831 protein-coding genes, 6 tRNA genes, 7 pseudogenes and 2 riboswitches (2 of these 846 only partly in view) are annotated in these 913958 nt (G+C 71.7%); of the genes and pseudogenes, 494 read left to right on the top strand and 350 right to left on the bottom strand.

Going from position 1 to position 913958, the window contains the following annotated elements:
• From OG904_RS12860 to OG904_RS12850, 3 genes are all read right to left on the bottom strand, one after another.
• Nucleotides 1-427, bottom strand: partial view of a nuclear transport factor 2 family protein gene (locus OG904_RS12860; protein WP_405490422.1) — the 5' portion only. Its footprint begins 185 nt before the window's first position; 427 of the gene's 612 nt are visible here — the first part of the coding sequence; the start codon lies at nt 425-427; its stop codon lies beyond the left edge, outside the window.
• Nucleotides 428-695: 268 nt separating this feature from the next.
• Complete coding sequence (locus tag OG904_RS12855) at nt 696-1316, bottom strand: response regulator (RefSeq protein ID WP_405490420.1); 621 nt, start codon at nt 1314-1316, stop codon at nt 696-698.
• Entirely contained in the window at nt 1313-2461 is a 1149-nt protein-coding gene (locus tag OG904_RS12850; RefSeq protein ID WP_405497974.1) for a sensor histidine kinase, read from the bottom strand. The genes OG904_RS12855 and OG904_RS12850 overlap by 4 nt, the downstream gene beginning before the upstream one ends.
• Nucleotides 2462-3001: 540 nt before the next feature.
• Between OG904_RS12850 and OG904_RS12845 the strand changes: the two genes are divergently transcribed.
• Together OG904_RS12845 and OG904_RS12840 are read left to right on the top strand one after the other, a co-directional pair.
• Entirely contained in the window at nt 3002-3547 is a 546-nt protein-coding gene (locus tag OG904_RS12845) for a heme-binding protein (RefSeq protein WP_405490418.1), read from the top strand.
• Between the two features lie 35 nt (nt 3548-3582).
• Nucleotides 3583-5007 carry a M1 family metallopeptidase gene (locus OG904_RS12840; RefSeq protein ID WP_405490416.1) on the top strand — a complete coding sequence of 475 codons (1425 nt, stop codon included), beginning with the start codon at nt 3583-3585 and terminating at the stop codon, nt 5005-5007.
• 97 nt (nt 5008-5104) lie between these two features.
• On the opposite strand, the gene OG904_RS12835 is transcribed toward OG904_RS12840, so the two are convergent.
• Nucleotides 5105-5623 carry a GNAT family N-acetyltransferase gene (locus tag OG904_RS12835; RefSeq protein ID WP_405490414.1) on the bottom strand — a complete coding sequence of 173 codons (519 nt, stop codon included), beginning with the start codon at nt 5621-5623 and terminating at the stop codon, nt 5105-5107.
• Nucleotides 5624-5751: 128 nt separating this feature from the next.
• The gene (locus OG904_RS12830; protein ID WP_328299495.1) at nt 5752-6327 is read right to left on the bottom strand and encodes a TerD family protein; all 576 of its coding nucleotides are present in this window, start codon (nt 6325-6327) and stop codon (nt 5752-5754) included.
• Between the two features lie 211 nt (nt 6328-6538).
• Between OG904_RS12830 and arfB the strand changes: the two genes are divergently transcribed.
• Entirely contained in the window at nt 6539-6964 is a 426-nt protein-coding gene (gene arfB, locus OG904_RS12825; RefSeq protein WP_405490411.1) for an alternative ribosome rescue aminoacyl-tRNA hydrolase ArfB, read from the top strand.
• Nucleotides 6965-7102: 138 nt separating this feature from the next.
• On the opposite strand, the gene OG904_RS12820 is transcribed toward arfB, so the two are convergent.
• Nucleotides 7103-7672, bottom strand: a complete 570-nt coding sequence (locus tag OG904_RS12820; protein WP_405490409.1) for a flavin reductase family protein — start codon at nt 7670-7672, stop codon at nt 7103-7105.
• Nucleotides 7673-7986: 314 nt separating this feature from the next.
• Between OG904_RS12820 and cdgB the strand changes: the two genes are divergently transcribed.
• Together cdgB and OG904_RS12810 are read left to right on the top strand one after the other, a co-directional pair.
• A complete protein-coding gene (cdgB, locus tag OG904_RS12815; protein WP_405490407.1) occupies nt 7987-9702 on the top strand; it encodes a diguanylate cyclase CdgB in 1716 nt (571 codons plus the stop codon).
• A 68-nt stretch (nt 9703-9770) separates the two neighbouring features.
• The gene (locus tag OG904_RS12810) at nt 9771-10811 is read left to right on the top strand and encodes a CBM35 domain-containing protein (RefSeq protein ID WP_405490405.1); all 1041 of its coding nucleotides are present in this window, start codon (nt 9771-9773) and stop codon (nt 10809-10811) included.
• 28 nt (nt 10812-10839) lie between these two features.
• On the opposite strand, the gene OG904_RS12805 is transcribed toward OG904_RS12810, so the two are convergent.
• The 3 genes from OG904_RS12805 to OG904_RS12795 form a co-directional block, all read right to left on the bottom strand.
• Nucleotides 10840-11760 carry a 1-phosphofructokinase family hexose kinase gene (locus OG904_RS12805; protein ID WP_405490403.1) on the bottom strand — a complete coding sequence of 307 codons (921 nt, stop codon included), beginning with the start codon at nt 11758-11760 and terminating at the stop codon, nt 10840-10842.
• Nucleotides 11761-11856: 96 nt separating this feature from the next.
• The gene (nagA, locus tag OG904_RS12800; RefSeq protein ID WP_405490401.1) at nt 11857-13026 is read right to left on the bottom strand and encodes an N-acetylglucosamine-6-phosphate deacetylase; all 1170 of its coding nucleotides are present in this window, start codon (nt 13024-13026) and stop codon (nt 11857-11859) included.
• Nucleotides 13026-13958 (bottom strand): ROK family protein, encoded by a 933-nt coding sequence (locus OG904_RS12795; RefSeq protein ID WP_405497972.1) that lies wholly within the window; start codon nt 13956-13958, stop codon nt 13026-13028. Before OG904_RS12795 ends, nagA begins: the two co-directional genes overlap by 1 nt.
• Nucleotides 13959-14175: 217 nt before the next feature.
• Here OG904_RS12795 and OG904_RS12790 point away from each other — a divergent pair, with 217 nt between their 5' ends.
• From OG904_RS12790 to otsB, 3 genes are all read left to right on the top strand, one after another.
• Nucleotides 14176-15477, top strand: coding sequence for an extracellular solute-binding protein (locus tag OG904_RS12790; protein WP_405490399.1), 1302 nt, complete (start codon nt 14176-14178; stop codon nt 15475-15477).
• A 178-nt stretch (nt 15478-15655) separates the two neighbouring features.
• Nucleotides 15656-15910, top strand: coding sequence for a DUF3263 domain-containing protein (locus OG904_RS12785; protein WP_405490397.1), 255 nt, complete (start codon nt 15656-15658; stop codon nt 15908-15910).
• 53 nt (nt 15911-15963) lie between these two features.
• Nucleotides 15964-16815, top strand: coding sequence for a trehalose-phosphatase (gene otsB, locus OG904_RS12780; RefSeq protein ID WP_405490395.1), 852 nt, complete (start codon nt 15964-15966; stop codon nt 16813-16815).
• Between the two features lie 138 nt (nt 16816-16953).
• Here the strand turns inward: otsB and OG904_RS12775 are convergent, their stop codons facing one another.
• Both OG904_RS12775 and OG904_RS12770 read right to left on the bottom strand, forming a co-directional pair.
• Nucleotides 16954-18417, bottom strand: coding sequence for a trehalose-6-phosphate synthase (locus OG904_RS12775; protein WP_405490393.1), 1464 nt, complete (start codon nt 18415-18417; stop codon nt 16954-16956).
• 92 nt (nt 18418-18509) lie between these two features.
• Nucleotides 18510-19460 carry a glucosyl-3-phosphoglycerate synthase gene (locus tag OG904_RS12770; RefSeq protein WP_405490391.1) on the bottom strand — a complete coding sequence of 317 codons (951 nt, stop codon included), beginning with the start codon at nt 19458-19460 and terminating at the stop codon, nt 18510-18512.
• Between the two features lie 195 nt (nt 19461-19655).
• Nucleotides 19656-19814: riboswitch (SAM riboswitch) on the top strand.
• A 17-nt stretch (nt 19815-19831) separates the two neighbouring features.
• On the opposite strand from OG904_RS12770, the gene thrC reads away from it, so the two are divergent.
• The 4 genes from thrC (at nt 19832) to groL (OG904_RS12750) (ending at nt 24043) form a co-directional block, all read left to right on the top strand.
• Nucleotides 19832-21133, top strand: a complete 1302-nt coding sequence (gene thrC, locus OG904_RS12765) for a threonine synthase (RefSeq protein WP_405490389.1) — start codon at nt 19832-19834, stop codon at nt 21131-21133.
• A gap of 35 nt (nt 21134-21168) precedes the next feature.
• Nucleotides 21169-21447, top strand: a complete 279-nt coding sequence (locus OG904_RS12760) for a MoaD/ThiS family protein (RefSeq protein WP_405490387.1) — start codon at nt 21169-21171, stop codon at nt 21445-21447.
• Nucleotides 21448-21844: 397 nt separating this feature from the next.
• Complete coding sequence (locus tag OG904_RS12755; protein WP_008743607.1) at nt 21845-22051, top strand: cold-shock protein; 207 nt, start codon at nt 21845-21847, stop codon at nt 22049-22051.
• 369 nt (nt 22052-22420) lie between these two features.
• Nucleotides 22421-24043 (top strand): chaperonin GroEL, encoded by a 1623-nt coding sequence (gene groL / locus OG904_RS12750; protein ID WP_328299482.1) that lies wholly within the window; start codon nt 22421-22423, stop codon nt 24041-24043.
• Nucleotides 24044-24148: 105 nt separating this feature from the next.
• On the opposite strand, the gene OG904_RS12745 is transcribed toward groL (OG904_RS12750), so the two are convergent.
• Nucleotides 24149-24808 carry a hypothetical protein gene (locus tag OG904_RS12745; protein ID WP_405490384.1) on the bottom strand — a complete coding sequence of 220 codons (660 nt, stop codon included), beginning with the start codon at nt 24806-24808 and terminating at the stop codon, nt 24149-24151.
• A gap of 329 nt (nt 24809-25137) precedes the next feature.
• Between OG904_RS12745 and OG904_RS12740 the strand changes: the two genes are divergently transcribed.
• Entirely contained in the window at nt 25138-25746 is a 609-nt protein-coding gene (locus OG904_RS12740) for a phosphoribosylanthranilate isomerase (RefSeq protein WP_405490382.1), read from the top strand.
• 300 nt (nt 25747-26046) lie between these two features.
• Here the strand turns inward: OG904_RS12740 and OG904_RS12735 are convergent, their stop codons facing one another.
• Nucleotides 26047-26640, bottom strand: coding sequence for a TetR/AcrR family transcriptional regulator (locus OG904_RS12735; RefSeq protein WP_405490380.1), 594 nt, complete (start codon nt 26638-26640; stop codon nt 26047-26049).
• Nucleotides 26641-26734: 94 nt separating this feature from the next.
• Between OG904_RS12735 and OG904_RS12730 the strand changes: the two genes are divergently transcribed.
• The 3 genes from OG904_RS12730 (at nt 26735) to OG904_RS12720 (ending at nt 30129) form a co-directional block, all read left to right on the top strand.
• Entirely contained in the window at nt 26735-27556 is an 822-nt protein-coding gene (locus OG904_RS12730; protein WP_405490378.1) for an SDR family oxidoreductase, read from the top strand.
• A gap of 85 nt (nt 27557-27641) precedes the next feature.
• A complete protein-coding gene (locus OG904_RS12725) occupies nt 27642-28532 on the top strand; it encodes a haloalkane dehalogenase (protein WP_405490376.1) in 891 nt (296 codons plus the stop codon).
• A gap of 151 nt (nt 28533-28683) precedes the next feature.
• A complete protein-coding gene (locus tag OG904_RS12720; RefSeq protein WP_405490375.1) occupies nt 28684-30129 on the top strand; it encodes an alanine/glycine:cation symporter family protein in 1446 nt (481 codons plus the stop codon).
• Between the two features lie 159 nt (nt 30130-30288).
• Here OG904_RS12720 and OG904_RS12715 read toward each other — a convergent pair whose 3' ends face one another.
• Complete coding sequence (locus OG904_RS12715; protein WP_405490373.1) at nt 30289-31950, bottom strand: M1 family metallopeptidase; 1662 nt, start codon at nt 31948-31950, stop codon at nt 30289-30291.
• A 288-nt stretch (nt 31951-32238) separates the two neighbouring features.
• The gene (locus tag OG904_RS12710) at nt 32239-34554 is read right to left on the bottom strand and encodes a hypothetical protein (RefSeq protein ID WP_405490371.1); all 2316 of its coding nucleotides are present in this window, start codon (nt 34552-34554) and stop codon (nt 32239-32241) included.
• A gap of 149 nt (nt 34555-34703) precedes the next feature.
• Here OG904_RS12710 and OG904_RS12705 point away from each other — a divergent pair, with 149 nt between their 5' ends.
• Nucleotides 34704-35285: a hypothetical protein gene (locus OG904_RS12705; RefSeq protein WP_405490369.1), complete on the top strand. Its 582-nt coding sequence runs from the start codon at nt 34704-34706 to the stop codon at nt 35283-35285.
• On the opposite strand, the pseudogene OG904_RS12700 reads toward OG904_RS12705, so the two are convergent.
• The 4 genes and pseudogenes from OG904_RS12700 to OG904_RS12685 all read right to left on the bottom strand — a co-directional run.
• Nucleotides 35282-36184, bottom strand: a pseudogene (locus OG904_RS12700) (serine hydrolase domain-containing protein); the annotation flags it as partial. The gene OG904_RS12705 and the pseudogene OG904_RS12700 sit on opposite strands and share 4 nt — an antisense overlap.
• 12 nt (nt 36185-36196) lie before the next feature.
• Nucleotides 36197-36493 carry a hypothetical protein gene (locus tag OG904_RS12695; protein ID WP_405490367.1) on the bottom strand — a complete coding sequence of 99 codons (297 nt, stop codon included), beginning with the start codon at nt 36491-36493 and terminating at the stop codon, nt 36197-36199.
• A 124-nt stretch (nt 36494-36617) separates the two neighbouring features.
• Nucleotides 36618-36875: a DUF397 domain-containing protein gene (locus OG904_RS12690; protein WP_405490365.1), complete on the bottom strand. Its 258-nt coding sequence runs from the start codon at nt 36873-36875 to the stop codon at nt 36618-36620.
• Complete coding sequence (locus tag OG904_RS12685; RefSeq protein ID WP_405490363.1) at nt 36859-37698, bottom strand: Scr1 family TA system antitoxin-like transcriptional regulator; 840 nt, start codon at nt 37696-37698, stop codon at nt 36859-36861. Before OG904_RS12685 ends, OG904_RS12690 begins: the two co-directional genes overlap by 17 nt.
• A 114-nt stretch (nt 37699-37812) precedes the next feature.
• Here OG904_RS12685 and OG904_RS12680 point away from each other — a divergent pair, with 114 nt between their 5' ends.
• Nucleotides 37813-38031 (top strand): hypothetical protein, encoded by a 219-nt coding sequence (locus tag OG904_RS12680; protein WP_405490361.1) that lies wholly within the window; start codon nt 37813-37815, stop codon nt 38029-38031.
• A gap of 40 nt (nt 38032-38071) precedes the next feature.
• On the opposite strand, the gene OG904_RS12675 is transcribed toward OG904_RS12680, so the two are convergent.
• Nucleotides 38072-39667 carry a CocE/NonD family hydrolase gene (locus OG904_RS12675; protein ID WP_405497970.1) on the bottom strand — a complete coding sequence of 532 codons (1596 nt, stop codon included), beginning with the start codon at nt 39665-39667 and terminating at the stop codon, nt 38072-38074.
• 177 nt (nt 39668-39844) lie between these two features.
• Here OG904_RS12675 and OG904_RS12670 point away from each other — a divergent pair, with 177 nt between their 5' ends.
• On the top strand, nt 39845-40615 hold the full coding sequence (locus tag OG904_RS12670) for a TetR/AcrR family transcriptional regulator C-terminal domain-containing protein (protein ID WP_405490359.1): 771 nt from the start codon (nt 39845-39847) through the stop codon (nt 40613-40615).
• Nucleotides 40616-40627: 12 nt separating this feature from the next.
• Here OG904_RS12670 and OG904_RS12665 read toward each other — a convergent pair whose 3' ends face one another.
• The 3 genes from OG904_RS12665 to OG904_RS12655 all read right to left on the bottom strand — a co-directional run bounded on the left by OG904_RS12665 (nt 40628) and on the right by OG904_RS12655 (nt 42032).
• Nucleotides 40628-41041: a PIN domain-containing protein gene (locus OG904_RS12665; protein WP_405490357.1), complete on the bottom strand. Its 414-nt coding sequence runs from the start codon at nt 41039-41041 to the stop codon at nt 40628-40630.
• Nucleotides 41038-41310, bottom strand: a complete 273-nt coding sequence (locus OG904_RS12660) for a CopG family transcriptional regulator (RefSeq protein ID WP_405490355.1) — start codon at nt 41308-41310, stop codon at nt 41038-41040. Before OG904_RS12660 ends, OG904_RS12665 begins: the two co-directional genes overlap by 4 nt.
• 140 nt (nt 41311-41450) lie before the next feature.
• Nucleotides 41451-42032, bottom strand: a complete 582-nt coding sequence (locus OG904_RS12655) for a GNAT family N-acetyltransferase (RefSeq protein WP_405490353.1) — start codon at nt 42030-42032, stop codon at nt 41451-41453.
• A 138-nt stretch (nt 42033-42170) separates the two neighbouring features.
• Between OG904_RS12655 and OG904_RS12650 the strand changes: the two genes are divergently transcribed.
• Nucleotides 42171-43484 carry a lipase family protein gene (locus OG904_RS12650; RefSeq protein WP_405490351.1) on the top strand — a complete coding sequence of 438 codons (1314 nt, stop codon included), beginning with the start codon at nt 42171-42173 and terminating at the stop codon, nt 43482-43484.
• Between the two features lie 93 nt (nt 43485-43577).
• Here OG904_RS12650 and OG904_RS12645 read toward each other — a convergent pair whose 3' ends face one another.
• Genes OG904_RS12645 through OG904_RS12635 form a run of 3 tightly spaced genes read right to left on the bottom strand, consistent with a single transcriptional unit; the run spans nt 43578 to nt 47183 of the window.
• Nucleotides 43578-45194 (bottom strand): PTS transporter subunit EIIC, encoded by a 1617-nt coding sequence (locus tag OG904_RS12645; RefSeq protein WP_405490349.1) that lies wholly within the window; start codon nt 45192-45194, stop codon nt 43578-43580.
• A gap of 52 nt (nt 45195-45246) precedes the next feature.
• Nucleotides 45247-46173 (bottom strand): N-acetylmuramic acid 6-phosphate etherase, encoded by a 927-nt coding sequence (gene murQ, locus OG904_RS12640; RefSeq protein ID WP_405490347.1) that lies wholly within the window; start codon nt 46171-46173, stop codon nt 45247-45249.
• Complete coding sequence (locus OG904_RS12635; RefSeq protein ID WP_405490345.1) at nt 46170-47183, bottom strand: MurR/RpiR family transcriptional regulator; 1014 nt, start codon at nt 47181-47183, stop codon at nt 46170-46172. The genes murQ and OG904_RS12635 overlap by 4 nt, the downstream gene beginning before the upstream one ends.
• Before the next feature lie 124 nt (nt 47184-47307).
• Here OG904_RS12635 and OG904_RS12630 point away from each other — a divergent pair, with 124 nt between their 5' ends.
• Nucleotides 47308-47733, top strand: a complete 426-nt coding sequence (locus tag OG904_RS12630) for a hypothetical protein (protein ID WP_405490343.1) — start codon at nt 47308-47310, stop codon at nt 47731-47733.
• Between the two features lie 7 nt (nt 47734-47740).
• The gene (locus OG904_RS12625) at nt 47741-48007 is read left to right on the top strand and encodes a DUF4031 domain-containing protein (RefSeq protein WP_405490341.1); all 267 of its coding nucleotides are present in this window, start codon (nt 47741-47743) and stop codon (nt 48005-48007) included.
• Nucleotides 48008-48147: 140 nt separating this feature from the next.
• Here OG904_RS12625 and OG904_RS12620 read toward each other — a convergent pair whose 3' ends face one another.
• The 3 genes from OG904_RS12620 to OG904_RS12610 form a co-directional block, all read right to left on the bottom strand.
• On the bottom strand, nt 48148-48660 hold the full coding sequence (locus tag OG904_RS12620) for a hypothetical protein (protein ID WP_405490339.1): 513 nt from the start codon (nt 48658-48660) through the stop codon (nt 48148-48150).
• Between the two features lie 96 nt (nt 48661-48756).
• Nucleotides 48757-49995 (bottom strand): Cmx/CmrA family chloramphenicol efflux MFS transporter, encoded by a 1239-nt coding sequence (locus OG904_RS12615; protein ID WP_405497968.1) that lies wholly within the window; start codon nt 49993-49995, stop codon nt 48757-48759.
• Between the two features lie 56 nt (nt 49996-50051).
• A complete protein-coding gene (locus OG904_RS12610; RefSeq protein WP_405490337.1) occupies nt 50052-50738 on the bottom strand; it encodes a hypothetical protein in 687 nt (228 codons plus the stop codon).
• A gap of 108 nt (nt 50739-50846) precedes the next feature.
• Between OG904_RS12610 and OG904_RS12605 the strand changes: the two genes are divergently transcribed.
• Nucleotides 50847-51542, top strand: coding sequence for a copper homeostasis protein CutC (locus tag OG904_RS12605; RefSeq protein ID WP_405490335.1), 696 nt, complete (start codon nt 50847-50849; stop codon nt 51540-51542).
• 296 nt (nt 51543-51838) lie between these two features.
• On the opposite strand, the gene OG904_RS12600 is transcribed toward OG904_RS12605, so the two are convergent.
• A complete protein-coding gene (locus OG904_RS12600; RefSeq protein ID WP_405497966.1) occupies nt 51839-53812 on the bottom strand; it encodes a HelD family protein in 1974 nt (657 codons plus the stop codon).
• Nucleotides 53813-54312: 500 nt separating this feature from the next.
• Between OG904_RS12600 and OG904_RS12595 the strand changes: the two genes are divergently transcribed.
• Complete coding sequence (locus OG904_RS12595) at nt 54313-54498, top strand: hypothetical protein (protein ID WP_405490333.1); 186 nt, start codon at nt 54313-54315, stop codon at nt 54496-54498.
• A gap of 392 nt (nt 54499-54890) precedes the next feature.
• Nucleotides 54891-55736, top strand: a complete 846-nt coding sequence (locus OG904_RS12590) for a glycosyltransferase family 87 protein (protein WP_405490331.1) — start codon at nt 54891-54893, stop codon at nt 55734-55736.
• Between the two features lie 161 nt (nt 55737-55897).
• On the opposite strand, the gene OG904_RS12585 is transcribed toward OG904_RS12590, so the two are convergent.
• Nucleotides 55898-57538 carry a DNA repair helicase XPB gene (locus OG904_RS12585; RefSeq protein ID WP_405490329.1) on the bottom strand — a complete coding sequence of 547 codons (1641 nt, stop codon included), beginning with the start codon at nt 57536-57538 and terminating at the stop codon, nt 55898-55900.
• Between the two features lie 48 nt (nt 57539-57586).
• On the opposite strand from OG904_RS12585, the gene OG904_RS12580 reads away from it, so the two are divergent.
• The 3 genes from OG904_RS12580 to OG904_RS12570 all read left to right on the top strand — a co-directional run bounded on the left by OG904_RS12580 (nt 57587) and on the right by OG904_RS12570 (nt 61120).
• Complete coding sequence (locus tag OG904_RS12580; protein ID WP_405497964.1) at nt 57587-59200, top strand: recombinase family protein; 1614 nt, start codon at nt 57587-57589, stop codon at nt 59198-59200.
• Nucleotides 59201-59498: 298 nt separating this feature from the next.
• Nucleotides 59499-60269: an HNH endonuclease gene (locus OG904_RS12575; protein ID WP_405490327.1), complete on the top strand. Its 771-nt coding sequence runs from the start codon at nt 59499-59501 to the stop codon at nt 60267-60269.
• Nucleotides 60270-60541: 272 nt separating this feature from the next.
• Nucleotides 60542-61120, top strand: a complete 579-nt coding sequence (locus OG904_RS12570) for a recombinase family protein (RefSeq protein WP_405490325.1) — start codon at nt 60542-60544, stop codon at nt 61118-61120.
• A 342-nt stretch (nt 61121-61462) separates the two neighbouring features.
• On the opposite strand, the gene OG904_RS12565 is transcribed toward OG904_RS12570, so the two are convergent.
• Genes OG904_RS12565 through OG904_RS12555 form a run of 3 tightly spaced genes read right to left on the bottom strand, consistent with a single transcriptional unit; the run spans nt 61463 to nt 63067 of the window.
• Complete coding sequence (locus OG904_RS12565; protein WP_405490323.1) at nt 61463-62311, bottom strand: helix-turn-helix domain-containing protein; 849 nt, start codon at nt 62309-62311, stop codon at nt 61463-61465.
• A gap of 14 nt (nt 62312-62325) precedes the next feature.
• Nucleotides 62326-62841 (bottom strand): DUF6879 family protein, encoded by a 516-nt coding sequence (locus OG904_RS12560; RefSeq protein WP_405490321.1) that lies wholly within the window; start codon nt 62839-62841, stop codon nt 62326-62328.
• Nucleotides 62813-63067, bottom strand: coding sequence for a hypothetical protein (locus OG904_RS12555; protein ID WP_405490319.1), 255 nt, complete (start codon nt 63065-63067; stop codon nt 62813-62815). Before OG904_RS12555 ends, OG904_RS12560 begins: the two co-directional genes overlap by 29 nt.
• Before the next feature lie 179 nt (nt 63068-63246).
• Between OG904_RS12555 and OG904_RS12550 the strand changes: the two genes are divergently transcribed.
• A complete protein-coding gene (locus OG904_RS12550; RefSeq protein WP_405490317.1) occupies nt 63247-63684 on the top strand; it encodes an ATP-binding protein in 438 nt (145 codons plus the stop codon).
• A 1235-nt stretch (nt 63685-64919) separates the two neighbouring features.
• Here OG904_RS12550 and OG904_RS12545 read toward each other — a convergent pair.
• Nucleotides 64920-65579, bottom strand: a complete 660-nt coding sequence (locus OG904_RS12545) for an HAD-IA family hydrolase (protein ID WP_405490315.1) — start codon at nt 65577-65579, stop codon at nt 64920-64922.
• A gap of 687 nt (nt 65580-66266) precedes the next feature.
• On the opposite strand from OG904_RS12545, the gene OG904_RS12540 reads away from it, so the two are divergent.
• Nucleotides 66267-66755 carry an N-acetyltransferase gene (locus tag OG904_RS12540; protein ID WP_405490313.1) on the top strand — a complete coding sequence of 163 codons (489 nt, stop codon included), beginning with the start codon at nt 66267-66269 and terminating at the stop codon, nt 66753-66755.
• 94 nt (nt 66756-66849) lie between these two features.
• Here the strand turns inward: OG904_RS12540 and OG904_RS12535 are convergent, their stop codons facing one another.
• Together OG904_RS12535 and OG904_RS12530 are read right to left on the bottom strand one after the other, a co-directional pair.
• Nucleotides 66850-68184 (bottom strand): hypothetical protein, encoded by a 1335-nt coding sequence (locus OG904_RS12535; protein ID WP_405490311.1) that lies wholly within the window; start codon nt 68182-68184, stop codon nt 66850-66852.
• Between the two features lie 401 nt (nt 68185-68585).
• Nucleotides 68586-71063 carry a helicase-associated domain-containing protein gene (locus OG904_RS12530; protein ID WP_405490309.1) on the bottom strand — a complete coding sequence of 826 codons (2478 nt, stop codon included), beginning with the start codon at nt 71061-71063 and terminating at the stop codon, nt 68586-68588.
• 86 nt (nt 71064-71149) lie between these two features.
• On the opposite strand from OG904_RS12530, the gene OG904_RS12525 reads away from it, so the two are divergent.
• Nucleotides 71150-72112, top strand: coding sequence for a hypothetical protein (locus OG904_RS12525; protein WP_405490307.1), 963 nt, complete (start codon nt 71150-71152; stop codon nt 72110-72112).
• A 251-nt stretch (nt 72113-72363) separates the two neighbouring features.
• Here the strand turns inward: OG904_RS12525 and OG904_RS12520 are convergent, their stop codons facing one another.
• The 3 genes from OG904_RS12520 to OG904_RS12510 are packed head-to-tail and all read right to left on the bottom strand — an operon-like array spanning nt 72364 to nt 75253.
• Entirely contained in the window at nt 72364-73158 is a 795-nt protein-coding gene (locus OG904_RS12520; protein ID WP_405490305.1) for an ABC transporter ATP-binding protein, read from the bottom strand.
• Nucleotides 73155-74204 (bottom strand): FecCD family ABC transporter permease, encoded by a 1050-nt coding sequence (locus OG904_RS12515; protein ID WP_405490303.1) that lies wholly within the window; start codon nt 74202-74204, stop codon nt 73155-73157. The genes OG904_RS12520 and OG904_RS12515 overlap by 4 nt, the downstream gene beginning before the upstream one ends.
• Nucleotides 74201-75253 carry a FecCD family ABC transporter permease gene (locus OG904_RS12510; RefSeq protein ID WP_405490301.1) on the bottom strand — a complete coding sequence of 351 codons (1053 nt, stop codon included), beginning with the start codon at nt 75251-75253 and terminating at the stop codon, nt 74201-74203. The genes OG904_RS12515 and OG904_RS12510 overlap by 4 nt, the downstream gene beginning before the upstream one ends.
• Nucleotides 75254-75333: 80 nt before the next feature.
• Between OG904_RS12510 and OG904_RS12505 the strand changes: the two genes are divergently transcribed.
• A complete protein-coding gene (locus tag OG904_RS12505) occupies nt 75334-75963 on the top strand; it encodes an HAD family hydrolase (RefSeq protein WP_405490299.1) in 630 nt (209 codons plus the stop codon).
• A 15-nt stretch (nt 75964-75978) separates the two neighbouring features.
• Here the strand turns inward: OG904_RS12505 and OG904_RS12500 are convergent, their stop codons facing one another.
• Entirely contained in the window at nt 75979-76245 is a 267-nt protein-coding gene (locus OG904_RS12500) for a hypothetical protein (protein ID WP_405490297.1), read from the bottom strand.
• A gap of 143 nt (nt 76246-76388) precedes the next feature.
• Between OG904_RS12500 and OG904_RS12495 the strand changes: the two genes are divergently transcribed.
• Nucleotides 76389-76772, top strand: a complete 384-nt coding sequence (locus tag OG904_RS12495) for a cold-shock protein (RefSeq protein ID WP_214954746.1) — start codon at nt 76389-76391, stop codon at nt 76770-76772.
• A gap of 56 nt (nt 76773-76828) precedes the next feature.
• Here the strand turns inward: OG904_RS12495 and OG904_RS12490 are convergent, their stop codons facing one another.
• From OG904_RS12490 to OG904_RS12475, 4 genes are all read right to left on the bottom strand, one after another.
• Nucleotides 76829-77680: a 1,4-dihydroxy-6-naphthoate synthase gene (locus OG904_RS12490; protein ID WP_405490295.1), complete on the bottom strand. Its 852-nt coding sequence runs from the start codon at nt 77678-77680 to the stop codon at nt 76829-76831.
• Complete coding sequence (locus OG904_RS12485) at nt 77677-78423, bottom strand: futalosine hydrolase (RefSeq protein ID WP_405490293.1); 747 nt, start codon at nt 78421-78423, stop codon at nt 77677-77679. Before OG904_RS12485 ends, OG904_RS12490 begins: the two co-directional genes overlap by 4 nt.
• Before the next feature lie 13 nt (nt 78424-78436).
• Entirely contained in the window at nt 78437-78925 is a 489-nt protein-coding gene (locus OG904_RS12480) for a DUF2771 domain-containing protein (protein WP_405490291.1), read from the bottom strand.
• Nucleotides 78926-79127: 202 nt separating this feature from the next.
• Complete coding sequence (locus OG904_RS12475; protein ID WP_405490289.1) at nt 79128-80510, bottom strand: MFS transporter; 1383 nt, start codon at nt 80508-80510, stop codon at nt 79128-79130.
• A gap of 327 nt (nt 80511-80837) precedes the next feature.
• On the opposite strand from OG904_RS12475, the gene OG904_RS12470 reads away from it, so the two are divergent.
• The 5 genes from OG904_RS12470 to OG904_RS12450 all read left to right on the top strand — a co-directional run bounded on the left by OG904_RS12470 (nt 80838) and on the right by OG904_RS12450 (nt 86831).
• Nucleotides 80838-81746, top strand: coding sequence for a DUF3027 domain-containing protein (locus OG904_RS12470; protein ID WP_405490287.1), 909 nt, complete (start codon nt 80838-80840; stop codon nt 81744-81746).
• A gap of 119 nt (nt 81747-81865) precedes the next feature.
• A complete protein-coding gene (locus tag OG904_RS12465; RefSeq protein ID WP_405490285.1) occupies nt 81866-83611 on the top strand; it encodes an ABC transporter permease in 1746 nt (581 codons plus the stop codon).
• 82 nt (nt 83612-83693) lie between these two features.
• Entirely contained in the window at nt 83694-85022 is a 1329-nt protein-coding gene (locus tag OG904_RS12460; protein WP_405490283.1) for a nitrate/sulfonate/bicarbonate ABC transporter ATP-binding protein, read from the top strand.
• Between the two features lie 17 nt (nt 85023-85039).
• Complete coding sequence (locus OG904_RS12455; RefSeq protein WP_250747465.1) at nt 85040-85258, top strand: hypothetical protein; 219 nt, start codon at nt 85040-85042, stop codon at nt 85256-85258.
• Between the two features lie 133 nt (nt 85259-85391).
• On the top strand, nt 85392-86831 hold the full coding sequence (locus OG904_RS12450) for an SPFH domain-containing protein (RefSeq protein WP_405497962.1): 1440 nt from the start codon (nt 85392-85394) through the stop codon (nt 86829-86831).
• 341 nt (nt 86832-87172) lie between these two features.
• Here the strand turns inward: OG904_RS12450 and OG904_RS12445 are convergent, their stop codons facing one another.
• On the bottom strand, nt 87173-88222 hold the full coding sequence (locus OG904_RS12445) for a WD40 repeat domain-containing protein (RefSeq protein WP_405490281.1): 1050 nt from the start codon (nt 88220-88222) through the stop codon (nt 87173-87175).
• 76 nt (nt 88223-88298) lie between these two features.
• Here OG904_RS12445 and OG904_RS12440 point away from each other — a divergent pair, with 76 nt between their 5' ends.
• The gene (locus tag OG904_RS12440) at nt 88299-88991 is read left to right on the top strand and encodes a GDSL-type esterase/lipase family protein (RefSeq protein ID WP_405490279.1); all 693 of its coding nucleotides are present in this window, start codon (nt 88299-88301) and stop codon (nt 88989-88991) included.
• A gap of 59 nt (nt 88992-89050) precedes the next feature.
• On the top strand, nt 89051-90040 hold the full coding sequence (locus OG904_RS12435; RefSeq protein ID WP_405490277.1) for an aldo/keto reductase: 990 nt from the start codon (nt 89051-89053) through the stop codon (nt 90038-90040).
• A gap of 108 nt (nt 90041-90148) precedes the next feature.
• Here the strand turns inward: OG904_RS12435 and thpR are convergent, their stop codons facing one another.
• From thpR to OG904_RS12420, 3 genes are all read right to left on the bottom strand, one after another.
• Nucleotides 90149-90739 (bottom strand): RNA 2',3'-cyclic phosphodiesterase, encoded by a 591-nt coding sequence (gene thpR / locus OG904_RS12430; protein ID WP_405490275.1) that lies wholly within the window; start codon nt 90737-90739, stop codon nt 90149-90151.
• 99 nt (nt 90740-90838) lie between these two features.
• Entirely contained in the window at nt 90839-92188 is a 1350-nt protein-coding gene (locus tag OG904_RS12425; protein WP_405490273.1) for an MFS transporter, read from the bottom strand.
• A gap of 24 nt (nt 92189-92212) precedes the next feature.
• A complete protein-coding gene (locus tag OG904_RS12420; protein ID WP_328299437.1) occupies nt 92213-92650 on the bottom strand; it encodes a MarR family transcriptional regulator in 438 nt (145 codons plus the stop codon).
• A 119-nt stretch (nt 92651-92769) separates the two neighbouring features.
• Here OG904_RS12420 and OG904_RS12415 point away from each other — a divergent pair, with 119 nt between their 5' ends.
• Nucleotides 92770-92952, top strand: coding sequence for a hypothetical protein (locus OG904_RS12415; protein ID WP_030156886.1), 183 nt, complete (start codon nt 92770-92772; stop codon nt 92950-92952).
• 167 nt (nt 92953-93119) lie between these two features.
• On the opposite strand, the gene OG904_RS12410 is transcribed toward OG904_RS12415, so the two are convergent.
• Nucleotides 93120-94547 (bottom strand): NCS2 family permease, encoded by a 1428-nt coding sequence (locus OG904_RS12410; protein WP_405490270.1) that lies wholly within the window; start codon nt 94545-94547, stop codon nt 93120-93122.
• 134 nt (nt 94548-94681) lie between these two features.
• Between OG904_RS12410 and OG904_RS12405 the strand changes: the two genes are divergently transcribed.
• Together OG904_RS12405 and OG904_RS12400 are read left to right on the top strand one after the other, a co-directional pair.
• Nucleotides 94682-94987, top strand: coding sequence for a DUF2530 domain-containing protein (locus OG904_RS12405; protein WP_405490268.1), 306 nt, complete (start codon nt 94682-94684; stop codon nt 94985-94987).
• Nucleotides 94988-95276: 289 nt separating this feature from the next.
• Entirely contained in the window at nt 95277-97751 is a 2475-nt protein-coding gene (locus OG904_RS12400) for an HAD-IC family P-type ATPase (protein WP_405490266.1), read from the top strand.
• A 57-nt stretch (nt 97752-97808) separates the two neighbouring features.
• Here OG904_RS12400 and OG904_RS12395 read toward each other — a convergent pair whose 3' ends face one another.
• A complete protein-coding gene (locus tag OG904_RS12395) occupies nt 97809-98993 on the bottom strand; it encodes an MFS transporter (protein ID WP_405490264.1) in 1185 nt (394 codons plus the stop codon).
• Nucleotides 98994-99074: 81 nt separating this feature from the next.
• Here OG904_RS12395 and OG904_RS12390 point away from each other — a divergent pair, with 81 nt between their 5' ends.
• Together OG904_RS12390 and OG904_RS12385 are read left to right on the top strand one after the other, a co-directional pair.
• Entirely contained in the window at nt 99075-100073 is a 999-nt protein-coding gene (locus OG904_RS12390; protein ID WP_405490262.1) for a DUF5937 family protein, read from the top strand.
• Between the two features lie 110 nt (nt 100074-100183).
• The gene (locus tag OG904_RS12385; protein WP_405490260.1) at nt 100184-101851 is read left to right on the top strand and encodes a hypothetical protein; all 1668 of its coding nucleotides are present in this window, start codon (nt 100184-100186) and stop codon (nt 101849-101851) included.
• Nucleotides 101852-101968: 117 nt separating this feature from the next.
• Here OG904_RS12385 and OG904_RS12380 read toward each other — a convergent pair whose 3' ends face one another.
• Nucleotides 101969-105124 carry a sacsin N-terminal ATP-binding-like domain-containing protein gene (locus tag OG904_RS12380; RefSeq protein WP_405490258.1) on the bottom strand — a complete coding sequence of 1052 codons (3156 nt, stop codon included), beginning with the start codon at nt 105122-105124 and terminating at the stop codon, nt 101969-101971.
• A gap of 162 nt (nt 105125-105286) precedes the next feature.
• Between OG904_RS12380 and OG904_RS12375 the strand changes: the two genes are divergently transcribed.
• Entirely contained in the window at nt 105287-105871 is a 585-nt protein-coding gene (locus tag OG904_RS12375) for a TerD family protein (protein ID WP_405490256.1), read from the top strand.
• Nucleotides 105872-105886: 15 nt separating this feature from the next.
• Here the strand turns inward: OG904_RS12375 and OG904_RS12370 are convergent, their stop codons facing one another.
• From OG904_RS12370 to serC, 3 genes are all read right to left on the bottom strand, one after another.
• Nucleotides 105887-106525, bottom strand: coding sequence for a class F sortase (locus OG904_RS12370; RefSeq protein WP_405490254.1), 639 nt, complete (start codon nt 106523-106525; stop codon nt 105887-105889).
• Nucleotides 106518-107303, bottom strand: a complete 786-nt coding sequence (locus OG904_RS12365; protein WP_405490252.1) for a hypothetical protein — start codon at nt 107301-107303, stop codon at nt 106518-106520. The genes OG904_RS12370 and OG904_RS12365 overlap by 8 nt, the downstream gene beginning before the upstream one ends.
• A gap of 365 nt (nt 107304-107668) precedes the next feature.
• Nucleotides 107669-108787: a phosphoserine transaminase gene (serC, locus tag OG904_RS12360; protein ID WP_405490250.1), complete on the bottom strand. Its 1119-nt coding sequence runs from the start codon at nt 108785-108787 to the stop codon at nt 107669-107671.
• Nucleotides 108788-108882: 95 nt separating this feature from the next.
• On the opposite strand from serC, the gene OG904_RS12355 reads away from it, so the two are divergent.
• Nucleotides 108883-111612 carry an FAD-binding and (Fe-S)-binding domain-containing protein gene (locus OG904_RS12355; protein WP_405490248.1) on the top strand — a complete coding sequence of 910 codons (2730 nt, stop codon included), beginning with the start codon at nt 108883-108885 and terminating at the stop codon, nt 111610-111612.
• A 57-nt stretch (nt 111613-111669) separates the two neighbouring features.
• Complete coding sequence (locus OG904_RS12350; RefSeq protein WP_405490246.1) at nt 111670-112668, top strand: EamA family transporter; 999 nt, start codon at nt 111670-111672, stop codon at nt 112666-112668.
• A gap of 19 nt (nt 112669-112687) precedes the next feature.
• On the opposite strand, the gene OG904_RS12345 is transcribed toward OG904_RS12350, so the two are convergent.
• Nucleotides 112688-112969, bottom strand: a complete 282-nt coding sequence (locus tag OG904_RS12345; RefSeq protein ID WP_405490244.1) for a hypothetical protein — start codon at nt 112967-112969, stop codon at nt 112688-112690.
• A 114-nt stretch (nt 112970-113083) separates the two neighbouring features.
• Nucleotides 113084-114124, bottom strand: a complete 1041-nt coding sequence (locus tag OG904_RS12340) for a helix-turn-helix transcriptional regulator (protein WP_405490242.1) — start codon at nt 114122-114124, stop codon at nt 113084-113086.
• Nucleotides 114125-114205: 81 nt separating this feature from the next.
• Between OG904_RS12340 and OG904_RS12335 the strand changes: the two genes are divergently transcribed.
• Nucleotides 114206-114682, top strand: coding sequence for a hypothetical protein (locus OG904_RS12335; protein ID WP_405490240.1), 477 nt, complete (start codon nt 114206-114208; stop codon nt 114680-114682).
• Between the two features lie 569 nt (nt 114683-115251).
• Here OG904_RS12335 and OG904_RS12330 read toward each other — a convergent pair.
• Nucleotides 115252-115926, bottom strand: a complete 675-nt coding sequence (locus tag OG904_RS12330; protein WP_405497960.1) for an HAD family hydrolase — start codon at nt 115924-115926, stop codon at nt 115252-115254.
• Between the two features lie 962 nt (nt 115927-116888).
• Between OG904_RS12330 and OG904_RS12325 the strand changes: the two genes are divergently transcribed.
• From OG904_RS12325 to OG904_RS12295, 7 genes are all read left to right on the top strand, one after another.
• The gene (locus tag OG904_RS12325; protein ID WP_405490238.1) at nt 116889-117755 is read left to right on the top strand and encodes a TIGR03084 family metal-binding protein; all 867 of its coding nucleotides are present in this window, start codon (nt 116889-116891) and stop codon (nt 117753-117755) included.
• Nucleotides 117752-119839, top strand: coding sequence for an acyclic terpene utilization AtuA family protein (locus tag OG904_RS12320; protein WP_405490236.1), 2088 nt, complete (start codon nt 117752-117754; stop codon nt 119837-119839). Before OG904_RS12325 ends, OG904_RS12320 begins: the two co-directional genes overlap by 4 nt.
• Nucleotides 119836-121434, top strand: coding sequence for an acyl-CoA carboxylase subunit beta (locus OG904_RS12315; RefSeq protein ID WP_405490234.1), 1599 nt, complete (start codon nt 119836-119838; stop codon nt 121432-121434). The genes OG904_RS12320 and OG904_RS12315 overlap by 4 nt, the downstream gene beginning before the upstream one ends.
• A gap of 8 nt (nt 121435-121442) precedes the next feature.
• The gene (locus OG904_RS12310) at nt 121443-123518 is read left to right on the top strand and encodes a biotin carboxylase N-terminal domain-containing protein (RefSeq protein ID WP_405490232.1); all 2076 of its coding nucleotides are present in this window, start codon (nt 121443-121445) and stop codon (nt 123516-123518) included.
• A complete protein-coding gene (locus OG904_RS12305) occupies nt 123515-124690 on the top strand; it encodes an acyl-CoA dehydrogenase family protein (RefSeq protein ID WP_405490230.1) in 1176 nt (391 codons plus the stop codon). The genes OG904_RS12310 and OG904_RS12305 overlap by 4 nt, the downstream gene beginning before the upstream one ends.
• 359 nt (nt 124691-125049) lie before the next feature.
• On the top strand, nt 125050-125787 hold the full coding sequence (locus OG904_RS12300; protein WP_405490228.1) for an enoyl-CoA hydratase family protein: 738 nt from the start codon (nt 125050-125052) through the stop codon (nt 125785-125787).
• A complete protein-coding gene (locus OG904_RS12295; RefSeq protein ID WP_405490226.1) occupies nt 125775-126437 on the top strand; it encodes a TetR/AcrR family transcriptional regulator in 663 nt (220 codons plus the stop codon). The genes OG904_RS12300 and OG904_RS12295 overlap by 13 nt, the downstream gene beginning before the upstream one ends.
• Before the next feature lie 188 nt (nt 126438-126625).
• On the opposite strand, the gene OG904_RS12290 is transcribed toward OG904_RS12295, so the two are convergent.
• Nucleotides 126626-127732 (bottom strand): citrate synthase 2, encoded by a 1107-nt coding sequence (locus OG904_RS12290; RefSeq protein ID WP_405490224.1) that lies wholly within the window; start codon nt 127730-127732, stop codon nt 126626-126628.
• A 237-nt stretch (nt 127733-127969) separates the two neighbouring features.
• On the opposite strand from OG904_RS12290, the gene pdxH reads away from it, so the two are divergent.
• The 3 genes from pdxH (at nt 127970) to OG904_RS12275 (ending at nt 131060) form a co-directional block, all read left to right on the top strand.
• Nucleotides 127970-128593 (top strand): pyridoxamine 5'-phosphate oxidase, encoded by a 624-nt coding sequence (pdxH, locus tag OG904_RS12285; RefSeq protein ID WP_405497958.1) that lies wholly within the window; start codon nt 127970-127972, stop codon nt 128591-128593.
• Nucleotides 128594-128944: 351 nt separating this feature from the next.
• The gene (locus OG904_RS12280; protein WP_405490222.1) at nt 128945-129565 is read left to right on the top strand and encodes a hypothetical protein; all 621 of its coding nucleotides are present in this window, start codon (nt 128945-128947) and stop codon (nt 129563-129565) included.
• Between the two features lie 178 nt (nt 129566-129743).
• Entirely contained in the window at nt 129744-131060 is a 1317-nt protein-coding gene (locus OG904_RS12275; RefSeq protein WP_405497956.1) for a PAS domain-containing protein, read from the top strand.
• Nucleotides 131061-131100: 40 nt separating this feature from the next.
• Here OG904_RS12275 and OG904_RS12270 read toward each other — a convergent pair whose 3' ends face one another.
• Complete coding sequence (locus OG904_RS12270; protein WP_405490220.1) at nt 131101-131856, bottom strand: SIS domain-containing protein; 756 nt, start codon at nt 131854-131856, stop codon at nt 131101-131103.
• A 267-nt stretch (nt 131857-132123) separates the two neighbouring features.
• On the opposite strand from OG904_RS12270, the gene OG904_RS12265 reads away from it, so the two are divergent.
• Entirely contained in the window at nt 132124-132816 is a 693-nt protein-coding gene (locus OG904_RS12265) for a metal-dependent transcriptional regulator (RefSeq protein WP_405490218.1), read from the top strand.
• A 345-nt stretch (nt 132817-133161) separates the two neighbouring features.
• Nucleotides 133162-134115 (top strand): alpha/beta fold hydrolase, encoded by a 954-nt coding sequence (locus OG904_RS12260; RefSeq protein ID WP_405490216.1) that lies wholly within the window; start codon nt 133162-133164, stop codon nt 134113-134115.
• A 218-nt stretch (nt 134116-134333) separates the two neighbouring features.
• Here the strand turns inward: OG904_RS12260 and OG904_RS12255 are convergent, their stop codons facing one another.
• The 3 genes from OG904_RS12255 to OG904_RS12245 all read right to left on the bottom strand — a co-directional run bounded on the left by OG904_RS12255 (nt 134334) and on the right by OG904_RS12245 (nt 137801).
• The gene (locus tag OG904_RS12255) at nt 134334-135998 is read right to left on the bottom strand and encodes a transporter (RefSeq protein ID WP_405490214.1); all 1665 of its coding nucleotides are present in this window, start codon (nt 135996-135998) and stop codon (nt 134334-134336) included.
• A complete protein-coding gene (locus OG904_RS12250; protein WP_405490212.1) occupies nt 135995-136915 on the bottom strand; it encodes an ABC transporter ATP-binding protein in 921 nt (306 codons plus the stop codon). The genes OG904_RS12255 and OG904_RS12250 overlap by 4 nt, the downstream gene beginning before the upstream one ends.
• A gap of 205 nt (nt 136916-137120) precedes the next feature.
• Nucleotides 137121-137801 carry a bifunctional DNA primase/polymerase gene (locus OG904_RS12245; protein WP_405490210.1) on the bottom strand — a complete coding sequence of 227 codons (681 nt, stop codon included), beginning with the start codon at nt 137799-137801 and terminating at the stop codon, nt 137121-137123.
• A gap of 220 nt (nt 137802-138021) precedes the next feature.
• Here OG904_RS12245 and OG904_RS12240 point away from each other — a divergent pair, with 220 nt between their 5' ends.
• A complete protein-coding gene (locus tag OG904_RS12240) occupies nt 138022-139401 on the top strand; it encodes a transcriptional regulator (RefSeq protein ID WP_405490208.1) in 1380 nt (459 codons plus the stop codon).
• A gap of 1435 nt (nt 139402-140836) precedes the next feature.
• A complete protein-coding gene (locus tag OG904_RS12235) occupies nt 140837-142012 on the top strand; it encodes a hypothetical protein (protein WP_405490206.1) in 1176 nt (391 codons plus the stop codon).
• 3 nt (nt 142013-142015) lie between these two features.
• Here the strand turns inward: OG904_RS12235 and OG904_RS12230 are convergent, their stop codons facing one another.
• Entirely contained in the window at nt 142016-143353 is a 1338-nt protein-coding gene (locus tag OG904_RS12230) for an ABC transporter substrate-binding protein (RefSeq protein ID WP_405490204.1), read from the bottom strand.
• Nucleotides 143354-143626: 273 nt separating this feature from the next.
• Here OG904_RS12230 and OG904_RS12225 point away from each other — a divergent pair, with 273 nt between their 5' ends.
• Nucleotides 143627-144073 (top strand): hypothetical protein, encoded by a 447-nt coding sequence (locus OG904_RS12225; RefSeq protein ID WP_405497954.1) that lies wholly within the window; start codon nt 143627-143629, stop codon nt 144071-144073.
• A gap of 28 nt (nt 144074-144101) precedes the next feature.
• The gene (purU, locus tag OG904_RS12220; protein WP_405490202.1) at nt 144102-144983 is read left to right on the top strand and encodes a formyltetrahydrofolate deformylase; all 882 of its coding nucleotides are present in this window, start codon (nt 144102-144104) and stop codon (nt 144981-144983) included.
• 58 nt (nt 144984-145041) lie between these two features.
• On the opposite strand, the gene OG904_RS12215 is transcribed toward purU, so the two are convergent.
• Both OG904_RS12215 and OG904_RS12210 read right to left on the bottom strand, forming a co-directional pair.
• On the bottom strand, nt 145042-146418 hold the full coding sequence (locus tag OG904_RS12215) for a maleylpyruvate isomerase N-terminal domain-containing protein (RefSeq protein ID WP_405490200.1): 1377 nt from the start codon (nt 146416-146418) through the stop codon (nt 145042-145044).
• The gene (locus OG904_RS12210) at nt 146415-146993 is read right to left on the bottom strand and encodes a sigma factor (RefSeq protein WP_405490198.1); all 579 of its coding nucleotides are present in this window, start codon (nt 146991-146993) and stop codon (nt 146415-146417) included. The genes OG904_RS12215 and OG904_RS12210 overlap by 4 nt, the downstream gene beginning before the upstream one ends.
• 339 nt (nt 146994-147332) lie before the next feature.
• Between OG904_RS12210 and OG904_RS12205 the strand changes: the two genes are divergently transcribed.
• Nucleotides 147333-147851: an EF-hand domain-containing protein gene (locus tag OG904_RS12205; RefSeq protein WP_405490196.1), complete on the top strand. Its 519-nt coding sequence runs from the start codon at nt 147333-147335 to the stop codon at nt 147849-147851.
• Between the two features lie 93 nt (nt 147852-147944).
• On the opposite strand, the gene OG904_RS12200 is transcribed toward OG904_RS12205, so the two are convergent.
• The 6 genes and pseudogenes from OG904_RS12200 to OG904_RS12175 all read right to left on the bottom strand — a co-directional run bounded on the left by OG904_RS12200 (nt 147945) and on the right by OG904_RS12175 (nt 160062).
• Nucleotides 147945-148949, bottom strand: coding sequence for a ricin-type beta-trefoil lectin domain protein (locus OG904_RS12200; protein ID WP_405490194.1), 1005 nt, complete (start codon nt 148947-148949; stop codon nt 147945-147947).
• Nucleotides 148950-149400: 451 nt separating this feature from the next.
• Nucleotides 149401-149601: pseudogene (locus OG904_RS12195) on the bottom strand (hypothetical protein); the annotation flags it as partial.
• Nucleotides 149507-150913: a hypothetical protein gene (locus tag OG904_RS12190; RefSeq protein WP_405490192.1), complete on the bottom strand. Its 1407-nt coding sequence runs from the start codon at nt 150911-150913 to the stop codon at nt 149507-149509. The gene OG904_RS12190 and the pseudogene OG904_RS12195, both read right to left, overlap by 95 nt.
• Before the next feature lie 468 nt (nt 150914-151381).
• On the bottom strand, nt 151382-152047 hold the full coding sequence (locus OG904_RS12185) for a hypothetical protein (RefSeq protein ID WP_405490190.1): 666 nt from the start codon (nt 152045-152047) through the stop codon (nt 151382-151384).
• Complete coding sequence (locus OG904_RS12180) at nt 152026-158211, bottom strand: RHS repeat-associated core domain-containing protein (RefSeq protein ID WP_405490188.1); 6186 nt, start codon at nt 158209-158211, stop codon at nt 152026-152028. Before OG904_RS12180 ends, OG904_RS12185 begins: the two co-directional genes overlap by 22 nt.
• Nucleotides 158212-158511: 300 nt before the next feature.
• The gene (locus OG904_RS12175; protein WP_405490186.1) at nt 158512-160062 is read right to left on the bottom strand and encodes an AMP-binding protein; all 1551 of its coding nucleotides are present in this window, start codon (nt 160060-160062) and stop codon (nt 158512-158514) included.
• Between the two features lie 159 nt (nt 160063-160221).
• On the opposite strand from OG904_RS12175, the gene OG904_RS12170 reads away from it, so the two are divergent.
• The 4 genes from OG904_RS12170 to OG904_RS12155 all read left to right on the top strand — a co-directional run bounded on the left by OG904_RS12170 (nt 160222) and on the right by OG904_RS12155 (nt 164443).
• Complete coding sequence (locus tag OG904_RS12170) at nt 160222-161430, top strand: amidohydrolase family protein (RefSeq protein ID WP_328299391.1); 1209 nt, start codon at nt 160222-160224, stop codon at nt 161428-161430.
• A 5-nt stretch (nt 161431-161435) separates the two neighbouring features.
• Nucleotides 161436-162599 carry an acyl-CoA dehydrogenase gene (locus OG904_RS12165; RefSeq protein ID WP_405490184.1) on the top strand — a complete coding sequence of 388 codons (1164 nt, stop codon included), beginning with the start codon at nt 161436-161438 and terminating at the stop codon, nt 162597-162599.
• Nucleotides 162600-162606: 7 nt separating this feature from the next.
• Nucleotides 162607-163560, top strand: coding sequence for an acyl-CoA dehydrogenase family protein (locus OG904_RS12160; protein ID WP_405490182.1), 954 nt, complete (start codon nt 162607-162609; stop codon nt 163558-163560).
• 373 nt (nt 163561-163933) lie between these two features.
• Nucleotides 163934-164443, top strand: a complete 510-nt coding sequence (locus OG904_RS12155; RefSeq protein WP_405490180.1) for an ATP-binding protein — start codon at nt 163934-163936, stop codon at nt 164441-164443.
• 213 nt (nt 164444-164656) lie between these two features.
• On the opposite strand, the gene OG904_RS12150 is transcribed toward OG904_RS12155, so the two are convergent.
• A complete protein-coding gene (locus OG904_RS12150) occupies nt 164657-165238 on the bottom strand; it encodes an HD family hydrolase (protein WP_405490178.1) in 582 nt (193 codons plus the stop codon).
• 18 nt (nt 165239-165256) lie between these two features.
• The gene (locus OG904_RS12145) at nt 165257-166336 is read right to left on the bottom strand and encodes a helix-turn-helix domain-containing protein (protein WP_405490176.1); all 1080 of its coding nucleotides are present in this window, start codon (nt 166334-166336) and stop codon (nt 165257-165259) included.
• A 203-nt stretch (nt 166337-166539) separates the two neighbouring features.
• On the opposite strand from OG904_RS12145, the gene OG904_RS12140 reads away from it, so the two are divergent.
• The 7 genes and pseudogenes from OG904_RS12140 (at nt 166540) to OG904_RS12110 (ending at nt 171585) form a co-directional block, all read left to right on the top strand.
• A complete protein-coding gene (locus tag OG904_RS12140) occupies nt 166540-166695 on the top strand; it encodes a hypothetical protein (RefSeq protein ID WP_405490174.1) in 156 nt (51 codons plus the stop codon).
• A gap of 374 nt (nt 166696-167069) precedes the next feature.
• Nucleotides 167070-168306 (top strand): annotated as a pseudogene (locus OG904_RS12135) (IS3 family transposase).
• Nucleotides 168303-169229, top strand: a complete 927-nt coding sequence (locus tag OG904_RS12130; RefSeq protein ID WP_405490172.1) for a radical SAM protein — start codon at nt 168303-168305, stop codon at nt 169227-169229. Before OG904_RS12135 ends, OG904_RS12130 begins: the two are co-directional and overlap by 4 nt.
• Nucleotides 169226-169873: a dTMP kinase gene (locus tag OG904_RS12125; protein ID WP_405490170.1), complete on the top strand. Its 648-nt coding sequence runs from the start codon at nt 169226-169228 to the stop codon at nt 169871-169873. Before OG904_RS12130 ends, OG904_RS12125 begins: the two co-directional genes overlap by 4 nt.
• On the top strand, nt 169866-170345 hold the full coding sequence (locus OG904_RS12120) for a hypothetical protein (protein WP_405490168.1): 480 nt from the start codon (nt 169866-169868) through the stop codon (nt 170343-170345). Before OG904_RS12125 ends, OG904_RS12120 begins: the two co-directional genes overlap by 8 nt.
• The gene (locus tag OG904_RS12115) at nt 170342-171133 is read left to right on the top strand and encodes an STM4013/SEN3800 family hydrolase (protein ID WP_405490166.1); all 792 of its coding nucleotides are present in this window, start codon (nt 170342-170344) and stop codon (nt 171131-171133) included. Before OG904_RS12120 ends, OG904_RS12115 begins: the two co-directional genes overlap by 4 nt.
• Before the next feature lie 20 nt (nt 171134-171153).
• Nucleotides 171154-171585 (top strand): NUDIX hydrolase, encoded by a 432-nt coding sequence (locus OG904_RS12110; protein WP_405490164.1) that lies wholly within the window; start codon nt 171154-171156, stop codon nt 171583-171585.
• Nucleotides 171586-171760: 175 nt separating this feature from the next.
• Here the strand turns inward: OG904_RS12110 and OG904_RS12105 are convergent, their stop codons facing one another.
• Complete coding sequence (locus OG904_RS12105) at nt 171761-172687, bottom strand: cyclase family protein (RefSeq protein WP_405497952.1); 927 nt, start codon at nt 172685-172687, stop codon at nt 171761-171763.
• A 132-nt stretch (nt 172688-172819) separates the two neighbouring features.
• Here OG904_RS12105 and OG904_RS12100 point away from each other — a divergent pair, with 132 nt between their 5' ends.
• The 3 genes from OG904_RS12100 to OG904_RS12090 are packed head-to-tail and all read left to right on the top strand — an operon-like array spanning nt 172820 to nt 176025.
• Nucleotides 172820-173740 (top strand): SDR family oxidoreductase, encoded by a 921-nt coding sequence (locus tag OG904_RS12100; RefSeq protein ID WP_214947770.1) that lies wholly within the window; start codon nt 172820-172822, stop codon nt 173738-173740.
• 9 nt (nt 173741-173749) lie between these two features.
• Entirely contained in the window at nt 173750-174961 is a 1212-nt protein-coding gene (locus OG904_RS12095; RefSeq protein ID WP_405490162.1) for an acyl-CoA dehydrogenase family protein, read from the top strand.
• Nucleotides 174958-176025, top strand: coding sequence for a Zn-dependent alcohol dehydrogenase (locus OG904_RS12090; protein WP_405490160.1), 1068 nt, complete (start codon nt 174958-174960; stop codon nt 176023-176025). The genes OG904_RS12095 and OG904_RS12090 overlap by 4 nt, the downstream gene beginning before the upstream one ends.
• A gap of 169 nt (nt 176026-176194) precedes the next feature.
• Here the strand turns inward: OG904_RS12090 and OG904_RS12085 are convergent, their stop codons facing one another.
• The 7 genes from OG904_RS12085 to OG904_RS12055 form a co-directional block, all read right to left on the bottom strand.
• Complete coding sequence (locus OG904_RS12085; RefSeq protein WP_405497950.1) at nt 176195-176812, bottom strand: flavin reductase family protein; 618 nt, start codon at nt 176810-176812, stop codon at nt 176195-176197.
• An 899-nt stretch (nt 176813-177711) separates the two neighbouring features.
• Nucleotides 177712-178797, bottom strand: a complete 1086-nt coding sequence (locus tag OG904_RS12080) for a GlxA family transcriptional regulator (protein ID WP_405490158.1) — start codon at nt 178795-178797, stop codon at nt 177712-177714.
• On the bottom strand, nt 178785-179429 hold the full coding sequence (locus OG904_RS12075) for an HD domain-containing protein (protein ID WP_405490156.1): 645 nt from the start codon (nt 179427-179429) through the stop codon (nt 178785-178787). Before OG904_RS12075 ends, OG904_RS12080 begins: the two co-directional genes overlap by 13 nt.
• A 145-nt stretch (nt 179430-179574) precedes the next feature.
• Nucleotides 179575-180381, bottom strand: coding sequence for an enoyl-CoA hydratase/isomerase family protein (locus OG904_RS12070; protein ID WP_405490154.1), 807 nt, complete (start codon nt 180379-180381; stop codon nt 179575-179577).
• Between the two features lie 984 nt (nt 180382-181365).
• Nucleotides 181366-183600 (bottom strand): acetate--CoA ligase family protein, encoded by a 2235-nt coding sequence (locus tag OG904_RS12065; RefSeq protein ID WP_405490152.1) that lies wholly within the window; start codon nt 183598-183600, stop codon nt 181366-181368.
• Nucleotides 183601-183913: 313 nt separating this feature from the next.
• The gene (locus OG904_RS12060) at nt 183914-184126 is read right to left on the bottom strand and encodes a hypothetical protein (protein WP_405490150.1); all 213 of its coding nucleotides are present in this window, start codon (nt 184124-184126) and stop codon (nt 183914-183916) included.
• 92 nt (nt 184127-184218) lie between these two features.
• Nucleotides 184219-185526: a flavin-containing monooxygenase gene (locus OG904_RS12055; RefSeq protein WP_405490148.1), complete on the bottom strand. Its 1308-nt coding sequence runs from the start codon at nt 185524-185526 to the stop codon at nt 184219-184221.
• A 204-nt stretch (nt 185527-185730) separates the two neighbouring features.
• Between OG904_RS12055 and OG904_RS12050 the strand changes: the two genes are divergently transcribed.
• The gene (locus tag OG904_RS12050) at nt 185731-186165 is read left to right on the top strand and encodes a Zn-ribbon domain-containing OB-fold protein (RefSeq protein ID WP_405490146.1); all 435 of its coding nucleotides are present in this window, start codon (nt 185731-185733) and stop codon (nt 186163-186165) included.
• Between the two features lie 378 nt (nt 186166-186543).
• Here OG904_RS12050 and OG904_RS12045 read toward each other — a convergent pair whose 3' ends face one another.
• On the bottom strand, nt 186544-187212 hold the full coding sequence (locus OG904_RS12045; protein ID WP_405490144.1) for a pyridoxal 5'-phosphate synthase: 669 nt from the start codon (nt 187210-187212) through the stop codon (nt 186544-186546).
• A gap of 114 nt (nt 187213-187326) precedes the next feature.
• On the opposite strand from OG904_RS12045, the gene OG904_RS12040 reads away from it, so the two are divergent.
• Nucleotides 187327-187833, top strand: a complete 507-nt coding sequence (locus OG904_RS12040; RefSeq protein ID WP_405490142.1) for a hypothetical protein — start codon at nt 187327-187329, stop codon at nt 187831-187833.
• A gap of 142 nt (nt 187834-187975) precedes the next feature.
• Here the strand turns inward: OG904_RS12040 and OG904_RS12035 are convergent, their stop codons facing one another.
• Together OG904_RS12035 and OG904_RS12030 are read right to left on the bottom strand one after the other, a co-directional pair.
• The gene (locus OG904_RS12035) at nt 187976-188911 is read right to left on the bottom strand and encodes a D-alanyl-D-alanine carboxypeptidase family protein (RefSeq protein WP_405490140.1); all 936 of its coding nucleotides are present in this window, start codon (nt 188909-188911) and stop codon (nt 187976-187978) included.
• A gap of 93 nt (nt 188912-189004) precedes the next feature.
• Nucleotides 189005-190222, bottom strand: coding sequence for an acetyl-CoA acetyltransferase (locus tag OG904_RS12030; RefSeq protein ID WP_405490138.1), 1218 nt, complete (start codon nt 190220-190222; stop codon nt 189005-189007).
• Nucleotides 190223-190729: 507 nt separating this feature from the next.
• On the opposite strand from OG904_RS12030, the gene OG904_RS12025 reads away from it, so the two are divergent.
• On the top strand, nt 190730-191998 hold the full coding sequence (locus OG904_RS12025) for an acyl-CoA dehydrogenase family protein (RefSeq protein WP_405490136.1): 1269 nt from the start codon (nt 190730-190732) through the stop codon (nt 191996-191998).
• On the top strand, nt 191998-192471 hold the full coding sequence (locus OG904_RS12020) for a nitroreductase family deazaflavin-dependent oxidoreductase (protein ID WP_405490134.1): 474 nt from the start codon (nt 191998-192000) through the stop codon (nt 192469-192471). Before OG904_RS12025 ends, OG904_RS12020 begins: the two co-directional genes overlap by 1 nt.
• 82 nt (nt 192472-192553) lie before the next feature.
• On the opposite strand, the gene OG904_RS12015 is transcribed toward OG904_RS12020, so the two are convergent.
• Nucleotides 192554-193201, bottom strand: coding sequence for a TetR family transcriptional regulator (locus OG904_RS12015; protein ID WP_405490132.1), 648 nt, complete (start codon nt 193199-193201; stop codon nt 192554-192556).
• Between the two features lie 280 nt (nt 193202-193481).
• On the opposite strand from OG904_RS12015, the gene OG904_RS12010 reads away from it, so the two are divergent.
• The 3 genes from OG904_RS12010 to OG904_RS12000 all read left to right on the top strand — a co-directional run bounded on the left by OG904_RS12010 (nt 193482) and on the right by OG904_RS12000 (nt 197722).
• Nucleotides 193482-194282: a VOC family protein gene (locus OG904_RS12010; protein WP_405490130.1), complete on the top strand. Its 801-nt coding sequence runs from the start codon at nt 193482-193484 to the stop codon at nt 194280-194282.
• A 346-nt stretch (nt 194283-194628) separates the two neighbouring features.
• A complete protein-coding gene (locus OG904_RS12005) occupies nt 194629-197091 on the top strand; it encodes a PQQ-binding-like beta-propeller repeat protein (protein ID WP_405490128.1) in 2463 nt (820 codons plus the stop codon).
• A 136-nt stretch (nt 197092-197227) separates the two neighbouring features.
• Entirely contained in the window at nt 197228-197722 is a 495-nt protein-coding gene (locus tag OG904_RS12000) for a peptidylprolyl isomerase (protein WP_405490126.1), read from the top strand.
• A gap of 106 nt (nt 197723-197828) precedes the next feature.
• Here OG904_RS12000 and OG904_RS11995 read toward each other — a convergent pair whose 3' ends face one another.
• Complete coding sequence (locus OG904_RS11995) at nt 197829-198398, bottom strand: hypothetical protein (protein ID WP_405490124.1); 570 nt, start codon at nt 198396-198398, stop codon at nt 197829-197831.
• A gap of 130 nt (nt 198399-198528) precedes the next feature.
• Here OG904_RS11995 and OG904_RS11990 point away from each other — a divergent pair, with 130 nt between their 5' ends.
• Entirely contained in the window at nt 198529-199158 is a 630-nt protein-coding gene (locus tag OG904_RS11990) for a hypothetical protein (protein ID WP_405490122.1), read from the top strand.
• Between the two features lie 22 nt (nt 199159-199180).
• On the opposite strand, the gene OG904_RS11985 is transcribed toward OG904_RS11990, so the two are convergent.
• From OG904_RS11985 to OG904_RS11975, 3 genes are read right to left on the bottom strand one after another with little or no spacing between them, the layout of a single operon-like run.
• Entirely contained in the window at nt 199181-199975 is a 795-nt protein-coding gene (locus tag OG904_RS11985; protein ID WP_405490120.1) for an enoyl-CoA hydratase/isomerase family protein, read from the bottom strand.
• Nucleotides 199972-200430, bottom strand: a complete 459-nt coding sequence (locus tag OG904_RS11980; protein WP_405490118.1) for a Zn-ribbon domain-containing OB-fold protein — start codon at nt 200428-200430, stop codon at nt 199972-199974. Before OG904_RS11980 ends, OG904_RS11985 begins: the two co-directional genes overlap by 4 nt.
• 13 nt (nt 200431-200443) lie before the next feature.
• Entirely contained in the window at nt 200444-201595 is a 1152-nt protein-coding gene (locus OG904_RS11975) for a lipid-transfer protein (protein WP_405490116.1), read from the bottom strand.
• Nucleotides 201596-201691: 96 nt separating this feature from the next.
• Here OG904_RS11975 and OG904_RS11970 point away from each other — a divergent pair, with 96 nt between their 5' ends.
• On the top strand, nt 201692-203398 hold the full coding sequence (locus OG904_RS11970; protein ID WP_405490114.1) for a FadD3 family acyl-CoA ligase: 1707 nt from the start codon (nt 201692-201694) through the stop codon (nt 203396-203398).
• Nucleotides 203399-203430: 32 nt separating this feature from the next.
• Here the strand turns inward: OG904_RS11970 and OG904_RS11965 are convergent, their stop codons facing one another.
• Nucleotides 203431-203859, bottom strand: coding sequence for a nucleoside deaminase (locus OG904_RS11965; protein ID WP_405490112.1), 429 nt, complete (start codon nt 203857-203859; stop codon nt 203431-203433).
• Nucleotides 203856-204731, bottom strand: a complete 876-nt coding sequence (locus OG904_RS11960) for an LLM class flavin-dependent oxidoreductase (protein ID WP_405490111.1) — start codon at nt 204729-204731, stop codon at nt 203856-203858. Before OG904_RS11960 ends, OG904_RS11965 begins: the two co-directional genes overlap by 4 nt.
• Nucleotides 204732-204825: 94 nt before the next feature.
• Here OG904_RS11960 and OG904_RS11955 point away from each other — a divergent pair, with 94 nt between their 5' ends.
• Nucleotides 204826-205323 (top strand): Lrp/AsnC family transcriptional regulator, encoded by a 498-nt coding sequence (locus OG904_RS11955; protein WP_405490110.1) that lies wholly within the window; start codon nt 204826-204828, stop codon nt 205321-205323.
• Nucleotides 205324-205352: 29 nt separating this feature from the next.
• Here OG904_RS11955 and OG904_RS11950 read toward each other — a convergent pair whose 3' ends face one another.
• Nucleotides 205353-206066: a hypothetical protein gene (locus tag OG904_RS11950; protein WP_405490108.1), complete on the bottom strand. Its 714-nt coding sequence runs from the start codon at nt 206064-206066 to the stop codon at nt 205353-205355.
• 588 nt (nt 206067-206654) lie between these two features.
• Between OG904_RS11950 and OG904_RS11945 the strand changes: the two genes are divergently transcribed.
• Nucleotides 206655-207017 (top strand): four-helix bundle copper-binding protein, encoded by a 363-nt coding sequence (locus OG904_RS11945; protein WP_405490106.1) that lies wholly within the window; start codon nt 206655-206657, stop codon nt 207015-207017.
• Between the two features lie 160 nt (nt 207018-207177).
• Here the strand turns inward: OG904_RS11945 and OG904_RS11940 are convergent, their stop codons facing one another.
• Entirely contained in the window at nt 207178-207906 is a 729-nt protein-coding gene (locus OG904_RS11940) for a class I SAM-dependent methyltransferase (protein WP_405490104.1), read from the bottom strand.
• Nucleotides 207907-208027: 121 nt separating this feature from the next.
• Here OG904_RS11940 and OG904_RS11935 point away from each other — a divergent pair, with 121 nt between their 5' ends.
• Nucleotides 208028-208819 carry an IclR family transcriptional regulator gene (locus OG904_RS11935; protein WP_405490102.1) on the top strand — a complete coding sequence of 264 codons (792 nt, stop codon included), beginning with the start codon at nt 208028-208030 and terminating at the stop codon, nt 208817-208819.
• Nucleotides 208820-209093: 274 nt separating this feature from the next.
• Here OG904_RS11935 and OG904_RS11930 read toward each other — a convergent pair whose 3' ends face one another.
• Nucleotides 209094-209318 carry a hypothetical protein gene (locus tag OG904_RS11930; protein WP_405490100.1) on the bottom strand — a complete coding sequence of 75 codons (225 nt, stop codon included), beginning with the start codon at nt 209316-209318 and terminating at the stop codon, nt 209094-209096.
• A gap of 186 nt (nt 209319-209504) precedes the next feature.
• A complete protein-coding gene (locus OG904_RS11925; protein WP_405490098.1) occupies nt 209505-212756 on the bottom strand; it encodes a BTAD domain-containing putative transcriptional regulator in 3252 nt (1083 codons plus the stop codon).
• 153 nt (nt 212757-212909) lie between these two features.
• Between OG904_RS11925 and OG904_RS11920 the strand changes: the two genes are divergently transcribed.
• Nucleotides 212910-214130, top strand: a complete 1221-nt coding sequence (locus OG904_RS11920; RefSeq protein WP_405490096.1) for an amidohydrolase family protein — start codon at nt 212910-212912, stop codon at nt 214128-214130.
• 125 nt (nt 214131-214255) lie between these two features.
• Here the strand turns inward: OG904_RS11920 and OG904_RS11915 are convergent, their stop codons facing one another.
• Nucleotides 214256-215377: an alpha/beta fold hydrolase gene (locus OG904_RS11915; RefSeq protein ID WP_405490094.1), complete on the bottom strand. Its 1122-nt coding sequence runs from the start codon at nt 215375-215377 to the stop codon at nt 214256-214258.
• 214 nt (nt 215378-215591) lie between these two features.
• Here OG904_RS11915 and OG904_RS11910 point away from each other — a divergent pair, with 214 nt between their 5' ends.
• The gene (locus OG904_RS11910) at nt 215592-216479 is read left to right on the top strand and encodes a trypsin-like serine peptidase (RefSeq protein ID WP_405490092.1); all 888 of its coding nucleotides are present in this window, start codon (nt 215592-215594) and stop codon (nt 216477-216479) included.
• A gap of 167 nt (nt 216480-216646) precedes the next feature.
• Here OG904_RS11910 and OG904_RS11905 read toward each other — a convergent pair whose 3' ends face one another.
• The 5 genes from OG904_RS11905 to OG904_RS11885 all read right to left on the bottom strand — a co-directional run bounded on the left by OG904_RS11905 (nt 216647) and on the right by OG904_RS11885 (nt 222054).
• Nucleotides 216647-217087: an NUDIX hydrolase gene (locus OG904_RS11905; protein WP_405490090.1), complete on the bottom strand. Its 441-nt coding sequence runs from the start codon at nt 217085-217087 to the stop codon at nt 216647-216649.
• 1268 nt (nt 217088-218355) lie between these two features.
• Nucleotides 218356-219501, bottom strand: coding sequence for an ABC transporter permease (locus tag OG904_RS11900; protein WP_405490088.1), 1146 nt, complete (start codon nt 219499-219501; stop codon nt 218356-218358).
• Nucleotides 219502-219638: 137 nt separating this feature from the next.
• Nucleotides 219639-220340 (bottom strand): ABC transporter ATP-binding protein, encoded by a 702-nt coding sequence (locus tag OG904_RS11895; protein WP_405490086.1) that lies wholly within the window; start codon nt 220338-220340, stop codon nt 219639-219641.
• Nucleotides 220337-221524, bottom strand: a complete 1188-nt coding sequence (locus OG904_RS11890) for a peptidoglycan-binding protein (protein WP_405490084.1) — start codon at nt 221522-221524, stop codon at nt 220337-220339. Before OG904_RS11890 ends, OG904_RS11895 begins: the two co-directional genes overlap by 4 nt.
• The gene (locus OG904_RS11885) at nt 221521-222054 is read right to left on the bottom strand and encodes a hypothetical protein (RefSeq protein ID WP_405490082.1); all 534 of its coding nucleotides are present in this window, start codon (nt 222052-222054) and stop codon (nt 221521-221523) included. Before OG904_RS11885 ends, OG904_RS11890 begins: the two co-directional genes overlap by 4 nt.
• Before the next feature lie 89 nt (nt 222055-222143).
• On the opposite strand from OG904_RS11885, the gene OG904_RS11880 reads away from it, so the two are divergent.
• The 3 genes from OG904_RS11880 to OG904_RS11870 are packed head-to-tail and all read left to right on the top strand — an operon-like array spanning nt 222144 to nt 224987.
• Nucleotides 222144-222809 (top strand): response regulator transcription factor, encoded by a 666-nt coding sequence (locus OG904_RS11880; protein WP_405490080.1) that lies wholly within the window; start codon nt 222144-222146, stop codon nt 222807-222809.
• Complete coding sequence (locus OG904_RS11875) at nt 222806-224113, top strand: sensor histidine kinase (RefSeq protein ID WP_405490078.1); 1308 nt, start codon at nt 222806-222808, stop codon at nt 224111-224113. The genes OG904_RS11880 and OG904_RS11875 overlap by 4 nt, the downstream gene beginning before the upstream one ends.
• A 25-nt stretch (nt 224114-224138) precedes the next feature.
• Nucleotides 224139-224987 (top strand): hypothetical protein, encoded by an 849-nt coding sequence (locus OG904_RS11870; RefSeq protein WP_405490076.1) that lies wholly within the window; start codon nt 224139-224141, stop codon nt 224985-224987.
• Here the strand turns inward: OG904_RS11870 and OG904_RS11865 are convergent.
• The 3 genes from OG904_RS11865 to OG904_RS11855 all read right to left on the bottom strand — a co-directional run bounded on the left by OG904_RS11865 (nt 224965) and on the right by OG904_RS11855 (nt 226400).
• Nucleotides 224965-225666: a hypothetical protein gene (locus OG904_RS11865; protein ID WP_405490074.1), complete on the bottom strand. Its 702-nt coding sequence runs from the start codon at nt 225664-225666 to the stop codon at nt 224965-224967. The two genes, OG904_RS11870 and OG904_RS11865, sit on opposite strands and share 23 nt — an antisense overlap.
• Nucleotides 225667-225738: 72 nt before the next feature.
• Nucleotides 225739-226131, bottom strand: a complete 393-nt coding sequence (locus OG904_RS11860; RefSeq protein ID WP_405490072.1) for a type II toxin-antitoxin system VapC family toxin — start codon at nt 226129-226131, stop codon at nt 225739-225741.
• Nucleotides 226128-226400 carry a hypothetical protein gene (locus tag OG904_RS11855; RefSeq protein WP_405490070.1) on the bottom strand — a complete coding sequence of 91 codons (273 nt, stop codon included), beginning with the start codon at nt 226398-226400 and terminating at the stop codon, nt 226128-226130. Before OG904_RS11855 ends, OG904_RS11860 begins: the two co-directional genes overlap by 4 nt.
• Before the next feature lie 167 nt (nt 226401-226567).
• Between OG904_RS11855 and OG904_RS11850 the strand changes: the two genes are divergently transcribed.
• From OG904_RS11850 to OG904_RS11815, 8 genes are all read left to right on the top strand, one after another.
• A complete protein-coding gene (locus OG904_RS11850; protein WP_405490068.1) occupies nt 226568-227515 on the top strand; it encodes an LLM class F420-dependent oxidoreductase in 948 nt (315 codons plus the stop codon).
• A 16-nt stretch (nt 227516-227531) separates the two neighbouring features.
• Nucleotides 227532-228317 carry an SDR family NAD(P)-dependent oxidoreductase gene (locus tag OG904_RS11845; RefSeq protein WP_405490066.1) on the top strand — a complete coding sequence of 262 codons (786 nt, stop codon included), beginning with the start codon at nt 227532-227534 and terminating at the stop codon, nt 228315-228317.
• 117 nt (nt 228318-228434) lie between these two features.
• Nucleotides 228435-229556 (top strand): LLM class flavin-dependent oxidoreductase, encoded by a 1122-nt coding sequence (locus tag OG904_RS11840; RefSeq protein WP_405490064.1) that lies wholly within the window; start codon nt 228435-228437, stop codon nt 229554-229556.
• A 447-nt stretch (nt 229557-230003) separates the two neighbouring features.
• Complete coding sequence (locus OG904_RS11835) at nt 230004-231743, top strand: amidohydrolase family protein (RefSeq protein WP_405490062.1); 1740 nt, start codon at nt 230004-230006, stop codon at nt 231741-231743.
• A complete protein-coding gene (locus tag OG904_RS11830) occupies nt 231740-233215 on the top strand; it encodes an aldehyde dehydrogenase family protein (protein WP_405490060.1) in 1476 nt (491 codons plus the stop codon). Before OG904_RS11835 ends, OG904_RS11830 begins: the two co-directional genes overlap by 4 nt.
• Nucleotides 233216-233446: 231 nt before the next feature.
• Complete coding sequence (locus OG904_RS11825; RefSeq protein WP_405490058.1) at nt 233447-235021, top strand: APC family permease; 1575 nt, start codon at nt 233447-233449, stop codon at nt 235019-235021.
• Between the two features lie 197 nt (nt 235022-235218).
• Nucleotides 235219-235515: a hypothetical protein gene (locus OG904_RS11820; protein ID WP_405490056.1), complete on the top strand. Its 297-nt coding sequence runs from the start codon at nt 235219-235221 to the stop codon at nt 235513-235515.
• Between the two features lie 78 nt (nt 235516-235593).
• Nucleotides 235594-236391 carry a DUF4239 domain-containing protein gene (locus tag OG904_RS11815; protein WP_405490054.1) on the top strand — a complete coding sequence of 266 codons (798 nt, stop codon included), beginning with the start codon at nt 235594-235596 and terminating at the stop codon, nt 236389-236391.
• 42 nt (nt 236392-236433) lie between these two features.
• On the opposite strand, the gene OG904_RS11810 is transcribed toward OG904_RS11815, so the two are convergent.
• From OG904_RS11810 to OG904_RS11790, 5 genes are all read right to left on the bottom strand, one after another.
• Nucleotides 236434-236832, bottom strand: coding sequence for a VOC family protein (locus OG904_RS11810; protein WP_405490052.1), 399 nt, complete (start codon nt 236830-236832; stop codon nt 236434-236436).
• A gap of 33 nt (nt 236833-236865) precedes the next feature.
• Entirely contained in the window at nt 236866-237810 is a 945-nt protein-coding gene (locus tag OG904_RS11805; RefSeq protein WP_405490050.1) for a sigma-70 family RNA polymerase sigma factor, read from the bottom strand.
• Nucleotides 237807-238337 carry a hypothetical protein gene (locus tag OG904_RS11800; RefSeq protein WP_405490048.1) on the bottom strand — a complete coding sequence of 177 codons (531 nt, stop codon included), beginning with the start codon at nt 238335-238337 and terminating at the stop codon, nt 237807-237809. Before OG904_RS11800 ends, OG904_RS11805 begins: the two co-directional genes overlap by 4 nt.
• Nucleotides 238338-238416: 79 nt before the next feature.
• The gene (locus OG904_RS11795) at nt 238417-239055 is read right to left on the bottom strand and encodes a LysE family translocator (protein WP_405490046.1); all 639 of its coding nucleotides are present in this window, start codon (nt 239053-239055) and stop codon (nt 238417-238419) included.
• Nucleotides 239056-239153: 98 nt separating this feature from the next.
• Nucleotides 239154-239957, bottom strand: a complete 804-nt coding sequence (locus tag OG904_RS11790) for a thioredoxin domain-containing protein (RefSeq protein ID WP_405490044.1) — start codon at nt 239955-239957, stop codon at nt 239154-239156.
• A gap of 271 nt (nt 239958-240228) precedes the next feature.
• On the opposite strand from OG904_RS11790, the gene OG904_RS11785 reads away from it, so the two are divergent.
• Complete coding sequence (locus OG904_RS11785; RefSeq protein ID WP_405490042.1) at nt 240229-241944, top strand: lytic transglycosylase domain-containing protein; 1716 nt, start codon at nt 240229-240231, stop codon at nt 241942-241944.
• Between the two features lie 62 nt (nt 241945-242006).
• Here OG904_RS11785 and OG904_RS11780 read toward each other — a convergent pair whose 3' ends face one another.
• The 3 genes from OG904_RS11780 to OG904_RS11770 all read right to left on the bottom strand — a co-directional run bounded on the left by OG904_RS11780 (nt 242007) and on the right by OG904_RS11770 (nt 243986).
• Nucleotides 242007-242906, bottom strand: a complete 900-nt coding sequence (locus OG904_RS11780) for an alpha/beta fold hydrolase (RefSeq protein WP_405490040.1) — start codon at nt 242904-242906, stop codon at nt 242007-242009.
• Complete coding sequence (locus OG904_RS11775; protein ID WP_405490038.1) at nt 242903-243493, bottom strand: TetR/AcrR family transcriptional regulator; 591 nt, start codon at nt 243491-243493, stop codon at nt 242903-242905. The genes OG904_RS11780 and OG904_RS11775 overlap by 4 nt, the downstream gene beginning before the upstream one ends.
• Nucleotides 243494-243782: 289 nt before the next feature.
• Nucleotides 243783-243986: a cold-shock protein gene (locus OG904_RS11770; RefSeq protein WP_405490036.1), complete on the bottom strand. Its 204-nt coding sequence runs from the start codon at nt 243984-243986 to the stop codon at nt 243783-243785.
• 237 nt (nt 243987-244223) lie between these two features.
• On the opposite strand from OG904_RS11770, the gene OG904_RS11765 reads away from it, so the two are divergent.
• From OG904_RS11765 to OG904_RS11750, 4 genes are all read left to right on the top strand, one after another.
• Complete coding sequence (locus tag OG904_RS11765) at nt 244224-245087, top strand: menaquinone biosynthetic enzyme MqnA/MqnD family protein (protein WP_405490034.1); 864 nt, start codon at nt 244224-244226, stop codon at nt 245085-245087.
• Between the two features lie 280 nt (nt 245088-245367).
• Nucleotides 245368-246174: a prepilin peptidase gene (locus OG904_RS11760; protein WP_405490032.1), complete on the top strand. Its 807-nt coding sequence runs from the start codon at nt 245368-245370 to the stop codon at nt 246172-246174.
• A 127-nt stretch (nt 246175-246301) separates the two neighbouring features.
• The gene (gene mqnC, locus OG904_RS11755) at nt 246302-247501 is read left to right on the top strand and encodes a cyclic dehypoxanthinyl futalosine synthase (RefSeq protein WP_405490030.1); all 1200 of its coding nucleotides are present in this window, start codon (nt 246302-246304) and stop codon (nt 247499-247501) included.
• 6 nt (nt 247502-247507) lie between these two features.
• Nucleotides 247508-248155 (top strand): imidazolonepropionase-like domain-containing protein, encoded by a 648-nt coding sequence (locus tag OG904_RS11750; protein WP_405490028.1) that lies wholly within the window; start codon nt 247508-247510, stop codon nt 248153-248155.
• Nucleotides 248156-248205: 50 nt separating this feature from the next.
• Here the strand turns inward: OG904_RS11750 and OG904_RS11745 are convergent, their stop codons facing one another.
• Nucleotides 248206-249108 (bottom strand): DUF3152 domain-containing protein, encoded by a 903-nt coding sequence (locus tag OG904_RS11745; protein WP_405490026.1) that lies wholly within the window; start codon nt 249106-249108, stop codon nt 248206-248208.
• A gap of 394 nt (nt 249109-249502) precedes the next feature.
• Here OG904_RS11745 and OG904_RS11740 point away from each other — a divergent pair, with 394 nt between their 5' ends.
• On the top strand, nt 249503-250195 hold the full coding sequence (locus OG904_RS11740; RefSeq protein ID WP_405490024.1) for a demethylmenaquinone methyltransferase: 693 nt from the start codon (nt 249503-249505) through the stop codon (nt 250193-250195).
• Nucleotides 250196-250209: 14 nt separating this feature from the next.
• Nucleotides 250210-251121, top strand: coding sequence for a glutaminase (locus OG904_RS11735; protein ID WP_328300233.1), 912 nt, complete (start codon nt 250210-250212; stop codon nt 251119-251121).
• 207 nt (nt 251122-251328) lie between these two features.
• On the opposite strand, the gene OG904_RS11730 is transcribed toward OG904_RS11735, so the two are convergent.
• Nucleotides 251329-251898, bottom strand: a complete 570-nt coding sequence (locus tag OG904_RS11730; protein WP_405490021.1) for a GNAT family N-acetyltransferase — start codon at nt 251896-251898, stop codon at nt 251329-251331.
• A 59-nt stretch (nt 251899-251957) separates the two neighbouring features.
• On the opposite strand from OG904_RS11730, the gene OG904_RS11725 reads away from it, so the two are divergent.
• Nucleotides 251958-253241, top strand: a complete 1284-nt coding sequence (locus OG904_RS11725; protein ID WP_405490019.1) for a geranylgeranyl reductase family protein — start codon at nt 251958-251960, stop codon at nt 253239-253241.
• A gap of 60 nt (nt 253242-253301) precedes the next feature.
• Here the strand turns inward: OG904_RS11725 and OG904_RS11720 are convergent, their stop codons facing one another.
• The 7 genes from OG904_RS11720 to OG904_RS11690 form a co-directional block, all read right to left on the bottom strand.
• Nucleotides 253302-253751 carry a DNA-binding protein gene (locus OG904_RS11720; protein WP_405490017.1) on the bottom strand — a complete coding sequence of 150 codons (450 nt, stop codon included), beginning with the start codon at nt 253749-253751 and terminating at the stop codon, nt 253302-253304.
• On the bottom strand, nt 253745-253987 hold the full coding sequence (locus tag OG904_RS11715) for a hypothetical protein (RefSeq protein ID WP_267825440.1): 243 nt from the start codon (nt 253985-253987) through the stop codon (nt 253745-253747). The genes OG904_RS11720 and OG904_RS11715 overlap by 7 nt, the downstream gene beginning before the upstream one ends.
• A gap of 77 nt (nt 253988-254064) precedes the next feature.
• Nucleotides 254065-254403 carry a hypothetical protein gene (locus OG904_RS11710; protein WP_405490015.1) on the bottom strand — a complete coding sequence of 113 codons (339 nt, stop codon included), beginning with the start codon at nt 254401-254403 and terminating at the stop codon, nt 254065-254067.
• A 42-nt stretch (nt 254404-254445) separates the two neighbouring features.
• Nucleotides 254446-255678, bottom strand: coding sequence for an ABC transporter permease (locus OG904_RS11705; protein WP_405490013.1), 1233 nt, complete (start codon nt 255676-255678; stop codon nt 254446-254448).
• Nucleotides 255675-256394, bottom strand: coding sequence for an ABC transporter ATP-binding protein (locus OG904_RS11700; protein WP_405490011.1), 720 nt, complete (start codon nt 256392-256394; stop codon nt 255675-255677). Before OG904_RS11700 ends, OG904_RS11705 begins: the two co-directional genes overlap by 4 nt.
• Nucleotides 256391-258202, bottom strand: coding sequence for a peptidoglycan-binding protein (locus tag OG904_RS11695; RefSeq protein WP_405490009.1), 1812 nt, complete (start codon nt 258200-258202; stop codon nt 256391-256393). Before OG904_RS11695 ends, OG904_RS11700 begins: the two co-directional genes overlap by 4 nt.
• Nucleotides 258199-258468 carry a hypothetical protein gene (locus OG904_RS11690; protein WP_405490007.1) on the bottom strand — a complete coding sequence of 90 codons (270 nt, stop codon included), beginning with the start codon at nt 258466-258468 and terminating at the stop codon, nt 258199-258201. The genes OG904_RS11695 and OG904_RS11690 overlap by 4 nt, the downstream gene beginning before the upstream one ends.
• A 276-nt stretch (nt 258469-258744) precedes the next feature.
• Here OG904_RS11690 and OG904_RS11685 point away from each other — a divergent pair, with 276 nt between their 5' ends.
• Nucleotides 258745-259728, top strand: a complete 984-nt coding sequence (locus OG904_RS11685; protein WP_405490005.1) for a hypothetical protein — start codon at nt 258745-258747, stop codon at nt 259726-259728.
• A 67-nt stretch (nt 259729-259795) separates the two neighbouring features.
• Here the strand turns inward: OG904_RS11685 and OG904_RS11680 are convergent, their stop codons facing one another.
• Nucleotides 259796-260173, bottom strand: coding sequence for a hypothetical protein (locus OG904_RS11680; RefSeq protein ID WP_405490003.1), 378 nt, complete (start codon nt 260171-260173; stop codon nt 259796-259798).
• A 348-nt stretch (nt 260174-260521) separates the two neighbouring features.
• Here OG904_RS11680 and OG904_RS11675 point away from each other — a divergent pair, with 348 nt between their 5' ends.
• A complete protein-coding gene (locus tag OG904_RS11675; protein ID WP_405490001.1) occupies nt 260522-260935 on the top strand; it encodes a hypothetical protein in 414 nt (137 codons plus the stop codon).
• Nucleotides 260936-261172: 237 nt separating this feature from the next.
• On the opposite strand, the gene OG904_RS11670 is transcribed toward OG904_RS11675, so the two are convergent.
• Complete coding sequence (locus OG904_RS11670) at nt 261173-262027, bottom strand: C40 family peptidase (RefSeq protein ID WP_405489999.1); 855 nt, start codon at nt 262025-262027, stop codon at nt 261173-261175.
• An 843-nt stretch (nt 262028-262870) separates the two neighbouring features.
• Between OG904_RS11670 and OG904_RS11665 the strand changes: the two genes are divergently transcribed.
• Genes OG904_RS11665 through nuoN form a run of 14 tightly spaced genes read left to right on the top strand, consistent with a single transcriptional unit; the run spans nt 262871 to nt 278727 of the window.
• Nucleotides 262871-263230: an NADH-quinone oxidoreductase subunit A gene (locus OG904_RS11665; RefSeq protein WP_030010013.1), complete on the top strand. Its 360-nt coding sequence runs from the start codon at nt 262871-262873 to the stop codon at nt 263228-263230.
• Nucleotides 263231-263244: 14 nt separating this feature from the next.
• Complete coding sequence (locus OG904_RS11660; RefSeq protein WP_328300246.1) at nt 263245-263799, top strand: NADH-quinone oxidoreductase subunit B family protein; 555 nt, start codon at nt 263245-263247, stop codon at nt 263797-263799.
• Nucleotides 263796-264536, top strand: a complete 741-nt coding sequence (locus OG904_RS11655; protein ID WP_405489997.1) for an NADH-quinone oxidoreductase subunit C — start codon at nt 263796-263798, stop codon at nt 264534-264536. Before OG904_RS11660 ends, OG904_RS11655 begins: the two co-directional genes overlap by 4 nt.
• Complete coding sequence (locus OG904_RS11650) at nt 264536-265876, top strand: NADH-quinone oxidoreductase subunit D (RefSeq protein WP_405489995.1); 1341 nt, start codon at nt 264536-264538, stop codon at nt 265874-265876. The genes OG904_RS11655 and OG904_RS11650 overlap by 1 nt, the downstream gene beginning before the upstream one ends.
• Nucleotides 265873-266628: an NADH-quinone oxidoreductase subunit NuoE gene (gene nuoE, locus OG904_RS11645; RefSeq protein ID WP_405489993.1), complete on the top strand. Its 756-nt coding sequence runs from the start codon at nt 265873-265875 to the stop codon at nt 266626-266628. The genes OG904_RS11650 and nuoE overlap by 4 nt, the downstream gene beginning before the upstream one ends.
• Entirely contained in the window at nt 266612-267961 is a 1350-nt protein-coding gene (gene nuoF, locus OG904_RS11640; protein WP_405489991.1) for an NADH-quinone oxidoreductase subunit NuoF, read from the top strand. The genes nuoE and nuoF overlap by 17 nt, the downstream gene beginning before the upstream one ends.
• Nucleotides 267958-270465: an NADH-quinone oxidoreductase subunit G gene (locus OG904_RS11635; protein ID WP_405489989.1), complete on the top strand. Its 2508-nt coding sequence runs from the start codon at nt 267958-267960 to the stop codon at nt 270463-270465. Before nuoF ends, OG904_RS11635 begins: the two co-directional genes overlap by 4 nt.
• Nucleotides 270462-271820: an NADH-quinone oxidoreductase subunit NuoH gene (nuoH, locus tag OG904_RS11630; RefSeq protein ID WP_405489987.1), complete on the top strand. Its 1359-nt coding sequence runs from the start codon at nt 270462-270464 to the stop codon at nt 271818-271820. The genes OG904_RS11635 and nuoH overlap by 4 nt, the downstream gene beginning before the upstream one ends.
• Nucleotides 271821-271823: 3 nt before the next feature.
• Nucleotides 271824-272438 carry an NADH-quinone oxidoreductase subunit NuoI gene (gene nuoI / locus OG904_RS11625; protein ID WP_405489985.1) on the top strand — a complete coding sequence of 205 codons (615 nt, stop codon included), beginning with the start codon at nt 271824-271826 and terminating at the stop codon, nt 272436-272438.
• On the top strand, nt 272435-273247 hold the full coding sequence (locus OG904_RS11620) for an NADH-quinone oxidoreductase subunit J (RefSeq protein WP_405489983.1): 813 nt from the start codon (nt 272435-272437) through the stop codon (nt 273245-273247). Before nuoI ends, OG904_RS11620 begins: the two co-directional genes overlap by 4 nt.
• A complete protein-coding gene (gene nuoK, locus OG904_RS11615; protein ID WP_351051749.1) occupies nt 273244-273543 on the top strand; it encodes an NADH-quinone oxidoreductase subunit NuoK in 300 nt (99 codons plus the stop codon). Before OG904_RS11620 ends, nuoK (OG904_RS11615) begins: the two co-directional genes overlap by 4 nt.
• A gap of 12 nt (nt 273544-273555) precedes the next feature.
• Nucleotides 273556-275451, top strand: a complete 1896-nt coding sequence (gene nuoL / locus OG904_RS11610) for an NADH-quinone oxidoreductase subunit L (RefSeq protein WP_405489980.1) — start codon at nt 273556-273558, stop codon at nt 275449-275451.
• A 1-nt stretch (nt 275452) separates the two neighbouring features.
• On the top strand, nt 275453-277072 hold the full coding sequence (locus OG904_RS11605; RefSeq protein ID WP_405489978.1) for an NADH-quinone oxidoreductase subunit M: 1620 nt from the start codon (nt 275453-275455) through the stop codon (nt 277070-277072).
• 5 nt (nt 277073-277077) lie between these two features.
• Complete coding sequence (nuoN, locus tag OG904_RS11600) at nt 277078-278727, top strand: NADH-quinone oxidoreductase subunit NuoN (protein ID WP_405497948.1); 1650 nt, start codon at nt 277078-277080, stop codon at nt 278725-278727.
• Nucleotides 278728-278798: 71 nt separating this feature from the next.
• On the opposite strand, the gene OG904_RS11595 is transcribed toward nuoN, so the two are convergent.
• Complete coding sequence (locus OG904_RS11595) at nt 278799-279410, bottom strand: hypothetical protein (protein ID WP_405489976.1); 612 nt, start codon at nt 279408-279410, stop codon at nt 278799-278801.
• Nucleotides 279411-279777: 367 nt separating this feature from the next.
• Complete coding sequence (gene fahA / locus OG904_RS11590) at nt 279778-281001, bottom strand: fumarylacetoacetase (RefSeq protein ID WP_405489974.1); 1224 nt, start codon at nt 280999-281001, stop codon at nt 279778-279780.
• A gap of 346 nt (nt 281002-281347) precedes the next feature.
• Between fahA and OG904_RS11585 the strand changes: the two genes are divergently transcribed.
• Entirely contained in the window at nt 281348-282166 is an 819-nt protein-coding gene (locus OG904_RS11585) for an HAD family hydrolase (RefSeq protein ID WP_405489972.1), read from the top strand.
• 71 nt (nt 282167-282237) lie between these two features.
• Here the strand turns inward: OG904_RS11585 and OG904_RS11580 are convergent, their stop codons facing one another.
• Nucleotides 282238-284244 carry a CocE/NonD family hydrolase gene (locus tag OG904_RS11580; protein WP_405489970.1) on the bottom strand — a complete coding sequence of 669 codons (2007 nt, stop codon included), beginning with the start codon at nt 284242-284244 and terminating at the stop codon, nt 282238-282240.
• An 89-nt stretch (nt 284245-284333) separates the two neighbouring features.
• Entirely contained in the window at nt 284334-285866 is a 1533-nt protein-coding gene (locus tag OG904_RS11575; protein WP_405489968.1) for a peptide MFS transporter, read from the bottom strand.
• 190 nt (nt 285867-286056) lie between these two features.
• Between OG904_RS11575 and OG904_RS11570 the strand changes: the two genes are divergently transcribed.
• From OG904_RS11570 to OG904_RS11555, 4 genes are all read left to right on the top strand, one after another.
• Nucleotides 286057-287067: a polyprenyl synthetase family protein gene (locus OG904_RS11570; RefSeq protein WP_405489966.1), complete on the top strand. Its 1011-nt coding sequence runs from the start codon at nt 286057-286059 to the stop codon at nt 287065-287067.
• Between the two features lie 261 nt (nt 287068-287328).
• Nucleotides 287329-288561, top strand: coding sequence for a LolA family protein (locus OG904_RS11565; protein ID WP_405489964.1), 1233 nt, complete (start codon nt 287329-287331; stop codon nt 288559-288561).
• 103 nt (nt 288562-288664) lie between these two features.
• Complete coding sequence (locus OG904_RS11560; RefSeq protein WP_239516343.1) at nt 288665-288868, top strand: ribbon-helix-helix domain-containing protein; 204 nt, start codon at nt 288665-288667, stop codon at nt 288866-288868.
• A complete protein-coding gene (locus tag OG904_RS11555; RefSeq protein ID WP_405489962.1) occupies nt 288865-289281 on the top strand; it encodes a hypothetical protein in 417 nt (138 codons plus the stop codon). The genes OG904_RS11560 and OG904_RS11555 overlap by 4 nt, the downstream gene beginning before the upstream one ends.
• Before the next feature lie 102 nt (nt 289282-289383).
• On the opposite strand, the gene OG904_RS11550 is transcribed toward OG904_RS11555, so the two are convergent.
• Nucleotides 289384-290700 carry a M28 family metallopeptidase gene (locus OG904_RS11550; protein WP_405489960.1) on the bottom strand — a complete coding sequence of 439 codons (1317 nt, stop codon included), beginning with the start codon at nt 290698-290700 and terminating at the stop codon, nt 289384-289386.
• A 192-nt stretch (nt 290701-290892) separates the two neighbouring features.
• Here OG904_RS11550 and OG904_RS11545 point away from each other — a divergent pair, with 192 nt between their 5' ends.
• Complete coding sequence (locus tag OG904_RS11545; RefSeq protein ID WP_405489958.1) at nt 290893-291285, top strand: DUF6193 family natural product biosynthesis protein; 393 nt, start codon at nt 290893-290895, stop codon at nt 291283-291285.
• Between the two features lie 54 nt (nt 291286-291339).
• Here OG904_RS11545 and rarD read toward each other — a convergent pair whose 3' ends face one another.
• The 6 genes from rarD to OG904_RS11515 all read right to left on the bottom strand — a co-directional run bounded on the left by rarD (nt 291340) and on the right by OG904_RS11515 (nt 299759).
• Nucleotides 291340-292323 carry an EamA family transporter RarD gene (gene rarD, locus OG904_RS11540; RefSeq protein ID WP_405489956.1) on the bottom strand — a complete coding sequence of 328 codons (984 nt, stop codon included), beginning with the start codon at nt 292321-292323 and terminating at the stop codon, nt 291340-291342.
• Nucleotides 292324-292538: 215 nt separating this feature from the next.
• Nucleotides 292539-293606: a 2-oxoacid:ferredoxin oxidoreductase subunit beta gene (locus OG904_RS11535; protein ID WP_405489954.1), complete on the bottom strand. Its 1068-nt coding sequence runs from the start codon at nt 293604-293606 to the stop codon at nt 292539-292541.
• Nucleotides 293599-295623, bottom strand: coding sequence for a 2-oxoacid:acceptor oxidoreductase subunit alpha (locus OG904_RS11530; RefSeq protein ID WP_405489952.1), 2025 nt, complete (start codon nt 295621-295623; stop codon nt 293599-293601). The genes OG904_RS11535 and OG904_RS11530 overlap by 8 nt, the downstream gene beginning before the upstream one ends.
• Nucleotides 295624-295766: 143 nt before the next feature.
• Nucleotides 295767-296426, bottom strand: a complete 660-nt coding sequence (locus OG904_RS11525; RefSeq protein WP_405497946.1) for a LuxR C-terminal-related transcriptional regulator — start codon at nt 296424-296426, stop codon at nt 295767-295769.
• A gap of 286 nt (nt 296427-296712) precedes the next feature.
• The gene (locus OG904_RS11520; protein ID WP_405489950.1) at nt 296713-298020 is read right to left on the bottom strand and encodes a sensor histidine kinase; all 1308 of its coding nucleotides are present in this window, start codon (nt 298018-298020) and stop codon (nt 296713-296715) included.
• A gap of 527 nt (nt 298021-298547) precedes the next feature.
• Nucleotides 298548-299759, bottom strand: a complete 1212-nt coding sequence (locus OG904_RS11515) for a sensor histidine kinase (RefSeq protein WP_405489948.1) — start codon at nt 299757-299759, stop codon at nt 298548-298550.
• A 155-nt stretch (nt 299760-299914) separates the two neighbouring features.
• Between OG904_RS11515 and OG904_RS11510 the strand changes: the two genes are divergently transcribed.
• The 14 genes from OG904_RS11510 (at nt 299915) to OG904_RS11445 (ending at nt 313623) form a co-directional block, all read left to right on the top strand.
• On the top strand, nt 299915-300322 hold the full coding sequence (locus OG904_RS11510; RefSeq protein WP_405489946.1) for an NADH-quinone oxidoreductase subunit A: 408 nt from the start codon (nt 299915-299917) through the stop codon (nt 300320-300322).
• Nucleotides 300313-300930, top strand: a complete 618-nt coding sequence (locus tag OG904_RS11505; protein WP_405489944.1) for an NADH-quinone oxidoreductase subunit B — start codon at nt 300313-300315, stop codon at nt 300928-300930. The genes OG904_RS11510 and OG904_RS11505 overlap by 10 nt, the downstream gene beginning before the upstream one ends.
• A complete protein-coding gene (locus tag OG904_RS11500; protein ID WP_405489942.1) occupies nt 300927-302369 on the top strand; it encodes an NADH-quinone oxidoreductase subunit C in 1443 nt (480 codons plus the stop codon). Before OG904_RS11505 ends, OG904_RS11500 begins: the two co-directional genes overlap by 4 nt.
• Entirely contained in the window at nt 302366-303334 is a 969-nt protein-coding gene (locus OG904_RS11495; protein WP_405489940.1) for an NADH-quinone oxidoreductase subunit H, read from the top strand. Before OG904_RS11500 ends, OG904_RS11495 begins: the two co-directional genes overlap by 4 nt.
• Nucleotides 303335-304003 carry a NuoI/complex I 23 kDa subunit family protein gene (locus OG904_RS11490; protein ID WP_405489938.1) on the top strand — a complete coding sequence of 223 codons (669 nt, stop codon included), beginning with the start codon at nt 303335-303337 and terminating at the stop codon, nt 304001-304003. It begins immediately after the preceding gene.
• Nucleotides 304000-304617 carry an NADH-quinone oxidoreductase subunit J gene (locus OG904_RS11485; protein WP_405489936.1) on the top strand — a complete coding sequence of 206 codons (618 nt, stop codon included), beginning with the start codon at nt 304000-304002 and terminating at the stop codon, nt 304615-304617. Before OG904_RS11490 ends, OG904_RS11485 begins: the two co-directional genes overlap by 4 nt.
• On the top strand, nt 304617-304982 hold the full coding sequence (gene nuoK / locus OG904_RS11480) for an NADH-quinone oxidoreductase subunit NuoK (RefSeq protein ID WP_405489934.1): 366 nt from the start codon (nt 304617-304619) through the stop codon (nt 304980-304982). Before OG904_RS11485 ends, nuoK (OG904_RS11480) begins: the two co-directional genes overlap by 1 nt.
• Nucleotides 304979-307030, top strand: a complete 2052-nt coding sequence (locus OG904_RS11475) for an NADH-quinone oxidoreductase subunit L (protein WP_405489932.1) — start codon at nt 304979-304981, stop codon at nt 307028-307030. The genes nuoK (OG904_RS11480) and OG904_RS11475 overlap by 4 nt, the downstream gene beginning before the upstream one ends.
• Before the next feature lie 38 nt (nt 307031-307068).
• Nucleotides 307069-308637: a NuoM family protein gene (locus tag OG904_RS11470; RefSeq protein WP_405497944.1), complete on the top strand. Its 1569-nt coding sequence runs from the start codon at nt 307069-307071 to the stop codon at nt 308635-308637.
• Nucleotides 308634-310211: an NADH-quinone oxidoreductase subunit N gene (locus OG904_RS11465; protein WP_405489930.1), complete on the top strand. Its 1578-nt coding sequence runs from the start codon at nt 308634-308636 to the stop codon at nt 310209-310211. The genes OG904_RS11470 and OG904_RS11465 overlap by 4 nt, the downstream gene beginning before the upstream one ends.
• Before the next feature lie 257 nt (nt 310212-310468).
• A complete protein-coding gene (gene htpX / locus OG904_RS11460) occupies nt 310469-311332 on the top strand; it encodes a zinc metalloprotease HtpX (protein WP_405489928.1) in 864 nt (287 codons plus the stop codon).
• Nucleotides 311329-311721 (top strand): YccF domain-containing protein, encoded by a 393-nt coding sequence (locus OG904_RS11455; RefSeq protein WP_405489926.1) that lies wholly within the window; start codon nt 311329-311331, stop codon nt 311719-311721. The genes htpX and OG904_RS11455 overlap by 4 nt, the downstream gene beginning before the upstream one ends.
• Before the next feature lie 203 nt (nt 311722-311924).
• Nucleotides 311925-312908, top strand: a complete 984-nt coding sequence (locus tag OG904_RS11450) for a glycosyltransferase family 2 protein (RefSeq protein ID WP_405489924.1) — start codon at nt 311925-311927, stop codon at nt 312906-312908.
• A gap of 169 nt (nt 312909-313077) precedes the next feature.
• Nucleotides 313078-313623 carry an SMI1/KNR4 family protein gene (locus OG904_RS11445; protein ID WP_405489922.1) on the top strand — a complete coding sequence of 182 codons (546 nt, stop codon included), beginning with the start codon at nt 313078-313080 and terminating at the stop codon, nt 313621-313623.
• Here the strand turns inward: OG904_RS11445 and OG904_RS11440 are convergent.
• A complete protein-coding gene (locus OG904_RS11440; RefSeq protein WP_405489920.1) occupies nt 313607-314842 on the bottom strand; it encodes an APC family permease in 1236 nt (411 codons plus the stop codon). The two genes, OG904_RS11445 and OG904_RS11440, sit on opposite strands and share 17 nt — an antisense overlap.
• Nucleotides 314843-314860: 18 nt before the next feature.
• On the bottom strand, nt 314861-316288 hold the full coding sequence (locus OG904_RS11435; RefSeq protein WP_405489918.1) for a SulP family inorganic anion transporter: 1428 nt from the start codon (nt 316286-316288) through the stop codon (nt 314861-314863).
• 217 nt (nt 316289-316505) lie between these two features.
• On the opposite strand from OG904_RS11435, the gene OG904_RS11430 reads away from it, so the two are divergent.
• Complete coding sequence (locus OG904_RS11430; protein WP_405489916.1) at nt 316506-317267, top strand: DUF6585 family protein; 762 nt, start codon at nt 316506-316508, stop codon at nt 317265-317267.
• Between the two features lie 130 nt (nt 317268-317397).
• On the opposite strand, the gene OG904_RS11425 is transcribed toward OG904_RS11430, so the two are convergent.
• Nucleotides 317398-317886: a YajQ family cyclic di-GMP-binding protein gene (locus OG904_RS11425; RefSeq protein ID WP_405489914.1), complete on the bottom strand. Its 489-nt coding sequence runs from the start codon at nt 317884-317886 to the stop codon at nt 317398-317400.
• A gap of 198 nt (nt 317887-318084) precedes the next feature.
• Here OG904_RS11425 and OG904_RS11420 point away from each other — a divergent pair.
• A tRNA-Tyr gene (locus OG904_RS11420) sits at nt 318085-318166 on the top strand.
• Between the two features lie 146 nt (nt 318167-318312).
• Entirely contained in the window at nt 318313-318750 is a 438-nt protein-coding gene (locus OG904_RS11415) for a DUF3574 domain-containing protein (protein ID WP_405489912.1), read from the top strand.
• Between the two features lie 79 nt (nt 318751-318829).
• Here the strand turns inward: OG904_RS11415 and OG904_RS11410 are convergent, their stop codons facing one another.
• Together OG904_RS11410 and OG904_RS11405 are read right to left on the bottom strand one after the other, a co-directional pair.
• Nucleotides 318830-319486: an SDR family oxidoreductase gene (locus OG904_RS11410; protein WP_405489910.1), complete on the bottom strand. Its 657-nt coding sequence runs from the start codon at nt 319484-319486 to the stop codon at nt 318830-318832.
• 54 nt (nt 319487-319540) lie between these two features.
• The gene (locus OG904_RS11405) at nt 319541-320848 is read right to left on the bottom strand and encodes an amidohydrolase family protein (protein WP_405489908.1); all 1308 of its coding nucleotides are present in this window, start codon (nt 320846-320848) and stop codon (nt 319541-319543) included.
• Nucleotides 320849-321530: 682 nt separating this feature from the next.
• Between OG904_RS11405 and OG904_RS11400 the strand changes: the two genes are divergently transcribed.
• From OG904_RS11400 to OG904_RS11355, 10 genes are all read left to right on the top strand, one after another.
• Nucleotides 321531-321603 (top strand) — tRNA-Thr (locus OG904_RS11400).
• A 48-nt stretch (nt 321604-321651) separates the two neighbouring features.
• A tRNA-Met gene (locus OG904_RS11395) sits at nt 321652-321724 on the top strand.
• 89 nt (nt 321725-321813) lie between these two features.
• Entirely contained in the window at nt 321814-321978 is a 165-nt protein-coding gene (gene rpmG, locus OG904_RS11390; RefSeq protein ID WP_003956487.1) for a 50S ribosomal protein L33, read from the top strand.
• A 148-nt stretch (nt 321979-322126) separates the two neighbouring features.
• A complete protein-coding gene (locus OG904_RS11385; protein WP_405489906.1) occupies nt 322127-322612 on the top strand; it encodes a MaoC family dehydratase N-terminal domain-containing protein in 486 nt (161 codons plus the stop codon).
• Between the two features lies 1 nt (nt 322613).
• Nucleotides 322614-323042, top strand: a complete 429-nt coding sequence (locus tag OG904_RS11380; RefSeq protein ID WP_405489904.1) for a MaoC family dehydratase — start codon at nt 322614-322616, stop codon at nt 323040-323042.
• A gap of 136 nt (nt 323043-323178) precedes the next feature.
• A complete protein-coding gene (locus tag OG904_RS11375) occupies nt 323179-323733 on the top strand; it encodes a TetR/AcrR family transcriptional regulator (protein ID WP_405489902.1) in 555 nt (184 codons plus the stop codon).
• A gap of 183 nt (nt 323734-323916) precedes the next feature.
• Nucleotides 323917-325425, top strand: a complete 1509-nt coding sequence (locus tag OG904_RS11370; protein WP_405489900.1) for a DHA2 family efflux MFS transporter permease subunit — start codon at nt 323917-323919, stop codon at nt 325423-325425.
• Between the two features lie 109 nt (nt 325426-325534).
• Entirely contained in the window at nt 325535-325933 is a 399-nt protein-coding gene (locus OG904_RS11365) for a DUF3291 domain-containing protein (RefSeq protein WP_405489898.1), read from the top strand.
• Nucleotides 325934-326013: 80 nt separating this feature from the next.
• Nucleotides 326014-327069 (top strand): UDP-N-acetylmuramate dehydrogenase, encoded by a 1056-nt coding sequence (locus OG904_RS11360; protein ID WP_405489896.1) that lies wholly within the window; start codon nt 326014-326016, stop codon nt 327067-327069.
• Nucleotides 327070-327085: 16 nt separating this feature from the next.
• Nucleotides 327086-327502, top strand: coding sequence for a hypothetical protein (locus OG904_RS11355; protein ID WP_405489894.1), 417 nt, complete (start codon nt 327086-327088; stop codon nt 327500-327502).
• Between the two features lie 21 nt (nt 327503-327523).
• Here the strand turns inward: OG904_RS11355 and OG904_RS11350 are convergent, their stop codons facing one another.
• On the bottom strand, nt 327524-328543 hold the full coding sequence (locus OG904_RS11350) for an adenosine deaminase (protein WP_405489892.1): 1020 nt from the start codon (nt 328541-328543) through the stop codon (nt 327524-327526).
• Between the two features lie 349 nt (nt 328544-328892).
• Nucleotides 328893-330119, bottom strand: coding sequence for a pyridoxal phosphate-dependent aminotransferase (locus tag OG904_RS11345; RefSeq protein WP_405489890.1), 1227 nt, complete (start codon nt 330117-330119; stop codon nt 328893-328895).
• Nucleotides 330120-330316: 197 nt separating this feature from the next.
• On the opposite strand from OG904_RS11345, the gene OG904_RS11340 reads away from it, so the two are divergent.
• From OG904_RS11340 to OG904_RS11300, 9 genes are all read left to right on the top strand, one after another.
• A tRNA-Trp gene (locus OG904_RS11340) sits at nt 330317-330389 on the top strand.
• 106 nt (nt 330390-330495) lie between these two features.
• Entirely contained in the window at nt 330496-330777 is a 282-nt protein-coding gene (gene secE / locus OG904_RS11335; RefSeq protein ID WP_243333337.1) for a preprotein translocase subunit SecE, read from the top strand.
• Between the two features lie 84 nt (nt 330778-330861).
• On the top strand, nt 330862-331842 hold the full coding sequence (gene nusG / locus OG904_RS11330; RefSeq protein WP_405489888.1) for a transcription termination/antitermination protein NusG: 981 nt from the start codon (nt 330862-330864) through the stop codon (nt 331840-331842).
• A gap of 179 nt (nt 331843-332021) precedes the next feature.
• A complete protein-coding gene (gene rplK, locus OG904_RS11325; protein ID WP_053682632.1) occupies nt 332022-332456 on the top strand; it encodes a 50S ribosomal protein L11 in 435 nt (144 codons plus the stop codon).
• 88 nt (nt 332457-332544) lie between these two features.
• On the top strand, nt 332545-333273 hold the full coding sequence (gene rplA, locus OG904_RS11320) for a 50S ribosomal protein L1 (RefSeq protein WP_328300306.1): 729 nt from the start codon (nt 332545-332547) through the stop codon (nt 333271-333273).
• A 381-nt stretch (nt 333274-333654) separates the two neighbouring features.
• The gene (gene rplJ, locus OG904_RS11315; RefSeq protein WP_405489885.1) at nt 333655-334185 is read left to right on the top strand and encodes a 50S ribosomal protein L10; all 531 of its coding nucleotides are present in this window, start codon (nt 333655-333657) and stop codon (nt 334183-334185) included.
• Between the two features lie 110 nt (nt 334186-334295).
• Complete coding sequence (gene rplL, locus OG904_RS11310; protein ID WP_405489883.1) at nt 334296-334676, top strand: 50S ribosomal protein L7/L12; 381 nt, start codon at nt 334296-334298, stop codon at nt 334674-334676.
• A gap of 588 nt (nt 334677-335264) precedes the next feature.
• Nucleotides 335265-338747 carry a DNA-directed RNA polymerase subunit beta gene (gene rpoB, locus OG904_RS11305; protein WP_405489881.1) on the top strand — a complete coding sequence of 1161 codons (3483 nt, stop codon included), beginning with the start codon at nt 335265-335267 and terminating at the stop codon, nt 338745-338747.
• A gap of 97 nt (nt 338748-338844) precedes the next feature.
• Entirely contained in the window at nt 338845-342744 is a 3900-nt protein-coding gene (locus tag OG904_RS11300) for a DNA-directed RNA polymerase subunit beta' (protein WP_405489879.1), read from the top strand.
• A 122-nt stretch (nt 342745-342866) separates the two neighbouring features.
• Here OG904_RS11300 and OG904_RS11295 read toward each other — a convergent pair whose 3' ends face one another.
• Entirely contained in the window at nt 342867-345368 is a 2502-nt protein-coding gene (locus tag OG904_RS11295; protein WP_405497942.1) for a YfhO family protein, read from the bottom strand.
• Nucleotides 345369-346475: 1107 nt separating this feature from the next.
• Here OG904_RS11295 and rpsL point away from each other — a divergent pair.
• The 4 genes from rpsL to tuf all read left to right on the top strand — a co-directional run bounded on the left by rpsL (nt 346476) and on the right by tuf (nt 350832).
• Nucleotides 346476-346847 carry a 30S ribosomal protein S12 gene (gene rpsL / locus OG904_RS11290; RefSeq protein ID WP_007265893.1) on the top strand — a complete coding sequence of 124 codons (372 nt, stop codon included), beginning with the start codon at nt 346476-346478 and terminating at the stop codon, nt 346845-346847.
• Between the two features lie 3 nt (nt 346848-346850).
• The gene (gene rpsG / locus OG904_RS11285; RefSeq protein WP_215023410.1) at nt 346851-347321 is read left to right on the top strand and encodes a 30S ribosomal protein S7; all 471 of its coding nucleotides are present in this window, start codon (nt 346851-346853) and stop codon (nt 347319-347321) included.
• A 39-nt stretch (nt 347322-347360) separates the two neighbouring features.
• Complete coding sequence (gene fusA, locus OG904_RS11280) at nt 347361-349490, top strand: elongation factor G (protein ID WP_405489876.1); 2130 nt, start codon at nt 347361-347363, stop codon at nt 349488-349490.
• Nucleotides 349491-349638: 148 nt separating this feature from the next.
• Entirely contained in the window at nt 349639-350832 is a 1194-nt protein-coding gene (gene tuf, locus OG904_RS11275; RefSeq protein ID WP_266912806.1) for an elongation factor Tu, read from the top strand.
• A 144-nt stretch (nt 350833-350976) separates the two neighbouring features.
• Here the strand turns inward: tuf and rfbC are convergent, their stop codons facing one another.
• Together rfbC and rfbA are read right to left on the bottom strand one after the other, a co-directional pair.
• Complete coding sequence (gene rfbC / locus OG904_RS11270) at nt 350977-351576, bottom strand: dTDP-4-dehydrorhamnose 3,5-epimerase (protein ID WP_405489874.1); 600 nt, start codon at nt 351574-351576, stop codon at nt 350977-350979.
• Complete coding sequence (rfbA, locus tag OG904_RS11265; protein WP_405489872.1) at nt 351573-352448, bottom strand: glucose-1-phosphate thymidylyltransferase RfbA; 876 nt, start codon at nt 352446-352448, stop codon at nt 351573-351575. The genes rfbC and rfbA overlap by 4 nt, the downstream gene beginning before the upstream one ends.
• Before the next feature lie 49 nt (nt 352449-352497).
• Between rfbA and rfbB the strand changes: the two genes are divergently transcribed.
• The 39 genes from rfbB to glmM all read left to right on the top strand — a co-directional run bounded on the left by rfbB (nt 352498) and on the right by glmM (nt 379096).
• Entirely contained in the window at nt 352498-353475 is a 978-nt protein-coding gene (rfbB, locus tag OG904_RS11260) for a dTDP-glucose 4,6-dehydratase (RefSeq protein WP_405489870.1), read from the top strand.
• Nucleotides 353476-353486: 11 nt separating this feature from the next.
• Nucleotides 353487-354422 (top strand): dTDP-4-dehydrorhamnose reductase, encoded by a 936-nt coding sequence (gene rfbD, locus OG904_RS11255; protein ID WP_405489868.1) that lies wholly within the window; start codon nt 353487-353489, stop codon nt 354420-354422.
• A gap of 83 nt (nt 354423-354505) precedes the next feature.
• The gene (locus tag OG904_RS11250; RefSeq protein WP_405489866.1) at nt 354506-355696 is read left to right on the top strand and encodes a hypothetical protein; all 1191 of its coding nucleotides are present in this window, start codon (nt 354506-354508) and stop codon (nt 355694-355696) included.
• Between the two features lie 458 nt (nt 355697-356154).
• Entirely contained in the window at nt 356155-356463 is a 309-nt protein-coding gene (rpsJ, locus tag OG904_RS11245) for a 30S ribosomal protein S10 (RefSeq protein ID WP_003948644.1), read from the top strand.
• Nucleotides 356464-356477: 14 nt separating this feature from the next.
• Nucleotides 356478-357122 (top strand): 50S ribosomal protein L3, encoded by a 645-nt coding sequence (gene rplC / locus OG904_RS11240; protein WP_112447750.1) that lies wholly within the window; start codon nt 356478-356480, stop codon nt 357120-357122.
• Between the two features lie 4 nt (nt 357123-357126).
• A complete protein-coding gene (gene rplD, locus OG904_RS11235) occupies nt 357127-357777 on the top strand; it encodes a 50S ribosomal protein L4 (protein ID WP_030008466.1) in 651 nt (216 codons plus the stop codon).
• Nucleotides 357777-358100 carry a 50S ribosomal protein L23 gene (gene rplW / locus OG904_RS11230; RefSeq protein WP_030154694.1) on the top strand — a complete coding sequence of 108 codons (324 nt, stop codon included), beginning with the start codon at nt 357777-357779 and terminating at the stop codon, nt 358098-358100. Before rplD ends, rplW begins: the two co-directional genes overlap by 1 nt.
• 39 nt (nt 358101-358139) lie before the next feature.
• Nucleotides 358140-358976: a 50S ribosomal protein L2 gene (gene rplB / locus OG904_RS11225; protein WP_254387362.1), complete on the top strand. Its 837-nt coding sequence runs from the start codon at nt 358140-358142 to the stop codon at nt 358974-358976.
• Nucleotides 358977-358988: 12 nt separating this feature from the next.
• Entirely contained in the window at nt 358989-359270 is a 282-nt protein-coding gene (gene rpsS / locus OG904_RS11220; protein ID WP_023539342.1) for a 30S ribosomal protein S19, read from the top strand.
• A 43-nt stretch (nt 359271-359313) separates the two neighbouring features.
• Nucleotides 359314-359661 carry a 50S ribosomal protein L22 gene (gene rplV, locus OG904_RS11215; RefSeq protein ID WP_037792011.1) on the top strand — a complete coding sequence of 116 codons (348 nt, stop codon included), beginning with the start codon at nt 359314-359316 and terminating at the stop codon, nt 359659-359661.
• On the top strand, nt 359661-360503 hold the full coding sequence (gene rpsC / locus OG904_RS11210; RefSeq protein ID WP_254387361.1) for a 30S ribosomal protein S3: 843 nt from the start codon (nt 359661-359663) through the stop codon (nt 360501-360503). The genes rplV and rpsC overlap by 1 nt, the downstream gene beginning before the upstream one ends.
• A gap of 5 nt (nt 360504-360508) precedes the next feature.
• Nucleotides 360509-360928, top strand: coding sequence for a 50S ribosomal protein L16 (gene rplP, locus OG904_RS11205; protein ID WP_030026326.1), 420 nt, complete (start codon nt 360509-360511; stop codon nt 360926-360928).
• Entirely contained in the window at nt 360928-361152 is a 225-nt protein-coding gene (rpmC, locus tag OG904_RS11200; protein ID WP_008739703.1) for a 50S ribosomal protein L29, read from the top strand. Before rplP ends, rpmC begins: the two co-directional genes overlap by 1 nt.
• Nucleotides 361152-361433, top strand: a complete 282-nt coding sequence (gene rpsQ, locus OG904_RS11195) for a 30S ribosomal protein S17 (RefSeq protein ID WP_243333368.1) — start codon at nt 361152-361154, stop codon at nt 361431-361433. The genes rpmC and rpsQ overlap by 1 nt, the downstream gene beginning before the upstream one ends.
• A gap of 124 nt (nt 361434-361557) precedes the next feature.
• Complete coding sequence (gene rplN / locus OG904_RS11190) at nt 361558-361926, top strand: 50S ribosomal protein L14 (protein WP_003956455.1); 369 nt, start codon at nt 361558-361560, stop codon at nt 361924-361926.
• Between the two features lie 2 nt (nt 361927-361928).
• Nucleotides 361929-362252, top strand: coding sequence for a 50S ribosomal protein L24 (gene rplX, locus OG904_RS11185; RefSeq protein ID WP_215023444.1), 324 nt, complete (start codon nt 361929-361931; stop codon nt 362250-362252).
• Nucleotides 362252-362803 carry a 50S ribosomal protein L5 gene (gene rplE / locus OG904_RS11180; protein WP_030388859.1) on the top strand — a complete coding sequence of 184 codons (552 nt, stop codon included), beginning with the start codon at nt 362252-362254 and terminating at the stop codon, nt 362801-362803. Before rplX ends, rplE begins: the two co-directional genes overlap by 1 nt.
• 5 nt (nt 362804-362808) lie before the next feature.
• Nucleotides 362809-362994, top strand: coding sequence for a type Z 30S ribosomal protein S14 (locus OG904_RS11175; protein WP_003956452.1), 186 nt, complete (start codon nt 362809-362811; stop codon nt 362992-362994).
• Nucleotides 362995-363217: 223 nt separating this feature from the next.
• Nucleotides 363218-363616 carry a 30S ribosomal protein S8 gene (gene rpsH, locus OG904_RS11170; protein WP_008739698.1) on the top strand — a complete coding sequence of 133 codons (399 nt, stop codon included), beginning with the start codon at nt 363218-363220 and terminating at the stop codon, nt 363614-363616.
• 20 nt (nt 363617-363636) lie between these two features.
• Nucleotides 363637-364176, top strand: coding sequence for a 50S ribosomal protein L6 (gene rplF, locus OG904_RS11165; protein WP_405489860.1), 540 nt, complete (start codon nt 363637-363639; stop codon nt 364174-364176).
• A gap of 2 nt (nt 364177-364178) precedes the next feature.
• Nucleotides 364179-364562, top strand: coding sequence for a 50S ribosomal protein L18 (rplR, locus tag OG904_RS11160; protein WP_008739696.1), 384 nt, complete (start codon nt 364179-364181; stop codon nt 364560-364562).
• Between the two features lie 46 nt (nt 364563-364608).
• Complete coding sequence (gene rpsE, locus OG904_RS11155; RefSeq protein ID WP_008739695.1) at nt 364609-365211, top strand: 30S ribosomal protein S5; 603 nt, start codon at nt 364609-364611, stop codon at nt 365209-365211.
• Entirely contained in the window at nt 365211-365393 is a 183-nt protein-coding gene (gene rpmD, locus OG904_RS11150; protein WP_112447741.1) for a 50S ribosomal protein L30, read from the top strand. Before rpsE ends, rpmD begins: the two co-directional genes overlap by 1 nt.
• A 1-nt stretch (nt 365394) precedes the next feature.
• Complete coding sequence (gene rplO, locus OG904_RS11145) at nt 365395-365850, top strand: 50S ribosomal protein L15 (RefSeq protein WP_243333371.1); 456 nt, start codon at nt 365395-365397, stop codon at nt 365848-365850.
• A 186-nt stretch (nt 365851-366036) separates the two neighbouring features.
• Complete coding sequence (gene secY / locus OG904_RS11140) at nt 366037-367350, top strand: preprotein translocase subunit SecY (protein WP_405489856.1); 1314 nt, start codon at nt 366037-366039, stop codon at nt 367348-367350.
• Nucleotides 367350-367997, top strand: a complete 648-nt coding sequence (locus OG904_RS11135; RefSeq protein ID WP_405489854.1) for an adenylate kinase — start codon at nt 367350-367352, stop codon at nt 367995-367997. The genes secY and OG904_RS11135 overlap by 1 nt, the downstream gene beginning before the upstream one ends.
• Nucleotides 367998-368087: 90 nt before the next feature.
• On the top strand, nt 368088-368939 hold the full coding sequence (gene map, locus OG904_RS11130) for a type I methionyl aminopeptidase (protein ID WP_266912804.1): 852 nt from the start codon (nt 368088-368090) through the stop codon (nt 368937-368939).
• Nucleotides 368940-369118: 179 nt separating this feature from the next.
• Nucleotides 369119-369340 (top strand): translation initiation factor IF-1, encoded by a 222-nt coding sequence (gene infA, locus OG904_RS11125; protein ID WP_003956442.1) that lies wholly within the window; start codon nt 369119-369121, stop codon nt 369338-369340.
• Nucleotides 369341-369414: 74 nt separating this feature from the next.
• Entirely contained in the window at nt 369415-369528 is a 114-nt protein-coding gene (gene rpmJ, locus OG904_RS11120; RefSeq protein ID WP_003956441.1) for a 50S ribosomal protein L36, read from the top strand.
• A 200-nt stretch (nt 369529-369728) separates the two neighbouring features.
• Complete coding sequence (rpsM, locus tag OG904_RS11115) at nt 369729-370109, top strand: 30S ribosomal protein S13 (RefSeq protein ID WP_053682609.1); 381 nt, start codon at nt 369729-369731, stop codon at nt 370107-370109.
• Between the two features lie 54 nt (nt 370110-370163).
• Nucleotides 370164-370568: a 30S ribosomal protein S11 gene (rpsK, locus tag OG904_RS11110; RefSeq protein WP_006376016.1), complete on the top strand. Its 405-nt coding sequence runs from the start codon at nt 370164-370166 to the stop codon at nt 370566-370568.
• Between the two features lie 172 nt (nt 370569-370740).
• The gene (locus tag OG904_RS11105) at nt 370741-371763 is read left to right on the top strand and encodes a DNA-directed RNA polymerase subunit alpha (protein WP_008739666.1); all 1023 of its coding nucleotides are present in this window, start codon (nt 370741-370743) and stop codon (nt 371761-371763) included.
• Between the two features lie 137 nt (nt 371764-371900).
• Entirely contained in the window at nt 371901-372362 is a 462-nt protein-coding gene (rplQ, locus tag OG904_RS11100; RefSeq protein WP_030008477.1) for a 50S ribosomal protein L17, read from the top strand.
• Between the two features lie 113 nt (nt 372363-372475).
• Nucleotides 372476-373327: a tRNA pseudouridine(38-40) synthase TruA gene (gene truA / locus OG904_RS11095; RefSeq protein WP_405489850.1), complete on the top strand. Its 852-nt coding sequence runs from the start codon at nt 372476-372478 to the stop codon at nt 373325-373327.
• Between the two features lie 82 nt (nt 373328-373409).
• The gene (locus OG904_RS11090) at nt 373410-375029 is read left to right on the top strand and encodes an ATP-binding cassette domain-containing protein (protein WP_328300322.1); all 1620 of its coding nucleotides are present in this window, start codon (nt 373410-373412) and stop codon (nt 375027-375029) included.
• A 46-nt stretch (nt 375030-375075) separates the two neighbouring features.
• Complete coding sequence (locus OG904_RS11085; protein WP_405489847.1) at nt 375076-376362, top strand: glycosyltransferase family 87 protein; 1287 nt, start codon at nt 375076-375078, stop codon at nt 376360-376362.
• 232 nt (nt 376363-376594) lie between these two features.
• Nucleotides 376595-377038 (top strand): 50S ribosomal protein L13, encoded by a 444-nt coding sequence (rplM, locus tag OG904_RS11080; RefSeq protein WP_328300324.1) that lies wholly within the window; start codon nt 376595-376597, stop codon nt 377036-377038.
• Nucleotides 377039-377080: 42 nt separating this feature from the next.
• The gene (rpsI, locus tag OG904_RS11075) at nt 377081-377602 is read left to right on the top strand and encodes a 30S ribosomal protein S9 (protein WP_405489845.1); all 522 of its coding nucleotides are present in this window, start codon (nt 377081-377083) and stop codon (nt 377600-377602) included.
• 135 nt (nt 377603-377737) lie between these two features.
• Complete coding sequence (gene glmM / locus OG904_RS11070; protein ID WP_405489843.1) at nt 377738-379096, top strand: phosphoglucosamine mutase; 1359 nt, start codon at nt 377738-377740, stop codon at nt 379094-379096.
• Between the two features lie 139 nt (nt 379097-379235).
• Here the strand turns inward: glmM and OG904_RS11065 are convergent, their stop codons facing one another.
• Together OG904_RS11065 and coaA are read right to left on the bottom strand one after the other, a co-directional pair.
• Nucleotides 379236-380186, bottom strand: a complete 951-nt coding sequence (locus tag OG904_RS11065) for a DUF389 domain-containing protein (RefSeq protein WP_405489841.1) — start codon at nt 380184-380186, stop codon at nt 379236-379238.
• Nucleotides 380187-380212: 26 nt separating this feature from the next.
• Nucleotides 380213-381277, bottom strand: coding sequence for a type I pantothenate kinase (gene coaA, locus OG904_RS11060; RefSeq protein WP_405489839.1), 1065 nt, complete (start codon nt 381275-381277; stop codon nt 380213-380215).
• A gap of 266 nt (nt 381278-381543) precedes the next feature.
• Between coaA and OG904_RS11055 the strand changes: the two genes are divergently transcribed.
• From OG904_RS11055 to tsaE, 7 genes are all read left to right on the top strand, one after another.
• Nucleotides 381544-382332, top strand: coding sequence for a hypothetical protein (locus OG904_RS11055; RefSeq protein WP_405489837.1), 789 nt, complete (start codon nt 381544-381546; stop codon nt 382330-382332).
• Between the two features lie 109 nt (nt 382333-382441).
• Nucleotides 382442-384292: a glutamine--fructose-6-phosphate transaminase (isomerizing) gene (gene glmS, locus OG904_RS11050; protein WP_405489835.1), complete on the top strand. Its 1851-nt coding sequence runs from the start codon at nt 382442-382444 to the stop codon at nt 384290-384292.
• Nucleotides 384293-384379: 87 nt separating this feature from the next.
• On the top strand, nt 384380-384748 hold the full coding sequence (locus OG904_RS11045) for a holo-ACP synthase (RefSeq protein WP_405489833.1): 369 nt from the start codon (nt 384380-384382) through the stop codon (nt 384746-384748).
• Nucleotides 384749-384855: 107 nt separating this feature from the next.
• Nucleotides 384856-386250 (top strand): NAD(P)H-hydrate dehydratase, encoded by a 1395-nt coding sequence (locus OG904_RS11040; RefSeq protein ID WP_405489831.1) that lies wholly within the window; start codon nt 384856-384858, stop codon nt 386248-386250.
• A gap of 64 nt (nt 386251-386314) precedes the next feature.
• Nucleotides 386315-387451, top strand: coding sequence for an alanine racemase (gene alr / locus OG904_RS11035; protein ID WP_405489830.1), 1137 nt, complete (start codon nt 386315-386317; stop codon nt 387449-387451).
• The gene (locus OG904_RS11030; protein ID WP_405489828.1) at nt 387396-388646 is read left to right on the top strand and encodes an alpha/beta fold hydrolase; all 1251 of its coding nucleotides are present in this window, start codon (nt 387396-387398) and stop codon (nt 388644-388646) included. The genes alr and OG904_RS11030 overlap by 56 nt, the downstream gene beginning before the upstream one ends.
• On the top strand, nt 388600-389151 hold the full coding sequence (tsaE, locus tag OG904_RS11025) for a tRNA (adenosine(37)-N6)-threonylcarbamoyltransferase complex ATPase subunit type 1 TsaE (RefSeq protein WP_405489826.1): 552 nt from the start codon (nt 388600-388602) through the stop codon (nt 389149-389151). The genes OG904_RS11030 and tsaE overlap by 47 nt, the downstream gene beginning before the upstream one ends.
• A 534-nt stretch (nt 389152-389685) precedes the next feature.
• Here the strand turns inward: tsaE and OG904_RS11020 are convergent.
• Entirely contained in the window at nt 389686-390243 is a 558-nt protein-coding gene (locus OG904_RS11020; RefSeq protein ID WP_405489824.1) for a hypothetical protein, read from the bottom strand.
• Nucleotides 390244-390368: 125 nt separating this feature from the next.
• Here OG904_RS11020 and tsaB point away from each other — a divergent pair, with 125 nt between their 5' ends.
• The 5 genes from tsaB to OG904_RS10995 are packed head-to-tail and all read left to right on the top strand — an operon-like array spanning nt 390369 to nt 393689.
• Complete coding sequence (gene tsaB / locus OG904_RS11015) at nt 390369-391031, top strand: tRNA (adenosine(37)-N6)-threonylcarbamoyltransferase complex dimerization subunit type 1 TsaB (protein WP_405489822.1); 663 nt, start codon at nt 390369-390371, stop codon at nt 391029-391031.
• A gap of 29 nt (nt 391032-391060) precedes the next feature.
• Nucleotides 391061-391573, top strand: coding sequence for a ribosomal protein S18-alanine N-acetyltransferase (gene rimI / locus OG904_RS11010; RefSeq protein ID WP_405497940.1), 513 nt, complete (start codon nt 391061-391063; stop codon nt 391571-391573).
• Nucleotides 391566-392735 carry a tRNA (adenosine(37)-N6)-threonylcarbamoyltransferase complex transferase subunit TsaD gene (gene tsaD / locus OG904_RS11005; RefSeq protein ID WP_405489820.1) on the top strand — a complete coding sequence of 390 codons (1170 nt, stop codon included), beginning with the start codon at nt 391566-391568 and terminating at the stop codon, nt 392733-392735. Before rimI ends, tsaD begins: the two co-directional genes overlap by 8 nt.
• Nucleotides 392736-392749: 14 nt before the next feature.
• A complete protein-coding gene (locus tag OG904_RS11000) occupies nt 392750-393013 on the top strand; it encodes a hypothetical protein (RefSeq protein WP_405497938.1) in 264 nt (87 codons plus the stop codon).
• A gap of 55 nt (nt 393014-393068) precedes the next feature.
• Nucleotides 393069-393689: a hypothetical protein gene (locus tag OG904_RS10995; protein WP_405489818.1), complete on the top strand. Its 621-nt coding sequence runs from the start codon at nt 393069-393071 to the stop codon at nt 393687-393689.
• 81 nt (nt 393690-393770) lie between these two features.
• Here OG904_RS10995 and OG904_RS10990 read toward each other — a convergent pair whose 3' ends face one another.
• Nucleotides 393771-394973, bottom strand: a complete 1203-nt coding sequence (locus OG904_RS10990; RefSeq protein ID WP_405489816.1) for a THUMP-like domain-containing protein — start codon at nt 394971-394973, stop codon at nt 393771-393773.
• 92 nt (nt 394974-395065) lie between these two features.
• On the opposite strand from OG904_RS10990, the gene OG904_RS10985 reads away from it, so the two are divergent.
• Both OG904_RS10985 and OG904_RS10980 read left to right on the top strand, forming a co-directional pair.
• Nucleotides 395066-396025, top strand: coding sequence for a polysaccharide deacetylase family protein (locus OG904_RS10985; RefSeq protein ID WP_405489814.1), 960 nt, complete (start codon nt 395066-395068; stop codon nt 396023-396025).
• A gap of 14 nt (nt 396026-396039) precedes the next feature.
• Nucleotides 396040-396912, top strand: a complete 873-nt coding sequence (locus tag OG904_RS10980; RefSeq protein WP_405497936.1) for a polysaccharide deacetylase family protein — start codon at nt 396040-396042, stop codon at nt 396910-396912.
• 74 nt (nt 396913-396986) lie between these two features.
• On the opposite strand, the gene OG904_RS10975 is transcribed toward OG904_RS10980, so the two are convergent.
• The 4 genes from OG904_RS10975 to OG904_RS10960 all read right to left on the bottom strand — a co-directional run bounded on the left by OG904_RS10975 (nt 396987) and on the right by OG904_RS10960 (nt 401951).
• Entirely contained in the window at nt 396987-398417 is a 1431-nt protein-coding gene (locus OG904_RS10975; protein WP_405489812.1) for an FtsW/RodA/SpoVE family cell cycle protein, read from the bottom strand.
• Nucleotides 398405-399667: an LCP family protein gene (locus OG904_RS10970; protein WP_405489810.1), complete on the bottom strand. Its 1263-nt coding sequence runs from the start codon at nt 399665-399667 to the stop codon at nt 398405-398407. The genes OG904_RS10975 and OG904_RS10970 overlap by 13 nt, the downstream gene beginning before the upstream one ends.
• A 162-nt stretch (nt 399668-399829) precedes the next feature.
• Nucleotides 399830-401269 carry a sensor histidine kinase gene (locus OG904_RS10965; protein ID WP_405489808.1) on the bottom strand — a complete coding sequence of 480 codons (1440 nt, stop codon included), beginning with the start codon at nt 401267-401269 and terminating at the stop codon, nt 399830-399832.
• On the bottom strand, nt 401262-401951 hold the full coding sequence (locus OG904_RS10960) for a response regulator transcription factor (RefSeq protein ID WP_405489806.1): 690 nt from the start codon (nt 401949-401951) through the stop codon (nt 401262-401264). The genes OG904_RS10965 and OG904_RS10960 overlap by 8 nt, the downstream gene beginning before the upstream one ends.
• 723 nt (nt 401952-402674) lie before the next feature.
• Between OG904_RS10960 and groES the strand changes: the two genes are divergently transcribed.
• Together groES and groL (OG904_RS10950) are read left to right on the top strand one after the other, a co-directional pair.
• Nucleotides 402675-402983, top strand: a complete 309-nt coding sequence (groES, locus tag OG904_RS10955) for a co-chaperone GroES (protein ID WP_030154760.1) — start codon at nt 402675-402677, stop codon at nt 402981-402983.
• Between the two features lie 136 nt (nt 402984-403119).
• Nucleotides 403120-404751 carry a chaperonin GroEL gene (groL, locus tag OG904_RS10950; protein ID WP_399376381.1) on the top strand — a complete coding sequence of 544 codons (1632 nt, stop codon included), beginning with the start codon at nt 403120-403122 and terminating at the stop codon, nt 404749-404751.
• Nucleotides 404752-404827: 76 nt separating this feature from the next.
• On the opposite strand, the gene OG904_RS10945 is transcribed toward groL (OG904_RS10950), so the two are convergent.
• From OG904_RS10945 to OG904_RS10935, 3 genes are all read right to left on the bottom strand, one after another.
• Complete coding sequence (locus OG904_RS10945; protein WP_405489803.1) at nt 404828-405526, bottom strand: ester cyclase; 699 nt, start codon at nt 405524-405526, stop codon at nt 404828-404830.
• 98 nt (nt 405527-405624) lie between these two features.
• Nucleotides 405625-406398 carry an SDR family NAD(P)-dependent oxidoreductase gene (locus OG904_RS10940; RefSeq protein WP_405489801.1) on the bottom strand — a complete coding sequence of 258 codons (774 nt, stop codon included), beginning with the start codon at nt 406396-406398 and terminating at the stop codon, nt 405625-405627.
• A gap of 9 nt (nt 406399-406407) precedes the next feature.
• Nucleotides 406408-407085, bottom strand: coding sequence for an MOSC domain-containing protein (locus tag OG904_RS10935; protein ID WP_405489799.1), 678 nt, complete (start codon nt 407083-407085; stop codon nt 406408-406410).
• Nucleotides 407086-407164: 79 nt separating this feature from the next.
• Between OG904_RS10935 and OG904_RS10930 the strand changes: the two genes are divergently transcribed.
• Entirely contained in the window at nt 407165-408064 is a 900-nt protein-coding gene (locus tag OG904_RS10930) for a LysR family transcriptional regulator (protein WP_405489797.1), read from the top strand.
• 199 nt (nt 408065-408263) lie between these two features.
• Here OG904_RS10930 and OG904_RS10925 read toward each other — a convergent pair whose 3' ends face one another.
• Nucleotides 408264-408590: a WhiB family transcriptional regulator gene (locus OG904_RS10925; RefSeq protein ID WP_112447862.1), complete on the bottom strand. Its 327-nt coding sequence runs from the start codon at nt 408588-408590 to the stop codon at nt 408264-408266.
• 379 nt (nt 408591-408969) lie between these two features.
• Between OG904_RS10925 and OG904_RS10920 the strand changes: the two genes are divergently transcribed.
• The 4 genes from OG904_RS10920 to OG904_RS10905 all read left to right on the top strand — a co-directional run bounded on the left by OG904_RS10920 (nt 408970) and on the right by OG904_RS10905 (nt 413573).
• A complete protein-coding gene (locus tag OG904_RS10920; protein ID WP_003948568.1) occupies nt 408970-409581 on the top strand; it encodes a response regulator transcription factor in 612 nt (203 codons plus the stop codon).
• A gap of 410 nt (nt 409582-409991) precedes the next feature.
• Nucleotides 409992-410621, top strand: a complete 630-nt coding sequence (locus OG904_RS10915; RefSeq protein WP_405489794.1) for a sigma-70 family RNA polymerase sigma factor — start codon at nt 409992-409994, stop codon at nt 410619-410621.
• A 167-nt stretch (nt 410622-410788) separates the two neighbouring features.
• Complete coding sequence (gene guaB / locus OG904_RS10910; protein WP_405489792.1) at nt 410789-412294, top strand: IMP dehydrogenase; 1506 nt, start codon at nt 410789-410791, stop codon at nt 412292-412294.
• A 154-nt stretch (nt 412295-412448) separates the two neighbouring features.
• The gene (locus tag OG904_RS10905) at nt 412449-413573 is read left to right on the top strand and encodes a GuaB3 family IMP dehydrogenase-related protein (RefSeq protein ID WP_243333436.1); all 1125 of its coding nucleotides are present in this window, start codon (nt 412449-412451) and stop codon (nt 413571-413573) included.
• Nucleotides 413574-413650: 77 nt separating this feature from the next.
• Here the strand turns inward: OG904_RS10905 and OG904_RS10900 are convergent, their stop codons facing one another.
• From OG904_RS10900 to OG904_RS10885, 4 genes are all read right to left on the bottom strand, one after another.
• Nucleotides 413651-415453 carry a M16 family metallopeptidase gene (locus OG904_RS10900; RefSeq protein WP_405489789.1) on the bottom strand — a complete coding sequence of 601 codons (1803 nt, stop codon included), beginning with the start codon at nt 415451-415453 and terminating at the stop codon, nt 413651-413653.
• 137 nt (nt 415454-415590) lie between these two features.
• Nucleotides 415591-417474, bottom strand: coding sequence for a M16 family metallopeptidase (locus tag OG904_RS10895; RefSeq protein WP_405489787.1), 1884 nt, complete (start codon nt 417472-417474; stop codon nt 415591-415593).
• 11 nt (nt 417475-417485) lie between these two features.
• Complete coding sequence (locus tag OG904_RS10890; RefSeq protein ID WP_405489785.1) at nt 417486-418424, bottom strand: hypothetical protein; 939 nt, start codon at nt 418422-418424, stop codon at nt 417486-417488.
• 218 nt (nt 418425-418642) lie between these two features.
• Nucleotides 418643-419872 (bottom strand): nucleotide sugar dehydrogenase, encoded by a 1230-nt coding sequence (locus OG904_RS10885; RefSeq protein WP_405489783.1) that lies wholly within the window; start codon nt 419870-419872, stop codon nt 418643-418645.
• A gap of 455 nt (nt 419873-420327) precedes the next feature.
• Between OG904_RS10885 and OG904_RS10880 the strand changes: the two genes are divergently transcribed.
• The 7 genes from OG904_RS10880 (at nt 420328) to OG904_RS10850 (ending at nt 435412) form a co-directional block, all read left to right on the top strand.
• Nucleotides 420328-421983 (top strand): glycerol-3-phosphate dehydrogenase/oxidase, encoded by a 1656-nt coding sequence (locus OG904_RS10880; RefSeq protein ID WP_405497934.1) that lies wholly within the window; start codon nt 420328-420330, stop codon nt 421981-421983.
• Between the two features lie 676 nt (nt 421984-422659).
• Nucleotides 422660-424909 (top strand): serine/threonine-protein kinase, encoded by a 2250-nt coding sequence (locus OG904_RS10875; protein WP_405489781.1) that lies wholly within the window; start codon nt 422660-422662, stop codon nt 424907-424909.
• Between the two features lie 117 nt (nt 424910-425026).
• Nucleotides 425027-428095 carry a serine/threonine protein kinase gene (locus tag OG904_RS10870; RefSeq protein WP_405489779.1) on the top strand — a complete coding sequence of 1023 codons (3069 nt, stop codon included), beginning with the start codon at nt 425027-425029 and terminating at the stop codon, nt 428093-428095.
• Between the two features lie 117 nt (nt 428096-428212).
• Nucleotides 428213-429994, top strand: coding sequence for a serine/threonine-protein kinase (locus tag OG904_RS10865; protein ID WP_405489777.1), 1782 nt, complete (start codon nt 428213-428215; stop codon nt 429992-429994).
• Nucleotides 429995-430094: 100 nt separating this feature from the next.
• The gene (locus OG904_RS10860; protein WP_405489775.1) at nt 430095-431723 is read left to right on the top strand and encodes a succinic semialdehyde dehydrogenase; all 1629 of its coding nucleotides are present in this window, start codon (nt 430095-430097) and stop codon (nt 431721-431723) included.
• A gap of 45 nt (nt 431724-431768) precedes the next feature.
• Nucleotides 431769-433592, top strand: coding sequence for a GMC oxidoreductase (locus OG904_RS10855; RefSeq protein WP_405489773.1), 1824 nt, complete (start codon nt 431769-431771; stop codon nt 433590-433592).
• A 179-nt stretch (nt 433593-433771) separates the two neighbouring features.
• Entirely contained in the window at nt 433772-435412 is a 1641-nt protein-coding gene (locus OG904_RS10850; RefSeq protein WP_405489771.1) for a peptidase, read from the top strand.
• Between the two features lie 392 nt (nt 435413-435804).
• Here the strand turns inward: OG904_RS10850 and OG904_RS10845 are convergent, their stop codons facing one another.
• The gene (locus OG904_RS10845) at nt 435805-436068 is read right to left on the bottom strand and encodes a chorismate mutase (protein WP_405489769.1); all 264 of its coding nucleotides are present in this window, start codon (nt 436066-436068) and stop codon (nt 435805-435807) included.
• Nucleotides 436069-436368: 300 nt separating this feature from the next.
• Between OG904_RS10845 and guaA the strand changes: the two genes are divergently transcribed.
• The 5 genes from guaA (at nt 436369) to mptB (ending at nt 442373) form a co-directional block, all read left to right on the top strand.
• Nucleotides 436369-437955: a glutamine-hydrolyzing GMP synthase gene (gene guaA, locus OG904_RS10840; RefSeq protein WP_405489767.1), complete on the top strand. Its 1587-nt coding sequence runs from the start codon at nt 436369-436371 to the stop codon at nt 437953-437955.
• Between the two features lie 123 nt (nt 437956-438078).
• The gene (locus OG904_RS10835) at nt 438079-438858 is read left to right on the top strand and encodes a class II aldolase/adducin family protein (protein ID WP_405489765.1); all 780 of its coding nucleotides are present in this window, start codon (nt 438079-438081) and stop codon (nt 438856-438858) included.
• Nucleotides 438859-438954: 96 nt separating this feature from the next.
• The gene (locus OG904_RS10830; protein WP_405489763.1) at nt 438955-440217 is read left to right on the top strand and encodes a hypothetical protein; all 1263 of its coding nucleotides are present in this window, start codon (nt 438955-438957) and stop codon (nt 440215-440217) included.
• Between the two features lie 18 nt (nt 440218-440235).
• Entirely contained in the window at nt 440236-440766 is a 531-nt protein-coding gene (locus OG904_RS10825; RefSeq protein WP_405489761.1) for a DoxX family protein, read from the top strand.
• A 149-nt stretch (nt 440767-440915) separates the two neighbouring features.
• Nucleotides 440916-442373, top strand: a complete 1458-nt coding sequence (gene mptB / locus OG904_RS10820; RefSeq protein ID WP_405489759.1) for a polyprenol phosphomannose-dependent alpha 1,6 mannosyltransferase MptB — start codon at nt 440916-440918, stop codon at nt 442371-442373.
• 55 nt (nt 442374-442428) lie between these two features.
• Here mptB and OG904_RS10815 read toward each other — a convergent pair whose 3' ends face one another.
• Nucleotides 442429-442653 carry a hypothetical protein gene (locus OG904_RS10815; RefSeq protein WP_405489757.1) on the bottom strand — a complete coding sequence of 75 codons (225 nt, stop codon included), beginning with the start codon at nt 442651-442653 and terminating at the stop codon, nt 442429-442431.
• A complete protein-coding gene (locus tag OG904_RS10810) occupies nt 442640-444013 on the bottom strand; it encodes a PspC domain-containing protein (protein ID WP_405489755.1) in 1374 nt (457 codons plus the stop codon). Before OG904_RS10810 ends, OG904_RS10815 begins: the two co-directional genes overlap by 14 nt.
• 131 nt (nt 444014-444144) lie before the next feature.
• On the opposite strand from OG904_RS10810, the gene OG904_RS10805 reads away from it, so the two are divergent.
• The 3 genes from OG904_RS10805 to OG904_RS10795 are packed head-to-tail and all read left to right on the top strand — an operon-like array spanning nt 444145 to nt 447305.
• The gene (locus tag OG904_RS10805; RefSeq protein WP_405489753.1) at nt 444145-445440 is read left to right on the top strand and encodes a PspC domain-containing protein; all 1296 of its coding nucleotides are present in this window, start codon (nt 444145-444147) and stop codon (nt 445438-445440) included.
• Nucleotides 445437-446132 carry a LuxR C-terminal-related transcriptional regulator gene (locus OG904_RS10800; protein ID WP_405489751.1) on the top strand — a complete coding sequence of 232 codons (696 nt, stop codon included), beginning with the start codon at nt 445437-445439 and terminating at the stop codon, nt 446130-446132. Before OG904_RS10805 ends, OG904_RS10800 begins: the two co-directional genes overlap by 4 nt.
• 60 nt (nt 446133-446192) lie before the next feature.
• On the top strand, nt 446193-447305 hold the full coding sequence (locus OG904_RS10795; protein ID WP_405489749.1) for an alpha/beta hydrolase: 1113 nt from the start codon (nt 446193-446195) through the stop codon (nt 447303-447305).
• Between the two features lie 43 nt (nt 447306-447348).
• Here the strand turns inward: OG904_RS10795 and OG904_RS10790 are convergent, their stop codons facing one another.
• The 5 genes from OG904_RS10790 to OG904_RS10770 form a co-directional block, all read right to left on the bottom strand.
• On the bottom strand, nt 447349-448401 hold the full coding sequence (locus OG904_RS10790; RefSeq protein WP_405489747.1) for an NlpC/P60 family protein: 1053 nt from the start codon (nt 448399-448401) through the stop codon (nt 447349-447351).
• 140 nt (nt 448402-448541) lie between these two features.
• Nucleotides 448542-448895, bottom strand: a complete 354-nt coding sequence (locus tag OG904_RS10785) for a hypothetical protein (protein ID WP_405489745.1) — start codon at nt 448893-448895, stop codon at nt 448542-448544.
• A gap of 69 nt (nt 448896-448964) precedes the next feature.
• Entirely contained in the window at nt 448965-449624 is a 660-nt protein-coding gene (locus OG904_RS10780) for a class F sortase (RefSeq protein ID WP_405489743.1), read from the bottom strand.
• Between the two features lie 261 nt (nt 449625-449885).
• Nucleotides 449886-450416, bottom strand: coding sequence for a hypothetical protein (locus tag OG904_RS10775; RefSeq protein ID WP_405489741.1), 531 nt, complete (start codon nt 450414-450416; stop codon nt 449886-449888).
• Nucleotides 450417-450755: 339 nt separating this feature from the next.
• Nucleotides 450756-451820: an NlpC/P60 family protein gene (locus OG904_RS10770; RefSeq protein WP_405489739.1), complete on the bottom strand. Its 1065-nt coding sequence runs from the start codon at nt 451818-451820 to the stop codon at nt 450756-450758.
• 147 nt (nt 451821-451967) lie between these two features.
• Between OG904_RS10770 and pcrA the strand changes: the two genes are divergently transcribed.
• Entirely contained in the window at nt 451968-454502 is a 2535-nt protein-coding gene (gene pcrA, locus OG904_RS10765) for a DNA helicase PcrA (RefSeq protein ID WP_405489737.1), read from the top strand.
• 106 nt (nt 454503-454608) lie between these two features.
• Here pcrA and OG904_RS10760 read toward each other — a convergent pair whose 3' ends face one another.
• Nucleotides 454609-456279: a peptidoglycan DD-metalloendopeptidase family protein gene (locus tag OG904_RS10760; RefSeq protein ID WP_405489735.1), complete on the bottom strand. Its 1671-nt coding sequence runs from the start codon at nt 456277-456279 to the stop codon at nt 454609-454611.
• Nucleotides 456280-456368: 89 nt separating this feature from the next.
• Nucleotides 456369-457166: an esterase/lipase family protein gene (locus tag OG904_RS10755; RefSeq protein WP_405489733.1), complete on the bottom strand. Its 798-nt coding sequence runs from the start codon at nt 457164-457166 to the stop codon at nt 456369-456371.
• A 177-nt stretch (nt 457167-457343) separates the two neighbouring features.
• Between OG904_RS10755 and OG904_RS10750 the strand changes: the two genes are divergently transcribed.
• Nucleotides 457344-457757 carry a cobalamin B12-binding domain-containing protein gene (locus OG904_RS10750; RefSeq protein ID WP_405489731.1) on the top strand — a complete coding sequence of 138 codons (414 nt, stop codon included), beginning with the start codon at nt 457344-457346 and terminating at the stop codon, nt 457755-457757.
• Between the two features lie 262 nt (nt 457758-458019).
• On the opposite strand, the gene OG904_RS10745 is transcribed toward OG904_RS10750, so the two are convergent.
• Nucleotides 458020-459738, bottom strand: coding sequence for a DUF5691 domain-containing protein (locus OG904_RS10745; protein ID WP_405489729.1), 1719 nt, complete (start codon nt 459736-459738; stop codon nt 458020-458022).
• A 196-nt stretch (nt 459739-459934) separates the two neighbouring features.
• Entirely contained in the window at nt 459935-461383 is a 1449-nt protein-coding gene (locus tag OG904_RS10740) for an SWIM zinc finger family protein (RefSeq protein ID WP_405489727.1), read from the bottom strand.
• Between the two features lie 134 nt (nt 461384-461517).
• Between OG904_RS10740 and OG904_RS10735 the strand changes: the two genes are divergently transcribed.
• The 5 genes from OG904_RS10735 to sucD all read left to right on the top strand — a co-directional run bounded on the left by OG904_RS10735 (nt 461518) and on the right by sucD (nt 469426).
• Nucleotides 461518-462624: an AAA family ATPase gene (locus tag OG904_RS10735; protein WP_405489725.1), complete on the top strand. Its 1107-nt coding sequence runs from the start codon at nt 461518-461520 to the stop codon at nt 462622-462624.
• Nucleotides 462621-464936 (top strand): DUF5682 family protein, encoded by a 2316-nt coding sequence (locus OG904_RS10730; protein ID WP_405489723.1) that lies wholly within the window; start codon nt 462621-462623, stop codon nt 464934-464936. The genes OG904_RS10735 and OG904_RS10730 overlap by 4 nt, the downstream gene beginning before the upstream one ends.
• 837 nt (nt 464937-465773) lie before the next feature.
• Nucleotides 465774-466952 carry a VWA domain-containing protein gene (locus tag OG904_RS10725; RefSeq protein ID WP_405489721.1) on the top strand — a complete coding sequence of 393 codons (1179 nt, stop codon included), beginning with the start codon at nt 465774-465776 and terminating at the stop codon, nt 466950-466952.
• Between the two features lie 383 nt (nt 466953-467335).
• Nucleotides 467336-468514, top strand: a complete 1179-nt coding sequence (gene sucC / locus OG904_RS10720) for an ADP-forming succinate--CoA ligase subunit beta (protein WP_405489719.1) — start codon at nt 467336-467338, stop codon at nt 468512-468514.
• A 21-nt stretch (nt 468515-468535) separates the two neighbouring features.
• The gene (gene sucD, locus OG904_RS10715) at nt 468536-469426 is read left to right on the top strand and encodes a succinate--CoA ligase subunit alpha (RefSeq protein ID WP_405489717.1); all 891 of its coding nucleotides are present in this window, start codon (nt 468536-468538) and stop codon (nt 469424-469426) included.
• A gap of 170 nt (nt 469427-469596) precedes the next feature.
• Here sucD and OG904_RS10710 read toward each other — a convergent pair whose 3' ends face one another.
• Nucleotides 469597-471945: a helix-turn-helix domain-containing protein gene (locus OG904_RS10710; RefSeq protein WP_405489715.1), complete on the bottom strand. Its 2349-nt coding sequence runs from the start codon at nt 471943-471945 to the stop codon at nt 469597-469599.
• A gap of 119 nt (nt 471946-472064) precedes the next feature.
• On the opposite strand from OG904_RS10710, the gene OG904_RS10705 reads away from it, so the two are divergent.
• A complete protein-coding gene (locus OG904_RS10705) occupies nt 472065-473888 on the top strand; it encodes a DUF6350 family protein (protein ID WP_405489713.1) in 1824 nt (607 codons plus the stop codon).
• A 139-nt stretch (nt 473889-474027) separates the two neighbouring features.
• Here the strand turns inward: OG904_RS10705 and OG904_RS10700 are convergent, their stop codons facing one another.
• Complete coding sequence (locus OG904_RS10700; protein ID WP_405489711.1) at nt 474028-474690, bottom strand: hypothetical protein; 663 nt, start codon at nt 474688-474690, stop codon at nt 474028-474030.
• Nucleotides 474691-474948: 258 nt separating this feature from the next.
• On the opposite strand from OG904_RS10700, the gene purN reads away from it, so the two are divergent.
• A complete protein-coding gene (gene purN, locus OG904_RS10695; protein WP_405489709.1) occupies nt 474949-475572 on the top strand; it encodes a phosphoribosylglycinamide formyltransferase in 624 nt (207 codons plus the stop codon).
• A gap of 32 nt (nt 475573-475604) precedes the next feature.
• Nucleotides 475605-477185 (top strand): bifunctional phosphoribosylaminoimidazolecarboxamide formyltransferase/IMP cyclohydrolase, encoded by a 1581-nt coding sequence (purH, locus tag OG904_RS10690; RefSeq protein WP_405489707.1) that lies wholly within the window; start codon nt 475605-475607, stop codon nt 477183-477185.
• A 146-nt stretch (nt 477186-477331) separates the two neighbouring features.
• On the opposite strand, the gene OG904_RS10685 is transcribed toward purH, so the two are convergent.
• Nucleotides 477332-477973 (bottom strand): hypothetical protein, encoded by a 642-nt coding sequence (locus tag OG904_RS10685; RefSeq protein ID WP_405489705.1) that lies wholly within the window; start codon nt 477971-477973, stop codon nt 477332-477334.
• A 246-nt stretch (nt 477974-478219) separates the two neighbouring features.
• Here OG904_RS10685 and OG904_RS10680 point away from each other — a divergent pair, with 246 nt between their 5' ends.
• The 3 genes from OG904_RS10680 (at nt 478220) to OG904_RS10670 (ending at nt 480896) form a co-directional block, all read left to right on the top strand.
• Nucleotides 478220-479083, top strand: coding sequence for a bifunctional methylenetetrahydrofolate dehydrogenase/methenyltetrahydrofolate cyclohydrolase (locus OG904_RS10680; protein ID WP_328300400.1), 864 nt, complete (start codon nt 478220-478222; stop codon nt 479081-479083).
• A gap of 61 nt (nt 479084-479144) precedes the next feature.
• Nucleotides 479145-479693: a DUF3017 domain-containing protein gene (locus OG904_RS10675; RefSeq protein WP_405489703.1), complete on the top strand. Its 549-nt coding sequence runs from the start codon at nt 479145-479147 to the stop codon at nt 479691-479693.
• Nucleotides 479694-479906: 213 nt separating this feature from the next.
• Nucleotides 479907-480896, top strand: a complete 990-nt coding sequence (locus OG904_RS10670) for a malate dehydrogenase (protein ID WP_405489701.1) — start codon at nt 479907-479909, stop codon at nt 480894-480896.
• 185 nt (nt 480897-481081) lie between these two features.
• On the opposite strand, the gene OG904_RS10665 is transcribed toward OG904_RS10670, so the two are convergent.
• Nucleotides 481082-481582, bottom strand: coding sequence for a carboxymuconolactone decarboxylase family protein (locus OG904_RS10665; RefSeq protein ID WP_405489699.1), 501 nt, complete (start codon nt 481580-481582; stop codon nt 481082-481084).
• Between the two features lie 46 nt (nt 481583-481628).
• Between OG904_RS10665 and OG904_RS10660 the strand changes: the two genes are divergently transcribed.
• On the top strand, nt 481629-483023 hold the full coding sequence (locus OG904_RS10660) for a PLP-dependent aminotransferase family protein (protein ID WP_405489697.1): 1395 nt from the start codon (nt 481629-481631) through the stop codon (nt 483021-483023).
• A 198-nt stretch (nt 483024-483221) separates the two neighbouring features.
• Here the strand turns inward: OG904_RS10660 and OG904_RS10655 are convergent, their stop codons facing one another.
• Nucleotides 483222-484139 (bottom strand): hypothetical protein, encoded by a 918-nt coding sequence (locus OG904_RS10655; RefSeq protein ID WP_405497932.1) that lies wholly within the window; start codon nt 484137-484139, stop codon nt 483222-483224.
• A 112-nt stretch (nt 484140-484251) separates the two neighbouring features.
• On the opposite strand from OG904_RS10655, the gene OG904_RS10650 reads away from it, so the two are divergent.
• Nucleotides 484252-484563: a hypothetical protein gene (locus OG904_RS10650; protein ID WP_405489695.1), complete on the top strand. Its 312-nt coding sequence runs from the start codon at nt 484252-484254 to the stop codon at nt 484561-484563.
• Nucleotides 484564-484569: 6 nt separating this feature from the next.
• A complete protein-coding gene (locus OG904_RS10645) occupies nt 484570-485760 on the top strand; it encodes a glutathionylspermidine synthase family protein (RefSeq protein WP_405489693.1) in 1191 nt (396 codons plus the stop codon).
• Between the two features lie 76 nt (nt 485761-485836).
• Here the strand turns inward: OG904_RS10645 and rocD are convergent, their stop codons facing one another.
• Nucleotides 485837-487042 (bottom strand): ornithine--oxo-acid transaminase, encoded by a 1206-nt coding sequence (gene rocD / locus OG904_RS10640; protein WP_405489691.1) that lies wholly within the window; start codon nt 487040-487042, stop codon nt 485837-485839.
• Nucleotides 487043-487152: 110 nt separating this feature from the next.
• Nucleotides 487153-487243, top strand: a riboswitch (ZMP/ZTP riboswitch).
• Between the two features lie 35 nt (nt 487244-487278).
• Between rocD and glyA the strand changes: the two genes are divergently transcribed.
• The 4 genes from glyA (at nt 487279) to OG904_RS10620 (ending at nt 491840) form a co-directional block, all read left to right on the top strand.
• Entirely contained in the window at nt 487279-488547 is a 1269-nt protein-coding gene (glyA, locus tag OG904_RS10635) for a serine hydroxymethyltransferase (RefSeq protein WP_405489689.1), read from the top strand.
• Between the two features lie 263 nt (nt 488548-488810).
• Nucleotides 488811-489824, top strand: coding sequence for a tryptophan--tRNA ligase (gene trpS, locus OG904_RS10630; RefSeq protein WP_405489687.1), 1014 nt, complete (start codon nt 488811-488813; stop codon nt 489822-489824).
• A 128-nt stretch (nt 489825-489952) separates the two neighbouring features.
• The gene (locus tag OG904_RS10625; RefSeq protein ID WP_405489685.1) at nt 489953-490564 is read left to right on the top strand and encodes a 2'-5' RNA ligase family protein; all 612 of its coding nucleotides are present in this window, start codon (nt 489953-489955) and stop codon (nt 490562-490564) included.
• A 145-nt stretch (nt 490565-490709) separates the two neighbouring features.
• The gene (locus OG904_RS10620) at nt 490710-491840 is read left to right on the top strand and encodes a YhjD/YihY/BrkB family envelope integrity protein (RefSeq protein WP_405489683.1); all 1131 of its coding nucleotides are present in this window, start codon (nt 490710-490712) and stop codon (nt 491838-491840) included.
• Here the strand turns inward: OG904_RS10620 and OG904_RS10615 are convergent.
• Entirely contained in the window at nt 491788-493038 is a 1251-nt protein-coding gene (locus OG904_RS10615) for a D-alanyl-D-alanine carboxypeptidase family protein (RefSeq protein ID WP_405489681.1), read from the bottom strand. The genes OG904_RS10620 and OG904_RS10615 overlap by 53 nt on opposite strands.
• A 121-nt stretch (nt 493039-493159) precedes the next feature.
• Between OG904_RS10615 and OG904_RS10610 the strand changes: the two genes are divergently transcribed.
• The 3 genes from OG904_RS10610 (at nt 493160) to OG904_RS10600 (ending at nt 496456) form a co-directional block, all read left to right on the top strand.
• Nucleotides 493160-493420, top strand: a complete 261-nt coding sequence (locus tag OG904_RS10610) for an SCO4848 family membrane protein (RefSeq protein ID WP_405489679.1) — start codon at nt 493160-493162, stop codon at nt 493418-493420.
• A complete protein-coding gene (locus tag OG904_RS10605) occupies nt 493417-494769 on the top strand; it encodes a metallophosphoesterase (RefSeq protein ID WP_405489677.1) in 1353 nt (450 codons plus the stop codon). Before OG904_RS10610 ends, OG904_RS10605 begins: the two co-directional genes overlap by 4 nt.
• 127 nt (nt 494770-494896) lie before the next feature.
• On the top strand, nt 494897-496456 hold the full coding sequence (locus OG904_RS10600) for an ABC transporter substrate-binding protein (RefSeq protein WP_405489675.1): 1560 nt from the start codon (nt 494897-494899) through the stop codon (nt 496454-496456).
• A 32-nt stretch (nt 496457-496488) separates the two neighbouring features.
• Here OG904_RS10600 and OG904_RS10595 read toward each other — a convergent pair whose 3' ends face one another.
• The 5 genes from OG904_RS10595 to OG904_RS10575 all read right to left on the bottom strand — a co-directional run bounded on the left by OG904_RS10595 (nt 496489) and on the right by OG904_RS10575 (nt 499625).
• The gene (locus OG904_RS10595) at nt 496489-497274 is read right to left on the bottom strand and encodes a TetR family transcriptional regulator (RefSeq protein ID WP_405489673.1); all 786 of its coding nucleotides are present in this window, start codon (nt 497272-497274) and stop codon (nt 496489-496491) included.
• A complete protein-coding gene (locus OG904_RS10590) occupies nt 497256-497672 on the bottom strand; it encodes a thiol-disulfide oxidoreductase DCC family protein (protein WP_405489671.1) in 417 nt (138 codons plus the stop codon). Before OG904_RS10590 ends, OG904_RS10595 begins: the two co-directional genes overlap by 19 nt.
• 5 nt (nt 497673-497677) lie before the next feature.
• Complete coding sequence (locus tag OG904_RS10585) at nt 497678-498082, bottom strand: hypothetical protein (RefSeq protein ID WP_328300419.1); 405 nt, start codon at nt 498080-498082, stop codon at nt 497678-497680.
• Between the two features lie 120 nt (nt 498083-498202).
• On the bottom strand, nt 498203-498961 hold the full coding sequence (locus tag OG904_RS10580; RefSeq protein ID WP_405489669.1) for an alpha/beta fold hydrolase: 759 nt from the start codon (nt 498959-498961) through the stop codon (nt 498203-498205).
• Between the two features lie 64 nt (nt 498962-499025).
• Nucleotides 499026-499625, bottom strand: coding sequence for a hypothetical protein (locus OG904_RS10575; protein ID WP_405489667.1), 600 nt, complete (start codon nt 499623-499625; stop codon nt 499026-499028).
• A 71-nt stretch (nt 499626-499696) separates the two neighbouring features.
• Between OG904_RS10575 and OG904_RS10570 the strand changes: the two are divergent.
• Both OG904_RS10570 and OG904_RS10565 read left to right on the top strand, forming a co-directional pair.
• Nucleotides 499697-500043, top strand: a pseudogene (locus tag OG904_RS10570) (hypothetical protein).
• Nucleotide 500044: 1 nt separating this feature from the next.
• A complete protein-coding gene (locus OG904_RS10565; RefSeq protein WP_405489665.1) occupies nt 500045-500644 on the top strand; it encodes a DUF4132 domain-containing protein in 600 nt (199 codons plus the stop codon).
• Between the two features lie 77 nt (nt 500645-500721).
• On the opposite strand, the gene OG904_RS10560 is transcribed toward OG904_RS10565, so the two are convergent.
• The 5 genes from OG904_RS10560 to OG904_RS10540 all read right to left on the bottom strand — a co-directional run bounded on the left by OG904_RS10560 (nt 500722) and on the right by OG904_RS10540 (nt 504902).
• A complete protein-coding gene (locus OG904_RS10560; protein WP_330298190.1) occupies nt 500722-501489 on the bottom strand; it encodes a succinate dehydrogenase iron-sulfur subunit in 768 nt (255 codons plus the stop codon).
• Nucleotides 501489-503252: a succinate dehydrogenase flavoprotein subunit gene (gene sdhA / locus OG904_RS10555; protein WP_405489663.1), complete on the bottom strand. Its 1764-nt coding sequence runs from the start codon at nt 503250-503252 to the stop codon at nt 501489-501491. The genes OG904_RS10560 and sdhA overlap by 1 nt, the downstream gene beginning before the upstream one ends.
• Nucleotides 503253-503275: 23 nt before the next feature.
• A complete protein-coding gene (locus OG904_RS10550) occupies nt 503276-503758 on the bottom strand; it encodes a succinate dehydrogenase hydrophobic membrane anchor subunit (RefSeq protein ID WP_405489661.1) in 483 nt (160 codons plus the stop codon).
• Between the two features lie 5 nt (nt 503759-503763).
• Complete coding sequence (gene sdhC, locus OG904_RS10545; RefSeq protein WP_215018188.1) at nt 503764-504144, bottom strand: succinate dehydrogenase, cytochrome b556 subunit; 381 nt, start codon at nt 504142-504144, stop codon at nt 503764-503766.
• Nucleotides 504145-504296: 152 nt separating this feature from the next.
• Nucleotides 504297-504902 carry a 2-oxo-4-hydroxy-4-carboxy-5-ureidoimidazoline decarboxylase gene (locus OG904_RS10540; RefSeq protein WP_405489658.1) on the bottom strand — a complete coding sequence of 202 codons (606 nt, stop codon included), beginning with the start codon at nt 504900-504902 and terminating at the stop codon, nt 504297-504299.
• A gap of 392 nt (nt 504903-505294) precedes the next feature.
• Between OG904_RS10540 and OG904_RS10535 the strand changes: the two genes are divergently transcribed.
• Nucleotides 505295-506059 (top strand): RNA polymerase sigma factor, encoded by a 765-nt coding sequence (locus OG904_RS10535; protein WP_405497930.1) that lies wholly within the window; start codon nt 505295-505297, stop codon nt 506057-506059.
• Entirely contained in the window at nt 506059-507165 is a 1107-nt protein-coding gene (locus OG904_RS10530) for a hypothetical protein (protein WP_405489656.1), read from the top strand. The genes OG904_RS10535 and OG904_RS10530 overlap by 1 nt, the downstream gene beginning before the upstream one ends.
• 311 nt (nt 507166-507476) lie before the next feature.
• Here the strand turns inward: OG904_RS10530 and OG904_RS10525 are convergent, their stop codons facing one another.
• A complete protein-coding gene (locus OG904_RS10525; protein WP_405489654.1) occupies nt 507477-508349 on the bottom strand; it encodes a peptidoglycan-binding protein in 873 nt (290 codons plus the stop codon).
• A gap of 294 nt (nt 508350-508643) precedes the next feature.
• Between OG904_RS10525 and leuE the strand changes: the two genes are divergently transcribed.
• Nucleotides 508644-509315 (top strand): leucine efflux protein LeuE, encoded by a 672-nt coding sequence (leuE, locus tag OG904_RS10520; RefSeq protein WP_405489652.1) that lies wholly within the window; start codon nt 508644-508646, stop codon nt 509313-509315.
• On the opposite strand, the gene OG904_RS10515 is transcribed toward leuE, so the two are convergent.
• Together OG904_RS10515 and OG904_RS10510 are read right to left on the bottom strand one after the other, a co-directional pair.
• The gene (locus OG904_RS10515; protein WP_405489650.1) at nt 509308-510651 is read right to left on the bottom strand and encodes a polysialyltransferase family glycosyltransferase; all 1344 of its coding nucleotides are present in this window, start codon (nt 510649-510651) and stop codon (nt 509308-509310) included. The genes leuE and OG904_RS10515 overlap by 8 nt on opposite strands.
• On the bottom strand, nt 510648-511661 hold the full coding sequence (locus OG904_RS10510) for a glycosyltransferase family 2 protein (protein ID WP_405489648.1): 1014 nt from the start codon (nt 511659-511661) through the stop codon (nt 510648-510650). Before OG904_RS10510 ends, OG904_RS10515 begins: the two co-directional genes overlap by 4 nt.
• 176 nt (nt 511662-511837) lie before the next feature.
• On the opposite strand from OG904_RS10510, the gene OG904_RS10505 reads away from it, so the two are divergent.
• The 11 genes and pseudogenes from OG904_RS10505 to OG904_RS10455 all read left to right on the top strand — a co-directional run bounded on the left by OG904_RS10505 (nt 511838) and on the right by OG904_RS10455 (nt 526241).
• Nucleotides 511838-513508, top strand: coding sequence for a DUF6716 putative glycosyltransferase (locus OG904_RS10505; protein ID WP_405489646.1), 1671 nt, complete (start codon nt 511838-511840; stop codon nt 513506-513508).
• Nucleotides 513505-514335, top strand: a pseudogene (locus tag OG904_RS10500) (cytidylyltransferase domain-containing protein); the annotation flags it as partial. The gene OG904_RS10505 and the pseudogene OG904_RS10500, both read left to right, overlap by 4 nt.
• A gap of 975 nt (nt 514336-515310) precedes the next feature.
• Nucleotides 515311-516219 (top strand): N-acetylneuraminate synthase family protein, encoded by a 909-nt coding sequence (locus OG904_RS10495; protein WP_405497928.1) that lies wholly within the window; start codon nt 515311-515313, stop codon nt 516217-516219.
• A gap of 138 nt (nt 516220-516357) precedes the next feature.
• Nucleotides 516358-517521 (top strand): hypothetical protein, encoded by a 1164-nt coding sequence (locus tag OG904_RS10490; protein WP_405489644.1) that lies wholly within the window; start codon nt 516358-516360, stop codon nt 517519-517521.
• Nucleotides 517522-517658: 137 nt separating this feature from the next.
• Nucleotides 517659-518927 (top strand): amidohydrolase, encoded by a 1269-nt coding sequence (locus OG904_RS10485; protein WP_405497926.1) that lies wholly within the window; start codon nt 517659-517661, stop codon nt 518925-518927.
• A gap of 218 nt (nt 518928-519145) precedes the next feature.
• Entirely contained in the window at nt 519146-520195 is a 1050-nt protein-coding gene (locus tag OG904_RS10480) for a BMP family protein (RefSeq protein WP_405489642.1), read from the top strand.
• Between the two features lie 232 nt (nt 520196-520427).
• Nucleotides 520428-522095, top strand: a complete 1668-nt coding sequence (locus OG904_RS10475) for an ABC transporter ATP-binding protein (protein WP_405497924.1) — start codon at nt 520428-520430, stop codon at nt 522093-522095.
• On the top strand, nt 522092-523207 hold the full coding sequence (locus OG904_RS10470) for an ABC transporter permease (protein WP_405489640.1): 1116 nt from the start codon (nt 522092-522094) through the stop codon (nt 523205-523207). The genes OG904_RS10475 and OG904_RS10470 overlap by 4 nt, the downstream gene beginning before the upstream one ends.
• Nucleotides 523204-524469 (top strand): ABC transporter permease, encoded by a 1266-nt coding sequence (locus tag OG904_RS10465; protein ID WP_405489638.1) that lies wholly within the window; start codon nt 523204-523206, stop codon nt 524467-524469. The genes OG904_RS10470 and OG904_RS10465 overlap by 4 nt, the downstream gene beginning before the upstream one ends.
• Nucleotides 524466-524864, top strand: coding sequence for a cytidine deaminase (locus OG904_RS10460; protein WP_405489636.1), 399 nt, complete (start codon nt 524466-524468; stop codon nt 524862-524864). Before OG904_RS10465 ends, OG904_RS10460 begins: the two co-directional genes overlap by 4 nt.
• 99 nt (nt 524865-524963) lie before the next feature.
• The gene (locus tag OG904_RS10455; RefSeq protein WP_405489634.1) at nt 524964-526241 is read left to right on the top strand and encodes a thymidine phosphorylase; all 1278 of its coding nucleotides are present in this window, start codon (nt 524964-524966) and stop codon (nt 526239-526241) included.
• 396 nt (nt 526242-526637) lie between these two features.
• On the opposite strand, the gene OG904_RS10450 is transcribed toward OG904_RS10455, so the two are convergent.
• The 3 genes from OG904_RS10450 to OG904_RS10440 form a co-directional block, all read right to left on the bottom strand.
• Entirely contained in the window at nt 526638-527648 is a 1011-nt protein-coding gene (locus OG904_RS10450) for a sigma-70 family RNA polymerase sigma factor (RefSeq protein ID WP_405489632.1), read from the bottom strand.
• Between the two features lie 237 nt (nt 527649-527885).
• Nucleotides 527886-529091, bottom strand: coding sequence for a DUF402 domain-containing protein (locus OG904_RS10445; protein ID WP_405489630.1), 1206 nt, complete (start codon nt 529089-529091; stop codon nt 527886-527888).
• Between the two features lie 111 nt (nt 529092-529202).
• Nucleotides 529203-530507 (bottom strand): MFS transporter, encoded by a 1305-nt coding sequence (locus tag OG904_RS10440; RefSeq protein WP_405489628.1) that lies wholly within the window; start codon nt 530505-530507, stop codon nt 529203-529205.
• Between the two features lie 99 nt (nt 530508-530606).
• Here OG904_RS10440 and OG904_RS10435 point away from each other — a divergent pair, with 99 nt between their 5' ends.
• On the top strand, nt 530607-531545 hold the full coding sequence (locus OG904_RS10435) for a LysR family transcriptional regulator (RefSeq protein ID WP_328300441.1): 939 nt from the start codon (nt 530607-530609) through the stop codon (nt 531543-531545).
• Here OG904_RS10435 and OG904_RS10430 read toward each other — a convergent pair.
• Both OG904_RS10430 and OG904_RS10425 read right to left on the bottom strand, forming a co-directional pair.
• Entirely contained in the window at nt 531484-532692 is a 1209-nt protein-coding gene (locus tag OG904_RS10430) for a LuxR C-terminal-related transcriptional regulator (RefSeq protein WP_405489625.1), read from the bottom strand. The genes OG904_RS10435 and OG904_RS10430 overlap by 62 nt on opposite strands.
• Nucleotides 532693-533080: 388 nt before the next feature.
• Nucleotides 533081-533800, bottom strand: coding sequence for an alpha/beta hydrolase (locus tag OG904_RS10425; RefSeq protein ID WP_405489624.1), 720 nt, complete (start codon nt 533798-533800; stop codon nt 533081-533083).
• Nucleotides 533801-533914: 114 nt separating this feature from the next.
• Here OG904_RS10425 and OG904_RS10420 point away from each other — a divergent pair, with 114 nt between their 5' ends.
• The 3 genes from OG904_RS10420 (at nt 533915) to OG904_RS10410 (ending at nt 536410) form a co-directional block, all read left to right on the top strand.
• Complete coding sequence (locus OG904_RS10420) at nt 533915-535063, top strand: adenosine deaminase (RefSeq protein ID WP_405489622.1); 1149 nt, start codon at nt 533915-533917, stop codon at nt 535061-535063.
• 139 nt (nt 535064-535202) lie between these two features.
• On the top strand, nt 535203-535475 hold the full coding sequence (locus OG904_RS10415) for a hypothetical protein (protein WP_405489620.1): 273 nt from the start codon (nt 535203-535205) through the stop codon (nt 535473-535475).
• Between the two features lie 161 nt (nt 535476-535636).
• Complete coding sequence (locus tag OG904_RS10410; RefSeq protein WP_405489618.1) at nt 535637-536410, top strand: hypothetical protein; 774 nt, start codon at nt 535637-535639, stop codon at nt 536408-536410.
• Between the two features lie 20 nt (nt 536411-536430).
• Here OG904_RS10410 and OG904_RS10405 read toward each other — a convergent pair whose 3' ends face one another.
• The 4 genes from OG904_RS10405 to OG904_RS10390 all read right to left on the bottom strand — a co-directional run bounded on the left by OG904_RS10405 (nt 536431) and on the right by OG904_RS10390 (nt 539108).
• A complete protein-coding gene (locus tag OG904_RS10405) occupies nt 536431-536640 on the bottom strand; it encodes a PspC domain-containing protein (protein WP_405489616.1) in 210 nt (69 codons plus the stop codon).
• 51 nt (nt 536641-536691) lie between these two features.
• The gene (locus OG904_RS10400; protein ID WP_405489614.1) at nt 536692-537246 is read right to left on the bottom strand and encodes a VanZ family protein; all 555 of its coding nucleotides are present in this window, start codon (nt 537244-537246) and stop codon (nt 536692-536694) included.
• Nucleotides 537247-537296: 50 nt separating this feature from the next.
• On the bottom strand, nt 537297-537923 hold the full coding sequence (locus tag OG904_RS10395) for a PH domain-containing protein (RefSeq protein WP_405489612.1): 627 nt from the start codon (nt 537921-537923) through the stop codon (nt 537297-537299).
• An 81-nt stretch (nt 537924-538004) separates the two neighbouring features.
• Nucleotides 538005-539108, bottom strand: a complete 1104-nt coding sequence (locus OG904_RS10390; RefSeq protein ID WP_405489610.1) for a hypothetical protein — start codon at nt 539106-539108, stop codon at nt 538005-538007.
• Between the two features lie 183 nt (nt 539109-539291).
• Here OG904_RS10390 and deoC point away from each other — a divergent pair, with 183 nt between their 5' ends.
• From deoC to OG904_RS10375, 3 genes are read left to right on the top strand one after another with little or no spacing between them, the layout of a single operon-like run.
• Nucleotides 539292-540254 carry a deoxyribose-phosphate aldolase gene (gene deoC / locus OG904_RS10385; RefSeq protein WP_405497922.1) on the top strand — a complete coding sequence of 321 codons (963 nt, stop codon included), beginning with the start codon at nt 539292-539294 and terminating at the stop codon, nt 540252-540254.
• Nucleotides 540255-540259: 5 nt separating this feature from the next.
• The gene (locus OG904_RS10380) at nt 540260-541696 is read left to right on the top strand and encodes an aldehyde dehydrogenase family protein (RefSeq protein ID WP_405489608.1); all 1437 of its coding nucleotides are present in this window, start codon (nt 540260-540262) and stop codon (nt 541694-541696) included.
• A complete protein-coding gene (locus OG904_RS10375; protein WP_405489606.1) occupies nt 541689-542588 on the top strand; it encodes an aldehyde dehydrogenase family protein in 900 nt (299 codons plus the stop codon). Before OG904_RS10380 ends, OG904_RS10375 begins: the two co-directional genes overlap by 8 nt.
• Before the next feature lie 88 nt (nt 542589-542676).
• On the opposite strand, the gene OG904_RS10370 is transcribed toward OG904_RS10375, so the two are convergent.
• Nucleotides 542677-543039 carry a hypothetical protein gene (locus tag OG904_RS10370; RefSeq protein WP_405489604.1) on the bottom strand — a complete coding sequence of 121 codons (363 nt, stop codon included), beginning with the start codon at nt 543037-543039 and terminating at the stop codon, nt 542677-542679.
• A 65-nt stretch (nt 543040-543104) separates the two neighbouring features.
• Between OG904_RS10370 and OG904_RS10365 the strand changes: the two genes are divergently transcribed.
• Nucleotides 543105-543803: a uridine kinase gene (locus OG904_RS10365; RefSeq protein ID WP_405497920.1), complete on the top strand. Its 699-nt coding sequence runs from the start codon at nt 543105-543107 to the stop codon at nt 543801-543803.
• Nucleotides 543804-544009: 206 nt separating this feature from the next.
• On the opposite strand, the gene OG904_RS10360 is transcribed toward OG904_RS10365, so the two are convergent.
• A complete protein-coding gene (locus OG904_RS10360; RefSeq protein WP_405489602.1) occupies nt 544010-544711 on the bottom strand; it encodes a SigE family RNA polymerase sigma factor in 702 nt (233 codons plus the stop codon).
• Between the two features lie 198 nt (nt 544712-544909).
• Here OG904_RS10360 and afsQ1 point away from each other — a divergent pair, with 198 nt between their 5' ends.
• Genes afsQ1 through OG904_RS10345 form a run of 3 tightly spaced genes read left to right on the top strand, consistent with a single transcriptional unit; the run spans nt 544910 to nt 547726 of the window.
• Nucleotides 544910-545587, top strand: coding sequence for a two-component system response regulator AfsQ1 (afsQ1, locus tag OG904_RS10355; protein WP_254382550.1), 678 nt, complete (start codon nt 544910-544912; stop codon nt 545585-545587).
• Nucleotides 545584-547068 carry an ATP-binding protein gene (locus tag OG904_RS10350; protein WP_405489600.1) on the top strand — a complete coding sequence of 495 codons (1485 nt, stop codon included), beginning with the start codon at nt 545584-545586 and terminating at the stop codon, nt 547066-547068. Before afsQ1 ends, OG904_RS10350 begins: the two co-directional genes overlap by 4 nt.
• A complete protein-coding gene (locus tag OG904_RS10345) occupies nt 547055-547726 on the top strand; it encodes a hypothetical protein (protein ID WP_405489598.1) in 672 nt (223 codons plus the stop codon). Before OG904_RS10350 ends, OG904_RS10345 begins: the two co-directional genes overlap by 14 nt.
• An 89-nt stretch (nt 547727-547815) precedes the next feature.
• On the opposite strand, the gene OG904_RS10340 is transcribed toward OG904_RS10345, so the two are convergent.
• The 3 genes from OG904_RS10340 to OG904_RS10330 all read right to left on the bottom strand — a co-directional run bounded on the left by OG904_RS10340 (nt 547816) and on the right by OG904_RS10330 (nt 550889).
• Nucleotides 547816-549465, bottom strand: coding sequence for a phospho-sugar mutase (locus OG904_RS10340; protein ID WP_405497918.1), 1650 nt, complete (start codon nt 549463-549465; stop codon nt 547816-547818).
• 55 nt (nt 549466-549520) lie between these two features.
• Nucleotides 549521-550327 (bottom strand): purine-nucleoside phosphorylase, encoded by an 807-nt coding sequence (locus tag OG904_RS10335; RefSeq protein ID WP_330298234.1) that lies wholly within the window; start codon nt 550325-550327, stop codon nt 549521-549523.
• Between the two features lie 124 nt (nt 550328-550451).
• Entirely contained in the window at nt 550452-550889 is a 438-nt protein-coding gene (locus tag OG904_RS10330; RefSeq protein WP_112449900.1) for a gamma-glutamylcyclotransferase, read from the bottom strand.
• A gap of 198 nt (nt 550890-551087) precedes the next feature.
• On the opposite strand from OG904_RS10330, the gene OG904_RS10325 reads away from it, so the two are divergent.
• Nucleotides 551088-552527 (top strand): NAD(P)H-quinone dehydrogenase, encoded by a 1440-nt coding sequence (locus OG904_RS10325; RefSeq protein WP_405489595.1) that lies wholly within the window; start codon nt 551088-551090, stop codon nt 552525-552527.
• A gap of 175 nt (nt 552528-552702) precedes the next feature.
• Nucleotides 552703-553653, top strand: coding sequence for a DeoR/GlpR family DNA-binding transcription regulator (locus tag OG904_RS10320; protein ID WP_405489593.1), 951 nt, complete (start codon nt 552703-552705; stop codon nt 553651-553653).
• A gap of 613 nt (nt 553654-554266) precedes the next feature.
• On the opposite strand, the gene OG904_RS10315 is transcribed toward OG904_RS10320, so the two are convergent.
• Nucleotides 554267-556021, bottom strand: coding sequence for an acetyl/propionyl/methylcrotonyl-CoA carboxylase subunit alpha (locus OG904_RS10315; RefSeq protein ID WP_405489591.1), 1755 nt, complete (start codon nt 556019-556021; stop codon nt 554267-554269).
• A gap of 408 nt (nt 556022-556429) precedes the next feature.
• On the opposite strand from OG904_RS10315, the gene OG904_RS10310 reads away from it, so the two are divergent.
• Nucleotides 556430-556966, top strand: coding sequence for a hypothetical protein (locus OG904_RS10310; protein WP_405489589.1), 537 nt, complete (start codon nt 556430-556432; stop codon nt 556964-556966).
• Here OG904_RS10310 and OG904_RS10305 read toward each other — a convergent pair.
• From OG904_RS10305 to OG904_RS10290, 4 genes are all read right to left on the bottom strand, one after another.
• Nucleotides 556947-557570 (bottom strand): Maf family protein, encoded by a 624-nt coding sequence (locus OG904_RS10305; protein WP_405489587.1) that lies wholly within the window; start codon nt 557568-557570, stop codon nt 556947-556949. The genes OG904_RS10310 and OG904_RS10305 overlap by 20 nt on opposite strands.
• A 56-nt stretch (nt 557571-557626) precedes the next feature.
• Nucleotides 557627-557761: a morphogenic membrane protein MmpB gene (mmpB, locus tag OG904_RS10300; RefSeq protein ID WP_405489585.1), complete on the bottom strand. Its 135-nt coding sequence runs from the start codon at nt 557759-557761 to the stop codon at nt 557627-557629.
• Between the two features lie 105 nt (nt 557762-557866).
• On the bottom strand, nt 557867-558076 hold the full coding sequence (locus tag OG904_RS10295; protein WP_405489583.1) for an acyl-CoA carboxylase epsilon subunit: 210 nt from the start codon (nt 558074-558076) through the stop codon (nt 557867-557869).
• A 19-nt stretch (nt 558077-558095) separates the two neighbouring features.
• Entirely contained in the window at nt 558096-559691 is a 1596-nt protein-coding gene (locus OG904_RS10290; RefSeq protein ID WP_405489581.1) for an acyl-CoA carboxylase subunit beta, read from the bottom strand.
• Between the two features lie 131 nt (nt 559692-559822).
• Between OG904_RS10290 and OG904_RS10285 the strand changes: the two genes are divergently transcribed.
• From OG904_RS10285 to hutH, 7 genes and pseudogenes are all read left to right on the top strand, one after another.
• Nucleotides 559823-560701, top strand: coding sequence for a biotin--[acetyl-CoA-carboxylase] ligase (locus OG904_RS10285; protein ID WP_405489579.1), 879 nt, complete (start codon nt 559823-559825; stop codon nt 560699-560701).
• 136 nt (nt 560702-560837) lie between these two features.
• On the top strand, nt 560838-562034 hold the full coding sequence (locus OG904_RS10280; protein WP_405489577.1) for an adenylate/guanylate cyclase domain-containing protein: 1197 nt from the start codon (nt 560838-560840) through the stop codon (nt 562032-562034).
• A 26-nt stretch (nt 562035-562060) separates the two neighbouring features.
• On the top strand, nt 562061-562843 hold the full coding sequence (locus tag OG904_RS10275; protein ID WP_405489575.1) for an enoyl-CoA hydratase/isomerase family protein: 783 nt from the start codon (nt 562061-562063) through the stop codon (nt 562841-562843).
• A gap of 188 nt (nt 562844-563031) precedes the next feature.
• Nucleotides 563032-563535, top strand: a pseudogene (locus OG904_RS10270) (YfhO family protein); the annotation flags it as partial.
• A gap of 88 nt (nt 563536-563623) precedes the next feature.
• Nucleotides 563624-565417: a YfhO family protein gene (locus OG904_RS10265; protein ID WP_405489573.1), complete on the top strand. Its 1794-nt coding sequence runs from the start codon at nt 563624-563626 to the stop codon at nt 565415-565417.
• A 122-nt stretch (nt 565418-565539) separates the two neighbouring features.
• On the top strand, nt 565540-566658 hold the full coding sequence (locus OG904_RS10260; protein ID WP_405489571.1) for a diguanylate cyclase domain-containing protein: 1119 nt from the start codon (nt 565540-565542) through the stop codon (nt 566656-566658).
• Between the two features lie 368 nt (nt 566659-567026).
• Entirely contained in the window at nt 567027-568568 is a 1542-nt protein-coding gene (gene hutH, locus OG904_RS10255) for a histidine ammonia-lyase (protein WP_405497916.1), read from the top strand.
• A gap of 98 nt (nt 568569-568666) precedes the next feature.
• Here the strand turns inward: hutH and OG904_RS10250 are convergent, their stop codons facing one another.
• On the bottom strand, nt 568667-568957 hold the full coding sequence (locus tag OG904_RS10250) for a hypothetical protein (RefSeq protein WP_405489569.1): 291 nt from the start codon (nt 568955-568957) through the stop codon (nt 568667-568669).
• A 107-nt stretch (nt 568958-569064) separates the two neighbouring features.
• On the opposite strand from OG904_RS10250, the gene OG904_RS10245 reads away from it, so the two are divergent.
• From OG904_RS10245 to OG904_RS10235, 3 genes are all read left to right on the top strand, one after another.
• A complete protein-coding gene (locus OG904_RS10245) occupies nt 569065-569406 on the top strand; it encodes a hypothetical protein (protein ID WP_405489567.1) in 342 nt (113 codons plus the stop codon).
• A 116-nt stretch (nt 569407-569522) separates the two neighbouring features.
• The gene (locus tag OG904_RS10240; RefSeq protein ID WP_405497914.1) at nt 569523-570803 is read left to right on the top strand and encodes an Ig-like domain-containing protein; all 1281 of its coding nucleotides are present in this window, start codon (nt 569523-569525) and stop codon (nt 570801-570803) included.
• Nucleotides 570804-570943: 140 nt separating this feature from the next.
• Nucleotides 570944-571930 carry a GNAT family N-acetyltransferase gene (locus tag OG904_RS10235; protein ID WP_405489565.1) on the top strand — a complete coding sequence of 329 codons (987 nt, stop codon included), beginning with the start codon at nt 570944-570946 and terminating at the stop codon, nt 571928-571930.
• 16 nt (nt 571931-571946) lie between these two features.
• Here the strand turns inward: OG904_RS10235 and OG904_RS10230 are convergent, their stop codons facing one another.
• Entirely contained in the window at nt 571947-572897 is a 951-nt protein-coding gene (locus OG904_RS10230) for a helix-turn-helix domain-containing protein (RefSeq protein ID WP_405489563.1), read from the bottom strand.
• 238 nt (nt 572898-573135) lie between these two features.
• Between OG904_RS10230 and OG904_RS10225 the strand changes: the two genes are divergently transcribed.
• From OG904_RS10225 to OG904_RS10215, 3 genes are all read left to right on the top strand, one after another.
• Nucleotides 573136-574182: an NAD(P)-dependent alcohol dehydrogenase gene (locus tag OG904_RS10225; protein WP_405489561.1), complete on the top strand. Its 1047-nt coding sequence runs from the start codon at nt 573136-573138 to the stop codon at nt 574180-574182.
• 185 nt (nt 574183-574367) lie between these two features.
• Entirely contained in the window at nt 574368-576551 is a 2184-nt protein-coding gene (locus tag OG904_RS10220) for a sulfatase-like hydrolase/transferase (RefSeq protein ID WP_405489559.1), read from the top strand.
• A 235-nt stretch (nt 576552-576786) separates the two neighbouring features.
• A complete protein-coding gene (locus OG904_RS10215) occupies nt 576787-577911 on the top strand; it encodes a hypothetical protein (protein ID WP_405489557.1) in 1125 nt (374 codons plus the stop codon).
• A 74-nt stretch (nt 577912-577985) separates the two neighbouring features.
• On the opposite strand, the gene msrA is transcribed toward OG904_RS10215, so the two are convergent.
• The 4 genes from msrA to OG904_RS10195 all read right to left on the bottom strand — a co-directional run bounded on the left by msrA (nt 577986) and on the right by OG904_RS10195 (nt 582785).
• A complete protein-coding gene (msrA, locus tag OG904_RS10210; protein ID WP_405489555.1) occupies nt 577986-578651 on the bottom strand; it encodes a peptide-methionine (S)-S-oxide reductase MsrA in 666 nt (221 codons plus the stop codon).
• A gap of 83 nt (nt 578652-578734) precedes the next feature.
• Entirely contained in the window at nt 578735-579883 is a 1149-nt protein-coding gene (locus OG904_RS10205) for a hypothetical protein (RefSeq protein WP_405489553.1), read from the bottom strand.
• A complete protein-coding gene (locus tag OG904_RS10200) occupies nt 579883-581484 on the bottom strand; it encodes a M48 family metallopeptidase (RefSeq protein WP_405489551.1) in 1602 nt (533 codons plus the stop codon). Before OG904_RS10200 ends, OG904_RS10205 begins: the two co-directional genes overlap by 1 nt.
• 194 nt (nt 581485-581678) lie before the next feature.
• Nucleotides 581679-582785 carry a hypothetical protein gene (locus tag OG904_RS10195; RefSeq protein ID WP_405489549.1) on the bottom strand — a complete coding sequence of 369 codons (1107 nt, stop codon included), beginning with the start codon at nt 582783-582785 and terminating at the stop codon, nt 581679-581681.
• 125 nt (nt 582786-582910) lie between these two features.
• Between OG904_RS10195 and OG904_RS10190 the strand changes: the two genes are divergently transcribed.
• A complete protein-coding gene (locus tag OG904_RS10190; protein WP_405489547.1) occupies nt 582911-584065 on the top strand; it encodes a cystathionine gamma-synthase in 1155 nt (384 codons plus the stop codon).
• 61 nt (nt 584066-584126) lie between these two features.
• Here the strand turns inward: OG904_RS10190 and OG904_RS10185 are convergent, their stop codons facing one another.
• The 3 genes from OG904_RS10185 to OG904_RS10175 all read right to left on the bottom strand — a co-directional run bounded on the left by OG904_RS10185 (nt 584127) and on the right by OG904_RS10175 (nt 585523).
• Nucleotides 584127-584369, bottom strand: coding sequence for a hypothetical protein (locus OG904_RS10185; protein ID WP_405489545.1), 243 nt, complete (start codon nt 584367-584369; stop codon nt 584127-584129).
• Nucleotides 584366-584896 (bottom strand): RNA polymerase, encoded by a 531-nt coding sequence (locus tag OG904_RS10180; protein ID WP_405489543.1) that lies wholly within the window; start codon nt 584894-584896, stop codon nt 584366-584368. Before OG904_RS10180 ends, OG904_RS10185 begins: the two co-directional genes overlap by 4 nt.
• 93 nt (nt 584897-584989) lie before the next feature.
• Nucleotides 584990-585523 carry a MarR family winged helix-turn-helix transcriptional regulator gene (locus OG904_RS10175; RefSeq protein ID WP_405489541.1) on the bottom strand — a complete coding sequence of 178 codons (534 nt, stop codon included), beginning with the start codon at nt 585521-585523 and terminating at the stop codon, nt 584990-584992.
• A gap of 228 nt (nt 585524-585751) precedes the next feature.
• On the opposite strand from OG904_RS10175, the gene ilvA reads away from it, so the two are divergent.
• The 3 genes from ilvA (at nt 585752) to OG904_RS10160 (ending at nt 589034) form a co-directional block, all read left to right on the top strand.
• Complete coding sequence (gene ilvA / locus OG904_RS10170; protein WP_405489539.1) at nt 585752-586984, top strand: threonine ammonia-lyase; 1233 nt, start codon at nt 585752-585754, stop codon at nt 586982-586984.
• A gap of 173 nt (nt 586985-587157) precedes the next feature.
• A complete protein-coding gene (locus tag OG904_RS10165; RefSeq protein WP_405489537.1) occupies nt 587158-588180 on the top strand; it encodes an ATP-binding cassette domain-containing protein in 1023 nt (340 codons plus the stop codon).
• Complete coding sequence (locus tag OG904_RS10160) at nt 588177-589034, top strand: ABC transporter permease (RefSeq protein WP_405489535.1); 858 nt, start codon at nt 588177-588179, stop codon at nt 589032-589034. The genes OG904_RS10165 and OG904_RS10160 overlap by 4 nt, the downstream gene beginning before the upstream one ends.
• A 106-nt stretch (nt 589035-589140) precedes the next feature.
• On the opposite strand, the gene greA is transcribed toward OG904_RS10160, so the two are convergent.
• Together greA and OG904_RS10150 are read right to left on the bottom strand one after the other, a co-directional pair.
• A complete protein-coding gene (gene greA, locus OG904_RS10155; RefSeq protein ID WP_405489533.1) occupies nt 589141-589638 on the bottom strand; it encodes a transcription elongation factor GreA in 498 nt (165 codons plus the stop codon).
• Between the two features lie 203 nt (nt 589639-589841).
• Nucleotides 589842-590255: a DUF4307 domain-containing protein gene (locus tag OG904_RS10150; RefSeq protein WP_405489531.1), complete on the bottom strand. Its 414-nt coding sequence runs from the start codon at nt 590253-590255 to the stop codon at nt 589842-589844.
• A gap of 123 nt (nt 590256-590378) precedes the next feature.
• On the opposite strand from OG904_RS10150, the gene mca reads away from it, so the two are divergent.
• Together mca and OG904_RS10140 are read left to right on the top strand one after the other, a co-directional pair.
• Nucleotides 590379-591260 (top strand): mycothiol conjugate amidase Mca, encoded by an 882-nt coding sequence (mca, locus tag OG904_RS10145; RefSeq protein ID WP_405489529.1) that lies wholly within the window; start codon nt 590379-590381, stop codon nt 591258-591260.
• Between the two features lie 2 nt (nt 591261-591262).
• Nucleotides 591263-591481 carry a hypothetical protein gene (locus OG904_RS10140; protein ID WP_405489527.1) on the top strand — a complete coding sequence of 73 codons (219 nt, stop codon included), beginning with the start codon at nt 591263-591265 and terminating at the stop codon, nt 591479-591481.
• 202 nt (nt 591482-591683) lie between these two features.
• Here OG904_RS10140 and OG904_RS10135 read toward each other — a convergent pair whose 3' ends face one another.
• Nucleotides 591684-595016 carry a tetratricopeptide repeat protein gene (locus OG904_RS10135; protein ID WP_405489525.1) on the bottom strand — a complete coding sequence of 1111 codons (3333 nt, stop codon included), beginning with the start codon at nt 595014-595016 and terminating at the stop codon, nt 591684-591686.
• 352 nt (nt 595017-595368) lie between these two features.
• Entirely contained in the window at nt 595369-595935 is a 567-nt protein-coding gene (locus tag OG904_RS10130; RefSeq protein WP_405489523.1) for a Uma2 family endonuclease, read from the bottom strand.
• A gap of 256 nt (nt 595936-596191) precedes the next feature.
• Between OG904_RS10130 and OG904_RS10125 the strand changes: the two genes are divergently transcribed.
• The 5 genes from OG904_RS10125 (at nt 596192) to OG904_RS10105 (ending at nt 605430) form a co-directional block, all read left to right on the top strand.
• A complete protein-coding gene (locus OG904_RS10125; protein ID WP_405489521.1) occupies nt 596192-598255 on the top strand; it encodes a thioredoxin domain-containing protein in 2064 nt (687 codons plus the stop codon).
• A 297-nt stretch (nt 598256-598552) separates the two neighbouring features.
• Nucleotides 598553-599878, top strand: a complete 1326-nt coding sequence (locus OG904_RS10120) for a glycosyltransferase (protein ID WP_405489519.1) — start codon at nt 598553-598555, stop codon at nt 599876-599878.
• Nucleotides 599879-599991: 113 nt separating this feature from the next.
• On the top strand, nt 599992-601677 hold the full coding sequence (locus tag OG904_RS10115) for an ArnT family glycosyltransferase (protein ID WP_405497912.1): 1686 nt from the start codon (nt 599992-599994) through the stop codon (nt 601675-601677).
• Between the two features lie 6 nt (nt 601678-601683).
• A complete protein-coding gene (locus tag OG904_RS10110; protein WP_405489517.1) occupies nt 601684-602970 on the top strand; it encodes a glycosyltransferase in 1287 nt (428 codons plus the stop codon).
• Between the two features lie 39 nt (nt 602971-603009).
• The gene (locus tag OG904_RS10105) at nt 603010-605430 is read left to right on the top strand and encodes a galactose oxidase-like domain-containing protein (protein WP_405489515.1); all 2421 of its coding nucleotides are present in this window, start codon (nt 603010-603012) and stop codon (nt 605428-605430) included.
• A gap of 75 nt (nt 605431-605505) precedes the next feature.
• On the opposite strand, the gene OG904_RS10100 is transcribed toward OG904_RS10105, so the two are convergent.
• Entirely contained in the window at nt 605506-606192 is a 687-nt protein-coding gene (locus OG904_RS10100; protein ID WP_405489513.1) for a hemolysin III family protein, read from the bottom strand.
• 219 nt (nt 606193-606411) lie between these two features.
• On the opposite strand from OG904_RS10100, the gene OG904_RS10095 reads away from it, so the two are divergent.
• Complete coding sequence (locus OG904_RS10095) at nt 606412-608253, top strand: phosphoenolpyruvate carboxykinase (GTP) (protein WP_405489511.1); 1842 nt, start codon at nt 606412-606414, stop codon at nt 608251-608253.
• Nucleotides 608254-608337: 84 nt separating this feature from the next.
• On the opposite strand, the gene OG904_RS10090 is transcribed toward OG904_RS10095, so the two are convergent.
• From OG904_RS10090 to OG904_RS10075, 4 genes are read right to left on the bottom strand one after another with little or no spacing between them, the layout of a single operon-like run.
• A complete protein-coding gene (locus tag OG904_RS10090; protein WP_405489509.1) occupies nt 608338-608958 on the bottom strand; it encodes a hypothetical protein in 621 nt (206 codons plus the stop codon).
• Nucleotides 608945-610567, bottom strand: coding sequence for a substrate-binding and vWA domain-containing protein (locus tag OG904_RS10085; RefSeq protein ID WP_405489507.1), 1623 nt, complete (start codon nt 610565-610567; stop codon nt 608945-608947). The genes OG904_RS10090 and OG904_RS10085 overlap by 14 nt, the downstream gene beginning before the upstream one ends.
• Nucleotides 610564-611754: a toxic anion resistance protein gene (locus OG904_RS10080; protein WP_405489505.1), complete on the bottom strand. Its 1191-nt coding sequence runs from the start codon at nt 611752-611754 to the stop codon at nt 610564-610566. Before OG904_RS10080 ends, OG904_RS10085 begins: the two co-directional genes overlap by 4 nt.
• A gap of 13 nt (nt 611755-611767) precedes the next feature.
• Nucleotides 611768-612874 (bottom strand): hypothetical protein, encoded by a 1107-nt coding sequence (locus OG904_RS10075; RefSeq protein ID WP_405489503.1) that lies wholly within the window; start codon nt 612872-612874, stop codon nt 611768-611770.
• 116 nt (nt 612875-612990) lie between these two features.
• On the opposite strand from OG904_RS10075, the gene OG904_RS10070 reads away from it, so the two are divergent.
• Nucleotides 612991-613764, top strand: coding sequence for a hypothetical protein (locus OG904_RS10070; protein WP_405489501.1), 774 nt, complete (start codon nt 612991-612993; stop codon nt 613762-613764).
• A gap of 1154 nt (nt 613765-614918) precedes the next feature.
• On the opposite strand, the gene OG904_RS10065 is transcribed toward OG904_RS10070, so the two are convergent.
• Nucleotides 614919-615302, bottom strand: a complete 384-nt coding sequence (locus tag OG904_RS10065; RefSeq protein WP_405489499.1) for a hypothetical protein — start codon at nt 615300-615302, stop codon at nt 614919-614921.
• A 196-nt stretch (nt 615303-615498) separates the two neighbouring features.
• On the opposite strand from OG904_RS10065, the gene OG904_RS10060 reads away from it, so the two are divergent.
• Nucleotides 615499-616650 (top strand): polyprenyl synthetase family protein, encoded by a 1152-nt coding sequence (locus OG904_RS10060; RefSeq protein ID WP_405489497.1) that lies wholly within the window; start codon nt 615499-615501, stop codon nt 616648-616650.
• Between the two features lie 51 nt (nt 616651-616701).
• Here the strand turns inward: OG904_RS10060 and OG904_RS10055 are convergent, their stop codons facing one another.
• The 9 genes from OG904_RS10055 to OG904_RS10015 form a co-directional block, all read right to left on the bottom strand.
• Nucleotides 616702-617913 (bottom strand): pyridoxal phosphate-dependent aminotransferase, encoded by a 1212-nt coding sequence (locus OG904_RS10055; RefSeq protein ID WP_405489495.1) that lies wholly within the window; start codon nt 617911-617913, stop codon nt 616702-616704.
• A 508-nt stretch (nt 617914-618421) separates the two neighbouring features.
• Nucleotides 618422-618604: a DeoR family transcriptional regulator gene (locus OG904_RS10050; protein WP_405489493.1), complete on the bottom strand. Its 183-nt coding sequence runs from the start codon at nt 618602-618604 to the stop codon at nt 618422-618424.
• Nucleotides 618605-618636: 32 nt separating this feature from the next.
• Entirely contained in the window at nt 618637-619848 is a 1212-nt protein-coding gene (locus OG904_RS10045) for a PTS transporter subunit EIIC (protein WP_405497910.1), read from the bottom strand.
• A gap of 272 nt (nt 619849-620120) precedes the next feature.
• A complete protein-coding gene (locus tag OG904_RS10040) occupies nt 620121-620621 on the bottom strand; it encodes a hypothetical protein (RefSeq protein WP_405489491.1) in 501 nt (166 codons plus the stop codon).
• A gap of 281 nt (nt 620622-620902) precedes the next feature.
• Complete coding sequence (locus OG904_RS10035) at nt 620903-621397, bottom strand: nitroreductase/quinone reductase family protein (RefSeq protein WP_405489489.1); 495 nt, start codon at nt 621395-621397, stop codon at nt 620903-620905.
• 146 nt (nt 621398-621543) lie between these two features.
• Nucleotides 621544-621729, bottom strand: coding sequence for a hypothetical protein (locus OG904_RS10030; protein WP_405489487.1), 186 nt, complete (start codon nt 621727-621729; stop codon nt 621544-621546).
• A gap of 100 nt (nt 621730-621829) precedes the next feature.
• Nucleotides 621830-622840 (bottom strand): YdcF family protein, encoded by a 1011-nt coding sequence (locus tag OG904_RS10025; protein ID WP_405489485.1) that lies wholly within the window; start codon nt 622838-622840, stop codon nt 621830-621832.
• A gap of 63 nt (nt 622841-622903) precedes the next feature.
• Nucleotides 622904-624490, bottom strand: coding sequence for an amidohydrolase family protein (locus OG904_RS10020; protein WP_405489483.1), 1587 nt, complete (start codon nt 624488-624490; stop codon nt 622904-622906).
• A gap of 8 nt (nt 624491-624498) precedes the next feature.
• Nucleotides 624499-625776, bottom strand: coding sequence for an amino acid deaminase (locus OG904_RS10015; protein WP_405489481.1), 1278 nt, complete (start codon nt 625774-625776; stop codon nt 624499-624501).
• 186 nt (nt 625777-625962) lie between these two features.
• Between OG904_RS10015 and OG904_RS10010 the strand changes: the two genes are divergently transcribed.
• The 3 genes from OG904_RS10010 (at nt 625963) to OG904_RS10000 (ending at nt 629152) form a co-directional block, all read left to right on the top strand.
• The gene (locus OG904_RS10010; protein ID WP_405489479.1) at nt 625963-626733 is read left to right on the top strand and encodes an IclR family transcriptional regulator; all 771 of its coding nucleotides are present in this window, start codon (nt 625963-625965) and stop codon (nt 626731-626733) included.
• On the top strand, nt 626730-627137 hold the full coding sequence (locus OG904_RS10005) for a RidA family protein (RefSeq protein ID WP_405489477.1): 408 nt from the start codon (nt 626730-626732) through the stop codon (nt 627135-627137). Before OG904_RS10010 ends, OG904_RS10005 begins: the two co-directional genes overlap by 4 nt.
• 191 nt (nt 627138-627328) lie before the next feature.
• Nucleotides 627329-629152 carry a serine/threonine protein kinase gene (locus tag OG904_RS10000; RefSeq protein WP_405489475.1) on the top strand — a complete coding sequence of 608 codons (1824 nt, stop codon included), beginning with the start codon at nt 627329-627331 and terminating at the stop codon, nt 629150-629152.
• A 66-nt stretch (nt 629153-629218) separates the two neighbouring features.
• Here OG904_RS10000 and OG904_RS09995 read toward each other — a convergent pair whose 3' ends face one another.
• Both OG904_RS09995 and OG904_RS09990 read right to left on the bottom strand, forming a co-directional pair.
• The gene (locus tag OG904_RS09995) at nt 629219-630556 is read right to left on the bottom strand and encodes a M14 family zinc carboxypeptidase (protein WP_405489473.1); all 1338 of its coding nucleotides are present in this window, start codon (nt 630554-630556) and stop codon (nt 629219-629221) included.
• Nucleotides 630557-630683: 127 nt separating this feature from the next.
• Nucleotides 630684-632378 (bottom strand): chitinase, encoded by a 1695-nt coding sequence (locus OG904_RS09990; RefSeq protein ID WP_405489471.1) that lies wholly within the window; start codon nt 632376-632378, stop codon nt 630684-630686.
• A 374-nt stretch (nt 632379-632752) separates the two neighbouring features.
• Here OG904_RS09990 and OG904_RS09985 point away from each other — a divergent pair, with 374 nt between their 5' ends.
• From OG904_RS09985 to OG904_RS09920, 14 genes are all read left to right on the top strand, one after another.
• Nucleotides 632753-633661, top strand: a complete 909-nt coding sequence (locus OG904_RS09985; protein WP_405489469.1) for a hypothetical protein — start codon at nt 632753-632755, stop codon at nt 633659-633661.
• A 39-nt stretch (nt 633662-633700) separates the two neighbouring features.
• Nucleotides 633701-634402: a Flp pilus assembly protein CpaB gene (gene cpaB, locus OG904_RS09980; protein WP_405489467.1), complete on the top strand. Its 702-nt coding sequence runs from the start codon at nt 633701-633703 to the stop codon at nt 634400-634402.
• 7 nt (nt 634403-634409) lie between these two features.
• Nucleotides 634410-635717, top strand: a complete 1308-nt coding sequence (locus OG904_RS09975) for a CpaE family protein (protein ID WP_405489465.1) — start codon at nt 634410-634412, stop codon at nt 635715-635717.
• A 3-nt stretch (nt 635718-635720) separates the two neighbouring features.
• Nucleotides 635721-636095, top strand: coding sequence for a TadE/TadG family type IV pilus assembly protein (locus OG904_RS09970; protein ID WP_405489463.1), 375 nt, complete (start codon nt 635721-635723; stop codon nt 636093-636095).
• Between the two features lies 1 nt (nt 636096).
• The gene (locus OG904_RS09965; protein WP_405489461.1) at nt 636097-636477 is read left to right on the top strand and encodes a TadE/TadG family type IV pilus assembly protein; all 381 of its coding nucleotides are present in this window, start codon (nt 636097-636099) and stop codon (nt 636475-636477) included.
• Nucleotides 636478-636479: 2 nt separating this feature from the next.
• Nucleotides 636480-637826, top strand: coding sequence for a CpaF family protein (locus tag OG904_RS09960; RefSeq protein WP_405489459.1), 1347 nt, complete (start codon nt 636480-636482; stop codon nt 637824-637826).
• Complete coding sequence (locus OG904_RS09955) at nt 637823-638761, top strand: type II secretion system F family protein (protein WP_405489457.1); 939 nt, start codon at nt 637823-637825, stop codon at nt 638759-638761. The genes OG904_RS09960 and OG904_RS09955 overlap by 4 nt, the downstream gene beginning before the upstream one ends.
• A gap of 13 nt (nt 638762-638774) precedes the next feature.
• Nucleotides 638775-639665 (top strand): DUF5936 domain-containing protein, encoded by an 891-nt coding sequence (locus OG904_RS09950; RefSeq protein WP_405497908.1) that lies wholly within the window; start codon nt 638775-638777, stop codon nt 639663-639665.
• Nucleotides 639666-639668: 3 nt separating this feature from the next.
• A complete protein-coding gene (locus OG904_RS09945) occupies nt 639669-640901 on the top strand; it encodes a sensor histidine kinase (protein ID WP_405489455.1) in 1233 nt (410 codons plus the stop codon).
• Nucleotides 640898-641587, top strand: a complete 690-nt coding sequence (locus OG904_RS09940; RefSeq protein ID WP_405489453.1) for a response regulator — start codon at nt 640898-640900, stop codon at nt 641585-641587. Before OG904_RS09945 ends, OG904_RS09940 begins: the two co-directional genes overlap by 4 nt.
• Nucleotides 641588-641697: 110 nt before the next feature.
• Nucleotides 641698-641898 (top strand): hypothetical protein, encoded by a 201-nt coding sequence (locus OG904_RS09935; RefSeq protein ID WP_405489451.1) that lies wholly within the window; start codon nt 641698-641700, stop codon nt 641896-641898.
• On the top strand, nt 641898-642506 hold the full coding sequence (locus OG904_RS09930; RefSeq protein ID WP_405489449.1) for a pilus assembly protein TadG-related protein: 609 nt from the start codon (nt 641898-641900) through the stop codon (nt 642504-642506). Before OG904_RS09935 ends, OG904_RS09930 begins: the two co-directional genes overlap by 1 nt.
• A 30-nt stretch (nt 642507-642536) precedes the next feature.
• A complete protein-coding gene (locus OG904_RS09925; protein WP_405489447.1) occupies nt 642537-643118 on the top strand; it encodes a hypothetical protein in 582 nt (193 codons plus the stop codon).
• A 4-nt stretch (nt 643119-643122) separates the two neighbouring features.
• A complete protein-coding gene (locus tag OG904_RS09920; protein ID WP_405489445.1) occupies nt 643123-643761 on the top strand; it encodes an OmpA family protein in 639 nt (212 codons plus the stop codon).
• 60 nt (nt 643762-643821) lie between these two features.
• On the opposite strand, the gene OG904_RS09915 is transcribed toward OG904_RS09920, so the two are convergent.
• From OG904_RS09915 to OG904_RS09905, 3 genes are read right to left on the bottom strand one after another with little or no spacing between them, the layout of a single operon-like run.
• The gene (locus tag OG904_RS09915) at nt 643822-645210 is read right to left on the bottom strand and encodes a serine/threonine-protein kinase (RefSeq protein ID WP_405489443.1); all 1389 of its coding nucleotides are present in this window, start codon (nt 645208-645210) and stop codon (nt 643822-643824) included.
• 48 nt (nt 645211-645258) lie between these two features.
• Entirely contained in the window at nt 645259-645456 is a 198-nt protein-coding gene (locus OG904_RS09910; protein ID WP_405489441.1) for a hypothetical protein, read from the bottom strand.
• Nucleotides 645457-645466: 10 nt separating this feature from the next.
• Nucleotides 645467-646318, bottom strand: a complete 852-nt coding sequence (locus tag OG904_RS09905) for a helix-turn-helix domain-containing protein (RefSeq protein ID WP_405489439.1) — start codon at nt 646316-646318, stop codon at nt 645467-645469.
• Nucleotides 646319-646568: 250 nt separating this feature from the next.
• Between OG904_RS09905 and OG904_RS09900 the strand changes: the two genes are divergently transcribed.
• The gene (locus OG904_RS09900) at nt 646569-647087 is read left to right on the top strand and encodes an ATP-binding protein (protein ID WP_405489437.1); all 519 of its coding nucleotides are present in this window, start codon (nt 646569-646571) and stop codon (nt 647085-647087) included.
• Between the two features lie 111 nt (nt 647088-647198).
• Nucleotides 647199-648314: a glycerol dehydrogenase gene (locus OG904_RS09895; protein WP_405489435.1), complete on the top strand. Its 1116-nt coding sequence runs from the start codon at nt 647199-647201 to the stop codon at nt 648312-648314.
• On the opposite strand, the gene OG904_RS09890 is transcribed toward OG904_RS09895, so the two are convergent.
• The 3 genes from OG904_RS09890 to OG904_RS09880 form a co-directional block, all read right to left on the bottom strand.
• A complete protein-coding gene (locus OG904_RS09890; RefSeq protein WP_405489433.1) occupies nt 648262-649224 on the bottom strand; it encodes a MerR family transcriptional regulator in 963 nt (320 codons plus the stop codon). The two genes, OG904_RS09895 and OG904_RS09890, sit on opposite strands and share 53 nt — an antisense overlap.
• Before the next feature lie 158 nt (nt 649225-649382).
• Nucleotides 649383-650942 (bottom strand): SH3 domain-containing protein, encoded by a 1560-nt coding sequence (locus tag OG904_RS09885; RefSeq protein WP_405489431.1) that lies wholly within the window; start codon nt 650940-650942, stop codon nt 649383-649385.
• A gap of 156 nt (nt 650943-651098) precedes the next feature.
• Nucleotides 651099-651695, bottom strand: a complete 597-nt coding sequence (locus OG904_RS09880; protein ID WP_405489429.1) for a TetR/AcrR family transcriptional regulator — start codon at nt 651693-651695, stop codon at nt 651099-651101.
• A gap of 136 nt (nt 651696-651831) precedes the next feature.
• On the opposite strand from OG904_RS09880, the gene OG904_RS09875 reads away from it, so the two are divergent.
• On the top strand, nt 651832-652254 hold the full coding sequence (locus tag OG904_RS09875; RefSeq protein ID WP_405489427.1) for a nuclear transport factor 2 family protein: 423 nt from the start codon (nt 651832-651834) through the stop codon (nt 652252-652254).
• Nucleotides 652255-652511: 257 nt separating this feature from the next.
• Nucleotides 652512-656564 carry an FG-GAP-like repeat-containing protein gene (locus OG904_RS09870; RefSeq protein WP_405489425.1) on the top strand — a complete coding sequence of 1351 codons (4053 nt, stop codon included), beginning with the start codon at nt 652512-652514 and terminating at the stop codon, nt 656562-656564.
• A 142-nt stretch (nt 656565-656706) separates the two neighbouring features.
• On the opposite strand, the gene OG904_RS09865 is transcribed toward OG904_RS09870, so the two are convergent.
• Both OG904_RS09865 and OG904_RS09860 read right to left on the bottom strand, forming a co-directional pair.
• Entirely contained in the window at nt 656707-657705 is a 999-nt protein-coding gene (locus OG904_RS09865; protein WP_405489423.1) for an SGNH/GDSL hydrolase family protein, read from the bottom strand.
• 178 nt (nt 657706-657883) lie between these two features.
• A complete protein-coding gene (locus OG904_RS09860) occupies nt 657884-658516 on the bottom strand; it encodes a TetR/AcrR family transcriptional regulator (protein WP_405489421.1) in 633 nt (210 codons plus the stop codon).
• 132 nt (nt 658517-658648) lie between these two features.
• Between OG904_RS09860 and OG904_RS09855 the strand changes: the two genes are divergently transcribed.
• The 4 genes from OG904_RS09855 to OG904_RS09840 all read left to right on the top strand — a co-directional run bounded on the left by OG904_RS09855 (nt 658649) and on the right by OG904_RS09840 (nt 662622).
• The gene (locus tag OG904_RS09855; protein WP_405497906.1) at nt 658649-660217 is read left to right on the top strand and encodes an MDR family MFS transporter; all 1569 of its coding nucleotides are present in this window, start codon (nt 658649-658651) and stop codon (nt 660215-660217) included.
• Nucleotides 660218-660580: 363 nt separating this feature from the next.
• Nucleotides 660581-661405, top strand: a complete 825-nt coding sequence (locus tag OG904_RS09850) for a polysaccharide deacetylase family protein (protein ID WP_405489419.1) — start codon at nt 660581-660583, stop codon at nt 661403-661405.
• 100 nt (nt 661406-661505) lie between these two features.
• Complete coding sequence (locus OG904_RS09845; RefSeq protein ID WP_405497904.1) at nt 661506-661829, top strand: nuclear transport factor 2 family protein; 324 nt, start codon at nt 661506-661508, stop codon at nt 661827-661829.
• 163 nt (nt 661830-661992) lie between these two features.
• Complete coding sequence (locus OG904_RS09840; RefSeq protein WP_405489417.1) at nt 661993-662622, top strand: hypothetical protein; 630 nt, start codon at nt 661993-661995, stop codon at nt 662620-662622.
• A 213-nt stretch (nt 662623-662835) separates the two neighbouring features.
• Here OG904_RS09840 and OG904_RS09835 read toward each other — a convergent pair whose 3' ends face one another.
• The 4 genes from OG904_RS09835 to mgrA form a co-directional block, all read right to left on the bottom strand.
• A complete protein-coding gene (locus OG904_RS09835) occupies nt 662836-664146 on the bottom strand; it encodes an extracellular solute-binding protein (protein WP_405489415.1) in 1311 nt (436 codons plus the stop codon).
• 276 nt (nt 664147-664422) lie between these two features.
• The gene (locus OG904_RS09830; RefSeq protein WP_405489413.1) at nt 664423-665040 is read right to left on the bottom strand and encodes an SMI1/KNR4 family protein; all 618 of its coding nucleotides are present in this window, start codon (nt 665038-665040) and stop codon (nt 664423-664425) included.
• A 59-nt stretch (nt 665041-665099) separates the two neighbouring features.
• A complete protein-coding gene (locus OG904_RS09825) occupies nt 665100-665564 on the bottom strand; it encodes a DUF192 domain-containing protein (RefSeq protein WP_405489411.1) in 465 nt (154 codons plus the stop codon).
• Nucleotides 665565-665881: 317 nt separating this feature from the next.
• Nucleotides 665882-666919 carry an L-glyceraldehyde 3-phosphate reductase gene (gene mgrA, locus OG904_RS09820; protein WP_405489409.1) on the bottom strand — a complete coding sequence of 346 codons (1038 nt, stop codon included), beginning with the start codon at nt 666917-666919 and terminating at the stop codon, nt 665882-665884.
• 126 nt (nt 666920-667045) lie between these two features.
• Between mgrA and OG904_RS09815 the strand changes: the two genes are divergently transcribed.
• The 6 genes from OG904_RS09815 (at nt 667046) to OG904_RS09790 (ending at nt 673805) form a co-directional block, all read left to right on the top strand.
• Complete coding sequence (locus OG904_RS09815) at nt 667046-667807, top strand: isoprenyl transferase (RefSeq protein WP_405489407.1); 762 nt, start codon at nt 667046-667048, stop codon at nt 667805-667807.
• 416 nt (nt 667808-668223) lie between these two features.
• Nucleotides 668224-669540 (top strand): PhoH family protein, encoded by a 1317-nt coding sequence (locus tag OG904_RS09810; protein WP_405489405.1) that lies wholly within the window; start codon nt 668224-668226, stop codon nt 669538-669540.
• A gap of 407 nt (nt 669541-669947) precedes the next feature.
• Nucleotides 669948-670664 (top strand): transglycosylase SLT domain-containing protein, encoded by a 717-nt coding sequence (locus OG904_RS09805; RefSeq protein WP_405497902.1) that lies wholly within the window; start codon nt 669948-669950, stop codon nt 670662-670664.
• Nucleotides 670665-670810: 146 nt separating this feature from the next.
• Nucleotides 670811-672235 (top strand): AI-2E family transporter, encoded by a 1425-nt coding sequence (locus OG904_RS09800; protein WP_405489403.1) that lies wholly within the window; start codon nt 670811-670813, stop codon nt 672233-672235.
• Nucleotides 672232-673059, top strand: a complete 828-nt coding sequence (locus OG904_RS09795; protein ID WP_405489401.1) for a hypothetical protein — start codon at nt 672232-672234, stop codon at nt 673057-673059. The genes OG904_RS09800 and OG904_RS09795 overlap by 4 nt, the downstream gene beginning before the upstream one ends.
• Before the next feature lie 38 nt (nt 673060-673097).
• Nucleotides 673098-673805 carry a hypothetical protein gene (locus tag OG904_RS09790; RefSeq protein ID WP_405489399.1) on the top strand — a complete coding sequence of 236 codons (708 nt, stop codon included), beginning with the start codon at nt 673098-673100 and terminating at the stop codon, nt 673803-673805.
• 79 nt (nt 673806-673884) lie between these two features.
• Here the strand turns inward: OG904_RS09790 and OG904_RS09785 are convergent, their stop codons facing one another.
• Together OG904_RS09785 and OG904_RS09780 are read right to left on the bottom strand one after the other, a co-directional pair.
• The gene (locus tag OG904_RS09785; RefSeq protein ID WP_405489397.1) at nt 673885-674424 is read right to left on the bottom strand and encodes an alkyl hydroperoxide reductase; all 540 of its coding nucleotides are present in this window, start codon (nt 674422-674424) and stop codon (nt 673885-673887) included.
• Between the two features lie 3 nt (nt 674425-674427).
• Complete coding sequence (locus tag OG904_RS09780) at nt 674428-674982, bottom strand: peroxiredoxin (RefSeq protein ID WP_405489395.1); 555 nt, start codon at nt 674980-674982, stop codon at nt 674428-674430.
• Nucleotides 674983-675117: 135 nt separating this feature from the next.
• Here OG904_RS09780 and OG904_RS09775 point away from each other — a divergent pair, with 135 nt between their 5' ends.
• On the top strand, nt 675118-676083 hold the full coding sequence (locus tag OG904_RS09775) for a LysR substrate-binding domain-containing protein (protein WP_405489393.1): 966 nt from the start codon (nt 675118-675120) through the stop codon (nt 676081-676083).
• A 39-nt stretch (nt 676084-676122) separates the two neighbouring features.
• Here OG904_RS09775 and OG904_RS09770 read toward each other — a convergent pair whose 3' ends face one another.
• Genes OG904_RS09770 through OG904_RS09760 form a run of 3 tightly spaced genes read right to left on the bottom strand, consistent with a single transcriptional unit; the run spans nt 676123 to nt 679687 of the window.
• Entirely contained in the window at nt 676123-678483 is a 2361-nt protein-coding gene (locus OG904_RS09770) for an ABC transporter permease (protein WP_405489391.1), read from the bottom strand.
• On the bottom strand, nt 678480-679166 hold the full coding sequence (locus OG904_RS09765) for an ABC transporter ATP-binding protein (protein ID WP_405489389.1): 687 nt from the start codon (nt 679164-679166) through the stop codon (nt 678480-678482). Before OG904_RS09765 ends, OG904_RS09770 begins: the two co-directional genes overlap by 4 nt.
• Nucleotides 679163-679687 carry a PadR family transcriptional regulator gene (locus tag OG904_RS09760; RefSeq protein ID WP_405489387.1) on the bottom strand — a complete coding sequence of 175 codons (525 nt, stop codon included), beginning with the start codon at nt 679685-679687 and terminating at the stop codon, nt 679163-679165. The genes OG904_RS09765 and OG904_RS09760 overlap by 4 nt, the downstream gene beginning before the upstream one ends.
• 149 nt (nt 679688-679836) lie before the next feature.
• Between OG904_RS09760 and OG904_RS09755 the strand changes: the two genes are divergently transcribed.
• A complete protein-coding gene (locus tag OG904_RS09755) occupies nt 679837-681333 on the top strand; it encodes a DUF2079 domain-containing protein (protein ID WP_405489385.1) in 1497 nt (498 codons plus the stop codon).
• Between the two features lie 86 nt (nt 681334-681419).
• On the opposite strand, the gene OG904_RS09750 is transcribed toward OG904_RS09755, so the two are convergent.
• From OG904_RS09750 to OG904_RS09740, 3 genes are all read right to left on the bottom strand, one after another.
• Nucleotides 681420-682289, bottom strand: a complete 870-nt coding sequence (locus OG904_RS09750) for a peptidylprolyl isomerase (RefSeq protein ID WP_405489383.1) — start codon at nt 682287-682289, stop codon at nt 681420-681422.
• A 63-nt stretch (nt 682290-682352) separates the two neighbouring features.
• Complete coding sequence (locus OG904_RS09745) at nt 682353-682622, bottom strand: hypothetical protein (RefSeq protein WP_405489381.1); 270 nt, start codon at nt 682620-682622, stop codon at nt 682353-682355.
• Entirely contained in the window at nt 682619-683530 is a 912-nt protein-coding gene (locus OG904_RS09740) for an SPFH domain-containing protein (protein WP_405489380.1), read from the bottom strand. The genes OG904_RS09745 and OG904_RS09740 overlap by 4 nt, the downstream gene beginning before the upstream one ends.
• A gap of 255 nt (nt 683531-683785) precedes the next feature.
• Between OG904_RS09740 and OG904_RS09735 the strand changes: the two genes are divergently transcribed.
• Complete coding sequence (locus OG904_RS09735) at nt 683786-686041, top strand: transglycosylase domain-containing protein (protein ID WP_405489378.1); 2256 nt, start codon at nt 683786-683788, stop codon at nt 686039-686041.
• Between the two features lie 97 nt (nt 686042-686138).
• On the opposite strand, the gene OG904_RS09730 is transcribed toward OG904_RS09735, so the two are convergent.
• From OG904_RS09730 to OG904_RS09720, 3 genes are all read right to left on the bottom strand, one after another.
• The gene (locus OG904_RS09730; protein ID WP_405489376.1) at nt 686139-688370 is read right to left on the bottom strand and encodes a SpoIIE family protein phosphatase; all 2232 of its coding nucleotides are present in this window, start codon (nt 688368-688370) and stop codon (nt 686139-686141) included.
• Between the two features lie 253 nt (nt 688371-688623).
• Nucleotides 688624-689367, bottom strand: a complete 744-nt coding sequence (locus tag OG904_RS09725; RefSeq protein WP_405489374.1) for a DUF402 domain-containing protein — start codon at nt 689365-689367, stop codon at nt 688624-688626.
• Nucleotides 689368-689478: 111 nt separating this feature from the next.
• Entirely contained in the window at nt 689479-690894 is a 1416-nt protein-coding gene (locus OG904_RS09720) for a class II fumarate hydratase (protein WP_405489372.1), read from the bottom strand.
• A gap of 106 nt (nt 690895-691000) precedes the next feature.
• Here OG904_RS09720 and OG904_RS09715 point away from each other — a divergent pair, with 106 nt between their 5' ends.
• Nucleotides 691001-692536: a ricin-type beta-trefoil lectin domain protein gene (locus OG904_RS09715; RefSeq protein WP_405489370.1), complete on the top strand. Its 1536-nt coding sequence runs from the start codon at nt 691001-691003 to the stop codon at nt 692534-692536.
• A gap of 89 nt (nt 692537-692625) precedes the next feature.
• Here the strand turns inward: OG904_RS09715 and OG904_RS09710 are convergent, their stop codons facing one another.
• Entirely contained in the window at nt 692626-693393 is a 768-nt protein-coding gene (locus OG904_RS09710) for a glycerophosphodiester phosphodiesterase (RefSeq protein WP_405489368.1), read from the bottom strand.
• A 170-nt stretch (nt 693394-693563) separates the two neighbouring features.
• Nucleotides 693564-695228 carry a fumarate hydratase gene (locus OG904_RS09705; RefSeq protein WP_405489366.1) on the bottom strand — a complete coding sequence of 555 codons (1665 nt, stop codon included), beginning with the start codon at nt 695226-695228 and terminating at the stop codon, nt 693564-693566.
• Between the two features lie 150 nt (nt 695229-695378).
• On the opposite strand from OG904_RS09705, the gene OG904_RS09700 reads away from it, so the two are divergent.
• From OG904_RS09700 to OG904_RS09690, 3 genes are all read left to right on the top strand, one after another.
• Entirely contained in the window at nt 695379-696059 is a 681-nt protein-coding gene (locus OG904_RS09700) for a DUF1707 domain-containing protein (protein WP_405489364.1), read from the top strand.
• 229 nt (nt 696060-696288) lie between these two features.
• Nucleotides 696289-696888 (top strand): TIGR03086 family metal-binding protein, encoded by a 600-nt coding sequence (locus tag OG904_RS09695; protein ID WP_405489362.1) that lies wholly within the window; start codon nt 696289-696291, stop codon nt 696886-696888.
• A gap of 137 nt (nt 696889-697025) precedes the next feature.
• Nucleotides 697026-697400 carry a WhiB family transcriptional regulator gene (locus OG904_RS09690; RefSeq protein WP_405489360.1) on the top strand — a complete coding sequence of 125 codons (375 nt, stop codon included), beginning with the start codon at nt 697026-697028 and terminating at the stop codon, nt 697398-697400.
• Nucleotides 697401-697551: 151 nt separating this feature from the next.
• On the opposite strand, the gene glpX is transcribed toward OG904_RS09690, so the two are convergent.
• Entirely contained in the window at nt 697552-698583 is a 1032-nt protein-coding gene (glpX, locus tag OG904_RS09685) for a class II fructose-bisphosphatase (RefSeq protein WP_354379662.1), read from the bottom strand.
• A gap of 211 nt (nt 698584-698794) precedes the next feature.
• Here glpX and OG904_RS09680 point away from each other — a divergent pair, with 211 nt between their 5' ends.
• Complete coding sequence (locus OG904_RS09680; protein ID WP_405497900.1) at nt 698795-699325, top strand: DUF4245 domain-containing protein; 531 nt, start codon at nt 698795-698797, stop codon at nt 699323-699325.
• A 150-nt stretch (nt 699326-699475) separates the two neighbouring features.
• Here the strand turns inward: OG904_RS09680 and OG904_RS09675 are convergent, their stop codons facing one another.
• The 4 genes from OG904_RS09675 to OG904_RS09660 form a co-directional block, all read right to left on the bottom strand.
• Nucleotides 699476-700066: a malonic semialdehyde reductase gene (locus tag OG904_RS09675; RefSeq protein ID WP_405489358.1), complete on the bottom strand. Its 591-nt coding sequence runs from the start codon at nt 700064-700066 to the stop codon at nt 699476-699478.
• A gap of 95 nt (nt 700067-700161) precedes the next feature.
• Complete coding sequence (locus OG904_RS09670; protein WP_405489356.1) at nt 700162-700410, bottom strand: exodeoxyribonuclease VII small subunit; 249 nt, start codon at nt 700408-700410, stop codon at nt 700162-700164.
• 76 nt (nt 700411-700486) lie between these two features.
• Nucleotides 700487-701704 carry an exodeoxyribonuclease VII large subunit gene (xseA, locus tag OG904_RS09665; protein ID WP_405489354.1) on the bottom strand — a complete coding sequence of 406 codons (1218 nt, stop codon included), beginning with the start codon at nt 701702-701704 and terminating at the stop codon, nt 700487-700489.
• A 9-nt stretch (nt 701705-701713) separates the two neighbouring features.
• Nucleotides 701714-703141, bottom strand: a complete 1428-nt coding sequence (locus tag OG904_RS09660) for an APC family permease (RefSeq protein WP_405489352.1) — start codon at nt 703139-703141, stop codon at nt 701714-701716.
• 86 nt (nt 703142-703227) lie between these two features.
• Here OG904_RS09660 and OG904_RS09655 point away from each other — a divergent pair, with 86 nt between their 5' ends.
• Together OG904_RS09655 and ppgK are read left to right on the top strand one after the other, a co-directional pair.
• On the top strand, nt 703228-704292 hold the full coding sequence (locus OG904_RS09655; RefSeq protein WP_405489349.1) for a 4-hydroxy-3-methylbut-2-enyl diphosphate reductase: 1065 nt from the start codon (nt 703228-703230) through the stop codon (nt 704290-704292).
• Nucleotides 704293-704390: 98 nt separating this feature from the next.
• The gene (gene ppgK / locus OG904_RS09650; protein ID WP_405489347.1) at nt 704391-705143 is read left to right on the top strand and encodes a polyphosphate--glucose phosphotransferase; all 753 of its coding nucleotides are present in this window, start codon (nt 704391-704393) and stop codon (nt 705141-705143) included.
• Between the two features lie 44 nt (nt 705144-705187).
• Here ppgK and OG904_RS09645 read toward each other — a convergent pair whose 3' ends face one another.
• Nucleotides 705188-705676, bottom strand: a complete 489-nt coding sequence (locus tag OG904_RS09645) for a DUF6542 domain-containing protein (RefSeq protein WP_405489345.1) — start codon at nt 705674-705676, stop codon at nt 705188-705190.
• Nucleotides 705677-705809: 133 nt separating this feature from the next.
• Here OG904_RS09645 and ychF point away from each other — a divergent pair, with 133 nt between their 5' ends.
• Nucleotides 705810-706898: a redox-regulated ATPase YchF gene (gene ychF, locus OG904_RS09640; protein WP_405489343.1), complete on the top strand. Its 1089-nt coding sequence runs from the start codon at nt 705810-705812 to the stop codon at nt 706896-706898.
• 121 nt (nt 706899-707019) lie between these two features.
• Here the strand turns inward: ychF and OG904_RS09635 are convergent, their stop codons facing one another.
• Nucleotides 707020-707601 carry a Uma2 family endonuclease gene (locus tag OG904_RS09635; protein ID WP_405489341.1) on the bottom strand — a complete coding sequence of 194 codons (582 nt, stop codon included), beginning with the start codon at nt 707599-707601 and terminating at the stop codon, nt 707020-707022.
• Nucleotides 707602-708333: 732 nt separating this feature from the next.
• Nucleotides 708334-708588 (bottom strand): annotated as a pseudogene (locus tag OG904_RS09630) (Uma2 family endonuclease); the annotation flags it as partial.
• Nucleotides 708589-708923: 335 nt separating this feature from the next.
• Here OG904_RS09630 and OG904_RS09625 point away from each other — a divergent pair.
• Genes OG904_RS09625 through OG904_RS09610 form a run of 4 tightly spaced genes read left to right on the top strand, consistent with a single transcriptional unit; the run spans nt 708924 to nt 716407 of the window.
• On the top strand, nt 708924-711359 hold the full coding sequence (locus tag OG904_RS09625; protein WP_405489339.1) for an N-6 DNA methylase: 2436 nt from the start codon (nt 708924-708926) through the stop codon (nt 711357-711359).
• Nucleotides 711356-712603, top strand: a complete 1248-nt coding sequence (locus OG904_RS09620; RefSeq protein ID WP_405489337.1) for a restriction endonuclease subunit S — start codon at nt 711356-711358, stop codon at nt 712601-712603. Before OG904_RS09625 ends, OG904_RS09620 begins: the two co-directional genes overlap by 4 nt.
• Nucleotides 712600-715692, top strand: coding sequence for a type I restriction endonuclease subunit R (locus OG904_RS09615; protein WP_405489335.1), 3093 nt, complete (start codon nt 712600-712602; stop codon nt 715690-715692). The genes OG904_RS09620 and OG904_RS09615 overlap by 4 nt, the downstream gene beginning before the upstream one ends.
• Nucleotides 715679-716407: a M48 family metallopeptidase gene (locus OG904_RS09610; protein WP_405489333.1), complete on the top strand. Its 729-nt coding sequence runs from the start codon at nt 715679-715681 to the stop codon at nt 716405-716407. Before OG904_RS09615 ends, OG904_RS09610 begins: the two co-directional genes overlap by 14 nt.
• 40 nt (nt 716408-716447) lie before the next feature.
• On the opposite strand, the gene OG904_RS09605 is transcribed toward OG904_RS09610, so the two are convergent.
• The gene (locus tag OG904_RS09605; protein ID WP_405489331.1) at nt 716448-717452 is read right to left on the bottom strand and encodes an SMP-30/gluconolactonase/LRE family protein; all 1005 of its coding nucleotides are present in this window, start codon (nt 717450-717452) and stop codon (nt 716448-716450) included.
• 77 nt (nt 717453-717529) lie between these two features.
• Here OG904_RS09605 and OG904_RS09600 point away from each other — a divergent pair, with 77 nt between their 5' ends.
• The 4 genes from OG904_RS09600 to OG904_RS09585 all read left to right on the top strand — a co-directional run bounded on the left by OG904_RS09600 (nt 717530) and on the right by OG904_RS09585 (nt 721457).
• Complete coding sequence (locus tag OG904_RS09600; protein ID WP_405489329.1) at nt 717530-717967, top strand: MarR family winged helix-turn-helix transcriptional regulator; 438 nt, start codon at nt 717530-717532, stop codon at nt 717965-717967.
• Nucleotides 717968-718276: 309 nt separating this feature from the next.
• Complete coding sequence (locus OG904_RS09595; protein ID WP_405497898.1) at nt 718277-719401, top strand: alpha/beta hydrolase; 1125 nt, start codon at nt 718277-718279, stop codon at nt 719399-719401.
• A gap of 137 nt (nt 719402-719538) precedes the next feature.
• Nucleotides 719539-720642: an alpha/beta hydrolase gene (locus tag OG904_RS09590; protein ID WP_405489327.1), complete on the top strand. Its 1104-nt coding sequence runs from the start codon at nt 719539-719541 to the stop codon at nt 720640-720642.
• Nucleotides 720639-721457, top strand: a complete 819-nt coding sequence (locus tag OG904_RS09585) for a trypsin-like serine peptidase (RefSeq protein ID WP_405489325.1) — start codon at nt 720639-720641, stop codon at nt 721455-721457. Before OG904_RS09590 ends, OG904_RS09585 begins: the two co-directional genes overlap by 4 nt.
• 75 nt (nt 721458-721532) lie before the next feature.
• Here the strand turns inward: OG904_RS09585 and OG904_RS09580 are convergent, their stop codons facing one another.
• Together OG904_RS09580 and OG904_RS09575 are read right to left on the bottom strand one after the other, a co-directional pair.
• A complete protein-coding gene (locus tag OG904_RS09580; protein ID WP_405489323.1) occupies nt 721533-722423 on the bottom strand; it encodes an EamA family transporter in 891 nt (296 codons plus the stop codon).
• 43 nt (nt 722424-722466) lie between these two features.
• On the bottom strand, nt 722467-723588 hold the full coding sequence (locus tag OG904_RS09575) for a pyridoxal-phosphate dependent enzyme (RefSeq protein WP_405489321.1): 1122 nt from the start codon (nt 723586-723588) through the stop codon (nt 722467-722469).
• 222 nt (nt 723589-723810) lie between these two features.
• Between OG904_RS09575 and OG904_RS09570 the strand changes: the two genes are divergently transcribed.
• The 9 genes from OG904_RS09570 to OG904_RS09530 all read left to right on the top strand — a co-directional run bounded on the left by OG904_RS09570 (nt 723811) and on the right by OG904_RS09530 (nt 734647).
• Nucleotides 723811-725385: a S8 family peptidase gene (locus OG904_RS09570; RefSeq protein ID WP_405489319.1), complete on the top strand. Its 1575-nt coding sequence runs from the start codon at nt 723811-723813 to the stop codon at nt 725383-725385.
• Between the two features lie 197 nt (nt 725386-725582).
• Nucleotides 725583-726800, top strand: a complete 1218-nt coding sequence (locus OG904_RS09565; protein WP_405489317.1) for a DUF4190 domain-containing protein — start codon at nt 725583-725585, stop codon at nt 726798-726800.
• A gap of 117 nt (nt 726801-726917) precedes the next feature.
• Nucleotides 726918-727670 carry a GntR family transcriptional regulator gene (locus OG904_RS09560; protein WP_405489315.1) on the top strand — a complete coding sequence of 251 codons (753 nt, stop codon included), beginning with the start codon at nt 726918-726920 and terminating at the stop codon, nt 727668-727670.
• Between the two features lie 287 nt (nt 727671-727957).
• Nucleotides 727958-729643: a purine-cytosine permease family protein gene (locus OG904_RS09555; protein WP_405489313.1), complete on the top strand. Its 1686-nt coding sequence runs from the start codon at nt 727958-727960 to the stop codon at nt 729641-729643.
• Between the two features lie 160 nt (nt 729644-729803).
• Entirely contained in the window at nt 729804-730007 is a 204-nt protein-coding gene (locus OG904_RS09550; protein ID WP_405489311.1) for an SPOR domain-containing protein, read from the top strand.
• A 41-nt stretch (nt 730008-730048) separates the two neighbouring features.
• Nucleotides 730049-730498 carry a (deoxy)nucleoside triphosphate pyrophosphohydrolase gene (locus OG904_RS09545; RefSeq protein ID WP_405489309.1) on the top strand — a complete coding sequence of 150 codons (450 nt, stop codon included), beginning with the start codon at nt 730049-730051 and terminating at the stop codon, nt 730496-730498.
• Nucleotides 730499-730665: 167 nt separating this feature from the next.
• Nucleotides 730666-731094 (top strand): ATP-binding protein, encoded by a 429-nt coding sequence (locus tag OG904_RS09540; protein ID WP_405489307.1) that lies wholly within the window; start codon nt 730666-730668, stop codon nt 731092-731094.
• 149 nt (nt 731095-731243) lie between these two features.
• Nucleotides 731244-733880 (top strand): SpoIIE family protein phosphatase, encoded by a 2637-nt coding sequence (locus tag OG904_RS09535; RefSeq protein WP_405489305.1) that lies wholly within the window; start codon nt 731244-731246, stop codon nt 733878-733880.
• 98 nt (nt 733881-733978) lie between these two features.
• Nucleotides 733979-734647: a hypothetical protein gene (locus OG904_RS09530; protein ID WP_405489303.1), complete on the top strand. Its 669-nt coding sequence runs from the start codon at nt 733979-733981 to the stop codon at nt 734645-734647.
• Nucleotides 734648-734651: 4 nt separating this feature from the next.
• Here the strand turns inward: OG904_RS09530 and OG904_RS09525 are convergent, their stop codons facing one another.
• From OG904_RS09525 to OG904_RS09490, 8 genes are all read right to left on the bottom strand, one after another.
• Nucleotides 734652-735371, bottom strand: coding sequence for a PspA/IM30 family protein (locus OG904_RS09525; protein WP_405489301.1), 720 nt, complete (start codon nt 735369-735371; stop codon nt 734652-734654).
• A gap of 40 nt (nt 735372-735411) precedes the next feature.
• The gene (locus tag OG904_RS09520; RefSeq protein ID WP_405489299.1) at nt 735412-737571 is read right to left on the bottom strand and encodes a TPM domain-containing protein; all 2160 of its coding nucleotides are present in this window, start codon (nt 737569-737571) and stop codon (nt 735412-735414) included.
• A 58-nt stretch (nt 737572-737629) separates the two neighbouring features.
• The gene (locus OG904_RS09515; RefSeq protein ID WP_405489297.1) at nt 737630-737905 is read right to left on the bottom strand and encodes a hypothetical protein; all 276 of its coding nucleotides are present in this window, start codon (nt 737903-737905) and stop codon (nt 737630-737632) included.
• 36 nt (nt 737906-737941) lie between these two features.
• A complete protein-coding gene (locus OG904_RS09510; RefSeq protein ID WP_405489295.1) occupies nt 737942-738193 on the bottom strand; it encodes a hypothetical protein in 252 nt (83 codons plus the stop codon).
• Nucleotides 738194-738278: 85 nt separating this feature from the next.
• Nucleotides 738279-739052: a succinate dehydrogenase/fumarate reductase iron-sulfur subunit gene (locus tag OG904_RS09505; RefSeq protein ID WP_405489293.1), complete on the bottom strand. Its 774-nt coding sequence runs from the start codon at nt 739050-739052 to the stop codon at nt 738279-738281.
• Nucleotides 739049-740953 carry a fumarate reductase/succinate dehydrogenase flavoprotein subunit gene (locus tag OG904_RS09500; RefSeq protein WP_405489291.1) on the bottom strand — a complete coding sequence of 635 codons (1905 nt, stop codon included), beginning with the start codon at nt 740951-740953 and terminating at the stop codon, nt 739049-739051. The genes OG904_RS09505 and OG904_RS09500 overlap by 4 nt, the downstream gene beginning before the upstream one ends.
• Nucleotides 740953-741777: a hypothetical protein gene (locus OG904_RS09495; protein WP_405489290.1), complete on the bottom strand. Its 825-nt coding sequence runs from the start codon at nt 741775-741777 to the stop codon at nt 740953-740955. The genes OG904_RS09500 and OG904_RS09495 overlap by 1 nt, the downstream gene beginning before the upstream one ends.
• A gap of 98 nt (nt 741778-741875) precedes the next feature.
• Nucleotides 741876-742097, bottom strand: a complete 222-nt coding sequence (locus tag OG904_RS09490; protein WP_405489288.1) for a hypothetical protein — start codon at nt 742095-742097, stop codon at nt 741876-741878.
• A 381-nt stretch (nt 742098-742478) separates the two neighbouring features.
• Between OG904_RS09490 and OG904_RS09485 the strand changes: the two genes are divergently transcribed.
• From OG904_RS09485 to OG904_RS09385, 21 genes are all read left to right on the top strand, one after another.
• The gene (locus OG904_RS09485) at nt 742479-744920 is read left to right on the top strand and encodes an ABC transporter family substrate-binding protein (protein WP_405489287.1); all 2442 of its coding nucleotides are present in this window, start codon (nt 742479-742481) and stop codon (nt 744918-744920) included.
• Nucleotides 744921-745238: 318 nt separating this feature from the next.
• Nucleotides 745239-747143 carry a translational GTPase TypA gene (gene typA / locus OG904_RS09480; RefSeq protein WP_405489285.1) on the top strand — a complete coding sequence of 635 codons (1905 nt, stop codon included), beginning with the start codon at nt 745239-745241 and terminating at the stop codon, nt 747141-747143.
• A gap of 452 nt (nt 747144-747595) precedes the next feature.
• Complete coding sequence (locus OG904_RS09475; protein WP_405489283.1) at nt 747596-749233, top strand: ABC transporter substrate-binding protein; 1638 nt, start codon at nt 747596-747598, stop codon at nt 749231-749233.
• Nucleotides 749234-749407: 174 nt separating this feature from the next.
• Nucleotides 749408-750340, top strand: coding sequence for an ABC transporter permease (locus tag OG904_RS09470; protein ID WP_405489281.1), 933 nt, complete (start codon nt 749408-749410; stop codon nt 750338-750340).
• Nucleotides 750333-751280 carry an ABC transporter permease gene (locus OG904_RS09465; protein ID WP_405489279.1) on the top strand — a complete coding sequence of 316 codons (948 nt, stop codon included), beginning with the start codon at nt 750333-750335 and terminating at the stop codon, nt 751278-751280. Before OG904_RS09470 ends, OG904_RS09465 begins: the two co-directional genes overlap by 8 nt.
• A gap of 20 nt (nt 751281-751300) precedes the next feature.
• A complete protein-coding gene (locus OG904_RS09460; RefSeq protein ID WP_405497896.1) occupies nt 751301-752347 on the top strand; it encodes an ABC transporter ATP-binding protein in 1047 nt (348 codons plus the stop codon).
• On the top strand, nt 752340-753392 hold the full coding sequence (locus OG904_RS09455; protein ID WP_405489277.1) for an ABC transporter ATP-binding protein: 1053 nt from the start codon (nt 752340-752342) through the stop codon (nt 753390-753392). The genes OG904_RS09460 and OG904_RS09455 overlap by 8 nt, the downstream gene beginning before the upstream one ends.
• Before the next feature lie 163 nt (nt 753393-753555).
• Nucleotides 753556-754491 carry a GNAT family N-acetyltransferase gene (locus OG904_RS09450; RefSeq protein WP_405489275.1) on the top strand — a complete coding sequence of 312 codons (936 nt, stop codon included), beginning with the start codon at nt 753556-753558 and terminating at the stop codon, nt 754489-754491.
• 109 nt (nt 754492-754600) lie between these two features.
• Nucleotides 754601-756229, top strand: coding sequence for an ABC transporter substrate-binding protein (locus tag OG904_RS09445; protein WP_405489273.1), 1629 nt, complete (start codon nt 754601-754603; stop codon nt 756227-756229).
• Nucleotides 756230-756259: 30 nt separating this feature from the next.
• A complete protein-coding gene (locus tag OG904_RS09440; protein ID WP_405489271.1) occupies nt 756260-757183 on the top strand; it encodes an ABC transporter permease in 924 nt (307 codons plus the stop codon).
• On the top strand, nt 757176-758177 hold the full coding sequence (locus OG904_RS09435) for an ABC transporter permease (RefSeq protein ID WP_405489269.1): 1002 nt from the start codon (nt 757176-757178) through the stop codon (nt 758175-758177). Before OG904_RS09440 ends, OG904_RS09435 begins: the two co-directional genes overlap by 8 nt.
• A gap of 12 nt (nt 758178-758189) precedes the next feature.
• Nucleotides 758190-759164: an ABC transporter ATP-binding protein gene (locus tag OG904_RS09430; protein ID WP_405489267.1), complete on the top strand. Its 975-nt coding sequence runs from the start codon at nt 758190-758192 to the stop codon at nt 759162-759164.
• The gene (locus OG904_RS09425) at nt 759157-760215 is read left to right on the top strand and encodes an ABC transporter ATP-binding protein (protein ID WP_405489265.1); all 1059 of its coding nucleotides are present in this window, start codon (nt 759157-759159) and stop codon (nt 760213-760215) included. Before OG904_RS09430 ends, OG904_RS09425 begins: the two co-directional genes overlap by 8 nt.
• Before the next feature lie 359 nt (nt 760216-760574).
• Entirely contained in the window at nt 760575-760769 is a 195-nt protein-coding gene (locus OG904_RS09420; protein ID WP_405489263.1) for a hypothetical protein, read from the top strand.
• 88 nt (nt 760770-760857) lie between these two features.
• Nucleotides 760858-761766 (top strand): N-acetyl-1-D-myo-inositol-2-amino-2-deoxy-alpha-D-glucopyranoside deacetylase, encoded by a 909-nt coding sequence (mshB, locus tag OG904_RS09415; protein ID WP_405489261.1) that lies wholly within the window; start codon nt 760858-760860, stop codon nt 761764-761766.
• A complete protein-coding gene (locus OG904_RS09410) occupies nt 761763-762146 on the top strand; it encodes a DUF6113 family protein (RefSeq protein ID WP_405489259.1) in 384 nt (127 codons plus the stop codon). The genes mshB and OG904_RS09410 overlap by 4 nt, the downstream gene beginning before the upstream one ends.
• Before the next feature lie 401 nt (nt 762147-762547).
• Nucleotides 762548-764560, top strand: coding sequence for a hypothetical protein (locus tag OG904_RS09405; RefSeq protein ID WP_405489257.1), 2013 nt, complete (start codon nt 762548-762550; stop codon nt 764558-764560).
• A gap of 141 nt (nt 764561-764701) precedes the next feature.
• Nucleotides 764702-765664 (top strand): ABC transporter ATP-binding protein, encoded by a 963-nt coding sequence (locus OG904_RS09400; RefSeq protein WP_405489255.1) that lies wholly within the window; start codon nt 764702-764704, stop codon nt 765662-765664.
• Nucleotides 765665-765672: 8 nt separating this feature from the next.
• Nucleotides 765673-766425: an ABC transporter permease gene (locus OG904_RS09395; protein ID WP_405497894.1), complete on the top strand. Its 753-nt coding sequence runs from the start codon at nt 765673-765675 to the stop codon at nt 766423-766425.
• 5 nt (nt 766426-766430) lie between these two features.
• A complete protein-coding gene (locus tag OG904_RS09390; RefSeq protein WP_405489253.1) occupies nt 766431-767609 on the top strand; it encodes a sensor histidine kinase in 1179 nt (392 codons plus the stop codon).
• A complete protein-coding gene (locus tag OG904_RS09385; protein ID WP_405489251.1) occupies nt 767606-768223 on the top strand; it encodes a DNA-binding response regulator in 618 nt (205 codons plus the stop codon). Before OG904_RS09390 ends, OG904_RS09385 begins: the two co-directional genes overlap by 4 nt.
• A 77-nt stretch (nt 768224-768300) precedes the next feature.
• Here OG904_RS09385 and OG904_RS09380 read toward each other — a convergent pair whose 3' ends face one another.
• Both OG904_RS09380 and OG904_RS09375 read right to left on the bottom strand, forming a co-directional pair.
• The gene (locus OG904_RS09380; RefSeq protein ID WP_405489249.1) at nt 768301-769092 is read right to left on the bottom strand and encodes a tetratricopeptide repeat protein; all 792 of its coding nucleotides are present in this window, start codon (nt 769090-769092) and stop codon (nt 768301-768303) included.
• Nucleotides 769089-770081 (bottom strand): GNAT family N-acetyltransferase, encoded by a 993-nt coding sequence (locus OG904_RS09375; protein ID WP_405489247.1) that lies wholly within the window; start codon nt 770079-770081, stop codon nt 769089-769091. Before OG904_RS09375 ends, OG904_RS09380 begins: the two co-directional genes overlap by 4 nt.
• 117 nt (nt 770082-770198) lie before the next feature.
• Between OG904_RS09375 and fdxA the strand changes: the two genes are divergently transcribed.
• Together fdxA and dapC are read left to right on the top strand one after the other, a co-directional pair.
• Nucleotides 770199-770528 (top strand): ferredoxin, encoded by a 330-nt coding sequence (gene fdxA / locus OG904_RS09370; protein ID WP_405489245.1) that lies wholly within the window; start codon nt 770199-770201, stop codon nt 770526-770528.
• Between the two features lie 142 nt (nt 770529-770670).
• Complete coding sequence (gene dapC, locus OG904_RS09365; RefSeq protein ID WP_405489243.1) at nt 770671-771771, top strand: succinyldiaminopimelate transaminase; 1101 nt, start codon at nt 770671-770673, stop codon at nt 771769-771771.
• 75 nt (nt 771772-771846) lie between these two features.
• On the opposite strand, the gene OG904_RS09360 is transcribed toward dapC, so the two are convergent.
• Nucleotides 771847-772200: an ATP-binding protein gene (locus OG904_RS09360; protein WP_405489241.1), complete on the bottom strand. Its 354-nt coding sequence runs from the start codon at nt 772198-772200 to the stop codon at nt 771847-771849.
• A 300-nt stretch (nt 772201-772500) separates the two neighbouring features.
• The gene (locus tag OG904_RS09355; RefSeq protein WP_405489239.1) at nt 772501-773496 is read right to left on the bottom strand and encodes a hypothetical protein; all 996 of its coding nucleotides are present in this window, start codon (nt 773494-773496) and stop codon (nt 772501-772503) included.
• A gap of 79 nt (nt 773497-773575) precedes the next feature.
• On the opposite strand from OG904_RS09355, the gene dapE reads away from it, so the two are divergent.
• Both dapE and OG904_RS09345 read left to right on the top strand, forming a co-directional pair.
• Nucleotides 773576-774655 carry a succinyl-diaminopimelate desuccinylase gene (gene dapE, locus OG904_RS09350; RefSeq protein ID WP_405489237.1) on the top strand — a complete coding sequence of 360 codons (1080 nt, stop codon included), beginning with the start codon at nt 773576-773578 and terminating at the stop codon, nt 774653-774655.
• A gap of 64 nt (nt 774656-774719) precedes the next feature.
• Complete coding sequence (locus tag OG904_RS09345) at nt 774720-775478, top strand: TIGR00730 family Rossman fold protein (RefSeq protein ID WP_405489235.1); 759 nt, start codon at nt 774720-774722, stop codon at nt 775476-775478.
• 11 nt (nt 775479-775489) lie between these two features.
• Here OG904_RS09345 and folP read toward each other — a convergent pair whose 3' ends face one another.
• Nucleotides 775490-776350 carry a dihydropteroate synthase gene (gene folP, locus OG904_RS09340; protein WP_405489233.1) on the bottom strand — a complete coding sequence of 287 codons (861 nt, stop codon included), beginning with the start codon at nt 776348-776350 and terminating at the stop codon, nt 775490-775492.
• A 76-nt stretch (nt 776351-776426) separates the two neighbouring features.
• On the opposite strand from folP, the gene OG904_RS09335 reads away from it, so the two are divergent.
• Both OG904_RS09335 and OG904_RS09330 read left to right on the top strand, forming a co-directional pair.
• Nucleotides 776427-776780, top strand: coding sequence for a DivIVA domain-containing protein (locus OG904_RS09335; protein WP_405489231.1), 354 nt, complete (start codon nt 776427-776429; stop codon nt 776778-776780).
• On the top strand, nt 776777-777358 hold the full coding sequence (locus OG904_RS09330) for a DNA-3-methyladenine glycosylase I (RefSeq protein ID WP_405489229.1): 582 nt from the start codon (nt 776777-776779) through the stop codon (nt 777356-777358). The genes OG904_RS09335 and OG904_RS09330 overlap by 4 nt, the downstream gene beginning before the upstream one ends.
• A 60-nt stretch (nt 777359-777418) precedes the next feature.
• On the opposite strand, the gene OG904_RS09325 is transcribed toward OG904_RS09330, so the two are convergent.
• Nucleotides 777419-778222, bottom strand: a complete 804-nt coding sequence (locus OG904_RS09325) for an enoyl-CoA hydratase/isomerase family protein (protein ID WP_405489227.1) — start codon at nt 778220-778222, stop codon at nt 777419-777421.
• A 331-nt stretch (nt 778223-778553) separates the two neighbouring features.
• Between OG904_RS09325 and OG904_RS09320 the strand changes: the two genes are divergently transcribed.
• The gene (locus OG904_RS09320; RefSeq protein ID WP_003966491.1) at nt 778554-778721 is read left to right on the top strand and encodes a DUF3117 domain-containing protein; all 168 of its coding nucleotides are present in this window, start codon (nt 778554-778556) and stop codon (nt 778719-778721) included.
• A 159-nt stretch (nt 778722-778880) separates the two neighbouring features.
• On the opposite strand, the gene OG904_RS09315 is transcribed toward OG904_RS09320, so the two are convergent.
• Nucleotides 778881-779543 carry an O-methyltransferase gene (locus OG904_RS09315; protein ID WP_267757465.1) on the bottom strand — a complete coding sequence of 221 codons (663 nt, stop codon included), beginning with the start codon at nt 779541-779543 and terminating at the stop codon, nt 778881-778883.
• Nucleotides 779544-779686: 143 nt separating this feature from the next.
• Here OG904_RS09315 and sigE point away from each other — a divergent pair, with 143 nt between their 5' ends.
• The 5 genes from sigE (at nt 779687) to OG904_RS09290 (ending at nt 784356) form a co-directional block, all read left to right on the top strand.
• A complete protein-coding gene (sigE, locus tag OG904_RS09310; RefSeq protein ID WP_405489225.1) occupies nt 779687-780466 on the top strand; it encodes an RNA polymerase sigma factor SigE in 780 nt (259 codons plus the stop codon).
• Complete coding sequence (locus tag OG904_RS09305; protein ID WP_405489223.1) at nt 780463-781167, top strand: anti-sigma factor family protein; 705 nt, start codon at nt 780463-780465, stop codon at nt 781165-781167. Before sigE ends, OG904_RS09305 begins: the two co-directional genes overlap by 4 nt.
• 202 nt (nt 781168-781369) lie before the next feature.
• Complete coding sequence (locus OG904_RS09300) at nt 781370-782914, top strand: S1C family serine protease (RefSeq protein ID WP_405489221.1); 1545 nt, start codon at nt 781370-781372, stop codon at nt 782912-782914.
• 115 nt (nt 782915-783029) lie between these two features.
• Nucleotides 783030-783485 (top strand): sec-independent translocase, encoded by a 456-nt coding sequence (locus tag OG904_RS09295; protein ID WP_405489219.1) that lies wholly within the window; start codon nt 783030-783032, stop codon nt 783483-783485.
• Nucleotides 783486-783642: 157 nt separating this feature from the next.
• A complete protein-coding gene (locus OG904_RS09290; RefSeq protein WP_405489217.1) occupies nt 783643-784356 on the top strand; it encodes a hypothetical protein in 714 nt (237 codons plus the stop codon).
• A gap of 129 nt (nt 784357-784485) precedes the next feature.
• Here the strand turns inward: OG904_RS09290 and OG904_RS09285 are convergent, their stop codons facing one another.
• The 3 genes from OG904_RS09285 to OG904_RS09275 all read right to left on the bottom strand — a co-directional run bounded on the left by OG904_RS09285 (nt 784486) and on the right by OG904_RS09275 (nt 787705).
• Nucleotides 784486-785655 carry an Mrp/NBP35 family ATP-binding protein gene (locus tag OG904_RS09285; RefSeq protein ID WP_405489215.1) on the bottom strand — a complete coding sequence of 390 codons (1170 nt, stop codon included), beginning with the start codon at nt 785653-785655 and terminating at the stop codon, nt 784486-784488.
• 42 nt (nt 785656-785697) lie between these two features.
• Nucleotides 785698-786204 carry a DUF1003 domain-containing protein gene (locus tag OG904_RS09280; RefSeq protein WP_328304065.1) on the bottom strand — a complete coding sequence of 169 codons (507 nt, stop codon included), beginning with the start codon at nt 786202-786204 and terminating at the stop codon, nt 785698-785700.
• A 193-nt stretch (nt 786205-786397) separates the two neighbouring features.
• Nucleotides 786398-787705 carry a magnesium transporter MgtE N-terminal domain-containing protein gene (locus OG904_RS09275; RefSeq protein WP_328300653.1) on the bottom strand — a complete coding sequence of 436 codons (1308 nt, stop codon included), beginning with the start codon at nt 787703-787705 and terminating at the stop codon, nt 786398-786400.
• Between the two features lie 231 nt (nt 787706-787936).
• On the opposite strand from OG904_RS09275, the gene OG904_RS09270 reads away from it, so the two are divergent.
• Nucleotides 787937-788728: a hypothetical protein gene (locus OG904_RS09270; protein ID WP_405489212.1), complete on the top strand. Its 792-nt coding sequence runs from the start codon at nt 787937-787939 to the stop codon at nt 788726-788728.
• Between the two features lie 100 nt (nt 788729-788828).
• Here OG904_RS09270 and OG904_RS09265 read toward each other — a convergent pair whose 3' ends face one another.
• Together OG904_RS09265 and OG904_RS09260 are read right to left on the bottom strand one after the other, a co-directional pair.
• Complete coding sequence (locus OG904_RS09265) at nt 788829-789341, bottom strand: hypothetical protein (RefSeq protein WP_405489210.1); 513 nt, start codon at nt 789339-789341, stop codon at nt 788829-788831.
• 108 nt (nt 789342-789449) lie between these two features.
• On the bottom strand, nt 789450-790574 hold the full coding sequence (locus OG904_RS09260; protein ID WP_405489208.1) for a magnesium and cobalt transport protein CorA: 1125 nt from the start codon (nt 790572-790574) through the stop codon (nt 789450-789452).
• Between the two features lie 396 nt (nt 790575-790970).
• On the opposite strand from OG904_RS09260, the gene OG904_RS09255 reads away from it, so the two are divergent.
• The 4 genes from OG904_RS09255 to OG904_RS09240 all read left to right on the top strand — a co-directional run bounded on the left by OG904_RS09255 (nt 790971) and on the right by OG904_RS09240 (nt 794070).
• On the top strand, nt 790971-791555 hold the full coding sequence (locus OG904_RS09255; protein WP_405489206.1) for a suppressor of fused domain protein: 585 nt from the start codon (nt 790971-790973) through the stop codon (nt 791553-791555).
• 88 nt (nt 791556-791643) lie between these two features.
• Complete coding sequence (locus tag OG904_RS09250) at nt 791644-792285, top strand: DUF6758 family protein (RefSeq protein WP_405489204.1); 642 nt, start codon at nt 791644-791646, stop codon at nt 792283-792285.
• A gap of 247 nt (nt 792286-792532) precedes the next feature.
• Nucleotides 792533-793399, top strand: coding sequence for a PHP domain-containing protein (locus tag OG904_RS09245; RefSeq protein ID WP_405489202.1), 867 nt, complete (start codon nt 792533-792535; stop codon nt 793397-793399).
• A 65-nt stretch (nt 793400-793464) separates the two neighbouring features.
• Nucleotides 793465-794070, top strand: coding sequence for a MarC family protein (locus OG904_RS09240; RefSeq protein WP_405489200.1), 606 nt, complete (start codon nt 793465-793467; stop codon nt 794068-794070).
• Between the two features lie 104 nt (nt 794071-794174).
• Here the strand turns inward: OG904_RS09240 and OG904_RS09235 are convergent, their stop codons facing one another.
• The 3 genes from OG904_RS09235 to OG904_RS09225 all read right to left on the bottom strand — a co-directional run bounded on the left by OG904_RS09235 (nt 794175) and on the right by OG904_RS09225 (nt 797490).
• Nucleotides 794175-794327 (bottom strand): hypothetical protein, encoded by a 153-nt coding sequence (locus OG904_RS09235; RefSeq protein ID WP_405489198.1) that lies wholly within the window; start codon nt 794325-794327, stop codon nt 794175-794177.
• 100 nt (nt 794328-794427) lie between these two features.
• Nucleotides 794428-795309, bottom strand: a complete 882-nt coding sequence (locus OG904_RS09230) for an alpha/beta fold hydrolase (RefSeq protein WP_405489196.1) — start codon at nt 795307-795309, stop codon at nt 794428-794430.
• A gap of 117 nt (nt 795310-795426) precedes the next feature.
• Nucleotides 795427-797490: a DEAD/DEAH box helicase gene (locus tag OG904_RS09225; protein WP_405489194.1), complete on the bottom strand. Its 2064-nt coding sequence runs from the start codon at nt 797488-797490 to the stop codon at nt 795427-795429.
• 463 nt (nt 797491-797953) lie between these two features.
• Here OG904_RS09225 and OG904_RS09220 point away from each other — a divergent pair, with 463 nt between their 5' ends.
• Nucleotides 797954-798712 carry a ferritin-like fold-containing protein gene (locus tag OG904_RS09220; RefSeq protein WP_405489192.1) on the top strand — a complete coding sequence of 253 codons (759 nt, stop codon included), beginning with the start codon at nt 797954-797956 and terminating at the stop codon, nt 798710-798712.
• A gap of 114 nt (nt 798713-798826) precedes the next feature.
• Here the strand turns inward: OG904_RS09220 and OG904_RS09215 are convergent, their stop codons facing one another.
• From OG904_RS09215 to OG904_RS09200, 4 genes are all read right to left on the bottom strand, one after another.
• Nucleotides 798827-799129 carry a hypothetical protein gene (locus OG904_RS09215; protein WP_405489190.1) on the bottom strand — a complete coding sequence of 101 codons (303 nt, stop codon included), beginning with the start codon at nt 799127-799129 and terminating at the stop codon, nt 798827-798829.
• Nucleotides 799130-799278: 149 nt separating this feature from the next.
• A complete protein-coding gene (locus OG904_RS09210) occupies nt 799279-799506 on the bottom strand; it encodes a DUF3107 domain-containing protein (RefSeq protein ID WP_405489188.1) in 228 nt (75 codons plus the stop codon).
• 173 nt (nt 799507-799679) lie between these two features.
• Nucleotides 799680-800318, bottom strand: coding sequence for a TetR/AcrR family transcriptional regulator (locus OG904_RS09205; RefSeq protein ID WP_214949215.1), 639 nt, complete (start codon nt 800316-800318; stop codon nt 799680-799682).
• A gap of 147 nt (nt 800319-800465) precedes the next feature.
• On the bottom strand, nt 800466-800681 hold the full coding sequence (locus tag OG904_RS09200) for a hypothetical protein (RefSeq protein WP_405489186.1): 216 nt from the start codon (nt 800679-800681) through the stop codon (nt 800466-800468).
• A gap of 122 nt (nt 800682-800803) precedes the next feature.
• On the opposite strand from OG904_RS09200, the gene OG904_RS09195 reads away from it, so the two are divergent.
• From OG904_RS09195 to moeZ, 12 genes are all read left to right on the top strand, one after another.
• Complete coding sequence (locus tag OG904_RS09195; protein ID WP_405489184.1) at nt 800804-801832, top strand: alpha/beta fold hydrolase; 1029 nt, start codon at nt 800804-800806, stop codon at nt 801830-801832.
• 229 nt (nt 801833-802061) lie between these two features.
• Entirely contained in the window at nt 802062-803570 is a 1509-nt protein-coding gene (locus tag OG904_RS09190) for a DUF3152 domain-containing protein (RefSeq protein WP_405489182.1), read from the top strand.
• A gap of 46 nt (nt 803571-803616) precedes the next feature.
• Nucleotides 803617-803712 (top strand): Ms4533A family Cys-rich leader peptide, encoded by a 96-nt coding sequence (locus OG904_RS09185; RefSeq protein WP_323182585.1) that lies wholly within the window; start codon nt 803617-803619, stop codon nt 803710-803712.
• 171 nt (nt 803713-803883) lie between these two features.
• Nucleotides 803884-805635, top strand: a complete 1752-nt coding sequence (locus OG904_RS09180) for an ABC transporter substrate-binding protein (protein ID WP_405489179.1) — start codon at nt 803884-803886, stop codon at nt 805633-805635.
• On the top strand, nt 805632-806615 hold the full coding sequence (locus OG904_RS09175; RefSeq protein ID WP_405489177.1) for an ABC transporter permease: 984 nt from the start codon (nt 805632-805634) through the stop codon (nt 806613-806615). The genes OG904_RS09180 and OG904_RS09175 overlap by 4 nt, the downstream gene beginning before the upstream one ends.
• Entirely contained in the window at nt 806612-807604 is a 993-nt protein-coding gene (locus OG904_RS09170) for an ABC transporter permease (protein ID WP_405489175.1), read from the top strand. The genes OG904_RS09175 and OG904_RS09170 overlap by 4 nt, the downstream gene beginning before the upstream one ends.
• Complete coding sequence (locus OG904_RS09165; protein WP_405489173.1) at nt 807601-809415, top strand: dipeptide ABC transporter ATP-binding protein; 1815 nt, start codon at nt 807601-807603, stop codon at nt 809413-809415. Before OG904_RS09170 ends, OG904_RS09165 begins: the two co-directional genes overlap by 4 nt.
• 172 nt (nt 809416-809587) lie before the next feature.
• Nucleotides 809588-811489, top strand: coding sequence for a DUF3492 domain-containing protein (locus tag OG904_RS09160; RefSeq protein WP_405497892.1), 1902 nt, complete (start codon nt 809588-809590; stop codon nt 811487-811489).
• On the top strand, nt 811486-812397 hold the full coding sequence (locus OG904_RS09155; RefSeq protein ID WP_405489171.1) for a hypothetical protein: 912 nt from the start codon (nt 811486-811488) through the stop codon (nt 812395-812397). Before OG904_RS09160 ends, OG904_RS09155 begins: the two co-directional genes overlap by 4 nt.
• Nucleotides 812398-812510: 113 nt before the next feature.
• Nucleotides 812511-813524, top strand: a complete 1014-nt coding sequence (locus OG904_RS09150) for an NAD-dependent epimerase/dehydratase (RefSeq protein ID WP_405489169.1) — start codon at nt 812511-812513, stop codon at nt 813522-813524.
• Complete coding sequence (locus OG904_RS09145; protein WP_405489167.1) at nt 813512-814264, top strand: spherulation-specific family 4 protein; 753 nt, start codon at nt 813512-813514, stop codon at nt 814262-814264. The genes OG904_RS09150 and OG904_RS09145 overlap by 13 nt, the downstream gene beginning before the upstream one ends.
• 87 nt (nt 814265-814351) lie before the next feature.
• Entirely contained in the window at nt 814352-815530 is a 1179-nt protein-coding gene (gene moeZ / locus OG904_RS09140) for an adenylyltransferase/sulfurtransferase MoeZ (protein WP_327254829.1), read from the top strand.
• An 81-nt stretch (nt 815531-815611) separates the two neighbouring features.
• Here the strand turns inward: moeZ and OG904_RS09135 are convergent, their stop codons facing one another.
• The 11 genes from OG904_RS09135 to OG904_RS09085 form a co-directional block, all read right to left on the bottom strand.
• Nucleotides 815612-817201 (bottom strand): alpha/beta hydrolase, encoded by a 1590-nt coding sequence (locus OG904_RS09135; protein ID WP_405489165.1) that lies wholly within the window; start codon nt 817199-817201, stop codon nt 815612-815614.
• Nucleotides 817202-817279: 78 nt separating this feature from the next.
• Nucleotides 817280-819808, bottom strand: coding sequence for an ABC transporter permease (locus OG904_RS09130; protein WP_405489163.1), 2529 nt, complete (start codon nt 819806-819808; stop codon nt 817280-817282).
• Between the two features lie 71 nt (nt 819809-819879).
• A complete protein-coding gene (locus tag OG904_RS09125; protein WP_405489161.1) occupies nt 819880-820662 on the bottom strand; it encodes an ABC transporter ATP-binding protein in 783 nt (260 codons plus the stop codon).
• A 123-nt stretch (nt 820663-820785) separates the two neighbouring features.
• A complete protein-coding gene (locus tag OG904_RS09120) occupies nt 820786-822039 on the bottom strand; it encodes a sensor histidine kinase (RefSeq protein ID WP_405489159.1) in 1254 nt (417 codons plus the stop codon).
• 5 nt (nt 822040-822044) lie between these two features.
• The gene (gene cseB / locus OG904_RS09115; protein ID WP_405497890.1) at nt 822045-822719 is read right to left on the bottom strand and encodes a two-component system response regulator CseB; all 675 of its coding nucleotides are present in this window, start codon (nt 822717-822719) and stop codon (nt 822045-822047) included.
• A gap of 211 nt (nt 822720-822930) precedes the next feature.
• Nucleotides 822931-824310: a protoporphyrinogen oxidase gene (hemG, locus tag OG904_RS09110; RefSeq protein ID WP_405489157.1), complete on the bottom strand. Its 1380-nt coding sequence runs from the start codon at nt 824308-824310 to the stop codon at nt 822931-822933.
• A gap of 62 nt (nt 824311-824372) precedes the next feature.
• Nucleotides 824373-825572: a TIGR04053 family radical SAM/SPASM domain-containing protein gene (locus tag OG904_RS09105; RefSeq protein ID WP_405489155.1), complete on the bottom strand. Its 1200-nt coding sequence runs from the start codon at nt 825570-825572 to the stop codon at nt 824373-824375.
• Nucleotides 825569-826294 carry a respiratory nitrate reductase subunit gamma gene (narI, locus tag OG904_RS09100; RefSeq protein WP_405489153.1) on the bottom strand — a complete coding sequence of 242 codons (726 nt, stop codon included), beginning with the start codon at nt 826292-826294 and terminating at the stop codon, nt 825569-825571. Before narI ends, OG904_RS09105 begins: the two co-directional genes overlap by 4 nt.
• A complete protein-coding gene (gene narJ, locus OG904_RS09095) occupies nt 826294-826977 on the bottom strand; it encodes a nitrate reductase molybdenum cofactor assembly chaperone (protein WP_405497888.1) in 684 nt (227 codons plus the stop codon). Before narJ ends, narI begins: the two co-directional genes overlap by 1 nt.
• An 11-nt stretch (nt 826978-826988) precedes the next feature.
• Nucleotides 826989-828542 carry a nitrate reductase subunit beta gene (gene narH / locus OG904_RS09090; RefSeq protein ID WP_405489151.1) on the bottom strand — a complete coding sequence of 518 codons (1554 nt, stop codon included), beginning with the start codon at nt 828540-828542 and terminating at the stop codon, nt 826989-826991.
• 4 nt (nt 828543-828546) lie between these two features.
• Entirely contained in the window at nt 828547-832254 is a 3708-nt protein-coding gene (locus OG904_RS09085; RefSeq protein ID WP_405489149.1) for a nitrate reductase subunit alpha, read from the bottom strand.
• A gap of 216 nt (nt 832255-832470) precedes the next feature.
• Between OG904_RS09085 and OG904_RS09080 the strand changes: the two genes are divergently transcribed.
• Nucleotides 832471-833238 carry a YwiC-like family protein gene (locus OG904_RS09080; protein WP_405489147.1) on the top strand — a complete coding sequence of 256 codons (768 nt, stop codon included), beginning with the start codon at nt 832471-832473 and terminating at the stop codon, nt 833236-833238.
• 102 nt (nt 833239-833340) lie between these two features.
• Here OG904_RS09080 and OG904_RS09075 read toward each other — a convergent pair whose 3' ends face one another.
• Together OG904_RS09075 and OG904_RS09070 are read right to left on the bottom strand one after the other, a co-directional pair.
• Complete coding sequence (locus tag OG904_RS09075; RefSeq protein ID WP_405489145.1) at nt 833341-834213, bottom strand: GNAT family N-acetyltransferase; 873 nt, start codon at nt 834211-834213, stop codon at nt 833341-833343.
• 86 nt (nt 834214-834299) lie between these two features.
• Nucleotides 834300-837167, bottom strand: coding sequence for a flippase-like domain-containing protein (locus tag OG904_RS09070; protein WP_405489143.1), 2868 nt, complete (start codon nt 837165-837167; stop codon nt 834300-834302).
• A gap of 167 nt (nt 837168-837334) precedes the next feature.
• On the opposite strand from OG904_RS09070, the gene OG904_RS09065 reads away from it, so the two are divergent.
• The 5 genes from OG904_RS09065 (at nt 837335) to nudC (ending at nt 847659) form a co-directional block, all read left to right on the top strand.
• Nucleotides 837335-837682 (top strand): MGMT family protein, encoded by a 348-nt coding sequence (locus OG904_RS09065; protein WP_405489141.1) that lies wholly within the window; start codon nt 837335-837337, stop codon nt 837680-837682.
• A gap of 243 nt (nt 837683-837925) precedes the next feature.
• Nucleotides 837926-841486, top strand: coding sequence for an ATP-dependent helicase (locus OG904_RS09060; RefSeq protein ID WP_405489139.1), 3561 nt, complete (start codon nt 837926-837928; stop codon nt 841484-841486).
• 79 nt (nt 841487-841565) lie between these two features.
• Nucleotides 841566-845195: a UvrD-helicase domain-containing protein gene (locus OG904_RS09055; protein ID WP_405489137.1), complete on the top strand. Its 3630-nt coding sequence runs from the start codon at nt 841566-841568 to the stop codon at nt 845193-845195.
• A 10-nt stretch (nt 845196-845205) separates the two neighbouring features.
• Nucleotides 845206-846615 carry a dipeptidase gene (locus tag OG904_RS09050; RefSeq protein ID WP_405489135.1) on the top strand — a complete coding sequence of 470 codons (1410 nt, stop codon included), beginning with the start codon at nt 845206-845208 and terminating at the stop codon, nt 846613-846615.
• Between the two features lie 96 nt (nt 846616-846711).
• Nucleotides 846712-847659, top strand: a complete 948-nt coding sequence (nudC, locus tag OG904_RS09045) for an NAD(+) diphosphatase (RefSeq protein WP_405489133.1) — start codon at nt 846712-846714, stop codon at nt 847657-847659.
• 84 nt (nt 847660-847743) lie between these two features.
• Here the strand turns inward: nudC and OG904_RS09040 are convergent, their stop codons facing one another.
• Nucleotides 847744-848004: a mycoredoxin gene (locus OG904_RS09040; protein ID WP_405489131.1), complete on the bottom strand. Its 261-nt coding sequence runs from the start codon at nt 848002-848004 to the stop codon at nt 847744-847746.
• Between the two features lie 221 nt (nt 848005-848225).
• Here OG904_RS09040 and OG904_RS09035 point away from each other — a divergent pair, with 221 nt between their 5' ends.
• Nucleotides 848226-850391 carry an ATP-dependent DNA helicase UvrD2 gene (locus tag OG904_RS09035; RefSeq protein WP_405489129.1) on the top strand — a complete coding sequence of 722 codons (2166 nt, stop codon included), beginning with the start codon at nt 848226-848228 and terminating at the stop codon, nt 850389-850391.
• An 88-nt stretch (nt 850392-850479) separates the two neighbouring features.
• Here the strand turns inward: OG904_RS09035 and xerC are convergent, their stop codons facing one another.
• Together xerC and OG904_RS09025 are read right to left on the bottom strand one after the other, a co-directional pair.
• Entirely contained in the window at nt 850480-851670 is a 1191-nt protein-coding gene (xerC, locus tag OG904_RS09030) for a tyrosine recombinase XerC (protein ID WP_405489127.1), read from the bottom strand.
• Nucleotides 851671-851738: 68 nt separating this feature from the next.
• Nucleotides 851739-852395, bottom strand: a complete 657-nt coding sequence (locus OG904_RS09025) for a helix-turn-helix domain-containing protein (RefSeq protein WP_405489125.1) — start codon at nt 852393-852395, stop codon at nt 851739-851741.
• Nucleotides 852396-852516: 121 nt separating this feature from the next.
• On the opposite strand from OG904_RS09025, the gene OG904_RS09020 reads away from it, so the two are divergent.
• The 16 genes from OG904_RS09020 (at nt 852517) to OG904_RS08945 (ending at nt 863162) form a co-directional block, all read left to right on the top strand.
• Nucleotides 852517-852744, top strand: a complete 228-nt coding sequence (locus OG904_RS09020; RefSeq protein WP_405489123.1) for a helix-turn-helix transcriptional regulator — start codon at nt 852517-852519, stop codon at nt 852742-852744.
• Nucleotides 852741-852995, top strand: a complete 255-nt coding sequence (locus OG904_RS09015) for a DNA-binding protein (protein ID WP_405489121.1) — start codon at nt 852741-852743, stop codon at nt 852993-852995. The genes OG904_RS09020 and OG904_RS09015 overlap by 4 nt, the downstream gene beginning before the upstream one ends.
• Nucleotides 852992-853324, top strand: coding sequence for a hypothetical protein (locus tag OG904_RS09010; RefSeq protein WP_405489119.1), 333 nt, complete (start codon nt 852992-852994; stop codon nt 853322-853324). The genes OG904_RS09015 and OG904_RS09010 overlap by 4 nt, the downstream gene beginning before the upstream one ends.
• Nucleotides 853321-853566: a hypothetical protein gene (locus OG904_RS09005; protein WP_405489117.1), complete on the top strand. Its 246-nt coding sequence runs from the start codon at nt 853321-853323 to the stop codon at nt 853564-853566. Before OG904_RS09010 ends, OG904_RS09005 begins: the two co-directional genes overlap by 4 nt.
• Nucleotides 853563-853943 carry a hypothetical protein gene (locus OG904_RS09000; RefSeq protein WP_405489115.1) on the top strand — a complete coding sequence of 127 codons (381 nt, stop codon included), beginning with the start codon at nt 853563-853565 and terminating at the stop codon, nt 853941-853943. The genes OG904_RS09005 and OG904_RS09000 overlap by 4 nt, the downstream gene beginning before the upstream one ends.
• Nucleotides 853940-855436 carry a phage/plasmid primase, P4 family gene (locus tag OG904_RS08995; RefSeq protein ID WP_405489113.1) on the top strand — a complete coding sequence of 499 codons (1497 nt, stop codon included), beginning with the start codon at nt 853940-853942 and terminating at the stop codon, nt 855434-855436. Before OG904_RS09000 ends, OG904_RS08995 begins: the two co-directional genes overlap by 4 nt.
• A gap of 320 nt (nt 855437-855756) precedes the next feature.
• Nucleotides 855757-856017: a hypothetical protein gene (locus tag OG904_RS08990; protein WP_405489111.1), complete on the top strand. Its 261-nt coding sequence runs from the start codon at nt 855757-855759 to the stop codon at nt 856015-856017.
• Nucleotides 856014-856307: a hypothetical protein gene (locus OG904_RS08985; RefSeq protein WP_405489110.1), complete on the top strand. Its 294-nt coding sequence runs from the start codon at nt 856014-856016 to the stop codon at nt 856305-856307. The genes OG904_RS08990 and OG904_RS08985 overlap by 4 nt, the downstream gene beginning before the upstream one ends.
• 187 nt (nt 856308-856494) lie before the next feature.
• On the top strand, nt 856495-856740 hold the full coding sequence (locus tag OG904_RS08980; RefSeq protein WP_405489108.1) for a hypothetical protein: 246 nt from the start codon (nt 856495-856497) through the stop codon (nt 856738-856740).
• Nucleotides 856737-857141, top strand: a complete 405-nt coding sequence (locus OG904_RS08975; RefSeq protein WP_405489106.1) for a hypothetical protein — start codon at nt 856737-856739, stop codon at nt 857139-857141. The genes OG904_RS08980 and OG904_RS08975 overlap by 4 nt, the downstream gene beginning before the upstream one ends.
• Nucleotides 857142-857636: 495 nt before the next feature.
• Nucleotides 857637-858212: a hypothetical protein gene (locus tag OG904_RS08970; RefSeq protein ID WP_405489104.1), complete on the top strand. Its 576-nt coding sequence runs from the start codon at nt 857637-857639 to the stop codon at nt 858210-858212.
• Between the two features lie 156 nt (nt 858213-858368).
• Nucleotides 858369-861095, top strand: coding sequence for a phage tail tape measure protein (locus OG904_RS08965; protein WP_405489102.1), 2727 nt, complete (start codon nt 858369-858371; stop codon nt 861093-861095).
• A 29-nt stretch (nt 861096-861124) separates the two neighbouring features.
• The gene (locus OG904_RS08960; RefSeq protein WP_405489100.1) at nt 861125-861511 is read left to right on the top strand and encodes a hypothetical protein; all 387 of its coding nucleotides are present in this window, start codon (nt 861125-861127) and stop codon (nt 861509-861511) included.
• A gap of 11 nt (nt 861512-861522) precedes the next feature.
• Complete coding sequence (locus tag OG904_RS08955; RefSeq protein WP_405489098.1) at nt 861523-861807, top strand: helix-turn-helix domain-containing protein; 285 nt, start codon at nt 861523-861525, stop codon at nt 861805-861807.
• On the top strand, nt 861798-862076 hold the full coding sequence (locus tag OG904_RS08950; protein ID WP_405489095.1) for a hypothetical protein: 279 nt from the start codon (nt 861798-861800) through the stop codon (nt 862074-862076). The genes OG904_RS08955 and OG904_RS08950 overlap by 10 nt, the downstream gene beginning before the upstream one ends.
• Before the next feature lie 99 nt (nt 862077-862175).
• On the top strand, nt 862176-863162 hold the full coding sequence (locus OG904_RS08945) for a tyrosine-type recombinase/integrase (protein ID WP_405489093.1): 987 nt from the start codon (nt 862176-862178) through the stop codon (nt 863160-863162).
• Between the two features lie 268 nt (nt 863163-863430).
• Here the strand turns inward: OG904_RS08945 and OG904_RS08940 are convergent, their stop codons facing one another.
• The 4 genes from OG904_RS08940 to OG904_RS08925 all read right to left on the bottom strand — a co-directional run bounded on the left by OG904_RS08940 (nt 863431) and on the right by OG904_RS08925 (nt 865514).
• Complete coding sequence (locus OG904_RS08940) at nt 863431-863634, bottom strand: hypothetical protein (protein WP_405489091.1); 204 nt, start codon at nt 863632-863634, stop codon at nt 863431-863433.
• 298 nt (nt 863635-863932) lie between these two features.
• Nucleotides 863933-864775 carry a helix-turn-helix domain-containing protein gene (locus OG904_RS08935; protein WP_405489089.1) on the bottom strand — a complete coding sequence of 281 codons (843 nt, stop codon included), beginning with the start codon at nt 864773-864775 and terminating at the stop codon, nt 863933-863935.
• A complete protein-coding gene (locus OG904_RS08930; protein ID WP_405489087.1) occupies nt 864772-865308 on the bottom strand; it encodes a DUF6879 family protein in 537 nt (178 codons plus the stop codon). Before OG904_RS08930 ends, OG904_RS08935 begins: the two co-directional genes overlap by 4 nt.
• Nucleotides 865309-865310: 2 nt before the next feature.
• Entirely contained in the window at nt 865311-865514 is a 204-nt protein-coding gene (locus OG904_RS08925) for a hypothetical protein (RefSeq protein WP_400003915.1), read from the bottom strand.
• A 273-nt stretch (nt 865515-865787) separates the two neighbouring features.
• Between OG904_RS08925 and OG904_RS08920 the strand changes: the two genes are divergently transcribed.
• Nucleotides 865788-866321 carry a helix-turn-helix domain-containing protein gene (locus tag OG904_RS08920; protein WP_405497886.1) on the top strand — a complete coding sequence of 178 codons (534 nt, stop codon included), beginning with the start codon at nt 865788-865790 and terminating at the stop codon, nt 866319-866321.
• A 926-nt stretch (nt 866322-867247) separates the two neighbouring features.
• Here OG904_RS08920 and OG904_RS08915 read toward each other — a convergent pair.
• The 11 genes from OG904_RS08915 to OG904_RS08865 form a co-directional block, all read right to left on the bottom strand.
• On the bottom strand, nt 867248-867646 hold the full coding sequence (locus OG904_RS08915; RefSeq protein WP_405489085.1) for a DUF6907 domain-containing protein: 399 nt from the start codon (nt 867644-867646) through the stop codon (nt 867248-867250).
• Nucleotides 867643-867921 carry a hypothetical protein gene (locus OG904_RS08910; protein ID WP_405489083.1) on the bottom strand — a complete coding sequence of 93 codons (279 nt, stop codon included), beginning with the start codon at nt 867919-867921 and terminating at the stop codon, nt 867643-867645. Before OG904_RS08910 ends, OG904_RS08915 begins: the two co-directional genes overlap by 4 nt.
• Before the next feature lie 38 nt (nt 867922-867959).
• A complete protein-coding gene (locus OG904_RS08905; RefSeq protein ID WP_405489081.1) occupies nt 867960-868346 on the bottom strand; it encodes a hypothetical protein in 387 nt (128 codons plus the stop codon).
• A gap of 562 nt (nt 868347-868908) precedes the next feature.
• Nucleotides 868909-869211, bottom strand: a complete 303-nt coding sequence (locus OG904_RS08900) for an HNH endonuclease (protein WP_405489079.1) — start codon at nt 869209-869211, stop codon at nt 868909-868911.
• Nucleotides 869208-869336 (bottom strand): hypothetical protein, encoded by a 129-nt coding sequence (locus OG904_RS08895; protein WP_405489077.1) that lies wholly within the window; start codon nt 869334-869336, stop codon nt 869208-869210. Before OG904_RS08895 ends, OG904_RS08900 begins: the two co-directional genes overlap by 4 nt.
• Before the next feature lie 50 nt (nt 869337-869386).
• A complete protein-coding gene (locus tag OG904_RS08890; RefSeq protein ID WP_405489075.1) occupies nt 869387-869590 on the bottom strand; it encodes a hypothetical protein in 204 nt (67 codons plus the stop codon).
• On the bottom strand, nt 869590-870165 hold the full coding sequence (locus OG904_RS08885; protein WP_405489073.1) for a DUF6907 domain-containing protein: 576 nt from the start codon (nt 870163-870165) through the stop codon (nt 869590-869592). Before OG904_RS08885 ends, OG904_RS08890 begins: the two co-directional genes overlap by 1 nt.
• Complete coding sequence (locus OG904_RS08880; RefSeq protein ID WP_405489071.1) at nt 870162-870434, bottom strand: hypothetical protein; 273 nt, start codon at nt 870432-870434, stop codon at nt 870162-870164. The genes OG904_RS08885 and OG904_RS08880 overlap by 4 nt, the downstream gene beginning before the upstream one ends.
• Nucleotides 870431-870859 carry a hypothetical protein gene (locus tag OG904_RS08875; RefSeq protein WP_405489069.1) on the bottom strand — a complete coding sequence of 143 codons (429 nt, stop codon included), beginning with the start codon at nt 870857-870859 and terminating at the stop codon, nt 870431-870433. Before OG904_RS08875 ends, OG904_RS08880 begins: the two co-directional genes overlap by 4 nt.
• A gap of 16 nt (nt 870860-870875) precedes the next feature.
• On the bottom strand, nt 870876-871223 hold the full coding sequence (locus OG904_RS08870; RefSeq protein WP_405489067.1) for a hypothetical protein: 348 nt from the start codon (nt 871221-871223) through the stop codon (nt 870876-870878).
• Complete coding sequence (locus OG904_RS08865; RefSeq protein ID WP_405489065.1) at nt 871220-871453, bottom strand: helix-turn-helix domain-containing protein; 234 nt, start codon at nt 871451-871453, stop codon at nt 871220-871222. Before OG904_RS08865 ends, OG904_RS08870 begins: the two co-directional genes overlap by 4 nt.
• Before the next feature lie 194 nt (nt 871454-871647).
• Between OG904_RS08865 and OG904_RS08860 the strand changes: the two genes are divergently transcribed.
• The 6 genes from OG904_RS08860 to OG904_RS08835 all read left to right on the top strand — a co-directional run bounded on the left by OG904_RS08860 (nt 871648) and on the right by OG904_RS08835 (nt 874583).
• The gene (locus OG904_RS08860; protein WP_405489063.1) at nt 871648-872385 is read left to right on the top strand and encodes a GntR family transcriptional regulator; all 738 of its coding nucleotides are present in this window, start codon (nt 871648-871650) and stop codon (nt 872383-872385) included.
• A gap of 121 nt (nt 872386-872506) precedes the next feature.
• On the top strand, nt 872507-872773 hold the full coding sequence (locus OG904_RS08855) for a hypothetical protein (protein ID WP_405489061.1): 267 nt from the start codon (nt 872507-872509) through the stop codon (nt 872771-872773).
• 240 nt (nt 872774-873013) lie between these two features.
• Nucleotides 873014-873385 (top strand): hypothetical protein, encoded by a 372-nt coding sequence (locus OG904_RS08850; RefSeq protein ID WP_405489059.1) that lies wholly within the window; start codon nt 873014-873016, stop codon nt 873383-873385.
• 168 nt (nt 873386-873553) lie between these two features.
• Nucleotides 873554-873925 (top strand): WhiB family transcriptional regulator, encoded by a 372-nt coding sequence (locus OG904_RS08845; RefSeq protein WP_405489057.1) that lies wholly within the window; start codon nt 873554-873556, stop codon nt 873923-873925.
• The gene (locus OG904_RS08840; protein WP_405489055.1) at nt 873922-874254 is read left to right on the top strand and encodes a hypothetical protein; all 333 of its coding nucleotides are present in this window, start codon (nt 873922-873924) and stop codon (nt 874252-874254) included. Before OG904_RS08845 ends, OG904_RS08840 begins: the two co-directional genes overlap by 4 nt.
• A gap of 122 nt (nt 874255-874376) precedes the next feature.
• Nucleotides 874377-874583, top strand: a complete 207-nt coding sequence (locus tag OG904_RS08835) for a hypothetical protein (RefSeq protein ID WP_243336061.1) — start codon at nt 874377-874379, stop codon at nt 874581-874583.
• Nucleotides 874584-874757: 174 nt separating this feature from the next.
• On the opposite strand, the gene OG904_RS08830 is transcribed toward OG904_RS08835, so the two are convergent.
• Nucleotides 874758-876089 carry an ABC1 kinase family protein gene (locus OG904_RS08830; protein WP_405489053.1) on the bottom strand — a complete coding sequence of 444 codons (1332 nt, stop codon included), beginning with the start codon at nt 876087-876089 and terminating at the stop codon, nt 874758-874760.
• A gap of 233 nt (nt 876090-876322) precedes the next feature.
• On the opposite strand from OG904_RS08830, the gene OG904_RS08825 reads away from it, so the two are divergent.
• Nucleotides 876323-879358 carry a tetratricopeptide repeat protein gene (locus OG904_RS08825; RefSeq protein WP_405489051.1) on the top strand — a complete coding sequence of 1012 codons (3036 nt, stop codon included), beginning with the start codon at nt 876323-876325 and terminating at the stop codon, nt 879356-879358.
• Here the strand turns inward: OG904_RS08825 and OG904_RS08820 are convergent.
• Complete coding sequence (locus tag OG904_RS08820; protein WP_405489049.1) at nt 879340-880446, bottom strand: ThiF family adenylyltransferase; 1107 nt, start codon at nt 880444-880446, stop codon at nt 879340-879342. The two genes, OG904_RS08825 and OG904_RS08820, sit on opposite strands and share 19 nt — an antisense overlap.
• Before the next feature lie 161 nt (nt 880447-880607).
• On the opposite strand from OG904_RS08820, the gene OG904_RS08815 reads away from it, so the two are divergent.
• The 4 genes from OG904_RS08815 (at nt 880608) to OG904_RS08800 (ending at nt 884536) form a co-directional block, all read left to right on the top strand.
• Entirely contained in the window at nt 880608-881243 is a 636-nt protein-coding gene (locus tag OG904_RS08815; RefSeq protein ID WP_405489047.1) for a M48 family metallopeptidase, read from the top strand.
• 139 nt (nt 881244-881382) lie between these two features.
• Nucleotides 881383-883053 (top strand): TerD family protein, encoded by a 1671-nt coding sequence (locus OG904_RS08810; RefSeq protein WP_405489045.1) that lies wholly within the window; start codon nt 881383-881385, stop codon nt 883051-883053.
• A gap of 29 nt (nt 883054-883082) precedes the next feature.
• Nucleotides 883083-883763 (top strand): AIM24 family protein, encoded by a 681-nt coding sequence (locus OG904_RS08805; RefSeq protein WP_405497884.1) that lies wholly within the window; start codon nt 883083-883085, stop codon nt 883761-883763.
• Nucleotides 883764-883780: 17 nt separating this feature from the next.
• The gene (locus tag OG904_RS08800) at nt 883781-884536 is read left to right on the top strand and encodes an AIM24 family protein (protein WP_405489043.1); all 756 of its coding nucleotides are present in this window, start codon (nt 883781-883783) and stop codon (nt 884534-884536) included.
• A gap of 76 nt (nt 884537-884612) precedes the next feature.
• Here OG904_RS08800 and OG904_RS08795 read toward each other — a convergent pair whose 3' ends face one another.
• Entirely contained in the window at nt 884613-885137 is a 525-nt protein-coding gene (locus OG904_RS08795; RefSeq protein WP_405489041.1) for an NUDIX hydrolase, read from the bottom strand.
• The gene (locus OG904_RS08790; protein ID WP_405489039.1) at nt 885134-886579 is read right to left on the bottom strand and encodes a zinc-dependent metalloprotease; all 1446 of its coding nucleotides are present in this window, start codon (nt 886577-886579) and stop codon (nt 885134-885136) included. Before OG904_RS08790 ends, OG904_RS08795 begins: the two co-directional genes overlap by 4 nt.
• A gap of 367 nt (nt 886580-886946) precedes the next feature.
• Here OG904_RS08790 and OG904_RS08785 point away from each other — a divergent pair, with 367 nt between their 5' ends.
• The 4 genes from OG904_RS08785 to OG904_RS08770 all read left to right on the top strand — a co-directional run bounded on the left by OG904_RS08785 (nt 886947) and on the right by OG904_RS08770 (nt 890173).
• Nucleotides 886947-887987, top strand: a complete 1041-nt coding sequence (locus tag OG904_RS08785) for an SDR family oxidoreductase (RefSeq protein WP_405489037.1) — start codon at nt 886947-886949, stop codon at nt 887985-887987.
• A 252-nt stretch (nt 887988-888239) separates the two neighbouring features.
• On the top strand, nt 888240-888701 hold the full coding sequence (locus tag OG904_RS08780; RefSeq protein WP_405489035.1) for a molybdenum cofactor biosynthesis protein MoaE: 462 nt from the start codon (nt 888240-888242) through the stop codon (nt 888699-888701).
• 106 nt (nt 888702-888807) lie between these two features.
• A complete protein-coding gene (locus tag OG904_RS08775) occupies nt 888808-889014 on the top strand; it encodes a hypothetical protein (protein ID WP_405489033.1) in 207 nt (68 codons plus the stop codon).
• A gap of 67 nt (nt 889015-889081) precedes the next feature.
• Nucleotides 889082-890173: a PDZ domain-containing protein gene (locus tag OG904_RS08770; protein ID WP_405489031.1), complete on the top strand. Its 1092-nt coding sequence runs from the start codon at nt 889082-889084 to the stop codon at nt 890171-890173.
• A 25-nt stretch (nt 890174-890198) separates the two neighbouring features.
• On the opposite strand, the gene OG904_RS08765 is transcribed toward OG904_RS08770, so the two are convergent.
• Nucleotides 890199-890771 (bottom strand): PPA1309 family protein, encoded by a 573-nt coding sequence (locus tag OG904_RS08765; protein ID WP_405489029.1) that lies wholly within the window; start codon nt 890769-890771, stop codon nt 890199-890201.
• 148 nt (nt 890772-890919) lie between these two features.
• On the opposite strand from OG904_RS08765, the gene OG904_RS08760 reads away from it, so the two are divergent.
• From OG904_RS08760 to OG904_RS08745, 4 genes are all read left to right on the top strand, one after another.
• Nucleotides 890920-893796, top strand: a complete 2877-nt coding sequence (locus OG904_RS08760; protein WP_405497882.1) for a UPF0182 family protein — start codon at nt 890920-890922, stop codon at nt 893794-893796.
• Between the two features lie 52 nt (nt 893797-893848).
• Nucleotides 893849-893922, top strand: a tRNA-Met gene (locus OG904_RS08755).
• Between the two features lie 223 nt (nt 893923-894145).
• Nucleotides 894146-896065, top strand: a complete 1920-nt coding sequence (locus OG904_RS08750) for a tetratricopeptide repeat protein (RefSeq protein ID WP_405489027.1) — start codon at nt 894146-894148, stop codon at nt 896063-896065.
• Nucleotides 896066-896134: 69 nt separating this feature from the next.
• Nucleotides 896135-896208, top strand: a tRNA-Met gene (locus OG904_RS08745).
• A gap of 152 nt (nt 896209-896360) precedes the next feature.
• Here OG904_RS08745 and OG904_RS08740 read toward each other — a convergent pair.
• Nucleotides 896361-896777 (bottom strand): Fur family transcriptional regulator, encoded by a 417-nt coding sequence (locus tag OG904_RS08740; protein WP_405489025.1) that lies wholly within the window; start codon nt 896775-896777, stop codon nt 896361-896363.
• A gap of 147 nt (nt 896778-896924) precedes the next feature.
• Between OG904_RS08740 and OG904_RS08735 the strand changes: the two genes are divergently transcribed.
• The gene (locus OG904_RS08735) at nt 896925-898376 is read left to right on the top strand and encodes a catalase (RefSeq protein WP_405489023.1); all 1452 of its coding nucleotides are present in this window, start codon (nt 896925-896927) and stop codon (nt 898374-898376) included.
• 69 nt (nt 898377-898445) lie between these two features.
• On the opposite strand, the gene OG904_RS08730 is transcribed toward OG904_RS08735, so the two are convergent.
• Nucleotides 898446-898847, bottom strand: a complete 402-nt coding sequence (locus OG904_RS08730) for a cyclic nucleotide-binding/CBS domain-containing protein (RefSeq protein ID WP_405497880.1) — start codon at nt 898845-898847, stop codon at nt 898446-898448.
• A gap of 199 nt (nt 898848-899046) precedes the next feature.
• Nucleotides 899047-899859: a histidinol-phosphatase gene (gene hisN, locus OG904_RS08725; RefSeq protein ID WP_405489021.1), complete on the bottom strand. Its 813-nt coding sequence runs from the start codon at nt 899857-899859 to the stop codon at nt 899047-899049.
• 161 nt (nt 899860-900020) lie between these two features.
• Between hisN and OG904_RS08720 the strand changes: the two genes are divergently transcribed.
• Nucleotides 900021-900614, top strand: a complete 594-nt coding sequence (locus OG904_RS08720) for a TetR/AcrR family transcriptional regulator (protein WP_405489019.1) — start codon at nt 900021-900023, stop codon at nt 900612-900614.
• Here OG904_RS08720 and OG904_RS08715 read toward each other — a convergent pair.
• The 4 genes from OG904_RS08715 to OG904_RS08700 form a co-directional block, all read right to left on the bottom strand.
• Nucleotides 900580-900903 carry a multidrug efflux SMR transporter gene (locus tag OG904_RS08715; RefSeq protein WP_328300718.1) on the bottom strand — a complete coding sequence of 108 codons (324 nt, stop codon included), beginning with the start codon at nt 900901-900903 and terminating at the stop codon, nt 900580-900582. The genes OG904_RS08720 and OG904_RS08715 overlap by 35 nt on opposite strands.
• 120 nt (nt 900904-901023) lie before the next feature.
• A complete protein-coding gene (rsgA, locus tag OG904_RS08710; protein WP_405489017.1) occupies nt 901024-902034 on the bottom strand; it encodes a ribosome small subunit-dependent GTPase A in 1011 nt (336 codons plus the stop codon).
• Nucleotides 902035-902042: 8 nt separating this feature from the next.
• Nucleotides 902043-903404 carry a 3-phosphoshikimate 1-carboxyvinyltransferase gene (gene aroA, locus OG904_RS08705; protein ID WP_405489015.1) on the bottom strand — a complete coding sequence of 454 codons (1362 nt, stop codon included), beginning with the start codon at nt 903402-903404 and terminating at the stop codon, nt 902043-902045.
• Between the two features lie 109 nt (nt 903405-903513).
• Complete coding sequence (locus tag OG904_RS08700) at nt 903514-904227, bottom strand: M50 family metallopeptidase (RefSeq protein WP_405489013.1); 714 nt, start codon at nt 904225-904227, stop codon at nt 903514-903516.
• Between the two features lie 53 nt (nt 904228-904280).
• Here OG904_RS08700 and OG904_RS08695 point away from each other — a divergent pair, with 53 nt between their 5' ends.
• The 8 genes from OG904_RS08695 (at nt 904281) to def (ending at nt 912018) form a co-directional block, all read left to right on the top strand.
• The gene (locus tag OG904_RS08695) at nt 904281-905096 is read left to right on the top strand and encodes an SOS response-associated peptidase (RefSeq protein WP_405489011.1); all 816 of its coding nucleotides are present in this window, start codon (nt 904281-904283) and stop codon (nt 905094-905096) included.
• Nucleotides 905097-905145: 49 nt separating this feature from the next.
• Nucleotides 905146-905805 carry an alpha/beta family hydrolase gene (locus OG904_RS08690; RefSeq protein ID WP_405489009.1) on the top strand — a complete coding sequence of 220 codons (660 nt, stop codon included), beginning with the start codon at nt 905146-905148 and terminating at the stop codon, nt 905803-905805.
• A gap of 277 nt (nt 905806-906082) precedes the next feature.
• The gene (locus tag OG904_RS08685) at nt 906083-906727 is read left to right on the top strand and encodes a sigma-70 family RNA polymerase sigma factor (RefSeq protein ID WP_008741505.1); all 645 of its coding nucleotides are present in this window, start codon (nt 906083-906085) and stop codon (nt 906725-906727) included.
• Nucleotides 906724-907062 carry a mycothiol system anti-sigma-R factor gene (gene rsrA / locus OG904_RS08680; protein ID WP_405489007.1) on the top strand — a complete coding sequence of 113 codons (339 nt, stop codon included), beginning with the start codon at nt 906724-906726 and terminating at the stop codon, nt 907060-907062. The genes OG904_RS08685 and rsrA overlap by 4 nt, the downstream gene beginning before the upstream one ends.
• A gap of 238 nt (nt 907063-907300) precedes the next feature.
• Nucleotides 907301-908887: an HD-GYP domain-containing protein gene (locus OG904_RS08675; protein ID WP_405489005.1), complete on the top strand. Its 1587-nt coding sequence runs from the start codon at nt 907301-907303 to the stop codon at nt 908885-908887.
• The gene (locus OG904_RS08670; RefSeq protein WP_405489003.1) at nt 908884-910143 is read left to right on the top strand and encodes an HD-GYP domain-containing protein; all 1260 of its coding nucleotides are present in this window, start codon (nt 908884-908886) and stop codon (nt 910141-910143) included. Before OG904_RS08675 ends, OG904_RS08670 begins: the two co-directional genes overlap by 4 nt.
• 126 nt (nt 910144-910269) lie before the next feature.
• On the top strand, nt 910270-911280 hold the full coding sequence (locus tag OG904_RS08665; protein WP_405489001.1) for a tetratricopeptide repeat protein: 1011 nt from the start codon (nt 910270-910272) through the stop codon (nt 911278-911280).
• 93 nt (nt 911281-911373) lie between these two features.
• Nucleotides 911374-912018, top strand: coding sequence for a peptide deformylase (def, locus tag OG904_RS08660; protein ID WP_405488999.1), 645 nt, complete (start codon nt 911374-911376; stop codon nt 912016-912018).
• Between the two features lie 127 nt (nt 912019-912145).
• On the opposite strand, the gene OG904_RS08655 is transcribed toward def, so the two are convergent.
• Nucleotides 912146-913129 (bottom strand): helix-turn-helix domain-containing protein, encoded by a 984-nt coding sequence (locus OG904_RS08655; protein WP_405488997.1) that lies wholly within the window; start codon nt 913127-913129, stop codon nt 912146-912148.
• Nucleotides 913130-913210: 81 nt separating this feature from the next.
• On the opposite strand from OG904_RS08655, the gene OG904_RS08650 reads away from it, so the two are divergent.
• Complete coding sequence (locus tag OG904_RS08650; RefSeq protein ID WP_405488995.1) at nt 913211-913447, top strand: hypothetical protein; 237 nt, start codon at nt 913211-913213, stop codon at nt 913445-913447.
• On the opposite strand, the gene OG904_RS08645 is transcribed toward OG904_RS08650, so the two are convergent.
• A protein-coding gene (locus OG904_RS08645) for a ribonucleotide-diphosphate reductase subunit beta (RefSeq protein ID WP_405488993.1) crosses the window boundary here: on the bottom strand, nt 913444-913958 show its 3' portion. 505 nt of this gene lie beyond the right edge of the window; the window shows 515 of its 1020 coding nt (coding positions 506-1020); its start codon lies beyond the right edge, outside the window; the stop codon is at nt 913444-913446. The genes OG904_RS08650 and OG904_RS08645 overlap by 4 nt on opposite strands.

Raw genomic sequence — 913958 nt, 5'->3', positions numbered from 1 at the left:
TGTCGCCGGTCGCGGTGCGGCCGGTGACGCGGATGTAGGCGTTGGCCGTGACGTGGGTGGAGTAGCCCCAGGCGGCGGCGCCGTCGAGGTTGGCGACGACCGCCTCGATGCCGGACTTGACGATGCCGGCGGTGCCGTCGGGGTGGGCCAGCACGATGAGGGTGGCGTCGTCCGTGAAGAGGGTCCGGAAGACCGTCTTGTCCTTGGTGTCGACGGCGAAGAGGTAGGTCTCCAGCAGGCGGTTGATCGCCAGCTCGTCCTCCACCGAACCGGTCGTGCTGCCGTAGGAGGCGGTGGTCAGGTCCTCGGACCCGGCGGCGTTGGCGGGCGTCGCGGCGGCGAGCGCGCCGAGCCCGGCTACGGCGGCGCCCGTGCCCAGCATGGTGAGCATGCGGCGGCGTTCCGGTGCGAAATCGGTGGTCGGCATGGCGGGTTCCTCTCGACACGGCTGGTTGCGCCCGGGCCGGTTCGGGGCGGTCCGGGCACTGACGAGCCTCCCGCGTCGCCGCCCGCGGGGGATCGGCGCGGCGTACGACCGCGATCTCGTACGGATGGACGATGGAGGGGAGGGGACCGGGCTTGTACGGGTCCCCCTGGGTCGTCTGAGGTCGCTGGGCCCCCTGGGGCCCCTGGGCCGTTGGGCCCCCGCGTTCCCCGGGGTGCTCCGCGTACGGACCTTCGCGTGCGCCCCCGCGTCAGGGGAGGAGGCGTTGTTCCTTGGCCACCGAGACCGCGCCCGCACGGGTGTCGACGCCGAGCTTGTCGTAGATGCGGCCCAGGTGGGTCTTGACCGTGGCCTCGCTGATGAACAGCGCGCGGGCGATGTCGCGGTTGCCGAGGCCGCGGGCCAGCTGGCCGAGGATGTCGAGCTCACGGTCGGTCAGGGTGGGCCGGGTGCCGCGCATGTGGGCCATCACGCGGCTGGCCACCGGAGCGGAGAGCGTGGTGCGACCCTGGGCCGCGGAGTGGATCGCGGCGAAGAGTTCCTCGGGCCGTTCGGCCTTCAGGAGGTACCCGGTGGCGCCCGCGCCGATGGCCCGGGTGATGTCCGCGTCCGTGTCGTAGGTGGTGAGGACGAGCACGTGCGGGGGGTTGGGGGTGGTCGTGATGCGGCGGGTGGCTTCCACGCCGTCGATGCCCGCGCCGAGCTGGAGGTCCATCAGGACCACGTCGGGGCGGAGCCTGGCGGCGAGCGCGACCGCCTCCTCCCCGCTGCCCGCCTCGCCGAGCACCTCGATGTCGGGTTCGCTGCCGAGCAGGGCGAGCAGGCCGGCGCGGACCACCACGTGGTCGTCGCACAGGAGGATCGTGGTCATGGGGTGGGCTCCAGGGGGATCGACGCCGAGAGGACCGTGCCCTCGCCCGCGGTGGATTCGATGGTCAGGGTGCCGCCGAGCTGGCGGACCCGCGCGCGCATCGCGGGGAGGCCGTGGCCCCGGTTCCCGCGTGCCGGATCCGCGGCGCCCGCCCCGGGGAAGCCGTGGCCGTCGTCGGCTATGTCGAGGACGACCTGGTCGCCCAGGAAGCTCAGGGTGAGCGCCGCGGTACGGGCGCCCGCGTGCTCCCGTACGTTCGCCAGCGCGCCCTGCGCGATCCGCAGCAGCGCCGACTCCGTGCGGTCGGGCACGGGGACCGGGGTGCCCTCCAGGTGGAAGCGGACCTCGATGCCGGGGCCGGCGTCCAGTGCGCGCAGGGCGTCCGAGAGGCCGGCGCCGCCCGCCAGCTCGGGCGGCGCGAGGTCGTGGACCAGGCGGCGGGCCTCGGCGAGGCCGCGCGCGGTGATGTCGGTGGCGGTACGGACGTGCGCGCGGGCCGTGGCCGGGTCGGTGTCCCAGGTGCGGTCGGCGGCCTGGAGCAGCATCTGCTGGCTGGACAGGTGCTGGGCCAGGGTGTCGTGGATCTCCATGGACAGCCGCTGCCGTTCGGCGAGGGTGCCGGCGCGGCGCTCGGTGGCGGCCAGTTCCCGGCGGGTGCGGATCAGATCGTCGATCAGCGCCCGCTGGGCCCGGGCCTGGCGCTCCATGTGGACGAAGACGGCGGTCGCGAGGGCGGCCACGGCGGGCGGGGCGAGGAGGAGGTTGGGGTCGAAGGGCTCGCCGGTGGTCCGGGAGAGCTTGAGCTGGGCGGCGACGACGAAGACGGTGAGCAGGGCCACGAGGACCACGGCGGCGCGGGGCGGGAGGGTGCGCAGCGCGGTGTAGAAGAGCGGGACGGCGCACCAGGCGAAGCTCGGCGCGAGTACGACGAGGACCACCCAGACGGCGACGACCAGGCCGAGCCACAGGAGGCGGCGGGGGGTGGGTGCGGCGGTGGTGGTGGCGCCGAGGGCGGGGCCGATCACGTAGAGCAGGGCCAGGGTGATGCCGAGGGCGATGATCCACGGGGTGCGGGGTTCGGCGGGGTGGCGGAGGAGGAAGCGGGCCACGGAGGCGCCGAGGAGGAGGAAGAAGGCGGTGTGCATGACCGTGGAGAGCGCGCGGGTGTCTTGGGGGGGTGGGGTGGGGGCGGGTGTGGGAGGTGTGGGGGGCGCGCTGGTCACGGGGTGTGCTCCTGGGGTGGTGCGGTGCTTTCCATGGTGCCGGTCGTCGTGCGGGTCCGGGTGGGTGCCGCTGCGCGGGGCCGTCCCCTACCCACCCTTCCACCGTTCCCAGGGCTCCGCCCTGACCCGCCGGTCCCGGGCTGCGCCCGGCCCCCTGGGGCTCCGCCCCAGACCCCGCTCCTCAAACGCCGGAGGGGCTGATTTTCCAGACCCCCGGCTTTCACCCGCGGGCTGGGATTTCCAGACCTCCGGCACCTGCGGGCTGGGTTTTCGGGCCGACCAGTCAGGTAAGCCGCTGGCGGGACCCCTTCGCATCAGCCGATCGGTTGACCTTCGGGTCAGCCGGTGGGGTGGGTGTTGGGAGCCGGTACGGCGACGGGGGGAAGGGGGTGGCGGGGGGAGGGTTGGAGCAACGGCGGGACGGAGCAGCCCGCCGCGCCGACGTTCACAGGAGCAGCAGACATGAACACCCGTACCCGCGTTCTCACCGGTACCGCCCTCGCCGTCGCCCTCGGCGCCGGAGCCTTCGGCGCGGTCAGCGCCAGCGCCGCACCGGCCGCCGCTCCGGCCGTCGCCGCCGCGAAGAAGGACGGCGACAAGAACTTCACCACCTCCACGCACCTGACCATCGACGCCGCCACCCGCGCCGCCCAGGCCGCGCTGGAGGCCGCCGAGAAGGAGAACCAGAAGGTGACCGTCGCGGTCGTCGACCGCAACGGCAACACCATCGTCACCCTGCGCGGCGACGGCGCGGGCCCGCAGTCCTACGAGTCGGCGCAGCGCAAGGCCTTCACCGCCGTGTCCTGGAACGCCCCGACCTCGGTGCTCGCGGGCCGTCTCGCGCAGACCCCGAACCTGAAGGACATCCCCGGCACGCTCTTCCTCGGCGGCGGCACCCCCGTTCAGGCCAAGGGCGCCCCGGTGGCGGGCATCGGCGTGGCCGGCGCCCCGAGCGGTGACCTGGACGAGAAGTTCGCCAAGGCCGGCGTGGACGCCCTCGACAAGTAGACCGGTCGCCGGTCACTGCACGTAGGCTCGAGCGCGTGCATCACCGTCTTCCCTCCCGCCTCGCCGCCCTTGCCGTCGTCACCCTGATCGCCCTCACCTCGGGCTGTACGGGGGAGACCGTGCACGGGCGGCCGGGTGCGTCGGGGCTGCGCGACCCGTACTTCCCGAAGGCCGGCAACGGCGGCTACCAGGTCGAGCACTACGCGCTGGACCTCGACTACGACCCGGCCGGCGGCCGGCTGCACGCCACCGCCGTCATCACCGCCCGTGCCGGGCAGGGGCTCAGCTCCTTCAACCTCGACCTCAGCGGGCTCGACGTGGAGAGCGTGAGCGTGCAGGGCGAGCCGGCCCGCTTCAACCGGACCGGCAACGAGCTGACCGTGCGGCCCGCCGACGACCTGGAGCGCGGCGAGGTCTTCCGTGCGGAGATCGACTACTCCGGCAAGCCGCGGCCCGTCACCGATCCCGACGGGTCGAAGGAGGGCTGGATCCCCCTCGCCGTCGGGGAGGGCGCGGTCGGCGTCGGCGAGCCCGTCGGGTCGATGGCCTGGTTCCCCGGGAACCACCACCCGAGCGACAAGGCCACGTACGACATCACGGTGACCGTCCCCAAGGGGTACGAGGCCGTGTCCAACGGCGAGTTGGCTTCCCGGCGCGAGGAAGCGGACGGGCGGACCGTGTTCGTCTGGCACGCCGCGGAGCCGATGGCGAGCTATCTGGCGACCGTGGCCGTGGGGAAGTTCGAGGTGACGACCGGGCGGACCGCGTCCGGGATCCCCGTCTACTCCGCGGTCGCGCCCGGGGAGGCGGCGGCGAGCGCCGCCGTGCTCGCGCGGCTGCCCGAGATGGTGGAGTGGGGCAGCGGCCGGTTCGGCCCGTACCCCTTCTCCTCGACCGGTGCGGTCGTGCTGCCCGCGCACACCCTCGGCTACGCGCTGGAGACGCAGACCCGGCCGGTCTTCTCCGGGGCGCCCGGCAGCGAGGAGCTGGTCCTGCACGAGCTGGCCCACCAGTGGTTCGGGGACTCGGTGTCGCCGAAGTCCTGGAAGGACATGTGGCTCAACGAGGGCTTCGCGACGTACGCCGAGTGGCTGTGGTCCGAGGACCACGGCGGGCCGAGCGCGCAGCAGCACTTCGACGCCTACCTCGCCGGTGACACGGACGTGGACGAGGCGGCGGACTCGGCCTGGGACGCCTTCCCGCCGGCCGCCCCGCCGGGGCCGAAGGACGTCTCCTCGGCCCCGGTGTACGGGCGCGGGGCGATGGTCCTGCAGCGGGTCCGCCAGGAGGTCGGCGACGAGAAGTTCTTCGCCCTGTTGCGGGGCTGGGCCGCCGACCACCGGTACGGGAACGCGAGCACGGCCGAGTTCACCGCCTACGCGCAGGAGAAGACGGGCCACGACCTGAAGAAGGTCTGGGACGTCTGGCTGTACGGGACGGGCCGCCCGAAGGCTCCGTAGGGTCCCGAACCGGGCCCCCGTGGGCCCCGGGGACCCCGTGGCCCCAGGCGGGCGTTCGGGGTCCCCGGCGGGTGTTCGGGGGCCCGGCGGCTGCCCGTTACAGCGCCTTGCGCAGGACCGTGCAGGGGCGGCCCGCCTCGCGGTCGGCCCCCTGGCGCAGGAACTCGTAGCCCTGGGCCCGCCAGAAGGCGAGGCCCTTCTCGTTGGCGTCGAGTACGGCGAGGCGCACGCCCGTGCGTCCGGCGGTGCGGAAGCGTTCCTCGACCAGGGTGACCACGGCGCGGCCGTATCCCTCGCGGTGCGTGGTGGCGTCGATGAGCAGCAGGCCGATCCAGGGGTCCGGGTCCTCGGCGGCCGGGTCCGGATGCCGGGCGAGGGTGGCGGCCAGGCCCACGAGGCGTCCGGCGGAGCGGGCGAGGAGGACCTCGGCGCCGTCGTGGGCGAGCTCGTCGGCGAGGGCGGCTGCGACCTGTTCGACCGTGATGCGGCCGGGGTCGGGGAAATCGCCGCTGAGCTCGAAGAACGCGTGGTTGGTCGCGTAGAGCGTGGCGATTTCGGTGAGGACCGGGCCCGGCAGGGCGCCGTCCTCGACGGGGGCGAGCGGGATGAGGATCACGTACCGAACGGTAGCGAAGCCCCCTCCCCGGACGGCCGGGAGGGGGCTTCAGCTGCGATGACGCCGTGGCGACGGATGACGTCGTGGCGACGTCGGCCGGGCGGCACGGGCCGCCCGGGAGGGGACGGTCAGACGTTGACGCCGAAGTCCTGGGCGATGCCGGTCAGGCCCGAGGCGTAGCCCTGGCCGACCGCGCGGAACTTCCACTCGGCGCCGTTGCGGTAGAGCTCGCCGAAGACCATGGCGGTCTCGGTCGCCGCGTCCTCGGAGAGGTCGTAGCGGGCGATCTCGGCGCCGCCGGCCTGGTTCACCACGCGGATGTAGGCGTTGCGGACCTGGCCGAAGTTCTGGCTGCGGGTCTCGGCGTCGTAGATGGAGACCGGGAAGACGATCTTGTCCACGTCGGCCGGGAGGCCGGCGAGGTTGACGTTGATGGCCTCGTCGTCGCCGGAGCCCTCGCCGGTGCGGTTGTCACCGGTGTGGACGATGGTCTGGTCCGGGGTGGACTTGTTGTTGAAGAAGACGAAGTGGCCGTCGGAGACGACCTTGCCGAGCGCGGTGACCGCGATGGCGGAGGCGTCCAGGTCGAAGTCGACACCGGTCGTCGTGCGGACGTCCCAGCCGAGGCCGACGGTGACGGCCGCGAGGCCCGGGGCCTCCTTGCTGAGCGAGACGTTTCCGCCCTTGGAGAGGCTTACTGCCATGGTGACTGGTGTCCCTTCCTAGTCTCACTTGGTCTCGCTCGGTCCCACTTGCCGTGCTGACCGCGAGAGTGCCCAAGTTACCGCTGCCCTTCATAACGCGGCGAGAGGGGCGGTAGGTTCCGGATCCGCCGAATTGGCCGTCCGGGTCCCTCCGGGTCCGTCCGCGAAATGCGGGTGACGGGGCCCGGGTGGAGGACGGATCATAGGGGGCATGCCTGGTCCCCATGTCATCCGCGGTTCGGTCGTCCTCCCCGAGGGCGAGCTCGCCTGGCGTTTTTCGCGGTCCTCGGGGCCGGGCGGGCAGCACGTGAACACCTCGGACTCGCGCGTGGAGCTCCTCTTCGACGTCGCGGCGACCAAGGCGCTGCCCGACGTGTGGAAGGAGCGGGCGCTGGAGCGGCTCGCGTCCCGCCTGGTGGACGGGGTGGTGACGGTACGGGCCTCCGAGCACCGCTCGCAGCTGCGCAACCGGGAGATGGCGCTGGTCCGGCTCACCTCGCTGCTGGCGGAGGCCACGGCGCCGCCGCCGAAGGCCCGGCGGGCGACGAAGATCCCCCGGGGGATCAACGAGCGGCGGCTGCGCGAGAAGAAGGCCCGCGGCGAGACCAAGCGGGGGCGCAGCGCGCGGGACTGGTAGCGGGGGACGGGCGGGGGCCGGTACCGGAGCGCCGGTACCGGAGCGCCGACCCGGGAACGCCGTCCCTGGAGCGCCGACCCCCGGGACGCCGACCCCTGGAGCGCCGACCCCTGGAGCGCCGCCCCCGGAGCCCCGGACCTACGGCGCCAAGTGCCGGTAGCGCCCCCGGAAGTACGTCAGCGGCGGCGAGTCCGGCGACGGCTGCGCGGCCGCCAGGACCCGGCCGATGACCAGCGTGTGGTCGCCCGCCTCGACACGGTTCTCCGTACGGCACTCCAGGGTGGCCAGGGCCCCCGACAAGAGGTGGGCGCCGGAGACCTCGCCCCGGGTGGTGGGCACGTCCGCGAAGAGCAGGCGGTCGCTGATGCGGCCCTTCATCGCGAACCGGCTCGCGATCTGCAGCTGGTGGTCGGCGAGCACCGAGACCGCCCACAGGGGCTGCTCCGCCAGCAGGTCGTCCATCCGGGAGCCCTCGCGGAGGCTGACGAGGACCAGCGGGGGGTCCATGGACACGGACATGAAGGCGGTCGCCGTCATGCCGACGTCCTCGCCGGGCGGCCCGCCGGCCGACAGCGGGGGTTCGTGCGCGGTGATCAGGCTCACGCCGGCCGCCAGTCGGGACATCGCGGCCCGGAACTCGTCGTTGCTCACACCCTCAGGATGGGGTGCGGCGGCGGGAAGTGTTGTCACGGGGGTCGTATGGGGCACGGTGTGGACGCTACTGTCGCCCTCTCGCGCGGCGCATCGGGCTGAGGTCCGAGCCGCCCCCCGGCCCGTCGACCTAGGCCGCCCCGGGCCCGGGCGTATCGTTTGCTCCCGGGAACACAACCGGTGGAGCGTCGGCAACGGACCGGTGACACGTGCACCTTTATTCATCTCATGTGACTTGAGTCACAGAGAGCAAGATTTGTTGACCCTGTGTACCTGCCGCACAGCTCACTGTGATTCAGTGGACGGGACACCGCAACGAAACGCCGATGACATACCTGGAGTTGCTGTCGAGGTCTCGGGGAGAGCGAGCAATGGAGACCGAGTCGGAGCCGTACGTCCGTCTTGCGACCCTGCGGCAGCTGCACCGGGTGGTGGCCGAGCTCAATACGGCCCGGAGCCTGGCGGACACTCTGCAGACCGTCGTGGACGGCATCGTCGTGGGCCTCGGCTACGAACTCGCCTGTGTCAACCTCGTACGCCCTGACGGCGATCTCGTCGTCGCCGCCTTCGCCGGCGACCCCGCGGCCGAAGCGCTGATCACCGGACGCGTCGGCTCGCGCGCCTCCTGGGAACGCCGCCTGACGATGGGTGAGAACTGGGACGGCCTGCGCTTCATCCCGCACACCGAGGGCTGGGTGCTCATGGAGGACGACGTCCCCCAGTGGCACACGGAGGGCCCCGACCCCCGGTTCGAGGACGAGTGGCACCCCGAGGACCGGCTCTACGCCCCCATGTACGCCTCCGGCGGCGAGCTGCTCGGCGTCGTCTCCGTGGACCGCCCGCGCAACGGCCGCCGGCCCGGCGCCTGGGGCCGCGAAGCCCTCCAGATGTACGCCTTCCAGGCCGCCATCGCGATCAGCAACGCCCGGCTGCGCGCGAACATGCAGCGGGCCCTGGTCCGCCTCGAGCGCGAGCAGCAGGCCCTGCGGGCCAGTGAAGAGTCGTTCCGCCAGGCCTTCGAGTACGCGCCCAGCGGGATGGCCATCGCCGAGATGGGCGGCGACCAGCACGGCCGCCTGCTGCGCACCAACGACGCGCTGTGCCGGCTGCTGGGACGGCCCGCCTCCGTGCTGCGCCGCTACTCCTTCTCCGACCTGGTCCACCCCGAGGACATCGGCACCCTGCTGCGCACCTCCGCCGAGGGCGGCCGCGCCGAGCTGCGCCTGGGGCGGCGCGACGGCACCTACGTCTGGGTCTCGCTGCGCAACTCCGTCGTCGCGGACGCCGCGGACGGCCCGCGCTTCCTGCTCACCCACGTCGAGGACATCGAGGAGCGCAAGCGGCACGAGCTCCAGCTCGCCCACCGGGCCAGCCACGACTCGCTGACCGGCCTGCCCAACAGCGCCGAGCTGCGCTCCCGGCTCGGGGCCCGGCTGTGCCGCCGCCCGCAGTCCGTGCGCGCCACCGCCGTCGAGGCGCTGGACGCCGCCTTCGAGACCCGGCCCGCGGCCGGGGGCGCCCCCGGTGAGCACGCCGAGCACGGTTTCCGGCCGGACGGTTTCCCCGAGCCCTTCGAGTTCCCCGGCGGCCAGGTCGGCCCGGGGTCGGCGCCCGGCGGCTCGGCCGCGGTGGGCCCGTACGACCACCACGTGCACACGGTCGCCCCCGCGACCGACATCGACGACGGCACGAAGGGGCTCGCGGTGCTCTTCTGCGACCTCGACGGCTTCAAGTCGATCAACGACCGGTTCGGGCACCACACCGGCGACGCGGTCCTGATCGAGGTCGCCCGGCGGCTGACGACCGGCGTCCGGGACGGGGACACGGTCGCCCGGCTGGGTGGTGACGAGTTCGTCGTCCTGGCGGACGGGCTGGGGGCCGCGGACGCCGCCGATCTCGCCGTGCGCCTGCGCAACGCGATCATCCCGCCGATCAGGGTGGACGGTCGTGCGGTCAGGGTGGGAGCGAGTTTCGGGATCGGCTGGGCCAGCTGCGGCATGTCCGCGGACGAGGTCCTGCGCTCCGCCGACCAGCGCATGTACATCGAGAAGCGTTCCCGCTCGAAGGCGCACCGCCGGGCCGGGTGAGTTCGCGTACCGCTCGTGGGCGCACCTGTTCGGGGTAGGCTCCCCGGGGTCGAAAGGAGTGACCTGCGATGACGACGCCCGCGAACAACGGCCCGAACAGTGGTGCGAACAAGCCCGAGGACGACGATCCGTTCGGCTATCTCTACGCGGACGGCCAGGCCGCCGGAGCCACCCCGCCCGGGCAGGGCGGTGGGTACGGCTACCCCGGGTCCACGGTCGGCGGTCAGCCGGGCGCCGCGCAGCCGGGCGTGCCCCGGACCTCGTACAACCAGGTGCGCACGGTCGGCGACCGGCCCTACGGCGGCCAGCGCGGGCAGGTTCCGCCGCAGCAGCAGTCCCCGGGCTACCAGGCGCAGTACCAGGCCCCCGAGGCGCTCCAGGCGGGCGGCTACGGCGTTCCGCCGCAGCAGCAGCCCCCGCAGTACACCCAGTCCGTCCCGGTGCCCGGCAGCGGTCACGGTGGCGGCCACGGCGGCGGGTCCAGCCGCAAGGGCCTGCTCATCGCTGCGGTCGCGGTGGTGGCGGCGGTCGCGATCGGCATCGGCGCGGCAGTGGTCTTCGGGAAGAAGGACGACCCCGACAAGAACAAGAACACCGCGAACCCCGGCCAGAGCCAGTCGGGTCCCGCGAAGACCCCCTCGGGCCAGCCGAGCGGCTCCGCCTCCACGGACGCCGCGCTGCCCAAGGGCGACGCGGGCGGCCCGGGCATGGTGATCAGCGGTGGCGCGACGCTGATGAGCACCACGGCGGGCGCGAAGAGCGCGAGCGGCCAGTACGTCGGCAACTTCAACCAGCCCGGCGCCGCGGTGACCTGGACGCTGGACCTGCCCAAGGAGGGCACCTACCGGCTCTACGTGCGCTTCGGCATCCCCGGCGAGGACGCGAACGGCACCCTCTCGGTGAACGGGAAGCCCAACGGTTCGCCGCTGAGCATGCGCAACTTCGCGGGCTCGCCCAAGGGTGACTGGGAGAAGGGCTGGCAGACCACCTGGGGCCCGGTGACCCTCAACAAGGGCACCAACACGATCAAGCTGTCGTGCGAGACCGGCAACAAGTGCCAGGTCAACATCGACCAGCTCTGGCTGCAAGAGGGATCCCCGAACCCGTAGCCACAGGCCCTGGGCAGAAAGAGACGACCTAGGCCGACGTGACCTTCACCGACCCCCGTACCTCCTCGTAGGTGCGGGGGTCGAACTCTCCCGCGGTGGGGGCGGCGACGGTGGCCGCCGAGAGGGCCACCGCGCGGATGAGGCGGTCCGGCCAGTCCAGGCCTTCGGTGAGGGCGGAGAGCAGGCCCGCGACCGCGGAGTCCCCGGCGCCGGTGGGATTGCCCGCCAGGGTCCGGGGCGGGGCCGCCTGCCAGGTGCCGTCGGCGGTGGCGGCGAGCAGGCCGCCCGGGCCCAGTGAGGTGACCACCGCGTGGGCCCCGCGCCGCCGGGCGTCCCGGGTGGCGGGCAGCGGGTCCCGGGATCCGGTCAGCTCGGCGAGTTCGGCGGCGTTCGGTTTGATCATGTCGGGGCGGGCGGCGACCCCCCGGCGCAGGGCCTCCCCGCTGGTGTCCAGGAGTACGGGCACACCGGCGGTGCGGGCCGCCCGCACGAGGACGGCGTACGCCCCGACGGGCACGCCCGGGGGCAGACTGCCGCACAGGGCCACCGCGCGGGCGCCGCCCGCCAGCAGGGCCTCGTAGCGGGAGAGGAACCGCGACCACTCGGCGGTGGTGACCAGCGGGCCCGGTTCGTTGAACTGCGTGGTGTCGCCGGAGGCCTCGTCGACGACGGCCAGGGTGCGGCGGGTGGTGCCCGCGCAGTCGACCAGCTCGTCGCGCACGCCGGGGGAGCCGGCGAGCAGTTCGCGCACGAGGGCGCCCGTGCGGCCGCCCGCGAAGCCCGTCGCGGTCACCTCGTGGCCGGTCGCGGCCAGTACGCGGGCGACGTTGAGGCCCTTGCCGCCGGGGCGTTCGGTGACGTCGCTGACGCGGTGCGAGGCGTGCGCGAGCAGCCTCGGCACGCGGTAGGTGACGTCGAGTGCGGTGTTGAGCGTCACGGTCAGGATCATGGCGGGCCCCGGTCTCGGTGTGTGCCGCCGGTTTTCAGGGCAACAGCATGCCAAATGGAGGGCGGCCGGCCCAGTACCGCGGGCCGACCGCTTCGCTCAGCCCCGTGCCGCGAGGGGGTCGACGATCCATTCGCCGCGCCGCATGACGCCCTTGACGTCGAAGGCGGCGTCGAGGACGACGAGGTCCGCGTACTTGCCGGGCTCCAGCGAGCCGACCTGGTCGTAGACGCCGATCAGCCTGGCCGGGTTGGCGGAGATCGCCTGGACCACCGACTCGACGGGGAGCTTGTCGAGGGTGACGGACCGCTTGAAGGCGGTGTCCAGGGTCAGGGTGGAGCCCGCGATGGAGCCGCCCTCGACCAGCCGGGCGACGCCCTCCTTGACCTCGACCTCCAGCGGGCCGAGGTGGTAGATCCCGTCGCCGAAGCCGGCCGCGTCCATCGCGTCGGTGATCAGCGCCACGCGGTGCGCGCCCGCGTGGTGGAAGGCCAGCTCCAGCATGGCCGGGTGCAGGTGGGTGCCGTCGTTGATCAGCTCGACGGTGACCCGCTCGTCCTCCAGCAGCGCCGCGATGGGGCCCGGGGCGCGGTGCTCCAGGCCCGGCATGGCGTTGTAGAGGTGGGTGGCCACGGTCGCGCCGGCGTCGATGGCCTGGAGCGTCTGCTCGTAGGTGGAGTCCGTGTGCCCGATCGCGGCGATGACCCCGTGCTCGGCGAGCAGCCGTACGGAGTCCAGGCCGCCCGGGAGCTCGGTGGCCAGGGTGAACATGCGGGCGGCGCCGTGCGAGGCGTCGATCAGCTTGCGGACCTCGGCCGGGTCGGGATCGCGCAGGAGGTCCTCCTTGTGCGCGCCCTTGCGGCAGGGGTTGATGAACGGTCCCTCGAAGTGGATGCCGGCGATGTCGCCCTGCTGGGTCAGCTCGGCGAGGAGCCCGGCCCGGCGGGCGAGTTCGTCGAGGTCGCCGGTGACGGTGGAGGCGACCAGGGTGGTGGTGCCGTGCTCGCGGTGGGTCCGTACGCCCTTGAGCACCTCCTCGGCGGTGCCGGAGGTGAAGGAGGCGCCGCCGCCGCCGTGGTTGTGCATGTCGACGAAGCCGGGGACGATCCAGTGCCCGGAGAGGTCGGCCACGGTCGCGTTCCCGTCGGTGCTGCCGGCGATGCGCTCGCCCTCGACGATGAGGCGTCCGCCCTTCACGGTGCCGGTGGGCAGTACCACGTTCGCACCGGAGAGAACGGTGCTGCGGCCCACATGTGCGCTTCCGGACATCAGGCAGGTACCTCCGTGGCGAGTAGATCCCAGGCGAGCAGCCCTGCGCCCAGGCATCCGGCGGTGTCCCCTAGGGCGGCCGGAACGATGTGGGGCAGCCGCTGGAACGTCACGCGTTCCTCCACGGCCGTCCGTAGTGGTGTGAACAAGGTTTCCCCGGCCTCGGCCAGTCCGCCACCGATGATCAGCGTGCGCGGGTCCAGCAGGGTGATCGCGGTGACCAGCCCGTCGGCGAGGGCGCCGATGGCGGCGAGCCACACCTCGCGGGCGCGTTCGTCACCGGATTCGACGGCCTTGGCGCAGTCGGCGGCGTCGGCTTCGGGGTCGCCGGAGGCGGCCGCCCAGGCGCGGCTGACGGCGGAGGCGGAGGCGAGGGTCTCCAGGCAGCCGTGCTGGCCGCAGCCGCAGGCGGGTCCGCCGGGGCGGACCACGATGTGGCCGATCTCGCCCGCGTACCCGTGCGCGCCGGCCTCGATGCGGCCGGCGATGCCGATGGCGCCGGCGATGCCGGTACCGAGGGGGACGAACAGGAAGCGGTCGGCGCCGCGGCCCGCGCCGATGCGGCCCTCGGCGAGTCCGCCCGTGCGGACGTCGTGGCCCAGCGCCACGGGGATCCCGCCGAGGCGTCTGCCGAGCAGCTCGCGCATCGGGACGTCGCGCCAGCCCAGGTTCGCCGCGTAGACGGCGATCCCGTTCTCGGCGTCGACGATGCCGGGGACGGCGACACCGGCCGCGGAGGCGGTGGTGGCGTACCGCTCGCGGCCCAGCTCGAGGAGCTCGGCGGCGAAGTCCTGAATCGTCTCGACGACGGCTTCGGCGCCCCGCTCGCGGCCGGTGGCGCGGCGCGCCTCGTGCAGCAGGGTGCCGTCGGCGGCGACGAGGGCGGCCTTCATCCCAGTGCCGCCCACATCGAGGGCGATGACGTGTTTCACGGGTTTCACGGGTGACAGTCTCGCGCGATCGGAGGGCAAAGGTCTAGTCCACTGAGTTGGATTGTTGAGTGACCATACAAATCCAGGACCTTGGTAGGTTCGCGGGTGGGCGCGTGCGGTTCGTGTGCGCGTTCGAGTGCTGATATCGACGGGGCGCGAAAGTGGTGTAGACCTTTACGCGCATCGTACGGAACAACCTTGGGGTGGAACGAGAACTGTGAAGGCTCGAAAGCTGAACCTCGCCGCGTCCGGTCTCGCACTGTGCCTGACCACCGTGACACTGACCGGCTGCGGAGCTGTGTCGAGCCTCACCGGGGACAACGAGGTCACCCTGCGGGTCGTGGCGGCCGACTACGGGGACAATCCGGAGAACTCCTCGAAGGGCTACTGGAAGAACCTCGCCGCCGCCTTCGAGAAGGCCAACCCCGGCACCAAGGTCCAGGTGGACGTCTACTCCTGGTCCGAGGTCGACGCCAAGGTCGCCGAGATGGTCAAGGCCGGCAAGGCCCCCGACGTGGCCCAGATCGGCGCCTACGCCGACTACGCGGCCCAGGGAAAGCTGTACTCCGCCGACGAACTGCTCTCCGTGACGACCGAGGCCGACTTCCTCGCGCCGCTCGCCGACGCGGGCAAGGTCAAGCGCGTCCAGTACGGCATGCCCTTCGTGGCCAGCACCCGGCTGATGTTCTACAACGAGAAGCTGCTCGCCGACGCCGGGGTCATACCCAAGGACGGCAAGACCGCCTGGCAGCCCAAGAGCTGGGCGGACCTGGAGTCCGCCGCCAAGAAGCTCAAGGCGGCCGGCGTCCCCACCCCCTTCGCGCTGCCCCTGGGCCGCGAGGAGGCCCAGGGCGAGACGATGCAGTGGCTGCTCGCCGGCGGCGGCGGCTACAGCGACAACGAGGAGGCGTACGCGATCGACTCCCCGGAGAACGTCAAGACCCTCGAGTACCTGCGCGACAAGATCGTCGGCGCGGGCCTCACCGGCCCCGTCGAGCCGTCCAAGCTGGACCGGCAGGCCGCCTTCGACTCCTTCTCGCGCGGCGAGGTCGGCATGCTCAACGGGCACCCGACGCTGGTCAAGCAGGCCGCCGCGAAGGGCGTGAAGTACGGCATGACCCCCATGCCGACCGCCGACGGCACGGAGCACCCCACGATGGGCGTCGCCGACTGGGTGATGGCCTTCAAGAACGGCCACAGGACGCAGTCGGGGAAGTTCCTCGACTTCCTGTACAAGCAGGACAACGTGACGGCCTTCACCGAGAAGTACGACCTGCTCCCCGTCACCACCAGCGGCTCCCGGGCGATGGCGGCCGGTACCGGGGCCAGGTCCGCGCAGCTGAAGACCTTCCTGCAGGCGCTGCCGAACGCGCGGCTGTACCCGGTCGGCAAGAAGTCCTGGGCGGCCGTGAGCGAGGACATCAAGCAGAACGTCGGCAAGAGCGTGCAGCAGGGCGGACAGCCGGCGAAGGTGCTCGGCGACATCGCGGACGCGGCGCGCAAGGCGGACGCGCGCTGAGGGTCGGCGGACGGGGCGGCGGACGGGGCGGCGGTCCGGTCGCCGGTCCGGCCGCGGGACGTGTCGCCGGAGGTGTCGCCGGACCGGTCGCCTGCCCGGTTGCCTGCCCGGTCGCCGGACGGGCTGCCTGCCCGGTCGCCGTCGGGTGGCTGTCGGTGGGCGGCGTTAATCTGGCGGTATGACGGACGCGGACGAGGGGCGGCCGGCGGCCGGGCTCAGCCCCGACGAAGCCGCGGTACTCGCCTACGAAGGCCGCACCTGGCCCGGGCCCGGGGCCAAGGAGCGGGCCATACGGGAAGGGCTGGGGATGGCCCCGGTCCGGTACTACCAGCTGCTCAACGCGCTCATGGACGACCCGAGGGCGCTGCAGCACGCGCCGGGCACGGTGAACCGGCTGCGGCGGATCCGCGAAGCCCAGCGGTCGCGGCGGTAGCGGTCTGCCGCGCGCCGTAGCCGTGGCCCGGCTGGGCCGTTAGGGTCGAGCGTATGGGGAGCCATCCGCACGATCTGCCGATGCCCGTCACCGCCGCCGGACGCGAGGGGCTCGAAGCCCTCCTCCGTGCACCACGGCGTTCCGTCGTCGCCCTCGACTTCGACGGCACCCTCGCCGACATCGTTCCCGACCCCGACCAGGCCCGGGCCCATCCCGGAGCCGTCGCCGCGCTCTCCGCGCTCGCACCCCGGGTGGGATCCGTCGCCGTCGTCACCGGCCGGCCGGCCGGGGTCGCCGTCCGCTACGGCGGCTTCGCCGGGGTCCCCGGGCTGGAACACCTCGTCGTCCTCGGCCACTACGGGGCCGAGCGGTGGGACGCCGTGAGCGGTACGGTCCACGCCCCCGCCGAGCATCCGGGGGTCGCGGCCGTCCGGGCGGAGCTGCCCGGGTTCCTGGACGCGATCGGCGCCTGGAGCGGGACCTGGATCGAGGAGAAGGGCCAGGCGCTGGCGGTCCACACCCGCCGCGCCAAGGACCCGGCGGCGGCCTTCGCGGCCCTGCGCGAACCCCTGGCGGGGCTGGCGGCGCGCCACGGCCTGATGGTCGAACCGGGCCGGGCCGTACTGGAACTGCGGCCGCCCGGGATGGACAAGGGCGTCGCCCTGACGGAGTACCTCGCGGAGGTGGGGGCCTCGGCCGTCCTGTACGCCGGGGACGACCTCGGCGATCTGGCGGCGTTCTCGGCGGTGGAGAAGCTGCGGGCGGAGGGGGTGCCGGGGCTGCTCCTGTGCAGTGGGTCCGGGGAGGTTCCGGAGCTCGCCGCACGGGCGGACCTGACGGTGTCCGGCCCCTCGGAGGTGGTCACCTTCCTCGCCGCCCTGGCTACCGCGCTGCCCCAGGCCTGACCTGCCCTGCGGGGCCGGAGAATCCAGCCCCGCAGGCGTTTGAGGAGCGGGGGTCCGGGGGCTGGTCCCCGGCAACGGCAACGGCAACGGCAACGGCAACGGCAACGGCAACGGCAACGGCGCCGCGCCCGGCAACCGTCAGGCGTTGCGCAGGGCGTCCAGTTGGGCCGTGAGCCACTGGGCCGGGGGGAGGGCGGTGGCCGCCGCGGCCAACCGCTTCGTGCGGTCCGCACGCTCGGCGGTCGGCATGGACAGCGCCGCGTGCAGCGCCTCCGCCGTCTCCGTGACGTCGTACGGGTTCACCGTCAGCGCGTCCTCGCGGAGCTCCGCGTACGCCCCCGCCCCCGTCGACAGCACCAGCACGCACCCCGCCTCCGACACCACCGGGATCTCCTTCGCCACCAGGTTCATCCCGTCCCGCACCGGGTTGACCAGCGCCACGTCCGCCAGCCGGTACACCGCCAGCGACCGCGCGAAGTCGTCCTCGACCGAGACCAGGACCGGCTGCCAATCCGCCGTCCCGAACTCCTCGTTGACCGAGGCCGCGAGCTCCGCCACCGCCTGCGTGTACTCCCGGTACACCCTCAGGTCCTGCCGCGAGGGGTAGGCGGAGGCCAGGTGGACCACCTTGCCGCGCCATTCGGGGTGGACGGTCAGCAGCTCCCGGTAGGCCAGCAGGCCCCGCAGGATGTTCTTCGACAGTTCCGTGCGGTCCACCCGGACGATCGTCTTCAGGCCGTGCGTCCGCTCCCGCAGTGCCGCCAGCTTCGCGTCCACCTCCGGCCGGTGCGCCAGAGCCCGCAGCTCGTCGCCGTCCACGCCCAGCGGGTAGCGGGCCATCTCCGTGAACCGGTGCTCCGCCGGCCCGCTGCCGTCCGCCGCGTACCTGCGGTGCTCCACCCCCTGCGGGCCGCCGGTCCCCAGGACGCCGGTCGCGCGGCCGGTGGCGTCGTCGATGTCCGCGCCCCGGATGAACTCGGCGCCCCACTCCCCGGTGTGGAAGCCCACCTGGTCCGCGCCGAGCATCCCCCACAGCAGCTGCCCGCGGATGTCCTCCGGGAGCATGCGCAGGAAGTCGGGGGACGCCCACGGCGTGTGCGTGAAGTGCCCGATCCTCAGGTCCGGGCGCAGCTCGCGCAGCCGTCCCGGGGCCAGCGCCAGGTGGTAGTCCTGGATCAGGACCGTCGCCCCCGGCGCCGCCTCCTCGGCCAGCGCCGCCGCGAAGGCCTCGTTGTAGGCGGTGTACGACTGCCACTGCCGCCGGAACCCCGCGTCGAAGACCGGCTCGCGCGGGACGTCGTAGAGGTGGTGGTGGAGGAACCACAGCACCGAGTTCGCGATGCCGTTGTACGCGTCGTCGTAGACCTCCGGGTCGATGTCGAGCATCCGTACGCCCGGCTCGGCCACGCCCCGCCGTACCGCCTCCCGGTCCGCGTCCGACAGGGCCGCGCAGATCCACACGGCCCCCGGTTGTTCCGCGAGGGCGGCGGAGAGGCCGGAAACGAGACCGCCCCCGCCGCGGCGGGCACTGAGCGTGCCGTCCGCGGCGAGGGCGTACGAGAGCGGGCCGCGGTTCGCGGCGACGAGCACCTGGGAAGCCATGCGGCGAACCTAGCCCGCCCCGCGCCCGGTCAAACGTCAGCTCCTGCGTGTCCGGCGGACCGAGACGAAGACCACTGCGCCGACCCCGGCCGTCACGCCACGCGGCGGCTCGCGTACTCCTCGATGTCCCGCATCGGCGGCCGCTCCACGGTGTCCACGGCGTGGGTGTGCGCCACGAACCCCTCCGGACCGCGCTCGAACTGCGTCAGCTCGGGGCGCACGAGGTGCCCCCGCGAGAGCCGCAGCAGCGCCGTGCGGTAGATCGCCGCGGCCATCCGCCCCAGCGCCTGGCCGTCCTGGTGCCGGTGCAGCCGTACGCCCACGTCCACCTGGGCCAGCGCGTCCAGCCCGACCGTGTGCAGCGCGTCCACCAGCAGGCCCAGCTCGACGCCGTAGCCCACGGGGAAGGGCAGCCGCTCCAGCAGCTCGCGGCGTACGGCGTACTCGCCGCCCAGCGGCTGGACGAAGCCCGCCAGCCGGGGCCAGTGGAGGTTGAGCAGCGGGCGGGCCACCAGCTCCGTGACCCGGCCGCCCTGGCCGGGGGTGTCCCCCAGGGGGCGGTCGTACATCGCCTTGACGAACTGCACCTGCGGATCGGTCAGCAGCGGGCCGACGATCCCGGAGACGAAGGAGGCGGAGAAGTCCCGCAGGTCGGCGTCGACGAAGCAGACGACGTCACCGGAGGTGGCCAGCAGCGAGCGCCACAGCACTTCGCCCTTGCCGGGCACGGCGGGGATGCGCGGCAGGATCTCGTCGCGGTGCACCACCCGGGCGCCCGCCTTGGCCGCGACCTCGGCGGTGCGGTCGGTGGAGCCCGAGTCGATCACCACCAGTTCGTCGACCAGGGGGAGCGGGGGCCCCTCGATCAGATCGCGCCGGATCACCTCGACGATCTCCCCGACGGTGGCCTCCTCGTTCAGCGCGGGCAACACCACGCTGACCGTCGTACCGGCTGCCCTTTTGGCGGAAAGCAACTGGTCGAGCGGTCGGTCGGCGGCGGACCAGGAGCGGTCTGCCAGCCAGCGCTCCACCTCTTCCAGCACCTTCGGAACTCCTCTGTCGATCCGTGGACCACCTGCGGTTTCGGCCGAAATGTGATCCATCTCGCGGTTCGGACGGCTGTCTCAACCACCCGGGGCTTCGGTTACAGTCTTGAACAACGCAAAGGTCCGCCGCATGCCGGGGGCCCGCGTACAAACGCCCGGGCGCGCCACAGAGCGTGTTGCCCGGTGCCATACCGCTCATCCAGAGGGGCAGAGGGACACGGCCCGTTGAAGCCCCGGCAACCCTCCAGTCGGTTCTCGCGATCGCGCACACCAGCGACGTCAGCGAGGTCCCCGGCTAGGGAAGGTGCCAATTCCGTCTCATGGCGAAGTGCGCCATGGGGAAGATGAGGAGAAAGGGCCTCGCCATCATGGCTGCACAGACTGTCTCAACCTCTGCCGAATCCGCTGCTTCGGGCACTTCTGTCGATCTCGGTCCCGCCACCGGCCTTTCCTGTCGTGAGTGCGGTACCCGCTTCGAGCTCGGCCCGATCTTCGCCTGCGCCGAATGTTTCGGACCTCTCGAAGTCGCCTACGAGCTGCCGCTCGGTGACCCCGAAGCCCTGCGCGCCGCGATCGAGGCCGGCCCGAACAACATCTGGCGCTACGCGCCGCTGCTGCCCGTCCCGGCGGACGTGGCCTCCAAGCCGAGCCTGAACCCGGGCTTCACCAAGCTCGTGGACGCGGCCAACCTGGCCAAGGAGCTCGGCTTCACCGGCAAGCTGTACGTCAAGGACGACTCCGGCAACCCGACGCACTCCTTCAAGGACCGCGTCGTGGCCATCGCCGTCGAGGCCGCCCGCGCCTTCGGCTTCACCACCCTCTCCTGCTCCTCCACCGGCAACCTGGCCGGCGCCGTCGGCGCCGCGGCCGCCCGCGCCGGCTTCCGCTCCTGCGTCTTCATCCCGCACGACCTGGAGCAGGGCAAGGTCGTCATGGCCGGTGTCTACGGTGGCGACCTGGTCGGCATCGAGGGCAACTACGACGACGTCAACCGCTTCTGCTCCGAGCTCATCGGTGACCCGCTGGGCGAGGGCTGGGGCTTCGTCAACGTCAACCTGCGCCCGTACTACGGCGAGGGTTCCAAGACCCTGGCGTACGAGATCTGCGAGCAGCTCGGCTGGCAGCTGCCCGACCAGATCGTCATCCCGATCGCGTCCGGCTCGCAGCTGACGAAGATCGACAAGGGTCTGCAGGAGCTGATCAAGCTCGGCCTCGTCGAGGACAAGCCGTACAAGATCTTCGGTGCCCAGGCCGAGGGCTGCTCGCCCGTCTCGACCGCCTTCAAGGCCGGTCACGAGGTGGTCCGCCCGCAGAAGCCGAACACCATCGCCAAGTCGCTGGCCATCGGCAACCCGGCGGACGGCCCGTACGTCCTGGACATCGCGCGCCGCACCGGCGGCTTCGTCGAGGACGTCAACGACGAGCAGGTCGTCGAGGCCATCAAGATCCTCGCGCAGACCGAGGGCATCTTCGCCGAGACCGCGGGCGGCGTGACCGTCGGCGTGACGAAGAAGCTGGTCGAGAACGGTCAGCTCGACCCCTCGCTGACCACCGTGATCCTGAACACCGGTGACGGCCTCAAGACCCTGGAGGCGGTGGCCGCCGACAGCGGCCAGACCGCCACCATCCGCCCGAGCCTGGACGCGTTCCGCGCCGCCAACCTGGCCTGATCTCCCTCCCTGCACCCCGGAAAGGCAGTAGCGCCATGAGCGTCAACGTCCGCATCCCCACCATCCTGCGCACCTACACCGGTGGCAAGGCCGAGGTCCCCGCCGAGGGCGCGACCCTCGCCGAGGTCATCGAGTCCCTGGAGAAGAGCCACCCGGGCATCGCCGCGCGCGTCCTGGACGACCAGGGCAAGCTGCGCCGCTTCGTGAACGTCTACGTCAACGACGACGACGTGCGCTTCGAGGGCGGGCTGCAGACGTCCACCCCGGACGGCGCGGGCATCTCGATCATTCCGGCCGTCGCGGGCGGCTGCTGACGACGGGCCCGCTCCGCCCAGAACGCTGAATTGCCCCCTCCGGTAATAACCGGAGGGGGCAATTCTGCTTGATTGGGCGCGGTAAGGTTGGGGAAGTCCCCTCCGCTGTTCTTGCCCGCCGCATATGAGCGGGCCGCGAGAGGGTTGACATTGAGTCAACATGCAAGTGCGCTATGGGGCGTTGGCGTGGTTTGTCCGGCCCGAGTTGCCCAGGAATATTCCTGATTTTCACCCTATTTCAATCTTTTGGCGTGTCCAGAATTCTCGTCGGAATGACCTGTTGCAGACAGCAGCGGTGCGGATACATTCAGCCCCGGTCGAGGCGTTCCGGCGCAAGTTCTGACCCGGGACCGCGAAGTGCGGTCCTGCGCAAGGGCCAGTAATAGGGGAGTTAGGCATGGCTCAGGGCACCGTCAAGTGGTTCAACGCGGAGAAGGGCTACGGCTTCATCGCGGTCGACGGTGGTGCGGATGTGTTCGTCCACTACAGCGCCATCCAGATGGACGGGTACCGCACCCTTGAAGAGGGTCAGCGGGTCGAGTTCGAGATCTCGCAGGGCCAGAAGGGTCCGCAGGCGGACATGGTCAAGCTCGCCGCCGGCTAGTCCGACCGCGATCGACCTCCGACACGTACGCGGCCCTCGCACGGCGGCCGCGCACGGCGGCACAACGGCACATGTACGAGGGGCCCACATCCTGGACACGGGATGCGGGCCCCTCGTGCGTGGCGGCCTCGGGGCCCTTGCGGCGTCTGGGTGTTCATCCCGGGTTGTCCGAAGCCGCTTGCACTCGGAGGGGTCGAGTGCTAATCATTGGCGTTAGCACTCTCCTGGTGAGAGTGCTACTAAACGAGGACCGGGTCGGTGAGGCCCGCAGGGTCCGGTGGGAAGGAACCGCCGGGCACGCAGGCCGTCCGTCGCGGGCGCGGGCGCGGTCCGGGAGCAATCCACCGCTGTCCGGGAGGACCACTTCAGATGGCCAAGATCATTGCGTTCGACGAGGAGGCCCGCCGCGGCCTCGAGCGTGGGATGAACCAGCTCGCCGACGCCGTCAAGGTCACCCTTGGCCCCAAGGGTCGCAACGTCGTCCTTGAGAAGAAGTGGGGCGCCCCCACGATCACCAACGATGGTGTGTCCATCGCCAAGGAGATCGAGCTCGAGGACCCGTACGAGAAGATCGGCGCCGAGCTGGTCAAGGAAGTCGCCAAGAAGACGGACGACGTCGCCGGCGACGGTACGACCACCGCCACCGTTCTCGCCCAGGCGCTCGTCCGCGAGGGCCTGCGCAACGTGGCCGCCGGTGCGAACCCGATGGCCCTCAAGCGCGGTATCGAGAAGGCCGTCGAGGCCGTCTCCGCCGCCCTGCTGGCGCAGGCCAAGGATGTCGAGACCAAGGAGCAGATCGCTTCGACGGCCTCCATCTCCGCCGCCGACACCCAGATCGGCGAGCTCATCGCCGAGGCCATGGACAAGGTCGGCAAGGAAGGCGTCATCACGGTCGAGGAGTCGCAGACCTTCGGCCTGGAGCTCGAGCTCACCGAGGGCATGCGCTTCGACAAGGGCTACATCTCGGCGTACTTCGCCACCGACATGGAGCGCATGGAGTCGTCCCTCGACGACCCGTACATCCTGATCGTCAACTCGAAGATCGGCTCGGTCAAGGACCTGCTGCCGCTCCTCGAGAAGGTCATGCAGTCCGGCAAGCCGCTGCTGATCATCGCCGAGGACGTCGAGGGCGAGGCCCTGTCGACCCTGGTCGTCAACAAGATCCGCGGCACCTTCAAGTCCGTCGCCGTCAAGGCCCCGGGCTTCGGCGACCGCCGCAAGGCCATGCTCGGTGACATCGCCATCCTCACGGGCGGCACGGTCATCTCCGAGGAGGTCGGCCTCAAGCTGGAGAACGCCGGTCTCGACCTGCTCGGCCGCGCCCGCAAGGTCGTCATCACCAAGGACGAGACCACCATCGTCGACGGCTCCGGTGACAGCGACCAGGTCGCCGGTCGCGTCAACCAGATCCGCGCCGAGATCGAGAACTCCGACTCGGACTACGACCGCGAGAAGCTCCAGGAGCGCCTCGCGAAGCTGGCCGGCGGCGTGGCCGTCATCAAGGCCGGCGCCGCGACCGAGGTCGAGCTCAAGGAGCGCAAGCACCGCATCGAGGACGCCGTTCGCAACGCGAAGGCGGCTGTCGAAGAGGGCATCGTCGCCGGTGGCGGCGTGGCCCTGCTGCAGGCCTCCTCGGTCTTCGAGAAGCTCGAGCTCACCGGCGACGAGGCGACCGGCGCCAACGCCGTCAAGCTCGCGCTGGAGGCCCCGCTCAAGCAGATCGCCGTCAACGGTGGTCTCGAGGGTGGCGTCGTCGTGGAGAAGGTCCGCAACCTGCAGATCGGTTGGGGCCTGAACGCCGCGACCGGCGAGTACGTCGACATGATCGCGTCGGGCATCATCGACCCGGCGAAGGTCACCCGCTCTGCCCTGCAGAACGCGGCGTCGATCGCGGCCCTCTTCCTCACCACCGAGGCCGTCATCGCCGACAAGCCCGAGAAGGCCGGCGCTGCTGCCGGCGGCGGCATGCCGGGCGGTGACATGGACTTCTGATCGACCTGAGGGTTGATCGGCTGTTCTCTTCACGTTCCGAGGGCGGTACCCCCACCGGGGGTGCCGCCCTCGGGCGTTCACCGCGTCGTGCGGCTTCCCTTCCCGTCACCGACCCCTCAGCCGGGAGCGCCGCTCGGCGGCCCCGGCGAGGGTGCCGAGCACCCCCATCGCCACCGCCAGCCCGACCGCGCCGAGGGCCGCTGAGCGCAGTCCCACGGCGTGGAGCTCCGCCGGATCCCGCGGCTCCAGCCTGCCCCGCGGGTCGTAGACCAGCCGCAGTTCGTCGCCGGCCTTCGCGAGCTTCTCCTCCCCGGTCAGCCCGGTCGGGCCGTCCGGCGGGCAGGCGAGCAGGTGGTCGTACTTGACGGTGGTGGTGAGGTGCTGTCCGTCGGGGGTGAAGTAGGAGTCCTTCTCGACCCGGGAGGTCACCTCCTTGACCACGCAGGTGACCTCGACCCCCCGCTCCCGCAGCACCAGGTCGTCCGCCGCCGTCAGGGCGAGGAACACGCCGACGGCCGCGGGCAGCGCGGCCCAGGCGGCGAGGACCTCGCCCCGGCGCCCTGCCAGGGCGGCGTGGACGAGGAGCCCCGCCAGGGGCAGGACGGCCCCGAAGAGGACCACCCACCCGCCACCCAGGTACCCGGTGCCCGCCCGCCCGGCCGCGAGCGCCCCGCAGGCGGCCAGCGGCGGCACCCCCGCGGCGGCCGCGACCCGCCCCGCGGACTGCCGCCACCACTGCCGCATCCGGCCCTTCACGTCACCCATCCCCCGTCCCCCCTCGCTGCCCTCTTCCGCTCCGTGCTTCCGGGGACTTACACGCGGGGGAGCACCCGGAAGGTTGACTTCCGGGCACGACCGAGGGCGGCACCCCACTGGGGTGCCGCCCTCGGTCGTTCTAGAAGCCGGTGTTGTCGACGGCGAAGCCGAACGGCTCCGGGACGTGCGGGGGCTGACCGAAGGAGACCGTCGTAGGGGAGCGGTACCCGTGCGGCGAGGGGTGTGTGCCTAGTCCCAGGCTGGTGGCGAGGGGGATTGCCTGCCCGGGTTGTGGGACGCGGCTCTGCGGATCGGTGGGGGTTTGGTTGACTGCTGGCATGACTGACGTGAGCGACGTGTTCATCAAGATCTGCGGGCTCAGGACCGCGCGCGACGTCGGGGCCGCCGTGGCCGCCGGGGCGGATGCCGTCGGGTTCGTGTTCGCGCCCGGGAGTCCCCGGACCGTCGACGCCGTCACCGCGCGGGAGCTGGTGGCCGGGGTGCCGGACGGGGTGCTCACCGTGGGGGTGTTCCGGGGGCAGTCCGTCGGGGAGGTGCGGCGGTTCACCGAGGAGAGCGGCGTACGGGGCGTGCAGCTGCACGGCGAGGAGGGGCCGGAGGAGTTCGCGGCGCTGTGCGCCGGGGGGCGCACCCTGCTGCGGGCCACCGCGGAGCACGTGGAGCGCTGCGGGGAGTACGGCGAGGACCTGCTGCTGATCGACGCCCCGGACCCCGGCTCCGGCAAGCCGTGGAACTGGGGCTCGGCGTTGTTCACCGCGCCCGCGGGCCGGTGGCTGCTGGCCGGCGGGCTGACGCCGGGGAACGTGCGGGAGGCCCTCGATGTGACGGGCGCCTGGGGCGTGGACGTGTCCAGCGGGGTGGAGAGCGAGCGCGGGGTGAAGTCCCCGGACCTGATCCGCGCCTTCATCGCGGCCGCTCGCGGCTAGCACTGGCCCGACTTGACTCGGCTGGTAACGGCCCGGCCCGGCTGAACCCGGCCCGGCCCGGCTGAACCGGGCCTGGCCCGGCTGAACCCGGCCCGGCCCGGCTGAACCCGGCCAGGCCCGCGGTGACGGCGCTGCGAAGCTTCATGGGAGGTCTCCTCAAGATCGGTGAGGGGTCGGGACGGACCGTATGCCGACGCCGCGACAGCGAATCGGTTCTTCCCGCACCGACCTCCCCGGGTTCCACCGGGACGGGTGAAGCCGGTCCGGTGGCGCGCCTCGGGGAGCCCGCACCTCGGGGAGTCAGGGAGTCAGGGAGTCGATCCAACGCTCCAGGCGGCGGCCCTCCGCGGCCATCATGTCCGGGTCGCGGAAGGTGTTCGTGAGCAGCGAGATGCCCTGGTAGGAGGCGATCAGTGCGACTGCGAGCTCCCGGGCGTCCGCGGTCCGGCCGAGCGCCTTGAACTGCTGTTCCGCCCAGTCGAGCAGTACCCGCATGACCTCGGCCAGCGTCTGGTCGAGGCCGTCGTCGCGCTTGTCGAGCTCGGAGGCGAGGGAGCCGGTGGGGCAGCCGTAGCGGGCGGTGAGCTCGCGCTGGTCGACCCAGCCGGCCAGGAGGGCCTTCAGGCGGTCTTGCGGGGTGGGGAGCGTGTCCAGGGCGGTGATCAGGCCCGCCAGGTTCTGCGCGTGGGCGCCGATGGCGGCCTCGACCAGCTGGTCCTTGGTCTTGAAGTAGTAGTAGACGTTGCCGAGCGGGACGTCGGCCGCCCGCGCGATGTCGGCGATGGTCGTCTTCTCCATGCCCTGCTCGTGCAGGACCCGGGCCGCCGCCGCGGCGAGTCGTTCGCGCTTGCCCCCGCGCCGCCCGGCCTTGGCGCCGGATTCTGAGTGAGTCACCTGACTAAGTGTAGACGGGCCCCGCCCGGCGGGCTATGGTCGCCCTAGGGGTTAGTCAGTTGACTAACTTACTCCAACGGGGCGGGAGTCTCACATGTTGGTCATCACGGGTGCGACCGGAAACGTCGGCAGCGAGCTCGTACGGATCCTCGCGGCGGCCGGGGAGCGGGTCACCGCCGTCTCCCGCCGGGCGCCGGAGCAGGACCTGCCCGCCGGGGTCCGCCACCACCGGGCCGACCTCGCCGAGCCGCAGAGCCTGCGGCCCGCGCTCGAGGGGGCCGGGGCCCTGTTCCTGCTCGTGGCCGGCGAGGACCCGGGGGCGGTCCTCGAACTGGCCGCGCGGAGCGGCGTACGGCGGGTCGTGCTGCTGTCCTCGCAGGGCGTCGGCACCCGGCCCGGGCTGTACCGGCACCCGGCCGCCTTCGAGGAGGCCGTCCGCGGCTCCGGCCTGGAGTGGACCGTCCTGCGCTCGGGCGGGCTCGATTCCAACGCCTTCGCCTGGGCCGAGTCGATCCGCACCCACCGCACGGCGGCCGCGCCCTTCGGGGACGTCGGGCTGCCCACGGTCGACCCGGCGGACGTGGCCGAGGTGGCGGCGGCCGTGCTGCGGGGCACCGGGCACGCGGGGAGCACGTACGACCTGACCGGGCCCGTCCCGGTCACCCCGCGCGAGCGGGCCGCGGCGATCGCGGAGGTGATCGGAGCCCCGGTGCGGTTCGTGGAGCAGAGTCCGGGCGAGGCGCGGGCGCAGATGCTGGCCTTCATGCCGGAGCCCGCGGTCGAGGGGACCCTGTCGATCCTCGGCGCGCCCGTCGCCGCCGAACTGGCGGTGAGCCCGGCCGTCGAGCGGATCCTCGGCCGCGCCCCCCGCCCCTTCGCCGCCTGGGCGCACCGCGCGGCCCCGGCCTTCCGCTGACGGGCCCCGGCCGGGATCCCGGCCCCGGCCCTCGTCCCCGTCGCTCTCCGAATCCCTCTCCGAATCCCTCTCCGAAGGAGCAGCCGTGCCCGTACAGCCCGTACTCGATTCGACGATCCACTACCGGGAGGCCGGTGCCGGTCCCGACGGTGGCGGTGCCGCCGTGCCCATGGTCTTCCTGCACGGGAACCCCACCTCCTCCCACCTCTGGCGCGAGGTCCTCCCCGCCGTCGGCGGACCCGGCCGGCTGCTCGCGCCGGACCTGATCGGCATGGGGGACTCGGGCAAGCCCGCCATCGACTACACGTTCGCCGACCACGCCCGCTACCTCGACGCCTGGTTCGACGCGCTCGGCCTCGAGGAGGTGGTGCTGGTCGGGCACGACTGGGACGGCGCCCTCGCCTTCGACTGGGCGGCCCGCCACCCGGGGCGGGTACGCGGGATCGCGTTCACCGAAACCATCCTCAAGCCGATGAGCTGGGAGGAGTTCCCGGAAGGTGGCCGCGAGCTGTTCCGGGCGATCAAGACGCCCGGCGTCGGGGAGGCCATGGTCCTCGACGAGAACGCCTTCATCGAGCAGGCGCTGCCCGGTACCGTCGCCCTCCCCTTCGACCCGCGCGACCTGGACGCGTACCGGGCCCCGTACCCGACCAGGGAGAGCCGGCGCCCGCTGCTCCAGTGGGCGCGCTCGATGCCGCTGGGCGGGGAGCCCGCCGAGGTGGTGGCCCGCGTTGCGGCGTACGGCGACTGGCTCGCGGCGAGCCCCGGGGTCCCCAAGCTGCTGCTGACCTTCGCCCCGGGACCGGGGGCCATGCAGGGACCGGAGAGCGTCGACTGGTGCCTGGGACACGTCGCGGGCCTGGAGCTGGCCCGGCACGAGGACGTGGCCGCCGGGCACCACACCCCCGAGGACCATCCGCTGCTGATCGCGGCGGCGGTACGGGACTGGGCCGGGCGGCACGGGCTCCGGGGCTGACCGGGGTCGGGGCTGGCCGGGCTCCGGGGCTGACCGGGATCGGGGCTGACCGGGATCGGGGCGAAGGGCGCGCACCGCGGGCCTTCGGACCCTCCGGCCACGGACGTAGGTCCCTGTCGGTGGGCCTTCCGCCCCGGGGACACTTCGAATCATGGACACTCTGGACTCGATGATCGTCAACGTGAACGATCACCTGTGGACCTACCTGCTGATTCCGCTGGTGGTCGGTGCGGGCCTGTACTTCACGGTCCGGTCCCGGGGTGTGCAGCTGCGCCTGCTTCCCGAGATGTTCCGGGTGGTGAAGGAGAAGACCCCGCCGCGCGCCGACGGGCGCAAGCAGGTCTCGTCCTTCGGCGCCTTCACGATCTCCGCCGCCGCGCGCGTGGGCACCGGCAACATCGCCGGCGTCGCCGCCGCCATCACCCTGGGCGGCGCGGGCGCGGTCTTCTGGATGTGGATGATGGCCCTGATCGGCGCTGCCTCCGCCTTCGTGGAATCGGCGCTCGCCCAGCTCTACAAGGTGCGCAATTCCACCGGCGCCTACCGGGGCGGTCCGGCGTACTACATGCAGCGCGCGCTCGGCAAACGCTGGCTCGGGGTGCTCTTCGCGGTGACGATCACCGTCACCTTCGGCTTCGTCTTCAACGCGGTGCAGGCCAACACCATCACCGCCGTCGCCGCCGGCTCGCTCGCGGACGCGGACGGCGCGGACTGGTTCGGCCCGGCGCTCGGCGTGCTGCTGGCCGCCCTGCTGGGCCTGGCCGTCTTCGGCGGGGTCAAGCGGATCTCTTCCGTCACCACCGTCCTGGTCCCGGTGATGGCGATCGTCTACCTGCTCCTCGGCGCGGCGGTGGTCCTCCTCAACGTCACCGAGTTCCCGCGGGTCATCGCGGACATCGTCGGCGGCGCCTTCGGCTTCCGCGAGCTGGCTGCCGGCGGCATCGGCGCGGCCATCCAGCAGGGCATCCGGCGCGGCATGTTCTCCAACGAGGCGGGCCTGGGCTCGGCCCCGAACGCGGGCGCGGCCGCCGAGGTCTCGCACCCGGTCAAGCAGGGCCTCGTACAGTCCCTGGGCGTCTTCTTCGACACGCTGCTCGTCTGCACGATGACGGCCTTCATCGTCCTGGTCACCAACCCGGAGCTGGCGGGCCGCCAGGGCGCGGACCTGACGCAGACGGCGCTGAGCGACACGCTGGGCTCCTGGGCCGGGCACCTGCTGACCGTCGTGGTCTTCATGCTCGCCTTCAGCAGCATGATCGGGAACTACTACTACGGCGAGACCAACATCCAGTTCATCACCCGCAAGCGCTGGGTCCTGCCCGGCTACCGGGTGCTGGTCCTGTCGGCGGTCGTCCTCGGCTCCCTCGGCTCGGTGTCGATCGTCTGGAACCTGGCCGACGTGTTCATGGGCTTCATGGCCCTGATCAACCTCGCCGCGATCATCCCGCTGTCGGCCATCGCCTTCCGCCTCCTGGACGACTACCTCGCCCAGCGCCGGGCGGGCCTGGAGCCGGTCTTCACCCGCGACCGGATGCCGGACCTCAAGGGCGTCCAGTGCTGGGACCCGGTCCGTACGAAGATCCCCGCATCGAGGTAGCCGGGCCCCTTCGGCAGCGGCCCCTCCGCGCCTCATGTGTGGCCGGGGGGATCATGGACAAGGAATCACCGCGCCGCGAGGGGAAGTTCGCGCGCACGCTGCGCTTCATCGCCGTCGGGGGCTCGGACGTGAGGTGTGTTCACCCGCTCGCCCCTTCGATCAGCCGACGGTGTCGGCCTCCAGAAGAGGCTTGATCGCGGGGTCCTGCGCGAGGGTCTTCGCGGGGTCCTGGCTTTGTGCGGTCACGGTGTTGGGATTCCAGTCGCGGTGGCCCGGCATCGCGGGTGTGGTGGTTCCGTAGAGCCAGTCGGTCAGGAACGTGCCGACGTCACCGCCCGCGACCTGCTCGGCGACCCGGATGTAGTCGTCCGTGCTGGCGGACTTGTCCTGGTATTCCTTGAGGAATGCCGTTTCGATTTCGTGGAACTTCTCCTGGCCCACCTTCTGCTGGAGTGCGTAGAGGGCGAGTGGACCGCCGAGGTAGGCCTGATTGCTGTAGATCGCGGCTTCGTCCTTCGGCTGTGCGACGGGCCCGTACAGGCTGCGGTAGGAGTTGCCCGCTTCGTAAGCGATCTTCATGGCCTCCTCCATGGTTCTCGCGCCGTTCCCGGACGGCCAGCCCTTCTCGTAGCGGTAGACAAGGCCGTAGTAGTTGGCGTGTCCCTCGCTGAGCCAGTTGTCGGACCACGTCTTGGGCGTGGTGCTGACTCCGAACCAGGCATGCGCCAACTCATGCATCATGTGCGACGCGATGAGCTTCTCGTCGGTCTGATTGGCCAGATAGGAAGGCTTGTAGAGGGTGAGGGTCTGGGTCTCCAGGCCGGTGAAGTTGAAGGGCTGGCTTGCTGTGGTATCGGCTGCGAGGATCCCGTAGGTCTCAAGGGGGAAAGGGCCGAGACGGCTGGGACTGGCGATCCACTTCATCTGGTCGGCTGTGAGTCCGAGTGCGTAGGTGAACTTGCTGCCAGCATCCGCCGGCACAACATCCCTGATGGGCACACCGCCAACCGTCGGCCCATCGACGACCTCGTACTTGCCGGCGGCTATCTGGACGAGCTCTGTGGCGATGGGGTGCTCGCTCTCGTACCGGTAGGTCGTGTAACCGTCCTTGGTTTCCTGGCCCGTTTTCAGACCACTTGCCACACCGATGTCGCCGCTGTCGCTCGGCACCGAGATGTGGAATGTGAAGTCCGCCTTGTTGCTGGGGATGTCGTTGCAGGGGAAGACGGTGTGCGCGGCATCCGGCTGCGCTGCGACGGCGAAGCCGGTCTTGGTGCCCGTCTTGATCCAGCCGCGTCCTCCCCCCTGGGGGTTCACGGTGTAGGCGATCTCCACCTTCATCTCGTGTCCGTTTTCAACCGGCCCCTCGGGCGTCACCGACAGCTTCTCCTTGGCTGCATCGGGTGCGAAGGCCGCTGTCTTGCCGTCCACGGTCACCGACGTGACATCAAGGCCAGCCGCGTCGAGAGTGAAGGAGCTCAGCTTTTCGGACGCCTTGGCCTTGATCACCGCAGTGGCCGCAACGGGGGCCTTTTGATCCTGCGGCTGGTAGCGCATGGACAGGTCATAGCTGTCGACCGTGTACCCCTTGTTCCCCAGGTTCGGGTAGAGAGGCGAGGGCTCAGAAGAGGCCGGCTTAGGTGCGGCCTGGTGGTCCGCTGCCCACGCCGCGGAGGCAGGGGCCGCCAAAGCGGACGCTGCCGTGGCCAGAGTGACGGCGACAAGGGTGGTTCGACGCACAGGAATCCTCAGGAGGCTGATCGGGGCCGTCGCCTCGCCCGGAACAGGAAGATCATCAATCACCCTGTTGCCCGAGGCCACGTATTCAAGGGCGGTCTCATACGTGACCGCGTCCTGGGCATCAGAAATCCACTGATCAGTGGAGACACCGGGTGGTAACTGGCAACTGGCAATTCGGCGGATGGGATACCTGTACGCAGGTGGGCTGGTGCAGCCTTCAGGGCCGGCACTCAGCGCTCTGGCCGGGCTTCTCCGTGAGGCCGGTCAAAGGCTGGTAGCGGCGGCCCGTCCGCCGCTACCGTTCAGGCCTCCGGCCCCTGGTGTGTTGAGTGGGATCACCACACCGGGGGCCGGAGGATTCGCCGTTGCCTATTCGCAGTGTCCGCTGGTCGGGGGGACATTGGAGGTCTTCGTGACGGTGAAGTCGACGGCTCCGTTCGTCCCGTTCTTCGCGTACGAGATGTTGCGCCCGCTGAAGTTCCAGTTCAGACCGTCATCATCGTTCGAGTATCTCCACGAGCCGGAAGTCTCGCGAAGTACCGGAGCTCTTTCGATCCATCCGAATTGCTGGGGGGGAACGGTGACGGTGGTTTGGCCGCCGGTGGTGGCGGTTTCGGTCCAGGCGTGATTTGCGTCAAATGAAATTTTGAACAAATCTTTCAGTGGCCCGAATTCGATATTGGTTCCGACGGTCCACGTGGATCCGGTGGACTTCGTCACGGCCCTGGAGAACTGAGCTTTCTCGGTGCTGTCATTGAAAATGACAGTGCCTTCGATGCATCCGCTGGATGCCTGATAGGCGGGGGTTGTCGGGCCGTCCACGAACGTGCACTTTGCCTTGGGTGCGTCCACCTTGCAGTGGTAGGCGGCGTACTTGGCCACCAGCCCCACGACGCCTTCCGCCGTTTCCTCGGCAAAGGTCGGCAGGTTTTCCCCGAGCTTCCAGGTGTCCTGGCTGGTGGGGGTGGTGCCGGGGCAATAGCGCACGCCGAGATTCCGATCGGAATCGAACGCGAGGCACCAAGCCCAGGAGTGGAGCCGGTAGGAGTCAGGCTCTGAAACCGAGTTGGAACCTACGGGTTCAAGGCTCCAACGGTCTTCCGGGGTCATGGATCCACAATCCTTGAGCGACGGAGTGGGATCCGTACCGGAATCTGAATATTCCAAGTAGAGGCAGGTGTGGTAGTAGCGGGTGACGATGTCGAAGCTGCCGGTTTCCTTTCCGTTCGCGTCCCTTTGCTGGACCAGCGCCCATCGATCCTGGCCGATGGGAGCCTTCTCTTGCCCGTTGGGGGTTCCCGAGTTGTTCACGGCCAGCGGCAGATGAAGGTTCGGGTTGTAGATCTGAAGGCAAGGCAAGCCGCCCGGGGGTTCACATGGTCCCGAGAAGGGCCAGGCGAGGTCTTTCCAGCCGAGCCAGGCGTCGGCCCTGCTTCCGTCGGGCGTCCCGGCGGCCAGCTGTGTGCGCTGGAATACGGACCCATTGGCCATGGCGAAGACATCGAAACCGGGCACGGCTCCGGAAGTGGAGGTCTCCACCGCGAGGGACGTGGCCGCCTCCCTCAGGCCGTCCAGGACGACCCTGTTCGCCACCCAGATGCCGTTGAAGTTCTTATCGTCCGCGCTCTGCGTCTGTGCCCGGTAAGCGACCTTGCCCTGGGCGTTGACGCCGAATACGGCGAGCCGCCCGTCCGGATAGCTCGCCGTCACGGGATTGGTGGTGAACGCGGGGCCCAGAGCCATACCGGCCGCCCAGGTACCGTCCGGATCGTTCGCGGTACCGGGAGCCGACTGGGTCATGGTGTACAGGTTTCCGGCACGGTTCCCGAAGATCTGCAGCAAGCGGCCCGATTTGGTGATGTTGCCGGCGACGGCGACACCGCCGGTGAATCCGTCCCCGAGGTCGAGCCAGGGCGTCCAGTCCGGTTGCGGATCCTGCTGGGTTCCCTGCGCCCTCTGGGCACTGTGCTTGATGTGCCCGTCGGCGGTGCGGGCGAAGATTCCGATGCGTCCGTCACCCTCGACGATAGCCGCCGGATTCCCCTCCCAGTTTCCCCCCAGGCGCTTCCAGTCGGTCCAGGAGTCTCCGTTGGGGGCCTTCTGGACCGTGTACCAAAGGCCGTTGTCGGAACCCCGGACGAATACTTCCAGCCGGCCGTCGGTGTTGCTCACCTTCGTGGAACTGTCCGAGGGCTTGCTGTAGACGTTGTTGTTGGCGACGACCACGGGATTCCCCTCGAGGGAAACCCCCGCCGGTTGCCCGATGACGTTCCAGACATCTGCCCGGATCTCGCCCTTGCCGCTGATCTTTTGGTATCTGAGAGTGCCGTTGGTGCCCCTGACGAATACGACCTGGCCCTTGTTCAGGTTCTGGGCGACCGCAGGGGGGCCGCCCGTTCCCTTGTCGAAAGCCGACTTCCAGGAGCCCCAGTCGCCCTTTGCGCCCGACCGTACGCGGTAGCCGAGCTGGCCCGTCGAGTACGTCGCGAGCAGCGTGAGCGTTCCGTCGGGCGAGGTGGCGACGGCGGGACTCGTCGGGATGATTCCATCCGCTGCCGCCACCGCGGGAACGCCGCTGTATGCGGGAAGCGCCCCGAAAATCGCGATCGCGGCGGATGACAGAAGGAGAGCCGACTTCCGCGCGACCATCCGTGATGGTCGGCCGAGTAGGGAAAACTGGGGCATGAATGATCCTTCCAGCCCGTTCGATTATGGCGAAGGGTAGTGGGATCGTCACGCTCCGCCATGTGTGACACGTCCCGATCGGCCTAGGGGGAACCTCAGGGGTCGGTACCGGATGTGACTAGGGGGTCGCCGACCGTAGCGTCGTTCACGTGATCACGTCGCGAACTGCCTTCCTCGCCGCACCGGTTCTCATGGGGGCCTACGGCCTCATCCGCATCCTCGACGGCCTCGACGGCAGCCGGGGACCGGGTCCCGCCTGGAGCCTCGGGCACCTGTGCTTCCTCGGCGCGCTCGTCCTCTTCGTGCGGGGCTTTGCCGCGATGCGGATGGCCGCCGGCCGCAACCGGCTGTCCACCGCGGCCCTTTGGACAGGGATGGCGGGGGCCGTCGCCCTCGGCGCGCAGTTCTCCATCGACCTGGTGGTCGGGTTCCTGTCGGCGGACCGGGGCACGATGGACGAGCTGTTCACCCGGATCCAGGACACACCCGGGGTGCTTGCGGCGGTCTACGAGTTCGGCCCGCTGCTGTTCTTCGTCGGACAGCTGATCCTGGTCTGCCAGCTCGCCGGACGCCGGGTCCTGAGGCGGTGGGCTCCGGTCCTGGTGCTCATGGCCGCGGCCGTGCCCCTGGTCGCCAAGGACCTCATACCCGTCGGAGCCGTCCTCCTCCTGGCCGCCTTCGCCCCGCTCTACCGTGCAGTCGCCGCGGCCGGGCCGAAGCCGACGGCCTAGGAGGACGCCCCGGTGAAGGCGGGCGCGAAGGCCTGTTCGGGTGTGAGGCCGAAGCCGAGGCCGGTGCCGTAGACGGCCATGGCGAGGGCCTGGAACATCGGGGGCGGGGTGATGGCGTTGGGGTTCTTGGTGGACACCACCTCGATCGCCGTCCGGAGCTCGGGCGAGTACATGGTGGTGGATTCGTAACCGGCGAAACTGCCTTCTCCGCCGATGAACCCGCCGGACTCGACGAAGCCCAGTCCGTAGCGCCATTTGCCGGGCCCGCTGTAGTTCCCCGCGAAGACGAAGGGGATCGGGTCCTTGGTCGCCTCGGCCCAGACCGCCGGCTTGAGCAGTGCGCCGGTCGCCAGGGCGCGGGACCAGGTCCGCATGTCGTCGAGCGTGGAGACCATGCCTCCGTGCGCCCAGAGGCAGGAGGCGGGAATGGCCGTCGCGTCATCGGCAGCGGTGGGTGCCTGGGTGGGGCCCACGTCGCCCAGCCCGTACCCGTGGGTGAAGGGTGGGGTGAGTCCGTTGCCCGAGGTTGGGAGCAGGGTGCGGCGGAGTCCGAGCGGCCGGGCGATGCGCTGCTGGACCGCGGTGCTCAGATCCTGGCCGCCGGCCGGCTCCACGAGGCGGCCGAGCAGGTTGTAGCCGTAGTTGCTGTAGGACCACTTGGCGCCGGGAGGTGCGACCGGGGGGAACTTCGCCTCGGCCGTGAGGAGTTCCGCGACGGTGCAGCCGGTGGGGACCTTCCCCTGGACGGTGGGCGAGGTGAAACCGTCGGCGAGGCCGCTGGTGTGGTTGAGGAGCTGGCGGATCGTGATCCGGTCCCCGTTGGGGACTCCCGGCACCCACTTGGAGATGTGGTCCTCAAGGCTGACATTCCCCTCTCTCACCAGCTGCAGGACGAGGTTGGCCGTGAACGTCTAGGTCTGGCTCGCGATCTTGAACTGCATGTCGGCGCGGAGGGGTGCCTTGGTCGCGAGGTCGGCGACGCCGGTGGCGCTGACGAAGGTCCCCTTGGGGCTCCAGATGCCGACCAGGACCCCCGGGGTGCGGTTCGTGTCCTTGAACCGGCGGACGATCTCTTTCACCTTGGCTTCGGTCGGCGCGTCGAGAGCGGCGCCGTCACTGCCGCTGCCGCTCGACACCGCGAGGTCGCCGTGCGGTGACTGGCATGCGGACAGCGCCAGAGCGCCGACCGGGACCAGGGTGCCGATCAAGCGTCCTCTGTACCGGCCCATTGGTTCAGGGCTCCCGCATGTCGACGTCTCCGGCCTTCAGCCAGCGTCGTGTGCGGGGCGCACGGGCGCACCCCGGCCACGCCCATCGGAGTGGCGGGCCGGCCTAGCCGAGGGCGGCGACGAAGGCGGACCAGGCGGCGCCGCCGAAGGTGAGGTGGGGGCCGTCGGGGACCTTGGAGTCGCGGACGGGGACGATGCCGGGGTGGCCGTCGGCTACCTCTACGCAGTTGCCTCCGTCGCCGGCGCTATGGGTGGACTTTCGCCAGGTGGCCATCTCCAGGCAGTCGCCTCCGTCGCCGCCGCTGTAGCTGGACTTGTGCCAAGTAGCCGCTGAAAGGTCGTACTCAGAGGTGCTCGTCATGCGCGTAATCCTCCGCCACGGATTCGATCAAGGCCAGGGACTCGCGTGTTGGCAGCGCGCTGGCAGTGAGGAGATCGTAGGTCAGGAAGTGTCGGCCCACCGTGGCCGGATCATCCAAGAGCATCCCTGTCGTGTGGCCTGCGAGATAGGCGAGCGGGGGTGCGTCATCGAAGGACATCAGCTTGAGCGGACCGTCCATGGTTGCGTGAGCACCCGCACTGAACGGGAGTACCTGGAGGATGATCCGGTGGGACCTGATCAGGTTGGCGAGATGGTGTAGCGCCTCGGCCATGACGGGCCGACTGCCGACCACTCGGCGCAGTACCGCCTCGTCCAGCACGCACCACAACAAGGGCGTTGTTGGGTCGCCGAGCAGCGCGGCGCGGTCCAGTCGACCGTCGATCAGTTCGTCGATGACGGCCTCCGTGGCCGTCGGCTGGTACGCGCGGAAGACGGCCCGGGCGTAGGCCTCCTTCTGGAGCAGGCCCGGAATCAGCAGCGGCGCGTACTCCCGGATGGCCTTCGCCAGAGCCTCCGCCTCGGCCGCCTCCTTGAAGTGGTCGGGGTACTTGGACTTCGTCACCGCCTGGCAGTTGCGGGTGAAGAACCCGTCGGTGCCGAGGATCTTGTCGATCTCGCGGGCCAGTTCCGGGGTCATCCTCCTCGTACCGGCTTCGAGCTGGCCGATGAAGGAGCCGCTGACGAAGAGGGGTTCGCCGAGTTTCTCCTGGCTGAGGCCGGCCTTCTTGCGGGCGACGCGCAGTTCGGCGCCGAGCATGGTGCGGGGTGAGGAGAACGTGTCGAGGTCTCCTGGTTCGGGCATGGGAACTCCCCTTCCAACAGTCGCGGTTGTTGTCCCGCGGCTCTTGAAAGGCTAGCCAGCCCGTCGCCACTCTGAGTGCTGAACTCGATTACTCAGAGCGAAAGGTGACATGTCATGGTGCTCACGCCCAGGGAGCGGATGCAGGCGGCCGAGGAGGCCGTGGGTCAGCTGAAGACGGCGCTGACGGACGTCGGGGTGGTGTTCCCGTCGCTCGGGGTGGACGGGGTCTCGGCGGCCGGGTCGTACGGGCTGCCGCTGATCGACCTGGGGCGGTGCAACCTCGACACCGCACTCCGGCTGGCCGCCGTACTCCACGAGCGGGCCCACCCCTGACCAGCGGGTCGAGGAGCGGGCCGCGATCGGGTCCGGTTCGTCAGCCGTGCGCCGGGAGCCTCAGCGCCGATTCCGCATGGAGGGTGATGCGTACCGGTGTGAAGGCGGTGGCGTCCACCGGCGACTCCCCGGTGCCGGGATTGCGGGCGTAGCGCGGGTGGGCGCCTCCGCTGATCTGCCAGCGCATGCGGTGACCGACCTCGAAGCGGTGGGCGGCGGAGCCCATCGGCACGGTGATGCCCGAGGGTGCCTCTTCGGTCGTACGCACCTGGCCCAGCCCGTCGCAGATGTTGACGGAGCGGCCCTGTGCGTCCACATCGCACAGGCGGGTGAAGACGTCGGCGTGGCCGGTGTCCGTGGAAATGGTCAGCCGCGCGGAGACCGGGCCGAGGATGTCCACGGGCTCGGTCAGCGGCGGGCCGGTGAAGGTCAGCACGTCCTCCCGGGCCTCCAGGGTGCTGTTGTCGCGAGGACCGGCGGTACGGGAGAGCAGCGGGCCGCCGAGGGAGGGGGTGGGGTCGCCCGGGTCGTAGTGGAACGAGACCAGTGGTGCGGATTCCGTGGGGGCCTGCCGGGTGAGGTGCCCCTGTGCGGTGGGGAACCACGGGCTGCCGACCGTGCCCGGCGCCCAGTCGTCGAGGTCCCGCCAGTCGTCCGCGCCGCCGACGTGCACGCGCACCCTCGTGGGGCGGAGGCCGGAAGGATCGCCGCACAGGTGCGCGCGCAGCCAGGCGAGGCTCTCGGCGAACACCTCGGGCCACCCCTGCTGCAGCGCGGACGTGTGCGTCCAGGGGCCGACGAGCAGGGAGGTCTCGCACCCGGCTTCGCGCAGTCGGCGGTACTGCTCGAGGGTCTGGTCGCCCAGGACGTCGTGCCAGCCGGTGATCAGACCGGTCGGCACGTTCAGCCGCCCCGCCACCGCCGCCAACGACGCACCGTGCCAGTACGGGTCCTCGGCGTCCGGGTGCGACATCACGTCGTCCAGCCAGGGCACTTCGCCCCCGAGGGCGGACGCGTGCGCCCCGCGCAGCGGCTGCGCGGTGGTGACATCGCGAAGGCGCCGCTGCAGGCGCAGCGTTGCCTTCAGGAACGGTGCCATCCCCTGGTGCTGGTACGTCATGCCGACGCCGACGGCGAGGGCGTTCTCCAGGTTGAGCGCGCCGTGTGCGTGGAACAGGGCGTGGGGGTCGTGCAGGCCCACCTGCACCACCATCGCCTTCAGCTCCGGCGGCGGGTCCGCGGCGAGGGCCCACTGCACGTAGCCCAGGTAGCTGGGGCCGACGGTCCCCAGCGTTCCGTCGAACCAGGGTTGTTCGCGCAGCCAGGACACCGTGGCCTGGCCGTCGGCGGCCTCGTTGCGCCACAGGTCGAACTCGCCGCCGGAACCGCCGGTGCCGCGACAGCTCTGCAGCACCACGTGGAAGCCCTGTTCGGCGAAGAGCACGCCGTACATGGGAGACCACGGCAGGCCCCTGCCGTACGGCGAGCGCACCAGGAGGGTGGGGAAGTCGCCCTCGGCGCGCGGGAAGTAGTGGTCCGTGATCAGCGGGCTGCCGTCGGCTGCCGGGACCACCAGCCCCGGCTCCCAGCCGACGTCGTGCCGCTTGGCCGGGAGGCCGCGCCAGGTAGCCCTCATGATCCGTGAGGCCAGCGGCGGCTTGCCCGAAGGCGGTGCCCAGGTCGGCCTCGTCGCAGGACCGTGCGTGCGTGCTGCCATCGTTCCCCTCCTTGCTATCCGTACACTGTACGAGAATAGCCCATGCTTGGATGAGACCCACAAGGGCCTCCTCGATCAATGGAGGGAGTGCGGACCATGTCCCGTGCAGGAGAGGCCGGCGCCCCGGGCGTCGACCCCGAGCAGCTCTGGCTGGGCTCCGACAAGCCCCGCAGGGGCCGCAAGCCCGCCTACAGCCGGGAGGCGATCACGGCGGCGGCCGTCGCCCTGGCGGACGCGGAGGGGCTCGAAGCGGTCACCATGCGCAGAGTCGCCGCGGCGGTCGGGGCCGGAGCCATGTCGCTCTACAGCTACGCGCCCGACAAGGAGACGCTGCTGGAGCTGATGGTCGACCACGTCACCGGCGAGTTGCCGACCGCGAACGCGCCCACCGGCGACCGGGGTTCGGACGGCGACCGGCATTCCGATGGCGACCGGCATGCCGACGGCGACTGGCGTTCCGAGTTGAAGTCCATCGCCCACCTCCAGCGCGCCCACATGCTGCGACACCCCTGGCTGCCCGCGGCCCTGGCCGGCCGCCACACCCCCGGCCCCAACACCCTGGCCTTCCTGGAACGCGCGCTCGCCGTCCTGCGGCCCACCGGGCTGGACGGTGCGGCGAAGCTGGAGGTCTTCGCCCAGCTCACCGCATTCGTGGCCGGACACGTGGCCCATGAGATCGCGGGGGCCGCGGCGTTGCAGTCCCCCGACCGGGCCGTGGCCGAAGCCCGCTACCTCGCCGCTGTCGCCGCGGACGGCCGCCACCCGGAACTCGCCGAGGTCCTGGCCGCCCCCGGCCGCCCCCGGACGCCCGAAGCCACCTTCACCCGGTTCCTCAACCGCCTGATCGACGGCCTGGACACCGACTGATCCCGCTCCGGATCAGACCTTCACGGCGGCGAGACGTTTGCCGCAGAGTGCGGTGAGGTCCTCCGGGTCGGAGGTGAGGACGGTGACGGGGCCGGGCGCCGCGAGCGCGGTGGCGGCGAGCATTGCGTCGATGGCGTACTTGTGGCCGTGCAGGCCGGCCTCGCGGAGCAGGGCCGTGGCGGCGAGGGCGATCTCCTCGGTGACGGGTTCGACCGAGACTTGGGACAGCGTCCACTTCAGAGCGGGCATGTTGATCTTCGGGTGCACTACCTCGACCAGGGTGGCTGTGCTGGTGATGACCCGCATGTCGTCGGCGAGGGCGAGGGCCAGCCAGCGAGTGATCGTGCGGTCCCGCAGTACGGCCTTCGCGAGTCCTTCGCTGTCCAGTACGAGGGTGCCTCGGGACGGGGTCGGCTTGGTTGTCATGCGACGTCCTTCTGTCCGGGGCTGGTGTCGGACAGCTCCTCGTGGGCGCGACGGAAGGCCGCCCTGGTGGCGTCGACCTCTTCCTCTGTGATGGGTCCGTGCTCCGCCTCGGCCACGGCGATGAGCTCGGCGAGGTTGTCCCGTTCGATCTGGCGGGCCACGGCGGCGGTGACGTAGGCGGAGAGGCCGGACGGGCCGCTGCGGGCGCGAGCGGCCTCGGCGATGTCGCGGGGCATCGAGATGGAGTACTTCTGGGTGGGCTCGCTCATGCCACCCATGCTACTTCCGATGCCACCACCGGGTTCGGTGTGTGGTGTGAAGAGGTACATGCGCATAGGTCTATGGCATATGCACCCCACCCGGGCGGCTTCGTGCGCCGGTTAGCTCGATGGTGTGACGGTCGCCGCGCTCAGTCCGTGCGCAGCCGCGCGTGGAGGTGTTCGTCGTGCCAGCCGTCCGCGTGGAGGAGGGCCCCGCGCATGGTGCCCTCCAGGGGGTAGCCGGCCTTCAGGGCGACGCGGCAGGAGGCCGGGTTGGCCACCGAGTGGGTGAGGCGCAGTCGGTGCAGGCCCAGGTCCCCGAAGGCCCAGCGGGTCACGGCGGACACGCCCTCGGTCGTGGCTCCGGCGCCGCGCCCGGCGGGCAGCAGCCAGTACATGATCTCGGCGCTGCCGCCGCGCAGGTCGAAGTCGGCGAGGCCGATCAGGCCGACCGCCACGGTGTCCTCGGAGGCCGCCACGGCCCAGACCGCCGCGCGTTCGGTGTGCCAGCGTTCGCGCCAGCGGGCGATGCGGGTGACGGCCCGGTCCCCGGTGAGGGGGTCGGGCCGGTTCCAGTGGCGGATGTCCGGGTCGGCGTACGAGGCCACGAGCGCGGGGGCGTCGTGAGGTTCCCAGGGGCGCAGCAGCATGCCGCCGGGCAGGGTGTACGTCGGCTGGGCGAGTGCGGCCATCCGGCCCGCGGGGACGACGGCCGGTATCGAGTCGGTCATCGGCTCATGATGCGGCCCCCCGGCGCGGAAGGCTGTGGCAGCCCCCTGCGACACAAATGTGACGAAACATCACAGTCAGTGACAATCCGTACCTTTGTCCCTACTCTCTGGTCCGGCACCGAGTGAATGGACGAAGAGATGACACGACGGCTTTCGGCGATCGCCGCGGCCGGTCTGGCCGCGATCCTCGCGCTGGGCTGCGGTACGACCTCCACTGCGAGCACGAACCCGGACGGGGGCAAGGGCGGCAAGGGCCAGTGCGCCCCGGGCGTACCGATCGGTCCGGAGGGCCAGAAGTTCTACGATCCGCCGTCGCCGCTGCCCGAGGGCGATCACGGTGACCTGATCTGGGCCCGCCGCGTCGACGCCCCCGACGGTGCGCGCGCCTGCCGGATCCTGTACCTCTCGAAGCTCCAGACCGGCACCCCGGTGGCCGTCTCGGGCATCGTGGCCTGGCCCGACGCCCCCGCACCCCGCCACGGCCGCAACGTCGTGGCCTGGGCGCACGGGACCACGGGCGGACCGCGCCAGTGCGCGCCCTCCGCGGTGCCGAACCCGGCGACCGACCTCGTCGGCTATTACACCTACGACAGCCCGTGGGGCATCGACGTCGGCGTGCCGGCGCTGACGCAGTTCCTCGACTCGGGTGACGTCGTGGTCGGCACGGACTACCAGGGTCTGGGTGCGCCGGGCGTGCACCAGTACACGGTGGCCGTCACGGAGACGAACAACGTCCTGGACTCGGTCCGTGCGGCCCGCCAGATCACCGAGGCCCACGCGAACGACAAGGCGGCCGTCCTCGGCTGGTCGCAGGGAGGCGGCGCGGCGACCTTCATCGCCCAGAACTACAAGCAGTACACCCCGGAGACCAAGCTGGTCGGCATCGCGGCGCTGGCGCCCGCCGCCAACCTGGGGCCGGACTTCCGCGGCCTGGTGCTGCCCGGCCCGACGTCCCCCACCTCGCCCTCCCACAACGCGGCGCTGCGCGTCAACGTCTACCGGGGCTTCCTGGCGGCCTACCCGGAGCTGAAGGCCGAGGACGTGATGAAGCCGCCCGGCCTGGAGGCGCTGCGCGGTGACGGGGTGATGTGCATCGAGCACCTCGCCGACGTGATCCAGGAAAACGTGGGCAACGCGGGGCAGCTCGACACGATGTTCCAGCCGCTGACGGTGGTGCCGGAGGTGTGGCACGAGCGCTTCCGCCAGAACACCCCGGGCCTGGTGGCCTCGGTGGCGCCGATCCTGGTGATGCAGGGGACGGCGGACACCGTCATCAACCCGAACTCCACCGACGAGTACGTGAAGCGGGCCTGCCGCTTCAACAAGCCGGTCGAGTACACGAAGTACCAGGGTGCGACGCACCAGACGATCCCGAACGTCGCGGAGTCGGAGTACCTGACCTGGATCGCGGACCGCTTCGCGGGCCGTCCGGCCCCGTCCAACTGCGCCTGACGCGAGGCGCCGTAGGCATGCGGGCAGAGGCTCCCGGCCGGTGGACCACACCGGCCGGGAGCCTTCGTGCGTACGGGGGCGGGTGCCCCGGGGTCAGCTGCCGACGGGTACCGGCGCCGGGCCGGCGGGCCCGGCCGGGGAGGCCGCGGCGGCCGGTGCGGCCTCCCCGGCGGCCGCCGGGCCGTCGTCCGGGCCGGTGTTGAACTCGGCCAGCATCTGCCGGGTGAAGCCGAAGAAGTACGTGGCGGCGAAGCCGACGAGGTAGCCGACGGCCAGGCCGCCCGCGTAGATCGCGATGGTCATCCCCATGCCCGACTTGCCGTCCAGCAGCGGGAACAGCGCCCAGCCCGAGGGGCCGATGGCGGTGGAGCCGAAGGCGGTGCCCAGCTGGTTGAAGAGGCCCACGAAGGCTCCGCCCGCGGCGCCGCCGATGCAGGCGGTGACGAAGGGGCGGCCCAGGGGCAGGGAGACGCCGTAGATCAGCGGTTCGCCCACGCCCAGGAAGCCGGCCGGGAGCGCGGACTTGATGGTGGCGCGGATCGAGCGGTTGCGCGGGAGCTTGTAGTAGACGGCGATGGCCGCGCCGACCTGGCCCGCGCCCGCCATGGCGAGGATGGGCAGCAGCACGGTGTAGCCGGTCTGCTCGATCAGGGTGGTGTGGATGGGGATCAGGGCCTGGTGCAGGCCCAGCATGACCAGGGGGAGGAAGAGGCCGCCGAGGACCAGGCCCGCGAAGGCGCCGCCGGTGGCGAGCAGCCAGGTGGCGAAGGTGCCGATGGCGGTGGAGACCTCACCGGCGACGAACATCAGGCCGAAGATCGTGACGAGGCCGGAGACCAGGACCGTGAGGGTGGGGGTGACCAGGACGTCCAGCGCCTCGGGGACCCACTTGCGGCACCACTTCTCCACCTGGACGGCGAGCAGCGCGGCCGCCAGGGCGCCCAGTACGCCGCCCTGGCCGGGGGACAGGTGCTGGCCGAAGGCGTCGATCTTCGCGACGCCGGGGAAGACGATGATCGCGGCGACGGCACCGCCGAGGATCGCCGTGCCGCCGAACTCCCTGGCCGTGTTGTAGCCGACGAACACCGCGATCAGGGACATGAATCCGGAGGCCATCGCGGCGAGCGCCGGGACGACGGCGGGCAGCCAGCCCATGTTCGTGATGAACCCGTTGAGGCCGGCGATGATGCCGCAGCCGATCAGGGCCGGGATCAGCGGGACGAAGATGTTCGCGATGCGCCGCAGGAACAGCTTGAAGGGCGTGGAGTTCTTGGCCTTCCGGGCGTTCTTGATGGCCGCGCCCTGGGCGGCGAGTTCGTCGGCGGTGCGTCCTGCGCCGTTGTGGGCGGCGGCGGTGGCTGGGGCGATTTCGGCCGGAGCCGCCGGAGTCGCCGGAGCCGCCGGAGTCGCCGGAGTCGCCGGAGTCGCCGGAGCGGCCGGAGCGGCCGCGCGGCCCTCCGCGACCAGGGCCTCGAACTCGGGCGTGACGCGGGCGACGGTGCCCGGTCCCAGCACGATCTGGTAGGTGTCGTCCTCGACCACGCCCAGCACGGCGGGCAGGGCCTTGAGGGCCTCGTCCTGTACGAGGGAGCGGTCGCGCAGGGTGATGCGCAGGCGGGTCATGCAGTGCGCGATGGAGACGACGTTGTCCGGGCCGCCGACCAGAGGAAGGATCGCGGCGGCTGTGGCGCGGTTCTTGTCAGTGGACATCTTGGTGTTCGCCTTGCTGCTTGGGGTCAGCGGGGAGTGAGCAGGAGACGGCCTAGCGGGAGGCCTGTGCGAGGGCGGCCCGGAGGTGGCCCTTGGAGGCGGTGAGCAGTTCGCCGGCGGTGGGGCCGTCGACGCCGCCGAGGACGACGAGGATGGCCTGCTTGACCTCGCCGCCGGAGGCGGTGAGCGCGGCCTCGATCTCCTCGTCCGGGGCGCCGGTCGCCAGCGAGACGATGCGGCGGGCGCGGGCGCGCAGCTTCTCGTTGGAGGAGCGCATGTCGACCATCAGGTTTCCGTAGGTCTTGCCGAGCCGGATCATCGTGAGGGTCGAGATGAGGTTCAGCACGAGCTTCTGCGCGGTGCCCGCCTTCAGGCGGGTGGACCCGGTGAGCAGTTCGGGTCCGACGACCACCTCGATGCCGTGGTCGGCGGCGGCGGCGAGCGCGGAGCCGGCGTTGCAGGACAGGCCTACGGTGAGCGCGCCGCGGCCGCGGGCGAACTCGACGGCGCCGATCGCGTACGGGGTGCGGCCGGAGGCGGAGATCCCGATGACGGTGTCCTCGGCGGTCAGGGCCAGTGCGGTCAGGTCCCCGGCGGCCAGTTCCTTGGAGTCCTCGGCGCCTTCGACGGCCTTGACCATGGCGGAGGGGCCGCCCGCGATCAGGCCGACGACCTCGGAGGGGTCGGTGTTGAAGGTGGGCGGGCACTCGCTGGCGTCCAGTACGCCCATCCGGCCGGCGGTTCCGGCGCCCGCGTAGATCAGGCGCCCGCCGCGGGCCATCCGTTCGGAGATCCCGTCGATGGCGGCGGCGATCGCCTCCAGCTCGCCCGCGACGGCGGCCGGGACGGTGGCGTCCTCGGCGTTCATCAGGCGGGCGATCTCCAGGGTGGAGAGCCGGTCGATCTCGGCCAGTTCGGGGCGGAAGGCCTCGGTGGTCAGGGTGGCGAGCTGGGCGCGGAGTTCGGCGTACGCGGTCATGAGTGGGGGCTCCTGAACTGCTGGCGGGTGGTGCTGCCCCGCTTGGCGGCGGGTACGGGGGTGTGGTGGCGGGGCGCGAGCGCCTCGTACGAGGCTGCGAGCGCGGGCGCGGCGGTCTCGTAGGTCTGCTGGGCGACGCCGACGAAGAGGCAGTCGACGACGAGGAGCTGGCTGGTCCGGCTCGACATGGCGGCCGGGCGCAGCTGGGTCTCGCGGGCGGCGGAGGTGGCCAGCACGAGGTCGGCGTAGTGGACGACGGGGGAGTGCGGGCGGGCGGTGAGCGCGAGGGTGGTGGCGCCGCGTTCGAAGGCGGTCCGAAGCGGCTCGATGACGTCGCCGGTGCCGCCGGAGTGGGTGATGGCGACGGCCACGTCGCCGGGGCTGAGCAGAACGGCGGTGGTGACGGCCAGGTGCGGGTCGCTGTGCGCCTGGGCGATCAGGCCGATCCGCGACAGCTTCTGGGCGAGGTCCTGGGCGACGAGGCCGGAGGCGCCGACGCCGTAGATCTCGACGCGGCGGGCCCCGGCGAGGGCGGTGACGGCCGAGCCGAGGGCGTCGACGTCGAGGCCGGCGGCGGTGTCGGCGAGGGTCTGCGCCTCCTCGCGGGCCAGCTTGGCGACGACCTCCGCGAGGGAGTCGTCGACGGCTATGTCCACGGTGACGGCGGGGGCCGCACCGGACTCCTGCTGGGCTGCGAGGGCGGCGAGCGCGAGGCGCAGATCGCGGTAGCCGGGGTAGCCGAGGAGGCGGGCGGTGCGGACGACGGTGGCCTCGCTGGTGCCGGTGCGGGCGGCGAGGTCGCTGACGGTGAGCGCGGCGCAGCCGGCGGGGTCCTCGGCGACGGCTTCGGCGACGGCCTGCATGGAGCGGGTCATCGAGGGGCCGAGGCTGCGGACGCGGGCCCGCAGGGCGGCGGGGGCGGGGACGGGGGGTGCGGGGGTGGCGGGTGCGGGGGTGGCGTCCGGGTCCGCAGTGCGGCCGCTGAAGGTTTCTTTCACGTTCTTGCTCACCTCTGAAATCTATTTTCAGTGGTGCGGGAACGTCAAGACGCCATGGGGCACTGGCGGAAGGGTGCGTAGGCGGGCCGTGAAGAGGACCTTCGCCACTTGGCCCGTCCGGGTCCACAATGTCTTCATGGACCACGCGACCCCCCTGGAACAGGCGCTGCACGCCGCACGCGCCCTGGTACTCGCCGATCTCGTCGCGGGCGAGGTCGCCGAGGCCTATGTCGTCTCCCTCGTCGAGGACTCGGTCACGCACCGCCGGTGGTGGGTGGAGCAGTGGCCGGAGGGGGTCGACTACCTGGCCGGACTCGTCGCCCAAGACGTGAAGGACGCACTGCTGCAGAAGTACGGGCGCTGGCCGCTGTGCCCGGTCTGCGGCCACGGCGAGCCGCACGCCCTGGACGTGGAGCCCGAGCTCGGACCGGACCCGATGTGGGTGTGCTCGGAGGCCGGCGTGCGGGTGGCGCCGGTGGGCGGCCTCGGATCCGTGCTGGGCCCGGGGTCCGGCTCCGGCTCCGGCTCGGGCCTCGGCTCCGGCGCCGGGTACGACGAATGAGCCGCCGGTGACGGTGTACATCGACCCGCCGGACTGGCCGGGTCACGGCCGCATGTGGTCGCACCTGGTCAGCGACGTCTCGTTCGAGGAGCTGCACGCCTTCGCGGCGTCGATCGGCTGCCCGCCGAAGGCCTTCGAGCGCGACCACTACGACGTGCCCGCGCAGCGCTACCCGGACGCGGTGGGCGCGGGCGCGGTGGAGATCGGCAGCAAGGAACTGGTCCGGCGGCTGACGGCGGCGGGGCTGCGCAGGCCCAAGGGGCGGCCGGCTTAGCGGTCGGGCACGGTGTGATGGGTCTGACGGGTCGGGCCGGTCTGACGGGTCTGATGGGTCGGGCCGGTCGGAGGGGTCTGATGGGTCGGGCCGGTCGGAGGGGTCAGCCCGGTCGGACCCCGTCGGCCCCGTCGACCCCGTCAGTCCGGTGTGCGCCGGGACAGCAGTGCGGTGAGTGCTGCGAGCAGGCCGGTCAGGCAGCAGGCCAGCACGGCCGGGAGGCTCGAGAACCCCAGGGACACCACGAGGGCGGGGACCGTCGCGCCCTGCACCACGAGGGCGGACCGGGCTAGCCGGCCTCCCCCGTCCCAGATCTTCCGGAACGGTCCCCGGCGCGACCGCAAGGCCCGGAGGGCGTTCAGGGCCATCGCCGAAGCGAAGACGAGGAACGGCCACGGCACCGACAGCCGGTAGTGGACCCAGTCCCCGGTCCCGCGCTCGGCCAGGGTGGTGGCGCTCGTGACGAGCACCACCGGTCCGACCACGGCGAAGACGGCGCCGACCCAGCGGACCCCCCGGACCCCGAAGACGGTCGGCCGCCGGAACGCGGCCCAGTGCGCCACCCCGCGGCAATCCGTCGCGAAGGCGAGGCCCATCACCGTGGCGGTGGCCCCCCAGACCACCCCCACCAGCCCCGGATCCCCGTGTGCCATGGCCCCCGCCCCGACTCCGCCCCGCCCGGCCCCCCGCCGGACCGGCTCACCGTAGGGCCCGGACGGGGTGGTGCGGCATGCGGGGTTCCGGCAGCGTCAGCAGCTCGCGGGCTGCTCGATCGTGACGGGAGTGGCCGGGGTGCCCGCCGAGGCCGTGACCAACCGGGACGCGCCGGGCCCCGTGGGGCGGCCTCGGCGGTCCAGGCGCAGGGCCACGAGACCCAGCCCGATGGCGGTGACGGTCATCGCGCCGCCCGCCCAGGCGGTGGCGGAGTAGCCGTAGCCGGCGTCGAGGACGGTGCCGCCGAGCCAGGGGCCGCCGGTGTTGCCGAGGTTGAACGCGGCCGTGGTCGTCGCTCCGGCCAGGGTCGGGGCGGCGCCCGCGACGTTGAACATGCGGGCGTTGAGCGCGGGGGCCGTGAAGAACGCCGAGAAGCCGATCAGGAAGGAGAGGGCGATCGCGGCCGCTGCGGTGGAGGCCAGCAGGGCCAGGGCCACCAGGAAGACGGTGGAAGCGGTGATGCCCCACAGCATCACGCCGAACAGGTGCGCGTCGGCGATCCGCCCGCCCGCCGTGGTGCCCACCAGGGCGCCGACCCCGAAGAGGCCCAGGATCCACGGCACCCAGCCGGAGTCGAGCCCGGCCACGTCGGTGAGCAGCGGGGACAGGTAGCTGAAGGCGCAGAAGACGCCGCCCGCGGCGAGGGCGGTGACGCCGATCGACAGCCACACCTGGCGGTCGCGGTAGATGCGCAGCTCGCGCCCGAGCGTCGGCTTCTCGGCGGGCAGCGGGATCTTCGGGATCAGGGCGAGGATGCCGGCCAGCGCGATCGCGGAGGCCGCGCCGACCGCCCAGAACGCGGAGCGCCAGCCCAGGTGCTCCCCGAGGAAGGCGCCGGCCGGGACGCCGAGGACGTTGGCGATGGAGAGCCCGCCGATCATGACCGCCATGGCGCGGGCCCGCTGGTGCCGCTCGACCATGGCGATGGCCACGGCCGCGCCGACCGCCCAGAAGCCGGCGCAGGCGAGCGCGGAGACGATGCGGGAGGCGAAGAGCAGCTCGTAGGAGGGGGCCAGCGCGCCCGCGGCCTGCCCGAGGCCGAAGAGGCTGATCAGTGAGACGAGGGTGGTGCGGCGGGGCAGCCGCAGCGTGGCGACGGCCAGGAGGGGAGCGCCTATCACCATGCCGATCGCGAAGGCGGATATGAGCAGGCCGGCCTGGGGGATGGTGACCCCCATGTCCTCGGCGATCGGTGGGAGCAGCCCGGAGAGCATGAACTCACTGGTTCCCAGTGCGAAGACGGAGAGGCCGAGGATGTAGACGGCAACGGGCATACGGGTGCGTTCGGCTGCTACGGGCATGAACCATGACAACTGGCGGGAGCGGGATCTCATTCCCCCCGGCTCTGCGGAGGGCTCAGTTCCGCGAGCTCGGCGGCCAGGTTCGCGCGGGCCGGGGCCTCCCAGTGCGCGGCTCCGTACGGGGTGCGGAAGAGGCGGGGCAGGTCCAGCAGCTGGCGCAGGACGGCGGCGCGGCCGGCGCGGAAGGCCTCGTCGGGGACGAAGCCGTACTCGGCGCGGACGGCGGCGGCGTACGCGGCGTACGCGGCGGGGGCGCCCGCCAGGACGGCCAGGTCGGCGTCGCACAGCACCTCGCCGTTGGTGTCACCGGGCGCGGGGTCGTGGGTGACGGTGAGCCGGACGAGCCGGGCCACCTCGGCGGTGCGGGCGTCGTCGATGCCGAGCTCGGGCAGGGCCCGCTCGGCGAGGACGGCGCTGCGCTCCTCGTTCTCGGAGCGGTCGGGACGGTAGACGGCGTCGTGGAACCAGGCGGCGAGCTCCACGGCGGCGAGCTCCACGGCGGCGGGGTCGTCCGCCGCTTCTGCCAGTACGTCGATCCGCGCGAGTACGTCGGCCAGGTGCGCGGTGGTGTGGTACTTGCGCTGCGGTTCCGCCCAGGCGGTGAGGAGGCGGTCGGCGTACGGGGCGGGGTCGCGGTCGGCGGCGGCTCCGGCGGCGGCGGTGGTGGCGTGCCAGCGGGCGCGGAGGCTTTTCTCGCGGTGCGCGTCGGAAGTCATGCGCACATTGTGGTGGTGGCGTGGATGTGCTGGTGGGGGTGGGCGGGGGCCCGTACTCTGGATATTGGACTAGACCTATTTTCCATACGGGACGAAGGATGGGATTACATGAGCAACCGTGCGCTCCTGGAGGTGATCGCCCTCGACGTGGAGGACGCGGTCGCGGCCCAGGCCGGTGGGGCGGACCGACTCGAACTGGTCACCGACATGGCCGCCGACGGGCTCACCCCGCCGCGCGAGACCTTCGCGGCGATCAGGGCGGCGGTCGACATCCCGCTGCGCGTGATGCTCCGCAAGGCGGACGGCTTCTCGGCGGGCTCCGCCGCGGACCTGGAACGGCTGGTGGCGGAGGCGCGGGCGCTGCGCGCGGAGGGGGCGCAGGAGTTCGTCCTCGGCTTCCTGGACCCGGACGGCAGCCCCGACACGGCCGCCGTCGAGGCCGTCGTGGCGGAGCTCGACGGCTGCGGGTGGACCTTCCACCGGGCGATCGACCGCGCGGCGGACCGGGACCAGCTCCGCAAGGCCGTCGCGGACCTGGCGGGGCTCGACACGTACCTGACGGCGGGTGCGGCGGGTGGCGTCGACGAGGGCCTGCCGGTGCTGCTGGAGGAGGCGGCGAAGGCGGGGACCCCGGGGTACGAGCCGCGGATCCTGGTCGGCGGGGGGCTGACGCTGGCGCACCTGCCGGTGCTGCGGGCCGCGGGCATCGACGCCTTCCACATCGGCAGCGCGGCCCGCCCCTCCGGCTGGACCCACCCCGTCTCGGCATCCGCCGTCACCGAATGGCGCACGGCCCTGTCCTGACCACCCCCTGGCCGCGGCGGAACGTTCCCGACGCCGGCCCGCATGTGATCGCCGGGGTCCGGCTGGCGCTGCGGGGCTGGCAAATCCAGCCCCGCCGGCGTTTGAGGCGATCCTTCAGCCCCTCCGGCGTTTGAGGAGCGGGTCTGGGCGGAGCCCGGGGAACGGCGGAAGGGCGGGTCGGGGACATCCCCGCAGGGCCGTGCACCCGCGGCCGCGCCCCGGCCGGGAGGGCCCCGCAGGGGAGTGCGCCCCGGCGGGGCCCCGGCCGGGAGGGGGCGGCGGTGCGCCGCCGGGGGTCAGGCCAGGGCCGCCGGCAAGGGGGTGGCGTGGAGGAGGGTCAGGCCCGAGACGGCCCGGGTGAGGCAGACGTACAGGCGACGGAGCCCCGTCCGTTCGTCGGGCTCGCCCGCGACCACCGCCGCCGGCTCGTCCAGGACGACGTAGTCGTACTCCAGACCCTTGGCGAGGGACGCCGGCACCAGCGTGAGCCGCGACTCCGCCGTGGTCTCCTCACCGGGAGCCAGATACGGCAGCCCCGCCGCCACCAGCGCCTCCCCCAGCTCCGCGATCCGCGCATCCGCCGCGATCAGCCCGATCGAGCCCTCGTGCGCGAGCGAGACCCGGCACGCCTCCACGGCCGCCGCCGTCGGATCCGAGACCGCCGAGACCACCAGCGACCCCGGAGTCTCACGCACCGAGGAGACCGGCGCCAGCCCCGGCGAGATGGCCGGCAGCAGGCGGGAGGCGTAGGCGATCACCTCGCGCGGCACGCGGAAGCCCGCCGTCAGTTCCTCCAGTACCGCCCCCGGCTTGCCCAGGTGCCCCAGCGCCTCGTCCCAGCTGCGCGTCGCCCACGGGGTCGTGCCCTGCGCGAGGTCGCCGAGGACCGTCGCCGAGCCGGTCGTGCAGCGCCGCCCGACCGCCCGGTACTGCATCGGCGACAGGTCCTGCGCCTCGTCGAGGACGACGTGGCCGAGCGAGTGCGTGCGCTCCACCAGGTCGGTCGCCTCGTCGATCAGGACCAGGTCCGCCGCCGACCACTTCGCCGACTTCACGCTCCGGAAGGGCTTCCGCCACAGCAGCAGCTCCTGCTCCTCGGCCGTCAGGATCCCCTCCGCGTGCTCCGCGAGGAACTCCGGGTCGGAGAGCAGGCGCAGCACCAGCCTGGCCGGCTCCACCAGCGGCCACACCGCCTTGACCACGGCCTTCACGGCGGGATTGCGCGCCACCGCGTCCTGGACCCGGTCGTCGGGCGCCTCGCCCGCCTGCTCCATCCGTACGAGGACTGCGTGCGCGATCCGCTGCGGGAGGGCGTCGCGGGCGGCGCCGTAGCGGATGTCGCGGTTCTGGAGCTCGGCGACGATCTCCGCGAGCTCGTACGCCGGCACCCGCCAGCGCCGCGATCCGCGGACCACCATCAGCGGTTCTACGGGCTCGCTGACGTGGGAGTGGACGGAGCGGCGCAGCACCTGCGCCATCCGGGCGTCGCCCTTGACGACGGCGGTTTCGGCGGCGTCCGCACCGCGTACCTCCAGGTCCGCGCGGGCCACCAGGTCGTCGACCGTGGCCTGCTTCACCTCCAACTCGCCCAGGGCGGGCAGGACCTGCTCGATGTAGTGCAGGAAGGAACGGTTCGGCCCGATGACCAGGGTGCCGGTGCGGGCCAGGCGGTCGCGGTGCGCGTAGAGGAGGTACGCGACACGGTGCAGGCCGACCGCCGTCTTGCCGGTGCCGGGGCCGCCCTGCACGCAGACGGAGCCGGACAGGCCGGAGCGGACGATCTCGTCCTGCTCGGGCTGGATCGTCGCGACGATGTCGCGCATGGGGCCCACGCGCGGACGCTCGATCTCCTGCTGGAGCAGCTTGCTGACGGCCGCCGCCTCGGCGGGGTCGGAGAGGTGCTCGTCCTCGTACGCGGTCAGTTCGCCGCCCGTGTAACCGAAGCGGCGGCGCAGCGCGATGTCCTGCGGGTCGTTCTTGGAGGCCCGGTAGAAGGGCTGGGACACGGGCGCGCGCCAGTCGATCACCATCGGGTCGCCGTCGGCGTCGTGGACGTGGCGGCGGCCGATGTAGAACTGCTCGCCCTCCGCGCCCTCGGCGAGCTCCGCGCCCGGCGCGTGCAGGTAGTTGAGGCGGCCGAAGAAGAGCGGGGTGTGGGAGAGGTCGGCGAGGGCCTTGATCCGGTCGTCGATCTGGGCCTGGAGGACGATCGCGTTGACCCAGTTCGCGGTGACGTCGCGGATGTCCAGGGCCTCCACGTCCTCGCGCATCGCGCGGAGCGCGGAGCGGGAGGCGGCGAGGTGGGCGCGCTCCCGGCCCAGGGGGTCGGTGGCGGCTGCGTCGGGGGTGGTGGCGGCGGTGGCGGGGTCGGTGACGTGGGCGTGCGCGGGCACGGAACTGCCTCCAGCTGCTGGGTGGCTGCGTGATGCGGGAAGGACCCCGCCGGTTTCCGTCCGGCGGGCGGCTCTCCCGGTGACGCGGCGGGAGGCGGCAAGAGCGGAGATTCTAGTCACCGGGGCGGCGGTGCGCTAACGGATTACGCGGTGGATCAGGCGGCGGATCACGTGGCGGATCACGTGGCGGATCACGCGGTGGACGGCGGGTCGAAAGTCCTTCGCGGAGGCACCCCCGTACGGGTGTCGTTCGGGTCGGGTCCTCCTTTGGGCAGAGCCCGTGGGGGGAGGCATGGGTCGTGAGTCGTAGGTGGGAGAGCTGGAGGTGCAATCCCCAGGGCGATGTGAGGGACCGGACGAAAACGCACCATGGATACATGAGCACCGCAACCTTCACCCCGGTCCAGGTTGGCCGCCCGAGCCGCGCCACCGCCCTTTCCGACTCCCGCCCCCGCCACGGCGTCGGCAACGTACTGCGCGCCGCCAAGGTCTTCGCGGCCGCCGCGGTGAGCGTCGTCGTCCTCGGCGAGTACGCAGAGGACGCGGGCGTCATACGCCGCTGACACCCGGACCGCCGTCCGGACTGCCGTCTGGGCCAATGCCCACGGCCACGGCCACGGCCACGGCCACGGCCACGGTCACCGTCCCGGCCACGGCCACCGTCCCGGTCCCGGCTGCCGTCTGGGTCGATGTTCCGGTTCCGTGTCCTGGTCACCGCGTGGGCCGATGTTCCGGCTTCGTGTCCTGGTCACCGTTTGGGCTGATGTCCCGGCTTCGCGTCCCGGCCACCGTCCCGGCTCCGTGCCCTGGGCACCGTCTCAGCCCATGCCCGGCTGACGTTCCGGCTGACGTTCCGGCCGTCGTTCCGGTCGACGTCCCGGCCGGTGTGCTGGGTTGGCGTCTCGGCTGGCGTTCAGGACGACGTCCCGGCCGACTGATCCACTAGGGTCGCGCCGTGAACCGGAGCCCCGACACCAGCCGCTCGCCGTCGCCCCGTGCCGGTGTGCTGCTCGCGGGACTGCTGCTCGCGCTCGGCGTGCTCCGCATCGCCCCGCGCATTCCGATGGCAGATGCCCTCGTCCACGGCTTCTCCGCCGCCGAGTGGCGTCCGCCAACCGCGTACCCGCCCTTCGCGGCGATCCTGTTCACCCCTGCCGCCTGGCTGCCGGTCGGCGTGCTGAAGGCCGTACTGGTTCTGGGCAACGCCGGCCTCTTCGCCCTGCTGGTCCTGTTGTCCTGCCGGCTGGCGGGTCTGCGGGCCAGACCGGGCGCCGTCCTGGCCGCGACCGTCGCCGGGCTGTGGCTGGAGCCGCTGCTGTTCCGGACCCCGCTGACCGGCCAGATCAGCCTGGCCCTCGCCTGCCCCGTCCTGTGGGACCTGCTCCGGCCGCACGCCGCCCTCGGCAAGGGCTTCGTCCTGGGCACGGCCGCCGGGATCACCCTGACGCCGGCGCTCCTGATCCCGTACCTGCTGCTGACCGGCCGGGTCCGGGCCGGCCTGACCGCACTGGCCGCCTTCGCGGGCACCGGCCTGCTCGGGCTGCTGGTCCTCCCGGGGGCCTCCGCCGAGTTCTGGTCCCGGCATCCGTCCTCGGGGGGCCGCTCGCTCCTCCTGGACTGGCCCCACCTCTGGGTGTGGGCCGTCCCCCTGCTCACGGCCCTGCTCGCCACCGCCCTGCGCCGCGGCCGCCCACCCGCCGGGGCGAGGACCACCGACCGCCGGCCGGAGGCCAGGCATCCGGCTGCCGGGCCCCGGGCCACCGACCGGCAGGGTGCCTGGCACCGGGCTGCCGGGCGCTAGACCGCCGGGCGGCAGGAGGCTGCGCACCAGGCTGCCGCCGTAGGAGCCCGGCATCGGCCCGCCGCGCATCCGGTGCCGGGCCGCCGGGCGGCAGCGGGTCGGGGAGTAGGTGGACGGGCAGCAGGCCGCTGATCGGTCGGGGGTGGTCGGTGGGTGCGGGGTCAGTCGTTGGACAGGAGTTCGTCCGCGTCCATGATCCGGTAGGCGTAGCCCTGTTCGGCCAGGAAGCGTTGGCGGTGTGCCGCGAAGTCCTGGTCGATGGTGTCGCGGGCGACGACCGAGTAGAAGCGCGCCTCGTGGCCGTCCGCCTTCGGACGCAGGACGCGGCCCAGGCGCTGGGCCTCCTCCTGGCGGGAGCCGAAGGTGCCGGACACCTGGATGGCGACCGTGGCCTCGGGCAGGTCGATGGAGAAGTTCGCGACCTTCGAGACGACGAGCACGCTGATCTCGCCCTCGCGGAAGGCGTTGAAGAGCTTCTCGCGCTGCGCGTTGGAGGTCTCGCCCTTGATGACGGGCGCGTCGAGGTGCTCGCCGAGCTCGTCGAGCTGGTCGATGTACTGCCCGATGACCAGGGTCTGCTCGCCCGCGTGCTTGCGTACCAGCGCCTCGGTGACCTTCCGCTTGGTGGCGGTGGTCGCGCAGAAGCGGTACTTCTCCTCCGTCTCGGCGGTGGCGTACGCGAGCCGCTCCGAATCGGTGAGGTTCACGCGGACCTCGACGCAGTCCGCCGGCGCGATGTAGCCCTGCGCCTCGATCTCCTTCCACGGGGCGTCGAACCGCTTGGGCCCGATGAGGGAGAAGACGTCCGACTCCCGACCGTCCTCGCGCACCAGCGTCGCGGTCAGGCCGAGGCGGCGGCGCGCCTGGAGGTCGGCGGTGAACTTGAAGACCGGCGCGGGCAGCAGGTGGACCTCGTCGTAGAGGATCAGGCCCCAGTCCCGGGAGTCGAAGAGCTCGAGGTGCGGGTAGATGCCCTTCCGCTTCGTCGTCAGGACCTGGTACGTGGCGATCGTGACGGGCCGGATCTCCTTGCGCGTGCCGGAGTACTCGCCGATCTCCTCCTCCGTCAGCGAGGTCCGCTTGATCAGCTCGTGCTTCCACTGGCGGGCGGAGACGGTGTTCGTGACCAGGATCAGCGTCGTCGCCTTCGCCTTGGCCATCGCGCCGGCGCCGACCAGCGTCTTGCCGGCGCCGCAGGGCAGGACGACCACGCCGGAGCCGCCGTGCCAGAAGCCCTCCACGGCCTGCTGCTGGTAGGGGCGCAGGGCCCAGCCGGTCTCGTCCAGCTCGATGGGGTGCGCCTCGCCGTCGACGTACCCGGCGAGGTCCTCGGCCGGCCAGCCCAGCTTGAGCAGCGTCTGCTTGATCTGCCCGCGCTCGGAGGGGTGCACGGCGACGGTGTCGGCGTCGAGCCGGGCGCCGACGAGGGGGGCGATCCGCTTGGACCGCAGGATCTCCTCCAGCACCGGCCGGTCGGTGCTGGTCAGGACCAGTCCATGGACGGGGTGCTTGGAGAGGGTGAGACGGCCGTAGCGGGCCATGGTCTCGGCGACGTCGACGAGCAGCGCGTGCGGGACGGGGTAGCGGGAGAACTCCACGAGCGCGTCCACGACCTGCTCGGCGTCGTGGCCGGCCGCGCGGGCGTTCCACAGGCCGAGGGGGGTGATGCGGTACGTGTGGATGTGCTCGGGGGCGCGCTCCAGCTCGGCGAAGGGTGCGATGGCGCGGCGCGCGGCTGCGGAGAGCTCGTGGTCGATCTCCAGGAGGAGTGTCTTGTCGCTCTGGACGATTAGGCAGGACACGCATACCTCCGAGGTTAGGATCATCCCGTGACAGACAGCACACCCGCCATGGCTCGGGCGTTGCCCCGTGCCCGACGCTCTAAGGGCGTCTCGGCAAGTGCGCCGGGAATGCGCGCTGCCATCTACGTACGACTTTCACGCGAAACTGAAGAGTCTACATCGCCCGAACGTCAGCGGGCTGCCTGTGAGGCGTTGTGCCAGGCCAGAGGTTGGAACGTCGTCGCAGTAGAAGAAGACATCGACGTGTCCGGATATTCCCGTGGGCTGGACCGTCCGGGGCTGCAACGGGTCCTCTCTCGTCTCGCCGAGTTCGACGTGATCGTGTTCTTCAAGATCGACCGACTGGCCCGGTCCACGGTGGACTTCGCCGAGATCATGAAGATCACTCAGAGCGCGAGCGTGGCGTTGGCGTCGGCAAGCGAACCGCTGGACCTCACGTCGTCCATGGGGCGTGCCATGGCGAAGGTGATCGCGGTCTTCGCGGAACTGGAGTCGGACACCATCGGCATGCGCGTCTCCAGCGCCCATGAGCACCTGCGCCGGGAAGGGCGCTACACGGGCGGCAGGGTGCCGTACGGCTACCGGGTGGTGCCGAACCCCGACGGGGCGGGGAAGGTGCTGGAGATCAACCCTGAGGAAGCCGAGACGATTCACGGGATCGTGGAACGTGTGCTCAACAAGGACTCCCTCCTGAAGATCGCATCGGACCTCACCGCGTCGGACAAGCCATCGCCCGGCCACTCGTCCCGCCAGACCACGGGCAAGCGCAGCGATTCGAAGCAGTGGTACACGTCCTCGCTGCGCAGTCTGCTGACCAACCCCCAGTTGCTGGGGCAGGTGATCGAGGACGGCAAGCCGATCCTCATGACGGACGGCCTCCCGCTGGTCAACCGCACGCCTATCCTGGACATGGACACCTGGCAGGCGTTGCAGGACGAGTTGAGCCGGCGGGCGAACCCCGGTGACCGGCGCCGTGAGGGTACGTCGCTGCTGCGCGGGATCGTCTACTGCGCGGTGTGTCAGAACCGGATGTACACGTACATCGCCAAGGGGCGGACCCGGTACCGCTGCATCGGCCGGTTGAAGGCGCGGCAGTCCGGTGTGGAGAATGGCTGCTACGGCGTGAGCATTGCCGGTGAGGGCATGGAGCAGTACGTCACGGACAGGTTCCTCACGGCGTTCGGCGGGCTCGCTGTCGTGCGCATGGTGGAGCACGTGGGTGAGGACTTCCGTCCGCAGGTGCGACAGGCCCGGGAAGCGCTGGAGGAGCTTGAGAAAGACCGGTACGACCGGGGCCTGTTCAAGGGTGAGGAAGGTTCGCAGAGGTACGCAGCGCAGTACTCGAAGTTGGAGGAGCGGCTTGAGTCGCTGAACGAGAAGCAGCGCCACGCCAAGCCCGCAGGCATCGAAGAGATTCCCACGGGCCAGACGCACGCACAGCTCTGGAACGGTGCCGACACGGCGGGGAAGCGTGACCTGTTGCTGAACGCGGGGGCTTACGTCGAAGTCGGCATGTCCCGTAAGGGCGGCCCGAGGCTCGATACGTCACGCCTGGCGGTCCACTTCGGCGTGGACGGCGAGATCCGGCGCGCGGATGCTGACGGTAAGGACGTCGAAGCGGTGATACAGCGCGCTGTGGCTCGGGATATCGAACTGTTCTGAGCCCGTCTGAGCGTCTTTCGCGGCCCGTTGCTGGGGGAATCCCGGTGGCGGGCCGCTCGGCGTTCGTGGGGTCACGTGGTGCTCTCAGGAATGCGATGGAGGGTGTCAGCCCGCATGCATACAGTCGGGGCGTCCGGATTCGGTGACGTTTCCGTCGGGGGGATGACGAACTGACGTCGCCGGGGTGTGGTTCATGTGCGCCTCCTTTGCTTCTTTGCTGCCTGTGCCGCTATCGGTGCTGACCCTTGCGGCTACTGGGCTGTGGAGGGGCGCCCAGGGGCTTCCATGATCAACAAAAATGACGAGGGGTGGGGCTGTGTCGGCGCTGGAGGAGACGCGCGCGACGTGCTCGGAGTGTCTTGGGGAGCGCCCCCGTGATGCCCGTGCCACGTGCGGCGCGCCGTTGTGTGTGGAGTCGGCGCGGTTGCAGACGGCCGCTCGCAGGGCGCGTGAAGCGGTGCGTGCTGCCGTGGGTCCCCCACGGTGCTATCGCTGCGCTCAACCCCATAGCCGTGAGGCGTGGGCGCGGTACTGCGAGCGGTGCGCCGACGAAGTGGAGGAGTCGCGACGTGCCGACCCCAAGAAGGAGGCGGAGGCGCGAAGGGAGGCAGAGGGGCGTAGGCCGTGTCGGGGGCCGAAGTGCTCGAATCTGGTAGGCGTGTCTCGGGGTCCTGCCCGCCTGTACTGCTCGGACGCGTGCAGTCGGGCCGCCGAATACATCCGCAAGAGGACCCGGACCAAACCCGATCCGGTCCCCTGCCGGCGCTGCGGAACGCCCGTGGTACTCAAGTTCCGTGACGGGGTGTGCCGTTCATGCCAGAAGGTGCAGCGCACTATGGCGCGTCGGGCGACGCTTCAGCGCAAGGTGCGTGCTGCTCACGGGGATGCGGGGTGCTTTCACTGTGCGGCTCCGCTGCCCGAGGGTGGGGTGATTGATCACGTGAGGCCAATATCGCGGGGTGGCCTGTCGCAGGTGGCCAACATGCGCGTGGTCTGCGTGCTGTGCAACTCGTCCAAGAAGGATCAGCTGATGGACGAGTGGTCGCCGCTGCGCGTCTCAGTGGAGTGAGAGCGTACGGCCACATCGTCACACCCCCAGGGGGACCCCCCCGACCCTCTCGGTTCTGAGCGGCAGGGAGGAAATTTCTTCTGATGGTGCATCAAGGTGTTTCGGCGGGTGGGCTGTTACGCTGCGTGACGGTTGATGCAGCGTCTATCAAACGATGGTTTATGAGACGGTCGCGCTGACGCCACCAGGGCCCTGGATTGGCGTTCAAAACCCGTCTCAAAACCTGGCGGAAACCCATGGTGTTGTGAGACGAGTTCTGAGACGATTGGGTCATGGACACGAACACGGGGCACCTCATCGGTTACGCACGGGTCAGCACGGATGACCAGGAGGCTCAGCTCCAGCACGACGCGCTTGCCGCAGCGGGTTGCACCCGGGTCTTCACGGACAAGGCGAGCGGCAAGAACACGGACCGCCCGGAGCTTGCCGTCGTTCTCGACTACGTGCGCCCGGGGGACACGCTGTGCGTGTGGAAGCTGGACCGGTTCGCTCGCTCGCTGATCGACCTGGTGAACATGGTGGACGCTCTTGCCGCGCGCGGTATCGGCTTCAAGGTGCTGACTGGTGCGCTGGCGAGCATCGACCCCAACACCCCGGACGGTCGGCTCATGCTTCAGGTGGTGGGCGCCATGGCGGAGTTCGAGCGGAGTCTGATCAAGGACCGGACGCGCGCGGGTCTGGACGCTGCCAGGGCTCAGGGGCGCGTGGGGGGTCGCCCGGCGGTGATGGACGCTGACAAGCTCGCTGCGGCCAAGGCCCGGAAGCGAAAGGGTGAGAGCGTCACGGCCATTGCCAAGGCACTTGGAGTGTCCCGCGCGACGCTGTACCGGGCGCTGAGCGACGGCGAGTAGCCCGCACCGTGCCGAGGGACCGTCCACCCGCTGTGGTGGGCGGTCCTTCTGCTGTTCGGCGCCGGGGAGGGTGTTCCCAAAGTTCAGGGGAAGGACCGTTCGGCGATCCCGGCCCAAGCTCGGGATGCGCGCGCTGGGTGTAAGCCCGTTTCCCTACTTCCATGGGGCTATGACCTGCGCTAACGCCTGTATGGCGGGGTGAGAACGACCTCGTTAGGGGGTGGGGAGGACCCTCTTAACGGGGAGATCAGGGACCGGAACGTAATGGCACTCCCGAGCCTGTACGAGTTTCGGTGCCGCTCGGATCTCAGCCGGCGCATCACTCCGGCGCTGATGTCGTCGTCAGCCCAGGGATGCGAGCGCTGTCGCCACCAGGGAACGGGCCGCAGCTCCCCGGGCGGCTCCCTGCGAAAGACCTTCGAACGCTCGGGCGTACAGCTCGACCTGGCTGGGCTGGGTGAGGGTGGAAGCCGCATCGAGGGTGTCCGCGTGCACTCTGGTCCCGTCGAAGATCGTGAACGTCGGCATGGGCCACACGGTCCGGCGCTGAGAGAAGGGCACGATGCCGACGGCGACGTTCGGAAGATCCATGACCCCCAGTAGGTGACCGAGCTGCGCCGCCATGGTCTCCGCGCTGCACTGCCGGTATCGCAACACCGACTCCTCCAGGACGAATGAGAACCGGTGCGCCCCGCTGCCGACCACCGCATTGCGCCTCATCCGTGCCGCTACTGCCTCGGCCACGTCGTCCGGGGTGCCCCGGAAGGTCGCGATGGAGGAGAGCAGTGCGGCGGCGTACCCGGGTGTCTGGAGGAACCCCGGGATCACGTCGGAGACGTAGACGTGAAACGCGCGGGTCTGCTGGTACAGGTCTCCGGTGGACTCCTGGAGGCGGCGCAGACCGGTTCGCTGGAGGCGCCTCCATTGGACGCGTGCGTCTGCGGACTGCCGGTTCGCCGCGATCAAGTCGGCAGCCTGATCAGCGGCTTCGCAGGCCCGGCACCACGCCTTGATGTCCGTGTCGGAGGGCGGTGTCCTGGCGTTCTCGATGCGCGAGGACTTTGACTCCGACCAGCCACACCGGACGGCCAGCTCCCGCCCGCTGATCCCCGCGTCCATCCGGATGTCGCGCAGACGGCCCGCCAGGTTCTCGCGGGCCTTCTGGACGCTGGAAGAGGGGTGTGGGGGCAAGGAGCCGGCCTTCGTCAGATCTCGTACAGGTGATGCGGGACGGCGCGCTCCCAGACCTCCTGGAAGGCGCTGGAGCAGAGCTTCACGGTCTTCGGGTCGTCGGTGATCTCGTCCTCCACCACGGCACCGTCGCCGGAGAAGTGGTGCACGCGGAGCAACGTCCCGTCGAAGAGCCAGAAGTCATTCCCGGGGAGGGGGATGTCCGTGGCGCGGCGCCGAGGGAGCCACCGGACGTCCTCGCCTGCCGTGACGTTGGCGCGGGTGACGTAGTGCTCCCACCGGATGTACTCCGAAACGGGCTCGGAAACGACGCGCGCTCTGCGAATCGCCACACCCCGGGCCACGGTGTCCGAGATCAACTGGTCGTACGGGTGCCACCAGGAATCACGGTCGTCCCACTCGATCCGCTCGCCGCGCTGCCATGCTGCGAATCGGTCCGTCGGCGCGTAGGAATCACGCAGCTCCAAGTGGACGGCGGACCGGTGGCATCGGCCAAGCAGCTCAGCGAAGCTGGGCACGCTCGACGGCATCGCACGCCTCCCTGATCAGCGGAATCATCCGAGCGGGAATCCTGACGATGGCTTCGGTATCGGGAACCGGGCCGTTCGCGGGGCTGCTCGCCTCGCAGTCCGCCTGAGTCTCCTGGCTCGGCTTCCAGCCTTGCAACAGGATCTCCTGGGCGTCGGTGTCGGCCCACACGGTGGGGCAGTGGTCCCGGTCTGTGTTCGGGTCGATTCCGACGAACTCTACGGCCATGGCGGGCTCCCTGGTCTAGGTGCTTGCTCGGGCTTGCACGACCATCTCTGAACTGTTGGTTGGGTGTCAATGACCCAACAGGCCAAGTGAATTGACGTGCAAGGTGATGCAAGTTCGTGGCATCCCGGACGGGCCGACTTCTAGCGTCCCCAACACGACGACCGTGAAGGGGAGGCGGCATGACCGTGACCATGCAGCAAGAGGCGGACTCGACCGGGCTGCCCACCTTCGTCCGGCGGTTCACCGCAACCGCGAGAGGCGCCCGGTTGGCCAGACACTTCGCGACCGTCGAACTGGCCGACTCGGGGCGCCTTGGGGGAGACGGAGAAGCCGATGCCGTTGCCCTGGTGGTTGCGGAACTTGCGTCGAACGCCGTCCGGCACGGGAACGTCAGGGGGCGACAGTTCGAGGTGCGACTGACCTGTATGCCCGAGGCGGTGCGTGTGGCCGTGTCCGACGCGCGTGGAGATCGTCAGCCCTGTGCGCGGCCGGCCGGTGACGGAGAGGGCGGTCATGGAATGCGGCTCGTGGCGTCGCTGGCCACCGCGTGGGGAGTGGACCGGCGGGACGTGGGCAAGACCGTGTGGGCCGATGTGCCGTGCGGCGGTGGCCGATGAGTACGGTGCTGCGGTTCGTCCGGCATCGGATCGTGAGCCATCCGGAGGGCGAAGTCACGGTCTCGGCTCAGTGTCTCGCCGCTGACTGCGGGTGGTCCGCCCTTCCGTCAGCCGATGTGGCGGCCGTGGATGTCGCGTGCATGTCCCACACCGGACGGACCGGGCACCCCACGTTCGCGAGGAAGTACGAGGACGTTGCCCTGGTCACCCGCATCGAATAGCCCCCCCGTGAGCGGCCCCGTCCGGCGACGGCGAGCAGGGACAGACGGGCGGGGCTTTCCGCTGTTACCTCCTGCGTGCTAAGTATGTGCATCAGGCTTGATCGCATGGACGATGAGGGGCCCGTTCACGCACGTCCCTTTCGGCGCGGGAGGACCGCCCGGACGCGGGCGGCCAAACCTCCAGTCTGCCGTATCGCTCCGCGGGCGGGGTGGTTCTGTGCCGGGACCGCACCCCTGGCGGCGTACGGAGCGGGCCGGGGGCCCGGGTGGCGCGGGGGATTTGGGCTCCGGGCCCCGGGTTGCGTGGGGGATGCGGTCCCCGGGCCCCGGGATCGTGCGGAGCAGTGGGCCCCCGGGCCCGGGTGGTGTGGGGGAGCCGTCCCGGGCCGGCTTGTGCCGAGCACTCGGCCCCCTGGCCCCCTGGCCCCTGGCCCCCTGGCCCCTGGCCCCCTGGCCCCTGGCCCCCTGGCCCCTGGCCCCCGGGCCCCTGGCCCCCTGGCCCCTGGCCCCCGGGCCCGGGTGGTGCGGGGGAGTGGGCTCCGGGCCCGGATTGTGTGGAGGAGTCGGCCTCTGGGCCCCGGGGCGTGTGGGGATGCGGGACCCGGACCGTGTGGAGCAGCTGGCCCCCGGGGGGTGCGGGGGAGTGGGTTCCGGGCTCCGGGTGGTGCGGAGCCGTCGGCCCTCGGGCTCCGGATCGTGCGGAGCAGTCGGCCTCTGGGTTCCGGGGCGTGCGGGGATGTGGGCTCCGGGCCCTGGAACGTGTGGAGTAGCAGGCCCCCGGGCCCCCGGGTGGCGCGGGAGGGCTGGCCCCGGGCCCGGATTGTGCGGAGCAGTCGGCTCTCAGGCCCTGGGTCGTGCGGGGGAGTCGGTGCTGGGCCCTGGGTCGTGCGGGGGAGTTGGCGCTGGACCGCGGGGTGTGTGGGGAGTCGGCCCCGGGCGTCGGATCTTGCAGGGACTGGGGCTCCGGGCCTCGGACTGCTCGGGGGAGCCGGGCCTTGGGGCGTCCCGGCGGGGTCAGGGTCGGACGGTGGCGAAGGCGAGGATCTCCGGGGCGGCCTCGCGCAGCGTCGGGAAGTGGCGGTGGGCGCCTTCCGTCGGGGCCGGGCCGTTGACGGTCCAGACGGTCATCCCGGCCCGGAGGCCCGACCGGACGCCCGCGGGGGCGTCCTCGATGACCAGGCAGTCCTCGGCGGCGGCGCCCAGGAGAGCCGCGCCCCGCAGGTACGGGACGGGGGAGGGCTTGCCCTCGGGGACGGAGGCGGCGTCCACGAGCACCGGTGGGACGGGCAGGCCTGTCCGGTCGAAGCGGCCGCGCACCCGGTGCCCGTAGTTGGAGGTCACCAGTCCCCAACTGCCCGGGGGCAGGGCGGTGAGCAGCTCGGCCGCGCCGTCGAACGCCCCGTAGACACCGGACCGGACGTCCTCGTCCTCCAGCTCGTGCAGCGCGGCCAGGCACGCGTGCGGGTCCTGGTCCGGAGCGACGGCCGCGAAGGTCTCCATCGGGCGGGTCCGCAGGGCCACCGCGTGGACCGCGTCCGGGTCCAGTCCGTACCGCGCGGCCCAGGTCGCCCAGACCCGGCGCTGGTTGGCGACGGCGTCGACGAGGGTGCCGTCGACGTCGAACAGAACGTACCGGCCGGGCGGCGGCACGGGAGCGCTGGCTGCGTTGATCACCCGTGGATCATGCCAGGCCCCACCGGAGCAGGCCTGCCCTGCCCTGCCCTGCCCTGGCCCGGCCCGGCCCGGCCCGGCCCGGCCGGGCGAGGAGCCACCCGGCGGGGACCGGCCCGGCTCGGCCAGGGCGGGCTCGGGCAGGCCCAGTGAGGCACGGCCGGGCAAGGACTGGCCTTGGCAGGGCACGGCAGGCTCGGGCAGGGCCCGGCCCGGCCCGACAGGGGACCGGCCCGGCCAGGGCAGGCCAGGCTCGGCCAGGGCAGGCTCGGGTAAGCCGGGCCAGGACCCGCTCGGCCCGGCCCGGCTAGGGCAGGCCCGGTGAGACATGGCCAGGGGAGGACTGGCCTGGCAGGGCACGGCCCGGCCTGACAGGGGCCCTGCCCTGCCCTGACAGGGGCCCTGCCCTGCCAGGTGCCAGGCCAGGGCAGAGCAGAGCAGGTCAGAGCAGGCAAGGCTCGGGTAAGCCGGGCCAGGACCCGCTTGGCCCGGCCCGGCTAGGGCAGGCTCAGTGAGGCACGGCCAGGGGGGGATTGGCCCGGCAGGGCACGGCCCGGCCCGACAGGGGGCCGGGCAGGCCAGGCTCGGACGGGCGAGGCGCGGCCCGGCTCAGGGGCGGCTCAGGGGCCGGGTGTTGTGGGAATTTCCGTCGTGCTGCGCGTCGCGGAAAGGGGTGCGTAGGGTCGGTGTATGAGTACTGATCAGCAGGGGTTCGTGCCGGGGCCGGATGTGTTCGAGGTGCCCGTCGGGCTCGTGGGGGAGGGGTTTCGGCTGGAGCCCCTGGGGCCGGAGCACAACGAGCGGGACCTCGCCGCCTGGAGCGGGAGCATCGACTGGGTGCGGGCGACCCCCGGCTTCCTGGGGGACTGGCCGCCGTCGGAGGGGATGCCCGTCGAGTCGAACCTCGCCGATCTGGTGCGCCACGCGAAGGACTTCGCCGAGCGGCGCGGTTTCACGTACAGCGTCCTGGAGGGTGAGGGCGAGGGCGGGGGCCTGAGTGACGTTGTTGGGTGCCTTTACATTTATCCCGCCAAGGCCGACCCGGAGCGGGTGCACGTCAGTTCCTGGGTGCGTGCGGACCGCGCCCCGCTCGACAAGGTCTTGTACGGCACCGTCATGCGCTGGCTCGCCGAGGTGTGGCCCTTCCCGGCGGACCGGATCGACTACGCGGCCAGGTGAGCCGGGATGGCGATCGTGATGGCGAAGGCGCGGGGCCCGGCACTTAGTGTGCCGGGCCCCGCGCCTTCGTGCGGTGTGTGTGGTGACCCGGTGGTCAGCCGCGGGCGGTGCGGCGGCGGGCGCCGAGCCAGGCGGCCGCGCCGCCGAGGGCGATGAGGACGCCGGCCAGGCCGGTGTACAGGCCGGTGCGGGAGTCGGAACCGGTGTGCGCGAGGGAACCGGCCGGGGCGGGGGTGTTGCCCGTCGAAGGGGTCGCCGTGGCGGCCGGGGTGGTGTTCGCGGAGCCGGTCGGGGTGGCCGGGGTGGTCGGGGCCGGGGTGGTGGGCGCGGGGCTGGTCGGCGCGGGCGAGGTGGGCGCCGGGCCGGCCGGGCCGAGCGGGAACTGCTGCTCGGTGAAGAGGAAGGGGTAGGAGTTGCCCTCGGACAGGCCGGTGCTGGCGGTGGCCTTGACCGTGGTGAGCTGCGTGAGCTCCGCCTTCGGGCCGAGCTTGACCTGTACCCGCGTGACGCGCTCGCCGGAGGCGGCGCCGAAGCCCTTCGGGATCACCGGCAGGCTGAAGCGGCCGTGGTCGCCCTTCAGTTCCTTCCACTGGCCGTCGACCTCGACGCGCGCCTGGAGGTCGGCCTTGTCCAGCCCGGTTCCGTCCAGCTCGAGGAGGGTGGCGAGGCCGGTGTTGAACTCTCCCTCACCGGTGGCCTTGTAGCGCAGGGTCAGCACCCGGCAGTCGGCGGCGCCGTTGGTCGCGCAGGGGGCGGCCGGCCCGAACGAGTCCGTGAGCGTCCCGGGCTTGGTGGCCGGGCTCGTCTTGAACGTCAGGGAGGCGCCACCGTCCACGAGGTCGTCGTTCAGGCTCGCCGCGTTCAGCGTGAAGTCGCCGTTGACCGTGGGGTAGCTCTTGCCGAGGCCGATCGTGACCTTCCAGGTCAGCTTGGCGTGGGCGGGGATCTTGAAGGGGTCGTACGGCGTGGCGGCCGGGTAGAACATGCCCTGCCACCCGCCGTCCTGGTGGCCGATGTTGAACGCGGTCGCCGGAGCGTCCACCGCCTCGACCTTGTACGTGACGTCGCTCTGCTGGAGCGGGCTGGCGCCGGCGGGGTTCAGGAGCAGCCACGGGTTGTAATCGGCGGGCGTGTCCGTCGTGTTGGCGGCCGTCAGCTCGAACGTCTCGGTCGCCCCGCCCCGGGTCAGCGGGCCGCTCGGCGCCGGAGCGCTCAGCGTGATCTTCAGCGGCTTCCCGTTGCCCTCGGCGGCGGCGGCCGCCACCGGCAGCAGGGCGGTGCCGGCGACTGCGGCGACGACCGCGGCGGCAGAGGCGGCGCGCACGGTGCGGCGGGTGGCGGCGCGGCGGGTGGCGGCGCGGCGGGTGGCGGCGCGAGCGGACGGCGCGGACGGCGCGGAGATCGCGGAGATCGCGGAGATCGCGGACATGGTGGACTCCCCCGGGAATCAACAGGAAAAGACGGCAGCGGCGGCCGAGAGGGCCGAGAGGCAGAGCAAGGAGATGCGAGGCAGAGCGAGAAGACGCGAAGACGCGAAGAAGACGAGAAGAAGGCGAGAAGATGCGAAGACGAGAGGCCGAGCAGGGGATCAGAGGACGAGCGAGGTGCCGGGCGTCGGGACGCCGGGCCGGTGGTGCGGGTCTCGCCGGCGGTCCGGTTCGATTTCCCCCCGGTCACTGCTGCGATGCGCTGATCCTCACACAGATCAGATCTCCGATCCATCGTCGGATTGTCACCGCTGTGCAACAGGCCAGGAGAGCCCGTTACCCCTTCTGACCTGCGATAACGGAATCATCTCGACCTGTTTCGGTCCGGGCCGCTGCCCCGGGACTACACCTGGTCCTCCGCCAGTTCCGCGACCCCCGTGATCCGGTGCAGCGCGAACGTCTTCACCTCGTCCGCGGTGTGGTCGTACCCGGTGACGAAGCCCCCCTCCACCCGCACCGGGGCGATGACCCGCTGGCTCGCCGCGCCCTCGGCGTTGACGTAGCCGATCCACACCGCCGACCCGGTCAGCGCGGCCGCCTGCACCGTCGCCAGGGTCTCCGCCGCGCTCGTGCGGGGCAGTTCGCCCGGGACGCCGGCGGACGGGGCGGACGGTTCCTTGCGGACCGCCGTCGCCGCCAGGTCGCCCGCGCGGATGGCCCGTACGGCCGCCCCCAGCAGCGTCGCGTCCGGCACCGGCGGCCCGTCCGGGACCGGGACGGGCGCCGAGCGCGCCGGGGTGCGGTGGGCGTCGGCGCGAGCCACCAGGACGTCCCCCGTACGGGATTCCGCGGCCGGGGCGTACCCCATGGCCCGCAACCCGTCGAGCAGTACGGTCGGTTCGGCCTGCGCCGCCAGGACCGTGGGCGCGAGGCGGCGCAGGCCCAGGCCCGCCGAGCGCTTGTCGGCCAGGATCTCGTTCAGCATGCCGTCGTCGTCGCAGCGCACGTACGAGGAGGCCGCGCCGACCCGCAGGTGCCCGTGCCGCCGGGCCACGTCGTCGATGAGGTACGACAGCGGCTGCGGCACCGGGGTGCGGCTGTGCTCGGTGAGGAAGGACTGCAGGTCGACGGCGGTGTGCCCGGCGTCCAGGGCGCGCCGGACCGACCCCGGTGTGAAGCGGTACACCGTGGCCCCACCCTTGGACTCCACGTCGGCGAGGACCGCCAGCACGTCGGTGAGCGGCCGGCGCAGCGGCCCCGGGGCCACCGCCGTCAGATCGGCCTGGAGCAGTACGTGGTCCACGGGCTCGGGCAGCAACGGCGCGAGCAGCGGGGCCGGGTCGCGGCCCTCCAGCAGGGCCCGGCCGTGCGCGGCGAGCGCGCCCCGGCCGGTGACTCCGAGGACCTCCGCCTCGGTGAACGTCCACTGCGCGAGGCGGGCGCGCAGTTCGCTCGTACCGCGCACCGGGCGCTCCCACGCGAGGCGGGCGAGGACCGCGGCGGGGTCCGGTGCGCCGCCCTCGGGCAGGCCGGCGAGCAGGCGCAGGATGCGGCGGCGCACCTCGGGAGCGGCGGAACGGTCCAGCTCGGGGCCGAGCGCCGAGAGCGTACGGCCCTTCGCGTCCTGTTCGCCGACCAGGCCCGCGGTCCGGGTGGCGGTCAGCCAGGCCGCCGCCAGCACCGACCAGCGCTCGGCGGGCGGAAGTTCGCACCAGCCGTCGAAGGCGGGGGTCGGGGCGTAGCGTTCGTCGGCCTCGCCGTCGCTGGCGAGCAGGCCCGCCGCGTAGGACAGTTCGATCCAGAACGCCGCCGAGGGCTCGTTGGTGTCCAGCGAGGCCGCCGTCCGCTTCAGGTCCCGCACGGAGAGCCCGCCCGCCCGGAGCACGGCCGGGCCGGTGTGCTCCCAGGACTTCACCAGCTCCTCGACCGTCGAGAGCGCTGCCAGCGCCTGGCCGGCCGCGTTCGCGTCCACAAGCTGTGGACGGTGCTCGCGGTGCGCGGGCACGGCCGGGGCCAGCGGCTTCGTCACCCGGTGCGCGAGCCCGCCGCGCAGGTACAGCGCCACCTCGCGGGGCAGCAGTACCGTCCGCGCGGACGCGGGGAGCAGCAGACCCCGGTCGCGCAGCCAGCGCACCGGAGGCGTCGGATTCGGCGTCACCTCCCCGTACGGGGGGCCCCACACGAGCCGGCCCAGCACCTGATGGGCCTCCGCCGGGGCCTCGTCGAGCAGCGCCGACATCCGGACCGGGTCGGTGAACAGGCCCGTCAGCGCGCCCACCGCGGAGACCGGGTCGTGCGTGGCGGGCAGCCCGACGGCCGCCACGATCTCCTGGATCCGGGTCGGCGACATGCCGGCGGTGGCCTCGGCGACGGTCGGGCCGAGGCCGGTGGGGGAGGGCCGGGTCGGGGAGGGGGCGAGCAGTTCGCGGGCGGTGCGCACCAGGCGCAGCCGCTCGTCGTCGCCCCATACGAGGGCCTGCTCGCGCAGGGTGGCCAGGGCCCGGGGGAGTTCGGCGCGGGCGCCGTTGTCCTCGCCGGAGGTGGTCCCGGTGTCGCCGCTGAGCAGCGACTCCAGCACGGCGTACGGGCAGGGCTCCGGGGCCACCGCGAGGGCCTCGGCGCTCTGCAGGGCGAACCGGTCGAGGCGGTCCAGCGCGCGCACCACCGAGGCCCGGGTACCGGCCCGCGTCGCCAGCTGCGTCACGTCGCCGGGGACCGGGCTCAGCAGGTCCGGACGGGCGCGCAGCAGAGCGGCGAGCCCATGGTCGTCACGGGCGCGCAGCGCTTCGGCGAGGGAGCGCGGAGCGCTTCCCGCGGTGCTCGGGTCAGGCACGGTCGTCGCCTCCTGGTCGCGTCGGCCGGTCAGTCGGCCGGTCCCCATCCGGTCAACGGTATCCGCTGCGCCCCCGGCCGCTCCACGGGCGCACGCGCTACCTTCGCCTCAGGTGGTACGGGAGGAGCCGGGGCGTGGGGATCGAGAGCGACCATCTGGTCTACGAATATCTGAGCCGGGTCGGGGACTTGGCGCAGCGCAGGCAGCTGTCGTCCGGGGACCGGATGCGGCTGGTGTCGGGGCTGCGGGACGAGATCGACAGGCGGCGGGCGAAGTACGAACCGGAGACGCCGGCGGCGGTACGCCGCATCCTGGAGCGGATCGGCACGCCGGAGGAGGTCCTGGACACGCTGCCGGCGGGCCCGCGACCGGACCCTGGGCCGGGTCCGGGTCCGGGTCCGACCCCGGGTCCCGCCGTGGTGCCTGCGCAGCGGGGGGCCGCGCCGCCGCACCTCGCGGGGCTCGACGAACTGGGCGCGGGCGAGCGGATGGAGCCCGACTGGTGGCGGGTGGCGCCGGAGTCGGCGGTGGAGGGGTTCGCGGGTGGGATCGAGATCCCGGAGCTGCTGAAGCCGCCGGGGCGGGGGCGGGAGCCGGCTGGGCCTGTTGGGCCGACTGGGTCGGCTGGGTCGGCTGGGCCCGCTTCGGAGGAACCGGCCGAGCGGCCCACGCTCGTGGGGTACCTGCGGGAGCGGCGCCGGGCGAAGGCGGAGGCCGCGAAGGCTGCGGAGCCCGCGGCGGCTGCGGCGGCCGCCAGGCCCAGGCCGCACGGGTTCCTGCTGCTCGCGGCGGTCGCGCTGGTCGCGGGCGCCGTCTCCGGGTACTGGCTGCTGCTCGCGGCGGGCTGGCTGCTCGCGTACGCCTCGCGGGTGCTGGGGCCCGCGGAGCGCAAGTGGGTGGTCTTCGGGCTGCCGGGGGCGGTGTTCGCGGGGGCGGTGGTGTGGCTGTGGGGGCGGCTCAACGGGCGCTGGGGTGCTCCGCTGACGGACGAGGGGCTCGGTGGGGTCTTCCACGACATGCTGCCCTGGCTCGCGCGGGCGGCCGCGATCGCCTCGGCGGCGTACCTCTTCTGGCGCTCCCGCCGGGCCGCCCGGTAGGCGGGTGCACGGCCCTGCGGGGCTGTCCCCGACCCGCCCTTCCCCCGTTCCCCGGGCCGGCCCGGACCCGCGCCTCAAACGCCGGCGGGGCTGGATAATCCAGCCCCGCCGGCGTTTGAGGCGCGGGGTCTGGGGCGGAGCCCCAGGGACCTTCAGCCCGTCCGGCGTTTGAGGACCGGGTCCGGGCAGAGCCAGGGGAACGGGCGAAGGGCGGGGAGGGGAGAGCCCCGCAGGGCCGTGCACCCGCAGGGTCAGGGCGTCGGCTGCCAGGGGGCCGACGGGACGATCAGGGGGGAGCCCGTCACCGGGTCGGGGATGACGATCGAGTCGAGGCCGAAGACCTCGCGGACCAGGCCGGTCGTGATGACCACCGACGGGGGCCCCTCGGCCACCACGCGGCCGGCCTTCATCGCCACGAGGTGATCCGCGTACCGCGCCGCCTGGTTCAGGTCGTGCAGGACCGCCACCACCGTCCGCCCCCGGTCGTGGTTCAGGCGCCGGACCAGGTCCAGCACCTCCACCTGGTGGGCGATGTCCAGGAAGGTGGTCGGCTCGTCCAGGAGCAGGATGTCCGTGTCCTGGGCGAGGGCCATCGCGATCCAGACCCGCTGGCGCTGCCCGCCCGAGAGCGCGTCCACCGGACGGTCCGCCAGCTCCGAGACCGACGTACGGGCCATCGCGTCGACGACCGCCCGCTCGTCCGCCTCCGACCACTGCTGCCACCAGCGCTGGTGCGGCTGGCGCCCCCGCGCCACCAGGTCCGCGACCGTGATCGCCTCCGGCGCCGACGGGGACTGCGGGAGCAGCCCGACGGCCTGGGCGATCCGCCGGGTGGGGAGCGTGGCGAGGGCCTCGCCGTCCAGGAGCACCGACCCCGACCGCGGCCGCAGCAGCCGTCCCAGGGCCCGCAGCGTCGTGGACTTGCCGCACGCGTTCGGGCCGACGATCACGGTCACCTTGCCGTCCGGGACGGACAGGTCCAGGTCTTCCACGACCACCCGGTCCTCGTACGCGAGGGTCAGGGCCTCCGCCGAAAGACGGCTCACGGCTTGCCTCCAGTGCGGCTGCGCATGATCAGCCAGATCAGGTACGGGGCTCCGACGGCGGCCGTCAGCACGCCCACCGGGAGTTCGGTCGGGGAGAGGAGCCTGCGGGCGAGGAGGTCGCCCAGGACGACGATCACCGCACCCGTCAGGGCGGAGCACAGCAGCGGGATCTGGGCCGTGCGCGTCATCCGGCGGGCGACCTGCGGGGCCAGCAGCGCCACGAAGTCCACCGGCCCGGCCGCGCCCGTGGCCACCGAGGCCAGGACCACGCCGAGGGCCACCAGGCCGAGCCGGACCCGGCCCAGCCGGACGCCCAGCGCCGTCGCCGTGTCGTCGTCGAGGGAGACCGTGCGCTGGGCGCGGCCCGCCCACAGGACCCCGGGGAGCAGCGCCAGCAGGACCCAGGCGAGGGGGGTCGCCACGTCCCAGCCCCGCCCGTTGAGCGACCCGGTCATCCAGATCTGCGCCTGCTGCGCCACCAGGTAGTCGCCCTTGGTCATCAGCAGCGTCGTCACCGACCGCAGGGCGATGGCGAAGCCGATCCCGATGAGGACGAACCGCGTCGCGTGCAGGCCGCCCCGCCACGCGAAGACGTACACGAGCGCGGCCGCGACCACCCCGCCGAGCACCGAGAGGTACGGCAGGACCGCGTACGAGGTCACGCCGAAGGTCAGCGCCGCCACCGTGACGGCGCTCGCGCCCTGGCTGATGCCGATGATGTCGGGGGAGGCGAGCGGGTTGCGGGCGACGGTCTGGATCAGCGCGCCGGCCACCCCGAAGGCGAGGCCGACCAGCAGACCCACCGTCATCCGGGGCAGCCGCAGCGTGCCGACGACCAGCTCGTCGGGGGAGTCCTGCCCGAGCAGTACCTTCACCACCTCGGCGGGGGCCACGAAGGACTCGCCGACGCAGAGGTACGCCACGCACGCCGCCGCCAGGACGAGGGCCAGGCAGAGTGCCACGGCCGCCGCCCGGCGGTGCAGCAGGAACGAGCCCCGGCCCGAGAAGGGGCGGACGACGGCGTGGCCGGCGGGGACGGTGCTCATGCCGCCACCGCCTTGCGGCGGACCAGCGCGACCAGGAACGGCACCCCGATCAGCGCGGTCATGACCCCGGCCGGGACCTCGCCGGGCGGCACCACCACCCGTCCGATGACATCGGCGACGAGCAGCATCACCGGCCCGATCAGGGCGGCCATCGGCAGGACCCACCGGTGGTCGCCGCCGACGACGGCCCGCGCGATGTGCGGTACGGCCAGTCCGATGAAGGCGATCGGCCCGGCCGCCGCGACTCCGGCGCCCGTGAGGACGGTGGCTCCGAGTCCGCCGCCGATCCGTACGGCCGCGACGTTCTGCCCGAGTCCCTTCGCGAGGTCCTCGCCCAGCGCCAGCGCGTCCAGGCCGCGGGCCACCGACACCACCAGTACCGCCCCCACCAGCAGGAACGGCCAGACCTGGTGGACGACGCCGAGGTCCCGTCCGGCGATCGAGCCGACCTGCCAGAAGCGGAACTCGTCCAGCGCCGAGGCCTTCGTCGTCAGGACGCCCATGGTGACCGACACCAGCAGGGCGTTGATCGCGGCCCCGGCCAGCGCCAGTTTGACCGGGGTGGCGCCGCCGCGCCCGCCGGACGCGACTGCGTACACGGCGACCGAGGCGAGGCCGGCGCCCGCGAATGCGAACCACACGTATCCGCTCAGCGTGTGCACCCCCGCGAAGGCGATGGCGCAGACGACCGCGACCCCGGCTCCCTGGCTGATGCCGAGGATGCCGGGGTCGGCGATCGGGTTGCGGGTGATGCCCTGGAGCGCGGTGCCGGCGAGGGCGAGGCCCGCGCCGACCATCAGGGCTATGAGGGTTCGCGGTACGCGGAGCGTGCGGACGACCTCGGCGTTCGGCCCGGTCGCGCCCCGGAAGAGCGCGTCGAAGACCTCTCCGGGAGGGACGGCGCGGGCGCCGACGGCGAGACTGAGGAGCACCGCGCACAGCAGCGCGGCGAGGCCGGCCGCCGTCCACGCGATGCGACGGGTCGTCAGGGCGCGCCGGAGGACGGCGGGGGCCGCGGAGACCGGGGCCGCGGAGACGGGGGCTGACATGTCACCAAATTTCACTGTCTGGTAAGGCGAGGCCAAGTCTACGTTCCCGGCCGCGGTGCCCGGCTCGGCACAATGGACGCATGAGCCCCGAGACGCAGCTGACCGTCGGATTCGACCTCGACATGACCCTCATCGACTCCCGGCCGGGCATCAGGGCCGCCTTCCGGGCGCTTTCGGCGGAGACGGGCGCGTTCATCGACGCCGACGAGGCCGTCACGCGCCTCGGTCCGCCGCTGGACCAGGAGCTCGCGTACTGGTTCCCGGAGGCGCAGATCCCCGCCATGGCCGACCGCTACCGGGAGATCTACCCCACGTACGCCATCGAGCCGACCCCGGCGATGCCCGGCGCCCGCGAGGCGGTCGAGGCGGTCCGGGCCCTCGGCGGCCGCGCGATCGTCGTCACGGCCAAGCACGAGCCCAACGCCCGCCTGCACCTGGACCACCTGGGCATCGAGCCCGACGCGGTCATCGGCTCCCTGTGGGCGGAGGCCAAGGCCGTCGCCCTGCGCGAGTACGCGGCGCAGGTCTACGTCGGCGACCACGTCGGCGACGTACGGGGCGCCCGCACGGCCGGCGCGCTGTCGGTGACGGTCCCGACCGGCCCGTGCCCGGAGCCGGAACTGCGGGAGGCGGGCGCCGACGTGGTCCTGGCGGACCTCACGGAGCTGCCGGCCTGGCTCGCGCAGTACGCCCGCACGCGCACCGCGTAGCCGTGGCGCCCGCGGCTACGCCTGCGAGGCCCGGGCCGCCGTGCGCTGTGCGGCGGCCGAACGCAGGACGCCCGCCGCGGAGATCGCGAAGCCGACGCCCATGAGCATGCACACGGCCCACGCGTACGAAGGGAACGGGTCCACGTCGAGGAAGAGCGGGGCCATCGTGGCGAGCGTGGCGACGGCGCCGGCGATGAAGACGATGCCGCCGGCCTTGACGAGCGCGTCGCCGGGGCGGGCGGAGTCGTCGGCGGCGTGCTCGGGCTGAGGAGTAACAGTCACCCGACCAGGGTAGTTCCCTGGCCGGAGCGGTCATCCGCGAAGGACCGGGGAACGTCTTGTCACCCAGGTCCTGGCTACTAGCCTGAGAGGTGCGGGTCGGCGACCCGTTTCCCACCCGACGAGCGCAAGGACAGAGGACGGACGTGCCTACCGGCAAGGTCAAGTGGTTCAACAGCGAGAAGGGCTTCGGCTTTCTCTCCCGCGACGACGGCGGCGACGTCTTCGTCCACTCGTCGGTGCTCCCGGCCGGGGTGGACGCGCTCAAGCCCGGCCAGCGAGTCGAGTTCGGCGTGGTCGCCGGACAACGCGGTGACCAGGCACTTTCGGTGATCGTCCTGGATCCGGCCCCCTCCGTCGCGGCCGCGCAGCGACGCAAGCCGGACGAGCTCGCCTCGATCGTGCAGGACCTCACGACCCTGCTGGAGAACGTCACGCAGCAGCTGGAGCGGGGCCGTTACCCCGACAGGGCGCACGGTTCGAAGATCGCCGGAATGCTCCGCGCGGTGGCCGACCAGATGGACGTCTGACCGCCGTACACGACCGTGCCCCGCCGCCCGTGAGGGAGGCGGGGCACCTTCATGTCCTACGGGAAGGCCAGCGCGTCGGCGGCAATGGCCGGAACAAGACCCTCCGCGGCCGCCCGCGTGAGCAGCCCGCGCACCGCCGCGTACCCGTCGTCGCCGAGGTCGGCGGTGAACTCGTTGACGTACAGCCCGATGTGCTGGTCGGCGACGGCCGGGTCCAGCTCCTGCGCGTGCGCCCGTACGTAGGGCCGGGACGCCTCCGGGTCCTCCCAGGCCATCCGGACCGAGGCACGGGCGGACTCGGCGAGCGCGCGCAGCGCCTCCGCGCCCAGGGAGCGCTTGGCGATGATCGCGCCGAGCGGGATCGGCAGGCCGGTCGTGGACTCCCAGTGCTCGCCCATGTCGGCCAGGCAGTGCAGCCCGTAGTCCCGGTAGGTGAACCGGGCCTCGTGGATGACCAGTCCGGCGTCCACGCGGCCGTCGCGCACGGCCGGCATGATCTCGTGGAACGGCAGCACGACCACCTTGCCGACGCCCGCGGGCAGCACGTCGGCGGCCCACAGCCGGAACAGCAGGTAGGCGGTGGAGCGTTCGCTCGGGACCGCCACCGTCTTGCCGGTGAGGTCCAGTCCGGGCTCCCGGGTCAGGACGAGCGGTCCGCAGCCGCGGCCCAGCGCGCCGCCGCAGGGCAGCAGCGCGTACTCCTCCAGCACCCACGGCAGGACGGCGTAGGACACCTTCAGCACGTCCAGCTCACCGCGCTCGGCCATGCCGTTGGTGATGTCGATGTCCGCGAAGGTGACGTCGAGGCCGGGCGCGCCGGGCACGCGTCCGTGGGCCCAGGCGTCGAAGACGAAGGTGTCGTTGGGGCAGGGCGAGTACGCGATCCGCACGGGCTTCACGGCGTTCATGACTGGCCTTCCCAGGAGTCGAGTACGGGTCCCAGCGCGCGGAAGCCGTCGGCCAGCGCCGCCAGCGCGTCGCCGATCCGCCAGGCGGCACGGTCACGGGGCCCCACGGCGTTGGAGACGGCACGGACCTCCAGGACGGGCAGCCCGTGCGCGGCGGCGGCCTCCGCGACCCCGAAGCCCTCCATGGCCTCGGCCCCGGCGAGCGGATGCCGTGCGGCGAGGGCGGCGGTGCGGTCGGCGGTGCCGGTGACGGTGGAGACGGTCAGGACGGGCGCGAGCAGCGCCCCGGTCGCCTCGGCGGCGCGCGCGGCGAGCTCCGCGGGAGGCAGGTGCACGCTGCGGCCGAAGCCCAGCTCGGCGACGGGCAGGAACCCCTGCGGGGTTTCGGCCCCCAGGTCGGCGGCGACGATGGCGTCGGCGACCACGAGGGAGCCGAGCGGGGCGGCGGGCGCGAACCCGCCGCCGATGCCGGCGGAGACGACGAGGCCGTAGCCGTCCGGGCCGGGCGCGAGCGCCAGGGCGGTCGCGGTCCCGGCGGCCGCGGCGGCCGGGCCGACTCCGGCGACGAGGACGTCGAAGGCTCCCCGGTGGTGGATGAGGTAACCACCGGGGAGGGTGCGCGGCTCGGGACCGGGGAGGTGGTCCGGGCCGGGGGTGTGCTCCGGACGAGGGGCCGGACCGGACAGGCCACTGACGACGGAGTCGGCCTCCGCCGCCACCGCGGTCACGATGAGCGCGCGCATGGTGGTGAGGTGACTACTTCTTGAGCTTGACGGTGAAGGCCCAGACGGAGATCGGCTTGCCGTCGGGGTCGACCTGGACGATGTTGAGCTTCTTCGAGGCCGGTGCCTCGCCCTGGCCGCCGGTGAGGAACAGGTCGGCGCCCGGGAAGCTGTCGTAGGTGTTGCTGGTCGGCTCGGTGATCTGCTGTCCGTCGAGGACCGCCTGCCACTTCTTGCCGTCCTCGACGACGTCGGGCTCGACACCGAGACGCAGGGTGTCGCCCCGGCCGTACTCGATGGTCTTGGCGTCCTTCAGGTCCGTGAAGCACGTTTGGACCTTTTCGGCCGTGAGTTCCTTGCCGTCGTGGCAGGCGGCCTCGGAGGACACCGACGAGGTGCCGACCGTCACGGTCGCCAGCGGCGTCGGCTTGTCACAGGCGGAGAGGAGGAGGAGGCCGGCGGATACGGCTCCGAGGGCCGCGACGCTGCGGCGGGCCCTACCCGAGAAAAGCGGTGCGGTCATGAGCCGAAGGCTATCGGGCGGGTGGGCTGTGCCGCTGCACGGGGTCCCACGGTGTGGCTTCCGCTGTGGGGAGGGGATCCGGGTGCGCCGCCGTGGCGCGAGCGGCCCCGGCTGCGCCGGGCTGTCCGGGGCTCCGCCCCGGACCCCGCGCCTCAAACGCCGGCGGGGCTGGATTTCCCTGATGCCGCCGCGCAGCGGCCGGCTACGCGACCCGGGGCCGGGAGGACGTGGAGTGGTGGTGCCGGGGGGAGGACAGGAAGCCGCGCAGGGCCATCGTCGTGCCCAGGGCCACCACCGCCGCGGCCACGGACATGCCCAGGACGCCGTGGAGGGGGAGGGCGATGCCGATCGCGCCGCCCAGCACCCACGCCACCTGGAGCAGGGTCTCCGAACGGGCGAAGGCCGAGTTGCGGACCGCCTCGGGCACGTCCCGCTGGATCATCGCGTCCAGCGAGAGCTTGGCGAGGGCCTGGCAGAAGCCGGCCGTCGCGCCCAGGACGGCCATGAAGACCCCGCTGAAGAAGACGGCCGCGAGGACGGCGACCCCGAGGGTGGTGCACAGGACCGCGGCGATGATCGCCTCGGGCGCGCGGGCCCGGAGCCAGGCACCGACGGCGGTCCCGCAGGCGTTGCCGACGCCCGCCGACACGCCGACGATGCCCAGGGACACCGCCGCGCTCTGCCCGGCGAGGGGGTGCTCGCGCAGCAGGAACGCCAGGAAGAAGATCAGGAACCCGGACAGCCCGCGCATCGACGCGTTCGCCAGCAGCCCGCACAGCACCGGCCGGCTGACCGTCCGCAGCCCCGGGCGTTTCGAGTGCGCCTCGTGGGTGGACAGCCGGGCGCGCCGTTCGCCCTTCGCCTCGTCCACCTTGTGCGGCAGCGTGAACGCCGCGCAGGTGCCCCAGATGAAGATCGCGCACGCCCCGTAGAGCGGCCACGGAGGCCCGATCGCGTGCAGGCCGGCGCCCACGGGGGCGGCCGCTCCGGTGGCCAGCAGGCCGGCCAGGGTGACCCGGGAGTTCGCTTTGACGAGGGAGAACCCCGGTGGGAGGAGTCTGGGGACCACGGCGCTGCGTACGACGCCGTAGGCCTTGGAGGCGACGAGGACCCCGAGCGCGGCCGGGTACAGCTCCAGGCCGCCGGTGGCCACCGCGCCCGACATCATCACCGCCAGCAGCGCCCGCGTGAGCATCGCGCCCGCCATCGCGGCCCGCCGCCCGTGCGGCAGACGGTCCAGGAGGGGGCCGATCACCGGGGCCAGGAGGGTGAAGGGGGCCATGGTGATGGCGAGGTAGAGGGCCACCCGTCCGCGTGCCTCGTCCGTGGGCACGGAGAAGAAGACGGTGGAGGCGAGCGCGACTGTGATCATCACATCACCGGCGCCGTTGATCGCGTGCAGTTCGATCAGCTTGCCGAGGCCCGATTCGCCCGCCCCGTGGGCGTGCGTGGCCCGCCGGATTCCGCGCGCCGTACCGGTGAACGGCAGGTGCAGGGCACGACCGATGGCCCGGCCGGCCCGCCTGGCCGGTCCCGAGCCGTCATCGGACGACCGTACGGGTGCCACGTGGCCATAGTGCCCCACTCGGTCCCCCGGGACCCGCCCCGGCGCGTCGCGGGTACCTCGGCGGTCGGGGGGTTGTCCGCGAATCGGACCTTGCATGTGGGCCGAAGGCGCCGGAGGAGGTAGCGTGCGTAGCGCGCCACCGGCGGTTGCTCCTGGCCGCGCGCCTCTTCGCGATCCCGCAGAATGGATCGCAGGTAGGTGCGCCCTGGAACCCGATCGGGCGCGGACGTCGACGCGGCCCTCTGGTCCGCTCCGCCCGCGCTACGTAGGGACAGCCGACGGGTCGTTGTGGACGACAAGTACGGACGGCGCACTCGTGAGACGGCGTAGGAGAGAACGAGACCTGTGAGTGCTGCGACGACGCGAAGCCGTACCCCCGACCGCCTGTGCGTCGAGGCGGTAGACCTCGCCCGAGCGGCGGCCGAAGAAGCCGCCGCCCCCGGTGTGGTCGGCGAACACACCGCCGCCATCGCTGAGGGTGACCGGGTCGTCACCCACTTCTTCGAGTGCAAGGACCCCGCGTACCGGGGCTGGCGCTGGGCCGTCACGGTGACCCGCGCGTCCCGCGCGAAGAACGTCACCCTCGACGAAACGGTGCTGCTGCCCGGCGGCGACGCGCTGCTGGCCCCCGAATGGGTTCCGTGGAGCGAGCGGCTGCGGCCCGGCGACATGGGTCCCGGGGACCTGCTCCCCACGGACGCCGAGGACCTGCGCCTGGAGCCGGGCTGGTCGGGCGAGGACGCCCCGCCGCCGAACTCGGTGGTGTCCACCGAGATGGCCGAACTGGTCGAGGCGGAGGACGCCGACGTCACCGACCGCGCGGTGGTCCCGGTACGCGGCTCCATCACCTCGGTGGCGGAGGAGCTGGGCATGCGCAGGGCGCGCGTGCTCTCCCGCTACGGGCTGCACAGCGCGGCGGACCGCTGGGACGAGTCCTTCGGCGCGAAGACCCCGATGGCGCAGGCCGCACCCGCCTCCTGCGTCTCCTGCGGCTTCCTCGTCGCGGTCGGGGGCTCGCTGGGCCAGGCGTTCGGCGTCTGCGCGAACGAGTTCGGACCGGCCGACGGCCGGCTGGTCTCCCTGGCCTACGGCTGCGGCGGCCATTCGGAGGCCGCGGTCATGCCGAAGCCCCCGCGGCCGGCGCCGCCGGTCCTCGACTCGATGGCCTCGGACGAGTTCACCCTCCGCCCGACCCCCGACGTCGGCTCGGTCCCGAGCACGGACCTCCTGGCCCCGGACCTCGGCCACTCCTGACCATCGCCGGCGGGGCTGGATTCTCCGGCCCCGCGCAGCGGCACCCACCACGGGCCGGGCTTCGCCCGGTTGGGTGACCCGGGGTGTGGCGGGCCGCACCGCATGATCCGCTGGTCGGGATGACCACCGACACGCGCCCGCCCGCGACGCACACCGGCCAGGCGGCCCCCACCCGCACCCGCCTGTCCTGGGTGGACTTCGCCGTGGCCGCCGCCTTCCTGGTCCTCGGGTACCTGCTCCTCCAGGTCGGCAAGGGCACCACCGTCAACTTCGACCCCGCCGACGTCCCCGACGTGGACACGGACCCCTCGAAGCTCCCGTACTACGCCGCCCGCAGCGTCCTGCGCATGTTCATCGCGCTGATCGCCTCCGTGGTCTTCACCTTCGGCTACGCCTACGCCGCCGCCCGCAGCCGCCGCCTGGAACGGGTGCTGATCCCGGCCCTGGACATCCTCCAGTCCGTCCCCGTCCTCGGCTTCCTCTCCGTCCTCGTCACGTTCTTCGTCGCGCTGTTCCCCGGCTCGCTCCTCGGCCTCGAATGCGCCGTCATCTTCGCCATCTTCACCTCCCAGGCCTGGAACATGACCTTCGGGTTCTACGCCACCCTGACCTCGATGCCCCGCGAACTCGACGAGGTCTCCCGCTCGTTCGGCTTCACCCGCTGGATGCGCTTCTGGCGCGTGGAGGTCCCAGCCGGGGTCATCGACCTCGTGTGGAACGGCATGATGAGCTTCGCGGGCGGCTGGTTCATGCTCGTGGCCTCCGAGGCGGTCTCCGTCTCCGGGCACGACTACGCCGTACCCGGTCTCGGCTCCTACGCGGGCACGGCGATCGGCGAGGGCGACCTCGCCAAGGTCGGCTGGGTCATCCTCGCGATGACCGTCACCATCGTCACCGTCAACTTCCTCTTCTGGCGGCCCCTCACCGCCTGGGCGGAGAAGTTCAAGAACGAGCAGTCCGAGTCCACCGACGTGCAGCGCAGCTACGTACTGGACTTCCTGCGCCGCTCCCACTGGCCCCGGATCCTCGGCCGCGCCACCGCCCCCGCCCGCGAGGCCACCGGCCGCGCCGCCCGCGTACTGGGCCGGGACGACCGGGCGCTGTCCGTGGACCCGGCCCGCCGCCGGACCGGCGACCTCGTCTTCACGGTGGTCGCCGGAGCCGTGATCCTGTGGGGCCTCTACGACCTGGTGCGCTACCTCCAGCGCGAGACCGGCCTCGGAGTCTTCGGCGAACCGCTGCTGCTCGGGCTGATCACCTTCGTCCGGGTGATCGTCCTCGTCGCCGCCGCCACCGTCGTCTGGGTGCCCGTGGGCGTGTGGATCGGCTCCTCGCCCCGCCTCACGAAGATCGCCCAGCCCATCGTGCAGGTGCTGGCGAGCTTCCCCGCGAACCTCCTGTTCCCCGTGGCCGTCTGGTTCTTCCTCAGGACCGGGCTGAACATCAACATCGGCTGCGTCCTGCTGATGGCCCTCGGCGCGCAGTGGTACATCCTCTTCAACGCCATCGCCGGGGCCATGGCCATCCCCTCCGACCTCAAGGAGGCCATGGACGACCTCGGGGTCCGCGGGATCCAGCGGTGGAAGCGGCTCATCGTCCCGGCCGTGTTCCCCTCGTACGTCACCGGCGGCATCACCGCCTCGGGCGGCGCCTGGAACGCCTCGATCGTCGGCGAGGTCGTCACCTTCGCCGGCACCACCCTGTCGGCCACCGGCCTGGGCGCGTACATCTTCCACGCCACCGAGGCCGGCGACTTCCCCAAGCTGATCGCCGGGATCGCCGTCATGAGCCTGTACGTCGTCGGGCTCAACCGGCTGTTCTGGCGGCCCCTGTACCGGCTGGCGGAGCGCCGGTACTCCCTCTAGCCGTCCGCCCGGGACCGCTGCCCGAGTCCGTCGCCCGAGTCCGTCGCCCGGTACCGCCGCCCGACCCGAGGAGCCCGCCCCGATGACCACGATCCTCCAGGCCGCCGCCCTCACCAAGGCCTACGCCGGCGCCGACGGCGAGCTGCCCGTCCTCGGCGGCATCGACCTGGAGATCAGCGAGGGCGAGATCGTCGCCCTCCTCGGCAAGTCCGGCAGCGGCAAGTCCACCCTGCTGCGCTGCCTCGCCGGCCTGATCCCCGCCAGCTCCGGCTCGGTCACCTACCGGGGCGAGGAGCTGCGCGGGGCCAACCCGGGCACGGCGATGGTCTTCCAGACCTTCGCGCTGCTGCCCTGGCTGACGGTCCAGCAGAACGTCGAGCTGGGCCTGGAGGCCAAGGGCGTGGACCGCGAGGAGCGGGCCCGCCAGGCCGTGGAGGCCATCGACCTGATCGGCCTCGACGGTTTCGAATCGGCGTACCCCAAGGAGCTCAGCGGCGGCATGCGCCAGCGCGTCGGCTTCGCCCGCGCGCTCGTCGTGGAGCCGGACGTCCTGATGATGGACGAGCCGTTCTCCGCGCTGGACGTGCTCACCGCCGAGAACCTGCGCGGCGAGCTGATGGAGCTGTGGGCCTCGGACCGCTTCCCCGCCAAGGCGGTGGTGCTGGTCACGCACAACATCGAGGAGGCGGTGCTGATGGCCGACCGCGTGGTGGTGCTGGGCTCGCGGCCCTACGGCACCATCAAGGAGACCTTCGAGGTGGACCTGGCCCGCCCCCGGGACCGCAACGGGGCCGAGTTCGAGCGCATCGTGGACGCCGTGTACGCGGTGATGACCGGCCGCACCGCCAAGACCCCGGCAGCCGCCCCGCCCGCCAAGCGGACCCCGGCCAACACCCCGCTCCCGGCGGCCAGCGTCGACGGGATGGCGGGCCTCGCCGAGATCGTGCTCCAGCGGGCCACCGCCACCGCCACCGCGACCGCCACCGTCGCCGGGGACGGCGAGGACCTGGTCGACCTCGCCGACGAGCTCGGCCTGGAGGTGGACGACGTACTGCCCCTGGTGGACGGGCTGGAACTGCTGGGCCTGGCCGAGGTGCGGGACCTGCACCTGGTGCTGACCGCGCGCGGCAGCGCCTTCGCGGGGGCCGACGTACAGGAGTCGAAGAAACTGTTCGCGGAAGGGGCCACGGAGGTCCCGCTGGTCCACCTGATCCACACCACCCTGCAGCGCTCGCGGGGCGGTACGCAGCGGGCCGGGTTCTTCCGCGACCTGCTCTCGCACCACTACACGAGCGAGCAGCTGGAACAGCAGCTGGAGACGGCGACGGACTGGGGCCGCTACGGGGAGCTGTACGGGTACCACGCGGACGCCGAGGAGTACCGGCTGGACGAGGACCCTCCGCGCTTGTAGCCGCGTACCCTCGGCCCATGGGGGAATCGGACATGGTGGGACTGGACGGCCGGGTCACCGGGACGGTCGGGCCGGGGCTGGTCGGCGAGGTCATCGTGCGGATCCGGGGCGGGGCCGAGCACTTCCTCGCGTACCCGGCGCCGGGAACGGGCCGGCTGGCCGTCGGGACGGTGGTGACGGTGGTCGAGTACCTGCCGCCGCGCACGGTGTACGTGATGGCGGCGTACGGGGACTGACCAGGCGTCGGGCCGTCCGGACGGCCTCTGCGTATCAAGATGGCGACAAGAATCGGCCCCCGTCTTCACGCCGCTTTGACGCGGATGCACACTCGCCTTCTCGGTGGCGGACGCCGCCGTGGAAGAGGGGGAGTTGCCGATGTCCATCGGCGTATTGGCGGGCCTCATCGTGGGCGCCGTCCTGGCCGCGGTCGGCCTGTTCAAACTGATGTGGCGGGTGGCCGAGCCCAACGAGGCCCTGGTCATCTCCGGCTCCGCGCACAAGACCGAGGGGATCGCGGAGGGCATGGGCTTCCGGATCGTCACCGGACGCGGCACGCTCGTGGTGCCCGGGGTGCAGGCCGTGCGGAAACTGTCGCTGGACCTCAACGAGACCCAGCTGAACGTGGACTGCGTGACCCACCAGGGCATCCCGCTGCGGGTCAAGGGCGTGGTGATCTTCAAGATCGGCGACGACTTCGTGTCCATCGCCAACGCCGCCCGGCGGTTCCTGGACCAGCAGAAGATGATGCCGGAGCGGGTGCACATCGTCTTCGCCGGTCACCTGCGCTCCATCGTGGGCGGGCTGACGGTCGAGGACATGATCCGCGACCGGGAGAAGCTGACCGGGCAGACCCGGGCGGCGTGCGGTACGGAGATGGAGAAGCTCGGGCTGATCGTGGACTCGCTCCAGATCCACGAGATCGAGGACCCGACGGGCTACATCAAGAACCTGGCGATGCCGCACGCGGCCGCGGTGCAGCGGGACGCGCGGATCGCGCAGGCGGCCGCGAACCTGCTGGCGACCGAGGCCGAACAGGCCGCCTTCGCCCGGATGTCGGAGGCGACGCGGGACAGCGAGATCCTCCAGGCGGGCTACCAGGCCGAACGCGACAAGGCGGCCGCGACGGCCCGGCAGGCGGGCCCGCTGTCGGAGGCGGCGGCCCGGCAGGAGGTCGTGGTCCAGGAGACGCGGGTCGCGGAGCTGGAGGCGGACCGGCGCGAGCAGCAGCTGCAGGCGGACGTGCGCAAGCCGGCGGACGCGGCGGCGTACGAGACCCGTACCCGGGCCGAGGCGGACCGCGACGCCCGCATCTCGGCGGCGCAGGCCAAGGCGAAGGAGACCGAGCTGGCGGCGACCGCGGACGCGGCGGCCACGGAGGCCCGCGCGCTGGCGGCGGCGAAGGCGACCCGGGCCACGGGTGAGGCGGAAGCGGCGGCCACCGAGGCGCGGGGCCTCGCGGAGGCGGCGTGGGCGAAGGCCTTCGGCCTCGCGGAGGCGGAGGCCATCAAGGCGCGGGCCGCCGCGCTGGCGGAGAACCAGGAGGCGGTGGTCGCGCAGCAACTCGCCGAGAACTGGCCGGCGATCGTGGAGGCCGGTGCGGGTGCCTTCGGCAACGTCGAGCACATGGTCCTCCTCAACGGGGCGGAGGGCATGTCGGAGATGTTCGCGAAGGCCCTGACGATGGGCGGCACGGGCCTCGGCCTGGCCCGCCAGCTCCTGTCCTCGATGTCCCCGCCCCCGGCGCAGCCCCCGACCCCCGAACCGCCTGCGCAGGCGGTACCCCACCAGATCCCGATCCAGGAGGCATGAGCGAGCGCGCGGCACCGCTCCCGGGGACCAGCCCCCGGCCCCCGCGCCTCAATCGCCGGCGGGGCTGAAAGATCGCCTCAAACGCCGGCGGGGCTGGATTTTGGTCGGCGTCGCCCGCACGTGCGCGCAGCGCAATGCGCCGCGAGGGGGCTGGGTTGCCGCGCAGCGGCAATTCCAGCCCCTCCGGCGTTTGAGGAGCGGGGTCTGGGGCGGAGCCCCAGGGGGGTCCGGGCGCAGCCCGGGGAACGGGCGAAGGGCGGGTAGGGGACTCCGCTCCGCGCACCGGTGCGTGCGCGGCGGGGACTCCGCCCCGCGCAGCGGTGACTGCGGCGGAGCCGGGGTTACTGCTTGGCCGGGCGGCGGCGGAGCATGCGCTTCGCGGCCAGCGTGAGGGCCAGGGCCACCACCAGGACGACCGCACCCTTGGTGAAGCTCCGGTCCCCGGCCGCGGGCGGGTCCCCCGCAGGAGGGGACCCCGCCGCGGGCGAGGCCCCCGGCGAGGCCCCCGGCGAGGCCCCCGCAGGGGACGCCGCCGGGCCGACCGGAACGGCGACGACCCGGCTGTTGAGCCCCTCCGCGCCCATCATCAGCGCCGACCCGTCCGCCGAGTACGTCACGGACTCCGCCTGGCCCTGCCACGGCGCGGCCACCGACTCCCCGTCCCCGGCCACCCGCCCGTCCTTCCACGGGTACGTCTTCGCCCACAGGTACCCCCGCAGCGCGAGCCGCCCCCCGTCCGGGGAGAACGCTCCGTCGGTGACCCACGGGACGTCCCCGATCCGCCGGAAGGTGTTCGTGCCGGTCGTGGACAGCGGCCCGGCCGGACCCTCGTAGAGCCCGCCCGCCCGCTCGTCCTTGCTCGCGATGTACACCCGCCCCGTCACGGGGTGCACCATCAGCGCCTCCGCGTTCCGCGGCCCGTCCGCGTACTTCACGGTGAACTGCTCGGCCTTGACGGTGGCGTCCCCGAGCGTCTTCGGTTCGGGGAACCGGTAGATCCACACGTGGTCCCAGGAGCCGTTCAGGTTGTCCCCGATGTCGCCGACGTACAGCTGTCCGTCCGGCCCCAGCGAGATCGCCTCGATGTCCCGCGGCTTGCCGACGCCCGTCATCGTGATCCGGGCGACGGTCTTCCCGGTCGCCGAGTCCACGGCGTACACGTACGGCCCGTCGTCGCTGTCGTTGTGGGTCCAGTACACCCCCGGGTGGACCCGGCTGGCCGCGAGCCCGCTCGACTCCTTGATCCGCGGATCGCTGATCGTGAACCCGGACGCCCCCGACGAGGCGACCGCCGCCGCGGGCGGCAGCACGAGGAGGGCGAGGGCGCCGAGGGCGGCGGCACCGAGGGCGGTGGCGCGGGCGGCGGTCGACGGCAGCAGGTGCGGGCGCATCCCCCTACCCTGCCAGCCCGCCCCGCGTGTCCGGCATCACAGGGGCTGCGGTCGCGTGATCCGCGAAGATGACCGGATGCGTTTCATGTTCGTCGGGGATTCCATGACCATCGGACGCGCCGGCGACTGGACCTGGCGCTACCGGATGTGGCAGCACCTCAGCTCCACCATGGCCGACGCCTTCGAGATCGTCGGCCCGCGCAGTGAGCTCTACGATGCCTTCGCCGACGCGCCCACCAGTCACGAGTACGCCGACCCCGGGTTTCCCGCCGGTGCCCGCCGGCACCTGGCCGGGTGGGGTGAGGGGTGGCTGCACATGGCGCCGCTCGTGGGGCCCGCCGCGCGGGCCGGGCGGGCCGACGTGCTGCTCGTCTCCCTCGGGCTGATCGACCTCGGGTTCTACACCGACGCCGAGGGCACCGCCGGCAACGTCCGCCGGTTCATCGCGGAGGCCCGCGCCGCCCGGCCCGCGATCCGGATGGTGCTGCTGCCCGTCATACCCAACGTCCGGGCCCAGGACGACGCGCCCTTCGCGGCGCAGGTCGAGCTCTTCAACGAGCTGCTCGCGAAGGCCGTGGCCGATCTGTCGACCCCCGCCTCGCCGATCCTGCTGGCCGCGCGCCCGGACGCGTACGAGATCCACCACGACACCTACGACGGGACCCACCCCAACGCCTCGGGCGAACACCGGCTGGCGGGGGAGTTCGCGGCGGTCCTGCACCAGGCGTGGGGCATCGGCGGACCGTACGAGCCCCGGCGCGACGCGTAACACGCCCTTCACGGACGGGTCTTGCTTCGAGCGCACTCCAGGCAGTTGGCTAGTGGCCCATGGAGTACACGCAGCTCGGACGCACCGGTCTCAAGGTCAGCCGACTTGTTCTCGGCACCATGAACTTCGGCCCCCAGACCGGGGAGCCGGAAAGCCACGCCATCATGGACACGGCCCTCGAGGCAGGCATCAACTACTTCGACACCGCCAACGTCTACGGATGGGGCGACAACAAGGGCCGCACCGAGGAGATCATCGGCACCTGGTTCGGCCAGGGCGGCGGCCGCCGCGAGAAGACGGTCCTCGCCACCAAGGTCTACGGGAACATGGCCGCCGAGGGCGACCCGTGGCCCAACTACGACCGCCTCTCGGCGCTGAACATCCGCCGGGCGGTGGACGCCAGCCTCAAGCGCCTGAACACCGATCACATCGACGTCTACCAGTTCCACCACGTGGACCGGCTGACGCCCTTCGAGGAGATCTGGCAGGCCGTGGAGGTCCTGATCCAGCAGGGCAAGATCCTCTACGCCGGGTCCTCGAACTTCCCCGGCTGGAAGATCGCCCAGGCCAACGAGGCCGCCGCGCGCTCCGGGCGGCTCGGCCTCGTGAGCGAGCAGTGCCTCTACAACCTCGCCGAGCGGCGGGCGGAGCTGGAGATCATCCCGGCCGCGGAGGCGTACGGGCTCGGCGTCATCCCGTGGTCCCCGCTGCACGGCGGGCTGCTGGGCGGGGCCATCCGCAAGGCGGCGGAGTCCGGGCGGACGGCCACGGGCCGCTCGGCGGACGCGCTCGCGAACAGTTCCGTACGGGCGCAGGTGCAGGCGTACGAGGACCTGCTGGACAAGCACGGCCTGGAGCCCGGCGAGGTCGCCCTGGCCTGGCTGCTGACGCGACCCGGGGTCACGGGCCCCATCGTCGGGCCGCGTACGCCGGAGCAGCTCGCGTCCGCGCTTCGGGCGGTGGAGCTGGAGCTGTCGCAGGAGGTGCTCGACGGGCTGGACGAGGTCTTCCCGGGGCCGGGGCCGGCTCCGGAGGCGTTCGCCTGGTAGCCGTCGCGGCTACTGTCCGACGGCGGCGGCCACGGCGACGACGACGAACATCAGCACGAGCACACCCGCCATGACGCGGTTTCTGGTCTTGGGATCCACCCGTCGAGACTAACGCGACCGGGCCCGCCCTTCGTACGGAGGGTCGGGCTCTCCCAGTTCCCAGGCGCCGACGACCTCGTAGCGGGGCCGCTCGCCGGGGACGCCGCCGCTGGGCAGGTTGCTGCGGACCAGGCTCAGCCGGGCGACCCGCCAGGCGGTGCCCTCGAAGGTGGCCAGCGCCCGGGAGTAGGGGCGCACGTCGTCGGACTCGTGGCGCAGCCGGCCCAGGGTGAGGTGCGGGGTGTACCGGTGGTGCTGGTCCATCGGCACCCCGGAGCGCCGTGCGGCGGCGTCGGCCCGCTCGGCGAGCATCCGCAGGGTGTCGAGGTCTCCGGCGGCGCCGGCCCACAGCGAGCGGTGGCCGAAGTGGCCGGAGCCGTGGATCCGGAGCGGGAAGGGTGCGGTGCGGGCGGCGGCGCGGGCCAGGCGGGTGTGCAGTTCGGGGAGGAGGTCCTCGGAGACCTCGCCCATGAAGGCGAGCGTGAAGTGCCAGCCCGCTTCCGCGGTCCAGCGGAGGGTCTCGTCGTGCAGGGGTCGCACGGCTTCGGCCAGTTCGGCGACGGCCGCCTCGGGCGGCAGGACGGCTGCGAACAGTCTCATGCCACGAGCCTAGCGAGCCGGGCTCCGTGCGGCGCCGTCGCCGGGGGCCAGCCCCCGGACCCCCGCTCCCCGAACGCCGGAGGGGCTGAAAACGACCGCCTACGCCGCCGTGACCAGCTGGCGGCCGCGGTCCGCCGGGACGAACGTCACGCCGTGGCGGTTCACGCTCAGGCGGAGGTTGCCGACGCGGGAGAGGACGAGGCCGATGGCCACCGCAGCGGCCAGCGACACCGCGCCACCCGCGGCCATGCCGACGCGCGCGCCGTACGTGTCCGTGACCCACCCGACCAGCGGAGCGCCGAAGGGCGTGCCGCCGGTGAAGACCATCATGAACAGGGCCATCACCCGGCCCCGCATCTCCGGGTCCGTGGCCATCTGCACGCTGGAGTTGGCGGTGACGTTCACCGTCAGCCCGAAGATCCCGATCGGCACGAGCAGCGCCGCGAACAGCCAGAATCCGGGTGCGAAGGCCGTCACCAGCAGGAGCACGGAGAAGAGCACCGCCGCCGCGACCAGCAGCCGCAGGCGGGACAGACCCCGCCGGGCCGCCAGCAGTGCGCCCACCAGGGAGCCCGCCGCGATGAGCGTGTTGAACAGGCCGTAGGTGCCGGCGTCCCCGTGGAAGACCTTGCTGACGAACGCCGACAGCCAGATCGGGAAGTTGAAGCCGAAGGTGCCGATGAAGCCGACGAGCACGATCGGCCAGATCAGTTCGGGCCGCCCGGCGACGTACCGCAGGCCTTCCCGCAGCTGGCCCTTGGCGCGCGGCTGTACCTCGACCTGGTGCAGCTCCTTGGTCCGCATCAGCAGCAGGCCGATGATCGGGGCCGCGAAGGAGAGGCCGTTGAGCAGGAAGGCCCAGCCGGAGCCGACGGCGGTGATGAGGACACCGGCGATGGCCGGGCCGACAAGCCGCGCGGACTGGAAGTTGGCCGAATTCAGGCTGACGGCGTTGGCCACCTGGTCCTTGCCGACCATCTCGGAGACGAAGGTCTGGCGGGCCGGGTTGTCCACGACGGTGACCAGGCCGAGCAGGAAGGCGGCGAGGTAGACGTGCCAGACCTGGACGTGTCCGGCGAGGGTGAGGACGGCGAGCGCGATACCGGTCAGTCCCATCGCGGCCTGCGTGCAGAGCAGCAGCGGCCGCTTGGGGAGCCGGTCGGCGAGTACGCCTCCGTAGAGGCCGAACATCAGCATCGGCAGGAACTGCAGCGCGATGGTGATGCCGACCGCCGAGGCGGAGCCGGTCAGGGAGAGGACCAGCCAGTCCTGGGCGATGCGCTGCATCCAGGTGCCGGTGTTCGAAACGACCTGGCCGGTCGCGAAGAGCCGGTAGTTGCGGATCCTCAGCGAGCTGAACATCGAGTTCTTGCCCGGGGCGCGCCCTGCGGCGCGCGTAGTGGTGGATATGTGGCCGGGGGCGGAGTCTGCTCCGGGTCCCGTACTCAAAAGGGTCGCCTCCTGGCGTCGTTCCTACAGGTGCGCGAGCTTGTCCAGGACGGGCGCCGCTTCGCGGAGCTTGGCCCATTCGTCCTCGGTCAGCCCGGCCGCGAGCCCGGCCAGGAAGGCGTTGCGCTTGCGACGGCTCTCTTCGAGCATCGCCTCGGCCTCCTCCGTCTGGCGGACCACCTTCTGGCGGCGGTCGTCGGGGTGCGGTTCCAGCGTGACCAGTCCCTTGGCTTCCAGCAACGCGACGATGCGCGTCATCGACGGTGGCTGCACGTGCTCGCGTCGGGCCAGCTCACCCGGGGTGGCCTGGCCGCAGCGGGCGAGGGTGCCGAGCACCGACATCTCGGTCGGGCTCAGTGACTCGTCGACGCGCTGGTGCTTGAGGCGCCGGCCCAGCCGCATGACGGCAGAGCGGAGATCGTTCACGGCGGCGGCGTCGTCGCCATGGGAAAGGTCATGCATGTCTTTAGAGTAACTCATTACTCTACCTAAGGAACACCGGTTATCTGGTGTCACTCGTACGGGTGAGTCGGCTCCGGAAAGTGACACGCGTCCATGCCCTGTGCCCCGACTCTTTCGGCATGGGGACACATGTGCTGAGCATGCGCATAGACGGGGAGCTCCTCGACAGGCTCCGGACTCATGCCGCCAAACGCGGAATGAGCGTCCAGGACTATGTGGTCCGGACGCTCATTCGCGACGATTTCGACGAACGCTTCAAGGCGGCCGTCGACGAGACGGAGAAGTTCTACGGGCTCACGTGAGCCCGGCTCCTCCGGGCACCGGTCGTCACCGGTGCCGGGCACAGTGCCGTTCGGGGACAGGGCCGTTCGGGGACAGGGCCGTTCGGGCGCAGTGCCGTTCGGGCGCAGTGCCGTTCGGGCGCAGTGCCGTTCGGGCACAGTGCCGTTCGGGGACAGTGCCGTTCGGGTTACGTGAGGCCCAGGGCCGGCATCGCGTAGTAGAAGACGAACACCGCCGAGACGACGTACATGGCCACCGGGACCTCGCGGCCCCGGCCGGTCGCCAGCCGCAGTACGGAGAAGGCCACGAAGCCGATGCCGATGCCGTTGGTGATCGAGTACGTGAAGGGCATCATCACCATGGCCAGGAAGGCCGGGACGGCGATGGTGAAGTCGCTCCAGTCGATGTCCCTGACCGAGCCCGCCAGGATCAGGAAGCCGACCGCGATGAGCGCGGGGGTGGCGGCCTGCGAGGGGACCATCGTGGCGAGCGGGGTGAGGAACAGCGACACGGTGAAGAGACCGCCGGTCACGATGTTCGCCAGGCCCGTACGGGCGCCCTCGCCGACGCCGGCCGTGGACTCCACGAAGCAGGTGGTGGCCGAGGAGGAGGAGGCTCCGCCCGCGGCGACGGCCAGGCCGTCGACGAACAGCACCCGGTTGATGCCGGGGAAGGAGCCGTCCGGGCGCGTCAGCTTCGCCTCGTCGCCGACGCCCAGGATGGTCCCCATGGCGTCGAAGAAGCAGGACAGCAGCACCGTGAAGACGAAGAGGACCCCGGTCAGCACGCCGACCTTGCCGAAGCCGCCGAACGGGCTGACCTGACCGACGAGCCCGAAGTCGGGCGCGGCCACCGGGTTGCCCGGCCACTCCGGGACCGTCAGGCCCCAGGCCGCGTCCGGGAGCTTGGTGATCAGCTGGACGGCGAGCGCGGCGACGGTCATGGCCACGATGGAGATCAGGATCGCGCCGGGCGTCTTGCGGATGATGAGGGTCAGCGTGAGCAGCACGCCGATCACGAAGATCAGGACGGGCCAGCCGTGCAGGTGGCCGTTGGTGCCGAGCTGGAGCGGGACCGTGGTGTGCGCGAGGTCCGGCATGCGGGTGACGAAGCCCGAGTCGACCAGGCCGATCAGCATGATGAACAGGCCGATGCCGATCGCGATGCCCTTGCGCAGGCCGAGCGGGACGGCGTTCATGACCCGCTCGCGCAGGCCGGTCGCGACCAGCAGCATCACCACGAAGCCGGCCAGGACCACCATGCCCATGGCATCGGGCCAGCTCATCCGCGGGGCGAGCTGGAGGGCGACGACCGTGTTGACGCCGAGGCCGGCCGCGAGCGCGATCGGGACGTTGCCGATCACACCCATGAGGAGGGTGGTGAAGGCCGCGGTCAGGACGGTGGCGGTGACCAGCTGTCCGCCGTCGAGCTGATGCCCGTACATGTCCTTCGCGCTGCCCAGGATGATCGGGTTCAGCACGATGATGTAGGCCATCGCGAAGAAGGTGGCGAAGCCGCCGCGGACCTCGCGGCCGATCGTCGAGCCACGCTCGGAGATCTTGAAATAGCGGTCCACGGAAGAAGTGGGGGCCGACGTGGGGGCCGACGTGCTCATGGGGTCCTGGTCCTCATTGGTCGTTCATACGGCGAAAACGGGCCAAGCCCAAACCGTTTCAGTATGAACACATGAACGAAGGGGCGTCTATCTCCGCGCGTAGACCCTGCGCCGACCGGCCTAGACTTGGCCCCATGGCGAAATGGACTGCGCAGCACGAGGCCCCCGAGCCCCTCGAGGGTCCGATCGTCGGGACCGTCATGGGCGGGACGATCCTGTGGTTCGCCCTCTTCCTCTTCCAGCTCCCCTTCTACGGGTGGTTCGCGGACCGGGGGATGCTGTGGTGGGTCTGGACCTGCGCGGTCGGCGGGTTCCTCGGCCTGATCGGCCTCTGGTACGTCCGCGGCCGCGACGCGGCCCTCAAGCGCCACGCGGATGCGGCTGCGCCGGCCGCGCGGAGCGACTCCGACCGGCCGGGCGGGACTCCCCAGCCGGGCTAGCCCCCTCCCGCCAAGGCCGGCCCCCCCTCGGGCGGGCGCGGGGAGCCGGCCGGCCGTGCCCGGTAGGTGCGGCGCCGTTGCCGGGGGCTCCGCCCCCGGACCCCCGCGCCTCAAACGCCGGCGGGGCTGGTTCTGGTAGGTCAGACGCCGGCGGGGCTGGTTCCGGCCGGGCTCGCCGGTCGCGGCACCGCCCGTAAGGGCTACCAGCGGAGGATTCTGCTCATCCCGAAGTCGGATCTTCGGACTTCTCGGCGGGTGAACCGTTGAATCGCCCTTTACCGTCAAAAGCATGACGCAGCGGGCGAGGATCGAAGCAGACGGACCGGAGCCGGGCGGTGCCGGCGGAGCGGCCGCCGGGCTCGCCATCGACGCGGGCTCGGAACTCGACCCGGTGCACCCGTGCAAGCCGCCCGCGCCCCGATTCAAGCCCGCCGGTCTGACCACCGCCGAAGTCGCCGAACGCGTCGCCCGCGGAGCCGTCAACGACGTCCCCGTCCGCAGCAGCCGTTCCACGGCCGAGATCGTCCGCGCCAACGTCTTCACCCGCTTCAACGCCATCATCGGCGTCCTGTGGGTGATCATGCTCTTCGTCGCGCCGATCCAGGACAGCCTCTTCGGCTTCGTGATCATCGCGAACACCGGCATCGGCATCATCCAGGAGATGCGCGCCAAGAAGACCCTCGACGGCCTAGCCGTCATCGGCGAGGCCAAACCCAGCGTCCGCCGCGACGGCCGCACCGCCGAGATCTCCACCTCCGAGATCGTCCTCGACGACGTCATCGAGCTCGGCCCCGGCGACAAGGTCGTCGTCGACGGACTCGTCGGCGAGGCCGAGGGCCTGGAGATCGACGAGTCCCTCCTGACCGGCGAGGCCGACCCCGTCCTGAAGAAGCCCGGCGACCCGGTCATGTCCGGCTCGTTCGTCGTCGCCGGCGGCGGCGCCTTCACCGCCACCAAGGTCGGCCGCGAGGCCTACGCCGCCCAGCTGGCCGAAGAGGCCTCCCGCTTCACGCTCGTCCACTCCGAGCTGCGCACCGGCATCTCCACCATCCTCAAGTACGTCACCTGGATGATGATCCCGACCTCCATCGGCCTGATCATCAGCCAGCTGATCGTCAAGGACAACAACCTCAAGGAGGCCATCGCCCGCACCGTCGGCGGCATCGTCCCGATGATCCCCGAGGGCCTCGTCCTGCTCACCTCCGTCGCCTTCGCCATCGGAGTCATCCGGCTCGGCCGCAAGCAGTGCCTGGTCCAGGAACTCCCCGCCATCGAGGGCCTCGCCCGCGTCGACGTCGTCTGCCTCGACAAGACCGGCACCCTCACCGAAGGCGGCATGGACGTCACCGAGTGCCGCCCGCTCGGCGGCGCGGACGCCCCGTACGTCAAGAAGGTGCTCGGCGCGCTCGGTGAGAGCGACCCGCGCCCCAACGCCAGCCTCCAGGCGATCATCGACGCCTACCCGGACAGCGCCGAGTGGCGCTGCACCGAGTCCCTGCCCTTCTCCTCCGCCCGCAAGTACAGCGGCGCCAGCTTCAGCGAGGGCGACGGCGAGAACAACACCTGGCTCCTCGGGGCCCCCGACGTGCTGCTCCCGGCCGGAGACCCGGCGCTGGAGGAGATCAACGAGCTCAACGAGCAGGGCCTACGGGTCCTCCTGCTCGGCCGCGCCACCCGCGAACTCGACGACCCGGCCGTGGCCACCGGGGTCAGGCCCACCGCCCTGATCGTCCTGGAGCAGCGGCTGCGCCCCGACGCCGCCGACACCCTGCGCTACTTCGAGGACCAGAACGTCAAGGCCAAGGTCATTTCCGGCGACAACGCGGTCTCGGTCGGCGCGGTCGCCGGCAAGCTGGGCCTGCCCGGCGCGGAGAACACCGTCGACGCGCGGACGCTGCCCACCGACCGGGACGAGATGGCGGAGGTCCTCGACGGGAACGCCGTCTTCGGGCGCGTCACCCCGCAGCAGAAGCGCGACATGGTCGCCGCCCTCCAGTCCAGGGGACACACGGTCGCGATGACCGGCGACGGGGTCAACGACGTGCTCGCGCTCAAGGACGCCGACATCGGCGTCTCGATGGGCTCGGGCTCGGAGGCCACCCGCGCCGTCGCCCAGATCGTGCTCCTGAACAACAGCTTCTCCACCCTGCCCTCGGTGGTCGCCGAGGGCCGCCGGGTCATCGGCAACATCACCCGCGTCGCCACCCTCTTCCTCACGAAGACGGTCTACTCGGTGCTGCTGGCCATCCTGGTGGTCTGCTCGCAGGTCGAGTACCCGTTCCTGCCGCGCCACCTGACGCTGCTGTCCACGCTGACCATCGGCATCCCGGCCTTCTTCCTGGCCCTGGCCCCCAACAAGGAGCGGGCCAGGCCGCACTTCGTGAAACGCGTGATGCGGTACGCCATCCCGGGCGGGGTCATCGCCGCCGTCGCCACCTTCGTGACGTACGTGATCGCCCGCCACCACTACACCGGCCCCGACGCCCTCAAGGCCGAGACCAGCGCCGCGACGCTGGCGCTGTTCCTGACCTCGATGTGGGTGCTGGCGATCATCGCCCGCCCGTACACCTGGTGGCGGGTCGGCCTGGTCGGCGCGATGGGCGGAGCCTTCCTGATCGTCCTCGTCGTGCCCTGGCTGCAGGAGTTCTTCCAGCTCAAGCTGGAGGGGGCCGTGATGCCGTGGACGGCGGTGGGCATCGCCGCCGTGGCGGCCGTCCTGATCGAGTTCACCTTCCGGTGGGTGGACCGCAAGTTCCCGGCCTGAGAGCCGCCCGCCGATTCCCCGATTCTCCGGTTCCCCGATTCTCCGGTTCCCCGGGGACTACGCCGCCAGATCGTGCTCGGTACGGGCCGCGATCCGCGAGCGCAGGCCCAGGGTCGCCGCCGCGGCGAGCAGCCCGGCGGCGAGGGCCGACCACCACAGGGCCGCCGCGCCGAGGCCGGTGTAGAGGGTGACGCCCAGGGTGAGGGCGGCGAAGCGGCTGACGCCCCAGGTCCAGCTGAAGGCGCCCTGGTAGCGGCCGCGGGCGGTGGCCGGGGCCAGGTTCGCCACCACCGAGGCGGCGATTCCGGCGACGGAGAGCTCGCCGAGCGACCAGACGGCCACCGAGAAGACGTACCCGGCGACCGAGTCCGCGAGGCCGGTCAGGGCCACGCCGACGGCGATCAGCGCGCTGCCGGCCGCCTGCACCGGCAGCTGCGGCAGATCGGCCAGACGGGCCGTCACGAACGGCTGGAGCGCCACCACCAGAGCGGCGTTGACCGCGGCCAGGGTCCCGTACACCACCGGGGAGAGCCCGCTGTCGCGGACGGCCATCGGCAGCGCCACCTCGGTCAGGGAGTACACGAACAGCTGGATGCCGAACACCGGGAGCAGCGCGAGCAGCAGCCGGTCGCGCAGGACGACCCCGTAGCCCAGGCCCGCGGACTTCTCCGGAGCGGTGCGGGCCGGCTCGCGCAGCCGGGTGGCGACCACGGTCGCGTAGACGAGCGCCGTCCCGGCGTCGACGGCGAAGAGCAGCCAGTACCCGTGCGCGGCCAGGAAACCGCCGAGGACGCCGGCGACGGCCGTACCGATGTTGACCCCCCAGCCGAACAGCGCGTACGCCCGCCGGCGCCATCCGGTGTCCACCGAGTCGGCCAGCAGCGCGTACGCGGCGGGCCCGACGGTGGCCCCGGCGGTGCTGAGGAGCAGGGCCGAGGCGGCCATCGTCCAGATTCCCGGTGCCAGGAACAGCGCGCCCTGCGCGACGGCGGAGCCGAGGAGCCCGATCAGCATCGTCGGGCGGCGGCCGATCCGGTCGGCCAGCAGTCCGCCGATGGCCGGGCCGAGCAGGTTGCCGGCGCCCAGGGCGCCGAGGACGAAGGAGATGTCGGATCCGGTGATGCCCCGGTCGGCCAGCAGGAAGACCAGGAACGGGGTGACGAGGTAGCCGAGCCGGTTGACGACCGTGCCGGCGAACAGGGTCCAGACGACGGGCGGGAGACCGCGGAAGGAGGAGGGCATGGGAGGAGCCTGTTCCCGCGCCGCCGTACGCCCTATTGATTAAGGTGGGGCCGAATCCATCGGCAACCCGGGGGCGGGCACATGGAGTACTCACTCACCTTCTCCGCGTCGGATCTGGCGCAGACCCGCTTCGCGGTGTCTCCCATGTGGGAGGTCGTCACCAGCTTCCGGCTGCTGAGGGACGAGACCGGGTCGCCGCTGCACCGAGACTGGGCCGCTCAGGTGCGGCCCAGGCTGGTGCGGGCGGGCCTGGACCGGGGCTGGCTGGCCGCCCTGATCCCGGGCGGCGGCTACCTCGCGGACTTCCTCAACCCGACCCCCGCCGGACCCTTCCCCGAGCTCTCCGCCGAACTGGAGGCCATCCGCCGCAGCACTCCGCAGCAGGTGCGCTCCGACCTCGACGAGCTCGCGCGCAAGTCCCGCCGTCCCTCGCCGCGGCTGCGGCTGCTCCACGAGGATCCCGGGGCGGTGCTGGTGAAGGTCACCGAAGAGATCGAGACGTACTGGGAGTTCGCGCTCGCCCCCTACTGGTCGCGGGTCCGCCGGCTGCTGGAGGCGGATGTCTTCCACCGGGCCCGGCAGGTCGCCGAGCACGGCGCGGCGCACGTCCTGAACGAACTCCACGACTCCGTCAGCTGGGACGAGGGGACCCTGCGCATGGTCCGGCGCCAGTGCGCGCTGCACCGGGACGAGGCGGCCGCGGGGCTGCTGCTCGTGCCCTCGGCCTTCGCCTGGCCCCGCGTACTGACCCGCTCGGTGGCGCCCGAGCCGCCCCAGCTGGCCTACCCGGCCCGGGGCATCGGCACCCTGTGGGAGCCCCGGGCCACCAAGGCCTCCGATGCGGTCGCCGCCGTACTCGGGCGCTCCCGGACCCTGCTCCTCGCCGAACTGGACACCCCGGCCTCCACCACCCAACTGGCCCGGAGCAGCGGCCTGTCCGCCGCCGCCGTCTCCCAGCACCTGATCGCGCTGCGCAACGCGGGACTGGTCACCGGCCACCGCGCCGGCCGCTCGGTGCTGTACGCCCGCACGGCCATCGCGGACGCGCTCCTGACTCCGGTGGGGGCCGGGACCGGGTAGTGCGGTGCACCCCGCCAGCAGAAATGTCAGTGCGAGATGGTAATCCTTCTGGAAGATTACGGCCGATGACTTCGGTCGATGTCACATTTCCCAGGGGGGGGAAGCACCACATGAAACTCGTTCGTGCGCTACCGACGGCGGCCCTGGCCCTGGCGCTCGGCCTGTCGGCCGCGGCGCCGGCGGCCGCCGCCGGCGATCCCGCGGCGCCCAAGGTCACCGCGCCCCGGACCAGCCCCACCCCCGGCTTCGCCGGTGAGGGCAGCTCCTCCGACTGCTACACCGACCCGTACTCCGGGTCGGGTGCGGGCTGGCTCGGTCCGGGCGACGTCACGCTCCGCGCCACGGTCGGCTCCCCGTCGAGCACGCAGTTCCAGACGACGTTCCAGCTCTGGGACACCGCGTACGGGGGCAAGCGCACCGACTTCCCGACGGGCTGGTCCGGTTCCGAAGCCCGTACGGCCGTCCCCGCCGACCAGCTGAAGGACGGCGGGCAGTACGCCTGGCGGGCCCGGGCCACCGACGGGAAGCTGACCGGCGCCTACACGTCGTGGTGCTACTTCCGGGTCGACGCCACGTCGCCGACCGCCGAGGTCACCACGGACGCGAGCCCCAAGAAGGTCGGCGAGGAGGCCACCTTCACCCTGAAGGGCACCGACACCGGATCGGAGCTCGCCTGCGCCCGCTGGCAGACGGACGCGGTCTTCAGCGTCGGCTGGAAGTGCTCGGACGAGGCCACGGACTCCCACGTCGTGCGGCTGACGGACGGCGCGGCCGCCATCAAGGTCAAGCCCGCCAACTGGGGCACCCAGTTCGTCTACCTCCAGACGATGGACAACGCGGGCAACACCTCCCAGCCCGCCAACGTCTCCTACTACGCCCAGCAGAGCACCGCCCCCGCCGCCTTCGGCGACATCGACGCCGACGCCAAGGCGGACGTCCTCGTCCCGGACGCGGCCGGCAACCTCCGCAAGCGGGGTGCGAACCCGCTGGACGCCCCCAACGCGCGGGCCGCCGCCGCCCCGGGCGGCAGCGAGAGCTGGGCGGGGATCCAGTACACCCACCGCGGCACGCTGGGCCAGGTGCAGCAGGTCGACGACCTGCTGGCGCACGTCCCCGGCGCCGCCGGGCTGTACCTCTTCCGCAACAACGGCGCCGGCCTGTTCACCGAGCAGTCCGCGATCTCCGTCGACAAGCCCGACGTCTGCCGGAACCCCGAGCGCGCGAGGATCGACTGCGCCGAGTACGGCCTCGGCGAGGACTGGTCGAAGGTGACGCGGATCGCGGCGTACGGTTCGCAGCGGGGTGACGGCCCGGTCGGGGCCATGCTGCCGGGCACCTCGGTGCTGTTCGTCGAGAACGGCCGTCTGTGGCTGGTGGAACGCGGCTACAACAACGGCCTGGAGAGCCAGGCGATCCTCATCTCGGGCACCGAGTCCCGCTGGGCGGGCTACGAGCTGCTCACCCCGGGCCGGGCGCAGGGCACGGACTTCCCCACCCTGTGGGCGCGTTCCACGACCGACGGCACGATCCGGGCCTTCACCATCGGCGGGACGCCCAACGCCCAGGACTTCTCGGCCTTCGCCGACCCGTCCGCCGGGCCGGTCATCGGCACCCTGGCCCCGGCCGCCCATCCGCGCGTCGGCTCCGACGGCGACCTCACGGGCGACGGCATCCCGGACCTCTGGTCCGCCGACGCCTCCGGCAAGGTCACGGTCTTCCCGGGCAGGGGGACGGCGGCCCCGCACCCGAAGGTCACGGGCTTCGCCAAGGCCCTCTGAGCGATACGAAGGCAGCTGCACGAAGGCAGCTGCACCAGTACGGCTCCGGTGCCCCGAAGGGGGCGCCGGAGCCGTTTCTGCGGTTCCTGCGGATTCTGCGGATTCCGCGGGCGGACCTCAGTCGAACCAGCGGTCCCGGGCCAGTTCCGCCGTCCGGGAGGGGTCCTCCAGGAGGGCCGCGACCTCGAAGCGGCGCGGCCACTGGCCCGCCGCCCAGGCGAGGGCCGCGGCCACGCCCTCCAGGGTGGAGGCGTGCAGGGTGCCGTCCGGGGTGCGGCGCCAGTCCAGCTCGACGCCGCCCGCCAGGAGTTCCTCGTGTTCCAGGTACCGGGCCGGGGTGGCCGGGCCGAGGAGGTGCAGGACCGATTCGGGGACCTCGTGCTCCTCGCCCTCGGTGGTGACCTCCGCCGGGACCGTCTCCGAGAGCCGGCGGACCTGGAACAGCTCCGCCAGGTCGGCGGCCCGGGACGGGGCCACGGGCAGCAGCGGGAGACCGGCCGTCAGGGGGAGCAGGTCCGGGGCGTCCGCGATCACCGCGTCGGCCGCGTCCACCACGACCACCTCGCCGTCGATGACCGCACGCAACTCGTCGGGCAGGGTGACCTGTTCGGGGTCCAGATCGGCCAGGGCCCCGTACAGGGCGTGCAGCTGGCGTCCGCCGACCTCGCGGTCCGGGTCGGCGAGGCGGCCCAGGAGCTCGGCCGCGCCGCCGGGTTCGTCCAGCAGGGCGGGCACGCTGGTGCGTACGCCGAGCGCCCGCAGGACCTGCTCGTCCTCGAATCCGGTGGCGTCCGCCGGGGTGTAGAGGCCCGCCAGCAGCGGGTCCCCGCCCGCCGCGCGCAGGCCCGCCGGGCGCCGGCCGTCCAGGACCGGGTGGTCGCGCAGCCACCAGGCGGTGTACGGGCGCACGGACCGGGTGGTGCCGTCCGGGAGCAGGACCCGGACTGGCTGGGTCAGGGCGTCGCGCAGCGGCGGCCGGGCGAGCATGGCCAGGGCCTGGGGCCAGCAGTCGTCGTCGACCAGGTCGAGGTCCCGTACGGCGACCAGCTCGGTGGCGACCGGCGGAACGGGGGTGTCCGGGAGCTGGTCCAGGACGTCCTCGCACCACACGTCGACCGCGTCCAGCAGGCCGGCGTCGTCGGGTTCGGCGAAGTCCCCGTCGCGGGGCTCCAGTTCGTCGGGATCCAGGACCACGTCGGTGGCGCGGACCAGCTGGAACTCGGCCAGCACCCCGACGGCGGTGAGGGTCCGCGCGTCCCAGCGCTCCACCAGCTCGGCGTCCACGTACGGGATCTCGTCCTCGCGGATGACGGAGGCCAGCGGGGAGCCGGGGAGCAGGAGTTCGCCGGCCGGGGTCGGCTCGCCGTCCTCGTCGGGCAGGGCGAGCGCGCCCAGCCACGGCTCGTCGCCGGGCGAGAGCTCGGCGTCCCGGACCAGTCCGAGGACGATGTCGGCCAGTTCCCCGGCGTCGAGGGCGTCCTCGTCCCAGATCTCCCCGGAGTCCATGGAGGCCGCGACGGCGGCCCGCACCTGCGGGGTGGTCAGGACGGCGCGCGGGCCGGCCGGGAGTGCGCCGAGCTTCTCCAGCAGCGGGTGCACGGCGTCCGGGTGGGCCACCTTCAGGCCGAGCCGGGCCAGCATTTCGGGGCTGCTCGTCCCCGGGGTGTCCGCGCCGGGCAGCAGGATGTGCCGGGGCCCGATCGCGGTGCGCCCGTCGGCCAGCGGCACCGGGAGGCCGGAGAGCCGGTCGGGGTCGACGCCCGCGAGGCTGTCGTAGAGCCGGTGCCACCAGTCGGGGGTCCGCTCGATGCCCGCGATCCGCTCGATGGCCTCGCCCAGCGGCAGCCGGCCGACGCCCAGGGTGCGCAGTTCGGGGCGGCGCTCCAGCCCGGCGGGGAGCAGGGTCGGCAGCACCTCCGCGAGGACCCGTACGGTGTCGGCGCCCGCGCCCTCCACCACCTCGGCCTCGAAGGGGCGCAGGGCGGCGCGCTCCAGCGGTTCGCCCTCCGCGGGCTCCTCGGGCGGTGCGGCGGGCGCGAGGAAGGCCGTACGGGGCAGGCGTTTGAGGACGGCCCCGCGCAGGGCCCCGTCGAGCTCGCCCTTGCCGAGCGGGCCGGGTACGAGGTCCACGAGCGCGGTGCTCACGGGGTCCCAGGAGCCGAGCAGTTCGGCGTACGCGTCGGCCGCGCGCTCCACCAGGAAGTCGGTCAGCGGCCCCGGCGCGGGGTGGCGGCGGGTGGTGTCCAGCGGCAGGGTCGCGATGAGCAGCGCCGGGATGCCCAGCGGTTCGTCGGTCGGGGTCGGTGCGTGCACCACGGCCGCGGTGGCGGGGCGGACCGGGGCGCCTTCGGCGTCGACGGGGACCGACCAGGACACCGCCCAGACGGGCCGCAGCCGTTCCTCGACGGGCCGGTCGGCGAGCAGTGCCTTCTCGATGGGGCCGGAGTGGCGGACGGTGCGCCAGCGCTTGGTGTCCGAGGCGGAGTCGGAGATGACGGTGTACGGGCCTTCGGTGCGGCGCGTCAGCGTCCGCACGCCCCCGGACGGGGTGTCCACGACCACCTCGGCCAGCCCGGGCAGGGTCAGCAGCAGGGCGTCGTCGACGGCGGCGAGCAGCCGCTGGGCCAGCTCCTCGGCGGCGGCGTCGCGCAGCGGCAGCACCACGACGGTGTCGTAGCCCTCGGGCGCGGTTCCCTCGGCGGGCAACGGGAGCCGCAGCAGCGGGACGTGGCCGTCGCGGCGGCGCAGCTCCTCGCTGAGTCCGGGGCTGCCGACGCACGCACCGCGGGCCAGCTCGCGGGCCTCGGCCAGCGACCAGCGGACCCCGCCGTGCCGGCCGAGGACGGCGGGCTCGTCGGAGACGGCGAGTACGGCGGCGAAGCCGACGCCGAAGCGGCCGACGCTGCCGGCGGAGTCGTCCCGCTTGGCGGAGGCGCGCAGGGTGGACAGCGATTCCACGCCGGTGGCGTCAAGCGGGGCACCGGTGTTGGCGGCGGCGAGCACCGCGTGGCCGTCGGGCTGGTCGGTGCCCGCGTGCAGGGTGAGCCGCAGCCGGCCGGGCACCCCGGCGCGGGCGGCCGCGTCGGCGGCGTTCTGCGCGAGCTCGACGACGAGCCGGTCGCGGTAGCCGCCGAGCGCCAGGTCCTCCTCGGCGTTGGCGTCCTCGCGGAACCGGGCCGGACCCGCGCCCCAGGCGTCGAGCACCCCGCGCCGCAGCCGGGCCGTGCCGAAGGGGTCCACGCCGTCCCGGGCCGCCGTCACTCGCACGCTCACGCCGCTGCCTCCAAGCTGTACCGCCCTGTACGGCACCCACCGAACACCGGATGCCGAGGTCCTGAAGGTATCGCGTACGGCCGCACCCGGATCCACGAGGCCGCCGGCGTCGCGGCTCAGGCACACTTCATGGGTCGGATTCGGCCTATCTATGAGGTGCCCATGATTACGCTCACCAAGGAAGACGGCCCGGCGGACCTGGGCGGTGTGACCCATCTGTCCATCGGGGTGTCCTGGGACCCGACCGCGGGCAGCAGCGGTGGCCTGATGGGCAAGTTCAAGCGGAAGACCGGAACGGACCTGGACCTGATCGCGATCGCGATGCAGGGCTCGGACCCGGTCCGCCTCGCGGGCCTGGACTCCCTGGATCCGATGGGCAACGGCTCGCTGCTCCACAGCGGGGACAACCAGACCGGCCACGGCGACGGCGACGACGAGACGGTGACCGTCGAGTTCTCCCGGATACCGGGCAACGTCACGGCCATCGTCTTCGTCGCCGCCGCGTACAAGAAGGGCAGTTCCTTCCAGAGCGCGCGCAACATCAGCTTCAAGGTGTACGACGCCACGGGCGGCTCCAGCCAGCAGGTCGCCGACATCTGGCCGAGCCTGCTCGGTACCGACAACGGCTGTGCCGTGGCCAAGGCGGTCCGTGACGGCGCCGGCTGGAAGCTGGTCGTCATCAACGAGACCGGCAAGATCAAGCCGGGCGACGAGCAGGCCCTGATGCGCTTCGCGATCAGCAAGTAGCGGGGGGCCGCCCGGTCATGCCTGGCCGGTGAGGTGCGCGAACACCACGACGTTGGCGTCCCAGTGGCGGTCCTTGGTGAGGTCGCCGCCGCAGGTGATGATGCGGAGCTCCGCCTTGCCGTGGGTGTCCCCGTAGACCTTGTCGGTCGGGAACCGGTCCTTCTTGAAGGTGTCGACCGAGTCGACTGAGAAGACGGCCGTGGTGCCGTCGTCCCGCTTGACCTCGATCTTCTCGTCCTTCTTCAGCTTCTTGAGGTTGTAGAAGACGGCCTCGGCCACCTGGGGTGTGTCCATGTGCCCGACGATGGCGGCCGCGCCCTTCTCCCCGGGGGTCGGGCCGTCCTTGTACCAGGCCGCGTCCTTGGGCTTGGCGAAGTCGGGCTCCTGCATGACTCCTTGGGCGTCCAGTCCGACGGTGTCGAGCGGGGCGTCGACCTTGATGTCCGGGATCACGATGCGGTCCGGGACGGAGGGCTTCAGCACCGAAGCGGCCTTCGCGTCGGCCGGGTTGTTCTTGACCGCGCCGGTGTCGCCGCCGGAGGAGCAGGCGGTCGCGAGGAAGACGGTGAGGGCCGACGCGCCCGCCAGGGCGGCCGCGCGCACTGCGCGGCCGCTCCGGCGGGGGGCGCGGGCAGAAGTGGACTGCTCAGCCATTGTCTGCGGCATCCGAGGGGACCCAGCCGAGGGGGGCCTGGCCGGTGTTGACGGAACCCTTGGGGGTCTTGTGCTGGTCCGGGGTGACCGGGGACGGCTTGGGCTTCGGGGTGCCCGTGGCATCGGTGGAGAACTTCACGGTGTCGAACTTCTTGCCGTCCGCGAAGGCGTCGACGCCGTAGTAGCCGGACTTGACGTTGTTGGAGACGACCGCGGTGCCGGTCCAGACGCCCTTGCCGTCGTTCTTCAGGTTGACCTGGCCGCCGAAGGCGTCGGACTTGATGAACGCGCTCTTCTCGTTCGGCGCCGTCTTGATGGTGACCCGGATCTTCTCGCCGGGCTTGCCGCTGTCCTTGGACAGGCTGACGGCGGACTCCGGCGGCTTCGGGGCGTCGGACTTGACGGTCAGCTGCGCGGTGGCCTGGATCTTCTTGCCGTCGGGGCCCGTGCCGGTGAGGGAGACGCCGTAGGTGCCGGCGGGGACCTTGGCGACGGTGGCGGTGGCGCCGCGGCCGTCGGTCATCTTGACGTCGTCCAGGGCCTTGGACGAGATGGAGAGGTTCGTCGAACCGTCCGGGACCTCCATCGAGAGCTGGATGGAGTCGCCCGCCTTGGCCGAGGAGGTCGACAGCTTCAGGGCCACCGGCGCGGCGTGGGTGTCGGTGCCGGGGCTGCTCGACGCCGTGGGGGTGGCATCGGCGGCGAACGCGACGGTGGGGACCGCCAGGGCCATCGACGAGGCGAGGGCGATCGCCGAGAGGGTGAGTGCCTTGCGCATGGGGTTCCTCCTGAACGGGCCGGGGTTCGTTCCCGGCACACCAGACATGAGGGACATCCTGGGGTGCTTGGTTGCGGCCCTCCCGGGGGCCCCGGGAGGGCCCTGCCGAAGGTCCCGATGGGTGAAACCGCAGGCGGCAGGGCCGATCGGGATCTTCCGTTTACGGGCTCTTTGCCCCGATTTTTGGGACCAAGGTCCCGCGGTCCGGAGTCTGTCGGCGCCCGGCTCCTTCAGGGCTTCTTCAGGACCCCTTCAGAGCTCGGTCAGGGCTAGGTCCGGGCCAGGTCGCGGCTCTGCCGGGAATGACGGAGCCCCCGGTGACGAAGTGTCACCGGGGGCTCCGGAGCGTGTCGGAAGGCCGACGGTCAGAGGTTCTCGATGACGTAGTCGACGCACGCGGTCAGCTTCTGCACGTCCGCCGGGTCGATCGCCGGGAACATCGCGATGCGGAGCTGGTTGCGGCCGAGCTTGCGGTAGGGCTCGGTGTCCACGATGCCGTTGGCGCGCAGCACCTTGGCGACCGCGGCCGCGTCGATGTCGTCCGAGAAGTCGATCGTGCCGATGACGGCCGAGCGCTTCGCGGAGTCCGCGACGAACGGGCTGGCGTACTTCGACGCCTCGGCCCAGCCGTACAGGTGGGCCGCGCTGGCCGACGTACGCCCGGTGGTGAACTCCAGACCGCCCTGGCTGTTCATCCACTCCAGCTGCTCGTTCAGCAGGAAGAGGGTGGAGAGCGCCGGGGTGTTGTACGTCTGGTTCTTCAGCGAGTTGTCGATCGCCGTCGGCAGCGAGAAGAACTCCGGGATGTGCCGGCCGGAGGCGTGCACGCGGGCCGCGCGCTCCAGGGCCGCCGGGGAGAATGCCGCCAGCCACAGGCCGCCGTCGGAGGCGAAGGACTTCTGCGGGGCGAAGTAGTAGACGTCGGTCTCGGTGATGTCCACCGGCAGGCCGCCGGCGCCCGAGGTCGCGTCCACCAGAACGAGCGAACCCGCGTCGGCGCCCGCGACGCGCTTGATCGGCGCCGCCACACCCGTCGAGGTCTCGTTGTGGGTGTACGCGTAGACGTCCACGCCCGCCTCCGCCACCGGCTCCGGGTGCGTACCCGGCTCCGAGGAGATCACGGACGGCGCGTCCAGCCACGGCGCGGACTTCGCGGCCGAGGCGAACTTGGAGGAGAACTCACCGAAGGTGAGGTGCTGCGACTTCCGCTCGATGAGACCGGCGGTCGCGATGTCCCAGAAGGCGGTGGAGCCGCCGTTGCCCAGGATCACCTCGTAGCCCTCGGGGAGGGAGAAGAGGTCCCGGAGGCCCTGGCGCACCGAGCCGACCAGGTTCTTGACCGGGGCCTGGCGGTGTGATGTTCCGAGCAGGGAGGTACCGGTGGCGGCGAGGGCGTCCAGCGCCTCGATCCGCACCTTGGAGGGGCCCGCGCCGAAGCGTCCGTCGGCGGGCTTGATGTCAGCGGGAATCTGGATCTCAGCCACGAGCGGAGCGTATCCGTTCCAGGTCCGACGTTCTCAGCCGCGTCCACCCGATGAGATGACGCGGTGTCGCGGAAGGGGGTGGGAGGGTGTCCCGTGTGACGGCACCCGGGGAACTCGAACGGACATTGCGGGCGAACCTGCGCGGCGAGGTGGACTTCGGCGCCGCCGCGCGGGCCCTGGCCACCATGGACGCCTCGAACTACCGCCGCGTCCCCCTCGGCGTGGTCACCCCGCGCGACGCCGCGGACGTGGCCGCCGCGCTCGCCGTGTGCGCCGCGGCGGGGGTCCCGGTCGTCCCGCGCGGCGGCGCGACCTCCATCGCCGGCCAGGCCACCGGGACCGGGGTGGTCCTGGACCTGACCCGGCACATGAACGCCCTGGTCTCCCTCGACCCCGCTGCCCGGACCGCCGTGGTTCAGCCCGGCCTGGTCCTCGACCGGCTGCGGGACGCGGCGCGCCCGCACGGGCTGACCTTCGGGCCGGACCCCTCCACGCACTCCCGGTGCACGCTCGGCGGGATGATCGGCAACAACGCGTGCGGCGCCCACTCCGTGGCCTGGGGGACCACGGCCGACAACGTCGCCGAGCTCGCGGTCACGGCGTACGGGGGCTCCTCCCACCGGCTGGCCACCGGCTGGGCGGGCGCGCCGCCCGGGCTGCGGGAGCTGGTGGCGGGAAACCTCGCGGTCCTGCGCACCGGCATGGCCGGGGGCTTCTCCCGGCGCATCTCCGGCTACGGCGGGCTGGACGCACTGCTGCCCGAACGGGGCGTCGGGCTCGCCCGGGCGTTCTGCGGCAGCGAGGGCACGCTCGGGGTGGTGACCGAGGCGGTGGTGCGCCTGGTGGAGACCCCGCGCGCGCCGGTCCTCGCGGTGCTCGGGTACGCCGACGAGAGCGCGGCGGCCGACGCGGCGGCGGGCCTGCTGGAGCACGGGCCGCTCACGGTCGAGGGCATGGCGGCGGACCTGGTGGGCGACGCGGCGCCGGGGCTGCCGCGGGGCGGTGCCTGGCTGTTCGTGGAGATGCGGGACGAGGGCGCGGCGCGTTCGCTCCTACGGGCCTGCGACGCGGTGGACAGCCTGCTGATCACCGATCCGGCGGAGCAGCGGGCGCTGTGGCGGATCCGCGAGGACGCGGCGGGCACGGCCACCCGGATGCCCGACGGGACCATGGCCTGGCCGGGCTGGGAGGACTGCGCGGTCCCGCCCGCCCGGCTCGGCGCCTACCTGCGGGAATTCCGGGCCCTGCTGGCCGGGCACGGGCTGCGCGGATCCCCGTACGGGCACTTCGGCGAGGGCTGCGTGCACGTCCGCATCGACTTCGACCTGGTGACGGCGGGCGGCGTGGCCCGCTTCCGCTCCTTCTCCTCGGACCTGGCCGACCTCGTGGTCGCCCACGGCGGCTCCCTGTCGGGGGAGCACGGGGACGGACAGGCACGGGCGGAGCTACTGCCGCGCATGTACGGACCTTCGGTGATCGCGCTCTTCGAGTCGTACAAGCGGGTCTGGGACCCGGCGGGCGGCATGAACCCCGGGATCCTGGTCCGCCCGGCACGCCTGGACGAGAACCTCCGCTTCGCGGTGCTGCCGTCCTCGGACTTCGCCGCGGAGGTCGCGCGCTGCGTGGGGGTGGCGAAGTGCCGGTCCGCGGACGTCGGCGGGCCGGGGGTGATGTGCCCGTCCTACCGGGCCACGGGGGAGGAACGGCACTCCACGCGCGGCCGGGCGCGGCTGCTGCACGAGATGCTGGCCGGGGAGATCCTGACGGACGGCTGGCGCTCGGCGGAGGTCGCCGGGGCCCTGGACCTGTGCCTGGGCTGCAAGGGCTGCCGCAGCGACTGCCCGGTGGGCGTGGACATGGCCGCGTACAAGGCGGAGTTCCTCCACCACCACTGGTCCGGCCGGCTGCGCCCCCTGTCCCACTACACCCTGGGCGGCCTCCCGGCCCTCCTGAGGACCCTGACCGCCCTCCGCCTGACCCGCCCCCTGAACCTCCTGCCCCGCTCCCTCCCCCTGCCCGGCCTGGAGCCGTCCAGGCCCTTGCCGAAGCTGGCGGCGAGGACCTTCACACGGGGCTGGAACGGCGGTGCGGGTACCGGGGCCGCGCCCCGGTCCCGGGGCGTCGTCACGGTCTGGCCGGACACGTTCACGGAGTACCTCGCCCCCGAGGCCGGCCACGCCGCCGTCCGCGTGCTGCGCGCCGCCGGGCTGGAGCCCGTACTCCCCGCAGGGCCCGTCTGCTGCGGGCTGACGTACGTCTCCACCGGCCGCCTGGACCGCGCCCGCAGGGTCCTGCGCCGCACCCTGGACACCGTGGGCGACCCGCAGGGCCCCGTCACCGTCCTCGAACCGAGCTGCGCCGCGGCGCTGCGCACCGATCTGCCCGCGCTCCTCCCCGAGGACCCCCGCGCGCACCGCCTCGCCGCAGCCGTCCGCACCTTCGCCGAGACCCTGGAGGAGTACGCCCCGCACTGGCAGCCGCCCCGCCTCGACCGGCCGGTCGCCGGGCAGACCCACTGCCACCAGCACGCCGTCCTCGGCGACGCCCCCGACCGGCGGCTCCGCGAGCGCGCCGGGCTGACGGGGGACCTCAGCGGCGGCTGCTGCGGCCTCGCGGGGAACTTCGGGTTCGAGCCGGGCCACCACGAGGTCTCCGTGGCCTGCGCCGAGGAACAGCTCCTGCCGTCGCTGCGCGCGGCCGCCCCGGGCACGGAGGTCCTGGCGGACGGCTTCTCCTGCCGGACCCAGATCGCGCAGCTGGCCGGCGGCCGGGCCCGGCACCTGGCGGAGGCACTGGCCGAGGCCCTGCCCGATGCCCGGACGTAACCGGATGTAAGGCAAAACACGGACGCACGGTCCTTACCCAGGCCCTAATCTGGATAAATGGCCGCACCCACCTCCCCCACACCTACGACCCCGACCGTGACCGTGACCACGGCCGTACCGGCGCCCGCGCCCACACCCGCACCGGCGCCCGCACCCGCCACCACGGACACCTCCTTCCGGACCCGCTTCGGCCCCGTCGCACTGGTGGTCACGGCAGGCGTATCGGTCCAGTTCGGTGCCGCCCTCGCGGTCATGCTGATGCCGAGGGCCGGCGCGGCGGGAGTGGTCACACTGCGGCTCGCGGCCGCCGCGCTCGTCCTGCTGCTCGTCTGCCGGCCCAAGGTGCGCGGGTACTCCCGCTCCGACTGGATGACCGTGGTGTGGTTCGGCGTGACCATGGCCGGGATGAACGGCCTCTTCTACCAGTCCATCGACCGCATCCCGCTCGGCCCCGCCGTCACCCTGGAGGTGCTCGGCCCGCTGGTGCTGTCCGTCGCCGTCTCCCGCCGCCTGATGAACCTGCTGTGGGCCGGCCTCGCACTGGGCGGCGTGGTCCTGCTGTCCACCCACGGCGGAGGCGGCCTCGGCGGACTCGACCCGCTGGGCGCGGCCTTCGCCCTCGGCGCGGGCGGCATGTGGGCGGCGTACATCGTCTTCAACGCACGGACCGGGCGGCGGTTCCCGCAGGCGGACGGGCTGGCGCTGGCGATGGCCGTGGCCGCCGTACTCTCCCTCCCCCTCGGCGTGATCGAGGCGGGCTCGGCCCTGCTACTCCCCAGCACGCTGGCGCTCGGACTGGGCGTGGCGGTGCTGTCCTCGGTGCTGCCCTACACGCTGGAACTGCTGGCCCTGCGCAGGCTGCCCGCGCCGACCTTCGCGATCCTGATGAGCCTGGAACCGGCCATCGCGGCGACGGCGGGCTTCCTGGTGCTGAACCAGGCGATGTCGGCGCTCGACGCCGCGGCGATCGCGCTGGTCATCACGGCGAGCATCGGCGCGGTCCGCTCGCAGACCCGCCCGGGCCGGCGCGCCCGTACGGGGAAGCCCACGGCCTGAGGGGTCGGGACCGCCGGGCTCAGTTCCAGACGATGCCGCCGTCCGTACCCTCGGTGCCATCCGCACCGTCGACGCGATCCGTGCCATCCGTGGTCGGCGTCGCATCCACATGCTGCACGTTCGCCTCGACGCGGGTGCTCGCCGCCGGCCGGTCCGAGGACCGGGCTGCGGGCGGGGAATCGGCGCCGGTACCGGCGGAGCCCCCGTCCGGGCGGCCCGCGCCCCAGCCGCTCGCCATGACCACGCCCAGCGCGAGTGTGCTCAGCGCGGCGGTCGCGAAGTACATCCCACGAGATGTCATGCGCGGAGCATTCCAGCCCGCGACGGCGGAGGGAAGCCCTCGACCACCGCTGCCTCGTCACACAGTCCGGGCCCGGTTCCGGGGCTCGTTCCCGGGCCGGCACCGGGCCGCGGATCAGACCCGGGCCGGTGTGATCGCCGTCCAGGTCCCGGCGGGCAGCGCCCCGTACCGGGCCGCCGTCGCGGCGGCCGCCGTGCCGATGCGGTGGCGCAGCGGGAGCGGGGCGAGGACCTCCGCCTCCGGTCCCAGCTCCAGGAACTGGGCCTCCGCGTGCGCCTGCGACTCGATCGGCAGTACCGCCCGCGTCCACCCGGGCAGCTCGGGGTCCGGGGTTCCGGTGGCCGCCAGGGCCTTCGCCTGGGCGCCGGTCAGCCGGGCCGCTCCGCGCGCGGAGACCCGTACCTCGGCCTCCTCCGGGTGCAGCCGCTCGTGGAACTCCGCTTGGGTCCGGCGCCAGTGGGCGGCCAGCTCGAAACCCTCGGGGAGTACGCATTCCCCGCCGGTCTCCCGCACGGCCAGGACCTGGTCCACCCGATAGGTGTACGGGCCGGAAGGCGCGGCCGCCGCGCCTTCCCCGGCCGGCTCCGCCGAGCCCGCGACCAGGTACCAGCGCCCCGCCTTCAGGACCAGCCCGTAGGGGGCCAGCAGGCGGTCCACCTCATGGGGTGCCTTCCAGCGCCGGTAGCGGACCTCGATCACCCGCCCCCGCCACACCGCGTCCGCGATCCGCCCCAGATGCGGGGTCTCCTCGTGCTCCGCGTACCAGCCGGGCGCGTCCAGGTGGAACCGCAGCCGCATCCGGTCGGCCTGCGCGCGCAGTTCCGGGGGCAGGGCGGCGCGCAGTTTCAGTTGGGCCGCGGACAGGGCCCGGCCGAGGCCGAGTTCGGCGGCCGGACCGGGCATCGAGGTGAGGAACAGTGCCTCCGCCTCGCCCGGTGCCAGGCCGGTGAGGCGGGTGCGGTAGCCGTCGAGGAGCTGGTAGCCCCCGCTGTGGCCGGCGTCGCCGTACAGCGGGACACCGGCGGCGGCCAGCGCCTCCGCGTCGCGGTAGACGGTACGGACCGACACCTCCAGCTCCCCGGCGAGCTCGGCGGCGGTCATCCGGCCCCGGGTCTGGAGCAGGAGCAGGATCGAGAGCAGTCGGCTGGACTTCATGCGCACTTCACTGACACAGGATGTCAGTGAAGTCCCCCTACGGTTCCCCCATCACCACGGAGAGCACTTTGGGGAGCGCACATGAACAACGACTTCGACTTCTTCGCCGGTACCTGGGACGTGTCCAACCGCTGGCTCACCGACTTCCTCGACGCGGACAGCGAGTGGGAGGAGTTCCCGGGGTTCTCCCGGGCCACCCGCCACTTCGACGGGGCGGCGAGCTTCGACGAGATCGAGTTCCCGACGAAGGGTTTCGCGGGCCTGACCCTGCGGCTCCACGACCCCGAGCGCGACCAGTGGACCCTCAACTGGGCGAGCCGCCGGACGGGCACCCTCTTCCCGGCCGTCGCCGGACGCTTCGACCCGACCTCGGGCACGGGCGTCTTCGAGGGCGAGGACACGTACGGGGGCAAGACGGTCCAGGTGCGCTTCGTGTGGTCGCGCACGGACACGGACTCCCCGCGCTGGGAACAGTTCTTCTCGCCCGACGAGGGCGCGACCTGGGTCCACAACTGGACGATGAACTTCACCCGCGCTGCGACCACCACAAAGATCTGACCCGCGCCCGCCCCCTGGGCCCGCCCCCCGGGCCCGGCCTGCCGGTGGGCCGACCCGTCTCCGGCCGGCCGGGTCGGCCCACCGGCCGCCCTACCAGTAGTCCCTCCCCCCACCCGTGCGGGCCGACCACGCGACGCCCCGGGAAGGGTGTCCGACCGCCCGGTCCTGGGTGTTCTGACTGTCCCGGGCCTCTATTCCGTCCGGCTGGCCGGTCCTGACAGGTGACGGGTGCGGATCGTCGCGCTGGCCGGAGGGGGGATGGGCATCCCTGATGCGGCCGCTCCTCCGTATCCGTCCCTCCCGGCCGTTCCTCGGGGGGATCCCGGGAGTCTTGTGGCGTTTCGGGGTGGGTCGGTCGGTCAAGGGTGGCCGAAGGCCATCGCGTAGCGACGCGACCGTAGGGAGCGCCCTTGAGGGACCGGCCCGCACCGAAAGGACACTGGACTGCCGGGCTCCCCCCGGACCTTGTCGAAGCCCCCGACCAGCGCGCAGCCCACCCCCACCCACCCCACCCACCCCACCCACCCCACCCACCCCACCCACCCCACCCAATCCCGCGTCAACCCGCGTCAGACCACCTCCAGCACCCCGCGCAGTCCGCTCGGCCGCTGCTCGACGGGCAGGTGCTCGACCAGTTCGACCCGGCATCCCAGTGCCGCGGCCCCCGCGTCCGCGACGTCGTCATCGCCGACCATGAGCACCTCCGCGGGCGCCCGGCCGATCGCGTCGCAGGCGGCCCGGAAGAGCCCGGGATCGGGCTTCTGGACCCCGTGCTCGAAGGAGAGCAGGTAGGCGTCGACGAGGTGGTCGAGGCCGTGGGCACGGAAGACGGGCCGCAGGTCCCAGCCGATGTTGCTGACGACGGCGACCGGGATGTCCCGCTCGCGCAGGGCGCCGAGCGTGGACGCGGTGTCGGGGTAGGGCCGCCAGGCCGCGGGGGTGAAGTGTCGGTCGTACAGGGCGTCGGCCAACTCCGCCGAGGGCAGCGAAGCCTCCCGCGCGAGGGCGGTGTAGACGGCCCGGTGCTGCTCGGGGCTCAGGTCGCGCTCCCGCCACAGCGCCTCCAGCCGGGACGGCAGCCGCCGGGGCGACGCCCCGCCCGGCAGGGCGCCGGCCTCCTCCAGCCGGGCGGCGCAGGCAATGAGTTCGGCCTCGGGCAGTTCGAGTCCGGTGTCCGCCACCACGGCACGCAGCCAGTCCTCGGTGGGCTCGACGCGGAAGAGGGTCCCGGAAAAGTCGAACATCACACCCTTGACCGCACGGGCCCTGGCGCCGGCGCCGGTATCGGTGGCGGTGTCAGCACCCGCGCCCGCACCCCTGCCCACCCCTGCGCCGGTGATCATGGCCGAGCCCGTGTTCGTAGCCGCGCTCGTACCTGAGCTGGTGGCCGGACCTTCGCCCGTGGCCGGCCCTGCGCCCACGGTTGTGCCCGCGACCCTGGCCACGCCCGTGGCTGGACCTGTGCCCGCGACCCTGCCTACCCCCGTGGCGGGGCCAGTCCCCGTAGCCGCGGCTGGGCCTGCACCCCTGCCCACGCCCGTGGCCGGGCTGGCGTCCACGCCTGTGGCTGCACCCACGCCCGTGGCCGGGCTGGCGTCCACGCCTGTGGCCGCACCCACGCCCGTGGCCGGGCTCGCATCCACGCCCGTGGCCGCACCCGCACCCGCCCCCGAGACCGTGCCTGCGCCTGCCCCCGCAACTGGGCCTGCACCCCTGCCCACCCTCGTGGTGGGGCTGGCGTACATGCCCGTAGCCGCACCCACCCCCGCGACCGGGCTCGCACCCACCCCCGTAGCCGCACCCACCCCCGCGACCGGGCTCGCACCCACCCCCGTAGCCGCACCCACCCCCGCGACCGGGCTCGCACCCACTCCCGTAGCCGCACCCACCCCCGAGACCGGGCTCGCACCCACCCCCGCGACCGGGCTGGCACCCACCCCCGTAGCCGCACCCACCCCCACCCCCATCCCCCCGCCCCCGCCGTTCCCGGCCCCCGCCCCGCCGCTGTCCTTGACCATGGGATCGATCCTCACCGCGGGTTCGCGCCCCGCGCAAGCCCCGGGGCGGGTGGTGCAGAGCCGCCAAACCGCCGCGCACGCCGGAGAGTTCGACGGGTGCCGAGGTTCGGACAAATAATGCAAGCACGCTTGATTGTTTTCCCGGCGGCTGCCACGCTTCCCCTCACGCCGAGAAGGGGAGCGCACCCGTGCCCGATCCGTCCGCAGTCGCCGTCTTCGCCGATCTCCACGAGGAGAGCAGGGAACTCGACGCCCTGGTAGGCGAGTTGCCCGCGTCCGACTGGGCGGGGCCCACGCCCGCGCCCGGCTGGAGCATCGCCCACCAGATCGCCCACCTGCACTGGACCGACCGGGCCGCCCTGCTCGCCCTCACCGACGCCGCCGCGTTCGCGCTGCTGGTCGAGGAGGCCGCCAAGGCTCCCGACTCCTTCGTCGACGCGGGCGCCGAGGAGGGGGCCGCACTGGACCCCGCCGAGCTGCTGGCCCGGTGGCGGGCCGGCCGTACCGCCCTCGAGGAGGCCCTCGCCGCGGCCTCGCCCGATGCCCGGTTCCCCTGGTACGGCCCCCCGATGAAGGCCGCGTCGATGGCGAGCGCCCGGCTGATGGAGACCTGGGCGCACGGCCAGGACGTGGCCGACGCGCTCGGCGTGCGCCGCGTACCGACGGCCCGGCTACGGCACGTGGCGCGGATCGGGGTGCGGGCCCGCGACTACGCGTACGCGGTACGGGGCCTGGCGGCGCCGGTGGGGGAGTTCCGGGTGGAGCTGACCGCCCCGGGAGCCCCGGGAGCCCCCGGATCCGCCCCGGGAGCCCCCGGATCGGCCCCCGGATCGACCCCGGGAGCCTCCGCCGAGGTGTGGACGTACGGGCCCGAGGACGCGCCGCAGCGGGTCACCGGCCCGGCGCTGGACTTCTGCCTGCTGGTCACCCAGCGGGCGCACCGCGCCGACCTCGCCCTGACGGCGTCCGGCCCCGACGCCGGGCGCTGGCTCGACATCGCCCAGGCCTTCGCGGGCCCCGCGGGCCCGGGGCGCGCGCCGGGGGATTCCCGATGACCCGGCGCCCGCTGCGGATCGGCAACGCGTCGGGCTTCTACGGGGACCGGTCCGCGGCCTTCCGCGAGATGCTGACGGACGGTCCCCTGGACGTGCTGACCGGAGACTACCTGGCCGAGCTGACCATGCTGATCCTCGGCCGCGACCGGCTGAAGAACCCCGAACTCGGCTACGCAAAAACCTTCCTGCGCCAGCTCGAGGAGTGTCTCGGCCTCGCCCACGAGCGGGGCGTGCGGATCGTCGCGAACGCGGGCGGGCTGAACCCGGCGGGACTCGCCGGAGCGGTACGGGCGCTGGCCGCCAAGCTGTCCGTCCCCGTCACGGTCGCGCACGTGGAGGGCGACGACCTGATGCCGTACGGGCAGGACGCGCTCACCGCGAACGCCTACCTCGGCGGCGCAGGCATCACCGCCTGCCTGCGGGCGGGCGCGGACGTGGTGGTGACCGGCCGCGTCACGGACGCGGCCCTGGTCAGCGGGCCGGCGGCGTGGTGGTTCGACTGGGCGCCGGAGGACCACGACCGGCTGGCGGGGGCGGTGGTGGCCGGCCACGTGCTGGAGTGCGGGACGCAGGCGACCGGCGGCAACTACGCCTTCTTCACCCGGCACGACGTGTCCCGGCCGGGTTTCCCGCTGGCCGAGATCGCGGAGGACGGCTCCTCGGTCATCACGAAGCACCCGGGCACGGGCGGGATCGTCTCGGTCGGTACGGTCACGGCCCAACTCCTCTACGAAACCCAGGGCGTCCGCTACCTGGGCCCCGACGTGACGGCCCGTCTGGACACGGTCCGGCTGACCGCGGCGGGTACGGACCGGGTCGCCGTCTCGGGCACCCGGGGCGAGGCGCCGCCGGACACGCTGAAGGTGGGCGTGACCCGGATCGGGGGCTGGCGCAACGAGGTGGTCTTCGTCCTGACGGGCCTGGACATCGAAGCGAAGTCGGCCCTGGTCCGCGAGCAACTGGCTCCGCTCCTCGCCCCGGTGGCCTCGGTCGCCTGGACGCTGTCCCGCACGGACCACGAGGACGCGGAGACGGAGGAAACGGCCAGCGCGCTCCTGCGGCTGGTGGTGCGCGATCCGTCTCCCGACCGGGTGGGCCGCTCCCTGACCTCGGCGGCGATCGAACTGGCCCTGGCCAGTTACCCGGGCTTCCACGTCACGTCCCCTCCGGGCCCGGCCCAGCCGTACGGCGTCTTCGCCTCGACCACCGTCCCGGCCGCGGAAGTCCCCCACACGGCAGTCCTCCCCAACGGCACCCACCTCCCACTGGCCGTACCCCTCACGGGCCTGCTCCCGGCCCCGATCTCTGACGGGGGTGAAGAGCCGCGTCGATCGCCGACGGGGCTGGAACTGCCCGGCGCGAGCCCGCACGTGAACGCCGGTGGGCAGGAAGATCCGGCCCCGCCGGCGTTTGAGGCGCGGGGGTCCGGGGGCGGAGCCCCCGAAGGGCTCGGGGCGCAGCCCCGGCCCGGGGGCCCGGGGGCCGAGCCCCCGGTTTCGGGAAGGGGCGGGGTGGGGCAAAGCCCAGCAGGGCCCACGGCTCCCCGGACCCGGCGGGTGCCGCTAGGCCGGCTGGTGGGAGCCCGCAGCGGCGACAAGGGCGGCGACGCCAACGTCGGAGTGTGGGCCGAGACGGCCCCCGCCTGGGAGTGGCTCCGCGACACCCTCACCGTGGGCACCTTCAAGGAACTGCTCCCGGAGACGGCCCCACTGGAGGTGAGCCGTCACGAACTCCCCAACCTCCGCTCCCTCAACTTCACCATCACCCGGATCCTCGGCGACGGCGTGGCCTCCGGCCACCGCTTCGACCCCCAGGCCAAGGCCCTCGGCGAGTGGCTCCGCTTCCGCCAGATGGACATCCCGGTAGCCCTGCTCGAGGAACCCCCGACACCCGCCGCCGCAGGCTTCCCCGCGCCCCCGGCGCCCGCCACCGCCGCAGGCTTCCCCGCACCCCCGGCGCCCGCCACCGCCACAGGCCACCCCGCACTCCCCACCCCCACCCCCGCCCCCACCGGCCCCGCCCCCACCGGCCCCGCCCCCTCACCCCCGCGCCCCGAGACCACCACCCAGGAGGGGACCCCGTGACCCGCCTCAAGACTGCCGTCGACCCGCTCGCCCCCGAGCACGCGCAGGCCCGTACCGCCGCTCTGGAACGCCTCGCCGAGCTCGACTCGGCGCACGCCGCCGCCCTCGACGGCGGTGGCGAGAAGTACACCGCCCGGCACAAGGCCCGCGGCAAGCTCCTCGCCCGGGAGCGGATCGAGCTGCTCCTCGACCCGGACACCCCCTTCCTGGAGCTGTCCCCGCTCGCCGCCTGGGGCAGCGACTACCCGGTCGGCGCCTCGATGGTCACCGGCATCGGGACGGTCGAGGGCGTCGAATGCCTGGTCACCGCCAACGACCCCACCGTCCGCGGCGGCGCCTCCAACCCCTGGACGCTCAAGAAGGCCCTGCGGGCCAACGAGATCGCCCGCCAGAACCGGCTCCCCTGCATCAGCCTCGTCGAGTCCGGGGGCGCCGATCTCCCCTCCCAGAAGGAGATCTTCATCCCGGGCGGCGCCATCTTCCGGGACATCACCCGGCTTTCGGCCGAAGGGATCCCGACCATCGCCGTGGTCTTCGGCAACTCCACGGCCGGCGGCGCGTACGTCCCCGGCATGTCCGACCACACCATCATGATCAAGGACCGTTCCAAGGTGTTCCTCGGAGGTCCGCCGCTCGTCAAGATGGCCACCGGCGAGGAGAGCGACGACGAGTCCCTCGGCGGAGCCGACATGCACGCCCGGACCTCGGGCCTCGCCGACTACTTCGCCCTCGACGAGCACGACGCCATCCGCCAGGCCCGCCGCGTGGTCGCCCGCCTCAACCACCGCAAGCCGCAGGCCGATCCGCCGCGGGCCGAAGAGCCCCTCCACGACCCCGAAGAGCTCCTCGGCATCGTCCCCGCCGACCTCAAGACCCCCTTCGACCCCCGCGAGGTCATCGCCCGCATCGTCGACGCCTCCGACTTCGACGAGTTCAAGCCCCTCTACGGCACCAGCCTGGTCACCGGCTGGGCCACCCTCCACGGCTACCCGGTCGGCATCCTCGCCAACGCCCAGGGGGTGCTGTTCAGCGCGGAATCGCAGAAGGCCGCCCAGTTCATCCAGCTCGCCAACCAGCGCGACATCCCGCTCCTCTTCCTCCACAACACCACCGGCTACATGGTCGGCAAGGAGTACGAGCAGGGCGGCATCATCAAGCACGGCTCGATGATGATCAACGCGGTCTCCAACTCCCGCGTGCCCCACCTCTCCGTCCTGATCGGCGCCAGCTACGGCGCCGGTCACTACGGCATGTGCGGCCGCGCCTACGAGCCCCGCTTCCTCTTCGCCTGGCCCAGCGCCAAATCCGCCGTCATGGGCCCCGCCCAGCTCGCCGGAGTGCTCTCCATCGTGTCCCGCCAGTCCGCCGCCGCCAAGGGACTGCCCTACGACGAAGAGGCCGACGCGGGCATGCGCGCCTTCGTGGAGGCGCAGATCGAGTCCGAGTCCCTGCCGATGTTCCTGTCCGGGCGGCTGTACGACGACGGGGTCATCGACCCGCGCGACACCCGCACCGTCCTCGGCCTGTGCCTGTCGGCCGTCCACAACGCCCCTGTCGAGGGCGCCCGTGGCGGCTTCGGCGTCTTCCGGATGTGAGCCCGCACATGACGAACATGACGAACAAGGCGAGCCTGGTGAACCCGACGAACGCGACGGCCCCAACGGCCCCAACGGCCCCAACGGACCCGACGAACCCAACGGACCCGGCGAACGCAACGGACCCGGCGACCCCGGCGACCCCGACGAACCTGACCTCCCTCCTCGTCGCCAACCGCGGCGAGATCGCCGTCCGCGTCCTGCGCACCGCCCGCGCGCTGGGCCTGGCCACCGTCGCCGTGCACTCCGACCCCGACACCGGGGCCCTGCACGTCCGCGAGGCCGACACCGCCGTACGGCTGCCCGGCGCGGCCCCCGCCGACACCTACCTGCGCGGCGACCTGGTCGTCCGGGCCGCCCTCGCCGCGGGCGCCGACGCCGTCCACCCCGGCTACGGGTTCCTCTCCGAGAACGCCGGCTTCGCCCGCGCCGTCCTGGCCGCCGGACTCACCTGGGTCGGCCCGCCGCCCGCGGCCATGGAGGCCATGGCCTCCAAGACCCGGGCCAAGGAGCTGATGCGCGCCGCCGGGGTCCCGCTGCTGGACCCCGTGGACCCGCACGCCGCCACCACCACCGACCTCCCGCTGCTCCTCAAGGCGGCCGCGGGCGGCGGCGGCCGCGGCATGCGGGTCGTACGGGACCTGGACGCGCTCAAGGAAGCCCTCGACGCCGCCTCCGCCGAGGCCCTGTCCGCCTTCGGCGACGGCGAGGTCTTCGCGGAGCCCTACGTGGAGCGCGCCCGCCACGTCGAGGTGCAGATCCTCGCCGACTCCCACGGCACCGTCTGGGCACTGGGCACCCGGGACTGCTCCCTCCAGCGCCGCCACCAGAAGGTCATCGAGGAAGCCCCCGCACCCGGCCTCCCCGAGGCCCTGCGCACGGCCCTCCACGAGGCCGCCGTGGCCGCCGCCCGCGCGGTCTCGTACGAGGGCGCGGGCACGGTAGAGTTCCTCGTCACCGCCGACGGCCGCCCGTACTTCCTGGAGATGAACACCCGCCTCCAGGTGGAACACCCCGTCACCGAAGCGGTCTTCGGGCTCGACCTCGTCGCGCTGCAACTGCGGATCGCCGAGGGCGCGGCCCTGCCGCTGACCCCGCCGAAGCCCGCCGGGCACGCCGTCGAGGCCCGCCTCTACGCCGAGGACCCGGCTCAGGACTGGCGGCCGCAGACCGGAACCCTGCACACCCTCGCGGTCCCCGGAGAAGTCCGCGTGGACACCGGGTTCACCGACGGGGACACCGTCTCCATCCACTACGACGCCATGCTCGCCAAGGTCGTCGCCCACGCCCCGACCCGCGCCGAGGCCGTCCGCGCCCTCGCCCACGCACTGGCCGGAGCCCGGATCCACGGGCTGACCACCAACCGCGAACTCCTCGTACGGTCCCTGCGGCACCCGGAGTTCGCGGCCGGGCGGCTCGACACCGGCTTCTACGAGCGCCACCTGCCCGCCCTCACCGCAGCCGATCCGGACGATCCGGCCCCCGCGCTCTCCGCGCTGGCCGCGGCCCTGGCCGAGGCGGCCCCCGCCCCCGGCGCCCCGCTCGCCACCCGCGTCGGCGGCTGGCGAAACCTCCGCTCCCAGCCGCAGAGCCGCCGCTACACCGTGGCCGGAGCGGAGCACGAGGTCCGCTACCACCCGGCCCGCAGCGGCCCCCCGGAACTCGTGGACCACCCCGGTGTGCGCATCCTGTCCGCCGCGCGCCACCAAGTGACCCTCGAAGTCGAGGGAGTCCGGCGGGTGTTCCACGTGAAACAAAATTCGAACACGCCGCCCGGGATCTACGTCGACTCCACGCTCGGCGCCCACACCCTGACCCCCGTACCCCGGTTCGCGGACCCCCAGGACCGCACCGAACCGGGCTCCCTGCTGGCACCCATGCCCGGCACCGTGGTCCGCGTCGCCGAGGGCCTCGCCCCCGGCGCCACCGTCACCGCCGGGCAGCCGCTGCTCTGGCTGGAGGCCATGAAGATGGAGCACCGCATCCTCGCGCCCGCCTCCGGCACGCTCACCGCGCTCCACGCCGTCACCGGCCAACAGGTCGAATTCGGCGCCCTGCTCGCCGTAGTCCAGGAGGAAGCATGAGCTCCACCCCCGGCACCACCAGCGTAGAAACCGAAGAGCACAAGGCGTTGAGGGCGGCGGTCGCCGCCCTCGGCCAGAAGTACGGCCGCGAGTACCTCTCCCGCGTGGCCCGGGAGGGCGGCCACCCCGACGAGCTCTGGGCGGACGCCGGCAAACTCGGGTACCTCGGGGTCAACCTCCCCGAGGAGTACGGCGGCGGAGGCGGCGGCATCGCCGAACTCTCCATCGTCCTCGAGGAACTCGGGGCCGCGGGCTGCCCCCTCCTCATGATGGTCGTCTCACCCGCCATCTGCGGCACGGTCATCTCCCGCTTCGGCACCGAGGACCAGAAGCGGGCCTGGCTCCCCGGCCTGGCCGACGGCAGCCGCACGATGGCCTTCGGCATCACCGAACCCGACGCCGGCTCCAACTCCCACCGCATCACCACCACCGCCCGCCGCGACGGCGACGACTGGGTCCTGACCGGCCGCAAGGTCTTCATCTCCGGCGTGGACATCGCCGACGCCACCCTCATAGTCGGCCGCACCGAGGACGCCCGGACCGGCAGCCTCAAGCCCTGCCTGTTCATCGTCCCCCGTGACGCCCGGGGCTTCTCCCGCACGCCGATCGACATGGAACTCCAGGCGGCGGAGAAGCAGTTCGAACTGGTCCTGGACGATGTGCGGCTGCCCTCCACGGCGCTGGTCGGCGACGAGGACGCGGGGCTGCTGCAGCTCTTCGCCGGCCTCAACCCCGAGCGGATCATGACCGCCGCCTTCGCCATCGGGATGGGCCGCTACGCCCTGGCCAAGGCCGTGGACTACGCGAAGACCCGTCAGGTCTGGAAGTCGCCCATCGGCGCCCACCAGGCCATCGCCCATCCGCTGGCCCAGTCCCACATCGAGCTGGAGCTGGCCCGTCTGATGATGCAGAAGGCGGCCCGCCTCTACGACGCCGGGGACGACATGGGCGCGGGGGAGGCCGCGAACATGGCGAAGTACGCCGCCGGCGAGGCCTGCGTACGGGCGGTGGACCAGTCCGTCCACACCCTGGGGGGCAACGGCCTCACCCGCGAGTACGGGTTGGCCGCGCTGATCGTCGCCTCGCGGGTGGCCCGCATCGCCCCCGTCAGCCGGGAGATGATCCTCAACTTCATCTCCCACCAGACCCTGGGCCTGCCCAAGTCCTACTGACCCGCCCCGGCTCCGGCCCCCGCTGCGCGAACCCGTCCCCCACCCACCCTTCCACCGTTCCCCGGGGCTCCGCCCCAGACCCCGCTCTTCAATCGCCGGCGGGGCTGAAAAGATCGCCTCAAACGCCGGCGGGGCTGGATTTTCCAGCCCCCGGTGATCACCTGCGGGCCGGGGCCGGCCAAATTCCAGCCCCTCCGGTGTTTGAGGAGCGGGGTCTGGGGCGGAGCCCCGGGGAACGGGCGAAGGGTGGGTAGGGGACCGAGCTCCGCGCAGCGGCACCCCGCAGCCCCCGCCGCAGGTGGTCCGCATACCCTCCCCGGAGGGGATACCGCCCGACCGAACCCCCCTCCGGAGGAGACATGCCCCCACTGGTCCACGCCGCGCGAGCGACCGGCGTCACCACGCTCACCCTCGACTCCCCGGCCAACCGCAACGCCCTCTCCGCAGCCCTGGTCGCAGACCTCCGCGCGGCGCTCGCCGCCGCGGCCGCCGACCCGGCCACGGCCGCGGTGGTGCTCACCCACACCGGCAACACCTTCTGCGCGGGCGCCGACCTGAAGTCCCCCTGCGATCCGGCCGACTTCCTGGCCCTGCTGAGGGAGATCGCCGAACTACCCACCCCCGTCGTCGCCCGCGTCACCGGCCACGTCCGCGCGGGCGGCCTCGGCCTGCTCGGCGCCTGCGACATCGCCGCCGCCGGGCCCGCGTCCACGTACGCCTTCACCGAGACCCACCTCGGCGTCGTCCCGGCCGTCATCTCCGCGCCGCTGCTCCCGCGCCTGGACCCGCGCGCCGCCGCCCGCTACTTCCTGACCGCCGAGGCCTTCGACGCGGCCGAAGCCACCAGGATCGGGCTGCTCACCTTGCACGGTGAGGATGTGGACAAGGCCCTGGCGCCCGTACTCGAAGGACTGCGCAAGGCCGGACCCGAGGCGCTGGCCGCGACGAAGCAGCTGGTCACGGCCCCGGTACGGGCCGCCCTGGAACGGGACGGCGCCGCGCTCGCGGAGCTGTCCGCCCGCCACTTCGCCTCCGCCGAGGCCCGCGAGGGCATCAGCGCCCGCTTCGAGCGCCGGGACCCGTCATGGCTCCGCTGACCGCGACGACCGACCCGGCCGGCCAGAGCCAGAGCCAGGGCCAGGGGCAGGGGCAGGGGCAGGGCCAGAGCGGCCCCAAGCAGGCCCGTAGCCGCGTCACCCGCCGCCACCTCTTGGAGGCGGCCGTCTCCTGCCTGGCGGAACAGGGCTGGGCCGGATCCACCGTCGCCGTCGTCGCGGAACGCGCCGGAGTCTCGCGGGGGGCCGCCCAGCACCACTTCCGCACCCGCGAGGAGCTGTTCACGGCGGCCGTGGAGTACATGGCCGAGGAGCGCTCGACCGCGCTCCTGGACCTGTTCCCGCACGGCGGCGCCGAAGCGGCCCGCGCCGACGTGGTCGGGGCGCTGATCGACCTGTACACCGGCCCGATGTTCCGCGCCGCCCTCCAGCTGTGGGTGGCCGCCTCCCACGAGGAGCAGCTGCGGCCCCGGGTGGCCGAGCTGGAGGCCCGCGTGGGCCGCGAGACCCACCGCATCGCGGTGGAGCTGCTGGGCGCGGACGAGTCCGTGGCGGGCGTACGGGAGACCGTGCAGGGCCTGCTCGACATGGCCCGCGGCCTGGGCCTGGCCAACGTCCTCACCGACGACACCGCCCGCCGGGCCCGCGTGGTGGCCCAGTGGGCCAGGATCCTGGACACGACCCTGGGCTGAGCCCCCCCGGCCCCCGGCCCCCGGAACCCGGCCCCCGGAAACGCGAAGGGCGCCGCACCCCCGGAGGGATGCGGCGCCCGGCACCCGCGGCGGCCCTGTGCGGTGGCAGCCTGCGTATCGGCACGTCGGTGCACGTCGGTGCACGTCAGTGCGGGTCAGTCAGTGCACGTGAGCGCACGTCAGCGCGGTCAGGCGGTCTCGGACATGTCCGCGTAGCCGGCGATCTCGCGCGGGTTGCGCACGCCGGGCCCGATGTAGCGGGCCGAGGGGCGGACCAGACGGCCCGTGCGCTTCTGCTCCAGGATGTGCGCCGACCAGCCGGCGGTACGGGCGCACGTGAACATCGAGGTGAACATGTGCGCCGGGACCTCCGCGAAGTCCAGCATGATCGCGGCCCAGAACTCCACGTTCGTCGCCAGCACCCGGTCGGGACGGCGCGCGTGCAGCTCCTCCAGGGCGGCCTTCTCCAGCGCGGCGGCCACCTCGTAGCGCGGGGCGTCCAGCTCCTTGGCCGTGCGCCGCAGCACGCGCGCCCGGGGGTCCTCGGCGCGGTACACGCGGTGCCCGAAGCCCATCAGCCGCTCACCCTTGTCGAGCGCCTTCTTCACGTACGCCACGGCGTCGCCGCTGCGCTCGATCTCCTCGATCATGCCGAGCACCCGGGAGGGCGCCCCGCCGTGCAGCGGCCCGGACATGGCACCGACGGCGCCCGACAGTGCGGCGGCCACGTCCGCGCCCGTCGACGCGATGACGCGCGCGGTGAACGTGGACGCGTTCATCCCGTGCTCGGCGGCCGAGGTCCAGTACGCGTCGACGGCCTTGACGTGCTTCGGGTCGGGCTCGCCCCGCCAGCGGATCATGAACCGCTCGACCACGGACCCGGCCTTGTCGATCTCGCTCTGCGGGACCATCGGCAGGCCCTGGCCGCGGGCGGACTGGGCGACGTACGACAGCGCCATCACGGCCGCCCGCGCCAGGTCGTCGCGGGCGGTCTGCTCGTCGATGTCGAGCAGCGGTTTCAGACCCCACACGGGGGCGAGCATGGCGAGCGCGGACTGTACGTCGACCCGGATGTCACCGGAGTGCACCGGGATGGGGAAGGGTTCGGCGGCCGGCAGACCGGGGTTGAAGGCACCGTCGACCAGCAGACCCCAGACGTTCCCGAAGGAGACGTGGCCCACGAGGTCTTCGATGTCGACACCTCGGTAGCGGAGGGATCCACCCTCCTTGTCGGGTTCGGCGATCTCCGTTTCGAACGCGACGACTCCCTCGAGCCCGGGTACGAAGTCGGACATCAGGCGGCTCCTCAAATAGTGCGAACACGCGCGGCTCCCGGCGTGATTCGCGGTCCGGCGCGGTCATCCCCGTTGATGCCCGGCACGGCCGATGGTCATCCGTGTGGGACCGTCGGACCGGCCCCAAGATTTTGTCCGTTCCCCATGGCGACGGGAAGCGTGACATACGGCACACTCCCCGGAGCCAGGCTGCGGCAGGATGGCCCGGTGACCGATCAGCACCTTGACCCCGCCGTCATGCGCAAGCAGTACCGCTCCCACCTCGTCGCCGAGGAGAGCCTCGCCGAGGAGCCGATGGGCCAGTTCGCCCGCTGGTTCGAGGATGCCGCCGGGGCGAACGTCTTCGAGCCCAACGCGATGGTCGTCTCGACCGCCACCCCCGACGGCCGTCCCAGCTCGCGCACGGTGCTCCTGAAGCAGTACGACGAGCGCGGATTCGTCTTCTTCACGAACTACGGGTCCCGCAAGGGCCGCGAACTCGCCGCCAACCCCTACGTCTCCCTGCTCTTCCCCTGGCACCCCATCGCCCGCCAGGTCATCGTGACGGGTACTGCCTCCCGCATCGGCCGCGACGAGACCGCGGCGTACTTCCGCTCCCGCCCCCACGGCTCCCAGCTGGGCGCCTGGGCCAGCGAACAGTCTTCCGTCATCGCCTCCCGCGAGGAGCTGGACCGCCGCTACGCGGAGCTGGAGGCCCGCTACCCGGAGGGCGAACAGGTCCCGGTCCCGCCGCAGTGGGGCGGGCTGCGCGTGGTCCCGGACGCGGTGGAATTCTGGCAGGGCCACGAGAACCGCCTGCACGACCGCCTGAAGTACGTCCTGGAAGCCGGGAAGTGGCGGGTGGAACGGCTCTGCCCGTAGGGGCCCCGCGGCGCCCGCGCGCCTGCGCGTCCGTGCGCCCGTAGGGCCCTTGGGGCGCAGGGCCTGGAACGCAGGCGACCCGCGGGCTCTGGTTTCTCTCCTGCAGTGAGAGAAGCCGGCCGGACGTACCGGCGAGCCCGCGGGTCGGGTGACTGCTTGGGATTGGCGCCGGCGACTCCGCCGGGCACCGCACTGGGTGCGTGCGACAACGGGCGCTTTAGCCCGCAGCCACCTCACGCGTCCGGTTTCCGTACATTGCGGCAACCACCTCCCTTCTCGTGTAAGTCAGAGCCTAGGCACGCCTCCCCGGGCCCACAACTGTTTATTCTTGCCGCCGACCCAGGGGGGCACATGGAGCAGGGAACGCTGCCGCGCGAGTACCGGACGAGATCGGGATCGGCGGCCGGGCTGTACGCCCTGCTGGGCTTCGTCTGGCTCTTCGGCGCGGCCCGGATGGCGACCGCCCGGTTCCTGCCCGTCTGGTACCGGGTGGCGTTCGTGGTCCTGCTGGGGGCCTTTATCGCGTTCGTGGTGTACGCCCGGCCGCGCCGGTTCACCGTCCTCGACGAGAAGGGGATCTCCGTCCGCGGTCTGCTCGGGGTCCGGCGGCTGGGCTGGGACGAGCTGCACGACGTCCGGGCCGAGGCCTGGCCCGAGCAGATGCGGACGGTGGCCGGTGCGCCGAGGGTCTTCGGCTGCGCCTACCGCGCCGACGGCAAGCGGGTCGTCCTTCCCTGCGTCGACGATCGCGAGGTGGCGGGCGTGCACGCCGAGGTGGCCCGCATCAGGTCGGTGTGGACCCGGCTGCGCGGGCCGCGGTGGGAGCCCGATCCGGCCGCGGAGGCCCGTATCGCCCGGGACGCGGCCCGGCGCGACCGGTGGGTCCGGGCGGGTTCGGGATGGGCCGTGCCCGTCGTAGCCACGGTCGTGATCATCGCCGTCATCGTGCTGTGCCTGGTGCTCTTCGACTGACCGGCCCCCTCCGGGGCGGGACAAAGCGGGAGGATTGCGGGAAGCGGGTGTGGGATGGGTCACGTTCCAGTTCAATTGCGTGACGTGCCGCACACGCGAACACCTGCAGGGGGCCCAGGTGACTGCTTCCGGACGTAGTGAGACCGCCGACGATCTGCTCGCAGCGCTGCTCGACGGGATGGACGCCGCTCTGTGCGCGTTCGACTCCGACGGCGTGATCACCCACTGGAACCGCGAGGCCGAGCGGATCCTGGGGTGGTCGGCGGGCGAGGCCGTGGGGCGCAAGGGGTTCGCGGGGTGGGCCGTACGCGCCGCCGACGCGCAGGACGTGCAGGACAGACTCATGGCCGCCCAGGAGGTGCCGGGGCGGCAGGTGCACGAGTTCGCGCTGCTGACCAAGGGCGGCGGCCGGGTCCTGGTGCGGACCCAGTCCGCCGGGGTGCCGGGCGCCGACGGGACACCGGCCGGGGTGTACTGCGCCTTCAGCGAGGTGCACGCGCAGATCGACCTGGAGCGTTCCATCGCGCTGAGCGAGGCGCTGATGGAGGACGCCTCCTGGGGCGTCGTGCTCGTCGACGTGGACCTGCGCCCGGCCGTCGTCAACGCGCACGCCGCCCGCGCCTTCGGCGCCGGCCGCACCGTCCCGCTCGGGCGGCCCCTGGGGGAGCTGCTGGCGCAGGGCGTGGAGGAGCTGGAGGGAGCCCTGCAGCACGTACTGGCCGAGGGCGCGCCCCCGGAGCCCGTGGAGCTGTGGGTGTCCGTGCGCAGCCCCGAGGGCGTGCGGCGGCGGTGCTGGCGGTGCGGGTTCCTGCGCCTGGCGTCGCCGCTCGCGGAGGAACCCGTACCGCTCGGGGTCGGCCTGCTGTTCCAGGACGTCACCGAGGCCCGGCAGGCGCAGCTGGACACGGCGCAACTGCGGTTCCGCTCGCACCAGCTGTACCGGGCCGGGCGGGCCGCCGCCGAGTGCGAGGACCCGGCGGAGGCGGCGTCCGTACGGCTGGAGTTCGCCCTGGCGGGCTTCGCCGAGCACGCGCTGCTCGACGTACTGGACGAGCCGGCACGGGAGTCCGTACAGGAGTCCGTACGAGAGCCCGCGCGGGAGCGCGTACGGGAACCCAGGCGTCCGCGGCTGCTGCGCCTCGCGGCGTTCCCGCCGGGCCTGCCCGGGCTGCCGGAGCCCGGGGCGATCCCGGTGCGGTACGCCGCCGGGCATCCGGCGCTGCAGGCGCTGGAGCGGTCCGGGTCGGTGCGGACCAGTGCGACGGCCGGGGCGGCCGCCGGGGACTGGGCGGGGGCCCGGCGCTGGCCCGAGGGCTCGGCGCACGCCCTGTGCGCGGTGCTGCGCAGCCGGGGCCGGAGCCTGGGGATCCTGACCTTCCTGCGCGGCCCTTCGCGGCCCGCCTTCGAGCGCGCGGACGCGGAGTACGCGGAGGAGGTGGCGGCCCGCGTCGCGGCGGACCTGGACCTGGCGGGCCGGGCCCGGGGGGAGGGGTAGTCCGCCCCCCGGCCCCCGCCGCCCCGCCCCCTGGCGCGGCCTAGTGGCGGAAGAAGATCCGGTCGCCGTACTCCTGCATGACGCGGCCGTTCCACTCGTGGCCGCCGTCGACGTTGCCCGAGCGCAGGAGCGGCGGTTCGACTCCGCGGGCGGCGAGTTCGCCGGCCGCGGCGGCCATGACCGCCTGCATGATCGCGCTGGTCACGACGGTGGAGGCGGGGGCGAAGGGGGCTTCGATCCCGTCGAGGGTGAGTTCGGCGTCGCCGACCGCGATCTTGCTGTCGAGGACGATGTCGCAGTGGTCCTTGAGGAAGGTGCCGGAGACGTGGCGGGACTTGGTCCCGGTCGCGTAGGCCACCGAGGTGACGCCGATGACCTTGAGGCCGATCGCGCGGGCGTTCATGGCCATCTCGACCGGCAGCGCGTTTCGTCCGGAGAGGGAGATGATCACGAGCACGTCGCCGTCGCTTGCCGGGCTGCTGTCCAGGACCGCCCCGGCGAGGCCGTCGACGCGCTCCAGGGCGCTGCCGAGGGTGGCCGGCATGACGTCGATGCCCGCGGTGCCGGGGACGGCGAGGAAGTTCATCAGGGCGAGTCCGCCGGCCCGGTAGACGACGTCCTGGGCGGGGAGCGAGGAGTGTCCGGCGCCGAAGGCGAAGAGCTTGTTCCCCGCGGCCACGGCGTCGGCGATGACCGTGCCGGCCTCGGCGATGCGTGCGGACTCCTCGTCTCTCACCCGTTCCAGCAGGCCGATCGCGGCGTCGAAGAACTGACCGGCCAGCTTGCTCTCGCTCATACGCCGATGGCCTTCCGGGGTGGGAGTGGGTGAGGTTGTCGTCCGTGTCCGCCGCTCACCGTGCGGTCTGGACCAAGGGCGTGTCAATACGGACGTCAATCCAAGGGACGAAAGGCCCGGCCGTAGGGGTAATGAGAGGCGGGAGGGGGCTGCGGGGACAGGTTTCGAGGCAGTCCGGAACAGCCCTTGACGTCTACACGGGACGGTTGTCGGCGTGATGGGTCAGAATTGGGGGCAGGGCCAGCGCACGCAATCCGAGGGGCACGAATGTCCGGACTGATCGATACCACGGAGATGTATCTCCGCACCATCCTCGAGCTGGAAGAGGAAGGTGTGGTCCCCATGCGCGCCCGTATCGCCGAGCGGCTCGACCAGAGCGGTCCGACGGTGAGCCAGACGGTGGCGCGGATGGAGCGCGACGGCCTGGTGGCCGTCGCGAGCGACCGGCACCTGGAGCTGACCGAAGAGGGGCGCCGGCTGGCGACGCGGGTGATGCGCAAGCACCGCCTCGCGGAGTGCCTGCTCGTCGACGTGATCGGCCTGGAGTGGGAGCAGGTGCACGCCGAGGCCTGTCGCTGGGAACACGTGATGAGCGAGGCGGTGGAGCGGCGGGTGCTGGAGCTGCTGCGCCACCCGACCGAGTCGCCGTACGGAAACCCGATCCCGGGGCTGGAGGAGCTGGGGGAGAAGGCCGAGGCCGATCCGTTCCTGGAGGAGGGCATGGTCAGCCTCTCGGAGCTCGACCCCGGCGCGGAGGGCAAGACCGTCGTGATCCGCCGGATCGGGGAGCCGATCCAGACGGACGCGCAGCTGATGTACACGCTCCGGCGGGCGGGCGTGCAGCCCGGCTCGGTCGTGAGCGTGACCGAGTCGCCCGGCGGTGTGCTGGTCGGCAGTGGGGGCGAGGCCGCGGAGCTGGATGCGGACGTCGCCTCCCACGTGTTCGTGGCGAAGCGCTGACGCACGTCCGTTCGATCGGGTCGCCGGTACGGGCCAATCGGGCCTGTGTCGGTCGGTGTGGGCCGGTGGGGGTCTGTATGGATGGTCCCGGCTGTGTGGATGGTCCCGGCGCCTCGCGGCGCCGGGACCGGTCCTCCCCTGTTCGACCTGGAGCCCCGAGCTCTCAAGGTCACCCCTTCGGACCGTCTTCCCCGAGCGGCCCGCCTCCCTGTTGAAAGGATCTCCATCGGCAGCGGCGGTCAATCCTTGAGCAAGGTCACTCGAAAGAGCGGTGTTGGTGGCGAGAACCCCGTTTTCGAATACGGGTTCGATACTGTGGCCGGGAGCGAAGGGGGTGCATCTGCGGTGGTACGACGCCTCGATGTGACAGGGGCCGACGGCGTACGCCTGGCGGCCTGGGAGTTCCGCGAAGCGGCCACGGTGCCGTCGCCTTCACGGTCCGGATCCTCGCCGTCCGGACGGCCGTCCGGGGCTTCGCCGTCCGGACCGCCATCCGGACCGGCGCCGTCCGGTGAGCCCGCGGCCCTCTTACTCCACGGCCTGATGGGTCGTGCCTTCCACTGGGCCGGGACCGCCCGCTGGCTCGGTGAGAGCCGCCGGGTCGTCGCCCTCGACCAGCGCGGCCACGGCCAGAGCGATCGCCCGCCGGCCGGCCCCGGCAGCTCCGTCTCGTACGGCCGCGAGGCCTTCGTGGCCGATGCCGAAGCCGCCGTCGAGCAGCTCGGCCTCGCCCCCGTGACGCTGATCGGCCACTCCATGGGCGCCCTCACCGCATGGCAGCTCGCCGCCCGCCGCCCCGACCTCGTGGCGGCCCTGGTCATCTGCGACATGCGGGCCTCCGCGCTCGGGGAGGCCTCGCAGCAGGAGTGGGAGGAGTGGTTCCACCGCTGGCCGCTGCCGTTCCCCACGCAGGACGCCGCGCGGCGCTGGTTCGGCGAGGACGACCCGCGGGTGGAGCGTCCGGACCCCGGCCGGGGTGCGTTCTTCGCCGAGGTGATGCACGAGGCCGACGACGGCTGGCGCCCGCTGTTCTCACGCCGTCAGATGCTGACCGCGCGGGAGACGTGGGTCCACGACGCGCACTGGGAGGAGCTCGCCCAGGTCCGCTGCCCGACGCTGGTCGTCCGCGGCCTGGACGGCGAGCTCGGCCGCGCCGAGGCCCAGGAAATGGTCCGGGTCCTCCCGGCGGGCCAGTACGCCGAGATCCCCGACGCCGGCCACTACCTCCACTACGACCACCCGACGGCCTGGCGCGAGGCCGTGGAGCCCTTCCTGGAGGGCATCAAGACGTCGGCGTGAGCGGAGCGGCCCGGGCGGGGTCCCGGGGAAGTGGGGCAGATCCCCGGGCTCGAATCCCCGGGCTCGAACCGGCTCGCGGCGCCCAGCTGTTCCATGAGCTCGCCGAACACGCGGAAGGCCTCCGCTCCCACCGGGAGCGGAGGCCTTCCGCGTGTTCGGCCAGGACCGGGGGACCGGGCTGTCCAGCCCTTTCAGCCCTTTCGGTCCCTCCAGTCCGGTCAGCCCTTGCTGACCGCCAGGAGGATCTCCGGGATCCTGCGGGCCACCGTCGGGGCCGCGAGGCGCAGGCCCACCCAGGCGGCCAGCGTGCCCCAGGCCGCGCCCACCGGGAGCAGGATCCAGGTGAGGGAGTGCTGGGTGGTGGCGAGGTAGACGGCCAGGACGATCACCGGGGCGCAGATCAGCGCCGAGGCGAACAGGCCGCCGAAGATGCCCATCCACGCCAGGGCGCCCTGCCCCGGGGCGACGTTCTTGAAGGCGCCGTCGGTGGGGATCGAGTACGGGAAGCGCGCCGAGGCCAGGGCCCCCGTGCACAGCATCGAGCCGAGCAGGGCCAGTGCCACGCCCAGCGCGCCGGGGAACCCGGACCAGTCGCCGACCAGGGCGGCCGTCACCGCCGCCACGACCGCCGTGTAGGGCACCGTGACCAGCGCGAGGGCCAGGGCGCGGGCGCGCAGTTCCACGAACGCGTCGCGCGCGGTGGAAAGGGTCTGCGCGACCATCCAGAACGCCGAGGTGTCCTGCCCGAACTGGTTGTACATCTGGACGCCGAGCATGCCCGAGGCGAAGCAGGCCAGGTAGACCGAGCCGTGGCCCTGCACCGCGTTGGCGGCCGGGACGATCAGGCCGACCGCGAGGGCCGACACCCATGCCGCCTTGGTCTTCGGGTCGCGCACGATGTAGCGCAGCGAGCGCTGCATGGCCGCGCCCGTACGGTCGTCCGGCAGCAGCGACCACGGGCCGCGGGCGCTGCCGTCCGCTCCCGGCGCCCGCTGCTTCTTCTCCTTGGCCGCCGCGATCGTCGAGCCGTCGGGGGTGACCATGAGCTTGGTCAGGCTGCGCTCCCAGAACCAGAGCAGCAGCCCCAGCGCGGCGACGGTGATGAGCAGCTGGACGGCGGCGGTCCCGTACGAGCCCTCGCTCGCGGAGTCCACCATCCCGACCGCCGTCGCGGGCGGCAGCCAGCGCACGACGTCCGCGGCCGGCTCCAGCTTCTCCAGGCCGCCGACCTGGAACAGCCGCTGGCCGGCGAGGTTCGCCACCTGCGCGCCCACCGCGATCAGCAGGCCGCTGAGCAGCGCGAGGTCACGCCCCTTGCGGCTGGTCAGCAGCCGCACGTTGGCCGTGGCCACCGCCCGGGCGAGGGCCACGCAGCCGAGGAGCAGCAGCGGTACCGCCAGTACGGCCGCCACCGCGCCCGCCGCGCCCCGGGCGACGGCGATCGCCGAGCCGGCCGCGAGGCAGAGGGTGAACAGCGGCCCGACGCCGACGAGGGAGGAGGCCAGCAGGGCCCGTACGAGCGGACGCGGGCGCAGCGGCAGCATGACCAGCCGGCTCGGGTCGAGGGTCTCGTCGCCCGTGGGGAAGAACAGCGGTACGAAGGTCCAGCACAGGGCGAGGACCGCGGCCAGCAGTACGACGACGGCGCTCGCGTGCGCGTGGCCGCGCAGCAGGGCGAGGCCGAGCGTGGCGAAGAAGGCGACGACGAGCGCGGCGGCCAGGGCGCCGAAGTAGGCGAACTTGCGCTTCGAGGAGCCCTTGAGGCCGTTGCGCAGGAGGGACAGCTTGAGGCGGATGAAGATCGGGGTGATGGAGACGGAGGCGGGGGCCGCGCCGGAGGCGGAAGCGGCGACCGGTGCGGCGGCGGGTGCGGACGTACTCATCGGACGCCCGCCCCGGTTCCGGCCCCGGTGCCCGTGTTCCCGCCGTTCGCGGCAGCGTTCCCGCTGTTCCCGCCGTTCGCGGTCGTACCGCCGCCGAGCCAGTCCAGCGATTCGCCCGCGGCCCGGCCCTGCGCCCCGACCAGCTCCAGGAACGCGGCCTGCAGCGAGGGCGCGGCGCCCCGTACGTCGGCCAGCGGGCCCGCGGCCCGGATCCGGCCGGCGGCCATGACGGCGACCCAGTCGCACAGCGACTCGACGAGTTCCATGACGTGGGAGGAGAAGACGACGGTGGCGCCGGAGGAGGTGTAGCGCTCCAGCACCCCGCGGATGGTCTGCGCGGAGACCGGGTCCACGCCCTCGAACGGCTCGTCCAGGAAGAGGACTTCGGGGTTGTGTAGCAGCGCGGCGGCCAGGCCGATCTTCTTCCGCATGCCGGTCGAGTAGTCGACGATCAGCTTGTTCTGCGAACCGGCCAGGTCCAGGATCTCCAGCAGCTGCGTGGCCCGGCTGTCCGTCTCGCGGCCCGGCAGCCCCCGCAACCGGCCCATGTAGCCGAGCAGTTCGCGGCCCGAGAGCCGCTCGAAGAGCCGCAGCCCCTCCGGCAGCACGCCGATCCGGGACTTCACCTCGACCGGGTCCGCCCACACGTCGTGCCCGGCGACGATGACCCGGCCCATGTCCGGGCGCAGCAGCCCGGTCACCATCGACAGCGTCGTCGTCTTGCCCGCGCCGTTCGGCCCGACCAGGCCGATGAACTGCCCGGCGGGCAGCTCCAGATCGATCCCGGCCACGGCGATCTGCTCGCCGAACCGCTTCCACAAACCCTCGACCCGCACAGCGGCCGTGGTGGACGGCGCGGATCGCGCACCGCCACCCGTTCCGTCCTGCCCGCCCGTCGCAACGCCCTGGTCCGGCATGCGCCTGCCTCTCGTCCTGTTCCCCGTGTCCTGCTTTTCTCACGATAGGAGGAGGGGGAGAGGTCGGAGCAGTTACTTATGTCATGAGTTTCGGAGTGGATTCGTCCCTGGTCCGGCGGTTGAGGGCCCGCGGTCCCGGTCCCGCGGGCCCGCGGTCCCGGTCCCGCAGTCCCTCAGGGCCGCAGTCCCTCAGGGCCTCAGCCCCTCAGGGCGTGCGCCGGGCCCGTTCCGCCGCCGCCTCGCGGCCGCACGCGTACGCCAGCGCGTCGATGAGCTCCTCGACGTCCGGCAGCCACCGGTTCGCGGCCGTCGGGGGCTGCGCCCACTGCACCGAGCCGCGTCCGCCGATGCGGGTCGGCGGCGCGGCCACGTACTCGCCCTCGCCGCGGGCGGCCAGGTCGAGCTGGGAGGGCTGCCAGCCGATCTTGCGCAGCAGGTCGGGCACCTTCGCCCCGGCGCCGGGCAGGACGAAGAACAGCATCCGGCCGGCCGGGTTGGCGATCACCGGCCCGAGGGTGCGCTGCATGCGCTGGAGCCGTGCCAGCGCCAGGAAGCCGGCCGCGTCCGGGACGTCGAGCGCGTCGAAGGTGCGGCCGGTGGGCAGCAGGATGGCGGCCTTCGGGTTCTTCCCCCAGAGCCGGCGGACCTGCACGGCGCTGCCCGAGGCGTGCTGCGCCCACTCCTTGGCCGTCGCGTGCGCACCCGGCGCCGGGCAGTCCGCGGCCCCGCACGAGCACCGCTCCCGCCCGTCCCCGGACTCCAGCCAGGTGCCGGCGAAGACATCCCAGTGCCGTTCTTCCGTGTACCGCACGGCATGGTCCAGCAGTGGCTCGCTGCGCTGCATGGGGATGGGCGCGGTCTCCGTGACTCCGATGGTCTCTTCCACGTGCAACACAACTCCTGCGCTCACCCGGGGTTACGGGCGTAAACCGGCCGGGGTCGGGAGCATCGATCCTGCATGCGGGGCGCATCGGTGCACCGCGGGGGGCGCGTAGGAGGCCGGGGCGCCGCAGGTGGGTAGCGACAGGACGCAATGGGGAAGATTCTCCGCACATCAGGCGGGAAGTGATCATTCCAACGATCACCCGCGGCCTCTGGGGGTTTTCATGGCAGCCAGGCCTCTCGTCGCCCGCCAGCCGAACGAACGGCTGCAGGCACTCATCCAGGAAGCCGGGTGCTCCAATGCCGGGCTCGCCCGGCGCGTCAACATGTGCGGGGCCGAGCACGGTCTCGACCTCCGCTACGACAAGACCTCCGTGGCCCGCTGGCTGCGCGGGCAGCAGCCGCGCGGCCGGGCCCCCGGAATCATCGCCGAGGCGCTCGGACGCAAACTCGGCCGGACCGTCACCATCGACGAGATCGGCATGGCAAACGGCAAGAACCTCGCCTCCGGCGTCGGCCTGCAGTTCTCCCCGACCGTCGTCGGAGCCATCGAGCAGGTCTGCGAGCTGTGGCGCAGCGACGTGGGGCGGCGCGACTTCCTGTCCGGATCGAGCGTGGCCTCCTCCGCGCTGGTCGAGCCGAGCCGGGACTGGCTGATCACCGGGGCCGACGCGCAGGTGGCGCGCAGCGGGGGCTCCCGGGTGGGGATGCCGGACGTGGAGGCGGTGCAGGCCACCACGGAGGCCCTGAAGGAACTGGACCACCGCTTCGGCAGCGGCCACGTACGCCCGGTGGTCGTGCACTACCTCAACTCGGTGGTCTCCGGCCTGATCGGCGGCTCCTACCGGGAACCGGTCGGGCGGGCGCTGTTCGCGGCGGTCGCCCGGCTGACGGAGCTGGCGGGCTACATGGCGGTGGACACCGGCCAGCCGGGCCTGGCGCAGCGCTACTACATCCAGGCGCTGCGGCTCGCCCAGGCGGCGGGCGACAGGGCGTACGGGGGGTACGTGCTGGCGGCGTCGATGAGCCACCTCGCCGCCGAACTGGGCAATCCGAGGGAGATCGCCCAGCTGGCGAGAGCGGCGCAGGAGGGCACGCGGGGCCAGGTCACCCCCCGGGTGGAGGCGATGTTCTACGCGGCGGAGGCGCGCGGGCACGCGCTGCTGGGCGATGCCCGGGCGACGGCGGTGCTGTCCTCGCGGGCGGTGACCGCGCTGGAACGGGCGGAGCCGGAGTCCGGCGACGACCCGGTGTGGATCCGGCACTTCGACCAGGCCTACCTGGCGGACGAACTGGCGCACTGCCACCGCGACCTGGGCCAGGCCGACGCGGCGGTGAAACGGGCGGAGGAGGCCCTGCGGGACCTCCCGGCGGGCAAGGCGCGGCGCCGGGCCATCGGGCTGCTGCTGCTGGCCGCGGCGCGGGTGCAGCAGCGGGAGGTCGAGGCCGCCTGCCAGACCGCTGCGCAGGCGGCGGAGCTGCTCTCGGGGATCCGGTCCAACCGGGGCGCGGTATACCTGGAGGACTTCCGGACCCGGATCGACCCTTACCGGGAGGAACCGGCCGTCCGCGAATTCGCTGCGCGCCTGGAACCGGCATCCTGACCCGCGACGCCCGCGCGCCTCAATCGCCGGCGGGGCTGTTCCCGCCGGCCGCCCACCCCTGCGCACCGGGTCGGGGCCGTCCTGAAAGACCGCCTCAATCGCCGGCGGGGCTTGCTTGTGGCTGGTGTCCGGCCGCATGCGCGCGCAGCGGCACCGTGCACCGGGGCGGGCCTGAAGGATCGCCTCAATCGCCGGCGGGGCTGGGTTGTGGTTGGCGTGCGGCCGCATGTGTGCCCGCAGTGCCACCGTGCTCCGGGGAGGGCCTGCAAGATCGCCTCAATCGCCGGCGGGGCTTGATTTTGGCTGGTGTGCGGCCGCATGTGTGCGCAGTGCCATCGTGCTCCGCGGCGGGGCTGGAAGGTCGCCTCAATCGCCGGCGGGGCTGGGGTGTGGCTGGTGTGCGGTCGCGCGGGTGCGCAGCGCCGTCATGGGCAGGGCGGGCCGGATTGGCCGGGGGCCATTCCAGCCCCGCCGGCGTTTGAGGCGCGGGGTCTGGGGCGGAGCCCCAGGGGGCTCGGGCGGAGCCCGGGGCCTGGGGTCAGGGCGGAGCCCTGGGAACGGTGGAAGGGTGGGTAGGGGACAAGCCCCGCAGGGCCGGGCGGGCCACGCGCGGCCCCGGGCGGCGGCCCACGGGGGACTCGCACGGCCCGGGACTACGGGTCCACGGCGGGGGAGGGCCTGACGGGGGAGGGGAGTGACCGGGTAGCGTGGGCCGACGGTTCGTAGACGCGGACAGGTCGGAGAGGGAGTCCCGGTGACGGAGAGCGGACAGGGCGGCAGCCCCCAGGCAGGCGCGCCGTGGGGCCCGCCGATGCCGGCGCAGCCGCCCGCGCAGCCGGACGGCCAGCCGGACCACCTGCAGGCCCAGCCGCCTTACGGTGAGCCCGCCGAGGGCCAGCCTTCTCACGGCCGGCCTTCCCAGGGCCAGCACGTCTACGGCCAGCCCGCCCCGGACCAGTCCTCTCACGGCCAGCCCGCCCCGGGTCAGCCTGATTACGGCCAGCCCGCCCCGGGTCAGCCCGCCTACGGTCAGTCCTCCCAGGGGCAATCTGCTTACGGTCGGTCCGACCAGGGCCAGCCCGCCTATGGCCAGTCCTCCCAGGGCCAGCCGGCCTACGGGCAGGCAGCCCAGGGCCAGCCCCCGCAGGGCCATCCCGCCCCCGGTCAGCCCCAGGGTCAGCCCGCCTATGGGCAGCCCGCCCCCGGTCAGCCCCAGGGTCAGCCCGCCTATGGGCAGCCCGCCCCGGGTCAGCCCCAGGGCCAGTCCGCCCCCGGTCAGCCTCAGGGTCAGCCCGCATACGGGCAGTCCGCCCAGGGTCAGCCTTCCCAGGGCCAGCCCCATGGCCATTCCACCCAGAGCCAGCCCGCCCCGGGTCAGCCCCACGGCCAGTCCGCCCCCGGTCAGCCCCAGGGCGGGCCCGCCTACGGGTATCCCGTGGCCGGTGGTTCCGGGGACGGGGGGCCCGCCTATGGGTATCCGCAGGGGCATGTCCTCGGTCCCGGTTACGAGGGGCCCGGGGACCCGCACGGGTACGGCTACCCGCCGCTGCCCGAGGCGGTCACCCAGTACATCGCGCCGGTCCCCGCGGCCCCCGCGCATGAGGAGGCCGCGACCCAGTACATCGCGCCCGTCCCCGCGCACGACGAGGCGGCCACGCAGTACATCGCGCCGGTCCCCGCGGCCCCCGCGCATGAGGAGGCCGCGACGCAGTACATCGCGCCGGTCCCCGCGCACGACGAGGCCGCCACTCAGTACATTCCGCCCGTCCCCGCGGCCCCCGCGGATCCCGCCGCCGGGTTCGACGGGCTGTTCCGCGGTGATACGCAGCAACTGCCGCCCGTTCAGGAGCCGGTGCTCCGCCAGCCGCCGCGGCGCCCGCAGCAGCAGCAGTACCAGCAGCCGCCGCAGCGCCCGTACCCGCCGCAGCAGCAGCAACAGCAGCACCAGCAGCAGAACCCCTTCCCGCCGGAGGCACCCGCCCCCCGCAAGGTCTCCCCCGCGATCATCGCCGCAGTCGTCATCGGCCTGGCCGTCGTCGGGCTCGGCGTCGGCGCGCTGCTCAGCGACAACAAGGCGCAGAACACCGACCCCGGCGCCGCGGCCGCCACCCCCGGCAGTTCGGCCGCGAACAGCGGGGACGCGCCGCTGGACCCGGCGCAGCCGCAGGCGGTCCAGCTGGACAAGCTCCTCGCGGACAGCAACGACAGCCGGGCCTCGGTGATCAAGGCCGTCGACGACATCAAGGGCTGCCGCAACCTCGACCAGGCCGCCAACGACCTGCGCGACGCCGCCCGTCAGCGCGAGGAGCTGGTGACCCGGCTCCAGGAGCTCAAGCTGGACCAGCTCCCCGACAGCGCCAAGCTGACCGCGGCCCTCACCAAGGCGTGGAAGTCCTCCGCCGAGGCCGACAACAGTTACGCGTCCTGGGCCGGCGACGTGAAGGGCGACGGCGACAAGTGCAAGGACGGCAAGGCCAAGTCGACCGGCAACGCCTCCGACGGCAACAAGTCGAGCGGCGAGGCCACCAAGGCGAAGGAGTCGGCGGCGGGCATGTGGAACGGCATCGCCGGCAAGTACGGACTCACCAAGCGGGACAAGAGCCAGCTCTGACCGTCAGCCCCGCGGGGCCTGCTCCAGGGTCTTGGTCATGTCCAGGGACTGCTCACCCTGCTGGGCCACGAGGCGGCCCTGCTCGACGACCTGGAAGGTGACCCGGCCGTTGACGATGCGGGGGAAGCCGGCGACGGCGCGCATGTCCTGGTAGCGCCAGCTGAGGTCGGGGGTCAGGCCGCCGGTCTTGACGGGCTCGGACTGGTTGAGCTTGCGCGAGAGGCCGCGCGCCGTGATCTGCTCGCCGCTCTTGAACCGCTTCACGGTCTCGTTGAAGACCGTGTACGCGATCCACGTGGTCTGGGCGCCGCTGTCGTCGGGGTCCACCGCGTTGTCGCCGAAGGCCTGCTCGGTGATCACCCGGCGCATCGGCGCCCACAGGGGATCGGTGCCCACCGGGTACCAGCTGGTGACGTACGCGCCCTCGAAGGGGCTCTCCTTGCCGCCGGTGCGGTCCACGAGGGACTGGCTGACCGAGCCCAGCACCGAGGAGATCTGCGGTTTGCGGTTCTGGGAGTCGGCGCGGCGGAACGCGTCGAAGAAGGTCTCGGTGCGCGCGCCGAGCACGGCGGCCACGCAGCCCTTCTCCTTCCCGTCCTTCCCGTCCTTCGCCGAGGTGGCGCCGCCCTTCGCCGGAGCGCCGGGGCTGGAGTCGGCCAGTGCCTCGCGGGCCTGCGCGGAGAGGTCCGAGGAGTCCTCGGCGGCCCGGATGTCGCTGGCCTCGCCCATCTGGTTGGCCTTGAGGCCCGCGTTGAGCTGGATGGGCAGGGCGTCGCCCGCCAGGGTGTCCGGGCGGACCAGGGCGACCTTGGCGCAGGCCCGGCCGAGCTGGTGGCCGGCGCCGGCGAGGAGGACGGGCTGGCCGCCGTTGACGGGGTAGGAGAGCGGGGACTGGAACTCCTCGGAGGAGACCCCGTACCCGCCGATGAACGGGATGCCCTCGGCCTCCAGCGGGGCCATGAAGGCGCGCCCGTGCTGGCTGTAGGAGCCGATGACGGCCACGGCCTTCTCGGCGATCGCCTTGCGGGCGCAGTCGGCGGCGCCGGTGGGCGTGTTGTGCTCGTTGCAGGTCAGGACGCGGAGCTTGTGGCCGTTGATGCCGCCCTTGGAGTTGATCCAGCGCTCGTAGGCCTTGGCCATGCCGGGCATGCCGGGCATGTTGGTGGCGTTGGAGTCCTCCGGCGCGAAGGTCATGACGGTGAGGGTGTCGGTGCCCCCGGAGCCCCCCGATCCTCCGGGGAGCACCCCGCAGCCGGCGACGAGACACGCGCCCAGTGCCATGGCCGTGGTCCTGGCCAGGAGGGTGCGGGAGAGGGTTGCTGCGCGTCGCCGGGTGGTCATGTGCATGCACCATTCCGCGCCAGGGGTAACTCAAGAGTGAGGTGTACACAACATTGGGTGACGTCCAGGTGAATTACGGGTGGCGACAGCGCACCGGGTGGACGCGGGCGTGGTGCCGGACGCCGGCCGAAGGCGTCCCGAGATCGACCGATGGAGCGCCGGGGCCGACCGAAGGCGCCTCAAGATCGCGCTGAGCAGGAACGTACGATCGAAAGCGTGACATTCGCCCAAGGTTCGAAGAACTCTTCCCGCCGCGGCGGCCGCTCCTCCACCATGGGCGGCATGCCCCTCAACGACATGCCGTGGTGGCGCTGGCGCAGCAACGTGCGCTCGGCGCTGCACATGCTCTCCGACCCCGTGTTCCAGGAGGACACCTGGCTGGCCGGCGCCGAGGGGTACGGGGACGTCACCGACGCCGTGTACCGGCTCGTCGAAGACACCTGGCTCGACAGCTGGTCCGCGGAGAAGTACGTCGGCACCGTCTTCCGCGACTCGCAGGAGGCGGCCGTGGTGGACCTCGCCGTGCTGCGCGTGCTGCGGATCATGCACCAGATCGGCCCCGACGCCGCCGTCTCCGGCTACCTGGAGCACCACGCCTGGCCGGAGGCCGTACGGGCCGCGCGCGAGGCCCACGTACGGCTGGCGGTGGCGGACGGGGAGGACCCGGACGCGCGGCCGGCCTCCCTGGACGTGCTGAGGATCCTCACCCGCGCCGTGTGAGCGGTGCGATGTGAAAGGCTATGCGGTCATGAGCGATGACCCGCAGCCGCAGCCCCAGGCCCCTCAGCAGTACGTACTGACCCTCTCCTGCCCCGACAAGCAGGGCATCGTGCACGCGGTGTCCAGCTACCTGTTCATGACCGGGTGCAACATCGAGGACAGCCAGCAGTTCGGCGACCGCGACACCGGCCTGTTCTTCATGCGGGTCCACTTCGAGGCCGACGCACCGGTGACCGTGGAGAAGCTGCGGGCCAGCTTCGCCGCGATCGGCGATTCCTTCCGGATGGACTGGCAGATCCACCGCTCCGACGAGCGCATGCGGATCGTGCTGATGGTCTCGAAGTTCGGGCACTGCCTCAACGACCTGCTGTTCCGCCACCGGATCGGCGCGCTGCCGGTGGAGATCGCGGCCGTGGTCTCGAACCACACCGACTTCGAGGAGCTGGTCGGCTCGTACGGGGTCCCGTTCGTGCACATCCCGGTCACCAAGGACACCAAGGAGGCGTCCGAGGCGCGGCTGCTGGAGCTGGTCCGCTCCGAAGGCGTCGACCTCGTCGTCCTCGCCCGCTACATGCAGGTGCTGTCGGACACCCTGTGCAAGGAGCTGAGCGGGCGGATCATCAACATCCACCACTCGTTCCTGCCGAGCTTCAAGGGCGCGAAGCCGTACCACCAGGCGCACGCGCGCGGTGTCAAGCTGATCGGCGCGACCGCGCACTACGTGACGGCGGACCTCGACGAGGGCCCGATCATCGAGCAGGAAGTCGAACGGGTGGGCCACGAGGTCACCCCGGAGCAGCTGGTGGCGATCGGCCGTGACGTCGAGTGCCAGGCGCTGGCGCGCGCGGTGAAGTGGCACAGCGAGCACCGGGTCCTCCTGAACGGGACCCGGACCGTCGTCTTCGCCTAGGCGGTCTCTTTCGGATCTTGCAGGGCCCGGTGCTCCGACCGCAGCACCGGGCGACCGCCTAGAGCCGGCTCAGCGAGGCCGCCGCGAAGAGGACGTCGCGGATGGCCTCGCGGTCGCCGTTCTGGCCGACCGCCGCTTCCTCCGGGGAGATGTGGCCCGCGGCCAGCTGGCAGAACTCGAAGCCGTCCAGGGCGATCCGGGCCACCGTGTGGTCCGGCGAGGGTTTCGCCGCGGGGGAGTCCAGCGCGATGTCCCAGCCGCCGCCTCCCGCCCCCTCGATCTCCAGGTGCAGGGTCCGGCCCGGCGCCCCCGCCGCGACCAGCCCGCGCGGCGGCGCCGCCAGCCCCGCCCGCCGGCGCCCGGCCAGGGCCGCCGGCAGGAGCCGGGCCGCCAGGTCGATCATGCGGTTCAGGTGGGGCGCGGACGGCGGCTCGTACGGGTAGTCCACCGCCTCCGCGATGTCCACGGCGTGCACCCAGCACTCGAAGGCCCGCTCCAGGAAGGCGTCCCCGAGGGGCAGGGCGAAGGGCCCGTAGTCCACGGACAGCTCGGCCACGCCGCGGCCCGCGAAGGAGACCGTACGGACCAGGGTGTGGCCCTGCTCCCGCCACGGTTCGCGGACCCGCCGGGTGGTCGGGTACGGGGAGTCCTCCCAGAACCGCTCCGTGCGCTCGACGGGGCCGCTGGGCGGTGCGTCCCGGCCCAGCGGGTCGTCCAGGCCCAGCGCGGCCGCGACGAGGCCGTCCACCGCCAGCAGGTGCCCGATGACCCCGGCCACGGTGGTCCGGCGAGACTGGCGCCGCTCCTCCTCGAACCACTTCAGCCGGACCGGGGTGTGCCACTCCGAGTCCCCGAAGTCCCGTAGCAGCGCGTCGAGCCGGGCCGTCTCGGTGTCGTACGGGTTGGCCCACACCGGCACCGGGATGCGGGCCGGACGCTTGCCGAGGCAGTCCTCCAGCACGCGCGAGCGCAGCAGCGGTTTGAGGTCGAGGCTCTCCTCCGGGTGCAGCAGCCCCACGGCGTCACGCAGCCGCAGTGCCTCCTCGGCGCAGGGCGCGCATTCGGTGAGGTGGTCCTCGACGGCCTGGGTCTCCTCGGCGGAGCAGGCCGCGAGGGCCCACGCGCCGAGCAGGGACTTCAGCACGGTGTGGGTGGGCGGCGGCGCGGGCGGGTCGGCGGCGGGCGGCTCGTCCACGTGGCCGGGGTACGCGGTGTCGACGGCCTCGGCGTACGGGGTGGCCTCCGCGTACGGGGTGGCCTCCGTATACGGGGTGGCCTCCGTGTACTCCGGATGGTCGGCCGCCTCCGCGTACTCGGTGTAGTCGAGGTCGTCGGCGGCCGGGCGCGGGCCCGGTATGCGCGGCGGGCCACCGCCACCCGGGGGCCGCTCGTACTCTTCGCCGTCTTCGGAGGCGCCTTCGAAGGGGGTGCTCATCGGGCCGTTCCATATCCGGAGGGGCCGTATCCGGGCGGGACCGTGTCGTCGCGCGGGACGGTGTTGGCCGTGGACAGCAGTTGCAGGCCCAGCCGCAGCCGGCGCCGGGCCTCGTCCTCACTGATCTGCAGGTCGGCGGCGGCCTGCCGGTAGTCGCGGCGCTTGAAGTAGGCGAGTTCGAGCGCGGCGCGCAGGGGCGCGGGCATGGAGGTGACGATGAAGTCCGCACGGGCGGCGGCGTTGGCGGTGCGCACCTTCTGCTCCAGCTCCTCGCGGGAGCCGCGGCCCAGTTCGGCCTGGCGCAGGCGGGCCACGGCCTGTCCCTGGGTGATGCGGGCGACCCAGGAACGCATGGAGCCCTGTTTGGGGTCGTAGGCGTCCGGGTTCTCCCAGATGTATCCGAACACCTCGCGCGTGATCCGGTCGGCGGCTTTCTCGTCGCCGAGGACCCGGTGTGCAAGGCTGTGCACGAGCGAGGCGAACCGGTCGTACAGCTCGCCGAGCGCGGCGGCCTCGCCGCGCGCCAGGCGCTGCTGCATGCGGCGGTCCCAGCGCGGTGGTGCGTCCTTCGGCATCGTGCCCCCAGCCGGGTTCCCGGTTTCGCAGCCGTGTGTCGACCACTCGAATGTAGTGGGCACACAGCGATGTGCGCCCGTTTTGCGGGAACCTCGCCCTGGAAGTGGGCCCTGCGTGATAGAGGCGTTGCACGGCGTGAGCGGCGTGTGCGCTGTGAACCGGGAGGAACGCCATGGCAGATGGGCACAGACGTACGCGCCCCACCGCGCTCCTCGTGCGCTGGTTCGATGCGGCCACCTGCTTGCCCGCTTCGCTTAACGCGCAGGCCACGTAGGCCTTACGCTCCTGCCTTGTCTTGAACTGCACCCCACCGCACACGTGAAGGCGGAACGCCGAATATGGACAGCGCAGAATACGAGCGCAAGATCGCCGCCCGATTCGCCACCTTCGACCAGGACGGGAACGGCTATATCGATCGGGAGGACTTCAGCGCGGCGGCGAAGGCGGTGCTGGCCGAATTCGCCGTGGCGGCCCGCTCCGACAAGGGCCAGGACATCTTCGCGGGCGCGGAGGCCTTCTGGCAGGGCATGGCCGGCATCGCGGACGTGGACGGGGACCAGCGGGTGTCCCGCGAGGAGTTCATCACGGGCGCGGCCAAGCGGTTGCGAGACAACCCGCACCGGTTCGCCGAGATCGCGAGGCCGTTCCTGCGGGCGGTGATCGCGGTGGCGGACACCGACGGCGGCGGCGCGACCCCGGCGGCGACGGCGCGCGTCCTGCGGGTCCTCGGCACCCCGGCGGAGCTGGCCGGCCCGGTGGCGTCCGCCCTGGACGCGGACGGCGACGGCCGCATCACCGAGGACGAGATCCTGGCGGCCTTCGCGGGCTACTGCGGGGTGGCGGCGCCGGACGCGTAGGCGGGGGCGGCCGAGCGGCCCGGGCTTGTAACGACGGCGCCCGGCCGGGGAGGGTCTCCCCGGCCGGGCGCGGGTCTCAGTCGGTCGGGCCGGCTACCAGAGGGGTACCGGCAGGGGGGCGGTGGTCAGGGCGGGGACGGTCCAGCGCTGGGCGTCGGAGGTGTTGCAGTCCCAGAGCTGGAGTTGGGTGCCGGGGGTGGTGCTGGCGAAGGCCAGGTCGACGCAGCGGCCCGAGTACGGGTTGTACAGCCAGCCGTTGGCAAGGGGGAAGAACTGCTGGTTCCCCTGGCCGAGGCACTGCCACAGCTGGATCGGGGTGCCCTGCGCGGTGCCCGCCTGGGTGGCGTCGAGGCACTTGCCCTGGACGCGGACGCTTCCGTCGTTCCTGAACTCGAACCGCTGGTTCTCGGCGCCGTGGCAGGCCCAGATGAGGATCTTGCTCCCCTCCTTGGCGAGCGCGTGGTCGTTGTCGACGCAGTTGGCCGGCGAGGCGGTCAGGGAAATGGGTCCGGCCGCACCGGGGACGGTGGGGTCCGCGGCGTACGGGTAGACGGCGAGGTTGCTGACGCCGCCGGTGAAGCCGCCGAAGTAGTCGGGCTTCCCGTTGACCTTGAACCGGCCGGAGACGAGCGCGCCGGTGGGGGCCGGGCTGGTGGACGCCTTGTGGATTCCGGACCGGGCGAGCACGCCGTTGACGTACAGGCTCATCAGACCGGTGTCGGCGTTGTAGACGGCGGTCAGGCTGGTCCACACGTTGGGGACGAACGGTACGTCACTGGCCCAGTCGGCGTAGTCGTACGCGTAGCCGTCCACGTCGCCCCTGGACATGCCGAAGGACCAGTGGTGGTAGACGGAGTCCGCGTAGAGCATGAAGGCGCTGCTGCGAGTGTTGTCCTGACTGGCGACCATCCCCCCGTTCTCGCCGACCTTGGCCCAGGTGCTGATGGTGAAGCTCTTGCGGGTGTCGAGGACCGGGCCGTTCGTCGCGAACGTCGAACCGGTGCCGTTGAACGCCGCGTAGAAGGTGTTGCGCCCGCCGATGGTGTCGGAGGGCCAGGCGACCCCCGAGACGGTCGCCGGGAAGTTGGAACAGGTCACCGGTGGCGTTGTCTCGCAGCCACAGGTCGGCGAGGCCGTCGCCGTTGAGGTCGCCGGGGGCCACGACGGTGAACTTGTCCCAGTCGCCGTTGCCCACCAGGACCGGGCGCTTGTTGTCGAGCATCATCGTCACGCGCGTGCCGTAGTAGGCCCACAGCTGCTTGCCCTGCTTGACCAGCAGGTCGGGGAACCCGTCACTGTTGATGTCGCCGGGGTTCGTGATCTGCTCGGCGTTGAACCAGTGGTCGTCGCCGTAGTCGCAACCCGTTTCGACTTCCTCCACGGGGCAGCTGACCGACGGTCCGACGGGGCTGCCTCCGACGACGCCCTGCCCGTTGTTCGGATAGACCAGCAGCTTGTTCTTCTTGTCCTGGGCGTTGTACTGGAGGGCGATCAGGTCGTTGTACCCGTCGGTGCCCCAGTCGCCGCTCGGCTGGATCTGGGCGCCCTGGAAGTTGCGACCGCCGTTGGCGGCGGCGGAGAACTTGCCGTTGCCCTGACCCGCGTAGGTGAGGAGCGAGCCCTGGCTGTCGACGGTCCAGATGTCCCGGTGGCCGTCACCGTTCAGGTCGCCGACCCCGTCGCGCTCCGTGGAGCGGTTCGCGTAGTAGAGGTAGGTGGTGGTGTCGGATCGGTTGCCGGAGTTGTCCACGGTGTACGCGTAGACGAAGCGGGAACCGGAGCCGGGGGGAGTGATGCTCACGGACCCACCGGGTGCGACGGCGCGCGGGCCGGGCTCGGGCGTAGAGGCTCACCCGGGTGTTGCCGATCGCGCCGCCGTCGGCGCACGCGGTGGACGGGTTGGTGCCCAGGCCGGAGGGCGTGCTGGGCGGGTTGTTGTACTCGGTCTCGATCGTCAGCGTCTTCGGGTCGAAGCGCTTCCAGCCGAAGGTGTCCGCCTCGTTGCCGGCGTAGAGGCCGACGGTCGCGCTGGACCAGTTGCCGGCCGCGGCCTGCCGGGCCAGCCCGGTGGTGTCGAACTCGAGGTTCCCGGCGGCGCAGGAGCTGCCGCTCCAGCCCTTGGAATCGTTGACCGTCGCCAGCTTGGAGACCTTGCCGGGCTGGTTCTCCCACGTCGTCTGCTGCGAGATCGCCCCGGTGCTCCACAGCTCGACCGGGCGCGCCTGGCAGGACCAGGACCAGGTGTTGCGCACGCGCAGGGTCGACTTGGTGACCTGGGCGCCCTTGATGTTGGACGTGTCGAACTGGAAGAACGAGCGGGAGAGACCGTTGGTCTCGGCCTCGTAGCCGACCCGGACGTCGTCCTTCGTGTTCCAGTACGAGGTCCTCGGGTACTTCTTGTAGACCCGGGTCCAGTTCTGCCGCTCGCCCCAGGCCCACGAGGGGTCGATGAAGACGGGGTACTTGGTCTGCGCGCCGGTCAGCAGTGCCTGGTCGGGCTTGATCTCCAGGGTGCCGTTCGCCACCGTCGTCGGCATCTGCGCGTCCTTCGCCCCTGCGGGCGGGGTGAACACCTCAGAGGGCGCGGGCGTCTCCCCCGCGCCCGCGGCCGCGAGGGTCGAGGCCTTGGCGGTCTGCGCACTCGTCGTGGTGGTGGAGTCCCACATCGACGGGGACGGGCTCGTGAACACCGTCTGCCCGGCCGGGTCCACCGCCGCGATCGCGCCGGTGCCGGCATCGGTGGACACGTTCAGTCCGACCGTGTCGACCTTGAACTTCAGGGCGGCGAGTTCCGGATTGGCCGCGGCGGCGGCGGTCTTGACGACCAGCAGCTGCGAGAAGCCCTCGGCTTCGGCCTTCACCTGGAGGTCCACGTCGGGAAGCACATCGGCGTACGTCGCCACGTTCGCGGCGAGGGTCGGCTTCGGCAGCGCCTTGGGCCACGACAGCGACAGCGTCCGGCCGTCCTTCACACCCGTCAGCAACGGGCCCGTACCGCCCCCCGAGAACGACACCGAGACGGTGGCCGCCTTCGAGACGACCTTCCCGTCGGCCGCGAACACCAGCGTCGGATCTCATCGATCCGTCGGCGACCGGATCCGCTGCTGCCGCAACGGCGGCGGACGACGGAAGGACGGCCATTCCGGAGGCCGTTATTCCGATCGTCAGCAGGACGGGTATTGCCCGTCTGTGCCACATATTCTGCACTTCGGTTTTCCTCCCCTAATTGGCGGCCTCACTTTACTGGGTCCGATGCATTCCGCATATCCCGGATATCGTTATTCATTTCATTGGGCGGTAAAGCTCTGAACTACCTCAAATCTATTGACAGTTGATCGACGGATCGACGGATCGACGGATCGACGGATCGACGGATCGACGGTCTGGGATCTCAAATGCGTCCGCGGACGCCTTCATGGAAATGTCCTGGTTGCGCGAATTGCCGCGAAGGCTTCCAGTGGGGGCGGACATGCGAAGGCGGGGGCGCCCCAGGGCGCCCCCGCCTTCTTTGTCCGGCCGCGGTTACCGCATCAGGATCCGTTGCCCAAGGTGACCCGCAGGCGGTCCGGCGTCGTCTGCCCGTAGGTCTGCCGCAGGGTCACGTCGATCCACCCCTTGTGGCCTTCTGGGAGCGCGGCGTAGTAGACGTCCCGTCCCGTCGCCCGAGGGGCGAGGGTCCTGACGAGCTTCCAGGGGAGTTCCTTCCCCTCGTAGGTCACGGACGTCACCTTGGTGCCCGCCTCGGCGGCGAACACGATGTACGCCTCCGTGAATCCCATGCCGGGACCAAAGAGTGCTTCCAGCCGGGACCCCGGCTCCGGAGCGGGCTCCGTGATCTCCGCGCACGCGATCTCGTTCATCGAGCCGGGGGCGTTGATCTGCGCGAAGCAGACCTTGCCCCCGTCCGTCTCCCAGAGGTAGGAGGCGGCCCTCCCGGCCTGCCGGGCCAGACTCAGCCCCCCGCTGGTGGGCGCCGAGCCGGACGCCGAGGCCTGTCGTGCGAGGGCCGAGGCGAGCTCGGGCAGGTTGAGCGTCGCCGAGGGCGACGCGACGGGTGATGAGCCGGCCGGTGCATGCGGAGCGGCTGCGCCGCCCTGCGCCGAGCCGCAGCCGGCCGCGAGCAGCACGGCGGCGGCCGTCAGGAACAGCCGCGCCCGCGCGCGTGCGGCCGGGGTCAGCACGAGCCGGCCTGGCATGTTGCCTTCATCTCCAGGGAGACCTGGTTGGCAGGCTTGGAGGCGAACGTGTAGGGCTGCCAGGTGGTCACGTCGAAGGTTCCCCACGTCTTGGAGGTCACGCTGCCGTCCTTGTGGGTGTAGGTCGTGTGGTACTTCGTGAGCTTGCCCGAAGGTACGTACCCGAGTAGCTCGCCCTTCGTCACCTGGAACTTCATCGCCTCGGCCGCTGTCGCCGTGCTCGTCTTGGTCTGGGCGTCAGTCCATGTGTAGTCGCCGTTGACGCCCAGCGAGACTTCGACGCTCCCCTCGGCCACGAGGGGGATCGACGCCTTCCCTCCGGCCTTGACCGCGGCCGACCATCCGAATTTGCTCGCGTACTGGTCCATGGTCGCGTACATGGCGGCGAAGGTGTAGGTGAAGGTCAGCTCGTAATTCTTGGTGATCTCACGGACGTTCGCGCCGGTCGTGTAGTCGGTGTACGGGTCTTCGGAGAGGAGGACGGTTTCCGGCTCCCCCTCGAGATCCTTCCCGCCGTCGGGAACGGTCACGCCCTTCGGGAGCTTGACGAGCTGGGAAGGCAGCGGCTTGCACCCGTCGCAGTAGTGCTTGCCGCCACCACCACCGCCACCGCGGCCACCGCCGTTGCCGCCGCCACCGTTGCCACCCCCACCGTTCCCGCCGCCACCGCTGGGCGGGGGCGGGGTGTAGCCGACCGAGTCCTGGATCTCCTTGGAGCAGTTGGCCAGGGAGTACAGGCAGGAGTTCGGCGGGGAGCCGATTTCCGTGCCCGCCGGGTCGGACAGGCTGACCGGGTTGTTGTTGCTGTACTGGTAGGCGTTGTGCTGGCGCGGGTCGTCCGCCGCGAAGAGCGGGTCGACGGACACGAAGCGTCCCAGGGCCGTGTCGTACTCGCGGGCCCCGAGGTGGATCAGGCCGGTCGTGACGTCGTTGGTACCGCCGACGAAGCCCTTGTCACCGGTCCAGCCGGACGGCTGGCTGCCGCGGGCGGCGCCGAAGATCGCGGTCTTGCGCCGGGTGACGACCTGCGCGGCGTCGGCCGTGACCTGGGTCGTGCCCGTGCCGTGGTGGTCGGTGACCGTGAAGGTCAGCTTGGCGCCCGTCCGCATCGCGATGGTCTGGGATCCGGCCGTGTAGTAGCGCGTGCCCGTGACCGTGCCCGCCTTGGAGAGCCGCAGCTCGTTGCCGCCCGGCAGGTAGAGCGTGGTGCCGGTGGTGTCCTTGGCGACCAGCCGCTGACCTTCCGTGTCGTACACGTAGCCGGCGATCTCGGTGCTTCCCGTGGTGACCGACGCCAGGTGGCCGTCGTCGCTCCAGTTCAGCGTCTGCTGGGCGGCGGAGCCGATCTTGCGGGTCTTGGTGTTGCCGGACCCGTCGTAGGTGAAGACCTCGTCATGGGCGTTGGTGCCGCTCTGCGTGACCTTGGGCAGGTCGTGCTTGCCCGCGGTCGGGGCAGCGTAGGTGCGGAGGGTGTCGGCCGTCGGACCCGAGGCCGTCTTGTGCTGGGTCTCCGTCTTGCGGTTGCCCATCACGTCGTAGGTGTACGAGGTCCAGTACGCGTCCTGGCCGCCGACGACCGGGGTGGAGGGCGCGGTCGCGCACTTCTCGCCGGTGTTCGTCCACGCCTCGGAGATGCGGCCCAGGGCGTCGAGCCCCAGGCACTGGGTGTCGGTGGTGCGCCCCGCGTCCTGCCCGTAGGCGGTGCCCACGGAGGTGATGTTGCCCGCGAGGTCGTACCCGTACTTGGTGTCCTCGATCCGCTGCGGCGCGACCTCGCGGTCGGTGGTGCTGCGGGTCAGGGCGCCGGTGTGCTCGTCGTACTCGTTCGTCGTCCACAGGTGCTGGCCGAAGTCGCCCAGTTCCGTGCGGGTGTTGCGGCCGTAGTGGTCGTACGTCACGCCGGAGAGCAGTACGTCGCTGCCTGCGCCGACGGTGGAGAGGAGGCCCGCCCCCGCCGTGTAGGTGTTCGCGACGGTCTCGGCCGGCAGGTCGCCGAGGGCGGGCTGCTTGGTCCACATCGGCTGGCCGGTGTTGGCGTTGTAGGAGGTCGTCCACTTGTAGACGCCCGCCAGTGCCCCCTCGCTGTCGGGGACGGTCAGCTGGGTGCCGACCGGCTTGTAGAGGGAGTTGTAGGAGGTGACGGCCGATTCGTAGGCCTTGCCGCCGACCCAGCGAGTGGACTTCGACAGCTGGCCCTTGGCCACCGTGTCGTACTCCCACGAGGTGAGCGTGGTCGCGCCGTTCTTGACGGCGGTCTTGCGGCCCAGCGCGTCGTAGTCGGTGTGCAGGGTGACGGCGCGGGCGACGTCGGTGACGTCGGTGGCCCGGTCGCCCTGGTCGTAGGCCGTCTTGGTCGTTCCCTTGTCGGGGTCGTCCGTCTGGATCTGGCGGCCGCGGACGTCGTAGGTGTACGTCCACTTCGCGTTCGACGGGTCGGTGATCGTGGAGGCCCGGCCGCGATTGTCGAACCCGTACAGCGTGGACTGGGAGGCCGTCCGCGCCGCGTTCGTGTACTGCTTCAGTTCGACGGTGCGGCCCAGGGCGTCGACGACCGTGGTGGCCGCGGTCCCGCCCTGCGGCGGGATCACCGTGGTGGTGTCACCGGTGTAGGAGGTGCTGACCCGCTTGGTCTCGTCGCCGAAGCGCTTCGAGATCACGGCCGTCGTGCGGCCCGCGCCGTCGAAGACCGTGTCCGTGGAGGCGGGGTAGTTCAGTTCCTGTCCGGTGACGAGCGTCGGACCGGGCGCGCCCGTGGCGTAGTAGTTCCCGGAGTTGCGCCAGGCCTTGCCGCGGGTGTCGAAGGAGGTCTCCGTCACCAGGCGTCCGGAGCGGTCGGGAGAGGCCACCTGGGTCTGGACCGGGCGGAGCATCCCGTCGTAGAAGGCGTACTCGCTCTGGTAGGTGGAGTCGTGGGCGAGCGTCTTGGTCGTGACGACGACCGGGCCGTCGTTGCGGACCAGGTAGTCGAAGCTCTTGTTCGGAGAGTCGGGGTAGGTCACCGCGGACCGGCTCGCGATCCACACCTTGGAGGTCCGGCCCAGCGCGTCGTACTGGGTGGTGACGATCTTGCCGTTGGCGTCGGTCACCTGCGTGGGCTGGCCCCGCAGCGGGTCCATGGCCGTGGTGGCGACGTGGTTGAGGGCGTTGGTGACGGCCACGCTGGTGGGTGCCTCGCCCGTGGCCGGGGTGTAGGCGGTCCTGGTGACCTTGCCGTAGGCGTCCGTGGCGGTGAGACCACGGCCGTAGACGTCGAAGTCGGCTGCCGGAGTGGAGCCGGTCGGGTCGTAGCCGCTGCCCGCGCCGTTGATCCGGTCGGACTTGGTGACGTCGCCCTTGGTCGGCGCAGCGCCCAGCGCGCCGCCGTCGTAGTACGTGCGGACGTCGTCGATGACGTCATCGGGGCGCGAGACGGTGGCGCCGCAGGTCACGGCGAGGGTCTCGACGCGGCTGACCCTGTTGAGGATCGCGCCCGCGCCGGTGCGCGCGTAGCTGGTGGTGGCGCACTGCTCGTCGCCGGTCCTGGCCGTGTCGCCGGTCGAGGATTCGCTCGTGACCATGCCGTACTCGTCGAACGTGCGGGTGAGCTCGATGGTGCGGGTGCCGCCCGTGACGGTGGTGCGGCCCGATTCCTGCTTCGTCCCCGTCTGGTAGGAGACCAGGGCGGGCAGGCCCGTACGGGTGCGCTTGGCGATCTCCGCCGAGCGGTACGGGGTGTAGGAGGTCGCCGAAACGACCTTGGAGGTGTCGTCGCCGATGTAGGTGATCTTCTCGCGGGTCATGCCCGCGAACTCGTCGACGTCGGTGACGGTCGCACCCGTGGAGTCGGCTACGGCCTGGCCTTCGAGGCCCCGGAAGAAGCGCTCCTCGGTCAGGGTGCGCGGGTCGCTCGCGGCGCCGGTACGGGTCTGGACCCGGCCGTATCCGCGGGCGACCGAGTAGGTGAGGTCCGCGGGCTTGGCGAACTCGTCGGTGCCCTTCGCCCAGGCGGCGCCGTCGAGGTAGGAGTACGAGGTGACCTTGTCGGGGGTGGATGCCAGGTTGTCGCCCTCGACCACCTGCGTGGCCACGTAGGAGTTGAACCAGTCCGGCTTCGCGTCGTTGCCTTCGAAGGCCCACTTCACCTGGTAGCAGCGGGTCTTGTTGGAGGCGTCGGCCGGCGGGAGGGTGGTGGCGGTGCACTCGGGCTGGGAGTACGTGATGCCGACGGTGGCGCCGGTCTCGGTGGTGATCTGGTAGAGGCGCAGCCGGATGAAGGGCGCGAGGCCGTCGCCGGTCTTGTCGACGCGGTTGGCCTTCTGCTCACCGGCGAAGGTCACCTTGGGCATGGTCACCGGGCCCCCGGTGCCGGCCTTGCCGGTGCGCTGGACGGACTTCAGCCACATCGGCGTGGAGACGCCGTCGCCGGAGGCGGGGAAGTCCTGCTCCAGGGCGAAGCTGTCGACGTCCTTGTAGGCGCCGCCGGTCAGCAGCTTGGTGGTGATCGACGTCAGTCGCTTGCGTGACCAGTAGGTCGCTGCGAACTGGTCCTTGCACTCGGTGGCGCCGTCCTTGCAGTACTGGTCGAAGGGGACGTCGGGCCAGTTCTTGGCGTTGTTCTCGTCGAACGTGCCGCAGCCGGTCAGGCAGCGCTCGGCGACGTCGAACTTGACCTGGCCCATGGCCTTGGCGGTGTAGACGGTGTCCTTGCGCAGGCCGTAGTCGATGTGGTCGAGCCAGCCGCCGCGGACGTACGGGGTGACCGTGGACTTCCCGGTGGTCTCGGAGACGTTGCGGCCGTAGTTGTTCTTCTCGGTGTTCCAGTAGTAGGCCATGGCGTTGTCGTGCGGGTCGACGACGTAGTCGAGCTGCCAGCGCCAGGCCTGCTGGCACCAGGCGGACGCGAACGAGGCGTTGTAGCAGGGTTCGCCGGCCTGGTTTCCGAAGACGGGGACGGTCCACGCCGAGTTGGTCACCGGGTCGTCAGCGGCGGCGCCGTTGTCCTTCCAGCCGGGCAGGCGGTTCAGGCCGAAGAAGTACTGGGTGCCGTCGATGGTGGTGAGCTTCCAGTGCTCGCCGTCGTTGTCGCCGTTCGTGGCTCCCGGGAGCTTCTCGATCTTCGTGCCGGTGTCGCGGGTCTCGTGCCAGCCCTTGCCGGCCTGGTAGACGAGCTCGCTGGACTTGCCGCCCAGGGACAGCGTCGCGTTGTCGTTGTACCAGCAGACGTCGCCGACGCGGGTGGTGTTGGTGCCGCCGGTCTTGTCGTCGTTGCAGGACTTGTAGCGGCGCTCGATGAAGCCGGGCTCGTACGACCAGCCGTCGCCGATCCACGAGGGCTGGTTGTTGGAGGCGGCGGTGCGGCCGTCCACGCTCTGCGAGTTGTAGTCCAGGGAGACCGTGGGCTGGATGCCGCCCGGTACCGCGGGCACGTTGACGGGGTACGACCAGCCGAAGGCGCCCGTGGCGGTGCCGGCGGACCAGGTGGCCGAGGCCTGGAGCGAGGTGGCCTTGTAGTCGCCGCTGCCGCCGGAGGCCTCGGCCTCGGCGGCCAGCACGGTGGCCGCGCCGACGGCCACGGGGGCCGACAGCGTGCCGGCCTTGGCGTTGTTCGCCGTACGCAGCGGGGTGCGCACCAGGCACGCGGGGTTCTCGGGCGTGGTCAGCGCGCAGGAGGGCAGCTGGACCAGCCGCAGGCGTCCCGCCCAGTCACCGCCGTACGCGCCGCGGAAGGCCGAGTAGTCGAGGTTGATCTGCGCGGGGCTGGTCCCGGCGATCCCGTCGGTCCGCTTCACCGACAGCAGGACGCCGTCGACACCGGCCTTGAGCGCGGCGCTGTGGTCCGAGACCGACACCCGCATCCTGGCGGGCGCCCCGGAGGCGGCGGCCGCCCCCGCGGCCGGGCCCTTCGCGGTGGCCCATCCGCCGGCCCCCCCGGCCGGCAGAGGAGCCACCGAGACGGGCAGGCTGCCCGCCTTGCGCAGACCGGTGAGTTCGACGTCGGCCGCGCCCGCGGCGGGCCAGGTGACCTTCGGTGCGCCCTTCCAGGAATTCGCGGCCGCCGCGTCGTCCTTCCGGGCACCGCCGGCTTTGGCCTTGCTGACGGGAACGGCCGTCGGCTGTTTCAGACCGGGTAGCGGAATTCTTCCGTCCGAATTGGCGGCCATTGCCGTGGCCGGTAGCACGCTCATCACGACCGCGGTGGCTATGGCCCCCGCGATTGCGCGTGCACGAGAAATGGGCACGTCTATCCCCTCGCTGGAAATTCGCTGAAGGCTAACAACGAACCAGCGGTGGGCAGGCCTGGGTTGAGCTAGATCTGAGGAGGCGTGAGGGGGGTGCGGAATGGTGGAGGGAAGGTGGTGGGAATTTGTCCCGTGGAGTGCCGTAATGGCGCGTACTCGGAAAGTGGGGAATAGGCGGAGGGGCGTGATATTCGCTGGTCTGTCGCGTCTGTGCTGTTCCGGCTGAAGCCGCTGCGGCCGAAGCCGCTACGCGAAACGTTCCCGCAGCTTGTACTTGAGGACCTTGCGCAGGGCCTCGTTGCGGGGGAGGGCGTCGACCAGCTCCAACTGTTCGGGGAGTTTGTGGGTGGAGAGGCCTTCCGCGCGCAGGTGCGCCGTCAGTTCGGGCAGGGTGAGCGGGGGTGCGCCGGCGGGCTGTTCCACGACCGCGCAGACGCGTTCGCCGCGCTCGGGGTCCGGGAGGCCGATGACCGCCACGTCGGCTATCGACGGGAGCCGGTGGAGCAGGTCCTCGATCTCCTTCGCGGAGATGTTCTCGCCCTTGCGGATGATGACGTCCTTGCTGCGGCCCGTCAGGACCAGGTAGCCGTCCTTCGTGAGGTGGCCGAGGTCGCCGGTGACCAGGTAGCCGTCGGCGTCGAAGACACCGCTGTTCTCCTCCCGGTTCAGGTAGCCCTGGCAGACCGCCTCGCCGCGCAGCCGGACCTCCCCGTCGGTGTCCGGGGGGAGCGCCGCGCCTTCCGGGGTGGTGATGCGGATGGACATGCCGGCCGGGGGGCGGCCCTCGGTGGTGGCGAGGTTCTCGGACGTGTCGTCCGGGGCGCCCATCGTGATCATCGGGACCTCGGTCATGCCGTAGCCGTGGGTGAGCTGGCAGCCCAGTTCGCGGACGACCGCGTGGTAGATCTCCGGGGGCTTGGGGGCGCCGCCGCCCGCGAGGAGGCGGAGGGTGGGGATGAGTTTGGCGGCCGGGTCCTTGCGCTGCTCGGTGAGGAACATCGAGTAGAAGGCGGTGGAGCCGCCGGCGACCGTGACCCCGTGGCGGCGGTAGCCGTCCAGGGCGTCGGGCATGGCGAACTTCTCGAAGAGGACCGCCGGGAACCCGTAGAGCAGGAGCATCACCGTGTAGTCGGGACCGGCGATGTGGGCGAAGGGGAAGGCCATCGAGCCGACGTCGGCCGGTGACAGGTGCAGGGCGTGGGCCAGGCAGGAGCCGCCCGCGATGAGGGAGCGGTCCGTGTGCAGGACGCCCTTGGGGTCCGAGGTGGTGCCGGAGGTCCAGTAGATCCAGCGGACCGAGACGCCCTCCTCGGGGGGCGGGGGCAGGACCGCCGGGTCCCCGGCGGGGAGGGAGTCGTAGGCCTCGAAGATTCCGCGGGCGCCGAGCCGGTGTGCCATCGCGGTGTGGTCGAAGCCGCGCCAGACGCCGGGGACGGCGAAGAACTCCGCCTTGGACTCGCGCAGGGCGAAGCCGACCTCGCGGTCCCGGTAGAAGGGGATGACGGGGGTCTGGACGGCGCCGATGCGGGCGAGGGCGACCGAGAGCAGGACGGTCTCGATGCGGGTGGGCAGCTGCCAGGCCACCACCGTGCCGGGGCGCACCCCCATGCCGTACAGGCCGGCCGCGACCTCCTCGGAGCGGTCCCGCAGCTCCCCGAAGGTCAGCCGGCGGTCGTCGGCGGGGTCCTCGGCCGCCTCGATGAGGACGGGGGCGTCGGGGGTCATGGCGGCCCGGCGGGCGATCAGGTCCCAGAGGGTCCGGGACCGGCTGAGTTCGACTGCGGTGCTGTCCGTCATCCCGGACCGCCCTCCCCTGGCCGATGACACCTGACGGATAGTCAGATCAAGCGCAGAGCGTAGAGCGCGGACGCTTGTCGGTCCAGGGGTGGGGAGCTAGCTTGGTTCCAGATTTCTGACGCTCCATCAGATTCGCCATCAGATCAGCGAGGGGACACCATGGAACTGCCTCGGATCATCAGCGTCGACGACCACGTCATCGAACCGGCCCACCTCTTCGACGTGTGGCTCCCGGCCAAGTACCGCGACCGCGGACCCAAGGCCCTGACCGCGGGCATCGGCGAGCTGGCCTACACCGGCGGCAAGTACGTGATCACCATGGACCCCGACGGCCCGCCCACCGACTGGTGGATCTACGAGGACCTGAAGTTCCCGTACAAGCGCAACATCGCCGCCGTCGGCTTCGACCGCGACGAGATGACCCTGGAGGGCATCACCCGCGAGGAGATGCGGCGCGGCTGCTGGGACCCCAAGGCGCGCCTGCTCGACATGGACCTCAACCACGTCGAGGCCTCCCTGTGCTTCCCGACGTTCCCGCGCTTCTGCGGGCAGACCTTCGCCGAGGCGCACGACAAGGAGGTCGCCCTGGCCTGCGTGCGCGCCTACAACGACTGGATGGTCGAGGAATGGTGCGGGGACAGCGGCGGCCGGCTCATCCCGCTCTGCATCATCCCGCTCTGGGACATCGACCTGGCCGTCGCCGAGATCCGCCGCAACGCCGCGCGCGGGGTCCGCGCCGTGACCTTCTCCGAGATCCCCACCTACCTGGGACTGCCCTCCATCCACTCCGGCTACTGGGACCCCTTCTTCGCCGTCTGCCAGGAGACCGGCACCGTCGTCAACATGCACATCGGGTCCAGCTCCCAGATGCCCGCCGCCTCCCCGGACGCGCCGCCCGCCGTACAGGCCTCGCTCAGCTTCAACAACGCCATGGCCTCGATGATGGACTTCCTGTTCAGCGGCGTGCTGGTGAAGTTCCCGACGCTGAAACTGGCGTACAGCGAGGGCCAGATGGGCTGGATCCCGTACGCCCTGGAGCGCGCCGACGACGTGTGGCAGGAGCACCGCGCCTGGGGCGGGGTCAAGGACCTGATCCCCGAGCCGCCGTCCACGTACTACTACCGGCAGATGTTCTGCTGCTTCTTCCGCGACAAGCACGGCATCGCCTCGCTGGACGTCGTCGGGCGCGACAACGCCACCTTCGAGACCGACTACCCGCACGTGGACTCGACCTTCCCGCACACCAAGGAGGTCGCCCTCGACCACGTCAAGGGACTGGACGAGGAGACCGTCTACAAACTGATGCGCGGCAACGCCATCCGGATGCTCGGACTGGACTTCGACCGGGACCGGCGGGCGGGGCGGTAGGCGCGGTGGACCTCACCTACACCGAGGAGGAGCAGGAGTTCCGGGCCCGGCTGCGCGCCTGGCTCGCCAAGGTGCTCCCCGAACTGCCGCCCAGGCCCTCGCCCGACGACTGGCCGGGCCGCCGCGCCCACGACGCGGGCTGGCAGCGCAGGCTCTACGACGCCGGGTACGCCGGACTGCACTGGCCGGTCGACGCCGGCGGGCGCGGGGCCACCCCCACGCAGCACCTGATCTACCTGGAGGAGACCGAGCGCGCGGGAGCCCCGTACGTCGGCGCGAACTTCGTCGGGCTGCTGCACGCCGGCCCGACCATCGCCGCCGAGGGCACCGCCGAGCAGCGCGCGCGCTGGCTGCCGCCCGTCCTGCGCGGCGACGAGGTCTGGTGCCAGGGGTTCAGCGAGCCGGACGCGGGCTCCGACCTGGCCTCGCTGCGCACCCGCGCGGTCCGGGACGGCGACGAGTACGTGATCACCGGGTCGAAGATCTGGACCTCGCACGCGGAGGTCGCCGACTGGTGCGAGCTGCTGGTGCGCACGGACCCGATCAGCGCGACGGTCCCCAAGCACCGGGGGATCTCCTGGCTGGCCATGCCGATGGACGCGCCGGGGGTGACGATCCGGCCGCTGCGCACGCTCGCCGGGTCGACCGAGTTCGCCGAGATGTTCCTCGACGAGGTACGGGTCCCGGTCGCCAACCGGGTCGGGGCGGAGAACGACGGCTGGCGGGTCACGATGGTGACCCTGTCCTTCGAGCGCGGCACCGCCTTCGTCGGCGAGGTCGTCGCCTGCCGGCGCACCCTGGGCGCTCTGGCGCGCGCCGCGAAGGCGAACGGGCGCTGGGACGACCCGGTACTGCGGCGGCGGCTGGGGCGGCTGTACGGGGAGTTCGGCGCGCTGTGGCGGCTCACCCAGTGGAACGTCAGCGAGTCCGAGCGCTCGGGCGGGGTGCCCGGCACCGGCGGCAGCGTCTTCAAGCTGGCGTACTCGCACGCGCGCCAGGAGCTGTACGACACGGCCGCCGAGGTGCTGGGGGCGCACTCCCTCTCGCTGGAGGAGGAGTGGACCCTGGACCGGCTCTCCTCGCTCTCGTACACGATCGCGGCGGGCACCTCGCAGATCCAGCAGAACATCGTCGCCGAGCGGATCCTCGGCCTTCCGAAGGGCAGGTGAGCGTTCCGTGGACTTCCAGCCGACGCAGGACCAGCGGGACCTGCGGGCGGGCGTACGGGACCTCCTGGCGGGGCGGTACGGGCGCGAGGCGCTGCGGGCTTCGGTCGACCGGGCGGCCGACACGGGCCGGACCGTGGACCGGTCGCTGTGGCGGGAGCTCGGCGCGGCCGGGTTCTTCGCGCTGCGGCTCCCGGAGGACGAGGGCGGGGTCGGGCTGGGGCTGCCGGAGGCGGTCCTCGTCTTCGAGGAGGCCGGCCGGGCGCTCCTGCCGGGGCCGCTGGTCGCCACCCACCTGGCCGCCGGGGTGGTCGCGGGGGCCGCGGAGGGGGCGGCCGTGGTGACGGCCTTCGACCTGGAGGAGGAGCTGGTGACCCACCTCGGCGAGGCCGACGCGGTGCTCGGGCTCCCCGGGGTGTGGACCGGGGAACCCGTGCGGTCGGCGGATCCGCTCACGCCGCTGACGAGGGTGTCCCGGCGGGCGCAGTCCGCGGCGGGGTACGCCGGGCACAGTCCCGGGGTCCGTGAAGCGGGGGCGCTGCTGACGGCGGCGCTCCAGCTCGGCAGCGCGCTGCGCACCGTGGAGCTGGCGGTGCGGTACGCCGGGGAGCGCGAGCAGTTCGGGCAGCCGATCGGGGCGTTCCAGGCGGTCAAGCACCTGTGCGCGCAGATGCTGGTGCGGGCCGAGGTGGCCCGTACGGCGGTCTACGCGGCGGCGGTGACGCAGGACCCGGCGGAGGTGGCGGCGGCCAAGCTGCTGGCCGACGAGGCCGCCGTGCGCAATGCCCGGGACTGCCTGCAGGTGCACGGCGGGATGGGCTTCACGTGGGAGGCGGACGTGCACCTGCACCTGAAGCGGGCATGGGTGCGGGCGGAGCAGTGGGGGACGGCTGCCCGGGCGGAGGAGGAGCTGGCGGCGGCGCTGATGGCGGAGGCGCTGCAGGGGGCGGAGCAAGGGGGGTAAGGGCGGTACGGGGGTGTGGAGCAGGCCGCTCGCACTCCCGATCGCCTGCTCGCACACTGTGACGACCGGGCACGGGAGGGACGGCGCAGGACGCATGTCCGATTACAGAGAGTTGATATCGGTTTGTGTCCTTCGCCCGACTCATTGCGGGCCGGAGGCGGGGGGCCGCTCCGGTACGCTCCCGGGAATGCGAGCGGTTGAGCGGCGCGAGCGTCGCACAGTATGCACCACGCTTACTCCTTCACGCTGGAATATGCCCGAAGCGCTTGTTGTGGTGACTGTATGTCAACCATGCTGCTCCGCAACGGGGTCACACTCGGTGACCCCGTCCTGTCGCGAGGCGAAGTGTCCGCCGGTTCGGATGGTGTGAGCGGTGCAGGTGCTTCAGGTGCAGCTGGAGGTAGGACCGGACCCCGCCGAGGTCGGCCGGGCCCGCCGATGGGCCCGCTCCCGGCTGGCGGGCTGCGGCATAGGGGACGACGAGCCGCTCGCCGATACGCTGATCCTGCTGATCTCCGAGCTGGTCACCAACGCCGTCGTGCACACCGGCTGTCCGGCCGTGCTGCGCATGCTGTTCGGGGAGCCGGGGGTACGGGTGGAGGTCGCCGACGCGAGCGACCGGGCACCCTCCCCGCGCCAGGCCGCCGGGGACGATACGGGCGGCCGCGGGCTGGAGCTGGTCGACGGGCTGGCGGACCGCTGGGGCTGGCAGCGCGAGGGCGCCGGGAAACGGATCTGGTGCGAGATCGACCGGGCGGAGAAGGCGGCGGAGGACTGCGCCTCGGACTGCGGGGCGGAGGGTGCCCCGGGCGGCACCCCGGGCGCCACCTTGGCCGGGCCGGAAACCCGGGCCGCGATCCGGGAACCGCGCGTGTACCTCTAACGAGGTGTTGACGGTTCGTCAACTGTTGATCACTCTTGTGTTGAACGATTCGTCGCGAGGGGACGCCAAGGGTCTGTCCTGCCTTGACGAGTGCGGGTCGTGGGGTGGCGGCCGCCGTGCCGCGCTCGGGGCGCGCATGCGCGCAGCCGCCACCCGCAAGGCAGGGCCTGTCCGCCCATCCGTACGAGCGGACTGAGCCGCCCCAGCGCCCGGCTACTGCCCCAGGAAGGTCTTTCGCCATTCCAGCGGCGACATGGCCAGCGCGGCCTCCGCCAGGGCCTGCGCCGACGCCGTCTTGAGGCTGTTCAAGGAGGTGTCGATCCAGTCCTGTACGAGGGTGTAGCCCTGGGCCCGGTACTCCACCGCCTGCACCAGGCACTCCAGCTTGTCCGCGTCCTTCGCCACGATCGCCTCGGGGGTGTCACCGCTCTCGTACTCACCCACCACCCGCTGCACCCCGTCCTTGACCGCCGGGTGTGCCGCGGAGACCTGGTCGGCCGTGACGGTCTCGTTCGTGGCCGCGTCGATGTAACGTCGGCCGATATGCGGGATGTCCCCGATCCGAGTCTCCTGCGTGTCGTGGAACAGACACATCAAGGCGACCTTGGCGGGGTCCACTCCTTCCATCATGGCCAGCACGGCACCGACGATTCCCACGCGGAACGAGTGCTCGGCGATGCTCTCGGGGTTGTTGTTCCCGGTGAACCACCATCCGGTTCGCTTCGCGTTCTTGAGCACGCCCATCTCGAAGAGGAACCCAGCCGTTCCCTGCGCGTTCGCCGTCTCGTCTGCCATGGGGTGACCTCCGGTCCGTCAGGTTCGATCACGAAGAACGTAATGCACGTTGGTGAGTTCACGGCGGGCCCTTTCAGAGATCCCGCCGCCGTCCAGCAGGTGCTCGGTACGCTCCGCCAGGTCTGGGATGAGCAGGCCCGACGCCTGTGGCAGCCACGGGTGGGCTGTCAGCAGGGCCCACAACGTGTGTGCGTACAGGTCGACGTACCCCGGTGCGCGGTGCAGGCCGTTGGTCAGCCCACGCAGCAGCGTGACGGGGTCCCAGCCGGTCAGCTGCCGGTCCCGCATGAACCGGTCATCGGACTGCGGCAGTCGGGTCCCGCCCAGCCAATACGCCCAGTAGTTCAGGTTCGCCGTCTCGCCTACGTCATCGTCAACGATCGCTCGCTCGATGAAATCCAGTAGTGGTACGGGGTCGCCGAGCCGTGCGAGGGCAGTGGCTGTTGAACGTGCCTCAGCCCATTGCGGCGTCCACCCCCGTCGAGCGAGCAGATCACGCCGGGCATGCAGGGCCTGCGCGGTCCACGCGACGGCCTCCGGGATCTTGTCGTACGAGGTCAAATGCAACGCCTGCCGGTGCAGGAGTGCACCCTGAGGATCGTTGCGGGGTGCCGCTTCCGCTGTGGCTCGCAGCTGTTCGAAGAACATCGTGCGGTCCTGTGCGGGCAGGAGCGGAGAGGCAGCTGTTGGACCCCTCCTGCGCGGGGAGGGGGATGGGGCAAGGGACGGTGGCCGGGCCCCCGTAAGCGCCCAGGCAAGCATGTGGGCGGTGTCACGGGTATGCACCCACTCCGCCAGCGGGTGCGGCCCCTCCGTGCCGGTGAGGGTGGCGCCGATGATCCGGTCCGCATCCATGGCGGCATCTAGCTGGGCGACGATCGCCGCCTCTGCGCCGAGGCCGGCCAGTCGCCGACGTAGACCGACCAGATCCATCGCCTTCATGTTCGCGACCGGACGCCGGCCCGACTCCCACCCCTGGACCGTGGCCAGGTCCACTCCGAGAGCCTCAGCCATCGCCACCTGCGTCAGAAGAGCCGACTCCCGTGCCGTACGCAGCACAAAACCCGCGATCGTTCCGGTGGTTGGTCTCCCAGGCATTGATTGCTCCCCGGCGCGGACTCTGATGTAACCCGTACCCACAGTCAGTCCTACCGCACTCAGAGCAACCGTAGGTTCGATGCGCGGAAGCAATCAGGCCTCGTACCGGGTGCCGAAGTTGACGCCGTTGCCCCGTAGTTGGCCGCAGTCATCCATCCGATTCTCCTGCGGCCGACTGCTCCCTCATGCCTGAGGAGTGCGCCATGACAGACCTGCCTCACTGCTGTCCGATGGGCTGTCCGCTCCAGGACCGGCCCACGTACGGCAGCTTGAGCCCTCGCCTGCGGGAAGTCGCCGAAGAGGGGTGGGAGAGGTTTCTGGAGGGGCTGGCCGACAGCGAGCAGCAGCCCGGCCGGTGAATCCGTTGCGCGGATGGCGCGGGCAGCTAGCCGTCCTGGCTTACGTCGGACTGGTCAGTGCCCTGGTCGTCGTGCTGGCCCTCGCCGGCCCACCCAGCTGATCCCCACAGGTTCCCCGCCAACTGCGGTCTTGCTGCATTCGAACCGAACGAGAGGCGACCGACATGCTTTCAACCATCCCGCCTGCCGCCCGCACCGACTGGACCGCGCTGCGCAATTTTGCGGCGCTACGGGGACAGTTCCGTGTCTCCCTCACGCCGAAATGCAATGTGGCCTGCTGGTTTTGTCACAACGAGGCGGAGGGGCCTCCCCCTGAGTGGTGGACACGCTGATACTGGATCTTGATTGATCCGGAGGAAGCGAGAAGACCACCGATGGCTCTGAAGGACTATTCGGACGAGTTCAAGGCAGATGCAGTGGCCCTGTACGAGTCCACGCCCGGTGCGACGTACAAGGGCATTGCCGCTGACCTGGGCGTCAACCGGGCGACCCTGCGGGAGTGGGTACTGCGGGACCGCGAACGCCGTGTCGGCACCGCCGCTGCTGTGATGCAGGCCGCCGGCCACGGGGCGGCGGTGTCGCCCAGTGATCCGGACGAGCGGGTCCGGCGGCTGGAGGCCAGGGTGGCCGAGCTCGAGGCCAGTGAGCGCAAGCTCGCCACCGAGCGGGACATACTCCGCAAGGCGGCCAAGTATTTCGCCGGAGAGACGAACTGGTGACCAGCCGCTTCCAGTTCGTTGACGACCACCGGGCCACCTATGAGGTGAAGCGGCTCTGCCAGGTCCTGGACGTCAACCGGTCCAGCTACTACAAATGGCTCGCCGGCGCCCAGGCCCGGGCCGCCCGGCACCGCGATGACCAGGTCCTGGCCGGGGAGATCCGCAAGGTCCACAGCGAGTCCGGTGGCGCTTACGGCTCACCACGCGTGACCGCCGAGCTCCGCGAGAAGGGGCATGTGGTCAACGAGAAGCGGGTCGCCCGGGTCATGAGGACGCACTCCGTCACCGGCATCCGGCTGCGCAGACGCGTCCGCACCACCGTCCCCGACCCGTCGACCACACCGGTCGCAGACCTGTTCCAGCGAGACTTCACCGCCCCTGAGCCCGGGCGGAAATACATGGGCGACATCACCTATCTCCCGCTCGCGGGAGGAAGTTCCTCTACCTCGCGACCGTGCTGGACTGCTTCAGCCGCAAGGTCGTGGGCTGGTCCATCGCCGACCACATGCGCACCGGCCTGGTCGCCGACGCACTGCGGATGGCCGGCTCGACCCGCGGCAGCCTGGACGGCGCCGTGTTCCACTCGGACCACGGCGCCCAGTACGGTTCCCGGGCCTACGCCAGCCTCTGCGACCAGCTCGGGGTGACCCGTTCCATGGGCGCGGTCGGCACCAGCGCCGACAACGCGGCCTGCGAAAGCTTCCACGCCTCCCTGAAACGCGAGACCCTCCAAGGAGACCCCGACTACGGCGATGCCGACACCTGCCGCCGAACCGTCTTCGCCTGGCTGACCCGCTACAACACCCGCCGCAGGCACTCCGCCAACGGCCACCTCAGTCCCGACGAATACGAACGCCGACACCACGCCGCTAGACTCACCCTCGCCGCGTGATCAATAACCGCGTGCCCACCTTCTTGGGGGAAGGCCCGGACATCCCTCCACCCCTCACCCGTCGCGACCGAACCCAGCAGCCGCGTATCCGCCACTACGGGGGCGCCGACTTCCTGACCGTCATCAACGCGGTGATGGAAGCCGGGTTGAAGCGAGTGTTCTTCACCGGTGGTGAGCCACTGACCTCGCCTGTAGCCCGCGACGTCCTGACGGGACTGCGGCCGAGCGGCGCCAACGGCTCGTACACACTGATCACCAATGGCACCCGGGTCCGCACCCATCAGGCGTGGCTCTCGGAGGCACCACTCGACACCGTGAAGGTGTCGCTGCACTACTTCTCCGATGAATCGTTCAAAGCCATCGCAGGCACCCGCATGGGCATCGATTGTGTCCTGGACGGCATCGAGGCGGCCCGCGAGATTTTCAACAACGTTGAGCTGAACTGCCTCCTCCAGAAGGAGAATGCGCACGAAATCCGCGACATCCTCACTTTCGCCCTCGACCGGCGCATGCCCGTCCAGTTCATCGAATTGGTGGGCACCGACTTCAACCTGGACCGCGCCGCGTCGGCCGTCCCCGCCGAGGACGTCATCCGCCACCTGCGAACCCTGACCAGTGACGAACGCATTGAGGTCACCGGAGTCGGGCAGGGCCGCCGCATCTTCCGCGTGGACGGTGTGGAGATCGAGGTCATTCACCGCGACCTCGGCCGCCACCACGTCGGCCAGTGCGGCACCTGCCCTGTTCGTCCGAGGTGCGTCGAAGGACTCTGGGCCCTGCGTGCCGACCACGCCGGCGGCCTTCAGCCCTGCCTCCTGCGTGACGACCTCCGCCTGGACATCAAGCAGTTCCTGGACGATCCGGCCCGCCTTGCCGACGCCGTTGCCGGACACATCGCGGGCTTCACTGAAGGAATCTTGTGAACCGCACCGAGCTCATGGTCTCCGCCTTCCAATCGATCCCGTACGACGAGCACCACGACAACCCGTTCGTCGTCCTCGAAGGCGTATCCGGAATTGGTAAGTCCACCTTGGCCGTACTCCTCGCCCATCGCATCGACGGCACCAGCCTGCACACTCTCGCCCCGCCTCACTCCGGCTGGTCGGACGAAGTCCACCGCATGGGCCCGCTGGCCAACCTGGCGTTCTACCTCTCCGGACTCCTGCACGTCTCCGACGGCGTTCGCGGTGCCCTGGCCTTCGGTCCCGTCATCGCCGACCGTTACGCGTCCTCGGTGACCGCCTGTCAGGCCGCTATTCACGGCGTCAGCACTGCTGACGTGGACCGCCTCGTTGCTCCCTTTCTTTCCTACCTCGTGGCTCCCACCCACACCTTCTACCTGCGGTGTTCACAAGCAGCCTTGCGCGAGCGGCTGGCCGCCAAGGAGGACACGAAGCAGGACGACACCGACCTGCTCGGCGTCCCGGGCCGCCTCGAACAGCTCATGACGAACTTCGAGACCGTCGCCGCGAACGATCCCACCGCGATCGTGCTGAACACCGACGGCTTCACTCCCGACGACCTTGCCGATGCCATCACCGCCTACCTGGAGAACCTGCGTGCTTGATCCCATCGACACCGACGCGGTCATTCGTGACGGCGGCGCCACTGGACGCTTCCCCCATGAGATCCACACCGGCGTTGCCTGGTGGATGGCTGCCTGTTACGTCGTCACCGCCCGCGTGGACCGGCTTGTGGTCGCTTGTGACGGGCAGCCGGCCACCGTCGAGTTCTTCGACCGCATGTGCCTGGGTGCCATCAACGCGCAGCACTACGCCTGTCTGGTTGTCGACCGGGGCGTGGCCTGTCAGGACGACCTGCTGGTCGTGATGAAGGAGCTGGGCCGCGTCCCCGGGATGTACGCCGCCACCAGCAACGGCACGGCTACGCTCACCCTCTACGACTGCGACGGAGAGCCTCTGACCGAACGCTCCGGCCTCCATCTCATCCGGCGGATGATCGCTGAGGATCGCGTCCCGATCCCCGTCAATGCCGGATCCAAGGGACGCATTCAGCGCTACCAGGAGGTGGACCGGTGATCAACGCCGCCGACATCATCGGTTCGGGCACCAGCATCCTCTTCGTCACTCTCGACTCCCTCCGGTACGACGTCGCCCGCGCCACAACTCACGCCGGGCGGACACCGCACCTAGCCAAGCTTCTCCCTGGTGGCCAGTGGGAGGAACGCCGTACCCCGGGAACCTTCACACTCCCCGCGCACGTGGCGTTCTTCTCCGGCTTCCTGCCCAAGCTCCCGCAGCCCGAGCAGCCCCCGCGTCTGTGGGAATGCCGTCCGCCGGCCTTCAAAGATGTCGACCCCGACACCTTTGTGTTCGACGCACCGAACCTCCTCGTCGGGCTCGTCCAGCACGGATACCGCACCGTGTGTGTAGGCGGCGTCACCTACTTCTCCCGCGAGATCCCGCTGGGTTCCGTCCTCCCAGACCTGTTCGAGGAGGACCACTGGCGTCCGGAATTTTGCTCCGCCGAACCCGACTCCACCCGCCACCAGGTCGACGAAGCCCTCGGCCTCGCCCAGAAGTACGAGGAACGGTCGCTATTCCTGTTCGTCAACGTCTCCGCCACCCACGTCCCCCACGGCCACTACCTCGGCGACAGCGTCAACAGCTGGGCATCCCAGAGCGCAGCCCTCGCTTACACCGACGAACACCTCGGCCGCCTGGTCGCCGGCCTCACCCGCACGAAACGCTGGCTCGTCATCCTCTGCGCCGATCATGGTGACGCCTTCGGCGAAGACGGCTATCACGGGCGGGGCATTGCCCACCCGACGGTGATGAACGTGCCGTTCGCAGCCGTGCACCTCTAGCGGCTCACTAGGCTCGAACGATGAACGCACACCCCGAGGAGACGCGCTCCGCCGCTGTCGTGGTCGCCCGTGACGAGGCCGGGCAGGTGGCGCTGCTGTCGTCCCGTTTCCCCCGCCACGGCGGCGAGTTCCTGTTCCTGCCCGGCGGACGGATGGAGCCCGGCGAGGACCCCGAGATGTGCGCCCGCCGTGAGCTGCGCGAGGAGGCGGGGGTCAGTGCCGCCTCGTGGCGGCCGCTCGCTGCGTACGCCATCACGCTCGGCGCCACCGCCCGCGTTCATCTGTACCTCGCCGAAGGGCTGACCCTCGGACCGCCGGAGTTGGAGCCCTCCGAAGCCGGCTTCGCGCTCGCGTGGTGGCCGATGGCGGAGGCCATCGATGCGGCCGCCGGAGGACGGTTCCTCCTTCAAGGGGGCCCGCTCGCGCTCCTCCTCGCCGACCGGACCTCGTAGGACCGGGCCGTCGGAGCGGGCAGTGCCCCGTATGCCCGCGCCCAATGCCCGGACCCGTGCCCGCGCCCGCACCCCCGTCCCCGCTCTCGCCCACGCCCCCGCCCCCGGTCGTATGGAGTGGGGGCGTGCGCCCGCAGTCCGGGTGTAGGGGCAGGTCAGAGGGGGTGAGGGGTGGTCAGAGGATGGCTATCGGGGCCACCGGGGTGCCGACCGCGCCGACGAAGGGTTCCGGCATGGCGGAGAGGAGGAAGGTGTAGCGGCCGGCTTCCGCACAGGCTGTGGACAACTTTTCGAGGTTCCAGTTCTGGCCCTGGTGCATGCCCATCTCGACCAGGTCCAGCGCGTGCACCGGCAGCCACAGGTTTTCGATCTCCGGCGGGAAGATCTCGAAGGTCAGGGTGTCGTTCGCGACGGCCGCCACGTCCCGCGCGTGGAACCACTCGGGCGTACGGACGGACAGGCCGGGCGAGGGGTAGCCGTAGCCGTGCTTGTCGCCCGCGAGGTAGACCTGCACCTGCCCGGTGCGGACCAGCACGATGTCGCCCGCGCGGACGGTGACGCCGCCGAACTCCTCCGCCTGCGCCAGGTCCTCCGGGGTCACCGCGTGGCCGCCGGGGAGCCGGTCCAGGCCCTTCGCGCGGGCCACGTCCAGCAGGACGCCGCGCGAGACGATGTGCCCGGCCTTGTCGATCCCGCTGAACTCCGCGCGCCCGTGTGCCGTGATGGTGCCGGCCGGGCGGCCGTTGTAGATCTTCCCCGAGTGCGAGACGTGGGTGAGCGCGTCCCAGTGGGTGCCGGCCTGGAGTCCGAAGGTCACCGCGTCGTCGCTGCAGGCCACCGTGCCCGGGCCGAAGAGCTCCTGGTTGATCTGCACCATCGTGTGCAGCGGGTTGATCCGGCCGGGGATCATGCCGGACTGCACCCCGTCCTCCTTGAGCGGGAGGGCGAGCGGTATCCGGCGCCCCGTGCGGATCTCGGCGGCCGCCGCACGGACCACCTCGTCGGTGATGAGGTTGAGGGTGCCGATCTCGTCGTCGGCGCCCCAGCGGCCCCAGTTGTTGACGCGCTTGGCGATGTCGTGGAACTCGGCGGGCATGCCCATGGATCTCATCAGCTCCTCGTGACGAAACGAACTGCGGAAATGAACTGCGGTGACGAACTGGGGCTTGTGCTTGCACATCTGACTGCCCATAGAATCTAACGGTCCGTCAGAAAACGCGGGAAGGGGCCGGACGTGGGGAACTTCTTGGCAGGCAAAGTCGTCGCCGTCACAGGCGCCGGCCGGGGCATCGGGCGGGCCGTGGCACTCGCCGCGGCCGCCGAGGGCGCCAAGGTCGTCGTCAACGACTACGGGGTCGGCATCGAGGGCGGGGAACCGACCAGCGAGATCGCCGAATCGGTGGTGAAGGAGATCATCGCGGCAGGCGGCGAAGCCGTCGCCGTCGCCGACGACATCTCGACCATGGCGGGCGGTCAGCGCATCGTCGACACCGCGCTCGCCCAGTACGGACGCATCGACGGAGTCGTGTGCGTCGCCGGCATCCTGCGCGAGCGGATGCTGTTCAACATGTCCGAGGAGGAGTGGGACCCGGTGGTCGCCACCCACCTCAAGGGCACCTTCACGGTCTTCCGGGCCGCCTCGGCCGTCATGCGCCGCCAGGGCACCGGCACGCTGATCGGCTTCACCAGCGGGAACCACCAGGGCTCGGTCGCACAGGCCAACTACAGCGCGGCCAAGGGCGGGATCATCTCGCTCGTCCGGTCGGCCGCACTGGGACTGGCCAAGTACGGGGTGACCTCCAACGCCGTCGCGCCCGTCGCGCGGACCCGGATGTCGGCCAACGTGCCCATGGAGCTCAAGGAGATCGGCGAGCCCGAGGACGTCGCGGCGCTCGTCACCTACCTGCTCTCCGACAAGGCCGTCGCCGTCGGCGGCGAGAAGATCACCGGCCAGGTCTACACGATCGCCGGCCCGAAGATCGCCGTCTGGGCCCAGCCGCGCGAACTGCGCGCCGGGTACGCCGAGGGCTCCTGGACCCCGGAGAAGATCGCCGACTTCCTGCCCGGGACGGTCGGCACCGACCCGATGCCGATGCTCGCGCAGCTCGAGGCGATGGCCAAGGCGGCGGCCGCCAAGGACCGCCCCAACCAGTAGGGGGCGTCCATGGACTTCAGCTTCGGCGCCGAGGACGAAGCACTGCGCGGCCGCGCCCGGGCGTGGCTGGCGGAGCACCTCGTGGGCCCGTACGAGGAGGCCATCGGCCTCGGCGGGCCCGGCAGCGAGCACGAGGGGGTCGGGGCCCGGCGCGCGTGGGAGCGCGAGCTGGGCCGCGGCGGCTGGATCGGGCAGGGCTGGGAGGCGGAGGGGGGACCGGGAGGCGCGTACGGGAACCGGCGGCTCTCCCTCACCGGGCAGGTGGTGTGGGCCGAGGAGTACGCCGCCGCCCGCGCCCCCGCCCGGGTCGGCCACATCGGCGAGAACCTCCTCGCGCCGACGCTGATCGCCTACGGCTCCCCCGAGCAGCGGGCCCGCTTCCTGCCCGGCATCGCCCGCGGCGAGGAGCTCTGGTGTCAGGGGTACTCCGAACCGGGCGCCGGCTCCGACCTCGCGGGGATCCGTACGACCGCCGTCAGGGACCCGGCCGACGGGCTGTACCGCGTCACCGGGCAGAAGATCTGGACCTCCCTGGCCCAGGACGCCGACTGGTGCTTCGTCTTGGCCCGCACGGAGGCGGGCTCCAGGCGGCACCGGGGGCTGTCCTTCCTCCTCGTACGGATGGACCAGCCGGGGAAGGTCGAGGTCCGGCCGATCCGGCAGATGTCGGGGACCTCAGAGTTCAACGAGGTGTTCTTCGACGGGGCCCTCGCCGCCGAGGTCGTGGGCGGCGAGGGCAACGGCTGGTCCGTGGCCATGGGCCTGCTCGCACTGGAACGCGGGGTCTCCACCCTCGTCCAGCAGATCGGCTTCGCGGCGGAACTGCAGCGTGTGGTCGCGGCGTACGTGGCCGCGGGCGCGGGCGACCCCGTCCTGCGCGAACGCCTCGTACGGCAGTGGGCCGAGCTGCGCACCATGCGGTGGAACGCGCTGCGGACGCTGGGCTCCCGGGACGGTGACCCGGGCGCGCCCAGCGTGGCCAAGCTGCTGTGGGGCGGCTGGCACCGGCGGCTCGGCGAGCTGGCGGTGGCCGTCCGGGGCGCGGTGGCCACCGCCGGGCCCGCGGACTGGGCGCCGGAGGTCCCGTACGAACTCGGACTCGACGAGGAGCAGCGGCTGTTCCTGTTCACCCGCGCCGACACGATCTACGGCGGCTCGGACGAGATCCAGCGCAACATCATCGCCGAGCGCGTGCTCGGCCTGCCTAAGGAGTCCAGGTGAGAGGCGTCGTATTCGACGGCAAGCAGGCCCGGGTGGTCGACGATCTGGAGATCCGGGACCCGGGGCCCGGGGAGGTGCTGGTCGCGGTGTCGGCGGCCGGGCTGTGCCACAGCGATCTGTCGGTGATCGACGGGACGATCCCGTTCCCGCCGCCGGTGGTGCTCGGGCACGAGGGCGCGGGAGTGGTGGAGGCGATCGGGTCGGGAGTCACGCACGTGGCACCCGGCGACCACGTCTCGCTGTCCACGCTCGCCAACTGCGGGGCGTGCGCGGACTGCGACCGGGGCCGGCCGACCATGTGCCGCAAGGCCATCGGGATGCCCGGTCAGCCGTTCTCGCGGGGCGGCAAGCCGCTCTACCAGTTCGCTTCCAACTCGGCCTTCGCCGAGCGGACCATCGTCAGGGCCGTGCAGGCGGTGAAGATCCCCAAGGACATCCCGATGCCCTCGGCCGCGCTGATCGGCTGCGGGGTGCTGACGGGGGTGGGCGCCGTCCTGAACCGGGCGAAGGTGGACCGGGGGGAGAGCGTGGTCGTCATCGGCACGGGCGGCATCGGGCTCAACGTCCTGCAGGGCGCGCGGATCGCGGGCGCCACGACCATCGTGGCGATCGACGCGAACCCGGCGAAGGAGGCGGTGGCCCGGCAGTTCGGCGCCACGCACTTCATCGACGCCTCGGCGGTGCCCGACTCCTCGGCGGCCGTCCGCGAGATCCTGGCCACGGGTGCGGACCACGCCTTCGAGTGCGTGGGCAACGTCAAGCTGATCCGGCAGGCCGTCGACCTCCTGGACCGGCACGGACAGGCGATCCTGCTCGGCGTGCCCGGCTTCAAGGAGGAGGCCTCGTTCCAGGTCTCGTCCATGTACCTGGACAAGACGATCATGGGCTGCCGGTACGGGTCCTCGCGCCCGCAGCGGGACATCGCGCTCTACGCGGAGCTCTACCGCCAGGGCAGGCTGCTGCTGGACGAACTGGTGACGGAGACCTACCCCGTCGAGGACTTCGCCAAGGCCGTGGACGACGCCCACCACGGGCGGGTGGCGCGCGGGGTGCTCACGTTCTGAACCCGCCGAGGCCGGCCCTGCTCACAGGAGCGGGGCCGGCCGAGGGGGTACGGGGACACCGGGCTCAGCGCGCAGAGGATCGCGGCGGGGTGAGGGCGGCGGGGTGAGGGCGGCCGGGTGGGGGCGCCGGGATGAGGGCGCCGGGTGGGGCGGCCTGGTGAGGGGGCCGTCAGTCGGAGAAGCGGCCGAAGCGGCCCTTGTGGAACAGCAGCGGGTCGCCCTCGCCGGCCGCGCCCATGGCTTCGACCTTGCCGACGACGATGAGGTGGTCCCCGCCCGTGTGCACGGCGTGGATCCGGCAGTCGATCCAGGCGGGCACCGCGTCGAGCTGCGGTGATCCGGTGGCGGGGGCCGGGGTGTGGGCGACTCCGGCGAACTTGTCGGCGCCGCTGATGGCGAAGGCCCGGCACAGCTCGCCCTGTTCGGCGCCGAGGATGTTCACGCAGAACACCCCGGCGCGCGCGATGCGGGGCCAGGTGGTCGACGTCCGGGCCACCATGAAGGTGACCAGCGGTGGGTCGAGGGAGAGTGAGGCGAAGGACTGGCAGGCGAAGCCGGCCGGGCCGTCCTCGTCCTCGCCGGGCGGGGCGGTGATGATCGTGACCCCGCTGGCGAAGTTCCCCAGTACCGCCCGGAATTCGGCGGGGCTGACGGGTACGCGTTCGTCCTCGCCCACGGCCCGCAGGTCGGGGCGGGGCAGTGCTTCGACGGGCTCGGCCCCGGGCTCCGCGGCGGCGGAGGTGGGGGAGCCGACTGACCTGAGGTATCGGACGACGGTGGCCGCCATCCCTGCGTGTCCCATCACATCCACGATTGAAGCTGACGGTGCGTCAGATGGGAAGGGGGGTGTAGGGTCTGCGTCAGTTGAACGTGTTCAATTGATGCCGAGGGGGGACCCGTCGTGTCCAACGACGTGCGTGCCGGGGTGCCGAACGACGTGCCGGACGAAGTGCGCGGCGACGTGCCCGCGGTGCCGCAGCGCCGACGCGAGTGGAGCGGCATCGCGCCGGGCGCGGAGACCGTCGCCGCGGGGCAGTTCCAGGCCGCGGCGGTGTTCTGGCAGCTGGTCTCCCTCACGGAGGAGCCCTACGGCCGGGGCTTCGGCGGCGGCATCGCGGTGCTCTTCTGGCTGGCCTTCATGTGCACCCTCCAGCCGGCGTTGATGTTCGGGTTGGGCTGGGTGCACAGCGCGCTGTTCACCACGCCGGTGATGGAACTCTCGAACGCCGCGGGCCTGCGCACCCGGATCCCCGCAGCCTGGTGGGCCCTGCCGGCGGTGGGCCTGCTCGCAGCCGGGTACGCCGCACCGCTGGCCCTGCTGAGCGGCAGCTCCTACCTCAGCACCTGGGGCTGGACGGCGGCCGCCGGGGTGCTTCCCGCGCTGGTGGCGGTGTACGCGCGGATGCGGCAGAAGACGAGGGCCTCGGTACGACGCTGGACCATCGGACCGGCGGTGATCGCGATGATCGCCGCCATCGTCGGCGCCTTCGCCTGGCCGCCCTACGAGCCGCCGGTCCTGGCGCACTCCGACTACATCGGCGTGTGGACCGGCGACGGCGTCCGGCTGGAACTCGACGCACAGGGCGCGGCGGTGGCGGGAGCACTGCCGGCGGAGCACCGCTGGGACGAGGAGGAGCACAGCTGCACGGGGCGCGGCACGTGGAAGTCGAGGGAGGCGAGCCGCTTCTACCGGGCGGGTGTCCTCCTCGACGTCCCGTCGTGCGCGGAGGCCTCGCTGGCCTGGGAAGTGGCCGGCACGGCGGACCACCCGGAGCTGTTCGTACTGCTCGGCGACCCCGACGACGGAGACGTCCGCGTACTGCGGAAGCGCGCCCGGTAGGCCGTCGGGGCGATGTCCAGGGCGTGCTGGAAGACGCGGCGCATCGTCTCGGCCGAGCCGAAGCCCGACCGCTCGGCCACCGTGTCCACGGGGTCGTCCCCGGCCTCCAGGAGCGCCTGGGCGGCTTCCAGACGGACGGACTCCACGTACTGCCCGGGGGTCATCCCGGTCTCGGCGCGGAAGAGCCGGGCCAGGTGTCGGCCGCTGACCCCGGCCTCGCGGGTGACCTCGTCGAGCGCGAGACGCGGATCGGCACCGATCGCGTCCATCACCACGCGCAGCACCGGATGCTTCGCCTCGCGCGGAGTCAGCCGGGCGCTGTACTGGGACTGGCCGCCGGGCCTGGCCATGAAGACGACCAGCTCCCGTGCGACCTCCCGGGCCGTGGCGGGCCCGTGGTCCGCCTCCACCAGGGACAGGGCCAGGTCGATGCCCGAGGTCACCCCGGCCGAGGTGATCACGTGCCCGTCCTGGACGAACACCGGATCCGCCTCCACCCGCACCCGCGGGTACGCCGCCGCGAGCTGCGCGGTGAGCCGCCAGTGCGTGACCGCGCGCCGCCCGTTGAGCACCCCCGTCTCGGCCAGGACGAAGGCTCCGGCGCACACCGAGGTGACCCGGCGCGAGCGGCGCACCAGCTCGGCGACCAGACTCGTCAGCGCCGGGTCGGCGACCGCCCGCCGCCAGTCGCTGCGCCCGGGGACGACGACCGTCCCGGGCCGGACCGGCAGGCTGCGGGGGCCGCCGTCCGCGCCGATGCGCACGCCCGAGGAGGTGATGACATCGGTGCCGGTCGGGGAAACGATCCGCACGTCGTAGTGGGCGCCGTAGGAGTTGGCGGTACTGAACACCTCGGCGGGACCCGTCACATCGAGCAGCTGCACGCCGTCGAAGGCGACGATGACGACGGGGTGCGCGGCTACTCGGCCCACGGGGAGTCCAGGACGAGGCGTACGAAGTCCCCGCGCTCGAAACCGGGCACGTGGTGGGCGAGGACGTCGGCCTTGATGTTCCCGAAGGCCGTTTCGGGCTTGGGGGCCACGCCCTCGGCGAAGGCCTCCAGGATGCGCTCCTTGAACCGGGGGCGCGGGTGCAGGGCGACCACCGCCTCGCGGTCGGCCCCGGCGAGGTCGTGGTAGCCGATGCCGGCGACGTCGTACGCCACGCCCGCCGTCACCAGCGCCACCTCGGGCTCCATGAACTCCGGGATGCCCGGGGTGGTGTGCAGGGCGATCGCCGTCCACACGCGGCGTACGGACTCCTCCGGCACCCGGTGCGACCGCAGGAACCGGCGGGCCTCGTCGGCGCCGTCCACCTCGAAGCGGCGGCCACTGGTGTGGAAGGGAGCGGTGAGACCCAGGTCGTGGAACATCGCGGCCACGTAGAGCAGCTCGGGGTCGAAATCGAGGCCGAGCCGGGCGCCCTGCAGGGCGCCGAGGAAGTACACGCGCCGGGAGTGGTCGTAGAGCAGCTCGCTCACGGCGTCCCGGACGAGCGCGGTCGCCTCCTTCGCCAGTCTCGAATCCGGTACCCGGACCGTGAGTGCGTGTGGCGTCGTGGTCATCTTCTCGTCCTCCCTGGAGCCGGTCCACCCCAGTCTTCGGGTCCCGTTCGCCTTCCCGCCATGGCCATCGCGCCATACATCCCACAGATACGGACACGGTACGTGGTGGGCCGCGGGAGTCGCGGGGGTCGCGGTGGGCCGCCGCCTACCTGCCGAGGTACTTCGGGGTGCGGCGCTCCACGAAGCTGGCGACGCCCTCGTTCGCGTCGGCCGTGGTCATGTTGAGTTCCTGGGCGGTGGCCTCGGCGGCGAGGGCCGTCGCCCGGTCGCTGTCCAGGGAGGCGTTGACCAGCTGCTTCGTCATGGCCAGGGCCCGGGTGGGGCCCTGCGCGAGCCGCTCCGCCCACTCCCGGGCGGTCTCCTCCAACGCCTCGGCGGGGACCACCTTGTTGACCAGCCCGAGGCGCTCGGCCTCGGCCGCCGGGAGGGCGTCGCCGAAGAACATCAGCTCCTTCGCCTTCTGCGGGCCGATCAGGCGGGGCAGGAGGTACGCGCCGCCGCCGTCGGGGACCAGGCCGCGGCGGACGAACACCTCGATGAACCGGGCCGGTTCGGCCGCGATGACCAGGTCGCAGGCGAGCGCGAGGTGGGCGCCGATGCCGGCCGCGGTGCCGTTCACGGCGGCGACGACCGGCTTCTCGCAGTCGAGCACCGCGGTGATCAGGCGCTGCGCGCCGAGCCGGATCATGCGGGCCACGTCGCCGGCCACGCGCTCCCCGGCGGGTGCGGCGGGTGCTCCGCGCAGGTCGGCGCCCGCGCAGAACCCCTTGCCGGTGGCGGTCACGACGACGGCCCGCACGGCGGGGTCGGCGGAGGCTTCGGCGAGCAGGGCGATGACGCGTTCGCGCTGGTCCCAGGTGACGGCGTTCATGGCCTCGGGCCGGTTGAGCGTGATCCAGGAAACGCCGTTGTCGATCCGGTGGAGGACTTCGTCCTCGGCGGTGCGGTTCATGGGGAACTCCGGTTGATGGGTGGGTGGGTGGGTGGGTGGGCGGGTGCGACACCGTCGCCGGGGACCAGCCCCCGGCCCCCCGCTCCTCAAACGCCGGAGGGGCTGAAAAGACCGCCTCAATCGCCGGCGGGGCTGCACTCCGACCGCCGTCGGCCCACACGTGACCGCAGACGGCTTGGAAGATCCGGCGGGCGGGTGGGTGGTTGCTCACGCTCGGAAATCCGGCGGGTGGGTGGTCGCGGGGGCTGGGAGATCTGGCGGGTCGTTGTCGGGGTTCTGGGGAATCCGGAGTGCAGGTGGTCGCCGGGGCTGGAAGATCCGGCGGGCGGGCGGGCGGGCGGGCGGATGGTTGCTGGGACTGGGGAATCCGGCTGGTGCGTGGTCGCCGGGGGGTCTGGGAAATCCGGAGTGCAGGTGATCGCCTGGGCTGGAAGATCCGGCGGGTTGGTGGTTGCTGGGGCTGGGGAATCCGGCTGGTGGGTGGTCGCCGGGGGGCTGGGGAATCCGGACGGTGGGTGGTCGCCGGGGGGTCTGGGAAATCCGGAGTGCAGGTGATCGCCTGGGCTGGAAGATCCGGCGGGTTGGTGGTTGCTGGGTCTGGAGAATTCGGCTGGTGGGTGGTCGCCGGGGTCTGGGGAATCCGGACGGCAGGTGGTAGCCCGGGGGCTGGAAAATCCAGCCCCTCCGGCGTTTGAGGAGCGGGGTCTGGGGCGGAGCCCCAGGGGGTCCGGGCGGAGTCCGGGGAACGGGGGAAGGGCGGGGCGGGGACAGGCCAGGCCCCGCAGGGGGCCCGGGCCCGGGCGGGGATCAGGGGGCCGCGGGGACGGCCCCGGGCCCGCCCGGGGTTCGGGGCCCTGAGGGTGCCCCGGGCCCTGAGGGTGCCCCGGGCCCTGAGGGTGCCCCGGGCCCTGAGGGTGCCCCGGGCCCTCAGGGTGCCCGTGGCCCCGGGCAGGGGCCGGGGCAGGGGGTGGTCACCCCCGGGGGCTAGCGGCAGATGGCCAGCGCGTCCAGGGCCACCGCCCCCTGGCCCCGCGGCAGGACCATCAGCGGGTTGATGTCCAGCTCCGAGAGCTCGTCGCCCAGTTCCATCGCCATCCGCTGGACCCGGAGGATGACCTCCACCAGCGCGTCCACATCCGCCGGCGGAGCCCCCCGCACCCCCTCCAGCAGCGCGTGCCCCCGCAGCTCACCGAGCATCGCCCTCGCCTGGTCCTCCCCGAACGGCGGCACCCTGACCGCCACGTCGTGCAGGACCTCCACCAGGACCCCGCCCAGCCCCACCGTCACCGTCGGACCGAACAGGTCGTCCTGCGTGACGCCGACGACCATCTCGACGCCCCGCTCCACCATCTGGCAGACGAGGATCCCGTCCAGCGGGACGTTCTCGTAGCGCGCGATGTCCGTCAACTCCCGGTAGGCGTCGCGGATCTGGCTCGCCGAGGTCAGGCCGATCTTCACCAGCCCCAGCTCCGTCTTGTGCGCGAGCTGCGGCCCCGAGGCCTTCATGACCACCGGGTACCCGACCAGCCCGGCCGCCCGTACGGCGGCTGCCGCGCTGGTCACCAGCTGCTCCCGTGGCACCCGTATCCCGTAGGCGCGCAGGAGCTGCTTCGCCGAGTGCTCGCTGAGCTGCTGCCCCGGTCGCATGAGGGCCTGGGCCTTGCGGAAGGAGGGCGAGGTGGTGCGCGGGGCGTCCTCGAAGGGGGAGCGGTAGGCGGCGGTGAAGCGGTGGTGGCCGAGGTAGGCGCGGACGGCGGTGATGCAGTTGCCGAAGGTGCGGAAGGTCGCGACCCGGGAGGACCCGAGGAGCGTGGTGCGGTAGGCCTCCTCGGTGCCGACCGGGGAGCCCCAGATGACGCAGATCAGCTTGTCGGTCTGCTCCGCCGCGTCCACCAGGTCCTGCGCGAGCTTGTCGCTCATGGGCGGGAAGGGGCCGGTGATCGGACAGATCAGGACGCCCACGGAGGGGTCGGCGAGGATCGCGTCGATGATCTTGCGGCCGCGCCAGTCGCCGACCGGGTGGCCGCCGTTGTCCACGGGGTTGGAGACGCCCAGGTACCCCGGGATCCACTGGTGCAGCTCGTCCTGCTTGGCCTGGGAGAGGGTGGGGATGCTGAGCCCCGCCTCGGTCGCCAGGTCGGAGAAGTGGGCGCCGGTTCCGCCGGAGATGGAGTACACGACGATCCCGTCGGCGAGCGGCTTGCGCGCCCGGGCCAGCAGGGCGGCGGTGTCCTGGAGCTCGTCGAGGCCGTCGACGCGGATCACGCCGAACTGCCGCATCGCGGCGTCCACGACGGTGTCCGCGCCGGTCAGCTTCCCGGTGTGGGAGGCGGCCATGCGGGCGCCGGTCTCGGTGCGGCCGACCTTGACGGCGACGACGGGAACACCGTTGCGGGCGGCCCGGTCGGCGGCCAGTAGGAACTGCCGGCCGTCCTTGAGGCCTTCCACGTAGCAGGCGATGGCCCCGACCTCGGGCTGCTCGGCGAAGTAGGAGATGAAATCGGAGGTCTCCAGGTCGGCCTCGTTGCCCGTCGGCGCCCAGTGGGAGAGGCGGATGCCCAGCTCCTGGAGGGTGTAGACGGGACGGCCCTGGTGACCGGACTGGGTGATCAGCGCGATGGCCGGGCCGTCGAGGTCGTCGCGGAACTTCTCGAAGGCGTTGAGGTTCGTGTTGGGGCCCAGCAGGCGCAGGCCCGACCGCTGTACGGCGGCGCCCAGGCGGGCCTGAGCGGCGGCACCCTCGTCACCGGTCTCGGCGAAGCCGGAGGCGAAGGCGACGGCGAACTTCACCTTGGCCTCGGCCAGCTGCTCCACGACGGGCAGCGGGTCGGCGACGAGGAGGACCGCGAGGTCCACCTGCTCGGGCAGGTCGGCCACGGAGGCGTGGCACGGCAGCCCGAAGACGCTGGTCCGGGTGGGGTGGACGGGGTGGAGCCGGGCACCCACGCGCTCGGCCCAGGCGATGAGCTGGCGGGTGATGCCGGTGTTCGGTCTGCCGTCGGCGTCCGAGGCGCCGATGACCGCCACGGACTCGGGCCGGAAGAACCGGTCCAGGTCGGGAGCGTCGGCGTGCAGGGGCCGACCGCTGACGTCCAGCGCGACCGTGTCCTCGGCGGACGGGGCCGCCGTGGAGTGGACGGCCGTCCTGGGGGTCTCCCCACAGGCCTCGACACGTGCGCGGAAGTCGGTGGTGAGGGTGCCGTGAGTAGATCCAAGCATCGTTCCGCCCGCTCCTGCTCGATGAACCTCGACGAATCTCAATAGCTGACGCGTAGTCAGATTACTGAACTGACGTGCCGTCAGGAACAGGGATGCGCAGGAAAGCTGGTGGAGGAGATGTGTGCAACGGTCCCGAACCACCCCGGAAGGGACCTCAGGCCACCCCGGCGGGGACCTCGGGTCACCCCCGGAGGGGGCCCTGGACCACCCCGGGAGGGTGCTGAACGACCACCCCCGGGCACGGTCTCAGGTCATCCGGGGCCCGGTCCAGACCACTATTCGGCCGAGGTCGGGAACCTTGCCGTCCGGTCCCCTACTGCATCAGCTCGAGGTGGGGGTGCTCGGGCGCCGCGGGGCAGACGTAGAGCTGCTGGTTGTGGCCGCCGGCGATCTGGACCGCGGTCGGTTGCCGCAGGTCGTCGGGGCTGTGGTCCTTGGAGGGCGCGACTGCTTGGTCCTCGTACGGGATCCAGTTGCGGCTGCTGCCGTTCCATTCGAACATGGCGATGGTCAGCAGCGGCTCCATCTCGGTGTCGCAGGCGGGGCAGGGGTGGGGGGAGGGGTCGGTGTAGCCCCAGGGGGCCGCAGGCTCGACCGGCAGGATCCGGAAGGGACGGCCTAGTCGCGGAGGTCGCGGGCGATCGCCTTGGCTATCTTCTCGGCGTCCAGGGCCAGTTCGCGGAACATGCCGCTGATGGGGTTGGTGAAACCGGTGAAGTAGAGGCCCGGGGTGCCGGTCGGGGTGCGGGCGCCGTGGACGTGGGGGCGGCCCCGGTCGTCCAGGACGCCGAGGTCGCCGACCAGGCCCTCCAGGGCGCGACGGTAGCCGGTGGCCGCGATCACCGCGTCCGGGGAGATCCGGGAGCCGTCCGCGAGGACCACCTCGGCCCCGTCGAAGGACTCGACGGCGGCCACGGGCTCCACGCGACCGGTCCGGATCGCGTCGATCAGCCCGACGTCCTGGACCGGGACCGCGCCCTGCTTGACCCTGCTGTACAGGCCGGTGGTGGGGCGCGGGAGCCCGTACGCCGACAGGTCCGGGACCGAGATCCTGCCGACGATCGCGCCGAGCCGGTCGACCAGCCGTACGGGGAGCCTGCGGACCAGGATCCCGGTGCGCTGGGCCGGCCAGCCCGCGGTGGAGCGGCGCAGGATGTGCGGGGCCGTGCGCACGGCGAGCCGGACCCGGGCGGCGCCGCCGTCGGCGAGGTCGACGGCTATCTCGGCGCCGGTGTTGCCCACGCCGACGACGAGCACGTCCTGGCCGGCGTAGGGGGTGGGGTTGCGGTACCCGGCGGCGTGCACGAGTGAGCCCGGGTAGCCGTCCCGGCCGGGCCAGTCGGGGATGACGGGGGTGTGGTTGAACCCGGTGGCGATCACGACCGCGCGGGCCGCCATGACGCGGCCGCCGGTGGCGTGCAGGGTCCAGCCGGGGGCGCGGGTGGTGTCCGGGCCGCTGGTGGAGTCGGGGCCGCCGGTGGTGTCCGGGCCGCCGGTGGTGTCCGGGCCGTTCTTGGCGTCGACGCCGTCTTTGGCGTCCTTGGCGTCCACGCCGTCCGTACCGCCCGCGTTGCCCGTGGCCGGTTCGATGCGGGTCACTTCGATGCCGGTGACGAGTTCCAGCTCGTGGAACTCGGCGTACTTCTCCAGGTACCGCACGACGTTCTCGCGCGCGACCCAGCGTCCGAAGCGGCGGGGCATGGCCAGGCCCGGGAGGGCGGAGAGCCGGCGGGTGGTGTGCAGGTGGAGGCGGTCGTAGTGCCGCCGCCAGGAGGCACCCACCGAATCGGACTTCTCCACGACCACCGCGCGGACCCCGCGGGCGCGCAGTGCGGCGGCGACGGCGAGGCCGCCGGGGCCGGCGCCGATCACGTAGACCGGGCGGGGCTGGGTGGACATGTCGGGTGCTGCGGGGACTCCGGGCATGAGGTGTGAGCGTATCGCCGTGCGGGGCCGGTGGGTCTCGGACGAGGAGGGAATCGATTGCGGATCGATCACGGGGGCCTTGTGGGATGGGGCGGGATCCGGTCAACTGACGGAGCGTCAGGTTGAGACGCGGGTTCGCGAGGGCGGTCCGGAAGGGTCCGGCGCGGCCCGGAAGGAACCGGAACGGTGATGAGGAGTGGTGTCGTGAGTGGTGGAGCCGGTACGGCAGCGCGGTTCGACCTGCCGGAGATCGACGATTTCACGCGGCCCTACTGGGACGCGGCGGCGGAGGGGCGGCTGCTGCTGCGGCGCTGCGGCGAGTGCGGGAAGGCGCACCACTACCCGCGGGAGTTCTGCCCGGCCTGCTGGGCGGGGGAGGATCGCGTGACCTGGGAGACGGCGAGCGGGCGGGCCACTCTGTACACGTGGTCGGTGATCCACCGCAACGACCTGCCGCCGTTCGGGGAGCGGGTCCCGTACGTGGCGGCGGTGGTGGACCTCGCGGAGGGGCCGCGGATGATGACCGAGGTCGTGGGCGCGGAGGGTGCGGAGCTGCGCGTGGGCATGGAGCTGGTGGTGACCTTCCGGGAGGCGGCGGAGGGTGTCTGGGTGGCGGTGTTCGCCCCACCGGAGGCCTGACGCTCCGTCGCCGTCGCCGTCGCCGTCGCCGTCGGCGCCCCGGTACCGGGGCGCCGTCCCCGCGGTGCGCCTCCGCGCCGACGGTGGGGCCGCCCCCCCGCCCCCCGGTCCGCGGCCATGTCGATGGTGCGGCGCCCCTGCCGGTGCGCGTCACGGGCGACGGTGCGGGCCCGCCTCGCCCGGTGCGCGTCAGGGGCGACGGCGCGGGGCTGCCCCTCCCTGTGCGGGTCGGGGCGGACGGTGCGGGCCCGCCTCTCCCGGTGCGCGTCAGGGGCGACGGCGCGGGGCTGCCCCTCCCTGTGCGGGTCGGGGCGGACGGTGCGGGCCCGCCTCTCCCGGTGCGGGTCACGGCCGACGGCGCGGGGCCCGCGGCGTGCCTCAGGGCCAGAGGAGGTGGCGGGTCCAGGGGGTGGTGGGGGTGCGGGTGTACTGGAGGCGGGTGTGGCGGCGGGTGGCGTCGCCCTGGAAGAACTCGACCTCGGTCGGGAAGAGCACGTACGCCGTCCACGTCGGTGCCGGGGCGTGCGGCTCCGCGCCCGCCCGCTCCCAGGACTCCGCCGAGACCCGGGCCAGCTCCTCCGGCGAGGACAGCACCTCGCTCTGCCGGCCCGTCAGCGCCGCCGCGAGCGCGCCGCGCGAGCGGACCGCCAGGTCGGCCCGGCTCTCCGCCGCGCCGCCGGCCGTGACCCGGCCCCGTACGCGGATCTGGCGGGCCACGGACGGCCAGTAGAAGCCCAGTGCCGCCTCCGGCTGCCCGGCCAGCTGCCGGCCCTTGGCGCTGGTGGAGTGGGAGGCGAAGTGCCAGCCGCGTTCGTCGGCGTCGTGCAGCATCAGCGTCCGTACGTCGGGTCGCCCGTCCGCGTCCACAGTCGCCAGGCTCATGGTGTGCGGCTCCGGCTGCCCCGCCTTGGCGGCGTGCGTGAACCACTCCCGGAAGAGCTCCAGGGGCTCGGCTGGCGCGGTGGCGGTGTCGAAGGAGGGCAGCGGGCCGTCCCAGACGCGCAGCGAGTGCAGGGTGGTGCGGAAGTCGTCGAGGTTGCTGGTCATTGCCCAATCGAACACCACGCGCCCGATCCGTTCCTATGATGTGCGTTCTTCACGTGAGTTCGTGTGTCCGTGTGTCCGTGTGTCCGTGTGCCGTGAGGGTGGGGAGACGCAGGAATGAAGAACGTCAAGAGCGCCGTACGAAGAGCCGTGGTGGCACTGGTGGTGGCCGGTGTCACGGTGGCCTGCGGGCCCGTGGCGGGGAGCGCCGGCCCGCCGGCCGTCCCGTCCGGCCCCACCTGGTCGAGCTCCGCGCCCGTCAGTTCGGCGCCGCCCACCAGCGCCGCGCCCAGCCCGTCGGCGGTCGTGACCCCGAGCCCGACCCCGACCCCGCCCCCGAGCCTGACGCCGACCTCCGCCCCGCCTCCGAGGGCGACGCCGAAGCCCGCCGATCCGAAGCCGGCCCCGGCCCCGAGCCGGACCACGGTGAAGCCCCAGGCCCCGGTCACCGAGGCCCCCGCGGAACCCCCGGGCGGGGCCTGCGAGATCGTCTCCAACGCAGGCAACTGCTACAACGCGGGCCAGTTCTGCCGCAAGGCCGACCTCGGGCGCTCCACCCATGCGGCGAACCGGCGGATCATCTACTGCCGGATGGACGGCAAGCAGCCCCGCTGGCAGTACTGAGGCAGTACGGAGGCAGCCCGGGCAGTCCGGGCAGCCGGACGCCCCGCCCGCCCGGCGAACCGGGCGGACGGGGCGTCATGGTGCACTCCGCGCGGACTCATCGCGCGATCACCGCGCACTCACCGCGCACTCACCGGGACCGTCAGTCGAGGACGTCCGGGATCGGCGTGGTGTTGCTGCGCTGGAGCGCGGGGGCGCCGGCGGCCGGGCCGAGGGCCCAGTCGGTCAGCTTGATCGCGTCCGCGTAGCGCTCCTCGTCGTTCAGCATGACGCCGATGACCGTCTTGCCGTTGCGGGTCACCGAGAAGACGAGGCACTTGCCCGCGGCCGTGCCCGTACCCGTCTTGACGCCGATGGCGCCCGGGGTCGTGTAGCCGGAGCCGGCCTGGAGCAGCAGGTTGCTGTTCGTCCACGTGGCGTCCGTGGAGGTGGCGCCGCTGCTGATCGACGTGGTCTTCACGAGCGTCCGGAACGTGTACGCCCCCATCGTGTACTTGGTGAGCTTCGCGAGGTCGCGCGGGGTGGTGAGGTTGTTGCCGGTCGGCGAGATGCCGTCGAAGGAGTCGTAGACCGTGTTGGTCATGCCGAGCGTCTTCGCCTTGGCGTTCATCTTCGCGATGAAGTCCGCCGTGCGGGCCGCCGTGGTCGCCCCCGAGCCGAAGGTGTCGGCGAGCGCGTAGGCCGCGTCGCAGCCCGAGGGCAGCATCAGCGCGTACAGCAGCTGGCGGACCGTGGGCGTGGCACCCGCCTTCAGGTGGGCCGAGCTCGCGCCCTCGCGGACGACGTAGTTCAGGTACTCCTGCTGGATCTTGACCTTCTTGTTGAGGTCGATCCCCGGCGTGGTGATCACGACGGCAGCCGTCATGATCTTGGTGGTGCTGGCCATCTGGCGCTTGGTGTTGCCCGACTTCGTGTAGAGCATCGTGCCGGTGGTGCCGTCCATCAGGAACGCACCGCGGGCGGTCACGGTCGGTGCGGGGGCGGCGGCCTCGGCCGGTGCCGCCACCGTGAGGAGGGCGCCCGTGGCGACGGTGATGGCGAGAGCGGCGCGAGAGCGCCGCAGCAGGTTCGATATCAAGTGTTGTCCCGTGATGGCTAGGAATCCCCGAAGGGGCGCGGAGACCGGAGCGTCCGCGCCCACCGGGAGCTTACGCAGCCGGGTTCCGCGGGATCAGTCCCGGCCCAGGATCACCGTGCCCGACGAGCAGAACCAGCCCCCCGTGCCCGAGGCGAGGGCCACCCGCGGAAGGGATCCGTCCGGTTTGTGCACCTGGCCCGCGCCGCCCTCGCCGCGCAGTTGGCGTACCGCCTCGACCAGCAGGAACAGTCCGCGCATGCCGGGGTGGCAGGCGGAGAGGCCGCCGCCGTCGGTGTTGACCGGGAGCTCGCCGTCCCGCAGGAGGCGGCCCTTCTCGACGAAGGCGCCGCCCTCGCCCTTCGCGCAGAAGCCGAGGTCCTCCAGCGTCACCAGGGTCATGTAGGTGAAGGCGTCGTAGATTTCGGCCACATCCACGTCGGCGGGGGTGAGCCCGGCGCGGGCGAAGGCCTGGCGGCCCGAGACCGCCGCCGGGGAGACCGTGAAGTCCTCCCACTCCGACATCGTGGTGTGCGAGACCGAGGTGCCCGATCCCAGGATCCAGACCGGCTCCTTCGCCGTGTCCGGTACGTAGTCCTCCGCCGCCAGCAGCACGGCGCAGCCGCCGTCCGAGCGGATGCAGCAGTTCAGCTTCGTGAAGGGGTCCGCGATCATGCCGGAGGACAGGACGTCGTCGACCGTGATCGGGTCGCGGAACATCGCGTCCGGGTTGGTGGCGGCGTTCGCCCGCGCCTGGACCGCCACTTCGGCGAGCTGCTCCAGGGTCGTGCCGTACTCGTGCATGTGGCGGCGCGCGGCCATCGCGTACTTGGAGACCAGCGTGTGCCCGTACGGGACCTCGAACTGCAGCGGGCCCCGTGCGCCGAAGGAGAGGTTCGAGGTCCGGCGGCGGGCCTTGATGTCGGCGCGTGCGGTGGATCCGTAGACGAGGAGGACCGCGTTGGCGTGGCCGGCCGCGATGGCGTCGGCGGCATGGGCGGCCATGACCTCCCAGGTGGAGCCGCCGACCGAGGTGGAGTCGACCCAGGTGGGGCGCAGGCCGAGGTACTCGGCCACCTCGACGGGGGCCAGGATGCCGAGGCCGGCCGAGGCGAAGCCGTCGATCGCCGACCGGTCCAGGCCGGAGTCGGCCAGGGCCCGGCGGGCGGCCTGCGCGTGCAGGGCGTACGGGGTGGGGCCGTCCACCCGGCCGCAGTCCGAGAGGGCGACGCCGACGACGGCGACCCGGCGGCGGGGCGGGGCATGCGGGCCGGTGGCGGTGGCGGTGGCGGAGACGGAGAGGGGTCCAGGCATGGAGCGACGGTACAACTGACGTACCGTCAGATGCTAGGGGTGCTCCCGGCGACGGCGCCGCCCACCGCGGCCGGGGGCGTCGCGGCGACCGCGAACCGGTGGAACGCCGGCAGTCCGGGGCCGCGCCCGCGCCTGGGGCCGCGCCCGCGCCTGGGGCCGCACCCGTGCCCGGCGCCCCGGGCCCGGCGCCCCGGGCCCGGCTCGGCGCGCAGCCGGGTGTCGGCCGCGGGTCGGTCGGTGGTCGGCGTGACGCCGCCCATCGCGGCCGGGGGCGTCGCCGCGACCGTGGACCCGTAGAACTCCGGTAGTCCGCGCCCGGCGTGCGGCCGGCGCCGGGCGTAGACCGGCAGGCGGTCGGCGGGCGGTCGGTGGGCGGCTGACCGGCAGTCGACCGGCAATCACCCGCCGACCGGCGGCCGGGCCGCTATTCGGGGTCGCCGCCCCCTGTGCATCTGGCGCCACCCGGCCTAACATGACGGCCCGTCAGATACGGGGAGGAGCCCGACGATGGATGCCGCCTTCACCGCGGAGCAGGACGAGATGCGCCGCACCCTGCGCGAGATCCTGGGCAAACGCTGCGGCCCGGACGAGGTCAAGGCCGCCGTCCGCACCGCCGCGGGACACGACCGGGAGCTCTGGCAGCAGCTCTCCCGGCAGCTCGGACTGCCCGGCATCGCCGTGGCCGAGGAGTACGGCGGAGTCGGCTGCACCTCCGCCGACCTGGCCCTGGCCTGCGAGGAGACCGGGCGCGTGCTGCTGCCCTCCCCGCTGCTCGCCACCGCCGTGCTCGCCGTGCCGCTGGTCACGGCCCTGGGCACCGGGGCCCAGCGCTCCGCCCTGCTCCCGCCGCTCGCGGCCGGCGGGCTCACCGCCGCGCTCGCCGTACCCGGCCCCGCCCTGGCCACCGCCCTCGCGCTGACCGGGGACAACGCCCCGGGCGAATGGGCCGGCGGCGGCCGCGCCGGCGGGGTGCAGGCCCGCGCCGTGGACGGCGGCTGGCGGCTGTACGGGGAGGTCGCCCAGGTGCTCGACGGGCACAGCGCCTCGCTGCTGCTGGTCGCCGCGCACACGGGAGGCTTCGCCCGCAGCCGCACCCGGCTCTTCCTCGTACGGGAGGACGCGCCCGGCCTCGTACGGTCACGGCAGGCCACCCTGGACGAGACCCGCCCGCAAGGGCGGATCCAGCTGCGCGACGTCGAAGCCGAACTGCTGGGCGACGAAGGCGAAGGCGAGGGCGAAGGCGCCGGCGACGTGCTCGCCGCCCTCGCCGCCACCGGACGCCGCGCCGCCGCCGTCCTGGCCGCCGAGGCGGCCGGCGCGGCCGGGCAGGCGCTCGCCCGCACCGTGGAGTACGTACGGCAGCGCGAGCAGTTCGGCCGGGCCATCGGTTCGTTCCAGGCGGTCAAACACCGCCTCGCCGACCTCTACGTGCAGGTCCAGTCGGCCCGCTCCGCCGCCTATTACGCCGCCTGGGACCCGGACCAGGGCGGCCTCGCCCTCGCCCAGGCCCTCGAAGCGCTGCGGACCACCGCCGGCGAGGCGATCCAGCTGCACGGCGGCATCGGCTTCACCTGGGAGCACGATGCCCACCTCTACTTCAAGCGGGCGGCCGCCGACGAGCTGCTCTTCGGCCCCGCCCACCGGCTGCGCGCCCACGCCGCGGAAGCCGCCGGCCTGTTCGCACCCGCACCGGCACCGGCGCATGGACCGGCAGCAGCCCCAGCCCCAGCCCAAGTCCCCGCACCCGCCCCCCGGACCGAGAAGGTGGCCGTCTGATGGCGCCCGGAGTCAAGCTGATGCAGAAGGTCTCCTCGACCATGCTGTTCGCGAAGATCGCACCGCACTTCATCCCCGCCATGGACAAGGCGGTGCACAAGCTGACCCGAGGCAAGGTCATCCTCAGCGCCCAGATGCTCCCGGGCGTGATCCTCACCGCCAAGGGGGCCAAGACCGGCGAGCCGCGCGTCACCCCGCTCGCGTGCATGCCGGAGCAGGACGGCGTGAGCTGGCTGCTGATCGGCTCGAACTTCGGCCGCCCCGGACACCCGGCATGGACCGGGAACCTGCTCAAGAACCCTGATGCGGACGTGAGTTGGAAGGGCCAGGACATCGCCGTACGCGCCCGCCTGCTGGCGGGTGAGGAACGCGCGGCGGCGTGGCAGGCGGCGCTGAAGTTCTGGCCGCCGTACGCGACGTACCAGGCGCGCATCGAGCGCGAGATCCGGCTGTTCCGCCTGGAGCGTCGCTGATCGCGGCGGAAGACCCGGCCCTGCGGGGCAGGCGGCAGCACCGGCCGCCGAAGGGGCGGCGGACCCGGTGGGGGTCCGCCGCCTACTTCGTGGGCTTCCTGCCCGTGATGCCCAGGTGGACCAGGAGCGCCAGGTTCGGCTTCAGCTCCGCCGGCTTGACGCCCCAGGTCTGGAAGCCCTTCTGGTGCGAGGCGACCGCGGCCAGCATGGCGACCAGCGAACCGGCCATCGCCGCCGGGCTGACGTCCTTGTCGACCTTGCCCTTGGCCTGGAGCTCCTTCATCGACTCCGTGAGGGAGTTGGTGACGGAGTTCAGGATCTTCATGCGGATCTTGTAGAACCGCTTGTCGCCCTCGGCCGCGCCGAGGTCGACGACCCGCAGGATCGCGTCGTTGCGCCGCCAGAACTCCAGGAATCCCTCGACGAGTTCCTCGGCCGCCGCCCAGCCCGCCTTGCCCACCCACGCACGGCCCTCGACCAACGAGGTCAGCTGCGCACCCTCGTTGGCCATGCGCTCGGCGATCTCCAGGACGGCGCCCTCGACGTCCGGGAAGTACTGGTAGAAGGTCGCGGGGGAGGTACCGGCCTTGCGGGCGACGTCGATCACTTTGACGTCGCGGTACGGCGAGGAGCTGAGCATCTCGCTGAGGCAGTCGAGCAGCTTCTGCCTCGTCGCCTGACCGCGCCGGCCGGCAACGCGGCCGTCGACGGTGCGTACTTGTCCTGTCATGCCGTCAGCTTACCGAGGGGTGATCGGCGCGCTATTCGGCCGCCTGCAAATGGGGTTACCGGACGCCTGGCCTGGGCGAAAGCCCCTCCCGGTCCGGCACCGGGACGGATTCCGGCCGGGCGGGCAGCCCGGGCGCGCCGTCCGGCACCGGGCCCCGTCCCCCGAATAGTCTTATCAACAGGCTGTGGACAAGTTTTCGGGCACATCATGATCCGGAGGACATGGCTGGGCGAGTACGGCGGAGGGTACACACCACCGCACAACGGAAGGAACCGGGCTCATGGCCGCATTCGCGGAGGGTGCACCCTGCTGGGTCGACGCCTCGCTGCCGGACGTGGAAGCGGGCAAGCGCTTCTACGGTGAGCTCTTCGGGTGGACCTTCGCCGACAGCGCCGGAGCCGAGTACGGCCACTACACCCAGGCCTACAGCCGGGGCCGCAACGTCGCCGCCCTCGCCCCCAAGCCCGACGGCCGCATGCCGACCGTCTGGGGGATCTATCTCTACACGACCGACGCGTACGCCTGCGCCCAGCGCATCCGCGCCGCCGGCGGCCAGATGGTGATGGACCCGATGCCGGTCGGCCCCTACGGGACCGCCGCGATGGCCGCCGACCCCGGCGGGGCCGTCTTCGGCCTGTGGCAGCCCGGCACCCACCACGGCTTCGACGCCCAGCTGGAGCCCTACACGTACTGCTGGAGCGAGGTCTACACCCGGGCCCGCGACGCCGTCGACGCCTTCTACGCCAAGGTCTTCGGCTACGTCCCCGAGGACCAGAACGACGACGTGGCGGGCATCGAGTACCGCGTCTGGTCCCCGCCCGGCCGCGCCCCCGGCTCGGAGACCGCCGTCCTGGGCCGCAGCCTCATCACCGACGCCTTCCCCGAGATCATGCCCGCGCACTTCCTCGCGTACTTCGCCGTCCCGGACTGCGACCAGTCCGTCGCCGTGGTGCGGCGCCTGGGCGGCCGGGTCACCGCCGATCCCGTCGACACCCCGTACGGGCGCATCGCGGTCGTCGCCGACAACCAGGGGGCGGTGTTCGGGCTGCTCTCGGAGCCCCGGATGCGGACGGGCGGCTAGGCCGTCCCTTTCGGATCGGGCCCGCGGCGTGACCGCCGCGCGGGGGGTCCCGGGCGGCGTAACGGCTTGCGGCTCAGGGTCGCGGAGTCGCCCCGTCCCGGCCGTGACCGCCCCGGCGGCGCGTCACCCCCGCGCCCTCCGTCCCCGTACCGGCGTCGCCCGCCGTGCCGGGGCCGGACCGGGCGCGGGCCTGACAGAATCGGGGGTGCGCGTCCCGGGCTTCGGCCGGGAGTGAGACGCTGCACGGGGCAGGGCCCCGCGCCGGCCGGCTCCTGCCGGTGGCGTGCTTGTCGTAGGAGCGGGCTCGTGCGGGCAGCCCGTACGGGGATGGGTGTGGAGGCGAGTGGTGGAGCAGCTGACGCAGCACGACCCGAGACGGATCGGCCCCTTCGAGGTGCTGGGACGGCTCGGCGCCGGCGGCATGGGGCTGGTCTATCTCGCCCGGTCGGCGTCCGGACGCCGGGTGGCGATCAAGACGGTGCGCACCGAACTCGCCGAGGACCAGCTGTTCCGCGTGCGCTTCACCCGTGAGGTGGAGGCGGCGCGCGCCGTCTCGGGCTTCTACACCGCGGCCGTCGTCGACGCCGACCCGCGCGCGGCCGTGCCGTGGCTGGCCACCGCCTACGTCCCGGCGCCCTCCCTGGAGGAGATCGTCCACGAGTGCGGGCCCATGCCCGCCCAGGCCGTACGGTGGCTCGCGGCCGGCATCGCCGAGGCGCTGCAGTCCATCCACGGGGCGGGGCTGGTCCACCGCGACCTGAAGCCGTCCAACGTGCTCGTCGTCGAGGACGGCCCGCGCGTGATCGACTTCGGTATCGCCAGCGGGGTCTCCAACACCCGCCTGACCATGACGAACGTCGCCGTCGGCACCCCTGCGTACATGTCGCCCGAGCAGGCCAAGGACTCGCGCAGCGTCAAGGGCGCCAGCGACGTCTTCTCGCTCGGCTCGACGCTGGTCTTCGCCGCCACCGGGCACCCGCCGTACCACGGGGCGAACCCGGTGGAGACGGTCTTCATGCTGCTGCGCGAGGGCCCCAACCTGGAGGGGCTCCCGGACGAGCTCCGCCCGCTGATCGACTCCTGCATGCAGATGGACGCCACGCAGCGGCCGACCCCGGCCGACCTGCAGGCGCAGCTGGCCCCGCACCTCTTCGAGGGCGGCGACGAGAGCGGCACCGCCTCGGCCTGGCTGCCCGAGCGGGCCGTCGCGATGATCGAGGCCCGCCGGGCGGGCCACCGCAACGCCGCGGCCGCGGCCGCCGCGGCGGCCGCCGCCGTGCCGAAGCCGGCGGGCTCCGGGCGGCCCGGCGGCCCGGACCCCGCGGCGGGCCACGGCCCGGGCCACGGCTCCGGTCCCGCCTCCGGTCCCGCCACGCACCGCCGCCAGCGCGGCGGAGCCGACCCGTGGACCGACCCGCGGACCGGCCAGGCCGTCCCGCAGCGGCCCGAGCACCCCCCGATGGCACCCTCCGGCGAGCCCGTCCGGCTCGGCGGCTCCCCGGTGCCGATCGGCCCCGGCCCGCAGGCCTCCGTATCGGCGCCCGCCGCCCATGCCGCCGCCGCGGACTCCGCGACCGGCTGGATCCGGCCGCCCGGCGGCGGCTCGGTGGCCGCAGCGGGGTCCATGGCCTCCCCGCGGTCCGAACTCGTGCCGAGCCCCGGGCCGGCCCCGGACAGCGGCCGCTGGCGGCCCTGGCGCTTCCGGATGTCCAACGAGGTCTGGGGCACCCCGACCGTGGTCGGAGAGCTGCTCTACGTCACCTCCTTCGAGGTGCACGCCCTGGACGTGGCCAGCGGCCGGCGCCAGTTCAAGACCCGGGACGTCGCCTGGTCCATGGCCGTCTCCGACGGCCGGATCCACGCCTCCGACGGCCCCTCCCTCTACGCCCTCGACTCCGTCGACGGCTCCGAGCGCTGGCGGCTGTCCACCGAGGCCTGGGTGTACGCCCTGCGCGCCGACCGGGGCACCGTGGTCACCGCCACGCGCGGGGGCGGCGTACAGGCCTGGGAGTCCTCCAGCGGACAGAAGCTGTGGGAGCTGTCCGGCGCGCAGAGCGACTTCGAGACCGTCGAGGCGGCCCCCGTCCTCCACGACGGCACGGTCTACGTGTGGCAGGACGCCCGGCTGCGCGCCCTGGACGCCCGCTCCGGCCGCGAGTCCTGGTCCTACCCGATCGGTGACGCGGCCTCCTGCGGGAACGTGCCCGTACGGGTCACCCCGGCCCCCGACGGCAACGTCTACGTGGCCGCCGGCACCCGGGTGATCTCCATCGACCGGGCCTCGGGCCGGGTCCGCTGGCACTTCGAGGCCCCCGCCGTGTTCCTCGCGCCCCCGGCCTTCGCCCCGGGCGCGGCCGTCACGGGCGGCGGCGTCTACCTCGCTGACTACCTGGGCACCGTCTACGCCCTGGACGCGGCCACCGGCAGCGACCGCTGGCGCATCGCCACGGAGTCCCGGCATTCCGCCGACCCGGTGATCGTGGCCGCCGGCAACGTCCACCTGGGCGCGGGCAGCGCCGTCTACACGCTCGACGCGGTCACCGGCACGCCGAAGTGGCGGTTCGCGGCGGGTGGCGAGATCACCGGTTCGCCGGCGGTCGCGGACGGCCGGGTCCACTTCGGTTCGGCCGACCACTGCCTGTACACCCTCGACGCGGCGGGCGGCCAGCTCCGCTGGAAGCTGGCCACCGGAGGGGAGATCAGCGGGGCCCCGGTGGCGGAGGCGGGCGTGGTCTACGCGTGCAGCAAGGACCGCTGCGTGTACGCGCTGGACGCCGCCAAGGGCACGGGCACCCGCACGGGCGGCTGAGCCGGTCGCGGGCCCCGGCCGGGCCCGCAGCCGGGTGCCCGCCCGGGCCCGTCCTGAGCTGCGGCTGAGCCGTACGGGGCCCGCGTCGCAGCCCCTCGGGGTCGCGCACTCCACCGGGAGTGACAGGATGGACCCCATGAGCAACGTATTCTTCGACATCACCATCGACGGCCAGCCCGCCGGCCGCATCGTCTTCAACCTCTTCGACGAGGTCGTCCCGAAGACCGCCCAGAACTTCCGCGAGCTCGCCACCGGCCAGAACGGCTACGGCTACGCCGGCTCCGGCTTCCACCGCGTCATCCCGCAGTTCATGCTGCAGGGCGGTGACTTCACCAACCACAACGGCACGGGCGGCAAGAGCATCTTCGGCGAGAAGTTCGCCGACGAGAACTTCACCCTGACGCACGACCGTCCGTACCTCCTGTCGATGGCGAACGCCGGCCGCAACACCAACGGCTCGCAGTTCTTCATCACCACCGTCGTCACCTCCTGGCTCGACGGCAAGCACGTCGTCTTCGGCGAGGTCGTCGAGGGCAAGGAGATCGTCGACACGATCGAGAAGCTCGGCACCCCCTCGGGCTCCACGCGCGGCAAGATCGAGATCGCGGCTTCCGGCGTCGTCGAGGCCTGATCCCCACCCCGCCCGCAACGGCTGGCCGGCCCCGCCCCCTCAGGGGACGGGGCCGCCGTCATGTCCGGGCGCGTGCGCGGGTTCGGCCGGCGGTCCGCGTCCGCGGCTACGAGTGGTCCTGCGGCGGGGTGGGCCAGGCCCGCAGGGGCGGGGACTGGGCCGGATCCGAGTCCGCGGGGTCCGAGTCCGCGGGGTGCGTGTCCCGGTCGGGCTCGGGAGCGCGGTCGCCGTTCCGGTCGGGGCCGCGGTCGCGGCGGCGGGGCCGGCCGCTCATCACGGCCGCCGCCAGGATGAGCAGGGCTCCCGCGCCGAAGGCGTTGGCCAGGCCGTCGCCCAGGCCCGTGCCGTCGCCGCCGACCGAGAGGCCGCCGGCCGCCTGGCCCTGGCGGACCATCCACAGCACGGCGAAGCCGAGGACGATGATCCCGGCGAAGGCCATGAGCAGGCGCGAGCGCAGCGCGATCGACAGCAGCACGGCGAGGGCGGCGATGAGGAACGGCAGCAGGACCGAGCCCAGCAGGGCGGCCTTGGTGTCGGTGATCCCGGCGGCGGTGAAGAGCTCCTGGACGCGGTAGTCGCGTCCGTGACGGCCGTCGTACCAGGCACGGAAGGGGCTCCAGACGGCGGCCGTCGCTCCGATCAGACCCATCAGCGAGCCGAGTACGTTGCGGATCATGCCCGGCCCTCCGGAAGAGTGGGTCTGGACCTCGATCCCGACGCTACGCCCGCCCCCCGGGTCCCGCACGCGGGGCGGCGCCGGACCCCCTGATAGCGTGCCGCCGTCTTACAAGGGGAGGGAACGGCCAATGGCGGTCACGGGGCGGCGGGTCAGACTCACGGCGGTGCTGGTGGGCGTGGTGCTCGCACTGACGGGCTTCTCGTCGACGGGAGGCAGCGGCAGCGGCGGCAACGGCAAGAGCAAGAGCAGCGGGGGCGGCTGCTCCAGCTCCAAGAGCAAGCCGAAGAAGAAGAGCCACGGCAGCGGCGGGAGCGACGGAGGCTCGGCCACGCCCACCCCCACGTCCACCTCGAGCCGGCCGCCCGCGCACGCGGAGGTCGTCACCTGCGCCGGTCCGGGCATCGCGAAGGCCACCGTCAAGGTCACCTCCGACTCGGCGGCCGAGTACGGCTTCCGCGTACCGCTGACCTTCGAAGGGGCGGCCGGCCGGGTCGACTCCGCCTCGGTGGACCTCGTGCTCAAGGCGGGCGAGAGCCGGACCGTGGACGTGGCGATGACGGGCGCGGACAAGGCGGGGGAGGTCCGGCGCTGCGTCGTCGGGCGGATCGAGACCCGCTCGGCGTCGACGTCCGGCTCGACCTCCGGCTCCACGTCCGGTTCCGGGACCTCGGGCTCCTCCGTGGACCTCCCCGACGGCAAGACCACCTCCAAGCCGAAGCCGAAGTCCAAGTCCAAGTCCTCGAAGAAGACCCGCTAGACCGGGCGGGGGTCCCGGCCCGTCAGCGGATCCGTGGCTCCGGGCCGGCTCCGCGCCGCCCCGCGAACAGCTCCGCCTGCCGCTCCGGGGCCAGGTTTCCCAGCGCCACCAGCCCGGGGGCCTGCGCCAGGGCCTGCTGCAGCGCCGCCTGCTTCGCCGCCCACAGGGACCGTACGGTGCCCTGCACGGCCTCCGTGGGGAACCCGGCCAGCGTCCCGGCCGCCCGCAGGGCCGCCGGGAGCAGTTCCTCGGGCCCGGCCAGCTCCGAGACCAGGCCGATCTCGTACGCCCGCCGCGCGGAGAGGCGTTCCGCCGTGCCCATCAGGGACATCCGGGCGGCCTCGCCGAAGGGCATGCGCTGCGCCATGTAGATGGCCTCGTAGGCGCTGACCATGCCGTAGCTGGTGTGCGGGTCGAAGTAGGTGGCGGAGGAAGAGGAGACGATGAACTCCGACTCGCCCAGCAGGTAGAACGCCCCGCCGCAGGCCATGCCGTTGACGGCGGCGACCACCGGCTTCCACAGGTCGTTCGCCTTCGGGCCGATGGCGACGAGCGGGTCGTCCACCGAGAAGGGCGAGGAGGGCTGCGGCACGGAGACGCCCCGGTCGATGCCGGTGCAGAAGGCCGCCCGTCCGGCGCCCGTCAGCACGATCGCCCGTACCCCGTCGTCGTAGCGGAACTCCCGCCAGACCGCCGCCAGTGCGGCGGCGGTCTCCAGGTCGATCGCGTTGTGCTTGCGCTCCCGGTCCAGGGTGACGACCGCGACCCCGGTGGCGCCCTCCACGTGCCGCTCCACCCGCAGGCCCGGAGCGGTCATGACTTCTCCAGGACCCAGCGCGGCACCGCCACCCCGCCCGTCTCGGTGAACACCACCTGGACCCGCGCCCCGATGCGCAGCCGCGCCGGGTCCACGGAGTCCAGGGGGGCGTCGGCCGAGGTGACGAGGTTCCCGGCGAGGCGGATGTGCGGGGCGTCGGCCAGCTCCACGAGGATCACGTTGTACGGGGCCTGCGCGGCGTAGGCCGGCAGCAGCGGCGGGTGCGGCTGGACGTAGGACCAGATCCGGCCCCGGCCGCTCATCAGGCGCCATTCGGAGTCGAAGGAACGGCAGTGCGGGCAGCAGGGCCGGGGCGGGAAGCGGAGCTTGCCGCAGCCGGGTGCGGCGCAGGCCTGGATCCGGAGCTCGCCCTGGGCGGCGTACTCCCAGAAGGGGGCGCCGTCCTCGTCGGGGACGGGGACGAGGAGCTCGTCCGCGGCTGTGGTGGTGGTCATGGTCGGCAGCTCCTCAGGCTCGCAGCAGGATGGCGGACGTCGGGACACCCTCGCCCGCCGTGACCAGGCAGGTCGAGGCGTCGGGCACCTGGGCGGTGGAGATCCCGCGCAGCTGCTTGACGCCCTCGTTGATCAGGTTGAAGCCGTGGACGTAGGCCTCGGAGAGGCCGCCGCCGCCGGTGTTGATGGGCAGCCGGCCGCCCATCTCCAGCGCCCCGCCCTCGGTGAACGCGGCGCCCTCGCCGCGCCCGCAGAAGCCGTAGCCCTCCAGGGAGAGCGGGATCAGCGGGGTGAAGGCGTCGTAGATCTGGGCGACGTCCACGTCCTGCGGCCCGAAGTCGGCCTGCTTCCACAGGTGGCGGGCGGCGGTCCAGGCGGGGCCGGAGAGCGGGTCGTCGTTCCAGTAGTTGACCATGCCGTGGTGCTGGGAAGGCAGGCCCTGGGCCACGGAGTGGACGTAGACGGGCTTCTGGCGGCAGTCGCGGGCCCGCTCGGCGGAGACGATCACGCAGGCCAGGGCGCCGTCGGTCTCCAGGCAGTTGTCGAAGAGGCAGAGCGGGTCGCTGATCATGCGCGAGGTCATGTACATCTCGCGGGTCAGCGGGCGCTCGTACATCATCGCGGCCGGGTTCTCGTTGGCCCGGTTGCGGCAGGCCATCGCGACGTTGAAGAGGTGGTCGCGGGTGGCCCCGTACTCGTGCATGTAGCGGCGGGCCAGCATCCCGATCTCGTCGGCGGGGCGCAGCAGCCCGAAGGGGCGCGTCCACTGGCCGGGGGTGGGGAGCTGGACGGCGGTGTTCTTCCACGGGCGGGGGCCGGAGCCGCGCTTGCGGGAGCGCCACGCGACGCCGACGCCGGCCTGGCCGGTGGCGACGGCGGCGGCCAGGTGGCCGACGGTGGCGCAGGAACCGCCGCCGCCGTAGCCGATCTTGGAGAAGAAGGTGACGTCACCGGCCCCGATGGCCTTGGCGACCTCGACCTCGTCGGTCTCCTCCATGGTGTAGGAGGAGAAGGCGTCGACCTCCGAGGGGTCTATCCCCGCGTCGGCCAGCGCCGCGAGAATGGCCCGGCAGGCCAACTCTTTTTCGGACTGCGGCAGTTGTTTGGCAAAGGCGGTCTGCCCGATGCCGACTATCGCCGTAGCGTCCTTGAGCGTTGCCGCCATCGCCACCTCCGGGGTGCGCACCAGTACTGACAGCCGCGAAGGCTACAGCTAATCTGACGGATAGTCAGCTACTGGTGTTGCAGGGAGGGGCGGACGATGACCGAAGACGGGCGCGGAGCCACTGGCGCGACGGAGGGCACGGCCGGGGCCGGGGCCGGTGCCGGGGCCGGGGCTGAGGTCGTGGCCGGGGCCGCGGACACCGCCGGGCGCGGGGACCTGGCGTGGAGCAGCATCGGCGCCCTCGTGCGCGACGCCGCCACGCGCTACGCCGACCGGGAGGCCGTCGTCGACGGCCGCGTCCGCATCGACTACGCGCAGCTCGGCGAACGCGTCGAGCGGGCCGCCGCCGCCTGCATCGCCGCCGGGATCGAACCGGGGGACCGTGTCGCCGTCTGGGCGCCCAACACCCTGGAATGGATCGTCTCCGCCCTCGGAGCCGTCTCCGCCGGAGCCGTACTGGTCCCCCTCAACACCCGTTTCAAGGGCTCCGAAGCCGCGTACGTCCTCCAGCGCAGCCGCGCCCGGCTCCTCTTCGTCACCGGCACCTTCCTCGGCACCTCCTACGTCGCCTCCCTGCGCCGCGCCGCCGCCGAGGGGCCGGGCCCCGGACCGCTGCCCGGCCTGCCCCACCTGGAGCAGGTCGTCGTCCTGTCCGAGGACGCCCCCGACTCCTTCCGCACCTGGAAGGACTTCCTGACCGGCGGGGACTCCGTACCCGCCGCGGCCGTGGCCGCCCGTACGGCCGCCATCCCCGCCACCGCCCCCTCGGACATCATCTTCACCTCGGGCACCACCGGCAGCCCCAAGGGCGCCGTCATCACCCATGCCCAGTCCCTGCGCTGCTACGAGGTGTGGAGCGAGCTCGCCGGACTGCGCGAGGGCGACCGCTACCTGATCGTGAACCCCTTCTTCCACACCTTCGGCTACAAGGCCGGCATCATCGCCTGCCTGATGCGCGGGGCCACGATGGTCCCCCAGCCCGTCTTCAACGTGGACACCGTCCTCGCCAACATCGCCGCCGAGCGGATCTCCGTACTCCCCGGCCCGCCCACCCTCCACCAGTCGCTCCTCGACCACCCCCAGCGCGACCACCACGACCTCTCCGCCCTGCGCCTGGTCGTCACCGGCGCGGCCGTGGTCCCCCTCCAGCTCGTCGAACGGCTCCGCGGCGAGCTGCGGATCGCCACCGTCCTCACCGCCTACGGACTCTCCGAGGCCAGCGGCATCGTCACCATGTGCCGCCGCGGCGACCCGGCGGAGATCATCGCGGCCACCTCCGGGCGCGCCATCCCGGGTACGGAACTGCGCATCGCTGGGGCCGAAGGGCAGGCACTGCCCGCCGGGCAGGCCGGCGAGGTGTGGGTGCGCGGCCACAACGTCATGCGGGGCTACTTCGAGGACCCGGCCGAAACCGCCGAGGCCATCACCCCCGAGGGCTGGCTGCGCACCGGGGACGTGGGGGTCCTCGACACGGACGGGAACCTGCGCATCACCGACCGGATCAAGGACATGTTCATCGTCGGCGGCTTCAACGCCTACCCGGCCGAGATCGAGCAACTCCTCGGCCTGCACCCGGACATCGCGGACGTGGCCGTGGTCGGCGTCCCCGACCCGCGCCTGGGCGAGGTCGGCAAGGCGTACGCGGTCCGCCGCCCGGGCGCGGTCCTCACGGCCGACGACCTGATCGCGTGGTCGCGCCGGGAGATGGCCAACTACAAGGTCCCGCGCGAGGTGGAGTTCGTCGCCGAACTCCCGCGCAACGCCAGCGGCAAGGTCCTCAAACGGGAACTCCGCACCCGCTGAACGCGGCGGCGGCGCGGGCCGGGGACCGGTGGTCAGCGGTAGTACGGCTCGACCACGGCCCGCACCTCCTCGAACAGCGCGGGTCCGTCCTGCGGGACGGGCGGCCGTCCGCTCGCCGGCCTGATGCCCAGGAGCTGTTCGCCGGACAGGGCGAACACCACCCGGCGCAGGCCGGCCAGCCGGATGGCCGGCTCGCACATTCCGCACGGCTCGCAGCTGGTGTACATCGTGGTCCGCGCCGCCGTGGCCGCGTCCAGCTGCCGCCCGGCCCACCTGGCCAGCTTCAGTTCGGGGTGGGCGGTGAGGTCCCGGTCGGTGAGCGTCGTGTTGTGCTCCTCCGCCAGGACCGTGCCGCCGGGTCCCACCAGCAGCGCCCCGAACGGCGGGTCGCCGCCCGCACGGGCCTTGGCGGCGAGCGCGATGGCCCGCCGCAGGAGCGCGTGGTCCTCGTACGCGGTCATGACAGCCCACCGCTCCGTTCCGGTTCCGCGCCGGACGGGCGGAAGTGCGCGGCCACCGTGGCCAGCGCCTGCCAGGCCGCCCGGGGGTGGGAGGTCTCGCGGGGGTCACCGCCGTAGTGGTCGAGGACCACGGTCCCGGCCCCCAGCAGCCGCAGCTGCTCGAGGTCGTCCATGATCTGGTCGATCGTGCCCTCCCCGGCGAGCCGCTGCGCGCCTTCGACCGGCGCCGCGGTGGGCCTGAGCGCGATCCGCGGGGCCAGCGCGGGCGCGGGGAGCCCCTGCTCGTCCGCGTACGCCGCCATCCGGACCACGGCCGCGCACAGCCACGGCAGGGTGGGGCGCAGCGGATGCCACGCGTCCCCGAGCCGTACGGCCCTGCGCAGCCCCGCGTCGCTGTTGCCGCCGACCCACACGGGGATCCGCCGCTCCCCGAGATCGGCGGTGTCCTGCCAGGCCGCCCGGACGGCCCGGAGGTGCTCCTCGGTCAGCCGGCCGCGCTGCTGGAAGGGGATCCCGAGGGCGGCGAACTCCTGCCGCGCCCAGCCCACCCCCACGCCGAGGACCAGCCGGCCGCCGCTCAGGGCGTCCAGGTTGGCCGCCATCCGGGCGGTGAGCAGCGGGTGCCGGTAGGGGGCGATCAGGACGGTGGTGCCGAGCCGGATCCGGGTGGTGAGGGCGGCGAGCCAGGACAGGGTGGTGAACGGCTCGTAGAAGGGGGCCGGATAGCGCGCGGCGACGTCCGGGGTGATGGCGATGTGGTCCGAGACCATCAGCAGGTCGAAGCCCAGGCCCTCCGCGGTCCGGGCCGCGTTCCGCAGGACTCCCGGGTCGGTGCCGGGGCCGAAATTGAGGATGTTGACTCCGATCTTCACGACGTCGAGCCTAGTCAGCCGGTACGGGCCGCCAGAAGGGATTCCTGCCTGTTCAGGGGCAGTTCGCCCGTGGATCCCCCGGTAATCTGACCGGATGACCGAGAATCTCGACGCGACGGACTGGGCCATCCTGGACGAGCTCCAGCGGGACGGCCGGATCGCGTTCACGGAGCTCGCGCGCCGGGTCAATCTGAGCGCGTCGGCGACGACGGAGCGGGTGCGCCGGCTGGAGGCGGCCGGGGTGGTCACCGGCTACCGTGCGGAGGTCGATCTGGAGCGGACCGGGTACATGGCGCTGGCCGTGGTCCGGCTGAAGTACCCGGGAACCCGGCACGAGCCGCTGCACCGGCTGCTGGGGGAACGCCCGGAGATCCTGGAGTGCCTGCGCACCACCGGGGACGACTGCTACGTCCTGAAGGTGGCGGCCACCTCGATGGCCCACCTGGAGGAACTCGTCGACGCACTGGCGCAGTTCGGAAGCACGACCACCAACCTGGTCCTCAGCCGCCCGCAGCCGCTGCGGGGACCGCGGGCCCCCGTCCCGAGCCCCCGCACGGCCCCGTCGCCCGCCGTCGCCCGCACCGCTTCCTGAGGGGCCGTCCGCACCCACTCGGTGCCTGCTCAGCGTGGGGCACGGTGCGTTGTGGGGGCGTGGGTGGAGTCGAGCTGGCGCACGAGTTGGTGGAAGCAGAAGAGAACGGTGATGGGTGGCAGTCCCGCGACGGTGACGCCGCTGGGGGTGATGGGGACCTCGGAGATGCAGAGCGCGATGGTGAGAGTGGTGAAGAGGATGGCTACGCACCAGGAGTGCGTGGTGTGGCGGCGGCAGGTGCGGGCGCCACGCAGGATGCTGAGGATTGCCGCGGCCCAGGGAGCGTAGACGAGAAGCGGCCAGAGGAATGCGGTGCCGGGTGGGGCGGTGCTGTCGGCGAGGCGGTGGAGCGACGGGTAGGAGACCATCACGTTCAGCGCGCTCACGGATGCGGTGATCACCGCGGTCAGCAGCGCGGATGTGAGGCGTAGCGCGCGCAGGGACGGCGGCCTCGACGGTTCGGCGTGTTGACCGGAGAGCCTGCGGGAGGTCCTGCGGTGGTGGCCGGGTGCTGGACGCGGTTGCGGCACCGGGGAACTGGAGGGGCGCCTGGGGAGCGGCAGGAGGTCGGCGAGTTCGAGGCCGTAGGGCGGGGTGAAAGAGGCGTCGGGGAGCCGGTCGATGGCGTTGCGCTGATGGAAGGTCCATGCTCCGGGGGGCTCGGGCACGAGGGTTCCCGGGGGTTCCGCGGGCGTGGCGTAGCGATCGGGGGGATCGGGCTGGAAGTCGTAGAGGTTGTACATGGCGGGTCATGGGCCCCTGTCTGAGTGTGCGATCGGGTAGTCCGCGACGCAGTCAGTGAGAGTGGGGGAATCCCGTCGCAGCCGGTCCCCGGGCGGTCTGGAGCCTGTCGAGTTCGGCGGCCAGTTTTTCCAGGAGGTCTGCGGTGTAGTGCAGTGTCACGCACTCGTCGACGTTTTCCAGGCGAGCGGGAGCGTGGCCCGATCCCCAGTCGTGAGCACTGATGCCGGTCAGGGGCCTGAGGGTCCAGAACCCGAGACTGCGGACCTGGCAGAAGGTTTGGGGATACATGCCAGCGAAACGAATAGGCCATTTAAGAAGAAACGGTTCACCATCTGAGTTGTCATCCATGTGGGCTATAAGTCGTCAAGGCTCATAAGGGGAGGAATGTTTCTGCATTCCATGGAGAGCACATGTCGGCGTCGGCGGAGTTCAGCCACTACCGGCGGTCAGTGGGAGCCGTGCCGATCGGTGAAACCCTCCGTCGAGCGTGACGGGTCCGTTTCCGTCCGGTGGTGGGCCTGTGCTCCTGGCCGTAAAACGGGGACATGGCGGCCGGATCCCGGCCGCCACCACTCGTAGGAGGAATCATGACCCAGCAGTCCGCCTTGGCCCCGCTCAGCAAGACGATGCAGGAGGCCATCGAGGCGTGCATGTCCTGTCACGCGGTGTGCGAAGAGGCCATGAGCGCCTGCATGTCCGGGGGTGGCCAGGCCCAGATGCAGATCATGCGCGCGCTCATGGACTGCTCCGAACTCACCCGCATGTGCGCTGACATGGTCATGCGGCGCTCGCGCATGTCGGCCGAGATGTGCGCCCTGTGCGCGAAGGCGTGTGACATGTGCGCTGAGGCGTGTAGGTCCATGCCTGACGACCCGCAGCTCATGCGCTGCGCCGATGCGTGTAGCAGCGCCGCGGAGATGTGCCGTTCGATGGCCGGTGCCGCGATGTGACGACTGCCCCGCGGCAGCGGTTCCAGGTGCGGCGGCACGGTCAGGAGCAGTGCTCGCGGCCTGTGGACCGGCCCGGGACGGGGTGCCTCGCGAGATGCGGAGGGCGCACCGTCCCGGGTGACCGGCTCGGGGCCACCGGCAGGGCCGGGCCCTCAGACGGCTACGCCTCGCGCCGGGCCAGGACCAGGCGCCAGCGCGGGGTGCCGTCCTCGCGGTGGCCGAAGTGGGGGAGCGGGGTCGTCTCCACCGTGAAGCCGGCCGCGCGGAGGTCGGTGCGGACGGGGCCGAAGGGGAAGGTGCGGTAGTACATGACGAACGGGGGGCGCCAGACGGCGTTGCGCACGCGCATCGCCGCGTCGAAGCCCGCCAGGGCCCACCAGGCCGGGCGGCTCGGCGGGATCGGGGCGCCGATCGGGAAGGCGAAGACTCCGCCGGGGCGCAGGGCCGCGTGGACCCCGGAGAAGACGGCGGGGCGTTCGGCCGGGAGGAAGTGGCCGAAGGCGCCGAAGCTGACCGCCAGGTCGTAGGAGTTCCCGAGGCCGGCCGGGAGGGCGCGCGCGTCGGCCCGCAGGAGGTCCACGCGCTCCTCGGGGTGGGCGAGGCCCGCCTCGGCCAGCATGCCCGTGCTCAGGTCCACGCCCGTCACCCGGCCCCGGCACAGCCGGCGCAGCATCCCGAGGCCGGCGCCCGTACCGCAGCACACGTCGAGTCCGGTGCCGAAGGAGCCTTCGTGCCGGGCGAGGGTCTCCTCGACCGCGTCGAGCATCCGGTCGGGGGTGCGGAAGGGGGTCTCGTCGAACTTGGGCGCCAGCAGGTCGTAGCCCCGCTCGATGGAGGACAGGGCCTGTACGGCCAGTTCGCGGAGGGTCGGGCCCTGGGAGGTGAACACACGGTCAGAGTAGTGAGGGACGGGGCTCCCGGTAGGCATTTCGGGCCGTTCGACCCAGGGCAAAACGGGCATCCGGTGCCGTAGGGTGGATCCCGTCATTTTGCCAATCCTTGGGGTTTCCGTGGCCAGTGCCATACCGGACGGAGTGCCGGTCCAGCGCATCGGCCGGAGCTCGGCGTCCGGCAGCGCACTGGAGAAGACCCTGCGCATCACGGAGGCCCTGACCGCCTTCGGCGGGCCCCACCGGCTCGCGGAGCTGTCGGCGGCCTCCGGGGTCCCCAAGTCCAGCACCTACCGGATCCTCGTCTCCCTCGTCGAGCAGGGCTACGCCGTCACCGACGGCGCAGGCCGCTACGGCATCGGCCTGCGCACCCTCGCCGCCCAGGTCTCCACCGACCGGTCCGAGGGCATCGTCGAGCTGCTGGAATTCCTCCAGAAGTCCACAGGCCAGGCCGTCCACCTGGCCCTGCGCACCGACCACGCGCTCACCTGCGTTCGGAAGGTCGAGGGCCTCCAGCCCTTCCGGACCGGCTCGCGCGTCGGGACGCGGATGCCGATGCACGCCACCGCCATCGGCAAGGCCGTCCTCGCGCACCTGCCGCCGGAGGAGGCCGAGAGCATCGTCCGCGCCGCCGGGGCGCCCGCCCTGACCCCGCGGACCCTTGTCGACCCGGCCCGGCTCGCGGCCGACCTGGGCCAGGTCCGTACGCGCGGCTACGCCGTCGACGACGAGGAGCACGAGCCCTCCGTACGCTGCCTGGGCGCGCCCGTCTTCGACAGCTCCGGGGCGCCGGTGGGCGGGGTGAGCCTGACCGCCGTCACCTTCCTGACCGCGCGGGCGGAGCTGGAGCGGTTCGCGCCGGCGCTGCTGGAGGCCGCGCGGGGCGTGGAGCGGCTGCTCCGGCTGGGGTGAGGGGCTCCTCCTCCGGCCGGGCGAGCGCATCCTCCGACTGGGCGAGAGCCTCCTCCGGCCGGGCGAGCGCCTCCTCCGGCCGGGGTGAGGGCATCCGGACGCGCGCATACGGCGGCCGCGGTGGTCCCCCTCCTGGCCACCGCGGCCGCCGTCCCCCCGTGCACCCCGTGGGTCCCCCCGGAACCCACGGTCCCCCGTGGTACGTCCTGCCGTGTAAGGCCCGGGCCCCCGTTTTCCCCCGTGTTCCCGGGCCTTACGCGTCCTGAGACCCCGCTTACAGACCCGGACCGGACGCGTGGTTGTCCAGCGTCACGATGTCCTGGTCGGAGGCGTGGTTGTCGAGCGGCTTGGCGACCGGGTTCGCAACCGGATCGCCGAGCGGCTTGATCTCCACGCCCGACGCGTGGTTGTCCAGCGGCTTGATGTCGACATCCGAAGCGTGGTTGTCGAGCGGTCGTATGTCACCGTCGGTCGGCAGGATGTTCTCGTTCGTCGTCATCGGGTCTCCTGATGGGTGGGTCGGGCCCGTTCGGCGATTCCCCCGAGGATCGCCGAACGGGTGGTCCTCCAGTCGACCCGGGTGCCCCCCCGACACGTCGAGTCGATGAACCCCATACTGGCGTGAAGCGATAAACGAACGATGAACGCCTCGTTCAGCGCTCAGCCCGCTCCGGGGCGAGCCGCCTCAAGCCGCGATCTCCGCCGCCAGCAGGGCCCGTACCTCCGCCAGTTCCGGCGACTTGAGCTGCGTGAACACCACCTCGGCGTCCCGCCAGCACACCCGCGCCCGGTCCCGCTGCCCCAGCTGCCGCAGCGCCCGGCCCAGCACGGTCAGCACCGTGGCGCGGCGCCACTCGCCGCCGATGCCCCGCAGGGCGATGGCCTGTTCGGCGTGCGAGGCGGCCAGCGTCGGCCGGCGCGCGGCCAGGTGGACCTTGGCGAGCCGGAAGTGCGTCACGCCCTCCCACAGGGGCTGGCGGTTCTCGTGGAACAGCGTGAGGGCCTCGCTGAGCTGCGAGTGGGCCTCGGCGAGCCGGTCGGCCTGGGTGAGGGCGATGCCCAGCGCGTAGCGGCCGTTGGCCAGGCGCAGGGTGAGTCCCATCCGGTCGTAGATGGCGATGCCCTGCCGGGCGAGGTCGATCGCGCTGGTGAGCCGGCCCTGCTCCACGTGGATGCGGGAGAGGTTGCACAGGGCGCTGGCCTCGCCGACGTAGTTCGCGTCGGCCCGGAAGTTGGCGATGGCCTCCAGCAAGTACCGCTCGCCGTCGTCGTAGCGGCCCTCGTAGAGGGCGATGATGCCCCGGTCGTTGGGCGCCCAGCAGCTGGGCAGCGGGTCCCCTGCGGTGCGGGCGAGCAGCGTGGCCCGGCGGGCCTCGTCGTCCGCCTCGGCGAAGCGGCCCGCGACCAGGTGGGTGTTGGTCAGGGTGGTGCGGGCCCGGCCCTCGGCGTACGGGTCCTGCGCGGCCTGCGCGGCGTCCCGCAGCGCGGTGGCGGCCGACTCGTACTGCTTGGAGTTGGCGCCGGACTCCGCGAGGTCCTTGGCCGCCCACAGCAGGTCCACGGCCCGGCGCAGCACGGCCGGGGCCGCGGCCTCCGCGGTCGCGGGTCCGCCGCCCTGCCGGGGCGCGGGTACGCCGGCCGGCCCGGCCGGGCGCGCGGCGGACTGCCGTACGCACGCGAGCAGCGGGTCGGCCTCGGCGTACAGCCAGTCCTGGGCGGAGTGCGGCTCGGTGAAGACCAGCCCCGGCTGGCGGGTGGCGGACAGGTGGGCGACGAGCCGGTCGCCGGGCCGCTCCAGGCCGTACACCCCGGCGGCGGTGGCCAGGTAGAAGTCCAGCAGCCGGTCCAGGGCGGCGTCGCGCCGGCTCGGCGGCTGCTCGTCGCGCTCGGCGCACGCACGGGCGTAGAGGCGTACGAGGTCGTGGAAGCGGTAGCGCCCGGGCGCGGCAGATTCGAGCAGGGAGCAGTCGACTAAAGCCTCGAGCAGGTCCTCGGTGGCGTGCTCCGGCCGGTCCAGTACGGCCGCTGCCGCGGCGAGCGAGATGTCCGGCCCGTCGGGGAGCCCGAGGAGGCGGAACGCACGCTGCTGGCCGGGCTCCAGCTGGCCGTAACCGAGCTCGAAGGTGGCCTTGACGGCGAGGTCGCCGGCCTGGAGCTCGTCGAGGCGGCGGCGCTCGTCGGCGAGCTTGGCGGCGAGGACCGAGACGGTCCAGGTGCGGCGGGCGGCGAGCCGGGAGGCGGCGATGCGGATGGCGAGCGGCAGGAACCCGCAGGCGCCGACCACGTCGAGGGCGGCCTGGCGCTCGGCGCGGACGCGCTCCTCGCCCACGATGCGGGTGAAGAGCTGCAGGGCCTCGTCGGGGCTCATCACGTCGAGGTCGACGAGGTGGGCGCCGGCGAGGCCCGCCATCCGGACCCGGCTGGTGACCAGCGCGGCGCAGCCCGCGGTGCCCGGCAGCAGCGGCCGGACCTGGGCGGCGTCCCGGGCGTTGTCGAGGAGGACCAGGACGCGCCGGCCGTCGAGGGTGGACCGGTAGAGCGCGGCCCGTTCGGCAGGGGAGTCGGGGATCGAGGTGTCGGGGGTCCCGAGGGCGCGCAGGAAGGAGCCGAGGACGGCCTCGGGTTCGGCGGGGCGGGCCTCGGTGCCCTGGAGGTCGACGTAGAGCTGTCCGTCGGGGAAGTGCGGGCGGGCGGCGTGCGCGACGTGCACGGCGAGGGTGGTCTTGCCGACGCCGCCGATGCCGGCGAGCGCGGAGACCGCCATGACCTGGCCCTCGGCGCCGCCGAGGATCTCGCCGAGTTCCCGGACGAAGCTGGTGCGGCCGGTGAAGTCGGAGACGGTGGCGGGCAATTGGGCGGGCCTCACGTGTGCGGGTGCGGCGGCCGGGGTCGGTTCTTCACCGCGGGCCAGTTCGGAGTCGGCGCGCAGGATGCGCTGCTGGAGGTCGGAGAGTTCGGGGCGCGGGTCGACGCCGAGTTCGTCGGCGAGGAGCCGGCGGGTGTCGGCGTACACGGCGAGGGCCTCGGCCTGGCGTCCGCTGCGGTAGAGGGCGAGCATCAGCAGCTCGCGCAGCCGCTCCCGCAGGGGGTGGGCGGCGGTCAGCGCGGTGAGCTCGGAGACGGCCTCGGCGTGGTGGCCGAGCTCCAGGTCCAGGTCCAGGCGGGTCTCCAGCAGCTGGAGGCGCCACTCGGCGAGGCGGGTGCGCTCGGTGTCGGCGTGCGGTCCGGGTACGCCGGCCAGCGGTTCGCCGTCCCACAGGTTCAGGGCGCTGGCCAGCAGCGTACGGGCGAGGGCACGGTCGCCCTTCTCGCTGCGCGCGGCCTCGGCGTCGGCGGCCAGGGCCCGGGCGATGCCCAGATCGAGGGCCTCGTGCCGGGGCAGGCGGATGGCGTAGCCGCCGGACTCGCTGACGAGGAGCCCGGGGTCGAGGACCTTGCGCAGGCGGGAGGCGTACGTACGGATCGTCGCGAGGGCCTGCTGCGGGGGGTCCTCGCCCCAGATGGCGTCGATCAGCTCGGGCGCGGTGGCGGTGCGGCCGTCGCGCAGCAGGAGCACGGCGAGCAGGGCGCGCTGCTGCGGGGTCCCGGAGGGCAGCGCCTCGGAGCCGCGCCAGGCACGGATGGGGCCGAGGACGGCGAAGCGGTTCCCGGTGGTGGCGGAGGCCTCTGCCGCGGGTGCCGTTCCGGGCTGCGCCGGGGCTTCCGCTCCGGGCTGCGCCGGGGCTTCCGATTCGGCCTTCGCAGCGGCTTCCGCTCCGGCCTCTGCGGCGGTTTCCGCTGCGGCCTCTGCCGGGGCTTCCGCTCCGGTCTTCGCCGTGGCTTCCGATTCGGCCTTCGCCCCGGTCCCCGCGGCTGCGGCCACGACTCCGGTTCCCACCGCGGTGTCACCGGACTCGGGGTGGTTCCGCTGGTGCGGGATGGCCGGTGTGCCGTCCATCTGGTGTCCCCCCTGCCTTCCATAGGTGTAAGGGTCAGTCTGCCCTGTGTTGCGCGTACACGTCAGTCCGTAACGACACCGGTACAGGCGGATCCGGAACCCGGCCCCGCCCAACTAGCTGACGGTTCGTCAGATTGGCGCTACCGTGAGGACATGGAGACCTTCCCGAAGATCATCTCGGTGGACGACCACACGGTTGAGCCCCCTCACGTCTGGCGGGACCGGCTCCCGTCCAAGTACCACGACGTCGGCCCCCGCGTCGTCCGCGCCCCCCTGAAGGAAATGACCTTCCTCGGCGGCAAGTTCGCCCCCGTCATGGGGGCCAGGGGCGACGACGGCCCGATAGGCGACTGGTGGGTGTACGAGGACCTGCACCGACCCCTCACCCGCCTCGACACGGCCGTCGGCTACGACCGCGACGAGATCAAGCTCGAAGTCATCACGTACGAGCAGATGCGCCCGGGCTCCTTCTCGGTTCCCGAGCGGCTCGCCGACATGGACGTCAACCACGTCCAGTCCGCCCTCTGCTTCCCGACCTTCCCGCGCTTCTGCGGCCAGACCTTCACCGAGGCCAAGGACCGTGAACTGGGCCTGCTCGGCGTGCGCGCGTACAACGACTGGATGGTGGAGGAGTGGTGCGGCCCCGACGCCCGGGGCCGCCTCATCCCGCTCACCCTGATCCCCCTTTGGGACGCCCGCCTGGCCGCCGCCGAGGTCCGCCGCAACGCGGCGCGCGGGGTCCGCGCGGTCGCCTTCTCCGAGATCCCGCCCCACCTCGGGCTCCCCTCCATCCACACGGACGAGTGGGACCCCTTCCTGGAGGCGTGCAACGAGACCGGAACGGTCATCGCCATGCACATCGGCTCCTCCTCGCGCATGCCGTCCACCTCCGCGGACGCCCCGCCGGCCGTCGGCTCCACCATCACCTTCGCCAACTGCTGCTTCTCGATGGTGGACTGGCTGATGAGCGGCAAGTTCGAGCGCTTCCCCAACCTCAAGATCATGTACGCGGAGGGCCAGATCGGCTGGATCCCGTACATCCTGGAGCGGGCGAACGTGGTCTGGGAGGAGAACCGCGGCTGGGGCGGGGTCGCCGACAAGGTGCTGCGCCCGCCGTCGGAGCTCTTCGCCGAACACGTCTTCGGCTGCTTCTTCGACGACGCCTTCGGCCTGAAGAACCTGGACTCCATCGGCGTCGCGAACGTCCTCTACGAGACCGACTACCCGCACTCGGACTCCACGTGGCCCAAGTCCCGCGAGGTGGGCGAGGCCCAGATGGGCCACCTGGCCCCGGACGTGGTGGACCGCATCGTGCGCGGCAACGCGATCGACCTCCTGGGCCTGACCCCGGAAGGCCTCTGGCCGGGGGTGTAGGGGAGGCGAAGGTCGGGGTCCCCACCGGCCGTGCAACGCGAAGGCCCCCGCCGGTGGTTCCGGCGGGAGCCTTCGGTCGGTCTGGCTGGATGGGCGGGCGTGCGCCGGACACCGAACTCCGGGATCTACGCGGCCCGGAGGCGGGTAGGGGTGTCAGCGGTGTCAGGGGTGGCCGGCGGGGCTGTGATCGCCGGCGTGACGTGGGTCAGGAGGAGGTCCAGGAAGCGGGCCGGGCGGCGGAACGACGCGAAGTGGCCGCAGTCCTCGATCAGGGCGAAGTGCTTGACGGGGGCCCGGACCTCGTCGAAGAAGGCCCGGGCGGCCGCCGGCGGGGTGAGGACGTCGTGCTCGCCCTGGAAGACGAAGAACGGGACCTCGAAGCGCGTGCCGTCCGCCCGGTCGTCGAACCCGGCCGTCCCCCCGGTGATCCGCTCCGAGAAGGTCTGCCCCTTGAAGAAGTCCCGCAGATCGCGCAGCGAGTGCAGGGGCGACAGCCACATCGAGCCCAGCACCACCTTCTTGAGCGTCTCCAGCGTCAGCGGGTCGCTCTGCGCGCTGAGCTTCGCGTACGTGGCCTGCTGCCGCGGCGTCCACGCGTACGGGTCCGGCCCGATCGACTCGACCCGCGCGAGCTGCTTCGCCTTCCCGGCGGCGCGCAGCCGCTCCAGCAGGGCGTCGTAGGCGGAGGTGTCGCGGCCGCCGGTGTGGACGTTCTGGTCGGTGCCGACGTACGCGGAGTAGAGCTCGGGGTGCGTGCGGGCCAGGCGCAGGCCGAAGGCGGTGCCGTAGGAGTTGGCCAGGAGCACCACGCGGTCCGCGCGCAGCAGGCGCCGGGCGTGGTGGGTGACCTCCAGGGCGTCCTCGTAGAGCCGCTCGAAGGTGGTCTCGCCCTGCCCCTCCGGGCCGCCGCGGCCGAAGGTCTTGCCGGCGCCGCGCATGTCCCAGCGGACGATCGTGAAGTGCCGCTCCCAACTGCGGGTGCGGGTCGTGTAGATGGAGTTGGCGGCGCCCGGTCCGCCGTGGATCTCCACGATGACGGGGTTGGCCCGGTCCTCGCCGCGGACCGAGATCCACTGGTCGATCCCGCCGATGCGGACGAAGCCCTGCTCGTCGATGCCGCGCGGGGAGTCGATCCGCAGGGACCGGATGGCCTGTGCGCGGCGCAGGGCGCGATGGGCGAGGAGCCCGGCGGCGGGGGTGGCGAGGGCGGCGGCGGTGGCGAGGGCGATGATTATTGCGTCCTCCATAAACTGTTTCCAGTGGATACGGATGAGTGTGAGGGGTGGGGAGGATGCTGTCAACGCCTGGTCCGGGCCTGGTCCGGGCCCGATTCGCGCCCGGTCCGTGTTGGATTCGCGCCGGATTCGCGGGTTCGTCGGCGCGTCGGCCGGGATGCCCCTTGCGGCGGCCGCCGCGGGCAAGGCATGCTTCGCCAGAGCAAAGTGGGGAGGGGTGTCTGTGGTGGACAAACGGACCGTGGTGACCGCGGTGTTGTGCGCGCTGGCGGCGCTGGGCGCGTCCGCTGCCATGACCAAGGTGGTGCCGGCCGATGACGGCAAGGCCCCCGCGCACGCGAAGGCGGTGGCTCCGACCACGTCCTCCACCTATCGACCTTCACAGTCGCAATCGACTAAAGAGCCTCAGCTGTCCTCCAGCCCGGGCCCCGGGGCCTCGGCGTCGGCCCCCGCACCGGGCGGGCCCTCGGCCATCGCCGGGGCGCTGTTCGAGGGTGATGTGACTGGGGATCACTTCTGCACGGCGACCGTCGTGCACAGCCCCGGGCGGAACCTGATCGTCACCGCCGGGCACTGCCTGCTGGCGGGCAGGGTGAGCGACGGTGGCGCCACCTTCGCACCCGCGTACGCGGACGGGCGGACTCCGTTCGGCACCTGGAAGATCGCCGAGGTCTTCGAGGACCCCCGCTGGGCCGAAGAGACGAACGACGACTACGACCTGGCCTTCGCCCGCCTCGCCCCCGACGCCTCGGGCCGCAACATCGAGGACGTCACGGGCGCCGCCGTCCTGGACACCACGGGCCGCACGGACGAGGAGGTCACGGTGACGGGCTATCCCGCGGACCGCAAGGTCGCGCGCACCTGCACGTCCCGCGCCGTCCGGCTCAGCGCCGCGGAACAGCGATTCGACTGCGCGGACTTCCCGGGCGGCACCAGCGGCAGCGCGTGGATCGCCGCCGACAGGAAGATCATCGGCATCCTGACCGGCGGGGACACTGACGACGTCTCGACGAGCACGATCCTGACCGACTACGCGGCGGCGCTCTACGCGCGGGCGACGGGCGGGGCGGCAGCCACGGCTGCGGGGGGAGCGGTGGGCGGGGACGCCCGATGAGCCGGCATCACGACGTCGGCGACGGGGCCGTCCGGAATCCCGCCAACGGCGCCGCCCGGCCGACGGGGTCACCGGGATCGCCGGGGTCACCGGGATCGCCGGTGTCGTCAGAGCTGCGCGCGGCTGCCCGGTAGCTGTCCCGGGCGTCGCCCCGCTGGGCGGCCGGATCAGGCCAGTAGCCCCAGGTGCACCGGCTCGGCGGCGGCTTCGTGGAGCAGCTCCGCGAGCCGCGGGGGCCACAGGGGCTCACCGAGGGTGGCGAGGCTCTGCGGCGAAAGCCAGCGCCAGTGGGCGTCGGGGGACTCCGGCACGGGGTCGCGGTGCGGGCCGGTCGTGACGTAGATGTGCTCGTGCTGGCGCACGGGAATGCCCTGGTGGGTGAAGTCGTGCTCCCAGGTGCAGAGCAACCGCTGCGGCTCCAGATCCGTCCACCCGGTCTCCTCCCGCAATTCCCGCCGCACGCACTCCTCGGGCGTCTCCCCGGGATCGATCCCACCGCCCGGCGGCAGCCAGTGGATCCCGACTTCCACGTTGTTCTCGCGGAACAGAAACACCGATCCGGCGGGGTTGAGGACGACAATTCTTGCTGCCTGCCGTGGAGTTCGCATCAGACCAGCGTACGACGGGGGGTGCGGGGGCGGGAGTGGTTTGACGGGGGGAGCGGGAGGCGGGTGTGGGGGGCTGAGCTGCGGGTGGGCGGGTGCTGCGGGTTGGGCGGGGGCGTTGAGGGGTGCCGGGGGGAGCCCGGCAGTCCAGTGTCCTTTCGGTGCGGGCCGGTCCGTCAAGGGCGCTCCCTGCGGTCGCGTCGCTTCGCGATGGCCTTCGGCCACCCTTGACCGACCGACCCACCCCGAAATGCCACAAGACTTCCGGGTTCCCCCCGGGGAACGGCCGGGAGGGACGGATGGGGAGGAGCGGCCGGATCAGGGATGTCCATGCCCCCTCCGGCCAGTGCGATCCGGACCGTCGAGCGGTCAGGACCGGCCAGCTGGAGGGTGCGGCTGCCCGGGGCAGTCAGAACACCCAGGACCGGGCGGTCGGACACCCTTCCCGAGACTTCGACACGGCCAACCCGACCGTAAGGACGACCACCACCCCCTCGCAGGGTCGGTGGGCGCATCAGATCGCTACACACTCCCACTCGGCTTAGCGACTAACGACCGTCTGTGGCTGGGCATAGGCCGCCCACGGCCCGGATGGGCTTGTGGTTGTCTGGCGACGATCCGTCAGCCCTCAGGACGATCCATTCGTCCTCAGCGTGCGACTGGTGCTTCTCAGCATCCAACCCTTCGTCCTCAGCATTCGACTCTTCGTCCCCAGTGTCCGATCCTTCGTCCTCACGCTCCGGGAACTGATCGTTTCGATTCCTCGGCCACGGACGGTCGGTAGTCGCTTAGCCAAGTGGGACTGTGTAGCGATCTGATGCGCCCACCGGCCCGGATGGGGCTTCTCGTCGTCCTTACGGTCGGGTTGGCCGTGCGAAGTCTCGGGAAGGGTGGCCGACCGCCCCTGCCTGGATGCTCTGACTGTCCCGGGCGTCCATACCGTCCGGCTGGGCGGTGCTGACAGGTGACCGGTCCGGATCGCACTGGCCGGAGGGGGCATGGGCATCCCTGATCCGGCCGCTCCTCCGTATCCGTCCCTCCCGGCCGTTCCTCGGGGGGATCCCGGAAGTCTTGTGGCGTTTCGGGGTGGGTCGGTCGGTCAAGGGTGGCCGAAGGCCATCGCGAAGCGACGCGACGACGAAGGAGGAGCGCCCTTGAGGGACCGGCCCGCACCGAAAGGACACTGGACTGCCGGGCTCCCACCGGACCTTGTCAACGCCCCCGCCCAACCCGCAGCACAGCCCCACCCCCGCCCCCACCCACCCCACCCCCTACCCCGCCGACAGTGCCAGCGTCGGCGACAGTCGGGCCGCGCGGACCGCCGGGTAGAGGCCTGCCAGTGTGCCTATGGCCAGGGTTGAGGCGAAGCCGCCTGTCACGGCCCAGAGGGGGACCACCCAGGGGAGGTCACCGGCCTGGGCGTAGACCGCCGTGGCCGCGCCGCCCAGGACGATGCCGGCCAGGCCGCCCAGACCGGAGAGGAGCAGGGACTCCGTGACGAACTGGATGCGGATCTGGCCCTTCGTGGCGCCCAGGGAGCGGCGCAGGCCGATCTCGTGGCGGCGTTCCAGTACCGAGATGATCATCGTGTTGGCCACCCCGACGCCACCCACCAGCAGCGCGATGCCGCCCAGGCCCAGGAGGAGGGTGCTGAACGCGCCTTCGGTGGCGGCCTTCGCCTGCAGGGCCGCCGACGGGTCGGTGACCTTGACCGTGCTCGGGCTCTCGGGGTTGGCCGTCTTGGCCATGAGGCTCCGGACCTCCTGGACGCGGTCGTCCGCCGAGCGCTCGTAGACGGACGTGGGGTGCCCGTCGAAGCCCAGGAGGCTCTGGGCGGCGTCCCAGCCGATCAGCGCCGAGCGCTCGATCTCCGGCGCCAGCGGGATCGGGTCCAGGATGCCGATGACGGTGAAGTACCGGCCGCCGATGAAGACCTGCGCGCCGGGGGCGGTGATGCCCAGGCGCTCCGCGGAGACGTGGCCGAGGACCACGGACGGGTAGCGGCCCGTCGCGCCGTTGAGCCAGCTGCCGCTGCCCATCCGGGCGCGCAGCGTCTTCAGGAGGTCGTCCTTCGCCGCCTTGAGGGCGATGCCGCTGGTCTCCTCCTTCGGGATGTTCTCGCTGCGGCGCACCGACTCCATCACGTCGCCCGTCGCGCCGACCGATTCGACCCCGTCGATGCGGGCGATCATGCCGGGGGCGTCCTCGGGCAGTTTGGTGTCCTGTCCCGAGAACATCGACGGGGCCGGTGTCGCGACCATCATGTTCGTGCCGAGCTTGTCCAGTTCGCGGAGCAGCTTGGCCTGGCTGGACGAGGAGATGCCGACGACCGCGATCATCGTGGCGATGCCGATCGCGATCCCGAGCGCGGACAGGAACACCCGCATGGGCCGGGAGCGCAGTCCCGCCGATCCCACGTGCAGGACGTCCCGGGGGCCCAGACGCGGCGGAGACAGCTTCCGGGCCTGTGTACGGGACCGCGCGCGCGACTCCGTACGCGACTGCGTACGCGATTCAGCACGCGACCCCGTACGCGACTTCGTGCGGGACCCCATCACGCCACCCCCGCCGTGTTCCACACGTCCGCCACGATCTCGCCGTCGCGGACGCGGACCTGCCGGGGCAGGCTCGCCGCGATCTCGTTGTCGTGGGTGATCACGGCAATGGTGGCCCCGTCCTGGTTGAGCTCGTGCAGCAGTTCCAGCACCGATTCACCGGACGCCGTGTCCAGCGCGCCCGTCGGCTCGTCGGCGAGCAGCAGGTCCGGTTCGCCCGCGACCGCGCGGGCGATCGCCACGCGCTGCTTCTGCCCGCCGGACAGTTCGTGCGGCCGGTGGTCCATGCGGTCGCCGAGGCCGACGCGTCGCAGGGCGCGCTCCGCCCGCCGCCCGCGTTCGGCGCGGGGGAGCCCGGAGTACAGCAGGCCCTCGGCGACGTTCGCCAGCGCGCTGATGCCCGGCACCAGGTGGAAGGACTGGAAGACGAAGCCGACGTGCCGGGAGCGCAGGGCCGACAGGGCGCGGTCGGAGAGGCTCGCGATGTCGTACCCGGCGATGGCCACGCGGCCGGCGGTCGGCCGGTCCAGCGTCCCGACGATGTGCAGCAGGGTGGACTTGCCGGAGCCCGACGGGCCGACGATGGCGAGGAGTTCGCCGTTCATGACGGTGAGGTCGACCCCGCGCAGGGCCGCGACCCCGCCGGGGTACTCCTTGGTGACACCGGCCAGTTCGACGACGGGGTGGGCGTGTTCGTTCATGACGCGGGGACCCCTACGAGCATGCCCTCCTTGAGGGCGTCCCCCTTCACCTCCACCCGGCCCTTGCCGAACATGCCCAGCTCGACCTCGACCTCGCGCACCTTGCCGTCCTCGACGACCTGGACCCCGAAGCCGCCCTCGGCGAGGGCGAGGAGCGAGTTGACCGGTACGGAGAGCACGCCCTTGCGGGTCTCGCCCGTCAGGTTCACCGAGACGGGGGACTGGTCGGGGCCCTTGGCCTCGGAGGCGTTGTCGAGGGTGACCTCGATCTGGACCTTCGGCTTCTTGTCCCCCATGCCGCCGCCCCCGCTCCCGCCGCCCGAGGACGGGTCGTCGGGGTTGGCGGTGCTGCCCACCGAGTCGATCTTGCCGTTGGCGGCGCCGCCGCCCGGCAGGCTCACGGTCACCGGGTCGCCGGCCTTGACCGTGCCCGCCTTGGCCACGTCCAGCTGGAAGCGGACCGTCCGCTCGGTGCCGGTCAGGGTCAGCACCGGCTTGCCCGCGCCCGCGTCGTCGCCGACCGCCATGTCGTTCTTCTGGATCCGCTGCGGTCCGGAGGCGAAGGCGATGTCCTCCTTGCCGATCTCGCCCGTCTCCTTCATGGAGTGGGCCTTCTGCCAGCGCTTGACGCCGGTGGCGGTGCCGGCGGTGAAGTTGCCGTCCGAGGCGTCCAGGCCGGTGCCGAAGCCGAGGGCCTGGAGATTGCGCTTGAGCTGCTTGACGTCCTCGCCCTTGTCCCCGGTCTTCATGGTCCGGTACACGGGCGTGGTGCCGTACATCAGGCGCACCGGCTTGCCGTTGACCTCGTAGAGCTTGCCGTCGCGCTCGACGGAGGAGCCCGCGGCCGCCACCCAGGTCAGGGTCGCGGAGCCGGAGCCGGACCCGGAGCCACCCGTGCCCGCGCCGCCGGTACCGCTGCCGCCCGCGCCGCCGATGCCCCCGCCCCCCGCGCCCGCCGCGTTGAGCTTCTGCTCCTTCGCGTACCCGAGCGTCCCGTCCACCCTGAGCCCGGAGCTCAGGTCCCCGCGGGTGACCGGCGCCGTCGCCCCCGGCAGACCGCCGGCCCGCTGTTCCTTCTCTTCCTTGCCGTCCGTCCCGGCCTGCGCGACGACCGCGTACCCGCCGCCCGAGACGGCGAGTACGGCGGCCAGCGAGCCCAGGAGCCACTTGCCGCGCTTGCTCACCGGTCCCCGCTGCACTTGTTCAGCTGGGCCATGAAGGCGTCCTTGTCGGCGCCCTCGGGGAGGGATATCCCGGTCCGCGCGCTCCCGTTGAACTCCGGGTCCGGCATGTCGAAGCCGTGGTCCCGCATGCACTTGGCCTGGGCGAGGGCCTTGTCCTTCTCCTGCTGCGAGACCTCGCCGCCGGAGCCGGGGCCCTTCATCCCGCACTTCTCCATGGCCTTCTGCACCACGTCCTGGTCCGCCCCCGCGCCCAGCGTCATACCGCGCGGGTCCTCGCCGGGCTTGGGGTCGGGGGCGTCCACGCCGTTGTCGCGCAGGCACTTGCGCATCTTGAGGGCGTTGTCGGCGTCGGCGCCACTGTTGCCACCGCCGGACGAGCCGGACGAGCCGGAAGAGCCGGAAGAGCTCGAGGAGTCCTTCTTCCCGTCCTTCTTCCCGTCCGAGCCTCCGACGCCGCCCGTGCACGCGGTCACGAAGAGGGTCAGGCCGGTGAGGAGCGCGGCCGCGGTCATGGTCGTTGATCGCTTCATGGGCCCGAGGGTGCGCGAGAAGCGGGTTTCGCTTCTCTAAGCCCTCGTGCTTACAACAGCGAAATGTCCCTCTCCGGTAAAGAGGACGAATGCGAGTTCTGGTGGTGGAGGACGAGGAGTTCCTGCGGGAGATGATCGCCGAGGGGCTGCGCGGCGACGCGCTGGCCGTCGACGAGGCGAGCGACGGCCTGGAGGCCCTGGAGCGGCTGCGCCTGGGTGCGTACGACGTCCTCGTCCTGGACCGCGACCTGCCCGGACTGCACGGGGACGAGGTCTGCCGCCAGGTGGTGCGCGAGCGGCTGCTGACCCGCGTCCTGATGCTGACGGCGTCCGGGACCGTACGGGACCGGGTGGAGGGCCTCGGCCTCGGTGCCGACGACTACCTCACCAAGCCCTTCGCCTACGACGAGCTCCTCGCCCGCGTCCTGGCCCTGGGGCGGCGCGTCCAGCCCGCCCTGCCGCCGGTCCTGGAGCGGGCCGGGGTGGCCGTGGACACCGCGCGCCGCGCCGCCACCCGCGAGGGGCGCAGGCTCGCGCTCTCCCGCAAGGAGTTCGCCGTGCTGGAAGCGCTGCTGCGTGCCGAGGGCGCCGTCCTGAGCAGCGACGACCTGATCGAGCAGGTGTGGGAGGAGGACACCTCGTACAGCACCAACGCGGTACGGGTGACCCTGAGCAAGCTGCGTGCCAAGCTGGGCGAGCCGCAGGTGATCGAGACGGTGCCGGGCGCCGGATACCGGATCGGTGATCCACGATGAGAGCAGTGCTCCGATCCGAGCGCACCCGTCTCACCGTCCTCTACGGCTCCCTGCTGCTCCTGGCCGGCGGCGGACTGATCGCACTGATCAACATCCTCCTCCGCAACGGCCTCTACACCCGCATCAGCGGCGCCGTCATGACCACCAGGGTGCTCGGGGACGGCACCTCGGCGACCGTGGCCCCGGGCGACCCGGTCCGCGTCCCCGCCCAGGTCATCCCCGGCATCACCCCGACCCGCGAGCAGCTCGACGCGTGGAAGGCCACCCGTGACCTGACCAGCCGCGTGGAACAGGCCACCCTCCACGAACTGCTGGTCGTCTCCCTCGTCGCCCTCGCCGTCTTCGCCATCCTGTCCATCTGGCTCGCCTGGTGGATGGCCGGCCGGGTCCTGCGCCCCGTCGCCGTGATCACCGAGACCGCCCGCCGGCTCTCCGTCGCCAACCTCCACGAGCGGATCGGCCTCAAGGCCCCGCCCGGCGAACTCAAGCGGCTGGCGGACACCTTCGACTCGATGCTCGACCGGATGGAGGTCATGGTCGGCGCCCAGCGCCGCTTCGCCGCGAACGCCGCCCACGAACTGCGCACCCCGCTCGCCGTCCAGCGGGCGGCCGCCGAGATCGGGCTGGCCGGGGAGCCGACGCCGCAGAAGGTGGCCCGGATCCGGGCCAAGCTCATCGACGTGGCGGATTCCAGCCGGCACCTCGTCGAGTCGCTGCTCCTGCTGGCCGTCTCGGAGGAGGGTCTGGAGGTCGCGGAGCCGGTGGACCTGGCGGAGCTCGCGGCGGCCGAGCTCGCGGGCGCCGGGCTCACGGGCGCCGGGCTCACGGGCCCCGGGCTCACGGGCCCCGGGCTCACGGGCCCCGGGGGGACGGTCCATCAGGACCTGTCCGTCGTACGGGACCTCGCCCCGCTGACCGTCACGGGCGACCGCACGCTCCTGGGCCACCTCGTACGGAACCTGCTCGCCAATGCCGTACGTCACAACCGCGCGGGCGGCCGCCTGGAGGTGGCCACCTCCGCGGACGGGGTGCTGACGGTGACCAACACCGGCCCGGTGATAGCGCCCGAGGACGTTCCACGGCTGCTGGAGCCGTTCCGGCGGCGGGCCGAGCGGCAGCATACGGCCGGTGAGGGCGCCGGATTGGGGCTTTCGATCGTTGCCTCGATCGCGCGGGCGCACGGCGCGGAGCTGACGGCGCGGGCCAATCCGGGGCCGGGCGGCGGGCTGATGGTCCGGGTCCGGTTCCCGGCCGGGGCGCCGCCCGGGGAAACGCCCGGGAGTTTGACCGGTGAACGAATTTGAAGATCGGCTGTGTACGGTCGGTCCAATGAGCAAGCACGCCCGAGCAGGCTCCCGCAGCTCCCGTCCGCCCCGCCGCTCCCGCGCCGCCGCCGGTGCGCGGCGCGCCGAGCGCAGCTCCCGCGCCCAGCGGCCGCTCGTGGTCGTGGCCGCCCTCGGGCTGCTCGGCTTCGGAGCCGGCTGGGTGTACGTGGCTCACGAGCCGCCGGCCAACGCCGCCGCGCGGCCCGCCGCCGACGCCCGCCCGCCGGCCGCCGACCGGGCCGCGCGCGGTGCGGTGCGCGACGGCCTGCAAGGTCTGCCGGACGTCAGCGAGCGCACCCGCGCGAGGATTCCGGCGGACTCCCGCCAGCTCGTCCTCGTCACCGGCAAGGGGAGGGACTCCTCGGAGTCCACTGCGGCCTTCTACACCCGCCCGGCGGGCGGCGCCGACTGGGCGAAGAGCGATAGCTGGCCCGCGCGCAACGGGGCCAAGGGCTGGTCGGCGGAGCGCGGGTACGGGGACCTGACCTCCCCCGAGGGCGTGTTCGCGCTCACCGACGCGGGCGGTCTGCTGCCGAAGCCGCCGGGCACGAAGTTCCCGTACGACCAGGACCGCTCCTTCGTGGCGGCGGGGAGCGGGGTGAACGGCGAGTCCCTGCGGGGCTCCTTCGACTATGTCGTGGCCATCGACTTCAACCGCAGGACCGGGGTGAGCCCGCTGGACCCGACGAAGCCGGAGGGCGAGGAGAAGGGCGGCAACATCTGGCTCCACGTGGACCACGACGGCCCCTCGCAGGGCTGCGTGGGCATCCCGAAGGAGGCGATGAAGAAGGTCCTGGAGACCCTCGACCCGGCGGCGAAGCCGGTCATCGTCATGGGGCCGCAGGGCTTCTGAGGGCGGTCCCGCCGACCGGCCCGCGATCGACGGCCGCGTCGCCTCCGTCGGTCCCGCCGCCTCCGCCGTCCCGCCCCGCCGGGTTCCCGACCAGCAGGGCGATGTAGGCGAGGTCGAAGACGGAGCACAGGATGCCGAGCCCGAGGATGAACGGGGCGGACTCCATGGCGCCGAACAGGATGGTCGGCGCGAGCGTGCCGAGCCACTTGGCGACCGCGATGACGCGGGACTGTCCGAGGGGGCCGCGCCGGCTCGCGTAGAAGGCGACGAACAGCCCGGACATCAGCAGGTTCTGGAGGAACGCCGAGTAGCGGCTGGAATCGTAGTGGCCGAAGTGGGCGAGGAAGAGCCACTGCACGGCGAAGGCGCTCGCGAAGAGGAGCACGCTCCAGACGGCGAACAGCGGCCGGGTCACGAAGCCGGGCAACTCGGCCCGCCCGTGGCGCAGGTAGGTGTACACGATGATGACGTCGGCGAGGGCCCAGACCACGTTGACGACGCCCTGCGGGGAGACTCCGACGGTGAACTCGCGTACCGCATAGGTGGTTTCCCATGCGAAGTTCAGCGCGAGGGCGGCGACCGGCATCGCGTACGTCCGGTCCCGCAGCCCCACCCGGATCGCCTCTACGTACACGACGGTCCACGCCACCCCGCTGACCAGGGTGAGAATCAGATCCACGCGCGCACCTTAGCGGGCGCGGGACCCCGGCACATACCCCCGTGGGCCCTGACCTTTCTGCGGCCCCTGCCGTCAGATCCTGACGGTCTGGATCCGCTTCCCGCACAGTGCGGAGAGGTCCTCGGGGTCCGAGGTCAGCAGGGTGACGGGTCCGGGCTGGTCGAGGGCGGTTGCCGCGACGATGGCATCCAGCGCGTACTTGTGTCCGTGAAGGCCTGCGGCGGCGAGCAGCCTGCTCGCGTGCCGCACGACGGCCTCGCTCGGCGGGACGATGTTCACGCGCGAGACCGCGTCGTCGAATCGTGCCTGTTTCACCCTGGGGTCACGCGCCTCGACGAGGGTGACCGAGCTGATGACCACCCGGATGTCGTCCGCTTCCGCGGCCGCGAGCCATTCCAGCAGGCGGGGGTCCCGGTGTACGAGCTGGGAGAGCCCTTCGCAGTCGAGGATCAGGGTCCCGCTCACGCGGCGTCCGACGAGGCGGCCGCCCCACCGCGCAAGATCGCTCGTTTTGCCTCGACCGCTGTCGGGTCGGCCGGCCCGTTCACGGATTCGGAGTCTTCGATGAGCTCTCGGAGCCGGTCACGTTCGAGCTGCCGCTGCACGAGCGCTTCGATGTACGCGGACATGCCGCGCCTACCGGTGCGTGCCTTGAGTGCCGCGATCGTCCCCTCGTGGAGCGAAACGGACACGGGCCGTGTGGGGCCTTCGCCGGGTGCGGGTTGGTCTGCCATGCAGCCATCATGACAAAGCTCATGTTATTTGGCTCGGGCCCCGGCTGGCCGTGTGTCCCCCGTCTCCGGCTCCCGCCCTACCCCTTGCCTGACGACCCGTCAGCTACGACGATGTCCCCCGCACCGGTATGACGAATCGGCAGTCGAGGACGAGGCGGGTACGGCCCATGGCGCGCGTGTTTCCGGAAGGTCGGCTGGTCTACGGGATGCAGCTCCCGATCCAGTCGCAGAGCACCATCTACGCCGAGCCCTGGGAGGCGACGGCGGGCGCGGCCGACCTCGCGGCGGTCGCGCGGGCGGCCGACCGGGCCGGCTTCGGCTACGTCGCCACCTGCGACCACGTCGCCATCCCGCGGCGCATGGCCGGCCCCATGAGCACCATCTGGTACGACCCGGTGGCCACCCTGTCCTTCCTGGCCGGGATCACCGAGAACGTCCGGCTGCTGAGCCACGTCGCGATCCTGGGCCTGCGCCACCCGCTGCTCAGCGCCAAGCAGTACGCCACCGTCGACCACCTCTCCGGCGGCCGGCTGATCCTCGGCGTCGGGGCCGGGCACGTGCAGGAGGAGTTCGAGGTGCTCGGCGTGGACTTCGCGCGCCGCGGGGCCGTCCTCGACGAGACCCTGGACGCCCTGCGCGCGGCCCTGGGGCCCGAGGAGTACCCCGAGTTCGAGGGCGAGCTGTTCTCCTTCAAGGACCTCGGGCAGCTGCCCCGCCCCGTCCAGACCCGGATCCCGGTCTGGGTCGGCGGGTCCTCGCCCGCCGCCGTCCGCCGGGCCGCCGTGCGCGGCGACGGCTGGCTCCCGCAGGGCGACCCGCGCGACAAGCTCCCCGCGCAGATCGCCCGCATCAAGGAGCTCCGCGAGGGGGCCGGGGTCACCGGGCCCATCGAGTTCGGGGCGATCACCGAGGCGCTCTACGTGGGCGAGCCCGGCTGGGACACCGGCCGCCGGACCCTCACCGGCAAGGCGGAGGCGCTCGCCGAGTCGCTGCGCGAGTACAAGGCGCTGGGCATCGACCAGATCCAGGTCCGCTTCCGCAACCGCGACCGGGCCGAACTCCTCGACCAGATCACGGCTTTCGGGTCCGAAGTGGGCCCGCTACTCAACGACTAGCCACTAGGGGAAACGAATGGGCAAGCTGGACGGACGCGTCGTCATCATCACGGGTGCGGCGCGCGGCCAGGGCGAGCAGGAGGCCCGGCTCTTCGCCGCCGAGGGAGCCAGAGTGCTCCTCGGTGACGTACTGGACGAGCAGGGCGCGGCGGTCGCCAAGGAGATCGGCGAGGACCGGGCCCGGTACGTACGGATGGACGTGAGCCGGGAGGAGGACTGGGCGGCCGCCATCGCGGTGGCGAAGGAGGCCTTCGGCCGGGTCGACGGCCTGGTCAACAACGCGGGCATCCTGCGCTTCAACGAGCTGACCTCGACCCCGTTGGAGGAGTTCCAGCAGGTGGTCCAGGTCAACCAGGTCGGTGCCTTCCTCGGCATCAAGTCGGTGGCCCCGGAGATCGAGGCGGCCGGCGGCGGCACGATCGTCAACACCTCCTCGTACACGGGCCTGACGGGCATGGCGTACGTGGGCTCGTACGCGGCGACGAAGGCGGCGATCCTCGGTCTGACCCGGGTGGCCGCGCTGGAGCTGGCGGCGAAGAACATCCGGGTCAACGCGATGTGTCCGGGGGCCGTGGACACCGCGATGGCCACCCCCGGGAACACGAATCCGGCGGACCTGCCCCAGGAGGCGCGCGACGCCATGGCGGAGCTGTACCAGCGCGTCGTGCCGATGGGCCGGGTCGGGCAGCCGGAGGAGATAGCCAGGCTGGCGCTGTTCCTGACCAGCGAGGACTCCTCGTACATCACCGGCCAGCCGTTCGTGATCGACGGCGGCTGGATGGCGGGCGTCAGCATCCTGTAGGCAGGCCGGCAGCTGTATCTGATGGAGCGTCAGGTATTGACGCTCCCGCCCTCGCGGTGGAACAGTCGTGACATCGAATCTGACGCAACGTCAGAAACAGAAGGACGGTGAATCCCCTTGGAATTCGGGCTCTTTGTGCAGGGATACGTGCCTGAGGCGCGGTCCAAGGTCGACCCCGAGGCAGAGCACAAGGCGCTGATCGAGGAGACCGAGTACGTCATCCAGGCGGACAAGTCCGGGTTCAAGTACGCCTGGGCCTCCGAGCACCACTTCCTGGAGGAGTACTCGCACCTTTCGGCGAACGAGGTGTTCCTCGGGTACCTCGCTCACGCCACCGAGCGCATCCACCTCGGGTCCGGCATCTTCAACCCGCTCGCCCCGGTCAACCACCCGGTCAAGGTGGCCGAGAAGGTCGCCATGCTCGACCACCTCTCCAAGGGACGCTTCGAGTTCGGCACCGGCCGCGGCGCCGGCAGCCACGAGATCCTCGGCTTCCTTCCCGGCATCGAGGACATGAACGGCACCAAGGAGATCTGGGAAGAGACCATCGCCGAGTTCCCCAAGATGTTCCTCCAGGAGGAGTACGAGGGGTTCCAGGGCAAGCACTGGTCGCTCCCGCCGCGCAAGATCTTCCCCAAGCCGTACGGCAAGGGCCACCCGGCCATGTGGTACGCCGCCGGCTCGCCGGCCTCGTACGCCATGGCGGCCAAGAAGGGCCTCGGAGTCCTCGGCTTCAGCGTCCAGAAGGTCTCCGACATGGCCTGGGTCCTGGACCAGTACAAGACCGCGATCCAGGAGGCGAAGGCCATCGGCGCCTTCGTCAACGACAACGTCATGGTCACCTCGACCGCGATCTGCGCCGAGACCCACGACAAGGCCGTCGAGATCGCGGTCAACGCCAACATGAACCGCTTCCAGTCACTGGTCTTCCGCTACCACGACACCTTCCCGCGCCCCGAGATCATCCCCGAGTGGCCCGAGATCCTCCCCGAGTACAACGCGGAGATCGTCGAGCTCCTGATCGAGGAGGAGCTGCTCATCTGCGGCGACCCCTCCGAGGTCCGCGCCCAGTGCAAGCGCTGGGAGGAGGCCGGTGCCGACCAGCTCTCCTTCGGCCTGCCGACCGGTGTCTCGCCCGAGGACACGATGACCACCATCAAGCTCATCGGTGAGCACGTGATCCCGCACATCGACACCGACCCGGTGCACCGCACCACGCGCTTCCGCCAGGCCGTCTGACCCGGCGGGGGAACGGGGGCGGCGCCTTCCCGGACCGCCGCCCCGAACCGGCCCCGGCCGGAGTCACGCCGTGGCTGCGGCCGGCCCGGCGGACCCCGACCGGGGCCCCGGGCTGCGGCCCCGCACGTGCGGCGCCGTTCCCGGGGACCAGCCCCCGGACCCCCGCTCCTCAAGCGCGGAAGGGCTGGATTTGGCCGGCGTCGGCCTGTACCTGCACGCCGTGCTCGCCGTGCGCGCAGCTCAGGCCGTGCACACCGCTCACGCCGTACACGTAGCTCACGCAGTGCTCACCGTGCGCACCGCGAGCCGCCAGGCAATGGCCGGGGCAGCCCCGGCCGTTGCGGCGCCGCCCGGCGGAAGACAGCCCCGCCGGCGATTGAGGCGCGGGGACCGGGGCGGAGCCCCGGGAGGCGGTGCGCAACCCGAACCACCGGCAGAAGGGACGTCATGCTCGACCACCTGATCAAGGGCGCCACCGTCGTGGACGGCACCGGCGCCCCGGCCCGCGTGGCCGACGTAGGGATACGCGACGGCCGAATCGCCGTCATAGCCCCGCCGGGATCCGTCACCGAACCGGCCGCCACCAGCGAGGACGCCACCGGCCTCGTCCTGACCCCCGGGTTCATCGACCCCCACACGCACTACGACGCCCAGCTCTTCTGGGACCCGTACGCGACCCCCTCCATGAACCACGGCGTGACCACCGTCGCGGGCGGCAACTGCGGGTTCACCCTGGCGCCCCTCAACCCGACCCGCCCCGAGGACGCCGACTACACCCGCCGCATGATGAGCAAGGTCGAGGGCATGGCGCTCAAGGCCCTCGAAGAGGGCGTCGACTGGACCTGGTCCACCTTCGGCGAGTACCTCGACGCGCTCGACGGGCGGATCGCCGTCAACGCCGGCTTCATGGTCGGCCACTGCGCGCTGCGCCGGCACGTGATGGGCGAGGACGCCGTCGGCGGCCAGCCCACCGAAGAGCAGATGCAGGCGATGCTCGACCTGTTCCACGACGCCATGAACGCCGGCGCCTGGGGCCTGTCCACCACCCAGTCCTCCACCCACTCCGACGGCTCCGGCGCCCCCGTCGCCTCCCGCCACGCCCGGCCGGCCGAGCTCCTCGCCCTCTCCAGGGCGGTCTCCGAGCACGAGGGCACCCAGCTGGAGGCGATCGTCGCGGGCTGCCTCGACCAGTTCGCCGACGAGGAGATCGACCTCTTCGTCGAGATGAGCGCGGCCGCGGGCCGCCCGCTGAACTGGAACGTGCTCACCATCGACGCCGCCGTCCCCGAGCGCGTGCCGCGCCAGCTGATACCCAGCGAGCGCGCCCGCAAGGCCGGCGGCCGCATCGTGGCCCTGACCATGCCGATCCTGACCCCCATGAACATGTCGCTCGGCACGTTCTGCGCCCTCAACCTCATCCCCGGCTGGGGTGAGGTCCTCGGCCTGCCCGTCCCGGAGCGGATCGCGAAGCTGCGCGACGCGGAGGTGCGCGCCGAGATGCTGCGCCGCGCGGCGAGCAAGGAGGCCGGGGTCTTCCGGCGCCTGGCCAACTTCGGGCGCTACGTCATCGGGGACACCTACAGCGAGGCGAACGCGGGCCTGTCCGGCCGCGTCGTCAACGACATCGCGGCCGAGCGCGGCCAGGACGCCTTCCACTGCCTGGTGGAGATCTGCGCCAACGACGACCTGCGTACGGTGCTGTGGCCCATGCCGACCGACAACGACCCGGCGAGCTGGGCCCTGCGCGCCGAGACCTGGCAGCACGAGGACGTCATGCTCGGCGGCTCCGACGCCGGCGCCCACCTGGACCGCATGTGCGGGGCCCCGTACACGACCCGGTTCCTGGGGGACTGCCTGCGCGGCCGCAAGCTGGTGCCGCTGGAGCAGGCGGTACGGATGCTCACCGACGACCCGGCCCAGCTGTTCGGGCTGCGCGAGCGCGGCCGGATCACCGAGGGGTTCCACGCGGACCTGGTGCTCTTCGACCCCGAGCGGATCGAGGCCGGCCCGGCGACGCTCGTGCACGACCTGCCCGGGGACAGCCCGCGGCTGGACGCGCGGGCGATCGGCATGGTGTCGGTGCGCGTCAACGGCGTGGAGACCATCCGCGACGACGAGGTCACGGGGGCGATCCCGGGGATCGTGCTCCGTTCGGGCCGTGACACGAGGACGGTGAGCACCAGGTGACAGCGCAGGACGATCCGCAGAAGCTCTACATCGGCGGCGAGTGGGTCGAGCCGGCCGGCGGCCACTACGAGGTGGTCAACCCGGCGGACGAATCCGTCGTCGGGCTGGCCCCCGAGGCCTCGCGCGGCCAGGTGGAGGACGCGGCGCGCGCCGCGGCCGCCGCCTTCGGGAGCTGGTCGCGGACGAAGGCGGAGGAGCGGGCCGCGATCCTGGACCGGGCCGCGGACATCATCCAGCGCGAGTACGAGCCCTGGGCGGCCCTGGCCCAGGCGGAGAGCGGCGCTCCCACCGGGATCGCGCGCGGCATGCAGGTGGGCGTCGGGGTGACGCGCTTCCGGCGGTACGCGAGGGGCGCGCTGGAGCCGGTCGAGCGCGGGCTGCCGCCGCAGGTCACCGATGCGGGCCCGATGGGGGCGGCGAGCGTGCTGGGGGCGCTGGAGGTGCGCCAGCCCGTCGGCGTCGTCACCTGCATCACCTCGTACAACAACCCGTGGGCCAATCCGGCGGGCAAGGTGGCCCCGGCGCTGGCCATGGGCAACACGGTGGTGGTCAAGCCGGCCCCGCAGGACCCGCTGTCGGTGTTCCGGATGGCGCAGGCGCTGCACGAGGCCGGGGTCCCGGCGGGCGTGGTGAACGTGGTCTGCGGCACCTCGGTGGAGGTGGGCGAGGCGGCCGTGGACTCCCCGGACGTGGACATGGTGTCCTTCACCGGCTCCACGGGCGTCGGGCAGCGCATCGCCGAGGTCTGCGGCCGCACGATGAAGCGGCAGCTGATGGAGCTCGGCGGCAAGGGCGCGGCGGTCGTCCTCGCGGACGCCGACCTGGACGCGGCGGTGATGGGGATCGGCACCACCTTCTCCTTCTACTCCGGGCAGATCTGCACGGCTCCGACCCGGGTGATCGTGCACCGGTCGGTGTACGAGCAGCTGGTGGAGAAACTGACGGGCTACCTGGCCTTCATGAAGGTCGGCGACCCGGCGGTGCGCGGCACGGTGGTGGGCCCCGTCATCTCGGCGGCGCACCGCGACCGCGTGGAGTCGTACGTCGAGCTGGGCAGGAAGGAGGGCGCCCGGATCGCCTTCGGCGGCGAGCGCCCGGTGGTGGGTACGGAGGGGAAGGGCTTCTACGTGGCTCCGACCCTCCTCGTGGACTGCACGAACGACATGCGCGTGGTGCGGGAGGAGATCTTCGGCCCGGTGGTCGTGGTCGTCCCCTTCGACGGGGATGACGACGAGGCGGTGGCGCTGGCCAACGACAGCGATTTCGGCCTGCTCAGCTACGTGTGGTCCGGGGACGCGGCGCGCGCCTTCCGGGTGGCGCGGCGGCTGCGGGCGGGCGGGGTCGGCGTCAACACCATCGGGCGGAACATGGAGGCGCCGTTCGGCGGCTTCAAGCGGTCCGGTGTGGGGCGCGACGTGGGCTCGTACGCACTGCACGCATACAGCGAGATCCAGTCGATCGTATGGGCTTGACCAAAAGTTGACCCGGAAAGTTTGAAAACGGTCAAAACGGACAGTGCTGCGGTTTCCGCATGGTGAAATAAAAGGTCCAGGCCTGTCGAAACGATGATCGGCAGGCCTGTGAACCTTTTATTGCTTCCCCGTGGACTCTTTTCGTCTCGGGATTCAAAGGTCATCCGGGGCCGTACGAACTGGACTTAAGCCCTCCAGATATGGAAAACGCAGCGTCTAACGTCCTTACCCATGACACAGCTGGACGTTCGGCCCCCGGTCGGAGACACGGTAAGCGGCGCCACCCGTCAGGGCGGCGCCGACGGCGATGTCCGCGGCAAGGGCCTGGGCAAGGGCTCCGTCGGCCTGGTGGGAAGCGCCGTCATCGGCATCTCCACCGTCGCCCCCGTCTACTGCCTGACCTCCACCCTCGGCTCCACCGCCGGTGAGGTCGGCGTGCAGATGCCGGCCGTCTTCCTGGCCGGCTTCCTGCCGATGCTGCTGGTCGCCTTCGCCTACCGCGAGCTCAACAAGGCCATGCCCGACTGCGGCACCTCCTTCACCTGGACCGTGAAGGCCTTCGGCCCGCGGATCGGCTGGATGTGCGGCTGGGGGCTGGTGATCGCCACGATCATCGTGCTCTCCAACCTGGCCGGCGTCGCCACCTCCTACTTCTGGCTGCTGGCCGGCGAGATCACGAACAACCCGGCGATCTCCGCCCTGGACGACAACAAGCTCGTCCACATCGCCACCTGCCTCACCCTCATCGCCGCCGCGACCGCCATCAGCTACCGCGGCATGACGGCCACCAAGGGCGTCCAGTACGCGCTCGTCGGCCTGCAGCTCGCCGTCCTCGCCATCTTCGTGGCGATGGCCTTCCAGAAGGCCTCGGCCGGCACCTTCGACACCGGCCCGGACTTCTCCTGGCAGTGGATGAACCCCTTCGCGGTCGAGTCCATGGCGGCCTTCACCGCCGGACTCTCGCTCTCGATCTTCATGTACTGGGGCTGGGACGCCTGCCTGGCCACCAACGAGGAGACCACCGGCTCCGCCAAGACCCCCGGCCGCGCCTCGCTCATCGCGATGGTCGTCCTGGTCGGCTCCTACCTGGCCACCGGCATCGCCGCCCAGATGGCCGTCGGCTCCGGCACCGTCGGCTTCGGCCTCGGCAACCCGGAGACCTCCGACAACGTCTTCGCCGCCCTCGCCGGCCCGGTGATGGGCCCGATGCTCGGCATCCTGCTCTTCGTCGCCGTCCTGGCCTCCGCGACGGCCTCCCTGCAGACCACCTTCATCCCGGTCGCCCGCACGGTCCTGGCCATGTCCACGTACGAGGCGCTGCCGCCCTCCTACGCCAAGGTCCACCCGAGGTTCAAGACCCCCGGCCGCGCCACCGTCATGGCGGGCGTCGCGACCGGCGTCTTCTACACCGTGATGACCCTGATCAGCGAGAACGTCCTGACCGACACGATCTTCGCGCTCGGCCTGATGATCTGCTTCTACTACTCGCTGACGGCCTTCGCCTGCGCCTGGTACTTCCGCGGCGAGCTGCGCCGCTCCACCCGCGACCTCTTCTTCAAGGGCCTCTTCCCGGTCCTGGGCGGCCTGCTCCTCGCCACCGTCTTCTTCAAGACCCTGATCGACATGTGGAACCCGTCGTACGGCTCCGGCTCCACGGTCCTCGGCGTCGGCAGCGTCTTCATCATCGGCGTCGGCCTGCTGGCCCTCGGCCTGGTCGTCATGTTCGTCACCGAACGCCGCAGCCCGGCCTTCTTCCGCGGCCGGGTCCTGACGAAGTCCACCCCGTCCCTGGTGGTCGAGGCCTGACCCGTTCTGCGCGCAACCCCCGCCGTGTCATACCCGTGGCCCCGGATCGATCCCCGATCCGGGGCCGCGGGCGTTGTCGTCCGAGGGTGCGCCGCCCGTCCCTTCCCCGCCCACGGGGAAGACCGCCCGCCGGCCGATTCGTGGAGCGCGTGGGGGTGCGGTGGTGACCGGGGGTCGGGCGGGTCGTTGGGCCGGGCATGAACGCCATCAAGCGCAGCATCGCCGCACTGGTCCTCTCCGGGGGCGCGGCCCTCGCCCTGACCCCCGCCGTCGCGCACGCCGCCGACGAGCCCGCCGTCCAGGGGCCCCCGATCACCCAGCGGGTCGGCGAGATCGTCGACCACCCCGCGGGCGCCGTCAAGGACGCGAAGACGGCGGTTGAGGTCACGGCCTCGGCCGCCGGGTCCGCATCGAAGGCCACCGACGCCTCGCTCACCGGAGCCGGGACGGCACTGTCCGCGGGGCTGCCGAAGCCCCCGAAGGTGCGCGGCTGACCGGACCCGGGCCGGCCCGCCGGCGGGAAGTACCCGCCCGGGGCGGCCCCTCCCGCCGGGGCGCTCGTTGAGCAGGACATGATCCTCTGGTTGCTCAATCACCTCAGCACCTCCCTCCTCGGCATCGTCCTCGTCGGCGGCTTCGTCGCCCTCGCCATCGGCGGCAGCCTGGCCGCGCGCCGCCGCTTCCCGCACCTCGCGGGCGGCGAGCACAACGAGATGGTCGGCGTGGCCCTGGGGATGTTCGGCGCGATCTACGGGATCATCCTGGCGTTCGTCGTCGTCACCCTGTGGACGCAGCTGGAGAACACCCAGAACATCGTCGCGAGCGAGGCCACCGACCTGGCCCTGGTCGTGCGCAGCGCGGAGGTCTTCCCGCCGGCCGAACGCGACCGCGTGGACCGGGCGGTGGGGGACTACGTCCACGCCGTCGTGGAGATCCAGTGGCCCCTCATGCGCGAGGGCCGCCCCAGCTACGAGGCCACCGCCGACCAGACGCACGCCCTGTACACGGCGCTCCAGGCCTACGAGCCCGCCGGCCCCCGCAGCGAGACCTTCTACGGGGAGGCCGCCGGCCGGCTCAACGACGTCGCGGCGCAGCGCCGGGCGCGGGTGACGATGGCCGAGACCGCGCTGCCGCCGCTGCTGCAGACCCTCGTGTACGGGGGCGCGCTGGTGATCCTCCCGCTGACCTTCCTCTTCGGACTGCGGAGCCTGAAGATGCAGCTGCTGTTCGTGTCGGCGGTGGCGGGGCTGATCGGCTTCAGCCTGCTGCTGGTGATGGCACTGGACCGGCCCTTCGCCGGGGACCTGAGCGTGAGCCCGGCGCCGTACAAGGAGGCCGCGCTGGCGCAGTTCTGGGGCCGGGCCGACTGATCCGTCCGCAGGCCGCGGGCTGCGGCCCGCGGCCCGCAGTCCTCAGCCCCAGGTGCGGGAGCAGAGGACGAGGCGGTAGCCGTCGGGGTCGGCGACGGTGATCCCGTACGTGTCCCAGTACGGGTTGTGGGAGGCCACGCGGGTCCCGCCGTGCTCGACGAGCCGGGCCACGAGGGCCTCGTCGGGGGGCTCGCCGAGGTAGACGACGAACAGGTCGTCGACGGTGGGGGACGGGGCCAGCGGCCGCTCGGGATCGTGGGTGAGCTCGAAGTGCCAACCGCCGCCGCCGGGGCCCACCATCACCAGGTCGTGCTCGCCGGAAACGCGCCCGGTGGTCCGCCAGAGCACGTCGAGCCCCAGCCCGTCCACGTAGAACCGCTCGGCGGCGGCGATGTCCAGGCTGGGCCGGGCGATCCGGACGTGGGTACGTGAATCGATCATGGGGCAGAGGGTACGGGCGGGGCCGCCCGCCCCTCAGCGGAGGGCGGTGAGGTCGAGGTCCCCCAGCCGCTCGGGGTCGGCGATCACGTCGATGGCCACGATCCGGCCGCCGGTGACCGTGAAGGCCATCACCGACATCAGGCGGTCCTCGACCACGCACACCACACCGGCCGCCCCGTTGACGAGCGCGGGCAGGACGAACGGGGCGAGGTTGCGGTACAGGGAGGCCTGCGAGGCCACGGTCCGGGCGCCGGTCAGGACCACCGTCTGGCGGGCCCGTGCGACGCCGCCGTCGGAGCGCAGGACGACGTCCGGGTCGAGCAGGGCGAGGAGCGCGTCGAAGTCGCCGTCACGGGTGGCCGCGAAGAACGCGCTGACCGCCTCGCGCTGGCGCGCGAGGTCCGGATCCGGCACGGGCGCCTGCCCCCGGACGCGGCGGCGCGCACGGCTGGCGAGCTGCCGGGCGGCCGCCGGGGTCCTGTCGATCATCGGGGCGATCTCGTCGAAGGGCACGGCGAACATGTCGTGCAGGACGAAGGCCAGCCGCTCCGCGGGGGCGAGGGACTCGAGGACCACCAGCAGCGCCAGCCCGACCGAGTCGGCCAGCAGGACCTGGTCCTGCGGGTCGACCGCACCCTCCCGGCTGATGACCGGATCGGGCATGCGGACCGGGTGGCCCGCGCCGCCCGGACGGCCCGTGCCGCGGGGGTGGTCCAGGCGGGCCTCCAGGGAGTCCTCGCGGCGCGTTTCGCGCGAGCGCAGCCCGTTCAGGCACAGCCGGGCCACGACCGTGGTCAGCCAGCCGCCGAGGTTCTCCACGTCACTGACGTCGGTGCGGCTCAGCCGCAGCCAGGCCTCCTGGACCGCGTCCTCGGCCTCGCTGATCGACCCGAGCATCCGGTAGGCCACGGCACGCAGGTGGGAGCGGTGCTCCTCGAAGCGGAGGGCGAGCAGCTCCTGACCGGGAAGATCCGTCATTTCCAGGGGTCCTTGGTGGGTATGCAGCCGAGGGCGCGCAGCTGGTTGTCGGTCTCCCGGAGGCCCTCGATGCCCCGGCCGATCTCCGCCCAGCCCTCGGCGGTCGTCTGCGCGGCCTTCGCCGGATCCGGCTGGACCACGCCGAGGCCCGAGGTGTTCAGCACGGTGGCGAGCCCGCTGGAGAGGTGCTGGCGGGCCTTCGTCCAGGTCTCGTGGGTCTTCTGGTCGGGGATGTAGGCGACGGTGTACCCCCGGGCCGCCTCCAGCCGGGCGGAGAGGTAGCCCAGGTCGATGTACGCCTCGTCGGCCTCGTGGCTGGACTGGGCGATCCGCGCCGCCGAGATCAGGTTGCCGAGCAGCTCGGAGCCCCCGGACTGGTACCACTGGATGACGCCCGCGCCGCTGCGCGTGGGCTCGGCCGAGGTGGCGGTGGGCACGGGTCTGAAGCTCACGTGCGTATCGGGCGCTGCGCTCTTGGCCTCACCGGAGCAGCCGGTGAGCAGGACGGCGCCGGCGGCGGCCGGCACGAGGAGTACGAGAGGTAAGCGGAGCGATCGGACGCGCATGGTTCCCCCTGGAACGGTCTTCGGGCGGTGCTTGCTTCGGTCAGTCCTTGCGCCCGGTGGCGGCGACGGTGACGCCGAGACCGATCATCGCGAGCCCGCCGGCCCCGCCGATCGCGGAGAGCCGCTTCGGCGAGCGCGAGAACCAGCCGCGGGCGGTGGCGGCGATCATGCCCCAAGTGCTGTCGCAGACCACGGCGATGAGGTTGAAGACCAGGCCGAGGAGCAGCATCTGTGCCGTGACGTGCCCCCGGTCGCGGTTCACGAACTGCGGGAGGACGGCCGCGAAGAACACGATGGTCTTCGGATTGGCCACCCCGACGGCGAAGCCCTCCCACAGGGAGCGCCAGGTCCCGTACTCGGCCGCGCCCGCCCCGGACTCCGCGCGCAGGGAGCGCCGCTGCCGGAAGGCCTTGACCCCCAGATGGACGAGGTAGGCGGCGCCCGCGAGCTTGAGCACGGTGAACACGAGCACCGACCGCTCGACCACCGAGCCCACGCCGAAGGCCACGGCGACGACGAGCACGTACGCCCCCAGCGTGTTGCCGGCCACGGTCGTCAGCACGGCCCGCCGCCCCTGGGACAGCGCCCGCCCGATGACGAAGAGCACGCTCGGCCCCGGGATCACGATCAGCAGCAGCGACATCGCGGCGAAGGCGAGCAGTCGGTCGGTGGACACCATGCGGTCATCGTTCCGGACGGCGGGCGGGAGGGGAAGGGGCGGCCGGGCACCGGCTCCGGCGCCGACGTCCGGCGTTCGGCCGCGCCCGCCGCGGGGCCCTACGGCTTGAGGTTCTCGGAGATCAGCTTCTTGAAGGCGTCCGGGGTGATCGAGTCGATCCCCTGGCCCGAGTTGACCGTCAGCTTCTTGCCGTTGATGGAGACGTCCGGGGTGCCCTGCATGTTCTGGTCGTAGAAGGCCTGGCCGACCTTCTCGACCCACGGCATGTAGGTCAGTTCCTTGACCGCCTTGTTGAAGCCGGGCGTGCGCAGACCCGGGACCTGGTCCGCGAGCTCCAGCAGGGTGGCCGTGGAGCCGAACTTGTCGTCCGATTCCTTCTCCGGGTGGTTCTTGTAGAGCACCTGGAGGTACTCCATGAACTTCTCCGGGCTCTCGTTCACCGCCGCGCCCAGGGCGTTGACCGCGCGCTTGGAGCCCTTGCCGCTGCCCATCGCCTTGTCCAGGAACGTGGCGAAGTGGTACTCGACGCGGTAGGTGCCCGCGTCCGCCTGCTCCTTGATGGTCCGGCCGAGGCCGATCTCCACGCCCGCGCAGTAGGGGCAGCGCGGGTCGAGCCAGACGGAGAGGACGTTCTTCGCGTCGGCCTTGCCGTACGGGACCACGATCCCGTCCTTGCCGGTGGTGTTGGCCGGCTGGACGAACGGCTTGCCGGCGGCCTCGTCGCCGGAGCCCGAGGAGTTCGCCGCGTAGAGACCGATGCCGACCGCGATGGCCAGTACGGCGACCAGCGAGCCGCCGATGAGCACGCGTCCGCGCACCTTCGCGCGCCGGGCCTGCGCCTCGCGTTCCTCGCGGAGCCGCTCGCGGGCCTCTCGTCGCTGGTCCTTCTTGCTGGTTGCCATCCAGCAAGGATAAAGGCCATAGATCGGCCAAACATGTGCCATTGGGGCAGATAGGGCAGGGCCCTAAGGCCCTGGTCGGATTCAGGACGGGGTCCCGGTGAAGTCGAGACGAATGGAGGGGCGCATCTCCCGGGGCGACGGTGAGTTGCGTCGAAAGACCTGATAGACAGTTAACATCCACGGCCCGATCGGTCGCGCGTGGAGCAAGATGTGACGTTTTTACGTTTTACGGGGGCCTCGACCGGCCACCGTCTGGGGGGATTGCCGCACTGTGAAGCCACTTCACCGTCACCTCGTCAACACCTCGCGCAAAGTCATGTGCACGGCCGCCCTCGCGGCCAGCCTGACCACCGCCGCGGTCGTGACCAACACGCCGATCGCGGGCGCCGGGGAGGCCGAACCGACCCCCGACAGCCCGCAGGCCACCGACCGCGGCGACGCCCGGCTGGAACTGCCCGACCTGGTCGCCGACCCGCCGCCGCCCGGTGCCACCAGCCCCGAGGGAGCCGTCGCCGGGATACCCGCGACCGCCCTCGACGCGTACAGGCGCGCCGAGACCTCGGTGGCCGCCGCGCTCCCCGGCTGCCGCCTGCCCTGGCAGCTGCTCGCGGGCATAGGCCGGACCGAGTCCGTGCACGCCTCCGGCTACGGGCTCAAGGCGGACGGGTACACCGAGAAGCCGATCCGCGGGCCGCGCCTGGACGGCAACGGCTTCGCCGAGATCAAGGACACCGACAAGGGCGAGTGGGACGCGGACGCCGTGTACGACCGCGCGGTCGGCCCGATGCAGTTCATCCCCTCCACCTGGCGGACCTGGGGCGCCGACGGCAACGGCGACGGCAAGCGCGACCCGAACAACATCTACGACGCCACGCTGGGCGCGGGCCTCTACCTGTGCGCGGGCGGCCGTGACCTCTCCGACGCCGCCCAGCTCGACAAGGCGGTCCTCAGCTACAACAACTCGCGCGAGTACGTGAAGACCGTGCTCGGGTACATGCGGCAGTACCAGGCCGGGGCCGGTGTCACACCGGTGCCGAACCCGCCAGCTGGCAGCTACCCGACGCCCAACCCGCCGGTCCTGCCGACGCCGCCGACCCCGCCCGCGCCCAGGCCGCCGACGCCGCCCACCCCGAAGCCGACGCCGACGCCCACTCCGACGCCCACCCCCACCCCGACCCCGACGCCCACTCCGCCGCCCGCGCGCCTGGACAAGCTGGTGACGGTCGGCTCCGCCGAGCTCACCGCCGAGGCCGGGACCGTCTTCGCGCAGGCTCCGCAGATCAAGGCGCTGCTCAGCGACGGCAAGCCGGCCACCGACCAGGTGATCGTGGTGTCGGTCGAGCAGGACACCACCGGCCGCACCCTCTTCGCGGCCGACGGCAAGGAGTTCGCGGTCCTGCACACGGACGCCCAGGGCCTGGTCAAGGTGCCGAAGCTGAAGGCGGGCGCCATGGCGGGCACCTTCGTCCTGCGCGCCACGGGCTACGCCACCGCCAGCGAGGTCTCCGTACGGATCACCGGCAAGGTGACCCCGGCGAAGCCCGTACCCGTCCCGGAGGCGGACCAGCTGGTCCGCGGCGGGGCGGACGCGGACAAGCCGATCGTCGCCGTGACCGGTGACGCGATCAAGGGCGTGGAGTTCCTGGCGACGGCGAAGGACAAGCCGGTCGCCGGGGCGAAGGCCACGGCCGGGTTCGGGACGAAGGGCGAGGACGGCAAGTGGGTCCCGGCCGACCCCGAGAAGGCGGGCACGACCCCGTACTTCCTGGACGAGGAAGGCAAGAAGCTCACGGAGCTGGCGCTCCCGGCGACCGGGGCGGACGGCAGGATCGTGCTGCCGGAGCTGTCCACCACGGGCGTCGCCCCGGGCACGTACACGCTGCGCGTGCGGATCTCGGAGAAGGTGGTCCTCTTCGTGGACATCACCGTCACCGAGGCCAAGCCGCCGGTCACCGACCCGCCGGCCCGGCCCGCGCGGAAGTCCTGACCCTCGGGCGCGGCCGGTGTGACCGTCCCGGCCGCGCCCGAGCCCCGTACGTCCCTGCGCTCCTACGTCCCTGAGCTCTTAGGTCCCTGCGCCCGGAAGGTCTTCCGCAGGAGCGCGCCGAACTCGGCCGGATGCGTGGTCAGCCCGGTGTGCCCGCCGGGGAAGTGCAGGAGCTCCGTGCCCAGCCGTCCGGCCAGGAACGCGGCCGGACGGTAGGGCAGCTCGCCGCGCGAGTCCCGGCCGCCGGCGAGCACGAGCCGGTCCGACAGCGCCGCCAGCCGGTCGAGGGCAGGGGCGTAGGCCATGAAGCGCGGCACGATGCGCCCGAGGAAGTAGGGCAGGTTGGCCATGGTCCGCCCGGCCCGCGCGGCCGCCTGCGGCGGGAGGACCGTCCCGGCCGGCGGTGCGGGGGCGTCGGCGGAGCTCTGCTCCTCCGCCGCATCCTCCCCGGGATCCTCCTTCTTCTTCAGACCGGCGGCGAACAGGGCCATGGCCGGCATGAGCCCCTGCTCCTCGAACGCCTCCCGGACGCGGGCGAGGAGCACGCGGTGCTCGGCGGCGTCCGGCAGGACCTCCACCACCGGCGGCTCGTGCGCCACGAGGCGTGCCACGCGTTCGGGGTGGGCGGTGAGCAGGTGCAGGGCTGCGATCGCGCCCGAGCTGGAGCCGAACACCCTGGCGGGAGCGCCGGGTGAGAGCAGCTCCAGCAGCCGGAACGCGTCGTCGGCGTGCTCGGCCACGAGCTGTTCGGCCCCGGGGTCGTCCAGGGTGCTCCCGGAGATGCCGCGCGGATCGTAGGCCGCGACCGTGTACTCGGCGGCCAGGTCGTCGGCGATCCCGTCGAAGGCCGCCGCCCCGCCCGCCCCGCCGGGGATCAGCAGCAGGAGCGGGCCCCGGCCGCGCACTTCGTAGTGCAGGGTCGCGCCGCTCACGCGCAGGGTGCCGGTGGTCGGCGTACTCATCGCGACTCTCCCCGGGGGGTGGGCCAGTGCTCCAGGAGGACGTGCAGGGCGTCGAGGGCGCGGACCCAGGAGTCCTGCGGGGCGCGCTCGTGTCCGAACCCGCCGGTGGCTTCCAGCGCGACGAACCCGTGGAACGTGCTGCGCAGCAGCCGGACGGCGTCGGTCAGGTCGGGCTCGGGGAGTCCGTAGCCGCGCAGCATGCCGTAGGTCAGCTGGACGGCGCGGCGCGGTCCGGGGGCCTTCGCGGCGAGTTCGGGGTCGATCCGGATCCGGGTCTGGGTCGCCGCGTAGCGGCCCGGGTGCTGGTGGGCGTACTCCCGCCAGGCGTTGGCGAACGCGACCAGTGCGTCCTTGCCCGCCAGTCCGGTGGTCGCCTCCGCGATGCGGATGGTCTTCTCGTCCGCGGCCAGCAGGGCGATCCGTCCGCGGAGGTCCTCCAGGCTGCGGACGTGGCCGTACAGACTGGCGTCCTTCACGCCGAGCCTGCGCGCCACCCGCGCCATGGTCACCTGATCGAGCCCGGCCTCGTCCGCCAGCTCTGCTCCCGCGACGGTCACCCGCTCCACCGTCAGCCCTGCCCGCACCATGCGCGTCTCCGTTCCTAGGATTCCTAGTCTGAACCTAGGCTTCCTAGGGCCGCAATCGAATATGAGCGAAGGCGGGGCCGGGGCCTCCTCCTGGGGCTCCGTCCCGGACCCCGCGCCTCAAACGCAGGCGGGGCTGGATTTTCGGACTCCTGAGGCCGGGGGCGCTGCCCTGGGGCGGGTCGAGGCCCGTCCGGGGCAAAAGGCAGGAGCCCCGTCGACTCTGCTCGCGCAGAGAAGACAGGGCTCCTTGGGTACTGCATATCCAACCGCGATTGGTTGGCCCAGGCGACTAGGCCGGGACGACGTTCTCCGCCTGCGGGCCCTTCGGACCCTGGGTGACGTCGAAGGTCACCGGCTGGTTCTCCTCGAGGGAGCGGAAGCCGGAGGCGTTGATCGCGGAGTAGTGGACGAAGACATCCGGGCCGCCGCCGTCCTGGGCGATGAAGCCGAAGCCCTTTTCAGCGTTGAACCACTTGACGGTTCCGGTAGCCATGAGCCCTCCTATGGGCCAAAGGGTCGCCCTGCTCCAGAACCTGCTAAGAAGTCTGAAAACTACAAAAGCCTGCGGGTCACATTCTCCGCAGGCCTCGTACTGCAAGGGAAACCAAACTGCAACTTGCGACGAGCCTAGCACGTACCCTGCGGCCGGGACCAGAGGGAAAGATCACGTCACTCGGACGTTTGAGACCCGCCAGACGGCTGACGGTGACACGGGGGCTAGTCTCGCGATGTGGACGTCTATCGCAGCCGGCCCCGCGTCGGCCACATTCAGTTCCTGAACTGCCTGCCCCTCTACTGGGGGCTGGCCAGAACCGGCACGCTGCTGGACCTGGAGCTGACCAAGGACACCCCGGAGAAGCTCAGCGCGAGCCTCGTCCAGGGCGGCCTGGACATCGGCCCGATCACCCTCGTGGAGTTCCTCCGCAACGCGGACGAGCTCGTCGCCTTCCCCGACCTCGCGGTCGGCTGCGACGGCCCCGTCATGTCCTGCGTGATCGTCTCGCAGGTCCCCCTGGAGCAGCTGGACGGCGCCCGCGTCGCCCTCGGATCCACCTCGCGAACGTCAGTGCGCCTGGCCCAGCTGCTCCTCTCGGAGAAGTACGGGGTCCAGCCCGACTACTACACCTGCCCGCCCGACCTGGGGCTGATGATGCAGGAGGCGGACGCGGCGGTGCTGATCGGCGACGCCGCGCTGCGCGCCTCGCTGCACGACGCGCCCCGGCTCGGGCTCGCCGTCCACGACCTGGGGACGATGTGGAAGGAGTGGACCGGACTGCCGTTCGTCTTCGCCGTCTGGGCCGCCCGGAAGGACTACCTGGAGCGTGAGCCCGGCGTCGTGCGCAAGGTCCACGAGGCCTTCCTCGCCTCCCGGGACGTGTCCCTGGAGGAGGTCGGCAAGGTCGCCGAGCAGGCGGCCCGCTGGGAGGCCTTCGACGCGGAACTGCTGGAGCGGTACTTCACCACGCTCGACTTCCGCTTCGGGCCGGATCAACTGGCCGGCGTACGGGAATTCGCGCGACGGACGGGACCGACGACGGGCTATGCGCCGGATGTGACCGTGGAGCTTCTGCCGATGGCCGCGCAAGGGTATTAGCGGGGCTTATGGCGCATTCGCCTTTCCGTATGCCGGAACCCCGGAATGCGGGAATGCCGGGAAGGCGAATGCGGCCCTGCCGCTCACCGGGAATGCCCTCCCCTTTCCCGTCCGGTTCGCGGGAGCGCGTGCGGCCGTCGGCTTCTTGAGGGGGCCGGGGGACGCTGCTAGCGTGCGTCGCCAAGTCACGGGGTGCGGGGCTGTGCGGGGCGGGGGCGTCGAATGGGGATCCGGGAACGCGCGGGCACACCGGGCCGCGGGCGTGCGGTGGCGGGCTGAGGTGGGCATCACGCTGTTCGTCGCCGGGGTCACGCTCTGGGGCGCGGTGACGGGCATGCTCCTGCCCCGCGCCGCCTACCGCCTCTCGGTCGACGCGGGCAGCGCCTGGCGCTCGGCCTGCCCGGCGGGGCACCCCCTGACCGGCCCGGCCGGGGGCTGGCTGGGGCGCGGCACCTGCCCGCACTGCCCGTCCGGCCCCCCTGCCGCCACCGAGCGCGCGGAGACCCGCAGCGGACGGCGCGCCGCCGTCTACGCGCCCGCGGGCGGGCCCGTACTCGCCACCACCCTGGTCTGCCTCGCCCTCGGGGCCGGGGTCGGCGCCCGCCCCGAGCTGGTCGCCTGGCTGCTCCTGGCCCCCCTCACCGTGCTGCTCTGCCTCGTCGACCGGGCCGTGCACCGGCTGCCCGACGTACTGACCCTCCCGCTCGCCGCCACGACCGCCGCCGCCCTCGGGGCGGCCTCCCTGTCCGGGGACGCCGGCGGATCCTGGCCGCGCGCCCTGCTCGGCGGGCTCGTCCTCGGCGCCTGCTACTTCCTCCTCTTCCTCATCAACCCCCGCGGCATGGGCTTCGGCGACGTCAAGCTCGCCCTCGCCGTCGGGCAGGTCCTCGGCTGGTACGGGTGGCCCGTGCTGTTCGCGGGCACCCTCGCGGCCTTCCTCGCGGGCGCCGTGCACGGCCTCACCCTGATCGCCCTGCGCCGGGCGGACCGCACGAGCCCGATCCCCTTCGGCCCCTTCATGGCGGGCGGCGCACTGGCCGGCGTCATGTACGCGGGCCTCGGCCTCGGCGCCGGCCTGGGCTTCTGAGGCGGGGAGGCGGCGGCCGCCCACCGCCCGCAGGGCCTCCGGGCGGTGGCCGGCAGGGCCTGGCGTAGGCTGGATCGGTCCGGAACCTTGACACAGCCGAACGACACAGCCGAAAGGTGACGCACCGGTGACCGACCAGGCCGCTCTCCAGTCTGTCCTCGACCGAGCCGCCGCGGGGGGCCGGATCACCAGGGAAGAGGCGCTCGACCTCTACCGCCACGCTCCGCTGCACGCCCTCGGCCAGGCAGCCGACGCCGCGCGCCGGTTGCGCTACGCCGGTACGGAGCACATCGCGACGTACATCATCGAGCGCAACATCAACTACACCAACGTGTGCGTCACGGCGTGCAAGTTCTGCGCCTTCTACGCGGCCCCCAAGGACACCAAGAAGGGCTGGTCCCGCGACCTCGACGACATCCTGCGCCGCTGCGCGGAGACCGTCGAACTGGGTGGCACACAGATCATGTTCCAGGGCGGTCACCACCCCGACTACGGCGTCGAGTACTACGAGCACCACTTCTCCGCCATCAAGCAGGCCTACCCGCAGCTGGTCATCCACTCCCTCGGCGCCTCCGAGGTCGAGCACATGGCCCGGATCTCGAAGGTCTCGGCCGAGGAAGCGATCAAGCGCATCCACGCCGCCGGCCTCGACTCCTTCGCGGGCGCCGGCGCCGAGCTGCTCCCGGAGCGGCCGCGCAAGGCGATCGCCCCGCTCAAGGAGTCCGGCGAGCGCTGGCTGGAGATCATGGAGATCGCCCACGGGCTGGGCGTGGAGTCCACCTCCACCATGCTGATGGGCACCGGCGAGACCAACGCCGAGCGCATCGAGCACATCGCGATGATCCGGGACACCCAGGACCGTACGGGAGGCTTCCGCGCCTTCATCCCGTACACCTACCAGCCCGAGAACAACCACCTCAAGGGCCGGACCCAGGCGACCGTCTTCGAGTACCTGCGCATGATCGCCATCGCCCGGCTCTTCCTCGACAACATCGCCCACATCCAGGGCTCCTGGCTCACCGTCGGCAAGGAGGCGGGCCAGCTCTCGCTGCACTACGGCGCCGACGACCTCGGTTCGATCATGCTGGAGGAGAACGTCGTCTCCTCGGCCGGTGCCAAGCACCGCTCCAACCGCATGGAGATCATCGACCTGATCCGCAAGGCGGGCCGCGTCCCGGCGCAGCGCGCGACGACGTACGAGCACCTGCTCGTGCACGAGGACCCGGCGAACGACCCGGTCGACGACCGCGTGGTCTCGCACATCTCCTCCACCGCCATCGAGGGCGGCACGGCCCACCCCGAGCTGAAGCTCATCTCCTCGAACTGACGCGCCGTGCTGACGATCCACACCGCTGACCTCCTCGTCACCGGATCCTCCGGATCCGCGCCGCTGCCCGGCGGCGCGGTCCTGGTCGAGGGCGACCGCATCGCCCGCGTGGGCCCGTACGAGGAGCTCGCCGCGGCCTATCCGCACGCGCGGGCCCGCCGCTGGCCCGGAGTGCTGACCCCGGGTCTGCTGGTGCGCGGCGGCGACGAGCTGCTGGAGCGCACGTACTACCCGGACGACCCGTACGAGATCACCGAGCTCGGGACCGAACCGATCAGCGGCGTCGGGGCGCTGGCCGACCTCAAGATGACCGAGGCCCGCTGGGGCAACAGCGCCCGGCGCGCCACGCAGAAGCTCCTCGCGCGCGGGGTGGTCGCGGTGGCCGGCCGTTTCGCGATCCCGGCCGTGCGGACGGCGGTGGTCCGCTCCGGACTCACCGTCCTGCCGCCCGCCCCCTACGAGGGCCCGGCCGCCCTGGACCCGCTCGCCGGGCTGAGCGCCGCCGAGGAGGCCTTCCACGGGATCCTGGAGTCGGGAGCCCCGGCCCGCTTCGCGGCCTTCGCCGTGTCCGGACCGGCGGAACTGCTGGAGCGGGGCCCCACCACCTGCGTGGCCACGGTCATCGGCGGCAGGCTGCTGCACCGCCGCCGCTGAGCGGGCGCCGCCCAGGCCCGGGCACGGCTCGGGGGAGTCCCGGGCGCGGCTCAGGGGACGGCCGGGCCCTTCGTGTAGTTCCCCTGCGCGTCGTACGGCCAGGCGTTGGACCGGCAGCCCAGCAGGCCCTTGATCTGCTGCATCATCGCGGGCGCGGGCTGCCCCGGTCCGGGGCAGGTCTCGTGTCCGTGGCCCAGTTCGTGGCCCACCTCGTGATTGATGATCAGTGCCCGGTAGTCGGCGGGCGGCCCGTCGAACTGCGGCGAACCGAGCAGCCAGCGCCGGAGGTTGACGATCACTTCGTGACCGGCGCGGCAGTTCGTCTCGCCCTTCAGCTCCGCGGTCACCACCTCGCACATCCGGTCGGTGGTGGCCGGCGTGGCTATCCGTACGGTGAACTCCACCGGCCCGGACCCCGTCAGCCGGAACGCGACCTTGGGATCGGCGATCCAGCCGCGCCGGTCGCCCAGGACGGCGTCGACGGAGCGCGCGGCCTCGTCCGGGTCGATCCCCGTGCCGTCCTCGGCCTCGACGCGGTAGCGCCGTACCGTGCCGGAACCGTGTACGGGCCCCGAGGCGGTGGAGGCCCGGAAGGTGCCGGGCCCGGTCTCGGGGACCGGGGCCGGGCCCGGGGCGGTGCCCGGGGCCGGCGGGGACGCCACCACGGGCGACTGCGACACCGGCGGTGGCGGCGTGGGTACGGTCACGGGCGCGGCGGGTTCGGGCGGCCCGGACCTCGGCGTCGACGGGGCGGCGAGCTCCGCACCCGGGTCGGCGTCCCGGGGCAGCAGCCCCGCCACCAGGGCCACCGCGACGACGGCTCCCGAGCACAGCAGCAGCGGGAGCACGATCCGTGCGGGCTTGCGGCGGCCACCTCGGCGGCCGCGGCGGCCGCCGCCCCGGGCAGGGGTGGTGGTGCGGGGGGTGGGGCGTGAGGTGCGATGTTTCGGCATGACTGGTTCCATGATCACGCGGAAGTGAGCCGTGCGGCGAGCCGCATCCGCTCCTCCAGCTGTTTCCCGGCGAGGGCGAGTACCTCCGCGTTCTGCTCGATCAGCCGTTTCCGGTAGGCGGCTTCCTTGCTCTACCAGACGTCCGTGAGCCCGGAACGTTGCTTGCGGACCACGTCTTGCCGGCGGTTGTGACGGGCGCCACGCGCGCGGACCGTTCCCTGATCGCCTCTTGTGCGCGCCCGGGCACGGCCCCCGGCGGCCCCCGGCGGCCGGGGCGGGCGGGCGCGGGGGAGGGCGGGCCTGCGAGAATGAGGGTGCACCCGCCGGACCGTCCGCCCGCCCGTCCGGCCGGCGGTCCGCAGCACCCGTACCCGTACCCGAGGGGCCAAAGCCAGTGACCACCGCTTCCCTGGACAAGCAGCCGCACGAAGTCGCCTCCATGTTCGACGGCGTGGCGGCGAACTACGACCTCACCAACGACGTCCTCTCCCTCGGGCAGGCCCGCCTGTGGCGCAAGGAGGTCGCCAAGGCGGTCGCAGCGCGCCCCGGGCAGCTGGTCCTCGACCTCGCCGCCGGCACGGCCACCTCCTCGCTGCCCTTCGCCGCGACCGGCGCGTACGTCGTGCCCTGCGACTTCTCCCTCGGCATGCTCCGCGAGGGCAAGAAGCGCAACCCCTGGCTCCCGCTGACGGCGGGCGACGCGACCCGGCTCCCCTTCAAGGACGGCGTCTTCGACACCGTCACCATCTCCTTCGGCCTGCGCAACGTCCAGGACACCGACGCCGCCCTGCGCGAGCTGTACCGCGTCACGAAGCCCGGCGGCCAGGTCGTGATCTGCGAGTTCTCGCAGCCCACCTGGGCGCCCTTCCGGACCGTGTACACCGAGTACCTGATGCGCGCGATGCCGCCGGTGGCCCGGGCGGTCTCCTCCAACCCCGACGCCTACGTGTACCTCGCCGACTCCATCCGCGCCTGGCCCGACCAGCCGGCGCTGGCCGCGCTGCTCCAGAAGGCCGGCTGGGGCCAGGTCGCCTGGCGCAACCTGAGCGGCGGCATCGTGGCCCTGCACCGCGGCGTCAAGCGGTAGGGAGGGGACCGGCGATGGACTACCAAGCGCTGCTGGAACAGGTCGCCACCGACATCGCCCCGCTGGTGGGCAGCGGTACCACCGCCGAGTACATCCCGGCGCTGGCCTCCGTCGACCCCCGGCAGTTCGGGATGGCCATCGCCGACGTCGACGGCAACGTGTTCGGGGTGGGGGACTGGCGCACGCCGTTCTCCGCCCAGTCCATCACCAAGGTCTTCGCGCTGGCCCTCGCGCTGGCCGAGGGCGGTGACAGCCTGTGGGAGCGGGTGGGCCGGGAGCCCTCCGGCAACCCGTTCAACTCCCTCGTGCAGCTGGAGTACGAGAACGGCATCCCGCGCAACCCCTTCATCAACGCGGGCGCGCTCGTCGTCACCGACCGGCTCCAGACGCTGACGGGCGACGCGAGCAGCGAACTGCTGCGGTTCCTCCGGGAGGAGAGCCAGAACCCGGACGTCGCCTTCGACGCGGAGGTCGCCGCCTCGGAGCAGGAGCACGGGGACCGCAACGCGGCCGTGGCCCACTTCATGGCCTCGTACGGGAACATAGACAACCCGGTGCCGACGCTGCTGGACCACTACTTCTGGCAGTGCTCGATCGAGATGTCCTGCGCCGACCTGGCCCGGGCCGGCCGCTTCCTGGCCCGCCACGGGCTGCGCGCGGACGGATCCCGGCTGCTCACGCGGAGCGAGGCGAAGCAGATCAACGCGGTGATGCTCACGTGCGGGACGTACGACGCGGCGGGGGAGTTCGCCTACCGGGTCGGGCTGCCGGGCAAGAGCGGGGTGGGCGGGGGGATCGTGGCGGTGGTGCCGGGGGCGTGCACGCTGGCCGCGTGGAGCCCCGGCCTGGATCCCCAGGGGAACTCGGTCGCGGCCGTAGCGGCCCTGGACCGGTTCACGACCCTGACGGGGCTGTCGGTCTTCTGACGGGCTCTGCCCTGCGGGGCGGAGTTCCCCTACCCGCCCTTCGCCCGTTCCCTGGGCTCCGCCCAGACCCCTGCCGCGTGCGGCGCCGTTGCCGGGGGCCAGCCCCCGGACCCCCGCTCCTCGAACGCCGGAGGGGCTGGATTTCCGCCGGCGTTCGAGGAGCGGGGGTCCGGGGCGGAGCCCCAGGGGGCCCCGCTCCACGGCTGGCTACCCCTGCGTGAGCGTCAGATCGTAGCGTCGGCCGTGGCGGGTGCCGCCGGGCAGGAGGAACCGCTCCGTCAGCGTCATGCCCAACCGCTCCGCCACCGCGATCGACCGCGCGTTGGCGTCGTCGATCATCGCGACGACCTGTGGAACGCCCGCCTCCCGTACGCGCTCAACGCTGGCCAGCGCAGCGGCGTACGCGTACCCCTTCCCCCAAGCGGAGCGACCGAGTCGCCACCCGATCTCGATCTCCCCCACCGGCCCCCACGCCTTCTCCGCCGGCCACGGCTGCGCCCCCGTGAAGCCGAGCACCCCGCCCCCGCCGTCCGTCAGCGTCCACAGGCAGAACCCGAGCCGCGCGTCGTGCAGCCGCTGCCGCGCGGTGAGTTCCTCATAGGCGGAGAGCTCGGCCGGTCCGCCGAGGAACTCCATGACGTCGGGGTCGTCGAAGACCCGGTACCAGGCGTGCGCGTCCTCGTCCGTGGGCACACGGAGCTGGACGGCGGGGAGCGGCCGGGTCGGCGAGGTGGTCACAGTGGGCAGCCCTTCGGATCGTGATCTCTCTCGCTGCATAGACTGCACATGTCTTGTGCCGTTGGGCACCCCTTATCGAGCCTTCGGGAGACCCCGCCGTGACCGAGCCCCTCTCCGAGCACTCCGCGGATGTGATCGTCGTCGGGGCCGGGCCCGCCGGCTCGACCACCGCCTACTACCTGGCCAAGGCGGGACTCGACGTCCTGCTCCTGGAGAAGACGGCGTTCCCGCGCGAGAAGGTCTGCGGCGACGGCCTGACCCCGCGCGCCACCAAGCAGCTGGTGTCGATGGGCATCGACATCTCCGAAGAGGCCGGCTGGCTGCGCAACAAGGGCCTGCGGATCATCGGCGGCGGCCAGCGGCTCCAGCTGGACTGGCCGGAGCTGGCCTCCTTCCCCGACTACGGACTCGTCCGCAAGCGCGACGACTTCGACGAGACCCTGGCCCGCCAGGCGCAGAAGGCCGGCGCCCGCCTGTACGAGCGCTGCAACGTCGGCGAACCCGTCCGCGACCCCCGCACCGGCCACATCACCGGGGTGACGGCCAAGCTCGGCGAGGAGAAGACCCCGGTCACCTTCAGCGCCCCGCTGGTGGTCGCGGCCGACGGCAACTCCTCGCGCCTCTCCCTGGCGATGGGCCTGCACCGCCGCGACGACCGCCCGATGGGCGTGGCCGTGCGCACGTACTTCACCTCGCCCCGCCACGACGACGACTACCTGGAGTCCTGGCTGGAGCTCTGGGACCGGCGCGGCACCGAGGACCGGCTGCTGCCCGGCTACGGCTGGATCTTCGGCATGGGCGACGGCACCTCCAACGTCGGCCTCGGCATCCTCAACTCCTCCTCCGCCTTCAAGGAGCTGGACTGGCGCGAAGTCCTCAAGGCCTGGTGCGCGTCCATGCCGGAGGACTGGGGCTACACCCCCGAGAACATGACGCAGCCCATCCGCGGCGCGGCCCTGCCGATGGCCTTCAACCGCCAGCCGCACTACACCAAGGGCCTGCTGCTCGTCGGTGACGCGGGCGGTCTCGTCAACCCGTTCAACGGCGAGGGCATCGCCTATGCGATGGAGTCCGGCCAGATCGCCGCGGACGTCATCGTCCAGGCGCACTCCCGCGCCACCCCCGCACTGCGCGAACTGACCCTGCACAGCTACCCGAAGGTCCTCAAGGAGACCTACGGCGGCTACTACACCCTGGGCCGCGCGTTCGTGAAGCTCATCGGCAACCCCAAGGTCATGAAGATCGCCACCCAGCGCGGCCTGAGCCACCCGGTGCTGATGAAGTTCACCCTGAAGATGCTCGCCAACCTGACCGACCCGACGGGCGGCGACGCGATGGACCGCGTCATCAACGGCCTCTCGAAGGTGGCGCCCCGCGCTTGACCGGTCAAGGCCGGGCCGCTCGTCGGGTAGTCGAGCGGCTCGGCTCGTGACACCTGGCCGTCACACGTTGACGATCTTCACCTTCGGTGAGCCGGGAAGTTCCTCGGCGGCCTTGCACAGCGCCGGGATGTGCGACTTGTCAGAAGTGACGAGTAGGACCGGGGGGGTGCAGAGTGCGGCCGTGGCCACCACGAGTGCGTCCACGAGGCATTCGTGCCCGTCGAGGCCCGAGGCGTCCAGCAGCTTCGCTGCGGCGTCCGTCACCGCGTCGTTGACCGGTTTCACGTCGAACCGGGACAGTAGGAACTGGAGTCGCTTGGCGGCTTCTCCTGTCCGGCGCACCTCCAAGGGCGTCAGCGCGGACAGCGCCACGCGTCGGCCGCTCTGCTGAGCGACTTCGATACGCGCACGCATCCCCTCGTCACCGTCGACGTGCAGTGAAAGTCCTTGGGTGTCCAGGACGAGCGTGCCCTCGCTCTTTGCCTTGATCTTGAGGCGCTTGCTTACCACTCCTGCTCCGCCTGCCGCCGTGCTTCAGCGGAGACGGGGCCGAACGCCTTGCGGTCAGCGGTCACGACCTCGCGGAGCTTCTGTGCGGCGAGCCATTCCTCCAGCGCCTCGGCCACGACGGAGGAGAACCCGCTCTTGCCGGTGCGTTCCTCGACTTCCTTGATCAGTGACTGGGCGAGCGACACGGATCTCTTGCCGGCCCGCTCGGCGGCCTGGGGCGCTACGTGGCTGCTCATATCTAAAACGTAGCACCGCTGGTAGGAAATTTCCCGTCCGATGGTTACCTCAGTGGAACCAAGGTGGCCCCGAAGGCCTAGGAAGTGGCTCCGCCGGGGTGGGCCGGTGGGGTGAGGGGGGTGTCGCGCGAGGCCTCGTACGGTGTTTCGTACGGGGCTTCGTGCGAGCGGTGGACCGTGCGGATGCAGCGGGTCAGCAGGACCAGACCGCAGATCATCAGAGCCCCCGAAGCCGTCCAGTCGAGGGCGAGGGTCAGCGGGGAGTTGGGCTTCTGCCACGGGCGGGCGGTGGTCAGCAGCCAGCCCCCGAGGGACAGGAGGCCGAGCCCGGCGGCGGCCGGGACGGCGGTGGGTTCGCCGGGCGGACGGGTGCCGGCGCCGGGGCCGGGGGCTTCGTCGGATGGCCTGGTGTTCACGGAACACCACCTCCTGGGGTGACTCGGGCGTGCTCGCCCGGGCTATCTTCGCAGGGCTTCGGCCGGTTCGACACGGGCTGCCCGCCAAGCGGGATGGAGCCCCGCGAGCAGACCGGTCAGCAGCCCCGCGAGCGGAGCGGCGGCGACCGTCAGCGGATGGATCACCGGCGTCCAGTGGCGCGCCAGGGACACGGCGACCACGGTGAGTTCGCCGAGCGAGGTGCCCACGAGGCCGCCCAGCGCGCCCAGTGCCGCGGACTCGGTGAGGAACTGGGCCGACACGTGCCGCCCCCGGGCGCCGAGCGCGCGGCGCAGCCCGATCTCACCGGTGCGCTCCAGGACGGCGACGAGCGTGGTGTTGGCGATCCCGACCGCGCCGATGACCAGGCAGATCCCGGCGAGCAGCAGGAACAGCGCGCTCAGGTCGGAGGTGACGCCGGAGCGCAGCAGCCGCGGGTCGGGCGGTGGTACGGCCTTGAGGTACTCGGGGTGGTCGGGGCGCAGCGCCAGCGGGGCGAGCTCGGCGACCTGGCGGGCGGCGCCGAGCTCGGTGGCGATCAGCATGGACGCGGTGCCGGGCGAGGGCTGCCCCCACAGCTCCTCGGCGGTGGCCCGGGGCACGAGCACCGACAGCAGGTTCTCCGGCTTGCGCCGCACGTCGGAGATGATCCCCGCGACGGTGAAGGCCTCCTGGCCGATGTAGAGCGCGGGCCGGGTGGCCAGGGTGGTGATGCCGAGGCGGTCCGCGAGCCCGCCGCCGATGACCACCACGCGCTGCCGGCTCCGCTCGGAGAACTCGTCGTAGAGACGGCCCTCCCGGAGGGTGGGCACGAGGGCGGCCACGGCCCCGGGGGAGGCGGCGACGACGGACGTGCCGGTGGTGGACGCGCCGCCGGTGGAGCCGCCGCCCGACGGCAGGGAGCCCAGGGTGGTGCGCGAGTCCAGCCGTACCGTCCACAGCACCCCGGCGTGCTCGATGCCGGCGACGGCGCGCAGCCGCTGCTCGGCATCGGCGGTGAACACGGGTCCGGCGAACTCGCTCTGCTGGCCGGCCACGTCCTCGACGGTCACCTCGGTGGCCGTCAGGACGTTGAACCGGCCGTCGATCTGCGAGGAGATGGTGGCGGTGAGGCCCAGCACGGCCACGAAGCTGCCGACCCCCAGGACGGTGCCCAGGGCGGTGAGCACGGCCCGGCCGGGGCGGCGCAGCATGCCGGCGACGGCCTCGGCGAGCGCGTCGCGTACGGAGAGCCGGGTCGGCCGGACGGTGCTCACGTACGCAGCCGCCCGTCGCGGATGGTGACGGTCCGGGCGCCGCGCCGGGCCACCCCGGGGTCGTGGGTGATGACGAGGACGGTCATCCCGGAGCCGTGCAGTTCGTCGAGCAGCCCCAGTACGGAGGCGGCGTTGGCGGAGTCGAGGTTGCCGGTGGGCTCGTCGCACAGCAGGAGCGAGGGGCGTCCGACGAGGGCGCGGGCGATGGCCACGCGCTGGCGTTCGCCGCCGGACAGCCGCCCGGGCACGGCGCCGGCCCGGTGCCCGAGACCGACCTGCTCCAGCGCCTCGCGGGCCCGTACGAGGCGCTGCGCGCGCGGTGTTCCGGTGTAGAGCATGGCGAGGGTGATGTTCTCCAGGGCGGACCGGTGGGGCAGCAGGTGGAAGGACTGGAAGACGAAGCCGATCCGGCGGCCGCGCAGGGCGGTGCGTTCCCGGTCGGGGAGCGCGGAGGTGTCGATCCCGTCGAGGAGGTAGCGGCCGCTGGTGGGGGAGTCGAGCAGTCCGGCGACGTTGAGGAAGGTGGACTTCCCGGAGCCGGACGGGCCGACGATGGTGATGAACTCGCCGCGCCGGACGGTCAGCCCGCACGGGTGCAGGGCTTCGACGGGCGGTGGCCCGGGATAGGTGAGGCCGACCCCGCGGAACTCGATCACGGGGGTGCCGGGCTCCGGCTCCCCGTTCTCCCGGGCACGGCGCGGCCGGGGGAACCTCATGTGCCGGTCCCCTTGCGGGCGGCGCCGATGACGACCTTGGTGCCGACCGCGAGGGCGTCGGCCCGGACCGGGGTCACGGCCACGTAGCCGTCGCCGCTGGTGCCGGTGCGGACCGGGATGCGCCGCTGAGTGCCGTCGGCGGAGACCGCCGTGACGAGGGTCTGGCCGTCGGGGCTCGCGGAGACGGCGGTGACCGGGACCACGAGGGCCTCGCCGTCGGTGGCGGCGGACTCGATGGTCAGCCGGACGTCCTGCCCGGCGAAGGCGGCGGGCAGCGGCTGGTCGGCGCGGACCAGCATCCGGTAGCCGGGATCGGCGGCGCCGGCCCCGCCGGCCTTGCCGGGGGCGCCGCCCTGGCCGCCCTGACCTCCTTGGCCGCCCTGGCCGTTCTGCTCGGACTGCCGGCCGGTGGACCGCTCGGTGGCCACCAGGGCCACCTTGCCCCGGGCGTCGGTGCCCGCCACCTCGGAGGAGACCACCACGGTCATGCCCGCGCGCAGCAGCTGCTTCTTGTCCTCCTTGAGGTAGGCCTCGACGACCAGTTCCCCGGCGGACAGCGTGAGCACCGACCCGGAGACGGGGCCGCCGACACGGCCGCCGACGGAACTGACCCTGGCCGGGAAGGAGCCGAGGAACACGGTCTCGGAGGCGGGCAGCATCGGCCCGTCGGCGGCCTCCGCCGCCGTCAGCCCGGCCCGGGCGTCGGCGAGTGCCTGGCGGGCGCGCGCGAGGACCCGGGCCGAGTCGCCGGAGCGACCCGGCGCACCCGTTCCGCCGTCGGCGCCGTCGGTGCCCTTCCCGCCGCCTGACGTACCCGTTGCGCCCGGGGAGGCGGAGGGGCCGGGGGTGGCGGCCGGCCCGGCCCCGGCCCCGCCCCCGGTCCTGGCGGCGGCCCTGGCCCCGGCTTCGGCGTCCTCCACGGCCCACTCGGCGGACCGTACGGTCTCCCGCGCGGCCTTGAGCACCTGCGCACCGCCCGCCACCGCGGGCAGCGGGTCGTAGCCGATGGCCTTGTAACGCGCGGCGAGGGCACTCTTCGTACCGGACCCGAACACGCCCTTCGGGTCACCGCCGGTGCCGTGCCCGAGTTCCCGCAGCGCCTGCTGCAACTGCGCCACGTCGTCGCCGGTGGCCCCGGGCTTCAGGTCGCGGTAGACGGGCAGGGTCCCCCTGAGGGGGAACACGGGCCGCCCGGACACCTCCGCGAGCAGCTGCCCGGCCGTGACCGAGTCCCCCGCCCGCAGGGGCAGTTTGGTCACCACGGGCGGGCCCGCGCCCTCACCGGAGCGGGGCTGCGGGGCCACCTCGACGCTCTGGTCGGCGACCACGGTCCCGCGCATCACCACCTTCTGCGCGAGCACCCGCCGCTCGACCGCCGCGGTCAGCGCCCCCTGCGCGGGCGGCCCGGTCTCGGCGGCCACCTGCGCGGGCGACTTCACCAGGGTGGTGGCCAGCAACCCCCCGACGGCCATGAGCGCGGCCCCGGCGACGACCCCGATCACCACGCGCCGCCCGCGCGCGAGACCGCTGGAGTACCGCGCGCCGTCGTCACCGTCCTGCCCGCGGCCGATCACCTCCGCGACGTCCGCATCTGCCGCGACGTCCGGGTCCGCGACGTCCGGGTCCGTGACGCCCGCGTCCGTGACGCCCGCGTCCGCGACGCCCGCGTCCGTGACGCCCGCGTCCGTGACGCCCGCGTCCGCGACGCCCGCGTCCGCGACGCCCGCGTCCGCGACGCCCGCGTCCGGCAGGCCCGCATCCGCCGCACCCGCACCCGTATCCGCCACGACGTCCCGCAGCCCACTCACCCGCCGAGGGCGGTGTCGCCGTTGGAGCCCCGCTCGGGCCTGCTTCTCTTCGCGGCCTCGTCGTCCTTCTCCACACGGGGCACGCCGCAATCGGTGTGGGCAATGGCCACCCCGTTGTCCCCGAAGCCGTCGTAGTGGGCGATTTCCTCCTCGGTGTGCGGGAGGCTGCCGCTCACCTTGGGCGCGCCGCCGCCGGAGCACGCGCCGAGCGCGAGCGCGAACGCGGGCGCCACGACCACGGGTATGAAGGGCACATGCTTAGGCATAGAGGGTGCTTCCCTCGATATGGGATGGATGCGGGCGCCGCGGAGACGAGATGACGTGCGAACGCGCCTGGCGATCCTAGAGAGTGTTTTGCCGGGTCACAACCCAAGTCTCAGCACGCCTACTTGACTGTTCGGAGGCCGAGAATGCGGCTTGTCCGGGCATGGTGAATCGGCTTGAATCTGGAGCGGTTCGAGTTCCGTCTCCGCCGCCGACAATGACGGCCCGAATCCGAACGGCAACAACCGGAATTGCCCCGCATCCCGAAGGAATCACCGATGTCTCCCTCCCCGTACCACCAGGCCCTGGCGACCGCCCTGCTGGCGGCGACGGCCGTACTGCTGGCGGGCTGCTCGGACGGCGGCGGGAACGGCGGCGGGAACGGGAAGGGCGGCGCCGAGCCCGCCCTCGGGCCCGTCGCGACGAACCCCGCCACCTCGTCCATCTCCCTCCCGATGGACGCGTACACGGACTCGGACGCCGAGGTCCGCAAGATGGACGCGGTACAGGCCAGGCTGACCGAGCAGTGCATGGCGCGGTACGGGTTCACCTACGAGGCACCGGCGAAGCGGCCCGCGGCGGGCGGCGCAGCGGAAGGCGACCGGCACCGGGACCTGTTCGGCGAGGCGGACCCCGAGCACGCGGCGGCCTACGGCTACGACGGCGACTCCGGGGTGCCGCGTCCCCCGAAGCCGGCTCCGCCGCAGCTCAGCGAGAGCGCGTCGGCCGTGCTGTTCGGTACCCGGCCGGGGGAGAGCGCACCGGCCGGCCCGGATCCGCTGAGTCAGGAAGAGGCCGACGAGGCGGACAGCGGGGTCGAGATCGGCGGGCAGAAGGTGCCGGCCGGCGGCTGCCTGCGGGAGGGGTACCGCAAGCTGTACGCGCCCGCCAAGGGCAGCGTCGACCTGCTCTTCTCCTTCGGCCTGGCCTCCCAGGCGCACAGCCGCGCCCAGGAGGACTCCCGGGTGGTCGCGGCTCTGCGGGGCTGGTCCGACTGCATGGGCAAGGGCGGTTACGGGGGAGTGGCCACTCCGTACGAGGTGATCGAGAAGCTGGGCCTGGAGGAGGACAAGGGCGGCGCCAAGGCGATCGCGGTCGCCACCCAGGACGTGACGTGCAAGCGCGAGGTGAACCTCGTCGGGATCTGGGCGGCCGCCGAGGCGGCCTACCAGCAGCAGCTGGTCGAGGAGCACGCCGAGACCCTCGCCCAGTACAAGAAGCAGCGCGACGCGCGCTTCAAGCTCGCGGCCTCACTGGTCTGACCGCTCGGGTCACCCACCGCCCCGGCCCCCGGCTCAGCACTCTGGACCTGGCCCCCCGGCCCCCGGTTCACTGCCCCTGCGGCCGGGGCGAGCACGCCCGGATCGCGTCGCGGTGGTCCCGTCTGAGCGTCTGCCACTGCTCGGCGGTGCCGCCGGGCTCCTGGTACAGCACCTCGCCCGTGACCGGATCCGGGTCCGGGTACCAGGAGACGCCGTGCTCCCGCATGCACGCGGACGCCCGGCGCGCGGCGGCGAGTTCCTCGGTGGTCGCCCGCACGGGGGCCCGTGAGGGTTCGAGCGGTGCGCACGCCTTCTGCGCCTCCCCGAACACCGGATTCTCCTTGTCCTCCACGTGGGGTGCGCCGTCGTCCCCGTAACCGAGCGTCAATCCGTGCTGTTCCATGCACTTGTAGAACGGAATGTCCGCCGCGGCCAGGGAGGACATCGCCGTGGGGCCGGCGGTAAGCCCGGGTGTGGCCCTCCCGTTGGGCTTCCCCTCGGCTTTTCCGCTCCCTCCGCATCCGGTCAGTGGGATGCACATGAGGAGTAAAGCGGATATTTCGCGTACACGCACGAGGTGGTTTCCCTTGCGGCCGGCGGAATGGATGGGCGCGGCCCCGTGGGGGAGGGGCGGAGCGCGCCGGAGATGCTAGGCGGGCTCGGGGAAACCCGGCAAGGACGCTACGGGCCAAGGTGGTTGTGGCCTGATCAGCTGAGAAGTAGCTTGTCCGGAAGTGTCCCGGAAGGTTTAATCCCGGCCGGAATCAATTCCCTGGAGATGGAGGAATCCGCAATGTCCAAGCCCCTTCGCAGTCTCGTCGCCGGCTGCGCCACCGCGGTATCGGTGGGTGCATTTCTCCTGGTGACGGCCGGATCTGCGGCTGCCAACACGGAGCGGGACGGTTATCTGGAAACCAGCGAGTTCGGCCTTTACTACAACTCCAACAGCGGTGGCTGTGTCTTCGACCTGATGTCTTCGGACTGGAACTTCTACAACGACCTCTTCAAGGGGCCGGAGGGTTGTGCCGGCATGAACCGGGTGACGAACGACGACACCGCGTCCTACCGGAACCGGGACACGTACACCTGGAAGGTCGGTACCGACCCGAACCTCGGCGGGTACGTCGGATCGCTTCCCCCCGGCTACGTCGGCAACGCCAGCGCCAACTTCAAGAACCGGATCACGTCGGCGACGTTCCTCGACTGACGGCGCGCTCGCGGGGAGCCAGCGGGGAGCCCGGGCCGAGCCCCCGAGGGCTCCCGGACGGCTCCAGGAGGGCCCTCAGGGGCCCCAGGGAGCCCCCTGGACGACAGAAAGGCCGGTACTCCACCCCCGAGCGGGGGAGTACCGGCCTTTCGCGCGTCACCGAGAGCGGCTCGGGACGACGGGGACGCATCCGTGACGGACGGTCCGATCCGGTCTGGGGAAGGACCGGAGGGTGGATCAGAGGACGCGGACGGCGCCCGTCGGCTTGTCGTAGCTCAGGGAGCGCTCGACGATGCCGGTGCTGGAGTTCTGCGCGCCGACGAACTTGCCGCCGCCGACGTAGATGGCGACGTGGTACGCGCTGCCCCTGGAGCCCCAGTACAGGATGTCGCCCGGCTGGAGGGCGCTCAGGGAGACCGAGGTGCCGGCCGAGGACTGCGCCTGGGAGACGCGCGGCAGGGAGATGCCGGCCTGGCGGTACGCGGCCTGGACGAGGCCCGAGCAGTCGAACGAGGACGGGCCGGTGCCGCCGGAGACGTACGCCTTGCCGACCTGCGCGCGGGCGAAGTTCACGATGGCGGCGGCGGAGCCGGTCGCCGGGGCGGTGACGGTGCCCGAACCCTGCGAGGAGCCGGTGGAGGAGGAGCCCCCGGAGGAGGACTTGCCTTCGAGCGTGGTGCGGGAGGAGCTGCGGTTGGCGCGCTCGGCCTCGGCCTTGCGGTCCGCCTCCTGCTTCGACTTCTGCTCGGCGTCGGCCTTCTGCTGGGCGTCGGCCTTGGCCTGCTTCGCCTCGGCGGCGGCGCCCGTGCGGGCGGTCTCCTCCAGGGCGTTGACCTCGCCGTCGACGGCGGCGGCACGGGTGTTCTCCGCGGCCTTGGCCACGGCCGAGGTGACCTCGGCACTCAGGTCCAGGTTGAGGACCGGCATCTCGAGAGTGGTCTCGGGCGCCGTCTCGGAGGACGGGGTGGCACTCGCCGTGCCGGCCATGGCCAGGGTGCTGAGGACGCCACCGGCAACTCCGGCGCGGACCGCGAGCTTCGAGGCGCTGCGGCGGGGCTTCCGGTGGCTGGGTATGTGAGCGGTGAGGGACATGGGTACAACCGCTATCAGGGGGTTGCGGTTCCCTTCAAGAAACGTGGTCTGCGCCACAGTTGCGCGCGAACCGGGCGAACCGGGCGCGTCGAAACCCTTATTGACGCCGTAACGGGCAAATCAGGCGTCCGCTCACAAGGCTGTGATCATGGGTTTTCCGCAATAAGTCCGAATTGATCCACGGCCTACCATCCACCCCGACAGATGGCCAAGCCCCCTTTCGTCGCCGCGAATCCGGAGTGGCGCAGGTCACAGAGCAGTCACGCCATGCGGACGCCGTGGCCGTCCTGTGACCCGACCGTGAGCTCACCGCCGGGTTGCCGAACGGCTGCCGCCGGGTCGGCGAACGGTCGCCGCCGGGTCCGCGCCCCGCCGCGGGCGTCGGCCCGCCCCCGCGGAGGCCCCCCGTCGCGGCACCTCGCGTCCCGGCCCCGCCCCGACTTAGTGAACGGATGCACGCGTCCACTCCCGTACGCGCGCCGTCCCCCGGGCGGGGGACGGCGATCCCTTTATCATCACGCGCACCAAGCTAGCCAATTTGCGTGCAGTAGCCACGATTTGATAGTGCAACAGGCCCTCCACCTGCGGCTGAAGGGTCGGATGTCACCTTTGGTGATCATGTGGATGCTTCGCGTATGAAGATCACCACTCATCGGACTTCATGATCGTTCGTCAGGTGGTGGAGATCACAAACTCGTTGTTGTAACCCGTGTCGCAGATCACAGACGGGCAGGCATAAGATGCGCACCAGTCCGGCTTGTGAACTGCCTCACATGCGAGGCGGGGCGCATGGCGCCGGCACAGCGGTCCAACGGTCAAGGACGACTGGAAGGAGCGAGGAGCGTGAATGCGTACGCGCCCATCCTCGTGCTCGGCGCCCTCGGCGCAGGGTTTGCGATCTTCTCCGTGGTCATGGCCACGCTGATCGGCCCAAAACGGTACAACCGGGCAAAACTTGAAGCGTACGAGTGCGGCATCGAGCCCACTCCCATGCCGGCCGGCGGCGGCCGCTTCCCCATCAAGTACTACCTGACGGCGATGCTCTTCATCGTCTTCGACATCGAGGTTGTCTTCCTCTACCCCTGGGCGGTCACCTTCGACTCGCTGGGGATCTTCGGGCTCGTCGAGATGCTCCTCTTCGTGCTCACCGTCTTCGTCGCCTACGCCTACGTATGGCGCCGCGGCGGCCTGGAATGGGACTGAGGGGCTGAATTTCCATGGGACTGGAAGAGAAGCTGCCGAGCGGCTTTCTGCTGACCACCGTCGAACAGGCCGCGGGGTGGGTGCGCAAGGCGTCCGTCTTCCCCGCGACCTTCGGCCTGGCCTGCTGCGCCATCGAGATGATGACCACCGGAGCGGGCCGGTACGACCTGGCCCGCTTCGGCATGGAGGTCTTCCGCGGATCCCCGCGCCAGGCCGACCTGATGATCGTCGCGGGCCGGGTCAGCCAGAAGATGGCGCCGGTGCTGCGGCAGGTGTACGACCAGATGCCCGCTCCCAAGTGGGTCATTTCTATGGGTGTTTGTGCGTCTTCGGGCGGAATGTTCAACAACTACGCGATCGTCCAGGGCGTTGACCACATCGTCCCGGTGGACATCTACCTGCCGGGCTGCCCGCCCCGCCCCGAGATGCTGCTCGACGCGATCCTCAAGCTCCACCAGAAGATCCAGGGATCGAAGCTCGGCGTGAACCGGGAAGAGGCGGCCCGCGAGGCGGAGGAGGCGGCCCTCAAGGCGCTCCCCACCATTGAGATGAAGGGGCTCCTGCGGTGAGCGAGGACCCGGCCGTGGAGAACGGCCCCCACGCCAGCGATGGCAATAACGTGCCCGCGCCCCGCGGCGCGGCCGGCCCCGAGGTGATCGGCGTCCGCAAGGGCATGTTCGGTGCCGCCGGCGGCGGCGACACCAGCGGCTACGGCGGCCTCGTGCGCACCGTGGCCCTGCCCGGCGCGAGCGCCCGCCCGTACGGCTCGTACTTCGACGAGGTCGTCGACGAGCTGGAGGGGGCGCTGGAGGAGCAGGACCTGCTTCCGGAGAACGCGATCGAGAAGGTCGTCGTCGACCGGGCGGAGCTGACCCTCCACATCGCCCGCGAGCACCTCCTGCGCGTCGCGAGGACCCTGCGCGACGACCCGGCCCTGCGCTTCGAACTGTGCACGGGGGTCAGCGGGGTGCACTTCCCCGACGACAAGGGCCGCGAGCTGCACGCGGTCTACCACCTGCGCTCGCTCACCCACGGCCGGATCCTGCGGCTGGAGGTGTCCGCCCCGGACGCCGACCCGCACGTCCCCTCGGTCGTCTCGGTCTACCCGACCAACGACTGGCACGAGCGCGAGACGTACGACTTCTTCGGCCTGGTCTTCGACGGGCACCCGGCCCTCACCCGGATCATGATGCCGGACGACTGGCAGGGCTTCCCGCAGCGCAAGGACTACCCGCTCGGCGGCATCGCCATCGAGTACAAGGGCGCCCAGATCCCGGCTCCTGACCAGCGGAGGTCGTACAGCTGATGTCCCCAACCTCGAATCACGCAGAAAACCACGCCTCCGCACGCGAGACCACCGAGGGCACCGTCTACACCGTCACCGGCGGCGACTGGGACGAGGTCGTCCAGTCCGCGGCCCGCGCGGACGACGAGCGCATCATCGTCAACATGGGCCCCCAGCACCCTTCCACCCACGGGGTGCTCCGCCTGATCCTGGAGATCGACGGCGAGACGGTCACCGAGGCCCGCTGCGGCATCGGCTACCTCCACACCGGCATCGAGAAGAACCTCGAATTCCGGAACTGGACGCAGGGCACCACCTTCGTCACGCGCATGGACTACCTGACGCCGTTCTTCAACGAGACGGCGTACTGCCTGGGCGTGGAGAAGCTGCTCGGCATCACCGACCAGATCCCGGACCGCGCCACCGCCATCCGCGTCCTGCTGATGGAGCTCAACCGGCTCTCCTCCCACCTGGTGTGCATCGCCACCGGCGGCATGGAGCTGGGCGCGACCACGATCATGATCTACGGGTTCCGCGACCGCGAGCTGATCCTCGACGTCTTCGAGCTGATCACCGGACTGCGCATGAACCACGCGTTCATCCGCCCCGGCGGCCTCGCGCAGGACCTGCCCCCGGGCGCGGTCGACCAGCTCCGCGAGTTCGTGAAGACCATGAAGAAGAACCTGCCGGAGTACGACAAGCTCGCCACCGGCAACCCCATCTTCAAGGCCCGCATGCAGGACGTCGGCTACCTCGACCTCACCGGCTGCATGGCGCTCGGCGCCACCGGCCCGGTCCTGCGCTCCGCCGGCCTGCCGCACGACCTGCGCAAGTCGGACCCGTACTGCGGCTACGAGAACTACGAGTTCGACGTACCGACCACCGAGTCCTGCGACTCCTACGGGCGCTTCCTGATCCGCCTGGAGGAGATGCGCCAGTCGCTGCGGATCGTCGAGCAGTGCCTGGACCGGCTGGCACCGGGACCGGTCATGGTCGCCGACAAGAAGATCGCCTGGCCGGCGCAGCTCGCCATGGGCCCCGACGGGCTCGGCAACTCCCTCGACCACATCAAGCAGATCATGGGCACCTCCATGGAGTCCCTCATCCACCACTTCAAGCTGGTGACCGAGGGCTTCCGGGTACCGGCCGGCCAGGCGTACGCGGCCGTCGAGTCCCCCAAGGGAGAACTCGGCGTCCACGTGGTCTCCGACGGCGGGACCCGCCCCTACCGGGTCCACTTCCGCGACCCGTCCTTCACCAACCTGCAGGCCATGGCGGCGATGTGCGAGGGCGGCCAGGTCGCCGACGTCATCGTGGCCGTCGCCTCCATCGACCCCGTGATGGGAGGCGTCGACCGATGACCGACATCTCGCTGGGAATGCCCCAGCTGCCCGCCCCCGACTACCCGGCCGAGGTGCGCGAGCGGCTGGCGGCCGACGCCGCCGAGGTCATCGCCCGCTACCCCGACAGCCGCTCGGCGCTGCTCCCGCTGCTGCACCTGACGCAGTCGCAGGAGGGCTACGTCTCGCGCACCGGCATCCGGTTCTGCGCCGACGTGCTGGGCCTGACGACGGCCGAGGTCACGGCGGTGGCGACCTTCTACACGATGTACCGGCGCAAGCCCTCGGGCGACTACCAGGTCGGGGTCTGCACGAACACCCTGTGCGCGGTCATGGGCGGCGACGCCATCTTCGACGAGCTCAAGGAGCACCTCGGGGTCGGCAACAACGAGACCACCCCCGACGGCAAGGTCACCCTCGAGCACATCGAGTGCAACGCGGCCTGCGACTACGCCCCCGTGGTGATGGTCAACTGGGAGTTCTTCGACAACCAGACCCCCGAGTCCGCCAAGGCCATGGTGGACGACCTGCTGGCCGGCCGCCCCGTCGCACCGACCCGGGGCGCCCCGCTCTGTACGTACAAGGACACCGCGCGGATCCTGGCCGGCTTCCCGGACGAGCGCGAGGGCGCGGTCGAGGCGAGCGGCGGCGCCGGACACGCGTCCCTGATCGGCCTGCGCATCGCGCGCGGAGAGTCCCCGCAGCTCGGCAAGGTCGTGCACCAGCGTGCCGAGGCCACTACCGAGGAGGGGAGTGATGACGGTGACCGCTGAGACGCATGAGAACGGCACCAGCCCGGAGAAGCTGCTGGCGCCCGTGCTGTCGGCGTTCTGGGACGAGCCGAACTCGTGGACGCTGGAGACCTACCGGCGTCACGAGGGCTACGAGGGCCTGCGCAAGGCCCTGGCCATGACCCCGGACGACCTCATCGCCTACGTGAAGGACTCGGGCCTGCGCGGCCGCGGTGGCGCGGGCTTCCCCACCGGAATGAAGTGGCAGTTCATCCCGCAGGGCGACGGAAAGCCGCACTACCTCGTCGTGAACGCGGACGAGTCGGAGCCGGGAACCTGCAAGGACATCCCCCTCCTCTTCGCCAATCCGCACTCCCTCATCGAGGGAATGATCATTGCCTGTTACGCGATCCGGTCGGAGCACGCCTTCATCTACCTGCGCGGCGAGACCGTGCCGGTACTGCGGCGCCTGCACGAGGCGGTGCGCGAGGCGTACGAGGCCGGCTACCTCGGGGAAGACATCCTCGGGAGCGGGCTGAAGCTCGACATCACGGTGCACGCGGGAGCGGGCGCGTACATCTGCGGCGAGGAAACGGCCCTCCTGGACTCCCTCGAAGGCCGACGCGGTCAGCCCCGGCTGCGTCCTCCCTTCCCTGCCGTCGAGGGGCTCTACGCGTGCCCCACTGTCGTCAACAACGTCGAATCCATCGCCTCGGTTCCCGCGATCCTGAACAAGGGCAAGGACTGGTTCAAGTCGATGGGGACCGAGAAGTCCCCCGGTTTCACGCTGTACTCGCTGTCGGGCCACGTGGTCGGCCCCGGCCAGTACGAGGCCCCGCTCGGCATCACCCTGCGCCAGCTGCTCGACATGAGCGGCGGCATGCGGCCCGGGCACCGGCTGAAGTTCTGGACCCCCGGCGGCTCCTCCACCCCCATGTTCACCGAGGAGCACCTCGACGTCCCGCTGGACTACGAGGGAGTCGGCGCCGCCGGATCCATGCTCGGCACCAAGGCCCTGCAGTGCTTCGACGAGACGACCTGCGTGGTGCGGGCGGTGACCCGCTGGACCGAGTTCTACGCCCACGAGTCCTGCGGCAAGTGCACCCCGTGCCGCGAAGGCACGTACTGGCTGGTCCAGCTGCTGCGCGACATCGAAGCGGGCAAGGGCGTCATGTCCGACCTCGACAAGCTGAACGACATCGCCGACAACATCAACGGCAAGTCGTTCTGCGCGCTCGGTGACGGTGCGGCCAGCCCCATCTTCTCCTCGCTCAAGTACTTCCGCGCGGAGTACGAGCAGCACATCACGGGCAAGGGCTGCCCCTTCGACCCCAAGAAGTCGACCCTCTGGGCCGACACGGAGGTGACCGCATGACCGTGACCACCACAGCGGCCTCCGGCGGCGGGGAAGCGGCGGTTCCCCCGGTGGACCAGATCTCCCTGACCATCGACGGCATCGAACTGTCGGTCCCCAAGGGAACCCTGGTCATCCGGGCCGCCGAACAGCTCGGCATCGAGATCCCCCGGTTCTGCGACCACCCCCTCCTCTCCCCGGCCGGCGCCTGCCGCCAGTGCATCGTCGAGGTCGAGGGCCAGCGCAAGCCGATGGCCTCCTGCACCATCACCTGCACCGACGGCATGGTCGTCAAGACCCAGCTGACCTCCGAGGTCGCGGACAAGGCCCAGCGCGGGGTGATGGAGCTGCTGCTCATCAACCACCCGCTGGACTGCCCGGTCTGCGACAAGGGCGGCGAGTGCCCCCTGCAGAACCAGGCCATGTCCCACGGAAACGCCGAATCGCGTTTCGAGGGCAGGAAGCGCACCTACGAGAAGCCGGTACCGATCTCCACGCAGGTGCTCCTGGACCGCGAGCGGTGCGTGCTGTGCGCGCGCTGCACCCGCTTCTCCAACGAGATCGCCGGCGACCCGATGATCGAACTGCTCGAACGCGGCGCGCTCCAGCAGGTCGGCACCGGCGAGGGCGACCCCTTCGAGTCGTACTTCTCCGGCAACACCATCCAGATCTGCCCGGTCGGCGCCCTCACCTCGGCCGCCTACCGGTTCCGCTCCCGCCCCTTCGACCTCGTCTCCTCCCCGAGCGTGTGCGAGCACTGCGCGGGCGGCTGCGCGACCCGGACCGACCACCGCCGCGGCAAGGTGCTGCGCCGGATGGCCGCGGAGGACCCCGAGGTCAACGAGGAGTGGATCTGCGACAAGGGCCGCTTCGGGTTCCGCTACGCGCAGCGCCCCGACCGGCTCACCACCCCGCTGGTGCGCGGCGGCGACGGGATCCTCGCCCCGGCCAGCTGGCCCGAGGCACTCGAGGCCGCCGCCAGGGGACTGGCCGCCGCGCGCGGCCGGGCCGGAGTGCTGACCGGCGGCCGCCTCACCGTCGAGGACGCCTACGCGTACGCCAAGTTCGCCCGGGTCGTGCTCGACACCAACGACATCGACTTCCGGGCCCGGGTGCACAGCGCCGAGGAGGCCGAGTTCCTGGCCGCCTCCGTCGCCGGCACCGGCAAGGACCTCGACGGCAGCGGAGTCACCAACGCCTCGCTGGAGGCGGCCCCGGCCGTGCTCCTCGTCGGCATCGAGGCCGAGGAGGAGGCCCCCGGGGTCTTCCTGCGGCTGCGCAAGGCCCACCGCAAGCACAAGCAGCGGACCTTCGCCCTCGCCCCGTTCGCCACGCGCGGCCTGGAGAAGGCGGGCGGCACCCTGCTGGCCGCCGCCCCCGGCACCGAGCCCGAGTGGCTGAACGCCCTCGCCTCGCAGACGGGCCTGGAGGACGGCGGCCACGCCGCCGCCGAAGCGCTGCGCCTGCCCGGCGCGGTCATCGTCGTGGGGGAGCGCCTCGCGGGCGTCCCCGGCGCGCTGACCGCGGCCGTACGGGCGGCCGCCGCGACCGGCGCCCACCTGGTGTGGATCCCGCGCCGGGCCGGGGAGCGGGCCGCCGTCGAGGCGGGCGCGCTGCCGTCCCTGCTGCCGGGCGGCCGCCCGGCCACCGACCCGCGCGCCCGCGACGAGGTCGCCGCCGCGTGGGGCCTGGAGGAGCTCCCGCACCGCTACGGGCGCGACACCGGCCAGATCGTCGAGGCCGCCGCCACCCGGGAACTCTCCGCCCTGCTGGTCGCGGGCGTCGAGCTCACCGACCTGCCGGACCCGGCCCGCGCCCGGGTCGCGCTCCAGGAGGCCTTCGTGGTCTCGCTGGAACTGCGGCCCAGCGAGGTCACCGACCACGCGGACGTGGTCTTCCCGGTCGCCGCCGCCGCCGAGAAGCCGGGCGCGTTCATCAACTGGGAGGGCAGGGTCCGGCCGTTCGAGGCCGCGCTCAAGCCCGAGCAGATGACCCGCCGGCTCGCCCCCGCCGACTCCCGCGTGCTGCACATGCTGGCCGACGCCGCCGACCGGCCCGTCGCGCTGGCCGACGTACACGCGGTGCGCCGCGAGATCGACCGGCTCGGCCAGTGGGCCGGGGAGCGCGCCGCCGAACAGTCCGCGGACACCGCGCCGCTGCCCCGGCCGGGCGCGGGAGAGGCGGTCCTCGCGGGCCACCGGCTCCTCCTCGACCAGGGCCTCCTGCAGGACGGCGACGAGGCCCTGGCCGGTACCCGGCACGAGGCCAGCGCCCGCCTGTCGGCCGCCACGGCCGCCGAGACCGGCGTCAAGAACGGCGACGTCCTCGCGGTGACCGGCCCGGCCGGCTCCGTGGAACTGCCGCTGCGCATCACCGAGATGCCCGACCGGGTGGTCTGGCTCCCGATGAACTCCACCGGCTCCGGGGTCCTCGCCGACACCGGAGCCCGACCGGGGGCCCTGGTCCGCATCGGCCCGGCCACCCCCGCCGACACCAGCGACTCCCCTGCGGAGGTGGGCGCGTGAACACCGTTCAGATCGCCGCCGAAGACCTCTCCCTGTTCGGCAGGGACGTCTGGTGGCTCGTCGTCGTCAAGGCGGTGTTCTGCTTCGCCTTCCTGATGGTGACCGTGCTCTTCTCCATCGTGTGGGAGCGCAAGGTCGTCGCCTGGATGCAGCTGCGCATCGGCCCGAACCGGCACGGCCCCTGGGGCATGCTCCAGTCGCTCGCCGACGGCGTGAAGCTCATGCTGAAGGAAGACCTGATCGTCAAGCGGGCCGACAAGGTCGTCTTCGTCCTGGCCCCGATCATCGCGGCGATCCCGGCTTTCATGGCCATCGCGGTGATCCCCTTCGGCCCCTCGGGCAACGAGGTCTCCATCTTCGGCCAGCGCACCACGATGCAGCTGACCGACCTGCCGATCGCGATGCTCTACATCCTCGCGGTGGCCTCGGTCGGCATCTACGGCATCGTGCTGGCCGGCTGGTCCTCGGGTTCCACGTACCCGCTCCTCGGCGGCCTGCGCTCCTGCGCGCAGATGATCTCGTACGAGATCGCGATGGGCGCGGCCTTCGCCTCGGTCTTCCTCTACTCCGGGTCGATGTCGACCTCGAAGATCGTGGAGGCGCAGGCGGACCGCTGGTACATCATCCTGCTCCCGGTCTCCTTCATCATCTACGTCATCACGATGGTCGGCGAGACGAACCGCGCCCCCTTCGACATGCCGGAGTCCGAGGGCGACCTGGTCGGCGGCTTCAACACCGAGTACTCCTCCATCAAGTTCGCGCTGTTCATGCTGGCCGAGTACGTCAACATGGTCACCGTCTCGGCGGTCTCGGTCACCCTCTTCCTGGGCGGCTGGCGGGCCCCGGCGCCGATCTCCACGTACTGGGAGGGCGCCAACCACGGCTGGTGGCCGATGCTCTGGTTCGTGATCAAGGTCCAGCTGCTGCTGTTCTTCTTCATCTGGCTGCGCGGCACGCTCCCGCGCGTGCGCTACGACCAGCTGATGAAGCTCGGCTGGAAGGTGCTGATCCCGGTCTCCGTGGTGTGGCTGATGCTGGTCGCCACCGTCCGGGCGCTGCGCAACGAGAACTACGACTTCCAGGAGATCGTGCTCTACGTCGGCGGCGGGGTCATCGCGATCCTGCTGCTGTCCTTCGTCGCGGACCTCTTCCGCGACAAGAAGGAGAAGGCGGCCCTCGCGGACGCCGAACACGCCGCCTCCGAGCAGCCCTTCGACCCGCTGGCGGGCGGATTCCCCGTACCGCCCAAGCCCGGCCAGCACCTGGCACCCGTACCGCGCAGGCGGCCCCGCAGTGAGCAGGAGCTCATTGTCAGTGGTGCGGCGAATACTGACAGTGACCGAGAGGAGGCTTGAGAGATGTCTGACAAGTCTGACGCCGAGCAGGGCGAGAGCTGGCAGAACCCGGTGGCCGGCTTCGGCGTGACCTTCAAGGCCATGTTCAAGAAGCGCCTCACCGAGCAGTACCCGGAGCAGCAGAAGACCACCGCTCCCCGCTTCCACGGGCGGCACCAGCTCAACCGCCACCCGGACGGTCTGGAGAAGTGCATCGGGTGCGAGCTGTGCGCCTGGGCCTGTCCCGCCGACGCGATCTACGTCGAGGGCGCGGACAACACCGAGGAGGAGCGCTACTCCCCGGGTGAGCGGTACGGCCGGGTCTACCAGATCAACTACGCCCGCTGCATCCTGTGCGGGCTGTGCGTCGAGGCGTGCCCGACCAGGGCGCTGACCATGACGAACGAGTTCGAACTGGCCGACTCCAGCCGCGAAGCGCTCATCTACACCAAGGAGCAGCTGCTCTCCGGGCTGACCGAGGGCATGGTCGAGGCTCCGCACTCGATCTTCCCGGGCACCGAGGACACGGACTACTACCGCGGACTGGTGACCGGGGCGGCCCCCGGCACGGTCCGCCAGGTCGCCGTGTCGAAGGGCGAGGTCGCCCCCGAGGACGCTCCCGAGGGGGTGGGGGCGTGAGCGCCATCGCCGCAGCCGCCACCCTCACCTCCACCGGTGAGGCCGTGCAGTTCTGGGTCCTCGGCACGGTCGCCGTCATCGGCGCGCTGTCCACGATCCTGATGAAGAAGGCCGTGCACAGCGCCCTGAGCCTGGCCGGGACGATGATCATCCTGGCGGTCTTCTACCTCGCCAACGGGGCGTACTTCCTCGGCATCGTCCAGGTCGTCGTCTACACCGGCGCGATCATGATGCTCTTCCTCTTCGTCGTCATGCTCGTCGGCGTCACCGCCGCGGACTCGCTGACCGAGACCATCAAGGGACAGCGCTGGCTGGCCGTCCTGTGCGGCCTCGGCTTCGGCGTCCTGCTGATCGCCGGCCTCGCCAACGCCCGGCTCACCCACTTCAACGGACTCGGCCGGGTCAACTCCGGCGGGCACGTCGAGGGCCTGGCCGCGCTCATCTTCACCAAGTACGTGTTCGCCTTCGAGATCACCGGCGCCCTGCTGATCACGGCGGCCGTCGGCGCGATGGTGCTCACCCACCGCGAGCGCACCGAGCGGGCCGCCACCCAGCGCGAGCTCGCCGAGCGCCGCGTACGCGAGGGCGTGCAGCTCCCGCCGCTGCCCGCACCCGGCGTCTACGCCCGGCACAACGCCGTGGACGTCGCGGGCCTGCTGCCGGACGGCACCCCCTCCGAGCTCACCGTCAACCAGACGCTGCGCGCCCGCGGCCAGATCAGGGACGTCTCCGCCAAGGCGCTGGACGACCTGAAGGCCCTGGAGCAGCGGTCGTCGGAGCGGCTCGGCCGTGAGGAGGCCTCGAAGTGAACCCGGTCAACTACCTCTACCTGGCCGCCCTGCTCTTCACCATCGGCGCGGCCGGAGTCCTGGTCCGGAAGAACGCGATCGTGCTGTTCATGTGCGTCGAGCTCATGCTCAACGCCTGCAACCTCGCCTTCGTGACCTTCTCCCGGATGCACGGCAACCTCGACGGGCAGATCATCGCGTTCTTCACGATGGTCGTCGCCGCCGCCGAGGTCGTGGTGGGCCTCGCGATCATCGTGTCGCTGTTCCGTACCCGCCACTCGGCGTCCGTCGACGACGCCAGCCTGATGAAGCTGTAAGGGGCGCTCACAGTGGAAAATCTGATTGCGCTGCTGATCGCGGCGCCCCTGCTCGGAGCGGTGGTGCTGCTCTGCGGCGGCCGCCGCCTCGACAAGGCGGGGCACTGGCTCGGCACCTTGTTCGCCGCCGTCTCCTTCGGGATCGGCGCGGCCCTCTTCGCCGACATGCTCGGGCGCGGGGCCGAGGACCGTGCCATGCACCAGCGGCTGTTCACCTGGGTCCCCGTCGAGGGCTTCCAGGCCGACATGGCCTTCCAGCTCGACCAGCTGTCGATGACCTTCGTCCTGCTGATCTCCGGCGTGGGCACGCTCATCCACATCTACTCCATCGGCTACATGGAGCACGACGAGCGGCGCCGCCGCTTCTTCGGCTACCTCAACCTGTTCGTCGCGGCCATGCTGCTGCTGGTCCTCGCCGACAACTACCTGCTGCTGTACTTCGGCTGGGAGGGCGTGGGCCTCGCCTCGTACCTCCTGATCGGCTTCTGGCAGCACAAGCCCAGCGCGGCCACCGCCGCGAAGAAGGCCTTCCTCGTCAACCGCGTCGGTGACATCGGTCTCTCGATCGCGATCATGCTGATGTTCACCACGTTCGGGACCTTCGCCTTCGGGCCGGTCTTCGGCGCGGCGGGCGACGCGACCGAGGGCAAGCTGACGGCGATCGGCCTGATGCTGCTGCTGGCCGCCTGCGGCAAGTCGGCCCAGGTACCGCTGCAGTCCTGGCTCGGGGACGCGATGGAGGGCCCGACCCCGGTCTCGGCCCTCATCCACGCCGCGACCATGGTCACCGCCGGCGTCTACCTGATCGTCCGCTCGGCCGCGATCTTCAACGGGGCGCCCGACGCCCAGCTGGTGGTCACCGTCGTCGGAGCGGTCACCCTGCTCTTCGGTGCGATCGTCGGTTGCGCGAAGGACGACATCAAGAAGGCCCTCGCCGGCTCCACGATGTCGCAGATCGGCTACATGATCCTGGCGGCGGGCCTCGGCCCGGTCGGCTACGTCTTCGCCATCATGCACCTGGTCACGCACGGCTTCTTCAAGGCCGGCCTCTTCCTCGGCGCCGGTTCGGTCATGCACGGCATGAACGACGAAGTCGACATGCGCAAGTACGGTGCCCTGCGCAAGTACATGCCGGTCACCTTCGTGACCTTCGGCCTCGGCTACCTCGCCATCATCGGCTTCCCGGGCCTGTCCGGGTTCTTCTCCAAGGACCGGATCATCGAGGCCGCCTTCGCCAAGGGCGGCACCGAGGGCTGGATCCTGGGCGGGGTGACCCTGCTGGGCGCCGCCATCACCGCCTTCTACATGACCCGGGTCATGCTCCTCACCTTCTTCGGGGAGAAGCGCTGGCAGCCGGATGGCGAAGGCCACGAACCGCACCCGCACGAGTCCCCGAAGAGCATGACCATCCCGATGATCGTGCTCGCCTTCGGGTCGGTCTTCGCGGGCGGCATCTTCGGGATCGGCGACCGCTTCCTGAAGTGGCTGGAGCCCGTCACCGGGCACGAGCACGGCAACCCGCCGGTCAGCGCCCTGACGGTGACCCTGTCCACGATGGTGGTCCTCGTCATCGGCGTCGGCATCGCCTGGGCCATGTACGGCAGGAAGCCCGTCCCGGTCACCGCCCCGCGCGGCTCGCTCCTCACCCGGGCGGCCCGGCGGGACCTGTACCAGGACGACCTCAACCACGTGGTCCTGGTCCGCGGCGGGGAGCACCTGACCCGCTCCCTCGTCTACGTCGACCACAGCCTGGTCGACGGCGTGGTCAACGGGACGGCCGCCGGAGTCGGCGGACTGTCGGGCCGGCTGCGCAAGCTGCAGAACGGCTACGCCCGCAGTTACGCGGTCTCGATGTTCGGGGGCGCGGCGGTCCTGATCGCCGCGACCCTGCTGATGAGGGCGGTGTGAGATGAGTTTCCCGCTTCTGACGGTGACGGCCGCGGTCCCCGCGGTCGGCGCGATCCTGACGGCGGCCGTCCCGGCCGCCCGCCGGACCGCCGCCAAATGGCTCGCCCTGTTCTTCTCGCTGGCGACCCTGGCCCTGGCCGTGCTCGTCGCGATCCGCTTCGAGCCCGGTGGCGACCGCTACCAGCTCACCGAATCCCACGCCTGGATCAAGGACTTCGGCGTCCGCTACGAACTGGGCGTCGACGGCATCGCGGTGGTGCTGATCGCGCTCACCGCCGTGTTGATGCCGTTCATCATTCTGGCCGGGTGGCATGACGCCGACCCGTTGGAGAACAAGAGCCAGCGCTGGCGTCCGACGCAGGGCTTCTTCGCCCTGATCCTGATGGTCGAGGCGATGGTGGTGATCTCCTTCGAGGCCACCGACGTCTTCCTCTTCTACATCTTCTTCGAAGCCATGCTCATCCCGATGTACTTCCTCATCGGCGGCTTCGGCGACCGGGCCACTTCCTCCCAATCAGCCGCTGCCGCGGCGGGCGGGTCCGATGAGAACGCGGCCGCGCAGCGCTCGTACGCGGCGGTCAAGTTCCTCCTCTACAACCTGGCCGGCGGCCTGATCATGCTGGCCGCCGTCATCGGGCTGTACGTGGTCGCCGGGAACTTCTCCCTCCAGGAGATCACCGCCGCCCGTGCCGCGGGCACGCTCGACATGGCGACCAACACCGAACGGCTGCTGTTCCTCGGCTTCTTCTTCGCCTTCGCGGTGAAGGCCCCGCTGTGGCCGCTGCACACCTGGCTGCCGAACGCGATGGGCGAGGCCACGGCCCCGGTCGCCGTCCTGATCACCGCGGTCGTCGACAAGGTCGGCACCTTCGCGATGCTCCGCTTCTGCCTCGGGCTCTTCCCCGAGGCCAGCAAGTGGGCCACGCCGGTGATCCTCGTACTGGCCCTGATCAGCATCGTCTACGGCGCGCTGGTCGCGGTCGGGCAGCGGGACATCAAGCGGCTGGTCGCCTATGCCTCGATCTCGCACTTCGGCTTCATCGTCCTGGGCATCTTCGCGATGACCTCCCAGGGCCAGTCGGGCGCGACGCTGTACATGGTCAACCACGGGATCTCGACGGCGGCGCTGATGCTGGTCGCCGGCTTCCTGATCTCGCGGCGCGGATCGCGGCTCATCGCCGACTTCGGCGGTGTGCAGAAGGTGGCCCCGGTGCTGGCCGGCACCTTCCTGATCGGTGGACTCGCCACGCTGTCGCTGCCGGGGCTCGCCCCCTTCGTCAGTGAGTTCCTGGTCCTGGTCGGCACGTTCGCCCGGTACCCGGTCGTCGGCGTCATCGCCACCACCGGCATCGTGCTGGCGGCGCTCTACACGCTGGTCCTCTACCAGCGCACCATGACCGGCCCGGTCAAGGAGGAGGTCCGCACCATGCCGGACCTGCGCCTGCGGGAGGTCCTGGTGGTCGCCCCGCTGATCGCGCTGCTGATCGGGCTCGGCGTCTACCCCAAGGTCCTCACCGACATCGTCAACCCGGCGGTGAAGCACACCATGTCGGACGTGAAGCAGACGGACCCGAAGCCCGAGGTGGCTGTCGAGGCCAAGAATGGGGAGGGGGCGAAGTGAGCACCGTGACTGCTGCCCAGAGCCTGCTGCCGACACTGGCGGCCGCGGCGCCGATCGACAAGATCCCGGCCCCGCACATCGAGTACGCCCAGCTCTCGCCCACGCTCATCGTGCTGGGAGCGGCGGTCATCGGAGTCCTCGTCGAGGCCTTCGTACCGCGCAAGGCCCGTTACTACACGCAGGTGTTCCTCGCCGTCGCCGCGCTGGCCTCGGCCTTCGCGGCGGTCGTCGGGCTCGCCGCCGGCGGGTACGGCAGCTCCAAGGCGCACATCGCGGCCATGGGCGCCGTGGCCGTGGACGGTCCGGCACTGTTCCTGCAGGGCACCATCATCCTGGCCTCCGTCGTGGCGATCTTCACCTTCGCCGAGCGGCGCCTGGACCCCGCCGCCCACGGCAACCGGGTGGACTCCTTCGCCGCGCAGGCGGCGTCCGTCCCGGGCAGCGAGAGCGAGAAGGAAGCCGTCAAGGCGGGCTTCACCACCACCGAGGTCTTCCCGCTGGCCCTGTTCGCGATCTCCGGGATGCTGATCTTCCCCGCGGCCAACGACCTGCTGACGCTGTTCGTGGCCCTGGAGGTCTTCTCCCTCCCGCTGTACCTGCTCTGCGCCGTCGCCCGCCGCCAGCGGCTGATGTCGCAGGAGGCGGCCGTCAAGTACTTCCTGCTCGGCGCCTTCTCCTCGGCCTTCCTCCTCTTCGGCATCGCGCTGGTCTACGGGTACGCGGGCTCCGTCTCGTACGCGACCATCGCGGAGGTCGTCGACGGCACCGTGGCGAACATCGACCCGGCGCTCGCCGGCACGATGGGCAACGACGCGCTGCTGCTGATCGGCGGCGCGCTGATCCTGGCGGGCCTGCTCTTCAAGGTCGGCGCGGTCCCCTTCCACATGTGGACCCCGGACGTCTACCAGGGCGCCCCCACCCCGGTCACCGGCTTCATGGCGGCGGCGACGAAGGTGGCGGCGTTCGGAGCCCTCCTCCGTCTCCTCTACGTGGTGCTGCCGGGCCTGCGGTGGGACTGGCGGCCGGTGATGTGGGGCGTCGCGATCGTCACGATGCTGGCCGGCGCGGTCATCGCCGTGACCCAGACCGACGTCAAGCGGCTCCTCGCCTACTCCTCGATCGCGCACGCCGGCTTCATCCTGGCCGGTGTGATCGCCACCTCGGCGGAGGGCGTCAAGTCCGTCCTCTTCTACCTGGCCGCGTACTCCTTCGTGACGATCGGCGCCTTCGCGGTGGTCACGCTGGTCCGCGACGCGGGCGGCGAGGCCACGCACCTGTCCAAGTGGGCCGGTCTGGGACGTCGTTCGCCGCTGACGGCGGCCGTCTTCGCGGTCTTCCTGCTGGCCTTCGCCGGCATCCCGCTGACGTCCGGCTTCTCCGGCAAGTTCGCCGTGTTCAAGGCGGCGGCGGAGGGCGGCGCGGGAGCGCTGGTCGTGGTCGGTGTCATCTCGTCCGCGATCGCCGCGTTCTTCTACATCCGGGTGATCGTCCTGATGTTCTTCAGCGAGCCGAAGGCGGACGGCCCCACGGTCGCCGTCCCGTCCCCGCTGACGATGACGACGATCGCGGTGGGCGTCGCGGTCACGCTGGTACTGGGCGTGGCCCCGCAGTACTTCCTGGACCTGGCGGGCCAGGCGAGCACGTTCGTGCGCTGACGGCTCCGCCGGCCGTACGCGACCGGGCCCGGCTCCCCTTCGGGGGGAGCCGGGCCCTTGCCGTGCCTGCGCTAGTGGCCGTGGTCGTGGGGGGTGGCGGGCTTCGCCGGGTCGGTGGCCTTGGCGGGGCAGGTCAGGGCGGGGTTCCAGTTGTGGAAGCGGCCGGCCGGGTTGTCCCGGTACGCCCACAGGTGGAGGTCGTAGTGCTTGGGCATGCCCGCCCAGTGGCCCGGCATCGGCCCGTCGAAGGGCAGCCCGAACATGCTCGGCCGGTCATCGGTGGTCTTGAAGTCCTGGTCCCGGTCGGCGGACATCCACTCCACCGCCTCCAGCTTGCGGCGGCCGTGCTCGTCCTTCGCGGTGCTGTAGAGCAGCGCCGCCGGCTTGCCGGGGTCCGTCGAACCCCAGTAGGCCTCCTTGACGTAGTGGTAGCCCATGGAGCCCACCCCGAACGGGTTGTTCATGCAGGCCTCGCCGTGCGGCAGGTACCCGTCCTTCAGGGCCTCCTGCTCGTCCGCGTACTTGGCCGTCACCCGGATCGCCGTCGCCATGTCACGCATGGCCTGCGTGTTCCTCGGGTCGGGCGCGGGCCCGTCGACGCCGTGGGCGGGGGCGACGGCGGCCAGGCCGAGGGATATCGCGGCAGCACAGGTCAGGACGGCTTTGCGGGGGCGGAGGGACATCGGGGCTCCTGCCGTTCGGGGGCGTCGGTGGCTTTCGTCCACCATCCCGGCGCGGTGACGCGGCTGCACGCGGCGGGCCCCCGAACGGGGGGTCGGGGGCGTACCGCTCAGGCCGGACGGGTGGTTCCGGCCGGGGGCGCCCGGGCGCCGCGCGGTGGGGCCCCTCGCCGAGGCAGCGGTGCGCGACGTCGGTGTCGCTGCGCGGCGACATCTCGTACGAGGGGCGGTCCGGCGTCGCCGCACCCGCGGGGCTCACAGGCGTGAGGCGTACGCGCGCACGTCCGCGTCCGGGTCGCGGACGGCCGTTGCCAGCGCCGCCACCCCGCCGGACCGGCCCGTCCCCGGGGTGCGGGCCGGCGGGTGCGGACTAGCGGGTGCCCACGATGCGGCCGGTGACCTCGCCGAGGCCCACCCGGGCGCCGTCGGCGCCCGGCGCCCACGCGGTGAGGGTGACGGTGTCCCCGTCCTCCAGGAACGTGCGCTTGCCGTCGGCGAGGTCGATGGCGTCGCGGCCGTTCCAGGTGAGCTCGAGCAGGGAACCGCGCTGGCCGGTCTCCGGGCCGCTGACGGTGCCCGAACCGTAGACGTCGCCGGTGCGCAGCGAGGCGCCGTTGACGGTCATGTGCGCGAGCTGCTGGGCGGCGGTCCAGTACATGGAGGCGAACGGCGGCTGCGCCACCTCCTGCCCGTTGATGGAGACGGTGATGCGCAGGTCGAAGCCGCCGGGGCGCTCGGCGGCGGAGTCGTCGAGGTAGGGCAGGAGCGGGAAGTCGCGGGCGGGCGGGGCGACCCGGGCCGCGTCCAGGGCCTCCAGCGGGGTGACCCAGGCGGAGACGGAGGTGGCGAAGGACTTTCCGAGGAAGGGGCCGAGCGGCACGTACTCCCAGGCCTGGATGTCGCGCGCGGACCAGTCGTTGAGCAGGAACAGCCCGAAGACGTGCTCCTCGAAGTCGCCGAGGGCCACCGGGCGGCCCAGCTCGGAGGGGGTGCCCACGACGAAGCCGACCTCGGCCTCGATGTCGAGCTTGACGGATGGCCCGAAGACGGGCGCGGGGTCGGCCGGCGCCTTGCGCTGGCCGGACGGCCGTACGACGTCGGTGCCGCTCACCACGATGGTCCCGGACCGGCCGTGGTAACCGATGGGCAGGTGCTTCCAGTTGGGGGTGAGCGCGTCCCCGTCCGGCCGGAAGATCTGGCCGACGTTGGTGGCGTGGTGCTCGCTCGCGTAGAAGTCGACGTAGTCGGCGACCTCGTACGGGAGGTGCAGCGCGACCTCCTCCAGCGGCAGCAGGTGCGGCTCCACGGCGGGCCGGTGACCGGGGTCGGTGACCCAGGCGGTCAGCGCGCGGCGCACGTCGTGCCAGGCGGTGCGGCCCGCGGCGAGCAGGGGGTTCAGCGAGGGCTGTCCGAGCAGTCCGGCGTACGGGGACCCGAGCGCGGCCGCGGCCGCCCCGGCGTCGAGCACGTACCCGCCGATCCGGACTCCGATCCGCCGCCGCTCCTCCGCGTCGGTGGAGAACACGCCGTAGGGGAGGTTGTGCGGCCCGAACGGGTCGCCCTCGGGGACATCGAGGGGGCTCTGCTGGGGCATGGGGTGCTGCCTCGCTTTCGACGCGGTCCGGGGGTGTCCCGGTAGACACGGTGCGGGACACGCTACCCAGGATCACGACCGAAAGCTCGGGTGCCCGGAGCGGAGATGAAACACACGGGGGAGGACGCCAACGGGCAGATCTGGTGACCTTCGGTCACATCGCGTCATTTCGTACGGATTGCCGAGCGCGGGTCGTACGCTCCGTCCGGCACGGGATGGCTGCCGGACGGATGCCGGACGGATGCCAGGCGGCTGCGAGTCGGCTGCCGGGCGGGAATCATCCACCTTCAGGTGGAGAAGATGCCAATTGTAAGACTTGTCCGAGGGGGTCCGTATTCTTGGCGGGGTGACTTCCGCCCTGCCTCAGGCCCTTCCCTATGCCTTGATCGCCACCGACCTGGACGGGACTCTGCTCCGCGCCGGAGACGCCGTCTCGGCCCGCTCCTCCGCGGCGCTCCGGGCCGCCCGGGCCGCCGGCGCCCGGCACATCATCGTGACGGGCCGCCCGGTCCCGCAGGTCCGCCACGTCCTGGACGGCCTCGGCTACAGGGGGCTCGCGGTGTGCGGGCAGGGAGCGCAGGTCTACGACGCGGCGACCGGAGCGCTGCTGCACTCCGTGGCCATGGACCGGGAGTTGGCCGAGGTCGCCCTCGGGAAGATCGAGGCGGAGGTCGGGGAGGTCTACGCGGCGGTCAACCAGGAGGGCCTCGACGCGGAGATGCTGATGGGGCCGGGCTACCGGATGTGGCACCCGCACCTGCCGACGGTGGCGGTGGCCCGCCGGTCCGACCTCTGGTCCTCCCCGATCAACAAGGTGCTGCTCCAGCACCCCCGCCTCTCGGACGACGAACTGACGGCGGTGGCCCGGTCGGTGGTCGGGGACCTGGTCAACGTCACCATGGCCGGGGAGCACACCGTCGAACTCCAGCCGCCCGGCATCGACAAGGCGAGCGGCCTGGCGGTGGCGGCGGAGCTCCTGGACGTCGCCGCGTCGTCGACGATCGCCTTCGGCGACATGCCGAACGACATCCCGATGTTCGCGTGGTCGGCGTACGGGGTCGCGATGGCGGACGCCCACCGCGAACTCCTGGCCGTCGCCGACGAGGTCACCCTCTCGAACGAGTCGGACGGCGTCGCGGTGGTCCTGGAACGCCTCTTCGCCTGACCTGCGGCGCCGTCCCCGGGGCCCGGCACCCGGGCCCCGGGCCCCGGGCCCCGGGGTTCGGCAGGAGGCCGTCAGACCGCCGCGCGGGGGAGGCGGCGTTCCCAGGTGCGGTGGAAGAGGACCTCGTCGCCCTCGCGGCAGACGACCTCGTTCGAGGTCACGAAGCCGCCCTCGTCGCACGAGATCTCCGAGCGGGTGAGGACCGAGACGTCCCAGCCCAGCTCCGGCCGGTGCAGCCGTACCGTCCACTCCGAGTGGGTGCGGGCCGACAGCGCGTCCGCCTCCTGGATCTCGTACACCTCCCGCGCGTCCTCGCTGAACTCCAGCCCGTCCGGGTACACCCGGGTCCCGCCGTACCGGGGGTCCACCTCGAGGCGCCACACGCCCCGCGCCACGTCCCGTACGACCAGCCGCTCCGGCCTCGGCCCGTCCAGGGTCTCCGGGTAGGAGACCCCCAGCGGCTCCGACTGCTCCGGGGCCTCGAAGAGGATCGGCTCGCCGTCGGACGACGCGTCGCGCACCGGGAGTTCCACCGCGCTGCCCGCCGGGTCCAGGGTCCAGCCCCGCTCCGAGCCGGCCCGCGGCCAGATCCACGGCCAGTAGGCGGAGGACAGGGCGAGGCGGATGCGGTGGCCCGGCGGGAAGGAGTGCCCGATGCCGTTCAGCTCGAAGCTCACGTCCTCGTACGAGCCCACCGGCCACGGCACCGCCTTGTCCCGGCCCTGCCGCGCGGACAGGTTCAGCACGCCCCGGGTGACCAGCGTCGAGGCCCCGTCCGGAGCCACGTCGCACAGCCGCGCCACGACCTGCCCGTACGGCACGTCCAGCCGCAGCCGCAGCCGCACCACCGGGCGGCCCAGGATCTCCACCGGCCCGGACTCCTCGCCCACGGGGAACTCGAAGCAGGCCGACTTCGCGTCCTCCTCGCGCTGGTCCGGCGGCAGGTCGGCGTCGTTGCCGAAGGGGAAGAAGCGGCCCGCGTCCAGCCCCGTGTGCTGCGGGGAGGCCACGACCACCGGGTCGCCCTGGAAGGCGTACGTCACCGGGTCCACGTTCGGCGAGGGCCAGGACGGGTCGCCGACCCACCGGCCCGGCAGGGTCTCGTACGTGGTCGCGGGCGGATGCGACCGGGAGATCCAGGAGCGCAGCAGCGGCTCGTCCATGACGCCGGTGTCCTCGCCCTTGAGCCAGTGGTCCCACCAGCGCAGGGTCTCCTGGAGGAAGCCGATGGCGGGCCCCGGCGGCAGCCCCCGGTCGGGGTACTGGTGCGACCAGGGGCCGATCAGGCCCCGCACCCGGTCGGCGGGCAGCGCGGAGACCAGCCGCAGCACGGTGTCGCGGTACGGGTCGTGCCAGCCGCCGACGGCGAGGACGGCCGCGCCGATCGCCCCGTAGTCCTCGCAGACGCTGCCGTGGCGCCAGTACGCGTCGCGGGTCTGGTGGGAGAGCCAGGTGTGCAGGAGGGGTTCGACCGAGCCGAGGCGCGAGAGCCACTGCTCGCGCCAGCCCTCGCCCGCGTAGAGCGGGTCCGGCGGGCGGGAGGCGAAGGCGAGCATGGTCGCCGCCCACGCGTGCATGTCCACGGCGAGCAGCGAGCCGCCCATGTAGTGCACGTCGTTGTCGAAGCGGTCGTCCGTGGAGCAGACGGTGACCACCGCCTTCAGCGGTTCCGGGGCCAGTGCCGCGATCTGGAGGCTGTTGAAGCCGCCCCAGGAGATCCCGAACATGCCCACGGACCCCGAGCACCATGGCTGGGCGGCCAGCCACTCCACCACCGCGACGCCGTCGGCGAGTTCCCGGGCGTCGTACTCGTCGCCCGGGTCGCCCCCGCTGCACCCGTGGCCGCGCACGTCGACCCGTACGGAGGCGTATCCGTGCCCCGCGTACCAGGGGTGGCGCTGCCAGTCGCGCGGCGCGGTCCAGTCGGTGAGGCGGTACGGGAGGTACTCCAGCAGCGCGGGGACGGGCTCGTCCGTGACCGGCCGCCAGATGCGGGCGTACAGCTCTACGCCGTCCCGCATCGGGATCCGGACGTCCTCGTGGGTGGTCCCGTAGGGGAAATCGGTGCGGATGATCATCGAAGGTCTCTCGCCAATCGCCTCGGGGACGGTCAGTGGGACGGTCAGTGGGACGGTCAGTGGAACGGGCAGCCGGCCGGGACGGCCGGTCAGTGAACGGGGTGCATCGTGCGTTTCAGCCACGGCGCGAGCGCGATCACGGCCAGTCCCGCCGCGACGGCGATGGCGCCGTTGACGCCGAAGTAGGCGGGGTTGGAGACCTGGCCGTACAACTTGACCACCTGCGCCTGGATGCCGTTGGCCAGCGCCAGGGAGAGGAACCACAGCGCCATGGTCTGGCTGGCGAAGGCCTGCGGGGCGAGCTTCGTGGTGGCCGACATGCCGGAGGTCTCCAGCAGGACGTCGCCGAGCCCGAGCAGCAGGTAGGAGCCGATGATCCACCAGGCGGCCATCTTGTACGTGTCGCCGGTGTGCCCCGAAGTGGGGATGACCATCAGGAGGAAGGACAGGCCGCCCAGGATCACGCCGATGGCGATCTTGTTCGAGGCGTGCGGCTGCCCGCGGCCCATCCGCACCCACACTGCGGCGACGACCGGGGCCAGGAGCACCTCGAACGCGCCGAGCGCGGAGGCGTACCAGCCCGCCGGGAAGGTGAAGCCGAGGATCTCGGTGCGGGCGTTCGTCGAGGCGAGCAGCATCATCGTCGAGTACGCCTGGAAGAGGATGAAGTTGAAGGCCACCGAGGCCAGGAAGAGCACCACGTACGGGCGCAGGCGTCCCCGCTCGGCGGCCGTCACCCGGGGGCTGCGGAACATGATCGCGAAGTAGACGACCGGCGCGATGACCGAGATCAGGGTGAGCAGGTCCACGAACCGGCCCATCGTCAGCCAGCCCTGTACCGCCAGAAGGGTGGCGAGCGCGGCGAAGACCACGATCCCGATGACGATCCGGATCACGGCGGAGCGCATCGCGTCGGGCGCCAGCGCGGCAGGGTCGTTCGCAGGCGTGGCGGAGTGCTTGCGCCCGGCCAGGTGGCGGCGCCCGGCGACGTACTGGACCAGGCCCGCGGTCATGCCGACGGCGGCGGCCGAGAATCCCCAGTGCCAGCCCTCGTGCTCGCCGAGCCAGGAGGTGATCAGCGGGCCGGCGAAGGCGCCGATGTTGATGCCCATGTAGTAGAGGGCGAAGCCGGCGTCGCGCCGCTGGTCGTCCGTCTTGTACAGCTTGCCGACCATGCTGGCCACGTTCGGCTTGAGCAGGCCGGTGCCCGCGCTGATCAGGCCGAGGCCCACCCAGGTCATGGCGGCGGTCGGCACGGCCATGGCGTAATGGCCGCAGGCGATCAGGATCCCGCCCCACAGCACGGCGCGGTACGAACCGAGGATCCGGTCGGCGAGCCACCCGCCGGCGACGGAGACGAGGTAGACCATGGTCCCGTAGGCCGCCGCGACGGAGGCCGCGGTGCCCGGGTTCATCCCCAGGCCGCCGTTGGCCACCGTGTCCGCGAAATAGAGGACGAGGATGGCCTGCATGCCCAGGAACGAGAAGCGCTCCCAGACTTCCAGTCCGGAGAGCGTGGCGAGGCCCCGGGGGTGCCCGAGGAAGGCGTGGTCGTCTCCGGGTGGCGGCTGGTCCGCCTCCGGATCGGAAGGCTCGTCTATATCGGTCACAGTTCTGGACAAAACGCATTCTCCGGTTGTTTTGGCTTCTCTAGAACATACCGGGGCGCATCGGGCGCTGCTCGGGTGGTGGCCGGACAGGCGCCCTGGGTGATCGAAAACAGACCGGATACGCTGGCTTGAGTGATGGCAGCGACACATCGACAATCCATGTGATCGTCAACGTGATCGTCAGCAGACAGGAGTACCCCTCGTGACCGTCGTCGGGCCGTTCGGACTGAGCGTGCGGGACCAGGCTCTTGAGACCGATGTCCAGGCCGGACTGGCCGCCGTCGAGGCGGGTCTGCTGGAAGCCACCAAGAGCGAAGTCCCCTTCATCACCGAGGCCGCACAGCATCTGGTGCGTGCCGGAGGCAAGCGGTTCCGGCCGCTGCTGGTGATGCTCGCCTCCCGATTCGGCGATCCCTACGCGCCTGGAATCGTCCCCTCCGCCGTCGTCGTGGAGCTCACCCACCTGGCGACGCTCTACCACGACGACGTCATGGACGAGGCGGACGTGCGCCGCGGCGTGGACAGCGCGAACGCCCGCTGGGGCAACTCCGTGGCCGTCCTGACGGGTGACTTCCTGTTCGCCCGCGCCTCGCACATACTGGCCGACCTCGGGCCCGAGGCCGTGCGGATCCAGGCCGAGGCCTTCGAGCGGCTGGTGACGGGCCAGATCCTGGAGACGGCCGGTCCGCGCGACGGCCGCGACCCCGTCGAGCACTACCTGGACGTCATGGCCGGCAAGACCAGTTCGCTGGTCGCCGTCTCCTGCCGCTTCGGCGCGCTGATGTCCGGCGCCGACGAGATGGTCGTCGACGTCCTCACCCAGTACGGAGAGCGCCTCGGCCTCGCCTTCCAGCTCGCCGACGACGTCCTCGACATCGCCTCCGACTCGCACGAGTCCGGCAAGACCCCGGGCACCGACCTGCGCGAGGGCATCCCGACGCTGCCCGTGCTGCGGCTGCGCGAGATGGCGGCCCAGGGCGGCGACCCGGACGACCTGGACCTCGTACGGCTCCTGGACGGCGACCTGACGGACGACGCCCGGCACGCCGAGGCGCTGTCGCGGCTGCGGGTCCACCCCGCGCTGGAGCAGGCGCGCCGGGACACCATCCAGTACGCGGAGGAGGCGCGGGCCATGCTGGCCCCGCTGCCGGAGTGCTTCGCGAAGTCGGCGCTGGTGGAGCTGTGCGACGCGGTGGTCCACCGCGCGGGCTGACGCCCCGAAGGTCCCGGACGGGGCCCGACCGAAGACAGAGGCGAGGGCCCGGCATCCCTTACGGGTAGGGGATGCCGGGCCCCCGTCATGTCATCCTCGGGTTGTACGCACAGTTGGCTCCGGGGGCTGACGCCCTCAGCCCTCCGCTTTGGTCAGATAGAGACACATCCCCACCAGATCGGGTGAGAGTGGCGGCGCGGGGTGGACGTGTACAAGCAAAGGTAGGTCGCCGCCGTACACACAGAGGTAGGGCAGACAGACATGGCAACGAACGCAAAGATCCGCAAGGCCGCACGCTACGCCGTCCCGGTCGCGGTGTTCGGCGTGGTCGCCGGCACCATCGCGATGGTGCCGGCCTTCGCGAACGGGGGCGGTCCGGACCTGCCGAAGATGACGGCCCAGCAGCTCATCGAGAAGATCGCCGCCTCGGACGTGCAGCAGCTGTCCGGCAGCGCCAAGCTCAGCACGGACCTGGGTCTGCCGACGCTGCCGGCCGGCCTGCTCGGCGGCGGCTCCGGGGTGACGGGCGGCTCCGCCGATCCGCAGGACAAGATCGCGCAGCTGGCGAGCGGCACCCACACCTTCCGGGTGGCCGCCGACGGCCCGGACCGCCAGAAGCTCACCTTCGCCGACGGCAAGGACGAGTACAGCCTCGTCCACAACGGCGAAGAGGTCTGGGGTTACGACTCCAAGTCGAACGAGGTCTTCCACGAGAAGGCCCCGGCGGACGCGGGCAAGGACGGCAAGAGCTCCGGGCACAAGACGGGCGACCGGCTCGCGGCCTCCCCGCAGGAGATAGCCCAGGAGATCCTGAAGGCCGCCGGCCCGACCACCGACGTCAGCGTCGGCGACACGGCCCAGGTGGCCGGGCGCGACGCCTACCAGCTGGTCCTCAAGCCGAAGGCGAGCGGTTCGACGGTCGCCTCGGTGAAGATCGCGGTGGACGCGAAGAACGGCGTGCCGCTGCGGGTGCAGGTTCTGTCCACCGACGGCGGCAAGCCGATCGTGGACGCCGGCTTCACCAAGGTGGACTTCGCCAAGCCCGCCGCCGACACCTTCGCCTTCACCCCGCCCAAGGGCGCGAAGGTCAACGAGGGGACGGCCGGCGAGCGCGGCAAGGGCCTGGCCGAGGGCAAGGCCAAGGACCGGGGCCTGGGCGCGCTGGACTCCGTCCCCGGCCTGGGCGGCCTGACCGGCGGCGCGGGCAAGGGCGACATGAAGGTGCTCGGCGAGGGCTGGGGCTCGATCGCGCGGATCGAAACCGGCTCGACCGGCGGCCTGAAGGGCCTGGACGACGCGGCGAAGGACAAGAACGCGCCCAAGGGCGCCGCACAGTTCCTCGACTCGCTCGGCGAGAAGGTGAGCGGGAAGTTCGGCGAGGGCCGGGTCCTGAAGACCCGCGTGATCAACGCGCTGATCACGGACGACGGCAAGGTCTACGTCGGCGCGGTCACCAAGGACGCGCTGGTGAAGGCGGCCGACGCCAACAAGTAGTGAGCGGCGAGCGGTGACGTGAGGGTGGGCGGGGACTGTGTCCCTGCCCACCCTTGTGCCGTTCCGGCCCTGTGTACAGCGGCCCCGCTGTACGGTGAAAGGCATGTCGAGACACGTCACCATCCGCCTGGAAGAAGAGTTCCACGAACGCCTCAAGGCACGTGCGGCGGCCCTGGGTACGACGGTCACCGCGCTGATCACCGAAGTCACGGAACGCGAGCTCGATGAGGACCGGAAGAACTTCCTGTCCGGGATAGAGGAGTTCGCCGACCACTGGGGCTACTTCCAGGAGCGGTTCGGCCATTGAAGATCACCATGGAGTGGGCCTGGACCGCCCTGGCCCACCATCTCCCGTCCGATCCCGCCGTGTGGGATCCCTCCGGAGTGGCCGCCGCCGTGGCCCGGCACCAGAACGACCTGGTCCTCGTTCCCGAGCAGCCCGCCCCGGACACCGCGTGGCGGGCCGCCGCGTTTCTGCACACGCTCGCGGTGTGCCCGGCGCTGGAATCCCCGATGAACGAGTTCTACGCCGCCGCCGCGACCCGCTCGTACCTGCGCGTCGCCGGGGCCAGGCAGCTGCCCTCGCCCGAGGAACTGGGCGATCTGGTGGAGGCCGCGAAGCTGGGGCAGGCCGATGTCGCGGCGGTCGCCGAGGAGTTGCGGGCCCGGATCCAGGATCCGCTGTCGGCCTCGCTACCGGGCCTCGCGCAGGACACGTAGGACCATCGGCGCCTCGTCCGGGTGGAGCTCCGGCATGATCAGATCAGATCACACCGGAGCCCTAGAGGACTAGACCAATTGGCGTGTCCCGGCACCGCTGTTTCAGAAAGTGATCTTCCAGCTGTTGATGTAGCCGACGTCCTGCGCGGCCGCGTCCTTGACCTGGAGCTTCCACACCCCGTTGGCCACCTCGGAGGAGGCGTTGACGGTGTAGGACTGGACGAGGTTGTCGGCGCTTCCGCCGGCCCGGTTGTGCAGGTTGTAGACGGTGCCGTCGGGAGCGACCAGGTCGACCACCAGGTCACCGCGGTAGGTGTGGACGATGGTCACGTCGACCTTGGTGGTGGCCGGGGCGTTGCCCGTGACGCCCGAGACCGTGATCGGCGAGTTCACCGCGGCGGCGGGGGAGTCCGGGATGTTCACGTCCGCCGTGTTCTCGAAGGACTGGCCCGGCGGGACCGGGGTGGCCGCCCCGAGGTTCCAGATCGCGTAGGCGATGGCGTCGGAGTTGCGGTCCAGGGCGGTGTCGTTGATGTTCGCCGAGGTGTCGCAGGAGGCGTGGTAGCAGCGGTCGAAGGCCTGACCGGAGGTGCCGCCCCACTTCTGGGCCTGGGCCGCCGTCTTGGTGTAGTCGGCGCCCGAGAACAGGCCGCCGACCGGGATGCCCGCGCTCTTGAACGGCGCGTGGTCGGAGCGGCCGTCGCCCTCGGTCTCGATCTCGGTGGAGACCCCGATGCCCGCGTAGTAGTTCTTGAAGGTCTGCTCGATCGTCGGGTCGTCGTCGTAGACGAAGTAACCCGGGTTCGGCGAGCCGATCATGTCGAAGTTCAGGTAGCCGGAGATCTTCGACTTCTCGGCGGCCGGCAGGTTGTTCACGTAGTACTTCGAGCCGATCATGCCGAGCTCCTCCGCGCCCCACCAGCCGAAGCGCAGGTGCTTCGTCGGCTGGAGCTGCGCGCGGGAGACGGCCAGCGCGGTCTCCAGGATGGCGGCCGAACCGGATCCGTTGTCGTTGATGCCGGGGCCCGCGTTGACCGAGTCCAGGTGCGAGCCGGACATCAGGACCGAGTTCGGGTCACCGCCCGGCCAGTCGGCGATCAGGTTGTAGCCGGTCGCACCGCTGGAGCTGAAGGTCTGCAGGGTGGTGGTGAAGCCGGCGGCGTCCAGCTTGGCCTTCACGTAGTCGATCGAAGCCTTGTAACCGGCCTTGCCGTGCGCGCGGTTGCCGCCGTTGGCGGTGGCTATGGACTGCAGCTGCGTCAGGTGCGCCTTGACGTTGGCGACCGGGATGTCGGGCGGTGTGGGCGCGGCGGCGGCCGTGCTGGGCACGGCGAGCGCGGCGGGAGCGGTGGCGGCGAACAGACCGGCGACCGCGAGGGCGGTCACGGCGGCCAGGCGCCGGGAGACGGACAGGCTCATGTGGGGGCTCCGGGATTCCGTACTGGGGATGTGTGCGGAAACGTGCGGGGAAGAACAGGTGAGCTACGTGCGTCAGTGCGAGCCCGATGTTCAGTGAGAGCGTGACAGTCCGTCAAGACCTGAATTCGGTCACACCCGTTCGGAAAGCGGACGGAGCCGCTCGCGAGGGCGCGGCGAGGGCACACTGGGGGGATGAGCGTGAACGAAGAGACCCCTGCGGCGGCCGTCGAGACCCAGTGGCTCGACACGCGGCGGACGTGGGAGGACAGACTGGAGCGCCTCGGGCCCAAGGTCTGGCATCTCGGCACCATCGCGGTGCTGGAGGCGGCCCACGAAGACCCGCTCCTGCGGCAGCTGTACCCGTACACGAGCCATTGCCACGTGCACTTCAGCAGCACGACCCGCTTCCCCTACGAGGTCGCGGTCCCCTTCGTGATTCCGCTGCCCGACGGGCGGTTCCGCGTGCGCGACCGCCTCGTGGAGATCGCCGAGGTGGCCACGGCCGCGGAGGCCGTGGCCCTGGTGGTCGCGCACGCGCCGCCCGGTCTCCGGCTCGCCGCGACGGGGCTGCCGATGAACGCGTAGCGGACGTGCCGGCGGGCGCGTCCGGGGACGCGCCCGCCGATGCCCGGAGCGGTGTTACGCGGTCTCGCGCGCCGGGGTCGGGACCGGGGTCGGGACCGGGGCCGGGACCGGGGCCGGCAGGGGGGCCGGGAGGGCCTCCAGGCGGCCGGCGCGGGCGCGGTGGGCGGTGCGCAGGGCGTCCCAGGTGAGGATCGACAGGGCGGCCCAGACCAGCGAGAAGCCGGCCCAGCGCGCGGGCGGCATGGCCTCGTGGAAGTAGAGGACGCCCAGCCCGAACTGGAAGACCGGGGCCATGTACTGGAGCAGCCCGAGGGTGGACAGCGGGACCCGGATCGCGGCCGCGCCGAAGCAGACCAGCGGGATCGCGGTGACCAGCCCGGCCGAGGCGAGCAGGGCGGCGTGCCCCGGGCCCTGGGCGGTGAAGGTGGACTGGCCCCGCGCGCCGAGCCAGAGCAGGTAGCCGAGGGCGGGCAGGAACATGATCACGGTCTCGGCGGTCAGCGACTCCAGGCCGCCCATGCCGAGCTGCTTCTTGATCAGCCCGTACAGGGCGAAGGAGAAGGCCAGGATCAGCGAGATCCACGGCGGCCGCCCGTACCCGACGGCGAGCACCAGTACGGCGGCGACGGCGATCGCGACGGCCGCCCACTGCGTGCGGCGCAGCCGCTCGCCGAGGACCAGGACGCCGAGCGCGATGGTGACCAGGGGGTTGATGAAGTAGCCGAGGCTCGCCTCGACGACCGCGCCGTTGTTGACCGACCAGATGTACACGCCCCAGTTCACGGTGACCAGGACGGCGGCCACCACGAGGAGCGCCAGTTTGCGGGGCTGGCGCAGCAGCTCGGCCATCCATCCCCAGCGCCGCAGGGCGAGCAGTGCCAGCCCGACCACGGCCAGCGACCACACCATGCGGTGGGCGAGTATCTCGATGGCGCCGGCGGGCTGGAGGAGCGGCCAGAAGAGGGGCACGATCCCCCACATTCCGTATGCGCCGAATCCGTAGAGCAAACCCGTGCGCTGGTCGTTCTCTGCCTTCACGGGACCTCCAGAGCTACTTCAAGCCAACCTGATGACGGTAGCGCCGAGCGAGCCGGAAGTCATTAGCGTCCGACGAGATGCTCATGACACTTGACGGGGGCCAGGCGCGACGAAGCCCGGACCCGGCACGCCGAAGCCCGGACCTGGCCTGCGGGTCCGGGCTTCGGCGGTGGAGCGGGGAACGGGGGAGCGGGGGTGTGCCGGGGTCGGACGGCTCAGCCGACGACGGTCCAGGTGTCCTTGCCGCTCAGCAGCGCGCCCAGGTCGCCCTTGCCGCTGCGGTCCACGGCCGTCTCCAGCTGCTCGGCCATGAGCGTGTCGTACACGGGCCGGGACACGTCGCGGAACACCCCGATGGGGGTGTGGTGCAGCGTGTCGGGGTCGGCCAGCCGGGACAGCGCGAACGCGTTGGTCGGGGAGGCCGAGCCCGCGTCGTGGACCAGGATCCGGGACTCGTTCGCGGGCGTCACCGTCACGACCTCCAGGTCTCCGGTGGTCTCGTTGCGCACGACGCCCTTGGCGTTGTCGACGCCGAAGCGGATCGGCTGCCCCTGCTCGAGGCGGATGACGGCCTCCTGGGCCTGCTCGTGGTCCTTGAGGACCTCGAAGGCGCCGTCGTTGAAGATGTTGCAGTTCTGGTAGATCTCCACCAGCGCCGTGCCCTCGTGGGCGGCCGCCGCGCGCAGCACCTCGGTGAGGTGCTTGCGGTCGGAGTCGACCGTGCGGGCCACGAAGGTGGCCTCCGCGCCGATCGCCAGCGACACCGGGTTGAAGGGCGCGTCCAGCGAGCCCATCGGGGTCGACTTGGTGATCTTGCCGAGCTCGGAGGTGGGGGAGTACTGCCCCTTGGTCAGCCCGTAGATCCGGTTGTTGAACAGCAGGATCTTGAGGTTGACGTTGCGCCGCAGGGCGTGGATCAGGTGGTTGCCGCCGATGGAGAGCGCGTCGCCGTCACCGGTGACCACCCAGACCGACAGGTCGCGGCGCGAGGTGGCCAGACCCGTGGCGATGGCCGGGGCGCGGCCGTGGATCGAGTGCATCCCGTAGGTGTCCATGTAGTACGGGAAGCGCGAGGAGCAGCCGATGCCCGAGACGAAGACGATGTTCTCCTTCGCCAGCCCCAGCTCGGGCATGAACCCCTGCACGGCGGCGAGCACCGCGTAGTCCCCGCATCCCGGGCACCAGCGGACCTCCTGGTCCGACTTGAAGTCCTTCATCGACTGCTTGGCGGCGGCCTTCGGCACCAGCGAGAGCAGGGTCGGGGTGTCCGTCACCTCAGTCATTGATGGCCTCCTTGAGATGCGTGGCGAGCTGCTCGGCCTTGAACGGCATGCCGTTCACCTGGTTGTACGACTGGGCGTCGACCAGGTACTTGGCCCTCAGGAGGGTCGCGAGCTGCCCGAGGTTCATCTCCGGCACCACTACCTTGTCGTAACGCTTCAGGACCTCGCCCAGATTCCCCGGGAAGGGGTTGAGGTGGCGCAGATGGGCCTGTGCGACGGGGATCCCGGCGAGCCGCAGCCGGCGTACGGCGGCCGTGATCGGCCCGTACGTCGAGCCCCAGCCGATGACCAGGGTCCGCGCGCCGTCCGGGTCGTCGACCTCCAGGTCCGGGACCCGGATGCCGTCGATCTTGGCCTGGCGGGTGCGGACCATGAACTCGTGGTTGGCCGGGTCGTACGAGATGTTGCCCGTGCCGTCCTGCTTCTCGATGCCGCCGATGCGGTGCTCCAGGCCCGGCGTGCCCGGGACCGCCCACGGGCGGGCCAGGGTCTGCGGATCGCGCTTGTACGGCCAGAAGACCTCGGTGCCGTCCGCGAGCTCGTGGTTCGGGCCGGCGGCGAACGGCACCTTCAGGTCCGGCAGGTCCGCCACGTCCGGGATCCGCCACGGCTCGGAGCCGTTGGCGAGGTACCCGTCGGAGAGCAGGAACACCGGCGTCCGGTACGTCAGCGCGATCCGGGCCGCGTCCAGCGCCGCGTCGAAGCAGTCCGCCGGGGTGCGCGGGGCCACGATCGGGACCGGGGCCTCGCCGTTGCGCCCGTACATCGCCTGGAGCAGGTCGGCCTGCTCCGTCTTGGTCGGCAGCCCCGTGGAGGGGCCGCCGCGCTGGATGTCCACGATCAGCAGCGGCAGCTCCAGGGAGACCGCGAGGCCGATCGTCTCGGACTTGAGCGCCACGCCCGGGCCGGAGGTGGTGGTCACGGCGAGCGCGCCGCCGAAGGCCGCGCCCAGGGCCGCGCCGATGCCGGCGATCTCGTCCTCGGCCTGGAAGGTGCGCACGCCGAAGTTCTTGTGCTTGCTCAGCTCGTGCAGGATGTCCGAGGCCGGGGTGATCGGGTACGAGCCCAGGTAGAGCGGCAGGTCCGCCTGCTGCCCCGCCGCGATCAGCCCGTAGGACAGGGCGAGGTTCCCGGAGATGTTGCGGTAGGTGCCGGTCGGGAAGGCGCGGGTGGCCGGGGCCACCTCGTAGGAGACGGCGAAGTCCTCGGTGGTCTCGCCGAAGTTCCAGCCGGCCCGGAAGGCGGTGACGTTCGCCTCGGCGATGTCGGGCTTCTTCGCGAACTTCTGCCGCAGGAAGGTCTCGGTGCCCTCGGTGGGCCGGTGGTACATCCAGGACAGCAGCCCCAGCGCGAACATGTTCTTGCTGCGCTCGGCCTCCTTGCGGGAGAGCCCGAAGCCCTTCAGCGCCTCGACCGTGAGGGTGGTCAGCGGCACCGGGTGGACGTTGAAGGCGTCCAGGGAGCCGTCTTCCAGCGGGGAGGTCTCGTAGCCGACCTTCGCCATCGGGCGCTTGGTGAACTCATCGGTGTTGACGATGATGTCCGCGCCGCGCGGCACGTCCCCGATGTTGGCCTTCAGCGCCGCCGGGTTCATCGCCACCAGGACGTTCGGGGCGTCGCCCGGCGTCAGGATGTCGTGATCGGCGAAGTGCAGCTGGAAGCTCGACACGCCGGGGAGGGTTCCGGCGGGCGCCCGGATCTCGGCGGGGAAGTTCGGCAGAGTCGAAAGGTCGTTGCCGAAGGAGGCGGTCTCCGAGGTGAAACGGTCACCGGTGAGCTGCATGCCGTCACCGGAGTCACCCGCGAAGCGGATGATCACCCGATCGAGTTTGCGCACTTCCTTGCCGCCGATGCCACCGTTGCCGTGGGCGTCGCTGCGGTGGGTGTCGTTGCCGTCGGCGTCGCTGCCGTGGCCCGGGGTGTCGCCGTTCGGGCCCGGGGACGTCCGCTGCTCGCCGACGACCGCGCCTTCGGCCCCGTCGGACTGTTCGGCTGGGCTACTGACCTGGCTGGTCACTGAACTGGACCTCCTTCGAGGCGAGAGCCTGCCCAAGGTCAACCCTACGTCCGTAGGGATTCCTTCCCCGGGCTGCTCAGGTTCTGGACCGCCCCTTCGGCGGTCTGTCCGAATCCGGCCTTACCTGACAGAGTGTCAGTTGATCAAGATCTTAGGTAGGTGAGGACGGCCAGCACGCGCCGGTGATCCCCGTCACTCGGTGACAGGCCCAGCTTCATGAAGATGTTGCTGACGTGCTTCTCCACCGCGCCGTCGCTCACCACGAGCTGTTTGGCCACGGCGGAATTGGTCCGCCCCTCGGCCATCAGCCCGAGCACCTCGCGCTCGCGCGGGGTCAGCCCCGCCAGCACGTCCTGCTTGCGGCTGCGGCCGAGGAGCTGCGCCACGACCTCCGGGTCCAGGGCGGTACCGCCCCGGGCCACGCGGACGACGGCGTCCAGGAATTCCCGCACCTCGGCCACCCGGTCCTTGAGCAGGTACCCCACCCCGGTGCTGGAACCGGCCAGCAGTTCGGTGGCGTACTGCTCCTCCACGTACTGGGACAGCACCAGCACGCCTATGCCGGGGTAGTCGCGCCGCAGCCGCACCGCGGCCCGTACGCCTTCGTCGGTGTGCGTCGGCGGCATCCGCACGTCGGCCACCACCACGTCCGGCAGGGCGTCCTGCCCCGCCAGGTCCGCCACCGTCTTGATCAGGGCTTCCGCGTCCCCGACGCCCGCCACGACGTCATGCCCCCGGTCGGTCAGCAACCGGGTCAGGCCCTCACGCAGCAGCACCGAATCCTCGGCGATGACCACTCGCACCCTGTCTTCCACGACTTTGTTGCTCCCCGCGTCCACACGTGCCCCGTTTTCCCTGACTGAGCCAAGCATCCCAGCCCTGAGCTCGGATCGAGGCGGAGTGGGATCAACGTGTGGCCGCGGAAGCCGCGTTTTCGGTGGTGGAAGGCCCCCCTCCGCCCCCCGGCCCGAAAAGTCAGGGCTTTCTCCCCCGGCGGGGCGGGGCGAACGGCACGGGCCGGGTGGTCAGACGGCGGAGTCCCGGGCGGGGCCTCAGGTGGCGGGGCGCCACCGGAGTCCCGGGCGGGCCTCAGGTGGCGGGGCGCCAGGGAAGTTCGGCGGTCACGGTCGTGCCGCCGCCGGCGGGGGAGTCGACGACCAGGACGCCGTCCACCGCGTCGAGCCGCTCCGCGAGTCCCGCCAGCCCCGACCCGGGCACGGCGGCGGCCCCGCCCAGCCCGTCGTCGGCGACCTGGATCAGCAGCCGGTCGCCGGACTTCCACACGTCCACACCCGCCGTACGGGCCCTCGCGTGCTTGCTGATGTTCTGGAGCAGCTCCGAGACGGTGAAGTACGCGATCCCCTCGATCGCCGCCGCCGGGCGCGCCGGCAGCTCCACGGCCACCCGTACCGGCACGGCGCACCGCGAGGCCACCGAGGACAGCGCCGCGTCCAGCCCCCGGTCGGTCAGGACGGCCGGGTGGATCCCGCGGGCCAGGTCCCGGAGCTCCTGGAGGGCGATCTTCACCTCGCCGTGGGCCTCGTCCACCATGCGGGCCGCGGCCCGCGGGTCCTCGGCGAGCTTCTCCTTCGCCAGCCCCAGGTCCATGGCCAGCGCCACCAGCCGGGCCTGCGCACCGTCGTGCAGGTCCCGCTCGATGCGCCGGAGATCGGCGGCGGCGGTGTCGACCATGACCCCCCGGTCGGACTCCAGCTCGCTGACCCGGTGCGCGAGCCGGGACGGGCCGAGCAGCCCGGCGACGAGCACCCGGTCGACGGTGGTCAGCGCGCGGATGACCCAGGGGGTGGCGAGGGTGAAGGCGAGCCCGGTCGCGCAGGTCAGCGCGATCGCCAGGGGCGAGTCCAGGTAGAAGGTGTAGTCGTCGTTCTGGAAGAGCTGGAGCCCCGGCTGATTGGTGTACGCCGGGAAGACCCAGAACCAGAGGGGGTACAGCAGCATGGCCCACCCGTAGGCCCAGAACACCAGGGCCACCGTGAAGCCGAACACCGCCCACGGGAAGTGGATCACGGAGTACAGCACGTGCCGCCAGGCGCTCCCGCTCTTGAGCAGGGCCCCCATGCCGGCGATCGGCCCGGCCTTCTTCGCCCGGATCGGCTCCGGCTCGGCGATGTCGTGGCGCAGCATCCCGCGCACCCGGGCCCGCTCCACGCGGCCGAACCCGCGGCACATGGCCAGCAGTCCCGCGAGGACCGGGACACCGAGGAAGGTGACGAGCAGGCCCGCGCCGACGCTGACGCCGGCGATGGCGAGGGAGAAGTACAGCGTGCTGAGCGGCAGCCCGAGCATCAGGTACCCGAACTCCCGCCAGGTCCGCCCCTCCAGGGGAGCCCGCAGCACCCTGCCGCTGCCGCTGCCGCTGTGTGCGCTGCTGCCCATGTCGCCTGCCTGCCCTTCGTCTGCCGTGTCCCCCAACCCTCCCGCCGGGCACCCCGCGAAACCATCCGGCGGGTCGGCGTCTCCCCCCGGGGGTTAACCCCACCCCGGGGGCCGCGGTTTTGCCGTCAGCGGCGCCGGGCCGGGCTGTGGGCCTGCGGCTGTGGGCCTGCGGCCCTGCCGCCGATCGCGCGCCGGCGGGTGCGGGTGCGGGGTGCGGGTGCGGGGGTGCGGGTGCGGGGGTGGGTGCATCGCAGCAGGGGGCCGCAGTGCCTCCGCAGCGCGGGGCCGCGGCGCCCTGCCCGCCCTTCGCCCGTTCCCCGGGGCTCCGCCGCGGACCTCGCTCCTCGAGAACCGGAGTGGCGGGATCCGGCTGGCGCACGGCCCGCGCGCGAAAGCCGGCGGGGCTGGAAGATCCAGCCCCGCCGGCGTTCGCGGCGGCCTCTCACCCGGGCCCCGGTGCGCGATGTGGTCCCGACCCGGAGGGGGTGGGGGCAGCCGGAGTCAGCCACGGGACGACCCCGCCGCCGTCAGACGGTCGCGCGCCCGCGCCACGGCAGCTCCGCCGTCACCACCGTGCCCGCGCCCACCGGGGACTCCACCACCAGGACCCCGTCCACAGCGTCGAGCCGCTCGCCCAGACCCGCCAGCCCCGACCCGGCCAGGGCATCCGCGCCGCCGCGCCCGTCGTCCGACACCCGGATCATCAGCCGGCCCCCCGCCGAACCCGCCGAACCGCCGGCCCCGTCCGCCCGCCACACCTCGACCTCCGCACCCCGCGCCTGCGGACCCGCGTGCTTGCTCACGTTCTGCAGCAGCTCCGAGACCACGAAGTACGCGATCCCCTCGATCGCCTCCGCCGGCCGCGCCGGCAGGTCCACCGCCACCTTCACCGGCACCAGGCACCGCGAAGCCACCGAAGACAGCGCCGCGTCCAGCCCCCGGTCCGTCAGTACCGCCGGGTGGATGCCCCGTGCCAGGTCCCGGAGTTCCTGGAGGGCGATCTTCACCTCGCCGTGCGCCTCGTCCACCATCGCCGCCGCGCCCTCGGGGTCCTCCAGCAGCTTCTCCTTCGCCAGGCCCAGCCCCATCGCCAGCGCCACCAGCCGCGCCTGCGCCCCGTCGTGCAGGTCCCGTTCGATGCGCCGCAGGTCCGCCGCAGCCGTGTCGACCACGACGCCCCGGTCGGACTCCAGCTCCGCGATCCGCCGCTCCAGCTCGTCCGACGGCGACAACAGGCCCCGTACCATCGCCCGGTCCACGTTCGCGAGCCCGCGCACCACCCACGGCAGCACCGGCCACAGGACGAACAGCCCGGTCAGCGTCACGGCGAAGGTGAACACCGCCCACGGCAGCCGCACCAGCTCGAACAGCACCGTCCGCCACGCCACCGGGTCCTTCAGCGTCGCCCACAGCCAGGGGAAGAACCCGCCCGACCGCCGCGGTCCGGGCATCGGCGTCGGCTCGTCCACCCGTACACCCAAGAGGTCGCGCGCCCGCCCCCGTTCCAGCCGTCCCAGCTGGCGAGACAGGAAGAGACCGGACGCGAGCAGCGGAAGTCCGATCGCGGTCACCGACAGGCCACCCGCGGTCGACACCATGACGACCGTGTAGACGAACCCGATGAGGGCGGCGGGGAAATTGCTCAGCAAATAGGCGATTTCCTTCCACGTCACGGCATCGAAGGCAGCGCGGACGGGAGGGAGGGAGCCGTCGTCGGGGGTGTGTTCGCTCGCGGTCATGCACCCACCCTGTCAACCGCGCGGCCCCGATGCCATGGGGCAGCCGGGCCGAGGTAAACGGGGGATAACCCCACCCCGTGGGACCCAGGCCCTAGACTCCCGTCCGTACCAGATCAACCTGATCGTCGACAGTGGCCGAGGAACGAGGAACGGACGTGCCCGAACCAACGGTATCGACCGTATCCGTGCTCGCCGCGGACTACTTCCGGACGTATTCGGTCGTCGGCCTCATGGCCGTGCTCGGTGTGCTCTTCGTGGCGGTGGCGTTCGGCGCCAACCGCCTGCTGAGCCCGTCCGTCCCGACCCGCGAGAAGCTGCTGACCTACGAGTGCGGCGTGGACCCGGTGGGCGAGGGCTGGGCGCACACCCAGGTCCGCTACTACGTCTACGCCTTCCTCTACGTCATCTTCGCCGTCGACTCGATCTTCCTCTTCCCCTGGGCGACGGTGTTCGCCGCCGCCGGCTACGGCGCCACGACGCTGGTGGAGATGTTCATCTTCCTCGGCTTCCTGGCCGTCGGCCTGCTCTACGCGTACAAGAAGGGCGTCCTCGAATGGCTGTGACCCCGGCCGGTACCCCGGCCGTGCCGTCGGAGCCGCAGCTGCTCCCGGAGCCGAAGCGGCTGGGCGTCCTGTCCCGCCTCGCGCCCGAACCCATGAAGGTGGTCCTCAACTGGGGCCGCCGCTACAGCCTGTGGGTCTTCAACTTCGGCCTCGCCTGCTGCGCCATCGAGTTCATCGCGGCGTCGATGGCCCGGCACGACTTCATCCGGCTCGGCGTGATCCCCTTCGCACCCGGCCCGCGCCAGGCCGACCTCATGATCGTCTCGGGCACGGTGACGGACAAGATGGCCCCGGCCGTCAAGCGGCTGTACGAGCAGATGCCCGAGCCGAAGTACGTCATCTCCTTCGGCGCCTGCTCCAACTGCGGCGGACCGTACTGGGACTCGTACTCGGTGACCAAGGGCGTCGACCAGATCATCCCCGTCGACGTCTACGTCCCCGGCTGCCCGCCCCGCCCCGAGGCGCTGCTGCAGGGCATCCTCAAGCTCCAGGAGAAGATCGCCCGCGAATCGCTCGCGGAGCGCTACGCCAACCCGGCCCCGCCGACGCCCGCGCAGCTCACCAGCGCCCTGGTCACCCCGCCGCCCGCCCCGGGGACGGACGCGTGAACCTCTACGACTCCCTCCCCGACGCGGCGGGAACGGTCTTCGGCGAGGAGGCCGTCGGCTCGTTCTCGTACTCCGTCCTCACGGTCGACGTGCCCACCGCGAGCTGGATCCCCGCGCTGGAGATCGCCCGCGACAAGCTGGGCTGCACGTACTTCGACTGGCTGAGCGCGGTGGACGAGCCGGGCACCGGCTTCCGGATCTGCGCGCACGTGGTCTCGCTGGAGAACCACCGCGTACGCCGCCTCCTGCTGCGGACCACCGTCCCCCACTCGGCGCCCTCCCTGCCCTCCGCGGTCGCGGTGTACGCGGGCGCCGAATGGCACGAGCGCGAGACCTTCGAGATGTTCGGGGTCGTCTTCACCGACCACCCGAACCTGGTCCCGCTGCTGCTCCCCGAGAACTTCGAGGGCCACCCGCTGCGCAAGGACTTCGTCCTCGCCGCCCGCGTGGCCAAGGCCTGGCCCGGCGCGAAGGAGCCGGGCGAGGCGCACGACCCGGACGCCCCGAAGCGCCGCCAGATTCTTCCGCCGGGCGTCCCGGACCCCAACGACTGGGGCCCGCTCAAGGGCCAGCTCCCCCCGGCCCCCGCCCGCCCCGCCCGCACCCCGCGCGCGGCGGCCGGAGCCCCCGGCGAACGCCCGGCCCGCACCCCGGACGAGGCCACCCCGGCCCGCCGCACCCGCTCGGTGACCGACGGCTCGGCCAGCCAGCCGGACGCCCCGCCCGCGACCCCGGACGAGGCCACCCCGGCCCGCCGCACCCGCGCGGCATCCGAAGGCTCCGCGAGCCAGCCGGACGCCCCGCCCTCGACCCCGGACGAGGCCACCCCGCCGAGCCCGGCCCGCCGTACCCGTTCGGCATCCGACGGCTCCGCGAGCCAGGCCGGGCCCCCGACCGCCCCGGCCGCGGACGAGGCGGCCCCGCCGCGCCCGGCCCGCCGTACGCGTTCGGCGTCCGACGGCTCCGCCAGCCAGGCACAGGCCGCCCCCGCGCCGGAGGCTCCGAAGCGCCCCGGGCCCCGCAGCTCGGACGCCCCCTGGCACGACCCGAAGCCAGCCTTCACCGAACCCCCGACGGACCCGAAGCCCCCGGCGGCCCCGGCCAGCTCGGCTACACCGGCCGCCCCGGCCGTCCCGGCGGAGCCCACCGTCCCGGCGGAGCCCACCGACCCGGCTACTTCGGCCACCCCGGCCCACCCGAAGCTCCCGGCGGCACCGGCCGTCCCGGTGGCACCGGCGGAGCCCGCCACCCCGGCCGTCCCGGCGGAGCCCGCCACCCCGGCGGAGCCCGCCACCACGGCTACCCCGGCCGAGCCGGTGTCCCCGGCCGCCCCGGCGGAGCCCGCCGTACCGGCCGATCGCGTTCCACCGGCGGAGCCTCCCGCCGATCCCGATCCCGATCCCGATCCGACCACCGACCCCACCGGAGGCGCCGCGTGAACGACGTCCTCGACGTCGCCCTGCGGCTGATCGTCGTCTTCGCCGTCTTCCTCGTGCTCCCGCTCGTCGTCGGGCAGGCCGAGCACAAGGTGATGGCCCACATGCAGGGCCGCCTCGGCCCCATGTACGCCGGCGGCTTCCACGGCTGGGCCCAGCTCGTCGCCGACGGGGTCAAGTTCGCGCAGAAGGAAGACATCGTCCCGGCCAACGCCGACCGCCGCGTCTTCCAGCTCGCCCCCGCCGTCGCCCTCCTCCCGTACCTCCTGGTCCTCCTCGCCATCCCCATCGGCCCCGGCGAGGGAGCCGTCGGCCAGGTCATCGACGCCGGACTCTTCTTCGCGCTCGCCGTCATGGGCATCGGCGTGCTCGGCTCGCTCATGGCCGGCTGGGCCTCCGCGAACAAGTTCTCCCTCCTCGGAGGCCTCCGCACCGCCGCGCAGCTGCTCGCCTACGAGCTCCCCATGCTGCTCGCCGCGGCCTCGGTCGCCATGGCCGCCGGGACGGTGTCGCTCCCCGGCATCGTCGGCGCCTTCGAATGGTGGTGGCTGCCCTGGCAGATCGTCGGCGGACTCGTCTTCTTCACCGCCGGCCTCGCCGAACTCCAACGGCCCCCCTTCGACATGCCCGTGGCCGACTCCGAGATCATCTTCGGCGCGTACACCGAGTACACCGGCCTGCGCTTCGCACTGTTCCTGCTCGCCGAGTACGCCGGCATCGTCGTCCTGTGCGCCCTCACAACCGTCCTGTTCCTCGGCGGCTGGCACGGTCCCTTCGGCGGTGACTCCTTCGGCTGGGTCTGGACCCTGCTCAAGATCGCCGCCCTCTCCTTCGTGGTGATCTGGCTCCGCGTCAGCTACCCCCGCCTGCGCGAGGACCAGCTGCAGAAGCTCGCCTGGACCGTACTCATCCCGCTCGCGCTCGCCCAGATCGCGCTCACCGGCATCGTGAAGGTGGCGATCCAGTAAATGCCCCCCATCCCCGGCTCCGGCCTCGCCAAGGGCCTGGCCGTGACGCTGCGCACGATGACGAAGCGCTCGCACACCGCCCAGTACCCCGAGGTACAGCCCGAGCTCCCGCCGCGCTCGCGCGGGGTCATCGGCCTGTTCGAGGAGAACTGCACGGTCTGCATGCTGTGCGCGCGCGAGTGCCCCGACTGGTGCATCTACATCGACTCCCACAAGGAGACGGTCCCGGCCGCCGCCCCCGGTGGCCGTGAGCGCAGCCGCAACGTCCTCGACCGCTTCGCCATCGACTTCTCCCTCTGCATGTACTGCGGCATCTGCATCGAGGTGTGCCCCTTCGACGCGCTGTTCTGGTCGCCGGAGTTCGAGTACGCCGAGACCGACATCCACGAACTGACCCACGAGCGCGACAAGCTGCGCGAGTGGATGTGGACCGTCCCGGCCCCGCCCGCCCTGGACCCCGCCGCCGAGGAACCCAAGGAAGTCGCGGCCGCCCGCAAGGCCGTGGAGAAGGCCGAAGCCGCCGCCGCGGCCGAGGCAGCCGCAGACGCCGAAGCCGCCGCCGCGGCCGAGGCCACCGCCGCTGCACCAGCCGCCGCCGGGGAGACCCCCGACACCCCGGCCCCCGGTCAGGCCCAGACCCCGACCCCGGCCCCGGAAGGAGACGCGTGATCACCGCAGCCGCCCAAGGCCACGGCTTCCTCTCCCCGACCGGCGTCGAGATCGCCTTCGTCCTCGTCGGCCTCGCCACCCTCGGCGCCGCCGCCGTCACGGTCACCACCAAGCAGCTCGTGCACGCCGCCCTGTGGCTGGTCGTCGCGCTCGGCGGGATCGCCGTCGAGTACCTGCTGCTGACCGCCGAGTTCATCGCCTGGGTCCAGGTGCTGATCTACGTCGGTTCCGTGGTCGTCCTCCTCCTCTTCGGGCTGATGCTCACCAAAGCGCCCATCGGCCGCTCCCCGGACGCCGACTCGGGCAACCGCCCGGTCGCCCTCGGCGTGGCCCTCGTCGCGGCCGCCGCGCTCGTCTGGGTGGTCGTCGACGCCTTCCGCACCACCTGGATCGACCTGGACGGCCCCGCCCAGGGCTCCACCAAGGTCTCCGGCGAGATCCTCTTCCGGCACTGGGTGCTGCCGTTCGAGGCGCTCTCCGTCCTCCTCCTCGCGGCCCTGATCGGCGCCATCGTGCTGTCCCGCAAGGACACCCCGGAAACCGGCGCGCCCGCGCCCGCCGCCGAAAAGCCCGCCGCCGACAAGCCCGCCACCGATAAGAAGGGGCAGCGCTGATGCACCTCGCCTACCCCGCCGTGCTGGCGGCGCTCCTCTTCTGCACGGGCCTGTACGGAGTGCTCGCCCGCCGCAACGCCATCCTGGTCCTGATGTCCGTCGAGCTGATGCTCAACGCCGTCAACCTCAACCTGGTGGCCTTCGACGTCTGGCTGCGCGACAGCCTGCACGCCGGCCAGGCCCTCACCCTCTTCACCATCGCCATCGCCGCCGCCGAGATCGGCATCGGCCTCGCGATCGTGCTGATGGTGTACCGCAACCGGGGCACCGCGGACGTCGACCGACTGCGCGACACCGCCGAGGGCCACGAGCCGGACAGCGCCAACCCGGACAGCGCGAACACTGCGACCGGAGCCGCCGCGTGAGCACCCCGACCCTCGCCGTACTCGTCCCCCTGCTGCCCTTCCTGGGCGCGCTGGCGGGACTGCTGCTCGGCCGCACCGCCCCCGGCTTCGTCAAGCCGCTCGCCGTCCTGCCCACGCTGGGCGCAGCCGTGCTCGCGGTGCTGGTCGCCCTGCGCCAGGGCGGCGGCAAGGCGATCGACACGGCGACCGAGCTGACCCCGACCGGCTCGGTGCCGATCGAACTCTCGCTCCACCTGGACGGCTTCGCCGTCATGGTGGCCGTCCTGGTCGGCGTCGTGGCCACCTGCGTGCAGGTCTACTCGACCGCGTACCTCCGCGAGGACCCGCGCTACCCGTCCTACGCCGCTCTGGTCTCACTGTTCACCTCCGCCATGCTGCTCGTCGTCTACTCCGGCGACCTGATGGTGCTGCTGGTCGGCTGGGAGATCATGGGCATCTGCTCGTACTTCCTGGTCGGCCACTACTGGGAGACCGAGGCGGCCCGCTCCGCCTCCCTCAAGGCCTTCCTCGTCACCAAGCTCGGCGACGTCCCCTTCCTCATCGGCCTGTTCGCGCTCGCCGCCGACGCCGGCTCCTTCCGGATCACGAAGATCCTGGGCACCGTCACCGCGGGCGGGCTCGAGCACCCGACGCTGATCGCGCTGCTCCTGCTGGCCGGAGTCGCCGGCAAGTCCGCGCAGTTCCCGCTGCACACCTGGCTCCCGGACGCCATGGCGGGCCCCACCCCGGTCTCCGCGCTGATCCACGCCGCGACGATGGTCGCGGCCGGTGTCTACTTCGTGGCCCGCCTCCTCCCGGTCTTCGCGGCCTCCCGGGCCGCGATGGTGGTCCTGGCCGTCATGGCGGCTGTCACGATGATCGGCTCCGCCCTCGCCGCCCTGGCCCAGGACGACATCAAGCGGGTGCTCGCCTACTCCACGATCGGCCAGCTCGGCTACATGACCGGGGCCCTGGCCGTCGGCGACCGGGCGGCCGCCGTCTTCCACCTCCTGTCCCACGGCGCCTTCAAGGCGCTCCTGTTCCTCGGCGCCGGCGTGATCATCCACGCCGCCGGGACCAACTCCCTGGCCGCCATGTCCCGAATGGACGGCCTGGCCAAGCGCATCCCCGACGTCTTCTGGACGATGACGATCGCGCTGCTCGCGCTCGCCGCCTTCCCGCCCTTCGCCGGCTTCTTCTCCAAGGAAGCCGTCCTCGTCGCCGCCGAGCACACCGCCGGCGGCCACTCGGAGCTCGCCCCGAGCGCGGCCGGCTGGCTGGTCCTCGTCGCCGGCGTGCTGACCGCCCTGCTCACCGCCGCCTACGCCACCCGGCTGTGGCTGATGGCCTTCCGCGGCCGGGGCGCCGCCGCCCCCGACCACGGCAAGGAGCCCGTCGCCATGACCGGCGTGCTGTGGCTGCTGGCCGTCCCGAGCATCGGCTTCGGCCTGCTGGCCGGACCGCTCTCCGACTTCTTCGACGGCCGTGAGCTCACCCCGTCACTGACGACCTCGGTCCTCGGCACGGGCGCCGCCGTCGTCGGCGCGGTCCTCACCTACGCCCTCTGGCAGCGCGCCGAGGCCAAGGCCACCCTGGCCACGGCCGGAGCCCCCGCCGCCTCCGCCGGAGCCCCCGCCGCCGGAACCCATGCGGCCCCCACCGGGGTGCCCGCGTCCGTCGCCGCCGCCGAATCCGCCGCCGAGAGCCCCGAGGTCGGCCGGGTCACCCACGACCACCCCGCCGTTTCGACCGCCCCCGCCGCCGACCCCGGCCGCGCGCTCCTCGGCCCGCTCCACCGGCACGCCGCCGTCGGCTTCCACCTCGACGCCGTCTACGACCGCCTCTTCGTACGCCCCGTACGGGCCGCCGCGTCCCTCGTGCGCTTCCTCGACCGCGAGGTGGTGGACACGTACGTCCGTGGCGCCGGCCTCGGCCCCCGGCTGCTCGGCGGCCTCGTACGCCGTGCCCAGACCGGCAACGTGCAGAGCTACCTGAGCGCCCTGCTCGCCGGCGCCGTGGTCCTGGCGATCGCCACCGCCGTCCTCGCCAACGTCAACGCCGGATCGTGAGCCGTGAGTCAGCCGTGATTGATATCAGCCCGTCCGTGATGCAGTTCCTTCTGGCGTTGATCGTGGCCGGCCCGCTCGTCGGCGCCGTCGCCGCCCTCCTGCCGGCCCCGCCCGGACTGAAGGGCAAGAGCCCCGAACAGGCCGTGCTGCGCCACGGCGTGACCGTGACCGGCGCCATCCTCGCCGCGGCGATCGCCCTCACCCTGGGCTTCGACCACGACGCCCCGTCCCGCTTCCAGGCGACGACGGACATCAGCTGGATCCAGGCGCTGAACGTCCGGATCCACCTCGGCATCGACGGCATCTCGCTCCCCCTCCTCCTGATGACCGCGCTGCTGTTCTTCCTCTGCGCGCTCTACAGCTACTTCAAGCTCCCCGCGGGCCCCTCCGCGAAGGCCTTCGTCGCCCTGCTCCTGGTCCTGGAGTCCGGCACCCTCGCCACCTTCGCCGTCCTCGACCTGCTGCTGTTCTTCCTCGCCTTCGAGATGGTCCTCATCCCGATGTACTTCCTCATCGCCCGCTGGGGCGGTGCTCAGCGGCAGGCCGCCGCCTGGAAGTTCATCCTCTACACGCTCCTCGGATCCGTCGTCATGCTCCTCGGTCTGCTGCTGATCGGACTGAACAGCGGCACTTTCGACATGGTGGCACTCGCCTCTGACAACGGCCGCGGACTGACCCACACCACCCAGATCCTGGCCGTCCTCGCCATCGGAACCGGCCTCGCCGTGAAGACCCCGATGTGGCCGCTGCACAGCTGGCTGCCGGACGCCCACACCGCCGCCCCCACCGTCGGCTCGGTCCTCCTCGCGGGCGTCCTGCTGAAGATGGGCACCTACGGGTTCGTCCGCATCCTGCTGCCCGTCACCCCCGACGGCATGGCCACCTTCGCCCCGTACCTGGGCGCCTTCGCGGCCGTCGGCATCGTCTACGGGTCGCTGGCCTGCCTCGCGCTCGCCCGCAAGGGCAACAAGGGCGACCTCAAGCGCCTCATCGCCTACTCATCCGTCGGCCACATGGGCTTCGTGCTGCTCGGCATCGCGTCCATGACCCCGACCGGCGTCAACGGCGCGCTCTTCGCCAACGTCGCCCACGGCCTGATCACCGGCCTCCTCTTCTTCCTGGTCGGCGCCCTCAAGGACCGCTACGGCACCGCCGACCTCGACACCCTCGCCGGAGCCACCGGCGCCGCCCTCTACGGCCGCGCCCCCCGCTTCGGCGCGTTCCTCGCCTTCGCCGCCGTCGCCTCCCTCGGGCTGCCCGGCCTGGCCGGCTTCTGGGGCGAGATGCTGGCCCTGTTCGGCGCGTTCGACCCCGCCGAGGGACTGTCGCGGCCCGCGTTCCTCACGTACATGTCCGTCGGAGCGGTCGGCACCCTGCTCACCGCCGCCTATCTTCTGATCGTCGTCCGGCGGGTGTGCATGGGCGACCCGAAGGCCGCGCGCGAAGGCGCCGCCGCCCCGGTGGTCCTCGCCGACATCCAGCACTACGAGTTCGCCGCGTGGACCCCGCTCGTCGCCCTCACCGTCCTCGCCGGCCTGTGGCCCGCGATCCTCCTCGGCCTCACCGACCCGGCCGTCCAGAAGCTCCTCGCGGGAGGGAACTCATGACGGTCCTTCGCCCCATCACCAGCACCACCATCGCCGCCGCCGACACCCCCAGCCTGGTCCAGTCCGTCGACTGGCTCGCCATCGCGCCCGTGGTCGTCACCGCCGCCGTCGGCCTGATCGTCCTGGTCGCCGACCTCTTCGTACCGGAGCACCGCAAGCCGCTGCTCGGGTGGATCTCCGTGGCCGGACTGGCCGCCGCGACCGCGGCCCTGCTGCCGCTGCGCGCCGGCGACCGCAGCACCTTCTGCCTCACCGGGCCCGGTACGGACGGCGCCGGGGCCTGCAGCTACGCCGCCGACCACTTCGCGCTGGTCGTCCAGTTCCTCGTACTGGGCGGCGCCCTGGTCACCGCCCTGCTGTCGGTCACCACCGTCCGCGAGGCACGAATGCCGGCCGGCGAGTACTGGTTCCTGCTGCTCTCCTCCGCCGCGGGCGCGGCCCTGCTGCCCGCCTCCCGTGACCTCGCCACCCTGATCGTCGCCCTCGAGGTCGCCTCGCTGCCCGCCTTCGCCCTCGTCGGCATGCGCCGCGGCGACCGGCTCTCCTCCGAGGCCGCCCTCAAGTTCTTCCTGTCCTCCGTCACCGCCACCGCCGTGTCCCTGATGGGCGTCAGCTTCGTCTACGCCGCCACCGGCTCCCTGCACCTCACCCAGGTCGCCGACCGGCTCGAACACGTACCCGGGCAGTTGGACACGCTCGCCATGGCCGGAGTCGCGCTCACCCTGGTCGGCTTCGCCTTCAAGACGGCCGCCGTCCCCTTCCACTTCTGGGTTCCCGACACCTACGTGGGCGCGCCGCTGCCCGTCGCCGGCTACCTCTCGGTCGTCGGCAAGGCCGTGGGCTTCACCGGCCTCATCCTCGTCACGGTGATCGCGTTCCCCGCGTACTCCGACGTCTGGGGTCCGGCCCTCGCCGTCCTCGCCGCGCTCACCATGACGCTCGGCAACGCGGCCGCCCTGCGCCAGTCCGCCGACCGCCCCGGCGGCGCCGTGCGGCTGCTCGCCTGGTCCTCGATCGGCCAGGCCGGCTACCTGCTGGTCCCGATCGCCGCCGCCGCGTACGCCGGCCGCGACCAGATCGGCTCCACCGTCGCCTACGCCCTCATGTACGCCGCCGTGAACCTCGGCGCCTTCGCCGTGGCCGCCCTGGTGGCCCGTACGAAGCCGCTGCACCGGCTCGCCGACTACCGCGGCCTGTACGCCGAGCGCCCGTTCGCCGCCCTCGCGCTGGCCTTCTTCCTGCTCTGCCTGGCCGGTCTGCCGCCGGGCATCATCGGGCTCTTCGCGAAGGTCACCGTCTTCCGGGCGGCGGTCGACGCGGGGCTGGGCTGGCTCGCCGTGGTCATGGCCGTCAACGTCGTCGTCGCGCTCTACTACTACCTGCGCTGGACCGCCCTGCTCTTCCGCACCCCCGACGGCGACGGCGAGGCCGCCCGGGAGGGCACGCAGCCCCGTACGGGCACTCCGTGGCCGGTCACCGCCGCCATCGTGCTCACGGCCGCCACCGCCCTGGTCCTCTCGGGCGCCCCGCAGCTGGTCCTGCGCTTCGCCTCGGGCAGCCTCTTCCCGCTGTAGCCCGCCGCGGCCCGTGCGCCCGTATCCCGCGCACCCGTAACCCGTACGGCCCAATCCGCGCCGCCCCCGGCGCGGGCCCGGCACGCCCCCGCCACCGGCCGCCCGCCCGGTCCGCCGGGGCGGCCGGGCGGGCGCGCGCGGGGAACCTGCCGCCCTCACCTGGCGTTGACCAGGAAGGAAGGGTCCACTGGACCGTAGGTCCTCAGATCCACAGATCCTGGACGGGTCCCCCTGCCGCACCACCTGGAGGGCGTACCGTGCACCGCCGGCACAACGGGCTGAAGACCGCCGTACTCCTCGGCGGCCTGTCGGCACTCATCATCCTCATCGGAAGCTTCTTCGGCCGGGGCGGACTGATCGTCGCCGTCCTCGTCGCCCTCGGCACCAACGCGTACGCGTACTGGAACAGCGACAAGCTGGCGCTGCGCGCGATGCGCGCCCGCCCCGTCAGCGAGTTCGAGGCACCCGAGCTCTACCGCATGGTGCGCGAGCTCTCCACGTCCGCGCGCCAGCCCATGCCCCGGCTCTACATCTCGCCGACCGAGGCCCCCAACGCCTTCGCCACCGGACGCAACCCGCGCAACGCCGCCGTCTGCTGCACCGAGGGGATCCTGCGGATCCTCGACGAGCGCGAGCTGCGCGGGGTCATCGGCCACGAGCTGAGCCACGTCTACAACCGCGACATCCTCATCTCGTCGGTCGCCGGCGCCCTCGCCTCCGTGATCATGTTCCTGGTGAACTTCGCCTGGCTGATCCCGATCGGCCGCTCCAACGACGACGAGGGGCCGGGCCTCTTCGGCATGCTGCTGATCATGATCCTGGGCCCGCTCGCGGCCTCCGTGATCCAGCTCGCCATCAGCCGCTCGCGCGAGTACGAGGCCGACGCCTCCGGCGCCCAGCTCACCGGGGACCCGCTCGCCCTCGCCAGCGCCCTGCGCAAGCTCGACGCCGGGACCAAGCAGCTCCCGCTGCCGCCCGAACCGAGGCTGGAGACGGCGAGCCACATGATGATCGCCAATCCCTTCCGTCCGGGCGAGGGCCTGTCCAGAATGTTTTCCACACACCCCCCGATGGCCGAGCGCATCGCCCGGCTCGAACAGATGGCAGGACGCAGCCAGTGAAGACCATCCTCAATCTCATTTGGCTCGTGCTCAGCGGAGTCTGGCTGTTCCTGGGCTACTGCCTGGCGGGCCTGATCCTCTGCATCACCATCATCGGCATCCCCTTCGGCATAGCGGCCTTCCGCATCGCGGTGTACGCCCTGTGGCCGTTCGGATACACCACCGTCGAACGGCGCGACGCGGGCACCGCCTCCTGCGTGGGCAACGTGCTGTGGCTGGTCCTCGCGGGCTGGTGGCTGGCCCTCGGCCACATCGTCACCGGCATCGCACTGTGCGTCACGGTCATCGGCATCCCGTTCGGCATCGCCAACTTCAAGATGGTCCCGCTCTCCCTGCTCCCGCTGGGCCGCGAGATCGTCCCGACGGACGCCCCGTTCGCCTCGCGGTAGCCGTCGGGGAGCGCCCTCCGGCCGCCCTTGCCCGGGTGGAATGGCCGGAGTGGCGCGCGTAACATTCGACATGGGATCAGTAAAAGAGCTACTCCAGGTGCACTAATGTCTAGCCTGAATGCCCAGTCCCGAAGTACTTCATAGGTGGGAAGAATTCAGTGTCGGCTGCGAGTGCCACCACGACTCTTTCGGTCATTGTGCCGATGTACAACGAGGAAGAGGCTCTTCCGGCGCTGGTGAGCCGCCTGCGCCCCGCCCTCGACGGCACTGATGTCCCGTACGAGGTGGTGGCCGTGGATGACGGCAGTGCCGACCGGACCGCCGAACTCCTCGAAGAGTTCCGTAAGGGCTGGCCCGAGCTGCGCATAGTCAAGCTGCGCGGCAATTCCGGGCACCAGGCGGCGCTGCGGGCAGGTCTGCACAGCTCGGTCGGCGCGTACGTCGCGAGCATTGACGCCGACCTCCAGGATCCGCCGGAGAAGATACCGGAGATGCTGGACCTGGCCCGGGCCGAGAACCTCGACATCGTCTACGGGGTCCGGACGGACCGGAGCACCGACAGCGGCTTCAAGCGCCGCACGGCCGGCGCGTACTACTGGCTGATGCGCCGCATGGTCGGCAAGCAGGTTCCTGCGCAGGCCGGCGACTTCCGGCTGCTCAGCCGCGAGGCCGTGGAAGCCCTCAAGGCGCTTCCCGACCAGCACCAGGTCTACCGCCTGCTCGTGCCGTGGCTCGGCTTCCCCAGCGGCCAGGTCACCTACCACCGCGACGAGCGCGTGGCGGGCGAGACCAAGTACCCGCTGAGCAAGATGATCCGCCTCGCGGTCGACAGCATCACCAACTTCTCCGCCGCGCCGCTGCGCCTCGCGACCTGGCTCGGCGTGGTGAGCTTCGTTACCTGCTTCGTCATGATCGCCGTGACGCTCGCCGTGTTCCTCGTCGGCAAGACCGTGCCCGGCTGGACCTCGCTGTTCGTCGCGATGCTCTTCCTCGGTGGCGTCCAGCTGATATGTGTCGGTCTGCTCGGTGAGTACATAGGGCGGATATACACCGCCGTACAGGGCCGTCCCACCTACTTCATCGGCTACGACTCGGCGCACGGCGGCGCGGCCAAGGGCGCCGAAGCCGCTACCGAAGCCGATGCCGCTGCCGCTGCCAAGCGTGACCGGATCAACGCCGGCGTCTGAGGACCCGAGCGGTCTGGCCGGGGTCTGAACACCTGAGCGGATTGGGGAGTGCCCGTCGCGCGCCGTCACCGGCGTGGGACGGGCACTCCCCATTCGTGGTTTTCGGCCGTCGTTGCGCTGAAAAGTGCAGGTCAGGGCGATTGTCAGTGGGGGATGTCACTGTGAGTGCATGGATGACACCGAGCAGTTGCTGAAGCAAGTCGCCGAGCGAGCGCGCGGCTCCCACCAGGAGCGGTACACGGCCGGCGGGACCCTGACCACGGCCCTTCCCGCGCCCCTGGACCGGGCCGGGCTGCGCCGGGCCGAGGCCGCACTGGGCTTCGCCCTGCCGCCGCTCCTCGGCGACCTCTACACCCGCGTCGCGGACGGCGGATTCGGCCCCGAGTGCGGCCTGCTGCCGCTGGAGCCGGCCGTCGCCGAATACACCGCGATGCGTACGTCGGCCTGGCGCTGGCCCGAGGGCGTACTGCCCATAGCCGACTTCGGCTGCGCCATGCGGGTCTGCGTGGACTGCCGCTCCGAAGCCGCCCAAGTCCTGCTGTTCGACCCGAACCCGGGTGATCCCGGCCTCGCCTGGTTCCTCGAATCGCCCGCCCTCGCCGACTGGCTGCGCGGCTGGGTCGAGGGCACCGCCTGGTTCAGCGAAGCGTCGGGAGCGGGGGAGGAGTGGGACCTGGAGCTGACTCCCTGGGCCGGCTTCAGATCCCGGGTGTGAGCCGCCGGCGCACACCGTAGGCCGCCGCGCCCAAAGCCAGCACCCCGGCCCCCGCGAGCGTCGACGCGGCGGGCAGCGCGCAGGCCAGCACCACGCAGCCGGACAGCCCCGCCGCTGCCACGGCCCGGTCTTTGACACCTGAATCGAGAGTCCACGCGGAGGCGTTCGCGATCGCGTAGTAGGCCAGCACGCCGAAGGACGAGAAACCGATCGCGCCCCGCAGATCGGCGGTCGCCGCGAGCACCGCCACCACCGAGCCCACCGCCAGCTCGGCACGGTGCGGCACCTGATGCCGCGGATGTACGGCGGCCAGCGCGCGCGGGAGATGGCCGTCCCGCGCCATCGCCAGGGTGGTCCGCGACACCCCGAGGACGAGGGCCAGCAGCGAGCCCAGCGCCGCCAGGGCGGCACCCACCCGGACGACGGGAGTCAGCCCGGGCATCCCGGCCGCGCGCACGGCGTCGGCCAGCGGAGCCGCCGACCGCCCCAGACCGCCGGCGCCGAGCACCGACAGCGCCGCCACCGCGACCGCGGCGTAGACGAGCAGGGCGATTCCCAGGGCGAGGGGCACCGCCCGTGGGATCGTGCGCTCCGGATCGCGCACCTCCTCGCCCAGGGTGGTGATCCGGGCGTAGCCCGCGAACGCGAAGAACAGCAGCCCGGCGCCCTGGAGCAGCCCGGCGGCGCCCCAGTCCGGGCCGCCGAGACGGCCGGCGCCGGCCGCGGCGGAGGACAGGCACGCCACGACGACCCCGGCCAGCACGGCCAGTACGGCCGCCACGATCACCCGGGCGATCCGGGCGGACTTCTGCACCCCGCCGTAGCTCGCGGCGGTCAGCGCCACCGTCGCCGCCACGGCCACCGCGTGCTGCTGCCCGGGCCACACGTAGGCCCCCACGGTGAGGGCCATCGCCGCACAGGAAGCGGTCTTGCCGACGACGAAGCCCCACCCGGCCAGATATCCCCAGAAGGGCCCGAGCCGCTCGCGCCCGTACACGTAGGTCCCGCCCGAGGACGGGTAGCGGGCGGCCAGCCGCGCCGAGGAGCGCGCGTTGCAGTAGGCCACCAGGGCCGCGCCCCCGAGCGCCGCGAGGAGCGCTCCGCCGGCAGCGCGCGCCGCCGGGGCCAGCGCGGCGAAGATACCGGCCCCGACCATCGCGCCGAGCCCGACGACGACCGCGTCGAAGACTCCCAGGGTGCGCTTCAGCTCGTTGTTCACGGCCGGAGGGTAACGGCACTAGATGACGCCTTCGCGGCCGGGGAGCGGGCTCCGGGTCCGCTCCCAGCCGTCGAGTGCGGTCAGGCAGGCGTGATCGAGGTGGCGCAGCCCGCTCAGGTCGAGGCGGACGGCGCTGCCGTGCGGCAGCGCGTCCAGCTCGTCGAGCAGTTTGGGCAGCCGCAGGAAGCTGGCGTTGCCCAGGATCCGGACGCACAGCTGCTCGCCCTCCCACACCTGCTCGAGGTGCACGTGGGAGGTCTCCCAGGCCGCCTTGGCGATGGCGAGCCCCAGACCGGCGAGCACGCCCTCGAAGAGGTTCGTGGCCACGATCGCCGCGGTCGTCGCCACCAGGACGACGGCCTCGCCCCGGTGGGTGCGCCACAGGGCGGCCACCGCCCGGGCCGGCAGCAGCTTCCAGCCCGCGTGCAGCAGTACCCCGGCCAGGGCGGCGAGGGGTACTGCCTCCAGCAGACCGGGTACGGCCACGGCGAACAGCAGCAGCCACCCGCCGTGCAGGATCCGGGAGGCCCTGGTGCGGGCACCGGCCTCGACGTTGGCGGCGCTGCGGACGATCACGGCGGTCATCGGCAGGGCTCCGAGCAGGCCGCAGAGGGTGTTCCCGACGCCCTGGGCGATGAGTTCGCGGTCGTAGTCGGTCCGGGCCCCGTCGTGCATGCGGTCCACGGCGGCCGCGCTGAACAGCGTCTCGGCGGAGGCGATCAGGGCGAGCGCGAGCACCGTCCCGGCGGCCCCCGCGGAGGCCAGCACCCCGAAGTCCCCCCAGCCGGGCGCAGTCACGGCCGCGAGGACGCCCGTGACCCGGACCCGGTCCACGGGCAGCCGCAGCACCTGGGCCGCGGCGGTGGCGGCGGCCACCCCGACGAGTGCCCCCGGCACCAGGCGCAGCCGGTCCGGCAGCCGCCGCCAGGCCACCAGCACGGCGACGGTCCCGGCTCCCAGGGCCACGGCGGTCCAGTCGGCCCGCGCTGCGAGCCCCGCCGCTCCGGCCAGCTTCTCCAGGGTCCTCCCGGGAGCCTCCACCCCGGCCAGGGCGTACAGCTGACCGGCCATCAGCACGAGTCCGATGCCGGCCAGCATCCCGTGCACGACGGCCACGGAGATCGCCCGGAACCACCGCCCGAGCCGCAGTGCGCCCATGCCCAGCTGCACCAGGCCCGCGGTGAGGACGAGTACGCCGAGCGCGGGCAGCCCGTACGTCCGCACCGCCTCGTAGACGAGCACGGTGAGTCCGGCGGCCGGACCGCTGACCTGGAGCGAACTGCCCCGGAACCAGCCGGTGACCAGCCCGCCCACCACCCCGGTGAGGATCCCCAGTTCGGCCGGTACGCCGGAGGCGACGGCCACTCCGACGCAGAGCGGCAGTGCGACCAGGGCGACCACCACGGACGCACCGAGGTCTTCGCGAAACGTGCCGGCCCCAGGCATACGGGAACCCCCTGTCGAGGCGGTGACGGACACACCTCAGCGTGGTGGGCGCACTCCCTGTTGCCCAAGTGCACACGAGGGGCGCCGTGGGCGCGTACGCCGCTCACGCCGGGCACGTGCCACCCGGGCGCCGGGTCCGGCGGGCGGCCAGTAGGCTCCGCCTGCTCGTAGGCAATCGCCCGTGGAGGACACCGCGGGCGTGATGAAAGAGGCACCCATGGCGACAGCCGCCGCCCCCTCCGCCGAGGAGCGGATACCCGACGCGGTCGCGTCCCTCGCAACGGCCCGGAATCTGGGCCGCCACCGCGAGACCTTCCTTCCCAAGCGCCTGGGTGCCTGGCGGATGGCGGGCCTGTTCCTGTTCGCGGTCCTCGGCCTGGCCTGCTTCGTCCTGCCCGGCCTGCTGTTCGTCTGGCTCCTCGCGCAGAGCCCCAACCTCTCCCGCAAGCAGGCGGCGAAGCGCATCCACCTCTTCGAGGAGGGCCTGGTCGTTGCCGATGCGAACGGTCCGGTCAGCGGCTTCCGGTGGGATTCCCTGACGGTGCTCCAGCAGATCACCGAGCAGTACGCCAACGGCGTCCACGTCGGGACCGGCTACCTCTACACGCTGTTCAACCAGGACGGCTCCACGGTCAAGCTGACCAACTTCTACGCCGAACCGGAGCGTTGGGGCACGGCCATCCAGCACGAGATCACCCGGGCCCAGCTGCCCGGCGCGGTCGCGGCGCTGGAGCAGGGCGCCACCCTGCAGTTCGGCGGGATCACGGTGACGGCGGGCGGGATCGCCACCGCCAGGCGCGGCGCCGCGCACTGGGGCGAGATCCAGAGCGTCGAGATCAAGAACGGGACCGTCTTCGTGGCGAAGGCGGGCAAGCTGCTGGCGTGGTCGAACACCCCGGTCGCGAAGATCCCCAACTTCTTCCTGTTCCTCACCGTCATCGACACCCTCCGCGGTGCCCACCGGCCCGCGGGCGGCTGATCGACGCGGCGGCCGCAAACGCGACGCCGGGAACGCGGCCGGCGCAAACGTGACGGGGGGCACCCGTCGAGGTGCTCCTCGGCGATGTGCCCCCTCGTCAACCGCGTACGCGCAGGTCAGGGAATCCTGATCAGCGGTAGTTCACGAACTGGATCGCGAAGTCCAGCTCCTTGCCCTTGAGGAGGGCCTGGACTTCCTGGAGGTCGTCGCGGCTCTTGGAGCTGACGCGCAGCTCCTCGCCCTGGACCTGGGCCTTGACGCCCTTGGGGCCCTCGTCACGGATGATCTTCGCGACCTTCTTGGCGTTCTCCTGGGAGATGCCTTCCTCGATCGTGGCGAAGATCTTGTACTCCTTGCCGGACAGCTGCGGCTCACCGGCGTCGAGCGCCTTGAGGGAGATCCCGCGCTTGACCAGCTTGGTCTCGAAGACGTCCAGGACGGCCTTGACGCGCTCCTCGGAGTTCGCCTCCATCAGGATCTTCTCGCCGGACCAGGCGATCGTGGCGCCGGTGCCCTTGAAGTCGTAGCGCTGCGAGAGCTCCTTGGCGGACTGGTTGAGGGCGTTGTCGACCTCCTGCCGCTCGACCTTCGAGACGATGTCGAAACTGGAGTCGGCCATGTGCTGTGGCTCCTTGAAGTCGGTGGTGACGGCCCCGCGGGGCGCGGCCGGACAACCCCGGACCGCTCCGCAAAGCCTAGCCACCGCACCCACGTGCGGTGCTGATCAATCCGGTGGCGAAGCACCCCCGGTCATCGGGTATCGTTTACGTCGTTGCCACGGAGCGCCGCCGCAAGGCGGAAAGATGGCAGCGATCATGGCGGTGTGCCCGAGTGGCCAAAGGGAGCAGACTGTAAATCTGCCGGCTCAGCCTACCCAGGTTCGAACCCTGGCGCCGCCACGCGAGTGAGACCCCCGTTCATTGCGGAAACGCAATGGGCGGGGGTTTTCTCGTATGCCTGCCCGGTATCTGTCCGGTACCTGCCTGCCCGGTACCTGTCTGGCCCCACCGGCGTACCGATGCGGGGCTCCGGTCGTTCACCCGGCGTGAAATGGACTCATGACGCGCGCGGCAAGGTCGGCGGCGGGGTACTCCTCGCCCTGCTCGGGGCAGGGATCCCGGCTCTGGTCGGAGCGGCGCTGCACACCCACGTGGGGGACCCCTACCAGGAGACCCGGCTCTACTTCGGGACCGAGCGGCCGGACGGCCGGCCGCCGGTCGCAGAGCGGGAGTTCATGGGCTTCCTCGACCGGGAGATCACCGCGGCCTTCCCCGAGGGGCTCACCGTCCACGACGGGTACGGCCAGTGGCAGCGGGACGGGAAGGTCATCCACGAGACCTCCTACGAGGTGGTGCTCCTGTACCCGCAGAAGGAGGCCGACGAGCGCGGTGCCCGCATCGAGCGGATCCGCGAGGCCTACGAGAAGAAGTTCCAGCAGGATTCGGTCGGACGCTCCGACGACCAGGTGACCGCCGAGTTCTGACCGGACGAGCCCCGGCGCCGGCCCGGGCGACCGCAGAACCCCCGGCCGGCCGGGGGTTCTGCGGTCAGGGAGAGGCGGCCTAATTGCCCGCCACGTCCTTGACCGCCACGGGGACCGGGGTGGAGCCGGCGATCAGCTCCAGGGTGAGCCCCGCGGTCGCGGGCGTCTCGATCAGCTCGGCGAGCACCGCCGCCACGTCGTCGCGGGTGACCGGCCCGCGGCCCGTCCGCGCCTCCAGACGGACCAGGCCCCTGCCGGCGTCGTCGAGCAGCGAGCCCGGGCGCAGGACCGTCCACTCCAGGCCCAGGCGGGTGCGGACGTGCTCGTCGGCCTCGCCCTTGGCCCGGAGGTAGGCGTCGAAGACCTCGTCGCCCTCGCGGCGCGGGTCCGCGCCCATCGAAGAGACCATCAGGAAACGGCGTACGCGGGCCCGTTCGGCCGCGTCCGCGAACAGCACCGCCGCGCCCCGGTCCACCGTGTCCTTGCGTCCGGCACCGCTGCCGGGACCCGCGCCCGCCGCGAACACCGCCGCGTCCGCGCCCTGCAGGATGCCCGCCACGTGCTCGACCGACGCCGATTCCAGGTCGCACAGCACCGGTTCGGCGCCCGCCTCCCTGAGGTCGTCGCCCTGTGTCGGATCGCGGATGATGCCCGCGACCTCGTACCCGCGCGCGGCGAGCAGGCGCTCCAGCCGCAGCGCGATCTGACCGTGTCCACCCGCGATGACGATGCGCATGTCCCGACCGTACGACGAGCCGGGCGCCGCCGCCCGCGAACGCACGGTGAACCCTCAGGGACCCGGCTCCGTACGGCCCTGCCGGGGCAGGTCCAGGGCCACGGCGACGGCGGAGTCGCAGTACTCCCGTACGGCACTCGTCCGGGCTACCACCCGCCCCCGGTGGATCACGATCCGGCTGTACGCCAGGGACAGCACGCTCGCGATCCGCTCCCCGCGCACGGCGAGCAGCTCCGCCGGGAAGCCGGCCTCCACCCGCACCTCCGGCAGGCCCATTGCCTCGCGGGCGTCCGTGCTGACCGAGTGGTACGCCTCGATGGCGCGGAGCCCGCCCTGGGAGGCCAGGAGGTACGCGGCTTCGAGCGGGTCCCCGCGGCCGACCGGATTGCCCGCGTCGCGCAGGGCCCCGCTGCCGGCCGCGACGCGGACCCCGGCGGCACGCAGCAGCCGTACGGGGGCGGTGCGCAGGCCGCGGCGTTCCAGGGCCGCGCAGTCGCCCTGGGGCAGGCAGGTCACCCGTACCCCCGCGGACGCCAGCCGGTCGGCGGCCCGGGTCGCCACGTCGAGCGGCAGCCGGGACAGTCCGCCGCAGGGGCCGATGGAGACCCCGGGGCGCAGCCCGGCGGCCATGGTCGCCAGCCGGGACAGGCGGGTGGGGTCGTCGCCGTCGGTGTGCAGGTCGACGGGGCAGCCGTGCTCGCCGGCGAGTTCCAGTACGGCTTCGAGGAAGCCCGTCGGGTCGGGGTCGAGGTCCGGGCAGCCCCCGATGACGGAGGCCCCCATCTTCAAGGCGTCCCGCAGCATGGCGAGCCCGTCGGCGCCCGCCACCCCGGTCAGCAGCCGGGGGACGGCGACGGCGGTGAGATCGGTGAGCCCGCGCAGGGAGCGGCGGGCCTGGAGTACGGCCTCCAGGGGGCCGAGGCCGTGCACGTCGCCGATCCGCACGTGGGACCGGACGGCGGTGGCACCGTGCCCGAGCTGGAGCAGCGCGGCCTCGGTGGCACGGCGCTGCACCTCGTCCGGCATGTAGGAGACGGGCCCCTCGCTGTCGGCGGTCAGGGCGGTGTCCCCGTGGGAGTGGGGCTCGGCGGGGGCGGGGAGCAGGAGCCAGCCGCTGAGGTCCACGCGGGCCCCGGCGGCGGCGGGGAGGCTGCCGGCTTCCCCGACGGCCTGGATCCGGCCGCCACCGAGGCGGACGTCGACGGTACGGCCGTCGGTGAGGCGGGCGCCGGCGAGGAGGAGGGTGGTGGATTCGGGGGTCACCGGACCCTGGTTCCCCGGAGCGCCCTCGGGGCCGTGCCCGTTGCCGCTCGGGCGGCCCCGCGCGGAGTGGGACGGCGGCTGCGGCTGGCTGTCGGACATCGCGCGCTCCTGCGGTGGCTCGGGCGGTTCCTGGGCCGTGGCCGCGGACCGCGGCCCAAGATCACGCAGCGTGGTCAGAGCCTAGGGGGCGGGGATGCCCGCTTCGCGGAAGAGCGCAATAGTCGTACCGGTGAGTCTGCCCGCCCCGACCGGGCGCCCGGCACGCCCTGCCCACGACCGCCCCCGGGCCGCGGCGCGGGCCGCGGGGCACGGGGTGCCGCCGGGGTCCGTGTTGCCCCTGTGCCGCTGTGTCGCTGTGCAGCCGGGGCGGCGCTGGATGCACCCGGGGATGCTCCGGGGAGACGGGCGGGGGACGGACGGGAGCCGGATGGGAGCCGGACGGGGGACGGACGGAGCCGGACGGGAGCCGGATGGGAGCCGGATGGGAGCCGGATGGAGCCGGACGGGAGCCGGACGGGAGCCGGACGGGAGCCGGACGGGAGCCGGACGGGAGCCGGATGGAGCCGGTGGTGGGGTTCTGGACGTGACGCTGTGCGATCCCCGGAGGCGAAGGGGGGCATCCCGGGTGTGACACCGGACACCTTTCGGGGTGAAAAGTGCCCGAAGGGTGTCAGGAGGCGCTTCGGGCGGCGATCAAGAAAGGCGCCGGAAGGGCTCCGAGGCCAGGCCCCGCAAAGGATTTGGGCGATCGGCGGGCGACCGTGTAATGTCTTCCTCGCTCGCCCCAATAGCTCAGTCGGTAGAGCGTCTCCATGGTAAGGAGAAGGTCTGCGGTTCGATTCCGCATTGGGGCTCTGGTGAGAGAGGTTCCCCACCCTCGGGTGGGGAGCGGATCTCATCAAAGCGGCGTAGCTCAGTCGGTAGAGCAAGCGGCTCATAATCGCTGTGTCACCGGTTCAAGTCCGGTCGCCGCTACACACAGTAGCCGATTGCGGGGTCGGTCTCCCGATCGGCTACTCTTTTATGCGTTCATCCGTCCCTAATGTCCGTCAAGGAGCACTCACGTGGCTGCCACCGACGTCCGCCCGAAGATCACGCTGGCCTGCGTGGAGTGCAAGGAGCGGAACTACATCACCAAGAAGAACCGGCGTAACAACCCGGACCGTCTTGAGATGAAGAAGCACTGCCCGCGTTGCAACTCGCACACCGCGCACCGCGAGACCCGCTAACACTTAGCGAAGTCTCGTACAAACAGGCACCGTCATGAGGTCGTCCCCGTCATTGGGGGGCGGCCTTGTGTCGTTTCGGCAGGTCGTTTCGGCAGGCCGTTTCGAAGGCCGTTCCAACATGTCGTTTCCAACAGGGAGGTAGGGAGCCATGGCGCTCGACCAGTCCTTCGTGGGGCGGAGCTACCCGCCCACCGATCCGTACGAGGTCGGCCGGGAGAAGATCCGCGAATTCGCGGTCGCGGTGGGTGACGCGAATCCCGTCTACACGGATCCCGAAGCCGCCAAGGCGTTCGGTCACCAGGACGTGATCGCCCCGCCGACCTTTGTGTTCGCCATCACTTTCGCGGCGGCGAGCCAGGTCGTCGAGGACCCGCAGCTGGGGCTGGACTACAGCCGCGTCGTGCACGGCGACCAGAAGTTCGCGTACACGCGCCCCGTGCGGCCCGGTGACCGGCTGACGGTGACCTCGACCATCGAGGCCGTCAAGTCGCTCGCGGGCAACGACGTCATCGACATCCGCGGCGAGGTCCACGACGAGGGCGGAGAGCACGTGGTGACGGCGTGGACGAAGCTCGTCTCCCGCGCGCCCGAGCCCGCGCCCGAGCCCGCCGCTCCCGCTCCCGAGGAGGCCTGAGATGGCTGCCCAGATCCAGTACGACGCGGTCGAGGTCGGTACCGAGCTGCCGGCGGCGTCCTTCCCCGTCACGCGGGCGACCCTGGTGCGCTACGCCGGTGCTTCGGGTGACTTCAACCCGATCCACTGGAACGAGAAGTTCGCCACCGAGGTCGGCCTGCCGGACGTGATCGCGCACGGCATGTTCACCATGGCCGAGGCGATCCGTGTGGTGACCGACTGGGTGGGCGACCCGGGTGCGGTCGTCGAGTACGGGGTGCGGTTCACGAAGCCGGTCGTCGTGCCGAACGACGACCGCGGCGCGCTGATCGAGGTCACCGCGAAGGTCGGGGCGAAGCTCGACGACAACCGGGTGCGGGTCGATCTGACGGCGATGAGCGCCGGGCAGAAGGTGCTGGGGATGTCGCGCGCGGTGGTCGTCCTCGCGTAGGACCCCACCAGTCCCACCCGTTTCATTCGTTACCGACAAGGCCCTGACCTGCGAGGAAGTTGCAGGTCAGGGCTTTGTCGGTGGTTGTGCCGCGCCAGGGGTTGCCAAGTTAGTGATTGAGCACTAACTTCGAGGCATGGCAAGGATGAGTGCGGAAGAGCGGCGCGAGAGCGTCATCCGGGCGGCGATGAGCGAGTTCGCCCGGGGCGGGTACTACGGAACCTCCACCGAGGCGATCGCCAAGCGGGTCGGGGTCTCCCAGCCGTACCTGTTCCGGCTCTTCCCGAACAAGCAGGCCATCTTCCTCGCCGCGGCCGCCCGCTGCATGGAGGACATCCGGGTCGTCTTCGAGGAGGCCGCGAAGGGGTACCAGGGCGAGGAGGCGGTCCAGGTCATGGGCGCGGCGTACATGCGGTTGATCGCCGAGCAGCCCGACAAGCTGCAGATGCAGCTCCAGACCTACGTCACCGTCGCCGCGGCCGAAGCCGCCGGGGAGCCGGAGTTCGGTGAGATGGTGCGGGCCGCCTGGATGAAGCTGTGGGACACCGTCCACGTGCCGCTCGGCGCGAGCGTGGAGGAGACGACCACGTTCCTGGCGTACGGAATGCTGATCAACACCCTGGCCGCCATGGGGTTCCCGGCGCAGCACCGGGTCTGGGACGGCTGCTACCCGGGGATCCGGCCCCAGTAGTCGTACCGCCGGCACTCGTACCGTCGGCACTCGCACCGCCAGTGGCCGTACCGCCGGCAGTCCCGCCCCGGCAGTCCGCAGTCCGCAGTCCGCAGTCCGGCAGTGACGCACCGCCCGCCCGCCCGCTCCGGGCCCAGCTCTGCCCGTTGAAGTTAGTGATCAATAACTAGTTTTGGGGGAACCATGCAGGACACCAAGCTTCGAGGGCCCGCCATCTGGGCGCTCGTCATCACCGGGGCCGCCAGCTTCATGGCCGCGCTCGACAACCTCGTCGTCACCACCGCGCTCCCCTCCATCCGCGAGGACCTCGGCGGAAAGCTGGAGGACCTGGAGTGGACGGTGAACGCGTACACGCTCACCTTCGCCGTCCTGCTCATGTTCGGCGCGGCCCTCGGTGACCGGTTCGGCCGGCGCCGGCTCTTCATCGCCGGCATGACCATCTTCACCGGCGCGTCCGCCGCCGCGGCCCTGTCGCCCGGCATCAACGAGCTCATCGCCGCCCGGGCCGTCCAGGGCGTGGGCGCGGCCGTCATGATGCCGCTCTCGCTCACGCTGCTCACCGTCGCCGTGCCCGCCGCCCGGCGTGGAATGGCCCTCGGCATCTACGGAGCCCTCACCGGCCTCGCCGTCGCCAGCGGGCCGCTCATCGGCGGCAGCCTGACCGAGCACATCTCCTGGCAGTGGATCTTCTGGCTGAACGTCCCGGTCGGTCTGGCGCTGATCCCGCTCTCCCGGCTCCGCCTCGCCGAGTCCACCGCCCCGCAGGCCAAGCTCGACGTCCCCGGCACGCTGCTCATCAGCGGCGGACTCTTCGGAATCGTCTACGGGCTGGTCAACGCCAACGCGCACGGCTGGACCAGCCTCCCCGTGCTCACCGCGCTGCTGGTCGGTGCCGCGCTCGTCGCCGCGTTCATCCGCCACGGCTTCACCAGCGCCAACCCGGTACTGCCGATGCGGCTCTTCCGCGACCGCGGATTCTTCGGCATCAACATGGCGAGCCTGCTGATGTTCGTCGGGATGTTCGGCTCGATCTTCCTGCTGAGCCAGTTCCTCCAGGGCGTCCTCGGCTACTCGCCCACCGAAGCCGGACTGCGCATGCTCCCCTGGACCGGCATGCCCATGATCGCCGCCCCGATCTCCGGGATCCTCTCCGACCGCATCGGCAGCCGCCCCGTCGTGGTCGCCGGGCTCGCGCTGCAGGCCATCGGCCTCGGCTGGTTCGCCGTGATCCTGGGCACCGACGTCTCCTACGGCGCCCAGCTCCCGGCGCTGATCATCAGTGGCATCGGCATGGGCCTCTTCTTCGCCCCCGCCTCCAACGCCCTCATGTCCACCGTCGCCCCCGCCGACCAGGGCAAGGCCTCCGGTACCAACAGCGCCCTGCGCGAAGTCGGCGGAGCCCTCGGTGTCGCCGTCCTCGCCTCCGTCTTCTCCGCCCAGGGCGGCTACCAGTCCGGGCAGTCCTTCACCGACGGCACCGTCCCCGCCCTCTGGATCGGCGGAGCCGTCGTCGCCCTGGCGGCCGCCCTGGCCCTGCTGCTCCCCGGCCGGGACAAGGAGAAGGCCCGCGCGACCGCCAGCCGGGCGGCGGAAGCGGCCGACGCCCCCGACGCCACCGCCGCCGCCAACACCCCCGGCGCAGAAGCACCCGGCACTACCGCTTCCGGTGCCCCCGAGAAGCTGGCAGTCTGACCGGTCCCGCACGCGGCCGCCGCCCGGGCCGCGGCCGCCCGGGAGAACCGCAGCCGCCGCACCGCACGAAGATCCGTACGACTCGTCCCCCGCGAAGGAGAGGCCCGTCATGCCCGATGTCCCCTGGTCCACGCCCACCCGAGCCGCCGCCGGCGCCGAGGTCTACGTCATGGCCTCCCGCTTCGAGACGGCCACCCTGACGGGAGCCCTGCGCTTCTTCCTGAAGTCGCCCGGCATCATCCTCCAGATCCGCAAGGCCCCCGGCGCGCACGGGGTCGGCCTGCGGGCCCGGGTCTTCAGACGGACCTTCCTGACCCTGTCGGCCTGGGAAGACCGCGAAGCGCTCTACCGCTTCGCGCGCAGCGAACCGCACCGCAGCAGCTCGCGCGCGGCCGCCGCGTACATGAAGGAGTCCGAGTTCACCTTCTGGACCGTCCCGGCAGGCGAGCTGCCCATCAGCTGGGCGGAGGCCGAGCGCCGGCTCGCGGAGCAGAAGCAGGCTCGCTGAGCGCCCGTACGGCGCCCGCAGTGCGAACGCGGTCCGTGGCCCCGCCGGGATGGGGGGACACGGACCGTACTCTTGTCCACGTGCAGGAACTCCACGACGCCCCCCTCGCCCCGCTGACCACCTTCCGGCTCGGCGGCCCCGCCGCCCGCCTGGTCACCGCGACCACCGACGCCGAGGTCGTCGCCACCGTGCGCGCCGCGGACGAGAGCGGCACCCCGCTCCTGGTCATCGGCGGCGGCAGCAACCTGGTCATCGGCGACCAGGGCTTCGACGGCACCGCCCTGCGGATCGCGACCACCGGGTTCACGCTCGACGGGACCCGGCTGGAGCTCGCGGCCGGGGAGAACTGGAGCGAGGCCGTCGCCCGGGTCGTCGACGCGGGACTCGCGGGCATCGAATGCCTCGCCGGGATCCCCGGCTCGGCCGGCGCCACCCCGATCCAGAACGTCGGGGCGTACGGCCAGGAGGTCTGCGACACGATCACCGAGGTCGTCGCCTACGACCGCACGCGCGGGGAGACGGTCACCCTGTCGGCCGCCGAGTGCGCGTTCTCCTACCGCGACAGCCTCTTCAAACACCAGCCGGAGCGGTACGTCGTCCTGCGCGTCCGCTTCGCCCTGGAGGACGCGGGCGGACTGTCCGCGCCGGTCAAGTACCCCGAGACGGCCCGCGCCCTCGGCGTGGAGGCCGGCGACCGGGTCCCGGCGGCCCAGGCCCGCGAGACCGTCCTGCGGCTGCGCGCCGGCAAGGGCATGGTCCTGGACCCCGCCGACCACGACACCTGGTCGGCCGGCTCCTTCTTCCACAACCCGATCCTCAGCGACGAGGCGTACGCCGCCTTCCTCGCCCGCGCCCAGGACCGGCTCGGCCCCGGCACCACCCCGCCCGCCTACCCGGCCGGTGAGGGGCGTACGAAGACCAGCGCGGCCTGGCTGATCGACAAGGCCGGCTTCACCAAGGGCTACGGCGACGGCCCCGCCCGCATCTCCACCAAGCACACCCTCGCGCTCACCAACCGGGGCGAGGCCACCACCGAAGACCTCCTCGTCCTGGCCCGCGAGGTCGTCGCGGGCGTCCACGCGGCCTTCGGCGTCACCCTGGTCAACGAGCCGGTGACGGTCGGCGTCAGCATCTGAGGAGTCCCGGCCGCCCATGCTCTGTCCCCTGCACGGGGCCGGTACGGACCCCACCCGGCTGGTGGGACGCACGATCAGACGGGTCGTGGCGTCCTGGCACATCAGCGACGGCGAACGCTCCGAGGCACCCCTGGACGTCTGGCTCCTCGACAGCGACGGGGAATCCACCCGGATCACCACCGGCTCCGACGCCTGCCTCATCGTGGAGTCCGCCACCCCGCACGAGGCCTACGACATGGGGGAGTGGGGCCGCATCGAGGTCGGCGAGGACCTCGGCGACCACCCCTTCCTGCGGCACCTCGGCGAGACCGTGGAATCGGTCGCCGAGTACGCGCTGCCCGCGCAGGGCCGCACCCACCTGGAGATCGGCTTCCCGGACGGTGCGCGGGTACGGGCCGACTGCCACGAGGGCGACCTGCGGCTCACGCGCTGACGCGCCGCCCGCCCCCCGTGCCTAGGACGCGATCCAGTGGTCGATCCCGGCCAGCAGCTTCTCCTGTACGTCGGCGGGTGCGGCGCTGCCGCGCACCGACTGGCGGGCCAGTTCGGCGAGCTCCGCGTCCGTGAAGGCGTGGTGCCGGCGGGCGATCTCGTACTGGGCCGCGAGCCGGGACCCGAAGAGCAGCGGGTCGTCCGCACCGAGGGCCATCGGGACCCCGGCCTCGAAGAGGGTGCGCAGCGGGACGTCCTCGGGGCGCTCGTAGACCCCGAGGGCCACGTTGGACGCCGGGCAGACCTCGCAGGTGATCTGCCGGTCGGCGAGCCGCTTGAGCAGGCGGGGATCCTCGGCGGCCCGTACGCCGTGCCCGATGCGGGCCGCGTGCAGATCGTCGAGGCAGTCGCGGACCGAGGAAGGGCCGGTCAGCTCGCCCCCGTGCGGGGCGGCGAGCAGCCCGCCCTCGCGGGCGATGGCGAAGGCCCTGTCGAAGTCGCGGGCCATGCCGCGGCGCTCGTCGTTGGAGAGGCCGAAGCCGACGATCCCGCGGTCGGCGTAGCGGACCGCGAGGCGGGCCAGGGTGCGGGCGTCGAGGGGGTGCTTCATGCGGTTGGCGGCGATGACGACGCGCATGCCGAGACCGGTGTCCCGGGAGGCGGCGTCGACGGCGTCGAGGATGATCTCGACGGCGGGGATCATCCCGCCGAGGAGGGGGGCGTAGGAAGTGGGATCCACCTGGATCTCCAGCCAGCCGCTGCCGTCCCGCACGTCCTCCTCGGCGGCCTCGCGGACCAGGCGGCGGATGTCGTCGGGCTCGCGCAGACAGGACCGGGCGGTGTCGTAGAGCCGCTGGAAACGGAACCAGCCGCGCTCGTCCGTGGCACGGAGCTTCGGCGGCTCGGCGCCGGTGAGGGCGTCGGGCAGCCGCACGCCGTACTTGTCGGCGAGCTCCAGCAGGGTCGACGGGCGCATCGAGCCGGTGAAGTGCAGGTGGAGGTGGGCTTTCGGCAGAAGCGTGAGATCGCGTGCGTGCTCCATTTGTTGATCCTGCCGTACCGCTGCGCTCGGCGGGAGGGGGTTTTACCGATCGGGGGCTTGCGCGAACGCGTGAGCGGGTCCGCTGCGCGGGCCTTTCCGGGCTCTGCCCGGACCCGCGCCTCAATCGCCGGCGGGGCCGAAAAGATCGCCTCAAACGCCGGCGGGGCTGGAATTAGCCCCTCCCGCGTTTGAGGAGCGGGGTCTGGGGCGGAGCCCCGGGGAACGGGTGAAGGGTGGGTAGGGGACCGGGCTCCGCGCAGCGGAAGGGCGGTCCCCGAAACGCCTGAGCGGCGGCTCCCCCACGGGGGAGCCGCCGCTCAGGTCCGGGCTGCTGCGGGCCGGTCTAGCTCTAGGCCTTGGCCTCCGCCAGGAGCTTCTGGATGCGGGAGACGCCCTCGACCAGGTCCTCGTCGCCCAGGGCGTAGGAGAGACGCAGGTAGCCGGGGGTGCCGAAGGCCTCGCCCGGGACGACCGCGACCTCGGCCTCGTCCAGGATCAGGGCCGCGAGCTCGACCGAGGTCTGCGGGCGCTTGCCGCGGATCTCCTTGCCGAGCACGTCCTTGACCGCCGGGTACACGTAGAACGCGCCCTCCGGGGTCGGGCAGAAGACGCCGTCGATCTCGTTCAGCATCCGCACCATCGTCTGGCGGCGGCGGTCGAAGGCCGTGCGCATCTCGTGGACGGCGTCCAGGTTGCCGGAGACGGCGGCCAGCGCCGCGACCTGGGCCACGTTGGAGACGTTGGAGGTGGCGTGCGACTGCAGGTTGGTCGCGGCCTTGATCACGTCCTTCGGGCCGATGACCCAGCCCACGCGCCAGCCCGTCATGGCGTACGTCTTGGCGACGCCGTTGACGACGATGCACTTGTCGGCCAGCTCGGGAACGATCGCCGGGAGGGAGACGAACTTCGCGTCGCCGTAGACCAGGTGCTCGTAGATCTCGTCGGTCAGGACCCACAGGCCGTGCTCGACGGCCCAGCGGCCGATCGCCTCGGCGTCGGCCTCGGAGTAGACGGCGCCGGTCGGGTTCGACGGGGAGACGAACAGGACGACCTTCGTGCGCTCGGTGCGGGCCGCTTCGAGCTGCTCGACGGAGACGCGGTAGCCCGTCGTCTCGTCGGCGACGACCTCCACCGGGACGCCGCCCGCGAGGCGGATCGACTCCGGGTACGTGGTCCAGTACGGGGCCGGGACGATGACCTCGTCACCCGGGTCGAGGATGGCCGCGAACGCCTCGTAGATCGCCTGCTTGCCACCGTTGGTCACCAGGACCTGGGAGGCGTCAACCTCGTACCCGGAGTCACGCAGCGTCTTCGCGGCGATCGCGGCCTTCAGCTCGGGCAGGCCGCCGGCCGGCGTGTAGCGGTGGTACTTCGGGTTGCGGCAGGCCTCGACCGCGGCGTCGACGATGTAGTCCGGGGTCGGGAAGTCGGGCTCGCCGGCTCCGAAACCGATCACCGGACGCCCGGCGGCCTTGAGGGCCTTGGCCTTGGCGTCCACGGCGAGGGTGGCGGATTCGGAGATGGCACCGATACGGGCGGATACGCGGCGCTCGGCGGAAGGCGTTTCAGAGGTCATGCGGCCAATCGTCCCAGAAGCCAAACGAGCGCCGCACGCCGTTTCAGCTACCGGACGCGCACTCTCCGGATGACGCTGTTCGACGTCAGGGCCCGGACCACGTACACTCAACCGTCGTTGGACCTCACCGACCGCTGCAGAGCGTGAGCACTCCGTGCACTCGCTCTCGCTTCGATGCGGTAGGTTGAGGGACGCAAAGGGTCGTAGCTCAATTGGTAGAGCACTGGTCTCCAAAACCAGCGGTTGGGGGTTCGAGTCCCTCCGGCCCTGCTCCACACTCCTTTTCTCGGATGTGTGCGCAGGTACGTACTTCGATGCAATGCCGTGCGGCGCAACCGGGCGCGGCTCGGCCACGACCCGGATTCAGGTGAGAGACGTGACGGACGCCCTGGGCTCCATCGACATGCCTGACGCCGAGGACGACACTCGCGAGAAGAAGGCCCGCAAGGGCGGCAAGCGCGGCAAGAAGGGCCCCTTGGGCCGTCTCGCGCTCTTCTACCGCCAGATTGTCGCGGAACTCCGCAAGGTTGTCTGGCCCACCCGCAACCAGCTCACGACGTACACCTCCGTGGTGATTGTCTTCGTCGTCATCATGATCGGTCTGGTGACCGTGATTGACTATGGGTTCCAGGAAGCCATCAAGTTCGTCTTCGGCTGATCCCCGCGGAGGGCGGCGCCTTGATGGCTGCCGCCCGTTTTCGCATGTTCGACCACCTTTTGTATCCAGGAAGAAGCAGCCACCGTGTCTGACCCGAACCTGAACGTGAGCCCCGACTCCGTCGAGTCCGTCGAGGACGAGCTCGACATCGTCGAGGCTGCAGACGCCGTGGACCCCGATGAGGCCGAGCTCGCCGACGCCGAGGCGGGTGTCGCTGCCGAAGAGGCCGCGCTGCACGTCGAGGAAGAGGTCGACGCCGAGGCCGAGGACGACGCCGAGGCCGAAGAGGCCGACGACGACTCCGACGAGGACGAAGACGAAGAGGCCTCTGACGCAGAGGCTTCCGACGAAGAGGCCTCCGACGAAGAGGCTTCCGACGAGGACGACTCCGCCGAGGCCGAGGCCGACGTGGAGGCCGACGACGCCGACGCCGAGCCCGCCGAGCCCGTCGACCCCATCCAGGCCCTGCGCGACGAGCTGCGCCTCCTGCCCGGCGAGTGGTACGTCATCCACACCTACGCCGGCTACGAGAAGCGGGTGAAGGCCAACCTCGAGCAGCGTGCCGTCTCGCTGAACGTCGAGGACTTCATCTACCAGGCCGAGGTGCCCGAGGAAGAGATCGTCCAGATCAAGAACGGCGAGCGCAAGAACGTCCGGCAGAACAAGCTGCCCGGTTACGTTCTCGTCCGCATGGATCTGACGAACGAGTCCTGGGGCGTCGTCCGCAACACCCCCGGCGTCACCGGCTTCGTGGGCAACGCGTACGACCCGTACCCGCTGACCCTGGACGAGATCGTCAAGATGCTCGCTCCCGAGGCGCAGGAGAAGGCCGCCAAGCTGGCCGCGGAAGAGGCCGGTCTGCCGGCGCCCTCCGTCAAGCGCACCATCGAGGTCCTGGACTTCGAGGTCGGCGACTCGGTCACCGTCACCGACGGCCCGTTCGCGACGCTGCAGGCGACCATCAACGAGATCAACCCGGACTCGAAGAAGGTCAAGGGTCTCGTCGAGATCTTCGGCCGCGAGACCCCGGTCGAGCTCAGCTTCGACCAGATCCAGAAGAACTGAGGCCTCGGCCCTCAGGTCTCTGACTCACCGCTTCCGGACAGGTCAGATTGCCCCCTTGCGGGCGGTCTGACCTGCTCGGTTTTCAGCCCCGCGCCGATACCCGTTATCGTAGTGCGGTATGCCTCCATCCGGATGACCGGATTGGCGGCGAAAACTCTCACTAGGACCCGGAGAGAGCAATGCCTCCCAAGAAGAAGAAGATCACGGGGCTTATCAAGCTCCAGATCAAGGCCGGTGCGGCCAACCCGGCTCCGCCGGTCGGCCCCGCGCTCGGTCAGCACGGCGTCAACATCATGGAGTTCTGCAAGGCCTACAACGCCGCGACCGAGTCGCAGCGTGGCATGGTCGTGCCGGTGGAGATCACGGTCTACGACGACCGCTCCTTCACCTTCATCACCAAGACTCCGCCGGCCGCGCGCCTCATCCTGAAGAGCGCGGGCGTGGAGAAGGGCTCCGGCGAGCCGCACAAGACCAAGGTCGCGAAGCTTACGCGTGACCAGGTCCGCGAGATCGCCACGCTGAAGATGCCTGACCTGAACGCCAACGACATCGACGCGGCCGAGAAGATCATCGCCGGCACCGCGCGTTCGATGGGCATCACGGTCGAAGGCTGATCCAGCCACCCCCCAGCACCACAGTGGTAGGGCCAAGCGCTGGTCCGCACCACGACTCCACGCCTGAAGTCACAACACAGGAGCAGAAGTGAAGCGCAGCAAGACTCTCCGCGCTGCGGACGCCAAGATCGACCGGGAGAAGCAGTACGCCCCGCTCGAGGCCGTCCGTCTCGCCAAGGAGACCTCCGCGACCAAGTTCGACAGCACCGTCGAGGTCGCCTTCCGCCTGGGTGTAGACCCGCGCAAGGCCGACCAGATGGTCCGCGGCACCGTGAACCTCCCGCACGGCACCGGCAAGACCGCCCGGGTCCTGGTCTTCGCGACCGGTGACCGTGCTGCGGCCGCGGAAGCCGCCGGCGCCGACATTGTCGGCGACGACGAGCTCATCAACGAGATCGCCAAGGGCAACCGCCTCAACGAGTTCGACGCCGTTGTGGCCACCCCGGACCTCATGGGCAAGGTCGGCCGCCTCGGCCGCGTGCTCGGTCCCCGTGGCCTGATGCCGAACCCGAAGACCGGCACCGTCACGATGGACGTCGCGAAGGCTGTCACCGAGATCAAGGGTGGCAAGATCGAGTTCCGCGTCGACAAGCACTCGAACCTGCACTTCATCATCGGCAAGGTCTCCTTCTCCGATGAGCAGCTGGTCGAGAACTACGGCGCGGCCCTGGACGAGATCCTTCGTCTGAAGCCGTCCGCCGCGAAGGGCCGCTACATCAAGAAGGCCGCCCTCAGCACCACCATGGGCCCCGGCATCGCGCTGGACTCCAACCGCACCCGGAACCTCCTCGTCGAGGAAGACCCGGCTGCTGTCTGATCAGCACGGGGCCTCCGGGCCCTGAGCCCCACGGCTCGCTGAAACGGCCTAAACGGGCCCCTCGCACCCCTTCACGGGTGCGGGGGGCCCGTTTCCGTACCCGGGGCCGTGGGGGCCGCAAACCCCCATCCGTGGGCGATTTGCTCGGCGAGGCACCCTTCACGTACTCTCGTCGAGAAGCCAAAGACCGCTGGTCGTTGCCGTGCCTGCAAGGGTGCGGTGGCCGAAGGATCCGCTGAGTGCGGACGTCCTGCGCAGGTGACCTTGGAAAGTTCCCGGGATTCGTTCCGGTAGAGCTACGCCCTGGCGCCTGCGCCGGGGCGTTTCGTATTTATGCCCCTTCTGAGCGGTCCTCATCACCCGGAAGGAGGCCGACGCACTATGCCGACGCCCAACAAGGCTGCCGCGGTAGCCGAGCTCACGGACCAGTTCCGCGACTCGAACGCCGCCGTGCTGACCGAGTACCGGGGTCTCACCGTCGCGCAGCTCAAGACGCTGCGTCGCTCTCTCGGTGAGAACGCCCAGTACGCCGTGGTGAAGAACACGCTGACCAAGATTGCGGCCAACCAGGCCGGGATCACCGCGCTGGACGAGCACTTCGCTGGTCCCACCGCGGTCGCCTTCATCACCGGTGACCCGGTGGAGTCGGCGAAGAGCCTGCGTGACTTCGCCAAGGAAAACCCCAACCTGATCATCAAGGCGGGTGTCCTTGATGGTAAGGCGCTCACCGCCGATGACATCAAGAAGCTTGCGGACCTCGAGTCCCGCGAGGTTCTGCTCAGCAAGCTGGCCGGCGCGTTCAAGGGCAAGCAGTCTCAGGCTGCCTCGCTCTTCCAGGCGCTGCCGTCGAAGTTCGTCCGCACTGCGGAAGCGCTTCGCGTCAGGCTCGCCGAGCAGGGCGGTGCCGAGTAATTCGGCTCGCGCACTGATCCACGCCGCCTAGTGCGTGGGTCAAAGCGGGCCGTTACGCCCGCCTCTATATACATCCGGCACCTGCCGATTTAGTGGAAGGATCGCCCATCATGGCGAAGCTCACCCAGGACGAACTTCTTGCTCAGTTCGAGACGCTCACCCTCATCGAGCTCTCCGAGTTCGTGAAGGCGTTCGAGGAGAAGTTCGACGTCACCGCCGCCGCGGCCGTCGCCGTTGCCGGTCCGGCCGGCCCGGCCGCCGTTGACGCCGTCGAGGAGCAGGACGAGTTCGACGTCATCCTCACCGGTGCCGGCGAGAAGAAGATCCAGGTCATCAAGGTCGTGCGCGAGCTGACCTCCCTCGGCCTGAAGGAGGCCAAGGACCTCGTCGACGGCGCTCCGAAGCCGGTCCTCGAGAAGGTCGCCAAGGAGGCCGCTGAGAAGGCCGCCGAAACCCTCAAGGCCGCTGGCGCGAGCGTCGAGGTCAAGTAACACCTCTGAGGCCTCTCTGAGGCCTCAACCAAGGGCGATCACCCGTAAGGGTGGTCGCCCTTTGGCGTACCCGGAGTGCCTGATTTGCCCCCGTCTCGTTGGGGAGTAGGGTGATCTTCGTTGCTCCGCGGCAGGGTCCTGGGATGATCCGCTCGGAGCAGGGGGCCTTGACGAACGGGACGCGGCGCGCAATTCTCAGATCCGTCGTGAGATCGGCACGCTCGATCCGGGATCCGAGGCATGGATCGGGTTCGTATCGGGCATGGATCGACTACGAAGAGGGCAGTACTGTTACGCGCTCTGTATGCGAGAGCCGAAGCGTTGGACGCAGTTGAAACGACATGGGGAAGGCCTGTTGCCGGTTTCCGGAAACCTGGTCTGGACATCAGTGAGCCAAGTGGCTACACTGACCCTTTGCGCTGCCTGTTAGCTGCCCCCTGCCCGTCGCCAGGGGCATGCCCACGCATGAGCACACTTGATTGAACGGCCCTGAGCTGGTCCTTTTGACCAGATGGGGGGCGCTTGTCTTCTGTGTCAGCTGGGACCGGTACGCGCGTAGTGAGTCCGAGCCCTCGGAAGGACCCCCTCTTGGCCGCCTCGCGCAACGCCTCGACCAATACGAACAACGGTGCCAGCACCGCCCCGCTGCGCATCTCCTTTGCAAAGATCAAGGAGCCCCTCGAGGTTCCGAACCTCCTGGCGCTGCAGACCGAGAGCTTTGACTGGCTGCTCGGCAACGCCGCCTGGAAGTCTCGCGTCGAGTCGGCGCTTGAGAGCGGACAGGACGTTCCCACCAAGTCCGGTCTGGAAGAGATCTTCGAGGAGATCTCGCCGATCGAGGACTTCTCCGGGTCGATGTCGCTGACGTTCCGCGACCACCGTTTCGAGCCGGCGAAGAACTCGGTCGACGAGTGCAAGGACCGCGACTTCACGTACGCGGCACCGCTTTTCGTCACCGCCGAGTTCACGAACAACGAGACCGGAGAGATCAAGTCTCAGACGGTCTTCATGGGCGATTTCCCGCTCATGACCAACAAGGGCACCTTCGTCATCAACGGCACCGAGCGTGTCGTCGTGTCGCAGCTCGTCCGTTCCCCCGGTGTCTACTTCGACTCCTCCATCGACAAGACGTCCGACAAGGACATCTTCGCGGCCAAGATCATCCCTTCCCGGGGTGCCTGGCTCGAGATGGAGATCGACAAGCGTGACATGGTCGGTGTTCGCATCGACCGCAAGCGCAAGCAGTCCGTCACCGTCCTCCTGAAGGCTCTCGGCTGGACCACCGAGCAGATCCTCGAGGAGTTCGGCGAGTACGAGTCCATGCGCGCCACCCTGGAGAAGGACCACACCCAGGGCCAGGACGACGCGCTGCTCGACATCTACCGCAAGCTGCGTCCCGGCGAACCGCCGACCCGCGAGGCCGCTCAGACGCTGCTCGAGAACCTCTACTTCAACCCGAAGCGCTACGACCTCGCGAAGGTCGGCCGCTACAAGGTGAACAAGAAGCTCGGCGCCGATGAGCCGCTGGACGCCGGCGTGCTCACCACCGACGACGTCATCGCGACCATCAAGTACCTGGTCAAGCTGCACGCCGGTGAGACCGAGACCGTCGGTGAGTCGGGTCGTTCGATCGTCGTCGAGACCGACGACATCGACCACTTCGGCAACCGTCGTCTGCGCAACGTCGGCGAGCTCATCCAGAACCAGGTCCGCACGGGTCTGGCTCGTATGGAGCGCGTCGTCCGCGAGCGGATGACGACCCAGGACGTCGAGGCGATCACGCCGCAGACCCTGATCAACATCCGGCCGGTCGTCGCCTCCATCAAGGAGTTCTTCGGCACCAGCCAGCTGTCGCAGTTCATGGACCAGAACAACCCGCTGTCGGGTCTCACCCACAAGCGCCGTCTGTCGGCGCTTGGCCCGGGTGGTCTGTCCCGTGAGCGGGCCGGCTTCGAGGTCCGAGACGTTCACCCGTCGCACTACGGCCGCATGTGCCCGATCGAGACCCCTGAAGGCCCGAACATCGGTCTGATCGGCTCGCTCGCGTCCTACGGCCGTGTCAACGCGTTCGGTTTCGTCGAGACCCCGTACCGCAAGGTCATCGAGGGTGTCGTCACCGACGACGTCGACTACCTGACGGCCGACGAGGAAGACCGCTTCGTCATCGCCCAGGCCAACGCCGGCCTGAACGACGAGATGCGCTTCACCGAGAACCGCGTGCTGGTTCGCCGTCGTGGTGGCGAGATCGACTACATCGCCGGCGACGACGTCGACTACATGGACGTCTCCCCGCGCCAGATGGTGTCCGTCGCGACCGCGATGATCCCCTTCCTCGAGCACGACGACGCCAACCGCGCCCTCATGGGCGCGAACATGATGCGCCAGGCCGTTCCGCTCATCAAGGCGGAGGCGCCGCTCGTCGGCACCGGCATGGAGTACCGCTGTGCGGTCGACGCCGGTGACTCGATCAAGGCGGAGAAGGACGGTGTCGTCCAGGAGGTCTCGGCCGACTACATCACCGTCGCCAACGACGACGGCACGTACACCACGTACCGCGTCGCCAAGTTCTCCCGCTCGAACCAGGGCACCTCGGTCAACCAGAAGGTCATCGTCAACGAGGGTGACCGCATCATCGAGGCGCAGGTCCTCGCCGACGGTCCTGCGACCGAAGAGGGCGAAATGGCCCTCGGCAAGAACCTGCTCGTCGCGTTCATGCCCTGGGAAGGTCACAACTACGAGGACGCGATCATCCTGTCGCAGCGCCTCGTACAGGACGACGTCCTCTCCTCGATCCACATCGAGGAGCACGAGGTCGATGCCCGTGACACCAAGCTGGGCCCCGAGGAGATCACCCGGGACATCCCGAACGTCTCCGAGGAGGTCCTCGCGGACCTCGACGAGCGCGGCATCATCCGCATCGGTGCGGACGTGGTCGCGGGCGACATCCTGGTCGGAAAGGTCACGCCCAAGGGCGAGACCGAGCTGACCCCGGAAGAGCGTCTGCTCCGCGCGATCTTCGGTGAGAAGGCCCGCGAGGTGCGTGACACCTCGCTCAAGGTTCCTCACGGTGAGATCGGCAAGGTCATCGGCGTCCGCGTCTTCGACCGCGAAGAGGGCGACGAGCTTCCCCCGGGCGTGAACCAGCTGGTCCGCGTCTACGTGGCCCAGAAGCGCAAGATCACCGACGGTGACAAGCTCGCCGGCCGCCACGGCAACAAGGGTGTCATCTCCAAGATCCTTCCGATCGAGGACATGCCCTTCCTTGAGGACGGCACGCCGGTCGACATCATCCTCAACCCCCTGGGTGTCCCGTCCCGAATGAACCCGGGACAGGTCCTGGAGATCCACCTCGGCTGGCTCGCCAGCCGCGGCTGGGACGTCTCCGGTGTCGCCGAGGAGTGGGCCGAGCGACTGAAGGTCATCGGCGCCGACCGCGTCGAGCCCGGTACCAACGTCGCCACCCCGGTGTTCGACGGTGCCCGCGAGGACGAGATCTCCGGCCTCTTCGAGCACACCATCCCGAACCGCGACGGGGACCGCCTGGTCCTCCCGACCGGTAAGGCGCACCTGTTCGACGGCCGCTCCGGCGAGCCGTTCCCGGAGCCGGTCTCGATCGGCTACATGTACATCCTCAAGCTCCACCACCTGGTCGACGACAAGCTCCACGCCCGGTCGACCGGTCCGTACTCGATGATCACGCAGCAGCCGCTGGGTGGTAAGGCACAGTTCGGTGGCCAGCGCTTCGGTGAGATGGAGGTGTGGGCGCTCGAGGCTTATGGCGCCGCTTACGCCCTCCAGGAGCTGCTGACCATCAAGTCCGATGACGTCACCGGCCGCGTGAAGGTCTACGAGGCCATCGTCAAGGGCGAGAACATCCCCGAGCCGGGCATTCCCGAGTCCTTCAAGGTGCTCATCAAGGAAATGCAGTCGCTCTGCCTCAACGTGGAGGTGCTGTCCTCGGACGGCATGTCCATCGAGATGCGCGACACCGACGAGGACGTCTTCCGCGCGGCGGAGGAGCTCGGTATCGACCTGTCCCGGCGTGAGCCGAGCAGCGTCGAAGAGGTCTGACGGGCCTGACGGGGGGCTCGCTCAAGAGCCCCCCGTCATCCCCGGGACCGTTCAGACCATGATTGAGACTCGACCCCGAAAGAGGGATTGACGCACAGTGCTCGACGTCAACTTCTTCGACGAGCTGCGGATCGGCCTTGCCACCGCGGACGACATCCGAACCTGGTCCCACGGCGAGGTCAAGAAGCCGGAGACCATCAACTACCGCACGCTCAAGCCCGAGAAGGACGGACTCTTCTGCGAGAAGATCTTCGGTCCGACCCGGGACTGGGAGTGCTACTGCGGCAAGTACAAGCGTGTCCGCTTCAAGGGCATCATCTGTGAGCGCTGTGGCGTCGAAGTCACGCGCGCCAAGGTGCGCCGTGAGCGGATGGGCCACATCGAGCTTGCCGCTCCCGTCACCCACATCTGGTACTTCAAGGGCGTCCCGTCGCGCCTGGGCTACCTGCTGGACCTCGCGCCGAAGGACCTCGAGAAGGTCATCTACTTCGCCGCGTACATGATCACGTTCGTGGACGACGAGCGCCGCACCCGCGACCTCCCGTCCCTGGAGGCGCACGTCTCCATCGAGCGCCAGCAGATCGAGAACCGCCGCGACGCGGACCTCGAAGGCCGTGCCAAGAAGCTCGAGACCGACCTGGCCGAGCTCGAGGCCGAGGGCGCGAAGGCCGACGTACGCCGCAAGGTGCGCGAAGGTGCCGAGCGCGAGATGAAGCAGCTCCGTGACCGCGCCCAGCGCGAGATCGACCGCCTCGACGAGGTGTGGGCCCGCTTCAAGAACCTCAAGGTCCAGGACCTCGAGGGCGACGAGCTGCTCTACCGCGAGCTGCGCGACCGCTTCGGTACGTACTTCGACGGCTGCATGGGCGCCGCGGCGCTGCAGAAGCGTCTGGAGTCCTTCGACCTCGACGAGGAGGCCGAGCGCCTCCGCGAGATCATCCGTACCGGCAAGGGCCAGAAGAAGACCCGTGCGCTCAAGCGCCTCAAGGTCGTCTCCGCGTTCCTGCAGACCAGCAACAAGCCCAAGGGCATGGTTCTGGACTGCGTGCCGGTGATCCCGCCGGACCTGCGTCCGATGGTGCAGCTGGACGGTGGCCGCTTCGCGACCTCCGACCTGAACGACCTGTACCGCCGCGTGATCAACCGCAACAACCGCCTGAAGCGCCTCCTCGACCTCGGTGCCCCCGAGATCATCGTGAACAACGAGAAGCGCATGCTTCAGGAGGCCGTCGACGCCCTCTTCGACAACGGTCGTCGTGGTCGTCCGGTGACCGGTCCCGGCAACCGTCCGCTGAAGTCCCTGAGCGACATGCTCAAGGGCAAGCAGGGTCGATTCCGTCAGAACCTCCTCGGCAAGCGCGTGGACTACTCCGCGCGTTCCGTGATCGTCGTCGGTCCGCAGCTGAAGCTGCACCAGTGCGGTCTGCCGAAGGCCATGGCGCTGGAGCTCTTCAAGCCGTTCGTGATGAAGCGCCTGGTGGACCTGAACCACGCGCAGAACATCAAGTCGGCGAAGCGCATGGTCGAGCGCGGCCGCACGGTCGTCTACGACGTGCTCGAAGAGGTCATCGCCGAGCACCCGGTCCTCCTGAACCGTGCGCCCACGCTGCACCGCCTCGGCATCCAGGCCTTCGAGCCCCAGCTGGTCGAAGGCAAGGCCATCCAGATCCACCCGCTCGTCTGCACCGCGTTCAACGCGGACTTCGACGGTGACCAGATGGCCGTGCACCTGCCGCTTTCGGCAGAGGCGCAGGCCGAGGCCCGCATCCTGATGCTGTCCTCGAACAACATCCTGAAGCCGGCCGACGGTCGTCCCGTCACCATGCCGACCCAGGACATGGTGCTGGGTCTGTTCTTCCTCACCACCGACGGCGAGCTCCGTGACGTCAAGGGCGAGGGCCGCGCGTTCGGCTCCACGGCCGAGGCGACCATGGCGTTCGACAACGGTGAGCTGGCGCTCCAGTCGGCCGTCGACATCCGCTTCCCGGTGGGCACCATCCCGCCGCGCGGCTGGGTGGCCCCGGTCGCCGAAGAGGGCGAGCAGGAGTTCCAGCCGGGCGACCAGTTCCGTCTGCGCACCACCCTGGGCCGCGCGCTCTTCAACGAGCTGCTGCCCGAGGACTACCCGTTCGTCGACTACTCGGTGGGCAAGAAGCAGCTCTCCGAGATCGTCAACGACCTGGCGGAGCGCTACCCCAAGGTCATCGTGGCGGCGACGCTCGACAACCTGAAGGCGGCCGGCTTCCACTGGGCGACCCGTTCGGGCGTCACCGTGGCCATCTCCGACGTCGTCGTGCCCGAGGCCAAGAAGGCCATCGTCGCGGGTTACGAGGCCAAGGACGAGAAGGTCCAGAAGCAGTACGAGCGCGGTCTGATCACCAAGGAAGAGCGCACTCAGGAGCTCATCCAGATCTGGACCACGGCGACCAACGAGGTTGCCGAGGCGATGAACGCGAACTTCCCCAAGACGAACCCCATCTTCATGATGGTTGACTCGGGTGCCCGAGGAAACATGATGCAGATGCGACAGATCGCCGGTATGCGTGGTCTGGTGTCGAACGCGAAGAACGAGACCATCCCGCGTCCGATCAAGGCGTCCTTCCGTGAGGGCCTCACCGTTCTGGAGTACTTCATCTCCACGCACGGTGCCCGTAAGGGTCTGGCGGACACCGCCCTGCGTACCGCCGACTCGGGTTACCTCACCCGTCGTCTGGTGGACGTCTCGCAGGACGTCATCATCCGCGAGGAAGACTGCGGCACCGAGCGCGGCCTGAAGCTGAAGATCGCCGTTCGCGGCGAGGACGGCGTGCTGCGCAAGGCCGACGACGTCGAGACCTCGATCTACGCCCGCATGCTGGCCGAGGACGTCGTCATCGACGGCAAGGTCATCGCGCCGGCCAACGTCGACCTCGGTGACGTGCTCATCGACGCCCTGGTCGCCAACGGCGTCGAGGAGGTCAAGACCCGCTCGGTCCTGACCTGTGAGTCCGCGGTCGGCACCTGTGCCTTCTGCTACGGACGCTCGCTCGCCACCGGCAAGCTGGTCGACATCGGTGAGGCGGTCGGCATCATCGCCGCCCAGTCCATCGGTGAGCCCGGTACCCAGCTGACGATGCGTACCTTCCACACCGGTGGTGTGGCCGGTGACGACATCACGCAGGGTCTGCCGCGTGTCGTCGAGCTCTTCGAGGCCCGCACCCCGAAGGGTGTCGCCCCGATCTCCGAGGCCGCCGGCCGCGTGCGGATCGAGGAGACCGAGAAGACGAAGAAGATCGTCATCGTCCCGGACGACGGCAGCGAGGAGACGGCCTTCCCGATCTCCAAGCGCGCCAAGGTCATCGTGGGCGAGGGCGACCACGTCGAGGTCGGCCAGAAGCTGACCATGGGTGCCACCAACCCGCACGACGTGCTGCGCATCCTCGGCCAGCGTGCGGTCCAGGTCCACCTGGTCGGCGAAGTCCAGAAGGTCTACAACTCGCAGGGCGTGTCGATCCACGACAAGCACATCGAGATCATCATCCGGCAGATGCTCCGCCGCGTGACGATCATCGAGTCCGGCGACGCGGAGCTCCTGCCGGGCGAGCTCGTCGAGCGGTCGAAGTTCGAGACCGAGAACCGTCGTGTGGTCACCGAGGGCGGTCACCCCGCCTCCGGCCGTCCGCAGCTGATGGGTATCACCAAGGCCTCGCTCGCCACCGAGTCGTGGCTGTCGGCGGCGTCCTTCCAGGAGACGACCAGGGTTCTGACGGACGCGGCGATCAACGCCAAGTCCGACTCCCTGATCGGCCTCAAGGAGAACGTCATCATCGGTAAGCTCATCCCGGCCGGTACGGGCCTCGCCCGCTACCGCAACATCCGGGTCGAGCCGACCGAGGAAGCCAAGGCCGCGATGTACTCGGCCGTCGGCTACGACGACATCGACTACTCGCCCTTCGGCACCGGCTCCGGCCAGGCTGTCCCGCTGGAGGACTACGACTACGGCCCGTACAACGGCTGAGTCCCATAGGTACGAAGAAGCCCCCCGCAGCTCCGAGAGGAGCGGCGGGGGGCTTCCTCGTGTCCGGGGGCCGGTTCCCCGGCCGGCCGGGGAACCGGCCCCCGGGACCGGACCCGCCGGGATCAGACCCGGTCCCGCCGGCGGCGGCGCAGGCCTGTGGCCGCCGCCGAGGCCAGGGCCAGGAGGGACAGGGTGGCGGCGGCCAGGCCCGGGGTGAGGCCCTTCGGGGTGAAGGTGCAGGAGACCCGGTCGGTGCCGGGGGGGAGGGGGAGCGAGACCAGGCCGTGGAACGGGGTGGGGGTGGTGGTCCTGCCGTTCGCGGTGCACTGCCAGCCGGGGACGGCGGTCATCGCGAAGACGGCGGTGCCGGTGGAGCCCTTCGGGAGGGTGGCCTCGATGGAGTGGCCGCCCGGGGTGACCCGGGTGGCGCCCGTGTCGGTGAGGCGGGCGACCGCCCCGGCGAGCCCGGCCCGGTCCAGGCAGCCGACGGGGTGTTCCCCGGCGGTGGCGTTCTGGGTACGGGTGCGCACGGTGACGTCGATGCGGCCCGACGCCGGGACCTCGCCGAGGCGTACGACGCCGGTCATCCGGTCCTCCAGGGGCTTCTCGGCGCCGCCGGAGACGAGGGTGCCGTAGAGCTCGGGGGAGTACCAGAAGGCCTCGGAGCCGGGGGTGCAGCGGGCGGCGTAGGTCTGCTCGGTGGCCGTGCCGCCGCGGGTGACGGGCGGGACCCCGTAGACGGTGGCGCCGAGGACGTCCTCCTGGTGGGCGTAGACGCTGCCCGCGGGGTTGGGGGAGGTGTACGGGGCGCTGCGGACGGTGACCAGGGGCGGGGCGGGGAACTTCCGGGCCGTCCAGCTGTCCTTCTCGCGGCCCGGTTCGACCCGCGCACCGATCGAGAAGATCGCGTCCAGGACGGGGTTGTCGACGCCGAAGAAGGTCCGGCCGTCGTTCTTGTAGCCGTAGCCGAGGGGCTCGAGGGCCTTGTACGTGACCTCGGGCAGGTAGCTGCTGTAGTACTGCGGGCCCTGCGCCCGGAGCGCGAGGGCGTCGTTGTACGAGGTCTGCGGCGCGCCCGAGTCGGTCCGGTACGCCGGCCAGCCGTCCACGGACCGCACGGCGTCGAAGTGCTGGGTGATCGACCGGCTGGAGGTGGCCGCCGGCTTGGCCCAGCGCTCGCGCGAGCGGCGGGCGTCGGCGTTGGCGGCGGCGGCCGTCGACTCGGCGAGGACCACGCCGACCATGAGGACCGCGGCCACGGGGACCAGTACGCGGCGCTTCTCGCCCAGCGCCAGCAGGACCAGGGCCAGCAGGGAGACCGCGCCGCCGCCGAGGACCGCGGGCCAGGTCGCGCCGCCGAAGTCGTTGGTGTGGCGGAGCACGAAGGTGGCGGTGACCAGCAGGGCGGCGGTCAGGGCCAGGTGGAGCGGGCGCGGCCGGTTGGCCAGCGACAGCCAGGCGATCACCACGACCATCCCGCTGAAGACGAAGGCCTCGCGGTAGGGGTTGCCGTTGGGCACCGCCAGCCCGTGCCACACGTACTGGGTGGGCGGGAACTGGAAGGAGAGGACGACCAGGAGGGTCGCCGCCGCCCACACCAGACGGGTCCTGCGGGCGATCGCCGTGTTCAGGAGGAAGGACCCGGCCAGGATCAGGCCGAGCGAGGCCACGTACAGCCGGGGACGGCCGCCCCACAGGTAGGTGCCGGGCAGCATGCCCGTCAGGAAGACCTCGATCCGCACCGGATCGAAGGCGGCCGCCTTGGTGGGCTGCGCGGCCCCGCTGGAGAGGAACGAGGGCAGGAGCAGCGGGAGGGTGAGCAGGATGCCCGTCGCGGCGGCCGTGCCGGCCCGCCACACGGCGCGCAGCCGCTGCGCGCCGGTCCGGTCGAGGACGATCAGTCGGACCGCCAGCAGGACGCAGGCCGCCATCGTCGCCATCATCGCGGTGTAGAAGTTCCCGAACCAGGCGAGCGCCACCAGCAGCGCCACGCCGGGCCAGCGGCGCTGCTCCAGGCACCATTCGACGGCGATGCCGAGGAGCGGGAGCGCGACCAGGCCCCACATCCACATCGGGATGTACGAGGCGTCGCTGAGCGCCCAGCCGCACAGCCCGTACACGGCTCCGAGAACGCCCCGCTGCCACCAGGGGCCGGGGTGCAGCTTGCCGAGGTAGACGGTCATCAGGGCGGCCGCGGCGCCCATGGTGACCGGGGTGATCGCGAAGACCGCGAGGTCCACGTGCTGGCGGGGGACGAGGACGGCCAGCCAGGAGAAGGGGTTGCCGAGGTACGTGTAGTAGTCGGACAGGAACTGCTGGCCGAAGCCGCCGCCCCAGGTGAACAGGAGGTCGCCGGCGGCCTGTCCGTGCACCAGGTCCCACAGGGCGCGGTGGAAGGGCACGTACTGGTTGGCCTGGTCGTTGATGGCGCGGCCGGTGCTGCCGAAGGGGTAGGTGCCGCGGGCCACCCAGGAGGCGCAGAAGGCGCCGGAGGCGATGAGGAAGGCGAGGAGCGGGCCGCGGAGGCGGGCGGCGCGGGGGCGGGCGGCGCGGGGGCGGCGTGGTGGTGCGGGCTGGTTCCGGAGGGGCGGTGGGTTGTCCCGCTCGGTGGTCTCCTGGGCCACGGTCCCCAAGGCTCTGCTCCCCTGCTGTTCGACTTCGACGTGCGGCGGGTTGTGTCCGATTCGCCAGTCTAGGTCGGTGGAGGAGAGGTGCCGGGCGTGGCCGGGGGCCGACGGGGGTCCGCCGTGGAAGCCGGCTGCCCCGCGGCGGACGGCGCCAATGGGCTTCGGCGGGCGGGGATCTGCCGGGCCGTCATGGCGATCGCCGGGACCGGGGCCGGCGCGGTGACGCCCGCCGGTGGCCCGCGGGCCGCTCGGGGGAGTCAAGTCGGGTACCGCGGCCGGGGAGTTGACGGCCGGTCCGCTCGGCGCGCCGCACGGGGAGCGCCGGCGATCCGTCGCAGCACATCCGTACGGTCGCCAGGGCGCGGCGGGGTGCCGGCGGGGCGGGGCGTGGCGGGGCCGAGGACGCCGAGCCGGGAGCACAGCGTCTCCTCCGGCCCCGTCGGTGATGTCGCGGAGGGCGTCGGAGACGCGCAGCCGGACGGGGCGGCGCCGTGTCCGGGCGCGGACGGAGCGTGACGCCGCCGGGCGGCCGGCGCCTCGCGCCGTTCCCGGCGTACGAGGGGGCGGTAGAGAGCGGTAGAGGCGGGGGAGCGGTAGGGAGCGGTACGGAGGGGGGCGGCAGGCCGCCGGCCATCTCGTCAGCCGCTCCCCGGAGCCGGCCGGGTCCGGGGCCGACGCGCCCCCGGACCCGCCCGACGCGCCGGCCGCCGCCACGGGGGGCCGCCGAGGGCCGCCGCAAGGCGCCGCCGGGCGAGATACCGGCGCCCGCCACCCCTTAGCACACGCACACCACGTCCGCACATCGGAGGGACCTCGTACCGGTCTCGGCCGTGCGGCTACTGGCCTGCAGGTACTTCGGGTGGTGGGGGCAGGGGCTTTTGTTTTGACCGGAGTGGATGCGGTGGGTACGCTCAGACCTTGTGCCTGGGGTGTGCCTGGGCTCCTGTGCGTGTCCATCAACCGCACCTGAGCCGTATCAGCCACCGCGATTCATGCGTTTCCACGCTTGCGTGGAGGTCCGCCGGATCCGACACACCCGACCGCGTGGGTCGGCAAATGTTCCAGGTTAGCTTCACTACACGGCACACAGAAACCGGAGAAGTAGTGCCTACGATCCAGCAGCTGGTCCGTAAGGGCCGGCAGGACAAGGTCGAGAAGACAAAGACCCCCGCGCTTGAGGCTTCGCCCCAGCGTCGCGGCGTCTGCACGCGTGTGTTCACGACCACCCCGAAGAAGCCGAACTCGGCGCTGCGTAAGGTCGCGCGTGTGCGTCTGACCTCTGGCATCGAGGTCACCGCTTACATTCCGGGTGAGGGACACAACCTGCAGGAGCACTCGATCGTGCTCGTGCGTGGTGGCCGTGTGAAGGACCTGCCGGGTGTTCGTTACAAGATCATCCGCGGTGCGCTTGACACCCAGGCTGTCAAGAACCGCAAGCAGGCCCGCAGCCGCTACGGCGCCAAGAAGGAGAAGTAAAAAATGCCTCGTAAGGGCCCCGCCCCGAAGCGCCCGGTCATCATCGACCCGGTCTACGCATCTCCTCTGGTGACGTCGCTCATCAACAAGATCCTCCTGAACGGCAAGCGCTCCACCGCCGAGCGCATCGTTTACGGCGCCATGGAAGGCCTCCGCGAGAAGACCGGCAACGACCCGGTCATCACGCTGAAGCGCGCGCTGGAGAACGTCAAGCCGTCGCTCGAGGTCAAGTCCCGCCGTGTCGGTGGCGCCACCTACCAGGTGCCGATCGAGGTCAAGCCGGGTCGTCAGTCGACCCTCGCGCTGCGCTGGCTCGTGGGTTACTCCCGCGCCCGCCGCGAGAAGACCATGACCGAGCGCCTCATGAACGAGCTGCTCGACGCCTCCAACGGTCTTGGCGCTGCCGTCAAGAAGCGCGAGGACACGCACAAGATGGCCGAGTCCAACAAGGCCTTCGCGCACTACCGCTGGTAGTCCCAACCCACATCGAGACCGAGAGAAGACTGAGCCGATATGGCTACCACTTCGCTTGACCTGGCCAAGGTGCGCAACATCGGCATCATGGCTCACATCGACGCGGGCAAGACGACCACCACCGAGCGCATCCTGTTCTACACCGGTGTGTCTTACAAGATCGGTGAAGTCCACGACGGCGCTGCCACGATGGACTGGATGGAGCAGGAGCAGGAGCGCGGCATCACGATCACGTCTGCCGCGACGACCTGCCACTGGCCGCTCGAAGACGTCGACCACACCATCAACATCATCGACACCCCGGGTCACGTTGACTTCACGGTCGAGGTGGAGCGTTCGCTCCGCGTCCTCGACGGTGCCGTCACCGTGTTCGACGGTGTCGCCGGTGTGGAGCCGCAGTCCGAGACCGTTTGGCGTCAGGCCGACCGCTACGGCGTTCCGCGCATCTGCTTCGTCAACAAGCTGGACCGCACCGGCGCCGAGTTCCACCGCTGTGTCGACATGATCAAGGACCGCCTCGGTGCGGTTCCGATCGTCATGCAGCTCCCCATCGGTGCCGAGATGGACTTCCAGGGCGTTGTCGACCTGGTCACCATGAAGGCGTTCGTCTGGTCCGCCGAGGCGACCAAGGGCGAGATGTACGACATCGTCGACATCCCGGACACCCACAAGGAAGCCGCTGAAGAGTGGCACGCCAAGCTGGTCGAGACGGTCGCCGAGAACGACGACCAGATCATGGAGCTGTTCCTCGAGGGCGTCGAGCCCACCGTCGAGCAGCTGCACGCCGCTGTGCGTCGCATCATCATCGGTTCCAAGGGTGAGAGTGGCGCCACCGTCACCGCGGTGTTCTGTGGCACGGCGTTCAAGAACAAGGGCGTTCAGCCCCTGCTCGACGCCGTCGTCCGCTACCTCCCCTCGCCCCTGGACGTCGAGGCCATCGAAGGCCACGACGTCAAGGACGCCGAGGTCGTCGTGAAGCGCAAGCCTTCGGACGACGAGCCCCTCGCGGCGCTCGCGTTCAAGATCATGCGTGACCCGCACCTCGGCAAGCTCACCTTCGTCCGGGTTTACTCGGGCCGCCTGGAGGCCGGCACTGCGGTGCTGAACTCCGTCAAGGGCAAGAAGGAGCGCATCGGCAAGATCTACCGCATGCACGCCAACAAGCGTGAAGAGATCGAAGCGGTGGGCGCCGGTGACATCGTCGCCGTCATGGGCCTGAAGCAGACCACCACCGGTGAGACGCTGTGTGACGACAAGAACCCGGTCATCCTGGAGTCCATGGACTTCCCGGCCCCGGTCATTCAGGTCGCCATCGAGCCCAAGTCCAAGGGTGACCAGGAGAAGCTGGGTGTAGCCATCCAGTCTCTCGCGGAGGAGGACCCCTCCTTCCACGTTCACTCGGACGAAGAGACCGGCCAGACCATCCTCGGCGGTATGGGCGAGCTGCACCTCGAGGTGCTGGTCGACCGTATGAAGCGCGAGTTCAAGGTCGAGGCCAACGTCGGCAAGCCGCAGGTCGCTTACCGCGAGACGATCCGCCAGACGGTGGAGCGTCACGACTACACCCACAAGAAGCAGACCGGTGGTACCGGTCAGTTCGCCAAGGTGCAGATCGCGATCGAGCCGATCCTCGAGGCCGACGGTCCGGCGTACGAGTTCGTGAACAAGGTCACCGGTGGCCGCATCCCGAGGGAGTACATCCCCTCGGTCGACGCGGGTGCGCAGGAAGCCATGAAGTTCGGCATCCTCGCCGGCTACGAGATGACTGGCGTCCGCGTCATCCTTCTCGACGGTGGCTACCACGAGGTCGACTCCTCCGAGCTCGCCTTCAAGATCGCCGGTTCGCAGGCCTTCAAGGAGGCCGCGCGCAAGGCTTCTCCCGTGCTCCTCGAGCCGATGATGGCCGTCGAGGTCACCACGCCGGAGGAGTCCATGGGTGACGTCATCGGTGACATCAACTCCCGCCGTGGCCAGATCCAGGCCATGGAGGAGCGTCACGGTGCTCGCCTCGTGAAGGGCCTCGTGCCCCTCTCGGAGATGTTCGGCTACGTCGGAGACCTCCGCAGCAAGACCTCGGGTCGCGCCAGCTACTCGATGCAGTTCGACTCCTACGCCGAGGTTCCCCGGAACGTCGCTGAGGAGATCATCGCGAAGGCCAAGGGCGAGTAACTCTTCCGAGTACACGCTTTAGGCTTGTCACCGGAGCCTCTGGGGCAACAGGAGTATCCCTCTCGTTGCCCCGGGGTACCGGCTTTCCAGCAAAGATCACCTGGCGCCGATGAGTAAGGCGTACAGAACCACTCTCCAGGAGGACCCCGTGGCGAAGGCGAAGTTCGAGCGGACTAAGCCGCACGTCAACATCGGCACCATCGGTCACATTGACCACGGTAAGACGACCCTCACGGCCGCCATTACCAAGGTGCTGCACGACGCGTACCCGGACCTGAACGAGGCCTCGGCCTTCGACCAGATCGACAAGGCTCCCGAAGAGCGCCAGCGCGGTATCACCATCTCCATCGCGCACGTCGAGTACCAGACCGAGGCGCGTCACTACGCCCACGTCGACTGCCCGGGTCACGCGGACTACATCAAGAACATGATCACCGGTGCCGCGCAGATGGACGGCGCGATCCTCGTGGTCGCCGCCACCGACGGCCCGATGCCGCAGACCAAGGAGCACGTGCTCCTGGCCCGCCAGGTCGGCGTTCCGTACATCGTCGTCGCCCTGAACAAGGCCGACATGGTGGACGACGAGGAGATCCTGGAGCTCGTCGAGCTCGAGGTTCGCGAGCTCCTCTCCGACTACGAGTTCCCGGGCGACGACCTTCCGGTCGTCCGCGTCTCCGCGCTGAAGGCGCTCGAGGGCGACAAGGAGTGGGGCGAGAAGCTTCTCGGCCTCATGGCTGCCGTCGACGAGGCGATCCCGACCCCGCCGCGTGACACCGAGCTGCCGTTCCTCATGCCCGTCGAGGACGTCTTCACGATCACCGGTCGCGGTACCGTCGTCACCGGCCGTATCGAGCGTGGTGTCCTGAAGGTCAACGAGACCGTCGACATCATCGGTATCAAGGAGACCAAGACCACCACCACGGTCACCGGTATCGAGATGTTCCGCAAGCTCCTCGACGAGGGCCAGGCGGGCGAGAACGTCGGTCTGCTCCTCCGTGGCATCAAGCGCGAGGACGTCGAGCGCGGCCAGGTCATCATCAAGCCCGGTTCGGTCACCCCGCACACCGAGTTCGAGGCCCAGGCCTACATCCTGTCGAAGGACGAGGGTGGCCGTCACACCCCCTTCTTCAACAACTACCGTCCGCAGTTCTACTTCCGTACCACGGACGTCACGGGTGTCGTCACCCTGCCGGCCGGCACGGAGATGGTCATGCCGGGCGACAACACCGAGATGACGGTCGCGCTGATCCAGCCGGTCGCCATGGAGGAGGGCCTCAAGTTCGCCATCCGTGAGGGTGGTCGTACCGTGGGCGCCGGCCAGGTCACCAAGATCACGAAGTAATTCGTGTTCTGACCTGGTGGTCCGTGCGAACGGACACCATGTTTGACAGAGGGGCCCCTTCCCCGCCGGTCACCCGGTGGGGGAGGGGCCCCTCGTCGTACGTACGTACATGCATGCATCGGTGCGCACGCGCGCACGCGGCGGTCACCCCACCCGCAGGGACTCCCTGAACTCCACGCAGGCGGCGTAGTCGGGCACCAGGCCGGAGGCGACCGCGTCGGCCAGCGAGGGGGCGGCCGCGTCGCGGGCGGACAGCTGCGGGACGTCCGCCGGCCAGTCGATGGCCAGGCCGGGGTCGAGCGGGTGGACCGCGTGCTCGGCCGCCGGGTTGTACGTCTGCGAGCAGAGGTAGGAGAGCGTGGCGTCGTCGCTCAGCGCGCAGAATCCGTGGCCGAGGCCCTCGGAGAGGTAGACCGCGCGCCGGTCCACGTCGTCCAGGCGGACGCCTTCCCAGCGGCCGAAGGTCGGCGAGCCCACCCGCAGGTCCACGACGACGTCCAGGACGGCACCGCGCACGCAGCTGACGTACTTCGCCTGGCCGCGCGGTACGTCGGCGAAGTGGATCCCGCGCACCACGCCGCGCTGGGAGACCGAGAGGTTGGCCTGCGCCAGGTTCAGCGGGTGCCCGACCACCTCGGCGAGGCGGTCGAAGCGGTACCACTCCATGAACAGGCCGCGCGGGTCACCGTGCTGCTGCGGGGTGATCTCGTAGCTGCCCTCGATGGACAGTGCGCGGAACTTCACCGGGCGGCCTCCTCTTCGAGCAGCTCCAGCAGGTAGTCCCCGTACCCGCTCTTGGTGAGCGGCACGGCCAGCTCGCGCAGCTGCGCGGAGTCGATCAGGCCCGCCCGCCAGGCGGCCTCCTCCACGCAGCCGACCTTGAAGCCCTGCCGTTCCTCGATCACGCGCACGAACTCCGAGGCCTGCACCATCGAGACGAAGGTGCCGGTGTCCAGCCAGGCGGTACCGCGGTCCAGGACGGTCACGTGGAGCTCCCCGGCGCGCAGGTACGCGTCGTTGACGGCGGTTATCTCCAGTTCGCCGCGGGCGCTGGGGACCAGGCCGCGGGCTATCCCGACGACCTGGTTGTCGTAGAAGTAGAGGCCCGGTACGGCATAGCGGGACTTGGGGCTGACCGGCTTCTCCTCGATGGAGACGACCTGGCCCCTGGCGTCGAACTCGACCACGCCGTACGCCGTGGGGTCCGCCACCGGATAGGCGAAGACCCGGCCGCCCTTGGTCTCGGTGTGCTCGGCCAGCCGGGTGCCGAGGCCACTGCCGTGGAAGATGTTGTCGCCGAGGATCAGGGCGACGGAGCCGTCGCCGATGAAGTCGGCTCCGAGGACGAGGGCCTGGGCGATGCCCTCGGGGCGCTCCTGGACGGCGTACTCCAGTCGCATCCCGAACTGCGAGCCGTCGCCGAGCAGCCGCTCGAACTGGTCGCGGTCGCCCGGGGTGGTGATGACGAGGACCTCGCTGATCCCGGCCATGACCAGCGTCGAGAGCGGGTAGTAGATCATCGGTTTGTCGAAGACGGGCAGCAACTGCTTGGACACTGCCCGCGTGAGCGGCCAGAGTCGGGACCCGGTACCGCCGGCTAAGAGGATTCCTCGCATGGGGAGAACTTATGCGAGAGGCGTTCGACAGGCGGCTACTCTTCGGATTATGCGCATCCTCGTGACCGGCGGTGCCGGTTTCATAGGTTCGGAATTCGTCAGGCAGCAGTTGGGCGCGGACCCCACCGCGCGGATCACGGTCTTCGACAAGCTGACCTACTCCGGCGTCGAGGCCAACCTGGCGGCGGTGGCGGACCACAGCGGATACGCCTTCGTCAGGGGCGACATCTGCGACGCCGGGGCCGTCGAGCGGGTGATGCCCGGGCACGACGTCGTCGTGCACTTCGCCGCGGAGTCCCACGTGGACCGCTCGATCACCGGCGCCGGCCCCTTCGTGATGACGAACGTCGTGGGCACCCAGATCCTCCTGGACGCCGCCCGCAAGCACGGCGTCGGACGCTTCGTCCACATCTCCACCGACGAGGTCTACGGCTCGATCGGCGAGGGCTCCTGGACCGAGGAGTGGCCGCTGGCCCCCAACTCCCCGTACTCCGCCTCGAAGGCCTCCTCCGATCTGCTCGCGCTGGCCTACGCCCGCACGCACGGCATGGACGTGGTGGTCACGCGCTGCTCCAACAACTACGGGCACCACCAGTTCCCGGAGAAGGTCATCCCGCTGTTCGTCACCAACCTGATGGACGGCCGGAAGGTCCCGCTGTACGGGGACGGCGGCAACGTGCGCGACTGGCTGCACGTTTCCGACCACTGCCGCGGCATCGACCTGGTGATGCGCAAGGGGCGCGCCGGCGAGGTCTACAACATCGGCGGCGGCGTCGAGCTCACCAACAAGGAGCTCACCGGAGTCCTGCTGGAGGCCGCCGGCCTCGGCTGGGACATGGTCGAGCGGGTGGCGGACCGCAAGGGCCACGACCTGCGCTACTCCATAGACATCGGCAAGATCGGCTCGGAGCTCGGCTACGCCCCGCGGGTGACCTTCGCGGAGGGCATCGCGGCGACCGTCGACTGGTACCGGGGGAACCGCGCCTGGTGGGAGCCGCTGAAGGCCGCGGCGGAGCCGCGGCCGTGACCCCGGGCCCGGTGACCCACCCCGTGACCCCGGACCCCGCCGGCGGGCGCTGGCTCGTCACCGGCGCCTCCGGGATGCTCGGCCGGGACGTCCTGGCCGCCCTGGAGGAGGCCGGGATCGAGGCCGCGGGCCCCGGCCGGAGCGCTCTGGACATCACCGACCCGGCCGCCGTCCGGTCCGCCGTCGAAGGCGCGGCCGTGGTCGTGAACTGCGCCGCCTGGACCGACGTCGACGGCGCCGAGAGCGCCGAGGAGGCGGCCACCGCCGTCAACGGCACCGGCGTACGGGTCCTCGCGGCGGCCTGCGCCGCGGCCGGCGCCCGCCTGCTGCACGTCTCCACCGACTACGTACTGCCGGGCGACGCCTCGCTGCCCTACCCCGAGGACGCCCCGACGGGCCCCGTCAACGCGTACGGCCGCTCCAAGCTGGCCGGTGAGCGGGCCGTGGCCGAGCTGCTGCCCCGGGACGGCTACGTGGTCCGGACCGCCTGGCTCTACGGAGCGCACGGCCCGAACTTCGTCGCCACCGTGCTCGGGCTGGCCGCCCGGCGCGACACCCTCGACGTGGTCGACGACCAGCACGGCCAGCCCACCTGGTCCCGCGCACTGGCCCGCCGCCTGGTCGAGCTCGGCCTGGCCGCGCTGGCGGGCCGGGCCCCCGGCGGGATCTACCACGGCACCGCGAGCGGCCGGACCACCTGGTTCGGGCTGGCCCGGGAGGCCTACCGGCTGAGCGGCCTGGACCCCGAGCGGATCCGGCCGACCGACTCCTCGGCCTTCGCGCGCCCCGCCGTCCGTCCGGCGTTCAGCGTCCTCGGGCACGACCGCTGGGCAGAGGCGGGCCTGACCCCGCTCGCCGACTGGCGCGGGCAGCTGGCCGGAGCCCTGGCGCTCCCGGACTTCGCGGCTCCGGAGGGCGCCGTGGGCCCCGCCCGCCCCGAAAGCTAAGGTCTGTTCCGACGGCGGGGCCCCCGGACATGTCCGGGGGCCCCGCCGCTCTGTGCGGCCGTACACCAGGGGTGGGGAAGAACATGGCGACGAACAACGACGATCACGGCGGACCGGCCGTCTCCGACGAGGAGTGGGCCCGGTTCCTGGAGCAGGCGGGGGAGGGTCCCGGTGAGGCTCCCAAGGAGCCGTCCGCCCGGGCCCGGATGGTGACCGAACGGCTGCGCCGCGAGGACGAACAGCGCGCCCGGGCGGCGAAGAAGGGCCGCGGCCGGGGGGCCGGGGCCGGACGCGGCGCGGAGCCGGCCGGCTGGCGCACGGGACCCGCCTGGCAGGAGATGCAGGGCCGGGGGAAGACCAGGCGGCGGTTGAAGGCCACGCTGGCCGTCGCCTTCGTGGCGGCCCTCGCGCTGCTCGCCATCCGGCCCGAGCTGGTCATCGACCGGGTGACGGGCAGGGCCGAGCAGGACGCGAAGGCCAAGGAGCCGCTCGCTCCCGAGACCGCCCGCCCCACGGCCGCACCCTCGGCCCAGTACCCGGACCGCCCGACCCTCAAGGAGCCCTTCAAGGGCTCCCCGGCCGTGCAGTGGGCCGACGGGGCGGCCGGGATCGAGCTCCCGGAGGCGACCGGGCTGAACGGCCTCTCCAAGGAGCAGGTCGGCACCGGACTGACCCTGGCCAAGCAGTTCCTCGTGGCGGCCAACCTGGACCCGGCGACCATCCGCGGTGAGCGCCCCCAGGCGGCACTGGACCTGATCGACCCGGCTCAGGGCGAGCTGCTGGACGTGCTGGAGCGGGCGCTGGCCAAGCCGGACAAGGGCAGCGACCCGCTGCGGATGTTCACCCGGGCCGGCGCCGAGACCAGGCTGGCCGGAGACGTGGTGAAGGTGCGCGGCCGGCTGGAGGTCCGGCCCGGTGACGCGCACGGCCAGGTGGACCTCCTCGCGGACTACACCTTCGTCTACCCGCTCGTCCAGACGAAGCCGGGAGCGGAGGAGGTCAGCCGGTCGATCATCCGGCGGCAGATGAAGTTCACGGTCGCCAATCCGAAGGAGTGGCGGGTGAAGGCGGGCACGGTCCAGCTCGGCGACTACCTCTACGACGTCGGCAACAGCGCCTGCTCCGTCTACGACGGGAGCCTGCACCCGAGCTTCTCCGACCCGTCCGGGGTCTCCGGCCCGACTCCCTCCGGCACGCCCGTGGACCCGTACGACCGGAGCAGGAGCCTCAGCGAGGAGACCCGGGAGGGGTGCGGGACGCTGTCCCGGTCCTGACCGGGCCCCGCAGGTGACCCCGTCGCGTGGCGCTGGCTTGACCACGCAGCGTGGCGGGGTATTCTCTTCGGCCCGATTCGCCAGGGACGTGTCCCGTATGGCAGACTACTCAAGTTGCTCGGCCGTGTGCCGATGCTGCGCGCCTCCCGCCGGGAGGACCGGAAGCGAGTCCCACAGTACTCGTCGCCCTATCTGCCTCTCGGGGCAGCAATGGGGCGGACGTACGGGAATCTTCTGGGAAGCGTCAGCACGGTGCCTGCCAGGTACTCGGTGGGTGTTTTCCCCCGATCTGCGGTCTTGGGACCGTACCCCCTTGGACGAGGGAATTTCCGTATGGGAATTTTCTGTAGAGGGAGTGCGACACGCCCGACCGCGTGGGTCGGAGGAAGGCGGCGGAGAGATCCGCAGCCGGCCGAGAACCAGAGCGTTTCCACAACAGACAGGACTACGGAGTAGCCATGGCGGGACAGAAGATCCGCATCCGGCTCAAGGCCTACGACCACGAGGTCATCGATTCGTCGGCGAAGAAGATCGTCGAGACGGTGACGCGCACTGGTGCGTCGGTCGCGGGCCCGGTGCCGCTGCCCACTGAGAAGAACGTGTACTGCGTCATCAAGTCGCCGCACAAGTACAAGGACTCGCGCGAGCACTTCGAGATGCGCACGCACAAGCGCCTGATCGACATCCTCGACCCGACGCCCAAGACCGTTGACTCGCTGATGCGCCTGGACCTTCCGGCCGGCGTTGACATCGAGATCAAGCTCTGAGAGGCACGGAGAAGATGGCAAAGCAGATCAAGGGCGTCCTGGGCGAGAAGCTCGGCATGACCCAGGTCTGGGACGAGAACAACCGTGTCGTCCCGGTGACCGTCGTCAAGGCCGGGCCCTGCGTCGTTACCCAGGTCCGCAAGAACGAAATCGATGGCTACGAGTCGGTCCAGATCGCCTTCGGCGAGATTGACCCGCGCAAGGTGAACAAGCCCCTCAAGGGTCACTTCGCCAAGGCTGACGTAACCCCGCGCCGCCACCTGGTGGAGCTCCGTACCTCCGACGCCAGCGAGTACACGCTCGGCCAGGAGATCACGGCCGCTGTGTTCGAGTCCGGCGTCAAGGTTGACGTCACGGGCAACAGCAAGGGCAAGGGCTTCGCCGGTGTCATGAAGCGTCACAACTTCAAGGGCCTCGGCGCCGGTCACGGCGTGCAGCGCAAGCACCGCTCCCCCGGTTCGATCGGTGGCTGCGCCACCCCTGGGCGTGTCTTCAAGGGCATGCGCATGGCCGGTCGTATGGGTAACGAGCGTGTCACCACCCAGAACCTGACCATCCACGCGGTTGACGCGGAGAAGGGTCTGCTGCTCATCAAGGGCGCGGTCCCCGGTCCGAACGGCGGCCTCGTCCTGGTCCGTACCGCGGCCAAGGGGGCTTGAGGTAATGAGCACCATTGACATCCTTTCGCCGGCAGGCGACAAGGCCGGTACCGTCGAGCTCCCCGCGGAGATCTTCGACGCGAAGACCAGCGTTCCGCTGATCCACCAGGTCGTTGTCGCTCAGCTGGCTGCTGCCCGTCAGGGCACGCACAAGACCAAGCGTCGTGGCGAAGTCCGTGGTGGTGGCCGCAAGCCGTACCGCCAGAAGGGCACCGGCCGCGCGCGCCAGGGTTCCACCCGCGCTCCGCAGTTCGTCGGCGGTGGCGTCGTCCACGGCCCGCAGCCGCGTGACTACTCGCAGCGGACCCCGAAGAAGATGAAGGCCGCCGCCCTCCGCGGTGCGCTCTCGGACCGTGCGCGTCACTCCCGCATCCACGTCGTCACCGGCGTGGTCGAGGGTGCCGCCTCCACGAAGGCCGCCAAGACGCTGTTCGGCAAGATCTCGGAGCGCAAGAACCTGCTCCTGGTCGTCGAGCGCGCCGACGAGGCCGCGTGGCTGTCCGCCCGCAACCTGCCCCAGGTTCACATCCTGGAGCCGGGCCAGCTGAACACGTACGACGTGATCGTCTCTGACGACGTGGTCTTCACTCAGGCCGCTTTCGAGTCCTTCGTGTCTGGCCCCAAGGCCGATGAGACCGAAGGGAGCGACGCCTGATGTCTGAGGCGACCGTTACCAGCAAGACCTTCACTGACCCGCGCGACCTGCTGATCAAGCCGGTTGTCTCGGAGAAGAGCTACGCGCTGCTGGACGAGAACAAGTACACGTTCATCGTCGCGCCCGGCTCCAACAAGACTCAGATCAAGCAGGCCGTCGAGGCGGTCTTCGGGGTCAAGGTCACCGGGGTCAACACGATCAACCGTCAGGGTAAGCGCAAGCGCACCAAGACCGGTTTTGGCAAGCGCGCTGACACCAAGCGCGCCATCGTGACCCTCGCTGAGGGCGACCGAATCGACATCTTCGGCGGCCAGGCCTCCTAACGGGGGTCTAGTCGTCCGGAATCGGACGAGGACTGAGAAATGGGTATCCGCAAGTACAAGCCGACGACCCCGGGCCGTCGTGGCTCCAGCGTCGCCGACTTTGTCGAGATCACGCGGTCCACGCCGGAGAAGTCGCTGGTCCGCCCCCTGCACAGCAAGGGCGGCCGTAACAACACCGGTCGGATCACGGTTCGACACCAGGGTGGCGGCCACAAGCGCGCCTACCGTGTGATCGACTTCCGTCGTCACGACAAGGACGGCGTGCCGGCCAAGGTCGCGCACATCGAGTACGACCCCAACCGCACGGCGCGCATCGCGCTCCTGCACTACGCCGACGGTGAGAAGCGCTACATCATTGCGCCGAAGAACCTGAAGCAGGGTGACCGGATTGAGAACGGCCCCACGGCCGACATCAAGCCCGGCAACAACCTGGCGCTCCGCAACATCCCGGTCGGTACCACGATCCACGCGATCGAGCTCCGTCCCGGTGGTGGCGCGAAGTTCGCCCGCTCCGCTGGTGCCTCTGTGCAGCTGCTGGCGAAGGAGGGCGTCATGGCCCACCTCCGCATGCCGTCCGGTGAGATCCGTCTCGTCGACGCGCGCTGCCGCGCCACCGTCGGTGAGGTCGGCAACGCCGAGCAGTCGAACATCAACTGGGGCAAGGCCGGCCGCATGCGCTGGAAGGGCGTTCGCCCCTCCGTCCGCGGTGTCGCGATGAACCCGGTCGACCACCCGCACGGTGGTGGTGAGGGTAAGACCTCCGGTGGTCGTCACCCGGTCTCCCCGTGGGGTCAGAAGGAGGGTCGTACTCGCTCGCCGAAGAAGGCTTCGAGCAAGTACATCGTCCGCCGCCGCAAGACGAACAAGAAGCGCTAGGAGCGGGTTTAGATGCCGCGCAGTCTCAAGAAGGGACCCTTCGTCGACGGACACCTCATCAAGAAGGTGGACGTACAGAACGAAGCCGGTACCAAGAACGTCATCAAGACCTGGTCCCGTCGCTCGATGATCATCCCGGCCATGCTGGGTCACACCATCGCGGTGCACAACGGCAAGATCCACGTCCCGGTGTTCGTCACCGAGTCGATGGTCGGCCACAAGCTCGGCGAGTTCTCGCCGACTCGCACCTTCCGCGGCCACGTCAAGGACGACCGGAAGTCGAAGCGCCGCTAAAGGCGGGGTGGTTACGACTATGACTTACACCGAAGGGACAACCATGGAAGCCAGGGCCCAGGCGCGGTACATCCGCGTCACGCCCATGAAGGCCCGCCGAGTGGTGGACCTTATCCGTGGCATGGATGCCACGGAGGCTCAGGCGGTCCTGCGTTTCGCCCCGCAGGCCGCGAGCGTGCCGGTTGGCAAGGTGCTGGACAGCGCCATTGCCAATGCCGCACACAACTACAACCACCCGGACGCCTCCACGCTGGTCATCAGCGAGGCGTTCGTGGACGAGGGCCCGACCCTGAAGCGGTTCCGTCCGCGTGCGCAGGGCCGTGCCTACCGGATCCGCAAGCGGACCAGCCACATCACCGTGGTCGTCAGCAGCAAGGAAGGTTCCCGGTAATGGGCCAGAAGGTAAACCCGCACGGGTTCCGGCTCGGCATCACCACCGACTTCAAGTCGCGTTGGTACGCCGACAAGCTGTACAAGGACTACGTCAAGGAAGACGTCGCCATCCGCAGGATGATGACGTCCGGCATGGAGCGCGCCGGCATCTCGAAGGTTGAGATCGAGCGCACCCGTGACCGCGTGCGTGTGGACATCCACACCGCTCGTCCGGGCATCGTCATCGGCCGCCGTGGCGCCGAGGCCGACCGCATCCGCGGTGACCTCGAGAAGCTCACGGGCAAGCAGGTCCAGCTGAACATCCTCGAGGTCAAGAACCCCGAGGTCGACGCTCAGCTGGTCGCGCAGGCCGTTGCCGAGCAGCTCTCCTCCCGCGTCTCCTTCCGTCGCGCCATGCGTAAGAGCATGCAGGGCACGATGAAGGCCGGCGCCAAGGGCATCAAGATCCAGTGCGGCGGTCGCCTCGGCGGCGCCGAGATGTCCCGCTCCGAGTTCTACCGCGAAGGCCGTGTGCCGCTGCACACCCTCCGCGCGAACGTGGACTACGGCTTCTTCGAGGCCAAGACCACCTTCGGCCGTATCGGTGTGAAGGTCTGGATCTACAAGGGCGACGTCAAGAACATCGCCGAGGTTCGCGCCGAGAACGCTGCGGCCCGTGCGGGTAACCGCCCGGCCCGTGGTGCCGCCGGCGCTGGCGACCGTCCCGCCGGCCGTGGTGGCCGTGGTGGCGAGCGCGGCGGCCGTGGTGGCCGCAAGCCGCAGCAGGCTGCTGGTGTCGAGGCCCCCAAGGCCGACGCTCCCGCCGCCGCTCCGGCCGAGAGCACCGGAACGGAGGCCTGACCGACATGCTGATCCCTCGTAGGGTCAAGCACCGCAAGCAGCACCACCCGAAGCGCCGCGGTATGGCCAAGGGCGGTACTGAGGTCTCGTTCGGCGAGTACGGCATCCAGGCGCTTACCCCCGCCTACGTGACGAACCGCCAGATCGAGGCGGCTCGTATCGCGATGACCCGCCACATCAAGCGTGGCGGCAAGGTCTGGATCAACATTTACCCGGACCGTCCCCTGACGAAGAAGCCTGCCGAGACCCGCATGGGTTCCGGTAAGGGTTCTCCCGAGTGGTGGATCGCGAACGTGCACCCGGGCCGGGTCATGTTCGAGCTGTCCTACCCGAACGAGAAGATTGCTCGTGAGGCGCTCACCCGCGCTGCTCACAAGCTTCCGATGAAGTGCCGGATTGTTCGGCGCGAGGCAGGTGAGTCGTGATGGCGACGGGAACCAAGGCGTCCGAGCTGCGTGAGCTCGGTAACGAGGAGCTCGTTGGCAAGCTGCGCGAGGCCAAGGAAGAGCTGTTCAAGCTGCGCTTCCAGGCGGCCACGGGTCAGCTGGAGAACAACGGCCGGCTCAAGTCCGTCCGTAAGGACATCGCTCGCATCTACACCCTGATGCACGAGCGTGAGCTCGGTATCGAGACGGTGGAGAGCGCCTGATGAGCGAGAAGAACGTGACTGAGACGACTGACCGCGGCTTCCGCAAGACCCGTGAGGGTCTTGTCGTCAGCGACAAGATGGACAAGACCGTCGTCGTCGCTGTCGAGGACCGCGTGAAGCACGCTCTGTACGGCAAGGTCATCCGCCGTACGAACAAGCTCAAGGCGCACGACGAGCAGAACGCTGCCGGCGTCGGCGACCGCGTCCTCATCATGGAGACGCGTCCGCTGTCGGCGAGCAAGCGCTGGCGCATCGTCGAGATCCTCGAGAAGGCCAAGTAATTATCTGAGGCCCTGGGCATTGCGCCCAGGGGCCCCTCAGGTTCGTTCCGCCAGGCTCGGTGGGGGCGGTAGCTCTTCGGAGTGATGCCCCCGCCGGGAACCGGCAGACAAACAGGAGATAGACGTGATCCAGCAGGAGTCGCGACTGCGTGTCGCCGACAACACTGGTGCCAAGGAGATCCTTTGCATCCGTGTTCTCGGTGGTTCCGGTCGCCGCTACGCGGGCATCGGTGACGTCATCGTTGCCACCGTCAAGGATGCGATCCCCGGTGGCAACGTGAAGAAGGGTGACGTCGTCAAGGCGGTCATCGTTCGCACCGTGAAGGAGCGCCGTCGTCAGGACGGCTCGTACATCCGCTTCGACGAGAACGCCGCCGTCATTCTGAAGAACGACGGCGACCCTCGCGGCACCCGTATCTTCGGCCCGGTGGGCCGTGAGCTGCGCGAGAAGAAGTTCATGAAGATCATCTCGCTCGCGCCGGAGGTGCTGTAAGCATGAAGATCAAGAAGGGCGACCTGGTTCAGGTCATCACCGGTAAGGACAAGGGCAAGCAGGGCAAGGTCATTCTGGCCATCCCTACTGAGAACCGCGTCCTCGTCGAGGGTGTCAACCGGGTCAAGAAGCACACCAAGGCCGGCCAGACCGCTGGTGGCTCGCAGACCGGTGGCATCGTGATCACCGAGGCGCCGATCCACGTCAGCAACGTTCAGCTGGTTGTGGAGAAGGACGGCCAGAAGGTCGTTACCCGCGTCGGTTTCCGCTTCGATGACGAGGGCAACAAGATCCGCGTTGCCAAGCGGACGGGTGAGGACATCTGATGGCTACCACTCCGCGTCTCAAGACGAAGTACCGCGAGGACATCGCGGGCAAGCTGCGTGAAGAGTTCTCCTACGAGAACGTCATGCAGATCCCCGGCCTCGTGAAGATCGTGGTCAACATGGGTGTGGGCGACGCCGCCCGCGACTCCAAGCTGATCGACGGCGCCATCAAGGACCTGACGACGATCACCGGTCAGAAGCCGGCCGTCACGAAGGCCCGCAAGTCCATCGCGCAGTTCAAGCTGCGCGAGGGTCAGCCGATCGGCTGCCACGTCACCCTCCGTGGTGACCGCATGTGGGAGTTCCTGGACCGTACGCTGTCGCTCGCGCTGCCGCGTATCCGTGACTTCCGTGGTCTGTCGCCGAAGCAGTTCGACGGCCGTGGCAACTACACCTTCGGTCTCACGGAGCAGGTCATGTTCCACGAGATCGACCAGGACAAGATCGACCGTACCCGGGGTATGGACATCACCGTGGTCACCACGGCGACCAACGACGACGAGGGCCGCGCCCTCCTTCGTCACCTCGGCTTCCCCTTCAAGGAGGCGTAAGCGAGATGGCGAAGAAGGCTCTCATCGCGAAGGCTGCCCGTAAGCCCAAGTTCGGTGTGCGTGCGTACACCCGCTGCCAGCGCTGCGGTCGCCCCCACTCCGTGTACCGCAAGTTCGGCCTGTGCCGCGTCTGCCTTCGTGAGATGGCTCACCGTGGCGAGCTGCCGGGCGTGACCAAGAGCTCCTGGTAATTCCCTCTCGTCCGCAAGGACTTGGGAACTTCCAGGCACTCTCGGTAAGCATCTGGTCGGCGGATGCCCGGCCGCGCATGCCTTAGGCTTGTGTGGTTGGGCGTCCGTCGCCCATAACGACTTACTACGCCGTAGGTCCCCGCACCGCACCCGTCCCGCCACTGAGTGGGGAGAGGGATGGCGCATACAGGAAACCCCGGCGAGAGAGGCCGAAGGCCACTTCATGACCATGACTGACCCGATCGCAGACATGCTCACGCGTCTGCGTAACGCTAACTCGGCGTACCACGACTCCGTCGTGATGCCGCACAGCAAGATCAAGTCGCACATCGCAGAGATCCTCAAGCAGGAGGGTTTCATCACCGGCTGGAAGGTCGAGGACGCCGAGGTCGGCAAGAACCTCGTCCTCGAGCTGAAGTTCGGCCCGAACCGCGAGCGCTCCATTGCGGGCATCAAGCGGATCTCGAAGCCCGGTCTGCGTGTGTACGCAAAGTCCACCAACCTGCCGAAGGTGCTCGGCGGCCTGGGCGTGGCGATCATCTCCACGTCCCACGGTCTGCTCACCGGCCAGCAGGCAGGCAAGAAGGGCGTAGGTGGGGAAGTCCTCGCCTACGTCTGGTAGTCGGGAACGGAGGAAAAGCAATGTCGCGAATCGGCAAGCTCCCCATCCAGGTTCCCGCCGGTGTGGACGTCACCATCGACGGCCAGGCTGTGGCTGTGAAGGGCCCCAAGGGTTCCCTCGCACTCACCGTCAAGGCGCCGATCGAGATCGTCAAGGGTGAGGACGGCGTTCTGAACGTCACCCGCCCCAACGACGAGCGTCAGAACAAGGCCCTGCACGGCCTGTCCCGCACGCTGGTGGCGAACATGATCACCGGCGTGACCGCGGGTTACGTCAAGGCTCTTGAGATCAGCGGTGTCGGTTACCGCGTCGCCGCGAAGGGCTCCAGCCTGGAGTTCCAGCTTGGTTACAGCCACCCGATCCTGATCGAGGCGCCCGAGGGCATCTCCTTCAAGGTCGAGTCGCCCACCAAGTTCTCGGTCGAGGGCATCGACAAGCAGAAGGTCGGCGAGGTCGCCGCCAACATCCGCAAGCTGCGGAAGCCCGACCCGTACAAGGCCAAGGGTGTCAAGTACGCCGGCGAAGTCATCCGCCGCAAGGTCGGAAAGGCTGGTAAGTAGCCATGGCATACGGTGTAAAGATCGCCAAGGGCGACGCGTACAAGCGTGCCGCCAAGGCCCGCCGTCACATCCGCATCCGCAAGAACGTCTCGGGTACGGCGGAGCGTCCGCGCCTCGTCGTGACGCGTTCCAACCGCAACATCGTTGCTCAGGTCATCGACGACCTCCAGGGTCACACCCTGGCGTCCGCGTCGACCCTGGACACCTCGATCCGCGGTGGCGAAGGCGACAAGAGCGCCCAGGCCCAGGCCGTCGGCGCGCTCGTCGCCGAGCGTGCCAAGGCCGCGGGTGTCGAGACCGTCGTGTTCGACCGCGGTGGCAACCGATACGCCGGGCGCATTGCCGCTCTGGCTGACGCCGCCCGCGAAGCCGGGCTGAAGTTCTAAGCCCCGTTTTCCGGGACTCACGGACGTAACAGAGAGAGGTAATCCAATGGCTGGACCCCAGCGCCGCGGAAGCGGTGCCGGTGGCGGCGAGCGGCGGGACCGGAAGGGTCGCGACGGTGGCCCTGCCGCCGAGAAGACCGCTTACGTTGAGCGCGTTGTCGCGATCAACCGCGTCGCCAAGGTTGTCAAGGGTGGTCGCCGCTTCAGCTTCACCGCGCTGGTCGTGGTGGGCGACGGTGACGGCACTGTAGGTGTCGGTTACGGCAAGGCCAAGGAAGTTCCCGCGGCCATCGCCAAGGGTGTCGAGGAAGCCAAGAAGTCCTTCTTCAAGGTTCCGCGCATCCAGGGCACCATTCCTCACCCGATCACGGGCGAGCGCGCCGCGGGCGTCGTGCTGCTGAAGCCGGCCGCCCCTGGTACCGGTGTTATCGCCGGTGGCCCGGTGCGCGCCGTTCTGGAGTGCGCCGGCGTTCACGACATCCTGTCGAAGTCGCTCGGCTCTTCCAACGCGATCAACATCGTGCACGCGACCGTGGCGGCCCTCAAGGGCCTGCAGCGTCCCGAGGAGATCGCGGCTCGCCGTGGTCTGCCCCTCGAGGACGTCGCTCCCGCGGCTCTGCTCCGTGCACGTGCTGGGGCGGGTGCGTAATGGCTCGCCTCAAGGTCACGCAGATCAAGTCGTACATCGGCAGCAAGCAGAACCACCGCGACACGCTGCGTTCGCTCGGGCTCAAGCGCCTGAACGACGTCGTCGTCAAGGAGGACCGCCCCGAGTTCCGCGGAATGGTTCACACCGTCCGCCACCTCGTGACGGTTGAGGAGGTTGACTAACATGGCTGAAAGCAGCCCGCTGAAGGCCCACAACCTCCGTCCCGCCCCCGGCGCCAAGACCGCGAAGACCCGTGTCGGTCGCGGTGAGGCGTCGAAGGGTAAGACGGCTGGTCGTGGTACGAAGGGCCAGAAGGCCCGCTACCAGATCCCGCAGCGCTTCGAGGGTGGGCAGATGCCCCTCCACATGCGTCTGCCGAAGCTCAAGGGCTTCAAGAACCCGTTCCGCACCGAGTTCCAGGTCGTGAACCTGGACAAGCTCGGCGCTCTCTACCCCGAGGGTGGAGAAGTCACGGTGGCCGACCTGGTCGCCAAGGGCGCGGTTCGCAAGAACAGCCTCGTCAAGGTCCTGGGCCAGGGCGAGATCTCCGTGGCGCTGCAGGTTTCGGTTGACGCCGTCTCCGGCTCCGCCAAGGAGAAGATTGCCGCCGCTGGTGGCTCTGTGACCGAGCTCGTCTAAGACGAACTCAGTGACAAATAGCTAGAAACCCGACCGGGGATGCCTCACATATGGGGCATCCCCGGTTGGTCGTTCCACGGAAGGTGCAGACGCCGGTAAGGTGGCCTGCACCTTTGCTTGTACACATTCGTCGATCCCTCAGACCGTCACCTCTGACGCAGTAGCGCGGGGGTCGCAGGAGGCACCGTGCTCACCGCGTTCGCCCGGGCGTTCAAGACGCCCGACCTGCGCAAGAAGCTGCTTTTCACGCTCGCCATCATCGCGTTGTACCGGCTTGGATCACACATCCCGGTACCCGGCGTGAGCTACAAGAACGTTCAGATCTGTGTTGACTCGATGGGCAGCAGCAACAGCCTCTTCGGTCTCGTCAACATGTTCAGCGGCGGTGCGCTGCTGCAGATCACGATCTTTGCGCTCGGCATCATGCCGTACATCACGGCGAGCATCATTCTGCAGCTGCTGACCGTGGTCATCCCGAAGCTGGAGAACCTCAAAAAAGAGGGTCAGGCCGGCACGTCGAAGATCACTCAGTACACGCGCTATCTGACGGTCGCGCTCGCGATCCTGCAGGGCACCGGCCTCGTCGCCACCGCCCGCAGCGGCGCCCTCTTCACGGGGTGCATGGTCAAGGACCAGATTGTTCCGGACCGGTCGATCTTCACCACCGTGGTCATGGTGCTCACCATGACCGCAGGTACCTGCCTCGTGATGTGGCTCGGAGAGCTCATCACCGACCGCGGTATCGGCAACGGTATGTCGATCCTGATGTTCATCTCGATCGCCGCCGGCTTCGTCGGCGCCCTCTGGCAGATCAAGCTCCAGGGCAAGATCGCGGACGGCTGGGTCGAGTTCGGCGTGGTCATCCTGGTCGGCCTCGCGATGGTGGCCCTGGTGGTCTTCGTCGAGCAGGCGCAGCGACGGATCCCCGTCCAGTACGCGAAGCGCATGATCGGTCGTCGTGCCTACGGCGGCACCTCGACGTACATCCCGCTCAAGGTGAACCAGGCCGGTGTCATCCCGGTCATCTTCGCCTCGTCGCTGCTGTACATCCCGGCGCTGATCGTCCAGTTCAGCGGTTCCACCGCCGGCTGGGCCACCTGGATCCAGAAGCACTTCGTCAAGGGCGACCACCCGTACTACATCGCCGCCTACTTCCTCCTGATCGTCTTCTTCGCGTTCTTCTACGTGGCGATCTCGTTCAACCCCGAGGAAGTTGCCGACAACATGAAGAAGTATGGTGGGTTCATCCCGGGCATCCGCGCCGGTCGGCCCACCGCCGAGTACCTGAGTTACGTACTCAACCGGATCACCTGGCCGGGGTCGCTGTACCTGGGTCTCATCGCTCTTGTGCCGACGATGGCGTTGGCGGGCTTCGGGGCGAACCAGAACTTCCCGTTCGGCGGGACGAGCATCCTGATCATCGTGGGTGTGGGTCTGGAAACCGTGAAGCAGATCGAGAGCCAGCTCCAGCAGCGTAATTACGAAGGGTTCCTCCGCTGATGCGAATCGTCCTCGTCGGACCGCCCGGTGCGGGCAAGGGAACGCAGGCCACTGTCCTCGCCAAGACCCTGTCCATCCCGCACATCTCCACGGGCGACCTGTTCCGGGCCAACATCAGCCAGGGCACCGAGCTCGGCCGGCGCGCGAAGGCGTTCATGGACGCGGGTGACCTCGTCCCGGACGAGATCACCATCGGCATGGCCAAGGACCGCATGGAGCAGGAGGACGCCGCGGGCGGTTTCCTGCTCGACGGGTTCCCGCGCAACGTCTCCCAGGCGGAGGCGCTCGACGTGATGCTGAAGGCCGAGGGCATGAACCTCGACGCCGTCCTCGACCTGGAGGTCGAGGAGGACGAGGTCGTCAAGCGTCTCGCCGGGCGGCGCACCTGCCGCAAGGACAGCTCGCACATCTTCCACGTGGCCTACCGCCCGCCGAAGGTCGAGGGCGTCTGCGACATCGACGGCGGCGAGCTGTACGTGCGCGAGGACCAGACCGAGGAAGCCGTGCGCAACCGGCTGGAGGTCTACCACACGCAGACCGAGCCGATCATCGACTACTACAAGGCCCAGGGCCTCGTGTCGACGATCCCGGCCCTGGGTGAGGTCGACGACGTCACGCAGCGCGCGATGGACGCTCTGAAGAAGTAGTACCCCTGTAGTGCAGCCCCGGCCGCGGTGTCCCATGGACGCCGCGGCCGTACTGTTGAAAGACCCGAATCCGAAGGTGGCAGGTACGTCATGGTCCAGATCAAGACCCCCGAGCAGATCGCGAAGATGCGTGAGGCGGGGCTGGTCGTCGCGGCGATCCACGCGGCGACCCGTGAGGCGGCCGTGCCGGGCGCGACGACCCGGGATCTGGACATGGTGGCCCGCAAGGTGATCGCGGACGCCGGTGCCAAGTCGAACTTCCTCGGCTACGGCGGTTTCCCCGCGACGATCTGCACCTCGGTCAACGAGGTGGTCGTCCACGGCATCCCCGACGACAAGACGGTCCTCAAGGACGGCGACATCATCTCGATCGACGCCGGCGCGATCGTGGACGGGTGGCACGGCGACGCCGCGTACACCGCCTTCGTGGGCTCTGGACACGCCCCTGAGCTCGTGGAGCTCTCCCGGGTGACCGAGGAGTCCATGTGGGCCGGTATCGCCGCCATGAAGCTCGGCAACCGCCTCGTGGACATCTCGAAGGCGATCGAGACGTACATCAAGCGGCAGCCGCGCCCGACGACGGGTGAGCACAGCCTGGGCAAGTTCGGGATCATCGAGGACTACGGCGGCCACGGCATCGGTTCCGAGATGCACATGGACCCGCACCTGCTGAACTACGTCTCCCGCAAGCGGGGCAAGGGGATCAAGCTGGTCCCGGGCCTGTGCCTGGCGATCGAGCCGATGGTCTCCCTGGGCACGGCCCAGACGGAGGTCCTGGCGGACGACTGGACGGTCATCACCACGGACGGCACCTGGTCCTCGCACTGGGAGCACTCCATCGCCCTGACCGAGGAGGGTCCGATCGTGCTGACCTCCCCGGACTGCGGCAAGGCGAAGCTGGCGGAGTACGGCGTCTCGACGGCGCCCGACCCGTTGGGCTGACGCACAGCCCGTTGGGCCGACCGGTATGGCCAGGATTGATGATCTATCCTGTAGGGCACACTTTCCGGATTCGTCTTTCGGTGGGCCCTGACGTAGACTGACTCGTCGGCTCCTTTGCACCCGCATGTCCTCATGCGAAGCAGGGAGCTGATCAAGGTAGCCGATTCGAAAGGCGAAGCGTGGCCAAGAAGCAAGGTGCCATCGAAATCGAGGGCACCGTGATCGAGTCCCTCCCGAACGCGATGTTCAAGGTGGAACTCCAGAACGGTCACAAGGTCCTCGCGCACATCAGCGGCAAGATGCGCATGCACTACATCCGCATCCTCCCTGATGACCGGGTTGTCGTGGAGCTGTCTCCGTACGACCTGACGCGTGGCCGGATCGTCTACCGATACAAGTAGATCTTGCTTTCACTCCTGCCCGGACATCCCGTCCCGGCGCGGGTGGTGGCACTGACCCGGAGAACCTCACCAACATGAAGGTCAAGCCGAGCGTCAAGAAGATCTGCGACAAGTGCAAGGTGATCCGCCGTCACGGTCGGGTCATGGTCATCTGCGACAACCTGCGCCACAAGCAGCGCCAGGGCTGACGCACGCCGACCGACCTGCACTACGCAGTTCTTCGCGCGACGTAAGAAAACGTACATACGCAGAACCCGCCCAGTCCTGACCAGGACCGGCGGCACCTCCGGCGGGGGCCGGGGACCCGGGCGTACCACCACCCAGCAGGTGTGGTCGGCGGTCGGGGTTCGGTTCTGCGGAAGACCCCCGAACACACAGGAGCCATTGAATGGCACGCGTTTCCGGTGTTGACATCCCGCGCGAAAAGCGTGTGGAGATCGCACTTACCTACGTCTTCGGTGTCGGTCGCACCCGGTCCAAGGAAATCCTTGCGGCCACCGGTGTGAACCCCGACACCCGCGTTCGTGACCTGGCCGAAGAGGACCTGGTCAAGATCCGCGAGTACGTGGACGCCAACCTCCGCACCGAGGGTGACCTCCGCCGCGAGATCCAGGCCGACATCCGCCGCAAGGTCGAGATCCAGTGCTACCAGGGCGTTCGCCACCGTCGTGGCCTGCCCGTGCACGGTCAGCGCACCAGCACGAACGCCCGTACCCGCAAGGGTCCGCGTCGCGCGATCGCCGGTAAGAAGAAGCCGGGCAAGAAGTAGTCCTGTTCAGCGGTCTTGCGCTGTAGGACCGACCACCTCCCGTAGGAGATTTAGATGCCCCCCAAGGGTCGTCAGGGCGCTGCCAAGAAGGTGCGCCGCAAGGAAAAGAAGAACGTCGCTCATGGGCACGCCCACATCAAGAGCACGTTCAACAACACCATCGTCTCGATCACGGACCCCGCGGGCAACGTGATCTCCTGGGCCTCCGCCGGCCACGTCGGCTTCAAGGGCTCGCGCAAGTCCACCCCCTTCGCCGCGCAGATGGCCGCTGAGTCGGCCGCCCGTCGCGCGCAGGAGCACGGCATGCGCAAGGTCGACGTCTTCGTCAAGGGTCCCGGCTCCGGCCGTGAGACCGCGATCCGCTCCCTCCAGGCCACCGGCCTCGAGGTCGGCTCGATCCAGGACGTCACCCCCACCCCGCACAACGGCTGCCGTCCGCCCAAGCGTCGCCGCGTCTGATTCGGCGGCGCCGGGCTTCGCGCCTGTGCGTCTTTGAGTGTCCGGGCGGTACGAACCCCTCGCGGGGGACGTACCGCCCGTACCCTTGTAGTTCGTAGTGCCAGTGTTCGCAGCCCCGTGCTGCACTCCGTCGGGCGTCAAATAGTGGGCGTCCACGAATGAAGGAATCCACATGCTTATCGCTCAGCGCCCCTCGCTGACCGAAGAGGTCGTAGACGAGTACCGCTCGCGGTTCGTGATCGAGCCGCTCGAGCCGGGCTTCGGCTACACCCTCGGCAACTCGCTCCGCCGTACGCTCCTGTCCTCGATCCCGGGTGCCGCTGTCACCAGCATCCGCGTGGACGGCGTCCTGCACGAGTTCACCACCGTGCCCGGTGTCAAGGAAGACGTCACCGACATCATCCTCAACATCAAGCAGCTGGTCGTCTCCTCGGAGCACGACGAGCCGGTCGTGATGTACCTGCGCAAGCAGGGTCCCGGCCTGGTCACCGCTGCCGACATCGCGCCCCCGGCCGGTGTCGAGGTGCACAACCCGGACCTGGTCCTCGCCACGCTCAACGGCAAGGGCAAGCTGGAGATGGAGCTGACCGTCGAGCGCGGTCGCGGCTACGTCTCCGCCGTCCAGAACAAGCAGCTGGGCCAGGAGATCGGTCGCATCCCGATCGACTCCATCTACAGCCCGGTCCTCAAGGTCACCTACAAGGTCGAGGCGACCCGAGTCGAGCAGCGCACCGACTTCGACAAGCTGATCGTCGACGTCGAGACCAAGCAGGCCATGCGCCCGCGCGACGCCATGGCGTCCGCCGGCAAGACCCTGGTCGAGCTGTTCGGTCTGGCCCGCGAGCTCAACATCGACGCCGAGGGCATCGACATGGGCCCCTCGCCGACGGACGCGGCCCTGGCCGCCGATCTCGCCCTGCCGATCGAGGAGCTCGAGCTCACCGTTCGGTCGTACAACTGCCTCAAGCGCGAGGGCATCCACTCCGTGGGTGAGCTCGTCGCCCGCTCCGAGGCCGACCTGCTCGACATCCGCAACTTCGGTGCGAAGTCGATCGACGAGGTCAAGGCGAAGCTGGCCGGCATGGGCCTGGCCCTCAAGGACAGCCCGCCCGGATTCGACCCGACCGCCGCCGCCGACGCCTTCGGCGCCGACGACGACGCGGACGCCGGTTTCGTCGAGACCGAGCAGTACTGATTCTTCCCGTCGCCGGCGGCTGAGGTCCTTGGCCTCAATCGCCGGCCGGGCTTGATTGAACTTTCCCGCGGCATCCGCCCCGGGGGAACTGTCACCGGTACCTGACACGGCCGGTGCAGATATGAAGGAGTATGACCATGCCGCGTCCCGCAAAGGGTGCCCGTCTGGGCGGCAGCGCCGCGCACGAGAAGCACCTCCTCGCGAACCTCGCGAAGTCGCTCTTCGAGCACGGCCGCATCACCACCACCGAGGCCAAGGCCCGTCGCCTGCGTCCCTACGCCGAGCGTCTGGTGACCAAGGCCAAGAAGGGCGACATCCACAACCGTCGCCTGGTGCTGCAGACGATCACGGACAAGAGCATCGTGCACACGCTGTTCACCGAGATCGCCCCGCGCTACGAGAACCGCCCCGGTGGTTACACGCGCATCACCAAGATCGGCAACCGTCGTGGCGACAACGCCCCGATGGCCGTGATCGAGCTGGTCGAGGCCCTTACGGTCGCCCAGCAGGCCACCGGTGAGGCCGAGGCCGCCACCAAGCGCGCGGTCAAGGAGGCGGAGGCTGTCGAGACCCCCGCCGAGGAGACCAAGGAGGCCTGATCCCCTTCGGGATCGAGCTTGCTTGAACGGCTCTGAACGGGCCCGCCCCCTCACCGGGGCGGGCCCGTTCTGCGTTTCCTGGCGTCATTCGCGTTTCTGAGAGGATCTGTCACGTGAGTGACGAGGTGGAGCCCGGACACGTCCGGGTCAGGCTGGACCTGAGCTACGACGGCAAGGACTTCTCCGGCTGGGCGAAGCAGCGCGTGCTGCGGACCGTCCAGGGTGAGCTGGAGTCCGCGCTGCAGACCGTGATGCGGCTGCCCGACCCGGTCGAGCTGACCGTGGCCGGCCGCACCGACGCGGGCGTGCACGCCCGCGGGCAGGTCGCGCAGTTCGACGTGCCGGGCGAGGTGTGGGCCGAGCACCGGGACAAGCTGCTGCGCCGCCTCGCCGGGCGGCTGCCGCACGACGTACGGGTCTGGAAGGCCGCCGAGGCCCCCGCGGGCTTCAACGCCCGGTTCTCCGCGATCTGGCGCCGCTACGCCTACCGGGTCGGCGACCACCAGGCCGGTGTGGACCCGCTGCTCCGCGGCCACGTGCTCTGGTACCAGTGGCCGCTGGACGTGGACGCCATGAACGAGGCCGCGGCCGCGCTGGTCGGGGAGCACGACTTCGCCGCGTACTGCAAGAAGCGCGAGGGGGCCACGACGATCCGCACCCTCCAGCAGCTCAGCTGGGAGCGGGGCGAGGACGGGATCATCACCGCGACCGTCCGCGCGGACGCCTTCTGCCACAACATGGTCCGCTCGCTGGTCGGCGCCCTGCTGCACGTCGGCGACGGCCACCGGTCGGCCGACTGGCCCGGAAAGGTGCTGGGGGCGGCCGTACGGGACTCCTCGGTGCACGTGGTCAAGCCGCACGGGCTGACCCTGGAGGAGGTCGGCTACCCGGCCGACGAGCTGCTGGCCGCGCGCAGCAAGGAGGCGCGCAACCTGCGCACCCTGCCCGGGGCCGGCTGCTGCTAGTGCGGTGACCGCCGTCAGCTCCGGCCCGGGACGCGGATAACCCGTTTGGGCGGATCGACGCCCGACCGGGACAATGCCCCCCATGGGACATCTCGAAGCCAGCCACCTGGAGTACTACCTTCCCGACGGGCGGGTACTGCTCCCCGACGTCTCCTTCCGGGTGGGGGAGGGGTCGGTCGTCGCGCTCGTCGGGGCGAACGGGGCCGGCAAGACCACTCTGCTGAAGATGATCTCCGGTGAGCTCCAGCCGCACGGCGGCGCGGTCACCGTGAGCGGCGGGCTCGGGGTGATGTCGCAGTTCGTGGGCTCGGTCCGCGACGAGACGACCGTACGGGACCTGCTGGTCTCGGTGGCCCAGCCGCGGATCCGGGAGGCCGCAAAGGCCGTGGACCGGGCCGAGCAGCTGATCCTGACGGTCGACGACGAGGCCGCCCAGATGGCGTACGCGCAGGCGCTCAGCGACTGGGCCGACGTACAGGGGTACGAGGCGGAGACGCTGTGGGACGTCTGCACGATGGCCGCGCTGGCGATCCCGTACGACACGGCGCAGTTCCGTCAGGTGCGCACGCTGTCGGGCGGTGAGCAGAAGCGGCTGGTGCTGGAGGCGCTGCTGCGCGGTCCGGACGAGGTGCTGCTGCTCGACGAGCCGGACAACTACCTGGACGTCCCGGGCAAGCGGTGGCTGGAGGAGCAGCTGGAGGCCACCCGCAAGACGGTGCTGTTCGTCTCGCACGACCGGGAGCTGCTCACCCAGGCCGCCGAGAAGATCATCAGCCTGGAGGCGAGCCCGACGGGCTCGGACGTGTGGGTGCACGGCGAGGGGTTCGCCACGTTCCACGACGCCCGCAAGGAACGCTTCGCGCGCTTCGAGGAGCTCAAGCGGCGCTGGGACGAGGAGCACGCCCGGCTGCGGGCCCTGGTGCTGCGCCTGCGCAACCAGGCCGCGAGCAGCCCGGACATGGCTTCGCGCTACCGGGCGATGCAGACCCGCTTCCAGAAGTTCGAGGAGGCCGGCCCGCCGCCGGAGCCGCCCCGCGAGCAGGACATCCGGATGCGCCTCAAGGGCGGCCGTACGGGCGTGCGCGCGCTCACCGTCGAGAACCTCGAACTGACCGGGCTGATGAAGCCGTTCTCCCTGGAGGTCTTCTACGGGGAGCGGGTCGCCGTCCTCGGCTCGAACGGCTCCGGCAAGTCCCACTTCCTGCGGCTGATGGCGGGGGAGGAGGTCAAGCACACCGGTACCTGGAAGCTCGGCGCCCGCGTGGTCCCCGGCCACTTCGCGCAGACCCACGCCCACCCGGAGCTGTTCGGCCGGACCCTCGTCGACATCCTGTGGACGGAGGCGGCGAAGCCGCTCGGCGCGGCGATGGGCGCCCTGCGCCGCTACGAGCTGGAGCGGCAGGCGGAGCAGCCGTTCGAGAAGCTGTCGGGCGGTCAGCAGGCACGCTTCCAGATCCTGCTGCTGGAGCTGGCGGGCACGACGGCGCTGCTCCTGGACGAGCCGACGGACAACCTGGACCTGGAATCGGCGGAAGCGCTGCAGGACGGGCTGGAGGCCTACGAGGGCACTGTGCTGTGCGTCACGCACGACCGGTGGTTCGCCCGGACATTTGACCGCTACTTGGTCTTCGGTTCGGACGGTGTTGTGCGAGAGACTACGGAACCCGTCTGGGACGAACGTAGGGTCGAACGCAAACGCTAGGGGTGGGACCGCCCCCGGCTTGGTCGAGGGTCGAGGAGACTGCGCCGTGGGGCTGAGGCCGAGTGTCTGGGTCACGAAGTGGGACAGCCCTTCCTCCTGGGACCGCCGGGTGGAGTGGCTGCTGCGGCCGGCCCCCCGCTCCTGGCGGTTCGTGGGCGTGATGATCCTGCTGAAGGTCGCGGTCTCGGCGAGCATGCGGGCGAACTGGGGCTCGGACAACGCCTTCGTGGTCAAGGCCGCGGACGCCCTGCTCGCCGGGGTCTCCCCGTACGAGGACAAGCGGTTCCTCTACCTGCCCAGCGCCGTGCTCATGGCGATCCCCGAGGCGCTGTTGCCGGACTCCCTGCTGCGCTGCGTGCTGACGCTGGGGATGACCGGGCTCGTCGGGCTCGGGTGGTGGGCCTCGCTGCGGCTGTTCTCGGTGCCGGTGGCCTCGCGGCTGGCCGTCGGCGGTTTCGCGCTGTTCGCGCAGGCCTACAAGCCGTACTTCAACCTCGTGCTGATAGGGAACTGGACGGCGATCTCGGCCGCCGCCCTGCCGGTGGCGCTGCTGCTCGCGCACCGCAAGCACTGGGCGGCGGCCGGGCTGGTCGTGGGCCTCGCCATAGCGTGCAAGCCGATGCTGGTGCCGCTCGGGCTGCTGTTCCTGCTGGCCCGGCAGTGGCGTGGGCTGGCCCTGGCGGCGGGCGTGCCGGTGGCGCTGTCGCTGGTCGGGGCGCTGATGATGCCCCACCCGACGCTGTTCTTCACGAAGACGCTGCCGTTCCTGCTCAACGGCCAGGATTCCTACGCGCTGCCCTGGGACGCGTCGCCGATCGCGGCGCTGCCGCGGCTGGGGGTGCCGGCGCCGCTGGCGGTGGCGCTGGCCTTCGCGGGGGCCGGGTGCGGGCTGTGGGCGGCCTGGCGGCGCTGGCGGCGGCCGGTCGAGGCGGACGGGGACGGGGGTGAGCTGCGGCTGGTGGAGACGGCCTGCATGGTGATGCTCGCCGCTTTCCTGGTGTCGCGGCCCTCCTTCGACCACTACCTGATCGTGGTGCTCCCGCTCCTGCTGGCCTCGGGGGTGCGGGCGGGCTCGATGCCGCGTTCTCCCTGGTTCTGGCTGGCCCTGGTGCCCCAGACCGCGGGCATCCCGTGGCCCTCGGAGTTCGAGCACAAGAGGCGGGCATTCCGGGACATGGTGACCCTGTGCTCGCTCGCCGGTTTGCTCGTGTGGCGTTCGCGGCGGCCCGGTCGGGTTATGGTGGAAGCCGTACGAACTGCGGGGTCCCCACCCAGGACCGAACCGGAGTGCGCCACGATTCCCGTCCAGACGGGGTCGAGGACCGCGTTTTGACCCTTCTTGGGCTTCACGGGTATCCTGCTGGTTCGTCATGCGTTTTGGCTTGCTCATTCTCACGTGAGAGGGCATTACGCCGGTCCACCGGGCCGATGACCAGCGGTTCACACGGATTGCGTCTCCGTTGTGACCAGGGCTGTCGTGATCGTCCGTGGTGACCTTGTCAGGACCCGTCCTCTGGGGCTAACGCCTCGGGGATGCCCACCACTGAAGAAGCGAAGGCATACGCGTGCGTACGTTCAGCCCCAAGCCCGGCGACATCTCGCGCCAGTGGCTCGTCATCGACGCCCAGGACGTTGTCCTCGGCCGTCTGGCGACCCAGGCCGCTGCCCTCCTGCGGGGTAAGCACAAGCCGACTTACGCCCCCCACATGGACATGGGCGACTTCGTCATCATCGTCAACGCCGACAAGGTTCACCTGTCCGGCAACAAGGCGACCCAGAAGATGGCGTACCGCCACTCCGGTTACCCGGGTGGTCTCCGCTCCGTGCGTTACGACGACCTCCTGGCGAACAACCCGGAGAAGGCCGTCGAGAAGGCCATCAAGGGCATGCTCCCCAAGAACACCCTGGGCCGTCAGATGATCTCGAAGCTGAAGGTCTACTCGGGCGATGTGCACCCCCACGCTGCTCAGCAGCCGGTGCCGTTCGAGATCACCCAGGTCGCGCAGTAGTTCCGGCCACCCCCTAAGACGTAGAAAATTCTGAGGAGCATCGTGGCCGAGACCACCGCCGAGACGACCCCCGTCGACGAGTTCGAGGGCAACGTCGAGGAGTACACCACCGAGTCTGTGGAAGCCGTTGAGGGCGACTACACCTCCGAGTCCCTTGCCGGCCGCTTCGGCGACCCCCAGCCGGCCGCCGGCCTGGGCCGTCGCAAGAACGCCATCGCCCGCGTCCGGATCGTTCCGGGCACCGGCAAGTGGAAGATCAACGGTCGCACCCTTGAGGACTACTTCCCCAACAAGGTGCACCAGCAGGAAGTCAACGAGCCGTTCAAGCTCCTCGAGCTGGACAACCGCTACGACGTCATCGCCCGCATCTCGGGTGGCGGCGTTTCCGGCCAGGCCGGCGCCCTGCGCCTCGGTGTGGCCCGTGCGCTGAACGAGGCGGACGTGGACAACAACCGCCCGGCGCTGAAGAAGGCCGGCTTCCTCTCCCGCGACGACCGTGCGGTCGAGCGCAAGAAGGCCGGTCTCAAGAAGGCCCGTAAGGCTCCGCAGTACAGCAAGCGTTAATCTGCGCCCGCTGTTCTGCAACGAAACCGCCCCGGCAGCACTCTTTGTGCTGCCGGGGCGGTTCGTTTACCGCCACAAGCGGCAAGTAAATGGCACAAGTGGACACAAGCGATGCGTGAACTCGGGAGGACAACAGTGGGACGACTCTTCGGGACGGACGGTGTACGAGGCGTCGCGAACGCGGATCTGACGGCCGAGCTCGCGCTCGGTCTCTCCGTGGCCGCGGCACACGTGCTGGCCGAGGCGGGCACCTTCGAGGGTCATCGGGCCACCGCCGTGGTCGGCCGGGACCCCCGGGCCTCGGGTGAGTTCCTGGAGGCCGCAGTCGTCGCGGGCCTCGCGAGCGCGGGCGTGGACGTCCTGCGCGTCGGTGTGCTGCCCACCCCGGCGGTGGCGTATCTCACCGGTGCGCTGGGCGCCGACCTCGGTGTCATGCTCTCGGCCAGCCACAACGCCATGCCCGACAACGGCATCAAGTTCTTCGCGCGTGGCGGTCACAAGCTCGCCGACGAGCTGGAGGACCGGATCGAGTCGGTCTACGAGGACCACCGCACGGGCGCTCCGTGGGACCGGCCCACCGGCTCCGGCGTCGGCCGCGTCTCCGACTACACCGAGGGCTTCGACAAGTACGTCGCCCACCTCATGGGCGTCCTGCCCAACCGCCTCGACGGCCTCAAGGTCGTCCTGGACGAGGCGCACGGCGCGGCCGCGTTCGTCTCGCCCGAGGCCTTCGCGCGGGCCGGCGCGGAGATCATCACCATCGGTGCCGAGCCCGACGGCCTGAACATCAACGACGGCTGCGGCTCCACCCACCTCGGCCTGCTGAAGCAGGCCGTCATCGAGCACGGGGCCGACCTCGGCATCGCGCACGACGGGGACGCCGACCGCTGCCTCGCCGTGGACGCGAACGGCGAGGAGGTCGACGGGGACCAGATCCTCGCCGTGCTGGCGCTGTCGATGCGCGAGGCCGGGCACCTGCGCGAGGACACCGTGGTCGCCACCGTGATGTCGAACCTGGGCTTCAAGCTGGCCATGGAGTCCGAGGGCATCAACGTCGTGCAGACCGGCGTCGGCGACCGGTACGTCCTGGAGTCGATGAAGGAGCACGGGTACGCGCTGGGCGGCGAACAGTCCGGCCACGTGATCATCCTCGATCACGCCACCACCGGTGACGGCACGCTGACCGGCCTGATGCTGGCGGCGCGGATCGCGGCCACCGGCAAGTCCCTGGCGGAGCTGACCGGGGTCATGCGGCGGCTGCCGCAGGTGCTGGTCAACGTCCCCGACGTGGACAAGTCGCGGGTCACGACCTCGGGCGAGCTGGCCGCGGCCGTCGCCGAAGCGGAGCGGGAGCTGGGCACGACCGGGCGCGTACTGCTGCGTCCGTCGGGCACGGAACCGCTCGTACGGGTGATGGTGGAGGCCGCCGACATCGAGCAGGCCCGCTCGGTCGCGGGGCGGCTGGCGGACGTGGTGAAGTCGGCGCTCGGCTAGACCCGCCGTTCTCCGTGTACCGGCCCCGCGCTACGAAGCCCCGTAGCGCGGGGCCGGCCGCGTTGCGGGGCGCTGCGCGGTGGCGGCGGCGCGTGGCGGCGGCGCGTGGTGCGGGGTGCCGTCGTGCTGTCGGTCCGGCTCAGGCCCTGGGGGAGGTGCGGCGCCAGTGGCCGCGCTGGGTGCGCCACAGCAGTTTCTGGCCGAGCAGGGTCAGTACGCCGGCCAGCATGATCCCGGACAGGTTCACCAGCAGCTGGGCCGCCGAGCCCCACATCTGGGCGAAGTCTCCGTAGCCGAGGGCAACGGCCGCGTTGGCGGCCGCCGGGACGGTGGTCACCGAGATGGCGACGCCGACCAGCGCGCCGGACTTCGCGGAGGTCAGGGAGAGCACCCCGGCCGAGCCGGCGAGCAGGGCCACCACGAAGGAGAACGGGTCCGGCTGCCAGATGAAGCTGGTGTTGGGGCGCGGGTCGTCCAGCATCCCCTCGTGGAACAGGCCGAGCGCGTCCATCACCAGGGTGAAGCAGGTGGTGGCGACCATCGCGGCGGCGAAGCCGACGAGCAGGGCGGCGAGCGAGCGGGCGGCCTGCCGCGGGGCGCGCCGCACCAGGCCGGTGCAGACCCCGGCGAGCGGTCCGAACTCCGGGCCGACCGCCATCGCGCCCACGATCAGGACGGCGTTGTCGAGGACGACCCCGCAGGCCGCGATCATCGTCGCGATGATCATGAAGGCGCTGTAGGTGATGGTGAGGGTGGATTCCTCGTGGGTCGCCTCGCTCAGCTGCTCCCACAGGACGGCGTCGGCCGCCTCTCCGGGGGCCTCCTCCTCGGCCCTGTCGGCCCGCGCGGACAAGGAGAGGTCGATGTTCTCGACCGCGATCGAGCCGTCCTCGGCGATGCCGATCGCACGGAGCTCGTGCAGCAGCTCGTCCCCCGCCTCGCGGGCGACGTCGCACATCACGATGTCGCCCGGGGGGATGCGGGCCGCGCCGGGGAGCACCACCAGATGGGTGGTGCCGACCGTGCGCTCGACGATCCGCACCACGGCGTCCGTCCGGTCCGCCGGAGTGATCATCCGTAGGTGCAGCATGGCCGCACAGTAGCTTCCGCGGGCGGTCAGAGCTTGCGCAGACTCAGCTTCTGCACCTTGTGGTCCGGGCCCTTGCGGACCACGAGGGTGGCGCGGCCGCGGGTCGGGGCCACGTTCTCCAGGAGGTTGGGCCTGTTGATCGTCCGCCACATCGTCTGGGCGTACTCCAGCGCCTCCTCCTCGGAGACCTGGGTGTACTTGCGGAAGTAGGAAAAGGGGTTCTGGAACGCGGTCTCGCGCAGCTTGCGGAACCGGTTGAGGTACCAGCGCTCGATGTCCTCGGGGCGGGCGTCCACGTACACGCTGAAGTCGAAGTAGTCGGCGAGACCGACCCGGGTGCGGCCGTCCTTGCCGGGCAGGGCCGGCTGCAGGACGTTGAGCCCCTCGACGATCAGGATGTCGGGGCGGCGCACGACGAGCTGCTCGCCGGGCACGATGTCGTAGATCAGGTGGGAGTAGACCGGGGCCGTGACCTCGTCCTTGCCCGCCTTGATGTCGGCGACGAAGCGGGTCAGCGCGCGGCGGTCGTAGGACTCGGGGAAGCCCTTGCGGGCGGTCAGCCCGCGCCGCTGGAGCTCCTTCATCGGGTACAGGAACCCGTCGGTGGTGACCAGCTCCACGCGCGGGTGCTCGGGCCAGCGGGCGAGCAGGGCCTGCAGGAGGCGGGCCACGGTGGACTTGCCCACGGCGACCGAGCCGGCGACCCCTATGACGAAGGGGGTGCCCTGCTGTGCGCCGTGGCCGTTGCCGGCGTCGCCGAGGAAGGTGTTGAGGGTGCCGCGGAGGTTGCTGGTGGCGCCGACGTACAGGTTCAGGAGGCGGGAGAGCGGCAGGTAGACGTCGCGGACCTCGTCGAGGTCGATGACGTCGCCCAGTCCGCGCAGCCGCTCGACCTCGTCGGCCGTCAGCGGGAGCGGTGTGCGCTCGCGCAGGGCGCTCCACTCGGCCCGGGTGAGGTCGACGTAGGGGGAGGCCTCGTGGCCCCGGCGGCGCGTGGGGTGCGCGGCGTGCTCGGGGTGCGTGGGGTGCTCCGATCCGGCGGGGCGCTCCGTTGCGCTGTCCGGCGTGCTTCGTGGCGGCGAAGAGATCACAGAGCCATTGTCACGGGTCACGGGCCGCCGTGGGTGGTGTGGTCGGTCACGTGGCTGGGGGCCTTTTGGCCGCAAGTGGATGGGTTGTACGCGGACCGGTACCGATTGGAGGCCTCCCCGGTCTCGTGGGGGTCACGATGCGTGGGGCGTGCAGGCAACCAGCGGCCCGATGTCGGTGGGACCCCGTACGGTGTGGATCACCGCAGCTCAAGACGCCGCCCCGGAATCGGGGTACTGCCACGCGCTGCACTTTTCCGATCTGTCCCGTGGGGGGAACCATCGTGCGCAACGCGCTGCTCCGCCGTACCGTCCTGTCCGCTTCGGCCGTGTCCCTGGCACTGTTCGCCACCGCGTGCGGCGGCTCCGGCAAGGCTGACGCGAAGCCGTCGGCCTCGGCATCCGCGGCTGCTCCGGCTGCTCCGGCGGCCAAGGGGAAAACGGATGCGGAACTCGCGGGCATGATCCTGGTCCAGGCGGACCTGCCCACGCACCTCTTCAAGTCCGTCTCCGAGAAGGACGCCAACGCCGGGCAAGGGGCTACCAGCGACGTCCCCGAGTGCCTGCCGGTGCTGCGGGCGATGGCCGCTACGCCGCCGATCGGCAGTCCGACCGGAGCGGTGCGCACCGCCGTGGCCGCCAAGCCGAAGCCGGTGGCCAAGGACGCGAGCGAGGAGGACAAGCAGCTCGCCGCCCAGAACGCCCTCGGGGCGACCGCCACCGTGGTCAGCCTGTACTCGTACGACGGAGACGGTGCGCAGAAGGCCTTCCGCTCGCTCGTAGAGGCGGGCCGCCCCTGTGAGAAGGGCTTCGTGCCCACGGTGGCCGGCGAGCAGCTCGGCAACACCACGGTGCGCCCGTTCACCGAGGTCAAGGTGGGGGACGAATCGCTGACCTACACCCTTGCGATGTGGGACGACGAGGTAGGACGGCTCTCGACGGAGCTCGTGGTCGTGCGCAAGACCAATACCCTCGCCGTCTTCTACGCGCAGAGCATGAGCGGCACTGCCGAACACCCCAAGGAGGTCGTCGAGGCCCAGGCCAAGAAGCTCGGCTGACCGTTCGCCCGAACACGCGTCAACCCCGCTCCGGCACATTCGCCGGGGCGGGGTTTTCGTCTTGTTCAGGTACCGGGCAGGGAGCCAACTACGGCGTACCCTGCGGCTTATGTGCGGAATCGTGGGTTACGTGGGAGCGCAGTCGGCGCTCGATGTGGTCATTGCCGGACTCAAGCGGCTGGAGTACCGCGGCTACGACTCGGCGGGAGTGGCCGTGCTCGCCGACGGATCGCTCGCCTCGGTCAAGAAGGCCGGCAAGCTGGTCAATCTGGAGAAGGAACTGGTCGGGCACCCGTTGCCGGCCGGTTCCACGGGGCTCGGACACACCCGGTGGGCCACCCATGGCGGGCCCACCGACGCCAACGCCCACCCGCACCTCGACAACTCGGGGCGCGTGGCGGTCGTGCACAACGGGATCATCGAGAACTTCGCCGCGCTGCGGGCCGAGCTCGCCGGGCGCGGGCACCGGCTGGAGTCCGAGACGGACACCGAGGTCGTGGCACACCTGCTGGCGGAGCGGTTCGAGGCCGCGGGCGGGGATCTGACGGAGGCGATGCGCCAGGTGTGCCGGCGCCTCGACGGGGCCTTCACCCTGGTCGCCGTGCACGCGGACCAGCCGGAGGTGGTGGTCGGCGCCCGCCGGAACTCGCCGCTGGTGGTGGGCGTCGGAGAGGGCGAGAACTTCCTCGCCTCGGACGTGGCCGCGTTCATCGCCCACACGCGGTCCGCGATCGAACTGGGGCAGGACCAGGTCGTCGAGCTCCGCCGCGACGGTGTCTCGGTGACCAACTTCGACGGCTCGCCCGCGAGCGTGCGGGCGTACCACGTGGACTGGGACGCCTCGGCGGCCGAGAAGGGCGGCTACGACTACTTCATGCTCAAGGAGATCGCCGAGCAGCCGAAGGCCGTCGCCGACACCCTCCTGGGCCGGATCGACGCGAGCGGCCTGCTGACCCTCGACGAGGTGCGCATCCCCGACTCGGTGCTGCGCGAGGTCGACAAGGTCGTGATCGTGGCGTGCGGTACGGCCTACCACGCGGGCATGATCGCGAAACTGGCCATCGAGCACTGGACCCGCATCCCGTGCGAGACGGAGCTGGCCAGCGAGTTCCGCTACCGCGACCCGATCCTGGACCAGCGGACGCTGGTGATCGCGATCTCGCAGTCCGGCGAGACGATGGACACCCTCATGGCGCTGCGCCACGCGCGCGAGCAGGGCGCGAAGGTGCTGGCCGTCTGCAATACGAACGGGTCGACGATCCCGCGCGAATCGGACGCCGTGCTGTACACGCACGCCGGCCCGGAGGTGGCCGTCGCCTCGACCAAGGCGTTCCTGACGCAGCTGGTCGCCTGCTACCTGGTCGCCCTCTACCTCGGGCAGGTGCGGGGCACCAAGTGGGGCGACGAGATCCGGGCGGTCATCCGGGAGCTGTCGGACATCGCCGCGGCGGTGGACACCGTACTGGAGACCATGGAGCCGGTACGGGAGCTCGCGCGCTCCCTGGCCGACAAGAACACCGTGCTGTTCCTCGGCCGGCACGTCGGCTACCCGGTGGCGCTGGAGGGTGCGCTCAAGCTCAAGGAGCTGGCGTACATGCACGCCGAGGGCTTCGCGGCGGGCGAGCTCAAGCACGGGCCGATCGCGCTGATCGAGAAGGACCTGCCGGTCGTGGTCGTCGTACCGTCGCCGCGCGGGCGCTCGGTGCTGCACGACAAGATCGTGTCGAACATCCAGGAGATCCGGGCGCGCGGGGCGCGGACCATCGTGATCGCCGAGGAGGGGGACGAGGCGGTGGTCCCGTACGCCGACCACCTCATCCGCATTCCGGCCACCCCCACGCTGCTCCAGCCGCTGGTGGCCACCGTGCCGCTGCAGGTGTTCGCGTGCGAGCTGGCCACGGCGCGGGGCAACGAGGTGGACCAGCCGCGTAACCTCGCCAAGTCGGTGACCGTGGAGTGAGCGCAGCGACCGGAGCGGGTCGCCGACAATGGGGCACAGTGGTGACCGTGGAGTAGCTGGCCCGTTGGCCTCGTTGGAGTTGTTGTTGTGATTATCGGCGTCGGGATCGACGTGGCGGAGATCGAGCGGTTCGGCGCGGCGCTGGAGCGCACGCCGAACATGGCCGGGCGGCTGTTCCTCGACGCCGAGCTGATGCTGCCGGGCGGCGAGCGGCGCGGAACCGCCTCGCTCGCCGCCCGGTTCGCCGCCAAGGAGGCGCTGGCCAAGGCGCTCGGGGCGCCCGGCGGGCTGCTGTGGACCGATGCCGAGATCTACGTGGAGGAGACCGGGCAGCCGCGGCTGCGGGTGTCGGGGACGGTGGCGGCGCGAGCGCTGGCGCTGGGCGTGAAGTCCTGGCACATCTCGCTCAGCCACGACGCGGGCATCGCCTCGGCCGTGGTGATCGCCGAGGGCTAGGCCCTCCCTTCCGGATCTTGTCGGCCGGGCCCGCGGTGCCGGGCGCCGCGGGCCCGGCAAGATCCGAAAGGGGCGGCCCGGGCGCCTTCTTCGGGCAGGCTGGTGCCATGCGTACTGCTTACAGCGTGGAGACCGTACGGGCCGCCGAGCGCGAGCTGATGGCCCGGCTGCCCGAGGGCACCCTGATGCTGCGGGCGGCGGCCGGACTGGCCGCCGTCTGCGCGCGGCTGCTGCCCCGGGTGTACGGGGCGCGCGTGGTACTGCTGGTCGGCCCGGGGGACAACGGCGGCGACGCGCTGTACGCGGGCGCCCGCCTGGCCCGCCGCGGGGCCGGGGTGACGGCGGTGCCGGTGGATCCGGCGCGGGTCCACGCGGGCGGTCTGGCCGCGCTGCTGGCCGCCGGCGGGCGGCTGGAGCCGGCCGTGCCGCGGCGGGCGGACCTGGTGGTCGACGGGCTGGTCGGGATCGGGGGCCGGGGCGCGCTGAGGCCGGCCGCGGCCGCACTGGTGGAGCGGATCCCGCCGGGCGCGACGGTGGTCGCCGTGGATCTGCCGAGCGGGGTGGACGCGGACACCGGGGAGGTGGCCGGAGCGGCCGTGACGGCCGGTGTGACGGTGACCTTCGGGGCGTACAAGCCGGGGCTGCTGATCGACCCCGGGGCCTCGCGGGCGGGTGCGCAGCAGCTGGTGGACATCGGGCTGGAGCTGCCGGCGCCCGAGGTGGAGGCCCTGCAGCACGCCGATGTGGCGGGACTGCTGCCGCAGCCGACGGCAGCGAGCGACAAGTACCGGCGGGGCGTGGTCGGGATCGTCGCCGGGTCCGCGCGCTACCCGGGCGCGGCGGTGCTCGCGGTGGCGGGAGCGCTGCGGGGCGGCGCGGGCGCGGTGCGCTACACCGGGCCGCCGGCCGTGGCGCAGGCCGTGCTGGCCCGGTACCCGGAGACGCTGATCGGACCCGGCCGGGTCCAGGCGTGGGTGGTCGGGCCGGGACTGGGCGACCAGCGCGGCGCGGAGGTGCGGGAGGCGCTGTCGCAGCCGGTGCCGGTACTGGTGGACGCGGACGGGCTGCGCGGACTGGACCCCGGGGCGCTGCGGGCGCGGACGGCCCCGACCCTGCTGACCCCGCACGCGGGGGAGGCGGCGGCGCTGCTCGGTGTCCCGCGGGAGGCGGTCGAGGCGGGCCGGCTGGCGGCCGTACGGCAACTGGCGGAGCGGTACGGGGTGACGGCCCTGCTGAAGGGGTCGACGACGCTGGTCGCCTCCGCGGGCGCGCCCGTCCGGGTGAACCCGACCGGGACCCCGTGGCTGGCCACCGCCGGGAGCGGGGACGTGCTGTCCGGGCTGGCCGGGTCCCTCCTGGCGGGCGGCCTGCCCGCGCGGGACGCGGGCTCGGTCGCGGCGTACCTCCACGGCCTGGCGGCCCGCCTCACGGGCGGCCCGCTCCTGGCGCAGCAACTCGCCGAAGCCCTCCCGGCGGCCTGGCGCGAGGTCCACCACCCGTGACCCCCGGAGTCCGGCGGGGAGCCGTGTCCGATCCGGCGGGCGGGGCTCTGAGAGACTGGTGGGGATGAACGAGACACCCATGCGCGTGTACGCCGAGATCGATCTTGACGCCGTACGGGCGAACGTGCGCGCGCTGCGTCAGCGTGCCCCCCGGTCCGCGCTGATGGCCGTCGTCAAGGCGGACGCCTACGGGCACGGGGCCCTGGCCTGCGCCAAGGCCGCCCAGGAGGCCGGGGCGGGCTGGCTCGGGACGGCCACGCCCGAGGAGGCCCTCGCGCTGCGCGCCGCCGGGATCGAAGGCCCCGTCATGTGCTGGCTCTGGACCCCCGGCGGGCCCTGGCGGGAGGCCATCGAGGCCGGCATCGACGTCTCCGTGAGCGCGCTGTGGGCCCTCGACGAGGTACGGGAAGCCGCCCGCGCCGCCGGCCGCACGGCCCGCGTCCAGCTCAAGGCCGACACCGGCCTCGGCCGGGCCGGCTGCCAGCCCGCCGACTGGGAGGCACTGGTGGGGGCGGCCGTCGCCGCCCAGGCCGAGGGCACCGTGGACGTCACCGGCGTCTGGTCGCACTTCGCCTGCGCCGACGAGCCCGGCCACCCCTCCATCCAGCTCCAGCTCTCGGCCTTCCGCGACATGCTCGCGTACGCGGAGAAGGAAGGCGTGGAGCCCGAGGTCCGGCACATCGCCAACTCGCCCGCCACGCTCACCCTCCCCGAGTCCCACTTCGACCTGGTCCGCTGCGGCCTGGCCGTCTACGGGGTGTCGCCCGCGCCCGAGCTCGGCACCCCGGCCCAGCTCGGCCTGCGGCCCGCGATGGCACTCAAGGCCTCCGTCGCGCTGGTCAAGACCGTTCCGGCCGGGCACGGGGTCAGCTACGGCCACCACTACGTCACCGAGAAGGAGACGGGCCTCGCGCTGATCCCGGCCGGCTACGCCGACGGCGTCCCGCGCCACGCCTCCGGGCTCGGCCCGGTGCTCGTCGGCGGGAAGATCCGCCACGTCGCCGGACGCGTCGCCATGGACCAGTTCGTGGTCGACTTGGACGGAGACGACGTCCGCGTCGGCGACGAGGCGGTCCTCTTCGGGGACGCGGAACGCGGTGAACCCACCGCCGAGGACTGGGCTCAAGCGGCGCGCACGATCGCGTATGAGATCGTCACCCGTATCGGAGGCCGAGTGCCCCGGGTGTACCTGGGCGGCTGAGCGGAGTGAGGGCGGCGGCGTGAGCGAGAACTGGCGCAAGGCCGGCTGGGCAGGCGCTGCCATCGGCGTGATAGCCGCGGGCGCCGCGGCCGGGGTCGCGGTCGAACGGATCACCGTCGGCCGGGGCATGCGGATGAAGGCGCGCCTCGCGCTCGACGCGACCGGGGACTACGGCTCCCTGCGCGGCACCCCGGGCACCGCACGGGCCGAGGACGGCACCGCCCTGTACTACGAGGTCGACGAACTGCCCGAGGAGGGCAAGCGGCGCCGGCTGCGCCGCAAGGCCCCGGCCGCGCCGACCGTGGTCTTCTGCCACGGGTACTGCCTCGCCCAGGACTCCTGGCACTTCCAGCGCGCCGCCCTGCGCGGCCTGGTCCGCGCCGTGTACTGGGACCAGCGCAGCCACGGCCGCAGCGCGCGCGGCCTGGCCCAGGCCGAAGGCGAGCCGGTGACCTTCGAGCAGCTCGGCCGCGACCTGAGGGCCGTCATCGACGCCGCCGCCCCCGAGGGCCCGCTGATCCTGGTCGGTCACTCGATGGGCGGTATGACCATCATGGGACTGGCCCAGGAGTTCCCCGGGCTCGTCCGGGACCGCGTGGTCGGGGTGGCGCTGGTCGGCACCTCCAGCGGAGGCCTGGGCGAGGTCACGTACGGGCTGCCCGCCCTCGGGTTCGGGGCGGTACGACGCATCCTGCCCGGGGTGCTCAAGGCGCTCGGCTCCCAGGTGGAGCTGGTGGAGAAGGGCCGGCGGGCCACCGCCGACCTGTTCGCCGGGATGGTCAAGATGTACTCCTTCGCCTCGCGGGACGTGGACCCGGGCGTCGCCCGCTTCGCCGAGCGGCTGATCGAGGCCACCCCCATCGACGTGGTCGCCGAGTTCTACCCGGCCTTCCAGACGCACGACAAGACGGCCGTGCTCCAGCGGTTCGCGGACATCCCGGTCACCGTCATCGCCGGGGACGGGGACATGGTCACCCCGCCCGGGCACAGCCAGGCCATCAAGGAGGCGCTGCCCTCCGCCGAACTGGTCGTCCTGGAGTCCGCCGGGCACCTGATGATGCTGGAACACCCGGACACCGTGACCAGGCTGATCACCGAGCTGCTGGCGCGCACCGGGGTGGTGTCCGTACCGGCTAACGTTGGCGGGCATGGAAGAAGTACCGCTGGAAGCACCGGAGCGGGCGCAGGGGCCTGACTCCGAAACGCACGTCACCGTCGGCTCGCCCGACGCCATGCAGGACCTCGGCCGCCGGATCGCCGGGCTGCTGCGCCCCGGTGACCTCGTCCTGCTGACGGGGGAACTCGGCGCCGGCAAGACCACCCTGACCCGCGGCCTCGGCGAGGGGCTCGGCGTGCGCGGGGCCGTGACCTCGCCGACCTTCGTGATCGCCCGGGTGCACCCGTCGCTGACCGGCGGTCCGGCGCTGGTGCACGTGGACGCGTACCGGCTGGGCGGCGGGCTGGACGAGATGGAGGACCTGGACCTCGACGTGTCGCTGCCCGAGTCCGTCGTCGTCGTGGAGTGGGGCGACGGCAAGGTCGAGGAGCTGTCCGACGACCGGCTGCACGTGGTGATCCGGCGGGCGGTCGGCCACGAGGAGGTCCTGGACGACGTCCGGGAGGTCGTGGTCCGCGGGATCGGGAGCCGCTGGTCGGCCGGGGCCGGTCTGGAGAGCCTCGCGGGCGTCCTCTCGGAATAGTCCTTCCGCGGGGGCCTTCGGCGGAGCCTTCCCGAGCCCTCCGGGAGCCCTTCCGCGAGAAACGTACCGACAACTCGTCGGGAAGATATTGCGCGGGCGGCAGCGCACGTGGTCACATGGTACAGAGGGCTGGTTAGGTGTACCTAAGTACAGGCTGGTCCCGGCCAGGAGGCAGCCATGTCGACAGCAGGAGCAGCGCGCGTCCCCAGCCCGTCCGCCGTGTCGATGGGGGCGTTGCTCGCCGCGTGCGCCGCCGCCAGCGCGGTGTCGACGCCGCCCGCGCGTGAGCGCGCCGGGGAGCCCGGGGGGCCCGGTCCCGTGGGGGAAGGGGCCGGGGAGGGCAAGCGGGCCGCCACGGAGTCAGAAGCGGCCTGAGGTGGCCTGAAGCGGGCCGAGGCGGACGGAGGGGCGGACACGTAGGCCCGACCGGAGACGCGGACACGGCGGCCCGGGGCCGCCCGGGGCGCGGACCCATATCCCCCGTTCGGGTGAATCTCCCGTCCGGCACCGGTGTGTCGGACCCCGCTCAGCGGCTCAGGGAACGACGACGACCTTCGAGCCGATCGTCGCGAAGGCCCACATCGCGTCGCTGTCCGCGCGCGTCATGCGGACACCGCCGGTCTTCTTGCCCGGGTCGGGCGCCGGCAGGGTGTTGTCCACGCGGGCGCTGAAGCCGACCGCGATCCCCTGCGGGCTGGCGAAACGGACGACGTGCTCGATCGGCACCCCGTCCGAGCCGGTCACATTGCCGGTGCGGGAGCCCACCGTGTAGCTGCCCGGCACGGGATGGACCGTACTCGGCATCACCGCGAAGGACTTCGGCTCCCCGGAGGGTCCCACCAGCCACACGCGCTTCTGGCCCACCGAGTACACGACGCGCGGCCCGGTGCCGGAACCGGCCGGGACGGCCACCGGCTTCGCCGGGTCCGGCTTGGCGGCCCCGGAGTCGCTCGGAGCGGGCACCGGGCTCTGCGGCGCGGCCTTCTGGGGGTGTGCGGGGGCGGTGGCGGAAGCCTGGTAGCCGAGGAAACCGATGACGGCGATCGCCGCCGCGGTGAGCCCGGCCACGATTCCCGAGCTGCTGCGTGCCACCTTGCTCCACCTCTCCGCATGGTCATTCGAACGATCAAGCCCTGACACCTGGATCGAAGGTAGCAGCAGGGGTGCCCGCAGACCGGCCGGAAGGGCCGGGGGCCCCGGAGTCGTAGGCTGTTCGCGTGCTCTTGCTCGCTGTAGATACCGCCACGCCCGCCGTCACCGTCGCCCTGCACGACGGCGAGTCCGTCCTCGCCGAGTCGAACCAGGTCGACGCCCGCCGCCACGGGGAGCTCCTGCTGCCCTCCGTGGACAAGGTCCTCGCCGAGGCGGGGGTCAAGCTCGAAGCCGTCACCGGCATCGTCGTCGGAGTCGGCCCCGGCCCCTACACCGGACTGCGGGTCGGTCTCGTCACCGCGTCCACCTTCGCCTCCGTCCTCGGCGTGCCCGTCCACGGGCTGTGCACCCTCGACGGCCTGGCCTACGCGGCCGGCGCGGCCGGGATCGAGGGCCCCTTCACCGTCGCCACCGACGCGCGGCGCAAGGAGGTCTACTGGGCGCGCTACGAGGACCCCCGCACCCGGGTCGGCGAGCCCGCCGTGGACCGGCCGGCCGACATCGCCGAGCGCGTCGCCGGACTGCCCGCCGTCGGGCAGGGCGCACAGCTGTACCCGGAGGTCTTCACCGACGCGCGGGCCCCCGAGCACCAGAGCGCCGCCGCGCTGGCCGGCCTGGCGGTGGAACGCCTGGCGGCGGGAGCGGAGTTCCTGCCGCCGACCCCGCTCTACCTGCGCCGCCCCGACGCCCAGGTGCCCAAGAACTACAAGGTGGTCACCCCGCAGTGACCGCCACCTCAGCAGTCGCCCTGCGCGAGATGCGCTGGTGGGACATCGAACCGGTGCTGGAGCTGGAGCACGAACTGTTCCCCGAGGACGCCTGGTCCGCCGGGATGTTCTGGTCCGAGCTCGCCCACGCCCGCGGCCCCGGCGCCACGCGCCGCTACGTGGTGGCGGAGGAGGCGGGCCGGCTGGTGGGCTACGCCGGGCTGGCCGCCGCCGGCGACCTGGGCGACGTACAGACCATCGCCGCGGCCCGCGACCAGTGGGGCACCGGGCTCGGCGCCCGGCTGCTGACCGAGCTGCTGCGCGCCGCCAGCGCCTTCGAGTGCGCCGAGGTGCTGCTGGAGGTGCGGGTCGACAACGTCCGGGCCCAGAAGCTCTACGCGCGCTTCGGCTTCGAGCCGATCGGCTTCCGGCGCGGCTACTACCAGCCCGGCAACGTCGACGCGCTCGTGATGCGCCGCCTCTCCGACCCCGCGCACCCCGTAGACCCCGACCCCGACCCCGCGTATTTCAAACCCCTGCAAGGTGAGACGACCCATGGCTGACGAACCGCTCGTCCTCGGCATCGAGACCTCCTGCGACGAGACCGGCGTCGGCGTCGTCCGCGGCACCACGCTGCTCGCGGACGCCATCGCGTCGAGCGTCGACGAGCACGCCCGCTTCGGCGGGGTCGTGCCCGAGGTGGCCTCCCGCGCCCACCTGGAGGCGATGGTCCCCACCATCGAGCGCGCCCTGAAGCAGGCCGGGGTCAGCGCCCGCGACCTCGACGGCATCGCCGTCACCGCCGGCCCCGGTCTCGCGGGGGCGCTGCTGGTGGGCGTCTCGGCCGCGAAGGCGTACGCGTACGCGCTGGGCAAGCCGCTGTACGGGGTGAACCACCTGGCCTCGCACATCTGCGTCGACCAGCTGGAGCACGGTCCGCTGCCCGAGCCCACGATGGCGCTGCTGGTCTCCGGCGGGCACTCCTCGCTGCTGCTCGCCCCCGACATCACCTCCGACGTACGGCCGCTCGGGGCGACCATCGACGACGCGGCGGGCGAGGCGTTCGACAAGATCGCGCGCGTACTCCAGCTGGGCTTCCCCGGCGGTCCGGTCATCGACCGGCTCGCGCGCGAGGGCGATCCGAAGGCGATCAACTTCCCGCGCGGGCTGACGGGGCCGCGCGACGCCCCGTACGACTTCTCCTTCTCCGGCCTCAAGACCTCGGTCGCCCGCTGGATCGAGGCGAAGCGCAAGGCGGGCGAGGAGGTGCCGGTGCGCGATGTGGCGGCTTCCTTCCAGGAGGCCGTGGTGGACGTGCTGACGCGCAAGGCGATCCGCGCGTGCAAGGACGAGGGCGTCGACCACCTGATGATCGGCGGCGGTGTCGCGGCCAACTCCCGGCTGCGCTCGCTCGCGCAGGAGCGGTGCGACGACGCGGGGATCGTCCTGCGGGTGCCGCGGCCGGGGCTGTGCACCGACAACGGCGCGATGGTGGCGGCGCTGGGCGCGGAGATGGTCAAGCGCAACAGGGCCCCCTCGGACTGGGACCTGTCGGCGGACTCCTCGCTCCCGGTGACGGATCCGCACGTTCCCGGCAGTTCCCACGGCCCTGCCGGATCCCACGGACACGGACACGGCCATGATCACGGGCACGGGCACGGGCACGGGCACGGGCCCGACCACGACCACGTGCACGAGCTGAGCAAGGACAACCTGTACTCGTGAGCACCGTCGCGCTGATGTGGGAGGCCCGGTCCGTGCCCGGGCGGGCCAACGAGCTGCTGGAGTGGGCCCGTTCGCGGGTCCTGGCCCAAGATCCGGTGCGGCGCGAGGTGTTCCGGGCCCCGCAGGACCGGGTACTCGTGATCACCTGGTGGGACGCCCCGGGGGGAATCGGCGCGGACCTTCCCGAACTGCCCGAGCCGGACGCCGACTTGATCACGCGGGCGGTCCACCGCTGGCGGTTCGAATCGGTGGAGGCCGAGGGATCCGGCGGAAGCTGATCTTCCGCTCCGCGGTCCGAAGTGGAGTCTGCGGCGTGCGGATATGGTCATGCGCATGCCCCGCCGTGACCTGCCGCCGCCGCCCCCTCCCGCGCACCTGCGCGCCTGGCTCGACCAGGACACCGTACGGGCCGATCGCGCCCGTTTCCTGAGCGAGTTGGGGCGGCGCAGCCTGGGCTTCGGCCGGCTGCTGCTGCTCTGGGCGGTCTCGGCGGTCTTCGCCCTCGGCTGGTCCTTCGTGGGCATGGCACTGATGGCCATCGAGACGCACGACCCGCTCTCGTACCTCTTCGGGCTCATCTTCGGCGTGCTCGGTGTGGGCGTGCTGATACCGGCCGGGTTCTGGTTCGCCTGGGGCGCCAAGCGGGACCGGCAGGTGCGGCGGCTGCTGTGCGCGTGGGCGGAGCTGGACCGCGACCCGCCCACGGACGCCGCCGTACGCGCGCCGGGGCGCAGCCTGACCTGGCTGCTGGCCTCCTTCGCCCTGGGCGCCTTCGGCCTCTGGGTGACCTTCGGGTCGGCGGCTTCGGCCCGGCCCGGCGGGGACACGTACGGCGAGGTCGCCTACACCATGGGCCTCGGCCTGATCCTGTGGATCACCGGCCTGCTGGGCCTGGGCAAGGCGGGCGCGCACTACCGGTGGGCGGTGCGGGCCTTCCACGGCGGTCCGGTCTAGGGGGTCAGGTCTAGGGGGTCCGGTCCGTCAGGCGCGGCGGGTTCGCGAGGCGCGGCCGGTCCGCCCGGCGCGGCCCGTCCGTCAGGCGCCGCCGCGCGGCCGGAGCCCCACCGGGGAGCCGATCAGCATCGAGGGCGCCCCGGCGACCCGGGTCAGGAACACGGTCGCGGAGTTCGGCCCCTGCGGCTTCACCTTCTTGCGCAGTTCCTCCGGCTCGATCGCGGAGCCGCGCTTCTTCACCGTCAGGATGCCGACCCCGCGCTCGCGCAGCAGGGCCTTGAGCTTCTTCAGCCCGAAGGGCAGCACGTCGGTGATCTCGTACGAGGTCGCGTACGGGGTCTCGCGCAGCTCGTCGGCGGTGATGTACGCGATGGTCGGGTCGATCAGCCGGCCGTCCAGCTGCTCGGCCACCTCGGCGACGAGGTGGGCCCGGATCACGGCGCCGTCGGGCTCGTAGAGGTAGCGGCCGACGGGCCCGGCCGCCGGGTCGGGCAGCGGCTCGGCGGTCGCCAGCGCGCGCGGGCCGGGCAGCAGGGTGGCGCGGATCTCGCCGGGGGCGGTCCCGAACCACAGGACGGCCTCCTTCACGTCCCCCTGGTCGGAGATCCACTCGGCCGCGGCCTCCGCCGGCACGGCCTCGTGGGGGATCCCGGGGGCGATCTTGATGGCGGCGAACTTCGCGGCGCGGGCGGTCTCCACGGCCCACGACAGCGGCGGGGAGTAGGACTCCGGGTCGAAGATCCGGCCGCGTCCTCCCCGGCGGGCCGGGTCGATGAAGACGGCGTCGTACCCGGCGGTGTCGACCTCCGTCACATCCGCCTCCCGGACCTCGATCAGGTCCGCCAGCCCCAGCGCCCCGGCATTGGCGCGCGCGACGGCGACGGTGAGCGGGTCGTGGTCCACCGCCAGCACGCGGATGCCGAGCCGGGCCAGGGCCAGGGCGTCGCCGCCGATGCCGCAGCACAGGTCCGCGAGGCTGCGTACGCCCAGGGCGGCGAGCCGCTCGGCGCGGTACGAGGCCACCGACGCGCGGGTGGCCATCTCGCCGCCGCCGGGGGTGAAGTACATCCGGTGGGCGTCCTCGGCCCCGAACTTCGCCACCGCCCGTTGGCGCAGCCGGGCCTGGCCCAGGGCGGCGGAGACCAGTGCGGCGGGGTGCTCGCGGCGCAGCCGGGTGGCGTACGCGAGCTCCTGGGCGGGGTCGTAGTCCCGGAGCGATTCGAGGAGGGCGCGGCCCTCGGGGGTGAGGAGCGCGGCGAAGTCTTCGGGGGTCACGGGGTCCATTGTCGGCCACGGTGGGCCAGTCGGAGGAAGGTCGGATTCCGATCGCGGTGTCGGGCCGGGCCCGGGCGCGCGGGGTGTAAGGATCCCGAGCTATGCAGCTAGTCCGACAAAAGGAACTTAAGACGCAACAGGGTCACCGGATCGCGGCAGTCACGCGCGGCCGGTTGGGGACGGCCGCGATGGCCGCACTGCTCGTCGCCGCACTGGGCACGGGCTGCGGAGCCGGCGGTTCCGAAGCGCCGGACAAGGCCGCGAAGGCGAAGGCGGCCGCGGGCGCCGAGCCGGCCGGCGCGGCCGGGGCGCTCGGCAGCCACGCCGAGAAGCTGAAGGCCGCCCAGCAGGCGAGGGCCGTCGCGGCGAAGAAATGGAAGCTGGCCAAGCCGCCGCTCATGGCTCCGGAGGCGCCCAAGAAGAAGCCGGAGATCACCACCCGCGAGGGCTTCGAGGTCGAGGGCGGTGACGAACTGCCGCCCGTCTTCACCACCGTCCCCACGGAGGAGAAGGTCGTCTTCCTGACCATCGACGACGGCGCCGAGAAGGACCCCGAGTTCCTGAAGATGATGCAGGAGCTGAAGCTCCCGTACACCGCCTTCCTGAGCGACTACCTGGTGCGGGACAACTACCCGTACTTCAAGGAGATGCAGTCGGCGGGCGTCACGCTCAACAACCACACGCTCAACCACCGCTACATGCCCGCGCTCTCCTACGAGAAGCAGCGCGAGGAGATCTGCGGGCAGCAGGACACGATCGAGAAGCAGTTCGGCAAGCGGCCGACGCTGTTCCGCCCGCCGTACGGGAACTACAACGAGGACACGCTGCGCGCGGCCAAGTCCTGTGGGATCAAGGCCGTGCCGCTGTGGAACGAAGAGGCCTTCCCGAACCGGATGGACTGGCGGGAATGGGACCGGGACCTGCATCCTGGTGACATCATCCTCACGCACTTCCGGGGCAAGGAAGACTGGAAGGGCAGCATGACTGACATGATCCGTCATGTGATGAAGACCGTCACGGACAAGGGGTATGCCGTGGCCCGCCTGGAGGATTACTTGTGAGGTACGCGCGCCGGCTGGTGGCCGCAACGGTGATGGCCGGTGCGCTCGCGCTGTCCCTGGCGGGGTGCGGGGGCGGTGCGGATCCCACGGAACGGCTGGGTCCCAAGGCGACGGGGGCCGACGGGTCCGCGTCGCCTTCGGGGGCGGCCCCGGGGGCGGCCTCGCCTTCCGCTTCCGCGCCGGGACAGGCCGGGACCGAGGCGTACCGGAAGTGGGGGCTGAACGCCCCCCTCCAGTACGCGCCCAAGCCGGCGGCCAAACCCCTCATCCCGGCGGCGAAGCCGGGCCGGGCCCAGGTCATCGACCGAATACCCGTCCCGGTGGACGACAAGGTCGTCTTCCTGACGTTCGACGACGGCGCCGAGAAGAACCCCGAATTCCTGAAGATGGCCGCCGATCTGAAGCTGCCGATCAGCATGTTCCTCACGGACAACATCGCCTCGGCGGACTACGGCCACTTCGAGAAGCTCCGCGACAACGGCTCCGGCAGCACGATAAACAACCACACCCTGACGCACCCGAATCTGCGGACCCTGTCCTTCGAGGGACAGAAGAAGGAGATATGCGGGCAGCAGGAACGCCTGGAGAAACGATTCGGTACGCGGCCGACGCGATTCCGCCCGCCGTACGGCAACTACAACGACGACACGCTCCGGGCCGCGCACGAGTGCGGGATATCGCAGGTGCTCCTGTGGCGGGTGTCGATGCAGATCAACAACTTCCAGTACGCCGAAGGCTCCGCCCTCAAACCGGGCGACATCATCCTGGCCCACTTCCGGGGCCCCGCCGAGCTCAAGGGCGCGACGGAGATCGAGATGACGACCCGGATGCTCCAGCGGATACAGGAGCAGGGCTACCGGATCGGGCGGGTGGAGGACTACCTGTAGGGGAGCGCCCGCATATCGGAGCGCCCGCACGGGAGTACCTGTAGGGGAGCCCCCACAGGGGGCTGTCCGCGGGGCTACCCGAGGGGTGCGGCCGGGTGGGGATCCGGCCCCGATGCGACCACCGGCGTGATCGTCGTCTCCACCGGGCCCCGGGCGTCCGCCTCGCGCTGTCTCTCCGTGCTGTCGGAGATGCGCAGCAGCAGGGCGATCATGATCCAGTTGGCCAGGAGGGACGAGCCGCCCGCGGCCAGGAACGGCAGGGCCTTGCCCGTCAGCGGGATCAGCCCCGTGACGCCCCCCGCCACCACGAAGACCTGGAGGGCCAGCGCGGCCGACAGGCCCACCGCCAGCAGCTTGCCGAACGGGTCCCGGGCGCCGAGCGCCATCCGCAGCCCCCGCTGCACGAGGAGTGCGTAGAGGACCAGGACGGCCATGACGCCGGCCAGGCCGAGTTCCTCGCCCACCGTCGTCAGGATGAAGTCGCTGCGGCCCGCGAACCCGATCAGCTCCGGGTGGCCCATCCCGAGCCCCGTGCCCGTGACGCCGCCCGTGCCGAAGCTGAACAGGGCCTGCGCCGACTGGTCGGAGATGACGCCCGGCGGCCGGTCCTTCCAGTAGTACGACAGCGGATCCAGCCAGGCGGCCACGCGCCCCTTGACGTGCGGTTCCGTCGAACCCACGACGAAGGCGCCCGCCGAGGCCAGCAGTAGGCCGCAGACGATCCAGCTGGTGCGCTCGGTGGCCACGTAGAGCATCACCACGAAGACGCCGAAGAAGATCAGCGAGGTGCCGAGGTCGCGCTCGAAGACCAGTACGAGCAGCGAGATGATCCACACCGTGATGATGGGGCCGAGCTGGCGCATCGGGGGCAGCCGCATGCCCAGGAACTTGCGTCCCGACAGGGCCAGCGCGTCCCGGTGGATCACCAGGTAGCCGGCGAAGAAGACCGCGATCATGATCTTCACGAACTCGCCGGGCTGGAGCGAGAGCCCGCCGATGATGATCCAGCGCTTGGCTCCGTAGGTGTCCGCGCCGAAGAACGCCGGCGCGATCAGGGCCACCAGCGCGGCCACCATCGTGATGTAGATGAACCGCTGCAGCAGCCGGTGGTCGCGCAGGATCCCCAGCACCGCGACGCAGGCCGCGACGCCGACCACCGACCACATGAGCTGGCCGGGCGCGTTCGCCGCCGCACCCTTGAACCGCTCGATGTACCCCTGGTCGAGGCGGTGCAGCAGCACCAGCCCCATCCCCGTCAGCAGCAGGGCCAGCGGGAAGATCAGCGGATCCGCGTACGCCGCGAACCGGCGCACGGCCAGGTGCCCCACCAGCGCGAGCAGCGTCAGGCTGATCACGAAGCCGGTGAGGCCGGGAGGCAGCGCGTCGTTCATCGCCAGGCCGGCGCTGATGTGGCCGGAGATGGTCACGGCGAGGACGAGGACGAGCAGCAGCGCTTCGGTACGGCGGCGCGCGCCCGCCGACGTCAGGGGCTTCAGTCCACGCACGGGACGCCGCCGCCGTCGATGGCGGGGGTTCCGCTGCTACTGCTTCCGCTGCTTCCGCTGCTCTGTGACGGGGCGGGCCCGGGCGAGGCGGGCCCGGGTGAGGACGGAGCGCCGCCGCCCGGTGCGCTCGGGCTCGCAGCGGCCCCGGGACCGATCTGCTCGGCAATGAGGCGCTTTATCTTCATATCGTCTACGACGTTTATCTCGGCGCCATGGTTCCTGTCGTACCGCTCGATGGGAAGGGTCACAAACTCCACGTTGCCCCCCGACAGGTTCTTCGCCTGCTTCACGAACGACAGCAGGTCCCACCCCTGATCGGTCACGACGTCCTGCTTCGCCGAGTCGATCAGTTTGATCAGCTTCACCGGATCGGTGAAGGTCCCGGCCTGGTTCAGCTTGTACGTCGCACCCGCCAGGAAGGCCTGCTGCCGCTTCGTCCGGTCCAGGTCGCCGTTGGTCAGGCCGTGCCGCTGCCGTACGAAGGCCAGCGACTGCTGGCCGTTGAGCGTCTGGCGACCGGCCGGGAAATCGGCGCCCGAGTAGCCGTCCTTCACCGGCTTCTTCAGACACACCGGTACGCCGTCCAGCGCGTCCGCCAGGTGGTAGAAGCCGGCCAGGTTCAGCTCGGCGAAGTGGTCGATCGGGACACCCAGGAAGCCGCGCACCGTGTCGATCTCCGCCTTGCGCCCCGCCTCGCGCCCCGCGGTCTCCAGCTGCCGCCGGTCCTTGACCCCCTGGGCGGAGAGCTGCTCCTCGACCTTGGCCTTCGCCCGCCCGTACGCCTCCTTGATCTTGGCCTTGCCGGTGAACCCGGGCACGCCGCGCAGCTCGACGAAGTCGTCGCGGGGGACCGAGAAGGCCTTCGCCCGGCCGCCGTCGGCGGGTACGTGGAGCAGGATCAGGGTGTTGGTGTTGTAGCCGCCGATGTCCGAGCTGCCCGCGTGCAGTTTGTCGAGGACGTCCTCCGGCAGCGGCTCGCCGTTCTGGTCCCGGCGGCTGTCCAGGCCCATCAGCAGGATGTTGGTGTCGCCGTGCTTGGACTTCTCGGCGCCCTCCAGCGCCTTGGAGCTGCCGATGGAGGAGGCGAGGTCGTCGTACAGGTACCAGGCGGTCGCGCCCGCGAGCACCACCAGGGCGCAGCCGGTCGCCAGCAGGGTGCGCGTGAGACGGGTCCGGCGGGATCGCCCGCGGCGGCGGGACGCGGGGGCCTGGCTCGGCGGTTCCGGGGGCTTCCTGCGGTGGGCGCTCATGCTTGTCGATGCTGGGGGAGCGCTGCTGAAGGAATCCTGAGGGTCCTGAAGCCGCCTTCAGGGGCGGGGCCCGCCACCTGGGCGACCCGGGGGCGGCGCCGCTCCCGGAGGCGCCGCCCCCGGCCCCCGCACCTCAGTCGCCGGGGCTTGAGGGGGCGGGGTCTACGTGGGCGGGGCCGGCGGGGGTGGGGCCGATGCGGGCGGGGTCGTCGCGGGCACGCGCAGTACCAGGCGGGCGCCCCCGGTGGGGGCGGGGAGGGCCTGGACGTCGCCGCCGTGTGCCCGGGCGAGTTCCCGGGCGATGGCCAGGCCCAGGCCGGTGCCGCCGCTGGCCCGGCCCCGGTCCGCGTCCAGGCGTACGAACCGCTCGAAGACCCGGTCCCGGTCCGCCTCCGGGATGCCCGGCCCGTCGTCCGTGACCTCCAGCAGCGCCCAGCCGTCCTCGGCCGCGGCCCGGACCACGACCCCGGTACGGGCGTACCGCAGGGCGTTGTCCACCAGGTTGGCCAGCGCCCGCTCCAGCCGCGCCGGGTCCCCGGAGGCCGGTACGGGGGCCCGCGCGTCCAGCCGTAGCCGGGCCCCGCGCTCCGGGCGCCGCGCCACGTCCTCGGCGGCCAGCAGCGCGAGGTCCACCGGCTCGGTGCGCGGCGCGGGTCCGCCGTCCAGCCGGGCCAGCAGGAGCAGATCGGCCGCGATCCCCTGCAGTCGCTCGGTGTCGGCCAGCGCGGCCGCCACCGACTCCCGGTCGGGGTCCCGCAGCGCCACCTCCAGCCGGGAGCGGACGGCCGCGAGGGGGTTGCGCAGCTCGTGCGAGGCATCGGCGGTGAACTGCCGCTGCCGGGCGTCGCTGCGCTCCAGCCGGTCGAGCGTGTCGTTGACGGTCCGGGCCAGCCGCGCGATCTCGTCCGCGCCGCCCGGGTCGGGGACCCGCCGGTCCAGCTCGCTCGCGGTGACCGCGGCCAGCTCCGTGCGGATCGCGGTGACCGGGCGCAGCGCGTGCCCCGTCACCCACCAGGCCAGGGCCGCCGAGAAGGCGATCAGCGGGGGCGCGCCGGCCAGCAGACCCACTGCGAGCGCCCGGTTGGCGTCGTCCACGTCACCGAGCACGGTCGCGGCGTAGACGGTGTGCGGGGCGTGCGCCCCCGGCGGGCCCGCCGGGCCCGGCGCCTCCACGGCGACCACCACGCGCCGCTGTGCGCCGGGGCGCGCGGGCGGCAGGACGGCCGAACGGGAGTCGGAGCCGGGCGCGGGGCGCAGCTCGGTGAGCTCGGGGGTGTCCTTCAGCTCCCCGCTGGTGGCCACGACGGTGCCGGCCGCGTTCCGCACGAGGACCAGGTCCACCCCGCCCTCGGGCGCCCCCAGCCGGCCGTCGGCCGGGAGGATCCCGGTGTCGACCTGGGCGGCGACCTTGCGGGCGGCGAGCTCGGTGCGGCCGGTGGTGTTCTCGATGAGGTTGGCGCGCAGCAGGGTGTACAGCCACAGCCCGCCCGCGGCGAGTACGGCGGCCATCGCCAGGGCGGCCGCGGCTGCGGCGCGCGCCCGCAGGCTGCCGAGCCGCCGGGGCCGGGGCCGGGGTCCGGGCCGGGGCGGGGGGTTATCCACCGTCCGGGGCCATCCGGTAGCCGGTGCCGTGGACGGTGAGGATCGAGCGGCGGCCGAAGGGGGCGTCGATCTTCCGGCGGAGCGAGGAGACGTAGACCTCGACGATGTTCGGGTCGATGCCGTGCGGGGTGTCCCAGACCTCGTCGAGGATGTCCTGCTTGGCGACGGCCCGGCCGGGCTGCTCCATCAGGCAGGCCAGTACGCCGAGCTCGCGGGCCGTCAGCTCGATCTCCTGCGGACCCCGGCGGCAGCGGCGGCCGAGGGGATCCAGGACGAGGTCGCCGGCCTGCAGCACGCTGGGCTGCTGGGGGGCGCCGGCGGCGGTGCGGCGGGCGAGCGCGCGGAGCCGGGCGGCGAGGACGACGAAGGAGAACGGTTTCGTCAGGTAGTCGTCGGCGCCGGAGTCCAGGCCCTCGGCCTCGTCGTACTCGCCGTCCTTCGCGGTCAGCATCAGCACGGGGGTGGTGACGCCGTGGGCCCGCATCCGCCTGCAGATCTCGTAGCCCGACAGGCCGGGGAGCATCAGGTCGAGGAGGACGACCTCGTACGGGCCTCCGGTGAGGGCGAGGTCCAGGCCGCGGTGGCCGTCGTGGGCGAGGTCGATCCAGTGGCCGTCGGCGGAGAGGCCGCGCCGCAGTGACTCGGCGAGGCCCACTTCGTCTTCGACGACCAGGATGCGCATGCCCCAAGCCTCACATACCGGACCCACCACGCCGCTCCCCGGCCACGGATAGGCCCCCGGGCTCCGCCCGGCCCCCTGGGTCCCCGTACCCCGGGCCTCAATCGCTGGCGGGGCTGGATGAATCAGGCCTGCCCGCATCCGCAGGCCCGGGCTTCGCCCAAGCCCCCTGGGGCTCCGCCCCAGACCCCGCTCCTCAAACGCCGGAGGGGCTGGATTTTCCGGACGGTCGGGGGTCGATTCAGCCCCGCCGGCGATTGAGGCGAGGGGTCCGGGCGGCGCATGAGGCGAGGCGGTCCAGGCAGCGCCCGGGCTGGTGGTGGCCCGGGGCGGGACCGGGCCGGCAGGGTCCGGGCTTCGCTCAGGCTGGTGGTGGCCCGGCGTCAGGCGGGTCCGGGCTTCGCTCGGGCTGGTGGTGGCCCGGGGCCAGGGCCCGGCCGGCGGGGGTCCGGGCGGTGCATGCGGCGAGGGGGTTCGGGCGGCGCCCGGGGTGGGGTTCGGCGAAGCCCGGGGTGGGGTTCGGGCGGGCTGGAATGGGGGAAACCAGCGGCGCGTATTGGCACTCCGCTTGACCGAGTGCTAATCCCCGGAATAGTCTCGCGTCTGGCACTCGCCCCTGGTGAGTGCCAACACGGCGACAGACGGATCCGGCACCCGCGACGACGGATCGACCTGGTCGCCACCTCAGACAATTAACCCCGGATCTCCGAAGCGGAAGGTCAGATCGTGACGACCACCAGCTCCAAGGTTGCCATCAAGCCGCTCGAGGACCGCATTGTGGTCCAGCCGCTCGACGCCGAGCAGACCACGGCCTCTGGCCTGGTCATCCCGGACACCGCGAAGGAGAAGCCCCAGGAGGGCGTCGTCCTCGCCGTGGGTCCGGGTCGCTTCGAGGACGGCCAGCGTCTCCCGCTGGACGTCTCCGTCGGCGACATCGTCCTGTACTCCAAGTACGGCGGCACCGAAGTGAAGTACAGCGGCGAGGAGTACCTCGTCCTCTCGGCTCGCGACGTGCTCGCGATCATCGAGAAGTAATCACTTCTCCAGTTTTGCTTTGAGCTGCGCCCCTGGTCACCCCTGCTGATGCCGGGCGGCGAGGGGCGTAGTTCGTTCTTGACAGGCGGTCGCGGTGAGCGGCCGGGGATAGCAACGAGAGGGCTGAACCGCTCCCATGCCGAAGATTCTCAAGTTTGACGAGGACGCCCGTCGCGCCCTCGAGCGCGGCGTCAACAAGCTTGCCGACACCGTCAAGGTGACGATCGGCCCCAAGGGCCGCAACGTCGTCATCGACAAGAAGTTCGGCGCTCCCACCATCACGAACGACGGTGTCACCATCGCCCGTGAGGTCGAGCTGGACGACCCGTACGAGAACCTTGGCGCGCAGCTCGTCAAGGAGGTCGCGACCAAGACCAACGACGTCGCGGGTGACGGCACCACCACCGCCACCGTCCTGGCCCAGGCGCTGGTCCGCGAGGGTCTGCGCAACGTCGCCGCGGGTGCTTCCCCGGCCGCCCTGAAGAAGGGCATCGACGCCGCGGTCAAGGCCGTGTCCGAGGAGCTCCTCGCGACCGCCCGCCCGATCGAGGACAAGTCCGACATCGCCGCCGTGGCCGCGCTCTCCGCGCAGGACCAGCAGGTCGGTGACCTCATCGCCGAGGCGATGGACAAGGTCGGCAAGGACGGTGTCATCACCGTCGAGGAGTCCAACGCCTTCGGCCTGGAGCTCGAGTTCACCGAGGGCATGGCCTTCGACAAGGGCTACCTGTCCCCGTACATGGTTTCCGACCAGGAGCGTATGGAGGCCATCCTCGATGACCCGTACATCCTGATCAACCAGGGCAAGATCTCCTCCATCCAGGACCTCCTGCCGCTGCTCGAGAAGGTCATCCAGGCCGGCGCCTCCAAGCCCCTGCTGATCATCGCCGAGGACGTCGAGGGCGAGGCGCTCTCCACCCTCGTCGTCAACAAGATCCGTGGCACCTTCAACGCCGTCGCCGTCAAGGCGCCCGGCTTCGGTGACCGCCGCAAGGCGATGCTCCAGGACATGGCCACCCTCACCGGTGCCACCGTCATCGCCGAGGAGGTCGGCCTCAAGCTCGACCAGGCCGGTCTGGACGTACTGGGCTCCGCCCGCCGCGTCACGATCTCCAAGGACAGCACCACCATCGTCGACGGTGGCGGCAGCTCCGACGAGGTCCTCGGCCGCGTCAACCAGATCAAGGCCGAGATCGAGTCGACCGACTCGGACTGGGACCGCGAGAAGCTGCAGGAGCGCCTGGCGAAGCTCGCCGGTGGCGTCTGCGTCATCAAGGTCGGCGCCGCCACCGAGGTGGAGCTCAAGGAGAAGAAGCACCGTCTCGAGGACGCCATCTCGGCGACCCGCGCCGCGGTCGAGGAGGGCATCGTCTCCGGCGGTGGCTCCGCTCTCGTCCACGCCGTGAAGGTGCTGGAAGGCAACCTCGGCCTGTCGGGCGACGAGGCCACCGGTGTCGCGGTCGTGCGCCGCGCCGCCGTCGAGCCGCTGCGCTGGATCGCCGAGAACGCCGGCCTCGAGGGCTACGTCATCACCTCGAAGGTCGCCGAGCTCGAGAAGGGTCAGGGCTTCAACGCCGCCACCGGCGAGTACGGCGACCTGGTCAAGGCCGGCGTCATCGACCCGGTCAAGGTCACCCGCTCCGCGCTGGAGAACGCCGCTTCCATCGCGTCCCTGCTGCTCACGACCGAGACCCTGGTCGTCGAGAAGCCGGCCGACGACGAGGGTGACGCCGGTCACGGCCACGGTGGCCACGGCCACAGCCACTGACCTCGTCAGCGAGCACGACGAAGCCCCGGTCACCGCTGCCAAGCGGTGGTGACCGGGGCTTCGCCCGTTCTGCCGGCTAGCCGGCCATCACGCCCATCTGGCGCATGAGCCCCGGAGCGTCGTAGTACCACCAGTCTTCGGCGATCTGGCCGTTCTCGATGCGGGAGGTCGTACAGCCCGACATGGAGACTTCCCTGCCCGTCGGCGCGACCCCCATGAACTCGCCCTTGTGGGTGCCCTTCCAGTCCCAGAGCGTGGTCACGCAGTCCCCTTCGGCGACCTGGCGCGTCATGTCGAAGGTGAACTCGAAGGCGTCGCGCCACATGCCGATGGTCCGGCGCAGGCCTTCCCGGCCGTTGCCCGCCGAACCGGTCTGCATGATGTCGTGGCTGACGTAGTCGGCCGCGATGCACTCCTCGACGACGTCCATGTTGCCCTTGACCGCGATCTCCTCGAACATCCGGTTCACGATGAGCTTGTTGAGGTACTCGTCGCGGACCACGTCGAGGTTCATGAACTTGGGCATGCCGTCGCAGAGGGCCACCATCTCCTTGAACATCCGGTCCGTCTCCGGGAGCTGAGAGTTCCTCATGGCCTCTTCGTACGAGGGGAATTCGACGAGGTCCACATAGTGCGTGTGGGCGTCGCGGTCCTTGCCGATGAGCGTGTGGGTGACCGTGCGCTTGCCCGCGGTCTGCTCGGCGTAGCGGTCGATGAGGGCGTTCATCTCCTCGAACCGCTTCGTCTCGTAATCGATTACTTGCACGAATGTCATCGCGTCGCCTCCCGCGCTGGATGGGACACATCCAGTCTAGGGAGATTTCACCCATATGCCGCGTTTACTCACAGGTCGCCACAGCGTGGTCAGCCCGGTCACTGGGGCCCGTACTTGCGCCCCGTACGGGAGGAGACCCCGCCCAGCAGCCCGCGCGGGGCCAGCTTCACCACGCCCATCAGCGCCTTGTAGCGCGGGTCCGGGATCGACACGGTCTTGCCCCGTGCCAGATCGGCCAGGGCCGCCGCCACCAGCTTGTCGGCGTCGAGCCACAGCCAGCCGGGGATGTTGTCCGTGCCCATGCCGGCGCGCTCGTGGAACTCGGTGCGCACGAACCCCGGGCACAGCGCCATCATCCGGACGCCCGAGCCGGCCAGGTCCTTGGCCGCCCCCTGCGTGAACTGCACGACCCAGGCCTTGCTCGCCCCGTAGGTGCCGCGCGGCACGAAGGCGGCCACCGAGGCCACGTTGATGACTCCGCCGCGCCCGCGCGAGCGCATCGGCTCCGCCGCCGCCGAGGTCAGCCGCAGCACGGCCTCGATGTGCACCTTCAGCATGGTCAGCTCGTCGGCCATGGAGACCTCGAGGTAGCGGCCCTTGTTGCCGAAGCCCGCGTTGTTGACCAGCAGGTCCACCGGGTGCTTGCGGTCGCCGAGGCGCTTCTCGACCGCCGAGATGCCCTCCTCCGTGGAGAGGTCGGCGGCCAGTGCCTCGGCCTCGATGCCGTGCCGGTCGTGCAGCTCGGTGGCCTGCTCGCCCAGCCGCTTGGTGTCCCGGGCCACCAGGACCAGATTGTGCCCCTGGGCGGCGAGCCGCCGGGCGAAGGCGGCGCCGATGCCCGCCGTGGATCCCGTAATCAACGCAGTCGTCATAGGCGCAACCTAGTCGCCCCGCTTCCCGTACTTCTCCACGTGGGCCAGTGCCTTGTCCCGTGCCCCCGGCTCCAGCGCGTCACCGGCCGCCAGTGTGCGCGCCAGCAGCTCCCGCTCGGTGGTGAAGGCGCGGAACCAGAACGCCACCGTGACCTCGTGGTCCGGGCGGTGCACGACCTCGATGGCGTCGCCGGGCGAGACCGAGCCCTCCCGGACGACCCGCAGGTAGGCGCCCGGCCGGGCCTCCCGGGTGAACCGCTTGACCCAGCCCTTCTCGTCGAGCGCCCCCTGGAAGGTCCGGCACGGGATACGGGCCGAGGCCACCTCCAGGACCAGGTCGGGGCCGACCCGCCAGCGCTCGCCGAGCAGGGCGCCGTTCACGTCGACGCCGGAGGTCGTGAAGTTCTCCCCGAAGATCCCGCCGGGCAGTCCGCGGCCCAGCTCGCGCTCCCACCACTCCAGGTCCTCGCGGGCGTACGCGTACACGGCCTGGTGGTCGCCGCCGTGATGGCGCAGGTCGCAGACGTCGTCACCCTCGAGCCCGCTGGCCCCGGCACCCTTGGGTCCCGGCGCGAAGACCCGTACGGGGCCGGGGACCGGGACCTTGCCGTGACCGGTCAGCCCGCCCTCGGCGTCGGTGTAGTCGACGGCCGTCGCGCGGCCGCGGTTCACGGAGATCAGATGCATGGCGCCACGCTAGCCGAATGGACTCAAAGTAGCTCTGGGTTATTCGCGCTGGAGCCAAAGCGGGCCTTATAGTCGAAGGGTGATCGAGGCACGTCATCTCCGAGTTCTGCGCGCTGTCGCCGGAACCGGGTCCTTCTCCGCCGCCGCCCGCGAGCTCGGCTGCACGCAGCCGGCCGTCTCCCAGCAGATGAAGGCGCTGGAGCAGTCCGCCGGCACCCCGCTGCTGATCCGCACCGGGCGCGAAATGCGCCTCACCCAGGCCGGTGAGGCGCTGGTCCGGCATGCCGCCGGGATCCTCGCCGGGCTGACCGCCGCCGAGGAGGAGGTGGCCGCCATCGCAGGGCTGCGGGCCGGCCGGGTCCGGCTCGTCTCCTTCCCCAGCGGCAGCTCCACACTGGTGCCGACCGCGCTCGCGGCCATGCGCGCCGAGCATCCGGGTACCCGGATCTCGCTGGTCGAGGCCGAACCGCCGCGCTCGGTGGAGATGCTGCGCGAGGGCGACTGCGACCTCGCGCTGGCCTTCCGCTACGGCGGCGCCGCCGGATCGGCGGCCGAGTGGGAGGACCTCGTGGTCCGGCCGCTGCTGACCGACCGGCTCGTCGGGCTCGTTCCCGAGGGGCACCGGCTGGCGGGAGCGGAGCGGGTGGGCATGGCGGAGCTGGCCGACGAGCCCTGGATCGCGGGCTGCCCGCGCTGCCGCCGCCATCTGGTGGAGGTGTGCGAGGCCGTCGGGTTCACCCCGCGCATCGATTTCGCCACCGACGACTACCCGGCCGTGGTCGGCCTGGTCGGGGCGGGGCTCGGCGTCGCGGTGCTGCCGGAGCTCGCGGTGGAGTCCGTACGGGCCAAGGGCGTGAGCACCCTCGTCGTGGAACCGGCCGTCGAGCGGGAGGTCGTGGCGCTGACCCTGCCCGACCTGGCCCGCGTACCGGCCGTGGCCGCGACCCTGGCCGAGCTGGAGCGCGCGGCCAGGCGCTGACCTGCGTACGGCCCGGGTGCGGCAGCCGGCCCGGGTGCTGGCCCGCGTACGGCGGCCGGCCCGCGTGCGGGCCTGCCTGTGGGAGGCCCCGCGCGGCCCCCGCCCGGCGGGGCGGGGGGACGCGGTGGTGTGCCCTGTGGAGCGAGGAAACGTTCCTTCGGTGCTTGGTGAACGGTCGGCCGCGAGCGACCGGGTCCGCTCAGTGCGGAGCGATCGGCCCGATGGCGGTCGTCGCGGGGATCAGGCGATGGCGTGCGCGGCCCATCAGTTCTTCGCGTTCGTCCTCGGTGAGGCCGCCCCACACCCCGTAGGGCTCGCGGACGGCGAGTGCGTGCGCGGCGCATTCAGAACGCACCGGGCATCGCATGCAGACCTCTTTAGCCGAGGCCTCGCGCGCGCTCCTGGCCGCGCCCCGCTCGCCTTCCGGGTGGAAGAAGAGGGAGCTGTCGACCCCGCGGCAGGCAGCCAGCAGCTGCCAGTCCCAGAGGTCGGCGTTCGGTCCGGGGAGGCGGGAGAAATCTGCCATTGGTAGTCCTCTTGGTGCCGGTACTGAGGCGGATACGGTCCATGTCTCCACACCTACTGTCGTAGTAGATGTAAATATGACTCATTGGGAATCTAGCCTCAGACATGCGCCAAACGGAAGGAAAGCCGCCAAATAGGGCATAACGCCAGATGGAGGACACGCGGCGAGTGGCGTCCGCGTCGTGATCGCTTCCTCACGTAGAGTGCCGAAGGTGTCCGTCCGACCCGTAACTCTTTCGAGTGACCATCGTTGAGAGTGCGAAGGCGGTTGAACCAAGAAGTTCTCGGACAGGTGTCCGGGAGCATCGACCGCACAGGTGACGATACGTACCAGCCTGGAGGCTCAAGGTGACGCGCATCAGCAGCTGCGGAGGGCGGTCATGACATCCGTCCTCGTCTGCGACGACTCCCCGCTTGCCCGAGAGGCGCTCCGCCGCGCGGTTGCCACCGTGCCCGGCGTCGAGCGTGTGACGACGGCCGCCAACGGCGAGGAAGTCCTCCGCCGCTGGGGTGCCGACCGCTCCGACCTGATTCTGATGGATGTACGGATGCCCGGGCTCGGCGGTGTGGAGACGGTTCGCCGGCTGCTCTCGGCCGACCCCGGCGCCCGCATCATCATGCTGACGGTCGCCGAGGACCTGGACGGCGTGGCCCTCGCGGTCGCCGCCGGCGCCCGGGGCTATCTGCACAAGGACGCCTCGCGCGCCGAACTGCGGGCCACGGTCACCCAGGCCCTCGCCGACCCGACCTGGAGGCTGGCCCCGCGCCGGCTCCGCTCGGCCGAGATGGGCGCCGCGCCCACGCTCACCGCGCGGGAGATCCAGGTGCTGGAGGGCATGAGCCACGGCCGGTCCAACGCGGAGATCGGGCGCGAGCTCTTCCTCTCCGAGGACACGGTCAAGACGCACGCCCGCCGGCTGTTCAAGAAGCTCGGCGCGTCCGACCGGGCGCACGCCGTGGCGCTCGGGTTCCGCTGGGGCCTGGTCCGCTGACCGCGCGACCGCCGGCCCTCACCGGCCGGCGGTGCCGCGGGCGGGCCGGTCCGTCCGGTCGCCCGGTCTGTCCGGCCGCCCGGTCCGCCGGCCGCCCGGTCCGCCGGGCCCCCGGTCCCGGCAGCTCCCCGGAACCCCCCGCGGACCGATCCGTCGCACCCTGGTGCGAACGGTGGATTGACGGGGCACAATCCGGGGGACGTGTCGCTTCGGGCGCGATGCCGCATGCTTGAGGGTGTGGCGCATCCTGGAGATGTCGCCTCGGGGACGATTCGGCCGAGCGGGAGGGGAGGGGCCAGAGCATGAGTTCCGGTGCACCCATCCCGCACAACCCGTCGGCGCATAACGCTTCGACCCACAACACGGGCCGCGGTGCCGCGAATACTCCGGCGCCAAGGCACCATGGATTGATGCGCGACGACGAGGGCCCGGGGTCACCCGCGGCCACAGGTACCACCGGCGCCGCCAGAAGCAGCGGCGACGCGACCGTCGGCGCGCTCGTACGCCGTGCGGTCGAGGGCGACGAGCAGGCCACGCACGATCTGCTCGCCTTCGTGCACCCCCTCGCGATCCGCTACTGCCGCTCCCGGCTCTCGCGGCTCCCGGGTGACGCTCGTCACTTCGTGGAGGACCTGGCGCAGGAGGTCTGCGTCGCCGTCCTGATGGCGCTGCCGCGCTACCGCGACACCGGACGCCCCTTCGAGGCCTTCGTCTTCGCCATCGCCGCGCACAAGGTCGCCGATCTGCAGCGGGCCGCCATGCGGCATCCGGGCAGCACCGCCGTGCCCTCCGACGAGATGCCGGAGCGGCCCGACGACTCCCTGGGTCCGGAGGAGCGGGCGCTGCTGAGCAGCGACGCCGCCTGGGCCAAGAAGCTGCTGGCGAACCTTCCGGAGAACCAGCGCGAGCTCCTCGTACTGCGCGTCGCCGTCGGGCTGACCGCCGAGGAGACCGGGCAGATGCTCGGCATGTCCCCCGGGGCGGTGCGAGTGGCCCAGCACCGGGCGCTCAGCCGGCTCCGCGCACTCGCGGAGCAGTAGGCCGGCGGGCGTCCTTCCGGGGCTCGCGCCTGCTTTGCCTGTTTGTGCGGGGTCTGTTCTCGTAGGAAACCATGAACCTTGGGCTTGACCTTGGTCGTGGAATGAGACGCCTCGGGATCCCGTTAGCATGGACATCCGCGCTGAGCAAGACCATCTGGGAAGGTGTCATGACTGTGAACGCCGACGGAGTGCCCGACAAATTCGCCACACTCGGCCTCACATATGACGACGTGCTGCTGCTGCCGGGGGTCTCGGACATGTCCCCGGACGCGATCGACACGTCCTCGCTCATCTCCCGCAACGTCCGCGTGAACGTCCCGCTGCTCTCCGCCGCCATGGACAAGGTCACCGAGGCCCGCATGGCCATCGCGATGGCCCGCCAGGGCGGCGTCGGCGTCCTGCACCGCAACCTCTCCATCGTCGACCAGGCCAACCAGGTGGACCTGGTCAAGCGCTCCGAGTCCGGCATGGTCACCGACCCGATCACGGTGCACCCGGACGCGACCCTGCGCGAGGCCGACGAGCTCTGCGCGAAGTTCCGCATCTCCGGCGTCCCGGTCACCGACCCGGCGGGCAAGCTGCTCGGCATCGTCACCAACCGCGACATGGCCTTCGAGTCGGACCGCAGCCGCCAGGTGCGCGAGGTCATGACCCCGATGCCGCTGGTCACGGGCAAGGTCGGCATCACCGGCGTGGACGCCATGGAGCTGCTGCGCCGCCACAAGATCGAGAAGCTGCCGCTCGTCGACGAGTCCGGCATCCTCAAGGGCCTCATCACGGTCAAGGACTTCGTCAAGGCCGAGAAGTACCCGAACGCCGCCAAGGACAAGGACGGCCGGCTGCTCGTCGGCGCGGCCGTCGGTGTCGCCGGCGACGCGTACGAGCGCGCCCAGGGCCTGATCGAGGCGGGCGCCGACTTCATCGTCGTCGACACCGCCCACGGCCACTCGCGCCTCGTCGGCGACATGGTCTCCAAGATCAAGTCGAACTCGACGGTCGACGTCATCGGCGGCAACATCGCCACCCGCGACGGCGCCCAGGCGCTCATCGACGCCGGCTGCGACGGCATCAAGGTCGGCGTCGGCCCCGGCTCGATCTGCACCACCCGCGTGGTCGCCGGCATCGGCGTCCCGCAGGTCACCGCGATCTACGAGGCTTCGCTCGCCGCCAAGGCGGCCGGCGTCCCGGTCATCGGCGACGGCGGCCTGCAGTACTCCGGCGACATCGCGAAGGCCCTCGTCGCGGGCGCCGACACGGTGATGCTGGGCTCGCTGCTCGCCGGCTGCGAGGAGTCCCCGGGCGAGCTGCTCTTCATCAACGGCAAGCAGTTCAAGTCGTACCGCGGCATGGGCTCGCTCGGCGCGATGCAGTCCCGCGGCGACCGCAAGTCCTTCTCCAAGGACCGCTACTTCCAGGAGGGCGTGGGCGGCGACGACAAGCTCATCCCCGAGGGCATCGAGGGCCAGGTCCCGTACCGCGGCCCGCTCTCCGCGGTCGTGCACCAGCTCGTCGGCGGCCTGCGCCAGTCGATGTTCTACGTCGGCGGCCGCACGGTGCCGGAGCTCCAGGACCGGGGCCGGTTCGTCCGGATCACCTCGGCGGGGCTCAAGGAGAGCCACCCGCACGACATCCAGATGACCGTCGAGGCCCCGAACTACAGCCGCAAGGGCTGAAAAGGGCAGTACTGAAGGGGCGGACCCTCCCGGGTCCGCCCCTTCGGCGTCTCCGTCCGGGGCGGCGGGTACGTCCGTACAGCGGTCACCGGAACGCGACGTGCCGGGGTTCGGGGATACTGGACGGGCAGACCCAGAGGAAAGGCCACCACACGTGACTGAGATCGAGATCGGGCGCGGCAAGCGCGGCCGCCGGGCGTACGCGTTCGATGACATCGCCATCGTCCCCAGCCGCCGTACCCGGGACCCGAAGGAGGTCTCGATCGCCTGGCAGATCGACGCCTACCGCTTCGAGCTCCCGTTCCTGGCCGCCCCCATGGACTCGGTCGTCTCCCCGCAGACCGCCATCCGCATCGGCGAGCTCGGCGGCCTCGGCGTGCTGAACCTCGAAGGCCTGTGGACCCGGTACGAGGACCCGCAGCCGCTGCTCGACGAGATCGCGGAGCTGGACGAGGAGTCCGCCACCCGCCGTCTCCAGGAGATCTACTCCGCCCCGATCCAGGCGGACCTGATCCGTCAGCGGATCAAGGAGGTGCGCGACTCCGGCGTCGTCACCGCCGCCGCGCTCTCCCCGCAGCGCACGGCCGAGTTCTCCAAGGCCGTCGTCGACGCGGGCGTGGACATCTTCGTGATCCGCGGCACCACCGTGTCGGCGGAGCACGTCTCCGGCGCCGCCGAGCCGCTGAACCTCAAGCAGTTCATCTACGAGCTCGACGTCCCGGTCATCGTGGGCGGCTGCGCCACCTACACCGCGGCCCTGCACCTGATGCGCACCGGCGCGGCCGGTGTCCTGGTCGGCTTCGGCGGCGGCGCCGCGCACACCACGCGCAACGTCCTCGGCATCCAGGTCCCGATGGCCACCGCCGTCGCGGACGTGGCCGCGGCCCGCCGCGACTACATGGACGAGTCCGGCGGCCGCTACGTGCACGTCATCGCCGACGGCGGCGTGGGCTGGTCCGGCGACATCCCGAAGGCCGTCGCCTGCGGCGCCGACGCCGTGATGATGGGCTCCCCGCTGGCCCGTGCCACCGACGCGCCCGGCAAGGGCAACCACTGGGGCATGGAGGCCGTCCACGAGGACGTGCCGCGCGGCAAGAAGGTCGACCTCGGTACGGTCGGCACCACCGAGGAGATCCTCACCGGCCCGTCGCACTCCCCGGACGGTTCGATGAACATCTTCGGCGCGCTGCGCCGCTCGATGGCCACCACCGGCTACAGCGAGCTCAAGGAGTTCCAGCGGGTCGAGGTCACGATCGCGGACTCGCAGCACAGCCGCTGACCGTCCTGACGAACGCCCGCCGGAGGCCGGCACCCCGCACGGGGTGCCGGCCTCCGGCGCGTCCGGGGCCGGCGCCCTCAGGTTCGGCCGGAGCGCCGGCGGTGGCGGGCGACGCACATGACGGCGAAGCCGACGGTCACGAGGCCGGAGAGCTTGACCGGGCGCAGGTCACGGTCGCCCACGGGGACGGCCGGATCGGTCGCGTGGAACAGCAGCACGCCCGTGACGGCGGCCATGACGACGGCGAGTGCGCCCAGGCCCCAGATCGCGGCGGCGAACAGCCCGGACCGCGGGTTCCGCCAGGCCGCGGCGGCGCCGGGTCTGGTGGCCCGCGGGATCCGCGCGGGGTCGCGCGGGGGCATCGCGATCACCACCGACGGGGGGACGGAGGCGTCCACCACGGCCAGTTCGGCCGGATCGATCCGGTAGAGCGACGGTTCGACGGTGACCGAGAACCCGTTGCGGTCGACCAGGTGCCGGGCTCCGTCGGGGAAGGTCCGCAGCAGGACGCAGTCGGCGTACCGGACGGTGGCCCGGTCGTCCGGCGCGACCACGCTGACGCCCTCGGCGCCCACGATCAGGGAGACCGCGTCGTCCGCCACCGCCGGGCGGCGCCGTCCTTCGACGATGTCCGCCGACCGGGCGGGCGCGGGCGTCAGCCCGGCCCACTCCACGGAAGCGGTGGGCACCTGCATCAGGGCGTCCGCCCACACCTCGCGCGCCACGTCCCGCAGATCCTCGGTGGTGACCGCCCCGAGCTCCGCCCGGGCCTCGGCGGGGGTGAGGTTGCGGTGGCCGAGGAGCAGGTTCACGGCGTGACCGGGCAGCATGGCCGCGCCGAGGTCGGGCAGGTCGAACCGGGCCAGGGCGGAGGCCCGTACGGCGTCCAGGTCGGACTGCTCGATCCGGCCCGCGCGGAGCTTCGCGAGCACGTCCACGAAGGCGCCGACCAGCGCGTCCTGTTTCTGGGGCAGCGAATCCGCGTACGCGACGACGGTCGCCCGGCCGGCGTCGCGCACGGAGTAGTCGGCCGCCGCCGTGTAGGAGTACCCGCCCTTCTGGCGCAGTTCCCGGAACAGCTCCTTGCCCAGCACCTCCGTGAACAGGGACGCCCTGGTGGAGCGGGGGACCACGGCGGTCAGGCAGACACCGCCGTCGTCGCCGTGGAAGTAGGCGGGCGTCCCGGGCAGGGCGGAGGTGGGCTCCGGCGCGGGGTGCCACGCACCGGAGGGGAGGCCGAGGTCGAGACCTTCGGGGACGGTGTCGCCGGTGATCCACAGGACGGCGTTCTCCGCGGTGAACCACGTCCGCGCCCAGTCGCGCACGTCCCGTTCGGTGATCTTGTGGAGGCCGTACTCGGGATGGGCGGCGAGACCGTAGGAGCCGGGGCCGTAGCGCCATGCGGCCGCGGCGCGGGCCGGTCCGCCGGCCTTGCCGGCGGCCTCCGTGCGCAGGATCTCCTTCTCGGTCTCCAGCCGTTCCACGGGGAGGTCGCGCAGTGCGGCGCAGACGCCGTTCAGGTACTCCACGACGTCAGCGGTCGTACCGGTGACGTGGAAGTGGGTGCAGGCGGCCGCGGTGGTGCCGTTGTAGTGCAGGTCCCCGAGCCCGTGGCGGTACAGGGCGAGGTGCTCGACGAGATGGGTGATGCCGCTGGTGGCGAGGGTCTCGTCGGCGCTGCCGACGCGGAACAGCAGCCCGGCGGTGACCGGGCCGGGCCGGTGCGCGAGGAGCGTACGGATCCCGGCGACGGAGGTTTCGGTGATCATGCCGCTTCCGGGCCCTTCGCCGGAGTGGGCGCAGGGCTCGGCGGCGGGGAGGGCCGGGAGGACGGGCACGGGGTCGGGGAGGGGCCGATCTGGCGGCACGGTGGCAGGCACGGGCGGATCATATGATCGTTCCGCATCGTTGCGACAGGGAATTCCGGTCTCGGTCGGGCACCGCGCCTGATCGCATCGTTCCTGCTCAGTGCCCTGTCCGGGGTGAAGCGGGAGGAACCGCTCCGGCTGGTGGACGGTCAGTTCCTGCCCTTCATCCGGCGGTTCAGGCAGATGGCCCAGGGGATGAGGGAGGCGCCCGCGACGAGCAGCCACTTGAGCAGGAACCAGGCGTTCTCCGGGGCCATCCGCGAGTGCTCGTCGCCCATGACGAGGCCGAGGAGGAGCACCGATCCGCCGGTGACCATCCCGGGGACGCCGAGTATCCAGAGCAGGACGGTGAACCGCGGATCGCGCCGGGTGGCCGGGGCCGGGGGCCCGGAGGTGGGGACCGGGGACCGGGCCGGGGTGCGGGGCGGCATCCGCAGGACGGCGGAGGGCGGGACGGCCGCGTCGAGTACGGCCAGGTCGGCCGCCGCGAGCCCGAACCGGGCCGGGTCGATGGTGAGCGTGAACCCGTCGTGGCCGACCAGGTGGCGGGCCCCGTCCGGATGGGCCTGCACCAGGGAGCACTCGGCGTACCGGACGGTGATCCGGCTGCCCGCCGTGACCAGGCTGACCCCGTCCCCGGCCAGGGTGAGCACCGTGCCGGGGTCCGCCACGGCCGGGTACGCGCGCCCGGAGACGACCTCCGCCGACCCGGTGGGCGCGGCCGCGAGTCCCGGGCGGTCCACGCCCCGGCCGGGCACCTGGAGCAGGGAGCCGGCCCACAGGTCGCGCGCCACCTCGTGCAGGGCTTCGACGGTGACCGCCCCGATCTCGGCCCGTGCCTCGGCGAGGGTGTGGTGGCGGTGGCGCAGCAGCAGGTCCGCGGCCCGTCCGGGGAGCCGGTCGGAAACCAGCCCGGGGGCGTCGAGCCGGGCGAGCGCGGAGGCCCGTACGGCTTCCAGGTCGGACGGCTCGATCCGGCCGTCCCGCAGCTTCGCCAGGACGTCCGCGAAGGCGGCGGCCGTCGCGTCCTGGTGCTGCGGGAGCGCCTCGGCGTGGGCGATGACGGTCGCGTGGCCGGCGTCGCGCGGGGCGTACCGGGCCGTCGCGCCGTACGCGTACCCGCCCTTGTGGCGCAGTTCCCGCAGCAGTTCCCTGCCGAGGACCTCCGCGAACAGGCTCGCGGCGGTGGAGCGCGGCAGTACGGAGGTCAGCACGACGGAGCCGTCGCCGCCGGGGAAGTGGGCGGGGAGGGCGGGCAGCGCGGAGGTGGCCGCGGGCGCCGGGTGCCGGTCGCCGGAGGGGAGGGTGAGGTCGAGGCCTTCGGGGAGGGTGCCGGCGGTGATCCACAGCACGGCGTTCCCGGCCGTGAACCGGGTGCGGGCCCAGTCGCGCACCTGCTCCGCGGTGAGCTGCGCGAGCCCGGTCTCGGCGTAGCCGGTGAGGCCGTACGAGCGGGATCCGTAGCGCCACAGGGTGGCACGGCGGGCCGGGCCGTCGGCGCGGCCGGGGCCGTTGGCGGCTTCCTCGGTGCGCAGGATCTCCTTCTCGGTCTCCAGCCGGTCCAGGGGGAGGTCGCGCAGGGAGGCGCAGACGCCGTTGAGGTACTCGACCACGTCCGCGGGGGTGCCGGTGACCTGGAAATGGGTGAACGCGGCGGTGGAGACGGGTGTGGGCGTGGCGGTGGAGGTGCCCGGGCTGTGGGCGTGGTGCGGGGCGCCGGAGCCGTGGCGGTGCAGGGCGAGGTGTTCCACGAGGTGGGTGATGCCGCTGGTGGCCAGGGTCTCGTCGGCGCGTCCGACGCGGAAGAGCAGCCCGGCGCTGATGAGGCCGGGGCGGGGGGAGAGGAGGGCGGGGATGCCGTTCACCGTGGTGGTGACGGTGCCGTCGGCGTCGGGGGTGGCGTCGGCGTCGGTGGTGGCGGCCTTTGCCGGGGCTGGCGGGGCTGGCATGGCGGCCGTGGTGGATGTGGCGGTCGTGGTGGCCCTGGCGGCCGGGGCGGCGGGCTCGGGCTCGGGGCGCGTCGCGGTGGTCATCGTGATGCCCCTCAGCCCTGTGCCAGGGCGCTCTTGCGGTGGCGGGTGAACTCGGCCGTGTGGTCCCAGGTGCCCAGGTAGCCCCACGGGAACCGGCTCGCGCGGTCGCCGAGGACGCGGAAGTGCGGGGCCGCGTCGGCGGGGCGGGCGGCCGCGCTGTGGGCGGCCGCGAAGGCGTTGTGGGCGTCGGTGTGGGCGTACGCGTCGGCCCGGGCGGCCGGGTGGAGCACGGAGTGCCCGGCGGCCACGAGCAGACGCGCCCGGTTGCCGGGGGCGTTCAGGTACTTCTCCGCACCCCGCGCCTCCCCACGGCCGTGCGATTCCGTGTACTGCTCCAGCTGCGCGATGGCGACCAGGGCACCGTTCGGGCCGCCCGCGGGCGCCGCCTTCGCGCATTCCTCGGCGAAACCGTGTGCGTCCTCCCAGGTTCCGCCCCATTTGGGGCAGATCTGCTGGAGGAGCTGCTGCTGGCCGGCGTAGTGGTGCGGGTGGTGCTCGGCGAGCCGTTCGTAGCGGCGCCGGGTCTCGCCGAGGCCCAGCTGGAGGCCGCGCGAGGTGGTGATGCGCAGGTGCCAGGCGAGGGCGTACCGGGGGTGCTCGGCGCAGAGGTCGATGAGGAGCGTCTCGGCGCGCCGCAGGTAGCCGTGGAACTGCTGGAACCGCCCCGGGGACACGTACTGGGCACCGGCCGAGGAACGGATGCCCCAGCCGATCCGGATCAGCCGTTCGGCGAGCAGGCTCCGGGCGAGCGGATCCCCGGGGTGCTCGGCCAGGGCGTCGTTGAGGAACGTTTCGGCGTTCTGCTGTTCGCCGACGACCCCGCAGGCGATGGCGCGGTCGTCCTCGTCGTCGAGCGCGGCGAAGCTTCCGGCGAGGGCATCCCAGTCCTGGCGGTGGACGTGGGTGCGCAGAGCGGCGAGGGCGGGGATGCGGTCGGCGGGTTCGGACACGGGAGGACCGGGGGGACCGGGCTGACTGGACTGACCGGACTGACCGGGCTGACCGGGCTGGAGATCAACTGACACGCGCGGATCATACGAGCGAGGTCGTCGATGCCGACAGGGGTTTTGGGTCTGCCGTGCGATCAAGGTTTCGCCCGGCCGGGGCCTTGCGGCGGCAGAAACCCCGGCCCGGCCGCGGCCCGGCCGGGGTTTCTGCCGCGGCGGGCCTACAGCCGGTGCGCGGCGCCCGCCGGGCTGGCGCCGCGGGTGTCCAGCAGCAACTGGGCCTTCACCGCCAGGCCCTGCAGATCGTAGGTGCGGTGGTGCTGCAGCAGGATCGTCAGATCGGCGTTGGCCGCCGCCTCGTACAGGGACTCGGCGCGCGGGACGGGCTGGTCCCGGACGCGCCATCCGCTGATGTACGGGTCGTGGTAGCTGATCAGCGCCCCGAGATCGAGGAGGCGGCTGGCGATCTCACGGGCCGGGGAGCCCTCCTGGTCGGCGAGGTCCGGCTTGTAGGTGACGCCCAGGAGGAGGACGCGGGCGCCGCGCGCGGACTTGCCGTGCTCGTTGAGCAGGGTGGCGCTGCGCTGGATGACGTACTGCGGCATCCGGTCGTTGATCTCCTGCGCCAGACCGACCATGCGCAGCGGGTGGCCGGGGGTGCGGGTGGTGTGGGGGAGGTAGTTGGGGTCGAGGGGGACGCCGTGGCCGCCGACACCGGGGCCGGGGCGGAAGGCCTGGAACCCGTACGGCTTGGTCTCCGCACACCGGATGACGTCCCACAGGTCCACGCCGAGATCGTGGCAGAGCACGGCCATCTCGTTCATGAGGGCGATGTTGACGTGCCGGTAGTTGGTTTCCAGGAGCTGTACGGTCTCGGCCTCGCGCAGGCCGCGGGCGCGCACCACCTTCTCGGTGAGGCGGGCGTAGAAGGCGTGCGCGGACTCGGTGCAGGCGGGGGTGAGGCCGCCGATGACCTTGGGGGTGTTGGAGATGCCGTGTGTCCGGTTGCCGGGGTCGAGGCGGCTGGGGGAGTAGGCCAGGTGGAAGTCCCGGCCGGCGCGCAGCCCGGAGCCCGATTCGAGGATCGGGCGCAGGTACTCCTCGGTGACCCCGGGGTGGACGGCCGATTCGAGGATGACGGTGGTGTGCGGGCGCAGCCGCGCGGCGAGCGTGCGGCCCGCCTCGCCGACCGCGGACAGGTCGAGTGCGCGGTCCGCGCCGAGGTGGGTGGGGGCGCAGATGACGGCGGTGCGGACCCGGCCGAGTTCGGCGGGGTTGGTGGTGACCCGGAAGCCGGCCGCCGACATGCGGCGGATCTCGGCGGCGGTGAGGGTGGAGTCCGTGGCCGGACCGCTGTCGTAGCCGACCGTCTCGATCCCGGCGGCCACGGCTGCCTGGGCGAGCGGGAGACCGAGATGGCCGAGTCCGATGACGGCGAGATCTGCGGGCATGGGGGTGCCGTCCCTTCCCTTCCCTGACATGCATGAGGGGGCGGAGCGCGCAAGTCCTGTGGAGGCGGAGAGCTGGCGCAATGTCAGACTAGGCGTATATATGACAGATATGTCGTATTCAGAGGTCTTGGTCGCCGCCGTGTTATCCACAGGCGGTGGCTGATGTGGGTGCGGACGGTCAGAATCATGAACGGGCGATGTGAGCGGGATCACCCACGACGGGTGGGATGACCGCACAGGGCGGACGGGGCGATCCGCCCCGCGTCAACGGGAGGCAGGCAGCCGTGATGACTGGGACAGGGGCAGGGCCGGGAGCAGGGGCGGGCGGGGGCGCGGGCGCGGGTGCGCGGGGTGGCACCGGGGCCGGGGCCGGAGCCGGTGCCGGGGTTCGGACGGGTGGAGGGGGCGGGACGACGACGCTTGGGCCGGTGCAGCGGGCCGAGGCGCTCGCCGGGATGGCCGAGCGGGAGCTGGACGTGCTGGTGGTCGGGGCCGGAGTGGTCGGCGCCGGCACCGCCCTCGACGCCGTGACCAGAGGTCTGGCGACCGGGCTGGTGGAGGCGCGGGACTGGGCTTCGGGCACCTCCAGCCGCTCCAGCAAGCTCATCCACGGCGGGCTCAGATACCTGGAGATGCTGGACTTCGCCCTCGTGCGGGAGGCGCTGAAGGAGCGCGGTCTGCTGCTGGGGCGCCTCGCCCCGCACCTGGTGAAGCCGGTGCCGTTCCTGTACCCGCTCCAGCACAAGGGGTGGGAGCGGTTCTACGCGGGCTCCGGCGTCGCGCTGTACGACGCCATGTCGCTCTCCAGCGGCCACGGGCGCGGTCTGCCGACGCACCGCCACCTGTCCCGCAAGCGGGCCCTGCGGATCGCGCCGGCGCTGCGCAAGGACGCGCTCGTGGGCGCCCTGCAGTACTACGACGCCCAGATGGACGACGCGCGTTACGTGGCGACCCTGGTGCGGACGGCCTCGGCGTACGGGGCGCAGTGCGCCAACCGGGCGAGGGTGGTCGGCTTCCTGAGGGAGGGCGAGCGGGTCGTCGGCGCGCGGGTGCAGGACGTGGAGGGCGGCGGGGAGTACGAGATCCGCGCGAAGCAGATCGTCAATGCCACCGGGGTGTGGACGGACGACACCCAGGCGCTGATCGGGGAGCGCGGGCAGTTCCACGTACGGGCGTCCAAGGGCATCCACCTGGTCGTCCCGAAGGACCGGATCCACTCCTCGACCGGGCTCATCCTGCGCACCGAGAAGTCGGTGCTGTTCGTCATCCCCTGGGGCCGGCACTGGATCGTGGGCACCACGGACACCGACTGGGACCTGGACAAGGCGCACCCGGCGGCGTCGAGCGCCGACATCGACTACCTGCTGGAGCACGTGAACTCGGTCCTCGCGGTCCCGCTCACCCGGGACGACGTCCAGGGGGTCTACGCCGGCCTGCGGCCGCTGCTGGCCGGGGAGTCGGACGCGACGAGCAAGCTCTCGCGCGAGCACACGGTGGCGCACCCGGTACCGGGGCTGGTGGTGGTCGCCGGCGGCAAGTACACGACGTACCGGGTGATGGCCAAGGACGCGGTGGACGAGGCCGTCCACGCCCTGGACCAGCGGGTCGCGCCGTGCGTGACGGAGGACGTGCCGCTGGTGGGTGCGGAGGGGTACCGGGCCCTGTGGAACGGGCGGGCGCGGATCGCCGCCCGGACGGGACTCCACGTGGTGCGGGTGGAGCACCTCCTGAACCGGTACGGGTCGCTGACGGAGGAACTGCTGGCGCTGATCGCGGCGGACCCTTCGCTCGGGGAACCGCTGACCGGCGCCGACGACTACCTCCGGGCCGAGGTGGTCTACGCGGCCTCGCACGAGGGGGCGCGGCACTTGGACGACGTGCTGACGAGGCGGACGCGGATCTCGATCGAGACCTTCGACCGGGGGACGAGATCGGCGCGGGAGTGCGCGGAGTTGATGGCTCCGGTTCTGGGGTGGGACAAGCAGCAGATCGAGAAGGAAGTCGAGCACTACGAGAAGAGGGTTCAGGCGGAGCGGGAATCGCAGCGTCAGCCGGACGATCAGACGGCGGACGCGGCGAGGCTGGGGGCACCGGACATCGTCCCGTTGTAGTCCCGTTGTAACTCCGCGACGTCGTCGGGGGAACCGCGGACCCGGGGCTCCCGTCCGTTGCGGAGTAAGGGACAATGGGGGTTCTGCCGGGGCGGGTTACCGGGCACCCCGGCCACTGCCGGGGAAACCGGAGCAGGCGGCACGATCGCAGAGGGGACGCATGTCGAAGCCGGAGCACACCGAGTCGCCGGAGCCGTCTGTCGGGACGGGATCGCCGGTGCCTCCGGCGGTCACCCCGACGGACCCGAAGCCCCCCGCCCAGAGGCGCCCGCGCCCGGCGGGCGCGAAGCCCGCTGCCGGGACGGGACCTGACGGGGCGAAGCCCGCAGCCGGGTCGAAGCCGCAGGAGGCGCAGCCCACGGCGGCGAAGTCCGCCGGCCCGGGCAAGCCCGTGGGGGCGAAGCCTGCTGCTGGCGCGAAGGCCGCTGATGCGGCGGAGTCCGCGGATGCGGAGCCTGCCGGTGTGGCGAAGTCTGCGGGGGCGACGGCCGCTGGTGTGGAGAAGTCCGCCGATGTGGAGGCCGCTGGTGTGGCGGAGCCCGCGGATGCGAAGGGTGCTGACGCGAAGGTTTCTGGTGCGGCGGGGGCCGGGAAGGTGGGGCCGGCTGACGGGGTGAAGCCTGTTGCCGGGGCGAAGGGCGCTGCGGCCGCGCCGGAGCCTGAGGATGCGAAGCCCGTGGCTGCCGAGCCCGTCGTGGCGAAGGGTGCCCGGGGCGGGATATCCGTGACGAAGCCTGCTGCCGCGGAGTCCGAGGGGGCTGAGCCCGTCGTCGCGAAGGCCGCTCGGAGTGGCGTGTCCGTGGTGAAGCCCGCGGACGCGAAGTCCGGTGCGGGTGCGGCGCCCGTGGGTGCCGAGACCGTCGTTCCGAAGGCCTCCCGGGGCGGCGTGTCCGGGGCGGAGCCCGCTGCGGCGGAGCCCGAGGACGCCAAGCCCGTCGCCATGAGCAAGGCCGACGAGGTGGCGGCCGCCGTCAAGGCGGCCGCGGCCAAGGCGGTGGAGACCCCGCAGGACGAGGGCCGGCTGCTCGCGGGCCGTTACCGGCTCGGCGACGTCCTGGGCAAGGGCGGCATGGGCACCGTCTGGCGTGCCGAGGACGAGACCCTCGGCCGGACGGTCGCCGTCAAGGAGCTCCGCTTCGGCAGCGGCGTCGACGAGGACGAGAAGCGCCGCCTCATCACCCGTACCCTCCGTGAGGCGAAGGCCATCGCCCGGATCCGCAGCGGTGGAGCCGTCACGGTGTACGACGTCGTCGACGAAGACGGCCGGCCGTGGATCGTCATGGAGCTCATCGAGGGCCCCTCGCTCGCGGAGTTCATCCGGGAGAACGGTCCGCTCACCCCCCGGCGCGCCGCCGAAGTCGGCCTCGCCGTGCTCGACGTACTGCGTGCCGCCCACCGCCAGGGCATCCTGCACCGGGACGTCAAGCCCTCCAACGTGCTCCTCGCAGACCACGGCAACGGCCGCGTGGTCCTCACCGACTTCGGCATCGCCCAGGTCGAGGGCGACCCCTCGGTCACTTCCACCGGCATGCTCGTCGGCGCCCCCTCGTACATCTCCCCCGAGCGCGCCCGCGGCCACCGCCCCGGCCCGCCCGCGGACATGTGGTCGCTGGGCGGACTGCTGTACGCGACCGTCGAGGGCGTGCCCCCGTACGACAAGGGTTCGGCCCTCGCGACGCTGACCGCGGTGATGACCGAGCCCGTCGATCCGCCGAAGAACGCCGGTCCGCTGACCGAGGTCATCTACGGCCTGCTGGTCAAGGACCCGGCCCACCGGCTCGACGACGACCGCGCGCGGGCGATGCTCACCGCCGTGATCGAAGCGCCCGAGGAGCCGGCTCCCGTGGCCGCCCCGAGCGCGGAGGAAACCCGGCAGATATCGCTCGCCGAGGCCCAGGACGCGGCGGAGAAGGCGGCCGCCGAGAAGGCCGCGAAGGCCGCCGAGAAGACGGAGAAGAAGGAACGCGAGCGCCGGGAGCGCGAGCAGCGCGAGCGTGCCCGCGCGGCGCTGAAGTCGGCCCGCAAGGCGGCCGCCGCCAGCGCAGCCGCCGCGGCCTCGACCCCCGCCGGGCCCCCGGCTTCGCGCCCCGCGCCCGTCGCGGCGCCGCTCACCGATGTGATGCCGCGCCGCACCATCGCGCTCGCGATAGCCGGCGTGCTCGTCGTCCTCGCCGTCATCGGCTCGCTCATCGCGTACGCCGTCAGCGGCGACGACAAGGACGGTTCGCCGAAGGACGGCAAGGGCGGCGGACACTCGGCCGCCGCGTCGAGCCCCGGCCCCGGTTCCTCGCCCTCGCCGTCACCCTCGCCGAAGTCCGGTGAGCAGGGCGCGGGCGGCGCGGCCAGTGGCGGCGCCGCTTCGCCGGGTACGGGCCAGACGCCGGGCACCGGCACGGGCGACGGCACCGGCACCGGCGCCAACTCCGGCCAGGGCCAGGGCGCCACGCCCGGGGGCGCCGGGGGCGGGCTCCCGCCCGGGTACGCGCAGGTGACCGATCCCGGCTTCCACTTCGCCATGGCCATGCCCGAGGGCTTCAAGCAGACCGGCACCATAGGCAAGAACGACGGGGTCATATACAGCCGCGACGGCGGCTTCCCGCGCATCCAGATCGACTTCAACAGCTCCCCGAGGGACGACGCGCGCGCGGCCTGGCTGGAGCTGGCCCCGGCCGTGGCGGGCAGCAGCAAGAACTACAAGCTGCTGAAGCTCGAACCGGTGAACTACCGGGGGTACCCGACCGTCGCCGACTGGGAGTTCGAGCGGGAACAGAAGGACGTGCGCGTCCACGTGCTCGACCGCGGATTCAAGATGGACGCGAAGCACGGCTACGCCATCATGATCACCTGCCTCGCCGACCAGTGGGACGCGGCGGAGTGCACGCAGCTGCGCAGCACGGCATTCGAGAGCTTCCAGCCGCTGGGCTGACCCGGGTCGCGAACCGCTCGGGGCGAGCCTCGTCAGGGCCGGGACGCGGGCGGCCCGGGCGACGTATCGTGTCAGCGGGGCCAAGGGGTTGGCCCCGCAGCTCTCGGGGGAGGCGATGTGGAGGACTACGCGGGCCGGATCCTGGCCGAGCGCTACCGTCTGCCATTGCCGCCGTCCGACGAGTACGAACTGATCGAGACCCGGGCCTTCGACACGCGCAGCGGCCAGGAAGTCCTCGTACGGCAGGTGCCGTTGCCGGAGGTCGTCGACGCGGAGTTGCTGGACGGCACGCGCGGCGGTCCGGCCGCCGCCGGGGGCAGGCGCACCGCTGCCGCGGAACTGCCCGCCGTGCGCAGGGCGATCGCGGCGGCGCAGGCGGCCGCGTCCGTACCGGACCATCCCCGGCTGGACCAGGTCTTCGACGTGTTCGCCGAGGGCGGGTCGCTGTGGATAGTGAGCGAGCTCGTCCCGGCCCGGCCGCTGGCGGCGCTGATCGCCGAGGAACCGCTGAGCCCGTACCGGGCGGCGGAAGTGGCGGCGGACGTGCTGACCGCGTTGCGGGTGCTGCACGCGCACGGGTGGACGCACCGGAACATCACCATGCGGACGGTCCTGATCTGCGAGGACGGGCGGGTCGTACTGACGGGCCTGGCCGCGGGGGCGGCGGAGGACGCCCTGTGCGGGTACGACCCGGTCCCCTCACCGGAGGGCACGGACCACCCCTCGGCCACACCGCCCGGATGGGCGGTGCGGGGTACGGACACGGGCCCGGCCCTGGGTACGGGTACTGGCACGGGTGGCCCGTCGGCGGCCGGGTACGACTCCGGGTACGGCTCCGGGTACGGGCAGGGACCCGGCCCTGACCCGGGGACCGGCAGCGGGCAAGTCGACCGGTACGGGACCGCGCCCGCGGCGGGCCCGGGTGGTGCTTCCGGATGGGATGCGGGTGACGCAGCCGAGCCGGAGGCCCGGGGCGCCGGTCCGGGTCCGGCGGCCCAGGGCGCCGGGTACGCGCCGATCGTGGCCCCGGGATACGACACGGGGCCGCGCTACAACGACCACATCGCCACCGGGGCCGCCGGAGCCTCCGGGGCCACCGAATCCGCGGCGGAGCAGCCCGATCTGAAGTCCGCCGCACGGGCCGGGGCCATCGCCGCGTACCGGGCCGGGGCGCAGGCCGCCGCGCGGATCACCGAGCAGCGCAAGGCCGGGGCGGAGTCCGCACCGGACCCGGAGCGGACTCCGGCGGAGCCGCGGCCGGAGGGGTCGACACTGCCGAAGGGGTACTCGTACCCGTACGGCGGCCCGGACAGCGGCGCGACCTGGCACGGCGCCACCCCGCGCCGCCAGGCCCTGCCCCCGGGCGAAGCGGAGCCGCAGACCCCGCCGACCCGCGCCGCACTGCCCGCGCAACTCGCCCTTCCCCAGGGCTACCACCAGGCGGACGCCCCGGGCGGTGGTGCGCCTTCGCCCTCCGGACCCGGGCAGGGAAGTGCCACCGGCCCGCAGCCCCCGGCCGAACGGGGACACACCCGGCCGGGAGAGGGCCGGATACCCGAGGGCCCGCCCCCGGCGGAGGCCCCCGCCCAGGCCCACCCGCGGCCCGGAGCGCAGTACCGGGCGCTGCCGGACAGCGGCGGCGCGCAGTACCGGGCCCCGGCGAACGGCGGCGCGCAGTACCAGGCGCTGCCGAACGGCGACGGCGCGCAGTACCAGGCGCTGCCGGGCAGCAGCCGGGCACTGCCGGACACCCAGGCACTGCCGGACACCCGGGCGCTGCCGAACAGCGGCGGCCCCGGCCCCGGTTCCAGCTCCGGCCCCGGCCCCGGCCCCGGCCCAGTCCCCGGGCAGGAGCGGGCCCCCGGCGATGCCGGGTGGGCCGCGGCCGAGGGCGGACGGGCCGCAGGCGATGGCGTACGGCCCGCGGACACCGGCGTGCGGCCCGCGGACACCGGCGTGCGGGCCGGGTGGGGGAGCGGCCCGCGCAGCGGGCTCGATGCCGAGCGGGCCCGCCAGACGCGGATGGCCGTGGTCGGCGCGGTGACCGAGCGGTGGGCTCCCGAGCAGGCGCAGGCCGTGCACGGGCCGTGGCAACTGGCCGCGCCCGTCGGGCCGGCCACCGATCTGTGGGGGCTCGGCGCGCTGCTGTACCGGGCCGTGCAGGGCCACGCACCGTACCCCGAGGACAGCGTCGCCGAGCTCGTGGAGATGGTCTGCGCCGAGCCCCCCGCCTTCGCCGAGGAGTGCGGCCCGCTGCGCCCGGTCGTGGAGTCCCTGCTGCGTCAGGACCCGACCGAGCGCCCCGACTTCGAGGAGCTCCGCGGCTGGCTGCGGTCCCTCGTGCGGTCGGCGCCGGAGCCCGACGGCGGCTTCACCGGGCTGCTCCCGATGCCGGAGCCCGATCCCGCCCGGCTGCCCGTCGTACGGCGGCGGGCCGATCTGCACGGCAGGCACCGCAGCGCCGAACACCCCCGCAAGCCGCGCTCGCTGGGGCGGTCCCTGCTGCTCGGGGTCATGGTCCTGCTCGCGGGGAGCGTGGCCTACGCCATGTTCTTCATGCCCCGCTCCGCCGATCCGCAGGGCGGCGGTCAGAAGGCCGCCGGGATGGGGCAGCCGGCCGCGACGCATCCGCCGAGCCCGGGCCGCAGCCCGAAGCCGAGCGGTTCCGGTCCGGCCCCGAGCCCCTCCGCGAGTCCGCCCGAGTCCAGGCCCGCGACCCAGACCGCGGCCCCCGCCCCGCCCGGGTACACCGCCCAGCAGGACGCCGAGCACTTCCAGATCAACGTCCCGAACGGCTGGGACCGTCGCGGAATGAACGAGTCCGGTCAGGTGCGCTACACGGAGGGGGAGTTCGCCCTGACCGTCGTCCCCGGCCGGGACAAGGCGGAGGGCAACCCCGACCCGGCCACCTACCAGAAGGACAAGGAGCCCGAGCTGGCTCCGTACCGCTCCTCCACCTGGTCCAGCGTCAGCGACATCAAGTCCACCAAGGTCGGCAACCAGCTCCGCGTCACCGGCCGGTACACCTGGATCGACGGCAACGGCCGCTCCGTCGTGGCCCGCAATTTCGTCGTCGCGCTCGGAGGTTCGTACCACATCGTCCTGGTCACCGGCCCGGTCGACGAGGAGGGCAAGGTCACCGAGGTCTTCGAGCAGGCGACGGCCAGTTACAAGAACGGCGGCTGACGGGGACTCAGTACGGCGATTGCGTCACAGTGCGGCCCAACCGTCGCCGAGAGGTACCGGCAGCGCCCGGGGGCTCCGTAGTCTGGCCGGAAGTGCACAGAGCGGCGGCGGAGACTCGTGGAACAGCAGACAGGCGCGGGTGCGGTGCTCGCGGGCCGGTACCGGCTCGTGGAGTCCATCGGCAGGGGCGGCATGGGCAAGGTGTGGCGCGCACACGATGAGCTGCTGCACAGGACGGTCGCCGTCAAGGAACTGACGGCGGGCCTGTACGTCGCCCAGGCCGACCGGGACGTCATGCACGCCCGGACGCAGAAGGAGGCCCGGGCCGCGGCCCGCATCCAGCACCCGGCGGTCGTCACCGTCCACGACGTGCTGGAACACGACGACCGGCCGTGGATCGTCATGGAGTACATCGACGGCCCCTCCCTCGCGGACGCGGCGAAGACGGCCGGCCGGATCGAGCCCCGCGAGGCGGCCCGGATCGGGCTGCACGTGCTGGGCGCGCTGCGTGCCGCGCACGCGGTCGGCGTACTGCACCGGGACGTGAAGCCGGGCAACGTGATGCTGGCCAAGGACGGGCGGGTGATGCTCGCGGACTTCGGCATCGCCGCGATCGAGGGCGACTCCTCCATCACGCGCACCGGTGAACTCATCGGTTCCATCGACTACCTGGCTCCCGAGCGGGTCACGGGCGGTCCCCCCGATCCGTCCTCCGACCTGTGGTCGCTGGGCGCGACGCTGTACACGGCGGTCGAGGCCCGTTCGCCGTTCCGCCGCACCTCGCCGATCTCCAGCCTCCAGGCGGTGGTGAACGACGAGCCGCCCGCCCCGACCCACGCGGGCGCGCTGGCCCCGGTGATCACGGCGCTGCTGCGCAAGGACCCGGCGAAGCGGCCGTCGGCCGCCGAGGCCGAGCAGATGCTGCTGGAGGCGATGGAGGGCCGGGAGCCGAAGGCGGCGCACGCCTACGTACCGACGCGCGCGCTGGGCTCCGAGGAGCTGGCCCCCGCCCGCAACGACCGCACGGACCCGGAAACGGCGGCGCTCCCCGGCGAACACGGCCAGGGCCAGACGGCACAGGGCCAGACCCCACAGGGCCAGACCGCACAGGGCCAGGCCCACGGCCGGTACCCGGGCGCGCAGACGTGGCCGGAGCCGGCGCGGGAGCAGGAGCCGGAGTACCTGGTGAGGTCCGAGGCCGGGCCGCCCGCCGCGGACCGGCGCGACGGCGCGGGAGCCCCCGCGCCCGCCCCCGGCCGTGTCCGGCGCGCGGCCGTCGTCGCTCTGGTGGCGGCGCTGATCGGCGGCGGCGGGGTCTTCGGGGTGCTGAAGTACACCGGCGGCGCGGATGACGGGGGCGCCGGGAAGGGATCGGACGTGACGAACGGGGCGCCCGGCACCTCGGCCGGTTCCGGGGACGTCGAGGCGCAGAAGGAGGCGGTCGCGCCGGCCGGCTGGCGCAAGGTCGTCGATCCGCAGGGCTTCACCCTCTTCGTGCCGAACGGCTGGACGCGCCGGATGGACGGGACGCAGATCGACTACACGCCGGACGGCGGCAAGCACTTCATCCGGCTCGCGGTGACGGCGAAGCCGGAGTTCGACAACCCGTACATGCACATGCTGGACCTGGAGAAGCAGCTGGCCAAGCGCTCCGACTACGTGCGCCAGACCCTGCACCAGAACACCTTCCGGGGCCAGGTCAAGGCCGCGCTGTGGGAGTTCAGCCTGACCGAGAAGACGGGGGCGGCCACCGGCCCCCGGCGGGCCGTCGAGCAGATGTACTACGAGCAGGACGGCACCGAGTACGCGGTGTACATGTCGGGTCCGGCGGCGGAGTGGGAGACGACCCGGGCGCAGTTCGACACCGTGCTCAGCGGCTGGCAGCCACCGGCCGGCTGAGCCCGTTTCCGCCATCCTGCCAGCGATCACTGGCGTAAATGGCAAAATCCGGTTACCGGCGGGTACCCAAAGCACCCCCTGGCGCAATACGCTCACGGCCATGACGGACACGCAGGCCCCGGCCCCCCTCCGCAGCGCCCCGCAGCCCACCAATCCGGTCGCCCCGGCCCCGGCAGGCGCCCGGAGCGCCGCCGACGTGGTGACCCCCGAACTGGTCGCCCGGCTGACCCGCGGCGTGGCCGGCTCCGGCCGCACCGCCAACCACAGCCCCTTCACCGGAAACGAGCTCGCGGACCTGCCGGAGGCCACGCCGCAGGACGTGGCGGAGGCCTTCGCCGCGGCCCGCGCCGCGCAGCCCGCCTGGGCTGCCGTGCCCGTCCGCGCGCGGGCCGCCGTACTGCTGCGCTTCCACGACCTGGTCCTGTCCCGCCAGGCCGAGGTGCTCGACCTGATCCAGCTCGAGACCGGCAAGGCCCGCCTGCACGCCCACGAGGAGGTCCAGGCCGTCTCGATCGCCGCCCGCCACTACGGCCGCAAGGCCCCCTCGTACCTGCGGGCCAAGGGGCACACGGGCGCCATGCCCACCCTGACCAAGGTCACCGAGCTGCGCCAGCCGCGCGGGGTCATCGGCCAGATCGCCCCCTGGAACTACCCCCTCGAGCTGTCCATCGGTGACGCGCTGCCCGCCTTCGTCGCCGGCAACGCCGTCGTGATGAAGCCCGACACCGAGACCGCGCTCACCGCCCTGTGGGCCCGAGACCTGATGATCGAGGCGGGTCTGCCGGCCGAGGTGTTCCAGATCGTCCTCGGCGAGGGCCCGGTCGTCGGCCCCGAGGTGGTCCGGCACGCCGACTACGTTTCGTTCACCGGCTCCACGCGTACCGGCCGGGAAGTCGCCCAGGGCGCGGCCGCCCGCCTGATCGGGGCCTCCCTCGAACTCGGCGGCAAGAACGCCATGCTCGTCCTGCGTGACGCCGACGTGGAGAAGGCCGCCGCCGGAGCCGTCCGCGCCTGCTTCTCCTCCGCCGGCCAGCTCTGCATCTCCATCGAGCGGCTCTACGTCCACGCCTCGATCGCCGACGAGTTCGTCGCCCGCTTCGCCGCCCGGACGAAGGCCATGCGTCTCGGCTCCTCCCTCGCCTATGGCGCCGACATGGGCTCCCTGGCCGGCGAGCGCCAGCTGGAGGCCGTGCAGCGGCACGTGGACGACGCCGTGGCCAAGGGCGCCACCCTCGTCACCGGAGGCGTGGCCCGCCCCGACATCGGCCCGCTCTTCTACGAGCCGACCATCCTCGACGGCGTCGAGGCCGCGATGGCGGTGTGCGGGGAGGAGACCTTCGGTCCGGTCGTCTCGATCTACCGCTTCACCGACGAGGACGAGGTCATCGAAGAGGCCAACGCGACCGCCTACGGCCTGAACTCCAGCGTCTGGACGAAGGACTCCCGCCGCGGGCACGCCGTATCGGCCCGCCTGCGCACCGGCACCGTCAACATCAACGAGGGCTACGCCCCGGCCTACGGCAGCGCCCAGGCGCCCATGGGCGGCATGAAGGAATCGGGCCTCGGCCGCCGCCACGGCTCCGAGGGCATCCTCAAGTACACCGAGGCCCAGACCGTCGCCGAGCAGCGGCTGCTGCCGATGGCCCCGTCGCTCGGCATGGACGACGAGAAGTACGCGGCGTTCATGACGCGCAGCCTCAAGGTCATGAAGGCGTTCCGACTCCGCTAGTCCCAGTCCGCTAGTCCCAGTCCGTTCCGTTCGGGAGGCACCGCAGTGTCGTACGACTACGACTACGACTACGACTACGACTACGACTACGACGTCATCGTCATCGGATCGGGTTTCGGGGGGTCGGTCTCGGCGCTGCGGCTCTCCGAGAAGGGCTACCGGGTCGGCGTCCTGGAGGCGGGACGCCGGTTCACCCGCGAGGGCCTGCCGAAGAACAGCTGGGACCTGCGCAACTACCTGTGGGCCCCGGCCCTCGGGCTGTACGGGATCCAGCGCATCCACCTCCTCGGCAACGTGATGGTCCTCGCGGGCGCCGGGGTGGGCGGCGGGTCGCTGAACTACGCCAACACCCTCTACGTGCCTCCCACCGCCTTCTTCGAGGACCGGCAGTGGGCGTCCATCACGGACTGGCAGGCCGAGCTGGCCCCCTACTACGACCAGGCCAAGCGGATGCTGGGGGTACGGCTGAACCCGACGACCACCCCCTCCGACGTCCACCTCAAGGCGGCCGCCGCCAGGATGGGCGTCGCCGACTCCTTCCACATGGCCCCGGTCGGCGTCTTCTTCGGGGACGGGGACGACGCCGAGGGCCAGAGCGGGGTCCGCCCGGGCGAGGAGGTGGCCGACCCGTACTTCGGCGGCGCCGGGCCCGCCCGCAAGGCGTGCACCGAATGCGGCGAGTGCATGACCGGCTGCCGGCACGGCGCGAAGAACACCCTCAACGAGAACTACCTGCACCTCGCGGAGCGGGCCGGCGCCGTCATCCACCCGATGACCACCGTCACCGCCCTCTCCGAGGACCCGGCCGGCGGCCACCGCGTCCGCACGGTCCCCACCGACGGCCGCCGCCGGGCCCGGGCGAAGGTGCTGCGCGCCCGCTACGTGGTCGTCGCGGCGGGCACCTACGGGACCCAGACCCTGCTGCACACGATGAAGGACCTGGGCGAGCTGCCCCGCCTCTCGGAGCGGCTCGGCGATCTGACCCGGACCAACTCCGAAGGACTCGTGGGCGCCCAGACCGACGACCGCCGCTACCGCAAGCGGCACGGCAAGGACAAGCGCGCCGACTTCACGCGGGGCGTGGCCATCACCTCCTCCGTGCACCCCAACGCCGACACGCACATCGAGCCGGTGCGCTACGGCAAGGGCTCCAACGCGATGGGGTTCATGACGATCCTCCAGGTCCCGTACGCCCCGCACCGGGTCCGGGCCTGGTTCGGGCGGACCGCCAGGCACCCCGTCCAGCTGCTGCGCTCGCTGTCCAACCGGCGCTGGTCGGAGCGGACCATCATCGGCCTGGTCATGCAGTCCCTGGACAACTCCCTGACCACCTACCGCAAGCCCGGCGGCATCGGGAAGGGCCTGCTCACCGCCCGCCAGGGCCACGGCGCGCCCAACCCGGTGCAGATCGCCGAGGCCACGCAGGCGGCGACGCTGCTGGCCGAGGAGATCAACGGATTCCCGGGCAGCAACATCGGCGAGCTGATGGGCACCCCGCTGACGGCGCACTTCCTCGGAGGCTGCCCGATCGGCGCCTCGCCCGGGGAGGGCGTGGTCGACCCGTACCACCGGCTCTACGGGCACCCGGGCATCTCGGTGGTGGACGGCTCGGCGGTCTCCGCGAACCTCGGGGTCAACCCGTCGCTGACGATCACCGCACAAGCGGAACGGGCGATGTCCTACTGGCCGAACAACGGCGAGCCCGACCGGCGCCCGGAGCAGGGCGAGGCCTACGTCCGCCTGGCGGCGGTGGAACCGGCCCGTCCGGCCGTACCGAAAGAGGCCTTCGGGGCGCTGCGCCTGCCGTTCCTGGCGGTCCCGGAGGTTCCGCCGCGCGCACCGGAACCCGCCGGTGACACCACTGGGTGACACCGCCGGATGACACCGGTGGGTACCGCACTCCCCCTCCGAGTGCGGTACCCACCGAGGTACATAGGTGACAGATGTTCAAGCCCGATGGTTGTACCGGAATCCGGCCACGGTAGCTGTGTCCTCCGTCACACGGTGAGCGGTACAACCGAGGAGAGCCGTCACTGGTCAGGATCGGCATGAGAAAGCGCATCTCCCTGCTGGCAGCTGCCGGCCTGGTGACCGTCGGTCTGGCCACCACCCCCGCGAACGCCGCGGATCCCGTCTTCACGATCACCAGCCCTTCGGCGGTGGGCCTGCGCCCGAACGCCGGGGGCGGTGCGCCGGAGAAGACCTCGGTCGAGTTCCGCGTCGAGAACGAGACGGGGAACGTCTTCGACCGGCAGAGCACCTTCACGATCGACCTGAGCGCGCTCAAGGGCGTCGTCGACGTGGCGTTCCCCGAGGACCGGGCGAACGACTGCACCCTCACCGCCGCCGCGGTGACCTGCAGGGACTGGGCGCTGTGGACGCACAGCAGCGGAGTCGTCACCCTGGACCTCTCCGCCGCCAAGGGCAGCAAGGTCGGCACGGTCGTCGACCTGACGATGACCGGCAAGGCGGAGGGCGCCACCTTCAAGGCCGCCACCACCAAGGTCAAGGTGGGCGGCCCCGACCTGGTGATGGAGCCGGCCGCCCTCAAGGCGAAGCTGGTCCCGGGCGAGACGCAGCCGCTGCCGATCGTCTTCGGCAACGAGGGCACCGAGTCCGTCAACGGTGTGGCGCTCGAGATGAACACCACCCACGGCATCGGGCTGGTCGAGAAGTACGACAACTGCTCGTACAGCGAGGACGGCGACCCGGGCCAGCCGTGGAACGCGGGCTGGGGCAGCACGGTGTGCCTCCTCGACGGCGAGTTCAAGGCGGGCGCGGTCTACGAGACGGTCGAGGCGCTGACCCTCAAGGCGGCCCCGCACGCCTTCATCGACGGCATGACCTACTCGGTGCACGCCGCGGGCGACCAGCCGAAGACCACGCGCAAACTCGGCAAGCCGAGCACGGGCAAGAAGCTGAAGGTCACGGAGCGCGCGGCCAAGGCGGCCGGCCGCCAGGCCGCGGACCTCGACCCGTGGAACAACCAGCAGGAGTTCGACTTCCAGACGAAGAACACCGCCGACTTCGTGGCCCGCGCCGTCTCCCTCAAGGGCAAGGCCGGCGAGACCGTGAAGGCCGACTTCGGTTTCGACAACAAGGGACCGGCGTGGGTCGCCTACCTGCGCTCGGGCGAGGACGTCGCCCGGACCGACATCGTGATCCCGCAGGGTGCGACGGTGACGAAGGCTCCGAAGCAGTGCACCGGCGTCAACGCCGACGGCAGCTACCGCGAACAGTTCCTCGGCGCCCCGCGCTACTTCTGCGCCACCACCCACATCGTGGGGGAGACCGAGAAGGCCTCCTACCCGTTCGAGCTGAAGATCGACAAGGTCGTCGCGGACGCCACCGGGTCCGTCTCGGTCGGCCAGTGGTCCGACAAGGGCACCCTGCCGCAGGACTGGGACCCGAACCACGCCAACAACAAGGCCGCCTTCGTGATCAACGCCAAGGACGGCGGCACCACGCCGACCCCGGGCCCGACGGCAACCCCCACCGCCACCCCGCCCCCCGGGGCCACGGTCACCCCGTCGGCCACGCCGAGCACCGGCAACACCCCGAAGCCCAGTGGCGGCCTGGCCTCCACCGGCAGCACCGCCGGCCCGATCGCGATCGGCGCGGCCGCTCTCGTCGCCGCCGGTGGCGCGCTGTTCGTGCTGTTCCGCCGCAGGGCCGCCGGGCGCGCGTAGTCGCGTAGCCACGTAGCCAGGCAGGGCCGTACGCGGACTGCTGTACGCGGACTGCTGTACGCGGACCGCTGTACGCGGGCCGCCGTGCGCGAACGAAGAACGGCCGGTCCGGGGCGTCCCCCGGGCCGGCCGTCTTCTTGTGGTGACCGGGCTGCTGTCCCCTGCCGTCCGGTCACATGAAGGAGCGAGGTCCCACGACGCACGCCCGCAGAGGGTGCGTCTCATTGCTCCAGCTGAGCCACGCGTGGTGCTGCGCTCCCGCGCCTGGCTGGCACGGACACCCGCATCAACGAAGGGCCGCTGGGGCGGTCACGGTCCGGACGGGTGACGAACACGCGTTACGGGGCCGGGCTCCGTCCCGTGCCCGGCCACGGTTCACAGCCGGCCACGGTTCACACCCGGCCGCGGCACAGCTCCAGCAGGGTCATCGCGAGCGTGGTGCCGGGCTTGCCGAGGGCGTCGCTCCAGTGCCCCAGCACCTCCATCTCCCGCGACAGGTGCACCCGGCGTCCGCCCGAGCCGATCCGGGCCTCCTGGATGACGGCAGAGACGGCCATCCGCTCCTGGATCAGGCCGATGATCCGGTCGTCGAGGGCGTCGATCCGCTCGCGGGAGCCGGCGATCAGCTGCTCGGGGGTGGTGGTGATCGTGCTCATGGTCGGTCTCCTGTGGGTGGGGTGAGGTCCGGCAGGAGCGGGAACGCCAGAGCGCCCCGGTCCTGTCGGACCGGGGCGCTCTGGGAAGTCAGCGGCTCAAGCGAGCATCACGATGACCCATGGCGACCGGACCGGCCGGTGCCATAGGTAAAGAGGAAGCTCAGCTGCTTGCGCATGGAGGGATTATTACCCTCTGTCCCGCTCCGTGCCAAGCCGGTTCGGACAGTGAGACGAAGAGGGCCGTCCGTCCCCCGTTAGAATCGACAAAACAACCCCCTCTTCCGCCGGAAGGCCTGCCCCGTGCCAGAAGCCACCTTCGCCACCCACGACAGCGCCCCGGACACGGTTCTCGTCGTCGACTTCGGCGCCCAGTACGCGCAGCTGATCGCCCGCCGCGTCCGCGAGGCACGGGTCTACTCCGAGGTCGTGCCCAGCACGATGCCCGTGGCCGAGATGCTCGCCAAGAACCCGAAGGCGATCATCCTGTCCGGCGGCCCGTCCTCCGTGTACGAGGAGGGCGCCCCCCAGCTCGACGGCGCGATCTTCGAGGCCGGCGTCCCCGTCTTCGGCATGTGCTACGGCTTCCAGCTGATGGCGGTCACCCTCGGCGGCACCGTCGACAACACCGGCTCGCGCGAGTACGGGCGTACCCCGCTGGCGGTCTCCAAGGCCGGATCCACCCTCTTCGAGGGCACCCCCGAGAGCCAGTCGGTGTGGATGTCCCACGGCGACGCCTGCTCCGCCGCCCCCGAGGGCTTCACCGTCACCGCGTCGACCGACGTCGTACCGGTCGCGGCCTTCGAGAACGACGAGAAGAAGCTCTACGGCGTGCAGTACCACCCCGAGGTGATGCACTCCACGCACGGCCAGCAGATCCTGGAGCACTTCCTCTACCGGGGCGCGGGCCTCAAGCCCACCTGGACCCCCGGCAACATCGTCGAGGAGCAGGTCGCGGCCATCCGCGAGCAGGTCGGCGACAAGCGCGCCATCTGCGGCCTGTCCGGCGGCGTGGACTCCGCGGTCGCCGCGGCGCTCGTGCAGAAGGCCATCGGCTCGCAGCTCACCTGCGTCTACGTCGACCACGGCCTGATGCGCAAGGGCGAGACCGAGCAGGTCGAGAAGGACTTCGTCGCCGCCACCGGTGTGCAGCTGAAGGTCGTCGACGCCCAGGAGCGCTTCCTGGACGCGCTGGCCGGGGTCTCCGACCCGGAGACCAAGCGCAAGATCATCGGTCGCGAGTTCATCCGCGTCTTCGAGCAGGCCCAGCTGGAGATCCTCCAGGAGGACGGCCCCGCGGTCGCCTTCCTCGTCCAGGGCACCCTGTACCCGGACGTCGTCGAGTCCGGCGGCGGCACCGGCACCGCGAACATCAAGTCCCACCACAACGTGGGCGGGCTCCCCGACGACATCGAGTTCGAGCTCGTCGAGCCGCTGCGCCAGCTGTTCAAGGACGAGGTCCGGATGGTCGGCCAGGAGCTCGGCCTGCCCGCCGAGATCGTCCAGCGCCAGCCGTTCCCGGGCCCCGGCCTGGGCATCCGCATCGTCGGCGAGGTCACCAGGGAGCGTCTGGACCTGCTCCGCGAGGCCGACGCCATCGCCCGCCAAGAGCTCACGGCGGCCGGTCTGGACCGCGAGATCTGGCAGTGCCCGGTCGTCCTGCTCGCGGACGTCCGCAGCGTCGGCGTCCAGGGCGACGGCCGCACCTACGGCCACCCGATCGTGCTGCGCCCCGTCTCCTCCGAGGACGCGATGACCGCGGACTGGACGCGCATGCCGTACGAGGTGCTCGCGCGGATCTCCACCCGCATCACCAACGAGGTCCCGGACGTCAACCGCGTGGTCCTGGACTGCACGAGCAAGCCCCCGGGCACCATCGAGTGGGAGTAGCACCTCCCGCCCGCCGTACGTGACGAGGCCGCCGCTCCCGCGCAGGGAGCGGCGGCCTCGCCGCGTGTATGGCCTCTTCGCCCGGTCGCCGGTACTTTGCGCCGCGACCTTGAAGGAGGGGCCATGGCCGAGCGGTCAGTACGCGCACTCGCACCCGAACCCGTGCCCGTGGAGCGGCTGGGCTTCGAGATGCCGCCGGTGTTCGCCACCGCGGAGGAGGAGCGCGCGCACCGCAAGGACCGGCTCGCCGCGGTGCTGCGGCTGCTGGGGCGCCTCGGGTACGAGGACGGGGTGGGCGGGCACGTCTCCGCCCGGGACCCGGAGTTCGAGGACTGCTACTGGGTGAACCCCTTCGGCCGGGCCTTCGGGGCGCTCGGCCCCGAGGACCTGCTGCTGGTCGACGGGGAGGGCCGGGTTCGCCAGGGGGAGCGCCGGGTCAACCAGCTGGCCTTCGCCGTGCACGCGGCCGTGCACCGGGCCCGGCCCGACGTGGTGGCCGTCGTCCGCACGCAGGCCCCGTACGGCCGGGCGCTCGCCGCGCTCGGTGAACTGCTCGCCCCGGTCACCCAGGAGGCCTGCGCCTTCTACGAGGACAACGCGCTGCTCGACGAGTACGCGGGCGCCGGGGACGCCGGCCGGATCGCGGTCGCGCTCGGCCCGTACAAGGCGCTGGTCCTGCGCAACCAGGGGCTGCTGACGGTCGGCGACTCGGCGGAGGCCGCGGCCTGGTGGTTCATCGCGGCCGAGCGGGCCGCGCAGGTGCAGCTGATCGCGCGGGCGGCCGGCAAAACGGTGCTCATCAGCCACCACGGCGCGCTCGCGACGCGGGAGCGGTTCGGGTCGGATCTGGCGGCCTGGGTGAACTGCCAGCCGCTGCTGGAACCGGTGGCGTCAACATCATGAACGGTTAATCACCTGCTCTGACATCGTGCGCAATCCGGAGCACTGCCGCAGTGGTGCACAATTCGCTGGCATTGCACCGGAGTTCAGAGAGGCGGCATGTTCGTGGCTGTCCAAGAGATGTCCAGAGGTACTCATACCGCGGCCTGTGCCTGCGACGACTGCGCACGGGAGGGGCACCGCCGTGCCGTCGCCGCCTTCCTGGAGAAGCGCGATGAGTTCGCCGCCGGGCAGGGGCTGCCGGCCGCCGTCGCCCGCTCCGCCGGGGCGTCCCGGCAGTGGGTGTCCGACGAACTGACCCTGTCCGCGCGCACGGTCGCCGACCGGGGCAGGGAGGCCGGGCACTCCTGGCTGTACCTGCTCTCCCGGCGGGCCGTGCTCGCCGTGTGGATCGCCGCCGGGGTGCTGCTGCTGGTCCAGGTGGGCACCGCGCTCGGCACCGGCTGGTCCACGGCGCGCACCGCCGGGCTGCTGGCCGCGCTGGTCCTAGCGGCCCTGCTGACGGTGGCGGCCCGCGCGCAGACGGTCCGGGGCGGCCTGCTGGCCCCGATCGTCGGCGAGGACAACCGGCTGTCCACCTCGAAGGCGGTGCCGAGCGCCTGGCTGGTGCTCACCGCGTTCGCCACGCTGCTGCCGGCGCTGCGGCTCGCGGCCTCCTCGCCGGGGCCGGAGCGGCAGGCGCTGTACGCGGGGCTCGCGCTCGACCGGGCGCTGCCGCTGCTGGCGGTGGTCTCGCTGACCTCGGCGGTCGCGGTGGTGGTGCGCCGGGTGGTCGCCGTACGGATCATGGGGCAGCGGCTGCAGAAACTGCCGGCAGACCGCCCGGCCGGAGCCGACCTGCTGACGGACGACGCGGGCCGCGGCTCCTTCCCCGACGCGCAGTACGTGCTGGTCTCCACGGTGGTCCTGGCCTTCGCCGCGGTGTCGCTGGCCCGCTTCCCGGACCGGCTGCCGCAGCTGCCGTGGGCGCTGGCGCTGCTGGTGGCGCTGTCCGCGGCCGTGTACCTCGCGGCGAAGTACGCCGAGGGCGGCCGCCCGCTGGTGCTGTCGGTGGTGCGCAGACGCGAGCCCGGGGATCTGGACGCGGCGATCCGCCCCGGGGACGACATCGAGATCAGGGGCGTCGGCTTCGTCCCGCCCGGCGCCCAGACGCCCGAGATGCTGGCCCGGCTGGTGGTCCGGGTGGGTGCGGTCCATGTGCACGTACCGCTGGTCCCGGTGGCGGGGGGCTTCACCAATCCGTCCGACGCCGTGCTGACCGTGCCGGTACCGGCCGAAGTGGAACCCGGGCGGATCGAGATCCAGGTCGTCACCGCCGCGGGAGTGGAATCCAACCGGTGCAGCATCGACGTCGCCGAGTGAAGCGGGTACACATGTCGCGTGAACCGAACCGATGTTCCCGACGGCGCCCCTGCCCCTGAAGCCTCCGGTCCGCGCGGCCTGGGCGGTCTGCGCGCACTCGCCGCCCGCCACGCGCTGCTGCCCCTGCGCGTCTTCCTCGGCGTGACCTTCGTCTACGCCGGCCTGGACAAGCTCACCGACTCCGCGTTCCTCTCCGCCAACGGCGACGGCTCCATCGGGGCGCTGATGCGCGGGGTGCGCGGCACCTCCGCGATCCCGGCCATGGTGGACATGGCCCTGAAGGCACCCGTCGGCTTCGCCGTCGCCCTGGCCATCGGGGAACTCCTGGTCGGCCTGGGTGTCCTGGCCGGGCTGCTGACCCGGATCGCGGCCCTGGGCGGGGCGCTGATCTCGCTCAGCCTGTGGCTCACCGTGTCCTGGGCGGTGACCCCGTACTACTACGGCAACGACCTGATCTACCTGATGGCCTGGATCCCCCTGGTCCTCGCGGGCGCGCCCTACTGTTCACTGGATGGCCTGATCAGGCGCAGGAGGAGGGCTACTGCCTGAGGGAAGAACTACCCGAGGTAGGAGGTCTCCCGGTCCTCCGGGAAACGAGGGTGCGGGCCCGAGGCATCGAGGTCTCGCTCTCGCCGGTCTCCAGTACTGCGGAACCAAACCGCGCGCTTCGCAGGCAGTCGACGAAATGAAAGTTCCTGATGTACGTGTGGACCTCTTCCGTGTGCCGTTGGGTCGGTGCAGGCGGATCCTTTGCCATCACTGTGGGTGGTCTGGCAGGGGAATTTCTGCCGGCGCACGTTGAATCCTGGGGTGTGGAGGTCGTACCGACTGCTTCCGTCGTCCTCATGTACGTGGGTCTTACTCTGCTTGTTTCAGCTTGGTGGTGTTATGGGCGTCTTCTCGTAGGCGTGAAGGAAACCGCTCCACGGGAAATCATTGGAACGCTCTGTGCTTGGGGTATTCCGCTGGTACTTGCCCCGCCGCTCTACAGTGCTGATGTCTACAGTTACATCGCCCAGGGGGCTATGACCTTTGAAGGGCACGACGTCTACGAAGTCGGACCCTCTGTTCTGGGAGTACACGATCTAGGTTCCGCAGCAGCAGCCCGAGTGGGCTCGAACTGGACCGATACGCCTGCTCCTTACGGTCCCGTATTTCTCATTCTGGCCAGTTGGGTCGTGCAGCTCACCGAGGCCGGGACAACGCCAGCAGTACTCGGACTACGGTTCGTTGCCCTCGGCGCGCTGGTGCTGATCGTGTGGGCCCTGCGAAGTCTCGGCGGAGGCGGCGGCGCCCTCTGGCTCGCTGCCCTCAATCCACTGCTGCTGATCCATGTCATCGCCGGCGTCCACAACGACGGCCTGATGATCGGACTGATGCTGAGCGGGGTGGTGCTGGGAAAACGCGGGCGCTGGGTTCTCGGCAGCAGCCTTGTGGGGCTGGCGGCAATGATCAAATCACCTGCAGTAGTGGCTCTCCTTTTCCTGGGCGTCATGGTCGCCCAGGCGGCGCGTGGGCCCGTCCTGTTGAAAATCGCGAAGGGCCTCATCCTGCCGGGGCTGGTGGCAGCCGCCGTAGCCAGCGGGACAACGGTCCTTGCCGGAACCGGCTTCGGCTGGCTGGATACGCAGGGCGTAGCCGGTTCAATCCATACGGCCCTTTCCCTGACGAGCGATGTCGGACTCGGGGTCGGGCTGCTCGCCGGGAACAGTGACCTGGTGAAAGAAATGGTCCAGAAGCTGGGACTCGCGGTTGCCCTGGTGCTCATTGTGGGGCTGGCCTGGCGCTCCTGGAAAGGCCGGATGGACCCGGTCCTCGGACTCGGTCTCTCACTGCTTTCACTGGTCGCACTCTCACCGGCGGTGCAACCGTGGTATCTCCTCTGGGGGACGGTCGCACTTGCGGCGGCGAAAACTGCCTGGCGGAGTGCCGCGGGCCAGTTGCTGACCGTGTTGTCGGCAGCACTGGTCTATGAAACGCATCCCTCGGGGGGCACCCCGGCATACGGCTTCGTACTCGTAGGAGTGGTGTGCGCTCTGGGGTTGGCATGGATGTGGCGCGAGCCGTGGCGTGAGCAGCGTCACGGCTGGGTATGTGGGCCGGGCAGTCCTGGAGCTGCAGTTCGAGCGAAGTGGAAACATCGGTCTCGTTGCTGATCCTGAGGGTGATCAGCACGCGCACGGGCTTCCCATTGATCCTCGCCGGAGCGCCCTACCTCTCCCTGGACTCGCTGATCCGCTCGCGCCGGTCACGGCGCACGGCGTAGGTCACCAGGCCCACGACGGCGGCGAAGGCGAGCCCGCCCATGGTCATCAGCAGGACGAGGAACCAGGGCGGATCGGCTTCGCCGGCCGCGCCCAGGAGGTAGAGCGCCCCGGCCGCCATCAGGACCAGTCCCGCGATCAGCCGTCCCGGCTGGAACTCATGACGCCGCACGGGCCACCTCCACCTGTCCCACACCCGCGCTCAGGTGCAGCTCGATCTTTCCGCCCGCTTCGGTGCCCGGGGAGGGCTGAAGGGTCGTCTGCTGGGTTTCGCCGCCGCTGCGGATCCGTACGTCCTCGCTGGTGTCCCCGGGCAGGTGGATGTCGCCCAGCTCGACCGACACATCGGCCTGCGCCGTCACCTCCCGGGGCACGATCACCTTGAGCCGCCCCGCCTCGATGGAGGCGTGGACCGTCACGGTCGTGCCCTTGGGGACGTCCAGGTGACCGAGGTCCAGGGTGGCCAGCCCGGTGCCCGCCTCGTACCGCGGCCGCACCTCGGCCACCGAGGCCGGCCGCCACTCGACCTGCTTCCAGTCGGTGCCGATCTCCTTGGGCAGCGCGACCGCCCCGGCCAGCAGCCCGGCCGTGATCACCGAGAGCAGTACGGTGCCGAAGCCGGTACGGCCCTTGACGGAGCTGACCGCGAGACCGAGGCCGAAGACGGCGAGGGAGGTGGCGAAGCCGACCTGCAGCGCGTGGCTCAGGGTGCTGCCCTCCCAGACGGAGGCGGCGGCGGCGCCTCCCGCCAGCGCGGCCAGGACGAACACCCGCCCGCCGATGCCACCGCGCGGCTGCGCGCGCACCCGCTTCCCGGCGGCCGGGGCCGCGGCCGGATCCCCGCCGGGGGCGGCGGAGGCGGAGTCGTCGGGACCCCACAGGTACCCGGTGGAGCCGACCGGTCCCGTGGTGCCGTCCTTGACCAGCGGGTCCCGCCACCAGGACGGGCCGCCGGGCGCCGGCGGCGCCTGGGTCTCCGGGGGCGCCGGACTGTGCACGATGCGGTGCCCGGTGCGCGTCGCCGCCGGGTACACGAACTCGACGCCCGGCGCGGCCTGCGCCTCTGGGACGTCGGCGGACCTGCTCCGCCGCCGCTGAGACCAGTACGCCGCGCCGCCCAGCGCCAGGGCCGCGAGGACGGAGAAGACCGCCAGCCCGCCGTTGTCCAGCATCGACAGGAACAGCGCACAGCCCACCAGCGCGGCGAACACCGCCGCCAGCGTCGAGCCCTCGACCCGGCCGGTCAGCAGCTTCTTCGCCTCGCTGTCCTCCTCGCCCTCCTGGGGCAGCAGCAGCCACGCGAAGCCGTAGAAGATCAGACCGACGCCGCCGGTGACCGCGAGGACACCGAGCACGATCCGGAAGATCACCGGGTCGAGGTCGAAGTACCGGCCCAGGCCGCCGCAGACGCCCGCGAGCACCTTGTCGCGCTTGCCGCGGCGCAGCGGAGGGCGCTCGGCAGGCGGCGGGGCGGAGCCGCTGCCCGCACCGGCCCCGGCGTCCGGCGGCAGGAAATCGTGTACTTCGGTCATGCCTACATGGTGACGGGCCGCCGTCGCCGCGGGCATCCGGATCTACCCTGGCGCAACCCTGATATCCCCCCGAGAGAACTGGGGGGCTGCCCTGATGCCCCGGGCACCGCACACGTGTGACCATCGGTGGCATGCCCGTAGCAGCCGCCCCCCGCACGCCGTACGCACCTGACTCCGACGAGACGCCGCAGCGCAAGCTCTACCGCAGCGCCGACGGCCGGATGCTCGGCGGAGTCGCGCGCGGCCTCGCCGGGCACCTGGGCCTGCCCGTCGTCTGGGTCCGGCTCGCCTTCCTCGGCCTGTTCATGTGGGGAGACGGCCTCGGCGTCCTGCTCTACGCCGCGTTCTGGGTCTTCGTACCGCTCGGCGTCGGCGGCCGCAGCGGCCACCGCTCCTACTTCGACACCCTGCCCGACGGCACCCGCCGCCTGCGCAAGCCCGAGCGGGGCCAGATCACCGCCCTGATCGCGCTCTGCGTCGGCGCCGGCATCTTCATCTCCAAGGTCCAGGTCGGCGGCGCCTCCGGGCGGTACGTGTGGCCGACCCTGCTCGTCGGGGCCGGCGTGGTCCTCGTCTGGCGCCAGGCCGACAACGCCCGCCGCGCCCACTGGAACGCCGCCGCCGGCCGGCACGGCCGGCTGCTGCAGGCCGCCCGCGCGCTCGCGGGCGTCGCCCTGGTCGGCGTGGGCCTGACCGTCTTCATAGTGGTCCGTGGCTCCGCCGCCCAGCTGGGCAACGTCCTGACCGCCACCCTCGCCGTCCTCGTCGGAGTGGCCCTCCTCGCCGGCCCCTGGCTGATCCGGATGACCCAGGACCTCTCCGAGGAGCGCCTGATGCGCATCCGCGCCCAGGAGCGCGCCGAGGTCGCCGCCCACGTCCACGACTCCGTCCTGCACACCCTCACCCTGATCCAGCGCAACGCCGAGGACGTCGGAGAGGTGCGCCGCCTCGCGCGGGCCCAGGAGCGGGAGCTGCGCAACTGGCTGTACAAGCCGGAGGGCACCGGCAAGGACGAGGACGAGGAGCCGACGACCCTGGCCGAGGCCGTGAAGAAGACCGCCGCCGACGTCGAGGACCACCACGGGGTCCAGATCGAGGTGGTCGTCGTCGGCGACTGCCCCCTCGACGAGAAGCTGGCGGCGCAGATGCAGGCCGCGCGCGAAGCGATGGTCAATGCCGCCAAGTACGGTGGCGAGGGCGGCCCCGTCCGGGTGTACGCCGAGGTGGAGGGGCAGACGGTGTTCGTGTCCGTACGGGACCGCGGACCGGGCTTCGACATGGACGCGGTACCGGACGACCGCATGGGCGTACGAGAATCGATCATCGGCCGGATGCAGCGCAACGGCGGGACCGCGCGACTGCGGTCCGTGCCGGGCGACGGCACGGAAGTCGAGCTGGAGATGGAGAGGGCGGCGAAGGCAGCATGACCGAGGACAACGCGAGCACCGGCGGCGTGACCAGGAGGGTCCGGGTGGTGCTCGTCGACGACCACCGGATGTTCCGCACGGGCGTCCAGGCCGAGATCGGCGAGACCGACCGGACCGGGGTCGAGGTCGTCGGTGAAGCCGCCGACGTGGACCAGGCCGTCACCGTCATCACCGCCACCCGCCCCGAGGTGGTGCTCCTCGACGTGCACCTGCCCGGCGGCGGCGGCGTCGAGGTACTGCGCCGCTGCGCCCCGCTGATGGGGGCCGCCGAGGACCCGGTCCGCTTCCTGGCGCTGTCGGTGTCGGACGCCGCCGAGGACGTCATCGGGGTCATCCGCGGCGGCGCGCGCGGCTACGTCACCAAGACGATCACCGGCACCGACCTGGTGGACTCGGTCTTCCGCGTGCAGGACGGGGACGCCGTGTTCTCGCCGCGGCTGGCGGGCTTCGTGCTCGACGCCTTCGCCTCGACGGACGCCCCGCCGGTGGACGAGGACCTGGACCGCCTCACCCAGCGCGAGCGCGAGGTGCTGCGGCTGATCGCCCGCGGGTACGCGTACAAGGAGATCGCCAAGCAGCTGTTCATCTCCGTCAAGACGGTGGAATCCCACGTCTCGGCCGTCCTGCGCAAGCTCCAGCTGTCCAACCGCCACGAGCTCACCCGCTGGGCGACGGCCCGCCGCCTGGTGTGATCCACACCGCAGGCGTCCCGGGCAACCGGGGCGCCGCGCGCGGCCCTCTTCGTTCCCGTGATGAGCTTGACGGGGACCCCCCTTTTCGTGACGGCGGTGGCGCTGACCTTGATCGCCGTCCTCCTCCCGCTGCTGCTGTGGAGCCGGGCGCGCGGGCCGGCCCCCGTACGCGTCGCCACCCGTGCCTCGATGGTGGTCTTCGCCCAGGCCACCGCCATCGCGCTGGTGTTCATCGGGGTCAACCGGGACATGACCTTCTACGCGTCCTGGGGGGACCTGTTCGGCACCGGCAAGTACGTCAACTCCGCCCCCGACCTGGGTCCGGACGGACTCGGCGGGAAGAAGGCCGAGCAGCTCAAGGAAGCACCGAAGGTCCAGCAGCCCTTCGAACCGGTCGACGGCCTCGGCGGCCGGGTCAAGAAGACCGAGCTCGACGGAAAGATCTCCGGGGTCAAGGGCGACGTCCTGGTGTGGCTGCCGCCGCAGTACGACGACCCGGCCTACAAGGACAAGAAGTTCCCCGTGGTCGAGCTGATCCCCGGCATACCGGGCACGGGCAAGTCCTGGTTCCAGGGACTCAAGGCGCACGAGGTCCTGGAGCCGCTGATGAAGAGCGGCAAGGTCCAGCCGTTCATCCTGGTCTCGCCGCGCGCCATGCTGCTCGGCAACGCCGACACCGGCTGCGCCAACCTGCCCGGCAAGGTCAACGCGGACAGCTGGTTCAGCGTGGACGTCCGCAAGATGGTCACCGACAACTTCCGGGCCTCGGACGAGGCCCGCACCTGGGGCGTTGCCGGATACTCGGCGGGCGCCTACTGCGCCACCAAGCTGGCGATCGCCCACCCCGACCGCTACAGCGCGGCCGTCTCCCTGTCGGGCTACAACGACCCGGGTCAGGAGCCCTCCTCGCTGGTCGCCAAGGACCCCCAGCTGCGCGTCGCGCACAACCTGAAGAACCTGCTCAAGGCGGCCCCGAAACCGCCCGCGGTCTCCCTGTGGATCTCGGGAGCCGACCAGGACGGCTACCTGTCCGGCATGGACCTCAAGGCCCTCGCGCAGAGCCCGACCCAGGTGCACGCGGAGAAGGTCGTAGGCGGCCACAACCTCGACTCGTGGTCGAAGCAGCTGCCGCAGACCTTCGACTGGCTGAGCAAGACGGTCAAGGCGCCGTAGCGGCGGGGCGGGGGCGGGGGGCGGTTGGCCGCGGGCGCGGCGGTCATGCCGGTCGCGAAGCCCCGGCCCAGGGCATGGAGTCCACCGGGGCGATGCGGACCGTGGAGCCGGGGCGGGGGGCGTGGATCATCTGGCCGTTGCCGATGTACATGCCGACGTGGCTCACACCGGAGTAGAAGAACACCAGGTCACCGGGGGCCAGCTGATCGCGGGAGACCCGCTGTCCCGCGTTGATCTGGGTGTAGGTGGTGCGCGGCAGAGACACACCGGCCGCGCGCCAGGCCGCCTGGGTCAGGCCCGAGCAGTCGAACGAGCCCGGTCCCGTCGCGCCCCACACGTACGGCTTGCCGATCGCCCCGTACGCGAAGGCCACCGCGCGGGCGGCGCGCGAGCCGTCGGAGGGCGGCGGGCTCTGGTTCGCGGAGCCGGTGGGGGCGCTGCCGCCGGAGTGGGCCTCGTAGGCCGCCCGCTCCTCGGCGGTCAGCCTGGCCAGCAGCCGCTGGGCGGCGGTCAGCTTCTCCTCGATCTCGGCCTTGTGGCCGGCGAGTTCGCCCTGCCGGGCACGCAGTTCGGCGAGGCGTCCGGCGGCCTGCTCCTTGAGGTGCCCGACCTCGTCGAGCTTGCGGCGCACGGAGGAGACCTCGGCGGCGTTGCGGGTGCCGGCCCGGGTGATGAGGGCCGCGCGGTCCAGGTACTCCTGCGGATCGTCGGACATCGCCAGCTGGACGGCGGCGCCCAGGGTGCCGCTGCGGTACTGGGTCGCGGCCAGCGAACCGAGCGCGCTGCGGGCGGTGTTGAGCTGGTCGGTCTTGCGGGCGGTCTCGTCCTGCAGGCCGTCGAGGGCCCGCTGGGCCTCGTCGGCCTTCTCCTTCGCCCCGTTGTACCGGTCGGTCGCGGCCTCGGCGTCCTCGTAGAGCCGGTCCATCTCCGCCTTGACCTGGGAGGGCGTCGGCTGGGGATCGGCCTGGGAAGTGCCTTCGAACGCGGTCGCGGTGGCAGCGCCCGCGAGGGCGAGGGTGGCGGCGGTGGTGCGTACGGTGCTCCGTGCCGTGCCGCCGGTGAGCGGGCGCTGCCTGGGCTTTCGATGACTGGCCACGAGGGCCTCACGTCCTTCCTCTGTCGTTGCCTGGAGGAGGACGCTAGACCCGAAGGTAACGGGAAGATGACGGGATGATCGCAAGTGGCCGGACGTGACCGGACCTGGCCGCTCGAGGGTCACCCGATGGCCGTCCGGTGTCAGTGCCAGAGAACGGCGATGAAGATATTGACCATGGTCAGCCCGCCGACCGCCCCGAACAGCGCCTTCTCCACCCGCTCCTCGTCACGCTTGACATAGACGATCGCCAGGACCACGAAGAGGATCGCGAGCTTCACGCCGATCTTGATGTTGTTGACGGTGCCGCCGTCCATCTCGCGGAAGCCGACGAGCAGTACACCGGTGACGAGCATGGTCAGCGCGCCGTGCAGCATCGCGGGCACGAAGCGGGCGGTGCCGGCGCCCATCGCCTTCATCTGGGTCAGGAAACCGCCGAGGAGCGAGGCGATCCCGATGATGTGCAGGCCGAGGAAGACGTTGATCAGTACGTTCATGGCGACGAGCGTAGGTGCGGCCCCGACGCGGCACGGCGCCGGGGCGGCGCGCTTCTCTCCACAGGCCTGCTATCCGCGGATTTCCGTCAGGCGGGCGAAGACGACGACGTTGCCGTCGTACCCCGTCTTCTTCGAGTAGCCGCCGCCGCAGGTGATCACCCGGAGCTCCGGGGTGCCCTTGGGGCCGTAGACGCGTTCGGCCGGAAAGTCCTTCTTTCCGACGACCTCGATGCCGTACACCGTGAACACGGCGGTACGGCCGTCCTGCCGGTCCACCTCGACGTGCTGGCCCTGTTTGACCGAGCCGAGGTCGTAGAAGACGGCCGGCCCCTGCCCGTTGTCCACGTGGCCGTCGATCAACGTCGTGCCCCGGGTGCCCGGGGCCGGGGAGCCGTCGTACCAGCCGGCCAGGTTCCGGTCCTGCGGTGGCGGGGCGTCCAGCCAGCCCTCGGCATCGAGACCGACCCCGGTGACGGGGGCGTCGATCCGCACGGAGGGCACCCGGATCCGGGTCGGCGGGGAGGGCTTCAGCGGCTGCGGGGCCGGGGGGAGGCGGCGGGCCGCCTCGTCGTGGGCCGGGTCGCTGACCAGCGTGGCGGCCTGCGCGGGCTGGGGCGGACCGCCGTTCAGGTCGAGGCCGTTGGAGAGGAGGAACGTACCGCTCAGCGCGACGACGGCGACGACGCCCCAGCCGCCGCGCGGCTTCGGACGCTCCTGGGGGCGGGGCATGATGCGCTCTCCTTCCGTGGTGCGGGGGGTGCTGGGGGTGTGGGGGTGCTGGGGGTACTGGGGATGCGGCGTCCTGCGCCCGCGGTCACTGGACCGGGCCCGTCCGGTCGCCAGGGGCGGGTCGGACGGGCCCGGTGGTCGGGGACTCGCGGTCACTGACCGGGTCGGGGACTCGCGGTCACTGACCGGGTCGGGGACTCGCGGTCACAGAACGGGGTCGGGGGACTCGCGGTCAGGGGCCCCGAGTCGGGGGACCCGGGGTCAGGCGTTGCCGCCGGACCGGCGGCGCATCAGGACCACGCCACCGCCGAGCGCACCGGCCAGCAGCGCGGAACCGGCGGCGATCTCGGTGCTGTCCAGGCCGCCCGCGCCGCCGCCGAGGCCGGCCTTGACGCCCTTGGAGGGAGTGGTCGTACCCGTGCCGGTGCCGGTACCGGTCGAGTGGCCCGCGACCGTGAGGGTGGTCGTGCCCTTCTCGCCCTTGCAGTCGAAGGTGACCTGGTACTGGGCGCCCGGCTTGGCGTCCGCGTCGACCTTGGCGGTGGCGGACTTGCCCTCGTTGAGCTCGACCGCGTCGAAGATGCCGGAGGAGACCTTGACCAGCGGCTCCTGGCAACCGGTGGCGTTCAGGGTGACGGTCCCGCCGGGGGCGACCGTGGCGGGGGAGACGGTGAAACCGAACGACGTGACGTTGGGCGTGGTCCCGCCGTCGTTGGCCGAGGCCATCGGCGCGGCGAGCGCCAAGGCGGCGGTGGACAGCAGGGCTACGGACGCGACACGTATCGCACGCATGGTGAATCCTCCGGGTCCCCGAGGTGCAGCCGCGAACCATTTGTCCGCAAAAGGCAGGAAATGCTCCTCGATGTGCTCGACGCTAGGCCCGATTGGCGGAACCGGCGACTCGGGCCGCACGAACGGACCAACGCCAGGGGTGAGTTGACGAGCGCCGCGCCAACTCGCCTGATACGGAGGGTGAGCGCCACGCCGGACCGGCCCGCCGCACGCTGGCGCTGAGTGACGGACACGCCGACGGAGGCGCAGGCGGACACGCCGACGGAGGCGCAGGCGGACACGCATACGGAGGCGCAGGCGTCGGAGGCACCGCCGGACCGCCCGCGGACGCCGACCGGCTCAGCCGGGCCGGACGCTCCCGTAGATCGGCTGGTAGTAGATCGAGTCCTCGCGTACGTACGCACCCGGCCGCGGCGCGTGGATCATGCGGCCGCCCCCGATGTAGATCCCGACGTGACTGATGTCCTTGTAGAAGAAGACCAGGTCGCCCGGGCGCAGCTGCTTCGTCGCGATCCGCGGTGCCGCCTCCACCTGGTCCCACGTGGTGCGGGGCAGCGTGACCCCCGCCGCGCGCCAGGCGGCCTGGGTCAGGCCGGAGCAGTCGTACGAGCTCGGGCCGATCGCGCCCCAGACGTACGGCTTCCCGAGCTGGGCCCGCGCGAAGGCCACGGCCCTGGCCCCGGCGGCCGACGCGGGGGCGTCCGAGGGCAGCGGGCCCGAACCGGCCGGGGATCCGCCGGCCAGCGCCCGCTCCCGGTCCGCCCGGGTGAGCTGCGACAGCAGGGCGTTCGCCTCGGCGAGCCGGTCCTGCACCTCTTGCTTGCGCCCGCGCAGCTCCTCCTGCGCCCGCTCCAGGTCCGCGGCCACCACGGCCGCCTCGCGCCGCTCGCGGCCCGTCTCCGCCCTGGCCCGGGTGTACTCGTTGAGCAGCGCGTCCTCGCGGCCGCCGAGCCGGTTGAGCAGGTGCGTCTGCGCGAAGAAGGCCTGCGGATCGTCGCTGAGCAGCAAGGTCGCGGTCCCGCCGAGGGGACCGGCGCCGCGGTAGCGGTCGGCGGCGTAGCTGCCGAGCAGTCGCCGGGCCTCGTTCAGCTTCTGGGTGGTCCCGGCGATCTGGTCCATGAGCGCCGACAGCAGGGCCCGCTGCTTCGCGGTCCGCTCGGCCGCGGCGTCGTAGGCCTGGGTGGCCGTGCCCGCCTGCCGGTGCAGTTCGTCCACGCGGGCCCGTACCTCCTCCACCGTGGGGCGGGGGGCGGGCGCGGCCGCGGCCTGGTGGGGGAGGAGCAGGCCCAGCGAGGACAGGGCGGCGGTCGTGATCACCGCGGTGGGGGCGTTCGGATGTCTTCGGGTGCGCGGCTTGCGGTGGTGGGGGGAGGAGTGGGACGAGGGGAATCCGTACGGGTACACGGGCCGGCACCTCCTTCCGGTTGGCGAAGCACACTAGCGGTGGAGGGGGAGTCCCGGAAGGGGCTGCGCGGGGTTCGCAGCGCATGTGCAACCGAATTTCCGGGGGCGGGACCGGCTGTCGGTCCCGCCCCCTAGACTCGGAAGGCGATGAGCAGCCTCTTTGACGACAGCTTCCTGGCCGACCTCTCCCCCTCCGAAGAGGTCCCCCCGCCGCCCGAGGATCACGCCGCCCCCGAGTCGGGCGCGGACGATCTGTTCGGGGGCCGGTTCGACGCGCCCATGAGCGGGGACGCGTACTACCGGGACGGCGCCCCCAGGCCCGTCATCGACCCGGCGGCGCTCCTGGACGGGCTGAACGCGGAGCAGCGCGCCGCCGTGGTGCACGCGGGATCACCGCTGCTCATCGTGGCCGGCGCCGGATCCGGCAAGACGCGCGTGCTGACGCACCGCATCGGCCACCTGCTGGGCGCTCGCGGGGTCCACCCCGGCCAGATCCTGGCGATCACCTTCACCAACAAGGCCGCCGGCGAGATGAAGGAGCGCGTCGAGGGCCTGGTCGGCCCGCGCGCGAACGCCATGTGGGTCTCCACCTTCCACAGCGCGTGCGTGCGCATCCTGCGCCGCGAGTCCAAGCGGCTCGGTTTCACCTCCTCGTTCTCGATCTACGACGCGGCCGACTCGAAGCGCCTGATGGCGCTCGTCTGCCGCGACCTGGACCTGGACCCGAAGAAGTTCCCGCCGAAGGCCTTCAGCGCCAAGATCTCGAACCTGAAGAACGAGCTCATCGACGAGGACGCCTTCGCCGGACAGGCGGCCGACGGCTTCGAGAAGACCCTCGCCCAGGCGTACGCGATGTACCAGGGGCGGCTGCGCGAGGCCAACGCGCTCGACTTCGACGACATCATCATGACCACCGTCCACCTGCTCCAGGCCTTCCCGGAGGTCGCCGAGCACTACCGGCGCCGCTTCCGGCACGTGCTGGTCGACGAGTACCAGGACACCAACCACGCCCAGTACACGCTCGTGCGCGAACTGGTCGGCACCGGGTACCCGGACCTGCCGCCCGCCGAGCTGTGCGTCGTGGGTGACGCCGACCAGTCGATCTACGCCTTCCGCGGCGCGACCATCCGCAACATCCTCCAGTTCGAGGAGGACTACGCGGACGCCACCACGATCCTGCTGGAGCAGAACTACCGCTCCACGCAGACGATCCTGTCCGCCGCCAACGCCGTCATCGAGCGCAACGAGAACCGCCGCGCGAAGAACCTGTGGACCGAGGCCGGCAGTGGCGCCGTCATCACGGGCTACGTCGCGGACACCGAGCACGACGAGGCGCAGTTCATCGCCGACGAGATCGACCGGCTGACGGACGCGGGCGACGCGAAGGCGGGCGACGTCGCGATCTTCTACCGGACGAACGCGCAGTCCCGCGTGTTCGAGGAGATCTTCATCCGGGTCGGACTGCCCTACAAGGTCGTCGGCGGCGTCCGGTTCTACGAGCGCAAGGAGGTCCGCGACGTCCTCGCGTACCTGCGCGTGCTGTCGAATCCCGAGGACAACGTTCCGCTGAGGCGAATTCTGAACGTGCCCAAGCGCGGCATCGGAGAGCGCGCCGAAGCGATGATCGACGCCCTCGCGATGCGCGAGAAGATCACCTTCCCGCAGGCGCTGCGCCGGGTCGACGAGGCGTTCGGCATGGCCGCCCGCTCGACCAATGCCGTCAAGCGCTTCAACGTGCTGATGGAGGAGCTCCGCACGATCGTGGACTCGGGTGCCGGGCCGGCGGTGGTGCTGGAGGCGGTCCTGGAGCGCACGGGCTACCTCGCCGAACTCCAGGCGTCCACCGACCCGCAGGACGAGACGCGGATCGAGAACCTGCAGGAGCTCGCCGCCGTGGCGCTCGAGTTCGAGCAGGCCCGGGAAGCGGCGGCGGCGGAAGCCGCTTCGAACGGCGCCCCGCCGGTGGGCCCCGGCACGCTCTCGGAGTTCCTGGAGCAGGTCGCGCTGGTCGCCGACTCCGACCAGATCCCGGACGAGGACACCGACGGCAACGGCGTCATCACCCTCATGACCCTGCACACCGCCAAGGGCCTCGAGTTCCCGGTGGTCTTCCTGACCGGCATGGAGGACGGGGTCTTCCCGCACATGCGCGCGCTGGGCCAGACCAAGGAGCTGGAGGAGGAGCGCCGCCTCGCCTACGTCGGCATCACGCGGGCGCGCGAGCGGCTGTACCTGACCCGCTCCTCGATGCGCAGCGCGTGGGGCACCCCCTCGTACAACCCGCCGTCGCGGTTCCTCGAGGAGATCCCGGCCGAGTACCTGCAGTGGAAGCGGACGGGCGCGGCGCAGAAGCCGGCGGGCCCGATGCGCGGCTCGGGCTCGGGCTCGGGGTACGGGTCTTCGGGCTCGGGCGGATCGAAGGCCTCGTTCGGCACCTCGCCGGAGTCGTTCCTGTCCTCGTCGCGTACGAAGTCGGGCCCGTCCGGGTTCGCGACGCGGCGGGCCGCCGACAAGCCGGTCATCGCGCTGGTGGTCGGGGACCGGGTCACGCACGACCAGTTCGGGCTGGGCACCGTCATGGAGGTCAGGGGAGCGGGCGCGGACGCGCAGGCCACCATCGACTTCGGGGACGAGAAGCCGAAGCGGCTGCTGCTGCGGTACGCGCCGGTGCAGAAGCTCTAGGACGGCGCGGGCGGGCGGTCTGTGGGCCGGGCGGGCGGCCTGTGGGCCGGCCCGCCGGGGCCGTCACCGGGGCCGTCACCGGGGCCGGTCCCGTGGGGGCAGTGGCTCAGTTCGGGTCCAGGTCGTGGCTGCGCAGCCAGGCCTGGGGGTCGATCGGAGCGCCGCCGCCGGGACGCACCTCGAAGTGGAGGTGCGGGCCGGTGGAGTTGCCGGTGTCGCCGGAGTACGCGATCACGTCGCCGGCCTTGACCTTGCCGGAGCGGATCTTGGCGCTGCTGAGGTGGCAGTACCAGGTCTCGGTGCCGTCGGGCGCGGTGAGTATCACCATGTTGCCGTAGGCGCTGTTGAACTGGCTGCGCACGGTGCCGTCGGTGGCGGCCATGACCGAAGTCCCGTAGCCCACCGGGAAGTCGATGCCGGTGTGGACGGACATCCAGTTGACGCCCGCCTGGCCGAAACCGGCGCTGAGGCCGTGGCGCGCGACGGGGAGGGCGAACTTGGGGCGGGCCGCTTCCTTGGCCGCCTCCTCCGCCTCTTTCTTCTTCTTCTCCTCGTCCTGGCGCAGGCGCAGGTCGATGCGCTCCTGGGTCCGGCTCGCGCGGTCCGCGAAGTCTCCGGCGTCGGCGCTGAGGGCGGTGAGCTGGGTGTCGAGCTTGCTGTTCGCGGCGACCGGCTTGATGGACGCCGGGTCGGGGGCGGCCAGCGTGGTGGTCTCCCCGGACGGCTTCTCCGCACCGGTGAGCCCGCCCACGGAGGCGGCGGCGACACCCGCGACGCCCATCACGCAGACGGAGGGCACGGCCACGGTCAGCAGCGCGGAACGCTTGGCGGGGGTACGGCGGCGGCTGTTGGCACCGGCCTTGGCGGTACTCGCCTTGGCGACGGGCTTGGAGCCGGCGCGGCGCGAGGGGCGCGGCTCGGACGGCGCGGCGGGGGTGACGGGCATGGCCTGGGTGGGGAGATCGTGCACCCGGGCGGCGTCGTGACCGGACTCGTCGGCGTCGGCGTCGTAGTCGTATTCGCCTGCAGAGGCGTCAGAGGCGTCAGAGGCGTCGGACGCGTTGGCATCGGGGACGCGGAACTCGAAGACGGCGGTCTCGGTGTAGCCCGACGTGTCCGGGGCCGAGGCCGGGGTTTCGGTCTGCGGGTACGGCTCGTACGCGTACTGCTGCTGGGTCTGCGTCTGCTGCTGCTCGTAACCGGTGTACGCGTAGGCCGGCTCGGAAGCGGTGTTCCAGGCGGTGGCGTCGTAGGTGCCGGTCTCGGCCCCGTAGCCCGGGACCGACCAGTGGCCGGTCTGTTCCGAGGCGTTGTCGTAGCCGAAGGCGGTGGACTGGTAGTCCGTGGAGAAGCCGCCCTGGGTGGGGACGGTCGAGAGGTACCCGTCGTAGCCGTCGAGGGGCTGCTGGGGGTAGCTGTTCTGCGGGGTGGTCCAGGCCGTGGTGTCGTACGCGCCGGTGTCGTAGGAACCGGAACCGGAACCGGAAGCGGAACCGGCACCATAGGCACCGTAGTTGTAGCCCTGGCCCTGCGTTTCATAGGACACGAACGCAGAATCACCGGCGAAAGTGGTGGTGGAAAGGCCGTCATACCCGAAATCCGGGTACGGGCCCGACGAGGGGCGGTCGTTCACCAACTTCTCTTTCGCCTCGGCAGCGGGGGGCCTGGGTGGCCGAGGAACCTGAGGTCCTCGGAGGAGAGCAGTGGCGTGACTGTACCCGCCGGTTACTCGCAACGACAATCTTCCGAGGGCCATGACCTCGGGGGAACCGGGCATTCGGCCGTCTTTCGGCCGTCCGGAGACCCGCCTTTGGCCTTGAGTTCGAAATGCGTTCGACTGGAGTCGAGTACCCGGTCGACTTTCGATCAGGCGACGGAAGCGGAACCGGGGTGCGCGAGGGCGGTCGGCCCGGATCCGTCGAGCGCGCGACGGACCGCCGCGATGACGGTGGGGTGCGCCGCGAGGGCGAGGTGACCGATGCCGGTCACCTGGACGTTCTCCGCGAGCAGGTCCGGGTGATCGATACGGGCCGTCTCGGTCGGGTCCATCAGCTCGTCGAACTCGCTCCAGAACGCCACGAACCGGGTACGGCAGCCGGGCGCGGGTGCCCGCAGTTCGGTGAGCACCTCGGAATCCGGGCGCACCTGCCGGACCAGCGGGTGCGCATCCATGAAGGGTGCGACCCGGGTACCGGAGTGCGGGGTGCCGAGCGTGACGAGCGTGCGGACGCGGGCGTCGCCGCCGAGGCGCTGCACGTAGTACCGCCCGACCAGCCCGCCGAGGCTGTGCCCCACCAGATCCACCCGGTCCTGCCCGGTGCGCTCGCACAGCTCCTCGACACGGCGGGCGAGGTGGCGGGCGGTGACGCGCAGATCGCGGGTGAAGGGTGAGTAGTTGTACGTCTCCACCTGCCGCCGGCCGCCGGCTCCGAGGGTGCGGCGCAGCAGGACGAAGATGGAGCGGTTGTCGGTGAACCCGTGCAGCAGCAGCGCGGGCGGGCGCTCGTGCGGAGCGCCGGCGGTGGTCGTCCCGGCGCCGGGGGGGCGGGCGGGGGCCTGGCGCTCGGACAGCACTCCGGTGGGATACGTCAGGATGTGCGCACCGAACACGATCGCTTCCAGTACGCCGGCCCGCAGCGCGGCCCCGGACATGGTGAGTCCCATGGACGGCCTCCCCCTAGCGTCATGGGACCCGGGGCGCCAGACCACTCCGTGCCGCGCGGCTGTCGGCACGGAGTGGTGGCACGCCATCCCACGTGTGATTTCCCCCTCGTGGTTGACCGCGAAACGGGGGTGTGCGCAATGCTGTACTTAACGTTCGTTCACTCGGGAGGCAGTGCGATGGGTGTGACCGGTCCGATCCGTGTGGTGGTGGCCAAGCCGGGCCTCGACGGCCACGACCGAGGCGCCAAGGTGATCGCGCGGGCCCTGCGGGACGCGGGCATGGAGGTGATCTACACGGGCCTCCACCAGACCCCCGAACAGATCGTCGACACCGCGATCCAGGAGGACGCCGACGCGATCGGTCTGTCGATCCTGTCGGGCGCGCACAACACGCTGTTCGCGCGCGTGCTGGAACTCCTCGCGGAGCGCGATGCGGAGGACATCAAGGTGTTCGGCGGGGGGATCATCCCGGAGGCGGACATCGCTCCGCTCAAGGAGAAGGGCGTGGCCGAGATCTTCACCCCGGGCGCGACCACCACGGCCATCGTGGACTGGGTCCACACCCACGTCCGCCAGCCCACCCAACCCTGACGCCGCGGCCCCCGCGCCTCAAACGCCGGCCGAAAACCAGGCCCTCCGGCGTTTGAGGCAGGGGGCACCCCCAGCGGTAGCTGGGGGAGGGTCTGGGCGGAGCCCAGGGAACGGGCGAAGGGCGGGTAGGAGACTCCGCCCCGCAGGGTCGCCCATCCGCACCGCAGCCCATCCGTACCGCCGCCCCGGCGCCTCGCCCCGCTCCGGGCCAGAGGGCCGTCGGGCCGTCGGGCCGTCGGGTCGGGCCCGGGACCGGGGTTGGTCAGGCGGGTGGGGTCAGTTCCGTGTGCATGGCCGCCCGGAGGCGGAGGGTGGCGACCAGTCGCTGGAAGGCCTCCGACCAGTACGCCGCCGCATCACCCTCCTCCACCGGCTCCGCCACCAGCACATCCAGCCGCCCCGCCTCCGCAGGATCGAGGCAGCGCTCCGCCAGGCCCATCACCCCGCTGAAGCTCCACGGGTAGCCGCCCGCCTCCCGCGCGGAGTCCAGCGCCTCGACCACTGCCCGCCCCAGCGCCCCCGCCCACGGCACCACGCACACCCCGAGCAGCTGGAAAGCCTCCGACAGCCCGTGGGTCCGTATGAACTCCGCGACCCAGGCCGCCCGTTCCCCCTCCCCGAGGATCGACAGGAGCTTCGCCCGCTCCGCCAGCGAAGCCGTCGCCGGACCCGCCGCGGGCGGCGCGGCCGCCGAGCCGAGCAGGGCCTGCGACCACGCGGGGTCGCGCTGGCGCACGGCGGCCCGGCACCAGGCGGCGTGCAGTTCCTCCGCCCAGCCCTCGGCGACCGGCAGTGCCACGATCTCCTCCGGGCCGATCCCCCCGAACCGCTCCCGCCAGCACGACAGTGGAGCGGACTCCACCAACTGGCCCAGCCACCAAGCCCGTTCGCCCCGCCCGGCCGGTGGCCGCTCGACCACGCCGTCGCGCAGCATCCCCGCGTCACACTCGGCCGGCGGAGTCACCCCTTCGGGGCCCACGCAGGCCAGCGCCCGCCGGGCCATCCGCCCGGCCAGCGCGGACGTCGGCAGCGCGGAGAGCAGTTCGGCGGCGGTCGCCCGGACATTGCGGCTGCGGTCGCCCAGCGCGGCCTCCAGGAACGGCTCGTCGCCCGCCGACAGGCCCACCCGCAGCGAATCGAGGAACATCAGCCGGTCCTCGGCCCGCTCGGTGGCCCACGTGGTGGCCAGCAGCCGGGGTCCGGCCGCCGCTTCGTGGGCCCGTACGGCGCCGAGCAGCGCCACCCGCTCCGCGAACAGCCCCTCCTGCCACAGCCGTTCCACGCCTTCCGGGTCCGTCGGATCGGGCAGTTCGCCGGCGCCCCCCGAACCCCCGCGCAGCGCGAACCGCCAGTCCGGATTGAGCCGGGCCAGCCACAGCCCGCGCGTCCCGGCCAGGGCCAGCGCCTGCGGCCGGAGATCGCTGCGGGCCCGCGCGACGTCGAGCAGCGCGGGCACGAGCGCGGCGGGAGCCCGGTAACCGTGGTGCCCGGCGGCCGTCAGCCACTGCGGCAGCAGCTCCGTCAGGTCCGGGGCGGACCCCCGCCGCCCGCCGGCACTGCCCGCGCCGGTCCGCCCGGCCAGCAGTTGTGCCAGCCGCCGCCGGGCCGCCTCCGGCGGCTCGGGACGCGGATCGCGCGGGGCAGGTTCGGGCCGCGGACCCGCCTCGGCGGGCAGCAGCCCGGCCCGGCGCCGCACCGTGTGCACGGCTGCGGCCCCGAGCAGCCCCTCGGGACTGCCCCGGCGCCGCTCGGTACCCAGCAGCGCGGCGCCGACCAGCTCGTCCCAGTCGGCGTAGGCCGCTTCGCCATCCGGCGCGGTGCGGGTCGCCGATTCCGTCTCCTCCGTCTCCTCCATCTCCGGCCCCGCCGCGATGGCCCCCGCCGCGATGGCCCCCGCCGTGATCGCCGCCGCCATCGTCATCGTCCGTGTGATCGGCTGCGTCGTCGTCGTGTTCGCCGCCGCGTTCGTCGCCGTGTCCATCGGGTCCTCTCCCTCTCCGTGTGCCGTGCTCCGGTCCCGCCCCCTCCGCGGGACCGGAGCAGCTCGATTCCCCTGTGGCACTTGCCGCCGTGACTACGGCCTCAACTGGCGTGGTTGTCGTTCATGAAAGCCCCCCGGCTCAGTCGTTCGAGCACGCCGGCGCCCCCGCGCCGTCGCTTCCTCCCCCTGCGCCCGCTCAGCCCAGTGCCACCGGCTCCGATGAGTCCGGCTGCCAGGCCGTCAGCGGGGTGAATCCACGGTGTCCGCATTCGCCGAACACCGTCACCGGCCCGCCCCCCGAGAGCGCGGCCAGCTGCCACAGTCCGGCCGCTGACCGGCTCCCGGCCCCGGTCAGGGGTACGGGCAGGGCGGACGTCCCCTCCGCGTCCGCCAGTTGCCAGGCCGTTTCCCCCGTCCCTCCGCCCGCTCTTCCCCCTGTCCGGTCCCCTGTCCGGTCCCCTGTGCGGTCCGCTGTGCGGTCCCCTGTCCGTCCTTCTGGTCGTCCCCCCGGTATCGGCACCACCGGGCCGAGCACCACCGGCCAGGACTCCAGCCAGGGGTCCTCGCGCAGTGCCGCGCCGTACGCCTCCAGTGCCGCGACCGTGCTCACGCCCGCAGGCGCGCCCCCGCACGGTCCGGGAGGCGCGAACCTCTCCCCGAGGTCGGCGCGCAGCCCGGCCGAACCGGGCCGGAAGCGGGCTTCCGCATCCAGCACCAGACCGACGGGCAGTGCCATCCCCGGCGGCCGTCCCGGCGGACCGAAGTCCAGGACCAGGGCGGGCCGTCCGCTCGCCAGCCCGCGCAGCCATATCCGGCGGGTGGTGAGACGGCCGTCCGGTGCCGCCGTGTCGTACTGGGCCAGCACGAGCCAGCGGTCCCGTACGGCCTCGCCCTCCGCCCGGGTCTGCAGTCCCAGACGGCTGCGGACCGTCGCGGCCAGCGGTTCCGGCAGCCCGGACACCCCCAGCCAGGCCCGGTCCAGCAGGTGCAGCAGCGCGGCCTCCTCCAGCATCCGGGCGGGCCAGCCGGCCCCGCAACTGGGTATCGTCCCCAACTCCCGCACCCGCGCCGCCAGTCCGGGCGCCTGGGCGTCGACCATCCGGGCGGCGGTCTCCTCCCATCCCGCGTAACCCGCCTGCTCCTGACCGGCGAGCCCCCCGCGGATCAGGTCCGCGAGCCGCTGCTCCAGCTCGGTGACGCCCGCGCCGATCCGGGCCGTCCGCCGCTCGGCCCGCTTCCTGGCTCCCTCCGCATCCGCCGGCCCGGCCGGTGCGGAGCGGTCGGCGGCGGTCCGCGCGGCCTTCGCCGCCCGCTCCGCGAGCCATTCGCCCGCCCAGTCCGGGGCGTCGCCCGGGGTGCCGAACCCCTCCGCGGCCCAGAGCAGCAGCAGTCCCAGCGCGTGCTTGCACGGGAACTTCCGGCTGGGACAGGAGCACTTGTACGCCGGTCCGGACAGGTCGGCGACCGTCCGGTACGGCTTGCTGCCGCTGCCCTTGCACAACCCCCACACCACACCGGAAGCGGAACCTCCGGTCTGTGACCACGGCCCCGCCCCGCCGAGTCTGGCCCCCGCCTTGCGCGACGCTTCGTCAGGAGCCAGAGCCAGTACCTGTTCCGCCGTCCAGCGGACCCCCTGCTCAGTCATGTGTTCCACCGTAGAGACCCCCACTGACAATCGCTCTGACCTGCAACAACAGCTCATCCGTGGGTCGTTGTCAGTGGTCGGGTGCATCGTGGTGCAAGCAGTCGGAAGCGGCTGCGGAGCATTGGAGGGGGACCATGACCACGACCGGGAACGAGACCACCGCAGAGGCGCTTCGACCGCACGCCGAGGACGCCTTCGCGCACGAACTGAAAGCCCTGGCCGCCGCCGACGACCGGCCCCGCCCGGCCCGCTGGAAACTCTCCCCGTGGGCCGTGGCGACGTACCTGCAGGGCGGCACGCTCACCGACGGCACCGTCATCACACCCAAGTACGTCGGCCCGCGCCGGATCGTCGAAGTCGCCGTCACCACCCTGGCAACCGACCGCGCCCTGCTCCTCCTCGGAGTTCCCGGCACCGCAAAGACCTGGGTGTCCGAGCACCTCGCCGCGGCCGTCAGCGGAGATTCCACCCTCCTCGTCCAGGGCACCGCCGGCACCCCCGAGGAAGCCATCCGCTACGGCTGGAACTACGCCCGCCTCCTCGCCCACGGACCGAGCCGCGAAGCCCTCGTGCCGAGCCCGGTCATGCGGGCCATGGCCGAGGGCATGACGGCCCGGGTCGAGGAGCTCACCCGTATCCCCGCCGACGTCCAGGACACCCTCATCACCGTCCTGTCCGAGAAGACGCTGCCGATACCGGAGCTGGGCCAGGAGGTGCAGGCCGTGCGCGGCTTCAACCTCATCGCCACCGCCAACGACCGCGACCGCGGGGTCAACGAGCTCTCCAGCGCGCTGCGCCGCCGCTTCAACACCGTCGTCCTGCCGCTGCCCGCCACCGCGGACGCCGAGGTCGACATCGTCGCCCGCCGCGTCGACCAGATGGGCCGGGCCCTCGACCTGCCCGCCGCCCCGGAGGGCCTGGAGGAGATCCGCCGCGTGGTCACGGTCTTCCGCGAGCTGCGCGGCGGCATCACCGACGACGGGCGTACGAAGGTCAAATCGCCCAGCGGCACCCTGTCCACCGCCGAGGCCATCTCGGTCGTCACGGGCGGCCTCGCCCTGGCCGCCCACTTCGGGGACGGCGTGCTGCGCCCCTCCGACGTGGCCGCCGGGATCCTCGGGGCCGTCGTACGGGACCCTGCCGCCGACAAGGTCGTCTGGCAGGAGTACCTGGAAGCCGTGGTCCGCGAGCGCGACGGCTGGAAGGACTTCTACCGCGCCTGCCGCGAGGTGACGGCATGAGCGCGGCGAAGACCGCGGTGGCGACGGGCCCGGCGCTGCTGGGGGTACGCCACCACGGGCCCGGCTCGGCCCGCGCGGTACGGGCCGCCCTGGACGCGGCGCGGCCGGCGGCGGTCCTGATCGAGGGGCCGCCCGAGGGGGACGCGCTGCTGTCGCTGGCCGCGGACCCGGGGATGCGCCCGCCCGTCGCCCTGCTCGCGCACCCCGCCGACGACCCGGGGCGGGCCGCGTTCTGGCCACTGGCCGACTTCTCCCCGGAATGGGTCGCCCTCCGGTGGGCGCAGGAGCGGGACGTGCCGGTCCGGTTCATCGACCTGCCGGCCGCGCACTCGCTGGCCGTGCCGGGGGCCGGGGAAGGGGGCGGGGAGGGGGCTGGGGAGGCGCCCGATTCCGTACGGCTGGATCCGCTCGCGGTCCTCGCCGAGACGGCCGGGTACGACGATCCCGAGCGGTGGTGGGAGGACGTCGTCGAACACCGGGGCGGGACCGGGGCGGCCGCCGATCCACTGGGCGTGTTCGAGGCGCTCGGCGAGGCCATGGGCGCCCTGCGCGAGGAGCACGGAGCCGGCGGCCACCACCGCGACCTGGTGCGCGAGGCGTACATGCGGCAGCGGATGCGGGCCGCGCGACGCGAGTTCGGCGACGCGTACGCCGTCGTCTGCGGAGCCTGGCACGTCCCGGCCCTGCGGGCGAAGACCACCGCGGCCGCGGACAAGGCGCTGCTCACCGGACTGCCCAAGGTCAAGGTGGAGACCACCTGGGTCCCCTGGACCCACCGGCGGCTCGCCCGCGCCGGAGGGTACGGCGCGGGCATCACCTCACCCGGCTGGTACGCACACCTCTTCGCGGCCCGGGACCGGCCCGTCGAGCGGTGGCTGACCAAAGTCGCGGGCCTCCTGCGGGAGGAGGACCGGCAGGTCTCCCCGGCACACGTCATCGAAGCCGTCCGGCTCGCCGACACCCTGGCCGCGATGCGGGGCCGGCCGGTGCCGGGGCTGACCGAAACCCTGGAAGCGGTCCGGGCGGTGATGTGCGACGGCTCCGACATACCGCTCGCGCTCATCGAGGACCGGCTCGTCGTCGGAGAGGTGCTCGGCGAGGTCCCCGACGCGGCGCCCGTCGTACCGCTCCAGCGCGACCTCGCGAAGCAGCAGCGCTCGCTGCGCCTCAAGACCGAGGCGCAGGACCGGGAGCTGGAGCTCGACCTCCGCAAGGACACCGACACGGCCAAGTCCCTGCTGCTGCACCGGCTTCGGCTGCTCGGCATCGACTGGGGCGTTCCGGCGGCCTCCCGCGGGAGCACGGGCACCTTCCGGGAGACCTGGCGGCTCCGCTGGGAGCCGGAGCTGGCCGTGCGGGTGGCCGAAGCCGGCATCTGGGGGACCACCGTCCTCGGTGCGGCCACCGCCCGGGCCGAGGCCGATGCGGCGGGCGCCGGGGAGCTGGGCGAGGTCACCGCCCTGGCCGAGCGGTGCCTGCTGGCCGGTCTCGCCGAGGCGCTGCCCGCCGTCCTGCGGGCCCTCGCCGACCTGGCCGCGCTCGACACGGATGTGGCGGGCCTGGCCAAGGCGCTGCCCGCGCTGGCCCGTTCACTGCGGTACGGAGACGTCCGCGGCACGGACGCGGCGGCGCTGGGGACGGTGGCGGCCGGGCTCGCGGAGCGGATATGCGTGGCGCTGCCGCCCGCCTGCGCGGCGGGGCTGGACGCGGACGCGGCGGCGGAGCTGCGGGGGCACGTGGACGGGGTGCACACCGCGATCGGGCTGCTGGGGGACGGCGGGGACGGCGGGGCCGAGGGGCTGCGGGAGCGGTGGTCGGCCGTGCTGCGGACGCTGGCCGGGCGGGACACCGTGCCCGGGCTGATACGCGGCCGGGCCGTGCGGCTGCTGCTCGACGAGGGGCGGCTGCCGCCCGGGGAGACGGCCCGCCTGATGGGGCTCTCGCTGTCCCCGGCGTCCGCGCCGGCCGACGCGGCGGGCTGGATCGAGGGCTTCGCGGGGGGCGGCACCGGGGGCGGCACGCTGCTCGTCCACGACGAGCGGCTGCTCGGGCTGATCGACGGCTGGCTGGTGTCGGTGCCGGAGCGGGCCTTCATCGACGTACTGCCCTTGCTGCGGCGGACGTTCGGGGCGTACGAGACGGGTGTGAAGCGGACCCTGGGGGAGCTGGCCCGGCGGGGGCCGGCGGGTGGCGGTGGCGTGGCGCGGGGGTCCGGTGCGGGGGTGGCGGGCTTCGGCACGGAGCTGGACCCCGTCCGGGCGGATGCGGTGGCGGACCTGGTCCGCCTAATGCTGGCGCGGACCCCGAGTTGACCGGCCGGCCCCTGCCCGGGCGGCCCCGGACCTGGGCGGCCCCGGACCCGGGCGGACCTTGCCCGCCCTGGCCGGCCCGCCCGGACCCGGCCCGGCCCGCCCCGGACCGTGCCCGGGCGGACTGGGCTGCCCCGGGCCGGGGAGTGGCGGGCTGGCTGCGGTGTGCCGCTGCGCGGGGCGAAGTCCCCTACCCACCCTTCGCCCGTTCCCTGGGCTCCGCCCAGACCCGGTCCTCAAACGCCGGACGGGCTGGATATGGCTGGGGCCGGCTCGGACGTGAACGTCGGCTGGGCTGGTTGTGGCGGGGGTTGGCTCGGATGTGGGTGTCGGGCGGGCTGGTTGTGGCGGGGGTTGGCTCGGATGTGGGTGTCGGCTGGGCCGGATGTGGCGGGGGTCGGCTCGGACGTGGATGTCGGGCGGGCTGGATGTGGTTGGGGTGGGCTCGGGTGTGGAGGTGGGGTGGGCTGGATGTGGCTGGGGGCGGCCTGTGCGTGTGTGGCGGGTGGGCTGGGGGCAGTTGGGCGGTCCCTCCGTGTGCGGTGACGGGCTGGATTGGGTGGGGTTGGGCCGCGCGTGAATGCCGGAGGGGTTGGAAAATCCAGCCCCGCCGGCGATTGAGGCGATCTTTCAGCCGCGCCGGCGTTTGAGGCGCGGGGCCGGGGGCTGGACCCGGGAGTGGTGCTGCAGGTGGCAGGGGGCCCGACCAGCGGTGGATGGGGGGAGGGGCCGGGGCGAAGCCCGGGGAACGGGAGAACCGGGTGTCCCCCCGGACGGGGTCTGGGGGTGAGCCCCGCGGGGGTGTCGGTGGTGGTTGGGACGGGAGTAGGGGATGGGCAGATGGTGAGTTCGGGGAATCCGGCGGGTGCGCGGGGCGTCGCCGACGAGCGGGTGCGGCGGTGGCGGATGGTGCTCGGTGGCGGGGAGGGGGACGGGACCGGGTGCGCGCTGGAGGGCGCGGACGCCGGGATGGACTCCGTGCTCGGGGCGCTGTACGGCGGCAGAGGCAGCGGCGGGGGGCGCCGGAGCGCCGGGGAGCGGTCGGCCGGGCTCGGCGGGTCCGCGCCCGGCGTGGCGCGCTGGCTCGGGGACATCCGGACGTACTTCCCCACCTCCGTTGTGCAGATCATGCAGCGGGACGCGATCCAGCGCCTCGGCCTGTCCGCGCTGCTGCTGGAGCCCGAGATGCTGGAGGCGGTGGAGCCGGACGTGCACCTCGTCGGCACCCTGCTCTCCCTCAACAAGGCGATGCCCGAGACGACCCGGGAGACCGCCCGCGCCGTGGTCCGCAAGGTGGTCGAGGCGCTGGAGAAGCGGCTCGCCTCCCGTACGCGCGCCACCCTCACCGGTGCCCTCGACCGGTCCGCCCGGATCAGCCGGCCGCGGCACGCGGACATCGACTGGGACCGCACCATCCGGGCGAATCTGAAGAACTACCTCCCCGAGTACCGCACGGTCGTGCCGGAGCGGCTGATCGGCTACGGCCGGGCCGCGAGTGCGGTGAAGAAGGAGGTCATCCTCTGCATCGACCAGTCGGGCTCGATGGCGGCCTCCGTCGTCTACGCCTCCGTCTTCGGGGCGGTGCTGGCTTCGATGCGTTCGATCGCGACCCGGCTGGTCGTCTTCGACACCGCGGTCGTGGATCTGACCGATCAGCTCGACGACCCCGTCGACGTGCTCTTCGGCACCCAGCTCGGCGGCGGCACCGACATCAACCGCGCGCTCGCCTACTGCCAGTCGAAGATCACCCGGCCCGCCGACACCGTCGTCGTCCTCATCAGTGATCTCTATGAGGGCGGCATACGCGACGAGATGCTGAAGCGGGTCGCGGCGATGAAGGGCGCGGGCGTGGAGTTCGTGACGCTGCTCGCCCTGTCCGACGAGGGCGCACCCGCTTACGACCGCGAACACGCCGCGGCCCTCGCCGCGCTCGGAGCCCCGGCCTTCGCCTGTACGCCTGACCTGTTCCCGGAGGTGATGGCCGCGGCGCTGGAGAAGCGGCCCCTGCCCGTTCCGTGAGCGGGCCGGCTGTCCGGCGCCGGCCCGGCGCCGGCCGCGCGCAGCCTCGCAGGAGCACCGCGGAACCCCCGCAGGAGCCCCGCGGGAGCCCCGCGCGCAGCCTCGTAGGACCCCCGCACGAGCGCCTTCCGATCGGCGGATCACACGAAGATGCAGTTCAAGCGTGAGGCGATCTGTGACAGGTATCACCGCTCAGGTGTGATCTGCGATTTAGGGACCTACGTCCCGCGGGGATAACCTGCGGGACGGACATGCCGCGTCCACGGTCACCGTGTGCGCCTTCCTTGTGACAGCGCCGTCACGTTGCCCTCCGCGGCACGCCCACGCAGATAGCAGACAACCGCGAATCACTGCGAATCTTTGAAGACAAGGGACGGACGCGCGTGGACCTGTTCGAGTACCAGGCGAGGGACCTCTTCGCCAAGCACGGTGTACCGGTGCTGGCCGGTGAAGTGATCGACACGCCTGAGGCGGCGCGAGAGGCCACGGAGCGGCTGGGCGGCAAGTCGGTCGTCAAGGCGCAGGTGAAGGTCGGCGGCCGCGGCAAGGCCGGCGGCGTCAAGCTCGCCGCCACCCCGGAAGAGGCCGTCGCCCGTGCGACGGACATCCTCGGGATGGACATCAAGGGCCACACGGTCCACAAGGTGATGATCGCGGAGACCGCTCCGGAGATCCTGGAGGAGTACTACGTCTCCTACCTCCTCGACCGCACCAACCGCACCTTCCTGGCCATGGCCTCGGTCGCGGGCGGCATGGACATCGAGCAGGTCGCCGAGGAGACCCCGGAGAAGCTCGCCAAGGTCCCGGTGAACGCCAACGAGGGCGTGACCATCGAGAAGGCCCGCGAGATCGTCGCGCTGGCGCAGTTCCCGGCCGAGGTCGCCGAGCAGGTCGCCGAGGTCCTCGTGACCCTGTGGGCGACCTTCATCGCCGAGGACGCGCTCCTCGTCGAGGTCAACCCGCTCGCGAAGGTCGCCTCCGGCGAGGTCATCGCGCTCGACGGCAAGGTCTCGCTCGACGAGAACGCCGAGTTCCGCCAGCCGGGCCACGAGGAGTTCGTGGACCACGCGGCCGCGAACCCGCTCGAGGCCGCCGCCAAGGCGAAGAACCTCAACTACGTGAAGCTCGACGGCGAGGTCGGCATCATCGGCAACGGCGCGGGTCTCGTCATGAGCACCCTCGACGTCGTCGCGTACGCCGGCGAGAACCACGGCGGCGTCAAGCCCGCCAACTTCCTGGACATCGGCGGTGGCGCCTCCGCCGCCGTCATGGCCAACGGTCTCGAGATCATCCTCGGCGACCCGGACGTCAAGTCCGTGTTCGTCAACGTCTTCGGTGGCATCACCGCGTGTGACGAGGTCGCCAACGGCATCGTCCAGGCGCTGCAGCTGCTCGAGGACAAGGGCGAAGCGGTCACCAAGCCGCTGGTCGTCCGCCTCGACGGCAACAACGCCGAGCTGGGTCGCAAGATCCTCTCGGACGCCAACCACCCGCTGGTCCAGCGCGTGGACACCATGGACGGCGCGGCCGACAAGGCCGCCGAGCTCGCGGCTGCGAAGTAAGGGCAGAGGTCACAGACTCACATGGCTATCTTCCTCAACAAGGACAGCAAGGTCATCGTCCAGGGCATGACCGGTGCCACGGGCATGAAGCACACCAAGCTGATGCTGGCTGACGGCACCAACATCGTCGGCGGCGTGAACCCGCGCAAGGCCGGCACCACCGTCGACTTCGACGGCACCGAGGTCCCGGTCTTCGGGTCGGTCGCCGAGGCGATGGAGAAGACGGGCGCCAACGTCTCCGTCCTCTTCGTCCCGCCGGCGTTCGCCAAGTCCGCGGTCGTCGAGGCCATCGACGCCGAGATCCCGCTGGCCGTCGTCATCACCGAGGGCATCGCGGTGCACGACTCCGCCGCCTTCTGGTCGTACGCGACCTCCAAGGGCAACAAGACGCGGATCATCGGCCCGAACTGCCCGGGTCTGATCACCCCCGGCCAGTCCAACGCCGGCATCATCCCGGGCGACATCACCAAGCCCGGCCGCATCGGTCTCGTGTCCAAGTCGGGCACGCTGACCTACCAGATGATGTACGAGCTCCGTGACATCGGCTTCTCCTCCGCCGTCGGCATCGGTGGCGACCCGGTCATCGGCACCACGCACATCGACGCCCTCGAGGCGTTCGAGGCGGACCCCGACACCGACCTGATCGTCATGATCGGCGAGATCGGCGGCGACGCCGAGGAGCGTGCGGCGGACTTCATCGCGAAGAACGTCACCAAGCCGGTCGTCGGCTACGTCGCGGGCTTCACCGCACCCGAGGGCAAGACCATGGGCCACGCGGGCGCCATCGTCTCCGGCTCTTCGGGCACCGCGCAGGCCAAGAAGGAGGCCCTCGAGGCCGCCGGCGTGAAGGTCGGCAAGACCCCGACCGAGACCGCGAAGCTGGCGCGCGAGATCCTGGCCGCCGCGCAGTAGTCGCCGCGCGGCAGCCGCTCCGGCGGTCTGCGGCGCAGACGGGCGTGGCCCGCACCCTGTGAGGGGTGCGGGCCACGCCCGTTTTTCCGTGCCGCGGGGTCGCGGGTGGCGGCGACCGCCGTCTGTCCGGGGCCGTCTGTCCGGGGCTCGGCTGCTCCGGGCAGGCCCGGCTACTCCAGGCTCGGCGCGATCCGCGCGGTGCCGGCCGACGGGTCGGACAGCAGCTTGTCGTGCAGCTGGCGGCCCTGGTCCGAGAGCTGCTGCGGGCCGCTGTGCGGGGGCACGCCCGACACGCTGGCGCCGGGCGCGCGCGGAGGCTCGTACTCGGTCGGCGCGGTCACCACGGTGTAGGCGGTCGCGGCGGCGATGAGCGCCGTCACCCCGACCACCGCGCGCGTCCACCGCCGTGTTCGGTGCTCGCCGGCCACCCGTACGACGGCTGCCGCGCGGGGCTCCAGTCGTACGGCGGGCGTCAGCGAGCCGAGCCGTTCGCGCAGCAGCGCGGACTGCTTGCCGGGCTCCGTGTCGGCCAGTTCGGGGATCTGGTCGGCGAGGTCGGCGTGCGCGTTGACGAGCCGGTTGCCGGCGGTCGGCGTGGAGGCCTCGGTCTCGGCGGCGGTGTCGGGGAGGTCCAGCCCGACCCCGTCGTAGAGCAGCACGGTGCGGCGGTGGGCCGGGGGCAGCGCGAGCATCGCGTCCATGAGGACGCGGTCGGCGGGGTCGGCCGGGGGCTTGTCCTGCTTGTCGGCGTGCCGGTGGCCCCGCCGGAGCTGGTGCCAGGGGGAGAGCGCGTACTCGTACGCCGCCGCGCGCACCCACCCGACCGGGTCCGGGTCGGTGGCGACCTCGGGCCAGCGCTCCCACGCCTGTTGGAAGGCGCGCTCGACGGCCTCGTGCGCGAGGGCGCGGCGGCCGGTGAGGAGGTAGGCCTGGCGGGTGAGGGCGGGGGCGGTGCGGTTGTAGAGGGCGTCGAAGGCGGAAACCGGCGAGGTGGTGTCCTGCGGAGCGGTACGGGGACCAGGGCCCGGGACCCCGCCCCCGTGGCCGCCGCCGACCGGGGCCGTGCCCGGGGTCGGACCCGTGCCCGGGGCCGGACCCGTGCCGGTGCCCGGAGCCGTGGCCGGAGCCGTGCCGGTGCCCGTGCCAGTGGCGGTGCCCGTGGCCAGAGCCGTGCCGGTGGCCGGAGCCGTGCCGGTGCCAGTGCCGGTGGCCAGGGCCGTGGCCGGAGCCGTGCCGTTGCCCGGGGCCGGAGCAGTGCCGGTGCCCGTCCCCATGGCCGTGCCGGTGCCCTGGGCCGTGCCCATGCCCGTGCCCGTGCCCGGAGCCGTACCGGGGCCCGTATCGCGGGCCGTGTCCGTGTCCGCGTCCGGCCCGGGGCCCGGGCTGCTGTCCGTTTCCGGACCCGGGGTCACCGGGCCGCCGGGCCGGAGGGCGTTGAGGCCCGCGCCCGCGCTGCTGCCGCCGCCACCGCCGGCTCCGGTTTTGACCGTGGCCTTGGTCTCGTGCCGGGGGACCCCGACAGGGGGCTTCGCGGCGCGCTTGACCGCGGCCTTCGGCCGGGTCTGGGCCGCGACGGGCCGGGTGAGACCCCGCATCCGCAGCCCGAAGTGGCTCCCGGCGGCATCGGCGGCCAGGTCCGCGTCCGTGGAGGCGCCGTCCTGGTCCGCCGGGGCGCCGGCGGCCGACGCGGGCGGCGGGGTGGTCACGGCTGACGGCCCGTCTGCGCTCGTGGGGACGGAGCCGGTTGCCGGATCGGCGGCTGATGCCCGGTCCGTACCCGTGGAGCAGGCGTCGGCTGCCGCCTGCTCCGTGTCCGCGCAGGTGAAGCCGGATGCCGTGCGGGCGGCTGACGCCGGGGCCGTGTCCGTGGAGGTGGCGCGGCTTGCCGCAGCGGCGGCTGACGATGCGTCCGGGGCCGCTGCGGTCCGGGCGGTTGCGCGCTCGGGCGTCTCCGCGCCCGGGTTGCCCGGCTTCGGTGCGGCGGGGGCGTCCGTGACGGTGCTGTTGGCCCAGGAGGGCCTGGTGGGCGCGACGGCCCCGCTGCCGAGCCGCGCCCCGGCAGCCGGGGCCGGACCCGCCGCGTCGGCCCGGTGCTGCCCCGCGACGGGACCGTCGGCCTGGTGCTGTCCGGCGGTGATGGGGCCATCGGCCCCGTGCTGTCCGGCGGCTGCGGGACCGTCAGCCCGGTGGTGTCCCGTGTCGGGCCGGTTCGGGTGCGGATCGGAGTCGGCGCCTGGGATGGTGCCGACGGTCCAGTCCGGGCGGGGCTGGTCGGCGGCGGCCGGGGCGGAGCGGCCGGGCTGCGGGGCCTGGTCGGCGGCGAGCCGGGCCAGGAGTTTCGCGTAGGCCTCGCGCTTGCGGCCCCGGGGGTGGGTGCGGCCGGTCTCCCAGGAGCGGACCGTGTTCGAGGTGACGCCCACCGCCGCCGCGACCTCGTCATGGGTCAGATCGGCGGCTTCGCGCAGGCGCCGGCGTTCCTTCGGGGTGGGGAGGCCCAGCTCCGTGACGCTTTGTGTCATGCCACACTCCCCGCGACCCGGACGCCCTGAGCGAAAAAGTACATAAACGTATATTGAGCGACACCACGGTCATTCGCCTGTTACCCGCCCATAGCGCGTGTCGTTGGCACCATGGCGGGGTGACCCAAGTGACCGAACGCGGGACCTCGTTGCCTACGGCCCCAAGGGCCCTCGTACGGCGCCGTTCGCCGGCGGCCGCCGCGTGTGTCGTGGGCGGCGCCGTCGCCGCGGTACTGGGGCTCGGCTTCCTCGCCGTGCTCGTCATCGTGCTGTGGATCAGCTCCCCGTACCCCGACAGCGGCCCCGGCGGCGCCCTGCACCTCGCCGCGGGCATCTGGCTGCTCGCCCACGGGACCGCGCTGGTCCGCTACGAGACCCTCTCCGGCGTGCCCGCCCCCGTCGGCCTGATCCCGCTGCTGCTCGTCGCCCTCCCCGCGCTGCTCATCCGGCGCGCCGCCCGGCTCGGCAGCGCCGCCGGGGAGGAACGGGGCGCGGAGCCGCTGCCCGCCGCCGCGGTGTTCTCCGCCGTGCTCTGCGGCTACCTCGGCGTCGGCACCCTGGCGGTCGTCTACGCGGCCGCCGGGCCGATGCCCGCGGACCCGCTCAGTGCGGCCTGGCACCTCCCCCTGGTCGCCGCCCTGGCGGCCGCCGGCGGGGTCTGGGAGGCCCGGGGGAGGCCGCTCGGGCAGCTGCCCGGCCGGCTCACCCGCCCCCGCTACGCCCTGGCTCTGCGGGCCGGCGCAGGCGGGGTGCTGGTGCTGCTCGGCGGCGGAGCCCTGCTGACCGGGGCCTCGCTCGCCTGGCACGGGGCGGAGGTGCAGGGCTCCTTCATGACGCTGACCGGGGTCTGGTCGGGCCGGTTCGCGGTGCTGCTGCTCGCCCTCACCCTGATCCCGAACGCCGTCGTCTGGGGCGCCGCGTACGCCCTCGGCCCCGGCTTCGTCCTCGGCACCGGAGCCGTCGCGACCCCGCTGGGCTTCGGCGGATCGCCCGCGCTGCCCCGGTTCCCGCTGCTCGCGGCGCTGCCTCCGGAGGGCGCCGGCACGCCGCTGACCTGGGCCGTCTGCGCGGTGCCGGTGGCGGCCGGGCTGGCGGTGGGCTGGTTCGCGGTACGCCGGGCACGGGAGGTCTCGTACGGGGAGACCGCGCTCACGGCGGCGCTGGGAGCGGTGGTGTGCGCCCTGGCGACCGCGGGGCTCGCCGCCGCTTCGGCGGGCCCGCTCGGCTCCCGGGAACTGGCCGCCTTCGGGCCGGTGTGGTGGCAGGCGGGCGGTGCGGCGCTGGGCTGGACCCTGGCGCTCGCGGTCCCGCTGGCCGTGACCGTGCAGGGGTGGCGCAACCGCCCCGCGAAGGGCCTGGCCGAAGCCGAGGCCGACGGCGGCTGGCACGACAGCGGGGTCCGCGAGGTCCGCTGGGCGGCCCTGCGCCGTGCGGCGGGCACCCTGATCCCGGACTTCTCCTCCACGGCCCCGGAGAACCAGGAGGGCCCGGGGCAGTCCCCGGCCCGGGCCCGGGCCCCGAAGGAAGGGCCCCGCCCCGAGGCCGTGCCCGCACCCGGGTCCGCGCCGCCGAAGCGGCCCGTGCTGGTCCTGCCGGGCCTCAAGCTGGACCTGACCCCGATCCCGCTCCCCGCACTGCCCGCCGACCCCCCGCAGCCGCCAGCCGCAGGACCCGGAGCCCCAGCCCTGGCCGAAGCATCAACCCCGTCCGGCGCACCAGCCCCCGCGTCCCCGCTGGCCCCGTCCATGGCCGGAGCCCGCGTACTGGCCCGCCGCAAGCCCGCGCCGGACCCCGGACACCCGGACCCGGGGCCCTCGCACCCCGCCCCGGACCCCGCCGGCGCCACGGCCGGGGTCCCGGCCGGATCCGCAGGGAGCCATCTGGGCGGCGCAAGCGGCCCAGGCGGTTCCGGCGGCCCAGGCGGTTCCGGGGAGAGCGCCTAGGGGTGTCGTTCGGACAGGCCGATGCCGTGTCCGGCCGTGCTGCCGGGGGCCCGTGTACCGGACGTGCTCGGTCGCCCCGACAGTGCGGCCGGGCACGGTGCCGGGCCTCGCGGGCCCGGCAAGATCCGGATGGGACGGCCTAGCGCTGGACCCGGATCATCTGGCCGATGAAGTTGTCGGGCAGCAGGTCGTTGCACTGCAGCTCCGCCGGCTTGGTGAGGGCGTCCTGCTGGCAGACGTAGAAGTCCTTGTACGCGAGGTGCACCGTGTACCAGGACACCGCCAGCAGCACCGCCAGCGAGGCGGTGACCAGGCCGCTCAACGCCGCCGTCCGCTGGGGCCGGGCGGCGGCGCCCAGGGCCGCCAGTCCGCCCCGGGCCGGAGCCGGCCCGTCGACCGGACCCGCCGCACCCGCAGCCGCACCCGCACCGGAGTCACCCGCAGCCGCACCCGCACCGGAGCCCCCCGCGTCGCCCCCGGAGGGCTTCGCGGGCGCCCCGCGCAGCGCGCTGATCCCCCAGTACAGGGCCAGCACGCCCAGCAGCAGCGCCATCGACGGGGTCTCGAAGACCCCGAAGAAGAAGCCCCACATGCCGGCCAGCAGCGCGTACCGCGCCCGACGCTGGATCGGGTCGGTGGGGTCCCACCGTGCCGGTCCGGACCCGGGGTCCTCGGCCGGTCCCTTCCCGGGGCCGCCGTCGCCACCGGCGCGCGGCTCCCAGAGCTGGTCGGGCCGGCCTTCCGGGGGCGCCGCGAAGGGGTTGTCGTCGGTGGAGCGGTCGGGCTGGGGGCGGTCCGGCATCGGGTGTGTTTCATCCCCTGTGTCGTGGACGTCGCTGGGACGTCGGAGGCCTGATTGCGGCGTGTACGCCAGACGCTACCGCCAGGGCGTCCCCCCGTCCCTCGGGGGCCGTCCGGTGTGCCGGTATCGTTGCAGGCGGTCGGAGACTTCGTAGGGTCGCCCGTAAATCGGCGATCCGCAGTTTCATGTGATCACACAAGACGAACGACGCGCCCCCTGCTCAGCCGGGTGGCGCCCCCGCTCGAGAAAGGGCCTCCCATGGCCGCCTCCCGCCTGGTCGTGCTGGTCTCCGGATCCGGCACCAACCTCCAGGCCCTGCTCGACGCCATCGACGCCCACCCCGGCGGACCCGAGGGCTTCGGCGCCGAAGTCGTCGCCGTGGGGGCCGACCGCGAGAACATCGCCGGCCTGGAGCGCGCCGAGAAGGCGGGGATCCCCACTTTCGTGTGCCCGGTCAAGGCCCACGCGAGCCGCGCCGAGTGGGACGCCGCCCTGACCGCGGCCACCGACGCCCACGCGCCGGACCTGGTCGTCTCGGCGGGGTTCATGAAGATCGTGGGGCCGGAGTTCATCGGCCGCTTCGGCGGCCGGTTCGTCAACACCCACCCCGCCCTCCTCCCGGCCTTCCCGGGCGTCCACGGCGTACGGGACGCACTCGCCTACGGCGCGAAGGTCACCGGCTGCACCGTCCACTTCGTGGACGCGGGCGTGGACACCGGTCCGATCATCGCCCAGGGTGTCGTCGAGATCCGGGACGAAGAGGACGAAGCCGCTCTCCATGAGCGGATCAAGGAAGTCGAGCGCGAACTGCTCGTCGACGTCGTGGGGCGCCTGGCCCGGCACGGCTACCGCATCGAGGGACGAAAGGTAACAATCCAGTGACCGCCGCAGAGGCCGCAGGGACCGCAGAGACCGTGACCGCAGGGAGCGAAGACCTCACCGCTTCGAAGCGCCCGATCCGGCGCGCGCTCATCAGCGTCTACGACAAGACGGGACTGGAAGAGCTGGCCCGCGGTCTGCACGAGGCGGGTGTCGCGCTCGTCTCGACCGGCTCCACCGCCGGGAAGATCGCCGCCGCCGGGGTGCCCGTCACCAAGGTCGAGGAGCTGACCGGCTTCCCCGAGTGCCTGGACGGCCGGGTCAAGACCCTGCACCCGCGCGTGCACGCCGGAATCCTCGCCGACCTGCGCCTGGAGGACCACCGCAACCAGCTCGCGGAGCTGGGCGTGGAGCCCTTCGATCTGGTGGTCGTGAACCTCTACCCCTTCCTCGCGACCGTCCAGTCGGGCGCGAGCCAGGACGAGTGCGTGGAGCAGATCGACATCGGCGGTCCCTCGATGGTCCGCGCCGCCGCCAAGAACCACCCCTCGGTGGCCGTCGTCACCAGCCCGGCGCGCTACGCCGACGTGCTGAGCGCCGCCCGGGGCGGCGGTTTCGACCTCACCGCCCGCAAGCGGCTCGCGGCCGAGGCCTTCCAGCACACCGCCGCGTACGACGTCGCCGTGGCCTCCTGGTTCACGAACGCGTACGCCCCGGAGCCCGAGGCCGTACTGCCCGAGTTCCTCGCCGGTGCCTGGGAGCGCAAGTCCACGCTCCGCTACGGCGAGAACCCGCACCAGGCCGCCGCCCTCTACACGGACGGCCAGCCGGGCGGGCTCGCCAACGCCGAGCAGCTGCACGGCAAGGAGATGTCCTACAACAACTACGTGGACACCGACGCGGCCCGCCGCGCCGCCTACGACCACGAAGAGCCCTGCGTCGCGATCATCAAGCACGCCAACCCGTGCGGCATCGCGGTCGGCAAGGACGTGGCCGAGGCCCACCGCAAGGCGCACGCCTGCGACCCGGTCTCCGCCTTCGGCGGGGTCATCGCCGTCAACCGCCCGGTGAGCGTCGAGCTCGCCGAGCAGGTCGCGGAGATCTTCACCGAGGTCATCGTCGCCCCCGGCTTCGAGCCGGGCGCCGTCGAGGTCCTGGCGAAGAAGAAGAACATCCGCGTCCTGAAGGTGGAGGGGGCCCCGCACCAGCCGGGCGACCTCAAGCCCATCTCCGGCGGCGTGCTGCTCCAGCAGTCCGATGTCTTCCAGGCCGAGGGCGACGACCCCGCGAACTGGACGCTCGCCACGGGCGAGGCGCTCTCCGCCGCCGAGCTCGCCGACCTCGCCTTCGCGTGGAAGGCCTGCCGCGCCGTGAAGTCCAACGCGATCCTGCTGGCCAAGGACGGCGCCTCGGTCGGCGTCGGCATGGGCCAGGTCAACCGCGTGGACTCCGCGAAGCTCGCGGTCGAGCGGGCGGGCGCCGAGCGCGCACAGGGCTCGCTCGCCGCGTCCGACGCCTTCTTCCCCTTCCCGGACGGGCTGGAGATCCTCACGGCCGCGGGCATCAAGGCCGTGGTCCAGCCGGGCGGTTCGATGCGCGACGAGCTGGTGATCGAGGCCGCGAAGGCGGCGGGCGTGACGATGTACCTCACCGGGACCCGGCACTTCTTCCACTGAGTCCGGCCGGCGTCGGCCGGCAGCGCGTACGGCGAAGGCCGCGTTCCGCAGCAGTGCGGGACGCGGCCTTCGCCGTACGTACGGCCGGTACGAGCGCGCGTACCGGAGCCGGAGCCGGTGCGGGCGCCCGGTGCCGGTACCCGGTGCTAGTACAGCGGGCGCTTGAAGTAGACGCTCGCCGCCGAGTTGGCCAGGCCGATGAGGATCCACAGGCCCAGGCCGAGCTGGATGCCCGTGAAGATCAGGGAGATCATGAAGACGCCTGCGCCGGAGCTGTGCATGCTGCTGAGCGTCGCGATGTTGAAGATCAGGCTGAGGCCGGCGAAGAGGCTCTGCAGCGAGCCGAAGATGATGCCGGAGACCCGGACGCCGCCCCGGCCCTTGCTCAGCTTGGCGGCGGTCAGGATCGGCCACAGCGCCAGGCCGACGACCAGGATCCCGAAGATGATGAACACGCCGCCCGCGGCGGTGCCCGCGCCGCTCGCCGAGGAGCTGGAGCCGGAGAGCGCCGCGGCGAACACCGCGCCGCCGACGCCGAGGAGCACGCCGAACAGGGCCTGCAGCCCGCCGAGGATGAAGAGGATGACGCGGGCGCCGGAGACACCGCCGGGCATCGGCACACTGACACCCGGGTACCCGGCGACGCCCGGGTAGCCCTGGGCCTGCTGCGGGTAGGCGTAGCCGCCCTGCGGCGGGATGCCCTGGGGCGCCTGCTGCGGGTAGCCGTAACCGGGCTGACCGCCCTGGGGCTGCTGCCCGTAGGGGTTGTTCGGGTCGCCGAAGCTCATCTGGGGTGTTCCTCCGTGGAAGTGCGGGGACGCACGGCACGCGCGGAGGAGTCACTGCAAGTCGTGCGGCCCGCCCCCCGGCACTGCCCGCGGCACTCTTTCCCCGCATCGTCGTCCGGCCGGGGTGGACTTGTCCAGCCGCTACGCGGTCGGCCGACTACTTGTTGTGCAAGTGCAACGAAGACGAACCGGTCGCGCGGCGTCCGCGACTGGATCCCGGACCGCTCCATCCGGGAGGATGGGTCCATGACCGCCCAGATTCTCGACGGCAAGGCCACCGCAGCCGCGATCAAGTCCGAACTGACCGCCCGCGTGGCGGCGCTCAAGGCCCGGGGCATCACCCCGGGGCTCGGCACCCTGCTGGTCGGTGACGACCCGGGCAGCCGCTGGTACGTCAACGGCAAGCACAAGGACTGCGCCGAGGTCGGCATTTCCTCCCTCCAGCGCGAACTGCCCGCGACGGCCTCCCAGGAGGACATCGAGGAGGTCGTGCGGGAGCTGAACGCCAACCCGGAGTGCACGGGTTACATCGTCCAGCTCCCCCTCCCCAAGGGCATCGACACCAACCGCGTCCTGGAGCTGATGGACCCGGCGAAGGACGCCGACGGCCTGCACCCGATGTCACTCGGCAAGCTGGTCCTGAACGAGCCGGGCCCGCTGCCCTGCACCCCGTACGGGATCGTCGAGCTGCTGCGCCACCACGGTGTGGAGATCAACGGTGCGCACGTCGTCGTCCTCGGCCGCGGGATCACGGTCGGCCGTTCCATCGGCCTGCTGCTCACCCGCAAGTCGGAGAACGCGACCGTGACCCTGTGCCACACCGGTACGCGCGACCTCTCCGGACTGCTGCGCCAGGCGGACATCGTCGTCGCGGCGGCCGGGGTGCCGCACCTGGTCAAGCCGGAGGACGTGAAGCCGGGCGCGGCCGTGCTCGACGTCGGCGTCAGCCGCGACGAGAACGGCAAGATCGTCGGGGACGTGCACCCCGGCGTGGCCGAGGTGGCCGGCTGGATCTCCCCGAACCCGGGCGGCGTGGGCCCGATGACCCGGGCGCAGCTGCTCGTCAACGTCGTCGAGGCCGCGGAACGGATCGTCCCCAGTGCGGGCTGAACGCGAGGACGCGGTCGGTTCCGTGGGCTCCGAGCGGCCCGTGGGTCCTACGGGGCCTGCGGTGCCCTCGGGGCTTACGGGACCTACGGCGCCCCCGGAGCCCGGTCGTGCGGCCGGGGCCCCCGCGAAGGCCGCGGCCCGGCCCGGATCCGGTCCCGCCGCGGGATCGGAACCCGCCGCGGGATCGGAACCCGCCGCCGGGTCCGGGGACGGGGCCGCCCCGGTCCGGTCCCGGCGCTTCCCCTCCATCACCCGGGACACCGCCCGCCCCGAGGGCGGCGGCCGCGCCGCGCCCGGTGACGCCCCGGCGCCGGCCCGTCAGTGGCCGATGCTGGCCGTCCTCACCGCGACCGCGGCCGGGCTGCTGGTCACGGCCGTGGGCCACGCGCGCGGCGGTTGCCTGATGATCGGCATCGCGCTGATCGCGGCGTCGGTGATGCGCCGCCTGCTGCCCTCGGTGGGCATGCTCGCGGTGCGCTCCCGCTTCACGGACATGGTCACGTACGGCCTGCTGGGCGTGGCGATCACCCTGCTGGCGCTGGTCATGGAGCCCAAGCCGTGGCTGAACATCCCGTTCCTGGAGACGGCGGTCCGCTTCACGGTCCGCTGAGCACCCTTCCCGGGGGATCTTCCGGGTGAATGACCGCCGCCCCACCACCTCGTGTGCCGCGCACCACACGGGCCGGGGGATTGGGGTGCCCCAGGGTCGGATAGCCTGACGGCGGATGTCTCTTCACGTCAAGATTTACTGGGCCGGGGAGCGGCGTCCTCCCAGCACATGGGGCAGGGACGCCCCACCGCCAGCTGTCTAACGGAGAAGGCCATGACCCGCACTCCCGTGAATGTCACCGTCACCGGCGCCGCCGGCCAGATCGGCTACGCGCTGCTCTTCCGCATCGCGTCCGGCCACCTGCTCGGCGCTGACGTGCCGGTCAAGCTCCGTCTTCTGGAGATCCCTCAGGGCATGAAGGCCGCCGAGGGCACCGCCATGGAGCTCGACGACTGCGCGTTCCCGCTGCTCGCCGGCATCGACATCTTCGACGACCCGAACAAGGGCTTCGAGGGTGCCAACGTCGCGCTGCTGGTCGGCGCCCGCCCGCGCACCAAGGGCATGGAGCGCGGTGACCTGCTCTCCGCCAACGGCGGCATCTTCAAGCCGCAGGGCGCCGCGATCAACGCGAACGCCGCGGACGACATCAAGGTCCTGGTCGTGGGCAACCCGGCCAACACCAACGCGCTCATCGCACAGGCCGCGGCCCCGGACGTACCGGCCGAGCGCTTCACCGCGATGACCCGCCTGGACCACAACCGCGCGATCTCGCAGCTGGCCGCCAAGACCGGCGCCGCCGTCTCCGACATCAAGCGCCTGACCATCTGGGGCAACCACTCGGCGACCCAGTACCCGGACATCTTCCACGCGGAGATCGCCGGCAAGAACGCCGCCGAGCTGGTCAACGACCAGGCCTGGCTGGCCGAGAACTTCATCCCGACCGTCGCCAAGCGCGGCGCGGCGATCATCGAGGCCCGCGGCGCGTCCTCGGCCGCCTCGGCCGCCAACGCCGCCATCGACCACGTCCACACGTGGGTCAACGGCACCGCGGCGGGCGACTGGACCTCCATGGGCATCCCGTCGGACGGCTCCTACGGCGTCCCGGAGGGCATCATCTCCTCCTTCCCCGTCACCACCAAGGACGGCAAGTACGAGATCGTCCAGGGCCTGGACATCAACGAGTTCTCCCGTGCGCGCATCGACGCGTCCGTGGCGGAGCTCGTCGAGGAGCGCGACGCGGTGCGCGAGCTCGGCCTGATCTGACCGGTCCGCCCGTCCGTGTGAGGACCGGCCGCACAGGCCCCCGCGCACGCCAGTACGGACACCGAACGCCCCGGCCCAACCAGGCCGGGGCGTTTTGGCGTGGATCTTCCTGTCGCCCCAAGTGGCGGAATCCCGCTGACCGCCTTCCGCCCGACGGCGGGCGGCTGAGCGGACCGGCCGACCGCTCAGTTGTCGTACATGCCCGGGGTGTAGTGCCCCGGGCTCAGGCGCGTGGTGACGCCGATGCGGTTCCAGACGTTGATCGCGGCGATCAGGGCGATCACCTGCGCCAGCTCCTTCTCCTCGAAGTGCGCCGCGGCCCGCTCGTAGACGGCGTCGGGAACGAAACCGTCGGTCAGGACGGTCACGGCCTCCGTCAGCTCGATCGCGGCGAGCTCCTTCTCCGTGTAGAAGTGCCGCGATTCCTCCCAGGCGCCGAGGAGCAGCAGCCGCTCCACGTCCTCGCCGGCCGCGAGGGCGTCCTTGGAGTGCATGTCGATGCAGAAGGCGCAGTGGTTGATCTGCGAGGCGCGCAGCTTGACCAGCTCCACCAGGGCCGGGTCCAGCCCCTTGGCCGCGGCCGCGTCCAGGGCCACGGCGGCCCGGTAGAACTCCGGGGCGAGCTTCGCGAGCTGCATGCGGGGGGTGCGCTCGGGTGCGTTCTTGGTGCTGTCCGTGTCGTTCATGACTCAACGGTAGGAGACAGGCGGCCCGCCGATATGGTCCATATCCATGACGGAATCATGGGCCACTTTCGGCGCCGACCTCCATCTGGAAACCAAGCCCGGGCGCGGCGTGCGGGCCGGGCTCACCGAGGCGCTGCGCGAGGCCGCGCGCAGCGGGCGGCTGGCCCCGGGCACCCGGCTGCCCTCCTCGCGGTCACTCGCCGCGGACCTGGGGATCGCCCGCAACACCGTCGCCGAGGCCTACGCCGAGCTCGTCGCCGAAGGCTGGCTGACGGCCCGGCAGGGCTCGGGGACCCGGGTCGCGGAGCGGGCCCGGGCGCGGCGTCCCGCGGCGGCCGTGCCCGTACGGCGCCCCGTGCGCACGAAGGCCTCGTACAGCCTGATGCCCGGCTCCCCGGACCTCGGGGGTTTCCCGCGCGCGGCCTGGCTGTCGGCGGCCAGGCGGGCGCTGACGGAGGCCCCGAACGAGGCCTTCGGGTACGCGGACCCGCGCGGCCGGGTGGAACTGCGGGAGGCGCTCGCCGGGTACCTCGCGCGGGCCCGCGGGGTGTACGCGGACCCCGAACGCATCGTGCTGTGCGCGGGCTTCACGCAGGCCCTGATGCTGCTGGCGCGGATGCTGCGGGCGCGCCGGGTCAGGGAGGTGGCGGTGGAGGGGTACGGGCTGGAGGAGCACCGGGCGCTGCTGACCGACGCGGGGCTGCGGACGCGGCCGCTGGTGGTGGACGGGGCGGGGGCGCGCACGCCCGACCTGGCCGGATCGGTGGCGGGGGCGGTCCTGCTGACCCCGGCGCACCAGTTCCCCACGGGCGCCGCGCTGACGCCGGGGCGGCGGGCGGCGGCGGTGGACTGGGCCAGGTCCACGGGCGGGCTGATCCTGGAGGACGACTACGACGGGGAGTTCCGGTACGACCGCCAGCCGGTGGGCGCGCTCCAGGGGCTGGACCCGGACCGGGTGGTCTACCTCGGAACGGCCAGCAAGTCCCTGGCGCCCGGGCTGCGCATGGGCTGGATGGCGGTGCCCGGGCCGCTGATGGAGGAGGTGCTCGCGGCGAAGGGCCATACCGACTGGAGCTCCAGTGCGCTGGACCAGCTGACGCTCGCGGAGTTCATCCGGTCGGGGGCGTACGACCGGCACGTGCGGGAGATGCGGATGCGCTACCGGCGGCGGCGCGACGAGCTGGTGGCGGCGGTCGGCGAGCGGTCGGCGGTCTCCGGCATCGCCGCGGGTCTGCACGCGGTGCTGGACCTCCCGCCGGGCGGGGAGCGGGCGGCCCTGCGGGCGGCCGCCTGGCAGGACCTCGGCCTGCGGCCGCTTTCCTCCTTCCGGCATCCGCGGGCGGCGATGGCTCCGCGGGAGGCGCTGGTGGTGGGCTTCGGGACCCCGACCCAGAGTGCGTGGGCGCCCACGCTGGCGGCGCTGGTCGCAGCGCTCCCCTGACGGGGCCGGACCGACCGCCCCGGTGGCGGCTGCGGGGACGCCGCCCTGTGGGGGCTGTCCCCTACCCGCCCTTCCCCCGTTCCCCGGGCTCCGCCCGGACCCGGTCCTCAAACGCCGGACGGGCTGGATCTTCCCGGCCGCCGGCGGTCACGTGCGGGCCGACGCCTGCAAGGTCCAGCCCCGCCGGGGTTCGAGGGCTCAGGCGCCGGGCGGGCCGGGGTCCGGGCCGGTGGGGTCTGAGCCGGTGGGGTCCGGGCCGTTGGGGTCCGGGCCGTTGGGGTCCGGGCCGTTGGGGTCCGGGGTGGACGGGGGTTCGCCGAAGCGGGCCAGGGCCAGGGCTCCGGCGACGGCCACCGCGAAGCCGGTGATCGCCAGCCAGGTCAGGCCCTCGCGGGTGCGGTCGCCCAGCCAGGCCACGCCCACCGCCGCCGGGCCGATCGTCTCGCCGAGCACCATTCCGGCCGTCGCCGTGGTCACGGAGCCCCGTTGCAGTGCCGAGGTGAGCAGCAGGAAGGCGGAGCCGCCGCCCAGCAGCAGCGCGTACAGCGCCGGGTTCGACAGCGCGGAGAGCGAGATGTCGTCGATGAGCCGCACCGCCACCTCCACCACCCCGAACCCCGTACCGGCCGCCAGACCCAGCGTCAGCGCACGGCTGCGGTCCGGGAGCCCGCCCGCCACCGCCCCGGCCACCAGCACCAGCCCCGCCACCGCCAGCAGCCCGAGCTTCAGCGCGAGCGAGCCCTTCCCCGAGCCCTCCGCGCCGGAGGCGAGCCCGAGCATCACCAGACCCGCGCTCACCACCGCCACCGCACCCCACTCCGTCCCGCTCAGCCGCACCCGCAGCAGCCGGGCCGCGACCACCGCGGTGACCGCGAGGCTGGCCGCGAGCGCCGCGCCCACCGCGTAGATCGGGAGGTGGCGCAGGGCGATGATCTGGAGGACGAAGCCCGCCCCGTCGAGGCCGAGTCCGGCGAGGTAGCGCCACTGGCGCAGCGCCCGCAGGAGGAGGGCGGTGTCGACCCCCGAGCCCGTTCCCGGCTCGGCCGCCCGCGCCGCCATCGCCTGCAGGACCGACGCCGTGCCGAAGCAGACCGCCGCACCGAGCGCGCAAATCATCCCAATGAGCACGAACCGACTGTAGGTCACGGATCCCGCGACGGCCGGATTCCATCGGCCGGGGGCCTCGATCTAGTCTGTCGGCAGCACGCCACTAGGGGGAGCAGCAGACATGGACAGCAGCAGCAGTAGCAGCGGGCGCCGCATGCGCTCGGGCGCCGTCGTACTGGGCGGCATGGGGTTGCTCGCGGCCACGCTCGTGGCCTGCGGCAACAGCAGCGAGCCGGACCGGCGCTGCGTGGACAAGACCACGCTGGACAAGCTCGACGACAAGTACTGCAAGAGCAGCGGCAGCAGCAGCCGGGGCACGTACTACTACGGCGGCTCCGTCCGCAGCGGCAAGGTCACCGGCGGCAGCTTCGACAAGTCCGCCGTCACCCGCGGTGGCATCGGCGGCAGCCACAAGAGTTCCTCGGGCGGCTGATCCCGAGTGGAGCGCCACACCATCGAGCCCCGCCCCGACTGGCAGCGGACCGTCGAGGAGCAGGGGCTGATCTACCCCCTGACCCGCTACCCCGACGACTCCCTGCGCCCCTACTGGGACGAGAGCGCGTACTACTCCTTCTCGCTGCCCGAGGTGGAGGCGCTGGAGAACGTCGTCGAGGAGCTGCACGCCATGTGCCTGGCGGCGGCGGAGCACATCGTCGCCCACGACCGCTTCGCCGACCTCGGCATCACCGACCCGAAGCTGGCCGCGCTGATCGCCGAGTCCTGGCGGCGCCGCGCCGAACAGCCCTCGCTCTACGGCCGCTTCGACCTCCGCTACGACGGCACCGGCACCCCGGCCAAGCTGCTGGAGTACAACGCCGACACCCCCACCTCCCTGGTGGAGGCGGCCAGCCCGCAGTGGTTCTGGATGGAGGAGCGCTTCCCCGGCGCCGACCAGTGGAACTCCCTGCACGAGCGGCTCGTCGACGCCTGGCGCCGGCAGGCCGAACTGCTGCCGCCCGGCCCGCTGCACTTCGCGCACTCCGAGACCGACGAGCTCGGCGAGGACCTGATGACGGTCGCCTACCTCCGGGAGACCGCCGAGCAGGCCGGCCTCGACACCCAGGCCCTGTCCGTCGAACGGATCGGCTGGGACAGCCTGTCGGGCCGCTTCGTCGACGAGAAGCTGCGCTTCATCCGCGCCTGCTTCAAGCTCTACCCGTGGGAGTGGCTGGCCACCGACGAGTTCGCCCCGCAGGTCCTCGGCACGTACGACCACGGCGGCGGCTCCGGCACGACCGCCTGGATCGAGCCGCTGTGGAAGATGCTGCTCTCCAACAAGGCGCTGCTGGCGATCCTGTGGGAGCTCTTCCCGGAGCACCCGAACCTGCTGCCCGCCTACCTCGACGGTCCGCGCGAGCTCGCCGCCACCACCGGCTACGCGGCGAAGCCGCTGCTGGGGCGCGAGGGCGCGGGCGTCACCCTGCACCCGGTGGGCGGCGAGCCGTTCGTCGCGGAGCAGGACGAGACCTACGTCTTCCAGGGCCTCGCCCCGCTGCCGGACTTCGACGGCAACCGGGTGGTGCTCGGCGCGTGGGTCGTCGAGGACGAGGCCGCGGGCCTGGGCATCAGGGAATCGGCGGGGCCGGTCACGGACGAGTACGCCCGCTTCCTGCCCCACGTCATCCGCTGAGTCCGCTGAATCCGTTGGATCCGTTGGATCCTCTGAAGCCGCTGGATCCGCCGGCCCCCGCGCGGACCGCCTCCGATCAGCCGCCGAGGACCGACCTGAGCTGGTCCAGGCCCCAGTCCAGGTCCTCCTTGCTGATCACCAGTGGCGGCGCGATCCGGATGGTCGAGCCGTGGGTGTCCTTGACCAGCACCCCGCGCTCCATCAGCTTCTCGGAGATCTCCCGGCCCGTGCCGAGGGCCGGGTCGATGTCGACGCCCGCCCACAGCCCGCGACCCCGTACGGCGGTCACCGCGCCGCCGCCGACCAGCAGGTTCAGCTCCCGGTGCAGGTGGTCGCCGAGCTCGGTGGCGCGCTGCTGGTACTCGCCTGAGCGGAGCATCGCGATCACCTCCAGGGCGACGGCGCAGGCCAGCGGATTGCCGCCGAAGGTGGAGCCGTGCTCGCCCGGCCTGAAGACGCCGAGCACGTCGCGGTCGGCGACCACCGCGGAGACGGGCACGACACCGCCGCCGAGCGCCTTGCCGAGGATGTAGACGTCGGGGACGACCTCCTCGTGCTCGCACGCGAAGGTCTTGCCGGTCCGGCCCAGCCCCGACTGGATCTCGTCCGCCATGAACAGCACGTTCCGCTCGCGCGTCAGTTCCCGTACGCCCCGCAGGTACCCGGCGGGCGGCACGAGCACGCCGGCCTCGCCCTGGATCGGCTCCAGGAGGACGGCGACGGTGTTGGAGGTGACGGCCGCGGCGAGCGCCGTGAGGTCCCCGTAGGGGACGATCTCGAAGCCCGGGGTGTACGGGCCGAAGTGGTCGCGGGCGTCGTGGTCGGTGGAGAACGACACGATGGTCGTCGTACGGCCGTGGAAGTTGTCGGCCGCCACCACGATCTTGGCGTGGCCGTCCGGCACGCCCTTGACCTCGTAACCCCACTTGCGGGCCGTCTTCACCGCCGTCTCCACGGCCTCCGCGCCCGTGTTCATGGGCAGCACCATCTCCTTGCCGCACAGCGCGGAGAGCTCGGTACAGAAGTCCGCGAACCGGTCGTGGTGGAAGGCGCGGGAGGTGAGGGTGACCCGCTCCAGCTGGGCGCGGGCGGCGTCGAGCAGCCGCCGGTTGCCGTGGCCGAAGTTGAGGGCCGAGTAGCCGGCGAGCATGTCGAGATAGCGGCGTCCCTCCACGTCCGTCATCCACGCGCCCTCCGCGTGGGCGATGACGACGGGCAGGGGGTGGTAGTTGTGCGCGCTGTGCGCGTCGGCGGAGCTGATGGCTTGAGCAGTTGTCGACACGGGGTCTCCGATCGTCCGTCAGGGCCTGTGACGAGGGTGGCGTCACTCTGCATCCTCGCTCGTATACCGGACGGAGAAACCTTTCTCGTGGCGCGGCCGCTAAGGTGTGCGGTACGCACGGCGACTGGCGTACGGAGAAAGAACTCCGGGGGAGTCGTGCGGGCACGACCGCATACAGGGCCGCTCGCCTGGGCCTCGCGGGGACGAGACCTGACATCGACCCCGGAGGAGCCGCCATGAGCGCGAGCCACCACCCCGCCCTTCTCGCCACCGACCCCGAGCTGGCGTCCTTCGTCGCCGCCGAGGAAACCCTCCAGGCGGAGACGCTGCGGCTGATCCCCAGCGAGAACTACGTGTCCGCGGCCGTACTGGAAGCCTCCGGCACGGTGCTGCAGAACAAGTACAGCGAGGGCTACCCGGGCCGCCGCTACTACGAGGGCCAGCAGAACATCGACCGCATCGAGGCACTGGCCGTCGAGCGGGCGAAGGGCCTGTTCGGCGTCGACCACGCCAACGTGCAGCCGTACTCAGGCTCCCCGGCGAACCTGGCCGTGTACCTGGCCTTCGCCGAGCCCGGCGACACCGTGATGGGCATGGCCCTGCCGATGGGCGGGCACCTGACGCACGGCTGGGGGGTCTCGGCGACGGGCTCCTGGTTCCGCGGAGTCCAGTACGGCGTTCAGGCGGCCACCGGTCTCATCGACTACGACGCCGTACGGGAACTCGCGCTGGCCGAACGCCCCAAGCTGATCTTCTGCGGCGGCACCGCGCTCCCGCGCACGATCGACTTCGAGGCCTTCGCGTCGATCGCGAAGGAGGCCGGCTCGGTGCTCGTCGCCGACGTCGCCCACATCGCCGGCCTGATCGCGGGCGGGGCGCACCCGTCCCCGGCGGGCCACGTGGACGTGATCTCGACGACCACCCACAAGACCCTGCGCGGCCCGCGCGGCGCGATGCTGATGTGCCGGGAGGAGCACGCGAAGGCCATCGACAAGGCGGTCTTCCCGGGCCTCCAGGGCGGTCCGCACAACCAGACGACGGCCGGCATCGCGGTGGCGCTCCACGAGGCGGCGCAGCCCTCGTTCGTGTCGTACGCGCACGCGGTCGTGGCCAACGCGAAGGCGCTGGCCGCCGCGCTGCTGGAGCGGGGCTTCGACCTGGTCTCCGGCGGTACCGACAACCACCTGATCCTGATCGACCTCACGGGCAAGGCCGTGTCCGGGAAGATCGCGGCGAAGGCGCTGGACCGGGCGGGGATCGTCGTGAACTACAACACGGTGCCGTTCGACCCGCGCAAGCCGTTCGACCCGTCGGGCATCCGGATCGGCACGCCGTCGCTGACCTCCCGTGGTCTGGGCGTCGACCACATGCCGGTGGTCGCGGACTGGATCGCGCGAGCCGTCGACGCCGCCGGCCGGGGCGACGAGCCGGCCCTGGCCGCCGTCCGCGCCGAGGTCTCGGACCTGATGGCCGCCTTCCCGGCCCCGGGGCTCCCGCTGTCCTGACGGCGCGGGGGCGGGCGGGCCCGGCGGGGCTGGATGAATCCAGCCCCGCCGGCGTTCGAGGCGCGGGGTCTGGGGCGGAGTCCCAGGAGGCCCGGCTGCGCCGGGTGCCGGGTGCCGGGAAAGCGGTCGCTCGGCCGAGGCAAGATCCGGACGGGTGGCTACCGCCCGGTACCCGCACCAGTGCGGGGCGGTCGCCGAGCGACCCACCCGGTTCCGGCCAGTGGCGGGCCCGACCCCGCCATCGCACCTGAGAGAATGGCGCCATGGCTTCTGATCGTCCTCGCGCGCTCTCCGGCATCCAGCCCACCTCCGGTTCGTTCCACCTCGGGAACTACCTCGGAGCGATCCGCCAGTACGTCGCCCTGCAGGAGACGCACGACGCCTTCTACATGGTCGTCGACCTGCACGCGATCACCATGCCGCAGGATCCGAAGGATCTCCGCGCGAACACCCGGCTCTCCGCCGCCCAGCTGCTCGCCGCCGGCCTGGACCCCGAGCGCTGCACGCTCTTCATCCAGAGCCACGTCCCCGAGCACGCGCAGCTCGGCTGGGTCATGAACTGCATCACCGGTTTCGGCGAGGCCAGCCGGATGACCCAGTTCAAGGACAAGTCCGCCAAGGGCGGCGCCAACAACGCCACCGTCGGCCTGTTCACGTACCCGATCCTCCAGGTCGCCGACATCCTGCTCTACCAGGCGAACGCCGTCCCCGTCGGCGAGGACCAGCGCCAGCACATCGAGCTGACGCGCGACCTCGCCGAGCGCTTCAACCAGCGCTTCGGGCAGACCTTCACCCTGCCCGCCGCGCACATCGTCAAGGAGGTCGCGAAGATCTACGACCTCCAGGACCCGGCGATCAAGATGTCGAAGTCCGCTTCGTCCCCCAAGGGCCTGATCAACCTCCTCGACGAGCCCAAGGCCACCGAGAAGAAGATCAAGAGCGCGGTCACGGACACCGAGGCCGTGGTCCGCTTCGACTCCGAGAACAAGCCCGGCGTCAGCAACCTGCTCACGATCTACTCCACTCTCACGGGCGAGTCCATCCCCGCGCTGGAGGCCGCGTACGAGGGCAAGGGTTACGGAGCGCTCAAGACCGATCTCGCCGGCGTGATGGTCGATTTGGTCACACCCTTCAAGCAGCGCACGCAGGAGTACCTGGACGACCCGGAGACCCTGGATTCCCTGCTGGCCAAGGGTGCGGAGAAGGCCAGGGCGGTCGCCGCCGAGACCCTCGCGCAGGCCTACGACCGCCTCGGTTTCCTCCCCGCGAAACACTGACGGGCACGGAAGGGGAAGAGGGCCCTGGCGATCTGGGGGGTGCTGCCGCCACACTGGGGCGGCAGCACCCGCGCGGCACACACGCCGCGCACAGACGACGCACAGGACGACAGGCGGAGGAGAGATACGTGGGGACCGTAACGCTCGGCGTTTCGATCGCGGTCCCGGAGCCGTACGGCAGCAGCCTTCAGGAGCTGCGCGCCGGCTTCGGGGACGCTGCCGCGCACGGCATTCCCACGCACGTCACCCTCGTACCGCCGACGGAGGTGGCCGCGGACCGGCTTCCGGAGATCCGCGCCCACCTGGCCGAGGTCGCGGCCGCCGGCCGTTCCTTCGGGATGCGGCTGGCCGGCACGGGCACCTTCCGTCCCCTCTCGCCGGTGGTCTTCGTCCAGGTCGTCGAGGGCGGCGCCGGCTGCACCCGGCTCCAGAGCCAGGTCCGTGACCCGCAGGGGCCGCTCAGCCGGGAGCTCTCGTTCCCGTACCACCCGCACGTCACGGTCGCCCACGGGATCTCCGAGGAGGCGATGGACCTGGCGTTCAGCGCCCTCGCGGAGTACGAGGCGCAGTGGATCTGCTCCGGTTTCGCGCTCTACGAGCAGGGCTCGGACGGGGTCTGGCGCAAGCTGCGGGAGTATCCGTTCGGCAGTGGCGCGAGCGGTGTCCCGACGCAGCTGGGCTCGGCGACCGACAGCAGTGCGGCGGCTGCCGCGGGCGAGGCGACCGTACGCCGTTCCTGACGCAGGAACCGGAACCGGAAACCGATCCTTCGCAGGACCAGGGCATGGAACGGCCGAGCCGTCGGGCGAAAAGTCACAATCGACGACCGTAGTCCCCAAAACCGGCAATCCCGGCTATTTCCGACAGCTCATTTACGGTGACGGTATGGACTGGCTGACGAAACTCCCGCTGATCGGACCCCTCGTGTCCGCCGTGATGCGGACCCACCTGTGGCGTTCCTACCAGCGGCTCGACCGCGTGCACTGGAGCAGGCTCGCCGCCGCCATCACCTTCATCAGCTTCGTCGCCCTCTTCCCGCTGATCACCGTGGCCGCCGCGATCGGCGCCGCGCTGCTCAGCCAGGAGCAGCTCGACCGGCTCCAGAAGAACCTCGCCGAACAGGTCCCCGGCATCTCCGACCAGCTCGACGTCAACTCCCTCGTCGCCAACGCGGGCACGGTCGGGCTGGTCGCCGCCGCCGTCCTGCTCTTCACCGGCATCGGCTGGGTCGGGTCGATGCGGGACTGTCTGCGCGCCGTCTGGGAGAAGGACGACGAGGACGAGGGCAACCCCTTCGTCCGCAAGGGCAAGGACGGGCTCGTCCTGATCGGCCTCGGCGGCGTCGGACTGGCCTCGGCCGTGGCCTCCACCTTCGGCTCCAGCGCGGTCGGCAAGGCCGGCGACTGGCTGGGAGTGCCGCGCGAGGGCGCGGGCGGCGGCCTGCTGCGGGGCGGCGCCTTCCTCGTCGGGGTCGTGGCCGCCTTCCTGCTCCTGCTCTACGTCCTGACCCTGCTCCCCGGCGTCGAACCGCCCCGCCGCCGTCTGATCCAGGCGGCCCTCATCGGCGCGGCCGGTTTCGAGCTGCTGAAGCTGCTGCTCAGCGGCTACATGCGGGGGGTCGCCACGAAGAGCATGTACGGGGCCTTCGGCGTGCCGATCGCGCTGCTGATCTGGATCAACCTCACGGCGAAGCTGCTGCTGTTCTGCGCGGCGTGGACCGCGAGCCGCGACGACTCCGACGGGGACGGCGTGGAGGACCCGGAGCAGGGCTCCGGGGCGGACGCGGGGCCGGCCGCCGACTCGGACGCCGGTCCCGACGCCGATTCGGAGGCCGAGCCGGACGCCGGGTCCTCGGTGTCCGCGTCCGGCTCCGCCCGGTCCGGTTCGGCCGGGTCCGGTTCGGCCGGGTCCGGTTCGGCCGGGTCCGGTTCGGCCGGGTCCGGTTCGGCCGGGTCCGGTTCCGCTACACCTGGCCGCGGGCCCGGCGGCCGCGGCCCCGGGGCCAGCGCCGGTTGACCGCGTAGGCCCCGCCCGCCACGACGGCGAGTACCCCGCCCGCGACGCCGAAGGCGGTACCGATCCCGCCGCCCGAGCCGTCACCGGACGCCGACGGGTTGTTCTCGTGGGACTGGGCGGGGGAGCCGTGGGCGGAGGTGTCCGCGCTCTTCGGGGGCACCAGCTCGCCCACCGGCCTGACCTTGCCGCTCGCCGCGAAACCCCAGTCGAGCAGGTCGGCGGTCTCCTCGTAAACGGAGTTGACACCGCCGGTCCCCGGGTTCATCACCGTGACCAGCAGCTTCTTGTCACCGCGCTGGGCGGCCCCGGTGAAGGTGGAGCCGGCCATCGTGGTGTTGCCGTTCTTCACCCCGGCGATGCCCTTGTAGGGGGAGAGCCCGCCCGCGCCCGTCATCAGCCGGTTGGTGTTCTGGATCTCGAAGGTCTCGCGCGGCTTCCCGGCCTCCTGCCTGCCGGGGAACTTCGCGCTGGCCGTGCCGCAGTACTCCCGGAAGTCCTGCTTCTGCAGGCCGGAGCGGGCGATGAGGGTGAGGTCGTAGGCGCTGGAGACCTGGCCCGGAGCGTCGTAGCCGTCCGGGGACACCACGTGCGTGTCCAGGGCCTGGAGCTCCTCGGCGTGCGACTGCATGTCCTTGACGGTCTTCTCGACGCCGCCGTTCATGGCCGAAAGTACGTGCACCGCGTCGTTCCCGGAGCGCAGGAACACCCCCAGCCACAGGTCGTGGACCGTGTACTCGGCGTCCTCCTTGAGGCCCACCAGGCTGGAGCCGGCACCGACCCCGTCCAGCTCCTTGTCCGTGACCTTGTGGACCTGCTCCTTGGGCAGGCCCGGCAGCACGGTGTCGGCGAAGAGCATCTTCATGGTCGAGGCCGGGGGGAGCCGCCAGTGGGCGTTGTGCGCCGCGAGGACCTCGCCGGTCTCGGCGTCGGCCACGATCCACGAACGGCCCGTCAGGTTCGCCGGCAGCGCGGGCGCGCCGGGCAGCAGGTTGACCTGCGTACCGGGCTGCCCGAGCGAGGCGCCGCCGACCGTCGACATCGAGGCGGGCGGCGCGGGCGCCTTGGGCGGCTGCCCCTTGCCGTCCGCGGGCGGTGTCGGCGTCGGCGCGGCGTACGCGGGCGAGGCCAGCAGGGCCGGGACCAGCAGGGCGGGAAGCGCGGCGGAAAGGACCGTCAACGCGGTCTTCTTGGCAGACACGCAGGTGAAAGTACATCCCGACGCTGTGCTCACCGTCGCTGACCGGCCAACCCGCCACAACCACCGCCGGGACAGCCCACCCCGGCGCGTCCGTCCTGGGGACGAAACCGATACTGAGCTCATGAAACTCAGCCGCGCCGCTTCCTGGTTCCTGCTCGCGTTCGGCGTGTGGAGCTGGTTCATCTGGGTGTCTTTCGTCCGGAACCTGTGGAAGGACGGCGGCGGTCTGGCCTTCGACGACGCCGGGGACCCGACCGCTTACTTCTGGGTCCACCTTCTCTTGGCGGTGGCTTCCTTTCTCCTGGGGACGGCCGTCGGAGTGATCGGGTTGCGCGGGGTGCGGGCCCTGCGGCGTGAATCACGTCAGGGGCCGGACGCGTGACGGTCCTTCTGTTCGCGGCCGGAGCCCTGCTCGTACTGGCCCTCCTGGCGCTGGTGCACCGCTGGCTCTGGGTCCGCCTGGTCCGCGACACCACCGCCCCGGGCGGCCGGACCCGCCGCACGGGCACGGCCCTGGCCTTCGCCCTGCCGCTGCTGTCCCTGGCCGCCCTCGTCGCGGGCCGCGCGGGAGCCCCCTTCTGGCTCCAGCGCACGGTCGCCTGGCCGGGCTACCTCTGGCTGGCCGTCCTCCTCTACCTCTCCCTGGCACTCCTCCTGGCGGAGCCCCTCCGAGCCGCCTGGCTCCGCCGCCCGAACGGAAAGCCCCGGGCGACCCCGGCCCCCCACCCCGTGCCGGCCCCGGGCACCGAGCCCCGCCGCGCGGCGGAGCCGCACGGTCCCGCGCAGCGGGAAGGGGCGGGGAGGGGAATCGCGCCGCAGGCCACCCTCGCGGCCACCGCCGGGCCCGCAGCCAGCGCGGGGCAGGAGCAGGTTCCCGGGACCGGGGCCCGGCCCCCCGCCCCGAGCGGCGTCAGCCGCCGCCGCTTCGCGCGGACCGTGGCCGCCACAGCCGGCGCGGCAGCGCTCGGCACCGTCGCCCACGGCACGTACGGCGTCCTGCGCGGCCCCCGCGTCAAGCGCGTCCAGGTCCCGCTCGCGAAGCTCCCCCGCGCGGCGCACGGTTTCCGCATCGCCGTCGTCAGCGACATCCACCTCGGCCCGATCCTGGGCCGCGCCCACACTACCCGCATCGTCGACACCATCAACCGGACCCAGCCCGACCTCATCGCCGTCGTGGGCGACCTCGTCGACGGCAGCGTCCACGACCTCGGCCCCGCCGCCGAGCCGCTGCGCGGCCTGCGCGCGCGGCACGGCGCGTACTTCGTCACCGGCAACCACGAGTACTTCTCCGGCGCCCGGCAGTGGGTCGACCACGTCCGCGAGCTCGGCCTCACCCCGCTGGAGAACGCCCGCCGCGCGCTCCCGTACTTCGACCTCGCCGGCGTCAACGACGTCGCGGGCGAGAGCGAGGGCCACGGCCCGGACTTCGGGGCGGCCCTCGGGGACCGCGACCGCGCCCGTACCGCCGTGCTCCTCGCCCACCAGCCCGTGGTCATCGACGAGGCCGTCCGCCACGGAGTCGACCTCCAGCTGTCCGGCCACACCCACGGCGGCCAGCTCTGGCCCGGCAACTACGTGGCAGAGCTCGCCAACCCCACCGTCGCCGGGCTGGAGCGCTACGGCGACACCCAGCTGTACGTGTCGCGCGGCGCGGGTGCCTGGGGGCCGCCGGTCCGGGTCGGGGCTCCGTCGGACATCACAGTCGTCGAACTCGCCTCATATCAGGCGTGAACCACCCGAACCTTTAGGGACACACCGCAAATCGGCCTTCCCGAGGCCGAATTTCCGTGATGGGATGACCGATAATCGGATAGTCGGTCGTGTACTTCGGTGTGCGGCACGTGGGGTGGAGTCAAGGATGTTGCGGTCTGTCCGCTCGAAAGTCGTCGCGGCCGGGCTGGTCCTGGGTGTGGCCGGAGTCGCCACCTGGCAGTTGCTGCCCGAGAACGCCGGCGGCGGGAAGGCGATCCGCGTCGGCACGAGCGACGTGGTCTCCTCCCTCGACCCGGCCGGGGCGTACGACGCGGGTTCCTGGGCCCTGTTCAGCAACGTCTACCAGTCGCTGCTGACCATCCGGAGCGGTTCGGACACCCCGGTGCCCGACGCCGCCTCCTCCTGCACGTTCATCGGGGACAAGCTCACCACCTACCAGTGCGAACTGCGGTCGGACGTGAAGTTCTCCTCCGGCCGCGCCATCACCGCGGAGGACGTGAAGTTCTCCTTCGACCGGATCAAGGCGATCAACTCCGACCAGGGTCCGGCGCCGCTGTTCAACACCCTGGACTCGGTCAAGGCCGAGGGCCGGACGGTCACCTTCAACCTCTCCGCCGGGGACGCCACCTTCCCCTTCAAGATCGCGACGGGCGCCGCCTCGATCGTGGACAAGGACAAGTACCCGGCCAAGGGCCTGCGCGAGGACGAGAAGGTCGACGGCTCCGGCCCCTTCACCCTCGGCGACTACAAGGCCGGCGCGAGCGCCGAGCTGAAGCCGAACGCCTCGTACAAGGGCCAGGGGAAGATCTCCAAGTCCGCGGTCACCGTCCGGTACTTCAAGGACTCCGCGCAGCTGGAGCAGGCCTGGAACGACCACGGGATCGAGGTCGCCCACCGCGACATGCCCCCGGCCGTCCTCGCCGCCCTCAACCCGGGCCTGAAGGACACCCGGTACCAGGCCTCGGGCGGTACGGAGACCCGCAGCATGGTCTTCAACCTCCGCGCCGGCTCCCCGGTGGCCCAGCCCGCCGTCCGCCAGGCCGTGGCCGCCGTCCTGGACCGGGCGAAGATCGCGGGCGAGGTCTACAAGGGCACCGTCACCCCGCTCTACTCGCTGGTCCCGGCGGGCATCGCCGCCCACAGCACCCCGTTCTTCGACACGTGGCCCTCCCCGAACGGCGTCACCGCGAAGAAGCTGCTCAAGGACGCCGGCATCACCGCCCCGATCTCGGTCAACCTCGGGGTCAACACGCGTGGCGCGAGCCTCCCCGAGGCCGAGGAGATCAAGAAGCAGCTGGAGTCCACCGGCCTCTTCCGCATCACCATCAAGCCGGTCGAGAAGTGGGCCGACTTCCAGAAGGCCTACGCGGCGGGCGAGTTCGACGCCTACACCATCGGCTGGATCGCCGACTTCCCGGACGCGGACAACTTCCTCGCCCCGCTCGTCGGCGCCGACTCGTCCATGAACAACGCCTTCTCCGACAAGGGCGTCGACGAGCTCATCACCCGCACCCAGTCCTTCTCGGACCGCGGCGCCGCCGCCAACGACTTCCGCGACCTGCAGAAGCTGGTCGCGCAGCACGTCCCGATGCTGCCGATCTGGCAGAAGAAGGACTACGTGATGTCCCGCGAGGCCGTCACCGGCGCCCAGTACCTCTCGGACGGCACCGGCGTGTGGCGCCTGTGGGAGCTCAACTGGCTGTAGGCCCCCCCCGCGGGGCCCGGGCCCGGCCGGCCTCAGGCGGGGCCGGGGCCCGCGTCCGGGCCCGTGTCCGGGTCCGAGGCGCGCTTGCGGCCCGGGCGGGACACGGCCGTCTGGGCCATGCCCGGCAGGAAGTCCGTGAACAGCTCGTGCACCTCGCGCACCAGCGGCCGCAGCACCCGGAACCGGGCCAGGATGATGCCGCGCGTGGTCAGCTGCGCGCCGCGCTGGGCGAGCCGCCGGGTCTTCTCGCTGTTCGGGGAGCGGTCGAAGACCCAGTAGAGGACCAGGCCCATCTGCGAGAGCCACATCAGCTCCGGCAGTACGTCGGCCAGCTCGTCCGGCACCTTGGTCTTCGCCCCCGCCAGCACCTCGCGGTGCATGTCGATCGCCTGCTTGCGGGCCGGCTCCGACTCCGGGGAGAAGGGGCTGAGCGGGCTCTCCGGGTCCGCGGCGTTCTTGAAGAACTGCGAGGCGAACTCGTGGTACGGCTCCGCGATGTCCAGCCAGCTGGTCAGCACGCCCGCGAGCCGCTTCTGCAGGTCGCTCTCGTGGTCCAGGATCGGCCGGACCGCCGCCAGGTGGGCGGCGCCGATCCGGTCGTAGAACCCCTGGACCAGGTGTTCCTTCGACTCGAAGTAGTAGTAGGCGTTGCCGACCGATACTCCGGCCTCCTTGGCGATACCGCGCATCGTCGTCTTGTCGAAGCCGCGCTCCTGGAAGAGGCGCAGTGCGGTTTCGAGGATGAGCGTACGGGTCTGCTCGCTCTTGGGAGCCTTCTGATCAGTCACGGTGTATGAGCCTATCGGGGTACGGAGCATTGGTCGTCACAGGCCGGTTCCCCACCGTCCGCGGAGCCGTCCCGAACCGCCTCCCGCCACATGGAGGCGGTGTGCATGGCCGCCCTGGCGAAGGGCCGGCCGGCCGGTGTGGCCAGCCAGTTCGCCTTCGGCCGGTGCTCGACCAGGGCCCACAGGCAGACGATGAAGGCGTCCGTCCCGGTCCACACCTGGCCGCCGTCCCCGATGACGGTGATCTCCCGCAGCGTCGACGCGTGGTCGAGCTGCGGGAACCGCCGCCGCGCCTCGGGCGAGGCGGCGGGCAGCAGCCGCAGCGGCACCAGCCAGCGCTGTGCGAGCAGCCAGTGCCGGATGTGGACGCAGAGCGGGCAGTTCGCGTCGTACAGCACCGTCAGGTGCCGGATCGCCGGGCTCGCCACGGGGATCAGGCTCCCGCGGGAGCGGTCCAGCCCTGGGGGGCGACCGGCGGGGTCTGCTGGCGCTCCATGATGCCGCGGCGGCGCATCTTGTTCAGCACCCACACGTTGCCGAGGTGCATGACGCCGAGGACCAGGAGGACGACGCCGAGCTTGACCGACAGGGCCTCGAAGAGGCTGCGGGCGGTCAGGATCTCCTCGCTCGACCGCAGGTACAGGGTCACGAAGCCGATGTTCACGAGGTAGAACCCGACGACGAGGAGCTGATTGACGGCGTCCGCGAGCTTCTCGTTCCCCTGGAGCACGTCGGCGATGAAGATCCGTCCGTTACGGCTGAGCGTGCGGGCCACCCAGACGGTGAGCCCGATGCTGATGAGCAGGTAGATGACGTACGCGACCACGGTGAGGTCCATTGTCCTCGCCCCCCTTGAACATGTTCAACTGCTGACAGGCATGACTGTAGACCTGTTTTTGAACAAGTTCAACCATGGGGATCCGTCTGGGATCCGCAGGGTTTCAGGGGGCGTCGGCGGTCAGTGCCGCGGGAGGAACTCCAGCAGCAGCCGGGTGATCTCCGCGGGGCGCTCCAGGGACGGCAGGTGGCCTGCCCAGGGGAGTTCGAGGTGGGTGGCGCCGGGGGCGAGGGAGGGGAGCTCGGCGGGGAAGTCCCGGAACTCGGGGATGTCGTGCGCGCCGCCGACCGCGAGGACGGGGGCGGTGATGGAGGCCAGCTCCACGGAGGGCTCGGGGAGCTCGTGCTCCCCGTCGGCGGCCAGGGCGCCCCGCAGGTTCCCGAGCTGCATGTCCCGTACGAGGGCGTGCGCGGCTTCGCCGGCGTCCGGGCCGAGCCACTGGCGGGAGTTGAGCTCGGCCGCGCCCGCCAGGTCGCCGGCGTCCAGCAGGGCGGCCTCGGCGGCGTTGAAGGCGAGCAGCGCCGGCCCGCGCCGCTGCGCGGGCCGGGCGGGGCAGAGGAGTGCCAGCGCGGACACCAGCTCCGGATGCAGTGCGGCGAGCGTCAGCGCGACCCGCCCGCCGTAGGAGGCCCCGACGAACGCGGCCCGCCGGATCCCGAGGTGGTCCAGCAGTTCCCGTACGTCCCCGTGGTCGCTGTACGGAGCCTCGGCGGCGGGCGACTCCCCGCAGGTCCGGAAGTCGGCCCGGACCACCCGGAACCCGGCACCGGCCAGCGGGCCCCACTGGGGCTCCCACATCCGCCGGTCGCACACGGAGGAATGCAGCAGTACGACGGCGGGCGCACCCTCGGGCCCATCCACATCATGAGAAATGATCATCCGGTGATCTTCCGGGACCGGCCCGCCGGGCCGCCACCGGATTCCGGTCCGGGCGGCCCGCAGATCACTGCATGCTCAGCGCGCGGGCCTGGTTGACCTGGCTCATGACCCACATGTACGTGCCCGGGTCCACGGCCGGGATCATCGTGGAGTGGTGGCGGCCGGCGCTGTTGACGGTGATCTGGATGTAGCCCGTCGTGCGGCGCTCCTTCATCAGGAGGAAGAACAGTCCGAGCAGGCAGAACAGGAAGAAGATGACGGCCAGCACGATCGCGTGCGCCGGGATCTTCTCCTCGGTCCGCGAGAAGTCGGTGGCGTTCCAGACCGCGCCCCGCAGCGGCATCGGGCCCGACGGGGTGATGATCTGGTCCCCGGCGATGGTGATGTCGCCCAGGGACAGTCCGGCGGCCGGGTACCCCGAAGGGGCCTGCGCGGGCATCGGCGCGGGACCCGGTGCGGGAATGCCGGCACCGGCGATGGTCGGCTGGTAGGCGGGGGGCTGCGGGTACCCGTAGCCGGGCTGGGCCGGGCCCTGGGGCGGGTATCCGTAGGCCGGCTGCGCCGGGTATCCGTAACTCGGGGTGGCCGAGCCCCACTTGTTCTCCTCGGGGCCCCCGCCCTGGCTCGGGTCGTTCGCGTAGGGATTCGGCTGCTGCTCGCTCATGCGGCCGATAATTCCACAGGCGCACACGGGCCAGTAGACCGAATGTCAGTGCCCGGTCCTAATCTCCGGACATGGGCAGCGTGATGTTCGTCGACGAGACGACTGCCGGGGGCCGCAGCGACGACTGGGGAATGGAGATCGCCGAGGAGCGGCCCGCACTGCGCGAGTTGATCCGGAGGCGAATATTCCAGGAGGTGGCCGAGGCGGGGGCGGCCCGCAGCCGCCTGGGCGACCGGCCGGGGAGGGGAGCCGGGTCGATCCGCGGGCGCAGACCGAAGCGGCACCCGCCGCCTTCGGGCGCAACGGCTTCCTCGTGCTGGTCGGGGACCGGCAGATCACGGAGCTCGACGAGGAGATCGACCTCCCGCCCGGCACCGAGGTGACCTTCCTCAAGCTCGTCGCACTGGTGGGTGGCTGACATGGCGGTCGACCTCGACGCCGCGACCCGGCAGGCCTTCGAGGAGCTGGGGGAGCTCAAGACGGCCGTCAAGGACATCGACAAGATGCTCACCGCCCAGGCGGAACGCCTCGACCGGCAGTTCCCCGCCGAGGTCGCCGCCGTGCGCGAGCGCCTCGAAGCGCTGGCGATCACCCAGCCGTTCAAGCAGGCCCACCGCGAGGTCTACCCGCTCACCGAAGCCGAGCGGACCACCGCCACCTACTCCAACCGCTTCGCCGGCCACGTCCTGCGCCAGCACCAGTTCCACCGGTACACCCTGCACCTGCGCGACGGCCGGGACCCGGTCGACCCGCTGCCGCTCACGGAGATACCGCAGCTGGTGCTCAGCGAGGTGCTGCGCGACGTGGACCTGTTCGTCGGGGTCGCCAGCGTGGGCAACGACCCCACGAACGACCAGTACCTGTGCATCGTGCCGAAGGGCGGGGGCGCCCCGGACGCGGGATACCTGCCCGACGAGGGCGACCGGACCATGGCGGTCATCCTCAGCAAGGCGGTGCTGCTGGCCGACGACACCGCCATCACGGCCCCCACGATCACCAGCCAGATCCGCCGGGGCTGACGCGCCGCACGGCGAGGGCCCCGCGGCCGGTGGTGAACACCGGCCGCGGGGCCCTCGTACGACTGACTAGGCCGGGATCAGAATCGGCGGGTGATCAGCGCCCGCTTCACTTCCTGGATCGCCTTCGTGACCTCGATGCCACGGGGGCACGCGTCGGTGCAGTTGAAGGTCGTGCGGCAGCGCCACACGCCGTCCTTGTCGTTCAGGATCTCCAGCCGCTGCTCGCCGGCCTCGTCGCGCGAGTCGAAGATGAAGCGGTGCGCGTTGACGATCGCCGCCGGGCCGAAGTACTGCCCGTCGTTCCAGAACACCGGGCACGAGGACGTGCACGCGGCGCACAGGATGCACTTGGTGGTGTCGTCGAAGCGCTCGCGGTCCTCGGCGGACTGCAGGCGCTCGCGCGTCGGCTCGTTGCCCTTGGTGACCAGGAACGGCATGACGTCCCGGTACGCCTGGAAGAAGGGCTCCATGTCGACGACGAGGTCCTTCATCACCGTCAGGCCCTTGATGGCCTCGACCGTGATCGGCTTCTCCGGGTTGATGTCCTTGATCAGCGTCTTGCAGGCGAGCCTGTTCTTGCCGTTGATCCGCATCGCGTCGGAGCCGCAGATGCCGTGCGCGCACGAGCGACGGAAGGTCAGCGTGCCGTCGAGGTCCCACTTGATCTTGTGGAGACCGTCGAGCACGCGCTCCTTCGGGTCGATCTCGATCTGGAAGTCCTGCCACTGCGACTCGTCCGAGATCTCGGGGTTGAAGCGGCGGATCCGGAACGTGACCGTGATGAACGGCGAGGCGGCGGCCGCCGCCTCCATCTGGTCCGTCTTGGACATGGTCGGGGTGGCCATCAGTACTTACGCTCCATCGGCTGGTAGCGGGTGACGACGACGGGCTTGTAGTCCAGGCGGACTGTGTCCCTGGCGTTCTCGCCGTCGCCGACCACCTCGCGGTACGCCATGGTGTGGCGCATGAAGTTGACGTCGTCGCGGTTCGGGTAGTCCTCGCGGTAGTGACCGCCGCGGGACTCCTTGCGCGCCAGCGCGGACACGGCCATGACCTCGGCCAGGTCGAGCAGGTTGCCCAGCTCGATGGCTTCCAGCAGGTCCGTGTTGAAGCGCTTGCCCTTGTCCTGGACGGACACGTTCTTGTAGCGCTCGCGCAGCTCCGCGATCTTCTCGACCGCGGTCTTGATCGTCTGCTCGGTGCGGAACACCATCACGCAGGCGTCCATCGTCTCCTGGAGCTCCAGGCGCAGGTCCGCGACCCGCTCGTTGCCCGTGGAGGCGCGCAGCTGCTCGACCTGGTCGATGACCTGCTGCGCCGGGTTCTCGGGCAGCTCGACGTAGTCGTTGGCGTGGGCGTACGCGGCGGCCGCGATGCCCGAACGCTTGCCGAAGACGTTGATGTCCAGCAGCGAGTTGGTGCCCAGGCGGTTCGCGCCGTGCACCGACACGCACGCGACCTCGCCGGCCGCGTACAGGCCCGGGACGACGGTGGTGTTGTCCGAGAGGACCTCACCCTCGACGTTCGTCGGGATGCCGCCCATGGCGTAGTGCGCGGTGGGCTGGATCGGGATCGGGTCCGTGTACGGCTCGATGCCCAGGTACGTGCGCGCGAACTCGGTGATGTCCGGGAGCTTCGCGTCGAGCTGCTCCGGCGGCAGGTGCGTCAGGTCCAGGTACACGTGGTCACCGGCCGGACCGCAGCCGCGGCCCTCACGGATCTCGGTGTAGATGGAGCGCGAGACGACGTCACGGGACGCGAGGTCCTTCATGACCGGCGCGTACTTCTCCATGAAGCGCTCGCCGTCCTTGTTGCGGAGGATGCCGCCCTCACCGCGGGCGCCCTCCGTCAGCAGGATGCCCATGCGCCAGATGCCCGTCGGGTGGAACTGGAAGAACTCCATGTCCTCCAGCGGCAGACCGCGGCGGTAGCAGGCCGCCTGGCCGTCACCCGTGAGGGTGTGCGCGTTGGAGGTCACCTTGAAGAACTTGCCGGTGCCGCCGGAGGCGTAGATGACGGACTTCGCCTGGAACACGTGGATCTCGCCGGTGGCGAGCTCGTACGCGACCACGCCGGCCGACTTCTTGACGCCGTCCTCCTCGACCAGGAGCTGGTCCAGGACGTAGAACTCGTTGAAGAACTCCACGCCCTCCTTGACACAGTTCTGGTAGAGCGTCTGGAGGATCATGTGACCGGTGCGGTCCGCGGCGTAGCAGGACCGGCGGACCGGCGCCTCACCGTGGTTGCGGGAGTGCCCGCCGAAGCGGCGCTGGTCGATGGTGCCGTCCGGGGTGCGGTTGAACGGCAGGCCCATCTTCTCGAGGTCGAGGACCGCGTCGATGGCCTCCTTCGCCAGGATCTCGGCGGCGTCCTGGTCGACCAGGTAGTCACCGCCCTTGACCGTGTCGAAGGTGTGCCACTCCCAGTTGTCGTCCTCCACGTTGGCGAGCGCGGCGGCCATGCCGCCCTGCGCGGCGCCCGTGTGGGAGCGGGTGGGGTAGAGCTTGGTCAGCACGGCGGTGCGGCTGCGCTTCGTCGACTCGATGGCGGCGCGCATTCCCGCGCCGCCCGCGCCGACGATGACGGTGTCGTACTTGTGGATCTTCATTGGTTTCGCCTCAGCCCCGTTGCCTAGCGGATGTTCGGGTCGAAGGTGAAGATCACCAGCGTGCCCAGAAGAATGGTGAACACCGTGGCGGTGTAGAGCAGGCCCTTGAGCCACAGCCGCGTGTTGGCGCGCTCCGCGTAGTCGTTGATGACGGTACGCAGACCGTTCGCGCCGTGCAGCATCGCGAGCCACAGCATGAGCAGGTCCCAGCCCTGCCAGAACGGGGAGGCCCAGCGGCCGGCCACGAAGGCGAAGCCGATCTTGGACACACCGCCGTCCAGGACGAGCTGGATCAGCAGGTGGCCGATGACCAGGACGACGAGCACGATGCCCGAGAGGCGCATGAACAGCCACGCGACCATCTCGAAGTTGCCACGGGTCGAGCGCGGGGTCTTGCTGGTGCGCTTGCGCGGGGCCTCGATGTACGGCGCCGGGTTGTCGACGTCGTACAGGGAGTCGGCCTCGATGCCGCTGATGGCCTGAGCGGGAGAAGTGTCAGAAGGCATACGTGTCACTTCCCGAACAGTTCGAGGTAGGCGTGGTGCAGGACGGGGTACACGGCCCCGGCCATCAGCACGATCCAGACGCCCACGACGGTCCAGAGCATCTGCTTCTGGTAGCGGGGGCCCTTGGACCAGAAGTCCACGGCGATGACACGGAGACCGTTGAGCGCGTGGAAGAGGATTGCGGCGACGAGGCCGTACTCCAGCAGCGCGACGATCGGAGTCTTGTAGGTAGCCACGACATCGTCGTACGCCTCGGGAGAGACGCGGACGAGAGCGGTGTCGAGGACGTGTACGAACAGGAAGAAGAAAATGAGGACGCCGGTGACTCGATGAGCCACCCAGGACCACATTCCTTCCCGGCCGCGGTACAACGTTCCAGCCGGCACGGAAAACCCTCCGGAAGCGGGGCGGGGGCCAGCCGGCTTCTTTGTCGGTCGGGCCCGGCCGGGTACGGTCCTCCGGCCCCGGACATCGTAGCGACGCTTTGTCGGTTCCCTCGCGCGGGGGCCATCGGTGTGATCAAACAGGCACGGACGGACTATCCCACAGGGGCGAATAGCCCGAATTCGGCAGCAGATACCCCATCTGCCGAGGTCAGCCAGTGTGTCAGGTCGGCGAGTCTGGCCTGCGCGACGCGACGGAGTTCATCCGCGGAGATCGCGCGCTCCTCGTCCACCTCCAGGGCCATCCGCCGCCGGATCGCGGCCAGCAGCTGGTCCGCCTGCTCCGCCGGGGTGTGCCCGTCGAGGCAGATCACGAAGGCGTGGCCGAAGGTCCGCTCGTACTCCGCGTGGGCAGCGTCGAGCGCGAGCAGCGCGGCGTACGCGGCCCCGTGCTCCAGTTCCGGCGGGAACTCGCAGGCCAGAGCCTCGGAGAGGTCGGCTTGGGAGAGGTCGTACGAGGCTTCGTCCGCCGCGGCGCGTAGCGCGCCGAAGTCTGGGTAGGGGCGGTGGGCGGCCACCCGGTGGGCCCAGCGCCGACTCCCGCAGCAGTGCAGCAGGGCCGAATGGGCGGCTTCGGGGGACAGGGCGTTGAACCGCGCGAGCCCTGAGCCGTGAGAAGGGTCGGAGCCTCCGCGGGCCTGTGCCGGAAGGTGGCTGGACAGCGGGGGGCTCCTCGTGGCGTGGCGCGGGTGTACCGCCACGCTATCGACGTGGGGCCGGGTGTGTCGTACCCATCCCGGGATTTCACCCGGAAGTGAGCCGAAAGGATGACGGGAGCCCATGCGGGACCCATGTGGGAGCGGGAGCGGGTGCGGGGCCGCCGGGGATGCCGGGGCGGGACCGGGGGCATGATGACCCGGAAAGGGGAGGGCGGCCGAGGCCGCCACCCCCCACAGGAGAGGCCCCGGCCGCCATCCGTCACGGACTCGTGCGACAAGCCCGCACCCATGTCAGCGTCTCGAGTGCGTTTTCTGTCACACCTCGCTCCGCGCAGGGATGGTTGCTCGTTGTACAACTCGTGGACGAAGGTGCTTGAAAGCCGTAACGTGCTGATTTGCGCCACACATACGGGACAGTGAACGGGTTGGGGACTTTGCTGGGGGACGACGCGGAGCTGACCACCGCGGTGCTCGCGGCACAAGACGGCGACGAGATCGCGTTCCGTTCTGTGTACCGCGCCGTGCACCCGCGCCTGCTCGGATACGTCCGCACGCTCGTCGGAGACGGTGACGCGGAGGACGTCACCTCCGAAGCCTGGCTGCAGATCGCCCGCGACCTCGGCTCCTTCACCGGCGACGCCGACCGCTTCCGCGGCTGGGCCGCCCGCATCGCCCGCAACCGAGCCCTCGACCACATCCGCATGCGCGGCCGCCGCCCCGCCGTGGGCGGGGACGAGACCGAGCTGACGGGCCACGCCGCCGAGTCCGACACCGCCGGCGAGGCCATGGAGTCCCTCTCCACCTGCCGCACGATGGAACTCATAGCCCAGCTCCCGCAGGACCAGGCCGAGGCCGTCGTCCTGCGGGTGGTCGTCGGCCTGGACGCCAAGAGCGCGGCCGAGACCCTGGGCAAGCGCCCCGGCGCGGTACGCACCGCCGCGCACCGGGGCCTGAAGAAACTGGCCGAGCTGCTCGGCGCCGAGGACGGCTTCGAGCCCGACTCGGGCATCGGCGGCACGGGCTCCGGTCCCGGCTCCGGAGCGGGCCGCACGCTCGGCGATAATGGCGGAGGCCGGGCGCCGGGCGCCGGGGGCGGACGCGATCTCGACGCCGTACCCGCGCAGCGCGGCCACGGCGGGGGCCTCGTAGAACAAACCGGTGTGACGCATTCACGTTGGCGGACGCAGAAGGACATGTGATGGCCGACGAGCGCGACAGGTGGCTGGACAAGGCCGCGGCGGACAGACTGCTGCGCGGCGAACCGGTCGCACCTGGCGCCGAACACCGCTCCCGAGCCCGGGCCGAGCGGCTGCGCGCCGCCCTCGACGCACTGGCCGAGCCGCCGCCGGCGGTTGCCGGCGAGCTGCCCGGAGAGCTGCGCGGGGAGGCCGCCGCGGTGGCCGCCTTCCGTGCGGCCCGGGGTTCCGTGCTCCGGGAAGAGGCCTCGGGCGCCGAGCTGTTCGGCTCCGTGGACACGGTGGTCGAGCTCAGCCCGCCGTCCACCACCGCCGGCACCGCTTCCCGCGGGCCCTACGGCTCCGGCTCCGCGTCCGGCCCCGGCCCGGCTTCCGCTTCCCCCTCGGGGCGCGGCCGGCCGGTCCGCTTCGCCCTCGCGGCGGCGCTGGCCAGCGTGGCCGTGGGCGGCCTGGCGGCCGCCGCGGGCGCGGGACTGCTCGACCGGGACTCCGGGGAGACCGCGGCCCACGCCCCCGCCGTGTCGGTGAGCGCCGGGTCCTCACCGGAGTACGAGGAGGGCGACGTGCGCCTGGCGCCGGTTCCGCCGCCGAGCACCACCGTGCCGTACGGCGGCGGGAGCCCGGGCGGCAGCCCGACCCCGGGTACCACCCAGGGCACGGAGGGACGTACGCCGTCCACGGGTGACGGCGGCGCCGCGTCCGGCGGCGGGGTCACCACGGGACCGTCCGCCAACGGTGCCACCGGGGACAAGGGTGACCGGGACGAGAAGGGCGGCAAGGGCCGCCTTCGCCCGGACGGCTCCGACGGAGGAACGGACGGGACCGGCGACAAGGACCGCGAGGGCCGCAGCCGGGCGGTGGAGCTGTGCCGGGACTACCGGGCGGGCAAGCTCGACGAGGACCGGCGCGAGAAGCTCGTGCGCCTCGCCAAGGGCCTCCTGCGGATCCCGCGCTACTGCCAGGGGATGCTCGACCTGACCACCGGCGGGGTCGTGCCCGGCGGTGCGCCGGGCGGCTCGCCCGGCCGGGACTCCTCGATGCCCGCACCGACCCTGGTCCCCGCCCTGCCGCGGCTGTCGGCCGTCGAGGGGTCCGGCAGCCGGCGCTGAGGCTCCGCGGGCCGATGCCGAGGCTCCGCGGGCCGGCGCCGACACCGCCGGGGGAGCCCCGTCCGCCGGGAGGATCGAGTATCGGACAGTGTCCGGAAACGGCTTCTGACCCGGCTGTAACACTTTTCGAACCGGTGGCGCAGTACATAACGAGCCGACTGGTCATCGGCCGCGCATGAGCCGGGGTTCCCCCCGTACCCCTGGGCTCTGCGCAACCGGCGCGGGCGGGATTCGTTCCCCCGATCCCGCCCGCGCCCCCAACGTCAGACCCGGACGCCCGCCGGTACCGGGCGCCGACGGGTACCGGGTGCTCACCAGTAGACGACGACCTTGTCGCCGACCCGGACCGCGTCGAACAGCGCCGACAGCTTGGCCTTGTCCCGGACGTTCACGCAGCCGTGCGAGGCACCGGCGTAACCGCGGGCGGCGAAGTCCGCCGAGTAGTGCACGGCCTGGCCCTTGCTGAAGAACATCGAGTACGGCATCGGCGTGTGGTAGATCGTCGACGTCCAGTCCTTGGCCTTCCACTCGACCTTGAACTCGCCCTCGCGGGTCGGGGTGTTCTCCGAACCGAAGCGCACGTCCAGCGTGGAGACGACCTTGCCGTCGATCATCCAGGCGAGGGTGCGGCTCTCCTTGCTGATGCACATGACCCGGCCCGTCATACAGCGCGGGTCGGGCGCGTCGGCCTCGTTCTCGGTCGGCGGGCGCAGCTCGTCGGCGGTCGGCTTCTTGGTGAGGCCCTGGATCTTCTTCCAGGTCGCCTCGTCCACGCCGCCGGTGCCGGGCAGGCCCTGCTTCGACTGGAAGGACTTGACCGCGGCGGTGGTCTTCGAACCGTAGAAGCCGGTCGGCGCGACCGACATCAGCTTGAGCTGGCGCAAGCGGGCCTGGAGCTCGCGCACCTGGTCGCTGTCGTCACCGTTCGCCATCACCTGCTTGACGGTCGGCGAGGGCGAGGCGGAAGCGGACGGGGACGGCGACGCGGAGGCGGACGGCGAGGCGTCGCCGGGCTTGCCGTCCGTGGACGGCGAGGCATCGGGGCTGGCGACCGCCGTGGGCGATGCGGGAGCGGAGGGACCGGAGCCCGAGGACTCCGCCTTCTGCGGTCCGCAGGCGGTCGCGGCAAGCGCGACGGCGGTGGCCAGGCCCAGTGCGCGGATTATTACTTTCTGACGGTGCATTGCAGTCCCCCGGTTTCTGTTACGTGTACCTAGGTGATGCCTGGCGGGCGTGGACAGTTGCAGGAACGACGGCGCCGTTGCGGCATTGTGACCAGAGGCCGTCGCGGGGACGTTTTATCAGCCCCGGGCACCCCGGAGCGACGAGGGGGCAGGCGGCACGGGACCGGTACGCGTGCGGCACGGTTGACGGCCGGCACCCACTGGTGCGGCCGTACGAGCCGCCGCGGGCGGCCGGTGGCCACTGGGTGAAATGGAGTGGCGCGACAGGTGTGCACCTATGGGACACTCCTGCACATGCTGGGTGTCACAGATCTTCCGACGTATCTCGCCGGCCTCGTGCTGATCATTTTGCTGCCGGGTCCGAACTCGCTCTACGTGCTGTCCGTCGCCGCTCGCGGCGGGGTGCGCGAGGGATACAAGGCCGCCTGCGGGGTGTTCACCGGGGACGCCGTGCTGATGACCCTGGCCGCGGTCGGCGCCGGGGCCCTGCTGCAGACCAGCCCGATGCTGTTCGGCATCGTCAAACTGCTCGGCGCCGGATACCTGACCTGGCTCGCCGTCGGCATGCTGCGCGGCGCGTGGACCATGTGGCGCACGCGCCGCGAGCGCACAGCGGAGGCGGCGGTGGCCGCCGCGGAGGCCGTGGAGGCCGGGGCCGCGGCCGGAGACACGGAGCGGCCCTACCGGCGGGCGCTGCTGATCAGCGTGTTCAACCCGAAGGCCATCCTCTTCCTGATGTCCTTCTTCGTGCAGTTCGTGGACCCCGCCTACGCCTACCCGGCCCTGTCCTTCCTGCTGCTGGGCGGCCTGCTGCAGATCGGCAGCTTCCTCTACCTGACCACGCTGATATTCGGCGGGGACCGCCTGGCGGCCGCCTTCCGGCGCCGCAAGCGGCTCGCCGCCGGGGCCAGTTCGGCGGCGGGCGTGCTGTTCCTGGGCTTCGCGGCGAAGCTCGCGGTCAGCTGACGGCCCGGCGCAGCAGCCGGGCCATGCGCCGGGCCGTACGGCTGCGGGGCAGGAAGGACAGCTGCGCCGGGATGCCGCCGGGCAGGCCCAGCGCGGTCAGCCGGCGGCGCGTGAAGTAGCGCCAGGTGCGCGGGGTCAGGTTCCCGGCCAGCCAGCGCTCGGCCTCCGCGCGCCGCGCCGCCAGGATCTGCGGCTGCATCGTGAAGCCCACCGCCGTGAGCAGGCCCGCCAGTTCGGCCGCGACCCGTTCGGGCCCCGGCGGGGTCCAGGAGCGTACGGCCCGCGCGTCCGCGAGGTCCGGCAGCAGGGCGTCGGCCAGGGCCAGCGGGATCCGGTTGCTGTTGGGGTACGGGGACAGGCGCGCGAGCACGGCCTCCGTGCCGGTCCGGGCGACCGGGAGCCCGTAGAGGGTGGCGGCGGTCAGCAGGCCGGTGGAGAAGCACCCGATGACCAGGGCCGGGCGCAGCCGCTCGTACAGGGTCTCGGCGAGCACCGGGGCGTTCAGCAGGGTGAGCCGGACGCCGAGCCGCCGCGCCTCCTCCTCCGCCCTGCGCGCATGGGTGGCGGGGGCGCTGGGGTGCGGTTTGAAGACCAGCTCGCGGTGGCCCAGCGCGTGCGCGCCCCGGACCATCTCCGCGTGCAGTTCCTCCTCCTCGTGGGCCGGCATGAGGTCGAGCGCGGACAGGTACTGGCCCAGCAGCAGCGCCGGGGCCCCGTCCGCGGGCAGCTGGGCGGGCACCTGCGCGGGCACCTCGAGTTCGGCGACGGCCTTGAGGAAGGCGGCGGCCGGGATCGCCTCGGCCCGTACGTCGAACTCGGTCAGCAGCAGCGGCTCCAGGCCCGGTACGAGGTCCAGGTGCAGCACCCGCCGCACGCGCATGCCCAGCCCGGGGTCGAGCCGGAAGCGGGTGGGGCCGTAGCTCATCAGCCCGTCGGCGTAGACCTCGACGGCCGCGCCGGGGAAGAGCCGGCACAGGCTCTGGGCGGGCGGGACCTGCAGCGATTCCACGATGAGCTCGACGCGGTCGGTGCCCAGGCCCCAGGTGGTGCGCAGCTGCCGTTCCCACAGCGGGACGTCTTCGGCGCGGGGGCTCCAGGTGCTGGGGTGCTGCGGCGCGATGACGGCGTTCCAGTCGAGCACCTCGTCGAAGCGGGTGCGCAGGGCGGCGAAGCCGGGCGCGGCGGTCAGGCCGGGGGTGATCTCGGCGGTGACGGAGTGGTTGCTGGTCAGCAGGATCCGGCGGCCGGCGGGCGGGAAGGCGTCCGAGTCGAGGGCGGCGGCGAGGGTGGCCGTGCCGTAGAGGGTGGAGGCCAGGAAGATCTGGGTGACGCTCATGGCGTCACCCCGGCGGGGGCCGCGGCGGCCGCGGGAGCGGTGGCGCGGGTGGCGGGGGCGCGCCGGCGCAGGCGGCGGAGCAGGGTCGCGCGGTCGGCGTCCATCGAGTCCAGGGCCCGGTCCAGAACGTCCTGGGGCATTGCGCCGAGTGCGGCCGCGCTCAGGGTGCGGAGCTTTCTGGCCACGGGGGGTTCGAACCTTTCGATGGACCCGATGTGGTGCGCGATAATTGCACAGTACGTTCGGACGGCCTTCGGCAGGAGAAGATCGAATTCCCGGTCGGCGGCCGTTTCTGACAGGACTTGATCGAATGCGCGAATGAAATCGAGCTGACGCTCGTCCCCGATTTGTGTCAGCGAGGTGGAAACCCCGCGACGGTAGAAGATTCCGGGCAGGCCGACCGGCGCGAAGGACTCCGCCTCACGGTGCAGCCGCCAGATCCACGGCCGGTCCTCCGCCGTGCGCAGGCCGTCCGTGAAGTGCAGCAGCCCGCGGTCCAGCAGGCGCCGGTGGTACATCCCCGCCCAGGCGTACGGATAGTCCACCGAGGTCGTGCGGCCGGCGGGCAGGATCGCGGTGCGCGGATCGGCCACGACCGACTCCGGACCGAAGGGAACGCGCTGCACACTGCGCGTCCTGCCCGTGCACTGGACATGGTCGGTACGGACGAAGTCGCAGCTCAGAGCCTCGATAGCGGCCAGGGTGCGGGCCAGGTGGCCCGGCGCCAGCCAGTCGTCCCCGTCCAGGAAGGCGATGTACTCGCCGCGGGCGGCGTCCAGCCCCGTGTTCCGCGCCGTCGCCAGGCCGCCGTTGCGCTCGTGTCTGAGGTGCACGGCGCCGGGCAGCTCGCGCGCCGCCCGCTCCAGGAGCGCGGGCGTCCCGTCCGTCGAACGGTCGTCGACGAGCAGGAACTCGAAATCGTCCCGGGCATTGAGTTCGAGGCTTTTCAGGGCATCCGGCGCGTATGTCTGCACGTTGAAGAACGGCACGACAACAGAGAGCTTGAGCACTCGCGAGACATTAGGGTGCCGCTCGGCATTCACTGTGGCCCGGACGCGGATTCCATGTGAACGACGAACGGCGGGCGCGTTAACCAGGACGCTTTCGCATTTCGTCGACGGGTTGTTAACCCGCTGTTGTGCGCTCGTTGGGCCGATCACCGAAAAGGCGGAATAACTTCTGCCGGGTGCCAGCAAGCAACCGCCCGGCCCGACGGGCCGTCCTCCGTGTGGCCGTACTCGCCGATTCCGACACCCGGTGGAAGTGGGGAGCGCTCACCGCTCGCCGCCTCGCCCCGGAACCCGACTCCCTCCACCTCACCGGATACCTGCTGCGCGGCCGGGCCACCCCCACCGCGCGCCAGCTCGGAGAGGTCGGGGTCCAGGCGGACCGGCTCACCGAAGTGACCTGCGCCGGGTTCCTCGCGGAACTGTCCGCGCCGGACCGGCCGCCGTACGACGTGGTCGTCCTCGCACTGGTCGGCGGGGCCGTACAGGCCGTCCTGCACGGGGCACGGGCCCTGTGGCCCGGACCTGGTGCCCGGCCCGTGTTCGTCACCGGGTACGTCGGAGTCGTCTACGAGAAGCTCGCCGACGGCCTGCTGCTGCGGCACGGGGCCGACCTGGTCCTCGCCAACTCCCGGCACGACGCCGGACGGTTCCGCGCGGTGTACGGGGGAGTCGGGGCGGACGCGCGGGCCGTCGTGGAGACGGCGCTGCCCTTCCTGGACGGGGCGCCCTACGAACCCGTCACCGCCACGCCCCACCGGGTCGTCTTCGCGGTCCAGCCGTCGGTGCCGGAATCCCGGGCGGACCGCCTCTACCTGCTCCGGCGCGCCGCGGAACACGCCCGGCTGCACCCGGAGCGGGAGGTGCTGATCAAACTGCGCAGCCGCCCCGGGGAGCACACCACGCACCTGGAGGAGCTCCCGTACCAGCGCCTCGTGGAGCAGCTGCCGGGCGGGATCCCCTCCAACTGCCGTCTGGTGTACGGGAACATGGGCGAGATCCTGGACACCACGGACCTGCTGGTCACCGTCTCCTCCACGGCGGCCCTGGAATCCCTGCACCGCGGTATCCCGACGGCCGTCCTGACCGACCTCGGCATCCGCGAGGCCCTCGGCAACCACCACTTCCTGGGCTCGGGCTGCCTGGCCTCCTGGACCCAGCTCGACGAGGGCCTCCTCCCGCAGGCAGACCCGGCCTGGCTGTCCGACCAGGGCGTGGACCACCCCACACCACCACCCCTGGCGGGAGCCGCAGCGGGGGCTTGTGCGGCCGGGTCGGCGCCCGTCGCGGGCGGGCCCGTGTCCGCCACGGCGGCCGGTGACCCCGCGCCCGGGGTGTCCCGCCCCGGCCGGGACGTCCACGCCGCCGCGGGTGCGTGGGCCTCCGCGGGCGGGACGGTGTCCAACGCGGCCGGGTCGGCGGCGGCCGCGGGTGGGCCGGTGTCCACCGCAGCCGGGTCGCGGGCCTCAGCGGCATGGTCGGCGTCCGCCGCGGGCGGGCCTGTGTCCGTCACCGCGGCCGGTGACCCCGCGCCCGGGGGCTCCCGCCCCGGCCGGGACGTCCACGCCGCCGCGCGGGCGCGGCTGCACGAGCTGCTGGCGGAACCCGGGCTGCCGGCCCTGGCCCCGTACTACACGCGGGACACCGCGCCGGGGTACCTGCCCGGAATCCTGGCCCGGCACCACCTCGGCCCCGACGGAAGACCGCTGCCCGGCGCGGTCCGCACGGACGCGGGGGAGTCCCGGCTACGCCGACGGCTGCGCGCGCACCTGCGCGATGCGGCCCGGGGCGCGTACCGCCACGGAGTCCAGCGCGTCGCGCCGGTCATCCGCCGCCTGGGGGAGCTGTGAGCCCCCGCCCGGACCGCCGGGTCCACCCGTCCGGGGCGCGTACGGACGCGACCGCCGCCGCGGTGTCGGGGGCGCGTGCGGGCGCACCCGCCGCCGTGGTGTTCGGGTCCCGTGCGGACGTTTCAGCCGCTGTGGTGTCGGGGTCCTGTGCGGGTGTACCCGCCGCTGTGGTGTCCGGGGTGCATGCGGGCGCAACCGCCGCCGTGGTGTCCCAGGCGCGTACGGGCGCACCCGCCGCCGTGGTGTTCGGGTCCTGTGCGGAGGCGCCCGGCGCCTCCGTGGCCGGGTCCCGTGCGGGTGTACCCGCTGCCGTGGTGTCGGGGTCCCGTGCGGGCGCCGCAACCGCCGTGGTGTCCGGGTCCCGTGCGGACGCACCTGCCGCCGCCGTGTCCGGGGCCCGCACGGGCGCAACCGCTGCCGCCGTGGTGTCCGGGGCTCCGGGGCGGGGCGTGCCCAGGGTGCTCGCCGTGATCCCCGCGCGCGGGGGGTCCAAGGGGGTGCCCGGCAAGAACCTGGCCGACGTCGGCGGGATGCCGCTCGTCGTACGGGCCGTGCGGGCCTGCCTGGGGGCCGGGAGCGTCACCGACGTCCTCGTGTCCACCGACTCCGAGGAGATCGGTGCCGCCGCCCGCGGGGCCGGGGCCGTGGTGCTGCGGCGGCCCGCCGGGATCTCCGGGGACACCGCCACCAGCGAGGCCGCCCTGCTGCACGCGCTCGACGCCTTCGAGGAGCTGCACTCGCTCACCGTCGACGTGGTCCTCCTGGTCCAGTGCACCAGCCCCTTCGTCACCGCCTCCGACGTGGAGTCCGTCGCCGCCGCCGTCGCGTCCGGCGGGGCCGACTCGGCGCTCACCGCAGCCCCCTTCCACGGCTTCCTCTGGCGATCGGCCCCCGACGGCTCCGGGAGCGGGGTCAACCACGACACCTCGTACCGCCCCCGCCGCCAGGACCGGCCCCAGGACCTGCTGGAGACCGGCGCCGCCTACGCCATGAACGCTGCCGGCTTCCGGGCCGCCCGCCACCGCTTCTTCGGGCGGACCGTCCCCGTGGCGACCGATCCGGCCCGGGTGCTGGAGATCGACGACCCCCACGACCTGGCCCGCGCCCGCGCACTCGTACCGGTCCTCGCTCCGGCCCCGTCCCCGGCCCTGGCCCCCGCCCCGACTCCGGCTCCCGCCCCCGCCCTGGCCCCGGCTCTTGCCGCGGCTCTGGCCTCGGCTTCCGCCCCGGCCCCGGCACCGGCACCGGCCTCGACTTCGGCCCCGGCCCCGGCCTCGGCTTCCGCCCCGGCCCCGGCCTCGGCCTTGGCTTCCGCCCCGGCCCCGGCCTCGGCCTTGGCTTCCGCCCCTGCCCTGGCCTCGGCTCCTGCCTTGGCTTCCGCCCCTGCCCTGGCCTCAGCTCCTGCCTTGGCTTCCGCCCCTGCCCTGGCCTCGGCTCCTGCCGTGGCCTCGGCCCCGGCACTGGCCTCGGCTTCCGCCCCGGCTCCTGCCCCGGCTCCTGCTCCGGCTCCGGCTCCTGCTCCGGCTCCGGCTCCGGCTCCTGCCCCGGCTCCGGCTCCGGCTCCTGCCCCGGCCCCGGCCCCACCCCCGGCCCCAGCCCCGGCTCCTGCCCTGGCCCCGGCTCCGGCACTGGCCTCGACTTCGGCTCCGGCCCCGGCTCCGGCCCCGGCTTCCGCCCCGGCCTCGGCTCCGGCACTGGCCTCCGCTCCCGCCCCCGTGCTCACCGCGGTACCGCCCGTACCTCCCGCACCCCTCGTATCTCCCACACCCCTCGCACCCCCCGTACCGAAGGACAGCCCTGCCATGACGGTCACCCCCGCCCCCCGCCTCCGCGCCTTCGGCTCGCGCATCGCCGGCCCCGGTCAGCCCGTCTACGTCGTCGGCGAGATCGGCATCAACCACAACGGCGACCTGGGGAACGCCTTCGCCCTCATCGACGCCGCCGCCGAGGCCGGCTGCGACGCCGTGAAGTTCCAGAAGCGCACCCCCGAGATCTGCACCCCCCGCGACCAGTGGGACATCGAGCGCGACACCCCCTGGGGCCGCATGACCTACATCGACTACCGCCACAAGGTGGAGTTCGGCGAGGCCGAGTACCTCGCCATCGACGAACACTGCACCAAGCGCGGCATCGACTGGTTCGCCTCCCCCTGGGACACCGAGGCCGTCGCCTTCCTGGAGAAGTTCGACGTCCCCGCGCACAAGGTCGCCTCCGCCTCCCTGACCGACGACGAGCTGCTGCGCGCCCTGCGCGCCACCGGCCGCACCGTCGTCCTCTCCACCGGCATGTCCACCCCGAAGCAGATCCGCCACGCGGTGGAGGTGCTCGGCAGCGACAACATCCTGCTCTGCCACGCCACCTCCACCTACCCGGCCAAGGCCGAGGAGCTCAACCTGCGGGTCATCAACACGCTGCAGGAGGAGTACCCCAACGTCCCGATCGGCTACAGCGGCCACGAGACCGGCCTGCAGACCACCCTCGCCGCGGTGGCGCTCGGCGCGGCCTTCGTGGAGCGGCACATCACCCTCGACCGGGCGATGTGGGGCTCCGACCAGGCGGCGTCCGTCGAGCCGGGTGGCCTGACGCGTCTCGTCCGTGACATCCGGACCATCGAGACGGCGCTGGGCGACGGCGTCAAGCGGGTCTACGAGTCCGAGCTCGGCCCGATGAAGAAGCTCCGCCGCGTCCAGGGCCAGCTCGCCACCGTCTGAGCGGGCCCCCCGGGGCTCCGCCCCCGACCCCGCTCCTCAAACGCCGGAGGGGCTGAATTTCCAGCAGGCCGACGCCGGTCAGATCAAGCCCCGCCGGCTGTGCGTCGTTCCATTCCGCCCTCTCCCGAGGAGTACGTGGTGACCCCCTCAGCCCCCGCCCCAACCCTGGCTTTCGTGGAGAGCCCGGTCCAGCTCCTCAACGTCCTGGAGTGGGCGCACGCCCAGCGCACCGGCCTCCTCGGCGCCGTCCCGCGCCAGCCCGCCCGCGGCACCGGAGCCCGGCCGACCGCGGCGGCAGCGGCAGCGGCAACGGCAGGGGCCCCCGCGGTGCGGATCGTCGTGCTCCCGCCCACCGACCCCATGTCCCGCGGCCAGCTGCGCCGGATGGCGGGGCTGGCCCGGGACGAGGGGCACCAGGTCAGCTGGCAGGAGGCGCGCGGCGGCCGCCTCGCGCCGGTCAGGGCGCTCATCGCGCTCGCCCGCGAGGTCCGGGCGGCGCGCCGGGTGGTCCTGGGGGATCCCTTCTCCCGCTACGTCCAGCTGCTGCTCACCCTCGTCCGCGCCGAGGAGCTCGTCGTGGTCGACGACGGCACCGCCACCATGGAGTTCGTCGCCCAGACGGCCCGCGGCGAGCGCCTCGTGCGCTGGCACCGGGTCGGCGGCGGCGGTCTCCCCGGCCGGCTGCGCGAGCTGGCGTACGCACCGGTCTCGGCGACCGCCCGGCACCGGTTCACCCCGGGCCCCGGCTCCGGCCGCCGCGTCGAGGTGTTCACCTCGATGCCGGTCACCGCGCACGGTGCGATGACCGTCCGGCTCAACGACTTCGCGTGGACCCGGTCCCGCTTCGGCCCGCCGCGCCTGACCAGGGGCACCGACCTGGTGGGGACCTCGCTGGTGGAGACCGGTGTGGTCGACGCGGACCGCTACCGGGACGCGGTGCGCGCCCTGACCCTGGAACACGGCGTCACCCGGTACTTCGCCCACCGCCGGGAGTCCCCGGAGAAGCTGCGCGCGCTGAGCGAGGCGACCGGGCTGGAGATCGTACGTCCGGACCTGCCGCTGGAGCTGATCGCGCGGCGGGGCCCGGTCGGCCGGACGATCGTCAGCTTCCCCTCCACGGTCGTCCACACGCTGCCGTACGCCCTGATCGGCACCGGTGTGACCGTGGCCGTATGCGATGTGGATCCGGGCTGGCTCACCCCGGCCGCCTCGGAGCGGGCCCGCGGTTTTCTCGCCGGGGTCACCGACACGGCCCGTGATGTGCACAGACTTCCTGCTCAGGCGGCTCCGGCGGCCGGATGAGCGCGCGAGTTTACCCCCGTCCACATCCGGTCATGCGTCCAGAGGCCGGGTTTCTTTCCCCTAACGGCATGAACTTTTGGTGATCTCCGGCCAGTTGAGCCATGGGTGGGCCTACCCTTAAACGGGTGAACCAGTTGATGTCCCGCGAGTCCCAGACCGCCCTGCCCGGCAAGCCCGACCGGCCCGAGCTGCCCGGCAAGCTTCCGGACCACCTGCGTGCCGAACTGATCGACTTCCGCCGGGACTTGCACATGCACCCCGAGCTGGGGCATCACGAGTTCCGCACCACGGCGGCGATCAAGGCCCGGCTGGAGAAAGCGGGCCTGCGCCCGAGGGTGCTGACCTCGGGCACCGGGCTCATCTGTGACGTCGGGACCTGGGACGGAGTGCGTCCCATGCTCGCCCTGCGCGCGGACATCGACGCCCTGCCGATCCCGGATGCCAAGACGCACGTCTCGTACCGATCGACCGTCCCGGACCGGGCCCACGCCTGCGGCCACGACGTGCACACCGCCGTCGTCCTCGGCGCCGGGCTCGTGCTGGCCGAGCTCGACCGCCAGGGCCTGCTGCCCCGGCCGGTGCGGCTGCTCTTCCAGCCCGCCGAGGAGGTGCTGCCGGGCGGTGCCACGGAGGCCATCGACTCCGGGGTGCTGGACGGGGTCGGCAAGATCATCGCCGTGCACTGCGACCCCCGCGTCGACGCCGGCCGCATCGGCCTGCGCAGCGGGCCCATCACCTCGGCCTGTGACCGCCTGGAGGTCACCCTCGCCGGACCCGGCGGGCACACCGCCCGCCCGCACCTGACCACCGACCTGGTGACGGCGGCCGCCCGGCTCGCCCTCGACCTGCCGGCCGTGCTGGCCAAGCGGATGGACGCCCGCTCGGGAATGTCCGTCACCTGGGGCCGGATCGAGGCCGGCCACGCCTGCAACGTCATCCCGATGCACGCGGAGCTGTCCGGAACCGTTCGGTGCCTGGACCTGAACTCCTGGCACGAGGCCCCCGACCAGATCCACGCGGTCATCGACGAGATCGCGTCGATGCACCGGGCCAAGTCGGAGATCACCTACGTCCGCGGAGTGCCCCCGGTCGTCAACGACCCGATGGTCACCGAACTGCTCCGCGAGGCGATGGGCGCCCGGCGCGGCGCCGACTCGGTCGAGGACACCGAGCAGAGCCTGGGCGGCGAGGACTTCTCCTGGTACCTGGAGCACGTGCCCGGAGCCATGGCGCGCCTGGGCGTCCGTACGCCCGGCGACACCGCGAAGCGGGACCTGCACCGGGGCGACTTCGACGTGGACGAGGCCGCGATCGGGGTCGGCGTGGAGTTCTTCACGGCCGCCGCGCTGCTCGACGGCCGGCCGGCCGAAGGGCGGCGCGCCAGGCTGACGGGGTCGGCGGGGTAGAAGTTCCTACCCCATCGGCGGACGATCCGGCGGGCGCGTCCAGCCCTTGGTACGCATGGGCCGGGCGCGTCGGCAGTTACTGATCGGTCACTGTCTGGTTCACGACGATCCGATAACGACTCATGAACGGGCCTTTAACTGACATCTACGCGCGTTACGATCGCCGCGAAACCAGCGCCGGTCGTGGCGCTTCGGTCAGGTTTTGAAGGAGCCTCCCCTTGCGCCGGATCACCAGGATCGCCACCGTGGGCATCGCGTCCGCGGCGCTGGCCCTCTCGGCCACCGCCTGTGGCGGTAAGAAGTCCTCGGACACCTCCACCGGGAAGAAGGAGGAGTCCGCCGCCATCGCGTACGACGTCGGTGGCCGCGGCGACCAGTCGTTCAACGACGCCGCCTACGAAGGTCTGGAGAAGGCCCAGAAGGACCTCCAGATCAAGGTCGCCCAGGCGGAGCCCAGCGACGGCGAGGGTGAGGCCGACAAGGTCCAGCGCCTCACCGAGCTGGCACGCAACGGCAACAACCCGGTCATCGGCGTCGGTTTCGCCTACGCCCCGGCCATCAAGAAGGTCGCGGAGAAGTACCCGAAGACCACGTTCGGCATCATCGACGACACGTCGGTGACCGCTCCGAACATCGCCAACCTCGTCTTCAACGAGGAGCAGGGCTCCTACCTGGCCGGCGTCGCCGCCGCCAAGGCGTCCAAGACCGGCACGGTCGGCTTCATCGGCGGTGTCGAGGTTCCGCTGATCAAGAAGTTCGAGGCGGGCTTCGCCCAGGGCGTCAAGGACACCAACCCGAACGCCAAGGTGCTCACCCAGTACCTGACCCAGCCGCCGAACTTCGACGGTTTCTCCAAGCCCGACCTGGGCAAGGCCGCGGCCGAGGGCCAGCTCGACAAGGGCGCCGACGTGATCTACGCGGCCGCCGGTCTGGCCGGCTCCGGTGCCATCGAGGCCACCGCCGCCAAGGGCAAGTGGGCCATCGGCGTCGACTCGGACCAGTACAACCAGGCCGGTCTGGCGAAGTACAAGGACCACATCCTGACCTCGGTCACCAAGCAGGTCTCGCAGTCCGTCTACAACCTGATCAAGTCGGTCGAGGACGGCAAGCCCCAGTCCGGTGAGATCCGCTACGGCCTCGACAAGGACGGCGTCGGCCTGGCCGACTCCAACCCCGAGTACAAGAAGATGACGGACCTCGTCGCCGCGGTCGACAAGGCGAAGGCCGACATCATCGCCAAGAAGATCGAGGTCAAGACCGCGCCGTAAGGCTTGGTCCGACCTGCGACGAGCACGGTCTCCGGGGTCCGGGAAGCGGTCTCTATCGCTCCCGGGCCCCGATCCGTGTCACGTGGTTTGATGTGATCTTGTGGCCGGGTGGCCGCAAGTTTTCACTTTCGACAGTGCTACGCGCGTAGAAGCATCGTGGACGCGATACTTTCTCTCCCCGCCCTGTCCCCCTCCCTGCCTTCAGCTCCTTCCGCGCCAAGGAGAGTGCGTCATCAACGCGTCCAGCCCGCCCCCCGCCGTAGAACTGCACGGCATCACCAAGCGCTTCCCCGGCGTCGTCGCCAACAAGGACATCGCGATCACCGTCCGCAAGGGCACGGTCCACGCCCTCGTCGGTGAGAACGGCGCCGGCAAGTCGACCCTGATGAAGATCCTCTACGGCATGCAGAAGCCGGACGAGGGCACCATCGCCATCGACGGGGAGCAGGTCTCCTTCCACAGCCCCGGCGATGCCATCGCCCGCGGCATCGGCATGGTGCACCAGCACTTCATGCTGGCCGACAACCTCACCGTCCTGGAGAACGTGGTCCTCGGCGGCGAGAAGCTCTACGGCATCGGTGCGAAGGCCCGTAAGAAGATCAAGGAGATCTCGGACGCGTACGGCCTCGGCGTACGTCCCGACGCCCTGGTCGAGGACCTCGGTGTCGCCGACCGGCAGCGCGTGGAGATCCTCAAGGTCCTCTACCGCGGTGCGAAGATCCTCATCCTCGACGAGCCGACCGCAGTGCTCGTGCCGCAGGAGGTGGACGCCCTCTTCGACAACCTGCGCGAGCTCAAGTCCGAGGGCCTGACCGTCATCTTCATCTCGCACAAGCTGGGCGAGGTCCTCAAGGTCGCCGACGACATCACCGTCATCCGGCGCGGCACCACGGTCGGCACCGCCGACCCGCGCACCACCACGACCAAGCAGCTCGCCGAGCTGATGGTCGGCTCCGAGCTGCCGTCGCCCGAGACCCGCGAGTCCACGGTGACCACCACCCCGATGCTCCGGGTCGACGGCCTGACCGTCGCCGAGGGGGGCGTGCCCGTCGCCACGGAGGACACCGCGCGCACGCCGGGCCTGCCGGACGCCAACCTGCCCGACACCACGATCGCCGGCCGCCTGCTGCTCGACGGGATCAGCTTCACGATCCACAAGGGCGAGATCCTCGGCATCGCGGGCGTCGAGGGCAACGGCCAGACCGAGCTCATCGAGGCCCTCATGGGCATGCTGAGCCCCGACGCGGGTGTCATCACCCTCGACGGCGCCGACATCACCAAGGCCCCGGTGCGCAAGCGCCGCGAGGGCGGCATCGGCTACATCCCCGAGGACCGCCACCGGCACGGCCTGCTCCTGGAGTCCTCGCTCTGGGAGAACCGCATCCTCGGCCACGTCACCGAGAGCCCCAACTCCAAGCGCGGCATCCTCGACCTGAAGGCCGCCCGCAAGGACACCGAGCGGATCGTGCGCGAGTACGACGTCCGCACGCCCGGCATCGAGGTCACCGCGGCCTCGCTCTCCGGCGGCAACCAGCAGAAGCTGATCGTCGGCCGCGAGATGAGCCACAACCCGAAGTTCCTCATCGCCGCCCACCCCACCCGCGGTGTGGACGTCGGTGCCCAGGCGCAGATCTGGGACGCGATCCGCGAGGCCCGCCGCGGGGGCCTGGCCGTCCTGCTGATCTCCGCCGACCTGGACGAGCTCATCGGCCTGTCCGACACCCTGCGCGTCATCTACCGCGGCCGCCTGGTCGCCGACGCGGACCCCGCGACCGTCACCCCGGAGGAGCTCGGCACCGCCATGACGGGCGCCGCCTCCGGGCACCTGGAAGCCACCGACAACCACTCCGCCGCCGGCACGGAAACCCGTACCGACTCCCCGGAGGACGAGGCCCGATGAAGAAACTCGACAAGGACCGGCTGCTCCTCGGCATCGCCGGGCCCGTGCTCGCGCTGGTCGCCGCCTTCGCGCTGACCATGATCGTGCTGGGCGCGACGGGCATCGACCCGATCGAACCCCTGCGCCTGATGGTGGAGAACGCCGGCTACGAGGACGTCCAGATCCTCATCGTGAACCAGGCGGGCACGTACTACCTGGCCGCCCTGGCCGTGGCCATCGGCTTCCGGATGAACCTCTTCAACATCGGCGTCGACGGCCAGTACCGCCTGGCCGCGATGATCTCCGCGGTGGTCGGTACGGCCGTGAGCCTGCCCGGTCCGCTGCACATCCTGCTGATCGTGGTCGTCGCCATGCTGACCGGTGCCTTCTGGGCCGGCATCGCCGGTGTCCTGAAGGCCAAGCGCGGGGTCAGCGAGGTCGTCTCCACGATCATGCTGAACGCCATCGCGACGAGCCTGATCGCCTGGCTGATCCTGCCGAAGAACCTCGGCGTCCAGCCCGCCGGCTCCAACGACCTGACCACCGGCGACATCGCCTCCTCCGGCTGGTTCCCGGCGCTCTCGCTCGGTGACGGCCTGGAGATCTACGGCTTCACCTTCGTGGCCTTCGCCCTGGGCGTCGTCTACTGGTTCGGGCTGAACCGGACCCGCTTCGGCTTCGACCTGCGCGCCACCGGCGCCAGCGAGTCCGCCGCCCAGGCCTCCGGTGTGGACGCCAAGAAGATGATCATCACCTCGATGCTGATCTCGGGCGCGGTCGCCGGCCTCTCCGGCATGCCGCAGCTGCTGGGCGAGACCCACACGTACAACCTGTCCTTCCCGGTCGGGATCGGCTTCACCGGCATCACCATCGCGCTGCTCGGACGCAACAGCCCGGTCGGCATCTTCTTCGCCGCGTTCCTGATGGCCTTCATCGACAAGGCCTCGGCCTCGCTCGACCAGGCCGGGTACGCCAAGGAAATCGGCACGATCATGAAGGGCCTGATCGTGATCGCGGTCGTCGTGTCCTACGAGCTCGTCCGCCGCTACGGGATCCGGCGCCAGCAGCAGAAGGTCGGCGAGGAACTCGCCGCCGGCGGCGCCATCAAGACCGACAAGGAGGTCGCGGCGTGAGCACCAGCACCGTTTCCGCGACGAGCGCCGCCCCCAAGAAGCCGGGCGGCCGTCAGAAGCTCACCCTCCCGTGGATCATGCTGATCATCGCGGGCGGCCTCGCGCTGATCTCGCTGGTCCGCGTGATCAGCGGCGCCGACGACCTGACCTCGATCGGCCAGGTCTCGGGCGCGCTCTCGCTCGCCGTGCCGATCGGCCTCGCCGGCCTCGGCGGCCTGTGGGCCGAGCGCGCGGGCGTCGTCAACATCGGCCTCGAAGGCATGATGATCCTCGGCACCTGGTTCGGTGCCTGGGCCGGCTACCAGTGGGGTCCGTGGACCGGCGTCATCGCCGGCATCATCGGCGGCGCCATCGGCGGCCTGCTGCACGCGATCATCACGATCACCTTCAACGTCAACCACATCGTCTCCGGTGTGGCCGTCAACATCCTGGCGCTGGGCTTCACCCAGTACCTGTCGAACTTCACCTTCGCGGACGCCCCCGGCGGCTCCTCCAAGCAGTCCCCGCGCGTCGAGCCGATCTACAAGATCACGGTGCCGGGGCTGTCGGACTGGATGGCGACCCTCCAGGGCAAGCACTGGTTCTTCGTCTCCGACCTCGCGGGCGTCGTCGGCGGCCTGGTCACCGGCCTGTCGCTGCTGACCGTCCTCGCGCTGCTGCTGATCCCCGGCACCTGGTGGGTGCTCTGGCGCACCACCTTCGGCCTGCGCCTGCGCTCCTGCGGCGAGAACCCGATCGCCGCCGAATCGCTCGGCGTCAACGTCTACAAGTACAAGTACATCGCCGTGATCGTCTCGGGCGGCCTCGCGGGCCTGGGCGGCGTGTTCCTGTCGATCGTGGCCAGCCCGATCTACCAGGAGGGCCAGACCGGCGGCCGCGGTTACATCGGTCTCGCCGCGATGATCTTCGGCAACTGGATGCCGGGCGGCATGGCGCTGGGCGCCGGACTCTTCGGCTTCACCGACAGCCTCAAGCTGCGCGGCGGTGCCGAGAACGTCCACGCGATGCTGCTGCTCATCGCCATCCTGCTGGTCCTGGTCGTGGCCTGGCAGATCTACAAGAAGCGCTACGTCCCGGCCGTGGTCTCGGCGGTCTTCGCCGTGCTGCTGTTCCTCTGGTACGCGCTGACCGACGCGGTGCCCAGCCAGTTCGTGGACGCCGCCCCGTACGTGACCACGCTGCTGGTGCTCGCGCTCTCCGCGCAGCGCCTGCGGATGCCCAAGGCGGACGGCATGCCGTACCGCAAGGGCCAGGGCAAGTGACGACGGCGCGAAGGGTGGACTGGGAAGCGCTGCGGATGGCCGCACGGGACGCCATGTCCCGCGCGTACGCCCCGTACTCGGGCTTCCCGGTCGGCGTCGCGGCACTGGTCGACGACGGCCGCACCATCGTCGGCTGCAACGTCGAGAACGCGAGCTACGGGCTCGGCCTGTGCGCCGAGTGCGGTCTGGTCTCCTCCCTCCAGGCCACGGGCGGCGGCCGCCTGACGCACTTCACGTGCGTGGACGGCAAGGGCGAGATCCTCGTCCCGTGCGGGCGCTGCCGCCAGCTGCTGTTCGAGTTCGGCGGCCCCGGACTCCAGGTGGAGACGCCGGAAGGCGTCCTGCCGCTCTCCGCGATGCTGCCGCAGGCCTTCGGGCCCGACCACCTGAGATAGCCGCGGCGACGGCCCTCCGCCCCTGCCGGGCGGGGGGCCGCCGTCCTTTCCCACCCGGACCCCTCTCCTCTCTCTATGCGCGTAGAAGGAAGCACTTCCATGGACGTCATCTCCGTCATCCGCACCAAGCGTGACCGCGGTGAACTGAGCCCCGAGCAGATCGACTGGGTCATCGACGCGTACACGCGCGGCGTGGTCGCCGACGAGCAGATGTCGGCGCTGGCGATGGCCATCCTGCTCAACGGCATGAACCGGACCGAGATCGCCCGCTGGACCGCCGCGATGATCGCGAGCGGCGAGCGGATGAACTTCGACTCCCTCTCCCGCCCGACCGCGGACAAGCACTCCACGGGCGGCGTCGGCGACAAGATCACCCTGCCGCTCGCCCCGCTGGTCGCCGCCTGCGGCGCGGCCGTACCGCAGCTCTCGGGCCGCGGCCTGGGTCACACCGGCGGCACCCTGGACAAGCTGGAGTCCATCCCCGGCTGGCGTGCGCTGCTCTCCAACGAGGAGATGCTGCACGTACTGGACACCACCGGCGCGGTGATCTGCGCGGCCGGCGACGGGCTGGCCCCGGCCGACAAGAAGCTCTACGCGCTGCGCGACGTCACGGGCACCGTCGAGGCGATCCCGCTGATCGCCTCCTCGATCATGTCCAAGAAGATCGCCGAAGGCACGGGCTCCCTCGTCCTGGACGTGAAGGTCGGCACCGGCGCCTTCATGAAGAACATCGAGGACGCGCGCGAGCTGGCCCGCACCATGGTGGGCCTGGGCACCGACTCGGGCGTCAAGACGGTCGCCCTGCTCACCGACATGTCCACCCCGCTCGGCCTGACCGCCGGCAACGCGCTGGAGATCCGCGAGTCGGTGGAGGTCCTGGCGGGCGGCGGCCCCTCGGACGTGGTCGAGCTGACCCTGGCCCTGGCCCGGGAGATGCTGGACGCGGCGGGCATCAAGGACGCCGACCCGGCGAAGGCCCTGGCCGACGGCTCCGCGATGGACGTGTGGCGCCGGATGATCGCGGCCCAGGGCGGCGACCCGGACGCGGCGCTGCCGGTGGCCCGTGACCAGCACGTGGTCACGGCCCCGTCCTCGGGCGTGCTGACCCGGCTGGACGCGTACGGGGTGGGCGTGGGCGCATGGCGCCTGGGCGCCGGCCGCGCGCGCAAGGAGGACCCGGTCCAGGCGGGCGCGGGCATCGAGCTGCACGCGAAGCCGGGTGACACCGTGACGGCGGGCCAGCCGCTGATGACCCTGCACACGGACACCCCGGAGAAGTTCGACTACGCCCTCGCGGCGCTGGACGGCACCTTCGACATCGCGGCGCCGGGCACGACCTTCTCGGCCACGCCGATCGTCCTGGACCGCATCGCCTGACCTGCGATTCCCTTTCGGGTGAACGGGACCGGTGGACGCCCACCGGTCCCGTTCTGCCTGCTGGGACCGGTGACGAAGCGAGATCACCTCGAGCCGCCGCACCTCGGCTTCCCCCGGCCGTAGGCGTGTCCTCCGGCCCTACCGATGAGTTCGGGAAGCGCCGAGGGTCTGTCTCATGTGGAGACCAGAACCCTGACCCTCGAGGGGCCGGAGCCGGATACCGACGAGCTGTGCGCACGCGTGCGCGCACTGTGCCGAGACGGTCCCGACGGGGTGGTGTGCGAAGCGACAGGATCCGTCGCACCCACCCTCGCGACCGTCCAGGCCCTCGCCCGTGCAGCGCTGACCGCCCGGCGCCTCGGCGTGCCCCTTCGCGTCACCGGGGCCGGCCCGGCCCTACGCGCCCTGCTGGACCTCGTAGGACTCGTCGAGCTGCTCGGGCAGGCCGAAGAGCGGGAACCACCGGGCGGTGTCCAGGAAGGCGTTGAGCCCGACGATCTTCCCGTCTGAGACCTCCAGCACCTGGAGCGCCCACGGGCTCCAGCCCGGCTGCCCGTCCTCGCGCGGCCGGTACTGGCCGAAGGCCGGCATCCCGTTCGCCGTGGTCGGGAGCAGCCGCGAGCCCTTGCAGCCGATGCCCTGGTTCAGGTGCCAGGCGGCGATGTCCTCGTGCCCCTGGAGCCACAGGTCGAACGGCGGCATCGACAGCACCGCGTCCTCGTGGAGGAGGGTGGTGAGGCGGGAGATGTCGTACGCCTCGAAGGCGGCGAGGTACTGCTCCAGCAGCTTCACCTGCTCCGCGTCCAGCGGGTCCGCGGACTCGCTCTCGCGGAGGCGGGTGGCGGACATCGTCGCCCGGGCCCGCTGCAGGGCGCTGTTCACCGACGCGACGGTGGTGTCCAGCAGGGTCGCGACCTCGTCCGCCTTCCAGGCCAGCACCTCGCGCAGGATCAGCACCGCCCGCTGCTTGGCCGGCAGGTGCTGCAGGGCCGCCACGAAGGCCAGCCGCACGGACTCCCTGGCCAGCGCCATCTCCGCCGGATCGGCGGTCTGCGGCAGCACCCGCCCGTCGGGGACCGGCTCCAGCCAGGTCACCTCGGGCCGCTCGTTGAGGACGGCGGACGCCTGGTGCTGCGGAGCGCTCAGGTCCATCGGCCGGGCCCGCTTGTTCCCCGCGTTCAGCAGGTCCAGGCAGACGTTGGTGGCGATCCGGTACAGCCACGAGCGCAGGGAGGACCGGCCCTCGAACTTGTCGAAGCTCCGCCAGGCACGGATGTACGTGTCCTGCACCGCGTCCTCGGCGTCGAAAGCCGATCCGAGCATGCGGTAGCAGTAGCCGGTGAGCTCGACGCGGTACCGGTCGAGCGCCTCGTCCAGCTCCGGTCCGAGCTCGGTCGTTTCGGCCATGTCGACTGCTCCCCCTGGTAGTTCCCGATACTTCGGAAACTACCGGAGGGGTCTGACAACCGCAGCCCGGCACGCGGTCCGCCCTCCTCGGCGAAGGCCCTGACGGCCGTCAGGTACGCGGCCTCGAGCGGGCCGTGGTCGCTGGCGGAGTCCGCCGTCCCCCGGTAGGTCCCGTCGGGCGCCCGGTCGGCGGGGTCGTACTTGGTGACCCGGTGGGAGTGCGGAAGGAACGGCACGTCAGTCCTCGTCTTCGGCCGGGTGGGGCGTCCCGTACGGCGGGATGGCCCACCGCAGGACGGCCTCACCCGTCCGCTCCTCCAGCGTGACCGGGTAGACCCGCCCGTACGCCCGCTCGCCCCGGTGCCGCATCGAGTGGTCCCCGGGACCCCAGCGGAGCCCCAGCACCCGGCATCCCCCGACCTCGACCACCCCGGCCGGGCCGGCCACGGCCCCGCCGTCCGGAACCTCGACGCCGTCCAGGGCCCGGGCGTCGCCGAGGACCATGCCGCCGCGGTCGACCGGGAGGTCGCCGAGGGGGAACGGGCCGGGGCCGTGGGCCGCGTGGTCCCAGGGGAGGCCGAGGGACACCTCCAGGGAGGAGATCACCGGTTCGCCGTCGAAGGGGGAGGGCGCGGTCCACGCACGGACCGCGAGCGGCCGGTCGGCGGCGGCCCGGACTGCGACGGCCTCGTACCCCCAGGTCGCGGGCTCGGCGGGATCGCCGTCGTGGAGGTGGCCGCCGCCCGCCACCGCCGCCGCGACGGCGCGCTCCGACCAGGGTGGGGACCCCGCCGGCCGGTGGCCGATCCGGCCCGCCTTGCCCAGGACGAGCACCCCCGAGGGGGCGGTGACCGGACCGAGGGGGAGAGCGGGGAGTTCCGGGAGGGTCCACGACGCCGCCGGGCGGAAATCGCACCAGGTGCCGTCGAAGGGGTAGGAGGACGATTCGACGAGGGCCGTGACGCGGACGCCCTCCGCGCGGATCGCGGCGGCCTCGGCCGCCGTCCAGTACACCGGGTGGCCCGTCTTCGCGGCGAAGGACTCCTCGTCCTTCCACTCCCAGATCCGGTCGGGGGTGACCGTGATGTCCAGTTCCTGGTCCGTCACGTGGACGTCCGCGCCCTCGCGCCTGCGGGATTCGAGGTTGACGTACCAGCCCCGGAACTCCTGCTCCTCGGTGAAGGTCCACCACACCGCGTGCCCGGCTCCGGCCGGCTGGAGGATCAGCGCGCCCCCGCGCCGCCACCGGCTCGCCCGCAGTGGGTAGGAGCCGTCCGGCGGCAGGTCCCGCAGGTGGGTGCCGGGCGGGAGTTCGGCCCGCCAGACCGGTGTGCCCGGGGCGATCCACAGCAGCAGGCCGTCCGCGCCGGCCTCCACCACGCGGGCGGGGCAGATCATGCTGACCGTGCCGCCGAGGATGAGGTGAACGTTGACTATGGCCATGACCGGCGATCATGCCATCCGGGTCCGGCGGCAGGTCAGTGGATTACCCGCCGAGGTCCGTCACCGTGCAGCCGTGGCCCGAGGCCGACCTGCCGCCCACCGCCCCGCCGCTCACCGCGCCGCGAGCGCCGCGATCCGGGCGGTTCGGGCCGCGTGGGACCCGTACAGGGTGATCGAGACGACGCCGACGACCGCGAGCAGTGCGAGGGTGACCGTGGCCGCCCAGCCCGCCGAGTGGTAGGCGAGGGCGCCGAGCGTGCCGCCCGCGCTGGAGCCGAGGTAGTACGCCGACTGGTAGAGCGCCGAGGCCTGCGCGCGGCCCGTCTTCGCCGTGCGGCTCACCGCCGCCGAGGCCACCGCGTGGCCCGCGAAGAAGCCCGCCGTGATCAGGACCAGTCCCACCAGGATCAGGGCGAGCGAGTCCGCGAGGGACAGGAACAGACCCAGGGCGGTCGTGGCCACCGCCAGGTACAGCGCGCCGCGCCGGCCCGTCCGGGCCACCAGCTGTCCGGCGGCCGCCGAGGAGACCGTACCGACCAGGTAGACCAGGAAGATCGAGCCGATGACCCCCTGCCCGAGGGAGAACGGCTCGTCCACCAGGCGGTAGCCGATGACCGTGTACACGGCCCCGAAGACGGTCATGAACAGCGCGCCGATCCCGTACAGCCGCAGCAGCAGCGGGTCGCGCAGGTGCCCGGAGACGGTACGTCCCACCGCGCGCGGGTTCAGCGAGGCCGGCCGGAAGAACCGGGCCCGGGGGAGCAGGACGCGGAACGCCACCGCGCAGGCCAGTGACATCAGGCCGACCGCCAGCAGTCCGCCGCGCCAGCCCCAGGCCTGGGCCGCCCAGCCCGTGACGATGCGCCCGCTCATGCCGCCGATGGAGTTGCCCGCCACGAACAGGCCGATCGCGGCGACCAGTGCCTTCGGCTTGACCTCTTCGGCCAGGTAGGCCATCGCGGAGGCCGGGATGCCGGCGATCGCCGCGCCCTGTACGGCGCGCAGCGCGATCAGCCACTCCAGGTTCGGGGCGAAGGGCACGAGGAGGCCTACGCCGACCGCGACCGCCATCGAGCAGGTCATCATCCGGGTCCGGCCGAAGCGCTCCGAGAGCGCGCTGAGCGGCAGGACGAAGAGGGCGAGCGCGCCGGTGGCCGCGGAGACCGTCCAGCTGGCCTGGCCCGCCGTCACGCCGAGGCCGGCGGAGATCGCGGGCAGCAGCGCCTGGGTGGAGTAGAGGAGGGCGAAGGTGGCCAGTCCGGCGGCGAAGAGCGCGAGGCTGAGGCGGCGGTAGCCGGGACGGCCGGGCTCGTGCGCCTCGGGTGCGGGCGCGGGCGCGGAGGCAGGTGCGGAGGAGGGGAACGACGGGGTGGAGGCACCCGGGATGACGGGTGCCCCGGTATGAGCGGGAGGCATGCGTACGACGGTAGGGCGGTCCTTTTCATGCGTCCAATGCACGGATTCGCGATAATCGATGCATCCATGCATCAGTGCAGGTCAGATGGGTGCCTATCGATGAGCCGTAACGAAGAAGACATGGCTGTGACACACGCGCTGGCCCCGCGCCTCGCGTACTTCGCGGCGGTCGCCCGGCACGAGCACGTCACCCGTGCCGCGCAGGAGCTGGGCGTGCCGCAGTCCACCCTGTCGCGGGCCATGGTCCGGCTCGAACAGGACCTGGGCGTCACGCTGTTCGCCCGCAAGGGCCGTACGGTCGCCCTCACCACCGCCGGCCGCACCTTCCTCGCCTCGGCGGAGCGCTCGCTGGCGGAGATCGCCCGCGCCGCCGGTTCCGTACAGCGGGACGCGGACCCGTCCTTCGGCAAGGTCGCCTTCGGGTTCCTGCACACCCTGGGCTCCGAGACCGTGCCGGGCCTGATCCGGGCATTCCGGGCCGACCACCCGGGCGTGCGGTTCTCCCTGGTCCAGAACTACGGCGAGGCCATGCTGGAGAAGCTGCGGGCCGGGGAGCTCGACCTCTGCCTGACCTCGCCGGTGCCCGACGCCCCGGACCTGGTGGCCCGCCGGCTCGACGAGCAGCGGCTGCGGCTGGTGGTCCCCGACGACCACCGGCTCGCGGGGCGCAAGCGGATCCGCCTCGCGGAGGCCGCCGAGGAAACCTTCGTCACCCTGGAGCCGGGCTACGGTCTGCGCCGGATCACCGACGACCTGTGCGCGGAGGCCGGGTTCACGCCCCGGGTGGCGTTCGAGGGGGAGGAGGCCGAGACCCTGCGCGGGCTCGTCGCGGCCGGTCTCGGCGTCGCGCTGCTGCCGCCGCCCGCGGTGGCCCGGCCGGGGGTGGTCGAGCTGACGGTCACCGCGCCGCGGGCCGTCCGCGAGATCGGGGTGGCCTGGCTCGACGGGCATCCGGACACGCCGCCGGTGGCGGAGTTCAAGCGGTTCCTGCTGTCCCGTCGGGGGCGTCTGATCCCGGAGCTCCAGCCGGGTTCGTGAGCGCGGCGGATGTAGCGGTGGGTGCAGCGGTGGGTGCAGCGGCGGGTGCAGCGGTGGGTGCGGGTGCGGAGACGGGTGCGGAGACGGGTGCAGAGACCGAGGCGGAGACGGATGCGGAGACCGAGGCGGATGCCGCGGCCGCCGCCGACAGCAAGTACCCGGCCTGGAAGCGGGACTTGGCCCCCACCGCCCGCATGATCTCGGCGATGTGCCGCTGGCAGGTGCGCTCCGACATGCCCAGCCGCCGGGCGATGACCTTGTCCTCCAGCCCCTCCGCCAGGAGCCGCACGATGGTCTGGCGCAGCTCGTCGGAGATGGAACGGGCCTGGTCCGGCCCGATGGTGGTGCTGAACGGCTCCGCCTCGGCCCAGGTCCGCTCGAAGGTCTGCACCATGAAGTGGACGACGTTGGGCTCGCGCACCACCAGGGCCGCGCTCACGTCGTCGTGGACCTCCATCAGACCGGTGTGCCGGTCGACGAGGATCATCCGCATCAGGCCGTCGCCGACGGTACGGACCTGCGAGCCGAGCGCGGCCACCCGCTCCACGTAGGCGGCCGTCGGGCGGGAGTAGCGTGCCGTGTGCTGGTAGAGGGTGCGCATCCGCACGCCCCGGGTCAGCATCGCCTCGTCCCGGCCGACCACCTCCTCCAGGGTGGCCTGGCGCCGGCCCCCGCCCGGGTGGCAGGTCAGCACCTCGGACTCGGCCGACGCGACCAGGTCCCGGATCAGGTTCTGCAGCGCGCCGGGTTCGGTGATCAGCTCCAGGCTGTTCGCCCCGGTCCGGTCGCGCCGGTCGGTGCCCGCCTCGTACTCCGGGAGCAGTCCCTCCAGCAGGGCGCGCAGCCGGTCCATCTCGTCGTGGGTCTCGCGCACCCGCAGGGCCAGCGGGGCCAGCGTCCGGGCCGCGGCGGCGCGCGGGGACACCGCGCTCCAGCACTCGCGCGCGCCCCCCTCGGGGCAGTCGTCCGTGGCGCCGTCCGGGCGGGGCTGGAGCAGGTGGGCCGCGGCGAGTTCGGCGATGGCGGCCGCGACGGGCTCACCGATGAACTCCGCGGCCTCCGCCTCGCAGAAGGTGTGCCGTTCGGCCGCGTACCCGTAGAGGCGTCGGGCCACGGGGCTCAACTGGTCCGCTTCATCCAGTGGCATATGCATATTCGTCCCGGCTTGTGCCGATTCGTAAACCCCTCGTGTTCCCGCAAGGCACCAAGACGATGCCCTTCGATCTTCGTGAGGATATGCCGAACCGGCACAGTGGTTCCACGGCGTTCTCGGGGGAGGGCGCGGGCATCCCGAGTCCGCGCTTCGCCGTCCCGGCACGGTGCCCTCGCGCGGGTGCGTGCCCTGGGTGGTCGCGCCGGGCCCGCCCGTGTCATCGGACCGGGACGGGGCGGCGCGACCGGTACGTCCGCCGCGGACGGCCCCCGCGCGACACCCTCCGGTCCGGCCCCGCCGAACTGCCCTCCGGTCGGCCGGTGTTCTTCGCGAGGCCCCGCCGACGGTCCGGCAGGACGCCGAACCGCCGCTCCGCGGGAGGTCAGCCGCGCAGGGACCGCCCGTAGCCCGAGGCCAGCGGCATCCGCAGGCCCAGCGGCGGGGGCGCCGCCAGCGCGTCGGTGACCGGCCGCGAGTAGCGGCCCGAGAACACGGAGCCCAGGACGAAGTCCACGGACAGGGCCACGACTTCGGCCTGGTGCTCGCGCAGTCCGTGCCCGTCGGAGTGCACCTCGAAGCGGCAGGTCGTGCGGTTGGCCTTCTTCGCCCGGGTCGCCAGCCGGAAGGAGAGCTCGGGGTCGCTGCGGGCGTCATTGGTGCCGTGCACGATCAGGACCCGGCGGCCCGACAGCTGCTTCACCGGTTCAGGGGAGTCCTCGGCGGACTGCCGGGGCAGCGAAGGGGCCAGCGCGAGCACGGAGTTGACGGCTTCGTGGCCCGCCGCGGCGAGTGCCGCCCGGCCCCCGGCGTCGTAGCCGGCCAGGCACACCGGCACGTCCCCGTACCGCCGCACCACCTCGTCCGCCGCCCACGTGGCGTCGTCTTCCCGGTTGCCCCCGCCGTGGATGACCTGGTGCGTGACCAGCCCGTCCGCCGCGCCCGCGCGGGCCAGGGCCCGCGCCAGCCGGCGCACCGGACCGGGGGACAATCTGGACGCTCCGGGAAGCAGGAGCACCACACCACTGACCGTAGATACCGGGCCGGTCGCGCCGGCCGCCCGCCCCAGGCGGGCCCCGCGCGCCGGCGGCGCATGCTGTGCCATGGCGGAACACTCTCAGACCCCGAGGTGTACGCCACCCGTCCGCGCGGTCACTGTTACATATCGCCTGCGGCCACCGGGGCATCGCTCTACGCGCGTAGGAGCTAGAGTGCCCAGATGACGAGCGAGACCCCCAACCTGCCCACCCCGGATCAGATCCGCCGCTCCCCGAAGGTGCTCCTGCACGACCACCTCGACGGTGGACTGCGCCCCGGGACCATCATCGAGCTGGCCCACAAGGTCGGCTACGAGAACCTTCCCGAGACCGAGGCCGACAAGCTCGGCACCTGGTTCCGGGAAGCCGCCGATTCCGGCTCCCTCCCGCGCTACCTGGAGACGTTCGCGCACACCTGCGCCGTCATGCAGACGAAGGAGGCCCTCTTCCGGGTGGCCTCCGAGTGCGCCCAGGACCTGGCCGAGGACGGCGTCGTGTACGCCGAGATCCGCTACGCGCCCGAGCAGCACCTCGAAGCCGGCCTGACCCTCGAAGAGGTCGTCGAGGCCGTCAACGAGGGCTTCCGCGAGGGCGAGCGCCGTGCGCGGACCAACGGCAACCGCATCCGCGTCGGTGCGCTGCTGACCGCGATGCGGCACGCGGCCCGCGCCCTGGAGATCGCGGAGCTGGCCAACCGCTACCGCGACAACGGCGTGGTCGGCTTCGACATCGCCGGCGCCGAGGCCGGGTTCCCTCCCACCCGCCACCTCGACGCCTTCGAGTACCTCAAGCGCGAGAACAACCACTTCACCATCCACGCGGGCGAGGCCTTCGGCCTGCCGTCGATCTGGCAGGCCCTGCAGTGGTGCGGCGCCGACCGGCTCGGACACGGCGTGAAGATCATCGATGACATCGAGGTCGCCACCGACGGATCCGTGACGCTGGGCCGCCTGGCCTCGTACGTCCGGGACAAGCGCATCCCCCTGGAGATGTGCCCGACGTCGAACCTGCAGACGGGCGCGGCGCTCTCCTACGCCGAGCACCCGATCGGGCTGCTGCGGAAACTGCACTTCAGGCTGACCGTCAACACCGACAACCGGCTGATGAGCGGTACCAGCATGAGCCGCGAGTTCGAGCACCTGGTCGACACCTTCGGCTACTCGCTCGACGACATGCAGTGGTTCACGGTCAATGCGATGAAGTCCGCGTTCATTCCTTTCGATGAACGACTGGCCATGATCAACGACGTGATCAAGCCGGGTTATGCGGAGCTGAAGTCGGAATGGCTGTTCCGTCAGACGGCTTCCACCAGCGGTTCTGTCTCGGCCTAGGTCAAGGCGTGACGGACTGAAAGCGTCCGGGAGTGGCAATTCCCGGGCGCTTTCTCGTATTTAATGATGTTTGCGGGAGGGGGTTTGAAGTGACTAGTTTGCGGAGCCGCTCAATTCCCCGTCGCAAGGACGATCCTTCATGAAGCAGTCAGCTGCCAAGACCCTCGGTGCCGCCGCTCTCGGTGCCGCCTTCGCCGTCGTCGCCGCCGGTACCGCCTCGGCCGCCGTCCCCGCCGTCGGACTCGGCGACGCGCTGGGCACCGTCACGGGCGCCGTCCAGGGTGCCACCAGCCAGCAGCACGTGAGCGCCGAAGAGGGCCAGCAGGCCCCCCAGGCGAGCGACCCGGCCGCCGCGCTCGGCACCGTGACCGGACTGCTCGGCGGTCTGCCGACGAGCAACCTCGGCGGCTGACCCACTCCGCTTCGGGTCCCATCTCGGATCCGTGCGCGAATCGCACACATGCCCACGCGGCGCACGCCTCTTCGAGCAGGTGTGTGCCGCGTCGCGGCATGTGCCAGGATCACCGCCAACTGCCCGCCCGCTCACGGGGTATGAGGTCTCGATCCATGCGTATGAAGGCACGAACGGCCACGGCCGCACTGCTCCCCCTCCTCCTGCTCGGGACGGCGGGGTGCGCCACCACGGGCACCCCCGCGTCCGGCAAGGCCCCGGATCCGAAGGGCTCCGCCGGCACCCCCGGCCGGTCCGCCCCGGCGGGCTCCACGGGAACGCCCGGCCCCACGGGCTCCGGCGGCGCGCCCGCGCCCAAGCGGGCCGGTAGCAGGCTGGAGCGCTCCGCCCTGGAACAGGGCGACCTGCCCGGCTACCAGATCTCCGCGAACGGCAAGAACCCGAACGCCCCCGACGGCCAGCCCCAGGCCGACCGCAAGGCCTGCCAGCCGCTCGCCGACATCATGGGCGACAAGCCCGACCCGGCCGCGCACGAGACCGTCAACCGCGGTGTCGGCTCCCAGAAGCAGATGGGCCTCGCCGTCTCCGCCTCCGTCAGCTCCTACGCCGAGCCCGACGCCAAGGCGCTGGTCGCCCGGCTCAAGGACGCCGTGGCGGCCTGTTCCACCGGTTTCACTGCCACCGTCGAGAAGCAGAGCGGCGCCTACCGCGAGGTGAAGGCGACCGACTACAAGGCGGCCGGCGACGAGAGCGTCAGCTGGACCACGACCGCGTCCGCCGAGGGCGTCACCGCCCAGGTGCACCTGGTCGTCGTACGCCAGGGCGACACCGTCGTGCGCCTCATGGCCCTCAACGTGACGGGCGGCCGCCAGGCACCCCAGGTCCCGCACGAGGTGACGGACAAGCAGCTCCAGAAGGTCCGCGACGCGCACTGAACCCCGAGCCGGATGCCCGACTACCAGCCGGTGGTGGCGGAGGTGCCCGACTTGTCGTTCGGCAGGAGCACCCACAGTGCCAGGTAGATCAGGAACTGCGGTCCGGGCAGCAGGCACGAGACGACGAATATGAGGCGCATCGTGTTCGCGGACATTCCGAATCGCCGCGCCAGGCCAGCACAGACTCCGCCGATCCATCGTCCGTCACGGGGGCGGGCAAGGGCGCTCATGGTCTCTCCTCGGTCGTTGTGCGGTTCCGCGGGACCTTTTCCCGCGATGCCTCAATACTCCCGCTGAACAGAGGAAAGAACGTCGGTCCAGGGGCCGAGCCCGACCCTGGTAATTCTCGGGGTCGCCCCCTGAGAACGCCGCAGCCTCGCCCTCAGGGCGGGGACGACGACCAGGTGCGCGAGCATCACGCCCAGCGTGTTCAGCAGCACCGAATCCACGTCCACGACCTGCCCGGGGACCGCCGTCTGGAGCATCTCGACACCGACGGCGACGAGCGCGCCCGCGGCGGCCGTCCGGACCAGGGAGGACCAGGTCGCCAGGGGCGAGAGCACCACGCGACCGCTGAGCAGCGGCAGCAGCACCCCGAGCGGGGCCAGCAGGGCCAGCCCCGAGCCGATCCGCCGGGCCGCTTCCAGGGGACCGTAGGCGAGGTCCGCCCTGATCCCCTCCAGCGGGGTCAGATTCGCCGCCGCCGACCAGGGCACGTCCAGCGGGCGCAGCATCAGCCAGCCGACGAGGAGGAGGTGAGCGGCCAGCAGGATCCCGGCGAGGAGCCGGATCCGCAGGTGTATGGCGGCGCTGCCGCTGCCCTTGAGACGGTGCACGCCTGGGGAGACGCGCCTTCCGGTCCCCGTGGTTCCGGGAGAAGCGCCGGTCAGCCCGTGGCGAGCAGCACAATCAGGATCAGCGCGCCGACCACTGCGGGCGCGATGATCTCGTACGACCAGGTGACCTTCACGCTGCCCTGGGCACCGGGCCGCGAGGCACCGCGCTCGTGCAGCTCGCGCAGGTCCTCCACGACCTGGTCCGCCGAAGCCCGGGGCACCTCGTCCTCCTGCGCCTTGCCCGGACCGGCCTGGCCCAGGCCCGTGCCGAGCCGGCGCGCCTTGCCGCGGTTGGCCCGCTTGCGCTCCCGCAGGGAGACGGGCACGGACCACAGCTGGTACTTGGCCCCCCCGGCCAGCACCTCGGCGGAGAACCGGGCACGCACGGTGTCGACGGCCGCCCAGGGCAGTTCGATGATCCGGAAGGGGTTCCGCACGCGCAGCCGGTCGTCGTTCGCGAAGACGGCCGGGCGGACCGTGAACGCCACGATGAGCGGGGCGACGCACAGCGCGACGGCCAGGGCCATCCACGGAGTGTTCCCGGATCCCCGTACGACGGCGTCACCGCAGAGCCACGCCAGTAGCGCGAGCAGTACCACCCCGGTGACGGTGGCCATGGGGGAGCGGTAGACCCGGTCGTGGTACGCCGGCTCGTCAGTGGGCTGGTCGCTGCTCATGCGGCCGATTGTGCCTCACGCCGTCCCGCCCCACGAGATCGGCATGGAGGAACCGGACGGGCTGCCGGGGGGTCGTGACCCTCAGCGACGGGCGGTGCGACGACCGCGGAACACCGCGAACGCCCCGAGCCCGGCGACGGCCGCTCCGAGCCCGGCCCCGGCCAGTGCCGGGGTCGGGTCGCCGGCCTCCGGGGCACCGCCGGCTGCGTCCGCCGCGACCACGCCCCGGGGGAGCGCGGAGGTACGGAGGAAGGCGGTGTGGACGGTGGTGCCGGTGGTGCCGGTGGGCCCGGTGGTGCGGACGGAGCCCTGAACGGCGGTCCGCCGCTCCGGGGCCCCCGACGGCTCCGCGAAGGGCGCGGCGGACGGGTCGGGGTCCGGCTGCGCCCGGCTGGTCGGGGCCTGCGGGGCGCAGTCGTAGCCGCAGCCCGCGGGCAGCCCGGGGAAGACCGCGTGCCCGTACGGCGCGCCGCCGCCCTCGGTCCTCCATTCGAGGACCGGACCGGCGGAGTCCGGATTCAGGATGCGGGCGACGATCCCCGCGTTCGCGGGCAGGCTGGGCCCGGTCCGGGTCAGGATCTCCCGGCTCCCGCCGCCGGCGGCGTCCAGCAGCTCGGCCCGCGGGCCCTGCGGGGAGGTCGTCAGGCGGGCCGTCATGCCCCCGCCGATGGATATCGAGACCGGCCCGGAACGGCAGTCGCCGGCCCGGCCGAGGGGCAGCGGGTAGAAGGCGGTCCGGCCGTTCCCGGTCACGACGAGGGTCCGGGCGCGGACGGCTCCGCCCTTGACGAGCTCCAGCTGCAGACCCCCGGCCGAGCCCGAGCGGTGCCGGTCGTCCAGCCGGGTCAGGACCCGGGTCATGTAGGTGTCGCCGGGCTTCCAGTCCGCGGGGACCGCGCGGATCCAGGCCTCGGGGCCCTCCGCCCCGTACCGCAGCACCGCGACGATGCCCGTGCCGATCAGGACGGGCGTCCCGGCGTAGCGCTCGGGAACGGGGACGGGAACGGGAACGGAGGCGGACGGAGACGGGGACGGAGAGACGGGTCCGGGGACGGAGAGGGAGACGGCCGCGGCCGTGGCGGCCCGCGGCGGGGCGGCCGCGAGGGCCGCGCCGGCGGGACCGAGGAGGGCCCCGGTGAGCACGGCGGTGGCGATGGCGCAGGCGGTGCGGGCGGCAGTGCGCATGACGACTCCCTGAAGCGTTGGCCCCTGTCGTGCTTCTGGGAACAAATCTACGGACCTCACGCGTGTGAACGATGTGCTTCCTGTCCTGCCTGCGTAACAGGAGACAGATGTGTCGATTCCGCAGCGGATCGGGAGAGGGGGGTGACAGGCCGCTACGCGCGTAGATATGCTCATGTGGTGACCATGCCCACCACCCTCACCGCATTCGCTGACGTGACGACGTCCGACAGTGCGCTGCGCCGCTTCCTGCACGGGCTGCCCGGCGTCGACGCTGTCGGCCTGGAGGCCCGCGCGGCCTCCCTCGGCACCCGCTCGATCAAGACGACGGCCAAGGCGTACGCCATCGACCTCGCCATCTCGATGATCGACCTGACGACGCTGGAAGGCGCGGATACCCCGGGCAAGGTCCGGGCGCTCTCCGCCAAGGCCGCCAACCCCGATCCGACCGACCGCACCACGCCCATGACGGCCGCCGTCTGCGTGTACCCCGACATGGTGGCCACCGCCAAGGCCGCCCTGAACGGCGCCGACGTCAAGGTCGCCTCCGTCGCCACCGCCTTCCCGGCCGGCCGAGCGGCGCTGCCCGTCAAGCTCGCGGACACGGCCGACGCCGTGGCCGCCGGCGCCGACGAGATCGACATGGTCATCGACCGTGGCGCCTTCCTCGCCGGCCACTACCTCGACACCTACGAGCTGATCCGCTCGGTCAAGGAGGCCTGCGTCCGCCCCGACGGCAGCGCCGCCCGGCTCAAGGTGATCTTCGAGACCGGCGAGCTGTCCACGTACGACAACATCCGCCGCGCCTCCTGGATCGGCATGATGGCCGGGGCCGACTTCATCAAGACGTCCACCGGCAAGGTCGGCGTCAACGCGACCCCCGCGAACACGCTCCTCATGCTCGAAGCCGTCCGCGACTTCAAGGCGCAGACTGGAATCCAGATCGGCGTGAAGCCGGCCGGCGGCATCCGGACCACCAAGGACGCGATCAAGTTCCTGGTCCTGGTCAACGAGACCGTGGGCGAGGACTGGCTGAGCAACCACTGGTTCCGCTTCGGCGCCTCCAGCCTGCTCAACGACCTGCTGATGCAGCGCCAGAAGCTGAGCACCGGGCGTTACTCCGGTCCCGACTACGTGACGGTGGACTGATCACCATGGCTTCCGCATTCGAGTACGCTCCCGCTCCCGAGTCCCGCTCGGTCGTCGACATCGCCCCCTCCTACGGGCTGTTCATCGACGGCGAGTTCTCCGAGGCCGCCGACGGCAAGGTCTTCAAGACCGTCTCCCCGGCCTCCGAGGAGGTCCTCGCCGAGATCGCGCAGGCCGGCGCCGCCGACGTGGACCGGGCCGTCAAGGCCGCCCGCAAGGCCTTCGAGAAGTGGTCCGCGCTGCCCGGCTCCGAGCGCGCCAAGTACCTGTACCGCATCGCCCGGATCATCCAGGAGCGCAGCCGCGAGCTGGCCGTCCTGGAGACCCTGGACAACGGCAAGCCGATCCGGGAGACCCGCGACGCGGACCTGCCGCTCGTCGCCGCGCACTTCTTCTACTACGCGGGCTGGGCCGACAAGCTCGACCACGCGGGCTACGGCGCCAACCCGCGCCCGCTCGGCGTGGCCGGCCAGGTCATCCCGTGGAACTTCCCGCTGATGATGCTCGCGTGGAAGATCGCCCCCGCGCTCGCCACCGGCAACACGGTCGTGCTCAAGCCGGCCCAGACGACCCCGCTCTCCGCGCTCTTCTTCGCGGACATCTGCCGCCAGGCGGGCCTGCCCAAGGGCGTCGTCAACATCCTCACCGGGTACGGCGACGCGGGCGCGGCCCTCGTCGAGCACCCGGACGTGAACAAGGTCGCCTTCACCGGCTCCACCGCCGTCGGCAAGGCCATCGCGCGCCAGGTCGCCGGCACGGACAAGAAGCTCACCCTGGAGCTGGGCGGCAAGGGCGCCAACATCGTCTTCGACGACGCCCCCATCGACCAGGCCGTCGAGGGCATCGTCAGCGGCATCTTCTTCAACCAGGGCCAGGTCTGCTGCGCGGGCTCGCGGCTCCTGGTCCAGGAGTCGATCCACGACGAGCTGATCGACTCGCTCAAGCGCCGGCTGACCACGCTGCGCCTGGGCGACCCGCTCGACAAGAACACCGACATCGGCGCGATCAACTCCGCCGAGCAGCTGGCCCGGATCACCGCGCTCGCGGACACCGGCGAGGCGGAGGGCGCGGAGCGCTGGTCCGCGCCGTGCGAGCTGCCGAACTCCGGCTACTGGTTCGCCCCGACGCTCTTCACGAACGTCTCCCAGTCGCACACGGTGGCCCGCGACGAGATCTTCGGCCCGGTGCTGTCCGTACTGACCTTCCGTACGCCCGACGAGGCCGTCGCCAAGGCCAACAACAGCCAGTACGGCCTCTCCGCGGGCATCTGGACGGAGAAGGGCAGCCGCATCCTCGCGGTCGCCAACAAGCTCCGCGCGGGTGTGGTGTGGGCCAACACGTTCAACAAGTTCGACCCGACCTCGCCCTTCGGCGGCTACAAGGAGTCGGGCTTCGGGCGCGAAGGCGGCCGTCACGGCCTGGAGGGCTACCTCGATGTCTGAGTCTTCTTCGACGCGTCTGAGCGTCTTCAAGACCTACAAGCTGTACGTCGGGGGCAAGTTCCCCCGCTCCGAGAGCGGCCGGGTGTACGAGGTGTCCGACTCCAAGGGCAAGTGGCTGGCCAACGCCCCGCTGTCCTCCCGCAAGGACGCCCGTGACGCGGTCGTCGCCGCCCGCAAGGCCTTCGGCGGCTGGTCGGGTGCGACCGCGTACAACCGCGGGCAGATCCTCTACCGCGTGGCCGAGATGCTGGAGGGCCGCCGCGAGCAGTTCGTCCGCGAGGTCGGCGAGGCGGAGGGCCTGTCCAAGTCGAAGGCCGCGGCCGTCGTCGACGCGGCGATCGACCGCTGGGTCTGGTACGCGGGCTGGACCGACAAGATCGGCCAGATCGTGGGCGGGGCCAACCCGGTCGCGGGCCCGTTCTTCAACCTCTCCACCCCCGAGCCGACCGGTGTCGTCACGGTGGTCGCCCCGCAGGACTCGTCCTTCCTCGGACTGGTCTCCGTGATCGCCCCGGTGATCGCCACGGGCAACACCGCCGTCGTGATCGCCTCGGAGAAGTCCCCGCTGCCCGCGCTCTCCCTCGGCGAGGTGCTCGCCACCTCCGACCTGCCGGGCGGCGTGGTCAACATCCTGTCCGGCAAGGCCGCCGAGATGGGCCCGCACCTGGCGTCCCACCAGGACGTCAACGCGATCGACCTGGCGGGTGCCGGCGAGGCGCTGGCCAAGGAGCTGGAGATCGCGGCGGCGGACAACCTCAAGCGCGTCCTGCGTCCACAGCCTGTGGACGACTGGAGCGCGGACCAGGGCACGGCGCGCATGACGGCGTTCCTGGAGACCAAGACCGTCTGGCACCCGACCGGGTCGCTGGGCGCGGGCGGATCCTCGTACTAGCGGGTCCTCGTACCAGCGGACCCACCTCCCGAAGACCGGCCCCGGCAGTGTCCCCCGCACTGTCGGGGCCTCTTCGCGTCCTGCGGGGCTACTTCACGGCGCCCGGCAGCAGCGGGTTGATCAGCGAGGCCGCAGCGGCCGTCGGCAGTTCGCCGATCGACGAGCCGCGGGTCAGGCTGCCCGTCACCATGCTCGTGCCGACCGAGGGGAAGTCCGCGACCTTGGTGGCCACGCCGTTGTCCAGCGGATCCACGCCGGTGTTGGCCAGCGGGTTCACCTTGAGGTTCGAGATCGGATCGGCCACTCCCGCCAGGGCCGCGGGCACCGAGAGCTCGCCCGCCTGGGCGCCGCCGGCGGCCATCGCGAGGGCCGCGCCGGCCATCGTGAGGGTCAGGCCTGCGGTGCGCAGCGCCTTGGGGTGGGGGGCTTTGGGGGCCGCGTGACGTGCCATGGATTCCCGCCTGTGGGCTCGAACGGTGGGGTGGTCGTGTGTGCACGCAGCGTAGTGGAGGTGTGATCCTGGATACCAACGGGCCTTTGGGCAGGTCCCCTGCCCGAGGTAATAGTTCACACTGTTGTTCCGTGAGCTGTTCCTCTCCTTCGCCTACGCGTGTCGTCCTGCTGACCGGGCCCTCGGGGTCCGGCAAGTCCTCGCTGGCGGCCCGGTCCGGGCTGCCCGTGCTGCGCCTGGACGACTTCTACAAGGACGGTGACGACCCCACCCTCCCGCTGGTCGGGGGCAGCGCCGACATCGACTGGGACTCCCCGCTGTCGTGGGACGCGGAGGCGGCCGTGGCCGCGATCTCCGCACTGTGCGCGGCGGGCCGTACGGAGGTTCCCGTCTACGACATCGCCACGTCCTCGCGGACCGGCACGGAAGCACTGGACATCTCCCGGACCCCGCTGTTCATTGCCGAGGGCATCTTCGCGGCGGACGTCGCGCGGCGGTGCCAGGAGCTGGGGCTGCTGGCGGACGCCATCTGCCTGCGCGGCCGGCCGAGCACCACCTTCCGCCGTCGGCTGGCCCGTGACCTGCGCGAGGGCCGCAAGTCGGTGCTGTTCCTGCTGCGGCGGGGCTGGCGGCTGATGCGCGCCGAGCGGGGGATCGTGGCCCGGCACACCGCGCTGGGCGCCCACGCCTGCGGCCGGGACGAGGCCCTCGGCCGGCTCGCCGCCGCCGCGGCGGGCCGGCACCGCGCGGCCGCTCCGGCGTAACCGCCGGGCCGGTGGCCGTGAGTCCGGTGGCCGCGAGTCCGGAGACCGCGAGCCGCCAAGCCGCCAAGCCGCCGAGCCCGCCGGCCCGTAGGACGCCAAAAGGCGGGACCGCGCGGACCCCCGTCCGCTCGATCCCGCCCTTTGCCCCCGTGGCCCCCCGCCCCACCCCCGCAGGACGGGCCCCCCGGCCCCTTGGTCGTTCGGTTCTAGGCGACGAGGTCCTCGAAGGACTCCGACTCGTCACGGCCGAAGCTCAGCGCCTCGTCCTCGCGCATCCGGCGCAGCGAGCGCCAGATGCTCGACTTCACGGTGCCGACGCTGATCCCCAGGATCTCCGCGATCTCCGGGTCCGTGCGGCCCTCGTAGTAGCGGAGCACCAGCATCGTGCGCTGCGGCTCCGGGATGCGGGTGAGCGCCTGCCACAGCACCGCGCGCAGTTCCGTACCGCCCATCGCGTCCGTGTCGGAGGCCGTCTCCGGCAGCTCCTCCGTCGGGTACTCGTTGAGCTTGCGCCGGCGCCAGGCGCTGATGTGCAGGTTCGTCATCGTGCGCCGCAGGTATCCGCCGACGGCGGCCTTGTCGCTGATGCGGTCCCAGGCGCGGTACGTGGAGAACAGCGCGGTCTGCAGCAGGTCCTCGGCCTCGTACCGGTCGCCGGTCAGGTGGAAGGCCGTGGCGTAGAGGGCGGCCCGGCGCTCCTGGACGTAGGCGGTGAACTCGGCCTCGTTGGAGGAGTCCGGGACGCGCTGGGCGGGGACGGAGGGGCGCTCGTAGGTCTTCGCGTCGATGGCCACCACGTGCGCCGGCCGCCGGGAAGGGGCCGTCGCCGTACGGACGGCCGCCCGGCGGTTCACATCGTGCAGCCGCGTGACAACCGCGCCGGTCTTGGTGCTGTGCAGCGTGTTCATCTCGCGCCCCCCGTCGTGGAGTCTCTCTGTCCGTTGCTAGAAGACTGCCCGGCCGAGATAACCGGGGTGTCCTTCGACTGTCACAGGCCTGTCACAGGGACCGCGGCGGCGGCCGGGACGGACCCGCGCCGGGGCGCGGAACGGATTGGGGGCGCCGGGCGGTCGAAGTCCCGAGGGGCGATGGGACAGAATGAGCCCGTGCCTTTCCTGTTGCTCATCGAGGACGACGACGCCATCCGCACGGCCCTCGAACTCTCCCTGTCACGCCAGGGCCACCGTGTGGCCACCGCGGCGACGGGCGAGGACGGCCTCAAGCTGCTGCGCGAGCAGCGTCCCGACCTGATCGTGCTCGACGTCATGCTGCCCGGCATCGACGGCTTCGAGGTGTGCCGGCGCATCCGCCGCACCGACCAGCTGCCGATCATCCTGCTGACCGCGCGCAACGACGACATCGACGTGGTCGTCGGCCTGGAGTCGGGAGCCGACGACTACGTGGTCAAGCCCGTCCAGGGGCGGGTGCTCGACGCCCGCATCCGGGCCGTGCTGCGCCGCGGGGAGCGCGAGTCCACCGACACCGCCGTCTTCGGCCCGCTGGTCATCGACCGCTCCGCCATGACGGTGACCAAGAACGGCGAGGACCTCCAGCTCACCCCGACCGAACTGCGGCTGCTCCTGGAGCTCAGCCGGCGGCCCGGTCAGGCGCTCTCCCGCCAGCAGCTGCTGCGGCTGGTGTGGGAGCACGACTACCTCGGTGACTCGCGCCTCGTCGACGCCTGCGTGCAGCGACTGCGCGCGAAGGTCGAGGAAGTGCCCTCGTCGCCCACCCTGATCCGTACGGTCCGGGGCGTCGGTTACCGGCTGGACTCCCCGCAGTGATCAGAGCCCTGTTCGCGGGCCGGCGCTGGACCAGCCTGCGGCTGCGGCTCCTCGTCGTGTTCGCGCTGGTCGCGCTGACGGCCGCGGTCTCCGCGTCCGGGATCGCGTACTGGCTCAACCGCGAGGCCGTCCTGACCCGGACCCAGGACGCCGCCCTCGGCGACTTCCGGCAGGAGATGCAGAACCGGGCCGCCGCGCTGCCCGCCGATCCGACGCAGGAGGAGCTCCAGCGCACCGCCGAGCGGATGGCGGGCAGCAGCCCCGGATACAGCGTGCTGCTGGTGGACGAGCTGAAGGACGGCCGCAAGGTGTCCGGCGCGGCCGGTCCCGACACCTTCTCGCTGGCCGACGTACCGAAATCGCTGCAGCACGCCGTCGACGACCGCCAGAAGACGACCGCGGCCAACGACTCCGAGTACCACATGTACTGGCAGCGCACGAAGCCGCACGGGAACCCGTACCTGGTCGGCGGCACCCGGGTCGTGGGCGGCGGGCCGACCGGCTACATGTACAAGTCCCTCGCCCAGGAGCGCGACGACCTCAACGCCCTGGCCTGGTCGCTGACCATCGCCACCGGACTCGCGCTGCTCGGCTCCGCGCTGCTGGCGCAGGCCGCGGCCCGTACCGTGCTCAAGCCCGTGCAGCGCCTGGGCGACGCGGCGCGGCGGCTCGGCGAGGGAGAGCTGGACCACCGGCTGGAGGTGTCCGGGACGGACGAACTCGCCGATCTCGCGCACACCTTCAACAAGACGGCGGAGGCGTTGGAGAAGAAGGTCGCCGACATGAGCGCCCGGGAGGAGTCCAGCCGGCGGTTCGTCGCGGACATGTCCCACGAACTGCGCACGCCGCTGACGGCGTTGACGGCGGTCGCCGAGGTGCTGGAGGACGAGGTCGACGACCTCGATCCGATGATCGCACCGGCGGTGGGGCTCGTCGTCAGCGAGACCAGGCGGCTCAACGACCTGGTGGAGAACCTGATGGAGGTCACCCGCTTCGACGCGGGAACGGCGCGCCTGGTGCTGGACGACGTGGACGTCGCCGACCAGGTGACGGCGTGCATCGACACGCGGGCCTGGCTCGACGCCGTCGAACTCGACGCCGAGCGCGGGATCGTGGTGCGGCTCGACCCGCGCCGGCTCGACGTGATCCTGGCCAATCTGATCGGCAACGCGCTCAAGCACGGCGGATCGCCGGTCCGGGTCTCCATCCGGGTGGACGGGGAATGGCTGGTCATCGCCGTACGGGACAACGGGCCGGGCATCCCGGAGGCCGTGCTCCCGCACGTCTTCGACCGGTTCTACAAGGCGAGCGCGTCGCGGCCGAAGTCGGACGGCAGCGGTCTGGGCCTGTCCATCGCGATGGAGAACGCGCACATCCACGGCGGCGACATCACGGCGGAGAACGGGGCGGAGGGCGGCGCGCTGTTCACGTTGCGGCTGCCGGTGGACGTGGGGAAGGTGATCGCCGGTGACGAGGCGTAGCGCGGCGGCCGGGGTGGCGGCCCTCGGCCTGTTCGCCCTGGGCGCCCTGTCGGGGTGCGGGATCCGGGCCACCACCGTGCCGGTGGACGTGGGCGCGGCGCCCTCGCGGGTGTCGTGCAAGACCCCGGAGGGCACGGCGGCCGGGACGAGCGGGGTGCAGGGCATCCGGGCCACGGTGGAGCTGGTCTGCGGGGGGCAGCTGGTCGGCGTCGAGCGGGTGGTGCCGATGCCGGAGAAGAAGCCGTCGCGGGACGCGCTGGTGCTCGTCGGCCAGGCCCTGCTGGAGGCGTTGCAGCGGGAGCCGTCGGCGCAGGAGCAGGAGGCCGGTTTCACGACCGAGGTGCCGGCCGGGCTGACGGCCGGGGCGCCGCGGCCGGGCGACCCGCCGGGCACGGTGCGGCTGAGCCGCAAGCCCGAGGACCTGGCGCCGGTGGCGCTGTCGCAGCTGGTGTGCACGCTCTCGGAGAGCGAAGCGGTGTCGGCGGGGCCCGGACCGGTGGCACTGGGCGGCCCGGACGCGGATCCGCCGCGGACCTGGGAGTGCACCGACGCCGTCCGCTCGCGGCCGGAGTCGGTCCCGACGCTGGGCGACGTGGTGCGGCCGACGGCCAATCCCGCGGCCTCGCCTTCGCCCTCGCCCTCGCCTTCGCGTTCCTGACGCGGACGGATACGCATACGGCGACGGCGACGGATACGGATACGGCCCCCCGAGCCGGAGCTCGGGGGGCCGTCCGCTGGTCGGCAGGGCTAAATGCCGGCCGCCGCCGCGAGGTCCTTCTTGATCGCGTCGAGGACCTCCTGGCCGCGGGCGCGGGCCGGGAGCAGGTCGGAGGCCTCCGCCACCGGGACGACGACCTCCAGGTAGCACTTCAGCTTGGGCTCCGTGCCGGACGGGCGGACGATCACCCGGGCCTTGTAGTCGCCCTCCAGGTAGTAGCGCAGCCCGTCGGTGGGCGGGAGGGTGGCCGTGCCCTCGTTCAGGTCCTCCGCCGAGGTGACCCGCAGGCCCGCCAGCGAGACCGGGGGCTCCGCGCGCAGCGCCGCCATCGCCGAGGCGATGACCGACAGGTCCTCCACACGGACCGACAGCTGGTCCGTGGCGTGCAGCCCGTGGGCCATCGCCAGGTCGTCCAGCAGGTCGGTCAGGGTCCGGCCCCGCTCCTTGAGCTCCGAGGCCAGCTCGGCGACGAGCAGGGCGGCCGTGACGCCGTCCTTGTCGCGGACGCCCTCGGGGTCCACGCAGTAGCCGAGCGCCTCCTCGTACCCGTAGCGCAGGCCTTCCACGCGGGAGATCCACTTGAAGCCCGTGAGGGTCTCCTCGTAGCCGACGCCCGCCGCCTCCGCGATCCGGCCCAGCAGGCTGGAGGAGACGATGGACTCCGCGAAGACGCCCCGTGCGCCCTTGTGCACCAGGTGGGCGGCGAGCAGTGCGCCGACCTCGTCGCCGCGCAGCATCCGCCAGCCCGAGGCCGAGGAGTCGTCCGGGACGGCCACCGCGCAGCGGTCGGCGTCCGGGTCGTTGGCGATCACGATGTCGGGGTGGACCTCGGCGGCCTTCGCGAAGGACAGGTCCATCGCGCCCGGCTCCTCCGGGTTGGGGAAGGCCACCGTCGGGAACGCCGGGTCCGGCTCCGCCTGCTCGGCCACGAGGACCGGCGCGGGGAAGCCCGCGCGGGCGAAGGCGGCCAGGACCACGTCCTTGCCGACGCCGTGCATCGCCGTGTAGACGGTCCGCACGCCCCGGGGGGAGCCGGGGGTCAGGACCGCGTCGGTACGCGCCAGGTAGGCCTCCAGTACCTCGTCGCCGAGGTCCTGCCAGCCGCCGTCGGCGCGCGGTACGTCGGCCAGCGCGGCGATCGCGTCGATCTGCGCCGCGATCTCCGCGTCGGCCGGGGAGACGATCTGCGAACCGTCGCCGAGGTAGACCTTGTAGCCGTTGTCCCGGGGAGGGTTGTGGCTCGCGGTCACCTCGACGCCGGCGACGGCGCCCAGGTGCCTTATGGCGTACGCGAGGACGGGCGTCGGCAGCGGCCGGGGCAGGACGGCCGCTCGCAGCCCGGCGCCGGTCATCACCGCGGCGGTGTCGCGGGCGAAGTCGGCCGACTTGTAGCGGGCGTCGTAGCCGACGACGACCAGGCCGCCGTCGTGGCCCTGGGCCTTGAGGTAGGCCGCGAGGCCCGCCGCGGCCCGGATGACCACGTTGCGGTTCATCCGCATCGGGCCCGCGCCCAGCTCGCCGCGGAGTCCGGCGGTGCCGAACTGCAGCATGCCGGAGAAGCGGTCCGCGAGCTCGGTGGTGTCACCGGCTTCGATGAGCTTCGCGAGCTCGTCGGCCGTCTCCGGGTCCGGGTCCTCGGCCAGCCAGGCCTGGGCCCGTGCGATCAGATCGTCCTGCACGTCCTGCACGTCCTGCACTACTTCCGCCTTACCTCTCGTACGGTCGGTCGGTCGATCAGATCCGGGCGAGGACCTGGGTCAGCAGCTTGCCCATGCGCGCGGCCGAGTCACGGCCGGCCTGGAGCACCTCTTCGTGGTTGAGCGGCTCGCCGGAGATGCCCGCCGCCAGGTTGGTGACCAGCGAGATGCCGAGCACCTCGGCGCCGGCCTCGCGGGCGGCGATGGCCTCCAGCACGGTGGACATGCCGACCAGGTCGGCGCCCATGACGCGGATCATGTTGATCTCGGCCGGGGTCTCGTAGTGCGGGCCGGGGAACTGCACGTAGACGCCCTCTTCGAGGGTCTCGTCGATCTCCTTGCACATCGCGCGCAGGCGCGGCGAGTACAGGTCGGTGAGGTCCACGAAGTTCGCGCCGACGATCGGCGAGGTGGCGGTCAGGTTGAGGTGGTCGCTGATCAGCACGGGCTGACCGGGCTTCATGCCCTCGCGCAGACCGCCGCAGCCGTTGGTCAGGACGACGGTCTTGCAGCCCGCGGCGACGGCGGTGCGCACGCCGTGGGCGACGGCGGCGACGCCGCGGCCCTCGTAGTAGTGGGTCCGGCCGAGGAAGAGCAGCGCGCGCTTGTCGCCGATCTTGTACGAGCGGATCTTGCCGCCGTGGCCCTCGACGGCGGGCGGCGGGAAGCCGGGCAGGTCGGTGACCGGGAACTCGGCCTCGGGCGCACCGAGCGCCTCTGCGGCGGGGGCCCAGCCGGAGCCCATCACGAGGGCGACATCGTGGGTCTCGGCGCCGGTCAGCTCGCGCAGGCGGGCGGCTGCGGCGTCGGCGGCGGCGAAGGGGTCGGTAACAGATGCGTTCACGCGGACGAGCGTAGCCGCTGATGGCCTACGCGCGTAGATGGCGCAGCTCACGGTGTTCGGATCGTTGTCTTGTCGTTTCCGCCGAATCGTCCCCGAGGGGGCGGGAGGGGCTGAAGAGATCGCCTCAGCAGGGGCGCTTGCGCAGTTCCATCACGTAGTCGTGCGGGGCGCCCGCGGATTCGGCCGCGTCGGCGAGTTCGCCCAGGTAGCGCGCGGAGGGGAGGCCGCCCTCGTAGCCGTTGAGGACGTACACCCAGGCCGCTTCCTCCCCGTCCAGCGTGTGCACGCGCACCCGCATGCGGCGGTAGATGTCGAGCCCGACGCCCTCCCACCGGTCCATGGAGTCCTCGTCCAGGGGTGCGACGTCGTACAGGGCGACGAAGACCTGGTGGCGGGGTGCTTCGACGATCGTCGCCAGCGCGCCCTCCCAGCCCATCTGCTCGCCGCCGAAGGTCAGCCGCCAGTCGTTGATCCAGCCCGTGCCGCGCAGCGGCGAATGCGGAGCGCGGCGCGTCATCAGCCGCGGGTCGAGGTTGCCGGCGTACGCGGCGTAGAGCGACATGAGGTCGAGGGTACGGGAGGGGCGGCCCCGGCCGCGCTCCCGGCCGTGTGCGGGGCCGGCGTCCCGGATGGTGGGACCGGGCGTGAAGCACCTTGATGCGTGCGGGACAATGGGGCCCGGAATGCATCCCCCGGGGAGACCCCCCGGAAGCCCCGGCCGGGGCGGCAGCCGGCCGGGTAGACGTGAGGCGGAGTTTTCGTGACCCGGATCGTGATCATCGGCGGCGGACCCGGCGGGTATGAGGCGGCCCTCGTGGGGGCCCAGCTCGGCGCGGAGGTGACCGTCGTCGACTGCGACGGTCTGGGCGGCGCTTCGGTACTGACCGACTGCGTGCCCTCCAAGACCCTCATCGCGACCGCCGAGGTCATGACGACCTTCGACTCGTCGTACGAGGAACTCGGCATCGTGGTCGCCGACGACACCCCGCACATCGAGCAGGCCGCGCGCGTCGTCGGGGTGGACCTCGGCAAGGTCAACCGCCGCGTCAAGCGCCTCGCGCTCGCCCAGTCCCACGACATCACCGCCTCCGTCACCCGGGCCGGCGCCCGCGTCGTACGGGGCCGCGCCAAACTCGGCGGCCCGCAGGGCATCGACGGCACCCGGGACGTCATCGTCACCGCCGCCGACGGCACCGAGACCATCCTCACCGCCGACGCCGTGCTCATCGCGACCGGCGGGCACCCCCGCGAGATCCCCGACGCGATGCCCGACGGCGAGCGGATCCTCAACTGGACCCAGGTGTACGACCTCGAGGAGCTCCCGGAGGAGCTCATCGTGGTCGGCTCCGGTGTGACCGGCGCCGAGTTCGCCGGCGCGTACCAGGCACTCGGCTCCCGGGTGACCCTGGTGTCCTCCCGCGACCGCGTGCTGCCCGGTGAGGACCCGGACGCGGCCGCCGTCCTGGAGGACGTCTTCCGCCGCCGCGGCATGAACGTCATCGGCCGCTCCCGGGCCGAGTCCGCCAAGCGGGTGGGCGACCGGGTCGAGGTCACCCTCTCCGACGGCCGGGTCATCAGCGGTACCCACTGCCTGATGGCGGTCGGCGCGATTCCGAACACCAGCAACATGAACCTGGAGGAGTCCGGGGTCAAGCTGAAGGAGTCCGGGCACATCTGGACCGACAAGGTCTCGCGCACCTCCTCGCCCGGCGTGTACGCGGCCGGCGACGTGACCGGGATCTTCGCCCTGGCCTCCGTGGCCGCCATGCAGGGGCGCATCGCGATGTACCACTTCCTCGGCGACGCGGTGGCCCCGCTGAACCTGAAGACGGTCTCCTCGAACGTCTTCACCGACCCCGAGATCGCCACCGTCGGCTACACCCAGGCCGACGTGGACTCCGGCAAGATCGACGCCCGGGTCGTGAAGCTCCCGCTGCTGCGCAACCCGCGCGCCAAGATGCAGGGCATCCGCGACGGCTTCGTGAAGCTGTTCTGCCGTCCCGGCACCGGGATCGTCGTCGGTGGCGTGGTCGTCTCGCCGCGAGCGAGCGAGCTCATCCACCCGATCTCGATCGCCGTAGACAACAACCTGACGGTCGAGCAGATCGCAAACGCGTTCACCGTGTACCCCTCACTGTCGGGTTCGATCGCCGAGGTCGCGCGCCAGTTGCACACGCGGAAGGCCGCCGGCGAGGCGTAAGTACCGGTAACAGCCCTTGTCCGCAAGGGTTTTGGAGTGGACGGCCGGCCCGTCGCGGAGCAAGTGCGCGGCGGGCCGACCGCGTATACCACTAACTGCCTCACGGTATGGACAACTTCGGAATTCCGGCGCAAGGAGCTGAAAGCAGACGGTCGTCCGGGTTACTGTCAGTTTCGTGTTCGCTGCAGAACGTCGCCAATTGATCCTCGAAATGGTGCGGGCCAACGGAGCGGTATCGCTCCGGGAGCTCGCCCGCGTCGTCCAGACCTCCGAAGTGACCGTACGGCGGGACGTGCGGGCACTGGAGGCAGAAGGACTCCTCGACCGCCGGCACGGCGGTGCGGTACTGCCGGGCGGTTTCACGCGTGAATCCGGCTTTCCGCAAAAGTCCCATCTCGCGACGGCGGAGAAGACCGCCATCGCCGATGTCGCGGCCGGCCTCGTAGAAGAAGGCGAGGCCATCGTCGTCGGCGCGGGCACCACGACCCAGGAGCTGGCCCGCCGGCTCGCCAGGGTGCCCGGACTCACCGTCGTCACCAACTCCCTGCTCGTCGCACAGGCGCTGGCCCATGCGAACCGGGTGGAGGTGGTGATGACGGGCGGAACCCTGCGGGGTTCCAACTACGCGCTGGTCGGCAGCGGAGCCGAGCAGTCCCTCCAGGGGCTGCGGGTCTCGCGGGCCTTCCTGTCCGGCAGTGGTCTCACCGCCGAGCGCGGGCTGTCCACGTCCAACATGCTCTCCGCGAGCGTGGACCGGGCGCTGGTGCAGGCGGCGGCCGAGGTGGTGGTCCTTGCCGACCACACCAAGCTCGGGACCGACACCATGTTCCAGACGGTGCCGACCGATGTGATCACGCGGCTGGTGACGGACGAGCCGCCCGCGCACGATGACCGGGCCGGTACGGAGTTGCAGGCACTGGCGGACCAGGGCGTGCAGATCACCGTGGCGGGTGGGGCCAGTGCCTCCGGCGGTGGTGAGGGGATGGCCGGGCGCCGGCCGCGCCGGGAGTCCCCGCTGCCGGTCCAGCGGCGGGGCGGGCCGACGGCTCAGCTGCGCAGTGCGGGGCCGTTGCACGAGCAGCAGGCGAATGAGCGGGCCCGCGTGGCAGACATGCGCCGCCGCTAGCCCGCCCCCTTCCGTGGCCCCGCCCCCGGCCCCCCGCGCCTCAATCGCCGGCGGGGCTGGAGGGCCGCCTCAAGCGCCGGCGGGGCTGGATTTTCCCTGCGTCGACCCGCAGGTGACCGCCGGCGGTCTGGAAACCGAGCCACACCCGAGGGCCGACGGTCTGGTTCAACCCAGCCCGCACGTGACGCTGGCGGTTTGGAACATCCGGCCGCACGTGGAGGTCTGCGGTCTGGAAGGTCCAGCCCCACCGGCGATTGAGGCGACCCTTCCGACCCGCACGTGCAGGGCTGGCCTCAGCCATATCCAGGCCGTCGACGTTCACGTCCGGGCCGGCCTCAGCCATATCCAGCCCGTCCGGCGTTTGAGGACCGGGTCTGGGCGGAGCCCAGGGAACGGGCGAAGGGTGGGTAGGGGACTCCAACCCGCGCAGCGGCGTCTGCACCCGCAGGCGGGTACGGCGCCGATGCCCCGGGCCGGGGTCCGGGGTTGAGCTCCGGGCCGGGGGGCTGGGGTTGGGCCCCGCGCCGGGGTATGGGGTTGGGCCCCGCGCCGGGGTATGGGGTTGGGCCCCGCGCCGGGGTCCGGGGCTCAGCCCCGGGCCCCCGGGCTGGGGTCAGTCCTTGATTTCGCAGATGGCCGCGCCGGAGGTGAGCGACGCTCCGACCTCCGCCGCGAGGCCGACGATCGTGCCCGAACGGTGCGCGTTCAGCGGCTGTTCCATCTTCATCGCCTCGAGGACGACGATCAGGTCGCCCTCGTTGACCTGCTGACCCTCCTCGACCGCGACCTTGACGATCGTGCCCTGCATGGGCGAGGCCAGGGTGTCGCCGGAGGCGGCCGGACCGGACTTCTTGGCCGCGCGGCGCTTCGGCTTCGCGCCGCCCGCAGCCGCCGTACGGGCCAGGGTCATGCCCAGCGAGGACGGGAGGGAGACCTCCAGGCGCTTGCCGCCGACCTCGACGACCACCGTCTCGCGGCCCGGCTCGTCCTCGGTGTCGTCCGCGGCCGGAACCACGAACGCCGGGATCTCGTTGATGAACTCGGTCTCGATCCAGCGGGTGTGGATCGTGAACGGGTCGGCGGTGAAGGCGGGGTCGGCGACCACCGCGCGGTGGAACGGGATGGCCGTGGCCATGCCCTCCACCTCGAACTCGGCCAGCGCGCGCGCCGCCCGCTGCAGGGCCTGCTCGCGCGTGGCACCCGTGACGATGAGCTTGGCGAGCAGCGAGTCCCAGGCCGGGCCGATGACCGAGCCGGACTCGACGCCCGCGTCGAGGCGGACGCCCGGACCGGTCGGCGGAGCGAACTTGGTGACGGTGCCCGGAGCCGGCAGGAAGCCGCGGCCCGGGTCCTCGCCGTTGATGCGGAACTCGAAGGAGTGACCGCGCAGGACCGGGTCCCCGTAGCCGAGCTCCTCGCCGTCCGCGATGCGGAACATCTCGCGGACCAGGTCGATGCCGGTGACCTCTTCGGTGACCGGGTGCTCGACCTGGAGGCGGGTGTTGACCTCGAGGAAGGAGATCAGGCCGTCGGCCGAGACGAGGAACTCGACCGTGCCGGCGCCGACGTAGCCGGCCTCCTTCAGGATCGCCTTCGACGCGGCGTACAGCTCGGCGTTCTGGGCCTCGGTCAGGAACGGCGCCGGGGCCTCCTCGACCAGCTTCTGGTGGCGGCGCTGGAGCGAGCAGTCACGGGTGGAGACGACGACCACGTTGCCGTGGGAGTCGGCCAGGCACTGGGTCTCGACGTGCCGCGGCTTGTCGAGGTACTGCTCGACGAAGCACTCGCCGCGGCCGAAGGCGGCCACGGCCTCGCGGACCGCGGAGTCGTAGAGCTCCGGGATCTCCTCGAGGTTGCGGGCGACCTTCAGACCGCGGCCGCCACCGCCGAAGGCGGCCTTGATCGCGATCGGCAGGCCGTGCTCCTTGGCGAACGCGACGACCTCGTCCGAACCCGCGACCGGGTCCGGGGTGCCGGCCACGAGCGGCGCGCCGGCGCGCAGCGCGATGTGCCGGGCGGCGACCTTGTCACCGAGGTCGCGGATGGCCTGCGGCGGCGGGCCGATCCAGGTCAGGCCCGCGTCGATGACGGCCTGCGCGAAGTCGGCGTTCTCGGAGAGGAAGCCGTATCCGGGATGGATGGCGTCCGCACCGGAATCGGCTGCGGCCTGCAGGACCTTGGAGATGTCCAGGTAGCTGGCGGCCGGGGTGTCACCGCCCAACGCGAAAGCTTCGTCGGCCGCGCGGACGTGCAGAGCGTCCCGGTCCGGGTCGGCGTAGACGGCTACGCTCGCGATCCCGGCATCCCGGCAGGCCCGAGCAACGCGGACTGCGATTTCGCCACGGTTGGCGATGAGCACCTTGCGCACGATGGCTCCCTCCTTGAAACAAGCTGAGTTTAGGGACAGCCCACACGGCCTTTCGACCCTTCCCCGGTGGTGACCTTGCCCACACGGAGTGTGATTCGAGTCGAACCCGAGTCGAGAAAACCCTTGTGGTGCCCCACGTCAGGGGGATCCCCGACTGCACAGTAACCCTGTCGTGTGGTCAGGGTCTCTGTCCGGCGGGTCAGCGGGCCCGGGTGATTCTTTGTCGAGTCCCTACGAACGGCCCACACATTCTTTGCGCGGGCCGCGGTGCGGGCGGCGGTGCGGGCGGCGGACCGCCCCGGGGTGTGTCCCCACCGTAACGAAGCGGTCCCGGCCCCTTGTCCGCAGGTTTACCCGTTAGTAGCCTCCAGGCGTCGAACGGGCTTGTGCTTACGGGGTGGGGGCGTCGTGGCTGGTGTGGGTGGCGTGGGTGGCGCGGTGCTGCGGAGATCCGTGGCCGGAGCGACCGCGGTCGTACTCGTCGTGGAGGCGGGGGCGCTCGCCTTCGTCCACCTCGTACTGGGCCGGACCACCGAGAACCAGAAGATGTCCATCGCGGGCATGGATCCGAATGTCATGTCCAAGGCAACCTACGCAATGGGGGCCGGCATGGCCCTCTTCCTGCTGGCCTGCGCGGTGTTCCTGGCCGTCGCCGCGATCCGCGACCGGGCCCCCGGCACCTTCGCGCGCGTCGTCCTCGTCGCCGCCGCCATCACCCACGGACTGCTCGGCGCCCTCGTCGTCGGCCTGGTGGGCTGGGGCGCCTTCGTGGTGATGATGCTGATCCTGTGCCTGCTGGTGCTGAGCCTGATGCTCTACGGGGCCAAGGCGGCGGACGCCCCCGGCGACGCCCCCGGGATCCAGGACGCGCCGCCGGGTCACCCGCTGCTCGGGGACTTCGGGGACCTCGGGGGTCCCGGCGACGTCAAGCCCACAAATCCGTGATGGACACGCCCAGTTCGGCCAGCAGCGAGCGCAGCAGCGGCATGGAGATCCCGATCACATTGCCGTGATCCCCGTCGATGCCCTCGATGAACGACGCCGACAGCCCGTCCAGGGTGAACGCCCCCGCCACGTGCAGCGGCTCCCCGCTCGCCACGTACGCGGCCACCTCCGCGTCCGTCGGCTTGCCGAAGCGGACCGTCGTCGACGCCGTGGCCGAGACCTGGCGGCCGGTCGCCGTGTCGATCACGCAGTGCCCGGTGCGCAGCACCCCGGCGCGTCCGCGCATCGACTTCCAGCGGGCCGTGGCCTCCGCGGCGTCCGCCGGCTTGCCCAGCGCCTCGCCGTCCAGCTCCAGCACGGAGTCGCAGCCGATCACCAGGGCCCCCGAGGCCTCTTCCAGGGCCGCCACGACGGCCGCCTTGGCCTCGGCCAGCGCGAGCGCGAGCCCGGCCGGCTCGTCGTGGTTCAGGGTGTCCTCGTCGAAGCCGCTGACGATCACGTGCGGGGCGAGCCCGGCCTGCCGCAGCAGGTTCAGCCGGGCGGGCGAGGCGGAGGCGAGGACGAGGCGGTGGCGGTGGCGGGCGTCAGCAGTCATGCCCGCCATCGTAGGGGCCGCCGGGCGGGGCCCCGGGCGGCCCCGGACGGCCCCGGGCGGGCGGCTCAGAAGCCGCGCACGCCCAGTACGTAGACCACGACGACCATCGCGACGATGACGACCACCCTCATCCGGCGCACCATCGCGGCCGCGTCGCGCAGGTCCTTCGGCGGCTCGTCCTTCGGGTCTGACCAGAGCATGCTCCGATCCTGGCCCCGGGGACGCCTGTGGCGCCTGAGTACGGGTACTCAGGCGCCACAGGCGGTTCGCGTCATCTTCGCGGGCGCTTTCCGGCCGCGGCCGGGCTACCCGGGCCAGTACGTACGGCCCCACGCGGCCGGCCCGGGGCGCGGCAGCGTCCGCCGGGCCACCCGGCCCGGCGCCGACCACGCGTCGGCCACCCGCTCCGCGCCCGGCGGCACCGACGCCAGTGCCACCGCGCGCGCCCGGACCACCGCCAGTGCGGCGGCCAGCTCCTCCGGGGTCGGATTCCCCTTGACGACCTTGATCACCACAGGACTGCCTCCTAGCGCCCTAGAGGGGGATGTTGCCGTGCTTCTTCGGGGGCAGGGACTCCCGCTTGGTGCGCAGCTGCCGCAGCCCCTTGACCACGTGCGCCCGGGTCTGCGACGGCATGGTCACCGCGTCGATGTACCCGCGCTCGGCGGCCGTGTACGGGTTGAGCAGCGCGTCCTCGTACTCGGTGATGAGCCGCGCCCTGGTCTCCTCGGCGGTACCGGCCTCCTCGGCCTCGGCGATGGCCCGGCGGTGCAGGATGTTCACCGCGCCCTGGGCTCCCATGACCGCGATCTGCGCGGTCGGCCAGGCGAGGTTCAGGTCGGCACCGAGGTGCTTGGAGCCCATCACATCGTAGGCACCGCCGAAGGCCTTGCGCGTGATGACGGTGATCAGGGGGACGGTGGCCTCGGCGTAGGCGTAGATCAGCTTCGCGCCGCGCCGGATGATTCCGTTGTACTCCTGGTCCGTGCCCGGCAGGAAGCCCGGTACGTCGACGAAGGTCAGCACCGGGATGTTGAAGGCGTCGCAGGTCCGTACGAAACGGGCCGCCTTCTCGGAGGCGTCGATGTCCAGACAGCCGGCGAACTGCATCGGCTGGTTGGCGACGACCCCGACCGGGTGGCCCTCGACGCGGCCGAAGCCGGTGAGGATGTTCGGCGCGAACAGCGACTGCGTCTCCAGGAACTCCGCGTCGTCGAGCACGTGCTCGATCACGGTGTGCATGTCGTACGGCTGGTTCGCGCTGTCCGGGATGAGGACGTCGAGCTCGAGGTCGGTCGCGGAGACCTCGGTGTCGGCCTCCTCGGGGAAGGCCGGGGGCTCGGAGAGGTTGTTCGACGGGAGGTAGGAGAGGAGCGACTTCACGTACTCGATGGCGTCCTTCTCGTCACCCGCCATGTGGTGCGCGACGCCGGACGTGCTGTTGTGCGTGCGCGCCCCGCCCAGCTCCTCGAAGCCGACGTCCTCGCCGGTGACCGTCTTGATGACGTCCGGGCCGGTGATGAACATGTGCGAGGTCTGGTCGACCATGACCGTGAAGTCGGTGATGGCGGGGGAGTACACGGCTCCGCCGGCGCAGGGCCCGACGACCAGGCTGATCTGCGGGATCACGCCGGAGGCGTGCACGTTGCGGCGGAAGATCTCGCCGTACATGCCGAGGGCGCTGACGCCCTCCTGGATGCGGGCGCCACCGGAGTCGTTGATGCCGACCAGCGGGCAGCCGGTCTTCAGCGCGAAGTCCATGACCTTCATGATCTTCTGGCCGTAGACCTCGCCGAGGGCCCCGCCGAAGACGGTGAAGTCCTGGGAGAACAGGGCGACGGGGCGGCCGTCCACGGTGCCGTAGCCGGTGACGACGCCGTCCCCGTAGGGCCGGGTCTTCTCCAGCCCGAAGTTCGTCGACCGGTGCCGGGCGAACTCGTCCAGCTCGACGAAGGACCCCTCGTCCAGCAGCAGGGCCACCCGCTCACGTGCCGTCAGCTTGCCCTTGGCGTGCTGCTTCTCCACCGCCCGCCCGGACCCGGCATGAGTGGCTTCCTCGACGCGGCGCTGCAGATCCGCGATCTTCCCCGCGGTGGTGTGCATGTCGATCGGCTCTGACGGTTGTGACATCGGGGTCGCGGCTCCCTGCGTGGTGTCAACTGCCTGGTCACTTACTTGACTACTGCTGGCTACTGGTGCGTAGCGTATCGGCGGGCATGGCGCTCGGCAGTGCGGCGTTTGACACACCTACTGTGGGTTGCATGACGCCATCAGATGCATCAGGCGGGGCTTCGACCGGAGCTTCCGCGGGCCGCTGGTCGAGCCTCGACCGGCCGCCGTTGAACGCCGCCGCGCTGCAGCGGGCCCTCGTGACCGGTGACGGGCTGTGGAGCTCGCTGGAGGTGGTGGCCTCGACCGGGTCGACCAACAGCGATCTCGCCGCGCGGGCCGCGCAGCTGGCCGAGGGGGCCGTGCTCGTCGCCGAGGAGCAGACCGCGGGGCGGGGCAGGCTCGACCGGAGCTGGGTCGCGCCCGCGCGGTCCGGGCTGTTCTTCTCCGTACTCCTCAAGCCCGGGCCCGCGGTGCCGCAGGAGCGGTGGGGGTGGCTGACCCTGCTGGCCGGGGTGGCCACCGCGGCCGGGCTCTCGCGCGCCGCCGGGGTCGAGACCCACCTCAAGTGGCCCAACGACCTGCTGGTCGCGGTGGACGGGGAGGAGCGCAAGACCGGCGGGATCCTCGCCGAGCGGGTGGGCGACGGGGTGGTCGTCGGGATCGGGCTCAACGTGACGCTGACCGACGCGGAGCTCCCGGTGGACACCGCCGGGTCGCTGGCGCTGGCCAAGGCCTCCGTCACCGACCGGGACCCGCTGCTCAGGGCCGTGCTGCGGTCGCTGGAGCAGTGGTACGGGGACTGGCGCGCGGCCGGCGGCGATCCGGCGGCGAGCGGCCTGCAGGAGACGTACGCGGCGGGCTGCGCGACCCTCGGCCGGCACGTGCGCGCCGAGCTGCCGGGCGGGCGCACCCTCACCGGTACGGCCGAAGCGGTGGACACCGACGGACGGCTCGTCGTGCGGACGGCGGACGGGCAGCGGGAGGCCGTGGGGGCGGGGGACGTCGTCCATCTGCGGTCCGTGCGGTGACCCGCCGGACGCACCGCCCCGGGTGACGGAGTAGGGGAGTGAGCTACGGCACACCTGCCGTATGGTTTAGGCGATCCCGGTCCTCGCGGTGATCAACCGGTTCGGCAGTGCGCACGGAATGGACAGGAGGCGGCCCTTGACCGTCGACGACCCTCAGTCCAACGCGCCCGCCCCCGGAACGGCGGCGGGCGGTCCGGGCGGTTCCGGCGGCGCGGGCGGTTCCGGCGTCCACGCCGGCCCGATCGGGCGCGAGCAGCACACTCCCCACCACGAGGTCGACCACACGGCCCAGCCGACGGCCGACCCGCTCGCCATCCGCCTGGAGCAGCTGATCCTGGGCGCCGAGCGCCGGTACACCCCCTTCCAGGCCGCCCGCAGCGCCGGGGTCTCGATGGAGCTCGCCTCCCGCTTCTGGCGGGCCATGGGCTTCGCGGACATCGGCCAGGCCAAGGCCCTGACGGAGGCGGACGTACTGGCGCTGCGCCGGCTCGCCGGCCTGGTCGAGGCCGGGCTGCTGAGCGAGCCGATGGCGGTGCAGGTGGCCCGGTCGACCGGCCAGACCACGGCGCGGCTCGCGGAGTGGCAGATCGACTCCTTCCTGGAGGGGCTGACGGAGCCGCCGGAGCCGGGGATGACCCGCACGGAGGTCACGTACCCGCTGGTCGAGCTGTTGCTGCCGGAGCTGGAGGAGTTCCTCGTCTACGTGTGGCGGCGCCAGCTGGCGGCCGCCACCGGGCGGGTGGTGCAGGTGGCGGACGACGAGGAGATGGTCGACCGGCGGCTCGCGGTGGGCTTCGCCGACCTGGTGGGCTTCACGCGCCTGACGCGGCGGCTGGAGGAGGAGGAGCTCGGCGAGCTCGTCGAGTCCTTCGAGACGACGTCGGCGGACCTGGTGGCGGCGCACGGCGGCCGCCTGATCAAGACGCTGGGCGACGAGGTGCTGTACTGCGCCGACGACGCGGCGACGGCGGCGGAGATCGCGCTGCGGTTGATCGAGACGATGGGGGCCGATCCGCAGATGCCGGAGCTGCGGGTGGGGATCGCCTTCGGGACGGTGACGACCCGGATGGGCGACGTCTTCGGGACCACGGTGAACCTGGCCTCGCGGCTGACGTCGATAGCGCCGAAGGACGCGGTCCTGGTGGACGGGGCGATGGCCGAGGAACTGGGCCGCACGGGCGCGGCTCCGGTGTCGGAGAAGGAGGCGGAGAACGAGGAGGGCGGCGGCGCCTACCGCTTCGCGCTCCAGCCGATGTGGCAGCGCCCGGTGCGCGGCCTGGGAGTCGTGGAGCCCTGGTCGCTGACGCGGCGGAGCCCTAAGATCCCCGGGTAACGTTCGTTAACCGGGAGGGTCGTCCTGTGTCTGAATTCGTGACTGTGCACCGGCACGAGGGCGGCGTCGCCGAGCTGGTCCTGGACCGGCCGAAGGCGATGAACGCGGTGTCGACGGACATGGCGCGGGCCATCGGGGCGGCCTGCGCGGAGCTGGCCGCGGACGCGTCGGTACGGGTGGTCGTGCTCTCCTCGACCGCCGAGCGGGCGTTCTGCGTGGGCGCGGACCTCAAGGAGCGCAACTCCTTCTCGGACGCCGAGCTGCTGCGCCAGCGGCCGACCACGCGGGGCGCGTACGGGGGCGTACTGGAGCTGCCGATGCCGACGATCGCGGCGGTCCACGGCTTCGCCCTGGGGGGCGGCTTCGAGCTGGCCCTGGCGTGCGACGTGATCGTGGCCGACGAGACGGCGGTGGTCGGCCTGCCCGAGGTGTCGGTGGGGGTGATCCCGGGCGGCGGGGGCACGCAGCTGCTGCCCAGGCGGGTGGGGGCGGCGCGGGCCGCGGAGCTCATCTTCACCGCCCGGCGGGTGGAGGCCGCCGAGGCGCTCGCGCTGGGACTGGTGGACTCGGTGGTCCCGGCGGGGTCGGACCGAGACGCGGCGCTGGCCATGGCGGCGGCGATGGCGGCGAACTCCCCGGTCGGACTGCGGGCGGCCAAGCGGGCGCTGCGGCTCGGGCACGGGATGGACCTGACGGCCGGGCTGGAGATCGAGGACGCGGCGTGGCGGACGGTGGCCTTCTCGGGAGACCGGGCCGAGGGCGTGGCGGCGTTCAACGAGAAGCGCAAGCCGCGGTGGCCGGGGGTGTGAACTTCCTGGCTCCGGAGCGCCGCAGGTCCGGCGTTTGAGACGACGCCCGCTGGGTGTCATGGGGCGTGGGGCGTGGGGCGTGGGGCGTGGGGCGTGGGGCGTGCGGCGTGGGGCGTGCGGCGTGGGGTCGTCACCCGGTCGGATCCTCCGTGATGCCCTGACCCTGGCTCGTTCATAGCATCGGGCGCATGACGTCGGGGGGTGTGAGCGTGCGGCTGGTCGGCAGACCGGCGATGGCGACCGTGTGCGCCGCACTCTGCTCCATGGCCGCATATTCTCTGGGACTGGCTGCCCACGGGACCTACCCGTTCGGTGCCGGCTCCAGGGCGACGAACGACTTGCGGCACCAGTACGTTCCGTTCCACACACGTCTATGGGACCTGCAGCACGGCGTGGCCGACGGCGACCTCCTCTTCAACTGGCAGAGCGGGTACGGCACCGGATTCCTCGCGGACTTCTTCACCTATCTGGCCAACCCCTTCTCCTGGATCGTCGGCCTCTTCCCACGCCAGTACATCGACTTCCCCGTCTTCCTCGTCAGCATCCTGAGCATGGGCCTCGCAGCGGCCCTGATGACGGTCTTCCTCGGTCGGCTCCGCCCGGGCTCCCCCTGGATGCGGGCGCTCTTGGCCGTCGGCTACGCCGTCTGCGGATGGGCCGTCTTCGAGGGCGTGATCGTTCCGATGTGGATGTGGGGCCTGGTCTCACTTCCCGCGCTGTGCATTGCTTTCGACTGGTGTGTCGGGCGGCGACGCTGGGCGATCGGCACCCTCGGTCGGCATGCCCTTGGCGGCTCCCGCCGTGCTCGTGACGGGGATGGCGAACGCCCAGGCGCAGCCGACGGACAGGTACGTCGTGAGCGTGGCCACAGCGCCATTGACGTACCTCGCGATGTTCCTCCCGGGCGGCTACGCCCAGCCGACCGCGCCGAGCGTCTTCGTCGGCTTTCCCGCACTGCTCCTCGTCCTGTCCCTCCCCTTCCACACGCGGGTGCCACCCCTTGAGCGGGCCGCCTGGCTCCTCATGATCGCGTTCGTCGCAGCCTCGTTCGTCATCAGGCCCACGGCCGAGGCGTGGCATGGTTTCACCCTTCCGCACGGTGCCCCTTTCCGCGCCACCTTCGTGCTCAGCGGCCTGATGGTGATGGCTGCCTGGACCTGCTGGGCCGAACGCCCGAGCCGCAGGACCCTGACTGCCGGCGCGGCCGCCTTCGCTCTGCTCGTGGTCGCCTGCCTGGGACGGCAACCCGTCAATTCCCTTGCCCGTGATCTCGCACTCATCGGCGGCCCCGCAACGGCTGCCCTCCTCATCGCCCGCCGGGCCCACCAGCGTCATCGCATCATCCGACGCGGCGTCCCGGTACTCCTGGCCGCCACTGTCTTGCTCACCACCGCCGGCGCTGTGTACGCGATCCTGGTGTTCCAGGCACCGGCCCGGCGGGGCGATCCCTTCACGTCGACGATGTCCGCGCTCGCCGTGAACTCCCACAAGACGATCCAGCGGAACGATCGCTGGCCCTCCGCACGGACCGATCCCGGCTCCGGTGTCCTCATCACCGACAACGACCCGATACTGCTGGGAGGACAAGGGGGCGCCTACTACAGCAGCTACGTGACCGAGCGCACGGCCGGCGCGCTGCGCCCCCTCGGGCTGGGGATGGCCATGGGGGGCCGACACCTCTGGGCGGCTTCGGACCCCGTTCTGCAGTCCCTGCTCTCGGTCGGCACCCGCCTGCGCCGGACGGGTGCCAGCACGGTGGACACCGTGCATTCGCCGGCTTTCCCCCTGGTGACGATCCGCTCGTCGTCGTGGCTCGATCCCAACGGCGCGCCCGCGGGAACCGTGTGGGCCTCGCAGCAGGACGCCCTCGGTGCACACGTCTACACGGTGCCCGGTCTCCGCGCCCTTCCGGTCCGGGGAACGCCCCCGCAACGCACGGCCGCGGGCTTCAGCGTTGCCCCGTACCCACGCGGAGCCTCCTGGCCCACGCTGAGCGCCGTGTGCCCCGCGGGCTCGGAAGCCCTCCTGTACGCGCCCCACTACAACGGCGGCATCGTCGCCCTGGGCATCAGCCACAACAGTCCCGGCCAGGCCGGCAGGATCGACATGCCCGTCACACCGCTCGGAACCGTGCCGTCCAGCGGCAGGATCGACGTCGCCTTCGGGACGCATCGGGGCGACCAGTCCGTCCCCGTCCACGCGCTGGGCTGTCTCGACCGCGGACTTCTCACGGATGCCGTCAAGACCAGACGGGCCGCCACCAGTGTCGTCGTGTCGGGCCACGGCCTGAAGGCGGCCCTTCCACACGGATCCGCCGGCACCGCGGTCATCGCGACCACTGCGGTTCCCGGCTGGACGTGCTCTGTCGACGACGGCCCACGGTTCAGCCCCGACGCTACCAACGGCCTGCTCTCCGTCCCTCTGGGAGGCTCTGCCGACGCCCTGGAATGCGGCTACTCGCCCCCAGGGCTCAGAGCCGGGCTCGGCGCGGCCGCGGTCGGCGCTCTTGTGGTTCTGCTCGTGGTTCTCCGGGGCTTGAGAGCCGGATCCCCAACCGGGTCGCGGCGGCTGTAGCGGCCGTGTGGGCCCTGCGCGAGTTCCTTTGTGGGCTCGGTTCGTCACCACACGTGATCTTGGTGCCACCGAATGTCGCGCCAATTATCACCAAATCGGACAAAACTCCCTAACCTGGGGTGATGGGTGTTGACGGGCGGCTCCGAGCCGTTGTGGGTCTCGCGCAGGCCATGGCGGCCGCGTGCGCGCCGAGGGACAGTGTCCGGGCCGCGGCGCGCGGGGCGCGGCTGGCGCTGGACGGCTCGTTCGCCGCGATTTCCGCGTGGGAGCGGGAGCGGGGGTGCCTGCGGGTGCTGGTGAACGAGGGGGAGCGCAGGGCCGGGGAGGAGGAGTTCCCCGAGGACGAGTCCTACCCCGTCCACGACTTCCCCGAGATCACGGAGTTCCTGCACGAGCGCTGGGTGGGCGGGGGAGGCCCCCACGCCTGGGTGGACAGCGCGGTCGGGGACCGGCCCGGCCGCCGGGGCGAGGTGCTGCGCCGGCGCGGTCGCGGGACGTGCGTGGTCGCGCCGATCGTGCTGAGCGGGCGGGCGTGGGGCGAGCTGTACGTGGCCCGGGACGAGGGGATGGCGGACTTCGACGAGGGTGACGCGGAGTTCGCGACCGTCCTCGCGGCGGTCATCGCGGCCGGGCTCGCGCAGAACGACCGGCTGGAGGAGGCGCGGAGGCTCGCCTTCACCGACCCGCTGACCGGGCTGGCCAACCGGCGGGCCGTGGACATGCGGCTCGACGAGGCGCTGGAGGAGCACCGCCGGAGCGGGGCGGTGACGGTGGTCAGCCTGGTGGTCTGTGACCTGAACGGGCTGAAGAAGGTCAACGACACGCTCGGTCACGCGATGGGCGACCGGCTGCTGGAACGTTTCGGCTCGGTGCTCAGCCTGTGCGGGGCGATGCTGCCGGGTGCGTTGGTCGCGCGGCTGGGCGGGGACGAGTTCTGCCTGGTCAGCGTGGGGCCCTCGGCGGACGAGGTGGTGCGGGTCACCGAGGAGGTGTGCCTGCGGGCCGCCGAGCTGGAGCTGGGGGAGGGGGTCGCCTGCGGGGTCGCCTCCACGGGGGATCCGATCGGGCCGGTGAAGTCCTCCAGGCGGCTGTTCCGGCTGGCTGACGCGGCGCAGTACAAGGCGAAGGCGGCGCGGTCGGCGAAGCCGGTGGTGGCGGGGCGGGACACCGCGGTGGTCCGCCTCGCGGACGCGGAGCCGGGTGGGCCGGGGGAGCGGCGCCGCTTCCGCGGCCGGGCGTAGTCGCCGCTGCCGACGGTCGGGGCCGCCCCTGCTGCTCGCGCACCCGCCCCGGTCACCCCGGGGGAGCCCGCCCCGGGCCCCGGGGGGCCGTCTCCATGGGCGGCGGGCCGCCCCGGCCCGTGCCCGCCGCCCCGGCACTGGTCCGGCCCTCGCGCCGCTGGGGGCTGCGGTGTGCCGCTGCGCGGGGCGAAGTCCCCTACCCACCCTTCGCCCGTTCCCTGGGCTCCGCCCGGACCCGGTCCTCAAACGCCGGACGGGCTGGGTTTGCCGGCGATTGAGGCGCGGGGGGTCGGGGGCCGGGCCCCGGGGTGGGGTGCCGCGAGGGAGTGACATGAAGGGATTCAGTCCGTAGGGTGCTGAATATGGATATGCACACTGTCGTGGTGGGAACGTCCGGGACCACCGCTGAGGACGTCATCGCCGTCGCCCGCGGCAACGCCCGCATCGAGCTTTCCGGCGAGGCCCTCGCCGCCCTCGCGCGGGCCCGCGAGATCGTGGACGCGCTCGCCGCGAAGCCCGAGCCCGTCTACGGGGTGTCCACCGGGTTCGGGGCGCTCGCCTCCCGGCACATCAGTCCCGAGCTGCGCGCGCAGCTCCAGCGCAACATCGTCCGCTCGCACGCCGCCGGCATGGGCCCGCGCGTCGAGCGGGAGGTCGTGCGCGCGCTGATGTTCCTGCGGCTCAAGACGGTCGCCTCCGGCCACACCGGCGTGCGCCCGTCCGTCGCGCAGACCATGGCCGACGTCCTCAACGCCGGGATCACCCCCGTCGTGCACGAGTACGGCTCCCTCGGCTGCTCCGGCGACCTCGCCCCGCTGTCCCACTGCGCGCTCGCGCTCATGGGCGAGGGCGACGCGGAAGGCCCCGACGGGGTCGTCCGCCCCGCCGCAGAGCTGCTCGCCGAGGCCGGGATCGAGCCCGTCGAGCTCCGCGAGAAGGAGGGCCTCGCCCTCCTCAACGGCACCGACGGCATGCTCGGCATGCTGGTCATGGCCCTCGCCGACCTCGGCAAGCTGTACACCGCCGCCGACATCACCGCCGCCCTGACGCTCGAGGCGCTGCTCGGCACCGAGAAGGTGCTGCAGCCCGAGCTGCACGCCATCCGCCCGCACCCCGGGCAGGGCGTCTCCGCCGCGAACATGGCCGCCGTCCTGAAGGACTCCGGGCTCGTGCGCCACTTCCAGGAGGAGACCGCCCCGCGCGTCCAGGACGCCTACTCCGTGCGCTGCGCCCCGCAGGTCGCCGGCGCGGGCCGCGACACCATGGCGCACGCCGCCCTCGTCGCCTCGCGCGAGCTGGCCGCCGCCGTCGACAACCCGGTGGTCCTGCCCGACGGGCGCGTGGAGTCCAACGGCAACTTCCACGGCGCCCCGGTCGCGTACGTACTGGACTTCCTGGCCATCGCCGCCGCGGACCTCGGCTCCATCGCCGAGCGCCGCACCGACCGGCTGCTCGACAAGAACCGCAGCCACGGCCTGCCGCCCTTCCTCGCGGACGACGCCGGCGTGGACTCGGGGCTGATGATCGCCCAGTACACCCAGGCCGCCCTGGTCAGCGAGATGAAGCGGCTCGCGGTCCCCGCCTCCGCCGACTCGATCCCCTCCTCCGCCATGCAGGAGGACCACGTCTCGATGGGCTGGTCGGCCGCGCGCAAGCTCCGTACCGCCGTCGACAACCTCACCCGGATCATCGCCATCGAGATGTACGCGGCCACCCGCGCCATCGAGCTGCGCCACGGGCTCACCCCGGCGCCGGCCAGCCGGGCCGCCATCGCGGCGGCGCGTGCGGCGGGGGTGCAGGGTCCCGGGCCGGATCGTTTCCTCGCCCCCGACCTGGCGGCCGCGGACGCCTTCGTCCGTTCGGGTGCGCTCGTGGACGCCGTGGAGGCCGTCACGGGCCCCCTCGCCTGAGCGGGAGCAGGAGTAGGGGCAGGAGCAGGCGGTAGGAGTGCTGAGGGCCGTGGGCCCGGGGGATCCCCCGGGCCCACGGCCCTCAGCCGTGCCCGCCGCTAGGGCGTCCGCGAGCGGCGTACGGAGAAGGCCACGAAGCCGGCGCCCGCGCCCAGGCAGAGGGTGCCGCCCAGCAGGTACGGGGTGGTGTCCACGCCGCCCGTGTCGGCCAGTTCCAGGGCGGGCCCGGGCGCGGCGGCGGCCCGGGGCCGGGTGTTCGCGGGGGCGGGCGCGCCGGAGGAGCCGTTCGCGTTCCCGGGCGGTGTGGCGTTGGCCGAGGGGACGAACCACAGGACGGCGAGGAGGGTGGTGGCTCCGAGAGCGGTGAGCGTTGATCGGCGTGCGGACACGGTGCGATCCCCCTTGTGGCAGCAGCGAATTGGCCGTGTGCGGTGATGCTACGGAAAGGGGCGGGTCGTGGGAAAGTCGAGGCGTCCACGGGATTACCCTCCGTCGTATGAACCCTTCTGAGACCTCGCGATTCGTACGCCTTCGGGTGGATTTGGTACTTGAGGTGCCCGACGTGGACGCGCTCACCGGAGCCGCACTCGCGCACATCAAGGCCGACGAGTTCATGCCGGACGAGGAGCGCGGCCACGCCGAGGCGGCGGTCCGCGAGGACGTGTCGGAGGCTTTGGCCTACCTGGTGGACCCCACCGACCTGGTCGCGGAGATCCCCGGAGTGGAGCTCGCACAGGCCTCCTGGAGCAGCGAGCCGGTGGAATACGACCCCGAGTCCATGGAGTGGGACCTGGACGAGGAAGATGGGGACTTCGACGAAGAGACTGACAGCGCCTGACGGTGGGGTTGACCACATTCGAACGGAATGTGGCGGCGACCGGGGTGTAATGCGTTGTCAGGACGGGGCAGGGGGGTCACGCCCCCCTGTCCGGGGAATTCGGGGTTCCGGCAATGATGGAGTGGCGTGTGAGGACGGACAGCAAGCGGCGGAGAAGGTCCCTGGTGGCCATATCCGCCGTACTCGGCGGCGTACTGGTGCTCGCGGGATGCAACGACGCGGGTGACGGCGGGGGTACGCCCAAGGGCAACGGGGAGGCCTCGGCCAAATCCCAGGCCGACGTCGACGCGGCGGCCGCGAAGGACGCCTCGAAGGCCAAGATAGCCATCACGCCCAAGGACGGCGCCACCAACATCGGCCTGAACGACGCGGCCGTCGTGGCGGTCACCGACGGCACGCTCACCCAGGTCGAGCTGAAGAGCTCCGAGGGCGCGGCGGTGGCGGGCAAGATAGCCTCCGACGGCAAGAGCTGGAAGCCGGACGGAGCGCTGAAGCGGTCCACGAAGTACGCGCTGTCGGCGACCGCGAAGGACGAGGCGGGCCGCGAGGCGCACGAGAACGCCTCCTTCACCACCATCTCCCCGGAGAACAGCTTCGTCGGCTCGTTCATACCGGACGAGGGCCAGACCGTCGGCGTGGGCATGCCGGTCTCGATCACCTTCAACAAGCCGATCAAGGACAAGAAGGCCGTCCAGGCCGGCATCACGGTCACCTCCACCAGCGGCCAGGAGGTCGTGGGCCACTGGTTCAGCACGCAGCGGCTGGACTTCCGCCCGGAGCAGTACTGGCAGGCGAACTCCACCGTCACGCTGAAGCTGGCGCTGGACGGGGTCCAGGGCGGCCCCGGCATCCAGGGCGTGCAGAACAAGACCGTCACCTTCAAGATCGGCCGGAGCCAGGTCTCCACGGTCGACGCGAAGACGAAGAAGATGGTCGTCACCCGGGACGGCGCGGTCCTCAAGACCATCCCGATCTCGGCGGGCTCCCCGCAGAACCCGACGTACAACGGCCAGATGGTGATCTCCGAGAAGTTCAAGGAGACCCGGATGAACGGCGCCACCGTCGGCTTCACGGACGACGACGGCAAGGGCGAGTACGACATCAAGGACGTGCCGCACGCGATGCGCCTGTCGAACTCCGGCACCTTCGTGCACGGCAACTACTGGGGATCGGACTCGATCTTCGGCAGCGTCAACACCAGCCACGGCTGCGTCGGCCTGAACGACGCCAAGGGCGCGAACGACCCGAACCAGCCCGCCGCCTGGTTCTACGACAACTCCCTCATCGGAGACGTCGTCACGGTCGTCAACTCCCCGGACAAGACCATCAAGCCGGACAACGGCCTCAACGGCTGGAACATGAGCTGGACGGACTGGAAGGCGGGCGCGGCCCTCTGACGCGCCCGCGCCCGCGAGTGCGCCGACGCAGCAGCTGAACCCCGCAACGGACGGCGGGGAGTCCCGGTCAGGGGCTCCCCGCCGTTCGCGTCCCCGAAACTCCCGAGCGCCGCGCCGCGCCGCGGCCTAGGGTCCGGAGCATGACGATCACCCTGCTTTCCGAACCCCCCACCGATGCCGAGGCGCAGGCCTGGCGGGAGGTACTGACCGCCTCCCGGGCGGCCGACCTGCCGCAGCTGCCGGCGCCCTCCCCCGGGGAGGTGGCCGGCCGGCTGCGGGTGCCTCCGGCGCGGGGCCGCTCGGTGCGCTGGGCTTCGGAGAACGGGATCGCCTCCCTGCTCCTCTTCACGGACGGCAGCAACGACCACACCGCGTTCCTGGACGAGCTGACGGTACGGCCGGACGCGCGGCGGCGCGGCGAGGGAACGGCCCTGTGGAGGCGGGTCCGTGAGGAACTGCTCGCCCAGGGACGCACCTCGGTCTCGATGGAGGTGGACCTGGGCGGTGCGGGCCAGGCGTTCGCCGAGTCCGTGGGCTTCGAGAACGTCCTGCCGATGGCCTGGTACGTGCAGGACGTGCGGGACCTGCAGGACGTACGGGAGGCGCGGGAGTCACGGGAGGACGCCGCGTCTCCCGTGCCCGGCTACGAGCTGCTGTGCTGGCCGGGGCTGGTGCCCGACGACTGGGCGCCGGCGGTGGCCGTGGCCCACGGGGCCATGGACGACGCGCCCAGCGGGGACCTCGACCAGCGGGTCCAGACCTGGACGGCGGAGCGGCTGCACGCGGCCCACCGGCTGATCCTGGCCCGGGGCGGCGCGCTGACCACGGTCGCGGCGGTCACCCCGGACGGCGAGGTGGCGGCGTACACGGAGCTGGTGCTCCCCGATCCGGCGGGCCCGCGCGCCCTCCAGTACGACACGGTGGTCGTCCCCGGCCACCGCGGCCGCGGCCTCGGGCTCGCGGTCAAACGCCGGATGCTCGGGGCGGCCCGGACCCGGCACCCGTCCCTGCGGCACATCGCCACCTCGGTGGCGGACGAGAACACCCCGATGCTCGCGGTCAACGCGGCCCTCGGCTACCGGCGCGAACGCGCGGTGGGCTACTTCCAGGCCCAGCTGAAGGGCTGAGGAGCGGCCGCCGCTCTCACTCGCCGCCGCTCTCACGGCCGGCGGCCGGGACCTCGCGCGGCGGGGCGGAACCGGGGGCCGGGGCCGGACCCGGGCCGGGACCCGGTTCCGGCGCGGCGGGCGACGCGGACCAGGAGGCGAGCAGGCTGAGGGCGTCGGCCGAGGGGGAGCCCGGGGCCGCGTGGTAGGTGACCAGGAACTGCGCCGGGTCGTCCGGGAGGGCCAGGGTCTCGAAGGAGAGGTGGAGTTCGCCCACCAGCGGGTGGCGCAGCCGCTTGACGCCGTGCGTCTTGTTGTCCGCCACCGTGTGGGCCGCCCACAGCCGGCGGAACTCCTCGTTCTTCACCGACAGTTCGCCCACCAGCGCCGACAGCCGCTCGTCGTCCGGGTACTGGCCGGCGTACAGGCGCAGGTTGCTCACCACCTCGCACGCCCGGCACTCCCAGTCCGCGTACAGCTCCGCCGTCGCCGGGTCCAGGAAGACCAGCCGCACCAGGTTGCGCTCCTGGGCCGGCAGCGTCCCGAAGTCACCGAACACCGCCGCCGCCAGCCGGTTCCAGCCTATGACGTCCTGGCGCCGCCCGACCAGGTACGCCGGTACGCCGTCCATCGCGTCCAGCAGCGTCCGCAGCTCCGGCCGCACCTGCTGCGGGCGCGGGGCCTGGCGGCGCTTGCGGGGCTTGGGGCCGGCCAGGCGGCTCAGGTGCGCGCGCTCCGTGCCGTCCAGGCGCAGCGCCCGGGCGATGGCGTCGAGGATCTCCGCCGACACGTTCTGCCCGTGCCCCTGCTCCAGCCGCGTGTAGTACGCCACCGACACCCCGGCGAGCTGCGCCAGCTCCTCGCGGCGCAGCCCGGGGACCCGGCGGTGGCGCCCGTGGTCGGGCAGGCCGACGTCCTCGGGGCGCAGCCGGGAGCGCCGGGAGCGCAGGAACTCGCCGAGCTCGGCTCGCTGATCAAGCTGGTGCATTACCCCAGTATCGCCGTGCGGGGGCGCGGGACGGGGGCCCGTGCCTGACCCCGCCAAGGGTAGGTTCGCCAGTCCTAGGCAGAGCAGGGGGATGGGTAGCCGGCGCCGGAGCACGCAAGCTGGGTACCGCGGAAGCCGTACGCGAACCCCGTACGGCGGTCCCGCGCAGCAGCAACGACAGCACAGCAGCACCCACAGCACCGCAGCACCCCACAGCAGTCTTCCGAGGAGCCCCACCGTGTCCGTCACCCAGGTCGCCGCCTACGCCGCTCCCGCCCCCAAGGCCCCGCTGGAGCGCATCACCGTCCCGCGCCGTCCGGTCGGTGCGCACGACGTCCTCATCGACATCAAGTTCTCCGGCATCTGCCACTCCGACATCCACCAGGTCACCGACGGCTGGGGCGAGGGCATCTACCCCATGGTCCCGGGTCACGAGATCGCCGGTGTGGTCACCGAAATCGGCCCGGACGTCACCAGGTTCGCGGTCGGCGACCACGTCGGCGTCGGCTGCTTCGTGGACTCCTGCCGCGTGTGCGAGCAGTGCCTCGCCGGGCAGGAGCAGTACTGCGCCAAGGGCATGACCGGCACGTACAACGCCCTCGACGAGAACGGCGAGCCCACGTACGGCGGTTACTCCACGCACGTGGTCGTCGACGAGAACTACACCGTCCGCATCCCCGACGGCCTCGCCCTCGACGTCGCCGCCCCGCTGCTGTGCGCAGGCATCACCCTCTACTCCCCGCTGAAGCACTGGAAGGCCGGCCCCGGGAAGCAGGTCGCGATCGTGGGTCTCGGCGGCCTCGGCCACATGGGAGTCAAGATCGCCCACGCGCTCGGCGCGGAGGTCACCGTGCTCTCGCAGACCCTGCGCAAGAAGGAGGACGGGCTGAAGCTGGGCGCCGACCACTTCTACGCCACGAGCGACGAGACCACCTTCGAGTCGCTGGCCGGCCGCTTCGACCTGATCGTGTCCACCGTCTCCGCACCCCTCGGCTTCGACGCCTACCTGGGGCTGCTGAAGGTGGACGGCGCCCTGGTGAACGTCGGCGCCCCGGAGGAGCCGGTCTCGCTGAACCTGTTCTCCGTCATCGGCGGCCGCAAGACGCTGGCCGGGTCGATGATCGGCGGGATCGCCGAGACGCAGGAGATGCTCGACTTCTGCGCGGAGCACGGGCTCGGTTCGGAGATCGAAGTGATCCGCGCCGACGAGGTCAACGAGGCCTACGAGCGGGTCCAGGCGGGCGACGTCCGCTACCGCTTCGTCATCGACGCCTCGACCATCTGACCGGCGGGCGCCCGACCATCCGACCGGTCGGGTGCCCGACCATCCGACCAGTGAACGACGGCCCCCGGGCGCACGCGCACGCGCGCCCGGGGGCCGTCACACGTTCTTCATGCCCCGTGCATGGTCTGGGCGGCCGCCCGCGCGGACGATCTTCCCATCAGCCTTTCGCCACAGGGGAGTTCGAGATGCCCAGCCGCCGCCACTTCCTCGCGGGTTCCGCGGCCGCCGTCGGCCTCACGGCCCTTCCGCCGCTCGCCCGGTCCGCGGCGGCGGCCGACGGGGCCGCCGGACCCCAGACGCCGCCGAACATCGTGGTGGTCCTGGCCGACGACCTCGGCTACGGCGACCTGGGCGCGTACGGCCAGAAGCTGATCAGCACCCCGCGCATCGACCGGCTCGCCGCAGAGGGGCTCCGGTTCACCGACGCCTACTCCGCGGCCGCCGTCTGCGCGCCCTCCCGCGCCGCGCTGCTGACCGGGCTGCACACCGGCCACGCCGCCGTCCGCGCAAACCCCTCCAGCGGCGGCCAGGGCAGCCTCGGCGCCGGCGACACCACCTTCGCGGAGGTGCTGCGGGCGCGCGGCTACCGTACGGGCCTGTTCGGCAAGTGGGGCTTCGGACCGGAGGCCGGGGACCAGCCGAGCCACCCGGGCGCGCGGGGCTTCGAGGAGTTCTACGGCTACATCGACCACGGCCACGCCCACGAGTACTACCCGGCGTACCTCTGGCACGACAACGCCAAGGAGACCGTCCCGGCGGGCACCTTCGCCCCCGACGCCATCGCCGCGCGCGCCCTCGACTTCATCGACGCCCGCGCCGCCGGCACCGACCCCTTCCTCCTCTTCCTCGCCCCGAACCTCCCGCACGCCCCCAGCGACATCCCCGACGTCGGCGCGTACGCCTCCCAGTCGTGGACGCAGGCGAACAAGGCCCACGCGGCACAGATCAGCCTCCTCGACGCGCAGGTCGGCTCGGTCGTGGACCGGCTGAAGGCGCGGGGGATCGCGGAGCGCACCGTGGTCCTGTTCGCCTCCGACAACGGCCCGCACGAGGAGGGCGGGGTGAACCCCGACCTCTTCGACGCCAACGGCCCGCTGCGCGGCTACAAGCGCAACCTCTACGAGGGCGGCGTCCGCGTCCCGCTGATCGCCTGGTCCCCGGGCCGGATCGCCCCCGGCACCACCAGCGCCCGCCCCACCCCGCTGTACGACGTCCTGCCCACCCTCGCCGACCTGGCGGGCGGCGCCCCGGCCCCCTCGGACATCGACGGGCTCTCGGCGGCGCCCGTGCTGAACGGCACCCCGGCCCTCGCCCCGGTCCACAACCACCTGTACTGGTACCGGGACGAGCAGGGCGTCACCAGCCGGGCCAACGCCCAGGACGGCGGCCGGGCCACGCAGGTGGCGGAGGCCGTCCGCAAGGACCAGTGGAAGGCCGTACGGTTCGCCCCCGCGCGCGACAGGACCGTACCGGACGCGCAGTGGCGGTTCGAGCTCTACAACCTGACGACGGACCTCGCCGAGAAGTACGACGTGGCGGCGGCGAACCCCTCGGTGGTCACGAGCCTGACGGCCCTGCTGCGCTCCTCCTGGGCCGACACCTACGTCCGCCGCCCGTGGGGCCTCGCGGCGGTCGCGGACGCGTCGGCCGGCACGCTCACCACGACCGTCGCGAACGGTACGGGCCGCCCCTGGCCCGACGTCCGCGTCGCCCTCCCGCTCCCCGCGGGCTGGACGGCCACCCCGGCGAACGCGGACACCGCCGCCTCCCTCGCCCCGGGCGAAGCCCTGACCACGACGTGGCGGGTGACCCCGCCCGCGACGGCGCCCGCGCCCGCGCTGCTCACCGCGCAGGCCGCCACCTCGTCCGGCCTGCGCTTCACGGCCCCCACCCGCTACACGCCGCTGCCGGCCCCGCCCACGGGGGACAGCTACCTCAGCGACCTGCCGTGGGTCTCGGCCGCCAACGGCTGGGGCCCGGTAGAGCTCGACCGCTCCAACGGCAAGCAGGCGGCGGGCGACGGCACCCCGATCGCCTTCGGCGGGGTCACGTACGCCAAGGGGCTCGGGGTGCACGCCCCGTCGGAGATCGTCTACCACCTGGGCGGACGCGGGAACCGGTTCACCGCCCTGGTCGGCATCGACGACTTCTCGAAGAAGCAGTCCGCCGCCGGAGCCACCCGCGCCACCGTGCGCGGCGACGGCCGCGTCCTGGCCACGACCCCCGTCCTGACCGGCGCCTCGGGACCGACCTCCCTGGACTTGGACGTCCGGGGGATCCGCCTGCTCCACCTGGTGGTGGAGGATGCCAATGCGAACTCGGCCTTCGACCACACCTCGTGGGCCCTGGCCCGGGTGACGGTGGTCTGAGGCAGGCTCCGGAGGGGGGTGGACCCCGGGTGCACCCCCCGCGCAGCCAGGGGTTTTTGCGGCAATGAGGGCGAATTATCGGGGGTGACAAGCGGGTTCACGGCAGTGGATGATGACCGGAGACTTCAGGGTTCGCGTGCGCCCGACCGTTGCTGGGGGGAACGGCCGAGCAACCGTCGTGCTGCGCCGCGTCCTTGGTCGGACCCCATCGCCCTTCACCGAAGGAACCCTGCCCGTGCGTCCTCATCGTGCGACGGTCCTGCTCACCGCGGGCCTCGTCACCCTCCTCGGCACACCGGCCGTCGCCGCCGCCGGGACCCCGGCCGACCTCTACGTGAACAGCGACACCACCTGCTCCGACACCGGACCCGGTTCGAAGGCGCTGCCCTTCTGCCTGCTCTCCTCGGCGGCCAGGATCGTCAAGCCGGGCCAGACGGTCCGGATGAAGGCGCGCGCGCACAGCGCCGAGTCCCTGGTCATCGACCGCTCCGGCGAGCCCGGCAAGCCGATCACCTTCGTCGTCGAGACGACGTCCCCCCTCTTCCCCAAGGCGTTCCTGGACGGGGACCTGACCGTCAAGGGCGCCTCCCACGTCAGGATCAGCGGACTGGGCGTCGGCGGTACCGCCCGGGTCAGCCGGTCGGCCGACATCGAGCTGAACGCGATCACCAGCGTGCGGCGGGACGCCGACGCCCTCGTGGTCGGCGACGCGAGCAAGGACGTGCGCGTCACCCGGAGCCAGCTGACCGCCGTCCGGATCGAGGGCGGCGCCGAGCGCACCCTGTTCAGCCGCAACCTGAACTACGGCCGCCCCCGCGCGGCGCTGACGGTGGTGGACGCGCCCGGCACCGTCATCACCAACAACACGGTGTACGGCGCCTGCGTGACGCCCCTCTCGATGAGCGGCGGCTCGTCCGGCTCCGCGGTGTTCAACAACGTGATCTACGCCGAGCCCTCCGCCGACTGCCCGGACGCGGGGCTCCGCAAGGGCATCAACGTGTCGGCGAGCGCCGCGGTCGGCACGCGCGCCGACTACAACCTGATCGTCGGCGATCCCGCCGTCACGCTGATGGCCTACAAGTGGGCCGGCGCCAGCTACCGGAAGCCCGCGGAGTTCGCGGCCGCGACCGGACAGGGCGCCCACGACATCTTCCGGGCCACGTCCACGGGCGTCGGCTTCAACGTGGCCGGTTCGCCCACCATCGATTCCGCCGACGCGACGGCGCCGGGCGCACTCGTGCCCGACTACAGCGGTCTCCCGGCTCTGGACGACCAGCGCGTGCCCAACACCGGCAAGAACGGCGGTTACCTGGACCGGGGCGCGGTGGAGACCTCGATCGGCGTGACCACGGTCAAGTGACGGCGATCAGCACCTGAGCCCCGCGGTGGCGGCCCGAGGGGATCCGCCACCGCCGGGACCCGGCGCCGGAGGCGTCAGCCCTCGGCCCGGGCCACGCCGATCGGGCAGGAGACGCCCGTGCCGCCGATGCCGCAGTAGCCGTCGGGGTTCTTGGCGAGGTACTGCTGGTGGTACGCCTCCGCGGGCCAGAAGGTGCGCTCCGACGCCGGGAGGACGGCCGTGGTGATCGGGCCGTACCCGGAGGCGGTCAGGACGCGCTGGTAGGCCTCGCGGGAGGCCTCCGCGGTGGCCTGGTCGGCGGCGGAGTGGGTGTAGAGCGCCGAGCGGTACTGGGTGCCGACGTCGTTGCCCTGGCGGAAGCCCTGGGTGGGGTCGTGGGACTCCCAGAAGAGCTTCAGCAGGGCCTCGTAGGAGACCAGGGCGGGGTCGAAGACGACCCGGACGACCTCGGTGTGGCCGGTGCCGCCCGAGCAGACCTCTTCGTAGGTCGGGTTCTCGGTGAAGCCGCCCTGGTAGCCGGCGAGGGTGGTCCACACCCCCGGGGTCTGCCAGAACTTGCGCTCGGCCCCCCAGAAACAGCCGAGACCGAAGTCCGCGACCTGGAGGTGGGCGGGGTAGGGGCCCGCCAGGGGGTTGCCGAGCACGGTGTGGACGGCGGGCAGTCCGAAGAGCGGCTCCGCGCGGCCCGTCAGGGCCTCCTCGCGGGTCGGGAGCTCGGGCGTGCGGCGGTACGAGAACATGGATTCCCTCCTTGTGGTCTAGCGGTAACGGGGAACGGCGGGCGGGGATTCCCCCGGCCCGCCGTCTCGGGTCGGTCCGGTCCTCAGTCCTGCCGGGTGACCCGGCGCACGCTGTAGTCGCGGGTCTTCAGGAAGACGGTCTTGGGGCGGCCCTGGTAGATCCACGGCTCGATCCCGCAGTGGCCGTCGATGTGGCGGAACTGTTCGACCGTCTCCTCGTACCTGTCCTGCCAGTACAGCACCCAGGCGAGCATGTGCCGCAGGCGCACGACGCGCCGGTCGGCCGGGTCCGCGGCGGCCGCCACGTCGGCCAGCGCGGCCGTCGCCGCCGCGACGATCTCCGGCCGCTTGTAGTAGACGTCCGGGTCGAGGTCGGCCTCGTGGTTCTCGTGCTCGAAGTGCGCGCGCAGCAGGACGAGCGACAGCAGGTCTCCCGGCTCGCCCCGGGCCGCGGCCTCCCGGCCGAACTCCTCCGCCCGCTCGTGCGAGCCGTGCCACTTCGCGCACCAGTACTGCAGGGCGCCGGACCAGGCGCCCTGCATCTTCGGACCGCGCTCGACGACCTCCGCCCACAGCTGCCCGAAGGCCTCGGACGGGTACCCGAGTCCGCGGGCCACCGGCAGTTCGTTGACGTACGGGACCGGGTCGGCCGGATCGGCGAGCCGCTGGGCCTCGTGAGCGGCCTCCCGCGCCCCGAGCAGGGCCTTGTGGAAGAGGGCGAACTGCTCCCGTGTGGTGTGCCGGCCGGCCAGCGAGCCGCGCAGGTTCCAGGCGACGGCGACCTCCGCGGCGGCGTGCACCAGCGCGGCCGTGGGGTCGGCCGGGCGGGCCGCCCGCCAGGCGAGCAGCCAGGCGTCGTCCTCGGCGGCGGCTTCGCAGAGCACGCCCGCACGGTGGTGGCGCTCCTCCCACACCTGACCGGCGGCAGCGATCCAGTCGGCTCCCGCCTGCCAGTCGCCGGCGCGGACGGCGTCCAGGACGGCACTCTCCCCGGCCGGTACGGGCAGGTAACGGGTGGTGTCGATGTCCTCGGCGGCCACGAAGCCCAGCCCGACGACCTCGGCGGCCGCGGCCGCCTCGCCCGCGGCCGTACGGGCGCGGATCGCGTCGACTTCGGTCTGCAGCTCGGCGGTCCGCGCGTTCAGGCGCTTCGCCTTGCGGAGGAAGTACATCGCGCGCAGCAGCTTGTACGCGCCTACGGCCAGGAGGCAGCCGAGGATGACGAGGCCCATCACGGGGCGAGCACCAGCTTTCGCAGTGGTTCGGTGTCGGGGAGGTCCGCGGCGGCGGAGTCGAGGGCGCTCTCCAGCTGCTCCTCGAAGCCGTCGGCCGGGTAGCGCAGGGTGGCCGGCTGGGACCAGGAGAGCAGCCAGCGGGCGGTTCCGCGATCGGTGAGTTCGGCGGTGACCAGCTCGTTCAGGGCCCGGCGCAGCACCGGGCGGGCGAACTCCCGGGCCGCGCGGCCCGTCGCGGCGGCCGCCGCCCCGGATTTCGGGAGCCGGTCGGTGATCCGCCGGCGCACCGCCGGGTCGGCGTCGATCGCGTCGAGCAGCGAAGCCAGGCCGCTCCCCACGCCTTCGGCGGCGAAGGCCTCCCGGAGCTCCGGCGAGCCCTGGCCGGAGCGGCGGCTCATGCTCTCGTGCACGAGGTCCTCCCAGCCGAGGCGCTCCATCGCGAAGGCCTCGGGCGTCAGGACCGCCCGCTCCAGCGCGATCAGCGAGGCCTCGGAGTCGGCGAGCAGCTCCAGCGAGGGGCTGGACGGCTGCGTGCCGCGGCCGTCCTCGGGCAGCGCCTCGATGCGGGCGACGCGCTCGGCGAGCGCGGGGTGCGAGTCGTAGGGATCGGCCGGCTCGGCGGGCAGTTCCCGGCGCAGGCCGTCCAGTTCCCCGGCGCGGGCTTCGAGGAGGTGGCGCAGGCCGCCGAAGACCTGCCCCGGGGGCGGCAGCAGACCGGAGCCGACGCCGAGGGTGGCGTAGGAGTCCATGTAGAACTCGTGTGCCGGGCCGATGGCGTTGAGCTCGCGCAGCGCGGAGCCGGCGGAATCGCGGCCGGCGACGCGGACGGCGGCCAGGTCGGCGGCGAGCTCCTGGCGGCGGGCGCCGGAGGGGGTCGAGCGCTGGTAGAACTTCCCGTACCCGGTGTAGATCTTTGCCATCGCGCGGTACGAGGCGCCGTCGCCGGTGGTGTCGATCTCCTCGGCCTTCTTGCCGGCCGCGATCCGCTTCCCGGCCTTCTTCTCCTGCTTCGCCCGCTCCTTGGAGATCTTGGCGTCGGAGCGCTCGTTGAAGGTGTCGACGGTACGCAGCAGCTGGACGCGCCCGCGCCGGATCAGCGGGGTGAGACGGGTGTCGAGGTTGGCGTAGTGGCCCATCTCGTGGGCGAGCACGGCGCGCAGCCGCATCTCGTCCAGGCCCGTCATCAGGGGCAGCCCGATGTAGAGGCGGCGGGTGCCCGGCCGCAGCCCGAGCAGCCCCGCGTCCTCGGTGACGGCGGCGTTGACGTCGGCGATCAGCACGATCTCGTCGGGGGTCCGGGTGCCGACCTGCCCGGCGATCTCGCGGACCGCCGCCCACAGGAGGGGTTCCCGGTGCTCGGTGACGGGGACGCCGGGGAGCGGATCCGCCCTGGGCAGGCGGAGCATGAACATGCCGCGCACGATGGGGACGGCGAGGACGACGGCGGCGATGAGCAGTTTGAACAGGCCCGGCCCGTGCAGGCCGGCCGACTCGGCGCCGACGACGCTCCCGGCGAGGACGGCGAGCAGGACGACGCCGAGCAGGTGGAAGCCGGCGAGCAGGACGAGGGTGCGCAAGGCGCGCAGTGAAGCGCCCATATGGACAGATCCCCCCACGGGATGAAGCGGTGCGGTGTTGCTTGCGCGAACCCTATGGGGAGGGGCTCGGGGCCGTGGGGGGGCGGGGGTGCGGGCGGTACGCGGGCGCGGCGCGGACGCGGGCGCGGCGCGGACGCGGGCCGGCTGCGGCGCCGGTTGCGGGCGCGTGCGCCGGCGGCCGGCCGGCCGGGCCGTCAGTGCGGCAGGGTCGCCGGGGAGCCGCCGTTGGCCTCGTAGCCCGCCACCGCCAGGGCGCGGTAGACCGCGTACGAGGCCGCCGGGTCCGCGTCGGCCGACCAGGGCAGGGCGCCCACGTAGCCGTCGACGTGCCGGACCTGGTCCATCGCCTCGGCCCAGCGCTCGCCGCCGACGAGGAAGAGGAGCAGCAGGTGGCGCACGTGCGCCAGCATCGGGTCGTCGGGGCGCGCGCTGTGGACGGCGTACAGCGCGCCCTCCACCGCCCGGGTCACCGCCGCGCTCTGGTGGAAGCTGCGCACCAGGACGACGTCGGGGACGTGCTCGTACAGCGCGAACAGCGGCAGCGCCGCCAGCAGCGAGCCCCGCGGGGCGCGGGCCGCCGCGTGGTGGGTGAAGGCGTCGGCCTTCTCCCGGGAGCCGTGCCACTTCGCACACCAGTAGTGCAGCGCGGCCAGGTGCGCCCCCATGTGCTGCGGCGCCCGGTCGATGACCTTGGCCCACAGCGCGTCGTACTCGGGCTCGGAGTAGTGCAGCATGCGGGCGACGGCCAGCTCGACGATGTACGGGACCGGGTCGCCGGGAGCCAGCAGCGCGGCCCGCCCGCAGGACTCCCGGGCCTCCTCCGCGATGATCCGTACGTCGGCCTCGCTCATGCCCTCCGGGCGCCGCCACATCTGCTGCGCGAGCAGCTCGGCGTGCACCTGCGCGCCGCCCGCGTCCTTCGGGGCCTCCAGCCGCCACGCCTTCAGCCAGGCGGCGCCGGCCCCGGGCTCCCGGGAGAGTTCCTGCGCCGCCGAGCCGGCGAAGGCCTGGACGCGCTGCCAGCGCACCTCGCCGTCGGCCGGGGTGCCGGCCAGCAGCTGGGAGGCGGCCTGCCACCGCCCGGTCCGGGTCACGTTGTCCAGGGCGTCCATCAGGTCCTGGTCGGGGCCGGGGATCCGGACGTCGAGCTCCTCCTGGAGGGCGAATCCGTAGTCCGCGGGGTCGGCCGCGTCCGGGCTGCCGGGCGTGACCAGGCGCAGGCCGCCGCGCCTGCGCCGCAGGATCGGTCCGACGGCGGCCAAGAGCATCGCCATCGCGAGCAGGAACCACAGAATCTCCATGTCCCCAGCGAACCAGACGCACCCGCACGAAGGCCAATAGGAGGCAAAGCCGCCCGTCACGCACCCCTTCGGGGGGAGTACGGAGACGGGGCCGCGCAGCGGCCGGACGGGGATAGCATCGGGCCATGAGCGACAGCCACGAGCACCAGAGCTTCGAGACCCGCGCCATCCACGCGGGCAATACGGCGGACCCGCTGACCGGCGCGGTCGTACCCCCGATCTACCAGGTCTCCACGTACAAGCAGGACGGAGTCGGAGGACTGCGCGGCGGCTACGAGTACAGCCGCAGCGCCAACCCGACCCGTACCGCGCTGGAGGAGAACCTCGCGGCGCTGGAGGGCGGGCGGCGCGGCCTCGCCTTCGCGTCCGGGCTCGCCGCCGAGGACTGCCTGCTGCGCACGCTGCTCTCCCCGGGCGACCACGTGGTCATCCCGAACGACGCCTACGGCGGCACCTTCCGCCTCTTCGCGAAGGTCGTCTCCCGCTGGGGCGTCGAGTGGTCGGTCGCCGACACCTCCGACCCGGCGTCCGTGCGGGCCGCCCTCACCCCGAAGACCAAGGTCATCTGGGTCGAGACCCCCTCCAACCCGCTGCTCGGCATCACGGACATCGCGCTGGTGGCCGACATCGCGCGGACGGCCGGCGCCAAGCTGGTCGTGGACAACACCTTCGCGTCCCCCTACCTCCAGCAGCCGCTCGCGCTCGGCGCGGACGTGGTCGTGCACTCGCTGACCAAGTACATGGGCGGCCACTCCGACGTGGTCGGCGGCGCGCTCGTCGCCGCGGACGCGGCGCTGGGCGAGGAACTGGCCTACCACCAGAACGCCATGGGCGCGGTGGCCGGGCCCTTCGACTCCTGGCTCGTGCTGCGCGGCATCAAGACGCTGGCCGTCCGCATGGACCGGCACGCCGAGAACGCGGGCAAGATCGCCGAGATGCTGACCCGCCACCCCAAGGTCCACACCGTCCTCTACCCGGGCCTGCCCGGGCACCCGGGCCACGAGGTCGCCGCCAAGCAGATGCGCAACTTCGGCGGCATGATCTCCTTCCAGGTCACCGGCGGCGAGGAGGAGGCGGTCGCGCTCTGCGACCGGACCAAGATCTTCACCCTGGGCGAGTCCCTCGGCGGCGTCGAGTCCCTCATCGAGCACCCGGGCCGCATGACCCACGCCTCGGTGGCCGGCTCGGCCCTGGAGGTCCCGGGCGACCTGGTCCGCCTGTCGGTCGGCATCGAGAACGCCGACGACCTGCTGGCCGACCTGACGCAGGCGCTGGGCTAGTACGGGGCCGGTACGGGCCGCCACGGCGGCCGGTACGACGCGGTGACGTTCTCCCCGCCCGCTACCAGGGCGGGGAGACCTCGCTGGACGGCGATGTCCACGCGTGCGTGAGCGAGGCCCACACCAGGAAGGCCACCACCGCCGCGAAGAGCAGCGTCCAGCCGATCCGGCGGACCGTGCGGCGCCGCCGCAGGAGCCGGTCGCCGTGCGCCGCGGCGCCCGCCGCGAGACCGGGCGGAACCGCCGGGTACGGGCCCTCCAGCAGCCGTTTGACCTGGGCTTCCCTGGGATCCGGGGGACTCATGCCGCCTCCTGGTGGCGGGTGTCCGACCGGGATCCCGATCCGGGGCCTGAGGGACCGGAGCCGGGACCGGGACCCGCGCCGGGACCCGAGGGACCCGCGCCGGGCCGCGAGCGCAGGCCGGCCACGGCACGGTCGCAGAGCGCGCGCACCCGCTCGGGCGCCAGCCCCAGCTGCGCCGCCGTGACTTCCTCCGCGACCCCTTCGTAGAGCCGCAGCACCACGACCAGCCGCTCCAGCGGACCCAGCGGTCCGAGCACCCCGCTGCCGCCGTGGTGGCGGCGGCCGGTACGGGCGAAGGCGGCGCACAGCTCCTGGCGGGTGTAGTCGTACGGGTCGTCCCCGCGCAGCCTGCGCCAGTTCGCGTACGTACGGGCCAGCGCGCCGCCGAGGAGCCCGCGCGCGGCGGGAGCGTCCTCCGCGGTGGTGGCGGGCTCCGCCGTGAGCAGGATCGCGACGCGCAGGAGCCGCCCCGCCGCTCCGGCGACGAAGGCTTCGAACTCGGCGTAGGGGCCCGGCCCGTGGTCCACAATCCACATAGTGCGGTCAGCGGGACCACCCCGGTCAAGGGGTCGGGAGCACCCGGCACCGATGCGGTACCTGACGGGCGGCCCGGGCGGGCGTCAGGAGGCGGGGCCGGCCTCGGAGCCGGGCTCGGCACCGGCCGACATCAGCTCGGACAGCGAGACGTTGAAACGCGTCAGCAGACCGGTGAACGACTCGCGCTCCGCCTCGTCCCAGCCCTCCGTCACCCGGGCCATCAGCTCGCGCCGCGAGGAGCGGACCTCCTCCAGCCGGGCCAGCCCGCGCGGGGACAGCGCGAGCACCACGGCCCGGCCGTCCTCGGGGTGCGAGGTCCTCTTGACCAGGCCGCTGTCGACGAGCGGCGCGACCTGGCGGGTGACAGTGGAGGAGTCGATGCCCATGCCGCCGGCGAGCGCCTTGACGCCCATCGGCCCCTCCAGGTCGAGCCGGTTCAGCAGCAGGTACGCGGCCCGGTCCATGGAGTTGCGGGCCTGGCCGACCCCGCCCAGGCGGGTCTGCTCGGCGCGCCGGGCGAAGACCGCCACCTGGTGCTGGAGCGCGTCGAGGAGACCGGCTTCGGCGGGCGCGCCGGCCGGCGCGGGCAGGTCGGAACTGGCCGAGGTGGAGGGCATGGCCGTGAGCTCTCTTCGCGAGGGGCCGACAAGGATGGGGGACAGAGTACGCGGCCGTGCGGCGGCTCGTACGCCTCGTACGAGAACTGGTACGGCCGCTGTGGAACGGCCCTCGCGAGTCGTCCCGGATGGCGAGATTTCACCCCTCCGCGGGCCCGCCCGCGGAGGGGCACCGGGCCGGGATCCGTGTCCCGCGCCGGGGGGCGCACCGGCTGCGAGACTGGCCGCATGAACTACCGCGTGCCGCAGCCCGTTCCGCAGGTCATCCTCGACGACGTCCGGGGGGCCCAGAAGATGCTCTCGGGCGTCTCCCGGGTGACCGCGATGGAGGGCAGCCGGTACCTCTCGACGCTCACCGGCTCCCCGGTCCACCTCAAGTGCGAGAACCTCCAGCGCACCGGCTCCTTCAAGCTCCGCGGGGCGTACGTGCGCATCGCGGGCCTGCGCCCCGAGCAGCGCGCCGCCGGAGTGGTCGCCGCCAGCGCGGGCAACCACGCGCAGGGCGTGGCGCTGGCCTCCTCCCTCCTCGGGGTCCGCTCCACCGTGTTCATGCCGGTGGGGGCGCCGCTGCCGAAGGTGGCCGCGACCCAGGACTACGGCGCCGAGGTGCGGATGCACGGGCAGGTCGTGGACGAGACGCTGGCCGCGGCCCAGGAGTACGCGGACCGCACGGGCGCCGTGTTCATCCACCCCTTCGACCACCGCGACATCATCGCGGGCCAGGGCACGGTCGGCCTGGAGATCCTGGAGCAGTGCCCGGAGGTGCGCACCATCCTGGTCGGGATCGGCGGCGGCGGGCTCGCGGCCGGGGTCGCCGTCGCGATCAAGGCGCTGCGCCCGGACGTCCGGGTGATCGGCGTCCAGGCGGCGGGCGCGGCCGCGTACCCGCCCTCACTGAAGGTCGGGCACCCGGTGTCCATCGACAACCCGGTCACCATGGCGGACGGCATCAAGGTCGGGCGGCCCGGCGACATCCCCTTCAAAATCATCGGCGAACTGCTCGACGACGTGCGTACGGTGTCGGAGGACGCGCTCTCCAGCGCCCTGCTGCTCTGCCTGGAACGGGCCAAGATGGTGGTCGAGCCGGCCGGGTGCAGCCCGGTGGCCGCCCTGCTGAGCGAGCCCGAACGGTACGGCGACGGCCCGGTGGTGGCGGTCCTGTCCGGCGGGAACATCGACCCGCTGCTCCTGCAGCGGATCCTGCGCCACGGCATGGTGGCGGCCGGCCGCTACCTGTCGCTGCGGCTGCGGGTGACCGACCGGCCGGGGGCGCTGGCCGGTCTGCTGGGGGAATTGTCAGTGGTGGATGCGAACGTGCTCGACGTGAGCCACGTGCGGACCGACCCGCGGCTGGGGCTCACGGAGGTGGAGGTGGAGCTGCACCTGGAGACGAAGGGACCCGAGCACTGCGCGCAGGTCGCGCGGGCGCTGCACGGGGCGGGGTACCAGGTCATCGGCTAGGCCGTCTCTTTCGGATCTTGCCGGGCCCATCGACGGTGCCGGCCCCTGTGGCGGCACGCGATATAACGCGATACGGTGTCGCCGTTCGGCCGGGCGAGGTCGGCTCGGCAACCATAGGATTCGCGTAAGAATGTCACGATTCTGCTGGTTCGATTCGCACTGGGAGAACCCATATGCCAGGTGCCATCTACGCCGAGGGTCTGGTCAAGACCTTCGGTGACGTCAGGGCTCTGGACGGCGTTGACCTCGATGTCCCCGAAGGCACGGTGCTGGGTCTGCTCGGCCCCAACGGAGCGGGCAAGACCACGACCGTGCGCGTCCTGACCACCCTGCTGCAGCCCGACAGCGGCAAAGCGGTCGTGGCCGGGATCGATGTCCTCAAGCACCCCAACGAAGTCCGCCGCGCGATAGGCCTCTCGGGCCAGTTCGCCGCCGTGGACGAGTACCTCACCGGCCGCGAGAACCTCCAAATGGTCGGCCAGCTCTACCAGATGAGCGCCAAGGCGGCGAAGGCCCGCGCCGCCGAACTGCTGGAGCGCTTCAACCTCGGCGACGCCGCCGACCGCACGGCCAAGACGTACTCCGGCGGCATGCGCCGGCGCCTCGACCTCGCGGCGGCCCTGGTCGTCAGCCCGCCCGTGATGTTCATGGACGAGCCCACCACCGGCCTCGACCCGCGCAACCGCCAGGCGCTGTGGGGGATCATCCAGGAGCTCGTCGCGGGCGGCACCACCCTGCTGCTCACCACGCAGTACCTGGAGGAGGCCGACCACCTCGCCCACGACATCTGCGTGGTCGACCACGGGAAGGTCATCGCGCGCGGCACCTCCGACCAGCTCAAGGCCCGCACCGGCGGCGAACGCGTCGAGGTCGTCGTGCACGAGCGCGAGCGCATGTCCGAGGCCCGCGAGGTGCTCGGCGGCTTCGGCAAGGGCGAGACCACCGTCGAGGAGCACACCCGCAAGCTGACCGTGCCGGTCTCCGGCGGGGCCAAGCTGCTCGCCGAGGTCATCCGCGAGCTGGACGGACGCGGCATCGAGATCGACGACATAGGCCTGCGCCGTCCCACCCTGGACGACGTGTTCATCTCCCTGACCGGCCACGCGGCGGAACTGAACGCCGAGGAGGCCGACGAGGACCCCGCGGGCGCGAAGCCCAGGGGCGGCCGCAAGGCCCGCAAGGAGGCGGCGAAGTGACCCTCACCTCCACCACCCCGGAACTGGCCGCGCCGCGCCCGCGCGGCGGCATCGTCCAGGGGGTCAAGGACTCCCTGGTCATGGCCAAGCGGAACCTGATCCGCATGTCCCGCATCCCCGAGATGATCATCTTCGGCGTGATCCAGCCGGTGATGTTCGTCGTCCTGTTCAGCTACGTCTTCGGCGGCTCGATCGCCGTCGGCGGCAACACCTCGCCCGCCGCCTACCGCGAGTTCCTCATGGCGGGCATCTTCGCCCAGACCGTCACCTTCGCCACGGCCGGCGCGGGCGCGGGCATCGCGGACGACATGCACAAGGGACTCATCGACCGCTTCCGGTCACTGCCCATGGCCCGCGGCGCCGTCCTCACCGGCCGCACCCTGGCCGACCTGGTCCAGACCACCCTCACGCTCGTCGTCCTGGCGATCGTCGCGCTGATCGTCGGCTGGCGCACCCACACCAGCATCGGCGAGGTCCTGGCCGGCTTCGCCCTGCTGCTCCTGCTCGGCTACGCCTTCTCCTGGATCGGCGCACTGATCGGCCTGTCGGTGCGCACCCCGGAGGCGGCCACCTCGGGCGGGCTGATCTGGCTCTTCCCGCTGACGTTCATCTCCAACGCCTTCGTCCCCTCCGACAACATGCCGACGTTCCTGCGGCACATCGCGGAGTGGAACCCCTTCAGCGCCACCGTCCAGGCGGCCCGCGAGCTCTTCGGGAACCTCCCGGACGGCTACCCGGTCCCCGCGGCCTGGCCGATGCAGCACCCGGTGATCGCCTCGATCCTCTGGTCGCTGCTGATCATCGTGGTCTTCCGCACCCTGGCGGTCCGCAAGTACCGCTCGGCGACGGCCTGACCAGGGCGCTCCACCCGCACCGCTCCACCCGCACCGCACAGCACCGCACAGCATTTCGCCCCGACGGTCATCAGACCGGCGGGGCGAAATGTCGAAAGGGGGGTGATCAGCCGGTGAACGGCTTGACGTCGAGGATCTTGACGGAAGCCTGCTTGCCGTTCGGCAGCTCGTACTGGGCGTCCTCGCCGATCTTCTTGCCCATCACGCCGGTGCCCAGCGGGGACTGCGGGGAGTAGGTCTCGAAGTCCGAGGACGCGTACTCGCGCGAGGCCAGCAGGAACTCCATGGTGTCGTCCTCGTCGCCGTCGAAGGCGATCTTGACGAGCGTGCCGGGGGCCACCACGCCCTCGGCGGCGGGGGCCGTGCCGACCTTGGCCTTCTCCAGGAGCTGGGTGAGCTGGCGGATGCGGAGCTCCTGCTTGCCCTGCTCCTCCTTGGCCGCGTGGTAACCGCCGTTCTCACGGAGGTCACCCTCCTCGCGGGCAGCGGCGATCTTGATCGTGATCTCACTGCGTGCGGGACCAGAGAGGTACTCCAGCTCGGCCTTCAGCTGGTCGTACGCCGCCTGGGTCAGCCAGGTGACGCTCTCGCTCGTCTGGGTCACGGGTGCTCCTCGTCGGTACAGGGACTGCTAAAGCCGCCAGCGGCGGACGAAACCACGAGCCTAACAATTCGGGAAGAAAAGGGGGAGGACACCAAGCGTGTGAAACGCGTCAGGGCGTGTTGAGGCGGCCGCGGGCCGCCACACCGCGGGAGCCCGGCACCCGGCCCCGGAAGCCCTGCCGCCCGGCCCCGGGAGTCCGCCGCTCAGCCCGCGGAGCCCGCCGGACGGCAGCCGATCAGCTCGATCATCGTCGCGCGGCTGGTCGTCCTCAGGGTGACCATCTCGTCCACGCGGGTGTCCTCCTGCGCGAACGTGAAGTCGGCGCGCCCCACCTCGCCGTGCTCCTCGTCCTGGGAGATCAGCGTGCACACCCCGGTGACCCCGGCCTCCTTGCGCACCTCCAGGTGCACGTCGACCGCGGTGTCGGAGACGACCTTGAACTTGATGACCTCGGCGCTCACGCTCTGCCCGGCGACGTAGTCCCAGCCGATCCAGCCGACCACCCCGAGCAGCCCGACTCCGAGCACCGACCCGATGATCTTGAGCTTGCGGTCAGCGCGCTCGTCGGCCGACCGGCCGTAGCGGCCCTCGGGCAGCTCCTCGCGCACCGCACTCATCGATCGTTCCCTTCGAGGACGGACGAACACCGGAATCCCGGGGTGACCCCCCGGAATTTTTCCACCCCCCGATTCGGTCACTATAGAAGGCGCCAGCCCTGACGACTCAAAGAGGATCCTGTCTTGACCGAGCAGCTTCGACTGATGGCCGTCCACGCCCACCCCGACGACGAGTCGAGCAAGGGCGCGGCCACCATGGCCAAGTACGTGTCCGAGGGGGTGTCCGTGCTGGTGGTGACCTGCACCGGCGGTGAGCGGGGCTCCGTCCTCAATCCCAAGCTCCAGGGCGACAAGTACATCGAGGAGAACATCCACGAGGTGCGCGCCAAGGAGATGGACGAGGCCCGCGAGATCCTCGGCGTCGACCAGGAGTGGCTGGGATACGTCGACTCCGGTCTCCCCGAGGGCGACCCGCTGCCCCCGCTGCCCGAGGGCTGCTTCGCCCTCGACGACATCGACGAGGCGGCCGGCCGCCTGGTGAAGAAGATCCGCACCTTCCGGCCGCAGGTCGTCACCACGTACGACGAGAACGGCGGCTACCCGCACCCCGACCACATCATGACCCACAAGATCTCGATGGTGGCGTTCGAGCACGCGGCCGACACCGAGAAGTACCCCGAGGCCGAGTTCGGACCGGCCTACCAGCCGCAGAAGCTCTACTACAACCAGGGCTTCAACAAGCCGCGCACCGTCGCCCTGCACGAGGCGCTGCTCGCCCGCGGCATGGAATCCCCGTACGCGGAGTGGCTGGAGCGGTGGAAGGAGTTCGAGCGCACGGAGCGGACCCTGACCACCCACGTGCCCTGCGCCGACTACTTCGAGATCCGCGACAAGGCGCTCATCGCGCACGCCACGCAGATCGACCCCGACGGCGGCTGGTTCCGCGTGCCGATGGAGATCCAGAAGGAGGTCTGGCCGACCGAGGAGTACGAGCTCGCGAAGTCGCTCGTGGACACTTCCCTCCCCGAGTCCGACCTCTTCGCGGGCATCCGGGAGAATGCGTAGCCATGAGCACTACGCAGGCAGCAATCGTCCAGCTCCTCCCGCTGGCCGGCGACACCTTCGACAAGAACAAGGTGACCCCGGGCATCCTGGGCTTCATCGTGTTCGCGGCCCTCGCCCTCGGGGTGTGGGGCCTGATGAAGTCGATGAGCCGCCACATGGGCCGCGTCAACTTCAAGGAAGCCCCGGAGCCCGCCCCGACGGAGAGCACGCGCGCCCCGTAGGGGCCCCGCCACCGATCCGGCCGCGGGCTCCCCGCGCGACCGCCGCCCCGCCGAGAGCGGCCGGGCGGCGGACCTTCGCACGCCTTGTACGGGGCCTTGCGCCGTGCTCCGCGCCGGACCTCAGACCGGGCCTCAGGCCAGGCCTCAGACCGGGCCTCAGGCCGGGCCTCAGGCCGGGCCGCACGCCGGGCCCCAGGCCGCCCTAGGCCACCGACGGTGCCACCGGGACGCCCATGATCTCCCGCGAATGCAGGTTCGGCACCAGCGACAGCCGCCACGCCTGCCAGCCCTCCGCCGGGTCCACCCCCCGCGCCAGGATCACCGTGTAGGACTCCAGGGCGTCCTCCAGCCGTCCGTCCCGCATCGGATGCGGGGCCGCCGCCAGCCGCGCCAGCTCCGTCCGCGCCTCGTCGGAGGCCTCCGGCAGCGCGTACGGCAGGAGCGTGCAGCGCAGGAAGCGCGCCCAGTCCTCCCCGCGCCGGTCCCCGTAGGAGATGAACAGCCGCACCGCCTCCTCGCACAGCCCCAGCGCCTGCGCCACCCGCCCGTTGCCCGCGTCCACCACCGCCAGCTCCAGACAGGTCCAGGCCTCCCCGTGGGCCAGCCCGATCCGCCGGAAGTCCGCCCGCGCGTCCACCAGCAGCTGGCGGGCGAAACCGGAGTTCTTCAGGTTCCCCGTCTGCGTCGCCCGCTGGTCGCGCGTCACCCGGCCCGAATGGTGGCGGGCGTGCGCCAGCCCGTACACGTCCCGCATCCGGGAGAACATCGTGCGCGCCCGCTCCAGCTCCCGCACCGCCCGGTCCCGCTCCCCGGCCTCCTCCAGCGCCTGCCCGAGGTAGTACAGCGTCCACGCCTCACCGCGCGCGTCCTCCGACTCCCGGTGCCGCACCAGCGCGTCGCGCAGCCGCTCCAGCGCCGGCCCCGGATCCCCGTCGACCACCCGGGCCCGGCCCAGCTGGGTCAGCGCCCAGGCCTGCCCCCGGTCGTCGCGCGTGCGCCCGTACAGCTCCAGGGCCAGCCTCAGCTCCGCCTCCGCCCGCGGCACCTCGCCCAGGCGCAGGTACACCTGCCCCAGCTGCAGGTGCGCCCAGGCCTCGCCGTGCACGCTCTCGCTCTCGCGGTGCAGGACCAGCGACTCGCGCAGCAGCCGCAGCGCCTCCGCGAGGTTCGCCCGGTCGCGCTCCACCGCGCCGAGCGCGTGCAGCCCCCACGCCCGGTCGCCCGCCAGCTCCTCCGGAGCCTGCAGCACCAGCGCCTCGCGGATACGGGCCGAGGCCTCGGGAAGGTTGCCCTGGTGGTGCAGCGTGATGCCGAGCGAGACCAGCGCCATGCCCGCGCCCGCCTCCTGATGGGCCTCCATGTACTGGTCGACCAGCGAGGTCAGCGTGGTGCGGGACTTGTCGAGCTCACCGAGCTGGCGCGCCGCGATGCCCGTGCGCCACTGCACCGAGCGCACCAGCAGCCCCTGGTCCACGGCCTGCGTGAGCTCGTTGATCTCACCGAGCCGGTACAGGTCGCCGCGCAGCAGGCAGAAATCGCAGAGCGCGCCCAGCAGGTCCAGCACCGCCTGCTGGTCCACGCCCTCCGAATGCCGCAGCGCCGCCGTGATGAAGCTCGACTCGTCGTCCAGCCAGCGCAGCGCCGCGTCCAGGGAGACGAAGCCGTGCCCGCCGACCGTGCCCGCCTTCGACAGGGCGTTCGCCCGCGTGGACATCTTCCCGTCGACCATCCGGATCACCGAGTCCGCGAGCTGCGCGTACGTACGGATCAGCCGCTCGTGCGCCGCCGAGGCCCCGGCCCGGTCCTCGTCCCGGGCCAGCCGCGCCGCCGCGTACGCGCGCACCGCGTCGTGCATCCGGAACCGGTCCCCGCGCACGTGGTCCAGCAGCCCCGCCCGTGCCAGCTCGCGCAGCAGCCGCCCGGCCTCCACCTGGTCCGCGTCGATCAGCGCCGCCGCGGCCGCCGCCCCGAGCGAGGCCCGGCCCGCCAGGGTGAGGCGGCGCAGCAGCCGGCGCCGCTCCTCGGGCAGCGCGGCGTAGGCCAGGTCGAGTGCGGCGCCCAGGGAACCGGCGATGTCCTGAGCGGGGGAGGGGGTGCCCGCGGGGGTAGCGGGGGGCGCGGGGGTCGCGGGGGTCGCGAGGGTCGCGGGGGTGCCCCCGGCGCCGGCGGTGCCGCCGAGGGGCGCCAGCACGCGCAGCGCCAGCGGCAGACCGGCGCCGAGCGCGAGCAGCCCCCGTACGGCCTCCTCGGGGTGCGGGTACCCGGTCGCGCCCGCGGCCGCCTCCGCCTCCGACGCGGCCCTCGCGCCCGCCGCCCGCACCAGCTCCGAGCCGGCCTCCCGCGCCAGCCGGGTCACCGGCAGCTGGTACACCCAGGCCGCCAGGTCGGCGGGCAGCTCCAGCGGCTCCCGCGCCGTCACCAGGACCAGGCTCTCGGAGCGCTCCGGCACCAGCATCCGTACCTGCGCGGAGTCCACGGCATCGTCCAGGACCACCGCCACCGGGGTGCCCTGCACGTGCTGGTGGTACAACTCGCCCAGTCTGCGCACCTGCTGGTCCGCCGACGAACCCTCACGGAACAGCAGCTGCTCGCGGGGCGCCCCGAGCCGGTTCATCAGGTGCAGCAGCGCCTCGCGGGTCGGCAGCGGGCTCTCGGCGGCGCCACCGCCCCGCAGGTCCACCACGCAGGCACCCTTGAACTGGTCCCGCAGCGCGTGCGCCGCGTGCAGCGCCAGCGTGGTGCGGCCCACCCCCGGCTCGCCGTGCAGCACCACGACCACCGGCCGGGTCTCGGTACTGGCCCGCGCGCTCTGCACCCACTGGGCGATCCGGGCCAGCTCGGCCCGCCGGCCCACGAACACCCCGTCCAGTTCGGGGAGTTGCCCGAAGGACTGCTCGAGCATGCTCCGCCGGCGGGCCTCGGCGCTGCGGTTGGCCCCGCGCAGCTGGAGGGCGCCGCCCGCACCGTTCCCGTTCACCTTGTGCGGGGGATGGGAACTCACGGCGACCTTGCGCTGCTGCTCCAGGAACGGACGTATCCCGCGCACCTCCAGCGCCGACAGCCACTGCAGCCTCAGCTGCTCCGCCCCGCCCGGGCGGCCCAGTTCCCCGGCGCGCCGGTTCGCCGCGGGCAGGTGCAGGGCAGTCACCTTGAGCACCGTCGCCGTCGCCCCGGCCACGCCCACCACGGCGCCGGCGGTCAGCGCGGTGCCGGCCGCCACCCCGAACGCCAGGTCGGCCCCCAAGGCGGCGGCCGCCGCTACCGCCGTCACCAGCAGCGCGGTCGAGGTGTTCGCCCGGCGGAAGGCCTCGCCCAGCGACTCGTCCCCGGCCGCCGCCTCGTCCAGGGCACGCGCGTACGCCTCGTACTCGGCGGACGCGCTCGCCGCGAGCCCGTCCAGAGCCTGCTTGCCGCGCGCGAGCAGCGCCGCCCTGGCCTCCGGAGTACCGGCCGCCCCGCTCGCCCCCCGCCGGGACTCCTCCTCCACGGCCCGCCCCAGCAGCCGCTCGGCCTCACCGCGATGACTGTCCCGCATCGGCAATCCCCCTCAGAGAGCTCCGGCATGGTGCGACAAGTGTCCGCCGGTACGGTCGCGAGCGCGAGAGAATCTGAGCTAGTTCAGAGGGAGTTGACGCACAATCGGTCGCACATGGTGGCCCGGTGAACAGAGGGTGGGGGGCTCGTGAGCCCTGCGCGACGACGACACTGCTCCTGACGGCCGCCACCGGCCGCAAGCTCCTCCCACCGGAACAAGTCCCCGACCGGGGCTTCCGGCTCCACTACGAGAAGCCCGCGCCGGCCGACGAGGACAACGCCCGGGGCCGGGGCGACCGGTCCGAACCGGCCCGGACCGGGTACCGGTGGGGCCGCCTCCGCGGATGCCGCCGTCAGAGGGCTCCCAGGTCCACGGTGACGGGGAAGGGCGCGGCAGCCTTGATCACGCCAGTGAACATCTCGCCGTCCCTGTAGGCCCTGGTGGCGGGGTCCAGAACATAGGTGTAGATGATCGGCACACCGGTGGCGGCCTGTTCGATCCGCCAGTAGAAGGGGATGCCGGCCTTGGCGTACTGGTCCACCTTCACGATCCGGTCGGTGGTCTCCGAGCCGGGTGAAACGACCTCCACGACCAGGAGTACGTGTTCGGGGCGGGTGGGGGAGAGATCGATGGTTTCCGCCCGGTAGACGACGACGTCCGGACGGCGGTTGGTGAGCGGAACGTCCTGCGGGCGGACGTCGAAGTCCGTGTCTGCGTTCCAGTCCGGGCCTGCGGCGGCGTCCAGGGCATTGGCCAGGATTCGGGCCAGCCGGTTGTGCCGCTTGGACGCGCTCGGGCTCACGACGACCATTCCGTCCACGATCTCGATGCCGGCGCACTGCTCCTCGGACCAGGAGTCGTACTGCTCCGCGCTGATCTGTGCGTGCATCCAGGCGGGTGCCACCATCTCGGTGGTCATGGCGTACCTCCTCCGGGGAGCTTCGACAGGTCCGACGCTGCTGGGGTCAGCTTACTGTCCTGTGACACCTGGACACCTGATCCGGAAGCCGGACGCTGCCCCATCTCCTGCACCCGCACCCGCATCCGCGCCCGCATCCGGGCCCACGCCACCGGGGCTGACGACCGAACCCACTCCTGCGCCACGGACCGGCCCGCGCCCGGACACCGGCGCCGGTTTGTGAGGCGAGGCAAGCCCTTGGGGCAGGATAGGCCGCATGCCGAATCGCCTTGCGAACGAGACCTCCCCGTACCTGCTCCAGCATGCCGACAATCCCGTCGACTGGTGGCCCTGGTCCCCGGAGGCCTTCACGGAGGCGCGGGAGCGGGGCGTGCCCGTACTGCTCAGCGTTGGTTACTCTTCGTGTCATTGGTGTCATGTCCTCGCGACCGAGAGCTTCGAAGACGAACTCGTCGCCGCCTACATGAACGAACACTTCGTCAACATCAAGGTCGACCGCGAAGAGCGCCCCGACATCGACGCCGTCTACATGGAGGCCGTGCAGGCCGCCACCGGGCAGGGCGGGTGGCCCATGACGGTGTTCCTGACCCCCGACGCCGAGCCCTTCTACTTCGGGACCTACTTCCCGCCCGAGCCCCGGCACGGGATGCCCTCCTTCATGCAGGTGCTCGAAGGCGTGCGCGCCGCGTGGGTGGGGCGGCCCGAGGAGGTGGCCGAGGTCGCGCAGCGGATCGTACGGGACCTCGCGGGGCGGCAGCTCGACTACGGGAAGGCCGGAACCCCCGGTCCCGAGGAGCTCGCGCAGGCGCTGCTCGGACTGACGCGGGAGTACGACGCCACGCGCGGCGGATTCGGCGGCGCGCCGAAGTTCCCGCCGTCCATGGTGCTGGAGTTCCTGCTGCGCCACCACGCCCGGACCGGGTCCGAGGGGGCGTTGCAGATGGCCGCCGACACGTGTGAGGCCATGGCCCGGGGCGGGATCTACGACCAGCTCGGGGGCGGGTTCGCGCGGTACTCCGTGGACCGGGAGTGGGTGGTTCCGCACTTCGAGAAGATGCTCTACGACAACGCCCTGCTCTGCCGGGTGTACGCCCATCTGTGGCGGACCACCGGATCGGATCTCGCCCGGAGCGTGGCCCTCGGCACCGCCGATTTCATGGTCCGCGAACTGCGCACCCACGAGGGCGGTTTCGCCTCCGCGCTGGACGCCGACAGCGAGGACCCGGTCACCGGCAAGCACGTGGAGGGGGCCTACTACGCGTGGACCCCCGCCCAGTTGCGCGAGGTGCTCGGGGAGGAGGACGGGGATCTGGCCGCCGCCTGCTTCGGGGTGACGGAGGAGGGGACCTTCGAGCACGGCACGTCCGTGCTGCAACTCCCGGCTCAGGGACCGGACGTCGAACCGGAGCGGCTCGACGGGATCCGGGAGCGGCTGCTCGCGGCCCGCGCCGGCCGGCCCGCGCCCGGCCGGGACGACAAGATCGTCGCCGCGTGGAACGGGCTGGCCATCGCCGCCCTCGCCGAATGCGGGGCCTACTTCGACCGGCCCGATCTGGTGGAGCGGGCGACGGAGGCCGCCGATCTCCTCGTGCGGGTGCACTTCGACGCGGCGGCCGGGCGGGCGCGCCTCGCGCGGACCAGCAAGGACGGGCACGTCGGGGTCAACGCCGGGGTGCTGGAGGACTACGGGGACGTGGCGGAGGGCTTCCTGGCCCTGGCGGCCGTCACCGGCGAAGGGGTCTGGCTGGAATTCGCCGGGTTCCTCGTCGACCTGGTCCTGGACCTGTTCGCCGCCGAGGACGGCACGCTGTACGACACCGCGCACGACGCGGAGCGGCTGATCCGCCGGCCGCAGGACCCCACCGACACCGCGGCCCCCTCGGGCTGGACGGCCGCCGCCGGCGCGCTGCTCTCGTACGCCGCGCACACCGGTTCGGAGGCGCACCGTACGGCCGCCGAGCGGGCGCTGGCCGTGGTGCACGCGCTGGGGCCCCGCGCTCCGCGGTTCATCGGGCACGGGCTGGCGGTCGCCGAGGCGCTCGTGGACGGGCCGCGCGAGGTGGCCGTGGTCGGCCATCCGGAGGATCCGGCGCGGGCGGAGCTGCACCGGGTGGCGCTGCTGGGGACGGCTCCCGGGGCGGTCGTGGCGTCGGGGCTGCCGAGGGCGGCGGACGGCAGTGGTGGGGAGTTCCCCCTTCTGGCCGAGCGCACGCTGGTGCACGACCTCCCCACGGCGTATGTGTGTCGACATTTCGTCTGCGCGCGGCCTACGACAGATCCGGTCGAGCTGGCCGAGCAGTTGGGGTCGGTTCGCCCCTGAAAGGGCTGGAGTAGCGTCAATTCCGGTTGCTCAAGCGGGAGTTCGGAAACGTGGTTTTTATCCGGGCAACGCCTCGATGTCATGTTCGCTGCCTAATCTCATGACTTCGGGAGTCACCGATCAGTCACCGATGAGTGACCGTCGGCGCCGTCAGCGCTGACGGTGCTCACGGCGCCGACGCGCGCACCGGGGGGTTGCGCACGCAGGGGGAATCGAGGGCGGAGCGAGGTGGCGGGCAGGGGAGCCCGCCGCGCGTCCGTCCCGGGGGGTTCGACGATCGCCGCCTGGGGTTGCGGCATGTCTGTGGGGGACGGTTTGTTCATATCCGTGTTCATTTGTGTCGTGTCACTCGCGCTCTTCTGGATGGCCGCGTTCACGCTCTGGTGGCAGATGCACGCGTGGAGGACGCCCGAGACCCTGGCCGCGACCCGGTTCGACCGCCCCGACGGCGGCGGCCGGCTGGCCTTCTCGCTGCTCCTGCCGGCCCGCCACGAGCAGGCGGTCCTGGAGCACACCATCGAGCGGCTCCTGGAATCGAGCCACCGCGACTACGAGATCATCGTGATCGTCGGCCACGACGACCCCGGGACCGCGGAGGTGGCCGAGCGGGCCGCCGCCCGCGCGCCCGGTCTCGTACGCGTCATCACCGACCACAACGAGGTCAAGAACAAGCCGAAGGCCCTCAACACCGCCCTCCCGCACTGCCGGGGCGACATCGTCGGGGTCTTCGACGCCGAGGACCAGGTCCACCCCGAGCTGCTCTCCCACGTGGACCACGCCTTCCGCGCCACCGGCGCCGACGTGGTGCAGGGCGGGGTCCAGCTCATCAACTTCCACTCCAGCTGGTACAGCCTGCGCAACTGCCTGGAGTACTTCTTCTGGTTCCGCTCCCGGCTGCACCTGCACGCCGAGAAGGGTTTCATCCCGCTCGGCGGCAACACCGTCTTCGTGCGCACCGAGGTGCTGCGCGAGGCCGGCGGCTGGGACCCGAACTGCCTCGCCGAGGACTGCGACCTGGGCGTGCGGCTGTCCTCCGCGGGCAAGAAGGTGGTCGTCGCGTACGACTCCGACATGGTGACCCGCGAGGAGACCCCGGGCTCGCTGGTGAGCCTGCTCAAGCAGCGCACCCGCTGGAACCAGGGCTTCCTCCAGGTGTACCGGAAGAAGGACTGGCAGCAGCTGCCCGGCCGCGGCCAGCGCTGGCTGGCCCGCTACACGCTCATGACCCCCTTCATGCAGGCCACTTCGGGGGTCGTCATCCCGGTCAACTTCGCCGTCGCGGTCCTCCTCGACGTCCCGGTCGGCATCGCGATCGTCACCTTCCTGCCGATGATCACCGCGATGGTGACCTTCGTCTTCGAGGTCGTCGGCCTCCACGACTTCGGCCGCCAGTACGGGCTGCGGGTGCGCTTCCTGCACTACGTCAAGCTCGTGGTCGGCGGCCCGTTCTACCAGGTGATGCTGGCCGGCGCCGCGATCCGCGCGGTCTGGCGCGAGCAGCGCGGACGGAGCGACTGGGAGCTGACCAGTCACACCGGAGCGCACCTCGCGGGGGCGGCCGCCGTTTCCGCCGTCTCCGCTGTTTCCGCGTCCGTCACGAGCCGAGAGGACAGTCACCAGTGACCACCACCGTGCCCACGGCCACTGATCCGGAGCCCCAGCCGGCCGCCACCGATCCGACCGCGACCGCGACCACGGCCACGACCACGGCCGCGACCGCGACACTGGCTCCGCCCCTGACCCCGGCCCCGGCTCCGGCCCCGGTGCGGATCCCCGCCCAGCGCCGCGGCGCCGCGGACACCACGTCCACCACCGCCGCCGCGGCCCGGCGCGGCGCACCGGTCCGGTTCCGCTCCTCGCGCCCCGACCTGCTGCTCTGCGGGGTGCTGCTGCTCGCGATCGTCCTCGTACAGGGCTGGAACATCACCAACTTCCCGACGCTCAGCGACGACGAGGGCACCTACCTGGCCCAGGCGTGGGCCGTCCAGCAGGGCCGGGGCCTGGCCCACTACACCTACTGGTACGACCATCCGCCGCTCGGCTGGATCCAGATCGCGGGCCTGACCTACCTGCCGTCCCTCCTCGTGCCCGACTCGATGACCGTGGCGCCCATGCGCTTCTCGATGCTCGCGGTCTCAGCCGCCAGCGCCGTCCTGCTGTACGTGCTCGCGCGCCGGCTCTGGCTGCCGCGCTGGGCGGCCGGCCTGGCCATGGGCCTGTTCGGGCTCTCCCCGCTCTCCGTCGTACTGCAGCGGGAGATCTTCCTCGACAACATCGCCGTGATGTGGATGCTGCTGGCGTTCTGCCTCGCGGCGTCCCCCAGCCGCCACCTGTGGCACCACTTCGCCTCGGGCCTGGCGGCCGCCACCGCCGTCCTGACCAAGGAGACGATGCTGGTGGTGCTCCCGGCGCTGCTGGTGACGATGTGGCGCCACAGCCACCGTGACACCCGCAAGTTCGCCGTCACCGGAGCCGTCACCGCCTGCGCGCTCATCGGGCTCACGTACCCGCTGTACGCGCTGCTCAACGCCGAGCTGCTGCCCGGCGCCGGTCACGTCTCCCTCATCGACGGCATCACCTACCAGATGGGCCGCGCCGGCTCCGGCTTCATCCTCGACCCCGGTTCCGGCTCGCACGGGGTCTTCGAGTCCTGGCTGTACTACGACACGGTGCTGCCGCTCGGCGGACTGGCCGGAGCGGCGCTGCTCCTGACCACCACCCGTTGGTCGGTCACCGCCCGGGCGCTGGCCGGCCCGGCGCTGGCCGCCGTCATCCTCGCCCTCGTCGCACTGCGGCCCTCCGGCTACCTCCCGGCGATGTACGTGATCCAGGCGCTGCCGTTCCTGGCGCTGGTCCTGGCCGGGGGCGCGGCCAGCGTCACGCACGCCGTGCTGCGCCGCCGCCGCGCGCCGGGGGAGCGACGGGTGTTCGCGTACGGGCGCTGGGCGCTGGTCGGCGTCCTCGCCGCCTCGGCGGCCGTGTACGTGCTCCCGCGCTGGTACGACGGCAACCGCACGGCGCTCACGGTCGACGCGAACGCCCCGTACCGGCAGGCCGCGGCCTGGCTCGGGCGCGAGGTGCCCGACCCCGCCTCGACCCGGGTCCTGGTCGACGACGCGCTGTGGCTGGACGCCGTGCACCAGGGGTTCGCTCCCGGGCCGGGCGCCATCTGGTTCTACAAGGCCGACCTCGACCCGGCCGTCACCAGGACCCTGCCGCGCGGCTGGCAGGACATCGACTACGTGGTCTCCTCGCCCACCGTCCGCCGCGACGCGGTGACGCTGCCCAATGTGAAGGCTGCGCTGGAGCATTCGACGCCGGTCGCCGTCTTCGGCACGGGCGAGGACCGCATCGAGATCCGCCGCACCGACCGCAGCGGCGGCGCGGACCAGGGCACCGACCGCGCCGTCAACGGGAGCTGATCCGGTATGAGCGAAGACCTGCGGACCCCGCACGCCCCGGTTGATCCGGAGGCCGACCTTCCGGTGGTGCTCGAGCCGGCCGGGGCGCTCGCCCCGGGCAGCGTGACCCTCATCATCCCGACCTTCAACGAGGCCGGGAACATCGCGGAGTTGCTGAGCCGGCTGGCCGCCGCGCTGCCCGCGCACCTGCCCTGCGAGGTGCTGTTCGTCGACGATTCCACCGACGACACCCCGGCCGTCATCGAGCGGGCCGCCCTCCAGTGCGCCTTCCCGGTGGCGGTCCTGCACCGCGAGAGCCCCGCGGGCGGGCTCGGCGGGGCCGTCGTGGAGGGGATCGGGCGGGCGGACACCGACTGGATCGTCGTCATGGACGCCGATCTCCAGCACCCGCCGCACCTGGTCCCCGAACTGGTCGGCGAGGGCGCGCGCACCGGCGCGGACCTGGTCGTCGCCTCCCGCTACATCGCGGGCGGCAGCCGGGCCGGGCTCGCCGGGGGCTACCGGATCGCCGTCTCGCGCGGGGCGACCTGGCTGGCCAAGGGGCTCTTCCCGCGCGCCCTGCGCGGGATCAGCGACCCGATGAGCGGCTTCTTCGCGATGCGCCGCGCAGCCATCACCGGCGAGACGGGCGGCGCAGGCGGGACGGGCGGCACCGGCGGGACGGACAGGACAGGCGGGACGGACAGGACGGGCGGGACGGGTGCGACCGGGGCGCTGAAGCCGCTGGGCTACAAGATCCTGCTGGAGCTGGCCGTGCGCCGCCGGCCCGCGCGCGTGGCAGAGGTGCCCTTCGTCTTCCAGGACCGCTTCTCCGGGGAGTCCAAGTCCACCGCCCGCGAGGGCCTGCGCTTCCTCGCGCACCTCGCGGCACTGCGCTCGGCGACCCCGCTGGCCCGCATGATCGGCTTCGGTCTCATCGGGCTCTCGGGCTTCGTCCCGAACCTGGCCGCGCTGTGGCTGCTCACGCACACCGGCCTGAACTACCTCCTCGCCGAGGTGGTGGCGAACCAGGCCGGCGTGATGTGGAACTTCCTGCTCATCGAGACCCTGCTCTTCCGCGACCGGCGCCGGCACCGGCACTGGGCGGACCGGATCGGGCGCTTCACGGTGCTGGCCAACGCCGATCTGCTGCTGCGGATCCCGCTGATCGCGGTGTTCGTCGGCAGCTGGGGTCTGGGCGTACTGGCCGCGACCGCGCTCGCGCTGGTCACCACGTTCGTCCTGCGGTTCGCGGCGACGGAAGCACTCGTCTACCTCCCGCGGCGCAAGGCAGGCCACAGCGACCCGAGTTGAGCCGCACCGAAGGGTCCTGACAGCGAAAGGAACGTCCGTATGGATGGGAAGATCCGGCGCAGGGCACGGTGGCGGGCCGCCCTGCTCTCCGTCGGGGCGATGACCGCGGGCCTGCTGCTGACCGCACCGCAGCAGGCCTCGGGAGCGCCCAATCTGCTGACCAACCCGGGTTTCGAGACCGCGGGCGGGCCCGGCGCCGACATGCCGTCCTGCTGGGAGCGGTCCGGCTGGGGAGACAACGACTTCAGCTTCACCACCGTCGCCGGCGCGCACTCCGGGACCAAGGCCATGAGGGTCGCGCTGACCCGCCGGGTCAGCGGCGACCGCAAGGCGATGGTCACCGAGAACGCCGCCTGCGCGCCCGCCGTCACGCCGGGCAAGCAGTACGACCTGTCGGCCTGGTACAAGTCCGACACCCCGGACGTGTCGGTGACGGTGTTCCGGCACGACGCGACGGCCGGCTGGCAGTACTGGACCGACCTGGCGAACCCGCCGGTGAGCGCGGGCTGGTCGCGCACGCAGGTCCGTACGCCCGTCGTCCCGCCCGGCACCGACAAGATCACCTGGGGGCTGTCCGTCTACGGGGCGGGCGCTGTGACCAGTGACGACTACGTGGTGGAGGAGGTCGGCGCGACCCCGCCGCAGCCCTCCTGCACGGGTACGGCGGAGGAGTGCGCGAAGGGCAAGTGGGAGGTGATCCCGGCCAAGAACCCGGTGCGCTCGATGCACGCGGTGGTGCTGAAGAACGGCAAGGTGCTGCTGATCGCCGGTTCGGGCAACGACATCTCCCAGTTCAACGCGGGCACCTTCACCTCCGCCGTCTACGATCCGGCGAACGGCTCGTTCAAGACGATCCCGACGCCCGTGGACATGTTCTGCTCCGGGCACGTCCAGCTGTCCGACGGCCGGGTGCTGGTGATGAGCGGCAACAAGGGCTATCCGTCGGCCGACGGCAAGATCGGCTACCAGGGCCTCAAGGACTCGTACCTCTTCGATCCGGCGACCGAGAAGTACACGAAGACGAACGATCTGAACGGCGGGCACTGGTACCCGTCGGCGACCGTCCTCGGCAACGGCGACGTGATCTCCTTCGGCGGTCTGAAGGAGGACTCGACGGGCAACGTGACCGCGGAGAAGTTCTCGGCGGCGCAGGGCAAGTGGCTGCCGCTGAACGAGGTCAACCAGACGTGGTCGTACTGGGGCCTGTACCCGTCGATGATCCTCATGCAGGACGGCAGGCTCTTCTACACGGGCAGCCACACCTTCGGCAACGGCACGCAGGGCAGCGGCTCGTCCGTCTACGACTACAACGCCAACACGGTCACGGACGTGCCCGGGCTGCGCAAGAAGGACGAGCGCGACGAGTCGGCGAGCGTGCTGCTGCCCCCGGCGCAGGACCAGCGGGTGCTGACCATCGGCGGCGGCAACAACGAGACCAACCCGGCGGCGAACCGCCTCACCGACCTGATCGACCTCAAGGCGGCGAACCCGGCCTACACGGCGGGCCCGGACATCCCCCAGGGGCTGGTCGACACGGGCGCGGGCAAGCGCCCGCAGACCGGGGCCGAGGGCAAGATGTACGCGTCGGCCGTGCTGCTGCCGGACGGCAAGGTGCTGGAGACCGGCGGCGGGCTGCACGACCGCGCCGACCCGGTCTACGAGGCCTCGTTCTTCGACCCGGTGACCAGCACGTACCAGGCCGGGCTGCCCGCCGACCCGATCCCGCGCACGTACCACTCCGCCGGGTTCCTGCTGCCCGACGGGCGGGTCATGACGGTCGGCGACAACCCGGGCAACGGCACGTACAACAACAACGTGTCGATCTACACCCCGCCGTACCTCTTCAAGGGGGCGCGCCCCCAGCTCACCTCGGTCATCGACACGGACTGGGTGTACGGGGACACGCAGCGGATCACCGTCAACCGGCCGATCACCAAGGCGGAGCTGATCCGTCCGGCGGCGGTCACCCACTCCTCGGACCCCAACCAGCGGTTCGTGGACCTGCCGATGTCGGTGGTCAACGGGACGACGATCGACCTGAACGTCACCACCAACCCCAACCTGGCGCCGCCCGGCTGGTACATGCTCTTCGGCGTGGACGCGGCCGGCGTCCCGTCCCTGGCGACCTGGGTCCACCTCGGCGGCGCACCCTCGGTCGCGGCGGCGGCGCAGGCCCCGACGGCGCACGTGCACGATTTCGCGGACGCCCCGCAGGCGGCCCCCAAGCAGAATCCGGCCCCCCGCGACTCGGTGGCGGTGGCCCCGAGCGTGGCCGGCTGTGACCGGCACTACGGCACGGTCAACGTGTGCGTGCCGACCCGCTTCCCGGCGGAGGTGAAGGAGACGACGAAGGCCCGCTGCGACTGGCTGGCCGCCCACCGCTTCCCGCCCCGTCTGCAGGTCCACGGCAGCGACCCGCTGCGCCTGGACCCGGACGGGGACGGGTACGCCTGCACGTAGCCGGCCCGTCAGGCCGTGGGGGAGGGAGCCCCGTCGCACCGCACCGCGACGGGGCTCCGCCGCCGGGAAACCGCCCTAATGCGAGTACGCCGCCAGCGAGATGCCGACGTAGTGGGCGACGAAGGCGGCCAGGGTCAGGGAGTGGAAGACCTCGTGGAAGCCGAAGAAGCGGGGGGAGGGGTTCGGGCGCTTCATGCCGTAGATGACGCCGCCGACGCTGTAGAGGAGGCCGCCGACGATCACCAGGACCAGGACGGCGATCCCGCCGGTCCGCATGAAGTCGGGGAGGAAGAAGACCGCCGCCCAGCCCATGGCGATGTAGCACGGGGTGTACAGCCAGCGCGGGGCGCCGACCCAGAAGACGCGGAAGGCGATGCCGGCGGCGGCCGCTATCCAGACCGCCCACAGGAGGGTCCGCGCGGTCGAGTCGGGCAGCAGCAGCACGGTCAGCGGCGTGTACGTGCCCGCGATGATCAGGAAGATGTTGGCGTGGTCGAGCCGCCGCAGGACGGCCTCGCCGCGCGGCCCCCACGTACCGCGGTGGTAGACGGCGCTGACCCCGAAGAGGAGGCACGCGGTGAGCACGTACACCCCGCAGGCGACCCGGGCCCGCGTCGAGTCGGTGAAGGCCATCAGGACGAGTCCGGCGATCACGACGGCGGGGAACATGCCGGTGTGCAGCCAGCCGCGCATGAGCGGCTTGGCCTCCTGATCGGCGGATTCGACCACCGGGGCGGCCACGGCAGCGGCGTCAGAAGTCATACCGGCCATGCTACCTACGGTTGCGTAGGTTTCCGTTAGTGCGCTTTACGGAAGATTGACCGGAGTGGCGATGCTCACGTGAGAGGCCCCCTGGACATATGCACACACGCACCGGATGATCAGATGAGTGCGGTCGACACCGGATGAGCGGAGCGCGAAGCGTCCGGGTCGCGGCCCCCACGGGGCAACACCCATCAAACCCCTCAACAAGGAGCGATCGTGGCGCGCGACATCGCGGCTGGCACCACTTCCGGAGTCCCGACCAACCACCAGGAGCTCGTCTCCTGGGTCGGCGACATCGCAGCCCTGACCCAGCCGGACCGCATCGTCTGGTGTGACGGCTCCGAGGCCGAGTACGAGGCCCTCTGCGAGGAGCTCGTCTCCAAGGGCACCTTCAAGAAGCTGGACCCGGCCAAGCGCCCGAACTCGTACTACGCGGCCTCCGACCCCTCCGACGTCGCGCGCGTCGAGGACCGGACCTTCATCTGCTCCGAGAAGGAGGAGGACGCGGGCCCGACCAACCACTGGAAGGCCCCGGCCGAGATGAAGGAGCTCTTCGCCGGCAAGGGCGAAGAGGGCGGCATCTTCCGCGGCTCCATGAAGGGCCGCACGATGTACGTCGTGCCCTTCTGCATGGGCCCCCTCGGCTCCGAGCTCTCCGCGATCGGCGTCGAGATCACCGACTCCGCCTACGTCGCGGTCGCCATGCGCACCATGACCCGCATGGGCAAGCCCGTCCTCGACGAGCTCGGCACCGACGGGTTCTTCGTCAAGGCCGTCCACACCCTCGGCGCTCCGCTCGCCGAGGGCGAGGCCGACGTGCCGTGGCCCTGCAACACCACCAAGTACATCTCGCACTTCCCCGAGACCCGCGAGATCTGGTCCTACGGATCGGGCTACGGCGGCAACGCCCTGCTCGGCAAGAAGTGCTACGCCCTGCGCATCGCGTCCGTCATGGCCCGCGACGAGGGCTGGCTCGCCGAGCACATGCTGATCCTCAAGCTCACCCCGCCGGCCGGCGAGGCCAAGTACATCGCCGCCGCGTTCCCGAGCGCCTGCGGCAAGACGAACCTGGCCATGCTGGAGCCCACGATCCCCGGCTGGACGGTCGAGACCGTCGGTGACGACATCGCCTGGATGCGCTTCGGCGAGGACGGTCGCCTCTACGCGATCAACCCCGAGGCCGGCTTCTTCGGCGTCGCACCCGGCACCGGCGAGCACACCAACGCCAACGCCATGAAGACGATGTACGCGAACACCGTCTTCACCAACGTCGCGCTCACCCCCGACGGCTCCGACGTCTGGTGGGAGGGCATGACCGAAGAGGCGCCCGCGCGCCTCATCGACTGGAAGGGCAACGACTGGACCCCGGAGAACGACACCCCGGCGGCCCACCCCAACGCCCGCTTCGCCGTCCCCGCCTCGCAGTGCCCGACGATCGCCGCCGAGTGGGAGGACCCCAAGGGCGTCCCGATCTCCGCGATCCTCTTCGGCGGCCGCCGCGCCTCCGCCGTGCCGCTGGTCACCGAGTCCTTCGACTGGAACCACGGCGTCTTCATCGGCTCGAACATCGCCTCCGAGAAGACCGCCGCCGCCGAGGGCAAGGTCGGCGAGCTGCGCCGCGACCCCTTCGCCATGCTGCCGTTCTGCGGCTACAACATGGGCGACTACATGGGCCACTGGGTCGACGTGGCCAAGGGCAAGGACCAGTCCAAGCTCCCGAAGATCTACTACGTGAACTGGTTCCGCAAGAACGACGCGGGCAAGTTCGTGTGGCCCGGCTTCGGCGAGAACAGCCGCGTCCTGAAGTGGATCGTCGAGCGCCTCGACGGCGCCGCCGAGGGCGTGGAGACCCCGATCGGCATCCTGCCGACCGTCGCCTCCCTGGACACCGACGGCCTGGACCTGCCGGCCGCCGACCTCGAGTTCCTGCTCACGGTCGACAAGGAGGTCTGGCGCGACGAGGCCTCGCTGGTCCCGGCGCACCTGAACACCTACGGCGACCACACGCCCAAGGAGCTGTGGGACCAGTACGAGGCGCTCGTCGAGCGCCTGGGCTGAGCCCCTCCCCGTGCCGGGTCCCGGCACCACCGAACTCCTGCGGCCGGCTGTCCCCGGCCACAGGCTGACGCGGGATTCCCCGACCTAGGATTCCCTGCGACCTTCCAAATAGGTCGTGTGCGTCTGCTGACGGCGGGCCTCCGTTTCACGGAGGTCCGCCGTCCGGCGTTCCGCCTCCTCGCGCAGCAGCGACAGCTGCCGCTCCAGGTGGCGCTCCGGCGATTCACCGCCCGGCGTGAGCCGGGTCCACCAGCGGGTCCGGTTGTACGTGTCCACGCACTCGGGCACGTCCGTGCGGATGGCCCGCGTCAGCGCGTGCACCGCCTCCGGATCGGTGGCCAGTACGCCGGCCACCCACCCCGGCTCCAGCATCGCCGCGTACAGCTCCAGCAGCCCGGCCAGCACCCCGGCGGGCTCCGCCGGCAGGTCCACCTCGGCCACGTACTCCCGCAGCCGCGCGAAGTCCTCCCGTACGAAACCCAGTTCCTCGGCGGGCTCCGGCGGCCTGGGGGGCTCGGGCAGGTCCGGCGGGGCGATGAGCGCGCCCGCCGCGTACAGCCCGGCGACCACCACGGGCCAGTACGTGCCGGCCACCCCGGTGAGGGTCAGGCCCAGCCCGAGCACTCCGCAGGCGCCGCCCGCCAGGTTCTTCTTCGATTCGAGGTACCGGAGAAGACCTGCCCCGAGGGCTCTACTGGTAGCCACGGATCTCCTCGAAGGCTCCGTCCAGCGAACCGTTGCCGCCGGTGGCGTCGAAGAGCCGCCCGCCGGTCAGTTCGGTGATGTGGCCGAGCTCCTTGCGGTCCGAGTCGCCGAACAGCACCGCGAAGACCGGCGTGTGCTTCTGCGCCTCGGGCAGCCCCGCGTAGAAGGTGTCGAACTCCTTCGCCTTGTCGCCGCTCTGCCCGTCCGTCATCAGCACGATCGAGGTGAACGCCTCCGCGTTGCCCTGCCCCAGGTGCTGGTACGCCGCCTTCAGGCTGCCGTACACGGCCGTGCCCCCCTCCGGCTGCAGCGAGTCCACGTCACCCCGGATCGCGTCCAGGGCGGGCCCCGGGTTGCCCGGCTCGACCACGTGCGTCAGCACCTTCTTCACCTTGTCGCCGAAGGGCAGGAGCGTCACCTCCTCGCGGTCCCGGAACCGCTGCCCGGTACCCGAACTCCCGGTCCCCGTCAGCTCGGTGAGCGCCGCCTTCAGCCGGCCGATCCGGTTCTCCTCGGACATGGAACCCGAGGTGTCCAGGACGTACACCGTGCGCGAGGGCCGACGCAGCTCGTTCTCGTAGCTGGCCAGCAGCCCGTCCGCGACCGAGCGGGTGCCGGGGAACGGCAGCTCGCGCCGCTTGTCCGCGTTCAGCCCCGCCGCCGGGGTCACCCCCGCGGCCACGGGCCGCCGGAAGGTCTTCTCGGTGATCGCCTTCTGGGCCTCGGGGCCGCGCAGGTACTCGGTCAGCGCCCGGCCCGACTCGCGGGCCCCGGCCGGGGCCGAGGTCAGCAGGGTCAGCGGGTAGTGGGCCGTGACCACGCCGTCCAGCGGCCGGATCACCGTCAGGTCCGTCTTCGCGTCCCGGTTCATCGACAGCAGCACCGACTCGTAGTTCACCAGCGCGTCCACGTCCCCGCGCTTGGTGTACGCCGTCGCCAGCCAGCCCGAGGAACCCGAGGTCAGCCTCTGCCCGGTGAAGAACTCCTTCAGCTTCGGCTGCGCCTTCGCCACGTCCGCGTCGGTCAGCGCGGCCTGCGCGCCCGACAGCCCGGAGGCCACCGAAACCAGCGCCGAGAAGCCCGAGTTGGAACGCACCGGATCGGTCATCCCGTACGTCAGCTTCCCGGCGGCCACGGCCTCGTGCACCGCCGACCAGGTGACCTGCTCGGGCTTCCACCCGAGCCGGGCCAGCGCCGCGGGCTTCACGCCGATGGCGACCGGCGAGGACATCACCGGGGTCTCGCTCGACAGCTTGCCCGCGGCCTCGGGGCGCAGCCGCAGGTAGTCGTTGGAGGAGAGCCAGACGGCGTCGTACTTTCCGTCCGCCTTGCCGGAGGCGATTTGCTCGACCGCGTCCAGGGTGCCCGACATGGTCAGCTCCACACCGACCCCGGTGGCGGCCTTCGCCGCCTTCAGCACCTCGTCCATGTCGGACAGCTCGCTGGAGGCCAGCACCCGCAGCTTGCCCTCCTGGTAGACCGACTGCTCCGGCTTCTGCGGAGTGCCCCCGGAGGTGCACGCGCCCGCCCCGAGCAGGGTCGCGGCGAACGCCACCGCGGCGGCCAGCCGTCTGCGCATCACGGCGCCGCGGATGCTGATGCCGTTCATCGGGCCCCACCCTCCAGGGCGTTCGCGGTACGGGTGCGCGCCAGGTACGCCGAGGCGTTCTGCAGTTCGCCGGTCAGGGATTCCACGGTGGCCGCCATGTTCTCGGTGGCCTGCACCTTGAAGGTGTCGATCGCGTCCAGCGTCTTGTAGATCTGGGCGAAGGCGGTGCGCAGCGTCTCCGCGCCCACCGCCGGGTCGGCGGCGATCCGCTGGATCTCCCCGCTCTGCGAGGCCAGCATCTCCGCGTTGCCCCGGATCAGGTTCTCGGTGGTGTCGCGCAGGGTGTTGATCTGCTCGGTCACCCTCGTCTGGTTGTCGATCGCCGCGGCCAGCATCACGGCGATCCGCAGCGCGGACACGGTGGTGGTCGCGGCCCGGTCGACACCCTTGATCAGCTCGTCGTTGTTGCGGCGGACCACGTCCATCGCCAGGTAGCCCTGCGCGCAGACGGCCAGCTGGGTCAGCAGGTCCTGGTGCTTCTGGCGCACCGGGAAGAGCACGTCCGCGCGCAGCGCGTCGGCCTGCTGCGGGTCGCCCTGGCCGGCGATGCGCTCCTCGACGGCCGCGTCCAGGGCCTCGGTGAGCACCGCGTACTCCTGGAGCTTGCCCATGGTCTCCCACAGGCGGGCGCGCTCGGTGTGCAGGGCGGCGTTGTCGCGACGCAGCTCGTCCTGGCCGCCGCGCAGGGCGCCGACGATCCGGTTCAGGGTGGTCTGCGAGGAGGCGTACTTGGCCACGTGGTCCTGGAGCCTGTTTCCGCCGGGCAGCCTGGAGAGCAGCTTGCGCATCCCCTTGGCCGGGGTGTCGCGCGGATCCAGGTCCTCGACGGTGCGCCGCAGTTCGACCAGCGAGGTCGCGACGCGGGCCTGGGCGTCGCCGCCGCCGTCCGGGCCGAGGGAGCGCACGGCCCGCTCCAGCATCCGGTTGGACTGCTGGGCGGCGCCCCGGATGTCGGCGGCGCCGAGGCCGGAGATCTCCCCGATGCGGGTGGCGAACTCGGGGGAGCGGCTGTCGATGCCGGCCAGCGAGCCGACGTACTCCCCGGCCCGGCGGGCCATCTCCTCGCGCACCCCGTCCTGGACCGGTACCAGGCCGGAGGCCTGCTCCCGCTTGACGGGGGCGACGGGTCCGGGAGCGGTCAGGACGAGCGGTGCGTCCGTGCTGCCTTCGGGTGGTGTCAGTGTCATGGTGTGGGTCCCCCTATCCCTTGGCGCGCGCGGCCAGCGCCATCAGGATCTTGACGGTCGGTGCGCCGACCTGGCGGATGCCGGTCAGCCCCGGGTTGAGGTACGCGGTGTGCGGCGCGGTGGCGGCGGTGAACTCGGTCACCCCCTCCTGAGGCCGGAACCCGTGGCGGATCGCGAGCGCGCGCAGCTTCGGGTCGGTGGCCAGCAGGCTGCCGAGGTCCCGGGCCTTCTCGCCGATCGGGACGAAGGTGTGCGGGGAGTTGACGGTGGTGTCGGGGTAGAGCACCACCATGTCGCCCGGGTCCTGCTTCTGCTGGAGCAGGCTGGCCACCTGCGACTCGTAGGAGAGGATGAGCGGCTCGCCGCTGCCGCTGATGAAGGAACGGAAGGGGTCGTCGGTGCTCTGTTCCAGGGCGCCCTGTACCGAGATCAGCTTGCGCATCAGGGGCGCGGTCCGCTCGATGCCGGCGTCGTCGGAGACGACGGTCGCGTTGTTGGCGACGTTCGAGGCGGTCGCGAGGAAGAGCGCGCCCGAGTTGGAGGTGGACGGGTCGGTGGTCTTGACGAACACCGTGCCGGCCAGCTCGGGGTAGGCGGTGGCGCCGCCCTGGAGCTGCTGCCATGTCCTGTCCTCGGCGGCTGCCTTGAGGAAGGGGCCGAGGAGGAGCGTGCCGGTGCTCTTGGCGTTCATCTTCACGAGCCCGTGGTCGGCGAGGACCTTGGCGGCGTTGGCGCGGGCGATGACGACGAGCGGGGAGAAGAAGGGCTTGGTGTTCTGGGCGCCCTTCACTCCGGCGGCCGCCTCGATCTCCTTGGCGGGTTCACTGCTGCTGGGGAAGGCGAAGTCGAACTCCTTCAGGGCGAGCTGGTCCATCGCCCAGGAGCCCGAGGTCTCCGTCTTCACCGTGTAGCCCTTGTCGGCAAGGGCCTTGACCACGTCGGGGTCGCGGAAGAACTCGGACTTCTCCGAACCGATGACGCCACGCACGGTCTTCGTTGCCGTGCCCTCCCGCTGCTTTCCTCCGAGGGCGATGGCGGCCATCACGCCGCCGATCAGGAGGACCGCCAGGGCGATTCCTAGGATGCGTCTCACGGGTGCAGCGTGCTCGCGGAAACCCACATTCCGCGCCGGGTTGAGTGAACGTCAGGTGGCGAGACGGTCCCACTTCGAAATGCTGTGTGGGCCCGCGGGTGCTGGTGAGTGGGGCGGGGGGCCGGGAGGATCGTGCCATGGGCGTGAGCGCGTTGAAGTGGCAGGGCTGGCTGGTGGCCCTGGTGTTCGTGGCGGGGCTGCTGGTCTTCGCCCCGCTGGGGCTGTACGTGTGGGCCGGCGGCGTCCCCCCTGCGCGTCCGGCCGGGGCGGCGCGGGACGACGTACGGATCACCGACTGCCGAATCGATCCGGCGAGCCGGCGCGTGACGGCCACGGTCGAGGCGCTGAACGGCTTCCCGGTCCCGGGTTCGTACGTGGTCACGGTGGAATTCCGAGAAGCCCCTCCAACGGGGCAGGCCGCTCCCTTGCCGTCCGGGACCCCGGGGTCCGTGATCCCGCCGTCTGGGACCGGGGGGTCCGTGATCCCGCCGTCTGGGACCGGGGGGTCCGTGATCCCGCCGTCCGGGGGCCCGCCGTCCGGGACCCTGCCATCCGGGACCCTGCCATCCGGGACCCGGGCATCCGGGCCCCCGAGGTCCGGGACCCGGTCGTCCGGGGCCGAGGGGTCGGGGCCCCTGGACACCCGCGCCGCCGGTGCCTCGGACGCTCGCGCCGCCGGGGCTTCGGACGCCCGGGCCACCGGGGCGGCCCCGGACGCCCAGGCGCCGGGAACCCCGGATGCCCGGGCCGCCGGGGCCCTCGAAGCCCCGGTGGCCCGGGGGCCGCAGACGCTGGTGAAGATCCCGGGTGTCCTCGCGGCCGCGACCGAGCACGGCGAGGCCCTCGGGCCGGTCTGGCCCCCGGCGACGATCCCCTGGTGCGGCATCGCGGCGGCGGACTTCACCCCGACCCCGTGATGCCCGGGCCCACGCGCAGCCCGGATCCCCTGGGGCTCCGCCCCAGACCCCGCGCCTCAATCGCCGGCGGGGCTGGATTTGCCCTCCGGGTGTGGGGGCCCGTTGGGGGTGGGGTCAGCCCGACGCTCGGCAATCTCAGCCGGTCCGGCGTGTGGTGTTGGGTTCCGGGCGCAGCCCGGGTTTCTTGGGGCTCGGCCCCGGGCCCCGCGCCTCAATCGCCGGCGGGGCTGGGTTTGCCCTCCGGGTGTTCGGGTCCGCTGGGGGGTGGGGTCAGCCCGACGCTCGACAGTCTCAGCCCGTCCGGCGTTTGAGGCCCGGTCCGGGCAGAGCCCGGGGGCGCTCTTCGAGCCGGTCCGGAGTGTGGTGTTCGGGTCCGGGCGCAGTCCGGATTTCCTGGGGCTCGGCCCCGGCCCCGCGCCTCAATCGCCGGCGGGCTGGGTTTGCCCTCCGGGTGTTCGGGTCCGCTGGGGGTGGCCCGACGCTCGGCAATCTCAGCCGGTCCGGTGCGTGGTGTTCGGGTCCGGGCGCAGCCCGGGTTTCTTGGGGCTCGGCCCGGGCCCCGCGCCTCAATCGCCGGCGGGGCTGGATTTGCCCTGCGGGCGTTCGGGTCCGCTGAGGGGTGGGTCAGTGCGGTGTTCGGCCGTTCCAGCCCGTCCGGCGTTTGAGGACCGGGGTCCGGGCGGCGCCCGGGGAACGGTGGAAGGGCGGGTAGGGGACAGCCCCGCAGGGCAGCCGGCAGACAGGCAGTCCGTCCGCAGGGCCCCGTCCGTCCGCCGGGCGATCCACCCGCCAGGGGGCAAGTCCGAGCAGGCCTCAGGCGGGCCGGGCAAGGCGCGGCCGAGGTGGACAGGGCAGCCCGGGCCAGGTAGGGCGCGGCAGGGCCCAGGCGGGCCAGGCAAGTTCAGGCCGGGCCTAGGCAGGCAGGCAGGCCGGGCAAGGCAAGCCGGGTCGACGCGGGCAGGCTGGGCCGGCGGAGCCGGGGCGGGCAAGGACCCCGGCGGGCAGGCCTGGCCTCAGGCGGGCCGGGCCCGGCGCGGCCGAGGTGGACGGGCGGGCCGGGGAAGGTAGGGCTGGGCCGAGGTGGGTGGGACCCGGGCCGACCCCGGAGGGGGTGGCGCCCGGTCCGGGGCCTCCGCGGCCCCGGACCGGGGCCGTCAGTGGGCGCCGGCGAAGTCGAGCGCGGCGGCGTGCGCGTCCATCCGCTCGGCGGCGAGGATCGCGACCGTGGTGTCGGCGCGGGACGCGGCGACGAGCAGGGCGCGGGCCGCGAGGTCATGGGCCCGCCGGTGCAGCGAGGCCTCGTCGGAGCCGGCCCGCCGGGACGCGCGCGCGGGCTGCGACCCGCGCAGGCGGGTCACCTGGGCGGCGATTTCGGCGGCGGCCCCGTCGAGGCCGAGCTCGTCGGTGACGGTGAGCAGCGCGGCGAGGTGCCCGCCGAGCTGGATGTCCAGGGCTTCCGAGCGGCTGCTGCGGGGGTAGTCGCTGCGGTGGACGCCTATGCGGGGGTCGACCGCCTTGGTGCGAATCGGCTCGTACATGGGGGCCTCCTGCGTGGTCAGGAGACCATCCTACATTGGATTCGTTCTAAAGTTGAGCTGAATCTTGCTCCTGGGTGTCGGCGCAAATCCGTCTTGTCGTACCCGGGCGTAACGATCATCATCTTGTACTTTGGGCCCGTATCCGCGGAGCAGCGCGTGCGGACGCGGCCGGTGGTGATGCTCGGGAGCGTGCGGAGTGACTGCGACGGTGGACGTGTCGGGCGTGGAAGCGGTGGTGCGGGGCGACGCGGCCCTGCTCGAAGAGGATCTGGCCGCCTTCCTCGGCTCGCTGGTCACTGCGGGCCCCGCGGCATCCGCGTACGACGCGGCGCTGCTCCGCTCCCTGTACACCCCGGTCGCCGACGCCGTCGGATCCAAGGTGGGCCAGGAGGCGCTGGCGCCCACCGCCGGGGCGCCCGCGGGCCCGGCCCCGCTGCGCCCCTCGATGGTGTACTGGGCCTACCGCAACTACCGGGGCTTCCCCGGCGAGGCGGACGAGGCGGGCGAAGCGGGCTCCCCGGCCGACCTGGCGGCCGTCCGCCGCGCCGCCGTGGCGGTACGCGTCCTGCTGAAGGCCGCCGTCGCGATCGACGACATCCAGGACGGCAGCGGCATGCGCTACGGCGAGCCCGCGCTCCACGTCACCCACGGGGTGCCGCTCGCCCTCAACACCGGAACCCTGCTGATCACCGCCGCACTGGAGCACGCGGCCGAGCCGGCCGTCGTACGGAGCCTGCTGCGGGCGGTCGGCCAGGGCCTCACCGGCCAGGCCGTGGACATCTCCACGCGCACCTCCCGCACCCGCGCCGAGCTGATGGCCGCGCCCCGCGCCGAGCGGGTGGAGTTCTGGGAGTCGGTGGCCGCGCTCAAGACGGGGACCCTGTTCCGGATGCCCCTGGACGCGGCGATGGCGGCCCTGGGCGTCGTGGAGGAGGAGCGGCACGCCCTGGACGAGGCGATGCGCGGGCTCGGGCTGGCCAGCCAGCTGTTCAACGACCTGACCGGCTTCGTGCCGGAGCTCGGCTTCGCCCGCACCCACGAGGACTTCGACCAGTTGAGCAACCGGGTCCTCCTCGAACTGCTCGACTCCGCGCCCGACGCCCAGCGGGCCTCGGGCGAGCTGTCGGGCGAGCGGCTGAAGTCCTTCGTGCTCGGCCACCGCGACCTGCCGCGGACGCTCGTGTCGCTCGCGGCGCAAGCGGTCGCGCTGAAGCGGGAGGCGAAGGCGGCGGTGCACGCCGTGTGCCGCTCCGAGCGCAGCGCGCGGTACTTCGACGTGACGATCGAGCGCAAGGGGTACCTCATCGACCGCCTGTACCGGACGGTCCTGGAGCGGACCGACGGCTGACGCCCGGCGACTGGCGCCTGACGGCCGCGGTCCGCTCCACCGGCCCGCGGCCTACGGCTGGCCGTAGCCGTCGAGGAAGTTCCCGATCCGGGTGACCGCGTCGGCCAGGTCCTTCGCGTTCGGCAGTGTCACGATGCGGAAGTGGTCGGGCTCGGGCCAGTTGAAGCCCGTACCGTGCACGACCATGATCTTTTCCTCGCGCAGCAGGTCGAGGACCATCTGCCGGTCGTCCTTGATCTTGTAGACGGACGGGTCCAGCTTCGGGAAGAGGTACAGCGCGCCCTTGGGCTTCACGCAGGTGATGCCCGGGATCTGCGTCAGCAGGTCGTACGCCGTGTCGCGCTGCTCCAGGATCCGCCCGCCGGGCAGCACCAGGTCGTTGATCGACTGCCGCCCGCCGAGCGCGGTGGCGATGGCGTGCTGGGAGGGCATGTTGGCGCAGAGCCGCATGTTCGCCAGGATCGTCAGGCCCTCGATGTACGAGGAGGCGTGCTTCTTGGGCCCGCAGACCGCCATCCAGCCGGAGCGGTAACCGGCGACGCGGTAGTTCTTGGAGAGCCCGTTGAAGGTCAGGGTCAGCAGGTCCGGCGCGATGGCGGCGGTGTTCGTGTGCGTGGCGCCGTCGTAGAGGATCCGGTCGTAGATCTCGTCCGAGCACACGATCAGGTTGTGGCGGCGGGCGATGTCCGTCAGTCCGCGCAGCATCTCGTCGTCGTAGACGGCGCCGGTCGGGTTGTTCGGGTTGATGATCACGATCGCGCGGGTCCGGTCGGTGACCTTGCGCTCGATGTCGGCGAGGTCCGGCATCCAGTCGGACTGCTCGTCGCAGCGGTAGTGCACGGCGGTGCCGCCGGCCAGCGAGACGGAGGCGGTCCACAGCGGATAGTCCGGCGCCGGGACGAGCACCTCGTCGCCGTCGTCGAGCAGCGCCTGCATGGACATCTGGATCAGCTCGGAGACGCCGTTGCCGATGTAGACGTCCTCGACGTCCAGGTCGATGCCCTTGGTCTGGTAGTGCTGCATCACCGCGCGGCGCGCCGACAGCAGTCCCTTCGCGTCCCCGTAGCCGTGGGCGTTGCCCAGGTTGCGGAGCATGTCCTCAAGGATCTCCGGCGGGCACTCGAAGCCGAAGGCCGCGGGGTTGCCGGTGTTGAGCTTGAGGATGCGATGACCTGCCGCTTCGAGCCGCATCGCCTCTTCGAGGACGGGTCCGCGGATCTCGTAGCAGACATTGGCGAGTTTCGTTGACTGGATCACCTGCATGACGGGAGCTTACGGGTCCGGATGCGGGCGCGCCCCGCTATTAGGGCCGCCGGAGAGGCATGGAGCGCGGACCGATATGTCCCCTTTCGCGCGAAGGCTGGGTGTGAGCGCCGCACACCCTTGGAAACCGGGGCCGGTCCGCCGCTGCGACCTGCGGAACGGATGGCGCCGGAGGAGGCGGCCGGACCGGTGTTGCGCTCGTCACCCCGCCCGCATTTAGGGTGTGCGCGGCGCGCGACGGTGATCAAGAAGGGGTGGGGGCGCGGGAGATGGACGGTACGGGCGGCGGCCGCGGTGACGGCCCTGGCCGCCGCCTGCCTGGTCACGGAGCGCGCGCGGTGGCGGAGGCTGCTCGGGGCGGCCTGAGGCCACGGGAAGGCGGAAAAGGGGCGGGGCACCACCGTCGGTCGGTGGTGCCCCGCCCCTGCTTTCGGGGTGCTGACCGGGCCGTCGGGCTTGTCGGGCCGGTCGGGCCGTCACGTCGTAGGGCCGTCGGGCCATCGGGCCGTCAGGCCGTCGAGGTCGCTCCGGAGCGGATCCGGCGGATCCGGCCCTGGGCGTCCAGGTGCTGGAGGTCCCGGTGGATCGTCATCCGGCTGACGCCCAGTTCCCGTACCAGGTCCGCGACCCAGACGTGGCCCTTGGTCCGTGCCGCGCCGGCGATCAGCTCCCGGCGTTCCTCGCGAGGCATTCCCTGTCCGGGAGTGCGCTGCGCGGGCACGGTTACTTCGCCTCGGCCTTCAGGATCTCGGCGAGCTCCTCGTCGGACTCGCGGCCCGGCGTGGGGAGGTTCCACTTGGTGATCGCGAAGCGGAAGATGAAGTAGTAGAGCGCCGCGAAGCAGAGGCCGATGCCGGCCAGGCCCCACGGGTTGGACGCGATGCCCAGGTTGAGGAAGAAGTCGATCGCGCCGGCCGAGAAGCCGAAGCCGTCCTTCATTCCGAGCGCCCAGGTCAGGGCCATCGAGACGCCGGTCAGGACCGCGTGGATCGCGTAGAGCACCGGGGCGATGAACATGAAGGTGAACTCGATCGGCTCGGTGATGCCCGTGACGAAGGCGGTGAGCGCGAGGGAGAACATCATGCCGCCCACGACCTTGCGGCGCTCGGGGCGCGCGCAGTGGACGATCGCGAGGCAGGCCGCCGGGAGGGCGAACATCATGATCGGGAAGAAGCCGGTCATGAACTGTCCGGCGCTCGGGTCGCCGGCGAGGAAGCGGGCGATGTCGCCGTGCTTGCCGTCGAACTCGCCCGCCTGGAACCACGGGAAGGAGTTCAGGAGGTGGTGCATGCCCACGGGGATCAGCGCGCGGTTGGCGACACCGAAGATGCCCGCGCCGACGGCGCCGGAGTTGACCAGCCACTCACCGAGACCGTGGATGCCCTTGCCGAGCACCGGCCAGATCAGACCCATGACGATGCCGATGACCAGACCCGCGAGGGAGGACAGGATCGGGACCAGGCGGCGGCCGCCGAAGAAGCCCGCCCAGTCCGGCAGCTTGGTCCGGTAGAACTTCTGGAACAGCAGGGCGACGACGATGCCCATGACGACGCCGCCGAGGACACCGGCGTTGACGGGCGCCTCGACCAGGGCGACCTTGTGGTCGACGACCGCCTCGATCTTCGGCACGCTGCCGTCGGTGAAGGTGCCCAGCACCTTGGCGAAGACGAGGTAGCCCGCGACGGCGGCGAGGCCGGTGGAGCCGTCGGCCTTCTTCGCGTAGCCGACCGCGATGCCCACGGCGAAGAGCAGCGCCAGGTTGGCGAAGATCGCGTCACCACCGGCGGCCATGTACTTGGCGATCTCGTTGCACCAGCTCGGCAGTGACTTGCTGCCCAGCATGTCGCCCTGGCCGAAGCGCATCAGCAGCGCGGCGGCCGGCAGCACGGCGATCGGCAGCATGAGGCTGCGGCCGAGGCGCTGCATGACCGCCATCGCGGCGGAGTTCTTCTTCTGGGCAGACGGGGCCGTCTGCTCGGCGGTACTCACGTTGCTTCCTCCAGGGGAAACGGGGTGTGTTGCCAAGGCAGGCAGCGCTTGTGTGGGCTGGGCAACAGCGAAGGAAATTGCGCCATTTGTGGCGCGGTATTCCAGTTGTAACACGGTTAAAACCACATAAACCCACGGTCGGACAGACTGTGGACCTTCGACCTGAAGGGTGGGGTCACAAGCCCCGTGCGGCGGGTGCCGTCCGGCGATGCCGCTCCTCAGACGCCGGAGGGGCCGGATCCGGCGGCGGGGGTCGTCGCGTCGGCCGGGTGGCGCCGGGCCGTCACGGCCGCCCGGTAGCCGCGGAAGGCCTCGGGGTCGCGGCGGTGCCACCAGAGCGCGCCGAGCGCCACCGACGCGGCGCCCGTGCAGACGCCGACGGTCCGTACGTCCGAGACGAGGAGCAGGGCTGCGAAGAGGGCGAGGGAGACGCGGGCCATCGCGCCGTAGGTGGTCATGTGCAGGCTGGAGACCCGGCCGCGCACGGCCGCGGGGACGGTGGCCAGCAGGATGGTGGTGTCCAGTGCGATGACCACGCCGCTGGCCAGCCGCATCACGCCCAGCAGTGCGACCGCCACGACCGGGTGGCCCGCGAGGAAGAAGGCGCCCCGGGCCAGCCCCTGGAACACGTAGGCCGCGGTGTAGGCGGACAGGTGGCGGCGCACCGCGATCCTGGCGGCCAGCACCGTGCCGAGGATGACGGCGCTCCCGTCCGTCACGTACAGCGCGCGAGGCTCCGACGACGGTCATGGTTCCCGAGACGGAGCCCAGCCGGGCGTTGGCGGCGGGCCGGGACTCCGGCGCCACCACCCCGTACAGCCACTGCTGGCGGGCCGGCGGCCAGAGGGTGTTGCCGAGGCCCTGGAGCCCGTAGAGCACGGCGGTGATCCAGATGCCGTGGCCCAGGAAGAACGCCATGCCGAGGACGCAGCCGGCCTGCGCGACCATCGAGCCGACGGCCAGGCGCCGCCCGATCAGCCCACCCGATCGGCCCGCCCGATCAGCGGTCGATGATGACCAGGGGGATCTCCCGGGGGGCGGCCGCCGCCTGGTGGTCCTCGAAGGCGGGCCACAGCGCGGTCATGACCTCCCAGTACGTCTCCCGCTCCAGCGCGGTCGCGGTACGGGCGCGGGCCTGCGCCGTCAGGGCGCCGACCTGGAGGCGGACCTCGGGCCGGGCGGTGATGTTGCGGTACCAGGAGGGGATGCCCTCGACGCCTTCGACGGAGGTCGCCAGGACGATGTGCCGGCCCTCGTCCCTCCCGTAGATCAGCGGGGTGCGCACGGGACGGCCGGAGAACCGGTCGAGGGTGGTCAGCAGCAGCGTCGGGACACCGTGCCAGAGGTGGCCGTCGGCGCCGGAGGAGTCCACGTACGCGCGTACCTGCGCCAGCCGCCGGCCGGGCGGCGGGTCGGCCGGGTGGTCCCAGTCGACGGGGGCGCGGGAGGGGGTGCGGGTGGTACCGGTGGTACCGGTGGGACCGGTGGTCATCATCGTGCGTCGTCCTTCGGATCGGCCCCCGCGCGGCTAACGAGCAGCCACCGATTCTGGATGCGCGCAGCCCGTGACGCACCTCGGGCGGGTCGGGAGCCGCTGCTCGCTGCCGCCCCGGCCCGCCCGCCCCGTCTTCGGGTCCCCGCCTACGGGAGGTAGCGTTCGAGCGCCTTCGCGCCCTCCTTCTCGATCAGCAGGCGAGCCTTTTCGAGCCGCTCCGGAGTCGGCTCGCGGCCGCTCGCCATCACGAGGTCTTCCGCGTCGAACGGGCGCTCAGACCCCGTGAAGAGGTGGGCCGGGCGCTGGGGCTGCTGGTCCGATTCACTGTCCATCGCTACCTCCTGCGGTGTCCCCCTGGCCCCATCCTCCGGCCGCGCCCCCATGAACGCACCTCGGCGCCGCGGAGCCCGCGGGACCTGCCGGGACCGGGCCTCAGGCGGCGTTGATCGCCAGCACCGCGGTCAGGGCGACGACCGAGCCGCAGATGCCCAGGTTCACGATCTTGTGCTCCCAGAACACGGCCACGAACTCGCGGATCGTCGCGCTCGGCCAGAAGTACTTCGCCGTCGGCGAGCCCAGGACCTGCCCGTTGACCCCGGCCTTGCGGGCCATCATCGCGGCGCGGAAGGCGTGGAAGTTGTTGGTGACGACCACGCAGCGGTAGGAGGGATCGTCCGCCTCCATGACCGTCCGGCTGAACCGGAGGTTCTCCTCCGTGGTGCGGGAGCGGTCCTCCAGCCGCAGGTGCTCCTCGGGCGCCCCCTCGGCGATCAGCCAGTCGGCCATCGCCCGCGCCTCCGCGAGCTTCTCGTCCGTCCCCTTGCCCCCCGAGGTGAGCAGCAGCGGCACCCGCCCGCCTCGGGCGATCTGCGCGTCGTGGATCTGCAGGCCCTTGCGCAGCCGGGAGGCCAGCAGCGGCGGGACCCGGTCGCCGCCGATGAGGCCGGAGCCGAGCATCACCACGTAGTCGACGTCCCCGTGCACCTTGATCCGGCCGTAGAGGAAGGCGTAGGCGAGGAAGCAGAGGAAGAGGAAGGAGACGTACCCGGAGAGGAAGACCACGCCCCCCACCACCGCGTCCCACGTCTGGGAACCCTGGTTGCCCACGGTCAGGACGAACGCGATCAGTGCGAAGATCCCCACCCCCGCCATGAAGGCGAGCAGGTTGGCGGGGCGGCGGCCCTCCTTGCGGACCATCGTGAGCCCGTTGCCGATCAGGAAGACGCCGAGGGCGACCGTGCCGAGCGCGGGGACCAGGAAGACCAGCGCGACGATCATCGCGCCGAGACCGTGGGGCAGGCCGGGGACCAGGGTGAGCAGGCCGATCGACATGAATATGAAGGTGAGGCCCAGGTAGACCGCGTTGCGGAAGCGGCGGCGGTCGGCCCGGACGCTCACCCCGAAGAGGGCGAGGAAGAGGGCGGCAGGGACAAAGGCGAACATGTCGCTCATCGTAGGCGGCTCATATGAAGAACCGTACGAACGGCAAGATTCGAGGGGGACGGCCTAGCGGCCGCCGTGCGGGGTGCGGCGCACGGCCCGGCCGGCGAGGACGTCCGTCCTGCGCCCTTCCCGCATGACGAAACGCCCGTCGATCAGGACGTACGGGATCCCGTGCGGCAGCGCGCGCGGGCGCTCGTACGTGGACCCGGCCGCGACCGTCAGCGGATCGAAGAGGACCAGGTCGGCCCGGTGGCCCACGCGCACCAGACCCCGGTCCGGCAGCCGCAGCCGGGCGGCGGGGCGGCCGGAGAGGTGGGCGACGCACTCCTCCAGGGAGAGGACGCCCAGCTCGCGCACGTAGTGCCCGAGGTAGTGCGGGAAGGTGCCGTAGGCCCGCGGATGCGGTTTCGCGCCCTGCAGGATGCCGTCCGAGCCACCCGTGTGCACCGGGTGGCGCATGATCGCCCGGACGTTCTCCTCGTGCCCGACGTGCTGCAGGATGCTCGGGCCGAGCCGGTCGCCCAGCAGCAGCCGCCGGGCAGCGTCCCAGTCGCGCAGGCGGGTGCCGACGTACGCCCCGTAGGCCGGATCCGTGGTCCCGGCGATCTCGATCGTCGACCAGTCGACCGGGACCCCGTGGCAGCCGTCGGCGCCCTCCACCTCCAGCGCGTACCGGATCCGCTCGGCCTCGGTGTCGTCGCGCAGCCGGGCGAGGACGGCGTCGGGGCCGCCCTCGCCCGCCCAACTGGGCAGCAGGGCGACCAGGGTGGTGCAGCCGGGGGTGTACGGGTAGCTGTCGAGGGTGATGTCGGCCCCGCCGGCCAGCGCCTCGTCGAGCAGGGCGAGCAACTCGGGGGCCCGGCCCGCGTTCTCGCCGAAGTTCATCGTGGCGTGCGCGAGGTGCAGCGCGCAGCCGGCCTCCCGGGTCAGCTCGACCATCTCGGCGTAGGCGGCGAGCGCGCCGCGGCCGTACGACCGGTGGTGCGGGCAGTAGTAGCCCCCGTACCGCGCGACCACCCGGCACAGCTCGCTCAGCTCGGCGCCGGACGCGTACATGCCCGGGGTGTAGGTGAGGCCCGAGGACATGCCGACGGCGCCCTGCGCGAGACCTTCGGCGACCAGGGCGCGCATCCGGTCGAGCTCGGCGGGGGTCGCGGGGCGGTCGTCCCAGCCGACGACGTGGGCGCGCACGGTGCCCTGGGGGACGAGGTAGGCGGCGTTCACCGCGATGCCCTGCGCGTCGAGCCGGTCCAGGTACCCGCCGACGGTGCGCCAGTCGAAGTCGATGTCCTCGCCCGTGCCGTTCCAGCCGGCGATGGCGGCCCGCACCTGGGTCAGCGTGCGCTCGTCGGCGGGAGCGTAGGACAGGCCGTCCTGGCCGAGGACTTCGAGGGTCACGCCCTGGGCGGCCTTGGCGCTGTGGTCCGGATCCCGGAGCAGGGCGAGGTCGCTGTGGGCGTGCATGTCGATGAAACCCGGGGCGAGGACGAGCCCGTGGGCGTCCAGGGTCCGCGGCCCGCCGCCGATCCGGGCGGCCCGGCCCTCTTCGGCGATCCCGGCGATGCGGCCCTCGTGGACCGCGACGTCCGCGGTGTACGGGGCCCCGCCCGTGCCGTCGACGACGCGGGCCCCGCGGATGACCAGGTCCATGGCCGCCTCTAGAAGAAGGTGCGGACGTACTCGCTGACCGTGCCGTCGGCCTCCACGACCGGGATCAGCGGCCACTTCTCGAAGATCGTGCACGGGTGGGACATGCCGAGCGCCACCCAGTCGCCGACCTCCAGGTCCTCGGCGGTGTCAGTCTCCAGCCAGGCGTGCTGGTCGGAGAGTTTGACGACGCGGACGCCCGGGGCCGGGCGCTCGGCGCCGCTGAGCGGGTCGCGCACCAGCTCGACCTCTGGCAGCCCGAGGTCGTACGCGATGTCGCGCTTGCCGGCGTTGACGAACGCCTGGGTGGGGGAGGGGCGGGAGACGACCTGCGCCCAGAGCCGGAAGGCGGGGCGCAGGCCGCCCTCCTCGGGGATCCGGTTGAAGGGGGTCAGCCGGGTGTACCAGCCGTGGTCGTGGGAGACGTACGCCCCCGAGCGCAGCAGCTTCAGGGTGGGCCGGGACAGCTCCGGGAGTTCGGCGAAGACGTCGGCGACGGCGTCGAACCAGGCGGAGCCGCCGGCGCTGACCACGATCTCGTCCGCGCCGTCGAACCGCCCGGCCTTGTCGAACTCGGCGGCCAGGCCGGTCAGCCGGCGCAGGTACGCGTGCACGGACTGCGGATCGGCGCCGGGCACCTCGGCCTCGTACCCGGCGATGCCCACCAGGCGCAGGGTCCGCGTGCCCGCCACGGCGTCGGCGACGGCCCGGCAGTCCTCGTCGGTGCGGGCCCCGGTGCGGGCGCCCTCGCCGGCGCCGAGCTCCACGACCACGTCCACGCGCCGGGGCTGCCCCTGGAGGGCCCGGTCCATCAGCTGGACCCCGCGCACCGAGTCCACGTAGCAGACGAACCGGAAGCCGGGGTCGGCGGCGAGCTCGGCGGCGACCCAGCGCAGGGCGGCGGCGTCGACGAGCTCGTTGGCGAGGAAGATGCGCTGGATCCCGAAGGCGCGGTAGACGCGGGCCTGGTGGGGGACGGCCGCGGTGATGCCCCAGGCGCCCCGGGCGAGCTGACGCCGGAACAGCTGGGGGGCCATGCAGGTCTTGCCGTGCGGGGCGAAGGCCAGGCCGTGGCGCTCGGCGTAGCTTTCGAGGGCGGCGAGGTTGTGGCTCAGCGCGTCGGCGTCGAGGGTGAGGACGGGCGTGGTGAACCCGCCGGTGTGCAGGTTGCGCCGCTCGGCGGTGAGCTGCCCGACGGTGAGGCCCGCGTGCCCGGCGTCCGGGGGGAGTCCCTTGAACCGGTGGTCCACCAGCTCCTCGGTGAGGGCCTGGACGGGGTCGCTGGGCATGTGCGTGCCTCCCGGGGCGTTGCGTGCTGCGTTGCTGCCTGTCGCTGTCGCTGGTGCTGCGGTGCTGTTGTGCTCTGGTACTGCTGTTGCGTCCACCGCAACAGACGTTGCGTGTGTTGCTGCATGCTGTCTAACATCCCGGGTGACGGCGGGTCAACGGGCCCACGGCACCCGGAGGTAGGCGCAGTGAGCCAGTCGGTGGAGCGGGCGCTCCGGATCCTGCCTGCCCTGGCCAAGGGGCCGGCCGGGCTCGGTGACGTCGCCGAGGTGCTCGGCGTGCACAAGAGCACCGCGCTGCGGCTGCTGCGGACCCTGCACGAGCACGGCTTCGTCTACCGGCAGGGCGACGGGCGCTACCGGCTCGGAGCCTCCCTCTTCGCGCTGGCCGCCGAGTCCATCGAGAACCTCGACGTGCGCGACATCGCGCATCCGCACCTGCTGGAGCTGAACCGGGAGACCGGGCACACCGTGCACCTCGCCCTCCACCAGGACGACGAGGTCGTCTACGTGGACAAGGTCGACAGCCGCTATCCGGTGCGGATGTACTCGCGCATCGGCCGCCCCGTCCCGCTCACCGTCGCCGCGGTGGCGAAGCTGCTGATCGCCGATCTGCCGGAGGAGGAACGCCGGGCCCTCGCGCGGCGCATCGAGTACCCCGCCTACACCTCCCGTTCCACCCCGGACGCGGACGCGTACCTGCGCGAACTGGAGCTCGTACGCGAACAGGGTTGGGCCACCGACCTCGGTGGGCACGAGGAAGCGCTGAACTGCCTGGCCGCCCCCATCCGCGGACCCGGCGGACGCGTGGTCGCCGCGATGTCCGTCTCCGCACCCGGAGTGGTCCTCTCCGCCGGGGGACTGCTCGAACTGCTCCCGCTCGTACGCCGCACCGCCGACGCCATCGGCCGCGAGTATTCAGGCTCGGACCCCGAACAGGAAGACAGGAACCGGTCATGACCGAGAAGATCGCGATCACTCCCGACACCCACACCGCGCCGCCCGCGAAGTTCTCGCACGGCGTGCGCAAGGGCAACATCCTCCAGGTCGCCGGCCAGGTCGGCTTCCTCCCGCACGTGGACGGGCAGCCGCCCACCCCGGCCGGTCCGACCCTGCGCGAGCAGACCCTCCAGACGCTGGAGAACGTCCGCTCCGTCCTGGAGGCGGGCGGCGCGACCTGGGACGACGTGCTGATGCTGCGCGTCTACCTCACGGACACCTCCCACTTCGAGGAGATGAACGGCATCTACAACACCTACTTCGAGGAGCAGGGCCTCAAGGAGGTCCCGTCCGCCCGCACCACCGTGTACGTGGGCCTCCCGGGCGACCTGCTGATCGAGATCGACGCCCTCGCCGTGCTCTAGCCCCGGCCCTGCCACCGACCCCGACCCCGGCAACGCCCCCGCCCCCGGCGGTCCGGCGCCCGGCGCGGCCCGCTCCAGGCCCCGCGCCCGGATCGGGGTGCGCCGGGTGACCCGGGCATTGGGTAACCTCTCGGGTGACTTCGGGGCGTGTCGGCAGCAGCCGGACCGCCGTTGACAGGGGATGGTTCCGCATGGGCAGCGCACCTACGGCCGGCTTCTTCCAACCGCTCAAGGCGGACGACCCGGCCGTGGTGGGCGGCTACCGTCTGGCGGCGGTGCTCGGGGCGGGCGGCATGGGCAAGGTGTACCTCTCCTACACGCCGGGCGGCCGGCCCATCGCCATCAAGGTGATCCGGGCCGAGTTCGGCGAGGACCCCGAGTTCCGGCGGCGCTTCCAGCAGGAGGTGCGGGCCGCGGAGCGGGTCCAGGGCCTCTACACCGCGCCGGTCATCGACTCCGACACCCAGGGATCCCAGCCCTGGCTGGCCACGGCCTACGTGCCCGGCCCCTCGCTCGCGCACGCCGTCGCCGAGCACGGTGCGCTGCCGCCGCGCAGCGTCCTGCTGCTGATCGTCGGGGTCGCGGAGGCGCTGACCGTCATCCACGGCGCGGGCATCGTCCACCGCGACCTGAAGCCCGCCAACGTCCTGCTGGCCTCCGACGGCCCGCGCGTCATCGACTTCGGCATCGCCCGCGCCGCCGACAGCACCGCCCTGACCAGCACCGGCGTCAGCATCGGCACTCCGGCGTTCATGGCGCCCGAACAGGCTTCGGCGGGTACGGTCACCCCGGCCACCGACGTCTTCGCCCTCGGGCAGATCGCCGCCTTCGCGGGCACCGGGTCGTCCGTCTACGGCGACGGGCCCTCGCACGCGGTGCTCTACCGGATCGTGCACGAGGCTCCCGACCTCGGCGCCCTGCCCGAGGAGTTGCGGCCCGTGGTGACCCGCTGCCTCAGCCGGGACCCGGCCGACCGCCCGTCGCTGACCGAGATCATCGAGCTGTGCAACGCGGCCTCCGCCACACCGCTGCGCCAGGGGGAGGACTGGCTGCCGCGGGCGGTCGCCGGTTCCCTCACCGAGCGGCAGCAGCAGCTGCCCGCGCCGGCCCCCACTCCGCCGCCGCCGCCGCAGCAGCAACCGCAGCCGCAGCAGCAGCCGTACACGCCGACCGCCCTGTCGGCGGCACCCCCGCAGGCCGCGCCCACGCACGCCGCTCCGGCGCAGCCCGCGCCGGGTACGGTGCCGCCCGGCTACGGGACCCCGCCTCCGCACACCCCGCCGCCGTACGCCCAGCCCGCCTACGCGCAGCCCACGTACGCCCAGCCCGCGTACGCGCAGCCCACGTATGCGCCGGGCCACGCCGCGCCGCAGCCCTTCCACGCCCCGGGAACGGGTTTCGCGCAGCCCGGGCAGCCCCGCCCCAAGAAGCGGACGGGGCTCATCGTCGCCGGGGTGATCGTGGCGGCGGTCATCGGGCTCGCGGTCATCGGATCCCTGCTGCCGGACTCCGGCAAGGACGATGCGGCCGGGAAGTCCGGCGGCGGGTCGGGCGGGAGCGCGCCCGCGGGCGGGGCCAAGAAGCCGGCCGACCCGCAGCCGGCCTCGTACCAGGGCATCGAGGTGCCCCAGAACTACCAGCTGATGCTCGCCGACAACCCGCCGCGCCCCGCCGAGGACCCGAGCGGCGCGGGCGTCCTGTACGGACACGCGGACCTCTACTACTTCCGGGACACCCTGTTCGGCGACGAGAAGTTCGGCAGCGACAACGGGAAGCTGGTCCTGCTGAACAACTCGGAGAAGGGCTCGCTGGAGACCTGCCGCACCGTCACCCGCTTCACCGAGAAGATCGGCCTCGACGAGCTCACGGACGGCTCGCAGGTATGCGTGCTGAGCAAGGCCGGGCACATCGCGGTGGCGACCTTCCACGGCAGGAAGGGCGGCAAGGAGGAGACCCGGTACATCACGGTCGACATCACGGTCTGGCGCAACGCCGACCAGGCGAAGAAGGGCTAGCCGGGGCCGGACGGCGAAGGGGGCGCCCCCCTGGCGGTGGGGCGCCCCCGGCTCACCTGCGGGCCGTCACGTGCAGTACTGCGCTTCCTTGCCGATCGAGCGGTACATGCAGTCCGCGTTCTCCAGCAGCTGGAGCACCGCGTCCTTGTTGCGCGCCGTCTCGCGGTCGATGACCTCGTCGGGCGGGTAGAAGCCGCTGCTCCCGGAGTCGGTCGGGTACATCTCGAAGGTGTAGGCGAAGACCTTCTGGTTGCCCCACAGCCAGTCGTCGATCGTGCCGTCGGTGATGTACAGGTCGCTCGACTGCTCCGGCGTGTAGCCGTTGCTGGCCGCCATGCTGGTGCCGATCTTCTTGTACACGGCCAGGTCGTCGGCGCTCAGCCCGGGCGCCGTGTCGTTGTACGTCCATCCGAACGGCCACAGCACGAGCTCGCTGTACGTGTGGAAGTCGATGGCGGCCTTGATCTGCTGCTTGCCGCCGACCACGCGGCTGCGCACGAAGTCCGAGACCACCTTGACCTCGGGCGCGGAGGCCGCGGCCGGGCCGCGGTAGGTCTCGGAGCTCTTGCTGGAGCTGGAACCGCCGCAGCAGCCCCACTTGTAGTCCCAGTTGCGGTTCAGGTCGGTGCCCACGTACGAGGAGCCGCTGTTGGGCTGCCGGTTCTTGCGCCAGGACCGGTAGGAGCCGGAGGCGATGTCGTACTCGCCGCCGTCGGGGTTCAGGTCCGGGATGATCCAGATCTCGCGCCCGTTGACCATGTTGGTGATGCGGGAGTCGGTCCCGTACTTCGAGCCGAACTCCTTGAGCAGGTAGAGGGCCATCTCCACCGTGAGGTGCTCACGGGCGTGCTGGTGGGCCGTGAAGAGGACCTCGGGCTCGGCCTCGTCGGTCGCGACATTGTCGCTGATCTTGATGGCGACGAGGTCCCGGCCCTGGTACGACTTCCCGATGACCTGCTTGCTCATGATCGAGGGGTACTGGGCGATGCGCTGGTCGATCTCCGCGCTCGCCTCGGCGTAGTTGTGGTAGAGCGCGTCCTTCGACGGGAAGTCGTTGACTCCGGTGGCGATGCCGCGTCCGTCGGACCGGTCCGGCGGGCCGGGCAGGGGGGTGAGCTCGTAGCCGAGCGCGCGCAGGCTCCTGGCCTGCATGGTGTCGGCGCTGACGACGACCGAGCGCGCGTCCACCTCGTCGATCGAGGCGCCGGTACGGAGCAGGGCGGTGCGTTCGGCCGCGGAGGCCGGGCCCTGGATCTCGTACTGGACGATCGCCTCGTCCTGGGTGGCGGTCGACGGGACGGGCGGCGGGGTTGCCGATGCGCTCAGGCCGTAAGCGGGTGCGCCGAGCGCGAGTGCGAGAAGGGCCGCCGTGACGGCAGCCCTCCGGCGGTGGTGGAGCCGCATGCGTTCTCCTGGGTGGGAGTGTGGGGTAGCCGTGCGGACGCGCACAGCGTGCTCTCATGGCATGTCCGGGTCAAGAATCCGAAACCGGCCAAAGGATTCCGGGCAGCCACCCCCACACACCTACCTGTTACGGCAGCCCGTGGACCTTCGGACCCACCGCGTTGGACCAAGCACTACCCGCCTTGGCGTCCCAGTTGGTCGACCAGGTCATCGCGCCGCGCAGCCCGGGGTAGGTCTTCGACGGCTTGAAGCTGCCGCAGCCGGTGCCCCTGGCCAGGCAGTCCAGGGCGTTGTTCACGACGGTCGGGGCGACGTAGCCGCTGCCCGCGCCGCTCGGGGAGGCCGGGACGCCGATGCCCACCTGCGAGGGGTCGAGGCCGCCCTCCAGCTGGATGCAGGCCAGCGCGGTGAGGAAGTCCACCGAGCCCTGCGAGTAGACCTTGCCGTCGCAGCCGAGCATCGCGCCGCTGTTGTAGTACTGCATGTTGACCACGGTCAGGATGTCCTTCACCGCGAGCGCCGTCTTGAAGTAGCCGCCCTGCGCGGACTGCATGTCGATGGTCTGCGGGGCCATGGTGAGGACGAAGGAGGAGCCGGCCTTCGTCGCCAGGGAGCGCAGCGCCTGGGTCATGTAGGTGGGGTTCAGGCCGTTCTCCAGGTCGATGTCGATGCCGCTGAAGCCGTACTCCCGCATCAGCGCGTACGCGGAGTTCGCGAGGTTGTTCGCGGACGCCGGGTCGGCCACCGAGATGGTGCCCTTCTCGCCGCCGATGGAGAGGATGACGGACTTGCCGGCCGCCTTCTTCGCGGCGATGTCGGCCTTGAACTGGGCGACCGTGTACCCGCCGAGGCCGGCCGAGTCGAGGTTGAAGGCGATGGCGCCGGGCGTGCTCGTGGCGTCGGCGAAGGAGACGGCGATGATGTCGTACTGCGCGGAGACGTCGGAGATCTTCTGGACGGTCGCGCCGTTGTTGAAGTTCTGCCAGTAGCCGGTCAGCGCGTGCTTGGGCACCGAGGGGTTCGGATTGCCGCCCCCGCCGCCGGTGGTGGTGCCGGTGACGGCCGCGGACTTCGCGCCCTCGCCGGCCGCGTTGTACGCGCTCACCTGGAAGGAGTACGAGGTCGACGCGGCGAGCCCGGTGATCTGGGCGGAGGCGCCCGTCACGGTCTGGACGCGGACGCCGTCCTGATACACGTAATAGCCGGTTGCCCCGCTGACCGCGTTCCACGAAAGGGTGAGCCCGCCGGAGCTCTGGCCGGAAACGGCGGTGCCGGCCGGGGCGCCGGGAACGGTCGGCGCGGGGTCCGTGCCGCCGCCCCCGTCGGGGCCGAAGACGCTGAACTCGTCGACGACGTAGCCCGGCTGGCCGTACCAGCCGTGCGTCCAGACGGTGACCTGGGTGGTGTTCGCGCCGGTGGTGAAGGTGGTGGACAGCTTCTGGAAGCCGCCGCCGGTGCCCGGGGTCCAGGTGGACACGTCCTGGGTGCCGGTCCCGGTCGCGCCGAGGTACACGTACGAGCCGTTGACCTGCTCGCTCAGCGTGTACGTCGAATTCGGCTTGACCTTGACGCTCTGGCTGCACTGGGCGTTGTCCTGGCCCGCCGGGGTGGCCCTGAGGGCGGCCGCCCCCGCGAAGACGGGGGAGGAGACGACGGCGCCGCTGCCGGAGGTGCACGTCCAGTCGGCGAGGCCGGACTCGAAGCCGCCGTTGCGGATCACGTTGACGTCGGCGGCCTGGGCGGTGCCCGCCGCGAGGGCGGTGAGGCCACCGGCGGCGAGGGTGACGGCGAGCGGGACGGCGAGGGAGCGTATGCGGTTCACGTGGGCTCCGGTGGGGGGAGTGGGGATGTGAGGGACGCGTCGTGGAGCCGATCGGGGGGATCCGAAGCCGATCGGAGGCGAGTGGGGTGCCTCGCAGCCAAGTTGGTCTAGTCCAATCTTCATGTCAAGAGTGTTTGCAATATGGCTTGAACCGATCGGCCTGCCGGTCGACTCGCGTTCCCTGTTGTCCGTATTTCCCGCCACCTGTGACACGTGTTGGCGGCACGGGAATCCGCAAGGCCCTGCCCTGTCAGGAAGGACGCGGATATGGTGCTGGGGCAAGGGGGAAGGGTGTTGATCGTTTGCGGTCGCGCAGCATGCGCGCACGCACACCGGTCAGGGGAACGCCCGCGGATTACCGGGTGAACGGGGGGATGCGCGTGCCGATCGCCATTGCTGTCACCAGCGCCGATCTGGTGCTGCCGGCCCCGGACCGGCACACCCCGGCCGCCGCCGTACTGCCGCCGCCGCACCAGCTCGACCTCGAGGGCGCACTTGCCCGCACGGCCGCCCTGCTGGAAGCCCACGGCCACCTCGTGGTCCTCGTACCGGCCTGGCTGCCGGCCTCCGAGGTCCGGCGCCTGCACACCGTTCGGGCCATCCTGGAAACCGACCGGATCGCGCTGGTCGACGTGGATCTCCCGCCGCTGGGCGCCGCCCTGCTGGTGCGTCAGCTGCGCCAGCTCAGCGTCTGCGACTTCAGCCCCGGTGTCCTCGCCTCCGCCGCCCGCCTCCTCGCCCACTACATCTACGCGGGCGCGCTGCTCGGCTCGGTCGCCAAGCTGGACCGGGTCCCGGTCGGCCTCAAGGCACACGCCAGGTCCTGGGCGCCGAACGCGCAGTTCGCCGTCCTGGCGAACCCGGCTCCGTACCTGTGCAGACTCGGCTCGGGCTCGGGCGGCACCCACGGCGGCGGTGCGACGCTCCCCGCGGGGCCGGAGTTCGCCACCCACCTCACCTTCGCCCGCGGCCAGCTCACCACCGACTGGGTGGTCTCCGAACTGGCCCCCGCCTGGAAGGTCCAGGGGGTCATGGAGAACCCGCTCCCGGCCGACTCGGCCGCCTGGTGGGCCACGCCGAAGCTGGTCGAGTTCGCCGCCGCCATCCCGGACCTGTCGGTCCTCTACCAGCTGGTCGCCTCGGTCCGCCGCGAGGAGTGCCGCTGGTGCGGCTTCGAACTCATCGGCGACCGCTGCGGCTTCTGCGCGGCGCCGCTCATCGCACCGCCCCCGCCGGCGGCTCCCGCCGCACAGCTCCGCCCCAGATCCAGATCCAGACTCTGACCGCCCCGAACGATTGAAGAACGGCGAGGTAAGACGGCCATGAACTCACGCCAGCGTCGCGGCGTCATCCTGCTGGTCCTGTCGGTCCTGTGCGCACTCGCCGCCTTCGGCGGAGTCCTCGTGGTGATCGGCGACGTGAACTCCAAGGTCGGGGCCGAGGTCGTCGCCTACCGGGTGAAGAGCGACATAGCCCCGTACAGCACGCTGACGGCGGGCCAGTTCGAGCAGGTCACGGTCCCCAAGCGATGGCTGTCGGACAGTGCCGTCACCGACCTCGGCGCGCTCCGGGACAAGATGGCGCTCACCGCCCTGAAGAAGGGCTCGCTGCTCCAGAGCGACATGTTCGTCGACAAGCCGAAGCTGCAGGCCGGCGAGCAGGAGATCGCCATCATGATCGACGCCTCGACGGGCGTGGCGGGCAAGATCACCCCCGGCGCCAAGGTCAACATCATCGGCACCTACAAGGGCAAGAAGCAGACCGACCCCGACCTGTCCGTGGTCATGGTGGCCAACGCCCGCGTCATCAACGTCGGCAAGCTCACCCCCCTCGAGAAGGACAGCGACAAGAAGAACGCCACCGAGGCCGTCCCGATCACCTTCGCCCTGACCACCAAGGACACCCAGCGCGTCGCCTACGCCGAGTCCTTCGCGGTCCACGTGCGCCTGGCACTGGTGGCCCCCGGCACCGAATCGACGCCCAACCCGAACGACCACTTCTACACCCTCGAAGGGGACAGGTGAGGTGCGGATGACCACCCGAATCCTCCCCGCGGTCGGCGACCCGGAAGCCGCCCGCGTCATCGCCACCCTCCTCAGCCAGCTCCCGGGCGCCGAGCCGGCCGCGCCGGTCCCCGACTCCACGTTCCTCCTCGACATGCTGGGCCGGCTCGCCACCGAGTCGATCGACGAACTGCCCGAAGTGGTCCTCGTACACGAGCGGATCGGTCCGCTCCCCGCCCTGGAACTCATCCGCGAGGTCGCCCTGCGCTTCCCCGCGGTCGGCGTCGTCCTCGTCACCTCCGACGCGAGCCCCGCGCTCTTCTCCGCCGCCATGGACTCCGGTGCGCGCGGCCTGATCGGCCTCCCCCTCGCCTACGAGGAACTCGCCGCACGCGTCCAGGCCGCCGCCCAGTGGTCCGTGGGCGTACGCCGCCACCTGGGCCGGAGCCCGGACCTGCCGAGCGGCCCGGGCGGCCGGGTGGTCACGGTCACCGGGGCCAAGGGCGGGGTCGGCGCCACCTTCACGGCCGTGCAGTTCGCCCTGGCCGCCGCCGCCGCGGGCCGGCGTACCGCCCTGGTCGACATGGACCTCCAGGCGGGCGACGTCGGCTCCTACCTCGACGTGCAGTTCCGCCGCTCCATCGCCGACCTCGCCGGCATCCAGGACATCTCGCCGCGCGTCCTGCAGGACGCGGTCTACGACGACCGCACGGGCCTGGCCCTGCTCCTCGCCCCGGCCGACGGCGAACGGGGCGAGGAGGTCGACGACCGCGCCGCCCGGCACGTGATCGCCGCCCTGCGCGCCCGCTACGAACTCGTCGTCATCGACTGCGGCACCCAGATGACCGGCGCCAACGCGGCGGCGGTGGAAACGGCGGACGTGGCGGTCCTGGTCACCACCCCGGACGTGGTCGCGGTCCGGGCGGCCAAGCGGATGGTCCGGATGTGGGAACGGCTCCAGGTCAGGAAGGCGGAGGACACGGCGATGGTCGTCAACCGCTGGACCAAGCACACCGAGATCCAGCCCTCGCTGATCGAGAAGATCACGAAGACCCGGGCGGTACGGACCCCCGTGCCGGCCGCCTTCAAGGAACTCCAGGCGGTCGTGGACGCGGGCCGGGTCCAGGACCTGGACAACCGCTCGACGGTGAAACAGGCGCTGTGGGCGGTGGCGGGGGAACTCGGCCTGCTGACGCCCCTCGACGCGGAGCCCGCACCCGCTGACGGGCAAGCGGGCGCCGCCCTGGCCGTACGGGGCTCCGGCCCGGTGGCCCGGCTGCGCGGCGGCGACCGCGGCGCCCTCGGCCCGTGGCTGCGCCGCGGCCGGGAGGGCTGAGCGGTGCCGGGGCGGAGATCCGTACGGGGTGCGGGCCGGGACCGGGGCCAGGTGGCCATCGAGTTCGTCGGCATGCTGCCGTTCATCCTGCTGATCGTGGCGGCGGTGTGGGAGTGCGTGCTGATCGGCTACGCCTTCTCCCTGGCCGGGAACGCGGCGGACGAGGCGGCCCGGGCCGGGGCGGTGCACGGCGACGGGGCCTGCGCGGCGGCGGCCGGTGACCACATCGGGGCCGCGTGGGGCATGGACGTGTCCTGCGGGCTGTCCGGCAACGTCTACAAGGCCAAGGTCCGGCTGACGGTTCCCGTGCTCGTCCCCGGGCTCAACACCAACCTCCGCATCGCGGGCGATGGCGGCGCGGCGAAGGAGAAGGAGTGACATGACCCGACTTCGCGACCGGAAGTGGCGCTCCGACCGGGGCCAGGTGGCCCTGGAGTACATCGGGTTCCTGCCGGTCCTGCTGCTGATCGCGCTGTGCGGCATCCAGCTGGGCTGGTCCGCGTACGTGGTGCAGCAGGCCGAGACCGCCGCCCGTACGGCCGCGCGCGCGGAGGCGCGCGAGCCCGGAGCGGGGGTGGCGGCCGGCCGGCAGTCGATCCGGTCGAACCTTGCCGCACGTGCGGTCATCGACGTCGACCCGTCGCCCGACACGGTCGTGGTGACGGTGACCCTCCCGATCAACTCGATCGTTCCCGGAGTCGCCCCCCACACGGTCAGGCGGACCGCCGTCATGCCCAACGACGACCCGAAGGGACCCTGACCATGAGCCTGCGTTCCCGGGTCAACACCCCCGACGACCGCCACAACCCGCGCGAGGACGGCCGGCTGGTCTCCTCGTACCGCGCCAAGCTGCTCGAGGAGATCGACCTCGCGGAGATGTCCGCGCTGGCGCCCGCCGAGCGCCGGGCGCGCCTGGAGCGGGTGCTCGGCCACATCATCAGCCGCGAGGGCCCGGTCCTCTCCACCGCCGAGCGCTCCCAGCTGATCCGCCGCGTCGTCGACGAGGCGCTCGGCCTCGGCGTGCTCGAACCGCTCCTCGAAGACCCCACCATCTCCGAGATCATGGTCAACGGGCCCGACCAGATCTTCGTGGAACGCTCCGGCCGCGTGGAGCAGCTCCCGCTCCGCTTCGCCTCCCACGACCAGCTCATGCAGACCATCGAGCGCATCGTCTCCACCGTCAACCGCCGGGTGGACGAGGCCAATCCGATGGTCGACGCCCGGCTGCCCAGCGGCGAGCGCGTCAACGTCATCATCCCGCCGCTGTCCCTGACCGGCGCCACCCTCACGATCCGCCGCTTCCCGCGGGCCTTCACCCTGCACGAGATGATCGGCCTGGGCTCCCTGGACGAGCAGATGCTCCTCCTGCTGTCCGGACTGGTGGCGGCCAAGATGAACGTGATCGTGTCCGGCGCCACCGGCACCGGCAAGACCACCCTCCTCAACGCCCTCTCCGGCCTGATCCCCGAGGGCGAGCGGATCATCACCATCGAGGACTCCGCCGAACTCCAGCTCCAGCAGGCGCACGTCATCCGCCTCGAATCCCGCCCGGCCAACGTGGAGGGCAAGGGCCAGATCACCATCCGCGACCTGGTCCGCAACTCCCTGCGCATGCGCCCCGACCGCATCATCGTCGGCGAGGTCCGCGGCGGCGAGACGCTCGACATGCTCCAGGCGATGTCCACGGGTCACGACGGCTCCCTCGCCACCGTCCACGCCAACAGCTCCGCCGACGCCCTGATGCGCCTGCAGACGCTCGCCTCGATGTCCGAGGTGGAGGTCCCCTTCGAGGCCCTCCAGGACCAGATCAACAGCGCCGTCAACATCGTCGTCCAGCTCACCCGCTTCGGCGACGGCTCGCGCCGCATCACCGAGATCTCCATCCTCGACTCGCACGGCCGCGAGCCCTTCCGGATCACCACGGTCTGCCGCTTCGCGGCCCAGCCGATGGGACCGGACGGCCGCGTCCACGGCCGCTTCGAGTACTACCCGCTGCCGCGCTGGATCGCGGACCGCCTCTACATGAACAACCAGCCGATCCCGCAGGCCTTCGGAGTCGCGCCGGTGGACGATCCCCTGACCGCCCGCATCACCCGGACCGCCCTGTGAACCCACTGATCCTCCTCACCCTCGGCGCCACGCTGCTGGCCTGCGTGCTCGTGATCCTGGGCATCCACGCCTACGCCGCGGGCCGCGCCCAGCGTGCCGCGCTCATCGAACGCCTCTCGGCCACCGGCCTCCCGGAACCCCTGGGCCGCAGGCGCCGCTTCCGGGGCGTGGACCGGCGCCTGCGCCGGACCAGGCTGGGCCGCGGCATCGAGCGCAAGCTCGCGGTGACCGGCCTGGACCTGACCGCCGGGGAGTTCTTCGTCTACATGGTGGCCGCGGTCGCCGGGATCTGGCTGGTCTCGGCCTCCTTCCTGGCCCCGTTCTTCGGCCCGGTGGCCGGCCTGATCGGCCTGTGGGCGGCCAACGCCTTCCTCAACTGGCAGCGGGCGCGCCGCACCGAACGGTTCATCAACCAGCTCCCGGACCTGGCCCGGATCCTCGCCAACGCCACCCAGGCCGGCCTGGCCCTGCGCACGGCCATCGGCATGGCGGCCGAGGAGCTGGAGGCACCCGCGGGCGAGGAGCTGGCGCGGGTGGCCGACCGGCTCGCCGTGGGGCACTCCATCGAGGAGGCCCTGGGGGAGATCGCGGAACGCCTGCCCTCCCGGGAACTGGTCGTCCTGGTCTCCACCCTCGTCCTGTCCGCCCGCGCGGGCGGCGCGATCGTGGGCAGCCTGCGCAACCTGACGGTGACGCTGGAGCAGCGCAAGGAGACCCGCCGGGAGATCCGCACCCAGCTGTCCCAGGTGACGGCGACGGCCTACCTGGTGCCAGTGCTGGGGATCGGCTCGCTGCTCCTGGTGGACGCCATGATGCCGGGCGCGCTGGACCGCATGACGGGATCCGTCATCGGGCAGACGGCCGTCCTGGTCGCGCTGGGGCTCTTCGCGCTCGGCTTCCTCTTCATCCGCCGCCTGTCCAAGATCGACGTATGAGGAGGCCGGCATGATCGCCCTGCTCCTGGCCCTGGCCGGGGCCCTGTCGGTCTTCGGCGCGTTCCACGGCATCCGCCTCTACCGCGCCGACGCCAAACTCCCGACCGACCTGGTCCTGGCCCTGGAAGTCGGTGCCACCCGCACCACGGCCGTCGGCTCGCTCATCGACCGCGCCGGAATCCGCTACGCGCCGCTGATACTGCGCCTGATGGGCCCGGACCGGGTGGCGCGCAAACGCCGCCAGATCGACACGGCCGGCAACCCCTCCGGCCTGACCATCGACCGCTACGCCGCGCGCCGCGCGGTCTACGCCTTCCTCGGCGGCCTGGGCGCCTTCGCGATGCTGCTCAACGGCCAGCTGATCCTCTCGCTGGTCATGGTCGCCTTCGGCCTGTTCTGGATCGAGGTGGGCCTCTGGTCGGCCATCCGGATCCGCCGCGACCACATCGAGCGGACCCTGCCGGACTTCCTGGACGTGCTCGCGGTGGTGGTGAGCGCCGGGCTCGGCTTCCGGCCGGCCCTGGAGCGGGTGGCGGACAAGTACGAGGGCCCGTGGTCCGACGAGATCCGGATCACCCTGCAGCAGATGACCATGGGCGTCAGCCGCCGCCAGGCCTTCGACGAGCTGCGCAGGCGCAACGATTCCGAACAGGTGGCGCAGTTCGTCACCGCCCTGCAGCAGGGCGAGGAGCTGGGCTCCCCGATCGTGGACACGCTGATCGCCATCGCCGAGGACATGCGGCGCACGGACGCCCAGAACGCCCGCCGCCGGGCCGCCAAAGCCGTCCCCAAAGCGACCTTCGCCGTCACGATGTTCATGCTGCCCGGCACGATGATCCTGCTGATCGGCGGCTTCGTGTACGGCGCGAACGTCGACTTCGGCGCGCTGTTCGGGGGCAGGTGAGCCATGACCGCCTCGCTGGACGTCACGGCGTTCGCCGCCGCGCGGGACCGGCCGTCCGCGCGCTCCGCCGCGCCTCCGCCGCTCGCCCTCCAGGTCAACGCCCTGCAGGCGCTGTGCCGCCAGGTCTTCGCGTTCCGCCTCGTCACGATCGCCCTGGGGACGCCGGTGGTGCTGAGCCGGACACCGCCCGGGGGGCCGACGTACCTGGCGGGCGGCGCGATCCTGCTCACCTTCATGCTGTCGTACGCCCTGTTCCGCGACTGGGAGCGCTTCGGCCCGCTGCTGCTGCGCCACCGCTGGCTCCTGGCGGTGGACTGGGCCCTGAGCGGGCTGCTGCTGGTCACCGCCACCCCCGGATCCCCGCTCCTCCTCGCCACGGTGTGCACCCCGTTGCTGGCCGGGCTGGTCTACGGCTGGCGCGGCTCGGCGGTCTACGCGGGCGTACAGGCGTCGGTCGTGGCCCTGGTGGCCGAGGGGCTGATGCTGTCGCTGCTCTGCGTCCTGGCGGGGGCGGCGGGGGCCTGCCTGCGCGACCTGCTGTTCCGCTTCGGGACGGCCGGCCAGGCCCTGCTGGAGACCCGGGCCAGGCTGGCGGTGGCCGAGGCGGTCCGAGCCGAACGGGAACACCTGGCCCGCGAGATGCACGACTCCGTCTCGAAGACCCTGCACGGCCTGGCCCTCGCAGCCGACTCCCTGACCCGCACCAACGACCCGGCCGCCCTCCGCCGCCAGGCCGACCTGGTGGCCGGGGCGGCCCGCCGCGCGGTGGCGGAGTCCCGGGAGGTACTGGCGGACCTGCGCCGGGACCTGGACGCGCCGGGCGTCTCCCTGGCCTGCGAACTCCGCACCCGGATCGCCCCCGCTGCCGCCGAACTCCACGTGACCGGCGCCCTCCCCGTGGTGCCCTCCCCGGTGGCCCGCCACCTCCTGGCGGTGGCGGCCGAGGCGGTGGAGAACGCCCGCCGCCACGCCGGCGCGGCCCGGATCACGGTGGAGGCGGCCGTGGACACCGCCGATCTGGTGCTCCTGGTCGAGGACGACGGCCGGGGCCTCCCGGAGGGCGCCGACCTCGCGACCCTGCACGGCGCGGGCCGCTTCGGCCTGGTCGGCATGACGGAACGCGCGGCCGCGATCGGCGCCCGCATCCACATCGGAGCCCGCCCCGGCGGGAAGCCGGGCACCCAGGTCCGGCTGGCCCTTCCCCTGGCGGCCCTCACCGCGGGGAGGGGCGTGTGACGACCCCGCTGCGCGTCCTGATCGCCGACGACAACCCGGTCGTACGGGCCGGCCTGTCGGCCCTCCTGGCCACGGCCGGGGACATCGAGGTGACCGCGGAGGCGGCGGACGGCCGGGAGGCGCTCCACCTCACGCGGCTGCACGCCCCCGACGTGATCCTGCTGGACGTCCGGATGCCGGGCGTGGACGGCATCTCCGCCCTGCCCCACCTCGTACGGCTCGCACCGGTGCTGATGCTGACGTACAGCCAGGAGTCGGAGGTCGTTCGGGAGGCACTGCTGCTGGGCGCCGGTGGCTACCTGGTGCACGGCGAATTCACGCCGGATCACCTCGTGGCGGCCGTCCGTGACGTGCGCGCCGGCCGGGCGCATCTCAGCCCGACGGCGGCGAGCGCGGTACTCGCGGAACTCCGGGCCTCTTCGCATCCGCAACGAACTGTGGGACAGTCTTCGGAGCGTCCGCCCAACCACGCTGCGTTCGGGCTGAGTTCACGTGAGGAGGAGATCATGGATCTCATCGCTTCCGGCATGAACAACCAGCAGATCGCAGCCACTTGCTTCATCAGTGAAAAGACGGTCAAGAACCACATCAACCGGATCTTCGCGAAGCTTCAGATCGCTACGCGTAGCGAGGCGATAGCGCGTTGGCTGGGAACCGCCCGTCCGGGGGTGGCTGGCCATGGGTAGACAGAGTGCGCAGTGGGTCCGTAAATGGGTCCCGGGACCCTTTGCAACTGCTGGTGTCTGGCCGTACCGTCCGCGAATCGACATCGGCGCCAGGTCTGGAGAGGACTCCCATGCAGAACCTCAAGCTGCTCAAGGCGATCGTCGAACGGAAGAACCGGATGCGGCGGGGTGCGGACGAGGGGCAGACGGTCTTCGAATATCTGGGGATCATCGTGATCATCGCGCTGATCATTGCGGCGATCATCGGGTCCGGGCTCGCGGCTGCCATCGCGGGCGCGATCACACAGCAGTTGGCGAACATCACCAACTGATGCGCGTGGCGGGATCGCGCGATAGGGGGCAGGTCTTCCCCTTCTACATCGCGATGGTGGCCTGCCTGCTCTTCGCCGCGTTGGCCTTCGTCACCGTCGGGATGGCGGGGGCCACGCGCAGCGATGCGCAGGGTGCCGCCGATGCGGCGGCGCTCGCGGCCGCCCGGGAGGTCAGGGACAACGTGTTCGTGGACATGGACTTCCTGACCCTCACACCGGACCTTTGGGAAGAGATCCTCAGGGGCGATCGCTTCGATGCCAAGGGGGCATGCGCAGAGGCGAGGGGGTTCGCCCTGTCGAACGAGGCCACCGCGACATGTGACTTCGACATCCCGGAGTTCACCGTCACCGTGACAACCGACCGCACGGTCGGGGAGTCGGTCATCCCGGGGACCGAGTCGATGCGTGGTCATGCCACGGCGACCGCTTTGATCGAACCGCGCTGCTTCCTGAAGCCCGTGCCCGCCCCTGAACCCGGCGGCGGCACGGTGCCGGAGCCTGTCGGTATCGAGTGCAAGGGTGGCACGGTGGTCACGGTGGATCCGTCGAACCCGGGCTCGTTGTCCCAGCTGGCGAGGAAACTCTTCAGCGTGCGACTGACCGACTGACAACGAACGAGAGACAAGGAAGCGGCGTACATGAGCATTCGGCAGAAGGTGAAGGTCCGCGGGGGAGCGGCCGTTGCGGTTGCGGCGGTCTTGGCCCTTGTACTGACCGGGTGCGGCGGAGGCGAGAAGAAGGCGAAGGAACCGCAGCAGCCGGCCGCGACCACGCCCAAGGCGCCGGGGAGTGCTCCCCAGAATCCCGCACCCTCCGAGGCCAAGAGCGAGGTGATCGCCAAGACACAAGGCCCGGCAGGCATCGTGCTGGAGATCAACTCGGCTGCGCGTGACCAGGACGGGTACGTCACTGTCAGCGGCCAGATAAAGAACACCGGTTCCACGGCCTTCGGGCAGACCGCTCCCTGGCGCGGTGACGAGAAGACTGCCAGCCCCGCGTCGGTCGCGGGAGCCACCCTCGTCGACAACGCAGGCAAGAAGCGCTACTACGTGCTGCGGGACACCGAAGGTCGGTGCGCATGCTCGACCGGAATCATCATCATCAAGGCTGGGGAGACTGTGCCCTTCTTCGCGCAGTTCCCGGCCCCACCTGCCACCACGACCGAGGTCGTGTTTGGTCTGCCGACCTTCACCGCGGCCACCATCAAAATCTCCGGGTGACCCCATGACCAAACGCCATCGCACCACCGCTGCCACGGCCGTCGCCGGTCTCGTCATCGCCGGCGCCCACTTCATCGGCGCGACCAGCGCCCACGCGGACGACGTCACGCCGTCCGTGCCCCCCGGGACGGAACCCTCCGCCTCGGCGCCCATGCCCGTCAAGGACGGCTCCCCGGGGCTGAAGCTCCCCCAGGGTGGCACGCTCGCACCGCCCAAGGTCCTGGACATGGTCGAGGTGGTCGAGGACATCGGGGGTGAGCAGCGACGTCAGGAGACGAACCAGACCGTCATGATGGCGCTGCAGTCCGAGGTGATGTTCCCCGAGGACAGTGCCGTCTTCAACGCGCAGGCCGCCGCCCGGATACAAGCCATCGGGCAGGAGATCAACACCCAGAAGGCCACCCACGTACGCGTCTTCGGGTTCACCGACGACCAGGGCAGCTACGAGCACGGCAAGGAGCTCTCCAAGAAGCGCGCCGATGCCGTGCAGGCGGAGCTGGCGAAGACCGTGACCAACCCCAGTGTCGTCTTCGACGTCCGCGGCTACAGCGAGGACTACCCGATCGCCGACAACGGCACCGAAGAGGGCCGCAAGAAGAACCGCCGCGTCGAGATCACCTTCCCGCGCGGCGCGGGCCAGTAGCGGGATCGACGGCCCCGGCCCTGGCGGGCGACCGCCGCGGCCGGGGTCCATCCGGCCGGTTCAGCGGAGCAGGTCGGAGCGCTGGGCCCAGAGGCAGATGCTGCTGTGCTCGGACTCGCAGGTGTCGGCGTAGGCCTCGCCCGCGGTCTGGAGGGTGTTGAGCAGGCCCGCCACGTTGAGCAGCAGCGCCGCCCAGACGAGGCCCTTGTTCAGCGGGAGCCGTACGTTCCACAGCCGGTGGACGGGTAGGGACAGGGCGACGGAGGCCAGGGACCAACCGGCGACCCAGACGATCGGCCACGGATCCGAGTCGAGGGCCAGGAACATGGACACGTACCAGGCCAGGACCGGTGTTGCGAACACGACCCCGATCCGCAGGCTCCGTGCCCGCCGCCACCGCGCCATGCGGGGCGCCGGTGCCGTACGCCGGGCCGGGAGGGACACCGCGCGTGCCCTGACGCGGGACCCGGCCCGGGACACGGAGGCCAGCGCGGCGGCGGCGCTCTTCCGGTAGGGCGGGAGACGCCGCCACGGTGAGCGCGTGTCCGGCTGCGACCGGAGCAGCTTCGTGGAGCCGGACCTTCCCTTCCAGCCGTCCGCGGGACGGAGCGCGACGCGCATCTCCCGCGCGTTCTGGTACCGGTCCGCACGCGGTTTGGCCAGTGCCCGGTCGAGCACGGCCTCCAGCCCGGGCAGGCCGGGCAGACCCGCCTCGGCGAGGGTCGGCGGGCGTTCGTGCAGGTGGTGGTGGCCGACGACCAGCCGATTCGCCGCGGCGAAGGGCCGGCGGCCGGTCAGCATTTCGAACAGCAGGAGCCCCACGGCGTAGAGGTCGGACCGGCCGTCGATGTCGGGCCGTCCAGCGACCTGTTCCGGAGACATGTACTCGGGCGTACCGATGGTGAATCCGGTCCCGGTCAGGGCCGTGCCCTCCGAGGCCAAGGACCGGGCGATCCCGAAGTCGGCGACCTTCGCCGTGCCGTTGGCGGTCAGCAGGATGTTGGCCGGTTTGATGTCCCGGTGCACCACGCCGCGCTCGTGGCTGGCCGTCAGCGCGTCCAGTACCTGGTCCGCGATGCGCACCGCCTCCGCGACCGGCAGGGTGCGGCGGCTGCGGATCCGCTGGTCGAGCGACTGGCCGTTGACGAGTTCCATCACGATGTACGGCACGGGAGGTCCGTCCGGCCGGGGTTCCAGGCCCGAGTGATGGACGGTGACGACGTGCGGATGAGTGAAACCCGCCATGGCCGTCGCCTCGCGCCGGAACCGCTCGACGGTCGCGCCGTCCGAGCCGGGTCCCGGCAGCAAGGTCTTGATGGCGACCTCCCGTTGCAGCTGGGTGTCCCAGCCCTTCAGGACCTGCGCCATTCCGCCACTGCCGAGCAGCCCGTCGACACGGAACAGCCCTCCGGCCAGGAAATCGCCGGGTACGAACATCAACTCCCCCATGAAGTTGATGATGTGACGGCCCCTACCGGTACGCAAGTCCCGGTTCGGTCAGCCGTCCAGCAGGTGGTCGGCCTTGCCCGCCTTGATGTCCCGGATCAGTTGCCGCAGGGCCTCGCGGGTGTCCGTGAGGTACGCGTCCTCCTGGCCGGAGCGGGCGATGTAGCTGTTGCCGTACCCGTCCACCCCGATCCGGTAGCAGTTGTTCCCCTCGCCGCAGAAGGCGTCTTCCCAGCTGATGTCGGCCATCGATGGCTCCTCAGAGTTGGCGGGCGACCGCGTGGATGAAATCGCGGGACGCGTCGGCGGACAGTGCGTGTTCGTCCATCCACTGGATGTGGGACCGGTACTTCGCGAGCTGTGGCCCGGTGTGCGTGAACTCCGGCCCGTGCGCCGAGTCGAGCTGTACGGTGTCGAGCTGGCTCACGACCCCCTCGGCGTAGAGCATCGCGTGGCCGGCCCCCGGAAACGCCCCCTTCTCGACGGTCAGCACGCGCAGCGTGAGGTTGTCCCGCTCCGAGACCGCGCAGAGGTGCTCCAGCTGCTCCCGCGTGGCCCGGCGTCCGCCGAACTGCATCCGCAGCGCGGCTTCGTGCACGTACGCCCGGTACGGGCGGGCGTCGGCGCCCTCCAGCACCTGCTGCCGGTTCAGGCGGTGCGCCACGCGCAGCTCGACCTCGGACGCGGGCAGCGCGGGGAGCACCGAACCGAACACGGCCCGGGCGTAGGCGCTCTGATGGAGCAGCCCCGGCAGGTGGACGGTCTGCACGGAGCAGAGGCGGGTCGCGTGCCACTCCAGTTCGGAGATGTCGAGCAGTCCGGGCGGGATCGCACCGCGGTACGCCTCCCACCAGCCGCGCTCCCGCGGCTGGGCCAGCGCGGCCAGCTTGTCGACGTACCTCCCGTCGGTCATGCCGCAGTGCGCCGCAAGCGTGCGCAGGCGATCCTCGCTGACCGCCCGAAGTCCCTGCTCGATCGCGGACAGTTGGGAGCGGCTGACGTTCAGCACGTTGGCGGCCGACGGGGCGGTGACATCTGCCGCGACGCGCATCCTGCGCAACTCCGCGCCCACGCGCCGCTGGCGCTCCGTTGGGGAGGTCCTGGCTGTCATGCCTGCAGTCTGCCGGTTCGCGAGGACCGTTGACGGTGGCGGGGCAATTCCTCTGGGTGGGGGCGCAATTGTGCCCGAGGTCCGCTACATTCGGTAATGCACCGCTCACGCAAGGGAGTTGGAAGTGCATCGCCGCAGCATGCCTCGGGCCTCGGCGACGAGCCACTGCCCCCGCCGCGCGTGAGCCCCCCGTGCGCGTCGAACTAAGCCGAAGTCACGTCATCGTCCGCGTCACGCCAGGGAGTCCGCCATGCCCAACCCCTTCACGCCGCCCGCCCCCGGCCGCTTCGAAGGCTGTCCGCCCTCGCCGGACTCGCCCGACGCCGGTGAGACCCCGTCCCCCGACGGGCTGGCGTGCAGCCTGACCGTGCCGGGGGAGCCGTACAGCGCCCAGATCGCGCGCAGCACCGTACGGTCCGTCCTGCACGCCCACCGGCTCGACCCCGTCGCACCCGCCGCCGTGCAGGTCGCCGGGGAACTCATCGCCACCGCCTGGTACTTGGACCCGGGGCGCAGCCTGTACCTCTCCCTCCGCCACCGCGAGGCCTCGCTGCGCCTCACCGTCTACGACGGGCACGCCTTCCACTCCCACCCCGGCCTGGCCGCCCACTGCGAGGCCCGCCGCCGGGCCGCGCTGCGGGTGATGGCCGCCGTGGTGCGGGAGTGCGGCGGGGCCTGGGGCTTCGGGGAGTCGCGCGAACCGGGCGGCGGGACACGGACCTGGGCGAGCCTGCCGGTGGCGGGGGCCGCCGGGTACCTCGCCGCCTGACCCGGCCCGGGGGCGAGGCCGACGGCGGCTGATTCCAGCGGTGTTGGAGAGTGCCCGGAAGGCGTGTGCGCGAGACTGCCGGACGCAACCACCCGATAGCGGAGGGGTCTCATGCTCAGCGTCTTCTCGTCCCCCGGACAGTACGTCCAGGGCCGCAACGCCACCGCCTCCCTGGGGTCGGAGATGGCCCGGCTGGGCCTCGCCCCGCCGGTGCTGATCGTCGCCTCCCCGAGCGCGGAACGCCTGCTCCGCGATACCTGGAAGGAGACCTTCGAGGCCTCCGGGACCGAGTACGCGGTCCACCCGTTCGGCGGAGAGTGCAGCCGGGCCGAGATAGCCCGGATCGCCGGGGCGGCCACGGCCCGCGGCAGCGCCGTCATCGTCGGTGCGGGCGGCGGCAAGGCCCTCGACGCCGCGCGGGCGGCCGCGGACGACCTGGGTCTGCCGATGGTCAGCTGCCCGACCGCGGCCTCGAACGACGCTCCGTGCAGCGCCCTCTCGGTCCTCTACGCGGAAGGGGGCGGGTTCGAGGCCTACCAGCTGGTGCGGCGGAACCCGGCGCTGGTCCTGGTGGACAGCAGCGTCGTCGTCCAGGCCCCGGCGCGCCTCTTCTCCGCGGGCATGGGCGACGCTCTCGCGACCTGGTTCGAGGCCCGCACCTGTACGGCCGGCCGGGTCCGCAACATGCGCGGCGGCGCGTCGACCATCGCGGCCGCGGCGCTCGCGGAACTCTGCCACCGCACGCTCCTCGCGGACGGCCCGGACGCCCTGGAGGCGGTCCGGCAGCACACGGTGACCCCCGCCGTGGAACGCCTCATCGAGGCGAACACCCTGCTGTCCGGCCTCGGCTTCGAATCCTCCGGCCTGGCCGCCGCCCACGCCGTCCACAACGGACTCACCGCCGCCCCGCAGACGTACCCGTACCTGCACGGCGAGAAGGTGGCCTTCGGGGTGCTCACCCAACTCGTCCTGGAGGGCGCGCCGAGCGGGGAGATCTCCGAGGTGCTCGGCTTCTGCACCGCGGTGGGCCTGCCGGTCACCCTCGCCGGACTGGGCCTCGCCGACGCCGGGCGCGCCGCCGTCGAGCAGATCGCGGTACGCGCCACGGCAGAGGGCGAAACCATCCACAACGAGCCGTTCGCCGTCGACGCCGGGATGGTGGCCGACGCGATCGTCACGGCGGACGCCCTCGGCCGGAGACGGCAGGAGGCGGAGGGCCGGGCCTGAGGGAGCCGGGCCTGGGGGAGCCGCGCCTGAAGGAGCCGGGTCGCGCCCTACTCCGCGCCCGGACGGCCGTTCGCCTCGAAGTAGTCGGCCATCGTGAGGTCCAGGTAGCGTTCCATGGCCCGGGTCTGGCCCGGGTCTGGGCCGGGGACGGCTGGACGGTCGTGGCGCCCATGGCCTGCGCGGCGAGCATGAGCCCCCGCTCGTCGGCCTCGCTGACGTCCGGCTCCGACGGCCGCACTCCGGCCGCTTCCTCCGCGGCCTCCACCGCCGCGCAGTGCGCCGCCATCTCCCGGGCCCACTGCTCGACGCGGGGGTCACCGACGGCCGCACCGGTCAGCTCTTCGTACCGCGCGCTCAGCCGCAGGGCCTCCGCCTTGAGGTCCGGCCGGCCGTCCAGGAAGGCGTCGGCCCGCACGCTGTCGAGCAGGATTCCGTGGCCGTGGGTCGCCTCCAGCAGGAGCATGAACCCCTGCTCCTCCCTGCTGGGGGCGTCCAGCCCGGCCGCCTTGTGGGCGGCGGCCACCTCGGGGGCGAACAGCCCCGTGGCGCTGCCGAACTCGCGCAGCCGGGCCACCGCCTCCCGCTGCCCGCGCAGCTGCTCCTCCTTGGCGGCCAGGATGCGGTCCAGCTCCGCCAGGAGGGTCTGGATCCGCCGGTCGTCACTGGCCTCCGCGGCCTCCGAGGCCTCGCGTACGGCCTCCAGGCTCAGCCCGGCCGCGGCCATCCGCCGGACCCACAGCAGCCGGGTGATCTCTTCCAGGCGGTAGGCCCGGTTGCCCGCGCCGTCCCTGCCGGGCTCGGGCACCAGACCGATCTGGTGGTAGTGGCGGATGGTCCGGGGTGTGAGGGAGGTCAGCTCGGAGACCTCGCCGATCGACAGGGGGCTGTTGCGGAACCTCTTCGCGTCCATGAGGTACATATCAGCGCATTCCGCTACGTCACCTGCAAGCCGGACCCGATCCGGCGGCCGGGCCGGGCGCGCAAACGGCTTCGGTGCGCGCCGGGGCTCGGGGGCCTCGACGCGCACCGAAGGTCAGGGGTGGCGCTGCGTCAGCAGAAGGAGCTGCGTCAGCAGGTGGGGATGCGGTTCAGGTTCTCGGCGTAGCGGGCGGCGATCCAGCCGCGGCCGTCGGCGAGCTTGTACCAGAGGGAGTTGCCCTCGATCTCCGTGCCGTTGGTCTTGCACATCACCTGGACCTCGGTGCCGTGCTTGATCGTGGCGGTCTTGCCGTACTGGGTGCCGGGGCCGGTGCGGACGGACAGCTTGTCGCTGACCACGCGGGCGGCCGGCTTCTGGTCCTTGCCGTGGTCCTTGCCGTGGTCCTTGCCATGGTCCTTGCCATGGTCCTTGTCGTGGTCCTTGCCGTGCTCCTGCCCGCACTTGCACTTGCCGGGCTTGCCCTGCTCGCCCTTCTCACCCTTGGGGCCCTGGTCGCCCTTCGGGCCGGCCGGTCCGACCGGTCCGCGCTCGCCCTGCTTGCCCTGCTCGCCCTGGGGGCCCTTGTCGCCCTTCGGTCCGCTGTCGCCCTTGGGCCCGTGGTCGCCCTGCGGGCCGGCCGGGCCGGTGTTGCCCCGGTCGCCCTTGTCACCCTTGTCGCCCTTGGGTCCGCCGGCCGGGCCGCGGTCGCCCTGCGGGCCCTGGGGGCCGGCCGGTCCGCTCGATCCCGTCGCTCCCGACGGTCCGGTGTTGCCGGTGTCGCCCTTGTCGCCCTTGTCGCCCTTCGGGCCGCGCTCCCCGGTGTCGCCCTTCGGGCCGCCCGCCGGGCCCGCGTCGCCCTTCGGACCGCGTTCTCCGGTGTCGCCCTTCGGGCCCTGGGGGCCGCCGGACGGTCCCTGGTCGCCCTTCGGGCCGGCCGGGCCGGTGTCGCCCTTCGGTCCCTGCGGGCCCTGGTGGCCCTGCGGACCCTCGGTCCCGTGCTCGCCCTTCTCGCCGCGTTCCCCCTTCTCGCCGCGCTCTCCCCGGTCGCCGTGCTCCCCCTGCGGCCCCTGCTCGCCCTTCTCGCCCTGCTCGCCGCGTTCCCCCTGGTCGCCCTTGTCGCCCTTGGGTCCGGGGCGGCCCGGCTTGCCGTGGTGGCCGGGCTTGCCTTCGTGGCCCGGCTCTCCGTCGTGCCCGTCGTGGCCGTCGTCGCCCTTGGGTCCCGTCACCGGGGTGGACACCGCGTAGAGGCCGGGCGAGTCGTCGTTCCCCGCCGCCCACTCGCCGCCGTCGAGCGTCGTGCCTTCGGGGGCGTCCTCGTCCACCCGTACGAGTACGCCCAGGCGGGTGTCGCTCTCCGCCGGGAAGGCGAAGCCCGCCCGGGTCCCGGCGTCGCAGGTCAGCTGGCGGGCGTCGCCCGAGCGGGTGCAGGGTGCTCCGGCGCGGTCGCCGTTCCAGTAGAAGCGGGCCTCGGGGAAGGTCGTCCGTTCCGGCGCGATGATCCGGAAGCTGCTGCTGAGCGCCGGATCGCCACCGGTCTCCGCCACGATCACCACGCGGCCGGTCTTGCCCGCGGCGATCGAGGGGACGTACGGCTGGGTGAACCGGATGTGCGGCGAGTCGGCGGCGAGGGCCGGGGCGACCGGCAGCAGGCAGGTCGCGGTGACGGCCGCGACGACCAGGGCGGCCGACGTGCAGCGGGAAGCAGACAAGGGTGTTTCCTCCGCGAGGAAAAGGCGACGGAACCGGTACGCGACCGCCGAATGCGGTCCACCGGTGGACAAATGGCCCGACACCAGTTAAAAGCTGATCATGCGACCCGGGTGTGTACGACGCGTTACGGGTCACTCGGCAGCCGCGTGAATCACTTACCGGCTCGTCGTGTCCGCCTCGCGGACCAGGACGGACGCCGCCTCGCGCGCCCGCACCGCCGCGCCCGGGCCCGGCTCCAGGGCCGCCACCACGGTCGCGCCCTCGACCAGCAGCAGCAACTGCTCCGCCAGGCCCTCCCGGCCCGGCCCGGCGATCCCGGCCAGCAGTGCCCGCAGCTCCGCCTTGTGGCGGCGTACGACGTCCAGCACTCCGGCGGGACCCGCGCCCAGCTCCCCGTACGCGTTCAGGAAGGCGCAGCCGCGGAAGTCCGGCTCCGAGAACCACCGCGCGAGCCAGTCGAAGACGGCCCCGACCTGGTCGGCGCTCCCCGTGGCGGTGGTCCCCGTGGCCGCGCTCCCCGCGACCGCGCTCCGCAGGCTGGTCATCCAGCGCTGGTCGCGCCGCTCCAGGTAGGCGGTGACCAGGGATTCCTTGGCCGGGTAGAGGCGGTAGAGCCGCTTGAGCGGGACGCCCGACCTGGAGCGGATGCGGTCCATGCCGACGGCCTGGATGCCGTCGGCGTAGAAGAGCGCCTCCGCGGCGTCCAGCAGGCGCGTGCGGGCCTCTTCGTCGTTCATGGGGGCAGCGGACATGAGGGCAGCGTAGACCAGAATCGCTTGCGGTGAGAACGCTCGTTCTCTAGGCTTGGGGAAGTCGAGAACGATCGTTCTCACCCGCCACCCCCTTGTGCTTTCCCGCTTCCGCCGTCCAGTCGAGAGGTGTCCCGTCATGACCGCCACCGGTTCCGTGCGACCGCCCCTGCCGCCCTTCACCGAGGAGTCCGCCCGCGCCAAGGTCCAGGCCGCCGAGGACGCCTGGAACAGCCGCGACCCCGAACGCGTCGCCCTCGCCTACACCGAGGACTCCGCCTGGCGCAATCGCGACCGCTTCCTGAACGGCCGCGCGGAGATCCGCGCCTTCCTCGCCGACAAGTGGGAGCGCGAGCTGGAGTACCGGCTGCGCAAGGAACTGTGGGCGTACACCGGCAACCGCATCTCGGTGCGCTTCGAGTACGAGTGGCACGACGCGGGCGGCCAGTGGTGGCGCAGCCATGGCAACGAGCAGTGGGAGTTCGACGCCGACGGCCTCATGCGCCGCCGCGAGGCCAGCATCAACGACATCCCCATCGAGGGGGCGGACCGCCGTCTCTAGGGGGGAATCGCCGCCATTTGCCCGCACATTACCTGCATGGGTGGGTGGTGGGAATTGTGTGGGCAATTCGTTTCGTCGCCGGAGGGGATTGTTCGCCGGGGGTCACTCCGGAAGATCCATAGATGTCCGTTATCCGCAATTGGCCGTTGCTGATGAGCAGTTAGGGTCGGCTCAGCGAAAAATATCGGCCAACAAGGGTAACCAAAATGCTGAATACGAATACCCGCAGCGGCTGGAGACGTTCTCTCCGAAGAGTGGTGGCTCTTGCCGTCACGGTCGGCGTGGGGTCTGCCGTCACGCTCACCTCGCTCGAGTCCGCGACCGCGCTGGTCCGTCCGGCGGCCGTCACCGCGGTGGACGACGGCAGCGTCAGCCCGGAGGACAAGGCACTCCAGGAGGCGAAGGCCGCGAACAAGCCGGTGGAGCTGGTCTCCGCCCGTACCGAGGCCTCGGACACCTGGGTCCAGCCCGACGGCAAGTTCGTCGTCAAGAAGTACGGCACGCCCGTACGGGTGCTGCGCGACGGTGTGTGGGCGGACGCGGACCCGACGCTGGTCTTCGCCGCCGACGGTTCGGTGAAGCCCAAGGCCACCTCCGTGGTGGTCACCTTCTCCGGTGGCGGCACCGGACCGATCCTGAAGGGCGTCAAGGACGGCCGTACGCTGGCACTGTCCTGGCCGACCGCCCTGCCGAAGCCGACGCTCAACGGGAACGTGGCGACCTACGCCGAGGTCCTGCCCGGCGTCGACCTCCAGCTCAAGGCCGAGGTCGAGGGCTTCTCCCAGCTGGTGGTCGTCAAGTCGGCGCAGGCCGCCGCCAACCCCAAGCTCGCCACGCTCAACTACACGATGTCCACCGTCGGGGTCACGGTCGCCACCGACTCCGCGACCGGCGCGGTCACGGCTTCCAACCCGGCCGGGCAGACGGTGTTCACGAGCCCGTCCCCCGTCATGTGGGACTCCACCACGGCCGGCAGCGGGCAGTCGGCCCTCATGGCACCGAAGTCCTCCATGGTCGCGGCGGCCGCGGAGCCCCCGGCCCCCGGAAGCTCCTTCGATCAGCCGGCCGGTTCGAAGGAAGCGGTGATGCCGACCACCGTGAGCGGCAACACCCTCAAGATCACCCCGGACCAGGGGCTGCTGAAGGCGGCCGACACCGCCTACCCGGTCTTCATCGACCCGTCCTGGGCGTGGGGCATCCGCCACAACTGGACGCGGACCTCGAAGAGGTACCCGAACAACAACTACCTGAACGCCAATGAAGTGGCGCGGGTCGGCTACGAGAACGAGACCAACGGCCTCTCGCGGTCCTTCTTCGAACTGGACACCGCGAACCTCCGCGGAGCCAAGGTGATCAGCTCCACCTTCCGCATCAAGAACGTCTGGTCCTGGTCCTGCCAGGCCCGGAAGGTGAACCTCTACCAGACCACCGGCATCAGCAACAGGACCACCTGGAACAACCCGCCCAGCAACATCGGGTTCGTGGACGATGTCAACGAGTCCAAGGGCTGGTCCAGCGGCTGCGCCGCCGGCAACCTCGAATTCGACGTGACCGGCAACATCCGCGGCATCGCCGCCGCGGGCAAGGCCAGCGTCACGTACGGCCTGTACGCGGCCGACGAGAGCGACACCTTCGGCTGGAAGAAGTTCGACGCGAAGACCGCGGTCCTGGAGACCGTCTACAACAACCCGCCGGCCACGCCCACCAGCCTGGGGACCAACCCGAGGACGCACTGCGCCACCGGTGGCCTGATCGGTAACACCGCGATCAGCCTCTACGCGCTCGTCACCGACCCCAACGCCGGCAACCTCCTCGCCCAGTTCCAGGTCTACCGCGGCAGCACCCCGGTCGTGGACGAGTTGATCCCCGGCCTGCGGGACCGCATATCCACCCTCGCGGTCCCCGACGCGAAGCTGCCGAGCGGCGACTACACGTGGAGGGTGCGCGCCTACGACCAGAGCGAGTACTCCGACTGGAGTGCCACCTGCAAGTTCAGCGTCGACCGCGACCGGCCCTCGGAGAAGCCGGCCGTCACGTCCACCGCCTTCCCCAAGGGTGACAAGACCTGGCCCGCCAACAGCGGGCCCGCCCGCACGCCCGGCGCGTTCACCCTCTCCGCGAACGGCGTCAAGGACGTCACCTACTACAGCTACTTCACCGACTGGCAGCCGGACGTGCAGACCGCCAAGGTGGCACCCGGCGACCCGGTCACCATCCAGCTGACCCCGCCCGCCGTCGGTCCGCACTTCGTCCACGTCTTCAGCCAGGACCCGGCCGGCAACCGGTCGGACACCACGACCTATCCCTTCTACGCCGTGAAGTCGGCGAGCGGGCGTGACATCGCCAACGACCTCAACGGCGACGGGTTCCGGGACATCTGGAGCAAGGACACCTTCGGCTCGCTGGCCACGTACGCCGGTCACGGCGACGCCAAGTTCACCGCCACGAACGGCGGACTGAGCATCAACGCGGCCCGGTCCACCACCGCTTCGGGCGACTGGGGCACGGACGGCTACAACGACCTGCTCTCCCTCGAGCCCGACCCGGTGGACAAGACGGACAAGCTCTGGGTCTATCCCAACAACGGCCTCGGTCAGGCCCTGCTCTCCGGGCGCAAGCCGGTCAACGTCTACTGCCCCGTCCACGACGAGGAACTCGGCTGCATGGAGCCGGAGGGCAACGACCACTGGCAGGGAGCCTCCCAGATCCTCGACGCCGGTGACCTCAACCGCGACGGTGAGCCGGACCTGCTGGTCAAGCAGGGGAAGCGGCTGTGGGCGTACTTCGGCGACGGCCGGGGCTACCTCGACGCGGACCCGGGCGCCGTGCCCGTCCTGGTGGGCGGCGAGGACTGGGACCAGTTCACCGTCATCCTCCCCGGTGACGTCAACGGCGACGGCATCGCGGACATGTGGCTGCGCAACGAGGCCAACGGCGACGTCCTGCGCTCGTACGGCCTGAAGAGCCCCGACGCCGGCCGGACCGTCGACCTCGCCACCTGGGGCGGTACCTCCGCGACGCGCACCAAGCTCGTCGGCGGAGTGACCAAGGCCCTCTACCCCGCCGTCGGTTCGGTCGGGGACGTCTCCGGTGACGCCGTCGCCGACCTGTGGGCCCGCAAGGCCGACAACACCGTGTACGGCTGGAACGGCCAGGCCGTGGACGGCACCTTCAAGTTCTCCGCCCCCTACCAGATCGACGGCGTGACCGGCGCGCGGATCCTGCCGGGCACCACCCTGGCCTCCGGCCAGCAGTACACCAGCGGCAGCTCCAAGCTGCTGATGCAGACGGACGGCAACCTGGTCCTGCTCAACAAGGACAACAAGCCGATCTGGGCCACCAACACCGCGAACAACCCGGGCGCCGTCGCACGCATGCAGAGCAACGGCAGCTTCGCCGTCGTCTCGGCAGACGGTTCCAAGTCCCTGTGGAGCAGCCAGACCAAGGACGGCTCCTACGCCGTCCTGCACAGCCGGGGCGTCCTGGTCATCTACGACGCCACCGGCCAGGGCCAGTGGACGAGCGGCTCGCAGAGCCGGCCCGACTACAACGGCGACGGCTTCACCGACGTCCTGACCCGTGACGCCAACGGCGACATGTGGGTCTACCCGGGCACCGGCGGTACCGGCACCAGCACCCTCGGCGCCAGGTACTTCATCGGCAACGGCTGGTGGCGTGACTACTGGACGGACGCCTACACCACCGACCTGAACAACGACGGTTACACCGACATCGTCGGCCGCACCAAGCAGGGCGAGCTCTACCTCTACCTGGGAACCGGGAAGACCGGCACCAACACCGTCGCCAGCCCCGTCCTGATCGGCAACGGCTGGAACACCTACGACACGCTGGCCTTCGGCGACGTCAACGGTGACGGCCGCACCGACCTGGTGGGCCGGGACAGCGGGGGAGACCTGTGGGCCTACCCGCACAAGGGCGGCACGGGCATCCAGACCCTCGACAGCCGGGTCTTCCTCGGCAACGGCTGGTGGCCCGGCAGCTGGACCAACGTCCGCCTGGCCGACATCAACGGTGACTACAAGACCGACCTCATCGGGCGCACCGACAAGGGCGACCTGTACACCTTCGCCAACACCACGACGACCGGTGGCGCCATCACCTTCAACAGCCCGTCCCTCTACGGCACCGGCTGGTGGAACGGATCGTGGAACCCCTTCGTGACCGACCTCAACAGTGACGGCTCGCCTGAACAGGTGGGCGTGACCAGCAACGGGGAGCTCTTCGACTTCCTCTCCACCGGCCGCACGCTGATCGGCACCGGCTGGGGCCCCCTCGACGTCATCCTCTGACACCGGGACCGCCCGGTACGCGGGTGAGGCCCTTCCCGGGGCCTCACCCCTGCGGACCACCCCGCCCCCTCTCGGCCTCCTGGCCCGGAGGGGGCTCTTTCGTTCCCCCGTGCGCGTGCCCCGCCCCGCCCTGCCCCGCCGGTCAGCTTCTGGTCGCCCCCAGTCCGGTCAGGGCCTCGGTCACGAGGTCCGCCTGGTGGGTGGCGCCGCGGAGGTTCGGGTGCAGGACGGTGCACGCCTCGCCCCGCGCCGGGATGGACCGGCAGAGCTCGGAGGGCGGATCGCTCTGGTCGCCCGGGCCGGTCAGGCTGTCCTTGATCCCGTACATCCAGCGCCGCTCACCCGTCGCGCACACCCCGTGTCCGGTGCTGGAGGCGTACGTGTCCACGTACACCGCGCCACCGCGCCGTGCCTGCTCCCGCAGGAGGGCGTTGACCCGGCGCTCCATCGTGTCGAGCCAGGGCATGTCGCCCTTGGCGACCGTGCCGAGCTGGTGCCAGGAGCCCCAGCCGCAGCCCGCGGCCTCGTCCACGACGGCCGGGTATCCGACGACCGCGATCCCGGCGCGCGGGGCGCGCGTGCGGATCTCCTTCAGCAGGACCCCGAAGTCGGCCTCCAGCGCGGTGAACCGGGAATCGAGCCCGGAGGCGGCCTCGCCCCGTGTGTAGTGGTCGGTGCACGGGGTGCCCGTACCGAAGGAGGCCAGTCCCCGCTTCGCGCAGGTCTCGACGATCTCGGCGAACCCCACGGAGTTGCCGCCGGCGCCGACCGTGACGAGATCGGTGGCCGCGGAAACGGCCCTGACCTGAGCCGGTTTGACGGCCCAGCCGCCCGGAGGGGCCACGGACGGCGGCCCTTTGAGCTCGGACTGCGGACCCAGCAGCCCGGCCCGGATCTCCGCGGCGGAGCAGGTGACATCGGTGAGGTTCAACTTCAGCCGCCGCGCGGCCTGGTGCGGATAGTCCTGGTCGGAGCGGCCGCAGCCGTCGGCATTCCACGGGCGCACGAAGGAGCCGGCGCTGTACGAGTCCCCGAGGGCCACGTAGGAGAGCGGAGGAGCGGCCGAGGCCGGTGCCCGCGGCACGAGGACGGTGGCGAGGACGGCCGCCGCGGCGGCGGTGGTGAGGGCGAGACGCATCATGACGGTGCCTTCGGCTCGGGCGCCGCGGCCCTTCCGCAGCGCACATCACCAAAAGTAGCCGCTTTGACTACGGAGAGTAATGATCCCAGGTCCGGTTCGCTCCATCGAGTGAACAGGGCACTCGGGGCGGGGCCTAGGCCCGGGTCGGACCCGGGTCGGTCCGGGGTTTGATCCGGGGTCAGGCCAGGGCCACCGGCGCGCCGGGTTGCGCATGCGCCTGTGCCTGCTGGTGCTGGTGGGCCTGGGTGATCAGGTCCGTGGCGACTTCCAGGGCGGCCTGGCGGGTCTCCTCCGGGTCGCCCTCGACGTGCTGGAGGAACATCATTCCGGCGTGCAGGGTGAACAGGGCGCTCACGCACCGGACCTGGTCGGCCAGCGGGGCGTCCTCCTGGCCCGTGCGCAACAGCTCCACCAGGGCGAAGAGCCGCTTCTTCACCGTCTCGCCGATGCTCAACTCCCGCAGTGAGGCCTGGTTCTCCTGCATGAAGCGGTACAGCGAGGCGCCGCCGGCCATCGCCTCGCTGTAGCGGCGCAGGACCTCCCGCTTCATCTCCAGCGTGCGCGGCTGCTGCTCCGCCCACTTGATCAGCTCGTCGATGGGACGGGTCAGGTCCTCGAACAGGCTGATGATGATGTCTTCCTTGGTCTTGAAGTGGTAGTACAGCGCCGCCTTCGTGACCTCCAGTCGCTCCGCGATCTCGCGCAGCGACGTCTTCTCGTATCCCTGCTCGGCGAAGAGCTCCAGTGCGACGTCCTGGATGCGCTGGCGCGTGTTGCCACGGCGCGGCTGCTGCGGACTGCTGCTGGACATGACTCTCCCCACGTTACTTACTTGACGCCCGGCTAGTTGCGGGTCTACCTTCCCCATTGTAGTCAACTAGCCGGGCGGCAAGTAAGTGCCAGGACCGGTGCGCGTGCGCCAGGGGAGTGGAACATGGTGGAGATGACAAAGGAAGCGGACGCCTCGGAGGAGGTGAAGCCGCGCAGCGTACGGGTCGTCCTGATGGCCCTCATGATCGCGATGCTGCTGGCCATGCTCGACAACATGATCATCGGTACGGCGATGCCCACGATCGTCGGCGAGCTCGGCGGCCTGGAGCACCTTTCCTGGGTGGTCACGGCGTACACGCTGGCCACCGCCGCCTCCACCCCCATCTGGGGCAAGATCGGCGACATGTACGGGCGGAAGGGCTCCTTCCTCACCTCGATCGTCATCTTCCTGATCGGCTCGGCGCTCAGCGGCATGGCCCAGGACATGGGCCAGCTCATCGGGTTCCGCGCGATCCAGGGCCTCGGCGCCGGTGGCCTGATGGTCGGCGTCATGGCGATCATCGGCGACCTGATCCCGCCCCGTGAGCGCGGCAAGTACCAGGGCATGATGGCCGGCGTGATGGCCCTCGCCATGATCGGCGGACCGCTGGTCGGCGGCACCATCACCGACCACATGGGCTGGCGCTGGTCCTTCTACATCAACCTCCCGCTCGGCGTCGTGGCCCTGGCCATGGTCACCGCGGTGCTGCACCTCCCGAAGAAGAAGACGCAGGGCAAGATCGACTACCTCGGCGCGGCGCTGCTGACCGTGGCGATCACCTCCACCGTCCTCGTCACCACCTGGGGCGGCACGGAGTACGCCTGGGGCTCCACCGAGATCATCGGCCTGATCGCCGTCGGCATCGTCTCGATCGCCGGCTTCATCTACGCCGAGACCAAGGCCGCCGAGCCGGTCATGCCGCTGCACATCTTCCGCAGCCGCAACTTCACCCTCATGTCCGTGATCGGCTTCCTGGTCGGCTTCGCGATGTTCGGCGGCGTGCTCTACCTGCCGCTCTTCCAGCAGTCGGTCCAGGGCGCCTCGGCCACCAACTCCGGCCTGCTGCTCCTGCCGATGCTGCTCTCGATGATGGTCATCTCGCTGGTCGCGGGCCGGATCACCACCAACAGCGGCAAGTACAAGATGTTCCCGATCATCGGCGGCGGGCTCATGGTCGTCGGGCTCTTCCTGCTCGCCACCATGGACACGGACACCAGCCGCCTGATGTCCGGCGTGTACATGGCCGTCCTCGGTGCCGGCCTCGGCTTCCTGATGCAGATCACGATGCTGGTCGCGCAGAACAGCGTCGAGATGAAGGACATGGGCGTCGCGTCCTCCTCGGCGACCCTGTTCCGCACGCTCGGCGGCTCCTTCGGCGTGGCCCTGATGGGCTCCCTCTTCACCAGCCAGGTCACGAGCACCATGACCGACCGGCTCGGCCCCGCGGCCGCCGCCAAGGCCGGCTCGGCGCAGCTGGACGCGGCGAGCCTGGCGAAGCTCCCCGAGGTCGTCCGCGAGGCCTACCAGCACGCGGTCGCCGCCGGTACGCACTCGGCGTTCCTGCTCGGTGCGGGCATCGCGGTACTGGGCTTCGTGGCCGCCTGGTTCGTCAAGGAGGTGCCGCTGCGCGGAGCGGGGCCCTCCGGGGGTGGAGCGGGGAAGGAAGCTTCGGCTCCGGAGCCGGTCGTGGTCGCGCACTGACCCGGCGCGGGCAAGTCGCCCGCGCGCACGCAACTACGGGCCCGGCCCGGTGGATGAACGCATCCGCCGGGCCGGGCCCGCGTCGTACCCGGGTACGGTCCGGGCGGGGCGGGCCGGAGGGTCGGGGTTACTTCAACTCCGACTTGGGGCCGGGGTCTTCGGCCCGGGATGCCCGATGGGAGGCCGCTCCGGTCGCCCCGGTTCCAGTCGGGACCGAATTCGGGACGATCAAGGACTTAAGTCCTGCAACACGGAATTTATGGGTCATTCGGCTGGAACCCCTCAGCTGTGACCGACGTCCTGACCAGTGCGAGCTCACAAGGCGGACGTCGAAATGGGGAGTTGAGACAGCACATGGGGTTCATGGCGCGCACGCACATGCAGGGCATACGGGCACGGATAGCCGTCGCCGGGGCGGCCGCGGCGGTGGCCGCGACCGTGTGGGGAGTGACGACGATCGTCGACCCGGGCCACGGCACCCGCCACCAGAACGTCTCCCGGCAGACGGACGACCCCGCGGGCGGCGGCGCCACCGACCCCCAGGCGCCCGGGGATCCGGGGCGGAAGATCCCGGACGGCATAGCCCACGCGTCGGAGAGCGGCGGCAACGCGGTCAACATCACCATCGACGACGGGCCCGACCCCAAGTGGACCCCGAAGGTGCTCGACGTCCTGCGGAAGTACGACGTGAAGGCGACTTTCTGCATGATCGGTCCGCAGGCCCAGGCCAACCCCGACCTGGTCAAGAAGGTCGTCGCGGAGGGCCACCGGCTCTGCGACCACACCATGGACCACAACACCGGGATGGACAAGAAGCCCCTCGACTACCAGCGCCGGCAGGTCCTCGACGCGAAGAAGCTGATCGAGGAGGCCGCGGGCGGCGGCGCCAGGGTGGAGTACTACCGGGCCCCCGGCGGCGCGTTCACCCCCGAGAGCCGGGCCCTGGCCGCGGCCAACGGGATGCGCCCGCTCGGCTGGAACATCGACACCAAGGACTTCAGCAAGCCGGGGGTCGACGCGATAGTGAACACGGTCAAGTCCGAGATCGGCAACGGCCCGACCATCCTCTTCCACGACGGCGGCGGCGACCGCACCCAGAGCGTGCAGGCCCTGGACGAGGTCCTGGCCTGGCTGAAGGAACAGGGCCGGCCCACCGGCTTCCCGGTGGTCACCGGCGCCTCGTCCTGACACGCCGTCCGGTGGCGAACGGGTGAGGGTCGACGCCCCGGCGACGCCCGCGGTGTTCCCTGGTCGCGCACGTACGCCCGACCAGGAGGTCTCCGCGACCATCAACCCCGGCAAACTGTCCGACCCCGTCGTCGGCGCCCTCGTCAGCGCGGTCAACGCGCAGGACAGGGACGCCTTCCTCGCGATCCTGACCGCCGACGCGACCATGTCCGACGACGGAACCGACCGCGACCTCCACGACTGGATCGACCGGGAGATCTTCGGCTCCGGCGGCCACATGGACGTCGAGTCAGAGTCCGACGGCGGCCGCGCCCTGCTCGTCAGCTTCCGCAACGACACCTGGGGCGAGATGCGCACCGCCTGGCGGTTCACCATCGCCCCGGGCGACGGTCGCATCAGCCGCTTCGAGACCGGCCAGGCCTGAGACCGGCCAGGCCTGCGCCCTGCAGCGACCGCGCCACCGCCGGCGCCGCTGCGGGTGTCCGCCCCGGCAATGTGAAGATGAACAGTTGATATCCCGGATCCCGTACGGGTGAAAGCGCCTCCGGCGTCGTTCCGGCCCGCCGGAGGGTCCCGTTGGTCCCGGCATGAAGCGCACCCGCATCGCCGCCCTCGCCCTCGCCACCGCCGCGGCGGCCCTCGCCCCGGTCCTCTGCCAGGGGGCCGCCACCGCCGCGGACGGCACGGCCTTCCTCCAGGACCCGAGCGGAGGCGAGAAGGCGATGAAGTCGATGTGGACCAAGGACGACATGCACAAGGTGGAGGCGCAGTTCCGCTTCCAGCCCGGCATCCAGTACAAGACGGTCACCCGCCGCGGCCCCAAGGGCGCCGAGGAGTACGAGCGCAAGGTGCCCGACCCCAAGACCCTCGCGTGGGAGCCCGGGTACGAGTTCGCGTGGTCGGTGGCGGATTCGCAGGGGGTGAAGAAGGTGCTGACCACGAAGGACGGCAGGCATCCGATCGTCGTGCACGCCGTGCTGCGCGACGGCAGGCGCGCCAAGGCCGCCGAGGTCCACCAGGAGCTGACGAACCGGCCCGCGACGGGCCGTACGAAGGTGCCCGGCGGGAAGCGCATCGCGTGTGACACCGGGAAGTACACGGTGGAGTGGTCGGTCACCCGCACCGGCTACGGCACCCTCACCGGCTCCCTCGTCTGGGACTCCAGCTGCGAGCAGTACCGCACGGCGTTCACCCCGCGCAACCAGGGCGCGAGCTAGCCCGCCGGACCGGGGCGTCCGCACAGAAGGGGACGGGGCGGGGGGAGGGGCGCAGGGAGGTGGGCCGGCCGCCCCGCGCGCCTTGTGGGCGCTCGCGGGCGACTGGGCCGCGGCCTTGGATCAAGTGCCGTACCAGCCATGATGCCGCGCGGGGTGCGGCGCGGCAGGGGGCGAAGGTCCCTCGTTGACGGGGACGTTCGGGGGTTTCTCGCGTCAGTGCTTCTTGGCCGACTCGGTCGCCTTCGAGGCGATCTCCTCCAGGACGGCCTTCGGATCGCCCCCGGGATCCACGGCGCGCCCGATGTTGCGCTTGATGGTGTCGCTGATCGTCACCCAGGACGGGTCGTTGACCGGGTAGAGCTGCGCACCGTAGAGGGCGGTCAGGAACTGCTGGTCGTTCTTGTCCATGCCCGCGGTGCCGGCCAGGGTGCGGGAGGCGGAGACGGTGGACGGCAGCAGGTGGTAGCGGCCCGCGAAGTCCGACAGGTTCTTGTCCTGGTAGATGAAGTTCAGGAACTTGCCGATCTCGGTGCGGTGGCCGTTCTGCTTGAACGCCATCATCCAGTCGGCCACGCCCACCGCCGGCGGGCTCTCCCCGGAGCCCAGGGTGTCCGAGACGGGCATGGTGACGGTGCCGACCCCGATGCCCTTGCCGCGCGCCTCGTGGGCGAGCGAGGGGTAGCCGTTGAGCATGCCGACCTCGCCGCGCGAGAAGGCGGCGAAGGCGTCGGCGCGGTTGAGCTGGGACGGAGGGGTGGGGCCGAGCAGGCCCGGGGCGACCAGGTTCTCCTTGATCCACTTGAAGGTCTGGATGTTCTGGTCGGACGCCAGGCTGTAGTTGCCGCTGTTGTCGGCGTATCCGCCGCCGTTGCTGAGCTCCCAGATCATCGCCTCGGCGTGCGCCTCCTCCGGACCCAGCGGCATGGCGTACGGGTACTTCACGCCCTTGTCCTTGAGTGCCTTGGCGGCGGCCTTCAAGTCGGACCAGGTTTTGGGCTGCCAGCCGGTCTTGGAGTCCTTCGAGATGATCCCGGCGTCCGTGAACAGCTTCTCGTTGTAGAAGAGGAGACGGCTGCTCGCCACGAACGGCAGGCCGTAGAGGGTGTTGCGGACGGATCCGGCCTCGGCCAGGGGCTGCAGGAAGTTCGCCTCGGCGGTGACCGGGAGGAGCTCGGACGCGGAATAGAGCTTGCCCTGCGCGGCGAAGTCCGAGTAGCCGCCCATGAGGGCCATGTCCGGGGCGTTTCCGGCCTTGACCATGCGGGAGACTTCACGGTCGATGTCGGTCCACGGCAGCAGCTGCACCTGGACCTTTATGCCCGGGTTGGCGGTGGTGAAATCGGCCGTCATCTTGTCCCAGAACGCCTTGGAACTGTTGGCCGAGGTGTCGCCGTATTCGGCGGCGACGAGGCGGATCGTACCGCCGTCAGCTGCGCTTCCTCCCGAGCCGCCGCATCCGGCCAGCGGTATCAGCAGACCGAGCACGACCGTGGTGGCGGCCGCGCCGAAGATTCTTCGTTGCACGGGTGTATTCCCCTGATTTTCTTTTGAGTCCCGTTATTACTTATGAGTTACTCCGGGCGGCCGTGTCCCACAGTGGCCCGTTGGCCGGAATTCTCTCCCGGGGGAGGGCGGTTCGTTCCATTGGGGCGGCACTTGTGGTCAATGCTCCAAGTGCGGCATTTCTGAATGGTGTTTTCCGATATGTGATCAACAATTCGGACGCGCGTAGACATGCCGAAAAGCCCGTTTCCGGCCTTTTCCGGCCATGGAACGGGTTGACGGGTTGGGCGGGGGGAATCAGTCCGCGAAATCGCCCGCGTACGGGTCGGGCTCACCCGTTTCGGGGTTGCGGCCCTCCTGCCAGCGCCGCTGGGCCTTGCGCCAGTGCACGAAGCTGAGGTGGCCGCTATCCCAGAAGGTGATGCTGACCGGGCTCACGTCGAACTCGTCGGAGCACAGCCGGTACAGGAACTCGCCCATGCCGTACGGGTACACCGCGAAGGAGTCGGCGGTGTGCCGGCCGACCACCAGGACGGGCCAGCGCTCCGGGTCGGGGTCGGTCGTCAGCCAGCACAGGATGTCGGAGCCGCCGGTGACGCCCCAGGCGAGGATCGACTCCGGGTCCACGTCGAAGGCGGCCCTGCCGCCCTCCGCCTCCCAGACCTGGCGGGCGTTGGCCGTCTCCTCCGCCATCTGGGCCGGGTCCCACTGGAGACCGGGCTTGGGCAGCGGCAGCAGCACGCTCGCTTCGCCGTTGATCGAGCCCGCGCCGAAGCGGCCCATGAAGGCGATGAAATCGGCGGGGAACCGGCTGCCCCAGACGGCCTCGGCCGCCTGCCAGTCGATGTCCTCGTCCGTGCCGTGGGTCGCCGGCATGATCTGCTCCAGCGCCTTGATGAACGCGTTCTCGGTCATGCCGCTCCCCTGCCACCCCAGCTCAACCGCCTCAACCTACCGCCGGGGCGGTGTGGCGCCTAGCGAGAGTTGAGACGGAGATGGAGAGCGGACCCCACGCGAAGGCCCCAGGCGGCCATGGATCCGGCCTCGGCCTCCAGGACGTGGCGGGCGCGGAGCCGGGGGAGGCCGAGCCGGCCGGGGGCCATGGTGGTCAGCGCGATGACCGTGAGCCGGTGGTCCAGGTGGGCCACGTCGATGGCGAAGCGCATCCGGAAGGTGTGCACGCTCGCGGCCGGGGTCAGGAGCATCGCCCCCTCGATCCCGTCCCGCCCGAGCAGCCCCCGCGTCCGGGCCCGGTAGGAGGCGGCCACTTCGACGGGCACCTCCACGGGCACCTCCACGGGCACCCCGGCAGTCCCCCCGGCAGTCACCCCCACAGTCTCCTCGGCAGTCCCCTCGACCGACGCCCCCGGACCCGCCTCCGGCCCCGGCCCCACGCCGAGCACGCCCCAGCCGTCGCGCCACTGCCCCCTCTTGCTCATGCCGGCCACCCTAGGCCGTACCCCACCGGTCGGTCAGGCCTTCGGCGTCAAGTCGGCGCATACGGCGGGGTCCCCCTGCGGGGTACGGCCGTCCAGGGGGCCGTACGGGCCCCGGACCGGGCCCCACAAGGCCTTCTGGGGCCGATTCGGCTCAGCGGAGTGCTGCCGGGTGGCTCCGGAGCGTAATCGTGGCGCGGCAATGCACGCAGCAGGCTTTACGAAGGGTTATGGTGGAACCCCCCCCTCGGGCCGGTCCGTATCCCCCCCACGGACCGGCCCGTTTTTCATGCTCGCGCCGGGTCGGGCAAAGCGGCAGGTCAGCCGCGCTGGGCCCAGATGTTGGCGCCGGGGGTGGACACCGCGAAGGAGTCGATCTCCTTCAACTCCTCCGCCGACAGCGGTGCACCGGACAGGGAAGCCACGTTCTCCTCGAGCTGCTTCACGCTGGACGCGCCGATCAGCGCCGAGGTCATCCGCTCGTCGCGCAGCACCCAGTTGAGCGCCAGCTGCGCCAGCGACTGCCCGCGCCGGGCCGCGATCTCGTTCAGCCCGTTCAGCCGGCGGACCACCTCGTCCGAGAGCAGGTCCGGGTTCAGGGACTTGCCCTGCGTGGCCCGCGAGCCCTCCGGGATGCCCTTGAGGTACTTGCCGGTCAGCAGCCCCTGCGCGAGCGGCACGAAGGAGATGCAGCCCATGCCGGCCTCCTCCAGGGTGTCCAGCAGGCCGTCGTCCTCCGTCCAGCGGTTGATCATGGAGTAGGAGGGCTGGTGGATGAGGGGGCGGATCCCCATCCCCGTCAGCAGCCGGGCCGCCTCGGCGGTCTGCTCCGCGGTGTACGAGGACACGCCCACGTACAGCGCCTTGCCCTGCCGGACCGCGGACGCCAGCGCGCCCATGGTCTCCTCCAGCGGGGTCTCCGGGTCGAAGCGGTGCGAGTAGAAGATGTCGACGTAGTCGACGCCCATCCGCTTCAGGGAGGCGTCCAGCGAGCCGAGGAGGTACTTCCGGCTGCCCCACTCGCCGTACGGACCCTCGTGCATGAGGTAGCCGGCCTTGGTGGAGAGCACCAGCTCCTCGCGGTGGGACGCGAAGTCCTGCGCGAAGACCTTGCCGAAGTTCAGCTCGGCCGAGCCGGGGGGCGGCCCGTAGTTGTTCGCCAGGTCGAAGTGGGTGACGCCGAGGTCGAAGGCCCGGCGCAGGATCGCCCGCTGGGACCCCAGGGACTTGTCGTCGCCGAAGTTGTGCCAGAGGCCCAGGGAGATCGCGGGGAGCTTGAGGCCGCTGCGGCCGGTGCGCCGGTACTCCATGGAGTCGTAGCGAGAGGGCTCTGCCCGATAGGGATTGTTTTCAGTCACGTTGTCCTCCCTATCACGGACTTGTGACAGGACCGAGTTGGGTACCCCATCCCGCCGCGCAGTAATGTGGCGGACTCGGGGGACCGCATTTCGCACGGGGGCAAAGCACGGAGGGGCTGGAAGATCGTGAAGCTGCGCGACCTGGTGTACAGGCTCTACGCACGCCGGGTGGAAGGCCGCCTCGACCATGACGCGGCACCCAAGCACATCGGCGTCATTCTGGACGGGAACCGCCGCTGGGCGAAGGCGTCCGGAGGCACGACGGAACAGGGCCACCAGGCCGGAGCCGACAAGATCTCCGAGATGCTGGGCTGGTGCACCGAGACGGACGTCGAGGTCGTCACCCTGTGGATGCTCTCCACGGACAACCTGGACCGGCCCGAGGTCGAGCTCCGCCCGCTCCTGAACATCATCGAGAACACGGTGCGCGGCCTGGCCGCCGACGGCCGCTGGCGCGTCCACCACGTGGGCAACCTGGACATCCTGCCCGCCGGGACGCAGAACGTGCTGAAGGAGGCCGAAGAGGCCACCCACGGCGTCGACGGGATACTCGTCAACGTCGCCGTCGGCTACGGCGGCCGCCAGGAGATCGCCGACGCGGTCCGCTCGCTCCTGCTGGAGCACGCCTCGAAGGGCACCTCCTTCGAGGAGCTCGCCGAGGTCCTCGACATCGACCACATCGCGGAGCACCTCTACACGCGCGGCCAGCCCGACCCGGACCTCGTGATCCGCACCAGCGGAGAACAGCGACTGTCCGGTTTCATGCTGTGGCAGAGCGCGCACTCCGAGTATTACTTCTGCGAAGTCTTCTGGCCTGCGTTCCGCAAGGTCGACTTCCTGCGGGCCCTGCGCGACTACGCCGCACGGCACCGGCGCTACGGCAGCTGACCGCCCGGCAGGACCCTTTGCAGGGCACTTGACCTGCGGTTTCCCCATCCCCTCTCGGTACCCCACGGCGCGCCCGGACCCCTCCGCGGCGCGCCGTTCCCGTGCCGTATTACTTTCCTACCGCCTTTCGCGGACCCCCCGTACAATGCCTTCACCAGGGATTCACCCAGCGTCCGTCATATGCCATGGCATGGCTGGACCCAATCGGGGAATATCCCTTGCAGGTCGATGCCCGATCCACGGGTGTCGAGTCTCAGCGGACGGCATGGGGTCGTCCGCCCGGGAGGCCCTTTGCACCAGGACGCACGTGCGGTTCGCACGGACGGAGTGGAGGGCCGGGAGTCGGCCCGCGCATGGGTGCCGATGACCGGTCCGGTCTTCATGGCCCGACCTCTTCCGAGGGGGTACGTCCTTCCGTGGTGACCAGCACAAAGAGCCGCCTGCCCGACAGGCGGACCTACGTCCTCGACACCAGCGTCCTGCTGGCAGACCCCAACGCGATCACCCGCTTCGAGGAGCACGAGGTCGTGCTCCCGATCGTGGTGATCACCGAGCTGGAGGCAAAGAGGCACCATCCCGAACTCGGCTACTTCGCCCGTCAGGCCCTGCGCCTGCTCGACGACTTCCGGGTTCGCTACGGTCGCCTCGACGCACCCATCCCGCTGGGCGATCTGGGCGGCACCCTGCGTGTCGAGCTCAACCACTCCGACCAGAGCGTCCTCCCCGCCGGCTTCCGACTGGGGGACAACGATTCGCGGATCCTCGCGGTCGCCCGCAATCTGCAGGCCGAGGGATACGACGTCACGGTCGTCTCGAAGGATCTCCCCCTGCGCATCAAGGCCTCCTCCGTGGGGCTGATCGCGGAGGAGTACCGCGCGGAGCTCGCGATCACCGATGCCGGCTGGACCGGCATGAGCGAGCTGTCCCTCTCCGGGGAGCAGGTGGACCTCCTCTACTCCGAGGACCGGCTCTACGTCCCCGAGGCCGCGGAAATGCCCGTCCACACGGGCCTGGTCATCCAGTCCGAGCGCGGCAAGGCGCTGGGCCGGGTCACCGCCGACGGGAACGTACGGCTCGTCAAGGGTGACCGCGAGGCCTTCGGACTGCACGGCCGCAGCGCCGAGCAGCGGATCGCGCTCGACCTCCTTCTCGATCCCGAGATCGGGATCATCTCGATGGGAGGCCGGGCCGGCACCGGAAAGTCGGCGCTGGCGTTGTGCGCGGGCCTGGAGGCCGTGCTGGAGCGGAGGCAGCACCAGAAGGTGATGGTCTTCCGGCCGCTGTACGCGGTCGGCGGCCAGGACCTCGGCTACCTCCCCGGGGACGCCTCCGAGAAGATGAGCCCCTGGGCGCAGGCGGTGTTCGACACCCTCTCGGCGGTCGCCGGGCGCGATGTCATCGAGGAGGTGCTGAACCGGGGGATGCTGGAGGTCCTGCCGCTCACGCACATCCGCGGCCGCTCGCTCCACGACGCCTTCGTGATCGTGGACGAGGCCCAGTCGCTGGAGCGCAATGTCCTGCTGACCGTTCTGTCCCGGATCGGGGCCAATTCGCGGGTGGTTCTCACCCACGACGTGGCCCAGCGGGACAACCTGCGGGTCGGCCGGTACGACGGAGTCGTCGCCGTGGTCGAGAAACTGAAGGGGCATCCGCTCTTCGCGCACGTCACGCTGACCCGTTCCGAGCGCTCCCCGATCGCCGCACTGGTCACCGAAATGCTGGAGAACCTCTGAGGCCGGGAAGGCCGCAAAGCAGGTAAAACACCCATAGCGGGAAGGCGAGTTGGCGCCGTCCGGCAAAGGCCGAAGAGCCTAGCCGGGCGGCGCCTTCGTGCACAGGGGTTCAGCGGAATCGGTGGCGACATCCCAGGTGTGACCTTTCACACGCAACGGAGAATTGCCGTGCGGCGTCGCGGTCCGGCAGAGTCTGTTTTCCGTCAGGCCCCGCATACGGCACACCTGTATCTCCCGTGAGATGCGCGCAGCACCACTAACTCCACAACTGACCGCCGTATGCCGCCCGGAGCATCACGCGGCACCCCCGCAAGGGAGTTGCCCACGGGCCCGCGCCTCCAGTGACCGAACCATCATGGAGGCCAGTGTCGAGGGGCACTCTTGCGCCCGCGCGGTCACTGCGGACGCTGCTGGAAGGACACCGTGTGAGCCGGATCTCGGTTCGGGGATTCGCAGTGGCTTCGGCCACGGCGGTCACCACCGTCGGCGCAGTCGTGGGCGTTGCCACTGGCGACCCCGCCTCGAGCAACCTTGAGACGACCGCGTCCGGGACGACTCTCCTCACTGACATCCCGGTCGGCGACCAGGCTCAGGTCCAGAACGCGTCCCTGACGCAGCAGGCCGACGCCCTCGCCCAGGCCGCCGACGTCGACGCCAAGCGCTCGGCGGAAGAGGCGGCCCGTATCCAGGCCGCCCAGGACGCCAAGTCCAAGAAGGCCGACGCCCAGAAGGCCGCGGACGAGAAGGCGAAGAAGGAGCGGGACGAGAAGGAGCAGGTCGCCAGCCGGTCCGCCGCCCGCGACGCCTCCGACTTCGCGCCCCAGGCCTCCTACACGGTCGCCCAGGTCAAGGACATCGCCCGGCAGATGGTTCCGGCGGGGCAGTTCCAGTGCTTCTCCAACATCATCAACCAGGAATCCACCTGGAACTACCTGGCCGTCAACAAGTCCTCGGGCGCCTACGGTCTCGTCCAGGCCCTGCCCGGTTCGAAGATGTCCTCGGCCGGCGCCGACTGGCGCACCAACCCCGCCACACAGATCAAGTGGGGTCTGAACTACATGAACAAGCAGTACGGCAGCCCGTGCGGAGCCTGGAGCTTCCACCAGGCCAACGACTGGTACTAGTCACCAGTACGAGAACGCGTCCGCGCGCCTCAACCCCGAGGAGCCCCGCACCGTCCTACGGTGCGGGGCTCCTCGCGTGTACGGTCTTTCGAGGTGTGCCCCGAGCTCGTCCGGGCAGGCGGTACGAAACGGGGGAAGGGAACGGCATGGCGAAGAGGGCAGGATGGATCGGCCGGCTCGGCAACAAGCTGAGCCGAGTGGAGGCCCGGCTCGCGGAGCGGCGGGCCGAGGTCGAGGCCGAAACCTCTGGTGACCTGCCGGTGCGTCCCGCGTACCCCCCGCACCCCGCCCACCCCCCTCGCCCCGCTCACGCCGCCGGGTCCCCGGCGCCCGGCGCCACGACCGCCGCGCCCCCCGCGGCCACGTCCCCGGGCGAGGAACCCCCGGCGCACCCCTCCGCGGGCTACACCGCACCCGGGAAGCCCGACCCGGTGAGCGTCATCCCGTGGGGCGTGCGCGTCGCCGCGGAGGCCAGCTGGCGGCTGCTGCTGCTCGCGGGGATGCTCTGGGTCGTGATGAGGGTGATCAGCGAAGTCCGCCTGGTCGTCCTCGCCTTCGCCGCCGCCCTCCTCGTCACCGCCCTGCTCCAGCCCTTCGTGGTCCGCCTGCGCCGCCTCGGCATGCCGCGCGGCCTGGCGACCGCCCTCACCGCGATCCTCGGGTTCGTGGTCATCGGCCTGGTCGGCTGGTTCGTCGTCTGGCAGGTGATGGACAACCTCGACCAGCTCTCCGCCCGGCTCCGCGAGGGCATCAACGACCTCAAACTCTGGGCACTGGACAGTCCGTTCCACGTGACCGAGAAGCAGATCAACGAGATCGCCAAGAACCTCAGCGAGACCATCGGCACCAACACCGAGCAGATCACCAGTGCCGGACTGCAAGGCGTCACGGTCCTCGTCGAAGTGCTGACGGGGATGCTGCTCGCGATGTTCTCCACGCTCTTCCTGCTCTACGACGGCAAGCGCATCTGGACCTGGACGCTGGGCCTGCTCCCGTCGGCCGCCCGCCCCGGCGTCGCCGGCGCCGGTCCGCGCGCCTGGCGCACCCTGACCGCGTACGTGCGCGGCACGGTCCTGGTGGCGCTCATCGACGCCGTGTTCATCGGTCTCGGCCTCTACTTCCTCGACGTGACGATGGCCGTGCCGCTCGCCGTCTTCATCTTCCTGTTCGCCTTCATCCCGCTCGTGGGCGCGGTGATAAGCGGCGCCCTCGCCGTGGTCGTGGCCCTGGTCACCCAGGGGCCGTTCACCGCGCTGATGGTGCTGCTGGTGGTGCTGGCCGTGCAGCAGATCGAGGGCCACGTGCTCCAGCCCTTCATCCTGGGCCGGGCGGTACGGGTGCACCCGCTCGCGGTGGTGCTCTCGGTGGCGGCCGGCGGCATGATCGCCGGCATCGGGGGAGCGGTGGTCGCCGTTCCGCTGGTCGCCGTCACCAACACCGTCGTCGGCTACCTGCGGGCCTACTCCCGCGAACAGCTCCACCACGGGCTCTCCCCGGTCGGCCCCGCGCCGCACGGGGCGACGGCCCTGGGGCAGGCGGTCACGGATGCTGAGGAGACACCCCAAGGGTGATATCGGAGCCTGAGTTCGACGGCGGGTCCGAGGGCAGCTCCGACGGCGGCTCCGGCGGTTCACCGGAGCCGCTCGACCCGTACGACGGGCCCGACCCGCTCGACCCGCAGGTGCGCGGAGGGCGGCTCGTGCGGCCCTGGCGGTGGGCGCTCGGCGGCGCCCTGCTCGCCTCCGCGCTCTGGGCCGGCGCCTGGTGGGCGGTGACCCCGCAGGACCACCGCCCGCCGCTGCGCTACGCGTTCACGCCGAGCCTGTGCGACGGGGCGAAGCTGCCCGCGCTGGCCCGGCTGACGGGGACCGCCGGGTGGGACGCCACCCCGCAACGCTGGGAGCACCCGGGCGTGGACCGGTCGCTCTGCACGGTCCGTACGCCGCCGCCGGCCGGCTCGGACCCCGGGTACTGGCTCTCGTACGAGGCCCAGGTCTCGATGGTGCTGCACAAACGGACCGATCCCGCCCCGGAGTTCGGCGCGGACCCCGGGGTGGTGGGCTGGATGGGCACGGGCACGCCCGACCTGCGCGCGGTGCCGGGGCTCGGGGAGCGGGCGCTGATCTCGGAGGCGGGGTACGGGAGGTGGTGGCGGCTGACCGTGCTCGACGGGGGCGCGGTGTTCACCATGGACGTGACGGCCTGGAAGGGCGGTGACGGCGGTGACGGCGGCGACGGCGGCGACGGCGGGGAGGGCGGGGAGAGCGGGGAGGGCGAGGTCCGGGTGAGCGCCGGAACCGGCACCCCGGAAGATCCGCCGAAGCCCGATTCCGACGCGATCCAGGCTGCGATGATCGAGGACATGCACGGCCTGATGAAGGCGCTGCACTCGTAGTCGGACGAGGGCCAGGGGCGAGGGGCGGGGACACGGGGATGATCGGCGAGCCCGAGATCGACGGGGGCTGGGACACGGAGAGTCCGGCGCAGGAGCCGAGTCCGGACCGGCCGCGCGAGCACGAGGGGACCCGGGCGTGGGTACGGGGCCAACGTGCGCCCTGGCTGTGGGCGCTGGGCGGGGTGGTGGCGGCCTCGGCGGTGTGGGCGGGCGCGCTGGCGGTGCAGGATCGATTCTCCGCAACTCCGCGCATCGGCTACCGGCACTCCGGCGACCTGTGCAAGGAGGTCGACCTCAAGACGGTCGCCCAGGCCACCGGCCGGCCCTTCGAGGGGCACGGGAGCAGCCAGGGCGTGGACCGCGCGCAGGACTGGGCGTACTGCGGGCTCGGCATGCGGTGGGAGAAGCCGGACGCCCTCCTGTACGGGGCCGAGGTGTCGGTCGAACTGCACAAGGAGGTCGGCCCCGGAACGGAGTTCACCACCGGGCCGGGCATGAGCCCGGAGGCCAGGCTGGACCTGGAGGTGCGCCGTGCGGTGCCTGGGCTCGGCGACCGGGCGGTACTCGACCGGCACTACGCGGGCGAGGGGGAGCGGCTCATGGTGCTCGACGGCGGGGCGGTCTTCACGCTGACGGTGCAGTGGCACGGGGTCGGCGGCGACGGCCCCTCCGCCGTCGACGAGGACGCGATCGGCGCGGCGATGATCGAGGACATGCGGACCCTGATGGCGAAGCTGCGGCGCTAGGCCGTCATGCCACCCGGACACACGACAGTGCCCCCGCGGCCAGGAGCGGCTGCGGGGGCACTGGTGCGCGTGCGGGGTGTCACTCGCCCGAGATGGCGGCCTCGGAGTCGAGGGTGACGGCGACGGCCTGGATGACCGAGGCGATCTTGAAGGCCTCCTGAACCGTCTCGCGGTCCACGCCGGCCTTGCGCAGGACCTGCTCGTGCGAGTCCAGGCACTGGCCGCAGCCGTTGATCGCGGAGACGGCGAGCGACCACAGCTCGAAGTCGAGCTTCTCCACGCCCGGGTTGCCGATGACGTTCATCCGCAGGCCCGCGCGCAGGTTGCCGTACTCCGGGTCGGAGAGCAGGTGACGGGTGCGGTAGAAGACGTTGTTCATCCCCATGATCGCCGCGGCCGACTTGGCGGCGGTGTACGCCTCCGGCGACAGGGCCGCCTTCGCCTCCGGCTCCAGCTCACGCAGGACGCGCGGGGAGCGGGCGGCGATGGCGCAGGACAGGACGGTGCCCCACAGCTGCTGCTGCGTGAGGGTGTCCTGGTTGCCGATGACCGAGCCGAGGTTCAGCTTCAGGTCCTTGGCGAAGTCCGGTATGGCGGACTTCAGGGAGTCGAGGGACATCGCTCACTCACCGGCCAGCAGCGCGCCGGCGTCGAGGGTGCTCTCGCCCTTGTTCCAGTTGCAGGGGCACAGCTCGTCGGTCTGCAGGGCGTCGAGGACCCGCAGGACCTCCTTGGGGTTACGGCCCACGGAACCGGCGGTCACCATGGAGAACTGGATCTCGTTGTTCGGGTCCACGATGAAGACGGCGCGCTTGGCGAAGCCGTCCTCGCCCTGGATGCCGCAGTCCTTCATGAGCTCGTGCTTGGAGTCGGCCAGCATCGGGAAGGGCAGGTCACGCAGGTCGGCGTGGTCCTTGCGCCAGGCGTGGTGGACGTACTCGGAGTCGCCGGAGACGCCGAGGATCTGGGCGTCGCGGTCGGCGAACTCGTCGTTCAGCTTGCCGAAGGCGGCGATCTCGGTCGGGCAGACGAAGGTGAAGTCCGCAGGCCAGAAGAACACCACGCGCCACTTGCCCTCGTAGGCCTTGTGGTCGATCTGCGCGAACTCGGCCCCGGCCTCGAGCGAGACGCAAGCGGTCAGATCGTAGCTGGGGAACTTGTCACCGACAGTGAGCACGTGCTCTCCTTGCGGACGGGAAAGCGACCCTTTTGGGGGCTTTCCGTGAGGGTTGGACGTATCTCACATGCTGGCACAGCTGCATTGATTGCAGAAATAGCTAGTCTAGTGACCAGTGATCGGAGGTGCCTATCAGTGGCTGTGGGTAACAGGGGAGCGAGGTCCGCGAAGCAGGCGCGGCAGGCGACGCTCGCACAGCTGCGGGCCTTCGCCGCCGTTGCCGAGCACCTGCACTTCAGGGACGCGGCCGCCGCCATCGGGATGAGCCAGCCCGCGCTCTCGGGCTCCGTGTCCGCACTGGAGGAGGCGCTCGGGGTGCGGCTGCTGGAGCGCACCACGCGCAAGGTGCTGCTCTCGCCCGCCGGGGAGCGGATCGCGGTCCGGGCCCGGGCCGTGCTCGACGCCATGGGCGGGCTGCTGGAGGAGGCCGAGGCGGTACGGGCCCCCTTCACCGGGGTGCTGCGGTTCGGCGTGATCCCCACCGTGGCCCCGTACCTGCTGCCGACCGTGCTCGGGCTCTTCCACCGCCGCTATCCGCGCCTCGACCTCCAGGTGCACGAGGAGCAGACGGCTTCACTGCTGGAGGGGCTGGCCGGCGGCCGGCTGGACCTGCTGCTGCTCGCCGTGCCGCTCGGGGTCCCCGGGGTCACCGAACTGCCGCTCTTCGACGAGGACTTCGTCCTGCTCGTGCCGCGAGAGCACCCGCTCGCCGGCCGCCGGGACATCCCGCGCGAGGAACTACGCTGCCTGCAGCTGCTGTTGCTCGACGAAGGGCACTGCCTGCGCGACCAGGCCCTCGACATCTGCCACGACGCGGGACGCACCACCGGGGCGGACGTCACCACGACCGCGGCCGGGCTGTCCACCCTCGTACAACTGGTCGCCGGGGGGCTCGGCGTCACGCTGTTGCCGCGCACCGCGCTGCGGCTGGAGACCGCCCGCAACGAGCAGCTGGCCACCGGGTACTTCACCGAGCCCGCGCCCTCGCGGCGGATCGCGCTGGCGATGCGGACGGGGACGGCCCGCGAGGAGGAGTTCCGGGCCGTCGCCGACGCGCTGCGCGAAGCCGTACGCCCGCTCCCCGTCTGGCTGACGGACTGAGAGCGGGCGTACGGGGTACGGGACTGCGTGCGCGGGCGGTTACTCCGTGCGCAGCCCGTCCGGGCGCATCAGGCGCAGCAGCGCCGGCAGGCTCAGCAGGGTGACCAGGACGGACACGCCCGCGCCGATGCCGATCATCGCCAGGATCGAGGTCCAGGCGATGTGGATCGGGACGCCGGCCATCTGCATCAGCACCAGGCCGAGCCCGAGCCCGACCACCGTGGCCAGGGCCAGGCCCAGGCCGATCGGGAGGGCGGTCTGCCACAGCACGGACAGGCTGAGCGTGGAGCGCTTGGTGCCGAAGGCGACCAGCGCCGACAGGAGTTTCTTGCGCTCGCGCAGCTGCTCCAGCTGGGAGACCAGCAGGCTGGCGCCGATCAGCATCAGCACGAGGGCGGAGCCCACGAACAGGCCGGTCCGGATGGAGGAGTAGCGGTCGCTGACCGCGGTGGCCTGCAGGGTCATCGGGACGGCCAGCGGGTCGGCCTTGAAGGAGGTGTTCCGGGCCAGCTCCAGCGCGTCGGGCACCGCCGGGTCCAGCTTCACGAACACCTCGGCAGACTGGAAGCCGCCCATGCCCTTCGGGGCGGCGGCCGGGGTGGCCAGCACGCCGGTGGTCAGCCTGCCGACGGGGTCCTTGACGGCCTTCACGGTCCGGGCGTCGGCGGGCACGGTCCAGGGGACCGGGGCTTCGCCCTCGTTGCCGTGGATGTTGCCCGCGAACAGCTTCTCGCCCGGCCGGGCGGTGTCACCGCCCATGCTGAGGCTCGCGCGGGCGCCGTCGATGATGAAGGCGTCGCCGTCCTTGCAGGAGGGCAGCTCCGCGACTTTCCCGAGGGCGGCGCAGGTGCCCATCGTCACCGTCGTCGAGGCGTCCTCGTACTCCATGCCCGTGCCGCGCCCGGCGAAGGTGGAGCCCAGCGCGACGGCCTGGGTGACGCCCTTGGTCCCGGCCAGGGCCTGAGCCAGGGGCTCGCCCCCGCCGGGGGTGCGCATCAGGACGGCGATCGATGCCCGGGTGGGGTCCTGGCCGGTGTCGCGGGTGTACGAGCCCTCGGTGCCGGCGAAGAGCATCTGCAGGGCGATGGCTCCGGCGACCGCCACGGCGATGCCGTTGACCAGCCGGGCGGCGCTGCCGCTGGTGAGCTGGAGCCGGCGGGCGGCGAGCTGCCAGGAAACCGGGCCCGCGCCGCCGATGCGGCCGACCACGCGTTCCAGCACCCAGGGGAGCAGGACGGTGATGCCGACGAGGAGCAGGACCACGCCGCCCGAGACCTGCCACTGGTTGAACTGTCCGCCGTCGTTGCCGCGGCCCATCATGGGGACCAGCAGGCCGAGTCCGGCCAGCGGGAGCAGCAGCCGCCACCAGATCCGGCGCTTGCGCGGGGTCGTCGTACGGACCACGCCGAGCGGCTCGATGACCACGCCGCGCAGGGCGAACAGGGTCACGGCGACGGCCGCGGCGGGCACGGCGAGCGCGATGAGCGCGGCGAGCCAGGCCGCCGGGTTGAGGTCGGAGGGGAAGACGCTGCGCTGATAGAGGTCCATGGCCGGGGCCAGCTGGCGGGCGCCCAGGAAGAAGCCGGTGCCCAGGACCAGGCCGATCAGCGATCCGGCGAGGGCCTCGCCCGCGGCGATCCGGCGGACCATCCGGCCGTCGGCGCCGACCAGGCGCAGTGCGGCGAGCCTGCGGTCGCGGCGGTCGCCACCGAAGCGGACGGCGGCGCCGATGAACACGGCGACCGGCATCAGCAGGGCGACGAAGGTCAGCACCACGAGGAGGGTGAGGACGGGGTCGAGCCCCTCCTTCTGCAGGGTGTTCTCGAAGGCGGTGACCCGGTCGACGGCCTGGGGGGCGGACTTCTGGAGTTCGGCGAGCCGGTCGCTGCCCGCGTAGAAGTAGAGGTCGCCCGGTCCGACCAGGCCCGCGTCGCCGATCGTCGAGACGATCCTGCCGTCGAGGCGGTCGCGCAGCAGCTTGCCCTCGTCGGTCTTCATCAGCCTGTCGAGGGCGGGGGAGACGACCAGTTCGCCGGCGCCGGGGAACTTCTTGACGCCGGGCGGCAGCGGGGCGTCCGGGCCCTCGGGCTGCACGAGCCGTCCGTCCACCCCGTAGGAGCGGTACGACTGGTTCGCTTCGGCGATCAGCAGGGTGCCCGGGCCGGGCTGCTCGGCGGTCGGGGACGTGTAGGTCTGGCGTGCGTTGCCGCGTGCGTCGCGGGCGGCAAGGGCGCTCGGGACCGCGCTGGTGACGAGCAGCAGGGCGACGCCGAGGCCGACGCCGATGCCGGTGAGGAGGGTGCGGGTCCAGCCCTCGCGGCCGCCGCCGAAGGCGAAGCGGACGCCGAGCGCGAGGTCGCGGGCCCAGATCCGCGGCGTGCTCTGCCCGCCGACACTCATATGGCGCGCTCCATGTCGCGGGACTTGCCGTCGCGCACGACGATCTCGCGGTCGGAGTACGCGGCCACCCGGGTCTCGTGCGTGACGAGGACCACGGCGGCGTTGGTGGACCGGGCCGCCTCGGTGAGCAGCTGCATGACCAGCTCGCCGTTGAGGGAGTCCAGGGCCCCGGTGGGCTCGTCGGCGAAGATCAGCCGGGGGCTGGTGACCAGGGAGCGGGCGATGGCGACGCGCTGGCCCTGGCCGCCGGAGACCTCGCCGGGGCGCTTGCCGCGCAGGTCGTCGACCTGGAGCCGCTCCATCCAGGCCAGGGCGGTGCGCTCGGCCTCCTTGCGCTTGACGCCGGTCAGGCGCAGCGGCAGGGCGACGTTCTCCACGCAGGTCAGCTCGGGGACGAGCTGGCCGAACTGGAAGACGAAGCCGAACTCGCCGCGGCGCAGGGCGCTGCGCTCGGCGTCGTTCATGGCGGAGAGCTCGCGGCCGGCGTAGGTGATGGTGCCGGAGTCGGGGGTGACGATCCCGGCCAGGCAGTGCAGGAGCGTCGACTTGCCGGAGCCGGAGGGGCCCATGACGGCGACGATCTCGCCGGCGTGGATGGAGAATTCGGCGCCGTCGAGGGCGTTGGTGGGGCCGTACGCCTTGCGCAGGTCCGAGGCGCTGAGCAGAGTGCCGGACGGGGTCATCGGCGTACCTCCTGGGCGAGCTGGTCGAGCCGGGCGGCGGTGAGTTCGAGCCACCGCAGGTCCGCTTCGAGGTGGAACAGGGCGTGGTCGCAGACCAGCTGGTCCGCGAGGTCCCCCTTGCGCTTGCGGTGGGTGAGGATGCGCATCAGGCGCAGGTGCTCGGAGCGCTGGGTGTCCAGGAGCTCCTGGGCGCTGCGGCCGGTGAGCAGGGCGAGCACGACCTTGGTGTAGAGCGTGCTCTGGAGGTACGGCTCGGGCTTCTCGGGGTGGGCGAGCCAGTCCTCGACGTCGGTGACTCCGGCGTCGGTGATCGCGTACCGCTTGCGCTCGGGTCCGCCACCGCTCTCCACCCCGTCGACCTCGACGAGGCCGTTCTTCAGCAGCCGGGACATGGTCGAGTAGACCTGCCCGTAGGCGAGCGGACGGTCGTGGCCGAATCTCTCGTCGAAGGCCCGCTTGAGGTCGTAGCCGTGCCGGGGGCCGGCCTCCAGGAGGCCGAGGAGTGCGTGACTGATGGACATGCGAAGGACTATACACGCGGTGTATACTCTCGATGTATACACGCAGTGCAGAGATGATCTTCGTATGGTTTGCGCCCATTCGTAGGGTGTGACCGCCGTACGGGGCGCGGCTCGGGACCCGGGCCCGGGGCTGCTGTCACTTTGATGACATGCACGCACCCCCCGCCGGCACCGCCGCCACGCTCCCGCCCCAGCAGTCGGGCCCCGCCGCGCAGCCGGAGGCGGAGCCGGCCCGGGAGAACCCGTACGTGACCCCGTGGTGGATCTGGGCCCTGGCCGGCGGGCTCTTCTTCGTCTACATGACGCTGTCCCTGCGGACCCATCAACGGCTGCTCTCCCACAGCTACGACCTCGGCATCTTCGACCAGGTCGTCAGCTCCTACGCGGCGGGCCGGCTGCCCGTCTCCGAGCTCAAGGCGCCGGACTTCCCGATCCTGGGCGACCACTTCTCCCCGGTGCTCGCGCTGCTCGCGCCCCTGTACCGGCTGTGGCCCTCCGCACAGACCCTGCTCGTGGCGCAGGCGGCCCTGGTCGCCGTGAGCGTGCTGCCGCTGACCCGGTGGGCGCACCGGACGCTCGGCGCGCGGGCGGCCCTGGTGACCGGCCTCTGCTACGGGCTGTCCTGGGGCATCGCCAGCGGCGTCGGCTTCGACTTCCACGAGGTGGCCTTCGCGCTCCCGCTCCTCGCGTGCTCGCTCGCGTCCCTGGGCTCCGGCCGGCTGCGTGCCGCCGCCTGCTGGGCGCTGCCGCTGGTCCTGGTCAAGGAGGACCTCGGGCTGACCGTGGCCGCCATCGGCCTGGTCATCGCCGGGCGGGCCGGTCGCGGTGACCGTGCCGGGCGCCGGACCGGGGCCGCCCTCGCCCTCGCGGGCGCGGCCGGGACGCTGCTGGCGGTGGTGGTGGTGCTGCCCGCCTTCAACCCCGGCGGCTCGTACGCCTACCTGTCGTACCTGGGCGGGGGCGATGCGCAGGGCGGAGCCGGGTTCGGGGACCTGCTGCGCAAGGCGACGGTCGGGATGGTCACCCCCGAGACCAAGGTCTCCACCCTGGTGCTGGTGCTGGCGCCGACCCTGTTCCTGGCGCTGCGCTCGCCGCTGGTCTGGGTGGCCCTGCCGACGCTGCTGTGGCGCTTCGCCTCGGACAAGTCCGCCTTCTGGGGCACCGGGTACCACTACTCGCTCGTGCTCATGCCGATCGTCTTCGCCGCCTTCGTCGACGCCCTCGCGCGGCGGCGGGAATCCGGCGCGGCCGGCGTGCGCCGCCACCTGATCGGCGCGGCCGCGATGTGCGTGGTGCTGCTGCCCGCGTTCTCGCTGTGGCAGCTGGCCGAACCCGCCACGTGGCGGACCGATCCGCGGATCGCCGTGGCGCACCGGCTGATGGGCATGATCCCCGACGGCGCCACGGTCCAGGCCTCGGACGGGCTGGTGCCGCACCTCACGCAGCGCACCAGCACCAGCCTCTACGGGTGGCCCGCCAGCCGCCCCGATCCGGAGTGGATCATCGTGGACACGGCGGTGGCGCCGGAGCGGCGGTGGCCGCTGTCGGCGCAGCAGGAGCAGATCGCCCTGGACGGGGCGCGGGCCCAGGGGTACCGGACCGCGGCCCAGGAGAACGGCTTCGTGCTCCTGAACCGGCGGTCTTGAAGGGGGGCTTCGGGCCGGCGGTCCTGGGCCGGCGGGCCTAAAGCAGCGCTTCTGGGCCGGCGGTCCTGGACCGCCGGTCCGAAGCCTCAGCCCCCGGCCGCCTGGTGGATCGTCACGGAGCGGATGACCACGGGCTCCTTGGGGCGCCCGTCACCGGACCCGTCGGCCGTGCCGTTCGCGGCGATCTTCCGCAGCACGTCCAGCCCGCTGACCACCCGGGCGAAGGGGGTCCAGTCGGGCTGCATGCGGAAGTCCGGGTCGGCGTAGCTGATGAAGAACTGACTGCCGTTGCGGCCGGGCACCGCCTTGGACATCGCGACGGTGCCCGCCGGATAGGTGGCGTCCCTCAGGTTCTCGTCCGGGAAGAAGTACCCGGGGTCGGCCGTGCCCAGGCCGGCCGGGTCGCCGCATTCCAGTACGAAGATGCCCCGCGTGGTGACCCGGTGGCAGGCGCTGCCGTCGAAGTACTTCTTCCCGGCGAGGAAGGCGAACGAGGTGGTGGAACAGGGCGCGGCCCCGGTGAACGCCTCGATGACGACCTTGCCCCGGTCGGTTGTCAGCTCGGCCGTGTACGGGCGGGCCCGCGCGGGGTCGTGCACGGGCAGGCCGGGCCGCTTGGACGTTGCGGTGCCGGTGGCCGTGTAGGAACAGGCGGTGGGGGAGGGCGGCTTGGAGTCGGCCGGGGCGCCCGTCAGGGAGAGCGCCGTCCAGGTCAGTCCGGAACACGCCGCGGCCACCGCGAGCACGGTGGCCGCCTTTCGTGCGGTGCGCCGGCGCCGGGCGCCGCGCGCCACGCCGGCCCGGGTGCCGGAGACCGCACCGGCCCCCGCACCGCCGGCCCCGGCTCCGGTCTCCTCTCCCACGCCCGAGCCCGGACCCGCTCCGGATCCCGAACTCGCATCCGCCTTCGCGCCCGGGCCCGCGCCCGCGTCCGCTTTCCCGCCGGTCGATTCCATCCGAGCCTCGTATTCGGTGAGAGACCCCCCCCGGGGTGACGCGCAGAGCGTACCGAGGCGGCTTCAGGAATCCGGAGAGGCGCGGGGGCGGCCGCGGGGCGGGATGGGGCCCGCTCCGCCGGGGAGCCGGCCGGCCTCGGCCAGGGCCCTGCGGAGCAGGAACTCGATCTGCGCGTTGGCGCTGCGCAGTTCCTCGCCCGCCCACCGCGCGAGCGCGTCGTGCACCTGCGGGTCGAGCCGCAGGAGCACCTGCTTGCGCGCCTGACGGCCGGCCTTCGGCGCCGCCGTCGGCTCCCCGGCCCCGGCGGGGCCCGTACCGCCGTCGGAACTCACTGGTAGAGCGTGCCCGTGTTGACGACCGGCTGGGCCGCGCGGTCGCCGCAGAGGACCACCATCAGGTTCGACACCATCGCCGCCTTCCGTTCCGGGTCGAGGTCCACGATCTCCTGCTCCGCGAGGCGGGTCAGGGCGAGCTCGACCATACCGACCGCGCCCTCGACGATCTGCGTGCGCGCGGCGACGATCGCACCGGCCTGCTGGCGCTGGAGCATCGCGGAGGCGATCTCCGGAGCGTACGCGAGGTGGGTGAAGCGGGACTCGATGATCTGGACGCCGGCCGCCTCGACGCGGGTGGACAGTTCGGCGGCGAGCTTCTCGGTGATCTCCTCGGCGTTGCCGCGCAGGGACAGGCCGCCGTCCTCGTGGGCGTCGTAGGGGTACTCGATGGCGATGTGCCGCACGGCCGCCTCGGTCTGGGTCTCGACGAACTCGGTGAAGTCGTCGACCTCGAAGACGGCCCGCGCGGTGTCCTCGACCCGCCACACCACGACGGCCGCCAGCTCGATCGGGTTGCCGTAGGCGTCATTGACCTTCATGACGGCCGTCTCGTGGTTGCGCACCCGGGTGGAGAGGCGCTGACGTGAGGTCAGCGGGTTGACCCAGCGCAGTCCGTCGGTGCGGATCGTGCCGCGGTAGCGGCCGAACAGCTGGACCACGCGGGCCTCGCCCGGTGCGACGGTGTTCAGCCCGCCCATGCAGACGAGGGCGGCGATGACCAGGAGGACGCCCGCCGCGACGAGGGCCACCTTGACGCCGTCGGACCCCGACACCGCGCCGAGCGCGATCAGGCCCGCTCCGGCGGCCACTCCCGCCAGACCGAGCAGCAGCGCGAGCCCCCCGCGCACGCTGTGCGCGGGGAACTCCCGTACGCCGGTCTCGGTCCCACCTGTGGTGTTCGTCATGATCTGCCCCGTTTCCCTTCAGCGGCGGCCGGTCGAACCGCCTAGCAAAGTGATATCACTTTTTCGGGGCGGATGACAGGACTCCGGCTTCGCGGCAACCCGCAGGCGCATTCGCGCGTCGGTTCCGTTGGGGGCGGGTGCTGATTCTCACGTCCGAATTGACCGTTATTGGTGTTGGTTGGCCGGACTTTGTCACAGCCTGCGGTGTTAGCTTTCTGAGCTGACGTCGGGGGGTTATCGAGCGGAGCGGGAGCGATGGGCCGAGCAGAAGCGCGAAAGGCGCAGCAGCAGCGCGGTGCGCGAAGGGCACCGCGCGAGCGCGCCAAGGGTGCGGGTGGGGGGTCGGGCAAACCGGCCGGCATACGTCGCTTCTTCACCTGGAAGAAGATCCTCGGGACCTTCTTCGGGGCGATCGTCCTCGGCATGGCGGCCCTGGTCGGCCTCTACTTCTACGTGGATCCGCCGGACCCCAACGCCGAGGCGCTGACGCAGAACAACGTCTACAAGCTCGCCGACGGCACCGTCATGGCCCGGGTCGGCACCACGAACCGCCAGATCGTGTCGATCGACAAGATCCCCAAGGACGTGCAGACGGCCTTCATCGCGATCGAGAACAAGTCCTTCGAGACCGACCGGGGCGTCGACCTCAAGGGCGTGGCCCGGGGCCTGTTCAGCACCGTCACCGGCAAGGGCAAGGCCGGCGGTTCGACGATCACCCAGCAGTACGTCAAGAACTTCTACCTGACGCAGGACCAGACGGCGACCCGCAAGCTGAAGGAGCTGATCATCTCCCTCAAGGTCGATCAGCAGTTGAAGAAGCCCGAGATCCTCGCGGGCTATCTGAACACCAACTTCTACGGGCGCAACTCCTACGGCATCCAGGCCGCGGCCCAGGCCTACTACGGGGTCGACGCCGACAAGCTGACCCTGGAGCAGGGCGCGTACCTCGCCGCGGTCCTCCAGGCCCCCAGCCAGTACGACTGGGCGACGGCCGGGCCGAACGGCAAGCACCTCGTCATGGTCCGCTTCAACGCCGTCCTCGACAACATGGTCGACATGGGCAAGCTGGACGCGGCCAAGCGCAAGGAAATGAAGTTCCAGGAGCCGATCAAGCCCAAGGCGGCCCCCGGCATGGAGGGTCAGAAGGGCTACCTGATCCAGGCCGCCGACGACGAGCTCAAGCGGCAGACCGGCATGACCGAGGCCGAGCTCAAGGCCGGCGGCTGGGAGATCACCCTCACCGTCGACCCGAAGAAGCAGGCCGCCCTGGAGGCGGCGGTCCAGGACGAGCTGGAATCCAAGCTCGACCGCAAGGGCCGCGCCGTCGACGCCGCCGTCCAGGCGGGCGCCACCTCCGTGGACCCGAAGACCGGCGCGATCCTCGCGATGTACGGCGGCACGGGACAGAGCGAGCAGTGGGCCAGCAACGCCCTGCGCAAGGACTTCCAGCCGGGCTCGACCTTCAAGCCGGTCGTGCTCGCCTCCGCCCTGGAGACCGGGGCGAGCACGCAGGACGGCAAGCCGATCACCCCGAACACCCTCTACGACGGCACCAGCAAGCGCCCCGTGGTCGGCAGCTCCGTCCCGTTCAACCCGCAGAACCAGGACGACCGCGACTTCGGCAACCCGATGATGACGGTCCAGTCCGCCACCAACTCCTCGGTGAACTCCGTGTACGCCCAGATGATCGTGGACGTGGGTCCGAAGAACGCGAAGAAGACCGCCCTCCAGCTCGGCATGCGCGACCGCGACGGCTGGCCCGAGGACAAGCCGGCCATGTCGCTCGGCACCATGAGCGCCGACACCCTGGAGATGGCCGGGGTCTACGCCACCTTCGACAACCACGGCAAGAGGGTCACCCCGAGCATCATCAAGTCCGCCGAGCACAAGGACCGCGAGTACAAGCCGGTCCGCGCCGTCGGTGACCAGGCCATCAGCCGCAAGACCGCCGACACCGTCACCAAGGTGCTCACCGGCGTCGTCGAGGACGGCTCCGGCCAGGCCGTCAAGAGCTCGGCCTACGAGGCCGCGGGCAAGACCGGCACCACCGAGAAGAACGTGGCCGCCTGGTTCACCGGGTTCACCCCGGAACTGGTCACCGTCGTCGCGATGTTCGGCGACGAGCCCGGCACGCACACCCAGACCAGCCTGACCGGTACCGCCGGCGGCGGACGCGCGGGCGGCTCCAGCTTCCCGGCCGCGATCTGGAAGCAGTACACGCTCGCCGCGCTCAAGGGCGTGGAGACCGACTCCTTCAAGCTGGACGACGCGGAGATGGGCAAGGTCCAGACGCCGACCGGCACCAGCACCCCGTCGAGCACGCCGAGCCAGACCGCGAGCACCCCGCCGCCGTCCGCCAACACGCCGTCGACGCCCGCTCCGAGCCGGACGCCCTCGCCGACGCGCACCCCGAGCCCGACTCCGACTCCGACCCCGTCGCCGACGCGCACCCCGACTGCGACGAAGTCGCCGCCGAAGCCGGACGACCCGGACCCGCTGCCGAAGCCGTAGGCCCCGGGCGGCAGCCCGCCCCGCCGCCGATGCCAATGCCAACGCCCCCGCAGCAGCGGGGGCGTTGGCATTGGCATCGGCGCGGGTGGCGGCGCGGTCAGCGCCCGTCCTGCGCGCCCGGCAGGGCGAGCTCGAACCAGACGACCTTTCCGCTGCTCAGCCGGGTGGCACCCCACCGGCGGGCCATCCGGTTGACCAGGAACAGGCCGCGGCCGCCCTCGTCGTCGTCCCGGGCCCGGCGCTGGCGCGGCAGCTGCGGGGAATCGTCGCCGACCTCGCAGCGCAGTACGTCCGTGCGCAGCAGCCGCAGGGTGACCGGCCGCTCGGCGTACCGCACGGCATTGGTCACGACCTCGCTGACCAGCAGTTCCAGCGAGTCCTGGAGCTCCTCCAGCCCCCAGCGGGTCAGCGCCCGGCGGGCGAACCGGCGGGCCCGGCCCGGAGCGGTCTCCTCCGGGTCCAGGAACCAGTACGCCACGTCACTGGGCGCGATCCCGTCGAACCGGGCCGCGAGCAGCGCGATGTCGTCGTCCCGGTCCCCGGGGCCCAGCATGTCCAGGATGTCGTCGCACAGGGCCTCCAGCGGCGGCGGGTGGTCCAGGCCCGTCAGCTGGGCGGTGGTGGCGAGCCGCTCGCGGAGCTGCTCGATGCCGGTCCACACGTCGCGCAGGCGGGATTCGACGAGGCCGTCGGTGTACAGGACCAGGGTGGCCCCGGCCGGGGCGTCCAGCTCCACGGCCTCGAAGTCCACGCCGCCGACGCCGATGGGGGCGCCGGGGGGTACGCGCAGCACCTCGGCGCGGCCGCCCAGGTGCAGCAGCACCGGTGGCGGGTGGCCGGCGTTGGCGATGGTGATCCGGTGCGAGACCGGGTCGTAGACGGCGTAGAGGCAGGTGGCCATGCGGTCGGAGCCCAGGCGCTGTGCCTGCTCGTCCAGGTGGTGCAGGACCTCGGCGGGCGGCAGGTCGAGCTGCGCCAGCGTCTGGGCCGTCGTACGGAGCTGTCCCATGATCGCGGCGGAGGTCATGGAGTGCCCCATGACGTCGCCGACGACGAGTGCCACCCGGCTGCCGGGCAGGGGTATGGCGTCGTACCAGTCGCCGCCGACCCGGGCCGTCTCGGCGGCGGGCAGGTAGCGGCTGGCGAGGCGGACCCCGGTGGGCTGGGGGAGGCTGTCGGGCAGCATCGTGCGCTGGAGCTCGTCGGCGATGTACGCCTCGCGCCCGTAGAGCACGGCCTTGTCGATGCCCAGGGCGGTGTGGGTGGCCAGTTGGGCGGCGACCAGCAGGTCGTTCGTCTCGAAGGCCGGCCGCTCCGGGGTGCGCAGGAACACCGCCGCGCCGATGACGCGGCGGCGGCCCCGCAGCGGGGCCAGGATGGCCCGCTGGCCGCGCGGTACGGGGTGGTCGGCGCCCAGCAGCTCCGGGAGCGCGGCGCGGGCGGCGGCGGAGGACCCGAAGACGGGCCGTACGCCGCGCAGCACCTCGGCGAGCGCCCCGCCGGGGCGGATCTCGCACAGCTCGGCGGCGGGCAGGTCACCCTGCGGGCCGACCAGGGCCAGCTGGCTGAAGTCGAGCTCGCCGTCGGGCGTCATCGCGGGGCCCCCGGCGGAGCCGGAGCCGGTGCTCGCGCTCGTGGCGGCTCCGGTGAACTCGTCGATCGGCCGGAGCCGGTCGGTGCGGCGGAGCCTTAAAACGACCGGTCCGACGGGTCGTTCGTCGCCGACGGGGAGCGGGTCGCGCAGGTAGACGAGGATGGCGTCGGAGAAGGTCGGCACGGTGGCCCGGCACAGGCCGAGCACGATCTCGTCGAGGTCGATCCCGCGCGCGATCCGCCGGGTGGCGGCCCCGACGAAACGCAGCCGGTCGCCCTCCCGCCGCGCGATGCCCGTGTCGGGCAGCCCGGCACCGGCGCCCGTGCCCGTGCCCGGGCCCGGGCCGGGCAGGGAACCGGACCCGGCGCTCTGGCCCGCCACGAAGCCGCCGTCCTGGCCGGGCGCGGAAGCGGACCGGCCCGGGTTCCCGGCCGAGCCGCCCGCGGCCGCCGCGATGCCGCGCGCGGCTTCACCGTCGGGTCCCGGGGCCGCAGCGGTGGCACCGGGCTCCCCGGCAGGGGTGGTCGTCCCCTCGCGCGGGCGCGCCGCGCCGCGGGGGTGCGGGAAGTCGGCAGCCTGGGTCTGCGCATGCGTGCGTACGGCCTCGGCCGCCGGGACCTGGGCTTTGCCGTGTCCCTGCTCCTCCGTACGACCGCCGGAGGCACTCGGCTCGTCCGTCCGACCGCCGGAGGCGACCGGCTGTGGGCCCTCCTGAGAGGTGGGGTACTCCGTCACGCGTGGCATTCCGTCCGTTTGCGCTCGATGTGCGCTGCACTCAACTCGGTCAGTCGCGGTATACCCGCTCAGCGGCGGGGACACCATCACCCCGCGGTTCCGCGTCCCGCTCGTTACCTCTCGCTTCGCGTGAACCTCCGGCCAAGTACCGCGCATCTGGCGACATTTGCCGAAGGGAGACCGTACGGCGGCGCCGCCGACGCCCCGGCGGAGGACGATCCTACGTTTGCCCCCCGGGGGCGCATCAAGGGTCTCATGAGGTCATATGCGCCGGAGTGCGGTCCCAGTCCTCCGGCAGCGCCGGTACGCCCCAGGCCGGGTCCGGCCGCCAATCCTGCCAGCCCTCGGAGAACGGCGGACCCCAGGCCCTGATCACGTCCACCGCGGCGCGGCCCGCCGCGCGCACCCGCCGGGCCTGTTCCGGGTCCATCAGGCCGGACCGCTGGGCCTGCGCGAACTCGTCCTCGTCCCGCCACAGCCAGGTGCGGTCCGGGTAGACGGAGATGTCCAGGAAGTGGTCCTCGGAGTCGACGCCGCCGGACCAACGCGTCCGCGGCTCCTCCAGATTCACGTACCAGCTCTTGAAGCGCCAGCCGTGCTCCCAGAAGAGCCACACCGACCACGGTTCCCCGGGACGCGCCAGCTTCAGCACGCCCGCCCCGAACCAGCGCGACCGTACGGTGGTCCGCGGCGCCGTGTACCGGGTGGCGAGCGGCTCCTCGTGGACCGGGGTCCCGTCGGCGAGCACCGGCTTGACGCACTCGGTCCCGGGGGCCATCCACACGGCGAGGAGCTCGTCGGTGTCGGTGACCACGGTCACGGGCCGGCAGATGTGCACGGCGCCCTTCGGGCCGGGCGCGTGGTCGCGGTAGCGCCACAGGATCTGCTCCCCGGGCGCCCAGTGGGCGTGCTGCGCGGCGCCCCGCCCGCCACCCCGTGCGGCGCCCCGCGCCGCGCCCCGTGCGCTGCCGCCCCCGCGGCCTCCGGTACCTGTCATGCGCAGATCTTAGGGCTGGGGCCCGGATTATCGCTGCGGTGCAGGTCACCGAGGTGTACGGGGACGGGAAACGACCGGATCCGGACCCCGGCGGGGGGCGGGGCGGCCGCGTCAGGGGCGGGTCATCCGCAGGACGTCCAGCGCCTCGTCGAGCTGCTCCAGGGTGAGGTCGCCGCGCTCCACGTAGCCCGACTCCAGGACGACCTGGCGGATCGTCTTGCGGTCCGCGAGGGACTTCTTGGCCACCTTGGCGGCCTCCTCGTAGCCGATGTAGCGGTTCAGCGGGGTCACCACGGAGGGCGAGGACTCGGCGTACTCCCTGGCCCGGGCCGTGTTGGCGGTGATTCCGTCCACGGTGCGGTCGGCCAGCAGGCGACTGACGTTGCCCAGCAGGCGGATGGATTCCAGGAGGTTGCGGGCCATCACCGGGAGCATCACGTTGAGCTCGAAGTTGCCCGCGGCGCCCGCCACCGCGACCGCCGTGTCGTTCCCCATCACCTGGGCGGCGACCATCAACGCGGCCTCCGGGACGACCGGATTGACCTTTCCGGGCATGATCGAGGACCCCGGCTGAAGATCCGGGAGATTGATTTCGGCCAATCCGGTGCGCGGGCCGGAACCCATCCAGCGGAGGTCGTTGCAGATCTTGGTGAGGGACACGGCGACCGTACGGAGCATTCCCGAGGTCTCCACCAGGGCGTCCCTCGCCCCCTGCGCCTCGAAGTGGTCCCGGGCTTCGGTCAGCGGCAGCCCCGTGACCGCGGCCACCTCGGCGATCACGGCGGCGGAGAAGCCGGGCGGGGTGTTGATCCCGGTGCCGACGGCGGTCCCGCCCAGCGGCAGCTCGGCCAGCCGCGGCAGCGCCGCGCGCAGCCGCTCGACGCCGTAGCGGAGCTGGACCGCGTACCCGCCGAACTCCTGGCCCAGGGTGACCGGGGTGGCGTCCATCAGGTGCGTACGCCCGGACTTGACCACCTCGGAGAACTCGGCGGCCTTGCGCTCCATCGCACTGGCCAGGTGCTCCAGTGCCGGGACGAGCTCGCCGGTGACGGCGGCGGTGGCGGCGATGTGGATGGAGGACGGGAAGACGTCGTTGGAGCTCTGCGAGGCGTTGACGTGGTCGTTGGGGTGGACGGGGCGGCCGAGCCGCTCGGTGGCCAGGGTGGCGATCACCTCGTTGGCGTTCATGTTGGACGAGGTGCCGGAACCCGTCTGAAACACGTCTACGGGGAACTGCTCGTCCCAGTGGCCCTCGGCCACCTCGGCGGCGGCCGAGGCGATCGCCGCGGCGATGTCCTCGTCGACCACGCCGAGCCGGGAGTTGACCACGGCCGCCGCGGCCTTGATCCGGGCCAGCGCCTCGATGTGGGCGCGCTCCAGGTGCTGTCCCGAGATGGGGAAGTTCTCCACGGCGCGCTGGGTCTGAGCTCGCCATTTGGCGTGTTCGGGGACGAGTACCTCGCCCATGGAGTCGTGCTCCACGCGGAACCCCTCGGGGGTCGCGCCGGTCTTCTGGTCGTCGGTCATGTGTGGTGCCTCCTCAAAAAGTTGAGCAATTGTCTTGTTCGGACTGTTCCCAACTCGCCTACTGGCCAGTAAATACCGGGGGTAACACCGAGATCGGGAGGCGCTCATGGCACGTGTCCGTACACAATCCAGGCTCAGATCTACCTTCGCCGCCGTCGCGGCGGTCGCGGCCGCCCTCGGCGGCGTCACCGCCATCACCCCCATGGCCCACGCGGCTCCCGCCGCCGGGGCCGCCACCGCGGCCACGCCCCTCACGCCCGAACTGGAGGCCGTCCGGGCCGCCGAGGCCGTCAAGATCTACGGCGACCCGGCCGTCCGCCCGCTCGCGGACCGCAAGACCGGCCTGATCTCGCTCGGCGACAGCGAGATTTCGGGCGAGGGGGTCGGCAACTACGACCCCGCCACCAACACCTCGTCCAACCAGTGCCACCGGTCGCCGGACTCGGCGATCCACCGCACCGGCATCGCGGCCGACTACACCTTCAACGTGGCCTGTTCCGGTGGCTACACCGGCAACATCAAGATCGGCGGCAGCAAGCAGTACGCCGACGAGCTGGTGCAGAGCGACAGTCTCGCCATCAAGGCCCGCAACACCAGGATCAAGATGGTGCTGCTCGTCGCCGGAGCCAACGACGACCTGCAGTTCGGTCCCGTCATGACCGACTGTGTCACACGCTGGGTGCTCAGCCAGGGCACCTGCGAGCCGAAGTACGGTCCGGGCTGGCAGGGTCGCGTCGACGGCCTCAAGCCCAAGGTGGAATCGACGATCGCCGACCTCAAGACGGTCATGCGCGACGCCGGTTACGCCGACTCCGACTACAAGCTGGTCGTGATGGGCTACCCGAGCCCGATCGGCCCCGACTTCAACGACAACCCCGACTTCCCCGGAAAGCTCCCCGGAGGCTGCGCCGGCTACGACTCCGACGCCGCCTGGGGCCGCAACTACGCGGTGCCCGCCTTCGAGAAGGGCATGCGCGCGGCCGCCCTCGCCGCGGGCGCGACCTACCTCGACAACTCGCGGCTCTTCCAGGGCCACGAGGTCTGCATGGAGGACACCTGGGCCCGCGGCCTCTACCTCGACCTCGGGGACCACTTCCCGTGGGACGAGAACACCGCCCGCCAGTCCTTCCACCCCAACTACCGCGGCCACGGCGCCTTCGCGTCCTGTCTGACCCAGCTCTACGACTCCGGCCTGCGCGAGGCATCCTGCGCCGACCCCGCGAGCACCGGCACCCCCGTCCTGCAGGCCGGGGCCTGGGACGACCTGTACAAGCCGCTGAAGAACGAGGCGACGGGCAACTGCCTCGACTCCAACGGCGGCTCCAGCGCCAACAACACCAAGGTCATCGGCTGGGACTGCCACGGTGGCCGCAACCAGGGCTGGTGGTACGACCCGGCGAAGAAGTCCGTCCACATCGAGCTCACCCAGGACCGCTGCCTCGACGCCCCCGGCGCCAACTACGGCAACGGCACCGCGATGATCATCTGGAACTGCCACGGCGGCGCCAACCAGCAGTTCGTCCGTGACGGAGCCACCCTGCGCCCCGCCGCCGCCCCGGGCATGTGCCTGACGGTGGCCGCGGCCCACGAACCGCTGCGCCTGCAGACCTGCAACGGCTCGGCGAACCAGCGCTTCGTGTAGCACCCCGCAAGCCCCGGACAGACCCGCACCACCCCCGCCAGATCTCTCTCCCCCCCCACGCCCGGCCGGCGCACCCCGGCCGGGTGCGGTCACATGTCTTCGAGGAGCTTGCGCACGTCGCGGGGCCGGTTGGTGATGACCGTGTCCACGCCCAGGCGCACGCAGAGCTCCAGGTCCTCGGGCTCGTCCACGGTCCACACGCGCACCCGGAGCCCCTTCGCCTTCAGCCGGCCCACCAGCCCCGGGTCCTGGCGGACCAGGTCGATGCCGGGGCCCGCGTGGGTGGCGTACGGGGGACGGAGCGGGTGGACCCTGCGCTCGGTCAGGTACACGGCGGGCAGCCCGGGCGCGAGCCGGTGCAGCCGGGTCAGCGCGGAGCGGGAGAAGCTCATCACCTCGACCCGGCCGGCCGAGCCGTCGGCCAGCCCGTACTTCCGGAGCATCCGCACCAGTTCGGCCTCCAGCCGGCCGCCCGCGCGGGTCGGGTGCTTGGTCTCCACGGCGAGCCCGACGGGATACGGTGCGGCCAGCGCCTCCCGGAGCAGGTCCTCGAAGAGCAGCACCCGCGCCCCGGCGTGCGCGGCCCCCTTCCAGGCGCCGAAGTCGAGCGCGCGCAGCTCCTCGTACGTCATCTCGGAGACGACCCCGCGCCCGTCGGAGGTCCGCTCCACCCGCCGGTCGTGCACGCAGACCAGCCGGTGGTCGGCGGTGAGCCGCACATCGCATTCGAGCGCGTCGGCCCCGTCGTCGATGGCCTGCCGATAGGCGCCGATGGTGTGCTCGGGGTACTCGTGGGAGGCCCCGCGATGGGCGATGACCCGCGTTTCGCGGGCCGCGTGGAGGGACGGCGCAGTCATGCCGCAAACGTTATCCGGACGCGCCGAACGGCCCGGTGCAGGATGCCGCACCGATGGCTGAACAATTCGTGACGCTGCACTGCGGGCGAGCGCGGAAGGGGGGCCGGCCCCGGGGGTGAGCACCCCCGGGGCCCGTCGCGGCGGGGCGGACCCGCCCTGCCGGCCGCGTGCTACAGGCCCGGGCCGCGGACCGGGATGTGGGTGAAGGTCGGCTCCGGGGCCGGGTTCTGGAAGAAGTCGTTGCCCTTGTCGTCGACCACGATGAAGGCCGGGAAGTCCTCGACCTCGATCTTCCAGACGGCCTCCATGCCGAGCTCCTCGTACTCCAGGACCTCGACCTTCTTGATGCAGTCCTGGGCCAGGCGCGCCGCCGGGCCGCCGATCGAGCCGAGGTAGAAGCCGCCGTGCGCACCGCACGCGTCCGTCACCTGCTGCGAGCGGTTGCCCTTGGCCAGCATGACCTTGGAGCCGCCCGCCGCCTGGAACTGCTCGACGTAGGAGTCCATGCGGCCGGCCGTGGTCGGGCCGAAGGAGCCGGAGGCGTAGCCCTCGGGGGTCTTCGCGGGGCCGGCGTAGTAGACCGGGTGGTCCTTCAGGTACTGCGGCATCTCCGCGCCGGAGTCCAGCAGCTCCTTGATCTTGGCGTGCGCGATGTCGCGCGCCACGACCAGCGGGCCGGTCAGCGACAGGCGGGTCTTGACCGGGTGCCGGGTGAGGGTCGCGAGGATCGACTCCATCGGCTGGTTCAGGTCGATCGAGACCACGTCCGCGGAGTCGGCGAGGTGCTCGTCGGTGGTCTCCGGCAGGAAGCGCGCCGGGTCCCGCTCCAGCTGCTCCAGGAAGACGCCCTCGGCGGTGATCTTCGCGGTGGCCTGGCGGTCCGCGGAGCAGGAGACGGCGATCGCGACCGGGAGGGAAGCGCCGTGGCGCGGCAGGCGGACCACGCGGACGTCGTGGCAGAAGTACTTGCCGCCGAACTGGGCGCCGATGCCGATCTTCTGGGTCAGCTCGAAGACCTGCTGCTCCAGGTCCAGGTCGCGGAATCCGTGGCCGAGCACGGAGCCCTCGGTGGGCAGCTCGTCCAGGTAGTGGGCGGAGGCGTACTTCGCGGTCTTGAGCGCGTGCTCGGCCGAGGTGCCGCCGACCACGATCGCCAGGTGGTACGGCGGGCAGGCCGCGGTGCCCAGCGAGCGGATCTTCTCCTCCAGGAACTTCATCATGGAGGTCTCGTTGAGGACCGCCTTGGTCTCCTGGTAGAGGAAGGACTTGTTGGCGCTGCCGCCGCCCTTGGCCATGAAGAGGAACTTGTACGCGCCGCCGTCCGTCGCGTACAGCTCGATCTGCGCGGGCAGGTTCGAGCCGGTGTTCTTCTCCTCCCACATGGTGACCGGGGCCATCTGCGAGTAGCGCAGGTTCAGGCGGGTGTAGGCGTCGTAGATGCCGCGGGAGAGGGCCGCCTCGTCGCCGCCCTCGGTGAGGACGTTCTGCCCGCGCTTGCCCATCACGATCGCCGTGCCCGTGTCCTGGCACATCGGCAGGACGCCGGCCGCCGCGATGTTCGCGTTCTTGAGCAGGTCCAGGGCGACGAACTTGTCGTTCGCCGAGGCCTCGGGGTCGTCGATGATGCGGCGCAGCTGCGCGAGGTGCGCGGGGCGCAGGAAGTGCTGGATGTCGTGGATCGCCTCTTCGGCGAGCAGGCGCAGCGCCTCAGGCTCGACCTTGAGGAACGTACGGCCGTCGGCCTCGAAGGTGGAGACGCCTTCGGAGGTCACCAGCCGGTACGGGGTGGAGTCCTCGCCCAGGGGCAGCAGGTCGGTGTACGCAAACTCTGGCATGACGGCAGTCATTCCCTCACTCGGCAGACGGCGCTGGCGACCAATTGGCAGCGCGGTAACCAGCGTAGGACCTCTTCCGGTGGCTTTTGTTGTGAGGTAAGGCTCACTGGCCAGTATCGCGATCTATCGTGTCTCGCTATGCTGGGTGGCGTGGACCTGGAAAAGCACCCCTCCGCCCCTGCCCCCGCGCCCGCCGCCGAGCTGCGCGCCTCCGACGCGGACCGGGACCGGATCGCGCAGATCCTCTCCGACGCACTCGCCGAGGGCCGGCTCACCTCCGAGGAGCACTCCGGCCGGCTCGACTCGCTGTACTCCCTCAAGACGGTCGGCGAGCTGGACGTGCTCGTACGGGACCTGCCCGCGCCCGGAGGCGGCGCCCGGCAGCAGCCGGCGTACGCCGCCGGGACCCCCGGGGGTCCGGTGAGCGGTCCGGACGGCCCCGTCGAGACGCTGGTCGCGGTGTGCAGCAGTTCCTCCCGCAAGGGCCGCTGGCGGCCGGGCGCGCACACCCGCGCCGTCTCCGTCCTCGGCGACATCACCATCGACCTCACCGAGGCGGTCTTCGAGCAGCAGGTCACCGAGATCAACGTGACCTGCGTCCTCGGCAACGTCGAGGTCCTGGTCCCGGAGAACGTCACGCTGCGCGGCTACGGCAGCGGGGTCCTCGGCAACTTCGAGGTGCGCGGCGAGGGCAGCGGCGAGACCGACCCGCACGCCCCGGTCGTGATCGTCCGCGGCTTCGCGCTGCTGGGCAACATCGAGGCCCGCCCCAAGCTGGGCGCCCGCCTGGTGGATCTGGCGCTCAAGCTCCGCAAGCGCCTGGAGGGCTAGGCCGGCTCTTTCGGATCTGTGTCGGCCGAGCCCCCGGCAGTGCGGCCGGGCGCGGTGCCAGGCGTCGCGGGCCCGGCAAGATCCGAAAGGGACGGCCCAGGCAGGTGCCCCGGCAGGTGCCCCGGCAGGTGCCCCGGTAGGCAGGCCGGGGTCTGCCGTCCGGCCGACACGCCCGCAACTCGCGCTGAGATCAGGCCCTTTGGTCGAAGACTGTTTGTACGGTCGGTCCATGACCGCATCCAAGTGGGACCTGCTCGACCAGGCGTACGCCGCGCTGCGCTCCGTCGTCGACGGCATGCCGGCCGACGCACTGGACCGGCCGACACCGTGCGACGAGTGGAATGTCGGCCAAGTGCTCCAGCACGCGGCCGGTGACCAGCTCGCCTACGCCGGCCGTCTCACCGGCGGACCGGGACCGGCCGAGGACCCCTTCGCGCCCACCGGCACCCTGGCCGGTACCCCCGCCGGGCTGCTGGAGCCGGCCCTCGAAGCCGCCGCCGAGGCCTTCGCCGGGGTGGAGCCGGGCGCGGAAGGGGTCGCCGTCCCGCTGCCCCCGTTCGCCGTCTCCGCCGAGACCGCGGTCGGCGCGGCCGCCCTCGACGCGGCCGTCCACGCCTGGGACGTTGCGGTCGCCACCGGCCTGCCCTCCCCGCTGACCCCCGGCCTCGCCGCGGCCCTGCGCCCGGCCGCGGAGGAGCTCGCCGAACCGCTGCGCGGCTTCGCCTACGCTCCGGCGCTCACGCCCGCGCCCGACCGGGATGCCGACCCGGCCGCATCGCTGCTCGCCTTCCTGGGCCGCCGGGCCGACTGGACACCACCCGTCGTGTGACGGGTGTGACGGCACGGGCAGCGTCACGTTTCGGTCGAACGGTCCGGATCGGCGGCACTCGGTGCATAGGGGCGCGCACAGCGGGTAGGGACAGGTGCATCGTCTCTCGCTCGCGTATACGTCGTCAGGAGTAGACCGTGCCGCATCCGCCGCGCCAGTCCCTGCAGGTAGCCGCCGTCCAGAGTCTTCAGCGGCGCCCGGCGGCGGCCGTGCCGAAGCCGCGGGTGCCGGCCAGGGAAGAGGACGGTCCATGGCACGCGGACGCGGTGTGCCGACGTGACGAGGCCGGGCTGTTCTTCGCCCCCTCCAAGGAACCGACCGCGGCACGGCTCTCCCGTGAGGACGCCGCCAAGCGGGTCTGTGCCCGCTGCCCGGTCATGGTCGCCTGCCGGGAGCACGCGCTGATCCAGCCGGAGCCCTACGGCGTCTGGGGTGGGCTGACGGCCGCCGAGCGCCGGGTGGTGCTGGCCCGGCGGCGGCGCCGGGCGGGGGAGCTGCGCGAAGCCTCGTAGGGGACGAAGCCCCGTAGGGCAGGAGGCGTCGTGGGTCACGGGGTGTCGTGGGCACGAAGCCCCGTGGGCGCGGAGAGCCGCAGGCACGGCATACGGCAAGGGGCGTTCCCGCCGCACGCGGGAACGCCCCTTTCGCCGTGCCGTCTACGGCCTACTGGGCGCGGTCGAAGTCGATCGCGCTGTAGGCGCGGAGCTTCGAGAGCCGGTGGGTCGAGTCGATCTGCCGGATCGTGCCCGACTTCGAGCGCATGACCAGCGAGGAGGTCGTCGCGGTCTCCGAGCGGTAGTGGACGCCGCGCAGCAGCTCGCCGTCCGTGATGCCGGTGGCGACGAAGAAGACGTTGTCGCCGGAGACCAGGTCGTTGGTGTGCAGGACCCGGTCCAGGTCGTGACCCGCGTCGATGGCCTTCTGGCGCTCGGCCTCGTCCTTGGGCCACAGCTTGCCCTGGATGGTGCCGCCGAGGCACTTGATGGCGCACGCCGAGATGATGCCCTCGGGGGTGCCGCCGATGCCGAGGAGCAGGTCGACGCCCGTGCCCTCGCGCACCGCCATGACCGAGCCGGCGACGTCGCCGTCGGAGATGAACTTGATGCGCGCGCCGGTCTCGCGGATCTCCTTGACGATGCCCTCGTGGCGGGGGCGGTCGAGGATGACCACGGTGACGTCCTCCACGGCCATGTTCTTGGCCTTGGCGACGCGGCGGATGTTGACGGAGACCGGGGCGTTGATGTCGACGAAGTCGGCGGCCTCGGGACCGGTGACCAGCTTCTCCATGTAGAACACCGCGGACGGGTCGAACATGGTGCCGCGGTCGGCGGCGGCCAGTACGGCGATGGCGTTCGGCATGCCCTTGGCGTTCAGGGTGGTGCCGTCGATCGGGTCCACGGCGATGTCGACCTCGGCACCGGTGCCGTCGCCGACCCGCTCGCCGTTGAAGAGCATCGGGGCTTCGTCCTTCTCGCCCTCGCCGATGACGACGACGCCGTTCATCGAAACGGTGGAGATCAGGGTCCGCATCGCGTTGACGGCAGCGCCGTCGGCGCCGAGCTTGTCGCCGCGCCCGACCCATCGGCCCGCGGCCATGGCGGCGGCCTCGGTGACCCGGACGAGCTCCAGGGCGAGGTTGCGGTCGGGTGCCTCCGGAGAGACTTCGAGCTGGGGCGGCAGGTTGTGCTCGGTCATCGGAGCGCACCTTTCTGTACGGCGACGGCCGGAAGTGAGGGTCCCTGGACTCTATCGGTACGTCGACATATTGAGCAGACCGGGTCACGTATGAGCGCCATATCGGTCAGCCGATTGTCCTGAGCGGACATCTTGCGCCGCCCGCGCAGCGCCACGCGGACCCCGGCGGTGATCGCCCGCGGCCATGCGGGACGATGGTGTCGTGGCAGGTATGAAAGGCAAGCAGACGGTTCTGGACATGGTCCGGTCGCTGGTCGTGCTCGGCGTCGTGGTCGGGGGGATCTACGTGGTCATCCCACATGACGAGAAGGCCGATCCGACGCGGGTGATCGACTACCGGGTCGAAACGCTCACGGCCCGGCGCGCGGCTCCGTACCCCGTGGCGGCCCCCGTCGGGCTGCCGCAGGAGTGGCGGGCGACCTCGGTGGCCTACGAGCGCAAGAGCGCCAACGCCTGGCACCTGGGCTTCCTGGACCCGCAGCAGCAGTACGTCGGCGTCGAGCAGTCCACGGACGCCACGGACGGGTTCATCGGGAAGGTCACGCAGAAGGCGAAGGCCACCGGGCAGACGCAGCAGGTCGGGGACCGGACCTGGGAGCGCTGGGACGGCGAGAAGTACGACGCGCTCGTGCGGCACGAGCAGGGCTACGTCACGGTGGTGACCGGGACGGCCTCCTTCGAGCAGCTCGGGGCGATGGCCGCGGCGCTGGAGTTCAAGCAGGGCGTCGAGAAGCAGGGCTGACGCGCGCGGGCCGGGGCCGGCTGACGCGCGCGGCGGTACGCGAAAGGGCCGCGCGCCCCGGGGTTCCGGGGTGCGCGGCCCTCTGCGTTACTGCGGCGCGGCGGCTGCGGTGCCGCGTTGCCGCGGCTGCCGTGCTGCGGGAGCGGTGGCTCAGACGGTCGTGATGACCTGGTCGAACTCCAGGCGCGGGGAGCGCGGGAACCAGGCCTCCTCGCCCGGCTTGCCGATGTTGATGACCATCAGCGGGGTGTGGTCGCCGTCCAGGAACTCCTTCTGGACGCCGGCGAAGTCCAGGCCGGTCATCGGGCCGGCGGCCAGGCCGGCGGCGCGGATGCCCACGATGAAGTACGCGGCCTGCAGCGTGGCGTTGACCAGCGCGGACTGCTCGCGGACCGGACGCTCGGCGAAGAAGACGTCCTTGGCCTGCGGGAAGTGCGGGAGCAGCTGCGGGAGCTCCTCGTGGAACTCGTTGTCCGCGGACAGGATCGCGACCAGCGGGGCGGTGGCGGTCTTGGGCCGGTTGCCCTCGGCCATGTGCTTCACGAGACGCTCGCGGGCCTCGGGGGAGCGGACCAGCGTGATCCGCAGCGGCGTCTGGTTGAAGGCGGTCGGGCCGAACTTCACCAGGTCGTAGATCGCCTGGATCTGCTCCTCGGTCACCGGCTCGTCGGAGAACGTGTTGGCGGTACGCGCCTCACGGAAGAGGAGGTCCTGAGCGGCGGCGTCGAGAACGAGAGACATCGGAAAGCCTTCTTCTGTACGGAACTGAAGCGATGCTCCGAGATTACGACGGAGATAGGTGAAAGTTCAACTAAATCCTGTCGGGGTGACCGAGGTCACTCCCCGCGGTCCTCCCCGTCGGCCGCCGTACGGCCCTCCGCGGCCTCACGGGCCGCCAGCGCCGAGTCCAGCCGGGCGCGGGCGCCCTCCAGCCAGTGGCGGCACACCTTCGCGAGCTCCTCGCCGCGCTCCCAGAGCGCGAGGGAGTCCTCCAGCGAGGTGCCGCCGGCCTCCAGCTTGCGGACGACCTCGATCAGTTCGTCCCGGGCCTGCTCGTACCCCAGCGCCGCGTCCGTCTCGGCCATTCCCGATCCCACCTTATATGTGTAGTACAACGAATTTGTTGCGGCGGTATGTCGTCCCGTCCGCGTCCCGTCCGCCCTACGAGGCGTCGTCGCAGACCCGTACCGAGAACGCGCCCTCCGCCACCCGCGCCCGCAGCACGTCACCCGCAGACACGTCCTCGGGCGAACGCACGACGTGCCCGTCGGCCCGCTGCAGCACCGCGTACCCGCGCTCCAGCGTGGCGGCCGGGGACAGCGCCACCACGCGGGCGAGCGTGTGCGCCAGCTCCGAATCGGCCCGGTCCAGCAGGTGCCCCAGGGTCCGCCGGCTCCGTGCCAGCAGGGCGTCCAGCTCCGCCTCCCGGGTCTCCACCATCCGCTGCGGATGGACGAAGACCGGCCGGGCGAGCGCGTGCGCGAGCCCCCGCTCCTCCCGGTCGAGCAGCCCGCGCACGGCGCGCAGCCCCCGGCCCTGCAGCTGGCGCACCCGCTCCAGCTCCTCGCCCACGTCCGGGACCACCTTCTTCGCGGCGTCCGTGGGCGTGGACGCCCGCAGGTCCGCGACAAGGTCCAGCAGCGGGGAGTCCGGCTCGTGCCCGATCGCCGAGACCACGGGGGTACGGGCTGCCGCGACGGTCCGTACGACCTCCTCGTCGGAGAACGGCAGCAGGTCCTCCACGCTGCCGCCGCCGCGCGCCACGATGATCACGTCGACCTCGGGCATGGCGTCGAGCTCCTTGACCGCCTCGATCACCTGGGGCACCGCGTGCACCCCCTGGACGGCGACGTTGCGGACCTCGAAGCGGACCGCCGGCCACCTGCGCCGGGCGTTCTCCAGCACGTCGCGCTCGGCCGCCGAGGCCCGGCCCACGACCAGCCCGATCAGCTGCGGCAGGAAGGGCAGCGGCTTCTTGCGGTCCGCCGCGAAGAGCCCCTCGGAGGCCAGGGAGCGCTTGAGCCGCTCCAGGCGGGCCAGGAGCTCGCCGATGCCGACGGGCCGTATCTCGGTCGCCCGCAGGGACAGCTGCCCGCGCGGGGCGTACCACTCCGGCTTGGCGAGCACGACGACGCGCGCGCCCTCCGTCACGGAGTCCGCGACCTCGTCGAAGACCTGGCGGTAGCAGGTCACGCTGAGCGAGATGTCGTGCGAGGGATCGCGCAGCGTCAGGAAGACCACCCCCGCCCCCGGCCGCCGGGAGAGCTGCGTGATCTGCCCTTCCACCCACACCTGGCCGAGCTTGTCGATCCAGCCCCCGATGAGCCGGGACACCTGACCGACCGGCAGCGGCGCGTCAGCCGACGTATTCAGACCCATGCGTGCAGGCTAACCGCCCGCACCGACAGCGGCGCCGGGCCCGGAGCCGCGATCGCCCGCGCGTCGCCCGCGCTGGGCCACCAGCACGCCCAGGCCCACCAGCAGCCACACCGCCCCCACCAGCTGAGCCGTCCACGAGGCCTCGACGATCACCGCGACGGTCACGGCCGCGCCGAGGACCGGGAGCACCAGGTGCGTGAACCAGTTCGGGGCGCCCTCGCGCCGCTTGACCACGAACCAGCCGACCACCGAGGCGTGCAGCAGGGTGAACGCCACCAGCGCCCCGATGTCGACCACCGAGACCAGGTGGTCCAGGCCGTCGTCGCGGCGGGCCGCCCACACGGCCGCGACCAGCGTCACCGTCGCCGCCACCAGCAGGGCCGGGCGCGGGGTGCCGTGCGAGGTACGGGCGAGCGCGCGCGGCAGCCGCCGCTCGCGGGCCATCGCGAAGAGCAGCCGGCCGGCCGCGGCCTGCCCCGCCAGCGCCGCGAAGGCGGCCCCGATCGCCTTGCTGACGGCGACCAGGTCGTGCAGCCACATCCCCACGGAGGCCTCCACCGTCGTGTAGAAGGCCGAGCCCTGCTTCCCCGGATCGGCGGCCAGCTCCGCCGCCGAGAGGGGGCTGAGGAGGGCCGCCAGATAGGTCTGGGCGATGAACAGCACCCCGGTCAGGGCCAGGCAGAACAGCACGGCCCGAGCCACCTTCGCGCTGCCTCCCGTCACCTCCTCGGCGAAGGAGGCGATGGCGTCGAAGCCCAGGTAGGACAGGACCGCCACGGAGACCGCGCCGAGCACGGCGGCCATCGAGAAGCCGCCGAGCGAGCCGTCGCCCGTGAAGGGGGAGAGCCAGCCGCGGTGCTCCGCGCCCCGGGCCAGTACGGTCACCGCCGAGACCAGGAACACCAGCAGGACCGCGATCTCCATGGCCAGCACGGCGAAGCCCACCCGCGCGGCGGCCCGTACGCCCCACAGGTTCAGCAGCGTGGTCACCACCACCGCCAGGGCCGTCCACACCCACCGGGAGACCTCCGGGACCAGGGCGTTCATGGCGATCCCGGAGAAGAGGTACGCGACCGCCGGGATCAGCAGGTAGTCGAGCATCGCCATCCACCCGGCGATCAGGCCGGGGCCCTCGCCGAGGCCCTTGCGGGCGTACGTGAACACGGAGCCGGCCTGCGGGGCGACCCGCACCATCTGCGCGTAGGAGAAGGCGGTGAAGGCCATCGCGACCGTCGCGAAGAGGTAGACCAGGGCGACGGCGCCGTGCGATTTGGCGTCCAGGGTCCCGAAGACGCCGACCGGGGCCATGGGGGCGATGAAGAGCAGCCCGTAGACGACCAGGTCCCGGAAACCGAGACTGCGGCGCAGGGCGGTACCGGGCGCGCGGGGCGCACCGGGTGGGCCGGGCGTCGTGCTGGAATCCGTCACGGACGCCATCGTTCCTCCGGGGGATCGCCGGTGTGGATGTTCGACCCAGTCTCTGCCGAACGGGGGACGCCCGGCCTGCTGGAGACCCCCGTACGATGGAGCCTATGACTGCTCCCGCCCCTGCTGCCGCATCCCGCCGCGTCCTGCTCGCCGCCCCCCGCGGCTACTGCGCGGGCGTCGACCGAGCCGTGATCGCTGTCGAGAAGGCCCTCGAGCAGTACGGTGCGCCGGTCTACGTCCGGCACGAGATCGTGCACAACAAGTACGTGGTCCAGACCCTGGAGAAGAAGGGCGCCGTCTTCGTCGAGCGGACGGAGGAGGTGCCCGAGGGCTCCATCGTGATGTTCTCGGCGCACGGCGTCGCCCCGGTGGTCCACGAGGAGGCGGCGCGCGGCAAGCTCGCGACGATCGACGCGACCTGCCCGCTGGTCACCAAGGTGCACAAGGAAGCGATCCGGTACGCGAACGAGGACTTCGACATCCTCCTCATCGGTCACGAGGGCCACGAGGAGGTCATCGGCACCTCCGGCGAGGCCCCGGACCACATCACCATCGTGGACGGCCCGCACGACGTGGAGAAGGTCACCGTCCGCGACGAGTCGAAGGTCGTCTGGCTGTCGCAGACCACGCTCTCCGTCGACGAGACGATGGAGACGGTCGGCGCGCTGAAGACCAAGTTCCCGCTGCTGGTCTCGCCGCCGAGCGATGACATCTGCTACGCCACCTCGAACCGCCAGGAGGCGGTCAAGGTGATGGGCGCGGACTGCGACCTGGTCATCGTCGTCGGCTCCAAGAACTCCTCGAACTCCATCCGGCTCGTCGAGGTCGCCCTCGACGCGGGCGCGGGCGCCGCGTACCTCGTGGACTTCGCGAGCGAGATCGACGAGGCCTGGCTGGAGGGCGTCACCACCGTCGGTCTGACCTCGGGCGCCTCCGTGCCGGAGGTGCTGGTCGACGAGGTGCTGGCGTGGCTCGGCGCGCGCGGGTACGCGGACGTGGAGATCGTCAAGACCGCCGAAGAGTCGATCGTCTTCTCGCTGCCGAAGGAGCTGCGCCGCGACCTGCGTGCGGAGGCGGCGGAGCTGGTGGCGGGCCGGGGCGCGGGGTCGGGCGCGGAGCCGGACGCGGAGCCGGGCGCGGAGCCGGGCGTGCAGAAGTAGGTCCGTTCGGTCCGTTCGGTCGCTCCGTTCGGTCGGTCCGGTCCGTCCGGTCCGTCCGTAACAGAGCGCATCGGCGGGCCGTTTCGTACGGTGTGTCCATGGAGATCTTCGGCGTGGACATCGGTGGTTCCGGGATCAAGGGCGCTCCCGTGGACCTGAACCGTGGCGACCTGGCGCAGGAGCGCCACAAGGTACTGACACCGCATCCGGCCACCCCCGACGGGGTGGCCGGCTGTGTCGTCGAGGTGGTGCGCCACTTCGACTGGAACGGCCCGGTGGGGGTGACGTTCCCGGGGGTGGTCACGGGCGGGGTGACCCGGTCGGCGGCCAACATGGACAAGGGCTGGGTGGGCGTCGACACGGCGGCGCTGCTCTCCTCGCGCCTGGACGGCCTGCCGGTCACGGTCCTGAACGACGCGGACGCTGCCGGGGTCGCGGAAATGACCTACGGGGCGGGGCGCGGGGTCGCCGGCACCGTCATCCTGCTCACGCTGGGCACCGGGATCGGCAGCGCCCTCTTCACGGACGGGCGGCTGGTGCCCAACACCGAGCTGGGCCACCTGGAGCTCAAGGGCCACGACGCGGAGACGCGGGCTTCGGTGAAGGCCAAGGAGGACGGGGACCTGACCTGGGAGCGCTGGGCGCACCGGGTGGGTAAGTACCTGGCGCACGTGGAGATGCTGTTCTCCCCGGACCTGTTCATCATCGGGGGCGGCGTGAGCCGCAAGCCGGAGAAGTTCCTGCCGCTGATCGAGGGCGTACGGGCGGAGATCGTTCCGGCGAAGCTGCAGAACAACGCGGGCATCGTGGGCGCGGCGATGGCGGCGCGCCCGGCGTCGGCGTCCGGGTAGCCGCTGCTGTCGCTGTCGCTGCCGCCGGTGCTGCCGTCGGCCGGTCAGGCGACGCGTCGGGGCATCCGCCGGCGGCCGATGAGGACGGCCTTGCGCACGACCGCGATGAGCGCGGCCACCAGCGTCCCGGCGTACAGCCAGCCGGCGTGCAGGGACAGCGCGGACACCAGCCCCATCACCTCCCCGGCGAAGCCGCCGGAGCCGCCCGACACGGGCCACACTCCGGCGGCGAAGGCGATCGGGGCGGTGATGGGTGCGGTGATCAGGTCGGCCGGCCGCACCCACAGGGCGGTGGCCGCCGCCACGGGCAGGAAGAGCAGCCCGTAGGCGAACAGCGAGGCGTCGAACAGCAGCCAGTCGATGCCGCCGACCAGGAACATGGCGGCACAGGCGAAGATCCCGCCGCCGATCCCGGTCAGCCGGGGCCGCGGCAGGCGCCGTACCGCCGGCCGGCCGGGGGCGGCGGGCCCCGATGCCTTGGCGGCGGCCCGCTCCGCTGGGTGACGTACCGTACGCGCCTTGTATCGCTCCACCCCACAAAACTAGGCGGGAGCCCGTCGATCGCGTGCCCGGACACGCGTACATCCGTGCCCCCTCATCGGAAAGTAAACTGTCCGCTGGCCCACTCCGGGCCGCCGCCCCCTCCAGCTACGGGAAGTCGCCAACGTGTCGCTCACGATCGGAATCGTCGGCCTGCCGAATGTCGGCAAGTCGACCCTGTTCAACGCCCTGACCAAGAACGACGTGCTGGCGGCCAACTACCCGTTCGCCACGATCGAGCCGAACGTCGGCGTCGTCGGCGTTCCGGACGCGCGCCTCGGCGTCCTGGCCGGCATCTTCGGTTCGCAGAAGCTCCTCCCGGCGACGGTCGACTTCGTCGACATCGCGGGCATCGTGCGCGGTGCCTCGGAGGGCGAGGGCCTCGGCAACAAGTTCCTCGCGAACATCCGCGAGTCGGACGCGATCTGCCAGGTCATCCGCGCCTTCAAGGACGAGAACGTCGTCCACGTCGACGGCAAGGTCTCGCCGAAGGACGACATCGAGACGATCAACACCGAGCTGATCCTCGCGGACCTCCAGTCCATCGAGAAGGCGGTGCCGCGCCTGACGAAGGAGTCCCGCCTCCAGAAGGAGAAGGTCGCGGTCCTCGCGGCCGTGGAGAAGGCCCAGAAGATCCTGGAAGCCGGCGACACGCTCTTCTCCAAGGGCATCTCGAAGGGCACGGAGCAGGGCGACCTGCTCCACGAGCTCCACCTCCTCACGGTCAAGCCCTTCCTCTACGTCTTCAACGTGGACGAGGACGAGCTGACGGACGACGCCTTCAAGGCGGAGCAGAGCGCGCTGGTGGCCCCGGCCGAGGCCATCTTCCTGAACGCCAAGCTGGAGGCGGAGCTCATCGAGCTCGAGGACGACGAGGCGCTCGAGCTCCTCCAGTCGGTCGGCCAGGAAGAGCCCGGCATGGCCACCCTCGGCCGCGTCGGCTTCGCCACCCTGGGCCTGCAGACCTACCTGACGGCCGGCCCGAAGGAAACCCGCGCCTGGACCATCAAGAAGGGCGCCACCGCCCCCGAGGCCGCCGGCGTGATCCACACCGACTTCCAGCGCGGCTTCATCAAGGCGGAGATCATCTCCTTCGCGGACCTGGTCGAATGCGGCTCGGTCGCCGAAGCCCGCTCCAAGGGCAAGGCCCGCATGGAGGGCAAGGACTACGTCATGCAGGACGGCGACGTGGTGGAGTTCCGCTTCAACGTGTAATGGCGTCCATACTGTACGTTAATTGATTAGTCAAATGTGCAGGCCGGAAGGGTCGGGCTCCGTCGAGTCCGACCCTTTCTGTATTCCCGTGCTGACTTGGTGCTGACTTGGAATTGCGGTGTCAGCCCGACTGGCCCGGTGTCAGCTTGTCCAGATCGAGGCTGATCTCGAACGGCAGGGATCGATGGAGCGCGTGGCGGAGGATTCCCGCCGGCGCGTACGAGCCGGTCGGCTCGTCGAGCTCATAGACGTGGACGGCGGGGACGGTGTCCTCGTCTTCGATGCACCAGTAGTGCCGGATGCCGGCCTCGGCGTACTTGCGAAGCTTGACGGTCCGGTCCCGGTGGGCAGATTCCGGTGAGACGACCTCGATGACGAGTTGGACATCTTCGGGAGCGAACCAGGTGCAGTCGGGGTCGTAGGGGGCCGTGGTCACCACTAGGTCCGGTTCCGGGCGGTTCCGGGCATCGAGGCGGATGGTCATCCCCCGGCCGACCCTGAAGCCCGCTGGGGCCTGCGACCTGAGAGCCAACGTGAGGTCGGTGACGATCTCTCCGTGCCACCAGCGCTGGGGCGACATCATGAATACGAGGGCTCCGTCGATCAGCTCGGTGTGGCGCGGCGCTTCCGGGAGGCGGTCCAAGTCCTCCGCGAACCAGCCTTCCGCGCGCGGCGGGCGCATCCACTCGGGCAGTGCGGTCATGGCTTCACGGTAGCGGTCAGCAGCTCAGGCTGGGGAGCAGACGATCTCAGCCGGATGATTTTCGGCAACTTTCCATTCTCCACGACGGCCGCGTTCTGGTCTCTCGTCTACAACCGGCGTCAGGCGAGGGCGGTTGCCGAGGCCAACGCCCTCACGGAGAGGGCCCAACGCGAGCAGGCGGAACCGTACGTCATCGTCGACATCGGGCCCCGCATCCCTGGTTCGTCATTGCTTGTGCTGGTGATCGAGAACATCGGCCAGACGCTGGCCCGCAACGTGCGCATCTCGGTGAGTCCTCCGCTCCAGACCACTCTGGGTGCCGAGCGGGCCGAGACCCTCAACCGTGCTGTTGGTCGGCGCATCGCAACCCTTCCCCCCAAGCGCCGCATCCCCTTCGTCATGGATGTGGGCCATCAACTCTTCTCCTCGGAACAGCCCAAGGTGTACGAATTCCAGGTTGACGCGGACGGCCCCTTCGGCCGTGTGGGCACGCTGACCTACACAGTGGATCTTGAGGCCTTGAGGGATAGCGCCCTTGAGACCGACTCTGTGGAGTGGAGTGACATGCAGGCCAGCAGGGTCGGGCTCCGTCGAGTCCGGCCCTTTCTGTATTCCCGTGCTGACTTGGTGCCGACTTGGAATCGCGGTGTCAGGCCGACTGGCCCGGTGCCGGATTGTCCAGATCGAGGCCGATCTCGAACGGCACGGATCGCTGGAGCGCGTGGCGGAGGATTCCGGGCGGTTCCGGGCATCGAGGCGGATGGTCATCTCCCGGCCGACCCTGAAGCCCGCCGGGGCCTGCGCCCTGAGAGCCAACGTGAGGTCGGTGACGATCTCTCCGTGCCACCAGCGCCGGGGCGACAGCATGAAGGCGAGGGCTCCGTCGATCAGCTCGGTGTGGCGGGGTGCCTCGGGGAGGCGGTCGAGGTCCTCCGCGAACCAGCCTTCCGCGCGCGGCGGGCGCATCCAGTCGGGCAGTGCGGTCAAGAGCCGACCCTAGCGATCGCAGCCCTCATGAGGGGGCCTTGCGCCCTCGATCCGTACCCGGCGCGACCTGCCGGAGGAACTGGGTGACGAGTGGACGCCGCCGCCGGGCCGCCGGGAGCAGCCGGAGCGCGCGGCGGTGTTGCCGGGGCTCAGCGGGGTTCCCGTACGGGGCGGCTCAGCAGCTCTCTCGACTACGCTTCCGGCGTGGACTCGGCTGCCGCTTGAGTGGTACTCGCACCGGCGGCCGACAAGCGGCCGTGCGACGTGCGTCACGCCGCGGGCATCAGGGTTGGTGGCCCGCGCGTCCGCCATGACATACCAGGAAGAACAGAGCCTTGGCCCTCAAGAAGACAGACCTCTACAGCTCGCTCTGGAAGAGCTGCGACGAGTTGCGCGGCGGGATGGACGCCGGCCAGTACAAGGACTACATCCTCACGCTGCTCTTCGTGAAGTACGTCTCCGACAAGGCCAAGGCGGACCCTGACAGCCTCATCGTCGTCCCGCCGGGCGGTTCCTTCGACGACATGCTCGCCGCCAAGGGTGACAAGGAGATCGGCGACCGCTTCAACAAGATCATCTCCAGGCTCGCCGAGGCCAGCAACCTGCACAACATCATCGACCTCGCCGATTTCAGCGACGAGGAGAAGCTCGGCAAGGGCAAGGAGATGCAGGACCGACTCTCCAAGCTCGTCGCGATCTTCAACGACCTGGACTTCCGCGGTTCCCGCGCGGAGGGCGACGACCTGCTCGGCGACGCCTACGAGTACTTGATGCGCCACTTCGCCACCGAGTCCGGCAAGAGCAAGGGGCAGTTCTACACGCCCGCCGAAGTCTCGCGCGTGCTGGCCAAGGTGGTCGGCATCACCAAGGAGACCAGTCAGGACCAGACGGTCTACGACCCGACGTGCGGCTCCGGCTCGCTGCTCCTGAAGGTCGCCGCCGAGGCACCGCGCGGCATCACGATCTACGGGCAGGAGAAGGACAACGCGACCTGGGCACTGTCCAAGATGAACATGATCCTGCACGGGCACGCGGACGCCGACGTCCTCAAGGGCGACACCATCACGAGCCCGCAGTTCACCAAGGGCCAGGCGCTCGAGACCTTCGACTTCGCGGTCGCCAACCCGCCGTTCTCGGTCAAGTCCTGGAGCAATGGCCTGGAGCAGGAGTACGGCCGCTTCGAGTACGGCCGGCCGCCGGCGAAGAACGGCGACTACGCCTTCCTGCTGCACATCCTCAAGTCGCTCAACAGCACGGGCAAGGCGGCGGTCATCCTCCCGCACGGCGTGCTCTTCCGCGGCAACGCCGAGGCCGACATCCGGCGGCGCCTGCTGAAGCAGGGATTGATCAAGGGCATCATCGGCCTCCCCGCGAACCTCTTCTACGGGACCACCATCCCCGCCTGCATCATCGTGCTGGACAAGGAGAACGCCGTCGGCCGCACCGGCGTCTTCATGGTCGACGCGTCCAAGGGCTTCAGCAAGGACGGGAACAAGAACCGCCTCCGCAGCCAGGACCTCCACAAGATCGTCGACGTCTTCACGCGGCAGACCCCGGTCGAGCGCTACTCGCGCATGGTCGGGCTGGCGGAGATCGCCGACCCGAAGAACGACTACAACCTCAACATCTCCCGCTACATCGACTCCTCCGAAACCGAGGACGTCCAGGACCTCCACGCCCACCTGCACGGAGGCATCCCCGACCGCGACCTCGACGCACTCGGCGGATACTGGGACGCCTTCCCGCAACTGCGCGGCCGGCTGTTCCAGCCGAACCGCCCCGGCTACAGCGACCTGACCATCGAAGTCGGCCGGGTCCAGCAGGCGATCCTCGACTCGGCCGCGTTCCAGAGGTTCACCGACGGGGCCCAGGAGCTCACCCTCAAGTGGTTCGGCGCCCACCGCGAGCGGCTCGAAGGGATCGACGCCGACACCAAGCCGAACGAACTCGTCGCCACCATCGGCGACGACCTGCTCGCCCGCTTCAGGTCGGTGCCGCTGCTGGACGAGTACGGCGTCTACGAGCAGCTCATGACGTACTGGCACGAGGTCATGCACGACGACGTCTTCATGATCATGAATGACGGCTGGCTGGACGCCGCCAAGCCGAGGCTGATCACGGCGAACAAGGACCGCAAGCTCGCGGAGACGCCCGACCTGGTGGTGGGCTCGGGACGCGGCGCCAACAAGTACAAGATGGACCTCATCCCGCCGGCCCTCATCGCGGCCCGCTACTTCGCGAAGGAGCGGGCCGAGCTCGACGGGCTCGTGGCGGCGGCGGAGGACAGCAGCCGCCTGGTCGAGGAGTACGTCGAGGAGCACGCCGTCGAGGGCGGGCTCCTGGCGGACGCCATGGCAGAGGACAAGATCAGCAAGGCCCTCGCCTCGGACCGCCTGAAGAAGGCGCGGTACGAAAGGGCGGATGCCGACGAGGTGGAGGCCCTGGCCCACCTCATCAAGCTGTACAACGCGGAAGCGGTGGCCAAGAAGGCCGTCAAGGAGGCGGAGGAGGCACTCCACCTCGCCACGCTGAAGAAGTACGGCGACCTCACGGAGGGCGACGTACGCGAAGTCGTACTGGACGACAAGTGGCGGGCGACGGTGGCGCGCCGGGTGTCGGCCGAGGTGGAGGCCCTGACCCTCGCACTGGTCTCGCGCATCCACCTGCTGGGTGAGCGCTACGTCGAGACGGTGGGCGTGCTGGATGCGCAGCTGGACACCTTCGAGGCGAGGGTCAACGAGCACCTCGCGGCGCTGGGGGTGCGGGCATGACGCCTCCGGTGGCGCCGTGGCCCAGGAAGACCCTGGCGGAGCTCGGAGCCCGGGTCACCAGTGGTTCGCGGGGCTGGGCATCGCATTACGCCGATCACGGAAGTCTGTTCGTCCGCATCACGAACCTCAACCGGGACGACATTCACCTCGATCTCACGAAATCGCGGTTCGTGGACGTGGATCCGGACAACGCCGAGGCCGTACGGACACGTCTCGTGGCCGGCGACCTCCTCGTCTCCATCACGGCCGACATCGGCATCATCGGGCACGTGGACGAAAGCGTTCCGACGCCCGCCTACATCAATCAGCACATCGCACGCGTACGTCTGGATCCGCGCGCGGCCGACAGCCGATTCGTCGCCTACTACCTCTCGAGCTGGGAGCCCCAGCGCCGGTTCGTCGGTGCCACCGACACCGGCGCCAAGGCGGGCATGAACCTGTCCGCCGTGGCCGCACTGACCACGGTGGTGCCGTCTTTGCCCGAACAGACGCGGATCGCCGACGCCCTTTCGGACGCGGACGGGTGCATCGCGGCCCTCGAGCGCTTGATCGCCAAGAAGCAGGCGGTCCGGCAGGGGCTCATGCAGCAGCTCCTCACGGGCAGGATGCGCCTTCCCGGATTCACCGAGCCGTGGGCCGAGGTGACGCTGGGAGAGCTCGGAACCTTCCTGAAGGGGCGCGGCGTCAGGCGCGACGACGTACGGCCTTCTGGAGTTCCCTGCATCCGGTACGGCGAGCTGTACACGGAATTCACCAACTACACGGCAGTGACCCGTTCGTTCGTCAGCCGTGACGTCGCCGCCACTGCCCTGCCGATCCTCCCGGGTGACCTCCTCTTCGCCGGCTCCGGAGAGACGCGCGATGAGATCGGCATGTGCGTCGCCTACGTGGGCGAACAGGAAGCCGTCGCCGGTGGCGACATCCTGGTCCTCCGCGGCACCGACTTCAATCCGGTCTACCTGGCCACCCTCGCGAATTCCTCGGCCCTCGCCCAGCAGAAGGCGCGGGCGGGACAGGGCGATGCCGTCGTCCACATCAGCGCTCGCGCGCTCGCGGCGGTCACCGCCGAGATCCCGGGGCGCGGCGAACAGGACGCGGTGGCCGCGGTGCTGATCGACGCCGACCGCGAGCTCAGCCTCCTCCACAGGAGGCTCGGGAAGGCGCGGGAACAGAAGACCGGCATGATGCAGGAGCTCCTCACCGGACGGACGCGCCTGCCTGTTCAGGGGGAGGACGATGAATGAGCAACGTCGGGCAAGTCGAGCGCGAGGCACAGAACCGGGTCGTGCGGCTGTTCGCGGAGCAGCTGCGGTACCGCTACCTCGGTAGCTGGGAGCGCCGTCCGGGCAACTCGAACATCGTGGCCGAACTGCTGGAGCGCAATCTGCTCGCCCGCGGCTACGGCAGCGCCGTCGTCGGCAAAGCACTCGACCAGCTGGGCAAGGCCGCCGCGCTCGGCGGCGGGCGGAACCTGTACGAGGCGAACCGCGAAGTCTACGAGCTCCTGCGCTACGGGGTGAAGGTCAAGCCGGGAGCCGGTGAGCAGTACGAGACGGTCTGGCTCATCGACTGGGCCGACCCCCAGGCGAACGACTTCGTCGTCGTCGAGGAGGTGACGATCGTCGGGCAGCAGACGAAGCGGCCCGACATCGTGCTCTACGTCAACGGCCTGGCCCTGGTGACCCTGGAACTCAAGCGCTCCCGGGTGGCCGTCAGCGAGGGCATCCGGCAGACCATCGGCAATCAGAAGCCCGAGTTCATCCGGTCGTTCTTCTCCACGGTCCAGCTCGTCCTGGCCGGCAATGACGTGGAGGGCCTGCGCTACGGCGTCATCGACACGCCCGAGAAGTACTGGCTGGAGTGGAAGGAGCCCTCCGGTGTGGAGGAGCCGCTGGACCGGGCGCTGCTCCAGATGTGCGGCAAGGAACGGCTGCTCGAGCTGATCCACGATTTCACCGTCTTCGACGCCGGTGTCCGCAAGGCGTGCCGTCACAACCAGTACTTCGGGGTCAAGGCCGCACAGGAACACATCGGCCGGCGTGAGGGCGGCATCATCTGGCACACCCAGGGGTCGGGCAAGTCGCTCACGATGGTGTGGCTGGCCAAGTGGATCCGGGAGCACCAGGAGGACGCGAGGGTCCTGCTGATCACCGATCGCACCGAGCTGGACGATCAGATCGAGAAGGTCTTCAACGGCGTCAACGAGCAGATCCACCGCACCAGCAGTGCCGCGGACCTCCTGGACACCCTGAACAAGTCCACCGAGTGGCTCATGTGCTCCCTCGTGCACAAGTTCCGCGGCCCGGCGGACGAGGAGGACGACGCCGGGGCGGGCAGCGAGTTCGTCAGGGACCTCAACGCCAGGATCCCGAAGGACTTCAGGGTCAAGGGCAACCTCTTCGTCTTCGTCGACGAAGCCCACCGCACCCAGTCCGGCAAGATGCACGAGGCGATGAAGGAACTGCTGCCGGGCGCCATGTTCATCGGCTTCACGGGGACGCCGCTGCTCAAGGCGGACAAGGCCACCAGCACGGCGACCTTCGGGTCGTTCATCCACACGTACAGGTTCGACGAGGCCGTCGAGGACGGTGTCGTACTCGATCTGCGCTACGAGGCCCGCACCATCGACCAGCACCTGACATCGCCGGCGCAGGTGGACAAGTGGTTCGAGGCCAAGACCAGGGGCATGACCGACCTGTCCAGGGCGGAGCTGAAGAAGCGCTGGGGCACGATGCAGAAGGTCGTCTCCTCCGAGCCCCGGGCGAAGCAGATCGTGCAGGACATCCTGCTCGACATGGAGACCAAGCCCCGGCTGATGGACGGGCGCGGCAACGCCATGCTCGTGGGGGCGGACATCTACCAGGCGTGCAAGTTCTACGAGCTGTTCTCCCACGCGGGCTTCCGGGGGAAGTGCGCCATCGTCACCAGCTACGCCCCGAGGCCCGGTGCCGTCTCCAAGGAGGACTCCGGCGCGGGCCAGACGGAGAAGCTCCGCCAGTACGAGATCTACCGGAGGATGCTCGCCGACCACTTCGGCGAACCCGAGGACGTCGCCATGGCCAAGGTCGAGCAGTTCGAGAAGGAGGTCAGGAGGCAGTTCCTCGAGGAGCCCGGCCGCATGCGCCTGCTCATCGTGGTCGACAAGCTCCTGACCGGGTTCGACGCCCCGAGCGCCACGTACCTGTACATCGACAAGAAGATGCGTGACCACGGCCTGTTCCAGGCCATCTGCCGGGTCAACCGTCTCGACGGGGACGACAAGGAATTCGGCTGCATCGTCGACTACCGGGACCTGTTCCACTCCCTCCGGGACGCCATCACGGACTACACCTCCGGCGCCCTCGAGGCGTACGAGCCGGAGGACGTCGGGGGCCTGCTGACCGACCGGATCGCACGGGCCCGGGAGGACCTCGACGATGCGCTGGAGCGGATCCGTGCGCTCTGCGAGGTGGTGGCACCACCCCGGGACACGCTCCAGTACCAGCAGTACTTCTGCACGGACGATCCCGGTAGCGCCGAACAGCTCAAGGCCAATGAGCCCAAGCGCGTCGAGCTCTACAAGGCCGTGGCCGCGGTCACGCGGGCCTTCGCCAACCTGGCCAACGACATGGAGGCCGCCGGGTACACCAGCCGGGAGACCGAGGACATCCGGGCCGAGATCCGGCACTACGCGGACGTCCGCGACGAGGTGAAGCTCGGGGCCGGCGAGGACGTCGACTTCAAGCAGTACGAGGCCGGCATGCGCTTCCTGCTCGACACCTACATCCAGGCGGACCCGTCCGAGACCGTGTCCGACTTCGAGGAGACCGGGCTCATCCAGCTCATCGTCGAACTGGGCGCCGGAGCCGTCGACAAGCTGCCGAAGGGCATCAGGAACAGCCCTCAGGCCGTCGCCGAGACAATCACCAACAACATGCGGAAGCTGATCGTCGAAGAGCGCGCGACGAACCCCAAGTACTTCGACAGGATGTCGGAACTGCTCGACGCCATAATCGAGGAACGGCGCCGGGGAGCGATCGAGTACCAGGACTACCTCGCCAGACTGCTGGAGACCGCCGCGCAGCTCGGCAGCGGGGATTCGGACAGCGGCCACACGTACCCCGCCTGGGCCGGCAACGGGACGCAGCGGGCGCTGGTCGACTTCTTCCTCCCCGATGAGCACCTGGCCGCCACGGTCGACACGGCGGTGCTCCACTCCAAGCCGTACGCGTGGGTGGGGAACCCGTTGCGGGAGCGGAAGGTCCGCAACGCCGTCAAGCGGGCGCTTCCCGACGCTTTCGACCGGCTCGACGAGCTCCTCGAACTGGTGAAAGCTCGGCATGAGTACCACTAGCGTCCATCTCACCGTCCGCGGCATCGATGTCCACGTGGTCTACAAGGACATCAAGAACCTGCACATCGGCGTCTACCCGCCCGCGGGGCGGGTCAGGGTGGCCGCGCCCCGGCAGCTGGATGACGATCAGGTTCGCCTGGCCGTCATCCAGCGGTTGCCGTGGATCAAACGCCAGCAGGAGCAACTGCGCTCGGCCGAGCGGCAGTCCGTGCGCGAGATGGTCGGAGGCGAGTCCCACCACGTCTGGGGCGTGCGACGCCGTCTGAAGGTCATCGAGCGGCCGGGGCGCCCGCACGTCGAGATCGGGGGTGACCGACTGCTGCTGTACGTGGCGCCCGGCACCGGTGACGAGCGACGCAGTGATCTCCTCGACCAGTGGTACCGCGAGCAGCTCCGCCAGGCGATTCCCGCGCTCATCGAGCGCTGGGAGGCGAAGCTGGAGGTGTCGGTGCCGTGGTGGGGCATCCGCCGGATGAAGACCAAGTGGGGCTCCTGCAACCGGGAGAGCCGCCGTCTGTGGTTCAACTCCGAACTGGCCAAGAAGCATCCCCAGTGCCTTGAGTACGTCGTCGTGCACGAGATGCTCCACTACCTCGAACGAGGGCACGGCCCGCGCTTCGCCGAGCTGATGGACCGCTTCATGCCCGACTGGCGCAGTCGCCGCGACGGACTCAACGCCGCGCCGCTCGCCGCGGAGGAGTGGGCGGGGCATTGAGCTCCGTGTCCCGTGGCGGACCAGGGATCCGCCGGCGGACTCAGAGTCCGCGGACCGAGGCGACCGTGAACGCGGTCGGGGCGCCGGTGGAGGGCATCGGTCCGCCGTCCTTGTCGAACTGGGACCGGACCACCAGGGTGCGGCCCGGGACCCGGGCCAGCGTGGTCGGGATCTGCAGCGAGGGGTCCGTGACGGTGCGGACCAGCCGGGCCCGGGTGCCGTCCGCCGAGAGCTGCCAGCGGCTCAGGGTGTTCCGCGTGTTCTGGGCCGCGCGCAGGACACCGCCGGGGGCGAGGTCGAGGCCGTCGGCGGTCTTCAGGTCGCCGCCGGTGAGGGCGACCCGGGAGACCGCGCCGGAGCGCGGGTCGATGCGGTACAGATCGCCCGCCGTCATGTCCACGGTGAGCAGGAAGCGGCCGGCCGGGTCCGCCGTGATGCCGTTCAGGTTGAAGCTGCCCGCCGGGGACGGGGTGAGCCGCCCGCTCAGGTCGTACGCGGGCAGCAGCGGGCCGGAGCCGGCGGCGAGCTGGTCCGGGGTCACCCGGTAGACCACCGCGCGGACGCTGTCGGTGAGGTACGCGGTGCCGTCCGGGGTGACGGCCAGGTCGTTGAGGAAGCGCGGCTCGCTCCCGGGGATCTCGAAGTGGGCCGTACGGGCCCCCGAGCGGGTGTCGTAGACCGATACGCCCGAGGTGGAGTCGGTCACCCAGAGCCTGCCGTGCGCGTCGACCCGCAGTCCGTTCGCGGTGTGGCGGCCGTCGGTGCCGGAGGGCAGGAAGACCTCCGCCGTACGCCCGCCGGGGCGGGCCCGGTAGACGGTGCCGTCCGTGTAGGAGCCGACGTAGACCGTGCCGGTGCGGGGGTCGGCGGCTATGCCCTCGGGGAAGACCTTCGCGCCGGGGAGGGTGAAGGCCGTGGAGATCCGTGTACGCGAACCCTCGCCGCCGGGGCCCTGGCCGCTCGCGGCGGTGGCGGCGGGGGCCGCCGCGAGGGTGAGGGCGGTGGTCAGGGTGAGCAGGGCGGCGGGCAGGAACTTCTTCGTCATCGGACGTCCTCTTCTCTCTCGATGAGCACGAATGTAAGTTAGAGCTCTAATGCATGCAAGGGCTTTATGATGCGTGAATGACTTCCATGCCCGCCGAGGAGCGCATCGGCTCCCACATCAAGCGCGCCGAGCAGGCGCTCCTCGGGGCCAAGAACACGGCGGTGCGGCCGGCCGCAGTAACGGTTCCGCAGTACGCCGCACTGCTCTGGCTCTCCGAGAAGCCCGGGATCTCCGCCGCCGCGCTCGCGCGCCTGTGCGGGGTGACGCCCCCGACCATGAACACGGTGCTGAAGAACCTCCAGGAGCGCGGCCTCATCGAGCGGACCCCGCACGAGCTGCACCGCAACGTCCTGGAGACCCGGCTCACGGACGAGGGCCGCTCCGTGATGGAGGTGGCCGACGCGGGGGCCGTGGCGGTGGAGCGGGCGCTGGCCGCCGCGTTCACCGGGGAGGAGCGGGAGTTGCTCATCGGGCTGCTCGGGCGGTGCGCGGGGGCGCTCGACGCCCTGAGGTGAATTCCGGCGCCGTGGTTCCGGAAAGCTGAATTCGGATCAGGTTTTTTGCGCTGTTTTGGAACTGTCCGAGGGATTCATGCATCAGGACTAGGGGGGCACCCCCGTCCCTTCTGTCCCACCGGGGGGCAGTCATGACCGTTCGGAGCGAAGTTCGTGCACCAGGACCCGCAGCGCCCGCGGCCCGATGACCAGCCGCACCAGCAGTACCAGCCGTACACGCCGGACGGGCAGTACCAGCCGGGCGGGCACTACGAGCCGGGTGGCCAGTACGAGCCGTACCGCCCGGATCGGCCGGATCGGCCCGGGGTCCTGCCCGCGCAGGAGCAGGAGGCGTACGTCCCCCCGCACATACCCGGGCGCCCCGGGCGCTCCCGTCGCGTGCTGTGGATCAGCGCGGCCCTCGCCTTCGTGCTCCTCCTCGGCGGCGGTGGCTTCGCCGCCTGGAAGCTGGACTGGTTCTCCGGCAACGGTTCCGCGGTGAGCTTCGGCAAGACCCCGCCGCCCGCCGCCACGGAGAGCGGGGAGAAGACCCCGGGCCAGGGACCGGCGAGCCCGCCCGCGTCGACCGGCGACCCCGACGTGCAGCCGGAGACCGGCCCGCGCGCGGAGTTCAAGCAGACCACCAAGCTCGACGACGGCACGATCATCGCCAAGACCCGCCTCAAGGGCGCCAAGTCCGGCTTCGAGGGTGACGTCTGGGTGTGGACGCCGAAGGAGTACGGCGACCCGAAGTACGCCAAGAGCGGCTTCCCGGTCCTCATCGCGCTCCCCGGCGGCAACGGCTACCCGGCCAACTACTGGTCCGACCGCAGCCTCGGCCTCCAGAAGGCCATCAGCGAGGGAGTCCAGGCCGGCACCAGCCTGCCGTTCGTCGTGATCATGCCGGTGCTCAACCCGGACGCCAAGTACTACTACGACGGCTCCGACATCCCCGGACAGCCCAAGATGGGTACGTGGATCGCCGAGGACATCCCGGACTTCACCCGCGCCAACTTCCGTACGTACAAATCGCGCGACGGCTGGGCCTTCATGGGCTCATCCTCCGGTGCCTTCGTCGGCATGAAGCAGGTCCTCCAGCACCCGGACAGGTTCAAGGCCGTGATCGCCAGCGGCGGCGAGATCGTTCCCGACTCCCCGCTCTGGAAGGGACACCAGGCGGAGATGGACGCGAACAACCCCGAGAACCTCGCGCAGAAGCTGATCGACGGCAACGGCCCCGAGGTCTACATCAACTTCCAGATCGGGACCAAGGAGAGCGGCAAGCAGCGCATGACGCAGTTCCAGCAGAAGTACGCCAGGGGCCCGGTCAAGATCACCATCCGGGACATCCAGAACGGCGAGCACAACGGCTGGCACTACGTGCGCGGAATGAAGGAGGGCTCGCTGGAGTGGATCAGCAAGGTGCTGAAGGGTCCGAAGCCCGAAGCGGGCTGAGCGACGTGGCCCGCGCCACGTCCACCCGTCCCAGGCAACCCATCCGGTCGTTCATACCTCTGTTATGGATGTAGGGGGGACCAGTCGGTCCGGCCCGCGCCCCTGCGGGAGCGCCGGAGAAGGAACGGGAACATTCCGTGCACCAAGACCAGCAGGACGGCCGCCGTCCCAAGCGCCGTCTGCGCCTGATCCTGATCAGCGGCGGGCTCGCCCTGACCATGGCCGCGGGCGGTACGGCCGCCTACCGGTACGGCCTCTTCTCGGACATGGGCGATCCCATCTCCTTCGGGGAGAAGACCCGGACGGCCGTATCCGCCGCCCACGAAGTCCGGCCCGGCGTGCTCATGCCCACCGGCCCGAAGGCCGCGTTCGTCCGCACCTCCCGGCTGCCGGACGGAACCCAGATCGCCAAGACCACCCTGACGGGCAGGAAGTCCGGATTCACGGGCGACGTGTGGGTGTGGGTGCCGAAGGAGTACGACGACCCGGCCTACGCCGACAGCGCCTTCCCCGTCCTGATCTCCCTGCCCGGCGGCCGCGGCTACCCCACGAACTACTGGGGGACCGGCCCCGGCCTCGGCCTCCAGAAGGCCGTGAGCGACGGGGCGAAGGCCGGTACGAGCCTGCCCTTCATCCTGGTCATGCCGGTGCACAACGCCGACACCAAGCACCATTTCGATGCCTCGGACATCCCCGGAGAGCCCAAGATGGGCACCTGGATGGTCGAAGACATCCCGGATTTCACCAAGGCCAATTTCCGGACGTTCACCTCCCGGGACGGCTGGGCCTTCATGGGATCCTCGGCGGGAGGATTCGGAGCCTTCAAGCACGTGCTGAAGTACCCCGAACGCTTCAAGGCGGCCATCGCGAGCGGGGTCGACATCGTCCCCGATTCCCCGCTGTGGAAGGGGAACACGCAGGCCATGGACGAGAACAACCCGGAGAAGCTGGCCGCGAAGCTGATCGAGGCGGGCGGCCCGGACGTCTACATCAACTTCCAGATCGGCACCGAGGAGAGCGGCCGGGAGAAGGCCGAGAAGTTCATGCAGGAGTACGGGAAGGGCCCCGTGCACACCCGTCTGCAGGTGATCCAGGATGGTGAGCACAACGGCAAGTCGTACGTACGCGGGATGCGGGAGGGCGTACTGGAGTGGATCAGCAAGGTGATGTCCGCGCCGACCCCCGCCCCGAAACCGCGGCCGACCGGGAGCGGCAGCGCCGGCGCCGCCGCCTCCCGGTGACCGGGGCCAAGGGCATCGTCTCAGCCGCCGTCGCCGGGGTCGCGGCCCTGCTCGCGCTGGTGTTCGTGAAGGCCTCCGGCGGCTACGAGGACGTCGGCGCGATCCCCTTCCCCACCGTCGGCGTGCTCATGGCCAACGGTGAGCACTGGTGCACGGCCAGCGTCGTCGACAGCCCGCAGGGCAACGTGGTGGCCACCGCCGCGCACTGCGTGGCCCCCGCGGGCGAGGCCGGGCAGCCCGGCGAGGTCGCGCACGACGGGCTGGCCATCGGCGAGCTCGCCTTCGCCCCCGCCTTCTCCGGGGAGGGCTCCGGGAAGCAGCCCCTGGGGGTGTGGAAGGTGCGCTCCATCCAGGTCGACGACCGCTGGACGAAGTGGGGCGACGACACCGCCGACTTCGCCTTCCTCAGCGTCGACCCGGACAAGGACGGGCGCAGCCTGCAGGACGTCGTCGGACACGGTGAGGCCCCGAAGCCCGCCTGGACCTCCGGCTACGACCGGGAGGTGACCGTCGTCGGCTATCCGGAATCGCAGCACAACCCCCAGAACAAGCCCGTCGCCTGTACGACGCAGAGCCGCCACGACGAGGACGACCCGGCCATGCTCTACATCAAGTGCTCCGGCTTCTGGACGGGGACCAGCGGCAGCCCGTGGATCGCCGACCGGGGCGGGCCGGGGCGGCCGGGGCAGCTGATCGGGGTGCTGAGCGGCGGGGACACGGACGTGGACTCGACGGCCGCCCTCTTCGACGACCGGGCGAAGGCGCTGTACCAGCGGGCCGTCAAGGCGAGGGCGAAGGCGGCGGGGAAGGCCTGAGGGCCGGGGGCCCGGGGCCGGGGGCTCACGGCTCACGGCTCACGGCCGACGGCCGCGGGCGGGCCCGGCGCCGGGTCAGCCGCGGCGCTCGGTGCGTACGATCACGCAGACCGCCGCCACCACGATCGCGCCGCCGAGCAGGATCGGCCAGGTCAGGGCCTCGTCGAGGATCAGCCAGCCGAGGGCGACGGCCACGACGGGATTCACGTAGGCGTACGTGGCCACCAGCGAGAGCGGGGCTGCCCGCAGCAGCCACACGTACGCGGTGAAACCGACGAGCGAGCCGAACAGCACGAGGTAGCCCAGGGCCAGCCAGGAGGCGGTGGAGTACGAGGCGGGGTCCAGGCCGTGCTGCTCGCCGCGGCACAGCCCGACGGCGATCCCGCCGGCCCCGCCCGCGAGCATCTGGTACGCGCTGCCGGTGAAGGGGTCCGCGGGCAGGGTCAGCTTCGCGGCCGAGAAGGAGCCGAGCGACCAGAGCACCGAGCCGGCGAGCACCAGCAGCACCCCGCCGAGCCCGATCTCGCCGCCGAAGCCCGGGCTGGTCAGGACGGCGAGCCCGCCCAGGCCCAGCAGCACCCCGGCCAGGGTGCGGGGCGGGGGGCGGTCGCCGGAGGCGGCGCGCAGGACGACCAGCCACATCGGTACGGCGGCCACCAGGAGGGCGGCGAGGCCGGAGGGGACCGTGGTCTCGGCGAGCACGACGAGGCCGTTGCCGCCGAGGACCAGCAGCAGGCCGACGAGGACGGCGGAACCCACCTGGGCGCGGGTGGCCTTGAGGGCCGCCGGGCCGTGGCGCCAGGCGACGAGCCCGGCGAGGAGGGCCCCGGCGGTGATGAAGCGGGCCCCGGCGGAGAGGAACGGGGGCATGGTCCCGACGACGATCCGGATGCCGAGGTAGGTCGAACCCCAGACGACGTAGACGAGGGAGAGGGCGATCCAGACGCGGGTCGTTGAGCTCTGCATGGCGCGGAGCCTATGTCGTTGGCCCGCACACCCATCGGCCCGCTCAGACCGCGGGCGCCGCCAGGCCCGTCTTGGCGCCCGCCCCGCAGAGCGGGATCACCGCGGTGCGGTCCTGGAGGGGGTTGCCGGCGGCGGTGGGGCCGACCGCGGCCCAGCAGGCGGCGGCCGTGGGTTCCACGAAGAGGCCGCGCCCGGCGAGGTCGAGCTGGGCCGCCCGGACGGCGTCGTCCGTGACGGTCAGGAAGGTGCCGCCGGACTTGCGGACGGCCGCCAGGATCTGGCGGGCCCGCGGCGGGGCCGGGATCGCGATGCCCTCGGCCAGGGTGGGGAGCTGGGGAACGGCTCCGGCGTCCTCGGCGCCCGCGTGGAAGGCGGCGGCCAGCGGGGCCACCGCCGCGGACTGGACGGCGATCAGCGTGGGCGGGCGGACCCCGCGGCGGGCCAGTTCCTCCACCGCCAGTGCGGCCCCGAGCAGCAGCGTGCCGTTGCCGACCGGGACCACCAGCACTTCGGGGAGATGGCCTCCCAGGGCCTCCCAGACCTCGTACACGTACGTCTTCGTGCCGTGCAGGAAGTACGGGTTGAAGACGTGGCTGGCGTAGAACACCCCCGGGAGGTCGGCCGCCTCGCGCGCGGCGGCCGCCGCCGCCTCGCGACCGCCGGGCACCACCCGCACCGCCGCTCCGTGCGCGCGCATCTGCTCGGTCTTCTTCGCCGAGGTGCCCTCCGGCACGAAGACCTCGCACTCCAGCCCGGCCCGTGCGCAGTACGCAGCGAACGCCGTCCCGGCGTTGCCGCTGCTGTCCGCCACCACCCGCCGGGGAGCCAGCCGCCGGGCCAGCTCCGCGAGCATCACCGCGCCCCGGTCCTTGAACGACAGCGTCGGCATCAGGAAGTCGAGCTTGGCGTGCACCCGCTCCGCCAGCGGCACCAGCGGGGTGTTCCCCTCCGCCAGCGTCACGGCGAACGCTCCGGTCAGGGGCAGCGCCGAGCCGTAGCGCCAGAGCGAGTTGGGGCCGGCCGCCGGTTCCAGCGGAGCGTTCGGGTCGGGGGTGAAGTCGAGGTCCCACGGGCCGCCGCAGACCGGGCAGCACCAGGGCGCGGTCCGCGCGTCGGCGCGGGTGCCGTCTTCGGCGCAGACGTAACCGGGCAGTGCGTGGGTCATGTGCGGAGCGCCTTTGCTCGTTCATGGCTGACGTATGGCATGGATGTTACGCGTTCGTTGTCCTCTTGTGGGGAGGCGAGTCGGTGGGTCAACCTTTCGTCAGCGGCGCACCGTTGGGCCGAATTGTTTGTCATGGGCATGCCGAAATTAGCCGTGTCCGGATGGTCCCCCGGAGCCGCCGCGCACCCCCCGCACGCACCACCTACGCAGAGGAACCCCCATATGTCCGTGATGCGTCACACCCGCCGGAGGATCGCCGGCATCGGCGCCACCGCCACACTGGCCCTCGCACTCGGCGCCGCCGCCGCGTTACCCGCCTCGGCGGCCCCGATCGCCCCCCGGGGCGTCATCGAGAACGCCGGCGCCGAGGGCACCGTCTCCGGCAGCTACATCGTGACCCTGAACGACTCGGCCGCCCGTTCCACGGCCGAGAGCGGAAAGACCGTGGCCAAGCGCTACGGCGCGAGGATCGACCGGACCTACAGCGCGGCCCTCAACGGCTACTCCGTCGAGGTCTCCGAGACGCAGGCCAGGAAGCTCGCCGCCGACCCGGCCGTCAAGTCGGTCGTGCAGAACCGCACCTTCACCGTCGACGCCACCCAGCCCAGCCCGCCCTCCTGGGGCCTGGACCGGATCGACCAGCGCGCGCTCCCGCTCGACAGCAGCTACACCTACCCGGACAAGGCCGGCGAGGGCGTGACGGCGTACATCATCGACACCGGAGTGCGCATCACGCACACGGAGTTCGGCGGCCGGGCCTCCTACGGCTACGACGCCATCGACAACGACAACACCGCCCAGGACGGCCACGGACACGGCACCCACGTGGCCGGCACCGTCGCGGGCACCTCGTACGGCGTGGCCAAGAAGGCGAAGATCGTCGGCGTGCGCGTGCTCGACAACAACGGCTCGGGCACGACCGCCCAGGTCGTCGCCGGCATCGACTGGGTGACCGCGCACGCCGTGAAGCCGGCCGTGGCCAACCTCTCGCTCGGCGGCGGCGCGGATTCCGCGCTCGACACCGCCGTGCGCAACTCCATAGCCAGCGGCATCACCTACGGCGTCGCGGCGGGCAACGAGTCCACCGACGCCGGCACCAAGTCCCCGGCCCGCGTGGCCGAGGCGATCACCGTCGGCGCCACGACCAGCACCGACGCCAAGGCGAGCTACTCCAACTACGGCACGATCCTCGACCTGTTCGCCCCCGGATCCGCGATCACCTCCTCGTGGGGCACCGGCGACACCAACACGAACACCATCTCCGGTACCTCGATGGCGACCCCGCACGTCGTCGGCGCGGCCGCGCTCTACCTCGGCGCCAACCCGGCGGCCACCCCGGCCCAGGTCTCCACGGCACTGGTGAACGCGGCCACGCCGAACGTGGTCACCGGCCCCGGCACCGGCTCCCCGCACCGGCTGCTCAACATCGGGACCTCCACCACCCCGCCGAACCCGGGCACCCGCTTCGAGAACACCGCCGACTACGCGGTCAACGACAACGCCACGGTCGAGTCGCCGATCACCGTCAGCGGGATCTCCGGCAACGCCCCGGCCACGCTGAGCGTCCCGGTCGACATCAAGCACACCTACGTCGGTGACCTGAAGGTCGACCTGGTCGCCCCCGACGGCACGGTCTACAACCTGCGCAACCGCGCCGGCGGCAGCGCGGACGACATCATCCAGACCTTCACCGTGAACGCCTCCGCCGAGGTGGCCAACGGCGTGTGGAAGCTGCGGGTCGCCGACCTCGCGAGCGTCGACACCGGCAAGATCGACTCCTGGGCACTCCAGTTCTGATCCGCCTTCCGGGCCGCCTTGCGCGCCGCCCGGTCCGGGTCCGGACCGCCATGTGAAACAGCTGGGCGATGAACCGCGGGGGCGACCGTTTCGACGGTCGCCCCCGCTGCGTACTATTCGCGCATTCGTTCGCGCACCTACTTGAGCGAACGCTTCCGTCGCCGCAGCCGCCACGCCTTGATGGAGCACCCCGACCCGTGAGCAACCAGCCCCCGCACTCCTGGCCGCCGCCCCCGCAGGAGTACGCGTACGGCCCGCCCGTGCTCAACGGCTTCGCGCTCGCCTCCCTGCTCGTCGGGCTGCTCTGCTTCCCGCCCCTCGGAATCGTCTTCGCGATCGTGGCACTCGTGCAGATCGCCAGGAAGGACGAGCGGGGCAGGGCGCTCGCCGTCTGCGGCCTGGTGGTGTCGGTGGTGATGACCGGCGTCCTGTTCCTCGCCGTGGAGCGGGCCGCGGACGGCCTCTTCGAGCGGGCCCGCGCGATGGGGGCGGCGGAGCCGTACGAGGACGTGGCCGGCGAGCTGACCGACAGCGACGAGCTGGGCGTCGGCCAGTGCTTCAACGTCCCCGGCGGGGACCTGCTCGCCGAGGACCCCTTCGTGTACCGGATCGCCTGTACGGAGATCCACGACGCGGAGGTCACCTCCGCGATGTCGCTGAGCGGGCCGCGGTTCCCGGGCGAGGACGAGCTGAAGCAGACGGCGGCGCGGGACTGCTGGCACGCGCAGGACGCGTACGCGATGGACACCTGGGCGCTGCCCCCGTACGCGGAGATGTTCTACTTCGCCCCCTCGCGCGGGAGCTGGGACGAGGGCGACCGGCGGGTCGTGTGCGTGATCGGCACGGCGGAGCAGGAGCACCGGGGCAGCCTGCGCAAGGATGCCGGAATGCTCGATCCCGACCAGGTGACCTTCCTGCACGTGATGAACGAGGCGGACCAGGCGCTCGGGCACGCGCCCGACGCGGGCGTGGACGAGGCGCTGGACGAGTACCGGGCGTGGGCGCGGGAGATGGACGACGCGCTGGCCTCCGAGGCGCGGATGCTGGACGGGGCGACGGAGCGGCCGGGGGTGGCCGGGCCGGCCCGGGCGCAGCGGGACCGGGTGGAGGCGGCGCGGCGGGAGTGGCAGCGGGCGGCGCGCGAGGTGACCGGGGACGGGTTCGTGGACGCGTGGGACCGGGCGCTCGCCGAGATGCCCGTTTCGACGGAGCAGGCGCTGCGCGGGGCGTACGGGCTGTCGACGACGGTTCCCGACTGGCTGGACGGGCACGATGAGGGCGGGACGGGTGGGGCGGCCGAGCCGGGTGGGTCGGGTGAGCCTGGGAGTTCGGGTGGGTCCGGTGGTTCGCCGGAGGAGCCGTTGGTGCAGCCGGCCTCGGCGGCGTCCCCGCGGCATGGGGTGCTGTTCCCGTAACGCGTGGGTTTGAGTGACCTGGCTTCATCACTTCGGGTGAAACTCTGGCCCTTGCTTGCGATGGACAACCGTCGGTTGCCAGGGTGTAGCTGTCTGTCAACCTGATGGGAGTGGCCAGTGACTTTCGGCGAGCAGCCGGCCTATCTGCGCGTCGCCGGGGATCTGCGACGGAAGATCGTCGATGGGTCCCTGCCTCCGCACGCCCGGCTCCCTTCACAGGCCCGGATCCGTGAGGAGTACGGGGTCTCCGACACGGTGGCCCTGGAAGCGCGCAAGGTCCTCATGGCGGAGGGCCTGGTCGAGGGCCGGTCCGGTTCCGGCACCTACGTGCGCGAACAACCCGTCCCGCGGCGCGTCTCCCGCTCCGGCTACCGCACGGGCGGGATCTCGACCCCCTTCCGCCAGGAGCAGGCGGAGGCGGGCGCGCGCGGCACCTGGGACTCGAGCAGCGAACAGGTCGCCGCCCCGGAGGAGGTCGCGAAACGGCTCGGCATCGAGCCCGGCGAGCGGGTGATGCGGACGCGGTACGTCTACCGCGACGCGGGCGAGGCGATGATGCTGTCGACCTCGTGGGAGCCGCTGACGGTGACCGGGCGGACACCGGTGATGCTGCCGGAGGAGGGGCCGCTCGGCGGCGCGGGCGTGGTCGACCGGATGGCCGCGATCGACGTGGTCGTGGACAACGTGGTGGAGGAGGTCGGGGCCCGGCCGGGGCTGGCGGAGGAGAGCGTGCTGCTCGGCGGGGTGCCGGGGCATGTGGTGCTGGTGATCGGGCGCACGTACTTCGCGTCCGGGCGGGCCGTGGAGACCGCGGACGTCGTCGTCCCGGCCGACCGGTACCGCCTGGCGTACCACCTGCCGGTGCGGTGACCCCGAGGCCCGGCTTCCCGGGGCTCCGCCCGGGACCCCGGGCCTCGGGTGACGCTGCCGCTGAGGTGACCCCGAGGCCCGGCTTCCCGGGGCTCCGCCCCGGACCCCGCGCCTCGATCGCCGGCGGGGCCGGATCCGGCCGGCCCCCGGGACCGGCGCCGCACCGGTAGGCGGACAGTGGGGTCCGGGGGGTGTAACCCCGCCGTGACGCGGGGGCCGGGGGTGTAACCGCCGGGCAATGCCCGAGGGCGCGGGGCCGTCACGTGCGGGGCCTACCTTCCGACGGTATGACCGATACCTTCGCCCCCGCCCCTGCCCCCGCGCCGCCCCGCAGGAGCTACGCCAAGCTCGCCGCCGACGAGAGCCGCGAGGACTACTCGCTCAGGTACGCGCCCCACTCCTTCCGCCGTTGGGGCCCAGCCACGGTCGCCGGCACGGCGCTCGGCGGGATCGCCTACCTCGCCGACTTCGCCATCGGCGCCTCCATCGTCTTCGCCTACGGATTCACCAGCGGGGCCGCCGCGATCCTGGCGGCCGCCGTCGTGATCTTCCTGACCGGGATCCCCATCGCCCGCGCGTGCGCCAAGTACGGCCTGGACATGGACCTGGTCACCCGGGGCGCGGGCTTCGGGTACTTCGGCTCCACCCTCACCTCCCTCATCTACGCCTCCTTCACCTTCATCTTCTTCGCCCTCGAAGGGTCGATCATGGCCCAGGCCATGCACCAGGCCGTCGGGCTGCCGGTGCAGATCGGGTACCTCCTCACCACCCTCGTGGTCATCCCGATCGTCTTCAAGGGCATGGGCGCCCTCGCCAAGGTGCAGGCCTGGACCCAGCCGATCTGGCTGATCGGGCTGGTCCTGCCCTTCCTCGTGCTCGCCTTCAAGGCCCCCGACGCCTGGGGCGCCTTCGCGCACTTCGGCGGGACGGAGGGGGCCGGCTCCGGCTTCTCCTGGATCGGCTTCGGATTCGGCACCGGCATAGCGCTCTCGCTCATCGCGCAGATCGGCGAGCAGGCCGACTACCTGCGGTTCATGCCCGCCAAGACCCCGGCCAACAGCCGCCGCTGGAACCTCGCCGTGCTCGCCGCCGGCCCCGGCTGGGTGATCATCGGCGCGGCCAAGCAGCTCGGCGGGGCCTTCCTCGCCTTCGTCGCCCTGGAGGCGGTGGGCAAGACCCACGCGCTGGAGCCGATCGCCCCGCAGCTGGAGGCGCTGCGCCCGTGGCTCGGCAGCCTCGCGCTGCCCGTCGCCGCCCTGTTCGTCGTCGTATCGCAGATCAAGATCAACGTCACGAACGCCTACAGCGGTTCGCTGTCCTGGTCGAACTTCTTCTCCCGCGTCACCCACCGCCACCCCGGCCGGGTCTGGTACATCTTCCTCAACCTCGGCATCGCGCTGACGCTGATGGAACTGAACATGTTCTCGATGCTCGGCAAGCTGCTGGGCTTCTACTCCAACGTCGGCATCGCCTGGATCGTCGCCGTGGCCGCCGACCTCGTGATCAACAAGCGGCTCGGACTCAGCCCGCCTTACATCGAGTTCAAGCGCGCCTACCTCTACTCCGTCAACCCGGCGGGTTTCGGTTCGATGGTGATCGCCTCCACCGTCTCGATCCTCGCCTTCTTCGGTCTTTTCGGGACGTACGCCGAGGCCTTCTCCACGTTCATCGCGGCCGGACTCGCGCTCGTCCTCTGCCCGTTGATCGCGTGGGCGACGAAGGGGAAGTACTACCTGGCCAGGCCGAACACGGTCAACGGCCCCGGCGTGGAGGTCGGGGACGTCACCGCCACGCATCTCTGCTCCGTCTGCGAGAGCGCGTACGAGCTCCCCGACATCGCCGACTGCCCCGTCCAGTCCGGCCCGATCTGCTCGCTCTGTTGTTCCCTCGACGCGACCTGCGGGGACGTCTGCCGCAAGGCGTCCCCGGGCGGGGCCGTGATTCTGCCGCTGCCCACCGTGCGCGGGGTCTGAACCGGCGCGCACGGCCCACTCGTACGCATGGCCGGATGCGTACGCCTGCGAGGTACCTCTTCGTGAAAAACCGTATCCGCTGAGTAAAGGTCGGGCGTAGGCTCGGGCATATGCGCAATGCGGTTTCCCGGGCAGGTACGTCGGCGGAGGGTGAGACGCGATGAACGACAGCGGTGCCCTGCTCCCGTGGCTGGTCATACGTGAGGACGACAACGGCAACCGCTACCGGGTGGGCCGGTACTCCACCCGCGGCGAGGCCCAGAAGGTCGCCGACAGCCTCGAGAGCAGAGGGCGCAAGCAGCTGTACTGGATCGAGCGGCTCGGTCAGGGCAGCACCACCAGCCCGACCGTCACCAAGAACTGAGCCGCGCGGCACTCCCGCCGCGACTGCCATAGGCTCCGCCCATGACTGTACGAGTGGTCGTGGGCGGAGCCCTTTGTCATGAGGGGCGCCTGCTGGCGGCCCGCCGCAGCGCGCCCCCGGAGCTCGCCGGCCGCTGGGAGCTCCCGGGCGGCAAGGCCGAGCCGGGCGAATCGGTGCCCGAGGCGCTGGTGCGCGAACTGCGCGAGGAGCTCGGCGTCGAGACCGAGGCGCTGGAGCGGATCCCGGGGGAGTGGCCGCTGAAGCCCGGACTCGTCCTGCAGGTGTGGACGGCCCGGCTGCTGTCGGGCGACCCGCTCCCGCTGGAGGACCACGACGAACTGCGCTGGCTCGGGCCCGGGGAGCTGGACTCGGTGGACTGGCTCGACCAGGACCGCCCGGCCGTCGCCGAGGTGGGGCGCCGGCTGGGCTCCGGGCTGAGCTCCGCGCCGCGCTCCGAGCTGCGCTCCGACGGTGCGCGAAGGGGCGCGTGACGCGCACGCCGTAGGCCGTCTGCGCCGCAGTGCGCCGGTCCGTGGGTGACCGAGTGGTACGACGCCCCGAATATCGGGTATGTCGCTATTAATCCCTATCTCGTACTTGTACACGAGGTTCTGTTCTCCCTGTCGAACCGGACTGGGGTCGCCAGCCGGCCCGGGAAGTGATCGGCGTGATCGACACAGACGGTGAATGCGCCGAGTGGGCCTTTCCTGCCGAACCGGGGGCCGTTCGCACCGCCCGCCACGCGGTGCGCGGGGCCCTGCGCGAGTGGGGCCTCGACTCCGTCGGGGACGTCACCGTCCTGCTGGTCAGCGAGCTGGTCACCAACTCGCTGCGCTATGCCTCCGGCCCCATCGGGGTCCGTCTCGTACGGCGCAATCCAGCCGTCGCGGATGCCACCCCGGGTCCGGCACTTCTCGTGGAGGTTTCGGATCCGCTTCCGGATCCGCCCCTCGCGCGCACCGCCGAGCCCGATGACGAGGGTGGCCGGGGGCTGCATCTGGTGGCGGTCTCGGCGCAGCGCTGGGGGACCCGGCACGGGAAGTCGGGCAAGACCGTGTGGTTCGAATTGGCTCTTCCTGGTGAGTAACAAGGTGAGGGGCAGTCGACCGGCACACGGCTTGGCCGGAAAACAACGGGATCCTTTTGTGATCGCGAAGGTCGTGTCGTAGAGCGCCGTGGTGCTGAATACTTCGGTCATGGCCGGTCCGGTTGCGGTGAGCTGGAGGGGACGGTCGCGTGAGCGAGATACCTGTACAGGCACATCAGGCCCGTGCGTCCGGGGAGGCGTCCGGGGACACCTGGCACGACTCCCTGTGGCACAGCAGCCCGCCTGGCTCGATATATGACTACATAAAGGTCGCTTCCTTCTCGATCGGTCCGGACGGGCTGATCGACCAATGGAGTCTGCGCGCCGAGGAGATCTTCGGGCTGACCGCGGTGCAAGCCGTCGGCCGCGACCCGGTCGACGCCTTCATGCCCCCGGAGCTCCGGGCCGGCGGGCACCGCCGGGTGGCCGAGATTCTCGACGGCAAGGAGTGGACCGGCCTGATCCCCTTCCGGATCCCCGGCGGCGACGGTGCGCACGGGGTGGCTGAGATCTATGTGATGCCCACCCAGACCGAATCCGCCGAGCGGGCCGCGCTCTGCGTCGTGGTCGACGTACGGGCGCTGCGGCGGATCGAATCCGATCTGGCGGCCTCGCAGGCGATATTCGGTCAATCACCCTTCGGGTTCCTGCTCTTCGGCACCGACCTCACCGTGCAGCGCGCCAACCGCCGCTTCGCGACCGTCTTCGGCGGCGCCGCCGAGGAACACCGCGGCCGCACCGTCCACGACTACCTGCCCCCGCACGAGGCCGACCGGATGGCCGAGGCGCTGCGCAGGGTCCTGGAGACCGGCGAATCGGTCAACGACCTCCAGATCACCGGCGCCGCCCCCGGCAGCCGGGAGAACCGCCACTGGTCCATCAACCTCTACCGCGTCCACGGCGGCACGGGCCGCCCCGTCGGCGTCGCCGGCCTCGGCATCGACGTGACCCGCCGCCACCTCGCCGCCCGCGAGGCCGCCGGGGTCCGGCGCAACCTGGCCCTGCTCAACGAGGCCGGACACCGCATCGGCAACTCCCTGGACCTGGAGACCACCGCCCGCGAACTCCTCGACGTCACCGTCCCGGGCTTCTGCGACCTGGCCGCCGTCGACCTCTACCAGGGGCTGCTCCTGGGCGACGACGACCGCCCGGCCCGCCCCCAGGGCCCCGGGCTGCCCAGCCTCCCCGGCCAGGGCACGGGACGCGCGCCCTCGGCGCCGCTGCGGCGGGTCGCCTTCGCCTCGGCGGTGTCGGACGCGCCGCTGTCGGGTCCCGGCGCGCTGGTCTCCGTAGGGGAGATCCACCGCTATCCGGCCGGATCGCCGGGCGCGCTCGCGCTGCGCACGGCGCGGCCGCGGCTGGTGGAGGGCGGCGGACCGGAGTCCGGCGACCTCGTCCAGTCCACGCTCGTCGTCCCGCTGGTCGCGCACGACACGGTGGTCGGGCTCGCGCAGTTCTCCCGCACGAAGGGCAGCGAGCCCTTCGGCGAACGCGACCGGGCGGTCGCGGTGGAGCTCGCCGCGCGGGCGGCCGTGTGCATCGACAACGCACGGCTCTACCGGCGCGAGCACGAGCGCGCGCTGATACTGCAGCGAAGCCTGCTGCCCCCCGGCGACCCGGAGGCCGCCGGACTCGACATCGCCTGCCGCTACCTGCCCGGGAACGCGGCCACCGAGGTCGGCGGCGACTGGTTCGACGTCATCGAGCTGCCCGGCCACCGCACGGCCCTGGTCGTCGGCGACGTCATGGGCCGGGGACTGCGCGCGGCCGTGGCCATGGGCGAACTGCGCACCGCGGTACGGACGCTCGCGCTGCTGGACCTGGAACCGGCCGAGGTGCTGACCGCGCTCGACGAGATCGCCCGGGGCCTCGGGGCGCCCGGCGGCTCCCAGCAGGCGTCACGGGCCGCGCTGCACTCGCGGGACGCCGACCGCTCGGAGGTCTACCTCGCGACGTGCGTCTACGCCGTCTACGACCCGGTGACGCGCCGCTGCACCATAGCCAACGCGGGCCACATGCCGCCCGTGCTGGTGGAACCGGTGGAGGAGGGCGCCCGGCCGAGGCCCGGACTGCTGCTGGAGATCCCGACCGGGATGCCGCTGGGCGTGGGCGGGGAACCCTTCGAGGAGGTCGAGGTGGAACTGCCCGAGGGGGCCCTGCTCGCCCTGTACACCGACGGCCTGGTCGAATCGCGGGACCACCCGCTGGACGAAGGCCTGCGTGGCCTGCGCGACGCGCTGGCGGACCCCGGCCGGCCGCTGGAGGAGGTCTGCGACCACGTCCTGAACACCCTGGACACCCGGCACGGCGAGGACGACATCGCCCTGCTCATGGCCCGGGTCCAGGGCCTCCCGGTGGACGCGGTCGGCGACTGGCAGCTGCCGCGCGAGGCCCGCTCGGTGGGCCGGGCGCGCGAGCTGGCCCGGGCGAAGCTGCCCGCGTGGGGCCTGGAGGGGCTGCTGGACACCACGGAACTGCTGGTCAGCGAGCTCGTCACCAATGCCCTGCGGTACGGCGAGGGCGAGATCAGGCTGCGCCTCCTGCTGGACCGGACCCTCGTCTGCGAGGTCTGGGACGCCAACCTGGTCCAGCCCCGCCGCCGCCGCGCGCGCGATACGGACGAGGGCGGCCGCGGCCTCCAGCTGGTCGGCCTGCTCTCGGCGGGCTGGGGCACCCGCCGCACCCACCGGGGCAAGACGGTCTGGTTCGAACTCCCGCTGCCGGGCGCGGTGGCGGAGTCGCTGACGGAACTCTCGGCGGAGCAGCTGCTGAGCATGTACGGGTAGGGGATCCGTCGGGGCGCGGGGCGCGGGGCGCGGGGCGCGGGGCGCGGGGCGCGGGGCGTACGGGTCGTACGGGTCGGGCAAGGAACGGGGATGCGGGAATGAGTACGGGCCGGTGGATCTGGGCTGCCCTGTGGCGGTACGTCGTGACCGCGTTCGTCGGAGTGGGGGCCGTGGTGGCCGTGGTGGCCGCTGCCGAGTCGGGGGTCAGGGTCAGGATCCTGGACTTCGAGTTGGCGCTGCGGGTGTTGGCGGTGGCGGTGCCGCTGTTGACGGTCGCGACCATGGCCGTGATCCTCCCGCTGGCCGGCCGCCGCTTCGAGCCGCCGACCGGCGGCCCCCTGCGGATCCGGGGCGGCTGGATGGTGGTGCTCCCGCTGGTCCCGGCGCTGCCGATGCTCCTGTTCGTCCCGCACCTGTACCTGATCCTGCTGGCCGCGCAGCTCGGCTACGTGATCCTGGTGCTGCCCCGCCAGGACTCCCGCGCCACGGCCGAGCTCCTGCGCCTGCTCGCCGACCCGGAGGTCCCGGCCGGGCAACGGGCCGGGATCGCCCAAGCCGTGGGCACGATGCGCACCCGACCCGTCGTGGAGTCCCTGATGGGCGCCGCCGTCGACCGGGACCTGGAGGTGGCCGACGCGGCGCGGGAGAGCCTCTACGGGATCTGGCGGCGCAACGGGGTCGTCGGCGAGGACCTGGTGCTGCGCCTTCCCGAGGAGGGCCGGGAACGGATCCAGGCCCTCGGCGTCCGGGTCCGCATCCCCTGGTGAGCCGTCAGGCGGCCCTGCCCGCCTTCAGGGCGGCCAGCCGGGCCTCGATCTCCGAGGTCTTGCCGAGGTCGTCCAGGGACTCGAACTGGGCGTCCAGGGAGGAAGCGGCCAGTTCCTGCTTGCCCAGGGCCATGGCCTCCTCGCGGCGGACCTTCTCCTCGAAGCGGTTGAGGTCGCTCGTCGGGTCCATCACGTCGATGTTCTTGACCGCGTCCATCATCGTGTTCTGCGCCTGCGCGGTCTTGGCCCGCGAGACCAACTCGTCGCGCTTCGCCGTCAGCTCCGTCAGCTTGGTCCTCATCGAGTCCAGGCCGGACTTGAGTTTGTCGACCACCTCGGTCTGGGCGGCGATCGTCGGCTCGGCCGTCGTCGCCTCCTTCTCCGACTGCATCTGGCGGCCGAGGGCGACCTTCGCGAGGTTGTCGAACTTGTCCGCGTCGGCGGCGGATCCCGACGTGCGCAGCTCGTCCGCCTTCTTGCTCGCCGCGAGGGCCTTGCCGCCCCAGTCCGCGGCCGCCTCCACGTCCTCCTTGTGGTCCGCCTCCAGCATCCGCAGATTGCCGATCGTGGTGGCCACGGCCTGCTCCGCCTCGGAGATGTTGTTCGTGTAGTCGCGGATCAGCTGGTCCAGCATCTTCTGCGGGTCCTCCGCCTGGTCCAGCAAGGCGTTGATGTTGGCCTTGGCGAGCTGGGTGACGCGGCCGAGGATGGTCTGCTTGCTCATGTCCATGTCTCCTTGGGGAGGAAGGTGAAGTGAGGGAGGGTCAGAAGCGGCCGCCGCCGCCCATGCGGCCGCGGGTTCCGCCGCCGCCGAAGGAGCCGGGACCGCTGCCGCCGCCCCCGCCGAAACCGCCGCCGAAGCCGCCGCCCCCGCCCCCGCCCCCGCCGAAGCCGCCTCCGCCCCGGCCCCGGCCGCCGTTCAGGATTTCGCCGAGGATGATCCCGCCGAGCACCGCGCCGCTCATGCCGCCGCCCTGCTGCCGGCCGCCACCGCCGTACGGGTTCTGGTACCCCCTCACGTCCTGCTCGGCCAGCTGCTGCGCCTGGCGCGCGAGCGAGTCCGCCTGCTGGGCCTCGGCGAGGGCGCCCGCCGGGTCCGGACCCGACAGGGAGGCGGACCGCTCCAGGTGGCGCTGCGCCTCCGCCAGCCGGGTGCGGGCCTGACTGCCCACCGCGCCCCGGCTGGTGGTGATGTAGTCCGCGGCCGCGCCGATCGCGCTGCGGGCCGTGAGCTGGGCCTGGTCGAGCAGGGCCGCCGCCCGCTGGCGGCCCGATTCGCGCTCGCGGGCCCCGGCCAGCGCCTCGTCGAGGGCCGAGTCGGCCTCCTCCACGCGGCGCAGGGCGTCCAGCGGGTCGTACCGGCCGGCGCCCTGCTCCTGCCGTACGTCGGCCAGTACCGCCTCCGCCCGGCTGATCCGGCCGCGCAGATCGGCGGTGGAGGTGCCCTCGGTGGTGCCGGTCAGCAGTCCGCGCGCGTCGGCGAGGTCGGTGTCCGTCTCGTTCAGCGCGCCCGTCAGCTTCCCGGCGGCCTCCGCGAGCTCCTGCGCACGCCGCTCCACCGCGTCGACCAGGGTCGTCGCCTGGTCCACGGCGCCCTCGGCGGCCCGGACGTGCACGGCGGCCCGGCCGTTGTCGCCGGCGACGAGCGCGGCCCGGGCCTCGCCGAGGCTGGTCGTCGCGAACAGCAGCCGGTCCTTGGCCTGTTCGGGGTTGGAGGCCACCGGCGCGGACGCGGAGTCCGCGTACTGGCGGCCGAGCGCCGTGAGGGTCGCCTCCGCCGTCGTCGTACGGCCCGTCAGCTCGCGGAAGTGGACCTCCACCGTCGCGAGTGCCTGCGGCGCGTTCTTCTCCAGGTCCCGCAGCCGGTCGAAGTCCGCCGTCTCGGCGTCGAGCCGCCGGCTCGCCTCCGTGCAGCGGGCCACGATCTCGTCCAGCATCCGGCGCCGGGTGGCGTCGTCCTCCGGGTAGGCGTCGTCGAGCTGCTGGCGCAGCCGGAACGCGGCCGTCAGCTCGCCCTTCCCGTACTCCACGGCCGCCGTGAAGGCCGCCACCGCCTCCTCGCCGAACTGGGCGGTGGCGAAGCCGAGTTCCTCGGTGCTGGTGCGGATCGCGTCATCGGTCCCCACCAGCAGGGCCTTGGCCTTCGCGTCCAGCTCCGGCAGCGCGAGCGGCGCGGGCGGGGTGTCCTGCCCGGACCAGCCGGTGGTCTTCGGGCCGCCGCCGCTGCCGCTCGCGTTCCTGCGCTTGCGGCGGGTGTACGCGTACGCCCCGAGGGCGCCGGCCGCGCCGACCGCGACCACCGGGAGGACGAAGTCCCCGACGCCGCTCTCACCGCTCGCCGAGGCGCCGCCGGGGTCGGCCTCGCCGGGGGTGATCGTGGGCACCGGCACGGGCAGCCCGCCCAGGACCGCGCCGTAGCCGTTGGCGGCGCCGATCGCGGCGCCCGCCCAGTCGTTCTCCTTCAGGGCGGGCTCGATGGCGGTCCGCGCGACCGCCGCGAGCTGCTCCGCGGTGAAACCGGACGCGGAATCGGCCGAATAGGCGTACTGCCGGGCCCCGGTGCCGACGGCCAGCAGGACGTCGTTCTGGCCGAGGCCGTTCTTCTGGGCGGTGGCGTCGGCCCAGCTCTGCGCGGAGCGTCCGGAGAAGTCACGGACGTAGGTGACGAAGAGCTGGATCTTCCGGTCGGCGTACAGCTTGTCCAGCGCGGCCGTGACGGCGGCCTTGCGGTCGCCCAGGGCGCCCACGCGGTCGGTGATCTGCCCCTGCGCGGACAGGGTGACGGGGTCGTCGGCCCGGGCGGGCGGGGCGGTGGCCGTCGACCAGCCGGTGAGCGCGAGGAGCGCGGCGGCGAGGGCGAGGGCGGTCCGGGCGGGTATTCCGGGGGTGGGGCGTCTCTTCGTCCTGCTTCTCGGCGGAGTCACATTTGGGAGGGTATGGGGGCTTCTGTGCCCCCGCACCCGGAGACCGGCGGGCCTCCGGCTACGGCAGGGCGTACGCCGTGAGGGCGGGGTGGGGGAGGAGGAGGTGCTCGCCGATCAGGAGGGCGTCGCCGGCCGCCGGGGGCGGAGGGTCCCACTGGCGGACGGATTTGCCCGTCGCCGGGTCCAGGACGGTGACGAAGGGATCCGCGGCGCGCTTGAGGAGGCCGCGGCGGCCGCCGCGCCGGACCTCCACGTACAGGCCGCGTCCCGCCGCACTTCGACGTAGACCGTGGCGGCGTCGGCCGCGCAGGTCACCAGCAGCTCGTGCGGCCACCAGGCGCACGCTGACACAGTCGGAGCACTCAACGTCCTACGGGCCGGGCTGGTCCGTCGCGCCGCCAACACGGCATGGCGAGAAGCCCCCGGACTCGTCCGGAGGAGGAGTCACCACGATGAGGAGCCGCCCGTGGGCGACCACCTCGTCGTTCGTGGCCGCCTCCAGCAGCACCTTCACCGCCACGGCCCGCTCGAGCGCCGTGTCGTGCGCCCGCCACACCTCACCCATGCCGCCCTGGCCGAGCCGCTGGTCGAGGCGGTACCGGCCCGCCAGCTGATCCCCCACCCGCACCGCGAAAGCCCCCTGACATCACGTCAACGACGTTGATACAGGGGGCATTCTGCACTGCGAAGTGAACGGATGGGGGCGGCTACCGGCCGGAACGGCGTCCGATCTTGTTCCCCAGCCACACCAGGGGGTCGTACTTGCGGTCCACGGCCCGTTCCTTCAGCGGGATCAGGGCGTTGTCTGTGATCTTGATCCCTTCGGGGCAGACCTCCGTGCAGCACTTGGTGATGTTGCAGTAGCCGAGCCCGTGCTCCTCCTGGGCCGTGCGCTTGCGGTCCAGGCCCGCCTCCTGCGCCGCGTCCAGCGGGTGCATGTCCAGCTCCGCCACCCGCATCAGGAATCGGGGGCCCGCGAAGGCGGTCTTGTTCTCCTCGTGGTCGCGCACCACGTGGCAGGTGTCCTGGCACAGGAAGCACTCGATGCACTTCCTGAACTCCTGCGAACGCTCCACGTCCACCTGCTGCATCCGGTACTCGCCCGGCGCGACCCCGGCGGGCGGCACGAAGGCCGGAATCTCGCGCGCCTTCCGGTAGTTGAAGGACACGTCCGTCACCAGGTCGCGGACCACGGGGAAGGCCCGCAGCGGGGTCACGGTGATCGTCTCCTCGCGGGAGAAGGTCGACATCCGCGTCATGCACATCAGCCGCGGCCGTCCGTTGACCTCCGCACTGCACGAACCGCACTTGCCCGCCTTGCAGTTCCACCTCACCGCGAGGTCCGAGGCCTGGGTGGCCTGGAGGCGGTGGACGATGTCCAGGACCACCTCCCCGTCGTTCACCTCCACGGTGAAGTCGCGCAGCTCGCCGCCCTCCGCGTCGCCCCGCCAGATCCGGAACGCGGCATCGTAGGTAGTCACCCGTAGAGCTCCTCTTCGGCGAGGTACTTGACCAGCTCTTCCTTCTCGAAGAGTGCGAGCAGGTCGGGTCGGATGGGATCGGTGCGCACCCGGGTCAGCTCGATCCGGTCCGCCGCCGGGTCCCCGGGGGCCGGGTCGACGGGCCGGCACAGCAGGTTCACCGGGCGCCAGGACCGTTCCATCGCCGGGCAGTCCTCGCGGGTGTGCCCGCCCCGGCTCTCGGTGCGCTCCAGGGCCGCACGGGCCACGCACTCGCTGACCAGCAGCATGTTGCGCAGGTCCAGGGCCAGGTGCCAGCCCGGGTTGAACTGCCGGTGGCCCTCGACCCCGGCGCGCGAGGCCCGTACGCGCAGGGCCGCGAGCTTCCCGAGCGCCTCGGCCATCTCGCCCTCGCGGCGGATGATGCCGACGAGGTCGTTCATGGTCGTCTGGAGCTCCTGGTGGAGGGTGTACGGGTTCTCCGCGCCCTCGGCGGCATGGAACGGCGCCAGCGCCTCCGCCGCTGCCTCGTCCACCCGGTCCTGGTCCACGACCGGCAGCCGGCCCGCCTCCCCGGCCGCGTACCGCGCGGCGTGCAGTCCGGCCCGGCGGCCGAAGACCAGCAGGTCGGAGAGGGAGTTCCCGCCGAGCCGGTTCGAGCCGTGCATCCCGCCCGCGACCTCGCCGGCGGCGAACAGCCCCGGCACCCCGAGGGTGGCGGCGGTGTCGGACTCCACCGCGATGCCGCCCATCACGTAGTGGCAGGTCGGGCCCACCTCCATCGGCTCGGCGGTGATGTCCACGTCCGCCAGCTCCTTGAACTGGTGGTACATCGACGGGAGCCGCCGCTTGATCCTCTCGGCCGGCATCCGGGTGGACACGTCGAGGAAGACCCCGCCGTGCGGGGAGCCGCGCCCCGCCTTGACCTCGGAGTTGATGGCGCGGGCCACCTCGTCGCGGGGGAGCAGCTCGGGCGGGCGCCGGTTGTGGTCCGGGTCCTCGTACCAGCGGTCGCCCTCCTCCTCGGACTCCGCGTACTTCTCCTTGAAGACGTCCGGGACGTAGTCGAACATGAACCGCTTGCCCTCGCTGTTGCGCAGCACCCCGCCGTCGCCGCGCACCGACTCGGTGACGAGGATGCCCTTCACCGAGGGCGGCCAGACCATGCCGGTCGGGTGGAACTGCACGAACTCCATGTTCAGCAGCGGGGCCCCGGCGAGCAGGGCCAGCGCGTGGCCGTCGCCGGTGTACTCCCACGAGTTGGACGTGGTCTTGAAGGACTTGCCGATCCCGCCCGTGGCCAGCACCACCGCCGGGGCCTCCAGGACGAAGAACCGCCCGGTCTCGCGCTCGTAGCAGAAGGTCCCCGAGACCCGCTCGCCGTCCTTCAGCACCCTGGTGACGGTGCACTCCTGGAAGACCTTGAGCCGGGCCTCGTGGTCCCCGTGCTCCTTGAAGTCCTCCTGCTGGAGCTGGACGATCTTCTGCTGGAGGGTGCGGATCAGCTCCAGACCGGTCCGGTCGCCGACGTGCGCGAGGCGCGGGTACTCGTGCCCGCCGAAGTTGCGCTGCGATATCCGCCCGTCGGGCGTCCGGTCGAAGAGCGCACCCCAGGTCTCCAGCTCCCAGACCCGGTCCGGGGCCTCCTTGGCGTGCAGCTCGGCCATCCGCCACTGGTTGAGGAACTTGCCGCCGCGCATCGTGTCGCGGAAGTGCACCTGCCAGTTGTCGCCCTCGTTGACGTTGCCCATGGAGGCGGCGATGCCGCCCTCCGCCATCACGGTGTGGGCCTTGCCGAAGAGGGACTTGCAGATCACGGCCGTACGGGCACCCCGCTCCCGCGCCTCGATCGCGGCCCGCAATCCGGCGCCGCCCGCGCCGACCACGACCACGTCCCACTGCTGCCGTTCCACTTGAGCCATTAAAAGATCCTCGGGTCGGTGAAGGCGCCGCTGGCCACCAGGTACACGTAGAAGTCGCAGGCGGCCACGCTGATCAGCGAGGCCCACGCCAGCTGCATGTGACGGGAGTTGAGGCGGCTGATCCAGCCCCACAGGCGGTAGCGGACCGGGTGCTTGGAGAAGTGCTTCAGGCGGCCGCCCATGATGTGCCGGCAGGAGTGGCAGGACAGGGTGTACGCCCAGATCAGCACGATGTTGGTGACGAACAGCAGAGTCCCGAGGCCCATGTGGCCCCATTCGTACCGGTCGTTGCGGAAGGTCAGCACCGTGTCGTACGTGAGGATGCCCGCCACCGGCACCGCCGCGTAGAAGAAGTACCGGTGCATGTTCTGGAAGACCAGCGGGAAGCGCGTCTCGCCGCTGTACGAGGAGTGCGGCTCGGCGACGGCGCAGGCGGGCGGTGAGGCCCAGAAGCCCCGGTAGTAGGCCTTGCGGTAGTAGTAGCAGGTCAGCCGGAAGCCGAGCGGGAAGATCAGGATCAGCAGGGCGGGGGACAGGCCCCACCAGCTGCCGAACAGGTCGAGGTTCGGGCCGCCGCGCATCTCCTGGCAGTTCTCCGCGAGACACGGGGAGTAGAACGGCGAGACGTACGGGGCCGCGTAGTAGTCGGCGTTGGCGAAGGCCCGCCAGGTCGAGTAGAGGATGAAGGCGAGCAGCCCGGCCGCGGTGCCGGCGGGCGAGAGCCACCACCGGTCGGTCCGCAGGTGCCGGGCTGCGATCGCGGCCCGCGAGGCGTCGTGGACGCCGGCGGGCCGCTGTGATGGTGGTTGGGTGCCTGTGGCCAAGGGGGACTCCGGGTGGAGTGATGAGGGGTGGCCCAGGAGGTCCGGCGGCCGCCGCTGCGGCCGGCCGGACCCGGTGGGGTGTGCGCGGGGAGCGCGGGTCAGGGAGCGCGGCGGTCGCGGGCGCCGAGGCCCTCGTCGTCGGAGTCCGTCCACAGCGAGCTGTCGTACGGAGTGTCCGGGACACTGATCATTCCGGTCTCGCCGGGCGGCCGGGAGGCGGCCGGTGTCTGCCGGGCGACGTCCTTCTCCAGCCGTTCCACCGAGCGGACCAGCTCGTTCAGGTTGCGCCGTACGGCGGTCAAATCGTCTTGCAGGGACATGACTTGCCCTCACTTCCGCTGGTGCGGTGGCAACGCTCATGTGCGCCTGAGAGTGTCGCGCCTCCCGTCCCCGGTTGTGAAGGGACGTGCCGGGATTACGGGCGCGCAGGCGTGAATCGTGCGCCCCTCCCTGACCCCGTTGCCATCCCTCCAACGGGGGAACACCCGCCCGGAAACCTCTCCGCGGCAGCCGGGGCGCAAGTCGGATTGGTCCGCACGGGTGGGGTTCGCGGCGTGGCGAGGGTCCACTGCGACGGGTGTGAGGGGGTGTCGATTTCAGTGGGTTTCGCCACCCAGTGTGATCAGCTCCATATACCGCCGAACGTGATCAAGGCCCCTTCCTTCTCACGCCCCCCACGCCCCGCCCCGGAGGTACCACCCATGTCCCAGAGAAGGCGCAGGTCCTTGGCACTGCTGACCTCGGGAGTCCTCGCACTGCCGCTGCTCGCGGGCTGCGGCGCGGGGGACGAGGAGGGCGGCCCGGTCGCCGCAGGGCAGGACATCGCGGCCGACACCCGCGACAAGATCACCGACGGCGGGGTGCTCCGCTGGGCCGTGGACGCGCTGCCCGGAACCCTGAACACCTTCCAGGCCGATGCGGACGCCACCACCAATCGGATCGCCGGGGCCGTCCTGCCCCAGCTGTTCGTGCTGGACGGCAAGGGGCGGCCGGTGGCCAACCCCGACTACCTGGAGAAGGCCGAGGTCGTCGAGCGGGAGCCCAAGCAGGTCGTCCTGTACAAGCTCAACCAGCAGGCGGTCTGGAGCGACGGCCGGGAGGTCGGCGCCGCCGACTTCGTCGCCCAGTGGAGGGCCCTGAACGGCAAGGACTCCGCCTACTGGACGGCGCGCAACGCCGGCTACGACCGGATCGAGAAGATCGAACGCGGCAAGACGGACCTGGAGGTCAAGGTCACCTTCGTCAGGCCGTACGCCGACTGGCGCTCCCTCTTCTCGCCCCTTTACCCCAAGCAGGTCACCGGCACCCCGGAGAGCTTCAACGAGGGCGCCCGGGGCACCCTGAAGGTCACCGCCGGACCCTTCTCGCTGGGCGCCATCGACAAGAAGACGGGCACCGCCGCCCTGACCCGCAACCCGCGCTGGTGGGGCAGCCCGGCCAAGCTGGACACCCTGGTCCTGACCGCGGTGCCCCGCTCCGAACGCCCCGCCGCGCTGGCCGCCGGCAAGCTGGATCTGGCCGAGATCGACCGTACGGGCGCCGACCGGATCGCCCTCGCCCACCGCGAGGCCGCCAAGGCCGACGGCGCCCACGGCCCCGCCGCCTCGGTGACGGCCGCCCAGGCGACCATGTCCTGGGCGCTCGCCTTCGGCGCGGACGAGGCCAAGGCCAAGACCGAGCAGGAGACCCGCCAGAAGCACGCGGAGGCGGTGAAGCGGTACGCCGAGGAGCAGGGCGCCCTGCGCTCCTTCACCGTCCGCAAGTCCCTGGAGCCCGCCTACACCCAGCTCGCCATGAACGGCGCCGCCGGCCCGCTCGCCGACGAGCGCGTACGCCGCGCCGTGGCCCGCGCCCTGGACCGCCAGGCGCTCACCGACATCGTCCTGAAGCCGCTGGGGCTGCCCGCGAAGCCGGTCGGAAGCCACCTCGCGCTGGCCGGGCAGCAGGCGTACGCCGACAACAGCGACGCCCTCGGCGGCCAGGACACCCAGGCCTCGCAGGCCCTGCTCGCGGACGCCGGATGGCGCCGGGGCGGCAAGATCACCGACCCGGGGGGTGCGAAGGCGGGCTCGGAGGCCGCGAAGGGGACCGACGACTCGAAGACGCCGACCGGCCCGGGCACCGGCAACGACGGGCTCTACATCGTCGGCCAGGAAGACGAGCGCAACGGCGACGGGCGCGGCGGCGACGGCCGGGGCCGCGACGACAAGCCCGAGGAGGCCGCCAGGGCCGCCCTGCGGGCCGACCACCCCGACCACCGCCCCGAAGGCCCCGAGAACCCGCTCGGCCAGGACCTGCCGGAGGGCGCGTACGACCACCCCGACGGGGAGATCGTCGACGCCGACGCCTTCGCCGCGACCCACCCCTCCCCGGTGCTCGCCCCGGCCCCCTTCGCGGCCGCCCAGGAGCAGCTCCTGCGCACCCAGGCCGCCCGGGCCGCCCGGGCCGGGTCCGTGGACGACGGCAAGCGCAGCCCGGCCCTCGACGCCGAAACGGCCGCCGAGCCCGCGGACCCCGCCAAGGCGAGCCCCGCCCCGGCCCCCGCCAAGCAGGTCGTGCGCAGCTCGGGGAACATGCTCGCCAAGGACGGCAAGCCCCTCACCCTGCGCTTCATCCTGCCGGCCGGTCCCGGCTCGGAGGCGCTGCGCACGGTCGGCGAGCGGATCGCACAGATGCTCCACAAGGTCGGCGTGCAGACGGAGCTGACCAAGGTGGCCGACGAGAGCTTCTTCAAGGACCACATCGCCTCGGGCCAGTACGACCTGGCCCTGTACTCGTGGCCCGCGACCGCCTACCCGGCCACCGACGCCCGGCCCATCTTCGCGAAGCCGGAGCCGGCCGCCGACGGCTCGCTCCTCGTCGAACAGAACTACACCCGGGTCGGCACCGACCACATCGACCAGCTCTTCGACCAGGCGGCCGGCGAGCTGGACGAGGAGACCGCCCGCGACCTGATGCGCAAGGCGGACGCCCGGATCTGGGCGGCGGCCGGTTCCATCCCGCTCTACCAGCGCCCCGAGCTGGTGGCGGTGAAGCCGGGCCTGACGAACGCGGGCGCCTTCGGCCTCGGAGCCCCGAGGTACCAGGACATCGGCTGGAAGAAGCCGGCCGCGCCCAAGGAGAAGAACGAGAAGAAGAAGTGATGACGAAGGGGTGCATCCCGGGTTGAGACGGGGTTCTCAACCTCAGATGTGACTCAAGTCCCTTGCCCGCCGGATGACCGGCGGGCAAGGTCGTGGATACCCGTTGACCCGCGTGTTTCCAGGCAGTACCGGCGGCCGAGACCCCCCACCCCGCACTCGGCCCCGCTCAGTCGTCCGGCCCCTTGACAGACCCCCCGGCAGGCAGTTCCCGTCAACCGACGTACGATGGGGTAAGGCCGTGGCAGGTTTTCCGCCCGGTCGAGGCTCGCGTGCCGGACCGTACGCGCCGCCATCCACGATCCCGGGAGAAGCGCCGAAGTGCCCACGCGCCACGACATCCGTAACGTCGCCATCGTCGCCCACGTCGACCATGGCAAGACGACCATCGTCGATGCCATGCTCAAGCAGGCCGGTGCCTTCGCCGCCCACCAGCACCTCGACGACCGCATGATGGACTCGAACGACCTGGAGCGTGAGAAGGGCATCACGATCCTCGCCAAGAACACGGCGGTGAAGTACCACCCGAAGGACGGGTCGGCCCCGATCACGATCAACATCATCGACACCCCCGGCCACGCCGACTTCGGTGGTGAGGTCGAGCGCGGTCTGTCGATGGTGGACGCCGTCGTCCTGCTGGTGGACGCCTCCGAGGGTCCCCTGCCCCAGACCCGCTTCGTCCTGCGCAAGGCCCTGCAGGCGAAGATGCCGGTCATCCTCTGCATCAACAAGACGGACCGTCCGGACTCCCGGATCGACGAGGTCGTCAACGAGACGTACGACCTCTTCCTCGACCTGGACGCCGACGAGGAGCAGATCGAGTTCCCGATCGTCTACGCCTGTGGCCGTGACGGCGTCGCCTCGCTGACCAAGCCGGAGGACGGCACCGTCCCCGCGGACAGCGACAGCCTGGAGCCGTTCTTCTCCACCATCCTGGCCCACGTGCCGGCCCCGGTGTACGACGAGGAGGCCCCCCTCCAGGCCCACGTCACCAACCTGGACGCCGACAACTTCCTCGGCCGCATCGCGCTCGTCCGCGTCGAGCAGGGCGAGCTGCGCAAGGGTCAGACCGTCGCGTGGATCAAGCGTGACGGCACGATCTCGAACGTCCGCATCACCGAGCTGATGATGACCGAGGCGCTCACCCGCAAGCCGGCCGAGGTGGCGGGCCCGGGTGACATCTGCGCGGTCGCCGGTTTCCCCGACATCATGATCGGCGAGACCCTGGCCGACCCGGAGAACCCGATCGCGCTCCCGCTGATCTCGGTCGACGAGCCGGCGATCTCCATGACCATCGGTACGAACACCTCCCCGATGGTCGGCCGCGGCGGCAGCGGCAAGGGCGCGGACGCCAAGTCCGCGGTCAAGGACCGCAAGGTCACCGCCCGCCAGGTCAAGGACCGTCTGGACCGCGAGCTGGTCGGCAACGTCTCGCTCCGCGTGCTCGACACCGAGCGTCCGGACGCCTGGGAGGTCCAGGGCCGTGGTGAGCTCGCGCTCGCCATCCTGGTCGAGCAGATGCGCCGCGAGGGCTTCGAGCTGACCATCGGCAAGCCGCAGGTCGTCACCCAGGAGGTCGACGGCAAGGTCCACGAGCCCGTCGAGCGCATGACCATCGACGTCCCCGAGGAGCACATGGGCGCCGTCACGCAGCTCATGGGCGTCCGCAAGGGCCGCATGGACAACATGTCGAACCACGGCTCCGGCTGGGTCCGCATGGAGTTCGTCGTCCCGTCGCGCGGCCTCATCGGCTTCCGTACGGAGTTCCTGACCGGTACGCGCGGTACGGGCATCGCCCACTCGATCCACGAGGGCCACGAGCCGTGGTTCGGCCCGCTGGTGACCCGTAACAACGGTTCGCTGGTCGCCGACCGTTCCGGTTCGGTCACGCCGTTCGCGATGATCAACCTCCAGGAGCGCGGTGTCCTGTTCACCGAGCCCGGCACCGAGGTGTACGAGGGCATGATCGTCGGCGAGAACTCGCGCTCCGACGACATGGACGTGAACATCACCAAGGAGAAGAAGCTCACCAACATGCGTGCGGCTTCGGCGGACAACACCGAGAACGTGGTGCCGCCGCGCAGGCTCTCCCTGGAGCAGTCCCTGGAGTTCTGCCGCGACGACGAGTGCGTCGAGGTGACCCCGGAGGCCGTCCGCATCCGCAAGGTCGTCCTGGACCAGAAGGACCGCTCGCGCACCGCGTCGCGCGCCAAGTCCGGCAAGTAGTCGCGTAGGACCCGGATCACACTTGGGTCCTCATCGCAGTCCCGTTCAACGAGCAGCCCCTCCCGTCACGGTCTCCGTGAGGGGAGGGGCTGTTCGCTTTTGTCAAGCGGATTGTTTCGATCCGGTGTCCGCGGTGTCCGCATACCGACCGTGACACTCCGGAAGAAGTGCTAACAGTCCGTTTCGTTCATGTCTGTCTCCTATCCGTTTGTCCGGATTTCGGGTTTTAGCCGTAGTGCGATGTTGTGAAAACGAGACCACTTAAGTGTGGTTTACGGTCAAGGCGTCCCTGAGGATGGCTCCATTGAGCTCGGGTCAATGGGTCACACGCTGTGGGGAGCGTCGACTCACGAGCACACTCGGGGCACTGGTTCCTTATCGCCGTCAGGGGTGTCGGCGAAACGCAACTCGTGCCCTTCACATCAGACAGTGGACTCATGAGGAGGAAACCCATGCGCGGTGCCAAGAGCGCCAAGTGGGTAACGGGCGCGATTGTCGTTGCCCTGGCTGCGACCGCTTGCGGTGGCGGCGGCGGCAAGGCGGCGGCCGGCAAGGGTGAGGTCGACCCGAACGGCATTTACTCCGTCGAGGTCGGTGAGCCGGAGAAGCTCCTGCAGCCGGCCGACACGATGGAGTCCAACGGCTCGATCGTCATGTCGGGTCTGTTCTCCCAGCTGGTCGACTACGACGCCGACGGCAAGATCGTCAACGTCAACGCCGAGTCGGTCAAGTCGGACGACAGCAAGCTGTGGACCGTCAAGCTGAAGCCGGGCTGGACCTTCCACGACGGCACCAAGGTGACCGCCGAGTCCTACGTCAAGGCGTGGAACTGGGCCGCGAACATCAACAACAAGCAGGGCAACGCGTCCTGGTTCGCCGACATCAAGGGCTACGAGGCCCTGCACCCCGAGGCCGAGGGCGCCAAGCCCACCGCCGAGGCGCTCGAGGGCCTGAAGGTCATCGACGAGAACACCTTCACCATCGAGCTCGCCAACGCCGTGCCGTACTTCGAGTACAAGCTCGGCTACGAGGTCTTCTCCCCGCTGCCGGAGTCCTTCTACAAGGACCCCGCCGCCGCCGGTGAGAAGCCGGTCGGCAACGGCCCCTACAAGTTCAAGTCGTGGGAGCACAAGAAGCAGATCGAGCTCACGCGCTACGACGACTACAAGGGCGAGAACAAGGCGAAGAACGGTGGTGTGGTCCTCAAGAACTACTCCACCCTCGAGACCGCCTACGAAGACCTGAAGTCGGGCAACGTCGACGTCCTGCGCCAGATCGCCTCGAAGGACCTCCCGGTCTACCGTGCCGACCTCGGTGACCGTGCCGTCGACCAGGCCTACTCGGCGATCCAGACGCTGGCCGTCGCGTTCTACGCCGACCAGTGGAAGAACCCGAAGCCGGTCAACCCGAAGGTCATCCAGGGCCTCTCGATGGCGATCGACCGCGCCACCATCACCAAGACCGTGCTCCAGGGCACCCGTGACCCCGCCACCGGCTGGGTCGCCAAGGGCGTCCTCGGCTACACGCCGGACGGCTCGGGTGACGTCGCCAAGTTCGACCCCGCGAAGGCCAAGGCGCTCATCGCCGAGGGCGGCGGCGTCCCGAACAACGAGATCTCCATCCAGTTCAACTCGGACGGCGGTCACAAGGAGTGGGTCGAGGCTGTCTGCAACAGCATCACCACCTCCACGGGCGTCAAGTGCACCGGCGACGCCAAGCCTGACTTCCAGGCCGACCTCCAGGCCCGCAAGGCCAAGCAGGTCAAGTCGTTCTACCGCTCCGGCTGGGTGCTCGACTACCCGGTGAACGCCAACTTCATCAGCGACCTGTTCCGTACGGGCGCCGGCGGCAACCAGGGTGGCTTCTCCAGCCCCGAGCTCGACGCGAAGATCGCCGCGGCGGACACGGCCAAGACCCTCGACGAGTCCGTGAAGGCCTACCAGGCCATCGAGAAGGACCTCGTCAACTACATGCCGTCGATCCCGCTCTGGTACTACAAGGTCAACGCGGGCTTCTCGGAGAAGGTCCAGAACGTGAAGTACGCCCAGGACGGCGACCCGATCCTTGAGGGTGTCGAGGTCAAGAAGTAAGTCCCACCGCGTAATTCCTTTCGACGGATGTGGGCCGGCGGGGAGCCGGCCCACATCCGGGCCTACATGCAGCGCCCGGGGGGCCCTTTCGCGACGCAGTGACGGAACCGTCACGCGCGTGCGTGGCGAAAGGGCCCGTCCGGCTGCGCCTGCCGCATCTTCTACGGAGGCATGATGGGGCGCTATGTCGCACGACGACTGCTCCAGATGATCCCGGTCTTCTTCGGGACGACCCTGCTCATCTTCTTTATGGTCTACAGCCTGCCCGGCGACCCCGTGGCCGGACTCTTCGGGGACAAGGGCGCTGACCCCGCCACACTGGCAGCGCTCCGTCACGAGCACGGGCTGGACCTGCCGCTCTGGCACCAGTACTGGAACTACATCTCCGGCATCCTGTTCCACTTCGATTTCGGAACGCAGATCCGGAGCGGGCGCGCGATCACCGATGTCATCGGGGACGCCTTCCCGGTCACGTTCCGCCTGGCGATCTTCGCCTTCGCCATCGAGATCGTCCTGGGCCTGGCCCTCGGGATCATCGCCGGCCTCAAGGCGGGCAAGCTGGCCGACAACCTCATCCTGATCCTCACCCTGCTGATCATCTCGATGCCGGTCTTCGTCCTCGGCTTCATCGTCAAGGCCGTGTTCGTCTACCAGCTCCACTGGATCGAGCCCAACGTCAGCACCCAGGAGACCTGGGCCGAGCTCATCGCGCCGGCCGTCGTACTGGGATCGCTGTCACTCGCCTACGTGGCACGGCTGACCCGCACCTCCATGGCCGAGAACCTGCGCGCCGACTACGTGCGCACCGCCGTCGCCAAGGGCCTGCCCAAGCGCCGGGTCATCGGTGTGCACCTCATGCGCAACTCGATGATCCCCGTCGTCACCTTCCTGGGTACCGACATCGGAGCGCTGATGGGCGGCGCCGTCGTCACCGAGGGCCTGTTCAACGTCAAGGGCGTCGGCAACCTCATCTTCGACGCGATCATCCGCCGTGAGGGCCTGACCGTGGTCGGTGTCGTCACCGTCCTGGTCGTGGTCTACCTGATAGCCAGCCTGCTCGTCGACCTCCTCTACGCGGTCATGGACCCGAGGATCCGGTATGCCTGACATGACCAAGACCGACACCGTGACGGCCGAGACCACCCCGGCGCCCGGTGCGCCGGTGGCAGCCGCGAAGCCGGAGAAGGCACGCAGCCTCTGGGGCGACGCCTGGGTCGACCTGCGCCGCAACCCGTACTTCGTCGTCTCCTCGGTGCTGATCTTCATCCTTCTGGTGATCTCCGTCTTCCCGAGCTGGTTCACCAGCATCGACCCCACCAAGGGCGATCTGGTGCACCACTTCCTCGGCAAGCCGGAGCTCTCCAAGGTCGGTTCGCCCGACTGGCTCGGCTGGGACGGCCAGGGGCGCAGCGTCTACGCCCGCCTCATCTACGGCACCAGGGCCTCGATCATCGTCTCCGTCTGCGTGACCGCGATCGTCACCGTCGTCGGTGGCATCACGGGCATGATCGCCGGTTACTTCGGCGGCCTCACGGACGCGATCATGTCGCGCATCACCGACGTGTTCTTCGGCATCCCGTTCCTGCTCGGTGCGATGGTCGTCCTCCAGGCCTTCAGCAAGCGCACGGTGTGGACGGTCGTCTTCGCCCTGGCCTTCCTCGGCTGGACGCAGATCAACCGCGTCATGCGCGGCGCCGTCATCACGGTGAAGCAGGCCGACTACGTGCACGCCGCGAAGGCCCTCGGCGCCGGCACCCCCCGGATCCTGATCCGGCACATCCTGCCGAACGCCATGGCCCCGGTGATCGTGGTCTCCACCATCGCCCTCGGCGGCTACATCGCGGCCGAGGCGACCCTGTCCTACCTGGGTCTCGGCCTGGCCTCCCCCGCCATCTCATGGGGTGTGGACATCGCCGGTGGTTCCGCGCAGATCCGAGTGGCGCAGCACATCCTGCTGTACCCCTCGATCATGCTCAGCATCACCGTCCTCGCCTTCATCATGCTCGGCGAAGCGGTCCGCAACGCCCTCGACCCCAAGCTGCGCTGAGGAGGGCGTAAGTGATCACCATGGACAACACCTCCAGCGTTCCCTCCCCGCGTGACGGGGACCCGCAGACGCCGCTCCTCGAAGTGCGCGACCTGCACGTCGAGTTCCACACCCGCGACGGTGTGGCCAAGGCAGTCAACGGCGTCAACTACAGCGTGAGCGCCGGCGAGACCCTCGCCGTGCTCGGCGAGTCCGGCTCCGGCAAGTCCGTGACGGCCCAGGCCATCATGGGCATCCTCGACATGCCCCCCGGCAAGATCCCGCAGGGCGAGATCCTCTTCCGCGGCCAGGACATGCTCAAGATGAGCTTCGAGGAGCGGCGCAAGCTGCGCGGCCGGAAGATCGCCATGATCTTCCAGGACGCCCTGTCCTCGCTGAACCCGGTGCTCACCGTCGGCTACCAGCTGAGCGAGATGTTCCGCGTCCACGAGGGCCTGTCGAAGAAGGAAGCCCGCGTCAAGTCCATCGAGCTGATGGAGAAGGTGAAGATCCCCGCCGCCAAGCAGCGCGTGGACGATTACCCGCACCACTTCTCCGGTGGCATGCGCCAGCGCATCATGATCGCCATGGCGATCGCGCTGGAGCCCGACTTGATCATCGCCGACGAGCCGACCACGGCCCTGGACGTCACCGTCCAGGCCCAGGTCATGGACCTCCTCGCGGAGCTCCAGCGCGAGCTCAACATGGGCCTCATCCTGATCACCCACGACCTCGGCGTCGTCGCCGACGTCGCGGACAAGATCGCGGTCATGTACGCCGGCCGGATCGTCGAGACCGCTCCGGTCCACGAGATCTACAAGCGCCCGGCGCACCCGTACACCCGCGGCCTGCTCGACTCGATCCCGCGCCTGGACCAGAAGGGCCAGGAGCTCTTCGCGATCAAGGGCCTGCCGCCGAACCTGCTGCGCCTGCCCACGGGCTGCTCGTTCAGCCCGCGCTGCGTCGCCGCGCAGGACATCTGCCGGTCGGAGATCCCCGTGCTCCAGCCCGTCAGCGAGCAGGACGGCACCGAACTGGCCGGCCGTCACAGCGCGTGCCACTTCTGGAAGGAGCAGATCCATGGCTGAGCTCACCAAGAACGCCCCCGTGCGCGAGCCGATCCTCCAGGTCCGCAACCTGGTCAAGCACTTCCCGCTGACCCAGGGCATCCTGTTCAAGAAGCAGGTCGGCGCGGTCAAGGCGGTCGACGGGATCTCCTTCGACCTGTACCAGGGCGAGACCCTCGGCATCGTCGGCGAGTCCGGCTGTGGCAAGTCCACCGTCGCCAAGCTGCTGATGAACCTGGAGCGCGCCACCGCCGGCGAGGTCTTCTACAAGGGCCAGGACATCACCAAGCTGTCCGGCCGCGCCCTGAAGGCCGTACGCCGCAACATCCAGATGGTGTTCCAGGACCCGTACACCTCGCTGAACCCGCGCATGACGGTCGGCGACATCATCGGCGAGACCTACGACATCCACCCCGAGGTGGCCCCCAAGGGCGACCGGCGCCGCAAGGTGCAGGAGCTCCTGGACGTCGTCGGCCTCAACCCGGAGTACATCAACCGGTACCCGCACCAGTTCTCCGGCGGCCAGCGCCAGCGCATCGGCATCGCCCGCGGCCTCGCGCTCAACCCGGAGATCATCATCTGCGACGAGCCGGTCTCCGCGCTCGACGTGTCGGTGCAGGCCCAGGTCATCAACCTGATGGAGAAGCTGCAGGAGGAGTTCAACCTCTCCTACATCTTCATCGCGCACGACCTCTCCATCGTCCGGCACATCTCGGACCGCGTCGGGGTCATGTACCTCGGCAAGATGGCCGAGATCGGCACCGACGAGCAGATCTACGAGCACCCGACGCACCCGTACACCCAGGCGCTGCTCTCCGCGGTGCCGGTGCCGGACCCCGAGGCCCGCGCGCACCGCGAGCGGATCATCCTCACCGGTGACGTGCCCTCGCCGGCCAACCCGCCGTCGGGCTGCCGTTTCCGCACCCGCTGCTGGAAGGCCGAGGAGAAGTGCTCCGTGGAGGAGCCGCTGCTCGCGATCCCCGAGCGCTTCCAGGGCGTCAAGACCCTGGCCGCGCACGAGTCGGCCTGCCACTTCGCCGAGGAGAAGGCCGTTCTGGCCGTCTGACCCCCGCGGACACGCACCGAAGGCGCCCGGTACCGGAACTCTCCGGCACCGGGCGCCTTCGCGTCCGCGCGGGGTGCGCGGACGCAGGCGCGCGCCGCCCGCGCACCCGCCGCGCGGGGAAAGCCGGTTGCGGTCCGGCCCGCGGCCGTCCGAGAGTGGTCCGATGAGCGACCAGCTGACCGTACGTCCCGCCGGGCCCTCGGACGCCGGGGACATCTGCTGTCTCCTCAACGCCGTCGACCTCGTCGAGATCGGCCGCCCCGAGACCGACCTCGCCGCCGTCGAGGCCGACCTGCACCATCCCGACGTCGATCTGGCCAGGGACTCCTGGCTCGCCTTCGAGGGCGGCCGGCTCGTCGCCTACGCCATGGTGTGGGCCGACTCGGGCCCCGGCCGCGTCGACTCCGAGCACTACGCACTGCCCGGGCACCGCGCGGCCGCCGTGCGGCTGCTGGAACGGATGGAGGTCCGGGCCCGCGAACTCGCCGCCGGCGCACCCGGCGCCTGGCTGAGGCTCCAGCTCAACGTCGAGCCCACCCTCGACGCGGACCTGCTGCCCGGCCGCGGCTACCGGACCGTGCGCCGCTACCAGGTGATGACCCGCGCCCTGGAGCCGGACCGGGCGGCGCCGGCCCCGCCCGCCGGGCTCACCCTGCGCCCCTGCGACGGGGACGAGGCCGAGCGCCGCCGCGCCCACGCCCTGATCGAGGAGAGCTTCGCCGAGCACTTCGGCCACGTGGAGCGCCCGTACGAGCCCTGGCTGGACCACATCGACGGCCGCGGCCTGGACTGGTCACTGGTCTGGATCGCGAGCCTGCCCGCGCTGGGCGACGTAGGGGTCCTGCTGACCCGCGACGACCGCACCAGCATGGGCTGGCTCAGTCACCTCGGCGTCGTCGGGGCCGCACGCGGCCGCGGGGTCGGCGGCTTCCTGCTGCGCCACGGCTTCGCCGCCTACGCGGCGCGCGGCCGCTCCACGGTGGGCCTCGGCGTGGACACCGGCAACGAAACCGGCGCACTCGCGCTGTACGAGGCGCACGGCATGACGATGCACTACGCCGTGAACACCTGGGAGCTCGCTTTGCACTCGCAGGGGTGACAGGCGGGGGACGCGAGGGTGCAATCGGTCCAACGAGGAGTGTGCGGGACCCCACATAGGGTGACATTGGGCCCTAAGTGAGTCTTGGGATCCCAGTAGGAGGCACTCCATGCGCGGAGCCACCCACGCCAAGTGGGCCGCATGCGCGGCGGCCGTCGTCCTGGCGGCGACGGCCTGCGGCGGCGGCGGAAGCGACAGCGGCGGGGGCGGTGGCGAGGGAATCATCAGCTCTTCGTGGGGTGACCCGCAGAACCCGCTGGAGCCCGCCAACACCAACGAGGTCCAGGGCGGCAAGGTCCTCGACATGATCTTCCGGGGTCTGAAGCGGTACGACCCGAAGACCGGCGAGGCCAAGAACATGCTCGCCGAGAAGATCGAGACCACCGACAGCCAGCACTTCACGATCACGCTGAAGGACGGCTGGAAGTTCAGCAACGACGAGCCGGTCACCGCGCAGTCGTTCGTGGACGCCTGGAACTACGGCGCGGACGTCAGCAAGAAGCAGAACAACTCGCCGTTCTTCTCCGACATCGTCGGCTACTCGGACGTGCACCCCGCCTCGGGCGACCCCAAGGCCAAGACCATGTCCGGCCTGGTGGTCAAGGACCCCAAGACCTTCACGGTCGCGCTCAAGGAGAAGTTCTCCACCTGGCCCGAGACCCTCGGCTACCAGGCGTTCTCCCCGCTGCCCAAGGCCTTCTTCACCGACCACGACGGCTGGCTGAAGAAGCCCGTCGGCAACGGCCCGTACTCGGTGGACTCGTACACCAAGGGCACCGGCATGAAGCTGCGCAAGTGGGACGCCTACACGGGCGCGGACAAGGCGGTCAACGGCGGCGTGGACCTGAAGGTCTACACCGACAACAACACCGCCTACACCGACCTGATCTCCGGCAACCTCGACCTGGTCGACGACATCCCGGCGCAGCAGCTCAAGAACGTCAAGAACGACCTGGGCGACCGGTACATCAACCAGCCCGCCCTGATCATCCAGACCCTCACCTTCCCGCTCTACGACCCCAAGTGGAGCAAGGAGGGCATGGAAAAGGTCCGCATCGGCATCTCGATGGCGATCAACCGCGACGAGATCACCAAGCAGATCTTCAAGGAGACCCGCACCCCGGCCAAGGACTGGACCTCCAAGGCCCTCGGAGACAAGGGCGGCTTCTCCGCCACCGCCTGCGGCGAGGCCTGCTCCTTCAACCCCACCGAGGCCAAGAAGCTCATCGATTCGGTCGGACTGCCCGGCGGCAAGGTCACGCTGACGTCCAACGTGGACACCGGCTCGCACCGCGAGTGGATGGACGCCGTCTGCAACAGCATCAACAACGCGCTGGGCGAAGGCCCGGTCTGCACGGTCAACCCCGTCGGAACGTTCGCCGACTTCCGCAACCAGCAGAGCTCCTACAAGCTGGCCGGCCCCTTCCGGTCCGGCTGGCAGGCCGACTACCCGCTGATCCAGAACTTCCTCGAGCCGCTGTACTTCACGGGCGCCTCCTCGAACTACGGCAAGTTCAGCAACGCGGACTTCGACAAGCTCATCGACGAGGCCAACCGGGAGAGCGACACGGCCAAGGCGACGGCCAAGTTCCAGGAGGCGGAGAAGATCCTCGCCGCCCAGATGCCGTCGATCCCGCTCTGGTACCAGAACGGCAGCGCCGGCCACTCGGAGCGGATCTCGGACGTGGAGCTCAACCAGTTCAGCGTCCCCGTCTACGACCAGATCAAGGTCAGCTGACCCGTCCACGGATCGATCCTGGAGCAGTCCATGGGACGTTATGTGATCCGGCGACTGCTCCAGATGATCCCCGTGTTCATCGGCAGCACGTTCCTGATCTTCTTCATGGTGTACGCGCTCGGTGACCCCGTCGCCGCCCTCTTCGGCGACAAGGCCCCCGACCCCGCCACCGCCGCCCGCATCCGCAAGGACCTCTACCTCGACCGCCCGCTGTGGGAGCAGTACCTGCACTACATGGGCCAGATCTTCAAGGGCGACTTCGGCACTGCCTTCAACGGCCAGAAGGTCACCGAGCTCATGGCCACCGCCTTCCCGGTGACCCTGCGCCTGACCATCGTCGCGATCGTCATCGAGATCATCGTCGGCATCACCCTCGGCGTGATCAGCGGCCTCAAGCGCGGCAAGTCCATCGACACCAGCCTGCTGGTGCTCACCCTCGTGGTCATCTCGGTGCCGACCTTCGTGACCGGCTACCTGCTGCAGTTCGTCTTCGGCGTCAAATGGGGCTGGGTACGGCCCACCGTCTCCCCGGACGCCCCCTTCAACGAACTCATCCTGCCCGGCATCGTCCTGGCGCTGGTCTCCCTCGCCTACGTCACCCGGCTCACCCGGACCTCCATCGCCGAGAACGTCAAGGCCGACTACGTCCGCACCGCCGTCGCCAAGGGCCTGCCCCGGCGCCGGGTCGTCACCCGCCACCTGCTGCGCAACTCGCTGATCCCCGTCGTCACCTTCATCGGCACCGACATCGGCGCCCTGATGGGCGGTGCCATCGTCACCGAGCGGATCTTCAACATCCACGGGGTGGGCTACCAGCTCTACCAGGGCATCCTGCGCAACAACTCCCCGACGGTGGTCGGCTTCGTGACCATCCTCGTCATCGTGTTCCTGCTGGCGAACCTGCTCGTCGACCTGCTCTACGCGGTCCTGGACCCGAGGATCCGTTATGCCTGAGCCCGAGCGACCCGCCTTCGACCCACTGAGCGCCGGCGCCCACGAGGCCATCGCCCCCACCGGCCAGGGAGGGGCCATGGATCTCGCGCTGGAGGAGGCCGAAAGCCTGGAGAAGGAGCTCGGGGGAGGACCCGCCGGACCCCAGGAGAAGGCCCGCTCCCTGTGGTCCGACGCCTGGCACCAACTGCGCCGCAACCCCGTCTTCATCTTCGCCGGCCTGCTGATCCTCTTCCTCGTCGTCATCGCGATCTGGCCCCAGCTCATCGCGAGCGGCGACCCCCTCAGATGCGACCTGTCCAAATCGCAGCAGGGCTCCTCCCCGGGCCACCCCTTCGGCTACGACACCCAGGGCTGCGACGTGTACACCCGCACCGTCTACGGGGCCCGCGCCTCCATCACCGTGGGCATCTGCGCCACCCTCGGCGCGGCCCTCCTCGGCTCGGCGCTCGGCGGGCTCGCCGGTTTCTTCGGCGGCTGGGCCGATTCGCTGCTCTCCCGGGTCGCCGACATCTTCTTCGGCATCCCCGTGGTCCTCGGCGGCCTGGTCTTCCTGTCCGTGGTCACCAGCACCACCGTCTGGCCCGTCGTCGGCTTCATCGTGCTGCTGGGCTGGCCGCAACTGGCCCGCATCGCCCGCGGCTCGGTCATCACCGCCAAACAGAACGACTACGTCCAGGCCGCCCGGGCGCTCGGCGCGGGCAACGGCCGGATGCTGCTGCGCCACGTCGCACCCAACGCGATCGCGCCCGTCATCGTCGTCGCCACCATCGCGCTCGGTACGTACATCGCCCTGGAAGCCACCCTGTCCTTCCTCGGCGTGGGCCTGCGCCCGCCGACCGTCTCCTGGGGCATCGACATCTCCAACGCCGCCTCCCAGATCCGCAACGCCCCGCACATGCTGCTCTACCCGGCGGGCGCGCTCAGCATCACCGTGCTCGCGTTCATCATGCTCGGCGACGCGGTGCGCGACGCCCTCGACCCCAAGCTGCGCTGAGGAGCCCCGTAGATGCTGCTCGAAGTGCGCGATCTGCACGTGGAATTCAAGACGCGGGACGGAGTCGCGAAGGCCGTCAACGGAGTCGACTACTCGGTGGCCGAGGGCGAGACGCTCGCCGTGCTCGGCGAGTCCGGCTCGGGCAAGTCGGTCACCGCACAAGCCGTCATGGGCATCCTGGACATGCCGCCGGGCCGCATCACGGGCGGCGAGATCCTCTTCAAGGGCCAGGACCTGCTGAAGATGAAGGAGGAGGAGCGCAGGAAGATCCGCGGGGCCGGAATGGCCATGATCTTCCAGGACGCGCTGTCCTCCCTCAACCCCGTGCTGAGCGTGGGCGCCCAGCTCGGCGAGATGTACGAGGTCCACCGCGGGATGTCCCGCAAGGACGCCAGGGCCAAAGCGGTCGAGCTGATGGACCGGGTGAAGATCCCGGCGGCCAGGGAGCGGGTGGGGGACTACCCGCACCAGTTCTCCGGCGGCATGCGCCAGCGCATCATGATCGCCATGGCGATGGCGCTCGAACCCTCGCTCATCATCGCCGACGAGCCGACCACGGCCCTGGACGTCACCGTCCAGGCCCAGGTCATGGACCTCCTCGCGGAGCTCCAGCGCGAGCTCAACATGGGCCTCATCCTGATCACCCACGACCTCGGCGTCGTCGCCGACGTCGCGGACAAGATCGCGGTCATGTACGCCGGCCGGATCGTCGAGACCGCCCCCGTCCACGAGATCTACAAGAACCCCGCCCACCCCTACACCCGCGGCCTGCTCGACTCGATCCCGCGCCTGGACCAGAAGGGCCAGGAGCTCTACGCCATCAAGGGCCTGCCGCCCAACCTGCTGGCCATCCCGCCCGGCTGCGCCTTCAACCCGCGCTGCCCGATGGCCCGGGCCGTCTGCCGCACCGACGTGCCGCCGCTGGCCGAGGTCGGACCGGACCGCGCCAGCGCCTGCTTCTTCTGGAAGGAGTGCCTCGGTGGCTGAGTCCATCCTGGAGGTCAGGGACCTGGTCAAGCACTACCCGCTGACCCAGGGCATCCTCTTCAAGAAGCAGGTCGGCGCCGTCAAGGCCGTCGACGGGGTCTCCTTCGACCTGCGGGCCGGCGAGACCCTCGGCATCGTCGGGGAATCTGGCTGCGGCAAGTCCACCGTGGCCAAGATGCTGGTCAACCTGGAACGCCCCACGGCGGGGGCCATCCGGTACAAGGGCGAGGACCTCGCCAAACTGTCCGGCAAGGCCCTCAAAGCCGTCCGCCGCAACATCCAGATGGTCTTCCAGGACCCGTACACCTCGCTGAACCCGCGGATGACGGTCGGCGACATCATCGGCGAGCCCTACGAGATCCACCCCGAGGTGGCCCCGAAGGGCGACCGGCGCCGCAAGGTGCAGGAGCTCCTGGACGTCGTCGGCCTCAACCCGGAGTACATCAACCGGTACCCGCACCAGTTCTCCGGCGGCCAGCGCCAGCGCATCGGCATCGCCCGCGGCCTCGCCCTCCAGCCCGAGATCATCGTGGCCGACGAGCCGGTCTCCGCGCTCGACGTCTCCGTACAGGCCCAGGTGATCAACCTCCTGGAGCGCCTCCAGAACGAGTTCGACCTCTCCTACGTGTTCATCGCGCACGACCTCTCCATCGTCCGGCACATCTCCGACCGGGTCGGCGTCATGTACCTGGGCCGGATCGTCGAGATCGGCACCGACACGCAGATCTACGACCACCCCACCCACCCGTACACCCAGGCGCTGCTCTCCGCCGTCCCGGTCCCCGACCCGGCGGCCCGCACGGGGCGGGACCGGATCATCCTCTCCGGCGACGTGCCCTCCCCGGCCAACCCGCCGTCCGGCTGCCGCTTCCGCACCCGCTGCTGGAAGGCCGAGGCCCGCTGCGCGACGGAGGTCCCGCTCCTGGAGATCCCGGCCTTCCTCCCGGGCGGCCCGGCGGCCCATCCCTCGGCCTGCCACTTCGCTTCCGAGCGGCAGGTGGTCCCGCCGTCCGACACGCCGCCGGCGCCGGGACCGCTGACCAAGGAGTGAGCTTCGGCCCCCCGCCACCGCTCATTTCTCGCCACAGCTGCGAACGGCACCACAACTCCTCCACAACTCGGTTTACATGTAGGCAACTTGACCGTTTCTGCCCCGAGATCTGGGCCCGGCAGCCTGGGTCCGGTGCGGCCGTGCGGGTGCCGACAGCCGGCCGGGGAGGCGTACAGGCTCCCCGGCCGGTACTCCCGTGACCCCGGAGGTGCGCGGCGTGCGCCCCTCGTGCTGCCGGAATCGATCGATGTGCTGGTACGGATAGTTATGATCCGTAGCGCACGGTGGGTATGACTCTGCCGAGCACCGAGTTGCGAGTACGCGAACCCGATGTCCGCTCGACGTGGAGGTGAAACGCCGTGGCACTATCGATCTCGGCCGTGGTGCTGCTGGCGATCGTCGTGTTCCTGCTGGTCCGGCGCTCGGGCCTGAAAGCGGGTCACGCCGCGGTCTGCGTGCTGCTCGGCTTCTACCTGGCGAGCTCGACCATGGCTCCGACGCTCTCCCAGCTGACCTCCAACGTGGCGAGCATGATCAGCGGCCTGAAGCTCTGACGGCCCGAAGCTCCAACGGCCCGAAGCTCTGGCGGCCGGGGGTGCGGCCTCGTGGGGTCCGGGGCGCCGGGCCTCGTAGGCTTGCCCCATGAACGGTCTTCCCGCCCGTCGGCTCCTCCTCGTGCACGCGCACCCGGACGACGAGTCGATCAACAACGGCGTCACCATGGCCAAGTACGCGGCCGAGGGCGCCCATGTCGCGTTGGTGACCTGCACCCTCGGCGAGGAGGGCGAGGTCATCCCGCCCGGACTCGCCCACCTCGCGGCCGACCGCGACGACACCCTCGGCACGCACCGCATCGGCGAGCTCGCCGACGCGATGCGCGAACTGGGCGTCGCCGACCACCGCTTCCTCGGCGGCCCCGGCCGCTTCCGGGACTCCGGGATGATGGGCGCCGAGCAGAACCGCCGGCCCGGAGCCTTCTGGTCCACCGACGTGGACGAGGCCGCGGGGTACCTCGTGGAGGTGATCCGCGAACTGCGCCCCCAGGTCCTCGTCACCTACGACCCGGACGGCGGCTACGGCCACCCCGACCACATCCAGGCCCACCGCGTCGCCACCCGCGGCGCCGAACTGGCCGCGGATCCCACGTACCGCCGGGACCTGGGCGAGCCGCACGCGATCGAGAAGCTCTACTGGAACCGCGTCCCGCGCTCGGTCGTCGAGGAGGGCTTCGCCCGGCTGCGCGCGGCCGGGGGCGGCACCCCCTTCCCCGGGCTGGCCGAACCGGACGACGTGCCGGGCGTGGTGGCCGACGGGCGGATCACCGCCGAGATCGGCGCCGACGGGGCAGCGGACGAGGCCTTCGTGGCCGCCAAGACCGCCGCGATGCGGGCGCACGCGACCCAGATCGCCGTGGACGGCCCCTTCTTCGCCCTCTCCAACGACCTGGCGCAGCCGCTGTTCGCCCGCGAGTACTACGAGTTGGCCGCCGGCCGGCCGGGCGCCCCGGCGGGCGAGCGCGAGCGCGACCTCTTCGCGGGGGTGCGGGCATGACCGGGACCTGGACCGCGGGACGGATCGCCACCGTGCTGGGCCTGTTGGTGGCGGGCGTGCTGACCGGCACGGCCGGCTGGCTCGTGGTGGACCTGTGGCTCCCGGGCGGGCTGCTGCTCGGGCTCCTCGCCCTCTTCGGGCTGTTCCTCGGCGGCCGGATCGCCCTGGGAACCGGCATCGGGGTGGGGGCGGGCGCCGCCGGCTGGTTCCTCTCCTACGTGTTCCTCAGCCTGCCGAGACCGGAGGGCGACTTCCTGCTCAGTTCGTCCGGAATCGGCATGTACGCCTACCTTTTGGGCGGTGTGGTGCTGGCTGTGATGTGCGCCACGATGAACGGGCCGGGGGACCGGCCGCTTTCGGCCGTCAAGGCCGCCAGGTGACGTGGGGCCGGACACCCGCCACTCCTTGACGAACGGCCCGGAAGGCGGCCTTCCGGGCCTACGGGCCCTGCGGTACGGGGGATCGGCGGGTGCGCCGGGGGTGTCCGGAAGGGCCTTGAAGAGGGCCGGGAGGAGGCCTTCGATCCTGGGAGTCGGGTGCGCTCCGGCGGCGGACAGTATGGTGGACCGGCCGCCGAGCTGCCCGCGCACGGTATGACGGGCGGTGGAGCCGATCGGGAGAACCTGCCTTGAGTCGTGAAACTGACAGTCCGTCCTCCGGGCCCAACGGGCGCGGTGGAGCCGCCTACCCCTCGGGTACGCCGCCGTATGGAACCGGCCAGAATCCGTCCACGACTGTGCCGTCCGGACCGGGCGCGGCTACCACCCCGGAGGAGAGTTCTGTGACCGCACCGCCCGCCAAGCCGTCCACGCCGGATTCCGACGGGCCCAAGACGGAGACCCAGCTGACGACCCGGATCCGGATCAACATCCCGGGTTCGCGGCCGATTCCGCCCGTGGTCGTACGCACGACCGTGCCGGAGCCCGAGGGCGAGCCGGAGCCCGCGGCCGCGTCGGCCCCGGAGCCGGCCCCCGAGCCGTCCCCGGCCGAGGAGACGGCCAGCAACTGGTTCGCGCCCCGCAAGGCCGCAGCGGCGCCCCCGCGGGCCCAGGCCCCGGCGGCGGGCACCGCACCCGCGGGCCCCGGCGCCCCGCGCCACGACACTCCCGCGCAGGGCTTCGCCCCGCCCCCGCCCGCCGGCCCGCGCCCCGGTGCGCCCACGGGCCCCGGCCCCGGCGGCCCCGGCCCCGCCGCCGGCCGGATGCCCGCCGCCCCGGCTCCGATGCCGCCCGCCGGCCCGCGCTTCGACACGCCCCCGGGCGGCTTCGCACGGCCCCCGGCGGGTCCGCGCCCCGGTGCGCCGGCGGGCCCCGGCCCGGGTGGCACCGGCGCCGGTCCGGGCTTCGCCGCACCGCAGGCCGGAGCCGCCCGTCCGGGTCCGGGTGCCCCCGCGGGCCCCGGCACCGGCCTGGGGCGGGGTCCCGGCGTCGGCGTCGGCCCCGGTGCGGCTCCCGGCGCCGGTCCCGGCGTTCCGCAGCCCGGGGCGGGTGCCGCGTACGGCTCGGGCCCCGGACCCGTGCCCCGGGGCCCAGGAGCCGGCGGTCCGGTCGGTGGTCCGGCCGGCGGTCCCGCCTTCGGCGCCGGCCAGGACACCCCGACCATGGGCTTCGCGGGCCCCCCGTCCGGCCCCGGCCTGCCCGGCTACGGCTCCGGCCCGGCCGGGCCCACCGGCGGGCCCGCGCTGGGGACCGTACCCGTGGGCGATGCGCGGGAGCCCCGCTGGCCCGGCCCCGAGCTGGACGCCACCGGACTCCCGCATCCGCAGCCCGCGCCGGTCCCCCGGGCCGCCGGGCAGAGCGTGCCCGCCCCGGCGGCGCCCTCGGCGAAGTCCAAGGCGTCCTCCCGGCCCGCCAAGAAGGGCCGCAACAAGCTCGTCCTGCTCGGCGGCGCCCTCTTCGGGCTGCTCGCCGTGGCCTACGGCGCCGGTCTGCTCCTGAACCACTCCGACGTCCCCAAGGGCACCACCGTCCTCGACGTCGACATCAGCGGTACCCGCGACGAGGCCGTGGCCAAGCTCCAGACGGCCTTCGGCAACCGTGCGGCCGCCCCGCTCCAGTTCACCGTCGGGGGCAAGCCGGTCGAGCTGAAGCCCGAGAAGGCCGGCCTGAGCCTGGACAGCCAGACCACCGTGCGCAACGCGGCGGGCAGCGACTACAACCCCGTCACGGTCATCGGCTCCCTGTTCGGCAGCGAGCGCAGGGCCGAGCCGGTCATGCCCACCGACGAGGAGAAGCTGCGGGTCGCCCTCCAGGAGCTGGCCGGAACCGCCGGGTCAGTCACCGAGGGCACCATCACCTTCGACACGGGCAAGGCCGTGGCCGTCCCCGGCAAGCCCGGCTCCACGCTCGACGTGGACGGGTCCGTCGGCCTGGTCAACAAGGCCTTCCGCGACATGGTCGCCTCCGGCAAGGCCGCCCCGGTCGAACTCCCGATCGCCACCAAGGACCCGGTCGTCGGCAAGGACGAACTGGACCGGGCCATGAAGGAGTTCGCCGAGCCCGCGATGTCGGCGCCCGCCACCGTCAAGGCGGGCGGCAAATCGCTCCCCTTCGGCTCCAAGTCCCTGCCGAAGATCCTCAGCATGCAGGTCGTGGACGGCCACCTCGTCGAGAAGTACGACCTGGAAGCGCTCAAGACGACCTACGGGAACGCCTTCGACGGCGTCCTCATCACGCGCGGCACCGGCGAGAAGACCGCCGTCACCCCGCAGGACGTCGCCGTGGCCCTCGGCAAGGCCCTGCGCGGCAAGACGACCGCGGAGCGGACCGCGGTCATCGACACCAACGCGAACTGAGCCCCTGCCCGGAGCCCCTGCCCGGACGCCGGGGAGGGGCTCCGGCGCATCCGCGTCATGCCCGCCGCATGACATCCGTCATGCGGCTCCCACGACGCGGGACACTGCCGCACGGACCCCCGTACGGGCGAGTCTTGAGCCATGAAGACGACGACCGCGACGCACTCCAGCGCCGCCACGGAGCCCGGCAGCGGCAATGCCCCCGCCGGCGCGGCCGTGGTGAGCTTCCGAGACGTGACCAAGAACTACGGCCCGGTCCGGGCGGTCGACGGACTCACCCTCGACCTCCACCCGGGCGAGACCGTCGCGCTCCTCGGCCCCAACGGCGCCGGCAAGTCCTCCACCCTCGACCTGATGCTCGGCCTGCGCCCCGCCGACTCCGGCTCCGTCCAGCTCTTCGGCACCACCCCCCGCGAGGCCATCGCGGCCGGCCGGGTCGGCGTGATGCTGCAGACCGGCGGCCTCATGGAGGACGTGACCGTACGCGAACTGGTCACGCTCACCTGCGCCCTGCACCCCCGCCCGTACCCCGTGGACCAGGTGCTCGGCCTCGCCGGTGTCTCCGACATCGCCGGCCGGATGGTCAACAAGCTCTCCGGCGGCCAGGAGCAGCGCGTGCGCTTCGCCCTCGCCACGGCCGGTCACAACGACCTGATCGTGCTCGACGAGCCGACCACCGGCATGGACGTCACCGCCCGCCAGGCCTTCTGGGCCACCATGCGCGAGCAGGCCGCCCAGGGCCGCACCGTCCTGTTCGCCACGCACTACCTCGAAGAGGCGGACGCGATCGCCGACCGGGTCCTGGTCCTGAGCAAGGGCCGGCTCCTCGCCGACGGCACCGCCGCCGAGATCAAGGCCAGGGCCGGCGCCCGCCGGATCGCCTTCGACCTCACCGAGGGCGCGGTCGACGAACAGGCCCTGCGCGAGCTCCCGCACCTCACCGGCTTCGAGCGGCACGGGGAGACCGTCCGGCTCCAGTCCAGCGACGCCGACGCGACCGTCCACGCCGTGTACGCCCTGGGGGCCTACCCCCGCAACCTGGAGGTCGCGGGCCTGGGCCTGGAACAGGCCTTCATCGCCCTCACCGAGGCCGAGGAGGCCTGAGCGACATGATGAACACCGGAACGACGAAGCTCGTCACGCTCGAGATCACCCGGGCCCTGCGCAACAAGAAGTACATGTTCTTCACCGTCCTCTACCCGGCAGCCCTCTTCCTGATGCTGGGCGGCACGCTGAGCGGCTCGACGAAGGCCATGGGCAGCGACCTCCCCCTGCCCGCGTTCTACATGGTGGCGATGGCCTCCTTCGGCGCCCTGACCGCCGTCCTGATGGGCAACAGCGAGCGCATCGCCAAGGAGCGCGAGTCCGGCTGGATCCGCCAGCTGCGCCTCACCTCCCTGCCCGGCCGCGGGTACGTCATCGCCAAGACCGCGAGCGCCGGCGTGCTCTCGCTCCCCGCCATCCTCGTCGTCTTCGCGGTGGCCGCGGGCGTCAAGGGCGTCCGGTTCGAAGCCTGGCAGTGGCTCGCGCTCACCGGTTCCATCTGGGCCGGCAGCCTGGTCTTCGCCGCCCTCGGCGTCGCGCTGGGCTACCTCGCCAGCGGAGACACCGTCCGACCCGTCACGATGCTCTTCTACTTCGGCCTCTCCATCCTCGGCGGCCTGTGGATGCCCACCGCCAACTTCCCGCAGTGGCTGCGCAACATCTGCGAATGGCTCCCGACCCACGCCTACGCCGGCCTCGGCCAGGCCATCGAGCTGGGCGGCGCGCCGCACGCCAAGGACGTGGCGATCCTCGCCGTGTACTTCGTACTGTTCACTGGTGCCGCCGCCTGGCTGTACCGCAAGGACTCCCTGAAGGCGTGAGAGCCGTGACCAGCAGCCCGGAAGCCGGGGAACCGACGGGGGTACCGGGCGCGACCCGGGTCGGGGTCCCGCCGGAGAACCGCCGGCAGAAGATCGTGAAGGGGCTGTGGATCGGCCTCTGGCTCTTCTACCTCAGCGCCCCCGTCACCGACCTGATCAGCGGCGGCCACAGCACCGGAGCCCGGCTGCTCGGCGGCCTGGGCCTGGTGACCTTCGTCGCCTGGTACCTGATCCTCGTCTTCCGCACCGCCCGGCAGATGGACACCCGACGGGTCCTGTTCTCCGTGGCGGTGCTCGCCGCCCAGGCCAGCGTGCTCTCCCTGGCGCTGGGCCGCGAATGGCTCGTGCTCTTCGTCTACGTGGCCATCTCCTCCGGAGCGGCCCTGCCCGGGGAGATCTCCCGCTGGACCGTCCCCGGCGCGACGGCGCTGCTCACGGCGACGGCCCTCGCGGTGCCGGGCGGCAAGGCCTACCTGGCCGGTCTGCTGATCCCCTCCCTGATGGGCGGGTTCGCGATGGTCGGCATCCGCGCGATGATCCGCACCACCATCGAGCTGCGCCAGGCACGGGCCACGGTGGCGCAGCTCGCGGCCAACGAGGAACGGCTGCGGATGGCCCGCGACCTGCACGACCTGCTGGGCCACTCGCTGTCGCTGATCACGCTCAAGAGCGAGCTGGCCGGGCGGATGCTCCCGGACCAGCCCGAGGCGGCCGCCCGCCAGGTCGCGGACATCGAGCAGGTCAGCCGGCAGGCGCTGGTCGACGTACGGGAGGCCGTGAGCGGCTACCGGCGGCCGACGCTGCCCGGGGAACTGGCCGGCGCACGCACCGCGTTGACGGCGGCCGGCATCCTCGCCGACCTCCCGTCGGACTGCGACGCGGAACTCCCGGAAGAGATCGAATCGGCCCTCGCCTGGGCCCTGCGCGAGGCCGTCACGAACGTGGTCCGGCACAGCGGCGCGAAGCGCTGCACGGTCGGCCTCGCCGCCCGCCAGACCCTGGCGGGCCCGGTCGCCGAACTGACGGTCACCGACGACGGATCGGCCGGCCCCACCGTGCCGGGCAACGGCCTGACGGGCCTGACGGAACGACTGGAAGCGGTGGGCGGCACCCTGTCCGCAGGAGCTTCGGGGAAGACCGGCTTCCGGCTCCAGGCCCGCATCCCCATAGGATCGCAGTCATGAGCCCACGCCCGATCCGGATCCTCCTGGCGGAAGACCAGTCCATGGTCCGCGAGGCGCTGGCGGCCCTCCTCGGCCTGGAGCCGGACATCGAGGTGCTGGCCCAAGTCGCCCGCGGCGACGAGGTGGTGGCGGCGGCCCGGGCCCACGACGTCAACGTCGCCCTCCTCGACATCGAGATGCCGGGCATGACGGGCATCGAAGCGGCCGCGGCCCTGCGCTCGGCGCTCCCCTCCCTCCGGATCGTCATCCTGACCACCTTCGGCCGGCCCGGCTACCTGCGCGGGGCGATGGAGGCCGGCGCCTCCGCCTTCCTGGTCAAGGACGCGCCGGCCGCGCAACTCGCCGCGGCGGTACGCAAGGTGCTGGCGGGCGAGCGGGTCATCGACCCCAACCTGGCGGCGGCGGCCCTCGCGGAGGGCGCCAACCCGCTGACCGACCGCGAACGGGAGGTCCTGCGCGAGGCGGAGTCGGGCGCGACCAACGCGGAACTGGCCACCCGCCTCCACCTGTCCCAGGGCACGGTCCGCAACTACCTCTCGACGGCCATCCAGAAACTGGCGGCCCGCAACCGCGCCGAAGCGGTACGCGTGGCCCGCGAAAAGGGCTGGCTCTAACCCCTGCTGCGCCGCTCCCGGGGGCTAGGCCGGCTCTTTCGGATCTTGCGGGCCCGACAAGATCCGAAAGAGACGGCCTAGTTCAGCAAGGCCCTGGCCGAGACGGCCTCCGCGCGGATGCGGTCGGCGACCGGCGGGTCGATCACGTCGACGACCTGCGCGTAGGACTCCAGCTCGGCCGCCCCCCGCGCGAAATCCCCCCGCTGCACGAGCAGCTTCGCCCGCTCGTACCGCAACGCCGCCGGATGCGACGGCAGCAGCAGCGCCAGGTCCAGCGTCCACAGCGCCACCCCCGAGTGCTCGGGCCGCGTCGAGGCCCAGGCCCGGATGTTGTTCAGGATCCGCAGGACGATGGCCAGCGTCCGCGCCGCGGTCCGGGGCCCGGCCGCCAGCTCCGCCGGCCCCGCGCCCAGCGAGGCGCCCCCCGCGAAGGGGTCGACGACCACGCCCTCCTCCGGATCGCCGAAGCCCACCACGAAGTGCCCGGGCAGGGCCAGCCCGTACACCGGGGCCCCGGCCCGCCGGGCCACCTCCAGCCAGACCACGGACAGCAGGATCGGCAGCCCCCGGCGCCGCCGCAGCACGTCGTGCAGGAACGAGGACGAGAGCCGGTCGTAGTCACCCGGGGTCCCGTGGAACCCCATCCGCCCGCCCAGCAGCGCACTGACCGCGGAAGCCCACGCGGCCGCGCCCCGCAGCCCGTACGGCAGCATCCCCGCCATCCGGTCCAGCTCGATCTGCGCCCAGTCCATGACCCGCTCGTCGAGCTCCGGGTCCCCCTCCGCGGCCAGCAGCAGGCACAGCGTGGCCAGGTCCGGCCGCTCCGCCCGCGCCTCCTCGGCGAACCGCTCCCGCCACGGCGAGGTCACACCGCCACCCGGCGGTAGTGGTGGTAGGAGTGGTGGGTCGCGAAGCCCATCCCCTCGTACAGCGCCCGCGCCCCGGTGTTGTCCTCCTCCACCTGGAGCCAGGCCGCCGACGCGCCCTCCTCCAGCGCCCGCCGCGCCAGCGCCGCCATCACGGCCGAGGCGAGGCCGCGCCGCCGGTGTTCCGGATCGACCTCGACCGCCGCGAAACCGGCCCACCGGCCGTCCACCACGAGCCGCCCGATCGCCAGGCCGCCCGCCGCCGCGAACCACACCGACGGCCCGGCCGTCAGCACCCGGCGGGCGGTCTCCGGGTCCTTCACCCGCCCGTAGCGCCCGAGCCAGTCCTCGTCCGGGGCACGGGTCAGCCGTACGTCCGAGACCAGGGCCTCGTCCACGTCCAGGTCCGCGACCGCCGCCAGCCCGCCGATGCGCACCTGCGCCGAGACCTCGCGGGCCCAGCCCCGGGCCTCCAGCTCCGCGCACAGCATCTCCTGCGTGCCCGCGGCCCCCGTGGCGGCCTGGACGTAGGCCGGAAGTCCTCTTTCCGCATACCAGGAGGTCACTCGCGCGAGTGCATCGTCCAGCGGGATCCCGGGATCACCGAGCGCCAGCACCGAGTTGGCCCGCCGGGTGAATCCGCCGGCCGCGCGGAGCGTCCACTCGCCCAGGGGCTCGTTCTCCAGCGGTACCCAGGCCCGCGCTGAGGTCCGCGCGAGTTCCCCGAAGGAGGCCGCCGGGCCCCTGCGCCGGGCCGGCGCGGCCGGTACGACCTTGCCCGCGACCAGCGAGGATTCCGCGATTCGGACGGACTCGCCGGTCTTTCGTGTGATCGTCACCACACCGGTGTTCCAGGATGTGAGAACCCCTACCGTGTCCGTGAACGCGGGGGCCCCGCCCGAGCCGCGCTCCACCCGTCGTACAGAGACACGTTTACCCACGTCAGCGGGTGTAATCCGGATCTCCAGCCGTCCACCGGCAGTGATTTCCACAGCTCTGTCCGCCCCTCCTGTTCGGATCGTGCCCGGGAACGGAGATACTAGAGGCGGGCATCGACGACGCCGCGCTCCCGCGCGATATGGAAAGCCCTACCGAGGAGGAACGAGAGCGTGACCTACGTCATCGCGCAGCCTTGTGTCGACGTCAAGGACAAGGCATGCATCGAAGAGTGCCCCGTCGACTGCATCTACGAGGGCCAGCGGTCCTTGTACATCCACCCGGACGAGTGCGTCGACTGTGGTGCGTGTGAGCCGGTCTGCCCGGTCGAGGCCATCTTCTACGAGGACGACACTCCGGAGGAGTGGAAGGACTACTACAAGGCGAACGTCGAGTTCTTCGACGAGCTCGGTTCGCCCGGTGGTGCCTCCAAGCTCGGCCTGATCGAGCGCGACCACCCCTTCGTCGCAGCGCTTCCCGCGGACATCAACCCGAGCCACTGACGGTCGGGTACCGCCCCACGCGCGTCCCTCGGTCCCGTACGGCTCACAGCCGCACGGGGCCGAGGTGTTTGCGGCCGGCGCGGTCCACCGGCGCAGTCCACCGGTACAACGAACCACCCCTGGAAAGCGAAAAGAGCGCATCGTGGCCGCAGTCTCAGCCCGTCTTCCCGTCTTCCCCTGGGACAAGCTGGAGCCGTACAAGGCGACGGCGGCGGCCCACGCGGACGGCATCGTCGACCTCTCCGTCGGCACCCCGGTCGACCCGGTGCCGGAAGTGGTCCAGCGTGCCCTGATCGAGGCCGCGGACTCCCCGGGCTACCCCACGGTGTGGGGCACCGCCGCCCTGCGCGACGCGATCACCGGCTGGGTGCGCGGCCGCCTCGGCGCGAGCGCCGCCGGGCACCGCAACGTCCTGCCGGTCGTCGGCTCCAAGGAGCTGGTGGCCTGGCTGCCGACCCAGCTGGGCCTCGGCGCCGGCGACCAGGTGGCGTACCCCCGGCTCGCCTACCCGACGTACGAGGTCGGCGCGCGGCTGTGCGGCGCCGAACCGGTGGTCTACGACGACCCCACCACCGATCTCGACCCGGCCCGCGTGAAGCTGCTGTGGCTGAACTCCCCCTCCAACCCCACCGGGAAGGTCCTCCCGAAGGAGGAGCTCGTCCGGATCGTGGCCTGGGCCCGCGAGCACGGGGTGCTGATCTTCAGCGACGAGTGCTACCTGGAACTGGGCTGGGAGGCCGAGCCCGTCTCCGTCCTGCACGACGAGGTCTGCGGGGGCTCCTACGAGGGCATCGTGAGCGTGCACTCGCTCTCCAAGCGGTCCAACCTGGCCGGCTACCGGGCGGCCTTCATCGCCGGTGACGCCGAGGTCCTCGGCGAGCTGCTCCAGATCCGCAAGCACGGCGGCATGATGACCCCGGCCCCGGTCCAGGCGGCCACGGTGGCGGCGCTGGGCGACGACGCGCACGTGGAGGAGCAGCGGGTGCGCTACGCGGCCCGCCGGGACGCGCTGCGCACGGCCCTGGAGGCGCACGGCTTCCGCGTCGAGCACAGCGAGGCCAGCCTGTACCTGTGGGTGACCCGCGACGAGCCCTGCTGGGACACGGTCGCCCACCTCGCGGAGCTGGGCATCCTGGTCGCGCCGGGCGACTTCTACGGCGAGGCGGGCGCGCGCTTCGTCCGGGTGGCCTTCACGGCCACGGACGAGCGCGTCGCGGCGGCGGTCAAGCGGCTGGCGCCGTAGCGCACGCGCCTACGGACGGCCCGAGGGGCCCGGGAGTTCGTGCTCCCGGGCCCCTCGGTGTTCTTGCGGCGGCGCTTAGCCGAGGCCCGGCAGCCCGCCCGGCAGACCACCGGGCAGCCCGCCCGGAAGGCCGCCCGGCAGGCCCGCCGGGAGCCCGCCGAGGAGGGAGCCCGCCGTGCCGGTCAGGTCGGCGGGGGCGGCCGGGAGGGCCGGGAGGGTCTTGGTCGCGGTGCCCGCGGTCTCCGTGGCGGTCGCGGCGGTGCCGTCCACGGCGGGGGCCGCCGCGTCCGGCGCGGTGAGCGCGCCCAGCTGCGGCACGGACTCCAGGCCCGCGGCGCTGGCCACGCCGGCCGCACCGACCACGGGAGCTGCCCCGGCTGCGAGGAGCAGCGCGGTACGGGCGATCCGGCGGGTCAGGGGGAGGGACATGATGCTCCTAAGCGGTAGCGGCTGAGTACGCCGTTACAACCGCTCGGAGGGGGGCGCGAGTTGCGGAGCCGATGGGTAAAGGATCAGTAACGCATCGTTTAATCGGCTTCCGTGCCAACCGGGTTGGAGCCGCGCCGACCTGCACTTGTCCGGCCTCCGGGGCCTCCGTGTCCGCCGTACGGGTCACCCCCGATCGGAGGACGGCTCGTACGTCCGAGCGAGTACCCTGGCCGGCCCGGACGGGCGGCCCATACCGGCCCGGGCGGGTGGCCCTGGCCGGCCCGGACGGGGCCCGGCGACTCAGGCGCGCACGAAGATCCGGATCTGCCCCGGGGGCGCGCCGCGGGGGTCCCCGGCGCCGTCCTTGGCCCCCGCAGCGTCCTTGCCCCGCCACCGGTCGCCGTCCGCGCCCGCGATCCACGCGCTCAGGGAGTACGAGACCCGGGCGATCCCCAGCTCGCGGGAGTTGGCCACCGCCCACATCGCGAGCGCCTGCCCGGAGCGCCTCGCCGCCTCGCCGTCGCCCCCCTTCGCGACCAGGGTCACCTCGGCCTCCCGGGCCGTCCCGTCCGCCGGGGCCCCGGCGGTTCCGCCCGGCGCCGCCGGCAGCATGTGCGGCCCGTTCTTGCCGACCAGCCGGGACAGCTCCGCCCTGACCTTCGCCGGATCACCGGCCCGGGCGGGCGCCGGCCCGGTGCAGGTCAGGTGGCCGCCACCGGTGAAGGCCGTGGTCAGGACCGTCGCGTCCGGCTCGTGCTTCGCGTACGCCTGCGGGAAGGCGCTCATCTGCACCTTCTGCGCGGCCACCGTCAGCGGCATCCGCGAGTACCCCTTGACCTCTTCCAGCCGTTCGTAGAAGATCCCGGCCGAGTACACGGGGTCCATGATCTGTGCGGGCGTGCCCCAGCCCTGCGAGGGCCGCTGCTGGAACAGCCCGAGCGAGTCGCGGTCGCCGTGGTCGAGGTTGCGCAGCATCGACTCCTGCATCGCGGTCGCCAGCGCGATCGTCACGGCCCGGTCCGGCATCCCCCTGGAAACCCCGACGGCGGCTATCGTCGCCGCGTTCGCCGCCTGCTCCGGGGACATCTCGTAGGACTGGCCGGTGGCCTGACCGGCGCCGACGTCCATGGGATCGACCGAGGCCGTGCAGTAGGGAGTGCCCCCTCCGCCGTTCGACGCGCGCTGCACGAAGAAGTACCCGGCGACCGCCACCAGCACCAGGAAACCGGCGGCCCAGCGGAGCGGGCGGCGGCGGCGACGGGGTCGGGGCTGCTCGGTCTGCGACACGCCGCCCACCGTACTTGAGCCGTTCGACGCGTCCCATCGGCCGGACGGACAAGGCTTTGCCGCAGTCCGGGGGGTTAGGGTCAGCTCCATGTCCGAATCCGAGCTGGACCTCACCCTGGACGCCGCCGAGCTGACCGCCCGGCTCGTCGACATCCCTTCCGTGAGCGGCGACGAGAAGGTCCTCGCCGACCTCGTGGAGCACGCGTTGCGCGGCCTGCCGCACCTGACCGTGGACCGCTACGGCAACAACGTCGTCGCGCGCACCCACCTCGGCCGCGCCGAACGCGTCGTACTCGCCGGGCACCTCGACACCGTGCCGATCGCCGGCAACGTCCCCTCCCGCCTGGACGAGAACGACGTCCTGTGGGGCTGCGGCACGACGGACATGAAGTCCGGGGTGGCCGTGCAGCTGCGCATCGCGGCCACCGTCCCGGAACCCAACCGCGACCTCACCTTCGTCTTCTACGACCAGGAAGAGGTCGCCGCCGACCTCAACGGCCTCGGCAAGGTCGCCGAAGCCCACCCCGACTGGCTGACCGGCGACTTCGCCGTCCTCCTCGAGCCCTCCAACGCCGAGGTCGAGGGCGGCTGCCAGGGCACCCTGCGGGTCCTGCTCCGCACGGCCGGCGAGCGCGCCCACTCCGCGCGCAGCTGGATGGGCTCCAACGCCATCCACACCGCCGGTCCGATCCTGGCCACGCTGGCCGCCTACGAGCCCCGCAGGCCCGTCATCGACGGCCTGGAGTTCCACGAGGGCCTCAGCGCCGTCCGCATCGAGGGCGGCGTCGCCAACAACGTCATCCCGGACGCCTGCACGGTCACCGTGAACTTCCGGTACGCGCCCGACCGCAGCCAGGAGGAGGCGCTCGCGCACGTACGGGAGGTGTTCGCGGACTGCGACATCTCCGAGTTCGTCGTCGACGACTCCTCGCCCGGCGCCCTGCCCGGACTCGGGCACCCGGCGGCCGCGGCCTTCATGGAGGCGGTCGGCGGCCACGCCATGCCGAAGTTCGGCTGGACGGACGTCTCCCGCTTCAGCGCGCTGGGCGTCCCGGCGGTCAACTACGGCCCGGGCGACGCCCTGCTGGCCCACAAGGTCGACGAACGGGTGGAGACGAAGGCGATCCTCCACTGCGAGGAGCGACTCCGCGCCTGGCTGACCTCCTGAATTCCGCTTCTCGTCACCTTTGTGCGCCTAACCTGATCCAACGATCAGCAGGAGGGAGCACATCATGGGCAACCCTGAAGGGTCCGCTCGTCGTCGGCCCGAGGAGCAGCAGCTCGGGCCGGTGCTGAGGAGGCGGGGCCAGGTGCAGGCGGGCAGTACGACGGACCAGCGGCTGCTGGATTCGGCCGGGCCCTCCGAGTGGGTGCACACCGATCCCTGGCGGGTCCTGCGCATCCAGTCGGAGTTCATCGAGGGCTTCGGCACGCTGGCGGAGCTGCCGCCGGCGATCAGCGTGTTCGGCTCGGCCCGGACGCCCGTGGACTCGCCGGAGTACGAGGCGGGCGTGCGGATCGGCGGCGCGCTCGTGGAGGCCGGCTTCGCGGTGATCACGGGCGGTGGCCCGGGCGCGATGGAGGCGGCCAACAAGGGCGCGCGTGAGGCCAACGGCATCTCGGTGGGCCTGGGCATCGAGCTGCCCTTCGAGCAGGGGCTCAACCAGCACGTCGACCTCGGGCTGAACTTCCGCTACTTCTTCGTCCGCAAGACGATGTTCGTGAAGTACAGCCAGGGCTTCGTGGTGCTGCCGGGCGGCCTCGGCACCCTCGACGAGCTGTTCGAGGCCCTGACCCTGGTCCAGACGCAGAAGATCACCCGCTTCCCGATCGTGCTGTTCGGCACGGCGTACTGGAGCGGGCTCCTGGACTGGCTGAAGAACACGGTCATCGCCCAGGGCAAGGCCTCGGAGAAGGACCTGTACCTCTTCCACGTCACCGACGACGTGGAAGAGGCGATCGCGCTCGTGACGAAGGAAGTCGCCAGGTAGTCCCCGGCGCGCTACGCCAGCCCCCGGCGGGCGACCGCCGGGGGACGGTGGCCCTGGATCGAGCGGACCATCTCCAGGACCTGCTTCGTCTCCGCGACCTCGTGGACGCGGTAGACCTGGGCACCGAGCCAGGCCGAGACGGCCGTCGTGGCCAGGGTGCCCAGGAGGCGCTCCTTGACCGGCTTGTCGAGGGTCTCGCCGACGAAGTCCTTGTTGGAGAGGGAGACCAGCACCGGCCAGCCCGTCTGCGCCATCTCCGCGAGGCGGCGGGTGGCCTCCAGGGAGTGGCGGGTGTTCTTCCCGAAGTCGTGACCGGGGTCGATCATGATCGACTCCCGGGGGACACCGAGCGCCGCCGCACGCTCGGCGAGGCCGACCGTGACCCGCAGGATGTCCGCCATCACGTCCTCGTACTCCGTCCGGTGCGGCCGGGTCCGCGGCTCCACCCCGCCCGCGTGGGTGCAGACGATCCCGGCGCCGTGGCGCGCGGCGACCTCCGCGAGCTTCGGATCGACCCCGCCCCAGGCATCGTTCAGCAGATCGGCCCCGGCCTCGCAGACGGCCTCGCCGACCTCGTGGCGCCAGGTGTCGACGCTGATCACCACGTCCGGGTGGCGGCGGCGCACCTCGGCGACGAAGCCCACCGTGCGCCGGGCCTCCTCGGCCGCGTCCACGTGCTCGCCGGGACCGGCCTTCACCCCGCCGATGTCGATGATCGCGGCACCCTCGGCCACCGCCTGCTCGACCCGGTCCAGGGCCGGCTCGTCGCGGAAGGTCGCGCCCTGGTCGTAGAAGGAGTCAGGGGTCCGGTTCACGATGGCCATGATCACCGGCTCGTGGGTGTCGAACTCGCGCCTGCCCAGTCGCAGCATCCTGCTCTTTCCTCCTTCGGCGGCCCTTGCGCCTCGCCTGCGACCTTAACCTGGTGGCCGGAGTCTCTCAGGGGAGTTGATCGTGTTCGCGTTCTTGCTCATCGCGCTGGTCGTGGTCGTCGCCGGCGTCACCCTGGCGGTGGCCGGCGGAGGATCCGAGGCCGTGCTGCCGGAGGCCGAGCCCGACCGGCTGTCCGACGCGCTGCCGGAGAACCGTCCCGTCGTGCGGGAGGACATCGACGAGCTGCGCCTGCCCGTCGCCCCGCGTGGGTACCGGATGGCCGACGTGGACGACGTACTGGAGCGCCTGGCGGCCGAGCTGGCGGAACGGGACGCGCGGATCGCCGAGCTCACCGCCGCCGCGGCGCCCGCCACGACGCCCGCCGGGCCCTCCGTGGACCTGGCCAAGGACGCCGGGACCGGGCAGTGAGCGGACCCGTCGCAGGGCCGGACGGCGGGCTGCGGTGCCCGTGGGGGCTGGCCACCGAGGACTACGTCGCCTACCACGACACGGAGTGGGGGCGCCCGGTCCACGGGGACGACGCGCTCTACGAGCGGCTGTGCCTGGAGGCGTTCCAGTCGGGGCTCTCGTGGCTGACGATCCTGCGCAGGCGCGAGGGGTTCCGGGCGGCGTTCGCGGGCTTCGAGATCGCGCGGGTCGCGGAGTTCGGCGCGCCCGACGTGGAGCGGCTCCTCGGTGACGAGGGGATCATCCGCAACCGGGCCAAGATCGAGGCGACCGTGGCCAACGCGAAGACCCTGGCCGGGTGGGAGCCGGGGGAGCTGGACGCCCTGATCTGGTCCCACGCCCCCGCGGGCCGGCGGCGCGCCGCGCCGATGACCACGGAGGAGATCCCGGCGGTGACCCCGGAGTCGACGGCCCTGGCCAAGGCCCTGAAGAAGGCGGGCATCCGCTTTGTCGGCCCCACGACGGCCTACGCCCTGATGCAGGCCTGCGGCCTGGTCAACGACCACCTGGCCCGCTGCGTCTCCCGCGACCCGTCCTGAAGCCCCCGCCCCCGGGGCCGGTCGGCGGGCCGGTCCCCGGGGCACCCGGAGGGGACCCGGTCAGCGGCCCAGGTAGCGCGGAGCCTCCTTCGCGAGGAAGGCCGCGACGGCGATCGCGTGGTCCTCGGAGGCACCCGCACGGGCCTGGAGGGTGTCCTCGTGGTCCAGCGCCTCGGACAGGGACCGCGAGGCCCCGTACGCGAGGGACTCCTTCAGCGCGGCGTACGCGACCGTCGGCCCCTCGGCCAGCCGCCGGGCCACGGCCAGGGCCTCCGCGGCCAGCTCGTCGGAGGGGACGACCCGGTTCGCGATGCCGAGTTCCAGGGCCTCCGCGGCCTTCACCGACCGGGGGAAGAGCAGCAGGTCGGAGGCGCGCGAGGCGCCGATCAGGCGCGGCAGCGTCCACGAGACGCCCGAGTCGGCGGTCAGGGCGACCCCGGCGAACGAGGTGTTGAAGGAGGCGGTGTCCGCGACCACCCGGAAGTCCGCCGCCAGCGCGAAACCGAAGCCCGCGCCCGCCGCGACGCCGTTCACGCCCGCGACCACCGGCTTCGGCATCTGCGTCAGCGCCCGGACGATCGGGTTGTAGTGCTCCGCGACGGTGTTCATGGTGAGCGAGGACCCGTGCTCGCGGTCCGCCGCCAGATTGCCGACGTGCTCCTTGAGGTCCTGGCCGACACAGAACGCGCGGTTGCCCGCCGCGGTGAGCAGCACCGCCCGTACCGCCGGGTCGGCGGCCGCGGCCGAGGCCGCGTCGCGCAGGGCGACCTTGGTCTCGGTGTTCATGGCGTTCATGGCGTCGGGACGGTTGATCGTGATGGTCGCGAGTCCGTCGGTCACTTCGTAGAGCACGCTGTCGGCCATGGCGGGGGTCCCCCTTCGTCGCGGGCTGGCTACCGGCCGGTACCGGCCGGTGCAAGGGCCAGCATGGCGGACCGGACCGTGGTCTCACATGTGATGTGCGTCAAACGAACCGGAGGGCATTCGCGCGGTGTGGCGGCGAAGTATCGCAGGGCGGTCCCCGAAATGAGTGGTTTTGGTCGAGCGCGTTGCACAAGCGTTCCCACCCGATGTTGGTCATCGGGTCCTGACATGCGGGATAATGGCCTGGAAGCAATGTGTTCGATGCCGGGCACTAGGCACCTGAATGGGGCCGTCGGCTGACGATGAACTGGTTTCAGGAAGGGGAACGAGCATGGCGGCCATGAAGCCGCGGACGGGCGACGGCCCGCTCGAGGTCACCAAGGAGGGGCGGGGCATCGTCATGCGCGTACCGCTCGAGGGCGGCGGTCGGCTCGTCGTCGAGCTGACTCCGGACGAGGCGGACGCCCTGGGTGACGCCCTGAAGAAGGTCGTCGGCTGACCCCCCGGGGACGCTGACAGTACTTTCCCCGCATTCTCTGCACTGCCCCGGCCGCGATCAGCGGTCGGGGCAGTGTTGTGTCCGCCCGCTCCCGCCCGCCCCCCGGGGCGGCGTGCCGGATGCGGGGCTTCGGGTGACGGGTCTGCGCGGCCGCGGGCCTCAGCGGCGTACGGCGCACAGCAGGCCGTCGCCCACCGGGAGCAGGGCGGCCTCCAGGGCCGGGCTCTCGCGGACGCTGCGCAGCAGCTCGCGGACGCGGAGCACCTCCACCGGCTGGGCCGCGGAGTCGACCGTACGGCCGTCGGAGAAGACCCCCTCGAAGCACACCAGGCCGCCGGGTCGCAGCAGGCGCAACGATTCAGCGAGGTAGTCGAGGGATTCGGACGGGTCCCCGTCGCAGAAGACGAGGTCGTATCCGCCGTCGGCGAGCCGGGGCAGCACGTCGAGGGCGCGGCCCGGGATGAAGCGGGCGCGGTTTCCCGCGAAGCCGGCGGCCCGGAAGGCCTGGCGGGCGAACGCCTGCCGGTCCGGCTCGGGATCCACGGTGGTCAGGACCCCGTCGGCGCGCATTCCGTGCAGGAGGTGGATGCCGGACACGCCGGTTCCGGTGCCGATCTCGGCGACCGCCTTGGCGTCCGCCGTGGCGGCGAGCAGGCGCAGCGCGGCCCCGGTGCCGGGGGAGACGGAACGCAGGCCCGCTTCCCTGGACCGGTCGCGGGCCCATCGCAGAGCGTCGTCCTCGGCGACAAACGCGTCGGCGAACGCCCAGCTCGTCTGCCGGTTGCCGGTAATGACCCTCTCCTGTCCCCATAGTTGGCGCAACGGTGACTGTATCCGCTGGAGTCGGGAACCCGCAGATGGGACCGGGCGTTGAGAGCAGTAGAGACGCAAGAGCGGTCCGGGACCCGGTGCCCGTGCAAAGTTACTGCAAAAACACTTATCCGGAGCTGACGGGAGGGGTGGCTATGGTAGGGAATCCGCTGGACACCACCAGAGCCGACAGGGGAGGTGCGGCTGCGCCTGTGGATCGTGGGGGTGTCCTCCGACGCCTCTTCTGGTCGGCTGGCGAGCCGAAATCCGTGACCAACATCGCTGACCGTTTCCGCACCGCAGACACCGCAACCACCGCGACCTTCGCCGCAGATGCGGGCTCCCAGGCGTGGACCCCTCCCACGTGGGAGGAGATCGTCAGCACCCACAGCGCGCGGGTCTACCGTCTCGCCTACCGCCTGACGGGTAACCAGCACGACGCCGAGGACCTGACGCAGGAAGTCTTCGTCCGCGTCTTCCGCTCGCTGTCCACGTACACGCCCGGCACCTTCGAGGGCTGGCTGCACCGGATCACCACGAACCTCTTCCTGGACATGGTCCGCCGCAAGCAGCGGATCCGCTTCGACGCCCTGGCCGACGACGCCGCCGAGCGGCTCCCGAGCCGTGAGCCGTCCCCGCAGCAGGTACTGCACGACACCCACTTCGACGCGGACGTCCAGCAGGCGCTGGACACCCTCGCGCCCGAATTCCGCGCGGCCGTGGTGCTGTGCGACATCGAGGGCCTGTCGTACGAGGAGATCGCCGCGACGCTCGGCGTGAAGCTCGGCACCGTGCGCAGCCGTATCCACCGCGGCCGTTCGCACCTGCGCAAGGCGCTCAAGCACCGTTCTCCCGAGGCCCGCGCGGAGCAGCGTGCGCTGGCCGGCGTGGCGGTGGGCGCTCCCGGCGCCGGGGGAGAGGGCGGAGCCGAGTGAGCGGGATCAGTCCGTCCCCGTCGCCCGCTGAACAGGCGTCCTCCGCCGAACAGCATTTGGGCGACCGGCTCGCCGCCCTCGTGGACGGGGAGCTGGGGCACGACGCGCGTGAGCGGGTGCTGGCGCACCTGGCCACGTGTCCCAGGTGCAAGGCCGAGGCCGATGCGCAGCGGCGCCTGAAGACCATGTTCGTGGAGAGCGCGCCGCCGCCGCTGTCGGCGGGACTGCTGGCGCGGCTCCAGGGTCTGCCGGGAGGCGGCTCCGACGGCTCCCCGGGTCCGGCCGGCCCCTTCGGCCCGCCGCCGGGCGCCGACCCCTTCTCCTCCTCCCCCTTCGCCTACGCGCCGACCGCGGCCGCGGCCGCCGCCGACCCGGCGCGGCAGCAGGGCTTCCGGATACACGAAGCCGGCCGCCAGCGGCGCCGCTTCGCGTTCGTGGCCGCCGGGGCGGTGTCGCTCGCCGCGATCGCGCTGGGCGGATCGCTGCCGATGGACGCGATCGAGCCCAACGCCCGGGGCGAGGCCCCCGCCGCGCGGACGGGCCCCGTGGTGCCGGTGTTCGACGCGGTGGTGCGGGAGAACCGGATGCCGAAGCCGGCCACCGGCCCGACCTTCCACCCCGGCGCTCCCCTCGCGGTGCCCCCGTCCCCGCCCCTCACCACGACCTCCGCGTCGGCCCGCCCGGTCTCCCTGTCCCGCTAGGCCGTCCCTTTCGGACCTTGCCGGGCCCCGAGGTGCCGCTGTGACGGCGTCCGGGGCGCGATGGCCTCCCGGGTCCGGTGCCGCCTCCGCGACCGCCCCTGCGGCCCGCTGGGACGGGCGGAGCGGGCAACCTGGTTGAATCTCCGCCAGATGTGCCGCCCCGGGCGGCCGGCGGAGACAGACAGGTAGGCGGGGAGCGCCCATGTCCGACAGTCAGCAGACCGATCCGGCGCCGGATCCGGTCCCCGCCCCGCTGCCCCGGTGGTGGAGCCGCCCCGAGGGATCCGCGCGCGCCCACCAGCCGGCCGTACCGGCCCCGCGGGGCTCCTCGGAGACGGCCCCGGGCACGGATCCGCGTACGGCCGCGCCCGCCGATGCCGGCCCGGCCGCGGACGCGGACGCGGACCCGGGCACGGACGCCGCGCAGGAGACGGCACCCCCCGCCGCCGCCCCCGTACCCCTGTGGTGGAGCCGGCCCGAGCCGTCCGCCGGCGCGTACGGGTCGGCCGTACCGGCCCCGCGCACCGCCCCCGGAGCGGTCCCGCAGGCGGGCCCCGTGCCGGACCCGGAGACGGACGCGCAGCCGCGTTACGACCCGTGGGGCGCGCGGCCGCTGCAGACGGTGGACCAGGGCAAGGCGGGCTCCCCCCGCATCCGGCTGCGCCGGGGCCTCGCCCTCGCCGTCGGGATCGCGCTGCTGGCGGGCGCCATCGGCGGTTACGCCGGAGTCCTCGCCGAGCGGCGGGCCGGTACCCGTCTCGAACTCCCGCAGGCGGCCCCCGCGGCCGACCGCGGCCGGGCCCCCGGCAGCGTCGCCGGGATCGCCGCCACCGCACTGCCCGGCGTGGTCACCCTGCACGTCAACGGCGCGGAGAGCAGCTCGACGGGCACCGGCTTCGTCCTCGACGCACAGGGCCACATCCTCACCAACAACCACGTGGTCCACGGGGCCCGGACGATAACCGTCACCTTCAGCACCGGCGAGAGCGTGGACGCCGAGCTGGTCGGCGGAGACACCGGCTACGACCTGGCCGTCGTCAAGGTCGACGGCGTACGGGGTCTGCGACCCCTCGCGCTCGGCAACTCCGAGAACGTCAAGGTCGGCGACCCGGTCGTGGCGATCGGCGCCCCCTTCGACCTCTCCAACACCGTCACCGCCGGCATCATCAGCGCCACCGGCCGCCCGATCACCGCGGGCGGGGACAAGGGCGACGGCAGCGACGTCAGCTACGTCGACGCCCTGCAGACCGACGCCCCCATCAACCCCGGCAACTCCGGCGGCCCGCTCCTCGACGCCCAGGCCCAGGTCATCGGCATCAACAGCGCCATCCGCGGGGGCGACGGCGGGGACAGCTCCGGACAGCAGCGCGGCAGCATCGGCCTCGGGTTCGCCATCCCGGTGAACCAGGGCAAGCGCGTGGCCGAGGAGCTGATGCGCACCGGCCACGCGACCCATCCCGTCATCGGCGTCACCCTGGACATGCAGTACTCCGGCGACGGGGCCCGCGTGGGGGAGAAGGGCGAGGCCGGCAGGCCGGCGGTCACCGCGGACGGGCCCGGAGCCCGCGCGGGGATCAGACCGGGCGACGTGATCACCAAGGTCGACGGGGTGCGCGTACACGGCGGCGACGAGCTCGTCATCAAGATCAGGGCCCACCGGCCGGGCGATCCGCTTACCCTCACCGTGCTGCGCGGGGGCGGGGAGCGCACCCTGGAAGTGGTGCTCGGATCGGCGAACGGATCATGACGGGCGGGTGAAACCGTGGCCGGTCCGGCAATCATGCGGTCCTGGTGTATTGGCCTGTGGACCCGGCCGGGTACCGTGTGTCGGGCTGACGTGAAGAGAGCCGAGGAGCGGCAAGGTGTTCAACGACATAGGCGCACTCGAGCTGGTCACGATCGTGGTGCTGGCCATTCTCATCTTCGGCCCGGACAAACTGCCCAAGGTCATCCAGGACGTCACCGGCGTCATCCGGAAGATCCGCGCGTTCTCCGACAGCGCGAAGCAGGACATCCGCTCCGAGCTCGGGCCGGAGTTCAAGGACTTCGAGTTCGAGGACCTGAACCCGAAGACCTTCATCCGCAAGCAGCTGACCGAGAACGAGGACCTCAAGGAGATCCGGAGCAGCTTCGATCTCCGCAAGGAACTCAACGACGTCACCGACGCGGTCAACAGCAAGGAGTCCGACCCGGCTCCGGCGACCGGCTCCGCCGCCGCGCCCGCCGCGCCCGCCGCGTCCGGCGCACCGGACATGGTGAAGAAGCCCGCCGCCCCGGCGCAGGAGCAGCGCACGCCCTACGACGCCGACGCCACCTGAGCCACCCGATACCACTCGCGCGCCCGCCTGCCCGGCTATCCGCGGTCGGATGGCTATCCTCCTTGAGTCCGGACCCAGGACGCCCGAGGGACGGGGTCCCCCCAGCGAAGCGAGGGGGAGGGCCGTTCCGGACCCCACGGAACGAGAGGCCGCGCAGATGGAGACCACGAGCAGTAGCCGGGTAGGCACCCAGCCCGCGGAGACGCCCGCACCACCACAGACGGTGCCGCAGGAGCATCCGCAGCCCGCGGACGCGGCCGCGGCGCCCGTACCGGCGGCCCGCCGGGCGGCCGAGGGCTACCTGCGGGCCGACTTCCCCTGGTACGGGCTGGACGGGGCCTTCACCGGCCCCCGCTGGCTCATGCAGGTCGCCGCCGGCGCCGACGGCACGGTGGAGCACGGCTCCACCGGCCACGGGGACGAACCCTCCGCCCGCGGCGAGATCGCCACCGGGGAGAAGGAACGCTTCGCGGTGGTCATCACCGTGGCCAGCAACCCGCTGCGCCGCAGCGGTGACGGCACCGGCGTCCTGGAGGCCACCTCGGTCTCCTCGGCGGCCTGGCTGGCCGGCTCCGGGCTGCTGGCCTACAGCTGGCCGGGGCAGATGGACCACAGCCTGCGCGACGACTGGCTCGACCAGCAGACCGAGGCGGCGTGGGAACTGGCCGACGACCTCGCGGGCGCGGACTGGTCGACGCTGTCGCTGCCCGTGGACGGGGAGCCGACGTTGTTCCACTACCGCGAGTCGGAGTTCGGCTGGGTGCTCGCGGGGTCCACCGGGAGCGGGGTCCATCTCGGTGCGTACGGGCGGGGGATGAGCGCGTACGGGATCGGGTTCTCGGTGATCGGGGATTTCGGCGCGTACGAGTAGCCGGAGAACGGAAAGGGCACCGCCGGTCGGCGGTGCCCTCAACGCCGCGCGGCCCGTGCGGGCAGTCTGTGGTGCCGGTGTGGGCAGTCGTGCCGCCCCGGCGGCACGACTGCCCACACCTCGGTCACATCAGAACTTGTTGCGCGGCGTGATGCCCAGGGACATGCCCGCCAGGCCGCGGGCGCGGCCGCCGAGCTTGCCGGCGATGGCGCGCAGGGCCGCGCCGGCCGGGGAGTCGGGGTCGGACAGGACGACGGGGGTGCCGTCGTCGCCGCCCTCGCGCAGCCGGACGTCGATCGGGATCGAGCCGAGCACCGGCACGTTCGCGCCGATCGTCTTGGTCAGGCCGTCGGCGACCTTCTGGCCACCGCCCGAGCCGAACACGTCGACCATCTCGTCGCAGTGCGGGCACGGCAGCCCGGACATGTTCTCGACGACGCCGACGATCTTCTGGTGGGTCTGCACGGCGATCGAGCCGGCCCGCTCCGCGACCTCGGCCGCCGCCTGCTGCGGGGTGGTCACCACGAGGATCTCGGCGTTCGGCACCAGCTGGGCCACGGAGATCGCGATGTCGCCCGTACCCGGCGGCAGGTCGAGCAGCAGCACGTCCAGGTCGCCCCAGAACACGTCGGCCAGGAACTGCTGGAGCGCCCGGTGCAGCATCGGCCCGCGCCACACCACGGGCGCGTTGCCCGGGGTGAACATGCCGATGGAGATGACCTTCACGCCGTGCGCCGACGGCGGCATGATCATGTTCTCGACCTGGGTGGGGCGGCCCTCCACGCCGAGCATGCGCGGCACGCTGTGGCCGTAGATGTCCGCGTCGACCACGCCGACCTTGAGGCCGTCCGCCGCCATCGCCGCCGCCAGGTTGACGGTGACCGAGGACTTGCCGACGCCGCCCTTGCCGGAGGCGACCGCGTAGACGCGGGTCAGCGAGCCGGGCTGGGCGAAGGGGACCTCGCGCTCGGCGGTGCCGCCGCGCAGGGTCGCCGCGAGGTCCTTGCGCTGCTCGTCGCTCATCACGTCCAGCGTGACGGCGACCGAGGTGACGCCGGGGACCTGCTGGACGGCCTCGGTGACCAGGTTGGTGATGGTCTCGCGCATGGGGCAGCCCGACACCGTCAGGTACACCGTGACGGCGACCTCGCCGCCGTCGCCGATCTCCACCGATTTGACCATGCCCAGCTCGGTGATCGGCCGGTGGATCTCGGGGTCGTTCACCGTCGCCAGTGCGTCCAGGATCGCATCCTGTTCGGGCACGGCGGCGGCGTCGGCGGAGCTTGTGTCGGTAGCCATGCCCCGATGGTACGGCCCGGTAGCACGCCGCAGGAAAGCCCGCTAGCGGTCGCCTTCGTCACTCTCGGACGGGAATAGCCGCCGCTCGTCCATCTCCTTGATCAGATCCTGGAACTCGGACCGGATCCAGTCGCGCGTGGCGACCTCTCCCAGACCCATGCGCAGGGCGGCGATCTCCCGCGTCAGGTACTCGGTGTCGGCCAGCGAGCGCTCGTTCTGCTTGCGGTCCTGCTCCAGGTTGACCCGGTCCCGGTCGTCCTGCCGGTTCTGCGCGAGCAGGATCAGCGGGGCCGCGTAGGAGGCCTGGAGCGACAGCATCAGGGTCAGGAAGATGAAGGGGTACTGGTCGAAGCGCAGGTGCTCCGGAGCGAAGATGTTCCACAGCACCCAGATGATGATGACGACGGTCATCCAGACGATGAACCGGCCGGTGCCCAGGAACCGCGCGACCCGCTCCGACAGCCGTCCGAACGCCTCCGGGTCGTATTCGGGCAGCAGCCGCCGGCGCGCCGGGCGCGGCAGGTCGAGCCGCGCGCGCGAGCGCGTCAGCGCGCTCGACCCGGTCCCGGACCCGGAGGTGCCGGAGCCGCCGCTCTTCGCCCGCTCCCGGTGCGCGTCGGAGAAACGTTCCGCCGACTCCGCCGACAGCCCGTGCTCGCGCGCCTGCAGCCGCGCCTGTTCGCGCCGCTCCCGGATCTGCTCGCGCCGCCGCTCGCGCGCGCCCTGGTCGCCGCGCCCCCGGTCAGTGGTCACGCAGGGCCCCCTCCGCACGCTCGGAATCCTCGGGTCCGCCGGGACCCTCCGAATGGAAGTCCGTCTCCCGCCAGTCGTCCGGGAGCAGGTGGTCCAGTACGTCGTCGACGGTGACCGCGCCCAGCAGCGAGCCGCTCTCGTCGACCACCGGCACCGCGACCATGTTGTACGCGGCCAGGTAGCTGGTCACCACCGGCAGCGAGGAGTCGGGCCGCAGCGGTGCCAGGCCGGTGTCCACGATCGAGCTGACCAGGGTGAACGGCGGATCGCGCAGCAGCCGCTGGAAGTGCACCGTGCCCAGGTACTTGCCCGTCGGCGTCTCGTCAGGCGGCCGGCACACGTACACCTGCGCCGCCAGCGCCGGCGAGAGGTCCGACTGCCGTACCCGGGCCAGCGCGTCGGCGACCGTCGCGTCGGGCCGCAGCACGATCGGCTCCGTGGTCATCAGACCGCCCGCGGTGTTCTCCTCGTACGACAGCAGACGCCGCACGTCGGCCGCGTCGTCCGGCCGCATCAGCGTCAGCAGGCGCTCCTTGTCGTCCTCCGGCAGCTCCGAGAGCAGGTCGGCCGCGTCGTCCGGGTCCATCGCCTCCAGGACGTCGGCCGCGCGCTCCTCCTTCAGCTTCCCGAGGATCTCCACCTGCTCGTCCTCGGGCAGCTCCTCCATGACGTCCGCGAGCCGGTCGTCATCGAGGGCGCTGGCCACCTCCGCGCGCCGCTTGGGCGTCAGGTGGTGCAGGACGTTCGCGACGTCGGCCGGGCGCATCTGCTCGAAGGTGGCGACCAGGTTCTCGGCGCCCTGCCCGTGCTCCTCCAGCGAGAACCCCGTCACCGCCGACCACTCCACGGTCAGGGTCTCGCCGCGCCGCCGCAGCGCACCCGACTTGCCCTTCCGTACGAAGATCCGGTCGATCTCCCAGTCGCGGCGGGCCGGCAGCTGCTGGATGGCCACGTCCAGGACGGTGACCTCCTCGTCGTCCGCGACCAGGCGCACCCGCCGGTCCAGCAGTTCGCCGAGGATCAGCCGCTCGGTGGGACGCTGCTCGAAGCGCCGCATGTTGACCACGCCGGTGGTGATGACCTGGCCGGACTCCACGCCCGTCACGCGGGTCATGGGCAGGAAGATCCGGCGCCGGCTGACGACCTCGACCACCAGGCCGAGCAGCCGGGGCGGCCGGCCGCCCACGCGGAGCATCGCGACGAGGTCGCGTACCCGGCCCACCTGGTCGCCGTTGGGGTCGAAGACGGGCACACCCGACAGATGCGAGACGAAGATCCGTGGGGCGCCTGCCGCCATCCGAGCGCCTCCTACGAGCTGCGTCATCCGTCGATCACCGGTACTGCCGTCCCTCAGGTTAGCCCGTGCCGCACACAACCTCCTGATGGGGCCGTCCGCACGGGCGTCCGCACGGGCGTCCCCGCAGTCCGCGCACCCTCCCCGGCCGTACCCGGGCTCCGCGCGGGGGCCCGGGCTACGGGCGGGTACGCTGCCAGCTGCTCGCAGACGCAACGAGAGGGGCACCCGCCCGTGACCGCCTACTTCCCCGCCCCACGGCTGCGCCGGGCCGCCCTGGTCAGTGCCCTGTGCGCGGGCCTGGCCGTGGTCGCCACCGGGTGCGGGGCGGACCCCGACGAGGGCACCAACGGGATCGGCAAGCTCTCCGCCGACCAGATCGAGGACAAGGCGAAGGCGGCCGTCACCGGGGCCCAGTCGGTGCACCTGTCCGGCACGCTCGTCAGCGGCGGCAAGTCCTTCACCCTCGACATGCGGCTCGGGGCGGACGGCGGCTCCGGCGAGGTGAAATCACAGGACGACACCACCTTCCAGCTGCTGCGGGTGGGCGAGCAGCTCTACCTCAAGGCGAGCGCCAAGTTCTGGGGCCAGTCCGAGGCGGCCGGCAAGCTCGGCGACAAGTTCGTCAAGGTGCCCGAGGGCGACCCCTCCTACAAGCAGTTCCGCGGGTTCACCGACATGCACGTGATGCTGGACGGGCTGCTCGGGCTCGACGGCAAGCTCACCAAGGGCGACTACACCAAGGTCGGGCACACCCGGGCCGTCCAGGTCTCGGCGGACGCGGGCAAGGGCGGCAAGCTGTCGGTCTCCCTGGAGGGCACCCCCTACCCGCTCCTGATGGAACGCGCGGGCGGAGCCGGCCGGGTGGAGCTCGCGGAATGGGGCAAGCCGGTCGAGCTCACGGCGCCCGCGCAGGACCAGACAGTGGATTACGGTTCCCAGCTGCCCACGACCAAGGAGCAGGGGGACGGCTCCGCCACCCCCGCGCCCAAGGGCTCCGGCCAGGGCACGGCCCCCAAACGCTGACCCCGTTCCGGCGCGGCACGGCCCCGTGGGACCGAGGACCGGCGGCTACCGTGCGCGGCCCCGGGGGGGCCTTCGCCCGTGCGCCGGCAAGCCCGACGGCCTAGCGGGCCGCCTTCTTCCGCTTCAGCAGCAGCTTCGGCAGCCCGGCCGGAACCGGCTCACGGGTGATCGCGGGGGAGTCCAGCGGAGCCGCCGCCAGCGAACCTTCGGGGAGGCCCGCCCGGACGGACTCCGGCTCCAGGCGCAGCAGCCGGCACTCCCGCGCCCACCGCCCGGTCATCTCGGCGGAGTCGGGCGCGTTCAGCCGCTTGCCCTTCAGCTCGGCCACCGCGGCTTCCCACGGCTCGCTGCCGGGCACGAGCTCCCGTACCGTCGCCGTCCACGCGACGAGCCGGCCGCCCTTGTCCTTGCTGCGCACGGTCACCTCGGCCGCCGCCCCGTCCGCGAGCCCCGGGAACGGCTGCTCGCCGGGCCCGTCACCGAGCACGTGCGCCGCGCCGTCCACCCAGGCGTGCCACAGGCCGCGGTCGGCCCCGGAGCCGCGGACCCAGATGAGGCCGGACTTCTTGGTGGCCTCCTCGACGAGGGCCAGATCGAGCGCGCTGAGAGTCATGCGCACAGGGTAGCCAGCGGGGCGCGCGCCACCGCAGTCAGCCAGTCAGCCAGTCAGCCAGTCAGGCCGTCAGGCCGTCAGGCCGTCAGGCCGTCAGGCGGGCGGGTGCTACAGCCAGCCGTGCCGGCGCAGCGCCCGGTGGATGGTGAAGCAGCTCCCGGTGATGGCGGCCATCACCATCGGATAGCCGTAGCGCCAGTGCAGCTCCGGCATGTTCTCGAAGTTCATCCCGTACACGCCGCAGATCATGGTCGGCACGGCGATGATCGCCGCCCAGGAGGTGATCTTGCGCATGTCCTCGTTCTGGGCGACGGTCGCCTGCGCCAGGTTGGCCTGGAGGATGGAGTTCAGCAACTCGTCGAAGCCGACGACCTGCTCGTGGACGCGGGCCAGGTGGTCGGCGACGTCACGGAAGTACTTCTGGATGTCCGGGTCCACCAGCCGCATCGGCCGCTCGCTGAGCAGTTCCATGGGCCGCAGCAGCGGGGAGACGGCCCGCTTGAACTCCAGCACCTCGCGCTTGAGCTGGTAGATGCGGCCGGCGTCACCGCCGCGCGCACTGCCCTTGGCGGGGGCGGCGAAGACGTCGCTCTCCACCTCGTCGATGTCGTCCTGGACGGCCGAGGCGACGGCGATGTAGCCGTCGACGACGTGGTCGGCCAGGGAGTGCAGGACGGCTGACGGTCCCTTGGCCAGCAGCGCCGGGTCGTCCTGGAGGCGGTGGCGCAGTCCCCTGAGGGAGCCCTGGCCGCCGTGCCGGACGGTGATGACGAAGTCGGGTCCGGTGAAGCACATCACCTCGCCGGTCTCCACCACCTCGCTGGTGGCGGTCAGTTCGGCGTGCTCGACGTAGTGGATCGTCTTGAAGACGGTGAAGAGGGTGTCGTCGTACCGCTCCAGCTTCGGCCGCTGGTGCGCGTGCACCGCGTCCTCCACGGCGAGCGGGTGCAGCCCGAACACGGCGGCGATCCCGGCGAACTCGTCCTCGGTCGGCTCGTGCAGCCCGATCCACGCGAAACCGCCGTCCTCGCGGACCTGGCGCATCGCCTCACGGGGCGTCAGGCAGGCGGCTCCGTGCGCCCGCAGGGCCCGGCGCCCGTCGCGGTAGACGGCGCAGTCGACCACCGCGCTGTTGGCGGACGGGTCGCGGGTGGCGTCGTAGCCGGGCAGGACGGGGGTGGACCGGCGCAGTGCCGGACGGACGGCGGCACGGAGGTAGGGCAGCATCGACATGGCAGGCTCCTTCGCGCGCACGGCTGCGGACCGTACGGGTGGGAGGTCCTTCCGGAGGGCACGTCGCCGCGGTCGGCAGTCCGGGCGGGCACGCGGAAGGATGAGGACGGGAGGACACAGTTCTGCCGTCGCTCTTCAACCGATCCCGGAGTGCGGATCAAAAGGGGCGCGGGACGCCCGTCGGTGAAGTGGAAGAGCGATTGGTACTACTGCACGATCGACTTCGATGCACCGCAGCCCCACCTCCTCCGGCCGGTCCCCCGTGGGGGACGTCCTGTCGCCGGGGCACTGAAACTTCTCTTCTGAGAGCGTCCCCGACCAGCGGTCAACGATATCAGCCGACGGATGGTCAAGACCCGCCCTTTACCCGCCTGATACGAGTTCTATGCTCGGTCCATGGCAGAAATCCTGGCCCTTGTGGAAGCCCGGCTGCGCGCCACGCTCGGCGAACCCGACGCCCGCGCCGCCGTCACCTTCCTGGGTACCGACCGCATCGAGGTCCTCCGCTTCACCGAGGGCGACCTCGTGCGGTACGCGACCCTCGGCATGTCCGCACAGCCGATGACCGACCCGACGGCGGTGGTCGCCGATCCGGTACGCGGCCCGCGCGCCGAACTCCTCCTGACCGTGCGCGGCGGTCTCGCGCCCACCGACAGACTGCTGCGACCGCTGGCCGTGCTGGCGGCGGCCCCCCAGGTGGAGGGGCTGATCGTGGCGCCCGGGGCCTCACTGGACGTGGGGGAACCGCTCTGGGACGGGGCTCCGTTCACCTCCGTGCTCGTGGCGGAGCCGGGCGGGCTGGTGGAGGACGTCGTACTGGAGGACCCGATGGACCCGGTCTCCTTCTTCCCCCTCCTCCCGATGACGGCGAACGAGGCGGCGTGGAAGCGGGTGCACGGCGCGGCCGCGCTGCAGGAACGCTGGCTCGCGCGCGGCACGGATCTGCGGGACCCTCTGCGTACGGCGGTCGCACTGGACTGACCGCCGGACTGACCATCCGGCCGCCCGGCCGCCCGGACGGGTGATCGCGTCTTGACGGGGCGCGCGGCGGGGAGGAGCGTGGCTTCTTATGAGGGGCGAACCGAGTTGCCCGAAGTGCGGTGGCCGGGTCAGGGCGCCCGGCCTCTTCGCCGACTCCTGGCAGTGCGCGGTGCACGGCACCGTTCATCCCCTGCAGCCCGTGATCCCGCCGAGCGTCGAAGGCCTGGGCGTGGTGGTGAACCGGGCGCAGGTGCCGGTCTGGATGCCCTGGCCGCTGCCCGTCGGCTGGCTCTTCACCGGGATCGCCTCCGCCGGCGACGACCGCAGCGGCGGCCGGGCCACCGCCGTGGCCTGCTCGGGTCCCGGCCCGCTCGGCGGCATCGGTGAGCTGCTGCTGATCGCCGAGGAGCTGGGCGTCGGCCTGGGCGCCCGGTTCGCGGGCCTCGACGCCCCCGACCCGGCCCCCTTCATGAACGTCTCCGCCCCGCCGCACGCCAAGGTCGTCGCCGCCGGGCGCCCGACGCCGCTCTGGCACGTCACCGGTGTCCCGGACGACCGGGCCGTCTTCGCCGGGGAGGCGCGCGGGCTGTGGCTGTGGGCCATCGTCTGGCCGGAGCAGTCGGGGCTGCTGATGTACGACGAGCTGGTCCTGACCGACCTGCGCGACGCGGGATCCGAGGTCGAACTGCTGCCCTGCGGGGCGCTGAGCCCCCGCATTCTGTCCTCCTGACGCGCCGTTCTCCTCCTGACGCGCACCTCGCACCGCTCGGCCCTGGCGGGCCTCGCGGGCTTCGGCGCGCTGCGCCGGACTCCGTCCGCCGGTCCGGCCGGTGGCCGCGCGGGGTCGGGGCCCCGGCACTCCGGCGCTCCGGCCGAGGCCAAGCCCGGCCCGGCCGCGGCGGTCGCGCCCCCGGTCCCCGGGCCGGGGGTATCCTTGAGCGTCCCCCGTCATACCCACCACCTCCTGGAGCTCCGCTGTGCGCATCGATCTGCACGCGCACTCCACGGCCTCGGACGGTACGGACACCCCCGCCGAGCTGGTGCGCAATGCCGCCGCCGCGGGGCTCGACGTGGTCGCACTGACCGACCACGACACGGTCGCCGGATACCGCGAGGCGATCGACGCGCTGCCCGCGGGGCTGACCCTGGTCACGGGCGCCGAGCTGAGCTGCCGTCTCGACGGCACGGGGATGCACCTGCTCGCGTACCTCTTCGACCCCGAGGAGCCCGAGCTCTCCCGCGAGCGGGAACTCGTACGCGACGACCGCACCCCGCGCGCGCAGGCCATGGTCGGCAAGTTGCGGGACCTCGGAGTGGACATCACCTGGGAGCGGGTGGCCCGGATCGCCGGTGAGGGCTCCGTCGGACGCCCGCACATCGCCGCCGCGCTCGTCGAGCTCGGCGTCGTCCCCACCGTGTCCGACGCGTTCACCGCGGCCTGGCTCGCCGACGGCGGCCGCGCGTACGCCGAGAAGCACGAGCTCGACCCCTTCGACGCGATCCGCCTGGTCAAGGCCGCCGGCGGGGTCACCGTCTTCGCCCACCCGGCCGCCGTCAAGCGCGGCGAGTGCGTGTCCGAGAACGCGATAGCCGCCCTGGCGGCGGCCGGCCTGGACGGCATCGAGGTCGACCACATGGACCACGACGAGGCCACCCGCGCGCGCCTGCGCGGCCTGGCCGGCGACGTCGGACTGCTGACCACCGGGTCCAGCGACTACCACGGCAGCCGCAAGACCTGCCGCCTCGGGGAGTACACGACCGACCCCGAGATCTACGGCGAGATCACGCGCCGGGCCACCGGGGCGTTCCCGGTTCCCGGCGCCGGTGGACGCGCGCGCGGCTGACCGCTGCCGCCGCCCCTCCCACTCCGCCCCCTTTCCGTAACACCCCTCTCCTGCAAGGCATCACTGTGCTCGATTTCGCCGTCTTCGGATCCCTCTTTCTCACGCTTTTTGTGATTATGGACCCCCCGGGGATCACGCCCATCTTCCTCGCCCTGACCTCCGGCCGCCCCGCCAAGGTGCAGCGCCGCATGGCCTGGCAGGCCGTCTGCGTCGCTTTCGGCGTCATCGCGGTCTTCGGCATCTGCGGCCAGCAGATCCTCGACTACCTGCACGTCTCCGTGCCGGCCCTGATGATCGCTGGCGGTCTGCTGCTCCTGCTCATCGCGCTCGACCTGCTCACCGGCAAGAACGACGAGCCGAAGCAGACCAAGGACGTGAACGTCGCGCTCGTCCCGCTCGGCATGCCGCTGCTCGCCGGGCCCGGTGCGATCGTCTCGGTGATCCTGGCCGTGCAGAAGGCCGATGGGCTCACCGGCCAGCTCTCCGTGTGGTCCGCGATCGTCGCGATGCACGTCGTGCTGTGGGTGGTGATGCGCTACTCGCTCGTCATCATCCGCGTGATCAAGGACGGCGGCGTCGTCCTCGTGACGCGCCTGGCGGGCATGATGCTCTCCGCGATCGCCGTCCAGCAGATCATCAACGGCGTGCTCCAGGTGATCCACACCTCCTAGCGCCCCGCCGTCCCGCCGCCGCGCATGCGAACGCCCCCGCACCGGGATCGGTGCGGGGGCGTCGGCGTCGTGCCTTCGTCGTACGCGGCGGCGGTCGCCGTTCGTCAGTTGGACACGGTCTCGGCCGGTCGGATCAGGATGCGCTGGCCGATGGCCGCGGCCTGCTCCACGATCCGGTTGACGGAGGCCGCGTCCACGACGGTGCTGTCCACGGCAGATCCGTCGACGTCGTCCAGGCGCAGAATCTCGAAGCGCATGGGGCTTCTCCCTTCGTCGGTGTTTCTCCTTGTACAGGGTTAACGAAGTGTAAGCCGCAAACATTCCCTACGCTAAGGAAATTTTTTCCTTGTCTAACTACTAACGGGTATCGGAGTCGTCAGGGGAGGCCCAGAACCCCGCCAGCGCCGCCGCCGTGGCCGCCGGATCCTCGGCGTTCGGCGAGTGCTCGGTACCCGGGACCACCACCCGCGCCGCACCCAGCCGGCGGGCCATGGCGTCCATGTCCGACACCGGCCACACCGGGTCGGACTCCCCGGACAGCACCAGCTTCGCCAGTCCCGGCGCCGCGGCGGCGAGCTCGTCGATCCGGTCCGGCTCGCCGATCAGCGCCCGGCCGGTGACGATCAGCTGCTCGGGTACGGTCCCCAGCCAGCGCTCGCGCAGGAAGGCCGCCAGCTCGGGGGAGTCCGGGGGCGTATCGCGCGGGTCCATGGCGCGCATGGCCGCCCAGATGCCGGGCATGTCGTCGCCCATCGCCTCCAGGGCGGAGACGAGCAGCTTCGTACGGTCCCGCTGGTCCGCGCAGACCGCGCCCGGACCGCTGCTCAGCAGCGTGAGGCTGGCCCAGGGGGCCGGATCCCGGACCACGGCCGCCCGTACGACCAGCCCGCCCAGCGAATGTCCCAGCAGGTGCACCGGGCCGGCCCCGCCCAGCGCGGCCGTCTGCGCGAGGACGTCGCGGGCCAGCTCCTCCAGGGCGTACGGGGCCTCCGTGCGCGGACCGCCGCTCTCGTGCTGCCCGCGCCCGTCGACGGCGACCACCCGGTACCCGGCGGCGGACAGCGGCCCGAGGAGGCCGATGAAATCCTCCTTGCTGCCGGTGTAGCCGGGGACCAGCAGGGCGGTGGCGCGCACCGGGCCGCCGGGCACGGCCTCGTGCACGGCGAACTCGCCGCGGGCGGTGCTCAGGCGGTACGCGCGGGCCGAGGGCGGCAGGGTGAGGGTCGGCGGCTTGCTCATGAGCCCGAGGTTACCGGCCCGTACGGCAGTTCGGACGCCGTTGCGGCACTGTTCGCGTCCGGGTACGCCGATGGCCCCGGCCCCCTGGGAAAGGGGACCGGGGCCATCGGCAGGGCGTTACGCCTCCGGGGTCTCCACCGCGGCGGCGACCTTGCGGGTCCGGGTGCGCTTCGGCTTGACCGGAGCCTCCTCGGCGACCGGGGCGGCGGCCTCGGCGGCCGGAGCCTCCGGGGCGGCAGCGGCGACCTTGCGGGTCCGCGTGCGCTTCGGCTTGACCGGAGCCTCCTCCGCGACCGGGGCGGCGGCCTCGGCGACGACCTCGGCGGCCGGGGCGGCGGCGACCTTGCGGGTCCGGGTGCGCTTCGGCTTGACCGGAGCCTCCTCGGTCACCGCGGCGGCGGCCGGGGCCTCGACCACGGCGGCCCGGGCGACGACCTCGGCCACCGGGGCGGCGACCGGAGTGGCCGCGGCCTTGCGGGGCGCGCGGGCACGCGGGGCGCTGCTCCGAGGAGCACTGCTCCGCGGGGCGCGGACCGGCTCGACCGGCGGGGCGATCTGGAAGTCCGGCTCCGGCTCCCTGACGAACGGCGCCAGGGGCTCCAGCACGCCCGCGGGGGCGGCGGCGACGAAGGTGGCGGCCGGAGCGGCCGACCGGGTCCGGCGACGGCGCGGGGTGCGCGGCTGCTCGGCGGCCGGAGCCTCCGGGGCCTCGACGACCGGGGTGACCGGTGTGACGGGGGCGGCGACCTGGGCGGCCACCGGGGCCAGGACCTCGGCACCGTGCTCCGAGCCACCACGCGTACGGCGGCGCTGGCGCGGCGTACGGGTCCGGGCGGGAGCCTCCTCGGCAGCCGGGGCAGCGGCGCCGCGGCCACCGTCACGACCGGAGTCACGGCCACCGTCACGGCCGGAGTCACGACCGCGGTCACGACCGGAGTCGCGGCCACCGTCACGCCCGGCGTCGCGACCGCCACGGCCACCGCGGCCGCCGGTCTCGCCCAGGTCTTCCACGTTCTCGGCCTTCAGGCCGGCCCGCGTGCGCTCGGCGCGGGGCAGGATGCCCTTGGTGCCGGCCGGGATGTTCATCTGCTCGTACAGGTGCGGGGACGTGGAGTACGTCTCCACCGGGTCGTGGAAGTCCAGCTCCAGCGCCTTGTTGATCAGCTGCCAGCGCGGGATGTCGTCCCAGTCGACCAGGGTGACGGCGATGCCCTTCTTGCCCGCGCGGCCGGTACGGCCCACACGGTGCAGGAAGGTCTTCTCGTCCTCGGGGGTCTGGTAGTTGATGACGTGGGTGACACCCTCGACATCGATACCGCGGGCGGCGACGTCGGTGCAGACCAGCACGTCGACCTTGCCGTTGCGGAAGGCGCGCAGCGCCTGCTCGCGGGCGCCCTGGCCCAGGTCGCCGTGGACGGCGCCGGACGCGAAGCCGCGCTTCTCCAGCTGCTCGGCGATGTCGGCCGCCGTGCGCTTGGTGCGGCAGAAGATCATGGCGAGCCCGCGGCCCTCGGCCTGCAGGATGCGGGAGACGAGCTCCGGCTTGTCCATGTTGTGCGCACGGAAGACGTGCTGCGTGGTGTTGGCGACGGTCGCGCCCTCACCGTCCTCCGAGACGGCGCGGATGTGCGTCGGCTGGGTCATGTACCGGCGGGCCAGTCCGATGACCGCGCCCGGCATGGTGGCCGAGAACAGCATCGTCTGTCGCTTCGCGGGCAGGTAGCTCATGATCCGCTCGACGTCGGGCAGGAAGCCCAGGTCGAGCATCTCGTCGGCCTCGTCCAGGACGAGGGCCTTGACCTTGGAGAGGTCGAGCTTCTTCTGCCCGGCCAGGTCGAGCAGGCGGCCCGGGGTGCCGACGATCACGTCGACGCCCTTCTTGAGCGCCTCGACCTGCGGCTCGTACGCGCGGCCGCCGTATATGGCGAGGACGCGTACGTTGCGGACCTTGCCCGCGGTGAGGAGGTCGTTGGTGACCTGGGTGCAGAGCTCGCGGGTCGGAACCACCACGAGGGCCTGCGGGGCGTCGGTGAGCTGCTCCGGCGTGGAGCGGCCGGCCTCGACGTCGGCGGGGACGACGACGCGCTCCAGCAGGGGGAGGCCGAAACCGAGCGTCTTGCCGGTACCGGTCTTGGCCTGGCCGATGACGTCCGTGCCGGAAAGGGCGACGGGGAGGGTCATCTCCTGGATCGGGAAGGGGGTCACAATGCCGACGGCCTCAAGGGCTTCGGCCGTCTCGGGAAAGATCCCGAGGTCTCGGAACGTAGTCAGGGTGCTGCCTCTTCTGTGAGACGCGGCGCGAGGCGGCGAAGGGGGTCGTACCGTGCCGGGCTTGCAGTACTACGACGTACGTACCAAGCTGCGCGGGACCACGAGCCATCGCTCAGGCGCTTTATGCCGCTGAGGGGGCCCCTCGTGGGACGGTACGCATGAGCGCACGCGTCACGCCGAGGGCGGTCGGGTGGAGCCGATCGGGCCACCGACCGGGCATCCTCATTCGGATGGCCCGCCGAGTGTTCGGCAGGCGCATTACCACTGTACCCCGGAATCTCGCAGCTGTGTGGGGTGAATTCACCAGGTAGGCGTGTTTACGTGGACTGAGCAGGTGGTTCGTGGTCCCATTCGGCGAGCTATTGTGCGGAGCATGTCGACCGTTGAAAACGCATCGCCCGCCGACGAAAGCGCCTCCGCCGAGGCGGTCGGTATCGCCGCCCAGGACTGGGCCACGGCCTCCGCCTCGCCGCAGTACCGGGCCGCCGTGGTGGACCTGCTCGGGGCGCTCGCGTACGGCGAACTCGCGGCCTTCGAGCGCCTCGCGGAGGACGCGAAGCTCGCGCCCACCCTCGGCGACAAGGCCGAGCTCGCCAAGATGGCCTCCGCCGAATTCCACCACTTCGAGCGGCTGCGCGACCGGCTCACCGAGATCGCCGCGGACGCCACCGCCGCGATGGAGCCGTTCGCGAAGGGCGTCGACGACTTCCACCGCCAGACCGCGCCGTCGGACTGGCTGGAGGGCCTGGTCAAGGCGTACGTCGGCGACTCGATCGCCAGCGACTTCTACCGCGAGGTGGCCACCCACCTCGACACCGACACCCGCGGGCTCGTCGTGAGCGTGCTCGACGACACCGGCCACGGCGGCTTCGCCGTCGAGAAGGTGCGCGCCGCGATCGAGGCCGACCCGCGCTGCGGCGGCCGGCTCGCGCTGTGGGCCCGCAGGCTGATGGGCGAGGCGCTGTCGCAGGCGCAGCGCGTCGTCGCCGAGCGCGACGCGCTCTCCACCATGCTGGTCGGCGGCGTCGACGGGATGGCGGCCGGCTTCGACCTGGCGGCCGTCGGCGAGATGTTCACCCGGATCACCAAGGCGCACACCAAGCGGATGGCGGCCCTCGGCCTCGCGGCCTAGCCGCCGGCCTGGTCACCGCCCCGCCGGCCCCGCCGGACCCGTCCCGTCACGTACGCCGGCCCCTGCGCGTGGATTCCCGCGCAGGGGCCGGCGTACGTCCGTCAGCGGGGTCTGTCACCCCCGCGTCGGAACCGAAAACGGAGTCCGGGGGGACTGCCTGCCCGGGCGGCCGGCCGGCCGCAGCAGCAGCGACAGGACCACCGCGGAGACCAGCGCCCCTCCGATGAAGGTCGCGAACAGGGTGTTGTGCCCGGGGCCCAGCGCGGTGTGCGTCAGATAGGCCCCGAAGAGCGCACCCGCCACCCCGCTCACCAGGACCGTCCGTGCGGAGGGCAGTCGCTGGGCGAGCACGCGGACGGCCGCACCGGCCAGGGCGAGGCCCAGCAGAGCGGAGCCGAGCGTCTCGATCAACAGCATGGCGATTCCTCTCGGAGCGACGGCGTACCGGGTCGGGTCTTATTGCGGTCCTACCCGAAGCGGAGGAAACGGAAACGGCCCGGTGGAGTCATCCACCGGGCCGTTCTCAGCGCTTCTCAGCGCGTACCGTCTCTCCGCCGTGCTCCTTGTCAGAGCGCGCCGAAACCGACCTTGCGCACGTTGGGCTCGCCCAGGTCCACGTACGACAGGCGCTCGGACGGCACCAGGACCTTGCGGCCCTTGTTGTCCGTGAGGCTCAGCACCGGCGCCGAGCCGGACAGGGCGGCGGTGACGATGCTCTCCAGCTCCTCGGCACTCAGGTCGCTCTCGAGCACGATCTCCCGGGGTGCGTGCTGCACGCCGATCTTGACCTCCACGGCCTTGTCCCTCCGACGGTCCGGTTCGCGCGATCAGCCGCGCCGTTACCCGGTCCACATTAGCCCGGAGAGGGGACGTGTCCGCCGCGCGGCGGAAACGCTCGCAGCGAACAGCCGCCGGTCAGACACGCCCGGAGCCGGCCCGGAGCTGATCCGCAGCCGGCCCGAGCGGCTCAGACGTCCGTCGGGTGCAGCGGGAAACCTGCGATTCCGCGCCACGCCAGGGAGGTCAGCAGCCCCACCGCGGTGTCACGCGCGACCGGGCTCTCGCTCGACAGCCAGTAACGGGCCACGACCTGCGACACCCCGCCCAGCCCCACGGCCAGCAGCATCGACTCGTCCTTCGACAGGCCGGTGTCCTCGGCGATGACGTCGGAGATGGCCTCGGCGCACTGCAGCGAGACGCGGTCGACGCGCTCGCGCACCGCCGGCTCGTTGGTCAGGTCCGACTCGAAGACGAGCCGGAAGGCGCCGCCCTCGTCCTCGACGTACGCGAAGTAGGCGTCCATGGTCGCGGCGACACGCATCTTGTTGTCGTTCGTCGACGCGAGCGCGGTGCGCACGGCGAGCAGCAGGGCCTCGCAGTGCTGGTCCAGGAGCGCCAGGTAGAGGTCGAGCTTCCCCGGGAAGTGCTGGTAGAGCACGGGCTTGCTGACGCCCGCGCGCTCGGCGATGTCGTCCATGGCCGCGGCATGGTAACCCTGCGCGACGAAGACCTCCTGGGCGGCGCCCAGGAGCTGGTTGCGCCGGGCCCGGCGCGGAAGTCGCGTGCCCCGCGGACGCGCTGCCTCGGTCTGCTCGATGGCTGTCACGCCGCCTCCCACTTTCTCTAGAACACAGTGCGCCTTGCGCCGCGCCGCCATCGTACTTTTCGGTAACCGAATCTGGAGGGTTCAAGCCGAGTTTTCTCGCGGTACGGACCGGCGGTTACCCGCCGGAGACGCTGGTCAGCGCTTGGCTCAGCGGTAGTCGTCCTCGTCGAGGGTCACCACCCGGGTCTGCTCGACGGCGTCCCCGTCGGAGACTTCGCGCAGGCCGACGTCCGTGAGCGGGTCGTCCTCCAGCGGATTCAACTCGGTCCGCTGCTCCGCCGCGTCCGCCTCGGGGGCCTCCACGTCGAGGGGCTCCCGCTGCTCCGACTGGAAAGTGTCCGGTTCCGCAGGGTCGACAGTCATGGGAACACCCCTTTCCACCTACGAGCCTAGGAGGAACGCGGATACCCCGCCAGGCGGTCCGCCATGCACCTGTGACGGCGAACACAAGAAGTGGAGCGTGATCCTCTCGTAACATTGCCCCCATGTCTTCGACCGAGCTCCCGGGTGTACGGTCCTCCGCCGCATCGTCTTCCCAGGTGGGAGCGGTACGCGTGGCCGAAGGAGAGCAGCTGCGCACCGACCGGCTGCCCGGACTGGAAATGACCGTGAGGGCCCGGCCGGCGCTGCACCCCGGCCTGCCGCCCGCGCTATTCGTACACGGGCTCGGCGGGTCCTCGCAGAACTGGTCCGCGCTGATGGGCCGGCTCGCCGCCGCCGTCGACGGCGAGGCCCTCGACCTGCCCGGCTTCGGCTGGTCCCCGCCGCCCGCCGACCGGGACTACTCCGTCACCGGGCTGGCGCGCGCCGTCATCCGCCACCTCGACGCCGCCGGGCGCGGGCCGGTCCACCTGTTCGGCAACTCCCTCGGCGGGGCGGTCTCCACCCGGGTCGCGGCCGTCCGGCCCGACCTGGTGCGCACGCTGACGCTGGTCTCCCCGGCCCTGCCCGAACTGCGCGTGCAGAAGTCGGCCGTGCCGACCGCGCTGCTCGCCGTACCCGGCGTGGCCGGGCTCTTCGGCCGCCTCACCCGGGGTCTGAGTGCCGAAGAGCGCACCCGGGGGGTGACGGACCTCTGTTACGGGGACCCCTCGCGGGTGACGGCCGAGGCGTTCGCGCTGGCCGTCGAGGAGATGGAACGGCGCCTCGCGCTACCGTACTTCTGGGACGCGATGACCCGTTCCTCGCGCGGCATCGTCGACGCCTACACCCTCGGCGGGCAGCACGGGCTGTGGAGCCAGGCGCAGCGGGTACTCGCTCCGACGCTGCTGGTCTACGGTGGCCGGGACCAGCTCGTCTCGTACCGTATGGCGCGCAAGGCCGCCGCGGCCTTCCGCGGTTCGCGGCTGCTGTGTCTGCCGGAGGCCGGGCACGTGGCGATGATGGAGTACCCCGACGTGGTCGCGGCCGCGTTCCGGGAGCTGCTGGACGACACCGGCGGCGGGCACGGCACCGGTCCGGACCCCGGTGTCGCGGACCGGGTCGAGGAAACCGACGAGGACGGCAAGGGCTGAGCGCGTGGGACGACATAGCCGCAAGGAGCCCCAGGCTCCGGGCCCCGGCCAACCTGAACCGGCCGTGAGGGCCGGGTCCCAGGCCGGACCCGGGGCCGGGTCCCGGGCCGTGTCCGGGGCCGGGTTCCAGAGCAGTGCCCCGACCGGATCCCGGAGCGGCGCCCCGGCCGGACATCAGGGCGGCGCCCCGGCCGCGTGGCCCGAGCCCGCCGTCAGCCACGGGGGGCAGGTGCCCCCGCCGCGCCACGAGCCGGTGTCCGGTGCGCGCGGCGGACACCCCGAACAGCGCGAGCCCGGCGGAGCCTGGGGCGCGACCGCCCGCTCCGGTACGGGTGCCGGTACGGGCACGGCGTACGGGGACTGGCGCGGGGCACCGCGGACCCGCCCGGCCACGGCGTCCACACAGGCGCCGCCGTGGGTGCCGGAGGGCGACACCGGGGCTTTCGACACCGGGGCCTTCGACGCCCCGGCTTTCGACACCGGGGCCTTCGACACCCGAGCCTTCGACGCCCCGGCCTTCGACACCGGGGCCTTCGACACCGGGGCCTTCGACACCCGAGCCTTCGACGCCCCGGCCTTCGGCACCCCCGCGGCCGGCTTCCCGCAGGTCGCCCCGGACTCCGGGATGACCTCCACGGGCACGCACCGCCGGGTCGCGGCGCCCCACTCCGCCGACTCCGCCCGCTCCGCCGTCACCTCCACCGGTTCGCACCGGCGGATCACCGTGCCCGGACCCGGTCCGGACGCCGACGGGGCGTTCACCGCGACGGGCTCCCACCGCCGGGTCTCCGTGCCCGGGGACCCCCTGACCTCCACCGGCCCGCACGGCCGGATCCCGGCGCCCCGTACGCCGGTCGCCCCGAGCGCCCCGGACGCCGAGCCGGAGCCCGCGACGACCGGACGCGGTCTCAAGGTCCGCACGTACGCGGGCATGGCCGCCGCGGCCGTCACCACCGTGCTCGCGGTCGTCGTCGCGGGTCAGGTGGCCTCCGAGGGCGACGGCGGCAAGACCAGTGCGCGCGCGGCAGGCGACGGCAACAGCCACACCGCCCAGGGGAACTCCGCCGCCTCCCGCTCCGACGACCGCCCGACCCCGGCAGGCGCGGGCTCCGGCGCCGCCCAGGCCGTGCCGGAGCTCCCGTACGAACAGAGGATGGCTCAGCAGTTCCCGATCGACGAGAAGCTGAAGGGGCCGGGCACCTTCGACACGGTGCCCGGGGTGGCGCGGGCGCCCGGCAAGGGCAAGGTGATCCGCTACCGGGTCGACGTCGAGCAGGGGCTCGGCCTGGACGCGCAGCTGTTCGCGGAGGCCGTGCACCGCACCCTGAACGACGACCGCAGCTGGGGCCACGGCGGTTCGAAGACCTTCGAGCGGGTGCCGGGCGGCGAAGCCGATTTCGTGATCACCCTGGCCAGCCCCGGCACCACCGGCGTCTGGTGCGCCAAGTCCGGGCTGGACACCACCGTCGACAACGTCTCCTGCGACTCCGCGTCCACCGACCGCGTGATGATCAACGCGTACCGCTGGGCGCAGGGCTCGGTGACCTACGGCGCGGACCAGATGTTCGCCTACCGCCAGATGCTGATCAACCACGAGGTCGGCCACCGGCTCGGCCACGGGCACGTGAGCTGCCAGACGCCGGGCGCGCTCGCCCCGATCATGCAGCAGCAGACGAAGTCCCTGGACATCAACGGAATTCACTGCAAACCCAACCCCTGGGTGTTTCCCGGGAGTTGATCCGCCGCGTTGACAAGCTGTCCGATGGTCGGTAATTGTTCTCCGCATGTCGCACCTGCACACCACCACCGCGAGCGCCGCCATTGAGCTGGCGCTGCTTGGTGTGACCGCGCACAGCGTGGCCGACATCTTCTGTCGCTGACGCCTCCCTGAGCGCGTGCGACTGCCTTTTCCTTCCGCTGTTCCGCCGCGCCCGGGGGCTCCATGCCCGCAGGCGCGGCTTCTTTTCGTTCTCCGTCTCCGCCGACGGTGACCGCTGCCCCTCGCGTGGCCTCCTCCCCATTCCGTTTCACGCCGAGAGGTCGTTCTTCCCATGGTTTCCGCCGGGCCTGCCCGTCATCAGATATCGCGCCGCGTGGCCGCGGTCGCCGTCAGCCTCGTCCTGGCCGGGGGCGCCGCGGCCTGCGGGCCCGAGGACGGCTCGGGCAAGGCGGCGGACAAGCCCGGCGCGGGCGGCGCCGCCGGCGCCCCGCAGAAGGGCGGCACGCTGAGCGTCCTCAACAACGAGCCGCAGAGCGACTTCGACCCCGCCCGCCTCTACACCTCCGGCGGCGGAAACGTTCCTTCGCTGGTCTTCCGCACGCTGACCACCCGCAACCGCGAGGCCGGTCCGGCCGGCGCCAAGGTGGTCCCCGACCTGGCCACCGACCTCGGCAAGCCCAACGCCGACGCCACCGAGTGGACGTACACGCTCAAGGACGGGCTGAAGTACGAGGACGGCTCGCCGATCACCACCGCCGACATCAAGTACGGCATCGAGCGCTCCTTCGCCGCCGAGCTGTCGGGCGGAGCCCCGTACCTGCGCGACTGGCTGGTCGGCGGGGAGACGTACGAGGGCCCGTACAAGGACGGCGGCAAGGGCCTCGACTCGATCGTCGTGCCCGACGCGAAGACGATCGTCTTCAAACTCCGCAAGCCCGAGGGCGAGTTCCCCTTCCTGGCCACGCAGACCCAGTTCGCGCCCGTGCCCAAGGCCAAGGACACCGGGGTCAAGTACGAGGAGCACCCCGTCTCCTCCGGCCCGTACAAGGTCGTCAAGAACGAGAACGACGGCGAGCACCTCACGCTGGAGCGCAACGAGAACTGGGACGAGAAGACCGACGAGGAGCGCAAGGCCTACCCGGACAAGATCGACGTCCGCTCCGGGCTCGACGCGGCGGTCATCAACCAGCGGCTGTCCACCAGCTCCGGCGCCGACGCGGCCGCCGTCACCACCGACACCAACCTCGGCCCCGCCGAGCTGGCCCAGATCGGCGACAACAAGGAGCTGTCCGGGCGGGTCGGCACCGGCCACTTCGGCTACGTCAACTACCTGGCCTTCAACCCGAAGGTCGCCCCCTTCGACAACCCGAAGGTCCGCCAGGCCATCTCCTACGCGATCAACCGCACCAGCGTGATCAACGCCGCCGGCGGCTCCGCCCTCGCCGAACCGGCCACCACCTTCCTGCCCGAGCAGGAGGCCTTCGGCTTCGCCAAGTACGACCACTTCCCGGCGGGCAAGACCGGCGACCCGGCCAAGGCCAAGGAACTGCTGGCCGAAGCGGGCTTCAAGGACGGGCTGAGCATCACCCTCACCCACTCCACCGCGCAGAACCGGCAGACGAGCCCCGAGGTCGCCACCGCCGTGCAGCAGGCGCTCGCCGCCGCCGGGATCACCGTCAAGCTGGAGGGCCTGGAGAACAACGCCTTCAACGAGAAGCGCTGGGACGTCAAGAACACCCCCGGCTTCTTCCTCTCCCGCTGGGGCGCCGACTGGCCCTCCGGCGCGCCCTTCCTCGCACCGATCTACGACGGCCGCCAGATCGTCACCAACGGCACCAACTACAACCACGCGCAGCTCAACGACCCGGCGGTCAACACCGAGATCGACGAGATCGCCAAGCTGACCGACCTCGCGGCGGCCGGCAAGCGCTGGGGAGCCCTCGACAAGAAGATCGGTGAGCAGGCCCTGGACGTGCCGCTCTTCCACCCGGTCTACAAGCGGCTCGTCGGCAAGGACGTCAAGAACGTCGTCATCAGCGACTGGACCGGCGTCCTCGACATCTCGCAGGTCTCGGTCAAGTGACGCTCCTCGCCCACCCTTCGGCGTCCGGACCCGGGGTCGCCGCCCCGGGGCCGGGTGCCGGGCGGCAGGTCTGGCGGCGGCTGCGCGCACGGCCCTCGGCCGTGGCGGCCGCCGCCGTTCTGGCGCTCCTCGTCCTGCTCGCCCTCACCGCACCGCTGTTCGCGCAGCTCACCGGCCAGGACCCGAACGCGTACCACGACGAGCTCGTGGACTCCGCGCGCGGCGGCGTACCCCTCGGCTCCTTCGGCGGGGTCTCGGGCGAACACTGGCTCGGCGTCGAACCGGGCACCGGCCGCGACCTGTTCACCCGGCTGCTCTACGGAGCGCGGGTCTCGCTGCTCGTCGCGCTCGGCGCCACCGTCGTCCAGGTCTTCCTCGGCATCACCGCCGGGCTCCTCGCCGCGCTCGGCAACCGCTTCGTCGGACAGTTCATCGGCCGCGTCACCGACGTGATGATCGCGCTGCCCATGCTCGTGCTCGCCATCGCGCTGACCGCCGTCGTCCCGCCCGACTTCCCGCGGCCGCTGCTGCTGATCCTGGTCATCGGACTCCTCGACTGGGGCGGCACCGCCCGCATGGTGCGGGCCCAGACCCTCACCCTGCGCGGCCTGGACTTCGTCGAGGCCGCCCGGCTCTCGGGCAACGGCACCCTGCGCATCGCCCGCCGCGAACTGCTGCCCTCGCTGGCCGCGCCCGTCATCACCTTCGCCGCGATCAAGGTCCCCACCAACATGGTGATCGAGGCCTCGCTCTCCTTCCTCGGGGTCGGCGTGAAGCCGCCCACCCCGTCCTGGGGACAGATGCTCTCCAGCGCGCAGACCTGGTTCCGCGCCGATCCCACCTACGTCCTGCTGCCCGCCGGGCTGCTCTTCGTCACCGTGCTCGCCTTCACCGTCCTCGGCGACGGAGTCCGCACGGCCCTCGACCCGCGCGAGGGCTCGCGCCTGCGCGTCGGCACCAGGAAGGAGCGCAGCGCATGACCCGCTTCGCGCTCAAACGGCTCGGCGGGGCGCTCCTGGTGCTGCTCGCCCTGTCCGTCGTCGTCTACGCCCTGTTCTACGTCGCCCCCGGCGACCCCGCCCGCCTCGCCTGCGGGGAGCGGTGCAACCCGGCCCAGGTGGCCCAGGTGCGCCAGCAACTCGGGCTGAACGACTCCCTGGTCGTGCAGTACCTGCACTTCCTGCAGGGGCTGGTGGCCGGCCGCGACTACTCCGGCGGCGCCGGGCTGGTACTGCACTGCGACGCGCCCTGCCTCGGATTCTCGTACCAGAACGACCAGCAGGTCACCGAGCTGATCCTGGCCCGGCTCCCCGCCACCCTCTCGCTGGCGCTCGGCGCGCTGGTGATCTGGCTCGTGATCGGCGTCGGCACCGGACTGCTGTCCGCGCTGCGCCGGGGCGGGTTCACCGAGCGGGCGCTGACCGTGGTCACCCTCGCCGCCACCGGCACCCCCGTCTTCATCCTCGGACTGCTGCTGCTCATGGCCGTCTGCGCCTACCTCCAGTGGCTGCCGTTCCCGACCTACGTGCCGCTCGGCGAGGATCCCGAGCAGTGGGCCTGGAACATGCTGCTGCCGTGGGTGACCCTCGGCTTCTTCGAAAGCGCCAAGTACGCCCGGCTGACCCGCAGTTCCACCCTGGAGACGCTCGCCGAGGACCACATCCGCACCTTCCGCGCCTACGGGGTGGGGGAGCGGGCGATCGTGACCCGGCACGCCGTGCGCGGCGCGGTGGCCCCGGTGATCGCGCTCAGCGCCGTGGACTTCGGCACGATGATCGGCGGCGCCGTGCTGACCGAGTCGCTGTTCGGGATCCCCGGGCTCGGCAAGACCCTCATCGACGGGGTGCGGGTGGTGGACCTGCCCGTCGTGGTGGGCGTGGTCCTCACCATCGGCGCGGCCGTCGTCATCGCGGGCGCCGTCGCCGACCTGCTCTACGCCGTCGCGGACCGAAGGGTGGCCCTGACATGACCGGACTGCTGGTGGACGTCACCGACCTCACCGTCGAGTTCCCCGTCGGCGGGCCGGGGGAGTTCCTGCGGGCCGTGGACGGGATCTCCTTCACCCTGGAGCCGGGGCGCGCCCTGGGCATCGTGGGGGAGTCCGGAAGCGGCAAGTCGACCGTCGCGGCGGCCCTGCTGGGGCTGCACCGGGGGACGGGTGCGCGGCTCGGCGGATCGGTCCGGGTCGGTGGCACCGACGTGGGTACCGCTTCGGCTGCCGAGCTCCGATCGCTCAGGGGCGCCGTCGCGGCGATGGTCTTCCAGGACCCGCTCAGCTCCCTCGACCCGTACTACTCCATCGGCGACCAGATCGCCGAGGTCCACCGGGTCCACGCGGCCGTCTCGCGGCGGGCGGCGCGGGCGCGGGCGGTGGAGGTGCTGGAGCGGGTCGGCATACCCGATGCGGTGCGGCGCTCGCGGGCGCGGCCGCACGAGTTCAGCGGCGGGATGCGGCAACGGGCGCTGATCGCCATGGCGTTGGCGTGCGAGCCGCAGCTGCTGATCGCGGACGAGCCGACCACCGCGCTGGACGTCACCGTGCAGGCGCAGATCCTGGACCTGCTGCACGGGCTGCGGGAGGAGCGGGGGCTCGGGCTGCTGCTGGTCACGCACGACGTGGGGGTGGCGGCGGAGAACGTGGACGAGCTGCTGGTCATGAGGGACGGGCTGGCGGTGGAGCGGGGGCCGGTGGCGCGGGTCCTGGCGGAGCCGTCGCAGGAGTACACCCGTGCCCTGCTGGCGGCGGTGCCGAGGCTGGACGCGGTGCGGGTTCCCCGGCCGGGGGCGGTACGGGCGCTGCCCGCACCCGCGCCTCAAACGCCGGCCGGGCTGGATTCGGCCGGGCCGGGTGTGCCCGCGCGGCCCAAGGATCGGGGCTCCGCCCCGGACCCCGCGCCTCAAACGCCGGCGGGGCTGGATATGGCCGGGCCGGGTGTGCCTGCGGGGCTGGAATTGGCTGGTGAACCCGTCGTCGAGGCGTTCTCGTTGTGGAAGGAGTTCGGGCGGGGGAAGCGGCGGGTGGCGGCCGTCGGCGGGGTGTCGCTCGCCGTGTACGCCGGGGAGACGCTGGGGATCGTCGGCGAGAGCGGCAGCGGCAAGAGCACGCTCGGGCGGATGCTCGTCGGGCTGCTGGAGCCCGGCTCCGGGCAGGTCCGGCGCGGTGGGCGGGAGAGCGCCGGGGTGGTGCCCGGGGTCCAGATGGTGTTCCAGGACCCGGTGTCCTCGCTCAATCCGCGCCGTTCCATCGGGGAGTCCATCGCCGATCCGCTGCGCGCGGCGGGGGAGAAGGACGCGCGGGCCGTCCGCGGCCGGGTCGGGGAGCTCCTCGAACGGGTCGGGCTGGAGGCGGGGCACTACGACCGCTATCCGCACGAGTTCAGCGGCGGCCAGCGCCAGCGCGTCGGCATCGCCCGCGCACTCGCGCCCCGGCCCCGGCTGATCGTCTGCGACGAGCCCGTCTCGGCCCTCGACGTGACCACGCAGGCGCAGGTCACCGCCCTGCTGGCCGAGCTCCAGCGGGAGCTGGGCATCGCGCTGGTGTTCATCGCGCACGACCTCGCGGTGGTGCGCCAGGTGAGCGACCGGGTCGCCGTCATGCGGGGCGGAGTGATCGTGGAGGAGGGGCCGGTCGACGAGGTCTACGACCGCCCCGCGCACGCCTACACCCGCCAGCTGCTGGCCGCCGTCCCGTCCCCGGACCCCGCCCTGGCCGCCGCGCGCCGCCTCGGCCGGAGCAGTCGGACCGCAGTTCCGGACGGAGTCCTCACAGGCTCCCAGTAGTTCTTAGCGTGCTCGAACGCGAACCGTACGGGAAAGTTACGACTCTTCACCCCTTCCGGTGGCGCGACGGACAACCGTCCGTCGCGCCTTCGGCATATCCGCTTGAGTTCGTATCCGGCGGGTCCCCGGACAGACGGAGACCGCCTGAAACGGGAGATCGGGGGTGGCACTCGTGCGGATCGGACTGCTCACGGAAGGTGGTTATCCGTATGCCACGGGGGAAGCGAGGCTGTGGTGCGACCGGCTCGTGCGCGGGCTCCCCCAGCACGAGTTCGAGCTCTACGCCCTGAGCCGCAGTGCCGACCAGGAGGAGCGCGGCCACGTGCCGCTGCCCGCCCACGTCACCCGCGTGCGGACCGCCCCGCTGTGGGCGCCGGACGACGACGGGCGCAGCTACCGCCGCCGCGAGCGGCGCCGGTTCGCCGCCGCCTTCACGGAACTGGTCCGCGGGATCTGCGGGGCCGACCCCGGGCGGTTCGCGGACGGGCTGTACGGGCTGGCCGCGCTCGCCCGCGAGCAGGGCGGGCTGTGCGCGGCGCTGCGTTCCGAGACGGCCGTACGGGCGGTGGAGTCCGCCTGCCGTGCCCCGGAGGCGAGCAGGTCCGTACAGCGGGCGCAGGTCGCGGACCTGCTGGAGTTCGTGGACGAACTGGAGCGGCTGCTGCGGCCGTTGTCCCTCGACTGGTACGAGGACCTCCGCGAGGTCGACGTCTGCCACGCGGCCGCGGGCGGGGTGGCGGCGCTGCCCGGCCTCCTGGCCAAACGCTTCTTCGGAGTGCCGCTCCTGGTCACCGAGTACGGAGTCCAGCTGCGGGCCCACTACCTGGAGCACTCCGCGCAGGACGAGCGGCCCGCGGTACGGGCCCTGCTCGCCGCCTTCCACACCCGGCTGGCCGGCGAGATCTACGCCCGGGCCGATCTGCTCACCCCCGGCAACGCGCACGCGCGGCGCTGGCAGGAGCGGTGCGGGGCCTCGAAGGACCGGCTGCGCACGGTCTACCCCGGGATGGAGGCGGACCGATTCGCCGCCGTCGGGGAGGACCCGGCGTGCGGGGACCCGCACACGCTGGTGTGGGTCGGCCGGATAGAGCCCGCCAAGGACCTGATCGCCCTGCTGCACGCCTTCGCCGAGGTCCGCAGGGCCCAACCGCTCGCCCGGCTGCGGATCTTCGCGACCTCGGTCGGCACGGGAGCGGGCGGGGCGGCGGGCGGCCACGCGGTGGGCCACGGATACCTCGCTGACTGCCGCTCGCTCGCGGCGCAGCTCTTCCCCGACGAGGCCGCCGACGCCCACGCGGTCGGCGAGAACCCGGTCACCTTCGAGGAGATCGGCGGACCCGACGCGCCCTCCACGGCCGAGGCGTACGGCGCCGGGCGGGTGGTGGTGCTCTCCTCCGTCATCGAGGGCTTCCCCATCACCCTGGCCGAGGCGATGTTCTGCGGCCGCGCCACCGTCTCCACCGACGTGGGCGCCGTCGTCGAGGTGATCGGCGGGACCGGGCTCGTGGTGCCGCCGCGCAATCCGCGCGCGCTCGCCGAGGCCTGCGTCTCGCTGCTCGGCGACCCCGAACGGGCCCAGCGGCTGGGGGCGGCCGCCCGGGCACGGGCCCTCGAACTGTTCACCGTCGAGCAGAACGTGGCCGCCTTCCAGGAGTCCTACCTCAGGCTGCTGGCCCACGGCCCGGCCCGGCCCGACCAGGCCGGCGTGCCCTTCGAGCACCCGCCGGAAGCCCGCGTCCCGGGCCACTGGGCCACCCCGACCTGGGTCACCCCGGAGCCCGCGGGAGCCACCGGGCAGATCCCCTCGCCCGGGGAGCACCGGGCGCCGTCGCCGTCCGCGGCCTCCACACCCCCCGCCGCCCCGGTGCCAGGTCCGGCCGTGTCCCCCGCCGCCTCGGTGCCGGGCCAGGCCGCACCCCCCGCCGCCCCGGTGCCGGGCCCGGCCGTGCCCCCGGAACCGTCCGCCGACCCGCCCGTGGTGCCCGTGACCGGGGGGCGGGGCGCCGGGCGCGGCGCCGACCCGGGCACGGTCCGCGCCGCGGTGCCCGTCGAGAGTTCGGAGGCCCCGGTATGACCGTCCCGCTGGACGAAGCCGTCCCCACCGACCCGTCCCCGCGCCGCAGGCAGCCGCGGGCAGCCGGGGATCCCGTCAAGGCGCTCCTCCACCGGCACCGGGAGCTCTGCGAGCGTGCCGTGGACCCGCTGGAGATCGCCGCCGGGCTGGAGGCCCACGGCATCACCGACCGCACCGCCGCCCGCTTCCGCCACCGGGACGTCTTCTCCCTCGCGGAGGAGCTCTACGCCCGGACCCCCCGCGACCGGACCCCGTCGGCCCCGCCGGCCGGGATCCCGGTCCGCCCCGAGGCGGTGCGCGGCTTCGGCTACGCGCTGCTGCCCGGCGCCCTGGCCCTGGGCGCGGCCGCCGCCGGGATGCCCTGGACCGGAGCCGTCGCGGTGCTCGCCACCGTCGCCGCGCTCGGCCGGCCGGGCCGGGCCGCCGGGGGCCGGTTCCCCGCCCCGGTGTACCTGCTGGCCGCCGCCGCGCTCGGCTGGGCCGTCCACCGCCACGGGACCCCGCTCGGGATGGCCCTGGCCGTGGCCGCCGCCCCCGGGTACCTGGCCGGCGCCGTCTTCGCGGCCCGCGCCCGGCGCCGGCTCACCGCGAGCCGGGCCCTGGAGGACTTCGCCGACGGGGTGCGACCGCTGCTCCTCGGGACGCTCGCGCTGTTCACGGCGGCCGCCGCGGGGGCGGCCGCACTGACCGGGGCCCCGGCGGCCGTGGCCGTACCGCTCGCGGTGCTGCTCTTCCTGACCCGGCTGCTGCTCGGCCACGGAGTCCCGCGCGGGGCCCTCCTGGCGGGCCCGGCCCTCGTGCTGGCCCTGCTCCCGGTCCCGGCGGCGCCGTTCGCCGCCGCGGCGGGGCTCCTCGTACCCGCCGTCCTCGCACTGTCGCGGGCCTCCGCGCACGCGCAGCGGCCCTGAGTCCTTCGGAAGCCGACACCGAAGCGCCGTACCAGTACCCCGTACCGATCCACCCATCCAGCAAGGGAGAAACAGGACATGACCGGCCAGCCAACCAACCAAGGGGCCGCGCGATGAGGGTGCTGCTGATCGGAGCCAACGGATACCTCGGGCGTTACGTGGCGGACCGCCTCCTCGCCGACCCCGCGGTCCAGCTCACCGCGCTCGGCCGTGGCGACGACGCCGACGTCCGCTTCGACCTCGCCACCGGCAGTCCCGGCGCGCTCACCCGGTTCCTCGACGCCGTCCACCCGGGCGTCGTCATCAACTGCGCGGGAGCCACCCGCGGTGGAGCCCGGGAACTGACCCGGCACAACACCGTCGCCGTCGCCACCATCTGCGAGTCGCTGCGCCGCAGCGGCTGCGGCGCCCGGCTCGTCCAGCTCGGCTGCGCCGCCGAGTACGGGCCCAGCCAGCCCGGGTCCTCCACGGCCGAGGACGCCGTGCCCAGACCAGGCGGACCGTACGGAGTGAGCAAACTGGCCGCCACCGAGCTCGTGCTGGGCTCCGGGCTGGACGCCGTCGTCCTACGGGTCTTCTCGCCCGTCGGCCCCGGCACCCCGGCCGGATCCCCGCTCGGCCGGCTCGCCGAGGCCATGCGGCGCGCCATGCAGTCCGGGGACGGTGAGCTCAAGCTCAGCGGGCTCGGCGTCCAGCGCGACTTCGTCGACGTACGGGACGTGGCGCGGGCGGTGCACGCCGCCTCGCTGTCGGCGGCCCAGGGCGTCGTCAACATCGGCACCGGGCGCGCGGTCCGGCTGCGCGACGCGGCCGCCGTGCTGGCGCGGGTCGCCGGGTACGGGGGCTCCCTGCACGAGCTCGACGTACCGCAGCACGGGCAGCACCCGCAGGCCCACGGGCACCCCGGCCGGCCGGCGGGGCTCGCCGCCATCGGCTCCCCGCGCTCCGAGGCCACGGCCGAGCAGCTGGCCGCGGCGGCCCAGCCCCCGTACCCCTACCCGGACGGGTGCGGAGCCTGGCAGCAGGCGGACGTCCGTACCGCCCGGGACCGGCTCGGCTGGCGGCCCCGGATCAACCTGGAGGAGTCCCTCGCGGACATCTGGATGGAGGCGGCGTGCCGCATCTGACCACCCCCTCGGTGGCCGGCCGGGCGGCCACCGGGTCCGGCCGCCTCGGACTGGGCGTCCCGGGCTACGCGCACCCGCTGCTGGCCCCGGTGGAGTGGGCCGAGCTGACCCGGCCGGGGACCCCGCTGCACTGGGCCGTGCTCAACGTCACGGACGGGCCGGGCGGCCGCCCCGACCCGCACTGCACGGAGGCCGTCGCGAAGCTGCGCGGTGCGGGAGGGGTGATCCTCGGTCATCTCGCGATGCGGGACGGGGAGCGGTCGTTCGGGGAGCTCGTCTCCGACGCCCACCGCTTCCGCGACTGGTACGGAGTCGGCGGTTTCTACCTCGCGGACGCCCCCGCCGGGAAGGCGGAGCTGGCCTCCGTGCACCGGGTCACGGACACCCTGCGGGGGCTCGGGGAGGGGCTGCGGATCGTCCTCGGACAGGGCACCCACCCGTGCGAGGGGTACGTGGAAACCGCTGATCAGCTGGTCACCTTCGCCGGTACCTGGGCCGACTACCGCTGGTCGCAGGTGGCGGAGTGGACGGCCGACCATCCGGCGGAGCGGTTCTGTCACCTCGTGCACGGGGTGCCGCGCACGCACCTGGAGGAAGCCTGCCGGATCGCCCGCTGGCAGGGCGCCGGCACCATCTGGTTCACCGACCGGCGCGGGGGCGGGGACCGGGACCCCTGGGCCTCGATGCCCGCGTACTGGGACGAAATCGTCTCGCGGATCGGGACGGGTGTCTTGGAATGAAGACGGCCGTGGCAGTGTTACGGGGAGAACAGCCATTCAGTTTGCTCCCCGCGCCCGCGTGGGGATGCTCCCATCTACGGAGTGCCCGTGTCGCTGCCACCGCTGGTAGAGCCAGCCGCTGAGCTCACCGTTGACGAGGTCCGTCGGTACTCGCGGCACCTGATCATCCCGGACGTCGGGATGGACGGCCAGAAGCGTCTGAAGAACGCCAAGGTGCTCGCCGTGGGCGCGGGCGGCCTCGGCTCGCCCGCCCTCATGTACCTGGCCGCGGCCGGCGTCGGCACGCTGGGCATCGTGGAGTTCGACGAGGTCGACGAGTCGAACCTGCAGCGCCAGATCATCCACAGCCAGGCGGACATCGGCCGGTCCAAGGCCGAGTCGGCCCGCGACAGCGTGCTGGGCATCAACCCGTACGTCAACGTGGTCCTTCACGAAGAGCGGCTCGAAGCCGACAACGTGATGGAGATCTTCAGCCAGTACGACCTCATCGTCGACGGCACGGACAACTTCGCCACGCGCTACCTCGTGAACGACGCCTGCGTGCTGCTGAACAAGCCGTACGTATGGGGTTCGATCTACCGCTTCGACGGTCAGGCCTCGGTCTTCTGGTCCGAGCACGGCCCGTGCTACCGCTGCCTCTACCCGGAGCCGCCCCCGCCGGGCATGGTCCCGAGCTGCGCCGAGGGCGGCGTGCTGGGCGTGCTCTGCGCGTCCATCGGGTCCATCCAGGTCACCGAGGCCATCAAGGTCCTCACGGGCGTGGGCGAGTCGCTGGTCGGCCGTCTGATGATCTACGACGCCCTGGAGATGCAGTACCGCCAGGTCAAGGTCCGCAAGGACCCCGACTGCGCGGTCTGCGGTCCGAACGCGACCGTCACCGAGCTCATCGACTACGAGGCCTTCTGCGGCGTCGTGTCGGAGGAGGCCCAGGAGGCCGCGCTCGGCTCGACGATCACTCCCAAGCAGCTCAAGGAGTGGATCGACAACGACGAGCCGATCGAGATCATCGACGTCCGTGAGATCAACGAGTACGAGATCGTCTCGATCCCCGGTGCGAAGCTGATCCCCAAGGGCGAGTTCCTGATGGGCACCGCCCTGGCGGACCTGCCGCAGGACAAGCGCATCGTCCTGCACTGCAAGACGGGTGTCCGCAGTGCGGAGGTCCTCGCGGTCCTGAAGTCCGCGGGCTTCGCCGACGCGGTCCACGTCGGCGGCGGCGTCATCGGCTGGGTCCACCAGATCGAGCCCGAGAAGCCGGTCTACTAGCAGTCACCCGGAGGGGCCGTACTTCGCCTGCGCGAGGTACGGCCCCTCCGGCGTGCTCCGGCCCCTCCGGATGTTCCGGACCTAGGCGGGCGTCGGCGGCGTCGTCGTGGGGGAGGGCGACTTCGAGGGCGTGCAGACGGCATTGGCCGCGGGGACCTTTCCGTCCAGCAGGTACGAATTGACCGCCTGCTGCACGCACTTGTCGCCGCTGTTGTACGCGCCGTGCCCCTCGCCCTTGTACGTGAGCTCCACGCCGACGCCGGGGCCGAGCCGTTCCACCATCTTGCGCGCACCCTCGTAGGGGGTCGCCGGGTCTCCGGTGTTGCCGATCACCAGGATGGGCGCCGAGCCGGGGGCGGAGACGTCCGGAGTGTTCCAGGCGCCGGCGACGGGCCAGTCGGTGCAGCTCATCATGGCCCAGCCGAGGAAGTCCCCGAAGACGGGCGAGGCGGCGCGGAACTCAGGCAGCTTCGCCTTCGTCTGCTCCAGGGTGTACCGGTCCTTGGAGTCGGCGCAGTTGATGGCGGTGTTGGCCGCGCCGATGTTGCTGTAAGTGCCCTTCGGGTCACGGCCGTTGAGGGCGTCGGACATGGCGAGCAGCAGCTGGCCCTGACCGCCCTCGGCCTCGTCCAGGCCCTGCTCCAGCAGGGGCCACGCCTCCTTGGAGTACAGGGCGAAGGCGATCCCGTTGGTCGCGGCGGTCTCCGTGAGCAGTCGGCTGCCCGAGCCGGCGACCGGCTTGGCCGCCAGCTCCTTCTGGAGCTTGATGATGTTCGCCTCGATCTCCTTGGCGGTGCTGCCCTGCAGGCGGCAGGCGTCGCCGCGGTCCACGCAGTCCTGGGCGAAGTTGCCGAGCGCGAGCTGGAAGCCCTTGGCCTGGCCGAGGGCGCCCTCCTCGGAGTTCTTCGTCGGGTCGACGACGGCGTCGAAGACGGCCCGGCCGACGTTCTTGGGGAAGAGGTGGGCGTAGACCCCGCCGAGTTCGGTGCCGTAGGAGATGCCGAAGTAGTTCAGCTTCTCGTCGCCGAGGGCCCGGCGGATCCGGTCCAGGTCGCGGGCGGCGTTCTCCGTGCCGACGTGGGGGAGCACCTTGCCGGAGTTCGCCTCGCAGGCGTCGCGGTACTTCTCGCTGGTGGCGAGGAAGTCCTTCTCCTGCTCCGGGGTGCCGGGGCTGGAGTCGGAGGCGTAGTACGCGTCCAGCTGCTTGTCGTCCTCGCACCGGACGGGCGCGCTGCGGCCGACCCCGCGCGGGTCGAAGCTGACCAGGTCGTACCGGTCGCGCAGGGCCGCGTACTCGTTCGCCGCGCCGGGCAGGCTGGTGATGCCGGAGCCGCCCGGGCCGCCGAAGTTGAAGACGAGCGAGCCGATCCGCTTCTTCTTGTCCCGGGCCTTGGCCCGGATCAGCGCGAGCCCGATCGTCTCCCCCTCCGGCTTCGCGTAGTCGAGGGGCACGTCGAGGACGGCGCACTGCCAGTCCGTACCGGGCACCTGCCCGCCGCCCTCGGCCGCGGTGGGGGCCTCGCAGTCCCCCCAGTCCAGTTTCCTGGCACCCTGCGCGGCGCCGTCCTTGCCCCTCTTCTCCTTGCCGCCGCCGTCGGAACAGGCACTGGTGGCGAGGAGCGCGGCGGCAACGGCGGTGGCAGCGGCGACCCGCAGGGCGTGTGTCGGCATGCCTTCATCCTGTGCGCGCCCCGCCCCTTCCGCCCGCGCGCTGACCCATCCGGGTCACGGGGCGGAAGGGGCGGCCGGTCACTGCGCCGCGGTCGCCGCGGGGATGTCCACGCGGGCGGCCCTGCGGGCCGGCCAGAGGGAGGCGAGCAGGGCGCCGGCCATGGCCAGCAGTACCCCGAGGGCGAGCCGGTCCCACGGGATGACCAGGGCGTATCCCGCGACGCTCTCCTGGAGGGTACGGCCGAGCGCCCAGCCCAGGAAGACGCCCATGACCGTGCCGACGGTCGCGCCGAGGGCGCCGACGAGCAGGGCCTCGATGCGGATCATCCGGGTCACTCCGGCGCGGTCCAGGCCGAGGGCGCGCAGGGTGCCGATCTCCTTGCGGCGTTCGAGCACGGACATGGCCAGGGTGTTGGTGATGCCCAGGGCGGCGATCACCAGGGCCATGCTGAGCATCGCGTAGAAGATGTTGAGCTGGTCGCCGATGCCGCTGGTGTCCTCGGCGCGGATGCCGTCCTTGTCCAGGACGGACAGGGCGGGATTGTCGCCGAGTGCCTTGACGACGCCGGCGAGCGCGGCCCGGCCGGGTCCGCCCGCGGTGGCCACGACGATCGAGTCGGTGGAGGGCGTGGAGTCGTACCGGTCGACCAGGGAGTCGGGCGCGGTGATGCTGGGCAGCACCTTGCTCTGCTCCTCCGCCCGGTAGACGGCGCCGATGGTGACCTCGCCCCGCTTGCCGTCGCGTTCCACCGGGAGGCTCTGGCCGACCTTCCAGCCGTTCGCCCCGGCCTTGTAGTCGGCGACGGCGATCTTGCCCTGGCCGAGGCTGTCGAGGGAGCCCTCGGTCACCTCGTAGCGAAGGAGGCGGCCGATGGTGGCGGGGTCGACGCCGGTCAGGACGGAGCGGACGCCGCCGATGTGGTACTCGGTGGACTGGTTGAGCGGGCTGTAGGTGGCGCCGGGCAGCTTCTTGAGGGGTTCGGCGGTGGCGGGGGTCAGCCGCTGCCCGCCCGAGGTGCCCTGCACCAGGTAGTCGGCGGTGATGTCACGGGTGGTCGCGCCGTCGAGGTACTGGGTGGCGGAGGCGCCGAGGACGGACAGGCCCGAGGCGAGCGCGAGGGCGATGGCGAGCGCCGCGGCGGTGGCGCCGGTACGCCGCGGGTCGCGCACGGTGTTGCGGGCGGCGAGGTCGCCGTGCACCGGGCTCAGGCGGACCAGCAGCGGCCGGACCAGGCTGGTGAAGGGCCGGGACAGGAGCGGGATGAGGCCGATCGTGCCGGTCAGGGCGAGGGCCGCGCCGAGGCCGATGACGGCCCGGGCGTCCTTGCCGGTGGTGAGGGCTCCGTACAGGGCCGCGATCACTCCGGTGACGACCAGCGCGGTGCTGACTCCGGTGCGCACGGAGCCGAGGCGCGCGGGCGCGGCGGGCTCGGCGGCGCCGAGGGCGGCGACGGGCGGGATCGCCATGGCCCGGCGGACCGGTACCCAGGCGGCGATCACGGGCAGGGCGGTGCCGACCACCAGCGCGATGATCACGGTGGACGGGGAGAGGACCAGCGCGGCGGCCGGGCTGTCGGCGGAGGAGAAGAGGGTCTGGAGCAGGGCGGCGACCCTGGTGCCGGCCAGGATGCCGGCCACGGAGGCGATCAGGCCGACGAGGACGGACTCGGTCAGCAGGATGCGGCGCACCTGCTTGCGGGTGGCGCCGACGGCCCGCATCAGGGCCAGCTCCCGGGTGCGCCGGGAGACCAGCATGGTGAAGGTGTTGGAGATGAGGAAGGTGGCCACGAACAGGGCGACCGCCGCGAAGCCCACCATGATCTGGCTCATGGTGTCGCTGCCGCTGGAGGCGAGGTTGGCCTGGATCTGGGCGAGCCGGGCCCCGGTGACCGCGCTGCTGTCCTTGGGGATCACCGCTTCGACCCGGGTGAGGAGCTGCGTCACGTCGGTGTCGGGCGCGGCCGTGACCTCGATGTCCGTGTACCGGCCGGGCTGGAGGTAGAGCCGCTGGGCGGTGGCGTTGTCGAACAGCACGCGGCTGCCGCCGGGGGAGAGCTTCGAGGCGTCGGTGCGGAAGACGCCGCTGAGCCGGTAGGACTCGGCGCCGGTGCTCGTGCCGACGCGCACGCTGTCACCGACGTGGTGGCCGCCCTTGGCGGCGGAGGCCTCGTCGAGGGCGATCGAGCGGCCGTCGGCCGGGCCGGAGCCCTCGGTGAACCGGTAGGCCGGGTCCGCGCCGTCCCTGCCCGGGACGAAGTTGCCGCCCTTGCGGAAATCGCCGCTGCCCAGCAGTCGGCCCTCGCGGTCGGCGACGGCGGCGAAGCCGTCGACCCGGCCCGCGACGGCGGCGACGCCGGGGAGCTCGGCCAGGGCGGCCGCGGTGTGGGCGTCGAGGGTGGCGGGCGGGGCGCCGGGCACCGTGTTGGGCGAGACGTTGAGGGAGACCTGGTCGTAGCCGGCGCTCGCCCGGTCGGTGGCGGCCTGTTTCTGACTGTCGCCGTAGACGAGGCTGCCGGTGACGAAGGTGACCCCGAGCATGACCGCGAACACGGTCATCAACAGGCGGGCCTTGTGCGCGAGCACGTTGCGCAGGGCGGTACGGAACATGGGATGCGGATCCTGGGGAGCGGGCTCGGCGGACGCGAGCGGGCGGCTGGAGGGGAGCGGACCGGGACGGGTCAGCTCGTGCGCGAGTGCGCGTCGAACGCCTTCATCCGGTCCAGGACCCGGTCCGCGCTGGGCCGGGTCATCTCGTCGACCAGCCGGCCGTCGGAGAGGAACACCACGCGGTCGGCGTAGCCGGCGGCGACGGGGTCGTGGGTGACCATGACCACGGTCTGGCCCAGCTCGCGCACCGAGTCGCGCAGGAAGCCGAGGACCTCGGCCCCGGCGCGGGAGTCGAGGTTGCCGGTGGGCTCGTCGCCGAAGACGATCGAGGGACGGGCGATCAGGGCCCGGGCCACCGCCACGCGCTGCTGCTGCCCGCCGGAGAGCTGCCCGGGGCGGTGCCCGAGGCGCTGCGAGAGGCCGGTCAGGGAGACCACGTGGTCCAGCCACTGCCGGTCGGGCTTACGGCCGGCGATGGTCAGCGGCAGGGTGATGTTCTCCAGGGCGGTCAGGGTCGGCATCAGGTTGAACGCCTGGAAGATGAAGCCGATCCGGTCGCGGCGCAGCCGGGTGAGCTGCTCGTCGTTCAGCGAGGCCAGTTCGGTGGTGCCGATGCGGGCGGAGCCCGAGCTGAAGGAGTCGAGTCCGGCCGCGCAGTGCATCAGGGTGGACTTGCCGCAGCCGGAGGGGCCCATGATCGCGGTGAACTCGCCCTCGCGGAAGGAGATGCTGACCCGGTCCAGGGCGACGACCCGGGTGTCCCCGCTGCCGTAGACCTTCGACAGCTCGGTGGTGGCGGCCGCGATCCCGGTCGGCGCGTGCGACAGGTGCGGGGCAAGGGGTGCGGCGGTCACGAGGACTCCTCTTCGGGCGCGGAAGGTGCACTCCGAAGGGTGTCCGGGGAACGTATCGGGGCCCGGGCCCGCCGTGTATCGGCGCCCGCTCCCGTTCGTATCGGTTGTGTAGGGGCAGGTCGCTCAGTGCGGCAGGCGCAGGGTGGCGACGGCGCCGCCGTCCGGGGCGTTGGTCAAGCGCAGCTCGGCGCCGAGGAGCCGGGCCTGGCCCAGGGCGATGGTCAGGCCCAGGCCGTGGCCCGAGCCGCGCTCGGCCGCACCCGTCTGGAAGCGGCGCGGGCCGTCGCGCAACAGGTGCGCGGGGAAGCCGGGTCCGTGGTCGCGCACGACGACGGTGCGGCCCTCGACGGCGACTTCCACCGGGGCGCCCCCGTGCCGGTGGGCGTTGATGACGAGGTTGCCGACGATCCGTTCGAGCCTGCGCGGGTCGGTCTCCACGCCCTGCGCGGACTCCGCGCCGGTGACCGTGACCTCCGCGTCCAGGCCGGTGCGCGTCACGGCCTCGGCCACGACCGCGCCGAGCGGGACACGGGCGTGGACCGGCTGCTCGGCACCCGCGTCCAGGCGGGAGACCTCCAGCAGGTCCTCGACCAGGCCGCGCAGATCGCGCACCCGGGCCCGGAGCATGTCCTCCGTCTCGCCGGCCGGCAGCAGGTCGGCGGCGGCCAGCAGGCCGCCGACGGGGGTGCGCAGTTCGTGGGCCACGTCGGCGGTGAACCGGCGCTCGTCGTGCAGGCGCCGGCTGAGCGTGTCGGCCATGAGGTCGACGGTCGCGGCGATGTCGGACACCTCGTCGCGGCCCCTGGTGGGTCCGGTACGGGCGTCCAGGTCCCCGGCGGAGATCCGGACCGCGGTCTCGGAGACCCGCCGCAGTCGGCGGGCGAGCACCCCGGCTCCGTAGGCCGCCAGGGGCGTGGTGACCGCGAGGGCGATCAGCGAGGCCACCGCCATGGTCAGGTCGAGCCGGTACAGCTCGCGGAACTCGGTGTGGATGGTGACCTGGACGGCCAGCACGGGGCTGCCCGGGCCGCCGACCCGCTGGGCACCCCAGACGGTGGGGTCCATGGTCCCGGGGCTGTTCCCGCCGTAGGACACGTGCGGCTCGCCGTCGGTGGGGTTGCGCAACGCGTAGGGCAGTTCGGCCGGATCGAGCCGGGCATCGCTGGTGAGGGTCCCGGCCCGGCGGTAGACGTCCGTGGCCGAGGTCACGCCGTTGAGGGCCTGCCGTTCGGCCCGGTGCCGGATGTCGTGGGCGGTCCATCCGTGCACCAGCAGGCCCACCACCAGCGCGACCAGGCAGGCCGTGGCCGCGGCCAGCGCGGCGATCTTCCAGCGCAGGGTCACCCGGGGCGGCCGCGGCGGATCGGGGGAGGGCACCGCTCTCAGCGCCTGAGTTTGTAGCCGAAGCCGCGGACCGTCTCGATCCGGTCCCGGCCGAGCTTGCCGCGCAGCCGCTGCACGCACAGGTCCACGACCCGGCTGTCGCCGTCCCAGCCGTAGTCCCAGACGTTGCGCAGCAGGGTGTGCCGTTCCAGCACGACGCCGGGGTGGGCGGCGAACTCCAGCAGCAGCTTCAGTTCGGTCGGGGTCAGCGCCACCGGGCTGCCGGCGACGGCCACTTCCAGCCCGCCGGTGTGGATGGTCAGGTCGCCGAAGGCCAGGAGCTCGCCCTCGGACGGGGCCGTGCCCGGCCCGTCGCCGGCGGCCCGTCCGGCCGCCGGGGCGGGTGCGTAGGTCGCGCGCCGCAGCAGCGAGCGGATGCGCGCCACGAGCACGTTGGTGTCCACGGGTTTGACCACGTAGTCGTCCGCCCCGGCCTCCAGGCCGGCGACGATGTCCAGCCCGTCACCGCGGGCCGACATCATCAGGACGGGCACCAGGCTGCTCTCGCGGACCCGGCGGCACAGGCCGATCCCGTCGAGGCCGGGCAGCATCACGTCCAGGATCAGCAGGTCGAAGGCGTTGTCACGGAAGGATTCGAGGCCGGTGAGACCGTCGGCGGCGGCCTCGACCCGGTAGCCGTAGCGCTCCAGGGCGACGGTGAAGGACCGGCGCATCAGGTCGTCGTCCTCCACCAGCAGCACGCGGACGGCCCGCGCGGGAGCCGGAACCGGAGTGGGGGAGGACACGGGCGGATGACTCCTGTTCGGCGGACGGCGACCTGAAAGGAACGATATGGCAGGGGCGGCCGCAGCCCCGTCCGCCACGGCCTGGCACACCGATTAGATGACTGGTCAAGCGCTGCCCGATACCCGCCCGATACAAAACCTACGGCTGTGCCAGGACCTGCTTCGCCGCCGCGCGCCCCGTCGCGACGCAGGCTGCCACGCCCACGCCCTCGTACGCCGCCCCGCACAGGGCGATCCCCGGGAGTTTGCCGGCGGCCTCGCGGATGCGGGCGACGCGCTCGCGGTGGCCGACGCCGTACTGCGGCAGGCCCCGGTCCCAGCGGGTGACGCGGGTGGCCAGGGGCTCGCCCATCGGGCCCACCGCGTGGTGCAGTTCGGCGATGGCCGAGCGGACCAGGTGGCGGTCGGGGCGGCTGAGCAGCTCGTCCTCGCCGATCCGGCCGATGGAGGCGCGGAGCACGAAGGTCTCGGGGGCCGAGTCGCGCAGCCAGGACCACTTGTTGGAGAGGAAGGACGCCGCCTTCAGGGTGTGCCCGTCCACCGGCGGGACCAGGAAGCCGTTGCCCTCGGGGAGGAAGTGGGCCTGGGCGCGGGAGAAGGCCATGGTGATCACGGCCGTCGACGCGTGCGGGATGGAGGACAGTTCGGCCTCGGCGAGGGGGGAGTGGGGGCGCAGCAGCTCGGCCGCCGCGAAGGCGGGCAGGGCGAGGACGATCGCGTCCGCCTCCATGGTCAGCGCGCCGTCGCCGGTCATCGCCTGGACCCGCCAGCGGCCGCCCGCGACCTGCTGCAGCGAGCGGGCCGTCGTACCGGTGAGGATGCGGGCCCCGCAGGCTTCGGCGACGGCCGCCGGGAAGCGCCCGGTGCCGCCGACCACGCCCTGGACGGCCACGGCCGCCGAGCGCGGGGCGCCGGCCGCGCGCATCCGGCGCAGGGCCGGGAGGAGGGGGGTGCCCTGTTCCGCGAGGGCCGCGATCCGGGGCATGGCAGCGCGCAGCGAGAGCCGTTCGGCGAGGCCGGCGTAGACGCCGCCGAGCATCGGTTCGACGAGGCGGTCGACGGCCTCCTGGCCGAAGCGGGCCGCCAGGTACGCGCTCACCGAGCAGTCCTCGGTGAGCGCGGTGGCCGGGAGGGTCTCCTCGGCGGCGACGCGCGTGATGCCCTCGGGGGAGAGCAGTCCGGTGCCGATCAGCGCCGAGGGGTCGGTGGGGACGCCCATCACGTGGCCGGCGGGCAGCGGGCGCAGTCCACCGTTGGTCCAGATGGTGGTGGGGGCCTTGGCCGGGTCGCAGAGGGCGTCACCGAGTCCGACGGCGGCGGCCAGCTCCACGGCCTCGGGGCGCAGGGCCATGAGGGATTCCGCGCCCTCGTCGACGGTGATGCCGGCGATGGTGCCGGTCCGGAGCTTCCCGCCGACCTTGGCGTTGCTCTCCAGAAGGGTCACGTCGGCGTGGCCGCGCAACTGCCACGCGGCGGCCAGACCGCTGATTCCGCCGCCGATGACGATCACTGAACGCATGGTGTTCTCCCGTGGCCCCTGGGCCGATATGTTCCCATATGAAACATATGGGACGCGGTGATTCAGCGCCTCATGCTTTCGGCCAGAGCCCTGACCTCCTCCTGGTACGGGAAGCTGCCCGGCTCGTACGCGCAGTACGGGTCGGCCTCCAGGACGTCGCGGGTGAAGCCGTACGCACGGGAGCGCGAGCCCCCGCACACCGTCTTGAACTCGCAGGCCCCGCACTTCCCGCGCAGCAGCGAGGGGTCGCGGAGCTTGGTGAAGAGCGCCGAGCCCCGGTAGATCTCCGTCAGCGGGTGGTTCTTCACGTTGCCCGCCGAGACGGGCAGGAAGCCGCTGGGGTGCACCTCGCCCGTGTGCGAGATGAAGACGAAGCCGCGGCCCGAGGAGACGTCCATGGGCGGCCGGCGCACGGCCCGCCGCTCGCCGTCGAAGACCCCCAGCTCGCGGGCGCGGGCCGAGAGGCGCTCGTAGAGCCCGCCCAGCACGGGCCGCTCGCCGCGCGCGTCCAGGACGGTCCGCTGCAGGGCGACCCGCCGGAAGTGGTGGCCCTCCGTCGTCTTGGTCGCCATCACCGCCCCGCAGTCGTACAGGAAGTGCAGGACGTCCTCGGTCTCGGCGGCGGTGAGGGACTCCAGCTGCTCGCCGCGCCCGGTCGGGACCAGGATGAAACCGGACCACAGCATCGCGCCCTCGCGCTTGACCAGCGCCGCGATATCGGCGAGGTCCTCCAGAGCGGTACGCGTGACCGTGGTGTTGATCTGCACCTTGAGCCCGAGCTCCCGGGCGGCCCGCCAGCCGTCCAGCGTCCAGTCGAAGACCCCCGGCACACCCCGGAAGGCGTCGTGCCGCCCGCCCGTCGAACCGTCCAGGGAGAGCGAGAGAGCGATGGCCCCAGCCTCCCGCACCGCCACGAGGTTCTCGCGGGTCAGCGTCGGCGTGCCCGACGGGGACACCGCCACCCGCAGCCCGAGCGAGGTCCCGTACGCCACCAGGTCGGTGAGGTCGGCGCGCTGGAAGGGGTCCCCGCCCGTGATCACGAAGAGCGGGCCGGGCTTGCCGAACGCGGCGATCTGGTCCATCACCCGCCGGGCGTCCGCGCCGTCGAGCTCCTCGGGGTGGCGGGCGGTCTGCGCCTCGGCCCGGCAGTGCAGGCAGGCCAGCGGGCAGGCCCGGGTCGCCTCCCAGATCACGATGAAGGGCCGCTCGGACACCGCGTGCCGGGGCCGGCGCACGACGGTGCGTTCGGGACGCCGGGTCACGACACGCGCTCCCAGCCGCGCTTGCTCGGGCGGTTGGCGAGCTGCTTCGGATCCCGCCTGCGGTAGACCACGTACGGCCGGAACAGGTACTTCAGCGGCACCGAGAACATGTGCACCAGGCGCGAGTACGGGATCAGCGAGAACAGGACGAAGCCGAAGACGATGTGGAGCTTGAAGGCGAGCGGGGCGCCCGCCATCAGGTGGTAGTCCGGGGTGAAGGTGAACAGGCTGCGGAACCACAGGGAGATGCCGTCGCGGTAGTTGTACCCGTCCATCATCCCGGCCGAGTTCAGCATCGTGGCCGTCAGCCCGAGCACCATCGCACCGAGCAGGCACGCGTACATCATGTGGTCGCTGCGCAGCGTCGCCCTGCGCACGGCCGGCACCTTGAAGCGCCGGTAGACCAGGATCCCGATGCCGGCGGCGGCCGCGACGCCCGCGACCGTGCCGGTGGCCAGGGCGATCAGGTGGTAGGCGTGGTCGCTCAGGCCCGCCGCGTCGGTCCAGCTCTTGGGCACGAGCAGGCCCACGACGTGGCCCAGGATCACGAAGAGCATGCCGAAGTGGAAGAGCGGGGAGCCGATGCGCAGCAGCCGCGACTCGTGCAGCTGCGAGGAGTGCGTGGTCCAGCCGAACTTGTCGAAGCGGGCCCGCCAGACCGTGCCCGCGATCAGCAGGGCGATCGAGACGTACGGGAAGACGCCCCACAGGAGGAGGTCCATCAGGCGGGCAGCCTTTCGGGTGTCGTGGGCCAGGGGAGGTCGGTCGGGACCGCGAGGGGGAAGTCGCTCGGCATGTCGAGGCCCGGCCCGAAGGGTTCGAGCGCCGAACCCGCGCCCACCAGCTCCTGCGGCGGCCCGTTCTTCGCCAGCGCCTTCGCCTCGGCCCTGGTCTCGGGGGAAGGACCGGGCAGCGTCGCGCAGACGGCCTCCAGCACCCGGGCGTACGGGGACGCGGACTCGGTGAGCGCGAGCCGCAGCAGCTCCAGCCCGGCCCGGTGCTCCTGGAGCAGCTCGGTGCCGGCCTCCTCCTCGCGGGCGGCGAACTCCAGGGCCACCGGCAGGAAGTCGGGCAGCTCCTCGCCCGCGAACTCCAGCCCGAAGTCCCGGTAGATCCGCTTCAGCCGGACCAGGGACAGCCCCCGCCGGCGGGTGTCGCCGTCCACCCACCAGGTGAGGTAGAGGCAGCGCCGGTTGCGGATGTCGAAGGTCGAGGTGTACTGGGCGCACAGCTCGATCGGGGTCTGCCGCCCGGCCTCGTCGAGGAACTCGCCGAGCAGCCCGGCCGGTTCGGCGGGCGCCCCGGCGAGGGCCGCACGGAGCCGGGGGAGTTCGTCGTGGAAGTAGTCGCCTGGGTACTGCAGTACGCAGCCCGCGACCAGCCGTACGAGGGCATCGCCGCTCATCGGGTACCCGCTCACGAACTCCTCCTCGTGGTGCCGAGGTTGAGCATCACGCGGGGTTCGGGCAGTGCGCCCACCGGGCAGCCCTGGTCGACGGGGTCCAGCGGGTGGGAACCGGCGAGCGCGTCGGCTTCGGCGCGGGCGGAGCTCGGGACCACGAAGCGGTCCTCGATCTTGGCGATGGCGAGGAGGCGGAACATGTCCTCCATCTCCTGGCCCGACAGCCCGACGGCCCGCGCGATGGACTCGTCCCGCTCCTCGCCCAGGTTGACCCGGCGCATGTAGGAGCGCATCGCGGCCATCCGCCGCAGGACCGCCTCCACCGGCACGGTGTCGCCCGCGGTGAGGATCGCGGCGAGGTACTCGACGGGGATGCGCATGGCGTCGATGGCGCCGAAGAGGTTGCCGGCGTCCTCGCCGTCGCTGCCGGTGGCGGCGACCGCCTCGACGACGGGGGAGAGCGGCGGGACGTACCAGACCATCGGCATCGTCCGGTACTCCGGGTGGAGCGGGAGGGCGACCTGGTAGGTGGCGATCAGGTCGTAGACGGGCGAGCGCTGCGCCGCGTCGAGCCACTCGTCGGTGATGCCGGCCGCGCGGGCGGCGGCGACCACGGCCGGGTCGTTCGGGTCCAGGAAGCACTCGACCTGGGAGGGGTACAGATCGTGCTCGTCCTCGACCGCGGCGGCCTCGGCGACCTTGTCGGCGTCGTAGAGCATCACGCCGAGGTAGCGCATCCGGCCCACGCACGTCTCCGAGCACACGGTCGGCATGCCGACCTCGATGCGCGGGAAGCAGAACGTGCACTTCTCGGCCTTGCCGGTCTGGTGGTTGAAGTACACCTTCTTGTACGGGCACCCGGTCACGCACATGCGCCAGCCGCGGCACTGGTCCTGGTCGACCAGGACGATCCCGTCCTCCTCGCGCTTGTACATCGCGCCGGAGGGACAGGAGGAGACGCACGCGGGGTTCAGGCAGTGCTCGCAGATGCGCGGGAGGTAGAACATGAAGCTCTGCTCGAACTCGAAGCGGATCTTCTCGCCGACCTCGTCGCGGATCTTCTCGACGATCGGGTCCTTCGGCCCGTGCGTAGGGGCACCGCCGAGGTTGTCGTCCCAGTTCGGACCCCACTCGATCTTGTCGATCGGCTCGCCGGTGACCTGCGAGACGGGCCGGGCGGTGGGCATGTCGTCGCCCGCCGGGGCCTCGGTGAGGTTCTTGTACTCGTACGTCCAGGGCTGGTAGTAGTCGTCGATCTCCGGGAGGTCCGGGTTGGCGAAGATCTTGCCCAGCTTGGCGAGCCGGCCGCCGGCCCGGAGGCGGAGCTTGCCGGAGCGGGTGCGCTCCCAGCCGCCCTTCCACTTCTCCTGGTCCTCCCAGCGGCGCGGGTAACCCTGGCCGGGGAGGGTTTCGACGTTGTTGAACCAGACGTACTCGGTGCCCTGCCGGTTGGTCCACGCCTGCTTGCAGGTGACCGAGCAGGTGTGGCAGCCGATGCACTTGTCGAGGTTCATGACCATCGCGACCTGTGCCATGACGCGTCCGATTTTCGCTTCGCGAGGGGCCATGCTCTTAGAACTCCACCTTCTGGTCGCGGCGGCGGATGACCGTCACCTCGTCGCGCTGGTTGCCGGTCGGGCCGAGGTAGTTGAAGGCCCAGGTCAGCTGGGCGTAACCGCCGATGAGGTGGGTGGGCTTGAGCATCACCCGGGTCAGCGAGTTGTGGATGCCGCCGCGGCGGCCGGTCTTCTCCGTCTTCGGGACGCCGACCGTGCGCTCCTGCGCGTGGTTCATGTAGACCGTGCCGGGCGGCATCTTGTGCGAGACGATCGCGCGGGCGGTGATCACGCCGTTGCGGTTGACCGCCTCGATCCAGTCGTTGTCCGCGACCCCGATCGCCCCGGCGTCCTGCGGGGACATCCACACCGTCTGCCCGCCGCGGCCCAGGGTCATCATGTAGAGGTTGTCCTGGTACTGGCTGTGGATCGCCCACTTGTTGTGCGGGGTCAGGTACCGGACGGCCACCGACTTGGTCTTCTCGTCGACCGTGCCGAGCTCGGGCTCCCCGTACAGGGTGTGCATGTTCAGCGGCGGCTTGTAGACGGGCAGGGATTCGCCCACCTCGTGCAGCCAGTCGTGGTCGATGAAGAAGTGCTGGCGGCCGGTGAGGGTGTGCCAGGGCTTGAGGTGTTCGGTGTTGACCGTGAAGGCCGTGTACCGGCGCCCGCCGGCCTCGGAGCCCGACCACTCGGGCGAGGTGATCACCGGGACCGGGCGGGCCTGGGTGTCGGCGAAGGTGATCCGCTTGCCCTCGGCCTCGGCCGCCAGGTGGGCCATGTGCGTGCCGACCTTCTTCTCCAGGGTCTCGAAACCCTGGGTGGCGAGGCGGCCGTTGCTGGTGCCGGACAGCGAGAGGATCGCCTCGCACGCCTGCTGGGCGGTCTCGAGCCGGGGCCGGCCGTCGGCGGCGCCGCCGCGGACCGTGCCGTTCTTCGCACCGAGGTAGGCCACCTCCTCGCCCACGTCGAAGGTGATCGCCTTCGTCGTCACGCCGAGCGTGTCGACGAGCGGGCCGAGCGCGGCGAACTTCTCGCCGACCGCCCCGTAGTCGCGCTCCACGACCGTCAGGTTGTACATGGTCCTGCCGGGTACCGGCTCGCACTCGCCCTTCGACCAGTCCAGCGCGACGCCGCCGGGCTGGGCCATCTCGCCGCCCGGGGTGTCGTGCTGCAGCGCGGTGGCGACCAGGTCCTTGCGCACGCCCAGGTGGGTCCCGGCGAGCTCGCCGAACCGCTCGGCCAGGCCCTTGAAGGCGTCGTAGTCGGAGCGGGCCTGCCACGGCGGGTCCACGGCCGGGGTGAAGGCGTGCAGGAAGGGGTGCATGTCCGTGGAGGACAGGTCGTGCTTCTCGTACCAGGTGGCGGCCGGGAAGACCACGTCGGACAGGAGGGTCGTCGACGTCATCCGGAAGTCCATGGACATGAGCAGGTCGAGCTTGCCCTCCACGTCCTCCTCCCGGTACGTCACGTCCTTCGGAGTGCAGCGCGGCCCGTCCTCGGGGAGGTTGGAGTGGGTGCCCAGGAGGTGCTTGAGGAAGTACTCGTTGCCCTTGGAGCTGGAGCCCAGCAGGTTGGCCCGCCATACGTTGAGCACGCGCGGCCAGTTGTGCGGGGCGTCCGGGTCCTCGCCGGCGAAGCCGAGCTCGCCGCTCTTGAGCTGGCGAACCGTTTCGGCGACCGGGTCCTCGGCCTCCGCCAGCTCCAGCGGGTTGCGGTCGAAGGTCGGGTACGAGGGCATCCAGCCCATCCGGGTGCTCGCCGCCAGGCAGTCCGAGCCCGTCATGCCCTCGAAGGCGCCGGTGGCCAGCGGGGAGGCCAGCGCCTCCGCGGGCAGGGTGTCGTAGCGCCACTGGTCGGTGTGCAGGTAGAACCAGGCCGCGCCGATCATCTGGCGCGGCGGGCGCGACCAGTCGGAGGCGGCGGCCAGGGTGGCCCAGCCGGTGACCGGGCGGCACTTCTCCTGGCCGACGTAGTGGCCCCAGCCACCGCCGTTGCGGCCCTGGCAGCCGGTGAGGGTGAGCAGGGCGAGGAAGGAGCGGTAGATGGTCTCGGAGTGGAACCAGTGGTTCGTGCCGGCGCCCATCAGGATCATGCAGCGGCCCTCGGACCGCTCGGCCGTCTGCGCGAACTCCCGCGCCACGCGCGCCGCCTGGGCGGCGGGGACCGAGGTCAGCGACTCCTGCCAGCCCGGGGTGCCCGGGGCGCTCGCGTCCTCGTAGCCGGTGGGCCACACGCCGGGCAGGCCCTCGCGGCCGACACCGTACTGGGCCAGCATCAGGTCGAAGACGGTCGTGACGAGCCGGTCCCCATCGGGGGTCACCAGACGCCGTACGGGCACGCCGCGGCGGATCGTGCCGCGCGGCTCGCCGTCCGGGCCGACGCCCCGCTCGTCGTCCTCGAACCGCGGAAGGGTGATCTCCACGCTCTCGCCGGCCGTCCCGTGGAGGGTCAGGCGCGGGACCGTGTCACCGAGGTCGAGGTTCCACTCCGGCTTCTCGTTCTTGCCCCAGCGGTGCCCGAGGGTGCCGTTCGGCACGACCGCCTCACCGGTCGCGTCGTCGATCAGCACGGTCTTCCACCGCGCGTTCTCGGTGTCCTGGCCGAGATCGGCGGCGGTGACGAACTTGCCCGGAACCAGACCCTGATCGGTCTGCCGGAGCGACACCAGGAAAGGCAGGTCCGTGTACTTCCGGACGTAATCCGTGAAGAAGGGGGTCTGCTTGTCGACGAAGAATTCCTTGAGGATGACGTGGCCCATCGCCAGGGCCAGCGCACCGTCCGTACCGGGGTGCGGGTGCATCCATTCGTCGGCGAACTTCGTGTTGTCCGCGTAATCGGGGGAGACGGTGACGACCTTCTGGCCGCGATAACGGGCCTCGGCCATCCAGTGGGCGTCCGGGGTGCGCGTCACGGGGACGTTCGAGCCCCACATCATCAGGTACGCGGCGTCCCACCAGTCGCCCGACTCCGGCACGTCCGTCTGGTCGCCGAAGACCTGCGGGGAAGCGACCGGCAGATCGGCGTACCAGTCGTAGAAGGACAGCATCGGCGCGCCGATGAGCGAGTGGAAACGGGCGCCGGCGGCGTGCGAGGCCATCGACATCGCCGGGATCGGCGAGAAGCCGGCCACGCGGTCCGGGCCGTGCTCCTTGATCGTGTGCACGTGCGCGGCGGCGACGATCTCCGTCGCCTCCTCCCACGTCGCGCGGACCAGCCCGCCCTTGCCGCGCGCCCGCTGGTACGCACGCCGGCGCACCGGGTCGGACTGGATGTCGGCCCAGGCCTCGACCGGGTCGCCCAGGCGCGCCTTGGCCTCGCGGTACATCTCCAGGAGGGCGCCGCGCACGTGCGGGTAGCGCACCCGGGTGGGGGAGTAGGAGTACCAGGAGAACGAGGCACCGCGCGGGCAGCCGCGCGGCTCGTACTCGGGGCTGTCGGGGCCGACGGAGGGGTAGTCGGTGGACTGGGTCTCCCAGGTGATGATCCCGTCCTTGACGAAGACCTTCCACCGGCAGGAACCGGTGCAGTTCACGCCGTGCGTGGAGTACACGACCTTGTCGTGGCTCCACCGGTCCCGGTAGAACGCCTCCGCGGCGCGGCCACCGGTCCGGTGGACGGTCCGCAGGTCGTCCGAGACCTCGGCGCGTGTGAAGAAACTGCCCGCCTTGATCAGCGAATCGGCGGCGTCCTGGTGTTCTCGACGTCCGTGGCGCTCGTGCAAGGCGACCCTCCAGGCCGGAATAAAGAGGCGGTGCGCGGGTCCGGACAAGATGACCCAGACACGACGCTACGCCCGGTGCGGAGGCGAATCCGATGACAAAGGTCCCGTACGGGCATGACCTAATTCCGGTATTTCACAGGCCGAGTGGATGTCACGCTGGAAGAAGTCAACTCCGGTGCGGAACCGGAAAATTACGGCTCCGAATACCAGTTTCGAATGCCGCTGAACGAAAGGCCGGGGAACGTGCCGCGGAAGAACGCCTCCTGGATACCGGACCAGCACGGGGCGTGGGCGATGCTGACGGTGCCGTTCCTCGCGGGCACCCTCCTCTCCCCCCGGCCGGGCTGGGCGCACGCGCTGCTCCTGGCGGCCTGGCTGCTGGGCTACGCCGCCGTCTTCCACGCCCAGCAGTGGCTGCGCCTGCGCCGGGTCGCCGCCCGGCGGCCGGCGGTGGCGCGGGGGCACGTCCGCCCGGCGGTGGTCATCGGCGGCGCGTCCGCCCTGGCCGGGATCCCCCTGGCCGTGCTCCACCCCTGGCTGCTCCTCGCGGGCGCGGCGGCGGCCCCGTTCGTGGCGGTGAACACCTGGTACGCGGCGCGGAACCGGGAGCGGGCGCTGGTCAACGGGCTGGTGGCGGTGGTCCCGGCGTGCGGGATGCTGCTGGTCGCCGCGCGGCTGGGCGGCGGCGGACCGCCGTGGGCGCCCGCCGCCGCCTGCCTGCTGTACTTCGGCGGCACGGTCCCGTACGTGAAGACGATGATCAGGGAGCGGAACTCCCGTACGTACCACCGTGCTTCGGTGGCCTACCACGCCGCGGCCGTCGCCCTGGCGGCCCTGCTGTCCCCCTGGCTGGCGATCCCCTTCGCGGCCTGCCTGGCCCGCGCGGCCGCCCTCCCCGGGCGCGGGGTCAAGGTGCCGGTGGTCGGGGCGATCGAACTCGCCGCCTCGGCGGGCCTGCTCGCCTCGCTCCTGCTGCTCTTCTGAGGGCTCTGCCGGTCCTGTCGGTCCTGCCGGTCCTGTTCGTTCTGTCGGTCCTGCCGTCCTGCCGATCTCGCCGGTCCTGCCGGTCCTGCCGCGGGGCGGCCCTCAGAGCTCGATCGAGCGGAACTCGTCCAGCACGGCGAAGCCGGTGCTGTCGTACAGGCCCATCGCCACCTCGTTGCCGCCGAAGACGTTGAACATCATCACCTCGTCGCCGCCCTGCCGGGTGGCCCATTCGCCGACGGCCATCGCCGCCCGGCCGTAGCCCCGGCCGCGGTGCTCCTCGTAGACCTCCAGCGAGAAGCCGAAGGTCACGCCCGGCAGGAAGCCGTGGTTCACCCAGCCCGTGCCGATCACCCCGCCGTCGGCCTCCAGCGCGTAGAAGGCGTGCCCCGGCGTCAGGTGGCCCTGGGGGAGGTGGCGGGCGAAGTCCTCGTCGGACTTGGCCTTGGCCTGCTCCGGGGTCAGGGCTCCGGCCCGGAGGATGTCCGCGATGTACGCGGCCTCCTCGCCGGCGTACCAGCCCGGGTACTCCTCCTCGGTGAGCCGGCGGACGGTGAGGCCCGGCGGCAGGGAGGGGTGCTCGGCGGCGGTGCGCATCCGGTTCTGGCCCCGTACGGGATAGCCGGCGAAGGGCTCCGCGGGGGCTCCGGCGGTGAGGCGGACCTCCACCCGCTCCGCACCCCGCCCTGCGCACCAGCGCTCGGCCCACTCGCGGGCCGCCACCCCGGCCGCCCCCGCCGCCGTCAGGTCGTGGATCCGGCCCACGGTCGCCCCGTTGTCCCCGGACACCCCGACCGCGATCCAGCCGGTGCCGTCGGTGGCCACCGTCCAGTCGTCGATCCCCTTGAGCGCCCGCTCCCGCAGGGCCCGGGCCAGCGGCTCCGAGCAGCCCGCGGCCCGGTACCCGGCCAGTACCCGCTCTTCGAACCCGCTCCGCCACTGGCCCCGGTCGGCCACGATCCGTATCCCGTTCATCCGCCCACCCTAGGCAGGGGCACGGGCAGGGCTCCAGGGTTTTTGGATCGGTTGGCCCGCCTGGACCGCCGGCCCGCCCGGATTCCTCAGATCGCTTCCTTGCGGGTGAGGAAGTTGAAGGAGATCCATCCCGGCAGCACCGGCAGCCAGAACGTCACCACGCGGAACAGCAGCACCGCGGAGAACGCCACCTGGCCGTCCAGCCCCGCCGCGACCAGACCCAGCGTCAGCGCGCCCTCGACCGCTCCGATGCCGCCCGGGGTCGGCGCCGCCGAGCCGAGCGCGTTGCCGGCCAGGAAGACCACCGCGATGCTCGCGTAGCTGATGGCCTCGCCGCCCCCGAACGCGCGGATCGAGGCGTCCAGGCACATCACGAAGCAGCCCGTCAGCAGCAGCATCCCGCCGATGCCGGTCAGCAGTTTCTGCGGTCGCTGGAGCACGTCCAGCATGCGCGGGACGACCCCGGCGAACAGGGCCCGTACCCGGGTCACCACGAACTTCCGCAGGAAGGGCACCGCCGTGACCACCAGCACCAGCACGGCCACGGTCAGCAGACCCGCGATGACGGTCCTCGACGGAGTCATCTCGGGGGTCTTCTCGGTCCCCGTCAGATAGCCGAAGGACAGCAGCAGCAGGATGTGGCTCGCCAGCCCGAAGAGCTGCGAGGCGCCCACACTGGCCACCGCCAGCCCCGGCCGGATGCCCGCCCGCTGCAGGAACCGGGTGTTCAGCGCGACACCGCCGACCGCCGCCGGAGCCACCAGCTTCACGAAGGATCCGGCGACCTGGGCCAGTACGGTCCGCAGGAACGGCACCCGCTCCGGCACGAACCCCAGCAGGCTCATCGCCGCCGCGAAATAGGTGAGCGCCGAGAAGGCGAGCGCCACCCCCACCCAGCCCCACTGCGCCTCGCCGATGACCTTGCCGAACTCGACGTGCGCGATCTGCGTGACCAGGAAGTACGCACCGAACGCGCCCGCGATGAACGACACCAGCGTGCGCGGCCGGATCCGCTCCAGCCGGGCCGGCTCCACCGGCGCCTGCGGGCGGATCAGCAGCACCTGCTGGCGGATCTGGCTCAGCAGATCCTCCTCGCGGGCCCCGTCGAGCGCGTCGTCCAGGGCCCTCTTCTCGGCCTTCTTCTCCGCTGCGGAGCGCGCGGTGGTCGACGCGGAGTCGGCCTCGCGGGCCGCCTTCGCCGCCCGCGAGGACTCCAGTACCGCTTCCCGCTCCCGGTCCGCGCGCTCCCGTGCGAGCTTGCGCAGCGTGGCCCGCGTGGAGCGGCTCAGCGCGATCGGCTGGAGCAGCGGAAGACAGTCCGCCACCGCGTCCGGGCCGAGCACCGACACCGCCGAGGCCACCGACCGCTCGGCGCCGATCCGCAGGCCGAGGGTGGTGAGCAGCTGCGCGATGTCCATGCGCAGCACCAGGTCACCGGCCGCGATCTCGCCGCCGCGCAGGTCGGTCAGGGTGATGCTGCCGGTGGCGGCGCTGCCGGAACGATCCACCACCAGGGCGTCCCCGGTCAGCCGCCGGTGCGCGATCCGCCGGGACTGCAGGGCCCGTACCTGCTGCCAGGCGTTGCGGCTCAGCTCGTCGGTGATCTCCTCGTCGGCCAGCTGGTCCAGGCTCCGGCCCCCCAGGTGTTCGTAGACGAGCATCACGGCGTCCGGGCCCAGCTCGGACGTGGCGATGAGCTTGGGCGCGTTGGCCCCGGCGGCGATGGCCGCGTACGCCAGCAGCGCCTCCTGCTCCAGCGCCTGGCGCAACGACTGCAGGCTGCGCCGGGTGGTGATGCCGCGCAGGGTGAGGCGGCGCCAGACCCGGTAGTAGAAGCCGTGGGCCTGCTGCTCGCGGTCCACGACGGTGACGTCGAGCGGCGGGCCGTCCTCCAGGGTGACGTGGTAGCGCCGGCCCCGGTCGCTGACCTCGGTGCTGTCGGGGCCCTCGGGAGCCTCGGCGCGCATGGCGCTGACCGGCTGGAAGCCGACCCGGCGGAGGCCCGCGAGGAGGTTCTGCCCGGTGGGCCGGACGTTCGGAGAGCCGACCGCGTACAGCGTTCCGTACGCGACGCTCCAGCCGATCAGCACGGTCAGGATGATCGAGAAGGGCGTGGTGTAGCCGCTGACCAGCATCGCGAAGGCGTCCAGCAGCAGGACCACCCACAGCGCGACGCGCCAGCGCGGCCGCCGGGTCATCCCGACGGCGGTCATGTACGCGATCACGGGCGCGAGGTAGCCGTGCACCGGATCGGTGAGCGCCCCGCCGGCTCCGGTGGGGCGGGTGAGGGCGTCCTGGATGGTCTCCGAGGCCCCCTGGGAGACCCACAGGTCGGTGGCGAGGGTGACCCCGTGCGCGAGGACGGCGGCGAGCACGCCGTCGGCGATGCGCAGTCCGTCACGCTTGATCAGCCGCTCGATGGCGAAGGCGACCGGTACGAGGAGCACGGCGATGCTCGACACCAGCCCGGCCACCTTGATCAGCACGTCCGGGGCCTGCCCCGTGCCGTTGCTGATGTCGGCCTCCAGCCCCGCGGTGGTGCCGTGGGCGAAGGCCGCGATGCCGAGGACGACGGCGATGCCGAGGACGCCGACGAGGAGCCGTACGAGGTCGGAGGGGCGGTGCACGCGGGCGGCGAGCAGCGGCTCGTCCACCTCGACCTGGTCGGCGGCCGTCGGGGCGTGGCCGTGCGGGGCCTCGGCCGCGTCCGGGGGACCGGACGCGGCCGAGGCCCGCGGGCCCGGCGTGGCTCCGGGGGCTGCCGTGGCCTCGGAGGCTGCCGTGGCCTCGGGGCCGGGGGTGCTTTCCGGGTCGGGTGTGGCCTCCGGGCCGGGTGCGATCTCCGGGCCGGGTGCGTCCTCGGGGCCCGGCGCGGGGCTCACCGCGGGGCGCGCCGCGGGGCCGCCGTCTGGGCGCGCGCCGCCGTCCGTCGCCGCGCCGTCCGGAGGACTCACACCCTGCTCCTTTTCCGTCACTTCCATCTCTTCTTGATCACGTATCACGCGTCACCGCCCGGAAGATGGTGGCACGGACCGGCGGCCGAACGGGGCAGCAGGGTGCGAGCCGGTCCGGAACGCAGGCTTCCATCCGCATGTCGGTCCCGTGCGGCACCATGGGCCGAATGAGCGAAGAGCTGCCGGCGTACGCGGAGCGGGTGCTGGAAGCGGCCGAGCGGATTCCGCCCGGCCGGGTGATGACGTACGGCGACATCGCGGAGTGGCTCGGCGAGGGCGGACCCCGCCAGGTGGGCCGCGTCATGGCACTGTACGGGGGAGCCGTGCCCTGGTGGCGCGTGGTGCGGGCGGACGGCCGCCCGCTGCCCGGCAGCGAGCGGCGCGCGCTGGAGAACTACCGGGCGGAGGCCACCCCGCTGCGTCTGACCGGCGACGGCGAACCGCGGCTCGACATGCGGCGGGCGCGCTGGGACGGGTACGGCGGGGACGCAGCGCGGGACGAAGGTCACATGTGACAGCTTCGGCCATGCGGGGTCCGGAGGGGCGGTCGAAGGGACGTGCGAAGCCCCGTTCGGGGGACGCGTGGGCCCGTATGGCAGCCGGGACGCGGGCCCCGGCGGCGGTCCCGGGGGAACTGCGCGCGCCGCACGCCTTGCCGTAGCGTTGCCTCTTCGGCTCCGGCTCAGGCTCGGGCCGGCACCACGGCAGTAACGGCAGCAACCGCTGCGACGGCAGACCCACCAGGACCGGCACCCCACGTGAACACCTCTTCCTCCGACGGCGGCCACCGCACCGAGCGGCGGCGTACGCGGACCCCGGACGCGTACCGCCTGGTGCGCACCGGCGCGGAACGGGTGGATCCCCCTGTGCTGGACGCAGCGCAGCGGGCGGTGGTTGACCACGACGGCGGCCCGCTGCTGGTCCTGGCCGGACCGGGCACCGGAAAGACGACCACGCTGGTCGAGGCGGTCGCCGCCCGCGTCGAGTCGGGCACCGACCCCGCGCGCGTCCTGATCCTCACCTTCAGCCGCAAGGCCGCCGTGGAACTGCGCGACCGGACCGCCCTGCGGCTCGGCGGCGCACGGGCCCCGCAGGCCACCACCTTCCACTCCTTCTGCTACGGACTGGTCCGCGCCCACCAGGACACCGACCTGTTCGCGGACCCGCTGCGGCTGCTGTCCGGTCCGGAGCAGGACGTCATGGTCCGCACCCTGCTGGAGGGCCAGCGCCGGCTGCCCGCCGGCGCCGCCATCCGGTGGCCGGACGACCTGCGGGCCGCGCTGACGACGCGCGGCTTCGCGGACGAGGTCCGCGCGGTGCTCGCCCGCGCCCGCGAGCTGGGCCTGGGGCCCGCCGCCCTGTCCGACTTCGCGTCCCGGCTGGGCCGGCCGGACTGGAAGGCTGCGGCGGCCTTCCTCTCCGAGTACCTGGACGTCCTGGACCTCCAGGGCACCCTGGACTACGCGGAACTCCTCCACCGCGCCGTCCTCCTGGCGGAGCGCACCCCCTCGCTGTCGTCCCTGTACGACGTGATCTACGTGGACGAGTACCAGGACACGGACGCCTCGCAGCTGCGGCTGCTGCGCGCGCTGGCCGGGCCGGCGGGCCGGCTGACCGCCTTCGGCGACCCGGACCAGTCGATCTACGCCTTCCGGGGCGCGGACATCAACAACGTCCTGGACTTCGAGACCTCCTTCCCGGGAGCGCAGATCCGGGCCCTGACGGTCTCCCGCCGCTCGTCGGCGGTGCTCCTGGCCGCCACCCGGCAGCTCACCTCCCGCATGCCGGTGCCCCGCCTGCCCTCGGCGGCGGTACGGGCCCACCGCGGGCTCGCGTCGACCCGCGAGGGCGGCCGGGTCGAGGTGTTCACCTACCCCACGGCCGGTGCGGAACTGGACAACATCGCCGACGTGCTGCGCCGGGCCCACCTGGAAGAGGGCGTGCCGTGGCAGGACATGGCCGTCCTGGTACGCGCGGGCGGCCGCACCCTGCCGCAGATGCGCCGCGCCCTGATCGCGGCGGGAGTCCCCGCCGAAACGGACGGTACGGACACCCCCCTCCGCCACGAACCCGCGATAGCCCCCCTCCTCACGGCGCTCCGCACCCTCGCCGAATCGGCCCTCCCCCCGACGGCCCCGGCACAGCAGGCCGCGACACCCGCAGCCGAGCCGCCCCCGACCGCTCTCGCCGACCCCGCGCACCCGGCTGATGCTGCGACCGAAGCCGAGCCCGCCCCGACCGGTCCCGGCGAGACTCAGGCGGAGCCCGCCGAGGCCGGGGTGCCCGACGGAGTCGGCGGGGTGTCCGGCGCCCCGGGCGCCGGTGTGGGCGAGCTCGCTCGCGACAGTGGGGCGGGCGGGCGGGAAACCTCCCCCGCCGCCGGGCCCGGCACAGGTGCTGCCGCCGACGCCGCCGAGCCCGCCGCGGGCGTCGGGTGGATCGGGGTCGAGGCCGCCGTCGTGCTGCTCTGCTCGCCGCTCGGCGGGATGGACGCCGCCGATCTGCGCCGCCTCGGCCGTGCCCTGCGCGACGAGGAACGGGCCGCCGGGGTCAAGACGCCCGCGCCCTCCGACGTCCTGCTCGCCCGCGCCCTCGCGGAGCCGGAGCGGCTCGTCGCCCACGACCCCGCCTACGCCCGCGGAGCGCAACGCCTCGGTCTGCTGCTGCGCAAGGCCCGTGAGCTCCTCGCCGGCGGCGGCACCGCCGAAGAGGTGCTGTGGACCCTCTGGGACGGCACCCCCTGGCCGCAGCGCCTCGAACGCGGCGCCCGCCGCGGCGGCCCCGCCGGCCGCAACGCCGACCGCGACCTCGACGCCGTCTGCGCGCTCTTCGACACCGCCGCCCGCGCGGAGGAACGTACCGGCGGCCGCGGCGCGCTCAACTTCCTCGAACAGCTCGAAGCCGAGGACATCGCGGGCGACACCCTCACCGCCAGGGCCACCCGCCAGGGCGCGGTCCGGCTGATGACCGCCCACCGCTCCAAGGGCCTGGAGTGGTCCCTCGTCGTCGTGGCCGGGGTCCAGGAAGGGCTCTGGCCCGACCTGCGCCGCCGCGGCTCCCTCCTCGAAGCCGACCGCATCGGCCGCGACGGCCTCGCCGAACCCCTCACCCCCGGCGCGCTCCTCGCCGAGGAGCGCCGCCTCTTCTACGTCGCCGCCACCCGCGCCCGCGACCGCCTCGTGGTCACCGCCGTCAAGGCACCCGCCGAGGACGGGGACCAGCCCTCCCGCCTCCTCACCGAGCTCGGCGTACCCGTCAAGGACGTCACCGGACGCCCCCGCCGACCCCTCGCCGTCCCCGCGCTCGTCGCGGAACTCCGCGCCACCACCGTCGACCCCGAGGCCTCGCCCGCCCTGCGCGACGCCGCCGCCCGGCGCCTGGCCCGCCTCGCCGTGCTCACCGACGACGAGGACCGCCCGCTCGTCCCCGCGGCGCACCCGCAGCGCTGGTGGGGGCTGTACGAGCCCACCCGCAGCAGCGTTCCGCTCCGCGACCGGGACCATCCGGTGGCCCTGTCCGGCTCCGCCCTGGACCAGCTCGCCAACACCTGCTCCCTCCAGTGGTTCCTGGGCCGAGAGGTCAAGGCCGACGCCCCCTCCACCGCCGCCCAGGGCTTCGGCAACGTCGTCCACGTCCTCGCCGACGAGGTCGCCTCCGGCCGCACCCCCGCCGACCTCGCCGTCCTGATGGAACGGCTCGACTCCGTCTGGGACGCCCTCGCCTTCGACGCCCCCTGGAAGTCCCGCCAGGAGAAGGACAACGCCCGCGCCGCCCTGGAACGCTTCCTGCGCTGGCACACCACCGACCGCGGGGGCCGTGCGGCCGTGGCCACCGAGCACGACTTCGACGTCACCCTCGAGGCCGGCGAGTACGCCGTCCGGGTCCGGGGCTCCATGGACCGGGTCGAGGCGGACCCGCAGGGGCGCGCGTACGTGGTCGACTTCAAGACCGGCAAGGGGGCGCCGACCAAGGACGAGGTCGCACGCCACCCCCAGCTCGCCGTCTACCAGCTCGCCGTCCGCGAGGGCGCCGTCGACGAGGTCTTCGAAGGCCTGCGCCCCGAACCGGGCGGCGCCGAGCTCGTGCAGCTGCGCCAGGGCGCCGCCCAGCGCGACGGCGGCGACACGGTCCCGAAGATCCAGGCGCAGCAGGCCCTGGAGGGCGGTGCTTCCGGCGAGTGGGTCGGCGACCTGCTCGCCACCGCCGCCGGCCGGGTCCTCGACGAGCGCTTCGCGCCCGCCACCGGCAAGCACTGCGACCACTGCTCCTTCCGCAACTCCTGCAGCGCCCGCCCGGAGGGCCGCCAGACGGTGGAGTAGGCCCGGACCGTGGGGTGGCCCGGACGGCGGGGAGGCCCGGACGGCGGGGACTGTCGGTGCGGGCGGCTAGCCTTTTCAGGTGACCGCGAGTCCGTCCGTTCCCCCGGTGTCCCCGGTGCCCCCGTCCCCGCCGGCCGCACCGGCCCTCACCGATCCCGAGCAGCTCAAGGAGCTCCTGGGAATCCCCTTCACGCCCGAACAGATGGCCTGCGTCACCGCTCCGCCCGCCCCCCAGGTCATCGTGGCCGGCGCCGGTTCCGGCAAGACCACCGTCATGGCGGCCCGCGTGGTCTGGCTCGTCGGCACCGGCGCGGTCGCGCCCGAACAGGTCCTCGGCCTGACCTTCACCAACAAGGCCGCCGGCGAGCTCGCCGAGCGCGTGCGCGGGGCCCTCGCCCGGGCCGGCATCAGCGATCCGGACCCCTCCCCGGCCGATGCCGCCGCGGCCGGCGGCGAGCCGCGCATCTCGACGTACCACGCCTTCGCCGGACAGCTCCTCAAGGACCACGGCCTGCGCATCGGCCTGGAGCCCAGCGCCCGGCTGCTCGCCGACGCCACCCGCTTCCAGCTCGCCGCCCGCGTGCTCCGCGAGGCCCCCGGGCCGTATCCGGCCCTCACCAAATCCCTCCCCGACCTGGTCGGGGACCTGCTCGCGCTGGACGGGGAGCTCTCCGAGCACCTCGTACCGCCGGAGCGGCTGCGCGCGTACGACACGGAGCTCCTGTCCGTCCTCGCGGACACCAAGCTGAGCAACGAGGACCTGCGCAAGGTCCCCGAAGCCGTCCGCGGCCGCCTCGAACTGCTGGAGCTGACCGAGCGCTACCGCGCCGCCAAACGCTCCCGCGACCTCCTCGACTTCGGCGATCAGATAGCCCTCTCGGCGCAGCTCGCCACCACCCGGCCCGAGGTCGGCGCGCTGCTGCGCGAGGAGTTCCGCGTCGTCCTCCTCGACGAGTACCAGGACACCTCGGTCGCGCAGCGGCTGCTGCTCGCCGGGCTGTTCGGCGGGGGCACCGGGCACGCGGTGACCGCCGTCGGCGACCCCTGCCAGGCCATCTACGGCTGGCGCGGCGCCTCCGTGGCCAACCTCGACGACTTCCCCGAGCACTTCCCGTACGCCGACGGCCGCCCCGCCACCCGCTTCTCCCTCAGCGAGAACCGGCGCAGCGGCGGCCGCCTCCTGGACCTGGCCAACGAGCTCGCCACCCCGCTCCGCGCGATGCACGAGGGAGTCGAGGCGCTGCGCCCCGCGCCCGGCGCCGAGTACGACGGCACGGTGCGCTGCGCGCTGCTGGAGACCCACGCGCAGGAACTCGACTGGCTCGGGGACTCGGTCGCCCACCTGGTCCGCACGGGCACCGAGCCGCGCGAGATCGCCGTACTGTGCCGCTCGGGCGGGGACTTCGCGCGGATCCAGGCGGTCCTCGTCGAACGGGACGTCCCCGTCGAGGTGGTCGGCCTGTCCGGGCTCCTGCACCTCCCGGAGGTCGCGGACCTCGTCGCCGTCTGCGAGGTCCTCCAGGACCCCGGGGCCAACGCCTCGCTCGTCCGGCTCCTCATCGGGCCGCGCTGGCGGATCGGCGCACGCGACCTGGCGCTGCTGGGCCGGCGGGCCCGCGCGCTGATCGCCCGCGCGCCGGACGCCGGGGACGACCGCCTCGCGGCGGCGGTGGAGGGCGTGGACCCGGCGGAGATCGTGTCGCTGGCCGACGCGCTCGAAACCTTCCTGGACGGCTCGGGACAGTCGGTCCCCGACCGGCTGCCCTTCTCCGCCGCCGCCCGGGTCCGCTTCGCGCACCTGGCCCAGGAACTGCGCGACCTGCGGCGTTCGCTCTCGGACCCGCTGATGGACGTACTGCACCGGGTGCTGTCGACGACCGGCCTCGACGTGGAGCTGGCCTCGTCCCCGCACGCGCTGGCGGCCCGCCGCCGGGAGACCCTGTCGAGCTTCATGGACGTCGCGGCCGGTTTCGCCTCCCTGGACGGCGAGGCGTCCCTGCTGGCCTTCCTCGCCTTCCTGCGCACGGCGGCCCAGTACGAGAAGGGCCTGGACCACGCGCTGCCGGGCGGCGAGAACACGGTCAAGGTCCTCACGGCCCACAAGTCCAAGGGGCTGGAGTGGGACGTGGTCGTGGTCCCCGACCTGTGCGCGGGCTCCTTCCCGAAGGAGAAGGCCCCGGAGGCCTGGACCTCGTACGCGAAGGTCCTCCCGTACGCCCTGCGCGGCGACGCGCCGACGCTCCCGGCCGCACCGGAGTGGACCTCGGCGGGCCTGCGCTCCTTCAAATCGGCCCTGAAGTCCCACAAGGCGGTCGAGGAACTCCGCCTCGGCTACGTCACCTTCACCCGCCCGCGCTCCCTCCTGCTGGCCTCGGGCCACTGGTGGGGCCCGACGCAGAAGAAGCCGCGCGGCCCCTCCGCCTTCCTCACCGCCCTCCACGACCACTGCGCGTCCGGCCACGGTGAGATCGAAGCCTGGGCCGACACCCCGGCGCCGGACGCCGAGAACCCGGCCCTGGCGACGGACTCCACCCCGGACCACTCCTGGCCCCTCCCACTGGACCCGGAATCCCTGGCCCTGCGCCGAGCGGCGGCCGCCCTGGTCGAGTCCTACCTCCCCCCCGGCCGCCCCCACCCCGCTTCCCCACCCGAGCTCCCCCCACCCCCCACCCCGCCCGAGGACCCCTACCTCTGGCCCCCCGACTGCGAAGACCCGGCCTACGACGAAGAACCCTGGCCGCCCCCCGAGCTCCCCGCTGCCGCGAACACCCCCCGACGGGAGGCCGAGCCACGCCCCGCCGCGGACGCCCCTTGGCCGGAGGCAGAGCCGGGCTCCGTCGCGGATACCTCCTGGCCGGAGGCCGAGCCGTACCCCGCCGCGGACGGCAGCCGCAGCCGCAGCGGCAGCGGCGACGACCTGTGGCCGGAGGAAGGGGACTGGACCGCAGCCGGCGGAGCCACCGGCCTCAGCCCCGAAGAGGCCCGCGCCATCGCCTCCTGGGACCGGGACCTCGACGCCCTGGAGGGCGAGCTCCGCCGTGCCAGGGCGGCCGTCCGCGATGTCGAGCTCCCCTCCGCCCTCTCCGCGAGCCAGCTGCTGCGCCTCGCCGCCGACGAGCAGGGCTTCGTACGCGACCTTGCCCGCCCCATGCCCAAGCCCCCGCAGCCCGCGGCACGCCAGGGCACCCGGTTCCACGCCTGGGTGGAGTCCCGCTTCGACGAGCTCCCGCTGCCCCACCTGGACGTGCTCGACCCCCTCGCCGACCTCCCCGGGTCCGGCTTCGGCCAGGACGGTTCCGACCAGGACATCGCCGACGAGGCCGACCTCGACTCCCTCAAGGCGGCCTTCGAGCGGAGCGAGTACGCCGACCGGACCCCGTACCGCATGGAGGTCCCGGTCCAGCTGACCCTCGCCGGCCGGGTGATCCGCGGCCGGATCGACGCGGTGTACCGCGACCCCGACGGGGGCTACGAGATCGTCGACTGGAAGACCGGCCGCACCACCGAAGCCGACCCCCTCCAGCTCGCCGTCTACCGCCTGGCCTGGGCGGAAGCCACGGACACCCCCCTCGCCGAGGTCACCGCCGCGTTCCTCCACGTCCGCAGCGGCCGCGTCATCCGCCCCCGCAACCTTCCCGGCCGCGCCCGTCTTGAGCGGATCCTCCAAGGCAAAACGGACACGGAAAGCGACCCTCGAACAGACGGCTAGGCTCGTGGTCATGAGCGACACCCCGGCGGACAGCGTCGTCCGCACGTACATCGACACGCACCGCGCGGCCTTCCTCGACGATCTCGCCGACTGGCTCCGCATCCCCTCCGTCTCGGCCCAGCCCGAGCACGCGGACGACGTACGGCGCAGCGCCGACTGGCTGGCCGCGAAGCTCAAGGAGACGGGTTTCCCGGTCACCGAGGTGTGGCGGACGGCCGGCGCCCCCGCCGTCTTCGCCGAGTGGCCGAGCGAGGACCCCGCCGCCCCCACCGTCCTGGTCTACGGGCACCACGACGTGCAGCCCGCCGCCCTCGCCGACGGCTGGCACACCGACCCGTTCGAGCCGGTGATCAAGGACGGCCGGATGTACGGTCGCGGCGCCGCCGACGACAAGGGGCAGGTGTTCTTCCACACCCTCGGTGTGCGGGCCCACCTCGCCGCGACCGGCGCGTCCGCCCCCGCCGTGCACCTCAAGCTGATCGTCGAGGGCGAGGAGGAGTCCGGCTCCCCGCACTTCCGCGCCCTCGTGGAGCGCGAAGCGGCCCGCCTCGCCGCCGACGTCGTGATCGTCTCCGACACCGGCATGTGGTCCGAGACCACCCCCACCGTCTGCACCGGCATGCGCGGCGTGGCCGACTGCGAGATCGACCTGTACGGCCCCGACCAGGACATCCACTCCGGCGCCTTCGGCGGCGCCGTGCCCAATCCGGCCACCGTCGCCGCCCGCCTCGTCGCGGCCCTGCACGACGCGGACGAGCGGGTCACGATCCCCGGCTTCTACGACAACATCGCCGAGCTCACGGACGCCGAGCGCGCGCTGATCGCCGAGCTGCCCTTCGACGAGGGCGAGTGGCTGCGTACGGCCAAGTCCCACGCGGCCTCGGGCGAGGCGGGCTACTCCACCCTGGAGCGGGTCTGGGCCCGCCCGACCGCCGAGGTCAACGGCATCGGCGGCGGCTACCAGGGCCCCGGCGGCAAGACCATCGTGCCCGCCTCCGCCCACGTGAAGCTGTCGTTCCGGCTCGTCTCCGGGCAGGACCCGTACGAGGTCGAGACCGCCGTCACCCGGTGGGTGGACGCACGCGTCCCCGCCGGAATCCGGCATTCCATCACCTTCGGCGCTCCGACCCGGCCGTGCCTGACCCCGCTGGACCATCCCGCGCTGCAGTCGGTCGTCCGCGCCATGGGCCGGGCCTTCGGCCAGAAGGTCCGGTTCACCCGCGAGGGCGGCTCGGGCCCGGCGGCCGACCTCCAGGACGTGCTGGACGCCCCTGTCCTCTTCCTCGGGATCTCCGTACCCTCCGACGGCTGGCACTCGCCGAACGAGAAGGTGGAGCTCGACCTGCTGACCAAGGGAGTCGAGACGGCGGCGTACCTGTGGGGCGACCTGGCCGCCCACTGGAAGCCGGTGTCCGGATGACACCGGGACACCGGGCCGACACCCACCGCCGCGCACCCGCCGCACCCGCCGCACACCCGTTCTGCTGAGCCTGCCTGTGTCCTACCACCGGGGGAGTTGGAAGTACCTGTGAGCACCCGTACCGATGCCGAGCGCCCGATCTCGCTCGCCGCGCCCAGCGGAATCGACCGCGCCGCGCACCACCGCCTCGACGAGGCCTGGCTCGCCGCGGCCTGGAGCCACCCCAGCACCCGCGTCTTCGTGGTCTCGGGCGGCCAGGTCCTGATCGACGACACCCCCGACGGCGCCACCGCCATCGTGATGACCCCGGCCTTCGAGGCCCCGGTCACCGAGACCCACCGGTACTTCCTGGGTACCGACGAGGACGGCGTACGGTACTTCGCGCTGCAGAAGGACTCGCTGCCCGGCCGCATGGACCAGTCGGCCCGCCCGGCCGGCCTGCGCGAGGCCGGAATGCTGCTCTCCGCGCGGGACGCCGGACTGATGGTGCACGCGGTGGCGCTGGAGAACTGGCAGCGCATGCACCGCTTCTGCTCCCGCTGCGGCGAGCGCACGGTGGTCGCCGCCGCCGGGCACATCCGCCGCTGCCCGGGCTGCGGCGCCGAACACTACCCGCGCACCGACCCGGCCGTGATCATGCTGGTCACCGACGACCAGGACCGCGCGCTGCTGGGCCGCCAGGTGCACTGGCCGGAAGGCCGCTTCTCCACCCTCGCGGGGTTCGTGGAGCCGGGCGAGTCGATCGAGCAGTCCGTGATCCGCGAGGTGTGGGAGGAGGCGGGCGTCAAGGTCGGCGAGGTCGACTACGTCGCCAGCCAGCCCTGGCCGTTCCCGTACAGCCTGATGCTGGGCTTCACGGCGCGCGCCACCACCTCCGAGATCACCGTGGACGGCGACGAGATCCAGGAGGCCCGCTGGTTCTCCCGCGAGGACCTGCGCAAGGCGATCGAGGCGGGCGAGGTGCTCCCGCCGGCGGGGATCTCCATCGCGGCCCGTCTGGTGGAACTCTGGTACGGCAAGCCCCTCCCGAAGCCGACCGCGTAGCGGAACGCACAGGCAGAAGGCCCCCGCCATCGGCGGGGGCCTTTCTGTACGTGCCGACGGGTGGCGTTCGGCACATCAAGAACATCAGACGGCGAGGGCCTGCTTGACCTGGGCCAGGCTGGGGTTCGTCATGACCGACTCGCTGCCCGCGGAGGACTTCACGAGGACGGTCGGAACGGTCTGGTTGCCGCCGTTCGCCTTCTCCACGAACGCCGCGGACTCGGGGTCGAGCTCGATGTTGATCTCGTTGTAGGCGATGCCTTCCCGGTCCAGCTGGCTCTTCAGCCGACGGCAGTAGCCGCACCAGGTCGTGCTGTACATCGTGACCGTGCCCGCGTCCTGCATGCTGCGCTCTCCATTCGTGGGGTGCTCGTTGGTCCGAGTAGTCGAACGTACGGGACCGCGCGGCCATTCCCGCCCTGTCTCCCGCCCTGTCTCCCGCCCCGTCTCCCGCCCCGCTCCGGCAGCGGTCGGGGCCGGGGTACGACGATGTTCCCGTAGGACGAAAGCGTGGTGCCTGTGGACGGATTTCCCGGCCGCCCCACCGGACCTGGCAGCATGGCGGGGTGACATCAGCAACGCACTCCTCATCCTTCACGCCCGGCGCGGACTCGGCCGACGCGGTGCTCCTGGGCCTGGACCCGGAGCAGCGCGAGGTCGCGACGACCCTGCGGGGGCCGGTGTGCGTGCTGGCGGGCGCCGGCACGGGCAAGACCCGGGCGATCACCCACCGCATCGCCTTCGGGGTCCGGTCCGGCCAGCTGATGCCGGCCAGTGTGCTGGCCGTCACGTTCACCAACCGCGCCGCCGGCGAGATGCGCGGCCGCCTGCGCGAGCTGGGGGCCGGCGGGGTGCAGGCGCGGACCTTCCACTCCGCCGCCCTGCGCCAGCTCCAGTACTTCTGGCCCAAGGCGGTCGGCGGCGACGTGCCCCGGCTGCTGGAGCGCAAGATCCAGTTCGTCGCGGAGGCGGGCGCGCGCTGCCGCATCCGCCTCGACCGGGGCGAGCTGCGCGACGTCACCGGCGAGATCGAGTGGGCCAAGGTCACCCAGACGGTGCCCGCCGACTATCCGGCGGCCGCCCTCAAGGCCGGCCGCGAGGCCCCCCGGGACCTGGCCGAGATCGCGCAGATCTACGGGACGTACGAGCAGCTCAAGCGCGACCGCGGCATGATCGACTTCGAGGACGTGCTGCTCCTCACCGTCGGCATCCTCCAGGACCGCCACGACATCGCCGAGCAGATCCGCACCCAGTACCAGCACTTCGTGGTCGACGAGTACCAGGACGTCAGCCCGCTCCAGCAGCGACTGCTGGACCTCTGGCTCGGCGAGCGCGACAGCCTCTGCGTGGTCGGCGACGCCAGCCAGACCATCTACTCCTTCACCGGTGCCACCCCCGACCACCTGCTGAACTTCCGCACCAAGTACCCGCAGGCCACCGTGGTCAAGCTGGTCCGCGACTACCGCTCCACCCCCCAGGTGGTCCACCTCGCCAACGGCCTGCTGAACCAGGCCAGGGGACGGGCCGCCGAGCACCGCCTGGAGCTGGTCTCCCAGCGCGAGACCGGCCCCGACCCCGTCTACGCCGAGTACCCCGACGAGCCCGCCGAGGCCGAGGGCGTCGCCCACCGGATCCGTGACCTCATCAAGGCGGGCGTCCCGGCCGGCGAGATCGCCGTGCTCTACCGCATCAACGCCCAGTCCGAGGTGTACGAGCAGGCCCTCGCCGACGCCGGAGTCCCCTACCAGCTGCGCGGTGCCGAGCGCTTCTTCGAGCGCGGCGAAGTGCAGAAGGCGATCCTCTCGCTGCGCGGAGCCGCCCGCTCCGGCGGGAACGACCGGCTCCTCGACGATGTCGTCGAGCTCGGTTCCCAGGTCCGGGCCGTGCTCAGCTCCACCGGCTGGACCAGCGAACCGCCCACCGGCTCCGGCGCCGTCCGCGACCAGTGGGAATCGCTGGCCGCGCTGGTCCGGCTCGCCGAGGACTTCGCCCGCAGCCACCCGGGCGCCACCCTGGCCGACCTGACGCTCGAGCTGGACGAGCGCAAGGCAGCGCAGCACGCCCCGACGGTCCAGGGCGTCACCCTCGCCTCGCTGCACGCGGCGAAGGGCCTGGAGTGGGACGCGGTGTTCCTCGCCGGCCTGACCGACGGCATGATGCCGATCACGTACGCGAAGACCGACGAACAGGTCGAGGAGGAGCGCCGGCTGCTCTACGTCGGCGTCACCCGGGCCCGCCTCCATCTGACGCTCTCCTGGGCCCTCTCCCGCGCTCCGGGCGGCCGGGGGTCCCGACGGCCCAGCCGCTTCCTGAACGGCCTGAGGCCGGGCTCCGCGGCCCCGGGAAGCAGGCCGGGTGGCGTGGCCGAGCCGGGGGCCCGCAAGCGCGGCCGCCGCGGGCCGGTGCTGTGCCGGGTCTGCGGCAAGACCCTGACCGAGGCCGGCGAGCTCAAACTGATGCGCTGCGAGGACTGCCCGTCCGACATGGACGAAGGGCTCTACGAGCGGCTGCGGGACTGGCGCGCCGTCCAGGCGAAGGAGCAGGGCATGCCCGGCTACTGCGTCTTCACGGACAAGACGCTGATGGCCATCGCGGAGGCCACCCCCGCGGAGGCGGGGGAGCTCGCGATGATCTCCGGCGTGGGCGTCCGCAAGCTCGAGCGGTACGGAGCCGATGTGCTGGCCATCTGCGCAGGTGGGGAGCCGGAGCGGGAAGATCCTGACGACGCGTAGAAACTCGTCGGGTTTCTGCGTGATCTGACGTCTGCGCAGGTCAGGGGTGGAGCGAGAGGGGCGATCGTAGATCGTTTCTCACAATCTCTCACACAGAGGGATTCTGAGCCCCTCCGTGGAAGCCGTCCCACGCGGTCGCAGCCGACCGCAGATCCTCGATCCCGGGGTGGACGTACCGACGCTTCGTGAAGGACGCGTTCGTGTGGCCGGCCCACGCGGCAAGGACCACGTCCGGGACGCCGTTCACTGCCAGGTACGTCAGGCACGAGTGGCGGGCGTCGTACAGCCGGACCCGCCGGAGTCCGGTGCTGTCCATGAGCCGGTACGCGTACTCGCGCAGCTGCCGGGTGTTCATCGGCAGCCCCAGCTCGTCGACCGCTACGTAGCCCGTGTCCGTGTACCCCTCGCCCGCGGCCAGCTTCTCCCGGGCCTGCTGAGCCTTGAAGCGCTTCAAGGCCTCGAGCGGCCCCTGGGGGAGCGGTAGGGCCCGCTCCCCAGACGACGTCTTCGTGTCCTTCTCGAGGACACGGACGTTACCGATCATCGTCCGTGTGTTGGCGATCTCGATGGCACCCGCCTTCAAGTCGAGGTCCGTCCACCGCTGGCCGCAGACCTCAGCCGGACGGAGGCCCATCAGGGACAGCAGCAGCGGCGCGTACAGGCGGTCCTGTTCGATCCCCTTCACGAAACGCTGTACTTCGGCGACCGACCAGGGCGCCGCCCGCGTCCGGTCCCGCTTGTCAGTCTTCTTGTCGGCCAGAGAGACACGCACGTACTGGGCGGGGTTCGTCGAGATGTGCTTGCGGATGACGGCCCTGGCCAGTGCCTGCCGCAGACGGTTGAGTACCACTACGGACGTCGAGACCGCCAGGCGTGTGCCCGGCTTCCCGCCGCTGCGCCGGCCGCTGGCGACCAGCTCGTCGACGAACTCCTGCACGTGGTCCTCGGTCAGCTCCTGCAAGCGGATATGCCCCAGGCGCTCCCGCGGGTGCAGCAGGTTCAGCTCGTAGGTCGTGATGGATGTTTCCTCGACGTCGCGGCGCTTGTACTCCAGCCACTGGTCAAGCCACTCGGCGACGGTGAGCTTGCTTGGGACGATCAGGTCACCGGCTTTCCGCTGGTGCGTGATCCGCGCCCGCTCCTCCTTCACCTCCTTCTGAGTGTCCTTGGTGATGGTGAGTTGAATCCGTTTGCCGGTTTCGTCATGGCCGGCGTCGACCACCGTTCGGTAGCGGGTGGTCCCGTTCCTCAGAGTGATCTTCTTGACTGAGTCCGTCATTGCGTTCCTCCGGTCGAGTCCTGCAATCCGTCGGTTCGTGAGCGCCGCCTGTGGCCGGGCGGGCGCAATCAGGCCTTGAGCTGCTCCTCAAGTTCTTCCAACTCGAGCCCGAGCGCCTGGTGACGCCTACGCGCCATGCGGAGCAGGGGCGCCGCGTCCTCTGCGGACGCCTGCGCCACGAGATCCTCAACCAGCTCGGCCAACTGACGGGCAACCCTGACGGCCGACTGGTCCGCGGCCCGCCGCAGCTCAGGCGGGAGAGCAAGCGCGAGGTACTCGGCCCGCTGGCGGTGGTAATCCTGCTCGCGTTCGTCAGCCTCTGCGGCGGCAACAGGATCGCCTCCGGGGCCGATCGGGTATCCGTCCGATTCCGGGGCCGGGTCGATTGCTGGGCCCCCTCCCTGGCTCCAGCGCCAGGCGGTCCGTGCGGTTACGGCGCGACCAGAAGCCAGCTCGATCTCACCGTCGCCAGCCGAGGGCGGCAGGAGGAGCGTATTCACGCTGACGTTGAGGACCAGCGCCAGGGTGACCAGGTCGTCGGCGTCTACCCGTCGGGTACCGGCCTCGAGCCGCGAAATACCCAGGGGTGGAATCGAGCGGCCCAGTTCGCGGGCCCTGTCAGATACGTCCTTCTTGGTCAGTCCGCGCGCAACGCGCAGGCGCTCAACATTGGCCCTCACGCGGTCGCCGGTAGGGCCTAGCGGGTTCTTCTTGTCATCCGTCACCCCTCAAGGGTGGCATCGAAATGATGCGCAGGCAATCCCTCTTGTTTCCTGGAAGCTCCCTAGTTAGCCTTGAGGTGTGCAGCGATCATTTCGATCGCTCCCCGACTCCTAGGGGATAGTTGTGTCCTCCGATTCGATCCTTCCGCGCTCCTTGAGTGACGACGACTGGCTCACGCCACGCGAAGTCGGACCGATCCTTCGCGTGACCGAGAAGACGCTCTCCAACTGGCGTTCCCTCGGCATCGGGCCGCCCTACCGGAAACTCAGCGACGGCCGCTCCGGGCGCGTGCGGTACCGGAAGGCCGTAGTCCTCGCGTGGCTCGACCGGTGCGGGAAGGCTGCGGCATGAACAGGACTCGTCCGACCCTGTCTGAAGTTCGCAGCTGGGCGGCAACGGTTTCTGTCGCCGAGGCAGCCAGGGCCATCGGCTGCAGCAAGAGCCACCTGCACCAACGGATCAAGCGCGGCGACAGCCCCGTCAAGACGATCCCGTTCGGCGCCCGCGTCGTCGTCATCACCGCAGACCTGGTCCGGCTGCTCTCCGGCGAACCCACACACGCCCAGCTCGAGGCCGAATCCGGCGCCGAGGGGGCAGCATGACCGAGAACGCAGAAACGCCCCGGCTCGACCCCGGGGCGCTTCAGAAAGTCTCCGCAGCTAGCGGCTCGACCGCGCTCACGGTACCCCAGGACTCCCCCGTGGCGCATCAGCTGCGGCAGCGCCGCGCAGCCTCCTACCGGCGCCCGCCCATGCCGTGCGGCCACCGCGACCCCCTGGACTGCGACGCAGCCACCGCCGGCCCCGGCACCTACGGACTCACTGACGCCGAACTGCGGGCCCACGCCGCCCAGCTCATCCGCTGCGGGTGGAGTCTCGCCGAAGTCCGCACCCGCCTCGCCGTACAGCTCCCGCTGGGGGTGGCTGCATGAGCGACAGCCGGCACGCCCTCGACCTCGTGCAGGAACTCCTGGGCCCCGCTCATGCCGAAGAGAAGATCACGGCACATGGGCACACGGCCCTGACCAACCTGATCAGCGCCCTGTGCTGGCGGGACAACAACCCCAACCGCGCCGAATACGTCACCCGGCTCGGCGACCTGCACCGCAATGACCCCGAACCCGTACTTGCTGCCATCGTCACGGCCGCCGGCTGGCTGAGGGAGGCGCGGTGACCGAGGCCGACGTCTTCGACATCGCCGGCCTGTGGGCCGAAGCCAAAAGCCTGTTCTTCGCCAACGACTTCCCGCCCTACGCATCCCCTGCCTGGCTGGCACTCCACCCCGACGACCCGCGACGCCTCGCCGGCGCTCTTGATGCTGCCGAGAAGTGGCGGAAATTTGGCGACGAGGAGTCCCTGCTCCAGTGGCTCCGCGACGCCGCCGGCCGCCGGTTCACCGCCGAGGGCAAGACCGCTTCGGAGCTCGCCGAAGCGCGGAAGCCCAAGCCCCCGCACGTCCTGCAGGCCACCCCCGGATGGCCGCCCATCCGTATCCCTGGCGGCAACGGCCGCTACCTCATCTACACCGACGAAAGGAGGGAGGCCGCGTGAGTGAAGCGCCACTGCGGCCGGCGCCGGTCGACGACTACAGCCCCGAAGACGAAGAGCTACTCGAACCCCCCGCCGACGAGTCCCTCGGAGTCCTGACACGAGACCTCAGGTATCCGCGCCGCACCTACGACGACATCGGAAACGCCGAGCGGCTCGTCGACCACTACGGCGCCGAGGTCCGCTTCACCGTCGATGCCGAACAGTGGGTCACCTACGAAGAGGGCCGATGGAGCTTCAAGGGCGGCGCAACGCGGGTCTGGCAGCGCGTCATCCGCACCATCGACGCGCTGCCCACTACCGAGGCCACGACGTACAGCAAGATCGCCCCCGTTGGGCCCAAAGGCGAAGAGCTGCCCTCCCCCCGAGAGAAGTTTCTCCAGTGGGCTGGCTCCCAGCGCATGCGGGCCAAACTCGCCGCCATGCGAGAGATCGCCCAAGGGCACCCGGCGCTGCACTGCTTCATGAACGACTTCGACCGGCACGAGATGCTGCTCAACGTCGGCAACGGTGTGGTCGATCTGCGGACCGGCAAACTGCTGGACCACGACCCCGGCCTGTTCCTCATGCAGCAGTCGCCCATCCACTTCGAGCAGGGTGCCAAGGCCCCCATGTGGGAGCAGTTCCTGGCCTCAGTCATGCCCGACGAGGAACGGCGCGCCTATCTGGCCCGCGTCGTCGGCTACACCCTCACCGGCTCCACCGAAGAGCAGGTGATGTTCATTCATCACGGGGACGGCCAGAACGGCAAGGGCGTTTTCATGCGGGTCGTCACTGAGATCTTCGGCGACTACGCCCAGTCCGTCCCGCGGTCCACGCTCATGGCCAAGCAGAACGAAGGGATCCCCAATGACGTCGCCCGGATGATGGGCAAGCGCCTGCTCTCCACCACCGAGACATCGGCCGGCAAGAGGCTCGACGACGAGCTCGTGAAGCAGCTCACCGGCGAGGACACCGTCAGCGCGCGCTTCCTCAACAAGGAGTTCTTCGACTTCCGGCCCGTCGGAAAGATCCACCTCGTCACGAACTACCTGCCCACCGTTGGCGGCGGACACGGCATCGCCCGCCGCCTCCAGGACATCGGCTGGGACGTCATCGTCCCGCCCGAAAAGCGCATCAAGAAGTACGACGAGAAGATCCTTGCCGCCGAATCGTCAGGCGTCCTGAACTGGGCGATCCAGGGCTGCCTCGACTGGCAGAAGAACGGCCTCGCCGTCCCGGCCGCGGTCCGCGAGAAGACGAAGGAGCACCTGGCCAAGTCCGAGCCGCTGCTCATGTGGCTCGACGAGTACACCAGGCCGGCCGAGCCGACGACCTACACCGAGACCGGGACGCTCTTCGCCAACTACAAGCGGTGGTGCCAGGACGGTTCCCTCCGCGAGATGAGCATCCGCGCCTTCGGTGACGCCCTCGCCGAGAAGGGCTACAAGCGCGGCAACCACCCAACGAACCGAAGGTCGGTGATCCATGGCCTCGAGATGGCGCCCAGCTTCTGACCCCCGAAGGGAACCGAAGGCTTCCCCGAAGGGATTCCGAAGGCTTCTTCGAAGGCTTTGACCTGCACTTCGAAGGGATCGAAGGGAAGTACATGAGGTCTTGCGCATATGAGGAAAGCAACGTCTCTCGTATGGCCTATAGGGGCTTGACCCCCCTCGGATCCCTTCGATCCCTTCGACCCCTTCGAAACCCGAGGTCAGACCCCCGAAGGGATCCCGAAGACATCCCTTCGAAGCCTTCGGGAAGCCTTCGGACCGACCTGAGCCCCGATCCCTCCTTGCTGCCGCCTTTCGGCGCCAGCCACAGACCAGGAGTCACTTTGAATATCTCGATCCACTGCCCCGTATCGCTCACCCCGGCTCCGGCCGGCTGGTGGGTCCAGCACACTGGCCCGGACGGCCGAAAGTTCCAGTCGCGGATTGTCGCGTGGGCTGTCGTCACCACGGGCGTCAACAGCGAAGACAAGGCCATGGGCACCACGGTGCAGCCCGTCTTCCTGGAGAACGGACGCCTCTGGACCGTCAGCGAGTGGTACGGCGCCATGGGTACGGACTACACCGTCGAGGTGGTCGAGCCGTGACCGAGTCCCACGTCGAGAACGCCGTCGCCGCCCGAATAGCCGCGGCCCGGTGGAGAGCGGCGGAGAACAAGCGGCGGCGCGAAGAACTCGCCGAAGCCCGCCGCCGCGGTCTCGCCCGCCGCCACGCCCAGAAGCTGCGCAACCTGCACCCGCCAACAGGAAACGTGCCAACGGGTCAGCAGGAACCGGCAGCAGACCCTGCGCAGCCCGCCGCCTCCACGACGGAGGCCGTGCCTGCCCCCCAGAACGCGAAAGTGGAACAAACCAGCACAGACCGGAGATCACAGTGACCGACACCTACACGGCCCTCGAGAACGAACTGCCGACAGTCAGCCCCACCACCCTCGCAACCTGCGGATCCCCCCAGGTTGTCGTGTCCTGCCCGCACTGCGGGGCGCAGCACCGGCACCTCGGGCTCGGGCTGAGGCGTAGCCCGTGCGGACGCTGGTACCTCGTCAAGGTCGTCGGGAGGCAGTCGTGAGCGGCCGCCCTGACGTCACAGTCCGCGGGCTTCAGGCCGCCATCGGCCTCATGACGGCCCGGATCTGGGACGTGACCGTCGACCAGGCGGCCGTACTCGGCGACACCCCGGCCGAGGAAGCCTTGTCCGCCCTGGCCGTCATCGCCGCCGCTTCGATGGGCGCCACGATGCCCGACCTCGGCAAGCCCATGCTCCGCGACATCGGCGGCCTGGCCGCACAGGTCGAAACGGGGGCAGCGTGAACGCCCCCACGCCGCCGCGGCGCCGGCCGAGGATCAACGTGACAACCTCGCGTATCGCAGGCCGGTACCGCACCGCCGCAGACCTGTCCGACCCCGCCAACCCTGATCCCATGCCGACCGTGAGGGACGACGGGTTCGTCCGGGTCGGCGTCGGCGCCGGCCTGGGCCCGTCCGACGTGGCGACCGCCGTGGCCTTCGCCCAGGGCATCCGAAACGCCCGCAACGTCGAGATCATCGCCACCAGCCGGGAGGCCGGCGAGGCAGCAAAAAGGCTCTTCCTTGCCGCCTGGGACCTTCCCCCGGTCCGTGACCCGAACACGCCTCTCGAGGCGTCCACCACGGTCAACTGGGTCGGCCTGATGCTGGCCATGGCCGGGCACAGAGAAGACGACGACCGGTGATGACCACAGCCAAGGCGCCCCGCGTGCCGTACACGGACCACCGGCCGGCGCCTGTGGTGATTCACGACGGTCTCGTCGTTCCGGGCGCCCTGGCTGCGGACTTGGTCGCCGCACTCGACCTCCTCGAAGCCTATGTGCGGGGCGTGCTCCCTCGAGGGGCCCGCCCGCCGGGCCGACTCCCGCCTGTAGCCGTTGCTGTGCGGTCCGCGGCCCGCGCCGCTGCCCAGGTCGCCGCGCAGCAGGCCCAGTACGTGGCCGCTAACGCAGCCGCAAGCGCGGCCGCACCGAGATTTCTTGCTCCTGCGCAAATCCCCGCACAGTTGTCGCAAGAGATCACGACTGAGCAGGCCGCCGCCATCGCGGGGATCACCGAAAGCCGGGTCCGTCAGCTGGCCGCCGCGGGAATCATCGCGGGCCGGAAGACAGACAGGAACGTCTGGCGCCTCGACCCCTCCACCGTGCGCGCCTACCGCAACGGACGACGGAGGACCGGGCGTGGCGACCAAGACGGAGACGCATCCCGCTGAGGCACTGGCCGAGGCCCGCCAGACGGCCGGAGAGCTTCGCTCCCAGCTGGCCGGCCTTGAGAGCGATCTGGCCCAAGCCATCGAGGCGAAGGACTACCGTGCGGCGGAGAACGCCCAGGCGGCAGCCAACGGCATGCGCCCCGCAGTGCTGCTCGCCGAGGCCCAGGTAACGGCATACGAGGCCGCAGCCAAGGCCCTGACCGAGCACGTGGAACGGGAGAACGTCGCCGCGCTTCAGCAGGAGAAGCAGGAGCGTGCCGAGGCTGCCAGGGCTGAGGCGATGGCCGGGGAGCGGGACGCGCACGCTGAGGCGCAGAAGCACCTCGAGGCGGCTCAGAAGGCAGTCGAGGAAGCCGGCGCTGCCCTCCGCAGGGCGTTCGCGGCGGAAGCGCGCGAGACCGGGTTCCGGCAGGCGATCCACCGGATCGAGGTCGAAGCCGGCTGGGTTGAGCCGGCCGCGTTCGGCGTGGGCGGCGCGCAGACCGTTCAGCCCGTCATTGACCTTTCTCCTGTCCTGACCGCGATCCGGCGGTCTGGGGCCTGAGGCGGCGCGTGGTGGGCGTCAACGTCACCGGGCGTGCCGCGTGGGTGGGGCGCGCTGGAACCAAGGCCGGGGAGTGGTGTCCTCCTTTTTCCGCCGTGTTGATCCGGCCTGCGCCCGCCCCGCGCCCCTCCCTGTCCTCGCGAACGGCAGGCTGATATGACCGAGGTAGGCGACCTGTTCATCCGGCTCCGTGCCGAGACGAGCCAGTTCACTGCCGGCATGGCAGCGGCCAGCCGCGGTGGCGAGTCGTTCGTAGCCCGCATGGGTGGCGTGCAGGGCCTCCTCACGAAGGTGGGCCAGGCCACCGCGGTCGTCGGCGTGGCCTTCGTTGCTTACGGCGTCAAGGCCGCTGGTGATTTCCAGCAGCAGATGAACCTGCTGGTCACTGCCTGTGGTGAGTCGTCTTCGAAGCTGAAGATGGTTTCGGATGGTGTCCTGTCCCTCGCCCGGCAGACCGGTACGTCGACCGAGCAGTTGGCCGAGGGCATGTACCAGGTCGAGAAGGCCGGCTACCGGGCCGGTGACGGCCTGACGGTCCTGAAGGCCGCGGCGCAGGGTGCGCGTGAGGAGGGCGCCGACCTCAAGGACGTCACGAACGCCATGACCTCGGTGATGGCGTCGTACCACCTCGAGGCGTCTGACTCAGTCCGCGTCATGAACGCCATCAAGACGGCCGCGGGTGAGGGCAAGATGACCATGCAGGAATTCAGTTCCTCGCTGGCCACTGTCATCCCCATCGCCTCTGCGAACAAGGTCTCCTTCGCTGAGGTCGGCGGCGCCATAGCCACCCTGTCGCAGCACGGTACCTCCGCGCGCGAGGCGACCCAGGAGCTCGCCTCGACCATTCGGGGCCTTGCGGCCCCGAACAACGTCGCAGTTCAGGAGATGCAGCGGCTTGGGCTGTCCTCGACGGACGTGGCGACGAAGCTGGGTCAGCGGGGCTTGACCGGCACTCTGGATCTGCTCTCGCAGACCGTGCTGTCCAAGATGGGTCCGTCGGGAACGGTTCTCCTGGATTCGTTCAACAAGACGAAGCAGGCGGCTGAGAACGCCCAGACGATGATCAAGTCAATGCCCGCCAGCATCCAGGAACTCGCCCGCTCTTATTCGGCCGGGTCGATCTCCCTCGCCGACTGGCGCAAGGAGTTGAAGGCGCTCCCGCCCGAGCAGGCCAACCTCCTCACGCAGTACGCCACGCTTCAGAACAAGACGAACGGGTTCTCGGCTGAGCTGAAGAAGGGCGGCCCGGCCGCCCAGACGTACACCGAAGCGATCAAGAAGATGACCGGCGGGGCCATCGGTCTGAACACCACTCTCCAGCTGACCGGCGAGAATACCGATGGGTTCAAGGAGCGTGTGGGGAAGGTCAGTGAATCCTTCAACAATGCTTCCAAGAATGTCGAAGGATGGGAAATCACCCAGCAGTCCTTCAACGTTCAGATGGGGCGCCTGAAGGAGGCGGTTACCACTGCCGCGATCACCATCGGCCTACATCTCATCCCGGCCATCGTCAAGACGATCACCTTCTTCGAGAAGAACAAGCCTGCAGCTGTAGCGCTGGCTATCGTCATCGGCACGATCCTCGTGGCCGCCGTGACGTCCTTCACGATGTCGCTCTACGCAATGGCGGTTGCGGCGGCCATCAACCCGATCACGTGGATTGTCCTCGGAGTAGTCGCCCTCATCGCGATCATCGTGCTGCTGGTCATCAAGTGGGACACCGTGTGGGCGTGGATCAAGTCGGTGACGAAGGTTGCCGTCGACTATATCCTCGGCCTCTGGAACAACTTCACCAGCCGGAACAAGGCGATCTGGAACGGGATCACGTCCAGCATCAAGGAAGCCTGGGACAAGGTTGCCGCGTTCTTCTCGTCGGCCTGGCATGCGGTTGCGGATCCCATCGTCAACGCCTGGCACTGGATTACGAGGGTCACATCCAATGTGTGGGATGGGATCACGGCGTTCTTCCGGAAGTGGTGGCCCCTTCTGCTGGTGATTTTCGCTACGCCGATTGCGATCCTGCTCGCCGTATGGAATCGCTGCCACCAGGCCGTGGCCGACGGGGCGCGTGTCATCTGGGACGGCATCAAGACTTTCTTCCATTTGGTCTGGGAGGGGCTCAAGGCCGTGGCCGGCGTGGTCTGGGATGGGATCAAGTCCGCCATTATCAACCCGATCATGTCGGTCTGGCATGGGCTTCAAGCGGCGTGGAACATCATCTCGCCGTGGCTGTCGGAAAAATGGTCAGGGATCAAACATTCCGCTGCCTCGATCTGGGCTGGTATCAAGTCATCGATGATCACGCCGATCAGCGATGCCGTCTCCGCGATCAGCCGCTACATAGGCGAAGTTGCCGACAAGATCAGCAGCGGTCTTCACCGCGCCTGGGACAGAGTCAAAGACGTGGGCAGCTGGTTCCGGGATATCGGGTCGGCCATCGTCCACGGCATTGTCAACGGCATCTCGGATTCCGCTGGCGCGCTGTACGACAAGCTGCGGGGGCTGGCGGACGGTGCTCTCAAGGCGGCGAAATGGTTCATCGACTCGCACTCACCGTCGAAGCGGTTTGCCCGGGAGGTCGGCGCGCCGATCGCGCAGGGCATCGCCCTGGGCATCGACGAGAACGCCCACACGGCGGTGTCGTCCCTTCAGTCGATGTCCGGGCTTCTCGCAGGCCAGAAGATGGGCGTTCCCTCCATCTCCGCCACCAGTGGGTATGGCCTGGCCGGCGGTGGGTCAGGGGGCGGCTCTCAGGTAACCAACATCAACATCACCGTTCAGGGCTCCGTCTCCACCATTGATGGCATCGCCCGCGACGTCGAAGACGCGTTCCTCAGGCGCGGCATGCGCAACTCGACCACCTACGCCCCCTACCAGCGCTGACAAGTACACCGCCTGACCTAGGAGTAGATATGACTCACGCCGAGAAGGAAGCGAGCTGGAAGGCTCTGCAGGCCCGCATGGACGCAGACGCCGCCAAGCGGCACGCGGCGCGCCTGGCAGTCAAGGAAGCCGCGAAGAAGGTCTCGGACGACGAGCTGAGGGCCACCATCGCCGAGGCGGTACGAACTGCCGTGCAGGGTCTGCTTGCAGGGAACGCGGAGGTGACCGAGTCGGCTCCCCAGCCCTCTCCGGAGGCGCCGGCCGCCGCCGAGGCCGGCCCGCTGTACGAGATGGAGCCCGGCGCCTGGCAGGCGCACGCGAGCCGGTACTGGGCAGACCGGATGGCCCCCAAGTACCGCCCCATGACGATGGGAGAGTTCCTGGGGGCGCAGGCAGACGACGACGGGGCGGCATAGTGCAGGCCGTCGTGCCGGTACGCCGAATCCCGCCCGAGGCCTTCGGCCCCACGCTCAGGGCCGCGCGGGCAGCAGCGGGCCTCGGTCTACGGGAGGCCGCCAGGAGTATCGGCATCCCGTCCAGCTACCTGCACGCGCTGGAAGCCGGCCAGCGGTGTCCGTCCAGGACGATCGCCGAACGGATCGCCGCGGCTCTGGCTGTAGACGAGGCCGCGCGCGTGATCCTCTTCTCGGCCGCGGTCACTGGTGTCGGCCGCGACCATCCGGCCCGGACGGAGACCGGCGCGTGGACCTGACAGCCAGCCTCCGTACCTGCGACTGGTGTTCGCACCACTTCCTGCCGCGGAACAACGGCGGGCACCCGCAGCGCTTCTGCACACCCGTCTGCCGGAGGTTGTGGATGGCGAGGCTCGCGAAGAGGCGGAAGCAGGTTCGCCGGCTGGCCGTCCTCATCAAGACCAGCCCGGAGCCGAAGCGAAGCCTGTTCGTCGAGTACCGGCGCGTCGTCGAGGAGGCGATCGCTGTTCTCGAGCGCCAGCGGCACGCCTCGCGGGTGCTCTCCTAGGGAAATTCGGCGATACAGAATAATGCCCGTTATCCTGTAACCATGGGTACTCTTCCGGTAGTTCACGCACAGCCTGACTTCCTCGAGCCGACAACCGCCGTGCCGCTCTCTCTGCGCGGCACGCCGCCCGCCTCCTCCCCGGCCGCCCTCCTCGAGCTGCTCGCCCGCGCCGGCGCCGAGCCCACGGTCGTCGAAGCGACCGCCACGTGGCTGATGCGCCGGGGCTCGGAACACACCCGCACCGCCTACGCCAAAGACGCGTCCTGGTGGCTGGCCTGGTGCGCTGCCGCAGGAACTGACCCGTCGGCTGCCCGTCCTGTCAACGCCGACCAGTACGACGTGGCTCTCCGTGAGTCCGGACTGGCGAAGTCAACGCGTGCCCGCAGGCTTGCCGCCGCCTCGAGCTGGTACGACTACCTGGTCCGCGCAGAGGCAGCCGACCGGAATCCGTTCCTCGGAATGGACCGCCCCTCGGTGTCCGCCGACGACTCGCCCACCCGCGGCATGACACCGGCCGAGCTGGCCAAGTTCCTCTCTTACGCCCGCAGTCGGGAGAGTGCCCGCACCTACGCTCTGCTGGTGCTGCTCGCGACCACCGCCGCCCGCATCGGGTCCGTCCTCGACGCTCTGGTCGGCTCAATCGGGTCCGACCAGGGCCACCGAGTCATCGACCTGACGACCAAGGGCGACCACAAGAAGCGATTCGTGCTTGTGCCGCTCGCGGTGGAGTCTGTCGAGGCGTACCTTGCCGCCCGCGGCCAGGCAGGCGCTGACGAGTATCTGTTCGCCACCCGCACGGGCCGGCCGATGGACGAACCGGCCGCCTTCCGTACCGTGCGCCGCGTCGCCAAGGCCGCCGGAATCCCGCACGCCGGCCAGCTCTCCCCCCACTCGTTGCGGCACTCCTACGCCACGGCACTGCTGAGCGGAGGCGTCCCGCTTGCCGACGTCCAGGACGCGATGGGCCACGCCGACCCGCGCACCACCCGCCGCTACGACCGGGCCGCCGGAGCCCTGCACCGCTCCCCGTCGTACAAGATGCAAGAAGAGATCACCAAGGCCATGGACGCACTGCCGACAGCCTGAGACCGGCGGGAGATCCGGGCACGACTGAGCCCCACCGCAAAGGAGTCGCGGTGGGGCTTGGTGCTACCCGGCCCGCCCGTACTCCGCCGAGATCACGGACAGGCCGGGGGCTAGTGGAGGTCGGCCGGATCCCTGGACGTGATCGGCCGACACTTCCGGTCGCCGAACTCGTGGGCGTACTGCTCCGGGCGGGCCGCGGATGCCGAGTCGACGGGGATCGTCTCGTACCACTCGCTTCGGATCGCCCGGTCGCACCGCGCACAGATTCTCATTCCGCCTCCTCGGGCTTCGGACAGCTCCACACTTCGACGTCGAGGCGGTGCGCGCCGTGCGTCCCGTACAGCCAGCCGCGGGCCACCGCCCCGGTCGTGAGCTGGCAGCCGCACACCACGCAGGCACGGCCGGCCGTCTGCTCCCACGTGAGCCCGTACACCTCGGGCAGGGGCACCCGGGCGCACGACAGAGCCGTCACGAGGAGGCCTGCGGCGGGAGGCCGGCGAACTGCCAGCGCGGCAGCAGACCACGCTGCTCCCGGCAGGGAGCGCACGCGTACAGCACCACCGGCGGCCCGCAGCTGCGGCCGGCAAATCGGACAGGCCGCGCGGTCTCGGATGATCCAACGTGAAAGTGGCACCAATTCACGGGGCTGGTCTCGGCGCCCGTGGCGCCCGCTTGTGTCGCCATGACCAGCACCGTAGGAAGCCGCACCGCAGGGCGTCCGACCGATTGCAGCGGATTGCGCGGACTCTGGCCGCGTTGACGCCAGTTGCTCACACAGGTGCAAGCAGGTGCCGTGCGCGCGCGATCAGCCGATGAGCCTGCGGCCCATACGCGGCCGCCTCGTTCAGCCCGTCCCACACCCGCCTGTACAGGGCGAGGTCGTCGGGCGAGTCGAAGGACAGCTCGGTGTTGATGGTCTCGACGATGACGCGCTCCTCATCGAAGATCCAAAACCCGTGCTTCGGGGTCAACTCCAAGGGGGCGCCAAGCGGAACGATGCCGAGCTCGACGGTGCTCATGCCGATCAGCCCGACGAGCCGGTCGAGTTGGCCGATCATGGTCGCGCGCGGGCACACGAGCGCATGAAGGGCACCCTCCCACACCAGGACCCGGAACAGCTTGCCCGCCTCGTACAGCACCTCCTGGCGGCGCATGCGGGCCGCGACGGCAGCCTCGGTGTCACGCGGGGACTGCATCAGCAGGGCGTTCTTCGCGAACAGGTGGCGGGCGTAGTCGGGGGTCTGGAACAGACCCGGGATCACCGTGGCTTCGTAGCCGCGCATCGTCGCGGTCTGCTGGTACTCGACGACGTACCGGTCCTGCACAGGCCGGTTGCCGGCGGCGAGTTGGCGGCGCCATGACCGCTGCTGAGACTCCAGGCCCCGGAGACGGCTCACGAGGTCCCCGGCCTGATCGGGTACCCCGGCGGCGGCAGCCCATGCCGCGAGGTCGTCGGCGGTGGCGGTCTGCTTGCCGTTCTCCAGGCGGGACACCTTGGAGCGCTGCCAGCCGAGGCGGGCGGCGAAGTCCTTCCCGTTCACGCCGGCCTCGGCACGCAGCTCCCGTAGGCGCGCGCCGAGGGCCACCCTGGCGCTCTGAAAGTCCGTGCTCACACCGCTGAACGTACCTGCGCCCACACCTCCGCAGTAGGGGTAGCGGCAGGCCAGGCCCGGTCTCGGGCCCGGCACGCGGCGAGCACCTCGGCCGGGTCGTCGATGACCTCGACACCAGTTGTGACGTCCTGCTCGTCGATGTGGAAGCGGACCAGGGTTTGGGAGTCGAACAGCCAGAAGTCGTACTCGGGCAGGTCCAGGCGCACGGCCCCCGAGCGGGCGAGTACGCGGATGTCCTCGCCAGCCACCGCGTTCGCTGTGGCGGACGCCATCAAGAACCGCTGGCCGTCGGTAGGCGGCTCGTCAATGATGCGCACCCGGGAGAACAGGGCGCCCTGCGCGGCCCTCTCACGGACGTTGACGTGCCAGGGGTTGTCGAGTTCCGGCGCCGGGTCGACGCCACGCATGAACGCCTGGAACCGGGTGCCGGCCCGGTCGGTGGCGTAGCCGCGGCGGGTCTCCAGTCGGAACGCGGTGTGCTGGAACTCGGCGAACAGGTGGGCGATGTCCTCGAAGCGGACCAGGGCGGGCACCGTCACTCCTTCGGGGCGAAGCGGGTGAGCAGGTCGCGCGGGATGACGACGAACGTCTCGTGCTCGCCGACGTCCCGCAGCTGCGCGAGGTGCTCAGGGTCGGTGAGCATGTCGCCCTGGACGACGATGTCGCCGGTCTCGACGACCTCATAGAGCGTCGGACAGTTGCCGTACTCGGACGTGGTCCCAATGAACCGCAGGGTCATGGCGAGCTCCGTTCAGGCCGGTTGGGCCACCAGCATGCGGTGAGCAGAGCCAGCACGGGGGCCAGTTGCAGCAGATTGCCCAAGCGGCAGCGACACAGAGCTGCTACTCGCAATCTGACATGCACACCCGGGGGCCTTAAGCCCTATCGGTGGAGGTAAACGAGATGCCGCGCGATTCAACCCGATAGTGCCAAAATTGCGTTGTTTTGCCGTGTCGCGATCTCGGCCGGACGGACGCTGGTGATCCAGAAATCCGCCGACAAGGGAGCACTGATGGAGGCTGGCGGCATGCGCGGCGTGGACAGCTTGCGGCACTACACACCCGAGGAGGCGGCTGAGTTCCTACCCGTATCGGCGACGACGCTTCGAGAGTGGATCCGTGCCCGGAGCGTGCCGCATCACAAGCTGGGCGATAGCGCTTCGTTCAGTACGGAGGACATTCGCACCATGTGTGCCATGGCGGCCGTAGCGCCCTTGCCTGAGCTCACGCCGGCGACTGACGCCGAAGCGGCACCCGCGCAGCCCAGCGAGCCGGCCACCCCGCAGCCCGGACCGTATCTCACCGTCGATGAGGCCGCGTCCATTCTTCGCTGCAGCACGAAGTGGCTTCGAGATGGTGTGAACCACTCGGGATTTCCGCATGCCCGCCTCAGCCGTCTCCTCTTTACCCGTGAGGACCTTGAACGCATCTTTGAGATGCATCACCGGCCGGCGCGCGCCCGTCGACTATCCCCTGCTGCTGCCCGAAGGGTGCAAGGCCAACCGGCCAGGAAGTCAAGGGCGCTGGGCCCGGCCGTTCCCCGGTAGCCCGCTTGTGCGCAGTTGAAGCGAGGCTGGCTGAGTCGATACCGCCTTGCTCGCCGCCTGCTCGGCCTGCTCCCTTGCAGGTCAGCTTCTGCTCGCAGGCTGCTCGCGTTTGCTCGCGGGTCTTCGGTGAGCGCCCCCGAGCAGGGGTCGAGCAGGATCTGACCTGCGGCAGAGCAGGCCGAGCAGAGCCCGAGCAGGGGACAAACAGGCCGGAATCACCCTGGACAGTGTCCCCTATGTCCCGGAAATCCCCCGGACAATGTCCGGTTTACCCTGGACATCCCCCGGACAGTGGGCGGAATTTTCCGGGCCCTGTCCACCCTCTGTCCGCCCCGCATTCCGGGGCATAGTGGGTCACTGTCCGGCCCGGTTCCGCCTCATTTGGGGGTCACGCCCCGGGTCACGGTGGACACGCAGGTCAGAGCGCGGTCACACCCCGGGTCACGGCCGTGGCCACGGATGGCCACGCAGGTGAGGGGGTCGCGCAGACTCCGGCAGCACCCACTCGTAGACGGGGTCTGCGCTGAACGCATACCCTGCAGCACGCGGGCGCGCCGGCCACTCTCCACACCGCGGAGGGTACCCATGAGCGGGGTACCCCTCGTCTCATCCTGCGATCGCAGGAAATCCATCCGCCTGGTGGACGAGACCCCGAACCGAGTGGGGGTCCGGATCGGATCGGACCCCTCGGGGCAGGTGGGCTCTCGCCGGCCGCGTTCACTCGTTCATTCACTCGTTCACTCGCCGCCCCACGTGAACTCCGAGGCGGCCTATGCGCGCACGTGCGCGCGTGCGCGCGAGGGCGCGTTGATGTCAAGGGCTCGGAGTGAATGGACTGAGCCGAGCCGTTGAGCCATCGTCAAGGGCGCCCCGCCTACCGCCCCCGGTAGGAGTCGGGGCGGGTGACAGGGCGCCATGGTGGAGCGTCAGCGGCGGGTTCGGCGCTCGAAGTCGACGGCCGCGAGCAGGCCGCGCATCTTCGCCAGCCCGACCCGGTACCGGTCCAGCTCGGCGAGCAGGCTGTCGACGCCGACCAGGTCCAGCTCGAGGCCGTCGGCCTTGTACTCCGAGAGCTGCAGCCAGACGGCTGCGGCAGAGGGCTGCGGACTGGTCGAGTGCAGCTGGAGCTCGGCGCCCAGCATCGGGTGAACGACCGGCGTCGGATGGTTCGCCCGGTCCCGCGGCAGGTTCACCTCGAGGAGCTCGCTCTTGTGGAAGCAGTCGTCCACCTGGTCGTCCCAGTAGGCGTGGTCCACGGTGCACCAGTCGGGGCAGGTGATCGTGGCGGTGGCGCCGCCGAGGGTGGGGCCGGTGTACGTCTTCATCGGATGTCCTCCGGGTTCACGCGGTTGGCGTCGATCCAGGCGGTCCGCTCCGCGTTGTACGCGGCGAGGCGGGCCGTTTCGTAGCAGGGGGTGAAGCTGTCGATGCTGCCGTGGTCCTCGCAGCAGAGGACGCAGTAGGCGGGTCCGGTCAGAGGCTCGTCCACGCTGAACATCCACGCGTGGCCGTTCTCGTCGGCCGTCTTCGGGGTCGGGTCGATCCACTGGAGCGGGCGCCCCGGGGCGGTCGTGCGGACCAGTACGGGAGGCAGGGGCATTTGCCATGCCACCTGGGCGGCGAGGGTCTGCACGGCGGTCACCGCCCCTGCACCGGGTAGGCGCGGTCGACTGCGCGGTAGATGCTCTGCATGTACGGCTTGATCGACTCGTCGATCTCCTCCCACTCGGCGAGGCTCTGGGCCGTCCGTTCCAGTTCGACGAAGTTCTCGTAGGTCAGCTGCAGCTCGACGGACTCCCGGATGTACGGCACCGACCAGCTGTCGGGGTGCTCCTCGCAGTTCCCCGCCGCCAGGTCCAGCGCCGTCGCGAGCATGTCTCGCGTCATGGCCACCTGAACCGTGACGACCGCACGGACGTCCTCGCCGGGGTCGGTCGCGCCGAAGATCTCCGTCGGCGCAGTCGGCGCCGGGTACGTCGGGCGCCGGTCCTGTGTTCCGTCGCGCTGGGTGTAGAGAATGGTCATGGTTCCGCCTCCTGTGGCGTTGGACCGTGGGCCGGTCCGGGGTCGCTTCCCGGGCCGGCCGTTCTCGTGGTGCGGTGGTCACTTGCGCGCTAGCGCGAAGATCACGTTGCGGGTGTCCGCGAAGTGATCCGGTGATCGTTTTGGCGGTGCCGTCAGAGCGACGGTTCTCAATGCCCCCAAGGGCCCGCTCCTCTTTGCGGAGAAGGCGTCCGAGCCCTTGGGGGGCTGGGGGTGCAAGGCGCGGAGCCCTACGGGGGATTGGCCGGGGAACCCTGGGGGCCTGGTCCGTGGACCCTTGGGCGCAGAGGCCTCCGAGGCCCTGTGAATATTGGGCTGCGACCCTTTACGCCCAAGGGGTCGGAGGCCTTTACCCCCAAGCCCTTCAGGCCTCCCGGGGGCCAGGGGGGAGATGTGGAAGACGCTGCGGGAACGGCCGCTCCCACTCCCCGGTCATTAGGGATTCGACGTGCGCTTCGGAGGGTCCCGAAGTGCGGGGGGAGATCGGACGCGACCTGCGGTCCAGCACCCCTCTCGGGGGCCTTGATTTGGATCGCACGCTGGGCTAACTCGCCGCCCCGCACGCGTCCCGCCACAGCTGGTTCTGCCGCACGTTCCTCAGTAGCAGCATTGCGAACGGCCACGGCAACGTGTCGGCCTTCACGTTGTTGCACGGCCCGCACGACAGGACCAGGTTCCGCTGACGCCACGTCTTCCAGAGGGCCCGCGGCACGTAATGGTCGAGGGTCGCCCCGACCATCTCCGGACCGAACGGGCGCCGGCAGTAGAAGCAGCGGGCGCCGTCCCGGCGGACCAGGTTGTGAACGATCCTGGTCCGCGTCTCGCTCTTTGGCCGGCCGCGGCTCACTTGGCGCCTGCGGCCCGTGCGATGGCGTGCCCGGCCAGGTTGGCGCCGTGCCTGTCTCCGGTCGCCTGAGCGGCCAGCAGAGCGGCGAACAGGCTGGGGATGGGCGGGAGCTGGCGAGGCTTCACACGGCCCAGCGCGGCGGCCTCAGTCGGACGGCGAACCACGGCGGTCCCCATCACGCCTCCCTGTGGTCGAGGGCGGACAGCAGGTCGCGCAGGACGATCTCCAGGTGGACCGCGGCCCCGAGCATGGCCCGGGCGTCGTGAATGTTCGCGGCCTGCTGTTCTGCAAGCACCTCCCTGGCCCGCTCAAGGGCGAAGTCCAGGGAGTAGGCGGGCCCGTCAGGTCCGGGCTCACGGAGGGGGCTGTAGTCCGTCATCACGCCTCCCCCTCCTGCAAGGCCTGCAGGCGGTCCCGCAGAGGCAGCAGCCCGTACAGGGCGTGCGCGGTGATCGCGGCAGCCAGGTCACCGAGACCGGCCGGGTTGAACTCGGCGTGCTCCCCATCGATCTCCACGACCACGGTCACGTCCCGGCTGCCGTGCTCGGCGAACGGGAACTGGCACAGGTTCGCCGTCAGGAACTTCACCCGGCCGCGACCGGGGACGTCTACCGAGGCGGCGTGCTCGACGCCGTCGTGACGGATCCCGGAGCGATGGTTGCCGGCGGGGTGTTCGACGGCGCACCACGAAGGCTCCTCGAGGGCGACCGGCCCGTGGTCGAGGGTTTCCACGGTCACGGTGCGCGGGGCCACACGCAGCGTTTCCTCGCCCGCCGGCCAGGTGCGGCCCAGAACGTCGCTGTGGAGCGCGTGGAAGGCCTGGTTCTGGATGCAGGGGAATTCCGGCTGCCCGGGCTGCGGGGCCGCACACACAACGGGGTCACCGGCGAGGGCGCCCTTGTGCCAGTCCAGCAGCTCCGGCGGCACGTTCTCCAGCGGGTCGCGGGCGCTCACTGCTGGCCGCCCTGCACGAACATGGGCACGGGCCAGTCGGTGACGTCCACGTCGTGCCAGGCAGCCAGCAGGCCCCGGACCACCAGGTCGTGTTCCATCTGGCCGAGGCCCTCGGCGAGGTGCACCGTCAGCTTCTGGCCGTCGGCGATGATCCCGCCCATGAAGCCCCCGAGCTCCGCCACGTACTCGATGGTGGCGCTGCACTCGGCCAGGACGTCCGCAAGCGGGTCCGTCAGGAACTCCCAGCGGGAGAAGGCGAAGGTGCTCACGCCGGCACCCCCGGCAGAAGCGGGTTGATCTCAACCTCGAACGGGGTCGGCAGCGGCTCCAGGTCCATGCCGAGGGCCTGGCAGATCAGATACCGCGGGAAGAAGTCCCGCTCAAAGTCACCCAAGTTCGGCGACAGCAGGATGGTGATACTGCTGGCGCGGACCACGGTGGCCCCGAAGAAGGCGGGGTCAACATCGTCCGGGGCGAACAGGAGCCGCGCGCCGTACTCCGCGAGCAGGGTGTTCAGCTCGGTCTCGAAGATGTAGTCGAACGTCTTGTGCTCGACGGGGACCCGCGTGGCCGTCATGTGCAGGCGATCCGGCGTCGCGGCCGGGTTCTGCTCCCGCTCGCTGGCCGTCGGCTGCTTCGGAACTCCGGTCACCTTCGGGGCGGCCGGCAGGCTGTTCTGTGTCTTGCTGCTCATGGCTGACTCCCTGCGATCAGGCGGCGAGGCTGGCGAACTGGGCGGCGGCGTGCGGGTCGCGGGGCCGGTACACGGCCAGGCGGGCGGCGAACGTCGCGAGGTCGTACAGCTTCAGGGCGACGGCCTTACGGGCGCGGCCCTTGAGCTTGATGACGGTCTCGCCCATCGCGGTCGGGGCAACGCCGCGGGAGAAGGCGCCGGCGAAACGCTTCGCGGTCCCGGCGTCGAGGCCGCGGCCGATCAGGTGGACCGTGGCGGGCTGCGGCTGTCCGGTGGCGAGTGCGCGGGCCGCCTTACGGGCGGTACGGGCTGCGGCGGCCCGCTGGCGCAGGGTGGAGCGGCGGAGGCGGCTGGCGGCGGTCACAGCGCCACGCCCAGTTCCGCGGCGGGGATGCCACGCTCGTCGGCGTAAGCCTTCAGGGCAGACCGGGGGATCCGGATGGTGCCGCGGCCAACGCCGATGCGGTACGAGCCGATCAGGCCCGTCCGGCAGGCGACGTACACCGTGGAGGCGTCGAGGCCCAGCACGGCGGCGACGTCCTTCACCTTGAAGGGCGGGGCCGGCTGGCCCTCGGGGGTAGAGTTCTCCTGCATCTGGTTCTCCTAGGGCCTGAATGCGTAGGCCCTGACGGGCTCGGTGTTGGTAGCACCGAGACACCCCGTCGGGGCCTTTTGCTGTGTCTGACTTATCCCGACCTGTCGTTCCGGCGGGCATGGCACTAAGGTGTCTTAAGAAGCTCTGTCATGTCAAGAGGCTTCCTAAGGTGTCTTAAGACGGGAGAGTTTGGATGGTTGGAGAAAAGAAGCGCCTGCCGGTGTACCGAGAGGTGGCGAACCAGATCATCGAGCGCATCAGGAGCGGAGACCTGCAGGCCGGAGGGTCGGCGCCGTCCGCCCGCAAGCTCATGGAGACCACGGGTATGAGCAGCGCGACCGCCGCTCGGGTTCTGAGTCTGCTGCGGGATGAAGGCTGGATCGACACCGTTCCGGGGCGCGGTAGCTTCGTGCGTTCGCCGAAGGAGCTCACTGCAGGAGCCGACCGTCTGCAGCTGCTGCGCGCTGGCGGCACAGGCCTGCGAGATAGCGAGCGGGTCGAGATCCTCAAGTGCGAGATGCAGTCCGCCACGCAGGAGGTCGCGGACGCGCTCGGCCTCGACGTCGGCGACCAGGTCGCCATCCGGCAACGTCGCTACATCGATGACAAGGGCGTCTCCGTCGTCTCCGCCACGTGGGTCTCCGCTGCGGTCGCCGCGGCGGCACCCGAGTTCCTCGACCCCGAGCCGCTCCCCAAGATGACGTTCGGCCTCATCGAAGACCGCACCGGCCGCCGCGCTGTCCGTCGCCGAGACACGGTGAGCCAGCAGCCTGCCCCCGACGACATCGCGCCCCTCCTCGAGGTCGACGCCGGCACGCTCACGCTCGTCATGGCGAACCACTACTGGGACCAGAACGGGGAGCCGACCGAATATGCCGTCGACTACTACGGTGCTGGCCGCCAGCTGTCCGCCGAGTACGACCTCGACTGACCCCGGACGCACCTGAGCCCCCGTCTCGACCGAGACGGGGGCTCACTCGTTTGGGGCGCTACCAGCCTCGCTCGCGCCGGTTGGCTCAGGAGCAGCCCGGAGCTGGTTAGGGTTCACCGGCATGAAGAGCGAAGCGTCATGGGTTGGGGAGATCACGGTCCGTTGCCTGCCTGGCGAGAGCACCGAGGACTTCATCGCCCGGATCGTCGCCGCCAGGCCGCCGCTCACCCTCGAGGAGAAGGCCGAACTCCGGGCCATCTTCCTGCCCTCCATCGAGGCAGCAGCACGGGCGGCGAGGGCCGCGCGAGAGACCGAGTCCCCTGAGCCGCCCGCCCCAAGCGTCGGGCGGGCGTCTCACAGGCGTGTCACGGATCTAGCGGAGTCATGACGTCCGGACAGCTCTGACCTGGCACAATGCGCGTGTCATGGCCATGTCTTCACTCGTATGGACGACACTCCGAAACTCGTCGGAAAAATAGTTTGCACATGCCCAGCGAATCCCCATAGGTTCTTAGCAACGGAAACGGTGGCTTCTCCGAAGCCCCGGATCCGTGCTGTACTTATCCGAATACGCATGGGACCAGGCCTCCGGGCCGAGTCCCCGAGACGCCGAGAGGAGGCGAGACCAGTGACCAGCTTCATGACCACCACCAAAATGACCGATCGCTCGGTCGCCGCTTCCACCACGCTCGGCTCCTCCGCGCTCGGCTCTTCCACGCTCCTCGCCCTCACGGGTACCGGTCTTCCGGGCATCGGTCTGTCCGCGATTTGCGCTGACAGCCCCGTCCTGCCCGGCGCCCCCACGGCGCTGCTGGTCAGTGAGCGCAATGAGCGACCGACCCTGGCACCGGTGGCAGTACTGGCAGCAGAAGCCCAGGCGCATGGCGCCTATGCCTTTGCGGCCGCAGCCGGTGCCGGAGCCAAGACGAAGCAGACGAAGAAGCAGCACCACCTGATGTGGGCCTACCGCGGGCTCGAACCCTGGAGTGATCCAGTCTGATCTCATGATCAGGCCGGCGCCTTCAGGGCCGCGGAACCCCACCCGGGATCCGCGGCCCTTCTGTTTGTCCCCGAACAGGGGACGACGGAGCGAAGGGGCCCTGGGACCCAGCCGCCCCCGGCCAACCGGCCGGAACGACTAGACGACAAAGACGAGGAAGAAACCACCGTGCAACTCGAAGCGCACGCCCCGTCCGTACCGAAGACCCAGACCCTCTCCCCGCCCGCAGTCCCGGAGGACTCCGCCTTGACTCCCCTCACCGCGCTCACCGCGCTCGACGACGCCATCGAGAACCTCGGCGTACCCGTTGCCTGTCGTACCTACGACCCCGAGGTCTTCTTCGCCGAGTCCCCGGCGGACGTCGAGTACGCGAAGTCCCTCTGCGCCACCTGCCCGCTGGTCGAGGCCTGCCTCGCCGGTGCGGTCGAGCGCCGCGAGCCCTGGGGTGTCTGGGGAGGCGAGCTCTTCGTCCAGGGTGTCGTCGTCGCCCGCAAGCGTCCCCGTGGCCGTCCGCGCAAGAACCCGGTTGTCGCGGCATGACCGCCAACGGAACCATCGACCGCCCCCTCACGCACGACCCCCTGAAGCAGGCCCTCATGTCCCCCCACGCCACCACGAGCGAGCAGCCGCACGGCGCCGCCACCGCAGACTTCATCACCGCCGGCGCGATCACCTCGCGTCAGAACAGGACCCGTGAAATGCAACTCATCCCAGAAGCCATGGCTCGTGCCCATATGGACGACCGAATGCGTGAGGTCGACGCCGAGCGTCGCGCCCTGCGCGTGGTCGCCGCGCGGCGCATGCAGCGTCGAGCCGAGCGCGTTTCGCTGCGCGCCCGGCGCGCGCTCGCCATGGCCGTCATGCACTAAGAGCGCCTGAGGCAGCTCGGCGCGCCGGATCCGGCGCGCACCCCGGGGGGCCGGTCCGAACGGACCGGTCCCCCCGGTGCGTTGCGCGGCGCCCTCCACCCTCACGGGGATATCGTCTGGAGGTGGACCAGCCGACTCCCCACCCGGCCCCGCCGGGAACCGAGGCCCCGCCCGTCGTCTGCGCGCGCTGCGGCGCCCAGTCCCCGGCCGGCGCCCCGCCCACCTGGACCTGCTCCGTGGAGAACGGGACCAGACAGTACTTCTGCGTGGACTGCGCGCGGGCCAACCTCCGCGCCATCGAAGGACGCCTCGACTCCGCCTGGTGGTGACCGCCCGCCCCCGGGCCGTGCCGCCCCCGGGCCGTGCCGCCCCCGGGCCGTGCCGCCCCCGGGCCGTGCCGCCCCCGGGCCGTGCCGCCCCCGGGCCGTGCCGCCCCCGGGCCGTGCCGCCCCCGGGCCGTGCCGCCCCCGGGCCGTGCCGCCCCCGGGCCGTGCCGGACCTGCTCAGTCCTCGTCGGGCAGGAACCCCGGGAGCCAGGAGTCCAGTTCCTCGCGGAGCCGGACCGTCGCGCCCAGCTGGCACAGCACGCCGATGGTGCTCAGCGTCACCCGGTGGATCAGCAGGTAAGAAGGCGGCAGATTGATCTGCCGGCCCAACTGGTGCGCGGGCGAGCGCGGATCGGCGACCCGCGCGGCCTGGCCGCGCAGCCACGTCCGGGTGAAGGTGAACTCCTCGGCCTCGGTGGGTTCGAGCATCGGCTTCAGGTAGTCGAGCACCGCCTCGGCCTCCAGCTCGATGGACTCGCGCACGAACCCCTCCGCACGCAGATGGCCGTAGACCCCCTCGGCATCACCGTCCAGCGTCATCCGCAGCGACCTGCCGATGGGCTTGGGCCAGCCGCCCGGCAGCCGGTCGACCGTCCCGAAGTCCAGTACGCCCAGCCGCATCCGGCCGTCCGCCCCGCTGAGCAGCCGGAAGTTGCCCGGGTGCGGATCGGCGTGCAGCAGCCCGGTGCGCGCGGGGCCGGAGAAGAGGAAACGGGCCAGCAACTGCCCCGCGCGGTCGCGCTCCTCCTGGGTGCCGTCGGCTATCACCTCCGACAGCGGGGTCCCCTCCATCCACTCCGTCACCAGGACCTGGTCGCCCTGGTGCACGACGTCCGGCACGACCACGTCCTCGTCGCCGTCGAACGCGTCCGCGTGCGCCCGCTGCGCCCCGGCCTCCAGCTCGTAGTCCAGCTCCTCCGAGACCCGGTCGCGCAACTCCTTGATCAGGGGCTTGATGTCCATACCGGGGATCAGCGGCCCCAGCAGCCCCGCGAACCGGCCCAGCTGCTTCAGGTCCGACAGCAGGGCCTCGCCCGCTCCCGGGTACTGGACCTTGACCGCGACCTGCCGGCCGTCGTGCCACACCGCCCGGTGCACCTGTCCGATCGAGGCCGCCGCGGCCGGCTTGTCCTCGAACTCCTCGAACAGCTCGCGCCAGTCCGCGCCGAGCCGCTCCGACAGCACCTGGTGCACCGTCGCCGCGGGCAGCGGCGGGGCCGCCTCCTGAAGCTTCGTCAGCGCTGCCCGGTAGGGCCCGGCGACCTCCTCGGGCAGGGCCGACTCGAAGACCGACAGCGCCTGGCCGAACTTCATGGCGCCGCCCTTCAGCTCTCCGAGCACACGGAACAGCTGCTCGGCGGTGCGCTGCTGGAGCTCGCGCGCCACGATCTCCGCCGACTTGCCCCCGATCCGCTTGCCGAGACCCCAGGTGGCCCGGCCCGCTATGCCGAGCGGCAGCGCGGCCAGCTTGACGGTACGGGTGACCGCCTTCCGGGGAAGATCAGACATGAGCCCCTCCAATTCCCAGACAGCTGAGCCGCAAGCGGCGCCTTCGGGGGACCCCCCGAAGGCCTTCCCGGCCGAAAGCATCCTGTCATGGCCCTCCGGACCCATCCCGGCCGAGTCTCCCGCCCGGAGCGTGGCAGGAATCCACCGGTCGGCAGACGGCGCCCGCCCCCATGGGCCAGCATGGCGGGACGGTGCGATGGCGGGCCGCGTACGGGTCGTGAAAGGGCTGGGAGATGGCGGGGCGGGGACCTTCGAGGCAGGAGCTGATCCGACGACGCCGTTCCGTCGGCTTCATCGGCAGACAGGGCGAGGTCAGCGCCTTCCGTGATGCCCTGCGCCAGCCCCCGGAGGAGGCGGCGCAGTTCCTCTTCCACGTCCGGGGCCCGGCCGGCGTCGGCAAGTCGACCCTGGTCCGGCACCTGGAGACCATCGCCCGCGAGGTCGGGGCGGTCACCGCATACGTGGACGAGTCGGTCGCGGACGTCGTCGAGACCATGGAAGTCGTCAGCGCGCAGTTCGCCCAGCAGGGCTTCGCGCTGAAGGGCTTCGACAAACTCCTGGCCACCTATCGCCAACGCCGCCACGAGGCCGATGCCGGATTCGCCGCCGCGGCCGCCGGGGCCGACCCGGCGGCCGCAGGCACCCCGCCCCCGTCTCCGTCCAGCATGATCGCCTCCCAGCTGGGCCTGGCCGGGCTCGGCATGATCCCGGGAGTCGGCGCCTTCACCGGAGCCGTGGACCCGAACCAGGTCGCCGCCGGCGCGGACCGGGTCAAGGCCCTCCTCAGCACCCGGCTGCGCAACCACGGCGATGTCGAACTGGTCCTGTCCCCACTCGACGCGCTGACCCCGGTGTTCCTGGAGGAGCTCGCAGAGGTGGCCCGCAGGCACCCGTGGATCGCGCTGTTCTTCGACACCTACGAGCGCACCGGCCCGATGCTCGACACCTGGCTGCGTGACGTACTGGGCACCGAACGGTACGGAGAGCTCCCCGCGAACGTCCTGGTCACCCTGGCCGGGCAGTCCCGGCTGGCCGCCCGCACCTGGGAGGACTGGCACGACCTGGTCACCGACTGGCCGCTGGAAGTCTTCACGGAGGCCGAGGCGCGCAGGCTCCTCACCGGCAAGGGGGTCACCGACGAGCGGGTCGTCGAGGTGATCCTGCGCCTCTCGGGCCGCCTTCCGGTCCTGGTCTCCACCCTGGCCGAGACCCAGCCGGGCACGGTGGAGGAGATCGGCGACCCGAGCGGCACCGCCGTCGAGCGGTTCCTGAAGTGGGAGCCCGACCCCGCCCGCCGGACCGCCGCCCTGGCCTGCGCGTTCCCGCAGGAACTGGACGAGGACGTCTACCGGGCGGCCGTCGAGGAGGAAGCCGCCGAACTCTTCGGCTGGCTGCGGTCGATGCCCTTCGTCACCGACCGCTCGGGCCACTGCCGCTACCACGAGGTGGTCCGCGGCGCCATGCTGCGCCTGCAGCGCAGGCAGTCCCCGATCCGGTGGGAGCAGCTCCACACCCGGCTGGCCGACGCCTTCCGGCAACGCCGCGAGCACCTGGAGGAGGCGTCTGACCCGGCCGAGGGATGGTGGTCGGACGAGACCTGGCGCGGCCACCGCCTGGAGGAGGCCTACCACCGGCTCTGCGCCGATCCGCGCGCCGCCCTCCCGGCCGTACTGCGCGACCTCGTCGACGCCTACGACCACGGGATCACCACCCTGCGCCGCTGGATCGGCGTCCTGGCCGCGGCCGGCCGGGACACGGACTCCCCGGACCTGACCCGGTGGTCCGAGGAACTCCGCTCTGCCCTGGAACAACCCGCCCCGGGCATCGCGGCCCTGACCCTGCTCCTGTCCCGGGGCACCCTCGAGCCGGAGGGCCGCTCCCTGGCCCTGACCCTGCGCGGCCGCGACCACCGCAATGCCGAGCAGTATGCGCAGGCCCTGGCCGACTACAACCATGCCCTCGCCCTGAACCCGGAGGCTGACCGAGCCTTCTTCGGCCGGGCCCGTACCCATCAGCTCACCAAGAACTACGACGAGGCGATCGCGGACTACACCAAGGCGATCGAGCTCATGCCCGACGATCTCGACAGCCTTCTCTACCGCGGGACGTCGTATTACTGGTCCAGCAGGTACGAGGAGGCGCTGCCAGACTTCGCGCGTGCACTCGCCACCCCGCTCGGCGCTGAAGACGCCTACATCTGGACGTTGCGGGCGAACACCTTCCACTTGATGGGCCGCCAGCAGGAGGCGCTCGGGGACATCCGGCAGGCCATGGAGCTCTCCCCGGACTACGGCTGGGCGTTCTTGAACCGGGGTTTCGTCCACCAGCGGCTGGAACGGTACGAGGAGGCTCTCGCCGACTTCACCCAGGCGGCTGATCTGGATCCCGAAGATGCCGGTCCCATCGCCTGGTGTGCCGAAATCCACCGGTCGGCCGGGCGGTACGAAGACGCGCTGGTGGACTATTCCCGGGCCATCGCGCTCGACCCGGGCCGTGCCTGGATCTTCACCGGTCGTGCGGAGACCCTCACCCAGCTGAGGAGGTACGAGGAGGCCCTGGCCGATCTCGATTCCGCCATCGCTCACGACCAGGACAACGCGTGGACCTTCCATCAGCGTGGGATGGCCTTGGCGGAACTCGGTCAGTTCGAACGGGCGATCCCCGATTTCGACCGTGCCCACGAACTGGGCACCGGCGACGGCTGGATGGTGCGGAGAAGGGGCGACTGCCGCGTGAGCCTCGGCGCGTACGAGGAGGCCCTGACCGACTACGGGCTCGCGGTCGGGCTCCGCCCCGATGACGCCAGTACGCTCGCCGCCCGGGGGGTGACCCACCGGCTGCTCGGCCAGTACGCCGAGGCGCTCGCCGACCTCACCCGTTCCGTCGAGCTCGACCCCGATGACCCTTGGACGCACTACGAGACGGCTGTCGTCATGTCCGTGCTCCGGCACCGGGACCGGGACGGTCACCTGACGCGCGCCGTGGAACTGAGCCCTCCCGAGGGCGGGGCGCGGTCGGCCGATGAGACGAGCACCCTCGTGCTCGTCCACTGCCTGCGGCCACGCTGGGAACGGGCCGAGCAGCACCTCGGGGAATTCCTGGACGCCGTGCCGTCTCCTCTGGAGGTACGCGAACTGATCTTCTCCCTCCGCAGTCTGATCTCCGTGGTCCCGTCGTCCGAGGCCCGGATCGAAGGGTTCTGCCGGCTGCTCGAGGAACGGCTCGCGGCGGTGCTGCCCTCGCGGCCCCCTCATGCCCCCACCTCCTGACCCGCCGGGACCCTGGCCGCCTCGCACGGGCAGTCGGGGTGGGGGCGGACCGCCGTGGGGTGCCAGTGGAGGGTGGGGAGGGAGGCTTCCCAGCGGGTCGATGTGGAGGCGGGGAGTTCGCCGTCGAGGAAGGACAGGGCGTGGGCGGCGGCCAGGCCGGCCACGGCGGTGGACAGCCCGAGGTCGCAGGCGGCCCCGGCCCGGCGGCGGTGGGCCGAGCGCCACTGGACCAGCATGCGCGGCCAGGCCGGGTCGCGCTCCACCCGGTCGCGCTCCATGCAGCCCGCGCACGCCGTGGCTCCGGGCAGTACCAGCGGTCCCACCAGCCCGGTCCCCTCCAGCACCCCCGCGTAGAGGTGGGGGATGCCGGTGGCCACCCAGTCGGCCGCCGTCTGCGGATCGGGAGCCCAGGACTGCAGCCCGTCCCGGGGAGCGACCACCACCAGGGCCAGCCCCGGCTCCGGCCCGCCGCTCTCCCCGCTCCGGGGCCCGCGCCCCGGGGCCGCCTCCCGGACCACCGTCCGGGCGGCCTCGGCACGCAGCCGGCCCACGCTGCCCGGACCCAGCCCGCCCGGCGCCACGTCCGCCGCCTCCGCGCGTCCCCCGTCGAGCACCTCGACCCGGCCGATGCCCGCTCCCGCCAGGACCGAGGCGATCACCGCACCGACCCGGCCGCTCCCGCGCACGTGAACCCGTATCGCCCGGCGGGCGGCGACACCCTCCAAGTCCCCGCCCGGCCGGGGACGGACCAGGGACAGCGAGCCCCGGTCCGGACCGAGCCGCGCCAGGGCCTCCGGCCGCGTCCGCACCGCCTGGGCGCGGGGGCCGCCCGCCGTGGCGTCGTCCAGCAGCCCGGCCGCCGCCAGCCGCCGCACCACCTCGTCGGCCCGGCCGTCCGGCAGCCCCATCCCCTTGCCCTGGGTGCGCAGCAGCTCCATGCTCCGCGTCCCGTCGATCAGGTCCAGGAAGGCGCCCGTCGCCGTGTCCACCGGCCCGAGCACCACCGCGTGGGCGGGCGTCACGCCGAACTGCACCGTCTGCAGATCCCGCCAGGCCCGTGCCAGCGCCGGCTTCACCTTCGGATACATCGCGGTCTCCCTCGCTCCGTGCGCTTCTCGCGCTTCGTGGACCTGGTGCACTTCATTCGCTTCGTGCGCCGCGTTTCCCCGCGCCGCTTTCCGCAAGATTGCCCGTCCGCCGAAAAGCGTGCGGAGCTTTGTCCACAGGTGAGGGGTATTAGGTATATGAAATGGAAGATTCAGGTTCTCTGAGCACCGTCCACGAATCGATCACGTTCGAACCCGGGAGGCGCGGGACTTCCACCGGGGCGAGCGGGTACCGTCGTGGCGTGTCCGCCGATCCACAGCGCGCCGTCGAAGTCCGCCGGAGCGCGCGCCGCCGAAGGACCGTATCCGCCTACCGCGAGGGTGACCGTACGGTCGTCCTCATCCCTGCCCGGATGTCCGAGGCCGAGGAGCAGCGCTGGGTGGGCGTCATGCTCGACAAGCTGGCGGCGCAGGAGAGCAAACGCACCCTGGGGGACGCGGAACTCACCGAGCGCGCCGATCGTCTGTCCGAGCAGTACTTCGGTGGCCGTGCCCGCCCCCGTTCGGTCCGCTGGGTCACCAACCAGAACACCCGCTGGGGATCCTGCACCCCGGCCGAAGGCAGCATCCGGCTCTCGCACCGCATCCAGGGGATGCCGGAGTACGTGGTCGACTACGTGCTGCTGCACGAGCTGGCCCACCTCCTCGTACCCGGCCACGGCCCCCGCTTCTGGGAGCTGCTGGAGGCGTACCCGCGCACCGAGCGGGCCCGCGGTTACCTCGAAGGGGTCGTCGCGGCCGAACGGCTTCCGAAAGTCCCGACCGCCCGCGAGGAATAATCCGTATTTGCCCGCTATGGGCCCGCGATGTCACACCTCGTGATATGTACCGGGTCGGTACCGACTTGGCCGGATGTCGGAGGATGCCGTTAGCCTGAGCGGCACGCATTCACAGTCGGGATGGGGGACGGTCTTACGTATGGCCAGGGAATTCCAACGCGGTCACAAGGCCAAGATCAGTGATCTGACGGCGGGCACGGACCTCTATGTGGGGATCCAGATCGCCGGGCCCGGACTCGCGATCGACATCAGCTGCTTCGGCCTCGACGCGAACGAACAGCTCTCGGACGACCGCTACTTCGTCTTCTTCAACCAGCCGAAGTCGCCGGAGGAGTCCATCCAGCTGCTGGGCCCGCAGGCCGGTGACGCGGAATCCTTCCGGGTGACCCTGGACCGCATCCCGGCCAACATCCACAAGCTCTCCTTCGCGGCCTCGATCGACGGCGCCGGGCAGATGTCGCAGATCGGTCCGGGCTACATCCGGATCGTCGCGGGCGGCGAGGAGGTCGTCCGGTACTCCTTCTCGGGCTCGGAGTTCAGCACCGAGCGCGCGCTGATGATCGGCGACTTCTACCTCAAGGACGTGTGGCGCTTCGCCGCCGTCGGCCAGGGATTCGACGGCGGGCTCGCCGCGCTGCTCAAGAACTTCGGCGGCGAGGTCGCCGAGGAGGAGCAGCCCGAGCCGCAGGCCCAGGCCCCGGCCGGCGCGCCCGGCTTCGCCCCGCCGCCGCAGGCCGCCGCCCCCGCGCCCTCCTTCGGCGCTCCCGCGCAGGCGCAGCCCCCGGCCCCGGCGCCCTCCTTCGGCGCTCCGGCCCAGGTCCCCGCCCCGGCACCGGCTCCCGCCCCTGCCCCGTACCCGCAGCCCGTCCACGCGGCCCCCACCATGGCCGCGCCGATGGGCACCCCCCTGGCCCCGCCGGCCCCCGCGCCGTACGGACAGCCGCCGCAGCCCTCCTACGGGCAGGTCCCGCCGCCCGGCCCGGCCCCCGCGCCGTACGGGCAGCAGCCGCAGCCCTCGTACGGCCAGGTCCCCGGCCAGGCTCCGGGCCAGTACCCCGGCCAGCAGCCGCCCCCGTACGGCGGCCAGCAGCCCGGCTACGGTCAGCAGCCCGGCTACGGCCAGCCCGCGCAGCCGGCGCCCGCCGCCGGCGCCGGACTCGCCGCCGCCCTCCAGCCGTACAAGGAAGCCCCGACCGGCGCCCGCTGGACCCCGCAGAACAAGCAGCTCATGCGCGTCGACCTGTCGATGGGCGGCCAGGCGGTCCTCGCCCGCCAGGGCAGCATGGTGCTGTACCAGGGCAAGGTCGACTTCAGCTACAAGGGCGCGGGCTTCGCCGGCCGCATCGTGGGCAACGCCACCGGCCAGGAGATGCAGCTGATGCGCTGCACCGGCCGCGGCCAGGTCTTCCTCGCGGAGGACGGCGCCCACCTGCACGCCATCGAGCTCCAGGGCGACGGGATCTGCGTCTCCGCCGAGAGCGTCCTCGCCTTCGACGAGTCGCTCCAGCACGAGGTCCGCCGCATCGAGGGCCACGGCATCCCCGGCGGCGCGCTGTTCACCATGCTCTTCCAGGGCACCGGCACGGTGATCGTCAAGACGCACGGCACCCCCGTCGTCCTGCCCGTCACCCCGACCACCTTCGCGGACAGCAACGCCATCGTCGCGTGGTCCGCCGCCTCCCAGGTGATCATCTCCAGCCAGGTCCGGCTGCGCCGCAACGCCTACCCCGGCCACAGCGGGGAAACCGTGAACCTCCAGTTCCGCGGCGCCCCAGGAAACTTCATCGTCGTCCAGCCGTACGAGGTCTGAGGGAGCCCCACATGAATGCCATGAACTCGATGAACCAGCAGCTCGCGGGCTACGCCCCGACCCCCGTCACGGCCCGCATGGAGAACCACGGTTCGGCCATGCTCAAGGTCGCCATGCAGAGCGGCCAGGACCTCTTCGCACGCACCGGATCGATGGTCGCCTACGAAGGGTTCGTGCAGTACGAGCCCAACCCGCCGGCCGTCCGCCAGATGGCCTCGCAGTGGCTCACGGGCGAGGGCGCCCCGCTGATGAAGTGCACCGGCGACGGCCTGCTCTACCTCGCCGACTACGGCGCGAACGTCGTCGTCATCAACCTCAACAACGACGCCCTCTCCGTGAACGGCACCAACCTGCTGGCCTTCGACGCCCACCTCCAGTGGGGCGTCGAGCGGGTCAAGGGCATGGCCAAATTCGCCGGCCAGGGCCTGTTCAACGTGCAGGTCTCCGGCACCGGCTGGGTCGCCGTCACCTCCCGGGGCACCCCGATCGTGGTCGAGTGCGGCCGCGGCGAGGACGAGACGTACGTCGACCCCGACGCGCTCGTCGCCTGGTCCCCGAACCTCAAGGTCAAGGGGAAGAGCAGCTTCAAGGCCTCGTCGCTGATCGGCCGGGGCAGCGGGGAGGCCTACCAGATGGCCTTCTCCGGCCAGGGCATCGTCGTCGTACAGCCCAGCGAGGACAGCACCGACCGGCTCCGGGCCCGGGGCTGAGGGGGAGAAGGCACATCATGCAGAGCTCACTTTTCGCCCACGCCGAGGCGCAGTCCCAGGAGCGGTACGCCGTCCAGAACCCGCAGCTGCTGCGGGTCTCCCTGAGCGGCTCCGACGACGTGCTCGCCCGCAAGGGCGCCATGGTCGCCTACCAGGGGATCATCGACTTCGACGGCGAGTACCAGAGCACCACCCAGCGCAGCGCCCGCGCCCGCACCGGCGAGGGCCTCGACCTGATGCGCTGCTCCGGGCAGGGCACGGTCTACCTCGCCAACCTGGCGCAGTACGTCCACGTCGTGGACGTGGACAACGACGGCCTCACCGTCGACAGCAGCTACGTACTGGCCCTGGACTCCACCCTGCACACCGAGGCCATCGCGGTGGACAGCCAGTACGGGGTCTCCGGCACCGGCAAGTACCAGCTCAACATCACCGGCCGCGGCAAGGTCGCGCTGATGACCTCCGGGCAGCCGCTGATGATGCAGGTCACCCCCGACAAGTACGTCAACGCCGACGCGGACGCCATCGTCGCCTGGTCCACCTCGCTGCGGGTGCAGATGCAGGCCCAGACGCACTCCACCGGCGTCTGGCGGCGCCGCGGCAACACCGGTGAGGGCTGGGAGCTCAGCTTCCTCGGCACCGGTTTCGCACTGGTCCAGCCGAGCGAGGTGCTCCCGCCGCAGAACGCCCAGATCGGGCAGGGCGCGGCCGCACAGTTCGGCATGGGCCAGCAGGGCGTCCACGCGCAGAACCAGAACAACGCCTGGAACTGATCCGGGTACGCACCGCCGCGAAGGGGCGGCCCCGCCGATGCGGGGCCGCCCCTTCGCGGCACGTACGGGTCCGGGGTCAGAGCCGCGCCCGGGCCGCCTCCACCAGCCGCACCACCGAGGTGTCGGCCACCGCCGCCACCTCCTCGTACGGGAACCAGCGCAGGTCCAGCGATTCCTCGCTGATCGCTTCGACCGCCCCGGCGGGCGCCAGCGCGGCGTACTGCACGTCCAGGTGCCAGTTGCACGGCGCCGGGATCGGATGCCGGTCGAGCCGCACCGGCCCGCCCGCCAGCAGCGTCAGCCCGTCGGCGATGCCCGACTCCTCGACGGCCTCCCGCAGCGCGGCCCCGGCGATCGTGGTGTCACCGGGCTCGCAGTGCCCGCCCATCTGGAGCCACAGGCCGAGCTTCTTGTGCAGGGTCAGCAGGACCCGGCCCCCCTCCGGGTCGATCACCAGCGCGCTGCCGGTGACGTGCCCGGCCCGGCAGGGCTTGTAGACCCCGTCCGGGTGGGCGGCCAGGTGCTCCAGGTACAGGTCGCGCAGTTCGGGCTGGTCCTCGTAGGACTTCAGGACCAGCACCGTGTCGTCGTGCAGAGTCACTTCTTGTCGTCGCCGTCCTGCTCGGGGCGCCCCTGCTCGGAGCCGTCCTGTTCACGCTTCCGGGCGGCCTCGCCGAGCATCTTGTCGATCTCGGAGAAGTCCAGCTGCTCCCGGTGCACGAACCCGTCCGGGTCGTCCAGGTCGGAGGCGGTCGGCAGCATGTCCGGGTGCTCCCACAGACCGTCGCGCCCGTCCACGCCGCGCGCGTCGGTGAGCGAGGCCCACAGCCGCGAGGCGTCGCGCAGCCGGCGCGGCCGCAGCTCCAGCCCGATCAGCGTCGCGAAGGTCTGCTCCGCCGGGCCGCCCGAGGCACGCCGCCGGCGCATGGTCTCGCGCATGGCGTCCGCCGAGGTCAGACGGGGCTTGGCGGCCTCGTGCACGACGGCGTCCACCCAGCCCTCGACCAGCGCGAGCGCCGTCTCCAGGCGGGCCAGCGAGGCCTTCTGCTCGGGGGTGTCCTGCGGCTGGAACATGCCGCCCTGAAGGGCTTCCTGCAGCTGCTCAGGGTTGGACGGGTCGAGCTGGCCGACCACGTCCTCCAGCTTCGAGGTGTCGACCTTGATGCCCCGCGCGTACGCCTCGACCGCGCCGAAGAGGTGCGAGCGCAGCCACGGCACGTGGGCGAAGAGACGGGCGTGAGCGGCCTCGCGCAGCGCCAGGTACAGCCGGACCTCGTCCGGGGAGACGCCCAGGTCCTTGCCGAAGCCCTCGATGTTCAGCGGCAGCAGCGCGGCCTTGCCGACCGGTCCCAGCGGGAGCCCGATGTCGGTGGAGCCGACGACCTCGCCCGCGAGGGTGCCCACGGCCTGCCCGATCTGCTGGCCGAACATGGCCCCGCCCATGGAACGCATCATGCCGAGCAGCGGGCCCGCCATGGCCTGCATCTCCTCGGGCAGTACGCCGCCCATGGCCGCGCCGACGCGCTCGGCGACCGGGTCGACGAGCTCCTTCCACACCGGCAGGGTCGCCTCGACCCACTCGGCGCGGCTCCACGCGACGGCCGTCGCCGCGCCCGAAGGCAGCGAGGTGACGTCGTCGAGCCAGTGGTCGGCCAGGCGCACGGCCTCCTCGACCGCCGACTTCTCGGCGATGCCGACGCTGGCGTCCTTCACCCCGTCCGGGGTGCCCTGCGCCACGGTCTGGCGGGCGATGTCCTTGGCCATGTCCCAGTTGACCGGACCGCCCTCGTAGCTCAGCATCTGGCCGAGCTGCTGGAAGGCCGCGCCCAGGTCGTTCGGGTTCATCGAGCCGAACATCGCCGCGAAGGGGTTGTCGGCGTCCCCCTGGCCGCCGGAGCCGCCCGGCAGGCCGCCCGGCAGGCCCGTGCCGAACCCGAACGGATTCGGGCCGCTCTGACCGCCCTGGTTGCCCTTCTTCTTGCCTTCGTCGCCGTTCTCCGGCTCCTCCGGCGGAAGGCCGAATCCGAATGGGGTGTCGCTCACGGGTTTCCTCGGCTCGTAGGGCCGCCGGCGGGGGCCGGCGGGCAATGGTTCGACAACAGTGGTTCGACAAACTGGTCCGACAACAGCGTTCGACAACACCACCCAGCGTAGACACCAGACCCGCTTCCGGGCTCGGTGCTCCGCCGACTCCTGGGCTGCGGCAGGATGGACATCAACTGGTAGGTGCGCGTCACGGCGCGCCCCTACTGAAGACAACCGCTGGAGACGCCTGGTGAGTTCCCCAGATCCGCACGCTTTGGACGAGCAGGGCCCTGACGAGCACGGCCGCGAGCCGCGCGAAGCCGAAAACGGCCCTGAGCACGGCGACGGCGCCCAGGGCGTTCGCCGGCCGCGAAACCGCGGCCCCGTGATCGCCGTGACCGGCGCCGCGTCGGGGGTCGGGGCGGCCCTGGTGACCAGACTGGCCGCCTCCGACGAGGTCAAGCAGGTCGTCGCGATCGACGAGCGGCGCGGGGAGTGCGCGGACGCGCAGTGGCACCTCCTGGACGTACGGGACCCCTCGATCGCGGAGAAGCTGCGCGGCGCGGACGTCGTGGTGCACCTGGCGCTCGACCTCGACCTGGAGACGGACCCCGCGGCCCGTACGGCGTACAACGTGCGCGGGACCCAGACCGTGCTCACCGCCGCCGCGGCGGCCGGGGTGCACCGGGTCGTGCTCTGCACCTCCGCGATGGTCTACGGGGCCCTGCCGGACAACGACATCCCGCTCTCGGAGGACGCCGAGCTGCGGGCCACCGCCGAGGCGACCGGCGTCGGCGACCTGCTGGAGATCGAGCGGCTGGGCCGCCGGGCCCCGCGGGCGCACCCCGGCCTCAACGTCACCGTGGTCCGCCCCGCGGTGCTGGTCGGCGGCACGGACACCGCGCTGACCCGCTACTTCGAGTCGCCGCGCCTGCTCGTGGTGGCCGGCTCCCGCCCGACCTGGCAGTTCTGCCACGTCGAGGACCTGGTCAGCGCGCTGGAGTACGCGGCGCTGGAGAAGGTCGAGGGCGAGCTGGCGGTCGGCTGCGAGGGCTGGCTGGAACAGGAGGAGGTCGAGGAGCTCAGCGGCATCCGCCGCATGGAGCTCCCGTCCGCCGTAGCCCTGGGCGCGGCGGCCCGGCTGCACCGGATCGGCCTGACCCCCTCCCCGGCCGGGGACCTCGCGTACACGATGCACCCGTGGGTGGTCAGCGTCAGCGGGCTGCACGCGGCGGGCTGGCGGCCGCGGTGGACCAACGAGGAGGTGCTGGCCGAGCTCCTCCAGGAGGTCGCGGGCCGGCACACCGTCGCGGGCCGCCGGCTGGGGCGCAAGGACGCCACGGCGGCCGGTGCGGCGGGGGCCACGGTGGCGCTGCTGGGTGCCGCCGCCGCGATCCGGGCCGCCCGGCGGCGCCGGGGCATCTGACCCCGGCGGGGGCGGGGCCGCCGTCCCGGCGCGGCGCCGCCGCCGGGGGCGCCGCCCCCGGACCCCCGCGCCTCAAACGCCGGCGGGGCTGAAAGCTCGCCTCAAACGCCGGCGGGGCTGAAAGCTCGCCTCAAACGCCGGCGGGGCTGAGAAGGCAGGCGGGGCCGGATTGTAGGAGGCTCCCAAGGGGGCGGGTGCGGCCCTGGCGAAACGGCTATTCCGCCGGGTCGGCGGCTAAGGCACGATGGAAGCATGGCACCGCACTTCGACCACCCCGGCGAGCAGGCAGCTTCGGACCCGATCCGGCTGCTCGAGATCCGTGAGACCCCGCTTTCGATCGACGAGGTCTTCCAGGCCGTCGGCGACGACGCGACGGGAGGCACGACGCTCTTCGTCGGCACGGTGCGCAACCACGACAGCGGGGCGGACGTGGACCAGCTCGGCTACTCCTGCCACCCCTCGGCCGAGGCGGAGATGCGCCGCGTCGCCGAGCGGGTCGTGGCCAAGTACCCGGTCCGTGCCCTCGCCGCCGTCCACCGCGTCGGCGACCTGGCCGTCGGCGACCTCGCGGTCGTCGTCGCCGTGTCCTGCCCGCACCGCGGCGAGGCCTTCGAGGCGTGCCGGATGCTGATCGACGACCTCAAGCACGAGGTCCCGATCTGGAAGCACCAGACGTTCTCGGACGGCACCGAGGAGTGGGTCGGGGCCTGCTGATTGCCCCGTTCGGACGCGCAACACGCCCTCGATTTGCGTAACCCCCGCCCGGGCACCAGCGTTGGAGCCACCAACAACACGTAATTCGGGGTAGGGAGACACGTCCATGGCGTCTTTGGCGTGGTTGCTGATTCCGCTGTTCGCCGCGATCGGAGCGGCGATATGGGGCAGCTGGGCGGCACGCGACCGCACGGCCGGTGACATATCCGAGCTCGCGGGCTACGCGCGGTTCCGGGAGGCCATGGGCCAGGAGGAACGGACCGGGGCGAAGGCGGACGCACTCCGGGAGAAGGACACGGCCGACTCCCTCTGACGGCGCCGGGCCCCGTACGGACCGGCCCCGCGGGCCGCCCGCCAGGGGCGTCACGTACTGTCGATCCATGCCACGCCGCACTGCGACGATGCTCGCCTCCACCCTCATGCTCTTCGCGCTGCTCTGCGCGGGAGTGTTCATGAAGGTCCCGTACTCCGAGATGAGTCCGGGCCCGACGGTGAACACGCTCGGGGACTCGCACGGCGAGCCCGTGCTGAACATCTCGGGGCGCAAGACGTACCCGACCAGCGGGCACCTGAACATGACGACGGTCCGCGTCACCGGCGCCGACTACGACATGAACCTGCTGGAGGCCGTGTACGGCTGGGCGGCGGGCGACAACATCGTCGTACCGCACGAGAACCTGTACCCGGACGGCAAGACCGAGCAGGAGTCCACGCAGGAGAACGCCGAGGAGTTCAGCCAGTCGCAGGAGAGCGCCAAGGTGGCCGCCCTCAAGCAGCTCGGCATCCCGGTGGCCACCCAGATGATCGTCGCCTCCGTGGTCAAGGGCAGCCCCTCCGAGGGCAAGCTGCACGCCGGAGACGTGATCAAGGCCGTGGACGGGGACCCCGTCAACGCTCCCGAGGACGTGGCCAAGCTCGTCACCAAGCACAAGGCCGGCGAGCCGGTGGAGTTCACCATCGTGCCCGCCGCCGAGGCGGCCGAGGCCGAGAAGGCGCACCGCGAGCCCACCGGCACGACGAAGATCACGATCGTTTCGGGCAAGGCGGAGGGCGACGGCCACGCCGTCGTCGGCATCAGGGCCGGTACCGACCACACCTTCCCGTTCAACGTCGACATCAAGCTCGCCGACGTCGGGGGCCCGAGCGCGGGCCTGATGTTCGCCCTCGGCATCGTCGACAAGCTCACCCCGGAGAGCCTGACCGGCGGGAAGTTCATCGCCGGCACCGGCACCATCGACGACGCGGGCAAGGTCGGCCCGATCGGCGGCATCCAGATGAAGACGATCGGCGCCCGTCAGGCCGGAGCCGAGTACTTCCTGACCCCCGCCGAGAACTGCGCCGCCGCCGCGGGCGACGTGCCCGACGGGCTGACGCTGGTGAAGGTCTCCACCATCGACGACGCCGTGAAGGCGCTCGAGAAGATCGGCAAGGGGGACACGGCCGGGCTGCCGCGGTGCACCGCCAAGCCCTGACCGAGTCCCCGCCCGCCCGCGCCGCCTAGTCGAGGAAGGTCGCGGCCAGCGCCTCGGCGAGCCCCGGTACCAGGGTCGCGCCGGTCAGCACCTCGTTCGCCGAGTCCTTGTCCCGCAGGCGTACGGCGGACTCCCGCGAGCCGTTGCGCAGGACGCCCACGGTCAGCCGTACCTCCTGGCGCTCCGGGTGACCGGCGACCCACTTGGCGAGCTGCTTGTCGGTCAGCCCGTCCGGCACGGAGGACTCCGCCGACGGCGGCAGCATCAGCCGCTCCACGGTCAGCGCGCAGCCCAGGATCGACGGGGGCCAGGCGATGGTTCCCAGGAACTTGTCGAGCGGGGTCCCGGCCGGCACCTCGTCCTGCTCGATCGGGGTGAGCTGGTTCTTGCCCGTGTCGTCCTGGTCGAGGCCGAGCTGGCGGGCGACGCCCGGCGCCTCCTTGCGCAGCCTGGCCGTGTCGACCAGGGCGAAGAGGCGGGCGGGCTTGTCCCAGCCGAGGGTGGAGGCGTACTCGTCGATTTCGAGGACGGCACGGGTCAGCGGGCTTGCCGCCATTGGGGTGCCGGGGGACGGCGAAAGGTTGGACATGGACAACATCCTGCCTCCTTTGCACCGGATACCGGGAACTGACTAAAGCCTCAGTAAGTTGCATGAGTGGGCTCTACGATCGGGGGCCCATGCTTTGAAGAAATCTCAGCATCACTTACACACAGCGACTTTCGAGGTGCGCACCTTGGCTTTCCAGATGCCGGACCGCGGCGGAGGCCCCTCCGGGCCACGGATGAGAGTCGGCCGCCCGTCCCGGCGTGCCCGGACTCTTCTGATGACCTTGGGCGTGCTGGCCGTCCTCGCCATGGCGTTCATCATGTTCGCCGGCTTCTGGACGGACTGGCTCTGGTTCCGCTCCGTCGACTACTCCTCCGTCTTCACCACCACCCTGTGGACCAAGGTCGGCCTCTTCGCCGTCTTCGGGCTGCTGATGGCCGGTGCCGTCGGGCTGAACATCTGGCTGGCCCACCGGCTGCGGCCGCCGCTCAGCGCGATGTCGATGGAGCAGCAGAGCCTCGACCGCTACCGGATGAGCGTCGCGCCGTACCGCAAGTGGCTGCTGCTGGGCATCGCCGCGCTGGTCGGCCTGATCGCGGGCGCTTCGGCGGCGGGCCAGTGGAAGACCTGGCTGATGTATGTGAACGGGGTGCCCTTCGGGCAGAAGGACCCCCAGTTCAACCTGGACGTGTCGTTCTACACCTTCGACCTGCCCTGGTACCGCTTCCTGCTCGGCTTCGGCTTCGCCGCCGTCGTGCTCTCGGTGATCGCCGCCGCCGTCGTGCACTACCTCTACGGAGGACTGCGCGTCACCAGCCCGGGTGCCCGGGCCACCGCCGCGGCGACCGGCCACCTGTCGGTGCTGCTCGGTCTGTTCGTCACGCTCAAGGCGGTCGCGTACTGGCTCGACCGGTACGGCCTCGCCGTGAAGTCCAGCGACTTCAAGGCCGCGGACAACTGGACCGGCCTGCGCTACGTCGACGCCAACGCGTACCTGCCGGCCAAGACGATCCTCGTGGCCATCGCCGCGATCTGCGCGCTGCTGTTCTTCGCGACGCTGTGGCGCCGCACCTGGCAGCTGCCGGTCATCGGCTTCGGCCTGATGGTCCTGTCGGCGATCCTGATCGGCGGGCTGTATCCGGCGATCGTGCAGAAGTTCCAGGTCCAGCCGAACGAGCAGGCCAAGGAATCCCCGTACGTCCAGAAGAACATCAAGGCGACGCGCGACGCCTACGGGGTCGCCGACGCCTCCGTCACGGACTACCCGGGTCTGCCGGATCCCAAGGCGGACAAGAAGGTGCTCCGCCAGGAGGCCAACACCACGGCGAGCATCCGTCTCCTCGACCCGAACATCGTGTCCCCGGCCTTCCAGCAGCTCCAGCAGAACAAGGGCTACTACGGTTTCCCGGCCACGCTGGCGGTCGACCGGTACAAGGGCCAGGACACGGTCATCGGTCTCCGTGAGATCAACCTCGCGGGCATCCCGAAGAACAACTGGATCAACGACCACTTCCGTTACACCCACGGGTTCGGAGTGGTCGCGGCCAAGGGCACCGAGGTGGCCCCGGGCGGCCAGCCCGTGTTCACCGAGTCGGGCCTTCCGGCACAGGGCGACCTCGGGACGTACGAGCAGCGGATCTACTACGGCGAGCAGACGAAGCAGTACTCCATCGTCGGCGGACCGCAGAAGGAGCTCGACTACGCCAACGACTCGGGCGAGAAGGAGACCACCTACAAGGGCGACAGCGGGGTGAGCCTGGGCAACCCGGTCAACCGGGCCGCGTACGCCCTGGCCTTCAGCGAGCCGCAGATCCTCTACTCCGGCGCCATCGGCAACGGTTCGAAGATCCTCTACAACCGCACGCCCAAGGAGCGGGTCGAGGCGGTCGCCCCGTGGCTGACGATCGACGGCGCGGTGTACCCCGCGGTGATCGACGGCCGGGTCCAGTGGATCGTGGACGCCTACACCACCACCAACGGCTACCCCTACGCCTCGCGCACGCAGCTCGGGGACAGCACGGCGGACTCGCTGACCAACTCCCAGCGCGCGGTGGTGGCGCAGGAGAACCAGGTCAACTACATCCGCAACTCGGTCAAGGCCACCGTCGACGCCTACGACGGCACGGTGAAGCTGTACCAGTGGGACACCAAGGACCCGGTCCTCAAGACCTGGATGAAGGCCTTCCCCGGGACGGTCAAGGACAAGAAGGAGATCTCGCCGGCCCTGATGGAGCACCTGCGCTACCCGCAGGACCTCTTCAAGGTCCAGCGTGAGCTGCTGACCCGGTACCACGTCACCGACCCGCAGACCTTCCTCAGCGGCAGCGAGGTCTGGGCGGTTCCGGACGACCCGACCACCAAGGCGGGGACGGCGGTCCCGCCGTACTACCTCTCCATGAAGATGCCGGGCCAGAAGGATCCCGACCAGGCCTTCTCGCTCACCACGACGCTCACGCCGAACGGCCGTGACAACCTGAGCGCCTTCATGGCGGTCAACGCCGATCCCACCACCGCGGACTACGGCAAGATCCAGCTGCTGAAGCTGCCCACCCAGAACCCGGTGGACGGCCCCAAGCTCGTCCAGGCGAGATTCAACTCGAAGCCGGAGATCGCCCAGGAGATCAACATCCTGAGCCGGGGCGACTCCCAGGTGGAGTACGGCAACCTGCTCACGGTCCCGCTCGACAAGGGGATGCTCTACGTCGAGCCGGTGTACGTGCGCGGTGGCGGGCTCAAGTACCCGCTGCTGAAGAAGGTCCTGGTGACCTACGGGGACCAGACGGCCTTCGAGGACACCCTGGAGAAGGCGCTGAACGTGGTGTTCGGGGCCGAGGGTGCGACCACGCCGCCCACGACGACCCCGCCGGGCGACGGCACCACCACGCCGCCGACCGGCCAGGACCCGACGGTCAAGGCGGCGCTCGCCGACGCCCAGAAGGCGATCGACGACGCCGGCAACGCGCTCAAGGCCGGCGACTGGGCGGCGTACGGCAAGGCCCAGAGCGACCTGCAGGCGGCGCTGAACCGGGCGAGTGACGCCGAGGCGAAGCTGACGGCGGCCAAGCCGGCCGGCTAGCGGTAAGGCGGTAATGGCTCCACCCCGTGTCGTGCTACTGTGGTTCTACCGACGCGGGGTGGAGCAGCTCGGTAGCTCGCTGGGCTCATAACCCAGAGGTCGCAGGTTCAAATCCTGTCCCCGCTACTGAAGACGAAGGCCCGGATCCGATGGATCCGGGCCTTCGTCATGTCCGGGGCGGTCGCGTTTCCCCACCAACTGTGGTTTTCGCCGACGCGAGTCACTGGGGTGGGTGAGTTGGGGCGCGGGCGTGTTTGACTTGTCTCTCTGTGGGCATGTCGACAAAACGCTGTAGTGACCTCACTGACTGCGACATACCAGGTGTACGCGGGTAGCAGGTGATGCGACGATGGGATTTATGGGGGACAGGTCAACTCTGCTGGAGACAGGGCGGTTTGTGAGGGCGGAGTCCGAATCGAACGCGGAGGCCGATGGGGCGGCTCAGGCTGTTGACGTGCAGACCGCGATGACCACGCGGCCGGTACGGACCCCGGCGGCCGCGCCGACCACGCGGGACGTGTTGGACGTGTCGGCCGACGCGATGTTCGACGACGCGGCCTTCGCGCTGACCGACGCGGCCAGCGACGCCGAGCTGGAGGCCCGCCACCGGGCCGCCGCCGACAAGGGGGACCCGGGCGCGATGAGCGTGCTCGGGGCGCTCCTGCTGCGCCGCGGCGACCTCACGGGCGCCGAGACGTACCTGCGCGGGGCGACCGGGGCGGGCGACCGCGCCGCCGCCAACAACCTCGGCGTGCTCCTGCACCAGCGCGGCTACCCCGAGGAGGCCGCCGGCTGGTGGCGCGTCGCGGCCGTGGCCGGATCGGCCCCGGCGGCCCACGCCCTGGGCCGCCACTACCGCGAGCGGGGCGACGAGCCCGCCGCCGAGTACTGGATGCGCCAGGCGGCGGAATCAGGCCATGCCCTGGGGGCCTACGGCCTCGCCGACCTGCTGGAACACCGCGGCGACAAGGGCGTCGAGCGGTGGTTCCGGGCCGCCGCCGAACAGGGGCACCGCGAGGCCGCGTACCGCCTCGCACGGCACCTGAGGAAGGGCGACCCGGCCGAGGCCGAGCAGTGGTACCGGCAGGCCGCCGCACGCGGGCACCGGCGCGCCGGGCTGCACCTGGGCGCGCTGCTGGAAGCGCGCGGGGAGCTGAAGGAGGCCGGGCGCTGGTACCTGACCTCCGCCAAGCAGGGCGAGCCGCGGGCGGCGTGCGCGCTCGGCTTCCTGCTGCGCGACGCCGGCGACGAGGAGAACGCGGCCACGTGGTGGCTGCGGGCCGCCCAGGACGGCGACGGCAACGCGGCGAACGCCCTGGGCGCGCTGCACGCCGCGCGCGGCGAGACCCAGACCGCGGAGAAGTGGTACCGGGCCGCGATGGACGCGGGCGACCAGAACGGCGCGTACAACCTCGCGCTGCTGTGCGCCGCGCAGGAGCGGACCGGACCGGCCGAGCAGTGGTACCGGCGCGCCGCCTACGCGGGACACCGCGAGGCGGCCAACGCGCTGGCCATCCTGCTGCTCCAGGGCGGGGACGCGGAGGGCGCGGAGCCGTGGTTCTCCAAGGCGGCCGAGGCCGGGAGCGTGGACGCCGCGTTCAACCTCGGGATCCTCTTCGCCAGCCGGGACGAGGACCGCACCGCGCTGAAGTGGTACGAGCGGGCCGCGTCGGCGGGACACACCGACGCGGCGCTCCAGGTCGGCATCGCGCTGGTCCGGGACGGCGAGGAGCGGGCGGCCGAACGCCACCTGCGGTGCGCGGCGGGCGGCGGCAGCGCGGAGGCCGCCTTCCGGCTGGCCGCGCTGCTGGAGTCGCTGGCCCCGCCGCCGGAGCCGGTGGCGCTGGGCGAGCCGGTGGGCGGAGCCGCGCGCACCGAGAGCGAGGAGTGGTACGAGCGGGCCGCGGAGCTGGGGCACCGGCGGGCGCAGGTCCGGGTCGGCATGCTGGCCGCCGCGCGGGGCGAGCTGGCGGCCGCCGCGCGGTGGTACCGCGAGGCGGCGGAAGCCGGCTCCCGCAACGGGGCGTTCAACCTGGGACTGCTGCTGGCGCGCGAGGGGAACGAGCCCGAGGCGGCCCTGTGGTGGACCCGGGCGGCGGTGGCCGGGCACGGCCGCGCGGCGCTGCGGCTGGGCCTGCTCGCGGCCCGGCAGGGAGATCTGACGGAGGGGCAGAAGTGGTGCGTACGGGCCATGGAACTGGGCCCGGCGGAGGTCTCGGAGCGGGCGGCGCGGCTGCGCGAGGCGCTGGCCGAGGAGCTGTCCGCGTAGGGCTGCGCCAGGAGCCGGTTAACTGATTTGCATCTGCTCGCGGGCCTCGCGTAGAGTCGGGTTTACCGACGCGGGGTGGAGCAGCTCGGTAGCTCGCTGGGCTCATAACCCAGAGGTCGCAGGTTCAAATCCTGTCCCCGCTACTGAAGGCTCGAAGGCCCGGATCCCCTGGATCCGGGCCTTCGGTCGTTCTCCGTCGCAAGAGCGCAAAGAAGAGGGGCCCGGGAGCATCGCTCCCGGGCCCCTCTCGCGTTCGTCGGGCTCCCGTGCAGTTCGTCGGGCTCCCGCGCGTCGCTCAGGCCCCCGCGCAGTTCGGGCACACCCCGCGGTACGTCACCTCGACCGCCGACACCACGAAGCCGAAGCGTTCGGTGTCCGGCAGGTCGGCCAGCGGATTGCCCGCCGGGTGGACGTCGCGGATCGCCCCGCACCGGGCGCACACCAGGTGCTGGTGGGGCCGGTGGGCGTTCGGGTCGTACCGCTTGGCGCGCCGGTCCGTGGAAACCTCCAGGACCTCGCCCAGGCTGACGAGCTCGCCCAGGGTGTTGTAGACGGTCGCGCGGGAGATCTCCGGCAGCCTGTCCACGGCGCGCGCGTGCACCTCGTCCGCCGTCAGGTGAACGTGGTCACCGTCGAGCACCTCGGCCACGACGCGCCGCTGTGCGGTCATGCGCCATCCGCGTCCGCGAAGTCGTTCCAGCAGGTCACTCATGCATGCCAGCCTAACAGCGAGGGGATTCGGTGTAACTCCCGAATCAGTGTCGAGTTGGATGCTTACTTGACTTAGACAAAGTCCATCGTAGGATCGGTTACGTTAGGACAGGACAGGATTTGCAGCAAATTTACGCAGGAGGCGCACGTGACGCAGGGACCGCTCACCACGGAGGCCGGAGCTCCGGTCGCTGACAACCAGAACAGCGAGACCGCCGGCATCGGCGGACCCGTTCTGGTCCAGGACCAGCTGCTGCTCGAGAAGCTCGCGCACTTCAACCGTGAGCGCATCCCGGAGCGCGTGGTGCACGCCCGTGGCGCCGGTGCGTACGGCACGTTCACGCTGACCCGTGACGTCTCGCAGTGGACCCGTGCGAAGTTCCTGTCCGAGGTCGGCAAGGAGACCGAGACCTTCCTGCGCTTCTCCACCGTCGCGGGCAACCTCGGCAGCGCCGACGCGGTGCGCGACCCCCGCGGCTGGGCGCTGAAGTTCTACACCGAAGAGGGCAACTACGACCTCGTCGGCAACAACACCCCGGTGTTCTTCATCAAGGACGCCATCAAGTTCCCCGACTTCATCCACACCCAGAAGCGCGACCCGTACACCGGCTCGCAGGAGGCGGACAACGTCTGGGACTTCTGGGGTCTGTCGCCCGAGTCCACCCACCAGGTGACCTGGCTGTTCGGCGACCGCGGCATCCCGGCGACCTACCGCCACATGAACGGCTACGGCTCGCACACGTTCCAGTGGAACAACGAGGCCGGCGAGGTCTTCTGGGTCAAGTACCACTTCAAGACCGACCAGGGCATCAAGAACCTCACCCAGGCCGAGGCCAACCAGCTCGCCGGTGAGGACCCCGACTCGCACCAGCGCGACCTGCGCGAGTCCATCGAGCGCGGCGAGTTCCCGTCCTGGACCGTCCAGGTCCAGATCATGCCGGCGGCCGAGGCGGCCGAGTACCGCTTCAACCCGTTCGACCTCACCAAGGTGTGGCCGCACGAGGACTACCCGCCGATCGAGATCGGCAAGCTGGAGCTCAACCGCAACCCGGAGAACGTCTTCGCCGAGGTCGAGCAGTCGATCTTCTCCCCGGCGCACTTCGTCCCCGGCATCGGTCCGTCCCCGGACAAGATGCTCCAGGGCCGTCTCTTCGGCTACGGCGACGCCCACCGCTACCGCGTCGGCATCAACGCCGACCACCTGCCGGTGAACCGTCCGCACGCCACCGAGGCGCGCACCAACTCCCGCGACGGCCACCTGTACGACGGCCGCCACAAGGGCGCGAAGAACTACGAGCCCAACAGCTTCGGCGGCCCGTACCAGACGGACCGTCCGCTGTGGGTCTCCTCCGCGGTCACCGGCGGCACCGGCAACCACGCCGCGCCCTCGCACTCCGAGGACAACGACTTCGTCCAGGCGGGCAACCTCTACCGCCTGTACTCGGAGGACGAGAAGACCCGTCTGGTCGAGAACCTGTCCGGCTTCATCGCCAAGGTTTCCCGCGACGACATCGTCGAGCGCGCGATCAACAACTTCCGCCAGGCGGACGGCGACTTCGGCAAGCGTCTGGAGGCCGCGGTCCAGGCCCTTCGCGGCTGATCGACGGCTTGCCGTAGCGGGCCGACGGGCCGGTGCTCCCGTGAGGGGGCGCCGGCCCGTCGGCTGTTCCTACGCCGTGGCGGGCACCGCGCCGCGCCGCGCCGGGGCCCAGCAGCGGATGACGTCCCGTACGGAGACGATGCCCACGGGGCCGCCGTGCTCCAGGACGATCAGATGACGGAAGCCGCCGTGTGCCATTGCCTCGGCGGCTTCCTGCACGGTGGCGTCCGGGGTGCAGAACACCACGTTGTTGGTGGTGTGCGCACCCACGGACTCCCGGTCGGGATCGTGTCCCGCGCCGAGGGAGTTGAGGATGTCGCGCTCGGTCAGGATGCCGATGCCGCTGTGTTCGGGATCGAGGACGACGGCCGCGCCGACGCGCCGGCCGGACATCAGGCAGGCCGCCTGACGCAGGGTGTGTGTGGGTCCGAGGGTGAGGATCACGGTGCTCATGGCGTCGCGGACGAGCATGAAGAGAGACACCTCCTGTGAGTCCCTCCGCTCGGGTGGGGTGCGCCGGTGCGGGCCCGCACTTAGAGAAGCCCTTCACAAGCGCACAAGCGGAGGAGTCCCAGATTCCCATGGACACGGAGTGTCATCAAGAGGGCGCGCTGGGTGCGGACGGGCGCACGGCTCCGGCGCGGCCCGCCGCGCGGGCCGGCCGCTCCGGTCAGCCGCGCGGGCGCAGCGGGTCCAGCAGGTCCAGCATCTGCTCGTGCAGCAGCCCGTTCGACGCCGCCGCGTTGCCGCCGTGTACGCCGTCCGCTCCGTCCAGAGCGGTGAAGCGGCCGCCGGCCTCCTCCACCACGACCGCCAGGGCCGCCATGTCCCACAGGTTCAGCTCCGGCTCGGCGCACAGGTCGAGCGAGCCCTCGGCGACCATCATGTACGGCCAGAAGTCGCCGTAGCCCCGCGTACGCCAGCACGCGCGGGTCAGGTCAAGGAAGCCGGGCAGCCGCCCCTGCTCCTCCCAGCCGCTCAGCGAGGAGTAGGCGAAGGAGGCGTCGCCCAGGGAGGCGACCTTGGAGACGCCGAGCGCGGTGGTCGCCCCGAGCGCGCCCCCCGCGTACGCGCCCTGGCCGCGCGCCGCCCACCAGCGGCGGCCCAGCGCCGGGGCGGACACCACGCCGACGACGGGCCGGAAGACCCCGTGGGCGTCCTCCTCCATCAGGGAGATCAGCGTCGCCCAGACCGGAACCCCGCGCACGTAGTTCTTCGTACCGTCGATCGGGTCCACGACCCAGCGGCGCGGGCCGTCGCCCTTGAGGCCGTACTCCTCGCCCAGGATCGCGTCGGAGGGCCGCGCGGCGGAGATCCCGGCCCGGATGATCTCCTCGGTGGCGGTGTCGGCCTCGCTCACCGGGGTCATGTCGGGCTTCGTCTCGACCTTCAGGTCGAGGGCGCGGAACCGCTCCATCGTGGCGGCGTCCGCCGCGTCGGCGAGTTCGAGGGCAAGGCGCAGGTCATCGTCATACTCGGGCATGCCCGAACCCTACCGAGGCGCCCGAACCCCTGCGAGCGGCGTCCACCGTGCGTCCACCGCCGGGCCGGCGGCCCGCCGGTCCGGCCGGGGCCCTACGCGGACCCTTGACAGGATCTGTCGGTCCGTCAACTCTGGCGGAGACGTCAAAGGGGGAGGCGACGGTGCCGACGGCCCGGGAGTCCTTGCTGGAAGCGGCAGGAGCGGCGCTCTCGGCGCGCCCGTGGCCGGCCGTGCGGATGGTCGACGTGGCGGCCGCCGCCGGGGTCTCACGGCAGACCCTCTACAACGAGTTCGCGGGCAAGACGGGTCTGGGCCACGCCCTGGTCCGGCGCGACGCCGCCTGGTACCTCGACGGAGTGGACCGGGCCCTGGCCTCCACGGGCGCGTCCGCCGAACGCCTGGCGGCGGTCGTCGAGTGGACCGGCCGGGCGGCCGGGGAGCGCGCCCTCGTACGGGCCCTGCTGACGGGGTGCTGGAACGGCAACTTACCCGTGCCGGCCGGCCGGGGAGTCCGGCCGGGGCTGCCCGCCCTCGGGCCCGCCGAGCTGGTGCGCGCCGTACGCGAGCGGGCCGACGCCGCCTTCGCCCCGGGGGAGGGGGCCGTCCGCTGCGAGCTGGCCGTGCGGCTCGCACTGTCCTACCTGATCGCCCCGGCAGACCGGCCCGGTCCGGGCTCCGCGGCGCTGCTCCAGCTGCTAGGCCCCTCGGGCGGGACGGGCCTCAGTGTGCCGAGCCCGAGAGCTGGAGCCCGATGACCCCGAGGATCACCAGCGAGATCGAGACGAGCTTGAGGGTGGAGACCAGGTCACCGAGGAAGATCATCCCGTAGATCGCCGTCCCGGCCGCCCCGATGCCGGTCCACACCGCGTACGCCGGCCCCACGTCCAGCTTCTTCAGGGCCAGCGTCAGCAGACCGAAACTGCCCAGCGCGAAACACGCGAAGGCGACGGTCGGCCACAGCCGGGTGAAGCCGTGCGAGAGCTTGAGGCAGACCGCGAATCCCGTTTCCAGGATTCCGGCGACCACGACCAACAGCCACGCCATGGCACATGCCTCCCCGCGTCATGCGGCGCGCTCTCGGCATCGGCCCTCGCGCCACTTGGTGCGATTATGCATTTACCAGACATCCCGTACGGCAAACCCCGCCGGAAGATCGGCCATGGATCAGTCGCCCTCGCGGCGCTCCCTCGTCTCCAGCAGCCGCCGCAGCGAATAGAGCCGCGCGGGATCCGCGTGGCCGTCCTCCACCCACTTGTCGAGCGCGCAGTCCGGCTCGTCGTGGCTGCAGGCGCGCGGGCACCCCTCGGTACCCGGCACCAGCTCCGGGAAGGCCAGGATGACCCGGGACGGGTCCACGTGGTGCAGGCCGAAGGAGCGAACGCCCGGGGTGTCGATGACCCAGCCGTCCCCGCCCGGCAGCGGGAGCGCGAGCGCCGAGGTGGTGGTGTGCCGGCCGCGGCCGGTCACCGCGTTGACCACGCCGGTCGCACGCTGGCGGCCCTCGGCGACCAGCGAGTTGACCAGGGTGGTCTTGCCGACGCCCGAGTGGCCGACGAAGGCCGTGATCCGGCCGGTCAGGCGCTCGCGCACCCGCTCGGCCGCGTCGCCCGCCGCCAGCTCCTCCCGGTTGGTGACCACGTAGTTCAGGCCGAAGGTCGAGTAGATCTCCAGGATCTTGTCCGCGGAGGTCAGATCGGACTTCGTCAGCACCAGCAGGGGCTCCAGCCCGGCGTCGTACGCCGCCACCAGGCAGCGGTCGATCATCCGGGGCCGCGGCTCGGGGTCGGCCAGCGCCGTCACGATGGCCAGCTGGTCCGCGTTGGCGACGACGATGCGCTCGTAGGGATCGTCGTCGTCGGCCGTGCGCCGCAGCACCGACTTGCGCGGCTCGATCCGCACGATGCGGGCGAGGGTGTCCTTCTTGCCGGACAGGTCGCCGACGATCCAGACCCGGTCGCCGACCACCGCCGCCTTGCGGCCCAGCTCGCGGGCCTTCATCGCGTGCACCGGGCGGTCGTCGACCAGGCAGGTGAGCCGGCCGCGGTCCACGGTCAGGACGAATCCCTCGGCCGCGTCCTCGTGCTTGGGGCGGATGGTCGTCCGCGGCCGGTTGCCCTTGGGGTTGGGCCGCTGGCGGATGTCGTCCTCGTCGGTGTGCTTGCCGTACCTGCGCATGACCGGCCCTACGCTCCCACGCCCGCCGGCGCCGCTTCGGCCCGCGCGAGCATGTCCGTCCACATCTTAGGGAAGTCCGGAAGGGTCTTGGCGGTCGTCGCCACGTTCTCGACGAGCACGCCCTCCACCGCCAGGCCGATCACCGCGCCGGCCGTGGCCATCCGGTGGTCGTCGTACGTGTGGAACGTGCCGCCGTGCAGCGGGCGCGGCCGGATCCGCAGACCGTCCGCGGTCTCCGTGACGTCGCCGCCCAGCCCGTTGATCTCCTTGGTGAGCGCCGCGAGCCGGTCCGTCTCGTGCAGCCGCAGGTGCGCGACACCGCGCAGCACCGACTCGGAGTCGGCCAGTGCCGCGACCGCCGCGATGCCCGGGGTGAGCTCGCCGACCTCGCCCAGGTCCACGTCGATCCCGTGGATCTTGCCGGTGCCCGTGAAGACCAGGCCGGCGTCGGTCAGCTCGCAGGAGCCGCCCATCTCCGTGAAGATCCGGCGCAGCGCGTCACCGGGCTGCGTGGTGCGGCGCGGCCAGTCCGGGATGGTGACCGTGCCACCGGTGATCATGGCCGCCGCCAGGAAGGGCTGGGCGTTGGACAGGTCCGGCTCCACGACCAGGTCACGGCCGAGCAGCGCGCTGGGCGCGACCCGCCACACGTTCGGCTCGCCGCCGGACTCCGGGGTGTCGACCTGGGCGCCCGCCGCGCGCAGCATCTCCACCGTCATCCGGATGTGCGGCATGGAGGGCAGGTTGGTGCCCACGTGCCGGACCTCGACGCCCTGGTTGAAGCGCGGGGCGGAGAGCAGCAGCGCGGAGACGAACTGCGAGGAGTTGGACGCGTCGATCTCGACGGTCCCGCCCTCCAGGGCCCCGCCGCCCTGGACGGTGAGGGGCAGCGCCCCGCGGCCGTCGTCGTCGATGCGGGCGCCGAGCGTGCGCAGCGCGGTGATGACCTGACCGAGGGGGCGCTCGTAGGAACGCGGGTCGCCGTCGAAGCGGATGTCGCCGGCGGCCAGGGTGGCGACGGGCGGCAGGAAGCGCATGACCGTGCCCGCGTTGCCGACGTCGACCGTGGCCGGGCCGTGCAGCGCGGCCGGGATGATCCGCCAGGCCTCTCCGCTGTCGCCCTCGCCCGCGGAGCTGGAGGAGACGGTCTCCTCGATGCCGACGCCCAGCGCGCGCAGCGCGTCGGACATCAGCTGGGAGTCGCGCGAGCGCAGCGGGCGGCGCACCCAGCCCGGCTCGGAGGCGAGGGCGGCGAGCACGAGGGCGCGGTTGGTGACCGATTTGGACCCGGGCACGGTGACGGTGGCCTGGACGGCGGAGTCGGCGAGCGGGGCGGGCCAGAGGGCGGGGAGAGCGGGGGTCTCGGTCATGGCCACCACTTTAGTGTCTTCCCACGGCCACAGATCTTGATCACCGGGGGAGTCTCGGCGTGCGGACGCCCGCCGGTGCGGGGTGCCTGCCTGCTTCGGCGGCGGCCGGTCAGAGGGCCAGCAGCCAGCGGCCGCCGCCGACGAGCGAGCACAGCGCGACCACGTGGAAGAGCAGGAGCCACACCACCGGGTGCACGTGGGTGAGCCGTCCGAGCTGGTCCGCGTCCGAGTCGGGCGCTCCGCCGTGCCGGCGCTTGGCCCCCAGCTCGAAGACCGGCCGGACCCCGCCGAGGAGCAGGAACCACACGACGGCGTACGCGAACACCGCCTGCACGTCGGCCGGGGCCAGCCAGGAGACCAGCACGAAGGTGGCGCCCGTCACCACCACCGTCAGCAGCCCGTACGCGTTGCGGATCATCACCAGGACCGCCAGCAGCAGGGCGGTCGCCGCCCACAGCAGCAGCGTGATCCGGTGCGCGGAGAGCAGGGCCGCCCCGCCGAGGCCGAGCAGGGAGGGCGCCGTGTAGCCGGCGGCGGCGGTGAGGACCATCCCGAGGCCGGTCGGCTTGCCCCGGCTGACGGTGACCCCGCTGGTGTCCGAGTGCAGCCGGATCCCGTCCAGGCGCCGGCCGGTCAGGAGGGCCAGCAGCCCGTGCCCGCCCTCGTGCGCGATGGTGATCGCGTTGCGCGACAGCCGCCACACGGGCCGGGGGCCGACGGCGGCCAGCGCCGCCAGGCCCGTCGCGATCACCAGCCACTGGTCGGGCGCCGTCTGTATGCCGGTGAGCCGGTCCCAGAGACCGGCCGTGGTGCTGCTGTCCATGAGGTGGCGGACTCCTTGCGGTGGTGGTCGGGTGCCATGGCAGTGTGGCAGCCATGTGCGGAAGGTATGCAGCGAGTCGTCAGCCGGAGGACCTGGTGGAGGTCTTCGGCGTGGAGCGGTGGGAGCCGGAGGAGGCTCTGGCACCCGACTGGAACGTGGCCCCGACGAAAGAGGTCCACGTGATCCTCGACCGTCCACTGAAAGACGCCGCGAGCCCGCGTCCGGTTCGCCAGCTCAGGGTCCTGAAATGGGGACTCGTCCCGTCCTGGGCACAGAATCCCGACGGCGCCGCCCGGATGATCAACGCCCGGGCCGAGACCGTCGCCGAGAAGCCCTCCTTCCGCCGCCCCTTCGCGCAGCGCCGCTGCATCATCCCGGCGGACGGCTACTACGAGTGGGTCACCGCCCACGACGAACGCCTGCTGGAGGTCGAGGGCAAGAAGAAGCGGGCCCGCAAGCAGCCCTACTTCGTCCTCCCCTCCGACGGCGCCGTCTTCGCCATGGCCGGGATATACGAGTTCTGGCGCGACCGGACCCTGCCCGACGAGCACCCCCTGGCCTGGTGGGCCACCTGCTCGGTGATCACCACGGAGGCCGAGACCGGACCGCTGGGCGTGGCCCCGGCCGAAGGCCCGCGCTCGCTCGCCGACATCCACCCCCGGATGCCGCTGATGCTCACGCCGGACCGGTGGGACGCCTGGCTGGACCCGGCGCGGACCGACACCGACGAGCTCCAGGCCCTGCTCTCCCCGCCGCCCGGCGGGCTGATGCGCGCCTATCCGGTGTCCACGGCCGCGAGCAACGTCCGCAACAACGGGCCCGAACTGCTGGCGGAGCTGGCCGCGCCGGAGGAGGCCACGCTGTTCTGACCGCCCCGGCGGCCCTCCGGCGGGAGCCCCGGACCGGCATGATCGGGGCATGAGCACCCGTACCGAGAGCGTCGGCACCCCGGCGGGCGAGGCCCGCATCACCTGGCACCCGGCCCCGGCGGGCCGGGCCCGCCTCGTGCTCGCCCTCGGCCACGGGGCCGGCGGCGGGATCGAGGCCCGCGACCTCCAGGCCCTCGCGGCCGCCCTGCCCGCCCTGGGGACCACCGTGGCACTGGTGGAACAGCCCTGGCGGGTCGCGGGGAAGAAGGTCGCCGCCGCGCCCAAGGTGCTGGACGCCGGCTGGCAGGCCCTGTGGCCCGCGCTCGCGGAGCCCGGGCTGCCGGTGGTCGCCGGCGGGCGCAGCGCCGGGGCCCGGGTGGCCTGCCGGACCGCCGCCGGGCTGGGCGCGGCCGGGGTGCTGGCGCTGGCCTTCCCGCTGCACCCGCCGGGCCGGCCGGAGAAGTCCCGGGCGCAGGAGCTGCTGGGCGCCGGGCGTCCGGCGCTGGTGGTCCAGGGCGGCCGCGACGCCTTCGGGAGGCCGGAGGAGTTCCCGGAGCGGGGAGCGCGCGCAGGCTCGTACGAGCTGGTGGAGGTGGCGTACGGGGATCACGGCTTCGCCGTGCCCAAGAAGGCGGGGCCGACCCAGGAGGAGGCCCTGGAGGTGATCACCGGCGCGGTGGCCGAGTGGCTCGGCCGGCTCGCGGTGTGACGTAAGTCCGTGCCGTAGGTCCGAAACCCGTGCCCCGCCCGGGAATGCGCCGCCCCGGCCGCCTGTTGTCCCGGATGTCGGTACGCACAGGAACGTCGGAGGAGAGGCACGCATGACCCAGGTCATCAGCCAGAACCGCCCGCAGGCCGCTGACCTGGACTGGACAGTGCTGCCCGCACCGGGGCGCGGCAAGGTTCGGGCGGCGGGCGACCGGGATGGTCGACTATTCTCCGATTCGAGCGGGTCCGCTTTCGGAGTCGCCACGCAGTCGGAGGAGGTGGGTCCTGTCGCCGGGACCGACGAAGGCCACGCGGAGGAGACGACCCCGGAGCGCAATGCGCGCTTCGAGAGGGACGCCCTCGGCTACCTCGACCAGATGTACTCGGCCGCGCTGCGCATGACGCGCAATCCGGCCGACGCCGAGGACCTGGTCCAGGAGACGTACGCGAAGGCATACGCGTCGTTCCACCAGTTCCGCGAGGGCACCAACCTGAAGGCGTGGCTGTACCGCATTCTGACCAACACCTTCATCAACTCCTACCGCAAGAAGCAGCGCGAACCCCAGCGCAGCGCGGCGGAGGAGATCGAGGACTGGCAGCTGGCGCGCGCCGAGTCGCACATGTCGACCGGGCTGCGTTCCGCCGAGTCGCAGGCTCTCGATCACCTGCCCGATTCGGATGTGAAGGAAGCGCTGCAGGCCATTCCCGAGGAGTTCCGCATCGCGGTCTATCTTGCCGACGTAGAGGGCTTTGCGTACAAGGAGATCGCGGACATCATGGGTACACCCATCGGTACGGTCATGTCGCGACTGCACCGTGGCCGCCGTCAACTCCGTGGAATGCTTGAGGACTACGCCCGTGAGCGCGGGCTCGTCCCGGCCGGCGCGGGAGAGTCGAACGACCTGAAAGGCTCGGGCTCATGAGCTGCGGAGATGCGCACGAGACGGAGTGCTCGGAGGTCCTGGACCACCTTTATGAGTTCCTGGACCAGGAGATGCCGGACAGCGACTGCACGAAGTTCGAGGCGCACTTCGGCGAGTGCAATCCCTGTCTCGAGAAGTACGGCCTGGAACAGGCCGTGAAGAAGCTGGTCAAGCGCTGCTGCGGCTCGGACGACGTACCGACCGACCTGCGTTCGAAGGTGATGGGCCGGATCGAACTCATCCGTTCGGGGCAGGCGGTGCCGGATCACGACATCACGGCCGGACCGGTCGAGCCGGCCGCCGCCGAACCGGTGCCGGGATCCGCGACGGGCTGAAATCAGCCGAGTTCACCGGTGGGGTCGAGTCCGCCGGTGAAGTAGTCGCTTTTTGAACCATCTCGAACAGCCGCCCCCGGCAGGGCAGTTCCTTCACTCGAAGGTGGTAATCCGGGGGCGTCCGCATGGCGCAATGCAAAAATGTGGCCCAGCTCGCTCCCGGCCCCACTTATTCTCCCCATTCGGTACTGGTTTGATTCGGTACCTGGCTTGCACGGCACAGGGGGAGGAGAGCGCCATGCGGGTACTTCCGCCGGTGGCGCGCGCCTACATCCTGTGCGCGGTCCTCGCGGGCTTCGCGTGCGCCGCCCCGGCCCTCGCCGATTCCGCCACCCCGTGGCCCTCCGTCGGCCTGCTCGCCGTGCTCTACCTCGGCTGCGAACTCGTCAAGGTCTGCCCGCTCATGGGCCGCCGCGTGCCCGAGGGCCTCGGCTCCTTCTTCCCCGTGGTGCTGGCCGCCGTGTTCCTGCTGCCGCCGGCCGCCGCGGCGCTCGTCGCCCTGCCCGGCGGCCTCGCCGGGACCGTCACCGCCCGCCCCGCCTGGGTCCGACGCACCTGGCACGGGGCCCAGCAGGCGATAGCCGCCTGGACGGCCGGGCAGGTCTACGGAGTGCTGGGCGGGCCCGCGGCACTGGGCGCGGGCTCCTCCGGCGGGACCGGCCCGGTGCGGGCCGGCGGAGGGGGCGGGCCGGACGGACCCGCCGCCTGGGTCGCGGACTTCCCGTACGTGATGGTGCCCGCCGCGGCCGCCGCCGTCGCCTTCTGCCTGGTGCTCACCGCCCTCGACGGCGGCATCCTGGCCGCCGCCGAGCGCCGGCCCGCCGCCACCGCCTGGCGCGCCCTGCCGACCCGGTCCCTCGCCCCGCACTGCGTGCACGGCCTCGCCGGGCTGATGATGGCCGTCATGTGGCGCAGCCCGTACGGACTGCCCGCCGCACTGCTCGTCCTGCTGCCGATGTACATCTCCTGCTGGGTCTTCGCCCAGTACCACCGCGAGCGCGCCGCCCACCAGGCCACCATCCGGGCGCTGGTCCAGGCCGTCGACATCAAGGACCGCTACACGCGCGGCCACAGCGAGCGGGTCGGCCAGGCCTCCGCGATGATCGCCCGCGAGCTGGGCATGGGCGAGGACCGCCTCGAAGTCGTCCGCATCGCCGGGATCCTGCACGACGTGGGCAAGCTCGGCGTCCCCACCCGGCTGCTGCGCAAGGACGGACCGCTGACCCCCGAGGAACGCCGGATCATCGAGCTCCACCCCGAGTACGGACACGAGATGGTGCGCGGCATCGGCTTCCTGGGCGAGGCCCGGGCGGCGATCCTGCACCACCACGAGCGGGTGGACGGCTCCGGCTACCCCTACGGGCTGACCGGGGAGCAGATCCCGGTGCTGGCCCGGGTGGTGGCCGTCGCCGACGCCTTCGACGCGATGACCTCGACCCGGTCCTACAGCAGGGCCCGGCCGGTTCCGGTCGCGCTGGCCGAGCTCGAGCGGTGTGCGGGGGCGCAGTTCGACCCGGAGATGGTGCGGGCGCTGGTCGACTCGATCGGCCGCGACGGCTGGCGCCCGAAGGTGACCTCGGAGGAGGACCTCCAAGTGATCCCGGCCGGTGCCGGTGCCGGTGCCGCCGCTGCGGCGCCGGGGCAGGGGCCGGGGCCCGCCGCGGTGCCGGACGGGGACCGGGCCGCTTCGGTGCTGGCCGGGCTGCCCGCCCAGGCCGGACGGGCCGGCGAGCCCGGCGCCGGGCCCCAGCCGGGCCGGGCGGGGCTCGGCGTGGACGGTGGGGCCGCCGGAGCCGGCGGGGGCGGCGCGGGGGCGCAGACGTGAGGGGCTGGGTCGTCGGGATCGTGCGCGGGGCCGCCGGGGCGCTGACCGCGGCCGCGCTCGGGCACACCCTGTGGAACGGCCTGGCCGACCCCGGCATCGCCCTCGCCTTCGGCACCCTGATCACCATCGGCGAGCTGGCCCGCCGGGACCGCGGGGACGCCGCCCGCCAGCAGCCCGCGCCCCTCGGATCCGCCGGGGCCCTCGCCTACGCCCTGCTCGGGCAGAACGCCGGACAGCCCACCCACCACGGGGTCCTGCAGATCGTCGCCGTCGTCGTCGCGGCCGCCCTCGTCGGCATCGTCCCGCACATCGCCCGGGGCCGCGGCCCCGCCCTGGACCACCTGGCCCGCCGGGTCCTGACCGTCACCTTCGCCGCCGTCTGCTTCCAGCCGCTCTACAACTCCGGCAGGCTCGAGGACTGGGTCGGCCAGGGCCCGTACCTCGTGCTCTTCCTGCTCTTCCTGCTCGGCCTCACCGCCCTGTGCGACGCCGTCCTGGCCGCCCTCCTCTCCGCGGCCCGCACCGGCTGGCCCTACGGCCCGCTGCTCCGCGACGAGCTGCGCGCCCAGCTCGGCATCGGCTCGGCGATCTGCGCCACCGGGGTCGTCATGGCCCTCGGAGTGGCCGTAGCCGGGCTGTGGGCGGTGCCCGTGTTCAGCGTGCCGCTGCTGCTGACCCAGATGTCCTTCCACCGGATCACCGCCATCCGCACCACCTACCGCCAGACCATCACCTCCCTGGCCCGCGCCACCGAGATCGCCGGCTACACCCGGCCCGGCCACTCCCGCCGGGTCGCCGCCCTCAGCTGCGCCGTGGGCCGGGAGCTGGGCCTCTCGGAGCGGGAGCTCACGGTGCTGGAGTACGCCGCCCTGATGCACGACATCGGGCAGCTCTCCCTCGTCGACCCGGTCCCGGCCGGGGCCACCGCCGAGCTGCCCGCCGCCGAAGCCCGCCGGATCGCCGGTCTGGGCGGGGAGGTGGCCCGGCAGACGGGGGTGCCGGCCGAGGTCGCGGTGGTCGTGGAGCGGCAGGCGGACCCGTACCGGGAGCAGCCCGTCGCCGCCCGGATCGTGCGCACGGTCAACGCGTACGACGACCTCGTCGGCGGCGCCCGTCACCCGGGCGGCTCACTGGAGGCCCTGGAGCGGCTGCGCCTGGGCACGGGGCACGATTTCCAGCCGGAAGTCGTGGAGTGTCTCGCCAGGGTGCTGGCCCGGGGCGGACGTGCCAGAGTCGTACCCGTCCCACCTGGGTAACCCATGGGTAATGAGCGGCCGTCCGAGTGGGCATGGTTGGATGCCAGTGAGAGTGTTCCCAGCAGGAGTGTCCCAGGGAAGAGTGAACCCGGTAAGAGTGTCCGCAGCAGTCGGCAGGCGGGAATCGTGAGGATCTTCGGGAAGGTACGGCATCGACCCTCCGCCTCGTGGCGGCAGGCCACCGACCGCGCGTTCACGCTGATCGGCGACGGTCGGTACGAGGACGCGGGTGCGCTCCTGACCAGAGCCGCGGACCTGGAGCCCTGGCTCTCCGAGTCCTGGTTCAACCTGGCGCTGCTCCACAAGTTCCGCCACGACTGGGAGCAGGCGCGGGCCGCCGGGCTGCGCGCCGTGGCCCTGCTCGACCGGGAGACCGGCGCCCCGGACTGGTGGAACGTCGGGATCGCCGCGACCGCGCTGCAGGACTGGCCGCTGGCCCGCCGCGCGTGGCAGGCGTACGGGCTGAAGGTGCCGGGGGACCCGCACGGCGCGGGCGGCGGCGGCGCTCACGCCCACGGCGAACCCGTCGGCATGGAGCTCGGCAGCGCGGCCGTACGGCTGTCGCCCGAGGGCGAGGCCGAGGTGGTCTGGGGCCGCCGGCTGGACCCGGCCCGCATGGAGGTCCTGTCGATCCCGCTGCCCTCCTCGGGGCGGCGCTGGGGCGAGGTCGTCCTGCACGACGGGGTCCCGCACGGCGAACGCATCACGGCGGCCGGGCCCTCCTACCCCGTCTTCGACGAGATCGAGCTGTGGGCGCCCTCCCCGGTACCGACCTGGGTGGTGCTCCTGGAAGCGGCCACCGAGGCCGACCGCAACGCCCTGGAGCAGCTGGCCTCCGACGCCGGCTTCGCCGCCGAGGACTGGTCCTCGTCCGTGCGGCTGCTGTGCCGGACCTGCTCGGAGAGCGCGATGCCGAGCGGCGAGGGCGACGGAGAGCACCTGGACCCGCACGACCACAGCGAACCGGGCCACCCCGGCCCGCTGGGGCACCGTACGGCGGGCTCCGGGTCCCTGTGGGTGCCCGAACGAGAATGCGGCATCGCCGCGCCGCCCGGGCTGGTGCGCGGACTGCTCGACGGATGGGTCGCGGACAGCCCGGACACCCGGGAGTGGCGGGATCTCGAAGAAGTCTGCTGAACGGGGGCCGTAGGCTGTACCGGCACATCAGTACCCGCACACCAGTGGCGTGGTGCTCGGCGGACCGGGACTTACGGAAGGCGTACGGCGGACATGGCGCAGCAGGAGAACGAGGTTGTCGGTGCCCTCGATGGAGCGAACGACGGATACGTCGTCGACACCGAGGACTGTGAGGCGCGCGAGCTCGCCCACCGCGAGCGCGGCACGGCCCGCCCGATCACGGTGGTGGGCAACCCGGTCCTGCACCGGGAGTGCAAGGACGTCACCGAGTTCGGCGACGAGCTGGCCCAGCTGATCGACGACATGTTCGCCAGCCAGAAGGCCGCCGAGGGCGTGGGCCTGGCCGCGAACCAGATCGGCGTCGACGCCAAGGTCTTCGTCTACGACTGCCCCGACGACGACGGCAACCGCCACACGGGCGTCGTGATCAACCCGAAGCTCGTCGAGCTGCCGGCCGCCGCGCGGGTCCTGGACGACTCGAACGAGGGCTGCCTGTCGGTCCCGACCGCCTACGCCTCGCTGGCCCGCCCGGACTACGCCGAGGTCACCGGCCAGGACGCGCAGGGCAACCCGATCAAGGTGCGCGGCACGGGCTACTTCGCCCGCTGCCTCCAGCACGAGACCGACCACCTGTACGGCTACCTGTACATCGACCGCCTCTCGAAGCGCGACCGCAAGGACGCGCTGCGCCAGATGGAAGAGGGCACCGCCCGCTACGAGACGGTCCCGAACGCGTAGCAGCCCCGCCGTACGGCCCCGGCACACGAAGGCGCCCCGCTCCCGGCCGGAGCGGGGCGCCTTCGCGCGTACGGGTTGTTCCTCCGGTCTCTCAGGCCCCTCAGGTCCCTCTGGCCCCTCCGGTCTCTCAGGCCGCGGCCCACGGCCCCCGGAAGGTGCGCCGGAAGGAGTTCGGGGTGGTGCCGAGGGCGCGCAGGAAGTGGTGGCGCAGGGCCGCCGCGTTGCCGAAGCCGCAACGGCCCGCGATCGCGTCGACCGTCTCGTCGGTGGACTCCAGCAGCTCCTGCGCCAGCAGGACCCGCTGGCGCAGCACCCACTGGTACGGGGTCGTCCCGGTCTCCTGCAGGAAGCGGCGGGCGAACGTCCGCGCGGACATGTGGGCCCGCTCCGCGAGCTGTTCGACGGTGATCTCCTCGTCCAGGTGGCGGGCCATCCAGCCGATCACCTCGCCCACCGTGTCGCAGGACGTGCGGGGCAGCGGACGCCGGATGTACTGGGCCTGCCCGCCGTCCCGGTGCGGCGGGACCACCATCCGGCGGGCGATGGTGTTGGCCACCTCCGCGCCCTGCTCCTGGCGCACGAGGTGCAGGCAGGCGTCGATCCCGGAGGCGGTGCCGGCCGAGGTGATCACCGATCCCTCGTCCACGTAGAGCACGTCCGGGTCGACCCGGGCCCGGGGGAAGCGGCGGGCCAGGGTCCCGGCGTGCATCCAGTGCGTGGTGCACCGCCGGTCGTCGAGCAGGCCGGCCGCGCCCAGCACGAAGGCACCGCTGCACACGCTCAGCAGCCGCGCACCGCGGTCCGCGGCCCTGCGCAGGGCCGCCAGCAGCGGCTCCGGATACTCCCGGGCGGGGGCGTCGCGGTCGGCGGGCAGACAGATCAGGTCGGCCTCCTCCAGCCGCTCGGGCCCGTGCGGCAGGGTGAGGCGATAGTGGCCGTCACCGACGGTGACGGGGTTCTCCTCCACCGCGCAGACGGCGAAATCGTAGGTGGGCAGGCCCATGGCACTGCGGTCGATCCCGAAGACCTCGCAGAAGATGCCCATCTCGAAGGGGGCGACCCCGTTCACCACGGCGACGGCCACGTTGTTCAGCGAGGAAGTCTTCAGCATGACCCCAGTGTGGCAGTAATTCGCTCTTCCATGACAGTCCTGCCACTGTCCGGTTTCGCCCGTCCTGGCGAGAGTGGAGTCATGAACACGTTCCTCGACCTCCTCGTAGTCCTCGCCGTTGCAGCCCTCCTCGCAACCCCCGCCCTCTACGGAGCCACCCGCGAACACCGCCTCAACCGCCAACTCCGCACAGCCGCACAGAACGCGCGGGTGCCGGGAACGACGAAGCGCCCCCGCCCCGGGAACCGGCCGGCCAGGCCGGTCTCCCCGTGGGCGGGGACGCTGTCGGGCAAGCGGCTCGGCTCGCCCCGGACCTAGAAGTCCTCGTCCAGGTCGACCGTGCCCTCGACCGCCACCTGGTAGGCCGACGGGCGGCGCTCGAAGAAGTTCGTCAGCTCCTGGACACCCTGGAGCTCCATGAAGGAGAACGGGTTCTGCGAGCCGTACACCGGCGCGAACCCGAGGCGGACCAGGCGCTGGTCCGCGACGCACTCCAGGTACTCGCGCATCGACTCGGTGTTCATGCCCGGCAGGCCGTCACCGCAGAGGTCGCGGCCGAACTGCAGCTCCGCCTCGACGGCTTCCTTCAGCATGTCGACGACCTGCTGCTGGAGCTCGTCGTCGAAGAGCTCGGGCTCCTCCTTGCGGACCGTGTCCACTACCTCGAACGCGAAGTTCATGTGCATGGTCTCGTCGCGGAACACCCAGTTGGTGCCCGTCGCCAGGCCGTGCAGGAGGCCGCGCGAGCGGAACCAGTAGACGTACGCGAAGGCGCCGTAGAAGAACAGGCCCTCGATGCACGCGGCGAAGCAGATCAGGTTCAGCAGGA

The organism is Streptomyces sp. NBC_00096 (assembly GCF_045041305.1).
Taxonomy (GTDB): Bacteria; Actinomycetota; Actinomycetes; order Streptomycetales; family Streptomycetaceae; genus Streptomyces.
This window is presented reverse-complemented; position numbering and strand designations above follow the sequence as displayed.

Bases quoted from the DNA above. Each gene is read 5' to 3' on its own strand.
- cpaB (WP_405489467.1), top strand. From the start codon at position 633,701: ATGAACTCACGCCAGCGTCGCGGCGTCATCCTGCTGGTCCTGTCGGTC.
- OG904_RS09830 (WP_405489413.1), bottom strand. From the start codon at position 665,040: ATGACCGAGAACGCGTTCATCAAGGCGCTGGAGCAGATCATGCCGGCG.
- OG904_RS11715 (WP_267825440.1), bottom strand. From the start codon at position 253,987: ATGAGCAGCCACGTAGCGCCCCAGGCCGCCGAGCGGGCCGGCAAGAGA.
- OG904_RS12240 (WP_405490208.1), top strand. From the start codon at position 138,022: ATGGCAGCCAGGCCTCTCGTCGCCCGCCAGCCGAACGAACGGCTGCAG.
- OG904_RS10960 (WP_405489806.1), bottom strand. From the start codon at position 401,951: ATGCGCATCCTGGTCGTCGAAGACGAAGTGGGCCTCGCCGAGTCACTG.
- OG904_RS09065 (WP_405489141.1), top strand. From the start codon at position 837,335: ATGAGCGAAGAGCTGCCGGCGTACGCGGAGCGGGTGCTGGAAGCGGCC.
- OG904_RS11065 (WP_405489841.1), bottom strand. From the start codon at position 380,186: ATGCTGCACCTACGGATGATCACTCCGGCGGACCGGACGGACGCCGTG.
- OG904_RS12805 (WP_405490403.1), bottom strand. From the start codon at position 11,760: ATGATCCTGACCGTGACGCTCAACACCGCACTCGACGTCACCTACCGC.
- OG904_RS12755 (WP_008743607.1), top strand. From the start codon at position 21,845: ATGGCTCAGGGCACCGTCAAGTGGTTCAACGCGGAGAAGGGCTACGGC.
- pdxH (WP_405497958.1), top strand. From the start codon at position 127,970: ATGCGCAAGCAGTACCGCTCCCACCTCGTCGCCGAGGAGAGCCTCGCC.
- OG904_RS10670 (WP_405489701.1), top strand. From the start codon at position 479,907: ATGACCCGCACTCCCGTGAATGTCACCGTCACCGGCGCCGCCGGCCAG.
- OG904_RS08695 (WP_405489011.1), top strand. From the start codon at position 904,281: ATGTGCGGAAGGTATGCAGCGAGTCGTCAGCCGGAGGACCTGGTGGAG.
- OG904_RS08915 (WP_405489085.1), bottom strand. From the start codon at position 867,646: ATGAAGACGTACACCGGCCCCACCCTCGGCGGCGCCACCGCCACGATC.
- OG904_RS10425 (WP_405489624.1), bottom strand. From the start codon at position 533,800: ATGGCACAGCATGCGCCGCCGGCGCGCGGGGCCCGCCTGGGGCGGGCG.
- OG904_RS10235 (WP_405489565.1), top strand. From the start codon at position 570,944: ATGACGATCACCCTGCTTTCCGAACCCCCCACCGATGCCGAGGCGCAG.
- OG904_RS12030 (WP_405490138.1), bottom strand. From the start codon at position 190,222: ATGCCTGGACCCCTCTCCGTCTCCGCCACCGCCACCGCCACCGGCCCG.
- OG904_RS09765 (WP_405489389.1), bottom strand. From the start codon at position 679,166: ATGACCCCGTCCGGCACTCTGCTCAGCGCCTCGGACCTGCGCAAGGCG.
- OG904_RS11535 (WP_405489954.1), bottom strand. From the start codon at position 293,606: ATGACTGAGGTGACGGACACCCCGACCCTGCTCTCGCTGGTGCCGAAG.
- OG904_RS11425 (WP_405489914.1), bottom strand. From the start codon at position 317,886: ATGGCCGACTCCAGTTTCGACATCGTCTCGAAGGTCGAGCGGCAGGAG.
- OG904_RS09605 (WP_405489331.1), bottom strand. From the start codon at position 717,452: ATGACGAAGAAGTTCCTGCCCGCCGCCCTGCTCACCCTGACCACCGCC.
- OG904_RS09195 (WP_405489184.1), top strand. From the start codon at position 800,804: ATGTCTTCGACCGAGCTCCCGGGTGTACGGTCCTCCGCCGCATCGTCT.
- OG904_RS11955 (WP_405490110.1), top strand. From the start codon at position 204,826: ATGACCGAGAATCTCGACGCGACGGACTGGGCCATCCTGGACGAGCTC.
- OG904_RS10000 (WP_405489475.1), top strand. From the start codon at position 627,329: ATGGGCAGCGCACCTACGGCCGGCTTCTTCCAACCGCTCAAGGCGGAC.
- OG904_RS10285 (WP_405489579.1), top strand. From the start codon at position 559,823: ATGACGCCATCAGATGCATCAGGCGGGGCTTCGACCGGAGCTTCCGCG.
- rpsJ (WP_003948644.1), top strand. From the start codon at position 356,155: ATGGCGGGACAGAAGATCCGCATCCGGCTCAAGGCCTACGACCACGAG.
- rpsS (WP_023539342.1), top strand. From the start codon at position 358,989: ATGCCGCGCAGTCTCAAGAAGGGACCCTTCGTCGACGGACACCTCATC.
- OG904_RS12085 (WP_405497950.1), bottom strand. From the start codon at position 176,812: ATGGCGGCCACCGTCGTCCGATACCTCAGGTCAGTCGGCTCCCCCACC.
- OG904_RS08815 (WP_405489047.1), top strand. From the start codon at position 880,608: ATGGAAGATTCAGGTTCTCTGAGCACCGTCCACGAATCGATCACGTTC.
- OG904_RS10190 (WP_405489547.1), top strand. From the start codon at position 582,911: ATGAGCGACAGCCACGAGCACCAGAGCTTCGAGACCCGCGCCATCCAC.
- OG904_RS10450 (WP_405489632.1), bottom strand. From the start codon at position 527,648: ATGGCCGAAACGACCGAGCTCGGACCGGAGCTGGACGAGGCGCTCGAC.
- OG904_RS08905 (WP_405489081.1), bottom strand. From the start codon at position 868,346: ATGACCATTCTCTACACCCAGCGCGACGGAACACAGGACCGGCGCCCG.
- trpS (WP_405489687.1), top strand. From the start codon at position 488,811: ATGGCTTCTGATCGTCCTCGCGCGCTCTCCGGCATCCAGCCCACCTCC.
- OG904_RS09740 (WP_405489380.1), bottom strand. From the start codon at position 683,530: ATGACGAACACCACAGGTGGGACCGAGACCGGCGTACGGGAGTTCCCC.
- OG904_RS10065 (WP_405489499.1), bottom strand. From the start codon at position 615,302: ATGTACGAGCCGATTCGCACCAAGGCGGTCGACCCCCGCATAGGCGTC.
- OG904_RS12740 (WP_405490382.1), top strand. From the start codon at position 25,138: ATGACTGACGTGAGCGACGTGTTCATCAAGATCTGCGGGCTCAGGACC.
- groL (WP_328299482.1), top strand. From the start codon at position 22,421: ATGGCCAAGATCATTGCGTTCGACGAGGAGGCCCGCCGCGGCCTCGAG.
- OG904_RS12300 (WP_405490228.1), top strand. From the start codon at position 125,050: ATGCCCCCACTGGTCCACGCCGCGCGAGCGACCGGCGTCACCACGCTC.
- OG904_RS10455 (WP_405489634.1), top strand. From the start codon at position 524,964: ATGGACGTCATCTCCGTCATCCGCACCAAGCGTGACCGCGGTGAACTG.
- OG904_RS10370 (WP_405489604.1), bottom strand. From the start codon at position 543,039: ATGGCACGTCACGCGGCCCCCAAAGCCCCCCACCCCAAGGCGCTGCGC.
- OG904_RS12385 (WP_405490260.1), top strand. From the start codon at position 100,184: ATGAAACTCGTTCGTGCGCTACCGACGGCGGCCCTGGCCCTGGCGCTC.
- OG904_RS09985 (WP_405489469.1), top strand. From the start codon at position 632,753: ATGCGCGTGCCGATCGCCATTGCTGTCACCAGCGCCGATCTGGTGCTG.
- OG904_RS12505 (WP_405490299.1), top strand. From the start codon at position 75,334: ATGAGCCCCGAGACGCAGCTGACCGTCGGATTCGACCTCGACATGACC.
- OG904_RS09080 (WP_405489147.1), top strand. From the start codon at position 832,471: ATGCCGCTGAACGAAAGGCCGGGGAACGTGCCGCGGAAGAACGCCTCC.
- OG904_RS12295 (WP_405490226.1), top strand. From the start codon at position 125,775: ATGGCTCCGCTGACCGCGACGACCGACCCGGCCGGCCAGAGCCAGAGC.
- OG904_RS09010 (WP_405489119.1), top strand. From the start codon at position 852,992: ATGACCGAGAACGCAGAAACGCCCCGGCTCGACCCCGGGGCGCTTCAG.
- OG904_RS10430 (WP_405489625.1), bottom strand. From the start codon at position 532,692: ATGCCACTGGATGAAGCGGACCAGTTGAGCCCCGTGGCCCGACGCCTC.
- OG904_RS11345 (WP_405489890.1), bottom strand. From the start codon at position 330,119: ATGACCTCTGAAACGCCTTCCGCCGAGCGCCGCGTATCCGCCCGTATC.
- OG904_RS09400 (WP_405489255.1), top strand. From the start codon at position 764,702: ATGAAGACGACGACCGCGACGCACTCCAGCGCCGCCACGGAGCCCGGC.
- OG904_RS11805 (WP_405490050.1), bottom strand. From the start codon at position 237,810: ATGACGGATCTTCCCGGTCAGGAGCTGCTCGCCCTCCGCTTCGAGGAG.
- OG904_RS11970 (WP_405490114.1), top strand. From the start codon at position 201,692: ATGACCGAAGACGGGCGCGGAGCCACTGGCGCGACGGAGGGCACGGCC.
- OG904_RS11700 (WP_405490011.1), bottom strand. From the start codon at position 256,394: ATGAGGTTCCCCCGGCCGCGCCGTGCCCGGGAGAACGGGGAGCCGGAG.
- OG904_RS12000 (WP_405490126.1), top strand. From the start codon at position 197,228: ATGAGCAACGTATTCTTCGACATCACCATCGACGGCCAGCCCGCCGGC.
- OG904_RS12490 (WP_405490295.1), bottom strand. From the start codon at position 77,680: ATGAACGCCGTGAAGCCCGTGCGGATCGCGTACTCGCCCTGCCCCAAC.
- OG904_RS10165 (WP_405489537.1), top strand. From the start codon at position 587,158: ATGCCAGGTGCCATCTACGCCGAGGGTCTGGTCAAGACCTTCGGTGAC.
- OG904_RS12775 (WP_405490393.1), bottom strand. From the start codon at position 18,417: ATGGCTTCCCAGGTGCTCGTCGCCGCGAACCGCGGCCCGCTCTCGTAC.
- OG904_RS08805 (WP_405497884.1), top strand. From the start codon at position 883,083: ATGAACCAGCAGCTCGCGGGCTACGCCCCGACCCCCGTCACGGCCCGC.
- OG904_RS08825 (WP_405489051.1), top strand. From the start codon at position 876,323: ATGGCGGGGCGGGGACCTTCGAGGCAGGAGCTGATCCGACGACGCCGT.
- OG904_RS10030 (WP_405489487.1), bottom strand. From the start codon at position 621,729: ATGGACAGTGAATCGGACCAGCAGCCCCAGCGCCCGGCCCACCTCTTC.
- OG904_RS10805 (WP_405489753.1), top strand. From the start codon at position 444,145: ATGCCCGTAGCAGCCGCCCCCCGCACGCCGTACGCACCTGACTCCGAC.
- OG904_RS09790 (WP_405489399.1), top strand. From the start codon at position 673,098: ATGATCGGCGAGCCCGAGATCGACGGGGGCTGGGACACGGAGAGTCCG.
- nuoF (WP_405489991.1), top strand. From the start codon at position 266,612: ATGACGGTGACCGCTGAGACGCATGAGAACGGCACCAGCCCGGAGAAG.
- OG904_RS12140 (WP_405490174.1), top strand. From the start codon at position 166,540: ATGACAGACCTGCCTCACTGCTGTCCGATGGGCTGTCCGCTCCAGGAC.
- OG904_RS11975 (WP_405490116.1), bottom strand. From the start codon at position 201,595: ATGGCGGCAACGCTCAAGGACGCTACGGCGATAGTCGGCATCGGGCAG.
- OG904_RS09600 (WP_405489329.1), top strand. From the start codon at position 717,530: ATGACTTCCATGCCCGCCGAGGAGCGCATCGGCTCCCACATCAAGCGC.
- OG904_RS10795 (WP_405489749.1), top strand. From the start codon at position 446,193: ATGAGCTTGACGGGGACCCCCCTTTTCGTGACGGCGGTGGCGCTGACC.
- OG904_RS11405 (WP_405489908.1), bottom strand. From the start codon at position 320,848: ATGTCCGACAGCCAGCCGCAGCCGCCGTCCCACTCCGCGCGGGGCCGC.
- OG904_RS10140 (WP_405489527.1), top strand. From the start codon at position 591,263: ATGAGCACTACGCAGGCAGCAATCGTCCAGCTCCTCCCGCTGGCCGGC.
- OG904_RS09455 (WP_405489277.1), top strand. From the start codon at position 752,340: ATGGCTGAGCTCACCAAGAACGCCCCCGTGCGCGAGCCGATCCTCCAG.
- OG904_RS08775 (WP_405489033.1), top strand. From the start codon at position 888,808: ATGGCGTCTTTGGCGTGGTTGCTGATTCCGCTGTTCGCCGCGATCGGA.
- OG904_RS09385 (WP_405489251.1), top strand. From the start codon at position 767,606: ATGAGCCCACGCCCGATCCGGATCCTCCTGGCGGAAGACCAGTCCATG.
- OG904_RS11605 (WP_405489978.1), top strand. From the start codon at position 275,453: ATGAGTTTCCCGCTTCTGACGGTGACGGCCGCGGTCCCCGCGGTCGGC.
- OG904_RS10360 (WP_405489602.1), bottom strand. From the start codon at position 544,711: ATGAACACGCTGCACAGCACCAAGACCGGCGCGGTTGTCACGCGGCTG.
- rplF (WP_405489860.1), top strand. From the start codon at position 363,637: ATGTCGCGAATCGGCAAGCTCCCCATCCAGGTTCCCGCCGGTGTGGAC.
- map (WP_266912804.1), top strand. From the start codon at position 368,088: ATGGTCCAGATCAAGACCCCCGAGCAGATCGCGAAGATGCGTGAGGCG.
- OG904_RS11000 (WP_405497938.1), top strand. From the start codon at position 392,750: ATGTGGGAGGCCCGGTCCGTGCCCGGGCGGGCCAACGAGCTGCTGGAG.
- OG904_RS10395 (WP_405489612.1), bottom strand. From the start codon at position 537,923: ATGAGCAGCGACCAGCCCACTGACGAGCCGGCGTACCACGACCGGGTC.
- OG904_RS11450 (WP_405489924.1), top strand. From the start codon at position 311,925: ATGTACAACGAGGAAGAGGCTCTTCCGGCGCTGGTGAGCCGCCTGCGC.
- OG904_RS11930 (WP_405490100.1), bottom strand. From the start codon at position 209,318: ATGACGACGAACGAGAACATCCTGCCGACCGACGGTGACATACGACCG.
- OG904_RS11520 (WP_405489950.1), bottom strand. From the start codon at position 298,020: ATGGGCAGCAGCGCACACAGCGGCAGCGGCAGCGGCAGGGTGCTGCGG.
- OG904_RS11920 (WP_405490096.1), top strand. From the start codon at position 212,910: ATGGAGACCTTCCCGAAGATCATCTCGGTGGACGACCACACGGTTGAG.
- rpmD (WP_112447741.1), top strand. From the start codon at position 365,211: ATGGCTCGCCTCAAGGTCACGCAGATCAAGTCGTACATCGGCAGCAAG.
- OG904_RS10420 (WP_405489622.1), top strand. From the start codon at position 533,915: ATGACGAGCGAGACCCCCAACCTGCCCACCCCGGATCAGATCCGCCGC.
- OG904_RS10585 (WP_328300419.1), bottom strand. From the start codon at position 498,082: ATGGACCTCACCGTGGTCGCGTACGTCATCTACCTGCTCATCAGCATC.
- OG904_RS12395 (WP_405490264.1), bottom strand. From the start codon at position 98,993: ATGCCCTCCTCCTTCCGCGGTCTCCCGCCCGTCGTCTGGACCCTGTTC.
- OG904_RS09470 (WP_405489281.1), top strand. From the start codon at position 749,408: ATGGGGCGCTATGTCGCACGACGACTGCTCCAGATGATCCCGGTCTTC.
- OG904_RS09615 (WP_405489335.1), top strand. From the start codon at position 712,600: ATGAGCAACGTCGGGCAAGTCGAGCGCGAGGCACAGAACCGGGTCGTG.
- narH (WP_405489151.1), bottom strand. From the start codon at position 828,542: ATGGCCCCTCGCGAAGCGAAAATCGGACGCGTCATGGCACAGGTCGCG.
- OG904_RS11980 (WP_405490118.1), bottom strand. From the start codon at position 200,430: ATGACCACCACCACAGCCGCGGACGAGCTCCTCGTCCCCGTCCCCGAC.
- OG904_RS11105 (WP_008739666.1), top strand. From the start codon at position 370,741: ATGCTTATCGCTCAGCGCCCCTCGCTGACCGAAGAGGTCGTAGACGAG.
- rpsE (WP_008739695.1), top strand. From the start codon at position 364,609: ATGGCTGGACCCCAGCGCCGCGGAAGCGGTGCCGGTGGCGGCGAGCGG.
- OG904_RS10940 (WP_405489801.1), bottom strand. From the start codon at position 406,398: ATGACGACTGCGTTGATTACGGGATCCACGGCGGGCATCGGCGCCGCC.
- arfB (WP_405490411.1), top strand. From the start codon at position 6,539: ATGCCTGGTCCCCATGTCATCCGCGGTTCGGTCGTCCTCCCCGAGGGC.
- OG904_RS09530 (WP_405489303.1), top strand. From the start codon at position 733,979: ATGAGTACGGGCCGGTGGATCTGGGCTGCCCTGTGGCGGTACGTCGTG.
- OG904_RS08860 (WP_405489063.1), top strand. From the start codon at position 871,648: ATGGTTGGAGAAAAGAAGCGCCTGCCGGTGTACCGAGAGGTGGCGAAC.
- OG904_RS12215 (WP_405490200.1), bottom strand. From the start codon at position 146,418: ATGAGCACCCCCTTCGAAGGCGCCTCCGAAGACGGCGAAGAGTACGAG.
- rsgA (WP_405489017.1), bottom strand. From the start codon at position 902,034: ATGCGCAGGTACGGCAAGCACACCGACGAGGACGACATCCGCCAGCGG.
- tsaD (WP_405489820.1), top strand. From the start codon at position 391,566: ATGGCTGACGAACCGCTCGTCCTCGGCATCGAGACCTCCTGCGACGAG.
- OG904_RS10005 (WP_405489477.1), top strand. From the start codon at position 626,730: ATGACCGAGAAGATCGCGATCACTCCCGACACCCACACCGCGCCGCCC.
- OG904_RS12290 (WP_405490224.1), bottom strand. From the start codon at position 127,732: ATGTCCGACTTCGTACCCGGGCTCGAGGGAGTCGTCGCGTTCGAAACG.
- OG904_RS12530 (WP_405490309.1), bottom strand. From the start codon at position 71,063: ATGGGGACCGGCCGACTGACCGGCCGACGCGACCAGGAGGCGACGACC.
- OG904_RS10380 (WP_405489608.1), top strand. From the start codon at position 540,260: ATGGCTTCCGCATTCGAGTACGCTCCCGCTCCCGAGTCCCGCTCGGTC.
- ppgK (WP_405489347.1), top strand. From the start codon at position 704,391: ATGGAGATCTTCGGCGTGGACATCGGTGGTTCCGGGATCAAGGGCGCT.
- OG904_RS10920 (WP_003948568.1), top strand. From the start codon at position 408,970: ATGACATCCGTCCTCGTCTGCGACGACTCCCCGCTTGCCCGAGAGGCG.
- OG904_RS11680 (WP_405490003.1), bottom strand. From the start codon at position 260,173: ATGTCCTCCCTGGCCGCGGCGGACATTCCGTTCTACAAGTGCATGGAA.
- OG904_RS10995 (WP_405489818.1), top strand. From the start codon at position 393,069: ATGCCCCGCCGTGACCTGCCGCCGCCGCCCCCTCCCGCGCACCTGCGC.
- OG904_RS12435 (WP_405490277.1), top strand. From the start codon at position 89,051: ATGGAGTACACGCAGCTCGGACGCACCGGTCTCAAGGTCAGCCGACTT.
- OG904_RS10550 (WP_405489661.1), bottom strand. From the start codon at position 503,758: ATGCCTTCTGACACTTCTCCCGCTCAGGCCATCAGCGGCATCGAGGCC.
- OG904_RS09840 (WP_405489417.1), top strand. From the start codon at position 661,993: ATGAAGCGCACCCGCATCGCCGCCCTCGCCCTCGCCACCGCCGCGGCG.
- purN (WP_405489709.1), top strand. From the start codon at position 474,949: ATGGCCGCCTCCCGCCTGGTCGTGCTGGTCTCCGGATCCGGCACCAAC.
- OG904_RS12015 (WP_405490132.1), bottom strand. From the start codon at position 193,201: ATGACAGGACAAGTACGCACCGTCGACGGCCGCGTTGCCGGCCGGCGC.
- OG904_RS11745 (WP_405490026.1), bottom strand. From the start codon at position 249,108: ATGCCGAAACATCGCACCTCACGCCCCACCCCCCGCACCACCACCCCT.
- glyA (WP_405489689.1), top strand. From the start codon at position 487,279: ATGAGCGCGAGCCACCACCCCGCCCTTCTCGCCACCGACCCCGAGCTG.
- OG904_RS10305 (WP_405489587.1), bottom strand. From the start codon at position 557,570: ATGGCGGGCATGACTGCTGACGCCCGCCACCGCCACCGCCTCGTCCTC.
- OG904_RS11690 (WP_405490007.1), bottom strand. From the start codon at position 258,468: ATGCCTAAGCATGTGCCCTTCATACCCGTGGTCGTGGCGCCCGCGTTC.
- OG904_RS10025 (WP_405489485.1), bottom strand. From the start codon at position 622,840: ATGTTCGCCTTTGTCCCTGCCGCCCTCTTCCTCGCCCTCTTCGGGGTG.
- OG904_RS10970 (WP_405489810.1), bottom strand. From the start codon at position 399,667: ATGAGCGCCCACCGCAGGAAGCCCCCGGAACCGCCGAGCCAGGCCCCC.
- deoC (WP_405497922.1), top strand. From the start codon at position 539,292: ATGCCCACCACCCTCACCGCATTCGCTGACGTGACGACGTCCGACAGT.
- OG904_RS09040 (WP_405489131.1), bottom strand. From the start codon at position 848,004: ATGCAGGACGCGGGCACGGTCACGATGTACAGCACGACCTGGTGCGGC.
- OG904_RS11040 (WP_405489831.1), top strand. From the start codon at position 384,856: ATGCGTACTGCTTACAGCGTGGAGACCGTACGGGCCGCCGAGCGCGAG.
- OG904_RS10485 (WP_405497926.1), top strand. From the start codon at position 517,659: ATGTCCCGCGAGTCCCAGACCGCCCTGCCCGGCAAGCCCGACCGGCCC.
- OG904_RS12720 (WP_405490375.1), top strand. From the start codon at position 28,684: ATGGACACTCTGGACTCGATGATCGTCAACGTGAACGATCACCTGTGG.
- OG904_RS09620 (WP_405489337.1), top strand. From the start codon at position 711,356: ATGACGCCTCCGGTGGCGCCGTGGCCCAGGAAGACCCTGGCGGAGCTC.
- OG904_RS12465 (WP_405490285.1), top strand. From the start codon at position 81,866: ATGACCACCGACACGCGCCCGCCCGCGACGCACACCGGCCAGGCGGCC.
- OG904_RS11380 (WP_405489904.1), top strand. From the start codon at position 322,614: ATGGCTGCCCAGATCCAGTACGACGCGGTCGAGGTCGGTACCGAGCTG.
- OG904_RS10655 (WP_405497932.1), bottom strand. From the start codon at position 484,139: ATGATTTGCGCGCTCGGTGCGGCGGTCTGCTTCGGCACGGCGTCGGTC.
- OG904_RS09975 (WP_405489465.1), top strand. From the start codon at position 634,410: ATGACCACCCGAATCCTCCCCGCGGTCGGCGACCCGGAAGCCGCCCGC.
- OG904_RS10290 (WP_405489581.1), bottom strand. From the start codon at position 559,691: ATGTCACAACCGTCAGAGCCGATCGACATGCACACCACCGCGGGGAAG.
- OG904_RS11430 (WP_405489916.1), top strand. From the start codon at position 316,506: ATGGCGACAGCCGCCGCCCCCTCCGCCGAGGAGCGGATACCCGACGCG.
- OG904_RS10895 (WP_405489787.1), bottom strand. From the start codon at position 417,474: ATGACCACCGCGACGCGCCCCGAGCCCGAGCCCGCCGCCCCGGCCGCC.
- OG904_RS08770 (WP_405489031.1), top strand. From the start codon at position 889,082: ATGCCACGCCGCACTGCGACGATGCTCGCCTCCACCCTCATGCTCTTC.
- nuoK (WP_405489934.1), top strand. From the start codon at position 304,617: ATGCACCTCGCCTACCCCGCCGTGCTGGCGGCGCTCCTCTTCTGCACG.
- OG904_RS08875 (WP_405489069.1), bottom strand. From the start codon at position 870,859: ATGAGCAGCAAGACACAGAACAGCCTGCCGGCCGCCCCGAAGGTGACC.
- OG904_RS12690 (WP_405490365.1), bottom strand. From the start codon at position 36,875: ATGACGAGCACCTCTGAGTACGACCTTTCAGCGGCTACTTGGCACAAG.
- OG904_RS09610 (WP_405489333.1), top strand. From the start codon at position 715,679: ATGAGTACCACTAGCGTCCATCTCACCGTCCGCGGCATCGATGTCCAC.
- OG904_RS09360 (WP_405489241.1), bottom strand. From the start codon at position 772,200: ATGTCCCTCCCCCTGACCCGCCGGATCGCCCGTACCGCGCTGCTCCTC.
- rplJ (WP_405489885.1), top strand. From the start codon at position 333,655: ATGCCGACGCCCAACAAGGCTGCCGCGGTAGCCGAGCTCACGGACCAG.
- OG904_RS12205 (WP_405490196.1), top strand. From the start codon at position 147,333: ATGGACAGCGCAGAATACGAGCGCAAGATCGCCGCCCGATTCGCCACC.
- OG904_RS10050 (WP_405489493.1), bottom strand. From the start codon at position 618,604: ATGCCTCGCGAGGAACGCCGGGAGCTGATCGCCGGCGCGGCACGGACC.
- dapE (WP_405489237.1), top strand. From the start codon at position 773,576: ATGTCCGAATCCGAGCTGGACCTCACCCTGGACGCCGCCGAGCTGACC.
- OG904_RS11875 (WP_405490078.1), top strand. From the start codon at position 222,806: ATGAGAGCAGTGCTCCGATCCGAGCGCACCCGTCTCACCGTCCTCTAC.
- rpsC (WP_254387361.1), top strand. From the start codon at position 359,661: ATGGGCCAGAAGGTAAACCCGCACGGGTTCCGGCTCGGCATCACCACC.
- OG904_RS10440 (WP_405489628.1), bottom strand. From the start codon at position 530,507: ATGCCTCCCGCTCATACCGGGGCACCCGTCATCCCGGGTGCCTCCACC.
- rpsK (WP_006376016.1), top strand. From the start codon at position 370,164: ATGCCCCCCAAGGGTCGTCAGGGCGCTGCCAAGAAGGTGCGCCGCAAG.
- OG904_RS09655 (WP_405489349.1), top strand. From the start codon at position 703,228: ATGGAGCCTATGACTGCTCCCGCCCCTGCTGCCGCATCCCGCCGCGTC.
- nagA (WP_405490401.1), bottom strand. From the start codon at position 13,026: ATGTCCGGAAGCGCACATGTGGGCCGCAGCACCGTTCTCTCCGGTGCG.
- OG904_RS10410 (WP_405489618.1), top strand. From the start codon at position 535,637: ATGAAGGCACGAACGGCCACGGCCGCACTGCTCCCCCTCCTCCTGCTC.
- hisN (WP_405489021.1), bottom strand. From the start codon at position 899,859: ATGCCCGAGTATGACGATGACCTGCGCCTTGCCCTCGAACTCGCCGAC.
- OG904_RS11945 (WP_405490106.1), top strand. From the start codon at position 206,655: ATGACCCAGCAGTCCGCCTTGGCCCCGCTCAGCAAGACGATGCAGGAG.
- OG904_RS12410 (WP_405490270.1), bottom strand. From the start codon at position 94,547: ATGAGCACGTCGGCCCCCACGTCGGCCCCCACTTCTTCCGTGGACCGC.
- OG904_RS10915 (WP_405489794.1), top strand. From the start codon at position 409,992: ATGCGCGACGACGAGGGCCCGGGGTCACCCGCGGCCACAGGTACCACC.
- OG904_RS09755 (WP_405489385.1), top strand. From the start codon at position 679,837: ATGCACGCACCCCCCGCCGGCACCGCCGCCACGCTCCCGCCCCAGCAG.
- OG904_RS10045 (WP_405497910.1), bottom strand. From the start codon at position 619,848: ATGGCGGTCATGCAGCGCCTCGGCCGCAGCCTCATGCTGCCGATCGCC.
- thpR (WP_405490275.1), bottom strand. From the start codon at position 90,739: ATGAGACTGTTCGCAGCCGTCCTGCCGCCCGAGGCGGCCGTCGCCGAA.
- OG904_RS09235 (WP_405489198.1), bottom strand. From the start codon at position 794,327: ATGCGCTTCGAGATTCTGCGCCTGGACGACGTCGACGGATCTGCCGTG.
- OG904_RS12280 (WP_405490222.1), top strand. From the start codon at position 128,945: ATGGAGCAGGGAACGCTGCCGCGCGAGTACCGGACGAGATCGGGATCG.
- OG904_RS09695 (WP_405489362.1), top strand. From the start codon at position 696,289: ATGACCGCATCCAAGTGGGACCTGCTCGACCAGGCGTACGCCGCGCTG.
- OG904_RS12730 (WP_405490378.1), top strand. From the start codon at position 26,735: ATGTTGGTCATCACGGGTGCGACCGGAAACGTCGGCAGCGAGCTCGTA.
- OG904_RS09880 (WP_405489429.1), bottom strand. From the start codon at position 651,695: ATGTCCGCTGCCCCCATGAACGACGAAGAGGCCCGCACGCGCCTGCTG.
- OG904_RS12045 (WP_405490144.1), bottom strand. From the start codon at position 187,212: ATGACCAGCAACCTCGACGACTTCCGCACCACCCTGCACTCGCTGCGC.
- OG904_RS09255 (WP_405489206.1), top strand. From the start codon at position 790,971: ATGGCAGAAATCCTGGCCCTTGTGGAAGCCCGGCTGCGCGCCACGCTC.
- OG904_RS10130 (WP_405489523.1), bottom strand. From the start codon at position 595,935: ATGACCACCGAGATGGTGGCACCCGCCTGGATGCACGCACAGATCAGC.
- OG904_RS11670 (WP_405489999.1), bottom strand. From the start codon at position 262,027: ATGTCCCTCACCGCTCACATACCCAGCCACCGGAAGCCCCGCCGCAGC.
- OG904_RS09935 (WP_405489451.1), top strand. From the start codon at position 641,698: ATGCAGAACCTCAAGCTGCTCAAGGCGATCGTCGAACGGAAGAACCGG.
- OG904_RS09710 (WP_405489368.1), bottom strand. From the start codon at position 693,393: ATGACTGCGCCGTCCCTCCACGCGGCCCGCGAAACGCGGGTCATCGCC.
- OG904_RS12040 (WP_405490142.1), top strand. From the start codon at position 187,327: ATGAAGAACGTCAAGAGCGCCGTACGAAGAGCCGTGGTGGCACTGGTG.
- OG904_RS12365 (WP_405490252.1), bottom strand. From the start codon at position 107,303: ATGCGCAAGGCACTCACCCTCTCGGCGATCGCCCTCGCCTCGTCGATG.
- OG904_RS12560 (WP_405490321.1), bottom strand. From the start codon at position 62,841: ATGCCGTCGAGCGTGCCCAGCTTCGCTGAGCTGCTTGGCCGATGCCAC.
- OG904_RS09165 (WP_405489173.1), top strand. From the start codon at position 807,601: ATGACCGGACTGCTGGTGGACGTCACCGACCTCACCGTCGAGTTCCCC.
- OG904_RS09300 (WP_405489221.1), top strand. From the start codon at position 781,370: ATGTCCGACAGTCAGCAGACCGATCCGGCGCCGGATCCGGTCCCCGCC.
- mptB (WP_405489759.1), top strand. From the start codon at position 440,916: ATGTACGTGTGGACCTCTTCCGTGTGCCGTTGGGTCGGTGCAGGCGGA.
- OG904_RS09440 (WP_405489271.1), top strand. From the start codon at position 756,260: ATGGGACGTTATGTGATCCGGCGACTGCTCCAGATGATCCCCGTGTTC.
- OG904_RS12810 (WP_405490405.1), top strand. From the start codon at position 9,771: ATGACGACGCCCGCGAACAACGGCCCGAACAGTGGTGCGAACAAGCCC.
- rplV (WP_037792011.1), top strand. From the start codon at position 359,314: ATGGAAGCCAGGGCCCAGGCGCGGTACATCCGCGTCACGCCCATGAAG.
- OG904_RS09670 (WP_405489356.1), bottom strand. From the start codon at position 700,410: ATGGCCGAGACGGACGCGGCGCTGGGGTACGAGCAGGCCCGGGACGAA.
- OG904_RS12660 (WP_405490355.1), bottom strand. From the start codon at position 41,310: ATGAGCGAGCCCACCCAGAAGTACTCCATCTCGATGCCCCGCGACATC.
- thrC (WP_405490389.1), top strand. From the start codon at position 19,832: ATGGCTGCACAGACTGTCTCAACCTCTGCCGAATCCGCTGCTTCGGGC.
- OG904_RS11470 (WP_405497944.1), top strand. From the start codon at position 307,069: ATGCAGTTCCTTCTGGCGTTGATCGTGGCCGGCCCGCTCGTCGGCGCC.
- OG904_RS11635 (WP_405489989.1), top strand. From the start codon at position 267,958: ATGACCGTGACCACCACAGCGGCCTCCGGCGGCGGGGAAGCGGCGGTT.
- OG904_RS12480 (WP_405490291.1), bottom strand. From the start codon at position 78,925: ATGACCGCACCGCTTTTCTCGGGTAGGGCCCGCCGCAGCGTCGCGGCC.
- OG904_RS08865 (WP_405489065.1), bottom strand. From the start codon at position 871,453: ATGCAGGAGAACTCTACCCCCGAGGGCCAGCCGGCCCCGCCCTTCAAG.
- OG904_RS09015 (WP_405489121.1), top strand. From the start codon at position 852,741: ATGAACAGGACTCGTCCGACCCTGTCTGAAGTTCGCAGCTGGGCGGCA.
- OG904_RS10330 (WP_112449900.1), bottom strand. From the start codon at position 550,889: ATGTCGCTCTACGCCGCGTACGCCGGCAACCTCGACCCGCGGCTGATG.
- OG904_RS12745 (WP_405490384.1), bottom strand. From the start codon at position 24,808: ATGGGTGACGTGAAGGGCCGGATGCGGCAGTGGTGGCGGCAGTCCGCG.
- OG904_RS11815 (WP_405490054.1), top strand. From the start codon at position 235,594: ATGATCCTCTGGTTGCTCAATCACCTCAGCACCTCCCTCCTCGGCATC.
- OG904_RS10020 (WP_405489483.1), bottom strand. From the start codon at position 624,490: ATGGACCTGGTCATCCGCGGGGCCCGCGTCGTCGACGGCACGGGCGGG.
- rimI (WP_405497940.1), top strand. From the start codon at position 391,061: ATGCGCTGGTGGGACATCGAACCGGTGCTGGAGCTGGAGCACGAACTG.
- rplC (WP_112447750.1), top strand. From the start codon at position 356,478: ATGGCAAAGCAGATCAAGGGCGTCCTGGGCGAGAAGCTCGGCATGACC.
- OG904_RS11090 (WP_328300322.1), top strand. From the start codon at position 373,410: ATGGGACATCTCGAAGCCAGCCACCTGGAGTACTACCTTCCCGACGGG.
- OG904_RS10730 (WP_405489723.1), top strand. From the start codon at position 462,621: ATGAGCGCGGCGAAGACCGCGGTGGCGACGGGCCCGGCGCTGCTGGGG.
- OG904_RS10835 (WP_405489765.1), top strand. From the start codon at position 438,079: ATGGCCGAGCGGTCAGTACGCGCACTCGCACCCGAACCCGTGCCCGTG.
- OG904_RS10565 (WP_405489665.1), top strand. From the start codon at position 500,045: ATGGCGGTCGACCTCGACGCCGCGACCCGGCAGGCCTTCGAGGAGCTG.
- OG904_RS12830 (WP_328299495.1), bottom strand. From the start codon at position 6,327: ATGGCAGTAAGCCTCTCCAAGGGCGGAAACGTCTCGCTCAGCAAGGAG.
- OG904_RS09285 (WP_405489215.1), bottom strand. From the start codon at position 785,655: ATGGCTACCGACACAAGCTCCGCCGACGCCGCCGCCGTGCCCGAACAG.
- OG904_RS12645 (WP_405490349.1), bottom strand. From the start codon at position 45,194: ATGTCCACTGACAAGAACCGCGCCACAGCCGCCGCGATCCTTCCTCTG.
- OG904_RS10740 (WP_405489727.1), bottom strand. From the start codon at position 461,383: ATGACTGAGCAGGGGGTCCGCTGGACGGCGGAACAGGTACTGGCTCTG.
- OG904_RS10945 (WP_405489803.1), bottom strand. From the start codon at position 405,526: ATGACATTCGTGCAAGTAATCGATTACGAGACGAAGCGGTTCGAGGAG.
- OG904_RS12680 (WP_405490361.1), top strand. From the start codon at position 37,813: ATGGTGCTCACGCCCAGGGAGCGGATGCAGGCGGCCGAGGAGGCCGTG.
- OG904_RS12570 (WP_405490325.1), top strand. From the start codon at position 60,542: ATGGACACGAACACGGGGCACCTCATCGGTTACGCACGGGTCAGCACG.
- rplB (WP_254387362.1), top strand. From the start codon at position 358,140: ATGGGTATCCGCAAGTACAAGCCGACGACCCCGGGCCGTCGTGGCTCC.
- OG904_RS10925 (WP_112447862.1), bottom strand. From the start codon at position 408,590: ATGGCAGATTTCTCCCGCCTCCCCGGACCGAACGCCGACCTCTGGGAC.
- OG904_RS12760 (WP_405490387.1), top strand. From the start codon at position 21,169: ATGAGCGTCAACGTCCGCATCCCCACCATCCTGCGCACCTACACCGGT.
- tsaE (WP_405489826.1), top strand. From the start codon at position 388,600: ATGGAAGAAGTACCGCTGGAAGCACCGGAGCGGGCGCAGGGGCCTGAC.
- OG904_RS09715 (WP_405489370.1), top strand. From the start codon at position 691,001: ATGGCACGTGTCCGTACACAATCCAGGCTCAGATCTACCTTCGCCGCC.
- OG904_RS12460 (WP_405490283.1), top strand. From the start codon at position 83,694: ATGACCACGATCCTCCAGGCCGCCGCCCTCACCAAGGCCTACGCCGGC.
- OG904_RS09720 (WP_405489372.1), bottom strand. From the start codon at position 690,894: ATGACCGACGACCAGAAGACCGGCGCGACCCCCGAGGGGTTCCGCGTG.
- OG904_RS10885 (WP_405489783.1), bottom strand. From the start codon at position 419,872: ATGCCCGCAGATCTCGCCGTCATCGGACTCGGCCATCTCGGTCTCCCG.
- OG904_RS08960 (WP_405489100.1), top strand. From the start codon at position 861,125: ATGACTCACGCCGAGAAGGAAGCGAGCTGGAAGGCTCTGCAGGCCCGC.
- OG904_RS12670 (WP_405490359.1), top strand. From the start codon at position 39,845: ATGTCCCGTGCAGGAGAGGCCGGCGCCCCGGGCGTCGACCCCGAGCAG.
- OG904_RS09230 (WP_405489196.1), bottom strand. From the start codon at position 795,309: ATGAGCAAGCCGCCGACCCTCACCCTGCCGCCCTCGGCCCGCGCGTAC.
- OG904_RS11515 (WP_405489948.1), bottom strand. From the start codon at position 299,759: ATGACCGCGAGCGAACACACCCCCGACGACGGCTCCCTCCCTCCCGTC.
- OG904_RS11435 (WP_405489918.1), bottom strand. From the start codon at position 316,288: ATGCCTGGGGCCGGCACGTTTCGCGAAGACCTCGGTGCGTCCGTGGTG.
- OG904_RS12025 (WP_405490136.1), top strand. From the start codon at position 190,730: ATGGATGCCGCCTTCACCGCGGAGCAGGACGAGATGCGCCGCACCCTG.
- OG904_RS12710 (WP_405490371.1), bottom strand. From the start codon at position 34,554: ATGCCCCAGTTTTCCCTACTCGGCCGACCATCACGGATGGTCGCGCGG.
- OG904_RS09570 (WP_405489319.1), top strand. From the start codon at position 723,811: ATGTCCGTGATGCGTCACACCCGCCGGAGGATCGCCGGCATCGGCGCC.
- OG904_RS12250 (WP_405490212.1), bottom strand. From the start codon at position 136,915: ATGCCGGACCAGGGCGTTGCGACGGGCGGGCAGGACGGAACGGGTGGC.
- OG904_RS09155 (WP_405489171.1), top strand. From the start codon at position 811,486: ATGACCGTCCCGCTGGACGAAGCCGTCCCCACCGACCCGTCCCCGCGC.
- OG904_RS11965 (WP_405490112.1), bottom strand. From the start codon at position 203,859: ATGACCGCGTACGAGGACCACGCGCTCCTGCGGCGGGCCATCGCGCTC.
- OG904_RS09680 (WP_405497900.1), top strand. From the start codon at position 698,795: ATGAAAGGCAAGCAGACGGTTCTGGACATGGTCCGGTCGCTGGTCGTG.
- OG904_RS12675 (WP_405497970.1), bottom strand. From the start codon at position 39,667: ATGAGGGCTACCTGGCGCGGCCTCCCGGCCAAGCGGCACGACGTCGGC.
- OG904_RS09545 (WP_405489309.1), top strand. From the start codon at position 730,049: ATGACTGTACGAGTGGTCGTGGGCGGAGCCCTTTGTCATGAGGGGCGC.
- OG904_RS09325 (WP_405489227.1), bottom strand. From the start codon at position 778,222: ATGGCCGACAGCGTGCTCTACGAAGTGACCGACGGACTCGCGACCATC.
- OG904_RS08830 (WP_405489053.1), bottom strand. From the start codon at position 876,089: ATGTCTGATCTTCCCCGGAAGGCGGTCACCCGTACCGTCAAGCTGGCC.
- OG904_RS10745 (WP_405489729.1), bottom strand. From the start codon at position 459,738: ATGGACACGGCGACGAACGCGGCGGCGAACACGACGACGACGCAGCCG.
- OG904_RS10185 (WP_405489545.1), bottom strand. From the start codon at position 584,369: ATGAGTCCCCCGGATCCCAGGGAAGCCCAGGTCAAACGGCTGCTGGAG.
- OG904_RS12630 (WP_405490343.1), top strand. From the start codon at position 47,308: ATGGACCACGCGACCCCCCTGGAACAGGCGCTGCACGCCGCACGCGCC.
- OG904_RS12415 (WP_030156886.1), top strand. From the start codon at position 92,770: ATGGGGACACATGTGCTGAGCATGCGCATAGACGGGGAGCTCCTCGAC.
- OG904_RS09450 (WP_405489275.1), top strand. From the start codon at position 753,556: ATGAGCGACCAGCTGACCGTACGTCCCGCCGGGCCCTCGGACGCCGGG.
- OG904_RS12225 (WP_405497954.1), top strand. From the start codon at position 143,627: ATGGGCGGCATGCCCCTCAACGACATGCCGTGGTGGCGCTGGCGCAGC.
- OG904_RS09250 (WP_405489204.1), top strand. From the start codon at position 791,644: ATGAGGGGCGAACCGAGTTGCCCGAAGTGCGGTGGCCGGGTCAGGGCG.
- OG904_RS10245 (WP_405489567.1), top strand. From the start codon at position 569,065: ATGAACCCTTCTGAGACCTCGCGATTCGTACGCCTTCGGGTGGATTTG.
- OG904_RS10560 (WP_330298190.1), bottom strand. From the start codon at position 501,489: ATGGCCACCCCGACCATGTCCAAGACGGACCAGATGGAGGCGGCGGCC.
- OG904_RS08925 (WP_400003915.1), bottom strand. From the start codon at position 865,514: ATGACCCTGCGGTTCATTGGGACCACGTCCGAGTACGGCAACTGTCCG.
- OG904_RS11505 (WP_405489944.1), top strand. From the start codon at position 300,313: ATGGCTGTGACCCCGGCCGGTACCCCGGCCGTGCCGTCGGAGCCGCAG.
- OG904_RS10150 (WP_405489531.1), bottom strand. From the start codon at position 590,255: ATGAGTGCGGTGCGCGAGGAGCTGCCCGAGGGCCGCTACGGCCGGTCG.
- OG904_RS12020 (WP_405490134.1), top strand. From the start codon at position 191,998: ATGGCGCCCGGAGTCAAGCTGATGCAGAAGGTCTCCTCGACCATGCTG.
- OG904_RS11770 (WP_405490036.1), bottom strand. From the start codon at position 243,986: ATGGCTACCGGAACCGTCAAGTGGTTCAACGCTGAAAAGGGCTTCGGC.
- OG904_RS09760 (WP_405489387.1), bottom strand. From the start codon at position 679,687: ATGTCCATCAGTCACGCACTCCTCGGCCTCCTGGAGGCCGGCCCCCGG.
- OG904_RS12305 (WP_405490230.1), top strand. From the start codon at position 123,515: ATGAGCTCCACCCCCGGCACCACCAGCGTAGAAACCGAAGAGCACAAG.
- OG904_RS09395 (WP_405497894.1), top strand. From the start codon at position 765,673: ATGAACACCGGAACGACGAAGCTCGTCACGCTCGAGATCACCCGGGCC.
- OG904_RS10015 (WP_405489481.1), bottom strand. From the start codon at position 625,776: ATGCCCAGCGACCCCGTCCAGGCCCTCACCGAGGAGCTGGTGGACCAC.
- OG904_RS12320 (WP_405490236.1), top strand. From the start codon at position 117,752: ATGACCCGGCGCCCGCTGCGGATCGGCAACGCGTCGGGCTTCTACGGG.
- OG904_RS09965 (WP_405489461.1), top strand. From the start codon at position 636,097: ATGACCCGACTTCGCGACCGGAAGTGGCGCTCCGACCGGGGCCAGGTG.
- OG904_RS08700 (WP_405489013.1), bottom strand. From the start codon at position 904,227: ATGGACAGCAGCACCACGGCCGGTCTCTGGGACCGGCTCACCGGCATA.
- OG904_RS10435 (WP_328300441.1), top strand. From the start codon at position 530,607: ATGAGCCGTAACGAAGAAGACATGGCTGTGACACACGCGCTGGCCCCG.
- OG904_RS09490 (WP_405489288.1), bottom strand. From the start codon at position 742,097: ATGTCCCTGCAAGACGATTTGACCGCCGTACGGCGCAACCTGAACGAG.
- OG904_RS11880 (WP_405490080.1), top strand. From the start codon at position 222,144: ATGCGAGTTCTGGTGGTGGAGGACGAGGAGTTCCTGCGGGAGATGATC.
- fahA (WP_405489974.1), bottom strand. From the start codon at position 281,001: ATGCCCCAGCAGAGCCCCCTCGATGTCCCCGAGGGCGACCCGTTCGGG.
- OG904_RS10710 (WP_405489715.1), bottom strand. From the start codon at position 471,945: ATGACACAAAGCGTCACGGAGCTGGGCCTCCCCACCCCGAAGGAACGC.
- OG904_RS12515 (WP_405490303.1), bottom strand. From the start codon at position 74,204: ATGAGCACCGTCCCCGCCGGCCACGCCGTCGTCCGCCCCTTCTCGGGC.
- OG904_RS12615 (WP_405497968.1), bottom strand. From the start codon at position 49,995: ATGCCCGTTGCCGTCTACATCCTCGGCCTCTCCGTCTTCGCACTGGGA.
- OG904_RS10780 (WP_405489743.1), bottom strand. From the start codon at position 449,624: ATGCCCCGCCCCCAGGAGCGTCCGAAGCCGCGCGGCGGCTGGGGCGTC.
- OG904_RS10800 (WP_405489751.1), top strand. From the start codon at position 445,437: ATGACCGAGGACAACGCGAGCACCGGCGGCGTGACCAGGAGGGTCCGG.
- OG904_RS10850 (WP_405489771.1), top strand. From the start codon at position 433,772: ATGAGAAAGCGCATCTCCCTGCTGGCAGCTGCCGGCCTGGTGACCGTC.
- OG904_RS08750 (WP_405489027.1), top strand. From the start codon at position 894,146: ATGGGATTTATGGGGGACAGGTCAACTCTGCTGGAGACAGGGCGGTTT.
- OG904_RS11385 (WP_405489906.1), top strand. From the start codon at position 322,127: ATGGCGCTCGACCAGTCCTTCGTGGGGCGGAGCTACCCGCCCACCGAT.
- OG904_RS09675 (WP_405489358.1), bottom strand. From the start codon at position 700,066: ATGTCTCTCGTTCTCGACGCCGCCGCTCAGGACCTCCTCTTCCGTGAG.
- OG904_RS11370 (WP_405489900.1), top strand. From the start codon at position 323,917: ATGCAGGACACCAAGCTTCGAGGGCCCGCCATCTGGGCGCTCGTCATC.
- OG904_RS12655 (WP_405490353.1), bottom strand. From the start codon at position 42,032: ATGACCGACTCGATACCGGCCGTCGTCCCCGCGGGCCGGATGGCCGCA.
- leuE (WP_405489652.1), top strand. From the start codon at position 508,644: ATGCTGGGTGTCACAGATCTTCCGACGTATCTCGCCGGCCTCGTGCTG.
- OG904_RS10135 (WP_405489525.1), bottom strand. From the start codon at position 595,016: ATGCGGGACAGTCATCGCGGTGAGGCCGAGCGGCTGCTGGGGCGGGCC.
- msrA (WP_405489555.1), bottom strand. From the start codon at position 578,651: ATGTTCTCGTACCGCCGCACGCCCGAGCTCCCGACCCGCGAGGAGGCC.
- OG904_RS09185 (WP_323182585.1), top strand. From the start codon at position 803,617: ATGTCGCACCTGCACACCACCACCGCGAGCGCCGCCATTGAGCTGGCG.
- OG904_RS12150 (WP_405490178.1), bottom strand. From the start codon at position 165,238: ATGGCAGACGAGACGGCGAACGCGCAGGGAACGGCTGGGTTCCTCTTC.
- OG904_RS10880 (WP_405497934.1), top strand. From the start codon at position 420,328: ATGGCCGAGCGGGAGCTGGACGTGCTGGTGGTCGGGGCCGGAGTGGTC.
- OG904_RS10600 (WP_405489675.1), top strand. From the start codon at position 494,897: ATGTTGCGGTCTGTCCGCTCGAAAGTCGTCGCGGCCGGGCTGGTCCTG.
- OG904_RS12685 (WP_405490363.1), bottom strand. From the start codon at position 37,698: ATGCCCGAACCAGGAGACCTCGACACGTTCTCCTCACCCCGCACCATG.
- OG904_RS08765 (WP_405489029.1), bottom strand. From the start codon at position 890,771: ATGTTGTCCATGTCCAACCTTTCGCCGTCCCCCGGCACCCCAATGGCG.
- OG904_RS08715 (WP_328300718.1), bottom strand. From the start codon at position 900,903: ATGGCGTGGCTGTTGGTCGTGGTCGCCGGAATCCTGGAAACGGGATTC.
- OG904_RS09890 (WP_405489433.1), bottom strand. From the start codon at position 649,224: ATGGACGCGAAGAGGTTCCGCAACAGCCCCCTGTCGATCGGCGAGGTC.
- OG904_RS09170 (WP_405489175.1), top strand. From the start codon at position 806,612: ATGACCCGCTTCGCGCTCAAACGGCTCGGCGGGGCGCTCCTGGTGCTG.
- OG904_RS11410 (WP_405489910.1), bottom strand. From the start codon at position 319,486: ATGCGCATCGTCATCGCGGGTGGACACGGTCAGATCGCGCTGCGGCTG.
- OG904_RS10660 (WP_405489697.1), top strand. From the start codon at position 481,629: ATGACGGAATCATGGGCCACTTTCGGCGCCGACCTCCATCTGGAAACC.
- rfbA (WP_405489872.1), bottom strand. From the start codon at position 352,448: ATGCGAGGAATCCTCTTAGCCGGCGGTACCGGGTCCCGACTCTGGCCG.
- OG904_RS11995 (WP_405490124.1), bottom strand. From the start codon at position 198,398: ATGATCCGCAACGTACTCGGCTCGCTGATGGGTCTGATCGGAGCGACG.
- OG904_RS12180 (WP_405490188.1), bottom strand. From the start codon at position 158,211: ATGAGCGTGCTACCGGCCACGGCAATGGCCGCCAATTCGGACGGAAGA.
- OG904_RS11560 (WP_239516343.1), top strand. From the start codon at position 288,665: ATGTCGAGACACGTCACCATCCGCCTGGAAGAAGAGTTCCACGAACGC.
- OG904_RS12420 (WP_328299437.1), bottom strand. From the start codon at position 92,650: ATGCATGACCTTTCCCATGGCGACGACGCCGCCGCCGTGAACGATCTC.
- OG904_RS09900 (WP_405489437.1), top strand. From the start codon at position 646,569: ATGCCCAACCCCTTCACGCCGCCCGCCCCCGGCCGCTTCGAAGGCTGT.
- OG904_RS10495 (WP_405497928.1), top strand. From the start codon at position 515,311: ATGACGGTCACCCCCGCCCCCCGCCTCCGCGCCTTCGGCTCGCGCATC.
- OG904_RS10125 (WP_405489521.1), top strand. From the start codon at position 596,192: ATGCCGAATCGCCTTGCGAACGAGACCTCCCCGTACCTGCTCCAGCAT.
- OG904_RS12095 (WP_405490162.1), top strand. From the start codon at position 173,750: ATGGACTTCAGCTTCGGCGCCGAGGACGAAGCACTGCGCGGCCGCGCC.
- OG904_RS12265 (WP_405490218.1), top strand. From the start codon at position 132,124: ATGTCCGGACTGATCGATACCACGGAGATGTATCTCCGCACCATCCTC.
- OG904_RS10775 (WP_405489741.1), bottom strand. From the start codon at position 450,416: ATGCGTGCGATACGTGTCGCGTCCGTAGCCCTGCTGTCCACCGCCGCC.
- mshB (WP_405489261.1), top strand. From the start codon at position 760,858: ATGAACGGTCTTCCCGCCCGTCGGCTCCTCCTCGTGCACGCGCACCCG.
- OG904_RS10700 (WP_405489711.1), bottom strand. From the start codon at position 474,690: ATGCCGGACCGCCCCCAGCCCGACCGCTCCACCGACGACAACCCCTTC.
- OG904_RS10990 (WP_405489816.1), bottom strand. From the start codon at position 394,973: ATGGACCCCGTGACCCCCGAAGACTTCGCCGCGCTCCTCACCCCCGAG.
- mmpB (WP_405489585.1), bottom strand. From the start codon at position 557,761: ATGCTCTGGTCAGACCCGAAGGACGAGCCGCCGAAGGACCTGCGCGAC.
- OG904_RS12845 (WP_405490418.1), top strand. From the start codon at position 3,002: ATGAACACCCGTACCCGCGTTCTCACCGGTACCGCCCTCGCCGTCGCC.
- narJ (WP_405497888.1), bottom strand. From the start codon at position 826,977: ATGAGCGGCGATGCCCTCGTACGGCTGGTCGCGGGCTGCGTACTGCAG.
- OG904_RS08820 (WP_405489049.1), bottom strand. From the start codon at position 880,446: ATGTATCCGAAGGTGAAGCCGGCGCTGGCACGGGCCTGGCGGGATCTG.
- OG904_RS10055 (WP_405489495.1), bottom strand. From the start codon at position 617,913: ATGCAGGTGATCCAGTCAACGAAACTCGCCAATGTCTGCTACGAGATC.
- rpmC (WP_008739703.1), top strand. From the start codon at position 360,928: ATGGCGACGGGAACCAAGGCGTCCGAGCTGCGTGAGCTCGGTAACGAG.
- OG904_RS08690 (WP_405489009.1), top strand. From the start codon at position 905,146: ATGAGCACCCGTACCGAGAGCGTCGGCACCCCGGCGGGCGAGGCCCGC.
- OG904_RS11550 (WP_405489960.1), bottom strand. From the start codon at position 290,700: ATGAGCCTGTCCGTCTCCCGGCGCCTGGCCGCCGTGACCGCCCTCGCG.
- OG904_RS11990 (WP_405490122.1), top strand. From the start codon at position 198,529: ATGGCGGTCACGGGGCGGCGGGTCAGACTCACGGCGGTGCTGGTGGGC.
- OG904_RS10580 (WP_405489669.1), bottom strand. From the start codon at position 498,961: ATGATCATTTCTCATGATGTGGATGGGCCCGAGGGTGCGCCCGCCGTC.
- OG904_RS10935 (WP_405489799.1), bottom strand. From the start codon at position 407,085: ATGCATCTGATCTCCGTGAACCGCGGCCGCGCGACGGCCGTCGACTAC.
- OG904_RS12610 (WP_405490337.1), bottom strand. From the start codon at position 50,738: ATGACTTCCGACGCGCACCGCGAGAAAAGCCTCCGCGCCCGCTGGCAC.
- OG904_RS11135 (WP_405489854.1), top strand. From the start codon at position 367,350: ATGCGAATCGTCCTCGTCGGACCGCCCGGTGCGGGCAAGGGAACGCAG.
- OG904_RS09750 (WP_405489383.1), bottom strand. From the start codon at position 682,289: ATGGAATCGACCGGCGGGAAAGCGGACGCGGGCGCGGGCCCGGGCGCG.
- OG904_RS08965 (WP_405489102.1), top strand. From the start codon at position 858,369: ATGACCGAGGTAGGCGACCTGTTCATCCGGCTCCGTGCCGAGACGAGC.
- OG904_RS10530 (WP_405489656.1), top strand. From the start codon at position 506,059: ATGGCCGACGAGCGCGACAGGTGGCTGGACAAGGCCGCGGCGGACAGA.
- OG904_RS12535 (WP_405490311.1), bottom strand. From the start codon at position 68,184: ATGTCCGCGATCTCCGCGATCTCCGCGATCTCCGCGCCGTCCGCGCCG.
- OG904_RS11350 (WP_405489892.1), bottom strand. From the start codon at position 328,543: ATGGAGCACGCACGCGATCTCACGCTTCTGCCGAAAGCCCACCTCCAC.
- OG904_RS12310 (WP_405490232.1), top strand. From the start codon at position 121,443: ATGACGAACATGACGAACAAGGCGAGCCTGGTGAACCCGACGAACGCG.
- OG904_RS08780 (WP_405489035.1), top strand. From the start codon at position 888,240: ATGGCACCGCACTTCGACCACCCCGGCGAGCAGGCAGCTTCGGACCCG.
- OG904_RS11885 (WP_405490082.1), bottom strand. From the start codon at position 222,054: ATGAAGCGATCAACGACCATGACCGCGGCCGCGCTCCTCACCGGCCTG.
- OG904_RS11595 (WP_405489976.1), bottom strand. From the start codon at position 279,410: ATGTCCCTCCGCCCCCGCAAAGCCGTCCTGACCTGTGCTGCCGCGATA.
- rplQ (WP_030008477.1), top strand. From the start codon at position 371,901: ATGCCGCGTCCCGCAAAGGGTGCCCGTCTGGGCGGCAGCGCCGCGCAC.
- OG904_RS10110 (WP_405489517.1), top strand. From the start codon at position 601,684: ATGAGCGAAGACCTGCGGACCCCGCACGCCCCGGTTGATCCGGAGGCC.
- purU (WP_405490202.1), top strand. From the start codon at position 144,102: ATGAGCGATGACCCGCAGCCGCAGCCCCAGGCCCCTCAGCAGTACGTA.
- OG904_RS12540 (WP_405490313.1), top strand. From the start codon at position 66,267: ATGAGTACTGATCAGCAGGGGTTCGTGCCGGGGCCGGATGTGTTCGAG.
- otsB (WP_405490395.1), top strand. From the start codon at position 15,964: ATGGGGAGCCATCCGCACGATCTGCCGATGCCCGTCACCGCCGCCGGA.
- OG904_RS11925 (WP_405490098.1), bottom strand. From the start codon at position 212,756: ATGGACGGCACACCGGCCATCCCGCACCAGCGGAACCACCCCGAGTCC.
- OG904_RS10195 (WP_405489549.1), bottom strand. From the start codon at position 582,785: ATGGAGATTCTGTGGTTCCTGCTCGCGATGGCGATGCTCTTGGCCGCC.
- OG904_RS10525 (WP_405489654.1), bottom strand. From the start codon at position 508,349: ATGCACCGTCAGAAAGTAATAATCCGCGCACTGGGCCTGGCCACCGCC.
- OG904_RS10665 (WP_405489699.1), bottom strand. From the start codon at position 481,582: ATGAACGACACGGACAGCACCAAGAACGCACCCGAGCGCACCCCCCGC.
- OG904_RS08730 (WP_405497880.1), bottom strand. From the start codon at position 898,847: ATGCTCGTCCGCGACGCCATGAGCACCGTGATCCTCACCCTCGGACCC.
- OG904_RS09460 (WP_405497896.1), top strand. From the start codon at position 751,301: ATGGACAACACCTCCAGCGTTCCCTCCCCGCGTGACGGGGACCCGCAG.
- OG904_RS11870 (WP_405490076.1), top strand. From the start codon at position 224,139: ATGAGCAAGCACGCCCGAGCAGGCTCCCGCAGCTCCCGTCCGCCCCGC.
- OG904_RS09525 (WP_405489301.1), bottom strand. From the start codon at position 735,371: ATGAGCAAGCAGACCATCCTCGGCCGCGTCACCCAGCTCGCCAAGGCC.
- OG904_RS09180 (WP_405489179.1), top strand. From the start codon at position 803,884: ATGGTTTCCGCCGGGCCTGCCCGTCATCAGATATCGCGCCGCGTGGCC.
- OG904_RS11780 (WP_405490040.1), bottom strand. From the start codon at position 242,906: ATGAGTACGCCGACCACCGGCACCCTGCGCGTGAGCGGCGCGACCCTG.
- guaB (WP_405489792.1), top strand. From the start codon at position 410,789: ATGACTGTGAACGCCGACGGAGTGCCCGACAAATTCGCCACACTCGGC.
- OG904_RS09725 (WP_405489374.1), bottom strand. From the start codon at position 689,367: ATGACAGGTACCGGAGGCCGCGGGGGCGGCAGCGCACGGGGCGCGGCG.
- hemG (WP_405489157.1), bottom strand. From the start codon at position 824,310: ATGCGTTCAGTGATCGTCATCGGCGGCGGAATCAGCGGTCTGGCCGCC.
- OG904_RS09550 (WP_405489311.1), top strand. From the start codon at position 729,804: ATGAACGACAGCGGTGCCCTGCTCCCGTGGCTGGTCATACGTGAGGAC.
- OG904_RS10375 (WP_405489606.1), top strand. From the start codon at position 541,689: ATGTCTGAGTCTTCTTCGACGCGTCTGAGCGTCTTCAAGACCTACAAG.
- OG904_RS11030 (WP_405489828.1), top strand. From the start codon at position 387,396: ATGAGATCGTCACCCGTATCGGAGGCCGAGTGCCCCGGGTGTACCTGG.
- rplO (WP_243333371.1), top strand. From the start codon at position 365,395: ATGGCTGAAAGCAGCCCGCTGAAGGCCCACAACCTCCGTCCCGCCCCC.
- OG904_RS12145 (WP_405490176.1), bottom strand. From the start codon at position 166,336: ATGCCTGGGAGACCAACCACCGGAACGATCGCGGGTTTTGTGCTGCGT.
- OG904_RS09435 (WP_405489269.1), top strand. From the start codon at position 757,176: ATGCCTGAGCCCGAGCGACCCGCCTTCGACCCACTGAGCGCCGGCGCC.
- OG904_RS09345 (WP_405489235.1), top strand. From the start codon at position 774,720: ATGGGCAACCCTGAAGGGTCCGCTCGTCGTCGGCCCGAGGAGCAGCAG.
- rfbB (WP_405489870.1), top strand. From the start codon at position 352,498: ATGCGCATCCTCGTGACCGGCGGTGCCGGTTTCATAGGTTCGGAATTC.
- OG904_RS12405 (WP_405490268.1), top strand. From the start codon at position 94,682: ATGGCGAAATGGACTGCGCAGCACGAGGCCCCCGAGCCCCTCGAGGGT.
- OG904_RS09430 (WP_405489267.1), top strand. From the start codon at position 758,190: ATGCTGCTCGAAGTGCGCGATCTGCACGTGGAATTCAAGACGCGGGAC.
- cseB (WP_405497890.1), bottom strand. From the start codon at position 822,719: ATGCGCCGGTCCTTCACCGTCGCCCTGGAGCGCTACGGCTACCGGGTC.
- OG904_RS08840 (WP_405489055.1), top strand. From the start codon at position 873,922: ATGACCGCCAACGGAACCATCGACCGCCCCCTCACGCACGACCCCCTG.
- OG904_RS10860 (WP_405489775.1), top strand. From the start codon at position 430,095: ATGACGGACACGCAGGCCCCGGCCCCCCTCCGCAGCGCCCCGCAGCCC.
- OG904_RS12055 (WP_405490148.1), bottom strand. From the start codon at position 185,526: ATGCCCGGAGTCCCCGCAGCACCCGACATGTCCACCCAGCCCCGCCCG.
- OG904_RS12620 (WP_405490339.1), bottom strand. From the start codon at position 48,660: ATGGCACACGGGGATCCGGGGCTGGTGGGGGTGGTCTGGGGGGCCACC.
- rplL (WP_405489883.1), top strand. From the start codon at position 334,296: ATGGCGAAGCTCACCCAGGACGAACTTCTTGCTCAGTTCGAGACGCTC.
- OG904_RS11565 (WP_405489964.1), top strand. From the start codon at position 287,329: ATGGCAACGAACGCAAAGATCCGCAAGGCCGCACGCTACGCCGTCCCG.
- narI (WP_405489153.1), bottom strand. From the start codon at position 826,294: ATGGACCTCCTCCTGTGGGGCGTCTTCCCGTACGTCTCGATCGCCCTG.
- OG904_RS09485 (WP_405489287.1), top strand. From the start codon at position 742,479: ATGTCCCAGAGAAGGCGCAGGTCCTTGGCACTGCTGACCTCGGGAGTC.
- folP (WP_405489233.1), bottom strand. From the start codon at position 776,350: ATGCTGCGACTGGGCAGGCGCGAGTTCGACACCCACGAGCCGGTGATC.
- OG904_RS10650 (WP_405489695.1), top strand. From the start codon at position 484,252: ATGGACAGCAGCAGCAGTAGCAGCGGGCGCCGCATGCGCTCGGGCGCC.
- OG904_RS11810 (WP_405490052.1), bottom strand. From the start codon at position 236,832: ATGATCGATTCACGTACCCACGTCCGGATCGCCCGGCCCAGCCTGGAC.
- OG904_RS09220 (WP_405489192.1), top strand. From the start codon at position 797,954: ATGTCGACCGTTGAAAACGCATCGCCCGCCGACGAAAGCGCCTCCGCC.
- OG904_RS12445 (WP_405490281.1), bottom strand. From the start codon at position 88,222: ATGCGCCCGCACCTGCTGCCGTCGACCGCCGCCCGCGCCACCGCCCTC.
- OG904_RS10760 (WP_405489735.1), bottom strand. From the start codon at position 456,279: ATGCCCGGTTCCCCCGAGGTCATGGCCCTCGGAAGATTGTCGTTGCGA.
- OG904_RS10830 (WP_405489763.1), top strand. From the start codon at position 438,955: ATGTTCGTGGCTGTCCAAGAGATGTCCAGAGGTACTCATACCGCGGCC.
- OG904_RS12600 (WP_405497966.1), bottom strand. From the start codon at position 53,812: ATGCGCGAGGACGTGGAGGCCCTGGACATCCGCGACGTCACCGCGAAC.
- OG904_RS11175 (WP_003956452.1), top strand. From the start codon at position 362,809: ATGGCGAAGAAGGCTCTCATCGCGAAGGCTGCCCGTAAGCCCAAGTTC.
- OG904_RS10120 (WP_405489519.1), top strand. From the start codon at position 598,553: ATGTCTGTGGGGGACGGTTTGTTCATATCCGTGTTCATTTGTGTCGTG.
- rplE (WP_030388859.1), top strand. From the start codon at position 362,252: ATGGCTACCACTCCGCGTCTCAAGACGAAGTACCGCGAGGACATCGCG.
- OG904_RS12075 (WP_405490156.1), bottom strand. From the start codon at position 179,429: ATGACCACGACGCCACACGCACTCACGGTCCGGGTACCGGATTCGAGA.
- OG904_RS12340 (WP_405490242.1), bottom strand. From the start codon at position 114,124: ATGAAGTCCAGCCGACTGCTCTCGATCCTGCTCCTGCTCCAGACCCGG.
- OG904_RS08800 (WP_405489043.1), top strand. From the start codon at position 883,781: ATGCAGAGCTCACTTTTCGCCCACGCCGAGGCGCAGTCCCAGGAGCGG.
- OG904_RS09915 (WP_405489443.1), bottom strand. From the start codon at position 645,210: ATGGGGGAGTTGATGTTCGTACCCGGCGATTTCCTGGCCGGAGGGCTG.
- OG904_RS12485 (WP_405490293.1), bottom strand. From the start codon at position 78,423: ATGCGCGCGCTCATCGTGACCGCGGTGGCGGCGGAGGCCGACTCCGTC.
- OG904_RS10390 (WP_405489610.1), bottom strand. From the start codon at position 539,108: ATGCGCACTGCCGCCCGCACCGCCTGCGCCATCGCCACCGCCGTGCTC.
- OG904_RS12275 (WP_405497956.1), top strand. From the start codon at position 129,744: ATGGACGCCGCTCTGTGCGCGTTCGACTCCGACGGCGTGATCACCCAC.
- OG904_RS12555 (WP_405490319.1), bottom strand. From the start codon at position 63,067: ATGGCCGTAGAGTTCGTCGGAATCGACCCGAACACAGACCGGGACCAC.
- OG904_RS09785 (WP_405489397.1), bottom strand. From the start codon at position 674,424: ATGTCCCTCGACTCCCTGAAGTCCGCCATACCGGACTTCGCCAAGGAC.
- rplD (WP_030008466.1), top strand. From the start codon at position 357,127: ATGAGCACCATTGACATCCTTTCGCCGGCAGGCGACAAGGCCGGTACC.
- OG904_RS11950 (WP_405490108.1), bottom strand. From the start codon at position 206,066: ATGTACAACCTCTACGACTTCCAGCCCGATCCCCCCGATCGCTACGCC.
- OG904_RS10610 (WP_405489679.1), top strand. From the start codon at position 493,160: ATGAAACTCAGCCGCGCCGCTTCCTGGTTCCTGCTCGCGTTCGGCGTG.
- OG904_RS09895 (WP_405489435.1), top strand. From the start codon at position 647,199: ATGCTCAGCGTCTTCTCGTCCCCCGGACAGTACGTCCAGGGCCGCAAC.
- OG904_RS10035 (WP_405489489.1), bottom strand. From the start codon at position 621,397: ATGATGACCACCGGTCCCACCGGTACCACCGGTACCACCCGCACCCCC.
- OG904_RS10685 (WP_405489705.1), bottom strand. From the start codon at position 477,973: ATGAGCTTCGGCGACCCGAACAACCCCTACGGGCAGCAGCCCCAGGGC.
- OG904_RS09410 (WP_405489259.1), top strand. From the start codon at position 761,763: ATGACCGGGACCTGGACCGCGGGACGGATCGCCACCGTGCTGGGCCTG.
- OG904_RS09225 (WP_405489194.1), bottom strand. From the start codon at position 797,490: ATGACCCTCCCCGTCGCCCTTTCCGGCACGGACGTCATCGGCCAGGCC.
- aroA (WP_405489015.1), bottom strand. From the start codon at position 903,404: ATGACCGAGACCCCCGCTCTCCCCGCCCTCTGGCCCGCCCCGCTCGCC.
- rpsM (WP_053682609.1), top strand. From the start codon at position 369,729: ATGGCACGCGTTTCCGGTGTTGACATCCCGCGCGAAAAGCGTGTGGAG.
- OG904_RS11855 (WP_405490070.1), bottom strand. From the start codon at position 226,400: ATGGCAGACCAACCCGCACCCGGCGAAGGCCCCACACGGCCCGTGTCC.
- OG904_RS09705 (WP_405489366.1), bottom strand. From the start codon at position 695,228: ATGCCAGAGTTTGCGTACACCGACCTGCTGCCCCTGGGCGAGGACTCC.
- OG904_RS12060 (WP_405490150.1), bottom strand. From the start codon at position 184,126: ATGGAGCCGCTGCTGACCATCGCCATGTTCGAATGGAACGGCAGCAGC.
- OG904_RS12390 (WP_405490262.1), top strand. From the start codon at position 99,075: ATGGAGTACTCACTCACCTTCTCCGCGTCGGATCTGGCGCAGACCCGC.
- OG904_RS09260 (WP_405489208.1), bottom strand. From the start codon at position 790,574: ATGTCGATGCTGCCCTACCTCCGTGCCGCCGTCCGTCCGGCACTGCGC.
- OG904_RS11675 (WP_405490001.1), top strand. From the start codon at position 260,522: ATGTCCAAGCCCCTTCGCAGTCTCGTCGCCGGCTGCGCCACCGCGGTA.
- OG904_RS09855 (WP_405497906.1), top strand. From the start codon at position 658,649: ATGACAAAGGAAGCGGACGCCTCGGAGGAGGTGAAGCCGCGCAGCGTA.
- OG904_RS10750 (WP_405489731.1), top strand. From the start codon at position 457,344: ATGGGTGTGACCGGTCCGATCCGTGTGGTGGTGGCCAAGCCGGGCCTC.
- OG904_RS11915 (WP_405490094.1), bottom strand. From the start codon at position 215,377: ATGGAGGACGCAATAATCATCGCCCTCGCCACCGCCGCCGCCCTCGCC.
- rplP (WP_030026326.1), top strand. From the start codon at position 360,509: ATGCTGATCCCTCGTAGGGTCAAGCACCGCAAGCAGCACCACCCGAAG.
- OG904_RS12210 (WP_405490198.1), bottom strand. From the start codon at position 146,993: ATGCCGAAGGACGCACCACCGCGCTGGGACCGCCGCATGCAGCAGCGC.
- cdgB (WP_405490407.1), top strand. From the start codon at position 7,987: ATGGAGACCGAGTCGGAGCCGTACGTCCGTCTTGCGACCCTGCGGCAG.
- OG904_RS09910 (WP_405489441.1), bottom strand. From the start codon at position 645,456: ATGGCCGACATCAGCTGGGAAGACGCCTTCTGCGGCGAGGGGAACAAC.
- OG904_RS08675 (WP_405489005.1), top strand. From the start codon at position 907,301: ATGCGGGTACTTCCGCCGGTGGCGCGCGCCTACATCCTGTGCGCGGTC.
- OG904_RS09580 (WP_405489323.1), bottom strand. From the start codon at position 722,423: ATGCAGAGCTCAACGACCCGCGTCTGGATCGCCCTCTCCCTCGTCTAC.
- OG904_RS10470 (WP_405489640.1), top strand. From the start codon at position 522,092: ATGAAGAAACTCGACAAGGACCGGCTGCTCCTCGGCATCGCCGGGCCC.
- rsrA (WP_405489007.1), top strand. From the start codon at position 906,724: ATGAGCTGCGGAGATGCGCACGAGACGGAGTGCTCGGAGGTCCTGGAC.
- OG904_RS12230 (WP_405490204.1), bottom strand. From the start codon at position 143,353: ATGACCACCCGGCGACGCGCAGCAACCCTCTCCCGCACCCTCCTGGCC.
- OG904_RS11445 (WP_405489922.1), top strand. From the start codon at position 313,078: ATGGATGACACCGAGCAGTTGCTGAAGCAAGTCGCCGAGCGAGCGCGC.
- OG904_RS09860 (WP_405489421.1), bottom strand. From the start codon at position 658,516: ATGTCCAGCAGCAGTCCGCAGCAGCCGCGCCGTGGCAACACGCGCCAG.
- OG904_RS11650 (WP_405489995.1), top strand. From the start codon at position 264,536: ATGTCCCCAACCTCGAATCACGCAGAAAACCACGCCTCCGCACGCGAG.
- OG904_RS09500 (WP_405489291.1), bottom strand. From the start codon at position 740,953: ATGGCTCAAGTGGAACGGCAGCAGTGGGACGTGGTCGTGGTCGGCGCG.
- OG904_RS11820 (WP_405490056.1), top strand. From the start codon at position 235,219: ATGAACGCCATCAAGCGCAGCATCGCCGCACTGGTCCTCTCCGGGGGC.
- OG904_RS10415 (WP_405489620.1), top strand. From the start codon at position 535,203: ATGAAGCAGTCAGCTGCCAAGACCCTCGGTGCCGCCGCTCTCGGTGCC.
- OG904_RS08920 (WP_405497886.1), top strand. From the start codon at position 865,788: ATGGAGGCTGGCGGCATGCGCGGCGTGGACAGCTTGCGGCACTACACA.
- rplW (WP_030154694.1), top strand. From the start codon at position 357,777: ATGTCTGAGGCGACCGTTACCAGCAAGACCTTCACTGACCCGCGCGAC.
- OG904_RS09150 (WP_405489169.1), top strand. From the start codon at position 812,511: ATGAGGGTGCTGCTGATCGGAGCCAACGGATACCTCGGGCGTTACGTG.
- OG904_RS12650 (WP_405490351.1), top strand. From the start codon at position 42,171: ATGACACGACGGCTTTCGGCGATCGCCGCGGCCGGTCTGGCCGCGATC.
- OG904_RS12665 (WP_405490357.1), bottom strand. From the start codon at position 41,041: ATGACAACCAAGCCGACCCCGTCCCGAGGCACCCTCGTACTGGACAGC.
- nuoE (WP_405489993.1), top strand. From the start codon at position 265,873: ATGACCGACATCTCGCTGGGAATGCCCCAGCTGCCCGCCCCCGACTAC.
- OG904_RS11825 (WP_405490058.1), top strand. From the start codon at position 233,447: ATGACACAGCTGGACGTTCGGCCCCCGGTCGGAGACACGGTAAGCGGC.
- OG904_RS11355 (WP_405489894.1), top strand. From the start codon at position 327,086: ATGCTCTGTCCCCTGCACGGGGCCGGTACGGACCCCACCCGGCTGGTG.
- glmS (WP_405489835.1), top strand. From the start codon at position 382,442: ATGTGCGGAATCGTGGGTTACGTGGGAGCGCAGTCGGCGCTCGATGTG.
- OG904_RS11905 (WP_405490090.1), bottom strand. From the start codon at position 217,087: ATGCGAACTCCACGGCAGGCAGCAAGAATTGTCGTCCTCAACCCCGCC.
- OG904_RS09050 (WP_405489135.1), top strand. From the start codon at position 845,206: ATGAGCGACACCCCGGCGGACAGCGTCGTCCGCACGTACATCGACACG.
- OG904_RS08740 (WP_405489025.1), bottom strand. From the start codon at position 896,777: ATGAGTGACCTGCTGGAACGACTTCGCGGACGCGGATGGCGCATGACC.
- rplK (WP_053682632.1), top strand. From the start codon at position 332,022: ATGCCTCCCAAGAAGAAGAAGATCACGGGGCTTATCAAGCTCCAGATC.
- OG904_RS09265 (WP_405489210.1), bottom strand. From the start codon at position 789,341: ATGACTCTCAGCGCGCTCGATCTGGCCCTCGTCGAGGAGGCCACCAAG.
- OG904_RS10260 (WP_405489571.1), top strand. From the start codon at position 565,540: ATGGGTGTTGACGGGCGGCTCCGAGCCGTTGTGGGTCTCGCGCAGGCC.
- OG904_RS09660 (WP_405489352.1), bottom strand. From the start codon at position 703,141: ATGGCGTCCGTGACGGATTCCAGCACGACGCCCGGCCCACCCGGTGCG.
- OG904_RS11365 (WP_405489898.1), top strand. From the start codon at position 325,535: ATGCCCGATGTCCCCTGGTCCACGCCCACCCGAGCCGCCGCCGGCGCC.
- OG904_RS11660 (WP_328300246.1), top strand. From the start codon at position 263,245: ATGGGACTGGAAGAGAAGCTGCCGAGCGGCTTTCTGCTGACCACCGTC.
- OG904_RS12255 (WP_405490214.1), bottom strand. From the start codon at position 135,998: ATGAGTACGTCCGCACCCGCCGCCGCACCGGTCGCCGCTTCCGCCTCC.
- OG904_RS12575 (WP_405490327.1), top strand. From the start codon at position 59,499: ATGACGAGGGGTGGGGCTGTGTCGGCGCTGGAGGAGACGCGCGCGACG.
- OG904_RS08655 (WP_405488997.1), bottom strand. From the start codon at position 913,129: ATGCTGAAGACTTCCTCGCTGAACAACGTGGCCGTCGCCGTGGTGAAC.
- OG904_RS09200 (WP_405489186.1), bottom strand. From the start codon at position 800,681: ATGACTGTCGACCCTGCGGAACCGGACACTTTCCAGTCGGAGCAGCGG.
- OG904_RS10725 (WP_405489721.1), top strand. From the start codon at position 465,774: ATGGTGAGTTCGGGGAATCCGGCGGGTGCGCGGGGCGTCGCCGACGAG.
- OG904_RS09465 (WP_405489279.1), top strand. From the start codon at position 750,333: ATGCCTGACATGACCAAGACCGACACCGTGACGGCCGAGACCACCCCG.
- OG904_RS08910 (WP_405489083.1), bottom strand. From the start codon at position 867,921: ATGCCCCTGCCTCCCGTACTGGTCCGCACGACCGCCCCGGGGCGCCCG.
- OG904_RS10445 (WP_405489630.1), bottom strand. From the start codon at position 529,091: ATGGCCATAGTCAACGTTCACCTCATCCTCGGCGGCACGGTCAGCATG.
- OG904_RS09575 (WP_405489321.1), bottom strand. From the start codon at position 723,588: ATGACCCACGCACTGCCCGGTTACGTCTGCGCCGAAGACGGCACCCGC.
- OG904_RS08855 (WP_405489061.1), top strand. From the start codon at position 872,507: ATGAAGAGCGAAGCGTCATGGGTTGGGGAGATCACGGTCCGTTGCCTG.
- OG904_RS10175 (WP_405489541.1), bottom strand. From the start codon at position 585,523: ATGCCCTCCACCTCGGCCAGTTCCGACCTGCCCGCGCCGGCCGGCGCG.
- OG904_RS10620 (WP_405489683.1), top strand. From the start codon at position 490,710: ATGGACTGGCTGACGAAACTCCCGCTGATCGGACCCCTCGTGTCCGCC.
- OG904_RS12580 (WP_405497964.1), top strand. From the start codon at position 57,587: ATGGCTCGGGCGTTGCCCCGTGCCCGACGCTCTAAGGGCGTCTCGGCA.
- OG904_RS11895 (WP_405490086.1), bottom strand. From the start codon at position 220,340: ATGAACGAACACGCCCACCCCGTCGTCGAACTGGCCGGTGTCACCAAG.
- OG904_RS12175 (WP_405490186.1), bottom strand. From the start codon at position 160,062: ATGACGGACAGCACCGCAGTCGAACTCAGCCGGTCCCGGACCCTCTGG.
- OG904_RS12350 (WP_405490246.1), top strand. From the start codon at position 111,670: ATGGCCGCACCCACCTCCCCCACACCTACGACCCCGACCGTGACCGTG.
- OG904_RS10845 (WP_405489769.1), bottom strand. From the start codon at position 436,068: ATGAGCACGATCACCACCACCCCCGAGCAGCTGATCGCCGGCTCCCGC.
- OG904_RS11850 (WP_405490068.1), top strand. From the start codon at position 226,568: ATGGCGCGCGTGTTTCCGGAAGGTCGGCTGGTCTACGGGATGCAGCTC.
- OG904_RS10985 (WP_405489814.1), top strand. From the start codon at position 395,066: ATGCAGCTAGTCCGACAAAAGGAACTTAAGACGCAACAGGGTCACCGG.
- OG904_RS11685 (WP_405490005.1), top strand. From the start codon at position 258,745: ATGTCTCCCTCCCCGTACCACCAGGCCCTGGCGACCGCCCTGCTGGCG.
- OG904_RS12370 (WP_405490254.1), bottom strand. From the start codon at position 106,525: ATGGCTGAGCAGTCCACTTCTGCCCGCGCCCCCCGCCGGAGCGGCCGC.
- OG904_RS08650 (WP_405488995.1), top strand. From the start codon at position 913,211: ATGAACACGTTCCTCGACCTCCTCGTAGTCCTCGCCGTTGCAGCCCTC.
- OG904_RS09850 (WP_405489419.1), top strand. From the start codon at position 660,581: ATGGCGCGCACGCACATGCAGGGCATACGGGCACGGATAGCCGTCGCC.
- OG904_RS12550 (WP_405490317.1), top strand. From the start codon at position 63,247: ATGACCGTGACCATGCAGCAAGAGGCGGACTCGACCGGGCTGCCCACC.
- OG904_RS11985 (WP_405490120.1), bottom strand. From the start codon at position 199,975: ATGACCGCTCCGGGCCTGCGGGTGGAGCGGCACGTGGAGGGCGCCACC.
- OG904_RS12270 (WP_405490220.1), bottom strand. From the start codon at position 131,856: ATGAGCGAGAGCAAGCTGGCCGGTCAGTTCTTCGACGCCGCGATCGGC.
- OG904_RS11490 (WP_405489938.1), top strand. From the start codon at position 303,335: ATGCCCCCCATCCCCGGCTCCGGCCTCGCCAAGGGCCTGGCCGTGACG.
- OG904_RS09075 (WP_405489145.1), bottom strand. From the start codon at position 834,213: ATGAACGGGATACGGATCGTGGCCGACCGGGGCCAGTGGCGGAGCGGG.
- OG904_RS11775 (WP_405490038.1), bottom strand. From the start codon at position 243,493: ATGGTGCGGGCAGGGCTGACGGTGGAGCGGGTGACCGTCGCGGGAGCA.
- sigE (WP_405489225.1), top strand. From the start codon at position 779,687: ATGGTAGGGAATCCGCTGGACACCACCAGAGCCGACAGGGGAGGTGCG.
- OG904_RS10755 (WP_405489733.1), bottom strand. From the start codon at position 457,166: ATGGGACTCACCATGTCCGGGGCCGCGCTGCGGGCCGGCGTACTGGAA.
- OG904_RS09215 (WP_405489190.1), bottom strand. From the start codon at position 799,129: ATGCTGTTGATCGAGACGCTCGGCTCCGCTCTGCTGGGCCTCGCCCTG.
- OG904_RS12110 (WP_405490164.1), top strand. From the start codon at position 171,154: ATGAACGCACACCCCGAGGAGACGCGCTCCGCCGCTGTCGTGGTCGCC.
- OG904_RS10595 (WP_405489673.1), bottom strand. From the start codon at position 497,274: ATGCTCCGTACCCCGATAGGCTCATACACCGTGACTGATCAGAAGGCT.
- OG904_RS10205 (WP_405489553.1), bottom strand. From the start codon at position 579,883: ATGGGCCTCGTCATCCTCGGCTGCCTCCTGGCCGTAGGCGCGTACAAG.
- nuoI (WP_405489985.1), top strand. From the start codon at position 271,824: ATGTCTGACAAGTCTGACGCCGAGCAGGGCGAGAGCTGGCAGAACCCG.
- OG904_RS09445 (WP_405489273.1), top strand. From the start codon at position 754,601: ATGCGCGGAGCCACCCACGCCAAGTGGGCCGCATGCGCGGCGGCCGTC.
- rpsG (WP_215023410.1), top strand. From the start codon at position 346,851: ATGCCTCGTAAGGGCCCCGCCCCGAAGCGCCCGGTCATCATCGACCCG.
- OG904_RS10200 (WP_405489551.1), bottom strand. From the start codon at position 581,484: ATGGGCGCTTCACTGCGCGCCTTGCGCACCCTCGTCCTGCTCGCCGGC.
- OG904_RS09320 (WP_003966491.1), top strand. From the start codon at position 778,554: ATGGCGGCCATGAAGCCGCGGACGGGCGACGGCCCGCTCGAGGTCACC.
- OG904_RS08810 (WP_405489045.1), top strand. From the start codon at position 881,383: ATGGCCAGGGAATTCCAACGCGGTCACAAGGCCAAGATCAGTGATCTG.
- fusA (WP_405489876.1), top strand. From the start codon at position 347,361: ATGGCTACCACTTCGCTTGACCTGGCCAAGGTGCGCAACATCGGCATC.
- OG904_RS10785 (WP_405489745.1), bottom strand. From the start codon at position 448,895: ATGAACGTACTGATCAACGTCTTCCTCGGCCTGCACATCATCGGGATC.
- OG904_RS12330 (WP_405497960.1), bottom strand. From the start codon at position 115,926: ATGTTCGACTTTTCCGGGACCCTCTTCCGCGTCGAGCCCACCGAGGAC.
- OG904_RS10405 (WP_405489616.1), bottom strand. From the start codon at position 536,640: ATGAGCGCCCTTGCCCGCCCCCGTGACGGACGATGGATCGGCGGAGTC.
- alr (WP_405489830.1), top strand. From the start codon at position 386,315: ATGAACGAGACACCCATGCGCGTGTACGCCGAGATCGATCTTGACGCC.
- OG904_RS09275 (WP_328300653.1), bottom strand. From the start codon at position 787,705: ATGGCGGCAGGCGCCCCACGGATCTTCGTCTCGCATCTGTCGGGTGTG.
- OG904_RS10680 (WP_328300400.1), top strand. From the start codon at position 478,220: ATGACCGCCCAGATTCTCGACGGCAAGGCCACCGCAGCCGCGATCAAG.
- OG904_RS10230 (WP_405489563.1), bottom strand. From the start codon at position 572,897: ATGCACCAGCTTGATCAGCGAGCCGAGCTCGGCGAGTTCCTGCGCTCC.
- groL (WP_399376381.1), top strand. From the start codon at position 403,120: ATGCCGAAGATTCTCAAGTTTGACGAGGACGCCCGTCGCGCCCTCGAG.
- murQ (WP_405490347.1), bottom strand. From the start codon at position 46,173: ATGACCGCGTACGCCGAACTCCGCGCCCAGCTCGCCACCCTGACCACC.
- OG904_RS10810 (WP_405489755.1), bottom strand. From the start codon at position 444,013: ATGACCGAAGTACACGATTTCCTGCCGCCGGACGCCGGGGCCGGTGCG.
- OG904_RS12855 (WP_405490420.1), bottom strand. From the start codon at position 1,316: ATGACCACGATCCTCCTGTGCGACGACCACGTGGTGGTCCGCGCCGGC.
- OG904_RS11845 (WP_405490066.1), top strand. From the start codon at position 227,532: ATGGGCAAGCTGGACGGACGCGTCGTCATCATCACGGGTGCGGCGCGC.
- OG904_RS10085 (WP_405489507.1), bottom strand. From the start codon at position 610,567: ATGAACGGCATCAGCATCCGCGGCGCCGTGATGCGCAGACGGCTGGCC.
- OG904_RS09905 (WP_405489439.1), bottom strand. From the start codon at position 646,318: ATGACAGCCAGGACCTCCCCAACGGAGCGCCAGCGGCGCGTGGGCGCG.
- OG904_RS10265 (WP_405489573.1), top strand. From the start codon at position 563,624: ATGCCCTTGGCGGCTCCCGCCGTGCTCGTGACGGGGATGGCGAACGCC.
- OG904_RS11375 (WP_405489902.1), top strand. From the start codon at position 323,179: ATGGCAAGGATGAGTGCGGAAGAGCGGCGCGAGAGCGTCATCCGGGCG.
- rpmJ (WP_003956441.1), top strand. From the start codon at position 369,415: ATGAAGGTCAAGCCGAGCGTCAAGAAGATCTGCGACAAGTGCAAGGTG.
- OG904_RS12785 (WP_405490397.1), top strand. From the start codon at position 15,656: ATGACGGACGCGGACGAGGGGCGGCCGGCGGCCGGGCTCAGCCCCGAC.
- OG904_RS12065 (WP_405490152.1), bottom strand. From the start codon at position 183,600: ATGCTTGGATCTACTCACGGCACCCTCACCACCGACTTCCGCGCACGT.
- OG904_RS10105 (WP_405489515.1), top strand. From the start codon at position 603,010: ATGGATGGGAAGATCCGGCGCAGGGCACGGTGGCGGGCCGCCCTGCTC.
- OG904_RS11545 (WP_405489958.1), top strand. From the start codon at position 290,893: ATGAGCGTGAACGAAGAGACCCCTGCGGCGGCCGTCGAGACCCAGTGG.
- hutH (WP_405497916.1), top strand. From the start codon at position 567,027: ATGCACACTGTCGTGGTGGGAACGTCCGGGACCACCGCTGAGGACGTC.
- OG904_RS12170 (WP_328299391.1), top strand. From the start codon at position 160,222: ATGGAACTGCCTCGGATCATCAGCGTCGACGACCACGTCATCGAACCG.
- OG904_RS11795 (WP_405490046.1), bottom strand. From the start codon at position 239,055: ATGGTGTCCACCGACCGACTGCTCGCCTTCGCCGCGATGTCGCTGCTG.
- OG904_RS09800 (WP_405489403.1), top strand. From the start codon at position 670,811: ATGGCGAAGAGGGCAGGATGGATCGGCCGGCTCGGCAACAAGCTGAGC.
- OG904_RS10735 (WP_405489725.1), top strand. From the start codon at position 461,518: ATGACCACGACCGGGAACGAGACCACCGCAGAGGCGCTTCGACCGCAC.
- OG904_RS09735 (WP_405489378.1), top strand. From the start codon at position 683,786: ATGGGCCGAGCAGAAGCGCGAAAGGCGCAGCAGCAGCGCGGTGCGCGA.
- OG904_RS12510 (WP_405490301.1), bottom strand. From the start codon at position 75,253: ATGTCAGCCCCCGTCTCCGCGGCCCCGGTCTCCGCGGCCCCCGCCGTC.
- OG904_RS12345 (WP_405490244.1), bottom strand. From the start codon at position 112,969: ATGACATCTCGTGGGATGTACTTCGCGACCGCCGCGCTGAGCACACTC.
- OG904_RS09925 (WP_405489447.1), top strand. From the start codon at position 642,537: ATGAGCATTCGGCAGAAGGTGAAGGTCCGCGGGGGAGCGGCCGTTGCG.
- OG904_RS12400 (WP_405490266.1), top strand. From the start codon at position 95,277: ATGACGCAGCGGGCGAGGATCGAAGCAGACGGACCGGAGCCGGGCGGT.
- OG904_RS10515 (WP_405489650.1), bottom strand. From the start codon at position 510,651: ATGAGCGTCACCCAGATCTTCCTGGCCTCCACCCTCTACGGCACGGCC.
- OG904_RS10220 (WP_405489559.1), top strand. From the start codon at position 574,368: ATGCCCAGCCGCCGCCACTTCCTCGCGGGTTCCGCGGCCGCCGTCGGC.
- rplR (WP_008739696.1), top strand. From the start codon at position 364,179: ATGGCATACGGTGTAAAGATCGCCAAGGGCGACGCGTACAAGCGTGCC.
- pcrA (WP_405489737.1), top strand. From the start codon at position 451,968: ATGAGCAGCCTCTTTGACGACAGCTTCCTGGCCGACCTCTCCCCCTCC.
- OG904_RS11835 (WP_405490062.1), top strand. From the start codon at position 230,004: ATGCTCGACCACCTGATCAAGGGCGCCACCGTCGTGGACGGCACCGGC.
- OG904_RS11735 (WP_328300233.1), top strand. From the start codon at position 250,210: ATGGACTACCAAGCGCTGCTGGAACAGGTCGCCACCGACATCGCCCCG.
- OG904_RS11790 (WP_405490044.1), bottom strand. From the start codon at position 239,957: ATGGCAACCAGCAAGAAGGACCAGCGACGAGAGGCCCGCGAGCGGCTC.
- sucD (WP_405489717.1), top strand. From the start codon at position 468,536: ATGGCTATCTTCCTCAACAAGGACAGCAAGGTCATCGTCCAGGGCATG.
- OG904_RS09960 (WP_405489459.1), top strand. From the start codon at position 636,480: ATGAGCCTGCGTTCCCGGGTCAACACCCCCGACGACCGCCACAACCCG.
- OG904_RS09635 (WP_405489341.1), bottom strand. From the start codon at position 707,601: ATGACCGCACTGCCCGAGTGGATGCGCCCGCCGCGCGCGGAAGGCTGG.
- OG904_RS12595 (WP_405490333.1), top strand. From the start codon at position 54,313: ATGAGCACCGCAACCTTCACCCCGGTCCAGGTTGGCCGCCCGAGCCGC.
- OG904_RS12105 (WP_405497952.1), bottom strand. From the start codon at position 172,687: ATGGGCATGCCCGCCGAGTTCCACGACATCGCCAAGCGCGTCAACAAC.
- OG904_RS09770 (WP_405489391.1), bottom strand. From the start codon at position 678,483: ATGAGTGTCGGCGGGCAGAGCACGCCGCGGATCTGGGCCCGCGACCTC.
- sdhA (WP_405489663.1), bottom strand. From the start codon at position 503,252: ATGAAGATCCACAAGTACGACACCGTCATCGTCGGCGCGGGCGGCGCG.
- OG904_RS11580 (WP_405489970.1), bottom strand. From the start codon at position 284,244: ATGATCATCCGCACCGATTTCCCCTACGGGACCACCCACGAGGACGTC.
- glpX (WP_354379662.1), bottom strand. From the start codon at position 698,583: ATGACCGAGCACAACCTGCCGCCCCAGCTCGAAGTCTCTCCGGAGGCA.
- OG904_RS09290 (WP_405489217.1), top strand. From the start codon at position 783,643: ATGGAGACCACGAGCAGTAGCCGGGTAGGCACCCAGCCCGCGGAGACG.
- OG904_RS11465 (WP_405489930.1), top strand. From the start codon at position 308,634: ATGACGGTCCTTCGCCCCATCACCAGCACCACCATCGCCGCCGCCGAC.
- OG904_RS10080 (WP_405489505.1), bottom strand. From the start codon at position 611,754: ATGACACTGACACCACCCGAAGGCAGCACGGACGCACCGCTCGTCCTG.
- OG904_RS09920 (WP_405489445.1), top strand. From the start codon at position 643,123: ATGACCAAACGCCATCGCACCACCGCTGCCACGGCCGTCGCCGGTCTC.
- OG904_RS10240 (WP_405497914.1), top strand. From the start codon at position 569,523: ATGGAGTGGCGTGTGAGGACGGACAGCAAGCGGCGGAGAAGGTCCCTG.
- OG904_RS12850 (WP_405497974.1), bottom strand. From the start codon at position 2,461: ATGCACACCGCCTTCTTCCTCCTCCTCGGCGCCTCCGTGGCCCGCTTC.
- OG904_RS09875 (WP_405489427.1), top strand. From the start codon at position 651,832: ATGACCGCCACCGGTTCCGTGCGACCGCCCCTGCCGCCCTTCACCGAG.
- OG904_RS08760 (WP_405497882.1), top strand. From the start codon at position 890,920: ATGCCGGACCGCGGCGGAGGCCCCTCCGGGCCACGGATGAGAGTCGGC.
- OG904_RS12455 (WP_250747465.1), top strand. From the start codon at position 85,040: ATGGGGGAATCGGACATGGTGGGACTGGACGGCCGGGTCACCGGGACG.
- xseA (WP_405489354.1), bottom strand. From the start codon at position 701,704: ATGGGTCTGAATACGTCGGCTGACGCGCCGCTGCCGGTCGGTCAGGTG.
- OG904_RS12440 (WP_405490279.1), top strand. From the start codon at position 88,299: ATGCGTTTCATGTTCGTCGGGGATTCCATGACCATCGGACGCGCCGGC.
- OG904_RS09135 (WP_405489165.1), bottom strand. From the start codon at position 817,201: ATGCCGACACACGCCCTGCGGGTCGCCGCTGCCACCGCCGTTGCCGCC.
- rpsQ (WP_243333368.1), top strand. From the start codon at position 361,152: ATGAGCGAGAAGAACGTGACTGAGACGACTGACCGCGGCTTCCGCAAG.
- OG904_RS12070 (WP_405490154.1), bottom strand. From the start codon at position 180,381: ATGAACCGCACCGCCGAGGACGAAGTCCTCCACCGGATCGACAACGGC.
- OG904_RS09005 (WP_405489117.1), top strand. From the start codon at position 853,321: ATGAGCGACAGCCGGCACGCCCTCGACCTCGTGCAGGAACTCCTGGGC.
- rpsH (WP_008739698.1), top strand. From the start codon at position 363,218: ATGACCATGACTGACCCGATCGCAGACATGCTCACGCGTCTGCGTAAC.
- OG904_RS12375 (WP_405490256.1), top strand. From the start codon at position 105,287: ATGATTACGCTCACCAAGGAAGACGGCCCGGCGGACCTGGGCGGTGTG.
- OG904_RS12605 (WP_405490335.1), top strand. From the start codon at position 50,847: ATGAGCAACCGTGCGCTCCTGGAGGTGATCGCCCTCGACGTGGAGGAC.
- OG904_RS09995 (WP_405489473.1), bottom strand. From the start codon at position 630,556: ATGCGGCTCCACCACCGCCGGAGGGCTGCCGTCACGGCGGCCCTTCTC.
- OG904_RS09130 (WP_405489163.1), bottom strand. From the start codon at position 819,808: ATGTTCCGTACCGCCCTGCGCAACGTGCTCGCGCACAAGGCCCGCCTG.
- OG904_RS12335 (WP_405490240.1), top strand. From the start codon at position 114,206: ATGAACAACGACTTCGACTTCTTCGCCGGTACCTGGGACGTGTCCAAC.
- OG904_RS09825 (WP_405489411.1), bottom strand. From the start codon at position 665,564: ATGAGCAAGAGGGGGCAGTGGCGCGACGGCTGGGGCGTGCTCGGCGTG.
- def (WP_405488999.1), top strand. From the start codon at position 911,374: ATGGCGCAGCAGGAGAACGAGGTTGTCGGTGCCCTCGATGGAGCGAAC.
- OG904_RS11250 (WP_405489866.1), top strand. From the start codon at position 354,506: ATGGCGACGAACAACGACGATCACGGCGGACCGGCCGTCTCCGACGAG.
- OG904_RS09865 (WP_405489423.1), bottom strand. From the start codon at position 657,705: ATGATGCGTCTCGCCCTCACCACCGCCGCCGCGGCGGCCGTCCTCGCC.
- OG904_RS09475 (WP_405489283.1), top strand. From the start codon at position 747,596: ATGCGCGGTGCCAAGAGCGCCAAGTGGGTAACGGGCGCGATTGTCGTT.
- OG904_RS11730 (WP_405490021.1), bottom strand. From the start codon at position 251,898: ATGCAGCGAGAGAGATCACGATCCGAAGGGCTGCCCACTGTGACCACC.
- ilvA (WP_405489539.1), top strand. From the start codon at position 585,752: ATGAACTACCGCGTGCCGCAGCCCGTTCCGCAGGTCATCCTCGACGAC.
- xerC (WP_405489127.1), bottom strand. From the start codon at position 851,670: ATGACGGACTCAGTCAAGAAGATCACTCTGAGGAACGGGACCACCCGC.
- rplX (WP_215023444.1), top strand. From the start codon at position 361,929: ATGAAGATCAAGAAGGGCGACCTGGTTCAGGTCATCACCGGTAAGGAC.
- OG904_RS10100 (WP_405489513.1), bottom strand. From the start codon at position 606,192: ATGACTTCTGACGCCGCTGCCGTGGCCGCCCCGGTGGTCGAATCCGCC.
- OG904_RS10575 (WP_405489667.1), bottom strand. From the start codon at position 499,625: ATGAGCGAGCAGCAGCCGAATCCCTACGCGAACGACCCGAGCCAGGGC.
- OG904_RS09930 (WP_405489449.1), top strand. From the start codon at position 641,898: ATGCGCGTGGCGGGATCGCGCGATAGGGGGCAGGTCTTCCCCTTCTAC.
- OG904_RS08890 (WP_405489075.1), bottom strand. From the start codon at position 869,590: ATGACGGACTACAGCCCCCTCCGTGAGCCCGGACCTGACGGGCCCGCC.
- OG904_RS09555 (WP_405489313.1), top strand. From the start codon at position 727,958: ATGACCGATACCTTCGCCCCCGCCCCTGCCCCCGCGCCGCCCCGCAGG.
- OG904_RS12185 (WP_405490190.1), bottom strand. From the start codon at position 152,047: ATGCCAGGCCGGCTCGTGCTGACCCCGGCCGCACGCGCGCGGGCGCGG.
- OG904_RS09945 (WP_405489455.1), top strand. From the start codon at position 639,669: ATGACCGCCTCGCTGGACGTCACGGCGTTCGCCGCCGCGCGGGACCGG.
- OG904_RS12010 (WP_405490130.1), top strand. From the start codon at position 193,482: ATGGCCGCATTCGCGGAGGGTGCACCCTGCTGGGTCGACGCCTCGCTG.